Raw genomic sequence first — 904,905 nt, 5'->3', positions numbered from 1 at the left:
GAGCCGCAGCAGCTGCCCGCCGGCGAGCGTGGCCGTCCCGGTCAGCGGCTCCCCGTCGAGCCGGGTGCCGCCGGGGGAGCGCAGGTCGGTGGCGGCCACCTCGTGGCTGCCGATGCCCAGGTGCAGGTGGCGGCGGCCGGCGGTGGGATCGGTGAGCACCAGGTCACCGGCCGGATCGGTGCCGATGACGAACTCGCCCGGGCTCAGCGGCAGCCAGACGCCGGCGTCCGGGCCGGCCAGCACCAGCAGTTCGAAGCGGTGCCCCTCGGCCCGCTGCGGGCGCTCCGGGCGCTGCTCGGGCGGGGCCAGCAGGATCGCGTCGCCGCAGCGGATCCCCTGGTCGCCGAGCGGGCGGTTGGGGTCGAGGCGGCGGCCGGTGCGGGCCAGCCAGGCCCAGGTGGTCTGTTGCGGCCGGTCGGCCGGGTCGAGCAGCCCCAGCAGGGCGGCGACGAGGTCGGCGACCGCCCCGCCCGGGTCGGCCCGCAACCGGACGGTGCGATCCAGGGTCGCGGCCGAGTCGCGCCTGGTCACTCGCACGTCGATCAGCAGGTCCATGGACCGGCCCCTTTCTTCCCGCGCAGCGAAATCCGTCGTCGGTCCCGAGAAAGCCTGGTGGCGGGGCGGACGCACTGCGAGGCTCCGTCCTCGACAGTAAGCGCCGCGACGCCGAGTGGATCGCATCGACGCGCGCCAGGATTTCCTGCTATTCCCTCATAAAACGGGCCGAAAGCCGTATGGGTTACCCTCGTGGACCATGACATCGGGCATGACGGTGCGGGTCGCGATGTGGTCCGGGCCGCGGAACATCTCCACGGCGATGATGCGCAGCTTCGGCGCCCGGCCCGACACGGTGGTGGTCGACGAGCCGCTCTACGCGCACTATCTGGCCGAGACCGGACTCGACCACCCGGGCCGGACGGAGATCCTGGACTCGCAGCCGCGGCGGTGGCAGGACGCCGTCGCCGGGCTGCTCGCGCCCGTCGACGCCGCGGTGTTCTACCAGAAGCACATGACCCACCACCTGTTAACGCGGATCGGCCGGGACTGGCTCGGGCAGGTCAGCAACGCGTTCCTGATCCGCGACCCGGCGTACGTGGTCGCCTCCTACGCCAAGGTGCGCGGCGAGCCGACGCTGGAGGACCTCGGCTACCCCCAGCAGGTCGAGATCTTCCGCTCGTACGGCGGCCCGGTCGTCGACGCGGCGGACGTACTGCGCGACCCGGCGGGCACCCTGTCCGCGCTGTGCGCCGCGCTCGGCCTGGACTGGGACCCGGCCATGCTGAGCTGGCCGGCCGGACGGCGGGACACCGACGGGGTGTGGGCGCCGCACTGGTACGCCGCGGTCGAGCGCTCCACTTGCTTCGCCCCCTACGACCCGAAGCCCGCCGACGTCCCCGCGCACCTGCGGGACCTCGTCGAGCGGGCCCGGCCGCTGTACGACGAGCTGGCTACGGCGGCGCTGCGGGCAGGCCGAACCGGCTGAAGTCGGCCTCCAGGAACGACACCACCTCGGCCACGAGCGGCCCCTCGAACCGCAGCACGTCCAGCCCGGACGGCACGAACACGCCGTCCACCTTCCGGTAGGTGCCGAACGCGAGCTGCCCGTTCGCCGTGGCCGGCAGGAACCGCCACTCGAACCCGGCCAGGTCGGCCACCAGCGCGCGGATGGCGTCCCGGCCGGAGTAGCGCTCCTCCAGGGGCGGCATCGAGTACCGCGCGTCCTCCGTCAGCATCGCCACGATCGCGTCGACGTCGCCGGACTCCCAGGCCCGCGCATACCGGGCGGCCTGCTCCCGGACCTTGTCGTCGGGGGCGGTGCCGGCGTTTTTTTCAAGATCTAAAAGCCGGGCCCGCTGCAGGGCGCTGTTCACCGCCGCGACCGAGGTGCCCAGCATTTGCGCCGTCTCGGCCGCGGAGAACCCCAGCAGGTTGCGCAGCAGCAGCACGGCGCGCTGGCGGGCGGTGAGGCGCAGCAAAGCGGCCACGAAGGCCAGCTCCATGCCCTCCTGCGCGACGAGCGCCGCCTCGGCCGCCGGGACCGGGTAGGGCTCGGGCCACTCCAGCTCACGGCGGCGGCCCTTGAGCATGGTCAGGCAGCGGTTGGTGGCGATGGTGAAGACCCAGGGCCGCACCGAGCCGGCGTCGAAGCGCTCGGCGCTCTTCCAGGCCCGCAGCAGCGTCTCCTGCACGGCGTCCTCGGCGTCGTCGAGCGAGCCGAGCATCCGGTAGCAGTGCGCGCGCAACTGCGGGCGCAGCGGGCCGACGAGCGCCTCGAAGTCAGACGGGGACGGCATTGGTACGGGCGTGCTCGCGGTACAACTCCGCGATCCGGCTCGTGACCGGGCCGACCTTCCCGTCCCCGATCGGCCGGCCGTCGATGGCGACCACGCCCGCGATCTCGCCCATCGTCCCGGTGCAGAAGACCTCGTCCGCGGTGTACATCTCCACCTGCGCCAGATCCCGCACGTGCACCGGCACCGGCGCGATGCGCAGCACGGTGTCGCGGGTGATGCCCTCCGGGCAGGCGACCGCGCGCGGGGTCAGCAGCTCGCCGCCGGCCACCGCGAACAGGTGGGTGGCGTTGGTCTCGGCCACGAAGCCGCGCGCGTCGAGCATCATCGCGTCGTCGGCCCCGGCCACGTTCGCCTCGAGCTTGGCCAGGATCGAGTTGAGCAGGTTGTTGTGGTGGATGCGCGGGTCGAGCACGTCCGGGCCGGGCCGGCGGACGCTGCTGGTGACGAGGGTGAGGCCGCTCGTGTCGTACACCGGGGCCTTGAACTCGGCGAGCACGATCAGCGTGCAGCCGGAGCGGTTGAGGCGCGGGTCCATGCCGCTGGTGACCTTCACGCCGCGGGTCAGGGTCAGCCGCACGTGCACGCCGTCGCGCATGTCGTTGGCGGCCAGCGTCGCGCGCAGGGCCGCGATCACGTCGGTGTCGGCCGGGATGCCCTCGAAGCCCAGGGCGACGGCCGAGCGCCGCAGCCGGGCGAGGTGCTCGTGCAGGCCGTAGACGCCGCCGTCGTACAGCCGCAGCCCTTCCCACACCGCGTCGCCGCCCTGCACCACGGAGTCGAACGGGGACAGGCCCGGCTCGTCCCGGTGCCGGAGCGTGCCGTTGACCCAGTACTTCACGTCGGCGTTGCGCTCGTCGTACCGCTGCAGCATGTCCCCGAGACTAGCCCGGGGACATGCCGCAACAGGTTCAGTGGTCCGCGCAGCAGGGCCGGTTGTTCGGCGGCTCGAAGGGCACCAGCACGCCGCCCCGGCCGAACTGGGTGACCAGCGTCAGCACCCCGTCGCGCCAGATCGGCCGCACGAAGTCGCGCGTGTCGACCAGCATCTCGGGCACGGCCGCCAGGCCGCCCAGGATCACGACCTTCTCGATCGCCGAGCCGGCCACGATCGCCGACACCGCGATGGTGCCCGTGAGCCGCTCATGGCCCTCGAACACCACCTGGCGGGCGCCCTCCGGGGGCTTCTCCGCCTCGGTGCCGACGGCGACCTGCCCGCCGGAGAAGTACGTGAACGCGGGGCGGCCTTCCGTCAGGATGTGATGGTCGGCCGCCTGGACGTCGGGGAACGGCATTACCGGGGGAGAACCCAGATCGGGTTCGCGTAGAACCAGAGGTCCTTCCACGGGTCGGCGTCGCCGAGGACGTCGATCGCCGGGCCGACCGGGTCGATGCCCGCACCCAGGTAGCCGGGGGCGGTGCGGTTGCCGTCGGTACCCCGCACGCGCACGTAGAACGGCTGGTCCGCGACGCCGAGGTCGTAGGTGAACGACACGGAGCCGCTCGTCTTGGTGACCTCGAACGACTTGACGACCTTGGTGTCGGGGGCCTTGAAGGTGTCCTTGTCGGACACGGCGCCCTTGACGGCACCCCGGATGACGTCGACGCGGGCCAGCTTCGGCACGAAGTTCGCCCAGTTCGCCTTGGCGGCCAGGTCGACCTTGATGACCAGCTCGGCGCGCTGGCCGCGGCGCAGCTGCACCGAGCCGCCCAGGGTGGTGCCGACCGGCGAGCCCTTGACGCGCACCTGCACGTCGAGGCCGTCGATCAGGCCGCCGTGGTCGACCCACACGCGACCGGCACGCATGCCGGCCATGACCGCCGCGTAGCCGAAGTTGCTCGCGCCGACGTGCGTGCGGCTGTAGTAGCCGGGCCAGAAGTCACCGGGGGTGAGGCTGGTCGGCTGGCCGTACACCGGGTCGAAGTGGTAGCCGTTGGTGTTGAAGTCCGTGTTGTCGGGGCGCTTCGCCGTCTCCTCGTAGACGACGTGCGAGTCCGAGTTCGCGGTGATCCACCACGGCTTGCCCTCGGCCAGGAGGCTGTCCCAGAGGCCGCCGACGGTGGCGGTCATCCAGTCGAAGCCACCCCAGGTGCGGTAGCTCTCCAGCGGGTAGCCGGGGTACGAGGCCGCGCCGGGGGCGTTGCCGTAGAAGCCGCGGGCGGAGCCGCCGCCGAGCGGCGTGGCGATGCCGGCCGCCTGGTGGCCGGGCGCGCCCTCGAAGCCGATCGCGATCTGCGGGTTGGCGTCGCGCCAGCCGCGGATCTCGTGCGGCGAGTCGATGCCGTTGCGGGCCGGGTGGTTGGCCAGGAACAGCGCGTCCTGGACCCGCCGCTTCGCGACCTGGTCACCCAGGAACTTGATGCCGGCGACCGCGAGGGCCTCGGTGACGTTGGCCGGGTTGACCGCGCCCTGCACCGAGCCGTCGAAGGTGCCCTCGAACTCCTTGAGGACGGCGACCTCGTTGGCACCGGGGTGCACGAACACGGTGCCGTGCTCGGCGGCCGGGATGTTCCACTCCAGGCCCTGGAAGACCAGCATGTCCTTGTAGTCGTCACGGGCCGCCCGGATCAGCGGGTTGACCTTGTCGACGCCGATCTTGGAGTGCTGGACGGTGCCGTGGTCGGTGATGACCATCCAGTCCAGGCCGTACGCCGACGCGTGCTTCACGTGGTCGTCGACCCGGTACATGCCGTCGCTGGAGAACTGGGTGTGGATGTGGTGGTCGCCCGCCAGCCACTTGTAGTTGTTGTTCGACGGGCGGTTGTGACCGTGGCGGTCCCAGCCGTCGAAGTCGTGGTGGTCGTCATCACCGTGCGCGTGCGCGACACCCGCGTTCGCCAGCGCCCCGCCCGCGGCGGCAGCGGCGCCGAGCAGGCCGGCGCGGCGAAGGAATCCGCGGCGGGAGACGTCGCCGGGGGAGAGCTCGCTGTCCGGGATCGAGGCGTCGAGCACCGCGGGGACGTCGCCGGTGGTCGCCGGCATGTCCGCGTGGTGATGGTGGTGGCCGTGGCCGGGATGATGACTGCCCATGGAAGGCACTCCTCAGCTGTTAGGTGGTCCTAACCGCCGACCCTCGATGGCGCGAGCGAACAACAGGTAGCGATATGCCTATGTGCGCGCGAACTTCAGCATGATCACCGTCGCTGCGAGGGTAAGGCCTAGGGCCACCACCAGCAGATCCATCCATCCGAAGCGGGTCTCGCGGGCGATCGTGCGCGGGGTGCCCCGGTCGAAGCCGCGGGCCTCCATCGCCGTGGCGAGCCGGATGCCGCGCCGGATGGCCGCCACGAGGAGCCCGAAGAGCGTCGAGAAAGGGCCCGCGCTGGTACCGCGAGCGCGCCGGGCCAGCCTGATCAGCCGGTACTCCCCGGCGAGCAGCGGGGCCAGGCGCAACGCGGCCAGCGCGCCGATCGCGAACCGGGGCGGCACCCGCAGGTGCGTGACCAGGGAGTCGGCGAGGTCGGTCGGGTCGATGGTGGCGAAGACCACGAAGCCGGGCAGGCCGACGGCGAGCAGGCGCAGGGCGTAGCCGACGGCGTTCTCGCGCACGTCCAGCCCGGCCATGTGGGCCACGACCGGCGAGTCCTCGGCCCCGAGCAGCACGGTGAACAGGAAGATGCCGGCCGCCGAGAGCAGGATCGGCCAGCCCCGCCGCCACAGGGTGCCCAGGCCGACCCCGGTGAACGGCAGGAGGACCAGCAGCACGCCGATGACGGTCAGCGAGGCGACCGGGTCGAGGGTGGTGACCACGGCTGCGGTGACCAGCAGCGCCGCGAGGAGCTTGGCGACCGCGTCGCGGCGGGAGAGCCAGGTCATCGGGTCAGCACCAGCCGCCGGTCGCCGATCGCGGCCACCAGCTGCGGGTCGTGGGTGACCAGCACCAGGGCCCGGCCCTCGTCGCGCAGGTCGGCCAGCAGCGTCACCAGCTCCCGCCAGGTGCGCAGGTCCTGGCCGAACGTCGGCTCGTCCAGCACCAGCACCCGCGGCGCGGCGGCGAGCGCGGTGGCGACGCTGAGCCGGCGCTGCTCGCCCCCGGACAGCGTGAACGGGTTGGCCAGGGCGAGGCGGTCGAGGTACAACCGCTGCAGTAATGCGTCGACCGTGCTGTCGGACGCGCCGCCGAGGGCGAGCTCGGCCCGGACGGTGTCGGTGACGAACTGGTGCTCGGGGTTCTGGAACACCGACCCGATCCGCGCGGCCAGGGCCTTCGCGCGCCAGCGGTGCGGCAGGCGGCCCGCGTCCCGTCCGGCGAGCGCGGCCGAGGCCACCACGCGGCCCCGGGCCGGTCGGGTCAGGCCGCCGAGCAGCAGGGCGAGGGTGGTCTTGCCGGCGCCGTTCGGGCCTTCGACGGCGAGCGCCTGACCTTCCAGTACACCTTCGTCGATCGTGTTCTTCGTGTGCGGCAGGGCCAGCGCCTCCGCGGTGAGCAGGGCCTCGCCCGGGGCCGTCCGGGCCCGGCGGGACGGCAGCGGGGCGCCCGGCGACCACACCGCACCCGCGCTCGCACTGTCGTCGCCGATGACGATCGTCCGGTCGACCAGGGGCAGGGCCTCGTCGATGCGGTGCTCGACCAGGATCAGGGTGGCGTCGAGGTCCTGGATGACCTTGGCGATCGCGGTCCGGACCAGCTGGGCGCCCTCCGGGTCGAGGTTCGCGGTCGGCTCGTCGAGCAGCAGCAGCCCGGGCCGCAGCGCGATGACGCCGGCGATGGCCAGGCGCTGCTGCTCGCCGCCGGAGAGCGCGGCGGTGCTGCGGTCCCGGTCGTACGGGAAGCCCACGGCGCTCAGCGCGGCGTCGACCCGCGGCCAGATCTCGGCCCGCGGCACGCCCCGGTTCTCCAGCCCGAACGCCACGTCGTCGCCGGCCCGGCTCATCACCAGCTGGGTCTGCGGGTCCTGGAACACGATCCCGGTCTCCCCGCGCGCCTGCCGGGCCGGGACCCCGTCCACCAGGACCTGGCCCTCCTGCTCGCCGGAGTCCTCGGCGAGCAGGCCGGCCAGCGCGGCGAGCAGGGTGGACTTGCCGGCCCCGGAGGCGCCGAGCAGCAGGACCCGCTCACCGTGCTCGATGCGCAGATCGAGGTGGCGGATCGCCCAGGCCTTGCGCCCGGCGTGCCGCCACCCGAATCCGCGGAATTCGACCGTACTCAAACCGCGATTCGTTCCCGGCCGCTCGGGAACCGATCGAGGACACCGGTGCGCGAAAGGGCCCGCTGCAGGGCCCAGCTACCGGCCCCGGCCACCACCGCGCCGCTGGCCACGACCAGCAACGCGTAGGTCCACTTCTGCCCGGCGCTGAACGTGTCGCCGTAGTAGACGCTCAGGTCGAACAGCGCCGCGCCGACGCCGGACAGCGCGCCCGCCACCAGGGCATTGACCAGTTTGTACTTCCGGTAGCCGGTCGCCGCGAAGCCGAACTCGCCGCCGATGCCCTGCACCAGGCCGGACACGACGACGGTGAGCCCCCAGGCCGAGCCGAACAGCGCGGAGACGGTCGCCGCGACGAGCTCGGTGTAGAGGCCGGCGCCGGGCTTGCGGATGACGAGCGGGCCGAGGACGGCCGGGATGAGCCAGATGCCGTAGATGACCGCGCGCCACGGCAGCGCGAAGCTCTCCAGGGCGTTCCACAGGTTGTTCCAGGCGTAGAACACCCCGGCGAACGCGACGGCGATGATGGACGCGACGACGATGTCGACGGTCCGCCACCGGGTCTCGGTGGTTTCCATGGTTTCGGTACCTCCCAGTTCGGGGCGAACCAGAAGGAGACGCGACGCCACACCGCATGTGCGGCGTGACGGCTTGCGTGAGGTGACCGAGCTCCCTGCGCTGGCATTACCCAGATCAGGTTCGAGGGTCTGCGGGGCCGTTGGGCGGCCGTCGCACTCTCAGCGCTGTGCGCTCCCCTGTCGGATGTGCAGTTGTTTTCTGAAGGTAACAGTGAACGTTGCCGGCTCGTAGTCTCGGGTCATGAAAATCACGGCGCGCTCGCTCACGTTCGATGTCGTCGCCGGCGGGCCCGAGGACGGCGAGCCGGTCCTGCTGCTGCACGGGTTCCCGCAGCACAGCGGCGAGTGGGCGGCCGTGACGCCGCTGCTGCACGCGGCCGGGCTGCGGACCTACGCGCTCGACCAGCGGGGGACCTCGCCCGGCGCCCGGCCCGCAGCGGTCGAGGACTACCGGATCACCGAGTGCGCCCTGGACGCCGTGGCCGTGCTCGACGCGCTCGACATCGCGTCGGTACACCTGGTGGGGCACGACTGGGGAGCCATCTGCGCCTGGCACGTGGCGTTGCGGCACGCCGACCGGGTGCGGACGCTCACGGCGGTTTCGGTGCCGCATCCGCACGCCTCGGCGTACGCCTATGCCAACGATCCGGATCAGAAGGAGCGGTCGGCGTACATCAAACTCTTCCGCCGGCCCGGCAAGGCCGAGTCCGTGCTGCTGGACGACGGCGCGCGCCGGCTGCGGGCGATCTTCGCGCCGCTGTCCGACGTCGACGGCTACGTCGCGCCGCTGCTCGAACCGGGCGCGCTGACGGCCGCGCTGAACTGGTACCGCGCGATGAGCTCGCTCGACCTGGTCGGGCTGGGGGCGGCGACGGTCCCGACGACCTACGTGTGGAGCGACGGCGACGTGGCGATCGGCCCCACGGCGGCCCGGGCCTGCGCGGACTTCGTCGCGGCGGACTACCGGTTCGTCCCGCTTGCGGGGATCAGTCACTGGATTCCCGATGAGGCGCCATCCGAGGTCGCGAACGCCATCCTGGCTCGCGCGGGCGTTCAGGCATAGCCATGGCTACTCGCGGGTAATAACCTGGCTTCAGGAGCGTCTACCTGGGGGTGTCCATGGTTGCGACGTCGGCGCGCGCGGAACGCGAGGCGCGCAAGGTCATCGAGGAGAACCGCGAGACCGAGTGGCGGAAGCCCAGCTTCGGCAAGGAGCTCTTCCTGGGCCGGTTCCGCCTCGATCTCATCGACCCACTGCCGGAACTCGACGCGGCCGCCGAGGCGCGCGGCACCGAGTTCCGCGAGAAGCTCGCCGCCTACATGGCCGCCGAGGTCGACGGGCAGCAGATCGAGCGCGACGCACGCATCCCCGACGACGTCCTGCGCTCGCTCGGCGAGCTCGGCGCCTTCGGGATGAAGATCGACCAGAAGTACGGCGGCCTGGGCCTCACCAACCTCGACTACTGCCGCGCGCTCATGCTCGTCGGCTCGGTCAACCCCTCGATCGGCGCGCTGCTCTCGGCGCACCAGTCGATCGGGGTACCGCAGCCGCTCAAACTGGTCGGCAACGACGAGCAGAAGCAGCGGTTCCTGCCCCGCCTGGCCGCCGGGGAGGTGTCGGCGTTCCTGCTCACCGAGCCGGAGGTCGGCTCGTACCCGGCCAACCTGCGCACCTCCGCCGTGCCCACGGAGGACGGCGACTACCTGCTCAACGGCGTCAAGCTGTGGGCCACCAACGGCACCCTGGCCACCCTGTTCGTGGTCATGGCCCTGGTGCCGAAGAGCGAGGGCCACAAGGGCGGCATCACGGCCTTCGTGGTCGAGGGCGACGCCGAGGGCGTGACGATCGAGAAGCGCAACGCGTTCATGGGCCTGCGCGGCCTGGAGAACAGCGTGACCCGCTTCCACGACGTGCGCATCCCGAAGGAGAACGTCATCGGCGGCGAGGGCCAGGGCCTGCGCATCGCCCTGAGCACCCTGAACACCGGCCGCCTGTCCCTGCCCGCGATGTGCGTGGGCGCCGGCAAGTGGTGCCTCGGCGTCGCCCGCGAGTGGGCGGCCGAGCGGGTCCAGATGGGCCGCCCGATCGGCAAGTACGAGGCGGTGGCCAAGAAGATCGCCTTCATCGCCGGCTCCACCTACGGCATGGAGGCCATGCTCGAGGTCTCCTGCCGCCTCGCCGACGACAACCGCAACGACATCCGCATCGAGGCCGCGCTGGTCAAGCTGTACGCCTCGGAGCTGGCCTGGAAGGTCGCGGACGAGCTGCTGCAGATCCGCGGCGGCCGCGGCTACGAGACGGCCGAGTCCCTGGCCGCCCGCGGCGAGCGGCCCATCCCGGTCGAGCAGATCCTGCGCGACCTGCGGATCAACCGCATCTTCGAGGGCTCGACGGAGATCATGCACCTGGCCATCGCCCGCGAGGCGGTCGACGCCCACCTCTCGGTCGCCGGCGACATCATCGACCCCGAGGCCGGCCTGGGCCGCAAGGCCAAGGCGGCCGGCAAGGCGGGCGGCTTCTACGCCAAATGGCTGCCCACCCTGGTCGCGGGCAAGGGCCAGCTCCCGAGCGGCTTCGCCGAGTTCGGCCCGCTGGCGGCGCACCTGCGCTACGTCGAGCGCGCGTCGCGCCGCCTGGCCCGCGAGACCTTCTACGCCATGGCCCGCTGGCAGGGCAAACTCGAGCAGAAGCAGGGCTTCCTGGGCCGCGTGGTCGACATCGGTGCGGAACTCTTCGCTATGTCGGCCGCGTGCGTGAAGGCCCGGACGGAGCTGGAGGCGCGCCCGGAGGGCGTGGAACTGGCGGACCTGTTCTGCCGCCAGGCCACCTTGCGCGCGGAGGCGCTGTTCCACGACCTGTGGACCAACGCCGACTCGGTCGAGATGGCCGCCGCCAAGCGCGTCCTGGCCGGCCGCTACCTGTCCCTGGAGGAGGGCGTGGTGCCCGCCCCGGCCGACGGCCCCTCGACGGCGACCTGGGAGCCGGGTCCCTCAACCGCCGAGGACGTACGCCGCCGGTTCTGATCGTCGTGCTGCCGGGCCCCGGGCGACATCGCCGGGGCCCGCTTGCATGCCGGGATCCCGTAGCCTGCCGGCATGCATCGCAGTCGATTGGTGAGCGTTGTCTTCGATACGCCGGGTGCGCGGGTCGGCGCGGAGGTGGACTTCTGGTCCGCCGCGCTGGGCACGCCGGCCTGGTCGCCGCCCGGCGAGGAGCAGTTCACCGCGCTCGTCGGCGCCGTCCCCGACTTCTTCACCGTGGTGCAGGCGGTCGGCGACGGTGACGGCGACGGTGACGCGGCCGCTGGGCCGCGCTACCACGTCGACATCGAGACCGACGACCTGGCGGCCGAGGTGGCCCGTCTGACGGCGCTCGGCGCGGAGTCGGTGAGCCGGTGGAAGGACGCCTTCGCGATGCGGTCGCCGGGCGGGCACGTGTTCTGCGTGGTGCCGGTGCACAGCGACCCCGAGACGTTCGCCCGCACGGCGCACACCTGGCCGTGACCTCCGGTGCTCAGCGCAGTCCGAGGGCGCGGAGTTCCAGGCGGGCCAGGGCCTCGACGGTCTCCGGATCGCCGCGGCGCCACAGCGCCGCCACCTCCGGGTCGACCTTCAGCAGGCGCTTCAGCGGCTGGGTGGCCAGGGCGCGCAGGGCCAGCAGGTCGCGGCCGGCCGTGACGCCGCGCAGGCGGGCGGCCGAGCCGGCCCGGCGGACCCAGCGGATGCGCAGCGGCAGCCAGAGGCCGACGACCAGCAGGACCGGCAGGACGACGATGACCAACGAGAGGATCCAGGCCAGGTCGTTGACGATGTCCTGCTGCTCCCGGCCCGCGCTGGCCAACGAGCCGGCGGCCTTGGCGGCGTCGCGGAAGGGTGCCGCGATGTTGTCGCCCACGCCGGGGACGCGGTTGATGCGGTCGCCGGCGCCGTTGAGGTTGGAGGCGAGCCCGTTGCCGGCGTCCTCGAGCTGGCGGCCCGGCGCGGCGAGCTTCTGGATCAGGTCGAACACGGCCATCCCGATTCTGACCCAGGCGTACACCCACACGACCACGAGCACGTCGGTCAGCAGCTGCCGGATGGCGACGGGGGCACGGTCGGCATAGAGCTTCATGGCTCCCAGCGTCGCGTATCCGGGCGGTTACTGCAGTGCTTGGTAGAACGCGTCGGGGGCCTGTTCCACCGTGGAGGAGTCCGGGCGCTCGACCTTGATCGTCTTGCTGGCGAAGTTGGCGAACTTGACGGTGCTGGTCGAGGCGGGGGCGGCGCCCACGGCGGGGGTGTGGGTCACCAGCTGCGTGACGTAGCCGTCCGAGTTCACGGTGGCCTCGAAGGGGACGGCCTTCAGGGCGTCGGTCGGGCTCGCGCTGGCCAGCAGGGGGTTCTTCGACTTGTCCAGGGTGCCGCTGAAGGAGCCCGGGGCGGTCTGCTGGACGGTGACGATCTCGTCGGCGAGGGAGCCGAGGCCGGTCGGGCTGCCGGTGGGGTCGAGGCCGAGCTTGGCCAGCGACTTGACCTTGGTGGTGATCAGGTGCGCCCAGCGGTCCGTGGTCAGGCCGGTGACCTGGAGGTACAGGTCCGGCGTCACCAGCACCGCGGCGATGTCGATCTTCCGGTCGGTGGTCAGCAGCTGGGCCTTGTAGGCGGTCGCCTTCTGCTTCGGGTCGGACGCGCCGTCGCCGGTCATGGTGCCGATCGTGCCGAGGTCGGAGTCGATCGTGAACGACAGCGGGACCTGGTTCGTCTTCGCGACCGCCGCCCGGAACACCGAGGCCGGGTCGGTCGCCACCGGGCCGGCCGGGGACGGCGTCTGCTCCGGGGAGGCTTCCTTGCCGCCGCTGGTACAGCCGGTCAGCGCCAGCACCGCCGCCAGCGCCACTGCGGCCAGGCGGTCAGCCCTCACGCGCATGGCTGACGGCGTCCGCGACGATGTGCGCGATGTGTTCATCAAGCAGAGCGTAGGCGATCTCGCGGCCGCGCCGGGAACCGCGCACGACGCCCGCGCCGCGCAGGACGCGCAGGTGCTGGGAGACCAGCGGCTGCGGTACCCCCAGCGTCTCCACCAGCTCGTGCACGCACTGCGGGCCGCCGGCCAGCTCGGTCACGATCCGGATCCGCAGCGGCGCGGACAGGGCCTTGAGCAGCTCGCCCGCCGCCTCGTAGCCGTCCTGGGGCTCAGGTGACACCGGCTTCGACCTTCGGCGCGGGGTCGGGCGCGCGGTGCCGGGCGCGTCTTGCCGCCCGTACCAGCGAAATGCCCACGGTCACGAAGAAGAATCCGGCGATCGCGAGCAGCACGACGGTCGCCCCGGGGCCGGTGTCGATCGCGGTGGACAGCCACACGCCGGCGCCCGAGACGAGCAGGCCGAGCCCGATGGCGGCGAGCATGGTGGCCCGGAACCCGCGGGTGATCTGCTGCGCGGTCGCCACGGGCACCACCATGAGCGCGCTGACCAGCAGCAGCCCGACGGCCCGCATGGCCACCGTGACGGTGACCGCGGTGGTGATGGCCAGGACCAGGTTCAGGGTGCGGACCGGCAGCCCGGAGACGCGCGCGTACTCCTCGTCGTGGCACACCGCGAAGAGCCACGGCCGCAGCAGGATCGCGACCGCCAGCACGGCCACGCCCAGGATCAGCATGACGGTCAGGTCCTGGCGGTTCGTGGTCAGCGGCGAGCCGAACAGGTACGTCACCAGGCTCCGGCTGCTCTGCTCGTCGGAGAGGTTGACCAGGACCACGCCGCCGGAGATGCCGCCGTAGAAGAGCATCGACAGCGCGATGTCGCCGGACGTGCGGCCGCGCTCGCGGACCAGCTCGATGACGACCGCCCCGGCCGCGGCCGCGAGCACCGCCATGATCACGGGGGACTGGTGCAGCAGCAGGCCGAGCCCGACGCCGGTGAGCGCGACGTGGCCGAGGCCGTCGCCGATCAGCGAGAGCCGGCGCTGGACGAGATAGGTGCCGATCGCCGGTGCGGACGCACCCGTGATGAGCGCTCCGAGCAGCGCGCGGATCATGAAGTCGTACGCGAAGATGCTCATGCGGCCGCCCGCTCCGGACCGACCGCGTGGTCGGGGCCGGCATGGAGATGGTCGGCGTGCGGGTGCACGTGGTCGTTGTCGTGCGCGGGCGGGGCGCCGTCGTGCACGATCTCGCCGCGGTTGACCACGACCGCCCGGGTGATCAGCGGGCGCAGCGGGCCGAGCTCGTGGGCGACGAACACGACCGTGCCGCCCTGCCCGACGAACCTGCGCAGGCAGCCGGCGAACAGCTCCTGGCTGACCGCGTCCACGCCGGCCGTCGGCTCGTCGAGCACCAGCAGCTCGGGGCCGCCGGCCAGGGCGCGGGCGATGAGCACCCGCTGCTGCTGGCCACCGGAGAGCACCGAGACGGGCTCCCGCACGCGGTCGGCCAGCCCGACGGCGGCCAGGGCGTCGGCGACGGCCTGGCGGTCGGCCGAGGAGGCGAAGCGCAGGAAGCCGCGGCGGGCCAGCCGTCCCTCGGCGACGACCTCGCCGACCGTGGCGGGCACGCCGGCGCCGGCCCCGACGCGCTGCGGCACGTAGCCGATGCGGTGCCAGCCGCGGAACCTGCGCAGCGGGGTCCCGAACAGCCGCACTTCGCCGCCGGCCAGCGGGGCGAGGCCCATCGCGGCCTTCACCAGGGTGGACTTGCCGGACCCGTTGGCGCCGAGGATGGCCACGACCTCGCCCGCGCGCACGTCGAGCGACACCCCGTCGAGCACGGGCCGCCCACCGTAGGCGACGACCGCCCGTTCGACCTGGAGAACCACCCTTCGAGCGTGCCTGATAATGGGAATCGTTGTCAACTTGCCTTGAAGGCCGCCACCGCGATCAGCAGGGTGAGGATGAGCACGCGCGGCAGCCGCGCAGCGGGAGGAGTCACCGGCCACGTCTTCGTCAGCAGCCACAGCAGCCCCGCCGCGAGCACCAGCAGTACCGCGGAACCCACGATTCCCGGCAGGAACAGGCCCAGGAACACGACCGCCGCGGCCACCAGGAACACCAGGGTCCTGTTCACGCGGGCGAGGCGGCGCAGCACGTGCTCGGTCATGGGTGGTCCTTCCGTATGCTCGGCGGCATGCTCGTGATGACCAGGTTCGTCGTCGAGGCCGACGAAGAAGGGTTCGCCGGGCGCGCACACGCCGCGCTCGCCGCCCTCGCGGCCTGCAAAGGGTACCTGCGCGGCCGCCTCGGACGCGCGTACGACGACCCGAGCCACTGGAGCATCCTCACCGAGTGGGAGTCGGTGGGCGCCTACCGCCGCGCCCTGTCCAACTTCGACGTGAAGATGTACGCCACCCCGCTGCTGGCCCAGGCGCTCGACGAGCCCTCGGCGTTCGAGGTGCTGGCCGAGACCGCACCGGGCGGTGAACTGACCGTCACGAGCAGTGACCGCGCCTGAGCGTGAGTGATCGTCGTGGCGTTTGGATAGGCTGATCGGCATGATGCCGCCGCAGGTCGGCCCGCCACCCCTCTGGGAGCAGCCGGACGAGGTCCCGCCACCGCCGCGCGGGCCCGGCGTGGTCGCGCCGTTCGCGTCGCCGCCGCGCGACCGCGACCTGCGCGGGCTGTGGTGGGGGCTGGGCATCGGCGGGCTGATCGTGGTGCTGTGCTGCGTCGGCGGGGTCGTCGGCGTGTCGCTGCTGCTGCCCTACGCCGACCGGGTCGGCAAGGGCCAGGTCGCCGCGGTGGTCGAGGACTACCTGACCGCGGTCCGCGACGAGGACTTCACCACCGCCCGCCGCCAGCTCTGCGACGACGAGCAGCGCACCCACTCGCTCGGCTGGTTCGAGGACCACTTCGGCACCACGCCGGTCACCGACTTCACGGTCGACGCGGACAACGTCACGATCAGCAACGCGATCACCGTCCCGGCGCGGGTGCGCGAGCAGACGACGTGGGTGGAGAAGCAGTACGTCATGGAGCAGGCCGGCACGCGCTACGTGATCTGCGGCGGGATCGACTGACCCACCGCCCTCGCCGGGCCGCGCGGCGCGCCCGTTAATCTGGTGCGGCTCGACGCGGCGTAACCGTACCGTCGAACGTGACGTTGACGGTTTGCCCGGGTGAACACCACGCAGGACACCACCCGACACCAAACACGACCAGCCTTGCCGACAGCCAGTCGCCGTGAGGCTTAGGAGGAACCCATGGCCGCAGATCGCATCGATTCCGTCGTCAGCCTCGCGAAGCGCCGCGGCTTTGTCTTCCCGTCCAGCGAGATCTACGGGGGCACCCGCTCGGCCTGGGACTACGGCCCGCTCGGCGTCGAGCTCAAGGAGAACGTCCGCCGCCAGTGGTGGCGCACGATGGTCCAGCAGCGCGACGACATCGTCGGCCTCGACTCCGCGGTGATCCTGGCCCGGGACGTCTGGGTCGCCTCCGGCCACGTCGACGCGTTCGTCGACCCGCTGACCGAGTGCGCGTCCTGCCACAAGCGCTTCCGGGCCGACCACCTCGAGGAGGCCTGGGTCGAGAAGAACGGCACCGAGAAGCCGTTCGTGCTCGGCGAGATCAACTGCCCGAACTGCGGCAACAAGGGCACCTTCAGCGAGCCGCGGATGTTCAACGGCCTCATGAAGACCTACCTGGGCGCCGTGGAGAACGACGAGGGCCTGCACTACCTGCGGCCCGAGACCGCGCAGGGCATCTTCGTCAACTTCAACAACGTGGCGGGCGCCGCGCGCAAGAAGCCGCCGTTCGGCATCGCGCAGATCGGCAAGAGCTTCCGCAACGAGATCACCCCGGGCAACTTCATCTTCCGGACCCGCGAGTTCGAGCAGATGGAGATGGAGTTCTTCGTCGAGCCCGGCAGCGACGAGGAATGGCACGAGTACTGGCTGCAGCAGCGCTGGAACTGGTACCTCGACCTGGGCATCTCCGAGAACAACCTGCGCTTCTACGAGCACCCGAAGGAGAAGCTCTCGCACTACTCGAAGCGGACGGTCGACATCGAGTACCGCTTCCGCTTCGGTGGCCAGGAGTTCTCCGAGCTCGAGGGCATCGCCAACCGCACCGACTTCGACCTCACCACGCACTCCAAGCACTCCGGTGTCGACCTGTCCTACTTCGACCAGGAGAAGAAGGAGCGGTGGGTGCCGTACGTCATCGAGCCCGCCGCCGGCCTCACCCGGGCCGTGCTGGCGTTCCTGCTCGAGGCGTACGACGAGGACGAGGCGCCGAACACCAGCGGCTCGGTCGACAAGCGCACGGTCATGCGCTTCGACAAGCGGCTCGCCCCGGTCAAGGCCGCGGTGCTGCCCCTGTCGCGCAACGCCGACCTCTCGCCCAAGGCCCGCGACCTCGCCGCCCAGCTGCGCAAGCGCTGGACGGTGGACTTCGACGACGCCCAGGGCATCGGCCGGCGCTACCGGCGGCAGGACGAGATCGGCACGCCGTACTGCCTGACCGTCGACTTCGACACGCTCAACGACAACGCCGTCACGATCCGGGACCGCGACACCATGACGCAGGAGCGGGTCTCGATCGACCAGGTCGAGACGTACCTGATCGAGCGCCTCCCGGGCTGCTAGGGCCTCAGAACGCGAACCCGCCGGGCCGGTCGTTGCGATCGGCGACCAGCCCGGCGAGGGTCGCGAGGGCGATCTCGGCCGGCGTGCGCGAGCCGATGTTGAGCCCGATCGGCCGGTGCACCCGGGCGATGTCCGCTTCTTCGACGCCGAGGCTTCGCAGCGCCTCGACGTGCGGTCCGGCGTGCCGGGGGCTGCCCATCACGCCGATCCAGCGCGCGGGCGTCCGCAGGGCCTCGCGCAGGACCGGGCCCAGCTCGGGCCGGTCGTGGTCGCACACCACGATGTCGGTGTCCGCGTCGATCGCGATGCCGTCGAGGCCCGGCTCGGCCAGCGCCACCCGGAAGTCCAGGGTGGCCGCGAACCGCAGCAGGTGGCCGGCGACCGGCGAGTCGAAGACGGCCACCAGGGCCCGGGCGTCGCTCATCGCTCACTCTCCGAAGTGTTCGTCGGCGCTTCATGCCGACGGTACCAATCGACGGGGTAGCCTCCTTCGCGTGACGGTGACCGAGGAACACCCGGCTCCCGAGGCGGAGGCCGAACCGAAACGGGGCTGGCGGCCGGGATCGGTCGAGGTCCTCGCGGTCGTGCTGGTGCTCGTGGTGCTGCTGCGCGAGCCGATCACCCGCTCGCTCGCCACGCCCGCCCTGCAGACCTGGCTCACCGTGTTCGTCTCGGTGCTCACCCAGGCGATCCCGTTCCTCGTCTTCGGCGTCGTGCTCTCCGCGATCATCGCCGTGTTCGTCCCGCCGTCGTTCTTCGCCAAGGCACTGCCGAAGCACCCGGCGCTCGCGGTACCGACGGCATCGGTGGCGGGCGTCGTGCTGCCGGGCTGCGAGTGCGCGTCCGTGCCCGTGGCCGGCGCGCTCGTGCGTCGCGGGGTAACCCCGGCCGCCGCCTTCGCGTTCCTGCTCGCCTCGCCCGCCGTGAACCCCGTCGTGCTGATCTCCACCGCGGTCGCCTTCCCGGGCCAGCCGCAGATGGTGGTCGGCCGGGCCGTGGCCAGCCTCGTCGTCGCCTGCCTGATGGGCTGGCTCTGGCAGGCGTTCGGCAAGGGCAGCTGGCTGCGGATGCCGTCGCGGGCGCACCTGGACGGGATGGCCAAATGGCCGGCGTTCTGGGCGTCGGTACGCCACGACGTCCTGCACGCCGGCGGCTTCCTCGTGATCGGGGCCGCCTGCGCCGCCGTCATCTCGGTCGTGGTGCCGAAGAGCTGGCTGGAGCACGTCGCCGCGAATCCCGTGCTGGCGATCGTGTCGCTGGGGCTGCTGGCGGTACTGCTCTCGATCTGTTCCGAGGCCGACGCGTTCGTGGCCGCCTCGCTGACCCAGTTCTCGCTCACCGCCCGGCTCGCGTTCCTCGTCGTCGGGCCGATGATCGACCTGAAGCTGTTCGCGATGCAGGCCGGCATCTTCGGCCGCTCGTTCGCCCTGCGCTTCGCCCCCGTCACGTTCGTCGTGGCGATCCTCGTCTCCGCGATCCTGGGACCGGTGCTGTTGTGAACAAGCAGGCTCAGGCCGTGATTCTGCTGTTGATCGGCGGAGCCGTGCTGCGGGCGTCGCTGAGCGGGCAGTACCTCAACTACGTCAAGGCGGGCCTGCAGCCGTACCTGATCGCGGCCGGCGTGCTGCTGGTCCTCGCCGGGCTGTTCACGCTCTGGTACGAGCTGCGCGGGCACAAGGGGCACGACGACGACGGCCACGGCCACGCGCACCACGGGCCCAAGGTGGCCTGGCTGCTGCTCGCCCCGGTGCTCGGGCTGCTGCTGTTCGCCCCGCCCGCGCTCGGCTCCTACGCGGCCGGCCGCTCGGGCTCGGCGGTGACCGCGCGCTCGGAGTACGCGCCGCTGCCCGCCGGCGATCCGCTCCCGCTCACGATGCTCGACTACGCCTCGCGGGCCGTGTTCGACAAGGGCGTGTCGCTCGGCGAGCGGCGCATCCAGCTCACCGGCTTCGCGATGCGCGGGCCGCAGGACCAGTGGCTGCTGGCCCGCATGATGGTCAGCTGCTGTGCGGCCGACGCCCGGCCGGTCAAGGTCGCGCTCGACGGGGAGCTGCCCGACGGGCTGGCCGACCAGCAATGGGTGCAGGTCACGGGCAAGTACAGCGGCCGCGAGATTACCGACGACGTCAATGGCGAGGCGATCCCGTTCATCTCGGTGTCCGAGGTCACGTTGATCCCGGTGCCGCAGGAGCAGTACGAGTCGTAGGTGGACACCTCTCGCCCAGCCCTGCTGGTCCTCGTCCGGCACGCCGAGTCGGCGCGCAACCAGGCCAAGAAGGGCAGTGTGTACTTCGCCGACGACGCCGCCCGCCAGGTGGTCCGCGGCGTGCCGGACCATCTCATCGAGCTGACCGCCGACGGGCGCAAGCAGGCCGAGCAGACCGGGCACGCCGTCCGGGAGCGCTTCGGCGCCTTCGACTACGTGTTCACCAGCGGGTACGCGCGCACCGAGCAGACCGCCGAGGGCGTGCTGGCCGCGTACACGACCGCCGAGCGCGCCGGGATGAAGGTCAAGGCCGACCTGTTCATCCGCGAGCGGGACCCGGGCTTCGCCTACGACATGACGACCGCCGAGGCCGAGGCGGCGTTTCCGTGGCTCAACGAGTACTGGCAGACGTTCGGCGGCTTCATGGCCCGCCCGCCCGGCGGGGAGAGCCTGGCCGACGTCACCGGCCGCGTGCACGAGTTCATCAACACGCTCTTCCGCGACCACCCCGGCAAGAAGATCATGATCGTCACCCACGGCGGCACGCTGCGCTGCTTCCGCTTCCTGCTCGAGGGCTGGACGTACGCCCAGGCGCAGAAGTGGCCGGCCGGGCAGTCGCCCGCCAACTGCGGGATCACGACGTACCGGGACGCCGGCGACCGCCTGGAGCTCGTCGACTACAACCAGGTCTACTGGACCGTCGGCTCGGCCGCCTGAGCCTGCCGGAGCACCGCGACCTCCTCGCGCAGCGCCTTGACCTCGGCCAGGACCTGCGCGATGTCGCTCTTGGTGGCGTCCTGGGTGTTGTCGTCCTTGACCGAGATCCGGTCGACGATCCAGGTGGCCAGCGAGCCGGTCACGAAACCGATGAGGCCGATCCCGCCCATCATCAGCCCCACCGCGACCAGCTTGCCGTCGGTGGTGGTGGGGAAGTGGTCGCCGTAGCCGACGGTCGTGATCGTCACGCAGGCCCACCACACGGCGTCGGCATAGCTGGTGATGTTCGCGTCCGGGTTGGCCCGCTCGGAGTCGAGCACGGCCAGCGCCGCCACGAAGATCAGCAGGATGCTCGTCGCGCCCACATACAGTGCCAGCCGGCCGCGCGCCCACGCCTCCGTGCGCCGCGTCAGCACGAGGACCGCCGTGAACAGCCGCAGGACGCGCAAAGGGCGAAGAACCGGCAGCAGCAGTACCGCCAAATCGAACAGATTCCCGCGCACGAACCGGATCCGCTCGACGTGCAACAGGAACCGGACCACGTAGTCGCCCACGAACAGGGCCCAGATCGTGATGTTGGCGACCTGGCAGGCGTCGTGCCAGGTCCGGGCCAGTTCCGGGCGCAGGATCGGCACCGCGTACGCGACGAGGAACACCACGGCCAGCGCGGTGAGCGGCCCGGCGGTGCGCCGTTCCCAGGCGTCGGCGCGCTGGTCACTGCGGATGTTCATGGCCACAGCATGCACCCGATCGGCCCGCTCGCAAGGTCAGGATTTGCCCCGGGCCCGGTCTTCCCGTCCCGCACGGATGGCGTACCCTACGGCAGCAATCGATGAACGGGGACTGATGCTGATCACGCTGACGGTCCAGCCGGACCGCGGCCGGACGCGCCGGGCCCTGCGGGCGCGCATGCGGGGCAGCCTGCGCTCGTGGAACATGATCGGCGGGGGCCTGTCGGTCGCCGGGCTCAGCGCCCTCATCCTCGGCCTCCCGATCGGCGCGGGCGTGCTGCTGACCCCGGGCGTGGTGATCCTCGTCGGCCCGTGGCTGCTGACCCAGGCGGCGGCGAAGGCGCGGACCGGGGTGTTCGCGGAGACGGCCACCTACGAGATCACCGACACCGGCGTGCGGGTCTTCACGCCCTCGATGCGCACGGGGTACGAGTGGTCGGCCGTCGAGCGGGTCGAGGACAACGGCGAGTTCTGGATCGTCGTGGTCGGGGGCAACGGTCTCCTGGTGCTGCCGTTCACGCTGCTGCCGGAGCCTGAGGAGCGCAAGGTTCGCGATCTTCTGTCTGAGCGTGGTCTTCTGACGCCGGTTTAGTTGGTTGGTCGCGAAATATCCGGCTCGTTCCTCACCGGATATTTCGGACATATCACGATTTAGCGGGGCGCCTGCCTGTGTTTCCTGGTCGCGGCGTCTCCCGCGGCCGGGCGTGGCGGACGGCCAGCGCGAAGAACCGATCCTCGCCGTCGTCGTACTCGGTCAAGGTCCAGCCGGACGCCTCGCACGCCGCCGTGAGCGGGCTCTGGGCCAGCGGCTCGTCCGGGCGCAGCGTGCGACCGTGGCGGGCGGCCAGCCGGGCCCGGCCCGAGGGGTGGAAGAGCACCAGGCGGCCGCCGGGCCGGGTCGCGCGGGCCAGTTCGCGCAGCCCCTCGGTGGCGTCGGGCAGGTGCATCACGAGGCCGGCGGCGAAGATCGCGTCGAGGGCGCCGGTCGCGAACGGCAGCCGGCGGGCATCGCCCAAAATCAAGAACTCTTCGCGGGTACGGGCGACCTCCAGCATCTCCGCCGTCACGTCCAGCCCGATCACCGTCCCCGCCGGCCCGACCGCGTCGCGCAGGGCGGGCAGGGCGCGGCCGGTGCCGCAGCCCGCGTCGAGCACCGTGCCGCCGCTCGGGAGCCCGGCCCGGCACACCGCGGCCGCGTAGGCCGGAGCGTCGTCCCCGAAGCGGGTGTCCCAGGTGGCCGCGCGGACGCCGAAGAAGGCGCGGGACTCCCGCAGGTACCACCGCTGGTGCTCGGCCAGGTGGGGCGCGACGTGGCGGATCACCGGCCAGGCGCGGTCGTGCAGGTCGACCACGATGTCGGCGTGGTCGCCGCGGGCCGCCTCCTCGGCGTGGCGGTCGCGGGACGTGCGCAGCCACACGACCACGCGCGGGCCGCCGCCCTCGACGTCGATGGTGGTGCCTTCGTGGCGTACGGCGGCGGCCTCCCGCAGGGTCGCGGCGAGCCGGTCGGCCGTGTCCGCCACCACCTCGGCGTCCGTGCCGTCGACTACGACCGTGGACGGACCCGGCGCGACCGCGTACGTCACCAGGCTGAGCACCTCGGACCAGCGCTGCGTCATGGGTCCATCATGCCCCGGTCGCATTTTGTTGTGCAGATACCAGCCTGGAGACCGATTCGCCCTCGCAACTGCGAGATATAGGCTTTCGACCATGACGACGTTCCGGATCGGCGAGGCGGCCGAGTTGCTCGGCGTCAGCGCGGACACGCTCCGGCGCTGGGTCGACGCCGGCAAGGTGGCCGCCGGGCGGGACGAGCACGGGCACCGCGTGATCGACGGCGTCGACCTGGCCGCGTTCGCTCGGTCGCAGGCGGCCGAGGCGGACGCGGGGGCCGAGGGCTCGTCGGCGCGCAACCGGCTGCGCGGGATCGTCACCGCCGTGGTCAAGGACACCGTGATGGCCCAGGTCGACATCCAGGCCGGGCCGTTCCGGGTGGTGTCGCTGATGAGCCGGGAGGCCGCCGACGAGCTCGACCTGCAGGTCGGGTCGGTGGCCATCGCCGTGATCAAGTCGACCACCGTCGTGGTGGAGCGGGTATTGGAGAGGGGACATCGATGAGGCGTGCGTTCTTGGCCGCGCTCGTGGCGGTCACGGTCGGGCTGACCGGCCTGGCCGGCTGCGGGGACGACACCAGCAACGACACGAACAACCAGCCGGCCGCCCCGACCTCGGGCGCGGCGACCGGCGTCACCGGCACCATCAACGTCTTCGCGGCGGCGTCGCTCACCGAGTCCTTCAACAAGATCGGCAAGGACTTCGAGGCGGCCAACCCCGGCAGCAAGGTCACCTTCAACTACGCCGGCAGTTCCGCCCTCGCCACCCAGATCAACCAGGGCGCCCCGGCCGACGTGTTCGCCTCGGCCGCGCCCGCGAACATGAAGACCGTCACCGACGCCGGCAACGCCTCGGGCGAGCCGACCACGTTCGTGAAGAACCAGCTCGTGATCGCCGTGCCGAAGGGCAACCCCAAGGGCGTCAAGACCCTGGCCGACCTGACCAAGCCGGGCGTGAAGGTGGCCCTGTGCGCGGAGCAGGTGCCGTGCGGCGCGGCCGCCAAGACCGCCCTGACCGCGGCGAACGTCAAGCTCACCCCGGTGACCCTGGAGCAGGACGTGAAGTCGGCGCTGTCCAAGGTGACCCTGGGCGAGGTGGACGCCGCCCTGGTGTACCGCACCGACGCCAAGGCCGCGGCGGCCAACGTCGACGGCGTGGAGTTCGCGGAGTCCGCGGGCGCCATCAACAACTACCCGATCGTGGTGCTCAAGAGCGCCCCGAACGCGGCGGGGGCCAAGGCCTTCGTCGCCTACGTGCTGTCGGACAAGGGCAAGGCGGTCCTCGCGGACGCCGGCTTCCAGGCTCCGTGACCGACCGCGTCTCCGGTTCGACGGGCCGGCGCCTCGCGAGGGGCGCCGGTTCGGCCCGGCAGCGGCGGGTCCCGCTGGGGCTGCTGCTGCCCGCGGGCATCGGGTTGCTTTTTCTGGTACTTCCCTTGGCCGGGCTCCTGATCCGCGCGCCCTGGACCACGCTGCCGGAGCGGATCACGCAGCCCGGGGTGCTGACGGCGCTGCGGCTGTCGCTGCAGAGCGCGACCATCGCCACCGTGCTGTGCCTGGTGTTCGGGGTGCCGCTGGCCTGGCTGCTCGCGCGGGTGGAGTTCCCCGGGCGGCGGATCGTGCGGGCGATCGTGACGGTGCCGCTGGTGCTGCCGCCGGTGGTCGGGGGCGTGGCGCTGCTGCTCGTGTTCGGGCGGCGGGGCATCCTGGGGCAATACCTGGACCGCGCGTTCGGAATCACGCTGCCGTTCACCACCAGCGCCGTCGTCCTGGCCGAGGCGTTCGTGGCGATGCCATTCCTGATCATCGCGGTCGAGGGCGCGCTGCGCGGGGCGGACAGCCGCTACGAGGAGGCGGCGGCCACCCTCGGGGCCGGGCGCTGGACGACCTTCACGCACGTGACCCTGCCGCTGGTGGCGCCGGGCATCGCGGCCGGCGGGGTGCTGTGCTGGGCCCGCGCGCTCGGCGAGTTCGGGGCGACGATCACGTTCGCGGGCAGCTTCCCGGGGCGCACGCGGACGATGCCGCTGGAGGTGTACCTCGCGCTGGAGACCGACATCCAGGCCGCCATCGTGCTGAGCCTGATCCTGCTCGCCGTCTCGGTCGCGATTTTGGCCTCGCTGCGCGACAAATGGATCTCGGCCGCATGAACGCCTTTTTTGCCGCCCGGCTCGACGGTCGGGTCTCGGTTCGAGCGACTTCTTGGCCTCGCGACTTCTTGGCCTCGCGACTTCTTGGCCTCGGAACTTTCTTGGCCTGTGGCTTCTTGGCCCGCGGCTTCTTGCCCCCGCGCGGCTTTCTTGGCTCGCGCGGCTTCTTGCCTGCGCGGCTCTTTGGCTGCGCGGCTCGGCGGCTGGAGCTCGGTATGAGCGGCTCGTTGGCTGTGCGGCTCGGCGGCTGGATTTCGGTATGAGCGACTTTCTCGATGCGCGGCTCGTCGTGGATCGCGGCACGTTTCGGTTGGACGTCGAGTTGCGGATCTCGGCGGGGGAGGTGGTCGCGCTGCTCGGGCCGAACGGGGCGGGGAAGACCACGGCGCTGCGGGCGCTGGCCGGGCTCGCCTCGCTGACCGACGGGCACATCGCGCTCGACGGCAAGGACCTCGACCGGCCGGCGCGGCGGGAGTGGGTGCCGCCGGAGCGGCGGTCGATCGGGGTGGTGTTCCAGGAGTACCTGCTGTTCCCGCACCTGACCGCGCTCGACAACGTGGCGTTCGGGCCGCGGCGGCACGGGCGGGACCGCCGGACTGCGCGCGCGGAGGCGACGGCGTGGCTGGGCCGCGTGGGGCTGGGCGATTTCGCGCGGCGTAAACCCCGGCAGCTCTCCGGCGGGCAGGCGCAGCGGGTGGCGTTGGCGCGGGCACTGGCAGTACAACCGGCGCTGTTGTTGCTTGATGAACCGCTCGCCGCGCTGGACGCGGGGACCCGGGCCGACACCCGCGCCGAGCTGCAGCGCCATCTGGCCGGGCATCCGGGTGCGACGCTGCTGGTGACGCATGATCCGCTCGACGCGCTGGTGCTGGCCGATCGCCTGGTGATCGTGGAGCAGGGCGGCGTCGTGCAGGAGGGGGACGCGGCCGAGATCACCGCGCGGCCGCGGACCGAGTACGTGGCGCGGCTGGTCGGGCTGAACCTGTACCGGGGGCGGGCCGACGGGCACGCGATCGACGTGGGCGGGATCGTGCTGACGGCGGCCGACGCGCTGCAGGGGGACGCGTTCGTGGCGTTCCCGCCGTCGGCGGTGGCGCTGCACGGGTCCCGGCCCGACGGTAGCCCGCGCAACACCTGGCCGGCGACGATCGCGGGCCTGCAGCGGCATGGGGACAACCTGCGGATCCAGCTCGACGGGGTGCTGCGGGCGGCGGCGGACGTCACGCCGGCGGCGGCTGCGCACCTGGAGCTGACGCCGGGGCGCGAGGTGTGGGCGGCGGTCAAGGCGACCGAGACTCGGGCTTATCCGGCTTGACCTTGCGCCGGCCGCGTGGCTGGAGCTGTCGTCGCGGCGCGGGGTGGGGCGAAGCTAACGCCGCGGCGCGGGGTGAGGCGAAGCTGACGCTGCGGCGCGGGGTGGGGCGAAGCTGACGCCGCGGCGCCGGGTGGGGCGGCGGTCGAGGCGGCCGAGACCCGGGCTTGTCTGGCCTGACGTGGCCCCAGCCGCGTGGCTGGAGGTGACGCCGCGATGCGGGGTGGGGCGGGCCTACTCGGCGGGACGTCTTGCGCGGCTTTTACGATGGCCGCATGCGCAAGGTGTTGATCATTGGTGTCGGGGCGGGCGACCCGGAGCAGGTGACCGTCCAGGCGATCAACGCCATGAACGAGGTCGACGTGTTCTTCGTGCTCGACAAGGGCGAGGCTGCGGCGGAGCTGACCGAGGCGCGCCGGGCCCTCCTCGAGCGGTACGTCACCCGCGCCGGCTCCCGCACGGTCGTGATCGCCGATCCGCCGCGGGACCGGGCCGCGGCCGACTACCAGGGCGCCGTGAAGGACTGGCGGGACGAGCGGGCGCGGCTGCTCGGCGAGGCGATCGAGCGCGAGCTCGGCCCGGACGGCGTCGGGGGCATCCTGGCGTGGGGCGACCCGGCACTGTACGACGGGACGATCCGCATCCTCGACTCGCTCGGCGTCGACTTCGCCGTGGTGCCGGGCATCAGCAGCGTGCAGATCCTGACCGCCCGGCACCGGGTGACGCTCAACCGCGTGGCCGGGTCCGTGCTCATCACGACCGGGCGACGGCTCGCTTCGGAATGGCCGGCCGGCTCCGACGACGTGGTCGTGATGCTCGACGCCGGGCTGGCCTGCCGCCGGTACCGCGACGAGGCCATCGACATCTACTGGGGCGCGTACCTCGGCACGCCGGACGAGATCCTGCTCAGCGGCCGGCTCGGCGACGTGATCGACAAAATCGCGCAGGTGCGAGCCGAGGCGCGGGAGCGCAAGGGCTGGATCATGGACACGTACCTGCTGCGGCGGGTCTAGAGCGCTGAGGCGCCCAGGACCCACCGCTCGGTCTGGTTGATGAAGTCGGTGGGGAAGCCGGCCTTGAACTCGGTGGCGGCTTCCAGCTTCTCGGCCAATTCCGGGGTGAGGGCGAGGTCCAGGCAGCCCAGGTTGTCGCGGAGCTGTTCCACGGTACGGGCGCCAAGCATCGGCAGGACGCCGGGGCGACGACGGGTCCAGGCGAGCGCCACCTGTGCAGGGGTGGCGCCCAGCTCGTCCGCGACCGTGCGGACCGCTCCCGCCACGGCGAGGTCGTGCTCGCTGATCGCGGACCGGTCGAGGCGGGCTTTTGGCGCCTTCGCCGCCGCTTGGTTTGCCGTTTCGATCGCCGCCGTTTCGTTCGCCGCCGCTTGGTTCGCCACCGTTTGGTTCGCCGTTTGGTTCGCCGCCGTTTCGTTTGTCGCTCGGTTTGCCGCTTCGTTCGCCGCTTCGTTCGCCGCTTGGTTCGCCGCTTGGTTCGCCGCTTGGTTCGCCGCTTGGTTCGCCGCCTGGTTCGCGGCTTCGTTCGGCGGCGGAGAATTGTCGTACTTGCCGGATAGAATTCCTCCTGCGAGCGGGCTCCAGGCCGTGACCGACATCCCGAAGGCGTCGGCCATCGGCAGCAGTTCCCGCTCGGCGTCGCGGTTGATCAGGCTGTAGGGGACCTGGAGGCCGGCGAACTGGGTCCAGCCGCGCCACTCGGCCAGGGTGTTGGCGCGGGACACGAGCCAGGCAGGGGCGTCGGAGATGCCCGTGTACAGGATCTGACCGGCGCGGACGGCGTCGTCGAGGGCGCGCATCGTCTCCTCGATCGGCGTGCGCCGGTCCCAGATGTGCACCCAATAGACGTCGATGTGGTCGGTGCGCAGCCGGCGCAGGCTGGTCTCCAGCGAGCGGCGCAGGTTGCGGCGATGGTTGCCGCCACCGTTGGGATCGGCCGCGTCGCGCGTGACCGTGTACTTCGTCGACAGCACGAACCGCTCCCGCCGCCCCTGCAGCAGCTCGCCGACGATCTCCTCGCTGGCGCCGCCCCGGTAGTTGATCGCGGTGTCGACCATGTTGCCACCCGCGTCGTCGTACGCGTCGAGGATGCGGCGGCACTCCTCAACCGGCGCGCCGACCCCGCCCTGCTCGCCGAACGTCATGGCGCCCAGCACGAGCTCAGAGACACGCAGGCCGGTCCGGCCGAAGGTCTGATACCTCATGCATCGACCATACAAGCTGTCTGGTCACAATGTCCAGACGACCCATCTTGTACTGTAGAAGCTGTGAACGCCCGCCGCGACGAACCCGCCGGACCCAGCCCCGAACTGCGCGAACGCATTCTGGAGGCGCTGCGCCGGCTGCTCGACGAGCGCACCTTCGACTCGCTGAGCGTGGCCGAGATCATCGCCGCCGCCGGGGTGTCGCGGGCCAGCTTCTACTTCTACTTCCCAGGCAAACAGGCAGCGCTGGCCGAGCTGGTCCGCCGCGCCGTAGGAGCCGGCCACGAGGCGGCCCAGCCGTGGCTTTCCGGGCAGGCGGTCCTGAACGCGAGGGAGGCAGCGCGCCCGGACGCAAAGCAGGCGGCGGACCAGGCGCGGGAGGAGGCGATGAGCCCGCGGGACGCGTTGCGGCACGGTATTGCCGCCGGAGCTGACCTGTGGCTCGCCAACGCCGGGGTCTTGCGCGCGATCGTGGAGAGCTGGGGCGCCGACCCCCAGCTGCGTGAGCTCTGGCTGGCCCAGATGGCCACGTTCACCGAGGCCACCCTGGTCCGCATCGCCGACGACCCGCGCCTGGAGGGGGTCGACCGGCCGGCTCTGGCGGCGTCGCTGACCTGGCTGGGGGAGCGGCTCTACTACCTGGCCGCGTGCGGGGTGCCGCCGTTCGACGATCGGGAGGTGCTCGTCGAAACGCTGACGCACCTCTGGACGTCCGCACTGGCAGAACGGGCTTGACCGCCGGTGGAACTATCCGGGGCTGGGCGGCGACAATCCAACCGTGGAGTGTGAGCGGTACCGAGAGGCGCTGTCGGCCCGGCTCGACGGCGAGGACGAAGCGATCGCGCCGGCGCTGGTCGACGCGCACCTGGCGGTCTGCCCGGCCTGCCGCCAGTGGGAGCGGGAGGCGTCGGCGGTGACCCGGCTGGTCCGGTTGCAGCCGGTGCCGGGTACGCCGCCCGCGGTGGAGTCCCTGCTCGCCGGGTTCAAGCCACCGAAGCGCAAGCTCGTCGACAAGCGGCGCCTGGTGCTCGCGCTGCGGGTGCTGCTCGGGCTCTTCGGGCTGGCCCAGTTCTTCCTCGGCATCACCCAGGCGGCCGCCGCGGCCAGCGCCAACCATGTCCACGGCTCCGGCCACGTCTTCCACGAGTCGGCCGCCTGGAACGTGGCCATCGGCGCCGGGTTCGCCTGGATCGCCACCCGGCGCGCCACCCCCGCCGGGGCGCTGCCGATGCTGACCGCGTTCGTCGCGTTGCTCGCCCTGCTCAGCACGAGCGACCTCCTCAACGGTACGGTCGAAACGACCCGCCTCATCTCGCACGGCTTCGTGCTGGCCGGCTACGGGATCGTCCTCGCCCTGTCCCGCCCCGCCCTCGACCCGGGCCGCCCGCCGGCCGGACGACAGGGGCCGCCCTGGCAGTGGCGGCGCCCCGCGGCGCTGGACGAGGAGCCCCCGGCCCCCGCCCCGGCCCGCCTGCGCCTGATCCAAGGCCAGGCCCGCGTCAACGACACCCCGACCCGCCGCGCGGCCTAGGCGTTCTGCCGCTCGGCGCGCTGCCGTACCAGTTCCTCGACGGCGCTCGGCAGGGTGGTCTCGAAGTCGATGAGCTTGGCCCACGTCGGCGTGATCACGATCCGGACCATCCCGTCGTACAGGGACCGGATCTCGGCCTCCCACTCCACCCGCTGCTCGTCGGTCATCGCGTAGCTGCCGTTCATCTGCAGGTACTCGTCCGGGATGCCGTCCACCACGTCCAGCGCCGCCCGCCCGCGCAGGAGCAGGATCTTCGGCGGGTGCACCTCGGTGTCGATGGTCAAAGCGACCATCGGGTTGGCCCGCAGGTGGGGCAGCTTCGGCGCGTTCTTCGTGGTGCACAGCACGATCTCGGTGCCGTTCCAGGTGAAGGCGATCGGAATGCTGCGCGGCGTCCCGTCCGTGGCCACGTAGGCCAGCCGGGTCAGGTCACGGGCCAGCAGCTCGCGGCTGATCGGACGGTTCAGAATCTCGGCGATCTCGTGCGTCTCCATGCCCCGGGGACGGAGCCGCCCAGCCGTTCTCGACAAAGCGCTGACAAATTTCAGTGACACACGATGAGCAACGGGAAGACGCCGCAGCAGCCGGCCACGACCGGCACCAGGACGGCGGCCACGGCCCGCGCCCCGCGGGTCGGGGAGCGGCGGGCCGGCGGCAGGGCCTGCTCCACGAGGACCGCCACCAGCCAGGCCACGATCAGCAGGGGCAGCCGTAAGTCCCACCGCTCGTCCACGAAGGCACTCGCGTTGCCGTTGGCGCCCCAGTTCGGGCACTGGCGCTGGTCGGTGATCGGGTGCAGGTACCAGAGCAGCAGAAGAAGGCCGATGAACCCCACGGTGCAGGCCCACAAGCCGCTGAGTCGCGACACGAGCACGAAGCCTAGGCAGCGACTGTGCAGGAGTTGTGGGCCCGCGGTGGAGATCAGTCGAGGAGCTTGTCCAGCGGGACGGTGGGGTCGGCCAGCTTGGCCAGGTCCACCGCGCGGCCCTGGTGGCCGGCGCGGACGAGGGCCTGGATCGGGTCGGTCACGTCCCAGACGTTGGCGTTCATGCCGGCCAGGACGCGGCCGTCGCGCACCCAGAAGGCGATGAACTCCGGGGCCTTGCCGTCCTCGATGGCGGGCGAGCCGCGGAAGACGACCTGGTCCGAGGCGTCGGCGTAGCCGCTGTACTCCATGCCGAGGTCGTACTGGTCGGAGAAGAAGTAGGGCACGCGGTCGTAGGTGATGTCCTCGCCCAGCAGGGCCTTGCCCGCCGCCTTGCCGCCGTTCAGGGCGTTCGCCCAGTGCTCGACCCGGACCCGCCGGCCCAAGAGCGGGTGGTCGAGGTTGACCACGTCGCCCGCGGCGTACACGTCCGGGGCCGAGGTCCGCAGGCCCGCGTCGACCAGGATGCCGTTGTCCACCGCCAGGCCGCCGTCCACGGCCAGCTCGGTGTTGGGCTGGATGCCGACGCCGACGACGGCGAGGTCGGCGGGGAGCTCGGTGCCGTCGTCCAGCACGACGCTCTCCAGGGCGGCGGTCCCGTTGAAGGAGGCGACCTTGGCGCCGAAGCGGAAGGTCACGCCGTGGGCGCGGTGCAGGTCGGCGTACACCCGGGCCACCTCGTCGCCGAGGACGCGCTGCAGCGGCAGGTCGGCCAGCTCCACCACGGTCACGGTGGCGCCGTGGTGGCGGGCGGCGGCCGCGGTCTCCAGGCCGATCCAGCCGGCGCCGACGACGACCACGTTCGCCGCGCGCTTGAGGTGGTCCAGCAGGGCGTCGGACTCGTCGACGGTCCGCAGATAGCGCACCCCCGGCAGCTGGGCGCCCGGCACGTCCAGGGTGCGCACCCGGGAGCCGGTCGTGAGCAGGAGCTTGTCGTAGTGCAGCTCGTCGACGCCGTCCAGGGTCACGGTTTTGGCCGCCGGGTCCAGGTGGGTGACGCGGGTGGCGAGGCGCAGGTCGACGTCGTGCTCGGCGTACCAGCCGGGCTCGTGCACGAACGCCTTCTCCCGCGCGCCCTCCTTGCCGTGCAGGTGGTCCTTGGACAGCGGGGGGCGCTCGTAGGGGCGCTCGGTCTCCTCGCCGATCAGGACGATCTTGCCGGTGAAGCCGTCGGCGCGCAGCGTCTCCGCCGCCTTCGCGCCGGCCAGGCTCGCCCCGACGATCACAAACGTGCGCTCATCAGCCATGACGTCAAGCCTGTCACGAACCGGCCAGGCGCGCGTGCCACGCCACAGCGGACTGGTCGGTCAGGCTGGCCACCTGGTCGATCACCACCCGGAGCCGGGCCGCGTCGTCGGGGGCCGCCCGCCACATCGGGGCGAAGACCGGGTCGAGGGCCTCGTCGCCCCGCGCCAGCAGGGCCTTCACCAGCGTCTGCAGGATGCCCACCTCGTCGGCGTAGCGCTGGGAGGAGCCGGGGCGCCGCATCACGTACCGCAGTGCGATCCCCTTGAGCAGCGCGCAGTGCGCCCGCACCAGCGGCGGGACGAGCAGGTCGGCGGCGTACCGGCGCAACGGGGACGGCCCGTGGCGCTCGCGCGTGGCCGCGACCGCCGCCGCGGCGAACCGGCCGGTCAGCACGCTGGTCATCCGCTTGAGGGCGATCTGCGCGGGGTGGCTGCCGTCGTAGTCGTCCAGCGGCTCGAACACCGGGTCGGCCAGCAGGTCGAGCAGGATGGCCTCGAGGTCGGCGGCCGACTCGTGGGAGTACGCGGCGGCCACGTCCGCGCACAGCGCCCCGCGCTCGCCGGCGTCGATGCGCAGCGGGGCCAGGTGCACGTAGCCGCCGTGGATGCCGTCCTCCAGGTCGTGCACGGAGTAGGCGACGTCGTCGGCCCAGTCCATCACCTGCGCCTCGAGGCAGCGGGCGGCTCCCGCGTCCGCGCGCAGCCAGGCGAACACGGCGGCGTCGTCGGGGTACACACCGAACTTGCGTTTTCCGGGCTCCCGGAACCAGGGGTATTTCGAGACCGCGTCCAGCGCCGCGCGGGTGAGGTTGAGCCCGGCGCCCGGGACCTTGGCCTCCAGCCGGGTCAGCACCCGCAGCGTCTGCGCATTGCCCTCGAAGCCCCCGCACGCCTCCGCGACGGCGTCGAGCGCGTCCTCGCCGTTGTGCCCGAACGGCGGGTGCCCGAGGTCGTGCGCGAGGCCGGCGGTGTCGACCACGTCGGGGTCGCAGCCGAGCCGCGCGCCCATCTCCCGGCCGATCTGGGCGACCTCCAGCGAGTGGGTGAGCCTGGTCCGCAGGAACGCGTCCGTGCCGGCCGTGTGGACCTGGGTCTTGGCGGCCAGCCGGCGGAAGCCCGCGGAGTGCAGCACCCGCGCGCGGTCGCGCTGGAAGGGCGTGCGGCCGTTGTCGGCGGCCGTGGTGTAGGTGTCCTTCTGCGGCTCCGGGACGAAACGCTCGACATCTGCGGAGGTCACGGGTCGAGCTTAGAAGAGTCCTCATCCCGGGGCGCAGGGATCGGCACCGGGGGTTCGGCGGGGGGTTCCCGCGCGGGCGGCTCGTTGAGCGTCTCGACCACCGGGGTCATCAGCACCTTGATCGCGGCCGCGATCGGGATGGACATGAGCGCGCCGACCAGGCCGAGGATGGCCGCGCCGACCAGCGCCGCGAGCAGGATGGCGACCGAGGACATGTCGACGGTGTTGCGCAGCACCCGCGGGGCGATCAGGTAGTTCTCCACCTGCTGGTAGAGCAGGAAGAAGACGATCAGCACGATCGTGGACGTGATGTCGCCGGTGACGAGGGCGACGATGCAGCAGCCGGCCGCGCCGACGGTCGCCCCGATCATCGGGAGCAGGTCGGTCAGGGCGACCCACACGGCCAGCGGCAGCGCGTAGGGCACGCCGAGGGCGAACAGGCAGATGAACGAGGAGACGCCGGCGAACAGCGAGATGATGAGGTTGCCGATCATGTAGCCGCCGACCTTGTCGACGACCACGTTGATGGCCTGGGCGGCGCGCGGGCGACCGGCCCGCGGCACCAGGCGGACCAGGCCGCGGCGCAGGCGGGGCAGGTCGGCCATGAAGTACAGGGTCAGCACCGTGACCAGCAGGACGTTGACCAGTGCGCTGAAGATCCCGGTGACCACACCGAGCGCGCCGCCGCCGATCTTCTCCGGCAGCGAGGCGGCGAACTCGGTCAGCTTCTCGGTCAGGCCGTAGCGGTCGGCGACCTCGCGGTAGGTCCGCGAGCGGTCCTGCAGGACCTCCTGGTAGTGCGGGATGTTGTCCAGCAGCTGCCCGGCCTGTCCGACCAGTTGGGGCACCAGCGACCAGACGAAGCCGACCAGCAGGGCCAGCGCGAGCACGGCGATGATGGCGACGGCGATCGAGCGGCGCACGCCGTGCCGGATCAGCAGCCGTACCGCGGGATCCAGGCTCACCGCCACGAACAGCGCGATGACGACCTGGACGAGGACCTGCCGCACCGAGTAGAGCGCGAACGCGCCCGCGCCCACCGTCAGCAGGCCCAGCCCGGCCGCGATGGCCAGTCGGTAGGTTTTTGCGAAGGTCATCGCTTTGGCCGGATGATGCAAAATTCGTTGCCTTCGGGGTCCGCGAGCATGACCCAGGCGGCATGCTCGGGCGCACCGATGTCCACGTGCCGGGCTCCCATGTTCACCAGCCGTTCGAGTTCGGCGTCGAGGTCGTCGGGGCGCAGGTCGAGGTGCAGCCGGTTGCGCGGCAGCTCCTCGCCGTCGTGCAGGGCGAAGACGATCCGGGGATGACCGTCGACGGCCGGGCCGATGACGACCTCGCGCGGGGATACGCTCTCCACGCGGTGGTCGAGCACCTCGGCCCACCAGCGGCCCAGTCGCTCGGGATCGACCGCGTCGACGATCAGGGCGTACCAGCGACTCCCCATCTACACACCTCCACGGTGAACCGGGGGACCCACCATACGCCGCACCGACCACCGCCGCAGTCGCCCGCGACGCCGGGTGGGTTGGGCAGCTTAGTACCTTTCCGATGCCCTCGTGGCCCAAACGTGCAAATTGCAAAACTCAAAGGACGATCAGCCAGAGGTTCCTGTCCGAACGCACGGAGTGATCGATCAATGAGCACTTGGTAACTTGCCGTGAACGCGTGGTGATGCCGTGCGTCCAAGAGCCGCGAAGCACCAGGAGCACGTGTTGCCTGCTATCGATGAATGCCTCCGCCGTGCCATGACCATCCGTGGCGCGATCGGAGCCAGCCTCATCGACTACACCACCGGCCAGACCCTCGGCCTGGAGGGCGGCCAGGACGACGTCGCGCCGCACGCCGACCCCACCGCGGCGGCCCTCGGCACGGCGAGCGTCATCCATGCCGCGATGCAGACCGCGGCCTATGCCCCGGCGGTGCCCGGCGACACGGTGGAGGACGTCATCATCAGCACCTCGGCCGCGTACCACCTGATCCGGCCGGTACGCACCAGCTTCGACTCCCGACTGGTCCTCTACGTCTGGCTCGACCGGAACGAGGGCAACCTGGCCATGGCGCGCCGCCGCGTCCGCTCGCTGGCCGACGACCTCGCGTGAACGCGGTCGCGGTGGGGGCGAAGGCGAGCGCCCCCGGCAAGCAGTCCCGTTTCCCGAAGGGCACCTCACCCGCCAAGGCCCTCATCCAGCTGGCGGCCCAGAAGGCCACCGGCGCCCTGACCGTGCACGGCGAGCCCGGCGGCGTGGTCTTCCTGCGCGACGGGCTGGTCAACGGCTGCGAGTCGCCGGCCGCGCCCGGCGTCGACCGGCTGCTGACCGCGTGCGGCAAGGTGGCCGAGCGGGTCTGGGAGACCATCCCGTCCCGGCCCGCCCGCGCGCTCGTCGAGGGCGGCCACGTCACCGCGGCCGAGATCGAGCTGTGCGCCCTGCAGGCCCTCTACGACGCCGCGTTCTTCGTGCTCAGCACGGCCAAGGCGGAGATGCGCTTCGACCCGGGCATCGAGCACTGGCTCGGCGCGGACGGCACGGTCACGTCGGACCAGGTGTGCGACCACGTCTCCCGCCAGCGGCGCATGCTCGACGAGGTGCACCCCTCCGACGCAACCGACCTCGCACCGGTCGTGCCGGTCCTCCGGCCGGGACTCGACCGGGTGCTGCTGTCCGGCCTGCAGTGGGAGATCGTCCTGCACGCGGACGGCGAGCGCACCCCGCAGGAACTGGCCGGCCTGCTGGGACGCTCCGCCTACGCGGTCACGCTGGACGTGCGCCGGCTCGCGGCCGCGGGCCTCGTCACGCCCCCGGAGCAGGAGCAAACAACAAAAGCCATCGCATCGGTACCGCATGAGCCCGCACCCGCACCACCTGAGCCCCCGGAGGACCCGCTGCCCCAGCGCGTCCCCGGCACGTTCACGTTCGAGGATCCCGCCCCGTCGCCCGCGCGGCGCGAGCTTCCGGCGGGGGTCAGCGCGCTGGCCGTCCTGCCGGGGGCGATCGACAAGTCGCCGGACGACACGCTGCTGAAGCGGATCCGGGCGGCGTTGCAGTCGCTGCGGTGACGGTGTTGAAAGGAGGAAACGCTCGATGAGGACCGACGCCGAGCTGCGCGGCGAACTGCTGGCGGAGCTCGGACGGCTGCGTCAGGCGGTACCGGAGATCAGCGGTTGCCTGGTCGCCAGCACCGACGGCCTGCTCATCGCCGACGACGCCCAGGCGCTCGTGGTCGAGGGCGTCGCGGCGCTCGCGGCGGCCTGCCTCGGCGTGAGCCAGCGGATCGCCGACAGCGCCGGTCACGAGGACTTTCAGGAGGTGCTCATCAGCAGCACGGGAGGGCACGTCGCGATGTACATGGCCGGCCACGGCGCCGTGCTCGTGCTGCTGGCCCGGGCCGACGCGAACGTGGCGCGGCTGCACCACGAGGCGCGCCGGGCCACCGCGGTGGTGTCCAAGGTGATGGTCGACGCCGCCGCACTGAGCTTCGCGGAGGCCGTGCCGGAGCCGGCGGCATGGTGAGCCGCAACGGTGGGCTGCACCGTAGACCCAGACGAAGTACCGAAACTGCTTCCCCTTCTTCCCCTTCTTCCCCCAGCAACGGACTCTCGGAGGTAGCCATGGCGGACATGGAGACTGCGCTCAAGGAACTCATGCAGATCGACGGCGCCGTCGGCGTCGCGCTCGTCGACTACAACAGCGGGATGGCGCTCGGCGTCCTGGGCGGGTCGAAGGACCTCGACCTGACCGTCGCCGCGGCCGGCAACACCGACGTGGTGCGGGCCAAGATGCGCACGATCGAGATGCTGAACCTCAAGGACGGCATCGAGGACATCCTGATCACCCTCGCCGGCCAGTACCACCTGATCCGCCCGGTCACCGGCCGCTCGGGCAAGGGGCTGTTCCTGTACCTCGCGCTCAACCGGCAGCGGGCGAACCTGGCCCTGGCCCGGCACCAGCTGGGGCGGGTCGAGGACGAGCTCGAGGTCTGAGTTCGTCCGTAGTCGCGCTGAGAAGTTCGTCCGTAGTCGCGCTGAGAAGAAGGCCGGGGCGCCGTTGCCCCGGCCTTCTCAGTGCTCACCGGGGACTCGAAACCCGGTGAACTGTCACCTCGTGCCGACCCACGTCATCGGGAGTCGGATCCGGTGGACTCGATGGCCGCGCGACCGGCCTCCAGGCGCGCCACGGGCACCCGGAACGGCGAGCAGGACACGTAGTCCAGGCCCACCTCGTGGAAGAAGTGCACGGAGTCGGGGTCGCCGCCGTGCTCGCCGCAGACCCCGAAGTGCAGGTCCGGGCGGGCGGCGCGGCCCTCGTCGACGGCGATGCGGACCAGCCGGCCCACCCCGTCGCGGTCGATCGACTCGAACGGCGAGACGCCGAAGATGCCGAGCTCGAGGTAGCGCCAGAAGAACGCGCCCTCGACGTCGTCGCGGGAAAAGCCCCAGCCCATCTGGGTCAGGTCGTTGGTGCCGAAGGAGAAGAAGTCGGCCGCCTGGGCGATGTCGCCCGCGGTGAGCGCGGCCCGCGGCACCTCGATCATCGTGCCGATCTTCACGTCGACGGCGAACTCGCCGATGATCTTCTCGGCCTCGGCGCGGATCGTCTCCAGCTCCTGCACCGCGCCGACCAGCGGCACCATGATCTCCGGGTGCGAGTCGGGCACGGCCGCGGCCGCCTCGACGATCGCGCGCACCTGCATCGCGAACAGGCCCGGGATGACCAGGCCGAGGCGTACGCCGCGCAGGCCCAGCATCGGGTTCTCCTCGTGCATCCGGCGCACGGCGTCGAGCAGGTCCTTGTCCCGCCCCGGGTCCTCGCCGCGCTCCTCGGCCACGGCCACCTTCACCGCGAGGTCCTCCAGGGGCGGCAGGAACTCGTGCAGCGGCGGGTCGATCAGGCGCACCGTCACCGGCAGCCCGGCCATCTCGCGGAACAGGTCCTCGAAGTCGCTGCGCTGCAGCGGCAGCAGCTCGGCCAGGGCGGCGTCGCGCTGCTCGGCCCCGCGGGCCAGGATCAGCCGCTCGACCAGCGCGCGGCGCTCGCCGAGGAACATGTGCTCGGTGCGGCACAGGCCGATGCCCTGCGCGCCGAAGCGGCGGGCCCGGGCCGCGTCCTCGCCGGTGTCGGCGTTGGTGCGCACCCGCAGCGCGCGGCGCTCGTCGGCGTGGGTGAGGATGCGGTGCACGGCCGAGACCAGCGCGTCGGCCTCGGGGTCGAGGGTGCGCTCGAAGTACTGCACGACGGGCGAGGGCTGGACCGGCACCTCGCCCAGGTAGACCCGGCCGGTGGTGCCGTCGACCGAGATGACGTCGCCCTCGGAGACCACGTGCCCGTCGACCGTGAACTGTCCCTTGTGGAGGTTCACGTTGAGCTCGTCGGCCCCGCACACGCACGTCTTGCCCATGCCGCGGGCCACCACGGCGGCGTGCGAGGTCTTGCCGCCGCGGCTGGTGAGGATACCCTGGGCCGCGATCATGCCCGGCAGGTCGTCCGGGTTGGTCTCCCGGCGGACCAGGATGACCTGCTCGCCCTCCTTGGCCATGGCCACCGCGTGCTGGGCGTCGAAGACCGCCTTGCCCACGGCCGCGCCCGGCGAGGCGCCGACGCCGCGGGTGAGCTGCTCGGGCGCGCCGGACAGGTCGAACGTGGGGAACATCAGCTGGGCGAGCTGGGCGCCGGTGACGCGCTGTACGGCCTCGTCGAGATCGATGACGCCCTCGTCCACCAGGTGCGTGGCGATCACGAACGCGGCGGCCGCGGTGCGCTTGCCCACCCGGGTCTGCAGCATCCACAGCTTGCCGCGCTCGATCGTGAACTCGATGTCGCAGAGGTCCTTGTAGTGCTCCTCGAGGGTGGCCATGATCGACATCAGCTCGTCGTAGCTGGCCTTGTCCCGCTGTTCGAGGTCCTGCAGCGGCATCGTGTTGCGGATGCCGGCCACGACGTCCTCGCCCTGGGCGTTGGCGAGGTAGTCGCCGTAGACCCCGCGCTCGCCGGTCGCCGGGTCGCGGGTGAACGCCACGCCGGTGCCGGAGTCCGCGCCCAGGTTGCCGAAGACCATGGCCACCACGTTGACCGCGGTGCCCAGGCTCGACGGGATGCGCTCCTGGCGGCGATAGAGCACCGCGCGGTCCGCGTTCCAGGACCGGAACACCGCCCCGATGGCGAGGTCGAGCTGCTCGCGCGGGTCCTGCGGGAAGTCCCGGCCGGTGTGCGTGCGGAAGATTTTCTTGTACTCCCCGACGAGCTCGCGCAGGTGCTCGGCCTTGAGGCCCACGTCGTCGCGGGTGCCCGCCGCGTGCTTGGCGTCGTCGAGGGCGTGTTCGAACTCGCTGCCCGGCACGTCGCAGACGGTCTTGCCGAACATCTGGATGAGGCGGCGGTACGAGTCCCAGGCGAAGCGCTCGTCGCCACCCGCCTGCGCGGCCAGCCCGGCCACGCTGGCGTCGGTAAGGCCGACGTTGAGGACCGTCTCCATCATGCCGGGCATCGAGAACTTGGCCCCGGAACGGACCGACACGAGCAGCGGATCGGCCGCGTCACCGAGGCGGCGGCCCATCTTCTGCTCCAGTGCGGCCAGGTGCGCGGAGATCTCGTCCCCGCCCGGCACCTCGCCGGAGTCCAGGAAGGCGCGGCAGGCATCGGTGGTGATCGTGAAGCCGGGCGGCACGGGCAGGCCGAGGTTGGTCATCTCGGCGAGGTTCGCGCCCTTGCCCCCGAGCAGGTCCTTCAGATCGCGGTTGCCCTCTTCGAAGTCGTACACGAACTTCTGCACAACGCCTCCATACCCACTGAGCCCTCGTTTAGGTCCTGGGTGTGCGGGTCACCGTAAGGCTTGTTTTCGGGTGGTCGCCATGGCGGGTGACAAGTCTGACAAGAAACGGCACGACCCTCGATTTCCGGTGCATTTGGGAGCGGTACCACGCGCACAAATACGCACGCGCGTCGGGAGAGCGCTCTCTTTTCCTTTTCGATTTCACCCGGCCCGCGTGCGACCATGGGAGGCGTGCCGCTGCAGCTCGGACCGTACGTCGTCGACCCGCCCGTCGTGCTCGCCCCGATGGCGGGCATCACCAACGTGGCGTTCCGTCAGCTGTGCCGCGAGCAGGGCGCCGGCCTCTACGTCTGCGAAATGATCACGACCCGGGCCCTGGTCGAGCGCAACCCGAAAACCATGTCGATGATCCGCTTCGCCGAGGGCGAGCACCCGCGCAGCCTGCAGCTCTACGGCGTCGACCCGGCCACCATCCGCAAGGCCGTGGAGATGATCGTCGAGGAGGACCTGGCCGACCACATCGACATGAACTTCGGCTGCTCGGTCCCGAAGGTCACCCGCCGCGGCGGCGGCTCGGCCCTGCCCTGGAAGCGCCGCCTGTTCGCCTCGATCGTCTCCTCCGCCGTCGAGGCCGCCCAGGGCCGCCCGGTCACGGTGAAGATGCGCATCGGCATCGACGAGGACCACGAGACCTACCTGGACGCCGCCCGCATCGCCCAGGACGCGGGCGTGGCCTGGGTCGCCCTGCACGCCCGTACCGCCGCCCAGCGCTACTCCGGCACGGCCCGATGGGACGCGATCGCCGCCCTGAAGCAGGCCCTGGACATCCCGGTCCTGGGTAACGGCGACATCTGGGAGGCCACGGACGCCCTGCGCATGATGGCCGCCACCGGCTGCGACGGCGTGGTGATCGGCCGCGGCTGCCTGGGCCGCCCTTGGCTCTTCGCCGACCTGGCCGCCGCCTTCGCGGGCTCGGACGCTCGCAGCCTGCCCTCACTCGGCGAGGTGACGGCCCTGATGTACCGCCACGCCGAGCTCCTGTCCGCCTGGCTCGGCACCGAACGCGACGGCGTCACCGACTTCCGCAAGCACGTCGCCTGGTACTTGAAGGGCTTCCCGGCCGGCGGCGAGCTGCGCCGGGCCCTGGCGATGTCGTCGTCGCTGGCGGAGCTGGGCGACCTGCTGGCCGAGCTGGACCACGAGGCCCCGTTCCCGCACGAGATCCTGGGCCAGCCCCGCGGCCGCACCGGCACCCCGGGCAAGGTCGTCCTCCCGGAGGGCTGGCTCAACGACCGCGATTCCGACCTCGTCCCGGAAGGCGCCGAACTCGACGATTCCGGCGGCTGATCACCCGATTCCAGATCGCCGCGAATCGATGCTGAATCGCGTTTCCGGCTACGGTTCGCGCCGTAGGCCGGAAAGCAGGGTGCGCAGGATCAGGATGGCGCTCAGCAGCAGCAGGTTGTAGCCGAACAACTGGAACAGGCTCAGGTCCGCCGACACCGCCGGCCCGCCGTCCGTGCCGAGCAGCAGGACGGCCATGATGCCCGTGACCGCACCCAGCAGGGCGAGGGTCATCTGGCGCACGAGGCCGGAGACGTAGCTGCGGTCGCGGGCGTCGGCGAAGAGGCGTACGCCCAGGGAGAGGCGGCCCTGTTCCACGGCGTTGGTGATGCGGTCCACGCGGCGGGGCAGGCGGCGGAGCAGGGGCAGCAGCCGGAGCGTCTCGTCGGTCGCGGCCTGGCGCAGCGACGGCGGGGTGAAGCGGGCCGCGATGTGGGTGGTGGCGTAGGCGCGGGCCTCGGTCACCAGCTCGTACGTGGGGTCGAGGACCTTCAGGGTGCCCTCCAGGGTCGCGACCGCGCGGAAGACCGCGGCCACGCCCGGCGGGACGCGCAGGCCGTGTGCGCCGAGGATGTGGAACAGGTCGGCGAACATGTCCAGCCGGGGTGGGACGCCGGGGGCGAGGTGGGCGGCCATGAACTGGCCCAGGGCGCGCTCCAGGGCCTGCTCGTCCAGCTCCTCCGGGCGGTGTACCACCTCCAGGAGGGCGTCGCTCAGGGCCGCGCGGTCGCGGCGGTCCACGGCGATCATCAGGTCCTGCAGCGCGGCCTGGACGCCGGCGTCGATGCGGCCGACCACGCCGAAGTCGAGCAGGGCCAGGCGGCCGTCGTCGAGCACGAAGACGTTGCCGGGGTGGGGGTCGCAGTGGAAGACGCCGTCGACCATGATCTGTTCGAGCAGGCAGGAGAGCAGCTCGCCGGCGCGGGCGCGACCGTCCTCGGAGGGCTCCGCGGTGCCCAGCGGCCGGCCCCGCAGGCGCTCCATCACCAGGACGCGCCGGGTCGACAGGTCGGGGTCGATGCTCGGGATGGTCACCGCCGGGGAGACCCGCACGGCGCGGGTGTTCGCCGCCTCGACGCGGAAGTCCAGCTCCTCGGTGAGGGCGTCGGCGAAGCCCTGGGCCAGGTCGACGAGGCCCAGCGCGCGGGCCCACGGCATGCGCCGGTGCAGGCTCGCGGCCAGCGACGCGAGGATGTCGAGGTCGCGCTCGACGAGGGGGCGGAGGCCGGGGCGCTGGACCTTCACGACGACCTCCGCGCCCGAGCGCAGGGTCGCGCGGTGGACCTGGGCGATGGAGGCGGCCGCGATCGGCTGCTCGTCGAACTCGGCGAAGATCGTGGCGGGGTCGGCGCCGTACTCGGCCTCGAGGAGCTTGCGGATCTCGGTGTGCGGCACAGGCGGTACAAGATGCTGCAGTTGAGCAAGCTCGGCGATGAACTCCGGCGGCAGGAGGTCGCGCCTGGTCGAGAGGGCCTGGCCGAGCTTGATGAACACCACCCCGCCCTCCTCCAGGGCCAGGCGCAGGTGGCGGGCGAGGTCGGGGCGGGACCGGCGGCCGCGGGCGAGGCCGTGGCGCGTGGCGATGGCGGCGATCTGGGAGTAGCGCCGCGTGCGGGAGAACCACCGCCGAAGGCTCCTGACCCAGGTGACCGGCGTGCTGCCGGGCGGGACCAGGAGCTCGGCGAGGACCAGGAACGCCATGGTGACCAGCAGCGCGGTGCCGATGACCACGGTGAGCAGGAACGGGTGTTGCTCGATGCCGCCCACGCCGCGGGCCACCACGCCGGCTGCGAACAGCGCGACGAAGCAGGCCGCGGCGGTGCGGACGAGGCCGATCCGGAGCCCGAGCAGGCGCCGGGCGCCGACCACGACGAGGCCGATCACCACGAAGAGCACGAGGGTGCCGAGGATGGCGAAGGCAAGCATGGTCACGATCGTGCCATCGACGATCGTCAGGCGTTGTCCATCGCGGCAGTGATCTTGCGGATCATGTCGGCCACGACCGGGCTCGGGGCGTCCGGGCCGGTGGCGGCCTCGATCGCGGTGAGCACGGTGCCGCGGAAGTTCGCCGCCTCGTCCGGGGACTGGGCCTTGAGCAGCGCCGCGGCGGCGGTCAGGGCGGGCAGCACCTTGTCGGCGATCTCGGCGACGGACTTGCCGTTGAGGTCCTTGCTCTTCGGGTACTCCGCGAGCACGTGCCCGATCGCGCCGGTCGACGAGCCCAGGGCCAGGCTGCCGTTAGTGGCGATGCGGTGCGGCGAGCCACCCGCGGCGCCGGCGGCCGACAGGAGGGTGATCGCGCCGTACGCGGCGATGCGGATGGTGTGCTTGTCCTGGTCGGTGAGGGTGACGTTCATGGTGGGCACTCCTTCGTGGAAGTTGTTGTGCCACCACATTCGCGGCCCCGGCTGACACCGCCCCGCCAGCGCCCTGACACCACCGCTGACACGAGCCAAGGCCGCTGACATCAGTCGTGGGCGCTGACATCAGTCGTGAGCGTTGACCTCAGCCACGGCCGCTGACCTCAGCCGTGGGCGTTGACATCGGTCGTGGGGGTTGACCTCAGCCGCGGGCGCCGCCGATGCCCATGAGGACGGCGATGCCGAGGGCGCTGCGCGCCGAGTACGGCTGCCGCCACAGCCCGCCGTGCGCGGCCGCGAACGCCTCGTCCTGCCAGGGGTGCTCGTGCGCCGGCCGCTCCGCGTGCAGGTCGTGCACCAGCAGCGCGGCCATGAGCGTGTTGCTGGTCGCCGGCTCGAAGATCTCGATGCCGAACCGGTGCGCGCCCGCGAACGCCGCGGCCAGGAGGCGGTTCTTGACCACGCTGCGGGTGCGGGTGGCGGGCGCGACGGCCAGCGACACCGGCATCCCCGCGGCGCGCGCCTCGGCCGCCCGCCAGCGCTGCAGCCGTTTGGCGAGCGCGTAGTTCGGACCCTGCTGCGGTACCAGCGAATCGTTGATCCCCGGATAGAGGCCGGGCGGATAGTTGCGCGTGAGCAGGCGCCCCGCGCTCAGCAGGCGCAACGGCCGGCGGACCCGCCCGATGCCGGTCGCTTCCCGGTAGCGCCGGGTGGCCTCGTCGACGGCGTCATCCGGTACCGCGAACACATCGGTCGGCGTCGCCAGGAACGCGAGCCCCAGGTCGGGCCGGCGCTCCCGCAGCCGCACGGTGAGCGCGTCGACGGCCATCGCGACCCGGACGTTGAGCGCGCCGTCCGCGTACACGTAGTTGCCGAGCACCAGCCGCCCCTCCTGGCCCTCGATCCAGTCGGCGACCCGCCCGAGGTCGTGCAGCAGGTCCGCGCCGCGCTGGTCGCCGGCGGTGGGGATGTGCAGGCGCCCGGCGTACCGCTCGGCCTGCTCGGTCAGCCGCTGCCAGATCGCCGGCCGCGGCAGGTCGACCGCGACCACGTCCGCGCCCCAGCGCAGCAGCGCGCGCAGCGGCCCCATCTCGGCCCCCGCGCCGAGCACGACGACCCGCCGCCCGGGCAGCGCCAGCCATTCGGGGTGCGCGGCGACGGTGCGGATCGTGTCCGCGCAGGACCGCTCGATCGTGCCGGCCGCGACCCAGCGCTTCAGCTGCCGGTCGAGCTCCTCGCCGCGCAGGTTCCTTCCCTTGTACGGCACGACGAGCTCCCGCTCCGCCGCACCCCGCCCCTCGACGGTCACCGTGGCGAGCGGCTCCCCGGCGGCGTTGAACGCGGCCTCCAGGGGTTCCTCGTCGCCTTCCGCATTCCGCCGGTACCGCATCCGCTCATGCAACGACGCCAGCCCGTCCTGCGCGATCGTGAGCGCGGCCGCGCGCGACGGCAGCCCCGCCTCGACGAGCCGCCGGAAGTGCACGAGGTAGTCGCGGCGCCAGTCGGTCGACGCCTCCGCGCCCCGGGCCCCGACCGGATCGACCGCCCGCAGCGCGTCGGCGACCACGGCCCGCCCGAGCGCGGACGTGCTGGCGCGGCCCTCGACGCTGGGGATGACCACACCGGTCGGATTCACATTCGGCACACGCGTCAGTCTGCCATCGCCGTCCCCGCCGGCGCGCGGGCTAGAACTCCTCCCAGGTCGCCGGGTCCTGCTTGACCGGCGACTGCGGGATCTCGTCGAAGACGGCCAGGTCGGCCGGGGTGAGCTCGAAGCCGAACAGGTCGGCGTTGGTGCGCTGGCGCTCGGGGTTGCCGGAGTGCGGGACGACGGTGAGGTCGCGCTGCAGCAGCCAGCGCAGCACCACCTGCGCGGGCGTCACGCCGAGTCGCTCGGCGATCGCGGCGATGCCGGAGTGCTCCAGCACGCCCGTGTTGCGCTCCAGGGGGCTCCAGGCCTGCACGACGGTGCCCTTGGCCCGCACCGCCGCGACGAGGTCGGGGCGGGCGTGGGACGGGGAGACCTGCAGCTGGTCGACGGCGGGCACGATGCCGGTCTCGGCCACGACGGCGTCGATGTGCTCGGGCAGGAAGTTGGAGACCCCGAGCGAGCGGATCAGGCCCTCGCGGTGCAGGTCGGCCATCTCGGCGTACGACTCCACGTAGCGCGCGACGCGCGGCAGGGGCCAGTGGATGAGGTACAGGTCGACGTAGTCCAGCCCGAGGCGCTCGAGCGAGGCCTCCAGGGCGGCGCGGGTCGAGCCGCGGCCCTGGTCGGAGCCGCGCAGCTTGGTGGTGACGAAGAGCTCCGCGCGGGGCAGGCCGGACTCGCGCACGGCGGCGCCGACGGCGTCCTCGTTGCCGTACGAGGCGGCGGTGTCGAGCAGGCGGTAGCCGGAGGCGATCGCGGCCAGCATCGCGTCGGTGGCGGGGCGGCCCTGCAGCGGGTAGGTGCCGTAGCCCACGACCGGCATGTCGGGTCCGGAGTTCAGCTTCACGGTCGGGATGCTCATGTGGCCCACCCTACGCACCGTCGATCAGCGCTGACAGGCCATCCAGCAGCCGCTCCAGGCCGAACTCGAACAGCGTGTTCAGGTCGTACTCGACCGCCTCCCCGCCGAGGGCGGCCAGCCGGGTGAACGTCGGGAACGCCCCGCCCGCGACGATGCGGGCGAAGCGGGCCTCCTGCGCGGTGAACCACTCCACGTTGTCCACGCCGGTGTCCTGCTCGGCGTTGGCCTCCCACTCGAGGTTGACGGCCGTACCGCGGACGTGGTTGGCCAGCATCATGGTGGCCCGCATGGCGACCGGGAGCGTCAGGCCGGCCCGTTCCAGCACGGCCATGTTCCACTCCGTGTGCGCCATCGCCCGCTCGGCCATCGGGGGACGGGTGAACGACATGACCTCGGCGACCCACGGGTGGCGGCGGTACACGCCCCACTGCAGCCGGGCCGACGTCGCCAGGCTCGCCCGCCAGCCCGACAGGCGCTCCGGGGGCGGGATCGGCGCCTCGGCGAACGCGGCGTCCGTCATCAGCAGGAGGAGCTCCTCCTTGTTGGTGACGTGGCGGTACAGCGTCATGGTCGGCATGCCCAGCACCGCGCCCAGGCGGCGCATCGACACGGCGGTCAGGCCCTCGGTGTCGGCCAGCCGGATCGCGGTGGCGACCAGCCGGTCCACCGTGGCCGGTTCGTCCGCGGTGCGCGGCTGCGGCCGGCGGCGGGCGACCACGGTGCCGGTCCCGGGGTGCGGCTCGACCAGGCCCTCGGTGCGCAGCGCGGTCAGCGCCTTGGTCGCGGTGGCCATGGCCACGCCGTACGTGCGCATCAGCTCGCGGGTCGACGGGACGCGGTCGCCGGGGCGGAGTTCGCCGGCGGCGATGGCGGCCCGGATGCGCGTGACGATGCGCTGATACGGGGGCTCGGAAGCGTGCTGCACTAGTGCACACCCTACTCACCCGTGCGCATCGTGGAGCGCGGCGTGCCGGTGTTCGTACGGTGTACGCATGACCAAGGTTCTGATCTCCGGCGCGAGCATCGCCGGGAACGCGCTCGCCGCCGGGCTGGCGCGGCGCGGCTGCTCCGTCACCGTCGTCGAGCGGGCGCCGGCGATCCGGCCGGGCGGCTACGCGGTGGACATCCGCGGCGTCGCGCTCGAGGTCGCGGAGCGCACGGGCGTCGCGGCGCAGGCACGGGAGCTGCGCACCGACACCGAGGGCACCAGCTTCGTCGACGCCAACGGTCGGAAGGTGGCGACGCTGCCGCTCGGGTTCGGGGTGCTCGACCCGGCCGACATCGAGATCATGAAGGGCGACCTCACCCGGCTGCTGCACGCCGCGGTCCCGGCCGGCGTGGAATGGATGTTCGGCAATACGGTCGAATCGCTCGAACAGCATCCCGGCGGCGTGCGCGTCACGTTGCGATCGGGCGAATTGCGCGAGTTCGACTACGTCGTCGGGGCCGACGGCATCCATTCGCGCATCCGGGAGCTGGCATTTCCGAAACCGCCGCAGCCGTACGTGCACCACCTCGGCAGCAACAGCGCCGTCTTCACCGCGCCGAATGAGCTCGGGATCGAACGCTGGCAATTGGTGCGCTCGATGCCGGGGCGGGTGATCAGCATCAAGACCGACCGCGGCTCGGAAACGGTCAAGGTGACGCTGCTCTACGGCGGGTCCATGCCCCCGCGCGACCGCGCGGCGCGGATGCGCGAGATCGAGGAGAAGTTCGCCGGCGCCGGCTGGATCGCGCCGCGGCTGCTGGAGCTCATGCGGTCCGCCCCGGACCTCTATGTCGCGCCGAACGCGCAGGTCAGGATGCCCGGCTGGACGGCCGGCCGGGTCGCGCTGATCGGCGACGCCGGTTACGCGCCCTCCTCGCTGACCGGCCAGGGCAGCGGGATGGCGCTCGTCGGCGCGTACCTGCTGGGGTTGATCATCACCGGCGGGCACGATCTGCGCGATTATGATCGGCAGCTGCGCGAGTTCGTCGACGTCAATCAGCGTGCGGCCATGGGGCCCGCGCGCGGGTTCGCGCCGAAAAACGAACTCGCTGCCCGGATGCAGAACCTGAGCATCCGCATGATGCCGTACATGCCCGGACGCAACCTCGTGATCTCGGCGATGATGCGCGAGGCGCGGCGCGCGGCCGGGGCGCTGACCTTGCCTGTAGCAATCTTGTGACACCAAAGGGTTTACTTCAGATCCGGTTTGATGCGTCGATGTAGGGGTGCAAGGTCGGCCGGAGCTGGGTAGGCGTGCGATGGAGCGTGATCGGGACACGGCGATGGCCGCGATCCGTTCCGTGTACCGCATCACCGGCCGGATCAACACCGGCAGCACCCTGGCCGAGACCCTGCAGCTGATCGTGGACGCCGTGGTCGACGGGACCGGGTTCGCCGTCGCCGTCGTCAACTACCTGCACCCGGAGGGCGTCTACGAGGCGGTCGCGCTGGCCGGCTCGGAGGAGGCGGGGGAGACCCTGCTCGGGGCCCGCTACCCCGCGGCCGAGCTGGACGAGTACCTCGAGCGGGCGGAGGTGTGGGGGCAGCTGCGGTACCTGCCGCACGAGCGGCACAGCACGCACATTCATTCCTGGGTGCCCGATGCGGTGCCCGGCGGCGACGAGGTGCCGGAGGACGAGCGTTGGCACCCCCTCGACGCCCTGTTCGCCCCGCTGAGCGCGCCCAGCGGCGAGCTCGTCGGCATCCTCGGCGTCGATCTGCCCCACGACGGCCGCCGGCCCGGGCCGCTGCAACGCGAGCTGCTGGAGATGCTCGCCGCCCAGGCCGGCATCGCGATCAACAACGCCAACCTGGTGGAGGCCCTGCAGCGCGAGCGCCGGCACCTCGCGGCCAGTGAGGAGGCCTTCCGGCTGGCGTTCACCGGGGCCGGCACCGGGATGTGCATGCTCGGCCTCACCGGCGTCTCGCAGGCCCGGATGAGCCGCGTCAACCCCGCCCTGTGCGAGCTGCTCGGCCGCTCGGAGGCGGAGCTGCTGGAGCTGCGCATCGCCGACGTGCTGCACCCGGACGACCTCGACCTGGCCCGGCTCGCGTTCGCGGCGGCGACGACGGGCAAAGGCACGCCGGTGCGGGACTACGAGATCCGGTGTGTGCGCGGCGACGGTACCGTCATCTGGGTCTCCACCACCCTCTCGCTCGTGGCCGGCCCGCCCGCCTTCGGCATCCTGCAGGTCCAGGACATCACCGGGCGCAAGGCGGCCGAGGCCGACCTGGTGCGCCGGGCCTCCCGCGACCCGCTCACCGGCCTGGCCAACCGCGACGCCCTGGCCCCGCCGCTCGCCGCCGCGATCCGCCGCGCCCACGCCGGCCTCGGCGACAGTGTGCTGCTCTTCTGCGACCTCGACGACTTCAAGGTCGTCAACGACACGCGCGGGCACGACGCCGGCGACGCGGTACTCGTGGCCGTGGCCCAGCGGCTGTGCGGGCTGGTGCGCCCCGGCGACACCGTGGCCCGCCTGGGCGGCGACGAGTTCGTGGTGCTGGCCCAGGACCTGGCCGGCACCGACGCCGCGGCGCTGCTCGACCGGGTCGAGCGGGCCATCGCCGCGCCGGTGGTGCACGACGGGCACGTGCTGCGCGTGCGGGCCAGCGTCGGGGCGGCCGTGATCGATGCCACCTGCCAGGATGCGGGCGCCGCCCTGAGGATGGCCGACCGGGCGATGTACCAGGTGAAAGGCCATCGACACACCCTGGGGATGACCGAACGGGTGACAGCGCACGGTGAGCGTTCCGGTGCGCCGGGTGGTATCCCGTTGCTCTGGTTGGCCGAGCCTTAAACCTCCCAGTACTGTCGGGTGGTCTGCTCCGGCCGACGCGCCCCGAATCGCGGGGACACCGGACAGGCGCCGTCGAGCCGCGCCGCACCTTTCAGCGTCGTGGGCCGGGGACCCATCGCAGTCCTTGGGGTGTATCCGTGACCGAGTCACGGTAGGGCGAATCCTCCCGTCCGAACCCGTCAGCTAACCCGGTAGGCGGCACCGGAAGGAGACAGCTCGTGCTCTTCGACGCCATCGCCGTCAACTCCTCGGACGGGTGATCGCCAGGACCCTGCTCCTGGCCTGTCACACCCGCTGACCGCCGCACCTTGCCGCCGCGCGATCCCTTGTGCTCCACGGGATCGTGCCGATGGCGTGCGCCCGTACTCCGAGGATTGATCTTGCTGAAACCCTTGCCGCGCCAGTTCCGGCCGCGACATCGCCGTGCCATGCAAACCGTGAAACCGGCGGCCGTGTCCGCCGTTGTCCTGTCCGCCACGCTGCTCGCCTCCGGCTCGGCCGGGGCGTCGTCGGCGCCGTCCGCCGGCCCGGCCCGCGCACCGTTCTTCGCCGCCGACACCTCGCTCGTCGTGCCCGCGCAGGCCCCGGCCCCGGTGTACGGGTGGGCCGCCCTCACCGACGCGCCCGCGCCGCCGGCCCCACCCGCCCCGCCGCGCCCGGTCGCGGGGCTCGACCAGACCCAGATGAACAACGCCGTCGCGATCGTCAAGCAGGGCCGGGCGCAGGGCGTCCCCGAGAAGGGCCTCGTCGTCGCGGTCGCCACGGCCATGCAGGAGAGCGACTTGTACAACGTGGCCAGCCCGGCGGTACCGTCGTCGCTGAAACTGCCGCACGACGCGGTCTCGACCGACCATGACTCGGTGGGGCTGTTCCAGCAGCGGGCGAGCCAGGGGTGGGGCAGCGTGCCCGAACTCATGGACCCGGCCCACTCGGCGATGCTGTTCTACAACGCGCTGGGCCAGGTCCGCGGCTGGCAGTCGATGAGCGTGACGGGGGCGGCGCAGGCGGTGCAGCGGTCGGCTTACCCGAGCGCGTACCAGAAGCACGCCGACCGCGCCGCCCAGATCGTGGCCGCTATCGCCTGAACCGCCGTTCTTTTCGTGCTCCTCTCCCCGGCGCGGGCGCTGCGTTGACGCATGTCGTGGCGTTCGCGCGTCTCTTAGGGCGCTGTGGTGACGCGCGTCGTGGTGGTCTGCCCAGGTCAGGCGGTTGACGGTGCCGCGCGCGTCCGGGCGGTGCGGTGCGTGCGGCTCGCGTCGCGTTCGTGTTCTTTTTCGACGTCGGTGTCGGTGTCGGCTTTGGTGTCGGCTTCGGCTTCGGCTTTGGCTTCGGTCAGCAGCCGGCGCATCGTGGCGAGCGCGTCCGAGGTCTGGCTCTTGACCGTGCCGGGCGCGCATCCGAGCGTGGCGGCGGTGTCGTCGACCGACATGTCGTAGTAGAAGCGCAGCACCAGCACCGCCCGCTGGCGACGGGGCAGCCGGGCGAGGGCGCCGTGCAGGTCCAGGCCGTCCGGCACGCCCTGCAGCGCGGCGTCCTCCTGCGGGCGGTCCGGCACCCGGTCGACCAGCGAGACCCGGGCCGCCCAGCCGCGCCTCCGCTCGTCGACGAAGCGGTGCACGAGGACCCGGCGCACGTATCCATCGACGTTCTCGGCCCGCCGGACGCGGCGCCAGTGCAGATACACCTCGGTGAGCGCCCGCTGCACGATGTCGTCGCCGCGGGTCCAGTCACCGCAGAGCAGGTAGGCCGCACGGCGCAGGCTTGGCAGGCGTGACCGTACGAACTCGTGGAACTCGTCCTCGACGGCGTCCGCCATGGTGGTTCCTCCCGGCTGTCACCCCTTGGGCGCAACCGGACCGCGAATCGTTTCCGCCGTTACCGAGGCGTTGCCGTGGTTTGGGGACGTTCGCTCAGCGCGGGGTGGCGGTGGCGCGGCGGGCGAGGGCGACGAGTTCGGCCACCGCGGCCGGGGAGGGGGAGGCGAGGTCGAGCGCGAGGAGGGCCTGGGACAGCAGCTCCTCGGCCTGGCGGCGGCACCAGTCGCGGGCGCCCGACTGTTCGATCGTCTTGGCCGCCCGTTCCACGTCGGCGTCGCCGAGGCGGCCGCGGGTTTCGAAGAGGCCGGCCAGTTCGTCGGCGCCGGCGGCGATCGCCGCTGCCACGGGCAGGGAGCGCCGGTGGCGGCGCAGGTCGGAGTTGAGGCCGGCCAGGTCTTCGATGAACTGGACGGCCAGGCCGAGCCGTACGCCGAACAGCCGCAGCCGCTCGACCTGGGCCGGGTCGCCGCCGCCGGCCACCGCGCCGAGGGCACATGCGCAGCCGAACAGAGCGCCGGTGCGCTGCTCGACCATGGCCAGGCAGTCGCGCAACAGGTCGGTGCGCTCCTCCCCGACGATCCCACCCGAAGGCACCCCGGACGAACCCGAAGCCACCCCGGACGAACCCGAAGTCCCGGACGAACCCGAAGCCACGCCGGACGGGGCCTGGCCGTCGCGGGAAGTCGGCCCGGAAGAGTCGCGGGAGGCCGGCCCGGAAGCGTCGCGGGAAGTCGGCCCGGAAGAAGAGCGCGACGTCCGGCTGTCGCGGAGGGCGAGCGAAGCGTGCTGCCCGTGCAGGAGCTCCTGCACCGTGTCGCCCAGGACGCGCAGCATCGCCCGGTCGGGGCCGGGCTGTCCGGATCGCTGCCGTGGCCGCGCGGGAGCGGTGTGCGTCGGGTCGCCGGTCGCGATCACGTCGAAGGCCAAAGCCAGCAGTGCCTCGCCGCCGAGGGAGGCGGGTTCGGGGCCGAGGATGCTCCAGGCGGTACCGTCGGCGCGTTCTTCGACGAGATCGCGCCGGATGGCCGACCAGTGGTGCATGAGCTCGACCGCCACCGCGCCCGGGACGGCGTCGTGTGGGTCGCCGCCGACGGCGTCCGCGCAGACCAGGGTCAGGGCGCTGCGCAGGGACGCGGCGACACCCTCGCCGCCGAGGTGCCAGCCGAGCTGGAGTTCGGCCACCTCGCGGGACGGCTCGGGCAGGCGGCCGATCGCCGTGCGCAGGGGTGGGTCGACCAGGCGGCCGGCCCAGCGCAGGACGTCGTCCGTGGTCCGCAGCACGATCACCACCCGCGGTCGCACCACCTTCGCCGAAAGAGAGCCGCCGAGAACCTGGTCAAGTATGCCGGGGCGGCCGGGTGCGCATGCCGGATTCCGCAAGGGACGGGCCGTGTGGCGAAGACGGCGGTCGCCCGAAGGGTGCGTGTCGCCCGAAATTCGGCGTGTCGCGACTGCCCGTCCACTATGGAGTGTGCGCGGACACCGCGTTTTCAAGAGCAGGATCAGGCTGCGACTGTACGGCCGGTGCCCGCAACCGCACCGCATCCCAAGCGGCCTTCCAGGCGGCGGCGACGTCTCTGGCCTGGTTCTTCCAGATCGTCACGGTTCGGCAGCCTCCGCACCCCGACGGCACGCCCCAGGCGTCGACGCCGACGCGGCGGCAGAGGGTGACCGCACGGTACAAGTGAAGATCCTGACTGACGAGGAGGGCCCGGTGGACGCCGTAGACGTCGTGGGCGCGCCGGCAGGTGTCGTAGGTGTCGAGGCCGTATGGGTCCAGGACCACCCGGGACGGCTCCACGCCGTGCCGGGCGAGGTAGTCGCTCATCACCCGGACCTCGTTGCCGGAGCCGCTGTGCGCGTCGCCGGAGATCAGCAGGGCCTTGACCTTGCCCGCGGTGACCAGGGCGGCGGCCTTGTCGAGCCGGTTGCGCAGGAAGGGCATCGGGTCCTGGCCGCCCGGGGCGACCTCGGCGCCGAAGACGATCGCCACGTCGGCCACCGGCGCCTGCTCGACGGTGACCATGCGGCCGGACGAGCTCGCCCGCACCCAGACCGTCGGTGTGAGGACGATCGCGGCGAGCACCACGGCGGCGATCGCCAGGCGCCATAGGGCCCGACGCCGGCGGCGACGAGGGCTTTCCGGCGCTTCCTTCACCTCGGTGGGCGTGGACATGTCGCGAGGATCGCACGGCCCGGCAAGCTTCGATGCCCCGCCGAGTCGTAGATTGTCGTAGCCGCGAGGCAGGATGTATGGCGTCGGACTGCAGGGAGGTGGCGGTTGGCCGGCAAGATCAAAGACGAGGACATCGCCCTGATCCGGGAGCGCACGTCGATCGAGGAAGTGATCTCGGAGCACGTCACGCTGCGCTCGGCGGGTGGTGGCAACCTCAAGGGCCTGTGCCCGTTCCACGACGAGAAGACCGCCTCGTTCAACGTCTCACCGGCCCGCAACGTGTACTTCTGCCACGGCTGCGGCGCCGGCGGGGACGCGATCAAGTTCCTGATGGACCACGACCACCTCACGTTCGTGGAGTCGGTCGAGCGGCTGGCCTCCAAGGCCGGGCTGCAGCTGCACTACGTCGAGGCCGGCAGCGCCCCCGTGCGGCCCAGTGGCCAGAAGCACCGCCTGGTCTCCGCGCACGCCGAGGCCGCCCGCTTCTACGCCGAGCAGCTCGGCACGCCCGGGGCCCGCAAGGCGCGCGAGTTCCTGGCCCAGCGTGGGTTCAGCAAGGAGGCGGCCGAGCGCTACGGCTGCGGCTTCGCCCCCGAGGGCTGGGACAACCTGGCGAAACACCTGCGCCAGAAGGGGTACTCGGCGCAGGAGCTCACCACCGCCGGCCTGTGCCGCGAGGGGCGCAGCGGCGGGCTGATCGACCGGTTCCGGCGCCGCCTGCTCTGGCCGATCAAGGACATCTCGGGCGAGGTCATCGGCTTCGGCGCGCGCAAGCTGTTCGACGACGACGACGGGCCGAAGTACCTCAACACGCCCGAGTCCCCGCTGTACAAGAAGTCGCACGTGCTGTACGGGATCGACCAGGCCAAACGCGAGATCGCCAAGCAGAGCCGGGTCGTGATCGTCGAGGGGTACACCGACGTGATGGCCTGCCACCTGGCCGGCGTCCCGGTCGCCGTGGCCACCTGCGGCACCGCGTTCGGCGGCGACCACATCTCGGTGCTGCGCCGCCTGCTGATGGACGCCGACGGCTACGGCGGCGAGATCATCTTCACCTTCGACGGCGACGCCGCCGGGCAGAAGGCGGCGCTGCGCGCGTTCGAGGACGACCAGCGCTTCGTCGCCCAGACCTTCATCGCGGTCGGGCCGGACGGCATGGACCCGTGCGAGCTGCGCCTGGCCAAGGGCGACGCCGCGGTCCGGGACCTCGTGGCCGACCGCCAGCCGCTGCTCGACTTCGCGCTGCGCTCGGTCCGCCAGCGCTTCGACCTCGACACCGCCGAGGGCCGCGTGGGCGCGCTGCGGGCCACCGCGCCGCTGGTCGCCAAGATCAAGGACCGGACGCTGCGCCCGGAGTACGCGCGCAAGCTCGCCGGCGACCTCGGCATGGAGCTGGAGACGGTCCAGCGCTCGGTCGCCTCGGCGGCCAAGGGCGTGATCGACCCGATGCCGCCACCGCAGCAACGCCGCGTCCTCGCCCCCGACAGCGCCGAGGCCCTGGTCGAGCGGGAGGCGCTGAAGCTCGCCCTGCAGCACCCGGCGCTCGCGGGGCCGATGTTCGACGCCCTGGGCCCCGAGATGTACACCCACCCGACCTACGCCTCGCTGCGCACCGCGGTCCTGGAGGCGGGCGGCGCGTCGACCGCGGCCGGCGGCGCCGTCTGGATCGAGCAGGTCCGCGAGGCCTGCCTCGACCTCACGGCGGGCGCGATCGTGGCCGAGCTGGCGGTGGAGCCGCTGCGCCTGGACGGGGACCCGGATCCGCGGTACGTCGAGGTGACCATCAACCGCCTCCAGCTCATGGCCCTCAACCGGACGATCGCCGAGCTGAAGTCGAAGCTGCAGCGGATCAACCCGGTGTCGAGCCCGGAGGAGCACCTGAAGCTGTTCAGCGAGCTGGTGTCGCTGGAGCAGCACGCCCGGGCCCTGCGCGACCGGGGCGCGAGTCGTTGGTAGACCGGTGAAGCGGAGTATGGGTTCGTGCTGGGATTCCTGAAGCGGCGCAAGCTGCCCGCCGACCGCCGTCCGAAGCTGGCCGAGGACGAGCGGATCGTCGCCTGGGCCGGCGCGACCGGCGACAACGTCGTCGTGGTCACCAACCACGGCCTGTGGCTGCCCGGCGCGCCCGAGCGGCTCGGCTGGCACGAGATCCACAAGGCCACCTGGTCGGGCCGCCAGCTGCAGATCGTCGCGGCGCGGGAGGTGCCGGTCGGCGACGACGCGTACGCGGTGATGGAGGACCTCCCGCCCCTCGTCGTCACGCTGCTCGACCCCGACCGGGTGCCGGAGCAGGTGCGGGTGCGGGTCAACAAGTCGATCGCGCACACCTCGCACCACCCGCTCGAGGAGCTCACCGGCGCGCGCGGTGGCGTGCGCGTCGTCGGCCGGCGGGTGCCGGGCATCAACGGCCTGCGCTGGACCGTCCGCTACGACGAGGGCGTCGACGCGTCCGCGCCCGGCGTGGCCGAGCACACCCGCGAACTGGTCGACTGGGCCAAGTCAGGCGTCGGCACGGTCGCCTGAGCGCCGCCTCTTCACGAGACGCACGACTAGGCTGCGTCAGGCGTCCGCGCGGTCGCGGTGACCCCGGCCGTGCGTGCCGCGTCGTGCGTGCCGCGTCGTGCGTGCCGCGTCGTGCGTGCCGCGTCAGGCGTCGGCGCGGTCGCGTGAGCGCCGTCGGACCAGGCGCACGACGATCGCGACGATCAGGGCGACGTCCAGGAACGCGCCCGGGACCTTGGTTTTCGTGGCCAGGCCGAGGCTGTCCGGCAGGGTGAGGAACGGCAGCGCCACCACGGCCACGTGCACGCCCGTGCGCAGCCGGCCGGTCAACTGGGTGCAGGCCAGCACGGCGATCCCGGCGAGCGCGTACCAGGCATAGAACACCGGACCCAGGACCGCGGTCACGAGCAGCGCCAGCCCGGCCGCGGTCAGCACCCGGTCGGTGGCCGCGCCGGGCTCGCGGCGCACGTCGCGCACGGCCCGCAGCCAGAGCCACAGCAGCAGGCCGGCCAGCACCACGAACCCTACCGCCCGCGCGACGGCGACCGCGGTGCCGAACGCGCCGGGGTACCCGATCCAGCGCAGGACGTATCCGGCGGCCATGCCGACGCCGCTGGGGATCGACAGCCACTGGACCAGGCCCGCCGTGGCACCCAGGGCGCCGATGAAGCCCAGGCCGTGGCCGGTCAGGGCGGCGAGGACGGCGTACGTGGCGACGATCGCCCCGGCGAGGAGCGCGCGGGCGCGGGTGGTGAGCACTAGGAGTACAACAAACGGGGCACCTATGAGTGCAGTGATCTTGACTGCTGCGGCCAGGCCGAACGCGATGCCGGAGAGGGCGGCTCGTTGGCGGGTGGCGAACGCGAACCCGGCCAGCATGAGGCCCGCGACCAGAATGTCGTTGTGGACGCCGGAGACGACGTGCACCAGGACGAGCGGGCTGGCGGCGAGCGCGACGTTGCCGTCGCTGATGCGGTGCGCGGCGGCGACGCACAGGACCAGGCCCAGCACCGCGACGAGGCGGAACAGGCCGACCGCGACCAGCAGGTTCCCGTGCGCCAGCCAGGCGATGCCGCCGGAGAGGGCGAACCACAGCGGCCCGTACGGCGTCGGCGTGTCGCGCCACAGCGGCGGCACTTCGTTCAGCCAGGTGCAGGGCAGCGCGGCCGGGCCGTGCTCGTAGAGGTTGATCCCGGCGTCGAAGAGCTGGCCCTGGCAGGCGTACGCGTACACGTCCAGCGCGCCCATCGGCGGCGCGACCAGCAGCGGCAGGCTCCACAGCACGGCCGTGACCAGCAGGCCCTCGCGCTGGTCGCGCAGCTGCCACCAGGCGTACCCGAGGGCGATCAGCGCGACGAACCACACGCAGACGCCGGTGACCCAGGCCGCGTCGTGCGGCAGCGGCTTGCCGGCCAGGAAGCCGCTGACGGCGAGCAGGGTCGAGGCGGCCAGCCCGAGCCAGCGCGGGTTGAGGCGCACCGGGGCATCGTAAAACTGTCGTACCCCCGGGCTATGGTCGGGGCGTGGTGGACAACGGGGCATTGATCGCGGCGACTGGGCTGGTCAAACGATTCGGCGATTTCACGGCTGTCGATGGCATTGATGTCCGGGTGGCGCCCGGCGAGGCGTTCGGGTTCCTCGGGCCCAACGGGGCTGGCAAGTCCTCGACGATGCGGATGATCGGGTGCGTGTCCCGCCCGACGAGCGGTGAGCTGCGCATTCTCGGCCTCGACGCGGCGCGGGACGGGCCGGCGATCCGGGCCCGGCTCGGCGTCTGCCCGCAGCTGGACACCCTCGACCCGGAGCTCACGGTGCTGGAGAACCTGGTCGTGTACGCACGGTACTTCGGCATCCCGCGCCGGACCGCCCGGGAGCGGGCCCGCGAGCTGCTCGACTTCGTGCAGCTCTCCGACCGGGCCGACGACAAGGTCGACCCGCTCTCGGGCGGCATGAAGCGGCGCCTGACGATCGCCCGGGCCCTGGTCAACGAGCCCGACCTGATGCTGCTCGACGAGCCGACGACGGGGCTCGACCCGCAGGCCCGCCACCTGGTGTGGGAGCGGCTGTTCCGGCTCAAACAGCGGGGCGTCACCCTGGTGCTGACCACGCACTACATGGACGAGGCGGAGCAGTTGTGCGACCGGCTCGTGGTGATGGACGCCGGGCGCATCGTCGCCGAGGGCTCGCCGCGGGAGCTGATCGAGCGGCACTCCACCCGCGAGGTCGTCGAGGTCCGCTTCGGCGGCGACCCCGACAAGCTCGACGGCATCGGCGAACGGGTCGAGGTGCTGCCCGACCGGGTGCTCGTCTACACCGACGACGGCGACGAGGCGCTGGCCCGCATCGCCGCCCGAGGCCTTGATGTGGTCGGCACCCTGGTCCGCCGCGGCTCCCTGGAGGACGTGTTCCTGCACCTCACCGGACGGACGCTGATCGAATGACGGGGACGTTCGCGGCGCTGGAATACCACCTCGCGTACTACCGGCGGATCTGGCGCTCCTCGGCCCTGAGCTCGTTCGCCCAGCCGGCGATGTTCCTGGTCGCGATGGGGGTCACGGTCGGCGGCTACGTCGACGCGCGGCCGTCGGGACTCGGCGCGCCGTATCTCGACTGGATCGGGCCCGGGCTGCTCGCGTCCACGGCGCTGCAGGTGGCCATGAACGACGCGTCCTGGCCGGTGTTCTCGATGTTCCACTGGATTCGCAGCTACCACGCGATGCGCGCGACGCCGTTGACGGCGGCGGAGATCGTGCGGGGGCACCTGCTGTACGTGTGCCTGCGGGTCGCCCTGGCCACGCTCGCGTTCCTGCTGGTGCTGCTGCCGTTCGGCGCGCTGCACTCGTGGTGGGCCCCGGCCACGTTCGGCCCCGCGATCCTGACCGGCCTGGCCTTCGCCGCGCCGACGTTCGCGCTGGCCGCGAAGGTTCCGAGCGACGGGTACTTCGCGGTGCTGTTCCGGCTGGTGGTCGTACCGATGTCGCTCTTCGCCGGCGTGTTCTTCCCGATCGAGGGCCTGCCGCCGCTGGTGCGTGCCCTGGCCTACGTGTCCCCGCTGTGGCACGGCGTCGAACTCTGCCGCGCGGCCACCCTCGGCACCGCCCCGGCCTGGGGCGTCTGGCCGCACGTGGCCGTCCTGCTCGCGTTCATCGGCGCCGGCTACCTGCTCGCGGTGCGCGGCTTCGCCCGCCGGCTGGAGGACTGACCATGGTGACAGCACTGGTGTACGGCCGCTTCGGCGCCGCCCTGGCCGTGACGGGCCGCAACCTGGCCGCCGCGCGCCACGCCTCCTACTGGCTCGTGCTGGTCGCGGGGTTCGCGGAGCCGCTGCTGTACCTGTTCTCGATCGGCGTCGGGGTGGGCGCCCTGATCGGCGACGTCCCGGTGGCGGGCGGTGAGCGGCTGGTCTCGTACGCCGAGTTCGTCGCCCCGGCAACGCTCGCCGCCTCGGGCATGACGGGCGCCCTGGCCGAGACCATCATGAACTTCTTCGGCAAGCTGAAATACCTGAAGCTGTACGACGCGACGCTGGCCACCCCGGTCACCCCGACCCAGCTCGCGGCGGGCGAACTGCTGTGGGCCATGGCGCGTGGGGCCTTCTACGCCGCCGCCTTCCTGGGCGTGATGGTGGCCTTGGACCTCACCACGCTGCTGCGCGCACTGGCCGCGTGGCCGGCCGCGCTGCTGGTCGGCTTCGCGTTCGGCGGCCTGGGCCTCGGCCTGGCGACGTTCCTGCGCTCGTGGCAGGACTTCGACTACGTGAACGTGGGGCAGTTCGCGCTGTTCCTGTTCAGCGGCACCTTCGCCCCACCGGACGGCTACCCGCTCGCGGCGCGAATCCTGATCGAGCTGACCCCGCTCTACCACGGCGTCGAATTGGTACGCGGCATCTGCCTCGGCCTGGCCTCCTGGTCACTGCTGTGGCACGCGGCGTACTTGGCGGCGATGGCGGCGGGCGGGCTGTGGATCGCGGGGAGGCGCTTGGGCAAGCTGCTGCTGAGCTGACCCCACGCGGGCGCACCAGGCCTCGCGCGTCAGCCGGGCGCGTTGCGGAACCGGGCGTTGCCGTTCGTCGTGCCGTCGCGAAGTTGTGGCGCCGCGCCGGAGGTTGGAGCGTGGAGCGGCCCGCGTTGCCTTATCGCTCCACGTCGCCCACTCGCCGCTGCGCGCTGCACCACTCACCGCACATCGGCGCCGGGCTGCCGGAGCTGCACGCTGGCGTTCCTGTTGAGCGTGGGTCCGGACGGTCATGACGTGGGAGCGGTGGGGCGGCGCTCGGTGGGGGAGCGCTCACTCGGTGTGGCTTGGTTGTTGTGGCGCAAAGTTCTTGTGGGCGGTTTGTCGGGGTTCCGGAGACGTCGGATGATCTCGTCGCAGTCGGCGTGAGCTGCGAAAACTGGCTTCCATTCGGAGTGGGCGAACTTCCGCTGGAATCAGCAAAAGTTTGGTAACGGGCGCCAGAAGGTCTGGACTCGGGGTCTAGCGGGGCCTAGAGTCTCGTCGCAACACGGGTGTAACGCGGGCCACATGGAGCCGCAATCGTTCGTGGGTGGACGATGTGGTGGTGTAGCCGCATGTCGCGGTGCCGCCCGGAGGACTGCGACCTGATGAGGGGGTGCCTTCAATGAACACGGTGAGCGCTATCGACAATCCGGTTCAGTCGCGCCTGCTCCGGTTGTTGCGGGACACCGGTGCGCTGTCGCGGGCCGAGCTGGCCGATCGGCTGGAGGTGCCGCGGCCGCGGTTGCTGTCCGACCTTGACGCGCTGGTCGCGACCGGGCTCATTCGGGAGGCCGGGCCCGCTGCCAGCCGGGGTGGGCGGCGGTCCACGCTGGTCGAACTCAACCCCGGGTTGCGGTTCGCCGCTGTTGACCTCGGGGCCAGCTCGATCGACGTCGAGATCACCGATGGGCGGCTGGAGCCGCTGGCGGCCTACGGGGAGCCGGCCGACATCCGGTCGGGGCCCAAGGTCATTCTGCAGCGGGTCAACGAGATCTTGCACAAGTTCCGGGTGGATGGGGCGTACGAGCGGCTCAACGCCATCGGGATCGGGGTGCCGGGGCCGGTCAGCTTCCGGGACGGGGTGCCCGTCTCTCCGCCGATCATGCCCGGGTGGGATCGGTTCCCGGTGCGGGAGGTGCTCGGGCGCGAGCACAACTGCCCGGTCGTCGTGGACAACGACGTGAACATCATGAGCATCGGCGAGCGGTACGGCGGGGTCGCGCACTCGGTCGACAACCTTCTCTTCCTGAAGGTGGGGACGGGGATCGGGTGCGGGATATACCTCAACGGCGAGGTGTACCGCGGCACCGACGGCTGCGCCGGGGACATCGGGCACATCCAGGTCGACAGCCACGGGCCGGTCTGCTCGTGCGGCAACGTCGGGTGCCTGGAGGCGCTCTTCGGCGGCGGGGCGCTCGCCCGGGACGCCACGGCGGCGGCGCGCAGCGGTGCGTCGCCGGCGCTCGCCGACCGGCTGGCGGCGGGCGGGTCGGTGACGGCCAAGGACGTCGCCGACGGTGCCGCCGAGGGCGACGTGACCTGCATCCGGCTGATCCGCGACGGCGGGCGGCGGGTGGGCGGGGTGCTCGCCGGACTGGTCAGCTTCATCAACCCGTCGATGATCGTGATCGGCGGGGGGCTGGCCGGGCTCGGGCACATTCTGCTCGCCGAGATTCGCAGCGTGGTGTACCGGCGCTCGCTGCCCCTTGCGACCGGCAACCTGCCGGTCGTCCTGTCCGAGCTCGGCCCCCGCGCCGGCGTTGTTGGCGCCGCGGTGCTGGCCAGCGAACTCGCATATGGACGGCCATCATGACAGATCCATCGCAACCGGCGCAGACCGTGCTGCGCCTGACCGACGTGGTCAAGACCTTCCCGGGCGTGCGCGCGCTCGACGGGGTGCAGCTGGAGGTGCGGGAAGGCGAAGTGCACTGCCTGCTGGGCCAGAACGGCGCCGGCAAGTCGACGCTCATCAAGGTGCTGGCCGGGGTACACAACCCGGACTCGGGCGACATCCAGTGGCAGGGCGAGTCGATCAGCTTCGCCAACCCGCAGGCGGCCATGAAGGCCGGGATCGCCACCATCTACCAGGAGCTCGACCTGGTCGACGGGCTCAGCGTGGCCGAGAACATGTACCTCGGCCACGAGCCCGCGACCGGGGGCTTCGTCGCCCGCCGGGCCATGCGCAAGGGCGCGGCCGCGATCCTGGCCCGGCTCGGCCACCCCGAGATCCCGGTCGCCCGCGAGGTCGGCAAGCTGCCCGCCGCCGCGAAGCAGATCGTGAGCATGGGCCGGGCGCTGTCGCGCGAGGCGCGGCTGCTCATCATGGACGAGCCGAGCGCCGTGCTCGCCCACGACGAGGTGCAGAACCTGTTCCGGATCGTGCGCGGGCTCACCGCCCAGGGCATCGCGGTCATCTACATCTCGCACCGCCTCGACGAGATCCGCGAGATCGGCGACCGGGTCACGGTGCTCAAGGACGGCCGCACCACCGCCGCCAACCTCGACGCCAAGACCACCCCGAACCGCGAGCTGGTGAGCCGGATGACCGGCCGCACCATCGAGTACGTCTTCCCCGAGCGGCCGGCCAGCAAGGAAGGGTCGCCGACGGTGCTCGTCGTGGAGAACCTGACCCTGCCCGGCCGTTTCGCCGACGTCTCGCTCAAGGTCCACAGCGGCGAGATCGTCGGCATCACGGGACTCGTCGGGTCCGGCCGCTCCGAGGTGCTCGAGTCCATTTACGGTGCTCGACGTCCATCAGGCGGTACCGTCGAAATGCTCGGCAAGAAACTGCGCCGGGGCAGCGTCAACGCGGCCGTGCGGGCCGGGATCGGGATGGCCCCCGAGGAGCGCAAGAGCCAGGCGCTGCTGCTCGGCGAGCCGATCTATCGCAACGTCACCCTCGCTGGGTTCGCGCGCTATGCCCGCGGCGGGTTCACCGATGCCGGGCGCGAGCGGATCGCGGCCGAGGAGGTCACCCGCGGGCTGGATCTGCGCCCCGCGGACGTGCGCCGCCCGGTGCGCACCCTGTCCGGCGGCAACCAGCAGAAGGTCGTGGTCGGGCGCTGGCTGCTCGGCGGGACCAAGCTGCTGCTGCTCGACGAGCCGACCCGCGGTGTCGACGTCGGTGCGCGGGCCGAGCTGTACCAGGTCATCCGCAGGCTCGCCGACGAAGGCGTCGGCGTGCTGCTCGTCTCCAGCGAGGTGCCGGAGGTGCTCGGCCTCGCCGACCGCGTGCTCGTCATGCGCGAAGGGCGGGTCGTGCGCGAGGCACCCGCCGGCGAACTCGACGAAGACACCGTGCTCGACCTGGTCATGGCCGGGTCGCTGCTCGACGGAGCCGATCTTTCGAGCACCACCCCCGAAGGGACCGCCGCATGAGCACCGCCACTGAACCGGTGGACGTCCACGACCCGCCCCGCGTCACCGCCCAGAGCTGGTGGAACCGCGAGAACGCGGACCACACCAAGCGCAACCTGGCCCTGATCGGCGTGCTCCTGCTGCTGCTGATCATCGGCATGATCACCAAGCCCGAGATCTTCCTCGACGCCGAGCGCCTGTGGAACAACGAGCTGACGGTGCTCACCCAGGCCTCCAGCATCGGGGTGCTGACCATCGGCATGACCTTCGTCATGATCAGCGGCGGCATCGACCTGTCGGTGGGTGCGCTGCTGGCCCTGGCGAGCGTCTGGTGCACCACGGTCGCCACCCAGAGCTACGGCGCCTTCTCCATGATCTTCGCCGCGATCGCCGTCGGTGCCTGCGCGGGCCTGGTCAACGGCGGACTCATCGCGTACGGCCGACTGGTGCCCTTCATCGCGACGCTCGCGATGATGCTGTCGGCCCGCGGGCTCGCCCAGAGCATCTCGGGCTCGCAGACGCAGATCAACCACGACGCGTTCATCAACGGCTTCGCCACCACGAAGGTCCTGGGGGTCCCCGTGGTGGCGATCATCTTCCTGGTCGTGGTCGCGCTCGGCTGGGTCCTGCTCAACCGCACCACGTTCGGCCGGCGCACCATCGCCATCGGCGGCAACGCCGAGGCGGCCCGGCTGGCCGGCATCAACGTGCGGCTGCACACGGTGCTGCTGTACGTCCTGTCGGGCGTCTGCTGCGGCATCGCCGCCCTGATCGTGGTCTCCCAGACCACGTCCGGCAGCAACACGCACGGCGATCTCTACGAGCTCGACGCGATCGCCGCCGCCATCATCGGCGGCACCGCGCTGACCGGCGGCCGCGGCACCATCGTCGGCTCGCTGCTCGGCGTGCTCATCTTCACGCAGATCACCAACCTGTTCGTGATCAACAACCTGCAGCTCGACCTGCAGCGGATCATCAAGGGCGGCATCATCGTGGTCGCCGTGCTCATCCAGGCGTTCCCGATCATCTCGTTCTGGCGCCGCCGAACAACGTCCTAGCTTCTTCCGAACAACCCAAGCTTCTGTCCACGCCGGGACAGAAGCTCCGTTCCCCACACCCAAAAACACCCCAATTGGAGGTCGCGATGAGCGACATGTCCCGCCGCCGGCTCCTGCTCGGCGGGGCCGCCCTCGGCGCCGGTGCGCTGCTGGCCGGCTGCACGTCGAACGACACCAAGGACAGCGAGCCGCAGACCAACACCAAGGAGGGCAACGCCGCCAGCGAGGCCCCCGGCAAGGCCGTCACCATCGGCTTCTCGGCCCCCGCGGCCGACCACGGCTGGATCGGCGCCATCACCGCCAACGCCAAGGCGCAGGCGGCGAAGTTCTCCGACGTGACGCTCAAGGCCGTCGACGCCGGTAAGGACGCCCCGGCCCAGATCGCCGCGCTGGAGACCCTCATCGCCAGCAAGCCGGACGCGATCGTGCTGCTGCCGCAGGACGGCGCCCAGCTCACCGCGGTCGGCAAGAAGGCCATGGACGCCGGCATCATCGTCATTAACCTCGACCGCGAGTTCTCCGACTCGGCCGCGTCGTTCTGCCTCATCAAGGGCGACAACTACGGCATGGGCGTCGCCGCCGGGCACTACGTCGGCGAGAAGCTCAAGGGCAAGACCGACGCGGTCATCGGCGAGATCCCGGGCATCGACGAACTCCAGCTGACCAAGGACCGGTCGAAGGGCTTCGCCGACACGCTCAAGACCTACGGCCTGAGCGTCAAGCACCGCGTCGCGGCCGGCTTCACCGTGCAGACCGGCCAGGCCGCCGCGGCGAACCTGCTGCAGGCCGCGCCGAAGCTCGACGCGGTGTGGAACCACGACGACGACCAGGGCGTCGGCGTGCTCGCCGCGATCCAGCAGGCCGGGCGCAAGGAGTTCTTCATGGTCGGCGGCGCGGGCTCCCGCGACGCGATGGACCACATCAAGAACGCCGACTCGGTGTTGACCGCGACGGTGACGTACCCGCCGTCGATGGCCTCGTCGGCGATCATCCTGGCCCGCCTCGCGGCCCAGGGCAAGGGCATGGGCGACCTGGTCGAGCTGCAGGTGCCGAAGCTGATCGTCCTGCAGTCCGAGACGATCACCAAGGACAACGTCGACAAGTACCTGCCGCTCGGCTTCAAGTCCTGAACCACTGTTCTTGTCGAGAAAGGAACCGCCAGTGTCCAGTCAGGAGCTGCGCGTCGGCATGGTCGGGTACGCGTTCATGGGCGCCGCGCACTCACAGGCGTGGCGCACCGTGAACCGGGTCTTCGACCTGCCCGCGCGGGCCAGCATGGTCGCCGTCTGCGGCCGTGATCAGGCCAAGGTCGCCGAGGCCGCGGCCCGGCTCGGCTGGGCCGAGGCGGTGACCGACTGGCGCGAGCTGATCGCCCGGGACGACATCGACGTCATCGACGTGTGTACCCCGGGCGACAGCCACGCCGAGATCGCCATCGCCGCACTCGAGGCGGGCAAGCACGTGCTGTGCGAGAAGCCGCTCGCGAACACCGTGGACGAGGCCCGCGCGATGGTCGCCGCGGCGGTCAAGGCCCGGGCCGTCGGGGTGCGCTCGGCCTGCGGCTTCAACTACCGCCGGGTGCCCGCGGTGAGCCTCATGCACAACATGATCGCCGCGGGGCGGCTGGGCGCGATCCGCCACGTCCGCGCCGCGTACCTGCAGGACTGGATCGTCGATCCGAGCTTTCCGCTGGTCTGGCGGCTGCAGAAGGAGAAGGCCGGCTCGGGCGCGCTCGGCGACATCGGCGCGCACATCATCGACCTGACCCAGTTCGTCACCGGCCAGCGCATCACCGGCGTGTCCGGCCTGACCGAGACGTTCATCAAGGAGCGGCCGCTGCCGGAGGCCTCGAGCGGACTGTCCGCCTCGGCCGGCACGGCCACCGGTGAGGTGACCGTCGACGACGCCGCGCTGTTCATCGCCCGGCTCGACGGGGGCGCGGTCGCGACGTACGAGGCGACGCGCTTCGCGACCGGGCGCAAGAACGGGCTGCGGGTCGAGGTCAACGGGGAGTACGGCAGCCTCGCCTTTGATCTTGAACGCCTGAACGAGCTGGAGTTCTTCGACGCGACCCGCCCCGGCGCCGAGCAGGGCTGGTCGCGCATCCTGGTGACTGAGGGCGAGCACCCCTACTTCGGCGCCTGGTGGCCGCCGGGGCACATCATCGGCTACGAGCACTCGTTCACGCACGAGATGCGCGACTTCATCGAGGCCGTCGCGACCGGCGCCGACCCCACACCGTCCTTTGAGGACGCTCTTCAGGTCCAGCTCGTACTGGACGCTGTCGCACGATCCGACTCGTCCTGGGTGAGCGTGGCGGCATGAGCGACCCGTACGCCCCTACGCCCGCCGACCGGTTCTCGTTCGGGCTGTGGACGGTGGGCTGGCAGGCCCAGGACGTCTTCGGCTCGGCGTCGCGGCCGGCGCTCGATCCGGTCGAGACCGTGCACCGGCTGGCGGGGCTGGGGGCGTACGGCGTCAGCTTCCACGACGACGACCTGATCCCGTTCGGCAGCGACGAGGCCGCGCGGGACAAGGTCGTGGCGCGCTTCCGCGAGGCGCTCGACGACACCGGCCTGGTCGTGTCGATGGCGACCACGAACCTGTTCGGCCACCCCGTGTTCAAGGACGGCGCGTTCACCGCCAACGATCGCGCCGTGCGCCGCTACGCCCTGCAGAAGGTGCTGCGCAACATCGACCTCGCGGCCGAGCTGGGTGCGCCGACCTACGTCCTCTGGGGCGGCCGCGAGGGCGCCGAGTCCGGGGCGGGCAAGCAGATGCGGGCGGCGCTGGACCGGTACCGCGAGGCCATCAACGCCATCTGCGCCTACATCCGCGAGCGCGGGTACGACATCCGGCTGGCCATCGAACCCAAGCCCAACGAGCCGCGCGGGGACATCCTGCTGCCGACGATCGGGCACGCGCTCGCGCTCATCTCGACCCTCGACGAGCCGTCCCGGGTCGGGCTGAACCCCGAGGTCGGGCACGAGGAGATGGCCGGGCTGAACTTCGCGCACGGCATCGCACAGGCGCTGTGGCACGGCAAGCTCTTCCACATTGACCTCAACGGCCAGCACGGGCCGCGCTTCGACCAGGACCTGCGCTTCGGCGCGGGCAACCTGCGCGGCGCGTTCTGGACGGTCGACGTGCTGGAGAACAGCTCCGGCTACCCGACCGCGTACGCCGGCCCGCGGCACTTCGACTACAAGCCCCCGCGCACCGAGGACGCCGAGGGCGTCTGGGTCACCGCGGCGGCCTGCATGCGCAACTACCTGATCCTGCGGGAGAAGGTCCGCACGTTCCGCGACGACCCGGAGGTGTCGGCCGCCCTGGCCGGGGCCCGGGTCGACGAGCTCTCGGTGCCGACGCTGCTGCCGGGGGAGACCCTGGAGCAGCTGCGGGCCGAGGAGATCGACATCGACGCCGTGGCCGCGCGCGGCATGGCGTTCGAGCGCCTCGACCAGCTTGCGATGGAGCACTTGCTGGGGATTCGTTAAGTCTTCTCCACCGGGCCTGGTGGCGAGGGACTGCCCGCGGTTGCGCCCCGCGGGTGGGGGTACCAGGCCCGGAGGAGAGTAGGACCGGAGCTCCGGCGCGGCGTCAAGCCAGGCGCCGCGCCGGGCCCGGACAACCGCATACGACATGACAGCGCGGCGGCGCGCGCAGACCCGCAACGACTCGATCGTGAGGAACTGTCATGACCATCCGCTCGTGGCTCGCCGCCGCTACGGCAAGCCTCATCGGTCTCTCGAGCGTGCTGAGTGCCGCGCCCGCCTGCGCGGCCGACGCGCCGTACAAGGTGCTGGTCTTCTCGAAGACGGCCGGGTTCCGCCACTCGTCCATCCCGAATGGCATCGCCGCCATTCAGGCGCTCGGTTCCGCCAACAACTTCACCGTGACCGCCACCGAGGATGCGGGCGTGTTCACGTCGGCCAATCTCGCGCAGTACCAGACGGTCGTGTTCATGTCGACGACCGGCGATGTGCTCAATGACGCGCAACAGTCGGCGTTCGAGGCGTACATCCGCGGCGGGGGCGGGTACGTCGGCGTGCACGCGGCCGCGGACACCGAATACGGCTGGCCGTTCTACGGCACGCTGGTCGGTGCCTGGTTCTCCTCGCACCCGGCCATTCAGCAGGCGAGCGTCACCGTTGAGGACCGCGCGCATCCGGCGACCGCGCATCTCGGCGCGACCTGGACGCGCACCGACGAGTGGTACAACTACCAGTCCAATCCACGCGCGAGCGCACATGTGCTCGCGTCGCTCAACGAGTCGTCGTACTCCGGCGGCACCATGGGCGATCACCCGATCACGTGGTGCAAGACGATCGACGCCGGACGTTCCTTCTATACCGGCTTCGGGCACACGGAGGAGAGCTACACCGATCCGTCGTTCACCGCGCTGCTGCTCGGAGCCATCCGGTACACCGCGAAGCGCGTCGATGCCGATTGCTCGGTCCCGACCGGTTCGTCGTCCGTGGTCCAGGGCGAGTCCTACGCCTCGACCGGCGGGGTGCAGATCGCCTCGCACGGGCCGGCGGTGGGCGGCCGGACGGCCGGCTTCATCGACAACGGGGACTGGGCTTCGTACCCCAACGTGTCCCTGTCGAACGTGCGCGGGGTGACGGTCCGCGTCGCTTCCGCGGGTGCGGGCGGCACCATCGAGTTCCGGGCCGGATCGGTCACCGGGACGCTGCTCGGAACCGTGGCGGTGCCCAACACCGGGGGCTGGGAGACGTACCGGGACGTGTTCACGGTGCTGGCATCCTCGTCGGCGGCGCCGTTGTTCCTGGTGTTCCGCGGCAGCGGCGGCTCGCTGTTCGACGTCGACCAGTTCACGATCGCCCGCACCGCCGTGACCCGGCAGGGCGAGGGCTGGACGTCGACGAGCGGCATGCAGGCGGCCGGGCACGCGGGCGCCACCGGCGGGCAGACGGCCGGCTACATCGACAACAACGACTGGGCCTCGTACAGCGGCGTCTCGCTCTCCGGCGTGCTCGGCGCCCGGGTGCGCTACTCCTCGGGCGGCGCCGGCGGGACCATCGAGTTCCGCGCCAGCTCGCCCACCGGGGCGCTGCTGGGGACGCTGACCGTCGCCAACACCGGCGGGTGGGACACCTTCCGGGAGGCCGCGATTCCGCTCACGGCATCGAGTTCCACCGTGTTGTACCTCGTCTGTCACGGCGGTGCCGGCTCGCTGTTCGACATCGACGAGTTCTCGTTGCTGTCGTAGACGTTGGATGAGCCGAGACGCCGACCGGCTCGTCCTTCGGGTCCCGCCCGCCCGGGCAGTTCAGCGCGGCGCGGTCCCGGCCAGGTGACGCCGACACCGGCCGGGGCCAGGCGCGGCGTTGTCCGGGCGGGCGGGGAACCTCTACGATTGGCTCGTGGGGGCGCAACCCACTTGCTGTTTCCGCTCGTGCACATCCGCAGGTCTCCCTCGCGCCTGAACCCTTCATCTCGGAGGATCGTCAGCATGGCGCGTCCAATCACGCTGTTCACCGGCCAATGGGCCGACCTTCCGTTCGAGGAGGTCTGCCGCCTGGCGTCCGAATGGGGCTACGACGGCCTCGAGATCGCCTGCTGGGGCGACCACTTCGAGGTCGACAAGGCCCTCGCCGACGAGTCCTATGTGGACCGGAAGCGCGAGACGCTCGCGAAGTACAACCTGAAGGTCTGGGCCATCTCCAACCACCTCGTGGGCCAGGCCGTCTGCGACCACCCGATCGACCAGCGGCACCAGGGCATCCTGCCCGCGCGCATCTGGGGCGACGGCGAGGCCGAGGGCGTCCGCCGGCGGGCCGCCGAGGAGATCAAGGACACCGCCCGCGCCGCGCGCAAGCTCGGCGTCGACGTGGTCGTGGGCTTCACCGGCTCGTCGATCTGGCACACCCTGGCCATGTTCCCGCCGGTACCCCCGGAGATGATCGAGGCCGGCTACCAGGACTTCGCCGACCGCTGGAACCCCATCCTCGACGTGTTCGACGAGGTCGGGGTCAAGTTCGCGCACGAGGTGCACCCCAGCGAGATCGCGTACGACTACTGGACCGCGAAGCGCGCGCTCGAGGCCATCGGCAACCGGCCCGCGTTCGGCCTCAACTGGGACCCGTCGCACTTCGTGTGGCAGGAGCTCGACCCGGTCAACTTCATCCTCGACTTCGCCGACCGCATCTACCACGTGGACTGCAAGGACGCCAAGGTCCGCACCGGCGACGGCCGCCGCGGCCGGCTCGCCTCCCACCTGGCCTGGGCCGACCTGCGCCGGGGCTGGGACTTCGTGTCCACCGGCCACGGCGACGTGCCGTGGGAGGACTGCTTCCGGGCCTTGAACGCGATCGGGTACAGCGGCCCGATCTCGATCGAGTGGGAGGACGCGGGCATGGATCGCCTCGTCGGCGCGCCCGAGGCCCTGCAGTTCGTGCGCCGCCTGGCCTTCGACGCGCCCTCGGCCGCCTTCGACGCGGCCTTCTCGTCGTCGTCCTGACCGTCGCAAACGAAAGGCCGGCCTGGTGCTTCCCAGGCCGGCCTTTTCGCGTCGGTACTAGAAGCTGGTCCCCGAGGACGGCGTGCTCGTCGTCGTCGCGAGGTCCCGCTCCAGTGCGGGGTTCTGCGGCGTGTTCAGCAGCCGCTGCCCCATCTCGGTCTCCGCGAACCGGCTGTTGGCCAGCTTGTCGGTGACCTTGGTCTTGCCGTCGTTGTAGAGCCGCGTTGCCTGCTCCTGGACAACACCGGCGGCCTCCTGGACCGTCGGGCTCTCCTTGATCTTCAGAGCAGTGGTCTTGAGCTCCTCATACTTCTCCCGACCAGCCCGGGCGCCGAGCACAAAGCCAGCGGCCAGACCGCCGAGGAACAGTAGCTTGCCGCGCATGGCGACGACCTCCTTCTCACGGCGCCGGGTCATTTGTGCACAGTGCGCCGCCTGGTGTTGACATACCCGCCTACTGCCGACCCGACACATCGATCTTCTCGCCCCCGGTCACCCACCCGTTCGGGATACCCGGTGGCGAAGACCCCCCGAGTCGTGCTGTACTCTTTCCCGGTCGCCCTCGAACAGAGGGGGATGCACGATCCCGCGTAGCTCAATTGGCAGAGCAGCCGGCTGTTAACCGGCAGGTTATAGGTTCGAGTCCTATCGCGGGAGCCAGTTCGACGGACTTCCGGCCTCTTCGGAGGCCTTTTTTCGCGCCCCGCCCTGTTCCGGGGCCGCATGGCACTTGCGCGGCTCGGTAAGCTTGCGACGCTCGGGGCGGTAGCTCAGCAGGTTAGAGCTGGGGACTCATAATCCCTTGGTCGCGGGTTCGAGTCCCGCCCGCCCCACTCTCTGCTTGCCTGGTCGCTTCGCTCCCGCCGGGGGAGGCTTCGCCTCCACCCGAACCCCCTCACAATCTACGGCTCGAGCGCCGGGCCGCGCGGGGCTGGGGTCTCGTGGCCGACCGGGCATCGACCAGCGGGCATCCGGTTGCGGTGTCGGAGGCCGGCGGCTTCCAGGGCCGCCAAGGGCTCCCCGTGCGGATCGCTCGTAAACCGAACTCGGGCACGCGGCGAAGGTCAGACCTCGTCGTAGTTCAGGAGCCCGTTCTTCCCACGAGCAGACGGTCGTAGTAGTGCGCGAACGCTTCGCTGAAGTCGTGCTCCGTGGATCGGTGCACGTGTATCCAATTGGCTTCGAGGATCGCGCGAGCTGCCGATACGTGTCCGCTCGCCTCGTTGAGCTCGCGTTCGACACTGTCGGGAATGTAGACGGGGCGCGTTCCGGCGAGAAACCTCAGTACGGCCAGCCAGCCTTGTATGCCGAAATGTCTCAGAGGTCCGGTGTCGAACACCAAGGCGTCCTCGGGGACGCTCATGACACGAACGTCCAGATCTCGTCCGGCCGCCGTGGGCGCATCGGTGGTAGGTCGGCCTCGTCGAAGGTTCCCTGCAGCATCTCCAAGGCCCGCTCCCGGCTGACCCGCTCGTCGCGCACCAGCCGGAGCACCGCGCGCGCGAAGCGGCCGGGCACTGTCGTTTCTTCCAGTTCTTCGAGGGGCACGTACAGGTTCATCTCGACCAGGTCGGCCCGGGTTGTTCGATAGTTGCGCACCGCGGCGGCAACCTCGCCGCTGACCAGCGTCAACTCTTTCAATCGGGTCGCCAGGGTCGCCATGTCGACGCGGAACTCGCTGGCCAGCAGGACTGCCGCGGTGCGTTCCCCGTGCCGGTCGACGCTCGCTCGCCACTGCTGGGTGATCCCGGCGGCCGGCAGGAGCAGCGCGCGGGCAAACCGGTCGAGACGCGACTCCATCGGCACGGCGTGATCGGGGTGGTCGGCCACTCGCCAATCGACGGTGTAGGCGTCCGCAATGAGGTAGTGGCCGAGTTCATGGGCCAGCGCGAGCCGCCTGCGGCCGACCTTCATGTGACTGTTGACGAGGCTGACCCCGCCGCGGGTCAGCAGAACCGTCCCGGCGTCGGCGGTGTCCTTGCCGATATCGCGAGAGAACACCAACAGGCCGATTTCGGCGACGCTGTCGGAGAGTCTGTGGATCGGTCCGTGCGGCGGAAGGCTCATCAGGTCACGGGCCCGCGCGGCCAGTGCCTCGGCCGCTGCGCTGGTCGAAGGTGGTGCGAGGCCGGCCGCTCGCACCGGGTCGGCGGCGTCGAGCCCCAGCTCGGTGACACCCAGTCCGGCGACGAACTCGACTTCGCCGGCCAGCGCCGCCAGCAGTGCGTCGATCTGCGAGTCGGCCGTGTCCAGGCCTTGGCTGGACCGGTGTTCGACCAGCGCGGGGACCGGGTCCTCGAAGAAGGTGGACATCCGCACACCGACCGCTGCGGCAATGTCGGACAGCTCGAGCGCCGTGACCTTGCGGCCGCCGCTCTCGATTCTGTTCATCGCGGTGCGGTCAAGGCCAACCGCTCGCCCGAGGTCGCCTTGGCTCATGCCTGCGCGCGTGCGGGCCTCCTGGATGCGCACGCCCAGAGTCTCTGCGTCAACGCTCGCCACTGTGCGATTATCGCACACCTTCAGCTGGGCGGCTTCCGTCTCGCGGGAGTCAGGCGGGGCCGGGGTGGCGTAGGTAGGTCAGGACGGCGAGCACCCGCCGATGGCCGTCGTCGGACTCGGTGAGGTTGAGTTTGAGCAGCAGGTGCCGGACGTGGCCCTCGATGGTGCGTTCGCTGACGACCAGGCGGCGGGCGATGGCCGGGTTGTTGAGGCCCTCCGCCATCAGTGCGAGGACGTGCCGTTCGCGCTCGGACAGGACGGCCAGGGGGTCGTCGCGGCGTGTGGCGAGCAGGGTGGCGACCACGTGGGGGTCGAGGGCGGAACCGCCGGACGCGACGCGGTGGGCGGCGGCCAGGAACTCCTCGACGTCCAGGACGCGGTCCTTGAGGAGGTAGCCGAAGCCTGGGCGACCGACCAGGGCGACCGCGTGGGTGGCGATGACGTGCTGGGACAGGACGAGGACGCCGACCTCGGGGTGGGTCTGCTTGATCGCGCGGGCGGCCCGCAGGCCCTCGTCGGTGAACGTCGGTGGCATGCGTACGTCGGCCACCACGAGGTCGGGGCGGTGCCGGTCGGTCGCGGCCGTCAGGGCGTCGGCGTCGCCCACGGCGGCGGCGACCTCGTGGCCGCGGTCGGTGAGCAGCCGCACCAGGCCGTCCCGGAGCAGCGCCTGGTCCTCGGCGATCACGACCCGCATGGCAGCTCCGCGGTGATCGTGGTGCCGGCCCCCGAGCGGCTCTCGACCAGCAGCCGGCCGCCGTGGGCCGCCACCCGGTCGGCCAGGCCGCGCAGGCCGGAGCCGCGGTCCGGCTCGGCGCCGCCGGTGCCGTTGTCGCGCACGGTCAGCAGGAGCCGGCCGTCGCGGCGGCCGGTGGTCAGCTCGATGCCCTGGGCGCCCGAGTGTTTCACCGCGTTCGTGAGGGCCTCGCAGACCACGAAGTAGGCGGTCGCCTCGACGTCGTCGGGGTAGCGGTCCGGGCCGACGCGGACGGTGACCGGCAGGGGCGTGCGGGCGGCCAGGTCGCGCAGCGCCGTGTCGAGGCCGTCGTCGAGCTGGGCCGGGCGCATGCCCTGGGCCAGGTCGCGCAGTTCGGCGATCGCCGTGCTCAGCTCGGCCACGACGGCGTCCAGGGACTGCCGCGCGGCCTGGTCGGCGGTCGCGAACTGCAGGTTGCGCAGCGCCAGGCCGATGCTGACCAGCCGCTGCTGGGCGCCGTCGTGCAGGTCTCGTTCCAGGCGCCGGCGCTCCTCGTAGCCGGCGGCCACGATCCGGGCCCGGGAGGCCTCCACCTCCGCCAGCTGCCGGCGCAGGGCGACCCGGAGGCGGCCGATCTCGACCGCCAGGCCGGCCCGCTCGACCACCTCGACGACCAGCCGTACGGCGTCGTCGGGCGTTCCGGCGGCGTAGCTGAGCACCGCCAGCGGGGTGCCGGCCCGTTCGACGATCCGGTGCACCTGACTACCAGGCTCGCGGGCGGGGGCCGGGTCACCCGGCTCGAGGTACCGCAGCCGCAGTGCTTCCTGGCCGGTGACGGCGCGCAGCAGGTCCTCGAGCGCCTCCGGGTCGGCGGTGCCCGCGCGCAGGTCGGCCAGGAACGCGTCGATGCGGGCGAAGGCCTGATAGCGGGCCGGGCGGAAGCGGCGGTCGACGGCCCGCTGGATCCGGGACCGCAGCGGCCGGAACGCGACGGCGCCGGCCAGGGTGGCGCCCGCGGTCGCCCAGGGTGAGCCGCGGCCGCCGGCGAGGGCGCCGATGACGTACGCGGTGCCGAGGTAGGCGGCGGCGAGCAGGACGGTGAGCAGGCCGTAGACGACCGTCCGGTTGACGATGACGTCGATGTCGTACAGCCGGTACCGCAGGATCGCCACGCAGATCGCGGCCGGCAGGGCGGTGACGACGACGGCGATGGCCAGCTGCACCGCGATGCTGTCGTGGTACAGGAAGATGGCCAGCGGGCCGGCGATCGCGAGCAGGCCGACCACGTAGGTCACCCACTTCAGCTGCTGCCGCTCGATGCCCGTGGACCGGCGGTACCGCACGACCAGTACGACGATCGCGGTCACCAGCGTCGCGCTGAACAGCAGCTGGCCGGCGAGGTACACGGAGCTGAAACCGGCGATCGCGTGCGGGTTGCGCCCGGAGCGGTACATCGGGTCGTTGTCGTGGCCGAGCGCGGCGCCCGCCGCCATGAGCGCGGTCGACACCACGCCGGCCCAGACGAGCGCGCGCCGGCCGCGGCCGATCCCGTGCCCGGTCGGGAACAGGGTGAGCACGATGGCGGTGCAGCCGATGCCGAGCATGTTGGTCCAGTTGCCGAGCCACTCGATCACGTCGGCGGCCGGCCAGCCGGAATGCTCGCCGTAGCCCTCCGCGAGCTCGACCCAGGCGGCCTCGGCGCCCATGCCGAGCAGGATCCAGCCGAGCGGGTTGGCCCGCTGGTACGCCGCGATGAAGGCGCCGGCGAGCGCGAGGGCCACCGCGTTGAGCGGATACAGGATCGTGTCGAACAGCGGCTCGCGGCCCACCGACACCGGCCCGGACGCGACGGCGACGAGCACGGCGAGCGCCAGGAGCGTCGCCGGCCACCGCCGCATCCGGAACCGGGTCATGCCGCGATGCTCGCAAGGGGGCGGCCCGGCTCACAAGGGTGCCTGCACCTGTTGTGGTTCAGGTGCAGGCGCCGTTGTCCGGGGCCGGCGCGGCGGGCGACGGTGAGCGCAACGACCCGAACCGAAGGAGCCGCACATGGACCGAACCCGGGCGAGCGCCGTCGCCGCCTTGCTGATCACCGCATTCGCCGTCGTCTACGCCGGCGGCTCGGCCGTCACCGGCTGGGAGCCCCGGCTGGGCTGGCTCCTGCAGACCGTCATCCACCTCGGCGAGCTGGCCGCCGTGGCCGCCCTGGCGTTCTCGTCCGCCCGGGCGCGGGGCCGGGCCGGGCGCGTCGGGCTCGCCGCCGCGGCCGCCGGGCAGCTCGCGATCGCCGCCGCCGAGGTCGTCTGGCCGCACGATCCGGACGTCGGCGACGTGCTGTTCGCCGTCTCGCCGCTGCTGACCGGGGCCGGCCTCGTCGTCGCCGGCGTGGTGATCGCCCGCGCGGGTGCGTGGACCGGTGTCGCGCGGTGGCTGCCACTGGCGCTCGGCCTGTACACCCTGCTGGTCCTGATCCCGGCGATGGTCGGCTCCGGTGGGCCGCCCGCGCCGCTCGCGCTGTGGGTGATCGCCGGCTGGGATCTGCTGTGGCTGCTGGTGGCCGCGGCCGTGCTGGCCCGGTCCCGGATGGAAGGCGCCGCGCCGGCGGGCCGGTCCGGGTCGGCGCGGGTCACGGTGCGCTGACGACGACCTTGCCCAGGGCGTGCCCCTCGCCGACCCGGGTGAGGGCCGCCGGCACCTCGTCGAGCGGGAAGACGCGGTCCACGTGGATCTTGAGCTCGGCCGCCAGGCACTGCCGGGCGACCGGCTCGAAATGGGCCGGTCCCTCGCGTACGGCGAGCACCCCGAGCCGCCGGCCCGTGGCGAGGCCGGCCAGCGAGCCGACGGTCAGGACCCGCAGCAGCGTGGACACCGAGCCGCCGACGCACCGGTACCGGCCGCCCGGGGCCAGGGCGCGGCGGTAGGCGAACACCGACCGGTGCGCCACCAGGTCGAGGATGAGGTCGTACGGGCCGCGCCGGGTGAAGTCGTCGCGCCGGTAGTCGAGCACCTCGTCCGCGCCGGCGGAGCGCATGAAGCCGAGTTTGCCGGCGTTGTCCACGCCGGTCACGTGGGCGCCCAGGTGCTTGGCGAGCTGGATGGCGAACGCGCCCGAGCCGCCGCCCGCGCCGTTGATCAGGACGCGGTGGCCGGGCGTGACGCCGGCCGTGCCCTGGTGGGCGATCACGCCCGACTGCGGGATGGTGGACGCCTCGATGAAGGTCAGGCCCGGCGGCTTCAGGGCCAGGACGGACGCGGGAGCCACGGCGTACTCCGCGAACCCGCCCTTCAGCGCAAGGTTGTCGCCGTACACCTCGTCGCCGGGGCTGAAGCGGGTCACGGACGGGCCGACGGCGGCCACCACGCCCGCGATGTCCGAACCGAGGATGCGCCGGGCCGGGGTGCGCAGGCCGCCGATCCGCGAGTACAGCGGCGTGCCTCGCAGCGTTTCCCAGTCACTGAGGTTGACCGACGTCGCCGCGATCTTGACGAGGACCTGGCCGGCGGTGGGGGATGGGATCGGGACGGTTTCCAGGCGCAGGACGTCCGGGGGTCCGTAGCGGTCGTACACGACTGCCCTCACCCCTGTTGGTGTAGCACCCCCGGGCAAGCCTGGCTGAGACTGGGATTGAGACGCAGATCAACAGCGGCGGGCAGGCGGGCGCAGTAGCGTGGCGTTGTGCTGACAAAAGGTGACCTCACCAGCGCGGACCTTCGGGAGCTGCGACAGGACGCGCTCGGTGCCGCCGATCCGCTCGGGGTCGCGGCCGAGCTCGTCGCGGCCGTCGATGCCGGGCGGCTGGCCGATCCGCAGGACGCGGGACTGGCGCTCGTGCTCGCCGCCGAGATCGCGGAGAGCCGCTCGAAGCTCGACGCGGCGCTGCGGTACGTCGACCGGGCCGTCGAGGCGTACGCGACGCGGGACGACAGCGAGGCCGGTGCCGCCCGGGCGCTGCGGGCGCGGATCCTGTTCCGGGCCGGGCGCGAGGACGAGGCGATGGCCGCGCTCGAGCCGCTGCGGCCGCTGCTCGGGCAGCATCCCGACGCCGCCGCCTATCTCAGTGCCGCGCTCGCCGTGGGCGGGCGGCATCTCGTCGCCGAGGAGTGGCTGAGCGAGGCGGTGCAGGAGGCGCTGGCCGAGCGTACCGCCGAACCGCGCAATCCCGAGGACGCCGGGCTGCTGTTCTTCCTGCTGCAGCAGCGGCACCGGATCCGCCACGCGATCGGGCGGCAGCACGACGCGCACGACAACCTGGCCGAGCGGCTGGAGAGCAAGCTGGCCCAGGCCGGGTCCGGCGCGGACGCCGCCGCCGACGAGCTGCTGTTCTTCCCGCAGGCCGAGTTCGCGCGGCTGGTGGCGCTGACCGACGCGTTCGGGGCCGACTGGGACGAGCACCGGGCGCGGCTGGAGCGCGAGCTGGTCCGTACACCCGGGAAGGCCCTTCTGACCGCGTCGGTCGACGGGCTGACGAGATTCGCGGGCAAGGACGGCGACCTGGCCGACCCGAAGACGCAGGCGGGCTACGCCAAGGGCCTGACCGCGCGGATCAGCTGGCCGCCGGAGCGCAACGGGGCGTGCTGGTGCGGCTCCGGCAACAAGTACAAGAAGTGCTGCCTGCCGAGGTCGCGCTAAGCATCGAGCAGCCAGTCCAGCGCGGCACCGTACGCCGCCATGACCGACACGTGGCCGTCGTCCGGCCGGGGCCAGCGGGTCGCGGCCGGCACGAGCGTCATGAGCCGGGCAGCGTGGCCGGCGGGCACCATCCGGTCCTGGTCGCCGTGCACGATCAGCACCGGTACCGCGATGCTCGCCGGATCGAAGCCCCACGGTGACACGTAGGCGAGGTCGTCGTCGACCTGCCCGCCGGGGCCGGATTCGGCGGCCCGCCCGGCGTCCTCACCCAGCACGCCCCACGGGCCCTTGAGGGTTTCCCAGTCCGCGTCGGTGAAGACCGCCGGATCGAACTCCGCGTGCTCCGCGTAGCGCAGCCGGGCCTCGCGACCCTCGAGCGCGGCGCGCAGGGCGCGGTCGTCGGCCATACCCGCGAAGAACGACTCGTCCTTGTACGGCGCGAGCCCGGCGAACGCGGCGGCGGCGGTCACCCGGCCGGGGAGCAGCGCGGCGCAGGCGAGCGCGTGCGGGGAGCCGCCGGAGGCGCCCATGACCGCGAAGCGCTCGACCCCGAAGGCGTCCGCGACGGCCGCGGCGTCGGCGGCGGCGGACGCGACGTCCCGCCCCGGCGCCGGCGTCGACCCGCCGTAGCCCGGCCGCGCGTACGTCACCATGCGCAGTCCGCGCTCCTGCGCGGCGGCGAGCTGCGGGGCCAGGAGCGCCCCGGTGTGCGGCGTGCCGTGGTGCCAGAACACGACGGGACCGCCGCCCTCGCTGTCGTACGCCCGCAGCGTCCGCCCGTCGCCCGCGTGCACATCCCGTGAGATCACCATGTGTCGATCATAACCTCGCGCTTGTGTACCTTGACGGTTACGTACCCGAGTTGGTACATACATGAGTGTGGAAGCTGTGCTGCAGGCCCTCTCCGACGGCCACCGGCGGATGATCCTGGATGCCCTGACGCGGGGCCCGGCCTCCGCGGGTGAGCTGGCCGGCCTGGTGCCGATCGCGCGGCCGGGCGTGTCCCGGCACCTGCGCGTGCTGCGCGAGGCCGGCCTCGTCGAGGTGCGCCCGGAGGCGCAGCGGCGCGTCTACAGCCTCCGCCTCGAGCCCCTCACCGAGCTCGACGACTGGTTGAGCCGGTACCGGGCGCTGTGGCAGCAGCGGATGGACGCCCTGCACACCGAGGTCGCCCGGGGCAAACGCGAGCGAAGGAGCACCGCATGACCACCCAGACCCGCATCCTGGGCACCCTGCGCACCGCCGACGGCAAGGGCGTCGTGCGCGTCCAGGACCGCTTCGACGGCACCGTCGACGACCTGTGGTCGGCGCTGACCGACCCGGTCCGGCTCAGCCGCTGGCTCGGCGAGTTCGACGGCGACCTGTGGCTGGGCGGCACGTTCCGGGCGCGGTTCTTCGCCAGCGAGTGGCAGGGCACCGGCCGCGTCGACGTGTGCGAACCGCCGCACCGCCTGGCGGTGACCACCCGCGACGCCGAGGGCGCCGAGGAGCACGTCATCGAGGCCACCCTGGCCGCCGACGGCGACGGCACCGTGGTGACCTTCGAGGAGCGCGGCGTGCCGGTGGGGCTGCTCCCCGCGTACGGCGCCGGCGTGCAGATCCACCTCGAGGACCTCGGCGCCCACCTGGCCGGCCGCGAACGCTGCGACGCGCGGGCGCGCTGGCGGGAACTGCACCCCGCCTACGCGGCAGCGGCGGAGCCCTCCGCATCCGCGTGACGCCGGTCGGCGCGGCCGCTTCCACCAGTCAGCCGAGTCGATATTGGCAGAGCATCCGATGGGTACCGGGTAACGCTCGGCTACGCTGCGTTTGCCGTACGTCTCGAAGCCCTGGAGGCTCAGTTGACCGCAGGTCCGCCGGTGTCGTCCGCGGCGTCGAAACTCGTGGCGCTGGCGATCCTCCAAGTCAACTCCGACACGAACCGCACGACGTACATGGACAACTTCGTGCCGTTCGTGTCGCACGCATTGGCCGGCCTCGGTGGGCACGCGGACGGGTACGCGCCGCTCAGCACCGCGATCCGCCAGCAGTTCGGCCTGCATGTGCCCGAGGGCGCCATTCGCAGCATCGTCGACCGCATGCGGCGCAAGAACATGGTCGTCGGGACGGCCGAGTCCATCGACTTCGTCGGCGGCACGCCCAACGGGCTCGACAAGGCGACGAACGAGTTCGAGCGCAAGGAGCGGGTGTTCCTGCGGACGTTCCGGGAATACGCGGCGCAGCGGACCATCACCGTCTCCGACGAGCAGGCGACCGCGGCACTGCTGCGGTTCGTCGAGACGCACGGGGTCAACATCCTGCGCGAGCGCATCGGCTCCGCCCATCCGGACGCGAGCCAGGAGGTGCTCCCGGCCGATCCCGAGCCGGTCACGGACGGCGACGCGACCGACGGGCTCGACGAGGAGATCGTGGAGCCGGAGCCGCCCGAGCCGGCCGCCGACGAGCTGGACGTGGCCCTCGCGCTGTTCATCCGGCAGCTCATCGACGACGACGATCCGCTGGCCGAGCACGTCATCGCCTGGGTGCAGGGCATGATGCTCTCCTCGTCGCTCTACCAGGGCGACGAGGTGATCAAGCCCTTCGAGAACGCCACCGTCTACCTCGACACGCGCGTGCTGTTCCGGGCGCTGGGGCTGTCCGGCGAGGAGTTCAAGAACGCCACGCTGCCGACGCTCGAGCTGGCCAAGAGCGCCAAGGCGAAGCTGGGCTGCTTCAGCCACACGATCGAGGAGATGCAGGACATCCTGTACGCGATCGCCATGACGATGCGCTCGGCGCGCCGGGCGGAGCAGATCCAGGAGGTCGAGCGGTACATCTTCAGCCGGCCCGAACTCACCGATCGGGACGTGTTCCGGCTGTCCGACGAGCTGCCCGATCTCGTTTCGGCGCTCGGCGTCGAGGTCGTCGACAAGCCCACGTACGAGGAGTACCAGTACCAGACCGACGAGGACGATTTCCGGACCGTGATCCGGCAGACCATCGGCCCGAAGATGCGCGAGACCGCCGTCGATCGCGACATCGACTCGATCACGAGCATCTACCGGCTCCGGCGGGGCGCGTCGCCGCGCTCGCTGGAGCGGTGCGTGGCCATCTTCGTGACCACCAGCTCGGGCCTCGTGAAGGCGAGCCGGCTGCATTTCGTGACGAAGCACCGCGAGGTGCCGCTCGCGATGGTGGAGAGCCGGTTCCAGACGACGGTGTGGCTGAAGAATCCCATCAAGGTGGACGCTTCGTTCCCGCGGGCCCAGGTGATCGCGCACTGCTACGCCGCGCTGCAGCCCACGGAGTTCCTGTGGAGCGCGTACCTGTCCAAGATCGACGAGTTCACCCGGCAACGGAAGAATCCCGAGGCCGACTTCATCTACCTGCGCTACTCCGAGTCGGCCCGTGACGCGCTGATGGACCTCACGCTCGGCAATCCGGACCTGCTCACGCAGGAGTCGCTGATGCAGATCCTCGACAACCGCGACGACGCGATCCTCGAACCGCTGCGGGCGAAGATCATCGAGCTGGAGGAGCAGGCGGCCCGGCTGACCCGGCAGCTGTCGGACGTGGACAGCGCGCGCTTCAACGCGGAACAGACGAGCCGGTCGCATCAGGACCAGATCGAGGCCCTCACCGACGAGATCCTGAAGCTCAAGAGCAAGCAGCGGGCGGCCGCGCGGCACGCGAACCGGGTCGCCAAGAGCGCGCCGCCGCCGAGCAAGAGCAAGCCGGCACCGGTTGTACAGCCTGAGCCGGTCCAGCCGGCGCCGGTCGCCGCGGTGCCGGTGCAGACGGACTCCAAGCGCATCGACGCGCTGATCGAGATGATGGTGCGGAGCAAGGTCCGCGGCCGGATGGCGGGGATCGTCGCGCTCTTCGTCCTCGCGCTGGCCGCCACCGCCGTGGTCGTGGCCAAGCCCGACGCGAAGTATCTGGACTTCATGCCCGGCTGGGTCAAGTGGGTGTTCATCGGCGTCGGCGCCGCGCTCAGCCTGTTGAGCCTGCTGACCGGGTGGAGCCTGAAGCACACGACCGGCTACCTGCGCAAGCGCATCGAGAAGCGGGTGCGCCGGCAGATGCCCCAGTGACCGCCTGACTCGCGACGGCGGGTTTTGCAACCGAGCGGCACGTTACATGTGTAGCCAATCGGTTACTGAGGGTGGCGGCAGCTTCGCCATCCCAGGATTGGAGGGCGCCCTCATGCGCGTCCCGTTCAGTGTCAAGGCCTGTGCCGCCGCGGTCGTGCTCGCCGCCGCGGTGGCGCCCGCGCCCGCGCAGGCGGCGCCGGGTGATCTGTCGTCGATGGACAGGGCGTTCCTCGAGGGCGCCGGGCACGGTGGTGCCTACGAGGTCCAGGGCGGCCGGCTCGCGGCCGACCGGGCGGCCGACCAGGGGGTCCGGTCGTTCGGGCAGCGAATGGTCACCGACCACACGAAGGCGGGCGACAAGCTCGCCGCGCTCGCCGAGGATCTCGGCGCCAGTGTCCCGAAGTCGCCCGACAGCGTGCAGCGCAACATCATCGAGATCTGGTCGGGGCTGAAGGGGGCCGACTTCGACTGCTCGTACGCGCCCGCGGCGTACGCGGATCATGTGGCCACCATCGGGCTGTTCGAGCGGGAGGTCGCCGACGGGCGCAACGCGAAGCTCATGGCGTTCGCCCGCGACACGCTGCCCACGCTGCGCACGCACCGCGGGATGGCCGCGATGAACCTCGACGGGCTCGCGTGCGGTACCGGAAACAGCAACGACGTGCCGATCGTGCACCCGACGCCGACGTGGACCCACCGGCCCGATCCGCGCCCGTGGCCGACGATGGGGCCGACGCACCGCCCGACGCGCCACCCGACGATGCGGCCGACGCACCGCCCGACGATGCGGCCCACCGCGCGGCCGACGCGGCACACCCCGACGGCGACGCCGAGCGCGACCAGGACCGGACGGCCGACCGCGCGCCCGACCCGCTATCCGACGGTGCGCCCGACGTCGTGGCCGACGCGGCGTCCCGCGATGCCGACGATGACCATGACACTCCCGACCAACGTGCCATAAACCATCCCGTTTGTACGGCCCGGGCTCGCTCGTGCGACCCCGGGCCATCGAGCGCCGACGACGGAAGGTGTTTAGGCAGGTCGATGGCTGGTGCCCCCACGGCGCCGGCGAATTGGTGCATCATGTGCGAGCGGCGCGCGGCGAAGCGCCGCAACTCCACCCCTTTTTCATCAGGAGCGCACATGCGTCAGCATGCTCTGCGCCGTCCGCTGCTCCGTGCAGCGCTGACGGTGACGATCGCCGCACTGTCCCTGGTCCCGATCAGTCCCGCGCTCGCCGCGACCGGCACAGCCACCATCACCGGTCACCTCACCGATGCCGCCGGCCACCCCGCCGCCGGCGCGTTCGTCTGGGCGCAGACGAACGACATGAGCTCCACCGGCTCGGCGACCACCGACGCCGACGGGGCCTACTCGATCCCGAACCTGGCCGCCGCGGACTACCGGATGAGCTTCCGCCCGGCCGGTGGCGGCTTCGCCCAGTGGGCCCACCAGAAGACCAGTTTCGGCTGGGCCGACCCGATCACCGTGGGCGCGGGAGCCACGGTGGTCGTCGACGAGCAGCTGCTCCCGACCGGGTTCATCAGCGGCGACCTGCTCAACCGCGACGGCACCCCGGCGACCGGCTCGGTGACCGCCAACTCCTCGCCCGAGAACTTCTACATCGACTCGCACGGCCTGCAACTGGACGGGACCTACCGGTTCGAGCTGCCGGTCGGCGCGTACAAGCTCGGGTTCCGGGTGCGCGACGCCTTCACCCAGTTCAACGGCGGCGCGCTGACCTTCGAGGCGGCGGCGCCGATCCAGGTCACCGCCGGGCAGACGGTCGAGCTGCACGACACGGTGCTGCCGACCGGTTCGATCGGCGGCCGGCTCACGAACCCCGACGGCTCGCCGGCCGCCGGGGCCAGTGTGTCGGTGCGGACCCCGGACTACAGCCTGTACTCCTACGGCACCACCGGCGCCGACGGCCGGTACCGCATCGACAACCTGCTGCTGGCGCACTACATCGTCGGGTTCGCCGGGCCGAACTCCGTGACGCAGTACGCGCACGGCACGCTCAACCCGGACACCGCGGCGACGTTCGCGGTGACCGACGGGCAGGTGACCACGGTCGACGAGGCGTTCCTGCCCACCGGCAAGGTGCGGATCGTGGCCCACGACGCGACGTCGGGCGCGCCGCTCTCCGGCTTCTGCGCGTACGACTTCGGCACCTCCAGCATCGGCGGCTGCACCGACGGCACCGAGGTCGTCCTGAACGACGTGTTCGTCGGGCAGTACAACTTCGAAGTCAACATCGATGACCGGCAGCACTTCAACGTGCGCAACGCGGCCGTGACCGTGGCCGCCGGCCAGACCACGACCCTCGACGTCGCGATGCGCCGCGGCGCCTCGATCACCGCCCGGATGGTCAAGCGCGACGGCGGGGCGGCCACCGACGGCTGCGTGCAGGTCGCGCGGGTCGGCGACATGTTCTCCTGGTCGGAGTACGGCTTCTGCTCCGACTGGCAGCCGGACCCGGTGACCGGCTCCGTGGTGGTCGGCCCGCTCGAGCCGGGCGCGTACTCGGTGATCGCCAAGCCGCGCGCCACCGACCTGGGCATGCAGTGGCTCGGCACCGGCGGGGGCACCGGCGACCGGGACACCGCGGCGCAGTTCACCGTCGCGGTCGGGGACAACCTGCAGCTGCCGAAGGTGCGCTTCGACAAGGCCGGCACGATCCAGGGCAAGGTGACCGACGCGGCGACCGGCGCCGCGTTGCCGTACACCTGCGTCTGGGTGGTCGCGCTGAGCTCGTACTTCGGCGGCTCCGGCGACTGCCCGAGCTCGGCGGGCGCGGACGGGACGTACACCATCTCCGGCCTCGGCCCGTACGCCTGGCCGGTGGAGTTCGCGCGGGGGCAGTACCAGTGGCGCTGGTCGGGCAACGCGGCCGATCGCCACGACGCGGAGAAGGTGACGGTCAAGGCGGGCAAGACGGCCAAGGCCAACCTCAAGCTGCGCGACGGCGGCGGCACCGTCACCGGCGTCGTGCGCGACGCGAGCGGCCACCAGGCGGACGTCCTGGTGACCGCGTTCAGCACGGTGACGGGCGAGCCGGTGCAGTTCATCGGCGGCCGGTACACCCCGGAGGGCCAGCCCGCCGGCACGTACACCATCGCCAACATCGCGCCGCAGCAGGTCAAGCTGTACTGGTCCACGGACGGCGGCCGCAGCAGCGGCTGGGTCGGCGGCGCCGACTTCGCCCACGCGCAGCCCGTGCAGATCCGCAACAACAAGACGACGACGGTGAACATCACCGTGTCGTGACGCCCGCGACGGCCGGGGTCCGCTGCGCGCGGGCTCCGGCCGTCGCCGTCGGGCTGGGTACCCTCGGACGCATGGATCGTCCGGAGGTCCGGGACCTCGTGTACTTCGTCGCGGTGGCCGAGCACCGCCACTTCGGCCGGGCCGCCGAGAAGCTGGGCATGGCGCAGCCCCCGCTGTCGCGCGCGATCAGCCGCCTGGAGCGCCGGATGGGCGTCCGGCTGTTCGAGCGCACCAGCCGCCGCGTCGAGCTGACCCCGGCCGGCGAGGTGTTCCTGCGGGAGAGCAGCCGTGTCCTCGACGCTCTGGACGGTGCCGTCAGCCGTACCCAACGCGCCGCCCGCCCGCGCCGCCTGATCCTCGCGGCGCCGGCCGGCACCGACGTCGGCCTGCTCGCCGAGGTGCTGGCGGCGTATCGGCGCGAGCCACAGGCAGTACACGTGGAGGTGCTCTTCACGACGGCACAGGGCGCGGCCGTGCGGGCCGGGAACGCCGACGCCGCCTTCATGTGCAGCAGCGACGACCTCGACGCGCTCGACTCGGCCGACCTGCTCGACGAGACCCCGGTCGCGCTGTTGCCGGCCGCCCACCCGCTCGCCGCCCGGGCCGCGTTGACGCTTGCCGACCTGGAGGCCGACGCCCGCTACCGCGCGCAGCCGCCGCCGGTCGGCCACGACGAACTCCTCGACCGCGTCGCCCTCGGCGAACTCGTGATCCTCACCGGCGCGAGCGCGGCCCGCCGCCTGGGCGCGTCAGTCGTCGCCGTGCCCGTGCTCGGCGTCCCGGCCAACCGCATCGTGCTGGCCTGGCCGCGGGGCTCCCGCTCGGGCGCCCTCGCGAGCTTCGTCGACATCGCCCGCGCGGTCGCGGTCAGAGCTGGTTGACCCCGCCGTCGACGAGCAGTTCAAGGCCCGTGATGTAGCTGCTCTCCCCGGACGCGAGGAACAGTGCGGCGGCCGCCTGCTCGGCCGGGTCGGCGACGCGCCCGAGTGGCACCCCAGCAGCAAGCATGGCCAAAAAAGCGTCTGCGTCGGTACCCGCGGGTGCGTTCCCCCGCACCATCGGCGTCTCGGTCGTGTGCGGTGCGAGCGCGTTCACCCGGATGCCGCGCTCCTTGAGCTCAGCGGCCCAGGTGCGCGTCAACGACCGGACACCGGCCTTCGCCGCGGCGTACAGCCCGGCCCCGGCAATGCCCCGGCTCGCGAGCGTCGAAGAGCAGAGAATGATCGACGCCTTGTCATTGAGCAGCGGCAGCGCCTTCTGCACCGTGAACAACGCACTGCCGAGATTGAGCCGCATGGCGTGCTCGAAATCGTCCTCACCCACGAGCCCGAGCGGCGCCATGGACGCCCCGCCGACGTTCGCGAACAGCACGTCGATCCGCCGCCCGTCCGCCCCGACGGCGGCGTACAACCGATCGAGGTCGGCCAGGTTCGTGGCGTCGCCCGGCACCCCGGTGGCGCCGATGCTGATGACTGCGGCGTCGAGTTCGGCCTTGCGCCGCCCGGTGATGTAGACGTGCGCCCCTTCTTGCACGAAGCGTTTCGCGGTGGCGTAGCCGATACCTTCACTGGCACCGGTCACGACCGCGACCTTGCCGTCGAGCAGACCCATGTTCCATCTCCCATGTGACTCGCGATTGCTGACGCAAGTCCACTTCGCGGCGGCCGCCCGAACAATGACCGCTTCGGCAACCGGCGATGCGTGCGAGGTATCGCCGGGCCGCGCAGGACCCGGAATGGCTCGGGCGAAGAGCCGACTGTGGTCATCCGTACCGCCGCGTACGGTTGGCCACCGTGACCCCGCAGCGGTGGTGGGCCGAACCGCCGCCGGGCCAGGCCACCTACCTGGCCGGCGTCGAACCCGCGCTGCTCGGCGTGGGGCTCGATCCGCTGCCGCCCGACGCGCCGGCCGTCGTGCGGTTCCGGCCGGCGGCCGGGTTGCGGGTGGGGCAGTACGTCGCCGCCTTCCTCGACGCCCTCGATCAGGCCGCGGTCCGGCTGTTTCCGCGCTGGCTGCCCGGCGCCGAGCACCTCGACGGCCCGTCCGGGCTCGGCCTCGCCGCCGTGCGCCTGCTCGCGGCCTCGGTCGCCGCCCGGTCGGACCGCTTCGGGCCGTTCCTGGCGGCCACCGCCGAGCGGGCGCTGCGCGGCGATCCGGTGGAGGTGCGGCCGCGGTTTCCTGCCGAGGTACGGGCCCGCGGCCTCGCCGGCATCATCAGCGACGCCTACGACCGTACGGCGGCGGCGGTCCTCATCGACGTGCCGCCCGGCCTGACCCCGGACGGCGAACGCGCCCTCGCCGCGGCCGCCGAATGGCTCGCCGAGCACGGCCGGTTCACGGTCTGGCTCGCCGGCCCGCCGCTGCCCAACGTGGACCGCCTCCCCTCGATCCGGCTCGCGCTGCCCGAATACCTCAACCGGCTCGCCGCCGAACCCGGCCCCGGCCCGGATCCCGCCGGCGCCGTCGAGCCGCCGCTGCTGACGTACCCGCCGATGTCCGGCCTGCCGCGCGCGGACAGCCCCGCCGAGCAGGCCCTGGAACGGGCCCTCGCGCCGCACGACTGGGCCCGCGGGCGGCGCTGGAACGAGGTGCTGCAGTGGCACGTCCTCAGCAAGGCATACCGCGTGGACCTCTTCTGGCCCGCCGACGGCCTCGTCGTCGAGGTCGACGGCGACGACCATCGCGAGCGCTGGAAGTACGCCGACGACCGGCACCGCGACGCCCAGCTGCAGGTGCTCGGGCACGACGTCCTGCGCTTCACCAACGCCCAGGTCCTGACCGATCCGCAGGCGACCGCCCTGATGATCCGGGACCTGCTGCTGCTTCGCCGCACCCCCCTCCCACAGAAATGAGGCACCGTGCCAGCCAATGCCCGCCTGCGTGAGAACCAGACCAAGACGCTGACGATCCTCATGTCGGAGGGTCGTGCGCTCACCAACAAGGAACTGAAGGAACTCGGCGGTGGCGAGCTGAAGAGTTCCGGGGGGCTGGTCGAGCTCGGCCTGGTGGAGGTCGGCCGGGCCGGCCGGTCGCTGACCTTCGCCATCACGGCCAGCGGCCGGCGGCAGCTGGAACAGCCGGAGCCATCGAAGCCGCAACTTCCGCCGTATGACCGGAGCCTCCCGAAGCTCTCGCCGAACCAGGTCTTCGCCCTCCTGGTGCTGATGTCCGAGGCCCGCCCGATGGACAACACCGAGCTGCGGGACTTCGCCGGGTTCTCCCTCACCGGTGCGGACAACAAGAAGCTGGAGGCGCTGGGCCTGGTGGAGACCGACCGAGCCCACTCGCCGTTCTCGCACGAACTCACCGAGAAGGGCTGGGGACTGGTGCGGAGGCTGCATCTGCTGGAGCCACCGAAGGAATCGAAGTCGGCGGTCCGCACGCTGCTGACGCTGCTCGGCAACGTCGGCCGGTCGCTGGAGCAGTTGCAGATGGGTTACGGCGAGTTCTTCCGGCGGCAGGACGTGCCGGTGGGGGAGAGCGTGGTTGAAAACGTGGACGCCGAGTCGCAGGTCCGCAAGGCGTACGCGGCGCTGGCCGGGCGTCCGGGTGAGTGGGTCGGTCTCGCCGATCTCCGCGACGAGCTGCCCGGCCTGGCCCGGTCCGAGGTGGACGCCGTGCTGATGGCGCTGCTCCGCCAGGACGGCGTGCGGATCATCCCCGTCGCCAACACCAAGGGCCTCACCGCGCGCGACCGGGCCGCCGCCATCGATATCGGCGGTGAGGACAACCACGTGCTGTCGATCGGCCGGCCGTGATTCCCGCCGCCGAGCGGGCCGCGCTCGAGGCCCTGCACTTCAACCCCGCACCCACCCCGGACGATATCTGGCGTCCGTCGCCGTACGACGTGCCCCAGCTGCACGAGCGGGCGGTCCGGTACATCCTCAGCGGCGTCGGCAAGGCCCGGCGCGACGACACCGTCACCCCGCTCGGCGTGGCCCTGCAGGGACGCGCCGGCTCGGGCAAGACCCACCTGCTCGGCGCGCTGCGCGACACGATCCAGCGCGCTGACGGCGGCGGCTACTTCTTCCTGGTCAACATGATCAGCGGCCGGACCTTCTGGGAGAGCACCGTCCAGGGCATCCTCGGCGGCCTGTCCCGCGACACGCCCGGCTCGGGGACGCAGCTCAAAACGTTCCTGCGCCGGCTCGTGCCGTATCTGGGCATCTCGCCGGAGGCCCGCGACGCGATCGTCGGCAACGCGCCGCTGACCCGGAAGCACATGGACGCCTTTATCGCCGGGCTGCGCGGATTCAACAAGGACGTCGGTCTTGAGTGCCAGGACACCGCCCGGGCACTGGTGCTGTACGGCTCGCTCAATTTCGATCATCAGGACATCGGCCAGGCCCACCTCATCTCCGAGCCGACCGAGCCTGAGGACCGCGTGGACTGGGGTTTCACCGCCCACGTCCGCCTGCCGCAGGAGGTCGTCCGCGACATCTCCCGGCTCATCGCGCTGACGCTGAGCCCCAGCGTGATCGCGATCGACCAGTTGGACACGCTGTTCGCGCAGACCGCCGTCACCATCGCCAATCGTCATGAGGGCCTGGAGGTCGGTCAGGCGGCGAACGTGGGCCTAGTCGCCGACGGACTGCTGACCCTTCGCGACGTCACGCAGCGCACCGTCGTGGTGATGTCCTGCCTGCCGGACACGTGGGAACTGTTGAAGCGCGGTGCCGCCAACCCGGTCGTCGAGCGGTTCCGGGAGACGGTGCTGCCCGACCGGATCGACCATGTCGAGATCGCCCGCAAGATCGTGGAGGTGCGCTTCGCCGAGGTCTACGGTGAGCACCACCTCGCGCCTGGATACCCGACCTGGCCGATCCGGCCGGAGGCGTTCGACGATGCGGTTCTGTTCACGCCCCGCCTCCTGCTGCGCCGGGTCGACCAGCACATCCGCCGCTGCCTCGACGCGGACGAGATCACCGAGCTGGAGCGCTTCTCCGATCTGCCCCCGATCGATCACAGGATTGGCGGCTCTGGCGCGGCGGTCGGCAAGTTCGCCGAACTCGACGCCACGTTCGAGCGGCTTCTGCGCGAGGCGGACGTGAGCACGGCCCTGGACAAACACGGCGAGGACGTCGCGATGCCGCCGCTGCTCGCCGCGGGCGTGCGCGCGTGGATCGATGAGCGCGCACCCACGGGCGTCGTCTACAAGCAGGACGCGCCCCCGAGCGCGAAGCCGGACCTGCATGCGCGCTTGGTCAAGGTGCTCGACGAGACGACGGAGAACGAGGCGCACTGGGGCTTCCGGGCCATCGCCCACGACAGCGCTCGCGCCGTCATCGCCCGGATCAAGAACGCCTGCACGGCGACCGGCCTGGACCGCGCCGTGCCGCAGCGCAAGCTGGTGCTGTTGCGGCGCGGCAACTGGCCGACCGGTCCGCGCACTGCCGAGGCCGTGAACAATTTCCTGTACGAGGGCGGGATCTGGCACCGGATCGACGACGGGGACCTCAAGGTGTTCGCCGCGCTGAAGCAGATGCAGGCGATGCCGCACGCCGCGCACGGTGAGTGGCTGGTGTCCCGGCGGCCGGCGAGCCGGACGCGCCTGTTCCGGGAGCTGTTCGGGGAGGCCGGCGAGACGGCGGAACCGGGTTTGGCGCCGGCGCCGTCACCCGAAGCGGTCGACTTGCCTGTGCCGGAAGCGGAAGCGCCCGATGTGCGTGTGCCGATGATGGCCGCGCCGGTCGAGGCGGAGGGGGACGGGCGGACGATTCGGCTCGGGCGGGTGTTGCAGGACGAGGCCGCGTTCATGGTCGATCTGGAGTCGCTGCGGCGGCACACGGTGGTCTTCGCCGGGTCCGGGTCGGGCAAGACGGTACTCATCCGGCGGCTGGTCGAGGAGTGCGCCCGGCAGGGTGTCTCGTCGATCGTGCTCGATCCGAACAACGACCTGGCCAGGCTCGGCGATCCGTGGCCGGAGCCGCCGGCCGGCTGGGGGCCCGGCGACGACGAGCGCGCCCGCGACTATCTCGAACATACCGATGTCGTCGTCTGGACGCCCGGGGTCAGCGGGGGGCGCCCGCTGAGTTTCCAGCCGTTGCCCGACTTCACGCCCGTGCGTGACTCGCGGGACGAGTTCGATCAGGCGATCCGGGCGGCCGTCGAGGCGCTCGCGCCGCGGGCCGGGGTCAGCGGTACGACGAAGCTCGCCGCCCAGGGTAAGGCGGTGCTCACGGAGGCGCTGCAGGCGTACGCGCGCGGCGGTACCGTCGGGCTCGAAGGCTTCACGGACTTCCTGGCCGACCTGCCGGAGGACGTCAGCCGGATGAGCCGGGCCGGGAAGCTCGCGCACGACCTCGCGGAGACGCTCAAGGCCGCGATGGTGAACGATCCGCTCTTCGGCGGCAAGGGGGCGTCGGCCGACCCCGCGGCGCTGCTGACCCCGTCGCCGGGCAAGCGCGCCCGGGTCTCGGTGATCAGCTTCATCGGGCTCATGTCGGACCAGGAGCGGCAGGGCTTCGTGAACCAGCTGCAGATGGCCCTGTTCACCTGGCTCAAGCGCCATCCGGCCGGCGACCGCCCGCTCGGCGGCCTGTTCATCATGGACGAGGCCCAGACCCTGGCCCCGGCCACCGGCGCGACCGCGTCCACGGCGAGCACGATCACGCTGGCCTCGCAGGCCCGCAAGTACGGGCTCGGCCTGGTCTTCGCCACCCAGGCGCCGAAGGGCCTGCACAACCAGATCTCGGGCAACGCGACGACGCAGTTCTTCGGCCTGCTGAACTCGCCGGCCCAGATCGACGCCGCCCGCGAGCTCGCCCAGGCCAAGGGCGGCCGGCTGCCCGACATCGGCCTGCTCGGCAGCGGCCAGTTCTACGCGGCCGGCGAGGGCTTCTCGTTCGTCAAGGTGCGCACGCCGCTGTGCCTGACGTACCACCCGAAAGCCCCGCTCTCGCCCGAGGAAGTCGTCAAGCGCGCCCACCGCTCGCCCAACCTGGAGTGAAATCGCATGCCCTCGGAACGCTCTCGCCGCGAACACCTGCTCGACGGCCGCCGGGTCCGCATCCTGGACCTGATCGAGGCCGGCCTGCTGAAGCCGGGCGACGACCTCTTCTACCACCAGCGCGTCGGCGACCCCCCGCACGAGGCAACGGTCACCGACCGCGGTCGGCTCCGGCTGCGCGACGGACGCGAGTTCAACACCCCGTCCGCGGCCGGTGCCGCCGTGGCCGGAATCAGCGCCGTGCCCGGATGGTCGGTGTGGCGGGTCGGCCGCGACGGTCCGACCCTGCACACGCTCCGCCAGCGCCTGCTCAAGTCCGTCGCCGACGAGGTCAGCGCGGACAGTGTGGCCCCGACCCAGAAGGACGACCTGGTGCGCCGCCGGTTCGGGTTCCTGGAGGAGGCCCACGCCCGGGCGGCGGCCGGCGAGCCCATGACCCTGACCGTGCGCCAGATGATCAAACACTGGGGCCTGACCGATCGCGACCAGACCGCCAGTGCTCAAGTCAGCGCCGACCTCGCCAACCACAACCTGACCACCGCACCGGATTTCCGGGCGGTGGGCATCGACAGCACCGTCCGCATCCTCGAGGAGCCCGAGCGCCGCGCGGAGACGGCGGCGGCCCCGGCCGACGAGACCGAGACGGAGATAGAGGGCGCGGACGACGAGGAGACCGTCGACATCGGGCTGAAGCTCGGGAATCTGTTGCCGGCCGAGCGGAGCCTCGCCTCGGTCGCGCCGAGCGCCTCGTTCGAGGAGGTGATCACGATGCTGCAGATCAACGACTACTCACAGGTCGCGGTCCTGGCCAACCAGCACACGCTGCACGGCGCCATCTCCTGGAAGTCGATCGCCGAGGCCAAGCACCTCAACCCGGCCGCCGCGGTGAGTGACGCCATTCGTCCGGCGCAGGTGTTCGAATACGACCGGCGCCTGCTTGACGTCCTGCCCATCCTGCAGCAGGAGGAGTTCATCTTCGTCCGCGACTTCGACGGCGAGATCGGCGGCATCATCACCGCCACCGATGTGGTGGGGAAATACGACGACACGGCGACCCCGTTCTTCCTCATCGGCGAGGTGGACCAGGAACTGCGCCAGCTGATCGTCAACACCTTCGACGAGGAGACGGTCCGCGGTGTGTGCAAGGCCGGCGGGGCCCCGTTCAAGTCGTTCGAGACGATGACGGTCGGCCAGTATCAGGCGGTCCTGCGCAACGAACAGTGCTGGAAGCAGCTCGGCTGGCCGGTCGACCAGGCACAGTTCATCGAGCGGCTCAACCAGATCCGGCAGGTGCGCAACAACGTCATGCACTTCAACCCGGACCCGCCGAAGCCGTCCGACGTCGACAAGCTGCGGATATTCCTTCGGCTCATCCGTTTCTACCGGAAGCATTGAAATAGCATCGGTTGATGGTTGACGTACGCGGAACCGCCGGGCCGGCGGTGCTCCTTCTGCCCGGCGGGGCCGAGGCGGTCGACGGGTTCTTTCCCGGGCTGGCCGAGGGGCTCATCGCCGACCCCGGCGCCCGGGTGCTCCTCTACGATCGGCCGGCGGCGCCGCTGGCCGGGGCCTCCGCGGACCTGCACGCGATGCTGGGCGAGGCGGGGCTCGGACCGGTCGTCGTCATCGGCCAGAGCCTCGGCGGGGCCGTCGCGCTGTTGCTTGCCCGCGACCACCCCGGGGATGTGGCCGGCCTGGTGCTGCTCGACCCGTCGCCCGTCAACGACGTGGCCGGCGCGGGTCAGGTGGAGCGGGCCATGCGCGTCATCCTGGCCCTCAGCCGCGTGCCGCTGGCCGGTCGGGCCATCCCGGCCCTGATGCGCAAGGCCGTCGAACGGTCCGGCAAAGGGCGGGACGAGCCACCGGAGATCCGGGCGGCGCGGGAGCGCATGCGCGACGTCGACCTCGAGAAGCTCGGCCGCGCCGCGGAAGGGCTCGAAGCGCTGGCGCGGGGGTTTCGTGAGGCGGACCTGCCGCGCGTACCGGCCGTCGTGGTGACCGCCGATCGCAAGCCCACCGCGCGGATGCGGCAGGCGCACCGGCGGCTCGCCGAGGCGCTCGGCGCGCCGCTGCTCAGCTGGCCCGGTGCGCAGCACGAGGTGCATCTGTCGCATCCGGGCGAGGTGCTGGAGGCCTGCCGCCGGGTGGTCAGTTCGCTGCGCGCTTGACGAGTTCGGCGATGCGCGCTTCGACCTGCGGGGTCAGGGACTGCAGGGCGTACGCGACCGGCCAGAGGTCGCCGTCGTCGAGGGCGGCGTCGTCGTTGAAGCCGAGGGTCGAGTAGCGCGTCTTGAACTTCGTGGCCGGCTGGAAGAAGCAGATCGACTTCGTGCCCTTGTAGTAGGCCGGCATGCCGTACCAGAGCTTGGGGGCGAGGTCCGGCACGGCCTCGGTGATGATGGCGTGGACGCGCTCGGCGATCGCGCGGTCGTCGTCGGACATCTCGGCGATCTTCTCCAGCAGCGCCTTGGCGTCCTCGGCGGCCTTGTCGGCCTTGGAGCCGCGGCGGGACGACGCGGCTCGGACCTCGGCGGCGTGTTCCTTCATCGCCGCGCGCTCGTCGTCGGTGAAGGTCTGGGTCGTCGCTTTGCGGGCCATGGCGGGCGCTCCTCGCAGTTGCATGATCGGGACGTTTCCCATGCTAGGAGGGCCCGCCATGGGCCCGCTTCTCGAAACCTGACCGAAGCAAAACTGACTGAAGCAGAACTGACACAAGCAGAACTGGCCGAAGCTCAGCAGGCGCCGTTACAGGCCAGGGCCTTGAGTCGGTCCAGCGCGCCGTTCCACTGGTTCGAGTCGCCGGCGAAGGGGCCGCTGCTGGAGTACTGCCAGAACGACCAAGTCGGCGCGCCCGCCGGAAGGGTGCCGGGGCTGCTGCTGTACCGCGCGAGCCACAGCGGCGAGTTGGCCCAGAAGCCGCTGTAGTTGCCGGTGCACGAGGTCCACCAGTCCGTGGTCGTGTAGATGACCGCCCATCGGCCGGTGCGCGTGTGGTACTGGTTCAGGAACGCCCGGATCCAGCTCACCATGGCCGACTGGGACAGCCCGTAGCAGGTCGCGCCGTACGGGTTGTACTCGATGTCGAGCGCGCCCGGCAGGGTCTTGCCGTCCTTGGACCAGCCGCCGCCGTGCGCGATGAAGTAGTCCGCCTGGGCCGCGCCGCCGCCGCCGTTGGGGATCGCGAAGTGGTAGGAGCCGCGGATCATCCCGATGTTGTACGAGCCGTTGTACTGCTGGGCGAAGTACGGGTTGGTGTAGTACGTGCCCTCGGTCGCCTTGATGTAGGCGAACCGTGAGCCGGCGCTCCACTGCGCCGACCAGTTGACGTTGCCCTGGTGACCCGACACGTCCTGGCCGTACGTCACGGTCGCGGCCTGCGCCGGCGAGCCGATGAGCACCGTGGCGACCAGGGCGAGCGCCGTGAGTAGGGCGAGCCTTCGTACCGACACACTGCCTCCTTGTGGGAAAGACCTTCGCCGATTAGCTCACGGACGTCGGAAACCTTCAATAGGTGAACGTCGAAGTCTCGGGTACGGCAAAGGGCCCGGCGGATGTGCCGCCGGGCCCCTTGGACGAGCGCTATCGGGCCGTGCAGGTCCCGGTCAGGCCGGTGGCCGTGCCGGTGCCCTGGAAGCCGAACTCGGTGTACTGGCCGGCGGGAACCGTGCCGTTGTACTGCACGTTGCCGAAACTGCTCCCGCTCCGCGTGGCGTTCCAAACGTTGACTATCGTCAACGTTGACGAAAGTGTGGTATTTACCGTCCACCCGTTGATCTGGGTTGATCCGGCCGTCACGCGCACGGTCGCCACGAAGCCGCCGTTCCACTGGTTCAGCGAAACGGTTGCGGTGCAGCCGCCGGGCGGCGCGCTCGACCCGGACGGGGAGACCGACGCGGAGGCCGAGGGAGAGGCCGAGGCCGAGGCGGACGGCGTTGGGCTGGAAGTGCCGCCCCCGAGCGAAGGCGTCGCCCAGTCGCGCCATTCGGCGAGGTTGCCCGACGCCTTCGACGAGACGTGGAACGAGCCGGCGGCACTGCCGGACTTCAGCAGGTACCGCTGAATGTTCTGTTGCAAGGGCGTGCGCCACTCCGGCCGGTTCGCGCAGTGATTGCCGTCCTGGATGTCGGACCAGTAGGTGATGCTGTCACCGGCCCCGAGCGCCTTGTAGACCTCCGCGCCGCCGAGGGCCGCCACGCTCGCGGATTTCGGGCCGAGGTTCGCGATGTGCGGGTTGTCCATGATGAACAGCCCGCGCGGGGCCACCATGGCGACCATCTCATGCGTGTCGACCGGGAGCCGGTTCGGGCTGCCCGTGAACGTTCCGAACGCGTCGCCGAGCCAGGGCTGCTCGCCGTACGCGCTGCTCAGGCTCTGCGCGCCCTCGCCCGGGATGCCGCGGAAGATGGGCACGCCCGCACTGCCCGACTCGATCGGCATGGTGAGCTGGATGCGCTGGTCGAACGCGCCGATGACGAACGCGCCCTTGCCGAAGCGCGAGCAGCCGGTCACCCCGGTCGCGTCGCCGCGCAGGACGCTGCCGCCGGACTGCTCGATCACGTCGATGAGCCGGCTCACGCCCCACGCCCAGGCCATGAGCAGCCCGGTACTGCTGTTCGCCCCGTAGATCGAGTAGAACGCGCCCTGCTTGTTCGTGCGCGGCGTGCCCTCCTTGCCCACGGCGTACGGGTCGTAGGTGATGACCGCGGCGCCCGCGGCCTTGATGGCGGCCGTGTCCGCGCCGAACCCGCCGAGCACGAAGACCGCCGGGAACGGCCCGGTCCCGCTGGGCACGTCGACGGCGGCGGAGAAGCTCGCCGACTTCCCGGCGTTGGAGACGTTGACGGTGATCGAGGTCCGGGACACGGTACCGGTGACGCTTTGTGGTTTTGCGGGTTTCTCGCCATAGACGAACTTCTCGGCCAGGCGCTTGATCTCCTCGCGCCGGCACGTCCAGTCGGACTTGTTCGCGATGCGCGTGCCATCGATTCGCTTGAACGGATCGGGCAGCTTCGCGTTCGTCGGCAGCGAACCGGCGTCGGGCAGGGCCGGCACCGCGCAGTTCGCGCCCTCGTCCTCGACGCCCGCACTGGCCGCGACGGCGTCGGGGGAGTGCACGATCTGCAGTCCCGCCCCCGCGAACAGGGCGGCGACCGCGACGAGGGCGAGCGTCAGGCGGATCTTCACCAGGGCTCTCCTTCCGGAAGGTATCCGGTGGGGCGGGCCGGATGTAAATGTTGCGCCGAGGGTCGGGCAACATTTCGAAGCCTGTCAAGGTCCGGTCCCGGCGGTGCTGCTCACCCGGTGTTCGAGGCGTGGAAGTTACGGGTAACCCGACGCGCAAGGAGGTGCAGACAATGTCCGAGCACGACGGGGTCGCCCATCTCGGCGACATCGAAACGGCGCTGCAACGTGAGATCACGATCGTGCAGGAGCGTTTTCCGGACGCCCCGGCCGGCGAGGTCGAGCGGGTCGTCCGCGATACCTACCACGAGCTGCTGAGCGAGGCCGAGGTGGAGACGCACGTGCTGTCGCTCACCCGGCACCAGGTCGTGGAACGGCTGGTCGCGCGCGGCTACCCGCTCCACGAACCGGTGCTGGGCGAGGGCTGAGCGATCAGCGACGGCGACGGGCCGCCGGTGGGGTGATCCGCACCCGTTCGGTGGCCGGCCGCGACTCGATGTCGCCGAGCTGCTCGCTCACGGTCGCGCGCAGCTCGGCGTAGTCGTCGAACGCGCTCTCGCGGAACAGCGTGTAACCGGCCCACATGAGGTTCGCGCACACCTGCGCGGGGACCTGGCCGGTCGCCGCACCCATGCCCACGAGGGCCACCGACGAAATACCAGGCTGCATTTGTACCGCCTGAAAGGCCGCCGCACACGCCAGCGCGACGTTGAGCGTGTGCCGCACGTTCTCCGCCTGCGTGTGCATGGTCGGCGCGGCGATGAGGTACTTCGGGTTCTCCGCCCCCGACGGCACGCACACCGCGGCCCCGATCGGCAGCTCCCCGCCGAACTCGTCGCGGATCGCCCGCTTGACGCGCAGCTGGATCCCCGGCCCGAGGTGCCGCAGGATCACCGCGTCGACCCCGCCGCTCATGATGCCGTGCGAGTTGGTCGGCGTGACCCAGGCGTCGACGTGCTGGTTGAGGATCGAGCCCTTCACGATCTCGACGTCCGGCTCGTCCGCGAACGCCGACATCCAGGCCTGCACGACCTTCGCGTTGATGTCGCTGAGTACCACCCGCACGGTCATGTGCTCACTCCAGTTTCGGTGTCGCCGGACGCACCCGGTACGGTGCGGTGTCCACAGTGGAACCTGAGGGAGGGTACATTGAGCGACACCGACGACCCGCTGGGCCTCACCGAGCTCTTCGACGGCGGCGGCGAGCCGTGGCTTCCGCTGCTGCGACCGGTCATCGAGGCGCAACCGGACGCGGCCGGGTTCATCGGGCCGAAGCGCAGCCCGCAGATCGTGCCGGTGCGGGAGCTCACCTTCCAGGCGCTCAAGCCGAACCCGCCGCACAAGTGGAAGGTCGTCGTCTTCGGCCAGAACCCGTATCCGCGCCCCGAGAGCGCGACGGGCATCGCGATGTTCGACAACACGTTCCACGACTGGGCCGACAGCCAGTTCGGCCGGGTCGTGAGCATCCGCTGCATCATCAAGGCGGCGGCGATGTGGAAGTACGGCATCCCGAAGAAGACGCCCATCGCCGACATTCGCAAGCTGCTCAAACAGCACGACACGGTGCCGCCGCCGGAGTGGTTCTCGTCGATGCTGACCCAGGGCGTGCTGCTGCTGAACGCCTCGCTGACGGCCGATGCGGACGGCGACCGCGGTACCGATGCGCACACCGGCTTCTGGCGCCCGGTCGTGGAGCGGATCGTCGAGGAGATCCTGCGGGCCAAGCAGGACGCGGCCGAGGAGGACCGCGGCGTCGTCTTCGCCTGGTGGGGCGCGCACGCCCGCGGCCTCAAGTCGCTGGTCACCCGGCTGCAGCGGAAGTACCCGGGCGTCGAGGTGCGCCACCTCGACCACCCGAACCCGGCCGCGCAGGGCGACATCTTCTGCGACAACGAGCACTTCGCGACCGTCAACGAGGCCCTGCGCTCGCTCGGCGCGGACGAGATCGACTGGCTGCCGAGCACCGGCTGGAACGCGCACCAGGACCCCGCGGCCGAGCGCATGGGCGCGTTCATCACCTCGACCATGGAACTGCATCGGCTGTACCTCGAGCGCCTGGAAAGCGTCAAGGACGAGGGCCTCGCGCTGCCGGTGATCACCGGGGTCTTCGACACGCCGCTGCTGGACTTCCGCAAGGCGGTCGCGCCCGCGGCCGGGGTCCTGCGCGGGCTGGACGGGCACGTCGAGGCGTCCCAGGCGTTCGGCGCGTCCCGCGGGCACGAGGGCAGCCTGAGCGCCGACGAGGCGGCCGCGCTCTATCTGTACACCTGTGAGTCCGCGTTCTACCGCCAGATCAACGCCACGCTGCGCGATCCCGACCGGAGCCGGCTGGAGCCGTACCTGCCCTACCTGCGCCTGCTCTTCTCGGCCGTGTCGCGCCTGCCCGCGCGCCGCGAGCCGGTCTGGCGGGGCGTGCGGATGGATCTGCGGCGGCAGTACCCGATGGGCCAGACCGTCACCTGGTGGGGCGTGTCGTCGTGCACGTCGAGCCTGAGCGTGGCCCGGTCGTTCATGGGCGGCAGCGGCAAGCGGACCCTGTTCGAGGTCGTGCCGCTGCGCGCCGTCGGGATCCGCAGGTACTCGGCCTTCACGGGCGAGGAGGAGTTCATCCTGACGCCGGGTACGCAGCTGACCGTGACCGACGTGCAGGCCGAGCGGAGCGGGTTGTGCACGGTACGACTGACCGAACTGGAGACGCAGACGCAGATCAGCTGAGCGTCAGGCGGTGAACAGCAGCGACACGTTGAGGCCGCCGAAGCCGAACGAGTTGCACACCGCCGCGCGCATGGGCAGCTCCCGGGGTGCGCCGGCCACGACGTCGAGCGTCACCTCGGGCGCCTTGTCCTCCAGGTTGAGCGTCGGCGGCACGACGCCGCGGGCCACCGACAGCAGCGTCACGATGCTCTCCACCGCCCCCGCCGCGCCGACCAGGTGACCTAGCGCGGACTTCGGCGCCGTCAGCACCACGTCGTCGCCGAGGGCCCGCTGGATCGCCGCCGCCTCGCCCAGGTCGCCGACGACCGTCGAGGTGGCGTGGCAGTTGACGTGGGCCACGTCGGCCGCGGACAGCCCGGCGTCGGCGACCGCGCGGCGGATGGCCCGGACCTGACCGGCACCACTCGGGTCCGGCCCCGTGATGTGGTACGCGTCCGAGGTCACGCCCACCCCCGCCAGCCGCCCGTGCACCGTCGCCCCGCGCGCGGCCGCGTGCTCGGCACGCTCCAGGATCACGATCCCGGCCCCCTCGCCCATCACGAACCCGTCCCGGCCGGTGTCGAACGGCCGCGACGCGCGCTCGGGCTCGTCGTTGCGCTTGGACAGCGTGCGCGCCTGCGCGAATCCGGCCAGCGTCAGCGGCGTGATGGCCGCCTCCGACCCGCCCGCGATCACCACGTCGGCCTCGCCGAGCCGGATCAGCCGCGCGCCCAGCGCGATCGCCTCCGCGCCCGAGGCGCAGGCCGACACGGGCGTGTACACGCCGGCGTGCGCGCCGAACTCGATGCTCACCCAGGCGGCCGGCCCGTTCGGCATGAGCATCGGCACGGTCAGCGGCGAGACCTTGCCCGGCCCCTTCTCCTCCAGCAGATCGTCCTGGGCCAGCAGCGTGCTCACCCCGCCGATCCCGGTCCCGATGACGACGGCCAGCCGCTCCGAGTCCACCTCCGGCGCGCCCGCGTGCTGCCAGGCCTGCTGCGCCGCGACGAGGGCGGCCTGCTCGCACCGGTCCATCCGCCGCGCCTGCACCCGGGTCAGCAGCGTGTCCGGCGAGACGGCCATGGTGGCGCCGATGCGCACGGGCAGCTCGTCCAGCACCCCGCTCGGCAGCAGGTGATCGATGCGCCCCACGCCCGACTTCCCGCTCAGCAGCCCCTGCCAGAGCGACTCGACGTCCCCGCCGAGCGGCGACAGGGCCCCCATGCCGGTGACAACAACGTCCACGTTTCCTCCCGGGTCGATTGTCGCCCCTTACTTGTACCGTATACAAATATCCCATGTCCATCAGCGAACCGGCCCGGGCCCGCGGCCGCCGCACCCGCGCGCGCATCCTCCAGTGCGCAGCCGGCCTCTTCGCCGAACACGGAGCCGCCGGCGTGAGCGTGGCCACCATCGCCCGCGCCGCCGAGGCCTATCCGCACCAGATCACGTACTACTTCGGCTCCAAGGACGGCCTGTTCCTGCACGCCGCCCTGTCCACGCTGCTGCGCGAGGCGGCCAGGCTGGAATCGGTCGGCCGCCGCACCCGCACCCCGGCCACCTTCCGCTCCGCCCTGGCCCGCACGGCGCTGGCCCTGCCGTCCATCCCACGGGCCGTGCAGGCCATGGCTATTGCCCGCGAGCGCCCGGAGTTACATGCCACCGCGCAGCTGTACCTCACGATCCTGTTCCGTCAGGCCGAGCACTACCTGCTCGACCTGCTGGACCGCCGCTCCTGGGCCGTGGACCGCCCCCCGGCCGTCGAGGTCCGCACGTTCTGGAGCGCCGTTTTGGGCGCCCGCCTCATCGCCGACTCGGGCCACGGCGGCCGCCCGGCCGACGTCGACCTGGCCGGCCTCCTGACCGTCCGCGCCCGCTGACCTCCTGCGACCCGCAACAATCCGGCGTCAGGCGTGATCCGGGCCGTCGTCGTCGACGAGCGTCGCGCCGGCGTCGCCCGGCCGGATCGACACACGCCAGCCCGACGGCCAGTGCGAGCGCGCCCGGTGATGCTCGTCGGCGGTGATCCGCCAGCGCTCGAAGACCGGCTCTCCGTCGAACGCGCAGTCCGCGAACGAGATCACCCCGGCCAGCTGGACATTGCGGAACGTCCCGTCCGTGATCGAGGCGTGCTCGAAGTGGGCGGCATCCTCGAACCGCACCCCGTCGAACGACGCGTACTGCCGCAACGCGGCGCCGCGCAGCATGACGGCCCCCGCGAACCGGGCGGCGCGGAACGTGACGCCCGCGTCGAAATGCGTGTCGCTGAAGTGCGCGCCGCTGCCGAACACGACGTCGATGAGCTCGGCCGGACCCTCGAAGCGCGCCTCGTCGAACTCGGCCGGCCCGTCGAACTTCGCCTCGGAGAAATCGGCGGCGGCGCGGAACCGGGCGCCGGCGAAGGCCGCCTCGTGCCCGCACGTCGCCGCGGCGAAATCGACGCCGTCCGCGAACTCGCTGCCGGCGAACGAGACGCGCTGGTGGAACTTCGCACCGGCGAATCCGGCGGCGGCGTGGAACCGCAGCCCGGCGAAGTCGGCCCGGTCGGCGAACTGGGCCCCGGCGAACGAGGCGGCGCCCGTCACCGCCGCGCCGGCGAAGGTGGCCGGTCCGCTGAACATGGTGCCGTCGCACTTGAGCGAGCGAGCGATGGTCGTGCCCGCGAACGAGCACTCACCGGTGAACAGGGTCCGCCGGAAGTCGGCGTGGCGGAGGGTGCCGCGGGTGAGCGTCCAGCCGGTGAGCACCGTGCCGCTCAGGTCGAGGTCGATGTCGCACCAGGCCTCGTCGTTGCCGTCGTCGGCCGACAGCCGCTGCATCAGGATGCGCTGCGCCGTCAGCCGGACCTGGTTGTCCATCCGCGGGTCGGATGAGGGCGCGTCGGCCTGCGGGTCCTCCGGCACCGCGTCGTCCGGCAACCGCAGGCAGGCGCACAGGATGTTGACGATCGTCTGCCGCTGGTCCTCGTTCTCCTGGGCGAGGCGCTCCAGCGCGTAGAGGCTGCCGAGGCGGACCACGGCGTTGGCCGACCCGAGCTGCTCCACGGCCTTCGTGTAGAGCTCGGTCACCTGCCGCTGCTGCTGGTCCTGCTCGGTCGAGTTCTGGGTGCGCTCGGCGAGCCACTGCCGGCGCATGGCGATCAGCAGCGCCACGAAGCCGCCGGTGCCGGCGGCCAGCGAGAGGCCGGTCCGGACGCCGTCGATGCGCAGCCGGGCCACCGTGTCGCGATCGCGGGCCCGGTTGGCCTGGGCCACGAGGAGCGTGGTGCCGACCACCCCGGCCACGAGCGTGCCACCGATCATGAGGGCGACGGCCCAGCGCGGCACCGGCTCCAGCGGCACCCGCCGTCCGTTCGCCTTCACCGGTTGCGGCCGTCTATGCCTGAATCGCAGCGCCAGCGCCAGCAATGCGAGCGTCAGCACACCGAATGCCAGCGGCACGGGATTTCCGGAAAGGCTCGCCCAAATGGCTCGCCAGGCCGTCGGCCAATTGGGTGAAATCGCGGAGACGACGGCTGCGGTCGCCGTTGCGATGGCGCCCGCGAGCAGGACCTTCGAACGAGTTCCGCGCTGCTGCATGCACTGAGCGTCGGGCATCGGCCGCATTCGCACCAGCGTCCATGTGTCTCGACATCGATCGCTGTTCTGACTAGGCTTTTCCGGTTCCAGCCGCTATCGGTCAGCGCTTTGAAGGAACGAAACGTTGCCGGATGAAAGCCTCCGCAGTCTGACTGCGTTACTGAAGGCCCTGCTGACCGCCAAGGACGACCGGCGGCTCGTCGTCCTGCTCGGCGCCGGCGTCGCCGTGCCGATGGTGAACGAGGTCGCCCAGCTGACCCTGGACGCGCGCACCTACGCTGACCGGCGGTTCCCGGACCGCTCCACCGCGGTCGATCCCAACGAGGCCAACCGCCCGCTGCAGGTCCTGCGCGGCGATCAGCAGGCGCGCATCGTCGACTACGTCGAGGCGCTGGACCTGATCCGGCGGGTCGCCAACTCGAGCGGCGTGTCGGCGTTCCTGCAGGAGGCGGTCCTGCGCGCCCGCTCGGCGCCGGGGAAACGCGAGGCGTTCAACCGGCTGCTGCAGTCGAAGGACGGCTGGGAGCTCAACGACGGGCTCCGGGCGTTCGGCGAACTCTTGCAGCAGCACCGCGACAAGATCTCCCGGATCGTGCTGACCACCAACTTCGACCCGTTGATCGAGGTCGCGCTGCGGCAGGCGGGTCTGGACGTGGACACCTACGCGGTCGCCGCCAATCACGACGAACCTCCGGCCGGGCTCGCGACTGACCCGGACCGCTGGACCGTCGTACACCTGCACGGCGACACCAGGACCTCCACGGTGCACGATCCCAACGCGATCGGCGGCCGTCCGCGTCCCCGGCTCGAGGAGTGGCTCGCCGGGCAGTTGCGCGGCGCGCACCTGCTGGTGGTCGGGTACAGCGGCTGGGACGGCATGGTGCAGCGGGTCCTGCGCGACCGGCTCGGCCAGGCCGGCACCGGCCACGGCGGGCCCGTCACGGAGGTCTCCTGGGCCGTGTACGAGGACGCGGTCAAGCACGCCTACGTGGACCCGAAGCTGGCCGACTTCTTCACCGACTTCCGGGTGCGCGGGGTCAGCGCGTTCTACCGCGTCGACCACAACCAGCTGTTCCCGGCGCTGGTCGAGCGGCCGACCACGCCCTTCTTCGACCTGGCCAGGCGGCTCAACTCCACGTACCGGTTCGGATGGAGCGGGGTGTCCGCGGACCTCGCGCCGGCGCTCATCTTCTGGCCGCACCGGCTGCGCGCGCCGCACCTCATCCACGGCGTCCACGCGCTCGCGGCGGTGCTGTTCAGCAAGCTCGGCGTGCCGGTCGAACTGCACCTCGACGACACGGAGATGACCCCGGCGTACGCGAACCGGAAGGCGGCCGAGTTCGAGGCCGCGGTCAACAACTGGTTCGCCGCCTGCGGTGCGCCGGAGCGGCCGGTGATTCGCCGGGTGACCGAGCTGCTCAAGGAGTTCACGGACGAACAGCGTGGGCAGAGGCTGTGGCAGATCACGACCGAGCTGTTCTCGGCGACGAACTCGGCGTTCGAGACGCTCGTCGCGACGAAGGTGGTGACCGCGGAACTGGACAGCGTGACGGTCAATCCGATCCCGGCCCATCGGTTGCTGCGACCGGTCTTCACCTGGGCGGCGCTCGAGGACTCGATCGGCCGCCACCAGGTCACGCGGCAGGACGCGGTGGTGACGCTGGGCGGCATCGACGAGCAGCCGATGTGGGATCTCTGGCAGGCGCGCCCCGATGCGGTACCAGTGGCGAGCGTCTTCGTCCCGCGGCTGGAAAGCCCTACAGAAGGGGCAAATCTGTGGAAGTATCAGGAACTGCAGCATCGGGACATCGAGTACGGCCGAATGGATCTGGAACGGCTGCTGGTCCGATCGGCCCGTTCGGGTGAACCGGGCCGGGCACTGGTGCGGTGGATGATCAACGCCGCGCGCCTGGCCGAGGAGGCGGGTGCGCTGCGCGCCGGGCGCACCGCGGCAATCGCGATGGAGCTGCCCGACGACACGATCGAAAGCGATTGCGCCACCCTTGCGGACGCAATAGCCGAGTGGTTCTACTATGACGGCAACCTCGGATAGGTCGAGAAAAACGTTCTCAATCGGACTCTAGGTGAGGAAGCCTTGACTACCGGTTTACGTGAGCTTCCTTTCGTTTCGCACACTGTCGCCGACCAGGCCTTCAACGTGCACAGTGTTGATCTTTATGTGGTATCGACGTGTACCCGCAGGTGCACGTTCTGCTTTTTGTCTGATGATTTCCTGGACAGCCGGACGGCCATGTCACTCGAAATGGTCGACGGCATCATCAAATGGGCGACAGATCGGCGGATCGACGAGATCACCGTTCTTGGCGGCGAACCGGCGTCCCACCGTCAATTCGCCGACATTCTCGTCGCGGCGCGGCGGCACGGCCGCACCGTCCGCACGGTGACCAACGGCAGCCGGCGCTTCCAGCGCGCCCTGGCCGACGACCGGGTCCGGGAGTCGTTGAACCGGGTCGCGGTCAGCCTGGACTCCGCTGATCCCGCGGTGTGCGACCGGTTGCGCGGCGCGGGCGCCTACGCCGATGCGATGGCGACGATCGAGCTGTTGCGCGGATGCGGCATTCCGTTCGACATCAACTGCACCGTGCTGCGGTCCGGCCTCGACGGCTTCGAGCGGATGCTGCCCCTGGCTGAGCAGTTGGGCGCCGACCGGCTCAACGTGCACTGGTTCTCGGCGGTCGGCCGGGCGCGCCGGCACGCCGTCGGTGAGTCGGTGACCCCCGCCGAGTGGCACAAGCAGGTGCTGAACGTCGTCGCCGAGTACAGCTCGCCCCGCCCCGGTTACGTCGTCGACTGCGAGCTGGGCTACCAGTTCGGCATGGGCGGTGAGCAGCCGGCGATGTGCGCCGTGCAGGACCGGACCAACCTGCAGTTCTTCCCCAGTGGCGCGGTCTTCGGCTGCGGGCTGCTGGTCGAGGACGAGGAGCGCAGCGGCTATGTCTGGCGGGACGGTGCGCTGCACGTCCGCCCCGGCCGCACGGAACTGGCGCAGACCGAGGGGCGCTGTGGCCGGTGTCCGCTGCGGGACACCGCGGACGGCTACGAACCCCTTTGCATCTACAACCGGTACGTGCCATAACGGTGGCATGGACGCGGTACCCGGGCCGCCCTGGAGCCCGAAGGTCGTCATCTTCGACGTCTTCAACACGCTCGTGCAGCCGCGCACCGGCCACGAGGAGACATTCGCGCTCGGACTGAGCCGCTACGGCGTGGCGGGCGTGGCCGATGCCCTGCTCCGCCTGCAGCAGCTCAGCGAGGCGTTCGACCACACACCGCACTCGGCGTCGCGCGAGACGTACGAGCAATGGGCGCGGGCGGCGCTGTCCCGGATCCTGCCGGGCATCGACGTCGACGACCCGGCCGTCATCCCCGCGCTCGAGCAACTGCATCAGGCGCCGATGGAGCCGCGGCCGGGCGTCCTGGCCCTGCTCGACGTGCTCCAGCGGCGCGGCGTCCGGCTCGCGGCGTGCAGCAACTGGGGCTGGGACCTCGAGACCGACCTGGCCGGCTGCGGACTCGCCGAGCGGTTCGACGTCCTGGTCACCTCCGCGCGGGCCGGCGTGCGCAAACCGCACCCGGGCATCTACCGGCACGTGCTCACCGCATGTGCGTGCGCGCCGCATGAGGCGCTCTTCGTCGGCGACAGCCTGACCTCGGACGTCGAGGGGCCGCTGGCCGTCGGCATTCCGGCGGTGCACCTGGTGCATCGCGGAGCGAGTGCCGCTCGATGGTGGATCGGGTCGCTGGCGGACCTTCCGGCCCTGCTCGCCGCGCCGGCGTGACGGCGGCGGTGGTCAGGGGGCGTTGACGGTCGTCGGCATCGGGCCGCCGCGCCAGGTGACGGTGTCCTGGAGGGCGGCGATCAGGTCCAGGGGCGTGCCCGCGCGGTCGGCGTACTCGCGGTGCAGGTTCAGGACCAGCCGTTCCGCGTCCGCCCAGGCCGCGAACTCGCCCAGGTCGGCCGCGCGGGCCGCCGCCAAGGGGGTCAGGTCGGGGCGGGCCGCGGAGAGGACGAACTCGTAGTACCGGCGGAGGTTGACGAATGCGGCGGTGATCTCGGGGCCGTGCAGGACCGGGCCGTGGCCGGGCACCAGGTGGGCCGGGTCCAGGGCGGCCATCCAGTCCAGGGCCCGCAGCGCCCCCGTGACCGAGCCCATGAGGACCAGCGGGGTCAGGCCGTTGAAGACCAGGTCGCCGGCGAACAGGACGCGCTCGGCCGGGAGCCAGGCCACGAGGTCGCCGGTGGTGTGGGCCGGGCCGCCGGGGTGCAGCAGGTCGATCCGCGTGCCGGCGGCTTCGATGGTCAGGCGGTCGCGTACCGACACGTCCGGGACCCGGCGGGTGACCGCGCCCCAGTCCGGGACCGGGGACCAGAACGGCGGGCAGCCGTCGATGATGGGGTCGGTGCGCAGCCCCTCGCGCATCTGTTCGTGGCCGAACAGGACCGTGGTGCGGGGGAGGAGGCTGTTGCCGTACGTGTGGTCGCCGTGCTGGTGGGTGTTGACCGCCATGCGCACCGGGCGTCCGGGTGCGGCCTGCTCGACGGCGGCCAGGAAGCGGCGGGTCCGTGCCTCCGTGGCGCAGGTGTCGACCACGAACACGTCGTCCGGGCCGGCGACCGCTCCGGCGTTGTTGACCCACCAGGTGCCGTCGGGCTGTACCCAGGCGTAGACCCCGGGGGCGACAGACTCCAGCATGAGGGCGAGCCTAGCGAGCGGCCGGCCAGGTGGTCAGGGCGCGGTCCAGGGCGTCGAGGATCAGCGACCAGCTGGTGTCCAGGTCGCGCGCGTGGTGGAAGCCGCCGTCCGTTTCCAGGTGCAGGAAGCCGTGCATCGTGGAGTACACGAAGCGGACGGCGTCGATGGCGCGCGTCTCCTCCAGGCCGTAGCCGCGCAGGAGGGTCGCGCAGCCCTGGACGATGCGCGCCTGGGCCGCGGCGCCGTCCGGGTCGGTCAGCGGGCGCACGGTCGCGGCGTAGCGGCCGGGGTGGGCGACGACCCAGGTGCGCAGGGCGCCGGCGTAGGCGATCAGCGCCGGCCGGCCCGTGCGGCCCTCCAGTGCCTCGCCCAGCCGGTCGGCGAGCTCGTCGGTGGCCAGCCCGGCGACGGCGTCGAGCAGGTCGGGCACGCCGCGGACGTGCTCGTAGAGGCTGGGCACCGCCACGCCGAGCCGGCGGGCGAGGGCGGTCATCGTCACGTGGTCGATGCCCACCTCGTCGGCCATTTCGAGCGCGGCGGTGCACACATGTGCTCGTGTGAGACCGGCCCGTACCATCCGGACAAGACTAGACAGTCGTCGTCAGGTCACGGTGAAGCGCTGCGCGGCGGAGCCGTTGCAGTCGTACTGCTGCAGCCTGGTGCCGTTCGCGGTGGCCCCGTTCGGCGCGTCCAGGCAGCGGCCCGAGGACTGGTTGCGCAGCGAGCCGTCGGCCTGCTGGGTCCAGGTCTGGGCGCTGCCGCCGGTGCAGTCGGCGAGCTGCACCCTGGCGCCGCCCGCCACCACGTCGAGGCAGCGGCCCAGGGTGCGCAGCGAGCCGTTCGCGCCGCGCTGCCAGTGCTGGTCGAGCGCGCCCGGCTGGCAGTCCCAGAGCTGGACCGCCGCGTTGTTGCCGCCGTTGTCGTCGCCGGCCACGTCCACGCACGTGCTGCCGGGGCCCGTGACGGGGCCGCCGCCGGTGACCGTGAACTTCTGCGGCGCGAGGCCGTTGCAGTCCCAGATCTGCAGCTTGGTGCCGTTGGCGGTGGCGCCGCTGGGTGAGTCCAGGCAGCGGCCGGAGACCGGGTTGCGCAGCGAGCCGTCGGCCTGCTGGACCCAGCGCTGGTACGCCCCGCCCGCGCAGTCGGCCAGCTCGACCTTGGTGCCGTTGCCGGTCGCGTTGCCCACCAGGTGCAGGCAGCGCCCGAGCGCGGCCACGGACTGGTCGGAGCCGTGCACCCAGCGCTGATCCTGGCTTCCCTGACAATCCCACAGTTGTACCGCCACGCCGGGACCGTTCGCGTCCTGTCCGTCCGCGCACTTGCCACCCGGACCGGTGAGCGGAGCGGCCGGCGCGGGACTGTTCGCGCCGCCGCCGTAGCCGGCCGCCACGATGTTCGCCTGCACGGCGTCGTCGGCGGCGTCGGTCGGGTACCCGGCCGTCATCACGCCCTCGAAGAAGGAGCCGATCGCGCGGTTGCTGTTGTCGCCGCCGGTGCCCAGCACGATCGAGCCCTCGAGGTGCATCGGCTGGTACCCGCCGGCCGGCAGGGCGCCGTTCCACCAGGTGCTCAGCCCGCCGGTGCGCGCGTCGCCGCCCTTGAGCGCGAACGTGTGCTGCCCGTCGTTCTTCAGCAGCGCGGTCACGAACGGCGTGGCGTTGCCGAGGTTCGCCGGGTTGGGGCCGCTGCCGAGGTACAGCCCGTTCTCCAGATCCGCCACCACCCACGGCCCGGCCCCGGTGCACGGCGGGGTCTTCACGCAGCGGGTGGTCAGCGAGACGGCGTCCATGTGCCCGTTGCCGGTGTCGGCGATCTCGGCCTCGGCGTTGCCGTAGTCGAAGCAGCACTGGTCGTTCACGTGCCCCCCGGCCGCGACCATGTACATGCCCTCGGGCTGCCCGCCGGTGGCCACCCCGGCGCCGACGCGGTGCCGGTAGCCGGTGCGACCGTTGAAGTACACGCCGTACACGTGGTGGCCGCCGGCGGTGACCGGCAGCGCGGCGGCGTTCGCCCCGACGTCCTGGCCGCCCGCGGTGCCCGGGCCCTCGATCGTCAGGTCGTTGTGGCGGGGCGACTGGTCGTAGATGACGGTGATGACGCAGGCGGTCCCGGTGCAGAAGGCGTCCTGGGCGTCGGCGTCGGCGTACCCGCCGGCGGCGAGCAGCCCGATGTCCAGCACGGTGCCGTCGGAGGCGCGGCGGACCTGGTAGAGGCGGCCGGCGTACCCGGAGTACAGGGCGCGGGTGGTGCTGTGGGCCCCGACGCACGGCGTGCCGGCGGCGCCGTAGATGTCGCAGGGCTGGGCGGTGGCGGCCTGGGCGGGCTGGGGCAGGGCGACGAGACACCCGAGCCCGAGCAGCAGGACCACCACGGCGCGGAGCCGTGATCGCATCAGATCTCCTCGACGAATACATCGCGGTGGGTCGATGCCGCGAGTATCGCGAGGCCGAATTCTTCCTGCCAGAACCCGGCGAAAAGGAAGTCTCAGCGAGTGTCGTCGAGCAGCCGCCGGACCACGGACAGCTCGGCCGCGACCTCGGGCGCGGTGCCGGCCGTGGCCGAGATCCGGTCGATGAGATCGCGCACAGCGGCGGTGTCCGGGTGCGCCGCCGCCAGCTCGGCCTGCAGCGCCAGCGTGAACCGCTCGGCCGCGGCCGGGTCGGCCACCCGGCCCCGCTCCCGGCGGATGGCGGCGACCAGCGCGGAGTCGCCGGCCTGATTGACGATCATGAGCCCGTGATCACCGATCTGCCCGTTCGGGGCCTCGCCGCCGCCGATCTCGAAGTTGCTCACATGGCTCAGGCTAGGGCGGGGGTGCCAACCCGCCCATCGAGCAATCCGGGGACGAATTCCGGCAACCGACCGAAGGAAAGCGCCATTCGGTCACTGTCGCGGAACGGCTCGTCCCCTCGCGCGATTTGCGAAGGTCATTTACCGTGCTAAGGCACACCTGAGGGAGCGGACGATGAGGCGATCCAAGTCGGTGCCACTGGGCCGGAGCTATCTCGCGCTGGCGGCGCTGGCGGCGACGGGCGGTCTGGCGGCATGCGGCCGTGAGAAGCAGACGTACTGTGCGGATCAGAACGGCGTTGTCGTGCCCGACTACCGGTGCGACGACGGCTCGCCCGGTCACTACTACTACACGGGCAGTTACGGCCGGGGCCGCTCGCCGGGCTACCGGCTCGGCGGCGGCGGCAGCCGCGTCTCCTCCACCGACTCGGTCGGGCGGAGCAACGCCGGGCTGCCCGCGACCGGGCACGTGAGCAACGGCAAGGTCAGCTCGGGCGGCTTCGGCAGCAGCAGCGGCAAGAGCTCGGGGAGCTGACGTGCGCCGCATCGCCGAGGGCGCCGTCCGGCCGGACTGGCGGCAGCAGATCGCCTCGCAGGGGATCGTGTTCAGCGAGACCCCGACGCCGGACGGCGGCACCATGTCGTACTGGCGCGAGGGGCCGTTCTACGACTTCTCCTCGCGCGAGATCGACACCCTGACGGCGAGCGCCGCGACCCTGTTCGAGATGTGCGTCGCGGCCGGCGACTTCGTCATCGACCACAACATGTTCCAGCTGCTGGGCATCCCCGAGTTCGCCCGGGACCAGATCAAGCGCACCTGGTGGGACGACGAGACCGAGCCGGGCGGGCGCAGCAAGGGCGACTACAGCCCGAGCATCTACGGCCGGTTCGACATCCGCTACGCGGGCGAGTTCTCCGGCCTGCCGCAGCTGCTGGAGTTCAACGCCGACACCCCGACGTCCCTGCCCGAGGCGGCGGTCGCCCAGTGGTACTGGATGCAGCAGACCGGCCAGGGCAAGGACCAGTGGAACGGCATCCACGAGGCGCTGGTCGCCGCCTGGCAGCGCAACCTGGGCCGGCTCCGGCAGGCCCGCACCCACCTGCTCAACCCGATGACCGTGCACTTCGCGTGCGACCGGTCCGAGGAGAGCGGCGAGGACCTGTTCAACACCGAGTACATGATGGAGACCGCGCGGCAGGCGCTGGAGCCACAGGGGTACCGCGTCAAGTTCCTCTGGATGGACGAGATCGGCGCGGGCGACGTGCAGGCCGGCGACCGGTTCTACGACCCCGAGGGCCAGCACATCGACGTGCTCTTCAAGTTGTACCCGTGGGAGTGGATGCTGCAGGAGCAGTTCGCCAAGCAGTGCTTCCGCGACATGAGCGACCCGCGCCGGGACAGCACGGTCTGGATCGAGCCGCCGTACAAGATGCTCTGGAGCAACAAGGGCCTCCTCGCGGTGCTGTGGCACCTCTTCGGCGACGACCCGGAGAAGAAGGACCTCCTGCTGCCGGCGTACTTCGAGTCCGAGCGCCCGGAGTGGATGACGTCCTACGTGCGCAAGCCCCTGCTCGGCCGCGAGGGCGCCAACGTCTCGATCATCGTGGACGGCGTCACCAAGACCAGCACCCCGGGCGACTACGGCGGCCCGTTCGTGTGCCAGTCCTTCGCCCCGCTGCCCGCCTACACCGACCCCCGGGGTGGCGAGTGGCACCCGGTCCTGGGCGTCTGGATGATCGACGGCGAACCGGCCGGGCTCGGCATCCGCGAGAGCGCCGGGCTGATCACGGACAACCTGAGCCACTTCGTTCCGCACACCATCGACCACAGCGGCTTCTAAGAGCGCCGCAGTTTCTGTAGGAGACGGCATGAACGGTACCGCCGACCTGATCGCGGTGCTCCAGGTGCTCATCGTGATCCTCGGCGTGGGCGGCGGCTGGTGGCTGCTCAACGCCGTCACCTCCTTCGACGACCACGACGAGCTGTGGGCCCGGTCGAACTGGGGGTACCTCGTCCAGCGGGTCGGCTTCGTCGCCGTCCAGGTCATCGGCGTGTCGAGCCTCGTCGGCCAGGACCTGACCAACTGGAAGTCGCTCGCCTGGGTCGGCGGCGGCATCCTGTGGGCGACGCTGCTGGCCGTGCTCGGCTTCTGGATCACCGACTGGATGATCCTGCGCACCCGCGCCACCCCGCTCGGCGCGCTCAACACCGTGCCGCTCTCCGTCGGCCTGGTCCGCCTCGGCTTCTACCTCGGCCTGGCGCTGGTCGTGCGGGCCACGTTCATCGGCCAGGCGCCCAACCTGCGCACCTCGCTGATCTCGACGGCCGTGTTCACCGTGGCCGGGATCGCCGGCCTGGTGATCGCGTTCTACCTGCATGGCCTCGTCGCCCACGGCAACCTGCGCCTCGCCATGGTCCAGGGCGGCGTCACCGAGGGCCTCGAGTCCGCGGGCGTCCTCACCGCTGTCGGCCTCATCCTGTACGGCTCGATCGCCGGCGACTTCACCACGTGGCCCGAGAGCCTGGCCGGCTTCGGTGCCGCCCTCGGCATCGCCTACGTGGGCCTCTACATCGCCCGGTACCTGATCGACTGGTTCGTCCTCACCGGCGAGTGCACCCTCAAGACCATCCACGCCCAGCAGCAGACCGGCGCCGCCAGCCTGCTCGCCTTCCTCCTGGTCATGGTCGCCCTGCCGATCAGTGCGGTGATCAACCTGTACGTCGAGTGACCCCGCCCGGCACCGCCCGCCTCACGTTCCACGAGATGACCCCGGACGACCTCGACGACCTGGACCGGCTCGTCGGCGACCCGGACGTCATGCGGTTCTACCCGCGGCCCAAGACCCGGGCGGAGACCCTCGAGTGGATCGAGCGCAACCGGCGCCGGTACCGCGAGGACGGCCACGGCCTGTGGACCCTGCGGCTGCGGGCCGGCGCCATTTTCGCGGGCGACTGCGGCCTGACCATCCAGCGCGTCGACGGCGTGGACGAGCTCGAACTGGGCTACCACGTCGTGCCGCGGCTGCAGGGGACCGGCCTGGCCACCGAGGCGGCGCGGGCGTGCCGGGACTGGGCGCGCGACGTGCTCGGGGCGGACCGCGTGATCGCGATCATCCACCCGGACAACCTGGCATCGCAGCAGGTGGCGCTGCGTGCGGGGCTGACCCTGGAGAAGCGGACCGCGGACTACGGGCCCGGCGCGGAGGTCCTGGTGTATGCCAGGCGGCTCACCGGTAACGCGGAAGATCGTTCGGCGCGCCTTACGGGTTGAGCGTTTCGTCACAGCTCAGGGCGTTTGTTGTAACACGTATGGGGTACCGATGACGCATGGAAAGCGCGGTGCTCAGCAGTGACGTCCGGGAAAACCAGGTCAACGTCGAGCCAGAGGACGCGTCGGACGATGTGTTCTGGCTGCCGGCCGAGGCCGGCACCTCCGTCGCCGGCCCACTCGCCGACAGGCGATTCATTCTCTGATATGCGAAACGGCGCCCGGCCGAAGAGCCGGGCGCCGTTCTTGTTCGTGCGGGGGATCAGCTCGCCGGGTAGCTCGTGACGTAGCTGGGCGCGCCCACGCCGGTCTCGGTCGCCACCGGGGCGCCCGTGTCGTTGACCACGTGGTCGATGGTGCCGGCCGCGAGGTTCACCGTCAGGATGTCGTGGAGCTTGACGCCCGGGCGGTTGGGGACCTCGAAGCCGTGCGCCGCGTGGATGGTCGGGTCGACGTTGGTGAAGATGTAGCTGCCGCCACCCCACAGCTCGTGGGTCTTGACCTTGTCGTTGACCTTGTACGCGGCCCAGCCGAGCACGCCGTCGTGCTGCCACGCGGCCTGGTTCGGCGGGTCGTACGGGAGCTCGTTCTGGAAGAAGATCGTCTTGCCGCGCTCGCCGTTCCAGATCACGTTGTACTGCTGGTAGTGCTCGACGAACAGGCCCGTCGCGAGGACGTCGTCGCCGTTGACGATGACGCCGTTGCGGCCGGTGTTGATGTCCCAGCCGACCGAGCCCGCGACGCCGTGGTCCGCGCGCCAGGCCCAGATGTCGTCGAGGATGACGTGGTCGGAGTTGACCTCCAGGCTCACGTCCGCCTTGCCGACGTGCGGGCCGCCGACGCGGAAGAACACGTCGTGCAGGACCGTCGGGTCGTTGGCGTCACCGAGGTTCAGCGCGCCGCCGAGCTTGGTGCCGACCTGCATCAGCGCGGGCGAGTTGACGGTACCGGCGTCGATCATGATGCCGGACACCGAGATGCCCTTGCTGTCGGCGATCCACATCGGGACCGCGCCGCCGACCGCGGTCAGCGTGGCGATGCCCATGCCGAGCACCACGGTGTCCGGGCGCCAGACGAGGATCGAGCTGTTGATGTTGTACACACCGGGCGTGAAGATCAGGTGCTTGCCCAGCGCGAGCTGCAGGTTGATCTGCAGCACCGAGTCCGACGGCTTGGCCAGGTAGACGTCCGACAGCGGGATCGAGCGGCCCGCGGTCGGCCCGTTCACCCAGCTGGCGCCCGAGCTGTTCTTGCGCAGCGCGGGCTCGAAGACGTTCCACTTGCCCTTGCCGTCGATGTACAGGAACGGCTTCTCCTTGCTGGCCGGCGTGCTGTCCAGCGTGGTGTACGGCGGGTTCGGGAACTGCTGCGCCGGCGCGCCGACGGCCCCGCTGAACACCTGGTTCCACACGGCGTTGGACCAGGGCCCGATGTTGCTGTCCCGGACCAGGAACTGCTGCTGCGAACCGTTGGTCGCCGAGCCCAGGACCGAGTCGGCCATGAAGCCGCCGCTGGCGTACTGCGGGCCGGCGGTGCAGTAGTCCATGAACGTGGTGTTGCCGTTGATCTTCACCCGGCGCAGCGGCGCGGCCTGGGACACCGCCCAGAACTCACCGGACGCGCGGCAGCCGGTCTCGCCGGCCACGTTGATGGTGAGGTTGGACATCGACCGCCAGAAGTTGACCAGCGCGATGCAGTTGTCCGCCGTGAGGCAGCGGTTGTACACGTCGACGTGGCCGTTGATGACCGTGTCGGTGGGGTTGAGCCCGAGGCCGGCCACCTCGGTGTAGTACCCGACCTGGAAGACCAGCGGGTGATCGGTCGTGCCGTACGTGCCCGGCTTGAACAGCAGCGTGTAGCGCTGCGTGCCCATCTCGTTGTCGACCTGCTGGGCCAGGACGGCGTCCGTGGTCGCCTTGATCTGCTCGACCGTCATCGACGGGTCGAAGATCTTGACGTTCGGCCCGAAGTCGGGCTGGCCGGACGACCCGCGACCGGCGGGCGCGGCCGCGGCGGCGCCGGGGGTGGAAACGGCGGCGACCGCGGTCAGCAGCACGGCCGCCCCGAGGGCGAACCACCGGCCGCGGCGGCGTCCGGTCGTGCCGGCAGACCTGGCGGACGCCTGGCCGGAGGGAACCAATGGCATGAAACGCGACCTACTTTCCTCCGGTGGCGCGCAACCGCGACTCAGGGCGACGATGGGGCGAGCATCGCGAGGCGGGGGTGACGCGCCACAAATGCGAGAGAGCGCTTTCACGGCAGGACGTTACAGGGAACATCGCGACTGGTCCACGGGTACAAATCGGCCTTGATGCCCACGGAACCCGCTCTCTTGCAGGGTGACCGTCCGACCCCGCGCAAGCACCGGGGCGCCGCGCTGGGGAAGAATGGCGGGCAAATGACCCCGCTGCTGACCGCCGACGTCTTCGGGTGGACCGTGCGCCCCGTGCGCTGGCGCCGCGCCCGCGCGCTGCTCGTCGTGGTGGCCGCCATCGCGGTCCTGTCGCTGCACATCGCGTTCGACCCGCCGGTCGAGTGCTCCGACGCCGCCCCGTGCGGCCCGGACTGGCTCGACGGGCTGCTCTTCGGCCTCGTCGCCGCGCTGCCCGTGGTCGCGTTCGTCTCGCTGCCGGTCACCGCCTGGCTCGCCGCGCTGTTCTTCACCACCGACGCGATCTGGCAGGTCGCGCACCCCGACCTCGCCTCCCCGCCCTGGCTCACCGGCGCGGACGCGGCGCTCGCGGTCCTCGCCTTCGTGGCCGCCCGGCTGGCCCCGCCCGGGCTCGGCACCGCCGCCGAGATGTGGGCGGCGACCACCTTCCACCGCAAGCCGCCGGCGCCCGCGTCGCTGCCGCGCTACGGGCTGGGGTGGCGGCTGCTGGCCGTACCGATGCTGCTGCTGGCTCTTGGCATTGCCGGGTCGGCGCTGCTCGCGCAGTCCGACGCGGACGACCGGCTGGCCGCCGCCGACCGCGTGACGGCTGAGGTCACCGCCCACCCCGACGAGTACACCCTGGAAGTGCGGCTGCCGGGCGCCGCTACCGCACGCGTGACGGTCGGCGACTCCGACGAGCATCCGGTCGGCTCGCGGGTCGCCGTCCTGGTCGGCGGGGACGGGCTCTACCAGCTGGTGAGCGAGCCGTACGACACGAGCGGCTGGCTCTCCCTCGCGGTGCTGATCGCCGGGCTGGCCGCGGGGTGCCTGGCCCGCGCGCGGGAACGCTCGGCGGCCGCGCGCGCGTTGTTCGCGGGGGAGCAGCCCGCGACCGAGGTGTACGTCTGGGCGCTCGGCGGCCGCGTTGCCGTCTACGCCACCGACGCCCGGCCGGGCGAGCCCGCGCTGATGGAGTTCTTCGCCCTGGCCCGGCACGGCTCCGACGAGATCCGCCCCGGCATCCTGTTCGGCGTGCCGGCCCAGCGGCACTGGTGCGCGGTCGCGGTCGACGGCGAACTGCTCGTGCCGCGCGGCCCGGCCCGCAGCGGACGCTTCGCTCCCGCCTACGGCGGCCCGGCACCCGACCCGGACCTCGACGACGCGACGGGCGTTCCCGACCCGGCGCGGCTGCCGCTGCGGCCCGAGGAGATCCTGGCGCTGCGGCCGGAGGACGTCGCGGCCGACCCGGAGACCGTGCACACCCACCGGCACAACCGCTTCTCCGGCTACGCGGTGGTGCTCGCCTCCTCCTGGCCCTTCCTCGTCATCCTGTCCCGGCTGCTGCCGGCCCTGCCGTACTGGGGCGCGGTCGCGGTCACCGCCCCGATCACCGCGATCGCCTGCCTGTCCGGGTGGCGGCTGTTCCTGCGCCCGCGGGTCAGCTGGAACGGCGCCGGGCTCAGCGTCGTCGGCAGCATCGGCGCGCGACTGCTCGTCTGGTCGGACGTGCACGCGATCCGCTCCGACCGGCACGGCGCGGTGACCATCGAGACCGACCACCACGGCGCCGGGCTGGTCGTGACCGCGCGCGGCGAGCACCCGCTGCTGCCGCGCTTCCTGTCCGGCGAGGAGCGCACCGGGCACCAGCTGTCGGGGGCGCTGCGGCTGTCGATGGAACGCGCGGCCGCGCGGGTGCGCGAGCGCGTCCGGGACACGGTGTCGCTGCCGCCGGCCCCGGTCGCCCCGCCGGCCCCGGCCCTGCTCTATGCGGCGTGGATGGCCGAGACGCTGCTGTACGCGCTGGTGCTGACCGGGCTGTTCGGTTAGCCGATCGAGGGGCGCGCGGGCAGAATCGGGCCCATGGAGAAGCCACGGATCGTATCGACGGAGGAATATCGGCAGGCCCGCGACGAGCTGCTCATCGCCGAGAAGGAGGCGACCCGCAAGCTCGACGCGATCGCCGCCCGGCGCCGGCGGCTGCCGATGGCGCGCTTCGGGGAGTACACGTTCGACACCCCGGACGGCCCGCGCACGCTGGTCGACCTGTTCGAGGGGCGCGACCAGCTGGTGGTCTACCAGTTCATGGACAACGGCCCGGACCACTTCTGCCCGGGCTGCACCGCGTTCACCGACAACATCCCGCCGACCGCCCTGCCGCGCCTGATCGAAAAGGGTGTGAGCTGGACGAACGTGTCCAACATGCCGCTGGCGCAGATCGAGAAGTACAAGGCCGAGCGGGGCTGGAGCATCCCGTTCGTCTCCTCGCGCGGCACCACGTTCGCCGACGACTGCGACGCGGGCGGCGGCTTCATGCTCAGCGTGTTCCTGCGCGACGGGGACACGGTCTACCGCACGTACAACACGACCCAGCGCGGCGTGGACCGGCTCCTGTTCTCGAACAACATCCTCGACGTCACGCCGTACGGGCGGCAGGAGGACTGGGAGGACTCGCCGGCCGGCTGGCCGCAGAAGCCGACCTACGGCTGAGCCACGGGCGGGGTGATCCGGATGGGTGCGGCATCCGGATCACCCGCCTCAGCGCGATCTCAGCCCGTGTAGCCGGCGAAGATCTTCGAGAACTCGTACGGGGACTGCGGGACGTTCGTGCACATGTACAGCGCCCCGTTGCACGCGTTGCGGTCGCGGGTGGTCTCCCAGAAGGAGAGCATCCCGAGGTGGTTGGTCTGGGCGAACGAGACCAGCTGGCGAGCGTCGTTCTGGTCGTACGTGCCGCCGTCGTCGTTCTTGCCCAGCATCGGGGTGACGCCCAGCATGCGCCAGACCTGCGCGTCGGTCTTGCTCGGGTACAGGCCCTTGAGCTGCGTGAACGTCGACTGCGCGGCCTGCACCGCGAAGTTGCCGTAGTCGCCGCTGCTGCGCTGGTAGTCCATCGCCATCACGTTGACCAGGTCGAGGTTGACCCCGGCGTCGCGGGCCGAGCGGACCACGTTGACGCCGTCGCTGGTGAGGCCCTCGGGCAGCACCGGCAGGGTCAGCGAGATCTTCACGTTCGGGCGGGCCGCCTGCAGCAGCGCGAGGGCCTGCGAGCGGCGGGCGATCGTGGTCGGGTCGGCGACCGCGGCACCCTCGATGTCGAGGTCGATGTACTTGAGGTTGTACGCGTCCACGACCGCCTGGTACTCGGCCGCGACCTGGGCCGCCGTCGAGCACGCCTGGGCCAGCTCGATGCCGCTCGCCCCGCCGAAGGAGATCTTCACGTCGCCGCCGCGGGCGCGGATGGCGTCGATCTGGTCCTTGGCCCAGCCGGCCCGCGGGTCGTACGCGTTGAACCAGGACGCCTTGCACCCGGCGCTGTTGACGAACGCGAGCGTGAAGTTCTTCAGGTTGCCCGCGGTCGCCATGTCGGTGAGCGTCGGCGTCGGCCAGGCGCCCATGTCGACGTACGGTGCGGTGGCCAGGGTCGTGCCCCCGCCGCCTCCGCCCCCGCCGCCACCGGCCTGGGTGGTCGCGCTGACCTGGTTGCTGGCGCCCGAGGCGTTGCCGGCGCCGTCGCGGGCCTTCACCGTGAAGGTGTAGGCCGTCGAGGCCGACAAGCCGGATACGGTACCGCTCGTGCCCGTCACCGATGCCGCCAGCGTCCCGCCCCGGTAGATGTCGTAGCCGGTCACGCCGACGTTGTCGGTGGACGCGTTCCAGGCGAGACTCACGCTGGAGGACGTCGTGGCGGTGACTCGGAGACTGGACGGTACCGACGGCGCGGTCGTGTCTGTAACGCCCGCGCACGAAGCGCCGTTGAGCTTGCAGTTGGCCGGCTTGCCGGAGCCGGACACCAGGAACCCGAAGCTGGCGGTGGCACCCGGCGCGAGCGGCGCGTTGTAGCTGCGGTTGTTCGCGGTGACGTGGGTGCCGCTCTGGGCCATCAGCGCGTCCCAGTAGCTGCCGAGCGTCGAGCCCGACGGCAGGTCGAACTCGACCTTCCACGTCGAGACGGTGGCGGCCGTTCCGTTGCTGATCGTGTACTTCGCCTGGTAGCCGCTGCCCCAGTCGGAGTCGTAGCTGAGCGTCGCGGTCAGGGAGCCGGCGGCCTGCGCCGGGGTCGTGATCGCCGCGATGCCGCCCGCGGTCACGAGGACCACCGCGGCCGCGAGGGCGATCCGGAGTCGGGATGTCATCACTGCCTCCAGACAAGACAGAGTCCTATTGAGGCACAACGATAAATAAACTTAACTAAAAGTCAATGCCGCATCGGTACCGCGCGGTCGATCGCCCACCCCGCTCAGCCGCTCCCGCCGCCTTGGTGAGGGGTGTTTCCGCTGTTCGGCCCCGTCCTGTCGAGTTGGTCGCCGGGGCCTGACGCTGCTCACGGTGGCGATCTGTCCAGGCTTATGCGGGCGGCTTGTGCGGGCGTGGTCGGGTCGGGCGGCCGTGCCGGGGCGGGAAGTTTCCGTGGCGTCGTCACCCTCCGCGTCATCCTCACCCGGGTCGGGTGATGCCAGGGGGCACAGTGTGAGCCTTCAATGTGCGAACCCGGTTCGTGGGGCATGATGTGCCGATGGGACGGCACGAGCAGCGGCAGCGGGCTTCGGTCTGCGTGATTCGCGACCCGCGCTGCGCCGTGCCGCGCTGGCCCTGGCTGATCCCGCCGCTCGGGCTCGCGCTGTTTCCGGCCGGGGTGGTCGCGGCGCTGTTCGGGGCCGGGGCGCTGCTGCTGGTGGTGGGCGCGTTCATGCGGTACGGGCTGGGCGGCGTCCGCATCTCCGGCGCGGCGCTTCCCGAATGGCTGGCGGCCGAGGCGGCCCTGCGCGAGGTGCGGCTGCGCTGGCCGGCGCTCGGGGCCATGGCCGAGCCGGCGGACATCCGGCCGACGCTGGAGATCACGCGGTACAACCTGGCTCGGCTCATCGCGGCCCGGGTGAGCCTGCGCGCGAACCTCGACGAGCTGCGCGCCACCCGCACGGACCTCGCCGCCGGGCGTCCGCGCGAGTCGCTCGGCGGATGCCTCTTCGAGGAACTGGACGAGCGCATCGAGGCGGCCGAGGATCGGCTGCGCGACCTGGACGCCCAGCTCGCGGCGCGCACGGCGGCGCTGGGGCGGCTCGCGGCGTCGCTCGATCACCACGAGCGGCGGGAGCTGGCCGGCGCGCGGGCGCGGGTGCTGCTGGCCGGGGACCTGCCGGGGGAGACCCTCGTGGCCGACCCTCTCGCCGAGGTGGGTGAGCGGACGGCGGCCACCCTTGCGGCGTACGAGGAGCTGTCCGAACTGCGACCCGGACCGTCCGAAACGTGATCGTAGGGTCGGGCCTCCGCGAACTACGATGAGGCCATGTCACCGGCCTTCGGGCTCGGGATCGACTTCGGCACCTCGAACACGGTAGCTCTGATGCGGTGGCCCGACGGCCGGGTCAGGCCGCTGTTGTTCGACGCCAACCCGTTGCTCCCGTCCGCCGTCTTCGCCCCGACCAAACCGGGCCCGGCCTCCGCCGCGCCCGCGTCCGACGCTGCCGCGGGCGGGTCCGATTCTGCCGCGCCCGGGTCCGTCGGCGCTGCCGTGGGCGGGTCCGGTCCTGGCGTGGGTGTCGCTGATCTTGTCGTGGGCGGGGACGCGTTGCATCATGCGCGGTTCGATCCGGCCGGGCTGGAGCCGAACCCGAAGCAGCGCATCGACGAGCCTGCGATCCTGCTCGGCGCGCGGGAGGTGGCCGTGGCCGATCTCGTCGCGGCCGTGCTGCGGTTCGTGTTCGCCGAGGCCAAGCGGGTCGCCGGGTCCGAGGACTTCGCGGTCGCGATCGCCCACCCGGCAGGATGGGGCACCCAGCGCCGTTCCGTGCTCGCCGAGGCCGCGCGCCGGGCCGGGCTGGGGGCCGCGCTGCTCGTGCCGGAGCCGGTCGCGGCCGCGCACGCGTTCACCGCCGTGCTCGACCAGCAGGTGCCGGTGGGCAAGGCCCTCGTCGTGTACGACCTGGGCGCCGGCACCTTCGACGCCAGCGTGGTCGTGCGGCGCGAGGCCGGCTTCGAGGCGGTCGCGGTCGACGGGCTCAACGACGTCGGCGGCCTGGACATCGACGCGACGATCGTGCGGTGGCTGGGGGAGCGGTACTCGCCGAACGACCCCGAACTCTGGACCCGCCTCGCCGACGCCCAGGACCCCGACTCGCTGCGGCACCGCCGGATGCTCTGGCACGACGCGCGGGTGGCCAAGGAGATGCTCTCCCGCGCGCCCGCGGTGGTCCTGCAGATGCCGGCCCCGCTGAACGTCGACGCCCAGCTCACCCGCGACGAGTTCGAGGCGGCGGCCAAGCCGTTGCTGGAGCGCACGGTCTTCACCACCGCGGCGCTGATCCGCCAGGCGGGCATCGCACCGGACGACGTCGCCGGCGTCCTGCTGGTCGGCGGCGGCAGCCGGATCCCGCTCGTGGCGACCATGCTGCACCGGACCCTGAACATCGCGCCGACGATCACGGAGCAGCCGGAGATCGTGGTGGCCGAGGGGTGCCTCCTGTCCCTGTCGGCCGCGCCCGCGGACGCCGGCGGGGAGGGTGCGCCGCTGTGGCCGGCCGCGGCTGCGGCGGCCGCGCCGTACGCCTCGATGGCCACGGGACCCGCCAGCCCGCCGCCGATCACCGCTCCGGTCGCCGACGTGAGCGCGCCGGCGCCGTTGGCGGGAGCGACGCAGCTGCCGGCGGGAGCGTCCCAGATGCCGGCGGGGGCGACGCAGCAGCCAGGGACCGATCCCGGGCTCATGTGGCCGGACCGCGACGCGGCCGCTAACGCCGGGTTCAGCATGCCGCCCCCTGCCGCGCCTTCGTCCGCGCCGCCGGTTGCACCCGCGTCCGCGCCGCCTGGTGGATACGGCCCGCCCGTTTCCGGCATGCCTGTGTCGGGGATGCCCGTTTCCGGCGTACCCACCTCCGGGATGCCCGTGTCCGGGTCGCCGCGGGGCCAGGTGTACCAAACCGGCGGATACCCGGTCGTTCAGCCGTCGATGCCGCCTCCGGGTCAGATGCCACCGATGCAGATGCCGCCGGGTCAGCTGCCGCCCGCGCAGATGCCGCCGGGGCAGCAGCCGGTCGCGATGCCGTCCGTGCCGCGGTACGTGCCGCCGCCGCCCGTGCCGGCCAACATGCCGGTCTCGCCGGGGCCGTCGAGCCGGGTCGTGCCCGTCTACGACAACCGGCCCGCCGCGCCCGCGCGCAAGGGGCGCAACTGGCTCAACGCCATGCTCGTGGTCATCGCGCTGCTGGCCCTGGCCGGCGCCGGGACCACGGTGTACCTGGTCGGGCTGGGCGACAAGGACAAGCCCGCCGCCAACAGCCAGTCCCCGGCCCCGCAGGCCTCGGCCAACCCGGGCCCGAACGGCGCCGACGGCGGCAACGGGGCGGGCGGCGCGGGGAGCATCGACCCGTACCAGACGGACAGCACGGCGAACGAGACCCGTGGCGCGACGACGGCCCCGAAGGTCGAGTACATCACCATGCCGGACCTCACCGGCCTGTACATCGACTACGCCAAGCAGAAGCTCAAGGACAACGGCTTCACGGGCAACATCAAGACCACCAAGAAGACCACGGACGATCCGGACCAGGTCAACCACGTGCTCTCGCAGGATCCGCGGGCGAGCAAGCAGGTGGCCAAGAACGGCACCGTGACGCTGACCGTCGGCGCCGAGCCGGTGACCCCGTCCAGCCGCCCGCCGGCGACCACGAACGGGCCGCGGCCGACCGCGACCTGACGGTACAAAACACGTTTGAATCCGCTTGTAAGACTGAAGGCCCCCATGAGGAGCGGCGGATGTCGAACACCAACACCTATCTCGATCAGGTCGTGCGGCAGCAGGAGCGGCTCGAGTCCGACCTGCGGTCCAAGCGCAGCAGCCCGGCGCCCGCGGCCGGGCTCCCGCCCCGGCAACGGTCGGGCGGCGACGAGCAGCAGCGGCAGCCCACGCCGAACGCCGTCGAGGTGCGCGTCACCGGGTTCGGGCGCTGGAAGACGGTCCTGGTCCCGCCGAACGCGTTTGTCGTGCACACCCGTCGCGGGCGGGCCGAGCCGCTGCACGTCGGGCTCGGCGTCTCCTTCCGGTACAACCCGGCCACCGACTCCTACCTCGTCGTGCCGGGCGCGATGCAGACCATCCTGATCAACGCGTACTGCATCTGCCGCGAACTGCAGGGCGTGCTCGTCCAGGCGTACGTCCAGTGGATCATCCAGGACTTCTCGACCGCGTACCGGCGGCTCGACTTCGGCGACCCCGAGGACCCGATGCGGCTGGTCAACCTGCAGCTCAAGGAGCAGGCCGAGGCCGCCATCAAGGACAAGGTCTCGACCCTGGGCGTGGCCGACGTGCTCAGCGACAAGCAGCCGATCATCGAGGAGCTCACCGCCCGCCTGCGCGCGGTCGCGGAGGGCTCGGGCGGCGCCGACGAGGGGCTCGGGCTGCGGATCGTCACCGTGCAGATCAAGGAGGCGGTGGTCAGCTCCTCGCGGCTGTGGGAGAACCTGCAGAAGCCGTACCGCAGCGAGCAGGGCCGCATCGCCCGCCTCGCCGAGCTCGCCGCCGAGGAGGCCGTGGCCGAACGCGAACTCACGGCGCAGCGGCACCGGGAGACCCAGCGCATCGCCAGCGACCGCGAGCTCGCGGACCTGCGGGCCCAGAGCGCCTCCCACCAGTTCGACCGCGAGGCGAGCGAGGCGCTGCGCCGCTCCCAGCGCGAGCAGGAGGACGCCCGCGCGCTCGCCGAGCTGCAGGACGCGACCAACCGGCACGCGCTGGCCCTGGAGCGGCAGCTCGCCGCCGAGGAGGCCGAGATCGGCCGCCTGCGCATCGAGCGCGAGGCCGAACTGACCCGCCTGTCCGCCGACGCCGAGCTGGCCCTGTCCGCGGCCCGCGCGGTGAACGGCCACGAGCAGGCGCTGCTGGAGATCGAGCGGGAACGCTTGCGCGCCGACGTCGCCAACGCGCAGTCGCCGGAGAACCTGCAGGCCCAGCTCATCGACCGGCTGCCGGAGATCGTGGCCAAGCTGCCCAAGCCGGCCGAGCTGCGGGCGGTGACGATCGGGGGCACGGACGGTACCACTGTGGCGGGTTTGATCGCTGAGCTCTCGACGGTCGTGAACGCCCTGAGGACGCGCCCCTGAGCTGGTGCTTTGCAACCGTGGAACCGGTTTTGCGGTCGGTGGCGGCGGTTATGGGACAACCAAGATCGCTTTTAGCGGGAGGTTGTCATGCGATTGCCGATGTTTGCCGCCGCTGTGGTCGGCGCCGTCGTGCTCGGGACGGTGCCGGCTTCCGCGGCGCCCACGGACGACCCGACGGACCCGGTGCCGACGGACCCGCCGTCGGTGGCGCCCGTGGACCCGGGGTTGCCCACGCCCGTGGACCCGTCGGCTTCCACGCCGTTGTCCGCGCAGGACTCGCAGTTCGTGACCGCGGCCGGGTACGCCGGAAACTTCGAGGTCGCCGGGGGCTCGCTGGCCAAGGCGCGGGCCGTGTCCCCGGACGTGCAGGCGTTCGGGACGAAGATGATCAGTGACCACAACCGGGCGGGGACGAAGCTCGCGCAGCTGGCCAAGGCGAACGGGATGAACACGCCGGACCTGCCCGACTCGGCGCAGCAGAACATCCTCAACGCGTGGTCGCGGCTGGACGGGCTGTTGTTCGACTGCGCGTACGTGCCGGCCGAGTACCTCGATCACGTCGGCGCCGTCGCGCTGTTCGAGAACGAGGCGGCCCACGGCGACAACCCGGACCTGGTGCAGTTCGCCCGGGAGACGCTGCCGACGCTGCAGGAGCACAAGCGGATGATCACGTCGGCGCTGAGTGCGCTGGACTGCAACGGATAGCCGGAAGGGCCCGCCCTCCTGGCACGGAAGGCGGGCCCTCTTCAGCAGCGGTTACGGCAGGACGTAGTTCTGGTTGAGCGCGGCGCCGCGGTCCGGCTTGTACTGGTCGAAACCGCGCGGGTCGCACTGCAGGCCACCGTTGATGCAGTGGTCGGACAGGGCCTTCAGGGTCGGGGCGTCCCACGCGTTGTAGACGTCGTAGTGGAACGAGTACCCGCGGCCGCTGGAGAAGTGCACGTTGGCCATGTTGCCGCTGACCGGCCAGGCCATCTTGAACTCGATCATCGGCACGGCGACCGGGTGGTCGGCCGGGCAGACGCCCACGACCGGGTACGCCATGTGCGACTTGTGGTCCGGCGTGTCCAGGTGCAGGCCGTCCCAGCAGCTGGGGGCCTGGAACCGGACGTTGAGCTGGCTGCCGGCGACGCAGTTGGCCGGGATGTCCCACTGGTTGGTGAGGTCACCGCACTCGAAGCCCTCGACGTGGCCCGGGTGGTTCTTGAACTCGTCGAGCGTCGAGGACGGGCTGCCGACCACGTAGCGCAGGCCGGCCGGGAACGGGCGGACGGACCGGTAGTCCAGCACGCCGCTCTTGTAGTAGATGACCTGGCGGCCGACCGGCTGCACGGCGGTGTCGCCGTTGAGCAGGGTGGGCATCCAGTACGCGGTCTTGTCGCCCGGGGTGATGCAGGCGGTGCCGCCGGCCTGCAGCGAGGCGAGCGTCGTGTTCGCGTTGGTGGTGGTGTTGCCCATGAACGTGTGCGAGTGCGACGCGCCCGGCAGGCCGTAGAACACGATCGGGTCGTCGGGCAGGTTGCTGCGGCTCACCGAGCAGTTCGCCTGGAACTCGTGGTGCGTCGTCGGCGGGTTGGTGGGCGGCGGGGTGGCCGTCGACGGGACCACGCCGGTGACGGGCGGGTTCGCCATGACGTACCCGGGGCCGTCCGACGCCGGCGGGGTGGTGCTCGAGGTGCCGTAGACCTTGAACTCGTACAGCGAGTAGCCGTAGCCGTTGGCGCGCTGGGTGCCGTACATGCGCACGTAGCGGCCGGAGCCGGTGACGTTCAGGGTCTGCGTGCCGCCGGGGCCGGTGGTGGTGCTGTAGATGCTGGTCCAGGCGTTGCCGTCGGGCGAGGTCTGGATCTGGAAGGCCTTCGCGTACGCGGCCTCCCACTGCAGCACGACCTGGGAGATGGTCGCGGTGGAGCCGAGATCGACCCGGATCCACTGCGGGTCGCTCCACTGGCTGCTCCAGCGGGTGGCGTTGTTGCCGTCGAACGCGGCGGCGGCCGGCGACTCGCCCAGCTCCGTGGAGGAGGCGAGCGCGGGCTTGTTCTGCGACAACAGGGTGGCGGTGGCGGCGTTCGCGGAGGTCAGCTGAAAGGCGCCGACGACCATCGACGCCACGACGGCGGTGGTGACCCCGATGGGGATCCCGATTCTTCTGAGACGTCTGGTACTCAATGCAGCTCCCAGGGGTGTGTGCGGGTGCCGTTCGCCGGTGGCGGACCGGCTGCGCCCTCGCTGGGAGAGCGCTCTCCCATGTTGCGCCCGGTCCGCCGGGCCGTCAATATGTGTGGCGTGCCGGATGCCTGTTAACCGCGCAAAACGGACACAGATGAGCGGAATTTAAGGCGTGAATGGAGAGCGCTCTCCGCCCGCCTGGGTCTTAAGGCCTAGGCGAGGACCAGGCCGGTCGCGGTGATGTGCGAGGCGGGGAAGGGCAGCGGGGCGGCGGTCCACAGGTCGTGACCCGCGTCCTCGACGACGTTCTCGGCGGCCAGCAGACCCAGCAGCATCCCGCGCGCCTGATGGCCGGGGCTGGACACGACGGACAGGCCGGACAGCTCGCGCAAAGGTGACTCCGCGGCCGTTTTTTCGGGGCTCATCCGGTACCACTGGATGCTCTTCGGCACCCGCAGGGCCTCGGCATCGAGGATCTCGTGCGCGCCGACCAGCCCCGAACGGACGATCTCCTCGCGGGCGAGGGCGATGAAGCGCGCGTCGTCCCAGCGCCACGAGTCGCCGTCGCACGCGTATTCCAGGGCGAGCACCGTCTCGCGCTCGCCCCGCTTGGCCGCGGGGACCCAGTTGTCGAAGTTCGTGACGCGCGCGACGCTCAGGTCGGGATCGCGCACGTCGATCCAGGTGTCGGGGAAGACCGACTCGGCGGTGGTCTGCAGATAGACGATGACCGTGTGCCCGGCGCGCACCGGCAGCGGCATCGACGACACCACGTGGTCGTGTTCGCGCACCTCGCCGGTGTTCAGGCGGACGCCCGTGACCCGGGACTCGTCCCGCTCGAGCCGCGCGACCGGCGTGTCCACGTGCACGCGACCGCCCTGGCGCTCGACGAAGTCGCACATCCGCTCGTACACCTCGCCGGGGCCCTTGCGCGGATGCGCGAACGACACGACGGTGCGCGGGCGCAGGAGCTGCCAGGCCCGGCGCGTGGGGTCGTCGTGGAGCCGGCCGGCCCGGTATGTCCTGGTCCGCCGCTGCACCATCTCGTAGTCGCCGCCGATGACCTCCAGCCAGAGCTCGTTGACCCGCGGGTCGGCGCTGAGCAGGTGCTGCGGGCCGAGGCCGACGGTCTGTCCCCACAGCTCGATCGAGCGGCCCAGGCCGCCCACGCCGCCGGAGGCCTCGTACACGTCGACCTCGATGCCGGCCTTGGCGAGGCAGTAGGCGGCGGTGGCTCCGGCGGGGCCGGCGCCGATGACCGCGACGCGCAGGCTCACGTCGCGCTCCTCACGTACGCGTAGCGTTTCGCGCTCCTCGCGTACGCGTAGCGCTTCGCGTCCGCGCGGGCCAGCGCGAAGATCGCGAGTGGCAGCATCGGCGTCAGGTGCTTGAGGTGGGAGCCGTAGTCGGGGGCGAACAGCGCCTGCGTGACCACGAACGCGAGCAGCAGCGTGACCGCGACTCCGAGGGCCCGGTCGCCGGCGCTGGTCCTGGCCGCCGCGAACATGCGCACGGAGAGCGCGCCGAGCAGGATCGCGCCGGACACGTGCACAAAGCCACCCGCCAAAAGCAGCGGCACCGGTACGAGCAGCGCCACGAACGTCAGCATCGCGTTCACGAGCCCGGCCGGAATCGAGTGCGGCGCGTCGAGGAACGGCGCGATGAGCGTGACGGCGTCGGGGGAGCCGCCCCGCCCGGCGTTCGCGGCCGCGCGGAACGTGTCGAGCGAGTCGTGCCGCACGACGAGCGTGCCGGCCGCGGCGAGCACGAACATCGCGGCGGCGGTCGGCAGCAGCAGCACCGGCCGCCGGCCCCGCCGCAGCGCGACGTACGCGGTGACGAACAGCGCGGCGAGCACCAGCCAGTAGGAGCGGAACAGCGCGCCGTAGAGCGTGAGCGCGCCGGCGGCCACGAACGGCGCGGCGGACGCCCATTCGCGGACCCGCAGGACGACCAGGACGGGCAGCACGAACAGCAGGACGACGGCGTCCTTCGAGTACTGCGTGAGGTACACGCCGCCGAGCACGATCGCGCAGAACGCCAGCGCCATCGTGCTCCATCGCCTGGCCCGCGGGGCCGGTCGCAGGGCGAGCGTCACGGCGGCGACCATGAGCGCGAGTTGCAGCGCGGCGGTCAGGCGCGGGTGCGTGTCGAGGCCGAGGCTTGCGTAGAAGCCGGCGATCGAGCGGTAGTACGCGTCGGGGCGGATGCCGGTCGTGCCGTCGTTGAGCGCGGCGATGTAGTCGCCGTCGTAGAAGTACTTGGCGGGCAGCCACGCGCGGGCGCGCAGCAGCAGGCCGAGCGCGCACAGTCCGGCCGCGAGCTCGACGAGCCGCCACCGCAGCACGAACGCGCGCAGATCCAGCTTCACGTCCGCCACGATAATGGCGTACGTCCGGTTTCGTGGCGTTTGTAGCTAACACAACGTGTTTGAGCTGATACGGTCCGTATGTGTGGAAAGCCCGGCCCTATCCGGCGGCGCGCGTCCTCGATCTGGTGGGCGCGGCCGTGCTCCTGCTGCTGCTCGCGCCGCTGGCCGTGCTGGTCGCGGCGGCGGTCAAGGCGGGCGATCCGGCGGGCCCGGTGCTGTACCGCCATCATCGCCTGGGTCGCGGCGGACGGCCGATCGCCGTGCTCAAGTTCCGCACCATGTGGTGGTCGCACTCCACCGGCCCGGACCGCCCGTGGGCGAGCGCGGCCGAGGCGCTGCTGGCGATGGGCCGCGCGGACCTGGCCGCGGAGTACGCCGAGCACCACAAGCTCGTCGCCGACCCCCGCGTCACGCCGCTCGGACGCGTGCTGCGCCGCACCAGCCTCGACGAACTGCCGCAGCTGCTCAACGTGCTGCGCGGCGACCTGGCGCTGGTCGGCCCGCGCCCGGTGACGGCGGACGAGCTCGGCCGCTACGGCGCGCACGGCGACCTCCTGCTCGCGGTACGTCCCGGCATCACCGGCTTGTGGCAGGTCTCCGGCCGCAGCGGCATCGCCTACGCCGAACGGGTCCGCCTCGACCTGCACTACGTCCAGCAGCGCGGCCTCGCCCTGGACCTGGCCATTCTGGCCCGCACCACCGTCTCCGTGCTCGCCGGCCGCGGCGCGTACTAGCGAACCATTCGAAGGGACCTCCACCATGCGTTGCCTGAAAGCGGCCGGCACGGCCCTCGCCGGCCTGGCCGCCGCGACCGCCCTCGGCGCCGCCGCCCACGCCGAACCGGAACCGACGCCGTCCTCGACCCTGGTCGAGCCGCAGCCCCTGCCGAGCAGTGCCACGGTCGACAACCAGAACCCGGTCGCCGGCGGCACCGTCGTCGTCACCGGCCACGGCTTCAACCCCTTCGAATGGGTCAGCTTCGACGCCACCATCGACCTCGCGGCCGCGACCCGCGCGCGCAATGATGCCGGCGCGGCCCGCGCGCGCAACGAGGCGGGCACGCACCTGGCTGTCGCGCAGGCCGACGGGAACGGCGACACCTCGGCCACGATCCAGGTGCCGGCCGGCTTCACCGGGCAGCTCCCCATCCTCCTGACCGGCCAGACCTCCGGCACCACCCTCGCGGTCGCCGTCACCGTCGCCGCCGCACCCCCGGGCGCGGGCGCCGTCGGCGGCATCACCGGCCTGCCCGTCACCGGCCCGGGCGCGCTCGCCTACACCGCCGCGGGCCTGGCCTTCATCGTCGGCGGCGCCGGCCTCGTCACGGTCGCCCGCCTGCGCCGCACCGCCCACGTCGCGGCCCACGCGTCGCGATGACCTTCGCCCGGGCGTGGCTCTGGTCGCGAACGTCCCGCGTCCGCGACGTGGCCTCGGGCGCCGTGGCCGCGTGGTCGACCCGCTTGTCGCGTCCGCGCGTGTTCCGGCGCGGCGTGCGCGGGGCGTTGTCGTCGGCCCGGGCGTGGGTCTGGCCGCAGGCGGCGCGGGTTTGGGACGTGCTGCGTCCGCGCGTGCGGTCGGTGCGGTTCTGGGCGCTGGTGACGCTCGGCCTGCTGCTCGCGGCGGCCGTGTGGATCGCGGTGACCGGGTGGCTGGCCCGCGGCGAGCTCGGTGGCGTGCGCGCCGCGGCGACCGAGGCGCGCGCGGCCGCGGCCCGGGGTGACCTTCCCGCGCTGACCGCGGCCGCCGACGACCTGCGGCTCCATGCCTCGCGCGCCCACGCGCTGACCGGTGATCCGGTCTGGTCGTTCGCCTCGTCGGTACCGTGGGCAGGCGCCCCGCTCCGCACCGTCCGCGGCCTGAGTGCCGCCGCCGACTCCCTCGGCGCGCTCGCCCCTGACCTGGGCGCGCTCTCCGACGTCGCGCGCAGTACCGGCGGCGGCGTTGACCTGCGCGGCGTCGAGGACGTCGCGGCGGCCGTGCACCGCGCCGCCGGTACCGTCGCGGCGGTTCGTTCCATGGTGGACGGTCTGCCCCACGCCACCTGGCTGTCCACGGTGGACGACGCCCGCAGCGAGGTGGCCGGCCTGCTCGGCACCGCCGCGCCCGCGCTCGACGGGGCGGACCGCTGGGCCCGCGTCGCGCCGGAGGTGCTCGGCCGCGACGGCCCGCGCCGGTACTTCATCGGCTTCCTCAACGAGGCCCAGGCCCGCGGCGTCGGCGGCATCCCGGGCGCCTTCGCCATCGTCGAGGCCGACCACGGCGTCGTGCGCTTCCGCGAGTTCGCCCCGGACGGCGCGCTGTGGAACGTGCCGACCGGCCTCGACCTTGGCCCCGAGTACGACGCGCGCTACCGCGAGACGAAGAGCACCGACTACCTCGTCAACAGCACCACCAGCCCGCACTTCCCGTACGCGGCCCGGATCTGGGCCGCCATGTGGCAGCGCGCGCACGGCGAACGCATCGACGGGGTCGTGGCCGTGGACCCGACCGCCCTGTCGTACCTGCTCGCCGTAACCGGCCCCGCGACCGCGCCCGGCGGCGAGCGCGTCGACGCCGGCAACGTCGTGGCGCTGACCCAGAGCACCATCTACGCCCGCTACGCCGACCCGGCCCCGGCCGGGCAGGCGGCGCGCAAGGAGTACCTGATCGGCCTGGCCCGCGCGATCGAGGCCCGGATCCTGGGCGGCGGCCTGAACCCGGCCCGCCTGCGCCCGCTGGCCGAGGCCGCCCGCCGTGGCGCGACCGAGCGGCGCCTCCTCGCGTGGAGCGCTGACGCGCGGGTCCAGCACCTGATCGAGGCCACGCCGCTGTCCGGCGAGGTCGAGGAGACCGCCGAGCCGTACGCGGGCGCGGTCGTCGTCAACGCCGGCGCCAACAAGCTCGACTACTACCTGGACCGCGCGGTCACCTGGCGGCGCACGGGCTGCGGCGACGTGCGCGACGTGACGGTCACCATCGCCCTGACCAACCACGCCCCGACCGGCCTCACGCCCTACGTCGACCAGCGCCTGGACGAGCACGCCTACCCGATCCGCCCGGGCGACCAGCGGCTCCACCTGAGCTACCTGGCCACCCACGGCGCCCTGCTGCGCGCCGCGACCATCGACGGCCGCCGCGTCATGTTCACCCCGGGCGAGGAGCGCGGCCACCCGGCGTACCTCATCGACGTCGAGCTGCCCCGCGGCGCGACCCGCACGATCACGCTCCACCTGCGCGAGCCGTACACCCGGGGCGACCTGCACGTCCTGCGCCAGCCCCTCGTCCGCCCGCTGCGGTTCACGTCGAGCGCCCAGGAGTGTGGATGAGGGCGCGGGGGTGGGCATGAACGCGCCGCGGATCCTGCACGTGACCGAGGCGATGGGCGGCGGGACGGCGGCCGCGATCGCCGAGTTCGCGCGGTCGACGCCGCAGTACGAGCACCATCTGCTCGGACGCCTTCGGCCCGGCAGCGAGACGGCGACCGCCGCCGACTTCGCCGCCAGTCATGCGGCCGGGCGGGGGCTGCCCGGTCTCGCCCGCGCCCTGCGCCGCGCGGTCGCGGCGGTGCGGCCGGCCGTGGTCCACCTGCACTCGTCGTGGGCCGGGCTGGTGGGGCGGCTCGCGCTGGCACCGGGCGGGCCGGCGATCGCGTACACGCCGCACTGCTTCGCCTTCGAGCGCGATCCGGCGACCACCCCGCCGGGCTTCGTGCGCCTGGCGCGCCGGGCCGAGCGTTTCCTGGCCGGACGGACCGCCCTGGCCGTCTGCGTCAGCCCGCGCGAGGCGGAGCTGGCGGCGGGATTGGGGCTGGCGGCGGTACACGTGCCGAACACGACGCGGGTCCGCTCGCCCCGCGCCCACCATGCCGTGCCGGTCTCCGGCGTGGTTATGGCGCACGATGCCGCGGCGGTCCGCGGCGTGGTTATGGCGCACGATGCCGCGGCGGTCTCCGGTGTGGTTATGGCGCACCATGGCGCGGCGGTCTCCGGTGTGGTTATGGCGCACGATGCCGCGGCGGTCCCCGGCGTGGTCACCGTCGGGCGGGTTGGGGCGCAGAAGGACCCGCTGTTCCTGCTGCGCGTCAAGGAGCTGGTCGCCGTCGAGGCCGACTGGACCTGGGTCGGGGGCGGCGATCCGGGGCTCGAGGAGCACCTGCGCGCGCACGGGGTCACGGTCACCGGCTGGCGGCCGCCGGACGAGGTGGGGGAGCGGCTGGCCCGCGCGGACGCGTACCTGCACACGGCAGCCTGGGAGAGCTGCCCGCTCGCGCTGCTGGAGGCGGGCGCGGCCGGGCTGCCGCTGGTCGCCCGCAGCATCCCGGCGCTGGACTCGCTGGGCCTGGACCCGACCCTGGTCACGCCGGAACTCGTCGCGGCCGAGCTCGACCTGGTCCTGCGCACCGGGCAGGCCACCCGGCCGCGGCTGCAGGAGGCGTTCGCGGCCCGGCACACCCCACAGGCCCAGGCGGCCGCCCTGACCGAAGCCTACGAATGGCTCCTCGACACCGCCGTCCACACCACCGCCCTGGCCGGCGCCCGGTGACCCCAGTGCACATGCCCCCGCGCGGCGCCGCCCGTCGGGTCCGCGACGCTGGCCGGTGCGCGGTGGTCGCAATGCACGTGCTCCCGCGCGGCGCGGCTTGTCGACTCGGCCGCGCTGGCGGGCGTGCGGTGGGCGGGGTGCGGGTGGGTCTGCGTGGCGCGACTGTCCACTTTGGCGCCGTGGCCGGGGTGTGGTGAGCGCGATGCGCGTCGTCCATGTGGTGAACGTTGCCGATACCGGTGGTGCGCAGACGCTCGTTGAGGCGCTCGTCGCGCATCGGCCGGCCGGGACGTACGCCGGTGTCGTCGTGCTCGGATCGCCCGGCGTGCTCTCGGCCCGGCTGGCGGCGGTTGCCGATCGGGTCGACCATCTCGGGCTCGATCCGGGGACGTGGCGGCTCGACCGGCTGCTGCGGCGGGTCCGGGTCGCCGTCGCCGTCCATCGGGCTGAGGTCGTGCACGCGCATCTGTTGCAGTCCGACCTCGCCGTTGCGTTGCTGCCCGGGCGGGTGGCGCGGGTCAGCACGGTGCACACGACCGGGTTCGGCGCCGGCGACCGCGTGCGCTCGCGCGGTCTTGCCCGGGTGATGGCGCGGCTGTCGTGGCGATTCGCGTACTCCGTCGCGTGCAGTCGGCAGGCCCGGGTCTACATGGCCGGCGCCGGCTACCCGGCGCGCCGCACGCTGCTCATCGAGAACGGCGTCGCGCTACCGCCGGCTCCCGTCGACCGGGACGTCGCCTCCCCGCGCGAATCCGTTGCACCGACCTGCGTCACACCACCCGATCCTTCCGCGCGTGATGGCGCTCTGCCGGCCGCTTCCATCGCCGAGGACGGCGCGGTGTCGTCGGCGGGGTGCGGTGTGCGTGCAGCCGAGGAGAAGGCGGTGGTGTGCGTCCGGCCGCGCGAGGACGCGGCGGTGCGCGTTGGGCCGCGCGAGGACGCGGCGGTGGTGCGCGTTCGGCCGCGCGAGGACGCGGCGGCGGTGCGCGTTGGGCCGCGCGAGGAGCCGGTGTTCGTTTCGCTCTCGCGGTGGCATCCGATGAAGGACCACGCCACGTTGTTCGGGGCGTTCGCGCTGCTGTTGCGGCGGCACCCGCGGTACAAGCTGCGGTGTTGTGGCAGTGGGGTCACGCCGGGCAACCGGGAGCTGACCGGCCTGATCGCGCGGCTCGGGCTCGAAGACCGAGTCGACCTGTGTGGGCCGGTCGAGAAGCCGGCCCGGGTGCTCGAGGGCGCGCACGCGTTGGTGCTGTCCAGCGCGTACGGCGAGGCGCTGCCCATGGCCGGGCTCGAAGCGCTCGCCCTCGGCGTCCCCGTCGTGGCCACCGACGTCGGGGACTGCGCGCGGCTGTGCGCGGATCCGGGGCTGCTGGCCAGGCCGCGGGACGAACGAAGCCTGGCCGCGGCGCTCATGCGCGTGGCGGAGTTCGGACCGGCCGAGCGGGCCGCACTGTCCGCGGCCGCGCGGGGGATTGCGGCGTCGTTCGACATCCGGCGGACCGTCGCGGCGTACTACGAGCTTTACGGGAAGGTGCGGCCGTGACCGTCGCGGTGTCGATCGTGATGCCTGTGTACAACGTCGAGCGGCACGTCGGGCGGGCCGTCGCCGCGCTGCTCGCGTTGCGTGTGCCGCATGGGGTGAGTGTGGCGGTCATCGTGGTGGACGACGCGTCGACCGACGCCTCGATGGAGGTGGTGGCGGCGTTGCTGCGCGAGGCGCCGTTCCCGGTCAGCGTGCTGCGCCATCCGGTCAATCTCGGGCTGTCCGTGGCGCGCAATACGGGGCTGGCGGCGGCGGGCGGGGACTTCGTCTGGTTCGTCGACAGCGACGACTGGGTCAGCCCCGACCTGCTCGAGGCGTTCGTCGGGGCGGCCACGGAAGACGTGGACATCGTGGTGGCCGACATGGTGCCCGTGCACGAGGACGGGGCCGCCGACCGGCCGATGATGCGGCGCACCCGGGACGTCGTGTGGGACGGGCCGGCGGCGGTCGAGGAGTTCCTGTTCCAGCGCATCCGCGCGTTCATGATGAACAAGCTGATCCGCCGCTCGCTGTTCGACGGGATCGAGTTTCCGCCCGGGCGGCTGTACGAGGACGTCGCGGTCTGTGCGCGGCTGATGCGCCGGGCGCGCGCGGTCGCGTTCGTGGCCGGGCCGGCGTACTTCTATCTGCAGCGCCGCGCCTCCATCACGGGCAACTTCACGCCGCGGGTGCTCGATCTCTACACCGGGGTGCTCGAAGCGTGCGGCGTGCTCGCGGCCGAGCCGGGGTGCGCGTCCGCGGCCGGGCTGCTGCACTTCCGGCTGCGGGCGGGCGCCCTGTCCGTGGTCGACGCCGCCGCGCGGGCGCGGGCCGAGGCGGGCGCCGCGGTCGTCCAGATCGTCCGCCGGGACCTGCGTTTCAAGGACTTCTTCGCATCGGTACGCCACGGTCTCTGGCTCGTCGCCGCCGGCGTCCTGCTCATGCTCGTCGCCCCGGGCTGGTACGCCCGGATCTACCGCGCGGCGCGGTTCGTGCGACGCCGGCGCGAGCGGCGCCTCGGGGCCCGCCGGCGGGGGCTGTCGCATGCCTGATGTCACCGTCGTCGTACCCACCCACGACCGGCCGGCGGACCTGGAGCGCGCGGTCGCGTCCGTGCGCCGCCAGACCTTCCCGGCGGCCGCGATCGTCGTGGTCGACGACACCGGCAGCGCGGAGGCGGTCGCGGGGCGGCTCGGCGTGCGGTACGTCCGCGTCGCCTCGCACACCGCCGGCGCCTCCCGCAACCGGGGCGCCCGCCACGCCGACACGTCCCACCTGGCCTTCCTCGACGACGATGACGAGTGGGCGCCGACGTTCCTGGAGCGCCTCCTCGCGGCCGGCGGCGACCTGGCCGCCGCCTGGACGTGGTACCAGCGCGGCGGGCACCGCCGGCCCGGCTGCACGCTCCCGCGCCGGCTGCGCGCCGCGGACTGCCTGCACCACAACCCCGGCCTGACGGGCAGCAACTTCGTGGTGCGGACGGCGGCGTTCCGCGCGCTGCGCGGGTTCGACCCGGCGCTCATCGTGAACAACGACCTCGACCTGCTGGTGCGCGCCCTGGACGCGGGCCTGCACCACGTGGTCGTCGCGGAGCGGCTCGTCGTCCAGCACAGCCGCGGCCACGGCCACCTCTCCTCGCGCGGCCCGCACCGGGCGAGCGGACTGGCGTTGTACCGCGACAAGTACCGCGACCGCCTCACCCTCGCCCAGCGCCGCTTCCTGGCCCGCGAGCGCTACGTGGCGCTGAAGTTCCCCGGGCAACGGCCGGCCCGGCGGGCCGCGTTCGCGCTGCTGGGCTGGCTGAACGCGTCCCCGCGTCAGCTCGCCGAGCTGGCCCTGCACCGCACGGCGCCGTTCTACGACTAGATGACCGCCGAGACGCAGGAACTCGAGCGTGCGGCCGCGCGGGGTGCGCTCGCGACCGTCGGCGGGCAGATCGCGCGCGCGGTCCTCCAGGCCGGTGGGGTCGTGCTGCTCGCCCGGCTGGTTGCTCCGGCCGACTATGGGCTGCTCGCGATGGCGGGGGTCGTCGTCGGTACCGCCGAGGTGGTGCGCGATCTCGGCCTGTTCCACGCCGCCGTGCAGGCGCCGGAGCTCAGCCGGAAGCAGCGGGACGCGCTGTTCTGGTGCAACGCCGCGCTCGGCGGGCTGCTGTACGCGGTCGTCTGGGCGAGCGCCCCGAGCATCGCCGCCGCGTTCGGGAAGGATCAGCTCGCGACGGTGCTGCGCGCCCTCGCGCTCGTCGTGCTGGTCGGCGGGTGCACGGTGCAGCTGCGCGTCGAGGCGACCCGGGCCCTGCGCTTCGGGCTGCTGGCGCGGATCGAGCTCGGCGCGGTCGCGGGGTCGCTCGGGCTCTCCGCGCTGCTGGCGTGGCGTGGGGCGGGCGTCTGGGCGCTCGTCGCGCAGCAGCTGTTCTTCGCCCTCGCCGTCGCGCTCGCGCTGGCGCGCGCGGCCGGGTTCCGGCCGCGGCTGTCGCGGGCGGGCGTGGCCGAAGCGCGGCCGCTGTTGCGGTTCGGGGTGCCGGTGATGCTCAGCTCGCTGCTCGGGAGCGTGGCGCGCAACGCGGACTCCGTGGTGGTGGGGCGATGGTTCGGGGCGCCGGCGCTGGGGGCGTACGACCGGGCGTACCAAATCCTGCTGTTGCCCTTGAACCAGCTCAACCAGCCGCTGGCGCGGGTCGCGCTGCCGGTGCTCAGCAGGCTGCGGGGGAGCGCGTTGCCGGCGTTCGCGCTGCGCGGGCAGGCGGCGCTCGGGTTCGCCGCGGGGACGCTGTTCACGTGCGGCGCGGTCGCGGCCCCGGCACTGTTCACGACGGTGCTCGGGCCGCAGTGGGCGCCGAGCGCGCCGCTGTTCCGGTGGCTGGCGGTCGGTGGGGTGTTCCAGACCGTCTCGTACGTGTGCGACTGGCTGTTGCTCGCCACCGGCAACGCGCGCGCGAACCTGCGCCTGTGCTTCGTCACGCGGCCGTTGCTCGTGGTGTGCATGGTGGTGGGCGCGGTGGGCGGGCCGCTCGGGGTCGCGGCCGGGTTCGCGGCCGGGGCGGCGCTGTCGTGGCCGATCGGGTTGCTGTGGCTGCGTCGCGCGACCGGGCTGCCCGTCGGTGCCCTGTTCGCGCAGGGATCGCGCGCGCTCGTGGCCCTGGCCGTCGCGGGCCTGGCCGCCGCGGTGACGGCCGGGCCGCTCGGGCACGGCTGGTGGGCGCTCAGCGCGACCGGGGTCCTGGTCCCGGCGTACCTCGCGCTGCTGGCCACGATCTGGCCCGCGGTACGCCGGGACCTGCGGAGCGTCATCCCACCCGCAGGCCGAGGTCCTGGCGGGCGGCGTCGATGACGGACGCGTACGAGGCGATCATCCGGGTGTGGCTGAACCGCTCGCGGCTGCCCAGCAGGCGCGGCGTGAACTCGGCGCGCCGGTCGACCGCCTCGGACCAGCCCGCCGCGATGGCGTCCGGGTCGGGGCCGGTGATCAGGCCGTGCCCGGCGACGATGATCGCGGTGTCGCCGATGTCGGTCGAGACCGGCACGGCGCCGCACATCGCGCCCTCGATGAGGCACAGCGGGGCCGCCTCGCCGCTGGTGGAGGTCAGCGCGACGACGTCGCTGGCGGCGTACACGGCCTCCATGTCGCGGCGGATGCCCAGCAGGTGCAGCCGGGACAGGAACCGCGGCTCGTCGGCGAACAGGTCGTTGAGCAGCCCGCACAGCTCGGCGTTGGCCGTGGTCATGCCGGCGCCGCACATGAGCACGTGGCCGTTGGGCTCGCGCTCGAGGTACCGCCGGGCCGAGGCCAGGAACAGCGGCACGTTCTTCATCGGGTCGTAGCGGGCGGCGAGCGTGACCACCTCGGCCTTGGCCGGCACGCCGAGCGAGCGGCGCAGCGCGGCCCGCCGGCGCGCGGGCACGGGCTGGAAGCGCGACAGGTCCACGCCGTTCGGAATGACCTTGAGCAGCCGCGCGGGGATGCCCGCCCGCTCGTACGCCGCGCGGGTCGACTCCGCGCAGCAGATCGCGGCGGCGATGCGGCCGTCGGCGACCGCCGTCTTGAAGTCGGCGAGCGCGGCGCCCTGGTTCTCCGGGTCGGAGCGGTGCAGGCAGACGACGACCGGGCGGCGCGGGAAGCCCGGCAGGTTGACCAGCCGCAGCGGCTGCTCCTTGAGCGACAGGACGATGTCGGCCCGTTCGGCGTGCGCGAACGCCGTCGCGATCTCCGACTGGCTGAACGTCTTGCGGGCCGCGGTGCCGCCCCCGATGCGCCGGCCGAGCGAGCGCACGTCGACGCCGATCGCGCTCAGTGACCGATAGCTGGCGTCGTCCTCCATGCGCTGGAGGATGGTCTCGCGGCGCATGGCGCCATAGATGCTCAGCACCGAATGGTGATGGCTCCCCGCGGTGTGCAGGCCGGCCACGACCGTGGTGTGCAGGGCCCGGGCACCCCCGGAGAAGAAGCCCTCATAGATCGACATCACGCGGAGTTGGCTCGTCACCGGCAAATCATCACCCGTGCCCGGCGTCCTGTCAGGCTGAACCAGTGAACTGTGCGTTTCCGGAAAGTCACGGATTGGCCGACGGCGTCGCTCGATACGGTGAGTTGCGATCGCGATCCGGTGAGTCGTCCGAACGGCGGTGACGCATCGGCCGAACGTTACTATCATGCGTCGTTCGGGCGAACCAGACCGGACTCGTAGGCCAAGATCACCAGCTGCGCGCGGTCGCGCACGCCGGCCTTGGCGATCGCGCGGGTGACGTGCGTCTTCGCGGTCAGCGGGCTGATGAACAGCGCCCGCGCGATCTCCTCGTTGGACAGTCCGCCGGCGACCAGGCGGACGACCTCGACCTCGCGGGCGGTCAGGAAGTCCAGGCTCCGCCCGCCGCCGCCCGGGGGACGGCGGGCGAACTCGGTCACCACGCGCGCCGTCACGCTGGGCGACAGCAGCGCCTCGCCGGCCGCGACCACGCGCACCGCCCGGCGCAGCTCGTCCGGCTCGACCTCCTTGGTCAGGAAGCCGCTGGCGCCCGCGCGCAGGGCGGCGAACACGTACTCGTCCGTCTCGAAGGTGGTGAGCACGATGACCCGCGTCCCCGCGAGCGCGGGATCGCCGCAGATGCGCTTGGTCGCGGCGATCCCGTCCAGGCCCGGCATGCGGATGTCCATCAATACGACGTCGGGCCGGTGCTCCCGCGCGGCGCGCACCGCCTCGTCACCGGTGCCGGCCTCGGCCACGACGGTGATGTCGCGGGTGCGCCGCAGCAGACTGCCGAATCCGGCGCGGACCAGGGCCTGGTCATCGGCGAGCAGCACGCGCACGGTCATGCCGGAATTTTCGCGTGTACCGCGAAGCCGCCCTCGCCCGCCCCCGCGCTGAATGTGCCCCCGAGCGCCGCGACCCGCTCGGCGAGCCCCGTGAGCCCGTGTCCCGGCGGCCCGGCCGCGGCGCCTGGCCCGTCGTCGGTCACGCGCACCGAAGTGGACGGTCCATAGTGGACCTCCACCGCCACGTGTCCCGCCCGCGCGTGCTTGACCACGTTGGTGAGGGCCTCGCGGACGATGGCGGAGGCCACCAGCAGTACCGGCAAAGGCACCGCATCGGGATCCCCGTCGACGTGCAGCGCGGCGTCCAGCCCGGTCGCGCGGACGCCGGCCACGAGGTCCTCCAGCGGCGGCACGGCCACCGGCGGCGCGATCCCGTCGCCGGTGCGCAACACCCCCACCAGCGCGGACAGGTCGGTCATGGCCCGCCGGCGGATGTCCTGGGCCAGCCGCAGCGCCGCCCGCGCCTCGTCCGGATCGCTGTCCAGCGCGTCCGCGGCCACGTTCACGTGCACGCCGACCACGGTGAGCGTGTGCGCGACGGCGTCGTGCACCTCCCGCGCGAGCCGCAGCCGTTCGGCCGTGCGCTGCTCGTCCAGCTCGGTGCGCAGGCGCTGCAGGGACTCGGCCTGGAAGCGGCGCCAGTTGCGGTACGACAGCGTGACCGCGATCGCCGCGCACAACCACAGCGCGTCCGTGCCGACGCTCGCCACCGCCGCGCGCGCGGAGTGACCGAGCGTGGTCCAGTCGAGGTTGAACGCGGCGAGCGCGTGCACGGCCGCGATCGACACGATGACGGGCGCGCCGCGGACCAGGGCGGCCTGCACGTACAGCAGGGTCGCCGGCCACAGCCAGCCGGTGTCGGTGAGGTGCGAGACGCGCAGCGCCAGGATCGTCGCGATGCCGAGGCCGAGCCCGATGAGCGGGAAGCGCCGCTGCAGCCACAGCAGCCCGAACAGCGCCCAGGCCAGGCTGAGCGGCCCCGGGTCGGCGAGCCCGGCGCCGCCGGCCGCGGCCATGCTGAGCACGCCCAGGACGGTGACGGCGCCGAACGCGGCCGTCACCGATCCGCGCTCGGTGCGGGTCAGCGGTTGCATGAGACCACCGTCGCATGGCCGATCACCATCAGCCCGTTGGCGTGCGGTTGCGTCAGCAGCACGCCGAGCAGCGCGGTCGCCAGCCCGACCAGTACTCCCGGCAGAAGTCCTTGCATCAGTCCTTGCATCGTGTTCGTCATGGGTCCGACGCTAGGGACGCACGGTCCTCCGGTCGTCGTCTCGGCGGTGACACCGGGGCGTACACCATTTGGTGTATGCCCCGGCCCCAGGTGTCCGGGTGGGTGCCGCCCGGGCGCCTGGATAGCTTGTCCGGCATGGGAAACGCCCGCCGCTGCGGCAAGCTCGCCGTCCTGGCCAACCCCGCCTCCCGCATCCCGGTGTGGATGGAGTGCGCGGTGCACCGGTTCACGCCGCTGCAGGTCGACCGCCGCTTCACCGAGATCATGGAGCTGGAGTTCTCCTACGAGGAGACGCTGCGCCTCGGCTGGATCGTCCAGCACGCGATGCTGTAGTCAGAGCAGCCCGGGGTACAGCAGGGAAAGCTCCTGCGGGTAGGCCGCGATCAGCCGCAGCTCGTCGTCGGTCAGCGGCCGCCCCGTGCTCGCGTTGACCAGTTGCACCAGTTGGAACGTGCGCGTCTCGTCGGTGACCTCGACGCCGAGGTCGTCCATGACGTGCCGGAAGCCCGCCAGCCCGCCGTACTCGCCGGTCAGCACGATGCGGCCCGCCCGCGCGTGCCGGTCGGACGGGTGCGGCCCGAGCAGCTCCTCGTCGTACAGCTCGTAGTTGCGGTGGTCCTTCAGCGCCCCGTCGGCGTGGATGCCGGACTCGTGCGCGAACGCGTTCGGCCCCACGCCGGGCTGGTTGTTGGGCAGCGGCTGGCCGAACGCGTACGACGCCCAGGCCGCGAACCGCCGCGCCCACGTCAGGTCCAGCTCGTCGCCGATCTCCGCGCCTTCGGGCACCCCGAAGCCGTGGCGCAGCGCCAGGATGCAGGAGACCAGGTCGGCGTTGCCGGAGCGCTCGCCGATGCCGTTGACGCAGGTGTTGATCCAGGCGTCCTGCCCGGCGGCGAGGTCGCCGAACGCCCCCGCGAGCGAGTTGGCCACGGCCATGCCCAGGTCGTTGTGGCAGTGCGTCTCGATCGGCATGCCGGTGGCGCCGGCCAGCTTGGCGAACCGCTCGCCGATGCGCCCGGGCGTGTCGCCGCCGATCGTGTCGCAGTAGCGCAGCCGGTCCGCGCCGGCCTCCTTGGCCGCGAGGGCGAACTCGGTCAGGAAGCTCTCGTCGGTGCGGGAGCCGTCCTCGGCGTTGACCCCGACCGTCTCCGCGCCGGCGTCCTTGGCCGCGCGCACCGCCGCCGTCATCTCCCGGATCAGCGCGTCGCGGTCGAGCTTGCCGCGGAACTTGTTCTGCAGCATCTGGTCCGACGTCGAGATGGACAGGTTGTAGTGCCGCAGGCCGAGCCCGGCCGAGCGCTCGACGTCGGCCGCGACCGCGCGGCACCAGCCCGACAGCCGCAGCGCGCCGAACGCGCCGGCCTGCTCCAGGGCGGTCTGCGCGCGGACGTACGGCACCTCGTGGAACAGGAACGGGAACCCGATCTCGGACTGCGCGACGCCGAGGCGGCCCAGGTAGAAGTTCACCATCGTCTTGCCGAACTTCGACAGCCCGGTCCGGGCCGTCTGCACCCCGTCGCGGTTGGTGACGTCGAGGAAGTGGATTCGGGGCTTGACTGGGGTTGACATGAGTCAAGGTTGACGCTGTTGCATGATTTGTGTCAACGTTGACGAAAATCAACGTGCAGATTCGATGCGGCAGATTCGATGCGGCTGGTTCGGAGTGGCGAGTGAGCGAGTGGATGGACGTCGAGCAGGCGTGCGAGCGGCTGGGGGTCAAGCAGGCGACGCTCTACGCGTACGTCAGCCGCGGTGTCCTGACCCGCCGCAAGACCGACGGCCGCAGCGTGTTCGACCGCGCCGAGATCGAGGCCCTCGCCCGCCGGGGACGACCGCGCCGCCGCGCCGGCACCACCGACCTGGTCATCGAGTCGGCGATCACGATGCTCGGCGAGGACCGGCACTACTACCGCGGCCGCGACGCCATCGAGCTCGCCGCCACCTGGCGCCTGGAGGACGCCGCCGCCTGGCTGTGGACCGGGGAGGTGGCGCCGGGCGAGCGCACGCTGTTCGCGGCGCGGTCGGAAGGTCTGGCCGCCGCCCGCGACGCCCAGCGGGGCCTGCCCACCGGCGTGCTGCCGCTGGAACGGCTGCAGGTCGTCGTGGCCGCGATGGGCGCGGCCGACCCGGTCCGGCTCAACCTCGAGCCGGCCGCCGTGCAGCAGACCGGCACCGCGATCCTGGGCGGCATGGTCGACGCGCTGCCCGACCTCGGCGCGCGCAGGCCGCGCCGCTCGCTCGTACCGGACCTGCACGTCCGGCTGTGGAGGAAACTCGCCGGCGCCGACGACCGCCTGGAGGACGTGCTCCGCTTCGCCATGGTGCTGCTGGCCGACCACGAGCTGGCCTCCTCCACCCTGGCCGCCCGGGTCGCCGCGTCCGTGCGGGCCGACCCCTACGCCGTGGTCACCGCCGGCCTCGGCGTGGTCAGCGGCGCCCTGCACGGCGGCGCCTCACTCGGCGTGGAGGCGCTGCTGGCCGAGATCGCCGAGCCGGACCGCGCCGCCCACGCGATCGGCGAGCGGCTCCGGCGGGGCGAGCGCATCTCCGGCTTCGGGCACGCGGTGTACAAGGGCGGCGACGCGCGCGGCGAGGCCCTCCTGGACCGCCTGCGCCGCACGATGCCCGGCAACCCCCGGCTGGCGGTGGCCGACGCCCTGCTGCGCGAGGCCGCCCACCGCTCGCTGCCCCCGATGAACGTCGACTTCGCCCTCGGCCTGCTCACCCACTTGGCCGGCATGCCCCGCGGGGCCGGGGAGGCGATCTTCGGCGTCGCCCGGACGGCGGGCTGGCTGGCCCACGCGATCGAGGAGTACACCAGCCCCACCCGCCTCCGCCTGCGCGCGAGCTACACCGGCCCCATCGTCGACTAGGCGGCGCTTTGTCTTTACGGCAGTAAGACCCCACTTTGTCTTACGGCAGTAAGACCGCGCTGTGTCTTACGGCAGAAGACCCTCTGTGTCTTACGGCAGAAGACCCCCTGTGGCTGATGGGCACTGGAAGGTCTCAGCACTGTATGGGCGCCTTGGCGGCGGGGTTGGACCGTCGAATGTCCTGAAAAGCGGTGGGGGAGCTTCGCTCCACCCACACCCCCTCAAAACCGCACCTGGTCCTACCCGGGCGGCTGGTCCCCTTCTGGGCGGGGGGCCTGGCGGCCGGGACCCTTGTCGCGGCACCTCCTGAGCGAGGGGTGCGCTCCTAGCGGGCGGAGGTCGATACAGTCGGTGGGTGACCACGGACAACCCGTTCTTCGCGACCAGCGAGCTGCCGTACCAGCTGCCGCCCTTCGATCGGATCGAGCTCGAGCACTATCTGCCGGCCTTCGAGCGGGGCATGCAGGAGCAGCGTGCCGAGGTCGCCGCGATCGTGGCCGAACCGGCCGCGCCGACCCTCGACAACACCCTGGTCGCGCTGGAGCGCTCGGGACGCGTGCTCCAGCGCGTGTCCGCCGCGTTCTTCACGCTGACCAGCGCGCACACCTCGGAAGAGCTGCAAGCCATAGAAGCGGATGTGGTACCGCGGCTGTCGGCGCACAGTGACGCGATCATGCTCGACGCCGGGCTGTACGCGCGGGTCAAGGAGCTCTACGAGCGGCGGGACGAGCTCGGCCTGGACCCCGAGCCGGCCTGGCTGCTGGAGCGCTACCACACCGACTTCGTGCGGGCCGGGGCCGAGCTGTCCGAGGCCCAGCACGAGCGGCTGCGCGCCATCAACGCCGAGCTGGCCGGGCTCGCCACCGACTACGGCAACCTGGTGCGCGACGAGATGAAGGCCCGCGCCGTGATCGTCGAGGACGAGGCGGCCCTGGACGGGCTGTCCGCCGACGCCGTCGCCGCCGCGGCGGTCGCGGGCAAGGATCGGGGGCTCGACGGGCAGTACGCGCTGAATCTGATCCTGCCCACCGCGCAGCCCCAGCTGGCCGCGCTGCACGACCGGGCGTTGCGCGAGCGGCTGCACAACGCTTCCATCGGGCGGGGTGCCGGCGGCGACAACGACACGACCGGCCTGGTGCTGCGCATCGTGCGGCTGCGGGCCGAGCGGGCGCGGCTGCTGGGTTACGAGCACCACGCCGCGTACAACATCTCCGACAACACCGCGCGCTCGGTCGCGGCCGTGCAGGAGATGCTGGCCAAGCTCGTCCCGCCGGCCATGGCCAACGCGTCCGCCGAGGCCGACGACCTGCAGGCCGTCATCGGCGACGAGTTCACGCTGCAGCCGTGGGACTGGTCGTACTACACCGAGCGCCTGCGCCGCGAGCGCTACGCCATCGACGAGAGTGAGCTGCGGCCGTACTTCGAGCTGGAGCGGGTCCTGCACGACGGCGTCTTCTTCGCCGCCGGCGAGCTGTACGGCCTGCACTTCACCGAGCGGCCCGACCTGCACGCGTACCACCCGGACGCGCGCGTCTTCGAGGTGTTCGACCACGACGGGGCGCCGCTCGGCCTGTTCATCGGTGACTTCTTCACCCGCGCGTCCAAGCGTGGCGGGGCGTGGGCGAACGCGCTCGTGGCCCAGTCGCGGCTCTTCGGCACCTCGCCCGTCGTGTGCAACAACCTGAACATCAACCGGGCCCCGGACGGCGAGCCGACGCTGCTCACCCTCGACGAGGTGCGCACCCTGTTCCACGAGTTCGGGCACGCCCTGCACACGCTGTTCTCGGCGGTGCAGTACCCGAAGTTCGCGGGCACGCGGGTGCCGCGGGACTTCGTGGAGTACCCGTCGCAGGTCAACGAGGTGTGGATGCTCTGGCCGCAGGTGCTGGAGCACTACGCCCGCCACCACGAGACCGGTGACCGCCTGCCGCAGGAGGTGGTCGACCGCCTCCAGGCCGCCGAGCAGTTCAACAAGGGGTTCGCGACCACGGAGTACCTCGCCGCGACCCTGCTCGACCTCGCCTGGCACACGCTGACCGTTGAGGAGGCCGAGGCGGTCACCGACGTCATGGCGTTCGAGGCCGAGGCCCTGGAGCGCGCCGGTGTCGCCACGCCCTTCGTGCCGCCGCGGTACCGCACGCCCTACTTCGCCCACATCTTCAGCGGGGCGGCGTACAGCGCGGGCTACTACTCGTACATCTGGAGCGAGGTCCTCGACGCCGACACCGTCGACTGGCTCACCGAGCGTGGCGGCCTGAACCGCGAGAGCGGCGACGCCTTCCGCGACGGCCTCCTGGCCAGGGGCGGCAGCGCCGACTCGATGGATGTGTACCGTGCGTTCCGGGGCCGTGACCCGCTGATCGAGCCGCTCCTCAAGCGCCGGGGACTTCTTAATCTTCCTTAGGTTTTGCTAAAGGCCGAGATCCCACCTTTCGGTACGGGCGCCACGTTCGTAAGCTGTCGCGGTGCGTGGCGCCACCCCCCGGCGCAGGCGCGCGGCCGCACGTCGTCTGCACGTGAGCAGAATGATGCTGTTGGCCGTGGTCAGCCTCGTCGCCTCGTTGATCAGTGTCGGTGTGTCCTGGGCCGTGTTCCCGGAGCAGCCGACTCCCGTCGCGGACGACACCAGCTTCGACACCGCCAAGTTCTACGAGACCCACGCCCGCGCGAACGCCGCGCGCGGCGCCGCGCAGGCCGCCCTGCCGGGCCAGCCCCTGGTCCCGAAGCCGGTCGCCGGCCTGACCCAGGCCCAGACCAACAACGCCTACATCGTGGTCGAGGTCGCCAAGCAGATGAACCTGCCGGAGCGCGCCATGGTGGTGGCGATCGCGACGGCGCTGCAGGAGACGTACCTCAAGAACCTGGCCAACCCCAAGGTCCCCGCCTCCCTGAAGCTCCCGCACGAGGGCACCGGCACGAACTACGACTCGGTCGGCATCTTCCAGCAGCGGGTGAGCATCTGGGGCACGCCGGAGCAGCTCATGGACCCGGCCTTCGCCTCGGCCAAGTTCTACACCAAGCTGCAGAAGGTCGGCGGCTGGGAAAAGATGAGCGTCACCAACGCGGCCCAGGCCGTCCAGCGCAGCGCCTTCGCCAGCGCCTACGCCAAGCACGCGACGACCGCCCAGAAGATCGTCGACGAGCTCACCGCCAACGACTGAGGCTGTGGTTCCGAGGAGCAGGTGGGGGAGCTTCGCTCCACCCACACCCCCTCAAAACCGCGCGTGGTCCGACCGACGGCCGAGGACCGTGCCTCGCTGAATTCGCCACATCCCCTACGGTGGTTTGCACCTTGGTTGCCAGCCGCTCGTGCGCTTCCGTGAAAGCGATTGATGCTCGCGTTCTTCGGCAGCTCGACCCGGCTTCCGCCGGTCATGAGCAGGATGTGACCTCCGAGCGTAAGCGTCGCGGGCATCGCCGTTTTTGGCGCGCCACTCGCTGCGGGCCGCACCGCCAGGCCGTTTTGCTGGATGTGACCGGCCAGAGGCGCCACGGCGCCTCTAAGCATTGCGCCGAAGGCCGAAATGTTCGTCCTGCAATGCGGCTAGAGGCCGGGCGAGGACGAATGAGGCTAGCGTTTGGTAGCGCTCAGCTAAGGGTCAACATACCGGGTGGCCTGTTCGGCCAGAGCCTTTACCGCATCCAACAATGCTTGTCGGCACGCGACGGAATACTCGGCGTACTCATCGGAGTACTGTTTTCGGACCCTATCCAGTGCCTCGGTGAGAGATCGCTCGCCCCGGCCTGCGTCCAAGAAAGCAAGCGCGACCTGGCTGCGGACCTGCTCTTGGACGCGGGCCCGCTCGTCCATAAGAGCCGCACGGTCCAAACGGCACACCGATATGGTTTCGCGCCCCTTCGGGCTGGCGTTGCGTGGACCGACCGCACCGGCATGCCCGAATATGAGGTGCTCTTCCGGATGGTCAGTATAGGGATGAAGCAGGAGCGGCTCCTCGACCGCGTTCAGTTCGGCGATATCGTCGGGGTCGACAAGTTCATCTGCCGCGTGTACCCGTCGCCCCGCGATCGGGAACTGGTCCTGCTTTCCGTCACCGCTATTGCATTGATCGCAGGCCGGAATGATGTTGCGCCAGTCGTACGCTAGCCATGCATAGCCCGCCTCGCGGCCGATCGGGCTCGTGACGCGACTCTTTGGTCGGTAATGCTCCGCGGCTCCGTAGGACTGAGCGAGCATTCGGCCTTCGCAGTACGCGCATTTTCCGTGGAAGACGTGCTCCAGCAGCCATTTTTTTAGGTCGGCCCACACCGCTTGCCGAAATTGCGGTTCCTCGTCCGCGGCCACAGCGGCTTTGAGCTTGTCGGACGCGCGCCGCGAGCGGCTTTTCCAGCTTGCGAACCAGGCGGCTTCCGGACCGGTCAGTGCCTCCGGCTTGAAGGCTACTCGCCGCATCAGCCCTCGCCGTCGCGTAGCCGACGCAAGTAGTCGGTGGCTTGTCGAACTAGCTCGATGCGTCGATCATCGGGTAGTTCGACTAGCTGCTGCCGTAGACCCGCGTCGACGAGTTCCGCGGCCTCCCGTTCGAGTTCGGTCTCGCCAGATCGTGGCAAGCTTGCGACCCGCTCTACCAACGCTTGATCAACAGACTGTTCACCGAGAGTAGTCTGGTATTCGTCCAGATCGCGTTCGGTCTCGGCGTCACGACTTGTATCGAGCCCAAACGCCGCGCTGGTAAGAATTTGGTCGACACGCCAGCCACGAAACTGCTCGGCCTCTCGGGCATGTCCGTTACCTGTCGACGACCGATGCAGCGTCAGCACCTCGCCGGCAGAGAGCGAGCCGACGATCAGCGGTGAGTGGGTGGTCGCGATGACCTGCAAGTTTGGTAGAACCTCGCGTAGCCGCGGAACGATGAGACGCTGCCACTCTGGATGCAAGTGGGCATCGAGTTCGTCAATGATTACGAGCGCGGGCATGGTAGCAAGTTCCTCATGCTCGCCGCCGTATCGGTCGGCGAGTCGTCGTACCAGCGTGCCGACCCACGACACCGTCGACAGCGAGCCTTGGCTAAAGGTGCGTAACGGAACTGTCGTATTGTTCAGACGAGCATTCACTTCCCATCGGCCGCTATCCAGTCCGGCATACCGTAGGCGTGTCCCTGGCAGGAGGCGCTCCCACAGTGAAAAAACCGCGTCGAGCTGTTTGGCGGCCCGTTCGGCATCTCCAAATAGGTCGGCGGCATCACGGACCACGGCCAGATTGATAAGCCACTGCTGCAACGCATCGAAGCGATCGTCAACTGCGCCGATGCGGAGCGGCTCAAGATCCGATGGGTGACCCACGCCGATGACGCGATCATCGCGAGGGCCGGAGGGCGCCTTCCGGGACAATCCTCGGAACGCAGGGAACCCCAACGCCAGCATCTCGCCCGTTTCCACTGGCGTCGGGATGCTGGTCTTCACGCGGACGCCATTGCGTTCGCGCTGCAATTCTGTCACATATTTCGTTTCACCGACTGTCACCTCGATGGAGCCAAACTTGTGGTTGGCCATCAACAAAAGATCGGCCTCGCCTGGCAACACAGATGCGCCGCACAATGCGAATGCCAATGCCCGGAGGGCGGTGGTTTTGCCGGCGCCGTTTCCGCCGAGCAGTACGGTCCAGTCGGTGGCGAATCGGAGCGTGAGCCGTTGAAATGGGCCTATGTTTTTAAGCCGCATCTCGCGGACTGGATAATCGATGCGAGCGGCGCGATGGCGTGGCTGAGCGGTGATCTGTTCGGCGAGCGCGGGAACGAATTGTTCGAGCGAAGGTGCAGATAACTGTCGGACATTATGCCTCGATCGGATCAGGCGTGCCTCGAGGGTGGAGTTGTCGTCGAGAACAGCAAAATCCGGATGTTGATCTATCCCCGCGTCGACTCCGGCGCCGGAGAGTAGGTCGTTGATAGTTCGCGGATGCACGCCGACAAACAGCACGGTATTTGCTGCCAATGTGGAACCCAGTAAACGTCCGAAGTCGGAAGCAACACCATATCGTCGGTTGTACTCCGACAGCGACAACACGAGTGACGTCGTGATCCGTGATGTGCCAAGTGGCTTGAGGACGCGCAAAGCCGCACCATCGTCGAGACGGTCCGGAAGGTCTCGTCCTGGCACCAATACCTCGACAGGCCGGGACTCAAGAAGTCGCTCGAAGGACTCGTCCCAGTTTAGCGATATCACAGACGCAAAGGGCAGACCCGCCAGGTGCCGAATCCATGCCGGTATCCGAAGGGCGCGTTGTAGTTTGAGCTGGTCACGGATGGCCATAGAAATCTTCTTTGAGCCCAGCTCCGCGATCATGATTTCGGCGATGAGTTCGACTTCATCGCCATTCATCGCCTGTATCGACTCGGCTCGGAACTCGGGCCGAATTTCCGTCGATGCCAAATTGGCAATCACTTCGCGCCAAGTCGGCGTGCCGAGGGCACGGGCTGCTCCGGCACCCAGGACGAGAACGCATCTGCCGTCCTGAAGCTGCTCGACGAGGCGCTCGGGAATCAGGAACGGCGTGGTCAAGGAGGCTCCCGGCATTGGTGCGGACCGAGGTGAGCGTACCAGCCAGACCAAGTCGGCCGACCTGCCGTGCCGGTCTGCGGGCGTCACCGTGATTGTTTGGCTGCCATATGCATTGGCACAATTCCCACTGGTCCAACCAGTTGATGGGTGGCAGACTGCGCGGCATGGAGTTCGTGCCCGCCAGCCGTAGCTCAGTCTCCGATCACGTCTTCGCCCAGGTCCGGGACGCCATCCTGGCCGGTGACTACGCGCCCGAGGCGAGCCTGCCGTCCGAGCGCGAACTCGCCGCCGTCTTCGAGGTCAACCGTCACGCGGTGCGCGAAGCTCTGAGAAGGCTCCAGCAACTGGGCCTGGTCCGGGTCGCGCAGGGCGGCGCCACGAAGGTTCTCGACTGGCGCGAGCACGCCGGCCTGGACCTGGCCATGGCCGCCGGCGCCCAGGATCGCCTCCCGGTGGAGAACCTGGTCCGGGACGTCCTGGAGATGCGGGCCTGCCTCGGCGCCGACGCTGCGCGGCTGTGCGCGCAACGCGGTACCGCGGCGGAGAAGGACGCCGTCAACGAGGCGATCGAGCACTATGCGAGCGAGGCCCCCGACCTCGAGCGCATGGGTGCCGCCAACATCGCGCTCTGGCGGGCCGTCCTGCTCGGCAGCGGCAACACCGCGTACCTGCTCGCGTTCAACAGCCTCGTCGGTGGGGCGCTCGCCGTCGGGCGGGTGCCCGCCGCGCACCGGACCGCCGAGCTGCTCGACATCCCCGGGCACCGCCGGCTCGGGGCCTTCATCGACGCCGGGGACTTCGCCGCCGCGGAGGCCCAGGCGAAGACGCTCCTCAACGCCCCCGTCAACACCCCCGGAGCCGCCGTATGATTCCCGCCGTTCTCTACGCCGTGCCGGCGTTTCTGCTGCTCATCATCATGGAGGCGGTCTCGTACCGGTTCCTGCCCGATGACGAGGAACGCGGCTACGAGGTCCGTGACACCGCCACGAGTCTGTCGATGGGGCTGGGCAGCCAGATCATCGGCGTGCCGTGGAAGATCGTCGTCGCCGTCGCGTTCGCCGGGCTCTACGTGCTGACGCCCTTGAAGATGGATCCGCACAGCCCGTGGACGTGGGTGGTGCTCTTCTTCGCGGACGATTTCGCGTACTACTGGTTCCACCGCCTCCACCACGAGGTCCGCGTGTTCTGGGCCGGGCACGTCGTGCACCACTCGTCGGTGTTCTTCAACCTGAGCACGGCCCTGCGGCAGAGCTGGACGCCGATGACCTCGACGCCGTTCTGGCTGTTCCTGCCGCTGCTCGGGATCCCGCCGTGGATGGTGTTCCTGCAGCAGTCGATCAGCCTCGCGTACCAGTTCTTCCTGCACAGCGAGCGGGTGAACCGGATGTGGGCGCCGATCGAGTGGTTCTTCAACACGCCGTCGCACCACCGGGTCCACCATGGCGCGAACCAGGAGTACCTGGACCGCAACTACGGCGGCATCCTCATCGTCTGGGACCGGCTGTTCGGCTCGTTCGAGCCGGAGCGCGCCCGGGTGCGCTACGGGCTGACGAAGAACATCGGCACCTACAACCCGCTGCGCGTGGCGACCCACGAGTACGCGGCGATCTGGCACGACGTGCGCACCGCCACCCGGCTGCGCGACCGGCTCCGGTTCGTGTTCGGCCGCCCCGGCTGGCAGCCCGCCGCATGAAACTCAAGCTCTTCTGGCTCGCCGTCGCCGTCGAGCTGGCCGGGGTCGCGACCGACGCGCACATCCTGCAGTGGATCGCCAAGCCCTTGATGGCCCCGATCCTCATCTGGTACCTCATGCGCCCCGGACCCGTCACGCTCGCCCTCGTGTTCGCGACCGTCGGCGACATCGTGCTGCTCATCCCCGGTCAGCTGATCCCGGGGATGGTCGCGTTCCTCGGCACGCAGATCGCCCTGCTCGTCGCGTTCCTCAAGCACGGCCGGCCCCGGGCGCTCGCCATCGCCGGCTACGCGGTGCTGTGGGTCGGGGTCAACGCCGCGCTCTGGGGTCAGCTGGGCGCGCTGCGGGGGCCCATCCTCGGGTACAGCCTCGCCCTGGTAGCTATGGCGTGCGCGGCGACCGGCGTCTCCGTGCGCATCGGGATCGGCGGCGCCGTGTTCCTCGTCTCCGACCTGCTCATCGGGGTCGGGGCGGCCGGGCTCGACTTCCCCGGCCGGGACCTCGTGGTGATGTCGACCTACGCCGCCGCGCTGTTCCTGATCGCGACCGGCGCTCAGCGCGCGTGGGCCGGCACCGAGACGCGCAGGTCGTCGGTCAGCGCCGGGATCTCGTCGCCGGGCGCGTAGGCGAACCGGACCCGCACCTCGTCGCCGGTGAGCACCTCCACGGGCTCGCTCACCGGCACGACGAGATAGTTCATCGTCCAGTCGACGCTGCCCGACGGCTCGTACGTCAACGTCAGCAGGTTCTTGGTGATCAGCCGGACCGCGTTGACCACCGCCGGCCGCTCGGCCACGAACGTCAGGTCGGCCGCGCACCGGGCCGGCAGCGGCTCGGTCCAGAAGAACTGCTGGAACACCTGCGGCGGGGCGGCCTCGACGGTGCGCGGCTGGCGGCTCTCCGGCAGCTGGAACACCGGCGCGGGCACGGTGTACCCCATGTACGTGAAGTCCTGCTCGACCGGCTGCACCGCCTGCACGCACGCCTCGGGCAGGAACCGGGGGAGCGGGCCGCCGACGTGGTGCAGGTACCGCCGCTTGAACGCGCCCATCACCTCGACCTGGCGCTCCCGCAGCAGCCCGACGTGCAGCATCTCGCACAGCACCAGGTCGACCGGCTCCTCCGGGAGGTAGTCGCGGGCGTCGGCGTGCACGATGCGCACCGCGTCGCCGACCGCGGACCGCAGCGCCGCGCGGGCGGTGGCGAACACCCGCGGCTCGCGCTCGATGGCGGTGACCACCGCGCCCGCGCGTGCGGCGAAGTAGCTCAGCACGCCGGTGCCCGCGCCGAGATCGAGCACGTGCATCCCCGGCCGGACCGCCCGCTCGATCGCGTCGGCGAAGGCCTTCATGCGCCGCTCGTCGGTCAGCAGCAGCGCCTGGTACTGCAGCGGGATCACATCGGCGGGGAAGCCCGTGTACTCCGTGCTGAGGTGATCCATGCGCACAGGGTAGTCGCGACCGCTACGCCGCGTTGTCGGTTTTGTGCAGGTCCAGTCCGTCCCATCCGGCGTACCCCCGCAGCGCCTTCGGTCGCCGCCGGACCAGCACGACCAGCCAGGCCGCCCCGGCCAGCGCGGCCCCGGCGAGCACGTCGAGCGGATAGTGGTGCCCGGTCAGCACCACGGACCAGGCCATGAGCGCGGCCAGCCCGGCCCCGGCCACCCGCAGCCACACCGGCCGGGCCGCCGCCGCGACGGCGAGGCCCAGCACCACGTCCCACCCGGCGTCCAGCGACGGCAGCGAGGCGAGCCCACCGCCCTGGTCCGGCGGCGCGACCGGGTAGACGACGAACGCGAACAGCGCGACGCCCGCGGTCAGCAGCATGGTGTCGCGGGCCCGGTAGTACAGCGCCGGGTGCCGCCGGGCCAGCCAGACGAGCAGCGCGGCCGCGGCGAGCCAGTGCCCCCACGTGTACAGCCACTCGGCCGCGCCCGCGAGGACCTGGTTCGTGGCGACGAACTCCCGCAACCCCAGCGTGCGCTCGAAGCCCGCGACCGCGTCGGCGTTGGCCTGGGCCCGGCCGTCCATCGCGCTGACGGCGCCGCGCACGGTCAGGTACGCCACCGCCGCGCCGAGCCCGATCCCCGCCTGCCGCCCGAGCGACACCTCGCCCCGCGGCGCCCCCACCGTGATGCTCATGCCTGTAGAGCCTCGTCCGGACCGGGAGACATGCCATCCGGACGATGCCCCCACGGAGCCCCTACTTTTCCCCGATGTTCTTCAGGGGCGTCGGGTCCTCGATGTTCGCGGGCGCGTTCCACTTCTGCAGCTTGGAGCCGTCGCACGCGGCCACGGTGAGCTTGCTGACCGTCGTACTGCCCTTGAAGACGTCGGTCGTCGGCAGCTTGGGGTCGTCGAGGTTGGTCGGGCTCAGGCAGTTGCCCTTGTAGTCCTTGATGACGTAGCTCGCCCCGTACGTCGTCTCCTGGTACGACACCGTCCACAGCGCCGTGTCGTCGGTCAGGGCCGGGCACGCCTTCGCGGTCACGAAGTGCGCGTCGGCGGGGGCCGGATCGGCGGTCGTCAGGCAGACGTACCCCTTCGTGATCGAGGTGTCATTGGTCTTGATCTGGCCCTTGATGCTGCCGAGCCCAGTGCCGGTGTCCGGGATGACCCACCGCTGGTTCCAGCCGACGCTGCTCTGGTTCGGCGCCTGCTTGCACGGCCACACGATGATGTAGCCGAGCGTCACGTTGAAGTTGGTGACGTCGATGCACCGGCCGAACTGCTTGAAGTTGACCAGCTGGGCGGGCGGCCCGGCGGCACCCGCGCCGACCGAGGCCTCGGGCGCGAAGACCCGGGTGTTGTCGGCGGTGCCGCAGGTGGTCACCTCCACGAACGCGCCGGCCGTGCTGGCCGACTTGGCGTGGAAGCACAGCCCGCCGAGGTTGCTGCCGTCGGACTTGGTGCTCTGGAAGCGGGAGCTGTCGTCGAGGTTCCAGCGCTGGTTGTAGGGGATCACCGGCGTCCCGCACACCTGGAATGTCAGCAGCACGCCCGACACCGGGTTCACCCCCGAGTCCAGGCACATGCCCTGCGGGTTGGCCGCGGTCTTCGAGGAGACCAGCTGCAGGGTCAGATTTTTCGTGTACGCGAACGTCTGCCGCGGGCTGCCGCTGGTGCACGGCTGGGTGGTGACGTTGGTGCCGACGGCCGGCGAACCGGAACCGGCGTCGAGGCAGTACGTCCCGCCGAGGAACTTGAGCAGCCCGCCCTCGATGTTGGCGTTGGTGGTCCGGAACACGTAGGTGGCGGTGAGCTTCCGCGCGACCCCGGTGTTGTCGAGCTGCGCCGCCGTCGGTGCCCCGGTGGAGGTGATCACCGCGGTGGCCGGGGCCGACGTCAGCGGGCAGGGCATCACCTCCTGCTTGTCGTTCTGGAACTGCACCGTGACGCGGTAGCTGCCGGGCACCCCGCCGCCCACGTCGCCGCGGAAGTCGGCCGGGCAGAGCTTCGACGGGTCGCCGGTGACGCTGGCGAGGGTGACGGTCGCGGCCCGGATGCGCCCCATCGCGATCTCGATGCCGGCCTGCGCGGCGTGGACGGACTTGGCGCGGCCCTCGGTCTCGGCGGTGTCACGCAGCTGGTTGATGAGGATCGGCACCATGAGGGTCGACAGTGAGGTACCGACGAGGGTCAGCATCATCGCGAGCGGCAGTGAACCGTCGTCGCCGCGGCCCCGCACGGCCCGCAGAAGCCTCCGCAGCATCACGACCTCGCCTTCGGGCAGATGGTGTTCGGGGCGGTGCTGGACTTGCTGTTCAGCGCGGTGAACGTCACGTCGGAGTTGGCCGTGGTCTGGCCCCGGCCCGGGTTGGTGACCACCACCAGCACCACCCGCAGCTGCTGGAACGTGGTGTTCTCGGTCGGCTGGAGCAGCGTCAGCCTGCTCTGCGCGGTGTCGACGCTGTTGGCCAGCACGGCCCAGGCATTGGTCGGCGACCCGTCCAGCGCCCACACCTGCCGGCGCAGGGTCCCGGTCGCCTTGTACAGCTCCAGCTGGGCGCACTCCGGGGTGCCGCCGGCCGTACCGGTGTTGACGTACTCGACGAACTGATTGCCGTCGCTGTCCGTGCGCGGCGTGCTGAAGCCGGCCGCGTAGCGCAGCTCCCGGTCCAGGCGCAGGAACGCGGTGTTGAGCTGGGCCTGGGTCAGCGCGACCAGCTCGTTCTTGTTCCCGGCCGTGAACAGCTGCACGATCGCGGTGGTGAAGATGGCCATGACCACCGACATGATCCCGGTGGTGACGGCCAGCTCGGCGAGGGTCACGCCGCGGTCGTCGCCGGGCCGGACCGCCCGCCGGATGCGTTCGCGCAGGCTCATGTGATGGTCCAGGCTCATGTGATGGTCCAGGTGAAGGCGAAGGTCGACGTGGCCTTGGTCGGGGTGGCGCTGTCGGTGACCGTGAGCGTGACGGTGTAGGTCCCGGGTGTGCTCGGGGTGCCGGTGATGGCGCCGGTGCCGGCGGCCAGCGTCAGGCCGGGCGGCAGGCCCGCCGCGGTCCAGGCCAGCGTGCCGGTGCCACCCGTCGCCGCCGGGTTGAAGGTGAGCTGGGTGCCCTTGGGGCTGGACTTGTCCGGCGCGGTCAGGCTCGGCGTGGTGACCCGCAGCCCGGTTTTGACGGTGACGTTGACCGGCACGAGGGTCGAGTTGCTCACGCGATTGGCGTCCGTCACGGTGAGCGTCACGAGGTACCGCGTGCCGCTGGTCAGCGTGCCGGTCACCCGGCCGGCCGGGGAGATGCTCAGCCCGGTCGGCATATTGGTGACCGAGAACGTGTAGGGCTTGGTTCCGCCCCACGCCTGGACGTCGCCGGTGTACGCGTCGCCCTGGACCAGCGCGATCGGCGTGGTCGAGTTCGGGTACCGCACCGCGACCCTGGTGTTCCAGGTGAACGTCTTCGTCGCGGTCTGCCCGAACTTGTCGGTGACGTTGACGGTCACCCGGCTCGCCGCGGCCGCACCGTCGACCGACGAGCTGCCGGTGATGACGCCGGTAGTGGCGTTGAAATTCAGGCCGGTGGGCAGCCCGGTCGCCGCCGACCAGGTGTAGGGGGCGGTGCCGCCGACGACCGGCACCTGGTACGACACCGCCGCGCCCGCGTCCCAGGTCTGGTCCGGCACCGGCAGCGTCGGTTGCGGGACGACGATCCAGTTGAACGAGGCGTCGTTGGTACTGATCTGGTCCTTCACGGTCACGGTGACCACATACAAACCGGCGGCAGTGGGGGTGCCGCTGATGACGCCCGCGTCGCTGATCGTGATGCCGGGCGGCAGCTGGTCGCCCGACCACGTGATCGGCTGGTACGAGCTGCTCGCGGTCAGGGTCACCGGGCTGATCGGGACGCCGACCTCGCCGGTCTGGTTGCCGGGGTTGTCCGGCAGCGGCTTGGGGGCGGTCGCGCTCGGGTTGAAGACCGGGTCGGTGGTGTTGGCGGCGACGAGGGTGTCGGTGACGTACGAGCACTCGCCGCCCGCGCAGGCCCGCGAGTTCTGCCAGGTGATGGCGACGATGACCCGGTAGTACGGCAGCGGGTTGGCGATGCTCAGCAGCGTCGGCAGGACGCAGGACGCGCCGGTGAGGACGGTCGGGTTCATCGCGCACGAGCCGAGGATCCAGCGCCGGGTGAAGACCGCGTCGTTGATCGGGACCACCTCGGAGAACTTCAGCACCGGGGTGGCGCTGCTGACGTCCGTGAGGTTCTTCAGCTTCGGGTCGAAGACCGGGGCCATCGAGGTCAGATCGAGGCCGGCCGGCGTGCCGGCGAGCTGCTTGAGCGCGTCGGTCTTGCTGCGGCCGATCGCCAGCGACGTGCTCGGCAGCGACTTGACCAGCTCGATGCCGTCGCTGGCCAGGCGGATCGCCATCTGCAGGCCGCGCTGCTTGTTGATGGTGTTCGTGGTGGACACGAAGAACGTGGTGAGCGCGGTCATGACCACGCCCATGATGGCGAGGGCGGTGAGCGTCTCGACGAGGCTGAAGCCCTCGTCCCGCGGCGGGCGCTGCATCGTGGGGTCCGCTAGCTCGCCGGGGCGTAGAACGCCTGGAGGTTGATGGTCACGTTCGACTTGTCCGCGCTGGTCGACGCGGACGGGGCGAAGTTCACGCTGGAGATGAGCACCGCCCGGGGCTGGGAGACCTGCAGCTGGTCGAGGAAGGGGTTCATCTTGCTCGTCGGGCCGGCGACGGTGAGCGAGACCGGCAGCGCGAACGCCTTGAACCCGAGCAGCGTCTGCAGGTCCACGGCGCTGCCGACGGAGACGCCGCTGACCGTCACGCCGGCCAGCTCGCCCGCGTCCTGCAGCTCGCGCAGGAAGTCCGAGGCCCGGTCGGCCTCGGGCAGCGCGGCCTGGTCCTCGGCCAGCGCGGCCTTGAACTCGGCGATGTTGTCGTGCTGCTTGGCCAGCGTGGCCAGCTCCCGCCGCTGCTTGTCCACCTGCAGCTGGGCGTCGGCCGCCTCGGCGGTGATGGTGTCGGTGTCCTGCTGCTTGGGCCGGATGAAGAACAGGAAGCCGAACGCGACGACGACGAGCGCGAAGAAGGCGCCGCCGAGCAGCCACAGCCGATCGTGTCGCATCACTTGCTCCCGCTGGGGCTGGCCGACGGCGCGGCGCTGGTGAACCGGCCGCCGAGCGCGGCCCGGGTGATGTCGACCCGGATGGTGAACGACACGCCGTCGGCCTCCTGGGTCGCGTCGCTCGGGAACGGGTTGGCCACCCCGGCCACGCCGACGAGGGCGTCCACGTACGCGGCGACGGCGTCCTTCGAGGGCGCCTTGCCGGTCAGCGTGACGTTGCCGATGACGTCGCCCTCCGCCTTGCCGATGAGCGCCTCCTGGCTCAGCGCGGCGGTGATCCCGGAGAGCTTGACGTTCTTGGCCGCCGCGGTGTCGCGCAGCGAGGCGAGCATCTTCGACCACGACAGGTCGTACTCGAGCATCTGCTCCAGCCGCTGGTCGATCTGCCCGGACTCCGCCTGGATGCGGGTCAGCTCGTCGTACTGCTTGTGCTTCTGCCGCGTCAGATCCTGACTCGTGTCGAGAATCGCCTGCCGGTCGTCCTCGGCGCGAGAATGCTCGTGGACGCTGTACCCGTACCAGCCCACAACGAGCGCCACGACCAGCGCCACCCCGGAGATGACCCCCCGCCGCACCCGCCGCACGTGCCGCGTCCCGGTGATCTCGAGCGGCATCAGGTCAGCGGCGATGGGCAGAATCCGGAACGTGCGCGCGGTCGCGTCCGGAAACGCCGGATGCGGCGCACCCTCGCGACCCCCCTTGCGCGGCGCCTCAGGCACCACGGCGACGTCCTCTTCAACCGCATCCAACTGCTGCTCTTGTACGACCTGCATCCGCCCACCCCCCGCCCGTTCCCCCACCCCGCCCGACGCGGCCTGGAATGCGGCGGACGCGGTCGGGGTGGCCGTTGGCGCGGTCTGGAACGCGGCCGGTGTGGTCTGGGCGGCCGATGGCGTGGTCTGGAATGCGGGCGACGGGGCCTGGACGATCGGGTTCTGCGCGGTCGGCGCTTCGAGGACCGGTTGCCAGGTCGGCTCGGACACGCTCGCGGGCGGCGCGGTGACCGGCTCGGCCGCGGCGTACTCGGGCGCGGCGTACTCGGGCGTGGCGTACTCGGGCGTGGAACCAAAGGTGGCCGGCGGGCCCGGCGCGACCGCGCGCGGGTCCCGCGGAAGGTCGACCACCGGGGTCCGCTCCCAGCCCGAGACCGGGGGAGGAGCGGGCGGTGACGGCGGCATGGCCCACGACGGCAACGCGTTGCGCAAACCCTCGGGCGCGGCGACGGCCGCCGGATGCAGCCGCGCCTCCAGGACGTCGACCGGCGCGGTCAGCGGGTCGAAGCCCTCGAACAGCGCGGGCGGCGCGAGCGTGGCCGTCTCCGGCTGCCCGGTGGGTTCCTCGACCGGCAGCACGAACTCACCACGGATGAAACGCGGAAACTCCCGGCGCGGCTGGACCGACGCCGGCTCGGCAACCGGCGGCGCGACGGCCGCAGCCTCTCCGAAAGCGGCCTCGCCCAAAGCGGCCTCACCGAACGCAGCCTCTCCGAGCGCGGCCTCGGTGGTCGCGGACGCGCTGACCACAGGCTCGGTGGCCGAGGGCTCCGGCGGTGGCCAGGCCGGCGGCGGACCCGACGGCACGACCGGCACCGACGGCCCGAGCGACGCGGCGGGGAGGGCTTCGGCCGTGCGGGCGCGGCGGTCGCGTTCGAACTCGTCCAGCGGTTCGCCTTCGGGGTCTTCGAAGGAGGGCAGGACGATGCCGGTCAGGCGTCGTTCGGGCTCGGTCCAGCCGGCCTCCCGCTTCCACACGGGGGTGCGGTCCTCGGTCATGACGCCCCCAGGGTGAGGCCGACGGAGATCGCGGCGGAGGCGCGGACCTGTTCGAGGCTGCCGTGGCGGACCCGGCGCAGGCCGCGGACGCGCATCACCGGGTCGACGGCGATCACCTCGACGCCGAGCTGGTCGTGCAGGGCGTCGAGCAGGCCGGGGAGCATGGCCCCGCCGCCGGAGAGGGCCAGGCGGCTCACCCGGGCCTGGCGGCCGGCGGCGGTGAGGTACGCGAAGGAGCTGCCGATCTCGTTGATGAGCGGGCGCACGGACTCGCGCAGGGCGGCGGCGCTCGCCGGGTCGGTGTCCTGGCGCAGGCCGACGCGGCACTTGAGCTCCTCGGCCTCCTGCAGGGGCAGGTCGAGGCGGTCGGCCACGGTCTTGGTGATCTCGTTGCCGCCGCGGGGGATGGTGCGCACGATCAGCGGCTCGCCGTCGTGGTGCACGACGACGCTGGTCGCGTGGGCGCCGATGTCGACGAGCGCCTCGACCTGCTCGTCCAGGCGGGAGGCGGCGCGCAGGAGGGCGAAGGAGGCCAGGTCCACGCGTACCACGTGCAGCTTGGCCGCCTCGATGGCCCGGATCGCGGCCATCACCGGCTCTTTGGGCGCGGCGATGAGCAGGCCGCGCACGGTGTCGCCGGTGGCCTCCTCGAGCGGGTAGAAGTCGATGAGCGAGCGCTCGGGCGGCAGCGGCAGCGCGTCGCGGACCTGGAACGGCAGCGCCTTGCGCATCTCCTTGGCCGGCAGGTTGGCCACCGTGGTCTCGCGGACCACGATCTGCTGGTGGGTCACGCCGAGCGCGATCTTGCGGCTCTTGAACTTGAACGTCGACCACAGCTGGCGCAGCGCGGCGGTGACGGCCGGCTCGTCCTGGACCGCGCCGTTCTGCACGGCGCCCGGCGGCAGCAGGATGTGCCCGAAGTTGCTGATGACCGGGCCGTCCTTGCTGTTGCTGGTCTCGGCCGCGCGGATGGACACCGTGCCGATGTCCAGCCCGATCAGGTTGACTGCAGCCATCGTGCTCCTTCGGGAAAAGCTGACCAGCGCCGCGACGAGTTCGGCGAAGGCGACGGGCTCACGCGGGGACGAGGAGGTTGGTGTACCAGTCGGTGATCGGCGCGGCGGCGAACAGCGCCAGCAGCGCACCGGCCAGCATCGCCGGGCCGAACGGCAGGGCGGTCTTGCGACCGGCGCGGCCAAGGGCCATGAGGGCCAGGCCGGCCGCGCCGCCGAGGACGAACGCGGCGAGCGTGCCGACGGCGACCGTGGACCAGCCGAGGAAGCCCAGGTACAGCCCCAGGACGCCGGCGAGCTTCACGTCGCCGAAGCCCATGCCGCCGGGGTACACGACGGAGAGCAGGAAATAGAACGTCCACAGGGCGGCCATGGCGAGCATCCCGCGCAGGGCCGCCGACCAGTCGCGCTCGACCACCACGGCGGGCAGGAGCAGCAGCGGGGCGACGATGTAGGAGGGCAGCACGATCACGTTGGGCAGGCGCAGCACGTCGAGGTCGATGAGCGCGAGGGCGACGGCGATCGCGGCGAGGTACAGCCACGCGGGGAGCATCAGCGGGCTGGTCCCGGCGAAGCGGGCGGCCACGGCGGCGAAGAGCGCGCCGGTGCCGAGTTCGACCAGGGGGTACCGGATGCTGATCGGCGCGGAACAGTCGGCGCACCGTCCGCGCAGCGCGAGCCAGCCGACGACCGGGACGTTGTGCCAGGGCCGGATCGGGGCCGTGCACTGTGGACAGTGCGAGGCCGGGCGGACGAGCGACTCGCCGCGGGGGACCCGGTGGATGACGACGTTGAGGAAGGAGCCGACCGCCAGGCCGAGTACGCCGGCGACGACGAGGACGAACGCCATGCCAGCTCTCCTTTCGAGGAGGCGCTCGGCCCGCACCCGGGGTTTCCCAGCCGGATGCGGGCCGTCGCCGTCGTGGACGGTGTTACGGGGTGGCGCTGGCGATGCAGGCGGCGAGGTCGGCCTGGGCCGTCGCCTTCTTGACCGAGCCGCCGACGGCCGAGTCGTAGACGTAGATCGTCTTGCCGTCGGTGTTCATGCCGCAGATGCGGTACGAGGTGTTGCCCGTCTTCTTGTACTGCATGCTGTTGCCCGGCGAGAGCGTCGCGGTCTGCGTGCCGTCGCCCGTGACCGACGCGCTGCTCTCGGTGACGCCGAAGACGAGCTTGTCGGCGGTGCTGGAGCCGTTGGCCGGGTACGTGTTGTTGTTCTCGGTGTAGAACTGCTCCACGGCGCTGACGGCGGCGCGCACGTCGGACTCGGCCGACTTGTTGGCGGCGCCCTTGCGGTAGTTGAGGTACATCGGCACCGCGATCGCGACGAGCACGCCGATGATCACGACGACGACGAGCAACTCGACGAGCGTGAACCCGCCGTCGCCGGCGGCACGCTTATCCTGCATCCTGCGCAGCGTCTTGGTCATGAAGAGCCTCCTGCTCCAAGCCTTGGGGTGTACGGGTGGTGGTGTGTGGTCCCAGTAACGGAATCGCTTGGAGCCGCGGCGCTACGGATTCCGTTGCCGTTCAGTTGCTCTGGATGTTCTGGTAGATCGAGAACATCGGCAGGTACAGGCAGACGATCATGCCGCCGACCACGCCACCCATGACGAGCACCATGATCGGCTCGATCGACGCGGTCAGCGCCTCTGCCGCGCTGTCGACCTCTCGGTCGTAGAAATCGGCAACCTTTTCGAGCATCTGACTGATTTGGCCGCTCTCTTCGCCGACCTCCACCATCTGGACCACCATGGGCGGGAAGATCTTGTGTTGGCCCAGCTGTGACGACATGGGGCGACCCTCCCGGACTGCCTGCTGCAGGTCCGACATGGCCGTACTGATGACAGAGTTGCCGGTGGTGGCCCCGACGACGTCGAGCGCCTGCAGCACGGGCACGCCGACGCCCAGCAGGGTGCCGAGGTTGCGCGAGAAGCGGCTCAGCGCGATCTTCGTGAACAGCGGCCCGAAGACCGGCAGCTTGAGCTTCACCTTGTCGAACCACAGCCGCACGGCCGGATTGCCGGCCATGATCTGGCGGAACGCCACGGTGACGACGATGCCGGCCACGATGAGCAGCGGCCCCAGCCAGAACAGCGTGTGGCTGGCGGTGACGATGATCCGGGTGGGCAGCGGCAGCTCCCCGCCGAGCTGCTTGAACATCTTCTCGAAGATGGGCACGATGAAGATCAGGACGGCGCTGATCATCACGGCGGTGAACACGAGCACGATCACGGGGTACGTGAGCGCGCTCTTGATCTTTCCGCGCAGGGCCGCGTCCTTCTCGAAGTTGGTCGCGATGCGATCCAGGGCGCTGTCGAGGAAACCGCCCGTCTCGCCGGCCCGGATCATCGCCACCATGAGCGTCGGGAACACCTTCGGGTGCTTGCCCAGCGCCCCGGACAGCGACGTGCCGCCCTCGATGTCCAGCCGCACCTCGCCCAGCGCCTTCTTCAGCGACGGCTTGGGCGCCTGGTCCTCCAGCACGGCCAGGGACCGCAGCAGCGACATGCCCGACTGGGTCATCGTGGCGAACTGCCGGGCGAACACCGACAGGTCCTTGAGCGTCGTGCGCTCGCCGAGGCCCGGCACCCGGATCTCGCGCTTCATGAGGGTGTCGGCGCTGGTGATGGCGAGCGGGGTCAGCCCCTGCTGGCGCAGCGCCTGGGCCGCGGCCAGCTCGTTGGAGGCCTCGATCTTGCCCTTGGCGCGCTTCCCGGCTTGGTCGATCGACTGGTACTCGTACGTCTTGGTGGCGACCATGGCTGGTTGACCTTTCCCGGGGCTACTGCCGGCCCGCGAGCCGGCGGAACTCCTCGGCCGAGTGGCTGAGTTCGAGCGCCGTCTCGTAGGTGATGAGCTGCTGGCGGACCCGCTCGGCCAGGTGCTGGTCGAACGAGAGCATGCCGTCGTTGCCGCTGGACTGCATGAACGACGGGATCTGGTGGTTCTTGCCCTCGCGGATGAGGTTGCGGATCGCGGGCGTGGCGAACATGATCTCGCTGACGATCGTGCGGCCCTGCCCGTCGGCCCGCGGCGCGAGCGCCTGGGTCACCACCCCCTGCAGGGCGTTGGACAGCTGCGCGCGGATCTGCTGCTGCTGGTGCGGCGGGAAGATGTCGATGACCCGGTCCACGGTCTGGGCCGCGCTCTGCGTGTGCAGGGTGGCGAGCACCAGGTGGCCCGTCTCGGCCGCGGTCAGCGCGGTCGAGGTGGTCTCCAGGTCGCGCAGCTCGCCGACGAGGATGATGTCGGGGTCCTGGCGCAGCGCGTGCTTGAGGGCGAGCGCGAAGGACTGCGTGTCGGCCCCGACCTCGCGCTGGTTGACCAGGCAGCGCTTGTGCTCGTGGAGGAACTCGATCGGGTCCTCGATGGTCACGATGTGCGAGGAGCGGGTGCGGTTGGCCAGGTCCAGGATCGCGGCCAGGGTCGTGGTCTTGCCCGAGCCGGTCGGGCCGGTGACCAGCACCAGGCCGCGGTGCAGGTGCGCGAAGCGGGCCACCTGCTCGGGTACGCCGAGCTGGTCCAGCGGCTTGATGTTGTGCGGGATGGCCCGGAACGCCGCGCCGAACGAGCCGCGCTGGTTGTAGAGGTTCACGCGGAAGCGCGAGACACCCTCGATGGCATAGGCGAAGTCCAGCTCCTGCACCTCCAGGAACTGCTGCCACTGGGCCTCGTTGGTGACCGCCGCCCGCGCCAGCATCGCGCAGTCGTCGCGGGTCAGGTCGTCGTAGCCCGGGAGGTACCGGAGACCGCCGTTGATCCTGACCGTGGGTGGTGCCCCCACCGTCAGGTGCAGGTCGGAGCCGCCGACCCGGACCAGCGAGACGAGCATCGCGTCCAGGGAGGCGCGCTCGTCGCTGGTCGCGGCCCGGGAGCCGGCGGCGCCGGGGATGGTTTGGGTCACGCGGGCTCCTTGCGGGTAAGGGACTTCCCCTCCCGGATCGGCCGCCGCGCGCGCGAGCTGAGGAATCATCAGACCGCGACGCGCACGACCTCCGGAATGGAGGTCTGGCCCTCGGCCGCCTTCATGAGCCCGTCCACGCGCAGGTCGAGCAGGCCCTCGCGGTAGGCGACGGCCTGGATCTCGTGGGCCGAGGCCCGATCGATGGCGAGCTTCTCGATGTCCGGCGACACCGGCATGACCTCGTGCAGCGCGATCCGGCCGCGGTACCCCGTGTTCGCGCACGATCGGCACCCGACCGGCCGCCACAGGGTCTCCGGGGTGCCCAGCACGTCGTAGGGCCAGCGGGCGCCGATGAGCTCGGCCTCGGTGGGCGCGTACTCGCTCTTGCACCAGTCGCACAGCCGCCGGGCGAGCCGCTGGGCCAGCACGCAGTCGACCGACGAGCCGACCAGGAACGGCTCGATGCCCATCTCCACGAGCCGGGTCACCGCGCTCGGCGCGTCGTTGGTGTGCAGCGTGGAGAGCACCAGGTGGCCGGTGAGCGCGGCCTCGACCGCGAGCTGGGCGGTGGTGCGGTCGCGGACCTCGCCGATGAGCACCACGTCGGGGTCGGAGCGCAGGATCGCCGGCAGCACGGCGGCGAAGGTCAGGCCGGCCTTGCTGTCGACCTGGACCTGGTTCACGCCCGGCAGCCGGTACTCGACCGGGTCCTCGACGGTGATGATGTTGACGGTCGGCTTGCTGATCTCGGCCAGCGTCGCGTACAGCGTCGTGGACTTGCCCGAACCCGTCGGCCCGGTCACGAGCAGCATCCCGTGCGGCTTGTTGAACGACGTCGAGAAGCGCTCGTAGTTGGCCGCGCTGAAGCCGAGCTTGGCGAGCTTCAGGTCGATGCCGCTGGTGTCGAGCACCCGCAGCACGATCTTCTCGCCCCAGACCGTCGGCAGCGTCGCGGTGCGCAGGTCGACCGCGCGCTGGTTGATCTCCACCGTGATGCGGCCGTTCTGCGGCACCCGGCGCTCGGTGATGTCGACGTTCGACATGATCTTGAGGCGGGAGATGAGGGCCGACTGCACGTGCTTGGGCACCGTGTCGACCTCGTGCAGCACGCCGTCGATCCGGTAGCGCACCCGCATGTTGTGCTCGCCCGGCTCCAGGTGCAGGTCCGAGGCCCGGTTGACGATCGCCTGTTCGAGCAGGGAGTTGACGTACCGGACGATGGGCGCGTCCTCGTTGAGCGAGGCGAGGTTCGACACGGCCGGCGTCGCCTCGGCCCGCAGGCTCTCCGCGACCTCGCCGAGGTCGTTCTCCTCGCGCTTGAGCCGGTCGATGATCTTGCGCAGCTCGGAGCGCGCGACGACCACCGGGCGCACCGTGAGCCCGGTCGCGGCCCGCACGTCATCCAGGGCCAGCACGTCACCCGGGTCGGTGATGCCGACGGTGATCTCGCGGTCGTTCAGGGCGATGCCGAGCACGCGGTGCTTGAGCACCAGGGCCATCGGGATCTTGGTGACGGCGGCCGGATCGATCGGGTACCCGACCAGGTCGAGCGTGGCGATCCCGTACGCGTCGGCCGATGCCTCGGTCAGCTGCTCCTCGGTGACGACGTGGTCGTTGATGAGCACAGCACGGATCGACCGGCCGGTGCGCTCGGCCTCCTCGGCCGCGCGGTCGACGGCCTGCGCGTCGGCACCGCGTTCCTTCAGCGCGTCCAGAAGCGGCCTGAACGTCTGGTACATCTCACCCCCGGGTCACTGCACGCCTTATCGGCAGAGATCCGGGTGAGTTTCGGGTTTCACCCCGGGCGCGTGGGCCGCCCTCGTTGACCATTCCCGGCGCCGTCGTGAGGATGGCTCGCTGTGTCGGTTGCCGTCGTGGAAGAACCCAGAAGCGGATTGCCCGGCAATATCAGCATTTGGCGCGCGCGGTGGCTGCTGATGCGCTACGGGGGCCGCGAGCTCGCAGAGCCGTTGTACCCCGGCGTGCCGGCCGCCACCCAGGCCGAGCTGCTGGCCTTGGTGGCCGAGGTGGCCGCCCGGGTCGGCGTGGCGCGGCCGGACGCGGTGCTGCTGACCGGGTTCGGGCTGATCCGGTCGTGGGCCAGCCGCCGGCGGCGCCTGCTGCTGGTGGGGCTGCCGCTGTTGCAGTGCCTGACGGTGGACGAGGTGCGGGCCCTCGTCGCGCACGAGCTCGCCGTCGTCGACCACCGGCGGGCGCACCTGGTGGTGCGGCTGCGCGCGCTCTACGAGGAGGCGGTGGACCCGCTCGCGGTGCTGCCCTCACCGCGGGCCGAGACGATCGCCCGGGCCACCCGGGACTTCGCCCTGGCGCTGGAGCGCAAGGCCGACCAGGCGGCCACCTCCGCATCCGGGATGCACACCGCGGCCCGGGCCGTGGTCAAGGCCGACCTGGCCGCGTTCGAGTTCGCCGACCTCGCCTTCGACGTCGAGGAGCAGGTCTGGCAGCGCACCAGCGCCGGGGTCCAGGACCTGCACGCGGGCTGGCGGGAGGCGGTGCGGGCCGGGGCCGTGGTGGCCGCGCTGGACGACGACACCCGTACCGCGCTGATGGCCCGCCACCCGAGCCTGGCCGGCGCGATCGCGTCGCTGTCGCCGGCCCACGTGGCGCTGCGGGTGGTGGACTCGCTGCCGCTGGGGCCGCTCGCCCCCGACCTGGAGCGCGAGCTGGCCCGGCAGGTGCTGCGCCGCGACAGCGGCCAGTGGACCACGTTCGCCGCGGTGCCGGGCGAGGAGTGGCCGGGCTGGCTGGACCGGCAGGCCCGGGCCATCACCGACCAGGTGGCCACGCTGCTGCGCCGGCCGCCGATCGGGCCGGCCGAGGTGGTCGAGGTGCTGCTGACCCGCATGGACGAGCTGGTGGCGGCGAACTGGCCGGCCCAGCCCGAGCCGCCGGCCGAGCCCGAGGAGCTCGACGGCACCCCCTCGGTGGTGGTCGTGGCCGAGTCGGCGCTCGCCGCGCTGGGCTGGCGGCGGGTCCATCCGGCGGCCGCCGGCGTGCTGGTGAGCCCGGACGGCGAGCAGCACAATCTCACCCTGCTGGCGAGGGCGGCGCTCGATTCACCGGCGGCTTTGGCGGTACTGCTGGAGCTCCTGTCCCGGACTCAGGGTGCGACGTGATCGCGCCAGGAGTGCGCCGGTGCGTAGCCGAGCACATCGCGCGCCCGGTCGATGGCGAGCAGCGTCTCGAACTCGCCGAGTTCCCTGGTCAGCGGCACGCCGGGGAAGACCTCGCGGATCAGGTCGGCCGAGGGGCGGTCCATGACGGTGTCGGCGGCCGCGATGACGTAGGACGTCGCCCCCCGCACCGTCGCGGTGAGCGCGAGGCGGCAGGCCTGCGCCACGTCCCGGGCGTCGACGTACCCCCACAGGTTCCACTTGCGCGCGTGCGGGTCGGCCCAGTAGCCGGGCACCGCCGCGTAGTCCGCGGGCACGTGCACGTTGGACAGCCGCAGGCCGACGAACGGGATGCCGCTCCAGCCCGAGATCTCCCGGGCCAGGGTCTCGCCGACCACCTTCGACAGCGCGTAGGTCGTGGTCGGCAGCGGGAAGTGCTCCTCGTCGACCGGTGCGTAGCGCGGTGGGGTGTCGAACGGCAGGCCCAGCGTCGTCTCGCTGGAGGACCACACCACGCGCCCGAGCCCGGCCGCCTGGGCCGCCAGGAACACGTTGGCGTTCATCGCGGTGTTCCGGTTGAAGGTCGTGGCCGGCGTGTACATCCCGGGCGCCGGAATGTTGGCCAGGTGCACGACGGCCTCGGCGCCCTGCAGCACCTCGAACGCCTGCCCGTACTCGGTGAGGTCGGCGACCAGCAGCGGCACGCCCAGCTCGGGGATGCTCAGGTGGCCGGCCGGGCCGACGGCGTCGGTGGCGACCACCTCGTGGCCGTGCTCGAGCAGGTCGGCGACGACGACCCGGCCGGTCTTGCCGTTGGCGCCGGTGACCACGATCCGCGACATGAGCCGATCCTGGCACGGCCGGGTCAGGAGTTGCTCACCAGGTCCACGTGAGCCGTGACGAACTCCTGCACCGTGTCCGTGCGCACCGCCTCGAGCAGCTCCAGGGTGGTGCCGTCCAGCGCCTCGGCCCCGGGCTGCTCGGCCGACTCGTGGAACGTGCCGTTGTTGGTCTTGACGGTGAGCAGGTTGTCGCCGCCGATGCTCTTCATCGCGAAGATCCAGTCCTGCAGCGCGATGCCGCCGGAGTCGATGGTCATGGACTGCCCGACGACGTCGAGGATCTTCTTCACCCGGGCCGGGTCGGTCAGCGTGTCGCGGCTCGCGATCCCGCGGAACAGCGCCTTGATGAACTGCTGCTGGTGGCGCTGGCGGTCGTAGTCGCTGTTGGGCAGCGTGTCGCGCTGGCGCACGTAGTCCAGCGCCTGCCACGGCTCCAGGTGCTGGTAGCCCACGTGGTACGTCTGCGGGGTGACGCCGGCGATCGGGATCAGGTCGGTGCCGCCGGAGGCGTTGAACCGCTGGATGTACGGGACCTTCGTCTCACCCTTGGCGTCGTGCCCGATGTGCACGGAGCGGGTCTCCTGGTCGACGTACATGTCCACCCCGCCCAGCACCTCGACGACCTTGGTGAACCCGGCGAAGTCGACGATCCCGGCGGCGTCGAAGTGCAGGTCCCAGTTGTCCTCGATGGTGTTGGCCAGCAGCGTCATGCCGTAGCGGCGCTGGTCGCGGCCGGTGAGCTTCAGGCCGCCGACCGCGAAGGCCGCGTTGATCTTGTCGTGCCCGCCGTAGTACCGCGCCTTGCCGTTGGTGAAGGGCGGGATCCGCACCCACGTGTCGCGGGGGATCGAGATGAGATAGGCCGAGCGGTGGTCGGCCGGGACGTGCACGATGATGATCGAGTCGGACCGGACCGCCTCGGTGGGGTTCTGGTCGGGCCGGGTGTCCGTACCCACGAGCAGAATGGTCTTGGCCCCGCTGATGGTGACGTGCCGGCCCTCCTGCTCGGCCGCCGGGACGATCAGGTCGTCCTGCCGCACGTTGCCGGTCAGGTAGCCGACGAAGAGATCCTTGGCGACGAACGCGCCGCCGGCCAGCAGCATCATGATCGCGCCGGTGACGACGAGCGAGCGGGCCCATCGCGGGTCCCGGCGGCGCCGCCGCAGCGTGCTCAGCCCGGCGCTCTCCTCGGTGGGGCGGTCTTCGAGCTGTAGCACGCGGCTCCTGTCCGAGGTCTTGCCGGCGATCGCCGCCGGCGGCCTCGTCAGCCGCCGACGGCGATCACCGCGATCACGATCACGCTCACGAGAGCAGCCAGGAAGACCAGCATGCCCTGCTCGCTGTCGAGTCGCGTCAGCTTGCGGGTGGTGGTGGGGGTCGGGGTGGTCATCGTCGCCTCCTGTACGCGGTGTGGTGACTCATACGCTACGAACACCGCGGACAGGTTTGCTCCCGTGAACGTGCCACGCGCTGGTGGACGCTCCGGAGGTCTACCGATCCACACCCTGCCGGGGTAACGGTGCTCAGCCGTCCTCGTTGACGTCCGCAAGCAGCTCCGGGAACACCTTGCCCACCTTTGCCACGAGATAATCCCCGTAGGTACCGGTGAACGCGCGCAGATCCTGCCCGTCCCACCGATGGGCGTGTCCGGTGCCGGTGCGCCCCGGCAGCGGCGGCACCTCGGCGGTGAAGTCCGGGTCGAAGAAGAACGGGAACGACAGGCGCTCGTTGCCGCTGGTGTTGCGCACGCGGTGGGGCGTCGAGCGGTACCACCCGCCGGTCATCCGGTCGAGCATGTCGCCGATGTTGCACACGAACGTGCCCGGGACGGGCGGCGCGTCGATCCACGCCTCGCCGCCGCCGGGCCCGCGCACCTGCAGCCCGCCGTTGTCGTCCTGCAGCAGCAGGGTGAGCAGCCCGTAGTCGGTGTGCTCGCCGACGCCCCAGTCCGTGGCCCGCGGCGGGCTGGGCGGGTAGTGGAAGATCCGGAACAGCACGGTGGGGTTGCGGGTGTACCCCGCGGCGAAGTAGTCCGCGGGCAGGTCGAGGCTCTGGGCGACGCCGCGCAGCGTGGCCTGGGCGGCGTTGGTGAGCACCTCGATGTACTCCAGCACGGTGTCCCGCAGTTCCGGCACCCCGCGCGGGAACAGGTTCGGCCCGTGCAGGGGGAGGGGCGAGGGGGGTGCCTCCTGCCCGAAGTACAAACCCTCCTTGCGGTCCGGAACCCCCGAGGTCAGTTCGGCGCCGACCGGGAAGAAGCCGCGCCACGCCCGGCCGCCGCGGGCCATCGCGATCTCGAGTTTCTCCGCCTCCGGCCGCGCGAAGAACGTCCGGGCGGCCGCGTCGAGCCGGGTGATCAGCCCCGGGTCCACGCCGTGGCCGGTGATGTAGAAGAAGCCGCTGGCGCGGCAGGCCGCCTCGATCTCGCGGGCGGCGCGCTCGTCCTCGCCCCGGCCGACCAGCCCGGAGATGTCGATGACGGGAAGTTCGCTCATGGTCGCCACGGTAGGCGCGTTCTGGCCGCGGCCGGCCACCCGGCATTGCGTCAACTCCGGTTGACGGAAACCGTTCTGTCAACTACGGTTGACGCATGACGGAGGCAAACGACCTCGCGGAGGCGGCGGCCAGTGCCGACCCGCGCATCGGGCTACGGGCCGCGGTGGCGCTGCGCCGCCTCGCCGACGCGCTCGAGGTGCTGCAGGTCGACAACGCCCGCCGGCAGGGCTGGTCGTGGCAGGAGATCGCCGACGCGCTCGATGTGACGCGCCAGGCCGTACACAAGAAGCATGCCGGTCGCAGTGCAACCAAGGGGGACGGGTAGATGTTCGAGCGGTTCACCGACCGGGCCCGCGCCGTGGTGCGCCTGGCCAAGCTCGAGGCCGACGACCTCGGCCACGCCGTGATCGGCACCGAGCACCTGCTGCTCGCCATGCTGCTGGAGGACGGCGGGATCGCCCGCACCGTGCTCGACGCGGCCGGAGTGACCCACGCCGACGTGCGGGCGGCGGTCGCGGGCGGGGACGACGCCGCGGCGCTGCGCTCGATCGGCATCGACCTCGACGCCGTGCGGGCCAGCGTGGAGCGCACCTTCGGCAAGGGCGCGCTGGACCGGGCCGAGCCGGGGGAGCGGGGCGGCTTCCTGTTCCGCCGCTCGAAGCTGCCGACCCGGTTCAACAACGGGGCCAAGAAGTCCCTCGAGCTGTCGCTGCGGGTGGCCCTGTCGCTCGGGCACAAGTACATCGGCACCGAGCACCTGCTGCTCGGCGTGCTCAAGGAGGAGCGCGGCCCCGGTGCCCGGCTGCTGCGGGAGCGGGGCATGACCTACGACGGGGCCGTCGCGGCGGTCCGGGCCGCGCTGGCTGACGCCGCATGACCGTGCTGACCTGGCGCGACATGAACCGCGCGCTGCTGGCCCGGCAGCTGCTGCTCGAGCGTGCTCCCCTGAGCGTGCCGTCCGCGCTGGAGGCGATGGGGGGCCTGCAGGCGCAGTACGCGCCGTCGATGTACATCGGGCTGTGGTCGCGCGTGGCCGGCTTCTCCCGCGATGCGCTGACGCGGATGCTGGAGGACCGCTCGGTCGTGCAGGCGACGCTGCTGCGGGGCACCATCCACCTCGTCTCGCGGGCGGACTACTGGCCCTTCGCGGTGGGCGTGCGGGCGTACCGGCCGCCGGTGCTGGGCGTCGATGCGCTCGCGCTCGTGACGGAGCGGCTGCGGGGTGGGCCGTTGCGGCGGACCGAGCTGCCGGCCGAGGTGCGGCAGATGGCGCACGTCCAGCTGGAACTCGTCCGGGTGCCGCCGTCGGGGACGTGGGAGCGGCGGCGGGCGGACATCTACGGGCTGGCCGAGGACTGGCTGGGGCCTGGAGACGTCGATGTTCCGGTCGCTCGGGAGCTGCTGGTGCGGCGGTACCTCACCGGGTTCGGGCCCGCGCACCCCAAGGAGATCGCGGACTGGGCCGGCCTGCCGCCCGCGGTGATCGCCGGGGTGCTCGCCGGGATGACGCTGCGGACGTTCCAGGACTCGCGCGGGCGGGAACTGGTCGATCTGCCGGACCTGCCGCTCCCCTCGCCGGACACCCCGGCGCCGGTGCGCTTCCTGCCGACCTGGGACGCGGCTCTGCTCGTACACGCGCGGCGTTCGCTGATTCTGCCGGAAGAGCACCGCGCGAAGGTGTTCCACGTGCGGATGCCCCAGTCCATCGGGACGTTTCTGGTCGACGGGCAGGTCGCGGGGACCTGGGCGTTCCGCAACAAGGCGGTTTCCTGGGAGGCGTTCGCCCCGTTGCCCGATTCGGTCCGGCGGCAGGTCGACGAGGAGGCCGCGTCACTCACCGCCTTCCATGTCTGAGCGGTCCTCCATCTCCCACAGGTGGTCCAGGACGTGCCAGACGAAGCGGCGGGCGGCGTAGCGGGCGGTCCAGCCGTTGTCGGTCAGCGGGCCGCCGTCGCTGGGCCTGCCGAGGACCTCGATGACCGCTTCGCGCACGTTCGGCGGCTTCTTGATGCCGATCTTGCGCGCGTACGCCTCCTCCGAGTCGGCGACGTGCCCGATCATCTTGTCCCGGTCGCGGCCGCCCCCGCGCGGGCCCTTGCGCAGTTCCTCGGGGGCCGTCGCGGCGTACGCGTCGAAGGCCTCCCACGCGGCCAGCAGCAGCTTGGTGTGGCGGGCCGCGACGGCCGCGGTGACCGGGGCGCGGTCGGCCTCGGGGTGGCCGTCGGGCGCGCCGAACTCGGTGGTCGCGCTGCCGGGGACCCGCTCGGCCACGCTGAGCCGGGGCGCGGCCGGGAATTTGTACCCGGCGGCGGTGGCGATCGGCGCGTACCGGGCGCCGTACGCGGCGAGGGCCTCGACGGCCTCCTCCTCGCTCTTGCCGAACCGTCCCCAGCCGGGCCACTCCAGGCTCCCGGCGAAGACCTTCTTCTTGCCCGTCTCGAGATAGATCTCGGCCATGCCTGTGACCTTAAGCGGCTTTCCTCGGCGCCGCCGGGCTGGCTCCTTACCATGGCTCATATGCCTGAACTTGTGAACCATCTTCGCGAAGCCCTGCTCGCCGGCGATGTCGAGACCACGCGCGACTCCAACCACGGCAACGCGGCCCTCTTCGCGGAGGGGCACGAGGGCTACCTCTTCGGCCTGCCCCCGCTCAAGACGTGGACCCTCGCCGAGGTCCTCGCGGTCATGGCCGAGCGGGTCGGCATCGATCCCGATCCGGAACGATCCACCGGTACTGACGTGATCGACCCGCACAAGACCGCCCGCGCACTGGAGCGCATGCGGGACCGGCTGCGCCTGGCCGCGCAGCGCAAGGAGCGGGTGATCGTGGCGACCGGGCATCCGGCCGGGATCATCGAGGTCCACCTGGCGGTCGCGGCGGCCCTGAAGGCGGCCGGGTGCCAGTTGCTGCAGCCGGCGCCGGGCGTGGAGTTCGCGTCCCCCGGCAAGTACATGGGGCGGGAGCTGCCGCTGGCGGTGCGGTACATCGGCGGGGTGGCGGTCGCGGCCGAGCGCGGGATCGCCCTGTGGCACACGCACTCGCCGGACGGCATGCGGGCCATGCTGGCCGAGCTGGACCGGCTGGGCGAGGCGCCGCCGGATCTCGTCGTGGCCGACCACGGCTTCGCGGGCGCGGCCGCGGCGGCCGGGCTCGACGTGGTGTCGTTCGCGGACAGCAACGATCCCGCGCTGTTCGTCGGGGAAGCCGAGGGGCGCGTCTCCGTCACCGTGCCGATCGACGACAACGTCCAGCCCTACCACTATTGGCCGGTCACCGAGTTCCTCCTCGACGGTGTCATCGACGCGATGGTATGACCTGGGTGCTATGAGCCAATTCGTCCGGTGAATCTTGTGTGGGTTCCTTCCCGATGAAAGCATCGGTCGCGGCCGATATTTATCGGCTCCGATCTAGGGGAGGCTCACGTGAGACCCACCAAGACCTCATTCAGGCTGTTCGCGGCGATCGCCGCCGGTCTGGCCGCCGGTGCCGTGGCCACGCCGTCCTCGGCCTTCGCGGCCGTCGACCAGACGGCGCTGGCCGCGAAGTCGTCGGAAGCCCTGGTCGCCCAGCTGGGAACCCGTACCGCGGGCTCGTACTACGACGCCCAGCTGGGCAAGATGGTCGTCACGGTCACCGACGCGTCCACCGCGGCGACCGTCGAGGCCGGCGGGCTCGTGGCCCGCAAGGTGCAGCACAGCGGGGCCGAACTGGCGAAGATCACTTCGACGCTCGACGCGAAGGCCGCCATCCCCGGCACCGCGTACGCCGTCGACCCCGTCCTCAACCAGGTCGTCTTCTCGATCGACCCGACGGTGTCGGCCGACCACGTCAAGACCATCCAGGCCCTCGTGGCGAGCCTGGGCAGCGGGGCGCGCATCGAGTACCTCGGCGCGGCGCTCAAGCCCACCATCTCGGGCGGCCAGGCCATCTACACCGGCGGCGCGCGCTGCTCGCTCGGCTTCAACGTGGTCAGCGGCAGCACCTACTACTTCCTGACCGCCGGGCACTGCACCAACATCGGCGCGACGTGGACCACCAGCAGCGGCTCCGTGCTCGGGACCCGGGCCGGCACCAGCTTCCCGGGCAACGACTACGGCATCGTGCGGTACAACGCGGGCGTCACCCACGCCGGCAACGTCTCCCTGGGCGGCAGCTCCTACCAGGAGATCACCACCGCGGCCAACGCCTTCGTCGGCGAGTCGGTCCGGCGCAGCGGCAGCACGACCGGCGTCCGCAGCGGCTCGGTGACCCAGACCGGCGCCACCGTCACGTACGCCGAGGGCCGCGTCTCCGGCCTCATCCGCACGACGGTCTGCGCGGAGCCGGGGGACAGCGGCGGGTCGCTGTTCGACGGGACGAAGGCGATCGGGCTGACGTCGGGGGGGTCGGGGAACTGCAGCAGCGGCGGGGTGACGTACTTCCAGCCGGTGACTGAGCCGTTGGGCGTGTACGGCGTGAGCATCTACTGATTTCTTTTTCGAGGGCCGGGCGGCTTTGCCCGGCCCTCTTTTGTGTTGGGGTCACGCTATCGGGGTCACGATATGTCGGGCGCTGGCGCGCCGCGACATATCGGACTTATCGCCTGACGGGGTATCTGCCCGTTTTGAAGGCACTTTCGTGGGGCGTTTTTTGTCGTACCTCGGTGGCAGAGTGTGGGCATGCGAGTCGGGGTGCTGGGGCCGGTTTCGGTGGAGGTCGCCGGCCGGCCCATCGAGGTCGGCGGGGCGAGGCTGCGCTCCTTGCTGGTCCGGCTCGCGATCGAGCCGGGGCGGTTCGTGACCGTCGAACGGCTCGTCGACGCGTTGTGGGCGGACGGCCCGGGCCCGGCCGATCCCGCCAATGCGGTGCAGTCGCTGGTCTCGCGGCTGCGCAAGGCGCTGGGCGGGCCGGCGGAGCTGGAGTCGGGGCCGCGGGGGTACCGGCTGGATATCGCCGCAGAGGACGTGGACGCCGTGCGCTTCGAGCGGCTCGCCGCCGAGGGGCGCCGGGCGCTGCGGGCCGACGACCGTCCGGCCGCCACCCGGCTGCTGCGCGCCGCGCTGGATCTGTGGCGTGGGCCGGCCCTGGCCGATCTCGCCGGCGCCGAGTCCGAGGCGCTGGCGGCCCGCTGGGCGGAGCTGCGGCTGGCCGCGACCGAGGACCTCGTGGAGGCGTCCGGCTTCACGCCCGACACGCGCGCCGGGGCCATCGCCGAGCTGCAGGAGCTCGTCGTCGCCCACCCGCTGCGGGAGCGGCTCGTCGCGCTGCTGATCCGGGCCCTGCACGCGGACGGGCGCCAGGCGGAGGCGCTCGCGGCGTTCGAGGACTGCCGGTCGCGCCTTTCCGAGCAACTCGGGGCCGACCCCTCACCGGAGCTGCGCGACGCCCACGTGGCCGTGCTGCGCGCCGAGGCCCGGCCGGTGCGCACGGGGAATTTGCGGGCGGCGTTGACGAGCTTTGTCGGTCGTACGGGCGAGGTGGAGCACCTGGCCGCCCAGATCGCCGACTCGCGGCTCGTGACGCTGGTCGGGCCGGGCGGTGCTGGCAAGACTCGCCTGGCTACCACGGTCGCGGGCTCGCTGACGCGGCCGGCTTCTGCGGTTGCGGGCTTGCTGGGCCGGTCGGCTTCCATGGACGGGGGCTCGCTCGGACGGTCGGCCACTACGGACGGGGGGTCGTTGGGCCAGGCGGCTTCTATGGACGGGGGCTCGCTGGGGCGGCAGTTGATCGACGGGGCTTGGCTGGTGGAGCTGGCCCCGGTGGCGGAGGCGGGCGAGGTGCCGGCGGTGGTTCTGCGCACGCTCGTTGCGGGTGGGCTTTTGCAGCCGGAGGCGGCCCGGCAGCCACGGCGCGGAGATGTTCTCGACCAGTTGGCGGAGGCGCTGACCCTGCCGGGCGTACTCCTCGTGCTGGACAACTGCGAACACGTCGTCGAGGCGGCGGCGGGGCTGAGCGAGGAGCTGCTGGGGCGGTGCCCGAAGCTGCGCATCCTGGCGACGAGCCGCGAGCCGCTCGGCATCCTGGGCGAGACGCTGTTCCCGGTCGGGCCGCTGCCTCTGCCCCCGCCGCTGGTCGGTTCGCTGCCGGGGGTTGGCTCGTCGTTGCCACCTGGCTCGTCGTCGTCAATCCGCTCGTCGTCGTCGGCGTCGTCTGGGTCGTTCTTTGCTTTTGGCTCGGCGGCGGACGCGCGTGCCTTGGCGGAGGTGGCGGTTGCGGTGGGGGCTCCGGCGGTGCAGCTGCTGCGGGATCGGGCGGCGGCCGTGCAACCGGGGTTCGCCGTCACGCCCGAGAACGTGGCCGCGGTGGTGGAGATCTGCCGGCGGCTGGACGGCCTGCCACTGGCCATCGAGCTGGCGGCGGCGCGGCTGCGCTCGTTCACCCCGGCGCAGGTCGCGGCGCGGCTGGACGATCGGTTCCGGCTGCTGACCGGCGGGAGCCGCACGGCGCTGCCGCGGCATCGGACGCTGCACGCGACGGTGGCTTGGAGCTGGGACCTGCTCAGCCCGCAGGAGCGGTCGTTCGCCGAGTCGCTCGCGGTCTTCCCGGGCACCTTCGACGCTTCCGCGGCGGCCGCGGTCAACCTGGGAACGCCCGCCGCCGCTCCGGGCGACGCGCCGTCGTCTGCCGGGGCGGCGGTTCCTGACAGGGCGGTTCCTGACAGGGCGGTTCCTAACACGGCGGTTCCTGACACGGCAGTTCCTGACACGGCAGTTCCTGACACGGCGGTGCCGGATACGGCGGTGCCTGACACGGCGGTCGAGGAGATGCTGCACGCGCTCGTCGACCGGTCGCTGCTGCAGATCGCGCCCGGCGCCGGCCCGATCCGGTACCGGATGCTCGAGACGATCCGCGAGTTCGCGCTCGAGGAGCTCGGGCGGCGCGGCGCGGTGGCGGCGGCACGGACGGCGCACGCGGTGTACTTTCTCGAGCTCATGGAGCGGGCCGAGCCCCACCTGCGGACCAGGGCCCAGCTCGAGTGGCTCGACCGGCTGCGGCCCGAGCAGGACAACGTGCACGCCGCCGTCGGGCATCTGTGCGACTCCGGCGACGTGGCGCGGGCGTTCCGGCTCGGGGCGGCCAGCGGGTGGTTCTGGACGTTCGAGGACGACAACGCCGAGTCGGCCGTGTGGCTGGGCCGCATTCTCGCCGCGGGGGAGCGCGACCCGGTGGCGGTGCCGGCCGACGTGCAGCTGGTGGTGCGCTCGATGCACCTGGTCAACAGCGGGTTCGCCGGCGACTTCCAGTTCGATCCGGCCGATCTGGAAGAGCTGATAAGCCAAGCCGCGTCGGTACCGTCCGGAGGTCACCCCTTCGTCGAGCTCATCGCCCCCGTGGTGGCGCTGTTCCGCGACGACAGCGAGCAGGGCACCGAGCTCGTCCGCACGCGGCTCGAGCGGCCGACGGATCCGTGGACGCGCGGCATGCTGTACTCCGTGCTCGGGCACCTGCGCGAGAACGACGGCGACATCGACGGCATGTTGGCCAACCTGACCGCCTCGGCGGACGCGTTCCGGGCCATCGGCGAGCGCTGGGGCCTCGCCATGACGCTCGCCTCGCTGGCCGACGCACACAGCCGCCGGGGCGACTTCGCGGCCGCCGTCGCGCACTTCGAGGAGTCGATCGCGCTGCACGGGGAGCTCGGGATTCGCTCGAGCGAGGCGTACCTGCTGGTCAGCCGGGCCGCTCTGCTCGGGCACACCAAGGGCCCGGACGTGGCCCGGGCACTGCTGCGCGAGTTCGTCGAGGACCTGACCCAGTCCAGCCGCGACGTCTCCCACGCGATGCTGGAGCTCGGCCACCTGGCCCGGGCGGCCGGCGACCTGGACGAGGCCGAGCGGCTGTACCAAGAGTCGTGGCGGTTGCAGGAGCACCAGCCGCTGGTGGCTCCGCAGTACCAGGCGATCGTGATGACCGCCCGCGCCGAGATCGACCTCGCCCGCGGCGAACCCGACCTGGCCCGGACCCGCCTGACCGACGCCATGTCCCGCGCCCTGGGCGCCCGCGACATGCCGGTGGTGGGCCGCGTCGCCGTGGCGGTCGCCGGCCTGGCCGCGGCCTTGGACGACCCGACCCGCGCGGCCGCGATCCTGGGCGCCGCCGAACAGCTGGGCGGCACCCGCGACGCGTCGAACGCGGACTGGACCGCCCGCCACAACGCCCTGCGCACCACCCTGGGCGAGCCGGCCTTCGAAACCGCCGCAGCCCGCGGCCGAAACCTCCCGCGCGCCGAGGCCTTGGCCCTGGTCGACCCGCAGACCGTGGACCGCTAACCACCACGCACCGCCACCAGCCGAACGGCCCCGCCCACGCACACGCCTCGCCCGTGCGCATGCCTCGCCCACGCCACGCCCAGGCCACGCTTACGCCCAGGCCACGCTTACGCCCAGGCCACGCTTACGCCCACGCCACGCTTTACGCCCACGCCACGCCCGCAAAGACGCCACGCCCACGAGAACGCCACGCACGTCACGGAACAATGCGCACGGGCGTGAACCAGCACACGCGGCAAGCCAACGACCGCCCGCGGCACGCCAACAAAGCGCGCGGCGAACGTTGGGCGTGCGACGGATCCGGCGGTGGAGTGGCCGTTCGAGACGACAAACGGCCCGCGGCAACAAGCGTGCCGCGGGCCGAGGCGTCAGGAAACGCAGTCGCTCAGGTCTTGCGGCGGTAGGCCCGCACCGCGAGCGGCGCGAACACCGCCAGGATCGCCAAAGACCACAGCAGCGTCTTGACCACCGGCCCGGCCACCGGACCCTGGCCGACCATCAAACCGCGGGCGGCCTGCATCGCGTCGGCGACCGGGTTGACCTTCACCCAGGCCTGGAGCCAGCCGGGCAGCGTGTCGGTCGGGACCAGGACATTGGTACCGAAGGTGAGCGGAAACATGATCACGAAGCCGAGGCCCTGCACGGCGCCCGGTTCGCGGACGATCATGCCCAGCAGGACGAACATCCAGCTGAAGCAGAAGGCCATGAACATGACGAGCAGGCAGGCGCCCAGGACCTCGGGGAAGCTGGTGGTGAGGCGGAAGCCCAGGAGGTACCCGAAGCCGAGCATGACCGCGATCGACACCACGAACCGGATCATGTCGCCCAGGACGCCGCCGATGAGCGGGGCGGCGCGGCCGATCGGCAGGCTCCGGAAGCGGTCGAAGACGCCGGTCTTGATGTCGGTGTTGAGGCTGACGCCGGTCGGGGCCGAGGCGAAGAGCACGTTCTGCACCAGGAGCGCCGGCAGCAGAAACTGCATGTACGCGTGACGGTCGCCGGCAATCGCGCCGCCCAGGAGGTACACGAAAAGGACGATGAAGATGATCGGCTGCAGCGTGACGTCGAGCAGCTGTTCGGGGGTGCGCATCGTCTTGATCAGGCTGCGGCGGGCCATCACGAGGCTGTGCCGCACGAAGCCGAACGGGCGCGGCGGGACGGCCGCGATGAACTGGGTGCCCTCGGCCGGGCTCGTCTGGGTGGTCGTGGTGGTCACGCCGCCGCCTCCTGCCGCTCGCGGGTGAGTGTGAAGAAGACCTCGTCGAGGCTCGGCAGGTGCAGCGAGAGCTCGATGACCCCGATGCCCGCCTCGTCCAGGCGGCGGACGACCGCGGTCATCGCGCTGTCGTCCGCGACCGGCACCGACAGCACCCCGCGCCCGTGCGACTCCGGCTGGTTGCCCGACACGGTGGTGAGGATGGTCGCCACAGTGTCGAGGTGGGCCGGGTCGGTCGGCCGGACGCTGATGGTCTGACCGCCGACGATGTGCTTGAGCTGGGCCGGGGTGCCGTGCGCGATGACCTTGCCGTGGTTGATCACGGAGATCTCGTCGGCGAGGGCGTCGGCCTCCTCGAGGTACTGCGTCGTGAGCAGTACCGTCGTGCCTTCCTGCACCTGCGCGCGGACCATGTTCCAGACGTCCTCGCGCTTGGCCGGGTCGAGGCCGGTCGTGGGCTCGTCGAGGTACACGATCGCCGGCCGCCCGACCAGGCTCGCGGCCAGGTCGAGGCGGCGCCGCATGCCGCCGGAGTAGGTCTTGGCCGGCCGGTCGGCGGCCTCGCTGAGGTCGAACTCGGCCAGCAGGCTCTTCGCCCGCGCCTTGGCCTCCTTGGCCCGCAGGTCGAGCAGCTGGCCGATCATGACCAGGTTCTCGGTGCCGGTCAGGTCCTCGTCGACCGAGGCGAACTGGCCGGTCAGGCCGCTGATCCGGCGGACCTGGGCGGGCTGGCGCTGCACGTCGTACCCGCCGACGACGGCCCGGCCCTCGTCCGGGCGCAGCAGCGTGGCCAGGATGCGCACCGCGGTCGTCTTCCCGGCGCCGTTCGGACCGAGGACGCCCAGCACGGTCCCGGTCTCGGCGGCGAGGTCCACCCCGGCCAGTGCGGTGGTCTTGCCGAAGCGCTTGACCAGGCCGGTTGCCTGGAAAGCGAAGCTCATGGCTGGTTCCCCCTGTGGAAATCTTCTCTGATGCCTGCAGCCTGCACCCCGGCGCTGTCAAATCGCGCACATCGGCCTGTCATCCGCTGACAGAGCCTAGCCTTCCCGACATCCCGTATGTTGGACGTAAGTTGACGCTCGTCCGTCCGCTCGGCACCATCGGTTGCATGGCGCTGTTGACCCGACGACTGGTCATTGACCTCGTGCGGCACGCCGGCGCCTGCTGTACCCGCTAGAGCGCGGCTCGCGGAACACTCGCACCCTCCCCGCACCGGGGACTCTTCTCTGCTTTAATTCCTATCTAGTACGTCCGAATACTGGAGAAACCCGCATGCCTGTCGCCACCACGGTCGCCCGCGCGACCGACTTCCTGCCGATCGTCCGGGCCTACGCCGCCGAACCGGACGAATGGCCCTTTGCCCCTCGATTCGATCCGAACCGGCGCTGGTACGGCCGTCTCGCCGTCGCCGAGGATCACGAAGTCTGGCTGCTGACCTGGCTGCCGGGGCAGGGCACCGACCTGCACGATCACGGCGGCTCGGCCGGCGCCTTCACCGTCGTGTCGGGCGCGCTCGTCGAGCAGACCGTGCGCGGCGGCGAGCTGGTCAACACCGCGTACGGCGCGGGGGAGGGCCACCGCTTCGGCCCCCACTTCGTGCACCGCATGGTGAACGCGAGCGACCGGCCGGCGGTGACCGTGCACGCGTACGGGCCGGTGTTGGCGGCGATGACACGGTACCGGCTGCATGATGGTCGTTTGTCTGTCGAGTCGATCACGAAGGCCGGGGCCGACTGGTGAGCGGGCGCGGGATCGACGTGATTCTGGAAGAGGCGCGGACCAGGCTCGATCGGCTCGACGCGGACCAGGCCCGGCTGGCGTTCGCGGAGGGTGCGGTCCTGGTCGACATCCGCCCGGCCGCGCAGCGCGCGCTCGAGGGCGAGATTCCGGGAGCGCTCATCGTCGAGCGCAACGTGCTGGAGTGGCGGTTCGACCCCCGCAGCGATGCGCGGCTGGCCATCGCCGACCGCTATGACCTGCCGGTGATCGTTTTTTGCTCCGAGGGGTACACCTCGTCGCTCGCCGCCGCCGCGCTGCAGGACCTGGGGCTGCATCGGGCGACCGACCTCGCGGGCGGCTTCAAGGCGTGGCGGGCGGCGGGGCATCCGGTCAGTACGCTGGGGGTGTGAAGCTCAAGCTCGATCTCCACGACATCTTCAACCGCAGCGGCGACATCGAGCGCGCGCTGCGCGGGATCATCGACGAGGCGGTGGCCAAGCGGGCCACCCTCGTCGAGATCATCCCGGGCAAGGGGTCGGGGGCGCTGAAGAAGCGCGTGCTGCGCTTTCTCGACCAGCGGGAGATCAAGGCGCTGTATCACCGGGTGGAGAAGGACTCGGACAACTTCGGCCGGCTCTTCGTGCACTTCAGGTGGAACGAGTCCCAGGGTCGTCGACGCTGACGCAATTCTCCCGATACTCGATGGAGTAGTCCGGAACGGCGCATACGTTCGGGCTCTTCAATGCCATGAGCGGGCGTGCTATCCATAGGGCGTGGCGAAACAACCGAGAGACCCGACCGTGGCGCGGATCGTCCGCCGGTCGTTCCTTTTCGTGTACTTCCCCACGGTGCTGCTGGCGATGCTCGGGGCGAACCTGGTATGGGAAATCGTCCGGCAGAACTCGAGTCCGGCCGTGAAACAGCATTGGCCGCTGCGTTTCACCATCCTTGACACCTCGACGACCGCGGCCCTGCTCGGGGTGATGACCGGGCTGCTGCTGGCGCGCCTGCAGTGGGCCCGTGCCAATCGGCCGACCTTGAGTTACGTGATCAGCGATGAGAAGGGCACGTTCGACGCCGCCAGCAACAAGTGGATCGTGTGGTTGCACAACGGCGGCCCCGGCATGGCGGTGGTCACGCAGTTCCAATACGTCGTGGGATTCACCAACGCTCCGACATCGACGCACACCACACTCAATGAGATCAACCGGGTGATGAACAGTCGCGACCTGGTCAGCGGCGTCGACTACTTCGTGCGCGAGATGGGGCCGGGCGCGGCGCTACCGGCTTCGACCGCCCGTGACGCGCCCCTGATCTGCTGGTTCAACATCCGCACGCTGGCCCAGTTGACGCAATTCGACGTTCTCGTGCAGGTTCGGGACGGGTTGGGCGATACCCATGAGCGCACGATCGTCGTCTTCGGCAAACTGCCGGACATCGCGCTGCGGGCGCGCCAAGAGCATCTGGACGCGGCGGCGAAAAGATCACAACGGGGTGATGCCGCGCCGTTGCCGGGTGGATGAGACGGCGCCGTACCACGGCTGCCGGCCCGAATTCGGCTACAATCCCGCCGTGAACATCGCGGATGTCGTCCTCAGACCGGCCACCGCCGCCGATCTTTGGTTGTTCGAGCGCCAGGCCGATGAATCCGAGGCCGCGGGCCCGTTCAACTGGTCGGGATACCGGGATATCGCCGGCACCCGCCGCCGGTTCGAGGAGAACCGGCTCATCGGGCCGGAAAACGGGTGTCTGCTCGTGGTGCAGGATGATCAGATTGTCGGCTCCGTGGTGTGGGGCAAGGTCACCTACGGCATGCCGAACTGGTGTTGCTGGAACATCGGTATCTCGCTGCTCCCGGAATTTCGGGGCAAGGGATTCGGTACCCAGGCGCAGCGGCTGTTGGTGTCGTATCTGTTCGAAACCAGTCATTTCGATCGCATCGAGGCGTACACCGATGTGGAGAACGTCGCCGAGCAGCGGGCGCTGGACAAGGTCGGCTTCAAGCTGGAGGGGACGATCCGTTCGGCCCAGTTCCGGCAGGGCCGGTGGTGCGATCTGTTCTTGTACTCGGTACTGCGCGATGAGTTCAAGGTCATGACGAACGAGTCCCAGGGTCGTCGACGCTGACGACTTGGTGGGCTCGGCTCTAGAAAGCGTCCGCGTCGTCGGCGAGGTGGCAGACGGCGACCAGGCGCAGGACGGTCCAGTCGGCGTCGGCCCAGTTCACGCTGTCCGGGGTGGGCAGCGGCCGGCCGTGGCGCTGGTGGACGGCGATGACCGAGCGCGCGTACCCGGCCAGCGAGAGCGGGCCGATCGGCTTGTCGGCCGCGACCAGGCTCTCCCGGACGGCGGCGGCGTGCTGGTCGATCTTGGCGAGCAGGAACGGCTGGGCGAGGGCCTCGACGAGACCGTCGACGCCGACCATGGCCATGACCTGGTCGAGGTAGAAGCGGGCGTCGAGCTCGGCGGTGGCCAGGTAGCCGGCGTCGAACTCGACGGCGGCGGCAGGGGTGAGTTCGTTGTTCATGAACGATGACGCTAGGCAGTCCGCGGGCCCTTCAGGTCGCCAACAACCGAGCGGCACCCGTTCATGAACCACAGCACTCCGTTCGGGCGACATCACGCTTCGAATTCGAGCTGAACGGCCCCGCCGAAAACTGTCGTACCCCGGGTGCAGAATGTGGATCACCCCCGCACCCCAGGAGGACGAACCCCGTGTCCGATCGCAGTTTCGGTGAACCGCCCCGGCGCCCCTTGACGGCCGCCGTGGTGCTGGTGGTGCTCGGGTTGATCGCGGCCCTGGGGATCTGGGACGTCCAGCCGCCCGCGCCCCGGCCGGCCTCCATCTCCGCGGCCGAGTTCTCCGCCGCCCGGGCGTTCGAGCACGTCGAGCACATCGGCCAGGAGGTGCACGTCACCGGCAGCCCGGCCGCCACCCGGGTGCGCTCCTACATCAGCGACACCCTGCGCGGCTACGGGCTCGCACCCCAGGTCCAGGACACCGTCGGCGTGAACGCCGGCAAGTTCGGCGACGGCGGTATGGCCCACGTCGACAACGTGGTCGCGGTGCTGCCCGGCACCGACCCCACCGGCCAGGTCGTGCTCATGGCCCATTACGACTCGGTGCAGGTCAGCTACGGCGCCAACGACGACGGGGCCGGCTCCAGCACGCTCCTCGAGGTCGCGCGGGCGCTCACCCAGGGCGGCACCGCCAAGCCGCGCAACGACGTCGTGTTCGTGTTCACCGACGCCGAGGAGGCCTGCCTGTGCGGCGCCGAGGCGTTCGTCGGGCAGCACCCGCTCGGCCAGAAGCAGTCGGTCGTGCTCAACTTCGAGGCCCGGGGCAGCAGCGGGCCGGCCGTGATGTTCCAGACCTCCGAGGGCAACGCCGACCTGATCGACGTGTACGCCAAGACGCCCGAACCGGTCGGCACCAGCCTCGCCGTCGAGGTGTACCGCCTGCTCTCCAACGACACCGACTTCACCCCCGTGCTGGCCCAGAGCCGGTTCACCGGGCTCAACACGGCGTACATCGACGGCTCGTGGGTCTACCACAGCCCGTTCGACCGGACGACCACCATGAACCGCGCCAGCCTGCAGCACCACGGCGACGAGGCGCTGGCCCTGGCCCGCGCGTTCGGCGCCGCCGACCTGGCCCCGCTCATGAAGCCGGCGAGCGGCGACGCGGTCTACTTCCCGTTCGCCGGGTTCCTGGTCCGTTACCCGGCCGCGCTGACCTGGCCGCTGGCGATCCTGGCCCTGGTGGCTGTGGGCGCCCTGGTCTTCCTGGCCCGCCGCCGCGGCCTGACCTCGGTGCCGAGGACGCTCGCGGGGCTCGGGCTGGCGCTGGTGCCGCTGATCGGCGTCGCCGTCGCCGCCCAGCTCCTCTGGACCCTCCTGGTGGCGATCCGGCCCGGCTACGGCGAACTGCTGGACCCGGCCCGGCCGAGCTGGTTCCGCTTCGGCGTCGTGGCGCTGACGGCGGCGGTGCTGCTGTGTTGGTACGCCCTGAGCCGCCGACGCGTAGGACCCATACCTCTCGCCACCGGGGCGTTGGGACTGCTCGCTCTGCTCGGCGCCGTGTTCGCCGCGGCCATCCCCGGCGGTTCCTACCTGGTCGCGCTGCCGGCCCTGGTCGGGGCGCTGGCCGGGATCGCCGCGCTGTACCTGCGCCACCCGCTCGCCCGGGTGGCCGTGCTGACGGTGAGCGCGGCGGTGGCGACGCTGATCCTGGCCCCGACGGTCGCCCTGTTCTTCCCCGCGCTGGGCCTGGCCACGGGCGCCGCCCCGGCCCTGTTCGGCATGCTGCTGGGCCTGGCCGCCCTGCCGGTCCTGGAGCTGCTGTACCGCGCGTCGACCGCCGAGCGCCGCCGCCGCCTCGGTGCCGCCCCGGCCCTCGCCGCCCTGCTCGTCGCGCTCGTGTGCACCACCACGGGCATGATCAACGACAACTGGGACGCCCAGCACCCGGAGCCGACCCACCTCATGTACGCCCTCGACCGCGACACCGGCACCGCCGAGTGGGTCAGCCTGGAGCAGTCCCCGGGCGACTGGACGCGCAAGTACGTGAAGACCCACCAGCAGCTCAACCGCCAGTTCCCGGTGCTGCCGGAGGGCGAGCTGTCGGTCGGCCCGGCCGAGGCGGCCAACCTCCCGGCCCCGCAGGCCACGATCGTCGCCGACGACAGGTCGGGCGACCAGCGCACCTTGACGCTGCACATCGCCTCGCAGCGCGACGTGCGCTTCCTGTCCTTCTACGGCGAGGTCGGCGACCACCGCGTGGTGTCAGCCACGGTCGAGGGCCGCGCGGCCAAGACCTACATCACCGACCAGAACCGCTTCGGCGTCGTCTTCCACGGCCCCCCGACGGCCGGCCTGAACGTGACGCTGGTCCTGCGCGGCACCGACCCGTTCAAGCTGCGGCTGGTGGACGGCAGCGACGGGCTGACCGGCCTGCCGGGCTTCACCCCGCGCCCGGCCACGGTGGGCGTGTTCGGCAGCCACTCGAGCGAACTGCTGGCGGTGGCCGTGACGCAGACGCTGTAGCTCGAGCCGTTTGCCTCAGCGCGGGATGGCGCTCCTCGGATCGCGGTGGTTGCTTTGTTCAGCCGACGATCTGGAAAGCCCAGGGCCAAGGGCCGTAGGCGGTGGTGTTGATGCCGTGCTGGTACGTGCTTTCGTACGAGTCGGGGCCCTGGACGATTTTGATGATGATGCGGCCGCCGTCTTCCAGGGTGATGCGGCCGTCGTGGACGGCGGCGGTGCAGACCGAGGAGTCGGTGGTGTAGATGCCGGTGCCGTAGACGGTGCCGATCTCGCCCTTGGCCGGGCAGTTGTAGCCGACCGTGGTGCCGGCCTTCTCGTCGTAGTCGTCGGCCTTGGTGTACCAGTCGACGTTGGTGCGCTCGATGTCGGCCTGGACCTGGGAGGTGTCGGAGCCGGTGTCGGAGCCGGTGTCACCGCCGCCGCCGTTGTTGTCGGTCTTGTCGCCGAGGAGCTTGCTGACGCCGTAGGCGCCGCCGGCCAGGACGAGGAGGACTACCACGGCGGCCGCTACCAGGGTGCCGGTGCGTTTCTTCCTGGCCGGCGGTTCGGGTGCGGCGTAGCTCGGGGCCATCGGCCGGCCGCCGATGCCGGGTGGGCCGGAGGGCGGTGGTGCGGCCGGGGCGGCGAACGCGGGCGGCTTCGGGGTCGCGGCGTTCGGCGGCGGGTACGTGGGTGAGCCGGAGGTCGGCGCGTACGAGGGTGTGGCCGGCTGGCCGTATGTCGCCGGGGTGGCGGTCTGAGGCGGGGCGTATGCGGCGGCGCCGGAGGTGGGGCCGGTGGGGGAGCCGTACAACGGGGGTGTGGACACCGGGGGCGTCGAGACCGGGGAGGACGTCGGCGGGGCGGAGATCTGGGACGCCGGGACCGGGTTCGTCGGCGGGCTGGTGTAGATCGGCGGAGCCGACATCTGAGCCGCCGACGGTGGGGCGGACGGGGACGTCGGCGCCGCGGGGGTGCTCGGGACCGAGGCGCGGGCGCTGGTGGGGCGGAGCACAGCGGGTACGACCGCCTGCTCGGAAGCGCCCACCGCGCCTTGGGCGACCACGAGTTCCGGCTGTTCCACGACGGTGGGGGCGACGCCGAGGGCCTGGTGCAGGAGCGTGGCGACCAACGGGATCCGGCTGCCGCCGCCGACCAGGAAGACGCCCTTGACCTCGGCCCGGTTCAGGCCCGCGGCGGCGATGGCGGCGCGGGTCGAGGTGACGGTGGCGGTCAGGATCGGGCGGGCGAGCTCCTCGAACTGGTCGCGGCCGAGCGGGGCGTCGGTCTCGAAGGTAGGGACGTGGATCATCGTCGAGGAGGTGCGCGAGAGCATCTCCTTCGCGTTGCGGACGTCGTCCCAGAGCAGGCGGTTCGCGCGGCGGTCGGCACTGGTCGCGGGGTGGGTCAGGCGCTGCCAGGCCTGGGGGTCGCGGCCGGCGTGGACGGCACCGAGGTACCCGACGATCGCGGCGTCGATGTCCAAGCCGCCCGACGTGCTCAGCCCCTCGGCCGAGAGCACCTCGAACGTGCCGTTGCCGTGCCGGACGACGGAGGCGTCGAAGGTGCCGGCGCCGAGGTCGTACACCACGAAGGCCGAGCCGGGGCCCACCTGCCCGGCGATGGACAGGAAGACCTGCGCGGCGGCGACGGGCTCGGGGACCAGCGTGACCCGGCCCAGCCCGGCCCGCTCGGCGGCCGCGATGAGCACGCCGCGCCGGGTCTGGGCCCAGGCCGCGGGGCACGTGATGGTGGCCGGCCCGAGCGCGCCGCCGGACACCCGCCGCGCCTCGCCGGCCACGCGGACCAGGACGGCGGCGATCAGGTCGACGGTCGAGATCTCGTGATCACCCAGCAGCACGGCCGGTTCGTCGATGCGCCGCTTCGGATTCGGCTCGTACCGTTCCGGGCTGATCCGCGCCGCATGCATCGCGTCGCGCCCGGTGAGCAGCCCCTGTTGCGCGTCGGCGTACACCGACGACGGCAGCGTGGGGGATCCGTCGAAGAGCAGCGGCCGGACATGACCATCGGGCCAGGCCAGCATCGCAACAGTGTTCGAGGTACCGAAATCGACCCCGAGCCGGTAACCTCGCGCGTCCACGCAGCCAATATACGGGCTGGTGAGCGGCGTGTTATCGGCTCAACGGGTCCGGTTTCCGCTCTTGACGGGCGCATCGACATCCGTTAGACCGCCAGGTTGCATATGCCGATGACCGATGCGGTCGCGCCGCTCTCGTGTGCTGATCGCCGGTGCGGGCGCGCCGCTTCCGTGCGCCGGTCACCGGTGTGGGGCGCGCCGCTCTCGTGTGCCGATGACCGGTGCGGTCGCGCCGCTTTCGTGTGCCGATCGCCGGTGCGGCCGTGCCGCGCCTGGCCGGGTTATCCACAGGAAGAAAATCTTGCTAGCGAGGGGTCGGCGGGCCTTTTTAGCCTTGATGCATGGCAGCCGATGTGGGTTCACCGGCGACGTTCACGGTCGAAGACCTGTGGCGGGTGCCGGCTCAGGTGGTCCGCCGGGCCAGTCGGGCGGCACTGGACGCGCAGTGGACCCTGTCGGCGATCCTGGAGCGCGTCGAGGTGCCGGTGGTGCTGCGTGAGGATGGGCGCCTCACGTTCTTTCCACACGACCCCGACGACGTGGCGGCGATCGAGGCGGCGCAGGGTGCGGCCCGGGCAGTGCATGCGCACTTGGCGGGGGTGCTGGGACCTCCGTAGCAGGAGACCGCGGCCCCATGGGAGAGGGGCCGCGGCCTCGAGCAGCAACGAGAAAGGGGGTTGGTCGTCTGGCGGTTACTTCGCGGCGCCGAGTGAGTCCAGGGCGGCGGTCGCGCCGGGGTGCATCGGGACGGGGGCGGTCTTGCGCACCGTCTCCAGGGTGATGCCCTTGGCCGCCGGGTTGGCCTGGGCGAGTTGGTCGCGCTTCTCCACCAGGGTCTTCGTCAGGACGCAGGCCAGGCCGGCGTCCATGTCGGAGCGGACCAGCAGGACGTTCGGGACGACGATGGTCTTGACGTCGGTCGCCGTCTTGTACGTCGCCGACGGGATGGTGCCCGCCTGGTAGGCCGGGCTCAACTGCTGCATCTTCGGCAGAAGGGAGTCGATGTCGAGGAACTTCACCTTGTCGCCCGCGGTGGTGAACAGGTCGGTGACGCCCGACGTGGGTAGGCCGCCCGACCAGAAGAAGGCGTCGATGGTGCCGGCCTTCATGCCGTCGGTCGTCTTCTGCAGGTCGAGGCGCTGGGGCTGGATGTCCTTGTCCGGGTCTAGGCCGGCCGCCTTCAACAGGCGCTGGGCGATGACCTCGGTGCCGGACTTGGGGGAGCCGGTGGAGACGCGCTTGCCCTTCATGCCGGCCACGGAGGTGATGCCGCTGTCGGCGCGTACGACGACGTGGGTCGAGTTGTCGTAGATGCGGCCCAACGCGGCGATCTGCACGGGCTTGGTGAAGGAGCCGGTGCCCTGCACCGCGTCCGTTGCCGTGTCGAAGAGGGAGAACGCGACCTGGTAGTCGCCCTTGTCGAGGCTCTGGATGTTGCCGACGGAAGCCTGGGTCTCGGCCGCGGTGGCCTTCACCTTGTTGTCGGTCGCCTTCGTGACCTGCTCGGCGAACGCGTTGCCGACGACGTAGTACACGCCGGTGGTGTTGCCGGTCGCGATCGAGATGCGGGTTTCGTTCGCGACGCTGCAGTTGCCCGCCGCTGCGCCGGAGGCCGCGTTGTCAGACGTTCCCGCGGGCGTCTGCCGGCCCCCGCAGCCGGCCACCCCCGCCAGCAGGGCCGTCGCCGCCATCACCGCGACCACCAGCCGGAAGGGCTTCGTCGCCGTGCGCTGTGAACCTGCCGTCGCTGTCGAGGTTGTGCGCTGCGAGCCTGCCGTCGCTGTCGAGGTTGTGCGCTGCGAACCTGCCGTCGCTGTCGAGGTTGTGCGCTGTGAGCCTGTCGTCGCCGCCGTCAGGGTCGCCGTCGCTGTCGGGGTCGCCGTCGCTGTCGGGTGCTGCGAGCCGGCCGGGTTAGTCGTGCGCGGTGCGGGCGGTGGCGTTGCGGTGGTCGTCGGCCGAGCGGTCGCCAAGGTCGTGGGCTGGGTCGGCGTCGGAATCGTTGCGCGCGGGGGATTGGGGGTGGGCACGTGAGCTCCTTCGCGGTGAGAGAAACACGAGCAGTCCCGCCAGGGTCAGGAGGAGCGCGCCGGCGGTGACGGTCCACAGGTCGAGCCAGAGCAGGGCGAGTGCGGCCAGGCCGGAGAGCACTCGCGGTACGAGCGAGGCGGGTCCCAAACCGATGAACCAGCCGCCGGCCGCGACGGACAACGCCAGGACGCCGGCGGCGGAGGCGGTCAGGGCGAAGGCGACGCTGTCCCAGCCGCCGATGCCGAGGAGGCCCTGGCCGGCGGGGGTCACGACGAAGGCGATCGGGACGAGGTAGGCGGGCAGGGCGTACCGGAGCGTCTGCCACATCGTCGGGAACACCCGGCCGCCGGTCACCGCGGCCGCCGCCACCGAGGCCAGGGCCGTGGGCGGGGTGGCCTCGGACAGGACCGCGAAGTAGAAGATGAACATCGCGGTCGCGGGTTCGGGGATGCCGAGGTTGAGCAGGGCCTGGCCGAGGATGACCCAGCCGATGATGAAGGACGCGGTGACGGGCACCGCCAGGCCCAGCAGGGTCATCGCGATCGCGGCGAAGACGGCCGTGAGCGCCACGACCGCGGTGTGGTTGGTGGCGAGGGCCTGGGCCCAGTCGACCATCAGGCTGGACAGCTGCGGGCCGAGGCCGGTCTTGGTAGTGCTCGCGGTGATCACGCCGGCGGCGGTGCAGACGGCCACGACCGGCAGCACGCCGCGGATGCCCGCCGCCAGGGCCTCGACCAGGCGGCGCGGGGTCAGGCGGTGGCGCCTGTCCAGGAACGACAACACCGCCGCGAGCAGCGTGGCCCACACGACCGCCTGCGTGGCCGAGCGGCCCAGGGCCAGCAGGATGATGATCACGAACAGCGACAGAAAGTGATAGCCGAAGCGGGCGAGCAAAGACCAAGCCCCAGGCACCTTCAACTGTACCGCTCGTGCTCCGAACCGCCGCGCGTCGATCTCGACCGAGAGCAGGATGCCGAGGTAGTAGAGGACTGTGGGTACCGTTGCCCAGGCCAGCACTTTCAGATATGACACGTCGAGGTATTCGGCGATGATGAACGCCGCGGCGCCCAGGGTCGGCGGAGACAGGATCGCGCCCACGCCGGCGGCGGCGAGCATGCCGCCCGCGCGTTCGGCGGGATAGCCGGCGCGGCGCAGGATGGGCCAGGTGACCGCGCCGATGCTGACGGTCGTCGCCGCTCCGGAGCCGGATACGGTACCGAGGAGAAAGCCCGACGCCACCGCCGTCCGTCCGGCCGCGCTGCGGGAGCGGCGGAACGCGGCCACCGACAGCTCGACGAAGAACGCGCCGGCGCCGGACAGGTCGAGCACCGCGCCGTAGATGGTGAACAGCACGATGTACGAGGCGGCGACGTCCAGCGGGGTGCCGTAGAACCCGCTCGGCGAGTTGTACAGTGCGTCGACGATCTGGTCGAAGTCCAGCCCCGCGTGGGCGATCTCCCAGGTCTGGGGCAGGAAGCCGCCGTAGTAGTCGTACCCGAGGAACAGCGCGCACACGACCGGCAGCACCCAGCCCGTGGTGCGCCGGCACGCCTCGATCACGAGCAGCAGCAGCGCCGCACCCATGATCACGTCGAGCGGGTCGAGCAGGCCCTGGCGGTCGAGGAAGCCGTCGTACCCGCCGCCGAAGGGCAGCACCGGATAGAGACTCGTGGCGAGCGCGACGACGGCGAGGACCCAGTCCCCGGCGGTCGGGCCCCCGCCGAGGACCGGGCCGTCCTGGGGTTCGCGACGCCTCCTGAAGCTGATACCCGAGGGGTAAAGAATGAACACCAGCGGCAGGACGAGGCCGAGGAAAATCACGAGGTAGTACTGGCTGCCCTGGGCCAAGGGGCGGAACACCTGCCAGAGCACGAGCACCGCGGCCAGCGCGGCGACGGCCGTGACGCCGACGTCGATGGGGCCGCGGACCCGGCGGCCGGGCTTCTCCTCCTCGAACTGGGCGGCCAGCTCGCGGACACTCGCGTGCTCGATGACGCTCGCGTCGACGACGGCGGCCTCGGCACCCGCGGCCGGGCTCGCCGTTGAGCCGTCGGCGTCGGCGCCGTCGGTCTTGTCGCCGTCGGTCTTGTCGGCGTCGGCGTCGGCAGCGCGGGCGGCTCGCGGTGGCGCGTCGGTGCCGTCGGTGCCTTCGGCGTCGTCGGTCTCGTCGGCGTCGGCGGTCGGCGGCGTCGCAGGGGCGGCCGCGGTCGAATCACGCGCGGGCGGCGAGGGCTTGGCAGTGGTACCGGTCGATTCGCGTGTTGGTGTTGACGAGGGTTCAGCAGGGGCTGAAGGCACCTCGTCCCGAGTCGTCCCCGTCCCGGACTCGTCCGACATGGGCCGGAGAGTACGCGATTTCATCAATATTCGTAATGGTCTACTTCTGGGTTTTGGTAGCGAATATGCAACAACGCGGCATGATGTTGCGCGTGTACGAGTTGGACGTCGTCGCGCCCGACAGCCTCGGGCGGTTCGTGTATCGCTGGTACGGGCCGCCCGACCGCCCGGCCGTCGCGCTCGAGCTGCCCGGCGTGCCCGAGGCGCTCGCGGAGTGGCATCGGCTGGCGGCGCGGTACACGTTTCCGTTGAGCCGGGATCACGAGATGTTGCCGCCCGGTGGGGCGCGGTTCTGGCAGGGGAGCGAGGACTGGTACTCCTTCGACGAGGCCGCCTTCCACGCCGGGTCCAGGGATCCGGAGGTTCTCGAGAACGACGAGCTGTACACGGGACTGCCGTTGTCGCGGTTTCTGGTCTATGCGGCGGTCTATGAGGCCACCTATGCGCCGCTGCACGGGCTCGTGCGAATGGCGCCGCCGGTCGACGCGGTGCGAGCGGTCAAGGTGCGGCTGCGCGAGCTCGACGACGGGTTGTGGCAGTGGCCCGACCCGGCGCTGCGGTACTTCGGCGACGACGACCTGCTCGCCCACCTCGGCCCCGACCGGATCGTGATCGCCGGCCGGCATCGCGACGCGCTCGGCCGCTTCGACGGGCTCGACCTTGCCTGGGACTGGGACTCGCGCACGCTGTGAACGCGCCTAGGGCACGTGCACCAGCATCGCGCAGACGTCCTCGTCCTCCGGCACGTTGAGGACCGTCATGAGGTGCGTGACCACGGCGTCGAAGTCGGCCAGGTCCACCTGCTCGCCCGCCCGCCGGACCAGGTCCAGACCCCCGCCGCGGCGCCGGGAGACGGTCGCGTTGAGGCCGGTGTAGAAGAGCACGCGGTCGCCGGGGGCCAGGGTCACGGCCGCGTCCGAGTACTGCATCTGGTCCACCTCGCCCAGTGGCAGGCCGAGCGGGCCCGAGAGGACCGTTCCCTGGCCGGCGGCGTCGTAGCGGATCGGGGCGACCTGGCCCGCGGCGGCCCAGCGCAGTTCGCGGGTCTGCGGGTTGTACCTGGCGACGATGAGGCACGCCGTGTGGTCGACCTCCATGGCGCACAGCATGCCGTTGACCGCGGTGAGGATCTCGCCCGGCGGCATGTCCAGCATCGCGTACGCGCGCACCGCGTAGCGCAGCCGGGCGGCCGTCGTCATCGAGGACAGGCCGCGCTCGTCCACGTCGCCCAGGACGAGGATGGAGGAGCCGTCGGGGCCTACGGGGGTGGCGTCGTACCAGTCGCCGTCGATCGTGCCGACGCGTTCGGGGGAGCGGCAGCGGCCGCAGATCTCGACGCCCTCGAGGTGGCCGAGTTCGGGGTCGGTGGGCAGGAGGGCCTTCTGCAGCGCCTCGGCCGCGCGGCGCTCGTCGGCCAGGCGGTGGCGCTGGGCGGCCAGGGCCTCCTCGGCGCGGCGCAGGCGGGCCTCGATCGCGCGCTCCTCGGTGACGTCCTGGACCGTGCCGCGCACCGCGATGACGTTGCCGGTGTCGTCGTGGATGGCCTCGGCGGTGAGCCGCAGCCGGCGGCCGTTGACGCGGCCGGCCCCGCGGATCTCGGCGAGCAGCTGCTTGCCCTCGACGATCGTGCGCCTTACCGCATCTTGTACGGCCAGCAGATCATCCGGATGCACGCTCGCGGTCAGCTCGTCGACCGGGATGCGCGCCTCCCCGTTGCGCACGTCGCGGCCGCCGGCCTGGCCGCGGTGGAAGAGCCGGACGAGCTCGGGGGAGCAGCGCGGCTCGGGGTCGCGCAGCTCCCAGCAGAACGAGCCGATGCCCGCGATGCGCTCGGCCTGCAGCAGCTGGTCGTAGAGCAGGTCGGCCTCGGTGGCGACCTTCCACACCGCGAACACCCGGTCCCACAGGCGCACCGCGTGCACGGTCAGCGTCTGCGGCCCGGGCACTCCGTCGGTGCGCGGGTCGGCCCGCAGGCCCTCCAGGCGGCGGGGCTGGCCGTCCTGCAGCACCCGGGCGAACTCGGGCAGCAGCGTGGCACTGCCCAGCGCCGGGTACGCGGCCAGCAGCGTCGCCTCGTCCGGATCGACCCGCGCGCCGGAGAAGATCTGGCGGGCCAGGCCGTTCGCGTACTCCACGCGGAAGTCGACCAGCTGCCCGTCCTCGTGCACCGGGGACAGCAGCGCGCCGGGGTCGTGCAGCGCGTCGGCCACGGTCGGCAGCCACACCTGGGCCGGGGCGCCCTGCCCGCTCTCCTCGCCGTCGACGTGGAACCAGGCGCTGGCGATCTCGTCGCGGATGAGCGTGTCGACCTGGCGGGCGACGGGTTCGAGGAGCGCCGCGACGTACCGGCGCAGCTCCTCGGCCTCCGGGAGCCCCTCGGCCCAGGTCATGAGGATGCCGCCGATGACCCGCTCGTCGGAGATCAACGGCGAGACGAGCAGCGTCTCGCCGCTGAACGGCTGCTGGCCGAGCACCGGGAAGCGGCGCCGGGCGTCGGGCTCCGGCGCGAGCCAGAGCGTCTCGACGTCCTGCGCGGCCACGACCAGCGGCAGGCCCGGGTCCGGGGGGATCCGCGACCAGCGGCTGCGCACCTCGCCCGGCACCCCGAAGGTCCCGACGCCGCGCTGGGCGCCGTCCGGGTCGAGCAGGGTCAGCAGCACCGCGGTGGGGGCCGGCCACGCGGTGGGGGCGGTGCCGAGCACCTCGCAGATCTCGTCATAGGACCGGGCGGCCGCGACCCGCGCACTGAGCAGCTGGTGCTGGGACTGAAGAGCTTCGACTTCGGGTGTACGGCTGGCGCGTTTGCGAGCAACCGCCGGTACCATATCCGGCTTTTCGGGCTTTTTGTCCTTTGCCCTCGTGCGCGCGACGTGCTGGCGGAGCTCGTCGTCGATGAGATTCACCACATCGGGCGCGTTGGGGTCGGGCGAGGTGGTGCCGACGATCGCCGCCGCGACCTCGATCAGCTTGATGTTGGTCCGCTGGCTGAGCCGGACGAGCTGGTCGAAGCCCTGGTCCGGGGTGATCCCGAGCCGCTCGACGAGCACACCCTTGGCCTGCTCGATGACGGCGCGGTTCCGCATGGCGGTGCGCACCCCGGTCAGCTCGGCCCGCAGCTTCGCGACGAGCGCGGCGAGCGCCTCGGCCGGCTCCGCGCTGCTGTTGCCGCCCTCGGGGGCCCTGTCGGCCATGCCGTTCCCTCTCCCGTCCGTGTGACTGTCCATGCTCGCGTGCGCGAGCCGTCGTCCGGCTCGCCCGTTGATGTTTACCACCATCCGGCCCGGGTAGGGGCGGTGGCAGGTAAGCGCAGTCGGTTCGGTGGAGGTCGGAGTCTTGAGGATCGCCCTGGTCTCCGCTCAGGCCAGCCCACTCGGGCTGGGCGGCCCGGTGGCGGGAGGCCGGCACACGCACGTGGCGGCCGTGGCCAAGGCCCTCGGCGCGATGGGGCACGAGGTGACCGTGTACGTCCGCCGCGAGGACGGCGCCGCCCCCGCCACGGTGCAATTTTCCCCGGGCGTGTCGATCGAGCACGTGCCGGCCGGACCCGAGGCGCCGCTGCCGCCCGACGAGCAACTGCCGCTGATGGGTGACTTCGGCCGGGCCCTGGCCGCGCGCTGGGCCGAGGACCCCGGCGCCGCGCCCGACGTCGTGCACGCCCACTACTGGCTCTCCGGCCTCGCCGCGCTGACCGCGACCGCGGAGGTGCGCCGCCCGGTCGTCGTGACGTACCACGGCCTCGCCTCCGCCGAGCGCCGCGCGCTGCCCGCCGACCACAACGCCAAGCCGGGCCCCCGCGCCGGGCTGGAGCGCACCCTGGGCTCGCTCGCCGACCGCGTCGTCGCGCAGAGCGAGGACGAGGTGGCCGAGCTGGGCCGGATGGGGGTACGCCGCGCCGCCACCGTGATCGTCCCGTCCGGCGTCGACGTGGACGTCTTCACCCCGACCGGCCCGGCCGCCGACCACCGCCGCCCGGGCCTGCGCCGCATCCTCACCGTCGGCCCGCTGGTGGCCCGCAAGGGCTTCGGCGATCTGGTCGAGGCGCTGCGCCGGGTGCCGGGCGCCGAGCTGGTCGTCGTCGGCGGCTCCGACCCGGCCCGCCCGCCCCGCGACATCGACGCCGACCCCGAGGCCCGCCGGCTGCTGCAGCTGGCCGACTCGCACGGCGTCGGCGACCGGCTGCGCATCGTCGGCGCGGTCACCCAGGAGGAACTGGCCGGCTGGTACCGCTCGGCCGACGTGCTGGCCTGCGCGCCCTGGTACGAGCCGTTCGGCCTGACCCCGCTGGAGGCGATGGCCTGCGGCGTGCCGGTGGTCGCCTACGAGCTCGGCGGCATCGGCGAGAGCGTCATCGACAACGTGACCGGCGTGCTCGTCCCGCCCCGCGACATCAACGCGATGGCCGGGGCCCTGCGCGCCCTGCTCGGCGACGAGGTGCGCCGGATGAGCTTCGCGAGCGCGGCGATCGACCGCGTCCGGTCCCGCTACACCTGGGAGCGGGCGGCGACCGAGCTCGAGCGGGTGTACCGCACGGTCACCGGTACTACCGACTCCGACGCCCCCGAGGAGCCCTCGGAAGCCTCCGAAGAGGACGAACTCTCCGAGGTCTCCTGACCACGTTCAGTGGTGTGCGTCTTGCCCGGGGGCCGGGCGGCGCGGTACGTTGGTCGGACCGTATCTGCATTCTTCGCTGGACCGGTTCCAGGCGGCGGATGCACCCCGGCGGATCGTCAAATCAGCCGCGATCCAGTCGCCGCGGGACCGTGCCGGGCGCTCGAGACCAGGGCGCCGACCGGCCGAAACTTTCGCCGTGAGCCGCCGCGCCCGTGCGTGCCCTCGCTCCCGGCAGGCAGGCAGGGGGATCCCCTCATGTCCATCACCTCCCATCGTTCCCGCGCACCCGGCAAGGACGCCGAGGCCGCCGCTCAGGCCCTGCTCACCGTCCTGGCCGACCTCCCGCCCGACAGCCCCGACCGGCCCCGCATCCGGGCCCGGCTCATCGAGCTGTACCTCCCGCTGGCCGAGTACCTCGCCCGCCGCTTCCGCAACCGCGGCGAGCCGCTGGACGACCTCAACCAGGTGGCGGGCGTAGGCCTGATCAAGTCCGTGGACGGCTTCGACCCCACCCGCGGCGCCGCCTTCACCAGCTACGCCATCCCGATGATCGTCGGCGAGCTCAAGCGCCACTTCCGCGACAAGGGCTGGGACGTGCGCGTACCCCGCCGGCTGCAGGAGCTCCGCCTCGAACTCGGCAAGATCTCCGGCGACCTGGCCCAGGAGCTCGGCCGCTCCCCGACGGTAGCCGACCTGGCCGCCCGGGCCGGCGTCTCGGAGGAAGAGGTCATCGAGGGCCTGGAGTCCGGCCACGCGTACCGCGCCCTGTCCATCAACGCCCCCGCCGGCGGCGACGACACCGGCGCCGAACTCGCCGACCTGCTGGGCTCGTCCGACCGCGCCCTGGAGGCGGTGGACGACCGCGAGTCGCTTCGGCCGCTGATCGCCCGGCTGCCGGAGCGCGAACAGCGCATCATCGCGATGCGCTTCTTCGGCAACCTCACCCAGACCCAGATCGCGGAGCGGCTCGGGATCTCGCAGATGCACGTGTCGCGGCTGCTCGCCCACGCCCTGACGTTTCTGCGCGGCGAACTGGTCGAACCCTTCTGACGCAACGACGGAGCCGAACCCGTTGGTGTCCGAACGAAAATGGCGGGCGCTGCCGGGTGGACGCGGCGCCGACGGCTTAGGTGGCGGCGCGGTCGCCAGGGACCATGCGGCGATCGGTTGGGTGGAACAGCTGCTCGCTCAGTTCCCGTCCGGGCGCGCTCGGTTGAGCGCCGCCGGAATCCAGGCCCGGGGCGGGAACGTCGGGCCAGCCGGCGATCTGCTCCGCCTCGCCGTCAGCCACGACGGCCCAGACCTCCGTGTCGGCGGGTCGCCAGATGATCACTTTGTCGGGCCGGTGGGTGAACTCGGCCCGCATCGCGTCGGGACCCCGGAACGACAAGACGAGCTGTGCGGCCTCAGGGAGTTCGTAATACATCCCCTCCGGCTCCACCCAGACCTGGAAGCGATGGCTGCCGTCAGGCGCGGAAAACGCGAGCTGGAACTCCACCCGCGCAGTCTGCGCCCTCGCCAGGCCGATGTCAGGGAGGCCGCAGACCAGGCGCCAGCGGTGGCAGATCCGGATGCCTGATCTCCGGTACGTCAAGTCACCACCAGTGCCACTGGCCCTCGTGGCGATGTTGCCGGGTGATGGGGATGGTATCGACGATCCCGTTCCCGCGATGTTCGCCGGCGGCCCGACGGCACCCCGCCCGTGCGGCTTGGCGGTCCCTGCTCGTCCAGTTGTCGTGGATGAACCAGCGCGGCGGACCGCTGCCGATGAGGCGCCGCAAGCCGGTCCGCGGGTGATGCGGACCGTCCTTGTCCGTTCGCGACATGGTCAACCCCTTTCGGGGCTCAAAGCCGCCGTCGTGCTGGTCATCCGCGTGGCCAAGCCCGCTCAAGGCTACGGTTCGCTGAGTGTTTCAGGACATCGGCGCAGGTTTGCCTGACGCTCTCCACGTTTCCGATGCGTGCTTCTCAAGAGCTGTTGCCAGCAGTTCGCGAGACTCTTCGACCGATTTCTTCAGCGGGTTGCGAACGCCGTAGTCGGACGTGTCCCGGACGTTCCTCATCAGCCGCCGCACCTCTGGAATCGCGTGCAGAAGCTCGAATCAGGCGTCCGCAATGCTGTTCACGCCCGTTGTCGAGTATCGCTGTTCCCTTGTCCGCTTCCCCTCGACCGTTGATCTTGACGTCGACGCGGATGCGGACTCTACGCCGCCGAAGCGCGATCCAGACGCCCGGTGCGTGGTTATGGTCCCCGGCCGTTTGGGCGACGATCGTGGTGGGCGGAAGGCAGTCGTCGGCGACCGGGACGGAGGGCTCGCGGCGGAGTCCGGAGAGCACGAACATGGGCTGAGCCCCTCCCCGTTCAGGGAGGGGCTCAGAGTGATCAGAGTGGCCAGGATCAGACCGGGGCGAGTGCCGTCGAGACCGACAGTTGGTACACGTTGTAAGCCTGCTTGATCACCGGGTGGGCGACGTTGCGGACCGGGACGCCGCCTGGGGTCATGCCGCGTTCGGAACCGGCGTGGGCGTGGCCGTGTACGGACAGGCCGACGTTCGTGGTGGCGTCGATGGCCTGGGCCAGGTGGTAGGAGCCCAGGAACGGGTAGATCTCCAGCGGCTCGCCCTGCAGGGTTTCAGGGACCGGGGAGTAGTGCGTCAGCGCGACCTTCACGTCGCAGTCCAGCGCGGCCAGGGACTCGCCGAAGCGGGCGGCCAGTTCGCGGCCGTGGCGGGTGAAGGCCTTCATCTCCGGCTCGCCGAACTCGCTGGCGCACGCGCCCGCGAAGCCGCCGCCGAAGCCCTTTGTGCCGGCTACGCCCACGCGGACGCCGTTGCAGTCCAGGACGGTGCCGGAGCACTCCAGGACGATGAGGCCGGCGTCGCGCAGTACCGACGAAACGGCATCCTGCTGGTCGGAGTGGTAGTCGTGGTTGCCGAGGATCGCCACCACCGGCACCGCCAGGCCGCCGAACTCCTGGGCCACGCAGCGGGCCTCGTCGGCGGTGCCGTGCCGGGTCAGGTCGCCGGCCAGGAGGAGCAGGTCGGCCTTGTCGCCGAGGTGCTCGAGCGCGGGGCGGTAGCGGCCGACCACGTCGGCGTCGAGGTGGACGTCGCCTACCGCGGCAACGCGAACGCAGTCGGTACCGCTCACAGCTCCTCCACCTCTTCCGGCTCGTGGACGCGGGTCAGGCCGATGTTGCACTGCACCGGCAGGTCCGGGAACGCCTCGCTGACGACCTGGCAGATCATGGCGCGGCGCTCGGCGCTCTCCACCTCGCCGACGAGGGCGATCCCGGAGTCGGTGCGCACGAAGCGGATCCCCTGCTCGGTGATCCGGTCGTCCTCGGCGAGCAGGTGTTGCAGCTCGCCCTCGACGTACTGGTCTGTGGACATCGTTTCCCCCTTAGACGGCCGCCGCCAGCGCGCTGGCCTCGGCCATCGACATCACGCCGAGGCGGTCGATCAAGAACAGGAAAGCATGGGCGTAGGGCGAGTGGGCCGTTTCCCGGTAGACCCGTGGCCAGTCGATCTGCTCGCGCAGCGACCGCGCGACCGGCAGGCCGCGGGCGAAGTCGCAGTAGTGCGCGGACCAGGTCAGGGTCTTGTGGATCATCAGCTCGGTGGCCGAGAGGACCGGCATGTGGCAGGCGTTGACCGCGATGATGTCGGTGTCCTCGAGCGTCGCGTCGGTCACCGGGCGCTGCACCGGGCAGAAGATGAAGTCGATCAGGAGGTCGTCGTCCCAGGCCTTGACGAGCCAGCCCTCGGGCGGGACCTCGCCGCGGAAGCCGACCTCGGACAGGGAGGCCAGGACCCGCTCGGCGTCCTCCTGCTTGATGAGGAAGTCGATGTCGTGGTCGACGGACTCGCCGCCGCGCGCGTATACGGCGAAGCTGCCCGCCAGGCAGAAGGGGATGCCCGCGTCCTTGAGGTGGAACGCGGCCTTCTTGAGCGTGGCGATCAGCGGCTGCCTGTCCTCGGAAACTGCCATAAATGCAGGCTTACCCGCGCGATCATTCCGTCACACGCACGGATTGCATCGCCTCACCCAGGCGGCGCAGTTCCTCGGCCGGGCAGGCCTCGGCCAGGCGGGGGAAGAGCTCGGTCTCCTCTTCCTGCATGTGCTGGCGTACGGCGTCGAAGCGCTCGATGGTCAGCGGCCCGTCGAACGAGGCGTGTTCGGCCTCCTCGTACGCCGCGATGTCCGGCCCGGCCGGCAGATGCTCGTGCAGCGCGGGGTGCAGGAAGCGGTTCTCGGCCGCGGTGTGCCGCTCCAGCGCGGCCGCGGCGGCGGCGAGGGCCGCGCGCCGGCGCGCGGCCGTCGGGGCCGTCTCGACGTCGGCGAACAGCGATTCCAGCCGGCGGTGCTCGGCCGTGAGGAGCTCGATGAGGTCCGCCGACATGGAGCAGGCGTACCCATGGCGGGCTTCCGTTAACCCACCCTACCGTGACGTTGGTACATGTGTTCGAATAAGCCCCATGGAGCGCAGAAAACACTGGTGGAACGGCACCTGGGGCCGGCTGGCCCGCCGCGACGTCTACCTCTTCGAGGACGCCGGCATCTGGTGGGTCGAGTCGCGGGAGGGCGGGGCCGACGGGCGCGCCCGCCGTTACGAGTTCACCGACGAGGACAGCGCCATGAACTGCGTCTCCGGCCTGCTGGCCCAGCCCGGCAACTGGCGAGAGCTGCGTTAACGCAACGAATCGCCGCCGGATCAACGCACAGCGCAACGAAGAGCTCTCAAAAAGCAGCGAATCCGGCCGTAGGTTGTGTCCATGAGCCGTCGTTACCTCATGTGCCGCCCGACCTACTTCGCGGTGGACTACGCGATCAACCCGTGGATGGACCCGACGCGGCCGGTCGACACCGGGCGGGCCGTCGCGCAGTGGACGACGCTGTACGAGCTGTACCTGTCCCTCGGCCACACCGTCGAGCTCATCGACCCGGTCCCCGGCCTGCCCGACATGGTCTTCGCGGCCAACGGCGCGACGGTCGTGGACGGCCGGGTGTACGGCGCCCAGTTCCGCCACCCGGAGCGCGCCGACGAGGGCCCGGCCTACCTGGAGTGGTTCGCCCGCAACGGCTTCGACGTGCACGCGGCGAAGAGCGTCAACGAGGGCGAGGGCGACCTGCTGCTGGCCGGCGAGTGGATCCTGGCCGGCACCGGGCTGCGCACCGAGCACGCCGCGCACGCCGAGGCGCAGGAGCTCTTCGGCCGGCCGGTGCTCACCCTGCAGCTGGTCGATCCGCGCTACTACCACCTCGACACCGCGCTGACCGTGCTGTCGAAGGACAACATCGCGTACTACCCGGGCGCGTTCTCCGCGGGCAGCCAGGCCGTGCTGCGGCGGCTGTACCCCGACGCCGTGCTCGCCACCGCCGAGGACGCCGCCGTGCTGGGCCTCAACGCGGTCAGCGACGGTCACCGGGTCGTCCTGCCATCCGCCGCCACCCGGCTGGCCGCAGCGCTAGCGTCGAAGGGGTTCCAGCCGGTCCCCGTCGACGTCTCCGAGCTGCACCGGGCCGGCGGCGGGCCGAAGTGCTGCACCCTGGAGGTCCGGTCATGACGAGCGTCGTCAATCGCACGAGCACCGCAGTGGAAGAGGCGGAGGCGCACACCGCGCACAACTACCACCCGCTGCCGGTCGTCATCGCCGAGGCCGAGGGCGCCTGGGTCACCGACGTGGACGGGCGCCGCTACCTGGACTGCCTGGCCGGGTACTCCGCGCTGAACTTCGGCCACCGCCACCCCGGCCTCATCGCCGCTGCCCGCGAGCAGCTGGACCGGGTCACGCTGACCAGCCGCGCCTTCCTGCACGACCAGTTCGGCCCGTTCTGCCGCGACCTGGCCCGGCTCACCGGCAAGGACATGGTGCTGCCGATGAACAGCGGCGCCGAGGCCGTGGAGACCGCGATCAAGGTGTCGCGCAAGTGGGGGTACCAGGTCAAGGGCGTCCCGGACGGCCAGGCCACCATCATCGTGGCGGACGGCAACTTCCACGGCCGCACCACGACCATCGTGAGCTTCTCCACCGACCCGGAGGCGCGCGCGGACTACGGCCCTTACACGCCGGGGTTCGTCGTCGTGCCCTACGGCGACCTGGACGCGCTCGAGGCCGCCATCGATCAAACCACCGTGGCTGTACTGCTCGAGCCCATTCAGGGTGAGGCCGGCGTCCTGGTCCCGCCGCGCGGCTACCTGCCGGGCGTGCGCCGCCTGTGCACCGACAACAACGTCCTGTTCGTGGCCGACGAGATCCAGTCCGGCCTCGGCCGCACCGGCGCGACGTTCGCCTGCGACGACGAAAATGTCGTACCCGACATGTACGTTCTGGGCAAGGCGCTGGGTGGCGGCATCGTCCCGGTGTCGGCGGTCGCGGCGGACGCCGCCGTCCTGGGCGTCCTGCGGCCCGGCGAGCACGGCTCCACGTTCGGTGGCAACCCCCTGGCGTGCGCGGTGGCGCGGGCGGTCATCGGGCTGCTGGAGACCGGCGAGCCGCAGGACCGGGCGCGCACGGTCGGCGCGCACCTGCACCGCCGGCTCAACGAGCTGGTCGGCCACGGCCTGACCGCGGTCCGCGGGCGCGGGCTGTGGGCCGGCATCGACATCGACCCGGCCCTGATGACCGGGCGCGAGGCGAGCGAGCGGCTGATGGCGCTCGGCGTGCTGGCCAAGGACACGCACGGCTCGACGCTGCGCCTGGCCCCGCCGCTGACGGTCACCGAGGCCGACATCGACGTCGCCGTGGACGCCCTGGCGACGGTCCTGAAGGGCTGACCGCTCAGCGTTTCAGCAGGCGGCTGAGGAAGCCCTGGCGCTGCGCAGGTACCGGCGCCGGGGCCTCCATCACCAGCACGTCCGGCGACGCCGGGCGCACCGGCGGGATCACCGTCGGCACCGGCCTGGGCCGGGGCAGCGGCGGATGGTCGGCGGCCGGGGCGTGGGCGACCGGGCAACGCGCCGCGGCCGGAGCCGGGACCGGAGAACGTCCGCGCTTGCCCAGCTCGCGCGCCTCCGCGTCGAGGTAGAAGCCGGGGCGCTGGTCGGCTTCGGCGTAGTACCGGTGAAAGACGCCCGTCGTCGATCCGCTCATCGGCGGCACGATCCACGACCAGTCGGCCGGGGTCGGGCGGCCCGAGCGCTCCTCGCTCACCATGTGGGCCAGGAACCGCTCCGACTCGGTGTGGTGGTCGCTGATGCGCGCGCCCGCCTGGTCGAAGGACCACAGCACGGCCCGGTTCAGCTCGACCAGGGCGCGGTCCTTCCACAGCGAGCGCTCGGTCGACGTGTCCAGTCCCATTCGGGCCGCGACCAGGGGCAGCAGGTTGTACCGGTCCCGGTCGGCCAGGTTGCGCGCGCCGATCTCGGTGCCCAGGTACCAGCCGTTGAACGGCGCCAGCGGATAGTCGACGCCGCCGATGGTGAGCCGCATGTTCGCGATCGCCGGGATGGCGTGCCAGCGCAGCCCCAGCTCGGCGAACCAGCGCAGCTCCGGGTGCTCGATCGGCACCTCCCACACGGCGTCCTCGGGCAGCTCGTGCAGGCTCACCGTGCCGTCCGGGGCCTCCAGCGCGAGGGGCAGCACGTCGAACGGGTTGGCGGGCTTGCCGCGCCAGCCGTGCTGCTGCAGGGTCTCGGTGAACTGGACGTACCGCGGGTCGCCGACCACGGTGCCGTCCGGGTGGCGGTGCCCGGCGTAGCGGATCAGCTGGTCGTTCCACAGCCGCACCGCCGGGCGGCCGGGGATGTGCTGGGCGAAGACGGAGATGACCGGGCGGATCACGTGCCGCTCGCGCTGACCGGCCAGGCGCAGGTGGCGCACGAGCTCCTCGTGGATCTCGGCGACCGTGGTGACCTTGCGCAGGTCGCGCACGACGAGGCTGCGCCAGTAGAGGCGGCCGATGCAGCGGGAGGCGTTGCGCCAGGCCACGCGGGCGCCGAAGACGAGCTCGGCGTACGTGTGGACGTACGTGCCGGTCTCGGCGATCTCGTCGCGGACCCGGGCCAGGCGCTCGCGCCCGTTGCCGCCGGGCTGCTGCTCGTGGTGGAACAGGGCCAGAAAGTCCTCGGCCTCGGCGGGGTCCACGGGGGAGTGGGCATCCCAGGGCCGTCCCGGCATGTCGCGGTATCCGGGCACGCTCACACGCAACCTCCAACGCCGATGGTCCCAGTGCTGGGTGGCAGGAGGACATCCTGTCGGCCCGGCCAAGACCGAAGTCGCACAACGTGTGCGGCCGGAGTCGGAGCGTCAGCTATTGCAATTTGCACCATGGGGAAAGGGGCGCCCCCGGATGTACCGGTGACGCCCCTCCGAACGGCCTGCCGCACCCCACTACCCGGAGGCCACCCGCCGCAGCCTGGCCAGGTAGGTCTGGGCCACGACCACCAGCGCGATGAACGCCCCGCTGATGACCGTCTGCCAGGCCGACGTGACCGTGCCGATCTGGTTGATGATGTTCTGGATCACCTGCAGCAGCAGGACGCCGGCGATGGTCCCGCCGAGGGTGCCCGCCCCGCCGGTCAGCAGCGTGCCGCCGACGACCACCGCGGCGATCGCGTCCAGCTCCATGCCGGTGCCGAGGACCGTGACGCCGGAGCCGAGGCGGGCCGCGTTGATCGCCCCGGCCAGCCCGGCCAGGACGCCGGACAGGACGTAGACGCGGATCTGCGTGCTGCGGATCTTCACGCCCATCAGGCGGGCCGCGTCCTCGCTGCCGCCGATGGCGTAGACGGACTGGCCGAAGCGGCTGCGGTACAGCAGCAGCATCCCCACCGCGAAGAGCGCGATGACCAGGTAGACCGGGTAACCGATGCCCAGGAACTCGCCGGTGCCGAAGTGCTTGAAGGAGTCGGTCTTCACCAGGTAGGTGTCGGCCCCTTCGTCGGACAGGGCGAGCATCAGGCCCCGGGCCCCGAGCAGGCCGGCCAGCGTGACGATGAAGGGCGCCAGCCGCGCGTACGCGATGATCAGGCCCTGCACCAGCCCGAACACCCCGCACACGGCCAGCGGCAGCGCGAACGCGGCCCAGGTGCCGTACTGCGACGCCCAGGCCGCGAGCACCCCGCCGAGCACGTACAGCGACCCGACGGACAGGTCGATGCCGCCGCTGATGATCACGAAGGTCATGCCCAGCGCGATCAGGGCCGGCGGCGCGGTGGAGATGAGCACCGTGCCGAGGTTGTCGAAGGTGCGGAAGCTGTCCCAGGTGACCACGCCGACGACGATCACCAGCACGAGCACGGCGAGCGCGCCCTGGCGCTGGATCAGCTCGACGACGCGCTCGGTGCGCATCGAGGCGGCCTCGGCCCGGGCCGCCTTCGCCGGGGGCGTCACGACCGTCTGGCTGCTCATCGGGTCCTCCGTTCGCGGGCCGCGTACACGGCGACCAGGATGATGACCGCCTGCACCATCTGCGCCGTCGAGTCGCGCAGGTTGTTGGCGATCATCGTCGCGGTCAGCAGCTGCATGAGCAGCGCGCCGGCCACGGTGCCGAGCACGCGCACCTTGCCGCCGGTCAGCGGGGTGCCGCCGACGACCACCGCGGTGATCGCGGAGAGCTCGATGAGCAGGCCGATCCGGGACGCGTCGGCCGAGCCGATCCGGGCCACCTGGATGATGCCGGCGACCGAGGCGAGCACGGCGCTGATGATGTAGACCGTCACCAGGACCCGGCGCACCGGGACGCCGGCCAGGACCGCGGCCGGGCGGTTGTCGCCGATGGCGAGCAGGCGCCGGCCGAAGACCGTGCGGCGCACCACGAAGCCGACCACGACGGCCAGGACCGCGGCGATCCAGACGGTGTAGGGCACCCCGAGGAACTGCCCGGTGCCGATCTCGATGAAGTCGGCGTTGCGGATGTCCTTGTAGCGCCCGCTGGACACGACCAGCGCGATGCCGCGCCCGGCCACGAGCATGGCCAGGGTGGCCACGATCGGCTGCAGCCCCACGAACGCGACGAGGCCGCCGTTGACGAAGCCGATGACCAGGCCGCCGACCAGCGCGAGGACGATGGCCGCGACCGGGCCGTAGCCGAGGTACAGCGGGATGATCGCGGCGCCGAGGGCCATCACGGACCCGACGGACAGGTCGATGCCCTCGGTGCCGATGACCAGCGCCATCCCGAGGGCCACGATGACCACCGGGGTGACCTGGACCAGCTGGATGCGCAGGTTCGACCACTCGAGGAAGTTGTCGGTGTACACCACGTTGAACAGCACCAGCACGAGCAGGGCCACGTACACGCCGTACACCGGCAGGAGCTGTCGCCAGCGGTTGACCTGGACCTTCTCGACAGCAGTAACGGCCGTCATGACGACGCCACCGCGATCACGTTCATCAGCTGCTCCGTCGTCACTTCGTCGCCGCGGAGCATGCCCACCACGGCGCCATCACGCAGTACCACCACACGGTCGGAACCCTCGATGAGCTCCTCGGCGTCCGAGGACACCAGCACCACCCCGAGGCCCTCGGAGGCGAGCTCGTCGATGAGCGCCTGCACCTCCGCCTTCGCGCCCACGTCGATGCCGCGGGTCGGCTCGTCCAGCAGCAGCACCTTCGGCCCGGTGGCCAGCAGGCGGGCCAGGAGCACCTTCTGCTGGTTGCCGCCGGAGAGGTCGCCGACCCGCTGGTGCGGGCTGGACGCCTTGATCCGCAGCCGCTGCATGAAGGTGTCGACGATCTCGTCGATCTTCCGCTCGGAGACCACGCCGGCCGTGGCCAGCCGGGGCAGGATCGCCAGGGCGATGTTCTCCCGCACCGACAGCCCCAGCGCGATGCCCTCGGCCTTGCGGTCCTCGGGCTGCACGGCGATGCCGGCCTTGAGCGCGCTGACCGGGGTCGGGCGGCGCAGCGGCCGGCCGTCGACCTCGACCGAGCCGCTGTCCAGCGGCAGCGCGCCGGCCACCGCCTTGATGGTCTCGCTGCGCCCGGCGCCGAGCAGGCCGCCGAGCCCGACGACCTCGCCCGGCCGGACCTCGAAGCTGACGCCCGCGAGGTGGTGGCGGCTGTTGAGGTCGGTGGCCTTCAGCACCGGGGCGGCCCCGGCGGCGTCGTGCTCGCCGGCGAAGCTGGTGAACGAGCGCTCGGCGTTGACCGGGCGGCCCAGCATGTGCGAGACGAGCTGGACGCGCTCCAGGTCGGCCAGCTTGCCGGCGTGCACCAGCTTGCCGTCGCGCAGGATCGTGACGCTGTCGCAGATGCGGTACAGCTCGTCCAGGCGGTGGCTGACGTAGATGATCCCGACGCCGCGCTCGTGCAGCTGGTGGATGACGCCGAAGAGGGTCTCCACCTCGCGGGGCTCGAGCGAGGAGGTCGGCTCGTCCATCACGACGACCTTGGCGTCGACCATGACGGCCCGGGCCAGCGCCACCATCTGCTGCGCGCCGAGGGGCATCAGGCCCAGCGGGCGGCGCACGTCGGAGGTGATGCCGTAGCCGGCCAGGATCTCGGCCGCCTCGCGGTTCATCCGGCTCACGTCGACGAGGCCCAGGCGGTTGCGCGGTTCCCGGGTCAGGAAGAGGTTGCGCGCCACGCTCATCAGCGGGACGAGGTTGACCTCCTGGTAGATGGTGGAGATCCCGGCCGCCTGGGCGTCCAGCGGGCCGCCGAAGGAGACCGGCTCGCCCTGGTAGCGCACCTCGCCGCCGTCCGGGCGGTACACGCCGGTGAGGACCTTGATCAGGGTGGACTTGCCGGCCCCGTTCTCGCCGACGAGCGCGTGCACCTCGCCCGGCTCCAGCGTGAACGAGACGTCGTCGAGCGCGCGCACGCCCGGGAACTGTTTGCTGACCCCGGCCACTTCCAGCAGGGACATGTTTCCTCTTTCCACGCGCCGAACCCCTTGCCGGGAGAGCCTGCGCTCGCCCGGCAAGGGGTTCAAGGCCTCAGTAGGACAGACCGATGTCGGACGACGCGTTGGTCGAGTCGTACTCGCGGTCGGAGATGATGATGTTCTCCGGGATCGCCTCGCCGTTGAAGAACTTCTCGGCGGTCGAGAAGGCCAGCGGGCCGAAGCGCGGGTTCGACTCGATGACCGAGTAGATCCAGCCGTCCACGATGCCCTGGACCGCGCCCTTGGTGCCGTCGATCGTCACGATCTTGACGTCGCCGGCCTTCTTGCTGGCGCCCTTGAGGGCGGTCACCGCGCCGAGGGCCATCTCGTCGTTCTCGGCGTAGATGCCGTTGACGTTCGGGTTGGCCTGCAGCAGCTGCTCGGCCGTCTTCTGGCCCTCTTCGCGCGAGAAGTTGCCGGTCTGCTCGAAGACGATCTTAATACCCGGGGCGACCTTGGCGATCTCGTCCTTGAAGCCGCTGGTGCGCAGCGTGGTGACGTTGTTGCCGGGGGCGCCGAGCAGGATCGCGACGGTGCCGGTGTTGTTCATGGCCTTGGCCATCTTGTCGGCGGCCCGCTTGCCCTGCTCCGCGAAGTCCGACCCGATGAAGGTCAGGTAGTTGGTGCAGCTCTTCGCGTTGATCTTCCGGTCGATCGTGATGATCGGGATCTTCTTGGCCGAGGCCTTGGCGAACACCGAGTCCCAGCCGTCCGAGTTCAGCGGGGCCACGATCAGCAGCTGAACGCCCTGGTCGATCAGGGTGCTCACGTCGGTGATCTGCTTGTCGAACTTCGAGTCGGCGTTGGTGGTCTTGAGGTTGGCCTCGGGGATGCCCAGCTTCTTCGCCTCGTCCTTGATGGACTGGGTCTCGGCGATGCGGAAGGGGTTGGCCTCCTTCTCCGACTGGGAGAAGCCGACCTGGGCGGTCTTGAGGTCGATCTTCGTGCCGCCGAACTGCTGCAGCGTGCAGCTCGCACCGGCGGCGTCGGCCGACTTCGTGGCCTGCGCGGCGGCGGAGGCGTTCGCCGTCGCGCCGGCGCCGGCGTTGTCGTCCTCGGACTTCGCGCAGCCGGTCATCAGCAGGGCCGCAGCGCTGAGCACGGCCAGGGCGGGCCGCCAGCGGCCACGCATATCGATCATCGTGTGTCACTCCCTTGAGCGAGGGGTCGACTGGGGTGTCTGTGCGGACCTCATCGAGGTGTATCGCATTCACTCATCCTCCAACTTTTTCTGTCAAGACTTTCCACCCACCCGACCAAAACCAAACACCAACTGTCACATGACCGAGACCTGGGCGATGCCGGACCGACATCGATGAAGAACCTTGTGCGGCAGTGTTTATCGGCGTACAACAATATTCAACAATTTCGATCTCGTACCGCCGGGGAGCTGCGATGATCCGATCTCCTGGGGTGCTGAAACGCGCCCTGAACACGGCCGCCACGACCCTCCTGCTGGTCGCCGCGGCATCCATCCCGCTCGCTGTTACCGGCGCGTCGCCCGCCGCCGCCGCGGCGACACCTCAACCAGGACCGCTCACCGCCCCCGTCATGGGGTGGAACAGCTGGAACCGGTTCGGCTGCAACATCGACGAGAACCTGATCAAGGCGACCGCCGACGCCATGGTCAGCACCGGACTGCGGGACTCCGGGTACACCTACGTCGACATCGACGACTGCTGGATGGCCGGCACCCGGGACGCGCAGGGCCGGCTGCGCCCCGACCCGGTGCGCTTCCCGGGTGGCATCGCGGCCATCGCCACCTACGTCCACGCCCGCGGCCTGAAGCTCGGGATCTACTCCTCGGCCGGCACCGCCACCTGCCAGGGACTGCCCGCGAGCCTGGACCACGAGGTCATTGACGCGCAGACGTGGGCGTCCTGGGGCATCGACCTGCTGAAGTACGACAACTGCAACAACCAGGGCCGGCCCGCCCTGGAGCGCTACCGGGCGATGGGCGAGGCGCTCAAGGCGACCGGCCGCCAGATCGTCTACAGCATCTGCAACTGGGGCAACGACGAGCCGTGGGTCTTCGGGCCGGACGTCGGCGGCAGCTCCTGGCGCACCACCGACGACATCAACACCAACTGGTCCACCATCACCTCGCTGCTGGACCAGCAGGCCGGGCTGGAGCCGTTCGCGCGCAAGGGGTACTACAACGACCCCGACATGCTCGAGGTCGGCAACGGGTCGCTGACCCAGGACGAGAACATCGCGCACTTCTCGCTCTGGTCGCTGCTGTCCTCGCCGCTGCTGCTGGGCAACGACCTGCGCACGGTCAGCGCGGCGACGCTGGGCATCCTGCGCAACGCCGACGTCATCGCGGTCAACCGGGACTGGGGCGGCTCCCAGGGCCGGCGCGTGGCCGATGCGGGCGACCAGGAGGTCTGGGCCAAACCGATGAGCGACGGTTCGGTCGCCGTCGTGTTGTTCAACCGCGGCACCGGTACTGCCAGTGTCTCCACCGACACCGCGGTGCTCGGCCTCGCCGGGTCCACCTCGTACACCACGAAGAACCTCTGGACCGGCGCCACCGGCTCGACCACCGGCGCCCTGAGCGCCTCGGTCCCCGCCCACGGCGCCGCGATGTTCCGGGTGACCAGGGCCGGCTCCCTGGCCGCCGCCCCGGCCGCCGGCACGTACCAGGTCAGCGACCTGAACTGGGCCGCGACCAGCAACGGCTGGGGCCCGGCCGAGCGCAACCGCTCCAACGGCGAGACCGGCGCCACCGACGGCACCACGCTGAACGTCGGCGGCACCACGTTCGCCAAGGGCATCGGGGCCCACGCGGACGGGGCGGTGCACGTCTACCTCGGCCGCGCCTGCCGCACCTTCACCGCCCAGGTCGGCATCGACGCCGAGGTGGGCGGCGCGGGCTCGGCGCGCTTCGCGGTCTACGGCGACGGCCGGCTGCTCGGCTACAGCCCGGTCAAGACCGGTGGCCAGGCCCCGACCCGCCTGTCGGTGTCCACCGGCGGCTACCTGACCCTCGAACTGCGGGTGACCGACGCCCGCGACGGCAACGCGAGCGACCACGGCGACTGGGGGAGCGCGACCCTGGTCTGCGGTACCCCCGGCGCCGGTTCGGCCGTCAGCGACCGCACCTGGGGCACGGCGACCAACGGCTGGGGCCCGGTGGAGCGCGACCGGTCCAACGGCGAGACGGCGGCCGCGGACGGCAGCGTGCTGACCGTCGGCGGGGTCTCCTACCAGAAGGGCATCGGCGCCCACGCGGCGAGCGACATCACCGTCCCGTCGGCCGGCTGCACCCGCTTCACCGCGATCGGCGGGCTCGACGCCGAGGTCGGCACCGTCTCCACGGGCGTCACGTTCTCGGTGCTGGGCGACGGCACGACGCTCTACACGAGCCCGACCGTGACGGCCGCGAGCCCGGTGGCGATCGACGTGGACGTCACCGGGCGGTCGAACGTGCGGCTGGTCGTGGGCAGCGCGGGCAGCAACGACCACGACCACGCCGACTGGGCCGACGCCCGCCTGATCTGCTGATCGGACGGTCCATGCGGCACCGTTGATTACCGCTCGATGTCCTGAAGAGCGGTGGGGGAGCTTCGCTCCACCCACACCCCCTCAAGAGCGCAGCGGGTCCTACGGGCGGCAGCACGTCGGGCCTCAGCGGGTGACTCGGTGGGTCCCTTGGGCGGGGGTGACCACGAAGGCGTCGGGGGGCGTGAAGCCGGCTTCGGCGAACGCCTCCCGCACCGCCGCCTCCACCGCCTCGCAGCGGTCCGCGTCGACCAGGGCGAGCACGCAGCCGCCGAAGCCGCCGCCGGTCATCCGGGCGCCGTACGCGCCGGCCGCGAGGGCCGCCGTGACCACGGTGTCGACCTGCGGCACGGTGATCTCGTAGTCGTCGCGCATCGACTCGTGCGAGGCCGTCATCAGCGGTCCGATGGCCCGGGCGTCGCCGGCCCGCAGGGCGTCCACGGTGTCCAGCACGCGCTGGTCCTCGGTGACCACGTGCCGGACCCGTTTGCGCATCACCTCGTCGTCGAGCCGGGCCAGGGCCGCCTCCAGGCCGTCCGGCGCCACGTCGCGCAGGGCCGGCACGTCGAGGATCTTCGCCGCCTCCTCGCAGCTGCGCCGGCGGGCCGCGTACTCGCTCGTCACGTGGGCGTGCGGGGCCTTGCTGTCCACGACCAGGACGGCCAGGCCCTGCGCGGCGAGGTCGAACGGCACCTGCTCGGTGGCCAGGGACCGGCAGTCCAGGAACAACGCGTGGCCCGCCCGGCACAGGGTGGAGGCCGACTGGTCCATGATGCCGGTGGGGGCGCCGACGTACTCGTTCTCGGCGCGCTGGGCCAGGCGTGGGCGTACCGCCATCGGCACCTCGATCCCGCCCAGGTCCAGCAGGACGGCCATCACGGCGCACTCGATCGCCGCCGACGAGGACAGCCCGGCCCCGAACGGCACGTCCGAGGTGATGGTCAGGGACGCACCCGGGACATCGTGGCCGGCCTCGCGCAGCGCCCAGACGACCCCGGCGACGTACGACGCCCAGCCCTCGACCTTGTCGTCGGGGCCGAAGGTGACCGTCTCGCCGGTCTGCTCGGAGGTGACCGTCCACTGCGGACCGTCGGCGCGCCGGCCGCCCACCACGGTGGCGTGCGGCAGGGCGAAGGGCAGCACGAAGCCGTCGTTGTAGTCGGTGTGCTCGCCGATGAGGTTCACCCGGCCCGGGCTCGCCCACACGACGTCCCACGGGCCCTCGGGGAGCCTTTCCAGCGCGGTCCTCACAGCACGACCTCCCGCAGCATCTGCGCCGCCTGCTCGGGGCGCACGTCGTTGACGAACACGCCCATCGCCGACTCCGACCCGGCCAGGTACTTGAGCTTGCCCGGCGCCCGCCGCGTGCTGAACAGCTGCAGGTGCAGGTAGGCGAGGTCCCGCGCGACCCGCACGGGTGCCTGGTGCCAGGCCGCGATGTACGGCATGGCCAGCCCGAACATGCCGTCGAGGCGGTTGAGGACCTCGAGGTACAGCGGGCCGAACGCGTCGCGCTCCTCGGTGGTGAGCGCGGGGATGTCGGCCACCTGGCGGTTCGGGTACAGGTGGATCTCGAACGGCCAGCGCGCCGTCGCGGGCACGAACGCCGTCCACAGCTCGTTGCCGGCCACGATGCGCGTCCCGGCGGCCCGCTCGGCGGCCAGCACGTCGGCGAAGAGGTTGCTGCCGCCGGCGCTGCGCTCGCGGTGCTCCCGGGCCGAGCGCAGCATGCGGCGGGTGCGCGGGGTGACGAACGGGTACGCGTAGATCTGCCCGTGCGGGTGGGACAGGGTCACCCCGATCTCCTCGCCGCGGTTCTCGAAGCAGAAGACCTGCTCGATGTCGTCGCGGGTGGACAGGTCGGCGGTGCGGTCGGCCCACGCCTCCATCACCGTGCGCACCCGGGCGGGCGTGAGCGAGGCGAACGAGGCGTTGTGGTCGGAGGTGAAGCAGACGACCTCGCAGCGCCCGGCGGCCGGGCGGGTCGGCACGAGCCCGGGCAGGATGTCGCCCTGGGCCGGCCCGACGCGGTGGCTGAACGAGGGGAAGCGGTTCTCGAAGACCACGACGTCGTACTCCGGCGCCGGGATCTCGCTCTGCCACTCGGGCGTCGACGGGCACAGCGGGCACTGGTCGCTCGGCGGCAGGAAGGTGCGGGCCTGGCGGTGCGCGGCGATCGCGACCCACTCGTCCAGGATCGGGTCGTGCCGCATCTCCGACGCCGGGGGTGGCGGCGGCAGATCCCGTTGGTCGACGGCGTCCCGGGACGCATCGTCGCGCTCATCGAAGTAGATGAGCTCCCGGCCGTCGGCGAGATGGGTGACCGTTCGCTTCACTCGTTCTCCAGGTTAACCGTTCGGGTCCACGACGATGAGCTCACCGACGCGCTCGGCCAGCTGCACACGCGCCTCCGCGGCCAGCCCGACGTCGGTGATGAGGAGGTCGGCCTCGTCCAGCGGGGTGATGGTCGCGATGCCCACCATTTCCCATTTGGTGTGATCGGCAAGCACCACGAGCCGGCGGGCGGCCGCGACCAGCAGGCGGTTGGTGCCCGCCTCCATGAGGTTCGGGGTGGTGAAACCGGTCCGCGGGCTCATCCCGTGCACGCCGAGGAACAGCACGTCGACGTTGAGCGAGCCGATCGCGGCCTCGGCCACGGGGCCGGCGAGGGCGTCCGAGGGGGTGCGGATGCCGCCGGTGAGCACGACCGTCTGGTCGGGGCGCCCGGCGTGGTACAGGGTGTCGGCGACCGGGATCGAGTTGGTGACGATGGTCAGTCCCGGGACGTCGACGAGGTGCGCGGCCAGCGCGGCGGTGGTGGTGCCGGCCGACAGCGCGACGGCGGTGTGCGGCTCGATGAGCTTGGCGGCCCGCTCGGCGATCGCCGCCTTCTCGTTGCGCTGGCGCACCGACTTGGCGTCGAAGCCGGGCTCCTCGGTCGAGCCGGGCCCGGCGATGGTCGCGCCGCCGTGCACCTTGTCCACTAATCCCCGGTCGGCCAGGGCTTCGAGGTCGCGCCGGATGGTCATGTCGGAGACGCCGAACTGGCGGACCAGCTGGCTCACGCGCACGCCACCGTGGCGGCGGACCAGATCCAGGATGGCCGCCTGCCGTTGCTGTGCGAGCATCACGCCGTTCCCTTCGCAGGCGCAGCGGGGGTGAGCACGGCTGCGCGAGTGGCCGGACCCACAACGGGTTCCAACGCAGACGTTACGTCTCCCGCACGTCGGCGTGCCCCGCTGGCCCGGTCGAAGTCCTCGGCCGCTCGCATGGCGTACAGCTTCGAACCTAGACGACCAGAAGTCAACAAACTCGAACAGCCATATGTGGGTGACAGGTGGCCTGAGAGCACTGGTCGTTACCGACATGTGTCGATGAAGTTTCCGGGCAAAGGGTCATCGATCACGGCAAATCACACCTGATCATGGGCTGAGATCCATTGACAATGTCCGTTTTTCCGAGGACTGTCGCCGTACTGGAGGTTCTCGTTTGGTTCTGTGCCTTGCTGAGGAGGAAGCGATGAACTTCTCCCGTCGTGCTGTCCTGGGCGGCGCCATGGCCGGGTTCGGAGGGGTGGCGGCGACGTCACTGCTCGCCGCGTGCGGCGACGACTCCGACAGCGGCGGAAGTGCCACCTCGGAAGTCACCTTCGGGTCCAACTACTCCGACAACGTCCCCAAGACCGCGATGGCCAACGTCATCTCGGGCTACACCAACGGCAAGAACGTCAAGGTCAACACCGTCGACCACAACTCGTTCCAGGAGAACATCAACCGGTACCTGCAGGGTAATCCGGACGACGTCTTCTGCTGGTTCGCGGGCTACCGGATGCAGTTCTTCGCCCAGCAGGGCCTGGCCGGCGACATCTCCGACGTCTGGAGCGAGGTCGGGTCCAACTTCTCCGACGCGCTGAAGGCCGCCTCGACCGGCGCCGACGGCAAGCAGTACTTCCTGCCGTTCTACAACTATCCGTGGGGCGTGTTCTACCGCAAGAGCGTCTGGCAGCAGAAGGGCTACACGGCCCCGAAGAACCTCGATGCGTTCAAGGCGCTGTGCGAGAAGATGAAGACCGACGGGCTGGTCCCGATCGCCTTCGCCGACAAGGACGGCTGGCCCGCGATGGGCACGTTCGACTACCTGAACATGCGCATCAACGGCTACCAGTTCCACGTCGACCTCATGGCCGGCAAGCAGACCTGGACGGACGCCAAGCTCAAGACGGTCTTCGACACCTGGCGGGGGCTGCTGCCGTACCACCAGCCGGGTGCCAACGGCCGCACCTGGCAGGAGGCGGCCCAGTCGCTGCTGAACAAGCAGTCCGGCATGTACGTCGGCGGCACCTTCGTCGGCGAGCAGTTCACCGGCGCCGACCTCGACGACCTCGACTTCTTCGCCTTCCCCGAGATCAACTCGGAGTTCGGCCAGGACGCGGTCGAGGCGCCGATCGACGGGTTCATGATGGCGGCCAAGCCCAAGAACGCGGCCGGGGCCAAGGAGCTGCTGAAGTACCTGGCGACCGGGCCCGCGGAGCTGGCGTACCTCAAGAGCAACCCGACCAACGTGGCCGGCAACAAGACCGCCGACACCTCCGGCTACACCGCGCTGCAGAAGAAGTCCGCCGAGCTCATCAGCAGTGCCAAGCACATCTCGCAGTTCCTCGACCGCGACACCCGCCCGGACTTCGCCTCGCAGGTCATGATCCCGGCCCTGCAGACCTTCATCAACAAGCCCGAGGACGTCGACGGCCTCCTGAAGAACATCGAGGCCCAGAAGAAGACCATCTTCACGTCGTGAAGATCAAGCGCTTCGGCATCGGCGACCGCGCCGTCATCGCGGTCGTGCTCGGCGTGGCGATCGTGCTGGACCTCGCGCTCATCTGGGGTCCCACGATCGCCTCGGTCGGGCTGTCCTTCACGTCCTGGAACGGCGTCACCGACCCGGTCTGGGTCGGCGGGAAGAACTACGACACCATCGTCAACGTCTATCCGCCGTTCTGGCCGGCGATGCGGCACAACCTGCTGTGGCTGGCGTTCCTGGGCCTCGTCGCCACCCCGCTCGGGCTGTTCTTCGCCGTGCTGCTGGACAAGAGCCTGCGCCTCGGCCGCTTCTACCAGAGCGCGCTCTACCTGCCGGTCGTGCTGTCCCTGGCGATCGTCGGCTTCATCGCGCAGCTGGTGTACTCCCGCGACTACGGCGCCCTGAACAACATCCTCGGCCGCACGGGCAATCCCATCGACTTCCTCGGCGACCCGTCGATCAACATCTGGGCCGTACTCGTCGCGGTGGGGTGGCGGCACGTCGGGTACGTGATGATCCTGTATTTGGCGGGCCTCAAGGCGGTCGACCCGGCGCTGAAGGAGTCCGCCGCCCTGGACGGGGCCAACGAGGCCCAGACGTTCTTCCGGGTCACGTTCCCGACCCTGCGCCCGGTCAACATCATCGTGCTGGTCATCACCGTCATCGAGGGCCTGCGCGCGTTCGACATCGTCTACGCCATCAACCGCGGCCGCAACGGCCTGGAACTGCTGAGCGTGCTCGTGACCGACAACATCATCGGCGAGGCCAGCCGGATCGGCTTCGGCTCGGCGATCGCCGTGATCCTGCTGCTGATCTCGCTCGGCTTCATCGTCACCTATCTCGTGCGCATCCTGCGGGAGGAGCGATGAGACTGCGACCCGCACGCCTGGTCCTCAACGCGGCCCTGATGATCGTCGCGCTGGGCTGGCTGGCCCCGCTCGCCCTGGCCGTCTACGCCTCGCTGCGCCCCTACGAGGAGACGTCCCGCAAGGGGTACTTCTCCTGGCCCGACAAGCTCACGCTGCACTACTACGCCCAGGTGTGGGACTCGGCGGAGCTGCCGAAGTACTTCACCAACTCGCTGATCGTGGCGGTGCCGGGCGTCATCCTAACCTTGTTCCTGGCCTCGTTCGTCGCCTTCTGCATCGCCCGCCTGCGGATCCGCTTCTCGCTGCCGCTGCTCGTGGTGTTCACCGCCGGCAACCTGCTGCCGCCGCAGGTCCTGGTGACGCCGCTGTACGAGATGTACAAGCAGATCCCGCTCCCGGCCTTCGTCTCCGAGTCGGGCACCCTCTACGACTCCTACGCCGGCCTGATCCTCATCCACGTCGCGTTCCAGGTCGGCTTCTGCGTCTTCGTCCTGTCCAACTTCATGCGCACCCTGCCGACGGAGATCACCGAGGCCGCGGTGATGGACGGCGCGGGCGTCTGGCTGCAGTACTGGAAGGTCACCCTCCCCCTGTGCCGCCCGGCCCTGGCCGCCCTGGCGACGCTGCTGTTCACCTGGATCTACAACGACTTCCTCTACGCCCTGGTCCTCATCTCCACCGGCGACAAACTGCCGGTGACGAGCGCCCTGAACAACCTGCGCGGCCAGTTCTTCACCGACTACAACCTGCTGGCCGCGGGCTCGCTGCTGGTCGCCCTGCCCACGCTGATCGTCTTCTTCGCCCTGCAACGCCAGTTCGTCGCCGGCCTCACCCTCGGCGCCGCCAAGGGCTGACCGCCCGCTCGTCAAACAGGGACCGGGTGGACTAACCTCTTAGCTAAGGAGGTCGCCATGGCCGAAGTCGCCGCCCAGTTCAACATCCATGAGGCGAAGACGAACCTGTCCCGCATCATCGACCGCGTCGAGCACGGTGAGGAGATCACCATCAGCCGGGCCGGCACCCCGGTCGCGAAGGTCGTGCCGTTCCACCGTGAGCTTCGCCGGACCGGCCGCGGATCCCTCGCCGGTCGGCTGGTCCTGGCCGACGACTGGGACGGACCCGAGGTGAACGCCGCGGTCGCCGAGGACTTCTACTCGTGAGCCTGCTCCTCGACACCCACGTCGTGCTGTGGTGGCTCGCCGACGATCCCACGCTCGACAGCGACTTCAAGGATCGGCTCGACCACGATCCCGAGGTCTACGTCAGCGCCGTGACCGCGTGGGAGGTGGCCATCAAGCAGTCGCTCGGCAAGCTCCAGCCGGCGGATCTGCCGGAACGGATTCGCGACAGCGGTTTCCGGCAGCTGGCGGTCGTGGCGGAGCACGGGATCGTCGCCGGTCGGCTCCCGCTCATCCACCGCGATCCGTTCGATCGCATGCTCATCGCGCAGGCCCAGGTCGAGGGCTTCACGCTCGCGACCCGGGACGCCGACATCCAGCAGTACAGTCTCAAGCTCCTGGCGGTATGACCGCCGTCGGCGCCCGCGCTAGAACGGGCGGGTGCCGACGGTGGTCAGGCGCTGGGTGGCGCGGGACAGGGCCACGTACAGCGTGCGCACGCCCGTCTCCGCCTCGTCGCGGATGGCGGCCGGCTCCACCACGAGGACCCCGTCGTACTCCATGCCCTTGGAGTCCAGGGCGCCGACCGTCTGCAGGCGTTGGCCGTCAAGGCCGTCCAGCCACGCCGCCACCTCGTCGCGGCGGGCCGTCGGGGTGATCACGCCGACCGTGCCCTCGACCTGGTCCAGCAACGTCTTGGCGGCCTCGCGCACCGCCGAGGCCAGGTCCTCGGTGACCGTCTCGACCGGGTCGATGCCCGAGGAGCGGACCGCGGTCGGGAGTTCCAGGTCCGGCTGGGCCGCGCGGATCACGCGGGCGGCGACGGCGAAGATCTCGGCCGAGTTGCGGTAGTTGGTGGTCAGCGTGAAGGAGGAGCGGCGGCGGGTGCCGACGGCGGCCTCCATGGCGCGGTCGGACTCGGCGGCGTCGTTCCAGGCGGCCTGGGCCGGGTCGCCGACGATGGTCCAGGTGGCGTGCGGGCCGCGGCGGCCGATCATGCGCCACTGCATGGGGGAGACGTCCTGGGACTCGTCGACGATGATGTGGGCGTAGTCGCGGTAGTCGTCGGGGCGCTCGATGGCCTGGGCGCGGGCGGCGGCCATGCGCTCGTAGGACGTGGAGACCTCGTGCACGCCCTCGGCCACCTGGAACGGGTCGCGCGGGGCGCGCTTGCGGACCGGGGGATCGCCGAGGTACTCGTGCAGCTCGTCCAGCAGCGCCACGTCCTCGACGGACAGGTGCTCGACGTCGATCGAGGCGGCCAGGGTGGCGATCTCGCGGTTGCTCAGCACGCCGTTGGCCCAGCGCTGCAGCCGGTGCCGGTCGGTCATCCAGCCGAGCACCTCGGTCGGCCGCAGGACCGGCCACCAGCCGCGCATGAACTGCATGAACTCCTGGCGCTCGGCGGTGTCCGAGGCGAACTCGGCGCGCTGCTGGGTGCGGCCCGACCCGAGCAGCTCCGTGCTCTGCCGCCACAGGGCGTCCAGCACGTGCCCGGCCGCCTTGGCCCGGGCCGCGTTGCGCTTCACGCCGAGGTTGAGCACGGTGCGACGCAGCTCGTCGAGGGCGTGCTTGTCGAGGGTGAGCAGCTCACCGCGGTACAACATCCGGAAACGATCGGGGGAATCCGGCACCGGCCCCCGTGCGGCCCGGCTCAGCACCCGCTGCATGCGCAGCGAACCCTTGACCGCGGCCACCTCCGGGGGCTCGTGCCGGGTCGCCTGCACGCCGAGGACCAGCTGGCCGAGGGAGCGCAGGGTCGCGGTGTCCTCGCCGAGCGACGGCAGCACTCGCGAGACATACCCCACGAACACGTCTGACGGTCCGACGACCAGGACACCCCCGCTCTCGTACCGGTTGCGATCGGCGTAGAGCAGGTACGCGGCCCGGTGCAGCGCGACGGCCGTCTTGCCGGTGCCGGGCCCGCCCCGCACGATCGTCACCCCGGACGCGGGGGAGCGGATGGCGTCGTCCTGCTCGCGCTGGATGGTCGCGACGATGTCCTTCATGCCCCGGCCGGTGGCCCGCGACAGGTTCGCCAGCAGCGCGCCGTCCCCGATCACGGCCAGGTCGGCGGGCGCGGCCGCCGGATCCAGCAGGTCGTCCTCGATCGAGATGACCTTTTCGTTGGTACTGCGAATGCTCCGCCGCCGCACCACGCCCATCCGGTCGGCCGGGGTGGCCCGGTAGAACGGGGCCGCGGCGGGTGCACGCCAGTCGACCACCAGCGACTCGTACTCCTCGTCGCGCAGGCCGAGCCGCCCGATGTACCGGACCTCGCCGCCCGGCACCGCCGGCTCGACGGCCGCGGCGTCCGCGCCGGAGACCCCGTCCGGGCCGAGGTCGAGCCGGCCGAAGACCAGCCCGTCGTGCTCGCTCTCCAGGGCGCGCCGGCGCCGGGCCGCGTGGTACACCATGGCGTCCCGCTCGACCAGGGCGCCGTGGTTGCCGACCCGGGCCAGGCTGTACCCGGCCTTCTCGACCTCGGCGGCGGAGATGCGCAGCTGGTCCAGCCGCACGTAGACCCGGTCGAGATACGACTGCTCGGCGGCGATCTCCGAGTCCCGAACCTCGTCGCTCAACGCACCACTCCTGCCGCCCGGCGAAAAAACAACCCCGAAAGCCTACTCGCCAGTCGGGACAGTTTCGATCACGGCGTGGCCGCGGGCTCCTTCTCGGCCTCCTCGCGGATGGCCTTGGCCTCGGCGGCGGCCTTGCGTCGCAGGTAGAAGGTGGTGGCGAGGCCCGCGACGACGGCGACGGCCAGCGCCACCCAGGAGAAGTCCTTGAGCCACTTCTCGGCGACCTGCCCCAGCGAGTAGATCGCGAACACGGTGCCGAACGACCAGACTATGCCGCCCGAGGCGTTGGCGAGCAGGAACTTGCCGTACGGCACCCGCAGCGCGCCCGCCAGCGGCCCGGCGAGGATCCGCAGCAGCGCGATGAACCGGCCGAAGAAGACCGCCCACACGCCCCAGCGGCTGAACGCCCGCTCGGCCTTGGCCAGGTGCTCGGGGCCGAAGTGCTTGGGGAACCGCCGGCCGAAGCGTTCCAGCAGCGCACGCCCGCCGCGCCGGCCGATCACGTAGCCGATGCTGTCGCCGGCGATCGCGCCGACGGCCGCCGAGGAGGCGACCAGCCAGGGGCTCACCGAGGTCGTCACGGACAGGAGCGAGGCGGTGACGAGCGTGATCTCGCCCGGGAGCGGCACACCCATGCTCTCGATCCCGATCACGGCCCCGACCAGGAGGTACACCCAGATCGGGGACAGCGTGCCCATCCAGACCTCGATGTGATGCACCCGGACCCCTCCCCTGTGAGCTTCCGTTCCCGGTAAGCGTCTCATAAATTCCTGAGCGTGGGCTGTCTGGTGTACGGCGCGAACGGTTACAGCGGGTCACTTCTCGCCCGGCTGGCGGTGACGCGCGGTGAACGTCCGATCCTCGCCGGCCGCTCCGCGGGGACCGTGCGGGCGCTCGCGGAAGAGCTCGGTTTGCCGTACCGGATCGGCGCTCCGTCTTTGGAACTGTTGGAAGATGTGCGGGCCGTGGTGAACTGCGCCGGCCCGTTCGCCGAGACCGCCGCGCCGATGGTGGCCGCCTGCCTGCGGGCCGGGGTGCACTACCTCGACATCACCGGCGAGCTGGACGTGTTCGACTGGATGTTCAACCAGGATACGGCCGCGAAGCAGGCCGGGGTCGCCATGATCACCGGGGCCGGGTTCGACGTGGTGCCGACCGACTGCCTGGCCGCCCTGCTCGCGGCCGAGCTGCCGGGCGCGGTCGCGCTCGAACTGGCCTTCGCGGCGCCCGGTGGCCTCTCTCGCGGTACCGCGAGAACAGCGCTGGCCGAAATGGGCGCCGGTGCCGCCCGGCGGATCGGCGGGGAGCTGGTGGCCACGCGCTTCGGCACGCCGTCGCGCTCGGTCCCGTTCCCTTCCGGTGTGCGGCGGGTCGGCGCGACCCGCTGGGGCGACCTCGTCACCGCGTACCGGTCGACGGGTATTCCGGACATCACGGTGTACATGCCGCTGCCCCCGGGTTCGGGGCTCGCCCCGCTGTTCCGCTTCGGCCCGCTGCGCCGGGCGGCCCGGGCCCTGGTCCGCCGCGGCGGCCCGTCGGACGCGGTGCGCGCGGCGCAGGGGTGCGAGGTGTGGGCGGAGGTGCGCGACGCGGCCGGGAACGTCCGGACCGCCACGCTGACCGGTCCGAACGCCTACGCGCTGACGGCCGACGCTTCGCTGCGCGCGGTCCAGCGGGTCCTCGCGGGTGAGGTGGCACCGGGAGTGCACACGCCGTCGTCCGCGCTGGGTGCCGGCTTCGTCCGGACCCTGGACGGGGTGACCGTCACGCTGTCGTGATCGCGGTTTCCTGGGCCTTCGGCGCGCGCTGCCGGGGTGCCCGCCGGCGGGGTTTGCGGGCGGCGCGCTTGATCACCGAGACGATGGCGTCGGTGACGCAGTCGGGGCGTTCGATCGGCAGCATGTGCCCGGCCTCGTCGCACAGCCGCAGCTCGGCGTCGGGCAGCTCGCGCACGATGGTCTCGGCGCAGGCGGGCGGGGTGAGGCGGTCGGCGGTACCCACGAGGACGGCCACCGGCAGCCCCCGCATCGCGGCCAGGGTCTCCACGCGGTGGTGCAGGTCGACCGAGGGCCGGAAGCCGCCGATCGCGCACAGCGGGGCGTTGCCGACCATGGACGCGGTGAGCGCGACCCAGCTCGTGTCGACCCGGTGCCCGAAGACGAGCCAGCGCACGCCGGGCGCGAGCAGCGGCATGAGCCGCCGGTGCGGCCGCCAGGCCCCGGACCGCGCGAGCAGCCCGGCCCCCTGCACCTCGAGCACGCGCATCACCCGGGCCAGCCGCGGACTGAGCCCGTAGCTGGTGCGCGAGGAGCCTTCGGCGGAGGTGGAGACGAGCACGACCCCGACGACCCGCCGGGCGAAGGAGGCGGCGTGGCGGTGGGCGTACTCCATGATCGCCATCCCGCCGAGCGAGTGCCCGGCCAGCACGATCGGCCCGCGCGGCACGACCTGCTCGATGACCTCGGCGAGATCGTCCCCGAGCTGCTCGAGCGTGGCGGTGGTCCCGTGCGTGGCGTCGGAGCGCCCGTGCCCGCGCAGGTCGAAGGCCAGCACCTGGACCGGCGCCCCGAGCCGCTCGGGCAGGTCGGCGATCTGCCGGCGCCACAGCCGGTTGTCGAGCGTCCAGCCGTGCAGGAAGACCACGGTGATGGGCCGGCGCGAGATGGTGCTCGCCTTGGCGGGGTACAGGACGCTGTACAGGCGGGCGCCGTCCTTGAGCCTGACTGGCGTGGCGACGACGGTACCCATGAAAGATTGTTACCCGGGAGTTACGCGGATTACCCCTGTCACCCGTGCCTACTCCGATAACACTCTGATCACGCAACCGAACGCCGCCGGAGCTGGTCCGGCGGCGTTCGGGTGAAGAACCGGCGTCAGGCGGCTTCGAACACGCCCGCGTCGACGAGGCGCTTCTCGGTGGCGTCCCAGCCGTGCTCCGGCTCGGCCGCGGCCAAGGCCTGGATCTCGGCCCGGATCTTGGCGGCGTGGCCGGCCCCGGCGAGCACCCGGATCTCCTCGGCGAAGGCGTCGGAGGTGGTGCTCAGGTGCACGGTCTTGCCGTTGGTCAGGTTGCGCACGTACACGTGCTTGCCCTTGTTGAGCGGGATGAGGTACTTGAACTCACCCAGCACACTGAGGGCGCCGGATGCACCGGCCTGACCGGCGCGGACTGAGGCCCGCGCGGTCTTTGAGGTGTTGCTCGCCACGGCGGGAACTCCTTGTCGAGGCTGTACGGAAGACAAGAAAGTGTAACAGCCGCTCGGACGGGCTGAAAAAAGGCAAGTAACCGATAGATGATCCGTCCGTTGGACAAAACGTAGGACCGGTGTCGCTGTTTCACTGGCGCACCGCGCTCAACATCGTCATCATTGGTCCCAACAGTTACCGCCGCACAGCCTGGCATGACCGCCGGAGCACGAGGTCGTAGGGGAAGACGCACCTCGGTCTCCAGGAGGTCTTACGTGCCCACGCGTGGCGTCATATACGTTCACTCGTCTCCGCTCGCCGTGTCATCGCACGTCGAGTGGGCGATCGCGCGCGTCCTCGGCGCGCCGGTCCGCCTCGAGTGGTCGGTGCAGCCTGTCGAGCCCTCGGCCCGCCGGGCGCAGTGCTCGTGGTCCGGCGCGACCGGCACGGGCGGAGAGCTCGCGGCCGCGCTCAGGCAGTGGCCGATGACGCGCTTCGAGGTGACCGAGGAGCCGAGCCCCGGCGTGGACGGGGAGCGGTTCATGCACGTGCCCGGGCGCGGCCTGTTCCGCGGCTCCACCAGCGCCAACGGCGACATCGTGCTGTCCGAGGACCGGCTGCGCGCCCTGGTCGCGAGCGCCCGCGGCTACGAGTCGCTGGCCCACACCCTGGAGAAGGCGTTGGGCGCGCCGTGGGATGCGGAGCTGGAGCCGTACCGCCACGCCGCCGACGGTGTCCCGATGACCCCGCTCACCCGGGTCGGGTGAGCGACCCCGATTGCGCGGTCATGATTGAGTAGGGCGGTGCCGAGTCCCGCGCGTCGCCTCCTGCTGTCCTTGACCGCCCTCGCCCTGCTCGCGAGCGGCTGCGGCGGCGACGACGGCAAGGACCCGACCGCGAACCAGAGCGGCCCGGTGTCCGCGCTGGTGCCGGGGGAGGACCCGGCCGCGCTGGCCGGCCGCCTCTCCGATGAGGAGCTCGTCGGTCAGCTGCTGATGCCGTACGCGTACGGGAACGCGGCCGACAAAGTGTCCTCGGGCTCGGCGTCGGCCAACCGCACGTACGCCGGCGCGTCGACGCCCGCCGAGATCATCAAGAAGTACCACCTGGGCGGCATCATCCTCGTCTCGTCGAGCGCCGACGACCCCACCGCCGGCACCAACAAGACCACGAACGTCGAGTCCCCGGCCCAGGTCGCGAAGCTCACGGCGGGCCTGCAGCAGGCGGCCCTGAGCCAGCCGGCCCGGCTGCCGCTGCTCATCGGCACCGACCAGGAGTACGGCCAGGTCACCCGCCTCCGCGACGGCATCGTCCAGCTGCCCTCGGCGCTGGCCTTCGGCGCCGCCGGCGACCCGGCCCTCACCGAGGCGGCGTGGAAGGCGGCCGGCACCGAGCTCGCCGCGATCGGCCTCAACGTCGACTTCGCCCCGGACGCCGACGTCCTGGGCACCCAGCCCGGCGGCGTGATCGGCTCCCGCTCGTTCGGCAGCGACCCGGCCAAGGTCTCGCTCCAGGTCACCGCCTCGGTCCGGGGCCTGCAGTCGGCGGGCGTGGCCGCGACGGTCAAGCACTTCCCGGGCCACGGCCACACGACGACCGACAGCCACAGCGCCCTGCCGGTCCTCTCCCAGAACCTGACCACCCTGGAGTCCGCCGACCTCCCCCCGTTCACCGCCGCCCGCGACGCCGGCGTCGGCCTGATCATGTCCGGCCACCTGGACGTGAAGGCGATCGATCCCGGGGTGCCGGCCTCGTTCTCCTCGAAGGTGCTGGTCGACCTGCTGCGCACCAAGCTGGGCTACACCGGCGTGGTGGTCACGGACGCCCTGAACATGGCCCCGGCCGAGCAGTGGGGCCCGGGCGAGGCCGCAGTGCGCGCCATCCTCGCCGGCAACGACATCCTCCTCATGCCGACGAACCTCTCCGCCGCGCACAAAAGCCTGCTGGAAGCGGTCAAGTCGGGCCGCATCACGAAACAGCGCCTGATCGAGTCGGCCACGCGAATCCTGGCGCTGAAGGCGCGGCTGGCGACGGTACCGAAGCCGGACGCGACCGTCCTGGACGGCCCGTCGGGCAAGCAGGCCGCCCGCGCGGGAGCCGCCGGGGCGATCACCGTCTTCCGCGGCAAGTGCTCCGGCCCCCTGGTCACCGGCCCGATCCGCGTCACCACGGCCGGCTCGGACACGGCGCGCGGCTGGCTGGAGGAAAACCTGCGCGCGGCGGGCGCGGAGGTGGTGACCCAGGGCGGCTCGGAGGTCCGCCTGATCGGCTACGGCCGCGGCTCGGCCGACCTGTCCTCGACGGCCGCGGTGACGGTGGCCCTGGACACGCCTTACGTGCTCGGCTCCGCGAAGGGCACCTTGCTGGCGACGTACTCGTCGTCGCGGGCCTCGATGTCGGCGCTGGCGGACGTGCTGCTGGGGAAGGCGAAGGCACCGGGTCGCTCACCGGTGCCGGTGCAGGGACTTCCGGCGACGGCGTGCTCGTAGGAGCGGCCTCTTCCGGCTCGGCTGATTTCGACGCCGCTTCGCGCAACTGGCGAAGCTTCTCGGCGTGCCGCTTCGCCAGCCCCCAGTCGCGATGCCGTTTGTGCTCTTTCCGAAATGCCTCGTTGGTCGGGGAGTAATTCCGGCGTCTCGTGGTGTCGCGCATCGCCGCCATTTCGGCCCGGCCAAACAATGACATCTGCCCCACCCAACAATCGTCCCACTGGGTTGCTGATTTTCTCATTGACGACCGTCCGGAATCGCAGATGCCGCGAATTTCTGGGTTGCTGTTGCGCTGGGGTTGAAAAGCGTCAGGCCGGACCGATGGGCACCGCTATGTGCCCTCGGCCGATGGTCCCCGGCCGCCTGCGGCGACCGGAATGTATTAGCCGGGTCCCGCAGACGACTTTGGTCACCGTTCGGTGGTCCAGGCCGTAGATTCAGGAGCCGGGTCCGCCGTGGTCGACGTTCGGTGGTCCAGGAGGAGAATCTGAAAGAATAAAAGAAATTAGCTTCCTGAGTTGTACCACCGAATGATGACCACGACGGACCCGGCAGTCTTCTACGGTCTGGACCACCGAACCTTGACCATCGGGCCGGTGGAAGAAACCGCACGCCGGACCGACGGGCAGCCAGAAAAGCAGAAAGGGGGCACTCCGAAAAGGAGCGCCCCCAAATTGCTGCGACTCAGACGCGGGCGAACACCAGAGCTGCGTTGTGCCCGCCGAAGCCGAACGAGTTGTTCAGGGCCGCCGGGATTTCCAGGTGGCGGGCCTTGTGGGCGGCCACCTCGAGGTCCAGGGCGTCGTCCGGGTCGTCCAGGTTGATCGTGGGCGGTACGACGCCGTGGTGCACCGCCAGGATCGTGGCGATCGACTCGACCGCGCCCGCCGCGCCCAGCAGGTGGCCGGTCATGGACTTGGTCGAGGTCAGGATCGGGTGGTCGCCCAGGGCGCGGTGCAGCGCCTTGATCTCGGCGATGTCGCCGACCGGGGTCGAGGTGGCGTGGGCGTTGACGTGCTGGACGTCGGACTTGGCCACGCCGGCGTCGCGCAGGGCGAACTCGATGGCCCGGACCGCGCCGTCGCCTTCGGGGTGGGGCTGCACGATGTCGTACCCGTCGGAGCTGAGACCGGCCCCGGCCAGCCGGGCGTAGATGCGGGCGCCGCGGGCGCGGGCGTGGTCGGCGCGTTCGAGGACGATGACGCCGGCGCCCTCGCCGAGGACGAAGCCGTCGCGGCCCTTGTCCCACGGGCGGGAGGCGCGCTCGGGATCGTCGTTGCGCACCGACATGGCGCGCATCGAGGCGAACCCGGCGATCGGCAGCGGGTGGATCACGGCCTCGGTGCCGCCGGCCACGACGATGTCGGCGCGGCCGAGGCGGATCAGGTCGAGGCCGTGCGCGATCGCCTCGGCGCCGGTGGCGCAGGCGCTGGCAACGCAATGTACGCCGGCCCGGGCGCCGAGCTCCAGGCCGATCCAGGCCGCGGGGCCGTTCGGCATGAGCATCGGCACGGTGTGCGGGGAGACCTTGCGGGGTCCGCTGGCCTCCAGGATGTCGTCCTGGTTGAGCAGAGTCTGCGCGCCGCCGATGCCGGTGCCCACGCTGACGGCGAGCCGGTCCTTCTCCACCTCGGGCGAGCCGGCGTCGGCCCAGGCCTCGCGGGCGGCGATGATGGCGGTCATCTCACTGCGGTCCAGCCGGCGGGCCTGGACGCGGTCGATCTTCTCGAGCGGGTCGGCCGCGAGTTGCGCGGCGATCCGGACGGTCAGCTGTGCGGCCCACTCCTGCGGCAGCGCCGATACCCCGGACTTCCCGGCGAGCATGGCCTCCCAGGTGGACGGCACGTCACCGCCGAGGGGAGTGGTGGCCCCCATGCCGGTGACGACGACCTCAACACTCACTGCTCAACAACTCCCTCTGCGGCCGGCCCGGTGCGCCGGGGTCCCGTGCGGGACCCCGGCGGCAGCATCAGGCCTGCGACTTCTCGATGTAAGAAACGGCGTCGCCGACGGTCTTGAGGTTCGGCACCTCGTCATCCGGGATCTTCACGCCGAACTTCTCCTCGGCCGCCACGACGACCTCGACCATGGACAGCGAGTCGACGTCCAGGTCATCGGTGAACGACTTCTCCTCGGCGACGTCGTCGGGGTTGACTCCGGCGACCTCTTCGAGGATTTCGGCGAGGCCTTCGGCGATCTCTTCACGGGTGGACATAGAGCTTTCCTTCCTAGGGTTGACGCTCTTTGAGATACGAGATGAACAGATCGCTACGGGCAGCGGATGACTTGCCCTGCGTAGGTCAGCCCGCCGCCGAAACCGAAGAGCAGCACCGGCGCCCCGGACGGGATCTCGTGCCGTTCGATGGCCTTGGACAGGGCCAGCGGGATGCTCGCGGCCGAGGTGTTGCCCGACTCGACGAGGTCCTTGAGGACCACCGCGTTGGGCAGGTCGAGCCGCTTGACGATCCCGTCGATGATCCGCGTGTTGGCCTGGTGGGCGACGAACGCGGCGATGTCCTTGCCCTGCACACCGGCGCGGTCGAGCGCGGCCTGGGCGTACGGTGCGATGGCGGTGGTGGCCCAGCGGAAGACGGCCTGGCCCTCCTGCTTGATGTAGGGCCGCCACCCCTCGATCTTGAGCACGTCGCCCTTCTCGGGTGCCGAGCCCCAGACCACGGGTCCGATGCCGGGCTGCTCGCCCTCGGCCGCGGCGCTGACCACGGCCGCCCCGGCGCCGTCGCCGAAGAGCACGGCGGTGGTCCGGTCGGTCCAGTCGGTCACGTCGGAGAGCTTCTCGGCCCCGATGACCAGGGCGTTGCGGGCGGCGCCGGCCCGGATCGCGTGGTCGGCGCTGGCCAGGCCGTAGCAGAAGCCGGAGCAGGCGGTGTTGAGATCGTACGCGGCCGGGGCGTTGATGCCGAGCTTGGCCGCCACGCGGGTGGCCACGTTCGGGCAGCGGTCGATCGAGCTGCAGGTGGCCACCACGACGGTGTCGATGTCGGCGGCGGTCAGCCCGGAGGCGGCGAGGGCCTTGCCAGCCGCGGCGATCGCCATGTCGGCGACGGTCTCGGAGCCGGCCACGCGCCGCTGGGCGATGCCGACCCGGTCGCGGATCCACGCGTCGTTGGTGTCGATCACCTTCGACAGGTCGTCGTTGGTGATGACCTGGGACGGCTGGTAGTGGCCGAACGCCAGGATCTTGGATCCGGCAGCCGGGGTCATAGTTGGCCTCCAATGCGGGCGAGCGGCCGGCCGGGGGCGACCGGTTCGTCGAGACGGGCGAGCCACTCGGTGAGCACGCCGGCGCCGGGCGCGGCGACGTCGACGGGGCCCCGCGCGGTCCGCACGGCCCCGATGACCTGGCCGGACTCGACGCGGGTGCCGGCGGCGAGGTCCGCGGCCGGGGTGAACGGGCCCGCGGCGGGGGAGATCGCGACGCGGTCCTGCGCGCGGAACGCCGGGCGGGCCGGATCCCCGCCGTGGCGCGCGATCGCGTCGCGCGCCTTGCCCAGGTCGTCCGGCGTGTTGACGGTCACGATCTCGATGCCCTTGAGGGCCCGTTTGGCCAAGCCCGCGAGTGTACCGGCGGGAGCCAGCTCGATCACGCCCGTCACCCCCAGCGCGGCCATCGTCTCCATGCACAGGTCCCAGCGCACCGGCGCGGTGACCTGGCGGACCAGGCGCAGCAGCATCTCGGGCCCGTCGGCGACCGGGTTGCCGTCTCGGTTGGACAGCAGCACCTTGCCGGGCGTGCCCGGGGTGATCCCTGCCGCCACCGTGGCCAGCGCGGCCTCGGCCGGGGCCATGAACGGCGTGTGGAACGCCCCGGCCACCTGCAGCTTGATCACCTTGGCCCGCGCCGGCGGCTCGGCGCCGAACTTCTCCAGCCCGCTCAGGGCGCCGGCGGCGACGATCTGGCCGGCCCCGTTGCGGTTGGCCGGGTACAGCCCGGCGGCGTCGATCGCCGCCACCACCTCGTCCGGCTCGCCGCCGAGCACGGCGCTCATGCCGGTCGGCTCCAGGGCGCAGGCGGCGGCCATCTCGCGGCCGCGCACCCCGGCGAGGGTGACCGCGGCCTCGGGGCTCAGCACGCCGGCCACGGCCGAGGCGGCGAGCTCGCCGACGCTGTGCCCGGCCACCACGGCGACGTCGTGCAGGGGCAGTTCGGCCGCTGTGAGCAGGGCGGCCGCGACCAGCAGCGGCTGGGTCTTCGCGGTGTCCTTGATCTCCTCGGCGTCGGCCTCGGTGCCCAGGTGCACCAGGTCGACCCCGGACAGCGCGGACCACCAGCGCAGACGGGCCTCGGCACCGGGCCGGGCGAGCCACGGGGTCAGGAATCCGGGCTTCTGCGAGCCTTGGCCTGGAGCGAGTAGGGCGAGCACCACTAAGACTTTTCCGGATTCACTACGGTCCCGCGGGTACCGCGAGACACCAAACTGGACGACGTCACTTGTAGGAACCCTACAAAAGATCGCGTGGTGTTGTGCCAACAGATCCGCCCGGTTACCCGGTGGCGTCCGTTGTTCACGCCCCGGACAGGATAATCGGACAAATCACCCCGATGTGGGCGGGGTGGTGGGCGCCGGACCGAACGGATCCAGCCTCCCAATGGTCAGCGCGATCCGCAACGCGAAGGCGTCGCGGGGCACCAGCGGCGTGAATCCGGTCACTTCGCCGATGCGCCGCAGCCGGTACCGGACGGTGTTCGGATGCACGAACAGCCCCCGCGCGGCGCTCTCCAGGACCCCGCCGCCGGCGAAGAACGCGTCGAGCGTCTCCAGCAGCTCCCCGCCGGCCCGCACCAGCGCGCCGTAGACCTCCTGGCGCAGCATCCGGCGGGCCTCCGCGTCACCGGCCAGGGCGCGTTCGGGCAGCAGGTCGGTCGAGGCCACCGGCCGGGGCGCGGCGGGCCAGGCGGGCGCGGCGCGGTAGCCGGCCAGGGCGGCCCGGGCGGACTCGGTCGCCTCGTCCAGCGACGGCACCGCCGGCCCGACCACGACCGGCCCGTCGCCGAAGCCGACCAGCAGGCGCTCGGTCGCGGCCATCGGGTCGGCGGCTCCGCCGAGTACGACGACCAGGCGATCGCCGTGTACGCCGCCGAGGATCTCGACGCCGATGCGACGGGCGGCGCGGTAGACGGTGTGCAGTACCGCCGCGGCTTCTCCGCCTGGAGAGCGACCCACCGCGACCGCGACCGGTGGTGCGTCGGCCCATCCCAGCGCGGCCGCCCGGCTGGCCAGCACGTCGGAGGAGTCGCCGCGCAGCAGGGCGTCGACCAGCAATGCCTGCAGCCGGGCGTCCCACGCGCCGCGGGTCTCGGCCGCCCGGGCGTAGACGCGCGCCGCCCCGAACGCGACCTCGCGGCTGTAGTAGAGGACCGCCTCGCGCAGCGACGTCTCCTGCCCGGGCGCGGCCAGGTGCGGCAGGTGCTCCTCGACGACCTCGATGGTGACCCGGATCAGCTGGACGGTCTGGCCGAGGTTGATCGAGCGGGCCAGCGCGCGCGGCGCCGCGTCGAAGAACTCCTCGGAGTTGTCCGGCGGCGCGGGGCCGTCCTGGTCGCGGTTGCGCAGCCACTCGACCATGGAGCGCACCCCGGCCTGCGCGACCAGCATGACCCAGGCCCGCTGGTCGGCCGGCAGCTCGCGGAACCACGGCAGCGTCTCGTCCATCCGCGCCACGCTGGCCGTGGCCAGGGCGCCGGCCGCGCGCTCGATCGAGCGGACGCTGTCCTCCAGCTCGCCCGCGGCCGCGCCCGCACCCGGCGCGCCGGCGGGCTCCACGCCGCCCAGCAGCTCGGGGAGGTTCGGGCCGAGGTCGCTCACCCGCATAGCTTTGCACGGGCGCGTTCACCGAGCTGCTGCCAGCCACTGCCGGCCGAAGACGCTCGCCGTGCGCCCGGTTGCGCGCAGCCCGTTCGGGCCGTCGATCAGCCGGCGCCCCCAGGACGTCAGCCGGCCCGCCCGGTAGTCCGAGACCACGTCCAGATAGTGGTACTCCGGGCTGTTGCCGCTCCACGACCAGCCCAGATACCCAAGACCGTGGGCCTGGCAGTACGCCATGATCGCGTCCTCGTCCGGGTCGCCGTACTCGTGCAGCGACGAGAACTCCCCGACCACGATCGGCAGCCGCTGCGCGACGAAGTGGTCGAGGTAGTCCGACACCTTGGCCGCGGTGTCGAACGGGCCGTACATGTGCACGTCGAACGTCACGTTGCGCAGCGGGTCACTGGCGAAGACGGCGGCGGCGTGGTCGTACATCACCCGGAACGCGTCGTTGCCCCAGTTCGGCGCGTCGACCATGAGCGAGTGGCGCAGCCCGGCCGCGCGCAGCCGGGCGATGGCGGCGATCGTGTTGCCGACCCAGTTCGCGTCCACGGCGTGGCCGGACGGCTCGTTGGCGATGTTCAGCACGACGTACGGCTCCTCGTGGCGCAGCACGTCGCGCAGGGACAGCCAGTAGTCGACCGCCTCGGCGATGGTGGCCGCGCCGGGCTGCGTGCCGTACCCCATGGTGTCGTGCACGTCGAGCACGCAGATCAGCCGAGCCGCCTTGCACCGGTCGATCACCCCGGCGACCGCGGACTTCGTCGTCGCCGTCCACTCGTGGCCGCTGGACAGCGCGACCCGCACCGCGTTCGCCCCGGTCGCCCGGATGTCGTCGAAGACCGAGGCCGGCCCGGGCCCGAACGCGAACCCGTGGTTCACGCCCCGCAGCACCAGCGGCTCGCCGCCCGCCTCGACCAGCCGGCCGTTCGCCACGTGGATGCCCTCGGTCGCGCCGGCGCGGGCCGGGGTGACGTACGCCGCACCCAGCAACGCCATGAGCAGCGCGGGAAACGCCGACCTGACAGCTAACCGTTTGACCACGGGTGAGGCGCTACCCGGGCCCCCGCCATTCACCCGTTGTCCGAGGGTGATTCGGCCCCGCGGGGATCGACCGGCCTCCACGGCGCAAGGTAGCGTGAGGCGCACGCAGGGTGCGAGAAGGAGTTCCGTGGAGTCCAAGGCAGCCGAAATCGCTGCTGAGCAGCAACACTTCGACCTCGCCCACAAGCACCGGGAACGCGCGCGCGCCGAACTGGGGGACAACCCCGACGCGGCCGCGAACGCCGGCGCCGGTCGCTGGCTGGGCGGGTTCCGCCGCAACCGCCGCGACGCCATGGCCACCGCGGAGCACGCGGTCGCCACCGGGCGCATGGACATCGAGCACGAGCGCTTCTACATCGGCCACGAGTCGATCTGGGACGACCAGCGGCAGATCCTGGTCATCAACTGGAAGGCCGACTTCGCCAAGAGCTTCTTCGAGGCGTCGGTCGAGGACCCGCACGGCCTGAGCCGCAAGCGCACCTTCACCTGCGAGGCCAACCACATCCTCGACTTCGAGGACCTCGTCTTCGCCCAGCTGGCGGAGGCCGTCCAGGCCCTGGAAGGTCCCGACGCCGCCCTGCTCGGCGAGCTCGACCGGGGCCGCACCGGCGAGATGCACGACATCGTCGCGACGATCCAGGCCGCGCAGTACCGTCTGATCCGCTTCCCGCTCGAAAACTGCCTCGTCATCGAGGGCGGGCCGGGCACCGGCAAGACCGCGGTGGCGCTGCATCGCGTGTCGTGGCTGCTGTACAACGAGCAGCAGAGCCTCCGCCCCCGCGACGTGCTCGTCGTGGGGCCGCACCCGGCCTTCACGCGGTACATCCGAAGAGTCCTGCCGAGTCTGGGCGACACCGAGGTCGAGCAGATCGACATCGACCAGCTCGGCCCGCCGGTCCAGCGCGGCCGGCAGGAGGACCCCGCCACGCACCGGCTCAAGGGCGAGGCCCGGATGGCCGGGTTCCTGTCCCGCGCGCTGGAGGCCCGCATCGGCGTCCCCGAGGCGGCCGAGCGGATGCTCTTCGACGGCCGCTTCCTGACCCTGACCGGCGCCGAGGTGGCCGACGCGGTCGCCGCCGCCCGGTCCGCCGGCGGTCCCTACGCGGTGCGCCGCCAGCGGCTGCGGGCCCGCCTCGCCGAGCTCGTCCGGGAACGCGGCGGCCCGCTCGAGGCCGAGCGTCTGCCCCCGGTCGAGAACCTGCTGGAGCGGCTGTGGCCGTTGCAGAGCCCGCCCGCGTTCCTGCGCAGCCTCTTCGGCTCCCGCACGCGCCTGGCCGCCGCGGCCGGCGGTGAGTCCGGCGCCGACTTCAGCGCGGAGGACGTGGCGCTGCTGTACCGCCGCGGCGCCGACCGCCTGTCCGCGCAGATCTGGAGCGCCGCCGACATTCCGCTGCTCGACGAGGTGGACGAGCTGGTCAACGGCTCGACCGGGCGGTACCGCCACATCGTCGTCGACGAGGCCCAGGACCTCTCCCCGATGCAGCTGCGCGCCATCGGCCGGCGCTCGTCCAACGGCTCGTTCACCCTGGTCGGCGACCTGGCCCAGTCCACCGGCGCCTGGGCCCGCGACTCGTGGGACGAGGTCACCGCCCACCTGCCGGCCCAGCAGCCGCGGGTCATCGCCCCGCTCCGCTACGGCTATCGAGTGCCCCGCCAGGTGTACGAGCTGGCGGCCATGCTCCTCCCGCTCGCCGCGCCCGGCGTCGAGCCGACCCACGTGGTCCGCGAGGGCCCCGCCGACCCCGGCACGCACGTCGTCGAACCGGGCGAACGCGCCGGCCGGGTCGCCCAGATCGCCCGGGACCACCTCGACGCCAACCGCTTCGTCGGCATCATCTGCCCCGCGATCCTGCGCGCCGAGCTGGAATTCGCCCTGCACGCCAACGACCTGCCGTGGGGCCGCGCCGACCAGGGCGAGCTCGAATGCAGCCTCAACCTGGTCTCCCCGCAGGAGGCCAAGGGCCTGGAGTTCGACGCCGTCATCGTCGTCGAGCCGGAGGAGATCGTCGCCGAGGACCCGCGCGGCCACCGCCTGCTGTTCGTCGCCCTCACCCGCACGATCCGCTTCCTGGACATCGTGGCGAGCGGCGACCCGTTGCCGCTGGAGCCGCCGTCGGCGGCGGTCCCGTTCATCCCCAGGCAGCGCCGGGTCATCGAGCCCGACCCGGACCCGACGGTGGAGCTCTCCCTGCTCGACCGCCTGGCCGAGGACCTGGCCGCCATGGTCGCCGGCGGCTCGCCCCAGCCGCTCTGGGACGAGGTCCTCCAGCGCGCCGCCACCCTCCTCGACCAGCGCGCGGGCCGCGACCGCCCGAAGGGCCGGCACAGCCGATGAGCGTCGTCAGCGTCATCAACTACAAGGGCGGCGTCGGCAAGACCACCGTCACCGCCAACCTCGGGGCGGAGCTGGCTGCCCGCGGCCGCAAGGTCCTGCTGATCGACCTGGACCCGCAGGCGAGCCTGACGTACTCCTTCTACCGTCCGTCCGACTTCGATGAGCAGCCCACCATCCGCGCCTGGTTCGAGGCGTTCGTGACCACGCGCGCGCCGGAGCCGCTGTTCAAGTACGTGCTCGCCCCGCACGCCGTGAACGCGATCGTCCAGCCCAACGGCGGCAACCTGCACCTGATCGCCTCCCACCTGGGCCTGGTCGACGCCGACCTCGACCTGGCCGCCGGCCTCGGCGGATCGCGTTTCCAGAAGAGCAGTCCGCGGTACCTCCAGGTGTACCGCCTGCTCGCCGACGCCCTCGCCGACCCGTCGTTCAACAAGTACGACACGGTCCTGATCGACTGCCCGCCGAACTTCAACCTGGTGACGAGAACCGCGCTGGTGGCCAGCGACCACGTGGTCGTCCCGGCCCGCCCCGACTACCTGTCCACCTTGGGCATCGACCTGCTGCGGACCCGCCTGTCGGCCCTGGTCGAGGAGTACAACTCGGTCGCCGGCACCCCGATCAACCCGGAGATCGCCGGGGTTGTGTACACGATGGTGCAGTACACCGCGAACGGTCCTTTGAACTCCCAGCAGACGTCGGTCCAGCGCACGACGGAGATCGAGATGCCGGTCTTCCGCCAGACCATCCGCGACAACAAGTCGGCGGTCACCGAGGCCGGCCTGCGCGCGGTGCCGGTGGTCCTGGCACCGGAGGGCACCCCGGCGGTCGAGAACCTACGATACGAGCTGCAACAGCTGACGAGCGAGTTCCTGGCGCGCACTCGACTTTGAGCGGAGCGTTGTTTTGATGACAGACCCGGCCGACCTGGCCCACGAGGTGCTGCTCCGCGTGGCCGCGTTCGTGCGGACCCTGCCCGCCGACCAGTTGCAGGACCTGGCCTCGGGCGCGGCGAAACTGGAGCTGGTCCCGAAGTCCGGCCGCCCCGCCAAGGCCGCCCCCGCCGCCTTGTCCCGCCCGGTGAGCGAGATCGAGTCGATGCTCGCCGAACTGGAGACCCGGCAGGCGGCGGTGCAGTACCTCAACGACCTGAAACTCACCGTCCCGCAGGCGAAGGAACTGGCCAAGACCCTCGGTGTGGCCGCCCCCGCCAAGTCCACGAAGGCGGCCCTGCTCACCGCCATCGTCGACGCGACCGTGGGCCGGCGGCTGGACAGCCTGGCCCTCAGCGCCCGCTAGTCCGGCCTCGGTCAGCTGCCTTGGAACCAGCCGTCGCCGCCGGGCCGGTGCTCTGGCCGCCGGCGTCGTGGCACTCGTGGCCGTGACGGGCACCGGGCTTGCCCAGTAGGACCGGCCGTCGGCAACGGCGCCCGCGACGCCGGTGACCGCCGCATCGGCCTGCGGTTCACGAGCTCCTACACCGGGGCGGCGCCGTCACGCTATTCGACGCGCCTGTGCCTGCACGCTGAGTTGATACTTGCACATCCTGCAAGGTATCTTTCAGGATGTGCAAGTAAGGTCCCGCCTGCTGCCGCTGCTGCGCTCGCCGCTGCTGGGTGAGCTGCTGGCCTGGCTGTACCTGCACCCGGACCAGAACTACTCGGTGACGGAGCTGGCCCGCCGCTTCAAGTCGTCCCAGTCGACCATCAGCCGGGAGGCCGATCACCTGGCCAAGGCGGGCCTCGTGCGCGAGGAGCGGCGGGGCACGATGCGCCTGCTCCAGGCGGACCTGGACAACCCGCTCGCCCGCCCGCTCACCGAACTGCTGGCGCTGACGTACGGCCCGGCCGCGGTCCTGGCCGACGTGCTGCCACCCGTGCCGGGCGTCGACGCGGCCTACATCTACGGCTCCTGGGCGGCCCGCTACGCCGGCGAGGCGGGCCCCCCACCCCGCGACGTCGACGTGCTGGTCATCGGCGACGCGGACGAGGACGACCTGGCCGACGCCGCCCGCCGCGCCGAACGCGAACTCGGCCGCGAGGTCAACATCCACCGCGTCGCGGCCGCGGCCTGGCACGCGAAGAGCGACGACGATCCCTTCCTGGCGTCGGTGCGGTCCCGCCCGGCGTACCCGATCATCGAACCGGGAGTACACCCGTGAGATGGCAACAGGGCCGCGAGGTTTTGGACGACATGATCGCCCGCGGCGAACTGGAACGAGTGCCGGCCAGCCGCGCCCACGCCGACCATCTCCTGACCCAGGCCCGCCGGCACCTCACCTCGGCCGGGGCGATCGCGGCCGCCGACCCCGCCGGGGCCTACCAGCTGCTGTACGACGCCGCCCGCAAGGCCCTCGCCGCGATCCTGGAGAACCAGGGCGTACGCGCCACGAGCCGGGGCGGCCACATCGCGGTCCGCGACGCGGTGACGGCCCAGCTCGACCCGCCACTCGGCGGCGTCCTGCGCCCCTTCGACCGCCTCCGCCGGCGTCGCAACCAGGTCGAGTACCCATCCGCCGCAGCCCCGACGATCAGCGCGGAGGAGGTGCAGCGCGACGTACCCAAGGTCGAGCAGATCCTCGACGTCGCCGCCCAGGTCCTGGACCGGATGAGCCCGCTCTGACCGGAGTGTCAGGCCTGGCAGGATGGGGGGCGTGAGCAGCGCCGACCTCGTTCTGATTCTGCGGTACCGCAAAGCGGTCACCTACGGCCACCACGTGCTGCTCGCCGCCCTCGAAGAGCACCCGACCGACACCCGCTACGAGGTCGTCTTCGCCGAGTCGGCCGCCGCCACCGTCGAGGCCATCAAGGCGGCCCATGGCGCTGGCAAGGTACTGGTGCTCTGGAGCTTCTACTCGCCCGACGCCGCCGCCCTCGCCGAGGAGCTCGCCGCCATCAAGGAGCAGGCCCCCGGCGCGGTCCATGTGGCCGGCGGAGTGCACGCCACCGCCGAGCCGGTGCGCACCCTCGACGCCGGGTGGGACATCGCCGCCGTAGGCGAGGGGGAGAGCACCCTCCTGAACCTCGTCGACCAGGCCGGCGACCCCACGGGCATCCAGGGCCTCGTCTACCGCGACGAGCAGGGCACGCTCCACCGCACCGGGAAGGCGCACCGCGAGCCGCTCGGGACGTACCGGGCGTTTCCGGTCACGTACAAGCGGATGAACCCCATTGAGATCACGAGGGGTTGTGTCTACGCGTGCGCGTACTAGTCCCAACTACGCTCTTTGACCGGACCCATCAGGCGATTCCGGGTGCTCACGTGGCTACCAGCCATGTGTGTGCTGGCCGCGACTCGTTGCTAGACATCGAGGGCACCCGGTCCAGCAGTGCTCCGGTCATCCTGTACTTCAACGTGCCACCGAAGGTGCAACGCTTCACCGATGGCGGGCCGAGGGGTGTGCCGTCCAGCATGGGATATCGAGCAAACGCTAATCGCGCTCGAGGGCAGCCGATAGCAACGCCGAACCGCCAAGCGCCTATTTCAACTCAACGTGATCACCAGACTAAGGTTCCATAGAGTCCACTATCTCTTCCTGCTCTAGGATGCGGTCTGAGCCGAGCTCAATGAATTTGACTGCCCCACGGGGTGGGGCATCTCTTAGGTTGGGTACGTCAGTCGTACTGGTCACTACCACCTGACCAGCGTCGCCAGCATCCTCAGCAAGATAGCGAAGAACCGATTCGTAGTCCGGCAATTCCATATCCTGCTGGCGTGGCTCGTCGAGAATTAGGAACCCTGGATGGGAATTGCGGCGCCGACCGATCTGCCGAATCGCATCCAGGTAAGCAATTTTAATTCGAACGACGTCACTCGCACTTGCGTCGGTGTCTACATCAAATCCTTCTCGTACCGGATGGAGTGAGTCCCGATCAATTTGCACGAGTGCCGGATCGTAGCTGCCAAATCCAGAAACTTGCAGTCGATTGCGCATTAAAGTCTGAACTTCCCGAAGCGTGGCCAAGTCCGCGTCAGTATAGCCATCCGGAAGACGATTAATTGCGTTTCGCAAACGTGCAGCTTCGGCCGCTATTGACACGAGTTCAGACATTCCATCATCAAACGAATCCCTCGCACGAACAATCTCACCACGACGCAATTCAACGGTGATCCTTCTGGCTATGTCGGCGCTTCTGGGGACCTGATCGGGAGCAATTGCGTCCGCCTCCAGAGCGCGAAGACGAACTCGCAGATGGTCCACTTCGCGTTGCATTGCCGAATACGCGTTGGCGGACTGATCCAATACTAAATTCGACCGATCGCGCATCGCTTTGGCGGTCGCAATCTGTGCATTCAGCAAGCCGATCGTCTCATTTACATTCAATGTGGGACCAAGATCTTCTACCTCTACGCCGTCCAATGACTGGCGACAAGTGGGGCAGTTGTGATCCGCGATATGTTGAGCCGCAACTTCGCTACCCAATCTGATTAACGTCGCAACATCACGGTTTCTATCACGTTCTTCTGTCAGTCCGTCAAGTCTCCGGTCGAGGGCAGCAAGCTGCGCCTCCGCGATAGACAAATCCTGCTCGAGAAGACGCGCCGCAGCGAGGACGTCATTCAACTCCTCTTTAACATTCGCAATCTCCCCTCGGACCTGCTCATCGTAACCTGCACTAGTCTCGGTTGACGGTAAAGCGGTTCTTGCGACAAGTTCTTGAAGTTCGGCATCCAACGATGTAATCACATCGTCGGACAATAGCCATTCCCCCTCTCGGACTATCTGCAGCCGGACATTCGTCAAGTCGGAGGGGGTGACGTTAGCTGCTCGAGCGGTGGCGCCGGCCGGCTTCTCAGGCAATCCGACCACTCGTCCACCAGCCGCACTCACCTGCCCACGGATCGCTGCGCGTGCGGATGCCCAAGTAAGCAGCAAATCGGCAAGTTCACGCTCCAGCTCCTCTCGTCGCCTCCGAGCATTCGGGCCATCGAGAGTAAGGAGGAACTCGGCCGCACGCCTTACAGGATTCCGAATCTGATACCGATCGACTTTTCGCGGACCTGAGGAGACCCAGGCTTGCTGGTCCACGATTAGGAACGGAAATACGACGTCCGGGTAGAGCAGCGTGGGCTGACCAGCATAATTGACGACAGCGGGAAGTTCCCACCTCAGAAACTGGAGCAGTCGGGTATGAAATCCTCGATCACCCTGAACCGATCCAGCAGCGTGCAGGAAATATTCGTTTGGTTGGTCAGTGGCCGCATCCCCAGACAGCGCAGCCCCCTCCCACAAACGTACGAGATCGCGCTGAATCACGGGATGCTTGATGAAGCGCTGCGCAGTAATGAACTCTCCTGCATCGTTACGCATTTCGACAGCAACCCAGCTTGAAATGACAGACTCCGCAACCTCTCCATCATCCGTTGAATAAATAATCTCGCTCGTAAGCGCACTCCCGAGAGGGGCGTGAGCACGAGCTTGAAGCATTCTCTCCATACCTAGGCCATAGATAGCGCCCTGTACAATCTGCGTCTTACCGCGATTATTGCCAGCCCTGACGATGTTCAGACCGGGTGAGAGAAAGATCGTTCGCCCGAATGCCGAATTTCTTGTACGCACTCTGAGGCGCACTGCCGTGATCCAAGCTTTCATGCACCCCCACCTCCCAAGTGCCGGGCTACGGCAGCGTCACTTAAGCGCGGAAATGACGCCAAGAACTCCTTCTCAACCCTCAGTAGTTCCGGTTCAGCCCGGACGCTATAGACGAGCTCAACACCCTTGCCTGATAGCTTTATGCGTTGCCTAGAAGAGCCGATAATCCCAACCAAACCGTCAGCGGCAGCCAAGGAGATCGTAATCTGGAGATCAGGGTCGATGCGCTGCATTTGAGTGCCGGCGAACCGTCGACCAATCCACCACATTTTTAGCATTTGTCTCGTTCTTCGAGTTCGCGTCGCCCACATGAATAAATGCACGTTCTCCACATTTGCCGCATTTGCATTGAAACTCGCGAGAACCAGCGCAAGCAATGCGGTTCGGTAAGCCACGCGACGCCGCACATCCAGCGGTCGCGGCTGCTGACGAAAAACTACAGGAATGTCGAGACTCTCGATATCATGCACTGAGGCTGGACGCGTAAATGTCCACAAAGCCGCCGTATTTTCGGCCACAGTTTCAGAATTCATCGGGTTTTCGCTCACGGAAAGTCCAATGGGCATTCCATAAGCCAGTCTGCAACTTGCCCCTCAGCGAGTACACGCCCCTGTGATTGACGTATATTCAAGATATTAATGATTTCCCTCTCGGTGTCTGTCAACACTGTTGCCAGTAACCGATCAGGGTTCGGTTGATCGAGCGGATACTGAACCTCAAGACGGGCCTCCAAATCCGTCATCCGGTCCGCCAAATCCGCCCCAAGCTCGGAATAGTTGTCGTGAATCCATTCACGATGCTCTCGCGCAGCCACCGAATTCTGGAGAAGACGGTCAACAAACCTGCTGCGCTTGTCGGCAATCGAATAGGTAGATGTGCGCGCCAACTTTGAATTCATAACCTCGATGAGTGGATCTTCAATCTCACCAAAATTGGACATTTCCGGAGCTGGGAGATGGAGCCGATCTAAACGCCGCTCAATTACCGCATTTTTCGCCCGCTCGAAGGAGCGTAAGGTATGGCCGACGACTATGATGTCATGACTGGCATACGGGAGACTTTCCGCTCGCAGTCGCACTGTCTGATCATGACAGTGTTCGTTAAGCCGCTTTGAGTTGATCAGAGGAACTAGCAGAATCCATAACTTCGCCTGATATCCGGGCGGCAACACCTTGGCAATCTTCGCCTTATTCCTGATGAACTTTCCAACGTCGGCAGTCATCTTGCTACGCTGCTTCCGGTAACGAGTACCGGTATCGAGCGGCTCATTCTCCGGCGCATAGCATTGATAAATGCACCCATCCAGCGAATAAGCCTCGAGGCCACCGTCTCCGAGGTCATCGTCCGGGACCTCGATCAACTGGCCGCCGCCATGGTGCTCATGCAGCACCCTGACGCATAGATCCTGCCATTCGTCGCCAGACAACTGCTCAAAGCCCGACAATGCCGAGACCATGCGTCTACCGCAAGCCCGATGCCATGAATCGGACCAGCCCACAACCTGGGTTCGATGCTTCGGCCATAGTCACACCCTTCGCCCACGGACGTTAGTACACCAGATCGAGCCCTTGGCTGAACTGACGCTCGAAGTGCCGCTACTGCTGGTAATAGGCGTATCGCTCTGTGCCATTGTTTGACCATGGAGCTATCTAGTCAAGGTCTGGACAAGCCAACACGGCACGCTTCGGATCAGGAGGCGGCCTCCGGCGATCTAGCCGAGATGTGGGGACCCGGACGCAGAGCAGCGTCCACCGAGCGTTACACGCCGCAGAGGCCCCTTGGCGACCTCGGTATGGATGTATTGACTGTCGCGGTCGCCGCGCAAGATCACCTGGCCGCCTTGGATGGCGACTCCGACAGCTAGGGCATCCGTGATCAGCTCGATGCGCAGATAGGTGGTGAGGAGCCAGCCGGATTTAGCCGGCGCGTTGCGATGTCGATCTCCACACGCGGGCCGCTGGCACTGATGTGTAGGTTCCCGATCAGCGCGCCGCGCAGTGGTGACGCGCCAATGTGCACCTTTGGTCAACTGACGCTCAGCGGTCAGCAGACTTCCACCAAGCCGCTCCGATCCCGAAGCACGGGCATTTGCTATGACCCGCTTCTCGGCTCCCGCAGGTTCCCCGCTCGTCTTACTCCGAAGTCGGATGGATCGGCAACAGCGTCCTGGTCCGCCCGGGGCGCGGGTACGCCTCTGCGGCGGCGGCAAGCCGTGCCGCATGTTCGCGTTGGCGTTGCCAGTGTCCATAGAGCGCGCCTTGCTGGGAGAGGCGGTCTACGGCCCGGATGGTCTCGGGGTCGACGTCGCCGGGGGCGGCGTCGCGCCAAGGGGTGCCGGGCAGTGGCATGAAGGTGTGCGCGTGAATACGCGCGCCAAGTGAGGCGAGCTCCTTGGCGAGCTTCAGAGAAGCGTCGACGTCTGCCTGGTCCTCGCCGGGCATGCCGAAGATCATGTCGACGTTGATGCGGAAGCCTTCCTCGATGCCGAGGCGGGCGGCTCGCATGACCTGCTCGACGCCGTGGCCGCGCTTCGCTGCGTCGAGGACGCGGTCGGAGCCGGACTGGGCGCCGACGATGATGTTGTTGTTCGCGCAGTACTTCTTGACGACCCGAAGCGCCTCGCGGCTGACGTGTTCGGGGCGGATCTCGCTCGGGAACGAGCCGAAGAAGACGCGGCCGTTCGGGCCGATGCCCTCCTTGCACGAGGCCAGCAGTTCCTCGACCGCGTCCAGGTTCGGGGACTCGTCCTGGCTGCCGTACGACAACGCGGTCGGCGTGATGAAGCGGACGTCCCGCAGGCCGCGCTCGCGCATCTGGTCGACGTGCCAGCGGATGTTCTCCACGGTGCGGTGCCGGAAGCGGGCCGAGAACATGAAGGGCGTTTGGCAAAATCTGCACGAAAACGCACAACCTCGAGTGATTTCGAGGGCGTTGAACCGCTGCCAGCGCAGTGAGAAGCCGCGGAAGGTGTTGAGGGGCAGGCGTTCCGGGCGGCCGGTCTTGACGACCTTGCCGACCGTGTCACGGTACGCCAGGCCCGTCACGCCCGTCGGGTCGCCGCCGGCGTCGACGAGCTTGGTCAGGGTCGTTTCGCCCTCGCCGATGGCGGCGACGTCCCAGCCGGCGTCGAGGGTCTGGATCGGCTCTGCCGTGGCGTGGACGCCACCCGCGATGTGCAAGGCGCCCGGGGCCGCTGCCTTGATGGTGGTCAGCTCGGCGGCCAGGGCCTCGGCGTCGGGGGAGTAGAACGACCACAGCACCAGCACACGCTTGGCGCGCTCCAGGCCCGACGTGATCGCCTCGATCGTGGCGTCCGGCGACTCGGCGAAGACCACTTCGTACGACGTGCCGGTCTCGTGCTCCTCCAGCGCGCCGAGCAGCACGTGGAAGCCGTAGGTGACGGCCTTGCGGTACCGCAGCACCAAGACGAGGTCGAGGGAGCTCACGGACAACATCCTGCCAGGGCTACCGCTCGGCGACGTACACACCACGTCCGGGTTGGCCGATCACCAGGCCCTGCGCCTTCAGCTCGACCATCGCGAACTGGATGACCGTCCCGCTCACGCCGTAGATGTCGCGGAGCTGTTGGGTGCTCGGGAGCTTGTCGCCCGGCTTCAGCGTGCCTTTCTCGATCTGGGCGCGCAGATCTGCCGCCACCTGGCGGTAGTACGGCGTCCCGTCGTTCTTCAGCGGCACATCCGCACCTTGCTCCGCGTCGATGGAACCTACATCACGAGGTACCACCTGCATCACTATGTGATGTAGGTTGGCCGCCAGTTGGATCGGCAAGCGAGGAGGAGTCATGAGGGAAGAGCCGCATCCGAAGTGGTGCTCCCGCGCGGCGTGTACCGCCTACGGCGCAGGCGTGGACGAGTACCACCGATCGGAGCCGTTCATCGTGCCGACCGGCGATCCGCGAGTCGAGGTGTTCATCTCGAAGATCGCGGACCCGGACGGCGCGAACGAGCACATCGAGATCTCCGCCCTCGAACTGAGGGACGGCAAGCCCTGGCATCTGTGCGAGCCGGTGCGCGGGATGTGTCTGCCGTGGGCATCGGCTGACGCCGCCTGGCGGGCGATGGCCGAGTTGACGCGGGTATCCGCACTAGCCAACAAGTGATCGATCATGCTTAATGGACGGGACTCTGTGTGACCGGTCGTCGTCCGCCGGGGTCCGTGCCTACGCAGCCTTAAGTGTGCAAGCCGGTTCACGGGCCTGAGGACAGCAGCGGCCGGTTGGCATCGGGCGGCTCCGGTGATCGGGCGGACCTCCAGTCAGGTACCCACGCCGGTGAGTTGAGCCCCTGCCCGTCGCGCGCTTCCGCGTGTCGTCGGCGCTGCTCCTCGCTGCCCGGTTCGCCGGCTCGTTGCTTGGCAACTCCATCCGCTGCGTGACCAGCCGGGTGTCCCGTTGGGAGTCCGTCCGGCGGGTCTGCCGGGGGTCCTGCTTGAACGGGACCCCCGACCGGACTGCGGCGTGATCCAACACCGCAGCTCAACGTCCCTACAGATGCACGACGGTCCGTCACGACAGATCCCTCTGTGGGATCCCTGACCGGGAGTACTGCCTATGGCCGAACGACTCCTACTGGTACAGGCCAGACTCACCGCCCGCGACTTCACGTTGCTCGGCTGGCTCGCCGACCACGGTGTGCTGACGAGCTCTCAGATCGCCGAGGCCCTGTTCCCGTCCATCAACTACGCCCAGCGTCGCCTGCGCGAACTCAGGCAGGACGACCTCATCGACCGGTTCCGTCCGCAGCGGCAGGACGGTGGCTCCTACCCGTACCACTACGTCCTCGGCCAGCTCGGCGCCGACGTCATCAGCGCCCAGCGCGGCGACGACCCGCCGCGACGCGATCGAGCCCGCAAGCGCCGCTGGTACCTCACCAACCGCGCCAACCTCCCGCATCTGTTGGGCGTCAACGGCTTCTTCACTCAGCTCGCCGGGCACGCCCGAACCCATCCCGGCACGGCGTTGGAGCGCTGGTGGTCGGCCGGTCGCTGCCAGGAGCCGTACGCCTTCATCGACGTCCCTACGGCCCGGGTGCCGCAGATCCGCCCGGACGGGCACGGCGTATGGCGCGACGGGAGCCGGGAGCTGTCGTTCTTCGTCGAATACGACACCGGCACCGAGCCGTTGCCGGTCCTGGTCGACAAGATGCGCCGGTACGTCGACCTGTCCGGCGTCACCGGCCGGCGGTGGCCGGTGTTGTTCGCGCTGCAATCGCCCCGTCGCGAGCTTCACCTCCACCAGCGGCTCACCGACGTCGGCAGTCGCTACCCGGTAGCCACGACCGCCGAGGAAGACCCGGCCGGTGCCGTGTGGTGGCGGCACCGCCGTGAAGGCCCGCGAACCCGTCTCATCGACATCTGAACCCGAGAGGAGCGCCATGATGCGACTGCCTGACCCCGGTGGATCGATGCCTCCTGGAGGGACATGGCCGCAGAGAGGAGCACGTCGTCACGTGCGCACGTAGAGGATGACGAGGACGAGCTTGCCGAGCGCGCCCGGCAGATCGTCGACCGCGCGCCGCCACTGACCGAGGAGCAGCGCGCCCGGCTGGCCGCGTTGCTGCGGCCGTTGCGGCAGAAGCGGGCTATCGAAGGCGATCCGGCTTCCAGTTGAGGTCCACTGTGTCCGGATCGAACTTGCGGCGTCCCAACGGAGGAGGGAGCAGGCGGACCGAGGTGAGTGCCCGGATGACCGCCTGCTCACGGTCGAGCTGACCGTTGAGCTTCTTCCACTCGGCGACGGGATCCTCGGCCGCGAGGAGGGGCGCCAGCGCGTTCTCGCGGCCGGCATCCGCCAGCTTCGCCTCGACTTCGGCCAGTTCTCCGGCGATCTCGCGCTTCGCCGTTTCGAGTTCGAGGTCGTCGAGCACACCTCGGGCCCACATCTTGACCGCGGACTCGCGGCGTTGCCGCAACGTCATGGCGGTCGCGCGCAGCGCTTCGAGGTCGACGCCGTCGTCGCCGAGGTCGAGCAGGTCCATGAGATCGGGGCGTCCGAGCCGCAGTGTGACGAGCCGCCGTACCCACTGGTCGACCGGATCGGCGAGCCGGGACAGGTGGCACGACGGGCAGCGGTAGACGCGGCGGACCCGGCCGTCCGCGTACCTCTCGCGGTAGGTCGAGATGACCAGCCTGTCGCAGTCCGTCCGGCCGCAGCGGTACAGCCGCGTGCCGAGCCAACGCCGTGCGTTGCCCACGTTGTTGGTCCGCCGCGTCGGCTCGGACAGGATGGCGATCGCGGCGCGGACGGTCTCTTCCGGGACGAGCGCGGGCCAGAGCCCTTTGCTGACTTCCTTGCCGCGAAGGGTGCGGATACCGGCGTTGCGCAGGTTGCCGAGCATGAGCCGGACCGAGCTGTGCCGCCAGAGCCCACCCACCGTCGTGGTGAAACCGGCCGCGTTGAGGTCGTTGGCGATACCGGTCAGCGTCCGACCCGCCAACAGTCGCTGGTACGCACCACGCAACGCCTCCGCCTCGTCCTCGACGAGGGTCATGCCGTCGGCGCTGTACCCGAACGGCCGCCGCCCGCTCGCCGGCTTGCCGTGTTCGGCCCGCTGTTGGGCTTCACGGCGCTGGCGCTCGGACTTGATTTCGACCTCCATGGTGTCGAACTCGCCGATCATCCCTGCCATGCCCCGGCCGTACGCGGTCGTCATATCCAGCTCCGGCCCCTTCACGGGCACGACGCTCACCCGCGCCTCCCGCAACAGTTCGATGCCGTCCGCGCGCTCGCGCCGGTTGCGCCACAGCCGGGACGTGTGGAAGACGACGATGCGCTCAATCTCACCGGCCTTCACGGCGGCGAGAAGTGCCGCGTATCCGGGCCGGAACTTGCCGCTCGTGGCGGAGATGTCGTTGTCGACGAACTCTCGGACGGTCCAGCCGTGCCGTGCAGCGAGGGCGCGGGCGTCCTGACGCTGGCGTTCGACGCCCAGGCCCTCGCCCAGGCGGTCCTCTGAGATGCGGAGATAGATGGCTGTTGCCATAGGCAGTAGTCTACGACAGAACTGGTGTCGGTTTTGTCAGACGCCGTTCATGTTCTCGGCGAAGTTTCGGCATCGCAGTGTGGAGAACGTTCGGTGGCACGTCGATCGGATGCGGGAGCTCGGGAAGCGGGACGTCCGGTTCATCACGCCCACCTCGCTGTCCTACGGGGCCGATGATGAGGAGCCCAATCTCGCCGCCGTGGAGGAGCTGCTCGCGGCGTGCAAGGAAGGGATCGGGCCGGGCGGGCGGGTGTTCTTCGGGTCGTTCCCCAGCGAGATCCGGCCCGAGCACATGAGTGTCGAGGCGCTCAAGCTCGTGAAGCGGTACTGCGCCAACGACAATCTCATCGTCGGTGCGCAGTCGGGGAGTGAGCGGGTGCTCGAGGCGGCGAAACGCGGGCATGACGTCGAGTCGGTGCGGCGGGCGGTGCGGATCGGGATTGCCGAAGGGTTCCGGATCAACGTGGACATGATTTTTGGCATGCCGGGGGAGGATCCCGTCGATGCGCAGGCTTCGCTCGAGCTCGCGAAGGAGTTGGCTGGGCTCGGGGCGCGGATCCACTCGCATGTGTTCATGCCGTTGCCCGGCACGCCGTGGCGGGATGCGGCACCCGGCGATGTCGACCCTGAGACGATCCGGGCTGTGTCGCGGCTGGCGCAGCAAGGGGCGCTCTACGGGCACTGGGAGAAGCAGCGGGCGCACGCGCGGCAGCTTGCGGCGGCTGCGGCCGAGCGGCCCCGGCCTGGGCGGAGTCGGACGCTGCTGCCGTTAGCGCAGCCAGACCACGATGCCGGTCAGGCCGGTCAGCACGGCGGCGGCTCCTGCGCGGATGGCGGCGTCGCAGCGGGTTGAGGTGAAGGAGGTTTCGTCGTACGTCGATGAGGCGCCCAACCCCTCGCCGCGGAACGAGGCGCCGGACCAGTCGACGGCGGTGACGTTGTGGGTCGGTTCGGCGAGTTCGGCTCCGACGACCAGGAACTGCTGGGCCAGGTGGCTCGCGGTGACGACGGTCAGCGGGTCGATCAGGTCGTTGCCGGCGCTCACGATGAGGTCGGCGTGCATGTCGAGGGCTCGGGTGATGTCCGGGATGGGGTCGGCGCCGACGACGACCGTGCGCAGGTCCACGTCGAACGAGGATGCCCAGGCCTGGACCGCCGTCACCAGCGCCGTGGTCGGGGCGTCCGTGCCCTTGCGCAACAACACCACGCGATAGGCGCGCGGGGGATGGACGTCGTCCCACGAGCCGGGGGCCGGGGTGATCGTGCCTTCCGGGGTCGGCGGGGCGGACGGGTCGACGAAGCCGGGGCGCAGCGAGCCGACCGGGGCGGGCATCTGGCGCGGTTCGGCCCAGCCCGAGGACGGTGAGCCGCAGGCCGTCAGGACAAAAGCCAACAGCAGCAGCGGTACGGGCACCCGGCGCATCACGAGACCGAATATCAGCAGACCGCGGGCAACCCATTCAACTGGTCGGAGAAGGTGTTCTTGATCGGTTCGCCGATGTGGGGACTCGCGTTCACCTGCGGCCTGCAACGTGCGCCGCATGTTTCGCCTTGCGGTTGTGGGTCTTGCCGCCGCGCTGCTCACCGTCCTCTTTGCCCCGGCGGCGCTGGCGCACGGGTTCTCCTCGACGGTGTACCTCACGGTCACCGGCGAACCGACCCGGGTCGACACGAAGCTGGAGCTCGAGTACGACCTGCTGGTGGTGTCGGCGGCCGATGCGGAGGGGGACGACGCGCTGTTCCGGGCCGGGACGGCGGCGTTCGACGACGGTGACGACACGGCGATGGCGGCCGCGCTGCACGACCACGCTGCGGCGGTCAACCGGTACGTCACCGAGCGTTTCACGGTGAGCGGCTGCACCGCGGCACCGGCCGACGTCTTCACCATGGGCGAGCGGGAAGGCGTCCCCTACGCCACGCTCCAGCTGCACTGGGCCTGTCCCAGCGCACCGAGTGCGATCCGCGCCACCCTGTTCTCCGACGAGGAGGGCTACGTCAAGGGCGTCAAGACGATCGCGACGTACGACCTCGGCGGGCACCGGGGCAGCGCCGCCCTGGACTCGCAGCATCCGGCGTTCGCGCCGGGGCAGACGTGGTACCAGCGATTCTGGGAGTTCTTCCGCCTGGGCGCCGAGCACCTGCTGACCGGGATCGACCACATCCTGTTCCTGCTGGCCCTGATCGCGGGGTCGCGGCGGTTGCGCGACGTGGTGCTGGCCGCGACGAGCTTCACCCTGGCGCATTCGGTGACGTTCATTCTCGCCGCGCTCGGGGTGGTGTCGGCGCCGGCCGGGCTGGTGGAGCCGGTCATCGCGCTGTCCATCGCCGTCGTGGCGGCGCTGCACCTGTGGAACCTGCGCCGGGACACGCCGCCGAGCAACCTGCGGCTGCTGGTGGTGTTCGCGTTCGGGCTGGTGCACGGGCTCGGGTTCGCCGGGGCGCTCGGGATCGACGAGCCGTTCTCGTGGACGTTGCTGTGGTCGCTGCTGGTGTTCAACGTCGGCATCGAGGTCGTGCAGCTCGGCATCATCGCGGCCACGTTCCCGCTGCTGATGGTGTTGCGGCGCAAGGCTCCGGCGACCGGGCGCTGGGTGACGGGTGTCGTTGCGGCAGGTGTCGCCGTCATGGGTCTTGTCTGGTTCTTCCAGCGCATCTAGGCGGGCGTCCCGCCCACGTTCATGCGCGATTCACGCACCGGCGAAAGCGTGATCAAGCTTTTCCCCTACCCCCATCGGAAAAGGAAAGAAAATCCGATGAACCAACGCACCTCGCGCGTGGCCGGAGCGGCCACCGCGGCGCTCCTGGGGCTGGCCATGGCCCTCGGCACCGGCGGTTCGCCCGCCGCGGCCGCGGACCCGGCCAACCTCACGGGCATCATCCTCGGTGTCGGCGCCAACGAGTCCCAGCGCATCGTGACCTGGTACTCCTCGGCCGACACCGCCCAGCTGGTCCAGGTGGCCCCGACGGCGGCGCTCGACAACGGGGCGTTCCCGGCGTCGGCCGCCACGTTCGCGGCCATCGGCGGGGCCAACATCGCCACCAGTGGCGGCTTCAACCGCCACGCCGTCCTCACCGGCCTGCAGGAGAACACCCAGTACTCCTACCGGGTCGGCAGCGACGGCAACTGGTCGTCGACCTTCGCCTTCAAGACCCAGGACTTCGAGGGCGACTACGACTTCCTGTTCTACGGCGACCCGCAGATCGGCTCGTCCGGCGACGTCGCCAAGGACGCGGCGGGCTGGCGTGACACCCTCGACGTCTCGCTGGCGGCCAACCCGAACGCTGAGCTGCTGGTCTCCGGCGGCGACCAGGTCGAGACGGCCAACACCGAGTCGCAGTGGGACGCGTTCCTGTCCTCGGACAAGCTGCGTCAGTACCCGTGGGCGGCGACCATCGGCAACCACGACGTCGGCGGCAAGGCGTACGAGCAGCACCTGTTCACGCCGAACACCGACCGCTCGGGCCCGCTGTACGCCAACGGCAACCCGGCGTCGAACACGTCCGGCGGCGACTACTGGTACATCTACAAGGATGTGCTGTTCATCGACCTGAACAGCAACTCCTACACCACCGGTTCGGGTGGCGGCGGCGACGCGGCGCACATCGCGTACGTCACCGACGTCATCAACCAGCACGGCGCCGACGCGAAGTGGAAGGTGCTCGTCTACCACCACGCGATCTACTCGCCGGCCGACCACGCCAAGGACGGGGACAACAAGACGCGCCGGGTCGACTTCCCGACCGTCTTCTCCAACCTGGGCGTCGACCTGGTGCTGCAGGGGCACGACCACTCGTACTCCCGCAGCTACGAGATCAAGAACGGCGCGAAGGCGAACCCGGACGAGCAGCCCGGCGCCGCCGACGTGTACCCGGGCCCGGGCGGCGTCATCTACGTCACCGGCAACTCGTCGTCGGGGTCGAAGTACTACGACATCACCGCCCCCGACAACAGCGGCACCAGCGGCGCGGGCAACGGCGCCGACCCGCTGAACCCGAACGACTACTGGTACAACTCGGTCCAGAACCAGGAGCATGTGCGCTCCTACGTGAAGGTCGAGGTCCGCAGCGACCAGCTCGTCGTGCAGAACCTCCGCAGCGGCACCTGCGCCGCCCCGAACGCGGCGGTCGAGCGCGGCAACGTCTCGTGGTGCAACAACACGCCGGCCGACCAGCCGGTGGGTTCGGTCGTCGACAAGGTGGCGATCCACCCGTACCACGGCGACGCCCAGCAGCTGCAGGTGAACGTGCCCAACGCGGCCCCCGGCGAGTTCGGGTGGACCATCGACGGGCACAACGGCCTGGTCAACCTGGGCACCGCGGAGGAGCACAACGGCGAGTACTTCGCCGCCGGTGGCAACCTCAACCCGATCGTCGTCTCCGACACGCGCCGCACCCAGGCGCCGTGGTCCGTCTCGGCCAGCGTCAGCGACTTCCGTGACGCCGGCAAGACGTTCTCCGGCTCCTACCTGGGCTGGACGCCGAAGATCCTGGCCCCCGGCGCGGGCGCCAAGGCCGGTGCCCCCGTCGCGTCCGGCTACGACGACCACGGCACGGGCCTGTCCGTGTCGCGCCAGCTCGGGTACGCCGAGCAGGGCCACCCGAAGGGCAACGCCCAGCTGGGTGCCGGGCTCGACCTGAAGATCCCGGGCGACGTCGCGAAGGGTGAGTACCGCGCCACGCTCACCATCACCGCGCTGAGCAGCTGAGTTGATCGGCGGGGCGGGCTCCCGGGCCCGTCCCGCCTCCACACGAGCGAGGACAAGCCATGCGTCTGCGAACCACCGCTGTTGTACTGGGCCTGCTCGCCGCCATCGGGCTCGCCACTCCCGCCCACGCGGAGGACGGCAACGTCGCCTGGACGGTGCGGACGGCCTCGAACACGTATGGCGCCGACCGCTCCAGCTACAGCTACGCGGTGAACCCCGGCGGCCAGGTCAAGGACGCCATGGTGGTGGCCAACCGCGGCAAGGACCCGCTGACCCTCGCGGTGTACGCAGGCGACGGCTTCACCACCGGCACCGGCCAACTGGACCTGCTCACCAAGGACAAGCCGTCGATCGGCATCGGCGCCTGGCTGCACGCCGGCACCGCCACCGCCACCGTCGCGCCGGGCCAGACCGCCGAGGTGCCGTTCACCCTCGACGTGCCCGGCAACGCCACGCCCGGCGACTACGCGGGCGGCATCGTCACCGCGCTCGCCCAGCCCGACCAGGCCCAGGGCATCACCGTCGAGCGCCGCCTCGGCATCGCCGTCAAGCTGCGGGTCGGCGGCGCGCTGCACCCGGCGCTCGCGGTCGAGCGGCTGACCGTCGACTTCGACGGGGGCGACGCCACCGTGACGTACACCATCCACAACACCGGCAACGCGATCCTCTCGGCCGACCAGGACGTGTCGGTGGCCGGGCCGTTCGGGCTGATGCGCACCGGGGCCGGCACCGTGAAGGCGCCGCCGCAGCTGCTGCCCGGCGAGACCTGGCAGGTGACCGTGCCCGTGCACGGCGTGCCGCGGGCCGGGTGGATCTCCGCGCGCGCGTCGCTGACCCCGCGCCTGACCGACGCGTCCGGCTCCACCACCTCGCTGCCCGTCGTCACCGCCGAGGCGCGCACGGTCGCGGTGCCGTGGCTGTGGCTCGCCGGTCTCGTCGTGCTCATCGGTCTCGTTTTCCTGATTCGGTACCTCCTGAGGCGCACCAAGGCCCGCCAGGACGCCCGCGTGCGCGACGCCGTCGAGAAGGCGCTGCAGGCGGGCGGCGTCAGCGCGTAGGCAAGGGCCTCACGCCGGCGGGGTCACCGCGTAGGCCGGGCCTTCACGCCGGCGGGGTCACCGCGTAGGCCGGGCCTTCAGGCGGGCGGTGTCAGCGCGTCGGCCGGGCCTTCACGCCGGCGGGGTCACCGCGTAGACGAGGGAGGAGCGGGGCGAGCGGGTGCCGAGTAGCCCGCGGGCCTGGACCGCGAAGGTGTACTCCGTGGACCCCTTGAGCCCGCGCACCGTGACCTCGGTGCGCTTGGTCGCCGCGATCCGGGACTGGCTCGCCCCGTTCACCGCCAGGACGAGATAGGTGGTACCGCTGGAGCGCCGGGGCCACGTGAGGGTCACGCTGTCCTTTGTGACGTTGGTGACCTTGAGGGAGGCACCGGCAGTACCATTGCGGAAGGTTGTTGCTTCTCTCGTGTCCGTCGAAATGCCGTTGGGTCCGGTGAGGAACCGCTCGCCCCACGCGGTGCGGCTGGCCGGATTGAAGTCGTGGACCAGGTCCAGGTAGCTGTAGGGCGTGTCGTTGCCGCTCCACGACCAGCCGAAGTAGCCGACCGAATGCCCCTCGGCGTAGGCCATGATGGCGTCCTCGTCGGGGTCGCCCCACTCGTGCTCGCCGGAGAACTCGCCGATGATGACGGGCAGCTTGCGCCGCGTGAACGAGCCGAGGTAGGAGTTCACCTTGGCGGCGTTGTTGAACTCGCCGTACATGTGGATGTCGAACGCGGTGTTGCCGGTCGGGTCGGCCGCGCGCACCTGCTCGGCGTTGTCGCGCATGATGTAGGCCTCGTCCTGGCCCCAGCCGGGCGCGTCGACGAGCAGCGTGTGCTTGAACCCGGCCGCGCGCAGCGTCCTGACCGCGTCGGCGGACTGCTGGGCCCACGGCCAGTCGGCGCCGACGCCGAACGGCTCGTTGGCCACGTTGACGATGATGTGGTCCTCCTGGCCGGCCAGCTCCGACTTGAGCGAGAGCCAGAACGCAACCGCGTCCGCCATCGGTACGGCCTTCTTGTCCTGCCCGAACCCGCTCGTGTCGTGCGCGTCGAGGATGCACACGAGCCGCTGCTGCCGGCACAGCCCGACGATCGTGCGGACCTCCTCCGGTTTGGTACGCCGGAACTGGTACCCCATGCCCAGCGGCACCCGCACGGCGTTGGCCCCGGTCGCCTTGATCGCGGCGAACGAGCCGTTCTTGTCGGGGTACCAGATGAAGTCGTGGTTGACCCCGCGCAGCACCAGGTCGCTGCCGTTGGCCTCGACCAGCCGCCCGTTGCGGACCTGGATGCCCTGGGTCGTCTCGGCCGCCCGCACTTCGGTTGGTGCCAGGAGGACGGCGCTGGCGACGAGGATCAGGACCATCAGGCTCCGCATAGGGTCGGCGGCTACCCGATGGCGGGCGGACCTATCCGGCGGCGGGGATGAACCGGTCGTCCGGCGGCACCGGGTCCTCCGGCGGCACCGGGCCGTCGTTGTCCTGTTCGAGCGCGTCCGCCACCGCTACCTCGATGACGCGCTCCAGAACGGACGCCAGCATGCCCAGGGTCTCGTCGTCGAGGCGGGCGAGCAGGCGCTGCTGGGCCTTCGTCCCGCCGTCGGTGATCTCGAACAGGATCTCGCGCCCGGCGGGGGAGAGATGGATGCGGCGGATGCGGCGGTCGTGGGCGTCCTCCGAGCGGGTGACGTAGCCCTGGGCCACCAGGCGGTCCACGATGCCGGACAGCGTGGCCAGGCTCACACCGAGGCGGCGGGTGAGCTCGGCGGAGGCGATCCCGTCGTGCCGTGATACCAACATAAGTACCTTGAGCTGCTGCATCGTGAGGTTGACTGACAGCAGCGGATTGGTGCGGTCGTACGCGAGCAGGGCGCGCATCCGCTCATCGGCGGCGGCGACCCGCACGAGGAGCGCCTCCCTGTGAGTGTTCACAGGAATGTTTTACCCCCTGGATAAACTTTGCGCGAGGCGAACCGTTAGCATCACACGAACTAACGCTTGTCGTAGCCGATCGGAAGAAGACTCCAGACATGTCGTTCCTCGCCCGGCTCAGTTTGGCGAACCGGGGGCTGGTCGCGATCATCGCGATCGTCGTCCTGGGCTTCGGCGCCATTGCCATCCCATCACTGAAACAACAGCTCATCCCCTCGATCGAGTTCCCGGCCGCCTTCGTGGTCGCGTCCTACCCGGGCGTGTCGCCGGACATCGTCGAGGAGCAGGTGACCGAGCCGATCGAGAGCGCGCTGCAGGGCGTGCCCGGGCTGACGGACATCACCAGCACCAGCCGCGAAGGCGTGGCCACGGTGCAGGTGTCGTTCGACTTCGGCTCCTCGGTCGACGACATCACCAACAAGATGAACACGGCCATCACGCGCATCCGGACGCAGCTGCCGACGGGTGTCGACCCGCAGGTGATCGCCGGCTCGACCGACGACCTGCCCGCCGTGGTCCTGGCCGCGTCCAAGACCGGTGACCAGATCGCGTTCGCGCAGCAGCTCAACCAGGTCGTCGTACCGGAGCTGCAGGGCATCGAGGGGGTGCGCCAGGTCGAGGTGACCGGCGCCGAGACCCAGAACGTGCTCATCACGCTCAACCCGGCCAAGGCGATCCCGGCCGGCGTCAACGCGCAGTCACTGACGACCGCGCTCAAGTCCAACGGCGTCTCGTTCCCCGCCGGCACCCTGACCGAGGGCGACAAGGCCCTCGCGGTCCAGGTCGGCGGCACCCTGACCACGCTGGACGAGCTCAAGAACCTCAACGTGACGCCGACCGCGAAGCTCGGCGACGTGGCCACGGTCGAACTGAAGACCGTCGAGGCCACCTCGATCACGCGGACCAACGGCAAGCCCAGCCTCGGCATCTCCGTCACGGCCTCGCCCGACGGCAACGCCGTGAAGATCTCCCACGCGGTCCGCGACAAGCTCGCCGACCTGGAGAAGAGCCTCGGCGGCGACGCGCGGCTGACCTCGGTCTTCGACCAGGCGCCGTTCGTCGAGTCGTCGATCAAGAGCCTGTCCACCGAGGGCGCGCTCGGCCTGCTCTTCGCCGTGATCGTGATCCTGGTGTTCCTCGTGTCGCTGCGCTCGACCCTGGTCACCGCGGTGTCGATCCCGCTGTCGGTGGTCGTCGCGCTCATCGGGCTGTGGGTCGGCGACTACTCGCTCAACCTGCTGACCCTCGGCGCGCTCACGATCGCCGTCGGACGTGTGGTCGACGACTCGATCGTGGTGCTCGAGAACATCAAACGACATCTCGAGTACGGCGAAGAGAAGATCCACGCCATCCTGACCGGCGTCAAGGAGGTGACCGGCGCGGTCGTCGCCTCGACGCTGACCACCGTGGCCGTGTTCCTCCCGATCGGCCTGGTCGGCGGCCTCGCCGGCGAACTGTTCCGGCCGTTCGCGGTCACCATCGCGGTGGCCCTGCTCGCCTCGCTGTTCGTCGCGCTGACCGTGGTGCCGGTGCTCGCGTACTGGTTCCTCGGCCGCCGCAAGTCGGCCACCGCCGAGGAGCGCGAGGCGATCGAGGCCAAGGCCCTGGAGAAGGAGCGGCGCAGCCCGCTGCAGCGCGCGTACGTGCCGATCGTCTCCTGGGTCACCCGCAGCCGGGCGACCCGCTGGATCACCGTGGCCGTCAGCATCGTGGTCTTCATCGTCACGATGGGCCTGGCGAGCCTGCTCAAGACGAACTTCATCGACCAGTCGGGCCAGACCGAGTTCTCCATCTCGCAGGAGCTGCCGGTCGGCTCCAGCCTGACCACCACCGACGCGGCCGCCAAGAAGATCGAGGACCTGCTCGGCAAGCGCTCCGACATCGAGGCGTACCAGGCCACGATCGGCGCCTCCGCGGGCTTCGGCTTCGCGGGCGCCCAGTCGGGCAACACGTCCAACTTCTCGGTCACCGCGAAGGACGGCACCGACGTCGAGAAGGTCATCGACGAACTGCGCACGCAGGTCGCCGCGGCCGGCGAAAGCCTCGGCACGGTGAAGATCACCTCCGGTGGCGGCGGTGGCTCGGGCGACCAGCTCGAGGTCATCATCAAGGCCAACAACCCCGACGACCTCGCCAAGGCCGCCGGAGAGGTCGAGAAGACCATGAAGGGCGTCGCGGGCATCAACGACGTCGAGAGCAACCTCGCGGCCAGCAACCCGCGCATCGACGTCAAGGTCAAGCGCGACCAGGCGGCCCGCTACGGCCTCAACGACGCGGCGGTGGGCGGCATCGTCTCCGCGGCGTACCGCGGCCAGACGCTCACCCAGATGACCATCGACGGCTCCCAGCGCGACCTGGTGCTGCGCTCCGGCCCGGCCCCGGCCACGCTGAACGACCTCAAGGCCCTGCAGATCCCGGTCGGGGGCAACCCGCCGGTGATCCGCCTCGACCAGATCGCCGACGTCACCGAGGACGCGGGCCCGGTGGCGATCACCCGGATCGACGGCAACCGCAGCGCCTCGGTCACCGGCCGCGCCGACAGCGACAACCTCGGCAAGGTCTCGGCCAGCCTGCAGACGGAGCTCGACAAGCTCAGCCTGCCGGCCGGCGCGACGGTCACCCTGGGCGGCGCGAGCCAGGACCAGGCCGAGGCGTTCGGCCAGCTGGGCCTGGCCATGCTCGCCGCGATCGCGATCGTCTTCATCATCATGGTGGCGACGTTCAAGAGCGTGGCCCAGCCGCTGATCCTGCTGGTCTCCATCCCGTTCGCGGCGACCGGCGCGATCATCCTGCTGCTGGCCACCGGCACCCCGCTGGGCCTGCCCGCCATGATCGGCGTGCTGATGCTCATCGGCATCGTGGTCACGAACGCGATCGTGCTCATGGACCTGATCAACCAGTACCAGGAATCCGGAATGCACGTCCGCGAAGCGGTGGTCGAGGGCGGCCGGCGCCGCCTCCGCCCGATCCTCATGACCGCGGTGGCGACGATCTGCGCCCTGCTGCCCATGGCCATCGGCCTCACCGGCGAGGGCGGCTTCATCTCGCAGCCGTTGGCCATCGTGGTCATCGGCGGCCTGGTGACCTCGACGCTGCTCACGCTGGTGCTGGTCCCGACCCTCTACACGATGGTCGAGTCCACCAAGGAGAAGCGCCGCGAGCGCCGCTCGGGCAAGCACGCTTCACCGTTGACGGCTTCGGAGCCGGCCGGCGGGGAGCCTGATGGGCGGCATCGGGTCGATCCGCTGGAGCCGGCGCCTTCGTCGCTCTGATAGCACAGTTTTTGAGGCCGGCCACCTGTTTGGTGGCCGGCTTCGCTGTGTGTGAGGGGGTGGTGGCTGGATCCCTGATCAACTTGGTGGGGGTTGATAGCGTGGGAAGACCGGAACGCCCCGCCGCCGCACGTCCCGCAGTCGCCGTTTATTCGTGTCGCATCGGGCCTTGGCAGTCCGGGCTTGCTGGCTCGTTCGGCTCTTACGCCCGCGCGCGCGGTTCACGCCGGCTCTCTGTGGTTTGGCTGGTGGGTGGGGTTCGGCCGCTTGGACTGGGGGGCACCGGGCCACAACTGGTCGTGGGTTTGGGGCGCCTTCGGCCTGCCCTATGCAACGGCGTTAGCGTGGTCCAGACCGTAGTTTGGTCACCGTTCGGTGGTCCAGGCCGTGGTTCGGTTCCGGGTCCGTCGTGGTCGTCGTTCGGTGGTCCCGGTTCGTGGGCGCCTTCGGCGAGAAGAGCAGGTTTCCGGGTTCGTTGTTGGTTGCGCGCCGTGGCGCCGGAGGCGCCAGGAAAAGCTTGCGGTCCGCCGTGGGTTTGGGGTGATGGCGCGCCCGGGGGAGTGTTTGCGGGCGCCGATTCGGGATGCCTGGGCGGCCACTTTGATGGCCGGCCTCAGCGGCGCGTGAAGTTGTCCAGGTGACAGAGCCGCTGACATGAGTTGACGCAAGTTCGCCGTCGCCACGGGATGTCGTCGCTGCGACCGCATGCCGTCCAGCCCGACCAGCACCTGCACCAGCGCCCGCGCCCGCACCCGTCAGTTGCGATGGCCGTCGCCGTCGCCGTCGTTGTCGCGTGTGTGGCCGGTCAGCTCGTAGCAGGTCAAGCCATGATCCAAGCCCGGCCGGCGGGCCGGCGGAAGTGGGCTGACGCAAGTGGTGACATGTGTTGGCGCAAGTGCAGGTCAGGGGTGGTCAAGAGCGTCGCAAGCGCGACAGCGGGTATCGATGGGTTGCGTAAACGAGTTTATGGCGTAAAGTTCTTTGCATGACCCCCGTCGATGATGATGCGCCGCCGGCGTCGGCTGCTGAGTCGCTTGAGCTCATCCGTCAGGAGCGGGCCAACGCGGCCCGTGTCGTGGCGCTCAACCCGCTGCTCTACTACGTGCCGTGGGGCCTGGCCTGGCTCATCGGGTTCGGGCTGCTCTTCCTGCGCTACGGGCCGGACGGGCGCGTCTACGTCAACCTGCCCCAGTGGCTCCCGCTCACCAGCCTTTTCGTGCTCATGGCCCTCGCGATGGTCGCCACCATGTACGTCAGTGCCGTGCGCGGGCGGGCGCTCGAAGGGCGGTCGAGCTGGCAGGGCACGGCGTACGGGCTCGCGTGGTTCTTCGCGTTCGCGGGGCTCGGCAGCACGGTCAGCCACTTCGCCAAGCTGCTGCCCGAACCGGAACGCGGGCTGCTCTGGGCGACATCGTCGGTGGCGCTGGTCGGCGCGATGTACATGTGCGGCGCCGCGATCTGGCTCTCCCGCGACATGTTCGTCTTCGGCGCGTGGCTCACCGTCATCAACATCGCCGGGGTGGCCGCCGGAGCCGGCTGGCACTCGCTCATCACCTCGCTGGGCGGCGGCGGAGGGCTGATCCTGCTCGGCCTCATCCTGCAGTTCAGGGAACGGATGCAGAAGGCGTGAGCGAGCTCGATCCCGTGATCCACGTCCAGGCGCGCCTGCGCATCATGGCCGCGCTGTCGAGCCTCGGCGACGGCGATCGGATGACGTTCCCGAGGCTGCAACAGGTCCTCGACATGACCGCCGGCAATCTGTCGGTACACCTGACGAAGCTCGAACAAGCGGGCTACGTCGAGGTCGTGAAGTCGTTCCGGGGCCGCACCCCGACGACCTCCGCCGGCCTCACGCGGCGCGGCCGGGTCGCGTTCGACGACTACACCGCCGCCTTACGGGCACTGATCGACCCACCCCTCAAGGAGTCCTGATGCTCGCCCGCGCCATCGACGTCAGCCGTCGCTACGGCGACACCCTCGCCCTGGACCGCGTCTCGCTCGACATCCCGGAGGGCGGCGTGCTCGGCCTGCTCGGCCCGAACGGCGCCGGGAAGTCCACGCTCATCAATCTGCTCGTCGGGCTGCGCCGCCCCACGAGTGGGTCCGTCGAGCTGTTCGGCGGGGATCCGCGCAACCCGCAGTACCGTCGCAGCATTGGCATGACGCCGCAGGAGACTGGGCTGCCGTCCACCCTGCGGGTCCACGAGTGCGTCGAGTTCGTGGCGCGGCATTTTCCGGATTCGGTACCGCCGGCAGCACTCCTCGACCAGTTCGGCCTCGCCGGCATGGCCCGGCGCCAGACGGGTGGACTCTCGGGCGGGCAGAAGCGCCGGCTCGCGGTGGCCCTGGCCTTTGTCGGCCGTCCGCGCCTGGTGTTCCTCGACGAACCCACCACGGGGCTCGACGTCGAGGCCCGCCGCGCGCTGTGGGACGCGATCCGCGATTTTTCAAGCAAGGGCGGCACGGTTGTACTGACCAGTCACTACCTCGAGGAGATCGAGGCCCTCGCCGACCGGGTGGTCGTCGTCGGCAACGGGCGGATCCTGGCCGACGACACCGTGGCCGCGATCCGGTCCATGGTCGGCATCCACCGGGTCAGCCTCGCCAGCGGCGACCTGCCCGAGCTGCCCGGCGTCGTCGGCGTCGAACAGGCCGACGGCCGTACCTCGCTGCTGACCGCCGACGCCGACCAGCTCGTGCGCGACCTGGTCCACGCCGGCGTCCCCTTCCACGGCCTCCAGGTCCAGCCGACCACGCTCGAAGAGGCCTTCCTGACTCTCACCAGCACCGGACGGTAGGCGCCATGACCTCGCTCGCCCTGACCCACGCCCGCTTCCGCATCCTGGAGACCATCCGCATCCCGATCGCCGTGGTCGGCGGGGCGTTCTTCCCGGCCGCGTCGATGCTCTTCTTCGTCGTACCTTTCGCCGGCAGCGACCCGGTCGGCGCCACCTTCGCCACCGCCTCGATGGTGATGTTCGCGGTGATGACCAGCTCGCTGTTCAACTACGGCGTCGGCGTCAGCGAGGACCGCGCGCAGCCGTGGGATCCGTTCACCCGTACGCTGCCCGCGGGCCCCGCCGCCGCCTTCGCCGGCCGGATCCTCTCCGGCCTGACGTTCATGGCCATATCGCTGGTGCCGGTCGTCATCATCGGCTGGCTGTTCACCGCGGCCACCACGAGCTGGGTCGGGCTGCTGCTCGGCCTCGGCGCCGTGGTGCTGGCGGCGCTGCCGTTCACCTTCATGGGCCTGGCCATCGGGTACGCGCTGCCGATGAAGGCCGCCCTCGCCGTCGCCCAGATCATCTTCTTCCCGCTCGCGTTCGGCGGCGGCCTGCTCTCGGCCCCGGGTGACGCGCCCGGGTTCGTCGAGACGATCGCCCCGTACCTGCCGACCCGCGGCGCGGTCGAGCTGCTCTGGGCCGCCGTCGGCGACTTCGCCCCGTCCACGACGTCGATGGTCTCCCTCGCGGTGTGGACTGCTGTGATGGCCGCCCTCGCCGCGTGGGCCTTCAAACGCGACGAGGGCGCCCGCTTCAGCTGAGCGCGCTGTTCGCGGCGCCGCAGCGACATGACGGCGTGACGGCGTGACGGCGTGACGGCGTGACGGCGTGACGGCGTGACGGCGTGACGGCGTGACGGTGCGACAACGTGACGGCGTGACGAAGGCGCCGCTTCGGCTGGGGCGCGCTGTTGGCGGCGCCGCGATGGCGTGACGAGGGCGGCTGCTGTTGCTGAGCGCGCTGTTCGCGGCGCCGCGGCGGTCCGGTGAAGGCGCCCGCTTCAGCTGACGTGCTGGTTCGGCGCGGCGGCATCGGGGGAGGCGGGATTGCGGGCGAGGAGCTCGAGCAGGTGCAGTACCACCTGGTCGGGCTCCTCTTCCGCCATGAAGTGCCCGGCTGAAACGGTGTGGTGGGCCAGGTCCGCCGCCCACGCCCGCCAGCGCTCGGCGGCGTCGAAGCCCAGCGCCGCGCCCCAGTCCTGTTGCAGCACCGTCACCGGCATCGCCAGCCGGCGGCCCGCGGCCCGGTCGGCCGAGTCGTGCTCGACGTCGATCGTGGCGGTCGCGCGGTAATCGGCCACAATGGACGGAATCGCGTGGCGGGAGGCAGTGAGGTACACCTGGCGGATCTCGGCGGGAAGTGAACCGTTGCCCCAGGCGTCGAGGAAGTGGCCGAAGAACGCGTCCGGCGCGCCGGCGATGAGCAGTTCGGGCAGCGGGGCCGGGGCGGCCATCAGGAACAGGTGGAAGCCGACGACCCCGCCCAGACCCCGCAGCACCTCCCACGAATCCAGCGTCGGCAGCACGTCCAGCGACGCGAGATGGGTGATCCGATCCGGATGGTCGAGCCCGGCCCGGATCGCCACCAGCGCCCCGCGATCGTGCCCGGCAAGCGCGAACCGCTCGAATCCCAGCGCCTCCGCGAGCGCAATGACATCGGCGGCCATCACTCGCTTGGCATATTCGCTTGTACCGTCCGGCTTGTCGCTGTCCCCGTACCCGCGCAGATCCGGGCAGATGACCGTGTGCCCGGCCGCCGCCAGCCGGGGCGCCACATGCCGCCACATCAGGTGCGTCTGCGGAAATCCGTGCAACAACACGATCGGGCTGCCACTGCCGCACATGGCAACGTTGAGGGAGACGGCGGGCGCGACTTCGACTCGACGGTACGAAAAACTCATGCCGCCCACCGTGCACCTCCCCGATCAGCAGCGGATCAGCGGCGAATAATCGACTCGTGCTCTCATTCGGCGTGCTGGGTCCTCTGGAAGCCTGGGATCCGGATGTCGTACCGCTCAAAGGCCCCCGCCACCGCACGATCCTCGCCCGCCTGCTGATCGCCCGCGGGCGCGTCGTCCCGGTCGACGTCCTCGTCGACGACGTGTGGTCGGGCGCGCCGCCGTCCGGGGCCCTGGGCGCGCTCCGCACGTTCGTGGCCGATCTGCGCCGTGCCCTGGAGCCGGACCGCAAGCCGCGCACGCCCCCGCGCGTGCTGATCACCGCCCCGCCGGGCTACGCGCTGCGAGCCTCGTCGGTGGACGCGTGGCGCTTCGAACAGCTGGTCGCGGACGGCTCGCTCACCGCCCTGGACGAGGCCCTGTCCCTGTGGCGCGGCCCCGCGTACGCGGAGTGGCCCGCCGAAGGCTGGGCCCGCGCCGAGATCGACCGCCTGGACGACCTGCACCAGCTGGCCCGCGAGCGCCGGGCGGCGGCCCTGGTCACCGCCGGCCGTCCGGGGGAGGCCGCGCCCGACCTGCGCGCGCTGGTGGCGGCGCACCCGTGGCGCGAGGAGTCCTGGCGGTTGCTGGCGTTGTCGTTGTACCGCTCGGGCCGCCAGGGTGATGCCCTGTCCGCGCTGCGCGAGGCTCGTGCGGTGCTGGTGGGGTCGCTCGGCGTCGACCCGGGGCCGGCGCTGCGTGCGTTGGAGACGGACATCCTGACGCAGTCGGTCGCCGAGCCGGTCCCGCCTGCACAGTCCGGGCGCGACGACGAGCTCCAGGCCGACGTAGTGGATGGCGAACTTGGGCGGCTTGGGCGCGGCGCGGCGGCGGTCGGGTCCGGCGAGCTTCAGGCCGGCTCGGTGGATGGCGAGCGTGGGCGGCTTCGGGGCGGCCCTGCCTTACGCGCGGGGTCGGCGGACCGGGAGCTGTTCGGGCGCGATGCTGAGCTGCAGCGGCTCCGGGACAGCACGGCGGCGGTCGCGCTCGTTGAAGGTGAGGCCGGGGCGGGGAAGAGTGCGCTGGTGGAGGCGTTCGCGCGCGAGCAGGAGGGGCGCGGGTGGACGGTGCGGTGGGGGAGGGCGGGCGAGTACGAGGGTGCCCCTGGTACCTGGCCCTGGACCGATCTGCGGACCGCCGGGACCGAGTTGGCGGCTTCAGCGCCGGTCCTGCTGGTTGCCGAGGATGTTCACCGCGCCGATCGGGACGTGTGGGATGTGCTCGCGACCCTGCCCGACGGGGTGCGGCTGCTGGCGACCGCGCGCGACAGCGATCCGAGTGACGCGTTCACCGCGTTTCTGGCCCGGCTGGCCCGTGCGGAGCCGTTGCGCATCCGGCTGGCGGGGCTGGCTGAACCGGCCACGGCGGCCCTGGTGCGGGAGGTTGTCGGGCGGGGGTTGGGGGCACGGGAGGTACACCTGCTGCAGGAAAGAACGGCCGGCAATCCCTTCTTCGTGCGTGAACTGGCCCGTCTGGTCGCCGCGGAGGGTCCGGCCGCGCTGCGCACCGTGCCGCCGGGTGTCCGCGACGTGATCCGGCACCGTTTGGCGCAGCTGCCGGAGCCTACTCGTCAAGTTCTGCGCCAAGCCTCCGTCCTGGGCCGTGACATCGACCCCGAGTTGCTCGCCGCGCTGGCCCGGACCGACGTCGTGGACGCCCTGGAGGCCGCGACCCGCGCCGGCTTTCTGACCGACGGCACCAGGTTCGCCCACATTCTGGTCCGCGACACCATCTACGGCGACCTGGCCACCCCTCGCCGTCAATCCTGGCACACCCAAGCCGGCGAGGTCGCCCACCGTTTGACCCCAAACGACGCCGCGACCTTGGCGTACCACTTCGCCGCCGCCGGCACCCGGGCGACGTCCGAGCGGGCGGCGCGCTACTCGGCGGAGGCCGCCCGGTCGGCCGAGCACCGCAACAACCCTCATGAGGCCGCTCGGCTGTGGCGCCAGGCGGTCACCCACGACGGCGGCACGGTCGACTCGCTGCTGGGCCTGAGCCGCGCCCTCGCCGTGATCGGCCACCTGGACGAGTCGCGCCACCTGCGGGCCGAGGCGCTGGCGAAGGGATCGACGGCTGAGTTTGCGGTACCGGCGATCTGGCCTCGCAACGACGATGACCACCTGTCGGCCGAGATCGTGACGGCGGCCCGAATCGCGTTGCCCGGCACCACGGGCGAGGCGCGGGCCCGCTTGCTGATCGCCGAAGCCATGGAACTGCGCGGCCGCGGCGACCCCCGCGGCGCGGACGAGGCCTACGCATTGTCGGGCGCGAATGCGCAGTTACGCGCTCTGGCCTTGAACGCCCGTTTCCTGCACTGCTTCCCGACACCGGGCCGGGCCGCGGAACGCCTGTCGGTCGCCGAGGAACTGCTGGACCTGTCGCGTACGCACGGCCTGGTGACGTTCGAGGTCCTGGCCCATCTGATCGCGTTGCAGTCGTCGTGCGCGCTGAACGACCCGGCCGCCGCCGACGCGCATGCGGCCGCCGCGGACGCGTTGTCGGAGACGTACTCGCTGCCCGTGGTCCCGGTCTTCACCGAGTGGTATGCGGCGATGCGCACCGCGAGCGAACCATCGTACCGCCGCGCCGACGCCCATCTCGCAACGGCCCAGATGCCGGGCATGCGCGCGGGTCTGCTGGGCCTGGCGCTGCTGTCGCTCGACCGTTTGGGCCCGAATGACGACCTGGGCCCGTACGAGCCGTGGGCGCGCCCTCTGCTGCTCACGCGCGCCGGCCGCCCGGACGAGGCGCGAGCGGCCCTGCGATCGCTGCCGCCGTCCCCGCGCGACCTGCTGTGGGAGGCGCGGCTGTGCGTGGCGGCCCAGGCGGCGATCGAACTGGACGACACCGGCGCCCACCGGGCACTGGCGGCGGAGCTGAGCCCGGCCGCTCACGAGCACGCGGCGGGCAGCGGAGTCCTCACCTTCGGCCCGGTCGCCGACTTCCTCTGAGACGCCCTGATCAGCCGCGCTCGTCGGCGGGTGGGGTGATGATCGCGACGCGTTCGGCGGGGTGGTAGGACTCGAATTCGTCGGTGTGGATCACGATGAGCGGCACCCCTTCGAGCATGTCGTGGCGGTGGCGTTCGTCGTAGGTGGGCATGCGCACGGTGATCCGGGCGGCCGGTGGTGCCTGGAGTTCTTCGACCGCGATGGCCTTCCGAACCGAGGACCGCCGGCCGCGGGTGGTGACGATGATGCCTTCGGTGCGCAGCACGCCCATCGCGTCGCGGACCACGTCGCGGCTGACGCCGTATTCGCCGGACAGCGCCGCTTCGCTCGGCAGGTAGGAGCCGGCCACGAGTTCCCCGACGCGCACCCGCTCCAGCAGGTGGTAGGCGAGTTGCCGGTACAACGACATCCCAGAACGTCGATCCAACATAGCCGCGACGCTATCACCCATACGGCCATGCGGCCCCAAGCCACCGCTACCTGTATGAGTCGAGACGCCGGAAGCAAAAAAGCCGCCGCGAGCCAGGCTCGCGGCGGCAAAGCAGGTCCGATTCACGGCTTGTGCGGGCACCGATGAATCGCCCGCCGCGGAATCCGGGCCGGCCGCCGGATCGACACCAGCCGAGCCGGCCGCACCGCCGGAATGGACGACGACGAAGGCGCCGAGGACGAAGCCGAAGCCACCGCCGCCAGATGCGACGACAACGCCGCATGCAGCAGCGTCGGCGACGGCGACGGCGCCACCGTGGACGGGTTCGCCCGCCGGTTCAGCGGCTGGTACGTCCGCTGCCCCGGAATCCGCGGCCGCGAGACCGAAGAAATGGGGCGCGGCGGAAGGGAGTCCACGACCGGCGACGGCTCCTCGTCCTTCTCCGGCCGCGTCACGATGAACGCGACGACCGCCGCCACGAGGACGGGGACCAGGTAGAGCAGGGCTCCGGCGTATTGCTCGACCACGGCGGGTACTCCAAATCGGCTGCACACGACTGACCTGCGCAACGCTACGGATTCCGCCGCTCCCACCGTGTCATCCGGTCGGGTCGCGCTGCAAGTCCGGCCGGGGTGCAGCTGCGGTGCAAACCTCCCGGTACCAGTCGTAGGAGCGGCGCGGGGTCCTGACCTGCGTGTCGAAGTCGACGTGGACCAGGCCGAAGCGCTGGTGGTAGCCCTCCGCCCACTCGAAGTTGTCCAGGAGCGACCACGTGCAGTAACCGTGGACCTCGACCCCGGCGTCCATCGCCGCCCGCAGCGCGCGCAGGTCGCCGGCGATGTAGTCGATGCGGAACTGGTCGTCCTGATCGGGCCAGGAGCAGCCGCTCTCGGTGATCCAGACCGGCGGGAGGCGGTCGCCGTAGCGCTCCTGCATGCCGACGAGCAGCTCGCGCAGGCCGTCGGGGACGACCGGCCAGTCGAAGGCGGTCTTCGGGTACCCCTCGATGTCCAGCCGCACGAAGGGCAGCGGGTCGCCCTCCGGCGGGGCGGCGATCAGCGACGGGTTGTAGTAGTTCACGCCCATCGCCTGGATCGGCTGGGAGATCACCTCGAGGTCGCCCTCCATGATGATCGAGTCGACGTCGGCGGTGGTCAGGAACTCGTAGCCGGGCGGGTACTGGCCGAGCAGGATCGGGTCGGTGAACAGGTGGTTCTGCACCAGGTCGTAGACGGCCGCGGCGAGCTGGTCGGCGTCCGAATCGCTCTTGGGCCAGACCGGCGAGTGGTTGTTCGCGAGCGTGACCGGCGCGCTCGAGGTCCGCCGCAGCGCCGAAACAGCAAGACCATGAGCCAGGAGCAGATGGTGTACCACGGGAAGCTGGTCGGTCATCATCTGCAGGCCGGGCGCGTGGACACCCTGGACATGTCCGAGGGCGAAGTGGATGTACGGCTCGTTCAGCGTGATCCACAGCTTCACCCGGTCGCCCAGGCGCTCGCCCAGCAGCTCCGCGTACTCCCCGAAGCGCATCGCCGTGTCCCGGTTGGCCCAGCCGCCCTGGTCCTGCAGCTCCTGCGGCAGGTCCCAGTGGAAGAGGGTGACCAGCGGGTCGATGTCCCGCTCGAGCAGCCCGTCGACCAGGCGCTCGTAGAAGTCCAGGCCGGCCGGGTTGGCGGGGCCGCTGCCGGTGGGCTGGATGCGCGGCCAGGCGACCGAGAAGCGGTACGCGCCGGCGCCCAGGCCTTTGATCAGGTCGAGGTCCTCGGCCCAGCGGTGGTAGTGGTCGCAGGCCACGTCGCCGGTGTGGCCGTCCCGGACGCGCCCCGGCGTGTGGGCGAAGGTGTCCCAGATGGACGGTCCCCGACCGTCCTCGCCGACGGCGCCCTCGATCTGGTACGCGGCGGTCGACACGCCGAAGCGGAAGCCCGGCGGAAACTGCGGTAGATCCGGCATACGGCGCACGCTATCGCTTCGAGGCAAGATTGGCTCATGGCACACGAGATTCCAGCCGTGGAGCTGGCGCCGGGCGTGAACCTGCCGACCATCGGCTTCGGCACATGGCAGATCACGGGCCGGTCGGCGTACGAATCGGCCCGGGCGGCCCTCGACGCCGGATACCGCCACATCGACACGGCCACCATGTACGGCAACGAGGAGGAGATCGGCCGGGCCCTGCGCGACAGCGGCCTCGACCGCTCCGAGGTCTTCATCACCACCAAGCTCCCGCCGTCGCAGGCGGGCAAGGAGCGCCAGACCCTCGACGCGAGCCTCAAGGCGCTCGGGGTGGACTTCGTCGACCTGTGGCTCATCCACTGGCCGCCGGCCCGCGGCAAGTCGCTGCCGACCTGGGTGTCGTTCCTGGAGCAGCGCGACGCCGGGCGGATCCGCTCGGCCGGGGTCAGCAACTACGACACCGCCCTGATCGACGAGCTCATCAAGGAGACGGGCGAGACGCCGGTGGTCAACCAGGTCCCCTGGAGCCCGGCCCAGCACGACCCGCGGTTCCTCGACGACATGCGCGACCGCCGGGTCGTGGTCGAGGGCTACAGCGCTCTGAAGAACACGCCGCTGGACGACCCGCGCCTGGTGCGGATCGCCGAGGCGCACGGGGTGACCGTGCCGCAGGTGGTGCTGCGCTGGCAGCTGCACCACGACGTCGTCATCATCCCGAAGTCCACCCACCCGGAGCGGATGGCCCAGAACCTCGCGGTCCTGGACTTCTCGCTCACGGCCGACGAGATCGCCGCCGTCAACGACGTGTGATGTCCCGGTCGATCCGGGCCCGCCAGCCGCGCTCCTGAGGCTTGCGGCGCAGCTTGGCCAGGGCCGCCACCGCGCCGGCGGTGAGCTCCTCGAAGTCGAAGCCGGTGCGGTGGGTGCCCTTCTGGATGACGAACGCCATCCCGGCCGAGTTGCTCACCGCCCAGCCGGGGCGGGTGCCGAGGCGATGGGCGGCGTTGGCGCCGTACGCCGTGACGAGCTGGATGTCGAACGGGTACCGCACCTCGCCGCCCTCGCGGGTGACCACGATCCGGGCCTGGGCCAGGGTGTCGTCGCGGTTGAACAGGGCCCGCCACCACTTGGTGCGCGGCGCCTCGACCACCACCTCGACACCCTGCCCGTGCGCGCCCGGATCACCGGCGTCGGCGACGCGCCGGACGAGGTCCACGACCTTGTCCTGGCGCGACCGCCGGAACGGCATCCACCTCTCCACGGCGCCAATGATCGCGCACCGGGTTCAGGAAGTCAGCGCCGCGAAGCCCGATTTGTTGCCGGTGCTGTCAAAGGCCCGGACCCTGAAGTTGTACGCCGTGTTCCCGCTCGTCCGCGGCTCGCCCCAACTGGTCCCGGTGACGTCGCCGGCCCAGTCGTTGCCGTGGAAGACCTGGTAGCCGGCGACTCCGACGTTGTCGCTCGACGCGCTCCAGGTCCACGTCACCGTGCTGTCGGTGACGCTCACCCGCAGGTCACCGGGGACGGTCGGCGGCCGCGTGTCCGAGTTCGGCCCCGGATCGACGGCCACCATGATGCTGCGCGGGGCGGAGCGGTTGCCGGCCCCGTCGAACGCGACGACCGTGAAGGTGAAAACCCCGAACCCCAGCGTCGGTACCGTCAAACTCAGCGCACTCGTCGCCCCGTACCGCTCGCCGTTGACCGACACCTCGTACCCGGCCACGGCGACGTTGTCGGTCGCGGCCGTCCACCGGATCACCGTCATGCCCGGGTACACGTTCGCCGGCGCGGTCGGCGCCACCGTGTCCGCCGGCCCACCCGGCGTGATGACCGCGAACGGCGAGGCATTCCCGGCCGCGTCGAGCGCCCGCACCCGGTACGTGATGATCATCGGCGGCGGCATGCCCATGGTGTATTCGGTACCGGTCACGGTCGCCACGAGACTGGCCCCGCTGTAGACCTCGTAGCCGGCCACGGCAGTGTCGTCGCTCGATGCGTCCCAGCGCAGCGTGAACGTGGTGGTCCCGACGACCGCCCGCAGATTCCCCGGCGTGGACGGCGGCCGGATGTCGGCGCGGGCTCCGGTGCAGGAGGCACCGTTCAACGAGCAGTTCAACGGCCCGCCGGTACCCTGCGCGACCCAGCCGAAGTTCGCATTGCCCCCCGCCGCGACCGTCGCATTCCAGGCCGCCCCGACGGCCACGTAATGATCGCCGGTGCGGGTCAGCTGCGCCCCCCACGAATTGGCGACCGTCGTTCCAGCCGGCAGATCGAACTCGACCCGCCAGGTGAGCGGCGCCGAAGTCCCGTTGTCGATCGTGTACTGCCCGGTGTACCCGTTCGACCATGCGCTCTGCTTCACGAACGTCGCGGTCGCCGCACCCGGCACAGCGGCGCCGGCCGGTCCCGGCCCGGCAAACCCCGCAACCCCGACCACAGCGGCGGCGACCGCCACCAGAAAGCGATTCATGCCGCTGAATATAAGTCCGCCCCTGGCCCAGTTCCCCGAACGCCGGCCCGTATGCCCGCGATCAGCCGAATTCCACCGGGAAACTTTCCGCTACGCGCTCAATCACCGGTGGCCCCGAAGAACAACAACTGACTGGGCTCACCGTCGGCGTACAGCACGAGATGCCGCCCGCCACCCCGCTCCGACAGCAGCGGCAGCAGCCGCTCCCGGTCCGCGACGCTCTCCAGCGTGGGCCGCGCGGTCCCGAACTCCCGCACCGCCTCCTCGTCACTGACGGCGAAGGTCCGCCCGAACGCCCGCTGCCCGCCGCCGGTCCCGACCTCGAACACATCCAGCACGGAGTGCGTCATGCAGTGCCGGATCTCCTCGTCGGCCCAAAGCTCCCGCTCGGTACCGGGCCGCGGCCGCTCACCCTCGTACAGCCAGTAGTAGTCCCCGGAGGCGAACACCTCAGCCCGAAGTCTCCGCAGCGCACCAGCCACATCCTCGTCGAACGGCACAACATAGTCCCAGCCGGACGCACCCACGAAGTTCCTCCCACCGACGATGGCAGCGGCGATCCTGCCACACCGGCCCCCGCCTCGTTCGCTATGTGGCCACATGGCCTTATAGGTGATACCGTCGCGGCCATGCTCGATCGCCGCTCCCCGGTCTCGCTCTACCGCCAACTGGCCCACCACCTCCTGGACCGGATCCGCACCGGCGACCTCCCACCCGGCTCCGACCTGCCGAGCGAAAACACCCTCTCCAGCGAATACGGCGTCAGCCGGGACGTGGTCCGCGACGCGATGGGCGTGCTGCGCACCGAAGGCATCATCGTCACCACCCGCGGCCGGCGATCCTCGGTTCGGAAGGCCATCGCGGTCGAAGAACTCCAGGCACCACCGGCCGCCCGGATCACCGTGCGCATGCCCACCTACGACGAACGCCACCGCCACGACATGCTCGAAGGCGTCCCACTCATCGTGATCCACACCGACGAATTCGAGACCTACCACCCCGCCGACCGCGTCGCGATCATCACGCCGCCCGGGCCGGTGCAGTCGGCGGGGCTCTGAAGGGGCGATACGGAACGTGACCATCGACTATGGTGAGATCCCGTGACGTATCCACCGGCCGGTGAGCCCAACCAGAATCAATATCTCGGCGGCTACCCACCGCCGCCGCCCGGGCCGCCACCGACCGGCGCTTTTCCGGCGCAGCCGGCGGCCCCCGGCTATCCGCCGCAGGCGCAGCCACAGTACCCGCCCACGCAGGGCTGGCAACAGGCCCCGCCCACGCAGGGCTGGCAGCAGCCGCCCCCGGTGCAGCCGCCCACGCAGGGCTGGCAGCAGCCGCCGCCGATGCAGCCACCGGTGCAGCCACCGATGCAGCCGTACGCGCCGCCGCGCAGTTCGATGCCCTGGGTGCCCATCGGCGTCATCGCCGGCATTCTCGTGCTCGCCGTGATCGGTGGTGTGCTGGTCATCACCAAGGTGTTCGGCGGCAAGGACGACGAGCCGACCACCCCGCTGGCCGCCCCGGCGACCACCGGCGGTGCCGCTCCCACCACCGGCGGGCTCAAGACGCCGTCCAAGACGAGCGCGCCCGCCGCCGGGCCGGCCAAGTACAAGGCGCCCGGTGACGTGTGCGGGATGGACCTGAGTGCGCTCGGGCAGTACTCCTTCAAGAAGGAGAAGTCCACGCCGAACGTGCGCAACACGGGTGGCATCGCCCGCGCCGACTGCGACTTCGACCTGCGCACCTCGGCCGGGGTGAAGGTCACCTTCAACATCAAGACGCAGGTGTACTCCACGGCCAAGGAGGCCAAGTCGTACTTCGACTCCGGGTACGACCTGGACAAGCAGCGCTACTTCGACGGCGAGCTGAGCGGCATGGGCGAGCGGGCCTACGGTACGAACCGGGACTGGGACATCGGCTCGAAGACCAGCGACTACACGATCCGCCTGGTCGACAGCAATCTGTACCTCTCGATCAGCCTGGTGACCTTCGGCACCGCCTTCGTGCCCAAGGACCAGCTCAAGCCGAAGGCCGTCGACGAGATGAAGGCCATCCTCGGCAAGATGCCGGCGGCCTGACGAAACGCAGCAGGGGCTCATACGAGCCCCTGCTGTCACCGTGGGCACGGTTGGTTTCGAACCAACGACCCCTCGCTTGTAAGGCGAGTGCTCTCCCACTGAGCTACGCGCCCGTGAATCTCCCGGGTACCCAGCATGGTACCGAACAACTTCACAACGCGGCGACGGCCGATCGCCAGACCTCCGGGTCGCGGGACCGACCTGCCGAAACGCGTTCCGTGAAGGCGACCACGCCGTCCGGGTCGATGAGGAAGGTACCCCGGTCGGCGTACCCCTTGGCCTCGTTCAGCACCCCGTAGGAGGCGGCCACGGCGCCGTGCGGCCAGAAGTCGGCGAGCAGCGGGAAGGTGAAGCCCTCGCGGTCGGCCCAGACCTTGTGGGCGTACGAGGAGTCGACCGACACGGTCAGCGCCTGCACGCGGTCGTTCTGGAAGTCGGCCAGGTGCCGCTGCAGGGCCGCGAGTTCGCCCTGGCAGGTGCCGGTGAAGGCGAGCGGGTAGAACACCAGCAGCACCGCCTTGTGCGAGCGGTACGAGGTCAGTTCGACCTCCTGGTTGTTCTGGTCACGCAGGACGAAGTCCGGTGCCGGATCTCCGACATCCACTGTCATGCCTCGAATATGCCAGTTGTCGTACCGGGCACCTACACTCACCCGCATGGCAGCAGGGCCGCGGCTCGGCATCGATTTCGGGACCTCCCACACCGTCGCGCTTCTCGCGTGGCCGGACGGGAGGGTGCGCCCGTTGCTGTTCGACGGGTCGCCGTTGCTGCCGTCGGCGGTGTACGCGCAGACCGACGGGGCCCTGCTCGTCGGGCGGGACGCGGTGCACGCCGCGCGGGTCGACCCGGCGCGGTTCGAGGGTAGCCCGAAGCGGCGCATCGACGACGGGACCGTGCTGCTGGGCGACCGCGAGCTGAGCGTGCCCTCGCTCATCGGGGCGGTGCTCGGGCACGTCAACCAGGAGGCGGTGCGGGTCGCGGGCGGGCCGGTGGCCGAGCTCACGCTGACCCACCCGGCCGCGTGGGGCGTCTCCCGGCGGCTCGCGCTCATCGAGGGCGCGAAACTCGCCGGGCTGCCGCAGCCGGCCCTCATGCCCGAGCCGGTCGCCGCCGCGCACTATTTCGCGGGTGTCCTGCAGAAGCCGCTCGCCGGCGACCAGGGCCTGCTGGTGTACGACTTCGGCGGCGGCACCTTCGACGCGAGCCTGGTCAGCCGGTCGGGGGAGGGCTTCGACGTCCGCGCCGTCGACGGCATCGACGACCTGGGCGGGCTCGACCTCGACGCGCTGATCGTGGAGCACGCGCGCGGGCAGATCGAGAACCCCGAAGTGTGGGCGCGGCTGGACAACCCGCAGAGCACCGAGGACCGCCGGCACCGCCGCATGCTGTGGGACGACGCGCGCATCGCCAAGGAGATGCTGTCGCGCACCCCGAGCGCCGCGCTGCACGTGCCGATCGCCGCGGCCGACGTGACGATCACCCGCGAGCAGTTCGAGGACAAGGCCCGCGGGCTGCTCGAGCAGACCGTACGCACCACGGGCGCGGTCATGCGCTGGGCCGGCATGGACAAGAGCAAGCTCGCCGGCCTGTTCCTGGTGGGCGGCTCCAGCCGGGTTCCCCTGGTCAACACCCTCCTGCAGCGCGAGCTCGGCCTGGCCCCCACCGTCATCGAACAGCCCGAGCTGGTCGTGGCGGAGGGCAGCCTCCGCGCCTGGGTCAACATCGCCCGTCCCGCGCAAAATGCTTCAAACGCCGCGTTTGTACCGTCTGAACCCCCGTCAAGTGCCGCTGGCAGTCCGGCCGCCGCGTCAAGCGCCGCAGGCCCAACAGCCGCCGCCGGTGCCGCAGCAGCAGCCGCCGGCATGGCCAACGCAGCCGGAGCGGCCGCCGCACCCGGTGCCGCAGCAGCGGCAGGCCAACAGGCGCCCATGTGGCCGCAGCAGGCCACTCAGGCCGCTCAGCAGCCAGGCCAGCAAGCTGGCCAGCCGATGCCGCAACCAGGTCAGCAGCAGGTCCAGCAGCCCGGCCAGTTCGCCCAGCCGCAGCCCCCGGTCAGCAGCGCTCCCGTCAGCAGCTCCCCGGTCAGCAGCTCCCCGATGAGCAGCGCCCCGGTCAGCAGCACCCCCGCGAGCAGCGCCCCGGTCAGCCCGGCCGCCTTCCAGCAGCCCCAATACCCCCAGCACCAGCAGCCCGGCTACCAGCAACCCCAGTACCCGGCCAGCAGCGCCCCCGTCAGCCCAGCCGCCTTCCAGCACCCCGCCCCCGTGAGCGGCGCCCCCGTCAGCCCCGCCGCGTTTCAGCAGCAGCACCCCGCCGCCTACCCCACGGTCCCGCAGCACCAGCAGCCCCACCCCGGCCCCGACGCGCAGGCCACCCAACGGCTGCGCCCGATGACCCCGGCCCCGCAGGTGCCACCCCCGCAGGCGTACGTCTCGCCCGCCGCCCAGCCGACCATCTACGCCCCGCCGCCGCGCGAGGAGGCCCCGCCGCCGCCGAGCCAGGGGCGCAACTGGGCCGTCCCGCTGCTGATCGGCATCCTGGTGCTGGTCCTCGGCCTGGCCGGGTACGTCGTGTTCCAGAACCGCGACAACAAGGGCAACGAGGCGGCCGGGGACACCGGCACCTCCGCCCCGGCGGCGGATGCGTCGGGCGACGGGGTGAGGGCGATCCCGCAGTACAACCGGGAAGATGAGCCCTCCTGGGTGCCCAACGGGTGGCGTGACCAGGGCTTCGGGGCCGTCGACCAGCTCTGGAAGTCGCAGCAGGAGTCGGAGGGCGGCCGCTGCGACACCGGCAACGGGCGGCTGCGGGTCACCACCGACCAGGCGCCCGGGCTGACCGGCTGCACGCTGAAGCCGCCGCTGGACGTGCCGATGACCGACGGCAGCATCGAGACCAAGGTGAAGCTGACCGCGGGCTGCGCGGGGCTGTGGCTGCGCACCGGCGAGCACGGGTACACCCTCGGGCTCTGCGACGACAACAAGGTCCGGCTGTACAAGCTGTACAAGGACCCGCCGAACGAGCACGACCTGATCAAGGAGTGGCCGTACAAGCCGGGCAACGGCGTGCAGGACATGTTCGTCGCGTTCAAGATCGAGGGGAACCAGCTCAACGCCTACGTCAACGGCGTGCAGTTCGGCCCGGTCGCCGACGACGAGATCCACACCGGGAAGGTGAACCTGGGCGCGTTCACCCTGACGGGGAAGACCGCCGACGCCTCGTACACCCAGGTGCGCGTGTTCATGCCCGAGGACTGGCAACCGGGCAACGGCCCGACCACGACCCAGACGCGCCGGCCGCAGCCGTCCACGTCGAGCTCGGGCTGGAACTCCAAGAGCCCGTCGGCCGCGCCGACCACGAAGAAGCCCACGCCACAGCCCACGGCCTGACCGCCGACGACGGCGGAGCCCCGCGCGGGAGTCACCTGACACCGCCGAGGTCCGCGCGAGCGTCCTGGCACCGCTGAGGCCCGCGAAAGGGCCTGGCACCGCCGTGGCGGGGTGTGACGCCGGCGGCCGGACGGGGTGCCCGCGTGAGAGTTTTGGCACTGCGGCAGGACGGCGGGTGGCCGCGTCAAGGCCGCGCCGCTGCCCAGGGGCATGGTGTCAGCGGGCGGAAGGGCGGCCGCGCAAGGCCGCTCCGCTGCGCACGGCGGGCCTGACGCAGCGGGGCCCGCGCAAGGCCACGCCGCTGCCCACGGCGTGACTTCAGCGGGCGGAAGGGTGGCCGCGCCGTGCGAGGACGCGGCCGGGAAAGCCTATTTCACGAGCTCACCGGCGCGAGCGCGCGGCACGGGGCGCGACCAGCCGGGCCGCGGTCCAGTCCTTGCCCGCGTTGACCGTCGAGGTCTGCTGCAACCCCGCGGTGGGCGCCGACTCGTTGATGTCGCTCGGCTCGACGTGCCCGGGGCGGCCGGCCTTCGGGGTGAGCAGCCACACCACGCCGTTGTCAGCCAGCGGGCCGAGGGCGTCGATGAGCGTCTCGACGAGGTCACCGTCTTCGTCGCGCCACCACAGCAGCACCACGTCGACGACCTCGTCGGTTTCCTCGTCAACCAGCTCCCCGCACCGGTCGATCAGGACGTCGCGGAGATCCTGGTCGACGTCGTCGTCGTACCCCATCTCCATAACGACCATGCCCGGTTCGACTCCGAACCGGTCCGCCAGGCTCTTCACCTCGGCCTGACCCGCGGTCGCGTTCACTGTCCACTGCCTCCTGTCGCAACAACCACTGTTAGCGCGTAGTCCACACAGTACGGGCCGTCAACGCAAGTGGCGCACCGATGCGATCGAAAAACTGTCTGTCCAAGTTACCGGGCGAGCAAGGATCTCGCTCCCTGAACGATCTGCTCTTCGGACACCAGTACGTGATTGGCGGCCGGTCCCAGCGGGATGAACGAGTCCACGGCGGCCACCCGGCGGGCCACCCCGACGTATCCGCCGTCCACCAGGGCCGCGATGACGCCCTCGCCCACCCCGCCCGAGCGGCGGGTCTCGTCGACGATGAGCACGCGGCCCGTGTCGGAGGCGTTCTTGATGATGTCGCCCACCGGCAGCGGGGACAGCCAGCGCAGGTCGACCACCCGGCAGGCGATGCCCTCGGCGCTGAGCCGGGCGGCCGCGCGCAGGGACAGCCGCACCCCGTTGCCGAAGGTGATGATCGTCAGGTCGTCGTTGGGGCCGTTGCTGTACGCCCGGGCCCGCCCGATCGGCACGTGGATGGCGGGCCATTCGCTGGGCGGCGCGTAGTCCGCCACCCACCAGTTGTCGTTCTCGGTGTGCAGGTCACGTGTGTGGTACAGCGCGATGGGCTCCAGAAACACGCACACGCTGCCGTCCACGACGGCGCTGGCGAGGCAGGTGCGCAGCATGGGCGCGGCGTCCTCGGCGCGGGCCGGGGCGGCGACCACCAGCCCCGGGATGTCGCGCAGGACGGCCAGCGCGTTGTCGTTGTGGAAGTGCCCGCCGAAGCCCTGCTGGTAGCCGAGGCCGGCGACCCGCACCACCATCGGGTTGTGGAACGCCCCCTGCGAGAAGAACTGCATGGTGGCCGCCTCGCCGCGCAGCTGGTCCTCGGCGTTGTGCAGGTAGGCGAGGTACTGGATCTCGGGGACCGGCAGCATCCCGGCCACCCCGGCGCCCAGGCCGAGGCCCAGGATGCTCGTCTCGTCCAGGAGGGTGTCGAACACCCGGGTCGCCCCGAAACGGTCCCGCAGGCCCTTGGAGACCCCGTAGACACCGCCCTTGGCCGCCACGTCCTCGCCGAACACGATCATCTGGGGGTACGCGAGCATGGCGTCGGTCAGCGCCGCGTTGATGGTCTGGGCGAGGGTGAGCGGCCCGCCCTTCTCCGGCAGCTTCCCGCCGAACGCGGCCAGGCGGCTGGCCGGGTGGCCGGTGCCGTTGCCGTTGTTGCGCGGCGTGCCGGAGACCGGCCGGACCTCGGCGGCGGGCGGCGGGGTGGGCTCGGGCTCCGGCCAGTCCTCGTCCGCGGCCGGGGACCCGGGCTCGGCCGGGTCGGCGGCGAACTCCAGGTCGTCGTCGAGCTCGCGGCCCGCGTCCTCGTGCGGCTCCTCCGGCAGCTCGTCGGCGCCGAGGTGGGCGGCCGCGTCGGCCACGGCCCGGGACACCCGCACCGGCCGGCGCGGGGCCAGCGGGGCGGTGATCTCCGAGGCGCCGCCGAGCTTGGGCTCGCCGAGCACCTCCTCGGCGACCCGGCGCACCTCCCAGCCGATCTCGTCGTAGCGGGTCATCAGCTCGGCCGGGGCCGCCACACCCGCCTCGACCAGCATCCGGGCGGTGCGCACGAGCGGGTCGCGGGCCAGGTCGGCGGCGATCTCGACGGGGGAGCGGTACGCCATCTCGGCGTCGGCCCCGGCGTGCCCCATGAGCCGCACGGTGGTCAGGTGCAGCACGGCCGGGCGGCGGTACCGGCGCACCCAGGCCGCCGCCTCCGCCGCGCGGTCGTAGGTCTCGGCCGAGTCGCAGCCGTCGGCCGAGTAGTAGCGCAGCCCCGGGCGGCTGCTGAGGGCGGCGGTGACCCAGCCCTCGGGCGAGCGCACGCTGATGCCCAGCCCGTTGTCCTCGCAGACGAACAGCAGCGGCAGCTTCAGCCCGATGTGGTCGCACCAGCCGGCCGTGTTGAACGCGGCGGTCGCGGCCGCGTGATTGATCGAGGCGTCGCCGAACGACGAGACCACGATCGCGTCCGCCGGCCAGCCGTGCCCGCCGCCGGGTGGGCTGAGCCGCTTGCCCCGGCCGAGCGCGTAGGCGATCCCGACGGCCCGCGGCAGGTGCGAGGCGATGGTCGAGGTGGTCGGTACCACATGCAGATCGGCGTGGCCGAAGATCTTGTGCCGGCCGCCGGCGATCGGCTCCCGCGACGAGGCGACGACTCCGCGCAGCACGTCGCGGATCGGGTCGCTGCCGGCCACCTGGGACGCGCGCATGCAGTAGAAGCCGCCCGAGCGGTAGTGCAGCAGCGCCGGGTCGGTCGGGCGCAGCGCCGCGGCCACGGCGGCGTTCCCCTCGTGGCCGGAGGACCCGATCGTGTAGTACCCCGCGTCGAAGCTGCGCAGCCACCGCGCGGCCAGGTCCAGGTGGCGGCTCGTCGACTGGGCGTCATAGAGCGCGCGGGCCTGCTCCCCGGTCAGCGCGGTGTCCTCGCGGACGGGCTCGTCGGCTTCGCGCGCGGAACCCGCGGCCACGAGCCCGGCGAGCTCGGCACGGAACCGCTCGTCGAGATCCTGAGGGGTGGTCACGCTCGACAGCATGGCCGAAAACGGTCATCTGATGCCACCCAGGGCAGGTGTACCGGCCGAATCCGGCCAAATGACCGACCCGGCGGCTACCGGTCGGCCAGCGCCCGGTACTCGGGTGAGGCCAGGAATCCGGGCAGCAGCAGCGCCGCGGTCACCCCCAGGTCGCGGGCGAGCGCCTCCTCCGGTGTGAGGAACACCATCGCCTGCCCCTCGCCCAGCACCACGTCATCCTGCCCGGCGTCGGTCGGGCCGCAGAACACGTGCATCTCGACCTCGCCGTCGGCGGTGGTCACCGAGGGCCGGGAGCGCACCGTGTACGGCCGGATCGCCCCGGCATCCAGGCCCGTCTCCTCCATGACCTCGCGGCGGGCGGCCTCCTCGGGCGACTCGCCGGGCTCGATCTTGCCGCCGGGCATGGCCCACTGGTTCGGCGACACCTTGGCGTGCGCGTCGCGGTGCTGCATGAGGACGCGTCCCTCGGGGTCGACGAGGAACACGACGGCGACACGGCGCTCGATCACGGGCTCATCCTGTCATCCCCGGACGAAACTGAAGCGGACCTGGCGTGTGGCGTTGTCGCCGTTCGGGTCGACCAGGCAGATGGACTGCCAGGTGCCCAGGGCGATCCGCCCGCCGACGACCGGCAGGGTGGCGTACGGCGCGACGAACGCCGGCATCACGTGGTCCCGCCCGTGGCCGGGGGAGCCGTGCCGGTGCCGCCAGCGGTCGTCGGCCGGCAGCACGTCGTCGAGGGCGCGCAGCAGGTCGTCGTCGCTGCCGGCGCCGGTCTCGATGATGGCCACGCCGGCGGTGGCGTGCGGGACGAACACGTGCAGCAGGCCGTCGCCCTGGTCCTGCACGAACCGGGCGGCCTCCTCCGTGATGTCCCGCACGACGGGCTGGGAGCCGGTCCGGACCGTGATCACCTCGGTGCGCATCGGCCCAGTCTCCCAGCCGTCAGTCGGAACTGCTGCTTCCGGAGTCACTCGAGCTGCTGCTTCCGGAGTCGCTGGAGGAACTTCCGGAGTCGCTGCTCGAGGATCCGGAGTCGCTCCAGGACGATCCGGAGTCGTGGTGGTGGACGGTGTGACCGTGGCTCTGCCAGGTGTCATGGGACGACGAGGACGATGACGACGAGTGATCCGTGTAGGACGCGCTCGGCGGGCCCGGGGTCCAGTTGGGGTCCAGCGGGCTGGGGGACTCGACGTAGCCGCCGGAGCCGTTGACGACGTTGCGCGGGACGGAGCGGGTGACCCGCCGTACAACAAAAATGACCGTGACGATCGCCACCGTCACCGCGACGGTGACGATGCCGCACGGCAGCAGCAGCCACCAGGACGAGTTCTCGGACACGGGCGGCACCGTAGCCTTCGGACGGGCCTGGAATACTCGCAATGTCGCCCTTACGTCAAGAGGGAGACGCCACAGAAGTTACCGGCCGGTATCGTGTCGAGCGTCGCAGTTGGCGTCCCGTAGGCGTGACGGACGGCACCGAAGGCAGGCAGGATGGACATGGGCTCATCACTGGCCATGAACCATCGAGCCACACCCCGAGGCCACCCAGACCGGTCGCAGCGCCCGACGCGTCCCGCCGAGCACCACTCCGGTCGCTAGCAACCCAGAAGGAACGCCTGTGTCGACCGAACGCAAGCGCCCGGTGATCAGCGACGGCCTACCGAGCCAGCTGCCCGACATCGACCCCGAGGAGACCACCGAGTGGGTCGAGTCCCTGGACGGCGTGATCGATGAGCGTGGAACCAAGCGCGCACGCTACGTGATGCTGCGGCTCCTGGAGCGCGCACGCGAGCGACAGGTCGGCGTCCCGCCGCTCACCACCACGGACTACATCAACACCATCGCGCCGGAGCGGGAGCCCTGGTTCCCCGGCAACGAGCACATCGAGCGGCGCATCCGGGCGTACATCCGGTGGAACGCGGCCATGCTCGTGCAGCGCGCCCAGCGTCCGGACGTGGGCGTCGGCGGCCACATCTCGACCTTCGCCAGCGCCGCCAGCCTCTACGAGGTCGGCTTCAACCACTTCTTCCGGGGCAAGGACCACCCGGGCGGCGGCGACCAGGTCTTCTTCCAGGGCCACGCGTCCCCCGGCATGTACGCCCGCGCGTTCATGGAGGGCCGGCTCAGCGAGCAGCAGCTCGACGGCTTCCGCCAGGAGCTCTCGCACCGCGGGCTCGGCGGCGGCCTGCCCAGCTACCCGCACCCCCGGCTGATGCCCGGCTTCTGGGAGTTCCCGACGGTCTCGATGGGCCTCGGCGGCATCAACGCGATCTACCAGGCGCGCTTCAACCGGTACCTGCACAACCGGGGCTTCAAGGACACGTCCGACCAGCACGTATGGGCGTTCCTGGGCGACGGTGAGATGGACGAGCCCGAGTCGATCGGCGCCATCGGCGTCGCGGCCCGCGAGGAGCTCGACAACCTCACCTTCGTGATCAACTGCAACCTGCAGCGCCTCGACGGCCCGGTCCGCGGCAACGGCAAGGTCATGCAGGAGCTGGAGTCCTTCTTCCGCGGCGCCGGCTGGAACGTGATCAAGGTCGTCTGGGGCCGCGAGTGGGACCCGCTGCTGGCCGCCGACACCGACGGCGCGCTGGTGAACCTCATGAACGTCACGCCCGACGGTGACTACCAGACGTACAAGGCCGAGTCCGGCGCCTACGTCCGCGAGCACTTCTTCGGCCGCGACCCGCGCACCCGCAAGATGGTCGAGCACCTGACCGACGACGAGATCTGGAACCTCAAGCGGGGCGGGCACGACTACCGGAAGCTGTACGCGGCCTACAAGGCGGCCACCGAGCACACCGGGCAGCCGACGGTCATCCTGGCCAAGACCATCAAGGGCTGGACGCTGGGCTCGCACTTCGAGGGCCGCAACGCCACGCACCAGATGAAGAAGCTGACCCTGCAGGACGTCAAGGACTTCCGGGACCGGCTGTACCTCGAGATCCCCGACAGCGCGATCGGCGACAACCCGTACGCCGTGCCGTACTACCGCCCGGACGAGAAGTCCGAGGAGATGGAGTACATGTTCGAGCGCCGGCGCGCGCTCGGCGGCTCGGTGCCGGAGCGGCGGACCAAGCACATCCCGCTGCAGCTGCCCGAGAGCGCCACGTACGGCGACATCAAGCGCGGCTCGGGCAAGCAGAAGGTCGCCACCACGATGGCCTTCGTGCGCATGCTGAAGGACCTCATGCGCGACAAGGGCATGGGCAAGCGCTGGGTCCCCGTCATCCCCGACGAGGCCCGCACCTTCGGCATGGACTCGCTCTTCCCGACGGCCAAGATCTACTCGCCGCACGGCCAGAACTACACGCCGGTCGACCGCGAGCTGTTCCTGTCCTACCGCGAGGCGACTTCCGGCCAGATCCTGCACGAGGGCATCAACGAGGCCGGCTCGGTGGCCTCCTTCACCGCCGCCGCGACCAGCTACGCCACCCACGGCGAGCCGATCATCCCGGTGTACATCTTCTACTCGATGTTCGGCTTCCAGCGCACGGCCGACGGCATCTGGGCCGCCGCGGACCAGATGAGCCGCGGCTTCCTGCTCGGCGCCACCGCGGGCCGCACCACGCTCAACGGCGAGGGCCTGCAGCACGAGGACGGCCACTCGATGCTGATCGCCGCGACCAACCCGGCCGTGGTGGCCTACGACCCGGCCTTCGCGTTCGAGATCGCGCACATCACCGAGAACGCCGTGAACCGCATGTACGGCGAGACCCCGGAAGACCTCATCTACTACCTGACGGTCTACAACGAGCCGATCTTCCAACCGGCCGAGCCCGCGAACGTGGACGTGGACGGCGTCCTGCGGGGCCTGTACCTGTACCTGCCCGCTTCTGCTCTGGAAGGCGCTCCTGCGGACGGCCCCAAGGCCCAGATCCTGGCCTCGGGCACGGGCATGCAGTGGGCCCTGAAGGCGCAGAAGCTCCTGGCCGAGGAGTGGGGCGTGGCCGCCGACGTCTGGTCGGCCACCTCGTGGACGGAACTGCGCCGCGACGCCGTACGCACGGAGGAGCACAACCTCCTGCACCCGGCCGACGAGCCGCAGGTCCCGTACGTCACCCAGCGCCTGCAGGACACGGCCGGCCCGGTCATCGCGGTCTCGGACTTCATGCGCGCGGTGCCGGACCTGATCGCCCGCTGGGTCCCGAACGACTACACGTCGCTGGGCACGGACGGCTTCGGCATGTCGGACACCCGCCACGCCCTGCGCCGCCACTTCCACGTCGACGCCGAGTCCATCGTGGTGGCCACCTTGCGCCAGCTGGCCCGCCGCGGCGAGGTCCCGGCCTCGGCAGCCGCGGACGCGGCCAAGAAGTACGCCATCGACGACGTCAACGCCGCCCCGGTCGGCGAAACCGGCGGCGACTCGTAAGACATTTATTGAGGGCCGCGACGGCAGGGTTCACGCCTTGCCGTCGCGGCCCTTTCCGCGCGCCGGCCACATTACGAGGCCTGAGCGAGCATTCGGCTAGGCAGCTGCCATGACCGACAGCGTGGTCGGGGTCGGACGGACGAGTCGACCTGTACGCCGGGTTCTGTCCCCGCTCGGAAGCGGGGGACGGCCATCCATCTCGGCCTGCCGTTGCCGGCAGGCTCCAGCGGTCCACCCGCAGGCTCGGGCGGGCCGCCCTCGAACGCCTGCGCAGGCCGGGCCCGTGGGCCCCGCGCCCTTTTGACCTTGCTCCGGGTGGGGTTTACCTAGCCGCCCCGGTCGCCCGGGGCGCTGGTGGGCTCTTACCCCACCGTTTCACCCTTACCAGGCCGAAGCCTGGCGGTCTGCTCTCTGTGGCACTGTCCCGCGGGTCGCCCCGGGTTGCCGTTAACAACCACCCTGCCCTGTGGAGCCCGGACGTTCCTCGGCGGTGCCGGAGCACCGACGCGGCCGCCCGGTCGACTCGTCCGTCGCGCTGACTATGGTAGTCAGACCATGGACCTCGCCGACATCGCATTGCTCTCCGTGGCCGGGCTGGCGGCCGGGACCGTCAACGCGATCGCCGGGGGCGGGTCGCTCATCACGTTTCCGGCCCTGATCGCGACCGGGTTGCCGCCCGTCGCGGCGAACGTGACGAACAGCACATCCGTGTTTCCGGGGTACGTCTCGTCCGTCGTCGGCAGCCGCGCCGACCTCGGGCGGGCGCACTGGCGGCCGCTCGTGCCGACCGCGGTCGTCGGGGCCGCGTTCGGGTGCGCGCTGCTGCTGCTCACGCCGGCGGCGGCGTTCGACGTGGTGGTGCCGTTCCTGGTGCTCGGGGCGGCGGCGGTGCTCGCGTTCCAGGACCGGCTGCGGCGGCTCGTGGGGCATCCGCGGGAGATGTCGGGGCGGCGGCGGGCGCTGAGCCTGCACGCGATGGTCTTCGTCGGGTCGATCTACGGCGGGTACTTCGGCGCCGCCCTCGGTGTCATGCTCGTCGCCGGGATCGGGCTGGTCGTGGACGAGTCCATGGCCCGGGTCAGCGCGCTGAAGAACGTCATCTCGGCCGTCGTCGGGCTGGTCGGGGTGCTCGCGTTCGCGCTGTTCGGGCCGGTCGACTGGGCCGATGTGGCGGTCACGGCCCCGACCGCGCTGATCGGCGGGTACCTCGGGGCACGGCTGGCCCGGCGGCTGCCGAGCATCGTGCTGAGGACCTTGATCGTCGCGTTCGGGACCGTGGTCGGCCTTGTCCTGCTATATCAAGCCTTCTCGTAAAAAATCAGGACAAGTGCCCCGTCTCGTTCACCGACCGGACCGCGACCCCACCGTCGGGCCAGGAGTCGACGAGGGAAATCCCGGCCGCGTCGAGATACAGCCGGAACAGGAACGAGTCGCTGGCGGCCAAGGCGTCCCGGAGCATCAATTTGATCGGCGTCACATGTGAGACGACGGCGATCTGGCGCCCCTCGAAGCGATCCTGCAAACTCCGGACCGCCCGCCGCACCCGCATCGCGACCTGCTGGAACGACTCGCCTCCGGGCGGCGGGACGGCGGTCGAGGCCAGCCACCGGTCCTGCTCGGCCGCGTAGCGCTCGCGGACCTCGGCGTACGTGAGGCCCTCCCACTCGCCGAAGTCGCACTCGATGAGGTCGTCCTCGACGATCAACGGCACGTCACCCAGCGCTGCGGCGGTCTCCAGGCAGCGCTTCAGCGGCGAGCTGATCACCGCGGCCAGATCCGGGACCAGCTCATGCACCCGGGCCGCGGCGCGAGCGGCCTGCTCGTGACCGACGGGGGCGAGGGGAATGTCGCCCCGGCCCGAGTACCGCTTCTCGGCCGTGTACGGGGTCTCGCCGTGCCGGATGATGACCATCCGGAGGGGAGAGCCGGTCGACGGGGGAGACCAGGAACGCTTCTCAACCGGCTCGGCCTTGCCGTCCATCGCGGCGTTGGCCAGCCGGTCGGCGTCCTTGTTCTGCTCGCGCGGAATCCAGCCGTACCGCACCAGCGCGAACCCCCGCGCCAGCGCCTTGGCCTCGTCGGCGAGCGGACGCAGCCCCGGATGCTTGATCTGCCAACGCCCGGCCATCTGCTCGATGACCAGCTTGGAGTCCATCCGCACGTCGACCTCGTCCGCGCCCAGCTCGCGGGCGGCCTTCAGCCCGGCGATCAGCCCGGAGTACTCGGCGACGTTGTTCGTGGTCACCCCGAGCGCCCCGAGCCGCTCGGCCAGCAGCCCGCCGTGCTCGTCGCGCACGACGGCGCCGTAGCCGGCCGGGCCCGGGTTGCCGCGCGAACCCCCGTCGGCCTCGACGATCACCCGCATGCGGCTACAGCCCCGACTCGGCGGTGCGCACCAGGATGCGGCGGCACTCCTCGCAGCGCACGACCTCGTCCGCCGGGGCCGCCTTCACGCGGGCCTTGTCGCCGCCGGAGAGCTCGATGCGGCAGCCCTCGCAGCGGCCCTGGCGCAGCATCGCCGCGCCGATCCCGCCGCTGGACTCGCGGATCTTGTCGTACAGCGTGACCAGGTCGGCCGGCAGGTCGGCGGCGAGCGGGCGGCGCCCGGCCCGGCGGAACTCCTCGTCCTTGGCGATCGCGGCCAGGGCCTCGTCGCGGCGCTGCTCGGACGCGGCGCGGGTGGCCCGGGACGTCGTCAGCTTGCCGACGATCTCGTCCAGGGCGGCCTGGGCGGTCTCGCGCTGCTCCATGAACTCCAGCTCGGCGTCCTCGAGCTCGGACTGGCGCCGGTTGAGCGTGGCGATCTCGTGCTGCAGCGCCTCCAGCTCGCGCGACGGGCCGCTGCCGCCGTCGAGGCGGGCCTGGTCCTTGTCCTTGCGGGCGCGGACCTGCTCGACGTCCTTCTCCAGCCGCTCGATGTCGCGGTCGATGTCGTCCACGGCGACCTGGGCGCGGACCCGCTGATCCTCCATCATGGACAGCTCGCGGGCCAGCGCGTCGAGCTCGGCGTGCTCGGGCAGCGCCTTGCGCTTGTGTGCGAGCTGGGTCAGCGCGATGTCGATCGCCTGGAGATCGAGCAGGCGGCGCTGGGCTTCCGGATCGGCCTTCACGAGTCGTTACCCTCCAACAGAACCCAGGGTGAGGTGTCCACATCGGACACGATGGTCTGCACGCCGGCCTCCGCGCGCAGGAACGCCGCGACGTCGTCCAGCCAGGGCCGCTCGGACGCCCAGTGGGTGACGTCGACGAGGGCCGGCCCGCCGTTCGCGAGGTGCTCCTGCGCCGGATGATGGCGCAGATCCGCGGTCAAGTATGCGTCAACGCCCGCGCGGGTGGCGTCGGCCAGGAACGCATCGCCCGACCCGCCGGACACCGCGACCGTGCGGACGGGCCGGGACGGGTCCCCTGCCGCCCGTACCATGGCGGCGTTTTGCTGCAGTTGATCGGCCGCGTGCCGGGCGAACGCGGCCAGGGTCATCGGCTCGGGGAGCCGCCCGACGCGCCCGTGTCCGCGCTCGGGTGCCTTCGGATCAGACCGCAGCGGGTGTACTTCCAGCAGGCCGAGCCGCCCCGCCAGGGCATCCGACACGCCCGGGTTGGCGACGTCGCCGTTGGTGTGCGCGGTGTACAACGCGATCCCGGCTCTGATCATCCGGTGCACGATGCGGCCCTTGTAGGTCGTCGGCGCGAGGATGGAGACGCCGCGCAGGAGCAGCGGATGGTGGGTGAAGACCAGCTCCGCCCCGGTCCGCTCGGCCTCCTCGACGACGGCCGGGTCGCAGTCCACGGCGAGCAGCACCCGGCTGACGGTCGCGTCGGGGTCGCCGAGGACGAACCCGACGCGGTCCCAGTCCTCGGCCCACTCCGGCGGGTAGCGCTGCTCCAGCAGCGTGACGAGTTCGGCGACGCGCACGGCGCTACGTTAGTCCACCGGCGCCTGCACGGACCGTTGCGCCTCCAGCGCGTCCAGCGGGAGGTGCCACGGGAAGTCGGTGCGGTTCTCGCCGATGCCGGGCTGGTGCAGCTCGATGATGTCGTCGCCGTACAGCATCGTGACGCCCCACGACCGCAGCCGCTCGATCGACTCGCCGAACGCGGGGTGGGCGGCCATGGCCCGGTTCGTGTACGGCACCGCGACGATCGGCAGCCCCAGCCCGAGCCCCTCGACGACGAGGCCGAGGGCCAGGGTGTCGGCGATGCCGGCCGCCCACTTGTTGACCGTGTTGACGGTCGCGGGCGCGACGATGATCGCCTCGGCGGCCGGCAGGACGTCCGGGTCGCCGGGGTATTTGTACCGGTGTCGTACGGGGTGACCGGTCTGCCTGACCACGCCGGGCACATCGAGCCACTTGAGGGCGTCCGGCGTGGCGACCACGCAGACGTCCCAGCCACGCTCCTGGGCGAGCGAGACCAGATTGCCAACGCCGGCGGTGGCGGGTGAGCCACACACGACGGCGTACAAAACGGGTCGTGACATGCGGGCATTCTGCCCTGTTGCTTACACGCCCACACTCATGTGCTCGGCAAGTTCCGCCACCGGGGCCGACGGCGTGCCCCGCGTGCGGCGCAGGACGTCGCTGAGCACCTCGCGGGCCAGAGGCCGGCACCGGATCTGCGGGCATTCTGCCCTGTTGCTTACACGCCCACACTCATGTGCTCGGCAAGTTCCGCCACCGGGGCCGACGGCGTGCCCCGCGTGCGGCGCAGGACGTCGCTGAGCACCTCGCGGGCCAGGGGCCGGCACCGGATCTCCGACGGCGCCAGCCGGTCGCCCTCCAGGAGCATCTCGCTGGCCATGTCGATGTCGCCGATCAGCGCCTGGGCCCGGGCCTGGTCCAGATAGTGGTGCGCCCGGCGCTCCGGCAGCAGGGCATTGAAAACATCAAGATCCAGGCTCTGGTGTACCTCCACCGCCACGCGCCCCTCGCCGAGTTCGACGGCGGCGGCGGCCCGGTGCAGCTTGACGTTCGTCGGCCCGAAGCACGACCAGTAGTAGTTGGCGTCGCCGTCCATGCCCCGCGCCGCGTCCTCGGCCCCGGCCAGCAGGTCGCGCACGGTCGCGCTGTCACCGATCCGGGCGGCGGACATGGCGCCCTGCAGGAGCAGCTGGCCGTAGACGGAGAGCCGCTCCGGGGTGCTGTCGTTGCCGCCGAACCCGGGCGCGAGCCGGTTCGCGATGTTGACGTTGATCTCCAGCGCCGGGCGGGCCCGGCCGAGGGAGAGCAGCGCGCAGGCGACCCGCGTGGTGGCGGTGCCGGCCAGCAGCTGGTCGCCCGCGCGCTGGGACACGGCGATCGACCGGTCGGCCGCGAGCCACGACAGCTCGTGCTCGCCGAGCTTGCGCAGGGCCGACGAGGCGATCTGGTACACCTGGCCGAGCAGGTGGGCGGCCTCCTCCGCCTGGGCGCCGTCGCTGTAGGCGGTGTCGGCGGCCTGGGCCTCGCGCAGCAGGCGGGGCAGGGTGCGGGCCAGCATGCCGTACTTCGCGTGCTGGTACGACAGCCAGGCGTGGGTCACCGCCTTGCGCATCTCCGGCAGCGGGGGCGGCTCGGGCGGCGCGTAGAAGAAGGCGCTGATCTGGTCGTAGCGCTCCAGCGCGGCGCGGATCTCCTCGACCTCGATCTGGTCGACGCAGTTGATGCTGTCGGGGCGCCGCTCGGGGTCCCGGCCCAGCAGGATCTGCACGTCCAGCTGCAGGACGTCGGCGATCTCGTACACCACTGAGAACTTGTCGAGCCGGCGCACGCCCCGCTCGACCTTGTCGACCCAGCTCTTGGACTTGCCCAGCCGGTCCGCGAAGACCTGCTGCGACATCTTGCGCCGGTTCCGCCAGTAGGCCACCCGACGGCCGATGGGCAACTCATCCACGTCGCTCACCTCCGGAGGTCACCCGGCCGGTAGACATCGCACGATTTGTGCGGTTCATCCCGGTCGTTCGCTCATACGTTCCGATGTGCAAGTTGCAGCCCCCGTCGTATTGGCCAACGACGCACAACGCGTCCGGTAACGCGACGTGGTTCCGTGCGCACTTTCGAGTGATCTCGCCTGGTTGGAGACCGTCATGTTCTCGTGGGAACGCCTGCGGTTGCGTAAGGCCGCGGCCCGCTACGCGGCACACGGCTGGCCCGTTCGCCCGGGCGCCTACCTGGTCGGCCGGCACACCGGGCGGCACCAGCGGGAGCGGCGCTTCGACTGCGGCACCCCCGGCTGCCCGACCGTCGCCTGCCACCCGGCGCCGTTCACCGGTGACTCCGTCGCCGCGATCTGGCGCGAACACTCCTACACGGTGCTGCTGCCCACCGGGTACGCCTTCGACGTGCTGGAAGTCCCCGGCGCCCTGGGCCGCGCGGCGCTGCTGGGCGACGGTTTCGTGGCCGCCCGCGGCCCGGTGGCGGTGGCGCCCGGGGACCGCTGGATGTTCCTGGTGCTGCCCGGCCACGGCGTCCTGCCCGAGCTCGCCGCCCAGGCCGGCGTCGTGCTGCACGGCCAGGGCTCGTGGGTCCCGGCCCCGCCGAGCCAGCAGTTCGGCGGGCGGGTCCGCTGGGAGCTGGCGCCGGAGACGCACAACTGGAAGCCCGCTGAGCCGTACGCCGTGCAGGCCCTCATGCTCGACGCGATCGGCGCGGGCCCATTGGCCACCGCGGGCCGCCGCACTACTTGGCGAGCCGTCGCGTAGCGCCCGGTTTTTACTCAGCGCTCCAGCTTTTCCGGCGATGACCTTACTCAGCGCAGACGACCGGACCGGCGGTTCACGCCGGTCGTCACGGGCCGTACCACTACGCTGCGTCGAGATCACAGAACCGGCTCTCTCACGGAAATGTTCACGTGCAGAATTCATGCCGGTGCCCAACGTAGCGTCGCTGTGGCCCCACGGTCGACCCTCGTAATCCGAACGTAGTACTCAAGGAACGCGAGGGTACCTACTTAAAGCCGCCGATTGATCTACTCTATTGATCATCATCGACCCGTAAGTCGGCTCAGGTCGGGCCGTTATGGCTCTTGACGCTGGATGATCCGTTGCGGGGTGCGGACGCTCGGCCCACACGCTCCGGGATCTCGACCGAGCGTAACGCTGCGCGACGGAGCGCCGGAATCGTCTTTCAACTTGGTTGACGTCAATTCCACCATTCGTGGATCCGGACATTCCGGGATTCGCGGTCTCGTTTCGCGGCTCAGCCGTGACCCAGGGGAGAGGCGGCGAAGAGCATGGCCAGGCCGAGCCCCGCAACCACCCCGCCGATGAGGCGGAACATCGCGAGTGCCTCGCTTCGCCGCCGCTCCAATTCCCGCGGGCCTGACGGTCGGGTCCAATGGCTGAGGAACAGGCCGCCCGGCGACGGACGCACCGATTTGCGGGCGTACCAGGTGGTGAAGCCGCGGAAGTTGGTGGCCAGGACCAACCCGGCGAGGAAGAGCGCCCCAAACACGAAGTAGGCGTCCATCGCTAGAGCATATCCGGGGTCAGAAATGGTCGGCGTACGAGCTGAAGAGCACCGTCCCGCTCGCGACGTCCACGACGTAGCGGGCCGACTCGCCCGGATGCGCCCCCGCGAACGCCGCGTCGAGTTCGCCGGCGTGCCGCCAGGTTCCGCCGCGCGGGAGGTATCGGCCCAGGATCGGGATCGCGTCGAACGTGTCGGCCGCTTCCCATCCCGTGTAGCGCGCGACCAGATCCGCGGCCCGCGCCGGCTCGATCCGGACCACGCCGGCCTGCGAGTCGCGATCCGTGCCCGGCACCGGCAGGAGACCGCACTGCCGGTCGGGGTCGAGCACCCAGTGCACGCCGACCACCGCCCCGAGCGGCGCCAGCTCCGCCCGGATCGGCCCGCGGTCGGTCCGAACCGTCGCGCGGTCGCGCTCGATCCGCCGCTCGCAGGAGTATTCGTTCCACTTCACGGACGCGACCAGGAAGCCACCGACCAACAGCGCTACGACCGCGACGAGCATGGCTACCCGCTCGGCCCTGATGCCCACCCGGGGCACCCTACCGGCGAGGTGTCGCGGTGACGGGCGGGAGTCGTGACCCTGCACATTTCAGACCGTTTTCAACAGCTTTCACAGCGCTTGCAGACGGTACCGGATGCGGAGTGTGACGACCTGGAAAGGGCGCTGAAGGGAAGTTTAAGATCGGCTTTGGCTCCTTGACCCTCGTCGATGGCGTGCCCGAGCATCGTCCGCGACACGGCCGGACGAAGCGGTCGTCGGCGTGAACGGAGTGCCCCGTGCGGCGCAAAAGCATCTTGGTGTTGGTGGCCGCGGCGGTCGTCGCGGCGGTCGTGACGCCCCTCGCGCTCGCGCGCGCCGAGGAGGGCAATCCCGGGCACCCGAGCGGGCGCGGCAGTGCCGTCGCGCCGCCGCCGGGGCTGTCGCCGGGGAAGATCGACATGACCGGCGGGACGCCGTTGGAGCGGGGCGGGGACCAGCAGCTCGGGTTCGAGGGCACCAACCTGCCGGCGCTGCAGGCCACGTGCCGCGACTACAAGATTCTGAGCCTGGTCGCCAACCGGTACATCGCCGAGGAACAGGGCTACGGCGGCGCCATCCACAACATGCTCCGCGCGCGCACCGCCCCCGGCCAGACCGGCAGCTGGGAGGTGTTCCGCATCTGCTCGGAGGACGGCGGGCACACGGTGTTCCTGGAGGCGCCGTCGGGCTATCTGGTGACCGCCGAGTACGGGTACACCGGCAAGAACCTCGGCATGCTGCGCGGGCGCGGCGAGTGGAACGACACCTGGGAGACGTTCGACGTGTGGACCGACGCCGGCAAGTACTACCTGCGCAACTCCACCCGCGGCACCTACTTCACCTGCCGGCTCGATTACACCGGGCAGTACTACCAGGAAATGAAGGCGACAGGTGCGGCTCCGGGCTCGTGGGAGGCGCTCTGGTTCGACGCGCTGTAGAACCCTCAGGTCCGGGCGCGACCGGCCGAGTTCACCGGACATGATGCACGTACTGCTGGCGGTGCTGCTGGCGCTCCCGACGGGCCAGGCCGCGCCGAAGCGGTACGTCAACTGCGCCGCCCTGCAGCACGACTTCCCGCACGGCGTGGCCCGCGCGGGCGCGACGGACAAGGTCGCGCGCCGCGCGAAGCCGGTCACCACGTTCACCGTGAACCAGGCCGCGTACGACGCCAACAAGCGCCTCGACGCCGACAAGGACGGCGTCGCCTGCGAGCGGCGTTAGAGCTTGGCCAGGTCCTCGAAGTACGTCGGGTAGGTCTTGGCGATGCACCGCGGGTGCTTGATGCGGATGCCGGGCACGCGCAGCCCGAGCAGCGCCAGGCTCATCGCCATGCGGTGGTCGTCGTACGTCTCGAAATCCGTCGCCGCGATCGCTCCCGGCCGCACCGTGAACCCGTCCACGTCCTCGGTCGCGTCCAGCCCGGCCCGGCGCAGCTCGGTCACGATGGCCGCGATCCGGTCGGTCTCCTTGCGCCGGATGAAGTCGATGCCGGTGACGACGGTGGGGGAGTCGGCGAACGCGGCCACGGCGGCCAGCGTCTGCGCGGTGTCGGAGATGTCGGCCATGTCGACCTCGATGCCGTGCAGTTCGCCGGTACCGGTGACCGTGATGCTGTCCGCCGCCCGCTCGACCCGCGCACCCATCCGCTCGAGCAGGTCGGCGAAGCGCACATCGCCCTGCAGGCTGCGGGTGCCGAGCCCCTCGACGGTCACCCGGCCGCCGGTGATCGCGGCCGCCGCCAGCAGGTACGAGGCGGCGCTGGCGTCGGGCTCGATCGCGTACTCGGTCGCCCGGTACGTCCCCGGCCGGACCGTCAGCCCGTCCACGCTCACCCCGAACGCGGCCATGACGGCGGTGGTCGACTCGACGTAGGGCACCGAGACCAGCGGCGAGGTGAGCTCGACGGTCAGCCCGTCGGCCATCAGCGGCCCGGCCATGAGCAGCCCCGAGAGGTACTGGCTGGAGATGTGCCCCGGCACCGCCACCTTGCCGCCCGCCACCGGTCCCGTCGCGGCGACCGGCAGGTACCCCGGCCGGCCCAGGTCCTCGATGGTCGCGCCGAGCTCGCGCAGCGCGTCCACGAGCGGCCCGAACGGCCGGGCCAGCAGCTGCGGGTCGCCGTCGACGATGCCGCGCGCCGGGCGCAGGGCCGCGGCGGGCAGGATGAACCGCCCCGTCGTACCCGACTGGCGCGCGTCGATGCGCACCTCGCCGCTCGCCGTGCGGGGGTCGACCCCGTCGACGAACACGGTCTTGGCGGGCTCGTCGACGGTGACGGCCGCCCCGAGCGCCCGCACCGCGCCGAGCATCGCGTGGGTGTCGTTGGCGAACAGCATCCCGGTCAGCGTGCTGCGCCCCGGCGCGAGGGCGGCGCAGATGAGCGCGCGGTTGGTGATGCTCTTCGACCCGGGCGGGCGCAGGGTGACGTCGGGCGGCGCACTCAGCGGCGGCACGGCCAGGACGTCGGGCAGGTCATCGGCATGGAGGCTCACACGGCGATTGTTTCAGAGCCTGCTCTTGTACCCCACGTGCCCGCCGCCACCCTCGCCCGGTCTTTCTTGTGCCGCCGCTTTCGGTCGCCCCTGCTTCGGTCGCCGCTCCGGTCCTGTCCACCGTGGACGATGCCGGCGGGCCCCCTCCTTCGTCGGTCGGTGGCCTTCGTTCGTCTCCGAACGAGGATCGGCACCTCGACCGGACGACTCGAATGTGTTTCCTCCGTTCGGCTCACCCGCGGGTGAGAGTTACCACAGCCCGCCCGTGCAACTCCCACCGCAATCCCGGAATTGACACCCCCGCCATGATCGCCAAACTGTTGTGTGACAACGCCTTTCGGACCTCTCCCGAATGCGGATAGCGACCGGTTCGCCCCGCGGCCCGCGACCGCGACCCTTGTCGGCCGGTTGCGTCTACTGTGGAATCTCAACAAGCTATTTGCCGGTTTCGGTGGCGCATGTTTCATTTGCGGTGCACAGTGATGTCATGAGCAGCAGCGGTGCTGAGCGGTACTACTGGTGCCTTTCTCACCAACGGGTCGAGTCCGAGGACAACATGTGCCCGGGAAGGGATCGCCTCGGCCCGTACGACTCGGCGGCGGAAGCCCAACAAGCTATCGCTAAAGTCCATGAACGCAACGAGGCGTGGGACGCCGAAGACGAACGGTGGGAAGGCAAGCACTAGCAAAGCGCCGGAGCCCGGAGCGACCGCGAACCGCCCGGGAAGGCCGGCTCCCCGAAAACCCGACCACCCGCACAACCCAACCGCGAACATCCCGCAGGACGCGGGAGAACTCCTCCAGGAGGACCACGATGGCCGCAGCTAAGAAGGCCACCACGAGATCGGCCGCAGCGCGCGCGGCCGCGACGACCGCGGCGGCCACGGCCTCCGCGACGACCGAGCAGGCCCCCGCCAGGGCCCGCAAGACGGTCGCGGCCGGCGCCCCCCGCCGCACCACGACCGCCAAGGTGACTCCGGAAACCCCGGCGTCCACCACCACGACTCGCAAGACCGCCCCGAAGTCGGCAACCCCCGCGACCTCAACGGCCCGCAAGTCCACCACGGCAACCCCAGCGGCGGGTTCAACCGCGCGCAAGGCCACGACGGCCTCCCCGGCGGCGGCTTCAACGGCCCGGAAGTCCACGGCGGCCTCTCCGGCGGCGGGTTCGACGGCCCGCAAGTCGACGGCGTCGAAGACGGCGACTCCGGCGGCGGGTTCGACCGCTCGCAAGTCGGCGGCTTCTCCGGCGGCCGGTTCGACGGCCCGCAAGGCCACGGCGTCGAAGACGGCGACTCCGGCGGCGGGTTCGGCGGCGGGTTCGACCGCTCGCAAGTCGGCGGCTTCTCCGGCGGCGGGTTCGACGGCGCGCAAGTCCACGGCGTCGAAGTCGGCGACTCCGGCGGCGGGTTCGGCGGCGGGTTCAACCGCCCGCAAGTCCGCCACGAAGTCGGCGACCCCGGCGGCCGGTTCGACGGCTCGCCGAGCGACGGCGTCCAAGTCGGCGACCCCGGCGGCGGGCTCGACGGCCCGCAAGTCCACGGCGTCAAAGACGGCGACCCCGGCGGCCAAGACCACCACAGCCGCCGCCAAGAAGACGACCGCAGCCACCAAGGCGTCCCCGGCCAAGAAGACGACCGCGGCAACGAAGGCGTCCCCGGCCAAGAAGACGACGACGGCCAAGGCCACCCCGGCCAAGTCGGCCGCGAAGTCGACGGCAGCCAAGAAGACCACGGCGTCCAAGGCAGCCCCGGCCAAGTCGGCAGCGACGAAGTCCACGGCGGCCAAGTCCACCGCCGCGAAGTCGACCGCAGCCAAGTCCACGGCGGCCAAGTCCACTGCGGCCAAGTCGACTGCGGCCAAGTCCACGGCGGCGAAGTCCACGGCAGCGAAGTCGACCGCGGCGAAGTCCACCGCGGCGAAGTCGACCCCGGCCAAGAAGACGACGACGGCGAAGGCCACCCCGGCCAAGTCGGCCGCGACGAAGTCAACGGCCGCCAAGAAGACGACGGCTTCGAAGGCAGCCCCGGCCAAGTCGGCCGCGAAGTCGACGGCAGCCAAGTCCACGGCAGCCAAGAAGACGACGACGGCAAAGGCCACCCCGGCCAAGACCGCGACGAAGTCCGCGGCCAAGTCGACGGCGTCGAAGGCCGCCCCGGCGAAGTCAACCGCGACGAAGTCCGCGGCCGCGAAGAAGACCACGGCCAAGGCCACCCCGGCCAAGTCAACCGCGACGAAGTCCGCGGCCGCGACGAAGTCGACGGCAACCAAGAAGACGACGACGGCGAAGGCCACCCCGGCCAAGACCGCGACGAAGTCCGCGGCCAAGTCGACGGCCTCGAAGGCCGCCCCGGCGAAGTCGACCGCGACGAAGTCCGCGGCCGCGAAGAAGACCACGGCCAAGGCCACCCCGGCCAAGTCGGCGACGAAGGCCGCGGCCAAGTCCACGACGGCCAAGGCGACCCCGGCCAAGTCAGCGACGAAGGCCACCCCGGCGAAGTCGACGGCGACGAAGGCGGCGGCCAAGTCCACGGCGACGAAGGCGGCAGCCAAGTCGACCACGGCCGCGAAGTCGGCCCCGGCCAAGTCGGCGACGAAGTCCACGGCAACCAAGGCGGCGGCAAAGTCGACCCCGGCCAAGACGACGTCAAAGGCCACCCCGGCGAAGTCGGCGACGAAGTCCACCGCCACGAAGGCGGCGGCCAAGTCGACCACGGCCGCGAAGTCGGCCCCGGCCAAGTCGACCGCGACGAAGTCCACCGCGACAAAGGCGGCTCCGGCCAAGTCGACGGCGACGAAGTCCACGGCAGCCAAGTCGACGCCCCGCAAGGCGCCGGCCAAGAAGGCGACCGCGACGACCCCGGACACCACGGTCGCGCCGGAGGCAGCAACCCCGGCGGAGCCGACCACGTCAGCAGCCGCGGTGACCGAGGGCGGCCTGACCGCCGACACCACGGCCGCCACGTCCGACGCCGCCACGGAGCCCACCACGGGTACGGCCGCCGAAGCCATCCCCGGCCGCGAGAACGGCAACAACCCGGAGGAAGCCGCAAGCATGACTCCGGAGGACTGGGCCACCCTCGCCCGCCCGTAACACCAGCACCCAAGAACGGCCGGTCCACCACAACGGTGGGGACCGGCCGTTCTCCTTTCCGCCGCCACTACTGCCAGCCACCAGCCGCCGCATGCCTAGCTTCCTGCCCGCCGCCGACCACCGGCCCCAACCGCCACCGACGACGCCGGCCAACCGCCCACAGCTGACACCCGCGCCCACGCATGCCAACAACGCCCACCGACAGCGCCCGCCACCGACCCGCCGGCCCCCGCTGACGACATCGCCACCGACCCGCTGGCCCCGCTGACGACATCGCCACCAACCTGCCGACGCCCACCGGCAACGTCCGCCATGACGTGCCGGCGCCGACCGGCGACGCGAACCGACGCCGCATGCCATCGCCCCACCGGGCGTCCATCGGCGATTCCCGCCACCGACGCCCACCAACAGCGCACTCGCGCACCCACCGAAACCACCACGCCTGGCGGTCGGCTTGGCCTGGCCGTTGCCGCCCCCAGCTGCCGCGGTCCCGGGCTGTGCTGGGTTCGTGGACCAGACTGCGCCGCGGTGGGGTTTGGCGTATCGGCCGAAAGAACGACCGGGTTTCTCGGTCCGTGGGCCGAGGCGCGCATCGGCCGCGAGAACGGGAACGGGACCGGCCATTAGCGTGATTTCTCGGGTGACCCGGCCTGGTAAGACTGGACCCGTGACCGCTCGCCGAGTTTTTGCCCCCCGCATCGACTTCAGTTCGCTCCGCCACGAGCTTGAGCTTCCCGAGGCGTTCTCCGGCGCCGCGCAGGAAGAAGCCGAGGCGGCCGCTGGTCGGGTCTTCGATGACCGGCCGGATCGCACCGAGCTGGAGTTCGTGACCATTGACCCGCCCACCTCCAAAGACCTCGACCAGGCGCTGTTGTTGCAGCGTCGGGAGGGTGGCTATCGGGTGTACTACGCGATCGCCGACGTCGCGGCGTTCGTCCAACCCGGTGGGGCTCTGGAGAAGGAGACCTGGGAGCGGGGGCAGACCGTGTACCTGCCCGATGGGAAGGTGCCGCTGCACCCGGCCGTGCTCAGTGAGGGTGCGGCCAGCCTGTTGCCGGACCAGACGCGGCCCGCGGTGCTGTGGGCGATCGACGTCGACGCCGAGGGCAACGCCACCGGGGTCGACGTGGCGCGGGCGCTGGTGCGCAGCCGGGCCAAGCTCGACTACGAGTCGGTGCAGCGGGACGCCGACAGCGGGCGGTTGCACCCCTCGATCGCGCTGCTGCCGGAGGTGGGCAAGCTGCTCGTGGCCCGGGGACTGGATCGCGGGGCCGTGAATCTGCCGCTGCCGGAGCAGGAGGTCGAGCCGGACGGGGACGGGTGGCGGTTGACGCTGCGGGCGCCCGTGGAGGTGGAGGAGTACAACGCGCAGATTTCGCTGCTGACGGGGATGTCGGCGGCGAAGATCATGCTGGACGGTGGGGTCGGGCTGTTGCGCACCATGCCGCCGGCGCCGGCTGAGACGGTTGAGGCGTTGCGGTTGGCGGCGCGGGCACTGGACGTACCGTGGCCGGATGGTGCGACCCCGGGGCGGGTCATCGCGGCGTTGGACCCGTCGCAGCCCAGGGCGGCGGCGTTCCTGGATCAGGCCGCCGAAATGATGCGCGGGGCCGGCTACACGCCGTTCGACGGGGCGCCGCCGGAGCAGCCGCTGCATGCCGCGGTGGCCGCACCGTACGCGCACGTGACAGCCCCGCTGCGGCGCCTGGCCGACCGGTACGTCACCGAGGTGTGCCTGGCCCTTCACGCCGGCGCAGCGGTCCACTCGTGGGCCCGGGAGGCGCTGCCGAAGCTGCCGGAGGTCATGACGCGTACCGACCGGGTTGCGGGGTCGGCCGAGCGCGGGGCGGTGGACCTGGTGGAGGCGACGCTGCTGCAGGGGCGGGTGGGGGAGACGTTCGAGGCGGCGGTGCTCGACGTGGACCGGGCCAAGCACCGGGCCGACATCGCGATCGACGAGCCGCCGGTGCGGGCCCGGTGTGAGGGGGACGCGCTGCCGCTGGGGGAGCGCATCTCGGTGCGGCTCACGGAGGCGGATCCGGCCAAGCGAAAGGTGACCTTCCACGAGGTGTGAGACGCCGGCCGAAGAGGTGCCGGCCAGCGGACGCGATGCGAGTGCGGGCGGCGGGCCGGCAGGAGGAGGTGACGGCAGGCGGAGGTGACGGCAGGCGGAGGTGACGGCAGGCGGAGGTGACGGCAGGCGGAGGTGACGGCGGGAGGAGGTGACGGCGGCAAAGGGCGCGCGAACAGGCCCAACGAAAGCACCCGGCGTGGAGGGACGGCTGCGCGCGGAGGGGGCCGCCGACGCCGAAACTTGAGGCACTGCGATGCGCGCGAGGGAAGCCTGACCGGCGGGTCGAGACGGTGGGCCGCGGCGGCCACGCGCCGGAAAGGGGAGACGTGATCGGTGGGTCGCGGCTGTGGGGTGGCGGCGGCCGCGCGTCGGACCGGGGAGACGTGATCGGTGGGTCGCGGCTGTGGGGTGGCGGCGGCCACGCGTCGGACCGGGGAGACGCGAGGGGGACCGCAGGGGGTGACGAAAGGAAGGCGGCGGAGGAGCGAGGCCGGGCACGGCAGAAGGGAACGGACCGCGGGGTGTGACGAGTTGGTTGGTGCCGGGCATGGGGCGGGCGCGAGGAAGCCGAGCTCCGAGAGGTACAACAGAAGGCATGAGCTACGACCAGATCGAGCTGCCCGACGTGTCCGGGCTGTCCGTGGGCATCATCGGGGGGACCGGGCCGCAGGGGCGGGGCCTCGCGTACCGGTTCGCGCGCGCCGGGCAGCGCGTGCTCGTCGGCTCCCGGTCGACCGAGCGGGGGCAGCAGGCCGCCCAGGAGCTGAGGGAGCTGCCGGGCGTCACGGGGACCGTCGAGGGCGGCGACAACCCGTTTGCCGCCGGGGCCGACGTCGTTGTCATCGCGGTGCCGTGGGAAGGGCACGCGAACACCGTTGCCGAGCTTGCGCCGAACCTGACCGGCGGGCGGATCGTGGTCGACTGCGTGAATCCGCTGGGGTTCGACAAGCAGGGGCCGTACCCGCTGCGCGTGGAAGAGGGCAGCGCCGCCGAGCAGGCTGCCGCGCTGCTGCCCGAGGCTCGGGTATGTGCGGCGTTCCACCACGTGAGCGCGGTACTGCTGGCGGATCCCGAGGTGGACGAAGTGGAGCTCGACGTGCTCGTGCTCGGTGACGACCGCGACGCCGCGCTGCAGGTGCAGGCGCTCGCGGGACGGATCGCCGGCATGCGCGGCGTGTTCGCGGGGCGGCTCCGCAACGCCGGCCAGGTCGAGGCGCTCACCGCGAACCTCATCGCCATCAACAAGCGGTACAAGGCCCACGCCGGCATCCGGGTGACCGACCTGTGACCAGCACCGAAAACACCGCCAACGAAAACACCGCCAACGAAAACACCGGCAACAAAAACACCGCCAACGAAAACACCGGCAACGGCAAGAGCACCGGCGAAAGCAACGGCAACGGCAACGGCACAGGCAAGGCCGAAAACGCCTTCGACCCCTGGTCGCAGGAGTTCGTGGCGCGCCCCTACCCCGCGTACGCCAAGCTCCGCGAAGAAACCCCGGTCCACTGGTTCGAGCCCAGCCACCAATACCTCATCAGCCGCCACGAGGACGTCAACGCCCTGCTCCGCGACCGTCGACTCGGCCGCAGCTACCTGCACGTCGCGACCCACGAGCAGATGGGCAGGTCGGCGCCCCCGGAGTACCAGGAGCCGTTCTGGACCCTGAACAACAACGGCATGCTCGACCGCGAACCGCCCGACCACACCAGGCTCCGCCGCCTGGTCTCGCAGGCGTTCACGCCCAGGCGGGTCGAGGCCCTGCGCCCCGTGGTGCAACGGCTCGCCGGCGAGCTCGTCGACGCGTTCGTGCGCAACGGCGGCGGGGATCTGATCGCCGAGGTCGCCGAGCCGCTGCCGGTCACCGTCATCGCGGAGCTGCTCGGCGTGCCCGAGGCCGACCGGCACCTGCTGCGCCCCTGGTCGGCGGCGATCTGCGGGATGTACGAGCTGAATCCGTCCCGGGAGACGGCCGACAGTGCGGTGCGGGCGTCGGAGGAGTTCAGCGAGTACCTGCGCGGGCTGGCGCGGGCGCGGCGGGACGATCCGCGGGACGACCTGGTCAGCGCGCTCGCCGCCGTCGAGGGGCTCAGCGAGGACGAGCTCATCGGCACGTGCGTGCTGCTGCTCAACGCCGGGCACGAGGCGACCGTGAACGTGACCGGCAACGGGTGGCGCGCGCTGCTGCAGCACCCGGAGCAGTTGGACAAGATCAGAAAAGATCCAGGCCTCGTCGGTACGGCCATCGAGGAGCTCATGCGCTTCGACACCCCGCTGCAGATGTTCGAGCGGTGGGTGCTCGAGGACATCGAGGTGCGCGGGGTGCGGATCCCGCGCGGGAGCGAGGTGGCGCTGCTGTTCGGGTCGGCCAACCACGACCCCGCGGCGTTCGCCGAGCCCGAGGAGCTGGACGTGACGCGGCGCGACAACCCGCACATCTCGTTCGGCGCCGGCATCCACTACTGTCTCGGCGCGCCGCTGGCCCGGATCGAGCTGACCGCGTCCTTCGAGGCCCTCCTCGACAAGGCGCCGCGGTTGTACCTCGTGAGCGAACCCGAGTACAAGCCAGGCTACGTGATCCGGGGTCTGCGGCGCCTCGAGGTTGCGACCTAGGAGCGAAGAAGGTTCAGCCGAAGTCGCCAGTGGCCGATATCACGGGTACACCTCCGGAAACCACGTGATTGGGGTCGTATGGCCGTCTTCGCCAATGTGGGCATCGCCTCGAAGATCGGCATCCTCTGCGCCGCCGGGATCCTCGTCTCGGCGGCGACGGGGACCGCCGGCCTCATCGCGCAGGGCCGGCTCAGCGACCAGGCCGAGACCGTGCACGTGCTGGATGTCGCGAGCTCCCGGCTGCACCACCTCGACACCCGCGAGTCCGAGCTCAAGGTCGATGCCTACCGCGCCCTGGCCGAGCAGGACATCGCGGCCATCCTGGCGGACCTGCCCGACGACCTCGCGTCCGTCACCGACACCATCGACGAGCTCGACGCGCTCGACCTGCCGGCCGACGTGCGATCCGACCTGGACGCCATCAAGACCGACGCGCTGGGTTTCAACGACTTCATGGGTACCTTCATCAAGGACGCCCAGGCCGATCAGGCGAGCGTGCGCCAGCGTGAGGGCGAGATCGCCACCCGCAACCACGCGGTCGACGACAAGGTCGGCGCCCTGGAGGACAAGCTCGACGCGCGCATCGCACAGGAGCGCGCCGACATGGCCGGCACCCGGCGCCAGGCCCAGTGGACGACCTCGGTCGCGCTGCTGGTCGGGCTGGTCGTGTTCCTGTTCATCGCGGTGCCGGTGGCCAAGGCGATCGTGCACCCGGTGCGGCGGGTCCGCACCGTGCTCGACGCGCTCGCCCACGGCGACCTGACCCAGCGCGCCGGCGTGACCGGGCGGGACGAGATCGGCCAGATGGCCGCGAGCCTGGATGCGGCCATGGGGAGCATCCGCGGCTCGATTGCTGCCGTCAGTACCAGCTCGGACAGTCTTGCCGACGCCTCCCGCCAGCTGTCGAAGGTCAGTGAGGAGATCGCCGGGGCCGCCGACGCGACCAACGTGCAGATGGGCGACGCGTCGGCGTCCTCGCACGAGGTCTCGCGGCACGTGAACACGGTGGCCGCCGGGGCCGAGGAGATGGGCGTGTCCATCCACGAGATCGCGCGCAACGCCGCCGACGCGGCCGGGGTGGCCTCCGGCGGGGTACGCGAGGCGACCGAGGCCAACGAGCGGGTCGAGCGGCTGGCCGTGTCGTCGACCGAGATCGGCAACGTCCTGAAGCTCATCACGTCGATCGCCGAGCAGACCAACCTGCTGGCCCTGAACGCGACCATCGAGGCGGCCCGGGCGGGGGAGTCCGGCAAGGGCTTCGCGGTCGTCGCCAACGAGGTCAAGGACCTGGCCCAGGAGACGGCCAAGGCGACCGAGGACATCCGCCGGCGGGTGACCGCGATCCAGGCCGACACGGGCAGCACGGCCGAGGCGATCCGGAGGATGGGCGAGGTGGTGGAGGAGATCAACCAGTACCAGGCGACGATCGCCTCGGCCGTCGAGGAGCAGTCGGCCACCACCGCCGAGATGAGCCGCTCGGTCGCCGAGGCGGCCACGGGCGCGGAGCGGATCGCGGCGAACATCGCCGGCGTGGCCGACGCGACCGCCGCCACCACGCAGGGCGTCGGGGCGGCGAAGGGCGCGGCCGCCGAGCTGGCGCGCATGTCGCAGGATCTCCGCCAGATGGTGTCGCACTTCAGGTTCTGAACGAACCGGCGTGCGCGTCGGGGCAGCGAATGGCGCGGCCCCCGAGCTGGCGCGGATCTCGCAGGACGTCGGGGCGGCGAAGGCGCGGCCGCCGACCTCGCACTTCAGATTCTGAATGAACGGGCGTATACCGTGATGCCGCCTGTCAGGCGATAAGTCCGATAAGGGCGATAAGTCTGATCACGAAGTGTCGGACTTATCGCCCTTATCGTGGCAAGAAACCTCAGTCGAACGTGTGCTCCTGCGCCGGGAAGACGCCGGTGCGGACCTCGTCGGCGAAGGCCTTGGTCGCGTCGGTCAGGGCGCCCGCCAGGTCGGCGTACCGCTTCACGAAGCGCGGCGTCCGCCCCGTGCGCAGGCCCGCCATGTCCTGCCACACCAGGACCTGGGCGTCGGTGTCCGCGCCGGCGCCGATGCCGACCGTCGGGATGCGCAGTTCGTGGGTGATGCGCTTGGCCACCTCGCCCGGGACCATCTCCAGGACGACGGCGAAGGCGCCCGCCTCGGCGACCGCGTGGGCGTCCTCGACGACCTCCTCGGCGGTGTCGCCGCGGCCCTGCACCCGGAAGCCGCCCAGGGCGTGCTCGCTCTGCGGGGTGAAGCCGATGTGGGCCATCACCGGAATGCCGGCGCTGACCAGGGCGGCGATCTGCGGGGCGACGCGCCGGCCGCCCTCCAGCTTCACCGCGTGGCAGCCGCCCTCCTTCATGAAGCGGACCGCCGTGCGCAGCGCCTGGGCCGGGCCCTCCTCGTAGGAGCCGAACGGCAGGTCGCCGACGACGAGCGCGCGCTTCGTGGAGCGGACGACCGCCCGTACCAGCGGCAGGAGTTCTTCCTCGGAGACCGAGACGGTGGACTCGTAGCCGTAGACGTTGTTGGCGGCCGAGTCGCCCACCAGCAGGACGGGGATGCCGGCCTCGTCGAAGATGCCGGCGGTGTACTGGTCGTAGGAGGTGAGCATCGGCCAGCGCTCGCCGCGCTCCTTGGCGGCGATCAGGTCCCTGGTGCGCACCCGGCGGTTGACGGCGCCGCCGTACAAGGACGGGACTTCGGACATCGGTGTCCTCCTCAGACTCCTCGAGGCCCCATCCGGGGTCCCCGGGCTACATCCCGATGGTCGCACCGGCGGCGGCGATTGGTACCGCGCCGATGCGGTTTTTCACATCGCGGCCACCGGGATCGGCGCCGGGTCGCCCGAGGCCAGGGCGCGCTCGTTGCGCCAGCGTGCGAGCTCGGGCAGTACCGACGCCGGCACCTCCGCTATTGGATCCAGAACCTCGCGGCCCTCCTCCTCGGCCAGGGCCAGGAGCACCACCCGGCGGACCCGGGCGGCGAGCCTGGTCGCGGCGGCCGGGCCGAGGGTCAGGTTGGCCAGGAACGCGTCGAGCATCGGCTGCACCGGCTCCAGGCGGAAGTCCAGTCCGGTGTGCAGGGCCAGGTCCCGCACCTCGGGGATGACCGCGTCGGCCAGGAACAGGCCGGTGACGTTGGTCGGGCCGAGCGCGTCGCAGGCCACGACCGCGGCGACGGCCGAGCTGACGTCGCCGGTGAGCTCCAGGGCCACGGCGCCGGAGTGGGCCGCCCGGTCGCGCACCCGGTCGACGAGCGAGGCCCACAGGTCGGGGGAGTCCGTCATGAGCCGTCCCATACCCAGCCGGGACCGCTCGTTCACGCCCGTGCCTGGTCACATACGGCGGTCCGGTAACTTGTGTGTAATACCGCCGGGACAGACTGGCCCGAATCGGCCGGAGCTTTTGTGGGGGCATCACGTGGATCGTCAGCAGGAGTTCGTACTCCGCACGCTCGAAGAGCGGGACATCCGCTTCGTCCGGCTGTGGTTCACCGATGTGCTGGGCACCCTCAAGAGCGTCTCGGTCGCCCCGGCCGAGCTCGAGTCCGCCTTCGAGGAGGGCATCGGGTTCGACGGCTCGGCGATCGAGGGCTTCGCCCGGGTCTACGAGTCGGACATGGTCGCCATCCCGGACCCGACGACGTTCCAGGTGTTCCCGTTCGAGGGCGGCATGTCGGGTGAGAGCGCCCGCATGTTCTGCGACATCACGCTGCCCGACGGCTCGCCGTCCTGGGCCGACCCGCGCCACGTGCTGCGCCGGGCCCTGTCGCGGGCGGCCGAGAAGGGCTTCACCTTCTACACCCACCCCGAGATCGAGTTCTTCCTGCTGGAGAACCTCGGCGAGCACGGCTCGGTGCCGCGGCCGGTGGACAGCGGCGGCTACTTCGACCACACCACGCACTCCGTGGCCCGCGACTTCCGCCGCCAGGCGGTCCTCGCGCTGGAGCGGATCGGCATCTCGGTCGAGTTCAGCCACCACGAGGTCGCGCCCGGCCAGCAGGAGATCGACCTGCGCTACGCCGACGCGCTGACCACGGCCGACAACATCATGACGTTCCGGCACGTCATCAAGGAGGTCGCGCTCTCCCACGGGGTGCACGCGACCTTCATGCCCAAGCCGTTCACCGAGCAGCCGGGCAGCGGCATGCACACGCACCTGTCGCTGTTCGAGGGCGAGCGCAACGCGTTCCACGACGCCAGCGACCCGATGAAGCTGTCGAAGGTCGGCCAGGCGTTCATCGCGGGCCTGCTCGTGCACGCCCGGGAGTACACCGCGATCACCAACCAGTGGGTGAACTCCTACAAGCGGCTGTTCCCACAGACCCTGCCGAACCGGATCACCGAGTCGCCGGCGTACGTCTGCTGGGGCCACAAGAACCGCTCGGCCCTGGTCCGCGTCCCGGCCTACGGCAAGCCCAATTCGGCCCGGGTCGAGGTGCGCTCGCTCGACGCCGCCTGCAACCCGTACCTCGCCTACGCCGTCATGCTCGGCGCCGGCCTGCGGGGCATCGAGCAGGGTTACGAGCTGCCGCCCGGCGCCGAGGACGACGTGTGGGCCCTCACCGACGGCGAGCGGCGCGCGGCCGGCTACGAGGCGCTGCCGGAGAACCTCGCCGAGGCGATCGACGTCATGGCCGGCTCCGAGCTGGTGGCCGAGGTGCTCGGCGAGCACGTCTTCGACTTCTTCCTCAAGAACAAGCGGACGGAGTGGGAGGAGTACCGCCGCGTCGTCACGCCGTTCGAGCGGGAGCGGTACCTCGGCATGATGTGATCACCCGTAGCGCTCGGTCCTGATCCGCTGCGGGTCGTGGCCGAGCGCGACGAGGAGGTCGGCGGTCGTCTCCACGAACCCGGTCGGCCCGCACACGAACACGCTCGGCTGGAAGTCGTTCGGCCACGTGTGGGTGTTGACGTCGGCGAGCCCGATGCGCTTGCCGCGCACCCGGGTGTAGATGTACTGCACGTCGAGCCCGGCGTCGTCCCTCGCCCGCTGCCGGAGCTCGTCGGCATAAATCGTGTCTTCGGGCGTTCTGACCGAATACAGCAGCTTGAACGGCGTCCTGAGTCCCGCTCGCGCGCGAATCATCGCCATCAGTGGGACGATTCCGGATCCTCCGGCGATCAGCTGTACCGGCGAAGGATCAGTCGCCCGCCAGACGAACCATCCGCCGATGGGCCCGCGAACCTCCACCGGCCACGAAATGTCGTAGGTTTCCGACAAATAGGGCGAGACCTCGCCGCCGTCCAGGCGCTGCACGGTGATCTCCAGGCCGTCCGCGGACGCGATGGAGTAGCTGCGCTGCGCCTGGTAGCCGTCCTCGGCGGTGAGCCGGACGTCGACGTGCTGCCCGGCCAGGTGGCCTGGCCAGCCTCCGTCGACGTCGAAGACCAGCGTCCGCGCCGTCGGCGTCTCCTGCCGGACCGCCTTGAGGATCGCCTTCCGCCAGGTCAGTCGCCCTGGTACCGCTGCTCGCGCCATGGGTCTCCGTAGTTGTGGTAGCCGGCCTCCTCCCAGAAGCCCGGCTCGTCCTGCGTCATCAGCCGCAGCTTGTGCAGCCATTTCGCGGACTTCCAGAGGTACAGGTGCGGCACCAGCAGCCGCGCCGGCCCGCCGTGCTCCGGGGTCAGCGCCGCGCCGTCGTAGCGGTACGCCACCCACGCCTGCCCGTCGACGAGGTCCTCGAGCGGGACGTTGGTGGTGTACCCGTCGTAGGAGTGTGCCATGACGTAGTCGGCGGCGGTCTCCACGTCCGCGAGGAGGGTGTCGACCGCCACGCCCCGCCAGCCGGTGCCGAGCTTGGACCACTTGGTGACGCAGTGGATGTCGACCGTGACGTCCTCGTGCGGCAGGGCGGTGAACTCGGCCCAGTTCCAGCTCTTCTCCTCGCCCGTCTCGGTGGCGATCACGAACTCCCACCGCTCGGTGCGCACCCGCGGCGTCGGCCCGGCGGACAGGACGGGGAAGTCGTGGGCGAGGTACTGCCCCGGCGGCAGCTGCGGCCCGCCACCGCGACGGGCGCCGTGGAACCCCGGCGTAACGATGCTCATGTGCCCATCCTCCACCTTCCCCGGGGATGGATATTGTCGGTGTGTGACGATCGGGAACCTGGCCCTCGTGGTCGAGAACGACCCCTCCGACGGCCCCGGCCGGCTCGGCGACTGGCTGACCTCCGGCGGCCTGCAACTCGAGATCGTCCGGCCGCACGCCGCCGATGCGCTGCCCGCGACGCTGGACGGGTACGCCGCCCTGGTGGTCCTCGGCGGCGAGCAGGACGCGTTCCCGGACGAAACCGGCGAGCGCGCCGCGCCCTGGTTCGACGAGCTCGACGGGCTGCTGCGCAAGGCGGTCCGGCACAAGCTGCCGACCCTGGCCGTCTGCCTCGGCGCCCAGCTGCTGGCGCACGCGCACGGCGGCACCGTCGAGCGCAGCGCGACCGGCCCGGAGATCGGCGTCAAGCTGGTCGCCCGGCGGGACATCGCCGACCAGGACCCGATCTTCGCCGCCGTCCCGTTCGCCCCGGACGTGTTCCAGTGGCACCACGACGAGATCGTCGAGCTCCCCCTGAACGCCACCCTGCTGGCCGCCTCTTTGCACTACCCGATCCAGGCGTACCGGCTCGGCCCGGCCGCCTGGGGCCTGCAGTTCCACATCGAGTGCGACGTGCCGATGTTCGCGCAGTGGGCCATGGAGGGCGTGCAGACCCTCGGCGAGCTCGGCATCGACGCGGTGGAGATGCTGGAGCGGGTCGAGGCCGCCCAGGACGACGTCGCCGAGGTCTGGAAGCCCTTCGCCGAGCGGTTCGCGGCCGTGGCGCTCGGGCGCACGCCTCCGGCCGGCGCCGACGGGCTGCGCTCGCTGCCGCTGATCGGCCCGCGCTGATGGACCCGATCAAGGTCAGCCCCGCGCACCTGGCCCGGTACGGGTTCACCGACAACGAGCGCACCGAGCGGATGGCCGGCCCCGACGGGCTGCGGCTGTGGGACCCGGCGGCCCGCCGCCCGGCCGACGAGGACGCCACCGCGGTGCTCGACACGCTGTACTTCGCGGCCGACCCGGACCTCGCCCTCTTCCAGCTGCACCGGCTGGTCGAGGCGGCGGGGGAGGACGTGCGGGACGCGGTGCTGACCGACAGGGCGCTGCGCCGGCGGCTCATCGGGGTCCTCGGCGTCTCCGCGACCCTCGGCGACCTGCTGGTGGCCAACCCCGACGAGTGGCGCGAGCTGGTCGGGGAGCAGAACAGCCGCCCGGCCGGATACTCGACCCGGGACGTCACCTCGGTGCCGTTGTTGCGCAGTGGGTACCGCCGTGAGCTCCTGCGCATCGTCGCCGCCGACCTGACCGCGGCGGCCGACGTCGAGGTCACCATGCGCCGCCTGACCGAGCTCGCCGACGCCACCCTGGAGGCCGCGCTCGCCATCGCCGTCGCCGAGCGAGGCACCGACGAGTGCCGGCTCGCCGTCATCGCGATGGGCAAGTGCGGCGGCCGCGAGCTCAACTACGTCAGCGACGTCGACGTGGTCTTCGTGGCCGAGCCGGTCGGCACCACCGACACCGAGAAGGCCATGCGGGCCGGCAGCGCCCTGGCCGCCCGGATGATGGAGATCTGCGGCTTCGTGGCCTGGCCGGTCGACGCCGCCCTGCGCCCCGAGGGCAGCCGCGGCGCGCTGGTGCGGACCGTCGCCTCGCACCTGGCGTACTACAAGAAGTGGGCCAAGACCTGGGAGTTCCAGGCGCTGCTGAAGGCCCGCCCGGCCGCCGGCGACCTCGCCCTGGGCGAGCAGTGGCTGGCCGAGCTCCAGCCGCTGATCTGGTCGGCCGCCGAGCGTCCGGAGGCGGTGGACGAGGTCCGCTCCATGCGCCGGCGGATCATCGACGTCATCCCGCGAGCCGAAGTGGACCGCGAGATCAAGCGTGGGCCGGGCGGCCTGCGGGACATCGAGTTCGCCGTACAACTGCTGCAGTTGGTCCATGGCCGGGCCGACGAGTCCCTGCGCACCCCGACCACCCTGGCCGGCCTGCGCGCGCTCATCGAGGGCGGCTACGTCGGGCTGGCCGACGGCGAGGCGCTGCTGCGCGCGTACCGCTTCCTGCGCGTGGTCGAGCACCGCCTGCAGCTGCAGCGCCTGCGCCGCACGCACACCGTCCCGGACGACCCGGACGGCCTGCGCTGGCTCGCCCACGCCCTCGGCTACCGCCCCAACGCCGCCCGCGACGCCGTCGAGTCGTTCCGCGCCGAATGGGTACGCCACGCCGGCGAGGTCCGCCGCCTGCACGCCAAGCTCTTCTACCGCCCGCTGCTGGAGGCGGTCGCGCGGGTCCCCACCGAACAGCTCCGCCTCACCCCGGACGCCGCCCGCGCCCGGCTGGACCTGCTGGGCTTCGCCGACCCGGCCGGCGCCCTGCGCCACATCCAGTCCCTGACCGGCGGCGTCTCGCGCACCGCCGCCATCCAGCGCCAGCTCCTGCCGGCCCTGCTCAGCGAGTTCGCCGACGCCCCCGAGCCCGACCGCGGCCTGCTGGCCTACCGCCAGGTTTCGGAGAAGGTCGGCAACACCCCCTGGTACCTGCGCCTCCTGCGCGACGAGGGCCCGGTCGCCCTGCGCCTGGCCCGGCTCCTCGCGCTCTCCCGCTACGTGACGGACCTGCTGGTCCACGACCCGGAGGCGCTGCGCCTGCTGGCCGAGGACGCCGAACTCGTACCAAGGAGCGCCGAGGTCCTGACCGAGGGCTTCGCGGCCGCCGCGGCCCGCCACAGCGACCCCGAGGCCGCGATCAACGCGGTGCGCGCCCTGCGCCGCCGCGAGCTGTTCCGCATCGCCTGCGCCGACCTGCTGGGCCTGCTGGACGTCACGGCGGTGGGCGACGCCCTCTCGGCGGTGATCGACGCCACCCTCCGCGCCACCCTGGGCGTCACCGCGGCCGGCGCCCCACCGCTGGAGTTCGCCATCATCGGCATGGGCCGCCTGGGTGGCGCCGAGACCAGCTACCCCTCCGACGCCGACGTCCTGTTCGTCTACGAGGCGGCGCCCGGCACCCCCGACGACGTGGCCGCGAAGGCCGCGCTCACCATCGCCGAGGACCTCCGCCGCCTGCTGGCCCGCCCGGCCCACGACCCCCCGCTGGGCGTCGACGCCGACCTGCGCCCCGAGGGCCGCCAGGGCCCGCTCGTGCGCAGCCTGGCCGCCTTCAAGCAGTACTACGCCCGCTGGTCCAAGGTCTGGGAGGCGCAGGCCCTGCTCCGCGCCCGCCTGGTCGCCGGCTCCCCGTCCCTGGGCGCGCGCTTCCTCGAGCTGGCCGACACCAACCGCTACCCGGCGGGCGGCCTGACCCGCGAGCAGATCCTGGAGATCCGCCGCCTGAAGGCCCGCGTCGACAGCGAACGCCTACCCCGCGGCGCCGACCCCGCCACCCACACCAAACTGGGCCGGGGCGGACTGGCCGACGTCGAGTGGACCGTGCAACTCCTCCAGTTGCAACACGGCCATTCGGTACCGTCCTTGCGCACCCCCAGAACGCTGCAGGCCCTGCACGCGGCGACCTCGGCGGGCCTGGTGAGCGCCCCGGACGCCGCGGAACTGGAGGCCGCCTGGCGCCAGGCCTCCCGCGCCCGCAACCTGCTGACCCTGGTCCGCGGCCGTGCGACCGATCAACTCCCGCGCCAGGGGCCCGACCTCGCCGCGGCCGCTTCGGCGCTGGACCCGGGCACGGAGCCGCAGGAGTTCCTGGACGAGTACCTGCGCGTGGCCCGCCGCGCCCGAGCCGCCGTGGAACGCATCTTCGACGAGGCCTGACCCTGGAGGGCGATGCGGTTCCCATGCGGTTGAGGGCGCCCGCTGCATGATCGGCCGAGGCAGTCCGGCTGCGTCAGGGCCACACTCTCGACCATGACCGAGCCGGAAGCCACCCCGCCGCCGATTCCGTACGTCCCCGGGCCCGCGCCGCACCTCGAGCCGACGCCTCCGCCGATCGTGCCCGAGCCGCCGAAGAGCGGCGCCAGGTCGCTCCTCTTCGCCGTGGTCGGCCTGGTCACCGGGCTGGCCATCGGGGCCGGCGCGACCGTGGCGCTCGACGGCGGGTCGGCCGATCCGGCGCTCGCGGCCGCCACGCCCGGCGTCAGCCCGGTGTACGTGACGGTCACGGTCACCGTCGCCGCCCCGACGACGGCGGCGGCCACGACCTCACCCCCGGCGCCGCCGACCACCGCGGCCGCGCCGCCGCCACCCCCGCCGGCGACGACCATCGAGGACGGCACCTGGACCGTGGGCGAGGACGTCCCGGCCGGCACCTACAAGGTGACCGGGGCCGGGTCGGACTGCTACTGGGCGATCCTGAAGAGCGGCACCAACGGGCGCGACATCGTCGACAACCACATCGGCGGCGGCAACCTGCGGGTCACCATCAAGGCCGGCCAGGACTTCGAGACCGACCGGTGCGGCACGTGGATCAAGGTCTGAGCCGGAAACGCGGAAGCGGCCCGCCCCCAGCAGGGGACGGGCCGCTTTCGTTGGAGCTGACGATCAGACGTCGTAGTACATCGCGAACTCGTGCGGGGTCGGGCGCAGGCGGACCGGGTCGACCTCGTTGGCGCGCTTGTACGAGATCCAGGTGTCCACCAGGTCCTGGGTGAAGACGCCGCCCTCGAGCAGGAAGCCGTGGTCGCCCTCCAGGGTGGTCAGGACCTCGTCCAGCGAGCCGGGGACCTGCTTGACGTTGGCGACCTCCTCCGGCGGCAGGTCGTACAGGTCCTTGTCGATCGGCGCCGGCGGCTCGGTCTTGTTCTTGATGCCGTCCAGGCCGGCCATGAGCATCGCCGAGAAGGCGAGGTACACGTTGGCCGACGGGTCCGGGACGCGGAACTCGACGCGCTTGGCCTTGGCGTTGGTGCCGGTCACCGGGATGCGGGTGCAGGCCGAGCGGTTGCGCTGGGAGTAGACCAGGTTGACCGGGGCCTCGTAGCCGGGAACCAGGCGGCGGTACGAGTTGACCGTCGGGTTCGTGAAGGCCAGCAGCGACGGGGCGTGGTGCAGCAGGCCGCCGATGTACCAGCGCGCGGTGTCCGACAGGCCGCCGTAGCCGGCCTCGTCGTAGAACAGCGGCTCGCCGCCCATCCAGAGGGACTGGTGGGTGTGCATGCCCGAGCCGTTGTCACCGAACAGCGGCTTCGGCATGAACGTCGCGGTCTTGCCGGCCGCCCACGCCGTGTTCTTGATGATGTACTTGAACAGCTGCAGCTGGTCGCCCGCCTGCAGCAGGGTGCCGAAGCGGTAGTTGATCTCAGCCTGACCGGCCGTGCCGACCTCGTGGTGGGAGCGCTCGACGACGAAGCCGGCCGCGATGAGCCGCTGCACCATCTGGTCGCGCAGGTCGGCGTAGTGGTCGACCGGCGGGACGGGGAAGTAGCCGCCCTTGTACGCGGTCTTGTAGCCGCGGTTGCCGCCCGGCTCCTCCTTGCCGGAGTTCCACCAGCCCTCGATCGAGTCGATGTAGTAGAAGGCCTGGTTCGCCGAGGTCTCGTGCCGGATCGAGTCGAAGATGTAGAACTCCGCCTCGGGACCGAAGTAGGCGGTGTCGGCGATGCCGCTCGACTTGAGGTACGCCTCGGCCTTCTTCGCCACGTTGCGCGGGTCACGCGAGTAGGCCTCGCGGGTGAACGGGTCGTGGATGAAGAAGTTGAGCGCGAGGGTCTTCTCGACCCGGAACGGGTCGATGAACGCCGAGGTCGGGTCGGGCAGGAGCAGCATGTCCGACTCGTGGATCGCCTGGAACCCACGGATGGACGAGCCGTCGAAGGCCAGACCGTCGCTGAAGACCGCATCGTCGAACGACTCGACCGGGACGTTGAAGTGCTGCATCACGCCCGGCAGGTCGCAGAAGCGGACGTCGACGAAGCGGACGCCCTCATCCTTCACGTATCGCAACAGCTCTTCAGAATTGGCGAACACTCGTCCTCCAGGTCGCAGGCTGACCAGTCTGGTGATCACTTCAGTGTGAAGGTGTCTGGTTGGTCGCGACCGTAGAACTGTGCGATTGCCCTGGCATGTCTCAATTGTTTCCGCTGTGTTTCGCGGCTCCGTGGCGGACCGTCACTCGGCCGATCAGCGGGGGCATGTCGTTCGATAGTCTGACCCGCTGTGGAACCCGCCCCCGCAACTCTCGCCCGGCGCTTCGGCGCGCTGCTCGTCGACTGGGTATCGTGCCTGCTCATCGCGGGTGCGTTCGCGACGCCGACCGATGAACCGTGGCTCGCGCCGGGGATCTTCGTGGTCGTCTACGGGCTGTTCCTGGGGTTCTTCGGCCAGACGCTCGGCATGCGCCTGTTCAAAATCCGCTGTGTGTCCATGAACACAGGGCGTCCCTTGGGTGTACCGCGGGCGCTCCTGCGGGCGATCGTAATGCTCCCATTGATCACCTGCCTGATCATGGACCAACAGCAACGCGGCCTGCACGACAAAGCCAGTGGCTCGGTCGTACAGGCCGCCTGAGCAGTTTTTTACCGCCCGCGCATCGCCTTGAACTGGCCCTTCGGGGGCTTCATGTTCTTGGGCAGGGCGCCCCGCGGCATCTGCGGCCGGGCGGACAGCGCCTTGAGCCGCTTGTCCAGGGAGTTGACGTCCTTGGCGGTGATGGTGCGCGGCAGCCGGATCAGCAGATTGCGGATCTTCGGGAGGGGGACCTGCCCCTCCTCGTTGCCGACGATGTAGTCGCGCAGCTCCGCGTTGCCGATCACCTTGACCAGCCGGCGCCGCTCCTGGGCGATGAGGCCCTTCACCCGGGCGGTGTTGCCCTCGCCGAGCAGGATCACGCCGGGGCGGCCGATGACCAGGTGCACCATGTCGAACTGCGTGGTGGACGCGATCGCGGGGGAGACCCGCCAGTCGCCGCGCATGTTCTCGATGATCGAGGCGGCGGCCCCGGGCTGCCCCTCGGCCTCCTTCATCATGGCCTTCTGCGAGCGCAGGTTGAGCACGATGACGGTGCCGAGCAGCGCCAGCAGGACGCCGAGCGGGGCCCAGATCCAGGACACACCCAGCGCGATGGCGACGCCGACCGCGATCAGCGGCACGAGGACAACGGTCACCACGAGGGGCACGAACGCCTTGTCGCGCTTGGCGGTGAACGAGAACACCATGCCGATCTGCTTGAGCCGAGTGAAGAAGGAGACCTTCTCCGGCTCCTGGGCCTTTGCCATACCCCCGAGTCTAGAGGGATGGCCGCACCGGCCGGGAGCCCAGGTTGTCCAGCCCCCGGCGGGATGACGTCAGGAGCGCAGCGCCCGGGTCTCCAGCGCCTGCCGGTACAGTCGCCCGGCCCGGTACGAGGAGCGCACCAGCGGCCCGGAGAGCACCCCGGAGAAGCCGATCTGCTCGGCCTCCTCGCGCAGCTCCACGAACTCCTCCGGCTTCACCCAGCGCTCCACGGGGTGGTGGCGGGGCGTCGGCCGCAGGTACTGCGTGATCGTCACCAGCTCGCACCCGGCCTCGTGCAGATCGCGCAGCGCCTGCGAGACCTCGGAGCGCTCCTCACCCATGCCGAGGATGAGGTTCGACTTGGTCACCAGGCCGGCGGCGCGCGCCTTGGTGATGACCCCGAGCGAGCGGTCGTAGCGGAAGGCCGGCCGGATCCGCTTGAAGATCCGCGGCACGGTCTCGACGTTGTGCGCGAGCACCTCGGGGCGGGCCGCGAACACCTCGCCCAGCTGCTCGTCGTCGCCGTTGAAGTCGGGGATGAGCAGCTCGACGCCGCACCCCTCGACCAGGGCGTGGATCTGCCGGACGGTCTCGGCGTAGAGCCAGGCCCCGCCGTCGGGCAGGTCGTCGCGGGCCACGCCGGTCACGGTCGCGTACTTGAGTCCCATCGTCGCCGTCGACTCGGCCACCCGGCGCGGCTCGTCGGCGTCGAACTCGGCCGGCTTGCCCGTGTCGATCTGGCAGAAGTCGCAGCGGCGGGTGCACTGGTCGCCGCCGATGAGGAAGGTCGCCTCGCGGTCTTCCCAGCATTCGTAGATGTTGGGACAGCCGGCTTCCTGGCAGACCGTGTGGAGGCCCTCGCGCTGCACAAGGCCGCGCAGATGCGTGTACTCGGGACCCATCTTGGCCGAGACCTTGATCCACGACGGTTTGCGCTCAATCGGCGTCTCCGCGTTACGCGCTTCGATGCGCAGCAGACGACGGCCTTCAGGAACAACGGCGGTCACGTTTCGAAGACTACGCCCGGCGACTGCTCAGAAACCGGGAACGCGATTGACGTCACTTCGAAGAGGTTTCCCGATCATCCGGCCCGGCAATGAGCCAGAGGTGGTGCTCAACGACACGCTGGTGGCCTTCTCCGACGGCAATCCGATCGACGTCCTGCGCTCGTACCCCGTGCTGGACAAACCGGCCACCCGCGCGCTCGTGGAACGGCTGTTCCCGGGCGCGCAGGTCGAGGAGATCGGCGACGAGCTGCTGGTCGACGCGCTCAACCCGCCGGCCGACGTGGTCTACGTCGGCTGCTTCCCCGGGCTGGACCTGGTCTGCAGCTGGGGCCTGACCCCGCGCCGGCCGTCCGACCTCGACCGGTCCGTGCTCGCCGCGTCCGAGCGGCGCAACGTGTACCTGCACGCCGCCCACAGCGACGCCGGCTGGACCAGCTACGGCGTCTGGCGCGACGGCGAGCGGGTCCGCGCGCTGAGCGTGTGCGCGGACCCGGGCGTCATCGAGGACGAGGGGGAGCCGCTGGGCTTCGAGCGGGCCGACACCGACCCGGACGAGCTCGGCTGCACGTCGATGCAGGGCCTCTTCGGCTTCGCCTGCGACAGCCACGACCGGCTGGACGACGTGGACCCGGAGCTCATCCCGGTCGTGGCCTACCGCATCAGCCAGGAGGGCATCAGTACAGCGTCGTGAGGTGCCGCTCGACGACCGGCAGCACCTCGTCCACGGTCACGTCCCGGCCCAGCTCCCACGACAGCGAGGTGACCCCCGCGTCGCGAATGCCACAGGGCACGAAGATGTCGTACCGCGAAAGGTCGCAGTCCGCATTGAGCGCGAAGCCGTGCAGGGTGACCCCGCGGGCGACCCGGATCCCGATCGCCGCGACCTTGCGCTCGGGCCCGCGCTCGTCGGCCGGGACCCACACGCCGCTGCGCCCCTCGACCCGGATCGTGGTCACCCCGAACTCCGCGCAGACGTCCATGAGCAGCTGCTCCATGCGCCGCACGTACGCCACGACGTCCACCGGGTCCGGCAGCTTGACGATCGGGTAGCCCACCAGCTGCCCCGGCCCGTGCCAGGTGATCTTGCCGCCGCGGTCGACGTCGATCACGGGCGTGCCGTCGAAGGGCCGGTCGGCGGGCTCGGTGCGCTTGCCGGCGGTGTAGACGCTCGGATGCTCCAGCAGCAGCACCGTGTCCGGGGCGGCGCCGTCGGCGACCTCCGCGTGCACCCGTCGCTGCTCGGCGAGGGCGGCCTCGTAGTCCACGAGCCCGGCCCGGACGATCCGCATTCCCACCACGCTGGTCACGGACCCAGACTACGCCGGGCGGGATTGTGTGGGATCCGGACATAGTGGTGCGTCGAACCTCACACCTAGCGTGGTGCTTCCCACAGGAGAAAGGGCGCCGCCATGCCCCGATCACTGCGCTGGATCCTGCCCGGGATCGCCGCGCTCTTCGCCGCCGTAGCCCTGACGACCGTCTCCACGCCGGCCTACGCGGCCACGCTCACGACCGTCGGCAGCTTCGGATCCAACCCCGGCAACCTCACGATGTACTCCTACCGCCCCGACGGCCTGCCCTCCGGCGCGCCGCTCGTCGTGGCGATGCACGGCTGCACCCAGAACGCCACCGACTACTTCACCAACTCGGGCTGGCGCAAGTACGCCGACCTGTGGAAATTTGCGCTGGTCCTGCCCGAGCAGAAGTCCGCCAACAACAGCACGAGCTGCTTCAACTGGTTCGAGACCGGCGACACCGCCCGCGGCTCCGGCGAGCCGCTGTCGATCAAGCAGATGGTCGACTACGCGGTGTCCAACTACGGCACCAACCCCGCCCGCGTGTACGTCACCGGCCTCTCCGCCGGCGGCGCGATGACCGCCGTGATGCTGGCCACCTACCCCGACGTGTTCGCCGGCGGGGCGATCATGGCCGGGCTCCCGTACCGGCGCGCGACCTCCATGGTCAACGCGTACAGCTGCATGAACCCCGGCGTCGACAAGACCCCGGCGGCCTGGGGCGACCTGGTCCGGGGCGCATACTCGGGGTACAGCGGAACCCGGCCCCGCGTCGCGATCTGGCACGGCACCTCGGACACCACGGTCGCCCCGGCCAACGCGACCGAGCTGCGCGACCAGTGGACCAACGTCCTCGGGGTGAGCCAGACCCCGACCGCCACCGCCTCGCTGCCCGGCGGCACCTCGTTCTCCAACTACGGAGACAAGGTCAAGGTGTACCTCGTGTCCGGCATGACCCACGCCACGCCCGTCGACCCGGGCTCGGCGACCGAGCAGTGCGGCACCGCCGGTACGTACTACAAGGACACCATCTGCTCGTCGTACTACCAGGCCCTCGACTGGGGCCTGTCCACCGGCGGACCCACCACCGGCCCGACCACCACCGGCCCGACCTCGGCGAGCCCGACCCCGACCAAGAGCCCGACCGCCAGCCCTACGCCGACCCAGGGCTCCGGGCCGTGCGTGCGGGCCAGCAACTACGCGCACGTGGTGGCCGGCCGGGCGCACCAGTCGGGCGGGTACACCTACGCCAACGGCTCCAACCAGAACATGGGCCTCTACAACGTGTTCACCACCCACGGCCTGCGCCAGACCGCCACCAACTACTACGTGATCGACGACACGGCCTGCTGAACCGCCGCGTCGGCGCTGCGGCCCGCACCGACGCTGACGCTTACGCGGTCACCGACATCGCCGACATGGCGCGCTGAAGCGCCGTGTCGGCGGTGCGGTCTGCGCTGGCGCTGACGCTTTCGTGGTCGCGGACATCGCCGACATGGCGTGCTGAGGTCCCGTGTCGGCGGTCCGGTCTGCGCCGGCGGTGACGGCGCGGTGCGGTCTGCGCCGGCGCTCACGGCGCGGTGCGGTCTGCGTCAGCGGTGACGGCGCGGTGCGGCCTGCACCCGGCGCTAACGGCTCGCGTGATCGACGTCATGGCGTGCTGAGGCGCCGTGTCGGCGCCGCGGTTTGCGCCAGCGCTGACGCGGCGGTGTGGCCTGCACCGGCGCCGAAGCCTTCGTGGCCGACGACACGGTGTGCTGAAGCGCCGTGTCGGCGGTGTGGCCTGCGCCGGCGTTGACGCTTCTGTGGTCGCGGACATCGCCGACATGACGTGCTGAAGCGCCGTGTCGGCGGTGCGGTCTGCGCCGGCGCTGACGCGACGGTGTGGCCTGCGCCGGCGGTGACGCTTACGTGGTCGCCGACACGGCCTGTTGCAGCGCGGCCTCCACGGTGCGGTGTGCGAAGGGGAAGCCCTCGCGCACCAGCACCGCGGGCAGGACTCGCTGGCTGGCCAGGGCCTCGCCGCCGAACTCGCCGACCGCGGCCCGCAGCGCGAAGCCCGGCACCGGGAACAGGTTGGGCCGGTGCATGACCCGGCCCAGGGCCTCGGAGAACTCGGCGTTGGTCACGGGGTCCGGCCCGGTGAGGTTGACCGGCCCGGACAGCTCGCGCTCGAGCACGAACTCGACCGCGCGCAGCCAGTCGGGGACCGAGATCCACGGGAGGTATTGCTTGCCGCTGCCCATCCGCCCGCCCGCGAACAACCGGAACTGCATCGCGATCGGCTTGAGCAGGCCGCCCGCCGGGTCGAGGGGGAAGCCGGTGCGCAGCAGGGCCACCCGCGTTCCGGCGTCCTCGGCCGGGTGGGTCGCCGCCTCCCAGACCTTGCACAGGTCGGCCAGGAAGCCCTCGCCGGCCGGGGAGGTCTCGTCGACCTCCCGGTCGCCGGTGTCGCCGTAGAAGCCCACGGCGGAGGAGTTGAGCAGCACCCGGGGCTTGGTCTGGGCCGCGGCGATGGCCATGGCCAGCGTGCGCGTCGTGTCCACGCGGCTGTCGACCAGCACCTTCTTGTATTGCGCGGTCCACCGCTTGTCGCCCACGCCCGCCCCGGCCAGGTTGATCACCGCGTCGGCGGCGGCCACGACGGTCGCGTCGAGCACCCCGGCGGTCGGGTCCCAGCGCACCTCACCCGGGCGGGGTGGCCGCCGGACGAGCGGCGTGACCTGGTGTCCGGCCGCGCGCAGGTGGGGGATGAGCCGCTGCCCGAGAAACCCGGACGCCCCCGCGATCAGGATCTGCATGCAGTCATCTTGCCCGGATCCGGCCCCGGAGAACATCAAGGGCGCACCCGGCGAAACCGGGGCGCCCCTGTGACATGCGGTCTGACCAGGCGCCCGGCGGACCGGGCGCCTCTGTGACCTGTGTTGCTACAAGCCGAGTTCGACCTGTTTTGTTACAAGCCGAGCGCGACCTGCGTTGCTACAAGTCGAGCGCGACCTGCGTTGCTTTAAGTCGAGCGTGACCTGCGTTGCTGCAGGCCGAGCGTGACCTGTGCTGCTACAAGCCGAGCGCGACCGTGTTGCTATAGGTCGAGTGCGACCTGCGTTGCCACAGGCCGACGTCGGCCTGCGCTGCTACAAGCCGAGGTCGGCCTCGAACTGGCCGCCCTCGAGCCGCTCCTTGACCGTGGTCAGGAAGCGGGCCGCGTCGGCGCCGTCGACGATTCGGTGGTCGTAGGACAGGGCCAGGTAGACCATCGAGCGCGGCGCGATGATCTCGCCCAGCTCCGGGTCGCTGACCACGACGGCGCGCTTGACGACCGCGCCGGTGCCCAGGATCGCGACCTGCGGCTGGTTGATGATCGGCGTGTCGAACAGCGCGCCCCGGCTGCCGGTGTTGGTCAGCGTGAACGTGCCGCCCGCGATGTCGTCCGGGCTCAGCTTGTTGTTGCGGGTCCGGTCGGCCACGTCGGCGATGCGCTTGGCCAGGCCGGCCAGGTTGAGGTCACCGGCGTTCTTGATGACCGGGACGATCAGGCCCTTGTCGCTGTCCACGGCCATGCCCAGGTGCTCGGCGTCGTGGTACGTGACGGTGCCCGCCTCCAGGTCGATCGACGAGTTGACCGCGGGGTGCACCCGCAGCGCCTCGACCGCGGCCAGCGCGAAGAACGGCAGGAACGACAGCTTCACGCCGTGGGTGGCCTGGAACTGCGCCTTGGCCTTGTCCCGCAGCTTGGCCACCTTGGTCACGTCGACCTCGACGACCGTGGTGAGCTGGGCCGAGACCTGCAGCGACTCGACCATCCGGCGGGCGATGAGGGCCCGCATCCGGCTGAGCTTCTGGGTCTGGCCGCGCAGCGGGCTCGGGGCCGCCTTCGGGGCCGCAGCGGTGCTGCCACCACCGCTGGGGGCGGCGGCCGGAGTTGCGGCGGGCGCGGGCTTCGCCGCGGCCTCCTTCGCCTTGGCGGCCGCGTCGAGCACGTCCTGCTTGCGGATGCGCCCGCCCACGCCGGTGCCGGAGAGCTGGGCGAGGTTCACCCCGTGCTCGGCGGCGAGCTTGCGGACCAGCGGCGTGACGTAGCCGGCCTCGTCGCCCTCGACCTTGCCGTTGCCGCCGGACGAGCCGCCCGCGGTGACGTTGGTGGCCGGTCCGGCCTGGACCGGGGCGGCCGCGGCGGGCTGAGGCTCGGCCGCGGCGGGCTTGGCCGCCGGCTTCGGGGCCTCGGCCTTGGGCTGCGGCTTGGGCTGCTCCGCCTTGGGCTCGGGCTTCGGCTCCGCCTTTGGCTCGGGCTTCGCCTCGGCCTTGGGCTCGGCCTTGGGCTCCGGGGCCTTCGCGGCGGCCGGGGCGGCGCCCGCGGACCCGATCACGGCCAGCTCGGCGCCGACCTCGACGGTCTCGTCCTCGGGGACCTTGATCTCCAGCAGCGTGCCGGCGACCGGCGACGGGATCTCGGTGTCGACCTTGTCGGTGGAGACCTCGAGCAGCGGCTCGTCGGCCTCGACGCTGTCGCCGACCTGCTTGAGCCAGCGGGTGACGGTGCCCTCGGTGACGCTCTCGCCGAGCGCGGGCATCTTCACCGACGTGCCCTCACCGGACGAGGCCGGCGTCGGCTCCTCGGCGGGCTCTTCCTGGGCGACGGGCTCCTCGGCGGGCTCTTCCTGCTCCTCGGACGGCTCCTGCTCGGGCTCGACGCCCTCGGACTCCTCCTCCGCGGCCGGCTCCTCCGCGGGGGCCGAGCCGCCCTCGGCGGCGTCCCCGCCGATGACGGCGAGCTCGGCGCCGACCTCAGCGGTCTCGTCCTCCTGCACGACGATCCGGGTCAGCACCCCGGACGCGGGCGACGGGATCTCGGTGTCGACCTTGTCGGTGGAGACCTCGAGCAACGGCTCGTCGGCCTCGACCTGGTCGCCCTCCTGCTTCAACCAGCGGGTGACGGTGCCCTCGGTGACGCTCTCGCCCAACCGGGGCATGGTGACCGATACCGGCATGTGTAACGACTCCTCGAACTGTGCTTGGGTGGCGGTCGGATGCCTAGTGGACGTGCAGCGGCTTGCCGGCCAGCGCCAGGTGCGCCTCGCCGAGAGCCTCCGTCTGCGTGGGGTGCATGTGCACGAGCGGGGCGACGTCCCCGGGGAACGCCTCCCAGTTGTAGATCAGCTGGGCCTCGCCGATGAGCTCGCTCACCCGGGAGCCCACCATGTGGACCCCGACGACCGGGCCGTCCTTGACGCGGACGAGCTTCACGAAGCCCGCGGTGCGCAGGATCTGGCTCTTGCCGTTGCCCGTCAGGTCGTACTGGACGGTCTCGATCTTGTCGTCGCCGTGCAGCTCGCGGGCCTTGGACTCGTTGAGCCCGACCGAGGCGACCTCCGGCTCGGAGTAGGTGACCCGCGGGATGCCCGACTCGTCGAAGACCTGCGGGTGCTGCCCGGCGATCTCCTCGGCCACGAAGATGCCCTGCTGGAAGCCCCGGTGGGCCAGCTGGACGCCCGGCACGATGTCGCCGACCGCGTAGATGCCCGGCACGGAGGTGCGCAGCCGCTCGTCGGTGATGACGAACCCGCGCTCCATCTTCACGCCGTGCTCCTCGTAGCCGAGGTTGGCGGTGGTCGGGCCGCGCCCGACGGCCACCAGCAGCAGCTCGGCCTCGATCGTGTCGCCGCCCTGGATCGACACCTTGACGCCGGCGTCGGTGCGCTCGACGCCCTCGAAGGGCTTGCCGACCTTGAACTTGATGCCCCGCTTGCGGAACGCCCGCTCCACCGCCTTCGAGCTGGCCTCGTCCTCGACCGCGAGCAGCCGGGGCAGCGCCTCGACGATGGTCACGTCGACGCCGAAGGACTTCCAGGCGCTCGCGAACTCGCAGCCGATGACGCCGCCGCCCAGGATGACCGCGGAGGCCGGCACGTGGTCCAGGGTCAGCGCGTGCTCGCTGGTGATGACCCGCTCGCCGTCGACGACCAGGCCGGGCAGGGTCTTGGAGTAGGAGCCGGTGGCCAGCACGATGTTCTTCGCGGTGTACCGCGTGCCGGCGACCTCGACGGCGTCCGGCCCGACGAGCCGCCCCTCGCCCTCGATCAGCGTCACCTTGCGCGCCTTGGCCAGGCCCTGCAGCCCCTTGTACAGCTTGGTGATCACGCCGTCCTTGTAGGCGTTGACGGCCTTCATGTCGACGCCGTTGAACACGGCCTGGATGCCGAACTGGTCGGCCTCGCGGGCCGCGTCGGCGATCTCGCCGGCGTGCAGCAGCGCCTTGGTCGGGATGCAGCCGCGGTGCAGGCAGGTGCCGCCGAGCTTGTCCTTCTCGACCAGCGCGACGGACAGGCCGAGCTGGGTGGCGCGGAACGCGGTGGCGTAGCCGCCGCTACCGCCGCCCAGGACAAGAACGTCGAAGGAGTTGGCGTGTGGGTCGCTCACGAATTCTCCCAGGTGATGCACAAGCCTCCCGGCTCGTGACGGTGCGAATGGGGGGTCGCCCTTCGCATGACGATCCGAGGCCATCTTGTCACTAGCGAGCCTGGCCTGCGACGGTAGGGCGCCTCTGCGGGGTCCCGGCGACCGGCGCTGACGTCGTACCCTGTGCACGAGCTGTGCACGGACTCGACGATGAGGAGCGATCGTGGCTTGGTTCCGCCGACGCAAGCCGGCAGCGGGAGGACGCGCCGCCACCCGCGAGGACCTGGCTTATCTGGAGGAGTTCGTCCGCAGCCGGCGGGGCGTCGAGGGCTTCATCGAGCCGCGCACCACCGTGACGGAGACGACACTGCTGCTCATCGCCCACGACGGCGAGTGGACCCGGCGGCGGATGGACAGCCCTCAGGCGGCGCGCCAGTTCGCGCACCGCCTGAGCATGCCCGTCTACGACATCGCGCTGGTCGGATACCCCCAGCGCTGGCGCGACTACAACGCCAAAAACAAAAAGGCCTGACTATTCGGCCGCGATCTCTTCCACCAGCTCAACCAGGGTGCGAACCGGAACGCCGGTGCCGCCCTTGGTCCAGTAGCCGAACGGCTCGCCGGTGTGGTAGCTGGGGCCCGCGATGTCGATGTGGGCCCACTGGACGCCCTCGGTCACGAACTCCGACAGGAACACGCCGCCCTGCAGCATGTGCCCGGCCCGGTCCATCCCCGCGTTGACCTGTGAGATGTCAGCCACGTCGGAGTCCATGCCCTTGCGCACGTCCTCCGGCAGCGGCATCGGCCACGCCGGCTCCCCGGCCCGCTCGCCCGCGTCGCGGACCCGCTCGCACAGCTCCGGCGTGCCCATGACGCCGGCGATCCGCTTGCCCAGCGCGATCACCTGCCCGCCGGTCAGGGTCGAGACCTCGAACAGGTAGTCGGGCTCGTCCTCGCAGGCCCGGGCGATCGCGTCGCCGAGGATCATGCGGCCCTCGGCGTCGGTGTTGAGCACCTCGACCTGGGCGCCGCTGTACATCTTGACCACGTCGCCCGGCCGGTACGCGCTGCCGGAGACCATGTTCTCGGCCATCGGCGCGTACGCCACGACCGCCACCTTGGGCTTGAGCTGCGCGATCACGAGCATGGCGGCGACCACGGCGGCCGCACCGGACATGTCGGACTTCATCTCCCACATGCCGGCCGTCGGCTTGATCGACACGCCGCCGGTGTCGAAGGTGATGCCCTTGCCGACGAGCGCGATCCGCCGGGTGGCGCCAGCCGGCTCGTAGGCCAGCCGCACCATGCGCGGTGCCGCGGCCGAGCCCAGCCCGACGGCCAGAATGCCGCCGTAGCCCTGGCGGGCCAGGGCCTTCTCATCGAGTACCGAAACATCGAGAGCGACCTCGCGGGCCGCCGCCGCGACCTGCTCGGCGAAGGCGGGCGGCCGCAGCTCGTTGGGCGCCGTGTTGATCCAGTCGCGGGTGCGGCTGACCGCCGCGCCGAGCACCGTGGAGCGCTTGAGCGCGGCCTTGGCGCCCTTGTTGCCGGCGTCCGGCACGTGTACGAGCACCTTGCGCAACGGGTCCCGGCGGCCGGCGACCGGCTTGGACTTGTAGCCCGCGAACCGGTACGCGCCGAGCACCGCGCCCTCGGCCACGGCCCGCAGCCCGGTGCTCTGCGCCTCGGCGCTCTCGTCGGCGGCCAGCGGCAGGACCAGCGCGGCCGAGGCGGAACCGGCCAGGGCCCGGGCCGCCGACCCGGCCGCGCGGCGCAGCGACTCGGCCGGCGGCGCCCCGCCGGAGTCCGCGCCCAGGCCGACCGCGACCACGAGCGGGGCCTTGACCGCGCCGAACGCGGCCAGCTTGGTCACCTCACCGAGCGCGCCGGTCGCCCCGAGCACCCGCAGGGTCTCGGCCAGCCCGCCTCCGGGCCGGTCGCCGAACGCCGCGGCGATGCTCTCGGAACCGGGCGCGAGCAGCAGTTTCGCGTCGCCGCCCGGGGCCGTGTCGGCGTCTGAGTACACGCCGATGACGACCGCGTCGACGGCGAGGCTGGCTGGGTCGGTGTCGACCAAGGTCAGGGAGGTCACTGGTGCTCCACATCACTGATGGTTCGCTGCGCTTCGGCGGCGACGTTCACTGTGGGGTTGCCACCGCTTCAGCATGCCGCCCAATCGGGTGCAGGACACGATAACCAACGCGATAGGTTGCGGGCATGACCCAACCCTTGCGGCATCCCGCGTTGTATCACCGCCATGCGGCGCTCGGTGCCAAGTTCGCGGCGTTCGGCGGCTGGGAGATGCCGCTCGAATACGCCGGTGGCGGCGTGTTGAAGGAGCACACGGCCGTCCGCGAGGACGTGGGCGTGTTCGACGTGTCGCACCTGGGCAAGGCCCGGGTGCGGGGTCGCGGCGCGGCCGCGTTCGTCAACACCTGCCTCAGCAACGACCTCGATCGCATCAGTGCGGGTCAGGCGCAGTACACCCTGTGCCTGGACGACGAGACCGGCGGCGTGGTGGACGACCTCATCGCGTACCGGTTCGGCGACGACGACGTGTTCCTCATCCCCAACGCGGCCAACACGGCCGAGGTGGTCCGCCGGTTGACCGCGGCCGCGCCCAACGGCGTCAGCGTGGTCGAGCAGCACGAGCTCTTCGCCGTGCTGGCCGTGCAGGGGCCGCGCTCGGCCGAGCTGCTGGGTGGCCTCGGGCTGCCGACCGACCACGAGTACATGAGCTTCACGGTCTCGTCGTTCCAGGGCACCGACGTGGTGGTCTGCCGGACGGGCTACACCGGCGAGCACGGGTACGAGCTGGTCGTTCCCTCGCACGACGCGCACACGCTGTGGGACGCGATCGTCGAGGCCGGCGCCCGCCCGTGCGGCCTCGCGGCCCGCGACACGTTGCGGACCGAGATGGGGTACCCGCTGCACGGCCAGGATCTTTCGCTGGAGATCACCCCGGTGCAGGCCCGCTCGGGCTGGGCCGTGGGCTGGAAGAAGCCGGCGTTCTGGGGCCGCGAGGTGCTGCTGGCCGAGAAGGAGGCCGGGGCGCGGCGGCTGCTGTGGGGCCTGGAGGCGCTGGACCGCGGCATTCCGCGGGCCCACATGAGCGTCCTGAACGCCGAGGGCCACCAGATCGGCGAGGTGACGAGCGGCACGTTCTCGCCCACCCGCAAGGTCGGCATCGGCCTGGCCCTCATCGACACGGCGGCCGGCGTGGACGAGGGCGACGAGGTGGCGCTCGACGTGCGCGGCCGCCGCTCCGCGGTGCGGGTGGTCAAGCCGCCGTTCGTGAAATCCTCGGTCAGGTAGCCAGCACGATGAGCGCGGCGGCCGTCGCCAGTTCGATGGCCGCCCCGATCACGTCACCGGTGACGCCGCCGAGCCGCCGCCGCGCGTGGGCGGTCAGGACCCAGGCGACGGCCACGGCGGCGAGGACCGCGCCGGGCCCTTTCGCGACATCGACGAAGCAGCCGAGGCCGGCCGTGATCAGCGTCACCAGGCCCAGGAGCCACAGCGGCACCGTTTCGGCCACCATCGCCCCGAGCCCCTCGGGCCTTGCCGCGGGCAGACCGCGCCGGCAGGCCACCGTCGCTCCGAGGCGGCCCGCGGCGAAGGCGAGCACGACGGACCACCAGGTGGCGACGAGCGAGGTGGCGGCGGCGGTGTCCACAAGCAGTACCGCTGCGATGGTTGCAACTCCGAACGGCCCGATGTCAGACCTTTTCATGATTTCGAGGGCTTTATCCGGTCCGGCGTAGGAGCCCAGCCCGTCGGCCGTGTCGGCCAGCCCGTCGATGTGCAGGCCGCGGGTGAGCAGCAGCGCCAGGGCGACCAGCACCGCCCCGCCGAGCAGGGCGGACGCCCCCAGCCGCACCAGACCGCCCGCGAGCGCGGCCAGCACCAGGCCCAGCAGGGCGCCGGCCAGGGGTGCCAGGACCATGGCCACCCGGACCGTCGGCCGGTCGACGCGGTCGGCGCGGACCGGCGCGACGGTGAACAGGCTCAGGGCGAGCCTCAGTCCTCCCACGACGGCTTCACGTACGGCATCTCGGCCGTCGGCGAGTCCGCCACCACCCGCTGGATCTCGGCCTCGATCCGCTCCTGCTCGCTGAGCCCGTCGGCCTCGGCCTCGGCGTCGGCCGGGGTCCGCAGCGGCGTGGCGGCGGCGATGGTCAGCGCGGTGTTCACCATCGGCAGCGCGGCCAGCGCGGTCGCGCCCTCGCCGAGGGCCAGGCGCAGCGACAGGAACGGGGCGGCCCCGAGCACGTCGGCGGCGAGCTTCACGGTCGGGTTGTCGCCGTGGTCGGGCATCAGCAGCCAGTGCCGGGTCTGCGCGCCGTAGTCGCGGGCCACCAGCCCGGCCGCGATGCCGACCGGGCCGTCGATGACGAGCGGCAGGCGGCGGGAGGCGGCGCCGAGCACGATGCCGGTGGCGACCGCGATGTCGCCGCCGCCGAGCATCGAGAGCATCACGTGCGGCTCGCGGCTGCGGTTGCGGATGCGGTGCCGGGCGTCGCGGACCGCGCCGATCTTGCGGATCCAGGCGGCGTCGTCGACGAACCCGGTGGAGTCCACGACCCGGCCCAGCAGGGCGGCCGGCTCGGCCCCGGTGAGCACGGCCACGACCGCGGCCGCGGCGGCGTCCGAACCGCTGCCGCACGAGGCCAGCACGAGCAGGTCGACGCCCTCGTTGGCGGCCGCGTCGGCGAGCCGCCAGCCCAGCGTCAGGGCCGCGTCGACGGCGGTGTCGTCCAGCGCGTCGTGCAGCTCGGCCGGGCCGGCCGACGGGCAGTCGATGGCCTGGACGCTCGCCCCGGCCGTGGCGGCGAGCATGGCCAGGGTGGCGGTGCCCTCCACGACCTCGTCGAGGCGGCGGTCGGCGGCCTCGGCGGAGTCGCCCGCCGCGAAGCCGCCGCTGCGGTCCCCGCGCAGCACCAGCGCCCGCGGCCGCTGGAACGGCCGGGGGTCGGGCCGGCCCTGCACACCGCCGGCGAAGCGCACGACGGGCACCAGGGCGCCCAGGCCGGCGCCGTTGAGCCGGAGCGTGAGCAGCCGCTCGGCCGCCTCGTGGGCGGTGGACTCGTCGGGCAGGGGAAGTTCCATGCCCGGGGAGAACGAGAGCGTGTCGCCGCCGTCGGCCGTGGAGAGGACCGATCCGGCCCCGGCCGCCTCGAAGACGAACGGCTCGGCGGGCGCGGTCGCCGGCTCGCTGCGGGGCGGCACCGCGGCCTCGCGCACGCCGGCCTGCTGGACCAGGTCGCCACCGCGCAGCCAGGACACCTCGCCCGCGATCACCAGCGCGACGCCGTCGCAGGCGGCCGCCACCCGCTGGTTGAGCAGGCCGCTGGCGTCGGCGAAGGCCCGCCCGGCCTCGGTCGCGGGCAGCACGCCCAGGCCGACCTCCGGCCCCACGAGCACCAGCAGCCCGGCGCCGCAGGAGCGCACCGCGTCGGCCAGTCCGGCGATGGGCGCGTCGGTCAGGTCGCCGCCCGCGTCGTACACCCCGGACAGCCAGTTGCCGAGATCGTCGACCAGGATCGTCTCGTCGGGCTTGGCCGACGCCAGCAGCTCGGTCAGGCGGTCGGGCGATGTGCCGACTTCCTCGGTCTGCCACGTCCCCGGCCGACGCTGCCGGTGCGCGGCGATCCGGGCCGCCCATCCGGCATCTGACGTGCTCTCTTGCGCGGTGGCGACATAACGCACCGCGCCGGCCCCGGCGACGAGCGCCTCCGCCACTTCCGACTTCCCGGACCGGATTCCTCCGAGCACCAGCAACCGCATGCCCCGTACTTTAGAGGGACACCGGTGGCCGGACTCGGCTCAGGGCCAACGGGCCGATACGCTCGAAGTCTTCTACCTGGGACAGGAGTGTGACCATGGCGTGGACGTGGCAGTTCGAAGACGCTGAGAGCAGGCCCGTCGATGGCCCGAACGAGGCGTTTTCCAGCCAGTCCGACGCGGAGTCGTGGCTCGGGCAGACCTGGCGTGACCTGGTGGCCAAGGGCGCGGCGACGGCGATTCTCCTCGAGGACGACCGCACGGAGTACAAGATGAGCCTGTTGCCGGCTGGGGGCTGACGGTGTCCTACGGGCGCTACGGCAGTTCGGTCGGACGCCTGCCGAAGGAGGCGTTCCGCCCGAGCGCGATCTTCATCGGACTCGTCGCCCTGCTGGCGGTCAGCGGCTGGATGGCGTGGGCCGGCTTCGGCGACGCGCAGTTCAACGTCTTCCTCTTCGTCGCCGCGGGCTGGACCATCTCGCTGTGCCTGCACGAGTACTCGCACGCGCTCGTGGCGTTCAAGGGCGGCGACGACGACATCGCGCACCGGGGCTATCTGACGCTCAATCCGCTGAAGTACTCGCACCCGCTGCTGTCGATCGTGCTGCCGCTGGTCTTCGTGATCCTCGGCGGCATCGGCCTGCCCGGCGGCGCGGTGTGGGTCAACCACGGCGCGATCCGCAGCAAGCTCGTCGACAGCCTGATCAGCTTCGCCGGGCCGGCGATGAACCTGGTGCTGGCGATCCTGCTGGTGCTGCCGTTCACGTTCGGCCTGGACGACGGTTCGCATCCGGTGTTCTTCGCCGGGCTCGCGTTCCTGGCCTACCTGCAGCTCATGGCCAGCGTGCTGAACTTCGTGCCGATGCCGGGCGTCGACGGCGGCAACCTGATCTACCCGTGGCTGTCCCCGCAGTGGCAGCGCGGGTTCAACCACATGGCGCCCTGGGGCATGCTGATCCTCATCGCGCTGCTGTGGTCGCCGGTGATCAGCGGGTACTTCTTCGAGCTCGTGGACTGGCTCGCCGGCCTGATCGGGCTCCCGACCGGCCAGGCCGGCGACGGCCTGCGGTTGTTCAGGTTCTGGAACCGCGACGCCTACTACTGAGTCGCGGCTCCCGCACTACGGACGTTCGGCGGGGCTCTGCGTGAGCGCGGGGTCCCGCTGCACGACCGGCTCGAGCGCCTCGTCGATGCGCTTGAGCAGCTCCGCGTCGAGCTTCACACCCGACGCCTTGACATTGTCCTCGAGCTGCTCGGGCCGCGTCGCGCCGACGATCGCCGACGAGACGTTGGGGTTCTGCAGCACCCAGGCCACGCCGAGCTGGGCCATCGACAGTCCGGCCTGATCGGCCAGCGGGCGCAGCTGCTGTACCGCGGAAAGCACATCCTCGGCCATGAGCCGGGAAATGAACGCCGCGCCCGACTTCTCGTCCGTGGCCCGCGAGCCCGCCGGCGGCGGCTGACCCGGCCGGTACTTCCCGGTCAGCACGCCCTGCGCCAGCGGCGAGAAGACGACCTGGCCGAGCCCGAGCTCCTCGCACGCCGGGACGACCTCGGTCTCGATGACCCGGTAGAGGGCGGAGTACTGCGGCTGGTTCGACACCAGCTGGACCCGCAGCTCCTTGGCGAGCGCGGCGGCGGCCCGGATCTGCTCGGCCCGCCACTCGGAGACGCCGATGTACAGCGCCTTGCCGGAGCGCACCACGTCGGCGAAGGCCTCCATGGTCTCCTCGAGCGGGGTCGCGTAGTCGTAGCGGTGGGCCTGGTAGAGGTCCACGTGGTCGGTCTGGAGCCGGCGCAGCGAGCCGTCGATCGACTTCATGATGTGCTTGCGCGACAGGCCGCTGTCGTTGCGGCCGGGCCCGGTACGCCAGAAGACCTTGGTGAAGATCTCCAGCCCGTCGCGGTCCTGGCCCTTCAGCGCGTCGCCCAGCACCACCTCGGCGCGGGTGCCGGCGTAGACGTCGGCGGTGTCGAAGGTCGTGATGCCGAGGTCGAGGGCGGCGTGCACACATGCGGTGGCCTGCTCGGCCTCGACCTGCGAGCCGTGGGTGATCCAGTTGCCGTACGAGATCTCGCTGACGAGCAGCCCGGAACGGCCGAGGTGTCGAAACTCCATGCTCCGACCCTATGCCTGGGCGTCGGTTACATAACGGGCCGGGTGTCGGCCAGAAGCCGATCGATCTCGTCGGTCACGCCCATCCTGCTGGCGAAGGTGTTCTGGATGATCGTGCGCCCGCGCCGGTCGAGCGCACCCCACCGCTGCGAGTCGTCGACGATCAGGAACGCCACCGGGTGGATCATGATCGTGTGGTGGATCGGCGGCACCAGCACCCGCCCGGACCGGTCGACCACGCCCTTGCGCCCGTCCAGCGACACCACGGCGAGCCCCTCGTCGCTGAACCCGTCGATGTAGCGCCCGTCCAGCAGCGCGGTCGCGAACCCGTCGTACTGGAACTGCACGACGACCCGGCCCACCGAGTCGACCGCGCCCCAGTACGGCCCGCGGCGCACGGCGGCGACCCCGCGCCGGAACGGCCGCACGTCGTCGTAGCCGGTCGAGATCAGCACCGTGTTGTTCTTGTCGATCGCGATCCAGCCGGTCGTACCGTCGCGCGAAACCCAGGCCACGCCGTCGGAGAAACTGCCGACGCCGATGTACCCCACGGTGGGCTCGATGAGCACCCGCCCGCTGTCGTCGATCAGCTCCCAGGTCTGCGAGCCCTGCCGCTGCACCCAGGCCACCCCGTCGCGGAACGGCTGCACGTCGAGATACCCGGGCCCGATCACGAAGTTCCCGTCGGCCTCGATGTACCCCCACCGCTGCGTCTGCTCGTCGAACGCGGGCGCCGGCGCCTTGCGGATCTGCAGGATCTCCTCGCGGCTGCGCGGGTACGGCCCCCAGCCCTTCTCCGCGACCCGCCGGAACACCGCGTCCAGCGCCAGCTCGGTCTGCGCGATGAGCTCCGGGTCCTCCTCCTTGCGCAGGTCGAGGGCCCGCTCGAAGTGGTTGCAGGCCTCCATGAAGCGCCCTTGGTCGTACGAGCACTTCCCGGCGTGCTGATGCATGGTGGCCCGCAGCCGGTCCGGCAGCTCCGAGGAGTTCGCGAGCGTGAACAGCCGGTCGGCCTCCTCGAACTCCTCCCGCCACTGCAGCACGTGCGCGAGCCGCGCCTGCGCGATCGCGATGCGCCGCAGCTCCCCGGTCGCCTCGGCGTGCGCGAGCGCGAGCTTCCCGTCCGCGAACGCCTTCGGCAGGTCCCCGAGAATCCGCGAGACGACCGCCCGCAGGCTGAGCAGCCGCGCCCGGGTCGGGTTGTCCTCGACCCGGTTGAGCTTGGCCGTCAGCTGATCGCGAATGTCGGTGAGCTGCGTCACCTCATCGCCCTCGATCTGCTCGCGCAGCGTGTCAGGATCGAACTTCCAGACGAAGGTCGCCAGGACCTGCTCCGGATCGGGCCCGGCCTGCTCGGAGCCACCCTCACCCTGCCGCGGCCCGGGCGGCGAGGTGGGCGCGATGGCCGCGAGCTCGGGCGGAAACCCTTCGGCCCCGGGCCGCACGATCGGGAGATAGCCGGTGGCCTGCAGCCCGTCCACTCCGGCCCCGGTCACGCGCCCGGACTGATACGCCCCCATGGACGTCCCGGCCGCCTCGACGAACTCCACCTTGATCCCGCTGCTGGGCGCGGTCTGCGCCTCGCCACTCACCGGTCCACTGCTGACCGGCGCGTCCGCCGCCATTTCGGCCGCCTCATCCTCACTTCGGGCGTTCGTCGGCCCGAAGAACGAATTCCCACCGGTACCGTCCGGTGCCTGCCCAACCGCCCCACCCACACCAGCGGCGGCGTCATCGAGCTGGCTTTCACCACCCGCCAGTACGTCACCGAGCGGCCCCCCACTGATGGGTGCATCGCTCAACGGTCCGCTGCTGACGGGTGCATTGCTCGGCGTTCCGTAGATGGCGCCACTGTCGGGCCGCTCGTCCGAGTGGGCCCCGTGGCGTGGTACTCCGCTGACCGGCGCGTTGCTGAGCGGCCCGCCGCTGATGGGCGCGTTGGTGAGCGGTCCGCTGGTGACGGGTGCGTTGCTCGGTGGTGCGCCGGCGCCGTGCAGCGGTGCGCTGCTGACCGGAGCGTTAGTGGGTGTGCCGTAGACGGCGCCGCCGCTGACCGGTGCGTCGCTCGAGTGCGCCCCGTGCCGCGGTCCGCCGCTGATGGGGGCGTTGGTGAGCGGTCCGCTGCTGACGGGTGCGTTGCTCGGTGGTGCGCTGGCGCTGTGCAGCGGTGCGCTGCTGATTGGAGCGTTGCTGGGTGTGCCATAGACGGCGCCGCCGCTGACCGGGGTGTTGCCAGGGATCGGGGCGCCGCTGATCGGGGCGTTGCGTACCGGGCCGCCGCTGATCGGGGCGTTGTGCAGAGGGCCGCCGCTGATGGGAGCGTTGTGCAGGGGGCCGCCGCTGATGGGGGCGTTGCTCAGGGGTGCGCTGCTCACCGGCGCGTTGCTGAGGGGGGCGCTGCTGACCGGGGCGCCGCTGATGGGGGAGTTGCGCGGGGCACCGTACACGCCGCCGCGGTCGCCGCCCACGCTCGCCCGGCCGGACGTCCGGCCCGGGGCTGGTTGGGGGCCTTGCGGGTTGCGCGGGTGCCCGGGAGCGTCGCGCCGGACGCGGGGGACCTCATCGGTCGGCTCGTCGAGGGCGCGGCTCCGCGGCCGCCCGTACGCTGTGCCGCCTCGTCCCCGGCCACCCTGGTCCTGGAAGCCCGGGTCACGGTGGTCCCGGAAGCCCGGGTCACCCTGGTCTCGGAAGCCCGGCTCGCGCTGGTCCTGGAAGCCCGGGTCGTCCACGGGGCCACGCCGGTCGTGGCCCCGGCGGTCGTCAAAGTCCCGCGGATCACGGTCGAAGTCGCGCGGGTCACGGTCGAAGTCACGAGGGCCGCGGTACTCCTCATAGCCACGGCCGTCACCTCGCCGGCCGTCACCGGTGGGTCCGCGGTCGTCATAGCGTTGACCGTCCCGACTCTGACGGTCGTCATAGCCGCGTTCGGCGCCGCTATAGCGGTCGTCATAGCGCTGGCCATCGCGTGGGCCGTCGCGACCAGGACGGTCGTCATGGCCACGGCGGGCACCGCTGTGCCGGTCGTCGTAGCGATCCCGATCCCGATCCCGGTCGCGGTCTCGGTCGCGGCTGTGGTCCCGGCTGCGGTCCCGGTCCCGGTCTTCGTCGAAGCCGCGGTCGCCGTAGGCATGGTCGTCGAAGCCGCGCTCGTCGTCGTACGTCCGGTCGATCACGTCCCGGTCGTCGTAGCCCCGGCTCGACCGGCTGCGCTCGTCGTAGGCCCGGTCGCCGCGGTCCCGGCCGTCGTAGCCGCGGTCGTCCTGGCGCCGATCCCGTGGGGTTCGATCGTCCGGCCGGCGTGCGTCCTGCCGGCGGTCATGACGGTCGTCATAGCCGCGCTCGGCGGAGCCACGGCGATCGTCATGACCACCGCGATCACCAGAGCCGCGGCGATCCTCCAAGCCACCGCGCTCGTCATAGCCACGACTCTGCCGGTCGTCATAGCCCCGGCGGTCGTCCTGGCTCCGGCGGTCGTCCTGGCTCCGGCGGTCGTCCTGGCCACGGCGGTCGTCCTGGCCACGGCGGTCGTCCACGCCACGGTCGGAGGGATTGCCACGGTCGGAGGGGTAGCGCTCTTCCGAGCGCCGATCGCTCGACCGGCGCTCCTCACGGCCCCGCTCGTCCGGGCGACGATCCTGCCCCCGGTCGTCGGAGCGGCGGTCATGCCCACGATCGTCCGGGCGGCGGTCATCAAAACGATCGTCAAAAGGCCCACCGAAGCGATCCGAAGAGCGGTCCGGGGAGCGGTCAGGAGCGTGGCGATCGGCGCGACCGCGGGAAGCCTCGTGGCCCGGCTGTTCGCCCTGGTCAGGACGGCGGGACCGGCGGGCGTCGGGCTCGTCGCGGCGCTGTTCCGGCACCCGGCCCCACGGCATCGTCGGCACGGCCGCCCAGGTGGGCGCGGCGGTTCCCGGCTCTTCCCCCGGGTACTCGTCGCTCACAGCTTCGCTCTCCTCGCCCCACTCCGGTCCAGCTCATGCACCGGCGCTCGCCGCGCGCCATTACCCGGAGAATTTGCGGAAAACCCGGGTCGGTCACCGCGAGGCGCTACCGAGCCGGGTTGGGCGCAAATCGTGGTCCGGTCGCGATGGGAGGGTACGGCCTCGCACCCTCCCGACGCCACCGTCGACGTCGAAACGTGTCCGCGAGCTGCGGCGGGTCAGATCGCCTGGCCGATCTTGACCTGCGGCTTCGGGTTGCGGATGAAGCGGAAGGAGATGGAGCGCATGATCGCGTAGAGGTACAGCGATCCCATGCGGTCCTTGGCGTCGGGGAAGCGCTGCTTGACGAGCTTCTTCACGGTACGCGAGATGAGGAAGCCGTCGACCGCGGTGGCCAGCAGCATCACGAAGAACAGGGCGTTGGCCGCGAAGTAGATGTTGGGGTTGAGGCTGCGGTTGAAGCCGACCAGCATTACCAGGAACGTGGTGCCGAAGAAGAACGTGCCGATGGTGCGGCGGGAGTCGACGATGTCGCGCACCAGCTTGCGGACCGGGCCCTTGTCGCGGGCGAGCAGGTAGCGCTCCTCGCCGTTGGCCATGCCCTCGCGGGCCTCGACGCGCTCCTGGCGCTGCTTCTCGCGCAGGCGCTTGGCCGCCTCCTTGCGGTTGGCCGCCGGGGGCTCGGGCATCCGGCGACCGGCGATGACCCGCTTGGGCGTCTTCTGGCCGAGGTCGCGCTTGCTCGGGGTCTGGCCCCGGGGACCGACCTCCGGCTCGGGATCCGACACGACGACGGAGGCGGCGGGCTCTTCTGGCTTGCGGCGAAACAGCGACGGCACGACACGAAGGGTAGCCGACGCCACCGAAGATCAGCAGCGTCGGCTCCGTCTCAAAAGAAAACCCTCAACCTCGGCAAAAACTCAGCCCAGCTCGACGAGCGCACCCAGGGCGTGCAGCTTGCCCTCAAAGTCCTCGTAGCCGCGCTGGATGAGCTTCACGCCGTACACCCGGGACGTCCCCTCGGCCGCCAGTGCGGCGATGAGGTGCGAGAAGCCGGCGCGCAGGTCCGGGATCACCAGGTCCGCCGCGTGCAGCTTGGACGGGCCGGCGATGACCGCCGAGTGCATGAAGTTGCGGCGGCCGAAGCGGCAGGGCGTGCCGCCGAGGCACTCGCGGTAGGTCTGGATGGTCGCGCCCATCTGGTTGAGCGCCGCCGTGTAGCCCAGCCGCCGCTCGTACACCGTCTCGTGCACGATCGAGAGCCCGCGGGCCTGGGTGAGCGCCACGACCATCGGCTGCTGCCAGTCGGTCATGAACCCGGGGTGCACGTCGGTCTCCATGGCCACGGCCTTGAGCTCGCCGCCCGGGTGCCAGAAGCGGATGCCGCCCTCGCCCGGGGTGTCGTCGATCTCGAACGCGCCGCCGACCGAGGTGTAGAGGTTCAGGAAGGTCATCATGTCGACCTGGCTGGCGCCCTTGACGAACACGTCGCCGCGGGTCGCCAAAGCGGCCGCGGCCCAGCTGGCGGCCTCGATGCGGTCCGGGATCGGGCGGTGGCTGTAGCCGACGAGGCGCGGTACACCCTGGATCTCGATGACCCGGTCGGTGTGCACCTTGATGATCGCGCCCATCTTCTGCAGCACGCAGATGAGGTCGATGATCTCCGGCTCGACGGCCGCGTTGCGCAGCTCGGTGACGCCCTCGGCCCGCACGGCGGTGAGCAGGATCTGCTCGGTGGCGCCGACCGACGGGTACGGCAGGTGCAGCTTGGCGCCCTTGAGCCCGTCGGGCGCGGTGATGTCCATGCCCTTCTCGGACTTGTCGACGACCGCGCCGAACTCCCGCAGGGCCTGGATGTGGAAGTCGATGGGACGGCCGCCGATGTTGCAGCCGCCGAGGTCGGGGATGAAGGCGTGGCCGAGGCGGTGCAGCAGGGGGCCGCAGAACAGGATCGGGATGCGGCTGGAGCCGGCGTGCACGTTGATCTCGTCGACGTTGGCCGACTCGACGTCGGAGGTGTCGAAGATGAGCTCGCCGTCCAGCGCGCCCTTGGTGACCTTCACGCCGTGCAGCTCGAGCAGGCCGGTGACCACCTCGACGTCGCGGATCGCGGGGACGTCGTACAGCCGGCTCGGCGTCTCGCCCAGCAGCGCGGCCACCATCGCCTTGGAGACGAGGTTCTTGGCCCCGCGCACACGGAGCTCGCCGTTGAGCGGCGTGCCGCCGTGGACGGTGAGCACGTCACCGGCGTCGTAGTTGGTCACGGGAAACCCTCCTGCAGGCAGGAAAAAAGAAGACACGCAGCGTTACCGGTGCGCGAGTGCGCATCGCGTCGCCCGCGCAGCATATCCACATCTACTGCATGCAAAAGTCGGCCGCACGTCAGCCCTGGCACGAAGACGGGACTTCGACACGGATCACCACAGAGGGTGAGGACGTGGTATGCGCTACGGCAGTGCGAGCATGCGGTCGAGGGCCACCCGCGCGTAGTGGGCGGTGTCACTGTCCACGGTGATCTGGTTCGGCACCCGGCCGGCGACGAGCTCCTCGAGCGCCCACACAAGGTGCGGCAGGTCGATCCGGTTCATCGTCGAGCAGTAGCAGACGTTGCGCTCCAGGAACATGATCTGCTTGTCGGGGTGCGCCAGGGCGAGCCGGCGGACCAGGTTGAGCTCGGTGCCCACGGCCCACGCCGAGCCCGCGGGCGCGTCGTCGATCACCCGGATGATGTACTCCGTCGAGCCCACGTAGTCCGCCGCCGTGACGACCTCGTGCCGGCACTCGGGGTGGACGAGCACGTTGACCCCGGGCACCCGGGCCCGCACGTCCTCCACCGCGTCGAGCGAGAACCGCCCGTGCACCGAGCAGTGCCCGCGCCACAGGATCATCTTGGCCCCGCGCAGCTGCTCGTCGGTCAGGCCGCCGCCGGGCTTGTGCGGGTCGTAGAGGACACAGTCGGACAGCTCGAAGCCCATCTTGAGCACGGCCGTGTTCCGCCCGAGGTGCTGGTCGGGCAGGAAGAACACCTTGCTGCCCTGCTCGAACGACCAGCGCAGGGCGGTCTCGGCGTTCGAGGAGGTGCACACGACGCCGTCACGGCGCCCGACGAAGCCCTTGATGTCGGCCGAGGAGTTCATGTAGGTGACGGGCACCACGTCGCCGGCGATGCCGAGCTCCGTGAAGCGCTCCCACGCCTTCTCGACCTGGGCGAGCACCGCCATGTCGGCCATCGAGCAGCCCGCGGCCAGGTCGGGCAGCACGACCCGCTGGCGCTCGTTGGTGAGGATGTCGGCACTCTCGGCCATGAAGTGCACGCCGCAGAAGACGATGTACTCCGCGTCGGGCCGGGCGGCGGCCTCGCGCGCGAGCTTGAAGGAGTCGCCGGTCACATCGGCGAACTGGATCACCTCGTCGCGCTGGTAGTGGTGGCCCAGCACGAAGACGCGGTCGCCGAGCGCGGCCTTGGCGGCGCGGGCGCGCTCGACCAGGTCCGGGTCGCTCGGCGCGGGCAGATCGCCGGGGCACTCGACACCCTTCTCGGTGTCAGGGTCGGTGCCGCGGCCCAGCAGCAGCAGCGCGGTGGCGGTTGACGAAGGTTCAGCCCAGGTCACCCCCCGATCGTCGCACGCGGCGTCGAGCGGGCGACTGTGACGTGCACAATGGCCGAATGCGCGTGCTCGTGTGCCCGGACAAGTTCGCCGGCACGATCTCCGCCCCCGACGTCGCCGCGGCCTTCGCGGAAGGCTGGCTGACCGAAAAACCCCAGGACGAGTTGGTACTGCGCCCGCTCTCCGACGGCGGCCCCGGCTTCGCCGCCGTGCTGGCCGCGGCCCTGCCCGGGGCGAAACAGCTCGCGGTGCCGGCCACGGACCCGCTCGGCCGCCCGGTCGAGGGCCACGTGCTGCTCGACGGCGACACCGCGTACGTCGAGAGCGCCGAGGCGTGCGGCCTGCACCTGCTGACCGAGGCCGAGCGTGATCCGAAACACACCACGAGCTTCGGCCTGGGCCAGCTGGTCCTCGCCGCGGTCGAGGCGGGCGCCCGCGAGGTGGTCATCGGCCTCGGCGGCAGCGCGACCAACGACGGGGGAGCGGGGCTGCTGGCCGCGCTCGGCGCCGCCCCGCTCGACGCGGCCGGGTACGCGCTGCCGTACGGCGGGGCCGCCCTGTCCGCCTGCGCCGCGCTGAGCGGCGTGCCCCGGTTCCGCGGCGCCACGCTGGTGGCCGCCACCGACGTCGACAGCCCGCTGCTGGGGCTGCACGGTGCCAGCGCGGTCTACGGCCCGCAGAAGGGCGCGACCAGGGAAGACGTGTTCGTGCTGGATGGCGCGTTGGCGCGCTTCAGCGAAGTACTGACGACGCTGGAAAGCTGCCCGGAGCACCTGGCCGACCTGCCCGGCTCCGGCGCCGCCGGCGGCCTGGGTGCCGCGGTCCTGGCGCTGGGCGGACGGGTCGAGTCGGGCATCGGGCTCGTGCGCCGGCTCACCCGGCTCGACGCCGAGCTGGAGGACGCGTACCTGGTCGTGACGGGTGAGGGGGCGTTCGACGAGCAGTCGCTGCGCGGGAAGGTCGTGGCGGGTGTGGCGAACGCCGCACGTGACCTGGGTGTGCCATGTGTGGTGCTCGCGGGGCGGGTCGACGCCGGTCGGCGGGAGGCCGCGTCCATCGGCGTGACCGAGGCCTACGCGCTGGTCGAGCACTTCGGCAGCGTCCAGCGGGCCATGGCGCAGCCGGCCGACGGGCTGCGTGCGCTCGGACAACGCCTGGCCAGGCAGTGGAGCCGCTAGCAGAAGTCGTGTCACTATGAAGTGGGAATAGCCCCCGGAGGCCGCGGCGTTGACCTTCGAGGAACCGTAGACATCACCGCAGGGAGCTTTGATCGTGACCGCTTCGCAGCTTGCCGAGCCCGTTCAGACGGACAACCCGGCCGGCATCGGCCTCACCGCGGATGCCGCTCTCAAGGTGAAGGGCCTGCTCGAGCAGGAGGGCCGGGACGACCTGCGGCTGCGCGTCGCGGTGCAGCCCGGCGGCTGCTCCGGCCTGCGCTACCAGCTGTTCTTCGACGAGCGTTCGCTCGACGGGGACAAGGTCAGCACGTACGACGGCTTCGAGGTCGTCGTCGACCGCATGAGCGTGCCCTACCTGACCGGCGCGACGATCGACTTCGCCGACCGCATCGACGCCCAGGGCTTCACCATCGACAACCCGAACGCCCAGGGCTCCTGCGCCTGTGGCGACTCCTTCCACTGATCGAGCCTTCTTCTGAACGGCCGTACCGGGTTACTTCCGGGCGGCCGTTCGGTGTCTTCGGGGTAGGCTGTCGACGCTCGCACCCGCCGATCCATTGAGGTTCTCCTATGAAGATCGCCGTCACCGGCTCGATCGCGACCGACCACTTGATGCACTTCCCGGGCCGTTTCGCGGAGCAGCTGCTGGCCGACCAGTTGCACAAGGTGTCGCTGTCGTTCCTCGTCGACGACCTCACGGTCCGGCGCGGCGGGATCGCCGCCAACATCGCCTTCGGGATGGGCCTGCTCGGCCTGCGCCCGATCCTGGTCGGCGCGGTCGGGGCGGACTTCGCCGACTACCGCAGCTGGCTCACCCGCCACGGCGTGGACTGCGACTCGATCCTGGTCAGCGAGGTCGCGCACACCGCCCGGTTCGTGTGCACCACCGACGACGACATGAACCAGATCGCCTCCTTCTACGCGGGCGCGATGTCCGAGGCGCGCAACATCGAGCTGTCGCCGGTCAACGCCCGCGTCGGCGGCCTCGATCTGGTCATCATCGGCGCGAACGACCCGGCCGGCATGCTCCGGCACACCGAGGAGTGCCGCGAGCGGGGCATCGCCTTCGCGGCCGACATCTCCCAGCAGCTGGCGATCATGCCCGGCACGGAGATCGCGAAGCTCGTGGACGGGGCGGCGTACCTGCTCACCAACGAGTACGAGAAGGAACTCCTGGAGAGCAAGACCGGCCTGACCACCGAGGACCTGCTCGACAAGGTCGGGATCGTGATCACCACGCTGGGCAAGGACGGCGTGGTCATCCGCAGCCGCAGCCTGGCCGAGGAGATCCGGGTACCGGCCATCCGCGGCGTGCAGACGGTCGACCCGACCGGCGTCGGCGACGGCTTCCGCTCCGGCTTCTTCGCCGCCCTGAGCTGGGGACTCACCCTGGAGCGGGCGGCCCAGGTCGGCTCGATGGTGGCCGCGCTCGTGCTGGAGACCGTCGGCCCGCAGGAGTACACGATCCAGCGCGACGACTTCGCCAAGCGCATCGCCGACACCTACGGCGACGCGGCGGCCGACGAGATCCGCCCGCACCTGCCCGCGTGACTCAGCTATCCCTATCGGACAGGTAGGGTTGAGAGTATCGTTGCCGCCGTGATCTACGTGGTCCTGGCGGTGCTCGCCGCGGCGACCGTGGCCGGCCTGCTCTACCGGGCCCGCTACGGTCGCCTTCGCGTCTCCGCCGGCGAGTTGCCGCCCGGCCTGCTGCCCCCGGGCCGATCGGACGGCGTCACCCTGCTGCATTTCACGTCGGCGACGTGCGCACCCTGCCGTCAGGTCCGGGCCGTCTGCGCTGATCTCGCGAAAGACCTGGCTCTGGTACGGCATGTCGAAGTCGACGCCGACGCGCACCTCGACGCCGTGAAGTCCCTCGACATCTGGCGGCTGCCGACCCTGCTGATCGTGGACCGCGCCGGTCGCGTCGCGCACCGCACCGTCGGCGTCCCCGACCGGGCCGACCTGCGCCGGACCGTCACGGAGGTGCTCACCGCATGACCGGCCTCGACCCCCGCGGCCCCCGCTTCGCGGCGATGCTGACCACGGTCGTCTTCGTGATCGTGCTGCTCACCGGCTCCGGCTGGCTGGCCCTGGCGCAGGCCGTGGTGTTCGCCATCGGCGCCTTCGACCCCCGCCGGACCCCCTACGGCCTGCTGTACCGCTACGCCGTCGCGCCCCGCCTGGCCCCGCCGGCCGAGCGCGAGGACCCCGCCCCGGTGCGGTTCGCCCAGACCGTCGGGCTGGTCTTCACCGTGGTCGCCGTCGTCGGGTACCTCGGCGGCGTCCCGCTGCTGGGTATCGTCTTCGCGGCGTTCGCCCTGGTCGCGGCGTTCCTGAACGGCTTCTTCGGCCTCTGCCTGGGTTGTGAGGCCTACCTGGCGATCCGGCGGCTGCGCGGTGGAGCGGTGAGCGGCTCGTAACGCGGGGTAGCGCGTGGGGCGCGTGTGCCGCATGATGGCTCGCGTGAATGTGTCGTGGGATGCGCGCGTCACCGACCTGCCCCTGCCCGGCCGCTCGATCGTGGACGGCCGCCCGGGCGTCGTCATCGCCGCCGAGGCTGACGGCCCGCCGTGGCGCCGCCGGCCGGTGCCGGTCACCCTCACCGCCGAGCAGGCCCGCGCCTTCCGCCGCTACGAGCAGGCCCGCCGCTGGGGGTACCCGGTCGCGATCGGGGCCGCCCTGGTCGGCGTGGCCACGCTGCTGCTCATGCTGACCCTGCCGAGCATCGCGATCGCCGCGGTCCCGCTGGTCCTGTTCGCGCCGATCATGGCCGCGGCCGTGAAGTCCCGCCGCCCGGCCCAGTTCCCCCGGGTGGTCCGGGGCCGGGTCACCCTCGCCGGCGTCGACCGGGTCGCCGCCTACGAGTGGCTGTGCGTCGCCGGCGACCGCGTGGCGGTCACCGTCTCTTAGGCCCCTTTGTCTGGCCAGCACCGTGAGGTCTCAGCGCTGTATGGGCGCCCTGGCAGCGGGGTCTACCGTTCGATGTCCTGAAGAGCAGTGGGGGAGCAAGCTCCACCCACACCCCCTCAAAACCGCACCGGGCCCTAGAGCACCAATGTGTGCCGATTGCCGTTGGTTGACAGGAACGTGTGGCCCTTCATGCGGCACCAGGCGGGGATGTCGATCGCGGCGGCCGGGTCGTCGGCCAGCACGGCGATCTCGGTGCCCGGCTCCTGCTGGGCGGCCAGTTTGGCCAGCATGATCACCGGGAGCGGGCAGCGCTTGCCACGGGCGTCGATGACGAGATTCACAGGCCGGCCTCCGCGCGGGCCGCGGCGACCAGGCCCGGCAGCACGTCGAGGAAGGCCCGGACGTCCGCCGTGGACACTCCACTATGGAGTGAGATTCGCACGTTGCCGTGGGTGAGCACGCCCATCGCGGCCAGCACGTGCGAGGGGCGCAGGGTGTCCGACGTGCAGGCGGAGCCCGACGAGACCGCGAACCCGGCCCGGTCGAGGGCGGTGAGCAGCACCTCGCCGTCCACGTACAGGCAGGAGAAGGTGACGATGTGCGGCAGCCGCTCGTCCGGCTCGCCGACGACCTCGACGTCCGGCACGGTCGCCGGGACGGTCCGGCGGATCTCCTCGATGAGGGCGCTCTGGCGTACCGACTCCGCTTGAGCGTCCTCGGCGAACGCCCGCAGCGACGCCGCGGCCGCGACCACCGCCGGCACGTCGGCCGCCGCGTCCTCCCAGGGTGCCTCCCACCGGGTGCCCTTGCGGACCACCAGCAGGCCGACCCCGGCCGGGCCGCCCCACTTGCGGGCGCTGCCGGTGAGCAGCGACCAGCCCGTGGGCAGCGGCGCGCGGCCGATCGTCTGCGCGGCGTCGACCAGCAGCGGAACCCCGGCCGCGGCGCACAGCTCCGCCGCGGCGGCGACCGGCTGGACCGTTCCCACCTCATGATTCGCGCTCTGCACCGCCGCGAGGGCCGTTTCCGCGGAATTTCCCGAGGTCAGGGCCGATTCCAGGGCGTCGAGGTCGACCACCCCCGTGCGCGAGACCGGCACGGAGACCGCGTCGGCGCCGGCCGCCCGTAGCACCGAGGAGTGCTCGACCGCGCTGTGCACCACCACGCGCCGCTCGCGCGAGCGGCGCACGCCCGCCACGGCGCGGCGTACCGCATCCGTTCCACCGGCCGTGAACTGCAGTTCATCGGCTCGCACACCCAACACGCCGGCCGCCGTCTCCCGGGCCGCGTCGAGCAGCTGCCGGGCCCGCCGCGACGGGGTGTAGAGCCGGCCGGGGTCGGCCCAGCCGTCCTCGATCGCGGCCTGAAACGCTTGCAGCGCAACGGGATGCGGGGGAGCGGCGGTCGCCGAGTCCAAGTAGACGCCCACCCGCGCAACGGTATCCCGACCCGGACACGACCACCCCAAGCCGGGCGGACCGCACATGGTCGAGTACGCTCGCCAGCGTTGGTGAGGCTTGCCGTGAGAAGCTACTGCAGAGGGCTTTCACGGCGCTGCTAAGGAGGCAGGAGCAGGTGGTCTCAAGAGGTTTGAGCCCCGCGCGCGCCATCGGGCTCGCCGTCTCGGCCGTCGGGGCGACAACCCTGCTCGCCGGTTGCTCCGTCGGGGACACGTTCAACGGCTTCGGCTGGCCCAAGGGCATCACCGAGCAGGGTGACCGGATGTACGACCTGTGGATCGGGTCGGTCGTCGCGGCGCTCGCCGTCGGTGTCTTCGTCTGGGGCCTGATCTTCTGGTGCGTGGTGCGCTACCGGAAGCGGGGCGACGAGCTGCCGCCGCAGACGCGCTACAACATGCCGTTCGAGATTCTGTACTCGGTGGCGCCCTTCGTGGTCATCGCCGTGTTGTTCTTCTACACCGCGGTCATCCAGACCGACGTCGACCGGCTCTCCAAGAACCCGGACGTCAACGTCGAGGTGATCGCCTCGAAGTGGAACTGGCAGTTCGTCTACACCGACTCGAAGGGCCCGGACGGCAAGCCGGTGACCACGGTCGGCTCCGACGACTACATCCCGGTCCTCGTGCTGCCGGCCGGCAAGACCGTGCAGTTCAAGGAGACCTCCCGGGACGTCATCCACTCCTTCTGGGTGCCCGACGTGCTGTTCAAGCGCGACGTCATCCCGGGCGTGGAGAACCGCTTCGAGATCAAGCTCAAGGACAACGCCGAGGGCGCCTACGTGGGCCGCTGCGCGGAGCTGTGCGGCACGTACCACTCGATGATGAACTTCGAGCTGCGTGTGGTGAGCGCCGAGCAGTACACGCAGTACCTCTCGCTGCGGACCACGGGCAAGAGCACCCCCGAGGCGCTGGCCTCGCTGGGCTTCCCGAACAACGGGTACGCGACCAAGACCCACCCGTTCGACACCGACCGCACCAAGCGGTCCTCGAGCTGAGAGGCGAACGGCGATGAAGGCTGAGAACCGTCTCTTCTTCGTACTGGCCCTGTTCGTGTTCGCCATGGCCGCGCTGTACGGCTGGTGGACGAACTCGGCGCCGCTGGAGCAGTCCGGTCACCAGGGCGTGGAGTGGATCGGCGTCATCGCGCTGATCCTGTCCGGCCTGCTGCTGACCATGATCGGCGGGGCGCTGTGGATCATCTCCCGGCGCATCGCACCGCGCCCGGAGGACCGCCCGGAGGCGGACATCGCCGAGGGCGCCGGCGACCTGGGCTTCTTCAGCCCGGGCAGCTACTGGCCGTTCGGCCTGGCCCTCTCGGCCGGCATCGCGAGCCTGGGCCTGGCCTTCGACCAGTGGTGGCTCGTCGCCGCCGGCCTGATCTCGGTGCTGTTCGCGACGTGCGGGCTGATGTTCGAGTACTACACCGGCACCCGGCGCGGGGCCGAGCACTGACGCTCGTCTGCTGAGAAGGGGGCCCTTGCGGGCCCCCTTTTTTGCTATGCCCGGGCCTCAGCGCGGGCCTGGGCCTGCTGACCCTTGGCGAGCAGGTCCTGGGCCTTGTCCATGGCCGCGGCGGAGAGCTGCACGCTGCCGAAGGCCGCGACCGCCTGGTAGTACGTCCAGGCCAGGCTCGTGCAGGCCGGGCGCACGAACGCGTTGTACGTGGCGCACTTGGCCTTGAGGTCGTAGTAGAACGAGTCGTCGATGCGGCTCTTGTTGGCCGGGAACGCGCCGATGGCCTTGTAGTTGCGGTAGCCGAAGTCGTGGCGCTGGCACGGCAGCCGGAAGTCGAAGCCGAGCGGCTGGTCGGGGCTGGACGAGCAGTAGTCGGTCGTCCAGTCGAAGGCGTAGGCGGCCCAGTCGGCCTGATGCTGACGGGCCGAGTTCCAGGCGGCGGCGCTGGCGCTGGTCGGCTGCGACCAGCTCGCCATGACGGCGGGCTTGTCCGTGGGTACTGCGGCGTGGGCGTCGGTGCCGACGCCGACCGCGAGGAGCAGGGCGGCAAGGGGTACTGCCAGGCGGCGGAGCTTCATGGACGGGATTCTCACGCGTCTATGTGTCGCGCGGCGGTTTCCTGCGCCAAGCGGTCCTTGCCGGTAGCTGAACGGACGTTCAGGCGGCCCGGCGCAGGATGACCCGGGGCTTGCGGTCCATCAGCATGATCACCGGGGCCACCACGATCGCGGCGCCACAGCCCGTGCAGGCCCGGTCGGGGCAGGTCGCGCGCGGGTGGTCGGCGCAGGCCGGCTTCTCGAAGATCCGCACCCGGGCGCAGGTGTCGCAGTGCAGCTCCATGCCGCCACAGTCGCATCGCCCACCGCCTTCGCCGTGCATCCACCCGCGCGTGTCAGGTCACTTTTTGGCGGCAGTGGCGCTCGGCGCGGGCTTCGGCGGCAGGAAGGCCTCTTCGCTGACGCTGGGAGTCGTGTACTGCAGGATCAGCTCGGTGGTCTTGCCGGCGTCGCTGGTGCCCTGGAAGTACGCGAGCAGCCCGGCCGGGTTCACGCAGGCCATCTCGGTGCGGATCCCGGTCGCGGTCACCGACACGCACTGGGCGTCGCCGCGCTTGGAGGCCCCGGCGCGCACCCCCGTGCCCTTGGCGATCGTGGCCAGCCGGCCCAGCGCCGCCTCAGGGGCCAGGAATTCGCCCCCGAACGCCACGCTGATGGCCTTGGCCTCGGTGGGGGACATGGCGTCCTGCCCCGACCCTTCCTGGCACGTCACCGGCGCCGTGAGCGGCTTCTTGCCCTTGGCGGGCGACGGGGCGACCCCGGTGCTGCACAGGTACGTACCGTCGGGCGTCGAGATGTACGTCACGCCGCCGCCCCGGTACGCCCGCCGCGGCGAGGACTGCGAGACGGTCACGATCGCCCCGGACGGCGTCGCGTACTGCAGCGTCGCGTCGGTGTCCAGGCCCAGCACCAGGCGCGAGGCGAGCGAGTCGACCATCTCCAGGGCCTGGTTGGCCGGCTCCGCCTGCTGCTTGGCCGGCGCGGCGCACGACTTCGCCATCGTCGCGGCGAAGCCGAGCGTCAGCGCGCCCGCCACGACCGCGGAGAGCATCGCCTTCTTGGGGTTGTTGCGGGGCAGTTCGGCCATGCCCCAACCAACGGCCGGTGCGGGCCGCCGGTTATGCGTCGATGGGGGTGGATTCGAAGGCGGTCCAGCGCTCGACCAGGGCCGTCGCCGCCCCCGAGTCGACCGCCGCCGCGGCCCGCTCCAGACCCGCCCGCAGCTGCCCGGCCAGGCCGTCGACGCTCAGGCCGCCGGCCCGGGCGGCGATCGCCGCGGCCGCGTTGAGCAGCACCGCGTCGCGCACCGGGCCGGGCTCGCCGGCGAACATCCGCCGCGCCACGTCCGCGTTGTGCGCGGAGTCCCCGCCCCGCAGGTCGCCCGGGGCCGAACGGGCCAGGCCGAGATCGGTGCTGTCGAACAGGGTCTCCGTGACCGTCCCGCCGCTGACGACCCAGACCCGGGTCGCCGCCGCGGTGGTGAACTCGTCCAGGCCGTCCTCGCCGCGCACCAGCAGTACCGAAAAACCGCGTTTGGCCAGAACATCGGCCATCACCGGGGCCATCCGCCGGTCGAAACAGCCGATGGTGGCGGCCGTGGGCTGGGCCGGGTTGGTGAGCGGGCCCAGGAAGTTGAACACCGTGGGCACGCCCATCTCGCGGCGCGGCACGCCCGCGTGGCGCATGGCCGGGTGGAAGCGCGCGGCGAAGCAGAAGCCGATGCCGACCTCGTGCACGCACCGCGCCACGTCCTCGGGACCCATGTCGATGGTCACCCCGAGCCGCTCGAGCAGGTCGGCGGCGCCGGTCGAGGAGGAGGCGGCCCGGTTGCCGTGCTTGACCACCGGCACCCCGGCGGCCGCGGTCACGACCGCGGCCATGGTGGAGATGTTCACGGTGTTGGCCCGGTCGCCGCCGGTGCCGACGATGTCCACGGCCGCGTTGCGCAGCTCGTCGGAGACCGGCACCTTGGCCCCGAACTCCAGCATCATCTCGGCGCACCCGGCCACCTCGGCCGGGGTCTCGCCCTTGGCGCGCAGGGCGATCACGAACGCCGCGGTCTGAACCTGCGTCGCGGAGCCGGCGAAGATCTCGCCCATCGCCCACCGGGTGTCCTCGGTGGACAGGTCCTCCCCGCGGAGCAGGGCGGTGAGCAGCGTCGGCCAGGTGCGGTCGCCCATGGCGGCCTCCAGAGGGGGATGTCCGAGTCGCCCACGCGCCTCACCGGCGGCCCTGCCGGTGCGCGCCCGGGGCCTACCGGCGGATGGCGGGGTATGCGCGGAGCAGGGCGGAGACGGTCTCGCCGGTGGTGACGGGGTCGAGCGGGTACATGATCGTGCCCTCGACCTTCGCGTAGGACGCGAGCCACCGGTCCGCGGCGCGGGCGATGGCCAGCACGACCGGCGGCGCGTCGGCGATCTCGTCCTTGAGCTGCCGGGCGATGCCCAGCCCGCCGCCGGGGGTGGCCTCGCCGTCGAGCACCAGCAGGTCGACGTCGGTGTCGTCGACGAGCTTGACGACCTCGGCGTACGTCGAGGCGTCGACGAACCGGACCGTCAGGTCGGCCGCGGGGCGGGTGCCGATGGCCAGCCGCATGCGGTCGCGGACCTCGGCGTCGTCGCTGTACAGCAGGACAATGTGCTCGCTCATGTGCGCGCTGCTCCTCGTGTGGCGTCTGCCTCCGGGATCGTACCGTCCGGGGTGATGGCGATTCCCGTGCGGGCGGACCACTCGGCCTCCTCGCGCGCCAGCTGCTCCTCGCGGTCCAGTTGCCGGTCGATGCGCTTGGCCTCCCGGTCGGACTGGCGCATCCACTGCACGACCAGCACGGCGAGCATCGTGACCGAGACGAACTCGCCGCCCGCCCACAGGATGCCGCCCGCGGTGACCTGGTCGGCGGCCGGGTCCGTCCAGCTCAGGTGCAGGGAGGGGTACCAGTCGCCGCCCAGCAGGGTCTTGCTCTGCATGATCGTCAGCCCCAGGACCGTGTGGAACGGGGTGCTCAGGAACATCAGCAGGGCGCGGGCGGGGTACGGCCACCGGCCCGGCAGCGGGTCCAGTCCGATCAGCGGCCAGAAGAACAGGCAGCCCACCGCGATGAAGTGCGCGTGCGTGAGCTCGTGGAACCACTCGTGGCGCATCGTGAGCTCGTAGAGATTCGTGAAATAGAGCACGAACGGCGTCACCACGAAGAAGCCGAAGGCCACCAGCGGAAATGCCAGGATCCGCGCGGCCCGGGAGTGCACGATCGCCAATAGCGTCTTGCGGCCGCGGGGCGGCAGCGTGCGCAGGGCGAGCGTCACCGGAGCGCCCAGCGCCAGGAAGATCGGCGCGATCATGGACAGCACCATGTGCTGGATCATGTGGACACTCAGGAGCGTCGTGTCGTACTCCTCGACCCCGCTCATCGTGACAGATGCGATCGCCCCCAGGCCGGGGAACAGGAACAACAGGGTCCGGGAGATCGGCCACGCGTCGCCGCGGCGGCGCAGCTTCACCACGCCGGCGAGGTAGACACCGGCCGCGGCCAGCAGCACCAGCGTCAGCCACGACACGTGGAACGACCCGAGGATCGTGGCCGCGCTGGGAGGACCTGATTCGGCAGCTTGGAGCACGTCTCCACACTATGCCGCCGCACGAATCGTCCGTGTCTGGTGGACCCCGCGCAAACGCGGTGATGATCGGGGGCAATAATGACGCTGTGACTGCGGCCCCAGCGATTGCCAAGAGCCAGATCCACTCACTGACCAGGCCCAACATGGTCAGTGTCGGGACGATCGTGTGGCTCTCCAGCGAACTGATGTTCTTCGCGGCACTCTTCGCGATGTACTTCTCCATCCGCGCGGCAGCGCCGGAGCTCTGGGAGAAGCACACCGAGGTGCTGAACGTCCCCTACGCTCTGACATTCACCGTCATCCTCGTGCTGTCGTCCATCACCTGCCAGATCGGCGTGTTCCGCGCCGAGCGCGGTGACGTGCACGGCCTGCGCCGGTGGTTCGCGCTGACCTTCGTCATGGGCCTGATCTTCGTGCTGGGCCAGGTGAACGAGTACCGCAACCTGGTCGGCGAGGGCGTGAAGATCAACGGTGACGGGTACGGCTCGATGTTCTACCTGACGACCGGCTTCCACGGCCTCCATGTCACGGGCGGCCTCATCGCGTTCGTCATCTACCTCATCCGCACGACGATGGGGCGCTTCACGCCGGCCCAGGCGACGGCGGCGATCGTCGTGTCGTACTACTGGCACTTCGTCGACGTGGTCTGGATCGCGCTGTTCGCGATGATCTACTTCCTGCAGTAGACCGATCGCTCCCGGGCCCCGTCACACCCGGACCACCCGCAGGGTCTTACCACCACCGAACAACCACCGAGACGACATAGGTGATGACGACAAAGGTGAAGCCATGACTTCTGAGCAGAGCAAGCGGCCGCTTGCCCGGCTGGTGCCGGGTGGTAGGCGCGCGGCGCGGAGCAAGCTGCGCCGCCGCCTTGAGGCGGCCGTGCGCCTGATCGCCGCGCTCACGATTGTCGGCGGCCTTTACAGCGCATACGCCCCGGGCGTCGGCCGGGCCGAGGACGTGCCGGCCCTCTCGGACGCCGCCAAGCACGGCAAGGAGCTCTACGAGACCAGCTGCATCACCTGCCACGGCACCAACGGGCAGGGTGTGGACAACCGCGGCCCGAGCCTGATCGGCGTCGGCTCCGCGGCGGTCGAGTTCCAGGTCAACACCGGCCGCATGCCGCTGGCGCGCCAGGAGGCCCAGGCCGAGCGCAAGCAGCCGATGTACAGCGAGAAGGACGCGGCCGACATCGGCGCGTACATCCAGGAGCTGGGCGGCGGCCCGCAGCTGCCGACCGCGGAGAGCCTCGACGCGGACGTCAACAAGGCGAAGGCCGACCCCAAGACCCTCGCCCACGGCGGTGAGCTGTACCGCGTCAACTGCTCGTCCTGCCACGCGTTCAGCACCGGCGGCGGCGCGCTGTCCTCGGGCAAGTTCGCCCCGTCGCTGCAGCACTCCACCAACCGCGACATCTACGGCGCGATGCTGACCGGCCCGCAGAACATGCCCGTGTTCGGCAACAACCAGCTGAGCCCGGACGACAAGGCCGCGATCATCGCCTACGTGCAGAACCTGAACCAGAACCCCGCGAGCGACCCCGGTGGCTGGAACATCGGGCGCTACGGCCCGGTCCCGGAGGGGCTCGTCATCTTCCTCATCGGTATCGCGGCGCTCGTCTTCGCCACGCTGTGGATTGCAGGGAAGTCATGACCACCACGCACAGCGCTCCCACCGAGGAGCAGTTCGACGCGAGCGACCCGGAGCTCACCCGGTTCGACCTGGTCCGCGAGGGCGCCCGCCGCGACGGCGTCGAGATCGTGCACTACGCGCCGCGGTTCCCGGTGCCGGGCACGAAGGCCGAGAAGCGCATCGAGCGCGTGCTGGCCTTCATGTTCCTGCTCACCGGGCTGTTCGGGACCGCGTTCGTGGTCGCCTACATCTGGTGGCCCTGGCACTACGGCCACGGCGACTCGACGTACCAGGCCTGGTTCCCGTTCTACACGCCGGTCCTCGGCGCGACCCTCGGCCTGTGCCTGCTGACCCTGGGCCTGGGCATCATCACCTGGTCGAAGAAGCTCCTGCCCGAGGAGGTCTCGATCCAGGAGCGCCACGACGGGCACTCGGACAGCACCGAGCAGAAGCTCACCGCGGCCACGATCCTGAACATGGGCGACGAGCTGGGCCTCAAGCGGCGCAAGTTCGTCGGCCTGGCCTTCCTGGCCGGTGCCGCCCCGCTGGGCGCGGTCGCCGGCGCGGTCCTGGTCGGCTCGCTGATCAAGGCCCCCAAGCAGGGTGACGAGAACATCTTCTTCACCACCGGCTGGGACCCCAAGCACAACGACGGCAAGCCGGTCCGCCTCACCCACGAGGACGGCACCCCGATCCGCCCGGCCGACATCAGCGTCGGCGGCCAGATCACGGTCTTCCCGGGCATCCCCGAGGGTGCGACGAACAAGTACGCCGACTCGCCGACGCTCCTGATCCACCTGCGGGAGCAGGACGCGCTGGAGACGCTGAAGAACGCCAAGGAAGTCAACAAGGACTCCCAGTGGCAGAACTACGTGGCGTACTCCAAGATCTGCACCCACGCCGGCTGCCCCGCCAGCCTGTACGAGCAGCAGACGAACCGCCTGCTGTGCCCCTGCCACCAGTCGCAGTTCCAGATCACCGACAACGCGCGGCCGGTCTTCGGCCCCGCCAGCCGGGCGCTGCCGCAGCTGCCGATCACGGTGGACGATGAGGGATACTTCGTAGCGACGTCTGATTACCGGATCCCGATCGGACCGGCCTTCTGGGAGCGGCCATGAAACGGCGCAAGATCGACATGCGCGCCCTGCCGGGCAACACGGCGAGCGCGCTCGACGAGCGGTTCCAGGCGGCCACCCCGCTGCGCCGCCTGCTGAACAAGGTCTTCCCCGACCACTGGTCGTTCCTGCTGGGTGAGATCGCGCTCTACTCCTTCATCGTGCTGCTGCTCAGCGGCATCTTCCTGGCGCTGTTCTTCGACCCCTCGCTGGCCGAAACGGTCTACAACGGCAGCTACACGCCGCTGCGGGGCGTGGAGATGTCGCAGGCGTACAACACCGCCCTGCACCTCTCCTTCGACGTGCGCGGCGGCCTGTTCATGCGCCAGATGCACCACTGGGCCGCGCTGCTGTTCATGGCCGCGATCGTGGTGCACATGTTCCGGGTGTTCTTCACCGGTGCGTTCCGCAAGCCGCGCGAGGCCAACTGGATCGTCGGCGTGCTGCTGTTCTGGATGGGCTTCCTCGAGGGCTTCGGCGGCTACTCGCTGCCCGACGACGCGCTGTCCGGCACCGGCCTGCGCATCGCCTCGGCGATCATGCTCTCCATCCCGATCGTCGGCACCTGGGTGACCACCTCGCTGTTCGGCGGCGAGTTCCCCGGCACCGTGATCCTGGACCGGCTGTACATCGTCCACGTGCTGCTCGTCCCGGGTGCGCTGCTGGCACTCATCAGCGTCCACATGGGCCTGCTGGTGAAGCAGAAGCACACCCAGTGGCCCGGCCCCGGCCGGACCAACACCAACGTGGTCGGCGTGCGGATGTTCCCGGGCTTCGCGGCCAAGGCCGGCGGCTTCTTCATGATCGTGTTCGCCATGATCGCCGCCCTGGCCGGCCTCTTCCAGATCAACCCGATCTGGCTGTTCGGCCCCTACAAGGCCGCGGTCGTCTCGGCGGCGAGCCAGCCCGACTGGTACGTCATGTTCCTGGACGGCTCCACGCGTCTCTTCCCGGCCTGGGAGATCAGATTCGACCTGTTCGGCTGGGGTGACGGCTACACCATCCCACCGATCTTCTGGCCGACGGTCGTCCTACCGGGCATCCTGACGATGCTGCCGATCTTCTATCCGTTCATCGAGGCCAGGTTCACCAAGGACAAGGCCGTCCACAACCTGCTCGAGCGCCCGCGGGACAACCCGTTCCGCACGGCCCTCGGCTCGATGGCGATCGCGTTCTACGTCGTGCTGCTCATCTCCGGCGGCAACGACGTGCTGGCCGACAAGTTCCACATCAGCCTCAACGCCATGACCTGGGCGGGCCGCATCGGCATGCTGGTCGTGCCGCCGCTGGCGTACTACGTGGCGTACCGGATCGCGCTGGGCCTGCAGCAGCACGACCGCGAGGTCCTGTCCCACGGCGTGGAGACGGGCATCATCCGCCGCCTGCCGGACGGCCGCTTCATCGAGGTCCACCAGCCGCTGCCCTCGGCCAACGGCAACGGCCACGCGGACGGCGACGGGCACCACGGGCTGGAGTACGGCGGCTGGGTCGTGCCGAAGAAGATGAACCGCCTGGGCGCTCTGGCCCCGACGGTGAAGGGCTTCTTCTACCCGATCGAGAAGGCCGCCCCACCGGCGAAGCCGGCTCCGCGCCAGGTGGCGGACACCGAGCGCGAAGAGATCACTTCGGGGCACTGAGCTCCGCTTTTCGAAGGGCCCCCGGCGCTGGTCGCCGGGGGCCCTTCGCTTTCCCGCGGCGGGTGACACGGACCCGCTGCGATGTGTTCGGGCGCGGTGGTCAACTGCTGTTGCCCGCTTGGACTGGTTCGGTTTTGGAACGGTTCCGCGCGCGGCCGTGGCTTTCGCTCGGGTTCGTCGGCAGCCGAGCGGGTTCTTCGGCGGGTGTGTGGAAGAGCGAAGAGCTTTTCATCCTTAAGGGGGAGAAAAGCAATGATTTGATCCTGGCCGCATACGGTGCCTTGGCCACGACTGCCTGCCGTTGAGATCGCCGCCGGGGTTGCCTTCCCCACGTGGCGGGGCTGGCGACGTGCCTCATCCGGCGCGGGGCCGGCCGGGAGTCACAGTGCCGCAGACCAGTCGGCCAGGCGTGCGGCCAGGGGTTCGCCGTGCTTGGCCCAGCGGAAGTGGTCGATCGCCACCCCGTCCGGCGCGTACGTCTCACGGGTCACGGGTGCGCTCGACAGCTTGGCCAGGAGCCGGGTGACGGTTCCCGGCGGGGTGAACTGGTCGCCGGCCATGTCGACCGCCAGCACCGGTGTCGTCACGCGGGTCAGCGCGGCTTCCAGGTCGAGGCCGTTGAGGTGGGGGTAGCGGCCCGTGCGAGCTGTGTAGGCCCAGTCGCGGATCACGCCGCGGGACTGGCGGCCGCCGAAGCCCCAGCCCGGCCAGACCCGCAGGGCGGCGGAGGTGGCGGCCAAGGTCTGGGTTTGCAGCAGGACGGGCAGGCGGCGGGCGGGCGGGTAGTCGCGCCAGTACGGCAGGCCCACCGCCAGCAGGGCCAGGCCTGCCACGTCGGTTGTCGGGTCGGTGGCCAGGTGCAGGGCGCATGCCTGGCCGCCCAGGGAGTGGCCGATGAGGATGGTCCGGCGGCCGGCGCGGCGGGGCTTCAGGTGTTGCAGGACGGCGTCGATGTCGTCGGTGAGGTCGGCCAGGCCGTAGCGGGACGTGCGGCTCGGAACAGGGGTGCTCGAGCCTGTGCCGCGCAGGTCGGGCACGACTGTGGCTACGCCGGCCGCGCCCAGGTTCTCGGCGAACTTGCGGTAGTAGCGCGCCGGTACGCCCATGGCCGGCCACAGCACCGCCAGCGTTGGCGCGTCGTCGGGGGCCGGGTGGAAGTGCAGGGCGATCGTGTCGGACCCGCGGGCGACCGTTTCCATGTCAGTCAGGGTAGGGGCGGGGGTGCAACGGGGCCGAACGGAGCTAGGGTGCACAACGTGAAACCCACCGATCTGCCGCAAATGCGCATACCCGGGGCGCCTACCCTGAGCCCCGACGGTACCGTCGCCGTTGTCGCGGTCAGCCGCCCGGACCTGCCCACCGACTCGTACACCGCGCAGTTGTGGCGGGTGCCGACCGGCGACGACGGCGCTGCCTCGCAGCTCACCCACGGCTGGCACGACAGCGCGCCCCGCTTCTCGCCGGACGGGCGCTGGCTTGCCTTCCTGCGGCGCAAGGACAAGGGCGCGAAGCCGCAGCTGTGGCTGCTCCCGGTCAGTGGGGGAGAGGCCCGGCAGCTGACCGACGAGCCCCTCGGCGTCGGCGCGCCCGCGTGGGCGCCCGACTCGAAGAGCCTTGCCTTTTCCGCTCGTGTACCGCATGAGCCCCGCTACGGCACCGCGAAGTCCGGCGACGGCGAGCCCATCGGCCCCGACGGCGAGCCACCGCGCCGGATCACCACGTTGTTCAACCGGCTCGACGGGCTCGGGTTCTTCCAGGACCGGCCGGCTCAGCTGTTCACCCTCGCCGTCGCCGAAGGGGCCAAGCCCGAACAGCGCACCGACGACCCGTACGACAACGGGGATCCTCGCTGGTCGCCCGACGGGCAGTGGCTGACGTTCACCTCGTCCCGCCGCGACGACTGGTCGGCCGACGTGTGGGTCTGCCGCGCCGACGGCTCCGAGCCGCGGGCCCTCACGGACGGGACGCTGGTGGCCGCGCTGCCCCGGTTCACGCCGGACGGCTCCGCGGTCGTGTTCGCCGCCGCCGAGCTGGCCGATCCGGTGCTGCAGAACGACACGCTCTGGTCGGTACCGGTCGCCGGTGGACCCGCCCGCCCGCTGCTCGACCCCGAGCGGTACCACCTGGCCGCGCCCGGCGGGGACCTCGACGCGACCGGCGACGGCGTGCTGTTCATGAACGAGCATCGCGGGGCCGTGCAGCTGCTGCGGGTGCCGTACGACGGCGGGGAGCCCACCGTCCTCGTCGACGGCGACCGGCAGGTGGCGGGGTTCGACCGCGACGTCGTGGTGATCGCCGGGCCGGCCGACTGGGGCGAGCTGTACGCCGGCGAGCGGCGCCTGACCTCCTTCAGCGCCGGGCAGGTGCACCTGGAGCAGATCGAGATCACGACCGAGGCACCCGACGGGTACCCGGTCCACGGCTGGATCGTCCGGCCCGCCGGCGAGGGCCCGCACCCCGTGCTGCTGATGATTCACGGTGGGCCCTACACGCAGTACGGATGGCGGCTCTTCGACGAGGCCCAGGTCTATGCCGGCGGCGGGTACGCGGTCGTCTACGGCAACCCCCGCGGCTCATCGGGCTATGGCGGGGCGCACGGCGGGCCGATTCGCGGTAACGTCGGCGAGGTCACCGCGACCGACCTGCTGGCGCTGCTGGACGCGGCGCTCAAGGAGCCCGGGCTCGACGCCGGGCGGGTCGGGGTGCTCGGCGGGTCGCACGGCGGGTTCATGACCACCTGGCTCGCGGCGCACCACGGCGAGCGGTTCAAGGCGGCGGTGTCGGAGCGGGCGGTCAACGCGATCGACAGCTTCGCCGGGACGTCGGACATCGGCTGGTTCTTCGCCGACGCGCTGTACCAGCGCGACTTCGAACGGCAGAGCCCGCTGACGTACGCCGACCGGATCTCCCTGCCGATGCTGATCATCCACTCGGAGCAGGACTGGCGCTGCCCGGTCGAGCAGGCGTACCGGCTGTTCGTGGCCCTGAAACGCAACGGGGCCCCCGCCGAGCTGCTGCTCTTCCCCGGCGAGGGCCACGAGTTGTCGCGCACCGGCCGGCCGTCCCATCGCATCCAGCGCTTCGACGCCATCCTCGACTGGTTCGACCGGCACGTGTAACTACGCCAGCAGCAGTTCCGCCACCTGTACGGCGTTCAGGGCGGCACCCTTGCGCAGGTTGTCGTTGGAGATGAACAGCGCCAGCCCGTTGTCCACGGTCTCGTCGACGCGGATCCGGCCCACGAAGGACGGGTCCGCGCCGGCCGCCTGCAGCGGGGTCGGCACGTCGCTGAGCACCACGCCGGGCGCCGCCGCGAGCAGCTCGGTCGCGCGGGCCACGCTGATCGGGCGCGCGAAACGGGCGTTGATCTGCAGCGAGTGCCCGGTGTACACCGGAACCCGGACGCACGTGCCGGAAACCTTGAGCTCGGGGATCTCGAGGATCTTGCGGCTCTCGTTGCGGAGCTTCTGCTCCTCGTCGGTCTCGAACGAGCCGTCGTCGACGAGCCCGCCGGCGAGGGGGAGCACGTTGAAGGCGATCGGCGCGGCGAACTTCTTCGGCTCCGGGAACTCCACGGCCGCGCCGTCGAAGGCGAGCGCGGCGGCCCCGTCGGCGACCTTGCGCACCTGCTCGTCGAGCTCGGCCACGCCGGCCAGGCCCGCGCCCGACACGGCCTGGTAGGTGGCGGCGACCAGGGCGACCAGGCCGGCCTCGTCGTGCAGCGGGCGCAGCACCGGCATCGCGGCCATGGTGGTGCAGTTGGGGTTGGCGATGATGCCCTTGGGCCGGTTGGCGGCGGCGTGCGGGTTCACCTCGGCCACGACCAGCGGCACGTCGGGGTCCATGCGCCAGGCCGACGAGTTGTCGATCACGACGGCGCCGGCCGCGGCCACCTTCGGGGCGAGCTCCTTCGACGTGCCCTTGCCGGCCGAGAACAGCACGACGTCCAGCCCGGCGAAGTCCGCGGTCTCCGCGTCCTCGACCGTGACCTGCTTGTCCTGCCAGTCGATGGGCCGCCCCGCCGAGCGGGCGGAGGCGAACAGGCGCAACTCGTCTACCGGAAACCGCCGCTCGGCCAGGATGTGGCGCATGACGCTGCCGACCTGCCCGGTGGCCCCTACGATGCCGATCCTCATGGCGGCGAGGGTACCCGGTCAGAGACCCGGTTTCGATGCGATTTGCCGCACTCCCGACGCAGTGAGCAGGGCAAACGGGGCGTTCTTGCGGTGCCGCGAAGGCCCGGCCGCAAAACTAGTCGGCGTCGGGCAGCCCGATCGCAAAAGCCTCTTCCAAATCGTGCCGCGAATACGCGCGGAACGCGATGTGCGTGTCGGTCTCCACCACGCCCGGCACCTTGGAGATGCGGTTCGCGATGACCTCGGCGATCTCGTCGAAGCGCTGCACCCGCACCATGGCGATCAGGTCGACGTTGCCGGCCACGGAGTACACCTCGCTGACGCCGTCGAGGTTGGCGATGTTCTCGGCCACCTCCGGGATCGAGTCGGTGGCGCAGTCGATGAGGACGATCGCGGTGATCACCTGCGGAGCTCCTTCCGGCCTGTGGACACCCGCCATGCTAGTGGGCCGCGACGGTGAGATCCCGGCCGACCCGGATCGCGTCGGTGAGCGTCTCGCCGGCCGCGACCACGCCGCCCGGCCACACCACCCCGCGGTGCACCCGGCCCTCGACGCGCGCTCCGGCCCCGATGACGGCCCCGGCGAGTTCGCCGGTCACGATCGCGTCCTCGGCGACGAGTTCCTTCTCGTGTACCGCGTGCAGGTTCGCCGCCAGATAGTCCGCCGGGGTGCCGGTGTCCAGGTAGGTCCCCGGATATCCGACGATCTCCAGCCGCCCCTGCCGCTCGGCCGGGCGCCACACGAGCCGCACCAGGTCGGACGGCTCGGGCCGCAGCCCCTGCACCAGATCCCACGGCAGGAGGGAGAAGCCGGCGAACCGCGAAGCACCAAACTCAAAAGGCGGCCCTTGTACCGTCAGCAGCCGCGCCGTCCGCCCGTCCCACCCCTCGAGCAGGGCCGCGATGTCCTCGCCGGGCGCCAGGTTCTCGGCCGCCAGGTATGCGTCGGCGTTGCCGACCAGCACGCCGCGCCCGCCGATCCAGTCCCGCAGCAGCCCGACCCCGCCGGCGGTGCCGAGCGGATCGCCCGGCTCGACGGACAGGTGGGCCCGCTCGCCGACGTGCTCGACGACCATCTGCCCGAGGTAGCAGGCGTTCACGGCGACGTCGAGGCCGAAGTGCTCGACCCGTTGGAGCGCCCGGTCCAGCAGGGGAACATTGCCGATCGGGCACAGCGCCTTGGGCAGGTGCTCCGTGAGCGGCCGCAGCCGCCGGCCTTCGCCGGCCGCCAGCACGACCGCGCACAGGTCGGCGTTCATGCGGCGTCCTTCGGTTCTGCTGACCGGCTGCCGGGGCGACTGTGCGGTTGCCGGGGTTCATGCCGCGCCTTCGGCAGGTGCTCCGTGAGCGGCCGCAGCCGCCGGCCTTCGCCGGCTGCCAGGACGACCGCGCACACGTCGGCGTTCATGCGGCGGTCTTCGGTTCTGCTGACCGGCTGCCGGTGCGACTGTGCGGTGGTCGGGGTTCATGCCGCGCCTTCGCATCGTGGTTCGAGCGCGACAGGCCTGGTGTGTAGAGGTACAAACGCGGGCTCTTCATGCTTCTAGCACTTCTGGGTAGTCCTTGTAGGGCCCTATCCCGTAGTGGGCCAGCAGCCGGGACGTCGACACGGTCATGGGCGGCAGGTTGTCGAGGCGGTGCCAGGCCGCCTCCAGGATCTCGGCCTGGTCGACGACGAGGTCGGCGCCCGGTTCGAGGTCGGTCTCGAAGACCATGTCGACCCACTGGCCGCCGGTGTGGACGATCGCGTTGGGGGAGGCCGCGCGCATGTTCTCGGGTGCGACCTTGAGGCCGGTCTCCTCGGCGAGCTCGCGGCAGGCGGTGCCGACCGGCTTCTCGCCGCGGTCCATCAGGCCGGCCGGCAGCGACCAGCCGGCGCCCGGCGGCTGGCGGAGCAGCAGGAGTTGCGTGTGCGCGGGGTCGCGGACGATCACCACGGCCCCGATGGTGTACGTCGGCTGGAACGTGCGCACGATCCGCCGTTTCCAGCGGCCGGGGAGGCGGTAGAACGTGCGGTACGCCAGCGCGCGCACGCGCCCACGCAAGTCGGTCATCCGGTAAGGCTAGTGAGCTAGTGCGGGGTGTGGTCGACCAGGGCGATCAACTCGGCCACGACGTCGTCGGCGCTGCGGGCGTGGTCGGCCACGGCGACCAGCAGCGTCTCGAGGTCGGGGAAGCCGAGGCGGGGTGCCAGCCGTACCAGCGGAAGGTCACTGGCCAGGCCGCGGCCCTGCTGGCGCAGGGCGAGCCCGATCGCGAGCCGGCCCAGGCGGACCTTGTTGGCGACCGTGATCGCCGGGGCCTCGTGGGCCTCGAACCAGCGGCTGATGTGCAGGCGGGCGTGCGGGGTACGCACGAAGTCGAGCCACTCCGGCGACGGCCCGCGGGCCGGGGCGTCGGCGTCGAAGTCGAACTCGTCGCGCTGGCCGGCGCGGGTGATGATCTCCACCGAGTCGCCGTCGGCCAGGGGGGAGGAGACGGCGCTGAGGCGACCGTTGACCCTTGCGCCGATACATCGGTTGCCGACGTCCGCGCCGAGGATGTAGGCGAGGTCGACCGGGGTCGCGTCGGCCGGGAGCAGCACCGGGCGCCCGCCGCCCGCCGTGAGCACCAGGATCTGGTCCTCGGCGAGGTCGCAGCGCAGCGAGGCGATGAACTGCGACGGGTCGGACGCGGCCGCCTCCCAGTCCAGCAGCCGGCGCAGCCAGTCGAGCTGCTCGGCCTTGGTCGCGGGGCCGAACCGGGCGGCGGTGGTGGGATAGCGGAAGTTCGCGACGATGCCGTACTCGGCGGCCTGGTGCATCTCGACGGTGCGGATCAGGACCTCGACCGAGCGCCCCTCGGCCCCGAGCACCGTGGTGTGCAGCGACTTGTAGTTGTTGTTCTTCGGCGTCGCGATGAAATCCTTGAACCGGCCCGGTACCGGCCGCCACTTGCCGTGCACCGCGCCCAGCGCCGCGTAGCAGTCCGTGTCGGGCCCGTCGACCACGATCACGACCCGCGGCAGGTCGTGCGGCTCGGCGTGGTTGCCGTCGACGGTGTCCTTCCAGATCGAGTACAGGTGGCGGGGCCGTGGCGAGACCGTCGCGTCGAGGCCGAAGCGCTTCAGATCGGTGGTCAGGGCAGAGATGACCTTGTCGAGGTACCCGTCCCAGCCGACCCGCTGCCGCACGTAGTCGTCGACCACGGCGTACCCGCTGGGCGAGACGGCCCGCAGCACCCAGTCCTCGAGCTCTCGCTTCAGCGCCTGGATCCCGAGCCGCTCGCACAGCGGGATCAGCACCTCCCGCGTCGCCGTGGCGATCCGCACCCGGCTCTTCACCGACCGCGCGTCGATGGTGCGCATGTTGTGCAGCCGGTCGGCGAGCTTGATGACCAGCACCCGCACGTCCCGCCCGGCGGCGACGATCATCTTGCGGATCGTCTCGGCCTCGGCGTCGGCGCCGTAGAACATCTTGTCGAACTTGGTCACGCCGTCGACGAGCAGCGCCACCTCGCCGCCGAAGTCCCGCTCCAGCGCCCCGAGCGTGTAGTCGGTGTCCTCGACGGTGTCGTGCAACAGCGCCGCGACCAGCGTCGTCGTGTCCATCCCGAGGTCCGCGAGGATCTCGGTGACCTCCAGCGGGTGCGAGATGAACGCCTCGCCGCTCTTGCGCATCTGCCCGCGGTGCATCTGCTCGGCCGTCGCGTACGCGCGCCGCAGCAACGCCGCATCCGCCGCCGGATGAATCTGCCGGTGCGAGCGGATGATGCCGGCCATCGGATCGTCGCTGGACGACTGCCACGGGAGCATGGCCCGCAACCTGGAGCCGATGATCGCCGTGTACGTCGCTGTCGGGTCCCCTGGAACCGCGCCTCCCACCAGCGCCGAGTAGCTCGGCGGCGGCGGCACCTCGGGGGAGTCGTCGGCGGCGGGGGCGGTGAGCTTCTTCCTGGGCGCCGCGAACCGATCGTCCGGGAACATCTCGCGCCGCGGGGCCCGGGGGTGCGGCTTGGCGTGCTGATGGGTGTTGTGCGGCTTTCCGCCGTCGTCGCTCTGCTCGTCGCTGGTTCCCGGCTCACCGGTTTTGGGCGCGCCTTCGGTGCTGCCTTCGGGGCTTGTTGCGGTGCGGGCCCCGGCGTTTGTCGCGGTGCGGGTTTCGCCGCTCGTCGCGTGGCGGGCTTCGGCGCTCGTTGCGGTGCGGGCGTCTCCGCTGGTTGTGGTCGGGGCGTCAGTGGTGCGGGCGTCGGTGCGGGCGTCGGTGCGGGCGTCGGTGCGGGCGTCGGTGCGGGCGTCGGTGATGCGGGCGTCGGTGGTGCGGGTCTCGGCGTGCTGGTCGGTGTCGTCGCGGCGTTTTTCGATCGCGCGGTCGTTGGCCGGCCAGTTTCCGGGGCGCTCGTGCTCGTTGGTTCCGCGCTCGCCCCGGGATACGTGCTCGTTGCCCCCGCGGTCGCCGGGCGCGGCCCGGTCGTTCAGCGCCCGGTCATGCTGATGCCCGCGGTCGGACGGCGCATGATCGGGGCGACGCACCCGATCCGTGGCCATACGATCCGCGGGCACTCGGTCCGCGTGTCCTGACGCTGCGTGTTGCCTGCCGGCCCCATCACCACCGCGATCATTCGGCGATCGCTCGGTGGTGGCCCGTTCACCCTGCGTACGCCCGCTGCGCATTCGCTCTTCGCGGGTTCGCTCGGCGGTTGCCTGTTCACCCTGCGTGCGCTCTGGTCGCATTCGCTCGACCGCCGGCTGCTCGCCCCGCGCATGTCGGTCGTGGCCGTGCTGTTCGCGGTCGTCCTCGCTCTGCGCACTTCCGCCGCGGCCGTTGTGGTTGCGGTCGCGCGTTTCCTGCTCGCGTACGTCCGCTGCCTGCTCCGCCTGCGCGATCCCGTGGCCGTTCTGGTTGCGCGTTTCCTGCTCGCCGTGTGCATGGCCGCCGTGTGCATGCCCGCCGTGGCCGTGCTGTTCGCGGTCGTCCGCCGGCTGCTCGCTGTGCGCATGGCGGCCGCGGCTGTGGTGTTCGCGGTCGTCCGCCTGCTGCTCGTGCTGCGCGTTGCCGTTGCGGCTGGGCTGGGGGCGGTCGCCCGTGGCCTGCTCGTTTTGTGCGTTGCCGCTGCGGGCGCGGTCGTTTTGAGCGCGGTCGGGCTGGGCGCGGTCGGGCTGGGCGCGGTCCGGTTGAGCGCGGTCGGGCTGGGCGCGGTCCGGTTGAGCGCGGTCGGGCTGGGTGCGGTCGGTGGACGCGGGGTCGGTGGCTGGTGCGGCCGGGGCGGGGCGGCGGCGGTCGGGGGTTGTGATGGTCGCGGTGGGCAGGCCCTTCGGGCCGAGGAACATCTCCGCGGGCCGGGCGCCGTTGCTGTTGCCGGGCGGTGGGGTGAGGAAGCCGCCGGAGCTCAGGTTTTCGACCCGGATCGTCCGGGGGGCGCCGGTGGGGGCGGGGCGCTGGGGCTGCGACACGCCGGGCTCGTCGAGTGCGGCGACCGTCTCGTCGACCAGTTGGTGCGCGTCTTGGCTGGTCGCGGGGCCGGTCAGTGAGCCGGGCGGTGCGGCGCGGAAATTCGGAAACTCCGGGGGGTTGCCGTCCGACGCCGCTGGGTCCACCATGTACTCGCTGTGCGTCGCATTCGGCATACCCGAAATGTTTGAAGCCCCCGAGTCGTGGGACTCACCACCAGGGATCGGTGACGGGGAGGAGCCCGCACCAAAAGACGCGCCGGACTGCATACCGGGCTCCATAGCGGCACCTCCTCACCGACGGGCCGGATGCTGGCCTGGGTTTGGGTAGGTTCCAGCCTAGTTTCCCTCGGGGCATCCGATCGGTCATTTGAGTATGTGCGTTCGTCCGATGTACCTACCCGTCCAAGTCGGTTCGAACCGAGGCGGCCGCCTCGGCGCGGGCGAGGAAGGCTCGCCACCGCGCGGCTCCGTTCACCGGCGATGACCAGCCAATATCGGTCTTGACCAGCCGAGTTTCCGGCCGCTCGAGCCACGCCAGGATGCGCTCGGTCTCCTCCGGCGTCGCCCGTGGCGTCGGTCCCGGGCCCGGCAGGACCGTTTCCGCTGTGGCCAAGACCACATCCAGCGTCGGCTGTGGATGCACCCTCGGGGGTGACACCCCGGCGGCGGCGAGTCGCCCGTGTCGCACCACCGCGATCTCCCAACCGCCGCTCGCGCCGGGCCTGGCCGCCACGACCTCGGGCAATCCGCTCAGGCCGGCCAGTCGCTGCTGCCGGATCGCGGTGCGCAGGAACGCGACGAGCCGGCCGCGGATGGTCGCCGCATCCTCGTACCGCTCGACCTCGGCCAGCGCCTCGATCCGCTCCATCAGCCCCCGCACCACGGGCCCCGGGTCGCCGACGGTCGCCGCCCGGAACGGTGCCGCGGCCGCCGCCTCGTAGTCCGCGGCCGAGATCCGGTGCTCGCACGGGGCCGGGCAGCGCCCGAGCTCGGCGAGCGCGCAGGCCGGCGTCTGCGTGCGCAGCGACAGCTTGTGGGTGCACTGCCGCAGCGGCAGCGCGTCGTAGAGCCCGGCCGCCGCCAGCTCGGCGAACCGGCGCGAACCGAACGGCCCGAGATAGGCCGCGCCGTCGCCCTGGTGCTCGCGCACGACGGACAGCCGCGGATAGGCCTCGCTGGTCAGCTTCAGCCAGACCACCCGCTCCGGAAACTTCGAGCGCCGGTTGTACGGCGGTTTGTGCGCCGCGATCAACCGCAGCTCCCGCACCTCGGCCTCCAGCGAGTGCGCGCACGGGATCGCCTCCACGCGCTCGGCCGCGGTGATCATCTCGCTGATCCGGGCCCGCTTCTCCGCCGCCGTGAAGTAGCTGCGCACCCGGGTGGCGATGGACGAGCTCGTCCCGATGTAGAGCGGGCGGTCCTTGTGCCCGCGGAACACGTAGACCCCCGGCCCGTCCGGCAGCCCCTCGGCCAGGTGTTTCTTGCGCCGCTGGGCCGGGCTGACGGCCTTGACGAACTCGATCACGTCGCCGACGGTGTGCACCTTGAGGCTGCCGAGCCGCGCGAACAGCCCGTGCAGCACGTCGACCGTGGCCCGGGCGTCCTCCAGCGCCCGGTGCACCGGCTGCACGGCCGAGCGGAAGTGCCGCGCCAGGGTCGACAGCTTGTGGTTGGGCACCTCGTCGGCGATCATCGCGCGCCGGGCGATGGCGGCGGTGTCGAGGACGATCGGCTTCGGCCACGGATATCCGTGCTTGGCGCACGCCGCTTTCAGAAACCCCGTGTCGTACGGCGCGTTGTGCGCGACCCACACCGCACCCTGCGCGAACTCCAGGAAACTCGGCAGCACCGTGTCCAGCTTCGGCGCCTCCAGCAGCATCATCTCGGTGATGCCGGTCAGCACCGTGATGAACGCCGGCACCCGCTCCTCGGGGTTCACCAGCGTGCCGAACTCGCCCAGGATCTCGCCGCCGCGGACCTTCACCGCGCCGATCTCGGTGATGCCGCCGCCGTCCGGTGCGCCGCCGGTGGTCTCCAGGTCGACCACGACGAACGTGGTGGAGAACAGGGTGGCGGCGCGGGGATCGTCGAACAGGTCGTCGAGCGTTTCCTGGTGGTAGTGGGGCACGGGCGCACACTACGACCAGGGTGTGACAAAAAATCTCAGTGAGGAGGAAACCGCAGCTGAAGCCGTACGTCCGGCGAGCCGATCAACGCCGATGTGTCGGTGACCGTGGCCCCGTGGGCGCGCAGGATGTCGGCCACGGCGTGCGGTACCGGTTCGTCGGCCTCCCGCTGCCCGGCCAGATCCACCTGCCACTCGGGCCGGATGCTGCCCCCGGCGTGCCCGATCTCGATCGTCGGCGCCGGTGAGCCCAGCACCCGCACCGCGACCCGTCCGCCGGCCGGGGCCAGTTTGAGGGCGCTGAACATGACGTAGTCGAGGGCTCGCGAGAGTTTGGCGGGATCAGCGTGTACCGATGCCGCGTCTGTAAGACCAAGCGTGATCGCGATGTTGCGCGCGTCGGCGATCCCGCGCAGCTCCCGGATGCGCGCCTCGGTCAGATAGGCCAGATCGACGGACCGCGGCTCCGTCTTCGGGCGCAACTCGTCGGTGACCACGAGCCGGCGCAGTTCCAGCAGCTCAGTGACCTGTTTGGCCAGGGCGCGCAGGGCCTTCATCTGGTCCAGGTTCAGCCGGTGCGGATTGTGATCGACCACGCACAGCGTGCCCAGGGCGGCGCCCTCGGCCGTGAGCAGCGGCGCGCCCGCGTAGAAGCGGATCCCGTCGTCCTGGGTCACGAACGGGTTGTCCGCGAACCGCGCGTCGGCGGTGGCGTCGGGCACCACCATCAGGTCGCGGCCCATGATCGCGTGCGCGCAGAACGCGACCTCGCGCGGCGTCTCGTCCATCTCCAGGTCGCCGACCTTGGCCTTGAACCATTGCCGCTCGGTGTCCACGAGCGTGACCAGCGAGATCGGGGCGCCGCAGACCTCGCTCGCGATCCGGACTATGTCGTCGAAATCGGTCTCCGGCGGCGTGTCCAGGACAGCCATCGCGTGCAGCGTCGAGACGCGGTCCGCCTCGTTGCTGGGTACCGGTGCCGCCATCGCCGCCTCCCGTGCCGTACACCTAATTGGGTGAAATAAGGATATGTCAGCTTTTAGCCGTTCGAGGTAAGGCGGCGGTCCTGGACACCATCCGGGGCGAATGTGGTCGAGAATGCGACACTGGAGTGATGTCTGCGCGCGACGCTCCGGACGGCCTCGATCCCGAGGTCGCGCTGGACGCTGCGCAGCTGGGCGACGCTGCGGCGGCTGGTGGTGGGTTCTCCGGGTCCCCGGCTTCTTCTCCGGCTCCCGCTTCGGACGCTGCTGGCTCCTCTCCTGCCTCGGACGCTGCCGGCTCTTCTCCTGCTTCGGACGCTGACGCTGCTGGCTCCTTGCCGGACGCGGACGGTGCTTCGCTGGACGCGGACGGTGCTTCGCCGGACGCGGACGGTGCTTCGCCGGACGCGGACGGCGGTGCGGGTTCGGTCGGCGATGTCGACGTGGTTCTGGGCGGCGATGGTGGCGATGAGCTGGAGCCGGTGCTGCCTGAGGCCGTTCGCCAGCGGGTGATCTCGCTCGCGGCCGGGGCCATGACCGGGTTGCCGCTGGACGAGCTGCCCATGCCGCTGCGGCGGGTGGCCAAGTTCGCGCCCAACCGCCGGGCCCGCCTGGGCGGACCCGTGATCGCCATGCAGCTGTCGGGCGACCCGCTTCTGCGCCAACGAATCGCCACCCGGGTCGTCAACGACGCCGGTGACCTGGGCGCGGCCGTGATCGAGGGGCTCGTGCCGGCGGCGGCCGACCCGGTCGAGGTGGCGGCGCTGGCGTACCTGGCCCGCCCCGACGGCTGGCGCACGCTGGTCGCAGATGCCACGGAGACGGTACGCGCCGAGGCTGAAGGGGCCATCGCCGCCGAGCGGGTCCGCGACGTCGAGCAGCGCCTCGCACGGGCCGAGCACGACCGCGCCGTCGCCCGGGTCGAGGCCGACAAGCTGCGCGACGAGCTCGCCCGGCTCCGCGACGAGACCTCGGGCCTGCGCGAGGAGGCGCGCTCGCTGGGCAAGGCGCTGCGCGAGTCGCACGCCAAGGAGCGTAAGGCCACCGACATGCTCGCGGCCGAGAAGGGCCGGGCCGCCAAGATCAACGCGGACCACGACGCCGAGCTGCGCCGCCTGCGGGCCCGGCTGGCCGAGGCCGAGACCGCCGCGGGCGCCCAGCGGCAGAGCGCCAAGGACGCGCGCGCGGTGGACGACGCCCGGCTGTGGCTGCTACTGGAGACCATCGGCCAGGCGGCCGTCGGCCTGCGTCGCGAGCTGGCCCTCGACCCGACCGACAAGCTGCCCGCCGACTTCGTGGCCGACGCCGCCGCCGATCGCCCGGAGGGGGTCACCGCGGCCGTCCGCGCCCTGGACGCCGACGACCCGGCGCGCCTCGACCAGCTGCTCAGCCTGCCCAAGGCGCACATGATCGTCGACGGGTACAACGTGACCAAGAAGGGGTACGCCGAAATCTCCCTCGAACAGCAGCGCAACCGCCTCATCGCCGGGGTCGGCGGGCTCGCGGCCCAGACCCGTGCCGAGGTCACCGTGGTCTTCGACGGGGCCGAGCGGGTGCACGGGCTGCCACCGGCGCCGCGGGGCGTGCGGGTGCTGTTCTCGCGCAAGGGGGAGACGGCGGACGAGCTGATCCGGCGCCTGGTGCGGGCCGAACCCGCCGGGCGGCCGATCGTGGTGATCTCCTCCGACAAGGAGGTCATCGACGGGGTCCGCCGCCACGGGGCCTACCCGTTGTCGTCGGACACCCTGCTGCGCCGCCTATCCCGGTCCTGACCTGGGCGTTTGCATTTTTTGTCGTACCCCCTCGCTACCGTTCGTGCTATCGGGTTCACCGATACGCCAAACCCGGGTCCTATCCCGGTCACGGCGGAACGTCGGTATTGGAGGAGCGATGCTCGTCGACTGCGAAAGCTGCACGGTCCGCGGCGACGCCTGCACGAGTTGCGTGGTCACCCTGCTGCTCGACACCCCGCCGGCCTTTCACCAGCTCGGCGCCGAGGAGGTGGCGGCCATCGAGGTATTCGAACTCGCCAGGTTCGAGGTCACCGTGCTGGAGCCCACCCACTTCGAGAACACCATCCCCCTGGCCCCCGTCCCCTCACCCCGGCGCCGCCGCGGGCGCGCCGCATAGGCTGACGCGATGACGCCTCGCCTGTGGGCCACGATCACGCTCGTCGTGCTGGTCGTCGCGGCGGCCGCCGTCGCGCTGCTGCGGGTGCCGTGGTCGGCGCCGCCCGCACCGCGCGCCGACCAGCTCGCCGCGCTCGACACGCTGCCCCGTGACGCGGTCGCCCAAGGACGGGCGTTCCATTCGGCCTTGCGGCCCGGGATGTACCTGTCGATCGTCTTGGGCCTGGTGGTCGCCCTCCTGCTGGGCCTGACCCCGGCCGGCTCCTGGCTCGTGGAACAGGCCGGCCGCCCGTTCGGCGGCCACTGGCTGGCCCGCGCCCTGCTGGGCGGCCTGGTCGTGACCCTGGTCGGCGAGGTCGTGGCGCTGCCCCTGGCGGCCTGGCGCCAGTCCATCCTGCGCCGCTACGGACTGTCCACCCAGGACTGGGGCGCCTGGACCGTCGACCTGCTGAAGGGCTACGCCGTCGGCGCCGTCATCGGCGCGATCGTCCTCGTCGGCTTCTACACCGTCACCCACTTCGCCCCGCGCTGGTGGTGGGCCTGGGCCGCGGCCGGCGCGGCGGTGCTCACCGTCCTGCTCACGTTCGTCTTCCCGGTCCTCGTCGAGCCCATCTTCAACAAGTTCACCCCGATGCCCGAGGGCGAACTGCGCACGAGCCTCATGGCGATGGCCAACCGCGACGGCGTACCGGTCCGCGACGTGCTGGTCGCCGACGCCTCCCGCCGCACGCGGGCCGTGAACGCGTACGTGTCCGGCTTCGGCCCCACCCGCCGCATCGTCGTCTACGACACGCTGCTCGAGAAGGCCCCGCCGGCCGAGGTCGAGTCGGTCGTCGCCCACGAACTCGGCCACGCCAAGGACAACGACGTCCTGACCGGCACCCTGCTGGGCGCTCTGGGCGCGGCCGCCGCGGTGTGCGCCCTGTACCTGATCGGCTCGTGGACCGCCCTGCTCCGCCTGGCCCGCGTCGACTCGATAGCGGAGCCGCGCGCTTTGGCCCTGCTGCTGGCCCTGGCCACGGTCGGCAGCCTGATCGCCGGGCCACTGCAGGCGCTGGTCTCCCGGCGCGTCGAGGCCCGGGCTGACCAGCACGCGCTGGCCCTGACCCGGAACCCTTCGGAATTCGAGGCCATGCAGGGCCGCCTGTCCCTGGTCAACCTCGGCGATCCCGACCCGAACCCGCTGGAACAGTTCTTGTTCGGATCCCATCCGACGGCGGTCGAACGGATGGCGGCGTCGCGCGCCTGGGCCAGAGCGCACCCCTAACGGGCGCACTGCTGGCGTGGACCGCCGCGCCGCTGCGTCGGGGCCGCGCCGTGCCGGGATGGCGTGCCGCTGCGTTGGGCCGCGCCGGGTCGGGCCGGGCCGCGTCGGGTCGGGCTGGGCCGCGCCGGGTCGGGCTGGGCTGGGCCGCGGGGTGGGCTGGACCGCGGGGTGGGCCGGGCCGCGGGGTGGGCTGGGCCGCGTCGGGGTGGGCTGGTCCGGGTTGGGCCGGGCCGGATTGGGCCGTGTCGCGTGGGTTGGGCCGCGTCTATCGCGTCGGCCCGGGTCGGTCGGGCCGGGCCGGGCTGCGCCGCGCTGAGCCGACGCCGCCGAACCGCGCGTTCGCGACGCGTCGGGTTGCCTGATGCCGCCGTTGCGCACGTTCGGTCGGCGCACTTTCCCGCCGTGCCCAGGCTTACCGCGTCGGAGCGCGGTCAGGGTCGTCGTGGTCGGCCAGTTGTGCGGACGACTCGAGCACCGTGACCCGAACCGTGAACGACGGGCCGCCTCCCGCAGGCACACAACACGCTCGGCCTGCGGATGGGCGGCGGCGAACAACGAGCGGGACTCGTTCTTCAGCGGCGGCCAGCCGACACGTCGAAGGCAAGCTGCGACCTGCCCCGGCAGCATGCCCAAGGACCGTCAGGTCGCCAAGCCTCGGCGGCGGGGGACGTGGAATTCGACCTCGGTGCCGCGGCCCGGCTGACTGGAGATCTCCGTCGTTCCGCCCAGGTCCGCCACGCGGCCGCGGATGGACTGGGCTACGCCCAGCCGACCTGCGTCCTCGGCCTCTGCCAGCCGTTCCGGGGCGAAACCCACCCCGTCGTCGCGAACCGTCACGCGTACCGCGTCGCCCTCGTCCTCGAGCAGCACCCACGCGCGGGCGGTTGGGCCGGCGTGGCGGGAGACGTTGTCGAGCGCGGCCTGTACCGCGGCGGCGAGTTCCTGGGACGTCTGGGCCGGCAACAGCGCGGGGTCGGCGGGAGCCGCGATCTCCACCGTCGGCGAGGACAGCGCTGTCAGGAGCGCGCGCAGATCGAGGTAGAAGGCCGGGGCCGCCGCGGGGTTGCCGGACAGGAGGTTGCGCAGCGCTTGTTCCTGCTCGCCGGCGAGGGTGGCCAGTTGCGGGCCGGGGCCGCCCAAGTCGTTGCCGTGGCGTTGCATCAGGGCGAGGACCTGCAGGACGCCGTCGTGGATCGGGCGGGCCAGGCGGTTGCGCTCCGCTTCGGCGGCCTCGCGGCGGATCTGTTCGGCGCGCAGGCGGTCGGCGCGACGGGTCGCCCACTGCTGAGCGTAACCCAGGCCCCCGACGCCGGCCGCGGCCACGAGGAGCAGGACGGCCGAGGTGGTCAGGTGGAAGACCGGGTTGAAGTACGAGGACTCCGGCAGGCCGTCGCGCAGGTACGTGGCCTCGACCGCCTGGCGGCCGCCCATCGCCAGGATCAGGGCGAGCGGGCCGAGGGCGGCGGGGATGGCGCCGGACGGGGCGAGGGTCGGCGCGACCGTGCCCGCGATCGCCGTCGCCGCAGCCGTGACCAGGACCGCGATCAGGATGCCGGGAACGATGACGCGCTGCTCGGCCAGGCGCTCGGGGTGGCCGGTCGTCCCCGCGTACGCGATGAACAGGGCCGCCGCCGCCCCCACCGTCACCGCGACGGTCAGTGGCACGCGGAGCCGCGACCAGGCGAGGCCGGCGCCGAGGGCCAGTCCGGCCAGCACACTGAAGAAGGGCAGCCGGGTGTACTGCAAAATGCCCATCGCCAGAATCAACGGTGCACTCATCGCGACCAGAACCGTCGCGGCCGTGAGGGCACCGCCGAGGGTCCACGGGCCGGCCATCGCGGCGAGCCCGGCGACGACGATGAGCGTGATGGTGCCGATCACCGCCCCGATGACGTACCCGTGCCGGTACAGCGCCCCCCGCGTGACCCCCAGCACCAGCGCGAGGCGGTCCGGCGTGAGCAGTCCGAGCGGCAGCGAGAGGGCCAGGGCGAGGCCGCCGGCGAGGACGAGCCGCAGCCGCGCCCAGCCCTGATGCTCCGAGCCGCCCGGCCGCGCGGCGGGATCGCGCCCGCGCAGGAGCCACGCCGCCGCCGCGGTGCCGGCGAGCGCGGGCAGCGCGAGCAGCACGAGGGGCCGCGGCCAGGTGGTCTGCCCGTAGTACTGCGGCTGCGCCCACGAGTTGGCGATGCCCATGCCCAGCAGCGTGGAGCCGACGCTGAGCCCCGCGACCAGGGTGCCCCGCCCGGTCTCGCCGCGCCGGAACATCGCCTGGGCGGCCGCGAGCAACGCGATGAGCGCGAGCGGCTGACTGCACCGGGTCAGCACCCCGAACGACAACGGCAGCTCCATGCTCAGGTGCAGCGGCAGCAGCATGGGTACCGTTAGCAGTCCCGCCCCCGCCAGCAACAACGGCCACCAGCGCAGCAGCAACAGCCCAGCCGTGACCGCCACGATCGGCGCCAGCGCGTCCACCGTCCCCAACGCGTCGCGCGGGTTCACCGTGAGCGTGATCAGCACGGCCGTGCGGCTGGGCCCGCCGTCGAGCGTGCGCAGCGAGGAGGCGGCCACGAGCAGCAGCGCCCCGCTGAGCGCACCGCCAAGGGCCGCGCTCTGACGAATGGGTGAAGCGGCGGGCGCTGACATCGCAACGATCATGACCGATCCGCGGCAACCATGCACGCCCCCGGCTCGCTCAAGCCCGGATGCGGCAATCGCACAGGACAACCATCCCGTCGGTACTCGAAGTGCCACCACTCGTTGTCATACGTCCTGTAGAGCCGATGCCGGCCACCGTGGCGCTCCAGCCACAAGGCCCCCTCGCTCGGCCGGATGTCCAGCGCCGTCCCCGCAACGTGCCGCGAAGCGTGCGGAGGCAACACTCGCCGCCAAGCCGCGCCGACCGACCCGTCCCGCTCGACCGCCGCGGCGAAGAGCCGAGCCTGCTCCTCCGGATCGCGATAGCCGGACGTCAGCCCGATCAGCTCCCCGTACCGCCACAACGCCTCCGCCCGAGCCGCCTCGAACGCCGCGCGCGTGGGCCCCGTCAACCCACGCAGATCCTCGGCCGGAAACCGCGCCGCGAGCGCCCACTGACAGGCAACATGCCGAGCCGACCCGCTCCGCCGCGACGCCACCACCCACGCCACGGGCACGAGCACCACCGCCAGCGCCCGAGTAACCCGCCGATACACGACGTCCCGCCGCCGCATGGAAGTCGCATCCCCGCGCTGCACGACCGCAGAGTCCCCGCGTTGCACAACGTCGGTATCTCCGCGCTGCACGACCGCAGAGTCCCCGCGTTGCACAACCTCGATATTCCCGAGCTGCAGGACCGCGGAGTCCCCGCGATGCACAACTGCGGAGCCCTCGCGATGCACGGCTTCGGCGTTCCCGGGCCGGACGGTGCTGGCATTCCCGTGCCGCGCGGTCGCGACTGTCCCACGTCGTGCGGTCGTGGCGTCCCGCTGCCAGGCGGTCGTGGTGTCTCCGCGCTGCGCCGTCGTGGTGTCTCCGCGCTGGCCCGTCGTGGTGTCTCCGCGCTGCGCCGTCGTGGTGTCTCCGCGCTGGCCCGTCGCGGTGTCTCCGCGCTGCGCCGTCGTGGCGTCTCTGGGCCGGGTGGTCGTGGCGTCTCCGTGCCGCGCGGTCGCGGGTGTTCTGTGTCGTGTGGTCGCGGCATCTCGTTGCCGCACGATCGCGGTGCCCCCGTCAGCGAACATGCGAAGAATCTCTCGCCTGGGGGGTGCCGGGGGCTTGAGTCCGGGTACCCAGTCGCGCTAGGTACCGTCACTCAGATCCAATGGAGCCATGTCGTCGGATCTGCGCGTGTGCTTCCTCGGGGACTCCTTCGTGGCCGGGGTCGGCGATCCTCAATGCCTGGGCTGGGCGGGCCGGTTGGCCGCGTTGAGCCACCGCCGGGGCACCCCGCTGACCGCTTACTACCTCGGCGTACGCCGCGACACCTCGGCCGACGTCCTGTCCCGCTGGGAGGCCGAGTGCACCCCGCGGCTGCCCGACGGCTGCGACGCGCGCATCGTGGTCTCGTTCGGGGTCAACGACACCGTGCAGGGTCTGGCGGCGGCCGAGTCGCTGCGCAACCTGCGTACGCTGCTGACCGCCGCCGCCCCGCTGCCCCGCCTGGTCGTCGGGCCGCCGCCGGTCGATGACGAGCCCGCCAACCGCGCGCTCGCCTCCCTGGACGAGGCCTTCGCCACCGCCTGCCGCGAACTGCGCGTGCCCTACGTCCCGACCCTCCCCGCCCTGGTCCGGGACCCGGCCTGGATGCAGGAGGTCCGCGACGGCGACGGCGCCCACCCGGCCGCCGCCGGCTACGAAGCCCTGGCCCGCCTCGTCGCCCCGGCCTGGATCAAGTGGGTTGAGGGCTGAGGTCCGCGAAGCGCTCGCCTCGTCGCGTCGGCCTGGATCACGTGGATGGAGGCTGAGGTCCGTGAAGCGCTCGCCTCGTCGCGCCGGCCGGAGCAAGTGGGCTAAGGGCAGAGGTCCGTGAAGCGTCCGCCTCGTCGTGCCGGTCTGGATCAAGTGGGTTGACGGCTGAGGTCGGTCCGGTTCAGGTGGGTTGAGGGCTGAGGTCAGCGAAGCGAAGGACGGGGGCAAAGCTAGAGTCGCCGGGTGGCGACCTCACTGCTGATCACCAACGACTTTCCGCCCCGGCCGGGTGGGATTCAGCAGTTCGTGCACAACCTGGCGGTTCGCCAGCCGGGGGATGACGTGGTGGTTTATGCGTCGACGTACGCGGGGGCCGAGCAGTTCGATGCCGCGCAGCCGTTTGAAGTGGTGCGGGAGAGCACCGGGATGTTGCTGCCCACGCCGAAGGTGGCTCGGCGGGCGGCTGAGATTGCGCGGGCCCGGGGATGTGAGCGGGTCTGGTTCGGGGCGGCGGCGCCGCTCGGGTTGCTGGCCGAAGGGTTGCGGCGGCGGGGCGGGATCGAGCGGGCCGTGGCCATCACGCATGGGCATGAGGCGGGGTGGGCGGCGCTGCCCGGGGCGCGGATGTTGCTGCGGCGGATCGCGCGGGGGACGGACGTCGTCACGTACCTGGGGGAGTACTTCCGGGTTCGGCTCGCGCGGGCCATCGGGGGGCTCACCGAACTTCAGCAGCTTGCCCCGGGCGTGGACGTCGACGCCTACTCGCCGGGTGTGGACGGGTCCGAGGTGCGGAAGCGGCACGGGCTCGATGGGCGGCCGGTCGTGGTCTGTGTCTCGCGGTTGGTGCCGCGCAAGGGGCAGGACGTGCTGATCCGGGCGCTGCCGAAGATCCGGGCAGCGGTGCCGGGTGCGGCATTGCTGGTGGTCAGTGGGGGGCCGTACCGGGCGACGCTCGAGCGGCTCGCCCGCGAGCACGGCGTCGAGCGCGATGTCGTGTTCACCGGGGCCGTGAGCTGGGGTGAGCTGCCGGCGCACTACGCCGCCGGGGACGTGTTCGCGATGCCGTGCCGGACCCGGCGGCGGGGGTTGGATGTGGAGGGCCTTGGCATCGTGTACCTCGAAGCCTCCGCCACCGGCCTGCCCGTCCTCGCCGGGGATTCGGGTGGAGCGCCGAATGCCGTTCGGGAGGGCGAGACCGGCTTCGTGGTGCCGGGGCGGTCCGTCGACGCGGTGGCCGATCGGCTGATCACGCTGCTGCGCGACCGGGAGCTCGCCGCCCGCATGGGTGCCGCCGGGCGCGCCTGGGTCGAGGCCGAGTGGCGCTGGGAGACGCAGGCCGCGCGGCTGCAAGCGCTCCTCGACGGAAAGTAGCCACACCGCCCCACCCGCCCCGCATCGAAGCAGCCAACGCAAGCGGGCAACGACGCGCGAGACCGAACCGTGCGACCGAACCGAGTGAGCGAAGCGCGTGACCGAGGCGCGTGACCGAGACGCGTGACCGAGACGCGTGACGAAACCAGGCGACGGAAGCGTGCGGGCCGAAGCGCGTGGGGCGAAGCGTGCGGGCCGAAGCGCGTGGGGCGAAACCGGGCGGCGGAAGCCCCGACCGATGCGCGTGGTCGAAACCGGCGACCGAAGTGGTCAAGGAACGCGGCGGCGAAGAGGGCAACGGGGAAGCCCGGGGAATGAGCGTGCGATTCGGGGAGCGATAGGCGGTCCGTTCCTGCACGCGCTTCTTGCACAGGAATGTCCGTTCGGCCGAGCGCATTCTGCGGCAACGGCCCACGCATTCCGAAATCGGCGGCCGGAAACCGGAGCGGGGGATGGAAATGGCGCGGCCGGCTGCCCGGGGGTAACGGGGAGCCGGCCGTACGCGCGATTCGGGGGTGGAAAAGCCTTAGAAGCTGGGGGCGTCGGGGGCTTCGAGCAGACCGAGGCGGAGCGCGGTCATGAGGGCCTGCGCGCGGTTCGCGGCGCCGAGCTTCTCGTAGAGCTTGGAGATGTGGGTCTTCGCGGTGGACTCGGAGACGAACAGCTGCTTGGCGATGCCGGCCACGCTCATGCCGTCGGCCAGCAGGCGCAGGACCTGGCCCTCGCGGGGGGACAGCTGCGGGCCGCTCGGGGCCAGCCGGCGCTTCATGGCCTCGGCCAGGTCGGCGGCGGTGAAGGCGCTGGGGGCCGAGGCGGCGTGCCGGGCCGCGGCCACGACCTCGTCGGCCGGGGCGGTCTTGGGCACGAAGGCCGAGGCGCCGGCTTCGAGGGCGCCGAAGAGCTGGTCGTCGCCGGCGTACATGGTCAGCACGACGATGCCCATGCTGTTGCTCGTCTTGCGCAGGGCGCGGGTGGCCTCCAGGCCGCTGCCGTCGGGCAGGCGGAGGTCCATGATCACGACGTCGGGCTGCAGGGCGCCGGCCTGGCGGATCGCCTCGGCGGCCGTGGCGGCCTCGCCCACCACCTCGAACTGGCGGTCGCGCTCGAACGCGTGCCGCAGTCCTCGGCGAATCAGATCGTGGTCGTCGACGAGCAACACTTTGGTGCGGGTCGTCGGCGTCGCGGTAGTAGACATTCCCGGTGCTCTCTCCCTCTGGGTGCCTTCACGCTACCGCGCACGCGGTGCGGTTCCGAGCACAACCGCCACTGTGGTCCCATTCGGCACGCGTGGCGTGATCTCCAACCGGCCCCGGATACGTTCCGCCCTCTCGGCCATGATCGCAAGACCATAGTGACCGTCCGGGCGGTTCTCACCGATGCCGCTGCCATCGTCGGATATTTCTACCTGAGCGAACGGAGGATCGACCGCGCACGTTACCCAAAGATTCTCCGCGCCGGCGTGTTTGCGCGCGTTGGTGATCGCTTCCTGGGCGATGCGCAGCAGTTCGGCCTCGACGGCGGCGGGCAGCCGGGCGGTGGTCTCGTCGAGCGACAGGTGCACGCGCAGGCCGGCCGACGCGCCGACGGTGCGGGCGTAGTCGGAGATCGCGGCGGTGAGCCCGCCGTAGCGGTCGACCTCGCTGCGCAGCTCGAACAGCGACAGCCGCAGCTCCGTGATCACCCGCGTGACCTCGGCCCGCAGGATGCGCAGCTCCTCCTCGGCCGCCTCGACGTCGGGCAGGGCGGCGACCGCGTTGTCGATCCCGTACCCCACCATCACCAGCTCCTGCGCCACCCCGTCGTGGATCTCGCGGGCCAGCCGCTGGCGCTCCTCGGTGGTGGCCAGGGAGCGGACCTCGTCGAAGAGCAGGGCCGCCTCGAGCCGCAGGGCCGCCGGGCCGGTCACCGACTGGACCTTGGTGACGGTCGCGGGCGGGTAGGCGCCGGGGGAGTCGGATTCGAGCACGATCAGCCCGACGGTGCGCACCCCGGCGATGAGCGGCACCGCCATCGAGGAGATGCTCTGCCCGCGGGCGACCGAGCGGGCCTGCGAGCGGCCGGAGACGACCGGCTGCTGGGTGGCCCAGGCGTCGGCGACGGCGCTCTCGGTGTCCAGGGCGGTTTCCCAGTCGAGCCGCTCGACGCCGGCCTGGGCCAGCACGACGAGCCGGCCGCCGCCGCTGCCGGACAGCACGGCGCCGCGGGTCGAGGGCACCATCGCGCGGACCTCGTCGAGCAGGTGCTCGGCCAGCCCGCCCGGGTCGAGGGTGGCCCCGGGCAGCTGGCGGGCGACGCTGCGCAGCTGGGTCAGCAGCCGGGTCGCCTCGGCGTAGGGCTGGGGCTGCTCCTCGGGGCGGCGGGCGAGCAGGACCCGCTGCAGGATCGTGGTCAGGTAGGCCGCGACACCGGCGATGAGCAGCCACTGCGCGCCGGCCGCGAGGTAGTCGCGCTCGTCGAGCCGGCCCTCGACCCCGCCGCCGACCGCCAGCAGCGCGGCCGCCGCGACCAGGTAGGCCCCGGCCATCCGGCGGCCCTCGGAGAGCGCGGCGGCGACGATCGGCACCGGGAGGTACACGAGGAGGGCCTGGGCATCGCCGTTGAGGGTGGAGGCGGCGAACGCGGTGATGAGGACCTCGGCGGTGCGGCCGAGCCGGGCCACCTCGTGCGACTCGGGCGCCACGGTGGCCACCACGGCCGCGGCGAGCAGCAGCGCGAGCCAGAGCAGCTCGGCCGGGCGCACGTCGCCGTCGGTGAGCACGAGGACGGCGGCCAGGGCCAGCAGCAGCGCCCGCACCACGACGATCGCCCGCTGCGCCTGGGCGGCCGAGGAGGCCGAGGACGCGGAGGCGCGCTCCGGGCCGCCGCCGGTCCGGGCGGGAGCGGCCGCGGTGGTCGTGGTGCCGCGGGCGGCGGGCAGGTCGGTCAACAGCATTCCCTTCCAGCAGGCAAGCCGATCACCGGCGGGTCCCCGAAGACGTAACCACGGGACGGGGCTACACGCGACCCGAGGTCAGCGCTCGTAGATGGCGGCGATGTCGCCCTCGTGCTCCTTCATCACGACGTTCCTCTTCACCTTCAACGACGGAGTGAGCTCTCCGGTCGCCTCGGTGAAGTCGCGGGGGAGAATTCGGAACGCCTTGATGCCCTCGGCCTTGGACACCGCCTGGTTGGCCTCGTCGATCGCCTTCTGCACCTCGGCGCGCAGGTCGCCGTCGTCGACCAGGCTCTCCATCGCGGCGTCGGCGGGCTTGCCGTGCTCCTTCTTCCAGGCCGGCAGCGCGTCGGGGTCGATGGTGACCAGGGCGGCGATGAACGGCTTGCGGTCGCCGATCACCATGCACTGGCTGATCAGCGCGTGGGCCCGCACCCGGTCCTCGAGCACGGCCGGGGCGACGTTCTTGCCGCCGGCGGTGACGATGATCTCCTTCTTCCGGCCGGTGATCCGCAGGAAGCCGTCGTCGTCGAGCTCGCCGAGGTCGCCGGTATGGAACCAGCCGTCGGCGTCGATCGCCTCGGCGGTGGCGTCGGGGTTGTTCCAGTAGCCCTTGAAGACGATGTCGCCCTGCACGAGGATCTCGCCGTCGTCGCCGATGCGGATCGTCACGCCGGGCAGCGGGCGGCCGACGCTGCCGATGCGCACGCCGTTGTCCCGGTTGGCGTTGGTCGCCGGGGAGGTCTCGGTCAGCCCGTAGCCCTCGTAGATCGTGACGCCGATGCCGCGGTAGAAGTGCGCGAGCCGCTCGCCGAGCGGGGCGCCGCCGGAGATGGCCCGCGTGCACTGCCCGCCCAGCGCCGCCCGCAGCTTGCTGTAGACGAGCCGGTCGAACAGTGCGTGCTGGGCCTTGAGCAGGAGCCCGGGCGAGGGCGCGGCGCTGTAGTCGATGGCCACCTTCTCGGCCCGCTCGAAGATCGAGCCCTTGCCGTCGGCCTGCGCGCGCTGCTTCGCGGTGTTGTAGACCTTCTCGAACACCCGGGGCACGGACAGTACAAACGTGGGCTTGAAGCTCTTGAGCATGTCGGCCAGGTTCTTCGTGTCGGCCGTGTGCCCCATGGTGGCCCGGGCCTGCACGACGCCGATCTGGATCAGCCGGGCGAACGAGTGGGCCAGCGGCAGGAAGAGCAGCGTGCGGGCGCCCTCGTTGAACAGCGAGCGCAGCTCCGGGATCGCGTTGACGATGTCGGCCAGCATGTTGCGGTGCGTGATCATGCAGCCCTTGGGCCGGCCGGTCGTGCCGCTGGTGTAGATGATCGTGGCCAGGTCGTCGGCCTTGGTCGCGGCCCGCCGGCGCTCGACGTCCTCGCGGGACACCGCCGCGCCGTCGCCGGCGAGCTGCTCGATCGCGCCCGGGGTGCCGTCGATCTGCCAGACGTGGGCCAGGGCGGGCGCGCGGTCGCGGATGCCGTCCACGGCCTCGCGGTGGGCGTCGGTCTCCACGAAGCAGGCGACCGCGCCGGAGTCCTCGAGGATCCAGGCCACCTGCTCGGCGCTGGAGGTCTCGTAGATCGGGACGGTGACCGCACCGCAGGACCAGATCGCGTAGTCGATGAGCGTCCACTCGTAGCGGGTCTTGCTCATGAGCGCGACGCGCTCGCCCGGCTCGATCCCGGCCGCGAGCAGGCCGCGGGACAGGGCGATCACCTGATCGAGGAATTCCGCGCAGGTCACGTCGAGCCAGCGGCCGCCGTCCAGGCGCTGGAACTGCACCGTGGCGGGGGCCACGGCGGCGTTGTCCCAGACCGGGTCGGTCAACGTGGCCGTGTCGGCGACGGTGACCGCGGCGGGGACGGAGAACTCGCGCACGTCCGGCTCCATTTCGACTCGGATTCCCGTATCGGAAACCTACCGGTAGGTCGCCACCGTCGCACAGGGTGCCCACACCCCAACAAAGACGCCGACGCTTCACGCGGGACGCGGCAGAGGTAGCCTGCCACGCATGGCCGACACTTCGACGCAGTCGATCGTCATTGACGCGCCCCCGGAGCGGGTCGCCGCGGTCATCGCCGATTTCGCCCACTACCCGGAGTGGGTGGCGGCGGTGAAGTCGACCGAGGTGGTCGAGGAGTACGAGGACGGCTACGCCAGCCAGGTCCACTTCGTGCTCGACTCCGGCCCGGTGACCGACGAGTACACGCTGCGTTACGAGTACGCCGAGGACCTGAGCCGCATCGAGTGGAGCCTCACCGCGCCGTCGAAGATGCAGAAGCAGCAGGACGGCTCCTACGACATCAGCGTGAACCCGGACGGCACCTCCACGGTGACGTATTCGCTGTCGGTGGAGCTGGCGATCGGGATGATCGGCATGTTCAAGCGCAAGGCCGAGAAGATGATCATGGACACCGCGCTCAAGGAGCTCAAGCGGCGGGTCGAGGGCGCATGAGGGACCCCCGCGAGGAGGCCGAGCGCCTCGTCGCCGCCGCCCTCGCCGCCGTGTCCATGGCGGCCAACAGCACGGCCGGGTTCGCCACCGGCTCGGCCGAGTGCTGCGTCTGCCCGCTGTGCAAGGCGATCGCCGCCGCCCGCGATCCGGATCCCGACTTCGCCGAGCGCCTGGCCACCGGTGCCGGGGACGTCGCGGCCGGCGTGGCGTCGTTCCTGCGAAGCTTCGCCGAGAAACCGGGCTTTGCCGAGAAATCGGGCAAACCGTGGCATGACGCCACGCGCGAAACGTCAACCACCGACAGCGACGTCGCAGAGGATTGACCCCAGAACGAGAGGAGCTTCCCGCAATGGGGCTGACCATCGGCGTCGACATCGGCGGAACCAAGGTGCTCGGCGGTGTCGTCGACACCGCGGGCGACGTGCTCGTGCAGACGCGCCGCGACACGCCCGCGCAGGACCCGGGCGAGACCGCGGAGCGGATCATCGACGTGATCAAGGAGCTGTCGGCCGCCTACGAGGTGGAGGCCGTCGGCATCGGCGCGGCCGGGTGGGTCGACGCGACCCGCTCGATCGTGCAGTTCGCCCCGAACCTCGCCTGGCGGGACGAGCCGCTGCGGGACAAGATCCAGCAGGCGGTCGGCCTGCCCACCGTGGTCGAGAACGACGGCAACGTGGCGGCCTGGGCCGAGTTCCGCTTCGGGGCCGCGCACGACGCCGACGACTCGATGGTGCTGTACACCGTGGGGACCGGCATCGGCAGCGGCATCGTGCTCGGCGGCCGGCTGATCCGCGGCGCGAACGGCGTGGCCGGCGAGATCGGGCACACCACGATGGTGCCGGGCGGCCACCCGTGCGGCTGCGGGCGGCAGGGCTGCCTGGAGCAGTACACCAGCGGCAATGCGCTTGTCCGTTTTGCCCGTGCGGACGCGAAGGCCCGGCCCGAGGCGGCCGCCCTGCTGCTGCAGGAGGCCGGCGGCGACCCGGACCGGATCCAGGGCCCGGCCGTCACCGCCGCCGCGCGCCTGGGCGATCCCGTCGCCATCGGCGCGTTCGAGCAGGTCGGGCGCTGGCTCGGGGTCGCCTTCGTGGACGTCGTGCAGACTCTCGACCCGCAGGTCATTGTGGTCGGCGGCGGCGTGAGCGAGGCCGGCGACCTGCTGCTCAAGCCGGCCCGGGCCAGCTACGAGGAGCAACTCTCCAACCGCGGCCGCCTTCCGGTCGCCGAGATCCGGCCCGCCCTGATGGGCAACCTGGCCGGGGTGGTCGGCGCGGCGGACCTCGCCCGTATGTAGGGACGAACAGGCATGACGAAGATCAGGGTGCTGTCGTACAACCTGCACGGCCTCAAGGACGACCGGCGCGCCCTCGCCGCGGCCGTGCGGGAGGCCGCGCCGGACGTCGCGATCCTCCAGGAGGCGCCGCGCCGCTTCCGGTGGCGGCAGAAGTCGGCCGGCCTGGCCCGCGAGCTGGAGCTCGTGATCGCCGGCGGCGGCCTGCCCGCGCTGGGCAACCTGATCCTCGTCAACCTGCGGGTGCGGGTGGTGGCCGAGTGGAACCTGCGCTACCCGCTGACCCCCGGCCGGCACATGCGGGGCGCCGCCTTCGCACGGTGCCGCGTCGGCCGGTCCACCTTCGTCGTCGCCGGCTCGCACCTGTCGACCGACCCGGCCGAGCGGCCGCACCAGGCCGAGCTGCTCAAGCGGGAGCTGGACGTCCCCGAGCCGCTGGTGTTCGCCGGGGACCTCAACGAGAACTCGGGCGGCGGAGCCTGGCGCACGATCGCCGACGGGCTCACCGACGCGGCCGGGACCGACGAGCGCCCGACGTTCCCGGCCGGCGCGGCCCGGGAGCGGCTCGACGTGATCTTCGCCGACCCGCGGATCACCGTCGTGCAGTACGACGTGATCGACACCCCGCAGACCCGGGCCGCCAGCGACCATTTCCCCGTCGTCGCAGACCTGGAAATCACCGAATAATTCCGGCATGATGCCGCGGTGAGCGCTGACGGTCGGTTCGATGATCTCGCCGGGAACGCGACCCACTGGCGCGACGGCGAGCCCGTGTACGACCGCGGCGACACCGTGTGCGTGATCGGGGCCGGCGGCACCGGGCTCACCACGATCAAGAACCTGCGCGAGGCCGGGTTCGGGGTCGACTGCTACGAGCGCGAGACCGGCGTCGGCGGCGGCTGGAACTGGCGGCACGACCGCAGCCCGGTCTACGCCAGCACCCACCTGATCTCCTCCAAGCCGTTCACGCAGTTCCCGGACTTCCCGATGCCGGACGACTGGCCGGACTACCCGCACCACTCGCAGATGTTGCAGTACTTCGAGCGCTACGCCGACCACTTCGGCCTGCGCGAGCACATCTGGTTCGGCACCGAGGTGGCCCGCGTCGAGCCGGCCGAGGACGCCGCGGGCGGCCCGCCGCGCTGGGACGTCACCGTGAAGGGCTCGCGCGGCGGCGCCCCGCGCACCATGCGCTACGCGGCGGTGGTCGCGGCCAACGGGCACAACTGGGCGCCCAAGATGCCCGAGTACGAGGGGCTGGCCGAGTACCGCGGCAAGGTCATCCACGCCAGTCAGTACAAGGACGCCGCCCAGCTGCGCGGCCGCAAGGTGCTGGTGATCGGCGCGGGCAACTCCGGCTGCGACATCGCGGTCGAGGCGGCCCAGCAGGCGGCCAAGTGCTGGCACTCGACCCGGCGCGGCTACTGGTACGCACCCAAGTTCGCCCTGGGCCGCCCGGCCGACCAGGTCAACGACAAGGTCCTGGCGATGCGGCTGCCGACGAAGGTGCGCCAGTGGCTGCTGCACCGCACGATCAACATGACCGTCGGCGACCTGACCCGCTTCGGCCTGCCGAAGCCCGCGCACGGCATCCTCGAGATGCACCCGCTGGTCAACAGCCAGCTGCCGTACTACCTGGGGCACGGCGACATCGTGGCCGTGCCGGACGTCAAGCACTTCGAGTCGCACGAGGTGGTGCTGACCGACGGGCGGTCGATCGACCCCGACCTGGTCGTCATGGCCACCGGATACCTGCCGAAGTTCGACTTCCTCGCCCCGGAACTGCTCTCGGCCGACGCCGCCGGGCGCCCGCGGCTGGCCCTGCAGATGCTCTCCCGGACCCACCCGACCCTGGCCGTGGCCGGGCTGCTGCAGCCGGACTCGGCGCTGTTCACGCTCTCGCACTGGCAGGCCGTGTTCATCGCGCAGTGGCTGCGGGTCCTGGACGCCGCGCCGGACCGCGCCCAGGCCGTCTGGGCCCGCCTGCGCACCGAGGGCGACCGCCGCTACACCCAGGCCAAGGTCACGGAGTCCACCCGGCACTGGTTCGAGGTGAGCCATTTCGTGTACCTCAAGGAGCTCGAGAAGACCCTGCACGAGCTGGAGGCGGTCAAGTGACCACCCGTGTCATGCGGTCCGACGAGTGGTCGGACCCGCCGAAGCCGGTGCGGCGCGAGATCCTCGACGCCCAGCCGCCCGGGCCGGCGGACCCCGCGGCGACCCCCGTGCTGTTCGTCCCGGGCTACGGCCACGGCGCGTGGGCCTTCGCCGAGCACTGGCTGGAGCACACCGCCCAGCGCGGTTTCCCGGCGTACGCCATGAGCCTGCGCGGCCACGGCGGGTCGGGCCCGGCGCCGGAGGCCCGCCTGCGCGACTACGTGCACGACGTGACCCAGGTCGCGGCCGGCCTGCCGCGCCAGGCGGTCCTGGTCGGCCACGGCGCCGGGGCCCTGGTCGTGGCGATGGCCATGGCCCGCTACCCGGTGCGGGCAGGCGTGCTGGTGTCCCCGGTCTTCGGCGGGCTCGGCACCGCGTTCGGCCTGCTCGGGCGCAACCCGGGCGGCACCCTGCCGGGGATCTTCGGGGGCCGGGTCACGCTGAGCCGCGAGCAGCTGTTCAGCCGCACGCTGCCGGGAAACACGGCACAGTCGTACGCCCAGCGCCTCCAACGGGTCCCGGGCGGCGCCCAGCGCCAGCTCATCGCCCGGCACGAGCCGGAGCCGCCGGTCGGGCGCCCGCCGGTGCTCGTCGTGGGCAGCCCGGACGACCGGATGGTGGCGGGCTCCGCGCTGGAGTGGGTGGCGCGGCGGTACGGCGGATCGCCCCTGCTCTTCCCGGGCATGGGGCACGACCTGATGCTCGACGCCCGCTGGCAGGAGCCGATCGATGCGATCGCGGACTGGCTCAAGCAGGTCGCGTGAACACCTAGACCCGGGCGCCGTTGTCCGGGTCGTCGTCCTCGTCGTCGCCCGGGCGCAGCCGCAGCACCAGGGTCACGAACCCGGCCAGCACCCCGGCGAAGCCCAGGAACAGCGTGGTCTGCGAGCCCAGCGGCAGCAGGTCGGGCCAGAACAGCAGCACCAGCCCGGCGGCCAGGGCGATGATGGCCACCACGGTGACCGGCGCGACCCGGGGCAGCGGCGGCGGGGGCGGGGGCGTGTAGCCCTCCTCGTCCTCCACGTCGTCGGGCAGGTCGTTGCCGAAGGTGTCGAGGCTGTCCAGCAGCGAGCGGTCCACCGCGTCGGACGGGCGGCGCAGCGACGTGCGCGGGGCCGGCTCGGTGTCCATGTCCGGGGCGGCGGTGCTGGAGGAGTCCAGGTCCTCGGCGGCCGGCCACGGCACCGCGTGGGTCGGATCGACGGTCGTGTGGAAGCCGGCCACGATCGCGGCGAACGCGTCCTCGTCGGACTGGCTCGGCGGGGTGGTGCCCTCCAGCGGTACCGCCGCGGTGGTCTCCCCGGCCGGCGTGTGCTGCTCCGGCACGGCCGTGGTCAGCTGGGCGAGGTAGTCCCGCGCGGTGGCGAGATGGTCCCGGTCGGCGTAGAGCCGGTCGGTCGGCCGCGCCGGCAGCGTCGTCGTGCGCGTCAGCGGATGCAGATCCGAGGCAGGCTGGAGGTATGCCGCGATCCCGCCCTCCGCGAGCATCTCCAGCAGATGCTCACCGACGCGCGGGTCGACGTCGCCCACGACCGCGTACTCCTGCGCCACCAGGCCGTTGTCCCGCCGGCCGCGCCGCGCCCCACCCCCTGGCACAGCTCGCCCCTCCCCGCGGCCGCCGTCGCGACGACCGGGTGCGCCGCGAAAAAACCGCTGACCGAAATCCTGACATGCCCGGCCGTCGTTCCGGGAGTGCGTTGTGGTGTGCCGTACTGGTTCGTAGGCTCTTTGCGACGGTCATCACCGATTGTCGTGCGATCTTGAAAGGCCGGCCGTGCTCTACTGGTTCCTCAAGTACATCGTCCTCGGACCTTGGCTGAAGCTGGTCTTCCGGCCCAAGGTCGAGGGGCGTGAGCACGTGCCCGACACCGGCCCCGTGATCATCGCCAGTAATCATCTCTCCTTCGCCGACTCGATCTTCATGCCGCTGAGCGTCCGCCGCCGGGTCACGTTTCCGGCGAAAGCGGAGTATTTCACCGGAAAGGGGATCAAGGGCCGGCTCACGAAGCTGTTCTTCGCGGGCACCGGCCAGGTCCCCATCGACCGCTCCGGCGGCAAGGCGGCCCGGGCCGCGCTCGAGGTCGGCCTCAAGATCCTGCGCGAGGGCGGGATCTTCGGCATCTACCCCGAGGGCACGCGGTCCCCTGACGGCCGCCTGTACCGCGGCAAGACCGGCGTCGCCCGCCTGGCCCTCGAGTCCGGGGCGAAGGTGGTCCCCGTGGCGATGATGAACATGGACAAAGTGCAGCCGATCGGGCAGAAGCTGCCGAACCTCAAGCGGGTGCACATCAAGTTCGGGCCGCCGCTCGACTTCTCCCGCTATGCCGGCATGGCGGGCGACCGGTTCATCGAGCGCGCGGTCACCGACGAGATCATGTACGAGCTCATGACGCTGTCCGGGCGGGAGTACATCGACATGTACGCCCAGAAGGTCAAGAGTGCGTCGGCCCAGCCGAGCCCGCAGGACTCGCAGGAGCCGGTGGCGGCGTGACCTCCGCCAGGCCGAGGAGGCGCGGGGTGCCCGTCTCCTCGGCGTAGCCGCACAGCTCGGCCCGCCACGGCTCGATCCGCGGGTCCCCGCCCCGGCCCAGCGCCCGCACGGCCCAGGCCAGCGACAGCATGCGCGCCGAGTTGTTCGGGATCTCGCCGAAGACCTCGGCCGCGGCCAGGTGCATGTCGGCCGCCCGGGCGTGGTCGCCGTCGACGAACGCGATCGCCCCGGTGATCGTGCGCAGCGCGCCCTCGACCCACGGGGTGCGGTGCGGCACGTCGGCCAGCATGTCGCGGACCGCCATCATCGCCACCCGGCCGGAGAGCACCGCGGCGTGCGCGGTCGCGTCGATCCACTCGCCGCTGGCGATCGCGCGGACCTCGCGCCAGGTCTTGGCCAGCTCCACGATCAGCGCCTCGGCGTCGCGGTCGCGCCCCTGCAGGGCCAGGCACAGCGCGCCGTGGCCGAGCGCGACCCACTGCAGCCGGTAGAAGCCCGAGCGGCGGCCCGCGGCCACGATGTCCTCGACGTCGTCGTCGCCGTCCTCCCCGCGCAGGGTGCGGATCCAGGCCCGGACGCCGCGGACCTGCAGGTCCCACTCGCCGCCGGGCTCGGCCATGGCCGCCTCGGCCGCGGCCACGTAGCCGGGCCAGTCGCCGGTGAAGTACGCGGACTGGCACACGTCGGAGTAGCCGGTGGCCAGGGTGTGGCTGCCCGGGACGGCGTTGCGGCTGTCGTCGAGCAGGGCCCGGGCCGCGGTCCAGTCGCCGTCCTCCAGCAGGGCCCAGGAGACGTTGCGCAGGGCCCGGTGCTCCGAGAGCAGCCGGCGCTCGCGGCTGACCTCCAGCGCGGACTGCAGCTCGACCAGGCCGGAGCGGTCGCCGGCCTGGAACAGCGCGGTGCCGATGGTGATCCGGGCCCCGGTGGCCACCTCGACCAGGCCCAGCCGGTCGGCGATCTCGGCCGCCGCGCTGGCCGCGGCGACCGCCGGGTCGACCTCGAAGTTCAGCATGTGCAGGCGGCCCAGCTCGGCGTAGGCGTCGGCCTTGGCCGGGCCGTCGGGCAGCTCGTCGAAGAGCTCGACCGCCCGGTCCAGGCAGGACAGCGCGTCGAGGCGGTCGGCCCGCAGCCACGCGGCCTGGCCGCGCACGGTCCAGGCCCGGGCCGCGGCGGCCTGGTCGCCGGCCGCGTAGAGCCGCTCGGCCAGCCCGACCAGCCGGTCGGCGCCGCCCGCGCCCAGGAACGCCTCCGGGTTGGCGTAGAAGTCGATCTCGGTGCTGAGCTGCTCGATCCGCAGCCGCTCGAGCGGGTCGGTGTCCGGGTCGCACAGCGCCAGGGCCTTGCCGCCGTGGGTCGCCGCGGCGTCCAGGGCGTGCAGGGCGTAGGCCCGCCGGGCCGCCCGGTGCATGGCGTCCCGGGCCGGCCCCGTGTAGCGGGCCCCGTCCAGGCCGAGCGAGCTGGCGATCTCGTAGGCGATGAAGCGGTGGTTGGCGACCACCTCGGCCAGGTCGGTGTCCCGGTCGGCGGCCAGCCCGTCGAGCCACTCGGCGGTGCGCTCGTGCCGGGCCACCCGCTCGGTGCGGGGCAGCCGCTGGTAGCACACGTCGCGGACCAGGACGTGGCCGAAGCGGTACTCGGTCTGCCCGGCCATGGTCGAGGCGGCCTGCTCGTGGATGAGGTCGCGCTGCTCCAGCCGGCGCAGCGAGCGCTCGATGCCGTCGGCGGGCCGGCTCATCGCGGCGCCGACCGCGCCCGGCCAGAAGTTCATCCCGACCACGGCCGCGGCCTGCAGCACCGCCCGGTCGGCGGCGTCGAGCAGGTCGACCCGGTTGGCGATGACCGCGTGCACGCTGTCGGGCATCGGCAGCTCGCGCCCGAGCGCGTCGGTGGCGGGCAGGTTGCCCTGCTCGGCGAGCATGCGGGTGTACTCCAGCGCGTACAGCGGGTTGCCGTCGGCCAGCTCGACCAGGGAGCTCAGCGACTGCGACGGGAACGTGGCCGCCCCGAGCAGGTGCGCGTACATGGTGGCGATCTCGGCGTCGCGCAGCGGGGGCAACGTGATCGACACCGCCCCGGCCACGGCCCCGGCCCAGCTGGGGTTGCGCTCCAGCAGCTCCGGGCGCGCCGTGCACAACAGCAGCAGCGGTACGTCCCGCACCGACGCCCCCAGCCGCTCGACGAAGCGCACCATGGACTCGTCGGCCCAGTGCAGGTCCTCGAAGACCAGGACGGTCGGCCGGTGGGCGGCCAGCGCGACGACGAAGCGGCGCCAGGCGGACTCGGTCTCGTCGGGCGCGAGCTTCGGCCCCGGAAGGCCGACCAGCGGGCTGAGCGCCTCGGCCAGCCGCTCCGCCTCGGACGGCTCGACGATCGTGGCCAGCGCGGCGTCCAGCCGCTCGCGGGTCGTCTCGGCCGAGTCGGTGTCGAGGATGCCGGACTGCGCCTTGACGATGTCGGCCAGCGCGGCGTACGTGACGTTCTCCCCGAACGGCGGGCAGCGCCCGGTCCGCCAGGCCACCGGCGCGTCGAAGAGCCGCTCGGCGTGCAGGAACAGCTCGTGCACCAGGCGGCTCTTGCCGATCCCGGCGTGCCCGAGCACGGTCACCAGCTGCGGCGTGCGCTCGCGCAGGCCCCGGTGCAGGGCGTTGACCAGCAGGCTGAGCTCGTGGGTGCGGTTGACCAGCGGCGTGGAGCCGGCCTCGCGGTCCGGGTGGTTGCGCCGCAGCGGGGCCAGGGCCAGCCAGACCTCGGTCGGCGTGGAGCGCCCGCGCAGCGTGGCCGGCGGCTGCTGCTCGAAGCGGATCGAGGACTTGGTCAGCGCGTACGTGGTGCCGCAGACCAGCACCCCGCCGGGCGGGGCGAGCGACTGCAGCCGGGACGCGGTGTTGACCACGTCGCCGGCCACGATGGCCTGGCCGCCGTCGCGGGCCGCGGCCACGTCCACGAGCGCCTCGCCGGTGGCCACGCCGACCCGGAAGCGCAGCTCGCGCTCGCCCTCGCCGGTGCTGGCGTACCGCGCGAGGACCCGCTGCAGCTCCAGCCCGGCCCGCACGCAGCGCACGGCGTCGGTCTCGGTCGCGACGGGCGCGCCGAACAGGGCCATCACGGCGTCGCCGATGTACTTCTCGACGACCCCGCCGTATTGCCCGATCACCTCGCGCGCGGTGGAGAAGAAGCGCTTCTGCAGCTCGCGGACCAGCTCGGGGTCGGCCCGCTCGACGTACGGCGTGAAGTCGATCAGGTCCACGAACAGCACGCTGATGCGCCGCCGGTCCTCGCTGCGGGCGGCCGGGATGGTGGGCACCTGGGCCCGGCCGGTGGCCCGCTCGGCGCGGATCAGCAGGCCGCGGGCCGCGGTCGTGTCGGCCCGCGGGGTGCCGCAGCCGGTGCAGAAGGCGGCGTCCGGAGCGAGCGTGCGGCCGCACGTGGGGCAGGGCGGGCTCAGCTCGGCGCCGCAACCACCACAGAAACGGTCGCCCTCGCCCGCCTGGCGGCCGCAGCGTGCGCACTGACTGGAAATCGCCGACACTCCCTTGCCCTGTGAGAACCCATCCTCACACGTCGGCGGCCGGGGCGGCCAGGTGTCCGAAATGGCACCCGGGACCCCGGCCGTCCAGCGCTACAAGCTGCCCGAAGCGGTGCTTACCGGTCGGTCATCCCGGCCCTGCGCCGCAGCGCGGTGAGATCGGTGACGACGATGCGGCGGCCCTCGGTGCGCAGCCAGCCGCGGCTGGCGAACGACCCGATCGCCTGGTTGACGCTCTGCCGGGAGCCGCCGGCCATCTCGGCGAGCTGGCTCTGGTTGAGCTCGATGGTGACCATCGGCGCGGTCGTCTCGCCGGCCAGCCGGACCAGCGTCTTGGCGACCCGGCCGGGCAGGTCGAGGAAGACGTGGTCGGCGTTCTGCTCGGTGAGCCGCCGGATGAGCAGGCCCAGCGAGCGCATCACGGCGTCGAGGATCCGCGGGTTGGCGTGCACCAGTTCGATGAACGCGTGCCGGGACAGGGCCAGGGCCTGGCAGTCCTCGATCGCCTCGGCCGAGGCCGAGCGGGCCGCGCCGTCGAGCAGGGAGACCTCGCCGAGCGTGTCCGGGGGCCGGACCACGGAAAGGACCGCGCGTTCGCCGGTCGGAGCGGTCCGGAAGACCATCACGGCACCGCGCTTGAGCACGATGAGCGACTCTCCCGGATCGTTTTCGACGAACAGCAGCTGGCCTTTGCGGTATGTCCGTGGCACCGCCGCCTGGATGACCCGTTGACGCACATCGGGCTCCAGACCACTGAACATTTCCACACCGGTCAGTGCGTCGCCGGGATCTGGCAGCCGACCCTCCACGGTCAAACCCCTCCCGGTTCGGCGTTGATCGGACACGTGATCACGTTAGGTGATCACGAAGACTGTAAGGAACTTCTACCAGATCATGACGTGCGTGTCGGAGTCTGTACATCCCCCGCATCGGCTCTCCGACAGCACCGTTCATGAGTCCGCAGGCAGGCTAGTGCCCACGCGCAAACCGCTGAGGGCCGGGGTGCGTGCGCCGGGCCGGGCCCGGCATCGAAGACGATCTTCGACCTTTTTCACCCGTTTTCAAGTGCGGCCCACAGTGACGGCGCATAATGCGCTGCGTGGCTGCCCCCGCCGCCGAGCAGATGCGCACGACACTGCGCCGAAGCTGGCAGTGCAATCCCGGACCGTGCATTCCGCTGGGCCGTGATGCGTGGCACGTTGAGATCAACAACGGCCAATTCGTCGGCAAATGGGTGCCGATGCACCGCAGATCCGGTTTGGAGGCCGGGCTGTGCGCGGCCGAGCACGTGGACGCGTTCGGGGTCGGGGCCGGGACGCCGGTGCGCGCCGCCGACGGGGCGCTCACGGTGGCGGCCGAGGACGGCGCGGTGGCCCTGCTCCACCTGGTGCCCGGGCGCCCGCTGCGGGCGGCCGACCCGCTCGACCGGCAGTGGTGGGGCGACACCCTCGGCCACGCGCACCGCACGCTGCGCCAGTTCACGCATCCGCACCTGGTGAAGTTCGACCCCGCGGCGGTACCGCATCAGGGCCCCCACCTCGATCTGGAACCCTGGCTCGGGCCGGCGGTCCGGCACACGGTCGCGGCGGTGCGCCGGATCATGGTGACGGACCAGCTCACGTACGGCGTGCTGCACAACGATCCGCAGGCCGCGCACTTCCGCCTCGACCCGTCCACCGGCGCCGTCGGCCTGGTCGGCTGGTCCGGGGCCGGCACCGGGCCGCTGCTGGCCGACCTGGCCGCGGCGGTGCTCGCGGCGGGCGGGCCGGCCGCCGCCGACGGCCTGGCCGACGCGTACCTGCGCGCCTCGCGGGTCCCGCCGGACGAGTGCGAGGCCGCCCTGCCGGCCCTGTTGTGCCTGCGTACCGCCCTGGACGCGGCCGGCGTGGCCGAGCGCATCCACGCCGACGGCGGCCGCCTCGGGGATCACGCCGAGCTCAGCCGGCTCGCCGGGCTGTACACGCAACTGTCCGACGCGCTCTGATCACCGCCGGGCCCATGGTGTTGGATGGGCCTGGTGGCGCGCTACAGGTACTTCTACGACTGTGAGTTCATCGAGGACGGCCGGCTGATCGATCTCGTCTCGATCGGCGTAGTCGACGAGCACGGCCGGGAGTTCTACGCGATCTCCACCGAGTTCGACGACTCGCGGGCCGTGTCGTGGGTGCGCCGCAACGTGCTGGACAAGCTCCCGTCGCCGGGCGACAAGGCCTGGCGCTCGCGCGAGCGGATCCGCGAGGACCTGCTGGAGTTCCTGACCGAGCCGCTGCGCACCGGCGCGGCGGACGAGATCGAGCTGTGGGCCTGGTACGCCGCCTACGACCACGTGGCGCTGGCCCAGCTGTGGGGCTCGATGCCGACCCTGCCCCGGGAGATCCCGCGGTTCACCAAGGACCTGCGCCAGTTGTGGGACGACGCCGGGCGCCCTCCGCTGCCGGTCGCGGAGGGCCGCCACGACGCCCTAGTCGACGCGCGCCACAACCTCGCCCGCTGGCGCGTCATGCACGGCTGACGGGCGCGGGCGGCCGGTGAGGCGCAACAGGAAGTACACCGGAAGCCCGATCGGGGACAGCAGGACCGTCAGCACCAGGACCGGCGCCATCAGGAGCGGGTGCAGGCCCCGCACGCGGCTGTCGAGGTAGATCCACCGGCCGATGAACAGGTCCCAGGCGATGACCTGGGCCCACACCGCCGCCACCACCTCGTCGCGCAGCAGCAGCTGTCGCACGCCGGCCAGGTCCGGGTTCAGCATCTCCCGCGCGAAGTCGCCGAGCGCCGGCGCGATCGCGATCGCCCAGACGACCAGCGTGGGCAGCACGATGAACGGCGAGGAGACGATCCGGTGCGTCCACCGCCAGGTGGGAGCGAGGATCATGAGGGCCCAGAACGGTACCGTCGCCAGGAACGCCAGCTGGAAGAGCGTCTCGGCCATCAGAAGACCTCCGCGGGCGCGACGGTGACGGGGGAGCGGCGCGGACCGGCGAGCGACCAGGCCGTGCCGAGCGCGGTCAGGACCAGCAGGAGCGCGGCGGCGGCCAGCGTCGGCGCGTCCGGGTGGATCAGGGACTGCCCCCGCAGCGCCTGCCAGGTGACCAGCAGCACCAGCCCAGCATAGAAGAACCCGAATGTTCCGATGAGCCGGGTGCGGACCCGCTCGTCGCGCAGCCGGGCGATCCGGCGCGCGGCCAGCAGGAGCGCGAACGCGAACAGCGGCAGGGCCTGCAGCGCATGCATGCCGATGAAGTGCCCGGCGCGCAGGTCGCCGCCGGTGGTGCTCCAGCCGACCAGCGGCAGGCCGGGGCCGCCGTCGGCGACGCCGACCGCGTGCGCGCCGACGATCGTGGGGCGCTCCTGGTCGAGCTGGGCCGGGGTCGGCATGGTCATGAGGAATCCGACGCCCATGCCGGCGAGCGCGACGACGATGCCCAGCCGGACGGCCAGGGCCGTGGCCCGCTCGGGGATGCGCTGGATGAGCAGCAGGATCGCGATGATCAGGGTGGCCACCCAGGCGGTGGCGATGGTGGCGCCCATGATGCTGTACAGCGCGCCGTCCAGGGCGGTGCCGGTGTTGAAGTGGCTCTGGTGCCCGCGGGCGGCCTGCCCGGCGATGATCACCATCTCGATGAGCATGGCGCCCGCGATGACCGTGCCGAGCCACCAGGCGGCTCGCGGACGCCGCTCGAGCCGCGGCAGCAGCCACGCGATCGTGGTGGCGTAGATGGCGATGGAGACGGCGAACTTGAACGGCTTGAGCCAGATGGGCGCGCCGACGAGGACTCTGTCGTCGGCGAACACTCCTACGAGGCTGGCGATTGCGAGGGCGGCCATGAGGCCGGCGACAGTTTTGAGGGGCCGGTGCATGTTCAGCTCCCGGGTGGTTATAGCGAGTGGATAGCGCTGCTCTCGGATAGCGGATAGCTCCGCTGTCCGCTAATGGAAAGGTACACTATCCATGTGGCGATCGGAAGGAGTTCCATGCGCATCGCGGAGCTGAGCCGGCAGACCGGCGTCCCCGTGCCGACGATCAAGTACTACCTGCGCGAGGGCCTGCTTCCGGCCGGCGAGCTGACCAGCCCGAACCAGGCCCGCTATGACGAGCACCACGTCGAGCGGCTGCGCCTCGTCCGGGTGCTTCTGGACGTCGGAAGGCTGCCGATCGCCACGATCCGTCAGCTCCTGGACGCCCTCGACGAGCCGGACCCGGACGTCCATCACGTGCTCGGCCACGCCCTGCCCTCGACCGCCGGCAACAAGGAGTCCATCGATCCCGACACCGTCGCCGCGGCCCGCGTCCGGATCGACAAGCTCGCCGCCGAGCGCGCGTGGCTGGTCGGCGAGAACGCGCCCGCCCGCCAGGCCGCGGCCGAGGTACTTGCCGCGTTCGAGCAGGTCGGGGCCGACGTCGGAGTACTACTGGAGGGGTACGCCGACGTCGCCGAGCAGATCGCCGGGCACGACCTGGAGTTCGTGGCGCGCGCCGAGGGGCCGGAGAAAATGCTGTACGCGGCGGTCGTCGGCTCGGTCCTCGGCGACTCGCTGCTGGCCGCGCTGCGGCGGATGACCCAGGAACACGAGTCGGCGAAGAAGTTCGGAATCCGCGGGGACGACTGCTGAGGGTTCAGCCGGAGCGACTACAGTGCGCTGTGAATCGGCAGCGTCGCCATGAGCGGTACCTCCGGCTCGGCCGCGCCCGTCGTGCGGCTCGGGCACGCAACCAGGAAGGCAAGAATCAGCATGCGTATCGGCGTACTGACCGGGGGCGGCGACTGCCCCGGCCTCAACGCGGTCATCCGTGCCGTGGTCCGCAAGGGTATCTCCACCTACGGCCACGAGTTCGTGGGCTTCCGTGACGGTTGGCGCGGTCCCCTCGAGGGCATCACGCGCGAGCTGGGCATCGCCCAGGTTCGCGGCATCCTTCCGCGCGGCGGCACCATCCTCGGCTCGTCCCGGACGAACCCGTTCAAGATCGACGGTGGCGTCGAGAAGATCAAGTCGAACCTGGCCGACCTGGGCGTCGACGCGCTCGTCGCGATCGGCGGCGAGGACACGCTGGGTGTCGCCAGCAAGCTCACCGACCTCGGCGTGAACGTCGTCGGCGTGCCGAAGACGATCGACAACGACCTCGGCGCGACCGACTACACGTTCGGCTTCGACACCGCGGTGAACATCGCCATGGAGGCGATCGACCGGCTGCACACCACCGCCGAGTCGCACCACCGCACCCTCGTCGTCGAGGTCATGGGCCGCCACGCCGGCTGGATCGCCCTGCACGCCGGTCTCGCCGGTGGCGCAAACGTGATCCTGCTGCCGGAGCGCAACTTCGACGTCGACCAGGTCGCCACCTACGTCGAGAAGCGGTTCCAGACGCAGTACAGCCCGATCGTCGTCGTCGCCGAGGGCGCCCAGCCGCTCGACGGCCAGATGGTGCTGCACAACCAGGAGCTCGACTCCTTCGGCCACGTCCGCCTCGGCGGCATCGGCCAGTGGCTCGCCGAGCAGCTGGAGGCCAAGACCGGCAAGGAGGCCCGCACGGTCGTCCTGGGCCACATCCAGCGCGGCGGCACCCCGACCGCGTTCGACCGCGTCCTCGCCACCCGCTTCGGCCTGCAGGCGATCGACGCCGTGCACGAGGGCGACTTCGGCAAGATGGTCGCGCTGCAGGGCACCGACATCGTGCGCGTGCCGCTGCAGGAGGCCACCAAGGAGCTCAAGACCGTCCCGGTGGAGCGTTACACCGAGGCCGAGGTCTTCTTCGGTTCCTGAGCCGTCCGCTGGGCCGTCTGCTCGAAGGGGGCTGCTCCGGCAGCCCCCTTCCCCTTTTTACCGTTGGGAGTCCGCGTGCGCGTCATTGCCGTGTTCGGTGCCGGAAAGCTCGGCGAGGTCCTGCTCTCCGGCCTGCTGCGCGCGGGCTGGTCGCCGGACCGCCTCATCGCCACCGCGCGGCGGCCCGAGCGGGCGCGGGAACTCACCGAGCGGTACGGCATCCGCGTCGTGGACAACGAGACGGCGCTGCGCGAGGCGGACGTCGTCACGATCGCCGTGAAGCCGCAGGACGCGGGCGCGCTGCTGGCCGACCTGGGCCCGAAGATCCCGGCCGAGAAGCTCGTGGTGTCGCTGTGCGCCGGCCTGCCCACGACGTTCTTCGCCAAGCACCTGCCGGAGGGCACCCCGGTCGTACGCGTGATGACGAACACCCCGGCCCTCGTCGACGAGGCGATGACCGCGATCTCGGCCGGCTCCTTCGCGACGGCGGAGCACCTGGCCGTGGCCGAGGAGATGTTCCGCCCCCTGGGCCGCACGATCCGGGTGCCGGAGTCCCAGCAGGACGCGGTGACGGCGCTGTCCGGCTCCGGTCCCGCGTACTTCTACTACCTCGTCGAGGCCATGACCGACGCCGGCATCCTGCTCGGCCTGCCCCGCCAGGTGGCGCACGACCTGATCGTGCAGACGGCGATCGGCTCGGCCATCATGCTGCGCGAGTCGGGGGAGCACCCGGTCAAGCTGCGCGAGGCCGTGACGTCTCCGGCCGGTACGACGATCAACGCGATCCGCGAGCTGGAGAACCACGGGGTGCGGGCGGCTCTGCTGTCGGCCTTGGAGGCGGCGCGGGACCGGGCGCGGGAGATCGCCGCGCAGGGTTGAGTCAAGTCGGCTCAGCCAAGTTGGCTTTGCCCCCGGGTGGCGGGTCTACCATGCCGCGGTGACGTTTGTCTGCGAGTGCTGCGGCACGGAGGTCGGCGACACTCCGGCCGTGTGGGCGTTCTCCGCGCCCGACTACTGGGGCGCGCCCGAGGCCGGCGGCGAATCCTTTCTCGAGGACGAGCTGTGCTGCATCGACGCGCCCGAGCTCGACGAGCTCCACTTCTTCATTCGCGGGCTGATCGAGGTTCCGGTGCGGGGGAGCGAGGAGCCGCTGACGTACAACGTCTGGGTCAGCCTCAGCGCCGCCAACTTCCAGCGGGCCGTCGAGCTGTGGGACGACCCGGCGCGGGTCGACGAGAAGCCCTACTTCGGCTGGCTGTCCAACAACATCCCCGGGTACCCCGACACGATCCAGCTCAAGACCCGCGTGCATACTCGGGAACCGGGCCGCCGGCCGCTGGTCGAGCTGGAGCCGACCGACCATCCGCTCGCCGTCGAGCAGCGTGAGGGCGTCGATGCGCACCGGCTCCTGGAGGTCGCGAAGACCTGCGGCGGTTGAGATCTCGTTCATTCAGGCATTCACCGCTGTTGACGTCTGGGACCGGTGATCTACCTTTTCCTTACCAACAGTCAGAACCCGACTACTCACGACGATACGGGCATTCCCCCCAACTGCCTGCGTCGTGTGTACCGCGCCCGGCGCCTTCCCTCCCCTCCCCCCGAGGTTGGCCGGAGTGCGCGGCGCAAGGCCCGCCGTCGACCGCAGAGGTGGTCGGCGGCGGCTTTGCGGTTGGTCGCCCGTCGTTTCCAGTCCTCGGCGGATGCTGAGGCAGAATGTTGCGGTGCGATTCGAAACGAGCCGGGCACTGGACGCGATCGAGCGGCGACTCACGGTCGACCCCCTGGCCGCGGGCGGCGTGATCGACCTGGTGGAGGCCGCGCGCAGCGTCGACCTCGACGGCGGCCGGCCGGCCGCGCTGCTGCGCCTGGGCATGTTCATCGACGCGCTGAGCCGCCGCCTCGGTGACGGCAACACCGGCCTCTACGCCATCGCCGAGCGCGGGGCCATGTCCGACACCGACTTCACGTCCAACGAGCGCATGGTCCTGCGCCGGTGGTCGGACGACGGGCTGATCGAGATGCTGCCGCCGAACGCCCGCGTGAATGCGCGCGTGCGGGAGGTGGCGCACCTGACCGGGGTACCGGTGATCAGTCGCAATCCGCTGCCCGGCCATCCGGGACCGGTCTACCTGACCACCGGCGCGCCGGGCGGGATGGAGCTGACCCTCGCCCCGGCGACCGGTTCGACGCCGCGGCCGCATCCGGTGCTGCTGCGGTACTGGCGCTGCCCCGCCTCCGACTGCCCGGTCTTCGGCCGGCCGCCGGCCGCGGGCGCCGGACAGGCCCCGCCCGCCCTGCCCAGCGGCGCGCCGATCTGCCCCCGCCACGGCGACCGCCTGATCGACTCCGGCCCCCGGCCGCCCGCGCTCGGGCTCGCGGTCCGGATCAACGGCACCGTGCGCGCCCGGTTCACGGCCACCGCCGCCCGGCCCGTGGTCGTCGGCCGCGCGCCGGAGGACCCGGGCGGCATCACCATCGGCACCTGGCTCGACGACGAGTCCAGCCGCCGGGTGAGCCGCAACCACCTGCGCTTCGAGCTGCGCGACGGCATGCTGCTGGTCACCGACGTGAGCACCAACGGCGCGGCGGTGCTGGCCCGCACCGGGCCGACGGCGGCGCCGCGGGAGATCGAGCTGACCCGCGGCGAGCCCAAGGCGATGGGGGAGTGGGACGAGGTGGAGATCTACCCGGAGATCACCGTCGGGCGGTCGGACCGGCCGCCGGCGGACGCCCCGACGGGCGGCGCCCCGAACTCGGTCATGGCCGACGCGCCCACGATCGCGCTGCGCCTGCCCCCGCCGCCGCGCTGACCCCACCCATAAATATGTTGCCGTAGAAAAGTAACCGAGCTACCTTTCCAGCGTGATCACCACGACCGCCCTTCTGGAGCACGGCCACCTGGCCGGCTCGGCGGTCGCCTGGGCGAGCAAGGCGCCAGCCGCAGCGCTAGAGGCCGGCCTGCGAAGCTGACCCTCCTCCCGCAGCCTTCAGATGCGGAACCGACGGAGGAGGGTGAGCCGGCCGAGCCGGTCCGCCCTACCAAAAAGGCCACCGGAGCACGGCCAACGGTTCTGCGCATCCACCCCACAAATCCACTGTGGAGAGTCAGATGGCCAAGCAGGCGTTCACGAGGAACAAGCCTCATCTCAACATCGGCACCATGGGTCACGTCGACCACGGCAAGACGACCCTGACCGCCGCCATCACCAAGGTGCTCGCCGAGCGGTACCCGGGCGTCAACCGGTACACGAGCTTCGAGGGCATCGACCGGGCGCCGGAGGAGATCACTCGCGGCATCACCATCAACATCGCGCACGTCGAGTACGAGACGGGCACGCGGCACTACGCGCACGTCGACATGCCGGGGCACGCCGACTACGTGAAGAACATGATCACCGGGGCGGCGCAGGTGGACGGGGCGATCCTCGTCGTCAGCGCCGTGGACGGGGTCATGCCGCAGACCCGCGAGCACGTGCTGCTGGCGCGGCGGATCGGGGTGCCGTACCTCGTCGTGGCCATGAACAAGGCCGACGCGGTCGACGACCCGGAGCTGCTGGACCTGGTCGAGCTCGAGGTGCGGGAGCTGCTGAGCGAGTACGGGTTCCCCGGTGACGACATTCCCGTCGTCCGGGTGTCCGCGCTCAAGGCGCTCGCCGGCGAGCCGGCGTGGGTCCAGTCCGTCGCCGACCTGCTCGACGCGGTCGACGAGTACGTGCCGCTGCCCGAGCGGGTGACCGGCGAGCCGTTCCTGATGCCGATCGAGAACGTGCTCACCATCACCGGCCGCGGCACCGTGGTCACGGGCTCGGTCGAGCGCGGCACGCTCGTGCTGAACACGCCCGTCGAGGTGATCGGACTGGGGCCCACCCAGTCCAGCGTGGTCACCGGGATGGAGATGTTCGGCCGGCAGCTCGACTCGGCGCAGGCCGGCGACAACGCGGCGCTGCTGCTGCGCGGTGTGAAGCGCGGGGACGTGCAGCGCGGCCAGGTGGTCGCCCTGCCGGGTTCCGTCGCCCCGCACCGGCGGTTCAAGGCGCACGTGTACGCGCTGACGACCAAGGAGGGCGGCCGGCACACGCCGTTCTTCGCCAACTACCGGCCCCAGTTCTACTTCCGCACCACGGACGTGATGGGCTCGGTGGACCTGGGTGACGTCACGATGGTGATGCCCGGCGACACGGTCGACCTGACCGTCGAGCTCGGCAAGCCCATCGCGATGGACGCCGGCCTCGGCTTCGCCATCCGCGAGGGTGGCCGGACCGTCGGCGCCGGCACCGTCACCGAGGTGCTCGACTAGTCGCGACGCGGACGTGAATGCCCCTTAGGGGAGATCCCGAAGGGGCATTCACGCCCCAAAACTGGGCACCAGAGCGGCATGCACGCTCAGGGGAAGACCGGCGCACCGCTCAGCCTCGTCGAGTACGGCGACTACGCCTGCCCCGACACCGGTCGCGCCTTCGGTGTCGTGGAACGCCTCCAGCTGCACTACGGCAAGAATCTGCGGTTCGAGTTCCGGCATTTCCCGCTCGTGGACGCGTTCCCGCGCGCCATGCCCGCCGCGCTGCTGGCCGAGGCGGCCGCCGACGCGGACGCCTTCTGGGGCATGCACGCGCTGCTGCTCACCCACCAGGAGCAGCTCGAGGACGAGGACCTGGCCCGGTACGCCGAACGGTTCGGCCTGCCCGACACGGGCGGCACGCGGGCTCATCACGAACGGGTGGCGCAGGACATGGCCAGCGGGCGTGAGCGGGGGGTGCACGGCAGCCCGGCGTTCTTCGTGAACGGGACGAGGCATGCCGGACCGAACGACTTCTCCGCGCTCAGCCAGGCTTTGGGAGTGAATACAGGGTGAACCCAATCGATTGCCCGATCGGTTACGGCGGCAGCCTCCTAGGATCTTTGAGAAGAAACACAGCCAATTTTGAGCTGGAACGGGGTTGCCCCTAAGGGTCGCAGGGCAACCTGTAGGGGATGCGGAACCGGTACGTAGACCTCCTGCGAGCCGTCGCGATCATCCGCGTGGTCACGTACCACACGCTCGGATTCGCGTGGCTGACCGTCGCCTTCCCCGCTATGGGCCTGATGTTCGCGCTCGGTGGCTCCCTGATGGCCGCCTCGCTCGACCGCTCGGGCGTCAAGGCGATCGGACGGCGCATGCGCCGCATCGTCATACCGTTCTGGGTCCTCGGCGTGTTCGCCATCACGCTCATGTCGCTGTGGGGCGGCATGGAACACACGTGGCGCACGCTGTTGTGGTTCGTGCCGCTGGACGACCCGCCCACCACCGAGAAGGGCGGGCTCTGGTTCAGCCAGATCTGGTACGTCCGCTCGTACCTCTGGTTCATCATCGCCTCGCCCGTGCTGCTGTGGCTGTTCCGCAAGTGGCCGATCCCGAGCGTCGTCGTGCCGTTCACGGTGCTGGTGATCCTCTGGGAGACCGGCTACGGCACCGGCGGCATCGTGCGCGACTTCTTCATGTACGCCCCGGCCTGGATGCTCGGCTTCGCCCACCACGACGGCACGCTGCAGCGCATCTCCAAGAAGATCCTGTGGCCGGTGTGCCTGGTGATGGCCGGCGTCGGCCTCGCGATCCTGTTCCACACGCCGGGCCCGCGCGGCTATGACATGAACGACGCGCCGATCGCCGACACGCTGTACTCGACGGCGTTCCTGCTCGTCATGCTCAACCTCGCGCCGGCCGCGATGTCGCTCGGGGTGGCCGAGCCGCTGGTCGAGGCGGTCAACCGGCGCGCGCTGACGATCTACCTCTGGCACGAGGCCGCGATCACGTTCGTCCGGCTGGTCGGCGTGTGGTTCGGCATCACGCTGGTCGGCGGCTGGCACAGCGTGCTGCAGTTCAGCATGGTGGTGACGCTCACGGCGATCCTGGTGCTCGCGTTCGGCTGGGTCGAGGATCTCGCCGCCCGCCGCAAGCCGCAGATCATCCCGATGCCGAAGCGCGTGATCGTACCGAGGGCTGTCGAGCAGCCACAGCCCGTACCCGCGTAAGGCTGTCGGGAAAAAAGCAAGCGCGACACGCCGGGATTGGTTCCAGCAATCTCCAGCAAGTACCAGTTATGTTCCGTTCGTGTCCGAATCGATCTCGGCCCCGGACGAGCAGATCGAGCTGCTCGAGCGCCGGATCGACCGGCTGCGCGGCGAACTGCGCCGCGCGGCCACCACGGGGGACCGCGCCCACGCCCGCACCCTGCGCGCCGAGCTGCGCCGGGTGGAACAGGAGTGGGACGAGGCCCTGGCCGACCTGCAGGACCGGGTGCCGCAGCAGCGGGAGCGCAGCCTGGCCGCCGCGCCGCCCATGCTGTCCATCCGGGAGCAGGTGCACCACGCCCTCACGCTGCTCACGGTTCCCGCCGCCCCCAAGCTGATCATCGCCGTCCACGACGCCTTCTTCCCGGGCGAGCTCGTGGCCGCGCGGCTGACCAGCCTGCGCCGCGACGAGGAGCGCTCGTTCAAGGTCGCGCCGTACAACCGGCCGTACTATCTCTGTCCCGCCCTCACCGCCGACCTGCTCTCCCCGGCCCGGGGCCTGCTGGCCATCTCCACCTGGCCGCTGGAGACCCGGGTGGTCGGCCCGCTCAGCGCCCGCGTCGACTTCCTCGTGGCCGCCGTCAAGGTGGCCCAGCGGGTGGCCCAGCTCCCCGACGACGCCCACGACGCGCGCCGGCTGCTGTGGCGCTTCGCCGCCGGCATCCCCGGAGCCGCCTCCATCGGCGGGGGAGCCGATCCCGACACCGTCGCCAAACAGGCCGAAGCGGAGCTCGACGTACATCGCGAGGCCGACACCGCGGACCGCGCCGCGGCAGCTTCCCGTGCGCAGGACCGGCTCGACGGCGCCGAGGGCCTCTTCGGCGCCCGTCTCCAGCGCCTGCGCAAAACCGCGAACTGAGATGAGATCCCCATGGACGCACTGGTAGACCGGCTGGACCGCATCCGCGGCACCGTGGCGCCGCGCAACCACAACGCGCGCACCATCGCCGCGCTCACCACCAATCCCGGCTGTGGCCGGCGGGGGCTGATGGACGCGGCCGGGGTGAACAAGGGCGCCGTCGCCGGGCAGCTGGGCTTCCCGGCCGCCTTCGGCCAGTCCCGCTTCGCGATCGCCCGCGGCAACGCGTTCGAGGCCCAGGTCAAGGCGGACGGCGCGGCCGAGCTGCTGCAGCTGCTGCGGGAGCGGCTCGGGCTGGCCATCCCCGAGGTGGCCTACGACGACCTGTCCAACGTGGGTGGCAACGCCAGCCGCGAGGTGCGCTACGCCCGCACCCGCAGCCTGCTGGCCCGCGCCGCGGCCGAGCGGGACGACGCCGGCACCCTGTTCGACCACCCGATGCTGCGCCTGGACATCGCGGGCTACTACGCCTACCTGGAGCCGGACCTCATCGCCTTCCGGGTCGGCGGCCGCTTCCACGTGGTCGAGATCAAGTCGTTCGCGGTCATCGACGGGCAGGCCGACCCGGGCAAGGCGGCCGCCGCGGCCAAGCAGTCGGCGGTCTACGTGCTGGCCATGCGCGAGCTGCTCGGCGAGCTCGGCTACCCGCCCGAGACGGTGTCGCACGACGTGGTGCTGGTCTGCCCGGAGAACTTCGCCAACCGGCCCACGGCCACCCTGGTCGACGTGCGCAAGCAGCTCACGGTGCTGCAGCGGCAGCTGTCCCGGCTCACCCGGCTGGACAAGATCCTCGACGCGCTGCCGGCCGGGCTGTCCTTCGACCTCGCCTACGACACCGACCAGAACGCCACCCGGCCCCCGGACGAGCTGCGCAAGGCGGTCAGCGAGATCGACGCGCGGTACAGCCCGGACTGCCTCGGCTCCTGCGAGATGGCCTTCTTCTGCCGCGACGAGTCGGCCGGCTCCACCACCGCCCTGGGCCGCTCCGTCCGCGACGACCTCGGCGGCGTGGAGAGCGTCTCGACCGTGCTCGGCCTGGCCCGCGGCACGCTAACCCCCGGTGCGGGCCAGGAGGAGATCGCCGCGCTGCTGCGCGTGGCCAACCGGCTGCGGCGCGAGTGCCTGCAGGGAGTTGCGTGAGCGTCCTGACCGCGCTGGCCCGGGCCGAGGCGGTCGAGTCCGGGCGGGCGCAGCTGCTGACCACGGTCCGGCACACGCACATCGCCGAGCGGCCGCTGGTGCTCGTACCCCTCGCGCTCGCCGGTGAGGCCGCCGCGCCCCTCGCCGCCATGGTCGGCACCGACCCGCGCGCCGGCCGCCTGCTCGTGGTGGCCAACCCGCGCGACCGCACCCAGCGCTTCCAGTTCGTCGCCCAGCTGGCCAAGATCGTGCTCGCGTACGTCGAGGGCTGCTCCCGCGCCGTCGACACCGGGCACACCGCGAAGCTGCGCTACGCCGAGGCGCCGCAGGTGCTCGTGCCCAACCGTGGCGGCGTCGAGTTCATCCGGCTGCTCGGCCGTTCGACGCGCTTCCGGCGCACGTACGGGCCACATCCGGTACACCGGAGCGTTCCTTTGCTCGGTCAGTGGCTCACGTTCCTGCGCGAGCGGGCCGACCACCCGGGCTCCGCGATGCTGCTGGCCCTGACCGAGGTGCTCGGCGAGCACTGGGCGACCGGGCAGAGCGGCCTGGAGGACGCCAACCTGGCCGCGCTGCTGGGCTGGATCGACCCGCCGGCCGGGCTCGACGGGGCGGCCGCCGCCGAGCTCGCCGAGGACCCCTTGCGCTGGCCGCCGGCCGGGCCGAGCACCGACCCGACGTTCGACAACGAGATCCTGGCCCCGGCCCTGGCCGCCTACGCCCGCGGCGCCGATCCGCAGGCCCAGAGCCGGGCCGAGGCCGCGCTCGGCGGGGCCCTGCAGGAGCAGCTCGAGCCCACGTGGGGACTCATGTGGCGCGCGGTCGAGCTGCTGCGGGCCCGCCCGGCCGGCGCCTCCGTCGAGGCGCGCTGGGGCGTCGATCGCGATGCCTTCACGGTGTACCACATGTCCCTCGCCGAAGGCACCGCTCTTCCACAGCCCCGGCGGGACAGCGCCGTCGCCGCGGCCGGACGGCTCGACCGCCTGGAGCGCGAGCAGGCCCGGTACGAGGCCCAGCGCGCCCTCGACGACCCGCTCGTCATGGCCGAGTTCCGGCTGGCCGGCGAGGCGTTCACCGGCACCGTGGTGTCGGCCTCGCCCAACCGCGTCGACACGTCGGGCAAGAAGGCGGCCCTGCGCCCGCACATCACCGTGCAGACCGAGGACCCGGTGCGCCTCGAGCCCGGCGCGCTGCTGGTCTCGCCCGCCCGCCTGTCCCAGCAGGCCATGGTGGTCTCGGTGTCCTCTGTGGACGTCGTGCTGGAGCTGTCCAAGGGGATGGGCCGCTCGACCAAGCAGGCCGCGCCCGGCTCGGTGCCGGAGGTCGGCGAGGTCGTCACGTACGGCCCGGTCAGCGACGCCTACCAGCCGCCCGGCCGGTTCCCGACCCGCGACGAGACACCCTGGACGCACGGCGGCCCGCCGCCGGACTACCAGCCCAACGACACCGACGCCGCGGAGGACTGGTCGTGACCGTCATCGACGACATCCTCACCGACTTCGGCCATTCGGTCGGGCGCGGCGTGGTCGTCGACTCCCCGCCGGGCGCGGGCAAGTCCACATTGGTCGTCCGGGCCGCCCGCACGATGGCCGAGGCGGGGGAGCGGCTCATGGTCGTGGCCCAGACCAACGAGCAGGTCGACGACCTCATCGACCGGCTCGCGAGCGCCGCGCCGCAGATCGAGATCGGCCGGCTGTCGGCGTCCACGTACGTGCCGGCCCAGCGGGTGGCCAAGCACGGCTCGGTGACCGTCAGCGGCGCCGTCTCCGACGTGCAGACCAGTGCCGTCGTCATCGGTACCGCCGCCAAGTGGGCCACCGTCACCGAGGGCACCTGGGAGCGCGCGATCGTCGACGAGGCGTACCAGATGCGCTCCGACATGCTCCTGCGCGTAGCGGGCCGGTTCTCCCGGGGACTGTTCGTCGGCGATCCCGGCCAGCTCGACCCGTTCTCCGTCGTCGCCGTCGAGCGCTGGGCCGGGCTGTCGTGGGACCCGATGCAGAGCGCGGTCGCCGTGCTGCTGCGGCACAACCCGGACCTGCCCCTGCACCGCCTGCCGGTCTCGTGGCGGCTGCCCCCGTCGGCGGCCGACGTCGTCTCGGCCGCGTTCTACCCGTTCACGCCGTTCCAGGCGGGCACCGCGCCCAGCGACCGCAGCCTCGAGTTCTCGGTGCGGGCCATCGGCGGCGACCCGCACGTGGAGGCCTCGCTGGAGACGGCCCGGCGCACCGGCTGGGCGCTGCACGAGCTGCCGGCCCGGCACACCGTGCGCACCGACCGCGAGGCCGTGGCCGCCATCGCCGACCTGGTCGTGAGTCTGTTGCGACGAGGGCCCATCGCGTACTCCGAGCACGCCCCCGAGGGCCGCCCGGTCACCGCGGACCGGGTCGCCGTCGGCGCCGCCCACCGCGATCAGGTGGCCGCGATCCGGCTGGCCCTGGCCGACACCGTCGCCGCCGACGTGACCGTGGACACGGCGAACCGGCTGCAGGGCCGGGAGTACGACGTGACCGTGATCCTGCACCCGCTCTCCGGCCGGCGCGACGCGAGCGCGTTCCACCTGGAGGCGGGGCGGCTCTGCGTGCTCGCGTCCCGGCACCGGCACGCGTGCGTCGTGGTGGCCCGGGCCGGCATCGCCGAGCTGCTCGACACCCACCCGTCGGCCGAGCCCGTGCACCTCAACGTGCCGGTGCGCTTCCCCGACGGCTGGGAGGCCAACCAGGCGATGCTCGCCCATCTCTCCACAGTGTCCTGAACGGGCCGCGGCCCCGCACCTGTCGGAGAGGTGCGGGGCCGCGGCACTGGGGAGAGGAGGTTACCGCTTGACCCGTTTCTGCACGCTCTCACTGGTGCGTCGCAACGCCCTCATCGCCCGCTGCTTCGGCGTCTGACGCGCCTTGCGGTTGCGGACGACCGCCACCACCGCCACGACGACGGCGGTGAGCCCGGCCGCGGCGGCGGCCACCAGCGGAACGGGACGACGTTGGGCCACGTCCTTGGTCTGCGAGGCCAGCTCGGCCGCGCCCTCCTTGGCCTTCGTGGACAGGTCGTTCACGGCGGTGCCGAAGTCCTTGCGGGTCTCGGTAACGCTTCCGTTCGCATGTGTCACGCTCATCGCTGCCCCTTTCTCTCTTGTATCCGGGATGCCCAATAGCGCCGCGGATCAATCACGCGGTCCCCGGATGAGGTGCATTTTTCACAAAGCGAGCGTGGCCGCGACCGGCGCGTGGTCGGATGTCACCGCCCGCCCGACGGTCACGCCGGTGCAGGTCAGGCCGCGGACGAGGACGTGGTCGATCTCCTCGACCGGCGCGTCGGCCGGGAACGTGGGCAGCGGGCGCATCGCGGCGAAGGCGTCGGCGTACCCGGCCCCGGTGAGCACGGCGAACGGCGCGCTGCCCGGCTTGATGTTGAGGTCGCCGGCGATGAACGTGGGCCGTCCGCCCCCGAACCGGGTGGCGAAGTCGGCGATCTCGCGCGCCTGCACCATCGGCTCGGCGTCCGGCGGCGGCTGGATGTGCGTGGCCACCACCGCGATCTCGCGCCCGCCCACGGTGACGATCGCGCCGAGGGCCTGCGCGCCGGTGGGTGCACCGACGGCGGTGAGCGGCCGGGACTCGACCGCCCCGACGGGCAGGCGGGTCAGGATCGCGTCGCCCCACACGGCGTCGGCGGCGGGCCCGAACCAGTAGCGCATCCCGAGCGCGCGGGCGAGCACCGCCAGATCGTCGTGGCCGCCGTTGAGCAGCCAGGCCCGGTCGACCTCGGACAGCAGGACGATGTCGGGGCGGCTCGCGGCGATCGCGGCGGCCGCATCGGCCGGACGGAAGGTCCCGTCAAGACCGAAGCCCATGCGGATGTTGTACGCCACGATCCTGATCGATCCCGCCGCCCCACCCTCCCGCGCCGAAGGCGGCACCCAGAGCCCGGCCAGTGGCAGCACCAGGCACACCGCGGCGGCCGCGACCCACGTGAACCGCGGCAGCCGGACGGTCGCCGGCCCGGCCGCGAACAGCAGGAACCCGGCCGGGATCAGCGCGACGGCGACCGGCACCCACTGGTTCGGGTAGCCGATGTCGTAGGCGGCGTAGTACGCGATCGCCGCGACCGCGAACACCAGCATGCCCATGGTGGCGGCGTACCCCGACCGCCGCGCGGATCGCCCGCCCGCGAGCCGCAGGGCCAGGCCGAGCCCGGGCGCGCCGAGCAGCAGCGCGAGCCACAGCGGCCCGGGCGCGCCGAAGTCGAAGGCGAAGCAGGCGGCCGACGCGACCACGAGCACCGCGGCGACCGCGCGGGCGGCGCGACCGGAGGGCACCCGGGGCGCGAGCGCGGCGGCCAGGAACGCGAGCACGGCCAGCCCGATGGCGAGCGGCGGCAGCGCGGCCGGCGGCGTCGAGGCGTATCCGTGCCCCCCGTACGAGGCGGCGCCGGCGGCGACGGCGGGGGACAGGGCGTACATCCCCGTGAGGAGCATGACCGGGCCCACGAGGAACCAGCCGCCGGGCGCGGTCCGGTCACGCCGGCCGCCCTGATGTCCGGTGGCTCCCCAGAGCAGCGCCCCGCCCGCGAGAACGGTCAGCGGGACGGCGATCCACCACACCCGCCAGGTCGCGTCGACGGTGCCGAGGGCGGCGTGTTCGAGGGCCGCCGCGGCGAGGCCGACCGGCACACCGGTGGCGACGGAGGCGCCGCCGGTCGCGGTGGCGGCGAGGAAGGCCAGGCCGGCGAGCAGGCCGAGGGAGGCGACGTAGAGCTGCGGCTGTCCACCGTGGACGAAGATCAGGGCGAGCCGGGCCAGGACGAGCAGCGCGCCGGTGACGAGGGCCAAGCGGCGGGGGTCGAGACGGTTCGCCAGCGGTGCGGCCGCGACGCCGGCGACGAACCATGCGAGCGCGAAGGCGCCCATGAGTTCGGCCGGGGTCGAGGCCGCCTGCCCGAAGATCGTGATGATCGACGGGAGCCACACCCGCAGGAGGTCCAGCAGCAGCAGGACTCCCGCGGCGGTGGCGACGTCAGTCTTCCCGGACCACGACCTGGACGGCGGCGTCATCGTCGAGACGATAGCCGACCCCGCGCACGGTGGCGATGATCCGAGCGGCGTCGCCGAGCTTCACGCGCAGCCGGCGGACGTGGACGTCCACGGTGCGCTCGGTGCCCACCATGTCGTAGCCCCAGACCTGGCGCAGCAGCTGGGCGCGGCTGAACACGCGGCGCGGGTGCTCGCACAGGAAGAGGAACAGGTCGTACTCGCGGCGGGTCAGCGGCACCGGGGCGCCGTCCTGGAGGACCAGGCGCGAGCCCGTGCACAGGTAGAGGGAGGGAGCGTCGGGGGTGGCCCGGCCGATGCGGCGGACCCGGGTGTCGGCCTCGACCACCTCGGCCGCCGGCTCGACCGGCTGCTCCACCAGGCGCAGGTTGCGCGCGGGGGAGGCGGCGGCGGGCGTGCGCGGCAGCGGCGCCGAGCGCTGGATCTGGTGGCCCGCCTGGCTGGAGGCGAGGGCCTCGAGGTCGCTCAGCAGGCGGGAGGCCTCCGGTGGGAGCTCGTCGCCGTTGAGCGTGATGTGGACGGTGATGGTGACCACGGAAGGCGCGACCTCAGGTGCGCCCACGACCGAAACGGCCATTGGTAATCCTCTCGAAAACCTTCTGAATGAACGCCGATATCAACCGGGTGTCACTCGACAAAGGCCGTCGAAATGGTGCTCGCGGCGGGATATCCACATCGGATCGATCTGCACCTCAGGGCACATGGCACCGACCTTACCAGCTACGTCACATGAAGCGACAGTCGTGTTACGTGCCGCACAGAATAGATCGACACTAATTCGTCAGACGTTTTGGCGCGGTATTCACCGGCAATTCACGACACCGGTACCCGGATAACTTTGGGTGAGCCGACGGTCGCGGTCAACGAATTCCCATATAGTGGAAGATCCCTATAGGATTTCCTATCACTACCCTTGCATGCAGTGGTGAAAGCTCCCGCAAATCCTATCGGCTAGGTAGAGTCGCGGCGTCCACCATATGAGATGGTGGCGCGCAGCTGCCCGGGGCTGACAATACTCGCCCCGAGTTCGATCACTCGCTCGCGCAGTCCGCGATCGGACGTGACGACCACCACTGACCGATGTGACACATTGTCGCGCACGAGCGCCACAATGTGGTCGTCGCCGGATTGCGGCGCCGCCTCGACGGGCACCCCGTCGATCGACGCCACCCCGCGGGCCGCGCCCTCCACCACGAGCGTGATCGCACCGGGGAGCGCGGCCGCGTCCCGCTCGGCGAGCGCGTCGCGCAACCGGGCCGCCGCTCCCGCGCGGTCGCGCCACCAGCCGTCCGGCACCGACCCGACCACGTTGGCGCCGTCGACGATGATGAGCGGTTCCATGTGGTCAGTCTTACCCCGCGGCGGCCGGTTTCCCCTCAGGCCGCGTCCCGGCGGGCCGATGTCCGGACTCGGAGGGCGCCATGGAGACAACGATGCGGGAAACGGCGGGCGTCACCCTGCGCGCGATCCTTCGGTACGTTCGCGCCCGGGGTGGCGACGGCGCGGTGCGGCTCGTGCTGCAGCTGGCCGGGGAGACCGAGCCGGCCGAGGCCTACGACGACCCGCGCCGCTGGTGGTCGTACCAGACGAAGATCAACGTTTTCGACGCCGCGGCGAAGGTGCTGGGGGACGATGGGATCGGGTTGCACGTCGGCCAGTCGATCCTGTCGTACTCCGTGAACCACCCGCTGCGCCTCGGGCTGCTGCTGCTCGGCGGCCCCTCCCAGCTGCTGCGGGTGATCTCAGCGACGGGCGCGAAGTTCAACAACGCGGCCGACATGACGACGCTGTCCTCCGCGCGGGACCAGGCCACGGTGGAGTACCGCCTGCGCCCCGGCTACCGCCCCTCGCAGTACGACTGCGACTACACCCGCGGCCTGCTGACCCAGCTGCCGGCCCTGTTCGGCCGCCCGGCGGCCACCGTGGAGCACGAGCAGTGCCAGGTCAGAGGGGCCGAGGCCTGCATCTACACGGTGCGCTGGCGGCAGCGGCGGTGGTTCCGGCGCAACCGTGCGGCCGCGCGGGTCGACGACGCCTCCGGCGACATGCTGGCCGGGCGGATCGAGCTGCTGCAGCGCACCGTCGCCGAGCTCGTCGCGGCCGAGCAGCCGGAGCGGGCCCTCGCCATCGTGGCCGACCGGGCCGGCTACGCGGTCAACGCCGAGGCCTTCCTGCTCGTGGCCAGCCCGGCCCCGGACGCGCCGCGGCAGGTGCACGGCTACGGCCTGAGCCCGGCCGAGATCGAGGTGCTGTCCGCGGCCCCGCCGACCAGCTTCGCCGGCACGCTCGTGGTCGACATCGCCTCGCCGAACCGCTACTACGGGTACCTCGTGGCGTTCTGCCGCGACTTCTTCGACGCCGAGCGGCGCATGCTCGACGCCTTCGCCAACCTGGCCGCGGTCACGCTGGACGCCCTGTCGGCCCTGGAGAGCGCGGCCGAGCGGCGGCGCATCGCGGAGAGCCTGCTCGACCTGGCCCGCCGGCTCACCACGGCGCGGACCGCGGACGAGGTCGCCGGAGTCACCGCCGAGGCCGTGCGCTCGGTGATGGCCGCGGACTCGGCCACCGTGCTGCTGCACACCGACGGCCACCTGCGCGTGGCGGCCAACGCGGGCGGCGGCGACGAGCGGCAGCGCAAGGCCCGCCGGCTGGCGATCTCGCGCGCGGACACCGACCTGTTCGAGCGGTTCCAGGCCGGCACCGGTGAGGCGCGGGTCTACGACCGGGACAGCGCCGACCCGTACATCGCCGGGCTGCTCGAGTCCTTCGGTCACCAGACGATGGTCGTGGTGGACATCGCGCTGCCCGAGCACCCGTACGGCATCCTGGTCGCCGCCTACGACACCCCGCGCGACGCCGCCCAGGCCCGCAAGATCGCCGGTCGGATGGTGGGCGTGGCCGACCAGGCCGCCACCGTGCTGCGCACCTGCGAGCTGCTGGAGACCAACTGGCGCCTCGCCCACGTCGACGCGCTCACCGGGCTGTCCAACCGGCGGGCGTTCCTGGCCGCGCTGGAGTCGGCCCTGCAGACCGGCGAGGGCGCGGTGCTGTTCATCGACCTCGACGGCTTCAAGGCGATCAACGACTCACTCGGCCACGCCGCGGGCGACGAGCTGCTGGCCGCGGTGGCCGGCCGGCTCGGCGGCTGCGTCCGGGCCGGCGACGTGGTCGCGCGCCTCGGCGGCGACGAGTTCGTCGTGCTCACCCACGGCGCGCTGGGCGCCTCCGGGGTGCCGGAGCTGGCCGAGCGGATCGAGTCGGCCTTCACCGCCCCGATCTCCGTCCTCGACGGCACGCACGTGCGGGCCCGGGCCAGCGTCGGCGGCACCCGCTTCACGGCCGGCGAGGAGAGCCGCGTGGTCCTGCACCGCGCCGACATCGCCATGTACGAGGCCAAGCGCGGCGCCCTCGCCGTCGTCACCTGAGGCGTGCAAACGCGCCGCCTGAGGTAGGCCCCGCTGCGGTCCGGATTTTGAGGGGGTGTGGGTGGAGCGAAGCTCCCCCACTGTTCTTCAGGACATCAAGGGGAAAACGAAAGCGCCGGTCAGACCCTCCGCCACTCAAGCCTTCGGGCGCCGGTACACCGCCAGCTGGGTGGCCTGCGCGACCGGGCGGCCGGTGGCGTCCCAGATCTCGCAGACCTGGTCGAGCTGGCTGTCGGTGACCATCCGGGCGTACTGCCGCACCCGCAGCGGCCCGGGCGCCGGGAGCCCGCGCACGTAGGCCGTCAGCTCCAGGGTCGGCGTCCATCCGCTGCCGCCGAGCGTGAACGAGGCGGGCGGGAAGGCGTCCACGGCGTACAAGAGCGAAAAGGCGTCGAACGGGGTGCCGTCGTCGAAGCTCAGCCAGCCCCGCAGGTCGCCCGGTCCGGCGAGGTCGATGCGCTGGTCGACCATCTCCAGCATGTCGATGCGCACCCCGGCGCCGGGCGGCTCGACCGGCGTGCGCCCGAGCGTGTCGTGCGCGGCCACGGCCGGCGGCTCGGCGGCGGTGAACCGCGGCTCCCCGGCCGCGGCCAGGTCGCCCAGCGTGAACAGGGCCTCGACGCAGGTCTTGTCCTTCTGCGTGAGCCGGACCCGGGCCTGGCTGACCGAGCGCCCCTCGCGCAGCGTCTCCACCGCGACCGAGGCCGGGCCGGGCTCCGGCGGCGACAAATACACCGCGCTCGCGCTCAGCGGATGCGGGTGCGCGGCCGTCACCGCGGCCCGGGCCAGCAGGGCCAGCAGGTAGCCGCCGTTCGGCCGGCCGCCCACGGTCCACTGTGGATCGAGCACGGCCTCGCCGTCCTCGACGGTGGTCGCCTCCGCGAAACCGGCCACCGGGGCCTCCTTCTGCTTTGATGAGCCTATGGCGCGCACGCGGCTCTACCGGGACGGGCGGCTGGAAGCCGAGGACTTCCCGCTCGACGATATCTCCGAGCACCTCAAGGACTCCGCCGCGGTCGTCTGGCTCGACCTGACCGACCCCGAGCAGGGCGACTGGGACCGGGTCCAGGAGGAGTTCGGGCTGCACCGGCTGGCCATCGAGGATGCCTCGTCGCCGCACGAGCGGCCCAAGCTGCTGCACTATCCGCAGCACATGTTCTTCAACGCGTACTCGGTCAGGTTCAACGGCGGCGACGACGGCGACGGCAACGCTGAGGTGCACGAGGTCTCGGCGTTCCTCACCGACCGGGCGCTGATCACCGCGCACGGCTCGGACTTCGACATGGACGCGGTCGTCGAGCGCTGGGACGCCACCTCCGAGCTGGCCGGCCAGGGGGTGCCGTGGCTCGCCCACGGGCTGCTCGACGTCATCGTCGACGGGCAGTTCGACGCGGTGCAGCAGCTCGACGACGAGCTCGAGGCGCTGGAGGACCGCCTGTTCGAGGAGAGCGCCCCGGCGATCCGCGAGGTGCAGCAGCGCAGCTTCCGGCTGCGCAAGACGCTGGGCCGGATGCGCAAGGTCATCATGCCCATGCGCGAGCTGGTCGGCGCCCTCATGCACTCCCGCGAGCACCTCGTGGACGAGGAGATGGTGCCGTACTTCCAGGATCTCTACGACCACGTGATCCGCGTGACGGAATTCACCGAGAACCTGCGCGACTTCACGGCCACCATTCTGGAGTCCAACCTGGCGGTGCAGGGCAACCGGCAGAACACCATCATGAAGAAGGTCACGAGCTGGGCCGCCATCATCGCGGTGCCGACCGCTGTTACTGGTTACTACGGGCAGAATGTGCCGTACCCGGGTTCTGAGAAGCTGTCGGGGTTCATCACCTCGGCGGTGCTCATCGTGATTCTGTCCGTGGTGCTGTACGTCACCTTCAAACGCAAGGACTGGCTATGACTGAGCACTTCGACGTCGTCGTCCTGGGCGCCGGCCCGGGCGGGTACACCGCCGCCGTCCGGTCCGCGCAGCTCGGCCTGCGCACCGCCATCGTCGAGGACAAGTACTGGGGCGGCGTCTGCCTCAACGTGGGCTGCATCCCCTCCAAGGCGCTGCTGCGCAACGCCGAGCTCGCGCACATTTTCAACCACGAGGCGAAGACGTTCGGCATCTCGGGCGAGGTCACGTTCGACTACGGCGCGGCGTTCCAGCGCAGCCGCAAGGTGGCCGACGGGCGCGTCAAGGGCGTGCACTACCTGATGAAGAAGAACGAGATCCGGCAGTACGAGACGCGGGGCACGTTCCTCGACGACCACACCCTGCAGGTGGGCGACGAGACCATCACGTTCGCCAACTGCATCATCGCCACCGGCGCGACGACCCGCCTGCTGCCGGGCACCAAGCTCTCCGAGCGCGTGGTGACCTACGAGGAGCAGATCCTCACCGAGGACCTTCCGGAGTCGATCATCATCGCGGGCGCCGGGGCGATCGGCGTCGAGTTCGCGTACGTGCTGCACAACTACGGCGTGAAGGTCACCATCGTCGAGTTCCTGGACCGGATGGTGCCGCTCGAGGACGCGGAGGTGTCGGCCGAGCTCTTCAAGCGGTACAAGCGGCTCGGTATCTCGGTGCTGACCTCGACGAAGGTGGAGACGGTCGAGGAGTCCGACAAGGGCGTGGCCGTGACGGTGTCCTCCGGCGGCAAGACGCAGACCCTCGAAGCGGACAAACTGCTGCAAGCCATCGGTTTCGTACCGCGGGTCGAGGGCTACGGCCTGGAGAAGACGGGCGTGCAGCTGACGGAGCGGGGCGCGATCGCCGTCGACGGGCGCCTGCGCACGAACGTCCCGCACATCTTCGCCATCGGCGACGTGACCGCGAAGCTCATGCTGGCCCACGCGGCCGAGTCGATGGGGATCGTGGCCGCCGAGACGATCGCCGGCGCCGAGACCATGGAGCTCGACTACGTCATGATCCCCCGGGCGACGTACTGCCAGCCGCAGGTCGCCAGCTTCGGCTGGACCGAGGCGCAGGCCCGGGAGAAGGGCTTCGACGTCAAGGTGTCGAAGTTCCCCTTCACGGCGAACGGCAAGGCGCACGGCCTGGGCGACCCGACCGGCTTCGTGAAGATCATCAGCGACGGGAAGTACGGCGAGCTGCTCGGCGCCCACCTGATCGGCCCCGAGGTCACCGAGCTGCTGCCCGAGTTGACCCTGGCCCAGCAGTGGGACCTCACCGTGCACGAGGTCGCGCGCAACGTACACGCCCACCCGACGCTGGGTGAGGCGGTCAAGGAGGCCATCCACGGCCTCGCCGGCCACATGATCAACATGTAGCGCTTCCGCGGCAGCCGGGTCCAGCTTGCGGGATCGGCGGGTGGCGAGGGCCGCCCGCCGATCCGTCTCGGTACGCTTTGCCCATGCGCCAGGAGTGGCATCACTTCACGTACCCCGGCCCGGAGATCTCGCGCGTCGCCGTCCCGGGCAACTCCGACGACGACGTGTTCGGCCTCGACCGGTGGCGGACCATGCCCCGGGCGCAGACGCCGCCGTGGCCGGACCAGGCCGCGGTCGACGAGGTCGCCAACCTGCTGTCGTCGGTGCCGCCGATCGTCGCCCCCTACGAGGTCGACCAGCTCCGCGAGCGCCTCGCCCTCGTCGCCGACGGCAAGGCCTTCATGCTGCAGGGCGGTGACTGCGCCGAGACGTTCGCCGACAACACCGAGGCGCACGTGCTGGGCAACGCCCGCACGCTGCTGCAGATGGCCATCGTGCTGACCTACGGCGCCTCGCTGCCGGTGATCAAGATCGGCCGGGTGGCCGGCCAGTTCACCAAGCCGCGCTCGGCCGCCCTGGACTCGCTGGGCCTGCCGGCCTACCGCGGCGACATGATCAACTCGCTGGACAAGGACCCCGCGGCGCGCGTCGCCGACCCGCAGCGCATGGTCCGGGCCTACGCGAACTCCTCCAGCGCCATGAACATGCTCCGGGCGTACCTCGGCGGCGGGATGGCCGACCTGCACGCGGTGCACGACTGGAACAAGGGCTTCGTGGTCACCTCACCGGCCGGCCAGCGCTACGAGGCCATCGCCCGCGAGATCGACCGGGCCCTGCGCTTCATGCAGGCCTGCGGCGTGAATGACGACCAGGCGCTGCGGACCGTCACGCTGTACTGCTCCCACGAGGCCCTCGCGCTGGAGTACGAGCGGCCGCTGGTGCGCATCGCGGGCGACCGGCCGTACGGGCTGTCCGGGCACTTCCTGTGGATCGGCGAGCGGACCCGCCAGATCGACGGCGCGCACGTGGACTTCCTGTCCCGGGTGGCCAACCCGATCGGCGTCAAGCTCGGCCCGACCACCTCGCCGGAGCAGGCGATCGAGCTGTTCGAGAAGCTCAACCCGGAGAACATCCCGGGCCGCCTGACGTTCGTCGCGCGGATGGGCAGCACCAAGGTCCGCGACGCCCTGCCCCCGATCGTGGAGAAGGTCACCGCGGCCGGGTGCCGGGTCGTCTGGCAGTGCGACCCGATGCACGGGAACACCCACGAGTCCTCCAACGGGTACAAGACCCGGCACTTCGACCGGATCGTGGACGAGGTCCTCGGCTACTTCGAGGTGCACCGCGAGCTCGGCACCCACCCGGGCGGGCTGCACGTCGAGCTGACCGGCGAGGACGTCACCGAGTGCCTCGGCGGCGCCCAGGCCATCGTCGACGCCGACCTGCCGGACCGCTACGAGACCGCGTGCGACCCGCGGCTGAACACCCAGCAGTCGCTCGAGCTGGCCTTCCTGGTGGCGGAGATGCTGCGTGGCTGAGGTCGCGGCCGAGGTCGTCGTCGACTTCCGCTCCGACACGCTGACCCGGCCCTCGGCGGCCATGCGGGAGGCGATGGCGACGGCCGAGGTCGGCGACGACGTGTTCGACGAGGACCCGACGCTGCACGAGCTGCAGGCGTACGTCGCGGAGCTCTTCGGCCACGAGGCGGCGCTGTTCTGCCCGAGCGGCACCATGGCCAACCAGATCGCGCTGCAGCTCGCCGTCCCGCGGGGCGAGGAGCTGCTCTGCGACGCGGCCGCGCACGTGGTCACCGACGAGATCGGCGCGGCCGCGGCCCTGGGCGGCGTGTCGACCCGCACCTGGCCCTCCGCCGCGGCCGACCTCGACCCCGCGACCGTGGCGGACATGATCCGGCCGGACGGCTTCGTGGCGGTACCGACGCGGGCCGTTGCTCTCGAGCAGACCCACAACCGCCTCGGCGGTGCCGTGATCCCGCTCGCCACCCTGCGCTCCCTGCGCACCATCGCCGACGAGGCGGGCGTCCACCTGCACTGCGACGGGGCCCGGATCTGGCACGCGCACGTGGCCGACGGCGTGCCGCTGCACGACTACGGCCGGCTCTTCGACTCCCTCTCGGTCTGCCTGTCCAAGGGCCTCGGCGCCCCGGTCGGCTCGCTGATCGTGGGTTCCGCCGAGCGCATCGCGGCCGCCCGCAAGCTGCGCAAGCGGCTGGGCGGCGGCATGCGGCAGGCGGGCATCCTGGCCGCCGCCGGCCTGTACGCGCTGCGCCACAACATCCCGCGCCTCGCCGAGGACCACGAGCGGGCCCACCGCCTGGCTGTGGCCCTGGCCCCGCACGGCGTCGTGGATCCCGCGCGCATCCGCACCAACATCGTGCCGCTGGACCTCTCCGGCGCCTCGGTGGACGGCCCGGCCTTCGCGGCGGCCGCCCGCGCGGAGGGCATTCTGGTCTCGGTGCTGGGGCGGCGGCTGGTTCGCCTGGTCACGCACATGGATCAGTCCGCCGACGGGATTGATCACGCCGTGAAGGTGCTGCCCACGCTGGTGTGATGGTGATCCGATATGTCGGGCGCCAGCGCGCCGCGACATATCGGATTTATCGGTTATGCCCGTTTCGTAGCGTGATCAAGAGCGCTACCAGGGACGATGCGGCGGTGACCAGGCCCGCTGTGAGCATCGCGCCGTTCGCGTGCAGTGCGGCGACCAGTGGCGCCGCGACCGCGGTGCCGGCGCCCATTGCGGTCTGGATGACGGCCCCGGAGGCGGCGAACGCCTGGCCGTGCTGGGCGGCCGGGGTGCGCTCGCTGATCAGCGCGCTCTGGGTGACGTTCATGAACCCGTTGCCGATCCCGCCCGCCGTCGAGGCCACGAAGGCGAGCACCAGCGTCGGGGCGAGGCCGATGGCCGCGATGCCCAGCCCGCACAGCAGGTTTCCCACGGCCAGCAGGACCGCGCTGGAGAGCCGGATGCGCGGGACGAGCTGGGCCCCGACGAGCGCGCCGAGGCCCCAGAGCGTGAGGTACAGGCCGTAGCCGGAGTCCCCGGCGTGCAGCTGGTCGACGAACCGGAACGGCGCGGCCACGTTGTCGATCACGCCGCTGCTGATCGCGATGGCGCTGCCGATGAGCGCGGTGCGCAGGAGGCGGTCGCCGAACAGCAGGCGCAGGCCGCCCCTCGCCGTGGGGCCGTCCGGGTCGGCGGGGGCGGGGTGCCTGCGGGCCCGTACGGCCGAGCAGGCCAGCGTGAGCAGCGCGAAGGTGGCGGCGTCGGCCAGGATCGCCGTTGTGGGACCGAACGCGCCGGTGAGCAGGCCACCCGCGGCCGGGCCGAAGATCCAGCCCAGGCCGGTGCCGGTGGCCAGCCTGGAGTACCCGCGCTGGGCCTCCTCCTTGCCCGTGATCGCCGGCACCAGGGCGGAGGTGGCGGGGCGGACGAAGGCGGAGAGCGCCATGATGCCGGCGAAGAGCGCGAGGGTGGCCCAGAGCGGCTCGGCGAGGGCGAGGGGGACGCAGAGGACGGCCTGGCCGGCCAGCGCGATGAGCAGGACGCGGCGGGTCTCGAAGCGGTCGACCACGCGGCCGGTGAGCGGGGCCAGCACGATGTACGGGATGAGCTCGGCGGCCAGCAGCCCGGCCACCCACGTGCTGCCGTGGGGTTGGAGGCGCAGGAGGAGCGCTACGAGGGCGGCGGCGTCGCCGGCGGTGGACAGGGCCAGTCCGGCGGCGAGCAGGTTGAGATCACGCCGCGCCTGACGATCGCTCACGGTTGGCCACCCTAGCGGCGACCGTCCTCGCCGCGCTGCCTTCACAACCCGCCCGCGGTACCCGCGTGAAAGTTCGCATATACGAAATGTCGGATATGTCGCGGCGCGCCAGCGCCCGACATATCCGCTCACGACATCAGGACGTAGGAGCAGCGGCCCGCAGCAAGGCGATGTCCGCCGCGTGGTCCGCGTGGTCGTCGCCGCTCGGCGTCTCCACGACCACTGGCACGCCGCGGGCGGCCGGGTGCGCGAGCAGCTCGCCGAACGCCGCCGCGCCGATCAGGCCCTTGCCCAGCGATTCGTGCCGGTCCCGCAGCGACCCGCACGTGTCCTTGGAGTCGTTGGCGTGGATGAGCTTGAGCCGGTCCGCGCCGGCCGCGGCCACCAGCGCGTCCACGGTCGCCGTCATGCCGCCCGGGGTGGCCAGGTCGTGCCCGGCCGCCCACGCGTGGCAGGTGTCGAAGCAGACGCCGAGGAGCGGGTGGTGGTCGACGGCGGCGAGGTACTCGGCCAGGTGCTCGACCCGCGAGGCGAGGGACCGCCCGCCGCCCGCGCTCGGCTCCACGAGCAGCGGCGGCCAGCCCTCGGCGGCGGCGCGGTCGAGGAGGGGGAGGAGCACTCGCCGTACCGTCGAAAAGGCCTTTCCGGCATGCTCGGCATCCACCGCCGAGCCCGCGTGGAAGACCACGCCCCGCGCCCCGATCGCGTGGGCGCGGCGCAACGCGTGGGAGAGGGTGGCCACCGAGCGCTCGACCGTGACCTCCGTCGGCGAGCCGAGGTTCACCAGCAGTGCCGCGTGCACGTAGGCGGTCACCCCGTGCTCGGCGCAGCCCTTGAGGAAGCCGTCGTCCTGCTTCGGGTCGCCCTCGGTCAGCGCCCAGCCGCGCGGGTTGGACACGTACACCTGCACCGCGGACGCCGTCGTCGCCTGCACGTAGCGCAGGGCGGCCTTGGCGAGACCTCCGGCGGCGGGTGCGTGCCCGCCGACCGGAGCGCTCAGGAACTCGGCCATTTAGAAGAAGGCGAACAGCGACACGTGCTGCCCCGGCGTGACCGGCGTCTGGGGCGGCGGGTTCTGCTGGCGTACCGTGCCGAAGCCCTGCACGTCGACCACCAGGCCCTGCGACTCGAGCAGCGCCTTGGCCTGGTCGAGCGGCATCCCGCGCACCTCGGGCATCGGGATCTGGGCCGGGCCCTTGGAGATCTGCAGGTCCATGGACATGCCGTCGGCGACGCTGTTGCCGTCGGCGATGCTCTGCGAGACGACCTGGCCCTTCGGCTTGTCGCTCTCGACCTCCTCGACCTTGCCGACGGCGATCTTCACCTTGCCGAGGTCGGACTTGGCCTGCTCGAGCGTCTTGCCGACGACCAGCGGGACCTTCACCGGGTTGGGGCCCTTGCTCACGAACACCGTGATGGCCTGGCCCGGCTGGACCTGGGTGCCGATCTTCGGGTCGGTGTCCACGACGTAGCCCGCGGGCACGGCGTCGTCGAACTTGTCGGTCTTGTTCCCGGTGATCTTCATGGCCTGCAGGTCGACCTGGGCGAGGTCCCACTCCTTGCCGGCGATGTCCGGCACCTTGTAGACCTCGGGGCCGAGCGACAGGGTGAGCGTGATGGTGCCGCCGCTGAGGATGCGCCCGCCGGCGGCCGGGTCCTGGCTGAGGACCTCGTCCTTGGGCACCTGCGCGTCGAACTTCGGCTCGGTCCACTTGACCTTGAACCCGGCGACGTTCGCCTGGTGGGCCGCCTGCTCCTTGGTCTTGGCCCGCAGGTCGGGGGCGTCGGTGTAGCGGCCGACGCCGAACCAGTACCCGCCGATGGCCACCAGCAGCCCGAAGGTGAGCATGCCGGCGATCACCGCGAGCCGGGTGCGCGGGTTGGCGTTGATCTGGGCGAGCAGCCCCTGCAGGCCGCCGCCCCCGCCCTCGTCGCGGCGCGGGACGGCGGCGCCGTGGCGGCGGGCGACCGGCTGCGGGGGAGCGGTGGCGGGCAGCCGGGCCCACGACGGGCGGCGGCTGGCCTGATAGGTCTGGGTCTGCGGGTACGACTGCGCGTGCGTCTGCGGCACCGACTCGACCCGCGGGACCATCACGGTCGGCGGGGCCACCTGGCGGTTGCGGGCGCCGGTCGCGGTGCCGATGTCCTCGCGGACGGCCTGCACCTCGGCGAGCATCGCGCCGGCGTCGGTCGGGCGGCCGCCCGGGTCGCGGCGGGTCGCGCGGGCCACGAGGTCGTCCACGGCGGAGGGCAGCCCCGGCACGTACCGCGAGGGGAAGGGCACGTCGCGGTCGACGTGCTGCCAGGCGACCTCGACGGGGCGGTCGGCCTCGTAGGGCACCCGGCCGGTGAGCATCTCGAAGAGCACGATGCCGGCCGAGTACACGTCGGTGCGCGGGTCGGCGTGCCCGTCGGTGACGAGCTCGGGCGCGACGTAGGCGACGGTGGCCATCAGGTGCGAGCCGGTCTCGTCGGCGCTCGCCTCGACCGCGCGGGCGAGGCCGAAGTCGGCCACCTTGACCACGCCGTCGATCAGGTTGTGGGCGTCGCCCGGCGACTCGGCGACCAGCACGTTCTCGGGCTTGACGTCGCGGTGCACGAGCCCGGCGCGGTGCGCGGCGGCGATCGCGGCGAGCATCTGCTCCATGATCGCGAGGGCCTCCTGCGGCTGCAGGCGGCGGCGCTCGGCGAGCAGTTCGCGCAGGGTGTGGCCGCGGACGTACTCCATGATCAGGTACGGCAGCCCGTGGTGCGTGCCCTGGTCGTACACGGCCACCACGTTCGGGTGGGTGAGCCGGGCGATCGTCTTGGCCTCGTCGGTGAACCGGTCCACGAACAGTGGATCCCGCGACTGCGCCGGATGAATGATCTTCAACGCGACGGTGCGCTCGAGGCGCTCGTCGAGCGCCGTGTACACCGTCGCCATGCCGCCCTTGGCGACACGCGAGCGAACGCGGTAGCGCCCGTCGACAAGCGCACCGAGGAGAGGATCGGCGACCGTGGTATCCATTGGCTGCGAGTGTACGGCTGGGAACCGCGATTACTCAGCGCCCGGCGCGGGATTGGCCCGCAGCGGTACCGTCGGCGGATTTTTGTCCCCATTTCGAGCGCTTCGTCCACGACGGGGAGGGCGACGGACTGCTCACGGACGGTGACGGGCCGGCCGTCTCGCTGGGCTTCGCGGTGGGTGAGACGCTGGGCGTCGGCGTCGGAGTGCTCTCCGGATCCGAGGTCTGCTGCGTCGGTACCGCCGGCGGGGCCTGAATCTCCGGCATCGCCAGCACGTTCTGCGGCGTGGTCCGGCGCACCTGCGGCCGCGCCTGCGTCGGCTGCGGCGCGGGCGGCTGGATCTGGCTCGGCGCGGTCCCGGTGCTCAGCACGGGCGCGGCCGGCGCGGCCATCGGCGGCTCGGCCGGCTCGGGCTGCAGCGCGGCGAGGCTCCCCGCCACCGCGAGGTACGTGCCGGCGGCGCCCCCCGCGACCAGCAGCGCGACTCCGGTCGTGGCGGCCGCCTTGTTCCGGTTGGGCGCGCGCATCACGTGCTGACCCCGGTGGTTGCGGGGCGCGTACTCCGCGGTGTCCGCCATCCGCAGCCGCACCGCGCGCCGGCGGCTCGCGTGCCGGTACATGTCGTAGCACGCGGAGCGCCAGGCACCGGCGACCTCACGGTGAACCTTGAGCCAGACCCCCACTGCCCGTTCCTTCCGATCGCGCTGCACCGATTACTGTGCTTCTGTGAGTGATGAACCTGTCGGCCCGGCCGAATGGCTGACCATGCCCGACGTCGCGGAACGCCTCGGCATCCCGGTGAACCGGGTGCACCAGCTGGTGCGCGACCACTCCCTGATCGCCGTCCGGGAGAACGGTGTCCTGCGCGTCCCCGCGGACTTCATCGCGGAGGGGGCGGTGGTCAAGCACCTTCCCGGCGTGTTGACGGTGTTGTATGACGCTGGGTACAACGAGGCGGAGGCCCTGCGGTGGCTGTACACGCCGGATGAGTCGCTGCCCGGCACCCCCGCCGAGGCCCTGCGCGGCAACCGCGCGACCGAGGTCAAGCGGCGCGCTCAGGCCCTGGGCTTCTGACGGTGCGCTGGACCTACCTGCTGGTCCTGGCGGGCTGCCTGTTCGGCGCGCTGTGGCTCGAACCGCTGCTCAAGGTGGGTGTGCTGCGCCAGGTCCGGCGCCTGGTGCTGACCATCGCGCCGGTGGCCCTGGTCTTCGTCGTCTGGGACCTGCTGGCCATTCGCGCCGGTCACTGGCACTTCGACCCCCGGCAGATCGTCGGTGTCATCCTCCCGGGTGACCTCCCGCTGGAGGAGCTGCTGTTCTTCCTGGTCGTCCCGGTGTGCGCGATCCTCGGCTTCGAGGCGACCAGGCAGACCCTGCTGCGGTGGTCACGGCGGTGACCTACACCGCGGCGGCCCTTCTGGGTGTGGCCGCAGCATTGGTACTGGATGTGCTCGTGCTGCGCACGCGCCTCGTCCTGGGTCGCGTGTTCTGGCTCTCGTACCCGATCGTGGTGGTCTTCCAGCTGCTGTCCAACGGCATCCTGACCGGACGCGGAGTCGTGCTCTACAACCCGTCCGACATCCTCGGCATCCGGCTCGTCCACGCCCCGATCGAGGACCTGGCCTTCGGCTTCGCACTGGTCCTGAGCACGCTGGCGCTCTGGGTCTTCGTCAAACCGCCCGCTGCGTCGCCGCCTGGGCCAGACCGGTGAGCACCTCGCGGGCCTCGTCGGTGATCTCCGCCTCGCCCAGGGCCTGGAGCGCCTCTTCGGTCAGCTGAGCGATCCGGTCCTCGGTCCGCCGCAGCGCCCCGCTCTCCACGATCGTCTTGCGCAGCAGGGCCACCCCCTGCTCGTCGAGCCGCGGGTCGCCGAGATGGTCGTCGAACACCGCCGTGCCGGCCTGCTCGATGGCGGCGGCGATCAGGTAGGTCCGCTTGCCCTCCCGCAGGTCGTCCCCGGCCGGCTTGCCGGTCACGGCGGGGTCGCCGAACACCCCGAGCACGTCGTCGCGCAGCTGGAACGCCTCGCCGAGGGGGAGCCCGAACGCGGAGTACGCCTTGCTCAGCTGCTCCCGCCCGGCCAGCGCCGCCCCGAGCACGAGCGGCTGCTCGATCGTGTACTTGGCCGACTTGAACCGCGCCACCAGGCTGGCCCGCGCCGTCGAGGTGTCGCCGGTGGCCTGCGTCTGCACGTCGAGGTACTGCCCGATGGTCACCTCGGTCCGCATGGCGTCGAACACCGGCCGCGCCCGGGCCAGCGTCTCGGGATCGACCCCGCTGGCGTGCAGCATCTCGTCGGACCAGACCAGGCAGAGGTCCCCGAGCAGGATCGCCGCCGCCGTCCCGAACCCGTCGCCGTCGCCGCGCCAGCCCTGGGCCCCGTGCAGCGCCGCGAACCGCCGGTGCACGGCCGGCTCGCCCCGCCGGGTCTCGGACCCGTCCATCACGTCGTCGTGGATCAGCGCGCTGGCCTGCACGAGCTCCAGCGCGGCCACGGCGGCCACGATCTCGTCCCGGTCCGCGCCGCCGGCTCCGCGATACCCCCAGTACGCGAACGCCGGCCGCAGCCGCTTCCCTCCGCCGAGCACCAGCGCCTCGACCGCCTCGGCGACGGGCGCGAGCGCGTCGGGCTCAATCTCGGCCAGCCGGAGCCGCCGCCGCTGCAGAAACGCGTCGAGCGCGCCGCGAACCCGCTCACGCAGGTCGGCCCGGTCGAGGAAGGGGTGGGTCACGCCAGAGACGCTAGCCCGAGAACCGCCACCTCGCCGAACCGCTCGCCGCCGTCGCACCGGCCCGCCCGCCCAAACCGGAGCATTTCACCCAGGAGCGCAGCACGTTCCCCCCGTTCCTCCTGCAATCCTCCCTCGGCGCCGCGCTGTGGTGCCGCGCTGTGGTGCCGCGCTGTGGTGCCGCGCTGTGGTGCCGCGCTGTGGTGCCGTGCTGTGGTGCCGTGCTGTGGTGCCGTGCTGTGGTGCCGTGCTGTGGTGCCGTGCTGTGGTGCCGTGCTGTGGTGCCGTGCTGTGGTGCCGTGCTGTGGTGCCGTGCTGTGGTGCCGTGCTGTGGTGCCGTGCTGTGGTGCCGTGCTGTGGTGCCGTGCTGTGGTGCCGTGCTGTGGTGCCGTGCCGTGCTGTGGTGCCGTGCTGTGGTGCCGTGCTGTGGTGCCGTGCTGTGGTGCCGTGCTGTGGTGCCGTGCTGTGGTGCCGTGCTGTGGTGCCGTGCTGTGGTGCCGTGCTGTGGTGCCGTGCTGTGGTGCCGTGCTGTGGTGCCGTGCTGTGGTGCCGCGCCGGTTCGGGCGCCGGCTTCAATCCGGCATCGACTGCTCCTCTCCCGGTGTCCGCGCCGCCGTCCCGGCCGGATCGAGCGCCGTCCAGCGGGCCGACTCGTACAGGTCGGCGAACGCCCGGTGCCGGCCCGCCCGCCGCAGGTCGGGCTGCACGCCGGCGAGGTCGCGGGCCACCCGCACGGACCCGCACCGCACGCCGGTCAGCACCGCCTCCTCCGCCGCCGCGCAGGCCGCGTCGAGCTCGCCGGCGGCGACCAGCGCCCGGGCGCGGGCCACCTGCACCAGCCCGAGCCCCCGCAGGCGCACCCCGCCGCCCCGCGTCCCCGCTCGGCCCGCACCCTTGCGCCACGACCCGGATCGAGGCCCTTCCACCTTCACCCCGCCGGGCTCCCGCACGGCGTCGTCGAGGAGCCGGAGCGCGACCCGGTGCCGCCCGAGCGCCGCATGGCACCGCCCGCTCGCGGCCGCGAGGTGGACGTCGTCCAGCCAGTAGAGCCAGGGCGGGTCGTGCTCCGGCCTTCGCCGTTCGTGCGCACGCTCGGCCGCCGCCAGGGCCGCGTCGCACCGCCCCCGCTCGCCCTGGACGGCGGCGGCGTACGCCTCCCGCAGCCACAACACCGCCAGCGTCCCGGCATCGGCCGGCTCCGCGATCCGGCGCGCCGCCCGGGCCATCCGCAGCGCGCCCGGCCCGTCGCCGTCCTCGGCGCGCAGCTGCGCCAGGCATCCGAGCAGGTGCCCGGCCAGGGCCCGCTGCCCGCCGCGCAGCGCCGCCCGGACCCCGTCGCGCACCAGGCCGGTGACGGCCCGCCCGCCGACCGCGGCCCCGGCGTCCACCCCGGCCCAGACGGCGAGCTGGGCCAACTCGGCCACCAGCCCGAGCCGCGCCCGCACCGAGGCCGGCGCCGCCCGGATCGGCACCGGCGGGCGGTCCGCGACCTGCCGCACGGCCGCCGCATACGCGTCCCGCACGACCCGGACCACCTCGGTCCCGGACACGAGATCGTCCATCCGGCGCAGCTCCGCCACCCGCTGCGGCCCGATCACCGCGCCCGCCGCCGCCTCCCGGCGCCGGGCCGTGCGCTCGGCGGTCCCGGCCCCGGGCGCCCCGGCCCGCCGCTCGCCCTCCTCCGGCGGCGCCGGGCGGGCCGGATGCCGGCCGCGGCGGGAGCAGGTCGCCGCGCGCTCCAGTTCCTCCAGGGGCGCCTCGAGGACGACGGCGATCCACGCCAGCCATGACGGGCTCGGCACGCGCTCGCCGCGTTCCCAGCGGGAGACCTCGTGCCGTGTGATCGTCGGCACGCCCGCGGCCGCGCACAGGGCCTCGGCCAGACGCAGCTGGGATCGACCCCGCGCGAGGCGCAGACGGGTCAGCAGGGCGCCGAAGGTCTCGCCGGCGCCGGGGTCGGGGCTTGGTCGGACAGGCATGTTCCACCTCCCGGCGGACATCGCCCCGCGGGGCCGCCGCCCACCCGAAGCAATATCCGACCCCCTTTCTACCCCAGGGGTACGACAGTTCCGCCCGGCAAGTGGGGAGTGCCTGCTTGCCGGGGCGAAGCATTAGAGTTCAGGGCGTGGCTCTCGGACTTCCCTCTGTCATGGCCGGCCGGCCGGCCGCGATCGGTGACCTGATCGCGCAGCACGGCCCCACGTTCTCGTTCGAGTTCTCGCCACCCAAGACGCCCGAGGGGGAGCGGCTGCTCTGGCAGGCGATCCGGGAGCTGGAGTCGCTGCAGCCGTCGTTCGTGTCGATCACGTACGGGGCCGGCGGCACCACCCGGGACACCACCGTGGCCGTGACCGAGCGGGTCGCGACGGAGACCACGCTGCTGCCCATGGCCCACCTGACCGCGGTGAACCACTCCATCGCGGAGCTGCGCAACGTCATCGGCCAGCTGGCCGGGGCCGGCATCCGCAACTTCCTGCTGGTGCGCGGCGATCCGCCCGGCGACCCGATGGGCGAGTGGGTCCGCCACCCCGACGGCGTGCTCTACGCCGAGGACCTGGTCCGGCTCGTCCACGAGGCCGGGGACTTCAGCATCGGCGTGGCCGCGTTCCCGTACAAGCATCCGAGGTCGAGCGACGTCGAGGCGGACACCGCCAACTTCGTGAGCAAGTGCCGGGCCGGTGCCGACTTCGCCATCACGCAGATGTTCTTCGACGTCGACGACTACCTTCGGCTGCGCGACCGGGTCGCCGCGGCCGGGTGCGACACGCCGATCGTGGCCGGGCTCATGCCGGTCACCAAGATCGGCACCATCGCGCGCTCCCAGCAGCTCTCCGGCGCCCCGTTCCCGCCGGACCTGGCCGCGCGGTTCGAGCGCGTCGCCGACGACCCGGAGGCCGTGCGCCGGCTGGGCATCGACCACGCGACCGAGATGAGCCAGCGCCTGCTCGACGAGGGCGTGCCGGGCATCCACTACATCACCTTCAACCGGTCCACCGCGACCCGCGAGGTCTGGCAGCAGCTCGGCGTCGGTGCGCGCGCCTGAGCCGCTCGACTGGGAGGCATATGCCGAGCGCTGGTCGGCCGTGCACGGCGGCTACGACCCGCGCGAGGCGCCCGCCCTCGTCCGCGGCTGGCTGCGCCTCGGTCACGCGATGGGCACCGCGCTGCTGCGGGTGGGCGTGCGCAGCCCCAACGCCGTCACGTCCCTCGGCCTGCTGCTTTCCGCTTGTGTACCCGTTGTCGCCCTCCTCCCCGCCGGTCCCCTGTTGGCCGCTCTCCTGATCCTGTGCTCGGCCCTCGCCGACACGGTCGACGGCGTGCTGGCGGTGGTCGCCGAGCGGGCCACGCGCCTGGGCCAGGTGTACGACGCCGCCGCCGACCGCCTGTCCGAGGCCGCCTGGCTGCTCGCCTTCGCGCTCCTCGGTGCCCCGCTGTGGCTGGTTGTGGCGGCGGGCGGCGTGATGTGGCTGCACGAGTACGTCCGGGCGCGCGCCTCCGCCGCCGGCATGACCGACATCGGCGCGGTCACCGTCGCCGAACGCCCCACGCGAATCCTCCTGGCCATCTTCGGCCTCCTCGCGACCCTGTTCGACGAGCGCGCGGCGACGGTCACGATGGCGGCGGCCCTGCTCGTCGCGCTCGTCGGCTTCGCCCAGCTCCTGCGGGCCGTCCACAAGATCCTCCGCTGACACGCAGCACCGTTTCCCGGCGCAAACCCAGCGTGTCGCCCAGCGCGACTTAAATGCGGATTTGTCGGATTCGCCCAAGGCGCGCCAGCGCCGTCCGCGAATCCGACAAATCAAGCATCATCCGAAGCGCGCCGGCCCGTCCGCGAATCCGGCACATCAAGCGTCGCCCGAAACCCGGTTGCGGCCGTCCGGGAACCGGCCTCAAATGGCTGGTCGTGACCGATGAAGAGGACCGGCTCCGCGCGGCGGCGCAGATGCTTGCCACCATCCACGACGCGCTGCGCCGGGATCTGGCCGCGGCGCGGCGTGACCCGCGGGTGCACTGCCTGGCGTTCTGTGCCGCGCTCGGGGCGCATCATCGCAACGAGGACGCCGTGTTTCCCCGGGTCGAGGTGGCGTTTCCCGAGGCCGCTCCGCTGCTGCGGCGGCTGCGGGCCGAGCATGAGCGGATCGCCCGGCAGATTGAGCAGCAGCCCGATGCGGCGACGCTGGAGCGGATGGCGGTTGAGCTCGAGGAGCACTTCGCCCTTGAGGAGCGGGAGCTGGTGCCGCTGATCAGCCGGCTCCGATGAGGTCGGCGACGATCTTCGCGGACAGCATGACCAGTGGCAGCCCGCCGCCCGGGTGGACCGAGCCGCCCACCAGGAACAGGCCCGGGAGCGGGGCGCGGTTCGGGGGGCGTAGGAGGCCGTGACTGGCCGTACCGTAGATGGCTCCTCCTGGTGAGAACGTCGAGCGCTCCAGGTCGGCCGGGGTCAGCACGTCGCGGAAGAGCAGGCGGTCCCGCACGTCGTGGCCGCGCGCGGCGAGCACGTCGAGCACCCGGTCGGCGTAGTCCTCGCCGGCCGCCCTCCAGTCGACCGGGCCCTGCGGGGCGGCGTTCACCAGCACGAACCAGCCCTCGTGGCCGTCCGGGCGGACGAGGGGGTCGTCGGGCGACGTCACGAAGATCGTCGGGTCGGGGACGGGGCGGGGTGCGGTACCGAAGATGGCATCGAACTCGGCGTCGTAGTCGCGCGGGAAGAAGACCGTGTGATGCGCGAGGCCCGGCGTGCGGCCGCGCAGGCCCAGCAGGAGCACGAAGCCGCCCAGGCTGCGCGCCTCCAGCTTCCGGGCCTGGCGGGGGCGGGGGAGCAGCTCGCGGTACACCTGAAGGGCATCGGCGTTTGCGACCACCACGTCCGCGGGAACCGCGGTGCCGTCGGCCAGGACCACGCCCGCCGCGCGGGAGCCGGTCACGGTGATCGAGCGGACGGCCGCCCCGGTGACGACGCGCACGCCCAGCTCCTCGCAGCGGGCCAGCAGCTCGTCCGCGAGGGTGCGCAGGCCGCCGCGCAGGTACCACCCGCCGTACTCCAGCTCCGCGAACGGGATCGCCAGCAGCGCGGCCGGGGCGCGGCGGGGGTCGGCGCCGGTGTACGTCGCGTACCGGTCCAGCAGCATCCGCAGCCGCGGGTCGCGCAGCTGTGAACGGCCCAGGCCGCGCAGGCTCCGGCCGGGGGCGATCGCGGCGAGGTCGCGCAGCCGCCACGCGAGGCCGGCCATCCGCAGCGGATTGTCCACGGGCGCGGTCAGCACGTGCCGCCACGACGCGGCCCAGACGCGCCCGGCCCGCCGCCACAGCCGCCGCCAGTCCGCGGCCGCCTCCGCGCCGAACGCCGCCGCGATCCGTTCGGCGAACGCGTCGCCGGCCGCCGAGTCCAGCGTGGAGCCGTCCGGGAAGTGGTGGCGCACGATCGGGTCGAGCGGCACCAGGTCCAGCCCGCCGCCGCCCGTCGAGGCGAACAGCTCGGCCGCGACCTGGGGCAGCGTGAACAGGCTGGGCCCGGTGTCGAAGCGGAACGTCCCGGCGCCCGTCTCGCGCACGTGCCGCCCGAGCTTGCCGCCCACCGTCTCGGCCTGCTCGAACACGCTCACCCGGTGCCCGGCCGCGGCGAGCCGGGCGGCCGCCGACAGCCCGCCGACCCCGGCCCCGATGACGACTACGGCAGCCACGTCGGGCGCCCCTTCCACACGGTTCTGCGTCGGTACCCGTACGAGCGCACGACCAGCCAGGCGAACACCAGCACCGACACCGGGTGGGCGAGCGCGTCGGGCAGCGCACGGCCCCCCGTCGCGCGGGCGCTCACGAGGCGACCGGCGACGCCCAGGCCGTACGCGAGCAGACCCCACCACTGTCCGAACAGGACGGACGCGGGTGCGACGACGTAGAGGGCGAGCAGCAGCGCCAGCACCGCCGCCGCGCCCGCGGGGGAGCCGAACGACGCCCACAGCGACTTCGAGTAGCCCTCGCGCAGCTCGCCCCAGGAGGTGTACATCCGGCAGCGCGCCAGCCCCGCCCCGTCCGCGAGCGCGATCCGCCCGCCGGTGCGCTTGATCGCGCGGGCGAGCTCGATGTCCTCCAGCACCTTGGCCCGCACCGCCGCGTGCCCGCCCGCGCGCACGTACGCGTCGCGCCGCACGACCAGGAACTGCCCGCCGGCCGCGGCCAGCGACGGGCGGGGCGAGCGCTCCATGGCCCGCAGCGGCAGGAACGTGAGCCAGGACCACTGCAGCAGCGGCTGGACGAGGCGCTCGCCGGCGGTGCCGGTCTCGATCAGCGGGTACGGGCTGAGCAGGTCCACACCGGACGACCGCAGCAACGCGACCGCGCGGTCCACGGCGTCCGGGGCGAGCACGACATCGGCATCGACGAAGACGAGTACCGTTGCGTCGGCGGCCGCATCGGCCAGCTGCTGGCACGCGTGGGGCTTGCCCAGCCAGCCCGGCGGCAGATCCTTCCCGGCCAGCAGCGTCACCCGGTCGCCACCGAGACGCCGCACCAGATCGCCGGTGCCGTCGGTGGAACCGTCGTCCAAAATCAGCAGTTGTACTTCCTGAGGCAGCGCCAGCAGCGCCCGCAGGCACGGCTCGACCCGGCCCGCCTCGTTGCGCAGCGGCAGCAGGACGGCCACGGAGTCCCCGTGCGACACGTCCGGGCCCGGGCGGCGCAGGAGCCGGGCGTTGACGAGCGTGTGGACGAGGAGCGCGAGCAGCACCGCGCACGCGATCAGGACCGCCACAGCCGCACCGCCAGCGGGATCGCGACCAGTCCCATGCCCAGCGCGCCCCACGCGGCCGACGCCGGCAGCCCGAGGAACACGGCGTGGGCGAGGACGCTCGACGCGTACGTCCAGAGGTACATCGCGTACATCGGCGCGTCGGTTCCGGGCTGCGGCGCGTCCGGGCCGATCGTCGCGCGCAGCAGGGCCATCAGGACCACGGCGACGAGCAGCCAGCCGAGGTAGTTGGTGAGCGGGATGTCGGGGACGCCGGGGAGGGTGGCGGTGTCGGTGTGCCACAGCCAGTACCGTTGCGAAACCATCTGCGGGTCGAGGAACAGATCCCAGGCGGCGAGCCCGGCCCCGGCCACGGCGACGCGCGGGAGCGTGCGCGCGGCGAGCCGCCCCGCCGCCACCCAGGCGGGCCAGGCCATCCAGGTCCAAGCGAGCGGGATGACCAGGGGCACCCCGAGCAGCCGCGGGCCGAGCGCGGCGGTGTAGTCGTAGGCGCCGAACGGGAAGCCGGTCTCGCGCCCGAGCGCCTCGACCAGGAAGCCGCCGCCGGTCGTGACGAGGACCAGGGCGCCGGCGGTGCGCGGGCCGCGGGTCGCCCAGGCGTGCCCGACCGACACGGCGTAGCCGATGACCACGGTGGCGACGACGAAGCCGGTCCGCACGGTGCCGCCGGTCAGCGGATAGGCGATCTCCGCGAGCACCAGGGCGGCGAAGAGCGCCCAGAGCGCCTTCACAGGGGTAGCCGGCGGCCCAGCACGGCGAAGGGGCGGTCGTCGCCCGGGAAGTTGAAGTGGCGCAGGACGTCGACGAAACCGAACCGGCGGTACAGCCGCCAGGCCCGCGAGGTGGCCTCGGGCGCCTCCGGCGTGGACAGCAGGACGGTCTGGTGCGGGGCGTTGGTGAGCAGCTCGTGCAGCTGGCGCGCGCCGATGCCGTGCCCCTGCGCGTGCGGGCGGACGTGCAGCTCGACGAGCTCGAAGCAGTCGGTGAGCCAGAACTTGCGCGCGTCGCGGCGCAGGGCGTTGCGCACCTGGTCGTGCCACCACTGGCCGCCGGTGCCGCGGTAGCCGTACCCGAAGCCGAGCAGGTTGTTGTCGTCGTCGAGCGTGGCGACCGCCTGGAACGACTCGCGGCGGGTGTGCCCGGCGACGTAGCCGCGGCGGGTCTGGAGCAGCTGCACGGAGTACCCCATGGCCTCCCCGTACACGGCGATGACGTCGTCGAGCCGATCGAGCAGGTCCTCGCCGCGCCACCGAACGAGCCTCACTGGCCGTCCCTCCACCCGATCACCTCTCGGTCGCCGTCGATGCCGAGCACGCGGAACCGTGCGAACAGCTCCTCCGCATACCAGCCCAGCTCCGCCGTGCGCGTCACAACCGCGGCGTGCTCGGGCCGACGGTACGCGAACCGCACGACGTCCGCCGCGGAGCGCCAGACGCTCATCGTGCCCTGGAATCCTACGGGGGCCTCGCCGAAGCCGAAGGCGCAGTGCAGCCCCTCGGTGCCCGGGTCGTTGAGCGCCGCCCCGACCGGATCGATGGCCCGCCAGAACGCCCTCGCGCGCGTGGCCCGCAGCCGCGCGCGGGTCAGCACGGCCACGGGCCCATCGGACTTCGTGGCTGTCTCCGGCGTGAACGGGGACGTTCCGGACCAGGTGCCCCGGCTGGCGATCGGCTCGAGCGTCAGCGTGCACTGGGCGATGGCGCCGCGCATCCTGGGCTTCCCGGGTTCGGTCTGCGCGCCGGTCACGACGATCGCGGCCCAGCGCGTGAGGTCGGCCGAGCCCACGCCGAACTCGCTGCCCCGCCCGGTGCCGAGCAGCTTGGCGAACTCGGCCCCGCGCCTGACCTTCCGCCGGTCGAACGCCATGGACCAGAACATCGCCGGGACGGCCCGGCGGTGCACTCGCCAGACGTGCAGCCGGACCGTCACGCCACTTCGGCGGTGGTACCGCTGGTGACCCGCACCAGCTCCGCGAACGTGATCGGGAAGACGGCCTGGGGGATGCCGCCGGCCGCCCAGATCTCGTCGTACTGCCCGAGGTCGACGTCCACCAGCGTGCGCAGCGGCTTGGGATGCGCCAGCGGCGAGACCCCGCCGATGACCTGCCCGGTGCTGGCCCGAACGAATTCCGCGCTGGCCCGCTTGACCTTGCCCACCCCGACGAGCGCCGCGACCTTGGCGGTGTCGACCCGATGCGCCCCGGACGTGAGCACGAGCAACGGCTCGCCGTCGGCCTCGAAGATCAGCGAGTTGGCGATCTGGCCGACCTCGATCCCGATCGCCGCAGCCGCCGCGGCGGCGGTGTGGACCGGGTCGGTCAGAACCTTGACCTGGCAGGCACGGCCGGCGGCGTCACGCGCGCCGGCGGCGTCCAGCGCGTCCTGGATCGCCTGGACGTTGGGGTGAGGCTGCATGGTGTCTATCTTGCCTCGGGGGTTTTCTTCGATAAGTCGGGCGCTGGCGCGCCGCGACTTATCGGACTTATACCCCGACAGGAGCTTTATCCGCTTTTGCTGGTCTCTTGCGCGGCGGGTGATCTTGTCCGATAAGTCGGGCGCTGGCGCGCCGCGACTTATCGGATTTATACGGTGACGGGGTATATGTCGGGTTTGATGGCGTTCCGAGCGCTCGATTTTTTGTCGTACCCCGTGGCTATGGTGCGGGTATGACGGTTGGGGCGCGGCGACTCCGGGCCCAGCTGCTGTCCGGGCCGCCCGTGGACAGCGTGCTGGGGGCGGTGGAGCGGGTGGTGGGGGTACAGGCGCAGTCCTGGCCCGCGGCCCGCCTCGCCGTGCGCGCCCGGACCCGCGACCTGACCGCCGCCGACGTCGACCGGGCCCTGGCCCGCGGCGAGCTGGCCCGCACCTGGCTGATGCGCGGCACCCTGCACCTGGTGGCGGCGGCCGACCTCGGCTGGCTGACCGAGCTCTTCGGTCCCCTCAACGGCGCTGCGGGGGAGCGGCGCCGGGAGGAGCTCGGAGTCGACGCCGCCACCGCCGCGCAGGCCCTGGCCGAGCTGCCCGGCATCCTGTCCGGGGCCGGCCCGATGGACCGCGGCGAACTGGTCGCCCGCCTGGCTCGCCGCGGCGTGCGCATCGATGCGAGCGGGCAGGCTCCGGCCCACCTGATCGCGTACGCCGCCTCGACCGGCCTCGTCTGCCGCGGCCCCGACCTGAGCGGCCGGCCGACGGTGATCCTGACCGCCGACATCCATGCCGCCTCGCGGGCGTCTTCGGATCGGGGCTCAGGGCGGGCCTCGCCATCGGACTGCGATAGCCGCTTTGCCGGCTCGGATCGGGGCTCGGGGCGGCCCTCGCCATCGGACTGCGATAGCCGCTTCACTGGCTCGGATCGGGGCTCGGGGCGGCCTTTGTCGCCGGACTGTGGTCGTCGCTTCACCGGGGACGCTGCCCTGGCCGAGCTCGCCCGGCGCTACCTGCTCGGCTACGGGCCGGCCGACGCGTCCGATTTCGCCGCCTGGTCGGGCCTGCCGATGGCGAGCGCCCATCGTGCCCTGGCCCTGTGCCCTGACACGGCGAGCCTCTCCGCGGCGGTGCCTCCACCGCGCCTGCTGGGCCAGTTCGATTCCATCCTTCTCGGGTACCGCGACCGCTCGTTTGTCCTTCCGGCAGTACACGCCCGCCGCGTCAACACCGGCGGCGGCATGATCGCCCCCACCCTGCTGATCGACGGCCAGGTGGCGGGGCTGTGGCGCCGCGCCGGGCGGCGGGTGGTGCTGCGCCCTTTTCCCGGGGCCCGGCTGCCGGGCGGGGCTCGCGCCGCCCTGGAGGCGGAGGTGGCGGACATGTCCCGCTTCCTGGGCGAACGTCTGACGCCGGCCTGGGAGGACGTGTGAGCTGCTTCCGGTCGCCGTTTTCCTCGTCGCCGCTCCTGCACGTTTCCTCGTCGCTGTTCCTGCGCGTTTCCTCGTCGTTCCTGCACGCCAGTGGCGGCCTGACCTCGGTGCGGAGTGATCGACAGGCGTTGGGTGCGCGGGCCGGAGGGGCTCGCCGGGGTGATCGTACGAACGGATGTACGAAAATCCTCGCTGAACCATTGCCACTCACCGGGTCGGCCGGTGTACTCTTGAGCCATCGAACGAGTGTTCGAACTGCTTCGGGTAAGGCGATTCGCGGCGCCAATCCCGAGCGCGGTCCGCGACACCGCGGAGGCCGGATTTTCGCGGGTCTGGCCTCAGGCGGGGCCGCCGTTCGCCGCCCACGACCCCCGGGCGGCGGACGGCGACCCAGCCGGTCGGGTGTGGTGTGGGGAAGCTCCACGCCCGACCGGCACGCCGTCGCAGTCGCGGACCGGCACCCGTTCGACCCACAACTGCATATCGCTCCACCCGCCCTCTGGCTCGCCGCTCCGTTCGCGATCACATCCGATCGCGGCCGGCTCGGCCAGGGGGCGACCGGCGCCGCACCCGTGACGCCGGCTTGCAGCTCCACCCCGCACCTTGTTTCCGCACGGCCCTGAAGTTCCGCAGTTCGTTCCGCAGTCCGTTCCGCAAGTCCGCGCCGTCCACTCGTCGCAGTTCCGCAAGACCAGTTCCGCGGTGCGTTCCCGCAAGACCGGTTCCGCAGTCCGTTCCCGCAAGACCGCAGTTCCGTTTCCGTAAGACCGCAAGACCGCAGTTCCGTTCCCGCAGGACCGCAAGTCCGCAAGTCCGCAGTTCGTTCCGTACAGCCCGGAGCGTCGTGGTCCATCGCCTCGAAGCTCCACGGCCCGGATCGACGGTCCGCAGTTTTCGCAGGCCGCAGTCCTCGCAGTCTGCAGTTTTCGCAAGCCGCAGTCCTCGCAGTTCATAGCTAGAGCCCCACGGTCCATAGCCAGCTTCAGCGGTCCCATACGCCAGGCGGTTGCGACTCCCCCCGCAGCGGCACGGCATGCGCACCAAAGCGCACTCATCGGCGCAGGCACGAAACCTGCCGACGTACCACCGAGGGAGAGCACCGATGCCGACGAACCGTTCGACCAGCTCGTCCAACATCAGTCGTTTCCCGGCCCCGACTCCGGCCGCCGGGCCGAGCGGTGCTTCCCGCCAGCAGCTTCCGATTCCCGCGCATGCGCTTCCCCACCGCACCCCGCGCGAACTGCTCACCATGGCCCGCCACGGGTTGGAAGAGGCCGCCGAGATTCGGGCCGACGGCATGCGGTACGCGACTGCCCACCTCGCGGCCCTGCGCGCCGCCGCTGCGGTCCTCGCCGCTCGCGCCGTGCCCGCCGCGCCCGGCCGTCGCAGCCGTGTGACCAGCGTCTGGTCGCTGCTGGTGCTGGTCGCCCCGGAACTGAGCGAGTGGTCCGCCTTCTTCGCCGCCACGGCGAGCAAGCGCTCCGCCGCCGAGGCCGGCATCCCCCGCGTGGTCACCGCCCGCGAGGCCGACGACCTGATGCGCTCCGCGGAGCAGTTCATCGCCGTCGTTGAGGTCGCCCTCGGCTACTCGTACCAGCCGAGGCTCGAAGGCCTGGCCAGCTGACCCGCGCCCAGCCAAGCTCGTGCAACCGACAGCCGGCCACCCGCGCTCACCGTTCGCCGCGCCCACAGCTCCGGCGCCAGACGCTGATGTTTCGGGCGCGCCCACGTTTCAGGTGAAGCCCGCCGCGCCCGCAGCTCCGGCGCCAGGCGCTGACGTTTCGGGCGCATCCAGGTCTCAGGTGAAGCCCGCCGCGGTCGTAGCTCCGGCGTCAGGCGCTGACGCTTTGGGCGCGCCCACGGTTCAGGTAAAGCCCGCCGCTCCGGCGTCAGGTGCTGACGTTTCGGGCGCAGCCACGTCTCGGGTGAAGCCCGCCGCGCCCGCCGCTCCGGCGTCAGGCGCTGACGTTTTGGGCGCAGCCACGTTCCAGGTGAAGCCCGCAGCTCCGGCGTCGGCCCTCCGCCCCGACCGAGCCGACCACCGCGGCCGAGCCGACCACCGAGCAGCTCGCCACGACCGAGCGGGCGCTGACGTTTCAGGCGCAGCTACGTCTCAGGTGAAGCCCGCCGCGGTCGCGAGTTCGACGCTCGCGCCGCGGTGGGGCTTTGCCGTGCCCGCCTTCTCGGTCGAGGGCGCTGCGCTCGAAGGTGCCGGCGGCGCTGCGCCTGAAGGTGCCGGCGGCGCTGTGCCCGAAGGTGCCGGCGGCGCTGCGCTCGAAGGTGCCGGCGGCGGTGAGGGTGGTCCCGCGCCCGAGTCGGTTGGTGTGGGCGGAAGCGTTCCGTTGCTTGAGTTCTCGTCGCCGGCCGTTGCTGAAGCTGTGTCGTCTGGGATTGGGTTCGTGCCGATGGCCCCCACCGTCGTGTTCGTGCCGCTCCCGGCTTCCCCCGACGCGGAGTTCAGTGGGCGGTCCGACGCGGGACTCGATGGGCGGGTCGTTCCGCCCGGGGCCAGGTCGGCCTGGCCTGGGTTTCTCACGGCGCCGCCTGACAGTGGGCGCGCGGCCTGAGTCGTCCGGCAGGACGTCAAAAGGCCGATCCGTCGCTCGTGAGGAAAGGGGGAGCTTTTCATAAGTGTGGGCGATTTGCCCATATTTGTACAGGCTGATACGACGCGTGGGGGAGCAAGAAAGGCCGTGGCTGGCGCATCGGGCTTGGCGGTTGCCGAGCTTGAGGATGGGGCGTACGACGACGTGCGGCCCGAGGACGACGACTGGTCCACGATCAGCGTCGTCGGTGGCCGCGCGTCCCGGCGCATCGACCGAACGGCCGCCAACGCCGATAAAAGCGCCGCCCACGCCGACAAAAGCGCCGCCCACGCAGACAAAAGCGCCCACGCAGACAAAAGCGCAGACAACGCCGACAAGAGCGCGAACGCAAAAGCAAAAGCGAAAGAGATCGAGGCCGCGCGGGCCTTCGTGGTCGGGCTGGCCGGGAAGCCCAAGGAGCGGCTGCAGGTCGTGCGGCCGGCCAAGCTCGACGGGGTGGTGCGTACCGCGGGGGAGCGGGACGTCGAGGTCGTTGCCGGGACCAGGTCGTTGCCGGTGGTGGCGGGGCTGCGGGAGCTGCTGCCCGGCGGCGGGCTGCGGCGCGGGGCCACCATCGCCGTGCACACCTCGTCGGTGTTGCTCGCGATGCTCGCCGCCGCGTCGAAGGCCGGGTCCTGGTGTGCGGTCGTGGGGGTGCCGTCGTTCAATCCCGTGGCGGCGGCCGAGATGGGGATCGCGCTCGAGCGGTTGGCGTTGGTGCCGCATCCCGGTACCGAATGGACGACCATCGTCGCCGCGATGCTCGATGGGTTCGACATCGTGGTGACGGCGCCGCCGGGGGCGATCGCGCCGGTCGTGGCCGGGCGGCTCGCGGCGCGGGCCCGGCAGCGGGGGAGTGTGCTCATGGCGGCGGGGTCGTGGGCCGGGGCCGACCTCACGCTGGCGCCCGTCGACGGGGTCTGGGGCGGCATCGGCACCGGACGTGGCCGCCTCCGCCACCGCGAGCTCACCGTCCAGGCGCGCGGCCGCGGGTCCGCCAGTGCGCCGCGCGAGGTGACGCTGCAACTCCCCGAGATGACGGGCACGCTGCCGCCGGTGACGCACGCGCTGCCCGCCGGTGACCGTGCCGCGAACCGGGAGCAGGAGCCGGTCAAGCTGCGCAGGGTGGGGTGACCAGACAAGGTGACCAAACAAGGTGACCGAAACCAAGGTGACCAAAACAAGGCGACCGAGAACAAGGCGACCGGGAACAAGGTGACCGGGAACAAGGTGACCGAGAACAAGGTGACCGAGAACAAGGTCACCAAAACCAGCATGCGCACGATCGTCGTCTGGTGTCCCGACTGGCCCATCGTGGCGGCCGAGATCGTCGACGGGTACCCGTCCCAGGAGCCCGTCGCCGTCCTGCACGCCAACAAGGTGCTCGTCGCCTCGCCCGCCGCGCGGGAGGAAGGGGTGCGGCGAGGGCTGCGCAAGCGGGAGGCGCAGGGCCGCTGCCCGCATCTCATCGTGCTCGACTACGACCCCGGCCGCGACATGCTCGCGTTCGAGCCGGTGCTCGCCGCCGTCGAGGCCGTGGCCGCGGGGGTGGAGGCGCTGCGGCCGGGGGCGTGTGCGCTGGCGGTGCGCGGGCCCGCGCGGTACTACGGCGGGGAAGCGGTCGCCGCCGAGCGGATCGTCGAGCACATCGCGCAGCAGTGCGGGGTGGAGGCGCAGATCGGGATCGCCGACGGCACGTTCGCGGCCGGGCTCGCCGCGCGGGCCGGGATCATCGTGCCCGACGGGGAGACGGCGGAGTTCCTGGCGCTACAGAGCATCGCCGCGATCGGGCGGCCCAACCTCGTCGACCTGCTGCGCCGGTTGGGCATCCACACGCTCGGGGAATTCGCGGCGCTGCCGGGGGCGGACGTGCTGGACCGGTTCGGGTTCGACGCCGCGCTCGCGCACCGGCTGGCCGGCGGGCGGGACGAGCGGCCGCTCGCGCCGCGGCAGGCGCCGCCCGATCTCGTGGTCAGCGAGACGTTCGACGAGCCGGTCGAGCGGGTCGACGCCGCCGCGTTCGCCGCGCGGAACCTGGCCGAGCGGCTGCACGACCGGCTCGGGCGGCACGGGCTGGCCTGCACCCGGCTGGCCATCGAGGCGGTCACCGAGACCGGCGAGGAGCTCACGCGGACCTGGCGCCACGACGGCCTGCTGAGCGTCAACGCCGTCGCCGACCGCCTCCGGTGGCAGTTGGAGGGGTGGGTTCGAAACGGGCAGAACCGACGGATCGCCACCATCGCCCTCATCCCCGAAGGCGTCATCGCGCACCTCGGCATACAGCCTGGCCTCTGGGGCGAAGCCGGCGAGGAACGCGACCGCGCCCACCGAGCCATGTCGCGAGTACAAGGCCTCCTCGGCCCCGACTCCGTGCTCACCGCGGTCCTCGACGGCGGGCGAGCGGACCAGAGCCGGATCCGGCTCGTGCCCTGGGGCGACGAACGCCAGGCCCGCGCGACCGAGGCGCCGTGGCCCGGGCGCATCCCGAGTCCGAGCCCGGCCACGGTCTACCCCGACCCGATCCCGGCCACCGTCAGCGACGCGGCCGGCGAACCGGTCGGGGTCGGCGGCCGCCTGGAGCTCACCGGCGACCCGCACAGCATCACGATCCACGACGAGACCATCGAGATCACCGGCTGGGCCGGACCCTGGCCGATCGACGAGCGCTGGTGGGACGAGGAAGAGGCGGTCCGGGCGGCCCGGTTCCAGCTGCTGCTGGCGGACGGCCGGGCCTTTCTGGCGGTACTGCGAAACGGAGCCTGGCACATGGAAGCGCTGTACGACTGATGGGCTTCACGAACCCCGACATCCCGTGGTCGAAGCTGCACGACCGGATGAGCTGGGAGCCCCCGGGCCCCGAGTACCACCCGGACGTCCTGGCGGCCGACGGCGGCGACGCGCCGGCCTGGTCGCGCAAGCGCGCGGAGTACACCGCGCCCGCGATCGACCGGGCGCGGGACACGGTGCCGTACGCCGAGCTGCACTGCCACAGCAACTTCAGCTTCCTCGACGGCGCCAGCCACCCCGAGGAGCTGGCCGAGACCGCCGCCCGCCTGGGCCTGGAGGCCCTCGCCATCACCGACCACGACGGCTTCTACGGCGTGGTGCGCTTCGCCGAGGCGGCCCGGGCGCTCGACCTGAAGACGGTGTTCGGCGCCGAGCTCTCCCTCGGCCTGCCCGGGCCGCAGAACGGCGAGCCCGACCCGCTCGGCCGCCACCTGCTGCTGCTCGCCCGCGGTCCGGAGGGTTACGCCCGGCTCTCCCGCGTGCTCAGCGAGGCCCACCTGCGCGGCGGGGAGAAGGGCCGTCCGGTGTACCACCTGGAGCAGACCGCCGCCGCCCTGCGCGACCACGTCGTGGTGCTCACCGGCTGCCGCAAGGGCCCGGTGCAAGCGGCCCTCCTGGACAGCGGCCCCGACGCGGCCAGACGAGCCCTTGATGAGCTCGAAACCCTGTTCGGCGCCGAGAACGTCGTCGTCGAGCTGACCTCCCACGGCGACCCGTTGGACGACGAGCGCAACGACGCCCTCTACACCATGGCGAAGCAGGCCATCGCCACCAACAACGTCCACTACGCCGTGCCGAGGCAGCGGAAACTCGCCACCGCCCTGGCCGCGGTGCGGGCGAGAAGAAGCCTCGACGAGATCGACGGCTGGCTCCCCGCCGCCGGCTCGGCCTACCTGCGCTCCGGGGCCGAGATGGCCAGGAGGTTTGCCGCCTACCCCGGCGCGGTGGCGGGCGCCGCCCGGCTGGGCCGCGAGCTCGCCTTCGACCTGCAGCTGGTCGCCCCCAACCTGCCCGACTATCCGGTGCCGGTCGCGGGCGTCAGCGAGATGGAGTGGCTGCGCCACCTCACGGCGGAGGGCGCGAAGGAGCGGTACCCGGGAAATGCCAAGGCCCACGCCCAGCTGGAACACGAGCTGGCGATGATCGAGGAGCTGGACTTCCCCGGCTACTTCCTGGTCGTGCACGACATCGTCACCTTCTGCCGCGACAACGGCATCTACTGCCAGGGCCGCGGCTCGGCGGCCAACTCGGCGGTCTGCTACGCGCTGAAGATCACCAACGTCGACGCGGTGCGGTGGGGGCTGCTGTTCGAGCGGTTCCTGTCCCCGGAGCGCGACGGGCCGCCGGACATCGACATCGACATCGAGTCCGATCGTCGCGAGGAGGTGATCCAGCACGTGTACCGCAAGTACGGCCGCACCTACACCGCCCAGGTCGCCAACGTCATCTCGTACCGGCCGAAGTCCGCCGTCCGCGACATGGCCAAGGCGTTCGGGCACTCCCCGGGCCAGCAGGACGCCTGGAGCAAGCAGGTCGAGCGCTGGGGCGCCGTGGCCGTGACGGAGACCGAGGACATCCCCAAGCCGGTGGTGGACTTCGCCAACGAGCTCATGACGTTCCCCAGGCACCTCGGCATCCACTCCGGCGGCATGGTCATCTGCGACCGCCCGGTGATCGAGGTCTGCCCGGTCGAGCACGCCCGCATGGAGAACCGGACCGTCCTGCAGTGGGACAAGGACGACTGCGCCGCCGTCGGGCTGGTCAAGTTCGACCTGCTCGGGCTCGGCATGCTCTCGGCGCTGCGGTACGCGTTCGAGATGATCGACTCCGAGCTGGACATCGCGCACATGCCGCTGGACGACCCCGAGGTGTACGACATGCTCTGCCGGGCCGACTCCGTCGGGGTGTTCCAGGTCGAGAGCCGGGCCCAGATGGCGACGCTGCCCCGGCTCAAGCCGCGGACGTTCTACGACCTGGTGGTCGAGGTGGCGCTGATCCGGCCGGGCCCGATCCAGGGCGGCTCCGTCCACCCGTACATCCGCCGCAAGAACGGACTGGAGGAGGTCAGCTATCCGCATCCGCTGCTCCAGCCGTCGCTCGAGAAGACCCTGGGCGTGCCGCTGTTCCAGGAGCAGCTCATGCAGATGGCCATCGACGTGGCCGGCTTCACCCCGGCCGAGTCCGACGAGCTGCGCCGGGCGATGGGCTCGAAGCGCTCGATGGAGCGGATGAGCGCGATCCGCGACCGGCTCTTCGCCGGCATGGCCGAGAACGGGATCACCGGGCCGCTCGCGCAGGAGCTGTTCGAGAAGCTGGCCGCGTTCGCCAACTACGGCTTCCCGGAGAGCCACGCGATGAGCTTCGCCTACCTGGTCTACGCCAGCGCCTGGCTCAAGCGCTACCACCCGGCCGCGTTCTGCGCCGCGCTGCTCAACGCCCAGCCGATGGGGTTCTACTCGCCGCAGTCGCTGGTCGACGACGCCCGCCGGCACGGGGTCGAGGTGCGCCGGCCCGACATCAACGCCAGCGCGGCGGCGGCCACGCTGGAGGGCGACCCCAAGCCGGACGTGTCCGAGGCGCCGCGCGATTGGGGCCGGGACGGCCCCGCGGTCCGTCTGGGGTTCAGGTCCGTGCGCACGCTGGGTGACGCGGTGGCGGAAAAGCTCGCGTCGGTACGGCACGAAGGCGGCCCCTACACCTCCCTGACCGACGTCGCGCGGAGGGCGGGCCTGTCCGCGGTACACCTGGAGGCCCTCGCGACCGCGGACGCCTTCGCGAGCCTGGGACTCACCCGCCGCGAGGCCCTGTGGGCGGCCGGCGCCGCGGCCCGTGAGACGGCGAACCGGCTGCCGGGCACGGTCGGCGGCCAGCACGCGCCGATGCTGCCCGGCATGGACGCGGTCGAGCGGATGGTCGCCGACGTGTGGGCCACCGGCCTGGCCCCGGACGCGCATCCGGCCCAGTTCGCCCGGCCCTACCTCGACACCATCGGCGCGGTGTCGATCGAGGGCCTGCAGGCGGTCAGTGCCGGGCGCCGGGTGTCGGTCGGCGGCATCGTCACCCACCGCCAGCGCCCGGCCACGGCCGGCGGGGTCACGTTCATCAACCTCGAGGACGAGACCGGGATGCTGAACGTGACCTGCACGCCGGGGCTCTGGCAGCGGTACCGCCGGGTCGCCCGCACGGCCAACGCGATGGTCATCCGCGGGGTGCTGGAGAAGGCCGAGGGGGTGCTCAACCTGCGGGCCGACCACCTCGCCGCGCTGACCCTGCCGATCCGCTCGCCGAGCCGCGACTTCCGCTGACGCTTGCCGGGTGCGGCTTGCGCTGACACTTCCGCGTGCGGCTCCCGGTGCGGCTCAGCCGGTGGCCAGGCGGTCCCAGTCGGCGGCGAACTGCATCGGGTCGCTGGGGTTGGCCTTGATCGGGATGACCCCGCCGGGCTGCATGACCGAGACCCGTTCCAGCGGCACCGCGAACACGGCCGGACCCGCCACCGGGGCGCGACCCTGCACGGCGATGTGCAGCTGCGCGGAGTACAACGGCCGCCCTTGCTCGTCGAGGCTCCCGGCGAACTCGGCCGACAGCACCCGGATGGTCCCGGGGATGCCGGTGGCGAGGATCTGCTGCTTCAGGAAGGGGTCGGCGGGCGGCGGCGTGGGTGGTGCCGGCGGTTGTTCGGCCGCGAACGACCACTCGATGACCACCTTGGCCGGGTCGAGCGGGTCGACGAGCACGGTCAGCGGGCGGCCGGTGCCGAGCATGCCGGTCGCGATCAGCGGCACGTACTCCTTCACCGTGGTGTCGTAGGTGCCGTGCCCGGGCGCCGTGATCCGCAGCTGGAGCGCGACCTGGGGCTGCTCGTTCATGTACACCCCGGTCTGGCGCGCGCCGAGGACCTGGGCGGTGCCGCGCACGCCGTGCTCGCGCAGGGCCTGGGCGTCCTTGAACCGCCGGTGGAAGCGCCGCCCGAACAGGAACAGGATCACCGCGGTGACCATGAGCGCGCCACCGACCAGCGTGAATGTCGTGGTGAGCTCGGGCACGACGGCCCCGACGCCGACGAAGACGCCGCCGAGCAGGAACTCGAAGACGGCCACGAGGTACATCACGATGGCCGGCCCACGGGAAGTGGTCATGGCGCGAATGGTGGAGCAGTCAGCCCTTCGCCGCTGTCGTCTCCGCGACCGCCCGCTGTCCGGAGGTACGCCAGAGCCAGAACAGGCCGACGAACGGCAGGACCAAGGGGACCCAGCCGTAGCCCTCGCCGAAGCCGGACCAGACGGTCGGGTGCCGGAACGCGGCCTCGTCGACCAGGCTGGCCGTGCCGACCGCGAGCACGCCGAGCAGCTCGAAGCCGACCGCGAACCAGGCGACCCGGCGCGAGGCCGGGCTTGAGCGGGCCAGGGCGACGGTGGCCACGATGTAGACCAGCGCGGCCAGCGCCGAGAGCGAGTAGGCCAGCGGCGCGTCGTGGAACTTGGTGCCGATCTGGACGCCGGCCCGCGCGCTGGCGGAGAGGGCGAACACGCCGTACACGAACACGAGCACGCGCCCGAAGCCGCGGTTGAGGGGTTTCCCGGTCTTGTCAGCCATTCCAGATCTGTCCGAGTCGCAGGATGAGCACCGGCACGATGACCGCCGCCGCCCCGATGAGCAGCGAGCCCCAGCGGGTCGGCTCCATGCGGGCCAGCACGATGCCGGCCGGGGGGAGCAGCACCGCGGTCAGCAGGTACCCGATGAGCGTGACCATGTCGCCGCCGGTCGGCCGGCTACCGTCCGCCAGCCCGACGACCAGCGCCACCACCTGGACCGCCACCAGCGCCTCGACCGCCCACAGGCCGATGAACAGCGGGCGGGACGGCTCACGCTGCCGGAAGAACTCGACGAACGCCCAGACGGCGACCACGAGCGACAGCACGTGTGCGGCGATTGCCAGCGGCCCGATCACGGCCGACAGCGTATCCCCGCCGCGGATCGGTATCCTCGGCAGCATCGGTCCTGGCCGGCGGTAGGACACGCCGCGCTCCGTGAGCGTGGTTCACTTCTGTCGGCAAGCCGCCACTGGCACGTTTCCGGGATTCTTCCGCGTAACCGTGGCCGTACCGTTCATGGCAACGCAATACGACGACCAAGGGGAACACGATGAGCGACTTCGACGCCGGCGACACTGGTCACGACGTGGACTACGGCCACTTCTCGGCCGGCCAGGAGCACGACGGTCTCGACCAGCTGCACCAGGCCCAGGGCTCGGAGCACGACGCGCAGTCGCAGTTCGGCGTGTACGAGGACGACCACCACGCGCAGGAGTCCACGGACTTCTCGACGGGCCAGCACGTGGAGTACGACCAGCCGGCCGCCGTGCACTTCGAGTCGACCGACTTCACCAACTACAGCCACGACGCGTCCGAGGACGACCACACGTTCGCCGCCCAGGGCAGCGAGCAGACCCACTCGGCCGAGTTCGGCGAGCTGGACGCGCTGTCGCAGCGCTTCGACACCGCGTTCGCCGAGGGCACCGAGCTCCACGGCGGCGAGGGCCAGTTCGGCGTCGCCGCGAACTAGTCCCACCGTTGTACCGAAGGGGGCCCCGGCGGGCCCCCTTCGTGTTGTCTCAGGAGTGGCCGGAAACGGCCTGCGGGACGTAGCCCGCCGCCAGGCGCTCGAGCTCCTTCTCGTCCAGGGTCAGGTCGGTCGCGGCGATCGCGTCCTCCAGGTGCTGCAGCTTCGTGGCGCCGACGATCGGGGCGGTCACGGCCGGCTGGGCGAGGAGCCAGGCCAGCGCGGTCTGGGCCGGGCTGACGCCGCGCTCGGCGGCCAGTTCGGCGTTGGCGTCGACGATGTCGAACGCGCTCGCCGAGTACAGCGAGTCGCCGAACGGGTCGTTGTTGGCCCGCGTGGTGCGGCGCTCGCCGTCGCGGCCCCGGTTGCCGGCGAGCAGGCCCCGGGCGAGCGGGCTCCACGGGATGACCCCGACGCCCTGGTCCTGGCAGAGCGGGAGCATTTCGCGCTCTTCCTCGCGGTACACGAGGTTGTAGTGGTTCTGCATGGCGACGAACGGGGTCCAGCCGTTCGCGCGGGCGAGGTACTGGGCCTTGGAGAACTGCCAGGCGTACATGCTCGACGCGCCGATGTAGCGGGCCTTGCCGGCGCGCACCACGTCGTGCAGGGCCTCCAGGGTCTCCTCGATCGGCGTGTTCGGGTCCCAGCGGTGGATCTGGTAGAGGTCGACGTAGTCGGTGCCGAGCCGGCGCAGCGAGTTGTCGATGCCGGCCAGGATGTGCTTGCGCGACAGGCCGCCGTCGTTGGGGGTGTCGCTCATCCGGCCGTGCACCTTGGTGGCCAGCACGTAGTCGTCGCGGCGCGCGAAGTACTTGGCGAGCAGCCGGCCGGTGATCACCTCGCTGGCCCCGAGGGAGTAGACGTCGGCGGTGTCGAAGAACGTGATGCCGGCCTCGGCCGCGCGGCGCACGAACGGGTCGGCACCCTCCTCCTCCAGCGCCCACGGCCGCTGGGCCGGGTCGCCGTAGCTCATCATGCCGAGACAGATTTCCGAGACCTGCAGGCCGGTCCGGCCGAGTCGTACTTGCTTCATGTCTGAAAAGCTATCGCGGTGCATCCTCCTGAACGGCCACTCGGACGACTGCATCTCATCACCGACACGAGACCGGGCCGCGACACCCTCGCCGTGGTGGCCGCGGCCCTGCGCGCGGGCTTCGACGTGGTGCAGGTGCGCCCCGAGGACCACGTCACCGACCGCGAGGCCTACGAGCTGACCGTGCGCGTGCTCGCCATGTGCCGCGAGCTGGGCCGCACCTGCCTGGTCAACGACCGGCTGCACATCGCCCTGGCGGCCGGGGCCGACGGCGGGCACGTGGGCGCCGACGACCTGCCGGTGGCCGCCGCCCGGCGCATCCTGGGCCCGGCCGCGATCCTCGGGGCGACCGCGCGCAACCCGGTCACGGCCCGCCAGGCGGTCGCGGACGGCGCCTCGTACCTCGGCGTAGGTCCTGCTTACGCGACGGACACCAAGGCCGGCCTGCCCGACGCCATCGGGGTGGCGGGGGTCCGCGCGGTCGCGGCGGCGGTCCCGGTCCCGGTGGTGGCGATCGGCGGGGTGACCGCGCACCGGGCGCCGGAGCTCTATGCGGCCGGCGCGCACGCGGTCGCCGTGGTGGGTGCGGTCAGCGGGGCGGCCGATCCGTTCGCCGCGGCCGCGGAGTTCCTCCGGTGAGCGTCGCGATCGTCGGGGCCGGGATCATCGGCCTGAGCATCGCGTTCGAGCTGGTCGAGCGGGGTGTTGAGGGGATCACGCTGTACGACGGCGATCCGGGGCGGGGTGCCGGGCTGGTCGCGGCCGGGATGCTCGCGCCCACCGCCGAGGCCGTCTTCGGCGAGGAGGACCTGCAGGCCCTGATGCTGGAGTCGGTGCGGCGCTGGCCCTCGTTCGCCGCGCGGGTCGAGGCGCGGACCGGCGTTGCGATCGCCTACCGCACCGAGGGCACGCTGCTCGTCGCCCTCACCGCCGACGACCAGGCGGAGGTCGACCGGCTGATCGGGTTCTACCGCCGCGCCGGTACCGCCATCGAGCCGCTCACCGGCCGCCAGCTCCGCGAGCGCGAGCCGCTGCTGGCCCCGCGGGTGCGCGGCGGGGCGTACGCGCCGGGCGATCACCAGGTCGACCCGCGGCTCCTGCTGCGCGCGCTGCGCACCCTGCCGGTGCGGTTCGAGCGGCGGGAGATCACCGATCTGTCCACGCTTCGGGAAGATGTGACGATCGTCGCCACCGGGATCGGCTCGGCCGCGCTGACCGGGCTGCCGGTGCGCCCGGTGAAGGGTCAGCTGCTGCGGCTGCGCGGGCCGGAACCGCTGCTGCGGCACGTGGTGCGGGGCGTGGCGGCGGGGCGGGACGTGTACCTCGTCCCGCGGGCCGACGGCGAGCTCGTCGTCGGGGCCACGGAGGAGGAGCGCGGCGCCGACACCACGGTCACGGCCGGCGGCGTGCTGGACCTGCTCCGCCCGGCCGCCGACCTGCTGCCCGGGGTCGCCGAGCTGGTCCTCGCCGAGACCCTGGCCGGCCTGCGCCCGGGCACTCCGGACAACGCCCCGGTGATCGACCGGCTGCCCGGCGGCGCGTTGGTGGCCACCGGGCACCACCGCAACGGCGTCCTGCTGGCCCCGGCCACCGCGGCGGCGATCGCCGACCTCATCGTCTTCGATTCGACGGAAATCGATATCAGCGCGTTCGGGTCCGGCCGCTTTACCTGAGCCCGACGGCGGCGTTATGGTCGAGGCGTATCCCACGGGAGTCCGGTGTGACCGGGCTGAGAGGGGGGCTGTGAGCCCCCGACCGTCGAACCTGATCCGGGTCATGCCGGCGCAGGGAGGCAGGAGTGATGAGCCACATGCAGCTCGTGGTCAACGCCGTCGCATCGACGGTCGCCGACGACACCACCGTCGCCGACGTGGTGCTCGCGCTCGCCGGGGACGATCCCCGCGGGATCGCGGTCGCCCTCAACGGTGACGTGGTGCCCCGCTCGCACTGGGCGCAGACCCGCCCGGCCGACGGCGACCATGTCGAGGTGCTGACGGCGGTGCAGGGTGGTTGACACCGCGGACGTCCTGGTCCTCGACGGCGTCGAGCTGCCGTCCCGGCTGATTCTCGGTACGGGCGGCGCCACCAGCCACGCCGCGCTGGAGGCCGCCATCCGGGCCAGCGGCACCGCCCTCGTCACCGTGGCGCTGCGCCGGCTCGACCCGGCCGCGCCCTCGCTGCTCGACGTGGTGGAGCGGTGCGGCGTGCGCGTGCTGCCCAACACCGCCGGCTGCTACACCGCGACCGAGGCGGTCAAGCTCGCCCACCTGGCGCGGGAGGCCTTCGGCACCAGCTGGGTGAAGCTCGAGGTGATCGGCGACGAGGAGACGCTGCTGCCGGACGGGGTCGAGCTGGTCACCGCGGCGGCCGAGCTCGCGGCGGACGGGTTCGTCGTGTTGCCGTACACGAGCGACGACCCGATCCTCGCCCAGCGCCTCGCCGACGTTGGCTGTGCCGCGGTCATGCCGCTCGGCGCGCCCATCGGCTCCGGCCTGGGCATCCGCAACCCGCACAACATCGCGCTCATCCGGCGGCTGGTCACCGTCCCGGTCATCCTCGACGCCGGGATCGGCACCGCCTCCGACGCCGCCCTCGCCATGGAGCTGGGCTGCGACGGGGTGCTGCTCGCCTCCGCCGTCACCCGGGCCGAGCACCCCGCGCGCATGGCCGAGGCGATGCGCCTCGCGGTGCGGGCCGGGCGGCTGGCCCACCTGGCCGGGCGCATCCCGCGCCGCCTGCACGCGACCGCATCCAGCCCGACCGGAGGCATGCCGTGGTAGCACCCATCGAGCCGCGTCTCGTCCTGTTCACCGACCGGCGGCAGGCCGAGCGCCCGCTGGACGAGGTCGTCGCCGGCGCGATCGACGGCGGCGCGCGGGTGGTGGTCCTGCGCGAGCACGACCTCCCGCCGCGGCGCCGGCTGCAGCTCGCGGCCGCCCTGCGCACCCGCCTCGACCAGGTCGGCGGCCGGCTGCTGCTGGAGGAGGACGGGGCGGTGCGCAAGTGCCACAACCTCGAGGAGCTCTTCGCGGCGGCCGACGGTCCGCGGTACGTCACGCTCTCCCCGATCTTCGCCACCCGCAGCAAGCCGGGGTACGGCCCGCCGCTCGGCCTGGCCGCGCTCGGCCGGATGGCCGTCGTGGCACCGGTCCCGGTGTACGCGCTCGGCGGCGTCGACACCCCGGCCCGGGCGCGCGACTGCCTCGACGAGGGCGCGGCGGGCGTGGCCGTGATGGGTGCCGTCATGCGCGCCGACGACCCGGCGCGGCTGGTCAAGGAGCTGCTGACCGCATGAGCGCCAACCCACCGGTCGCCATGACGATCGCCGGCTCGGACTCGGGCGGCGGGGCCGGGATTCAGGCCGACCTGAAGACCTTCGCCGCGCACGGCGTCTTCGGCACCAGCGTGATCACCGCGCTCACCGCGCAGAACACGGTCGGCGTGCGGGCCATCTCGGCCGTCGACCCGACGTTCGTCGCCGCGCAACTCGAGGCCGTGCTCGACGACCTGCCCGTCGCCGCGGTCAAGACCGGCATGCTCGCCACCCCCGAAACGGTGGCCACGGTCGCGAGGTTCGCGCCGCGGCTGCCCGGCCTCGTGGTCGATCCGGTGCTCGTCGCGTCCTCGGGCGACCGGTTGTTCACGGCCGATGCCGAGCGGGCGTACCTCGAGCTGCTCTTCCCGCACGCCACCGTGGTCACCCCGAACCTGCGGGAGGCGTCGGTGCTGCTGGGCCGCGAGGTCCTCGACGCCGACGACGCGATCAAGGCCGCCGCCGACCTCGCCGGCTTCGGACCCCGGTGCGTCGTGGTGAAGGGCGGGCATCTGCGGGGGAGCGCGGAGGCGGTCGATGCGATCTGGTACGACGGGCGCACCTCGCTCCTGACCGCGCCCTGGATCACCACGGCCAACAACCACGGCACGGGCTGCACGTTCGCGGCCTCACTGGTGTCCCGGCTGGCCTCGGGCGACGACCTTCCGGCCGCGCTCGACGGGGCCAAGACCTATGTGCACAACGCCCTGACCCGGGCCGCCGGGTGGTCGCTCGGGTCCGGTCACGGACCGCTCGCCTGGGGCTGAGTCTCTCCTTTTTCCGATCGACATTTCTGGCTACCCCCATGCCTTTTTCAGGAAGGAAGAGCATGAAGCGCAAGGTGTACGTCCAGGGCTCGCGCGAGGATCTCCGCGTCCCGTTCGCCGAGGTCGACCTGAGCGGCGACAACCCGCCGGTGCGGCTCTACGACACGTCGGGGCCGGTGACCGACCGACGGCCGTGGATCGCCGAGCGCGGCCCGGTCGAGCGGACCCAGCTGTACTACGCGCGCCAGGGCGTGATCACCCCGGAGATGGAGTTCGTGGCGATCCGCGAGGGCGTCGAACCGGAGCTGGTGCGCGCCGAGCTGGCGGCGGGCCGGGCCATCCTGCCCAACAACGTGAACCACCCGGAGAGCGAGCCGATGATCATCGGGTCGCGGTTCCTGGTGAAGGTCAACGCCAACATCGGCACCAGCGCGGTGTCCTCCGGCGTCGACGAGGAGGTGGCCAAGCTGACCTGGGCCACCCGCTGGGGCGCCGACACGGTCATGGACCTCTCGACGGGCAAGCACATCCACGCGACGCGCGAGGCGATCATCCGCAACTCGCCGGTTCCCATCGGTACCGTGCCGATCTACCAGGCCCTGGAGAAGGTCGGCGGGGATCCGTTGCGGCTGACCTGGGAGGCCTATCGCGACACGGTGATCGAGCAGGCGGAGCAGGGCGTCGACTACATGACGGTGCACGCGGGAGTGCTGCTGCGGTACGTGCCGCTGACCGTCAAGCGGGTCACCGGCATCGTGTCGCGGGGCGGCTCGATCATGGCCGCCTGGTGCCTGGCCCACCACGAGGAGAACTTCCTCTTCACCCACTTCGCGGAACTGTGCGAGATCTTCGCGCGGTACGACGTGGCCTTCTCCCTCGGCGACGGCCTGCGCCCGGGCTCCATCGCCGACGCGAACGACGAGGCCCAGCTGGCTGAACTGCGGACCCTGGGCGAGCTCACGAGCATCGCCTGGGAGCACGACGTGCAGGTCATGATCGAGGGCCCGGGGCACGTGCCGATGCACAAGATCAAGGAGAACGTGGACCTGCAGATGGAGTGGTGCCACGAGGCGCCGTTCTACACGCTCGGGCCGCTGACCACGGACATCGCGCCCGCGTACGACCACATCACCTCGGCCATCGGGGCGGCCATGATCGCGATGTACGGCACCGCGATGCTCTGCTACGTCACCCCCAAGGAGCACCTGGGACTGCCGAACCGCGACGACGTCAAGGCCGGCGTGATCGCCTACAAGATCGCCGCGCACGCCGCCGACCTGGCCAAGGGCCACCCGGGCGCGCAGGCGTGGGACGACGCGCTGTCCAAGGCCCGGTTCGAGTTCCGCTGGGAGGACCAGTTCAACCTGGCCCTCGACCCGGACACGGCGCGCTCGTACCACGACGAGACGCTCCCGGCCGAGCCCGCCAAGACCGCGCACTTCTGCTCCATGTGCGGCCCCAAGTTCTGCTCGATGCGGATCAGCCAGGACCTGCGCGAGTACGCCGAGCTCGGCATGCGGCAGAAGTCCGACGAGTTCACCGCGGCGGGCGGCCAGGTGTACCTTCCGCTGCTCCACTAAGGTCGGTGGGGTGGAGTCTTCCGCCCCCCGCACCGCGGTCGTCTGGCAGGTGCTGCGTCGCGAACTGGCCCGGGCCGAGCGTCCGCTGAACGCCCTCGACGTCGGCGGCGGCACCGGCGGCTTCGCCGTGCCGCTCGCCCAGGCCGGCCACACGGTCACCGTCGTGGACGCCAGCCCCGACGCGCTGGCCGCCCTCACCCGCCGCGCCGCCGAGGCCGGCGTGGGGGAGCGCGTCCGCGCGGTCCAGGGCGACGGCGACGGCCTGGCCGACCTGGTCGAGCCGGGGAGCGTCGACCTGGTCCTCTGCCACAGCCTGCTCGAGGTCGTGGACGACCCGCACAAGGTCGTCGCCGCGCTCGCCGGGACCCTGCGCCCCGGCGGCGCGGCCAGCGTCGTGGTCGCCAACCGCGCCGCCGCCGTCCTGGCCCGCGCGATCAGCGGCAACCTGGCCGCCGCGTCCCTGCTGATGGCGAGCCCCGACGGCCGGGGCGACAGCCGCGACCGGCTCCGCCGCCGCTACGACGCCGGCACCGCCACCGCCCTGCTGGACGAGTGCGGCCTGACCGTCGAGCAGGTCCACGGCGTCCGCGTCGTCGCCGACCTGGTCCCCGGCACCGTGGCCGAGAGCGAGCCCGAGGCCCTGGCCGCGTTCGAGCTGGCCCTGGCCGCGACCCCGCCGTACCGCGACATCGCCACCCAGCTCCACCTCCTAGCCCGGCGCGGATGAACCTCCTGGCTCCGGTCGAGCCGCGCTACGGCCACGCCAGCCTCGCCGACGTCCTCCCGACCGCGCTCGCCGTCCTGGGCGTCCCCGGCGCCGAGGACGTGCTGAACCTGGCCGGTGAGCTGGACGGCGTCCGCCGGATCGCGGTGGTCCTGCTGGACGGCCTGGGCTGGCACCAGCTCCCGCTGGCCGCCGGCCACGCCCCGACCATGACCGACATCGTCCAGGGCCGCCTCGGCTCGGCCCGCCCCATCACCTCGGGCTTCCCGTCCACCACCCCGGTCAGCCTGGTCACCCTGGGCACCGGCACGGCCCCCGGCCGGCACGGCATCGTCGGCTTCAACCTGCACCGCCCCGGCACCGACCAGGTGGTGAACCACCTGCACTGGACCGGCGAGCCGGATCCCGCGGACTGGCAGCCGGTCCCGACGGCGTTCACGAGAGCCCACGAGGCGGGCCTGGCCCCGACGGTCGTCACCAACCCCCGTTTCGCCGGTACGGGCCTGTCCCAGTCGGCCTACCGCGGCGCCCGCCTCGGCCCGGGCGTGGAGGCGGACGCGGTCGCGGAGGAGATGCTGGCCGCCCTGTCGGAGTCGAGCCTGGTGTACGGCTACCTCCCCGACGTCGACCGGGCCGGCCACGACTTCGGCCTGGCCACCCCGGAATGGCACCGGGCGACGGCGGACGCCGACCGCCTCGTGACCCGCCTGGTGGACGCCCTGCCCCCGGACACGGCCCTGCTGGTGACCGCCGACCACGGCCAGCTGGACATCCCGCCGGAGTGCCGGCTCGACCTGGCCCAGGACCCCCGCCTGACCACCGGCGTCTCGTTCGTGACGGGCGAGGCGAGGGTCCGCTACCTGCACACCGCGTCCGGCGCGGAGGCGGACGTCCTGGCCACCTGGCGCGCGATCCTGGGCGACCGGGCCTGGATCGTCCCCCGCGAGGAGGCGGTGGCGGCGGGCTGGTTCGGCCCGGTCCCGGAGTCCCACCTGCAGCGCATCGGCGACGTGGTGGCGGTGTGCCGGGACCGCTGGATTCTGCTGGCGAGCAACCACGAGCCGGCGCGGCTGGGGGAGATGGTGGCCTTCCACGGCTCCAGCACCCGGGCGGAGATGGAGATCCCGCTGCTGGTCGTGCGGCGGTAGGTACTGGCTGTTGTCGCGATATGTCGGGCTTCGTTCCTCAGCCCGACATATCGGACTTATACCCCGCCAGGTCATATATGCGCATCTGGCGGCGGTGATCAACGGCTGACCAGCGGTTTTCGGATCGCGGCGCCGGCGATGCGGGCCGGGTGAGGTCAGGGCCGGAAGACCGGGGGCGGCGGGCGCGGCTTCGACTGGTGCGGGCCGGGTGAGGTCAGGGCTGGAGGGCCGGGTGGCGGCGGCGCGGCTTCGACACGGTCGGGGTGGCGAGCAGGGCGGTGAGGTGGCGTACGTGGCGGGCCAGTTCCAGCCGCGGCACGTCCGCGCCCGCATGGTGGGCGACCAGGGCCAGGAGTTCGTCGCGGTCGGCGGCGACCAGGACGCCCGGGGAGCCGGCCGCGGGGTCGTCGGCGAGGACGGCGACGTCGGCGCGGCGCACGCCCAGTTGACCGGCGCGGTTCAGGTAGGTCTCGCCGGGCAGCAACAGCGGGATGCGGCGGGCGCGGGTCCAGCCGGCCACGAGGAGTACCGCTGCGGCTTCCGGGTTTATCGCCCTTGTCCATTCCGCCGTCGGGGTGATCACCAGACCGGGGACGACGCTGCAGGTCAGGGCCGGGTGGCGGCGGCGGAGTCCCTCGAGCGCCGCGACGACCGGCGCCAGGGGCGAGGTCATCGCGACATGGGCCATGCCCGGAAGGTAAGGCAAACCTAAGTTTTCGTCAAATTTGTCATAGGGGGCCGCTAGGGTCTGCGGTGTGGGGCGAAGTCAGGTGGTACCACGCGGAGGCGCCGAAGAGTTCGGGCCCGGCGCCGATGACACGGGCTGCACCGTGTTGCACGTCGACATGGACGCGTTCTATGCCTCGGTGGAGGTCCGCCGGCGGCCCGAGCTGCGCGGGAAGCCCGTCATCGTCGGCGGGGCGGGGCCGCGCGGGGTGGTGTCGGCGGCCAGTTACGAGGCGCGGAAATACGGCGTGCGCAGCGCGATGCCGGGGAGCCGGGCGCAGCGGCTGTGCCCGCAGGCGGTGTTTCTGCCGCCGGACTTCGCGGCCTACACGGAGGCGTCGCGGGCCGTGATGGCGATCTTCCGGGACGTGACGCCGCTGGTGGAGCCGCTGTCGCTGGACGAGGCGTTCCTCGATGTGGCCGGTGCGCGCCGGCTGCTCGGGCGGCCGGCCGAGATCGCCGCGCTGATCCGGGGGCGGGTGGCCAAGGAGCAGCGGCTGACGTGCTCGGTCGGGGTGGCCGGCACGAAGTTCCTGGCCAAGCTCGGTTCGACGCGGGCCAAGCCGGACGGGATGGTGGTCGTGCCGCGGGACCGGGAGCTCGAATACCTGCATCCGCTGCCGGTGGAGGCGCTGTGGGGCGTGGGCGAGCGGACGGCCGAGGCGCTGCAGCGGCTCGGGCTCAAGACCATCGGCGACCTGTCGGCGGCGCCGGTGGGGATGCTGCGCTCGGCCGTCGGGGACGCGGCGGCGCACCACCTGCACGAGCTGTCCTGGGCGCGGGACCCCCGACGGGTGATTCCTGAGCACGTGGAGAAGTCGATCGGCGCGGAGACCACGTTCGACGTCGACGTGAGCGACCTGTCGACCATCCGACGCACCATGCTCGCCCTGTCGGGGAAGGTCGCGGAGCGCCTCCGCCACGCCGGGCAGGCCGGCCGGACGGTCGCCGTCAAGATCAGGCTGGCCGACTTCCAGACGCTGAGCCGGTCACGCACCGTAGACGTGCCGACCGACGTGGCGCGGGAGATCTTCGAGATCGGCTGGGCGTTGTTCCAGGCCGGGCGGCCGGGGGAGCGCATTCGGCTGGTCGGGGTGCGGGTGGAGGGGCTGGTGCATGCCGACGGTACGCCCCGGCAGATGACGCTCGGTGAGCGCGACCACGGCTGGCGCGACGCCGAACGAGCGGCCGATGCGGTCGCCGCGCGGTTCGGCAAGGGGCTGGTGAAGCCGGCCAGCCTGCTGCGCGGGGACGGGATGCGCACCGACGGAAATGGAGCCGCACCGCGCGGGGAGGGGACGGAAGAGGCACCGAGAGGACACAATGGAAGGACATAGGAGCCAGACTCGTCGGAAAATCGGCACGGCCGGACCATCGTCCCGCTTTCCGACGGGTTGAACCCCTCGTAAACTTGCCAGTACGCAGCCGTCCGGCTGTGCCGGACTGCCGGTCCTCTCAGGGGCCGGCCTTCGCGACCGGGGAGGAGTGCCGTGCCGCTCTCGGAGCACGAGCAGCGGCTGTTCGAGCAGATCGAGCGGTCGCTAGCCGAGGATCCAAAGTTTGCTTCGGCGGTGCGCGCCACCGACCCGCGGTTCCATGCCAAGCGCCGGATGATCGCCGCAGGGATCCTGCTGCTGGCCGGCATGGCGCTGCTTGTCTACGGCGTGGCAATTCGAATTCCACTCCTCGGCGTGGGTGGCTTCCTGGTGATGCTGGGCGCGTTGGCGTTCGGCGTCCAGGCGTACCGCCGCGGCCAGTCCACCGACCTGCACGCGGTCGGCGGAACGGCCACACGTCGCACCCGCCAGCGCCGTGGTGGCCTGGTGGACCGCTTGGAGGAGCGCTGGCGCCGCCGTCCTGAGGGTGACCTCTAGCGGCTTCGCCGGCCGGGCTCGGGCCGCCCGCTGACCACGGACGGCCCCAAGTGGGTGAAGCGCGCCCTCGAACCGGGGCGGCGTTGGTCGACCCGCCTGGGCTGGGTGCTGCGCGGGCTTGATCCGGCCTGGTGGCCCTATCGCCATCTCCTCGGTGCGGCAGCCGGCCGCCGTGAGTCGCCTTCCGCGCGCCGTGAGCCGCCTTCCGCGCGCCGTGACAAGCCCTCCGCGCGCCGTGACAAGCCCTCCGCGCGCCGTGACAAGCCCTCCGCGCGCCGTGACAAGCCCTCCGCGCGCCGTGACAAGCCCTCCGCGCGCCGTGACAAGCCTTCCGCGCGCCGTGACAAGCCTTCCCCGCGCGCCATGACAAGCCTTCCGCGCGCCGTGAGAAGCCTTCCGCGCGTTGCGAGCCGACCTCTGCGCTGCGAGCCGTCTTCCGCGCCGTGAGCCGTCGCGCCTGTTGCCTCGACGATCCGGTTCGAGCGATTGCGGCCGTCTCCCACACCACCCCCAGACCGGTCCGGTGCACGCGACCATGGCAGTTTCACCGCGACGAAGATCAATTCGGAACCAGTAATCACCGCGAATCGGAAATAAGACCCGTCAGGCGAAAAATCCGATAAGTCGCGGCGCGCCAGCGCCCGACTTATCGGACAAAAAACGAAGACCGCCCCCGCAGCAAAGCAGGAGCGGCCTTCACCAAAGAACAACAGCAGTTATTGATCAGCCCGTCGAGCCACGATCCGCCGCACGCTCAACGTACGCATGGCCGCATCCCACCCGCGACCCATCGACAGCGCCGCCCCGCTCGACCGCGTCGAGAACGCCGTCCGCCACCGTCGGAGGACGGAAGGCGGCAGGAAGCGGGCGAGAAGCCGTACCTTCCGCGTGGCGTTGGAGGCGAACGCCGACTCGACCGAAGTGATCGCCGACCGCAGCTCCCGCCCCGTCAAGGGCCGCCGCGCGTAGCGGGCGTGCTCCTCCACGGTCGAGATCAGGCGGGCACCGGAAGCGGCCTGCTCCTGCAGCCGCTCCTTCGCCACGATGCGTTCCACGGTCGCCCGTGGGGTTTCGGCCTCGTCGACCGGGACGCGGTAGTCGACCATGGTGTCGATCAGCTCGTCCCAGGCCTTGTGGGCATCGTTCCGCGCCGTGATCAGGGTGCCCTCGTCGGGGATGACCTGCATCGCCGGGCCGTCGCCGACCGGGGTGGCCACCGGGGTCACCGCCGGGCCGAAGGTCAGCCGGCGGCGCCTGGTGCGGGAGCGGGAGAACGCCGGCGCGGCCAGCAGCAGGACCGCCACGAGCACCGCGAAGAGCGTGATGCCCGCCGCGCTGAGGACGAAGTTCTTCACCAGCGTGCCGAACGAGTCGCCCGTGCCGCCCGACTGGCCCGTGGTGTCGCCCGGGTTGTTGTGCGGGTCGGCCGCCTGCGGTGCGGCCGAGGTGTCGGCCTGCGGGTTGCGGTCGTTGCCCGGCCGGTCGACCGAGTCGTCGCCGGTCACGGCGCCCGGGGTCGGCAGGTACGACGCCGTCACCGAGCCGCTGATCTGGGTCGACGGGGTCGCGTCGAAGGGCAGCCAGCCGTACCCGGGGAAGTAGACCTCGGTCCAGGCGTGCAGGTTGAAGTTGGTCAGCGTCATCGTGTTGCCGCTGCGCGAGCCGCCGCGGGCGAAGCCGAACGCCACCCGGGCCGGGATCTTGGCCTCGCGCAGCATCCAGCCGAAGGCGGCCGCGTACTGGGCGCAGTAGCCGCGCTTGTTGGTCAGGAAGTCCGCGATCTTCGTGCCGCTGGTGTCGGGGCCGGTCGTGATGTCATACACGAACCCGTTGTCCGGCGAGAAGAAGTCGTAGATCGCCTTGACCTTGTCGTACTCGTTGTTCTTGCCCTTGGTCAGCTCGTCGACCTTGCTCTTGACGAACGGGTTGCTCGGGGCCGTGGCCAGGTCCTTGAGCAGCGGGTCGGACAGGTTGACGGCCGGGGCCGCGCGCAGCTGGTCGGGGCTGATGTCCGGCCGCTGGTACGTGATGTTGAAGGTCTTCTTGTTGGTGGTGTCTTTCGTGGAGTACACGACGGCGGTTTTCGGATCGAACGCCCACTGGTTGCTCAGCTTGTCGATCTTCGAGGGCCACGTGTAGATCGGCATGAAGCTGATCGCGAGCTCGTTGGTGATCTCGATCTTGGCCGTGTGCGTCTCGGACTTGACCTGCGGGCCCCACTCGGGCTTGCTGAAGCCGTTGCTCACGGGCGCGCCGCCGGTGATCGGGCGGGCCGCGAAGCCCTTGTTGTTGAGGTCCTCGAGGACGTTGAAGCGCAGGTAGAACGGGTGCTCGTCGTCGATGTTGGTCACCTTGACCATGTCGAACGGCTTGTCCCGGGTGAGCTGGCCGGACAGCAGCGCGAACATGCTGACCGACTTGCCGTTCTTGCCGTTGCCGATCCCGGCGCCCCCGCCGCCGGCCCCGGTGCCGAGGCTGTCGAGCACCCCGGCCGGCATCGCGAACGGGATGAGCGGGATGACCACGGCCGCGGCCACGCTGATCGCGCCGAGGCGCTGGCCCGCGGCCGCGAGCGGCGAGGGCTCCCACAGGTCGACGTCGCGGCCGTCGCCGGTGAAGCGGCGCCCGAAGCGGCGGACCCGGTCGACGTTGTCGGTGACCAGCAGCCACAGGAAGCCCACGGCGCCGAGCGCGAAGGGGAACCATGCGGTGGTCTCGGTGTCGACGGTGACCGGCACCGAGTAGATCGCCAGCATCGGCAGCCCCGCGAGGGCGGGCCGGCGCAGCACGACCGCGAACAGGTCGACGAGCAGCGCGACCGCGGCGACGCCGAGCGTGGCGAGGAACAGGAAGCCCTCGCGGTCGCCGACGGGCGTCGCGTACTCGCTCATCTCCTCCGACGCCGTGCGCAGCAGCTGCCCGAAGTGGGCGATCGTGCCGGGCGAGGGCAGGATGCCGAGGAACTCCTCGTGGCTGCGGTACAGCCAGGTCAGCGACAGCAGCGCCGACAGCGCCATGGCCGCCGTCGGGGCCCACGCGGGCGCCCGCAGGCTGCGCACCAGAAGCCCGACCCCGCACATGACCGCCACGACGAGGAACGCGCGGATGGCCCAGGTGTAGTGGTCGAAGACGTTGATCAGCGGCAGCGACGCGAGAAACGCCGACCCGGCCGCGATCAGGGTGAGATGTTTGCGCTGGTTCACCGCACTCCTCCTGCGACGCTTTCGGCCGAGGCGGCTCGCCAGGCGAAGCCCTGCGACCCCCGGCCGGTCTGCGGCCACAGCCCGGACAGCTTGGCCCCGTGCGGCACCCCGACGACCCGCCAGCCGCTGCGCAGCAGCGCCAGCGACGCGACGCCGCGCGCCTTGTCCGCCTCCTCGCGGGCCGCCGTCGGCAGGTTGAGCCAGGTCGAGGAGTCGATGAACAGCGCGATGCAGGTCGCGTTGTTGGACCGGAACCCGGCCAGCAGCTCGGCCTCGGCCGAGGACAGCAGCCCGAAGATGCCGATGATCAGGCCGCCGTCACTGCGCCGGCGGACGCGCTCGATCAGCGTGCCGATGTCCCCGCGCTGGGCCAGCCGCACGTCGGCGAGCTGGTCGAGCAGGGGGCCGTCGCCGTCGATCTCGGTCGCGTCGACGTCCACGCCGGCATCCGTGACGAGCCGCATCTTGTACCCCGCGTGCCGCAGATGCACCGCGATGCTCGCGGCCGCGGAGACGGCCCACTCGAAGCTCGCCGTCGGGCCCTCGCCGCGGTGGGCGGTGGAGCGGGTGTCGAGCACGACCGTCGCCCGGCTCTCCCACGGCTGCTCCTCGCGGCGCACCATGAGCTCGCCGGTGCGGGCCGTCGAGCGCCAGTGCACGCGGCGCAGGTCGTCGCCGTAGCGGTACTCCCGCGTGGCCGCGTCGTCCTCGCCGTGCACGGCGACGGAGCGGGCCCGGCTCTCCCCGGACCCGGCGAACTCGCCGGCCAGGCGCACCGACGGCAGCGCCACGACCTGCGGGATCACCGTGAGCCGGTCCACGGACGGGAAGGCCCGGGTCAGCTCGCACAGCCCGAACGGGTCGGTCAGGCGCACGACCAGCGGGCCGACCTCGTAGCGGCCGCGCACGTCGGCGCGCACGGTGTACGCCACGGAGCTGGCCTGGTGCGCGCCGAGCTTCTCCAGCACCAGCCGCGGCCGGCTGCCCAGCGCGTAGGGCAGCCGGTCCTCCAGCAGCATCGTGCCGGTGGGCAGTCGCGAGAGGTTCTGCAGCCGCAGGATGACCCGCGCGCTCGCGCCGACCTGGACGCGGTGCGGGTCGAGGGTGCGGCTGCAGGACAGGCGGTACCGGGTCCGCCCCACGTACGCCGCCGAGAGCAGCGGCAGCGCGGCGAGCAGCAGGGCCACCCGCAGCAGGTCGCGTTCGCCGAGGATCAGGGCGGCGATGAGGGCCGCTGCGGCGGCGGCCAGGAAACTACGACCCCGGGTGGTGAGCCCCCGCAGCGCCTCTCGCATGCTCAGCGGCCCCCGTACTGCTGGGGCCGCTGCTGCTGCGGTTGCGGCCGGGTGTCGTACGGCGAGCGCTGGGGCCGGTCGGACGGCAGGGGCAGGCGGTGCACGAGCTCGGCGATGATCGCGTCGGTGGTGCGCCGGGACAGCTGGGCCTCGGCGGTCGGGATCACGCGGTGGGCGAGCACGGGTACCGCGAGCGCCTGCAGGTCGTCGGGGAGGACGAACTCGCGGCCCTCGATGGCGGCGACGGCCCGGGCGGTGCGCAGCAGCTGCAGCGTGGCGCGGGGCGAGGCGCCGAGGCGCAGCTCGCCGGACTCGCGGGTGGCGGTGACGATGTTGACCGCGTACTGCTTGACCGCGTCGGCGACGTGCACGTCACGCACGGTGGCGATCATCCGGCGCATGATGCTGCCGTCGGAGACCGGCACGAGGTCGTCCAGCGCGTCGTGGCGGCCGTGGACGTCGAGCATGGCCAGCTCCGCACCCATATCCGGGTAGCCCATGGCGATCCGGGCGGTGAACCGGTCGCGCTGGGCCTCGGGCAGCGGGTAGGTGCCCTCCATCTCGATCGGGTTCTGGGTGGCGACCACCATGAAGGGGACCTGCAGCGGGTACGTCGCGCCGTCGACGGTGACCTGCCGCTCCTCCATGCTCTCCAGCAGCGCCGACTGGGTCTTCGGGGACGCGCGGTTGATCTCGTCGCCGACCACGATGTTCGCGAACACCGCGCCCGGCTTGAACTCGAAGTCGCGGGTCTCCTGGTTGTACACGCTCACGCCGGTGACATCGCTGGGCAGCAGGTCGGGCGTGAACTGGATCCGCCGGACCGAGCAGTCGATCGACCGCGCGAGGGCCTTGGCGAGTTTGGTCTTGCCGACGCCGGGGACATCTTCGATGAGGAGGTGGCCCTCAGCGAGCATCACCGCGAGCGCCAGCCGCACCGTGGCGGTCTTGCCCTCGATGACCTGCTCGATGTTGGACACGATCGCATCGGTCGCGGCGCGGAACTCGGGCGCTGGTAGCGGCGCGCCGAGTTCCTCGAACGTGCGGTGCCTGGTCAACTGGCCTCCTCGTGGTCGTGCCGTGGCCACCGTTAGGTGTAAGACCCATAGGTGAACCGCCCGGTTGCAGAAAAACGTTGTCATCAGATTGCAACCGAGCCGTTGTTATCCCCTCAGGCTAGCCGGGGAATTGACAAGCCGCCGGACGCGAATACGTTGATATCGGACATCCCAGTCGACCAGTCGGCCGGAGTTTTCTGGCCGCGCCGACGTACCCGTCCAAACCTGCGCTAAACGGGCCGTTGCCGTGTCGGCCCGCGTCGATTGGGGCAGACTGGGCGGGATGGATGCCGGGCACCTGATCAACGGGCGGTACCTCCTCGCCGAGCAGCTCGGCGAGGGCGGTATGTCCGTCGTGTGGCGGGCCCACGACCGCGTGCTCGGCCGCGAGGTCGCGGTCAAGGTCCTCAACTCCCGGCTCGCCGAGGACGCCGACTGGCGCCGGCGCATCCGGCTGGAGGCCCGGTCGGCGGCGCGGCTTTCGCACCCGAACATCACCAATGTGTACGACTACGGCGAGACTTCGGATCACATTCCGTTCGTCGTCATGGAGTTGTTGCGCGGCCCGACCCTGGGCGAGCAGTTGCGCGGCGGGCCGCTGAAGCCGGCCGCGGCCGTGCGGATCTGCGCGGAGGTCGCCGCCGGCCTGGCCGCCGCGCACGCCGAGGGTCTCGTGCACCGCGACGTGAAGCCGGCCAACGTCATGCTGACCCCGGACGCGGCGAAGGTGCTCGACTTCGGCATCGTGGGCATCGTCGGCATCCCGGACGAGGACGACACCGACCAGGTGCTGGGCACACCGGCCTACCTGGCCCCGGAGCGGCTGCTGTCCGGATCGGTGACCCCGGCGAGCGACGTGTACGCGTTCGGGCTGCTGCTGTACCGCTGCCTGACCGGCCAGCTGCCCTGGAGCGGCGAGACGACGACCCAGATGGTCACCGCGCACGTCACCGTCGCGCCGGCGCCCCTGCCGGAGATCGACGGACTGTCCCCGGACGTGCGCGAGCTGTGCATGCAGTGCCTGGCCAAGGAGCCGGACGACCGCCCGGCCGCCGTCGTGGTCGCGGCCCGGCTGGCCGGCGCGGCGGGCATCGTGCCGCGGTTCTCCGTCGTCCTGCAGGAACCGGATCCCGGCGATCCGCGGCCGGAGCCGAGCACGCAGCTCGTCGACCTGCCGCTCCTGCCGGGCATCGCCCGGGACGAGACGGGGACGGTGGAGACCGCCGGCGACCGCCGCCGCGTCCTGCTCGGCCTCGGTGCCCTGGTCGCCATCGCGGGCCTGGTCACCGCGGCGGTCCTGACCACTGGCGACCCCGCACCACGGACCACCGCCGAGGCGGCGGCACCGGTCTCCGCCGCCCCGTCCTCCGCGCCGCCGGCCGCGGACGCCTCGCCGGCTCCCTCGCAACAGGCCGTCACGACCACCACCGCGCCGGCGACCACGACCGCACCGCCGGCGTCGAGCACCGCCACCCTGGTCGGCGACACGCAGCCGGGCCCCGGCGGCGGACCGGCCCCGGGCCCGCCCGGTCCGGGCGTGGGCGTGGGCGTGAACCTGCCGACGGGCGGTGGCGTGATCGTCGCGATCTGTGCCGGTAAGAAGGTCAACGTGCAGCGGGTGCTGCCCGGGCCCGGCATCGAGGTGGTGCGCGCGGACCTCGGCGAGCGCGGCGGCAACGCGCGGGTGGAGCTGCGCAAGGGCGACCAGCGGCTGCGCTACGACGTGTCCTGCCCGGGCGGCGGACCGCCGGTGGTCACCCAGCACTGAGCCACCGGCACTGAGCCACCGGCACTGAGCCGCCAGCACTGGGCCGCCAGCACTGGGCCGCCGCATCGACGGGCGGAAAATGGTGTCGCGGGCTGCGGTACACTGCGGATATGACCCGGGTAGTCCGGCTTCTTAGCGAGCCGTGCTGACGCGAACACACCTCGCGACCAGCACGGCGACCCCTCCTGCGCGAGGGGTTTTTTCATGCCCGGACAATGTTGGGGAATCTCGAGACCTGAGGGTGGCGACGAAGTCATGAGCGAGGCAGTGACCGACGGGGCGGTCGACATCCCGCCGTACCGCTACACCGCCGCGATGGCGACGGACATCGAAGCGTGCTGGCAGGACTACTGGTCCGAGCACGGCACGTTCCACGCGCCGAACCCGACCGGCCCGCTCAGCGACCCCAACCACCCGCGCGCCGGGGCCCCGAAGCTGTACGTGATGGACATGTTCCCCTACCCGTCGGGCGCCGGCCTGCACGTCGGGCACCCGCTGGGGTACATCGGCACGGACTGCTACACGCGGTACTTCCGGATGGCGGGCTACAACGTCCTGCACCCGATGGGCTTCGACTCGTTCGGCCTGCCGGCGGAGCAGTACGCGGTGCAGACCGGCACCCACCCGCGCACGACCACCGAGGCCAACATCGAGCGGTACCGCAGCCAGCTGCGCCGCCTGGGCCTGGCCTACGACGACCGGCGCAGCGTGGCCACCACGGACACCGAGTTCTACCACTGGACCCAGTGGATCTTCCTGCAGATCTTCAACTCGTGGTTCGACGCGGAGCAGAACAAGGCCCGCCCGATCGACGAGCTGATCGCCGGGTTCGCCGACGGCACGCGCCCGACTCCGGACGGCCGGGCCTGGGACGCGCTGTCCGCGGTCGAGCGCCGCAAGATCGTCGACGAGCACCGCCTGGCCTACATCTCCGAGGCCCCGGTCAACTGGTGCCCGGGCCTGGGCACCGTGCTGGCCAACGAGGAGGTCACCCCGGACGGGCGCAGCGAGCGGGGCAACTTCCCGGTCTTCAAGCGCAACCTGCGCCAGTGGATGATGCGGATCACCGCGTACGGCGACCGGCTGCTGGACGACCTGGACCGGCTGGACTGGCCGGACAAAGTCAAGTCCATGCAGCGCAACTGGATCGGCCGCTCGCGCGGCGCCCACGTGGACTTCAGAGTCGAAGGAACCCCGAGCAGCGACACGATTCGAGTCTTCACCACCCGCCCGGACACGCTGTTCGGCGCCACCTACATGGTGCTGGCGCCGGAGCACGAGCTGGTCGACTCGCTGCTGCCCGCGGCCTGGCCCGACGGGACCAACGAGAAGTGGACCGGCGGCGCGGGCACCCCGGCCGAGGCGGTCGCCGCCTACCGCGCGTTCGCCGCGGCCAAGTCCGACGTCGAGCGGCAGGCCGACGCCAAGGAGAAGACCGGCGTCTTCACCGGCGCCTACGCGATCAACCCGGTCGACGGCCGCTCGGTGCCGGTGTTCATCGCCGACTACGTGCTGGCCGGCTACGGCACCGGCGCGATCATGGCGGTGCCCGGCCAGGACGAGCGCGACTGGGAGTTCGCCGAGGTCTTCGAACTGCCCATCATCCGTACCGTGCAGCCGTCCGAGGGCTTCGACGGCAAGGCGTTCACCGGCGACGGCCCGGCGATCAACTCGTCGTTCCTGAACGGGATGGGCGTGGCCGAGGCCAAGTCCTCGATCATCGAGTGGCTGGAGGAGAACGGGCACGGCGTCGGGGCGATCACGTACCGCCTGCGCGACTGGCTGTTCAGCCGCCAGCGGTACTGGGGCGAGCCCTTCCCGATCGTCTACGACGAGACCGGGATGCCGATCGCGCTGCCCGAGGCGATGCTGCCCGTCGAGCTGCCGGAGGTCGAGGACTTCTCGCCGCGCACCTTCGAGGTGGACGACGCCGGCAGCATGCCGGAGACGCCGCTGTCCCGGGCCAAGGAGTGGGTCGAGGTGACCCTGGACCTGGGCGACGGGCCGAAGACCTACACCCGCGAGACCAACGTCATGCCGCAGTGGGCCGGCTCCAGCTGGTACGAGCTGCGCTACCTGGACCCGGCGAACTCCTCGAAGCTGGTCGACCCGGAGAACGAGCGCTACTGGATGGGCCCCCAGCAGCCGGGCGACGTCGGCGGCGTCGACCTGTACGTGGGCGGCGTCGAGCACGCGGTGCTGCACCTGCTGTACGCGCGCTTCTGGCACAAGGTGCTGTTCGACCGCGGCTTCGTCTCGTCCGAGGAGCCGTTCCGCAAGCTGTTCAACCAGGGCTACATCCAGGCGTACGCCTACAAGGACGAGCGCGGCGTGTACGTCGAGGCGGAGAAGGTCGAGGAGCGTCAGGCCGGCAAGTTCTTCTTCGGCGACCGGGAGGTCAGCCGGGAGTACGGCAAGATGGGCAAGTCGCTGAAGAACGTCGTCACGCCCGACGAGATGTGCGAGCGGTACGGCGCGGACACCTTCCGGGTGTACGAGATGTCGATGGGCCCGCTGGACGTCTCCCGCCCGTGGGAGACCCGGGCGGTCGTCGGCGCCCAGCGCTTCCTGCAGCGGGTCTGGCGGCTGGTCGTCGACGAGCAGACCGACGGCCTGCGGGTGACCGACGCCGCGCTGGACGACGAGACGCGGCGCCTGCTGCACCGGGTCATCGACGGCGTCCGGGTCGACATCGAGGAGATGCGCTTCAACACGGCCATCGCCAAGATGATCGAGCTGACCAACCGGGTCACCCAGATCTCGTCCGCGGGCACCCCGCGCGAGGTCGCCGACCCGCTGGCCCGCCTGATCGCCCCGTTCGCCCCGCACCTGGCCGAGGAGCTGTGGCAGCGGATGGGCCACGAGACGTCGGTGGCGTACGCGGACTTCCCGAAGGCCGACCCGGCCTACCTGGTGGCCGAGTCCGTGACGATTCCGGTCCAGGTCAACGGCAAGGTCCGGGGCAAGGTCGAGATCGCGGCCGACGCGGACGAGGACACCGTGCGGGCGGCGGCACTGAGCGAGGTGGCCGAGCAGCTGGGCGGCAAGACCCCGAAGAAGGTCATCGTCGTGAAGGGCCGCATGGTCTCGGTCGTCGTCTGACCTGTCTGAACCAAGGGGCCGGCTCGAGCGCGAGCCGGCCCCTTCTCACGTGGGCAAGCACATACCATGTTCGCCGTGAACGCCGAGGCCGTGGGGATGCACATGCCTGCCGTCATCACGCTCGACGACTTGGCGGCGATGAACGCCGCCGATGGCAATGGCCACCGGTACGAGACCAGCCCTGATGCGGTTCTCTCGGTCATGCCGCTCCCCGATTCGGAGCATGCGACGATCGCGAGCCGAGGCGATGGACGAGGTGACCAAGCGGCGTGAGTACGCGGCCGCCGGCATCGCCCACTACTGGGTCATCAACCGGGACGCCGCGCTGACGGCCGGGCTCAACCGCCTCGGCTCGGACGGCGAATACGAGGAGTACGCCAAGATGCCGCTCGCCTGGCTGCTGCAGACGGCTCCGGGCGACCACCTCGGCTGACGAGCAGGAAGACCGGGCGCCTCAGGCGCCCGGTTCCCGTGAACTACTTGGTGACCGCGGACAGCCGCTCGGTGCGCAGGGCCGTCGGCCAGCGGTCGTCGATCGGCTCCATGTTGGCCCCGGTCGCCCAGCGCAGCAGCAGGTCGGCGATCGCGGGGTTGCGGGCCAGGGCCGGGCCGTGCGAGTACGTGCCGAGGATCCGGCCGTTCCAGGCGCCCTCGGACTGGCCGTCGTTGCCGATTCCGGTGGTCACCTTGGCGAGGGGCTTCACGCCGGGGCCGAGCTGGGTGCGGCCGCCGTGGTTCTCGAAGCCGGTCAGGGTGGGCAGGCCCAGGGCCGGGTGCATCTCGCCGGCCAGTTCGCCCACGGCCCGGGTCTCGCCCCGGTTCGAGTCGATGTCGAGCAGGCCGAGGCCGGGGTATTTCGCGCCCTTGGCGAAGAACGAGTGGCCCATGAGCTGGTAGCCGGCGCAGACCGCGAACACCGTCGCGCCCCGCTCCACGGCCCGGTGCAGGCCGCCGTCGGAGATGAGGCGCTGGGCGGCCAGGGCCTGCGGGCCGTCCTCGCCGCCGCCGATGAGGTACACGTCGCCGTCGCTGGGGACCGGGTGGTCGGCGCGCACCTCAGCGCACTCGACCGGAAGTCCCCGCAGGTCGGCGCGGCGGGCCAGGATCAGCAGGTTGCCGCGGTCGCCGTAGGTGGACAGCAGGTCGGGGTACAGCCAGATCAGGCGCAGGTGCGACTCAGTTGACACGGTCCAGCTCCGCTCGGATGTCCTGGAAGGCGGTGTAGTTGGCGATGACCTCGAGCCGGCCCGGCGGCACCAGCGAGAGCGCCTGGCCGAACGAGCGCACGTGCTCGAACCGCACCTCGTTGACCTCCAGCCGCACCGCCAGGTCCATCGCCCGGTCGCCGGTGATGAGCACGCGGCGCCCGCGCAGCGGGGAGAAGTCGACGTCGTACAGCCAGGACGTGTCGAGCCCGTCGGGGTCCCGGGCGTTGATGGACAGCAGCGTCGGGACGTCCTCGGCCATGTCGAAGGACTCCAGCCAGCCGGCCGGGTTCTTGGCCAGCAGCAGCCGGATGATCCGCCCGTCGCGCTGCACGGTGGCGTAGCGCCCGGCCACCGAGGCGACCTTGGCCAGCTCCGGCACCGCCTTGGCCGGTGGGGCCCCGAAGTGCGCGGCGACGGCCAGGGCGGTCGCGGCGTTCGCGCGGTTCACCCGGCCCGGCAGCTGCAGGGTGATCTGATGGTAGGTCCCGGTGTTGTCGACCACGCCGTCCCCGCTGACCGTCCAGTGCGGCACGGGCCGGCTCAGGTTCCCCTGGACGCACGCCCACTGCTCGCCGGAGCGCTCGATGGAGGCGCCGCACTCCGGGCACACCCAGGAGTCGTCGTGGAAGCGCTGGCCGGCGGCGACCCAGGTGACCGGGGTGCCCTCGGCGACGGCCTTGTTCGCGGCCCAGACGACCATCGGGTCGTCGGCGTTGGCCACGATGTGCAGGCCCCGGCCGGGCAGCGCGTCGCGCCACAGGGCCGCCATCATGGCGACCTCCTTGGCCCGGTCGAGCTGGTCGCGGCTCAGGTTGAGCAGCGCGACGACCTTCGGGTTGGTCTGGTCGAGCACCTGCTTGAGGTAGTGCTCGTCGACCTCGAGCACCGCGTAGGGGGTGGCGCCGGCCTTGGCCAGCGCCGACGTGTGCCCGGTCGGCATGTTCGCGCCCAGGCTGTTGGTGGCCACGTCGCCCAGCACGCCCATCGCCGCGGCGGTCAGCCGGGTGGTGGTCGTCTTGCCGTTGGTTCCGGAGATCAGCGCGATCTGCCGTCCGGCGGCGAGTTCGGCGAGCAGGTTCGGGTCGACCATGAGGCCGATGCGGCCACCGATGACCGATCCGTCTCCTCGCCCGGTGGCGCGTGACAGCGCGGCGGCACCGCGCGACAGTGAGGTGGCGAGCTTGGCCCGCATCGGCAGCTTGTTGTCCGTCATCTCGCTTCCACGGTGTCCGGGGATGCCGCTGACCCTACCTGGATCAGTCGACCGCCCCAATCGGACCACCGCACTCCACAACCATCCCCGAAGTCCCCCCACTTCGCTCCACCGCGGCCCCCGGACGCGCCGAGCGTGCGGGGATGTCCGCCCTAGCGGGCGTTATGTCCGGATTCTTGAGCAGGGGGAACGCCCTCCGCCGATCGGGCACGCCCGGGCTCCTCCACCCGGCCCCACCCGGTTTGACGTGGGAATTCTTCACGGCGCCACCGGCTGGATCGGGCGGTTTTCCGTTGACGGTGGAGGGAAGTGGAGTACAGTGGAGCGCGATGGCGGAGCCGGGGGGCTCGGCCGGCCCCGGGGGGACCGTTCGCGGTAGGAGGGGGTGGATGCTCCGTGTTTCTGGGCACCCACACTCCTCGCCTGGACGAAAAGGGCCGGTTGATCCTGCCGGCCAAGTTTCGGGACGAACTGGCGGGAGGTGTCGTGATCACCAAGGGGCAGGAGCGCTGTCTGTACGTGTTTCCCGGCGCCGAGTTCGCCCGGATCGCCGAGCAGCTTCGCGCCACACCGATGACGAACAAGGCGGCCCGTGCCTACAGCCGGGTGTTCTTCGCCAGCGCCCACGACGAGGTTCCCGACCGCCAGGGCCGGGTCACCATCCCGCAGCATCTCCGCGAGTATGCCGGGCTGGACCGCGACCTCGTCGTGATCGGGGCGAGCACCCGGGTGGAGATCTGGGACCGGCAGGCGTGGGACACGTACCTCGCCGACAGCGAAGAGGACTTCGCGGGGATCGAGGAGGGGGTGCTGCCGGGAGGGCTGTGAGGTCCAACTGCAGTTACCGACTTTGAGGCCGCCGTACCGGCAGCTCTCCAGCCGCTCAGCGTTATCCGAGGTCCTGACGCCACTTCCCCGGCGCCAGGGCGGAGGGGCGGATGGGGAGCTGGCGGTACGGCGCTCGCGCAACTGGGCACGTTCGAGCGGCAAGGCAACACCACGGCGGGCCGCGAACCCGCCGCCGGCAGGGGGTCGACGATGGGGGAGCGGGACGTTCACGTGCCCGTGCTGCTCGAGCGCTGCCTCGAGCTGATGGCCCCCGCGCTCACCCGGCCGGGCGCCCTGTACCTCGACGCCACCCTCGGCCTCGGCGGACACGCCGAGGCCGTGCTCACCACACATCCGCAGGCCCGGCTGCTGGGCCTGGACCGTGACCCGCAGGCCCTGCGCCTGGCGGGGGAGCGGCTGGCGCCGTTCGCCGACCGGATCCGCCTCGTGCACGCCGTCTACGACGAGCTGCCCGAGGTCCTCGGCGACGAGCGGATCGACGCCGGACTGTTCGACCTGGGCGTGTCGTCGATGCAGCTCGACGAGGCCGGGCGGGGGTTCGCCTACGCCCAGGACGCACCGCTGGACATGCGCATGGATCAGACCACCGGCTCCACCGCGGCCGAGGTGCTCAACACCTACAGCCACGGCGAGCTGGCCCGGGTCCTGCGCGTGTACGGGGAGGAGAAGTTCGCCTCCCGCATCGCCGCGTTCATCGTCCGGGAACGGGAGAAGACGCCGCTGACGAGCTCGGCCCGCCTTGCCGAGCTGGTCCGTGACGCCATTCCCGCGCCCGCCCGGCGCACCGGCGGGCATCCGGCCAAACGCACCTTCCAGGCGCTGCGCATCGAGGTCAACCGCGAGCTCGCGGTCCTCGAGCGGGCGATCCCCGCGGCGCTCGACGCGCTGCGGCCCGGGGGCCGGCTGGTCGTGCTGTCGTACCACTCGCTCGAGGACCGCCTGATCAAGCAGGCGATCGCCGGGCGGACCCGCTCGACCGCACCGGTCGAGCTGCCATTCGAGCCGCCCGGCAGCGAACCGGAGCTGCGGGCGCTCACCCGGGGGGCCGAGCTCCCCGGTGCGGCCGAAACGGCGGCCAACCCGCGCGCGGCGTCGGTGCGACTCCGCGCGGTGGAACGCAAGCAACGCCCGGATCCGTCTGGGGATCGGGCGCGAAATACCTTGGGGGAGGTGTGATGAACGTGACGACACTGCCGAGTGATCGGCAGAGTAGGAGTCAGCGGGGCGTGCCGCGGTCGGGGGGCCGGACCACGGAGCCGCGACAGGACCACCGGACCGACGGTGCGACGGCACTGCAGCCGGAGCACGAGACCACGAACGAGATGGTGGTACTCCCGGCGGGCAGCCAGCCCGCGAACGAGGGACGGACGCCGCCGGCCGAGAGGCTGCGGGCGGCGCCGCCGGCACCGGTCAGTGCGCCGCGGGCGCCCTTCGTGGCGCTGGTGCTCGTGCTGGTGCTCTCCGGCGTGGTGGGCATCCTGGTGCTCAACACCCGGATCGCCGAGAACGCGTTCAAGCTCGACGCGTTGAAGACCAAGCAGGCGGGCCTCGACCGCGACGAGGAACGGCTGCGCAGCGATCTGGCCAACAAGGAGTCGCCGGTGACGCTCGCGTCGCGGGCGAAGCAGCTGGGACTCGTGCCGTCGCGCACGCCGGCGTTCCTGGTGCTGCCGGACGGGACCAAGCTCGAGATGCCTGGGCCTAGCAAGTAGACAGGGGCTTCGGCTTCGAGGGGGTCCGGGTGGAGCGGAGCTCCCCTGGGCAGGGAACTCTGCATAGCGGACGAAGAGGAAGTCAGGACATGGCTGGCGACACTCCTGATCGGCGGGGCGGCGAGCGGCGCGGGGGCGCCGGGCGCCGGGAGACCACCGAGCGCGGGAGTGCCGCCGGCCGGCAGCGAACGGGCGGTCGCGCCGGCGCGGGGGGTGCCGGTGCCTCCGCCCGTTCCCATACGGGCGGTGGGTCCTCTGGGTCCTCTGAGCCGCCGGAGCCGCCGCTGCGCGGGACCATGTCCGAGGCGAAGCGGTACACCCCGCGCGGTCGCACGGTCCGCGACGCCTCGGTCGACGCGGGCGGGCGCAAGGACCCGTTCCGCCCGGCCCTCGAGGTCATCCAGGGCGGGCGCAGCGAGCAGCCGCGCCGGGCCGGCCGCCGCCCGGTGGCCACCCAGGCTCCGGTCAAGACTCCGGGAAAGACTCCGGGCAACGCTCCGGGCCGGGCTCCGGCCGACGAGGAGGAGCCGCTGCGGCCGCGGCGGACCGTCCCGCCCGCCAGGAAGGTGCAGCCACCGCGGAAGGCGCCGAAGCGGGCGCCGGTGCGCAAGAAGCAGAGCCGGGTCGCGGTACCGCGGCTGAAGCGCCGTCCGGGCCTGCCCAAGCTCGCCGAGCCGCGCCGCCGCCTGCGCCTGGCCACCGTGCTGGCGCTGGTGATGTTCGCCGCGATCGGCGGGCGGCTGGTCCAGCTGCAGCTGACCGACGCGAGCGCGTACGCCGCCGAGGGGCTCAAGGACCGCCTCGTGCGCGCCGTGCTGCCCGCCTCGCGCGGCTCCATCCTGGACCGCAACGGCAAGATCCTCGTGCACTCGGTCGAGACCCGCTACGTCGCGGTCGACCCGATGGCGGTCAAGGACCCCGAGGCGCTCGCCGACAAGCTCTTCGCGATCCTCGACAAGTACGGCGTCCCGCGCTCCGACCTGGTGCGCAAGATGACCCCGCACAAGGCGGCGGACGGCAAGACCAACGTGCGCTTCGAGTACCTCGTGCACCAGATCGACGTGGCCGACGGCGACCGGATCGAGGCGCTGCACTTCGGCGCGCTCAAGGTCGACCGGGACGAGCGCCGCGAGATCCCGGGCTACGACCTCGCCTCCAACATCATCGGCTTCACCTCCCGGCCCGACCTGTCCGGGCAGATGGGCATCGAGAAGCAGTACGACTCGGTGCTGCGCGGCGTCGACGGGCTGCACGTCTACGAGCACGGCGAGGGCGACCTGGACAAGCCGCTGCCGTACGGCTACGAAGAGCTCAACCCCGCCCGCCCCGGCAGCTCGGTCGAGCTCACCATCGACCAGGACCTGCAGTACTCGGTGCAGAGCGCCCTGGCCGAGCGGATGAAGCCGCTCAACGCCGACTTCGCCAGCGCCATCGTGCTCGACGCCCACACGATGGAGGTGATGGCGATGGCGAGCTACCCGTCCTTCGCCGCCACCGACCCCGGCAGCGTCGACCCGGCCCTGCTCAAGGACCAGTGCACGGCGACCGTCTTCGACCCCGGCTCGATCCACAAGGTGATCGTCATGGGCGCCGCGCTGCAGGAGGGGATCATCAGCCCCACCACGGCGGTGACGGTGAACTCGAAGGTGAACAAGGGCGGGGTGAACTACACGGATCACCCGCCGCAGAAGGACGGCACGCCGATGACCATTCCGGGCATCCTGGCGCTGTCCTCCAACGTCGGCACCATCGCGGTCGCGGACCAGCTGGGCAAGGACAAGTTGTACGAGTACCAGAAGAAGTTCGGGCTCGGTGCGCGCACCGGCGTCGGGCTGCCCAACGAGTCGCCCGGCCAGCTGCTGCCCCCGGACCAGTGGAAGGGCACCAGCCCGGGCTCGATCCCGATCGGCAACGGCGTGGCCACGACCGCGATGCAGATGGCCGCGGTGTACGGCACGATCGCCAACGACGGCCGCTACGTCCAGCCGACCCTGGTCAAGAAGATCATCGGGCCCGACGGCACCACGACCAAGCCCGCCGCCCAGCAGACCCGCCAGGTGCTGGACCCGAAGGTGGCGCAGGAGCTGCGGGTCATGCTCGAGGGCGTGACCACGCTCGACGACGCCACCGGCAAGCAGGCGGCCATCCCCGGCTACCGCATCGCCGGCAAGACGGGCACGTCGCAGCTGCCCGACGCCGGCGGGTACGCCAAGGGCGACGTGGTGTCGTTCATCGGGATGGCCCCGGCCGAGGCGCCCCGCTACGTGGTCGCGGTGACCGCCCACGTCCCCACCGGCGCCGGCGGCTCGGTGGCCGCCCCCGCGTTCAAGGAGATGATGGCGCTCACCCTGTCCAGCTTCGGGGTGACACCGACCGGCACCGAGCCGCCGAAGCTCACGATCTACCCGTGACACCGGCTCCGGGGCCGCGGGGCCGGGCGGGTAGGGTCTGACCCCGTGCCCGGCTATCCCCGTCCGCGGAATGTCCGCCCAGTACAAGTCGGCGAGCTCAGCGGTGAGCTCGGCGGCGGCGCTGACGACGTCGCGGTCACGGGGGTGACCCACAGTAGCTCGGCGGTACAGCCGGGTGATCTCTATGCGGCACTGCCCGGCGCGCGCGTGCACGGGGCCCAGTTCATCCCCGAGGCCCTCCAGCGCGGCGCGGTCGCCGTGCTCACCGACCCGGCCGGGGTGCGCGCCGATGCCGGCGTGCCGTTCATCGTGGTCGACAAGCCCCGCGACGTGCTCGGCGACGTCGCCTCGAAGGTCTACGGCGAGCCGACCCGCCGCCTCACCACGATCGGCATCACCGGTACCGCGGGCAAGACCTCGACGACGTACCTCATCGAGGCCGGGCTGCGCGCCGCCGGGCAGGTCACCGGGCTCATCGGCACGGTCGAGACCCGGCTCGGCGACCTGACCGTCAAGAGCATCCGCACCACCCCCGAGGCGACCGACCTGCACGCGCTGTTCGCCGCGGCGCTCGAGCGCGGTGTGCAGTCGGTGGCGATGGAGGTCTCCAGCCACGCCCTGGAGGTCGGCCGGGTCGGCGGGGTCCGCTTCGCCGCCGCCGGCTACACCAACTTCGGCCTCGACCACCTCGACTTCCACCCGACGGTGGAGGACTACTTCGCGGCCAAGGCGCGGCTGTTCGACGGCCGCGCCGCGGTGGAGATCCTCAACTTCGACGACGAGTCGGTAATGCGACTGCGCAAACCGGCCTCCTGGACCTATTCCGTTGAGCATGATCTCGCGGACTTCGGCGCCTCGAACGTGACCGTCGACGGCTACGGCCAGACGTTCGACGTGCACTGGCGGGGGCGGACCGCGCGGTCCGGGGTACAGCTGCCGGGCCGGCACAACGTCGCCAACGCGCTGCTGGCCATCGCCTCGTGCGTCGCCGTCGGCGTGGACCTGGACGTGGCCGCCCGGGCCGTGGCCGCCGCGCCCGGCTCGCCCGGCCGGATGGAGCGCGTCGAGGCCCCCGGCGAGGTGGTCGGCGTCGTGGACTACGCGCACAAGCCCGACGCCATGGTCGAGGTGCTCAAGGCCCTGCGCACCCTGGCCGCCGCCCGCGGCGGCCGGGTGATCTGCGTGGTCGGGGCGGGCGGCGACCGCGACCGCGGCAAGCGCCCGCTGATGGGCCGGGCCGCCGCCGAGGGCGCCGACCTGGTGATCGTCACCGACGACAACCCGCGCACCGAGGACCCGGCCGCGATCCGGGCCGAGGTCCTGGCCGGCGCGCGGGAGGTCGGTTCGGCCGCACCGGGCGCGGTGGTCGAGATCGACGGGCGGCGCGCGGCCATCGCCCACGCCGTCGGGCTGGCCAAGCCGGGCGACGTGATCGCGCTGCTGGGCAAGGGCCACGAGACGGGCCAGGAGGTGGGCGGCGAGGTGCTGCCGTTCGACGACCGGGTGGAGCTGGCCGCGGCGCTGGCGGAGGCGGCCTCATGATCGCCCTGACGCTGGCCGAGATCGCCGCGATCGTCGGCGGCGACCTGCACGGCGGCGGCGCGGACGCGGTGGTGTCGGGCGGCGTGGAGTACGACTCGCGCAAGGTCGGCCCGGGCAGCCTGTTCGTGGCGTTCGCGGGCGCGAAGGTCGACGCCCACGAGTTCGCACCCAAGGCCATGGCCGACGGCGCCGCCGGGGTCCTCGGCAGCCGGGCCGTCGAGGGCGTGCCCACCATCGTGGTCGACGACCCCCGCCACGCCCTCGGGCTGCTGGCCCGGGCGGTCCTCGACCGGCTGCACGCGGACGGCGACCTCACCGTCGTCGCGCTGACCGGCTCCTCCGGCAAGACCAGCACCAAGGACCTCGTGGCCCGGCTGCTGGAGGCGCACGGCCCGACCGTGGCGACCGCCGGGTCGGAGAACAACGAGCTCGGCACGCCGTACACGGTGCTCAAGGCCGGCCCGGACACCCGCTTCCTGGTGCTGGAGATGGGGGCGCGGGGGGTCGGGCACCTGCGGTACCTCTGCGAGATCGCTCCTCCCGACGTGTCCGTCGTGCTCAACGTGGGCGTCGCGCACATCGCCGAGTTCGGCTCGGTCGAGGGCATCGCGCAGGCCAAGGGCGAGCTCGTCGAGGCCCTGGGGCCGGGCGGGGTCGCGGTGCTCAACGCCGACGACGAGCGCGTGCGCGCCATGGCCGCCCGCACCTCCGCCCGCGTGGTGCTGGCCGGCGAGGCCGCCGACGCGCAGGTCCGGGCCACCGGCGTCGAAGCCCTGGACCGCGGCCGGTTCGGCTTCACCCTGCACGTTCCCGGTGCCGCGCCCGTTCCCGTCCGCCTCGGCGTCGCGGGCCGGCACTCCGTCGGCAACGCGCTGCTCGCCGCGGCCGTCGCGAACCTCGCGGGCCTCGGCCCGGAGGCGATCGCGGCCGGACTCGGCGATCCCGGTGGTTTGTCGACCCGAAGGATGGATGTCTTCGACCGTGCCGACGATGTCACGGTCATCGACGACTCGTTCAACGCCAATCCGGCGTCCATGGCGGCGGCGCTGCGCGCGCTCGTCGCGGTGGCCGGCGGGCGGCGGAAGATCGCCGTGCTGGGCTTCATGGCCGAGCTCGGCGGGTACGAGCGAGCCGGACACGAGGAGGTCGGTCGTCTCGCCGCGGAACTCGGCGTCGACCGTCTCGTGGCCGTCAGCGAGCAGGCCGCGCCGATCCTGACCGGAGCGGCCGCCGTGGCGAGTTGGGGAGGAGACTCGGTGCTCGTGACCGATCAGGAGGCCGCCGTCGCGCTGCTGCGCGCCGAGCTGCTTCCACGCGACGTGGTCCTGGTCAAGGGATCCCGATACCGCACCTGGGACGTCGTCGACGCCCTGCGTACGGAAGATTTCCGCAAGTGAGGGCCGTGTTCGTCGCGGCCTTCGTCGCGTTTCTCATCTCGCTGTTCGGCACGCCGATCGCGATCCGGTACTTCACCCGCCTGAAGGCCGACCAGCCCATCCGCACCGAGGGCCCGCAGACCCACCTCGGCAAGAAGGGCACGCCCACCATGGGCGGCGTGGTGTTCATCTTCGCCACGCTGGTCGCCTACACCGGCGGGCACATCGCCCTCACCACGCTGCCCGACGCGCAGCTGCGCCCGGCCGGGCCGACCGCCACCGCCGTGGTCCTGCTCGGGCTGTTCGTCTTCACCGGCCTGCTGGGCTTCCTCGACGACTACCTCAAGGTCTCCAAGCGCAACAGCGACGGGCTCAACAAGCGCGGCAAGCTCATCGGCCAGGCGCTGATCGGGGCCATCTTCGGCGCGATCGCCCTCTACGTGCCGGCCGAGCAGGCCGGGCGCCAGGTCGTGCGCACGGTGGGCAGCCCGAAGCTGTCGTGGGTGCACGACATCGACTGGCTGAACATCACCAAGATCGGTGCCGTCGTCTTCTTCGTGTTCGTGGTCATGTCGATGTCCAACGCGGTCAACCTGACCGACGGCCTCGACGGCCTCGCCACCGGCACCTCGATCCTCGTGCTCATCAGTTACATGGCGATCGCGTTCTGGCAGTACCGGCACTGGTGCGCCGACCCGTCGTACAAGGCCGGCTACTGCTACGACGTGCGCGACCCGCTGGAGATGGCGCTGATCGCCGGGGCCGCCGTCGGCGCGCTGGTCGGCTTCCTGTGGTGGAACACGTCGCCGGCCCGGATCTTCATGGGCGACACCGGCTCGATGGCCCTCGGCTCGCTCATCGCGGGTCTCGCGGTGGCCACCAAGACCGTCCTGCTGCTGCCGCTGCTGGGCCTGCTCTTCGTGATCATCGTGGTGACGTGGGTCATGCAGATCGGCTCGTACCGCACGACCGGCAAACGCATCTTCCGGATGGTCCCGCTTCAGCACCACTTCGAGCTGGCCGGATGGAGCGAGGTCAACATCGTGGTCCGGTTCTGGATCATTGCCGGACTCGGCGTGGCGGCCTCCCTGGGCCTCTTCGCCGCCGACTTTTTGCGAGTCATGAGCGGAACGTCCTGACCGGCGCGTCGATACCCGGCTGACCCGGGGCAGCCGGAATGATGGGCGCCATGAGGAGCGACGGGGAGGAAGTTCCGAACGACGGCGGGTGGCTCGGCAATCTGGTGGGGTCCCTGCGGGGCCTGCTGGACCGCCCGCTCGCGTCGTACTACCTGCTGCTGTCCAGCGTCGGCCTGCTCGTCTTCATCGGCCTGGTCATGGTCTTCTCGGTGACCAGCGTCGGCAGCTACGCGGCCACGGGCAGCCCGTTCACGTCGATCGCCAAGCAGACGATCTCGGCGGTGGTCGGGCTGGTCGCCTTCTGGGTCTGCCAGCGGCTGCCGGTGCGGACCTTCCGGGCCGTCGCGATCCCGTCGCTGGTCGCGGCGTTCGTGCTGATGGCCTTCGTCGACCTGATGGGCTGGGTGGCGGCCCGCCGCACGCCGGCCGGCGCGGAGGTGGAGCCGGTGCACCTCGGCCCGATCTGGGTCGAGGACCTGTGGCTGCACGTCGGCGGGTTCCAGCTGCAGCCGGCCGAGCTGGCCAAGATCGCGCTGGTGATCTGGGGCGCCGACCTGCTGGTGCGCAAGGGCCGCACCATCACGACCTGGCGCGAGCTGCTCATGCCGCTGTTCCCGGTCACCATCGTGCTGCTGCTCATGGTCGGCTACAACGACCTGGGCTCGATGATCTGCATGGTGGTGCTGTTCACCGGGCTGCTGTGGGCGGCCGGGGCCCGGCTGCCGGTCTTCGCCTGGCTCGGCACGTTCTTCCTGGCCGGCGTGGTCGCGCTGATCCTGCTGCCGGCCAACAAGGACTACCGGCTCGACCGGCTCAAGGTCTTCTTCGACCCGAGCATCGACCCGGACGCCAAGAACGGGCGGTACCAGTACCTGCGCGGCCTGTGGGCGGTCTCCGACGGCGGCTGGTTCGGCGTCGGGCTGGGCCAGGGCCAGCTCAAGTGGGGCCGGCTGCCCAACGCCCACAACGACTTCATCTTCGCCATCATCGCCGAGGAGCTCGGCGTGGTCGGCTGCATGGTGGTGCTGCTGCTGTTCGGCATGCTCACCTACACCGGGCTGCGCATCGCCCGCCGGGTCGAGGACCCCTTCCGCCGGCTGGTCGCCGCGGCGATCACGATCTGGTTCGTCGGCCAGGCGATCATCAACATCGGCGGCGTCGTCGGCCTGATGCCGATCACCGGTCTTCCCCTGCCGTTCATCTCCGACGGCGGCAGCGCGCTCGTGGTCGCGCTGGGTGCGGCCGGCATCCTCACCTCCGCCGCCCGGGCCGAGCCGGACAGCGCGCGAGCCATGCACGCGCGTCCGCCGCGGAAATGGGTGCGACTACTCTGGGCGCCGTTGCCGCCGCTTCCGCGCGTCCGCGAGGAGGACGACGGCACGGACCCCTCGACACGCACGACGGGCCGGCCCACCCTCACGGTGCCGCCCCGCGGAAGGAGCACCTGATGGCAGCGCTGCGCTCGGTGGTGCTGGCCGGCGGAGGCACGGGCGGGCACATCTACCCGCTGCTCGCCTTCGCCGACTGCCTGCGCAGGCACGACCCCGACGTCCGCATCACGTGCATCGGGTCGCCGAGCGGGATGGAGAACGACCTCATCCCGCCGCGCGGCTACGATCTGCGCCACGTCCCGGCGTACCAACTGCCGCGCTCGGTGAACCTGAACCTGGTGCGCACCCCGGACCGGATGTGGAAGGCGGCTCGGGCCACCCGCGCGATCCTCGACGAGGTCAACGCCGACGCCGTGGTCGGTTTCGGCGGGTACGTCTCGGTCCCGGCCTACCTGGCCGCCTGGCGGCGGCACACGCCCACCGTGATCCACGAGGTCAACGTGCCGATCGGCGTGGCCAACAAGATGGGCATGCGCTTCACCAAGAACATCGTGCTCGGCTTCCCCCACCAGGCCCAGCAGATGCCCGCCGTCGCCGACGCGCCGGTCGTGGGCGTGCCGCTGCGGCAGAGCATCGCCACCCTGGACCGCTTCGCCCGCCGCGCCGAGGCCCGGCGCTACTTCGGCCTCGACCCGAACCTGCCGACGCTGTTCGTGTTCGGCGCCTCCTCCGGTGCCCGCTCGATCAACAACGCGGTGGCCGGCGCGGCCAAGGCGATCACCTCGGCCGGTGTGCAGGTGCTGCACATCGTCGGCGCCCGCAACGAGGACTTCGACGTCCCGGCCGGGCTGGCCGCGCCCTACGTGCGGATCAAGTTCCTCTCCGAGATGGAGCTCGGCTACGCCGCGGCCGACCTGGCCCTGTGCCGGGGCGGCGCGATGACCTGCGCCGAGACCGCGGCGATCGGCATGCCGGCGGTTTACGTGCCGCTGCCGTGGGGCAACGGCGAGCAGCGGCGCAACGCGCTGCCGGTGGTCGAGGCCGGCGGGGGCATGATCGTCGAGGACGGCGACCTGACGTCCGAGCTGATCGCGCAGCAGATCGTCCCGCTCGTCCGCGACGGCCGCCGGCTCGCCGCGATGAGCCAGGCGGCGGCCGGATACGGGCGCCGGGACGGCGACGAGGCCCTTCGTCGGTACCTGTTGGGAGTGGTCGGAGCATGAGCAACAACCTGACGGCCGAGGAGCTGGGCAAGGTCCACCTCGTCGGGGTCGGCGGGGTGGGCATGAGCGGGCTGGCCCGCCTGCTGCTCACCCGCGGCATCCCGACCTCGGGCAGCGAGCTGAAGGAGTGGCCCCACCTGGCCGCCCTCAAGGCCCTCGGCGGCACGATCTACCGCACCCACGAGGCGTCCAACCTCGACGGCGTGGACACGGTCGTCTACTCCACCGCCATCCCGCAGGACCACATCGAGCTCGCCACCGCGCGCGAGCGGGGCCTGCGCCTGCTGCACCGCTCCGAGGCCCTCGCCGCGACCATGACCGGGCGGCGGGCGATCGCGGTGGCCGGTACCCACGGCAAAACCACCACCACCTCGATGCTCACGCTGATCCTGCAGCACGCCGGGCTCGACCCGTCGTTCGTGATCGGCGGCGAGATCTCGGCGATCGGCTCCAGCGCCCACCACGGCAGCGGCGAGCTGTTCGTGGCCGAGGCGGACGAGAGCGACCGGTCCTTCCTGCTCTACAGCCCGCACGTCGCGCTGGTCACCAACATCGACGCCGACCACCTCAACACGTACGGCGACCTGCAGGGCCTCGAGGACGCGTTCGTCGAGTTCTGCGGCAAGGTGGAGCCGGGCGGCTTCGTGGTCACCTGCGCCGACGACGCCGGGGCGATGCGGATGGCGGTGCGGGCCCGCGCGGCCGGCGCCGACGTCGTCACCTACGGCACCGCGCCCGACGCCGACCTGCGCATCAGCGAGGTCCGCTCGTCCGTGCACGGGGTGCGGTACGTGGCCCACCACGACGGCGTGCCGCTGGGCGAGGTGTTCCTGCCGGTGCCGGGCGCCCACCTGGGCCTCAACTCGGCCGGGGCGATCCTGGCCGCGCTGCGGCTGGGGGTGCCGGCCGAGACCGCGATCGAGAGCCTGGCGACGTTCCCGGGGGTGCGGCGGCGCTTCGAGTTCAAGGGCGCCGAGGCGGGCGTGCGGGTCTACGACGAGTACGCGTACCACCCGGTCCCGATCGCCGCCGCCCTGCGCACGTTGCGCGAGGTGGCGGGCGAGGGCCGGCTCGTGGTGGTGTTCCAGCCCTATCGCGTCTACCGCACCCGCGACTTCCAGGCCGAGATCGCCGCCGGGCTGTCCCTGGCCGACGAGGCCGTGATCATGGAGGTCTTCGGGCCCGGCGAGGTCCGCGAGCCGGGGGAGGGCGGCGTGGCCCTCACTGCCGCGATCGACCTGCCCGAGGAGCGCAAGGTGTTCGTGCCCTCCTGGGACGACGTCCCCGGCGAGGTCGTGGCCCGGGTCCGCGAGGGCGACGTGGTCGTGACCATGGGCGCGCCGCCGATCTCGCTGATGGGCGACGAGCTGCTGGCCGCGCTCAAGGGCGGCGGCGACAGCGACGAGTACGTGGGCCGGCACTCGCGGGCCGACGACTGAGCGAGGCTGATCGCCGGTGACCCAGACGCGCGGATGGCGGCTCGTGCTGGCGCCCCGCGATGCGCCGCGCTCGGTGCGGCTCTTCGCGCAGGCGGCCCGGCGGCACCGCCTCCGCGCGGCCCTGCCCTGGCTGATCGCGCTCGGCCTGGCCGCGCTGCTGGGCGGGGCGGCGGCGATCGTGTACCTCACGCCCGCCCTCGGCGTCGAGCACGTCGAGGTCGCGGGCGTGTCGGTGCTCGACCCGGCGGCGGTGCGGGCGGCCGCCGCCGTGCCCGCGGGCACCCCGCTGCCGCGCCTCGATCCGCCGGCGATCGAGCGGCGGGTGATGGCCGCGCTCAAGCCGGCGCGGACGGTGAGCGTGCAGACGCGGTACCCACACACCCTCACCATCGCCGTGCGCGAGCGCACCGCCGTCGCGGTCGTGCCCAAGGTCGGCGGCTTCACACTGCTCGACGCGGAGGGCGTGGCGTTCCTGCCGGTCGACGCCGCGCCGCCGGGCCTGCCGACGGTCCGGGTGGCCCAGCCCGAACCCGGCGACGAGACCACCGAGAGCGCGCTGACCGTCCTGGCCGCGCTGTCCCCGGCGGTGCGGGTGCAGATGGTCGCCCTGGTCGCCGAGTCCCCGACGCGGCTGCGGCTGGAGCTGACCGGCGACCGGACCGTGATCTGGGGCGACGCCACGCAGAACGCGGCCAAGGTCCGGGTCCTGGAGCGCGCCACCATCGAGCCGGGCCGGACCCTCGACGTGAGCGCACCCGGCGTGGTGCTGGAGAAGTGACCCGAGCCGAGGTGCCCTACACGGGGGACGAGTCCGCCCTGCTCGCCGCGTGGCTGGACTTCCACCGCGAGACCGTGCACCAGAAGTGCGCCGGGGTGGCGGAGGCCGACGCGTGGCGCGCGCCGCTGCCCGCCTCGCCGCTGACCACGATCGGCGGGCTGGTGCAGCACCTGACCGCGGTCGAGTCCATGTGGTTCGAGCGGGTCGTGGCCGGGCTCGAGGTGCCGGAGCACTGGACGGCGGCGGACCCCGACCTGGAGTGGCGCCGGCGGCCGGGCGAGGGGCTGGCGGAGGCCCTCGCGGCGTACCGCGCCCAGTGCGACGTCTCCCGCCGCCTCGTGGCCGGCCTCGTCCCGGATGCGCTGTGTGCCGGCCGGCGCCACGGCAGCGTCGTGTCGGTCCGCTGGGTGCTTCTGCACATGATCGAGGAGACCGCCCGTCACAACGGGCACCTCGACGCCGTTAGGGAATGCGTCGACGGCGTCGTGGGCGATTAGCTCCGACACGCCGAGGACGGTCCTTGGATCACGACAGTCGGGCCCTTACCTTGCGATAAGGCATTAGTTGACATAACTATAAGCCTCTAGTAGAGGTTGAGGGTTTGCGGGCCTCATCCTCGTGCGATTCGCATTTGGCCGACGCCGTCGTCATCAACCGGACCGGCGCTGGTCAACCTCGGAAGGAAAGGTGGTCCGATGACTCATCCGCACAACTATCTCGCGGTCATCAAGGTCGTCGGCATCGGCGGCGGCGGGGTCAATGCCGTCAATCGCATGATCGAGGTTGGCCTCAAGGGCGTCGAGTTCATCGCGATCAACACCGACGCCCAGGCCCTGCTGATGAGCGACGCCGACGTCAAGCTCGACGTCGGCCGCGAACTGACCCGCGGCCTCGGTGCCGGCGCCAACCCGGACGTCGGCAAGAACGCGGCCGAGGACCACCGGGACGAGATCGAAGAGGTGCTCAAGGGCGCCGACATGGTCTTCGTCACCTGTGGCGAGGGCGGTGGGACGGGCACGGGGGGTGCGCCCGTCGTGGCCAACATCGCGCGCAAGCTCGGCGCTCTGACCATCGGCGTGGTCACCCGGCCGTTCTCGTTCGAGGGCAAGCGCCGCCAGGTGCAGGCCGAGGCGGGCATCGAGGAGCTGCGCAACCAGTGCGACACGCTCATCGTGATCCCCAACGACCGGCTGCTGGCCCTCGGCGACCGCGGCATCAGCATGATGGACGCGTTCCGCCAGGCCGACCAGGTGCTGCTCTCCGGTGTGCAGGGCATCACCGACCTGATCACCACGCCCGGCCTGATCAACCTCGACTTCGCCGACGTCAAGAGCGTCATGAGCGGCGCGGGGAGTGCGCTCATGGGCATCGGCAGCGCCCGCGGCGACAACCGCGCGGTCGAGGCGGCCGAGTCGGCGATCTCCAGCCCGCTGCTCGAGCAGAGCATGGACGGCGCGCGGGGCGTGCTGCTGTCCATCGCCGGCGGCTCGGACCTCGGCCTGTTCGAGATCAACGACGCGGCCCAGCTGGTCACCGACGCCGCCCACCCGGACGCGAACATCATCTTCGGCGCGGTCATCGACGACGCGCTCGGCGACGAGGTGCGCGTCACGGTCATCGCGGCGGGCTTCGACGGGGGCGCCCCGGCGTACCGCCCGGTCGAGGCGCGGGCTCCGCGCACGTCGCACGGGCCGCAGCACAGCCAGCCCAAGGAGCCGGCCCCGCAGGAGCGCCAGGCCCCGCCGCCGCCGCGGCGGGTGCTCTTCGACGATGTCGACGTGCCGGACTTCTTGAAAAACGGTGCGTGAGGCCTGCCGCCGGCTGGCGGAGAATGCCGTGTGGATCACGGCTTGACCTCTGGTTGAATTGGGTAGGTCGCAGGCGCGGCCTACCCATTCGCCGTATTCAGGGGGTTTTTCGTGGACGCGCGGACGGAGCAGATCGCGGCCAATCTCGCCTCGGTGCGGGAGCGGATCGCGGCGGCCTGCCACGCCGCCGGACGCGAGCCGGAATCGGTCACCCTGGTGGCCGTGACGAAGACCTACCCGGCCGAGGATGTGGCCCGCCTGGCCGAGCTGGGCGTGACCGAGGTCGGCGAGAATCGGGACCAGGAGGCGGCCCCCAAGGCCGCCGCCGTGCCCGGCGTGCACTGGCACTTCGTCGGGCAGCTGCAGCGCAACAAGGCCCGCTCGGTGGCCGGCTACGCCGAGGCGGTGCACTCCGTGGACAGCCTGCGCCTGGTCGATGCCCTGGCCGACGCGGTGGTCAAGACCGAGCGGGCCGCCCCGCTCGGCGCGCTCGTGCAGGTCAGCCTGGACGACGACGAGCACCGCGGCGGGGCGCTCACGGGACAGGTCGAGAAGGTCGCCGAGGCGATCGCGGCCAGTCCCGCCCTCGCGCTGCGCGGGGTCATGGCGGTCGCGCCGCTGGGCTGGGAGCCGGACGAGGCATTCGCCCGGCTGGCGGCGATCGCGTCGCGCATTCGTCAGCGTTTTTCCGGTACGGACGGTGCGGCGGACTGGATTTCCGCGGGTATGAGCGACGATCTCGAATCCGCGATTCTGCACGGCTCGACACACGTTCGTGTCGGCAGTGCATTGCTCGGAAAACGCACTCCGCTGGGGTAGCCTGGCCCGCGGGAACGGAAAACTACACGGGTGTGGTTCTGCGCCGGCGGGGCGGTGTCGCACAACGTGATCGGTGGCACCGACAACGGGGGGAAGTGCCGCATGGCGGTGGACGGAGGAGCGCGTATGGGTGCTCTGCGCAGGGCGGGCGTCTGGCTCGGTCTCGTCGAGGACGAGGACGATCGTGGGTACGACGATCGTCATTACCGGTATGGCGACGACCTTCTCGACGACGAGGACGAGGTCGACGAGGTGCCGGCGCCGCGCTCCCGCACGACCTCCGAGCGGCTGTCGACCTCCGAGCGCCTGTCGGCCTCGGACCGGCTCGCCACGTCCGAGCGCCTCTCGGCCGCCGACCGGATGGAGTCGAGCGCCGCGAGCCGCACGAGCACCGTCCGCTCGATCACGCGCCCGACCACGTCGGTCAGCTACCCGACGCGCGACAATCTCGCACTTGCTCCCACCAACTCGGTCCGCGAGCGCCCGCAGGTGGACGAGGAGAGCGACGACCGCCGTTACGCGATCACCACGCTGCACCCGACCACGTACAACGAGGCCCGCACGATCGGTGAGCACTTCCGCGACGGTGTGCCGGTGATCATGAACCTCACCGAAATGGATGAGGCGGACGCCAAACGTTTGGTCGACTTCGCGGCCGGACTCGTGTTCGGCCTGCGTGGTAACTTCGAGCGGGTGACCAACCGCGTCTTCCTGCTCTCACCGGCAAATGTCCAGGTCACCGCCGAGGACAAAGCTAAGATCGCCGAGGGCGGATTCTTCAACCAGAGCTGATGCGAGGACGACAACGGCCGTGGTGTCCATCACCTTGCAGATCGTGCATCTGCTGCTCTACCTCTTCCTGGTGGCGCTCCTCGGACGCTTTGTGATGGGCTACGTCATGCAGTTCGGACGCCGCTGGCAACCCGGCCGGGGGGCCGCGGCGGCGCTCGAAGTGGTGTGGAGCGTCACCGATCCGCCGCTCAAAGCGTTGAGGCGGGTGATTCGTCCGCTGCGTATTGGTACCGTGGCCGTGGACCTGTCTTCGCTTGTGCTGCTGGTTATCCTGTTCGTGCTGATGTACGTCGTGTTAGGGCGGCTGATCGCGGCGTTCTCGTGACACGCACCGCTCGGCGGCCACGCGGCCGCAACTGACCCGAGGAGTTTCGATGCCGCTGACCCCGGCCGACGTTCACAACGTCGCCTTCAAGAAGCCCCCGATCGGCAAGCGGGGCTACGACGAGGAGGAGGTCGACGCCTTCCTCGACGAGGTCGAGCGTGAGCTCGCCCGGCTGATCGAAGAGAACAACGAGCTGCGCGCGCAGCTCGAGCGCGGCGGCGGCCCCGCCCGCGTGGCGCCCGGTGCCGGTGGCGACCCCCGCCTGGCCTCCGAGCTCGCCGACCTCAAGACACAGTTCGAGCGCGTCCAGCGGGAGAAGTCGTCGGCCGAGTCGGCCGCCCGCAGCATGCAGCAGGAGCTCGACCAGCTCCGCGCCCAGGGTGGCGCGGTCGGCGGCGGCACCGGTGACGGTGAGCAGCAGGCCCTGCGCGTGCTCATGATGGCCCAGCGCACCGCGGACGACCACGTGTCCGACGCGCGCCGCGAGGCCGACAAGCTGCTCTCCGAGGCCCGCACCAAGGCCGAGGAGGTCACCCGCGACGCGCGGGCGAAGGCCGACGCGCTCGAGCGCGACGCCCGCCAGCGCCACCAGGAGGCCATGGGCGGCCTGGACGCGAAGCGCACCGCGCTGCAGAAGCACATCGAAGAGCTCAAGCAGTTCGAGCGCGAGTACCGCACCCGCCTCAAGGCCTACCTGGAGAGCCAGCTGCGCGACCTCACCGGTCGCGAGCAGAGCCTCGAGGCCGAGATGGCGCAGCGCGGCGAGGGCGCTCAGCGTCCGGCGGTCGGCGGCGGCCTGGCCACGGCCGGCCTCGCGGGCGGCTACGAGGGCGCGGGTCGCTGACCCCAGCACCATCCGTTGCTCCTCGACGACGACAGCAGCACCCACACGAGTGAAGAGCAGCCCTCCGGCGGCATGTGACACGCGGCCGGTCAATGCGACACGCGGCGCCCCAGTCGAAATTCGGCTGGGGCGCCGGTCATTCTGGGAGACTTCCGCCGAGTTCGGTCGTTGTACCGGCTGAGAGACACTCGCCCGGAGATGCCATCGGTACTCGCCCCGGGATTGCCTTTGCGGAGGGACAGGGCCGTGATCGTCGGAAGCCTGCTGCTGATCGTGGTAGCCGTCGGCCTGCTCGTGCTGGGACTGCTCCAGGGGTCGGACGCCCTGCTGGTGGCGTCGATCGGAGCGAGCCTGCTGGCCGCCGTCGCGCTGATCGTCGGTGGTCGCCAGGCCGCGGCGGCGCGCTCGGCCCGCACCCGCACCGGACGCCAGGTGCCGTCGGAGCGCTACGACCCGTTCGCCTCGCACCTCGGGGCCGACGAGCTCGGCGGCGAGGACCTGGAGCACTCGGGGGAGTACGGCCGCCGCTCCGAGCGCCAGGCCGTCGCGGCCGGGGCGCGCACCGGCACCACGTACGGCGGCTCCACCGGCGGGCGCCCGGCCGCCCCGGACGAGACCGCCATGATGGCGCCGATCCGCGACGAGCCGGAGATCCCGCAGCAGGGCGACAGCGGCGGGCGCTACGACGAGTACCCGGCCCAGTTCGACCAGCACCCGCCGGCCGGGAACTACACCGACGATGACGATGACGATGACGACGATGACGACTACGACGACGAGGACCCGGCCGACGAGCCGGCGATCCAGCACTCCTCGGCCGCCGACCTCGCCCGCGTCGCCGCCCTCGACGACGACGTCCTGGTGATCGACGGCCGGCCGCGGTACCACGTGCCGAACTGCCCCCACCTCCTCGGCCGCGAGCACGAGCCGCTGCCCGCGCACGAGGCGGTCGAGCTCGGCTTCACCCCGTGTGCGGTCTGCGCCCCCAACGACGTCCTCATCGCCGCCCGCCGTTAGATGCCGGTTGGACTCTCCGGTGCGGTGTTGAGGGGGTGTGGGTGGAGCGAAGCTCCCCCACCGTTCTTCAGGACATAACGGGGTGATCAAGCCTGCCCAGGTGCCCATACAGTGGAGGCACCCAGGCGGAGGATCGACCTCGATCGGGTGAACCCTCACAATGAGGCATGCCTACGATCGCGATCCGCGTCCGGCCCGGTGCCTCGCGCACCGCGGTCGGCGGGAGCCACCCCGGGCCGTACGGGCCCGCCGTGGTGGTCGCGGTCGGCGCCCGCCCCGTCGACGGGCAGGCCACCGAGGCCGCGCTGAAGGCCCTCGCCGCCGCCATCGGGGTGCGCGCCTCGGCGCTTCGCCTCAAAGCGGGCGCGGCGAGCCGGGACAAGCTGGTCGAGCTGGCCGACCCGTCCGCCGATCTCGCGGCGCGGGTCGCCGGCCTGCTGGCGGAGCGCCGTTGAACCACGAGCTCAACATCGCGCTGCTCGTCGGCGCGGCCGTGCTGCTGGTGTGCGTCGGCGCGGTCCGGTTCTCGGTCCGCCTGGGCCTGCCCAGCCTCCTCGTGTACCTCATGCTCGGGCTGGTGCTCGGCGAGGCCGGGTTCGGCATCCAGTTCACCGACGCCGAGCTGACCCGCACCCTCGGGATCTGCGCGCTCGTGGTGATCATCGCCGAGGGCGGGCTCACCGCGCGCTGGTCGACGCTGCGCCCGGTGATCGGCCCGGCGGTGGTGCTGTCCACCGTCGGCGTGGCGGTGAGCGTCGCCGTGGTCGGCGCCGTGGTGCACTTCGCGCTGGGGGTGGGGTGGCAGCAGGCGTTGCTGTACGGCGCCGTGCTCTCCTCCACCGACGCGGCCGCGGTCTTCTCCACGCTGCGCCGGGTGCCCGTGCGGCCGCGGCTGGCGGCGCTGCTGGAGGCCGAGTCCGGGATCAACGACGCGCCCGTGGTGATCCTCGTCGTGCTGCTCTCCTCGTCGCTGGACCACCAGGGTCCGTGGTGGCAGCAGGCCGGCCTGGTCGGCTACGAGCTGATCGCCGGGGCCGCCATCGGACTGGTGGCCGGGTTCGGCGGGGCGTGGGCCCTGCGCCGGGCCGCGCTGCCCTCCGCCGGGCTCTATCCGCTCGCCGCGATCGGTCTGACCGTTCTGGCGTACTCCGCCGGATCGGTTGTCCACGCTTCGGGATTTCTCGCCGTGTACGTCACGGGCGTCGTGCTCGGCAACGCCCGCCTGCCGCACCGCCGGGCGATGCTCGGGTTCGCCGACGGCCTGGCCTGGCTCGCCCAGATCGGCCTGTTCGTGCTGCTGGGCCTGCTCGCCTCGCCGAGCCAGCTGGGCGGGGCGGTGGTCACCGCGCTCGTCGTCGGCCTGGTCCTGGTGCTGCTGGCCCGGCCGCTGTCGGTCGTGGTCTCCAGCGCGCCGTTCCTGCTCACCAGCACCGGTCCCGGCTGGCGCGACCAGGCCTTCCTGTCCTGGGCCGGGCTGCGCGGGGCGGTGCCGGTCGTCCTGGCCACGATCCCGCTCTCGGCCGGCCTGCCCGGCGCGCAGGACCTGTTCAACGTGGTCTTCGTGCTCGTCGTGATCTACACGGCGCTGCAGGGGATGACGCTGCCCCCGGTGGCCCGCCGGCTGGGCGTCACCGCGCCCGCCGAACCCACCGACCTGGAGGTCGAGGCGGCCCCGCTGGAGCGCATGCGCGCGGACTTGTTGCAGGTCGAGGTGCCGGACGGCTCGAAGCTCAACGGCGTGCACGTGGACGAGTTACGATTGCCTCTCGGTGCGGTCGTGACGCTGGTGTTGCGCGATGGCGGTGCGTTCGTGCCGGCGCCGGAGACCCGCCTGAAAACTCGCGACAGCCTCCTGATCGTCACCACCGAACAGGTGCGCGACGCGGCGGAACAACGCCTGCGGGCCGTGAGCAGGCGGGGAAGGCTGGCCCGCTGGTTTGCCGAACATGGCGATGATCGGCGCCAATAACTGATCAAATTGGTCGGAATGCGTGTGGCGTGTTTGTCGGACGCGTGTACATTCCGTATTCTTGCCAGCCACTGGAGTGCGCGACCGCGCGTCGCGCGCCCATTTTGCATCTGGGGGAGCCATGGCCGAGCGGGCTGATGCAGTGCCGAAGGGCGCGTCGGCGAGCGGTGCCGGGCGGGGTAAGGCCGCCGATGTGACGGGAGGTGCCACTGTGACAACAGCACAGAAACCCACCTCTCGGCAAGCCGGGACATCGTCCCGGGGGACGAAGGCGGCGCCGGCCGCAGCGAAGGCCCCGCGCACCACCAGCACCAAGAATGCGCCGACCACAAACGCCGCCCGTGCGGCCGAGGGAGCCACGATGGCCAAGACCGCAGAACCGAAGACCACCGCGGCCAAGACCGCTACGGCGAAGCCCGCCCGTGGCACGCGCACCGCAGCCGAGACCGAGAAGATCCGCGCCGCGCTGATCGAGCGCCGCGACGAGCTCAAGGCCGAGCACGACCAGACCCTCACGGAGATCCACGAGCTGCAGCAGCACCGGCTCACCGACTCCGCCGGCGACGACCAGGCCGACACCGGCACCAAGACCGGGGAGCGCGAGCAGGAGATCACGATCGCCAACAACCTGGCCGATCGCGTCCTGCAGGTCGAGCGGGCCCTGGAGCGGCTCGACGAGGGCGGCTACGGCTGGTGTGAGAAGTGCGGCAACGCCATCCCCGTGGAGCGCCTGGCCGCGTTCCCGTCCGCTACGCTCTGCGTCACCTGCAAGCAGTTGGAGGAGCGGCGCTGACCACTCAGGAGCCCACCCAGGACCGGACCCAGCCGGTGGACGACACCGCCGGGCCCACGCCGCCGCCCGACCCCCGGGCGCGGACGCGGGCCTGGGGCATCTTCGGCCTCGTCGGCGTGGCGATCATCGCGATCGACGTGGCCGTGAAGCAGTGGACGACCTCGACCGTCGCCCACGGCGAGCCGGTGAAGCTGCTCGGCGGCCTCATCTACGTGATCTACACGCGCAACAGCGGGGCCGCGTTCAGCATGCTGCGCGACCAGACGTGGATCTTCCCGTTGATCGCGATCGGCGTCATCGGCTGGCTGTTCTGGATGATCAAGGGCACCTTCTCGGCCGCCTGGGCGGTCGCGCTGGGCCTCGTCCTGGGCGGCGCGGCCGGCAACCTCGGCGACCGGCTGTTCCGGGCTCCCGGCCCGTTCCAGGGCCACGTCGTGGACATGTTCAGCTTCCTCGACGACCACGGCGGGCACTTCCCGGTGTTCAACATCGCCGACTCCGCCCTGACCGTCGGGGTGGCGCTGGCGATCCTGCTGGAGTTCATGGGCCGGCGCCGCGACGGGACCCGGGCCAAGAAAGATGCGTCGGCTTGATGCGTGAGGTTCGTTCCCTGCCGGTGCCCGACGGGCTCGACGGCACGCGGCTCGACCAGGCGCTGACCCGGCTGTTCGGGCTGAGCCGCACGACCGCGGCGGACCTGGTCGAGGCCGGGGACGTCGCGGTCGACGGCGTCGTGCGCGCGAAGTCCGACAAGGTCAAGGCGGGCGCCTGGCTCGAGGTGACGCTGCCGGCCCCGCCCGGCGAGGTCACGGTCGAGGCGGTCCCCGTCGACGGCCTGGCCATCGTCTACAGCGACGACGACATCGTCGTGGTCGACAAGCCGGTCGGCGTGGCCGCCCACCCGAGCCCCGGCTGGACCGGCCCGACGGTGATCGGCGGGCTGGCGGCCATGGGCCAGACCGTCGCCACGAGCGGCGCGGCCGAGCGGCAGGGCGTGGTGCACCGGCTGGACGTCGGCACCACCGGGCTCATGGTCGTGGCCAAGAGCGAAATGGCGTACAGCCTGCTCAAGCGCGCCTTCAAGGAGCGCGAGGTGGAGAAGCGCTACCACGCCGTGGTGCAGGGCCACCCCGATCCGCTGCGCGGCACCATCGACGCGCCGATCGACCGGCACCCGAGCCACGACTACAAGTTCGCGGTCGTCTCCGGCGGCCGGCCGAGCGTGACGCACTACGACACGATCGAGGCGTTCCCGGCCGCGAGCCTGCTCGACGTGAAGCTGGAGACCGGGCGGACGCACCAGATCCGGGTGCACTTCTCGGCGCTGCGGCACCCATGCGTCGGCGACCTGACCTACGGCGCCGACCCGACGCTGAGCGCCCGGCTGGGGCTGTCGCGGCAATGGCTGCACGCGCGCGAGCTGGGCTTCATCCACCCGCGGGCCGGCGAGTACGTCTCCTTCGTCAGTGAATACCCAGCCGACCTGGCGGCGGCGCTCGAGGTGCTGAGCGCCGCCGCGTAGCGGCGCGGTTACACCAGCGCGACGTCGTCGACGTAGATGGTGCCGGTGCCGTACCAGCCGTGGACCCACACCTTGATCGAGGTGGAGCTGCCGGTGTTGACGTTGACGGTCAGTTTGGTCCAGGTGGAGCTGCCGGCCGTCCAGGTGCTGGTGTCGCCGGCCCCCGTCGTGGCGCCCAGGAAGGCATAGCTTCCCTGCACCCAGGCGCTGAGGGTGTACGTCCGGTTGGGCTGGACGGCCACCGTCTGGCTGCACTGGGCGTTGTCCGAGCTCGTCGCGGCGGCCTTGAGTGCCTTGCTGCCGCCGTGCACCGGTGTGCTCACGATGCTGCACAGGCTGCCGGTCCAGGGGCTCAAGGACCCGGTCTCGAACGTGCCGTTGGTCAGACCCGTCGCCGGGGGAGTGCTGCTGCTGCGCGACGGGCTTGGGGACGGGGAGGCGGTGGTTCGCGTGGGGGACGGGGAACCCGGGGTGCCGCCGCCGGTGGTGAAGGGGGCGAAGATGTGCGAGAACTGCCAGGTGCTCTGGGAGATGCCGGAGCAGGTGTCCGAGGCGGCGCCGCCGGGGCAGCCGCCGTTGTCGCGTTGCAGGGCCCAGAAGGACAGCTCGGCGATGCCCTGCTGGGTGGCCCAGGCGTAGACCGCGTTGGCGTCGGCGATGGTGAACGTCTCGGCCGGTCCGAAGTCGTCGACGCCGATCATCTCGGTCACGCCGATCATGGACCAGAGCTGCTGGCTGGTCTTCGTGGGGTACAACTGCTGCAGTTGACTGTGCAGGCCGTTGGAAGCGCTCTTGGTGTCGTTGGCCATCTGGTGCGGCTGGTTGTCGTAGTAGTCGAAGGTCATCTGGTTGACGATGTCGACCCGCGCGTTGTTGGCGACCGCGTTGCGCAGCACGGCGAGCCCGCTGTCGGCCAGGCCGCTCGTGGTCGTGGGCAGCGTGTAGACGAACTGGATGGTCCGGCCGTTGGCGGCGGCCCAGTCCTCGACGATCTTGATCGCCTTGTTGCGGCGGTCGATGCCGGCGGTGTTGGTGAGCGAGTTGTCCTCGACGTCGAGGTCGATGCGCGTGACGTCGTACGTGGTGATGACCTTCTCGAACTGCGCCGCGATCTGGTTGACGTCGGTGCAGCTGTCGGCGATCTCGGTGCCGCCGTTGTCGGCCGCGTACCCCCCGAACGAGGGGATCACGTCGCCGCCGCGGGCCCGGATCGCGGCGATGTCGGCCCCGAAGGTGGCGTTGCTGATCGGCATGCCGGTGTCGCCGTTCCAGTACACGGTGCACGAGCCGCGGCTCGCCGTCTGGATGAAGGCCATCGTCAGGTACTTGTCGCCGGACTGCTGGGACAGGCCGTTGAGGCTGTCGCCGTTGTAGGCCTCGAAGTAGGGAGCGAAGACGTGGGCGGGGATGGCGGTCGCCGCCTGGGCGGACGGGGTGACCGCGAACACGACGCCGGCGGCGGTGAGTGCCACCGCGGCGGCGGCGATGAGTGACCTTCGCACGGACCCTCCTCGTTTCTATTAGTAAACTTGACTGATAGAAATCCTTCGCTGCGTCGATGTCAAGACCCCATGACCAACCGTTAAGGCAGGCGTGCGACCCTCGTGGGGCGATGAAGCGGCTCCTCCAGCTCGACCAGTGGCTCCTGCCGCCGGTCGGCGACGTCCTGGCCCGGGTGTTCCGGGGTGCGCAGCGGCTGCGCGCGTTCACGATCGTGGTCGGCGTGCTCGCGGTGACGGCGACGCTGCTCGCGGTGCACCGCACCGACCGGCCCGGCAGCGACCCGTCCCTGGGCGACGTGCTGCGGGTCGGCGTGGCCGAGGGCGCCTCCATCCCGGCGTACCTGCAGGCGGGCCGGGACGAGCTGGCCGCGCTGCCGGGTGACGAACCGGTCTACGCGCTGGTGTCGTTCACCGCCTACCTGGCGCCCGAGCGGCTCGCCCCGGTGCTCGCGGAGGTCTCCGTGTCGAGTGTTTTCGCTCGGGTACCGCTGCCGAAGGAGCAGACCGAGCTGGTCCGCCTGGGCGCGTACCGGCTGCCCGACGACGTGGTGGCGGCGATGGACGAGACCGCCGGGCGCAAGGCCGAGGAGGCCGCGCACTACCGGGACCTGCTGGCCCGGGACAACGGGATTCCGGAGGAGAACCGGCAGCTGTACCTCTCCGGGGCGATCGTCGCCGATCAGGAGGCCACCGCCTATCGCGAGCACTGCTCCTGTGTGTACGCCGCGGTCGTCTACGCACCGCCGGCCGCCCTGCGCGCCCTCGGGGCGCGCCCGGAGACCCGCGTCGTCGACCCGATCACCGAGATGCAACGGCTCGATCGCACGGTGTTCCTGCCCCCGTTGCCCGAGCAGACTACGGTCGCGGAACCGGTGCGTGAGGGTGCCGGGACCGTCGTCGCGTCCCCCGGTCCGTCCTGAGGCGATATCCCTTCGGCCTGTCGTGCAGTTGATGCAGGGGATGGGCTCGCAGGAGTGGTCCGAATACTGTTCGGTCCGTAGCCTGGGGAGCGGGTTGTGACGCGTCGCGTGTGAGGGAGGGCCGGGCGTGGCTGAGCGAGCGGATGCCATGTGGGAGGACAGGTCGGCCGAGCCGGCTCCCCGCTGGCGCTCGCTGCTGGACCGGGCACTGCTGGGCCGGTCGAACCCGGGTGATCTGGATTACGACGGACGGTTCGGGAGCCCCTCGGCCCCGTATCCGCCCGCGCGGCCCTACGATGACGAACCAATGCCTCCCACCAACGGCACCCGCCCGTATGACGACGCACCGCCCCGGACCGCCGGCGCGGCCTCCCGGCGTGGGCCCGAGGTCGAGTACCAGGCGCCCCGGGCGGCGGCCGACCCGACCGAGCAGATGGTGCAGGTGCTGCGCCGGGACATCCCGACGCCGAAGGTCCTGGCTTTCGCCAACCCCAAGGGCGGGGTGCACAAGACCACCGCCACCGTGCTGACCGCGGCCACGATCGGCAGCGTGCGCGGCAAGGGCGTCATCGCGTGGGACGACAACGAGCTGCGCGGCACCCTCGGCCTGCGCGCCGGCAGCGCACGGCACGCCCGCACGATCCGCCACCTGATCGCCGACCTCGTGCGCGTGGAGCACGCGACCGGCTACGACCTCTACGACATGCTCGACGACTATCTCCGGCACGCCTCCGACGGCTCCTACGACGTGCTCGCCGGCGAGGAGAACCCGCGCTTCGCCCAGCGCCTCGACCCGCACACCGTGCGCCGCGTCCTGGAGCTGCTGCGCCGCACCCACGACGTGATCTGCGTCGACACCGGCAACAACGTCGAGAGCCCGAACTGGCAGACCGTCCTGCAGACCGCCGACCAGCTCGTGGTCACCTCGGTGCCGCGGGAGGACGCGGCCTTCACCGCCGACTGGATGCTCGACCTGCTCGACGAGGCCGGGATGGAGGAGCTGGTCGCCAACGCGGTCACGCTGCTGTCCTGCCCGACGCCGAACCCGACGCCGCTCATCGACGACCTGGCCGGGCACTTCCGGACGCGGACCCGGGCCGTGGTCGTGGTGCCCTACGACCCGGCGCTGGAGAGCGGCTCCAACATCGAATACCCGATGCTCGCGCCGGCCACCAAGCGGGCGTGGCTGCGGGCGGCGGCGGTCATGATGGACCCGTTCGCGCGGTGAGTTCCGCGACGGCTTCTCCGAAGATCCGGGTGTGCTCGGCGATCTGATCTTCGGTGGTGGCCGGGCTCATCAGGGCCATGTTGTGGAACGGCGTGAGCAGGATGCCGCGGTTGGCCAGATAGGCGTGCAGAAAGTCCTCCAGCTCCGCGTCATTTTTCGAGGCTGCTTCGGTACCGCTTGTCGGTGCCGGTTTCGCGAAGCGGTACTCGACCCGGGCGCCGAGCCGCGTCACCGACCACGGCAGGTTGTGCTCGTCGATGACGGCGCGGGTCCCGCGCTCGAAATGCGCTGACATTTCCGACATTTGGGCATGGGCGGCATTGGTCAGAACGTGCTCCAGGGTGGCTCTGGTCGCGGCGATCGACAGGGCGTTGCCGGCCAGGGTGCCACCTACGCCGCCCATGTCGATCAGGTCGAGGCCTGGGATGCGCTCGATGTCCTGGGCCAGCTGCTCGGAGAGTCCGTAGGCCGCGGCCGGGATGCCGCCGCCGATCGCCTTGCCGATGGTCACCACGTCCGGTTCGAGCTGCCACAGGCCGGTGGCGCCGCCCGGGCCGGCCGAGAACGTGTGGGTCTCGTCGTTGATCAGGTAGGTGCCGAAGCGCCTGGTCAGCTCGCGTACCTGGGCGAGGTAGCCGGGCTCGGGCAGTACGATGCCGATGTTTGTCAGGGCGGGCTCCATCAGCACGGCGGCCACGTCGCGGTGGGCCAGCTCGCGCTCCAGCCCGGCGAGGTCGTTGAACTCGGCGACCCGGCTGGTCACGGTCACGTCGACGGGCGCGCCGACGTTGCCCTCGCGGCTGCGCGGGCCGCCTGAGCCCGTGACGATCAGCGACTCGTCGACCGAGCCGTGGTAGCAGTAGCTGTTGACCAGGATCTTCGGCCGGCCGGTGACCGCCCGCAGCAGCCGGATCGCCCAGCGGTTGGCGTCGGTGGCGGTCAGCGCGAAACTCCACCGGGTGACCCCGAAGCGGCGGGTCAGCTCGGCCCCGACCCAGGCCGCATCGGACGTCGGCAGCATCGCGCACGCGCCGCCGAGCGTCTCGAAGCGCTCCCGCACCGCGGCGACGACGGGCTCGGGGGAGTGCCCGGCCATCGCCGCCGTGTCGCCCAGGCTGAAGTCGATGTATTCGTGCCCGTCCACGTCGGTCACGCGGGCGTCGCGGGCCTCGGCGAGGTACAAGGGGAAGCCTGCCGCATTTTTGTTCATCCAGGTCATCGGGACCCGGCCGAACAGGTTCGAGGCGCGCGCGAACTCGGCGGCCGAGCGGGGATTGCGCGCGGCGAAGGCGGCTCGCTCGCGGGCCAGGAGCGCGCGGAGCCGGTCACGGTCCATCATGGCCTGCAGTGTGGCCGAAAATGTCGTACCCCCGCGATAGGTTCGCAGCCGTGGGGGATTCGTTCGTACACCTGCACGTACACACCGAGTATTCGATGCTCGACGGCGCGGCCCGGCTGGGACCGCTGTTCGCCGAGGCGGCCCGGCTCGGCCAGCCCGCGCTGGCCATGACCGACCACGGCAACATGTTCGGGGCCCACGACTTCTACACCGCCGCGACCGCCGCCGGGATCAAGCCGATCATCGGGGTCGAGGCCTACCTGACACCGGGCACCCACCGGCGCGACCGGACCCGGGTGCGCTGGGCCGACGGCGGCGAGAACGACGTCTCCGGCGGCGGCGCCTACACCCACCTCACGCTGCTGGCCGCCGACGCGACCGGGCTGCGCAACCTGTTCCGGCTCGCGTCCCGCTCCAGCACCGAGGGGTATTTCTACAAGCCCCGCGCCGACCGCGAGCTGCTCGCCGAATACGCGGGCGGGGTGCTCGCGACCACCGGCTGCCCGTCCGGGGAGATCCAGACCTGGCTGCGCATCGGCGACTTCGAGCGGGCCTGCGCGGCCGCCGGGGAGCTGCGCGACATCTTCGGCGAGGGCAACCTCTACCTGGAGCTGATGGACCACGGGCTGCCGATCGAGCGCCGGGTCCGGGAGGACCTGCTGCGGCTGGGCAAGCGGCTCGGGCTGGCCCCGGTGGCCACGAACGACCTGCACTACACGTTCGCCGGCGACGCCGACGCCCACGAGGCGCTCCTGGCGGTGCAGTCCGCGACCACCCTGGCCGACCCCAAGCGGTTCAAGTTCGACGCCCGCGACTTCTACCTCAAGTCCGCGCCGGACATGCGCCGGATCTGGGACGCGGAGGTGCCGGGGGCCTGCGACAACACGCTGCTCGTGGCCGAGCGGATCGGGCCCTATGTCGACGTGTTCGCCCACCGCAGCCTGATGCCGGCCTTCCCGGTCCCGGCCGGCCAGACCGAGGACTCCTACCTGCGCGCCGCCGTCGCCCGCGGGCTGGACCGGCGCTTCCCGGAGGGGGTGCCGGGGCCGCACGCCCGCCAGGCCGACTACGAGCTGTCGGTGATCCTCGGGGCCCGCCTGGCCGGCTACTTCCTGGTCGTGGCCGACCTCGTGGCGCACGCGCACCGGGAGGGCATCCGGGTCGGGCCGGGCCGCGGCTCGGCGGCGGGCTCCCTGGTCTCCTACGCGCTGGGCATCACCGAGCTCGACCCGCTCGCGCACGGGCTGCTCTTCGAGCGCTTCCTCAACCCGGAGCGCCCGAGCATGCCCGACATCGACATGGACTTCGACGAGCGCCGGCGCGGGGAGATGATCCGCTACGCCACCGAGCAATACGGCGAGGACCGGGTCTCGCAGATCATCACGTACGGGACGATCAAGGCCAAGGCGGCGATCAAGGACGCGGCCCGGGTGCTGGGCTTCCCGTTCTCCCTCGGCGAGCGGATCAGCAAGGCGGTGCCGCCGCCGGTCCTCGGGCGCGACATGCCGCTGTCGGGCGTGTTCGACCCCGCGCACTCGCGGTTCAAGGAGGGCGGGGAGCTGCGCCGGCTCTACGAGTCGGAGCCCGAGGTGCGCACCGTCGTCGACACCGCGCGGGGCCTGGAGGGGCTCAAGCGGCAGTGGGGCGTGCACGCGGCCGGGGTCATCCTGTCCCGCGAGCCGCTCATCGACGTCCTGCCGATCCAGAAGCGCGAGCAGGACGGCGCGATCATCACCCAGTGGGACATGGGCGCCTGCGAGTCCATGGGCCTGCTCAAGATGGACTTCCTGGGCCTGCGCAACCTCACCATCATCGACGACGCCCTCGACGCGATCCGGCACAACCGCGGCCGCGAGGTGGCGATCGAGGACGCGGCGCTGGACGACGGGGCGACCTATGCGCTGCTGTCCCGCGGCGACACCCTGGGCGTGTTCCAGTTCGAGGCGACGCCGGTCCGCCAGCTGCTGCGCTCGATGGCCCCGGACGGCTTCGCCGACGTCTCCGCGGTCGGCGCGCTCTACCGGCCCGGCCCGATCGCGGCCAACGCCCACAACGAGTACGCCGACCGCAAGAACGGCCGCCGCCCGGTCACCCCGATCCACCCGGAGCTGGCCGAGCCGCTCGCCGACATCCTCGGCGACACCTATGGCCTGATCGTCTACCAGGAGCAGGTGATGGCGATCGCCCAGCGCGTCGCCGGCTACACCCTGGGCGCCGCCGACCGGCTCCGGCGGGCCATGGGCAAGAAGAAGAAGGAGATCCTCGACCAGGAGTTCACGCTGTTCGCCCCGGCCATGCGCGAGCGCGGCTACTCCGAGGGCGCGATCCGCACCCTGTGGGACATCCTGGTGCCGTTCTCCGACTACGCGTTCAACAAGGCCCACAGCGTGGCCTACGGGCTGGTGGCGTACTGGACGGCGTACCTCAAGGCGAACTTCCCGGCCGAATACATGGCCGCCCTGCTGACCTCGGTCGGCGGCGACAAGGACCGCTCCGCCCTCTACCTCGGCGAGTGCCGGCACATGGGCATCAAGGTCCTGCCGCCGGACGTCAACGCCTCCCAGGGCCGCTTCGCCGCCGCCGGCACCGACATCCGCTTCGGCCTCGGCGCCGTGCGCAACGTCGGCGCCGCCGCGGTCGAGGCCATCCTGCGCGCCCGCCGCGAGCGCGGCACCTTCGCCGACTTCTACGACTTCCTGTCCAAGGTCGACGCCGTGGTCTGCAACCGCAAGACCATCGAGTCCCTGATCAAGGCCGGCGCCTTCGACTCGCTGGGCCACTCCCGCCGCGGCCTGCTCGCCGTGCACGCCGACGCCCTCGACGCCGTGTCGAGCGTCAAGCGCAACGAGGCCATGGGCCAGTTCGACCTCTTCGGCGCCCCGCTCATGACCGCCCCGCCCGTCCCCGCCATGGAGTGGGACAAGCCGGAGCGCCTCGCCTTCGAGCGCGAGATGCTCGGCCTCTACGTCTCCGACCACCCGCTGCGCGGCCTCGAGCACGTCCTGCGGGCCGCCGCCGACCGCCCGATCGCCGCCCTGGCCGAGGACGGCTCGGTCCCGGACGGCGCGGTGGTCCGCCTGGCCGGCATCCTCTCGGGCGTCCAGCGCAAGGTCACCCGCCAGGGCCGCCCGTGGGCCCAGGCGGTGCTGGAGGACCTGGACGGCAGCGTCGAGGTCATGTTCTTCCCGGACACGTACGAGCTGGTCGACCAGTGGGTCATCGAGGACGCGGTCGTCTCGGTCAAGGGCCGGGTGGACCGCCGCGAGGAGGTGCCCCGCCTGATGGCCATGGACCTCGCCCTCCCCGACCTGACCGCCCCGCCGCCGCCCGCCCCGCCGCCGCCGCCCGCCCCATCCGGTGATCCGGGCGATTCGGGCGGTTCGCCGGGTTCGGGCGGGATCGTCGACGCGCTTGCCGGAACGTCGCCGCGGCCTGGCAGGATGGGATCGTGAGCATCGCCCCGATTTCGCCGGTCGAACAGCCGGAGGTTGCCCGCCCGGCCCGCGTACCGATCGTTCGGGAGCTGCTCTTCGCGCTGCTCGCCGCCGTCGTGGTGGCCGCGCTGGGCGCGCCGTTCGGCTGGCTGTGGTCGAAGCTGGCCCCGCACGTCGAGCTGGTCCAGACGCAGTACGGGCCGTATCCGCTCGACCCGGAGCCCGAGGGCTACTGGGCCGACGACGGCTGGTTCATCCTCATGTCGATCGGCATGGGTATCGTCGTCGCCCTGGCCGCCTGGTTCCTGCTCCGCCGCTACCGAGGCCCGCTGATGCTGGCCGGCCTGGTCCTCGGCTCCGCCGCCGCCTCGGTCATCGCCGCCTGGCTGGGCAACAAGATCGGCTGGGACCGCTACCTGGACCTGGCCGAGCACGCCCCGGTCGACACCCACATCTTCCGCCCGGTCAAGCTCCGCACCGGCATCTCCAGCCTCTACCTCGGCTTCATACCCTGGGTCCGCGGCACCATGCTGATCCAGGCCCTGGCCGCGGCGGCGATCTACACGGGCATGGCGGGCTTCCACGTCTCGCCGACCCTGCGCTACGACAACATCCCGCCGGAATACCTGGCCCCACCGCAGGGCACCGACCAGGCCCAGTTCCCGGGCGCGGGGTACCAGCCGTACCCGGGCACGGCTCCTTTCCCGGCGGCCGATTCGCCCTACCCGCCGGGAGCGGGTCAGCCTCAGTTCCCGCCGGCGCCGTCCGCTGCCCCGGCCCCGTCGTGGCAGGACCCGGGCGCTCCGCCGCCACCGCCGGCCCCGACCGCGGACGGACCGGTGTGGCCGTCGCCGAAGCCGCCGCACTCGGACCAGCCGCGCTCCTGACTTCGCCGCTGCGGAGCGGCAGACGCTCAGAGGATGAGCTGGGAAGCGCTTGGGGCGAAAGGGCCGGCGGTGGTCAGTTCGGGCTGGAGGGAACCGCGAGGTCACCCAAGGCGACGGGGACGGCCCGGACCTGGCCCAGCAGGGCGGTCTCGCGGCGCAGGAGGGCGCGCTCGGCCTTCAGGCGGCTCTCCGTGTCCGGCTCGGCGAGCAGCGACTGCCGGTCCTCCAGGGTCAGCGAAGCCGTCGCCGCGACCAGGTGGGAGAGGACGGTCGGGTCGTCCGGGAGTTGCTCGCCGTCGTCCTCGGCGCGGACGGCCCGCAGGTAGTCCTGGTACGCGGCGAGGACGCCCGCGGCCAATTCGCCCTCGCGGTCCGGGTCGCCCTTCGGCTCCTCGAGCCATTCGACCTCGGCGGTCAGGTACGGGGCGTCGTTGCGGGCCAGGCCCAGCAGGCGGAAGCGGCGGCGGCCCAGGGTCATCAGGTCGAAGCGGCCGTCCGGGAGCTCGGTGATCTGGCGGATCTCGGCCGCGCAGCCGACCTCGTACAGGGAGAGGGACTCGCCGGCCGTGATGGTGGCGTCCTGGGTCTCGGTCTGGCGGCCCACCTCCCAGCCGCGGCGGATGGCGATGACGCCGAACTCGCGGGGGAGGCTGGCGGGGAGCTCGGTGAGGTGCTGCACGAGCGTCCGGTACCGCGGCTCGAAGACGTGCAGCGGCAGCACCAGGCCCGGAAACAGCACGGTGCCCAGCGGAAAGAGTGGGAGCAGCTCCACGAGCGGAAGCGTAGCCGAGCAAGAACGCGACCGTCGCTCAGGACGGATACGATGGCTTTACAGATCGGAGCGATCCGTTCTGTAAAGTGGAGCCATGGGACGCAAGCGCGAGGCCGAGCGGAACGACGGGGTCATTCTCGCCGCCGCGCGGGACGTGTTCATGGAAGACCCGAAGGCGCCGATCGCCGCCGTTGCCGAGCGGGCGGGCGTGGGGATCAGTGCGCTCTACAGGCGGTACCAGAGCAAAGAAGAGCTGCTTCGAACACTGTGCCACGACGGTCTGCGGGTGTTCATCGCCGAGGCGGAGGCGGCCGCGGCGATCGAGGACGGGTGGGAGGCGTTCGCCGCGTTCCTGCGGGCGGTGGTGGACGCGGATGTGCATTCGCTCACGGTGCATCTGGCCGGGACGTTCGTCTCGACGCCCGAGATGGTGGCCGACGCGCGGCGGTCCGGGGTGCTGACCAATGCGCTCGTCGAGCGGGCGCGGGCCGGCGGGCGGCTGCGGCCCGAGATCCAGCCGACCGACATCGGGCTGGTGCTGGAGGGCTGTGCGGCGATCAGGCTCCCGGATCGGGAGAGAACGAGCGAATTGCGCCGCCGGTACCTCGCGATGAACCTCGATGGGATGAGCCGCGGGGAGCGCGGGGAGCTGCCCGGTCCGCCCGCGGCGCCGGACGAGCTGAACTGGCGGTGGGCCGGATCCCGACAGCCCGCAGGGCGGGACGGCGACGCATAACCGCTGGCGGCGCCGAATAGACTCGCAAGGGTGTTGAACCGGATCGACCTGCGCGGCTCCACCGAGGACCCGCGCCGTCTGCTGCCCCGAGCCGCCATCGACGTATCCGTCGCCGCCGAGCAGGTGCGCCCGACCGTCGAAGGGGTGCGGGAGCATGGGGCGGCGGCGATCCGCGAGGCCGCGCTGCGCTTCGACCGGGTCGACGTCAAGCAGCTGCGGGTGCCGCGGGAGGAGATCGAGCGGGCCGAGGCCGGGCTCGATCCCGACGTGCGCGCCGCGCTGCTGGAGTCGATCGCGCGGGCCCGCAAGGTGCACGGCGACCAGCGCCGGACCGAGACCACGACCGTGCTGTCCGAGGGCGGCACCGTCACCCAGCGCTGGCTGCCGGTCGGCCGGGTCGGGCTGTACGTGCCCGGCGGGCTGGCCGTGTACCCGTCCAGCGTGGTCATGAACGTCGTCCCGGCCCAGGCCGCCGGGGTCGAGTCGATCGCGGTCAGCAGCCCGCCGCAGAAGGACACCGGGCTGCCCAACGCCAACATCCTGGCCGCGTGCGCGCTGCTCGGGGTGGACGAGGTCTACGCGGTCGGCGGCGCGCAGGCGATCGCCATGCTCGGCTACGGGTTCACCGACGAGGAGCCGGGCTGCGAGCCGGTCGACATGATCACCGGGCCGGGGAACATCTGGGTGACCGCGGCCAAGCGGATGCTGCGCGGGACCGTGGGCATCGACGCCGAGGCCGGTCCGACCGAGATCGCGATCCTGGCCGACGACAGCGCCGACCCCCGCCACGTCGCGGCCGACCTGATCAGCCAGGCCGAGCACGACCCGCTCGCGGCGAGCGTGCTCGTCACCACCAGCGCCGAGCTGGCCGCGGCGACCGAGGCCGAGGTCGAGCGGCAGGTGGCCGCGACCAAGCACCTCGAGCGGGTGCGGGAGGCGCTGTCCGGGCCGCAGTCCGCGATCGTCCTCGTCGACGATCTCGACCGGGGGCTGCGGGTCGTCGACGCGTACGGGGCCGAGCACCTGGAGATCCAGACCCGCGACGCGCGGGCCGTGGCCGAGCGGGTCCGCAACGCCGGGGCGATCTTCGTCGGGGCCTGGTCGCCGGTGTCCCTCGGCGACTACTGCGCCGGCTCCAACCACGTGCTGCCGACCGGTGGGTGCGCGCGGCACCAGTCCGGGCTGTCGACCCAGACCTTCCTGCGGGGCGTGCAGCTCATCGAGTACAACCGCGATGCTCTTCAGGAAGTTGCCGGGCACGTCGTGGCGCTGTCGGCGGCCGAGGACCTGCCCGCGCACGGGGCCGCGGTGACGGTGCGGTTCCAGGCATGACCGCGCTGGACGACCTGCCGCTGCGCGACGAGCTGCGGGGGATGACCCCGTACGGCGCGCCCCAGCTCGACGTGGCCGTGCGGCTCAACACCAACGAGAACTCGTACCCGGTGCCCGAGCCGGCCGTCGCCGAGATGGAGAAGGCGCTCGGCGCGGTGCTGCGCGACCTGAACCGCTACCCGGACCGCGACGCGATGGCGCTGCGAACGGACCTCGCGGCGTACCTCGGCCACGGCCTCACCGCCGCGAACGTCTGGGCGGCCAACGGCTCCAACGAGATCCAGCAGCAGCTGCTGCAGGTCTTCGCCGGGCCGGGGCGCACCGCGCTCGGGTTCACGCCGTCGTACTCCATGCACCCCCTCCTCGCCGCCGGCACCGGCACGGCGTGGGTCGACGGCCGCCGCGCCGAGGACTACACGCTCAGCGCCGAGCACGTGGTCGCGAAGATCGCCGAGCACGACCCGGACCTGGTGTTCCTGTGCTCGCCGAACAACCCGACCGGCACCGCCCTGCCCCTGGAGGTCGTCGAGGCGGCGGTCGGAGCGGCGCGCGGCATGGTGATCGTCGACGAGGCCTACGCGGAGTTCGCGCGCCCCGGCACCGTCTTCGCGCTGAGCCTCATCGAGCGCTTCCCGCGCCTGGTCGTGACCCGCACCATGAGCAAGGCGTTCGCGCTGGCCGGGGGCCGGCTCGGCTACCTGGCCGCGGACGCCGCCGTGGTGGATGCGGTGCAGCTGGTGCGGCTGCCGTACCACCTCAGCGCCATGACCCAGGCCGTGGCCCGGGCCGCGCTCGCGCACACCGACGCCCTGCTGTCGACCGTGGACGCGATCAAGGAGCAGCGCGACCGGATCGTCACCACGCTGCGCGGCTGGGGCCTGGCGGTCGCCGACAGCGACGCCAACTTCGTGCTGTTCGCCGCCCCGCGCGGGGACAGCAAGGCAACGTGGCAGGCCCTGCTCGACCGGGGCGTGCTCATCCGCGACGTCGGCCTGCCCGGCTGGCTGCGCGTCACCGCCGGCACCCCGGAGGAGACCGGGGCCTTCCTGACTGCCCTGGAGGAACTGCTGTGAGTCGTACCGCCCGGATCGAGCGCGTCACCAAGGAGACCAAGGTCCTGGTCGAGCTCGACCTCGACGGCACCGGCGTGGGTGAGATCGCGACCGGGGTCGGCTTCTACGACCACATGCTCAACCAGATCGCCAAGCACGGCGGCTTCGACCTGCGCGTGCAGACCGTCGGCGACCTGGAGATCGACGCGCACCACACCGTCGAGGACACCGCGCTCGCCCTGGGCGCCGCGTTCGCCGAGGCGCTGGGGGACAAGGCGGGCGTGACCCGCTACGGCCACGCGCAGGTGCCGCTGGACGAGGTGCTCGCCTCGGCGGTCGTCGACCTGTCCGGCCGCCCGTACGTGGTGCACGACGAGCCGGCCAACATCGCCCCGCACATCGGCGGCAACTACCCGACGAGCCTGACCCGGCACATCTGGGAGTCCTTCGGGCACTCGGCCAAGGTGACGCTGCACGTGAGCATCCTGCGCGCGGGCCGGCACGGCGCCCAGCCCGACGCCCACCACATCGTCGAGGCCCAGTTCAAGGCGGTGGCCCGGGCGCTGCGCCAGGCCTGCGCGCTCGACCCGCGCAATGCGGGCGTCGTGCCGAGTACCAAGGGCGCCCTGTGAGTATTGTGCTTTTCGGCCTGGCCGGGCTGCTGCTCGGCGGGGGGCTGACGCTGCGCCAGAACAAGTCGAAGCTACCGTCGATCATCACGTTCGCCCTCGCCGCGCTCGCGGGCGTCGCCGGCGTGCTGTGGTCCTTCAACTAGGGGGCGTCCCGTGGCGAAGCGAGTGGTGATCCTCGATTACGGCTCCGGCAACCTCCGCTCGGCCGAGCGGGCCGTGGCCCGGGTCGGCGCCGACGTCGAGGTGACGGCGGACCTGGACCGGGCGGCCCGCGCGGACGGCCTGGTCGTGCCGGGCGTCGGCGCCTACGCGGCGTGCATGGCCGGCATCGAGGCGCTCGGGGCCGGCCCGACGATCGCCGAGCGGGTCCGCGTCGGCGCGCCGGTGCTCGGCATCTGCGTCGGCATGCAGATCCTGTTCGACGAGGGCGCGGAGCACGGGGTGGTGACCAAGGGCCTCGGCCTCGCGCCGGGCTCGGTGACGCGCCTTCAGGCTCCCGTGGTACCGCACATGGGCTGGAACACCGTCGCCTGGCCGGACGGCACGGTCCTGGGCGCCGGGCTCCCCGAGGACACCCGGTTCTACTTCGTGCACTCCTACGCGGCGAGCACGGCCGGCCCCGGCACCGCGGTCACCGTGCACGGCGAGCCGTTCGCGGCCGCGTTCGAGACCGACGTGCTGCGCGCGACCCAGTTCCACCCCGAGAAGTCCGGCGACGCGGGTGCGACCCTGCTGGCCAACTGGCTCCGGACCCTTTGAGCAAGGAACGGGCCAGGCGGCGCGCTCTGCTGGAGGCCGAGCGCGCCGAACGCATGCGGCGCCACGAGCGCAAGCGGGCCCGCCGGGCCGCCGTGCGCCGGCTGGTGCCCCGGGTGCGCGTCGGGCGTACCGGTAAGATTTTCGCTCGCCGCTCCCGCAAGCAGAAGGCGATCATCGCCATCCTCGTGCTGGCGGTCCTGGCGCTGGTCTGGGTGTCGTTCGACTCCTGGCCGGCCCGGATCGGCATCAGCGCGATCGTCATCGTCGCCACTCCGGCGCTCACCGTGCTCGTCCTCGACCGCCGTCTCTAAAGAAGGATCGCAAACCATGGCCCTGCAGCTCCTGCCCGCCGTCGACGTCGCCGACGGCCAGGCGGTCCGTCTCGTCCAGGGCGCCGCCGGCAGCGAAACCACGTACGGCGACCCGCTCGAGGCCGCCCTCGCCTGGCAGCGGCAGGGCGCGGAGTGGATCCACCTCGTCGACCTCGACGCCGCCTTCGGCCGCGGCTCCAACGCCGAGCTGCTCGCCGACGTGGTGCGCCGCCTCGACGTGCAGGTGGAGCTGTCCGGCGGGATCCGCGACGAGGCCTCGCTGAAGGCGGCCCTGTCCACCGGTGCGACCCGGGTCAACCTGGGCACCGCGGCGCTGGAGAACCCGGACTGGTGCGACCACGTCTGCGCCACCTACGGCGACCAGGTCGCGGTCGGGCTCGACGTGCGCGGCCACCAGCTCGCGGCCCGCGGCTGGACCAAGGAGGGCGGGGACCTGTTCGAGGTGCTCGACCGGCTGGAGAAGGCGGGCTGCGCGCGGTATGTGGTCACCGACGTGATGCGCGACGGCACCCTCACCGGCCCGAACCTGACCCTGCTGCTGGAGGTGACCGGCCGCACCAAGAAGCCGGTGATCGCCTCCGGCGGCGTGTCCAAGCTCGACGACCTGCGCCAGCTGGCCGCCCTCGAGCCGGCCGGGGTCGAGGGTGTGATCGTGGGCAAGGCGCTCTACGCGGGGGCGTTCACCGTGACCGAGGCCCTGGCCGCGCTGCGGGAGGCGGCGTGAGCGTCGCCGTCCGGGTCATCCCGTGCCTGGACGTCGACGCGGGGCGGGTCGTCAAGGGGGTCAACTTCCTGAACCTGCGTGACGCCGGCGATCCGGTCGAGCTCGGGGCCGCCTATGACGCCGCCGGCGCCGACGAGCTCGTGTTCCTCGACGTGACCGCGTCGTCGCAGGGGCGGGCGACGATGCTCGAAGTTGTCCGGCGTACCGCGGAAACGGTCTTCATTCCCTTGACGGTCGGCGGCGGCGTGCGCAGCGTCGGCGACGTCGACACGCTGTTGCGCGCGGGCGCGGACAAGGTCGGGGTGAACACGGCCGCGATCGCGCGCCCGGAGCTCATCGCCGAGATCGCGCAGCGCTTCGGCAACCAGGTCCTGACGCTGTCGCTGGACGTGCGGCGGGGCGAGGGGCAGCCCAGCGGCTTCGAGGTGACCACCCACGGCGGGCGGCGCGGCGCGGGCCTGGACGCGGTCGCGTGGGCGGCGCGGGTGGCCGAGCTGGGCGCCGGGGAGATCCTGCTGAACTCGATGGACGCCGACGGGACCAAGGACGGGTTCGACCTGGAGCTGATCCGGGCGGTGCGGGCCGTGGTCGACATTCCGGTGATCGCCAGCGGCGGGGCCGGGAAGGTGGCGGACTTCGCGCCGGCCGTGGAGTGCGGCGCCGATGCCGTGCTCGCCGCGAGCGTGTTCCACTTCGGCGAGCTCAGCATCGGCGACGTCAAGGGTGCCCTGCGCACCGCGGGGCACCCCATCCGGTAGGTCAGTCGGCCTTTCGGCCGGCGGCCACGGCGATGCCGACGATCCAGCCGACGAAGAGGCCGTAGCCGGACGCCTCGACGGCGGCCTGGAAGGCGCCGAGCATGGACGGGTCGGAGACGATGAACGCGGTCGTGAAGGCGGCGAGCGCGGAGCCGAAGATCAGCGCCGCCCAGCCGACGATGAAGGCGCCCCCGCCGCCGGCCACGGTGCGGGCCGAGACGGCCAGCACCAGGGCGACGAAGAGGATCGTCAGCAGCGCCCGCAGGTCGTTGGCGAGCAGGTCCCGGGCGGCGTCGCCGGAGCCGTCACGGGGGGTGATCCACCAGCGCGGCCACGCCAGTTTGCGCAGGAAGAAGCCCCACACGGTCGAGCCGTCGCTGTGACGGTCGACCCACTCAGTGAAGATCTGGTTGCCGAAGATCAGCACCAGCAGAACCGTCGCCAGGATGCCGGCGCCGGTCGCGGTCCGGGAACGGAAGAGGGCCATGCCATGAATGTAAGGGGCGGCCCGGATCCCCGCTGAAATGAATCGTGTGAATGAAAACCCCCGGAGTTCAGACCACCTGCACAACGCCCTCCGGGGTCGCCCATTCGGGCATTTCGCCCGGCGCCGGGCGCATGGCCCAGGCCTCCCGCAGGGCCGCCACGGTGGCGCCGATCGCGGGCCGGACCGCGGCCGCCGCCCGCCACGCGACGCTGACCCGCCGGGCCGCCTCCGGCGCGACCGGGCGCGCGACCACCCCGGCCGGCAGGGCGGTGCGGGCCAGCCGCGGGATGAACGCCACCCCGAGCCCCTCGGCCACGAACGTCAGCTGCGTCTCGAACTCGTTGACCAGGATCGCCGGCTCCAGCCCGGGCAGCATCCGCAGCAGCCACTCGTGGCAGACGGTGTTCGGCGTCGAGCCGATCCAGCGCTCGTCGCGCACCTCGTCGAGGGTCACCGGGCCCGGGCCGTCGGCGAGGCGGTGCCCGGCCGGCACGATCAGGTCCCCGACGTCGAGGCCGAGCTCGACGCTGGCCACGCCGGCCGGGTACGTCACCGGGATCTCCAGCCACTCGTCGATCAGGGCGACGTCGACGGTGCCGCGCAGGATGCCGGCGAAGCTCGACTCGCGGTCCGACTCCAGCAGGGCCGGCTCCAGCGCCGGATGGTCGGCCGCGAGCCGGCGCAGCGCGTGCGGGAGCAGGCCCCGGCACGCCGTCGGGAACGACGCGATGCTCAGCCGGCCCGACACCGTCTCCTGGTGCGCGGCCAGGGCCGCCTCGGCCTCCTCGACCGCCGCGAGGACCCGGGCCGCGTGCTCGGCCAGCACCCGTCCGGCCTCGGTCAGCCGCAGCCGCCGGCCGTCCTTCTCCACGAGCGTGGCCTTCGTCTCCCGCTCCAGCTTGGCGAGGTGCTGCGACACGGCCGACGGGGTGATGTGCAGCGCCCCGGCGGCGGCCGTGACCGTGCCGAACGTCTGCACCGCGCGGAGCGCCTGGAGGCGCGCGAGGTCAAGCATGAAGCAATACTAAAACCATCATGCAGTACATTTCGATGGTGCTTCACGGTCCGCGAGGCCAATCATCGGGGCATGAAACCTCGCGACCTCGCCCTGGCGACCGTGGTCAGCGTCATCTGGGGCGTCAACTTCGTGGTCATCCACGTCGGGCTCGACAGCATGTCCCCGCTGCTGTTCTGCGCCCTGCGCTTCGGGGTCGCCGCGCTGCCCGCGGTGTTCCTGGTCGGCCGGCCGCAGGCGCCGTGGCGCTGGGTGATCGCGACCGGCATCGCGCTCGGCGTGGTCAAGTTCTCGCTGCTCTTCGCCGGGATGGCGGCCGGGCTGCCGTCCGGGCTGTCGGCGCTGGTCCTGCAGAGCCAGGTCGTCTTCACGCTGGTCTTCGCCACGGTACTGCTGCGCGACCGCCCCGGCCCCCGGCGCATCGGCGGCGTGGTCCTGGCCGGCGCCGGCATCGTCCTGATCGCCACCCAGCTCGGCCTGGACCGCCCGCTCGGCGCGTTCCTGCTGGTCGTGGCGGCCGGCGCGGCCTGGGGCCTGGCGAACATCGCGATGCGCAAGGCCTCGGCGCAGAACATGCTCAACTTCATGGTCTGGGTGAGCGCGGTCGCGACCCCGCCGCTGATCCTGCTGACCCTGACCGTCGACGGGCCGCAGTACGTCTGGGGCGCCCTTCGGGGTCTCGACCTGGTCGCCATCGGGGCGATCGCCTACATCGCCTACCTCAGCACGCTGCTCGGCTTCGGCATCTGGGGCCGGCTGATCGGCCGCTACGGGGCCGGGACGGTGGCGCCGTTCGCGGCCCTCGCGCCGGTCTTCGCGATCCTGTCCGCGGCGCTGTTCCTGCACGAGACCATCCACTGGTACGACCTCGTGGGCGGGGCCTTGATCCTCGGCGGGGTCCTGCTGTCCGCGCTGAAATTGGACTTGCCCAAGCAGGCCACAGATGCCAGGGTAAGGCCAATGGAGCGGGTGTAAGGAGGCCAATCGGTGTCTGCGATCGTCCGGGGCGCGCAACTGGCCCGCATGCTCAACGCCTGGCAGGTCGCCGTCGGGGTCCGTGGCCCGGCGGGGAAGCGGCCCGAGTACGTGGTGCTCGCCAATGCCGTGCGCGGCCTGCTCATCGACGGGCGGCTGGCGCTCGGGGTGCGGCTGCCCGCGGAACGGGAGCTGGCGGGGGCGCTGGGCATTTCGCGTACAACGGTGACGGCCGCCTATCGGGAACTGCGCGAGAGCGGGCACCTGTCCAGCCGCCGGGGCGCGGGCAGCTGGACCGAGCTGCCGGCCGGGCACCGGGTGGGCACCTCCGGGCTGTGGACGCCGAGCGACGACGCCGGCCTGATCGACCTGGGCTGCGCGGCGATGCCGGCCCCGCCCGAGCTGGCGGTCGCGGCGGCCGAGGCGGTGGCGGACCTGGAGCCGTACCTGTGCGGCCCGGGCTACCAGCCGATGGGCCTGCTGACCCTGCGCGAGGCGATCGCCGGCCACTACACCGAGCGCGGCCTGCCCACCGACCCCGACCAGGTGATGATCACCGGCGGCGTCCAGCAGGCCCTGGACCTGCTGCTGCGCCTGCTGGTCGCCCCGGGCCAGCGCGCCCTCGTCGAGACCCCGACCTACCCGAACGCCCTGAGCGCGTTCCTGGCCGGGCGGGCGCGGATCAGCTCGTACGCGATCGGCCCGGACGGGTGGGATCCCGACCTGCTGCTGTCGACCGTGCGGGCGGCGCAGGCGCGGGTGGCGTACCTCATCCCGGAGTTCCACAACCCGACCGGCCACCTGATGCCGGTGTCCCTGCGCGAGAAGCTGCCCGCGGCCGCCCACGCCGCCGGCACCGACCTCGTGATCGACGAGTCGTTCGTGGACCTGGCCCTGGAGCCGGAGCTGGCCCGCTCGATGCCGCCGGCGGTGGCCGCGTTCGACCGCACCGCGCGGGTGCTGACGATCGGCGGGATGAGCAAGGCGTTCTGGGGCGGCCTGCGCATCGGCTGGGTGCGCGGCCCGGCGTCGCTGATCGCCCGGCTGGCCGCCGCCCGGGTCGGCGTGGACATGGCCTCCCCGGTCCTCGACCAGCTGGTGGCGACCCGGCTGCTGCAGCGCCGCGAGACGATCGTCGGCGCGCGCCGCAAGCAGCTGCTCGTGCAGCGCGACACCCTGGCCGCGGCGCTGCGGGCCGAGCTGCCGGAGTGGCGCTTCGTCCTGCCGCGGGGCGGGATGGTGATCTGGGCCGAGCTCGACGCCCCGGTGTCCAGCGCCCTGGCCCGCTCGGCCGAGGAGCTGGGCGTGCGGGTGGCCCCGGGCCCGCGCTTCGGCGCCGACGGGACGATGGAGCGCTTCATGCGGCTGCCGTTCACGCTGCCGGAGACCGACCTGATCGAGGCGGTGCGACGGCTCGCCGAGGCGCGCACCGACCTGGACCGGCCGCGGCGGCACACCTGGCAGACGCAGACCGTGCTGGCCTAGAACCTGCGTGAGACGCGTCGTGGCCCCCGGGGATGGCGGTTCCCGGGGGCCACGACACTGTGGGGTGTGAATAGAGGTCTGGCTAGATCTCCGCGAGGGTTCCCGCGTACATGCTGTCGATGTCGGCCGCGAAGGACTTCTCGACCGCGCGCCGCTTGACCTTCAGCGACGGCGTGAGCTCGCCGTCCTCGATCGACAGGTCGCGGCCGAGGATGGTGAACTTCTTGATCTGCTCCCAGCGGTTGAGCTTCGCGTTGAGCTCCTGCACGTAGCCGCCGACGAGGGCCTCGGCCTCCTTCGAGGCGGCGATCTCCTCGTAGGACTTCCCCTCCAGCGGGGTGCCGGCGGCCCAGCCCTTGATCGCGTCCGGGTCGAGGGTCACCAGCATCGTCACGTAGTTGCGGGCCTGGCCCACGACGATGGCCTGGGAGGTGTACGGGCAGACCGACTTGAACAGGCCCTCGATGTGACTCGGGGCCACGTACTTGCCGCCCGACGTCTTGATGAGGTCCTTCTTGCGGTCGGTGATCCGCAGGTAGCCGTTGTCGTCGAGCTCGCCGATGTCGCCGGTGCGGAACCAGCCGTCCTCGGTGAACGCGGCGGCGGTCTCGTCGGGGAGGTTGTGGTACCCCCGCATCACCGGCGTGCCGCGCAGCAGCACCTCGCCGTCGGTGTCGAGCCGGCACTCCAGGTCGCCCAGGGACTGCCCGACGGTGCCGATCCGCGCCTTGCCCTCGCGGTTGACGAACGAGCCGGCGGAGGTCTCGGTCAGGCCGTACCCCTCCAGGATCGGCAGTCCGGCGGCGAAGAAGAACTCGGCGATCTCCGGCGCGAGCGGCGCGGAGCCCGAGACCATCGCGCGCATCCGGCCGCCGAGCCGGGCCCGCAGCTTGCTGAACACGAGCTTGTCGGCGATCCCGTACTGCAGCTTGAGCGCCCCGCCCGGCTCGCGCCCGGCCTGCCGCTCGGCCACGACCCGCCGCCCGACGCCCAGCGCCCAGGTGAAGATCTTCAGCTTGGCCCCGCCGTCGGCCTGGGCCCCGGTCACGACCCGGTTGTAGACCTTCTCGAACACCCGCGGCGCCGCGCACATGAGCGTCGGCTGGATCTTCCCGAGGTTGTCGATGAGCTTGTCCACCCGCCCGTCGACGTAGGTGGGCAGCCCGACGTAGATGATCCCGCACAGCAGCGTCTTGCCGAACGAGTGCGACAAGGGCAGCCAGAGGTACTGCAGGTCGCTGCTGTTGAGCACGCCCGTGTCCTGCTGCGTCTTGCCCTGCCAGATCCAGCCGGCGTGCAGCAGCTCGACGCCCTTGGGGCGCCCGGTCGTGCCCGACGTGTAGATCAGCGTCGCGAGCTGGTCGCCGGAGATGCCGGCCACGATCCCGTCGATCAGCCCCGGGTCGGCGGCGTTGGCGGCCTGCCCCGCAGCTTCGAGGTCGGCGATCGTCATCGTGGGCCTGACCTCGGTACCGGTGGGGGAACCGTCGATCAGCACGATGTGCGTCAGGTGCGGCAGATCGGCCCCGTCGAGCTTGGCCGCCTGCTCCGGGTTCTCGGCGAAGAGCACCTTGGAGCCGGAGTCCGTGACGATGTACACGGCCTCCTCGGGCTCGGTCGTCGGGTACACCGTCGTGGTGGCCGCGCCGGCGAGCATGATGCCGAGGTCGGCGAGGATCCAGTCGAGCCGGGTGCCGGCCAGCACGCCGACGCGGTCCTCGGCCCGCACGCCGAGCGTGGTCAGGCCGGCGGCGATGTTCCGGGCGCGCGCGTCGACCTCGCGCCAGGTCATCCAGATCGGGTCCCCGGCGTCGTCGGGGGCGGGGCGGGCGAGGGCCCGGTCGTCCGGGGTGGCGGCCACCCGGTTGAGGAACATGTCCGGGATCGAGCGGTAGGGCAGTTCGAGCCGCTGGGTCTGGGTCATGTCGGGTGCCTTCCGGGGCGTCCGGGAGAGTACGCCGCCGCCCGTGACTGGCGTCACGTCCGTCGGTTACCAGACGGTAAACCGTCGATCCCGTTACCGGCTAGACCCGAGACTGAAACGTGAGGAAGCTGCCGATCAGATTCCCAGCCGGGCGCCGCGGAGTTTCGCGGTCAGGTCGTCGGGGCCGGTGACCGCGACGTCGGCGTGGGCCTGGCGGCCGGTGAAGAACAGGATCAGCTCGCCCGGCGCGCCCTGTACCTGGACGGCCTGCTCCTGCTTCGGGTTGACGGTGAACGGCTCGACGCCGGGGCCGGAGACCTCGAGGCGGGCCGGGAAGCGGCGGGCCGACAGACGGGCGGTGGACTTCGCGCGGGCGGCGAGGGACTGGGCGTACCCCGGCGGAATGTCCCGGGGCGTCCAGCCCGGCGCGGCCCGGCGCACGTCCTCGTGGTGCACGAAGAACTCGACCGCGTTCATCGCCTCGTCCAGCGGGCGCAGCAGCAGCGGGCCGGTGCGCAGCCGCTCGACCAGGGCCGGCCAGTCGCCCGCGGCCAGCTTGTCCTGCACCTTCCGCGTGTGCCCGGCCGCGGCCTTGAGCATGATGCCGGCGGCGGCGTCGGGGCGGCGCTCGCGCAGCACGATGTGGGCGGCCAGGTCGCGGGTGGCCCAGCCGTCGCACAGGGTGGGAGCGTCGGGGCCGGCGGCCAGCAGCGCGTCGGCGAGCGCCGCCCGCTCGGCCCGCGCGTAAGAAGTCATGGGCATAACGCTAGCCCCAGAATTGTCGTACCCCCTCGGTAAGGTAACTGCGCGACCGGGACACTTACGGCCGCGGAACCAGGGGGGCGTGTTGTGACCAGTGGCAAGGTGCTCGCGAAGGGCTTCCGGGTGCTCGGCCACGCGGTCCGTGACGAGCCTCACATGTTCGTCTGGTCGGTGCTCGGCAGCGTGCTGTTCAGCCTGCTGACCATCGCCACCGCGTTCGTGTCGGGGCGGGTGGTCGGCGAGATCGTGGTGCCCGCGTTCAGCCGCGGCAGCGTGGCCACCGGCACCCTGGTGCTGGGCGGGCTGTCGGTGCTCGCGGTGAGCCTCGGCAAGATCGTGGGGATCTTCGGCCGCCGGCTCGGGGCGGGCGCGATGCAGTTCAACCTGCAGGCGAAGTACCGCCGGGCGGTGACCCGCCGCTATCTGCGCCTGCCGCTCGCGTGGCACCAGCGCCACGCCACCGGCACGCTGCTGTCCAACGCCAACGCGGACGTCGAGTCGGCCTGGTATCCGATCGCGCCGTTCCCGTTCGCGGTCGGCACGGTCGTCATGCTCGTGGCCGCGGTCGCGTCGCTGTTCGTCACCGACTGGGCGATGGCGCTGGTCGGGCTGGCCATCTTCCCGGCGCTGCTGCTGGTCAACGTGGCGTATTCGCGCCGCATGTCGCCCCGGGTGGCCAGGGCCCAGCAGCTGCGGGCCGACGTCAGCGCGGTCGCGCACGAGAGCTTCGACGGCGCCCTGGTGGTCAAGACCATGGGGCGGGAGGCGTCGGAGACCGAGCGGTTCGCGGCCAAGGCGGTCGAGCTGCGCGACGCCACCATCCGCGTCGGGCGGGTCCGGGCCATGTTCGACCCGGTTCTCGACGCGCTGCCGAGCATCGGCACCTTGGCCGTGCTGGTCGTGGGCAGCTACCGGTTCCGCTCCGGTGCGGTCGGCGTGGAAGAGGTCGTCAGCGTCGCGTTCCTGTTCACCGTGCTGGCCTTCCCGGTCCGGGCGATCGGCTGGGTCCTCGCCGAGCTGCCCCGCAGCGTCGTGGGCTGGGAGCGGATCCGCCGCGTGCTCGACGCCGAGGGCGACACCGTCTACGGCACGACCGAGCTGACCGGCACCGCCCCGGCCGCGCTGCGCTTCGACGGCGTGGACTTCGCCTACACCGACGAGGACGGGGCCGGGCCGGCGGTGCTGAGCGGGGTGACGTTCGAGGTGCCGGCCGGGCGTACCGTCGCGCTGGTCGGCCCCACCGGCTCCGGCAAGTCGACCGTGGCCGCGCTCGCCGCCCGGCTGGTCGACCCGGCCGCCGGCACCGTGACGCTCGACGGGGTGGACCTGCGCGAGCTCAGCCAGGACAGCCTCACCGGCGCGACCGCGCTCGTGGCCCAGGTCCCGTTCGTCTTCGACGACACCATCCGCGGCAACATCACGCTCGACCGGGCCGGCGTCGACGACGGGCAGGCCTGGAAGGCGCTGCGGCTGGCCCAGGCCGACGGGTTCGTCGGGCACCTGTCCGACGGGCTCGACACCACCGTCGGCGAGCGCGGCACGTCGCTGTCCGGCGGCCAGCGCCAGCGGCTCACGATCGCCCGCGCGCTGGCCGGGTCGCCGCGGCTGCTCGTGCTCGACGACGCCACCAGCGCGGTGGACCCGCGGGTGGAGGCGGCGATCCTGGCCGCGCTGCGCCGCGACGACGGCGACACCCAGGCGGCCTCGATCCTGGTCGTGGCCTACCGCCGGGCCACCATCGCCCTGGCCGACGAGGTGGTCTACCTCGAACGGGGCCGGGTCGTGGCCCGCGGCACCCACGGCGAGCTGCTGGAGACCGCGCCCGGCTACGCCGACCTGGTCACCGCCTACGAGAAGGCCGAGGAGGAGCGGGAGCGCGAGCACGCCTTCGACGGCGACCGGCTGGACGACGGCCGCGAGTCCGCACCGCGCCTCGACGAGGAGACCCAGCCCGCATGACCACCGTCGAGAACGCCACCGCCGCCGCCCCGGACACCCGGGCCTCGATCCTGCGCCGGGGCCTGGCCCTGTCCCCGGAGCTGTTCACCGGCCTGGCCGGCACGCTCGGCCTGGCCCTGGTCGCCACGGCCGGCCGGGTCGCCGTGCCGATCGCCATCCAGCAGGGCATCGACCACGGCATCCAGGCCCCGGGCGGCCCCGACCTGGGCGTCATCACCCGGATCGTGACCGTGACGGCGGGCGTCCTGTTCCTGACCATGATCAGCGCGTACCTCATGAACGTGCGCCTGTTCACGGTCAGCGAGACCGCGCTGGCCGGCATCCGGGCCCGCACCTTCCGGCACATCCACGACCTGTCGATGCTGCACCAGCAGTCCGAGCGGCGCGGCGCGCTCGTCTCCCGGGTCACCGGCGACGTCGACCAGATCAGCCAGTTCCTGCAGTTCGGCGGCCTGCTGTTCGTGATCAACCTGGGCCAGCTCACGGTCACCACAGTCGTGATGCTCGTCTACTCCTGGCAGCTCACCCTGGTCGTCTTCGCCGCGTTCGCTCCGCTGATCTTCGTGGTGCGGCACTTCCAGCGCCGGCTGAGCGTGCTCTACCTGGAGGTCCGCGAAAGCGTCGGCAGCATGCTGGGCGTCATCGCGGAGAGCGTGGTCGGCGCCCCGGTCGTGCGCGCGTACGGCATCCAGCGCCGCACCGGCGAGCGGCTCGACGGCTCGATCGAGAAGGCCCGCCGCAACCTGTTCCGGGCCCAGACCAACAACGTGATCAGCATGAGCTTCGGGGAGCTCGCGGCCGGGCTCGCGCTCGCCGGCGTGATCGTGGTGGGCACCCTGCTGGGCGTGGGCGGCGACCTGACCGTCGGGCGGCTCACCGCGTTCCTGTTCCTGGCCACGCTGTTCGTCCAGCCGGTGCAGGTGGCGACCGAGGTGCTCAACGAGGCCCAGAACGCGATCGCCGGCTGGCGGCGGGTGCTCGACATCATCGAGACGGAGCCCGATGTGGCCGATCCCGGCAAGTCGGGCCGGGCCCTGCCCGACGGGCCGATCGACGTGCGGTTCGATCACGTGCACTTCGCGTACCCGGACGGGCCCGAGGTCCTCAGCGACGTCGACCTGACCGTGGCCGCCCGCACCCGCGTCGCCGTCGTCGGCGAGACCGGCAGCGGCAAGACCACCTTCGCCAAGCTGCTGACCCGGCTGATGGACCCGAGCACCGGCCGGGTCCTGCTCTCCGGCGTGCCGCTGGACGAGCTGCGGTTCGACTCGCTGCGCAGCCGGGTCGTGATGGTGCCGCAGGACGGCTTCCTGTTCGACGCGACGATCGCCGACAACGTCCGCTTCGCCCGGCCGGCCCTGACCGACGCCGAGCTGACCGCCGCGTTCACCGGGCTGGGCCTGATCGACTGGCTCGACTCGCTGCCCGCGGGCCTGCACACGCAGGTCGGGGAGCGGGGGGAGTCGCTGTCGGTGGGGGAGCGGCAGCTGGTGGCCCTTGCCCGGGCGTACGTGGCCGACCCCGACCTGCTGGTGCTCGACGAGGCCACGAGCGCCGTCGACCCGGCCACCGAGGTCCGGCTGCAGCGCACGCTCGACGCGGTGACCCGGGGGCGCACCACGATCGCGATCGCGCACCGGCTGTCGACCGCGCAGTCCGCCGACGAGGTGATCGTGGTGGACAAGGGGCGGGTGGTGCAGCGGGGGCCGCACGAGTCGCTGCTCACCGACCCTGACTCGATCTACGCGCGCTTGTACGCGTCCTGGCTCGAACAAACGCGCTGATTCACGCACGCCGGCTCAGCACGCCCGGCCCGGCTTGACCGGGCGTGCTGATCGCGCGTGTCGGTGTCCGGCGTCGGCGTGTTGCCGCGGCTGGCGTCGGCGTGGCGCGGTCTGGTTTGGTCGCGTGCGCTGAAATTCGTGACTGTCGTCTTTGCGGGCTTGCTCCTGCGCGCGGATTTCATCTACCGTTGAGTTCATCAGGTGTTGAGTTCGACCCCCATCCAGGTTTCACCGCCAGGAAGGACCACCCCGATGAGCAACGCGATCGAGGTCGAGCACCTCGTGGTCGTGCGCGGCAAACGGCGGGTGCTGCACGACTTCACCTGCACCGTCCCCCAGGGCAGCGTCACCGGCCTGCTCGGCCCCAGCGGCAGCGGCAAGACGACCCTCATGCGCGCCGTCGTCGGCGTCCAGAAGGTCGCGAGCGGCACCGTCACCGTGCTCAGCCACCCCGCCGGCTCGGCGCCGCTGCGCGACAAGGTCGGCTACCTCACCCAGGCCCCCAGCGTCTACGCCGACCTGACCGTGCGGGAGAACGCGCGGTACTTCGCCTCGCTGTACGGCCTCGGCGCCAAGGACGCCGACGCGGCCATCTCCGACGTCGGCCTGAGCAAGGCCAAGGACCAGCTGGTCGGCCGCCTCTCCGGCGGGCAGCGGGCCCGCGCCTCGCTGGCCTGCGCGATCGTCGGCCGGCCGCAGCTGCTGGTGCTCGACGAGCCCACCGTCGGGCAGGACCCGGTGCTGCGCAACGAGCTCTGGCAGCGCTTCCACGCCATGGCCGCGGCCGGCTCCACGCTGCTCGTCTCCAGCCACGTGATGGACGAGGCGGGCCGCTGCGACCGCCTGCTGCTGATCCGCGAGGGGTACCTCATCGCCGATCAGACCCCCGCCGCGGTCCGCGAGTCCGCCGGCACCGACGACCTCGACGAGGCCTTCCTGCGCCTGGTTCAGGCCCACGAGACGGAAACGCTCGCGACGGAAACGGTGGGCTGAGCCATGTCCCTGCGACTGACCTTCGGCACCGCCGCGCGGATCCTGCGCCAGCTGCGCCACGACCGGCGGACCATCGCGCTCATCCTCGTGGTGCCGACGGTGCTGCTGACGCTGCTGCGGTACCTCTACGACGACAACCCGTTCCTGTTCGACCGGGTCGGCCTGATCATGCTCGGGGTCTTCCCGCTCGTGATCATGTTCCTGCTCACGAGTGTGGCGATGCTCCGCGAACGCACCAGCGGCACCCTCGAACGGCTGCTGACCACCCCGATCGGCAAGGTCGACATCCTGCTCGGCTACGGGCTCGCGTTCGCCGTGGCGGCCGCGGTGCAGGCGGCGCTCGCGTCGGCGCTCGCGTACTGGCTGCTGGGTCTGGACACCCTCGGCCCGGCCTGGCTGGTCGGTGTGATCGCCGTCGGCAACTCCGTCCTCGGCATGGCCCTCGGCCTGCTGGTCAGCGCGTTCGCCGACAGCGAGTTCCAGGCCGTGCAGTTCATGCCCGCTGTGGTACTGCCCCAGGTCCTGCTCTGCGGCCTGCTCCAGCCCCGCGACCGCATGCCCGGCTGGATGGAGGCGATCAGCGACGTGCTGCCCATGTCGTACGCCGTGCAGGCCCTCACCGAACTGGGCGCGCACCCCGACCCGACCGGCATCATGTGGCGCGACCTCGGCATCGTCGTCGGCTGCGTGGTCGTCGCCCTGCTCCTCGGCGCCGCGACGCTGCGCCGGCGCACCGCATAGGCTGATCCAATGGCTCGTACCGGTCGGCGCCCCGGCAACCAGGACACCCGCGAGGCGATCCTGGACGCGGCGCGCAAAGCCTTCGCCGAGCGCGGCTTCGACGGGGCGTCGATCCGGCAGATCGCGACCGGCGCGGGGGTCGACCCCGCGCTGGTGCACCACTACTTCGGGGCCAAGGACCAGCTGTTCCTGGCCACCATGAACGCCCCCATCGACCCCGGCCAGCTGCTGCCCCAGGTCTTCGAACCCGGCCTCGACGGCGTCGGCGAGCGGCTCGTGCGGATGTTCCTGTCCGTCTGGGACTCCCCGGCCGGCACGCCCGTCGTCGCCCTCGTCCGCAGCGCCATGCAGCACGACTGGTCGGCCCGCATGCTGCGCGAGTTCCTGGTCAGCCAGGTCCTGCGGCGCGCCACGCGGACCCTGGACCTCGACCCGGCCGAGGCCCCGACCCGGGCCTCCCTGGTCGCCTCGCAGATGATCGGGATGGCGATGCTGCGGTACATCCTGAAACTCGAACCCCTGGCATCGATGCCCCCCGAGGAGATCGTGCGCAACGTCGCGCCCACGATCCAGCGGTACCTGGCCGACCCGCTGCCCTAGTCGTCGGGGTCCGCGCAGTGCAGCCGCGCCTGCGGCGTCATGAGCAGCGCCACCATCCCCGCCGCGCCGAAGATCGGGAGCAGCCGCAGCCCGAGCGGCGCCTCCAGCACCCAGGCCAGCAGCGGCATCATCGTGCCGACGAACCCCCAGAACACCAGGCTCGACAGCCACGCCCAGTGCTCGCCGCGGCGCACCCGCACGCCGAGAAACACCAGGACCCCGGCCAGCGGTGACAGAAACAGCGCGGCGTTGAAGAACAGAACAAAATCCAGATATCCGGTACCGCCCTGAGCCACCGGATCCACCTGCATCCCCGACAGCAGCACGCCGAGCGCCGTCAGCGCGAGCGTGAACATGACGGCACCCACCGCGTTGAAACCCGTCACCGCGATGCGCACCTGCAGCGGTACGAACCGGCGCCCCCCGGCTGCCATGGCCCCAATCTATTCGCAAAAAGGCGGACCGGCGTCAACCGGCCCGCCTTCTGGTCGCTCCTTACAGTGACAGCACCCGCTCCAAGAAGTCCTTGTACTGCCGCAACGCCACCCGCAGCGCCTCGGTGTCAGGGTGCTTCGACGACTTCCCCGGGTTGAGCGCGTGCTGCTGCTCCTGCAACTTCTCGGCCAGGGTCTCGATCGCGTCACTGACCACAGCACTGGCGCGGGCAACCGCCTTCACCGGGTCGTCGACGAACTTCGACTCGGCCTTCACCAGCCGCGACCGGAACTTGTCAGCCCGCTTGCGCTTCCACAGCACAATCCGCTCTTCAACAATGTCCCCAGGCCGCAACGGCGCCGGCGCCACGGCCGCATACTCCAGCTCGTCCTCGTCGACCTCTTCCTCGTCCTCATCAACTTCCGCGACGACGAGCAGGACGCCTTCCTCAACCCCGTCCTCACCGGCGACATCGGCAACCACAAGCACAACGTCCTCGCCGGCGTCCTGGTCCTCGTCCTCATCGTCCTCAGCGGATGCGACGAGCTCGTCCTCGTCTTCGTCCTCGTCGTCCTCGTCAGCCGCAGCCACGACGACGTCCTCGTCTTCGTCCTCGTCGTCGGCCGCTTCGTCGGCCGCTTCGTCGGCCGCTTCGTCGGCCGCTTCGTCCGCGATCACCAGCACAACGGCGTCAACCTCGGCGGGCGCGTCCTCCTCGGCGTCTTCCTCGACAACCACGAGCACAATGTCCTCGCCCTCGGCGTCGCCTTCTTCGGCGTCGCCCTGGGCGGCGGTCTCGCCGGCATCGGCGTCGGCCACGATGAGCACGACGTCTTCGGCCTCAACCGCGGGCTCTTCGCCAGCGTCGGCCACCACAATCACGACGTCCTCGGCAGCCGCGTCGCCCGCCGCCTCGTCAGCCTCAGCCGCCAACTCCTCGGCAACGTCCTCAGCCGCAACGACCTCGGCCGCCTCCTCAAGAGCCGCCTCACGGGCAAGCTCAGCGTTGGTCTGCTCCTCGGCAATGGCAATCGTCTCGGGCGTGGCCGCGCTCTCGCCGTCCTCGTCCGCAACGGCCTCGACCACCGCCACCTCCTCGTCCGCCGCCTCGTCCGCCGCCTCATCCCCGGCAGCCTCAGCAACCGGCTCCTCCGCAACCTCAACGGCCTCGGCGTCGTCGCTGCTCTCGGCGGCGGGCTCCTCGGCGGCTTCCGCTGCTTCGGCTTCGGCGTCGTCGCTGCTCTCGGCGGCGACGTCCGCGGCGACCTCGGCAGCCGGCTCCTCGTCGGCCGACTCGTCCTCCGCAGCCTCAGCCTCAGCAACCGGCTCGTCGGCGACCTCGTCCTCGGCGTCGGCGTCGCTCTCCGCGGCGGGCTCCTCAGCAGCCTCTTCGTCCGACTCGGTGTCGGCCTCAGCGGCCGGCTCCTCGGTGGCTTCCGCGTCCCCGGCGTCGTCGGTGCTCTCGGCCTCGACGTCTTCGGCCACTTCGGCGGCCGGCTCGTCGGCGATCTCGGCGTCCGCAGCCTCGTCGGTCTCGGCGGTGGCGTCCTCGGCCACGGCGTCGGCAACCTCGGCGTCGTCAGCTTCGGCCGCGGCGTCTTCGGTGGTCTCGGCGTCAACGTCCTCTGCCACCTCGGCCGCCGGCTCTTCAGCGCCCTCGGCGTCCGCGGGCTCGTCGGTCTCCGCGGTCACGTCTTCCGCAACGGCGTCGGCGACCTCGGCGTCTTCGGTGCTCTCGGCGGCCGGCTCTTCCACGGTCTCGTCGGTCTCGGCGGCCACATCCTCCGCGACAGCGTCCGCGCCCTCGGCGTCCGCGGTCTCGTCGGTCTCGGCCGTGGCGTCTTCGGCAACCGTGTCGGCAACCTCGGCGTCTTCGGTGCTCTCGGCGGCCGGCTCTTCCGCGGGCTCGTCGGTCTCCGCGGTGGCGTCCTCGGCAACGACCTCGGCGTCGTCAGCCTCGGCCGCGGTGTCTTCGGTGGTTTCCGCGTCGACGTCCTCGGCCACGGCGTCGGCAGCCTCGGCGTCGTCGGTCTCGGCCACGGCGTCCTCGACGACCTCGGGCTCGTCCGCCGCCTCGTCGGTCTCGGCCGTGACGTCCTCGGTTGCAGCGTCGGCGGGCTCGTCGGTCTCGGCCGTGACGTCCTCCGCGACGGCGTCCGTGGGCTCGTCGGTCTCGGCTGCCACGTCCTCGGCGACAGCGTCCTCGGCGACCTCGGCGGCCGGCTCGTCCGCAGCCTCGTCGGTCTCGGCCGTGACGTCCTCGGCCACAGCGTCGGCGGGCTCGTCGGTCGCCACGTCCTCGGCGACAGCGTCCTCGGCGACCTCGGCGGCCGGTTCGTCCGCAGCGTCGTCGGTCTCGGCCGTGACGTCCTCGGCCACAGCGTCCGCGGGCTCGTCGGTCTCGGTCGCCACGTCCTCGGCGACAGCGTCCGCGCCCTCGGCGGTCGCGGTCTCGGCGGGTTCGGCGGCGATGTCCTCGGCGGCGGCGTCCGTGGGCTCAGCGTCCTCGGCGGGGTCGGTCAGTGTCGATGCGTCGTTCTCAAGCGTGATGTCCGACGTCTCCGTAGGCGTGGCGTCGGTCGGCGGCGTTTCGGCGTTCGTGAGCGGGTCGGCATCTGTGGTTGCCTCGCTCTCCGTTGGGGCGGCGGTCGAGTCGGTGATGGCCGGGGTGTCGTCCTCCGCGACGGCCTCGGTGTCCTCGACCCCGGTTGCCGGCCCGACGAGGGCCGAGATGTCGTCCGGCACGGCGACCGAGATCGCCGGGTCGTCCGCCAGGTGTTCGCCTTCGGCGAGTGGCTCCTCGGTGGAAGGGGAGGCGGGGGAGGCGTCAGCAGGCTCGGCCGCAGGGGCGTCGGTCGAGACGGCTTCGGTGGTGGTGGCTTCGGCTTCGGCGTCGAGCGGCTGGCGCGGCGACGGTACGACCGCCTCGGCCGTCTCGGCGGGGGCGTCCGCCGGTGGTTGGTCGGTCGGCGGGGTTTGGTCGTTCGGCGGGGTGAGGTTGGGTTGCATGGGTCCTCCGTCCGGCTCGGTCCGAACGGGGGCAGCCACCCGGTCGGACTGCTGGTTGGCTCAGCGCAGGGGTCGCGGACGCCGGGAGGCCGTGCGGCGCCCGGGACCGACGACCGCATGGCCGGACGGCTGGGGTGCCCCCTGGAAGACGGGTAGGGGGTGGCCGTCGGCAGGCGGGGAAGGGTGGACGACCGCTCAGATCTTCCTGGCGGCGCACCTGCAAGGTACCCCCTCAACACCAGCAGCCATAGACCCCAAACCGCCGAGTTCGTGCGGTGCGGGAGAATTGCCGTCGTGCCGTCGAACCTTGATCCAGAAGTCGCGAACCGTCTCCGTCGTAACGAGGCCGGGCTGGTGCCGGCGATCGTGCAGGAGCACGGCACCGGCGAGGTGCTGATGCTCGCGTGGATGGACGACGAGGCGCTGCATCGCACGCTCACCACGGGGCGGGCCACGTACTGGTCGCGCAGCCGCGGGGAGTACTGGGTGAAGGGCGAGACCTCCGGCCACCACCAGCACGTCAAGGCCGTCGCGATCGACTGTGACGGCGACACTTTGCTGGTCACGGTCGAGCAGACCGGCGCCGCGTGCCACACCGGCAACCACACGTGCTTCTACACCCCACTGGAGGTAACCGGATGACGACCGGCGCCGTGGCCCCCGACGAGGCCACCTTCCGCGAGCTCGCGCGCACCCGCCGTGTCGTCCCGGTGACACGCCGGCTGCTGGCCGACGGTGAGACCCCGGTCGGCGTCTACCGCAAGCTCGCCGGCGGCCCGGGCACGTTCCTGCTCGAGTCCGCCGAGCAGGGGGCGGGCGCGGCCGGGGCGGTGTGGTCGCGGTACAGCTTCATCGGTGTCCGCAGTGCCGCCACCCTCGTCGAGCGCGACGGGCGTGCGCACTGGCTCGGTGCGCCCCCGGCCAACGTCCCGCTCGACGGCGCCCCGACCGAGGTGCTGCGGGCCACGATCGCCGCGCTGACCGCCGACGACTCGGACCTGCGGGCGCTCAACCTGCCGCCGCTGTCCGGGGGGCTCGTCGGATTCCTCTCGTACGACGCGGTCCGCCGCTTCGAGCGCCTCCCCGACATCGCCCTCGACGACCTCGGCCACCCCGAGCTGGGGATGATGCTCGCCACCGACCTGGTCGCGCTCGACCACTTCGAGGGCGCCGCGCTGCTGATCGCCAACGCGGTGCTGCCGGAGGCGGGGGCCGACGAGGCGGCCGTGACCGCGGCGTACCACCAGGCCATCGGGCGGCTCGACGCGATGACCACCGCCCTGTCCCGGCCGACCCCGCCACTGGTGTCCACTGTGGACCGGGTGCCGCTCGGCGACGTGGTGAGCCGGACGCCGGCCGGGGAGTACCCGAAGGCGGTCGAGGTCGCGAAGGAGGCGATCCGCGCGGGGGAGTGCTTCCAGATCGTGGTCGCCCAGCGCTTCGAGCGCCCGACCGACGCCGACCCCCTCGACGTCTACCGGGTGCTGCGCACGACCAATCCGAGTCCGTACATGTACCTCCTGCGCTTCGAGGGCTTCGATGTGGTCGGGTCCTCGCCGGAAGTACACGTGAAGGTCGATGGAAGAAGAGCGCTGCTGCACCCCATCGCGGGCACCCGCTGGCGTGGGGCGACGCCGGAGGAGGACGCGGCGCTCGCGGCGGACCTGCTCGCCGACCCCAAGGAGCGTTCCGAGCACGTGATGCTCGTCGATCTCGCCCGCAACGACCTCGGCCGGGTGTGCAAGCCGGGCACGGTCGAGGTGCCGGAGTTCATGACCGTCGAGCGGTACTCGCACGTCATGCACATCGTCTCCACCGTCGTCGGCGAGCTCAACGACGACCGCACCGCCTTCGACACCCTCGCCGCCACCTTCCCCGCCGGCACCCTGTCCGGCGCCCCGAAGGTCCGCGCGATGGAGATCATCGAGGAGCTCGAACCGACCCGCCGCGGCCTGTACGGCGGGGTCGTCGGCTACTTCGGCTTCGGCGGCGACATGGACACCGCGATCGCCATCCGCACCGCCCTGCTGCGCGACCGCATCGCGTACGTGCAGGCCGGGGCCGGCATCGTCGCCGACTCCGACCCGATCGCGGAGGAGACCGAGACGCGCAACAAGGCCGCGGCGGTGCTGGCCGCCATCGCGACCGCCGAGACGCTGAAGCCCGCCCGATGACGTTGACCGGACGGCGCGGACTGGCGACGACAGCGGGAGCCTGCGCCGTTGCTGCTGCGTTGGTACTGCTGGCAGCCACCCGATCCTGGCAGGCCCTTTCCGTCGCCCAGCCCGCGCCGCTGCCACCCCTGCACACCGACCGCACCGGCACCGAGCTGGCGCCGTGGCTCCCGGCGCTCGCGGTGGTCGCGCTGGCCGGGGCGGGCGCGTTGTTCGCGACGCGCGCGGTGGCCCGGCTGGTGGTCGGGGTGCTGCTGCTGGTCGCCGGGGCCGGGATCGTGGTCGCCGCGCTGGCCACCTTGGGCGACGACGTCAAGCTCGTGTGGCCGCTGCTGTGTGTCCCGCTGGGGCTGGTCGTACTGGCTTCGGGGCTGGTGACGGTGCGGGTGGGACGGTCGTGGCCGGGCATGGGTTCGCGGTACGAGCGGCCGTCTGTTGCTTCTTCTTCTTCTTCCGAGTCTCCGGCTGCTCCGGCCCGGAAGCGGGACCCGGACACCGAGCTGTGGGATGCGCTGGACCGGGGCGAGGACCCGACGGACGACGACCGCCGCTGAGGCGCTGAAGGCCGGGCGGCGGGAGATCGGCCCTAGTAGGGTCGGCGCATGGCGAGCAGCGCTGAGCACGTGATCGAGGTCGCCGGGCGCGAGGTGACGATCACCAATCCGGACAAGGTGTACTTCCCGAAGTCCGGCCGCACCAAGCTCGACGTGGTGCGCTACTACCTGGCCGTGGCCGACGGCGCCCTGCGCGGGGCGGGCGGGCGGCCGATGGCGCTCAAGCGGTACGTGAACGGCATCGAGGGCGAGGCCTTCTTCCAGAAGCGCGCACCCGCCAAACGCCCAGAATGGATCGAGACGGCGGAGCTGCGGTACCCGTCCGGGCGTACCGCGGAGGAGGTCGTCCTGCGCGACGCCGCCCAGCTGGCGTGGGTCGTGAACCTCGGCTGCCTGGAGCTGCACACCCACTCGGTGCTCGCCGAGGACCTCGACCACCCGGACGAGCTGCGCATCGACCTCGACCCGGTGCCGGGCGTCCCGTGGGGCCAGGTCGTGGACGTGGCGCTGATCGCCCGCGAGGTCCTGGAGGAGTACGGCCTGGCCGGCTGGCCCAAGACCTCAGGCTCCCGCGGCTTCCACATCTACGCGCGCATCGAGCCGCGGTGGACCTTCGCCGAGGTACGCCGCGCCGCCGAAGGCTTCGCCCGCGAGGTCGCCCGCCGCGCTCCCGATCTCGCGACCGGCGCGTGGTGGAAGGAGGAGCGGCAGGGCGTGTTCCTCGACTACAACCAGAACGCCAAGGACCACACCACCGCCTCGGGCTTCTCGATCCGCCCGTCCGAGGAGGCCAAGGTCTCCACCCCGCTGAGCTGGGACGAGGTGCCGGGTTGCGACCCGGCGGCCTACACCATGGACACGGTCCCCGGCCGCCCCGACCCCTGGACCGGCATCGAACACGCCCGCGGCTCCCTGGAACCCCTGCTGGAGCTGGCGTCGACCTTCAAGAAGCGAGCCCCGGCCAAGAAGGGCGCCGGCCGGCGCCAGCCGACCATGCCCCTGATCGAGATCACCCGCACCGCGACGCGCGAGGAGGCCCTGGCCGACCTCGACCGCTGGAAGGACCGCCACCCCAAGGTCTGGCCGCTCCTGGAACCGGCCGACGTCCTGGTCGACTCCATGCGCGGCATCAATTCCGTCTGGTACCGCATCCGCGTCAACCTGATCCACGTCCCGGAGGCGGAGCGTCCGGAGCAGGAACCGCTGGAACACGACTTTGATCCATTTGCCAAATGGAAGGAGATGGCAGCGCGAGGCGAAATCCCAGCTCGGTGGCGCCGTCCTGACGCGACTCCGGCCTCTGGCGACGAGGCTGAGAATCCGCCTTCGTAGCACCGCGTGTTGGGGTGGTAACCGGATCCCTGATCAACTTGGTGGGGGTTGATAGCGTGGGAAGACCGGAACGCCCCGCCGCCGCACGTCCCGCAGTCGCCGTTGTTCGTGTCGCGTCGGCCTTTGCAGCCCGGGCTTGCTGGCTCGTTCGGCTCTTACGCCCGCGCGCGCGTTCACGCCGGCCCTCTATGGCTTGGCTGGTCGGCGGGGTTCGGCCGCTTGGACTGGGGAGCACCGGGCCACAACTGGTCGTGGGTTTGGGGCGCCTTCGGCCTGCCCTATGCAACGGCGTTGGCGTGGTCCGGACCGTAGTTTGGTCACCTTTCGGTGGTCCAGGTCGTGGTTCGGTTCCGGGTTCGTTGTGGTCGTCGTTCGGTGGTGCCGGTTCGTGGGCGCCTGCGGCGAAGAAAGCAGTTTCCGGTTCGTTGTTGGTTGCGGGCCGTGGCGCCGGAGGCGCCAGAAACGATCTTCCGGCTCGATGTGGGTGGCGGGCCGGGGCGCCTTGCGGCGCCAGGGTGACGCTTGCGGTTCGCGCAGCGAGGGGCGAGGGGCGAGGGCGAGGGGCGCCGGAGGCGGGCACCCGGAGGCGGGCACCCGGAGGCGGGCACCCGGAGGCGGGCACCCGGAGGCGCCGGAGAGGCTCCAGATCTTGCGGTTTGCGCAACGGAGGAAGCTGCAGGCGGGCGCGGCTCGGTCTGACGCGGCTTGCCCGGCTTGAGACCCCAGCGGGGCAGCTGCCTGACGCAAGTTCTGACATGAGTTGACGCAAGCTCAACCCAACCCAACCCAACCCAACGCAACCCAGCCCAGCCCAGCCCAGGCCAGGCCGCTTCTGGCCGGCCGAGCTCAGCCCGTCCGTTGAGGTTTGGTGCTGTGCGCGGGGTCAGCGCGCTCGTGGGTCGGATCAAGAGAGAAGGAGGCGCGGCGGGGCGCGTTGCTGTGTGAGATCAGGGAGAGCAAAAGAGCGTCAGTGGGCGGGCTCCGGTTCGTCGATCCAGCCGGCCATCAGTACCAGGCCCGTCGGTCGGTGCACCGCGAAGTAGCCGAACGGTTCGTCGAAGCGGACCGTCACCTGCAGGCGTCTCGCCGTGGCCGGGGGCGGCGGATCGTACGCGAGCGGCACGATCGGGGTCTGCGTCACCGGGGCCGCGCGGAAGCCCGGAGCCGTGAAGGCCGCCGCCACGCTCACCGCGGCCGCTGAAACCCGCAGCGGTGCGGAGCTGATCCCCGGGAACGCTGACGGGGTCGAAGCCGCCCGCAAGCCGAAGGCATCCGGAAGTGACGGGGAGCCGAGCACGGTCGAAGGCGTCCGAAGACCGGAGGCGTCCGCAGCAGCAGGGGCCAGCAGGTCGTGCGCCAGCGAAGCGGCGAAGCGCGGAACTTTCACCACCAGCTCCGGTGTCGGGTCGGAGGCGTCCACCAGTGCCGACACCACGCCCGGGCCCTTGCGTGCGGGCGTGGCGGACGGGAACGACGACACCGCTGCCGCGAGGACCGTCTGCGGCGAGGCCTGGCCGGCCGCGGTGCACAGGATGACGTCGACCTCGTCGGTGCCGGTGATCGTCAGCAGGGTGATCGGGGCGGCAGGAGTCGAGAGAACGCGTAGCGGGGTCAGGTCGGCGGTGCGGCGGTGCAGCGATGCCAGGCGGCGGCCTGCCCACGGGCCGGAGAACGGGCGCAGCACGCCGTCGGTGAACGGGGTTGTCCAGTCCGCCGTCACTGCCAGGGCCGCGGCGAGGATGAGGGTGTCCTCGTCCGCGCCGGGTAAGTGGAAGGGCGGGACGGGGGCACCGGTCTGGGCGGCCGCCCACGCGTCCAGCAGCGGGCGGTCGATCAGCGGGTCGCCGGTCAGGCGGGGGTCCGCGCGCGCCGCCCAGTCCAGCGTGAGCGGGGTGCCCTCGCGGGTCCACAGGCCCAGGGCGCCGCGCAACGGGAGGTCCAGCGGGGTGGGGGCCACGGCCGACAACTCAAATGCCGCGCGGCCGGTCGCCACGGAGGCCAGCAGGGCCAGCAAGGGATAGATGGCCGCCGCCGAGAAAGCCGCCGGGAACGCGGCTGCGGCGGTCATGGACGCCCAGGTGGCCGTCAATGTGTTTGCCCGCGTCACGCTCATGCCGACACCCTAGAGCGGGGGTACGACAAAACTCGGCGGCGAGGCATTATGCCCTAGCCACTCAGGTAATGTCGGCCATACCCCCGCGACCGTCCACTGACCGGGGGCGACCTAGCATCGGTCGCATGACCACCGGAGAGGGGAGCTCCTTGATCAACGCGGAAAGCGGCCGGGTGCTCGACGAGATCCTCGCCGGAGTGCGCGAGGACCTGGCGGTCCGCGAGGCCCAGGTGCCCCTGGCAGAGATCAAACAGCGCGCCGCCGAGGCTCCGCCGCCGCGGGACGCCTATGCCAAGTTGCGTGCGCCCGGTGTCGGCGTGATTGCCGAGGTCAAGCGGGCCTCCCCGTCCAAGGGGGCGCTGGCCGAGATCCCGGACCCGGCGGAGCTCGCGAAGGAGTATGCGGCCGGCGGGGCCCGCTGTGTCAGCGTGCTGACCGAGGGCCGGTGGTTCGGCGGCAGCCTGGACGACTTCGCCGCCGTGCGGGCCGCGATCGACATCCCGATGCTGCGCAAGGACTTCGTCGTGTCGTCCTACCAGGTGCACGAGGCGCGGGCCTACGGGGCCGACCTGGTGCTGCTGATCGTCGCCGCGCTCGACCAGAACACGCTGTCCGGGCTGCTCGACCGCATCGAGAGCCTCGGCATGACGGCGCTGGTCGAGGTGCACGACGAGGAGGAGACCGACCGTGCGCTGGAGGCCGGTGCGCGGGTGATCGGCATCAACGCGCGCAACCTGCGCACGCTGGAAGTTGACCGGACGGTGTTCGAGCGGATCGCGCCGGGGCTGCCGGCCGAGGTCGTCAAGATCGCCGAGTCGGGGGTGCGGGGGCCGCACGACCTGATCCGCTACGCGTCCGCCGGTGCCGACGCGGTGCTGGTCGGCGAGGGGCTGGTCACGCAGAAGAGCCCGCGCGACGCGGTCGCCGAGCTGGTCACGGCGGGCAGCCACCCGGCCACCCCGCGGGCGGCCCGGTGAGCACGTTCCTGTCGGCGGCCGGGCAGCCACCCGGCCACCCCGCGGGTGGCCCGGTGAGCGCGTTCCTGTCGGCGGCCGGGCTGCTGCCCGATCCGGAGGGGCACTTCGGCACGTACGGCGGGCGCTTCGTCCCCGAGGCGCTCATCGCCGCGCTCGACGAGCTCGACGCCGCCTATCGCCACGCGCAGGCCGACGAGGCGTTCCAGGCGGAGTTCGGGCGGCTGCTGCGCGACTACGCCAACACGCCGAGCCCGCTGTACCGGGCCGAGCGCCTTGCCCGCGGTACCGGAGCGACGATCTTTCTCAAACGCGAGGATCTGAACCACACGGGCGCCCACAAGGTCCGCAACGTCCTCGGCCAGGCCCTGCTGACCAAGCGCATGGGCAAGTCGCGGGTGATCGCCGAGACCGGAGCGGGGCAGCACGGCGTGGCCAGCGCCACCGCCTGCGCGCTGCTCGACCTCGAGTGCGTCGTGTACATGGGCGAGGAGGACACCCGCCGCCAGGCCCTCAACGTCGCCCGGATGCGCATGCTCGGCGCCACCGTGATCCCGGTGACGACCGGGTCGAGGACGCTCAAGGACGCGATCAACGAGGCCCTGCGCGACTGGGTGACCAACGTCGACGACACACACTACCTGCTGGGCACCGCGGCCGGGCCGCACCCGTTCCCGGCGATGGTGCGCGACTTCGTCGGCGGGATCAGCGTCGAGGCCCGACGCCAGATCCTCGAGCAGACCGGCAAGCTTCCGGACGCGGTCGCGGCGTGCGTCGGCGGCGGTTCCAACGCGATCGGCGCGTTCCACGCGTTCGTGCCCGACGAGGGCGTGCGGCTGTTCGGCTTCGAGGCGGGCGGCGACGGGGTCGACACCGGCCGGCACGCGGCCAGCATCACCGGTGGCTCCACGGGTGTACTCCACGGTGCCCGCACCTACCTCCTGCAGGACGAGGACGGCCAGACCGTCGAGTCGCACTCGATCTCGGCCGGGCTGGACTACCCGGCGGTCGGGCCGGAGCACGCGTACCTGCACGACATCGGGCGCGCGGCGTACGAGCCGGTCACCGACGCCGAGGCGATGGACGCGTTCAAGCGCCTGTGCCGCAGCGAGGGCATCATCCCGGCCATCGAGAGCGCGCACGCGGTCGCCGGGGCCCTGCGGGTCATCCCGCGGCTCGCCGCCGACCTGGGCCGCGAGCCGACCGTGATCATCTGCCTGTCCGGCCGCGGCGACAAGGACATGGACACCGCGCGGGAATGGTTCGACGTATGAGCACGCAGGACGCGTTCGACAAGGCCCGGGCCGAGGGCCGTGGCGTGCTCATCGGCTACCTGCCGGCCGGCTTCCCGGACGTCCCGACGGCCACGGACGCGATCAAGGCCATGATCGACAACGGTGTGGACGTGGTCGAGGTCGGGCTGCCGTACTCCGACCCGGTCATGGACGGCCCGACCATCCAGCGCGCCACCGAGGCCGCCCTGCGGGCCGGGTTCCGGGTCCGCGACGGGCTGCGCACCGTGGAGGCGGCCGCCGCGACCGGCGCGCCGATCCTCACCATGACCTACTGGAACCTCGTCGAGCGCTACGGTGTCGAGCGCTTCTCGGCCGACCTCGCGCAGGCGGGCGGGGCCGGGCTGATCACGCCGGACCTGATCCCCGACGAGGCCGGCGAGTGGATCACCGCTGCCGACCAGCACGGGCTCGACCGGGTCTTCCTGGTCTCGCCGTCCTCGACCGACGCGCGGATCGCGAGCACGGTCGCGCAGTGCCGCGGTTTCGTGTACGCCACGAGCGTCATGGGCGTCACCGGCGCCCGTGACCGGACCAGCAGCGCCGCGCCGGTGATCGTCTCCCGGGTGCGCGCGGCCGGGTCGAGCGTGCCGGTCGCCGTGGGGCTCGGCGTGTCCAACGGCGCGCAGGCGGCCGAGGTGGCCTCCTTCGCCGACGGCGTGATCGTCGGCAGCGCCCTGGTCCGGTGCCTGCTCGAGGCCGACAGCCCGGCGGCCGGCGTGGCCGCGGTGGGCAAGCTGAGCGCCGAACTCGCCGAGGGCATGCGCCGGAACTAACCCGTCCAGGGCTCGTTGAGTCCCTCGTGCGGCTTATTTTCCGTTTTGTACCGCTGGTGCTCGTCCTGTCCACGCTCACTCCCACGAGCGCGCACGCGAACACGGCCACTCCCGGCTACGGCACCAGCGCGGACGCGGACTGGCGGCAGAACGGCGGCGACCAGGGCCGCAGCGGCCACCAGGCACTGACCGGCACCCTGACCGCCGCCACCGCGAAGGCGCTGCGCGCGACGTGGTCCGCGCCCGCCACCCGCACCGGCGAGCAGATCGGCGGGGCCGTCGTCGTCGACGGCACCGTGTTCCGGTCCGCGGGCGGGCCCAGCGGGCAGATCCGCCGGTACGACGCCGCCACCGGGGACGACCTCGGCCCGCTCGTGGACGAGCCCGGGCAGGCCTTCGGCGAGCTGGCGGCGACCGGGGACACCCTGGTCGTGGAGTCGATCCAGCGTCCCGAGCTGCGGCGCACCCTTCGCGCCTACCGCCGTGACGGCGCCCGCGCGTGGACGGCCGAGCTTCCCGACGCCGTCTCCGGCGGTTTCACGGTGGCCGGCGACATCATCGTGCGCGGGGCCGGCGCGACCCTGACCGCATACCGCACCGCGGACGGCGGCGTCGCGTGGTCCGCGCAGCTGGCCGGCGAGCCCGGCTTCCACGCGCCCGTGCGGCTCGGGGACCTGGTGCTGATCGCCACCGAACCCGGGAACCTGCAGGCGTTCGACGCGCGCACCGGCGCGCCGGCCTGGCGGCGGGACGTGAGCGGGGCCGAGGTCGTGGCGGCCGGCGACACCGTCTACACGGTCGGGGCGGGCGGCGTCTGCGCGTACGCCGCGGCGGAGGGCACCCAGCGCTGGTGCGACGCGCAGACGCTGGAGTCGCCGGTGCACGCGAGCGCCGGCGACGGGGCGCTGTTCGTGGTCGACGGGCACGGCGGGCTGGCCGCGTTCGACGCCGCGAGCGGGGCCGGGCGCTGGCACACCACGTACGGCCTGCACGCCGAGGTCGACGCCAGCTACTGGGCGCCGGTGAACGGCGGCGGGGCCGTGTACGCGATGGTGTACCACTTCGCGGTCCGCGGCGGCGTCAGCACCCACCGGGTCGAGCTGGTCGCGGCCGACGCCCGCACCGGGGAGCTGATCCGCCGGCTGGACCTCGACGTGGACGCGATGCACGGCGACGAGCCGCTGATCCTGGCGGGCGACCACCTGTATTTCGCCGCCGTACAACAGCTGCACGCGCTCGGGATCAAGCGCCCCTGAGCGCCGCCCGCCAGGTGTCGCGGATCGCCTGCGCGCCCCAGGCGTTGGGCTCGATGTGCCCGCACAGCCACAGCTCGCGGTTGGCCGGGTGGGAGTCGGGCCGGGTGATGTCGCCGGCCTGGGCGCCGTGGCCGAGGAACGCCCCGTGCAGGTCGGCCACCAGCGCGCCGTGCCGGGCCGCCGACGCGCGGATCACCGCGTTCATCGAGTGCAGCAGGGCCAGGCCCTCGTCGACGTCGGGCAGGCCGGCCCAGGACAGGTCGCCGGTGCCGTCGGTCGGGTCGTAGACGGTGCTGACCACGATCCGCGCGCCCGTCGCGGCCAGGCTCGCCAGGCAGGCGTCGTAGTTCGCCGCCGTCGCCGCCACCGCGGCCCGGACCTTGTCGGGGGACTCGACGATCGCGGTCAGCAGGTCGTTGCCGCCCATCGTGATGGTGACCAGGGCGGGGCGGTCGCGCACCTGGCCGAGCTGGCGGCGCAGCACATCGTCGCTCGTCGCACCGTCGCGCGCGAGCAGCAGCAGCTCGATGCCGAGGTCGTCGGCGAGCAGGGAGGCGGCGCCCAGGCCGGGCCCGCCCGCATAGTCGTCGATCGACATCGAGTCGCCGAGCGCGAAGTACCGCGGGACCATGGACTGGATCATCTAGGATCGGTCGGCGGCGATCCAGCGGGATTCGCGTCGGTGCAGGTACGAAAGCCGCGCAGAATGCTCGGAAAGCGAAAATTTCAGGCGTCGATGACGTCGGGTTCCTTGTCGCGCTGCACCTCGCGGATCACGCCGGTGCGCCCGGCGGCCGCGTCGGCGATCGCGGTGCGGGTGGTGGCCGTCAGCGGCTCCGGCAGCGCGTCGCCCGAGTGCCACGACAGCCGGCTGATCCGGCCGGGTGCGTTCAGGGCCGGACCGCCGCCGCCGTCGAGCCGGCCGCGGAAGACGTGGACGAACAGGTCCGGGGTGGTGCTGCCACAGGCGTCGCCGGTGAGCTGGTACAGCCCGATCAGCTCGACGATCTCCGTCTCCAGGCCGGTCTCCTCGCGGATGTCCCGGATGACGGCGTGCACCGGGCTCTCGTCCGCGCGGGTCTTGCCGCCGGGCAAACCCCACAACTGGTGGCCACCGGCCTGCCTGCACAACAAGACGCGGCCGGCCGCGTCCTCGATGACCGCGGCGACCGCGGAGGTCACCTTGCTGCCGTTACTCAGCGTTGAGTAGCTCATGTCCCGACTTTAGGCTCCGCCGCTCTGCGTCGCGATACCTTCGCTGATGGTGATCTTTATCGAACGGACGCACCGGCCCGGGCATCGCTTTGCTCGCCATCGGCGGTAGCGTGTGCACCCGTGACTGATGTCCTGTCTCCGCTGGCCGAGATCCCGAGCCCGACCCGTGGCGTCTGGGACCTCGGACCTATTCCTTTGCGCGCCTACGCCCTCTGCATCGTGCTGGGCATCGTGGCCGCCTGCTACATCGCCGACCGCCGGCTGCGGGCCCGCGGGGCCCCGCCGTGGGTGATCCTCGACGTCGCCATCTGGGCGGTGCCGTTCGGCATCGTCGGCGCCCGGCTGTATCACGTGATCACCTCCCCGGAGGCGTACTTCGGCGAGAACGGCTCGATCCTCAAGGCGTTCAAGATCTGGGAGGGCGGCCTCGGCATCTGGGGCGGCATCGCGGCCGGTGCGCTCGGCGCCTGGATCGCCTGCCGCCGGATGAACCTGCCCTTCGCCATGGCGGCCGACTCGCTCGCCGTCGCGCTGCCGGTGGCCCAGGCGATCGGGCGCTGGGGCAACTGGTTCAACAACGAGCTGTACGGCAAGGAGACCTCCCTGCCGTGGGGCCTCAAGGTCTACAACTGGGACACCGAGCACGGCCGCGCCCTGGAGGCGGGCGGCCAGCCGATCGTCCTCGGCGTGTTCCAGCCGACGTTCCTCTACGAGTCGCTGTGGTGCGTCGGCGTCGCGGTGGCGGTGTGGCTGCTCGACCGGAAGTACCGCTTCGGGCGGGGCCGGGCGTTCGCGCTGTACGTGATGCTGTACACCGTCGGCCGCTTCTGGGTCGAGCTGCTGCGCATCGACGACGCGCACCACGTGCTCGGCATGCGGCTGAACAACTGGACGTCGATCATCGTGTTCGCCGCCGCGCTGGTGTACTTCCTGCGCGTGCGCGGGCCGCAGGAGCACGTGACGTACGACGAGGACGGGCACATCACGCTCGTGAACCCGGACGCGGTGGCGGTGGAGGACGAGGCCGAGCCGAAGGCGATCGCGGCTCCCGAGGAGGAGCCCGCCGAGGAGCCGGAGGCCGAGCCGGAAGAGGCGAAGAAGGAGACGAAGGAAACGCAGGGCTGATGCGGGCCGCGGTCGTGGTCGGCGCCGGCATCGGCGGTCTCGCCGCCGCCGGCGCGCTGGCCCGCTCCGGCTGGAAGGTCACCCTGCTCGAGCGGGACGACCGGCTCCGGCCGGGCCGCGCCGCGCTCGTGCTGTGGCCCAACGGGGTCCGCGCGCTGCGGGCGCTGGGCCTGGCCGCCGGGCTGGAGGGGATCTCCACCCCGGTGCCGCCCGCGGGCATCCGCAAGCCCGACGGTTCCTGGCTGGTGCCCCCCGGCGTCGCCGACATCGACTCGCCACCGGTCGTGGTGCACCGCGAGGACCTGCACGACGCGTTCATCGCGAACCTCGGCGAGCAGGTCGACGTCCGCGGCGGCGTGGCCGTGCAGAGCGCCCGGGTGCACCGGGACCGGCCCGCCGTCGGCGACGGCCGGGTGACGTTCGAGGGCGACCTGGTCGTGGCCGCGGACGGGCCGGACAGCGCGATCCGCCGCCGGCTCGCCGCCGCGAGCACCTTCGCCAGCGCCGGGTTCGCCGCGTGGCGGGCCGTCATCCCCTGGTACCGCGCGCCCGAGCTCCCGTCCGGCCTGCCCGCGCACGGCGAGCTGCTCGGGGCGGGGCAGCGGTTCGGGTACGCGAGCCTCGGCGAACGCGGCTCGGCCGGCGGCTCCACCCGCGGCGGCATCTACTGGGTCGCGACCGTGCCGGGGGCGCTGCGCCCGGAGCCGCCCGCGGGCCAGCTGGCGCTGCTGCGGCGCTGGTTCGCCGGCTGGCACGCGCCGGTGGCCCAGCTGCTGGCCGCGACCGAGGCCGACGACCTGGTGCAGGAGCCGGTCGGCGAGCTCGCGCCGCTGCCGGACACGTTCGGGCCGGTCGCGGGCAGCGGCGGCTACGCGCTCATCGGCGACGCGGCCCACGCCATGCCGCACCACCTGGCCCAGGGCGCGTCGCTGGCGCTGGAGGACGTGGCCACCCTGCAGACGGTGCTGGCGGGCGGGGCGGTGCCGGCGGCGCTCGCGGAGTACAACCGGCTCCGTCGTCCCCGGATCCTCAGGGTGCTGCAGCATTCCAAAAAGGCCGCATCGGTACTGCAGCAGCGCAGCCGATTCGCCAGGGTCAATCCGCGCACGCTGGAGCGGGCGGCCGCCGCGGCGACGGAGTGGGCCGGCCCTACCGGGTGAGCACCCCGTGCTCGACGCACGCCGCGGACCAGCCGCCGGGCAGCACCTGGACCTTCATGCGGCGGCGGCACTGCGCGCAGTAGCGCGGCGGTTCCAGTTCCCGGGCCGCCGCGCACGCACCGTGGGAGCCGCTCGACAGCGGCTCCCCGCACCGGTCGCAGTAGACGTTCACAGCGTCGCCGACAGCGCCTTGACCGGCATCGACAGCTCGTCGAGCAGGGCCAGGTCCTGCGCCGGGGAGCGGCCCAGGGTGGTCAGGTAGTTGCCGACGATGACCGCGTTGACGCCGCCGAGCAGCCCGTCGCGGGTGCCGAGGTCGCCCAGCGTGATCTCCCGGCCGCCGGCGTAGCGCAGCAGCGTGCGCGGCAGGGCCAGCCGGAACGCGGCGATCGCCCGCAGCGCGTCCTTCGGGTCGAGCACCGGCTGCTCCGCGAGGGGCGTGCCGGGCCGGGGGTTGAGGAAGTTCAGCGGTACCTCGTGCGGGTCCAGCTCCTGCAGCTGCAGCGCGAACTCGGCGCGCTGCTCGACGCTCTCACCGAGGCCGAGGATGCCCCCGCAGCACACCTCCATGCCGGCGGCGCGCACCATACGCAGGGTGTCCCACCGCTCGTCCCAGGTGTGGGTGCTCACGACCTGCGGGAAGTAGGACCTGGCCGTTTCCAGGTTGTGGTTGTACCGGTGGATGCCCAGCTCCGCGAGCCGGTCCACCTGCGCCTGGTCGAGCATGCCGAGCGAGGCGGCGATGTTGATGTCCACGGCCGCCCGGATCGCCGCGACCCCGTCGGCGAGCTGCGCCATGAGCCGCTCGTCGGGGCCGCGGACCGCCGCCACGATGCAGAACTCGGTGGCCCCGGTCGCCGCCGTCTGCCGGGCCGCCTCGACCAGCGAGGGGATGTCGAGCCAGACCGCGCGGACCGGGGAGGCGAACAGCCCCGACTGCGAGCAGAAGTGGCAGTCCTCCGGACATCCGCCGGTCTTGAGCGACACGATGCCCTCGACCTCGACCTCCGGGCCGCACCAGCGCATCCGCACGTCGTGGGCGATCGCGAGGTACTCCGGCAGCTCCGCGTCGGTGCAGTTGAGCACCGCGAGCACCCCGTCGCGGTCGAGTCCCTGGCCGGTGTCGAGGACCGCCTTGGCAGCATCAAGCATGCTCGTACCTTACAAAGCGTTCGGGTCGCCTGTCCGCACCCGATGACTTTGTGCACACTGGACAATCGGTATGGTAGGGGTCCTACAACGCTGGGGAGGTCCGGTTGGACTGGCTGGACGCGCTCGACGGTGAGGCCGCCGCCCGGGAGGCCGCGGGTCTGCGCCGTGAGCTGCGCCCGCGCGCGGCCGACGGCGATCCGGTCGCGGACCTGGCCGGCAACGACTACCTGGGCCTGTCCCGGCACCCCGCGGTGCTCGCGGCCGCGGCCGGGGCGCTGCTGTCCTTCGGGCTCGGCGCGACCGGGTCGCGGCTGGTGCGCGGCTCGACCGACGCCCACCAGGCCCTGGAGGACGGGCTCGCCGCGCTGCTGGGGTTCCCGGCGGCGCTGGTGTACTCGTCCGGGTACCTCGCCAACCTCGGCGCCGTGCGCGCCATGGCCCGCCCGGGCGCCCTGATCGTCTCCGACGCCCACAACCACGCCTCGATCGTCGACGGCTGCCGGCTCGCCCGCGCCGGCCGCGACGGGGTCGAGACGGTGGTCGCCCCGCACGCCGACCCGGACGCGGTGCGGGCGCTGCTGCGGGCGCACCCGGGCCGGCCGGCGCTGCTGGTCACCGAGAGCGTCTTCTCCGTCGACGGGGACCTGGCGCCGCTGCGCGAGCTGTACGCGGTGACCCGCGAGCACGGCGCGCTCATGCTCGTCGACGACGCCCACGCGCTCGGGGTGCTCGGCCCGCGCGGCGCCGGCGGGGTGGCCGCGGCGGGTCTGGCGGGCGCGCCCGGCCTGGCCGTGACGGCGACCCTGTCCAAGTCGCTGGGCGCGGCCGGCGGCGTGGTCGCGGGCCCGGTGCAGCTGCGGCGGCAGTTGGTCGACACCGGCCGTACGTTCATCTTCGACACCGCCCTCCCGCCCGCCGTCGCGGCCGGCGCCCTGGCCGCGCTGGACCTGCTGGCCGGCGGCGAGGACCTGCGGGCCGAGCTGCGGTCCCGGGCCGCGCGCGCCGTGGACCGCCTGCGCGCCGAGGGCCTGACCGTCTCCGACCCGGCGGGCGGGGTCGTGTCGGTCGCCGCGCCCGGGCCGGACGAGGCGTTCGCGTGGGCGGCCGCCTGCCTGGAGCGGGGGGTGGCGGTGGGCTGCTTCCGGCCGCCGTCGACGCCGGACGGGCGCTCGCGGCTGCGGCTCACCATCAACGTCGGCCTCGCGCCGGAGGCCTTCGACGAGGCCCTGGACGTCATCGTGAAGGAACGCCCGTGACCGCTCCGCTCGACGCCCTCTTCGGTGAGGAGATCCCCGGGCCGCTGGCCGGGCCGCTCATCATCACGGGGACGGACACCGGCGTCGGCAAGACCATCGTCACCGCCGCCATCGCCGCCACCGCCACGGCCGCCGGGCGCAGCGTCGCGGTGGTGAAGCCGGCCCAGACCGGCACCGCGGACGGCGACGAGCCGGACGCGCTGACCGTGGCCCGCCTGGCCGAGCCCGCGCTGACCCGCACGCTGTCGGACTTCCCGGACGCCCTGGCCCCGCTCGCCGCCGCCCGGGTGGCGGGGGAGGACGCGCTGACCGCGGTCATGGCCCAGCTGGCGATCCGGACCATCGCCGACGAATACGACCTGACCCTCATCGAGGGCGCCGGCGGCCTGCTGGTCCAGCTGGGCGAGGGCGGCTGGACCATCCTCGACCTGGCCGCGGCGCTGAGCGCGACGGCGATCGTGGTGGCGCGGCCCGGCCTGGGCACGCTGAACCACACGGCGCTGACGTTGCGCGCCCTGGCCGAGCGGGACATCCCGGCCCTGGTCGTGTTCGGCACCTGGCCCGCCGAGCCGGAGCTCGTGCACCGCACCAACCTGTACGACCTGGACGCCGACCTGGCCGGCGCCATCCCCGAAGGCGCGGGCGAGCTGGACCCCGACGTGTTCCGCCGGGAGTCACTGCACTGGCTGGACCCCCGCCTGCACGGCCGCTTCGACCCGGTGGCGTTCCGCTCCCACAGCCGCTGAGGTCCTATCGAGGCGCTGGTGCGAGGACCGACGAGGGCAGGGTCAGCCGGAACGAGGTCTCGTCCAGGCGCAGGTCGCCGCCGCAGAGGTTGGCCACCGCCCGGGCCACCTGCAGGTCCGGGGCCGGGCGGGGCGGATCGTCGCTCGGCCGCCGCTGCTGGGCGGCGGTCAGCTCGCCGGCGGGCGTGACCCGGGCGTCCACCGTCACCGACGGGTCGCGGCGCAGCGCGATCGCCACGTGGGCGCGGGGCGGGGCGGCGATCGTCAGCCACAGGACGAGCTGGCTCACCAGGTGGCGGCAGATCATCTCGTCGACGGCGACCCGCGCCGTCTCGGGCACGTCGGCGTGGACGCTCACCGCGCTCGCCACCGCCACCCGGCGGGCCAGGTCCACCGCGTCGCGGACCACGGCCACGAGGTCCGTCGCGCTCTCCCGCGGCTCCGGGGCCGGGGCGGCGGCCAGCGGCAGCACCACGCTGTCGACATAGTGCTCCAGCCGCACCGCGTTGCGGTCGATGGCGTCCAGGCAGGCCGTGCCCTCGCTCGGGGCGTCCGGCGGGAGGTCGTCACGCAGCAGGCGGGTGTACGCCCTGATCGAGGTCAGCGGCGTGTGCAGCTCGTGCCGCATCCGGGCCGCCGGGTCATCACCGGTCGCGAACAAGAGAGCCCCCTTTCACGCCGTCAAACCGGGAACCGCACCGCGAAGGTTCGGCCCGTCACCCGAAAGCGTGGCGTTGACAGGCAACCAAATGGCTGCCTAACATAGGCAACCGAACGGCTGCATATCCAAATTGGGGGCGATCCGCGTGAGCGACGTGTTCCGGGCCCTCGCGGACGAGAGCCGCCGGGCGCTGCTCGACGGGCTCAACTGGGCCAACGGGCAGACCCTGCGGGAATTGTGCGCCGGGCTGGCCATGACCCGGCAGTCGGTCAGCAAGCACCTCGCGGTGCTCGAGGAGGCCGGCCTGGTGACCACGGTGCGCCGCGGCCGGGAGAAGCTGCACTACCTCAACGCCGCCCCGATCAGTGACATCGCCGAGCGCTGGATCAGCCGGTACGACCGGCGGCGGGTCGACGCGCTCGCCGACCTGAAGCAGGCCCTGGAGGGAACGCCGATGAGCAGGCCCGAGTTCGTCTACACCACGTACATCCGCACCACGCCCGAGCGGCTGTGGCAGGGGCTCACGAATCCCGCGTTCACCCGGCAGTACTGGGGGACCGCGTTCGAGACCGACTGGCGGCCCGGCTCGCCGATGACCTGGCGGCTCGACCGCAACGACACCGCGATCGCGCATCCGGAGCAGGTGGTGCTGGAGGCCGAGCCGTACACGCGCCTGTCGTACGCGTGGCACACGTTCACCGACGAGTGGGCCAAGGCCTACGACATCGACGCCGAGTACGTGGCCAAGGTGGCCGCCGAGCCGCGGTCGAAGGTCACGTTCGAGATTGAGCCGAAGGGCGAGCACGTCCGGCTGACCGTGATCCACGACGGGTTCGGGCCGGACAGTGCCGTGCTGCCGGGCGTGTCCGAGGGGTGGCCGGAGCTGATCGCGAGCCTGAAGTCGCTGCTGGAGACGGGTTCCGCACTGGGAACCGCGTGAAACCGAGCATATACGATAAATCCGATATGTCGCGGCGCGCCAGCGCCCGACATATCGGACCACAACCCCTACGGCAGCACGACGACGCTGGTGCCGGAGCCGATGTTGGCGAGCAGCACCTTCTGGGCGGCCGGGGGCATCCGCACGCAGCCGTTGGACTTGCGGTAGCCGAACTCGTTGCGGTACCAGGCGTGGATGCCGGTGTGGGCGTCGGCCAGGCCGCTGGCCACCGCCTTCTTGTCGTCCGGGACCGCGCCGAGGGCCAGGACGTCCAGGCCGGCGTAGACCTTGCTGGGCAGGGACGAGCGGCCCAGGACGAACGTGCGGCCGAGCGGGGTCTCGGTGGCCGCCGCGCCGACCGTGACGGTCCAGGTCTGCTGGGGCTGGCCGTCGCGGACCCAGGTCAGGGTGTAGGCGCCGCGGTGGACGACGATCTGGTCGCGCAGGGCGCTGGTCGCGTAGTCGCCGGGCGGTAGCCAGCCGATGCTGCGGTTCATCGACGGGAGCAGGACCGCGGTCCAGCCGTTCTGCCGCGCCACCACCGGCATGATGAGGTCCACGCCGCTGATCTGCGGGGTCAGGTACGCGCGGGCGGTGCCGCCGACCGCGTCGTACACGGCGGACTTGGCCCGGACCTGCAGCGCCTCGGTCAAGGGGGCGGTTGAGGCCTGGTCCGGGTCGGCCGGGAAGCCCGTGGCCGCCTGGGTGTAGGTGATCGTGGTGAGGCCGGCCGGGGGAGTGGCCACGGTCGGTGGGGCGGTCGACGGGGCCGGCGAGGACGGGCCTACCACGAGGGTCGTCGGCTCGGGGGTCGACGGGGTGGGCGCGGTCGCGGTCGGTTTGTGCTTGGAGGAGCATCCCGCGAGCAGGGTCGCCGCGAGCGCGGCGAGGACGACGGCGCGGCGGGCGAGCATGTCAACCAACTTAGCCGGTGATCGCCGCGGCCACGTCGGCCAGCCGGTCAAGCGCGGACGGCAAGTCGGCTGTCGCGATCGCGCCGAAGCCGATGGCGAGGCCCGGGTCGGGCCGGGGTGGCGGTTCGGCGTAGAAGTGCGCGAGGGGATCCACGGCGACGTCCAGCGCGCGCAGGCCGTGCACGAGGGCGTCGACGTCCAGCGGACCGTGGCTGCGCAGGGCGAGGTGCAGGCCGGCACTGGACGGTACAAGTGCGAACCAGGTTTTGAGGAAACTCGCCCGCAGGACGAACTCGTGGCGGGCGGCGTAGACGCGGCCGACCCGGCGCAGGTGGCGCTGCAGCAGACCCTCGTCGATGAAGGTGGCCAGGGCGGCCTGGGCGGCGGGGTCGCCGTGCCAGTCGGCGAGGCGGCGCGCCGTGCGCAGGGCGGGCAGCAGGGCCTCGGGGGCGATCAGGAACCCGAGGCGCAGCGACGGCAGCAGGGTCTTGGAGAACGAGCCGACGTAGATGACGCGGCCCGCGCGGTCCAGGCTCTGCAGCGGTTCCAGGGGGCGCTCGGAGTAGCGGAACTCGCTGTCGTAGTCGTCCTCGACGATCGCCGCCCGATGCTGTTGCGCCCAGGCCAGCAGGGCGGTGCGCCGCTCCAGCGACATCGCGGTGCCGAGCGGGTGCTGGTGGGACGGGGTGACGTAGACGAGGCGGGCGGCGTCGGGGATGGCGTCCACGACGATGCCGTCGGCGTCGACCGGCACGCCGGCGACGCGGGCGCCGTGGCTCTGGAACAGCCGGCGCACCGGGCGGTAGCCGGGCTCCTCGACGGCGGCGACGGTGCCCGGCTCGATCAGCACCCGGCCGACCAGGTCGATGGCCTGCTGGGCGCCCGCGGTGACGAGCACGTCGTCGGGCGCGGCGCGGACCGAGCGGGACAGGCCGGCGTGCCGGGCGATCGCGGCCCGCAGCGCCGGCAGGCCCGACGGGTCGGCGTAGCCGGCCGTGGCGCGCACCGAGCGGGCCAGCAGCCGCCGCCAGGTCGCGAGCGGGAACAGCGCCGGGTCCGGGTGGCCGATGCGCAGGTCGTAGCGGGCCGGCGGGGTCGATTCCTCGACGGCGAGGCCCGCGAAGCGCCGCGACGGGCGCAGCGGGCCGGCCGGGGTGCGCCGGGAGCGGTCGATCTTCCCGGTGTACGCCACGAAGGTCCCCGCCCCCGCCCGCCCGGCCAGGAACCCGTCGCCGACGAGCCGGTCGTAGGCGGCGGCGACGGTGTTGCGGGCCACGGCCAGGTCGCGGGCCAGGTCCCGGCTCGGCGGCACCCGCTCGCCGTGGCGCAGGCGGCCGTCGAGGATCGCGTCGCGCAGCTGGCGGTAGATGCGGTCGGTGCGGTCGCCGCGCCCCTCGAGGCTGATGTGCAGGTCCACGGGATTGGCCCAATCGATCCGGCGGCGAATTGGCCCTTCAGCCGGGCCAACGCCGACCCTAGCGTCGGGGGTGTGCTCACAGTCAAGCAGGGCGCCGCGCTGTCCGTCGGGGCCGTGCTCGGCACCGGGGTCATCGCCCTACCGGGAATCGCGGCCCAGATCGCCGGGCCGGCCGCGCTGGTCGCCTGGGCGGCGCTGATCGTGCTGTCGGCGCCGCTGGCGCTGACGTTCGCGGCGCTCGGGGCGCGGTTCCCGGACACCGGCGGCGTCGCCTCGTACGTCGGGCGCGCCTTCGGGCCCCGCGCCGCGGCCGTGGTCGGCTGGACCTTCTACGCCGCCGTTCCGGTCGGCGCGCTGCCCGCGGCCACGTTCGGCGGCGCGTACGTGACGGCCGTGCTCGGCGGCGGGTACCGCACGACGCTGCTCACCGCCGCCGCGCTCGTGGCCCTGGTGACCGCGGCGAACCTCGGGGGTGTGCGGACCAGCGGGCGGGTCCAGCTCGGCCTGGCCGCGGCGCTCGTCGTGCTGCTGCTCGCGGCGATCGGGACCGCGCTGCCGCACGCGAGCCTGGCCAACCTGCGGCCGTTCGCCCCGCACGGCTGGCTCGCGGTCGGGCCGGCGGTCGCGGTCCTGGTCTGGGGGTTCGCCGGCTGGGAGGCGCTGACGTCGCTCGCCGCCGACTACCGCGACCCGCGCCGCGACGTGCCCCGGGCCACCTGGATCGCGGTCGCCGTGGTCGGGGTGCTGTACCTCGCGGTCGCCGCCACCAGCCAGCTCGTCCTGGCCGAGCCGTCCGACGCGCCCCTGGCGGATCTGCTGGCGCTCGGCTTCGGGACCGGCTCGCGGGCGCTGACCGCGCTCGTCGCGCTGCTGCTGACCGCCGGGGCGATGAACGCGTACTTCGCCGGGGCCGCCCGCCTCGGGGCCGCGCTCGGCCGGGACGGTGCGCTGCCCGCCTGGTTCGCCCGCGGGTCCGCGGCCGGCGAGGTGCCCCGCCGCAGCCTCGGGGTCGTCGCCGCGCTGGCCGCCGGGACGCTGGCCGTCGCCGCGGCCACCGGGCTGGGTCCGCGGCCGATCATGCTGCTCACGACCGGATCGTTCGTCGTGGTGTACCTGCTGGGCTCGGCCGCCGCGGTGAAGCTGCTGCCGCGCCGGTCATGGGCCCGGCGCACCGCCGTCGTCGCGCTCGTCTGCGTGACCGGGCTGCTCGCCCTCACCGGCGTCTACCTGCTGTGGACGGCGCTGGTCGCGGCGGCGGCCCTCACCTACCGGGCCGCCGCCGGCCGCGCTCACAGGTCGCGGTCGTCGACGATGTGCATGGCGGCCTCCTCGGCCGACGCCGCGCCGCCGTCGATGCCGACGTCCGAGCCGACCTCGTCCTTCTCCTCGTCCTCGCCGATGCCCTCGTCGGGGGCGACGAGCCGGCCGGCCCGGCGGTCGCCGACCTCGCCGTCGTCGAAGAACTCGCCCGACTCGGTGGTGCGGCCGTAGTCGTCCAGGTCGAGGCGGCTGATCGGGTCCGGCTCCTCCTGGCGCAGCCGCTGGTCCAGCGACTCACCCTGCTCGGCCTCGGCCTGGGTGACGCCGAACGCGGTCACCCCGCGCGGGCGCTCCGGCGGGGAGTACCCCTCGTCGAGGCTGTCGTCGAGCCCGCGGTCGGACAGGGTGTCCTCCGCTGACAGCTGGCCCTCGTCATCCGGATCCGGGTCCCAGCTGTCGGTCTGCTGCGTCATGGCGGTTATCCCCTCGAAGGTGCAGAGTCGTGCACAGTGATGCCCGATTCTGAGCCTAGATCACCGATTGGCGCGAACGTTTGTGCGTGGTGATGAGGTCCGCGTACCGGTGACCGCTCGCCTTGATCGTGCGCTCCTGGGTGTCGTAGTCGACCCGGACCAGCCCGAAGCGCTTGTCGTAGCCGTACGCCCATTCGAAGTTGTCCAGCAGCGACCACGCGAAGTACCCGTCGACCGGCGCGCCGCGCAGCACCGCCGCCCGTACCGCGTCCAGGTGCTGCTCCAGGTAGTCGGTGCGCTCCTTGTCCTGGATCTCGCCGGACGGCTCCACGGTGTCGTACCAGGCCGAGCCGTTCTCGGTGACGAGGATGCTGGCCGGGCGGTAGGTCTCGGCGACCGACACGAGGATGTCCTCGAGCCCCTTCGCGTGCACCTCCCACGGCATCGCGGTCTCGACCGCGCCCGGCACCGGGATCTGCCGCGCGAACGGCGCGCCGCCGGCCGGGTCGTCCACCACGATCTGGCGGAAGTAGTAGTTGATGCCGAGGAACTCGGTCGGGGTGGCGATGACTTCCAGGTCACCCTCGCGGATGGGCGGCTCGACGCCGTAGACCTCGATCATGTCGGCCGGGTAGCCGCGGCCGAAGACCGGGTCGAGCCACCAGCGGTTGGTGTGCCCGTCGGCGCGCACGGCCGCGGCGACGTCCTCGGGCCGGTCGCTGCCGGGCTCGATCGGGCTCAGGTTGAGCACGATGCCGACGCTCGGGGCGAGCCGCGCCGAGGCCCGGATCGCCTGGTTGACCAGGCCGTGGCCGAGCAGCACGTGGTGCGAGGTGTGCACGGCCCGGGTCAGGTCGCGCTCGCCGGGCGCCATGCGGCCCTCGAGGTGGCCGATCCAGGACACGCACAGCGGCTCGTTGACGGTGTTCCAGTCGGCCACGCGGTCGCCCAGGCGCCCGGCCACCACGGCGGCGTAGTCGGCGAACGCCTCGGCCGTGGCCCGGTCCGGCCAGCCGCCGGCGTCCTGCAGGGCCTGCGGGAGGTCCCAGTGGTACAGCGTGGCGAACGGGCGGACCCCGGCGGCCAGGAGCTCGTCGACGAGGCGGTCGTAGAAGTCCAGCCCGGCCTGGTTCACCGCGCCGACGCCGTCGGGCAGCACGCGGGGCCAGGCGACGGAGAAGCGGTACGCGTCGAGGTTGAGCCGGCGCATGAGCGCCACGTCCTCGGCGAAGCGGTGGTAGTGGTCGCAGGCCACGTCGCCGGTGTCGCCGTTGTCCACGGCGCCCGGGGTGTGGGAGAAGGTGTCCCAGATGGACGGCTTGCGGCCGTCCTCGGCGACGGCGCCCTCGATCTGGTACGCCGCGGTGGCGGAACCCCAGATGAAGCCGGGAGGTAGTGCGGACAGATCCAGCACGGGACTCGTTCTCCTCTAGGTCTACAGCTTGCCTTCGGCCGCGCTGAGCTTGGCCCTGATCGACTCGGGGGTCACCGGTTTCCCGGCCGCCGCGTCGGCGAACAGCTCCGCCATCGCCGTGCCGACGAGCGTCTCGAACTGGCTCTCCTCGGGCACCTGCGGCAGCGGGGCCGCGGTGGAGTTGAGCACCTGGAACAGCACCTCCTGCTCGGGCGTGCGAAACGCCGCGTCGGAGTACGCCGAGCGCACCGACGGCAGCGAACCGTACGCCTTGTTGAGGATGATCTGCTCCTTGTCGCTGGTCATGAACTCGACGAACTCCAGGGCCCCGGTGAGATTGCGGGTGTGCTTGTAGACGGCCATGTTGATGCCGGCGACCATGCTGTTGATCCGCACGCCGCCGGCCGTGTACGGGTCGGCGAGGTACGGCATCGGGGCGACCCCGTACTCGTCGGCGTTCATCCCGGCCTGCTGCAGCGACGGGCCGGCCGCCTGCCACAGCAGCATCGCCGCCTTGCGGGAGGCGAAGTCGGCCCGGGACTCGTTCTTGCTGTACCCCGCGTCCGCCGGGTTGACGATGTGCTCGTCCGCCATCAGCCCGACGTACCGCTTGATCGCCGCCACGTTCGGCTCGGTGGCGAACGTGGCGTCACCTCCGGGACCGAACCACTGCCCGCGGTACTGCTGCGAAAACGTGAAGGCGTGATGCGCGTTCTCGGCTGGGTTGGCCCCCTCGACCGCCAGCCCCCACTGGCCCTTGGCCGGCTTGGTGAGCTTCCTGCCGTCCGCGACCAGCTCGTCCCACGTCTTCGGCGGGTTCGCGATGCCCGCCTCGGCGAACATGCGCTTGTTGTAGTACAGCGCGTACGACAGCGAGTACAGCGGCACCGCGGACGGCGGGGTGCCGGCGGCGCCCGCGGCGGCGAGCGCGTTGGGCACGAACCGGTCCCGGCCGCCGACCTTGTCCAGGGTCTGCCCGGTGAACGGCACGAACGCCCCGGTCGCCTGCAGCGAGGCGGACCAGGTGTTGCCGATGTTGACCACGTCCGGCCCGTCGTCGTCCTTCGTGGCGGCCATCAGCCGGTCGAGCAGGTCCGACCACGGCACGACCTCGAGCTTCACGTGGATGCCGGTCACGTGCTCGAACTCGTCGAGCTGCGGCTGCAGCGTGGCCCGGTCGAAGTCCAGGCTGGGGCCCTGGTTGCTGGCCCAGTAGACGAGCGTCTTGGCGTCGGCCGCGCCGTCACCACCGCACGCCGCGGCCGACCCGGCTAAGAGAACGATGGCGGTGACGGCCGCAATGGCACGGCGGATCGACATAGGTGACGGCCCTTCTCGACAGGAGATGAGGTGGCGGCGGGTGTGCTCCTGCCAGGCTCTGTTATATCGATACTTAATTTATGTCGCCATTTAAAAGGCGTGGGCATGCCGAGTCAAGGCCGGGCGCTTAGAGTGGCGAGCGCAACTGGGGAGGACCACCGGGGGTCGGAGTGCAGGTCGAGCGCGCGAGCCATCGAGACGTACGACTGCGCAACCGTTCCGCGCTGTTGACCCGGCTGTTTCTGGAGGGTCCGCTCACCCGGCAGGACCTGTCCCGCCGCACCGGGCTGAGCCAGCCCGCGGTGAGCAACGTCGTGAGCGACCTCATCGACGACGGGATCGTGGCCGAGGCGGGCGCGCTGGAGTCCGAGGGCGGCCGGCCGAGCATGATGCTGCGGGTGGCGCCGGACCACGGCACGGTCGCCGGGGTCGACGTCGGCGAGACCCGGGTCCGCGTCGAGCTGTTCGACCTCGCGATGCGCCGCCTCGCCGACGCCGACCACCCGATCGAGCCCGGCGGCACCCCGCCCGAGGCGGTGGCCGGGCACATCCTGGCCGGGCTGGCCGGCGTGACCGGGAGCCGGGCGCCGCTCGGCGTCGGGGTCGGCGTCTCCGGGATCGTCCAGCAGCGGGCCGAGGGCGCCCTCGTGCACGCGCAGACGCTGGGCTGGGAGGCGGTACCGCTGGAGGCGATGCTGCGGGCCGGCACCGACCTGCCGCTGCACCTCGACAACGGGGCCAAGACGCTGGGCCAGGCCGAAATGTGGTTCGGCGCCGGGCGGGGGCACCGGCACGCCGTGTTCGCGCTGCTCGGCTCCGGGGTCGGCGCCGCCGTGGTGACCAACGGGGTGACCTATCGCGGCGCGTCCAGCAGCGCCGGGGAGTGGGGCCACACCACCCTCGTGTACGGCGGCCGCCCCTGCCGCTGCGGCTCGCGCGGCTGCCTGGAGGCGTACGCCGGGGCCGCGGCGATCCTGGAGCGCTACCGCGAGCAGGCCGGGCGACCGGCCCCCGGCGAGGACGAGGAGTCAAGGCTCACGGCCCTGGTCGGACTGGCGGCCGGCAGTGAGGCGGCGGCCCGCGCGGTGCTCGACGAGACCGCCGGCTACCTCGGCGCGGGCGTGGCCAACCTGATCAACCTGTTCAACCCCGAGGTCGTCGTGCTCGGCGGCTGGGCCGCGGTCGCGCTGTCCGGGCTGCTGCCGCGGATCCGCGAAGCGGCCCGCCGGCACGCCCTGCGCCAGCCCTACGAACAGGCCGCGATCGAGCTGGGCCGGCTCGGCCTGGACGCGGTGGCGCTCGGCGCGGCGACGCTGCCGCTGGCCCGGTTCCTCATCGAGGGCGGGGCGTGTCCGTCGTCCGGTTGACCCGGGGCCGCCCGATCCTCGCGAGCATCGATGCATGCGACCGATCGAAGTGCGCGGGCTGCGCAAGCGGTACGGGAACCGCCCGGCCATCGACGGCATCGACCTGGATGTCGAACCGGGCGAGGTGTTCGCCCTGCTGGGCCCGAACGGGGCCGGCAAGACCACGACCGTGGAGATCCTGGAGGGCCACCGCCGCCGCGACGGCGGGGAGGTCACCGTGCTGGGCGAGGACCCGGGCACGGCCGGGCGGCGCTGGCGGGCCCGGATCGGGGTGGTGCTGCAGACCGCGGCCGACGCCGCCGAGCTCACCGTGCGCGAGTCCGTGCGGCACTACGGCGGCTACTACCCGAGCCGCCGCGACCCGGAGGAGGTCATCGCCGCCGTCGGCCTCACGGACAAGGCCGGGGCGCGGGTGCGCTCGCTGTCGGGCGGGCAGCGCCGCCGCCTCGACGTGGCGCTGGGCATCGTCGGCCGGCCCGAGCTGGTCTTCCTCGACGAGCCGACGACCGGCTTCGACCCCGAGGCCCGCCGGCAGTTCTGGGACCTGATCCGGTCCCTGGCCGCCGACGGGACCACGATCCTGCTCACCACCCACTACCTCGACGAGGCCGAGGCCCTCGCCGGCCGGCTGGCCGTGCTGGCCGGCGGGCGGATCGTCGCGGCCGGCACCCCGGCGACCGTCGGCGGCCGCGACCGGGCCCACGCCGTGGTCAGCTGGCGCGACGCGGACGGCCTGCACGAGGTGCGCACCGGCGAGCCCGACGCGGTCGTGGCCGGCCTCGACGCCGGCTTCACCGACCTGCGCGTCACCCGCCCCACCCTCGAGGACGTCTACCTGTCGCTGATCGGAGCGGACCGATGACCATGCCGTCAACGCTGCGGGTGGGCACCTCCCGCGGCCGCATCGAGATCCTGCAGACGCTGCGCAGCCGGGAGGCGGTGATCTTCACATTCGCCTTCCCGGCACTGCTCACGGTCCTGCTCGGCACCATCTTCGACACGCCGGTGACGCCGGGCGCGGACACCACCCACTCGCAGGTGCTGGCGGCCGGCATGATCGCCTACGGCATCCTGTCGACCGCGTTCATCAGCGTCGGCGTCGGCATCGCGATCGACCGCGAGGACGGCACCCTGCTGCGGCTGCGTGGCACGCCCGCCACCGCCGGCGCGTACTTCCTGGGCAAGATCGCGCTGGTCTTCTTCGCGACGCTGTTCGAGGTCGCGCTGCTGCTCGCCGTCGCCGTCGCGCTGTTCGACCTGCCGCTGCCGGGCGACCCCGGGCGCTGGTTCACGTTCGGCTGGCTGGTGGTGCTGTCGGTGATCGCCTGTACCCTCCTGGGCATCGCGGCGAGCACCCTCGCTCCCTCGGCCCGCAGCGCGGGCGCCGTGCTCAACGTGCCCGTCATCGTCCTGCAGTTCACCTCCGGGATCTTCGTCCACATCGCCGCGCTGCCGAGCGCCATGGTCAACGTCTCGGCGCTGTTCCCCGTCAAGTGGATGGGCCAGGGATTCCGTTCCGTGTTCCTGCCCGACGCGCTCGCCGCAGAGGAGGTGGCCGGAGCATGGGAGCCTGGGAGGACCGCGCTGGTGCTGGGGGCGTGGTGCGTGATCGGGCTGGCGCTGAGCCTGCTGACGTTCCGCTGGACCGACCGCCGCTGAGCCGGCTGCCCTGGGACGCCTTCTACGCCGTCGTGGTCGCCGCGGTCGTGGCGTTCCTGCTGCTCGACCGGGGCGGCCCCGGACTGGGCCGGGCGGTCGTCTCGTCGGTGCTGCTGGTGCTGGGCCTGCTCTGGTACCTCGCGACGCCCCGCCGCCCGTGGCTGTTCGTGGCGGTCCTGGGCGTCGTGCAGCTGGCCGCCGTCTGGATCGACCACACCGCGGCGTTCGCGCTGTTCGCCTGGGGCCCGATGGTGTTACAGGCGCTGCCCCTGCGCCCGGCCCTCGCCGCGGTGGCCGCGCTCGACCTGCTGCCGGTCCCGATCGCGCTGCTGCGCGACGGGACCACGGCCAAGGTGCACGGGCTGCTCCCGCTGACCGCGCTGGGGCTGGCCTTCGCCGCGCTGATCGGCACGTACGTCGCCCGCCTCACCGACCAGAACCAGGAGCGCGCCGCGATGATCGCCGAGCTGACCGCGAGCCGGGCCGAGGTCGCCCGGCTCTCCCACGAGGCGGGCGTCGGGGCCGAGCGGGCCCGGCTCGCCGCCGAGATCCACGACACCCTGGCCCAGGGCTTCACGAGCATCATCACGCTGACCCAGGCGGCCGAGTCGGAGCTGAACGCCGACCGGGCCGCCGCCGCCCGCCGGCTGGACCTGGTGGTGCGCACCGCCCGCGACAACCTGGCCGAGGCCCGGGCCCTGGTCGCCGCGCTGGCCCCGGCCGACCTGCAGGCGACCGGCCTGGGCGCGGCGCTGCGCCGCCAGCTCGACCGGCTGGCCGCCGAGACCGGGCTGGGCACCGCCCTGCACGTTGCGGCGGGAGCGGATGCGGTACCGACGGCGCTGCAGGTGGTGCTTCTCCGGGCGGCGCAGGAGGCGCTGTCGAACGCCCGCCGGCACGCGGCCGCGTCCACTGTGGAGGTTGCCCTGCGCGCCACGGGGACCGCGGTGGTGCTGACCGTCACCGACGACGGCGCGGGGTTCACGCCCGGCGCCGCCACCGCGGGCTTCGGGCTGGCCGGCATGCGGGGCCGGGCGGAGCAGATCGGCGGGCGCTGCGACGTGACGAGCGCGCCCGGGGCCGGCACGACGGTGACCGTGACATTGCCGGTGACGCTCCCCGGAGGTGCGGCGTGATCACGGTGCTGCTGGTCGACGACCATCCGGTGGTGCGCGACGGGCTGCGCGGGATGCTGCGGGCCGAGCCCGACCTGGAGGTGGTGGGCGAGGCGGGCTCCGGCGACGAGGCGGTGGTAGCCGCGGCCGCGCGCCGGCCCGACGTGATCCTGATGGACCTGCGGATGCCGGGGCTGGACGGGGTCGGCGCGACCGAGCGGATCCTGGCCGCGCGGCCGCAGACGCGGATCGTGGTGCTGACGACGTACGAGACCGACGAGGACATCCTGCGCGCCGTGGAGGCCGGGGCCCGCGGGTACCTGCTCAAGGACGCGACCCGGGCCGAGCTCGCGGCGGCGGTGCGGGCCGCGGCGGCCGGGGAGACGGTGCTCGCGCCCTCGGTGGCCGACCGGCTCGCGCGGGAGACCCGCCGGCGGGCCGCGCCGCCGATCCTGTCCGCCCGGGAGGTCGAGGTCCTGTCGCTGGTCGGGCGGGGCCTGACCAACGCCGAGATCGGCCACGCCCTGCACATCGCCGAGGCGACGGTGAAGACCCATCTGCTGCGGACCTTCAACAAGCTGGGCGTGGCCGACCGGACCGCCGCGGTCACCACGGCGATGTCGCTGGGACTGCTCTAGGCGAACACTCCGGCGAGCCACGCCGTCCAGGCCGCCTCGGCCGCTTCGCGGTCGATCTCGGAGTACAGGTGATGGCCGGTCATGACGAAGCCGCCCCGCCCGACGAACCGCAGCAGGGCATCGCCCGTGCGCACCCCGAGGAAGCTCGGCTCCACCGCCGTGTCGACCACGCCGGAGACCTCCTGGCCGGCGAACGTCAGCCGCACGGCGTCGCCCTCCTGCACGTCCTTCGACAGGTGCAGCGCGCTCGTCAGGCCGGCCCAGACCGTGTCCTGGTCGGGCTGCTGCGGGCCGAACGCGGCCACCGGCACGCCGACGCGGCCGGGGAAGTGCTCCAGGTACTGCGCCAGCGACCGCAGGTACAGCGGGTTGCCCTTCTTGAGCGCGTCGTACTCCTCCTCCCAGTTCCCCGTGAGGATGCCGCTGTGGACCATCCGCAGCGTGGTCGAGCCGCCGTCGCGGCCCTCGATGAGGTACTCGAAGGCCATGAACGCGCCGCTCTCGTCGGCGTCGCTGCGGAAGGCGAAGCGCCGGTTCGGCTCGTAGCCGGTGATCGTGCCGCCGGCCTCGGCCATCGGCAGCACCATCCGGGTGCGCCCGCCGAGGCGGGGCTCGACCTCGTTGCGGCCCATGAACCAGGAGTCGATGCCGGGGCCGGTGGCGATGGCCTGCCACACCTGCTCGGGGCTCGCCGGGAGGTCGATGTCGTGGGTCAGCTCGAACTCGTGGCTGTCAGTCATTGCGGGGCTCCTCGGGAATGCTCGGGTGGATGGCGACGATGACCCGGTGCTCGCGGCCGCCGGGCGCGGCCTCGTCGTGGTAGCGGCTCACGAGTGCGGTCACGGCCGCGGTGAGCTCTTGGGCGAACGCGGCCCGGTCGGCCGCGGAGGCGAAGCGGACGGTGCCGTCGAGGGCGAACGTGGCCACCGGCTTGCCGGCCTTCTCGGCGCCGGTGATGAGCTGCCCGGTCTCCCGGACCAGCCGGGCCGCCAGGGCGAGCAGCCAGCGCGCGGAGAGCCGGTCGGGGGAGCGGGCCGGATCGGGCTGGACGGCGGACAGCGCGATCGGCGAGATGACGAACGAGGCCGCGGCGGCCCGCAGCACCCGCTCGGTCATGTTGCCCTTGCGCCGCTCCTCGACGAGCTCCACGAGGCCGTGCGCCTCCAGGGCCTTGAGGTGGTAGTTGACCTTCTGCCGGGGCAGGCCGACGAGCGCGGCCAGGCTCGTGGCCGAGTGCGGCTCGCCCAGCAGGGCCAGCAGCCGGGCCCGGACCGGGTCGAGCGCGACCTCGGCGGCCGCCGGCTCCTCGATGACGCTGACGTCGAACATGGGTCAACCGTAGGCTCCGACAACTTCTCTTGTCAAGACAAAAAAGTTTGTCGGTACTGCCTGAGCGCTATCGTGTCGCGGTGACTGCTGCCGATACGCGCGCGCCGCGGGTGTCCACGATCGAGCTGTTCTTCGATCTCGTCTTCGTGTTCACCGTGACCCAGCTGGCGTCGGTGCTCGTGCACCACGTGGACTGGGCGCACACCGGCCAGGTCCTGCTGATGCTGGGGCTGATCTGGTGGATGTACGCGGGCTACAACTGGCTCACCAACGCCGTCGCCCCGAGCAGTACGACCCGCCGCACCCTGCTGCTGGCCGGCATGGTCGGCTTCCTGATCATCTCGCTGGCCGTCCCGGAGGCGTTCCACGAGGACGGCTGGGCCTTCGGCATCGGCTACGCGATCGTCATCGTCGTGCACAGCACGCTGTTCCTGCACGCCGACGACAACGGCTCCATCGGCCGCGCGATCGCCAACCTGGCCCCGATCAACGGCCTGTGCGCCGCGCTGGTACTCACCGGCGGCTTCCTGCACGGCGGCTGGCGCACCGGCCTGTGGGCGGCGGCGCTCGCGGTGATCGTGGCCGCGCCGTACCTGCAGCGGATGGGCTCCTGGACGATCAACGCGGGCCACTTCGCGGAGCGGCACGGCCTGGTCGTCATCGTCGCGATCGGCGAGTCGGTGGTCGCGATCGGCCTGGCCTTCCGCGACGCGCACCTCGACGCCGGCACCCTCGCCGTCGCCGTGCTGGGGCTGGCGATCGCGTACTACCTGTACTGGACGTACTTCTCCGGCGACGAGGCGCGCGCCGAGCACGCCCTGCACGCCGAGACCGACCCCGCGCGCAAGGCCCGGCTGGGGGTGTTCGCGTACGGCTACGCCCACGTGCTCCTGCTGGCCGGCATCGTCGGCACCGCGGTCGGCGTCGAGCTCTCCGTCGGGCACGCGACCGAGCCGCTGCCCTGGCCCAGCGCCGTGGTCCTCAGCGCCGGGGTGGCCGTGTTCCTGCTCGGCCACGCCTGGTTCCTGCGCCTGATGGGGATTCCCGGCATCGTGTACCGCCTGATCGGTGCCCTGGGCGTGCTCGCCGCGATCCCGCTCGGCCACTGGCGCGCACTCGCCCAGCTCGCGGCGGTGCTGGTCGTCATGATGGCCACGGCGATCACGCGCGACCTGCGGACGGTACGCCAGACCCGCACGACCCAGATCCACGACTTCGGACGGTAAGCAGGGTATTGATCGACGACGGTACTGTGCCGGTCGTGGTCAATGCCGCCAACCGGCGCCGGGGAATGCGCGACGTGGCGGCCGCCGCCGGAGTCTCCGTCAGCACCGTCGCCAACGTGCTCAACAACCCGGGCGTGGTCGCCGAACCCACCCGCCGCCGCGTCGAGGCGGCCATGGACACCGTCGGCTTCGTCCGCAGCGGCCCGGCCCGCCAGCTGCGCGGCCTGCCGAGCCGGCTGGTCGGCTCGGTCACCCTGGACCAGGGCAACCCCTTCTACGCCGAGCTGAACCGCGGCATCGAGGACCATCTGGACGGCGCGGACTGCATGCTGCTGGCGTGCAGCACCGACCTCCGCCCGGACAAGGAGCTGCGCGCCCTGCACCTGCTGGAGGAACAATCCCCGCGCGGCGTCATCGTGACCCCCACGGGCGAGGACGGCTCGCGGTTCGCGGCGGTGAGCTCACGCGGTACGCCGGTGGTCCTCCTCGACGCCCGCCGGGACGGGCTGGACCTGTGCGCCGTGACCGTGGACCACGACCTGGGCGGCCGCCTGGCGGGGGAGCACCTGACGGCGCTGGGGCACCGGCGGGTCGCCTTCGTCACCAACGGCCCCGACATCGACCCGGTGCGCGAGCGCCGCGCGGGGCTGCGCCGGGCCCTGGCCGCCGACCCGATCGAGGTGCGGCTGGCGCCCGGGGGCTTCGCCGAAGGCACCGACGCCGCGGTCGGTGCTCTGCTGTCCATGGCCGACCCGCCGACCGCCGTGGCGTGCGTGAACGACGTGGTGGCGCTGGCGGTGATCCGGGCCCTGCAGGCGCGCGGGCTGAGCGTGCCGGACGACCTGTCGGTGGTCGGCTACGACGACCTGCCGTGGGCCGCGCACGTGCGACCGGCGCTGACCACCGTGCAGCGGCCGATCCGGGAGCTGGGGCGGGTCGCGGCGGAGCTGCTGCTGTCGGAGACCGCCACCAGCCACCGCCATCAGGAGCTGGTGTTTCCCCCGCGCCTGATCGTGCGGTCCTCGACCCGCTCGGTGAGGTAGACCGCCAGCGGGTGCCCGGACCCGAGCACCGCGGTGCACGCCTCGGCCCGCGCGTGCAGCCGGCTGATCTCGATCCGCTCGAACAGCCGCTCGCTGCCGCCGACGACGGCGTGCATGATCTCGTCCGGTGCCGCGTCCGTGTCCAGCCGCCGCAGGATCGCCTCTGCCGTGTCGCGCTCGCCCGCCTTGAACGCCCACGCGGCGGTGTCGAGCCAGGAGGCGAGCGTGTGCGGATGGTGCAGGCCGAGAGTCCGCTCCCGGTCTTCGGCGAGGCCCAGCGCGAGCCGGGCGGCCCGGCCGAACTCCCCGGCGCTCGCGGCGATCTGGGCGATCAGGGTGCGCGCCTGCAGCACCCGCTGGCTGTCGGCGCCGAGCAGCCGGGCGTAGGCGGCGCGGACCTCCTCCAGCAGTTCCAGCGCCTCGGCCGGCCGCTCCTCGGCCAGGAACGAGCCGATGTAGTGGTCGGTCAGCACCGTGTCGTGGTGGTCCGGGCCGTAGACCCGCTCGTGATCGCGCCGCACCTGCTCCAGCAGCGCGAGGCTCGCCGTGGCCCGGCCCAGTTTGCCCAGCGAATAGCCGTGCATCCGCCGTGCGTTGAGCGTGTCGGAGTCGTCCGGGCCCAGCACCCGTTGCAGGTCCGGCACCAGGGTCTCGTACATCCGCGCCGCCACGGCCCGGTCGTGGCCGTCGGCGAAGGCCTCGGCCAGCTTGGCCCGGGCGCGCAGGGTCGCCGGGTCGTCGGGGCCGAGGACCCGCTCGCGCTCCCGCCACACGCTCTCCAGGTCGTCGAGGGCCGTGCGGCCGCCGACGAGCATGCGGGCGTAGAAGGCGGCGGCCACATCCGCGTCGGCGACCCCGCCGCACGCGGCGCGGCGGAACGCGGCCACTGCGGCGTCGTTGACGAAGCGCTGCGCGGCCGCGACGCCGATGTCGAACGCCTGCGTGGGGGCGGCCCGGTCGATGAGGGCCGTCCAGGTCGCCGGGGGCACGCGATCCTGGCCGTCGACGTCGATGAGGTAGTCGAAGGCGAGCACGCGGTCCGGGTCGGCGGTCGGCAGCAGCAGGCTGCTCGCGCCGTGGGCCGGCGCCGTGGCCCAGCGGACCGCCTCGTCGAGGGGTTCCGGGCGCAACAGCGCGCCGCCGTGGCGGTGCAGGTGCTCCTCGGCCAGGTCGGCCAGGAACGCGACCGGCTGCGGCTCGTGCACGCCGGCGCGGCGGCAGTCGACGGCCGCGGCGACGAGGGCGGCGCCGCGCGGGTGCGCGCCCGGGCTCCAGCCGGCCCGCCACGCCCGCACCAGGCCGGGGCCGGCGGCCAGCAGTTCGGCCACGCCGAAGTCGCCGGCGTTGCGCAGGGCGGCGCGGATGCGGGGGTCGTCGCCGCGCGTCCGCGCGCGGGCCAGTTCGGCGGCGCTCCAGCGGCGGGGCAGCTCCACCACTGTGGCCTGGCCGAGCACGTCGCGGGCGTCGCGCCAGGTGCCGCGGGCGGCGTCGGACGGGTCCGCCGGGACGGCGAGCCGGTCATACTCGGCGCTTCGCAGCGTCGCCACCAGCCGCACGTCCCGGTCGCCGGGGCCACGCATCCGGCGCACCACGGCCGGGGTCAGGCCGGCCACGCCGAGGAAGCGCTCCAGGTCGTCGAGCCACACCACGGCCCGGCGCAGGTCGGCGACGAGCGGCACGATCCGGGCCAGGGCCTCGCGATCGGTCGGGGCCACGAAGGCGTGCCGGGGGAACCGGGCGCGGACCGCCTCGTACGCGGCGCGGGTCTTGCCCGCCGTCGAGTCGCCGACGAGCAGGACCAGTTCGCCGCCGTCGAGCGCCGCGAGGAGCCGGTCGTCGGCGTCGCGCGCGATGTACGGCGGGACCCGGCCGAGCAGTCCGACCGCGGCCTCGGCGGGGTGGACGCGCACGGCGAGCGGGTCGTCGACGTCGCGGACCAGTGGTGGGCGGCCGCCCGGGCCCGTGACGAGCAGGCCGTCGGGCAGTGCCGACCGCAGTTCGCGGTGGCGGGTCAGCAGCTCCTCGCCCCGCGCCGCGGCGACGCCGAGGACCGCGGTCCCCACGGCGGCGAGAGCCACCACCAGCGGCTGGTCCGGCCACCGGGCCGCGGCGAGACCGGCCGCCGCGACCGACAGGGCCGACACGACGAGCAGCGCCCAGCCGCGCGTGCGGGGAGACGAGCGAGGAGCCACGAGTACACCTCCGGGGACGCAGGGTAACCGGGAACGGCAACCCGGCGATGGCCCGTTAGGGTGGGCCGATGGGCGTCGCGCTGTCGTTGTCGGAGCTTCCGTACGCCGCGTTTCTGCAGGTGCATCCCGACGGGGAAGCGCTCGAGCCGGACGGCAACTACACCGAGGTGCACTTCGACGCGGTGGAGTTCGCCGGGGATGAGGCGACCAGTGCCAAGTTCATCGAGGCCGCCCTCACCGGCGTGACCATGGCCGAGGTCGGGCTCGAGCGGGCGCGGTTCAGTGACGTGTGGCTCAGCCGGAACCGGTGGGTCGGGGTGCGCGTCGTGGACGGGGAGTGGCTCGACGTGGCCGTGCTCGACAGTTCGTTCGCCGGGGTGCAGGCCTACAGCTCGCGGCTGCGGCGGGTCACGTTCCGGGGATGCAAGATCGACACGCTCAACCTGCGGGGGGCGACGCTTGTCGATGTGGTGTTCGAGGACTGTGAGCTCAATGAGCTCGACTGTGCGGGGGCGTCGCTGACCAATGTGACGTTTCCCGGGTCGGCGCTGCGCAACGCGCGGTTTTCGCAGGTCAAGTGCAAGAAGGTGGACTTTCGCGGCGCGCGGGAGCTCGACGTGGCCGACGGGGCGGACTCGTTGCGCGGGGCGATCGTGGACGAGCGGCAGCTCATGGAGCTGGGGCCGGCCCTCGCGGCGGCGTTAGGGATTCTGGTCAAGTAGCGCGGCGACCGCCTTGGCCACGCGGCGCCGGCGGGTCTCGTCGGTCTTGGCGCCCTCGACCGACAGGGTGTGCTGGCGCTGGTTGCTGTACGACAGCCGGTCGAACGCCGCCCGCGCCGCCGGTTCCGCGTCCAGGGCGGCGGCCAGGTCGGCCGGGACCTCGACGACGCGCGGGGCGGTGTCCAGCTCGATGTCGACGTCGATCTCCTCGCCGGCCGCGATGCCGGCGCCGGCGCGCACCTCGGCCGCGACGGGGAGCATCGGCACCCCGCCGTAGACGGCGATCGTGGAGCGGTACGTGTACCCGTTGATCGTCACCGCCACCTTCGGCTTCTTGCCCTGGCCGAGCGCCTCGACGATCTCGGCGGGCACGGTCAGGCCGGTGGCGGTCTTGCCGTTCAGCTGCAGTGTCGTGCGGAACCTCATGCGGCTCAGCCAAGCAGGCGCAGCGCCTGCCGTACAGGGAAACGTTCGACCGTGCCCTCGAAGGACGTCTCGCCGAGGCAGAACCGCTCGAACATCCGCCAGCCGGGCGGCGTGCGCAGCATGGTGTGGAACAGCCCGGGCCGGCGGGCGAACGCGGCGAGCAGCTTGGTGCCCGCCCGCATCGTCGGCACCAGGGTCGTTTCGACTTCCCGCTCGTACCGTGTGAGCTCCCCGTCGGCCGCCGCCGCTCCCGCGAGCGCGCCCGACCGGGTGGCGAAGCTGATGCCCTCCCGCGTCCACGGTTCGAGCAGCCCCGCGGCGTCCCCGGCGACGAGGACGCGATCCTTGCGCAGGGGCGAGGTTTCGGTTCGGCACCGCGTCAGATGCCCCGAGTCGTGCACCGGCTCGATCCCGTCCAGGCCGAGCCGGCGGACGAAGTCGCGCAGGTACGCCTTGGTCCGCTCGCCATCCCCGCGGGCCGAGATGACCCCGACGGTCAGCAGGTCGCCCTTCGGGAACACCCACGCGTAGGAGCCGGGCAGCGGGCCCCAGTCGATGAGCAGGCGGCCCCTCCAGTGCTCCTGGCGGGCCCGGTCGATCGGCAGCTCCACCTCCAGGCCGAGGTCGACCTGGCCGTACTCCACGCCGACGTGCTTCGCCGTGATGCCGGACGAGCCGTCGGCCCCGATCGCCGCCGCGGCCGTGATCGTCTCGCCGTCGCCGAGGCGGATCGCGACCCCGTCGCCGTCCTGCTCGACGCGGCGGACCGGAGTTGCCTGCCGTACCGTCGCGCCCGCTTTTTCGGCGGCCAGGCGCAGGGCGTCGTCGAACTCCGGCCGGCGGACCATCGCCAGCAGCGTCCGGCCGGGCTTGGCGGTGCGCGCGAACGGGGCCCGCCCGTCGTGCGTGAACTCGGCGCGCTCGATGCGGTCGTCCGCCGGGATCGCGATGCGACCGCCGACCGCCGCGACCGTGTGGCCGATCAGCCCGCCGCCGCAGGTCTTGTACCGCGGGTGCGTCGCCTTCTCCAGGACGAGCGTGCGGGCACCGCGGCGGGCCGCCTCGTACGCGGCCGACAGCCCCGCCGGTCCGCCGCCGACGATCGCCACATCCCAGTCAGTCACCCGAGAACCTTAACGGTCAGGTGACTTTGGCCTCGTGTGACCAACACATCAGCCGTTCGGGTGACGGATCTGCTTCACTCGGAACATGTCCGCGATCGACCATCTGATCCACGCGAATGCCCGGTACGCCGAGACGTTCCCGGGGCCCCGGCCGCTGCGCCCCAAGCTGCGCCTGAGCGTCATCTCGTGCATGGACTCGCGGCTGGATCTCTTCGGCGCGCTGGGCCTGGAGATCGGCGACGCCCACCTGATCCGCAACGCGGGCGGCCTGCCGACCGAGGAGGTCCTGCGCTCCCTCGCGATCTCCCAGCGCAAGCTCGGCACCCGCGAAGTGGTGATCATCCACCACACGGAGTGCGGCATGGAGGGCTTCGACGACCCGGCGTTCCGGGCCGAGCTGGCCGCGACCGGGGTGACGCCGAGCTGGGACGTGCCGGGCTTCACCGACCTGCACGACACCATGCGCAAGTCGATCCGCACGGTGCGGGAGTGCCCGTGGATCCCCAACCGCGAGGACGTGCGCGGCTTCATCTTCGACGTGGCCACCGCGAAGATCGAAGAGGTCGTCTGAGTCCCGCACAGCGGACACCCGCGTCCGCAATGTGAACACCGGGCCGGCCCGTACCGTACGTGTACGACGGGCTCGCGGTGCGTGCGCAATTTGCATATTGCGGGGGTGGCGCCGAGGGATCTGGGGTGTCCAGATCGGGTGACGAATGCGGCACCATCGGACGCATGCGCTACGGGGGGAGACTCAACCGGATCGAGTTCACGGCCCTGATCGATCAACAGGCGAACCGCATCCGCGGCAGCGTCACGACGCTGCCGTTGTACGGCCCGGCCGGCTGGCCTGGGCCTTGCCGCCTGGGCGCCTGGGGCTGGGAAGACGACCGGCTGATACACGCGGGCCTGCACTTCGAGGCCGCGGACGGCCCCTGGGTCGAGGTGATCACCACCGCCGGCCCGCCGATGCCGCAGCTCATCGACCTGCGGATGGCCGCCGCGGGGGAGCGCCCGGGCGACCGCCGGGCCCTGGAGCGGGCCCTGGACGCCGCGTCCAGCCCGGCCGGGGAGCGGGTGACGATCACCGTGGACGGCGTGCCCCGCGAGTTCTCCCGCTGGCCCGACGAGCCGCTCGGGGAGGACCGGGGCCGCGGCTGGCTGGCCATCCTCGACGAGGTGCCGGGCCTGCTGCTGCGCGCGTCCGGCGTGGACCCGCACGGGCTGCGGCTGGACCGCGTCCAGGACATCGAGCCGCACCTGACCGGCACGCGGGCGCATCTTTTGGCCGGTTACGACGCCTACGGTACCGGCTGAGCCCCTACATCGTCGCCAGTGCCTGCGCGAAGTTGACCCGCTGGATCGCCTCGGCCGCGTGCAGCGGGGAGTAGACCAGCTCCTGGGCGAGATAGTGGTACGGCCCGGACTGGATCGACACCACCAGCGGCCCCGACATCGACCGCGTCTTCGCCGTCAGGAACAGCAGCCCGAAGAGCAGGAAGAAGCTCAGCCCGCAGGTGAACACCGACAGCAGCACCGCCAGGATCGCGCAGGTCACGGCCAGCCCGACGCCCCAGCCGGCGGTCGTGGTGATCGGGATCGGCTGGGAGACGACCATCCAGCGGCTCCCGCGCACCGGCCACACGCCCAGCGGCGTGTAGATCGCCGCCCCGTCGACTCGCACGTCGCCGATCTGCACGTCGGGTCCGTTGTAGGCGGGAGTGCCGCTGTACGGCACGGGCAGCGTCACCCGGGGATTGTCCCGCGCCGAAAAGGCCCAACGACACCGGCCGGAAGGGCGAAAACCGGCCGTTTCGCTGCCGATGTGGGCTTGGTGAGGCTCCTGCGGTACGCCCGCAACGGCATCGAGCCGCTCGTCGTGCTCCTGGTGATCGCGGTCCTGCACCACTTCGGTCTGGCGGGACCGGCGCCGGTGTGGGTGCCGGCGATCCCGCTGCTCGCCGGGGCCGTGTACCAGCAGCCCGAGGTCCAGCTGTGGCTCTCGGGCCGCGACCTGCGCGACCGGGTCGCCGCCCGCATCACCGGCCACATGATGCTCACCACCGCACTCGCGTACATCCTCGGCTGGGGGCCGCTGCTGGCCGTCGCGCACTTCCACATCCTGTCGATGCACCTGGAGTGGTCCGGCTCGCGCGCCTGGCGGCCCGGTGCGCTGGCCAGCGTCGCCTCCCTCGGGATCGGGCAGCTCTGCGTGGCGATGGGCCTCTACTCGTACCTCCCGTTGCCCGAGATTCACGGCGTCGCCGCGATGGTCGCCATCGGCACCGCGACCACCTGCCGGGTCCTGGGCCGGGCGGTCGCGCGGCGGGAGCGGGCCGAGGCCGCGGTGGGCGCCCGCGACGAGCGGTTCCGGGTGCTCGTGCAGGACTCCAGCGACCTGATCGCGATCGCCGGCCCGGACACCGGCCTGACGTACGTCTCGCCCGCCGCCGAGCGGGTCCTCGGCATCGAGCCCGACCGCCTGCTCGGCCAGCGGCTGTGGCAGCGCATCCACCCCGACGACATCGCGGGCGCCCAGGAGCTGCTCGGGCGGGTGCTGGCCGGCGACGAGACGAACGAGGAGCGCGGCGAGTTCCGCATCCGCGACGCCGGCGGGCAGTGGCGCTGGTTCGAGGTCAGCTCGCGCAACCTGCTGGACAACCCGGCCGTCCAGGGCGTGGTCGGGCACTACCGCGACGTCACCGAGCGGCGCGCGGCCCAGGACGAGGTCGCCTACGCGGCCACCCACGACGCCCTCACCGGCCTGGTCAACGCCCAGACGTTCATGCTGGAGCTGGAGGCGGCGCTGGCCACGCCGGCGCGCATCGCCCTGCTCTTCGTCGACCTCGATGGCTTCAAGCAGGTCAACGACTCCCTCGGGCACGAGGCCGGCGACGAGCTGCTCGCCCTGGTGGCCCGGCTGATCCGCCGCTCGACCATGGCCTCGGACGTCGTCGGGCGGCTCGGCGGCGACGAGTTCGGCGTGATCCTGACCCGCGTCGGCGGCACCGACGTGGCCGAGGCGGTCGCGGCCCGGCTGGTCGCCGCGATCGAGCGGGACATGCACGTGGCCGGGCACACCGTCCGGGTCGGCTGCAGCGTCGGCGTGGCCGTGTCGGGCCCGGAGCCGATCCAGGCCCGGGCGCTGCTGCGGAGCGCCGACCTCGCGATGTACGCCGAAAAACGCGCCCGGAAGGCGTCGGCGGGCCGGCCCGCGTGAGACCGGTCCGCGCCACGAGGTCGGCGAGCCGCTCGACGGAGCTCAGGACATGAGCGCGTTGAGCTCGCCGAAGTCGTACGAGCCGGCGAGCGAGGTGTACGTGCCGGCCGAGTAGACCTCCTCGGCGGCCCGGCGGGCGAGGGCGTAGGCGGCCTCGGCGATCCACGAGCCCAGGCTGACCCGGGCCACGCCGAGCGCGGCCAGCTCGGCCACCGGCGGCGTCCCGGCCTCGGCGAGCACGTTCAGCGGCGCCGGGATCGCCTTGGCGAGGGCGCCGATCGCGTCGGCGTCGGCCACCCCGGGCACGAAGATGCCGGTCGCGCCGGCCGCCAGGTACGCCTCCGCGCGGGCCACGGTCTCCTCGGGGCGACCGCGGAAGTACGTGTCGACGCGGGCGTTGATGTAGAGCTCCAAGCCGGCGTCGTCGGCCGCGGCCCGGGCGGCCGCGATCCGGGCCTGCTGGTCGGCGACGTCGCGCAGGGTCGCCGCGGCGCCGTGGCGGGCGGTGTCCTCCAGGTTGATCCCGACGGCGCCGGCCGCGAGCACGCCGCGGATCGTCTCGGCCACGTCGGCCGGGGTCGCGCCGAAGCCCGACTCGATGTCGGCGGTGACCGGCAACGGCTCGGGGACCGCGCGCACGATCCGGGCCAGGTGCTCCAGGGCCCGGTCGCGGGCCAGGGTGTCGCCGTCGGGGGCGCCCAGCGTCCAGGCCACGCCGGCGGACGTGGTCGCGATGGCCGGCGCGCCGGACGCGGCGACGATGCGGGCGGAGGCCGGGTCCCAGGCGTTGGCGAGCACCAGCGGGGCGGCGGCGGTGTGCAGGGACCGGAAGTGAGCGGCGCGGTTGGTCATGCGGGTCATTCTCGCGCCGCCGTGCGCACCGGCCCCAACGTTTCAGTTACCGCTAAATTGGTACTCCATGGTGTCGATTGGCCTCTCCGCGTCCGCGATCGCGCGGATCCGCTTCGCCGTCTCGCCGCTCTGGGAGACCGTCGCCAGCCTGCGCGTGCTGCGCGATCCCGGCGCGCACGCGGTCCACCTGCCGTGGGTGCGCCGGGTCCGCGGGCTCGAGGTGCCGCTGCTGGTGGCGCCGGCGCCCGGGTACATCCCCGACTTCCTCACCCCGACCCCGCCGGGCCCCTTCCCGGACCTCGACGACGAGCTCGCCGCGCTGGCCGCCACGCCGCCGGAGGTGGTCGCGGCCCAGACCGGCACCGATGACCCGCCCGACCCGGCGATCCTGGCGAAGGGCCTGCGCTCGTACTTCGACGCCGCCCTCGCCCCCGACTGGCCCCGCATCCGCGCGCTGCTGGAGGCCGAGGTGTACGCGCGGGCCCGGACCCTCGCCGCCGACGGCGTGGGCGGGCTGCTCAACGACCTGCACGCGAACGTCTCGTTCGCCGGCGGCACCCTGTCGGTGCTGCAGCGCTGGTGCACGGCCGCGGACGTGCCCGACGGCGGCGACCTGGTGCTCGTCCCGTCGGTGTTCGTGTGGCCGTCGGTGCTGACCGTGTTCGGCGCGCAGGCCCAGCTGGCCTACCCGCCGCGCGGTGTCGGCGCGCTGTGGGAGTCGCCGCCGGACGCCGGCGCGGGCGCGCTGGGGGCGCTCGTCGGCCGGGCCCGGGCGCGGCTGCTGACCGAGCTCGCGGTGCCCTCCTCGACCACCGAACTGGCCGGGCGGATCGGCATCACGCCCGGCGGCGTCTCCCAGCACCTGGCCGTCCTGCGAGCGGCGGGCCTGGTCCGCACCCACCGCGACGGCCGCTGCGTCCTCAACGTCCGCACCGCGGCGGCCGACGTGTTGCTCGAAGCAAACGGCCGGCCAGCGCACTAAGGGCGCCGGCCGGCCGTTTCTGGTCGGGCTGGTTGGGCGCGGTCTACTTGTCGGCCGGGCCGAGCTCGGCGGCGCCGCCGCCGGCCACGCCGTCCTGGTGGAACTCGGTGCCCTCGGCGAACGCGGCGTCGAACTTCTGCTCGAGCGCGTCGAGCTCGGAGAACTCGGCGGAGTGCGAGGACTCGCTGCCCTGGGCGGCGAAGGTGTGGTCGTCCTCGGACGCGTCGTGGCTGTAGTTGGTGAAGTTGTCCGACGAGTAGTGCACGGCCGCCGGCTGGTCGTACTCGACGTGCTGGCCGGTCGAGTAGTCCGTGGACTCCTGCGCGTGGTGGTCGTTCTCGAAGACGCCGAACTGGGACTGGGCGTCCTGCTCCGAGCCCTGGGCCTGGTGCAGCTGGTCGAGCTCGGCGCTCTCCTGGCCGGCCGAGTAGTGGCCGTAGTCCGCGCCGGTGTCGCCGGTCTCGCCGGTCTCGTAGTCGCTCATGATGGTTCCCTTCGAGGGGCCGCGGCGAGCCGCGTTGCGTTCTGCTCATGGTCAAGTGGTGCTGGGACCGAAGCTAGCCGCGCGGGGGCGCCGGAACTATCCCCCACATGACAGCTGATCAGCCAGTTTTCGTCCCAACGACGGGAAGCGTGCATACTCCTGCGGTGCTACGACACTGCTGCGACGGGATGCGCGCGCAACTGGACGCCGAGGACCGCACCGAGGACCCGTGGGACGACCCCGATGTCGTGGTCGTCTACATGCCGAAGTTCGACGAGTACGGCCTGCCCGTCCGCGACGGCGGCTCCTCGATGGTCGTCATCGGCTTCTGCCCGTGGTGCGGCAGCCGCCTGCCGGAGTCGCGGCGGGACGCCTGGTTCGACGCGATGGAGCGCCTCGGCGTGGACCCGTGGGAGGACGACGTCCCCGAGGAGTACCTGACCGACGCGTGGTGGAAGCCCGAGCAGGACGGCACGAGCCGGGACTTCGTCGAGCCCGAGCGGGTCGTCAGCCCCGTCTGAGCAGCTCCACGACCGGGATCCGGCGCTCGATCCCGGCCTGGTGGTCCTTGAAGAACGGGTACTGCCCGGCGATCCGCTCGAACAGGGCGTCGCGGTCCGCCCCCTCGGCCGGGCGGGCCGTGGCCGGGTACTCGTCGCCGTCGACCTCCACCGTCACGGCCGGGTCGGCGGCGAGGTTGCGGTACCAGTCCGGGTCGTGCTCGGCGCCGGCCGCCGAGGCGACCACGAGCAGCCGGTCGTCGAGGCGGACGTACATCATCGGGTTGGTGTGGTGCTTGCCGGTGCGCCGCCCGGTGGTGGTGAGCAGCAGCAGCGGCCGTCCTTCGAGCTTGCGCCCGGCCGCGCGGAACTGCTCGATGAGCGCGGCGTTGGCGGCGTTCAGATCGGCGGGAATCTCAGCCATGCGACGACCCTAACTATTCGGTGTCCGCTATCCGACGGGTTCCAGCAGGTTCGACCGGCGCACGATCGGCACGCTCAGCGTCTTGTACCCGACCTCCTCGAACAGCACCACGACGCGGTCCTGCTCGTAGGCCATCACCGTGCCCGTGCCCCACGTCGTGTGCCGCACCTCGCTGGAGACCGGGAACGGCCGCTCGTGGTCGACCTGGCGCGGCACGGAGACCTCGGTGGCCGTGACGGGAGCGGCCCGCTTGTTCAAGAAACGATCGAACCAACGCTTCCGTGGTACCACCGGATCGACGACGACCGTGCCGGCCGCGCAGTTGTCGCAGTGCCCGCACGGGGCGTCGGCCTGCTCGCCGAAGTACGCGAGCAGGGACCGGCCGCGGCAGTTGGAGCTCTCCGCGTACTGCCGCATCATGTCGATCCGGGATCGCCGCAGCGTCTGGTGCCGCTCGAACTGGGCCAGCGCGAGCCGGGCGGCCTCGGCCGGGGTGGGCGCGTAGCGGGGCGCGGTGAGCTTGTTGCCGGCCCCGACCTCGGCCGCTCCGACCTGTTCGAGGAGGCTCAGCAGGGACATGATCCGCCGGGCCGGCAGCCCGCTGCGGGTCGCGAGCCCGGTGCGGGTCACGGGGCCCTCGCGCAGCGCCGCCGCGAGCTGGGTCAGCTCCTTGCCGTCGGGCGCGCCGGTGGCGAAGAAGCGCTGCAGGGCCACGTCCTCCGGGCGGAAGAACAGGATCGTGCGGGCCTTGGCGCCGTCGCGGCCCGCGCGCCCGATCTCCTGCAGATAGCTGTCGGGCGAGTCCGGCAGGGCCACATGGTGTACCCAGCGGATGTTGGGCTTGTCCACGCCCATGCCGAACGCGCTGGTGGCGACCATGACCGGGATCTTGTCGGCCATGAAGTCCCCGTAGCGCCGGTTGCGTTCGCCCGCGGACAGTCCGGCGTGGAACGCGACGGCGGGGATGCCGCGCTCGTCGAGCCGTTGCGCGTACTGCTCGGCGATGGCGCGTGTCGGGGCGTACACGATGCCGGGTTGTCGCTCTTGCCCTTGCGCTTGTTGTTCTTGTTGCACCTGGGCCAGCAGGCGCTGCCAGCGCTGCTCGTCGCTGGTGCAGTGCACCGCGCCGAGTTCGAGGTTGGCCCGGTCGAGCCCGGCCACCAGCGTGAACGGGTCGCGCAGGCCGAGCGCGGCGATGATGTCGGCCCGCACCGGCGGCGAGGCGGTCGCGGTGAGCGCCACGACGGGCGGCCGGCCGAGCTCCCGGATCAGGTGCCCGAGCTGCAGGTAGTCGGGGCGGAAGTCGTAGCCCCAGGCCGACACGCAGTGCGCCTCGTCGACGGCCACCATCCCGGGCCGCAGCGCGCGGACCTCGGCGAGGCGGTCCGGGTTGCCGAGTTGCTCGGGCGTGATGAACAGGAACCGGGCGGTGCCGGCCTGCAGCGCCTCGAGCGCCCGGCGCTGCTGGGCGGGGGTCTCGGCGGAGCTGATCCGCACCGCCTGGCCCTCGCGGCGGCGGTTGAGACCGGCGATCTGGTCCTGCTGGAGGGCCAGAAGTGGTGAGATGACGATGGTCGGCCCGGCGATCAAGGTCGCCGGAACCTGATAGATCGCGGATTTCCCGCCGCCGGTGGGTAACACGACGAGTGCGTCACGCTTCCGGAGCAGGGCGCGCATCGGCGGCAGCTGTCCGGGGCGGAGCGTGTCCCAGCCGAAGTCGCGGCGGGCGGCCCGGCGCAGGCGGGGCCCGGGAGGCACAAGATTCATCGGTTCGGGACTGTACCGGTGTTCGAACGCTTCGGCGCGCTACGCGACACGCCGAGCCTTGAGGACTCTCACCGTCCTGCACCCGATAAGCAACCGAAAGTGACGGCGTAAGCACCCTTCGTAGTCGAAAGTTCTTCGTGTCAGCAGGTGGACCGCCTGCTTGGGGTCCACCCGGACACGAGGGGGAACCGATGACAACGACCCTTGAGGGTGCCACGCTCAAGGTCCAGTTGGAAGGCCGCGAGCTCGAGGATCTGATCCGCGAGCACCTGCCGCTCGTCGGGCATCTGGTGCGCCAGACGCTCGGCCGCCTGCCTGCCCATGTCAGCCGCGAGGACCTGGTCTCGGCCGGGATGGCGGCTCTGGCCGGCGCCGCGAAGGCGTTCGACCCGAGCCGCGGCATTCCGTTCGGCAGCTTCGCCACGACCCGCATCCGGGGCGCGATCCTGGACGAGCTGCGGGGGCTGGACTGGGCGAGCCGGTCCGTGCGGGCCAGGGCCAGGCAGGTCGACGCGATGCAACAGGAGCTCACCGCGGCGCTCGGCCGCACCCCGACGAACCACGAGCTCGCGGAGGCGCTCGGGGTGAGCGTCGACGAGTTGCAGGCGATCGACGACGACGTGCAGCGCGCGGCCGTGCTGTCGCTGCAGGGCTTCGCGGCCGGCAGCGCCGAGGACATGGTCCCGGAGCGGGCCGCCGGGCCCGAGGACCTGATCCTGCACCGGGAGCGCATCGGGTACCTGCACAACGCCGTGGAGGCGCTGCCCGAGCGGCTGGGGAAGGTCGTCAAGGGGTACTTCTTCCAGGAGCGCCCCATGATGGAGATCGCGCACGAGCTCGGGGTCACCGAGTCGCGGGTCTCGCAGCTGCGCGCGGAGGCGCTGATGCTGCTGCGCGACGGGCTCAACACGCACCTCGACCCGGACCTGGTCTCGGCCTGCGACAAGCCGACGGGCTGCGTCGCCCGCCGTCGCGAGGCGTACCACGACAAGATCGCCAACGCGGGCAACCTCAACAGCCGCCTGGCCCAGACCAATCACCACGGCATGCCGTTCACCCAGTCCGGCCGCCACGCATAAGATCCGTCACCGGCCGGGGTCCGCCATTCTTCGTGGCGGGCCCCGGCCGTATCAATTTGAAGAGCGCTCGTTTTCCGGTGGTAGGGTGGCCGCTGCAAATTGGTCCGGCAGATGTCCACACCTGCGAAATACGCACCGATTGGCGGGCGAATGCGTTTCGAACCGGCAGCATCCGAGCACCCGGAAACCGGCGAAATCGGCCATATCGGTGCCCCCGCGCGCCGTTCCGGCGGCCGCCGGATCTGGATCGTCGTGGCCGCCGCGGCCGCCGTCCTGCTCGTCGGGGCGGGCGCCGGCGCGGTCGCGTTCATGAGCCGCGACTCGGCCGCGGACACCGGCACCGGCACGGACCCCGAGGGCATCGGCAACGCCGACCCGGCCGGCGCCTCCGGGCTGCTCGAAGCGGGCCCGTCCGGCTCGGCCTCGGTCCCCGCCTCGGCCGCCGCGTCCGCGTCGGGCAAGCCGGGCGCGACCACCAAGGCGGGCGGCGGCGCGGCCAACGCCCCGGGCGCCCCGCCGATCACGCCCGCGGCCGGCAAGCGCTGGACGGTCGGCTTCAGCGAGGAGTTCAACGGCACCGCGCTGGACAAGTCCAAGCTCACCCCGTGCTTCGACTGGAACAGCGGCGACTGCACCTCGACCTTCAACGGCGGGCGCGAGCACTACCAGCCCAGCCAGGTCCAGGTCTCCGGCGGCACCGCCAAGCTCATCGCGGCCCCGCTCAGCCCGGCCTACAAGAGCAGCGCCTGCCAGGGCGGCTCGTGCACGTACAAGGCGGGCCTGGTCTCCACGGCGCGGCCGAACTCGGGCACCAACAAGTACCTGTACTCGTTCACGTACGGCTACGTCGAGTCGCGCCTGAAGTTCCCGGGCACCCAGGGCTTCTTCACCGCGTTCTGGATGCTGCCCGCCGACCCGTCCTTCAACTACCGCTCCGAGCTGGACATCCTCGAGGTGATGGGCAACGACCCGGCCTCGATGTTCATGACCTACCACTGGGGCGAGCGCAAGAACGAGTACCACGTGAACAGCGGCAAGAAGAGCAACGGCAAGTGCCCGGCCAAGGACTACTCCAAGGACTACGTCCGCCTCGCCGTGGACTGGGAGCCCGACCACATCTCCTGGTACATCGACGGTGTCGAGTGCGCGCGCTTCACCGACACGTCCGCGATCGAGAACGGCCCGATGCAACTGCTGCTGCACATGATGGTCGACAACGAGTGGCAGCGGTCCTGGAACGTCGGCCTGACCGACCCGACGCTGACCCGCCAGCTGGAGGTCGACTACATCCGTGTGTATCAGCAGACGGCCGCCTAGCAGGGTGAACCTGGGATAGACGGTCGTTTTGACCTTGAGGGTGAGCAAAACTCACCCTTACGCACAATGAAGCCTGTTGACGGGCCGGGTTACGCTGTCGCCACTTTGGGGACGGGGCCCATCAACAGGGAGCGCAAAAAATGTCGTTGCGTCGGCGTTTGTCGTTTTTGACAACCGGTGCAGTAGCCCTTGCGGGTGCAGTAATCGCGTTGAATTTCGGGCATTCCGCCGCGAATGCGGCGACGCTGCCGAACGGTTTTCAGGAGCAGGTCGTGTTCAGCGGCCTGACGCAGCCCACGAGCGTGCAGTTCGCCTCGGACGGGCGCGTTTTCGTCGCGCAGAAGAACGGCGTGGTCAAGGTCTTCGACAACCTGTCGGACCCGAGCCCGTCCGTGTTCGCCGACCTCTCCGGCAAGGTGCACGACTACTGGGACCGCGGCATGCTGGGCCTCGCGCTCGCGCCGACGTTCCCGGCCGACCCTTCGGTCTACGTGCTGTACGCCTACGACGCCCCGATCGGCGGCGCCGCGCCGACCTACGGCGACGACTGCGTGGTCCCCGGCGGCGGCGCCGGCGGCAACTGCATCGTCAGCGGCCGGCTGTCGAAGCTGACCGCCAACGGCAACGCCTGGACCGGCACCGAGCAGCCGCTGATCACCGACTGGTGCCAGCAGTTCCCCAGCCACTCCATCGGCGACCTGCACTTCGGCTCCGACGGTGCGCTCTACGTCTCCGGCGGCGACGGGGCCAGCTTCGGCGGCGCCGACTTCGGCCAGTTCGGCACCCCGGTCAACCCGTGCGGCGACCCGGCGGGGGAGGGCGGCGCGCTGCGCTCGCAGGACCTGCGCACGACCGGTGACCCGCTGCGGTACGACGGCTCGATCGTCCGCGTCGACCCGGCCAACCCGGCCGGCGCCAAGATCGTCGGGTACGGCCTGCGCAACCCGTTCCGGTTCACCACCCGCCCGGGCACCGGCGAGATCTGGACCGGCGACGTCGGCTGGAACTCGTGGGAGGAGATCAACAGGATCACCAACCCGGCCGGCACCGCCACCAACTTCGGCTGGCCCTGCTACGAGGGCAACGCCGTGCAGCCGGGCTACGAGGGCGCGGCGCTGTCGCTGTGCCAGAGCCTGTACACCGGGGGCGGGCAGACCGCGCCGTACTACACCTACAACCACATGAGCCAGGTCGTGCCCGGCGAGGCGTGCGGGTCCGGCGGCTCGTCGGTCACCGGGCTCGCGTTCTACCCGACCGGCGGCGGCTCGTACCCGTCGGCGTACAACGGGGCCCTGTTCTTCGCCGACTACTCGCGCGGCTGCATCTGGGCGATGATGAAGGGCGCCAACGGGCTGCCCGACCCGGCGCAGATCCAGACGTTCGCGGGCGGCGCCTCGACCCCGGCCTACATCACCATGGGCCCCGGCGACGACCTGTACTACGTGGACATGGTCGGCGGCACCATCCGCCGGATCCGCTACTTCCCGACCAACCGGCCGCCGATCGCCTCGTTCACGGCCACCCCGACCTCCGGCACCACGCCGCTCGCGGTGACCTTCAACGCGTCCGCCTCGACCGACCAGGACGTGGCCGACCAGAACCAGCTCACGTACCAGTGGGACTTCGACGGCAACGGCACGTTCGACGCGACCGGGGTGACGGCCAGCCACACGTACACCAGCGACGGCGGCTACTCGGCCCAGCTGAAGGTCAGCGACCCGCTCGGGGCCAGCGACACGTCCTCGGTCACCATCACCGCGGGCAACGGCTCACCGACGGCCGTGATCGACTCGCCGACGGCCGCCCTCAAGTGGGGCGTCGGCGACACGGTGTCGTTCTCCGGGCACGCCAGCGACCCGCAGCAGGGCAACCTGCCCGCCTCGGCATTGAAGTGGGAGGTGCTGCTGGAGCACTGCACCACCCCGGACGCGTGCCACACGCACTTCCTGCAGACGTTCAACGGCGTGGCCAGCGGCTCGTTCCCGGCGCCCGACCACGAGTACCCGTCGTACCTGCGGCTGCGCCTGACGGCCACCGACGCGGGCGGACTGACCAGCGTCTCCACCGTCGACCTGCAGCCCAAGACGGTCGACCTGTCCTTCGCCTCGAAGCCGTCCGGGCTGCAGCTCGCGGTCGGCTCGACGGCCCAGGCCACGCCGTTCACCCGCAAGGTGATCGTCGGCTCGACCAACACCATCAGCGCGCCGGGCCCGCAGACGACGGCCGCGATGACGTACGGCTTCGGCTCCTGGTCGGACAGCGGCGGGCAGACCCACACGCTGACCGCTCCGGCCGGGGCGACCACGTACACCGCCACCTACAACGGCATCCCCCCGATCGAGCTGCGGGCCAATGCCAACGGGCAGTACGTCTCGGCGGCCAACGGCGGCGGCGCCCCGCTGATCGCCAACCGCGGCGTGGTCGGCACCTGGGAGCAGTACGACGTGATGGACGTCGGCGGCGGCTTCGTGGCCCTGCGCAGCCGCGCGAACCTCAAGTACGTCACGGCCGAGGCCGGCGGCAACAACCCCCTGATCGCCAACCGCGACACGGTCAGCGACTGGGAGAAGTTCCAGGTCGTCGACAACGGCGACGGCACGATCGCCCTCAAGGCCAACGCCAACGGCAAGTTCGTGACCGCGGACCAGGGCGGCAACGCGCCGTTGATCGCCAACCGCACCGAGGTCGGCGCCTGGGAGCGGTTCACCAAGGTCAAGGCCCCGACGACGGTCAGCGTGACCGCCTACATCAACAACCTGCTGGTGTCGGCGTCCAACGGCGGCAACGGCCCGCTGATCGCCAACCGCGGCCAGGTCGGCGCCTGGGAGACCTACGACGTCCTCGACCTCGGCAACGGCTACGTGGCGCTGACGTCGCACGCCAACTACCAGTACGTGTCGGCGGCGAACGGCGGCAACGGCCCGCTGATCGCCAACCGCGGGGTCGTCGGGGCGTGGGAGATGTTCCAGATCGTGAACAACCCGGACGGGACGGTCAGCTTCCGGGCCAACGCCAACGGCAAGTTCGTGACGGCCGACCAGGGCGGCAACGCGCCGCTGATCGCCAACCGCGCCGAGGTCGGGGCCTGGGAGAAGTTCAGCCTCGCCCCGGCCTGATGCCTTACGGAGCGACCTCGCCGTCGAGCATGTCGGCGAGGTCGCCCCGCCCGCGCACCACAGCGATGTCGTTGCCGTAGCCGATCGCGACCCGCCCGTCCGGCAGCGCGGCGATCGCCCACATCACGTCGGGTGTGTCGAGCCGCCCGACCTGGGTGCGTGTTTCGATGTCCCACCAGCGCAGCGAATGGTCCAGGCTGACCGTGGCGAGCACCTTTTGCGTCACCACCACGACGCCCTGGATCTTGCTGTCGTGTGCGGTCAGCGGCTCCCCGACCGGCTGGCCGGTGCCGGGATCCCAGAAGCGCAGCGTCCGATCCGAGCTGGCGGAGATCAGCAGCCCGAGGCGCGGCTCCCAGGCCAGCATGTGGATCGACCCGGAGTGGCCTTTGAGCGGCTCCCCGACCGGTTCGCCGGTCTCGACGTCCCAGAGGCGGATGGTGTCGTCCAGGCTCCCGGAGGCCAGCAGCGTCCGTTCGAGGGGGATGGCGGCCAGTGCGTGGACCGCGTACGTGTGGCCCCGCATCGGCTCCCGGACCTCCTCACACGTGCTGGGATCCCACAGGCGGATCGTCTTGTCGCCGCCGGCCGTGGCGAGCAACGTGCGGCCGCCGTGGGGTACCGCCGCGAGGGCCTGCACCGCACCGCGCTGGCTCATCGGTCGCCCGACCGGCCAGCCGGACAGCGGATCCCACAGCCGCACCTGGTAGTCGCCGTCGCCGGTGGCCAGCAGCGTCCGGCCGTCCGGCATGTCGAGTGCGGCGAGCGCCCGGACCGACTCCCTGAACCCGGTCAGCGGCCGCCCGAACGGCTCGCCGGTGCCGGCGTCCCACAGCCGTACCGTGTCGTCGAGGCCACCGGAGGCCAGCAGGGTTCCGTGCGGGGTCGTGAGAGCAGCCAGCGCCCGCACCCACCGCGTGTGCCCGGTCCGGGGCGGCGTGGTGATTGTTGTCGCGGCGAAGTCCCACATGCGGACCGTACGGTCCCAGCCTCCGGACGCGATCAGGGTCCGCCCGCCGGGCATCGGCACGGCCGCGACGCCGGCGACGTTGTGGGACTGGCCGGTCAGCGGCACGCCGACGGCTGCCCCGGTGCCGGGATCCCACAGCCGCACGGCTCCGTCGCCTCCGCCGGAGACCAGGAGCGTTTTCTTGAGTGGGAGGACGGCGAGCGCCAGTACCGTGGCGTTGTGTGCGGTCATCGGCTTGCCGACCGCTTCGCCGGTGTTGGGATCCCACAGCCGTATCCCGTCGTCCCCGCCGGAGGCGAGCAGCGTCCGCCCGTCGTCGAGCGGCAGGGCGACGAGGGCCGTCACGGATCTGGAGTGGCCCCGCAGCGGCTTCCCGACGGGTCGCTCGTTGATCGGATCCCACAGCTGGATCATCGCGCGGGCCGCGTTCCAGGCGAGGACCGTCCGTCCGTCGTGCAGCGGGACCGCGGCGAGGGCTGACACCCAGTCGTTCTCCGCGTCGATCGGCGCCCCGACGGCCTTCGCGGTGACGGGGTCCCACAGGCGCACCTTGCCGTCCTTGCCACCGGAGGCCACCAAAATCCGGCCGTTGTACAGCGGCAGCGCGGTCACGGCGGAGACGCGCTTGCCGTGCCCGGTCAGCACCGCCGCCTGGCCCGTCTCGGGGTCCCACAGGCGGACTGTGCCGTCCTCGCCGCCGGACGCGATCAGCGTGCGCCCGTCGGCGAGCGGCACCACCGCGACCGCCTCCACCCAGCCGGTGTGGCCCGTGAACTCGGTGCCGAGCTGTACTCCGGCTACTGGGTCCCACACGCGCACCGTTCCGTCCCGGCCGGCGGAGACCACCAGGCTCTTTCCGGGTACCGCCGCTACGTCTTGGACTTCGTTGGTGTGCCCGGTCATCGGGGCGGCGGCTGCGGCGGGGGCGGTGCTCCAGACGGGTTGTGCTGTTGGACTGGCCCAGATGGGAGCGCCCTTGAATCCGGCGAGCGCGAGCCGCACCCGGTCGGCAGTGTTGTTGTCTTCCAGGAGATCGGCGGCGTCCAGCACCGCTGCCCACATGCGGCCTCGATCGCCGGCGGTTTGGAGGGCGGTCAGGAGTACACCTGGATTGGATGCTGTTATTAGCCCGGGCGACGCTATGAGCTGATCCAGGCGGTCTTCGGCGGCGGCCGCTTCGATCAGGCGGCGCAGCCCGTCGACGGGGAGGGCGGCCCATCCGGCGAGGGTGGCCAGGACCAGTTCCCGCTCGAACACCGATCCGACATCGTCAGCCATCAGTACAGTCTGGAGCACGATCTCCGCTGCCCGGGCCCTGCACGGGCCATGGCATGATCACCGCCGTGCGAAGGACGTTGATGGTGACCCTCGTGGCGGTCGTGCTGGCCACGGCCGCCTGTGACGCGAAGCCGGCCGGCTCGGCTCCGGCGTCGTCAGCGGCGGCATCGTCGTCCGCGAGCGCGCGGGAGGAGCTGGCCGCCGGGCTGGTGCGGACAGCGGCGGTCCCGAGCGCGTACACGGTGGAGACGGCCGAGGAGACCGGCGCCGTGACCGGCACCATGACCGGCGTCAGCGACCCGGCGCGCGGGGCCTCCAGCGGCACGTCCGAGGTCCGGTCCCCGGTCGTCGGCAAGCTCGAGAGCACGGTGATCGGCGACGACGTGTACAGCCGCGGCAACGCGAGGGCGCTGGCCACCGACCACTGGACGCACATGAGCCTCGCGCGGGCGCCGCTGGTCGCGCAGATCGGCTTTGCCGGCATCGTGGCGACGGTCGGGTCGGCCGCCGGTGCCCTCACGTACGTGGTCCGGACGGGGCCCGGGGCGTTCACGGGGCGGCTGGACCCGTCCAAGCTGAGCCGCACCTCGCCGGAGTACGAATTTTCCGCGGCCGCGCAGGTCTCGTTCGAGGCCATGCTGGACGGGCAGGGTTACGTCACGAGCCTGGTCCTGCACTCCCCGTCCGTCGCGCCGGGCATGAAACCGGAACGGGTCACGATCCGCCTGAGCGGGTTCGGCACGCCGGTGACGGTCGCCGCCCCGCCGCCGGCCGAGGTCAAGGAGGCCGGCGACGAGGCCCGGGCCTTGTACGGCAACGGCTGAGCCACCTGGCCCGCCGCCGCCCGTCTTGTACCGCTGCGGCTGAAGCAACTTCGTCGTGTAGGGCCATAGGGGCCTACATTCACCGCCGTGTACAAACGGGGGCGCAAGGGGCAGGCGCGGTACCGCGACATCGCCGATGCCATCCGCGAACGTATCGGCGCCGGGGAGTATGTCGCGGGGCTTCCGCTGCCCTCGGAGGCCATTCTCACGGCGGACTTCGGTGTCAGCCTCATGACCGTCCGGCGGGCGCTCGCCGTGCTGCGCGAGGAGGGCCTGATCGCCACCAGGCGCGGCCGGGTCGCGCGGGTGCGCAACCCGCCGCCGCGGCGCCGGGTGCTGCTGCCCGCGGGGGCCACGCTGGTCAGCCGGATGCCCAGCGATGACGAGCGGGCGCGGCTGGGCATCGAGCGGGGCGTACCGCTGCTGGAGATCCGCTACGCGGACGGCACCGTCGCGCAGGTGAACGCCGAGACCGTCGAAATCGTGGCCGACCCCTGAGCGGTACTGTCCGCACGTGCTCATCCTCCTCCCGCCCTCCGAAGGCAAGGCCGACGCCCCCCGGCGCGGGACGCCGCTCGACCTGGCGAGCCTCTCCGTGCCGGCGCTCACCGACGCGCGCCGGGCCGTGCTCGACGACCTGGTGAAGCTCGCCACCGAGCCGGACAAGGCGCTCGCCACGCTCGGGCTCACCGAGGGGCAGGTCGGCGAGGTCGAGCGCAACGCGCGGCTGGAGACCGCGCCCGCCGTCGCCGCCGGCAAGGTGTACACCGGCGTGCTCTACGACGCACTCGGATTGGCCACGCTCGATCCGGCCGCCAAACGTCGCGCCGCGAAGCAGTTGCTCATTTTCACGGGGCTGTGGGGCGTCGTGGGCATCGGGGACCGGATTCCGCCGTACCGGTGCTCGATCGGGGTCCGGCTGCCCGAAACCGGAACGCTCACCGCGCACTGGAAACGCGCACTGCTCGCGCCGCTGGACGAACTGGCCGGGGACGGGCTGGTGCTCGATCTGCGCTCGTCGGCGTACACCTCGATGTGGGTCCCGCGCAACTGCGTCACCGTTCGTGTGCTGCACGGCGGCAAGGTGGTCAGCCACTTCAACAAGGCCACCAAGGGCCGCATCGTGCGCGCGCTGCTCACCGCCGGCGCACGGCCCCGCAACGCGGTAAAGCTCACGGAAACGTTGCGCGAACTCGGTTATCGCGTCGAGGAGCCCCGATCGGGTCAACTGGACATCCACGTGGAGCAGCTTTAGCCATTCGGCTGCGGGGCCCGGCGTCGATCCGGGAACGTCAGGGAATGTGGACCACACGCTGACCCGCCGTACCGTGCTCGCCACCGCCGGTGCCGCTCTCGCTGGGGCGATGCCGAACTCCGCCGAGCCGACCGAGGACTGGGCCGCCGCTTTGCCGGCCGCCGGGAATGCGCAGCCGATCAGCATGGCGATGCACATTCACGGGCCGTTCAGCGAGGGCACCGCGAGCTTCTCGGCGCACTTCGAGCAGGCCCGCAAGCACGACGTCGACGTGATCTGGTGGACCGATCACGACTTCCGCATCGCCGCGTTCGGGCACCGCCAGGCCGTGCATTTCGACGGCGCCTCCGAGCCCGAGAACGGCGAGGACTGGAAGTGGGCCAAGGAGCTCGAGGGAAAGCCGACCGGCACCGTCGCCGCGTTCGTCGCGTCGCCCCATTCGCCGCAGGACGGCACCGGCAAGGCACTCCGGCTCGCTTCCAAGGGCAAGGGCATCCTCTGGTACCGCGGGCAGTCCTGGAACAACACCATGAACTCCTGCATCGCTGACACCGAACTCACGCTGGACCTGTTGCCGGAAACGCTCCCGGCCGACGGCTCCCTGCTGTTCGAGCTGCAATTGTCGAACCATCCCGGCAAGGGGGTGCTGACGTTGCGGTACCAGATCGGCCCCTTCCCGGCGGTCACGCACACGGCCAAGGGGGCGGTCGGCACGGTGCGCCTGCCGATCAAGCCGGCACAATGGCAGGAATTCACGTTCGTGCTCGTCGACGACGTCGCCAAGCTGTGGCCGGACATCGCCGCCGGCGACAATGCGCTCACCGGTCTGCGGATCGGGACGCAGAATGCGGGCTTCGTCGTCGACCGGCTCACGTTCCACCGCTCGCGCCGCGCCGGGCAGGCTGGTGAGCAGCTGCGGGCCGAGGTCATCGCGGCCGCCGCGGTCAAGCACGGGGCCGGGATCACGCATTTCCGGGCGCTGGAGGTGTCGCTGGTGCGGCACCTGAACTGGTTCGGCGGCGACCTGCGATTCCCGTCCTTTCCGAATCCGCCGATCCGCGACAACAACGCCGACCTGACCGCCTCGATGGTCCGGTACCTCAAAGCGCACGGCGGCCTCGTCTGCTGGAACCATCCGATGGACGTGGCCAAGCGCGACGAGCTCGTGAAGCTGATGCTGGACCGCGATTTCCTCGGCGTGGACCTGGTCGAGATCGGCCGCAAACCGTACGACGATCTGCTCTGGGTCCTCGACGTCGCGGCCCGCAACGCGCTGTTCTTCACCGCCGTCGGCAGTAGCGACGACCACGACGCGAAGGATTGGGCGAAGGAGCCGGAACACGACATCACGTACGTGTGGGCGAACTCGACGGCGCAGGCGGATCTGCTGGCGGCTCTGGCCAAGGGCGCGGCGTGGTTCACGGATCTGGCGCGGTACCGGGGAAGCCTGGATCTGCGCATCGGCGGCGTTTCGCACATGGGCGCCGTACTGCTGCGGAAGACGCCCGTGACGGTCGAGGCGATCGCGACCGGATTGCCCAGCGGGGCCAAGGCGGAAGTGATCGTGGGGGTGGCGGACGAGGCGGGGACGGTACCGTCGAAAAAGGTCGAAAAATCGAAGACCGTCACGGTGCAGCCCGGCCACTATGTCCGTGTCCAGGTCCGCCTGGCCGGGGGCGACATCGTGGGAGTGTCCAACCCGCTGTGGGTGCTCGCGAAGGCGCCGAAACGGCCGATTCCCGCGGTCCGCCTGCGGGCACTCGGGGCATGAAAAGAGCGGACGACGGGATTCGAACCCGCGACCCTCACCTTGGCAAGGTGATGCGCTACCAGCTGCGCTACGTCCGCACTGAGAAAGCACTGTAGCGCATCGCGCGGCGGGACTGCCGACGGGGGCCGTCACCCGTTAGCGTGACGCCGTGAAGGTGCGCGTGCTCGCCCTGACGCTGCTGCTCGCGGGCTGCAGCGAGTCCCCCGCGGCCCCGACCCCGCCGGCCGCGGCCGCCGCAAGTCCGGCGCCGTCCGTGACGACGTCGCCCGCCCCGGCCGAACTGCGCCTCGCCTTCGCCGGCGACGTCCATTTCATGGAGCGCACCGCCAAGTTGCTCGCGAACCCGCAGACCGCCTTCGGCCCGATCGCGTCGACCCTGGCAGACGCGGATCTGACCGTGGTCAACCTGGAAACGGCGATCACGTCGCGGGGGACGCCGGAGCCGAAGACGTACCATTTCAGGACCGAACCGAAAGCGATCGACGCCCTCAAGGCCGCCGGAATCGACGCGGTCACCATCGCCAACAACCACATCCTCGACTACGGCCGCGTCGGCCTGCTCGACACTCTGGACGCACTGCACGCCGCCGAGTACCCGTACTTCGGCGCGGGCAAGAACACCGACGACGCGTACGCCCCGCTGTACACGACGGTGAAGGGCGTGAAGATCGCCCTGCTCGGCTTCAGCCAGGTCCACGAACTCGCGACGACCTGGGCCCCCGGCCCCGACAAGCCCGGCGTGGCCCTGGCCTTCGACAGCAAACGCGCCATCGCCGCCGTGACCGCCGCCCGCGCCCAGTCCGACCTCGTGATCGTCTTCAACCACTGGGGCGAAGAGGCGAACAGCTGCGCCAACAGCGAACAGAAGACCTTCGCCGCCCAACTCGCCAAGGCCGGCGCGGATCTCATTATCGGCGCGCACGCCCACACCCTGCAGGGCTCGGGCTGGCTGGGCAGCACGTATGTCGCCTACGGCATGGGCAACTTCCTCTGGTACGGCACCTCCAAGAGCACCGAAACCGGCGTCCTGCGGCTGACCGTCCGCGCCCGATCCGTCGTCCGAACCGAGTTCCTGCCCGCGGTCGTCTCCGACACCGGCCAGCCCGTCCTGCTGACCGGCGACAAGGCCAAGAAACTGACGCAGCGGTACACCGGCCTGCGCGCCTGCGCCGGCCTGTCCGCGACAGCCAGCTGAATTTCCGCAGCTCAGACCGGCCCGACGCGCCGAAGCGGGATACCGGTTTGGCATGGGGGTTGGAGGTCGGCTAAAGTTTGCATCCGTCGCCGACGAACGCGGTCGGCGGTGCGGACGTAGCGCAGCTGGTAGCGCATCACCTTGCCAAGGTGAGGGTCGCGGGTTCGAATCCCGTCGTCCGCTCGGGAAAGTCACCACGGTGGGGTGGCCGAGAGGCGAGGCAACGGCCTGCAAAGCCGTGTACACGGGTTCAAATCCCGTTCCCACCTCGGAGCTGCACTGTTTGTGTGTGGCACCTTTGAAGGGCGATTGGCGCAGTGGGAGCGCGCTTCCTTGACACGGAAGAGGTCACTGGTTCAAACCCAGTATCGCCCACCAGCTCAGAGGGCCTGTCGAGTCATCGACAGGCCCTCTTGCATGTCCCGGTAGACAAACTGGGTGACATGACTCCCTAGTCTTTGAAGATCTCGGCGGCCCGGGAGGGCCAGCCGACGCGGAGCATGTCTCCCGCATGGCCCTTGAGGAACACCTCGAGGTTGGGCGTACCCGAGTAGCGCCGGCGATCGTGGCGAAGATGCCACCCTCCGGCGACAGCACGGCCAGCCGGCCACCCTGCGAGACGAGCAACGATGCCGCCGCTTCGCTCGTCACGTCGTCCGCGACCAACTGCGGCATCGCCGGGACCGTCACCGCGTCGGCCTGCATCGCGGCGGCGGTGGCTTCGGCGAGCAGGGTGTCGCGGCCGGACTCGTCGGCGTTGGCGGCGGCGTTCGCGGCCCGCTCGGCGGCCTTGCCCGCGACGCGCTGCGCGAGCTCGGCCTCCACGATCGCCGGGCGAACCCGGTCCATGAGGTGCCGCTCGGCGCTGAGCAGCGGGCCGGTCATGGCCGAGAACACGGCGGACTTGCGGGAGCCGGGCGGCAGGACGACGACCGTGTACAGGTTCGTCGGCTCCCGCCAGTTCCCGCGCACCTCCACCTCGGCGCGTCCGCCCGCGGCCGTGGAGAGCGCTGCCGTGGCGATGCTGCCGGCCAGGTCGACCGGCGTTTGGCTGAACTCCGCGACGCCGTGGACCATCCCGGCGACCCACCGGGCAGCACCTCGGCCGGGAACGCTGGCAGATGCCGTCCGGCGCCGAGTTGGATGAGCGGCGGCCAGCCGCCGGCGGTGGCCGTGTCGAGCATCGCTCGGCCGGCGGCCACCACGTCGGTCACGTCGGCGCCGGAGGTGGCCAGCTCGGCGAGCTGGGCGCCGAGGTTGACCACGTGGCGGCGGCGGGCGTGCTCGGCGACAATGCCGGCGTAGTGGCCGGCGTTGCCGGGCGTTGGGACGGCTTGCATGAGTGTGTGCAGGTACGGTGCTCCGCCCACCTTCTGCAGGTCGCCGGACTCGGCGAGGTAGGCGGCGAGGGCGATGGCGTCGGTGGGGCGGCCGGTGCTGTGCAGGGCGAGCAGGGCCTCCCACAGCACGGCGTGGGAGGGCCGGTGGAAGTCGGTCGGGTCGAGGGTGGCGGCCAGGTCGGCGACGACGTGCGGGGCGAGCAGCGCGGCACCGATGACGGCTTGCTCGGCGGCCAGGTCGTGCAGGGCACGGGAGACGGTTGGCGTTCCTTTCAGCGTGCGGCGCGTTCGATCGCGGTCGTGAGGTCGTGGGCCAGGCCGCGATGCAGTGCCAGCCGATCGACTTCCGTATACAGCGCCCATCGGTCAGAGCAGTACCGTGGCACGTTCGATCCGGACGCCGGAAGTTCCATAGACGTCCAGCTGTGTCAGTACGGTACGCTCCCACCGCTCTTCCTGATTGAGTTCGCAAGTGATGACTGCGAAGGACATGAAATGACACCGCGCCAAGCGCGCGAGCTGCACGCAGTGCTTGCTCTCTACCTAGCGGGGCTGGATGGAGGTGAAGTGGACGTCGACGCGGCCTGAACGTGTGAGCCGTTAACAGTAATGCCTGGGATCACCAGCAAGTGATCCCAGTGCTGCTAGATGTGCCTAACGAAGCCATTCCCTCGGTTCATCGGGGATCTCTGCCACTAGCCGGTGTAGTTCGGAATCGTCATAGCCGGTACGAAGGTTATCGAATCCACGAGTCGCAATTTGTCGCAAGAAATGACTCATGCAAACCTTAGCAAGGGCGCGAACGTCCATCCCATTTGCGATAGATGGGAGCGGCTGCCAATCATCCTCGCGATCGAGGCCAGCATAGAACTGGTGCCCACCTGCCGGACGCGGCTTTTTCGAGCCTCCCCGACGATGCCAGGCAACGACGCATCGCGGCCCAACATACTTATCCCCCTGATGCACCCAATAGTTGATCGCCGCAAGATAGTCCGCTATCGGTAGGTCCGATACTCTCCCACGATCATGCGCACGGACTAGGCGAAGAAGGGGGCGGATCCACGACTCTTCTCTTCCAAGAAGATACCTCGTTCCTGAGCCGGCAACCCCGATTCGCCCGCTTGGCGATCCCGGCGCAGACAAATTCTGATGCCATGCAAACCGATACCTAGGCTTACCTGTGCTTGGGTCAATCACATTGTTGATGCTGAAGATCCTACGCCCGACGTGCTGCAGGAAGGCCGAAGCGACAATCGTGTTCGCCGCTAAATTTCTGGGCATTGTCCGGAGATGTCGCGCGGTATTTCCCGGTTTGCGGCGTTCACGATTACGCTGAGAGATTGCTCGAATGTAAGACCCCGGCGTCCACGCAAGACGGTGCTTATCCATTCCGGCGGGCGTGTGCCTGCACCAGTCGCTCCGATGCCTGCGCAGCCGAGCAGACCACCGCCATCCACGGCCTCAAGACGCATGATTTTCACCGCATCTTCGACGGCACGGCCATTCAAGAACGACAGTCGCCGATCGGCAACCATCCAGACGCTGTATCGACTGTGCACGGAGAGCACGAAGGTCACATCACCACCATAAAGCGGGAGGCAATGTGGTTGGCAACCGTGCCGTACGCGAGCGGACCGGCGCGCACTCCGGGATGGTTTGTCCAGGTCGGACCATGGATTGGCGCTGATCCAGTGGGTTCTATCGTCGATCGAAGGGGTGTGCAGGATATTTACAGATATTGTACGTACCGGCTACGGTGGGTGACGTGAGTCTAGATGACGCGATCAATCAAGCCCGCGGTCTTGCCAAGTCGCTAGACGACGCCGAACGGCGCAGGAGGGAGCAGATTCAGCGGGAGCGCGAGGAGATCCTGGCGCTCGGCAGGCAGGCTGCAGAGCGGCTGGCGGATTGGGGGAACGAGCAGCACGTTCAAGTGGCACCCGCCAAGTGGCACCGGTTCGGCCCATATCGCGACGGGGAGGGCGGTCGCTACCACGTGATAGAGCGTCAGCGCTGCTGGGTTCTGGCGGAAACTTGGGGAATTTACGACCGAAGCAGCGGCGGACCTAGTCTTTATTCCCCCGTCCTGCTCCTTGCGGACGGCACAATCAAGCGCTTTTGGCCGATTCCCCTAGGTCTACACCGATCCTCCATGGCGGACGACGAGGTTGCCGAGTATGTGACCGGATTGCCATTCAAGTCAATCCATGATGAAGACCAGTTTTGGATTTCCGACTCTCATCATTCTTCAAATGTCGATAAGGTAAAGCATAAGCTCGCGTCGGCTATCGTCAGGTACGAACGTGCCCTGGTGCGCTGGCTGGATTAATCTATGGTCGGGCGGACGTAATGAAGCGTAATAGCTGCCGGTCCCCGTTTGCTGGGACCTACCGGCCGCACACCGTACTGCTAGTACCAGACCGCGACCCTGCCGGTCTCACCGTGGCCTGCTCGCGGCGTGGGTGGCAAAGCGGGCGAAAACTGAACGGGACTGTCGCGCGCAATCACGGATGCCCAGGGACCGTTACCGCAGTTCACACGGCAAGTTGGCCGAGGCCGCCGTGTCATGATCAGTCGTTGACACGGAAGAGGTCACTGGTTCAAACGCAATATCGCCCACCAGCAGTTCAAGGGCCGTTCCATACAACTGGAAACGGCCCTTGATTCGTTCGGGGGTCATCCGTATTGGCGGTAGACCTTCTCCGTGACGGCCGTGGCCCCTTTCGACGTTCGAGGGTTCGCGGAGCGTCACCTGGGCGGGCCTCGCACTGCCTCCGGGCGATGCCGAGCTGCTTCGGGGCGGACCAGGGGCGTCTATGAGCCGGCCAGCAGCCGCATTGTGAAGATGAGGTCGGCGAACCCCGCAGGGACGGTCGAATGCATGGTTGCGGTGATAGGTCCGTTCCAGCCCATCCGCCGGCTCTACGACCATGCCGGCGTTCTCCGACCATCGATCGACGCGCTCCCAAGTGGCGCCGCGAACGATGCCGAGGAAGTTGTGGCCATCAAACTCTTCGCGAATCGCTTCAGGCGCTTGCCGGACCGCTTTGCCCTCAGGGCCACGCGTCCAGGCTTGCGTATCGGGGGACATGCGCCATGGAGTCTGACCAGCACGTGCCGGCGCCGAGCGACGTCAAGGAAGCTGCCCCCGCCGAGGTGCCGCCGTTGGCCCTGGTCGGCATTGTCAGTGCGGTGCTGGCGCCGATTGCGGCCGGGCTGGTGCTGCTGATTTTCTTCCGGTTCGGGCGGGTTGCGGAGCCCACCACCGCGGACGTGCAAAGTGCCAATCGAGTGTTCGTGACGGCTCGGAGTGTGGTGCCGGGTGCAGGGTGGGGGCCCCCTGCTGGTGGTCAACCTCGTGGCGGCCGTCGGGTTCGGGCTGTTCATGCGCCACCGCACCGACCGGTTCGACCACGCCGAGCGCCGGACCTGCGGATTGAGCAAAGTCACGTCAGGCGTGGTGTTGCGGTTGCGATGCACACTCACGGCGACCAACGCGTGGACGTCCACGGTCACGCTGCCTGGTCGGTGTCAGCGATCCGCCGGGTGCCGTGTTCGAGCCCGGTTCCGGGACGCTGGCGCGGGGCGATACCTCCCCGCGATTGTGATTGACGCCGGTGCGCGGTGTCCGGTCGTGTTCATCCTCCGGGACGAGCGGCGGGGCAAGGAGATCCGCAGCAGCTTCGATGGTTGCCACTAAAGGTGGGTCGCTGAGGTGGGCGGATAGCGCTTCGGCAGGGTGGGAGGGACACGCGTTCATGTGGGTGTGGCCGACCGGTTGAGTGGGAGCGGTCGTCGATCTCCCGGCGGAGGGATAGCGTCGGCGTCGATACCTACAACGGGAGGTAGCGATGGCCTGGAGAGCCGCACGCTCGTTGGTGGTCCTCCAACAGCAATTACAGGCCGGGGCGCCGCAGGCGCGGCCGCCTGGGACCGGGGCCGATGAGTGGGGGTTGATCGGGGACGCGGCGCATGATCCGACGTCGGATCACACGCCGCATGACTTTCCTGGGTGGGGGAGTCAGATTGTCACCGCGGCGGATTTTCCCAATCGGCCTGACCTTGGGCTTGATGCCCATGCGGTGCTCGACGACATTCGGCGGTCGCGGGATGCCCGGGTCAAGTACGGGATCTCGAACGGGCAAATCTATTCGAGTTACGCGGTCAGCGGGTACCCGGCGTGGGCCTGGCGACCGTACAACCCGAAGAACGGGGACCGGCACTTCACGCACGGCCACCTTTCCGTCGTCGGCGATGCGCGGGCCGACGGTACGCAACCCTGGCAGACGATCGGCGCGGCTTTTGCCGAGGAGGATGACGACGACATGGGCGCTTCGCTTGGTCCGATCAACATCGAGCGCGAGGGGATCACCTCGCTGACCATTCCGCCGGTGCAGGCCGGGGCGGCCGATCCGCGGTCGGCGTGGCTGAACTTCTGCAATGACACGGGCGTGGCGTATGGGCTGCGGGTCTGGTACTCGACCGGCAACGAGAACTTCGCGCCGTTCCCGGGGACCAGCAACGGGCTGCTCGCGATCCGGTCCGGGCAGCGGTGGTCGCAGGAGATTCCCGCCGGTACCGCCTGCCTGTCGATTCTGCGCCAGGCGATCGACCCGGACGGGAACATCGTGAACCCGACGGCCGAGTATCGCGCCTACCCGGGCCACCTCACCCTGGTGATCGAGCGCGGGCCGGTCCGGCGGTAAAAAAGTACCTGCGCGGAGCCGGTGGGCGGGGTTGGACCATGATGGGAACGTGAACTTCCGGTCGATCTACGCCCACGGCTTCGTCCGGGTGGCCGCCTGCACCGGGCGGACCGCCATCGCCGACCCGCCCGCCAACGCCGAAGCGATCCTGCGGCAGGCGCGGGAGTGCTCGGACGAAGGGGTCGCGCTCGCCGTGTTCCCGGAGTTGGGGCTCAGCGGGTACAGCATCGAGGATCTCCTGCTCCAGGACGTTGTGCTCGACGGGGTGGAGGACGCGCTCGCCCAGGTCGTGGCCGGCTCCGCCGAGCTGCTGACCGTGCTGGTGGTCGGGGCGCCGCTGCGGCATCGGGGGCGGGTTTTCAACTGCGCGGTTGTCGTACACAAGGGGCAGGTTCTCGGGGTCGCGCCGAAGTCGTATCTGCCCACGTATCGCGAGTTCTACGAGACGCGCCAGCTCACCCCGGGTGACCTCGAACGCGGCGGGACGATCGCGGTGGGCGGGCGTGAGGTGCCGTTCGGGCCGGACCTGTTGTTCGCCGCCGCGGATGTCGCGGGGTTCGTCCTGCACGTCGAGGTGTGCGAGGACATGTGGGTGCCGGTGCCGCCGAGCGCGGAGGCCGCCCTGGCCGGGGCGACGGTGCTGGCGAACCTGTCCGGCAGCCCGATCACGGTCGGCCGGGCCGAGGACCGCAAGCTGCTGAGCCGGTCGGCGTCGTCGCGGTGCCTGGCGGCGTACGTGTACGCCGCGGCCGGGCTCGGCGAGTCCTCGACCGACCTGTCCTGGGACGGGCAGACGATGATCTACGAGAACGGGGTGCTGCTCGCCGAGACCGAGCGGTTCCCGGACGGCGACCGGCGCTCGGTGGCCGACGTCGACCTCGACCTGCTGCGCCAGGAGCGGCAGCGGATGAACTCGTTCGACGACAACCGGCGCACCCACCAGGACCGGACCAGCGGCTTCCGGCGCATCCCGTTCACCCTCGACCCGCCCGCCACCGATCTCGGGCTGCGGCGGGTCGTCGAGCGCTTCCCGTTCGTGCCGGCGGACGTCGAGCGGCTGGCCCTGGACTGCTACGAGGCGTACAACATCCAGGTGTCGGGCCTGCGCCAGCGGCTCGCGGCGATCGGGGAGCCGAAGGTCGTGATCGGCGTCTCCGGCGGGCTGGACTCGACGCACGCCCTGATCGTGGCGGCGCGGGCGATGGACCGGGCGGGCCGGCCGCGCACCGACATTCTCGCGTATACGATGCCGGGTTTTGCGACCTCTGGCGGTACCAGAGACAACGCTTTTGCCTTGATGCGCGCGTTGGGCGTGAGCGTGCACGAGCTCGACATCACCGCGACCGCCCGTTTGATGCTCGCCGAACTGGGGCATCCGTTCGCCGCCGGCGAGCCGGTGTACGACGTGACGTTCGAGAATGTGCAGGCCGGGCTGCGCTACGACTATCTGTTCCGGATCGCCAACTACCGCGGCGGCATCGTGCTGGGCACCGGGGACCTTTCGGAATTGGCGCTGGGCTGGTCGACGTACGGCGTCGGCGACCACATGAGCCACTACAACGTCAACGGCGGGGTGCCGAAGACGCTGATTCAGCACCTGATTCGCTGGGTGAGCAACAGCGGCCAGTTCGACGAGTCGGTCGACAAGATTCTGAGCGTCATCGTCGAGCAGGAGATCAGCCCGGAACTCGTGCCGGGGGAGGAACTGCAGTCGTCGGAGTCGAAGGTCGGACCCTACGCTTTGCAGGATTTCACGCTCTTCCATGTCCTCCGGTACGGCATGCGCCCCTCGAAAATCGCGTTCCTCGCCTGGCACGCATGGCACGACGTGGAGGCCGGGGCGTGGCCGGTGCATTTCCCGCCGCACCGCCGCCGCGCCTACGACCTGCCGGAGATCCGGCACTGGCTCGAGGTGTTCTGCAAGCGGTTCTTCGGGTTCGCGCAATTCAAGCGCTCGGCCCTGCCGAACGGCCCGAAGGTCTCGGCCGGCGGTTCGCTGTCCCCGCGCGGCGATTGGCGGGCCCCGTCGGACGGCAACGCCGAGGCGTGGCTGCGCGATCTGGCGCGGTGGGACCTTTCGTGAGTTGCTTCAGTTGTACCCAGAATGCCCAAGCGGACGCGCTGCCCCAGCGGGAACGGATCGCGGGCGACGAGCACTGGCGGGTCGCGCACGCCTTCGATTCGGGGCTGCCCGGATGGCTGATTCTGGTGCCGCGGCGGCACGTGACGGCGCTCGCCGCATTGACCGACGACGAGGCGGCGGCGCTGGGTTCGTGGCAGGTGCGATTGTCGCGCGCGCTGCACGAGACGACCGGGTGCGTGAAGACGTACGTGGCGCAGTTCGCGGAGGCGGAAGGCTTCGAGCACGTGCATTTCCACGTCGTGCCGCGGGCCGCCGATCTGGCTGCGGACCTCATCGGGCCGCGGGTGTTCGGACTGCTGAAGCCGCCCGCGGAGCGCCGGATTCCCGTTGCCCAGGTGGACGAGCTGTCGGCGCGGCTGGCGTCATTGCTGGGCGGCGGCGAGCGCTTCGTGCAGTGACGCGAAGCGATGGGCCAGCGCGATTCTGCCGTCGCGGACCCGGAACAGCGTCGCCACTTGCGCCGGCTCGCCGCCGTCCCAGCTCGCCTCCTGCTCGACCACCATCGAGCCGGGTCCGGCCGGGTGGTACGAGATCGGGGACAGCCGGATGCCCGACCGGATGATCCAGCCGGCGAAAGCGGCGGCCGGGATCGGACCGGCGCCGCGGGGCCCGGAGACGTCGACGGGGTCGGTGACGGCGGCCTGCGCGGCTTCGAGATCGCGCCGGTTGACGGCGTCGTGCCAGGCGTTGATCGCGTCCTCTAGCATGGTGCCACCGTATGCGTTTTGCATACGGGGCGACAAGGGGGCGGGTGCATGGAAGCGGGCGGCGGGCGGGTTCTGTTCGCGTTCGTACGGTTCTGGTCGCGGCGCTGGACCGGCGCCGACCCCGACCGCGGGCGGGACGTCATGGTGCTCGAGGCGATCACCGCCCTCGCGGGGCGCGGCGGCGGGGCGGCGCCGTCCGTCAACGACGTGGCCCGTGAACTCGGCCTGGACCAGTCCGGCGCCAGCCGGCTGATCACCCGGGCGGAGCGGCTCGGGCTGCTGCGCCGGGAGGCGCCGCGCGGCGTCGGCGCGGCCAGCGCGGTGCGCGTCACGGCCGGCGGGGAGGCGCTGCTCGCGGACGCGCACGCCTGGCAGGACGACGTGCTGCGCCGGCTCACCGCGGGCTGGCAGGAGGAGGACGTGCGCACGCTGGTCACGCTCATGGGCCGGCTCGTCGATGCCCAGGGCGCGGCACCGTAGCCCTACGATGAGCCGCGTGGGCGCGTTCGTCGGGCGCGGCAAGGAGCGGGCGCTGCTCGCCGAGCGGGTTCGTGCTGCTCGGCAGGGGTCCGGCGGGGTCGTGCTCATCGGCGGGGAGCCCGGCGTCGGCAAGACCCGGCTCGCCGAGGAGGCGGCGCGGGCCGCGGCGGCGCTCGGCATGTGCTGCGCCCGGGGACGTGCGGTCGACGATGACGGATGCCCGCCGCTGTACGCCGTGAACCAGATCCTGCGCGCCATCGGCGCCGAGGGCGGCATCGTCTCACCGGGCGGGGAGCAGGACGAACGGTTCCGGCGCAACGAGAACCTCGTCGAGCTCATGGCGCGGGCCGGCGCCGAGCGGGGCGGGCTGTTCGTCTTCCTCGACGACGTGCAGTGGGCCGATCCGGGGTCGTTGCGGCTGCTCGTGCACCTGGCGCGGAATGTCGGGCGGGAGGCGGTCTGTGTCGTGGCCACGTACCGCGACACCGAGCCCGTGCCCGCCCTGCGGGACGCGCTCGCCGCCCTCGCGCGCGAGAGCGCCGTCGACCGCATCCGGCTCGAAGGGCTCGCCGCCGACGAGGTCGCCGCGCAACTCGACGCCGTGGCCGGGTTCGCGGTGCCGGCGGCCGTCGCCCAGGCGGTGCACCGGCGCACGCGGGGCAATCCGTTCTTCGTCGGCGAGCTCGGGGCGCACCTCGCGCGGCGGGAGAGCACCGACGCGCTGGCCCTGCCCGCCGGGATCAGGGACGCCGTCCGGGCCCGGCTGGAGCGGCTCACGCCCGGGACGCGGGCCGTCGTGGCCGTCGCCGCCGTCGTCGGTGCGGCCGAGACCGCGTTGCTCGCGGCCGTCGCGCAAACGTCCGGTGCGGCCGTGATCGCCGCGGCCGACGAGGCGCGGGCGGCCGGGATCCTCGACGCCGGCCGGTTCACGCACGACCTGATCCGCGAGGCGGCGGCCGCCGAGGTGCCGACGGCGCAGCGGCTCGCCATGCACGCCGCGGCGGCCGAGGCGCTGCGCGGGAGCGGGGACGTGCCGCGGGTCGCGCACCACCTGCTGGAGTCGCTGCCGCTCGGGGACGCCGCGGCCGCCGCCGACTGGGCGCGACGGGCCGGGGACCTCGCGGCCGGGCAGTTGGCGTGGGAGGAGGCCGCCGACTGGTACGGGCGGGCGCTCGCCGCCGAGCCCGGAGACCGGCGCGCCGAGATCCTCATCGCGCGGGCGCAGGCGCAGAAGCGCGGGTACGACATCGAGGGCGCCCGCGCCTCGCTCCTCGCCGCGGCCGCGATCGCGCGGGAGCGGGGCGACGGGGCGGCGATCGCGCGGGCCGTGCTCGTCATGGAGGGGGTGTCGGACTTCCTCTGGGATCCGACCGGGCGCGCCCTCGCCGAGGAGGCCCTCGCGGCGCTGCCCGACGAGGACACGGGGCTGCGGGCGCGGCTGCTCGCCGGGTCGGTCGTCATGGAGATGTGGCGGGTGCCGCCCGACGCCGACGCGCGCTCCCGCGCGGCGCTCGGGATGGCCGAGCGGGTCGGGGACCGGCACGCCGTCGTCGAGGCGCTGCGCGCGCGGCAGTTCGCGTGCGCCGGGCCCGAGGGGGCGGAGGAGCGGCTCGCGCTCGGCTCGCGGCTGCTCGGGATGCGCCGCGGGGACGACGACGCGGCGATGTGGGGGCGGCTGTGGCGGTTCGACGCGTACGCGCAGCTCGGCGACCTCACCGCGGTCGCCCGGGAGTCGTCCGCGCTCACCGCGATGGCCGAGCGGATGCGCAGCCCGCTCGCCCGGTGGCACGCGATCAGGACCCGGGCCACCCTCGCGGCCGCGCGGGGGCGGTTCGCCGAGGCGATCGAGCTGGGCGAGGCGGCGATCGCGCTGTCGCGGCGCTCCGGGCACGACGGGTCGACGCTGCCGTCGTTCGGCTACCTGCTCGCCGTCCGCGCCATGGTCGGGGACTTCACGGACCGGCCCGAGGAGACGGTCCTGCGGCACATCGACGAATCGGCGACCGTGGGGCTGCGGGGCATGCTGGCGAAGTGGATGTTCGCGGCCGGGCGCCTGGAAGAGGCCGAGGAGTGGTACCGCGGGCTGCCCGGCGTCACCGAACTGCCCGACTTCGTGCGGCTGCCGGCGGCGAGCGGGCTGATCGAGATGGCGGCCGCGTTCGGGGACACCGCGATGGTCGAGCGCATGTACGGCGAGCTGCTCCCGCACGCGGCCCGGTTCGTCTGCGGCGGGGCCGGCGTGATCATCATCGAGGGGTCGGTGCGGCTCCCGCTCGGCATCGGCGCCGCCGCGCTCGGCCGCCTCGACGAGGCCGAGGAGCACCTGCGGGCCGCGATCGACCTGGCCGACCGGGCCGGCATGCCCCCGTCCGCCGCGACCGCGCGCTACCACCTCGCGCGAGTCCTCAAAAATCATGGAAAATCGGAAATGTCGGAATCTACGGCGCGCCAGGCCGCCGCGCAGGCCGCGGAGCTCGGCATGCGTCCGCTGGAAAAAGCCGCGACCGAACTCCAAGGTGGCCCGCTCACCAAGCGCGAGCAGGAGATCGCCGCGCACGTCGCGCAGGGCAAGACCAGCAAGAGCATCGCCCGGGACCTGCACCTGTCCGAGCGCACGGTCGAGACCCACATCCAGCACATCCTGACCAAGCTCGACCTGGCCAACCGCACACAACTGGCGACCTGGCACACCCGGAGCCGTACCCCGAATACGTAGTACCACGGACGCGCGGAGCACCCCGCCGGCGCGACGCTGCAGCGCATGAAGGTTCTGCGAGCCGCGCGCGTTTTCGACGGTACCGACGCGAAATCCGGCACCGAGATCTGCATCGACGCCGGGAAGATCGTCCCCGGCCCCGCTCCCGAGGGCGCGGAGGTGATCGAGCTGCCGGGCGCCACCCTGCTGCCCGGGCTCGTCGACGTCCACGTGCACCTGGCCTTCGACGCGTCGCCGGACCCCGTGGCCGCGCTCGCCGCCCGCGACGCCGCGGACGCGTTCGCCGCCATGTGCGCCGCGGGGCGCCGGGCCGTGCAGGGCGGCGTGACGACCGTGCGCGACCTGGGCGACTCCGGCTACCTGGGCCTGGGTGTCCGCGACGCCGCGCGCACCGATCCGACGCTGCCGCACGTGGTCGCTTCGGGTGTACCGGTGACGACGCCGGGCGGGCACTGCCACTTCCTCGGCGAGGGCGTACGCGGCGTGGCCGAGCTGCGCGCCGCCGTCCGCGAGCGGCATGCGCGCGGCGTCGACGTGATCAAGGTGATGGCGAGCGGCGGCCGGATGACGCCCGGGAGCCGGTGGGAGCTCGCACAGTACACAAGGGAGGAACTGATCGCCCTGGTGGACGAGGCGCACGGGCTGGGCCTGCCGGTGGCCGCGCACGCGCACGGCACGCAGTCCATCGTGGACGCCGTCGCGGCCGGCGTCGACAGCCTGGAGCACGCGTCGTTCATGACCGCCGACGACGTCGACACCATCCCCGACGGGCTGCTCGACGAGATCGTCGCCCGCGGCATCGTGGTGAGCCTGACGCTGGGCTTCCGCGCGGGAGCGGCCACCCCGCCGCCGCCCGAGATGCTGGCGCTGCTGCCGAAGCTCGTCGCCAACGCGCGGCGGATGGCCGAGGCGGGCGTGCCGATCGTGGTCGGCACCGACGCCGGGATCGCCCCGATGAAGCCGCACGACGTGGTCCGCGACGCGCCGGCCCACCTGGCCCAGCTCGGCCTCGACCCGGCGCAGTGCCTGCGCGCCGTCACCGCCCGCGCGGCCGCGGCGATCGGGCTCGGCGACCGCAAGGGCCGCCTGCTGCCCGGCTACGACGCGGACATCCTGGCCGTCGACGGCGACCCGCTCACCGATCCGGCCGCGCTGCACCGCATCCGCGCGGTCTACGTCGGCGGCGTGGCCGTGGCACCGGCGAGTTCGGCGCGGATCAGCGAGTACAGGTAAAGGCTCCGCCAGCGGCCCTCGCGGAACTGCGCCGAGCGGATCTCGCCCTCCCGGGTGAACCCGGCCTTGGCCAGCGAGCGCTGCTCGGCGACGTTCTCCACGTCCGTGTAGGCCTCGATGCGCTCCAGGGGCGTGGTGCCGAGCAGGTAGGCCGCCAGCATGCGCTGCGCGACCGCGCCCGCGCCCCGGCCGCGGAACTCCGGCAGCAGCGCGATGCCGATGTTCCAGCACGCCCAGATCGGCACCCCGTAGGTGTGCCGGTTCCACACCACGTTGCCCGCGGCCGCGCCGCCGACCTGCACGATCAGGCAGCCGCCGTCGGCGGTGATGAGCCGGTTCTCCTCGAACCGGCGGCGGGTGGCGGCGATGTCGCGGTAGCCGGACCAGTTGAACAGCCCGCCCGCCTCGGGGTCGTCGGCCTGGCGCTCCAGCACCCACAGGTCGGCTGCGGCGACCGGCCGCAGGACCACGTCCGGGGTCTCCACCGCAGCAGCGTACCGGCGGATCACCGGGCGGCGCGATCGGTTGCACTGTGTCGAGTACCCGTCGCCGACCGGCCGATCCCGGTGACGTTCGACGATGATGGGCGGCGGGCAGAGGTTGGAGAACCGCAATGACGTCGGGTTCCGGCGCGCACCGCAGCGCCGAGATCGACATCCTGCACGAACCCGTCGCGGCGGCGCTGTGCGCGCTGCACGACGACGGGGACCTGAGCACGGCACGGGGGTGGTTCGACGCGGCGTACGCGCGCGCGGAGGCGGCCGGGGACGTGCCCGGCATGGCCGAGGCGGCGCTGGGCTTCGCCGGCGTGTGGGTGCACGAGCACCGCGTCGGCGCGCACGCCGCCGTGCTGGAGCAGCGGCTGCACCGGCTGCTGGGGCTGGTCGAGGCCGAGGGGGCCTTGGCGGTACGCCTCCGGGCCCGGCTGGCCGCCGAGCGCGACTATCGCGAGGGCCGCAGCGACGCGATCCTCGCCGCGCTGGAGGACGCCCGCGCGCTCGGCGACCCCGTCGCGCACGCCGAGGCGCTCAGCCTCGCGCACCACTGCCTGCTCGGCCCCGAGCAGCGGCTGCTGCGCCGGGAAATCGCGGTGGAGCTGCTCGGGGTGAGCGCGCGCACCGGCCGCCGCGGCGACCTCGTCATGGGTCTGCTGTGGCGCACCGCCGACCTGTTCCTCGACGGCGACCGGCACGCCGAGCGCCGGCTGGGGGAGCTGCGGGCCGTGCTCGCCGAGCGGCCGCACCTCGCCGCCGGGTACGTCGCGGACGCCATCGACGTCATGCGCGAGATCCGGGCCGGCCGGTTCGCCGAGGCGGAACAGGCCGCGCTCGGGTGCTTCCGGCGCGGCGAGGAGGCCGGCGACGCCGACGCCGCCGGGTGGTACGGGGCGCATCTCGTCGCCATCCGCTGGTACCAGGGACGCCTGCAAGAACTGCGCCCGCTGCTGGAGCGCCTCGTGCACTCCCCGACCCTGTCCATCGTGGACAACGCGTACGACGCGGTGCACGCGGTCGCCGCGGCCCAGGCCGGCGAGCTGCGTACCGCCGCGGGCGCCCTGGCGCGGCTGCGCGGGCCGTCGCTCAAGGAACTGCCGCGCTCGGGCAGCTGGCTGGTGACCATGCACGGCATCGTCGAGGCGGCCCGCCTGGTCGGCGACGCGGACCTGGCCGCGGAGGCCTACGAGCTGCTGCTCCCGCACGCGGAACTGCCGGCCATGGTGAGTCTCGGGATCGCGTGCTTCGGATCGGTACACCATGCGCTGGGCCTCGCCGCGGAGGTGTCCGGCCGGCGCGACCTCGCCGTGGCGCACCTGACCCGCGCGGTCGCGCACAACCGGGCGCTCGGGCACTGGCCGGCCGCCGAGGAGTCGCGCAAGGCCCTCGACCGGCTCGCCCCGGCCGCGCCCGCGCGCGCCACATGCGTGCGGGAGCGCCAGCACTGGCGGCTGGCCCGGGGCGCGCGCACGGTGCTCGTCGAGCACAGCGTCGGGATGCTGCATTTGGCCGTGCTGCTGGCCAACGCCGGCACCGAGATCCCCGCCGTCGAGCTGGCGATGGGGGTCACCGGGCTGGCGCGGGCGGCCGGGGCGCGCACCGTGCCGCAGGACATGCTCGATCAGGAGGCGATGCGGCGGTACCGCGCCCGCGTCGCCGAACTGCGCACCGAGATCGAGTCGGCGGCCGGCACCCGGCGCGCGGACGCGGCCCGCGAGGAGACCGCGGCGCTGCTGGCCCAGCTCGCGGGCAGCGTCGGCATCGGCGGGCGCAGCCGGCGCTTCGTCGACAACGCCGAACGCGCCCGGGTCGCCGTGGGCAAGGCGATCCGCCGCGCGATCGGCCGGGTCGAGGAGGCCGACCCCGGCCTCGGGCGGCACCTGCGCGAGACGGTCCACACCGGCCGCCAGTGCTCGTACCGGCCCGATTAGGGGCCGCTCAGGGTTTCCAGGGCAACGCTTTGCCGTGCCGGACGAGCTCGCCGTAGTGGCCGGGCCGGATCTCGCCGAGCGCCAGATCCAGCAGCGCCACCGCGGCCTCGTCCGGCGTCGGCGCGTCCCGCACGTCCCACCACAACCCCGACGTCGGAGTGTTGATCATCCCCGGGCAGACGGCGGCGAGCAGGATGCCCCGCCGCTCGTCCTCGGCCCGCCGCTGCGCCGCGAGCGCCCGCACCGCCGCGACCTGCGCGATCTTCGACGGAATGTTCACGAACCCCGGCCACGCCATCGCCTTGGCCCGCCCGTCGAGCACCTCGTCCCGCCAGGCCGCCGTGGCCGCGTCGACGGCGTCGAGCGTCTCCAGCCCGTCGAACCGCAGATGCAGCACCGGCGCCAGGTGGTGCAGCGTGCCGAGCGAGCTGGCCACCACGAGCAGCCGCCCGCCGTCGCGCAGCCGCGGCGCGAAGGCCCGCAGCAGCCGGGTCGTGCCGAAGTTGTTCACCTGCGTGTAGGCGTCCACGATCGCGGCCGGCTCGTCGTCCGGCCCGACCCGCATGACCGCGTTGCCGAACACGATGTCGAACGCCCCGACCTCGGCCGCCACCCGCTCGGCCGCGCCCGGGTCGGCGACGTCGAAATGGAGGCCGACGACCTTCGCCCGCCCTTCCGGAAGAACCGCCGCGGGTGTACGGCCGGTGAGGTACACGACATCGCCCGGACCCAGGCGCCGGGCCAGCCCGGCGACCAGGGCGTACCCGAGGCCCTGCGATGCGCCGGTGACAAGTGCGGTGGTCATGCGTTCGAGGCTAGGAGCACCGCGGCCATGCGGCCAACGCGAGTCCCGCAGGTCTGGTATGCGTATTCGTCATGGGCTTCGGTGACGTCTCCCTCGTCGGCCTGCGCGTCTTCCGCGAGGTCGCCGCCCGCGGCACCCTGACCGGCGCCGCGGCCGCGCTCGGCTACACCCAGTCCGGCGTGTCCCGGCAGATCGCCGCCCTGGAACGGGCCACCGGCACCCGGCTGCTGGACCGCCGCCCCGGCGGCGTACGGCTCACCGCCGCCGGCCGCATCGTCCTGCGCCGGGCCGCCGCCATGCTCGACGAGGCCGACGCCGCGGCGCGCGACCTGGCCGGCCTGACGGCGGCCGGCGGCACGGTCCGCCTGGGATGGTTCCCGAGCGCGGGGGCGGTGATCGTGCCGCGCGCCCTGGCCCGGCTGGACGGGACCATCACGGTGCTGAGCCGCGAGGGCAGCACCGCGGCGCTGGTCCGGGCGCTGCGGGCCGGGACCATCGACCTGGCGTTGCTCGCGGCCGCGCCGCCGTTCCGGCCGCCGGACGCGGAGGACCCGCCGCTGGAGATCGAGGTCCTCGCCGAGCGGGAGTTGCGGGTGGCGCTGCCGGCCGGGCACGCGCTGGCGGCCGCGGACCACGTCGACGTGGCCGACCTGCGAGGGCTGCGGTGGATCGACGGGCCGCTCATGGGGGTGTGGCCGGGGCTGGGCGGGCGGCCGGTGATCGCGCACACCGCCCGGGACTGGCTGGCGAAGCTGCGGCTCGTCGCGGCCGGGCTGGGCGCCACGACCGTGCCGGCCTCGCTCGCGCCGGCGGTTCCGGACGGGGTGCGGCTCCTGCCGGTCCGCGGCGGGCCGCGCGAGCTGCGGCGCCTCACCCTGGCTCGGCGGCCGGGGCCGATCTCCGACGCGGCCGGGCGGCTCGCCGAGGCCATCCGGGCCGTAACAAACGGATAAAACGGTCAAGTGGGCCGCGGGTCCGCCGATGGGGGCGGTGTGAACCAGGAGGCGGCGGGCCGGCTGGGGGCACTTCCGCGCACCGGCGCGAAGTCGCTCACGCCCGTCACGCTGCCCGACGGGCGGCCTGCGGTGCGCAAGGAGTGGGCCGGGGGCGGCGACGCGTCCGAGCGGCTGCGGCGCGAGGCGGCGATCCTGGCGCGGCTGCGGGGCATCGACGGCGTACCGACACTGCTCGAACCGTGCGACGGCGCCTGTCTGCTGCTCGCGGACGCCGGCGGGGAGCCCGTCGCCGGGCGGCAGGCGCCCGAAGCGCTGCGCGAGCTCGCGGCCGGGCTGGCGCGCATCCTGCGGGACGTGCACGACCGCGGGGTGGTGCACAAGAACGTGAACCCCGCCAACGTGTACGCCACGCCGCGCGGGCCGCTGCTGGTTGACTTCGATCTTGCCACCACGTTCGCCGAGGAACGGCCCGGATTCACGCATCAGGACGAGATCGCGGGGACCCTGGCGTATCTGGCACCGGAGCAGACGGGGCGGACCGGGCGGCCCGTCGACCATCGGGCCGATCTCTACTCGCTCGGGGCGACGCTGTACGAGTACGGCAGCGGGCGGCCGCCGTTCCAGGCCGACTCGGCGCTGCAGCTCGTGCACGACCATCTCGCGACCGCGCCCGAGGCGATCGACAGCGAGCTGTGGCCGATCATCGCGAAGCTGCTGGAGAAGGAGCCCGACCGGCGGTACCAGAGCGCCGAGGGACTGCTGCACGACCTGCGCACGCACCCGGCAGTACTCGGGGAACGGGACTTCGCCAAGCGGCTCAGCCCACCCTCGCGGCTCATCGGACGGGAACGGGAGGTCGAGGCGCTGCAGCGGGCGTTCGCCGACGCGCTCGCCGGCCGGACCCGGGGACTGCTGGCCGCCGGGGCGCCCGGGGTCGGCAAGACCGCGCTCATCAACGAGCTGCGGCCGCTCGTCACGGCCGGCGGCGGCTGGTTCGTCATGGGCAAGTTCGACCAGTACCGCCGCGACGCCGACTCCGACGCCGCCCGCCAGGCGATGCGCGCCCTCGCCCGGCTGCTGCTGGCCGAGCCGGGGCAGGACCTCGGGCCGCGGCTGCGCGACGCGCTCGGCCCCAACGCCGGGCTGGTGGCGGCGGCGTTGCCGGAGTTCGCGGTACTGCTGCGGACCGAACCCGAGGGCGACACCTCCGAGCTGGAGGTCGGCGCGCGGCTGCAGCAGGCGGCCGTGGACATTCTGCGCGCGGTCGCGTCGCCGGTGCACCCGGTCGTGATGGTGCTCGACGACCTGCAGTGGGCCGGCGCGTTCCCGATCGGGGTCATCGACGCGATCCTGTCCGACCCGACGCTGCACGGGGTGCTCGTCGTCGGCGCCTACCGCGATGCCGAGGTCGACGAGGCCCACCCGCTCGCCGCCACCCAGGCCCGCTGGGCCCGGCAGCCGGCCGCCCCGGCCGTGCTGCGCCTGGCCAACCTGCCCCCGGCCGACCTGACCGAGTTTCTCGCCGAGATGCTGCGCCTGGAGCCCGCGCGGGCGGCCGGGCTGGCCGCGGCGGTCGGGCGGCACACCGGCGGCAACCCGTACGACACCGTCGAGCTCGTCAACGCCCTGCGCCGCGACCGGGTGCTGACCCTGGAGGCCGAGGGCTGGCGCTGGGACCAGGGCGCGGTGCGCGGGCACGTCGGCGCCACCGACGTCCTCGACCTCGTGGTGGCCCGCATCGAGGCGCTGCCGCCCGCCACCCGCGACGCGCTGCAGTCGCTGGCCTGCCTCGGCGGCGAGGTGGAGCTGGACAACGTGGAGGACGCCGCGGCGCTCGTGCCGGCCCTGGAGGACGGCCTGCTGGTGCTGGAGGAGCAGCGCGACGTGGTGCGGTTCCGGCACGACCGGGTGCAGCAGGCCGCGTACCGGATGCTCGCACCCGACCAGCGCCGGGCCCGCCACCTGCACATCGCCCGGCGGGTCGGCGACGACAACCTGGCCGCGGAGCAGTACCTGCACGCCGTCGACCTGCTCGACGACCCGGCCGAGAAGGCGCGGGTGGCCGGCATGTTCCGGGCCGCGGCCGGCGCGATCCGGCTCATGAACGGCACCGTCGCCGAGCGCTTCCTGCTCGCCGCGCGCGACCTCGGCGCCGCCGCCGACCCGCAGCTGCTGACCGACCTGCACGCCACGCTGTACCAGCTGGGACGCCTCGCCGAGGCCGACGAGCTCTACGCCGAGCTGGAACGGTGCGGCACCGCCCCGCTCGAACTCGTCGACGCCACCTGTGTGCAGATCTACAGCCTCACCAACCGGCACCGGTCCCCGGAGGCGGTCGCGCTCGGCGAGCGGCTCCTCGCGCGCCTCGGCGTCACCCGCCCGGCGGACCTCGGCGACACCATCGCGGAGCGGCTGCGCGGCCTGGCCCGGTGGGCGGCCGAGGTGGCGCTCGGCCGCGACGAGCGGCCCGAGCAGCGCGACCCGCTGCAGGCCGGGATCGGCAAGATCCTGGAGAAGATGCTGTCCCCGGCGTTCTTCTGCGACCGGCTCGCCTTCATCTGGGTCGTGCTGGAGAGCCACCGGCGCTGGGTCGAAAACGGGCCGAGCGTCTCCCTCATGGCCGGGCTGGGGCGGATCCCGACCGTGGTGATCGCGATGGCGCAGGACTACCGGACCGCGTACGACGTCGCGCGGCACGTGCTCGCCGTGGGGGAGGACCGCGGCTACGTCCTCGCCGCCGCCCGCGTCCGCTACGTCTTCGCCGGCTTCGTGCAGCCGTGGTTCGAGCCCCTCGAGGCCAACGTCGCCACGCTGGAACGGGCCCGGGAGGACGTACTGCACGCGGGCGACGTGCAGTACGCGTGCTTCGCGTACGACTTCTCGATCGCCGCCCAGCTCGACTGCGCGCCCACCCTCGACGCGTGGGCGGCCGAGATCGACGCCGGGCTGGCCCTCGCCGAGCGGACCCGCAACGAGATCGGCACCCTCGCGTACGAGCCGTTCGCGCAGCTGCTGCGGGCCCTGCGCGGCGAGGCGCGGCGGCCCGACCCCGACTACGCCAAGCAGCCGGTCGCGCTGGCCAACTTCCACGTGTACCGGGCCCTCGAAGGCGCGCTGCTGGGCGACGCGCGGCTCCTGCGCGAGCACAGCGCGACGGCGATGACGATGCTCGGCGCCATCCCCGGCATCTACACCACCGCCACCGCCCACGTCGTGCGCGCCCTCGCCCTGACCGGGTCGGCCGGCGCCGACGAGGAGCGTTCTCGCGTCCGCGCGGCGGCCGGCGAGACGGGCGATGACGGGGAGCCTTCTCGCGTCCGCGCGGCGGCCGGCGAGACGGGCGATGACGGGGAGCCTTCTCGCGTCCGCGCGGCGGCCGGCGAGACGGGCGATGACGGGGAGTTCGAGCGCGTCCGCGCGGCGGCTCGCGGGGACGGCGATGACGAGGAGCTGGAGCGCGTCCACGCGTGGTTGCGGGCGCGGGCCGCTGAGAACCCGGGCACGTTCGCGCATCTGGCCGCACTCGTCGCGGCCGAGCGGTGCACCGAGCCGTTGGCCGCGCTGCGCGCGTTTCAAGAAGCCCTGGATTTGGTACCGCCGGAGCCTCGACCCTGGCACCGCGCCTTCATCACCGAGCGGATGGGCCGGGCGCACCTGGCCGCCGGGCTCACGCACACCGGGCAGGCGCTGTTGTCCGAGGCGCGCCGGCTGTACGCGGCGTGGGGGGCCCGCGGCAAGGCCGCCGACGAGTCCCGCGGCGCCGCGTCCGGGGCGGCCGAGGCGCTGGTCACGTCCGACTCGATCGACCTGATGGCCGTGCTGGCCGCCGCCCGGGCGCTGTCCTCGCAGACCAGCCTCGACCGGCTGCGCGACCAGGTGGCCGAGGTGCTGAGCGCGATGACGGGGGCTTCGGCGGTACAACTGCTGCTTTGGGATTCTGACGCCCGGGCGTGGCGACTCTCGACGGCCGAGGGCGAGCAGCGGCTGGAGGCGGCCGGCGCGGCAGGACTGGTGCCGGTGTCGGCGGTGCGCTATGCCGACCGGGTCCGGGAGCCGCTCGTGGTCGCCGACGCCGTCCAGGACGGCCGCTTCGCCCGGGACCCCTATTTCGCCGGGCTCGCCGCCTGCTCGCTCATGGTGCTGCCGGTGCTCGTGCACGGCCAGCCGCGGGCCATGCTGGTGCTGGAGAACCGGCTCAGCCGCGGCGCGTTCACCGGCGACCGGCTCGACGCCGTCGACCTGATCGCCGGGCAGCTGGCCGTGTCGCTGGACAACGCGCTGCTGTACGGGTCGCTGGAGCGCAAGGTGGCCGAGCGCACCGAGGCCCTGGAGGCGGCCAACGAGCGCCTGGCCACGCTCAGCGTCACCGACCCGCTGACCGGCCTGGCCAACCGGCGCCGGTTCACCGACCGGCTCGGCGACGAGTGGCGGCGCTCCGCCCGCGCCCACGGCACGCTCGCCGTCGCCATGATCGACATCGACCACTTCAAGGCCTACAACGATCACTACGGCCACCCGGGCGGCGACTCCTGCCTGCGCAAGGTCGCGGCCGCCCTGCAGCACACGGTGCGCGCCACCGACCTCGTGGCCCGCCTCGGCGGCGAGGAGTTCGCGGTCGTCCTACCCGACACCGACCTGCGCGCCGCCACGGTGGCCGCCGAACGCCTCCGCGCGGCCGTCGAGGCGATCGGCGAGCCGCACCCGCGCACCGGCCCCGGCGTCGTCACGGTGAGCGTCGGGGTGGCCGCGCACCGGCCCGACGGCAGCGGCGAACCGGAGAAACTCGTCGAGGCGGCGGACGTCGCGCTGTACGACGCGAAGCGCGAAGGGCGCAACCGGGTCGCGCCGGGCTTGCGGCCACCGGTAATCTCAGCGTTTTGAGGGAGCAAGCAACGGGAATGGCCGACCACCGCGCGGACCAGCCCACCGGCGAGCAGGCCGGCGGGCCGGTGACGCTGACGTTCGCGGAGCTGGAGTTCGTCCTGCGCTCCGCGGCCGAGCGCGGGGTCGAGGTGGACGACGTGCGCCGCCGGCTCAACTTCCAGCCCGGCGTGTCGACCGGCATCGTCGTCGCCTCCGGGGTCGCCTCGCTCGTCGCCCGCGACCTGTGCCGCCTCGACGGCGACCGGGTGGTGCCCGGCGAGTTCGTCCAGTGCGCCATCGCCGCCCTGGCCACCCGGCACACCAGCACCGAGGCGGCCGGCTGGCTCGACGAGCGCCCGGTGGTCGTGCACCTGTTCTCAGGGGTGACGGGCCGCCTCGCGGTCTACCCCGGCTCGTACGGCCTGTTCTCCGTCGAACTGATCGACGCCGCCGAGCCGCTGTCCGCCCCCGTGCTCCGCTTCCTGGACCTGTGCACCTCCGGCGACGGCGCCGCCACGGTCCTCATCCGCACCCAGGCCGGCGCCGCCGACGAGTCCGGCGTAGCGGTCGCCCGCAGCGCGACCGGTGCCTGGTTCATGTCCGACTCGTTGGAACGACCGGACCCGGGCCGCCCCCTGGCCCGCGCGACCGTGGTCGCCCGCCTGCTGTCACTGCTCACGCAGCCGGTGGGCGTGTAATGGGCACCGGGCGGCCCGCCGTCTCCGGTCGTTCCGCCGATGGCACGATCTTGACATTAGTGGGATCTTGATGGCGTTCAGGGTTTCAGGGGCGGTGGAGGACTGATGGCGACAATCCGGGCCGGCGCGGCCACCGACGTCGGGAAGGTCCGCCGCCGCAACGAGGACAGCTTCTACATCGGCGAGTGCGTCTTCACCGTCGCCGACGGCATGGGCGGCCACGCAGCCGGCGACGTGGCCAGCCGCTTAGCGGTCACGGCCCTGCAACGCCTCGACGGCGTGGCGGGCCCCGGCCCCCTGGACATCCGCGACGAGATCATCCAGGCGAACGCCGACATCCTCGCCGCCGCGGCCGCCGACCCGACCCAGGGCGGCATGGGCACCACAGCGGCCGGCCTCTGCCTGGGCAAGGTCGACGGCGACGAATGCTGGATCGTCTTCAACGTCGGAGACTCCCGGGTGTACCGCTTCGGCGGCGGGACGCTCGACCAACTCACCGTCGACCACGTGGCGCCGGAAGCCGTGACGATGCGGCGGGGTGTCATCACCCGGGCGCTCGGGACCGATCCTGGGCCGCGGCCGGATCTTTGGGTGCGGACTGCTGAGGCGGGGGAGCGGTTTTTGGTTTGTTCGGATGGGCTTTCGCTGGAGCTCACCGACGACGAGATCGCGGACGTGTTGACGGGCGCTGAGGATCCGCAGGCGGCGGCGGACGAATTGGTGCGGCGCGCCGTTCTGGCCGGCGGCCGCGACAACGTCACGGTGGTCGTGGTCGACAACATCTGACGGAGTCCGGTAGGGCGGCCGACGTCAAAGGCCGGCCCCGCCGACTCCGTGGGCAGCGGTTGATGAGATCGTCTCGAGTCACCGGGGTGGCGGTGGGCTGAGGTCGAGCAGGTTCGGGCCGGTCAGCACTCCGCCGTCCACCGGCAGGGTGTGGCCGGTGATCCAGGCGGCGTCGTCGGACCCCAGAAACGCGACCGCCGCGGCGATGTCCTCCGGTTCGCCGATGCGGCCGAGCGGGTACAGCTTCTCGAGCCGCGCCAGGTCGTCCGCCTGATCGTCCCAGTTCGGGGTCCGCACAGTGCCCGGCGCGACCACGTTGAAGCGCACCCCCAACCGCCCATAGCGGGCCGCGAAATTCACCGTCATGGCGATCTGCCCCGCCTTCGCCGCCGAGTACTCCACCCCGCCGAAAGCCGCCATCCCGTTCACCGAGCTGATGGTGACCACGTTGCCCCGGGACTGGATCAGGTGGGGAAGCGCAGCCTGGATGCAGCGGGCCGCGCCCACCAGCGTCAAGTCCAGCTGACCGTGCCAGTCCTCGGTGGTCGTGTCCTCGGGCTCCGAGGTGACGATGCAACCGCCCGCGTTGTTGACCAGCAGGTCGAGGCGGCCGAAGCGGTCCAGCGTTGCGGCTACCGCGGCGTCGATGGCGGTGCGGGAGCCTACGTCGAGGGCGAGACCAAGCGCTTGTTCAAGCCCGATCTCCTCAGCCAGTGCGGTGGCCGCGTCAGGGCGGACGTCCGTGACGGCGACCGCGGCGCCCTCGAATGCGAGGCGTCGGGCGACCGCGGCGCCGATGCCCTGGGCCGCGCCCGTGACGAGGGCGACCTTTCCCTCGTACCGTCGCATCGGCCGCTCCCTAAGCGCCAGACATCCGGATCCCGGTCTCGCCGCCGGGGTGGACCTCCTCGACGTCGCCCAGACAGACAACCAGCACCGGTACACCTTCGGCCAGTTGGAGTTCCTCGCGCTCCTTCGGGGTCGGCATCCGGGCCTTCACGACGCTGACGGCCGGCACGTCGACGACCGTGCCCGGCTGCTCGACAACGCTGGTGTGCCGTCGCTCGACGCGGACCACGCAATCCCGGCCCAGGGCCAGCAGGCCCTCGTTGCGCAGGAGCTTCACGGCCTTCAACGCGGTGTCCCGGCCCACCTGGAACTCGCGGGCCAGCTGGTCGGCGCTGGGCACCTCGGCGCCGACGGCCAGTTGCCCGCACCCCACCCGCTGTCGCAGTATTTCGGCGATCTGGTCGTAACGCGCCACGCTTCTCAATGTAGCCAAGTGGCCACACGGATGGAACCGGCTGGCGTGTCCGAATTCGCGAATGGCGGAGCGTCAGGCCAACCTGGCTGAGCCGAGTAGGTGGCCGTCGTGGTCGGCGATCTGGATCGAGTCGACGTTGGTCAGCTGGATTGAGCTGGCCCCCGTCACCCGGGCCTGGGCGGTCTGGGTGCGTCCCCAGCACGCGGCCTGCTCCGACTGGCCGCCGCGGCCGAGTACGTTCATCGTGAACGGGCCCTCGCCCGGGAGGCCGGCCAGCTCCAGGGAGACCGAGACGCCCCACTGGCGGGGGCTCAGGGTCGCCCGGCCCGACAGGCCGCTGCCGCCCGCCGCCACGAACTGCACGACGGTGCCAGGGGAAGCGGAGGCGGACGGGGAGGCCTGGGCCTGCGGGGCCGGCAGGGACTGGCGGCGGACGGCCAGCACGCCGACGAGTACCAACAAAATCACGCACGCGGCGGCGAGCGCCAGCACCGGCAGGCGGCGCGGGCGGGCCCGGCGCAGGAAGGAGTCCAGGCCGGCGCGGGACGGCGGCTCGAGCGGCGCGCCGGGGCCGGACGGAAGGCGTTGCAGCAGTTCCGGCACGGCGGCCAGGCGGTCCACCTCGGTGCGGCACTCGGCGCACGTGCTCAGGTGGGCGTCGACGGTGTGCTGGTCGGTGTCGTCGAGGCCGCCCAGGACGTACGCCCCGAGCAGCCGGCGCACCGCGTCGTGGCCGGCGGTCACCGTAACACCCCCATCTCCTCGAACACCGCCCGAAGCGCACGGACCGCGTAGTACGCGCGCGACTTGACGGTACCTTCCGGTACCGAGAGTCGTCTGGCCGTGTCGGCGACCGTGCGGCCGTCGTAGTAGACGGATCGGATGACCTCGCGGTGCTCGGCGGAGAGGCGGTCCAGGGCGGCGGTGATGAGCCAGCCCTGGACGAGCTCGTCGACGTTGTCGGGGTCGGCGACGGCGGCGACCGCGTCGGGGTCGGAGACGAGCTTGGGGCGGCGCTGCTCGGCCCGCCAGTTGTTGCTCACGACGTTGCGCGCGATGGTCAGCAGGTAGGCCCGGGTAGTGTCCCGGCTCACGTCGATGCGTTCGATGTGCCGCCAGGCGCGCAGCAGGGTGTCCTGCACGAGGTCCTCGGCGCGGTGCCGGTCCCGCTCGTACCGCGAGACGAACGCGAGCAGCACACCGTAGTGCTCGGTGTACAGCGCGGTCATGAGCTCCTCGTCGCGCGTCACGCACAGCCCCTCTCGACGGCCTCCCTGTCGAGCTCTACCCCACCAGACGGTTCAGGGTTCAACAACTTACCGGGACTTTTTGCGGAGCTTCGCCTCGGCGGCCCGGATCGAGCGGCGTTCGTGCCGCTCGCGGTCGGCCTCGCGGCGGCGGCGCAGTTCGGGGAGGTCGACCTCGATGCGGCCGCCGTCGTGGCGGACCGGCAGGATCGAGCCGACGGTGTGGAGGCCGCCCAGGTCGCGGTAGCGCTCGACGCGGTCGATCTCGGTGCTCGTACCGTCGTCGAAGTGCACCTTGAGCCGCAGCCGCACGTTGAGGGCGACGGCCCCGGAGGTGCCCCACCACATCTTCTCCGCCATGACGACGGCCTTGGCCCGCTTGCCGTCGCGCAGCAGCGCACGGTAGCCGGGCAGCAGTCGCAGCACCTTCGGCCGGTACAGCACGCCGTCGATGGTAGGCCGCTAGGGTCGACGCGTGAACCCGTACTTCGTCTGGGAGCCCTTCGACGGCGGCGCGCAGTGGCGGCCGTTCGCGGAGCTGCTCGACCCGGACGTGGTGGCGGCGCGGGTGGCCGCCTCGCGCCAGGCCCTCGCGAGCATGTTCGGCCTCGACCTGGACGCGCTGCCGGAGCGGGTGGTGGCGTCGGTGTTGTTTCTCGGGTACGCGTCCCGCCTCGTCTCCCCGCCCCTCGCTCGAGCGCTGGAGGGCACGGTGCCCGACGTGGCGCCGGAGGACCTGTGGTGGCGGGAGGTGCCGGGCGGGCCGTTGCCGGTGGCCGTGCGGGCGGGCGGGGATCGGCCTGCCTCAGACATGTACCAAATTGTCGTCCTGGGGCTCATCGAACCGCTGGCCGAGGTTTTCGCAGGAACCTTCCACCTGTCGCCGCACGTGTTGTGGGGCAATGTGGCGTCGGCGCTCGGGGGCGCGGCCGGGCAGCTGCCGCAGGCCTGGCCCATGGTCGAGGAGCTGCTCAGTGAGCCGCTGCTGGAGGGCCGGGCCGTGGTCAGCAACGGCCGGCTGCGCCGGAACAACTGTTGCCTGTACTACCGCATCCCTGGTGGGGGCACGTGCGGCGACTGCGTGTTAGTGGCAGGGAAAGCCTAGGAAGTGCCGGCCGTCGTGGACGAACTCGTGCACGTGGGTGTCGCTGCCGAAGATCGAGACGGCGCCCTGGTCGATGCCGATGAAGTAGTACAGCAGCAGGGCGAGCAGCGCGGTGCCGCCGAGCCAGACCAGCGAGCGGGAAAGCGGCAGGACCAGCGGGGTGGTGGCCGCCTGGGGCGACTCGGCTCCGGACATCGTGCTCATAAAAGGACACTAAAGTGGGCCGGTCCTTTGGTCAATCGGACCGGCCCGCTTCACTCACACATGTACCCCGGGCGGAATCACGCCGAAAATGAGGGCGGTCGAGCCGGAGCCCTTGGAATTGATGAACCCGCCGGCGAGCACCGACGCGCCCGTCGTCGGGAACTGCGCCAGGTTGGCGAGGATCTCCAGGCTGATCCGGTGCCGTTGGTAGATCAGCAGCGAGGCCAGGAACTCGGGGTCGGTGCCGAGGTCAGGGCCGAACGTGTCGATGCCGGTGCCGCCGTTGCGCCCGATCCGGCCGGTGTCGATGAACCACTGCACGGTCGCGGGCGCGAAGCCCGGCTGGTGCAGCACGCCGTCCTTGTCGAGGTTCGGAAAAGCCTTGGTGCCCCATTTGTACTCCCAGCCGGTCCACATGATGATCATGGATTCGTCCGGGATGCGGCCGTGCTTGCGCTCCCACGCCTTGACGTCGTCGATGGTCAGGGCGTAGTCGGCGTTGCGGGCGCACTTGTCGCGCACGTCGATCTTCACCGCGGGCAGGAACAGGTCGTTCGGGTCGAGGTCGTCGGCGAGCGGCTCGCCGGCGTTGAAGTGGCCCGGGGCGCCCCAGTGGGTGCCGGTGGCCTCGCCCTCGCGGACGTACTGCAGGTAGTACCCCTCGTTCTCGATCGTCGCGATCGTCTCGAGGGTGAACTCGGGGTCGCCGGGGTAGATGTTGGTCTTCGCCGGGTCGTTGACGTGGGAGAGGCTGATCAGCCTCGTCTTGCCGGGACGTAACGCGTCGGTGCCCGAGGGCGCGGCGGCGGCTGATCCGGCCAGTCCGGCGGCGCCGGCGACGGCTCCTCCGGCGGCGGCGAGCAGGTGTCGTCTCTGCATGGTCGTCAATGTACGGCTCCGCCGATCGCGGCGAGATAGTCCGACACGGCCGACAAGTCACCCGCATCGGAGATCATGCCGAGGTACCCGTCCGGGCGGATCAGCACCACGGTGCGCGCGTTCGCGCCGTACGCGGCGGCGAGGTCGCTTCCGGGCTCGGCCCGCACCGCCTGGACGCCCTCGCGCTGCGTGGGGATGCCCCGCTCCTCGATGGCCTGCTTGAGCCGGGCGTCGGACAGCGCGAGCACCCCGGCCGCGACCGGGCGGCGCTCGGCCTCGTAGGTGTTAAGCAGCGACTCCGGCGCGCCGTGGGCGACCGCGGCGAGCTTCCAGCCCAGGTTGTACGCGTCGTGGATGAGCTGTTCCTGCCCCTGGTCGCGGCATCGTCGGGTGCGCTGGGTGATCTTTCGCCCGAAACCGGGAACCGGGACCCCGTCGTGTGCGACTAAGTGGAGGACGCACCGCACAGCAGGAGGTTGGCCGGGTGTCGAAACGGCAGCGCGACTCGCGCGACTACGCGCGACGCATGCGCATGATCCAGGAACGGGCGACGGCCCGGCGCGGCCGGATGCGGATCGCGTACTCCGCGATCGGCGCCGTATTGCTGGTCTTCGTGGTGATGGGGCTGGTCAAGCTCGGCACCGCGGCCGGCGGGGGCGGCGGCGAGGAGCCCAGTGCCCTGCCGTCCGGCGCCGCCGCCGAGGCGGTCATCACCGGCCTGACGTCGGTCCCGGCCACCACGCTCGACACGGTCGCGGCGGGCACCAAGCCGACCCTGCCGAGCGCGCTGACCGGCCAGCCGGCCCTGACCGACGGCGGCAAGCCGCTCATCCTCTACGTCGGCGCCGAGTACTGCCCGTTCTGCGCCGCCCAGCGCTGGCCCGTCGTCATCGCCCTGTCGCGGTTCGGCACCTTCACCGGCCTGTCGCTCACCACGTCGGCGGCCGACGACACCTACCCGAACACGCCGACGGTCTCGTTCCACGGCTCGACGTACACCAGCCAGTACCTGTCCTTCCAGGGCGTCGAGACGACCACGAACAAGCGGGTCAACGGCCAGTACGCGCCGCTGGACCAGCTCACCCCGGCCCAGCAGCAGGTGCTGCAGAAGTACAACGCCGCCCCGTACGTGCCGGCCGACTCCGCGGGCGCGATCCCGTTCATCGACTTCGCCAACAAGGCCCTGCAGGCCGGCGCCTCGTTCAGCCCGCAGCTGCTCGCCGACCACACCCACCAGCAGGTCGTCGACGCCATCAAGGACCCGAACAGCCAGCTCGGCCGCGCCGTCGACGGCAGCGCCAACGCCATGACCGCCCTGCTGTGCAAGATCACCGGCGGCCAGCCCGGCGACGTGTGCACCAGCGCCGCCGTCAAGGCCTACCAGGGGGAGTTCGCCAATGTCGGCCAGTGAAGTCGAGCTCGACCGCACCCTGGTCCAGCCGTGGGTCCCACTGGCCTCGCTGGTCATGTCCGTGCTCGGTCTCGCCGTTTCGGTGTACCTCACGATTGAGCACTTCACCGCCTCCACCACCCTCGCCTGCCCCGAGACCGGCGCCCTGAACTGCGTGAAGGTCACCACCTCGGAGCAGTCGGCCGTGTTCGGCATCCCCGTGGCGGTGCTCGGCCTCGTCTACTTCGTGGTCATGCTCGCCCTGTCACCCGCCCCGCTGTGGCGCTCCAAACTGCCCGCCATCCGGTACGGCCGGCTGGCCATGGCATCGATCGGCGTGCTGTTCGTCTTCTATCTCGTCTTCGCCGAGTTCTTCACCCTGGACGCCATCTGCCTCTGGTGCACCGGCGTCCACGTGCTGGCGGTCGGCCTGTTCGCCGTCACCGCCCTGGGCACCGCGTACGCGGACCCGTCCGACTTGTAGGGAACTTTCGGGGGATGCGGTCCGACTATCCGCGGATACGCATCCCCACGAGAGGATCTCCCCGTCATGCGCCTGACCCACGTGGTCCGCGCCGCCGTCGCCGCCGCGGCGGCCGCCACCGCCGCGCTCGTTCTTCCCGCCGTCGCCTCGGCGCACGTCACGGTCAACCCGAACACCGCCGTCCAGGGCGGCTACACCAAGGTGACCTTCCGCGTGCCGACCGAGCGCGACGACGCCAGCACCACCAAGGTCGAGATCGCCATCCCGACCGACAAACCCATCGCGTCGGTCTCCCTCAAGCCGGTCCAAGGCTGGACGGCAGTGACGGAAACGTCCAAACTGACCACCCCCATCAAGACCAACGACGGCGAGCTCACCGAGGCCGTCTCGAAGATCACCTGGACCGCGGACGCGAACTCCGGCATCAAGCCCCACCAGTTCCAGGAGTTCGACGTCTCGCTGGGCCCCCTGCCCCAGGCCGACCAGATCGTCTTCAAGGCCCTGCAGACCTACTCCAGCGGCGAGGTTGTCCGCTGGATCGACGAACCGGCCGCCGGCGCGGAGGCCGAACACCCGGCACCGGTGCTGAAGCTCTCGAAGAAGTCGGACACCGCGGCCGCCGCGACGACCGCCACGGCCGGCCCGACCGTCGCCGCCGACTCGTCGGACACCTCGTCATCCTCGAACGGCACGGCGATCGGCCTCGGTATCGCGGGGCTGGTGCTGGGCCTGGCGGGCCTGGTGGTGGGCATTCTGGCGTACCGCCGGACGCCCTCTGCCCCTGCCGCCTGACCTTCCGCTTGCCGGCGGCGCGCTTCCCTGTTGTGGGGTGGGCGCGCCGCCGGCATTCGGGGCGTCGCCGAATTGCAAAGGTTGCCGTTCGGGTGGCCGATGGTTGCGATGTGGAGGCCACAGGCATAGCCGGCATCGCGACCCGCATGGCGGAGATCCGCAGCCAGATCAACGCGTTCCGCCCGCCCCCCACCAGCGCGGCGGACGGCGCCGAGTCGTTCCAGCAGGCCCTGGACACCACGCTCAAGACCGCGCGCACCCCCGAGGGCGTTCCGGTTGAGCTGAGCAAGTACGGCAACGGCCGCGTGCCCGAAGCCGCGCTGCACAAGGTCGGCAGCACCGGCCACGAGCTGTGGGGGCCCGCCGCCACCAGCCTCGAAGCGCTCATGCGCGCGGCCAGGAGCCAGGGGATCAATATCGGGATCACCGACTCCTACCGCCCGTACGCCGAGCAGGTCGACCTGGCCAAGCGTAAGGGCCTCTACTCGCAGGGCGGCCTCGCGGCCAAGCCCGGGACCAGCGACCACGGCTGGGGCCTGGCCGTCGACCTCGACCTGGACGGCAAGGCCCAGGCGTGGATGCGCCAGAACGCCGGCCGGTTCGGGTTCGCCGAAACCACGCCGCGGGAGCCCTGGCACTGGGCGTATCGAGCAAAATGAGCGCGTGACAGAAGGATTCACGTTCGTGTTCCTGGCCCTCGCCGCTGCCTGGGCCGGGGCGATGGGCTACAGCCTGCTCGTCGTACAACCCAAGGCCGCCCGGTTTTTCCGGGACGACGACCAGCTCGAGGACTTCCTGCTCGTCATGGCGCACGGGAACCGGTGGAAGGTGGCGCCGCTGATCGTGGGGCTGCTGGTCACCGCGACGCTGGCGAAAATCTATTACGTGCTGCCGTTGTACCTCGTAGCCGCCGGGATTTTCGCGCATGTCAGCTGGCGGCACTGGCCGAAGCGGGTGTTCGCGCTGCCCGCTGAGCGGGAGGGGTTCCGGCGGGCGTTGCGGGTGCAGGCCTGGGCCATGACCGTGCTCGCCGGTGGCGCGTTTCTGACAGCTCTGGCGGCAACCAGCGGACTCTTCTGATCTCCCTGCCGCGGTTACTGTCGTTCGACAAGCCCCGCGGGTAAGGAGAGGACAGCGCAGTGACCGGTTTCCGCCACGATCTGGCACAACTGCTCAAGGCCAGATTCCCGGTCCTGTACGTCGAGTCCTACGAGGAGCACCGCGTGCTCTCCGAGCTCGCGGCGGTCGCGGCCGATGCCGGGCTGGTGCGCACGCCCCGGCCGGTGTGGACGTGGTCGGCGACCAGTGGACTGTTGCAGCCGGACGGGGCGGCCACGCAGTACACGACGGAACCGGACAACGCGCTCGATGCGGTGCTGCGGATTCAGCAGCCCGGCCTGTTCGTCTTTCGCGACCTGCACAATTCGCTGGGCGGGGACGTGCCGGTGCTGCCGAGCGTGGTGCGCCGGTTGCGCGACATCGCGGCGGCGTTCAAGGCCGGGGCGGCGCCGCGGACGCTGGTCATTGTCGCGCCCGTGCTGCGGATTCCGGCCGACCTGGAGAAGGACGTCACGATCGTCGACTTTCCGCTGCCCAGCGAGGACGAGATCCGCGGGGTGCTGGAGGCGATGATCGCCGGGAACGCGGCCGGCGGGCGGATTCGCATCGAGCTCGACCCGCTGGGGCGGGAGAAGTTCGCCAAGGCCGCGACCGGGCTCACCCTCAACGAGGCCGAGAACGCGTTCGCCCGGGCCATGGTGAACGATGGCGTGCTCGATCTGGACGACCTCGGCGTGGTACACGAGGAGAAACGACAGGCCGTGCGCAAGGCCGGCGTGCTCGAGTATGTCGACGCCGACGTGCGGCTCGATCAGGTCGGCGGGCTGGAGAACCTGAAACGGTGGCTGGCCAAGCGGGACAACTCGTGGCTGGCGGCGGCGGCCGAGTATGGGCTGCCGGCCCCCAAGGGTGTGCTCATCACCGGCGTGCCGGGCTGTGGCAAGTCGCTTACCGCGAAGGCCGTCGCGGCCGGGTGGGGGCTGCCGTTGCTGCGCCTGGACATCGGGCGGGTGTTCTCGGGGCTGATCGGCTCCAGCGAGCAGAACATGCGGGCCGCGCTGCGCACCGCCGAGGCCAGCGCGCCGTGCGTGCTGTGGGTCGACGAGATCGAGAAGGGCTTCGCGAGCGGGAGCAACGACGGCGGTACGAGCAACCGGGTCTTCGGCACCTTCCTGACGTGGATGCAGGAGAAGACCGGCTCGGTGTTCGTGATCGCGACGGCCAACGACATCGAGCGGCTCCCGCCGGAGCTGCTGCGCAAGGGCCGCTTCGACGAGATCTTCTTCGTCGACCTGCCCAGCCGGGCCGAGCGCGGCTCGATCTGGGGCGTGCACCTGCGCCGGCGCCTGTCCCGCCCCGCGGTGCAGGGCGCGCTGCACGTGGACGACGGGCTGCTGCGCGAGCTGTGCACGGTGACGAACGGCTACTCCGGGGCGGAGATCGAGCAGGCGGTCATCGCGGCGCTCTTCGACGCGTTCTCCGAGCGGCGTCCACTGCGCCGGGAGGACCTGCTGCGTGCGGTTTCCGCCACGGTACCCCTCAGTGTCACGCAATCCGCCAAGCTCGACGCGCTGCGGGACTGGGCGCGCACCCGTGCGGTGGCGGCGACGGCGCCCGAGGACTGGGACGCCGACGAGGAGCCGCCGACCGCCGCGATGCCGATGATCGGTGTGCACGGCCGGACGATCGAGGTCTGACATGAGTGTCTCCCTGATTCTGCTCCCCCTGGCGATCGCCGCGGCCGCCGCGCACGCCGGCCTCACGAAGGGCCGCACCGACGCCACGGTGTGCCAGGTCCAGACCCGGATGCGCGACGCGGGCCTGCTCGCCGCCGCGCTGCGGGACACCCGGGCGGCGGTGACGCCCGACGTGACGCCCGGCCATGACGGGCTCGTCGCGGACTGGGCGGGCGTGCGGGCCCGCTTCGTCCGCGACGAGCAGCAGGTCTGGACCGCCCACTTCACCGGCGACGTCGACGAGCCGCGGGCGGTGGACATCGTGCGGGCGCTCGACGTCGCGTACGGCCGGCAGGTCCAGCAGGCCGTGCTCGCCCGCCTGACCGAACGCGCCCCGGCGGCCGGACTGCGCCTGGAGTCGCGCGCGGTCACGCCGGACCGGGCGGTGCGGCTGGTCTTCGCGGTGGAGCGGTCCTCGTGAAACACATCGTCGTCACGGTCGCCGAGGACGGGACGGTCTCCGCCGAGACTCACGGCATCACCGGTTCGAAGTGCCTGGACTACGTCGCCCTGCTGGAGGATCTGCTGGCGGCGCAGACGGTGCACAGCGAGTACACGCGCGATTTTCATGCCACCAACACCGTCACGCTCAGGCAGGAGCAGCACGATGGCCTCTAACCCGGCGAGCTTCGGCTGGCGGCTGCGCAACAGCTGGTGGGTGCTGCTGGTCGTGCTCGGCGTCGGCTGCCTCGGCGGGACCGGCTTCCTCTACGTCGGCATCACCGCGCGCAAGCCGGCGTGGTGGAGCCTGGGGATCGCATACCTGGTGCTGCCGTGGGCCGGGCTCGTCGCCATCAACCGCCTGCCCCGCGAGTCCTCGGTGAGCTCGGCGATCGCGGTGGCATATTTCGCCCTGTGGTTCGCGAGCATCGTGCACGCCCTGATCCTGAACGGCTCGTGGCTGCGCTGGCGGGCGGCGAACCGGCCGTGGTTCGAGCCGGAGGTCGCCCCACTGGCCCCGCCGCCGGTCTTCAACGCACCCCCGGCACCGGTTCCTGTCCAGCCGGTGGACATCAATGCGGCGACCCCGATGCAGCTCGCGGAGGTCGCCCGGTTCGATCTGGGACGGGCGCAGCGAATCGTGGCGGATCGGGAGGCGCGGGGCGGGTTCCAGTCCGTCGAGGAGTTCGCCGCCGCGGCCGCCCTGCCGCCCCACGAGTTCGCCCGGCTGCGCGCGGTGCTGACCTGCACCCCACGCCCGCGCGCGCCGCAACAGCAGCAGCCGGGACCCGGCCGTGTCCTCGATTTCTGAGGCCGTCCCGGCGGACACCCTCGTCGTCGGCCGGTTCCTGGAGCGCACGGTCGCCGAGGGCCCGGGGGAGCGCACCGCCATCTGGGTCCAGGGCTGCACCATCCGCTGCCAAGGCTGCTTCAACCCGCACCTGTGGACCTTCCGCGGCGGCACCCCGACCCCGACCGCGCAAGTGCTGCAACGGGTCCTGGACGCCGACACGGACGGCCTGACCCTGCTCGGCGGCGAACCGTTCGACCACGCCGCCCCGCTCGCCGTGATCGCCGCCGGCGTGCGCGAGGCCGGCCGCACGGTGATGACCTTCTCCGGCTACACGACGGCACAGTTGGACGAAGCGGTCCACAGTGGACGAGACGACGTCGCGGCGCTGCTGGAGGCGACGGATCTGCTCATCGCCGGGCCGTACGTCGCCGAACTCGTCGATCACGAGCGGCCCTGGGCGGGCTCCACGAATCAGGAGTTCGTCCAGCGCGGCGACCGGCTGCCGCTGACCGCCCCCGACCGCCTGGAGATCACGGTCGGCGAGGATGGGGTGCTGTCCGTGAACGGCTGGGCCGACGACGACACGCTCGACGCCCTCCTGCACGATCTCGGCCGCCGGATTCAGCGCACCAGGAGTACGACCAGTGTGCGGGGGCCGTGGACGCCCTCGACGCGGTTGAGTTCGATGTCGCTCGTGGCGGACGGCCCGCTGATCAGCGTGAGCGGCCGCGTCGGCGTCAACCGGGCGAGGAGGTCCGGGACCGAAGCCACCACCTGATCGGCCCGCACCACGCAGAAGTGGCGATCCGGCACCAGCGTGATGGCCCGCCGGCCCTGATCCGGGGAGCCGTCCAGCGCGATCGTTCCCGTCTCCGCCACCGCCGCCGCGCAGCACGTGACGACGCCGGCGAACGTGTCGAGGTCGGTGGGGGAGAAATCGGGGGAGTCCACTGTGGACCCCGGCACGGCGAACGGCAGCGAGGGCGGCACGATCAGCGGGGTCAGGCCGTCCAGCGCCGTCGCAAGGTCGGACTCCAGGGCGGCCGCGGTGGTCTGGATGACGGTCGCCTTGTAGTCCTCCAGGCGGTCGACGAACAGGTCCAGATCGCCGAGCCGCGAAGGGTCGGCCGGGTGGTAGTCGCGCGGGACCGGCGGGGCGACCGGGGCGGAGCCGAGCGCGGAGCGGATCCGGGCCAGGATGACCGAGCGGGCGTCGTCAGCCATTGCGCGTGCGCCACCATTCGCGGAAGGTCTGGGCCGGCGGGCGGGGCAGGTCGCGGCTCGCCGTCCACGCCGACATCGGCGGGGGCAGGGCGCCGATCCGGTCGCGCTTGCGGCCCAGCAGGCGGCCGAGGCGCATGAGCCGTTCGCCGCCGCGGAACCGGCCCGGGTTCGCCATCACCCAGGAGACCGCGGCCATCGAGATCGCCTCGGCCGACGGGCCGCGGTGCTCCTCGACGTGCCGGGCGCGCAGGTGGACCAGGAGGCTGGGGATGTCGATGCGGACCGGGCAGGCGTCGAAGCAGGCGCCGCACAGGCTGGAGGCGTAGGGCAGGGAGGCGTTGTCCTCGACGCCGGTCAGCTGCGGGGAGAGCACGGCGCCGATCGGGCCCGGGTACACCGACCCGTACGCGTGCCCGCCCGTGCGCTCGTAGACCGGGCACACGTTCAGGCAGGCGGAGCAGCGGATGCAGTGCAGCGCCGAGCGGCCCACCTCGTCGGCGAGCACGGCGGTGCGGCCGTTGTCGAGCAGCACCAGGTGGAAGTCCTGCGGGCCGTCGCCGGGCGTGACGCCGGTCCACAGCGACGTGTACGGGTTCATCCGCTCGCCGGTCGACGAGCGCGGCAGGAGTTGCAGGAACACTTCCAGGTCGGACCAGGTCGGCACCAGCTTCTCGACGCCCATGACGGTGATCAGGGTCTGCGGCAGCGTCAGGCACATCCGGCCGTTGCCCTCGGACTCGACCACGGCGAGCGTGCCGGTCTCGGCGACGGCGAAGTTGGCGCCGGACACCGCGACCTTCGCCGACAGGAACTTGCGGCGCAGGTGGGCCCGCGCGGCCATGGCGAGCTGGCGGGGGTCGTCGGTCAGGTCGGCGGGTACCGATGGCATGGAACGCAGGAAGATGTCGCGGATCTCGGTGCGGTTGCGGTGGATCGCCGGCACCAGGATGTGCGAGGGCTTGTCGTGGCCGAGCTGGACGATGAGCTCGGCCAGGTCGGTTTCCCAGGCCGCGATCCCTTGCGCTTCCAGGGCCTCGTTGAGCCCGATCTCCTGGGTGGCCATCGACTTGACCTTCACGACCTCGTCGGCGCCGGCTGCCCGTACCAGATCGGCGACGATGGCGCTGGCCTCGTTGGCGTCGCGGGCCCAGTGCACGTGGCCGCCCTGGGCCGTGACGCGTTCCTCCAGCTGGGCGAGGAGTTCGGGCAGGCGGGCCATGGTGTTGGCCTTGAGCGCCTCGCCGGCCAGCCGGAGCTGCTCCCAGTCCGGCACCTCGCCCACGACCGCGGCGCGCTTGGCCCGGATCGTGCGGGTCGCGTGGCCGAGGTTGCGCCGCAGCTGTTCGTTGCCCAGCTCCCGGCGGGCCGCGACGGGGAACGGCTCGTCCCCGCGCAGCTGGCCGACCCCGCGCGGGGCGACCTGCGGCATTCCTAGAAACGTCGTCATGTCGAAGCCAGAATCTCCGCCAGGTGTACCGGACGAGTCTCCGTCGACAGCCGCGAAAGCCCGCCGCCGATGTGCATCAGGCAGGACGAGTCGCCCGCGGAGACGACGTCGGGGGACGTGGAGAGCACGTTGCGCAGCTTGTCGGCGAGCATCGCGGCCGACGTGTCGGCGTTCTTGAGCGCGAACGTACCGCCGAACCCGCAGCACTGCTCGGCGTCGGGCAGCTCGACCAGGTCGATGCCGTCGACCGCGCGCAACAGTCGCAGGGGCCGGTCGCCGACGCGCAGCATGCGCAGCGAGTGGCAGGTCGGGTGGTACGTGACCCGGTGCGGGTAGCGCGCGCCGACGTCGGTCACGCCGAGCACGTCGACCAGGAACTCGGACAGCTCATAGGTGCGCTGGGCGACCTCGCCGGCCCTGGCCGCGAGCTGATGCTTCCCGGCCCGCGTGGCGACGGCCGCGTGCTGGTGGCGCACCGAGCCGACGCACGAGCCGGACGGGGCGACGATCGCGTCATACGGCTCGAACGTGCGCATGTGATGCTCGACGAGCTTGACCGCCTGGCGCTGGTACCCGGTGTTGACGTGCATCTGCCCGCAGCAGGTCTGGGCCTCGGGGAACACCACCTCGTGGCCGAGCCGCTCCAGCAGCGCCACCGTCGCCTGGCCGACCTGCGGGAACATGGCGTCGGCGAGGCACGTGACGAACAGCGCGACGCGCATTGGGGCGTCACCGGCCCTTTCGGCGGCCGCGGCGGCGGGCGCCCGGCTCGCGGACGAACAGCGCGACGCGCACGAGGCGTCACCGGCCTTTCTTGCGGCCGCGGGGGCGGGCGCTCGACTCGCGGACGATCAGCTCGGGCTGGAAGACGACGTGGCGGTGTTCGTGCCGCCCGTCGTCCTCGATCTCCTCGAGCAGCAGGGCTGCCGCCGTGCGGCCGAGCTGTTCGCGGGGTTGCCGGACCGAGCTTAACGGCACCGCGGCGGCCGCGGCGAACTCGATGTCGTCGTAGCCGACGATCGCCACGTCCTGCGGCACGCGCAGGCCACGCAGCGTCATCTCCTGCAGCACGCCCAGCGCGAGCAGGTCGTTGGCGCAGAACACGGCGGTCGGCCGGGCGTCGGCGGGGCTGGAGGCGATCTGCGTGGCGGCGGCCCGGCCCGACGCGACGGTGAGGTTCGGCGTCGGCACCACGACGAGCTCGGCCCGGCCCTCGACGGCCTCGGCGAAGCCGGCGTGGCGGTCCTGGACCTGCGCGATGGACATCGGCCCGCCGACGAACGCGATCCGCTTGTGGCCCTGCTCGGCGAGGTGCGTGCCGGCCAGCCGCCCGCCGAGGATGTCGTCGACCGCGACCGAGCAGCGGCTGTGCCGGCCGGTGCCGCGGTCGACGAGCACGACCGGGGTGCCGCGCTGGATGAGCTGCTCCAGCCGGGAGTTCGGACCCTCGTCGACCGGCGTGATGAGCACCCCGCGCACCCGCTGCTCCTCCAGCAGTTCGAGGTGGCGGTGCTCGCGGTGGGCGTCCTCGCCGCTGTTGCAGACCACGACCATCACGCCGTGGTCCTCGGCGGCGGCCTCCGCGCCCCGGACCACGTCGGTGAAGAACGGGTTGGTCACGTCGAGCACGACGAGCGCGATCTGCCGGCTCTGCCCGGCCCGCAGCTGCCGGGCGGAGTCGTTGCGCACGTATCCGAGCTCGGCGATCGCGTCGAGCACGCGCTGGCGGGTGGTGGTGGCGACGAGCTCGGGGCGGTTGAGGACGTTGCTGACGGTGCCGATGGAGACACCGGCACGCCGGGCGACCTCTTTGATGCCGGTGGTGGTCATCGATCTCCTGAAACGTGTCAAGCCCCGGGGGCGCGGTCAGCCGCCGCGTCCGGTGTATCAAATCGGTAACGCGATCGAAACCCTTGACGGGGTCGAGGCTCGGCTTCTACCGTCACTCTAACCAATCGATGAAACGTTTCACAAGAATCTCCCGGAAGGGGGCCCGGTGCTCGTTCTCGAGGGTGTCAGCAAGTCCTTCGGAGCCGTCGCGGCGCTCCGCGACGTGCGCCTCGACCTGCGCGCCGGCGAGGCCCACGCGCTCGTCGGCGAGAACGGCGCCGGCAAGTCCACGCTGGTGAAGATCCTGGCCGGGGCGCATCAACCCGACGCCGGCACGATCACCATGGACGGCGGGCCGCTGGTGCTGGGCAACCCCGCCGACGCGCGCGCGGCCGGCATCGCCGTCATCTACCAGGAGCCGACGCTCTTCCCCGACCTGTCGGTGGCCGAGAACATCTTCATGGGCCGCCAGCCGCTCAGGTCCGGCCGGCGCATCGACACCGCCGCGATGCGCGCCCGCGCCACCGAACTGTTCGCCCGCCTCGGCGTGCAGATGGACCCCGACCGCCCCGCGCGCGGGCTGTCCATCGCCGACCAGCAGCTGGTCGAGATCGCCAAGGCGCTGTCCTTCGACGCCAAGGTCCTGGTCATGGACGAGCCGACCGCGGCGCTGTCCGGGGTCGAGGTGGAGCGGCTGTTCACCGTCGCCCGCTCGCTGCGCGACGCGGGCGCCGCCGTCCTGTTCATCTCGCACCGCTTCGACGAGGTCTTCGCGCTCTGCCAGCGCATCACGGTCATGCGCGACGGGCAGTGGGTGTCCACCGACCCGGCCGCCGAGCTGACCGTGGCCGACGTGGTGCGGCGCATGGTCGGCCGGGAGGTCGGCGACCTGTACCCGAAGGAGCCGGCGAGCATCGGCGAACCTCGGCTGGAGGTGCGCGGGCTGAACCGGGCCGGCGCGTTCCACGACATCGCCTTCACCGTCCACAGTGGAGAGATTGTGGCCCTGGCCGGGCTGGTCGGGGCCGGGCGCTCGGAGGTCATCCGGGCCGTGTTCGGGGTGGACCGGTACGACTCGGGCGAGGTCCTGGTCGACGGCAGGCCGTTGCGCCGGGCCGACACCTCGGCGGCGATCGCGGCCGGGCTGGCCCTGGTGCCGGAGGACCGCCGCCAGCAGGGCCTGATCATGGACCTGTCGGTCGAGCGCAACGCGACCCTGCCCCGGCGCTGGTCGCTGGCGAGCCTGGGGCTGCTGTCCGGCGGCGCCGAGCGGCGATCGGCCCGCGACTGGGCCGACCGGTTGCAGGTCAAGGCGCGCCGGCTCGGCGATCCGGTCTCCACCCTGTCCGGCGGCAACCAGCAGAAGGTGGTGCTGGCCAAGTGGCTGGCCACCGAGCCGCGCGTGCTGATCGTGGACGAGCCGACCCGGGGCATCGACGTCGGTACCAAGGCCGAGGTCCACCGCCTGCTCAGCCGGCTGGCCGGCGAGGGGGTCGCGGTGCTCATGGTCTCCAGCGAGCTGCCCGAGGTGCTGGGCATGGCCGACCGGGTCCTCGTCATGCACGAAGGGCGGCTCGCCGCCGACATCCCCCGCACCCGAGCCGACGAGGAGTCCGTGATGCTGGCCGCCACCGGGCAGTCGCGATGACAGCGGTACAGACCCCCGCCCCGCCGCGCCCCGCCCGGGCCACGCGACTCACGCACCGCGTGTTCCTGGTCCGCGAGCTCGGCATCCTGGTCGCGCTGGTGCTGCTGATCGGGATCACCGCGATCACCAACCCGCGGTTCCTGTCCCAGCAGAGCGTCAAGGACCTCCTGCTCGGCGCCACGATCCTGGCGATCCTGGCCACCGGGCAGGCGATCGTGGTCATCACGCGCAACGTCGACCTCTCGGTCGGCTCCGTCCTCGGCCTGTCGGCGTTCCTCACCGGCACGCTGTTCCTGAACCACCCCGGCCTGCCGATCCCGGTGGTGCTGGTGGCGGGCGCGGCGCTCGGCGCGGTGTGCGGCGCGGTCAACGGCGCCCTCATCGCCGCCGCCCGGGTGCCGGCGCTCGTGGTCACGCTCGGCACGCTGTACGTCTTCCGCGGCATCGACTACCGCTGGGCCACAGGCAAGCAGATCAACGCCGCCGACATCCCCGTCGCGTTCCTGCACATGGGCACGCGCACCGTCCTCGGCGTACCGCTGCTGACGCTCTTCGCCCTCGTCGTCGTCCTCGCCGCCGGGTTCTACCTGCGCTCGTACCGCAGCGGCCGCGAGCTGTACGCCATCGGCTCCGACCCCGCCGCCGCGCGCCTGTCCGGCATCGCGGTCGGGCGCCGGGTGTTCTTCGCGTTCGTCACCTGCGGGGCGCTCGCGGGCCTGGCCGGCGTGCTGTACGTGGCCCGCTTCGGCACCCTCGACGCCAACGCCGGCCTCGGCCAGGAGCTCAACGTGGTGGCCGCGGTCGTCGTCGGCGGGGTGGCCATCTTCGGCGGCAGCGGCTCGGTCTACGGCGCCGCGCTGGGCGCGATGCTGCTGACCACGATCGGCAGCGCGCTGCCGGTGCTCGGGGTCACCCCGTTCTGGCAGCGGGCCGCCGTCGGCGCGCTGATCCTGGCGGCGATCGGCCTGGACCGGGCGCTGTCGGTGCGAGTCACGAAGAGCCTGCAGCGAGGGGTACACCAGTGAGCATCGTGCGCAGAATCGGGTCCTGGGACCTGATCGTCCTGCTGGCCCTCGTGCTCGTCGTCGCGGTCGGCGCGTCCACGGTCACCGGCGTCGGCGAGCCGCGCTTCTGGCGGTTCGTGACGCTCGAGGTCATCCCGATCGCGATCGTGGCGCTGCCGCTGACCCTGGTCGTCATCACCGGCGAGATCGACCTGTCGGTGGCCAGCGTGATGGGGCTGACGTGCGCCGTGATGGGCAGCCTGTGGGCGCACGGGGTGACCTCGCTGCCGGTGCTCGTGGTGCTGAGCCTGGTCCTCGGGGCCGTGCTGGGCGCGGTCAACGGGCTGTTCATCACCGTCTTCGGCCTGCCGTCGCTCGCGGTCACGATCGGAACCCTCGCGTTGTACCGCGGACTCGCCTATGTCGTGCTCGGCGACAAGGCGATCTCCGACTACCCGACCGGCTGGACCAGTGGCGCCACCAAGCCGATCCCCGGCCTGACCATTCCCTGGTTCATCATCGTGGTGGCGGTCCTGGCCGTGCTGTTCGCCGTCGTCCTGCACGCCACGCCGATCGGGCGCGGCCTCTACGCGATGGGCAACAACGCCGAGGCGGCCCGCTTCGCCGGGGTCGCCGTCGGGCGCACCAAGTTCTGGCTGTTCGTCGCCACCAGCACCATGTCCGCGCTCGCCGGGGTGTTCTGGACGTTCCGCTTCGCCAGCGCCCGCGCCGACAACGCCAACGGCCTGGAACTGGCCGTGGTCGCCGCGGTGCTCCTCGGCGGCGTCTCCATCTTCGGCGGCCGGGGCGGCCTGCTCGGTGTCCTCGGCGCGGTCGTGCTCATCTGCGTCCTGCGCAACACCCTCCAGCTCGCCTCGGTACCCGAGAACACCCTCACGATCGTCACCGGTTCACTGCTCATCGCCTCGGTCGTCGGACCGAATGTCGTCGCCATGGCGCGCGAGCGCCTACGGCGGCGGCGACCCGCCTGAACACCCAGCACGCACACCCCGGCACAGCTGACACCCCGTTGAAAGGATTCACATGAGAAGCAAGCTCCTCGCGGCCGTGGTCGCGACCGCGCTCGCGTTCAGCATGGCGGCCTGCGCCGAGGACGACTCCTCCACGTCCACCGACAGCAGCGGCGCGGCCGGCGGCGGCTCCGGCACCATCAAGAGCGGCCTCAAGGTGGCGTTCCTGCCCAAGCAGGTCAACAACCCGTACTTCGACACCTCCGACAACAAGGGCGGCAAGGTCGCCGTCGAGGAGTTCAAGGGCACCTACAGCGAGACCGGCCCGTCCGAGGCGAGCCCGTCGGCCCAGGTCAGCTACATCAACACGCTGTCGCAGCAGGGCACGAACGTCATCGCGGTCTCCGCCAACGACAAGGACGCCATCTGCGGCGCGCTGAACGAGGCCCGCCAGAACGGCGCCAAGGTCGTCACCTTCGACTCCGACACCAAGCCCGAGTGCCGCGACCTGTTCATCAACCAGGCCAGCAGCGAGGGCATCGCGAAGATCCAGATCAAGCTCATCGCCGACGCGATCGGCCCCGACGGCGGCGAGATCGCGATCCTCTCGGCCACCGCCAACGCCACGAACCAGAACGCCTGGATCGAGCAGATGAAGACCGAGCTGGCCAAGCCCGAGAACAGCAAGCTCAAGCTCGTCGACACCGTCTACGGCGACGACGACGACCAGAAGTCCTTCCAGGAGGCCCAGGGCCTGCTGGCCAAGCACCCCAACCTCAAGGGCATCATCGCCCCGACCACGGTGGGCATCGCCGCCGCCGGCCGCTACCTGTCCGGCTCCACCTACAAGGGCAAGGTCCAGCTCACCGGCCTCGGCACCCCGAACCAGATGAAGGCCTACCTCAAGGACGGCACCGTCAAGGCCTTCGCCCTGTGGAACCCGGCCGACCTGGGCTACCTCGCCGCCTGGGGCGGCGCCGCCCTCGCCTCCGGCCTGATCAAGGGCAAGGAAGGCGACAAGTTCACCGCCGGCAAGCTCGGCGAGTTCACCGTCGGCAAGGACGGCACCGTCCTCCTCGGCGACCCGTACACCTTCAAGGCCGACAACATCGACCAATTCAACTTCTGACCCAAAGACCCGAACAAACCCCGTTGCGACCTGCTTTTGAGGCCCGTAAACCCCGCTGCGGTTTTTGCTCTTGAGGGGGTGTGGGTGGAGCGGAGCTCCCCCACTGCTTTTCAGGACATCGAACGGTAGTCAACGGTGCCCGAAAGTCCTTCCGCTGCAACCCCTAGGAGTGTGAGCGTGCGCCGGATCTGCTTCACGCTGCAGGTCAAGCCCGAGCGGCTGGAAGAGTACCGGCGCCGCCATGCCCAGGTCTGGCCGGAGATGCTCGTCGCCCTCCGCGACGCCGGCTGGCACGACTATCAGCTGTTCCTGCGCGACGACGGCCTGCTCGTCGGCACGCTGCTGACCGACGATCTGGCCGCCGCGCAGGCCGCCATGGACGCCACCGCGGTGTCCGCGCGCTGGGAGGCGCAGATGGCGGAGTTCTTCACCCACGGGCGGCATCTGGTCGTCCTCGACGAGGTGTTCAACCTGGAGCACCAGCTTGGAGCATTGCAATGACTGAGCTCGCCCCGGAGACGCGGGCGCGTGTCGCGGCGCGGCTGCGCGAACAGCGGATCGAGACGGCGTCCTGGGCGTACGGCAACTCGGGCACCCGGTTCAAGGTGTTCCCGCAGGAGGGCGTGCCCCGGGACCCGTACGAGAAGCTCGCCGACGCCGCCCAGGTCCACCGCTTCACCGGCGTCGCGCCCAGCGTCGCCCTGCACATCCCGTGGGATCTCGTCGAGGACTACGCCGACCTGGCCCGGCACGCGACCGAGCTGGGCGTGCGGGCCGGCACCATCAACGTCAACGTGTTCCAGGACAACGACTACAAGCTCGGCAGCGTGACCAACCCCGACCCGGGCATCCGGCGCAAGGCGATCGGGCACCTGCTGGAGTGCATCGACATCATGGACCTGACCGGGTCGCGGGACCTGAAGCTGTGGTTCTCCGACGGCACCAACTACCCGGGCCAGGACGACGTGCGCACCCGGCAGGACCGCCTCGCCGCCGCGTTGCGCGAGACCTACGACCGGCTCGGCCCGGACCAGCGGATCCTGCTGGAGTACAAGCTGTTCGAGCCGGCGTTCTACATGACCGACGTGCCCGACTGGGGCACCGCCTACCTGCACTGCCTGGCGCTCGGCGAGCGGGCCCAGGTGGTCATCGACACCGGCCACCACGCGCCCGGCACGAACATCGAGTTCATCGTGGCCCAGCTGCTGCGGGCCGGGCGGCTCGGCGGCTTCGACTTCAACTCCCGCTTCTACGCCGACGACGACCTCATGGTGGGCGCGGCCGACCCGTTCCAGCTGTTCCGGATCATGCACGAGATCGTGCTGGCCGACGCGGTGAGCGCCCCGGGCATCGCGTTCATGCTCGACCAGTGCCACAACATCGAGCCGAAGATCCAGGCCGTGATCCGCTCGGTGCTCAACGTGCAGGAGGCCACGGCCAAGGCGCTGCTGGTCGACCACGCGGCCCTGCGGGCGGCCCAGGAGACCGGCGACGTGCTCGCGGCCAACGAGGTGCTCATGGACGCGTACAACACCGACGTGCGGCCCCTGCTGCGCTCGATCCGCGAGGACATGGGCCTGGACCCGGACCCGATCGGGGCGTACAAGCGCTCCGGCTACCTGGAGAAGATCGTCGCCGAGCGCGTCGGCGGCGCCCAGGCCGGGTGGGGCGCGTGAGCACACCCGACGAGCTGATCGCGCGCTCGAACCGGCTGGGCGCCGATCCGCGCAACACGAACTACGCCGGCGGCAACACGTCGGCCAAGGGTGTTGCCGAGGATCCGGTCACCGGCGGCCCGGTGGAACTGTTGTGGGTCAAGGGATCCGGGGGCGACCTGGGCACGCTCACGCCCGCCGGCCTCGCCGTGCTGCGCCTCGACCGGCTGCGCGCGCTGGCCGGCGTGTACCCGGGCGTCGAGCGCGAGGACGAGATGGTCGCCGCGTTCGACTACTGCCTGCACGGGCGGGGCGGCGCGGCGCCGTCGATCGACACCGCGATGCACGGGCTCGTGGACGCCCCGCACGTCGACCACCTGCACCCCGACGCCGGCATCGCCCTGGCCACCGCGGCCGACGGGCCCGCGCTCACCAAGGAGTGCTTCGGCGACCGCGTGCTGTGGGTCCCGTGGCGGCGGCCCGGGTTCCAGCTGGGCCTGGACATCGCGGCCGTCCAGCGCGCCAACCCGCAGGCGATCGGCGTGATCCTGGGCGGGCACGGGATCACCGCGTGGGGCGCCACGTCGGACGAGTGCGAGCGGAACTCGCTGAGCATGATCAGTACAGCTGCGGCATTTTTGGCTTCGAAAGGCCGCTCAGAACCTTTCGGCGCCCGGGTGCAGGCGCCGCTGGAGGATCGCCGGGCGATCGCTGCCGCGCTGATGCCCCTGTTGCGGGGGCTCGTGTCCACGGACCGGCGGCAGGTCGGCCACTTCCGGGACGACGACGTGGTGCTGGAGTTCGTGGGGTCGGCCGAGATGCCGCGACTGGCCGGGCTCGGAACCTCGTGCCCCGATCATTTCCTGCGGACGAAGGTGCGTCCGATGGTACTCGAACCGGGCGGCGGCCCGGAGGAGCGCATCCGTGAGCTGCACGCGCAGTATCGCGACGATTACGCGGCGTACTACGCCCGGCATGCCGCGCCCGACTCGCCGGCGATGCGCGGCGCGGACCCGGCGATCGTGCTCGTGCCCGGCGTCGGGATGTTCTCGTTCGGCGCGAACAAGCAGACCGCCCGGGTGGCCGGCGAGTTCTACGTCAACGCGATCAACGTGATGCGCGGGGCCGAGTCCGTCTCCACCTACGCGCCGATCGACGAGGCGGAGAAGTTCCGCATCGAGTACTGGGCGCTGGAAGAGGCCAAGCTCCAGCGGATGCCCCGGCCCAAGCCGCTCGCGACCCGGATCGCGCTGGTCACCGGCGGCGGCTCCGGCATCGGGCGGGCCATCGCGCTGCGGCTGGCCGCCGAGGGCGCGTGCGTCGTGGTGGCCGACCGGGACGCTGCCACCGCCGCGGCCGTGGCGGCCGAGATCGGCGGCGGCGACGTGGCCGTGCCGGTCACCGTCGACGTGACGGACGAGGATGCGGTACGGGCGGCGGTCGACGCGGCCGTGCTCGCCTTCGGCGGCGTGGACCTGGTCGTCAACAACGCCGGCCTGTCCGTGTCCAAGCCGCTGCTGGAGACCACCGCGGCCGACTGGGACCTGCAGCACGACGTCATGGCGCGCGGCTCGTTCCTGGTCGCGCGGGAGGCCGCCCGGGCCATGATCAAGCAGGGCCTGGGCGGGGACATCGTGTACATCGCGAGCAAGAACGCGGTCTTCGCCGGCCCGAACAACGTCGCGTACGGAGCGACCAAGGCCGACCAGGCGCACCAGGTCCGGCTGCTGGCGGCGGAGCTGGGGGAGTACGGGATCCGCGTCAACGGCGTCAACCCCGACGGGGTGGTCCGGGGCTCGGGGATCTTCGCCTCCGGCTGGGGTGCGCAGCGGGCGGCGGTCTACGGGGTGCCGGAGTCGGAGCTGGGCGCCTTCTACGCCCAGCGGACCCTGCTCAAACGCGAGGTCCTGCCCGCGCACGTGGCCGACGCCGTGTTCGCGCTGACCGCGGGCGAGCTGTCGCTGACCACGGGCGTGCACGTTCCGGTCGACGCGGGCGTCGCGGCGGCGTTCCTGCGATGAGGATCGCGGCGGTCGACCTCGGGGCCTCCAACGGGCGGGTGATCGTCGCGGACGTGTCGTCCACGGCGATCACCTTCGCCGAGGTGGCGCGCTTCGCCAACGACCCGGTGTCCGTGAACGGGACCCTGCACTGGGACATCCTGGCGCTGTACCGCGGCGTCCTCGACGGCCTGCGCGCCGCCGGCCCGGTCGACTCCGTCGGCATCGACTCGTGGGCCGTGGACTACGGCCTGCTCGACGCCGACGGCGCGCTGCTCGGCAACCCCGTCCACTACCGCGACGCGCGCACGGACGGGGTGGCCGCGCGCTTCGACGGCTATGCGCTCTACCGGGCCTCGGGGATCGCCACGCTGCCGTTCAACACGCTGTTCCAGCTGGTCGCGGCGCGGGGCAGCGCCCAGCTCGGCGCGGCCCGCAGTCTGCTGCTGATTCCGGATCTGCTCTCGTACTTTCTGACGGGCACCGCCGGAACCGAGCTCACGAACGCCTCGACGACCGGCCTGCTCGCGGCCGGCGGCGGCGTGTGGTCGGCGGAGATGCTGGCGCTGGCGGGCGTCGAGGAGTCGCTGTTCCCGCCGCTGCGCGCGCCCGGGACCGCCGCGGGCGTGATCCGGGGCTCGGGTACCCCGGTCACCGTGGTGGCGTCGCACGACACGGCGTCCGCGGTGGCCGGGGTGCCGGGGGCCGGGCACTTCGCGTACATCTCGTGCGGGACCTGGTCGCTGGTCGGCGTGGAGCTGGCGGCGCCGGTGGTGACGCGCGAGTCGTACGAGGCGGGGTTCACGAACGAGCTCGGGGTGGACGGGACGGTGCGGTACCTGCGCAACGTCATGGGGTTGTGGCTGTTGCAGGAGTGCATGCGGGAGTGGTCGCTGCCCCTCGGCACGCTGCTGTCCGGCGCCGCCGCCGCGCGGCCGCGGCGCAGCGTCGTCGACGCGACCGATCCGGTGTTCCTGGCGCCGGGGGACATGCCGGGGCGGATCGCGGCCGCCTGCGAGGCCGCGGGCCAGCCGGTGCCGTCGACGCCGGTCGAGATGACCCGGTGCATCCTCGACTCCTTGGCGCTGGCGTACCGGCGGGCGATCGACGACGCGCGCCGGCTGGCCGGGGTGCCGGTGGAGGTCGTGCACATGGTGGGCGGGGGGTCGCTGAACGCGCTGCTGTGCCAGCTCACGGCCGACGCCTGCGAGCTGCCGGTGCTGGCCGGGCCGGTCGAGGCGGGCGCGCTGGGGAACATCCTGGTGCAGGCGCGGGCGTTGAGGGCCGTCGATCCGGACTTGTCCGACATGCGGGCGCTGCTGGCGGCGACCCAGCCGATCATTCGCTACGAACCGCGCGTCTGACTGGTTTTGTCGTACCGCTGCGGTACGGTGTGCGCATGGTTAGAACGGATGTTCTAGATCATGAAGCGGTTCTGGAACGCCAGCCGGGCGTCGGCTCCCTCGGCGATCCGGGTGAGCTCGTCGTCGAGGCGCATGAAGACGGACCAGACCGGCTCGCCCCGTTCGGCGGCGATGACCTGCGCGACCTGCTCCTCGAGGCCGTGCTCACGCCGGCCCTTCCAGATCTTGTCGGCCAGCGTCACGAGCAGCTCCTCGAGCGTGGCGCCGTCCCGGTCCCACCGCCCGTGGACCGCGGCGAACCGGGCGAGCCGGGGCTCGACCCCGAGCGCGACGAGCAGCTCCTGCCCGGCCGGCTCGTGCTCTGCACCGGGCCCGGACAGCTCGGCGGGGAACCGCACCTTCCCGAAGTCGTGGGTGGCCGCGCCGAACAGCACGGCGTCGCGATCAATGCCGAACTCCATGCCGACCTCGTTGCCGACCCAGTCGACGACCTGTACGGCGACATCGTGCACGGCCCGCAGATGGGCACCGAGCCGCGGCGGCGCCCCGACCCGGCGTAGCAGCGCGGCCGCGGTCTCCGGCAACGGCCGCAGCCCGGGCTCGCCCAGCGCCTGGTCCAGGGTGTTCACGCGGTGACGACTCCGGCGCTTCTCACGAGGTCGGGGCTGGCATCGAAGCGGCCGCGGTCTCCGGCAACGGCCGCAGCCCGGGCTCGCCCAGCGCCTGGTCCAGGGTGTTCACGCGGTGACGACTCCGGCGCTTCTGACCAGGTCGGGGCTGGCATCGAAGCGGCCCCGGAAGTGGCTCGGCGCCCCGGGCGACTTCCGCAGCTTCTCCGGGAGGATCTCCGCCTCGAACGACCCCGTCTCGACGTCGATCGTCAGCCGGGCGTCGAGAAAGTCGAGCCAGGTCCCGACGAGCGGCGACCAGAGCTTGTAGACCACTTCCTTGGCCGAGAAGTGCACCGCCGGCCACCAGTCCTCGTCGCCGCGGCGGTCGCACCAGGCGAGCTCCTCCGGCAGGCAGATCGCGCCGCGGACGTTCGCGGGCAGGACGGTGCGACGTTCGGCGTCGATCCCGATCGCGCGCACGTCCGAGCGGAGCGCGACCGCGGCGGCGCAGTAGCCGCCGGTGTGGGTGATGCTGCCGGTCGTGCCGTCGGGCCAGAGCGGCGCCCGGCTCTCCGACGGCACCAGGGGACGGCCGTGCACGCCGAGCCGGGCCAGGGCCCGCCGGGCACAGCTACGGCCGGCGGTGAACTCGCGGCGGCGGCTCTCCACGGCCCGGGGACTGAGCCCGGCGGCCTCGGCGGGAAGCAGCTCGGCCGTGTAGTCGGCCTCGCCGGCGACCTCGACGGCCACCCGGTCCGGCAACAGGTCCTGCACCCGAGCGACTTTAACCGGGCTTTTTCGTCAGGAACAGGCCGCCGAGCACCGAACCGGCGAGCGCGGTCAGCACCACGACCCCGCTCCAGAGCTCGAGCGACCAGGCCACGCCGAGGGAGAGCTGCACGCCGACGAGGTGCGTGGTCCACACCAGCAGCGGGATCACGGCTCCGATCGCGAGCGGCACCAGGTCGGCCCGCCGCGCGGCCACGCCCTGCACCGCGATGTCGGCGATCACCGCTCCGAGCAGCGGCCAGAGCTGCGCCGAGAGGTTCTCGAAGTCGTCGAACACGCCGTTGGGCACCGAGGCCGCGGCGACCACGAGCGTGATCAGCCCGAACGGCACCCGCCCCAGGCGGCTCCAGACGAAGAGCACCGCGACGATCACCAGCACCGAGTACGTCAGGTACTGCGCCAGCCCGAACGCCTGCCCGTTGCCGTACCCGCTGTCGGCGGCGGGCGCGTCGGTGAACGGCGAGAGGTAGTCGAGGAAGAACGCCGCGACGGCGGTGCCGCTGACGGCGCTGATGAGCACCGGCACGTCGTGCCGCATCGGCGCGGCTCCGCCGGGGAGCTTGGCGGCCGCGGCGCGGACGGGCGTGGCGATCATCAGCGACCCGGCGGTGAGCAGCAGCAGGTGCGGCGGGCTGAGCAGCGCCTCGAGGTCGACCTCGATCCCGAACGTGATGTGCCAGGTCATGTCGAGCGCGCCGCCGACGGCGAAGAGCACCGCGCCGAGCAGGCCCAGCCCGTAGCCGGCCGGCACCCAGGTCTGGATCGGCCCCTCGGGCCGGCCGCGCCACAGCCGGGCCGGCACGAGGCTGATCGCCAGGGCGGCGTATCCGCTGTACAGGACCCCGTGCCAGGGCGTGAAGAACGTCTCGAGCGACGGCACGTGGGTGTGCGCCCACCCGTCCATGAACAGCCCGCCGGCCAGCCAGACCGACGCCAGCGCCACGATCAGATCCCGCCGCGGGCTCGAAACCGGCCGGCGCACAGCGGTACGTTCAGAGACGGTCGTCGCCACCCATCGATCCTGACGCATCGCGACCGTAAGCACAGCCCCGTTGCGCGAACAACCCGTTCGGGTCTCAGGAGCCGAGCCGGCGCAGCAGGTGCGCGCGGGCCCCGGCGTCCATCGGCCCGGCCCGCTCGGCCAGGTGCTCGGCGAGGTCGTGGCGGTGCTCGGCGGTACGGTTGCCGCCGTATTTGAACTTGCCCGCCACCGCGGTGATCGTCAGCTCGATGCCGCGGATGCCGGGCAGGTTGCGATCGGTCGGCAGCACGGGCGAGCGCTCGGTCGCCGGCTGGAACTGCGCGAGCTGCCGGTGCAGGATCGCCGCCTTCCCGGCCGGGTCGTCGATCACGCGCACGTCGCACGACAGTTGCACGGCCGCGTAGTACGAGGTCGGCACGCCGTCGAGCGGGTCGGTGCCCGGCTTGGCGTTCCAGTCCGACGGCACGTAGACGTACTCGCCGATCAGCGTCAGCAGCGCCCGCGGATGCTCGTCGAGCGCGGCCCACACCGGATTCGGTCGCGCCAGGTGCAGCCAGACGGTCTCCGCCCCGTCGTACGAGAAATGGGTCGGCACCACGACCGGCAGGTCCCGCCCGCGGCCGGGGGCGATCAGCTGCCCGAAGTCGTGCCCGGCGAGCCACTGCCGCCACTCGGACTCGTCGATGGGCGCGTCCCACGGATGTACCAGCACGGCTGTCAGCGTGCCATGCCTCGGCGCCGGGCGGTCAGGTCGGGAGGCTGGCACCCTGGGCGCGCAGGACCCGCTGGACCTGCGAGGCCGGGATCTCGCGGGGCGGCTTGCCCGCGTGGGCGGCGAGGGCCGCGCACACGCCGGCGGCCTGGCCGGTGGCCATCGAGATGGGCATGATGCGGTACGAGCTGTGGGCCACGTGGTCGCCGGAGATGCAGCGGCCGGCCACCAGCAGGCCGTCGGTGTCGCGGGGGAGGAGCGTGCGCAGGGGGATGTCGTAGGAGCAGCCCTGCGGCAGGCGGCGCAGGATCGTGCCCGGGCCGTTGGGGTTGTGGATGTCCACCGGGTACGCGCCGCGGGCGATCACGTCGTCGAAGGAGCGGGCGCTCAGCACGTCCTCGCCGGTGAGCTGGTAGTCGCCCAGCACGCGGCGGGTCTCGCGGACGCCGACCTGGACGCCGCTCTGCATGACGTACGAGTGCTCGAAGCCCGGCACCCGCTCGTGCAGGAACCGCGCGATCTGCGCCAGCTGGTGGTGGGTGGTCAGCTCGGCGCGGGTCAGGTCCCACACGCTGATGCCCAGGCCGCCGACCCGGGTCGAGTTGACCGAGACCTCGTCGGGGTGGGGGGTCGCGAAGAACAGGATGTCCTCGCGCGGCAGGTCGAGCTCGCCGGCGTCGCGCGCCTGGCGGATCAGGTCCCACAGGCCGTGCACGCCCTTCCACTGGTCGGGGTGCTCGTGGGCGTACTCCAGGAATCCGGCGCGGTCCATGTTGCCGATGCGGAACATCAGCGTCATCGGCTGGGTCAGGCCGTCGTCGGGGCGGCCGATCTCGTAGGGCGCGCCGGTCGCGGCGGCGAGGTCGCCGTCGCCCGTACAGTCGACGACCACGTCCGCGTCGAGCACGACCGGACCCGACTTCGTCTCGAACACCACGCGGGAACCGCCGTCGGGCAGCGGCATGAGGTCGGAGGCGAAGGCGTGCAGCAGGAGCCGGACGCCGCAGCCGGCCAGCATGTCGTAGGTGACGAGCTTGAACAGCTCCGGATCGAAGGGCACCGTGTAGCCGGTGCTCGGCGCCGGTGGCGTGGCGCCGCCGGCCCGGACCAGGTGGTCGAGCAGCGTCCACAGCACGCCGGCGACGACCGGCTCGCCCTCGCCGTGATCGGTCGGCAGCAGCCGGTTGTCGTCGCCGCCGACCGCCTGCTTCATCTCGTTGTGGAAGCTCATCAGCGGCATGACCAGGGCGGCCGTCGCGTTGCCGCCGAGGAACCCGTAGCGCTCGACGAGGACCACGTCGGCACCCGCCGCGGCCGCGCCCGTCGCCGCCCCGATGCCGGCCGGTCCACCCCCGACGACCAGCACCTCGGCCCGTCCGGCGTGCGTGGCCGAGCGGGGCGGGAGCTGTACCGACGGCATCCCGTGCGGTTGCTCGAGGGCGTTCATCATGCGCTCACCACCGGCTCCCGCTCCGTCAGCGGGGCGAGCCGATCGAGCTGCGCACCCAGCCGCCGGCCGGTCTCCGTCGCGCGCTGGCGCAGGCCGGCGACCCGTGCGGCGACCTCCTCCTGCCGCTGCGGGCGCTCGTCCCACAGGCGGTCGACCTGCGCGATGAGCGGCCCGGCCGCCTCCCGGACGACCCCGCGCGGAACGGGCGCACCGATGCGTTGCGCAAAGTCGAAAACCTTGCCGGCGTACGGCAGGGCGAGCAGCGGTACCCCCGCCAGGGCCGCGAAGATGAGGAAGTGCAGCCGCATCCCGACCGCGAGGTCCAGATGGCGCATCAGGTCGAGGATCTGCCCGGGGCGATACTGCCCGTTGAGGACCCGGCAGTGCTCGGCCGCCGTCATCCGCGACAGTACGGCGTGCGAGTGCCTTATGTCGGAGCGCTCCATCGGCACGAAGACCAGCGACGCGTCGAGCCGGTGCACGATGAAGTCGCCGACCTGGGCGAGCAGGTGGTGGTACTCGTCGGCGGCGAGGTGCTGCGCGGCGCGGCCCGGCTCCCGCACGCTCATGCCGACGATGCGGCGGCCAGTGGGGAGCGAGTCGTGCAGTACCGCGGGATCGAACTCCTCCGGTTGCAGCAGCAGCGCGGGGTCCGCGGTCACGGTGACCGGCGCGGTCACGCCCGCCTCCTCCAGCGCGACCTTCGACTCCTCGTCGCGCACCGTCAGCTCGGTGGCCGCGCCGAGGACCTCGCGGGCCATCCGGCAGTCGAGCTCCTCGGTGAGCGGGCCGGCGCCGATCGCGTAGGTGAACACGGGCACCCGCTGCTCCTGCGCGGTGCGCACGACGCGCAGGTAGCGGCGGGCCTCGGTGTCGTACAGGATGCCGCCGCCGCCCAGGACGAGCAGGTCCAGCCGGGCGAGCGCCTCGGCGGTGCGGTCGCGTCCGACGCCCTCCCACGGCGCCACCGCGACGCCGGGATGCTCCTTGGCCGTGTGGTCGGGGTCCCGCGAGAAGACGAGGACCTCCGCGTCCGGGCGTCTGGCCCGCAGGTCGGAGAGGAGACTGGCCAGGATCGCCTCGTCGCCGAGGTTGTACCCGCCGTAGGAGCCGAGAACCCCCACCCGTGGACCGTGTTCGGACATGACGCGCCTCCCGTCGCCGGAATGCGGGCCACTACCCACGAGCCAAACTGTCACACCCGACCCTTATGGTGGATTTCGTGATCCACCTTCCGGCTGTACGACGCGGTCCGTTGCGAGCGATCAGTGCCCGTCTCGGCCTCGCCGTCGGCCTGGTCTGCGCGATCGTTCTGGTCATCTTCATCGACCGGCGCGGCTACCGGGACGTCAACGAGGACGGCCTGTCGCTGCTGGACTGCTTCTACTACGCCGTCGTGACGCTGTCGACCACGGGCTACGGTGACGTCACGCCCGTCTCCCAGTCCGCCCGTCTCGTCAACATCCTGATCATCACCCCGGCCCGCGTGCTGTTCCTGATCATCTTGGTCGGCACCACCCTCGAAGTCCTGACCGATCAGTACCGCACGAACCTCAGGTTGCAGCGGTGGAGGAAGCGCGTGAAGAACCACGTCATCGTGTGCGGCTACGGCACCAAGGGCCGCGCGGCCGTCAGCACGCTGCTGGAGAACGGCTACGACAAGACCAGCGTGGTGGTGGTCGAGAGCGACCGCGCCGCGCTGCGCCAGGCCACGGCCGACGGGCTGGTGGCGATCGAGGGCTCCGCGACGCGCTCGGCGATCCTGGTCGAGGCCCGTGTGCAGGAGTGCAAGGCCGTCATCATCGCCACCGACAGCGACGACGCCTCGGTGCTCGTCACGCTGACCGTCCGGCAGCTCACGGCCGGCAAGGTCTCGATCATCGCGGCCGTCCGCGAGGCCGAGAACGCGCCGCTGCTGCGCCAGTCCGGCGCCCACCACGTCATCGTGTCCTCCGCGACCGCCGGCCGCCTGCTCGGCCTGTCGACGACCGCCCCGCCGCTCATCGAGGTGGTCGAGGACCTGCTGACGCCCGGCCAGGGGATGGCCCTGGCCATGCGCTCGGCCCGGCGCGACGAGGTCGGCACGGCCCCGCGCGAGCTCAAGGAGCTCGTCATCGCCCTCTTCCGGCGCGGCAAGGTGCTCTCCCTGGCCGACCCCGAGGGCACCGCCATCCAGACCGGCGACATGATCGTCTACGTGCGCGACGACCGCCCCGAAGTGATCCCCAACATGCCATGAGCCTTCGCCGGTACGGCGTGTCATAGGGTTCCAACCGTGATGGCGCGCATCGCAACGGCGTTCGCCGCCGTCGTGCTCCTGCTGCTGATCGCCACTCCGGCACAGGCCCACGGCGGCGCGTCCGTCACCATCCACTCCGACGGCCACGGCTCCGTCTGGATCACCGCCCAGTGGCAGGACGGGCACCCGATCAACGAGCCGACCACGGTGACCATGACCGCCGGCTCCCTGCCGCCGGCGGTGCTGCACCAGACCGGCGACGAGCGCGGCACCCAGACCTACAGCGGCACCCTGGACCCGGGCTCGTGGCGGGTCGCGATCGACCTCGGCACCCCGGTCAACGGCCACTGCCAGGCGCTGATCCAGGTCGCCGACCCCGCGGCCACGGCCCAGCCGACGGAGGTCGCCTGCCTGATCCCAGCCACCCAGGCCTCGGCCCCCGCTGCTGCTCCCTCCTCCTCCGGCGGCAGCCTGACCCCGCTGTGGATCACCTTGGGCGCGCTGGTCGTGGCGGGCGGCGGCTTCGCCTTCTTCAGGTCCCGCCGCTCTTGATCTTGGCGCCGATTCCTGTCGTACCCTTGTTCTAATCTGTCCGCATGAGTGAGATGCTGGCAGCGGTGGACCTGGCGGAATGGCGCGACCGGCTGGAGGCGATGCTGGCCGCGCGGCGGCTTCGCTGTTCGCGGCGGGCGGCGGATCGCGCCTCCTTCGCCGAGGCGCGGCGGCGGGGGTTGGAGGCTCGGCAGGCTGAGCGGTTGGCTCTGCTGGACCGGGAGGCGGCTACGGCTGAGGTCGTGGCTGGGTGGGCGCGGCGGTGATGGTCGGGTTGTCGGTCTTCGGGCTGTCGGTTTTCGGTGGGCGGGGAAGGACCCTGCTCCGGACCGATGGGCACCGCATATGTGCGCTCGGCCGATGGTTCGGGCCGCCTGTCGGCGGCCCACAGGGTTGGCGTGGTCCCGGTTCGACTTTGCTTACGGTTGGTGGTACGGACCGTTGGGGACTGCCGGGTTCGTCGTGGTCATCATTCGGTGGTCCCGGTTCTGATTCGGGTTGTTTTCTTGTTCTTTCTCCGTGATTCTTTCGGCCTTTTTCCTCTTTCTGAATTTCCTTTTTCCCAAATTCCTCCTGGACCACCGAACGTCGACCACTGCGGGCCCGGCAGTCCCCGACGGCCTGGACCACCGAACGGTGACCACAGGCGGGCCGGGACCACGCTAACCCTGTCGGGTCGCCGCAGGCGGCCCGGAACCATCGGCCGAGGGCACATATGTGGTGCCCATCGGTCCGGCCGTCGCTTTCACCCACGAATTGCGCCATGTGCCATTCTCGGGTTCCTGGATTAGGCCTGAATCGGGAGCCGGTGGGATAATCATCAGGTGCGGCAGATGTCATTGTTCGGCCGAGCCGAATTGACAGCGATGCGAGACCCGACCAAACGCAGAAACTACTCTCCGGTCAACGAAGCGTTCCGGAAAGAACACAAGCGACACCGCGACTGGGGACTTGCCCAGCGCCATGCGGAGAAACTGCGCTGGGTGGAGGCCGTCAAACGACGCGAACTCCTGACTCGCCTGCGGACCTGCCTCAGCTCGCTGGAACGCAACCGCCGTCCCGCCGATCGCAGCGACCGCGGCGAGCTGAAACGCCCCGGTCAGCCGCAGCGGCGTCGTCATGGTGGCCACCCCATCGCGGAGAGCCGGGCGACTCCTCCGAAACGTTGGCCGTGTCGCGCTGCCGTGGGGACGCCGGTGGCGGTTGGCCGCGTGTTGCTGCGGGCGCAGGCGTGGCGAGGATCGGTGGCTGTCGGGCACCGAGCTCACCGGCCGCGCCCGCCGCCGAGCCGGTGATCGCAGCCGCCGCCGGGGGCGGTTCGCGGCCGTCGCTGGGTGGTGATTTTGCGGCGGTGGAAGGGCTGGTGAGGCGGGAGGAGGTTTTCCAGAGTGGGGCGATAGGCTCGCTGCGTGACTGGTGAGGCCAACGGCGAGGTGGACCCGGCGACCGAGGCGTTGCTGGCCGCGCGTACCGGTGACGAGCGGGCTGCGGCGGCGTTCGTGCGGGCCACGCAGGCGGAGGTCTGGCGGTTCGTGGCGGCGCTGGTTGGGGTTGGGCATGCCGATGACGTAACTCAGGATACGTACCTGCGGGCGTTTCGGGCGCTGCCCGAGTTTGCCGGACGGTCCTCGGCTCGCACGTGGGTGCTGGCCATTGCTCGGCGGGCGTGTGCCGACCAGGTGCGGGCGGCTGTGCGGGCGCGGCGGCTCGAGGCGCGGGTCGTTGGGGAACCTGCCTCGCTGGCCGAGGGCGACCACGCCGGTCTGCACGCTACGAACGCTCTTGTTGCGGCGTTGCCGGCCGAGCGTCGGGTGGCGTTTGTGCTGACGCAGGTGCTCGGCGTCTCGTACGCGGAGGCGGCCGAGATCGAGGACGTGCCCGTCGGCACCATCCGCTCCCGTGTTGCCCGGGCCCGCGCCGATCTCGTGGCCGCGATTGCCGCCTCCCGCGCCGGATGAAGCTCCGATAAGCCCGATGAAGCCCCGAAAAGCCCGATGAAGCCGATGAAGCCGAAGCTCGATGAAGCCAGATGAAGCCGCTCGCCGCATGACTGCCGTTCGCCGCTTGGCCGTTGGGCGATCGCTGGGCCGCGTGCTTGTTGCGGTCTGGGTGGGGCTGATCGGCGTGGTGCTGTACGGCGGGCCGGCCGCAGCGCATGGGGCCGATGCGCCTGTGGCTGTCGACTATGTGGTGCGGGTGCAGTCGGTTTCCGTTGAGAACGTTCAGGTCCGGGCCGTTGAAGGGGGTGCCCGGCTGCAGCTCGTCAACCGGTCGCAGCGGGAAGTCATCGTGCTCGGGCTGCAGGGGGAGGAGTTTCTCCGGGTCGGGCCGGGCGGGGTTGAGGAGAATCGGCAGTCGCCCACCTGGTTTGCCAGTCGGTCCATCAACGGGGTGGCCAACGGGGGGAACGCGGCGGCGCCGCCCGAGTGGCATCGGGTTGCCGGGACGCCCGAGGTGCGGTGGCATGACGAGCGGGCGCGGGAACTGCCGGCTCGGGCGTGGAGTGTGCCGTTGCTGGTGGACGGGCGGGAACCGGGGATTGTGCGCGGTACCGTCGAGGCGGCCCAGACCCCCGAGACCGGGTGGTGGTGGGTCGGGGGGCTGCTCGGGGCCGTGGTCGTCGGGCTGTTGTGGCGGTGGCGGGGCGCGCTCACCGTGGCGGCCGTCGTCGGAGGTGGGGTTGCCAGCGTCTGGATCGTGCAGTCCGCTTCGCTGGCCGCTTCGCCGGCTGATGGAATCGGGGTGCAGCTGCTGGCGCGGCTCTGGCCGTTGGTGACCGCTGTCGGGGTCGTGGCCGCCGGGGTGCTGCTGGTGTTCAAACGTGTCGACATCGTCGTGGGGATTGCCGGGGCCTGTCTTGCCGTCATGATCGGGGTCGGGGACTCCGCCGTGTTCCGGTACGGGACGCTCGCCGGGCCCGGCTGGGGGCGGGTTGCCGTGGCCGCTGCGCTTGCCGTCGGGGCCGGGCTGGCCGTCGCCGGGGCGGTGCGGTGGTACCGGGCGGCCGGTGACCAGGAGGCCGCCTCGGACGCGGGTGACGGCATCAAGAACGCACACGTGGGGCAGGAGAAGTAAACAAAAGCGCACGGGTTCTTTCATGAACCCCCTTTTCTTTGCATAATCGGGCATCGATGTTCCCCGCCAGGAGCAAAGGAGTCCGATCGTGGACCGTAGGACCTTCGTCGCGCGAGGGGCCGTCGTCACCGGCGGCGCGATCGCGCTCAGCACCGCCGTTGCTTCTCGGGCCGATGCGGCGGTGCGGACCGCCAAGACGGTTACGGCCGGGGCGCGGACCGGGCGGTACTCGCCCAACCTCGCGCCGCTCAAGGCCACCCCGTTCCTGAAACTGCCGCCGGGGGCCGTGCAACCGCGGGGGTGGATCCGCAACCAGCTCAACATCGAGGCCGACGGGCTCTGCGGGCGGATGACCGAGGTCTCGGACTACCTCGTGTACGCCGGCAACGGCTGGGTCGACAAGACCAAGGGCGGCTGGGAGGAGCTGCCGTACTGGCTGCGCGGCTTCGGCGATCTCGGGTACGTCACCGGCAACACGCGCATCCTGGCGCTCGCCAAGCAGTGGATCGACGGCATCATCGCCAACCAGGCGGCCGACGGGTTCTTCGGGCCCAACGCGCTGCGGACGAGCCTGGAGAACGGGCCCGACTTCTGGCCGCACATGCCGCTGCTGGACGCGTTGCGCTCCTACGCGGAGTACAGCGGGGACGCCCGGGTCGTGCCGTTCATGCGCAAGTACTTCCAGTTCCAGAACGCGCAGCCGGCCGCCGTGTTCAACCGGAGCTGGGCCGCGCTGCGGTGGGGCGACAACATCGACAGCATCTACTGGCTGTACAACCGGATCGGGGAGAGCTGGCTGCTCGACCTGGTGCGGAAGATCCACGCGGGGTCGGCCGACTACACCAACGGCATCCCGAACTGGCACAACGTGAACCTCGCGCAGGGCTTCCGGGAGCCGGCCCAGTTCGGGCTGCTCGACCTGGACCCGAAGTACCCGCAGGCCACGTACAACGACTACAACACCGTGATGGGGCTGTACGGCAACTTCCCCGGCGGCGGGTTCGCCGGCGACGAGAACTGCCGCAGCGGGTACACCGATCCGCGCCAGGGCTTCGAGACCTGCGGCATCGTCGAGTTCATGCACAGCCACCAGATGCTGGCCCGGATGACCGGCGACTCGGTGTGGCTGGACCGCTGCGAGGACCTCGCGTTCAACTCGCTGCCCGCCGCGCTCGACCCGGGCCAGAAGGGCATCCACTACATCACGTGCGCGAACAGCATCGGGCTGACCGACCGTACGCTCACGCAGGGGCAGTTCCAGAACGGCTTCCCGATGCTCGCGTACATGCTGGGCATCCACAACTATCGCTGCTGCCCGCACAACTACGGCATGGGCTGGCCGTACTACGCGCAGGAGCTCTGGTTCGGCACGTGGGACAACGGCCTGTGCGCCGCGATGTACGGCGCCTCGCAGGTGACCGCGAAGGTCGGCGCGAACGGCACCACCGTCACGATCGTCGAGGACACCGACTACCCGTTCAGCGACACGGTCACGCTGACGCTGAGCACGCCGGGTGCCGTGAGCTTCCCGCTGTACCTGCGGATTCCGGGCTGGTCGCAGGGTGCGCAGGTGCGCGTGAACGGCACGCTCGTCACCGGCACGCTGCAGTCCGGCTCGTTCGTCATCGTCGACCAGACGTTCAACAACGGCGACAAGGTGACCGTCACGCTGCCGATGCGCACGACCGTGCGCACGTGGGCCAAGAACGGCAACGCGATCAGCGTCGACAACGGCCCGCTCACGTTCTCGCTGTCCATTCCCGAGCGGTGGTCGCGGATCGGGGGAAGCGACGCGTGGCCGACGAACGAGGTGTACACCGACGGCGCTTGGAATTATGGTCTTCTGCTCGATCCCGGCAATCCGGCGGTGACCGTCACGCGCAAGTCCGGCCCGCTCGCCGCGAACCCGTTCACCCGTGACGGCGCGCCGATCTCGCTGACCGCGACCGGCCGGAAAATCCCGAACTGGCAGGCCGACGCCGAGGGTGTGGTCCGCACGCTGCAGCAGAGCCCGGCGCGTTCGACCCAGCCCAACGAGACCGTCACGCTGCTGCCGATGGGCGCGCAGCGGGTGCGCATCACGACGTTCCCGCGCATCAGCGACGGCTCCGACGCGATCGAGTGGTCGATCCCGGCGACGCCCTCCGCCTCCTGGTGCTGGGGCGGCGACAGCGTCGGGGCGATCAACGACGGCAAGGTGCCGAGCAGCTCCGGCGACCAGTCGATCCCGCGGCTGACCTGGTGGGACCACGTCGGCACGACCGAGTGGGCCCAGCTGTCCTACGCGACGCCGATCAACACCGGCGCGGTAGCCGTGTACTGGTTCGACGACACCGGCGCCGGCCAGTGCCGCGTCCCGCAGTCGTGGCAGGTCCAGTACCTCAACGCGAGCGGGCAGTGGACGGCGGTGAGCGGGGCGTCGGCGTACGGTACCGCGCTGAACACCCTCAACCGCGTGACGTTCAACGCGGTGACCACGTCCGCCCTGCGGGTGGCCGTCCAGCTCAAATCCGGCTTCTCCGGCGGCATTCTGGAGATGCGCGTCGAGGGCACGACGGCGCCGATCGCCTGGAAGCGCATCCAGAACAAGAACAGCCTCAAGGTGCTGGGCGTCGCCGGCATGTCCACAGCGAACAGCGCCAATGTCGTGCAGTACGACGACAACGGTACGGCCGACCACAACTGGCGCCTGATCGACGCGGGCGGCGGATGGTACAAAATCCAGAACCAGAACAGCGGCAAACTGCTCGCCGTGCAGAACATGTCCACCGCGGACGGCGCGCTCGTCCAGCAGTTCGAGGACAACGGCAGCGCCGACCACCTGTGGCGGCTCGTCGACAACGGCGACGGCTGGGTGCGCATCCAGGTCCAGCACAGCCTCAAGGTCCTGGGCGTCTCCGGAATGTCCACGGCCAACAGCGCCCAGGTGGTGCAGTTCGCCGACAACGGCACCGCCGACCATTTGTGGAAACTGCTTTAGGCCCCCTTTTCTTGTACCCCCAGTGCCGGCGCCTTTCTCGCTAGAGGCGCCGGTGCCGGGGGCGCGGCATCAGGCGCGTCGTGGGCAGACCGGGCGCGGGCAACGGCTGCTCGCCGCCGGGCACGGTGCCGAACCGCTCGGCCCCGCGCATCCAGTCGTCGCGGGCGGCCACGATGTCCTCGTGCGAGCGCCCGACGAAGTTCCACCACATGACGAGCTCCTCCTCGAACGGCACCCCGCCGAGCAGGAACAGCCGCGCGGCACCGTCGGCCGCGAACTCGATGCGATCGCGGCCGGCCCCGAGGTACAAGAGCGATCCCGGCGCGACGTCGACCCCCTCGACGCGGGCGCGGCCCTCGGTCACCACGACCGCGTGCTCGAAGTCGGGTCGCACCCGCAGCCCGGTGCTCCCGGCCAGGCGGATGTCGGCCCCGAGCAGCTCGGAGTAGACCGTGGCGGGCGAGCGCGCGCCCTCCAGCTCCCCGACCGCGACCGTGATCCGCGCCGCCCCGTCGTCCAGCTCGGGCAGGTCGGCGATGTGCTGGAAGGCGGCCGCCCGGTCGCGCTCCTCAGCGGGCAGCGCGACCCACAGCTGCAGCCCGTGCAGGATCGGCGGCTTCTCGCTCGGCGAGTTCTCCGAGTGCGAGATCCCGCGCCCGGACGTCATGATGTTCAGCTGCCCCGGCACGATGACCTGGTCGGACCCGAGGCTGTCGCGGTGCCGGACCTCGCCGCCGAGCAGCCAGCTGACCGTCTGCAGCCCGATGTGCGGATGCGGCGGCACGCGCATCCCGGGCTTGCCGGTGACGTCCTCGGGCCCGAAGTGGTCGAGGAAACACCAGGCCCCGACGGTACGCCGGCTCTTGTTGGGCAGACTCCGCCGCACCACGGTGTACCGCCCGAGTGGGACGTCGCGGCCCTCGAGCAGCTCGGCGCAGGGGGCGGCATCGGTCTCGACCGGCAGCTCCACCTCGGCCGGCTGCCCTTCCAGATTGCTCACGCCGTCGATTGTGCCGCGCCTGGGTCACGATAAGCCGGGCGCTGGCGTGCCGCGCTTGAGTCACGACAAGTGGGGCGCCGGCGCACCGGGACGTGTACGGCTCGCGGTGCGGTGCTGGGAGCGATAAGTCGGGCGCCGGCGCACCGGGACGTCCACGGCTCGCGTGCGGTGCTCGAAACGATAAGTCGGGCGCTGCCGCGCCGCGACTTATCGGATTTATCCGTCGTCAGGCGATAAAAGCGCAATGTCCGAATAGCCAGGGCGAAGTGGACGAGCGGCAGGTACGTTGTCGATCGTGGGGCTACTCGTCGCCGCGATCCTCGCCGTCCTCGTCGCCGGTGCCGCCGTCTACGTCGGCTGGACCGCGCTGCAGGCCGCCCGCCAGGCGAGCGTCGCGGTGGGTGCGCTGATCGCGCAGTACAAGATGGCTGAGGACCGCCGTGATGCCGAGCGCGTGTGTGCCTGGGCGGTCAGCGAGCGCGAGACCTTCGAGAAGATCATCACCCGGGGCGTGGTCGGGGCCGCGGTGCGCAACGCGGCCCAGGCGCCCGTTTACGACGTCGAGATCGTGTTCCGGGACCCGCCCGCCGCCTGGACGGCGATCAGGCGGGTCCGGATCGTGCCGCCGGGGGAGCAGCCCGAGGTGTACGCCGGCTTCGACCAGGAGTCGACCGATGGACCCGTGGAGCGGGACCGCATCAACGACGACGGCACGATCCGGCTCGCCCCCTCGGCCGACATGCACGTCGAGCTGCGCTTCACCGACGCGAGCGGCCGGCGGTGGCAGCGCGACGACAAAGGTCAACTGAACCTGACCGGCGAAAACGTGGCCCGCGCGCCCGCTCCGGCCGATATGTCCGAATAAATACCCTGCCAGGCGAAAAATCGGGATATGTCGCGGCGCGCCAGCGCCCGACATATCGCGCCACCATCACGACACAGCCAGCACGATCTTCCCGCGCCCATGCCGCGACTCGATCTCCCGGTGCGCCTCAGCCGCCTCGGCCAGCGGATAGACCCGCCGGACGTGCCACTGCACGCGGCCCGCGGCATAAAGGGCGATCAGCTCCCCGAGTGCCGCAGCGCTGCGCCGCCCCTGGACGCTCGCCAGCCCCAGTTCCTCGATGCGGTCGTGGGCGACCAGGGTGATGATCCGCTTGCGGTCGGGTACGAGCTCGAGTGAAGTTTCAAGCCCGTCGCCTCCCGCGCCGTCGATGGACGCGGTGAAGCCGTCAGGGGCGAGGGCGCGGGCGCGGTCGGTGAGGCCTGGACCGTACACGACGGGAATGGCGCCCAACGAGGACACGTAGTCCTGGTTGGCCTCGCTCGCCGTGCCGATGACGGTGGCGCCCATGAGGCGGGCGAGCTGGACCCCCGCCGTGCCCGTCGCGCCGGCGGCGGCGTTGATCAGCACCGTGTCGCCCGGGCCGACGCCCAGGGCGGAGAGGGCCAGGCGGGCGGTCTGCCAGCCGGCCGTGAAACCGCCGGCCACCTCCCACGGCACGCTGTCAGGCTTCGGGGTGACCTGGTCCTCGGGGACGACGATGAACTCCGCGTAGGCGTTGAAGACGCTGAAGCCGAGCACCTCGGTCCCGGCCGGCACGGTGTCGGTGCCCTGATCGACGACGCCGGCGAACTCGTTGCCGGGGGCCTGCGGAAGGGTGACGGCCGCGTACGGCGGGACCCAGCCGCCGCGCAGGGCCGCGTCGAAGGGCTGGACGCCGGCGGTTTTCACGCGGACCCGGACCTGGCCCGGTCCGGCTTGCGGTTCGGGCAGGTCGTGGAGGCGGAGGACGTCGGGCGGACCGGGCTCGGCGAAGGCGGCGGCTCTCATGAACAACGACTGTGCGACCTCAAGCGCGGTTGAGGTCAATGGGGTACCGTGCACCGCGTCTCGAAGTCTTCAGGGAGTCGGCGATGGTGAACGCGAAGGACTGGGTCGTGGTCGGGCTCGACAACGGCGGCACCGCGAACAACGCGACGGTGCTCGACCACGAGGGCTCGTTCCTGGTGGACGGGCTGGTCGAGGTGCCGAGCCGGGTGCTCGAGGGGCCGGAGGCGGCGGTCGAGTCGCTGGCCGGCGCGTTCGAGAACATCCTGGCCGTGACCAAGGTCGACCGGTCCCGCGTCGTCGCCGTCGGGCTCGACACCCCGGGGCCGGCCAGTGCCGACGGCGTGATCTCCTCCAAGGGCGCGACGAACTTCTCCCAGCCGGCCTGGTGGGGCTACGACTTCCGCGGCGCGCTCGAGCGCCGGCTCGGCCTGCCCGTCGTCTACAACAACGACGGCAATGCGGCCGCCCTGTACGCGCACCACGTGTACTTCGGCAGTGCTTCCGACCGCAAGTCCTCGGTCTCGGCGATCGTCGGCACCGGCCTGGGCGGCGGCGTGATCGAGCAGGGCCGGGTCATCAAGGGCGCGGCCGGCATGGCGGGCGAGCTGGGTCACGTGCACATCCCGATGCACGGGCTGCTCGAGGAGGGCCAGCCGCTGCCGTCCTGCGGGTGCGGGTTCCTCGGTGACGTGGAGAGCGTCTCGTCGCTCACCGGGATCGTGCGCAATCTTCTCCCGTACTGGCTGACCCGCTTCCCGGACCACCCGCTGCACGGCGCCGATTCCCTGAAGGCGGCGGCCAAGCAGGTCCGCTCCTACGCCGAGCAGGGCGACGGCCTCGCGCTGAAGATCTTCGAGCAGCAGGCGATGGGGCTCGGCCGGCTGTTCACGATCGCCGCCAACTTCACCGATCCCGACTGCTACTTCGTCGGCGGCGGTGTGGTGGAGGCGGCGCCGCATTTCCGCGACTGGTTCCTGGCCCAGGTGCGCGAGCACACGCTGCTGCGCGAGGAGCAGGCCGCGGTGGCCGAGTTCTCGCTGGTGCCCGAGCGGGACATGGCGGGCGCGCGCGGTGCCGCGATCGCCGCCGCCGGAACAGTTGTCGCCTAGCAAAGGCAAGGCCGCTAAATCGTGATATGTCCGAAAAATCCTGACGCCGCTAGGCGTCGGGATTTTTCGCAGCACCCTGCAAGTGGGCAAGGACGGCGAGCACCCGCCGATTGTCGTCGTCCGAAACAGGCAGGTTGAGCTTCCCGAAAATGGAAGCGATGTGCTTGTTCACCGCGCTCTCGCTCAGGAACAGCTGCTTCGCGATCGCCGCGTTCGAGCGCCCCTCCGCCATCAGCGTCAGCACTTCCCGCTCGCGCGGGGTCAGGGTGCCCGTCTGCGGCGTCGGCCGGGCCACCAGCTTCGCGATCACCGAGGGGTCCATTACGGTGCCGCCCGAGGCCACCCGCCGGACCGCGTCGATGAACTGGTCGGCGTTGAACACCCGGTCCTTGAGCAGGTAGCCGACCGCGCCGGTGCCGTCGGCGAGCAGCTCGCGGGCGTACAACTGCTCCACGTGCTGGGAGAGGACCAGCACCGGCAGGCCCGGCACCTCGCGGCGGGCCGCCAGGGCGGCCTGCAGGCCCTCGTCGGTGAACGACGGGGGGAGCCGCACGTCGACCACGGCCACGTCGGGGCGGTGCTCCAGCAGGGCGGCGAGCAGCGTCGGGCCGGTGTCGACGGCGGCCACGATCTCGAAGCCATGGCTCTGCAAAAGCAGGACCATGCCGTCCCTCAGGAGGTAGAGGTCTTCGGCGAGGACAACGCGCACGGCAGCTCCAGCGAGGCGACGGTCGGCCCGCCGGCCGGACTCCGCATGGCGAGCGTTCCGTCGAAGGTACCCAACCGCCGTTCGATGCCGCGCAACCCGGTCCCGCGGGAGGGATCGGCGCCACCCTCGCCGTCGTCGGTCACCGTGATGCGCAGCAGGCCGCCGGAGTGCACGATGTGCACCATGACGTGCTCGGCGTGGCCGTGCCGGACCGCGTTGGCCAGCAGTTCGCTCACCGCGAAGTAGGCCGCCGACTCGACCGGCGCGGCCAGCCGCCCGGGGAGCCGGCCGGTGACGGTGACGTCGGCCGCGGTGTCCAGGGCCAGGGCCCGCACGGCGTCGGGCAGGCCGCGCTCGGACAGCACCGGCGGGTGGATGCCGCGCACCAGGTCGCGCAGCTCGGTCAGGGCGGTCTGCGAGGTCTCCCGGGCCTGCGCCACGAGCTTGCGGGCGGCGTCGGGGTCGGTGTCCATGAGCCGCTCGATCGCGCCCAGGGTCAGCCCGACCGAGATGAGCCGGGCCTGCGCGCCGTCGTGCAGGTCGCGTTCGATCCGGCGGACCTCGGCCGCCTGCGCGTCCACCGCGTCCGCGCGGGTCTCGGTGAGCCGCGCGACCCGCCGCCGCAGCTCTTCCTTCGCAGTCGGGCGCAGCAGCAGCGCGGTCCAGCGGGAGGCGAACGTGAGCACGGGATGGGCGAGCGCGAGCGCGCCGGCCACGAGCACCAGGCCGATGGTCAGGCCGAGCGGGCGGTTGCCGGCGAAGGCGCCGTACCAGCGGCTCCACCCGGCGTCGAAGAGCTCGGTCCACAGCCACGGCAGGGCAAGGCCCCAGGCACCGTAGATGCCGGCCACCACCGGGATGCCGGCCACGACGCCGACCACGACCGCGTCGGCGACGAGCCACAAAAGGTCCCGCCACGAGGCCGGGTCGTGCCAGACCCACTGCCAGTTGGCGTTGAACTGCGCCCAGTTCTCCGTCTTGTACAGCGTCCGCCCCACCCGGTACATCCCGTCCTCGCGCAGCTCCGGCCGGCGCCGCGGGGCGTACGGGCGCTCGATGGCGACCCCGGCCCAGGACGCGTACGAGCGGCGGAGGTTGGCCAGCCACCGGAAGTGGGTCAGCCCGAGCGGGATCAGGAACACCAGGCCGAGCCCGAAGCCGAGGGCCCAGCAGACCAGGGTGACCGCGAACAGCGCGACCTGCACGGCCGCGCTGAGCACGAGGAAGCCGCAGCGGGCCCAGGCGAGCAGGATCTGGTCCGTGCGCTTGACCCGGGCCTTGCGCGGGGCGTCGGCCGGGCGCAGCAGGCACGCGCTCCACGCGGCGACGGCCCGCACCGCCCAGGGCGCGACCGGCAGCCCGATCGGGATGATCAGCAGCACGGCGAGCGGGAACAGCCACTGCCACCGCAGGTCCCGGGCGAGCGCCGGGTCCTTGGTGAACCAGTCGATCCGCGCCATGTAGGCGGGGAAGCGCGGCGAGCGGTACAGCTGCGTGTCGTGCCGGTACAGGCCTTCCTCGTCCGGCCGGGGCGGGTCGGGAGGCGGGAGGTACGGCACCGGAATCACGCGGCCGAGCCACGCGCCGAACATCGCCCGCCACCGGTTGGTCAGCCGGCGGCTCGCGATGCCCGGCTGGATCAGGATCAGGCACGCACCCAGCACCGTGACCAGGAACTGGGCGAACACGACCACGGTCAGGCCGAGCAGCAGCGCGCTGCGGGCGAGCGCCTTGGGGTACGTCATGCCACCGAGCCTCGCCTTCCCCGTCGCCCCGCACATCGGCCCTGACTGCCGTCCGGGGTGCAGATAACTGCACCCCCGCGTCGGCATCCAGCGTCATTCTGCCCGGTCGGGGAAGCCGGGAGAGTGATCGGCATGGCAGTCATCGATGTGCGGCACCTGCGGAAGCGGTACGGCGGCCGCGAGGTCGTCCGGGACGTGACCTTCACCGTCGAGCCGGGCGAGATCTTCGGCATCATCGGGCCCAACGGCGCCGGGAAGACCACGACGGTCGAGTGCGTGGAGGGGCTGCGCACGGCCGACGGCGGCGCGGTGCGGGTGCTCGGCCGCGAACCCGGCGACCCCGAGCTCCGCCAGCGCCTCGGCGTGCAGCTGCAGGAGTCGCAGCTGCCCGACCGGATCCGGGTCCGCGAGGCGATGGAGCTGTTCGCGTCGTTCTACGACCGGCCGGCCGCGACCGGGCCGCTGCTGGAGCGGCTGGGGCTGGGGGAGCACCGGGAGCAGCAGTACAAGAAGCTCTCCGGCGGTCAGAAGCAGCGCCTGTCGATCGCGCTGTCGCTGGTCGGCTCGCCCGAGGTGGCGGTGCTGGACGAGCTGACGACCGGGCTGGACCCGCAGGCCCGCCGGGACACCCTGGCGGCTGATCGAGGACATCCGCGCGGGCGGCGTCACCGTCCTGCTGGTGACCCACTTCATGGACGAGGCCGAGCGGCTGTGCGACCGGATAGCGGTGATCGACGGCGGCCGGACGGTGGCCGTCGACAGTCCCGCCGGGCTCATCCGGCGGGTGGCCGCCGGGGTCACCGTCACGTTCCGCCCGTCCGCCCCGCTCGCGGAAGCTGACCTGGCCGGGGTCCCCGGGGTCGACGCGATCACCGTCGGCGACGACGGCATCTGGGACGTGACCGGCCGCGGCAACCTCGCCCACGAGGTGACCCGGGCGCTGGCCGCCCGCGACGTGGTGCCCCTGTCGCTCAACATCGTCCAGGCCGACCTGGAGTCGGCCTTCGTCGCGCTCACCGGCAAGGAGTCCTGACATGCGCGCCCTGACCCGCCTGACCATGATCGAGACCCGGCTCATGCTCTGCGAGATCGCCGGCCCGATGTTCACCGTCCTGCTGCCGGTCGCCCTGCTGGTCGTGTTCGGCCTGCCCGGCGACGTGCACAAGGCCGACCCGGCCCTCGGCGGCCACCGCGGGATCGACACCGTCATCCCGTCGATGTCCATCATGGTGTCGATGGCGATGGTGGCGTACTTCATGCTGCCCGTCGCCCTCGCCACCTACCGCGAGAAGGGCATCCTGCGCCGGTTCGCGACGACCCCGGTGAAGCCGGCCGTCATGCTCGGCGCCCAGCTGCTCATGAACGGCGGCGTGGTGCTGTTCTCGACCCTGCTGACCCTGGTCATCGGCGTCGCCGCGCTCGGCATGCACCTGCCCGATCTGCTGCTGGTGCTGCCCACGTTCGTGCTGGGCGTGCTCGGGCTCTTCCCGATCGGCCTGCTCGTCGCGGCGGTGGCCGGCAGCGCGAAGGCGGCCACCGGCTACGCGCTGGCGATGTGGTTCCCGTCGGCCTTCTTCGCGGGGCTGTACGTCCCGGTCGAGTACCTGCCGCGCGTGCTGCGCCGGATCGGGGACTTCACCCCGCTGGGCGCGTTCCGCCAGGCCATCCAGGCCGCCTGGGCCGGCGACACCCCGCACCTGCTGCACCTGGTGGTGCTGAGCGTCAGCTTCCTGGTGGCCGGAGGCCTGGCGGTGCGCTACTTCAAGGCGGCTTAGAGCTGCCCGGCGAAGTCCGCCGCGGACATGGGCGTGGAGAACATCGGGAAGTCGTACTTGAGCGCGTTGTCGTGCTCCTCCTGCGAGGTGGCCGCGACGCAGTCCTGCAGGGTGATCACCTGGTAGCCGTGCTCGTAGCCGGTGCGCATCGTGGACTCGACGCAGCAGTTGGTGAGGAAGCCGCCGATGGCGATCGTGGTGATGCCCTTGCTGCGCAGGATGAAGTCGAGGTTGGTGCTGGCGAACGTGTCCAGCCCGCGCTTGCCCTCGACCACGATGTCGCCGGCCTGGGGCGCCAGCTCGTCGACGATCTGCGCGCCCCACTCGCCCTTGACGAAGGCGTTGCCGTCCACGACCCCCTTGAGGATCCCGTACGGGTGGGAGGTGATCTCGTTGTACCCGGGCGCGAAGGTGATCGGGGCGTGGATGATGGTCACCCCGGCCGCGCGGGCGGCGGCCACGGCCTTGCGGGTGTTGGCCATCATGTCGGTCTTGTCCATGACGCCCTGCACGGCGCCGTGGAACGCGCCGCCTTCGGAGACGAAGTCGTTCTGGTACTCGATGAGGACGATGGCGGTCTTGGCGGGATCGAAGGGCATGGGGACCTCCACTCACGACGTCGTGACGCAGGTCACGGTACTCCGTTCCGATAGGCTCCAACGCGTGGAACTCCTGCACTCGGGCAAGGTCCGTGACGTCTACGCCGACGGCGACGATCTGATCCTGGTCGCCTCCGACCGCATCTCCGTCTACGACGTGGTGCTGCCGACGCCGGTCCCGGACAAGGGCGCCGTGCTCACCCGCCTGTCGCTGTGGTGGTTCGACCAGCTCACCGATATCGTCCCCAACCACGTGATCTCGGCGACCGACGTGCCCGCGGAGTTCGCCGGCCGGGCGATCCGCTGCCAGCGGCTGGAGATCGTGCCGGTCGAGTGCATCGCGCGCGGCTACCTCGCCGGGCTGGGCCTCGCGGAATACCGGGAGAAGGGCGAGATCGCCGGCGTCCAGCTGCCGCCGGGGCTCGTCGAGGGCTCGCGGCTGCCCGAGCCGGTGTTCACCCCGACGACCAAGGCCCCGATGGGCGAGCACGACGAGTTCATCACCCTGGACGAGGTCCGCGAGGACATCGGCAAGGAGCTCGCCGAGGAGCTCAAGGACCTGACCATGCGGGTGTACTCCCGCGGCGCCGCCCTCGCCGCCGAGCGCGGGATCGTCGTGGCCGACACCAAGCTGGAGTTCGGCCGCGGCCGCGACGGCGCCGTGGTGCTGGCCGACGAGGTGCTCACCCCGGACTCGTCGCGCTTCTGGCCGCTCGACGAGTGGGAGCCCGGCCGCACCCAGTTCTCGTTCGACAAGCAGGCCGTCCGCGACTGGTCGCTGTCCACGGGCTGGAACAAGACCGCGCCGGGGCCCGAGGTGCCGGACGACGTCGTCGCCCAGACCCGGGCCCGCTACATCGAGGTGTACGAGCGGCTCACCGGGACGTCCTGGTAGCGGCTCAGCCCAGCGGGGGCTCGTCGCCCTTGGTCTGCTCGGCCAGGAAGCGCTCCAGCTCGGCCCCGATCTCGTCGGCGGTCGGCAGCGGCGCCGGCGAGTCCGCCAGCAGGTTGTTGTTGCCCGTGCGGCCGCGGGTGAAGGCGTCGTACTGCTCCTCCAGCGCGCGTACCAGGGAAGCCGCCTCGTCGGCCTGGGCGATCTGCACGTCGATCTCCGCGCGGACCGACTCGGCCGCGGCGTGCAGCTCCTCCATCGGCACCCGCAGGCCGGTCGAGTCGGCCAGGCAGGACAGCAGCTTCTCGGCCGCCGCCGGGAACTCGGCCTGGGCCACGTAGTGCGGCACGTGCACGGCGAACCCGAAGGCGTCGCGGTCCTGCTGGCCGATCCGGTACTCCAGCAGGTTCGCCACCGCCCCCGGCACCTGCACCCGCTGCAGCCAAGGCTCGAACCCGGCGATGAGGTCCCGGCTCGTGCCGTGCGCGGTCACGCCGGTCGGGCGGGTGTGCGGCACGGCCATCGGGATCGCGGTGAGCCCGACCGTGGCCCGCACGTCGAAGCGCTCGATGAGCTCCAGCACGGCCGCGGTGAACCGCTCCCACTGCAGGTCCGGCTCGGGCCCGTCGAGCAGCAGGAACTCGCTGCCACCGGCGTCGCGCAGGGCCCGCAGGGTCAGCTCCGGCTGCTCGTAGTGCTCCCAGTGGTCCTCGACGAACAGCATCGGCGGGCGCCGGCTGCGGTAGTCGTAGAGCTGGTCGAGGTCGAACCTCGCGATCGTGCGCGGCTGGCCGACGCTGAGCAGGTGCTCCCGGGCCAGGCGGGCGGCGCTGCCGGCGTCCACGAAGCCCGTCAGCGCGTGCACGAGCACCGGCCGGTCGGCCGCCGGGGAGTCCTCGGCAAGCTCGTAAAGTTCGCTGGGGTTCAGCACCGCAAACGCGTCCCTTCGTCTTTTAACCGTGCAACTCGCCGGTACGGCCGATCATTCCATCCGTCGCCGCCCAGGGATTGGTGAGGATGGCGTAGACGAGCTCGTCCACGGCCGGCGTGAGTTCGGTGAAGGACGGCCCGGCCCCGGTGTACGGGTCGCAGACCTGCAGCATCATCTCGTGCACCCCGCCGACCAGGGCGATCGCGAGCAGCGGGGACAGCGGCGGGATGGCCGGGTCCTCGGCCCGGGCCCGCTCGATCACCTCGACCAGCGTGTCGGCGAAGCGGCGCTGGGTCTGCTGGCGCAGCCGGAACGCCCGCGGGCCGGCCGCCTGGATCTCGACCAGCAGCGTGCGGGTCACGGCGGGCATGCTCTCCAGCGCGGTCAGGTACGCGGTGACCCCGGAGTTGATCATCTCTTTCCACGGCCGCCCGCCCGGCCCGGCGGCGCTGCGCACGACCTCCAGCAGGTGCCCGCAGCCCTGCTCGTAGAGGGCCATCAGGCAGGCCTCCTTGTCCGCGAAGTGCTCGTAGAACGTGCGCTTGGAGACCCGCGCGTGCATGACGACGTCGGCGATCGTGGTGGCCGCGTAGCCCTTCGCGGCGATCGCCTGGGCCAGCCCGCCCGTGAGGTCCTGCCGGAGTTCCTCGGCGGTCCTGGTGCTCGTCATGCGGCGTCCTCGACCTTTCGCGACAATGACCCTGGGTGCTAGTTTGCCTGGTACTACACGGTACCGCCGATCGTGAAGCCTGATGGGAGGCCCACGGTGAAGCGCAGCTTGGACGGTCAGGTGGTCCTGGTCACGGGGGCCGCTCGGGGCATCGGGGAACACACCGCACGCCAGGCCGCCGCCCGCGGGGCCCGGCTCGCGCTGGTCGGCCTGGAGCCCGACCGGCTGGAGCCGCTGGCCGGGGAGCTCGGCGCCGTCTGGTTCGCCGCCGACGTGACCGACCAGGCCAGTATGGCGGCGGCCGTCGAGGGGGTGCTCGCCGCGTACGGCCGGATCGATGCCGTTGTCGCTAACGCCGGCGTGGCCAGCCGCGGCACGATGGCCACCGGCGACGTGGAGGCCCTGGTCCGCACGGTCGAGGTGAACCTGGTCGGGGTCATGCGCACCGCCGCCGCCTGCCTGCCGCACCTGATCGCGGCCCGCGGCTACCTGCTGATCGTCGCCTCCGCCGCCGCGTACGCCGCGCTGCCGGGCATGGCCCCGTACTGCGCGTCGAAGGCAGGCGTCGAGCACTTCGGCAACGCGGTGCGCCTCGAGGTCGCCCACCACGGCGTGGCGGTCGGCACCGCCCACCCGAGCTGGATCGACACCGACCTGGTCCGCGACGCCCAGGACGACCTGCCCTCGTTCAAGGAGACGCTGCGCCGGCTGCCCCCGCCGATGGGCTCGACCACGTCCGTCGAGCGCTGCGCGGCCGCGTTCGTCGACGCGCTGGAACGCCGCCGCCGCAAGGTCTTCGTGCCCCGCAGCGTGATGCTCATGTACTGGTTCCGCACCCTGCTCAACAGCCGCCTGGCCGAGAAGGTCCTGGAGTCGCAGGCCAGGCGCTCGGTGCCGCTGATGGAGGAGCAGGTCCGCGCGCTCGGGCGGGGATTCGGCGCGCACACCGCGCTGAAACCGGCGCCGTCGCGACACGAGCCGGAGCCGGGGTTCATCGCGAACCGCTATCACCGATAATTGACGGCATGCCCGGACCGCCGATCTGGGCGCGGCCGGAGCCCAGCGCCCGCGCGCCCCGCTTCAGCCGCGAGCGGATCGCCGCCACCGCCCTGGAGATCGCCGACGCCGAGGGCATCGACGCCGTGTCCATGCGCAACGTGGCCGCGCGGCTCGGGGCGGGCACGATGACGCTGTACAACTACGTGGAGACCAAGGACGAGCTGTTCGCGCTCATGGACGACGCCCTCATGGCCGAGGTCGTGCTGCCCGCGGGCGAGCTGCCGGCCGGCTGGCGGGCGGCGACCGCGGCGGTGGCCCGGCGCACCTGGGCGGTGCTGGCCCGCCATCCGTGGGCGATCACGCTGCGGCACGGCCCGGCGCTCGGCCCGAACGCGATGCTGCACTTCGAGCAGAGCCTGGCCGCCCTGGACGGAGCCGGGCTCGACGCGGCCGGCAAGTTCGAGGTGATCGGGGTGGTCGACGCGTACGTCTACGGCAGTGCCCTGCGCGCCGCCGAGTTCCGCGCCGAGACCGACCCGGAGGTGGTGCGGGCGAGCGTGGCCTACGGGATGGAGCAGCTCGCCACCGGCCGCTACCCGCACACCGCGGCGCTGCTGGGCGGCAACGAGCCCGGCTCGCCGGACGCCCCGGCCCCGGCCATGACCAAGGACGCGATGGCGGCCCAGTTCGATCGCGGCCTCGAAGCGGTCCTCGACGGTCTGGCCCGGACGTTAATCCAGGCGTGACTCGTGGACCAGGATCGCCACCTGGACCCGGTTGGTACAGCCCAGCTTGGCCAGGATCCGCGAGACGTACGTCTTCACCGTGGCCACGCTCATGTGCACGGCCGCGCTGATCTCGGCGTTGGAGCGGCCCTCCGCGACCGCCTCGGCGACGTCGCGCTCGCGGGGCGTGAGCGCGGTGAGGGTACGCCGGGCCGCCTCGCCGCGGTCGTCGGTGGCGACGTGCGCGATGAGCCGGCGCACGACGGACGGTGAGAGGGTCTGCTCGCCGGCCGCGACCCGCCGCACCGCGTCCAGGATCGCCAGCGGCGGGGTGTCCTTGAGCAGGAACCCGTGCGCCCCCAGCCGCAGCGCGCGCAGCACGTGCTCGTCGGTGTCGAAGGTGGTGAGCACGACGACCCGGGCCCCGTCCGGCTGGAGCTGTTCGAGCGCGGCGAGCCCGTCCATCCGCGGCATCCGGATGTCCATCAGCACCACGTCCGGGCGGGTGGCCCGGACCGTGCGGACCGCCTGGGCCCCGTCGGCCGCCTCGCCGACCACCTCGACCCCGGTGCCGCCACCGAGCACCATGGCCAGCCCGGCCCGCACCAGCGCGTCGTCGTCGACCACCACGACCCTGATCACCGCGCCGCTCACTTCTCCCACGGCAGCCACGCCTCCAGGGTGAACGTCCCGTCCCGGCGGACGCCGTGCACGAACCGCCCGCCGGCCAGCGCCACCCGCTCCGCCAGCCCTTCCAGGCCGGAGCGGGCGCCGGGCAGCGCGGCCACCGGGAACCGCTCGGGCAGCGGGTTGCTGATCCGGACGCGCACCTCGTCCCCGCCCTCCAGCAGCACCGCGACCGGCACCCCGGGCGCGTGCTTGCGGGCGTTGGTCAGCCCCTCCTGCACCAGCCGGAACGCCGTGCGGTCCACCGCGGCCGGCAGTTCGCCGTCGAGGTGATGCTCCAGGTGTACCGTCATGCCGGCCTTCCGGGCCTCCCCGATCAGCTCGTCGAGGTCGGCCAGGCCCTGCCGGGGCCGCACCTCGTCCCGGTCGCTGGCCCGCAGCACCCCGAGGATCTCGCGCAGCTCCTCCATCGCCTGGTGCGCGCTGGTCCGGATGGTCGAGCCGGCGTCGGCGACCTGCTCCCGGGTCAGGTCGTCGCGGATCTCCAGGGCCCCGGCGTGCAGGCTGATCAGCGAGATGCGGTGGGCGAGCACGTCGTGCATCTCCCGGGCGATCCGCTCCCGCTCCAGCCCGCGCAGCATTTCGGCCCGCTGCCGCGCCTCGTCCTCGGCCCGCACCGCCCGCTCCCGCAGCGAGACGATCAGCTCGCGGCGGGCCCGCACGGCGGTGCCCCAGGCGATGACGATCGCGAGCAGCAGCAGGGCGAGCGTGTTGGTCCCGATGGCCCGCAGGTCGGGATCGGGGTACCGGATGCTGAACGGGATGCCGGCCGCCAGGTGCAGCAGCCCGACCCAGAGGGCGGTGCGCAGCGGCCGGTGCACGGCGACCCCGAACACGGCGATGAGGGCGGCACCCCCGGCCAGGTCGGTGATCGCGATCGGCCCGAGCAGCGCGAGCGCGACGCCGACCGGCCACCGCCGCCGGAACCACAGCGCCACCACGGCCGGCGCGGTGACCAGCAGCGACACGAACAGCCGCTCGTCGCTGAGGTAGCCGCCGTCCAGCCCGGCCGTCACCGCCATGAGCGCGACCAGCAGCGCGATGACGCTGGAGGTCACGTCGACGGCGAGGTTGCGGACCACCCTCATGTGCGCACCAGCGGCCGCCAGTGCTGGGTCGTGCCCACGTCCCGCACGGTGAAGCCCAGCTTCTGCACCTCGTCGCGCAGCTCGTCGGCGTCGGCCGCGCTCTTGGCCTCCAGGGCCTTGGCCCGGGCGGCGAGCACCGCGTTGACCGCCGCCGGCAGGTCGGGCAGGTCGGGCACCCACCGCCGGTACAGCGTCTCGTACGGGTCGGCGGCCACCCACGGGTACCCGTGGCTGCGGAAGGCCTGCTCGACCCGGGCGCTCCCGGCGTTCTCCAGCCGGTCGCGCACCACCTGCCGCGACTGCCGGTCGAGCACCACGAGCACCTTGCCGTCGACGAAGACGTGGTCGACGTCCCGGCGCTCGACGGTCCGGCGGTCGTCGCCCTTCACGAACGTCAGCGCGGCGTCGGCCACGGTGACCCGCAGCGACTCGTGCACCGCCACCAACCCCAGGACACCCCCGAGCAACACGCCCGCGGCCACGATCGCCACGAGCCCCCATCCGGAGTCGAGGTCGCGCACGAGCCGCAGCGGCCCCGCGAACGGCACCCACGGCAGGGACAGCAGCCACCGGGCCAGGGCCGGCAGCCCCCACCCGGCCAGCCCGCCGAGCAGCGGCAGCCCGCCGAACAGCAGCGCCCGGTCGCCGCGCGTGAGTCCCAGTTCGTGATCGGCCATGGCTCCACGCTAGGCGGCGCGGCCGCGCCCGGGACAGTCGCCAAAGGTTGTCAGTGCCCGGTGGTGGTCAGTGCCGGGTGGTCAGTGGTCCTTGATGTGGATGGCCTCGATCCAGGGCGGGGTGGCCGGGGGCGTGGGCCCGACCAGGCCGGCGATCACGCGGCAGCCGGAGGACTCGTCGGGCCAAGGGGTGTAGCCGTCGGTCAGCACCACGATGATGTTCGGCGGCTCGGCGACGCGGCGGGCGCGCGCGATGCCGACCCGCATGTCGGTCCCGCCGCCCCCGCCGAGGCGGACCTGATCGGCCTTGCTCACCCGGGTCACCGCCTGCACGTCGGCGTCGCAGGCGAGCACGGTGACCCGGTTGCCGCGGATGCCGACCGCGCGCAGCACCCCGGTCACCTCGGCCAGGCACGAGGAGAGCTGGTCGTCGGCCATCGAGCCGGAGGTGTCGATGACGATCGCGACGCGCGGCAGCGGCTGGCGCAGGCTGGGCAGGACGACCCCGCGCAGCGCGGCACTGCGCCGGCCCGGGCGCGCGTACGTGTAGTCGACCGCCCCGCTCGCCCACACCACGGCCTGCCGGACGGCGCCGGTGAGCAGCCGCCGCCAGTCCACGGTCGGCTCGGCGATCTCGTGTGCCCAGCGCAGCCAGCCGCCCGGGACCGAGCCGCGGGCCCGCGCGTGGGCGCGGATGGCGTCGGCGGTCTGCCGGCGGATGGCCCCCGCCTCGATCTCGCGCACGGCCGGCGCCCCGTCGGCCCCGAGCTCGCCCGCGACCGGCAGGCCGTGCGCGCCCGAGCCGCACTGCACGTGGACGATGTGCGTGCGTGGGATGCCGGCCAGGTACTCCTCGAAGAGCCGCCCGGGTGCCAGCCCGTACGTCCCGGGTTCCACGCGGTCCTCCGGCAGCGACAGCCCGTCGGCGATCAGGTCGTCGTTGATCTCGCAGTCCTGGGCGAGGTTGACCCGCCGGTGGTCGGCCCGGTCGGCGTCCAGCAGCCGCTCGGCCCGCCCGTGGTGGTCGCGCAGCAGGTGGGCGACCTCGTGCACCCAGACGGCGGCGAGCTCGTCGACCGGGTGGGCGGCGACGAAGTCCGGGCTGACGTACAGCCGCCAGTACCGGTCCACGCCCATCGTCGACAGGTGCGTGGACGGCACGACCGACAGGGCGTACAGCGCCGACGCCAGATAGGGCCGCAGATTCGCCGCCCGCAGCCGCGCCGCCAGCAGCTTGGTCCGGTCGAGGGCGGTCACCGGTTCATCAGGCCCGACTGCTGCAGGATGTCGATGAACGCGTCGATCGTCGTCGGGAGGCGCCAGGTCTTCTCACGCATCACCGCGAGATCGTGCGCGGCGCGCGCGGCCACATCGGGTACACCCGCGTCCACGGCTTTTGCGAGCACCGTCCAGGCGGCCTCCCACCGCGCCCGCGACGGCTCCGACTGCACCGCCGACACGATCGCGGTGAGGAAGGCGAGCTGGCGGTCGCCCCGGTCGGGCAGCGCGAACGCGTCCGGGTTGGCCAGCACGCGGTTGGGGTCGGGCAGGTCCAGCTCGTCGAGGTAGGTGATGAACTCCAGCCCCGCGCCGTCGCCGATCGCGCCGATCAGCGCGGTCGCGAGGGCCTCCTTGGAGGCGTCGCCGGCCAGCCCGAAGGTGAGCAGCCGCAACGCCATCTCCCAGGTGCGCGGGGACGGCCAGGCGCCGCCGCGGGCCTCGGCGTCGGCCGGCAGGTGGTGGGTCAGGCCCGGGCGCGCGGTGAGGAAGCCCGACAAGGTGCCCCGGGCGCGGGCCAGCGCGGACGCGGCCTTGCGCGGGTCGACGCGCGGGATGTCGGCGGTCGGCCATGTCCCGGCCAGGCCGCGGGCCACCACCGCCGGGTCGTGCGTCCAGTGCAGGTGCACGAACCGGTTGGCCAGCGGCGGGCTCAGGTGCCAGCCGTCGGCGGCGCTGTTGGGCGGGTTGGCCGCGGCCACCACCCGGACGCCGGGCGGCAGTTCGAGGCTGCCGACCCGCCGCTCCAGCACTACGCGCAGCAGGGCGGCCTGCACGGCCGGCGGAGCTGAGGACAGCTCGTCGAAGAAGACCAGCCCGATGCCGCTGCGGGTGAGCCGGACGGCCCAGTCCGGCGGGGCCATCGGCACGCCCTGGGTCGCCGGGTCGTCGCCGACGACGGGCAGGCCGGCGAAGTCGGAGGGCTCGTGGATGCTCGCGATGACCGTCTCCATCGGCACCTCGAGCCGGTCGGCCAGCTGCTGCAGGGCCGAGGACTTGCCGATGCCGGGCTCGCCCCACAGCAGCACCGGCAGGTTGGCCGAGACCGCCAGGGCGAGCGCCTCCAGCTGCACGTTGTCGCGCCGCTCGACGCGGGTGGCCCGGGTCGCGGCGAGCAGTTCGTCCGCCGCTGCCAGCAGGTCGCGTGCCTCGGTCATAGGGCGAGACTAGCGGGAAGATCAACCCCATTTCGGTCGGCGCCTGCCGCGAGCAGCGCCCGGATCAGCTCGGCCGAGCCGTCGTCCTGCACGGCCGCGTGCAGCGGGGTGCGGCCGAGGTGGTCGCGGTCGTCGATCGGCAGCCCGGCGGCGAGGAGCCGGCGCAGCAGGTCGGGCCAGCCCGGCCGCCAGTCCACGCACGGGAGCAGGTGCAGCAGGGAGCGGCCGTCCGGGTCGCGCACGCGGGGGTCCAGGCCCGCGTCGAGCCGCGCGGTCACGCCCGCGAGGTCGCCGTGCAGCATGCAGAGCAGCAGGTCGCGCCGCTGGGCTTCGAGGCGTTTGGGCAGCCGGACCGAGCGGACCGTCCAGCCCCACTCGGCCGCGAAGCACCCGTGCACCTCACCGCCCAGGACCCGCAGCGCCTGCTCGCGGCGCCGCTCCTCGTCGGTGTGCGGCATGCGCATCCGGCCGTGCTCCCAGCCGAGCTCGTGCCACTCGCCGCCGCACCGCACGCGTACGGTCGCATCTGGGCGGTTCGGCGGCATTGGCGCCGCGAAGGGCTCGAGCAGCGGGCCGATCAGGGGGTGCAGGTCCGTGGGGGAGAGCAGGCCGAGGCGCACCAGGTGCAGGTCGACCGCGGCCGGTTCCGGCGCCGCGTCCGGGCCGGGTGTGCGGTAGAGCAGCCGATCGGCCTCGCGGGCGTCCCACAGGTGGCGGGCGGAGGTCCAGTCGAGGGTCCGGTGGTGCCAGCGCTCGTTGAGGTTCGTCGTGACCAGGAGCGTCACGCGCTGTGCGGACCGCGTGAACCGCGGCGTCGCCACGGCCAGGTACGTCGCGGCGCGGTGGGCCAGCACGACGAGCGCCTGCGGTGCGAGGGTCGTGTCGCCGCCGGCCGTATCGCGCGGCAGGTGCCAGCGCATGAGGTCCGGCGCGAGGTGGCGCAGGTCGTCGGCGTACGGCGCAAGGTCCGCCCCGTCCGCCCCGTCCGCCCCGATCAGCACGCCGGCGGCCGCGCACGCCGCGCGCCAGTCGCCGGCCAGGCGGGCCGCGGTCGCCTCCTCGATCATCGCCCGCGGTACGGCGTGGCGGCGGACCCGCACCCAGGCGGTGAGGGCGTCGCGAGGTACCAGGGCGGTCATCGGTACACGCTGAGGATCTCGCTGGCCAGGGACGGCTCGTCGCCCGGCAGGAGCTGGGCCAGGACGCGCTTGATGCGCCGCGGCACGTCCGGGCCGAGGGTCAGCCGGCGCAGCTCGGTGCGGCCGGTCTCGACCGCGCCGAGCAGCCGCTTGGCCCCGCGCCCGCGCACCCCGGTGTGGCGCAGGTCGAGGCGGCGCACGGGGCTGCCGGGCAGGGCGTCGGCGAGCAGGAAGGCGCCCGCGTCGCCGATCGTGTTGTCCCGGGCGCCCAGCACCCGCAGGGAGAGCGGGCGGCCGAGGTCCACGGCGTCCACCATGGACAGTCGCTGGGTCAGCGGCGCGACGTCGGTCAGGCCGTTGCCGCCGAGGCCCAGGGTGGTACCGCCGCGGGAGAGCCCGGACAGGACCCGCGCGACGCCCTCGTCGCCCAGCCGGTTGGCCGCCAGGAACAGGCCCGACACGCCGCCCTCGGCCAGCAGGCGGGCCAGCAGCGGGGCGGCCGGCGGGCCCAGGCCGTTGCCGCCGAGGAAGACCCGCGCGACGGGCCGCTCCCGCGCGGCGAGGGCGTCGACCAGCAGCCCCAGGCCGCGTGCGCTGATCCCGGTGTTGACCAGGTCGAGCGTGGTGATGGCGGTGTTCGTGCGCAGCATCGCGGCCAGCGCGGCCGCGCCGTCGTCGCCGAGCGGGTTGCGCTTGAGCCACAGCGCCGTCACCGTGTCGTCGCCGGCGAGCCGCTCGAACAGCGGTTCCGCGCCGCCCGCGTCGATGGCGTTGCAGCCCAGGTAGAGGGTCTCGACGCCGTGCCCGGGGGCGAGCGCGGCGGCCAGCGCGGCCGTCCCCGGCGCGCCGAGGCCGTTGGTGCCCAGCAGCAGGTGCACCGCGTGGCCCGACTCGACGACGCGGTCCAGCACGCGGGTCACGCCGTTCGCGCCGAGGCCCTGTTTGCACAGGTCGAGCCGGCCGTCGGGCTGCAGCGTGCCGAGCGGGAAACGCTCGGTCGCGGCCACCTCCGACGGGTCCGCGAGCCGGGCCAGCAGCGGTTCCAAGAGCGAAAGATCCGCCTCTGGTACTGCCGGTGCCTGAATCACCGGGCACGCGATTTCGACATCGTCGTCTACCACTGCACCTCCCGGTAGTCCTTGAGGAAGACGCCGTGCACCGGGTCGCCGTGTACGCCGCGGACGATCGGGTCGTACACCCGCGCGGCGCCGTCGACCACGTCCAGCGGCACCCGGAAGCCCCGCTCGTGCAGGTGCCCGCGGGTCGCGTGCGGCCGCTCGTCAGTCACCCAGCCGGTGTCGACGGAGGTCACGTGGATGCCGTCGGCCGCGTACCCGCCGGCGATCGTCCGGGTCAGCATGTTCAGCCCGGCCTTGGCCATGTTCGTGTGCGGATGGTCGGCCGTCTTGCGCTCCCGGCTGAAACTTCCCTCCATCGCGGAGACGTTCACGACGTACCGGTCGGGGAACGGCGAGGCGGCCAGCAGCGGGCGGAGGCGGGCGATCAGCAGGAACGGTACGAACGCGTTGACGACCTGCACCTCCATCCACTCCCGCGGGGTGACCTGGTGCAGCTTGAGCGTCCAGCTGTTCACCGGCCGCAGGTCGAGCGGCTGGCCGGTCTCGTCCAGGGCGCCGGCCGGGAAGAACAGCTCGGCCGGGCCCGCGGGCAGGGCGGGGCGGCCCTCGGCGGCGGCGAGCTCGCGGTAGTACGCGGCCGGGCGCTGGATGGTCTGGGCCGCGTTGTTGACCAGGATGTCGAGGTGGCCCCAGCGTGCCGTGACGGCGTCGGCCAGCCCGACGACGCCGGCCAGGTCGAGGAAGTCCACGCCGTGCACGTGGAGCCGGTGCCGCCACACGTCCGCGTCCGGTACCGCGTCGAAGCGCGTGGCCGCATCCCGCGGGAAGCGCGTCGTGACGATGACGTCGGCGCCGTCGCGGAGCAGCTTGAGCGCGGTCTCGAAGCCGATCTTGATGCGGCCGCCGGTGAGCAGGGCGCGCCGTCCGGTGAGGTCGCAGCGGGCGTGGCGGCGGGCGGTGTTGCCCGCGGCGCAGTCCTGGCACATCTGCGGGTACGCCGGTGGGACCTCGCGATAGCCGGACTTGCACACGTAGCAGTGGCGTACGCGTACAAGAGGAGGGTTGTGCTCCTGGGGTTGGGTCAGGATCTGCCGGTCGTGCTCGGCGGCGGCGGTGCGCCGCTCGACCTTGCGACGCTTCTTCCGAGCCTTGTAGGCCTGGTCCACCGCCGCGACGACCCGATCGTCGGCGTCATCGATCGCGGCCAGCACACGGAGGCAGGCCTCGACGTCGGACGGGCCGAGCACCGCCGTATGGTAGCCGCTGCTGGGCCGGCCGGAATCGAACCGGCGTCCTCACCGATTATGAGTCGGCGCGCGACGACCTCTGCGCTACGGCCCAGGCGCTACGACCTCGCCGCGGCGAAGCTTACCGTCCGGGCCCGGGGCTGGTAGAGCTGGTGCAGCACGAAGCAGTTGCCGTCGGGGTCGGTGAAGCTGGTGACCCGGGAGAACGGGCCCTCCTCGATCGGCGTCTCGAAGACGATCCCGCGCTCGCAGAGCTCCTCGTAGGTGTGCTCGATGTCGTCGGTGTCCAGCACGATGCCCTTCAGCGAGCCCGGCGGCATCGAGTCGAACCAGGTGACCAGCGCGAACGACGTCTGGCCGTGCTTCGGGGCGACCTCGACCCAGCGCCGCTCGCCCTCGTCGTTGTCGCTGATGAGCTCCCAGTCCAGCGCGTTGAGGTAGAAGTCGCGGGCCCGGTCCTGGTCGGTCACGGGGATGGACACGATCTGCACGTGGTCGATGGGCATGGCCGGCTCCTCGCAGCGTCGCTTTTTCGCGACGGTACCCCCAGCGACCTCGGCTTTTGTGAAGATCCCTACAATTGCACCCATTCTGTGCGGACCGGCACGAATGCCCCCTCGATCGCGGGTTCGCAGCGCAGCCGCACCGGCCCCGGCGCGACCCCGTCGACCCGGAACCGCCCCTCGTCGTCGGCGGCGGTCTCGTGCGACCCGGCCGGTGACTCCACCACCACCCGCGCCGCGACCACCGGGGCCAGCTCGCCGACCACGTCGACGGTGCCCGCGCGGCTGGTCACCTGGACGTCGATGGTCAGGGCACCGCTGAAGAACGTCAGCACTCGGGGGGAGCCGCCGCGCACCCCGCCCCGCACGGCGATGAGCCGGTCGAGCGAGTCGCGGGTCAGCGCGGCGAGCGCCGCGTCCGGGTCGCGCCACGCGAGGCTCGCCCGCGCGGCCGCCAGGACGTTCGGCGGCACCGGGTCGCGCCGGCCGGCGATGTCACGCAAAGAGCTCAGCACCTCTTCCTCCCCGATCATCGGGTCGGCCCTGCCCAGCCGCGGTCGGTCATATCGAAGTCGCCAATCGTCGGCGCAGCGTGCCCAGGCAGCGCTTGCGGGTCGGACCGATACTGCCGATCGGCACGTCGAGCGCGGCCGAGACCTCGGCGTAGCTCGGCGGGGGATCGGCGATGAGCACCCGCAGCAGCTGCTGGCACTGACGGGACAACGTGCGGAACTCGTTCCACAGCAGGGCGTCGCGCTCGTCGCGCAGGACCCCGGCGTCCGGCTCGTCCTCGACCGGGTCGAGCCCGGCCGGCGCGCCGCCCAGCGTCTCCACGAAGTCACCGGCCGAGCCCGCCGGCACGTCGCGGCCGCTCTTGCGCAGCAGCGCGATCGCCTCGCGGCGGGCCGTGGTGGCCAGCCACGAGCCGAGCTTGTCGGCCTCGCGCACGGCATCGACGTGCTCCACCAGCCGCAGCCAGGTCGCCTGGCTCACGTCGGCGGCGTCGGACTGGCCGAGCTGGAAGCTGCGCGCGACCGACCAGACGAGGTTGGCGTATCTGTCCACAATGGACTCCCACGCCTTCTGGTCACCGGCCGCGGCCGCCCGCAGAAGTGCGGCATTCTCGTGCTCACCGGGACTTTCGGGGTCGGCCATGGCTCCGAAGGGTAGCATCGCGGCCACCGGGCGACGGGGTGCGGCGATCAGCGTGCCGCACCCCGTCACCCCCCTCCCCCTGGTGTGATGCATGGCTCTACGCCACCCCCGCGTAGCGGCCGTAGCGCAGCCCCGCCCCCGCCACGACCGACTGCGCCGCCACCCCGGCCGAGCCGGCCGCCGGCAGCGCGTCGGCGATCGCCGCGGCCACGAACGGCGCCGCGAACGACGTGCCGCTCCACCGGGCCCAGCCGTCCGGGAAGCCCTCGTGATGCACGTACGTGCTCAGCACGTCGGCCCCCGGTGCGGCCAGCGTCACCCACGGCCCGGTGTTGCTCCAGTCGCAGATGCGCCGGCCGTCGTGTGCGGCGACCGCGACCACGCGCCGCCGCCACGGCACGCCCGTCCCGGCATACGCGGCGGGCCAGAACGGCCGGTCGTGCCGGCCGTCGTTCCCGGCCGCCGCCACGACCACCCGGTCACCGCTCGTCAGCAGGCCCCCCAGCGCCGCTGTGAGCAGGACCGGAGGCCGGTCGTCCAGCGAGTATCCCCCCAGCGAGAGATTGACGATCGGATCGTCGCCCGCCTGCCGGAGGGCCGCGACCAGGTCGCTCTCCCGGCACACCCCGAACGTGTCGACGATCCGCACCACTCTCGGCCGCACCCGCTGGGACCGGCCCAGCATCACGCCGGCGACGAAGTTCGCGTGTCCCGCGTCGCCCTGGCGCACCCCGTCGCCGTCGTCGTCACCGGGTTCGAAGTCGTCGGTGACGTACCGCTCCTTCGGCAGCGGGCTGTTGAGCCACACCCCCGTGTCGAGCACCAGCACGCGCACCCCGCCGGTGTCCCCGGGCCGGGTCAGCGCGCCGGGCGGCGCCGGTCGCGGCGATCCGTAGGCCCCGGCGTGCGCGAACGGCGTCGAGACGAACACGTGGTTGGGCGAGGCGGCGACGCGGGTGTCCCCGGCCGCCTCCGCCTGCACCCGCACCCGCCGCGCGGCTCGCGCGACGTCCAGCCCCTCGACCCGGACCCGCCGCAGCCCGTCCGGGACGTCCCCCTCCTCGATGACGTCCCGATCGGACAGCCCCTGCTCGGCGAACGCCTGGCGGGCGGTGGCGAAGTGCTCGGCGAGCACGACGAGCTCGTCGGCGACGAAGCGCACCGGCGTGCCGTCGGCCCGGTCCTCCCGGCGAACCCATGGCAGGCCGGCGAGTCGCCGGGCGCGTCGTTCGCGCCACTCGTCCGGGGCCATGCCGTTCCCCCCTTGCGTTTCCGGTCTTGCCGCCAGGTCGCTGTTCGCTCCCGACATACGTGAGGGGAGGCGGCGGGCTCCTGATACATAGGCCCCGGGTGTTTTCTGTCGTACCTCCACGGCATGATGAGGCCCGTGGCGAGCATCGATCAGCAGACGGTGACCCGGGAGCTTCAGGTCCTCGAGGTGACCAGCGGCGACAAGATGGCGACGGTCCGTCCGGACGACACCGTGACCATCGGCCGCGACGCCGCCAACGACCTGGTGGTCGAGGGCACTCTGATCTCCCGGCGGCACGCCGAGGTGATCTGGAACGACGACGGCTGGTTCCTGCGCGACCTGGGCAGCCGCAACGGCGTCTACTCGGGCGGCGAGAAGGCGGCCTTCGTCGCCGCGACCGACGGCGGCGAGGTCCACCTCGGCTCGGCCGACGGCCCCGCGGTCACGTTCAAGGTCGTCACCATCACGGAGCGTCTGCCGGTCCAGCCCTCCCCGCCGCAGCAGCCCTCGCCGCAGCAGCCCTCGGCGCAGCAGCGCGAGGCCACCCAGCACGAGTTCGGCGCCGGGCGCATCCGCATCGGCCGCGGCGCCGACAACGACATCGTGCTCAGCGACCTGCGCAGCTCACGCAACCACGCCGAGCTACGCCGCACCCAGACCGGCGGCTTCGAGGTGGTCGACCTCGGCAGCCGCAACGGCACCTTCCACAACGGCAAGCAGATCACCCGCCAGGACATGACCCCCGGCGACATGATCTCGATCGGCAAGCACGAGTTCATCTTCGACGGCGCCCGCCTCCACGAGTTCGAGGACGCCGGCCCCTCCTCGCTCATCGCCGACGACCTCACCGTGCGGATCAAGGACGCGATCCTCCTTGACGACGTGAGCTTCGCCCTGGCCGAGGGCAGCCTGCTGGCCATCATCGGCCCCTCCGGCTGCGGCAAGTCCACCCTGGTCAAGGCGGTCGCCGGGCTGCGGCCGGCCACCCAGGGCGCGGTCCGCTACGACGGCCGCGACCTCTACGCCGACTACGCCGAGCTGCGCTACCGCATCGGCATGGTCCCGCAGGACGACGTGCTGCACCGCCAGCTCACCGTCCGCCGCGCCCTGCGCTTCGCGGCCGCCCTGCGCTTCGCCGACGACGTCCCGCGCAAGGAACGCCGCGCCCGCGTCGCCGAGGTCCTGAAGACCCTCAACCTCACCGAACGCGCCAAGCAGCGCATCGACAGCCTCTCCGGCGGCCAGCGCAAGCGCGTCTCGGTCGCGCTGGAGCTGCTGACCGAGCCGAGCCTGCTCTTCCTCGACGAGCCCACGTCCGGCCTCGACCCGGCCCTGGACAAGGAGGTCATGGAGGAGCTGCGCGACCTGGCCGACAAGGGCCGCACGGTCGCCGTCGTCACGCACAACGTGATGCACCTCGACCTCACCGACCGCGTGCTCGTGCTCACGGTCGGCGGCCGCATGGGCTACTTCGGGCCGCCCGGCGAGGTGCTGGACTTCTTCGGCGCCGAGGACTACGCCGAGGTCTTCCGCGAGGTGACGAACAACGCGGAGCACTGGACGCGCAAATACCGCTCGTCGGAGTTGTACACGCGCTACGTGACCGAGCAGATCGCCGAGGCCCCGCCGCCGAAGCCTGAGGTGGTCGACGTGCCGATCCCGGCGCAGCGGGTCGCCGCTGCTCCTGCCGCCGCTCCTGCCGGTGTTCCTGCCGGTGTTCCTGCCGTTTCTCCTCCGGCCGGGACTTCCTCGGGCGGGTCTTCGTTGAGCGGCGCTCCCGGTGCCACGACGGCGGTGGGGGAGTCCACGGCCGAGCAGTCGATGCCCGCGCGTCCTTCGGGTTCGCCTGGTTCCTCGGCTTCGGCGGGCCCGGTCGAGTCCTCGACGTCCTCGCCGTCTTCGCCGTCCTCGCCGTCCTCGCCGTCTTCGCCGTCCTCGCCGTCTTCGCCGTCTTCGTCGTCCAAGGCGGTCGGCCGGGCGCGGGTCAGGCTCGGCGGGGCGTCGCTGCGCAGCCGGGTCGTGCACCCCGCGGCGCCGATCCGGCAGTTCCTCACCCTGTGCCTGCGGATGCTGTGGGTGATCGGCGCCGACCGCGGCCTGAGCGTCTTCCTGCTCGGCCTGCCGCTGGCGCTGGCGCTGCTCACCCGCACCGTTCCGGGGGAGAACGGCCTGGCCCCCGGCCTGACCCGCTACAGCCTGGAGGCCCAGCGCCTCCTCGTGGTCCTGGCCGTGGGCGCCGCCTTCCTCGGCACCGCGGCCGCCATCCGCGAGCTGGTCAACGAGTCGACCATCTACAAACGCGAGCGGGCGGTGGGGCTGTCGGCGGGCGCGTACCTGGCGTCGAAGGTCTTCGTCTTCTCCCTGATCATCATCGTCCAGACCGCCCTGTTCAGCTGGCTGGCCCTGCTCGGCAAGAACCCGCCGAAGGACCCGCTGATCTTCAAGGAGTACTGGCTGGTCGAGATCACCATCCCGGTCGCGCTGGTCGCCCTGGCCTCGATGGCGTTCGGCCTGCTGGTCAGCGCCCTGGTCAAGACGACCGAACAGACCACCCCGGTCCTGGTGGTCGCGGTGATGGCCCAGCTGGTCCTGTCCGGCGGCCTGTTCGAACTGGGCGGCCAGAAGGTCCTGGAGCAGATCTCCTGGCTCTTCCCCACCCGCTGGGGCATGGCCGCCGGCGGCTCGACGGTGGACCTGCAGTCGATGATCCCGTTCAAGGACGCCCTGTGGGAGCACACCGCCGGCGCGTGGTGGCGCTCGGTGCTCATCCTGCTCCTGCAGATTGTCATCCTGATCGGCCTGGCCCGGCTGGCCCTGCGCCGCTCGGAGCCCGGCCGCTCGTAACCACGCCGCACCTTGGGTCGTTCGCCGCACCGCCGCACCGCCGCACCGCCGCACCGCCGCACCGCCGCACCGCCGCACCGCCGCACCGCCGCACCGCCGCACCGCCGCACCGCCGCACCGCCGCACCGCCGCACCGCCGCACCGCCGCACCGCCGCACCGCCGCACCGCCGCACCGCCGCACCGCCGCACCGCCGCACCGCCGCACCGCCGCACCGCCGCACCGCCGCACCGCCGCACCGCCGCACCGCCGCACCGCCGCACCGCCGCACCGCCGCACCGCCGCACCGCCGCGAGTCCGGCCTGGCCACGCTGTCGGCGCCCGCCGCCGACAGCGTGATCCGGCCGGTCGTGCCCAGACGGTGGCCCGCGGTAGGTACGTCGACGCGCTCGGTGACGGCGGTCGTGGCGTCCCGGCGTGGCATCGCGCTGTGGCATCGCGCTGTGGCATCCGGTCATGCCGGGCGGGGTTTCGAGGGGCGTCGGCGGGGGAGCGTGGGTTCGGTCCGGGCGGCGGGCGGCCACCCCCTGCCAGGGTCAGCGGCGCGGGTGGGGAATATCGTTTGCCCGGCTAAGGAAAACTCGAACGACGGAGTGCAGACCAATGTCAGATGCGATCCGTGCCGAGACCGTGTTCATCGGCGACGAGCAGATTCAGGCGTACCGGGCCCGGCCGGTCGACGAGACCCCAGTGCCCGGCGTGGTCGTCATCCACCACCTGCCCGGGTACGACGAGGCCACCAAGGAGATGGTGCGCAAGTTCGCCGTGAACGGGTATTCGGCGATCTGCCCCAACCTGTACTGGCGCGAAGCCCCCGACGCCTCGCCCGACGATGCCTCGGCGTTCGTGCGCGGGCAGGGCGGGATTCCGGACGAGCAGATCATCAAGGACGTCGCCACGGCCGCCGCGGCCCTTCGGGCGCTGGACAACGCGAACGGCAAGGTCGGCGTGATCGGGCACTGCTCCGGCGGGCGGCAGGCGCTGCTCGTCTCCACCGCCGTCGACCTGAACGCCGCGGTGGACTGCTACGGGGCGTTCGCGCTGGAGGCGCCGCCGACCGGGTTTCCGCTCAAGGTGACCTCGATCGCGGATCGGCTCGGGGACGTGCGGTGTCCGGTGCTCGGGCTGTTCGGGGACGACGACAAGTTCCCGACGCCGGAGGAGGTGGCTCGGCTCGCCGGGCTCATGGCCGAGCACGGGAAGAGCTTCGAGCAGCACAGCTACGCGGGTGCCGGGCACGCGTTCTTCTCGGTGGACCGGCCCGCGTACCGGCCCGAGGCGGCCGTCGACGGGTGGCAGCGCATCTTCGCGTTCTTCAACCAGCACCTCGGAGGCTGACCGGCATGTGCACCTACGAGACCGAGATGGTCGACATCGAGGGCGCCGGCAAGGGCGCGAACGGCTGGTTCGACGTGACCCGGGCGGCCGTGTACGTCGATCATCCGGTGCACGCCCAGTTCGGGCACACCCTGAACATCGACTTCGCCAACCCCGCCCTGGGGCCGTCGGCGCGGGTCGCGGTCGAGCTCACCGAGGAGGCCGCCCTCGCCCTGGTCGCCGCGATCCAGCAGGCCCTGGCCAACGCCCCGGCCGGGATGGCCAGCGCCAACGCGCCCGTCTAACGAAAACGACTCTAACGAAACGACTCTAACGAAAACGACGGGTCCGGATATAAGGGATATTTCCGGACCCGTCGCCGCCTGCGTCCGAAGTGGACCTACCGGAACGCGAGATCGCGGAGCAGGATCGGAGGCATGGGCGTCTATCGCGACACGTACCAGCGCAGCCTCGCCGATCCCGAGTGGTTCTGGCGCGACGCCGCCGCCGCGGTCGAGTGGACGCGGATGCCCATCAGGGTGCTGGACGGCGACCGCCCGCCGTTCTACCGGTGGTTCCCCGATGCCGAGCTCAACACCTGCCACAACGCGCTCGATCGGCACATCGAGCGCGGGCGGGGCGACGACCTGGCGCTCGTGTACGACAGCCCGGTCAGTGGCACGATCAGGCGGTACACCTTCGGAAAACTGCGGGACGAGGTCGCCTTGTTCGCGGGTGCCCTGCGGGCGCTCGGCGTGACCAAGGGCGATCGCGTGGTGATCTACATGGCCATGGTGCCCGAGGCCGTGGTCGCCATGCTGGCCTGCGCGCGGCTCGGGGCGATCCACTCGGTGGTGTTCGGCGGGTTCGGGCCGAAGGAGCTGGCCGCCCGGATCGACGATGCCAAGCCCACGGTCGTCGTGGCCACGTCGTGCGGGATCGAGCCGAGCCGGGTGGTCGAATACAAGCCGCTGCTGGACGCCGCCCTCGACGAGGCGACCCACCGGCCCGAGCACGTCGTGGTCCTGCAGCGCGAGCAGGCCCCGGCCCGGTTGCGCGACGGTGAGCTGACCTGGGAGCAGGCAACCGCAAACGCCAAACCCGCGGATATCGTACCGGTTGATGCCACCGACCCCCTCTACGTCCTGTACACGTCGGGGACGACCGGCCGGCCCAAGGGCATCGTGCGCGACAACGGCGGCCATGCGGTCGCGCTGACCTGGTCGATGGCGAACATCTTCGCGTGCGGGCCGGGCGACGTGTTCTGGGCCGCGTCCGACGTCGGATGGGTCGTCGGGCACTCCTACATCGTGTACGCCCCACTGCTGGCCGGCGCGACCACCGTGCTGTACGAGGGCAAACCGGTCGGCACCCCGGACGCCGGCGCGTTCTGGCGGGTCGTCCGGGAGCACGGCGTCAACGTGCTGTTCACGGCCCCCACCGCGATCCGCGCCATCCGCAAGGAGGACCCGGCCACCACCCGGCTCGAGCTGCCCAGCCTGCGCGCGCTGTTCCTGGCGGGGGAGCGGCTCGACCCGCAGACGTACGAGTGGGCGGGTCAGCGCCTCGGCGTGCCGGTGATCGACAACTGGTGGCAGACGGAGACCGGCTGGCCGATCGCGGCGAGCCCGCGCGGCCTGGAGGAGCTGCCGACCAAGCCCGGTTCCCCATCGGTACCGGTGCCCGGCTACGACATCCGCGTGCTCACCCCCGACGGGCAGGACGCCGCGCCCGGCACGGACGGCGCCATCGCGATCCGGCTGCCGCTCCCGCCCGGGTGCCTGCCGACGCTGTGGGGCGACGACGAGCGGTACGTCCAGTCCTACCTCTCCGCCTACCCCGGCCACTACCTCACCGGCGACGGCGGGCGGTTCGACGAGGACGGGTACCTCTACGTCATGGGCCGCACCGACGACGTCATCAACGTCGCCGGCCACCGCCTGTCCACCGGCGCGATGGAGGAGGTGCTCGCGGCCCATCCGGCGGTCGCCGAGTGCGCCGTCATCGGCGTCGACGACGAGCTCAAGGGCCAGGTCCCGCGCGGGTTCGTGGTGCTCAAGGCGGGCGTGGACACCCCGGCCGAGACGGTCGCGGGCGAGCTCGTGCGGCTGGTCCGGGACCGGATCGGGGCCGTCGCGAGCCTGCGCAGCGTGCAGGTGGTGCCGGCGCTGCCCAAGACCCGGTCGGGCAAGATCCTGCGGCGGACCATGCGGGGAATCGCCGACGGCCGGGAGGAGCCGGTGCCCTCCACGATCGAGGATCCGGCCGTGCTGGAGGCGCTGCGGCCCATTTTACAAAGCTGAGAGCGAACACGCTCACGGCGAACAGGGGATCTCAGTACGGGCGGGACGTCATACGGTTGAGGGCATGGCCGACATTGAGATTCCGTTCGACAGCGCCGTCTTCGAGCGCCTGCTCAGCAAGCGCATCATCGTGCTCGGGACCGAGGTGAACGACGAGAGCGCCAACCGCATCTGCGGCCAGCTGATCCTGCTCGCCGCCGAGGACTCCGAGCGGGACATCGCCTTCTGGATCAACTCCCCGGGCGGCTCGGTGTCCGCCGGCATGGCGATCTACGACACCATGAAGTTCATCAAGAACGACGTCTCCACGGTGGTCATGGGCATGGCCGCGTCGATGGGGCAGTTCCTGCTCTCCGCCGGCACGCCGGGCAAGCGCTACGCCCTGCCGCACTCGCGGGTCATGATGCACCAGCCCTCGGGCGGCATCGGCGGCACCGCGGCCGACATCGCCATCCAGGCCGAGCAGATGCTGTTCACGAAGAAGACCATGCAGCGGCTCATCGCCGAGCACACCGGGCAGACCTACGAGCAGATCGAGGCCGACTCGGACCGCGACCGCTGGTTCACCGCGCCCGAGGCCAAGGACTACGGCTTCGTCGACCGCGTGGTCGAGGGTGCGGAACAGCTCGCAGTTTCCTGAGCTATTGTCCCCGGACGTGAGCATTGATCGCGAAGTGGCGCCAGCGCAGGCCGGATTCGACGAGCGGCGGCTGGCCCGCCTGGACGCCCACTTCGCGCGGTACGTCGACGACGGCCGCCTGGCCGGCTGGCAGCTGGCGATCGCCCGGGACGGCAAGGTCGTGCACTCCAGCGTGTACGGCCACCGCGACGCCGAGGCCGGCACGCCCGTCGAGCCGGACACCCGGTGGCGGCTGTTCTCGATGACCAAGCCGGTCACCTCGGTCGCGGCGATGCTGCTGTGGGAGGAGGGCCTGCTCGAGCTCACCGACCCGATCAGCCGCTGGCTGCCCGAGTACCGGGACATGCGGGTCTACGACAAGGGCTCGGCCTCCCAGCCGTACACGGTGCCGGCGGTCGAGCCGATCCGGGTCTGGCACCTGCTGACCCACACGTCCGGGCTGACGTACGGCTTCCTCAACACCTCGGTCGTCGACGCGATCTACCGCCAGGCCGGCTACGACATGACCACCAAGCCGGGCGCCGACCTGGCCGAGGTGTCCCGCGACCTCGCCGCCCTGCCGCTGCTCTTCCAGCCGGGCACGGCCTGGGGCTACGGGGTCAGCACCGACGTCCTCGGCCGCCTGGTCGAGGTGGTGGCCGGGATGCCGCTGATGGACTTCGTGCGCGAGCGGATCCTCGAGCCGCTGGACATGCACGACACCACCTGGTCGGTGGCGCCCGGCGACGAGCGCATGGCCGCGTTGTACGTCCCGGGCCCCGGCGGCCGCCGCGTGCGCTTCGACGCCCTGGGCGGCCTGGCCTTCGAGGAGCCCAAGGCCCCGGCGGGCGGCGGCGGCCTGATCTCGACCGCGGCCGACTACCAGCGCTTCATGACCATGCTGCTGCGCCGCGGCGACGGCCTGCTCGCCCCGCGCACCGTGGACTTCATGACCACCAACCACCTGCCCGGCGGGGCGGATCTCGACAAGCTGCAGACCGGCGGCTTCGCCGAGACCACCTTCGAGGGCGTCGGCTTCGGGCTCGGCTTCGCGGTGGTCCGCGACCCCGTGCCGGCCCGGGTCTACAGCAGCCCCGGCACCTTCTACTGGGGCGGCGCGGCGAGCACGGCCTTCTGGATCGACCCGGTCGAGCGGCTGACCGTGGGCTTCTACACCCAGTTGGTGCCGTCGAGCACGTACCCTCTGCGTCCTCAACTGCGTCAACTGATCTACAGCGCGTTGATCGATTAGTTTTTTTCCGGATGGACTTTTTGGCGACGGGGTGTACCGCTCGATGTCCTGAAAAGCGGTGGGGGAGCTTCGCTCCACCCACACCCCCTCGAGACCGTACCGGGTCCTACGGGCGACAGACGTAGGACCTACACGAACGTGAGGCCGCCGCCGCTGGTTGTGATCTTCACTTTGTGGACCGAGGCGGGGTCGGACTTGATTTTGCCGGACTGGGTGCCGCCGTCGAGCTGGGCGTCCAGGGCGTAGCCGTCGGAGGTCAGGCGCAGGTTCACGTTGCCGCCGCCGCTGTCGATGTCGATGCGGTCCGGGGCCTGGGTGACCTTGAGGTCGACCGGGCCGCCGCCGGTGCGGGCGGTGAACTCCGGCGGGGCCAGGCCCTCGGCGTTCACGCCGCCGCCGTCGGTCTGCACGTCGACGATGCCGGTCAGGCCGGTGAGGTCGATCCGGCCGCCCGAGCTGTCCAGGCGCACGGTCAGCGTCGAGGGCATCTCCACCACGTAGGAGATCGAGCAGTCGTTCTTCGGGCAGCCGGCCGAGCCGAGCTGCAGCTCGCCGCCGTCGATGGCCTGCTTGCGGTTCGGCTTGTCGCTCTTGAACTTGTAGGTCTCGGTGACCTTGATGGTGTCCCCGCTGCCGGCCTTGACCGCGATGGCGCCGCCCTCGCTCTCCACCGCGACGACGCTGACCGCGTCCTTCACCTCGAACGCGTTGGTGGCGGTCTGCTCGGGCCCGTCCTTGGCCGGCGTGTTCGACGGCTGCGACGGCGTGCTGCAGGCGCCGAGGGCCAGCAGGACGGCGGCGGCGGGCGTGAGGACCCGCAGAGGCAGTGACTTCACGGGGCACATATTTGCACGCGGAGCGCGACGATTGTCGTTAGGGTCACCGCCGTGCATCTCGTCGACGCCGCCCACGCCCGGGCCGAAGCGAACGGCTTCGGACAGTCCTGCGAGCCGGAGGTCGGCCGCCTGCTGGCCGTGCTCGCCGCCGCCCTGCCACCCGGCGCGCGGGTGCTGGAGATCGGCACCGGCGCCGGGGTCGGCACCGCCTGGATCGCCGACGGCCTGCGGCCCCGCACCGATGTCACGGTCGTGTCGATCGAGTCCGACCCGGCCACCGCGGCGATCGCCGCGACCGGGGACTGGCCCGCGTTCGTGCACCTGCGGGTGGCCGACGCCCTCGAATACCTCACCGCGGAATCCGGCGGCTTCGATCTGATCTTCGCCGATGCCTTCGGCGGGAAGATCGAGGGGCTCGACCGTACCCTCGCAAAACTCAACCCACGGGGGACCCTCGTCGTCGACGACATGACCCCGGTCGAGGGATGGCCGGAGGACTTCCGGGCCAAGCAGGACGGGGTGCGCCGGACCCTGCTCGCCGATCCGCACCTGGTCGCGACCGAGCTGGCCTGCGGCTCCGGCGTGATCATCGGCGTCCGTCGACACCTGGCGGACTGAACGGCCCCACGCGGGGTCGGCCGCCCGGCCGCTGACAGCCACCGAGCCGGATCGGTACCGTCACACCCGATGAGTGCGGTCGTGCTGGCCCTGCACGGGCTGCTGGTGGAAGGTACCGTCGCGACCATCGAGCCGGTCCTCGCCGGGCTCCTGGTCGCCGACGAGCCGCGACTGGTGCTGGACGTCTCCCAGGTCACGGTGTGCGACACGACCGGCGCCGAGCTGCTCGTCGGGGTCGCCGGGATGGCCCGCGCCCGCGGCGGCGAGCTGCGCCTGGCCGCACCGTCGCCCGCGATCCGCTCGTGGCTCGGCATCGCGGCCGGGATGAGCGGGATCGCCACCTTCGCCACCGTCGAGGGCGCCATCGAGGCCGACCCGCGCGACCTGCTCGGCCCGGCCGTCCTGCCGCCGGCCGACTGCGTCGACGACGACCCGCCGCCGCCCCTGACCGCGGATCCACACCGATCGGCTCCCCATGGCCGACCCAGGTGGAGGGTCAACCCTTCGGGCCGCGCACGATCACGCCGAGGTCCCGCATCACCGCGTCGGTGAGGCCCGGCAGCTGGGCGGGCTCGATGGTCACCCCGCGCAGGCTGGTCATCCCGCTGACCTCCGAGAGCTGATTGCCACGCAGGTCGGCCCCGCGCAGGTCGCAGCTCTCGAACGACATCTGGCGCAGCCGGCAGCCCTGCATCGCCGCGAACGGCAGCACGCAGTCGCGCAGGTTGGTGTTCACGAGCACGCACCCCACGAACCCGGTCGGACCGGTGGTGTTCACCTCGTCGAGCGACGCCCCGTCCAGCCGGCACCCCTCGAACAGCACGTCGCTTAGCTTCGTCTCGGCCAGGTTGGCCCACGTCAGCTTGCAGTTGACGAAGTGCACCCGCTCCAGCGTCAGGCCGGTCAGCCGGGCCGCGGTGAAGTCGACCTTCTCGAACCGGCAGCCGCTGATCGCCACGTCCTCCCAGATCACCCCGTTGAGGTCGAGGTTCTCCAGGTGGGAGCGGCGCAGCCGGGCGTCGATCAGGGTGCTGCGGATGGCCCGCCCGGTCTGCACGTGGGCCTCGTTGAGGTTGCCGCCCCACGGCGCGCTGACCGGTTCCAGCTCGCCGGGGTCGAACGCGGGAAGCTCGATCTCGATGTCGTGCACGCTGCGCGTCGCCACGTGCTCACCGTAAAGGGTGAGCCGAGCGTGTGGCACGTAGGCTGTCAGGTCATGAGCGAAGCGGGAGTGCGCCCTCGGGTCGACGGGCGCACATTACGGGCCGAGCGCACCCGGCGGGCGATCACGGACGCGCACTTCGCGCTGATCGAGGAGGGTGAGCTGCGGCCCACCGCCGAGCGCATCGCCGAGCGGGCCGGGGTGTCCCTGCGCGCGCTGTGGACCAACTTCAAGGACATGGAGGGCCTGTTCGCGGCGGCCGGCGAGCGGCTCATGGAGCGGCAGCGGGCCGAGCACCGCCCGATCCCGCCCGAGCTGCCCCTCGACGAGCGCATCGAGCGCTACTGCGAGCAACGGGCCCGCCTGCTGGAGCTCATCGCCCCGGCCGCCCGCGCCGCGCGGATCCGTGAGCCGTTCTCCGCTCAACTGCGCAAGAACCGTCTCTGGTACCTCACGATCGCCCGCGAAGAAATCCAGACCCTCTTCGCCCCGGAGCTGGCCGCGGCCGGCCCCGGCGCCGCGGAGATCGTCGACGCGCTGACCGTCGCCGCAACGTTCGCCGGCTGGTCGATGTGGCGCGACGAGCTGCACCTCGACGTTCCGGGTGCCACCGCCGTGCTGCGGCGCGTGGTGACCGCGCTGCTGCCGGTCGCAGCCCCGGCATAGTGGCGGACGCCACGGCCGCGCCGCGCCGTGCAGCGCTGTGCCGTGCTGCGTCGTGTCGTGCCGCGTCGTGCCGTGCTGCGTCGTGCCGTGCTGCGTCGTGCCGTGCTGCGTCGTGCCGTGCTGCGTCGTGACCGCGTTGCTGCCGGTCGCGGCCTCGGCGTAGTGGCGGGCATCACTGGACTGCTGCGGCGTGTGGTGACGGCGCTGCTACCGGCCGCTGCCTCGGCATAAGTTTGGCTTAGACCGTCGTTAATTCGGCTTCCGGGGGCGAATCCGGCGCTCCGGGCCTTCTAGTGTCTGTTGCGGCTTTGACTACAGGCGCGCATGGAGGCCTCAGGTGGACCGCTTCGACCGACACGACTCGTATGGCGCCGACAACGGCCGCTACGACGACCGCGGCGGCTACGGCGACTGGGGCAACCAGGGCAACGGCCACGCCGACCAGGGCAACGGCAACTGGGGCGACCAGGGCGGCTACCAGCAGGGCGGCGGCTACCGCGACGACCAGCGCGGCGGCTACCAGGAGCCCGGCCAATACCAGGAGCCGAGCCGCTACTCCGGTGGCGAGTACGGCGACTACCAGGGCGCCCCCGACCCTGACGAGCTGCAGAACCGCCGCGGGAACCGGATGCTGCTCGCCGCCGGCATCGGCGCGGCCGCGCTCGTGGTTGTCGGGGCGGTCGCCTTCGGCGGCTCGATGCTGCTGTCCAAGTCCTCGAACGCGGCTCCGCAGGCGAACGTCGCGGCGGGGGCTTCGGCGAGTACCGATGCCAACGGAAACCTGCTCGGGGACGTGGCCGGCGACCCGAACGCGGCCGGCTCCAGCAGCCCGGCCGAGAACGCGGCGACGTCCGCCGCGCCGGCGCCCACCACCAAGGCGCCGACCACCGCCGCCGCCCCGAAGACCACGCAGCCGACGGCCAAGAAGACCACGGCCGCGCCGGGCGGGACCAGCAACAGCGCGTACGAGGCCCAGGTCCTGGCGATCACGAACGCCGAGCGGGCCAAGGCCGGCTGCGGGCCGCTCGCCTTCAACGCCAAGCTGCGCGCGGCCGCGTACAAGCACTCGGCCGACATGGCGGCCAACAACTACTTCTCGCACGACTCCCAGGACGGGACGTCCTTCGCCACGCGGATCACGAACGAGGGATACCGCTGGTCGGGTGCGGCCGAGAACATCGCCAAGGGCCAGCGCACCCCGGAAGAGGTCATGAACGCCTGGATGAACAGCTCCGGGCACCGGGCCAACATCCTCAACTGCAAGCTCAAGGATCTCGGCGTCGGCCTTGCCTACCAGGGCAAGACGGCCATCTGGACCCAGGACTTCGGCACCCAGATGTAGCGCCCGCCGACCGACGTATCGATCGGTACCGACAGGTAATTTGCCTCGTCCGTCCGGATGTGGTGCCGCAGCGCAGCGTCGGGCACCGTACACATGCGGCGATGATCCCTGCCCAGCACGGGTGGCGCGTTGCTCATCGACGTGCCAGACTCACCGCGATCAGTGCTTACGGTGCCCGTGCGGATTACTCAGTCACCTACCCCCACGGGTGCGTACGACCCGAATCTGAAGCATTCGCTGTAGTACAGCAGGGGGTACAACGTGTTCGCTGCTCCCCAGCGGCGGAGGCTCGCGGCCTTGGCGGCCGCGGCGCTCCTCGGCCTGGGACTGACGATGGTGGAAGCCTCACCGGCCGCCGCGGCCGGTGTCGGGTATGTCCGCCTGGCCCACCTGTCGCCCGACACTCCGGCGGTCGACGTCTATCTCAGCTCCACCTCCGGGGCCATCCCGCAGCAGAAGTTCGACGCTGTCGCGTATGGCACTGTCTCCAAGTACCTGCCGCTACCGCCCGGGACCTACGCGGTGGCGATGCGCAAGAAGGGCGACCCGGCCTCGGCCGCGCCGGTGCTGAGCACCCAGGCGACGGTGGAGGAGGGCAAGGCCTACACGGTCGCCGGCACCGGCAAGTTCGCCGATCTGGGCCTGCGCGTCATCGCCGACGACCTGGGCCTGCCCGACTCCGGCAAGGCCAAGGTCCGGGTCATCCAGGCCTCGGTCAAGCAGCCGTTCCTGGACGTCTCGGTCTCCGGCGGCTCGAAGATCGCCGAGAACGTCCAGTTCGCCACGACGACCTCGTACCAGACGGTCGACCCGGGCCGCTGGACGCTGCGCCTGGCCGCGCCGAGCGCCACGAGCGCCGCGACGACGGTCACGGCGCCGCTCAAGGCCGGCGCGGTGTACTCGCTGATCATCCTCGACGGCGCCGGCGGCCTCACCGCGCAGCTGCGCACGGACGCCTCCAGCAGCGGCGTCCCCGAGGGCGGCGTGGACACCGGGGCGGGCGGCACGGCGAACGACGGGATGAGCCCGCTGTTGCCGATCGGTGCGGGCGCGGTCGTGCTCCTGCTGGCCGCGGGCGGCTTCCTCGTCTGGCGGCGGCGCGCGAAGGCGCCGGCGGCGGCGTAGCTTCGCTGTAACGGGAGCGGCGGCGGGCGATCGTCCGCCGCCGCTCGAACCCGGCGCATTGGGGAAGTGATCAGGGTGGCGAGGGTCGTCCGGCATCGGTCGCGCCGGCGGCTGCACCTGACCGCGACCCGCCGCCGGACCCTGATGCTGATCGGCTGCGTGCTGGCCCTGGCCGCGCCGATGATCGTGGGGGCGGCGGCCCTGGTCGGGCGCCGGGTCGACATCGACGCGGGCGACGCCACCTGGATCGTGCCGCACAGCATCGACCTCTCGGCGGCGTCGGCGTCCCCGGACGCGCCGCCGACCCGGCTGAAGATCCCGAAGCTCAGCGTCGACACCCCGCTCGAGGATCTGCGGATGGACGGGTCCGGGGTGTTGGAGAGCCCGAAGGTGTACGGCGAGGCGGGCTGGTTCACCGGCGGCACGTACCCGGGCGACGCGGGCCCGGCGGTGCTGGCCGGGCACGTGGACTCCAAGACCGGCCCGGCGGTCTTCTTCCGCCTGCACGAGCTCGCCCCGGGCGACCTGGTGGACGTCCAGCGGGGCGACGGCTGGCTGACGTTCCGGGTGACGGCGAGCGAGCACTACGCCAAGGCCCAGTTCCCGAGCGCCAAGGTCTACGGGCCGACGCCGGTGCCGGAGCTGCGGCTGATCACCTGTGGCGGGGCGTTCGACCAGTCGCGCCACTCGTACCGCGACAACCTGGTCGTCTACGCGGTGCTGGCCTGAACCGGTGCTGGCCTGCACGAGAACGTTTAGGGTCGGTGTGCCAGGTCGCCTCGCGGCGATAGGCGCAACACGGCTCCAGCCGAACGGTATTCCGTGAAGGCAGTGTGGTGAGGCCCGGGGACACACAGCACACCGACTCCCTGAACACTAGCGCGCGAGATCGGCATCGTCCCGCGATCGGCCGATGCGCCATCTCACAGGGGCATTCGCTACAGCAGGGCCGCGGCGCGCCAGACCGGCCGGGCCGGGCCCTCGACCAGGCCGAGCTCCTGCAGGTACGTCGTGACCCGGCTGCCGGCCCACCGCAGCGTCTCCCGGAAGCGCGGATTCGCCCAGGCCACCGCCCCGGCGTGGGCCGGGTCCAGGCCGACCGCCGCGTACGCCCGAGGGTTGATCAGGGAGTGGGTGACCGTGTAGGCGGCGCGGGCGACGACGACCTGGCAGTACCAACGGCGGGGCTTGGAACTGCCGGCGACCTGGCGGGCCAGTTCGTCGCGGGCGAACTTGATGTGCCGCGCCTCCTCGACCACGTGGATCCGCGAGACCATGCGGACCAGGGGTTGCAGGCTGTCGTCGGCCATCGCCTCGCGCTGCAGGGCGTCGAGGATCTCCTCGGCGATGAGCGCGGCGGCGAAGGTCTGGATGCCGCCGGCCGTGGCGCCGAGGTAGCGTCCGAGCGCGCGGTGCACGGCCGCCGGCTGGTACGCGGGCGCGCCGAAGGCCGAGATCATGCGGCCGAACATGATGCTGTGCCGGCACTCGTCGCCGATCTCGGTGAGCGCGTACTGCACGTGCGCACTGCGCGGGTCCAGGCCCGTCACGTGCCGGAGCAGCATCCGCATCAGCAGCACCTCGAACCAGATGCCGATGCTCGCGATGCTGGCCACCTCGTGCTTGGACAGCTCGACGCGCTGGGCCGGCGTGAGGGTGTCCCACAGCGGCGTGCCGAACAGCGACAGCCGTTCGGGCGGCGCGTACATGAGGCCGGCCGGCTGCGGGGCGTCCCAGTCGATGTCGACCTCGGGGTCGTAGGCGTTGCCGGCCGAGATCTTGAGCAGGCGGGCGGCGGTGGCCTCGCGCGGGTGCATGGCGGCTCCCTTGACGTTACCGGCCAGTACTTGGTACTAGTCGGTACCATGCCCCAGGAATCGTCGCCGGTCAAGGCCCCGCTCGTCGCGGGGGAGTCCACCTACGCCGTGGAGCTGCGCATCTCCGGGCAGTTCCAGCCGATTGACGGCCGGTTCCACTGGAGCGCGCGGATGGCGGCCGGGCCCGAGGTGGTGGCGCTGCTGCGGGCCGGGCGCCGGGACGTGCTGATCGGCGGGGTGCCGGCCCGGCTGGTCGAACTGAACCCGTGGGGCGACATCCGCGTCACGGGCACCGGGCGCCCGCCCGGATGACCAATGCGTCGGGCGCCACGCGCGGCCCCGGTCCCAGCGTCTGGCGGCTTGCTGGTGGTGGCGGGGTCGTGCGTGGCGCCCGGTGTCGCACGTCTGGGCGAAACGCGAAACGCGAAACGCGGAAGCGCGGGTCTCTCCGGCGGGGCGGGTGGTGCCGCGGTGGTGGGCCGGTGAGGGGTTGCGCCGTCGAGCTCAGCGGCCGGCGAGCAGCCGGCTCACCGCGTTGTCGACGTCGAGGTGGTCGGTCTCGTGTCCGCGTGGGACCACGCTGTACGTGCGGCGCAGGAAGCGCACCAGCACGCTGCGTGGCACCTCGAACAGCGCGTTGCCGTCCGGCGAGGACAGCGCCAGCGCGACGAAGTCGCCCCGCGGCCCGTTCCACGGCCAGACCCGCACGTCGCCGATCCCGGCCGGCTCGTCCAGCCCGGTGAACAGCAGCTCCCGTGCGAAGGACCAGCTCACCGGCTCGCCCCCGGCCGACTCGGCGTGGAAGAGCACGTGGACCGCGTACGGGTCGTTCGGGTCGTAGCGCAGGCTGGCTCGCACCGGCAGCGCGGTCGCGTCGGGCGCGACGAGTCGTAGGGATGTCTCGACCTCGACGGTCGATGGTCGGATAGCGCTCATGTCGTACTCCCCCCGGCACCGCTTGCGGAGCATGCCGTGCCCCGCCTCTCTATGTTGAGGCGATTCCCAGTGTTACGCGTAGTGATTCTACGATCTCACTCTGTAGTGTTTCTGGGCCCGATTTGCCGTCAACCGAACATCCTGCGTGCGATGTCTGGTTTTCTGGGCGCGGTCGGGGCTCTTGACGTGACGTGTGGGCCGTACGTCAATTCATTCCGGTAACGTCCCGTGGTCCATGGGAGTGACGGGTGTTTGCGTGATGCGAACGAGAATTGCGCGGCAGTGAGGTGGACGGGTCGGGCGTTACGCCTGATTCCGGACGCCGGTGGTCCCGCGAGGGTGACTTTCGGCGTGTCGCGTCCGCACTTGTACCGCGCCGATGGATGCGAACTTCGTCCGTTGTCAGGCACTATGTCGGTGAGTTGCGCTATTCGTCCGATTCGGTAGCGAATTCGGCCGCGACCCGCCGCTTCGTGGACCATGGAACGGTGTCTGAGCAGCCGCACCCGCCCGTGACCGTGACCGAACCGCCGGCGCCCGCACCCTGGCGGTCCCGCGCCGGCCGGATACGGGACGGCTTCCTGCGGCTGCGCGAGCGCGCGTACGCCACCCCGCTCGGCCGCCTCGGCGTAAAGATCGTGGTGGCCGTGGCCGGCACGCTCGTCATCGCCGTCGGCGTGATTCTGCTGCCGTTGCCAGGCCCGGGATGGCTCATCATTCTGGGCGGCCTGGCGCTGCTGGCGATGGAGTTCGCCTGGGCCCGCCGGCTGCTGCTGTTCACGCGTGCGCAACTGGTGCGCTGGACCCGCCTGGTCCGCGAGGGATCCTGGCTGGTGCGGGTCGTCTCCGTCGGCGGCCTGCTCCTGGTGGTCGGTGGCGCATTGCTGCTGTCGCTGCGGATCCTCGCCTGACTCCACATCCGCGATCTTCTGGATCGCGCGGGTGAGTTCTCGACATCCTGCCGGGGTGGCTCTTCCGCGTCGCTTCCGGCACTCGGCACGGTGATCGCGGTGCACCGATCACGCCCAATTCGCCGTGTCCGCTTTACCGATCGTGTGCGTTTCGTGTTGTATGCGTTTCGTGACGTGCCGATTTCCGTGGCGGGCGGGCGAAAGGGCTACTGTGGAGGTAATCTCGCCCGTGCAACGGGCGTAGCATGTACGCCAGTTATTGTGTTTGTGTCCGAATGATACGGGCGGTGCGCTCAGTGCCGAGCTCCGCATCGGTTCGGATCGCATAGCTTCTGCACAGCGGTTCTGTACACCTGGGTACCACCGAGGAAAGGCCACTCATGGCAAAACGCGTCATCCACGAGCTGATCGATGACATCGACGGCAAGCCCGCCGCCGAGAGCATCGTGTTCGCGCTCGACGGCGTGCAGTACGAGATCGACCTGTCCGCCGGCAACGCGGCCAAGCTGCGCGACGCGGTGGCTCCCTTCGTCGCGGCCGCGACGAAGATCGGCCGGGGTGGCGTCGTCGCCACCGCGCGCGGGCGCGAGGTCCGCGGCCGCAGCGTGACCCGCGGCGATCGCGACCAGAACCGCGCGATCCGCGAGTGGGCGCAGGCCAAGGGCATCGACGTGTCCGACCGGGGCCGCATCAAGCAGGACATCGTCGACCGGTATCACGCCGAGGCGGGCCGCTGACCGTCTCCTGTCGAAGACACCGGCGGGCCGGTCGCACGAAATCGTGCGACCGGCCCGCTTTGCATTGCCCGATTCCCCACGGCGGCGGTCGCCTTTGTCGGCCGCTTTCGGTTGCGGTGGTTTTGGCCACATGGTTTGGCCGCGCTTTTGGCCCGCCGCGGCACTTGCCGCCGATGCCTTTGCTCTCCCGTTGCCGGTTGCTTTGCCGCCCGCGCCGCCCGCCGTCCCACCCTCCGGACTCCGGCCGCGGGGGCCCGGCGATTTCGGCCCGGGCCAATTCCGCCCGATGATCACCGCGAGCGCATCGGGAATAACCGCCCGTGCAGACGTCGATCGATTCCGAATGCCCGCCGCTTGAAACGCAACGGCCGCGACCCCGAGGGGTCGCGGCCGTTCGCGCGTTCCGGCGGTGTTGCCGGTCTACCTGCACTTCTGCTTTTACTGCGCGGTGCTGAGCTCGCGCTGGGCGGTGCCGATCTCGATCTTGCGGGGCTGGGCCTTCTCGGCCACCGGGATCCGCAGGGTCAGCACGCCGGCGTCGTAGCTCGCCTCGAGCCGCTCGGTGTCGAGGCTGTCGCCCAGGACGAGGCGCCGGGTGACGGTGCCGGACGGGCGCTCGCTGATGACCCGCCGGACGCCCTCCCGCTCGACGCGGGTGCGCTCGGCGCTGACGGTGAGCACGTTGCGGTCGACCGTGGCGTCGATCGAGGCCGGGTCCACGCCGGGCAGGTCGATCTCGACGAAGAACGTGTCGCCGTCGCGGTAGGCGTCCAGCGGGGCGGCACTGCCGCGGCTGCCGGTGGTGCCGGTGGCCTGGCCGAAGAACTGGTCGAAGGCGTCAAAGGTGCGGAACGGAACGGTGCGCAGCAACATGATGAGTCCCCTCCAAGGTTGAGCCCGTGTCGCTCAAGTCTTACAACCGGGGAGATGCCCAGGGTCTTCCGCCCAGGAACGTGACCTGAGTCACCGGGACTCAACTTTGCGGCCGGCGGTCACAGCCAGCCGCGGGACTGGGCCACGCCGACGGCCTCGATGCGGTTGCGGGTGCCGGTCTTGGTGATGGCGGCCGACAGGTAGTTGCGCACAGTGCTCTCCGACAGGTGCAGCCGCTTGGCGATGTCCGCGACCGTCGACCCGTCCGCGGCCTCGCGCAGCACGTCGCGTTCCCGGTCGGTCAGCGGGTCGGGTCCGGCGGCGAGGGCGGCCGCGGCCAGGTCCGGGTCGACCACCCGCTCGCCGGCCAGCACCCGGCGCACCGCGGCGGCCAGCGACTCGACCGGGCCGTCCTTGACCAGGAAGCCGCTCGCGCCCGCCTCCATGGCCCGGCGCAGATAACCGGGCCGGCCGAACGTGGTCAGGATCAGCACCCGGCAGCCGGGCAGCCGGCGGCGCAGCTCGGCGGCGGCGGAGATGCCGTCGCCGCCGGGCATCTCGATGTCGAGCAGGGCCACGTCGGGCCGGGCCTCCAGCGCGGCCGGGACGATCGCGTCGCCGCTGGAGACCTGGGCCACCACCTCCAGGTCGGGCTCAAGGTCGAGCAGCAGCGCCAGGGCGCCGCGCATCATGCCCTGGTCTTCGGCGAGCAACACCCGGATCGTCATCGTGCCAACCCCATCGTCACAGCGAACAAGATCCCCGTCGTCACAGCGGAAGCCTCGCAGTCAGCGCGAAGCCGCCCTCTGCCCGGGCCCCAGTCTCCAGCGACCCGCCGGCCGAGCTCAGCCGCTCGCCCAGGCCGCGCAGCCCGTTGCCCACGTCCACGGTGGGCGAGGACGGGCCGAAGTCGCCGTCGTCGGCGACCCGCAGGATCGCCGCACCGTCCACTGTGGTCAGCGAGATCTCGCAGCGGGCGGCGCCGCTGTGCCGCACGACGTTGGTGGCCGCCTCGCGCACGACCCAGGCCAGCAGCCGGTCGGCGGCCTCGGGCAGCGGGTCGGCGGTGCGCAGGACCTCGGCCGCGATGCCCGCGGCGGTCAGCGCGCCCTTGGCCCGGGCCAGCTCCGCGGTCAGGCCGGTCTCCCGGTAGCCGGTCACCGCCTCGCGGATCTCGACCAGGGCGCGCCGGCCGACCTGCTCGATGTCCGCGGCCTGGGCCGCCGCGGCGGCCGGGTCGCGCTCGGCGATGCGCCGCACGACCTCGGCCTTCACCACGATGACGGACAGCGTGTGGCCGAGCAGGTCGTGCAGGTCGCGGGAGAAGCGCAGCCGCTCCTCGGCCACCGCCGACTCGGCCAGGGCGTCGCGGGTGTGCTTCAGCTCGTTGACGAGCCGGATCTGCTGGCGCACGGAGGCGACCAGCATCGACGACAGGGTCGTGCCGAGGGCGACCGAACCGATCTGCCACCCGTCCGCGTCCACGATCAGGCCGATGGCGATCAGCGCGCCGAGGCAGCCGAGGAACCACCAGATCGCCAGGACCATGCGCGGGACCGAGGCGTACACCGCGACCCCGCCGACCGAGACGTACAGCAGCAGGATGATCCAGTGCGAGCCGTACGTCAGGGCCAGGCCGACCCCGAGCACCGCCACCGCCCCGACCAGCACGTGATGGGCCCACGTGACGCAGCGCGATTCGAAGCCCATCGCCGCGGTGTACACGTACGCCACCTCGAACGCCGCCAGCCCGATCGCCGCCGCGGTGGTCGTGATCGTGCTCAGCGGGTCGACGAGGGCGAACGTCCACACCGCGACCCAGATCATGCCCCCGATGGGCGGGCGCGGCAGGCTCGGCGGACGCGGAAGGCGGGGCAGGCGGGGCATGGTCATCACCCTGTCACAGCACCGTGATGCGGCGCACCGAGCGGCGGAAGCCCCAGCTCGCCAGGGCCGCGAACAGTGCCAGCCACACGGCCAGGATCGCCACGTCGCCGACGGTCGGGGCGCCGCCGAACGCGACCCGCCACGACATGTCCGCGTAGGCGTGGGTGGGCAGCAGCCGGCCGATCGCCTGGACCCAGCCGGGCATGACGTCCAGCGGCAGCCACAGGCCGCCGACGATGGACATCCCGAGGTACACGAGCAGGTTGAGCGGCTGCGCGGTCTGGCTGGTGGCGAGATAGCCCAGCGCCAGCCCCAGCAGCGCGAACGGCACGGCCCCGGCCCACAGCAGCGGCAGGATCGCCGCCCACTGCCACCCGTCGAGGTGCACCCCGTTGATGAGCACCGCGGCCAGGCACAGCGCGAGCACCGGAGCCAGCGCGGCGGCCATCGCGGCCACCCCGCGGCCCAGCACCACCGTGATCGGCTTGAGCGGGGTCAGCCGGAGCTGCCGCAGCCAGCCGACGGAGCGGTCGGTGACCAGGCCGCTGGCGTAGTTGAGCAGGGCGCCGATCGCGCCGTAGCCGGCCATCGACACCATCGTGTAGGTCGCGGCGGCGCTCTTGTCCTGCCCGGTGAGGGTGCTGACGTTGGTGAACACCACGTAGCTCACCAGCGGCATGAGGACGGTGAAGATCAGCAGGCCGGGGGTGCGGCCGAGCCGGCGCAGCTCCAGCCGGATGTAGGGCAGCATGTCAGGCCTCCAGACCGGTCAGGGCGAGATAGGCCTCTTCCAGCCCGGCCCCGGCGACCTCGAGGTCGGCCAGGAGCCCGGCGGCGGCCAGGGCAAGGACGGTGGCGTCGGAGTCGGTGCTGGTCAGCACGGCCCGATCGGCCTGGGCGGCGAAGGCGACGACCCCGGGCAGCGCCGCATAGTCGGCGTCCTGCCGGGTCACACTGACGGTGCGCACGGTCACGCGCCGCTTGACCTCGGCGGCCGTGCCGTCGGCGATGACCCGGCCGCGGTCGAGGACCACGATCCGGTCCGCGTTGGCGTCGGCCTCCTCCAGGTAGTGGGTGGAGAACAGCACCGTGCGGCCCTGCCCGGCGTAGCGGCGCATCGCGGTCCAGAAGGCGCGGCGGGCCTCGACGTCCAGCGCGGCCGTCGGCTCGTCGAGCACCAGCAGGTCGGGCCGGCCGACGAGGGCCATCGCGAACCGCATCCGCTGGGCCTGGCCGCCGGAGAGCTTCTCCACCGTCCGCCCGGCCAGCCCGGTCAGGTCCGCGAGCTCGAGCGCCTCCGCGACCGGCATCGGGTCGGGGTAGACGTCATGCAGGAACCGCAGCAGATCGCCGACCGTGGATCGGGGCACCAGCCCGCCGGACTGCGGCATCGCGCCGACCCGGCCGGCGGCACAGGCGGCCTGCGGCGTGCCCCCGAACAGTTCGACCGTGCCGCTCCTCGGCGGCAGCAGGCCCAGCAGCATCAGCAGGGTCGTCGACTTGCCGGCCCCGTTGGGCCCCAGCACCGCGACGACCTCGCCGGTCTCGACCGTGAGCGTCACGTCCTCCACGGCCCGCACATTGCCATACAGGTACGACACATTTTGGAGCTCGACCGCGTTCATGCATGTGACGGTAGGTGCGGGCGGTGGCGGCGGGCAGATTCGTCGATCGCGATCCGGCGGTGACAAATGTCCTGCCGTTCGTACCGTCAAATACGATCAAGCCCATGGCACCGACCCCGCAGCCCGGCATCTTCGCGGCGGCCCTGGCCGAGCACGCGTACCTCGAGTTCGACCTCCGCCCCGGCGCCGCACCGCGGGAGCTGTTCGCGGCGCTGACCGCGGTCGGCGAGCCGATGCCGGCCACCGGCGCGATCAACGTCGTCGTCGGCGTCCGCCCGTCGCTGTGGGAGCCGGTCGTCGCCGTGGACTTCCTGGCCCCGATCACCGGCCCGGACGGGTTCACGATGCCGGCCACCCAGCACGACGCGTGGCTGTGGCTGTCCGGGGCCGACCGCACCGCGCTGTTCGACTACACGCGGGCCGCGCTGGGCATCCTGGAGACCGTCGCGGTCGCCGCCACGGAGGTTTCCGGCTGGGTGTACCACCACGACCGCGACCTGACCGGCTTCATCGACGGCACCGAGAACCCCACGCGCAGCGAGGCCCCGTCCGTCGCCGTGATCGCGGCGGGGCCGGCCGCGGGCTGCAGCGTCGCGCTCGTGCAGCAGTGGCGCCACGACACCGATGCGTGGGAGGCGCTCAGCGTCGCCGCGCAGGAGGACGTCATCGGCCGTACGAAGGCCGACTCGATCGAGCTCGACGACGACGTGAAGCCGCCGACGTCGCACGTGGCCCGCACCGTCGTCGAGGAGGACGGCGAGGAACTGGCGATCCTGCGCCGCAACACCGCGTACGGCACCGTGCGCGACCACGGCACCATGTTCGTCGGCTTCTGCGCGACCCAGCATCCGCTGGACGAGATGCTGCGCCGGATGGCCGGCGTGGGCGACGGGGTCCGCGACGCGCTCACGCGCTACACGGCCCCGCTCACCGGCGCCTACTACGTCATCCCGCCGGTGGAGGCGCTGGCCCCTTACGCGCCCGAGGCGTAGCCCGGCAGCAGGCTCGCGGGTGTGATCGGCAGCGAGCGGACCCGCTGCCCGGTCGCGTGGTACACCGCGTTCGCCACCGACGCCGCCGCCCCTACGATCCCGATCTCGCCGAGCCCCTTCGACCCCATCGGATTGAGGTGCGGGTCCTCCTCGGGCACGAACACGGCGTCGACGCGCGGGACGTCGGCGTTCACGCACACGTGGTACGAGGCCAGATCCGACGTCACGAAGTCGCCCCGCCGCCCGTCCAGCACCGTGTGCTCCATGAGCGCCATGCCCGCGCCCATCGTCATCCCGCCGATGATCTGCGAGCGCGCCGTGGTCGGGTTGATGACCCGGCCCACCGCGAACACCCCGAGCATCCGGTCCAGCCGCACCTCGCCGGTCGCCGGGTCCACCCGCACCGCGCAGAACTGGGCGCCGAAGGCGTGCCGGGCGAACTCCCCGCGGGCCGCGATGTCGGCGGTCGTGTCCGCGGACACGCAGATCCCCTCGGGCGGGACCCGGCCGTCGTGCTCCTTGTCGATCCGCTCCCGCAGCAGCCGGCACGCCTTGGTCACCGCCCACCCCCACGACGAGGTGCCCATCGACCCGCCGGCGACGGTGGCGAAGCCGATGGCGCTGTCCCCGACCCGGATCTCCACGCACGCCTCGGCCGTCCCGAGCGCGTCCGCGGCGATCTGGCGCATCACCGTGCGCGCGCCGGTGCCGATGTCGGCCGCGTTCACCGCCACCTCGAAGTGGTCGTCGGCGGTCGCCCGCGCGGTCGCGGTCGACGGCCAGGTGATCGCCGGGAACGACGAGGCGGCGACGCCGGTCCCGAGCAGCCAGCGGCCCTCCCGGCGGCCGGCCGGGCGGGGATCGCGGCCGGACCAGCCGAACCGCTCCGCGCCCTCGCGCAGGCACTCGACGAGGTGGCGGCTGCTGAACGGCAGCCCCTCGGCGTCGTGGGTCGCGTCGTTGTCGATCCGCAGCTGCACCGGATCCCAGCTTCCCGCCGCGGCCAGCTCGTCCATCGCCGACTCCAGCGCGAACGAGCCCGGGCACTCGCCGGGCGCGCGCATCCACGTCGGCGGCGGCACGTCCAGCGCGACGACGCGGTGGCTCGTGGTCAGGTTCGGCACTCCATAGTGGACCCGGCTCACCGCCGCGCTCTGCTCGGTGTACTCCACCAGCCGCGAGCACTGGCTGATGGCCTCGTGCCCCAGGGCGACCAGCCGGCCCCGGCGGTCCGCGCCGAGCCGGACCCGCTGGATGGTCGGGGTGCGGTAGCCGGCCAGCGAGAAGAGCATCGAGCGCTGCAGGGCGAGCTTCACCGGCCGGCCGACGCACCGGGCGGCCATCGCGGCCAGCACCACGTTCGGCCACGGCGCGCCCTTGGAGCCGAAGCCGCCGCCGACGTGCTCGTTCTGCACGCGCACCAGCTGCGGCGGCAGCTCGAACATCGCGGCCAGGGTCTCCCGCACGGACGAGGACGCCTGCGTCGCGTCGAACACGTGCAGCTGCCCGCGCTCCCAGAACGCGGTCGTCGCGTGCGGCTCCATCGCCATGTGGTGCTCGGTCGGCGTGCGGTACGTCGCGTCGACGCGCACGTCCGCGGCCGCGAACCCGGCGTCGAAGTCGCCGTTGTCGATCCGCCCGGGCAGGCCCGCGTTGACCACCGGCGGCTCGTAGAGGCCCGGATGGTCGGCCCGCAGCACCGTGTCCGCCGCCTCGACGTCGGCCTCGACGGCCACCGCCTCCGCGCCCTCCCGCGCCCGCTCCAGCGACGTGGCCACCACGAGCGCGACGACCTGGCCGTAGTACCGCACGTCGGGCGACTGCAGCACCAGCAGGTTCGGGTCGCTGCCGGGCTCCAGCCGCGGCGAGTTGCCGTGCCACAGCACCGCCAGCACGCCGTCGAGGGCGAGCGCCGGCGCGGTGTCCACGGTGCTCACCCGGCCGCGCGCGAACGTCGCCTGGACCGGCCACGCGTAGACCGCGCCCGGCAGCGGGTGGTCCACGGCGTAGCGGGCCTGCCCGGTCACCTTGTCCCGGGCCTCCAGCCGCGGCTCCGCCCGTCCGATGTGGACCGGGGCCGGGCGCGTCCCCTGAAACGTCACGGCGTCGCCTCCGTCATCTCGCGCAGCAGCTCGACCGTCAGATTGCGCAGGAGCGGGATCTTGTACCCGTTGTCGCGCAACGGTTTCGCCCCCGCCAGTTCGGCGTCGGCGGCCGCGGCGAAGCTCTCGGCGGTCGCCGGTGCCCCGCGCAGGGCCCGCTCGGCCGCCCACGCGCGCCACGGCAGGTGCGCGACCGCGCCCCAGGCGATCCGCACGTCGTGCACCACCCCGTCGCGCACGTCCACGGCGGCCGCGATCGAGCCGGCCGCGAACGCGAACGACGCGCGGTCGCGCACCTTGCGGTACCGTGAGCCGGTGGCCAGCGGGCAGTCGGGCAGGACGACTCCGGTGATGAGCGAGCCGGGCGGCAGGTTCGTGTCCAGGTCCGGCCGGTCGCCGGGCCGGCGGTAGAGGTCGTGCACGCTGATCGCGGCCGGGCCGTGCGGGCCGAGATACTGCACCGAGGCGTCCACCATGGACAGCGCCACCGCGAGGTCGGACGGGTTCGTGGCGATGCACTGCTCGGACGCGCCCAGGATGGCCAGGTCGTGGTGCTCCCCGGCGCGGGCGTCGCAGCCGGAGCCGGGATCGCGCTTGTTGCACGCCTTGGTGACGTCCTGGAAGTACCGGCAGCGGGTGCGTTGCAACAGGTTCCCGCCCACGGTCGCGCGGTTGCGCAGCTGCCCGGACGCGCCGGCCAGGACCGCCTCCGCCACCGCCGGATACGCCGCGGCGACGACCGGATGGCGGGCCAGGTCGGTGTTGGAGACCAGCGCCCCGATGCGCACCCCGCCGCCGTCGAAGGTCTCCACGTCGCGGTACGGCAGCCCGCCCACGTCCACCAGCCGGTCCGGCGTGGCCACCCCGAGCTTCATGAGGTCCACCAGGTTCGTCCCGCCGGCCAGATACGTCGAGCCCGGCTTGACCATCGTCGCGACCGCGCCCGCCGGGTCCTCCGGGCGCTCGTACTCGAACGGCCTCATGACGCGGACGCCACTTCGTAGACGGCGGCGGCGATGTGCGTGTACGCCCCGCAGCGGCAGATGTTGCCGCTCATCGCCTCGCGGATCGCGGCCGGCGACTCGGTCTCCACCTCGGTCAGCCCGACCGCGGAGCAGATCTGGCCCGGCGTGCAGAACCCGCACTGCAGCGCGTCGTGCGCGATGAACGCCTCCTGGATCGGGTGCAGCCCGCGCCCAGCGCTCAGGCCCTCGACGGTCGTCACCGACGCGCCGTCCACCGAGCAGGCGAGCACCAGGCAGCTGACCACCCGCCGGCCGTCCAGCAGGACCGTGCACGCCCCGCACTGCCCCTGGTCGCAGCCCTTCTTCGCCCCGGTGAGCGCGAGGTGCTCGCGCAGCGCGTCCAGCAGCGTGGTGCGGTTGTCCAGCCGCATCTGATGCTCGTGTCCGTTGACGTGCAGCGTCACGTCGGTCTCGGTCGCTCTCACAGTCGTCGTGCCCACGTCGCCGAGCTACCCACTTGACCTGAACTGTGCTTGAGGTACCAGGGTGATTTCATGCGCGCGATCGAAGTGGCCCGCTTCGGCGGCCCCGAGGTGCTGGTCCCCGTCGATGTCCCCGATCCGGTGCCGGGCCCCGGCCAGGTGGCCGTGGCCGTCGGCGCCGCGGACACCCTGTGGCTGGAGACCCAGGTCCGGGCCGGGCGGGGCGGGCCGTTCTTCCCCACCGAGCCGCCGTACCGCCCGGGCGTCGGCGTGGCCGGCACGGTGACCACCGTGGGCAGTGGCGTCGACCCGCAGTGGATCGGCCGCCGCGTCGTCGCGCGCCTCGGCCACACGGGCGGCGGCTACGCCACCGTCGCCCTGGCGCCCGCCGCCGGGCTGGTTCCGGTCCCGGACGCCGTCGACGACCCGGACGCGGCGGCGGTCCTGCACGACGGCGTGACGGCCCTGGCGCTGCTGGACGTCGTCGCGCTGCGGCCGGGGGAGCGGGTGCTGATCACCGCGGCCGCCGGCGGGATGGGCGCCCTGCTGGTGCAGCTGGCGCGGTCCGCGGGCGCGACGGCGATCGCCGCGGCCCGGGGCCCGGCCAAGCTGGACCGGCTGCGCGAGCTGGGCGCGCACCAGGTGGTGGACTACTCCGGCGCGGACTGGACCGCCGCCGTCGACCCGGTGGACGTCGTGCTGGACGGGGCCGGCGGCGCTTACGGCGATGCGGCCTTTTCGCTGGTACGCCACGGTGGCCGCTTCTCCGGCCATGGCACTCCGGCCGGTGGCTTCGCGACCCCCGCCCCGGCCCGCGGTGTCACGGTCACCGGGATCGGGGCGGTGCAGCTCACGCCGGAGCGCCACCGCGCCTACCTGTCGGCGGCGCTGGACGCGGTCGCGGAGAAGCGGATCTCGCCGCTGATCGGCCAGTTGTACCGCCTGGACGAGGCCCCGGCCGCGCACCGCGGGATCGAGGACCGGACGGCGGTCGGCAAGACCCTGTTCCTGCCGTAGGGCTCAGCAGTCGCAGGTGATGGCCGAGCGGGGCGCGGTGAGGTCGTCCACGGGCCGCCGGTCGGGGCCGTGGTCGGTCTCGAACGGCAGGCCCTCCCGCACCCAGTACTCGAACCCGCCGATCATCTCCCGCACGCGGTACCCGAGCCGCGCGAACTCCAGCGCGGCCCGGGTCGCGCCGTTGCAGCCGGGCCCCCAGCAGTAAGTGACCACGTCCGCGCCGGCCGGGACCAGCTCGCGGGCCCGGCCGGCGATGTCGGCGGTCGGCAGGTGCACGGCGCCGGGGATGTGCCCCTGCGCCCAGGCCTGCGCGCCGCGCGAGTCGACGACGACGAGGCTCGCCTTTCCGGCGTGCACGTCGCTGACGTCGGTCTCGAAGCGGAGTTTTCCGGCAAAGTGCTCGATCGCGTCGCTCATGTGTCGAGCATTGCGGGGTTTCCGGGGGCTGTGTGAGTGGCGCGATCGCCGCTGTTCGCTAACATCGCGCCATGGTGGAGGTGCGGATCGAGCCGGCGGGCCGGACGGTGGCGGTGCTGGCGTTCGCCGGCATGTCCCTGTTCGAGACGGGCATCGCGACCGAGGTGTTCGGGCTGCCGCGGCCCGAGCTGCAGGTCCCCTGGTACCGGCTGACCATCTGCGGCCCGGCCGACGTCGCGCCGGCCCCGATTCCGGTTCTCGGTGGCGCCACGCTGCAGCCGGCGGCCGGCCTGCGCGCCCTCGCGGCGGCCGGCACGGTGATCGTGCCCGGGGTCGAGGACGTGCACGCCGACCCGGCGCCGGAGGTGCTCGCGGCGCTGCGCGCGGCCCATGCCCGCGGTGCCCGGATCGTGTCCATCTGCTCGGGCGCGTTCGCGCTGGCCGCCGCGGGCCTGCTCGACGGGCGGCGGGCGACGACGCACTGGCGGTACGCGGAGGTGTTCCGGGCCCGGTTCCCGCACCTCGACCTGGACCCGGACGTGCTCTACATCGCCGACGGCGACGTGTGGACCAGCGCCGGCAGCGCGGCCGGCATCGACCTGTGCCTGCACGTCGTGCGCACCGACCACGGCGCCGCGATCGCCAACGCGGTGGCCCGCCGGCTCGTCGTGCAGCCGCACCGCGACGGCGGCCAGGCCCAGTTCATCGAGGCCCCGATGCCCGCCGGCGCGGACGACGACCGGATCGCCGCCAGCCTGGCGTGGGCGCTCACCCGGCTGCGCGAGCCGCTGACCCTCGCCGAGCTGGCCCGGCAGGCGCACATGGCGCCGCGCACGTACCTGCGGCACTTCACCCGCGCGACCGGGACCAGCCCGATCCGCTGGCTGCTGCGCCAGCGCATCCAGGCCAGCCTGTCGCTGCTGGAGACCACGGACGCGCCGATCGAGCAGGTGGCGGCGGCGGTGGGCTTCGACGCCGCGGTGACCTTCCGGCACCACTTCAGCAACGCGATGCGGACCTCGCCGTCGGCATATCGGCAAGCCTTCCGGGACCGCGGCTGACGTCCGGCATGCTGGGGGCATGACATCGGACTCGCCCGCGGTGATCTCGGTCATGCTGATCGTCCCCGATTCGGACGCCGCGGTGCGCTGGTACCAGTCCGCGCTGGGCGCCACGCAACTGTGGAACCTCGGTGGCGTCGCCGGGCTGGAGATCGGCGGCGCCGCGTTCTTCCTGCACGAGGTCAACCCCGAGAACCCGGCCGAGGTCAGCCCGGCTCAGGCGGGCGCGACGAGCGTCCGGGTCGAGCTGTTCGCCGACGACCCCGACGCCGTCATCGCGCGGGCCGTCGCCGCCGGTGCGGTCGCGGGCACGCCGATCCAGGATCACCAGGTGCCGTGGGGCACCCACCGCCAGGGCGGCTTCACCGATCCGTTCGGCCACAGGTGGTCGGTGGGGGACAGGTCGCCGCTCATCCGGCGCTAGCCGCGCTCCGTCAGCGGCCGGCCGTCCCAGGTCCAGTTGTCCCGCACCGGGAAGCCCGGCAGCTCGGCGCGGCCGGTCGCCCACAGCAGCACCCGCCACGGATCGTCGTGCGCGGGCACGTCGACGAACAGCCGGTCGAGCACGGCCTGGCAGAGGTCGGCCGGCGGGTTCCAGGCCACGCCCACCGTGTCGGCCACGTCCCACGCGTGGACCAGCACCTCGACCACGCCCATCGCGGCGAAGCCGTCCGCGTCGCTCACGCCGTACGGGTGCCAGCCCCGCCGCTCGGCGCCGGCCGCGTCGACGACCGTGGCGAGCATGCCGCCGCACGCCTCCAGGGCGCGCAGCAGACCCGCGGTCCCGGCCGTCTCCTCCACGAAGATCGTGTTCTGCGGCCCGCCCTCGCGCAGGGCCCGCCACACGAACGGCACATAGGTGTCGCCGCGGGCGGCGAACTCGGTCGCGAGCTGCCCGGCGTAGGCGAACAGGTCGTCCGCCATGTGCTCCATGGTTTCCCAGCAGGTCCACGACAGCGTCCCGGCGGGCCGGCCCCACCCGTCGTCGGGCACGCCGGCGAAGGCCGCACGGGCCAGGGACACGGACCGCAGCACGTCGGCGCCAGTCATCACGCGGGCAAAGCTAACAGAGTCGGGCGTTTAATCCGCGCATGACAGCCCCGATGCCGGGCTCCTCGATGGTGAGGCCGTCCAGCTGCGCCGTGGTGCTGGCCGCAGCGAGGGGTGGCGACCGCGGTGAGGGGGTGTCGGCCGCGGTGAGGGGTGCCGACCGCAGCGAGGGGTCGGCCGCAGCGAGGGGTGGCGACCGCGGTGAGGGGTAGCGGCCGCAGTGAGGGATGGCGGCAGCGGTGAGGGTGGCGACCGCGGTTCCGACGACGGCGAGCATGACGGCCGAGCGGATCAGCCCGAACGTGCAGTGGGTGACCGTGGCGGCGAGGGTGGCGGCGCCGTACGTGGACCAGCGCCGAAAGCCCAGCACGAACAGGGTGCGGTTCGCGAAAGGGGGTGCTGTCAGCTCGCCAGCGGCAGATCGACCGGGTTCGAGCCGGTCTCCGCCCAGTGCCGCAGCATCGGGGTGGGTTCCCAGCCGAGTTCACGTTCGCGGTGGGACGCGTCCGCGCATCGGGCCGCCCAGCTGCGCGCCGCGCGGGGTAGTGGCAGGTCGCCGCCGAGCAGTTCCGTGCGCAGGGCGTAGAGCATGGCGGCGGCGTGCTCGAACGCCGGGACCTCGCGTTCGCGGTCGTCCAGGCCGGCCATCCAGTCGAGCTCGCGGCCGTCGCACGCCGGGCAGTCGCAGGTCCACAGGCGCGGGTCGGGGTGGGCCCGCTTGGCGCGTTGAATGGAGCGGATCCGCCGGTACGACAATGACGGCTTGAAGATCGTCGCCGGTGGCCGGACCGCGTCGCCCGCGCGGGGTGCCAGGTGCCGCAGCGGCGCGATGGTGCCCACGGCGGCCGCGACCGCGCCGTGGCACAGCGCGCCCAGCGACGACAGGTCGCAGCGCAGCAGCATCACGGGCGCGCCGCAGCGCAGCACTTCGAGGAGCCCCGGCACGCATCCGGGCAGCCCGAACGGGTCGGCCCACGCCTCCAGGGCCAGCGCGACCGGCACCCCGGTGGCGCGGATGTGCCGGGTGAGCAGGGTCAGGTGGAGCCGGTCGCGCAGCCAGGCCGGGTGCAGGGGCAGGACCGCGATGCCGTCCGGGATGGCCGTGGTGCGCTGCAGGATGCTCGCGAGGCCGGTCTCGTCGCCGGCGTCGACGTACCCGGAGTCGGTCAGCACCGCCAGCCCGAGCTCCCGCTGCCGGCGCAGCCACCGCGGGTTGAACGGGGCGCTGGCCGGCAGCCGGTCCGGTCCGGCGTAGCGGGCCGCGTCCAGCAGCAGCGGGGCGCCGAAGCCGGCCCGGCCGCGCAGGTAGGCGGCGGTCTCCAGCGGGGCGCCGAAGCCGGCCCGGCCGCGCAGGTAGGCGGCGGTCTCCAGCAGGCCGCGCAGGTCGCCCTGGTGCGGGGCGGCGATCAGCCCGCCGTGCGGCCGGTCGGCGATCGGGGCGCAGCGCAGGGCCTGGTTCGTCGTGCAGTACACGAGCAGGCTTCGCGCGTCGAGCATGACCGATCGACCCCATCACGTTGGGTATATCGATCGTAACCAATCGTGTGGGTATTCACGAACATTCATCTTCCGCAGTCGACGTCGATGACGGTCGTGGCGCTGGCGGCGCTCGGCTGGACCACGGCGATGCGGACCTCGTGCGCGCCCCGGACCGCGTTGACGGTCGCGCGGGTGGTCTCGCTGAAGGTGGTGCCCGACGCCGTGCGGCTGATCGTCTGGGACTCGTTGATCGTGTACCGCACCGGCAGCCCCGGCTTGCTCAAGGTCATCCGCACCGTGATCCGGGTGACCAGCGCGCCCCGGCAGTTGTCGAACTGGTCCGGGTCGGCGCTCACCGAGACCGTGAGCACCCGCGGCCCGCTCGGCGTGGTGGGCGGCGCCGAGCTCGGTCTGGCCGACGTGGGACTGGCCGAGGGCCGGGCCGAGGCCGTGGTCCGCTGGACGGTCGCCGGCGGCGCGAGGGTCGCGCCGGTGTCCTCGGGCACGACCGGCTGCGGCGTGCCCCGCACCGTGATGACCGGCCGCGGCGGATCGGTCTCGCCCGTGGTCAGCGCGACCAGCGCGATGCCGACGGCCAGCACGACCACCAGCCCGCCGCCGGCCAGCAGCGCGACCGCGCGGCGCGACAGACCCTCCGGCGGGGGTGCCGGAAACCCACCGGGTTCCCCCGGTAACCCGCTCTCCGTTGAGCCGGGCGGATCGGTCATTGGTGGCCCGGGATGGAGGGCTTCGGGGGTTTGCGCGTGGTCGGCTTCGTATCCGGCTTCGTGGTCTCGGGCACCGGGGGCTTCGTGGTGCCGCCCGGGTTCGCCGTCTTGGTCGCGCCCGGCTTGGTCGTCGTCGCGCCGCCGCCCGGGATCTCGGTGACGGTCAGCTTCGGCCACGACTGGGTGGGCTCGGCCTCGGCCGTCGTCGGCGCCGCCGACACCGCCGTGCTCGCCGCCGGCGACTCCGGGTTGGCGGCCGCGGGCGTGATGTCCGGCCCGCCCGTCTGCAGCGCCGCGACCACGAGCCCGATGATGAGCAGCAGGGCCAGCCCGCCGCTGCCGACCAGGATCATGGTCTTGCGGTCCATCTTGCCGTCCGCCGGCTCGTCCTCCTCGGGCGGCGGTGGCATCTTGAATTCGCCCGTGTACTCCCCGTAGATGAACCGGGGCAGCCCGTCGCGCGTCGCGTCGTCGTCGGTCATTCGACCACCTTCCGGCAGGTGACGGTCACGGTGCTGCGGGTTCTTCGCCTCGCGTCACCCTAGACGCACCTCGTGTGGTGTTACGTTGCCGCTCGGCGCCACATCCTAGACGAACGTGAAGACGTCTAGGGTTTCGAGCAGTTGTTCGTGAACGTGAGCGAGTCCGTCGTCGTACCGGGGCTGGTGACGCTCAAAGTCATCGGAAACGAGTACTTCCGGCTGCTGTCGACCCGCATCCGATAGGTCTCGGTGTACGTCCCGTTGGTCGCGGTGACGGTCTTGGCCTCCTTGCCCGTGGTCGCGTATGTCACCTTCGTTCCGGATTGACTGGTGGCGATCGTCACGGTCACCTGGACGTCGAGGCCGTTGCCGGAGCAGGGGCCGTTGTAGGTCGCCGGGTTCAGGCCGATCTTGGCCGAGGTGACCGTGGCGGGCTTCGGCGAGGAGGTCGTCGGCCTGGTGGTCCGCGGCCGGGTCGTGGTCGGGGCGGCCGAGGACGGGGAGGCGGCCGCGCTCGGCGTCGGCGAGTCGCTCGGCGACGGCGACGGGTCGACGCCCACCAGGGCGGCGTCGGTCGCCGAGGAGGTCGGGCCGGCGGCCGCCTGGTTGGTGGTGTTCACGTCGCCGCCGCGCAGGAAGACGCCGACCGCGATCAGGAACGCGAGCACGCCGGCGCCGATGAACGCGGCCACCTTGAGCTCCGAGCGGATGCCGGGCACGGGCGGGCGGGCCGGGACGATCGGCTCGTCGGCCGGTGTCACCTCGACCGGGGTCGCTGCGGAAGTCTCGGCAGGAGTCGCGGCGGGAGTCGCGGCGGGAGTCGCGGCGGGAGTCGCGGCGGGAGTCGCGGCGGGAGTCGCGGCGGGAGTCGCGGCGGGAGTCGCGGCGGGAGTCGCGGCGGGAGGCACGGTCCGGGCGCTCAGGGCGGCCAGGTCCTGGGTGACCGCGGCGGGCCCGGCCGGTGCCGCGAACGCCGCGGGTGGCGGGACGACCGGGTGTTCCTTCGTCGCCGCGTCGAGGGAGGGGTCGTCCGACTCGTCCGGTTCGCCGCCGATGGCCGCCGCGATGGGGTCCGCTGCGTGCTTGGCGGGTTCGGGCGCACTCGATGGAGGCACAGGCGGTACCGAAGCGGGATCTTTGCCTGTTGCTTTGGCGAGTGCGGCGTGGACCTCCTGGACGCTCGGGCGCTCGCGCGGGTCCTCGGCCAGCAGGGCGGCGATGAGCTCGGGCGCGAGGTCGGGGGAGGCGAACGCGAGCGTGGCGCCGAGCGAGTAGAGGTCGGCCTCCGGCCCGCCGTCGCCCGTGGTGCGGCGCTCGGGCGCGACGAACGTGGGGTCGCTCAGCGGCAGGTGCCCGTCCAGCATCGCGGCCACCGCGAAGTCGGTGAGCTGGGCCGATCCGTCCGGCAGGAGCAGCACGTTGGCCGGCTTGACGTCACCGTGGGTGATCCCGGCGGCGTGCGCGGCCGCGAGCGCGCCGAGCAGGACCAGGCCCAGGTCGGCGGCGCGGGCGGGCGGCAGCGGGCCCTTGGTGGTGACGAGTTCGCCGAGCGGGCGGCCCTCGACGAGATCCATGACGATCCACGGGCCGTCGTCGGTCACGACCACCTCGTGGACGGTGACGATCGCCGGGTGCTCGATGCGGCCGGCGGCGCGCGCCTCGCGGTTCACGCGGTCGCGCTCGGCCGTGGTCATCAGCTCCGGCAGGCGCACCTCCTTGATCGCCACCATCTGCTGTCGCCGCAGGTCACGGGCGCGCCACACGATGCCCATGCCGCCTGCGCCGATCGCGTAGTCCAGCCGGTACCGGTCCGCCAGTGTCTTCAAGATCAGTTCCCGCCCAAGCTCGAGTCCAAGGACATCTCAGCACGACCGCGCCCGGAGTGGAGGTCGGGCAATCGGTCGGTTCACTCTGTCGTATAGCTGCCCGTGAGTCGAACCTCTTCAATGTCGAGTTTTCCTTGCAACTGCCGGAGCACCACGTCGTCGATCCGGCGTTCATCCCGCAGTCGCACGACCGTCGCCCGTTTGTGGGCGAGCAGTTCGAGCTTCATCGTTGTGTACTGTTCGTGCTCGATCCGCTCCACGCGGTCGTTCTCCTCGTCGCCCGCGTGCAGTGCGGCGAGGTGCTGCTCGTACTCCTTCCGCAGCCGCGACACCACCAGCTCCTCGGCCCCGAGCCGCGCCCCGATCTCGGGCAGCGCGTCGAGCGCCTCCTCGGCCGCCGTCGTCTGGGCCAGCCGCAACTCCTGCCGCGGCCCGTCGTCCTCGGGCAGCCGGGCCCAGCGTACGACGGCCGGCATGCACAGGCCGAGGGCCAGGGTGGCCACGATGACCCCGGAGGTGACGAAGACGATCAGGTCGCGCTCGGCGACCGCGGACGGTACGGCCAGCGCTGCGGCCAGTGACACCGCACCCCGGAACCCGGCGAACGCGTTGACCACCCGCGCCCGCGCGCCGACCCGCCGCAGGCGCTGCTGGGGGCGGCGGTCGATGGCGCGGATGAGGTACGGCGTGGTGAATGTCCACACGAACCGCCCGGCGATCACGGTGCCGGCGACGGCGGCGAGCACGAGCGCCGCGTGCGCGAGGGTGCCGTCGGTGAGCCCGCGCACCGAGTCCGGCAGCTGCATGCCGATGAGCACGAACAGGGCGCCGTTCAGCACGTACGTCGTGAGGCTCCAGAACGACACCGCCTGCGTGCGGGTGCGGGCGCCGACGGTGCGCGGGCCGGTCTGGCTCAGCACCAGGCCACAGGCGACGACGGCGAGCACCCCCGAGGCGTGCACGGCCTCGGCGAGCAGGAACGCGACGAACGGCGTCAGGATGCTCACGGTGTTGGCCTGCAGCGGCTCGTCGCCGATGGCGCGCCGGGCGACGATCGCCAGCCAGGCGGTCACGAGGCCCGCGAGCAGCCCTCCGGCGTACGCGAGCAGGAACAGCAGCCCGACCCGCCCGGCCGCGAGCTCGTCGCCGTCGACCGTGACGGCCAGCGCCAGGCCGAAGATCACCAGGGCGGTGCCGTCGTTGACCAGGCTCTCCGCCCGCAGCACCGTGGTCGTGCGCCGGGGCAGGCCGTGGGCCAGGACGGCGACTGCGGTGGCGTCGGTGGGGGCGACGGCGGCCCCGAGCACCCAGGCCGGGCCCCAGGCCACGCCGAGCAGGTGCGCGACGGTGGCGACGGCGGCGGCGGTGGCGATCACCAGCACGGTGGAGAGCAGGACGATCACGCGGAGATTGCTGTAGATCTCGCGCAGGGAGGTGGTGAGGCTCTCCCAGTACAGCAGGGCGGGCAGGAACAGCAGCAGCACCGCTTCGGGTGGCAGTCTCGCCATCGACAGCAGCGGGACCAGGCCGAGCAGGGTGCCGATGATCAGCAGCAGGACCGGCGGGGGCAGCCGCAGGCGCTGGGCGAGCAGGCCGGCGATGAGCAGTGCGACGCCGAGTGCCACGACGACTTCCAGTGCGCCCAGGGTGGCCTCCTCCGCTTCGGGGCGCTGCGGTTCGCCGCCCGCAGCGCCCTCCCCCCAGGGGCCATCTTTACCGCAAGGCCGGGAATCCGCCCAACTGCTGCTGCGCGGCCTCGGCCTTGACCTGCTCGGCGGCCGCGACCACGGAGCCGGCCGCCGCCTTGCGCTCGACCACCGCCGCCACCACCCGCGGGGCGGCGAAGGACGTGCCGCTCCACGCCGCCCAGCCCGACTCGAACGTCGGGTTGTGGCGGATGAACGTGCTGACCACGTCGGCCCCGGGGGCGACCAGGCTCACCCACGAGCCGCGGTTGCTCCACTCGCAGACGCCGGTGCCGTCGTGCGCGGCCACCGCGAGGACCTTGGGCGACCACGCGGCGCCGGTGGACGAGAACGCCGCCGGCCAGAACGGCCGGTCGTGGATGCCGTCGTTGCCGGCCGCCGCGACGACGACCCGGTCGCCGCCGGCCAGGAACGCCGACAGCGCCGAGGCGAGGATCGCGGGCGGCTGGTCGCCGACCGAGAACCCGCCCAGCGAAAGGTTCAGCACGTCGACGTCGGTGAGCCCGCTGATCGCCGCGGCCAGGTCGGCCTCGGTGCACACGCCGAAGCTGTCGAGCACCTTGACGATGCGGATCTGGGCGGCGTCGGTGGACTGGACCACCACGCCGGCGATGAAGTTCGCGTGCCCGACGTCGGCGTCGAGCTCGCCGTTGTTGTCGCCGTCGAGCACGCTCTCGACGTTCTCCGCCGTGGCCGAGTAGCAGCCGGAGGGCAGCGGGCTGTCGAGGTACACCCCGGTGTCCAGCACAACGACCCGGACGGACGAGGGGCCGTCCGCCGAAGGGGCGAGCTTGGACGGGGGAGTCGCCGCCGACACGGGCGGGCCGAACGGGCCGCCGTGGGTGTGCGGGGTCGACAGGAACACGTGGTTGGGGCCGACCACGGCACCCGGCAGCTGCCCGCGCAACTGGCGGACCGCGGCCGCGACGTCGAGGCCGCGGGTCTTGAGCCGGCGCAGGCCGCGGTGCGGCTCGTCCTCGGTGATCTCGGCGGCCTTGTGGCCCAGGCCGCTGAGGGTGCGCCGGGCGAGCCCCACGCCGGCGTCGGCCACGAGGATCTCGTCGGCGACGTAACGCACGGGACGGCCGGACTGTACTTCGCTGCGCAACCAGGGCAGATTGGACAGGCTGTTGGTGCGGGCCTGCTCCCACCGCGCGTAACGGTCAATCGGTACGGACATCAGTGCTCCTCCAAGAAGGATCAACTTTGAGGCCGGTGACATGAGTCGCGTTCCGGACTCCCTGATACACATCCGAGCCTTTGACAGGATGCAACCATGACGACGGCCGCACCCGTGGTTCCCACCGCCGACGAGGACCTGGCGCAGCGGCTGCTCCCGATTGTCATGGCCGATCCGGGCAAGGCCAAGCACCTCGCCGAGGCGGCGTTGCAGGACGCCCGCCGCGACGGCGACGCGGGCAGCGAGGCGGTCGCGCTGCGCGCCCTCGGCCTGGTCGCCCGGGCCCGGCACGACGCCGGTGGGGCGGCGCGGCACCTGCGCGCCTCGATGACCGTGGCGCGCCGGCACGGGCTCAAGACCCACGAGGCCGAGGCCCGGATGAGCCACGCGCTGATCCTGGACGATCTCGGCCGTACCAATGCCGCACTCAAGGAGATCGACCGCGCCGTCGCCGAGCTGCACGGGCACCGGCGGGCCCGGGCGATCATGCAGCGGGCGCTGATCCTGTGGCGGCTCGGCTTCGACCTGCAGGCCATGGAGCTGTACCGCTGGGCGTTGCGCGCGTTCCGCGAGTCCGGCGATCAGGTCTGGGAGGCGCGCACGCTGACCAACCGCGGCGTGCTGCACGGGTTCCGGGGCAATCTCAAGCAGGCCGAGGCCGACCTGCGGGCCGCGCAGGCGCTGTACAACCGGCTCGGCATGAACACCGCCGCCGCGCAGGTCGAGCACAACCTCGGCTTCGTGGCGGCCCAGGCCGGCGACGTGCCCACCGCGCTGGCCCGCTACGACCGGGCCCACGACCGGCTGTGGAGCACCGGCGTCGACGCGGTCAGCCTGCTCGACCGGGCCGACCTGCTGCTGTCGGTGCGGCTGCTGCCGGAGGCCGACGCCGCCATCCGGGCCGCGATCGACGCCTGCACCGACGGGCACCTCGACTCGGTGCTCGGCCAGGCGTACCTCACGCTCGCGCGGCACGGGCTCGCCGCCGGTACGCCCGCCGAGTCCAAGACCGCCGCCGCGGCCGCGCGCCGGGTCTTCCACCGGCAGGGCCGCAGCGTGTGGAGCGCCCGCGCCCGGGTCACCGAGCTCGCGGCCGTCGTCGCGCTCGGCAAGGCCAACCGCGGCACGCTGCGGGACCTGCGCACCGTCGCGGCGCACCTGCTGGAGGCGGGCTGGCTGCAGCCCGGCTGGGACGCGCTGCTGGACGCCGCGCAGCTCGCGGTCGACCTCGGCGAGCTGTACACCGCGCGGGAGCTGCTCACCGAGGCGGGCGGCGCGGCCAAGCTGGGCCCGGCGCCGCTGCGGGTGCGCTGGTGGCACATCCGGGCGCGGGTCGAACTGGCCGCCGGCGCCGTCGCCGAGTCGGTCCGGGCGGCCAACGCGGGCCTGCGCCAGGCCGACGCCTACCGGGCCAGCCTCGGCGCCACCGAGCTGCGGGTGCGCGGCAGCGCCGAGACGGCCGCCCTGGCCGGGCTGCGGCTGCGGCTGGCCCTGCAGCACGGCGGACCGGCCTCGGCGCTCGCGTGGGCCCAGCGCTGCCGCGCGGCCGCGCTCTCGCTGCCCCCGACGCATCCGTCCACCGACCCGGTCGTGGCCCGGCACCTGACCGAGCTGCGGCGGATCAACGGCGAGCTGGCCGCGGCGCCCACCGGCCCGCAGCGCACCAGCCGGCTGCTGCGCCGCCAGCGCGTGCTGGAGGCCGAGATCCGCCGCCGCTCGTGGCGGGCGCCGGGCTCCTCGCCGCACGCGGTCGACCTGTCCATCCCCGCCCTCGCCGACGCGCTGGGCGAGCGGGTGCTGGTCGAGCTGCTCGACATCGACGGGCGGCTGCACGCCCTGGTCGTGCGCGGGCGCAAGGTCACCCACCGGATCGTCGGCGAGATCGCGGCGGTCCGGGCCGAGCTGGAGTCGCTGCGCTTCGCCCTGCACAACCAGGTGCTCGGGCACGCGGCCGGCGGCGAGCGGCTGGAGCGGCGGGCCGAGGTGCTCGACCGGCTCGTCCTGGGCCCGCTGGCCGACATGCTCGGCGACGGGCCGCTGGTGCTGGTGCCGACCGGGGCCCTGCACGCGCTGCCCTGGCGGGTGCTGCCCCGGCTGCGCGGCCGCTCGCTGACCGTCGCCCCGTCGGCCTCGATGTGGCTGCGGTGCGCCACGGCGTCCACTGTGGACGGCAAACTGGTGCTGGTCGGGGCCCACTCGGCCGAGCAGGCGGCCGACGAGGTGCGGGAGATCGCGGCCGACCGGCCGGGGGCCACGGTGCTGGCCGGCGACCGGGCGCGCTCGGAGGCCACGCTGCAGGCGCTGGACGGGGCCGCGGTCGGGCACATCGCCGCGCACGGCGAGTTCCGGGTCGACAATCCGCTGTTCTCCTTCCTGATGCTCGCCGACGGGCCCCTCACGGTGTACGACCTGACAGCCCTCCAGCGCCCGCCCGCCCTGCTGGTGCTGTCGGGGTGCGACACCGGGCTGACCGCAGTGCACCCGGGCGACGAACTGATGGGCCTGGTCGCGGCGCTGCTGAACATGGGCACGGCGACGGTGATCGCCTCCACCGGGCCGGTCGACGACGGGGCGACCCGGCGGCTCATGCGGGACTTCTACGGCTCCCTCGCCACCGGCCTGGGGCCCGCTGCCGCGCTCGCGGCGGCGCAGTCGCGCGCGAGTGAGGGGGACCGTGCCAGTGCCGAGAGCTTCGTCTGCTTCGGGGCGGGCTGAGCTGGAGATTTCTCGTCGCTCTCGGAATTGTCGGACCCCGGGCCTACGATGTCGCCCGTGACCCGACGTCGTGCTCGCCTCCCGCTCGCCACCCTGGTGGCGCTGCTGGTGCTGGGCGCGCTCGTCGCCGTCGGGGTCGGCGGGGCGCTCGGCCTGCGGTTCGAGCGGGCCGCGATCCCGGTGGAGCGCTCCGCGGTGGCCGACGTCGAGCCGTCCGTGCCCGTGGCGATCGCGTCGATCGCGGTGCCGGCCTCGCCCCGGCTCAGCCTGGCCGCCACCGCGGTCGCCGACGCCCTGGCGGATCGCGGGCTGCCGCGGCCGGTGATCGGGGCGGACGGGGCGGCGGATCTGGCGGTACACCTGGAAGCAACCCTCCCCGCGGGGTCCTATCGGCTCGACGAGCCGCTCGTGCTCACCGGCGGCGACGACACCGGCGCCGCGTCCGGGCTGTATGCGCTGGCCGACCGGATCCGCTCCGGGCAGCCGCTGATCCCGGAGGAGCAGAAGGGCCAGGTCGTCAAGGCCCGGCTCGGGCTACGGCTCACCGACGCGGGCTCGGTCGGCCGCGAGCCCGACGTGGCCGCGTTCGCCGCCGGCACCGACTACTCGCTCAACACCGACGTCGTCGGCGGGGCGCTGCTGCCCTCGGCGCCCTGGGTCGACCAGGTCGCCGTCGAGCGGATCACGCGGCAGTTCCACCAGTTCGTCGAGCACTCGCTCACGCAGGGCTACAACGCCGTGGTGGTGCCCGGCTTCCTGGAATACATCGCGTTCAGCAAGGTCGGCGACGGCCACGCGATCTACCCCGACGGCGACCCGCACATCGCCCGGGCCGAGGCGCTCACCGACGCCTTCGCGCCCGTGTTCCGCTACGCGGCCGACATGGGCATGAAGGTCTACCTGCTCACCGACATGCTGGCCGTGTCGCCGCCGCTGCAGCGCTACCTGGAGCGGGCCTACGGCGGCCTGAAGGTCGACGATCCGCATTTCTGGCAGGTGTACTCCCTGGGTCTGGCCGAACTGTTCGAGCGCATGCCCTTCGTCAGCGGCCTCATGATCCGCGTCGGCGAGGGCGGCGACGTCTACAAGCAGGCGGGCTGGGACTACTCCTCGCAGATCGCGGTGACCACCCCGCAGGCCGTGCGCACGATGCTGGAGACGCTGCTGACCACCGCCGCCGAGGCGGACCGCGACATCATCTTCCGCACCTGGACCGTCGGCGTCGGCGCAGTCGGCGACCTGCACACCGACCCCGCCGCCTACGAGCAGGTCCTCGGCGGCATCGACAACACCCGGCTGATCGTGTCGACGAAGTACTCCCTCGGCGACTTCTACAGCCACCTGCCGTTCAACTCGACCCTCGAGGTCGGCTCCCAGCGGCGGATCGTGGAGTTCCAGTCCCGCCGCGAGTTCGAGGCGTTCGGCTCGCTGCCCAACGACCTCACCGGCCTGCACCAGCAGGCCCTGCAGCGCTTCCTGTCGGCCAACCCGCACGTCGAGGGCGTCTGGACCTGGACCCAGGACGGCGGCCCGCTGCGCGCCGGGCCGATGACGCTGCTGCTGCGTTCCGGGTTCTGGCAGCTGTACGACCTGAACTCCTACGCCCTCGGCCGGCTCGCCTGGGACCCGGCCACGCCCGCGGCCCAGATCACCGCCGACTGGGCCCGCCAGACCTTCTCCGACGACCCGGCCACCGTCACCGCCGTGTGCCGCATGATGGCCATGTCCCGTGAGGCCATCACCAAGGGCCTGTACCTCGGCCCGTACGCCGACGACAAGGTCAGGGCCCTCGGGCTCGAACCCCCGCCGATGATGTGGATCTTCGAGTGGGACATCGTGACCGGCGACTCCGCCGCCCTCGACAGCATCTACGCCGTGGCCCGGGACCGCATCGACCAGACCATCGCCGAGGGCGACCGCGCCGTGGCCTTGGCCGCCTCGATGCAGGAGACGATCGCCGCCACCGACCCGGCGACCTGGCGCGACGCGACCCTGCGGGCCAAGCTGATCGACACCCTCGAGTACGAGACCGATCTGTTCCGCACCCTCGGCGCCTACCGCGCGATGTTCCTGCGCCACGCCCAGTGGCTCGACACCGGCTCCGCCACGGCCCACACGCAGTGGAAGGAGGCGGAACGGCAGTACCGCGCCGCCCGCGACGCCCACATCGCCCGCTACGGCGGCGACGTGGACCTGCCGGCGTACAACTTCACCGCCGCCGACCTGGGCGCCGAACGAGCCGACCGCGACCCGCTGATGGCCCTCTGGGCCCGTGTCCTGCTGGGCCTGATCGTGCTCCTCCTGCTGGTCGGCGCGGTGGGCCGCTCGACGGGCCTGCGCGCCCTGTGGCTCGGCGCGACCCGCCCCTGGCGCCTGGCCGACCTCTCCCCGCTGCCCAGCCGCCTGGACCGCGCCCTGGTCATCGCCGTCCCGACCACGGCCCTGGTCCTGTCCCGCCTGGTGTACACCTGGTTCGCCGCCCCGGCCCACCTCGTCGTCTCCCTGGGCGGCTGGCTCCTGTTCGCCGTGACGGCCCGAGCCCTCGCCGGCCGCCGCGACCCCTTCCACCTGTGGGCCGCCATCGGCGGCGTGGCCCTCCTCCGCACCGTGATCCTCCTGGCCGCCCTGACCTTCCACGGCCCGGGCGGCTACTGGTTCGCCTTCTGGACCGACCCTCTGCGCCGCACGGCCTACGTGTGCGTCGCGTTCGCCGCCTTCGCCTGGCTGTTCGCAGCGGTCGCCTTCGTCATGCGCGACCGCTACTCCCTGCCCCGCCGCCGAACCCTGGCCGCCCTCCTCTCCACCGCGGGCGTGCCGCTTCTGGTGCTGGGCGGGCTGATCGCGGTGCTGGGACTGGAGCGCTCCCTGACCATCTGGAACGACCAGATGGCGCTGCTGCCTTGGGGCTTGTCGCGCATCCTGGGCATCACGGTGTACTTGGGCATCCCGACGTACCTGCCGGTGGCCGCTGCCATCTTCGGGGCCGTGCTGATCGGGCTGGCTACCTTGCTGTCTTTGCGGCGGGTGGCGCCTCGGCCGGTGGGTGGCGAGCCGCCTTCACTGCCGCCGGGGCCGTCCGCGCGCCATGCTCGGCCGGAGCTGCTGGACGAGGAGGCTGTGGTGCCGATCGCTTTGCCGGCGTTGCCTTCGCGGCGGGCTCTTGCGTTGCCTTCGCGACCTCCTCGGGTGGGTGCTTCGGAGGATGATTCGCCTTCTTCTGAACAGCCACCGCCGCACCGGCCGCGCCACGCCCTTTGACGCCTTAGCCGCTCTGCCCGCGGTCGCTCTGCCGTGGTCGCTTGTCCGTGGTCGCTTGTCCGCGGTCGCTTTTGGAGCGCCGCTGCGTGGTCCGCCTGTGCCACGCCTCCTGATCTGTGGTCGCGTGGGGTTGCCTGCGCCAAGCCCTCTGACACCCCGACCGCATGGACCGTTCACGCCACGCCTTCTGACACCGCGGCCGCGTTGACCGTCCGTGTGGACCTTTCAGGCTGCGCCGTCTCCCACGGCGGCCGCGTTGACCGTCCGCGTCACGCCCTGTATTTCCGCAGCCACCACGTCGCTCGCGTCACGCACTCGGGCACTGCGAACAACGGCACTGTCCACATCACGCTTTCGGGCACCGCCGCCGTGTGGTCCGCCCGAGGTGCGCGTCTGGCGCCACGGCCGGTTGCGTCGTCTTCAAAACAGCCACCGCCGCACTGCCTGTGCCACACCGTCCAACAACGCCCCGCCACCCTGCCCGCGTCAGCCCTCGGGCACTGCGGCCGTGTGGTCCGCTCGGTGCGGTGCAGCGAGCGGTGGCGACGTGGGCCGGCGGGTCAGCGCAGCGCGGGTCGGCGGCGGTGCAGCGAGCGGTGGCGACGTGGGCCGACGGGTCGGCGCAGCGCGGGTCGGCGGCGGCGCGGGTCGGCGGCGGCGCGGGTCGGCGGCGGTGCAGCGAGCGGTGGCGACGTGGGCCGGCGGGTCGGCGGCGGCGCGGGTCGGCGGCGGTGCAGCGAGCGGTGGCGACGTGGGCCGGCGGGTCAGCGCAGCACGAGTTAGCGGCGGTGCGGGCAGCGGCAGCACGAGTCAGCGGTGGTGCAGAGCAGCGGCGCTGCGGGAAGCGGCGGTGCGGGCAGCGGCGGTGGGAAGCGGCGGTGCGGGAAGCGGGGGTGCGGGCAGCGGCGGGGCGAGCGGTTGGTCAGCGGCGGCCGGCGGCGGTGGCGAGGCCCCAGGTTACGGCGTCCTCGGCCAGGGCGGCGGGAAGTGCGGCCCAGTGGCGGTCGGCGGCGTAAGCGCGCCAGCGGGCGCCTGCGTAGCTGCCGCCCGCGGCGGCGGCTGCGGCCACCAGGGCCGGCGCGATCGGGTTGCGGCCCTCGCGGCGGGCCAGGAAACCGGCGGCGAGGCCGGCGAAGGCGAGGCGGCCTGCCAGGGGAGCGGCGGCCAGGCGGCTTGGGGCGTTGGGGAGTTTGTCGACGATGAACTCGCCCGCTGCCGCTGCGGCCGTCACCACTCGCCAGGTCTTGGAGTTGCTGCCGAAGGCTACGGCCGCCGGGGCGGCGACGCTGCGTCCGCCTGAGGCGGCGCCCAGCAGGGCGGCGCGTGCGATCAACCACATGACCGCGACGCTACCCGCCGCCTGGCGTTGGCAAACCTGTCACCGACTTACCGTGGTCGGAACCGGAGGCCAGCCCGCCGCGCGTGAACTGCCCGCCGGCATCAGCCCGTGCGCTCGCCACGGGTCCCGCGCGGCGACACGGCGTCCACGGCGACACGGCGTCCACGGCGACACGGCGTCCACGGCGACACGGCGTCCACGGCGACACGGCGTCCACGGCGACACGGCGTCCACGGCGACACGGCGTCCACGGCGACACGGCGTCCACGGCGACACGGCGTCCACCGCGACACGGCGTCCACGGCGACGGGGGCGACACGGCGTCCACAGCGACACGGCGGCAAGGCGACGGGGGCGAAAGGGCTTCCACGGCGACAGGGCGACGGGGCGGCAAGGGCGACGGGGCGGCAAGGGCGACGGGGCGGCAAGGCGACCGCGCAGCGGGGCGGCAGGGCGTCAAGGCGACCGCGCGGCGGGGCGGCAGGGCGTCAAGGGGACAGAAAAACAAAGAGGACAAACGCGGCGAGGGAGGCAGCGGGTCAGCGGCCCCGGCGGGCTATTGCGGCGCCGGCCAAGAAGGCCAGGCCCGCGCCCGCCACCGCCAGGAGGCCGTGGTGCTGGGAGGCCCACAGTTGGGGGGAGCGGCGGGTCGAGCGGTCGTCGAAGTCGCCGTGAGCGCCGAAGTCCTCGCTGCGGTCGGCCGGGTGCCAGAGGTTGCGGGGCTGGTCGGGGTCGCGGCGCTCGTCGGTCTGCTGGGACTTGTAACCCGTCCGGGCCAGGTAGCGGTCCAGCAGGCCGGGGATGAACTTGTCGCCCAGCAGGGTGCCGACCGTTGAACCGCCCACCCAGTACTCGCGGCGGCGGGGGTGGTCGGCGGCGTAGACGACGGCCTTGGCGGCCAGTTCCGGCTGGTAGATCGGGGGGACCGGCTGGGCGTGGCGGCCCAGGCGGGACAGGACCCAGCCGAACTGCGGGGTGTTCACGGCCGGCATCTGGACCATTGTGACGTGGACGTTGCGCTTGTCGTGCAGGAGTTCGGTGCGCAGGGACTCGTTGAAGCCCTGGATGGCGTGCTTGGCGCCACAGTACGCGCTCTGCAAGGGGATGCCGCGGTACGCCAGGGCCGAGCCTACCTGCACGATCGCGCCGCGGTTGCGGGGGAGCATGCGGTCCAGGGCGGCGCGGGTGCCGTAGACGTAGCCGAGGTACGACACCTCGGTCACGCGTTTGAACTCGTCGGGTTCGATTTCGGTGAAGGGGGCGAAGACCGAGGTGAAGGCGTCGTTGATCCAGACGTCGATCTCGCCCAATTCTTGCTCGACCCTCGTCGCGGCGGCGTCCAGGGCGCAGTGGTCGGCGACGTCCACCGAGATCGGCAGGGCCTTGCCGCCGGCGGCTTCCACGTCGTCGGCGGCTGCCTTCAGGCCGGCCTCGCCGCGGGCCAGCAGGGCCACGGCGGCGCCGCGGGCGGCGAACAAGCGGGCCGTGGCGCGGCCGATGCCGCCGCTTGCCCCGGTGATGACGACGACCTGTTGCTTCATGCATCCACGGTTACCCGCGACCGCCGATGCCGTAACGCTGGGAGAGCGCTCTCCCCCCGCAGCCACAAGCAGCCCTTGACAACTAGGCCATAGAAGGAGTTCTCTTCAGAGAGCGCTCTCTCACCGAGACGGGCGCTCCTGGACCCCCTGAGGGCGGGGGAAAGGCGGGCCTGGGCACACCAGTTGGCGGAGTGCCCAGGCCCACCCTTGAGAAAACAGCCTTGAGAAAAGCAGCGTCAGCGGTACTGCAACGCCTGCATGAATCGCGGATCGGGCTTGGCCACCTCGACGAACTGGCCGTCCTGCGACACGAAGGCGCGCGCCACCATCTGGTGGCCGGCGCGTGAGGCCACGATCAGGCCGACGAGCAGGCCGAAGATCCCGACCAGGACCAGCAGCGGCCCGAGGTCGCCGTTGATCGTGGCGAAGCCGGCGATGAGCAGCAGCACGCCGACGCCGAGGATGCCCCAGCCGATGCCCATCAGCTTCGAGCGCGACGCTTTGCACTGCGCGCACCACGGCCACGCCGCGGCCTGGACGGTCTTGCGCATGGCGGTGACCACGATGACGTACACGATGACGGCGGCCAGGATCAGGATCGGCGCCCAGGCCGGCGGCTTCGAGATGAACTTCATCCGGCGCATCTCGATCGCGGGTTCGCCGTGGCGGGGGCACACGTGCGGGAGGTGGCCGGCCGCGACCTGTCCGGCGGGGAGTCTCAGCATGCGCGGGAGAATTCCATGCGCGCGGCCGAATGGCGTCGGACGAACGACTAGTTCAAGATCGCCCGGTCGGCCGCCTCGCGGCCCGACTCCCAGCCTTCGAGGCTGTCGACCCGGCTGCCGCGGCCGCGCACGGTGCGCGGGAAGATCTTGGCCATCGTCGCGCGGACCTGCTCGTCGCGGGAGCGCAGCACCGGCAGCAGGTCGCTGGCCGCGGCCGCCTCCTCGATGGCCAGCTCGGTCGCGCGGGCCAGCCGTTCGCCGATGCGCACCGCGTACGCGACGAGGAACGACTGGCGGAACGTCTTGAGCCGGGCCCGCCCCGCCTTGCCCCCGGGCGGCTCGGCCTTGGCCATGGCCCGCCCGGCCTGCACGAGCAGCGAGGTGTACAGCAGGTCGACCGCGTCGATGTCCGCATCGAACCCGAACACCGTGGCGAAGCCGTAGTCCGGCGACCAGACGGTGTGGCACCGGTTCGCCTCCGCCACCGCGTCGAGCAGGGACGCCTTCTCGTTCTCGTACGGGTGATCCACCCCGATCCGCCGCGCGAAGGGCACCACGTCGGCGCCGGCCCCGTCCCGCCCGGCCAGCAGCGCCTCGTCGATCGCGTGCCGGGCGATGAGCTCCTGGGCCTTGGCCGTGTAGGTCTCGGCCTCGGCCGGATAGCCGGTCGACTCGGCCTTGGCCAGCAGCGCCCGGACCCGGTCCAGGAGCCGCGAATCGACCGCGGTCGCCTTGACGGCAGGGACAGGAGCAGAGCCCGGCGGCGGTACCAGCACCTCGATCGGCCGCAGCGCCCGCAGCACGACCAGCAGGCCCAGGAGATCGTCGACGACGGAGATCCGGTCCAGGCGGCGCCGGGCGGTGAGCTCGGACACGTAGGACCCGTCGGCGCTCCACCACACCGCCGCCCCCAGCTCGTCGGCCTGGGCGAGCCAGCGCTCGTCGACGGAGCGGCGGGAGTACCCCCGAAGAAGGGCGGCGATCGCGTCGACCAGGGCGGCGGCGAGCAGCGGACGGTCGGTGCCGCCGCGGCGCACCACGGCCCGGTGCAGCTCGGCCGGCTGCCACCCGCCGCGCACGAGCCGGGTCACGGCGTCGGCGAGCGCGGCGAACAGCGCCGGGTCGACCTCGGCGGCGGGGGCGACGGCCAGAAGATCCAGGCCGTCCTCGTAGGCCACCGCCCCGCGCACGAGGTCGTCGATCTGCTTCACCGCGCAAAGGTTACTTCGCGAGTTTGGCGGGCTCGTATGAGTACAACCACGCGGTGGCCTTCTCGTAGAACATCGGCACGAAGATCCGCATCATGGCCGCCTGCATCCGGCGCTTGAGCGGGCCGGCCTTCTTGGCGTTGCGGTTGTCCTCGGCCGTGCCGAGCACCTTGACGATCCGGGGCCGCCGCTCCCCGTCGTAGCGGCGCAGGGCCCGCGCGACCGTCGGCTCGGCCTGGAGGCAGACGGCCAGCGCCAGCCCGTCCTCGATCGCCATGGACGCGCCCTGCCCGGCCCCGACCGGGTGGGCGGCGTCGCCGATGAGCACGATCCGGTCGCTGTGCCAGGTCTTGACCGGCTCCAGCACGTGCATGGGCGTCGCCGAGTGCACCTGGGTCGTGGCCGCGATGATCGCGGCGGGCACGGCCTCCTCGCGGAACAGCCCGGCGAGGTCGTCGAGCACGAACTCGGCCGAGTTGACCTGCGCCGACCACCACACCGCGTCGCCCGCCCGCACGTGCAGGAAGGCGCCGTTGCGGGCGAAGGTCATGTTGAACACGCCCGGGTCGATCCCGTCGAGGTGGGCCACGCCGGAGATCGAGTACAGCCCGGCGTACTGCGGCACCGGAGCCGCCGGGTCGAGCGCGCCGCGGACCGTGGACCAGATCCCGTCGGCCGCCACGAGCACGTCGGCGGTGTCGGTCGCGCCGCCCTCCAGGGTGGCGACGACACCGGGCCCGGTCTCAGTCTCCGTTTCGGCCACCGCGGCCAGCCGCACGCCGGTGACGATCTTGGCGCCCGCCTCCGCCGCGGCGTCGCGCAGCGCGGCGACCAGCCGGGCGCGCATCAGCGACACGCTGCGCAGGGTGTCGCTCTCCCGCCGGCCGCGGGCCACGTCGGCGATGAGCATGCCGCCCGCCGACCACATCCGCTGCCGCTCGATCTCGAACCCGGCCGCCCGCACCGCCTCCAGGCAGCCCAGCGCGTCGACGGCCCGCAGCCCGTTGGCGGCCAGGCTGATCCAGGAGCCGACGTCGCCCGCCGGGTCCGCGTACGCCTCGTAGACCGTCACCTCGGCCCCGATGCGCCGCAGCGCCAGCGCCGCCGTGGCCCCGCCGACCCCGCCCCCGATCACGATCGTTCGCATGTCGCCCTCCCTGGTTGACCGAATCGTAATTCGCCGAATTTATGTTCAGTGAAAGTGTGTTCGGTAAACTGGGCTGTGTCAACCGGCAGGACGGCGGCCAGATCTGGAAGGATCACGGGGCATGACGCAGGGGGTACGCAAGGCGCGGGCCGCGCAGACCCGGGCCGCGCTGCTCGACGCGGCCCGCACGCTGTTCGGCGAGCGCGGCTACCTCAACACCAAGATCACTGACATCACTGCCGCCGCCGGCCGCTCCACCGGCTCGTTCTACGAGCACTTCGCGGACAAGGACGAGCTGCTGCGGGCGCTGCTGGGCGACCTCGAGGACGCCGCCGACGAGCGGCTGGCCGCGGCCCCGCACCCGCGCGAGCACGACCTGACCGACCGCGAGCAGCTGCGCGCGCACCTGGCCATCGCGTGGGGCGTGATGCGCCAGCACCGGGCGATCCAGGTGGCGCTGTTCCAGTCGATGGTGGCCGACGACCCCGCCTCCGGCCGGGCCTGGCGCGACCTGACCGGGCAGACCGCCGTGCTGCGCGAGCACCTCGAGTGGCTGCGGGAGGGCGGCCACGAGCTGCCGGGGGAGCCCGAGCTCATCGCGGCCGGCATGGGCGCCATGCTCGCCCTCGTGAGCTACTCCCTGCCGCCCGGCGGTGCCTACGACGACGAGCAGGTGGTCGACGCCTTCACCGATCTTCTGCTCAAGGGCCTTTCTTAGGAGCCGTCACCCGTACGGGATGGGCCGGGCTGAGGCTTGGATGAAATCCACCTTTGGCGTGCTGCTCGCTCACCCCGATGCATGGTCCGATCGGCCGGGTCGCAACCGTACGCCGGGAGGGTTCGATGCAGGTGTCTCGCAGGCTCGTCGCGTGGTGTGCCGCCGCCGGGGCGCTCGTCGCGGTGCCGCTGGTGGTCTGGGCCAACGTCGGGGCCGAGGCGGCCACCGACCCGCTGCTGTCGCGGGGCCGGCCCGCCACGGCGTCGTCGGTGGAGGTGCCGGAGCTCGGGCCCGGCAACGCGGTCGACGCCGACGGGCGCAGCCGCTGGGGCAGCGAGGAGGGCGAGGACGCCCAGTGGATCTCGGTCGACCTCGGCGCCGCGCGCCAGGTGAGCCGGGTCCGGCTGCGCTGGGAGACCGCGTTCGGCAAGGCGTACGAGATCCAGACCTCGCCGGACGGCGGCGCCTGGACCACGATCTTCGCCACCAAGGCCGGCGACGGCGGCACCGACGACCTGACCGGGCTGTCGGGACAGGGCCGCTACGTGCGCATGCTCGGCTCGGCCCGCGGCACCAAGTGGGGGTACTCGTTGTACGACTTCGAGGTCTACGGCCCCGGCCAGCCGGCCGGTGACGCCCCGTCGCAGCGCCGCCCGGCCCGCGCCTCCCAGGCCGCGCCCGTGGTCACCTCCGGCGCGCCGCGCCCGACGAAGCCGACGGCGACCCAGCCGACCCAGACCGCCACGGCCACGGGCACCGGACTGGCCGACCCGGCGAAGAAGGAGATCGCGATGCAGCTGGTCTCCTCGGCCGAGAACTCGTCGCTGGACTGGAAGGCGCAGTACAAGTACATCGAGGACATCGGCGACGGGCGCGGGTTCACGGGCGGCATCATCGGGTTCTGCTCCGGTACCGGCGACATGCTCGACCTCGTCGAGACCTACACGCAGCGCGTGCCGTCCAACCCGCTCGCCAAGTTCCTGCCGGCCCTGCGCAAGGTCAACGGCAGCGCCTCGCACGCCGGCCTGGACGGCTTCGAGGCGGCGTGGCGCTCGGCCGCCGCCGACCCGCAGTTCACGAAGGCCCAGGACGACGAGCGCGACCGGGTGTACTTCAACCCCGCCGTCGCCCAGGCCCGCTCCGACGGCCTCGGCGTGCTCGGCCAGTTCGCCTACTACGACGCCATGGTCATGCACGGCCCGGGCCCGGACGCGGACAGCTTCGGCGGCATCCGCAAGGCCGCGCTGGCCAAGGCCAAGTCCCCGGCCCAGGGCGGCAGCGAGGTGGCCTACCTGACCGCCTTCCTGGACGCCCGGGCGACGGCCATGCGCACCGAGGCCGCGCACAGCGACACCAGCCGGGTCGACACCGCGCAGCGGCAGTTCCTCAAGGCCGGCAACCTGGATCTGCACACGCCACTCAGCTGGAAGGTGTACGGCGAGAGCTTCCAGATTTCGTAAACCGCGCCGCCCTTTGCACGGGTGCGTACGATCGCTGGCGTGGCGCAGGCGATCAACGATCAGCATGAATTTGTGAGCGACCCGCTCGAGCTGTGTCTCGAGGCGCTCGCCACCGCCCGCGTGCAGGGGCTGAGCGCCGATGCCCCGATCCATGCCCTGGCCTCGACCCTGGGCGCCGAGTACGCCGAGCACGAGGACCCGGACGGCATGTACCGCGACTTCGGCCCGGTCGAGTGCCACTACGAGCGGCTGGGCCCGAACGAGCCGTGGCAGGGCCGGTTCCTGGTGGTCCGGGCCGATCGCCTCCCGGCCGCGGTCCGCCTGGACGTCCTGCACGAGGAGCTGCGCCGGGTGGGCCAGGTCCTGGTCCCGCTCCCGCCGGGCCGGGCCGGGACGACCGACGTGCTCCTGCGGGCCCCGCTCAGCGGCTCGACGGTCACCGCGACCGGGGACGGCACCGTGATCGCCATCGCCGCCCCGGTCTGGCCGGTCCCGGAGCAGCCGGCGCTGCCCGAGGCGCGCTGGCGGGCGGTCTGCGAGAGCCTCGACTACCTGTTGCCGCTGACCCGGACCGAGCGGGCCGAGTGGCTCGCCGACCGGGTCCCCGACACGTCCGAGGCGGCCGAGTGGTGGACCTCCCTGGTGCACCCGCTGGCCTCGCTGCGCTTCGGCGACCCCGAGCGGGCCGCCGGCTGGGCCGGGCTGGAGCTGTGGCTGCTGGATCGGGCGTCGGACGCGGGCGCCTGGTCGCGCGAGGAGTGGGTGTGGCGCTGGATGTGGTTCGTGCGCAGCCTGACCGCGCGGGTCGCCACCCCGCTGGCCGGTGACCTGACCCGGCTGAGCCTGGCCGCGATGCCGATGACCCTCGCCCAGCTGCACGCGCTGCCGCCCGACTGGCGGGCCCTGAGCGCCGCGGACCTGAAGCGGGCGCGGACGGCCCGGGCCCTGCTCTCGGTCGGCACCACCTACGGCGCCCGCGTCATGGGTTAGCGGGGCGACGCCTTCCGGTACTTCCACACCGCCAACGGCACGAACACCGCCAGCAGCGCCAGCGACCAGGCCAGCGACGTGCCGACCGGGTGCCGCAGCGGCCAGGCAGCGTGCGCCGAGGCCGGTGACGGGTTGCCGAACAGCGCCCGCACGGCCGCGACCGTGGCGCTCATCGGGTTCCAGTCGGCGAGGGGGCGCAGCCAGAACGGCAGGCCCTGGGTCGGCACGAACGTGTTGGCCAGGAAGGTCATCGGGAACAGCCAGGAGAACGTGGCCTGGTCGGCGACGGTCGGGCTGGCCACGGCCAGGCCGATGCAGGTGCCCACCCAGATCATGGCCAGTCCGAACAGGGCCAGCAGCCCGAAGCCGGCCGCCGTGGCGAGCACCCCGCGGTGCGGGGCCCAGTGGGTCAGCAGCAGGGCGCAGAGCACCATGCCGGCCAGGCCCAGCAGCCGCAGCAGCAGCTCGGCCAGGTTCGTGCCGGTCAGCACGGCCGCGCGGGCGATCGGCATGGACCGGAAGCGGTCGATGATGCCCTGGGTCATGTCGGTGTTCGTGCGGGTCGCGGCCTGGACCGCGGTCAGCGCCATGGTCTGCATGAAGATCCCGGGCATCAGGAACGCGCCGTAGTCGCCGCCGCCGGGCAGGCTGATGGCGCTGCCGAAGACGTACGCGAACAGGACGATCATGATGATCGGGAACACCAGGAAGCCGATCAGCTCGCCCGGTTCCCGCCGCAGCCGCGAGAAGCTGCGCCCGGCCAGCACCCAGGTGTCCGCGATCATGCCGCCACCCTGCTCGCCGGTGCGGTCAGGTGCAGGAACACCTCGTCGAGGGTGGGGCGGCGGAACGCGATGTCGTCGACCTCGATCCCGGCCGCGGCCAGCTCGGTGGCGATGCGGACGAGCTCGTCGGAGGTCACCGACAGCCGGGTGCCGGCCACCGTCACGTCGCCGCCCATGATCGCCGCGGCCGCGCCGGCCCGGGCCGGGTCGTGCACGACCACGTCCACCCGGGCCCCGCCGATCGCCCGCTTGAGCTCCAGGGGCGGGCCGGCCGCGGCCACCCGGCCCCGGTCCAGCACCACGATCTGGTCGGCGAGGCGGTCGGCCTCGTCCAGGTACTGGGTGGTGAGCAGCACCGTGGTGCCCTCCCGGACCAGCTCGGCGATCATGTCCCAGATCTCCAGCCGGGTGCCCGGGTCGATGCCGGTCGTCGGCTCGTCGAGGAACAGGCAGGCCGGAGCGATGATCAGGCTGGCCGCCAGGTCGAGCCGGCGGCGCATGCCGCCCGAGTACGTCCGCACCGGCCGGTTCGCGGCCGCGGTGAGCCCGAACCGCTCCAGCAGCTCGTCGGCCCGCCGGCGGGCCGACCGGGGCGAGAGGTGGTACAGCCGGCCGAACAGCACCAGGTTGGTGCGGCCGGTGAGCACCTCGTCGACCGCCGCGTACTGCCCGGCCAGCCCCAGCCGCAGCCGCGCCCGGGCCGCGTCGCGCACCACGTCGTGGCCCGCCACCCGGGCCGTGCCGGCGTCGGGGCGCAGCAGCGTGGCCAGGATGCGCACCACGGTGGTCTTGCCGGCCCCGTTCGGCCCGAGCAGCCCGCACACGGTGCCGGCCGGGACGTGGAGGTCGACCCCGTCCAGCGCGGGCCGGCCCCCGAATCGTTTGATCAAACCGCGCGTTTCGATCATGACAGCGCTCCTTAACGCCGTTAAGGACTTAACGGTGTTAAGGATTCCTGAACACTGTTAAAGTGTCAATCGTGCCGCTGGACCGGGAACGGGTGATCAAGGCCGCCATCGATCTCCTGGACGAGGTCGGCCTGGACGGGCTCTCGCTGCGCCGGCTCGCCCGGGAGCTCGGGGTGCAGGCCCCGGCCCTCTACTGGCACTTCAAGAACAAGCAGGAGCTGCTCGACCAGCTGGCCGAGACGATCGCCGCCCGGACGCCGCCGGCCGCACCGCCCGCGCCCGGCGAGCCCTGGGACGACTGGCTGGCCGAGCGGGCCCGGGAGCTGCGGGCCGGGCTCAACCGGCACCGCGACGGCGCGATGCTGGCGGCGTCGACGCGGCCTCAGGCAGTACAACTGGGGAACATCGAACGGCAGCTGGAAGTGCTGTGCGCGGCCGGTCTGCCCCCGGCCGACGCGATGACCGCGCTGATCGCGGTGAGCAACTACGTGTCGGGCTTCACGCTCGACGAGCAGGCCGACCGGCTGCGGGGCGGCGGCGGGGACGAGCCGGGGCTGGGAGTCGACGAGGTGTTGCGATTCCTCGAGGTGTACCCCCTGATGAGCGCAAGTCTCCGCACGATCCTCGACCCGAACAGCGACGCCAGCTTCGAGCGCGGGCTGCAGACCGTGCTCGACGGGGTGCGGGCCGCCGTGGGGCGCTCGTCCGGCTGAAGCACCAGGTAGACCGCGCACAGCAGGAGCACCGCGGCGATCGTGCCCAGCAGCGCCCGGTAGCCGGTGGAGGGAATCAGCGCCGCCCCGAGCGCGATCGACAGGGTCTGCGGCACGGTGACCGCCATCGTCGCCGCCGCGAAGACCCGGCCCTGCAGCCGGTGCGGGGTCATCAGCTGGACCCGGGTGATGAAGCCGACCGTGAGCCAGGGCAGGCTGACGCCGAACAGCGCCGCCCCGGGCAGCACCACGGCGTCCACCGGCACCGCCTGCAACAGCGCCCCGGCCGCCCCGACCACCATCCCGGCGGCCATCAGCCGGGCCTCGCCCAGGCGGCGGACCAGCGGCGCGGCGCTCGGCCCGCCGATCAGCGCGCCCGCGCCCTGCACGGCGGCGAGCACCCCGACGAACGCGGGGAAGCGGTGCAATCCCTGGCCGGCCACGGCGAACACGGTGGTCTCGCTGAAGCCGAGCACGCACAGCGCGCACGCCGCGGCCAGCACGACGGGGCGCAGCCGGGGCTGGCGGGCGATGAAGCGCAGCCCGCCGCCCTCACCGGCCAGCCGCTCCGGCCGGCGTTCCTCGACCCGCAGCCGCAGCAGCGACACGATCGGCACCGCGTAGCTCACCGCGCCGACCAGGATCGCCGCGGTCGGCCCGGTCAGCACGAACAGCCCGGCCCCGAGCAGCGGCCCGATCAGGCGCAGCGTCTCCTGGGCGGTGCGCAGCAGGCCGTTGGCGTCGGCCAGCAGGTCGCCGGGGACGATCGAGACCAGCAGGGCGGACTGGGCCGGGGTGAGCAGCGTGTAGGCGGCGCCGCAGAGGGCCATCGAGCAGTACACGAGCCAGATCCGGCCCGGCCCGTCGACCGCCAGCAGCGGCAGGACGGCCACCGCGGCCCCGGCGTTGGCCCAGATCAGCAGCGTGCGCCGGCGGAACCGGTCGACCAGCGCCCCGGCCACCGGGCCGAGCAGCGCCGGGGCGGTGAAGCAGAAGAACACCAGCCCGGCCGCGGCGTTGCTCCCGGTGAGCGTCTTGACCCACACGCTCGTGGCGAGCCAGAGGGTCGAGTCGCCGAGCAGCGAGACGGCCTGCCCGAGCAGGTACGTCCGCGCCGCCGGCACGGCGAGCAGGCGCCTCACCCGGACGCGTTCACGATCGGCATCACTCGATGAACACGCACGGAGGGCGATCTGTCAACCGCTACAAGTGACGAACGTCCCACATCCAGACGCCGCCGGTGTTCGTGCCGGGGCCGAACAGGCCGGTCAGCGTGGTGCGCACGGCCTCCCACTGCGCGCCCTGCGGGGCCAGCACGAGGGAGGTCCGCCAGTACCGCAGGTCGTCCCGGGCCCGGGTCCGGTCCGCGTCGGTGATCGGAGGGACCGTGCCCTTGTACATGGCCTCGGCGAACAGCTTGTCCGTCGGACGCTGGGCCGGGCCGGGGGTGGCGTGGTGGCCGTCGATGCCGTCGGCGGGCCCCAGGAAGTACCCGTGCGACACCTTCATGTCCGTGCCGGTCGCCCCGGTCCACCAGATCGCGGTCGGGAAGTCCCACTGCGGCAGCGGCACGATGAGCACCGTCTGGTCCGGCCCGACGTACTGCTTCCAGGTCCCCGCCGACACGAACGCCGGGATCGCGGGCCGGGTCACCACCTTGATCGGCATCGGCGCGGCCGGCAGCAGGGCGGCCACGAGCGCGGTGGCGATGAACAGCTGCCGGGTGCGCACCGGCAGCCCGTCCAGGGCGAGCAGCCGCTGGACGCCGAGGGCCAGGATCGGCACGACGGCCCAGTTCGTCACCTCGCCGAGGCGGGTCGGCAGCAGCGTGTCGAACAGCGGCAGGTGCTGCAGCAGCGCGAACGGCCCGGGGATGCCGGTGTCGCGGCCCTGCCACTGCAGCGGCGAGCCCCAGGCCAGCATCTGGAAGGCCACGCCGGTGACGGCCAGGCTGCGGATCAGCACGTCGTGCCACTGCCAGACGACCAGCGCGACCAGCAGCAGCACCAGGGCCCAGCCGAGGAAGCCGTGCTCCTCGGCGCCCAGGGGCGGCGGCGGCTCGCCGAAGCGGCGCAGGCGCTCGGCCACGCTGTTGCTGCCGTAGGAGGTCATCCCGAGCACGTCCATGCGGAACGTGGTCATGTACTGCTCGCCGCCGTGGTACGCGCCCGGGCCGAAGAACTGGAACCACAGCGGGTAGGCCAGCAGGATCAGCGACGCGCCGGCGGTGACGCCCAGCCCGGCGGCGAGCGGCCGGATCGCGGCCCGCACCCGGTCCCGGCGCTGCACCGCCCAGAGCAGCAGCACCAGCCCGATCGCCAGGGCGGCCAGGAACAGCGTCTCCTCGTTGATGAACACCTGGTAGACGACCAGGGCGGCGAGGATCAGCCCGTTGCGCAGCGGGCGGCCCTCGAGCAGCTTGAACGTGCGCCAGGCCAGCAGTGGTACCAGGAACTGCGCGACGAGGTTCACGTGGTACGACGCGTGCGAGGTGACCGTCGGCGCGAACCCGCCGACCAGCCCGCCCACCCACGCGGCGGTGCGGCTGGTGACGAGGTGGCGGGAGAGCACCCAGTACCAGGCGGCGGCGGTGCCGGCGATGCCCAGCACGATCAGGATGTCGAAGGTGACCTGGGCCCCGAACAGCAGCGTGATCGGCGACAGGGGCAGCCCCAGGCCGAGCACGGTGGTGTTGGCCATGCCGTTGACGCCGAGCGGGGCGTTGTACTGCGTGATGTGGAACGGGTTCTCGCCGTGCGACACGACCCGGGCCGACCAGGCCAGGAAGTACTCGGCCTGGGCGCGGTCACCGGGGCTGATCGGCATCCGCCTGCCGTAGTGGGCGAGGATCGGCGCGACCACGAACAGGGCGCCCAGCAGGTAGCTGCCGAGCGCGAGCAGGTCGGCCCGGCGGCCGGTCCGGTTCGTGGTGATCTCGGTGATGCCGTCCGATTCCTCGCTGCGCCGCTGTCTCACGATCCTGCCCTCGGTGGCAGGTGCGGTCGTGTCGCCCGTCTCGTCGGTCTCGCCCAGGCCGGCCGTACCCGTCAACATCGCGTGACCATACCAGCGAGGACCATTTGGGCACGCACGTGAGCACGGGGCGGACCCTCGCGGATCCGCCCCGTGCCCGGTCGGTCGATCAGCGCGCGCGCTCGGTGTACGTGATGGTCGGGATGGGTGCCGGCAGGACCACGCTGGCCGTCGGCATGGGCGCCGGCGGGGCTCCGAACGTGTCGGTCGGCTGCGGGATCGGGTTGCCGTTGATGTCGGTCGGCAGCGGCATCGGGTTCATGGTGTCCGTCGGCTGCGGCACCGGGTTCATCGTGTCCGTCGGCAGCGGCATCGGGTTGCCGAACGTGTCGGTCGGCTGCGGCGTCGGGTTCATGGTGTCCGTGGGCATCGGCATCGGATTGCCGAACGTGTCGGTCGGCTGCGGCATCGGAGTGGGGCTCATGGTGTCCGTGGGCATCGGCATCGGGTTGCCGAAGGTGTCCGTCGGCGCCGGCGTGGGCGCCGCGGTGGTGCAGCTCGGCGTCGGCGTCGGCGTCGCGGTGTCCGTCGGCTGCGGCGTCGGGCTCATGGTGTCGGTGGGCTGCGGCATTGGGTTACCGAAGGTGTCGGTCGGCTGCGGCACCGGGTTGTTCATGGTGTCGGTCGGCATGGGCACCGGCATCGGCATGTCGGTGCTGCCCGGCAGCGGTGTCTCCTCGGTGCCCGGGACGATCGGGCCGCCCGGCATCGGGTTGGTCACCGGTCCGACCGACGAGCCCGGCATCGGTTCGGTGCCCGGCACGGTCGAGCCCGGGTTGGGCTCCTGCGTTGGGAACAGGCCCGGCGGGATGATCACCGAGGCGCTCGGCGCGACCGGGCTCGGCGGGTAGACGACCGATCCGCCCGGCGTGGGCGTCGCGGTGTCGGTCGGCATCGGCTGAGGTGCCCCTGGATTGCCGAACGTGTCGGTCGGGCACGGCGTGGCACTGCCCGGCGCACCGGGATAGGCCGTGGTCCAGGCGCTGAGCCCGGGATCCGGCGTCATCGTCTCGGCCGCGCGCGCACCGGGCGACACGGTCTGCGCGCCGGCTCCGGTCTGGTTGAGCACGCCCGCGGTCAGTACGGCGAGGAAGCTAGCGGCCCCAACGGCAACCGGCAGACGCCGCTTGCTTTTGCTGGCAGGCATTGAGTGAAACCCCCGTTGGTCTCGACAGCGATCACCCTATGCTTACCCATCGCTACTGCGAGTAATCGAAAAACGGGGAATTTCGGGCTTTTCTCGCGTTGAGGCGACCCGGTTCCGGCCGCGGAGTTTGGCGTCGTACAGCGCCCGGTCGGCCGCCGCGAGCAGCGCCTCCGGGCCGGCCGCGGGCAGGTCGGCGGTCGAGGCCAGGCCGATGCTCAGCGTGGGCAGCCCGTCGGGCAGGTCGGAGGAGCTCGCGACGAGCTCGCGGACCCGGGCCGCCACCGCGCGGGCGCGCTCCTCGCCGCCCTCGACCACGACCGCGAACTCGTCGCCGCCGAGCCGGGCCGTCGCGTCGCCCGGGCCGGTCGCCGTGCGCAGCGCCGTGCCGACGCGGGTCAGGACGGCGTCGCCCGTACCGTGGCCCCAGGTGTCGTTGATCGTCTTGAAGTGGTCGACGTCGACGATGAGCAGGCAGCGCTCGGAGCCGGCGGCGAGCGCCCGGGACAGCTCCAGGTCGAAGGCGCGCCGGTTGGGCAGGCAGGTCAGCGGGTCGGTCAGCGCCTGCTCCTCCAGACGGGCCACCAGCGCCTCCGAGCGGCCGCGCAGCTTGGAGACGACGACCGTGGACACGGTGTACGCGGTGACCAGCGCGGCGATGTCGGTGGCCGCGCTGACGTCGTACTTGAGCCAGAACGTCACCGCCGCGTCCGTCGCGCTGGCCGCGGCGAGCAGGGCGTACATCAGGTCCCGGCGGACGAAGGTGGCGGCGTAGAGGAGGGGCCACAGGAAGTACAAGTGCGCACTGACACTGACATCGTGGGTGACGAGGTTGAGCATGCCCATCAGCGCGACCGCCACGAACGGCACGATGACCCAGAACACATCGGGAATCCGTTGCGGTGCGAGCCGGCACAGCGCGCCCGCCGCGACCATCGATCCGGCCACCGCCTCGGTGGTCAGCACGCCGGCCGTCGACCCGCCCGCGAAACCGGGCACGAGCAGCGCACACGCGCCGACGACGGACCCGCCGGCGATGAAGAAGTAGGCGACCGAGCGCGTCGCCGCCACGCGGTCGCGCGCGTGGATCAGGGGCCGGTCCGGCGCGCGCCACACGCCTGCCGATCGGCGGGCAGGTGCCGAAGCTGAGCCTTGTATGCGACACCAGTTGTAGCGAGGGCCGACTATGCTGCGGCGGTCTTCACCTGCGCCGAGGAGCTCTCATGTCCGACCCATATGGTCAGCCGCCGAACTACGACCCGTACGGTCAGCAGCCGCAGCAGCCGCCCCAGTACGGCCAGGGCTACGGCCAGCCGCAGCAGCCGCCGGCCTACCAGCAGCCCCCGGCCTACCAGCAGCCGCCCGCGTACCAGCAGCCGCCGGCGTACGACCAGGGGTACGGCTTCAACCAGCCCCAGCAGCCGCCGCTCTACACGCCGCCGCCGCCGAAGAAGAGCAACGGCCTGATGATCGGCGTGATCGTCGCCATCGCGATCGTGCTGATCGGCGGCGTGGGCGCGGTCGCCTACAAGCTCAGCTCGTCGGACGAGCCCGACACGCCGACCGCCAACGCGACCACCGCCGGCCCGACCGGGACCGCGACCGGGACGGCCGGGGCGACGAAGACGACCGGCGCCCCGAAGACCACCGCGCCGACCAACCCGAAGGTCACGCTGACCGCACCGGCCACCGTCGGCTCCTGGAAGAAGCAGTCCAACCAGGACCAGGCCAAGACCATGAGCCAGCAGATGGCCGACGCCGGCGTGGAGAACCCGTTCGCGGCGCAGTACCAGGACACCAAGCAGACCTCGCACGTCGTCGTGGTCTGGGGCGGCACCGGCTCGGCGTTCAGCATCGGCGGCCCGGACAAGCAGCTCAAGGACTTCTTCACCGGCGCCTTCAAGTCGCTCAACAGCACCGGCTCCGACTCGACCCCGTTCGACGCGGGCAAGCTGGGCGGCAGCTCCGAGTGCCAGAAGACGAGCTCGAACGGCGCGACGCTGTCCATCTGCGCCTGGGTGGGCAACGACGCGCTGCTCGCGTTCATGTTCAACGGCATGGAGGCGTCGGCCGCGGCGATCCAGGCCAAGCTGCTGCTCGCCTCGATGGCCGTGCCGGCCTAAGTTCTGCGGTGCAGGGCCGCCTCCGCGATTCGTAGACCCTCCTCGGCCTCGATTCCGGAGGCGGCGACCACCGCCGCGAAGTCCTCGGCGGCCCGCCGCACCCGCTCCAGCGCCGCCTGGCCGGCCGCGGTCACGTAGGACCCGGCCCGGCCGCGGGTCTCGATCAGGCCGGCGTCCTCCAGCTCCCGGTAGGTCCGCGCCACGGTGTTCACGGCCAGCCCGAGCTCGGCGGCGAGGCTGCGGATGGTCGGCAGGCGGGTCCCCACGGCGAGCGACCGGTCCCGGATGCGGGCGGCGACCTGCAGGCGGAGCTGCTCGTAGGGCGGCACCGCCGAGCCCGCGTCGATGACGAACATCACGCCAGTATCCCGGCGAGCACCACTTCGGTCAGCCGCGGCACCGCTGCCCTGCTCGCCCCGGCGATCCCCATCAGCCCGGCGCGCACGTCCTGGACGGTCAGCCCGTCCCGCATGGCGCCCTTGGCCCGCGCCACGAGGGCATCGAACTGCGCCGAGTGCTCGGCTCGTTCCTGCGGAAAACGCCGCATCAGTACCGTGCCGAGCTCACGGTTCTCCGCCTGTCGCGCGGCGAACGCGCGGATCGCGAACGCCAGCCCGGCCCGCGGGTCCTCGTGCGCGACCGCGGCGCGCAGGTCCCGCTCGCAGCCGTCGACGAGCTCGCGCAGGACGGCGTCGACGAGGTCCTCGCGGCTCGGGAAGTGCCGGTACACCGTCGCCACCCCGACCCCGGCCGCCCGCGCCACAGCCCGGGTCGGCGCGTCGCTGGCAGCGCCGAAGACGGCCCGCGCGGCGGCCACGATCCGCTCCCGGTTGGCCTGCGCGTCGCTGCGGCGGTTCCGAGTCGATCCGGCGTCCACGGCTCTCACTTCCGGTGCGCATCCGATTTCCGGGCCTACGGTAGCCCGCATGCAGGCCGTACAGTTCGCGCGGTTCGGGCCGCCCGATGTCCTTCACGTCGCCGCGGCGCCCGACCCGCACCCGGGGCCGGGCGAGGTGCGCATCCGCGTCCGCGCGGCCGGCGTGTCCCCGGTCGACGTCAACCTCCGGGCCGGCCGAGGTGTGGCCCGCATCGCGCTGCCGCACATTCCCGGCGTCGACGCGGCCGGGGTCATCGACGAGCTCGGGCCGGGCGTCACCGGGTGGGCTCCCGGCGACGAGGTCTTCGGGATCGTGCCGCTCGCCGCGCTCGGGGGCGCGACGGCCTCCCTCGCGGTGCTGCGGCACTGGGCGCGGCGCTCTCCCGCGATGCCGTGGGCCGAGGCGGGGGCGGCCGGGACGAGCCTGGAGACGGCGACGCGGGCCCTGGACCGGCTGGGCGTCGCACCCGGGATGCGGCTGCTCGTGACCGGGGCCTCCGGTGGGGTGGGCAGCATCGCGGTGCAGCTGGCGGTCCTGCGGGGGCTCACGGTGTACGGGAGTTCCGCGGACGCGGCTTTGGTGGAATCGCTGGGCGCCTCGCCGGTGCCCAGAGAGATCTCCGGGCGGTTCGACCGTGTGCTCGACACCGCCGGGGCCGGGCTGATGCCTCTGATCGCGGCCACCGGCGACCCGGCGCACGTGCTGACCATCGCCGACTTCGCCGCTGCCGGGCTCGGGGTCGCGATCTCGATGGGGGAGCTGGCCGGGGAGCCGACCGGGCATCACGGGCTGGCCGAGGCGGGGCGGATCCGGGTGCCGCTGCAGGCGACGTACCCGATGAGCGCCGCCGCCGACGCTCATCGGGCCTTCGAGACCACCTCGCGGCGCGGGAAGATCGCCTACGAGATGGACACGTCGTCGACGTAGTAGGCGCCGCCGTACTCGGCGGGGTCGCCGGTGGTGAGGGTCAGCGCGTCGAACGTGGTCGCGGCGCCGGAGCGGGTCGTCGTGGTGAACCGCTGGCCGTTGACGGTGAGCGTGGCCGTGGTCGCGTCCGCGTCGAGGGTGACCGGGACGTAGGTGCGGGCGGGCACGACCGCGCTCAGCGAGCCGAGGCTCGTCCAGGCCTTCCCGTCGAAGACCTGCACCGACTGGGGCGTGGTCGCGCCGGCGCCGGCGACGATGGCGAAGGACCATGCGCCGCTCGTACCTTGGCCCAGGCCGATCGTGAACTTCGTCCGGCCGTCGGCGTAGCCCCACTGCATCGCCGCGCTCGTGTGCCCGGCGGCGGGGAAGGAGCGGGTGATGCGGGCGTTGTCGTCGGTCCACTTGTCCCACAGGCGCAGGGCGGTGGCGCTGTGGGCGCCGCCGAACTCGCCGTAGGCCACGTTGGCCGCCACGTCGGTCACCCAGGCGTGCTCGGCGTCGCGCCAGCCGCGGGGGACCGCGAACGGCTTCTCGTTCTCGAACGTGTCGATGCCGGCGGCGTACACCTCCAGCTCGGTGACGGTGGTGCCGGCCCCGGTGACCTTGACGTACTGCGCCTGCTGCACCGGGAAGTCGGTGTAGCGCAGCGCCCAGTCGCGCCGCCCGGCCGCGTTGACGACCGGCGCCGACCAGTGCTCACCGTCGGCGGACAGCTGGACCGTGGCGGTCTGCGGCTGGCCGTTGCCGAGCATGAGCCCGATCCGGTTCACCGCGTACGCGCGGTCGAGCTTCAGCACCATGTCCTTGCTGAGCACCGCGGCGGCGCTGGGGGACGAGCTGCCGTCGAACGCTCCCTGCGGCCGCGTCTCCGGGAACCGGCTCTTCCGGAACGTTCCGCTCAGGGTCGCGCTGCCGTCGAGCAGCTTGCTCATCACGTCGATGCGCCCCGTGCCCGGGGTGACCGCCGCGACGTACTGCGCGCTGATGCCCATCTGTTCGTCGTACGCGCCGCAGCCCCACACGGCGCACTGGTCGTAGAAGAGCACTGATCGGCTGGCCGACACCGATTCGAGGCTCGTGTTGCCGCTGGTGCCGTCGTATCGCCCGTTGTTGCCGGTCGACGGGTAATTCGCGAACACCGTCTGCTGAGTATCCCATTTCGTTCCGGTGCCGTCGAAGCTCGTCAGGACCCGAACGTCCGGCCGGCCGGTCGACAGCAGCAGCGTGCCGTTGGGCTGCAGCACGAGGTCCGGGTAGATGCCGACGACCTGCACGCCGTCCGGGCCGCGCAGCGGGACCGGCTCGCTCCAGGTGCGCCCGTCGTCGCCGGAGAACGACTGCACCAGCCGCGCCGGGTTGTCGGTGGTGCGCAGCGCCGCGGTCAGCCGCCCGTCGCTGGTCCGGCTCCACCCGACCTCGTTCGTGCCGGGCGTGTTCTCGCTCCTGATCTGCGAGCGGAACGTCCACGACTTCCCGTTGTCCGTGGACTGCAGCACGATCGAGATCTGCCGGCTGGTCCCGGCCAGCACCGTGTAGGCGGGCTGGAGAATGGTGCCGTCCTGCAGTACCAGTGGCGCCCTATGGACCCGCAGCCCGTTGGACACCGGCCCGAGCGGCATCCCCGGCGGCATGGTGAGCGGTGCCTTTCTCGTCGTCCATTTCGCGCCGTCCTCGGACGTGTGCACGATGAGATTCACGCGCGTGTGCGCGGTGTCGGCCCACTCCGGGATGAAGTCGATGCCGAGCAGCGATCCGTCCGGCCGCCGCACCATATTGAGCGCGGTGGTCGGATAGTTTCGCCGGGTGGTCGGGAACGACAGTCCCGAATCGTCGGACGTCGACATGTTCACCACGCTCGCGGCCGTCCCCACGTCCGGATTCGCCTGCGAAGAAACGAAGAGCCGTTTGACGGTACGGCCGGTGCCGTCCACGCTGTCCAGCCCGTACGACGCCGGCACCGCGGCGAGCGACCCGGGCCCCCAGTTCAGCACGTTCCAGTGCGACCCGCTCCCGGCCGCGAACTGATCCGGCGCGCCACCGTCCCCGGACACGAGTTCGTCGCCGGTCAATGGGAGCGACCCACCGGCCCGCGTGACGGTGACGGTGCTCGGATTGGCGGCCACCCCGACCGCGAGTAATGCCAGGGCGAATCCGGCCGCGGCCCCACCGATGAACCCGGAACGTGGCATGAAGCGACTCCCGTCTACATGGAACGCCATTTCATGCGGACGCTAAGACGCTTGTCGTTCCATGTCAATCGGGGCCGTGCTTGACATGGAACGCAGTTCCAAGCACCGTGGCGGCGTGCGCCTGACCGAGGTCCGAACCGTCCTGCTGACCGGCCCCTGCACGGACGACCCGTGGCTGTCGGTGTTCAAGCAGAGCCGCAGCGCCGCCTTCATCGAGCTCGTCACCGACACCGGCGAGACGGGCCTCGGCGAGACCTACGCCGGGTACTTCTTCCCGGAGAGCGTGCCGCTGGTCGTCGACTACCTGCGGCCGATCCTGCTGCACGCCGAGCCGTTCGAGCCGGACACCCTGGACGTGCGCGCGCTGGTCGCGCGGATGCGCACCTGCTTCCAGTTCTGGGGCCGGGTGGGCCTGGGCGCCGCGGTCCTCGCCGGCATCGAGGGCGCGTTGTGGGACCTGGCCGGCAAGCTGCTGCGGCTGCCGGTCCACCGCCTGCTGGCCGCCACCGCGCCTTCGACGTTGCCGGCCTACGCCACCGGCGGCCCCTCGCCCTGGCCGTTCGACGACCTGCTGCGCAAGGTGGAGTTCTACCGCTCGCTGGGCTTCTCGGCGGTCAAGCTCTCGTCCGGCTACCTGGACTCCACGACCCGCGAGGAACTGGAGTTCAGCGTCGACGCCGAGGTCGAGAAGGTCTCCCGGGTCCACGCGGCGTTCGACGTCAACCTGTTGCTGGACGGCCACATGGGCCACCGCGAGGGCGCGGCCCGCTGGCATGTCTCGACCGCGCGCGACGTCATGGACGCGCTGTCGCCGTACGGTCTCGTGTTCTTCGAGGAACCCCTGCCCTACGACGACCTCGCGGGCTACGCCGAACTGTGCGGCGGCCCGATCCCGATCGCGGGCGGCGAGCAGCTGACCAGCTACGCCGAGTTCACCGGCTACACCTTCGACGTGGCCCAGCCGGACGCCGCCTGGCTCGGCATCGACGCCTTCGTCCGCGTGGCGGCGCACTTTCCGAGGGTGGCCCCGCACGCCTGGTCGGCGGGCATCGGCGTCATGCAGAACGTCCACGCCGCCTTCGCCTGCCCGAACACCCTGATCGTGGAGCTCCCGCCGGCGGCCGGCCCGCTGCACACGGAGCTCTGGACCCTGGAGGTCCACGACGGCGTCGTACACCGCCCGGACACCCCCGGCCTGGGCGTCCACCTGCCCCATTCGATCCGCGACCGCTACCCGTTCCGCCCCGGCGCCGAGGAGTTCTCCAGCGTCCCCGGCAAACTGATGCGAAGCTGACCGCGATGCACATCGTCCTGGCGCAGCCGCTCGCTGCTCGATATGCCCCGCAGGTGTCCGCCGTGGCCCCCGGCGCGGAGGTGACGTGCCTGGGCCCGGACGATCCGGTCCCGCCGTCGACCACGGTGCTGTTCGCCGACCGCTGCCCGCCGTTACCGGCCCTGGAATGGCTCCAGCTGGGCTCGCACGGCTACGCCCAGGCCGAGGGCGTCACGGCTCTGGTGACGAACGCGAGCGGCGTCCAGGACAAGCCGATCGCCGAGTGGTGCGTGCTGATGCTGCTGGCGCTGTACCGCGACTTCCCCGGCATGCTCGCCGCGCAGCGCTCGCACGAGTGGAACCGGAGCCCGGTCTTCCAGTCGGAGCTCTCCGGCCGCCGCGTGGGCATCCTGGGCTACGGCAACATCGGCCGCGAGGTGGCCCGGCACTGTTCGCTGCTGGGCCTGGAGATCTGGGTCATGACGCGGGGCGGGGTGAAGGACCGCGGCCCGCGCTACAACGCCGTCGAGCCACCGACCCCGGCCAGGACTTTCGAGCTGAGCGAGCACCGGGACTTCTACACGGGGCTGGACGCCTTGATCGTCACCACGCCGCTGACGGCCGGCACCAGGCGCCTGGTCGACGCGGAGGCCCTGTCCCTCCTCCCGCGCGGCGCCCTCCTGCTGAACCCGGCCCGTGCCGGCGTGGTGGACGAACAGGCACTGCTCGCCGCCTTGCGGAACGGCCACCTGGGCGGGGCGGCGCTGGATGACCACTACCGCCAGCCGATGCCCGCGGACGACCCGTTCTGGGACCTGCCGAACACGATCGTGACGGCGCACATCTCGGGCTCGAGCGGCAGCACCCACTACCTGGACCGCATCTGGGACCTGTTCCTGACCAACCTGCGCAACTTCGTCACCGGCGCCCCGATGCTGAACGTCATCGCCCGGTCCGACCTCCGCCCGTCGTAGCCGCCGCCGGTTCAGCGGCGACGGTGCGGACGGCGGACTCGAGCTCGTCGCGGCCGATCTTCCGGCGGGCGACCAGGGCCACCTTGCCGGTCCGGTCCACGATGACGGTGTTCGGCAGCGTGCGGGGTGAGATCGCCGGGAAGACGAGCGGGATCTCGCCGGTCGGGTCGAACAGGTTCGGGTACGTCACGCCGTAGGTGGCGACGAACCGCTCGGCCGCGTCCCGGTCGTCGTTGACGTTCACACCCAGGACGCGCACGCCGAGGGTACCGGTGGCGGCGGCCACGGCCTGCAGGTCGGCGGCCTCGTCGTTGCAGGGCGGGCACCAGGACGCCCAGAAGTTGACCACCACGACGGAGCCGCGCCAGTCGGCGAGGCGGAACGCGCTGTCGTCGAGGAGCCGGCCGGTCAGGTCCGGCACGACCGGGCGCCCGTCCGGCGGGAAGCTCAGCGGCGCGGTGGCGGAGGGGCGCGCCGCACCGTCCTGCGGGTCGTTCGTCTCTCGCAGGTACCAGGCCACCATCATGCTGGCGGCGACGATCGTGCCTGCCAGGAGGCGGCGGCGGGTGGACAAGGTCGATGCACCTCCCGATTTCCTGCGATGATCTGGGCATGAACGACATTACGGTCGTGCCCGTCCCGGCCCGCGTCGAGCCCGCCTCCGGGGTCAGTTTTACGTTCTCGGCCGACGCGGTGATCAGCTCCGACTCGGCGGGCGTCGGGGCGTATCTCGCTTCGGCGCTCCGGGCCGCCACCGAATTTGCCCTGCCCATTGTCGAGGGCGGGCCGCAGTCCGCGATCTCGCTGCGGCTCGACGGCGATTCCGGCGATTCCGGCGACTTCGGTGATTTCGGCGATGAGGGTTATGAACTCGTGGTCGACGCGGAACGGGTGGTCGTTCGGGCCCGTACCGAGGCCGGGCTCTTCTACGGCGTGCAGACCCTGCTGCAACTGCTGCCGGCCGCGAATGGGCCCTGGACGGTGCCGGGCGGGCGGATCGTCGATGCGCCGCGATTCGCGTACCGCGGGGCGATGCTCGACGTTTCCCGGCACTTCTTCGGCGTCGAGGTGGTCGAGCGGTTCATCGACGCGATTTCGCGGTACAAGATGAATGTCCTGCACCTGCACCTGAGCGACGACCAGGGCTGGCGGATCGCCATCGAGAAGTGGCCGGAGCTGGCCACGGTCGGCGGCGCGTCGCAGGTCGGGGGCGGTGCCGGGGGCTGTTTCAGCCAGGCCGACTATGCGCGGATCGTCGACTACGCGGCCGCGCGGTTCGTGACCGTGGTGCCGGAAATCGACATGCCGGGGCACACCAATGCGGCCCTGCACGCCTATCCGGAGCTCAATGCCGACGGTGTCGCGCCGGCCGCGTACACCGGCGTCGACGTCGGTTTCAGCACGCTCGCCGTCGGCCGGGACGTCACCTACGACTTCATCCGGGACGTGCTCACGGAAGTCGCCGCGCTCACCCCCGGCCCGTATCTGCACATTGGCGGCGATGAGGCCCAGAGCACGTCCACCGAGGACTATCTGGCGTTCCTGGACCGGGTGCAGCCGATCGTCGGCGAGCTCGGCAAGACCGTCGTCGGCTGGCACCAGATCGGCCCGGCGCGAACCGTTTCCGGGCGGGTCGCGCAGTACTGGGGGCACGGTCCCGCGCCCGACGAGGATGTGCTCGCGGCGGTCGCGCAGGGGGATCGGCTGGTGTTGTCACCGGCGGACCGGGTGTACCTCGACATGAAGTACACCCGCGAAACGCCGATCGGATTGGACTGGGCGGGGCTCGTCACCACGCGGACCGCCTATGACTGGGATCCGGACCGGCTCATTCCCGGCGCCATGGTCCTCGGCATTGAAGCTCCACTGTGGACCGAGACCGTGGCGACCGTGGCCGAAATCGATCTGCTGACGTTTCCCCGACTCCCCGCGGTAGCCGAATTGGCCTGGTCGCCGCAGGACGCCCGGGAATGGAACGACTTCCGCGCCCGGCTGGCCGCCCACGGTCCACGGTGGACACTGCTGGGAATCGGGTTCCACCCCGACCCGGAGGTCTTTTAGGCGGGCTTCCGCGCGACCAGGACATCGCGCATGATGGCCTGGTCGACGCGGTGCCGGAACGACCCGTACGGCTCGACGTCGACCACTTCCAGCCCCGCCTCCTCCAACAGCCCGGCGGCAAGCTCCCGTTTGGCCACGAACGTGTTCCACGCGATGCCCATCGCCCCGCCCGGCCGCAGCAGCCGCGTCCAAATCGGAGCCGCCTCGGCGAGCAGATCCTCCGGACTGCGCACGAGCCCTTTCCCGGCCGTGCGGCTGCCGTGCTGTACGCCATACGGGGCATCGGTGACAATGAGGTCGAACGTGGCGTCCTTGAAGAACTCCCGCGACCGCATGGTGTCGACGTTCACGACGTCCAAGAGCTGCGTGGCCCCCGACTTGAAATCGTCCCGGTCGGCGGCGAGCTCGATCCGGAGCCGTTTCGCGACCACCTGCCGCTCGCGCCGCACGGGCCCGAATTCGGCCTTGTGCTTGACCCGCTTGCGCTTGAGCCACGTCTGGATGAACGTCGCGTACGCCTCGAAGTCCTTCTGATCCCGATCGACCCCGGCCGCGTCGAACCCGTACATCAACGCCTGATTGAGCGTCGTCCCGCGCCCACAGAGCGGATCGAGCACCCGGAACCGCCGCTCGAGCAGTTCGCCGGCCCAATCCGAGGCGAGCAGGGTGACGTTCAGCAGCAGCTTCGTAAACTGCTCGTTGGTCTTGCCCTGGTACTTCTGAATGGTGATCAAATCATCGTCGAACCGATCGAGCCGCCGCATCTCCACCGGCCGGAGCAGATCCCCTTGCACGATCTCGAACAACGCGTAGACCGACGACAGGTTCCCGAGCACCGCAACGTCCCGCTCGCCGAGTTCGTCGGCCTCGAACGTCACGTACGGCACCCCGCCGACCTGCGCTTGCTGCACCGCGGCGAGCTTGTTCCCCAGCACCCCCCGATCGAACGCTCGGAGCTCGGCTTGGGTCAGCTCGACGGACGCCTCGGCGTAGACACGATTGGCGGAGGGCAGGATGAGCAGCGCATACAGGGCCATAGACCGCCCAGCCTACCGACACCGGGGGTACCGGGATGCAGCGCCGCCCCCTGGTGATGTACAGTTCCACGAGCAGGGGCGATTGGCGCAGCGGGAGCGCGCTTCGTTCACACCGAAGAGGTCACTGGTTCGATCCCAGTATCGCCCACTAGCTCAGAGGGCCTGTCGATACGTCGACAGGCCCTCTTGCGTTGGGTGGTAGGCAAAGTGGGTGACAACACCCTGTCAGCCGGCGGTTGGCGCCGTCTGGTCGTCGGCGAAGATCTCGTCCATGGCGACCGCTCCACCGAGCAGCACCGGCCGGAGCTGGTGCCGGTAGACCGCCTCAGTCACCCGCGTTCCGGCGTGGCCCATCAGGTCCGCAATCGCCTCGATGCTCATCCCACTGGCGGAGAGCAGCGACACGAAACTGTGCCGCAGTTCGCGCGGTGTCCAGTTCTCCGCATCAAGGCCGGCCCTCCTCGCAATCGAGCGAAAACCACGCCGAACATTTGCCGGATCCATTTCTGCGCCGCTTGATGTGCAGAACACCAGATCGTCGGGGTGTGGTTCGTTCTTTTTGTCACGATGTTTCCGAAGTGCCACGACGCATCGCGCCGATATGGCGAGCGTCCTGCGTGACTTCTTGGTCTTGGTGTCTCCACCTTCACGTACGGACCGCCACACCTGAATGGAAGGTGGCACAGGCGGGTCGGCGTCGGCCTGGCCGTCAAGGTCGACGTGCGCCCATGTAAGCGCCCGCAGTTCCTCCGTCCGGACCCCGGTCAGCAACGACACCACCACGTAAGCGCCGAGGGGCGCGTTCTGAGCGGCGTTGAGCAGAGCCTCGGCCTGAGCGAACGTGAGCGACTTCGACGGCCGGCCCGGCTGACCCTTCGGCACGCTGCACAACGCCACGACATTGCGCTTCACGTTGTCGCGGGCCATCGCCCGTTTGACAGCGCGGTTGAGGAAGTTGTGGATACTCTGCAAGCTTCTCGTGCTGAGAATCTTCGCTTTAGCGGCAAGCCAACGATCAACGTCCGACGCGCTGAGATCCCGAAGCTTGCGGGCGCCCAGATCCGGAATGACGTGCCGCTCGCAGAGCTGCGTAATCTGCGTGACCGTGCTCGTCGCGCGTCCGTTCAGCCCGTAGGCCAGCCAGTCCTTCACGGCGTCTTTGACGGTGAAGTTGAGCGGCCCGACGGCCAGGCCGTCCTCGTAGTCGCGCAGAACCTCCTTGAGCTTCGCCCGCGCTTCCGTCTTGGTCTTCCCGCGCCCCTTGCGGACGATCCGCTTGCCGGCCGGCGTGTACCCGACCGTTACCTCAGCGGTGAACCGCTGGCGCTGCTCGTCCCAGTAGAGGGCACCCTCGCCGCGCTCCCGTTGCTTCGGCATCAGGCGGCCTCCCGCTCCAGCAGCGCCACGTACTCAGCGATGGCGGCGGCCGGCACGAGCCGCGTGCGGCCTTCCTTGACGGTCCGCAGCCGGCCGGCGGGGATCAGCTCGTAGACGACAGTTCGGCTCAGGCTCAGGACCACCATGGTTTCGGACACCTTGTACAGGGCCTTGGACGGCATCTTGACGGCTTCCCCCGTTGTCGAAATGCGGGTGACAGAACTGCCAGAACTGACAGAACCTCGGCGCGACAGGCGTTGTGTCAGTTGCGTCGGTTCTGTCATGCGCTCCTCCGGACCTCGCTCAGGGCGTGGACGGTGGCCGCCGGCCGATACACCTCGGGATGCACGAGGTAGCTCGGCGAGGGTGGCCGGCCACCCTTCGGCGACCTGGCCGGCGGGTCGAGCCGGCGGACGTAGCCGTGCGCGTCGAGCACGTCGAGCGCCGGATCCAGATCCGAGACCGTGGGAACCTGGCTGCTCTTGACCGCCCGGAACAGCTCCCGCTTGGTGAACGCGGTTGAGCCCGTGCGTTCGATCCAGCCGAGGACGTGCCGGGCGTTGCGGGTGGCGTGGTCCGCGCCCATGTCGTCGAACGCGGCCAGAGCGTGGGCGGCGTAATACTCGCCGAGCATCGCGGCCCGGTCGACGGTCAGGGCGTCGATGGGCTTGCCCCACCCGTCGTGCAGGTGCTCGCCGAGGTGGATCAGACCGGCGACGCGGACGACTGCACCGGTGTACTTGCTGCCCCAGTCCACGATGTGCGCCCACGCCCCGCCAGGCGCGAGCCGGGGCTCAACCTGGCGCTCGATGTCCAGCACGCGCTCGTTGGCCTCTGGTGTGAGCGGCAGGACGGCCGGATCGGTCCACTCGGCCAGGCTCAGCACCAACGCCGACAGGTTGGCGCTGTACGCCGCGCTCACCTCGGCCGGCACCGGGTCGGCGCCGATCTTCCGCCGGCCCACGGTGTTCTCCGGCAACGCGAACAGGATGCGGGCCAGCAGCCCCAGGCCGCGGAAGCCGGGCATCCCGGCGATCTCGCGCAGCACGTCGGGCTGGACGGCCAGCCCAAGGGTCAATGCGGGCTTGTCGACATGCTCGGCGGCCCGGGACAGCCGGCCCACCCGCAGCATGTCGCCGGCGTGGCCCTTGAGGAACACCTCGAGGTTGGGTGTGCCCGAGTACCGGCCGGCGATGGTGGCGAAGATGCCTCCCTCCGGCGACAGCACGGCCAGGCGGCCACCCTGTGCGGCCAGCAGGGACGCGGCCGTCTCGCTCGTCACGTCATCGGCGACCAACTGCGGCAGGGCCGGAATGGTCACCGCGTCGGCCTGCATGGCGGCGGCGGTGGCTTCGGCGAGCAGGGTGTCGCGGCCGGACTCGTCGGCGTTGGCGGCGGCGTTCGCGGCCCGTTCGGCGGCCTTGCCCGCGACGCGCTGCGCGAGCTCGGCCTCCACGATCGCGGGCCGGGCGTGGTCCACGAGGTGCCGCTCCGCCGCGAGCAGCGGCCCGGTCATGGCCGCGAACACGGCGGACTTGCGCGAGCCGGGCGGCAGGACGACGACGGTGTACAGGTTCGTCGGCTCCCGCCAGTTGCCGCGCACCTCCACCTCGGCGCGCCCGCCGGCGGCCGTGGACAGCGCCGCGAGGGCGATGCTGCCGGCCAGGTCGAGCGGCGTTTGGGTGAACTCGGCGACGCCGTAGACCATCTCGGCGACCCAGCCGGGTAGTGCCTCGGCCGGGAACAGCGGCAGATGGCGGCCGGCGCCGAGCTGGATTAGCGGCGGCCAGCCCCCGGCGGTGGCCGTGTCGAGCATCGCCCGGCCGGCGGCCACCACGTCGGTCACGTCGGCGCCTGAGGCGGCCAGCTCGGCGAGCTGGACGCCGAGGTCCGCCACCTGGCGGCGGCGGGCGTGCTCGGCGACGATGCCGGCGTAGTGGCCGGCGTTGCCGGGCGTCGGGACAGCTTGCATGAGCGTGTGCAGGTACGGCGCTCCGCCCACCTTGGACAGGTCGCCCATTTCCGCGAGGTACGCCGCCAGGGCGATCGCGTCGGTGGGTCGGCCAGTGCTGTGTAGCGCGAGCAGGGCGTCCCAGAGCACCGCGTGGGCGGGCCGGTGGAAGTCGGTGGGGTCGAGGGTGGCGGCCAGGTCGGCGACGACGTGCGGGGCGAGCAGCGCGGCGCCGATGACGGCTTGCTCGGCGGCCAGGTCGTGCGTGGCACGGGACACGAGGGGCGTTCCTTTCAGCGTGCGGCGCGTTCGATCACGGTGGTGAGGTCGTGGGCCAGGCCGCGCAGTTGCCGGCGGGCGGCGGGCTCGGCGTCGGCCAGGGCGAGCCGGAGGCGGACCTCGGCGTGCTGGCGGCCGTTGGTGCCCAGCACCCGGGTCAGGACCACCCGGCCCAGCGCGGGAACGTTGATGACGATCGGCTCGGCCCGGTGCTCGCCGAGCCCGCAGCGATGCCCTTGGGCGCACCAGTCGGGGTGTCTGGTCATCGGGCGTCCCGGCGGACGCGGGCGAACTGGTTGTAGATCCAGCGGCCAGCGCGCAGCCGGCGGCCGGTGCCGTCGCAGCGGCGGCAGAGCCGGAACGCGCGGCCGGACGGGGAGCGGCGCTTGCCGGTGCCCGAGCAGCGCGGGCAGTTCCGGAACGGCCAGATCCAGCACGCCAGGGCGTAACCGAGCGTGACGAGTGTGCCGATGGCCACGAGACCGATAGCAAGTCGGGTGTGGGGGTCCACGAAGTGCCTCCAGGGCCGTTTTCGGGTGCGCGGAGCCGAGGGCTGCTAGTCGCTAGAGCCCAGGCAGGGTGTTTGTTTCGGTGCTAGCGGGGGTGCTAGCGCTAGCAGGGTCGGCCGCTAGCGCTAGCACCCTGCGCAGGGTCAGTCGGTGCGCTGCTTCCGGTCACGTTCCGCAATCGCGGCGAGAAGATCGGCGTGCTTAATGCCCCGCCGAGTGGTGGCCTTGCCATCGATCCGCCGGCCGACGTCACCGACCTTGACCGCCGAGTGCGGCTTCAGCGCGGTCGAGAGCTGCGCAGCCTCCCACCCGCCATAGACGTCAGGCCGCAGCTCGGCCAGCAGCGCACACAGCGTCTCGTTCCACGCGGCCTTCTCACCCGCCGGCCAGATCTGCGCGAGGTCGCCGAGCAGGTCGAACGCGGGTGTCGTGTCGCGCGTCTGCTCCTCAGGGTTGGGCATGGTGCCTGCCTTGACACGCAACGCGATGGCGCGGGCGATGATCCGGGCGGCGGCGGTGGTGTCGACGTAGAAGGACCGCACTGGTGAGGGCTTGCCGAACCCCGCGAGGATGCCCCACCCGGCTTCCTTGACCGGCTGGAAGACCGTGGCGCGGTGGCCGTTCTTGTAGGCCGACGTCCCGAGAATCATGTCGTTCGCGGTCTGGTCGGCCACAGACAGGCAGAACCGGGAGTTGACGTTACGGGTGATGCCGGTCGGGAGGCTGTCCTTGTCCGGGATCTGTGTCCCGAGCAGGATGATGATGCCCAACGCCCGACCAAGCTTGATGACTTTCTCAAGGATTTCGCCGGCAGCCTTGCCGTACTTCGAGGTCATGAGTTCTTGCAGCTCGTCGAACCACGCGACGAGCGGGTGAAGGCCAGAACCCTTGAGGGAAGCCAACTCTGGCGTGACTTTGTTCTCGGGCGCCTTGCCGAGCTTGGCGTAGTGCTCGATTCGCTTGGACCGGCGGCGGCACTCCTCATACAGCCACTCAATGAACGCGAAGCACGCGGCGAGGGTCTCGTCATCGAACCCGTTGCCATACTCGGCCATGACCGGCGCAGCGACCGCGAAGTCACCGACACCCTTCAGCTCGTAGCCTCGGATCTCCAACCGGGGGTCGAGCGCGGCGGCCAGGATCAGATCCCGCAACGCGAACGTCTTGCCGGAGCCAGGCTGGCCGCCGAATAGGTAGTTGCGGAACATCAGATCGATGTCCACCGAGTCCAGTCGGGGCGTGGTGGCGAACGGGAACGGCTTGAACACATCCACCCGAGCCGTGGTCGACAGCAGCGGCCAAGCGGGCTGCTTCATCGCCGATGCCGGCTCATAGCCCACCCACAGCGCGAGACGTCCCGTGTGCCCCGCCGCTGGCTCCGGCCAAACCTGATCCAGAGGCAGTCGCATCGCCGAAGCGAGCTTGCCCCGCCGAGCGACAACCTCGGACGCCTCCACCCCGTACGGCAGGTCCACGATCGCGAGATGGCCGGGGCCATCGCGATGAATCTCGTTCGGGAACGTGATGGCGTTGGCGTCCTTGCCGACAGCACTGTTGATCGCGCTGATCTGCAACGAGGTGAGCGCACGGCGGACCAGCTCGGCCGTGAGCTTGCGGTAGCGGTTGCCCTCCACCACTCGATCGGTGAGCGGCTTGTCCGCCGGCCGGCCGACTCGGGCCAGGATCGGCGCCACGAGCACGAGCGCGGCGTAGCGCCACCACAGCGGCCCCAGTGCAAGCACGATGCCGGCGGCCACGAGCCCCAGCACCGCGAACAGGAGTAGCCACCAGCGCCACGAGGACTGGCGCTGCCGGCGGGCGTCGAGCTTCAGCCACGTGTCGGCGTCCCCGCGACTTGCAGCGGCCTGGCGCAGCGCCCAGTTGCCTTCCTCGGCGGTTGCCCAGTGCAGCGCGCGGCTGGTGCCCCGGAACAGGCCGGCGGGTGCGTACCAGGCCACCTTCGCCGCGTACTTCGGTGTGCGGACGGCGTGGTAAACCAGCACGTAGCCGGCATCCTTCATCGCGTGGCGCAAGGCCGCGTAGAACGCTCGGCGCGAGCGCGCCCACTCGGCCAGAATCGGCGCCCGCCGTTGCTGACGCGCGTAGACCTCGGCCGGCATCGGCTCAGCGATGTCGACCAGCCCACCAAGGGTTGTCGGGCTGTCATCGACGGACTCGGCGTCGTCCTGGTCCTCGTCGTCGCGGTCCAGATCGGGGGTTGCGGTGCGTCGGGCGCGGGCCGCGCTCAGGTCGAGCACTTCGGCGTCACCCGCAAGTGGTTCGTCGCTTGCGGCGTCTAGCCCATGGATGGGAGGGGTCGTCATGATGAGGGTTCCTCCGTGCGGTCCATCGGATCGAGCGGGATGGGGACCGGAGCGCGGCCAGGGTTCCTAGGCCAGACGGCCGCGCTCCGGGCAAAGCTAAGAGGCGAATCGCTCCGCGTCGTTGCGACGTTCGCAGGCGCGGGAATCGGTGGGGTTCGTGGATCGCACCGGCATCAGACGGCCTTGAGCTTCGGCGCCGAGCCCGACGACACGCTGTCGACAGCCTGTCGACGGTGCCGCTTGACGGTCGTTTCCGACAGGCCGAGCCGAGCGGCGATCGCTGCGTCACTGGCCCGGGGGCTACGGGCAATCGCGGCCGCGATTCGCGCGGCGGCGGAGGGCTGACGCTTCGGCGTCGTGGCCCGCTTCGCGACCGGCTTGACCGGCGCGGTCGGCTCAGTCGCGGGCATTGCTTCGGGCATCGGCTCGGGTTCGGGTGCCGGCAGCTCGACAACGGGCGCAGGTGGAGTCACCGGCTCAGGCTCAGTGACAGCCGGGGCACTGCGCCGCGCGCCGGTGGCGAGGAGCGCTCCGGTGGCCATCACCATCAGGCCGTCGACGGCGAGCGGCCCGATCGCTGCCGTGAGCTGATCCTCGCGGTAGAAGCCCAGCAGGCCGGAGAGGTGTCGGTACGACACGACGGCTGCGACCAGCCCGACCGGCAACAGCCCGACGAACCGAAGCGTGCTCCAGCGCTTGCCGGCCGGCCACGCGGTACGAGCCAGGATCTCGACCGCCACGAACAAGGCGAGGGGCCAGAAGATCGCGCCGACGACGGCGCCCGCCTGCGGGTGCCAGATCATGCCGGCGTTGGCCGGCGGGACGTAGGAGTGAGCGACGTTCGCGGCGATGGAGACCGCACCGCCGAGGACGGCGCCCGCATACGCCCATCCGCGACCGGTCCGGGCGGCCATCAGGCGGCCCGCCCGTGGTTGATGCGGGCAGACAGGCGCGTGAGCATCTCGCGCATGACGCGCTCCTCGGCGCGGCGCAGCCGGCGCCAGTCCAGTTCGGTCGGTCCGCCGTCGTTCGTGAGCACGCGGATCTCGGCGTCAACGAGCGCCATCTCCGCTTCGATCGGGGGCCATTCCTGCTCGATCGCGGCCAGGTCAGCCGGGGTCGGCTCGTCCTGGTACCGCATCTTGGTGCGCTTCAACGCAACCTCCATGAAGACCTTCAAGTCCCCCGGTGGGACTGATTGGTCCCCATGAGTGTGCAGACTGATCCGTCCCCGCGTCAAGGACTGATTCGTCCTCACGGGGACCAGAGCGTCTTCTTGCGGGGACGAAGTAGTCCCCGCACACTGGTCGCATGGACATTGGAGACGTGTTGCGTCAGCGCCGCGCTGAGCTGGGAATGTCCCAAGCAGACCTAGCGGCAGCCGCGGGCGTCGATAAGCGGCAAATCAGACGATACGAGGCGGGCGAACAACAGCCGGTTTTGTCCGTAGCTGTGGCGATCGCGAACGCCCTGAAGATCTCGGTCGGCGAACTGGCCGGCATCCCAACCCACAAGGTCAACCTCTCCGGCGACTGGTGGGCGTCGTGGCAGACCTTCAAGGACGGCGAGGAAGTCATCACCGTGCAGGAGGTCCGCTTCAGCCAGCAAGGCGAGCTGATCAGCGTGCAGACCACCACCCGCGGCATCGACGTCGTGGACGGCGGCTACCACTGGCGCGGCGAGCTGCGCGTGTGGGACAACGAGGTCCTGATGGGCTGGTACGCAGCCGATGACGGATCAGTCCGCTCCAAGGGCACGATGTACTTCGTCCTGCACCCACACGGTCAGCACATGGACGGCCGATGGGTCGGCATGAGCCACGACGGCAAGGTCGTCACCGGATGGGGCGGCATCTCCAAATCCGAACAGGAAGCCCACGACGCGATCGCCCGACTCAGGGACCAATTCGGCGACCTCGACGACCAGGCCGTGCAGCGCGCGGAGATTGAGCCGGCAACGTGACCGAGGAGGTCTGCGAGGTCGTCATCACGGCGCCTGATCCCGATTGGCTCACGAGCTTCACGCGGTCGTTGGTCGCCGACCGGCTCGCGGCCGGCGGCCATGTCATCACCGAGATCCGCGCCATCTACCGGTGGCAAGGCGAGGTCCACGACAAGGCGGAGGCGCGTGTGGTGCTCTACACGCGCCGCAGCCGGCTCGCCACCATCATCGAGCGAACCAACCGCGAACACCCTTACGACGTCCCGCACGTGACTGCGATGCCCTTCGACGGCAGTCCCGCATACGTGCAATGGGTGTTGGACGAGACCAGCACGGTATAACGGCCAGTCCCCAACGCCGCACCCTCACCTCAGCGACAACCCGTCCGACATCCGCGTGCCGGACGGGTTGTCAAACGTGCGCGCCTCCAGGCGCGGCAGGAGAACGCTATGAACAGACAACGGCATTTCCCGTGGTGCGACCTAACCCGATGCAGCGCCGGCCGCCACTCTTCGCCGTACTACAAGCACCGATCACGTGAGTTCACCGGCACGTTCGATCCGGACTCCGACAACTCCGTGAACCTCTCCGTCGCGCACTTCGCGAACCGGACCACCCTGTTCCTGTTGGAGTTCTGCAACGACCGATGCGAGGGTCACGAGATCACCCCGCGCCAGGCGCGTGAACTCTACGACGCACTCGGTGAATACCTCGGCGAGGTGGAGGCGGCCGACGCCGAGTCCGGAAACGTCGCACGGCCCTTGTCCTTGGTGGCGCACAACACCAAACAACCCTAGGACTTCCTCGGCGTCGAAAGGTGTAGTCATGAGCGCTTGGGATGCGCCAATCTATCTGCAAATCGCCGATACGCTCCGCGAGCGCATCGAGCAGGGAATCTACAAGGCCGGCAAGCAGTTGCCTGATTAATTCGTGCTTGCCAATGAGTTTAACTGCAGCAGGGACACTATTCACTCAACCATGGCGGTCCTCCGCGACGAGGGCCTTATCAGCTGCCGGCGTGGCGCCCCTGCGTTGGTTCGAACCCAGGCTAGGCGGAAAACTCTTATTCTCCATGTGATGGAAAGGGTTTCCTGCCGAATGCCGAGCCGACAGGAACGCATGCAACTTGACCCTAGATGCCGGCGTTCCTCTATTTGAAGTCCAACGCGCCGACGGCAGTCGCGAGTTGTTTGCAGCAGATAGGTTCACCTTCACGGAAGCTGGAGCGGGACTGGAGCGCGCCACCGGCATTGCGTATTAGTGATGATTCTTCGTTATCCTTGAAGCTAGCCAATCGATGGAAAGTGCGGAAGCCAGTCAAGCTTGAAAGACTCACCGTCCCGATATACTTCCGAGAGCCTGTAGTCGGCGGGTGTGATGTCATCCGGGAACGCGACACTGCCGTAAGGATTGTCGAACCGGACGACGACCGCCGTATCTGGACTCCATGGCGCCCAGTTGTATGCGACGAAGATGCAGGACAAGCGCGTGTTACGGCCAGGGCGAAAGAATCCATTACGAGCTCGCGTCAAGGCCATGGACGGGAAAGATACCTGCTCGTCCCCAAAGAGCGCATTGGTGACGTCTTCTACCGAGAGTATTATCTTCTCGGCGCCTACCCAGATCGCAAAGGGTGCGCCTCGCAAATCGTAGTTCTTGTTCACTTTAGCTTTAAGGGCCAGCCGCAGACGCTCGGCGCTGTTGTCGAATCCGCCGACCATTGCACTCGGCCCGATGATTCGATCACCCGGGCGAGGCGGTTGGGCTGACGTCCGCCGAATGAACTGGAACTCAAGACGCACACCTGTAGTGGTATACGTCACCGGCGGCGGCTTAGACGCCCCGGAGTTCGGCGACTCGGCGTCCAACTCCTCTAGTCGCTCCTTGAGCCACCGAGTCAGGCTTTGGAAGGACGGTTGCCGTTCTAGTTGTATCACCTTAAATCCGAGGAACCAGTTCCCTAGCTTTAGGCGGCTGTTCAGCTCGTCCGAGATTGTGCCGTGCTGAAAAAGTTCGTCTGACCAATCTTGACGAGTGAAGATGGAGCGCACTTCGATTGCGCCCAGGTAGGTCGAGTCTCGATATATCCGAAAGTCTGGCCCACGGCCACCTTCTTCGTTTGTGACAGTTCCAGACGAAAGAAGGCGTTCGTGCAAAAATAGCTCATCAAGAGCTGTCAAATAGTCTTCGTCTCGCTCACTTCTTAACCGGCCTCGAAATTTTGAGTTCTCGTCAGGAAAACGGGAGTAGCAGTCGTTGACCCATTTTCTGCCGGCCACGGCCTGCTCACGCGTTGAGGTCAGAAGGAAGTTGACAACGGGTTCCGTCGAGCCGAGCCAACTTTCGCGAGGCTCGGTCGGCTCAGGAAACACTGGTTCCATCACGGCTGCTCAGGCTAATCCGCCAACGGGGCATCGGCCATCACATTAGGTCCGCGTAGGTGCGCACTCCTGAGTTGCCCTAGCAACGAACGGGTGCGAACAAGACCTAACTCGGCTCAAACGGTTCTAGCCGATCGCGATTCGGCGCCTGCCATACCAGGCACCTCAGCGAAGACCGCGACATTGGCCATGCTTCCTTGCTTACGCACGAGACTTGGTGATCTAGGCTATTGGGCAAGCTTCGGTCCGACATGCGGAGGACTGAAGCGTCGAGCACCTTGCCTGAGGACCCTCGGGTCGAGCAGCAGGGTGTTGTCGAACCAGTTAACCGTCTTGGCAAAGCGGAGGTTGGCTTGCTACCCGACGTCACCGACAAGGGCCGTGCCGAGAAGGTGGGTCGCCCGATCGGCAGGCTTATGAGCGCTGCGGCGGTGAAAGCGGCCGGGCCAATGCGCGCTGTCGACGTTCTGTCGCCGCTTGGTCATACGCACCACCGGCTGACCAAGCAGATCGACGTCCAGGTGCAGAACCTCGATCTGCACCAGCTCGGCGCGATGCTCGACGACACCGCCCCGTGGGGACAGCTGCACCACCGGCTGACCAAGCAGATCGACGTCCAGGTGCAGAACCTCGATCTGCACCAGCTCGGCGCGATGCTCGACGACACCGCCCCGTGGGGACAGCTGCACCACCGGCTGACCAAGCAGATCGACGTCCAGGTGCAGAACCTGGACCTGCACCAGCTCGGCGCGATGCTCGACGACACCGCCCCGTGGGGACAGCTGCACCACCGGCTGACCAAGCAGATCGACGTCCAGGTGCAGAACCTGGACCTGCACCAGCTCGGCGCGATGCTCGACGACACCGCCCCGTGGGGACAGCTGCACCACCGGCTGACCAAGCAGATCGACGTCCAGGTGCAGAACCTCGATCTGCACCAGCTCGGCGCGATGCTCGACGACACCGCCCCGTGGGGACAGCTGCACCACCGGCTGACCAAGCAGATCGACGTCCAGGTGCAGAACCTGGACCTGCACCAGCTCGGCGCGATGCTCGACGACACCGCCCCGTGGGGACAGCTGCACCACCGGCTGACCAAGCAGATCGACGTCCAGGTGCAGAACCTGGACCTGCACCAGCTCGGCGCGATGCTCGACGACACCGCCCCGTGGGGACAGCTGCACCACCGGCTGACCAAGCAGATCGACGTCCAGGTGCAGAACCTCGATCTGCACCAGCTCGGCGCGATGCTCGACGACACCCTCCCGTGGGGACAGCTGCACCACCGGCTGACCAAGCAGATCGACGTCCAGGTGCAGAACCTCGATCTGCACCAGCTCGGCGCGATGCTCGACGGCTTCGGCCCCCTCGGTGCGAGCCATCACCGGCTTGTCGGTCAGCTTCAATCAGCGGTGGGGCTGATATCGACCACACAACTCGATAAGGCACTCGCTGACGTCGGCCGGCTGAGCGAAACACATCGGCGCCTTGCGCAGACACTGGACAGAGCGGCGGAAGCTAAGCGTGGAGCGGAGCCCTCGCTGCCTCTGGCGAGACTGGTGGAGGCAAACCAAGCTCTCGCCTCGCAACTTGACGAAGTGGTGCGGTCCACCGAAATCGGGATCGCTGAAGTAGAGAGTGGCTCCCTCGACAGTGCAGCCGCCGATAGGGAGATGACTCGGCTTCTGCTCGGCTATCTCGTCGGCTGCATGGTCTTTCTATGGTGCGTTCAGCTTTATTTGAACTACCGAAACGACCAGATAGACGCCGTTACTGCCATCACCGGATGCAGCGCCTATAGCATCGGCAAGCTCGCGGCTCGACTCACCTGGCGGCTGTTCGATCGAGCGTTCCCGCCGATCGCTGGCGGCGCGGACGACGACGGCTGAAGCAGCAATCGAAGCCGCTGCCGGTGGGTGGCAAAGTGGGCGACGACGACGCCGGACGACTACGGACGCTGACGCACTGACTGGGACCGTTCGTGCAGCTCACGGCCAGTCGTAGAGCAGACCAACGCATCAAGGTCAGTGCTTCACACCGAAGAGGTCACTGGTTCGATCCCAGTATCGCCCACCCACAGATCAAGGGCCATTTCCGATCATCGGAAGTGGCCCTTGACCCGTCCGAGGGTCCGACTCAAGGTCGAAGAGCACCTCGGCCTGGGGCGGATCGAGCACCTTGCGAAGGTCGGCGACGGTCCGGCGCCATGCCGCACGCTCGGAGGCGTCCGCCCAGAAGTCGGCGAGCCACGATGGTGGCGCCACAATGCGGTCCAGGGCTTCGATGGCCAGTTCTCTGCAGTAGCCAGGAAACGCCGGCATCGGCGTCAACGGGCCGTGGCCCGACCGGATCGGATGGCCGCCGGGACACTGCGCAGGGACCAGCGCCGCAGCGGCCACAGCGCGTGGAGCGTCCCAAATTTCCGGCTCATCGGTCGTGGCGACACCTTCCAGCACGTCGCCGATCAACTTGATGCGCGCTTCGGTGGTCGCCTCGTCCAGGTCGTAGGCGAAGTCGGCGGCGCCGTCGTTGCCGAACGGACTGACGTCCCAAAAGCCCATGACCGGTCCCCCTCGCTTGGCGCCTGAGTGACGATCATGGTCGACGCAGCGCAAACTCCCGCTGACCATGCACGGGAGGTGGACGATTCCGTGGCCGGCCTTCCGCAGCTTTCTCGACGCGATCCAAGCAACACCCGACATCGCGACCGGCCCCGAATGATCAGGCCCGGCGTACCGCGCCTAGCGCTGCCGCCGGCCGCGGTCGGCGTTCGCGGTAAGGGTGGTTCAGCGGGTGCGCTGCGGGGACTGGGGCTGCCCCTGCTGTGGAACCTGCCGGTTCTGCCGGGCCTTCATCGCCAGCCGCGAGAGATAGATCAGCGCGCCGCCCAGGACGCCCACGTCGTCCAGGTAGATGGGGTCGGGGAGGAGGTCGATCGGGAAGATCGTGTAGATCAGGGCGCCCCAGAAGACCCATTTGCCGCCGATGCCCATGGCCTGCAAGTACTTGCCGGTCTTCCAGACGCGGATGGCCAGGACGATGGCCGCGATCAGCAGGGCGACCAGGATGAGGCCGCCGATCACGAAGAGGGCGTAGAACCACTCGTCCGACATGGTTCGAGTTTACGGGTGATACTGCCCCCATGCCCGTCGAGCCGCCCGTGATTGTCAGCAGTGATCCGCGTTCGTTTCCGTTTTCGGTGGTCAGGGAGCGGCATCCGAAGATCGTGGAGCGGGTGCTGGCGGGGTATCCGTACGCACCGGCGGTACGAGAGCGGCTTGAAAGGCTCTTGCAAGAGGATGTCATCGCGCCCTTGCAGGAAGGGGCGCATGATGCCGAGCTGTGGGCCGGGTGGGGTGCGGGGATGATCGGGCGGGCCAGTTGGGTCGACGTCCCGTTTCTGTTCGCCGAGAACTTCTTCTATCGGCGGCTGCTCGAGGCCGTCGACTATTACGGGCCCGGCGCTTGGCGAGGGATCGATCCGTTCGGCCCGCAGAAGCGGGCTGACCTGCCCGGGGCGGCGGAGTTGGCCGAACTTGACGCGCTGCAGGAACAACCCGAGGCGGCGCAGGCGAGCGGGCTGGTCAGGGCGGCGGTGTGGGGCAACCGGGCCGATCTCGGGTTCGGGCTGGTCGCGCAGCAGCATGAGAAGGTCGATGAGCTGCTCGTGGATGACACCGCGCGGCTGTGGGAGCTCACCCGGGGCGGGACGGTGATCGTCGTCGCCGACAATGCGGGGCGGGAGCTGCTGCCCGATCTGGTGCTCATCGACTTTCTGCTGCGGACCGGGCGCGCCGGCGTGGTCGAGTTGCACGTCAAGCCGGCGCCCTATTTCGTGTCCGATGCGATGACCGCCGATGTGCTCGACGAGCTGGGGCGATTTCCCGCGGACAGCGCGGTCGGCGGGCGACTCAGAAAAGCCTTGCAAACCGAAAGGCTGCGGTTGTACACCCAGAGCTTCTACTGCGCCCCATTGACCTTTCACGACGCGCCGGAGGAGCTGGCCGATCGGTTCGCGGCGGCGGAGTTGACGATCCTCAAGGGGGATCTCAACTACCGCCGCCTGGTGGGGGATCGGCGGTGGCCGGTGACCACGCCGTTCGCGGAGGTCAGCGGATACTTTCCGGGGCCCGTCGCGGCGCTGCGGACGCTGAAGTCGGACGTGGTGGCCGGGCTGGGCGCGGGGGTCGAGGAGCGGCTGCCCGCCTCATGGCGCACCAGCGGCGCTTTTGCCCTTGTCCAGGTTCGCGGTTGAGGAGAAGGTCGGGCCGGCCCAGGACTTGCAGGAGTTCGTCATGCTCAGCACTCTGCCGCCCCTGACTTGGCGAGCACTTGCGGTCGGCTTGCGAACGGCCTCAAGCGTGGCGGCGGTCACTTCGGCCTAGCCCGATAGGTCACCCCCGTGCGTGGCTTTTGTCCGGGTGTACCGGGGTATCGCGCCACCTCCCGATGGAGAGGAACGCGCGCATGCAACCTGAAGGCGACGAACTGGCGCCCCAGGTCGATGAGGACGTCCCGCCGGAGCCGGAGCGCTTCCCGGCGGCACCCGACAGCGTCTCGGCGGCACCGGACAGCGTCTCGGCGGCACCCGCGGTGGGCTCCGCGCCGGTGGGCGGTCCGGCTCCCATCGGCAGCTCGGCGCCGGTCAACGGCTCGGCGTACCGGCCGGTCGGCACCTCGGCGTCGGCCACCCTGGCGGCGCTGTGGAACGAGGGCGACCGGCAGCGGCTGCGGTCGCGCTGGCAGGAGCTCCAGCTGCGGTTCATCGACGACCCGCACCTGGTGGCGGGGGAGGCGGAGCGGCTCGTCCAGGAGGCGGTCACCTCGCTGAACGCGTCGCTCGATCAGCGGCGCACCCAGCTGCACCAGCAGCGGGCCGCCCGTGGGCTGGACACCGAGAACCTGCGCGCCTCGCTGCGCGACTACCGCGAGTTCCTCGACCGCATCCTCGGACTGTAGGGGGTACCCCGTGAACTCCACGACGATCACGATCGGCCTGGTGGTGCTCGCCCTGGCGGTGGGCGGCTGGATCCTGCTGCGCGGCGGCAAGGAGGAAGAGGAGGAGCTGGAGGAGGCGGGCGCCGGCACCGTTCCCGCCGCTGGCACGCCCGCGCCCGTGGCCCAGCCCCGCCCGCCCACGACGGCGGCGACGGCCGGGACCATGCCGATGGCGGGCACGATGGGCGCGCCACAGGCGGCCGGCACGATGGGCATGGCCGCGCCGGCCGCGCCCGCACCGGCGGCGGCGGTCCCGGCGGCCGCGCCGATGTCCTCGGTCCCGTACGGCGGGGGCTACGCCGTCACCGCCCCCCTCACCAGCGAGGCGCACGCCTACGAGGTGCGGACCCGGTGGCAGGAGCTGCAGCTGCGCTTCGTCGACGACCCGCAGACGGCGGCCGGCGAGGCCGAGCGCCTGATCGACGACGCGCTGGCCGGGGTGACCGCCTCGCTCAACGCGCGCAAGGACCAGCTCAGCAGCTGGCGGGCGTCCGGCCGGGACGACACCGAGCAGCTGCGGGCGGCCGTGCACGGCTACCGCGACTTCCTCAACCACCTCGTGGGTGCGTGAATGCGGTGTGCGCATGAACACCGCACATGCTGGGCACGCGCGACCTGATCAACCACTGCACGAGCGCGAATCCAGTGTGCGCATGAACTTCGTTTGAGCGGGGGCGTCGGGCGGGAATACCTCCATTGAAGGAGGACCGCCATGACAGCCACCCAAGTATTGATCACGGTCATCGTCCTGATCGTGATCGCCGCGCTCGGCTACGGCATCTGGTTCGTCACCCGGCGGCGGGCCCTGCAGAACCGGTTCGGCCCCGAGTACGACCGGGCCGTGGCCGAGGGGGACAGCCGCCTCGCCGCCGAGCGTGAACTGCGTGAGCGCGAACGCCGCCACGCCGAGCTCCAGATCAAGGACCTGTCCCCGGAGTCCCGGGCCCGATACACCAGCAAGTGGGAGGAGATCCAGGCCCGCTTCCTGGACGACCCGGCCGGCGCCGTCCGCGACGCCGACGCCCTGGTGACCGAGCTGGTCACCGAGCGCGGGTACCCCACCGGCGACTACGAGGAGCACCTCTCGCACCTGTCGGTCGAGCACGCCCGGACCGTCGGGCACTACCGCGACGCCCACGAGATCTCGCAGCTCTCCGACCGTGGCGAGGCCACCACGGAGCAGCTGCGCCAGGCCGTGGTCCACTACCGCACGCTCTTCTCCGAGCTGCTCGGCACCGACGTCACCCCGACCGGCCGCACCGACACGGCCGGCGCCGTCGTGGCCGAGCCGGCGGACGTGGCCGGGCCGGTCGACGGGGCTGAGCCGGTCGGCACCGTGGCCGCCGACCGTGCGGACGCGCGCCGGGCCGACCGGGCCGACGAGCGCGACCACGCCGAGGCCGCGGCCGAGGCGGCCGAACACGACGCCGAGCACGTGACCGGGTTCGACGACCCGGCCGCCCGCCACGACGCCGAACTGCACCGGGCCGACGACAGCGCGGTCGACGGCGTACCCGCCCAGCGCACCGGCGGCGACGCGCCGCACAACACCCGCAGCCGGTCGTAGGGCCGGGGAAGGACAGTCTGCGATGACGCAGCAGGAGCAGCACGAGACGTACGTCCCCGGCCAGCGCTACGGCGACCACGACACCGACGACAACGTGGCGGTCGGCACCGCGCACGCCCCCCACGACGAGCAGACCACCGACGAGGAGCGGGCGGAGGAGAGCTACCCCGCCTCCACCTACGCCTCGGGCTCGGCCGACGCCGACGTGGCCGACCGCGACGACGTCGAGGTCGTGGACCGCGACGACGCCCTGGCCGAGGAGGACCGCGAGGACGCCCTGGACCGCGACGACCGCGACGGCGACACCCGCGCGTACGAGCAGGACGAGGTCGACGCGGCCTACGACAACGCGGTGCGGGAGAACGAGGTCCGCGACGTCGAGTCCGACGAGCGCGTGGTGACCGACCAGGATGTCCAGACCGACGAGGACGCGCGGGCCGACGAGGACGCACGGGCCGACGAGGACGCGCGCCTCGACGAGGATGAGGATGCGGCCGAGGAAGAGGTCGCGTCCGAGGAGGCCCAGGAGGACCGGCAGTGGGCCGCCGAACACGCGACCGAACTGCGCGCCGGTTCGACCACCCTCGACGACACCACGCACGTCGACGAAGCGGATGTTGACGACACCAACGTCGTGGCCGTCAACGACAGCACTTACGACAGCACCGACCACAGCACCGACGACGAGCAGCCCGCGGTGACGGACTCGACGCCCGGCTCCGTGGACGTCGCGGCCGTCGGGGCGGTCTGGACCGACGGCGCCGTCGACGGTCTGCGCGACCGCTGGCGCGAGCTGCAGCTCCGCTTCATCGACGACCCGCGCGCGGTCGCCGGCGAGGCCGACGCCCTGGTCGGCGAGGCCGTCGACACCATCACCAACGCCCTGCAGGCCCAGCGGGCCGAGCTGGCCAACTGGCAGAACGAGCCGGGCGACGACACCGAGCGCCTGCGCGCGGCCGTCCGCGGCTACCGCGACTACCTGGACCGCCTGCTCGGCATGTGAAGCCGCACGGAAGAGCCCGCCCCGGACGTCGGAGGCGGGCTCTTTGCTGTCCCGCTACCCGGTGGTAACGTCCGGTGGTACCAGTTAGTACCAAGGGGGCCGCCGACATGCACACGCGGATCGCGATCATCGGTGCCGGCTTCGGCGGCCTGGGCGCGGCCATCCGGCTCAAGCAGCGCGGCCGCGACGACTTCGTGGTGTTCGAGCGGGCCGGCGAGCTGGGCGGCACCTGGCGGGACAACAGCTATCCCGGCTGCGCGTGTGACGTGCCTTCCCAGGTGTACTCCTACTCCTTCGCCCTCAACCCCGAGTGGACGAGCACCTACTCGCCGCAGGCCGAGATCTGGGCGTATCTCGAACGGTGCGCGGACCGGTTCGGTGTCCGCCCGAAGATCCGGTTCGGCACCGACGTGCTGAGCGCCGACTGGGACCCAACCGAGCGCCGCTGGCAGATCGTGACCAGCCAGGGCACCTGGACCGCCGACGTCCTCGTCGCCGCCGGCGGCCCGCTGAACGAGCCGGTCGTGCCCAAGCTGCCCGGGATGGAGACGTTCCGCGGCGAGGCGTTCCACTCCGCCCGCTGGAACCACGACGCGCGGATCCAGGGTCGCAACGTCGCGGTCATCGGCACGGGCGCCTCCGCGGTGCAGATCGTCCCCGCGATCCAGCTCGAAGCGCAGCGCGTCACCCTGTTCCAGCGCACCCCGGCCTGGGTCATGCCGCGCCGCGAGCGTCCGCTGCGATCGTGGGAGCACCGGCTGTACAAGCGGATCCCAGGTGCGCAGCGGGCCATGCGGTCCCTGGTGTACTGGCAGATCGAGGCGACCGTCCTGGTCTTCCTGCGCCCCGCGCTCATGCGGCTCGCGCAGCGGGCGGCCCTGGCCAACCTGCGCAAGGCGGTGCCCGATCCGGGGCTGCGGGCCAAGCTCACCCCCGCGTACCGGATGGGCTGCAAGCGGGTCCTCAAGTCCGACGACTACTACCCGGCCCTCACCCGGGCCAACGTCGAGGTCGTCACCGACGCGATCGCCGAGGTCCGCCCGCACGCCGTGGTGACCCGCGACGGCACCGAGCACCCGGCCGACGTCATCGTGTTCGGCACCGGCTTCCGGGTCACCGACCTGCCGATCGCCGAGCGGATCCGCGGCCGCGACAGGCGCAGCCTGGCCGAGCACTGGCAGGGCAGCCCGCAGGCGTTCCGGGGGACCACGGTGGCCGGCTTCCCCAACCTGTTCCTGCTGCTCGGCCCGAACACCGGCCTCGGCCACAACTCGGTCGTGCTGATGATCGAGGCGCAGCTGTCGTACCTCCTGGACGCCCTCGACACCCTCGAGCGCAAGGGCATCCGGGCGGTGGAGCCGACGCCCGAGGCGCAGGCGCGGTTCGTGGCGCGGGTCGACCGCCGGATGGCCGGCACCGTGTGGGCGACCGGGTGCCACAGCTGGTACATCGACGCCACCGGCCGCAACTCGACCCTCTATCCCGGCTCCACGTGGGGGTATCGCCGCCGCATGCGCCGCTTCGACCCGCGTTCGTACCGCGAGGTGAGCGCATGACCGTCCACTATGTACGGCGCGGCCAGGGCGAGCCGCTCGTGCTCATCCACGGCATCGGCCACCACTGGCGGGCCTGGGAGCCGGTCATCGAGCCCCTCGCGCGGCACCACGACGTGATCGCGCTGGACCTGCCCGGCTTCGGCCGCACGCCCGCGCCCGCGGTCAACCTGGGCATGCCGAGCGCGGTCGCGGCGCTGGGCGAGTTCTTCGCCGAGCTCGACCTGGACCGCCCGCACGTGGCCGGCAACAGCCTCGGCGGCGCCATCGCCCTGGAACTGGCCGCGGCCGGGCTGGCCCGCTCGGCGACGGCGCTGTCCCCGGCCGGGTTCGCCACCCCGGACCAGGTGCGCCGGGCCCTGCGCGTGCTGCGGAGCCTGCGCTTCGGCGCGTTCACCCCGGCGCCGGTCCTGCGGGTGTTCTACCGCACCGCGTTCGGCCGCCGGTTCTCGTTCGGCGCGCTGGTCGTCGACCCGGCGGTGCTGACCCCGGAGCGGGCCCTGGCCGACACGCTCGCGCTGCGCGGTGGGCGGGGCTTCGCGGCCGTGGCCCGGCACGGGGCGAACTATGCGTTTTCAGCCGACGTGAGCGCGGTCCCGGTCACGATCGCGTGGGGCGACCGGGACCGCATTCTGCTGCCGATGCAAGCCCGACAAGCGCATCTTGTACTGCCTGATGCGCACCACGTCCTCTTGGAAAACTGTGGCCATGTGCCGATGAGCGATGACCCGGACGAAGTCGCCCGGGTCATCCTGGAAACCATCAGGCGAAGCGCACCAGCGTCCGCGCGCCCCGACCGTCCCGCATCCGGCTGAACGCCTCGCCCACCCCGGACAGCTCGACCTCGTCGGTGACCAGCGCGGCCAGGTTGAGCCGCCCGGCCCGGTAGTGCTCCAGCAGGATCGGCACGTCCACGGCCGGATCGGTGCTGCCGTACATGCAGCCGACGATCGTGCGGGCGAAGAACGCCACCTCGAGCGCGTTGAAGGTGACCGGGTCCGCCGCCGAGCCGAGCCCGACCACCGTCGCCGTGCCGCCGCGCCGGGTCACCGACCAGGCCGAGCGGATCGTCTCGCCGCGCCCCACGCACTCGATCGCGTGGTCGGCCCCGATCCCGCCGGTCAGCCCGCGGATCTCCCGGGCCAGCTTGTTGCCCGGGGCCATGAAGTGCGTGGCGCCCAGCGACAGGGCCAGCTCCTCCTTGGCCGGCGACGGGTCGACGGCGACGATCGTGGACGCGCCGGCCAGCCGGGCGCCCTGGATCGCGGCCAGCCCGACCCCGCCGAGCCCGATCACCGCGACCGACTGTCCAGGCTGGACCTTCGCCGCGTTGGTGACGGCGCCGACGCCGGTGAGCACCGCGCAGCCGAGCAGCGCGGCCTCGGCGAGCGGGATGTCGGCCGGGACCGGGATGCAGGCGTGCGCGCCGACGACCGTCTCGGCCGCGAAGGCCCCGGTGCCGAGCCCCGCGTAGACGGGCTCGTCGCCGCTGGTGGCGAACGGGACCCGGGCCGCGTCGTCGCCGTGCAGGCACAGGTACGGTTCGCCGTGCTCGCAGTACCAGCAGGATCGGCACGGCGGCGACCAGTTCAGCACCACGTGGTCGCCCGGCGCGAGGCCGGTGACGCCGTCGCCGACCTCCACCACGACCCCGGCGCCCTCGTGGCCCAGCACGGCGGGCAGCGGCTGGCGCAGCGTGCCGTTGGCCAGCGACAGGTCCGAGTGGCAGACCCCGGCCGCGGCCAGGCGCACCCGCACCTGGCCCGGGCCGGTCGGGTTGAGCTCGATCTCCTCGACGGCGAGCGGGCCGTCGAGCGCGCGCATGACGGCGGCGAGGGTCACAGCTGCACCGACTTCACGGCCGTGAACTCCTCGTACCCGTGCACGCCGAGCTCGCGCCCGTAGCCCGAGTGGCCGATGCCGCCGAACGGGGCCTGCGGGTTGAAGGCGCCGCCGTTGATGTCGACCTGGCCGGTGCGCATCCGCCGCGCGAACGCCACGGCGCGGTCGCGGTCGGCGGACCAGACGGCGCCGGCGAGGCCGTACTTCGTGCCGTTGGCGATGCGGAGCGCGTCGTCCTCGTCGCGGTACCGGATGATGGAGAGCACCGGCCCGAAGATCTCCTCCTGGGCGATGGCCGAGCCGGGGTCGACGTCGGCGAAGACCACCGGGGCCACGTAGTAGCCGACCGACGGCACCTCGCCGCCGCCGAAGGCCACGGTCGCGCCGTCGTGCTTGCCGCGCTCGATGTAGCCGAGCACCCGGTCGCGCTGGGCGGCCGAGGCGAGCGGACCCAGGCGGGTGGCCGGGTCGGACGGGTCGCCGACGGTGTACTTGGCCGCGGCCGCCACCGCGAGCTCCACCGCCTCGTCGTAGCGCGCGTCGGGCACCAGCATCCGGGTCCACGCCGTGCAGGTCTGGCCGGAGTTCAGGTAGCAGTTGCCGAGGCCGACCTTCACCGCGGCGGCGAGGTCGGCGTCGGGCAGGATCACGTTGGCCGACTTGCCGCCGAGCTCCAGCGCTACCCGGGTCACGTTGGCCGCGGCGAGCGCGGCGACCGCGCGGCCGGCCGCGGTGGAGCCGGTGAACGAGATCAGGTCGATGCCCGGGTGCCCGGCCAGCGCCGCGCCCGTCGGGTCGCCGTAGCCGTGCACCACGTTGTAGACGCCGTCCGGGATGCCGGCCGCGCGCACGAGCTCGGCGAGGCGGTTGGCCGAGAGCGGGGCGACCTCGCTCGGCTTGTGCACCACGGTGTTGCCGGCCGCCAGCGCGGGTGCGACCTTGGCCATCGTCTGGTGCAGCGGGTAGTTCCAGGGCGTGATCGCGCCGACGACGCCGAGCGGTTCGCGGTACACCTCGGAATTGCCGATGCGCTCGGGCTCCTCGGCCTTGTTCAGCAGGCTGATCATCGAGCCGAGGGTGGCCAGCGGCAGCCCGACCTGGACCTTGCGGGCGATCGGCAGCGGCGCGCCCATCTCGGCGCTGATCAGCTCGGCCAGCTCGGCCGCGGCGCCGGTGAGGGCGTGCAGCAGGGCCTGCAGGTGCTCGGCCCGTTCGGCGCGGGGGAGGGCGGCCCAGGCGGGCTGGGCGGCCCGGGCGGCGGCGACGGCACCCGACACGGTGTCGGGGGAGCCGGGCGAAACGGAGCCGATGACCTGTTCGGTGGCGGGATTGACGACGTCGATCACGAGTTTCGTCCCCTTACGCGAACGCGCTCACGCCGGTGAGAGCGCGGCCGATGATGAGCTTCTGGATCTGGCTGGTGCCCTCGTACACGGTAGTGACCCGAGCGTCGCGCAGGTACTTCCCAACGGGGTATTCGTCGATGTATCCGTAGCCGCCGAAGACCTGCAGGGCGGCGTTGGCCGCGCGGACCGCGGCCTCGCTGGCGAAGAGCTTCGCGGTCGAGGACTCGGTCGCGAACGGCTGCCCGCGGTCGATCAGGTCGGCGACCCGCCAGACCAGCAGCCGGGCCGCGTCCGCCTCGACCGAGATGTCGGCCAGCAGCTGCTGCACGAGCTGGAAGGACGCGATCTTCTTGCCGAACTGCTCGCGCTGGGTCGCGTAGCGGGTCGCCGCGTCCAGGCAGCCCTGGATGATGCCGACGCAGCCGGCGGCGAGCGACATCCGCCCCTTGGCCAGCGCGGCCATGGCGATCTTGAAGCCCTCGCCCTCGGCGCCCAGGAGCATGTCCCGGGAGACGAACACGTCGTCGAAGCTGAGCATGGCGGTCGCCTGGCCGCGCAGGCCGAGCTTGCCGTGGATCTCGGTGACCTGCAGGCCCTCGGCGGGCAGCGGGACCAGGAACGCCGAGACGCCCTTGGGGCCGGGCCCGCCGGTGCGCGCGAAGACCAGCGCGACCGTGGCCCAGGTGCCGTTGGTGATGAACATCTTGGCCCCGTCGAGCCGCCAGCCGCCGTCGACCGGGGTGGCCCGGGTGGCCAGGTTGCCCGCGTCCGAGCCGGTGTCGGGCTCGGTCAGCGCGAAGCAGGCCAGGTCGGCGCCCGAGCACAGGCGGGGGAGCCACTCGGTCTTCTGCGCCTCGGTCCCGTAGGTGTTGATGGTCTTGGCGACCAGGCCGAGGGAGACCGAGACGATGCCGCGCACCGAGGAGTCGCCGCGCCCGAGCTCCTCCAGCAGCAGGCAGTAGGTCAGGTGGTCGCCGCCGCTGCCGCCGTACTGCTCGGGGATGGTGATGCCGAACATCCCCAGGCCGGCCATTTTCTTGACGATCTGGAGGTCGACCTGCTCGGCCCGGTCCCAGGCGGCCGCGTGCGGCGCGATCTCGCGATCCGTGAACTCGGCGGCCATGCGCCGGACGGCCAGCTGCTCGTCGCTGAGGGTCAGATCCATACCTGATTCCTTAACTAACGCTGTTAGTTTCTAGGATCGTACTCATGGTCCGTCCCCGAACGCCACTGTTGAACCGCGACCGCATCGTCGCGGTCGCCACCGCGATCGTGGACGCGGAGGGGCTCGACGCCCTGTCGACCCGGCGCCTGGCTCGCGAGCTCGGCGTGCAGGCGCCGTCGCTGTACAACCACTTCTCCACCAAGGAGGAGATCGTCGACGCGATCGGCGACGCCATCGTGGCCGGCGTGGATCTGTCGATGCTCGGCCGCGATCCCTGGCCGGCCGCGCTGCGCTCCTGGGCCCGCGCCTACCGGGCGGCGTTCCGGGCGCACCCGAACGTGGTGCCGTTCCTGGCCCGCGGCCCGGCCCGGCGCCCGGCCTCGCTGCGGCTGGCCGACGCGGTCTACGGTGCGCTGGTCGACGCGGGCTGGCCGCCGGCCCAGGCGACCCGGATCGGGGCGGCCATGCGGTACTTCGTGGCCGGCTCCGCCCTCGGCTCGTTCGCGCTCGGGTTCGTCGACGACCCGTCGCTCTACACGGCCGACTACCCGCACCTGCGCGACGCGCACCGGCTGGCCGGGCGGCACGCCGAGGTCGACGACGGCGCCTTCGAGCTGGGCCTGAACGCGCTGGTGGACGGGCTGGAGCGGAAGTTCGAAGCTTTTAAGAAGTGAACGTTCGCTTTATTATTGGACGATGCCCCGCGTCTCCGAAGCTCACCTCGCGGCCCGGCGCGAGCAGATCCTCGACGCCGCCGCCCGGTGCTTCCTGCGCAACGGCTTCCACCAGACGTCGATGCAGGACGTCATCAAGGAGGCCGGGCTCAGCGTCGGGGCGTTCTACCGGTACTTCAACAGTAAAACCGAACTCATCCACGCGATCGCCCAGGAAAAGGTCGGCAGCATCATCTCGACCCTGGAGCAGCTGCTCGCGCAGGAGCCCCCGCCGGCCATGCCCGACGTGTTCGAGCAGCTGATCGGCCAGGTCGACCGCAACCTGGAGGCGGACGGGCCGGTCCGCATCGCGGTGCAGGTCTGGGGCGAGGCCGCCTACGACCCCACGTTCGCCGACCTCGTCGGGACCATCTACGGCAGTATCCGCGACCGTGCCACCGCGCTCGTCACCCGGGTGCGCGACGCCGGGCTGCTCGCGCCGGAGACCGACCCGCCGGCGGTGGCCGCCGCGATGGTCGGGCTCGTGCAGGGCTACGTCATCCAGCGCGTGCTGGCCGGACGGGTCGACAAGGAGGTGTACCTGTCGGGCATCCGGTCATTGATCGGCGGCTATGGTGCTCGGGACGCCCACGAGGCGGACTGACCACCATGGAAGGCGTGACATGACCAACCTCACCCGGCGCGGGGTCCTCGCGGCCGCCGCGGCCGCGGCGGCGGCGCCGTTCGTCGCCCAGTCGGCGGCCGAGGCACATCCGGACCAGCCGAAGACCTGGGACCTGACCCTGCTGGGCACCTCCGACACCCACGGCAACGTCTACAACTGGGACTACTACCGCGACGCGGAGTACGACGACAGCGCCCACAACGACGTCGGTCTGGCCAAGGTGGCGACCGTCGTCAACGGCATCCGGGCCGAGCGCCGGGGCAAGGCGACGCTCGTGCTCGACGCCGGCGACACCATCCAGGGCACCCCGCTCTCGACGTACTACGCCAAGCAGGAGCCGATCACCACCACGCACGAGCGGCACCCGATGGCCCGGGCGATGAACGTCATCCGCTACGACGCGGTGACCCTGGGCAACCACGAGTTCAACTACGGCCTGCCGCTGCTCGACCTGTGGATCCGCCAGCTCGGCTTCCCGGCCCTGGCCGCGAACGCGGTGAACGCCAGGAACGGGCGGCCGGCGTTCACGCCGTACGTCATCAAGAAGGTCGACCTGGGCCGCGGCGCGCCCAACCTGCGGGTCGGCATCCTCGGCCTGACCAACCCCGGCGTGGCCATCTGGGACCGGGCCAACGTCGAGGGCCGGCTGCGCTTCGAGGACATGATCTCGACGGCCGCGAAGTACGTGCCGGAGATGCGCCGCCGCGGGGCCGACATCGTGCTCATCAGCGCCCACGGCGGCGACAGCGGCACCTCCAGCTACGGCCCCGAGCTGCCCAACGAGAACCCGTCGGCGCTGATCGCGGCGCAGGTGCCGGGCATCGACGCGATCCTGTTCGGCCACGCCCACAACGAGATCCCGCAGCGCTTCGTCACCAACACCGCCACCGGCGCGCAGGTGCTGCTCTCGGAGCCGTCGAAGTGGGGCCAGCGGGTCACCCGCATGGACTTCGCGCTCACCCGGGAGCGGGGCCGCTGGCAGATCACCAGCAAGGCGGCCAGCACGATCAACACCAACGCGTACGCGGCCGACCCGGTCGTCCTGGCCGCGGTGAAGGAACAGCACAACAAGACGGTCGCCTACGTCAACCAGGTCGTGGCGACGTCGACCCAGGAGCTGTCGGCGGCCGAGTCGCGGTACAAGGACACGCCGATCCTGGACTACATCAACAAGGTCCAGACCGACACCGTCGCCGCGGCCCTGGCCGGTGGGCAGTACGCGGCGCTGCCGGTGCTGTCGATCGCCGCGCCGTTCTCGCGCACCGCGCTGTTCCCGGCCGGCCAGGTGAAGATCAAGGACGTCGCCGGCCTGTACATCTACGACAACACCCTCGAAGCGGTGGTGCTCAGCGGGGCCGAGGTGCGCGCGTACCTGGAGTACTCGGCGAAGTACTTCGTCACCCTCGCCCCGGGTGCGCCCGTCGACCCGGCGACCATCTCGGACCCCGCCGTGCCGGACTACAACTACGACACGATGTCCGGCGTGGAGTACGACATCGACGTCTCGAAACCGGTCGGGCAGCGCATCACGCGGCTCGTCCACCCGGGCACGGACACCCCGGTCGGCGACGCCGAGCAGTTCGTCGTCGCCGTGAACAACTACCGGCGCTCCGGCGGCGGCAACTTCCCCGGGATCGTCAAGACGCAGGTGTACAACGCGCAGCAGGAGATCCGCCAGCTGCTCATCGACTGGGCCCAGGCCAAGGGCGCGATCGACCCCGCGGACTTCTTCAGCCTCAACTGGAGGCTGGTTCGCGAGGGGACTCCCGTGTTCCCGTAAGGCGGCTTGATCCGGTGCGCCCTAAGCTGGACTCCATGCAGGAGAGGACTTTGGGGCGCACCGGCGTCCCCGTCAGCGTGGTCGGACTCGGCGCGTGGCAGCTCGGCGCCGACTGGGGCCAGGTCGACGAGGACGACGCGCTCGCGACCCTGGCCGCCGCGCACGAGGCCGGCGTCACCTTCATCGACACCGCCGACGTCTACGGCGACGGGCGCAGCGAGCGCATCGTCGGGCAGTTCGTCCGCTCGCTGCCCGCGGGCCGCACCGTCACCGTGGCCACCAAGATGGGCCGCCGGGTGGCGCAGGAGCCGGCCAACTACAACCCCGACAACTTCCGCGCCTGGAACGACCGCTCGCGGGAGAACCTCGGCGTCGACACCCTCGACCTCGTCCAGCTGCACTGCCCGCCGACCCCCGTCTACCACTCCGACGCCGTCTTCGACTCCCTCGACGAGATGGTCGAGGAAGGACGATTCCGCTCGTACGGCGTGAGCGTCGAAACCGCCGCCGAGGCCCTCGCCGCGATCGCCCGGCCCAACGTGGCCAGCGTGCAGATCATCTTCAACATGCTGCGGCTCAAGCCGCTCGACGAGGTGCTGCCGGCGGCCGAGAAGGCCGGGGTCGGCATCATCGCCCGGGTCCCGCTGGCCAGCGGGCTGCTCTCGGGGCGGTACGACGAGCACACCACCTTCGGCGCCGACGACCACCGCACCTACAACCGGCACGGCGAGGCGTTCGACCAGGGCGAGACGTTCTCCGGCGTCGACTACGACACCGGGCTCGCCGCGGTGCGCCGGCTCGCCGCGCTCAAGCCCGCGGACGCCACGATGAGCCAGTTCGCGCTGCGCTGGATCATCGACCACCCGGCCGTCTCGGTCGTCATCCCCGGTGCCCGCAACGGCGCCCAGGCCCGCGGCAACGCCGAGGCGGCCGCGCTCGCGCCGCTGCCGGAGCAGACCCACGCCGCGGTCGCCGAGGTGTACGACGAGCTGGTCCGGAAGTCGGTGCACGAGCGGTGGTGAACGTCGGGGACACCATCGGGGTCGAGGAAGAGTTCCACGTCATCAACGGCGACACCGGCGAGCTCGAGCCGGCCGCCCGGCGGATCCTGCGCCGGGCCGACGCCGAGCCGGAACTGCACCGCTCGATGGTCGAGACCGCCAGCGCGGTGCACACGGACCTGACCGCGCTGCGGGCCGACCTGCTGGAGAAGCGCCGCTCGCTGGTCGACGCGGCCGGGCATCACGGGCTGGCGATCGTCGCGGCTGGGTCCGTGCCCGGTTCCGGGAGCACGGCCAGCCGGGTGTACCCGAACGAGCGGTACGAGCGGATGGCCCAGGAATATCGCCAGCTCGTCGACGAGCAGCAGGTCTCGGCGTGCCAGGTGCAGGTCGGCGTGCCCGACCGGGACCTGGCGGTGCGCATCACCCGGCGGATTCGCGAGTGGCTGCCGACGCTGCTGGCGCTGAGCGTGTCCTCGCCGTACTTCGCCGGCCAGGACACCGGCTACGCGTCCTACCGCACCATCGTCACCTCGCGCTGGCCCACCGTCGGGCCGCCGCCGGATCTCGACTCGGCCGCGCAGTACGACCGGGTGGTGGAAACGCTCGTGGAGAGCGGCGTGATCAGCGACGCCGGGATGGTGTACTTCGACGCCCGCCCGTCGGCCCGCTACCCGACCGTCGAGGTCCGGGTGGCCGACTCCTGCCCCGACCTCGACGACGTGATCCTGCTCGCGTCCCTGGCCCGCGGCCTGGTGACGGTCGCGGCCGAGGAGGACGCGGCGGGCCGGCCGCTGCCGGAGGCGCCTCAGGTGCTGCTGCGCGCGGCCACCTGGCGGGCCGCCCGCTCCGGGCTCGGCGGGCACCTCGTCGACCCCGCCACCCGCAGCGCGGTCCCGGCCGGGGTGCGCATCGACGCGCTCCTGCGCCACGTGCGCCCGGCGCTGGAGGCCCGCGACGAGTGGGACACCGCGCTGGACCTGCTGGCCGCCCTGCGCGCCCGCGGCACGTCGGCCCACCGGCAGCGCAAACAGGAGTCACACCGCGAGGTGGCGCTCGCCCTGGCCGCCGAGACGGCGAAGGGGTGACTACCCTCGGGGCATGACGCACAGGGGTCTGCTGGTCGACTGGGGCGGCGTGCTCACCACCGACGTGTTCGCGTCCTTCGACGCGTTCTGCGCGCGGGAGGGGCTGCCGCCCGGGACCGTCCGGGAGCTGTTCCGCACCGACCCCCGGGCCCGGGAGCTGCTGGCCGGCCTGGAGGACGGCACGCTGCCCGAGGCCGAGTTCGAGGCCGGATTCGCGGCCCTGCTCGGCCCGGGCATCGCCGCCGAGGGCCTCGTACCGCGGCTCATGGGCGAGGCCGGCGACGACGTGGCCATGCTCGACTTCGTGCGGGCCGCGCGCGCCGCCGGCATCCGCACCGGGCTCATCTCGAACTCGTGGGGCGTGGACCGGTACGACCGGGCCCTGCTCGCCGAGCTCTTCGACGGCGTCGTCATCTCCGGCGAGGTCGGCGTGCGCAAGCCCGCCCCCGAGATCTACGCGCTGGGCGCCGAGGCGGTCGGCCTGCCGCCCGCCGACTGCGTCTACGTCGACGACCTGCCCGGCAACCTCAAGCCCGCCCGGGCCCTGGGCATGTTCACCCTGCACCACAAGGGCGCGGCCGAGACGATTCGCACCCTCCGGCCGCTCCTGGGGCTCCCGGCGTGAGACGCCGGACGCTGCTGGGCCTGGCGGCGGCGCCGTTCGCGCTGCCGCTGCTGGCCGCGTGCGAGTCGGACGGCGCCGAGGCCACCGGCGACCTGCGCATCGCCACCGGCAGCCCCGGCGCGGTCTACTACCGCTACGGCACCGCGATCGCCGAGCTGTGCAAGCGGTACCTCCCGAACGTCCACGCCAGCGTCCTGACCACCGCGGCCTCGCAGATCAACGTGCAGAACGTGCTCGACGGTACCGCCGACGTGGCCTTCACCCAGGCCGACATCGCCGCCGGCAGCGAGGGCAGCCAGCTCGCCGCCCTGGCCCGCCTCTACGACGACCACATCCACGTCGTCGTCGCGGCCGCCGGCGGCATCGCCCACCTGCGCGACCTGCACGGCCGCCGGGTCTCCGTCGGCGGCGTGGGCTCCGGCACCGCGGTGACCGCCGACCGCGTCCTGGAGGTCTCGGCCGTCTCCATCGACCGCGTCCAGCTCGGCCTCGACGACTCGGTCCGAGCCCTGCGCGACGGCACGATCGAGGCGTTCTTCTTCTCCGGCGGCCTGCCCGTCGCCGCCATCGCCGACCTGGCCCGCGAGTACCCGATCCGGCTGCTGCCCCTGGAAGAGTCGGTCCAGCTGCTGCGTGCCCGCTACGGCGACTACTACGCGGAACGGGTTGTACCGGCCTCGACGTACACGGGCATCACGGCCACGGTCGCGATCGGCATCGCCAACTACCTGGTGGTCCGCATGTCCATGAGCGAACCCCTGGCCTACGGCGTGACCCGCCTGCTGTTCGAGGGCCGCGACGAACTGGCCAAGGCCCACCAGGCCGCCGCGCGCCTCAACATCCGCTCGGCCATCTCGACGCCGCCGCTGCCCCTGCACCCGGGCGCGATCCGGTACTACCGGGCGCAGAAGGCCTAAGGGGTTCTTCCCAGGCGTCGCAGCAGCCGCTCCTGCTCGTCGCCCTGTGGTGTGCGGGCCGCGCCGAAGAACCGATCGAGGCCGTCCAGGCCCGCGTAGGTGTCGTCGAGGTTCGCGGTTGCCCACGCCACCAGGTCGCGGTCGAGGACTTCGGGCGCACCGGTCGCGCGGGCCAGGTCCCAGGTGTGGACGATCGAGTCGATGGTACGGACGGCGATCAGCTGCCTCGCGGGCGCCGGGCCGAGCGGGTAGTCGAGCACCCGGCAGAGCGCGCCGGGCGCCCGGAAGGCCTGCGCACACTCGCGAACCGAGGCGTCGAAGGCCGCGAGCGGGTCGTCCCCGAGCGCATCGGCGTCGCGCAGGCGCACGAAGCCGGCCGCGGTGCCGCCGCCCAGCAGCGCCACATAGCTCAGATTCCCGCGGGCCATGTGGTTGACCAGCGCGCGGACGTCCCACTCGGCGCACGGGGTCGGCGCGGCCCACTGCTCCGGCCGCACCGTACCGAGGACGGCGGCGAAGCCGGCGCTCGCCCGCTCGTATCGGTCGGGCAGGTCCATGGGTCCAGCATGGCCGTACACCCGGGATGGATGCTGGCGGGAAACGGACCTCGGCTTGCGGGCCGAGCCGGAATCGGTCCGCGCTTCGGGCGGACCTGCGCATCGACCGGGCCGACCGGCGCGCGGATCGATCCGTGCCGTCAGGGGCGGCCCTAGCATCGACCGGACCGCCCGGGAGGTGCGCATGAACATCGATCTCAGTCTGACCGGCGACGTCCCCGACGTCGCCGTGCCGAACCTGACCCACCACCTGCGCCGCGATTCGACCGTGGGCCGGACGGTGACGTTCCGGCCGGTGCCGCGGCCGCCGACCGGGACGATGGGCGCGACCGAGATCATCGGCCTGGTGCTGACCCACGCCGAGGCCATTTCCGGGGTGCTCATCGCGTACGCCGCGTGGCGCAAGGCCCAGCGCAAACGCCCGACGACGGTGCGGCTCGCGGTCAAGGGGCAGACGATCGAGCTCAAGGACATCACCCCGGAGGACATCGCCGCCGTCGTGGCCAAGCTCCAGGAACTCGACGATGCTGGCTGACCCGTCCGGCTCGCGCGCCGTGCTCATCGGCTGCGCCGAGTACACCGACCCGGAACTCGACGACCTGCCCGCGGTGCGCAACAACCTCACCGACCTGGCCGGCATCCTGCAGGACGGCGAGCTGTGGGGGCTTCCGCCGGAGCACTGCACGGTGCTGGCCGATCCGCGGACGGTCGACGAGGTGCTCGACGCCGTCCACGAGGCCGCGAGCGCCGCCACCGAGATGCTGCTGGTGTACTACGCCGGCCACGGTGTTCCGGACGTGCGCGGCGACCTGTTCCTGGCCCTCGGAACCGGCAGCCTCAACCGCCTGCACCGGGCGATCCGGTTCGACGACATCCGGCGCGAGATCCTCGGCAATCTGCAGTGCCGATCCAAGGTGGTCATCCTCGACTGCTGCTACGCCGGCAGCGCCATGACCGGCGAGATGAGCGGCGGGGACGCGGTCGCCGACCGGACCCGCATCGACGGGACCTATCTGCTCACCGCCTCCTCGGAGCTGTCCGTCGCCCACGCGCCGGTGGGGGAGCGGCACACGGCCTTCACCGGCGAACTCGTCGCGGCGCTGGGCGGGGGCCTACCCGAGGGGCCGGACCTCATCGACCTCGACACCCTCTACTGGCACCTGCGCCAGGAGATGGAGGCCAAGACCAAGCCGATCCCGCAGCAGCGCAGCCGGATCGACGGGCGGTCCCTTGCCCTGGTCCGCAACCGGCGCGGCCGGCGTACCGCGGCACCGGCGGTCGACGACCGGGCCTGGCTGCGGCAGTACCTCGCGATGCCGCCGGGACCGCTGGCCGCCGCGCTCGGCGAGCTCGGCCCCGAGACCGCCGGAACCGTGCTGGGCGAGGCCGGGCGGGCCTGGCCGGGCGAGGAGCTGGCCTCGCTGGCCGGGGCCCTGCGCTCCGCCGGGGTGACCGCGGCGGTGCCCCGGCTGCTGGCCGCGGCGGCCGCGCGGACCGTCGACGAGGTCGTCGGCCTGCACCGGGTCCTGGCCCAGATCGGCTCCGCGACCGACGTCCGGACGCTGCTGGAGCTGGTGGCCGAGCGGCCCGCGGACGTGGTCGTGGCCATCTGTGCGCAGCTCGAAAGCGCGGCGGACCAGGCCGCGCTGCTCGATGCCGCGGCCGGGCGGCACACGGAGTCGGCGGAGTTCGTGGCGCTCCTCGCGGCCCTCGAAGCGGCCGGGCACGGGGATCAGGCGCCCCGGCTGCTCAATCGCGTGGTGGTCGCGGGCCTGCCGGCGCGGGAGGTGGCGGCCCTCATCGCCGGGACCGCGCGGGCCGGGCTCAAGGACGCTACCGTCGTCGTGCTCAACCTGGCCGCTGACCGGCTCGATCCGGCCGCGGTGCCGGAGGCGGCCGCGGCGCTGCGGACGGCCGGCGCCCCCGATCTCGCCGTCGACCTGTTCGCCGAGGCGGCGATCGGCGCGGGCGTGGCCGAGGTGCTCTGGTACGTCCGCGAGCTCCGTGCGGTCGGCCGCCCGCTGGGGGCCCTGCGGCTGCTCGACGCGGCGGGCGCGCACCGCTCGGCGGCCGAGCTGGCCGAGCTGCTGACCGGGCTCGGCGACGACGAGGCGGGAACGCAACGGCTGCTCCAGGCGGTGCTGGAGCCCGGCTCCGAATGGCCGCGCTCCCTGCGCCCGGCCGACCTCGACCCGGCGGCGCTGCGGCCGCTGATCGCGACCCTCGCGCGGCGGCCCGACACAGAGCTCATCGCGGTGCTCGTCCGGCTGGCCGCCGCCGACGCGTGGCCGGCGATCGGGCTGGTGCTGCACGAGCTGGCCCGCGCGGACGCGGCCCGCGCCGCGGCGGTGCTCGCGGGACTGCGGGCCGGGGTCGACGACTGGCGGGCGTTCGTGTTCGACCCGCCGCCGGCCACCGCCGAGCAGCTCGCCGAGGCGTTGCAGCGGCTGCGGGTGCCGGCCGAGCGGCCCTGGCAGGAGGCGGTGACGCTGTGGAAGGAGCGCGGCGACCCGGCGGGCGCCGCGCGGCAGCTGCGGCTGCTCACCCGGCGCACCCGGCCCGACCTGGCCGCGGCCGCCTCGGTCGTGCTCGGCGTGCTGCTGCGCGACGAGGCGCAGGACCACCGGAAATCCTGGCAGCTGCTGTACGATTCGCTGGCGAAGGCGAGCGAGCCGGTCCGGGCGGTGGCGTACCTCCACCTGGCGATCGCCGACGAGGTGGCCGGGCGCACCGACCAGGCGCGGGCCAACTTCGGCCGCGCCGCCAACGCGGCCGACCCGGTGTGCGCGGCGACCGCCCTGCTGCACCTGGCCTGGTCCTACGCCGACGACGAGGACGACGGGGCGGCCTGGCGCACCTTCGAGGCCGGGCTGGCCCGCAACGCCGAACCCGTCACCGTCTGGCTCCAGCTCGGATTCGGCTGCGTGCTGCGCCGCTCGGCGCGGCCCCGGCAGGCGGCCGCGCTGTGGGCCAAGGCTTCGACGAGCGCGGATCCCCTGGCCGCCGGGTACGGCCTGCTGCTGCGCGCCGAGCTGAGCCGGGACGAGCGCGACCTGGACAAGGCCTACCGGCTCGAGGAGCGGCTGCTGCGCCTGGACGGGGCCGAGGAGCTTTGGCCGGTCGCCCTCGAGCGGGCCTACGGCGTGGGAACCGGGCCCGACGACCGGGTCGAGGCGATGACCCGGTGGCTGACCTGGCTGGTGCGCACCGGCGGCCGCCACGTGACGTTCCACAACCCAGGTGACGTCTCGGCGCGGGTGGTGATCCGGCGGGACGCGCACGGCCTGGAGGTCTGCGCGCCGGTACCGTCCCGCCGCGGAATCCGCCGCCGCCCGGACAGCCGGAGCGAGGTGCTGCACGCCCACGGCTTCGCCGACATCGACGATGTGCCCGCGGACCAGCCGAACGGGATCACGGAATGGCTGGCCGTGCGCCCCGGCGACGACCCGGCGCGGGTGGCGCGGCTGTGCGAGACGGTGTTCAGCCTGGCGTTCGGGCAGCGACCCGAGTTCGATCTCAAGGTCGGCTGGGACTCGGCGATCCCGCTGGAGCCGCTGCCGCGCCCGGCCGTGCCGGATCTGCTGCCCTGAATCAGAGCGCGGAGGGGAACCAGACGCGGGCGTGCAGGCCCGTCGGCTCGTTCGGGAGGAGGTCGAAGCGCCCGCCGGAGGCGTCGACGAGGACGGCGACGATCGGCAGGCCGAGGCCGCTGCCGTCGACGTTCTGGGCGTCCGGGGCGCGCCAGAAGCGTTCCATGGCCAGCTCGCGCTGTTGTTCGGTGAGGCCGGGGCCGTTGTCGATCACGTGGAGGGCCACGCCGTCGTCGTCGGCGCTGGGGCGGACCGTCACCGTGGTTCCGGGGCCGGAGAACTTCACCGCGTTGTCGATGAGGGCGTCCAGGGCCTGGTCGATCGCGTTGCGCACGGCGCGGGCGCGCAGGGGGCGGGCCGGGCGGACGTACCGCAGCGTGATGTCCTTCTTCGCCGCCACCGGCTGCCAGGCCAGCACGCGGGCCCAGGCGGTCTCGCCCGCGTCGAAGTTCGTGAGGTCGAACTTGCCGCGCTCGGCGCGGGCCAGGGCGAGCAGGCTGTCGAGCACCTCGCCGAAGCGCTCGGTCTCCTCCAGGGCAAGCCGGTGGCCCTCGATCGCCTGCGGTTCGGTGAGGTCGACGCCGAGGTCCTCGACCCGCAGCCGGAGGGCTGTCAGCGGGTTGCGCAGCTGGTGGCTCGCGTGCGAGACGAAGGCCCGCTGGCGCTCCAGGGAGTCGGCGACGGTGGCCGCCATCTCGTTGAAGGCGCTGCCGAGGCGGCGCAGCTCCGGGGGGCCGTCCGCCGCCGGTACCCGCACCGTGAGATCGCCCGCCGCCAGTTCGTGCGCGGCCGCGTCCAGCTCGGCGACCGGGCGGAGCGTCCAGCGGGCCAGCGACCAGGCGGCGACGATGCCGGCGAAGAGCACGATGAGCCCGCCGCCGGCCAGGATGCCCCAGGCGCTGCCGACGCCGTTGGCGTTGCTGCGGGTCGGGGAGATGGTCACGACCGCGCCGATCACCTCGCCGCCGCGGCCGACCGGGACGGCGACGACGAGCGGCTCGGTCCGCCACGGCCAGATGGTGCCGTCCTCGCTGGCCTCGCGGCCCTCCAGCGCGCGGCGGGCCTGGCGCAGCACGGCCTCGTCGGCCAGGCGCAGGTCCGGGCGGGAGCCGACGACCTGGTGGGCGTCCTGGTCGACGACGACCGCGGCCACCCCGTAGACGTCGTCGTAGCGGGTCAGCTCGGCCGCCAGCTCGGCCGTGTCGGTGTCGCGCAGGGCGGGCTCGGCCAGGGTGGCGAAGCGCGTGGCGTCGGCGAGCCGGTCGGCGACCAGCCGCTGGGTGTCGCGGCCGGCCAGGGAGATGGCCAGCGGCACCTCCAGCGCCGCCAGCACCAGCAGCAGCAGGACGAGGTAGACCGCGCCGAGCCTGACCCTCATGGCGCGACCCTCATGGCGCGAGGCGGTAGCCGACGCCGCGGACGGTCTGCACCAGCCCGGGCACGTCGAGTTTGGCCCGCAGCGAGCCGACGTGGACGTCCAGGGTGTGCCGGCCCACGAAGCTGGTCTGCCAGACGGCGAGGATCAGCCGGTCGTAGGAGACCACGACCCCGGGCGTGCGGGCCAGCACGGCCAGGATCTCGAACTCCTTGCGGGTCAGGGCCACGTCCCGGCCGGCCGCGACGACCCGGCGGGCGGCCACGTCGACGGTGACCGGCCCGGCGCTGAGCACCTCGCTGGGCGGCGGGGCGGCCCGGGCGGCCCGGCGCAGGACGGCCTCGATGCGGGCGTTGAGCTCGGCCATCGAGTACGGCTTCACGACGTAGTCGTCGGCCCCGGTCTGCAGGCCGATTACCCGGTCGCGCTCCTCGGCGCGGGCGGTGACGGCGATGATCGCCACGCCCTCGTCCTTGCGGCGCAGGGTGCGGCAGACGTCGATGCCGTCGCCGTCGGGGAGATTGAGGTCGAGCAGGATCAGGTCGAACGGCTCGCCCGCGAACGTGTCGAGGGCGGACTCGGCGGTCGGGCAGTGCACCACCTCGTGCCCGCGCCGGCGCAGGGCCGTGGCCAGGGCGGCCGCCACCCGTGCGTCGTCTTCCACCAGCATCACCCGCATCGTGCGCCCATGGTACGGGAGGCTCACCTTCAAGAGTTCGTCAAGGAACCGGGCCTGCCTCTCCCGCACGACGCCCGCTGTTTGCCACGGTGTCAGCGTGGACATCGTGTCGAGCGGCGAGCGTTATCGAGCCTCGACCGTCGCCGCGTTCGAGGCGGCCGTGCTGGTGCGATGTACGGGGGTGTGTGGAGGAGGAGGCCGTGCCCGGGCGCTGGGGGGCACCCGGGCACGATCTTCTCGCGACGGCCTGGTGGCGGAGTTCAACCGGGGCGCCGCCGCCGAGCGCCTCGCCGAGTTGTTGAACGCCGCCGGTTGTACGGCCAGTGTGCACCGCTTCACGGCCGGTAACCGGCACCGGTACGAGATCTTCCGGGTCTTCGCCGAGCCGGAGACCCCCGCCTTCCTCGACCGCGCCTGGGCCCAGGGCTACGCCGACCTCTGCGGCGTCCCCACCGAGCCGCGCTCGACCCGCCAGGTCCGGCACTCCCGGCAACTGGCCGAGGCCGCCTGGCGCGGGGTGCTCATGGTCTCCGGGCCGGCCCGCAGCGGCTCGCCGGGCCTGCGGGTCGCCGACCTCGACACCGCGGCCGTGCTGATCCGCGCCGGGCGCATGATGGCGCTGCCGGTGCGGATGTCGACCCGCCCGGGCGGCCAGCTCCTGCTCGTGATGCCGGCGACGACCGCCGCCTAGTCGCTAGAGCCGCGTCGCGCTGAAGATCATCGCTGTCATGACCACCCCGCCGGTACCGGCATTGGCCAGCACCAGCCGCGGGCTCAGCGACGTGTACGGGTTCTGTTTGTCCACGAACGTCGCCTTGCGGTTGCCGGTCGAGTAGGCGGTCAGCTCCACCCCGCCGTCGCCGGTCGGCTTGCAGGTGACCTGCAGCGGCGTCGAGGCGGTGGTGGGCGGCCCGGCGTTCTTCGGCTTGGCCGACGCGGCCACCTTCGGGTGCTGGTCCCCGGCGTGCTTGTAGATCTCGATGATCCCGTCGGCGGTGACCTCGAAGCTGTACCCGTTGGCCAGGTTCGCCCCGTCGTAGCAGCCGGCCCCGATGCGGGCCCCGCCGGCCGTCTTGCCGATCGCGGCGAACTCCAGGTCGATGTTGAAGCCGGCGCCGGGCACGCTGAGCCGTTGTTCCGGCCCGGGCGCGATGCAGCGCACGTTGGGCTGCTCGGCGGTGATCCGCAGCGCGTCCGGCACCTCGATCTTGCAGCCGCCGGCCGGCCCCCACGCCGACTTCTGCTGCAGCGCGGCCACCGTCCTGGTGCCCTTGAGCGGCCACGGCCCGACCGAGCCGAGCCAGCACGCGATCACCGGCTTGGCGCGCCACGCCTCGTCCAGGCCGGGCGGCAGGAGCGGCTTCTCCAAGGGCAGAAACGACTGGCCGAATGGTACGCCCAGATAGTCGCCGTACGACTGCTCGCACATCGCCCGCGTCGCGGTGTCCACCGCCTTGGCGCCCGGATCGACCGTGAAGGGCAGGTGGCCCACGAACGTGACCTCGCCGACGTGCGCGGCGTTGCACTGCGCGACGTACCGCAGCTGGGAGGAGCCGCCGATCCAGTCGAAGCACTCGCCGGCCTTGAGGTCGAACTCGCCCCCGGCGTAGCTGTCGGCCGCGGCGGTGGCCGGCGCGGCGAGGGCCTGCGCGATGCGGTCGCCGTCGGCGTAGTCGGCCACCGGCAGCCCGTCGGCGAAGAGCTGGCGCAGCGACGGGGAGAGCCCCTCGACCGGCAGCTTCGTGTCGTGGACCGCCTGCCGATGGGTCGGCGACAGCCCGGCCACCACGACGACGTGCCCGTTCTCGGTGCGCAGGTAGTACTCGAAGCCGTACCAGTGCCCGGCCCCGACCGCGCCGAGGGGCAGCACGACGGCGACGGCGAGCGTGGCGTACCCGGTGACGATGCCCCAGGCCCGCCCGACCGATGCCGCCGTGACGGCCGCGGCCACCCCGAGGACCCCGCCGAGCAGCGCGATGGCGCCGGCCGGGGACAGTACCGCGGCCAGGGGCTCGGCCACGAGGAAGCCGAGCACGCCGCCGGCCCGCGAGGCGCCGCCGTCCATGATGTTCGGGTTGCCGCGCACGAGGTGCAGCAGCCCCAGGACGGCCACCACGATGCCGGTGGCCCGGGTCAGCACCCGCTCGCGCACGAACCGCAGCGTGGCGGTGCCCAGCGTGGCGAGCTCGGCGCCGCGCCACAGCCGCCGGTCGGCCACCGGGACCAGCAGGATGCGCCAGGGCCACGGCTCGCGGGGCAGGCGAGGGAGCGGCCAGGCGAGCAGGAGGGGCAGGACGGGCAGGGCGTAGGCGGCGTACCCGAACAGGAACGAGGTGGCCTTGAGCGCCGCATCGTGCCCGGGCACCCGCGGCACCCAGAGCAGGGCGGCGAGGGCCAGCGCGACGGCGACGGAGGCGCTCAGCCGTACCCACGAAGGGCGTCGTTTTTCGGTTTTGTGCGGTTGTGTGATGTCACCGGTGACCAGGCTGCGCCGTGGGCGGCGGTGGGCCCCCCACTCGGCGGCCGCGGCGCCCTCCCAGCCGGTCAGGGCGGCGCGCACCTCGTCGGCCGCGGCCAGCGCGAGCAGCAGCGCGACGACCAGGGTCAGGGCGAGCCGCCAGGCCGGGGGCAGCGGCGCGAAGCCGAGCAGCGTGGACAGGCCCAGGGTCGCCCCGGTCGCGAGGACCAGCACGGCGACCGCGGGGAGAGCGGCGCGGGCCCGCCGACCGGCCTCGGACATGGCTGGGAGCATGGCACCAGGCGTCACATCGTCGCAACCGGGCTAAAGCTGCCTTAAAACTTCTGGCTCACATTTGCGTGTGGCCGGCCGCGCAGGCGTCGATGACCGGCTTGAACGCCGCGATCTCGGCATCGGTGATCTTCAGCTCGGTGTAGAGGGGCTCGCCGCCGTCCAGGCTGACCCACGCCGGGAACACGTACGGCTTCTTGATCTCGGCGAGGGCGTGCGGGGTGCAGCGCTCGCCGTCGACCACGATCGGGATCTTCAGCTCGTCGGTGCCGGGCGGGAGCACGCCGTACGGCTTCGGGGTGTTCTCCCGCAGCGGCGTCGGCAGCACCTCGAGCAGGATCGAGCCGACGAACTCGCGCAGCGTGATGGTGCCCTTGAAACCGGTGCGCCGGACGATCACGGTGCCGTCGACCCAGCCGCTGGGCAGGTGCGTCCACGGGCCGAAGGTCAGCGTCGCCTGGCGGTCGAGGTACGCCTGCTGGCAGTCGATGCCGAGCAGCTTGTCGAGCATCGGGTTGGGATCGGCCACCGGCAACCGGACATCTTGTACGGGTCCGTTCTCCGTGTGCAGTCTGAGCGCGACGTAGGCGGCCTTGGCCTTCGGTTTGAGGTCGTCGCCCGCGCAGATCCCCTTGCCGTAGGAGAGCGGCACGTCGACCTGCAGGCCGCCCGGGGGGAGCCAGGCGTTGGGTCGCACCGTCTCGGCGCCGGTGAAGGACGGCGCCTGCAGCTCGACCTGCTCGACGATGAGCTTGTCCGGCCCGTCGTTGTGCAGCGAGACCTGCACGGTGTGCCGGACCTCGTCCACCCGGCCCTGGGTCAGCTCGACGCGGAGCTTGAAGTCGGGCTGCTGCGCCGGCTCGGGGGAGCTGCACGCGCTCAGCGCGGCCACCAGGACGAGCCCCGCCGCGATGCGCCTCATGAACGCCTATGTTGGCACAATCCACTGCAGCAGCGCACGGGCCGCGTCCAGGACGAGATCCCGGTCGTACGTCAGCGCGTACGTGAACCGCCGCTGCTCCTCGGGCCCGGTGTCGGCCAGGTCCCGGGCCACCAGGGCGCCCGCGAAGTGCGGCCCCACCACGATGACGTTCCACTCGCCGCGCAGCGGGTCGTCGCCCGCCAGCGCGATCCCGCGCACCCCTTCGGCCGGAATGCCCGGCAGGTCCGTCGCCAGGGCGGTGACCAGGGCGGCGTCGCGGGCGAGGGCGGCGTACCGGCGCGCGGTCGCGGGCGTGAAGTGCCGCCCGTCCTGGAACGAGGCCAGCAGCATCGGCGGCTCGGCCGGGTCCTGCGCCTTGGCCTCCAGGTAGTGGCTCAGCGGGAGCAGCATCCGCTTGGTCGCCTCGGCGGTGGGCCGGCGCGCGGCCACGATCTCGTACGGCGTGCGCCCGCCGGTGGGGGCGGGCGCGACCACGAACGGCACGGTCGACGAGCCGTGCCGGCTGCGCACGTCGGGCGGCAGCGGGCCGGGCCGGTCGAAGAGCCAGCCCTGCCCGAGCGTGGCGCCCATCCCGAGGGCGGAGTCGAGGTGCTCGCGGGTCTCGATGCCCTCGGCGAGCAGCGCCGCCCCGGCCCGCTCGGCGTAGGCGACGACGGCGTTGACGACGCGGGCCGCGTAGCCGCCGCCGGGCTGCTGGGTCAGGTGCTGGTCGAGCTTGATGACGTCGGGGTGCACGAACGGCATGACCGACAGCGACGCGGGCTCGGCGCCGACGTCGTCGAGGGCGACGCCCCACCCGGCGCTGCGGCAGTTCTCGGCCGCGGTCAGCAGGGCCGCCGGGTCGGCGCCGATGGCCCGCTCGGTCATCTCGACCACGACCCGCAGCCGCAGCTGCGCGTCCAGGATCGTCGGGGCCAGGTCCGGCGGGCACGGCACGCCGAGCGCGGCGGGCTCGGCGTTCACGAACAGCGTGATGCCGAACGGGAGCCCGGCATCCAGTGCCGCCCGGTACGCGCTGGCCCGGCAGACCCAGTCGAGCTCGGCCAGCCGCCCGCGCTCGGCCGCCGCCGCGAACAGCGGCATCGGCTCCTGCCAGGGCGTGCCGGCCGGGCCGCGGGTCAGCGCCTCGTAGCCGACGACCTCGTGCCGGCGGTGGTTCCAGGAGTCGAGCCGGACGATGGGCTGGAAGACGGTGGTGACCGCGCGGGCGTCGATGACGTCGTCGACCGTGCGGATGATGGTGGTGGCGCCCTCCATGTCCTCGTATTCGGCCCGAGGTGCCGTCAGCTGAGGATTTCGCCGGTTCGGGTAGCGTTGTGCCCCAATGGGAAGCTGGCGGGAGATCATCGACGGGATCGCCGAGAACGGGGACTACGGCGCGGCCCGCCTGGTGCGCGACCCCCGCCGCAAGGGCGGGTGGACCCTGCTGGTCGAGGAGGTCCAGCAGTCCTACGTGGACGTGCAGGACCCGACGCACCTGTACTTCGAGTACACCCGAAGGCTCGGCTCGATCGTCGACGAGGCGTTCCCGGCCGGCGCGCCGATCCGCGTGCTGCACCTGGGCGGCGGCGCGTTCACGATGCCGCGGTACGTGGCCGCGACCCGGCCGGGCTCGACCCAGCTGGTGATCGAGCGGGACCGCAAGCTCGCCGCGTTCGTCCAGCGGATCCTGCCGCTGCCCCCGGACGCCGGCATCGACCTGCGCTTCGGCGACGCCCGGGCGAGCGTGACGGACCTGGAGCCGGGCGCGTGGGACCTCATCATCGGCGACGTCTACGACGCGGCCCAGATGCCGGAGAGCGTCTCCGACGTGGTGTTCGCGGCCTCGGTGGCGCGACTGCTGGCGCCGGGCGGGGTGTACGCCCTCAACGTGGCCGACCTGGCCCCGCTGGCCTTCTCCCGGGCCCAGGGCGCCACGCTGCGCACGGCCTTCGGCGACGTGGCCCTGATCGTGCGGCCGGAGCTGCTGCGCGGCCGGCGCTTCGGCAACGTGGTCTTCGCGGCGGCGGTCGAGCCGGGCACGCTGCCGATCGCCAAGCTGGCCGCGGTGGCGGGCCGGGACCGGCAGGCGGCCCAGGTCGTGACGGGCGCGGCCCTCGATCTGCTGACCGAGGGCGCCGATCCGGTGCGGCTGGACTGAGACTTTCGCGTGTCCGCCGTCACGTGCGGCCCGGGTGCGACCGGGGTGCGGCCGGGCGTTGTGTGGCGATTTGGTGCCCCGGGTGGGATTCGAACCCACACTGTCGGAGGTTTGAGCTCCGTTCCTCTGCCGATTGGGATACCGGGACCAGTACGCCGCACTAGGGTACCCACTACTCTGATCGCGACGGTAACCGCCGTCGTTCGCGTCGGATCGGATCGGGAGAGGCTTGTGGCCGAGGCACAGAGCCGTCGGGTGCTCATCGCGGAAGACGAGGCACTCATCCGTCTCGACCTGCGCGAGATGCTCGTCGAGGAGGGCTACGACGTCGTCGGCGAGGCCGGCGACGGCGAGACGGCTGTCCGGCTGGCCGAGGAGCTCAAGCCCGACCTGGTGATTCTGGACATCAAGATGCCGATCATGGACGGGCTGGCCGCGGCGGAGAAGATCGCCGGGGGCCGGATCGCGCCGGTCGTCATCCTGACCGCGTTCAGCCAGCGCGACCTGGTCGAGCGGGCGCGGGCGGCGGGCGCCATGGCGTACCTCGTGAAGCCGTTCCAGAAGAGCGACCTCGTGCCGGCGGTGGAGATCGCCGTGTCGCGCTACGCCGAGCTGTCGGTGCTCGAGTCCGAGGTGGCCACGCTGACCGACCGGCTGGAGACCCGCAAGGTCGTCGAGCGGGCCAAGGGGCAGTTGATGGCGACGTACGGCATGAACGAGCCGCAGGCCTTCAAATGGATTCAGCGCACCGCGATGGACCACCGGATGACGATGCGGGAAGTGGCCGATCGGATCATTGCCGAGACCGCCGGCGGAAACAGCGCCGTAACGGCTGAGTCCTGACCTTTTACCTGCGCACGGCGTGTATCGCGGCAGCTTGCTCGACATCGAATAACGGCTTGGTAACGGCCCGCAAATGGCTTTCGGGCCGGGCTATGATCCGCCAGTCCCGAGGCTCGGGATCACAGCCGGTAACCGTTGATTCGAGGAGCACCATTGCGTAGAGCCGTGATCATGCTCACGGCCTTCCTGGCCTGCGTGATGCTCTCCTTCGGCGTAGGCGCCACGAGCGCCTGGGCCGAGGGCGAGGCACTGCAGGGAACGCTGAAGAACGGCGACGCCCCCGTCGCCGGAATCAAGATCAAGGCGTTCACCCAGGACGGCGCGCCCGTAGGCGAAGCGACCTCAGACGCTCAGGGCAAGTGGAGTATCCCGGTCCCTGGCCCCGGCACCTACCGGGTCGACCTCGATCAGAGCTCCCTGCCGTCGGGCGTCACCGTGACCAACAACCGCCCCAGCCTGACGCCCCAGGTGGCCGACGGCCAGGCCCGTAACGTGCTGTTCCCGCTCGGTGGAGCGGGTGGCGCGGGCGGGCAGAACCAACCCAATGCCCCGGCGGCGCCGTCGAGCTTCGACCGGTACGCCGACCTGCTGTACACCGGCGTGCACTTCGCGCTCATCATCGCCCTGGCCGCGCTCGGCGTCTCGCTGATCTTCGGCACCACCGGGCTGACCAACTTCGCCCACGGCGAGCTGGTGACCTTCGGCGCGCTGATCACGTTCCTGTTCAACGTGACCATCGGCCTCCCGCTGGTCCTGGCCGGCCTGATCGCCGTCATCATCGGCGGCCTGGTCGGCTACACCCAGGACCGCGTGTTCTGGGGCTGGCTGCGCAAGCGGCGCACCAACATGGTGACCACGATGATCATCTCGATCGGCCTGTCGCTCGCCGTGCGGTACATCTTCCTGTACTTCTTCGGCGGCGAGACCCGCGCCTTCGCCGAGTTCAACGCGCAGCCCGGCGAGCGGTACGGGCCGTTCACCATCGCGCCGAAGAACCTCGTCTGCGACGCGATCGCCATCCTGGCCATCGTCGGGGTCTCCTGGGCGCTGCTGGGCACCCGGCTGGGCAAGGCGACCCGCGCGGTCGCCGACAACCCGGCCCTGGCCGCGGCCTCCGGCATCAACGTGGACCGCATCATCCGGCTGGTCTGGACGATGGGCGGCGGCCTGGCCGCGCTCGCCGGCGTGATCCTGGGCGCCTACCAGAACGTCGGCTACCAGATGGGCTTCCAGATCCTGCTGCTGGTCTTCGCGGCGGTCACGCTGGGCGGCTTCGGCACCGCCTGGGGCGCCCTCGTCGGCAGCCTCGTGATCGGCCTGTTCGTGCAGCTGTCGACGCTGTGGATTCCCTCGGAGCTCAAGACCGTGGGCGCCCTGGGTGTACTGATCGTGATCCTGCTCTTCCGGCCACAGGGCATCCTGGGCCGCCGGACGCGGATCGGCTGAGGGGGACACGATGAACTGGCATTCCATCTTCAGCGTCTCGCTGGAAGCGATCATCGGGTCCACCACTATTGCCTACGCGCTCGCGGCCATCGGCCTCAACGTCCACTTCGGCTACACTGGCCTGCTCAACTTCGGGCAGTCGGCGTTCCTGGGTGTCGGCGCGTACGGCATCGCGATCACCGTCTCCACGTTCGGCCTGCCGTTCTTCCTGGGTGTCGCGATCGGCCTGGCCGCCGCGATCATCCTGGCGCTGCTGCTCGGTATCCCGACGCTGCGCCTGCGCGCGGACTATCTGGCCATCGTCACGATCGCCGCGGCCGAGATCATCCGGCTCATCTACCGGGCGACCGACCTGCGCAAGTGGACCGGCGCCTCGGACGGCCTGCAGGGCTTCTCGCAGGACTTCTACGACCTCAGCCCGTTCCAGGGCAGCAAGGGCCTCAACATCGCGGACCTGATCACGTTCACCGACCGTGAGCTGTGGGTGCTGCTGGTGGGCTGGACCCTGGTCGCGCTGTCCTGCCTGGTCGTGTGGCTGCTCATGAAGAGCCCCTGGGGCCGCGTGCTCAAGGCCATCCGCGAGGACGAGGACGCCGTGCGCAGCCTCGGCAAGAACGTCTTCTCGTACAAGATGCAGTCGCTCGTCCTGGGCGGTGTCATCGGCTGCCTCGGCGGCTTCGTGTTCTCCCTCGACCGGGCCGCGGTGCAGCCCGACACGTGGGGCACCGAGTTCACGTTCTTCGCGTACACCATCGTCATTCTCGGCGGTGCCGCCCGGGTCTTCGGCCCGGTCATCGGCGCGGCGATCTTCTGGGTGCTGCTGGTCTTCGTCGACTCGACGCTGTCCGAGGCGATCAACAACAAGGACATCCCGTCCTGGCTGATCAGCACCAACCAGGCCGGCTCGGTGCGGTACATCCTGGTCGGCATCGGCCTGATCCTGATGCTGATCTACCGCCCGCAGGGCATCTTCGGCGACAAGAGGGAGGTCATGCTCGATGTCCGCTGAGCCCATCCAGGCCACCGGCACGGCCAAGGAGCGCGCGACGGCGGCCCTGGCCGGCGTCGACTGCGAGCCGGGCGTACCCAAGCCCGACCCGATCCTGATCGCCGACAACGTGGTGCGCCGCTTCGGCGGCCTCACGGCGGTCGACGTCAAGCACGTGGAGATCCAGCGCGGCTCGATCACGGCCCTCATCGGGCCCAACGGGGCCGGCAAGACCACGTTCTTCAACCTCCTCACCGGCTTCGACGTGCCGGACGAGGGTTCGTGGACGTTCAACGGCAAGAGCCTTTCCGGTGTACCCGCACACAAGGTCGCCCGGCAGGGCATGGTCCGCACCTTCCAGCTCACCAAGGCCCTGTCGAAGCTCAAGGTCATCGACAACATGCGGCTGGGCGCGACCGGGCAGAAGGGCGAGAGCTTCTGGAGCGCCCTGATCCCGGCGCTGTACCGGCAGCAGGAGGACGAGATCACCGCGCGTGCGGAGGATCTGCTGACCCGCTTCAAGCTCATCGCCAAGAAGGACGACTTCGCCGGCAGCCTCTCCGGCGGCCAGCGCAAGCTGCTCGAAATGGCCCGTGCCCTCATGGTGCAGCCCGACATGGTGATGCTCGACGAGCCGATGGCCGGCGTGAACCCGGCCCTGACGCAGTCGCTGCTCGGCCACGTCAAGCAGCTGCGTGAGGACGGCATGACCGTGCTGTTCGTCGAGCACGACATGGACATGGTCCACGACATCAGCGACTGGATCATCGTCATGGGGCAGGGCGGCGTGATCGCCGAGGGCACCCCGGACAAGGTCATGGCCGACCCGCGCGTGATCGACGCCTACCTGGGCGCCCACCACGACGGGGCGGTCAAGACCGTCGGCGGCGAAGAGGTTGACGCCGGCGAGCTCGAGTCCGGCGACGACGTGGCGCTCATTCCCGCCGTCGACGAGCTCGAGCGCGAAGATGGAAAGGATCGCCCATGACCACGCCCGACCTTCCTGAGGACGACGAGGCCGTCGCGCCCGTCAGCAACGAGATCGTCGACCGCACCGAGCACCTGTCCAAGGCGGACGGTGCGGTGCTGCGCGCCGATGACGTCACGGCCGGCTACCTGCCGGGCGTGAACATCCTCAACGGCGCTGACCTCTACGTGCACGACGGCGAGCTGGTGGGCATCATCGGCCCGAACGGCGCCGGCAAGTCGACGCTGCTCAAGGCCATGTTCGGGCTGGTCAACATCCGCTCCGGCGAGGTCACGCTGCGGGGCGAGAAGATCACCAACATGAAGGCGCACGGCCTGGTCGAGCGGGGCATCGGGTTCGTGCCGCAGACGAACAACGTCTTCGCGGCGCTGACCATCGAGGAGAACCTGCAGATGGGCACGTTCCTGCGGCCCAAGCGGTTCAAGGAGCGCTTCGACTTCGTCACCCAGCTCTTCCCGACCCTGGCCGAGCGGCGCAAGCAGCGGGCCGGTCTGATGTCGGGCGGCGAGCGGCAGATGGTGGCGATGGCCCGGGCGCTCATGATGGAGCCGACGGTCCTGCTGCTGGACGAGCCCTCGGCGGGCCTCTCGCCGGCGCTGCAGGACGAGGTGTTCTTCCGGACCAAGCAGATCAACTCGACCGGCGTGACGGTCGTGATGGTCGAGCAGAACGCGCGGCGGTGCCTGCAGATCTGCGACCGCGGGTACGTGCTCGACCAGGGGCGCAACGCCTACACGGCCTCGGGCGAGGGACTCATCAACGACCCGCGGGTCATCGAGTTGTACCTCGGGACGCTTGCCCGCGCCTGAACCTTCGTTTTTCGTCCCCCGTCGTCCTTTTGGGCGGCGGGGGATTTTCTTTGTTTTTCCATGGCCGGCCTTGCGCATTGTCAATTGGATTCACTGCTTATTGTTCCGCTTGCGGAACGTTGCCCATGAAAAAGGCCCCCGCCGCGTGTGCGGCGGGGGCCTCTGCTAGGCCGTCAGGCTCAGATCTTGCCGGCCTGGTACTTCACGTCCGGGAGGAGCTTGTTGTCCGGGCCGTAGGTGTAGACACCGATGGTGGCCTCGGCCGGGTCACCGGCGTCGTTGAAGGAGATCGGGCCGGAGAGGCCGTCGTAGTCGATGTCCTTCTTGGCCTTGATCAGGTCCAGGCACTGCTTGTAGCCGGTGCACTTCTCGCCGCCCTTGGAGACGGTGGTCAGGTGCTTGGCGATCTCGGCCGGGTTGTCGCTGCCGGCCTCCTCGGCGGCCAGGGCCGAGAGGATGGTGGCGTCGTAGGACTCGACCGCGTAGTTGTAGTCCTTGAGGTCCTTGTTGACGCCCAGGAGCCGCTGCTTGAAGTCGGCCTTGGTCTCGGCGCCGGGCTGGGTGCCCTTGTAGCCGGTCAGGGTGCCGGCCGGGAAGTCCTTCGAGTAGTCGGCGATGTTGCCGTCCACGAAGTACCACTTCTTGTTCTTCAGGCCCGCCTCGACCAGCTTCGGGACGATCTTCTTGGTCTCGTCGAAGCCGATGATGGCGATCGCGTCCGGGTTGGCCGCCTTGATCTGGCCGACCTCACCGCTGAAGTCCGCGGCCTTCGGGTCGTAGGTCACCGACGCCACGACCTTGCCGCCGCCGCTCTCGATCTCCTTCTTGGCGTTCTCGGCCAGGCCGGTGCCGTAGGAGTCGTTGAGGACGAGCATGCCGACGTTCGCGTTGCCGTCCTGGACGATCAGGTCGCCGAGCACGCGGCCCTGCAGGGTGTCCGGGGGAGCGGTACGGAAGTACAGGCCGTGGTCGTTGTACGTGGTGAACGCGGTCGACGTGTTCGCCGGCGAGATCTCCACGACGCCCGCGCCGGTGATCTTGTCGATCACGGACAGCGAGACGGACGACGAGGCCGCGCCGATGATGACGTCGGTCTTGTCCGTGAGCAGCTTGTTCACCGACTGGGTGGCGATGTCCGTGGAGGTGTCGCCCGAGTCCATGTGCTGGATCGTCACGGGCTTGCCGAGCACGCCGCCGTTGTCGTTGATCTCCTTGATGGCCACGTCGACGCCGGCGAACTCCGGGGGGCCGAGGAAGGCCAGCGAGCCGGTCTGCGGCAGGATCGTGCCGATCTTGAGAACGCCGTCGCCGGCCGCCGCGGCGCCGCCGCTGGTGGCGCCCGTCGAGGGAGTGTCGGACTTGTCATCGCCGCAGGCACCGAGCGCCAGGCACGCGGCACTCAGCACGGCAACGGAGCGCCATCCGAGATTGGGGCGGATCATCACCTGTCTCCTTTTTAACAGCGCGGTAGGCGTGGTTGCGCCTAGTTGCCAAGACGCTGATGAAGGCACAACCTAATGACAGTGCCCGCGCGGCACTAGGCCTTCGGGCCAACACGCCCAAGGAAGTTGCGCAGTCGTAATCTTCCTGTTCGCAACCGCAACGTGAATGACTTTGTCGCAGGTTTTCGCGGACAGCTTCCGGACAAGCCCCACCGGTCGGGTGAACCGGACATAACGCCCCAAAGGACCGCGCGATTTTTTGTCGTACCCCCGGACTAGGCTCGTTCGCGTGACGGGTTCGACTGACGCCAAGCTGTTGCTCCTCGACGGGCACTCGCTCGCCTACCGGGCGTTCTTCGCCCTGCCCGCGGAGAACTTCTCCACGGCGACGGGCCAGGTGACCAACGCCGTCTTCGGCTTCACGTCGATGCTGATCAACATGCTGCGCGACGAGCAGCCGACCCACATCGCCGTGGCCTTCGACGTCTCCCGCCAGACGTTCCGCCTGGAGCAGTATGCGGAGTACAAGGCCAACCGCTCGGCCACCCGGCCGGAGTTCGCCGGCCAGGTGCCGCTGATCAAGGAGATCCTCAACGCGCTGCGGATCCCGTTCGTGGAGAAGCCGGGCTTCGAGGCCGACGACGTGATCGCCACGCTGGCCCGCCAGGCCAGCGAGCTCGACATGCCGACCGCCATCATCACCGGCGACCGCGACTCGTTCCAGCTGGTCAGCGACAACGTCACGGTGCTCTACCTCAAGCGCGGCGTGACCGAGATGGACCGGATGACCCCCGCCCGGGTCGAGGAGAAGTACGGGATTCCGCCGTCGCAGTACCGGGACAAGGCCGCGCTCGTCGGCGAGGACAGCGACAACCTGTCCGGCGTGCCCGGGGTCGGCGACAAGACCGCCGCCAAGTGGATCGTGCAGTTCGGCGGCCTCGACGGGATCATCGCGCGGGTCGACGAGATCAAGGGCAAGGCCGGCGAGAACGTGCGGGCCCACCTCGCCGAGATCATGCGCAACTACGACCTCAACCGGCTCCGGGACGACCTCGAGCTGCCGATCGGCCCCGAGGACCTCAAGTGGCGGGGCTGGGACCGCGAGGCGGTGCACCAGATCTTCGACTCGCTCGAGTTCCGGGTGCTGCGGGAGCGGCTGTATCAGTACCTCGAGGCGGTCGAGCCCGAGGCCGAGTCCGGCTTCGACCTCAGCGGCGAGGTGCTGCGCGGCGGCGTCGGCGCCTGGCTGGAGCAGCACGCCCCGGCCGGCACGCGTACCGGCGTGGCCGTCTCCGGCAAGTTCGGCCGCGGCACCGGCACCCTGACCGGCGTCGCGATCGCCGTCGCCGACGGCCCGGCCGCCTGGTTCGACCCGGGCGAGCTCGACGCGGCCGACGACGCCGCGGTCGCCGCCTGGCTGGCCGCCACCGACCGGCCCAAGGTCCTGCACGACCTGAAGCCGGCCCGCCTGGCGTTCCAGGCCCGCGGCTGGGCCGAGCTGGCCGGCGTGGTCAGCGACACCGCCCTGGAGGCGTATCTCGCCCGGCCCGACCAGCGCTCCTACGACCTGAACGACCTCGCCCTGCGCTACCTCAAGCGCGAGCTGCGGGTCGACGCCCCCGAGTCCGGCCAGCTGACCCTGGAGGGCCTGGGCGCCGACACCGCCGAGGCCGAGGAGAACCTCATGCTCCGGGCCCGGGCCACCCTCGACCTGGCCGAGGCCATCGGCGAGGAGCTGCGCCGCGACGGCGACTCGTCGGCCCGCCTGCTGGCCGACGTCGAGCTGCCCCTCGTCTACGTGCTCGCCGAGATGGAGCGCGCGGGCATCGCGGCCGACACGGAATACCTAAGCGAGCTGGAGGCCCAGTTCGCCGCCGGCGTGAAGGGCGCCGCCCAGTCCGCCTACGGCGTGATCGGCCGCGAGTTCAACCTCGGCTCGCCCAAGCAGCTCCAGGAGATCCTCTTCAACGAGCTCGCCCTGCCGAAGACCAAGAAGATCAAGACCGGCTACACCACCGACGCCGACGCCCTCCAGGGCCTCTACGCGCAGACCGAGCACCCGCTCCTGGAGCACCTCCTGCGCCACCGCGACGTCGCCAAGCTCAAGACCACGGTCGACGGCCTGCTCAAGTCCATCAGCGACGACGGGCGCATCCACACCACGTATTTCCAGACCGTGGCCGCGACCGGCCGGCTCTCCAGCACCGACCCCAACCTGCAGAACATCCCGATCCGCACCGAGGAGGGCCGGCGCATCCGCCGCGCCTTCATCGTCGGCGAGGGCTTCGAGACCCTGCTGACCGCCGACTACAGCCAGATCGAGATGCGCATCATGGCGCACCTGTCAAAGGACGAGGCGCTCATCGAGGCCTTCAACTCCGGCTTCGACTTCCACGCCTCGACCGCGTCCTCGGTCTTCTCGGTCCCGGTCGACGAGGTCGTCCCCGACCAGCGCCGCAAGATCAAGGCGATGAACTACGGCCTCGCCTACGGCCTGTCCTCCTACGGCCTCGGCACCCAGCTCGGCATTACGCCGTCCGAGGCCACGGTCCTCATGGAGGAATACTTCGCCACGTTCGGCGGCGTCCGCGACTACCTGCGCTCGATCGTCGGCCAGGCCCGCCGCGACGGCTACACCGAGACGGTGCTGGGCCGCCGCCGCTACCTGCCGGACCTCAACAGCGACAACCGCCAGCGGCGCGAGATGGCCGAGCGGATGGCGCTGAACGCCCCGATCCAGGGCTCGGCGGCGGACATCATCAAGGTCGCGATGCTGCGGGTGGATCGGGCGCTGCGCGACTCGGGCCTGCGCTCGCGGATGCTGTTGCAGGTCCACGACGAGCTGGTCTTCGAGGTGGCGATCGGGGAGCGGGAGGCTCTTGAGTCTCTGGTCCGGGAGGCTATGGGCGGGGCTTATCCGCTGGATGTGCCGCTGGGTGTGTCGGTGGGCGTCGGGTCGGACTGGAATGCGGCGGATCACTGACCTTTTGGGCGGGGGCTCCTCCGGGGGCCGGGGGGCCGGGCCGGGGGCAGTGTGTCTCTAAGGGCTCCACTGGCCTGGCCTGGGAATGGGCTGGGGTCGTGCACTTCGGCCGGGCGGCCCGGCGTGGGTTTGCGTGCCCCCGGTTGAGGCAGTGCATGGGCTGGGGTTTTGCGCTCCGGGCTACTGCTGCCGTTTTGCCGTCCGTGCTGTGGTCGCGCTTGTTTGCCGTCCGTGTTCTGGTCGCGCTTGTTGGGTCTTTGTCGCGATAAGTCGGGCGCTGGCGCGCCCGACTTATCGGACATTTCGTGATTTAGTGGAGCTTGGTGGCGATGAAGATCGCTGTTCCGGGGAAGATCTTTCCGCGGAGGGGGCTCCATTGGCCCCATTCCTTGTCGTGGTTTTCTGGCCATTCCGGCTCGATCAGGTCGTTCAGGATGAAGCCGGCGGCTACCAGTTCGCGGATGCGGTCGCCCAGGGTGCGGTGCTGTTCGACGTACGTGGGGACATGGCGCTCGTCCTGCTCCACGTAGGCGCGGCGGTCGAAGTAGGAGTGGACGGCGACCAGGCCGCCCTCGCCCGGGTCGTCCAGGAAGACCCAGCGCATCGGGTGGGTGATGGAGAAGGCCCAGCGGCCGCCCGGCTTGAGGACGCGGTACACCTCGCGCATGACCCTCGACGAGTCCGCGACGAATGGGACCGCGCCGAAGGCTGTGCAGACGATGTCGAATACGCCCTCGGCGAACGGGAGGGCGGTGGCGTCGGCCTGCAGGAGCGGGACCGCAACACCCGATCGGGCTACTCCCAGCTTGGCGTGGCGGAGCATGCCGGCGGACAGGTCCGACGCCACGACCTCGGCGCCCTGGGTCTTCAGCCAGCGGGAGCAGGAGGCGGCGCCGCAGCCGATCTCCAGGACGCGGCGGCCGCTGACCTCGCCGAGGAGGTGTGCGTCAGCCTCGCGCAGGCCCTCGGGGCACCAGACGAAGTCGGCGTCCCCCAGGAAGGAACCGTGTTCGGCCTGGTAGGCGTCGGCGTCGCCGTCCCACCAGCGCCGGCTGGCCCGGCGGCTCTCGGCGGGGCTCACGGCGCGTCGTGTGACGCCTGCGTCAGGTGACGATTCCATGGGGAGCAACGGTAGGCCCTGCGAAAGTCGGCAGATCGGGTCTGGGGGAGGGTTGGACCATGTGGTATTGCGCAGGGTAGGCTGATCGGTGCACTCGTGGGTTTGTGGCGCCTCGGCATGGAGCAGGCTCACGGTCGCCGAACACATCCTGAGCTTCCATTGCACTGATCCTGAACTGCGATTGGCGGGTTGTGCCCGACGACGGGTCCGCGGGAGCGCGCAGGTTCAGCAGGCAAATCCACCGACCGGAGCAACAGCCCACATGACGAGCAGCATCGAGGCCACCTCGAGCGCCAGCAGCAACAAGGTCACCGTCGACGACCTCGGTTCCGAGGAGGCGTTCCTCGCCGCGATCGACGAGACCATCAAGTACTTCAATGACGGCGACATCGTCGAAGGCACCGTCGTCAAGGTCGACCGGGACGAGGTCCTGCTCGACATCGGCTACAAGACCGAGGGTGTCATCCCCTCGCGCGAGCTGTCGATCAAGCACGATGTCGACCCTGCTGAGGTCGTGTCGGTCGGTGACCACATCGAGGCCCTGGTTCTCCAGAAGGAGGACAAGGAAGGCCGTCTGATCCTGTCCAAGAAGCGCGCTCAGTACGAGCGGGCCTGGGGCACGATCGAGAAGATCAAGGAAGACGACGGCGTCGTCCGCGGCTCCGTCATCGAGGTCGTCAAGGGTGGTCTCATCCTCGACATCGGCCTGCGGGGCTTCCTGCCGGCCTCCCTGGTCGAGATGCGCCGTGTCCGGGACCTGCAGCCGTACGTCGGCCGCGAGCTCGAGGCGAAGATCATCGAGCTGGACAAGAACCGCAACAACGTGGTGCTGTCCCGCCGGGCCTACCTCGAGCAGACCCAGTCCGAGGTCCGGACCGAGTTCCTGCACAAGCTGCAGAAGGGCCAGGTCCGCAAGGGCGTTGTGTCCTCCATCGTCAACTTCGGTGCGTTCGTCGACCTCGGTGGTGTCGACGGCCTGGTCCACGTCTCCGAGCTCTCCTGGAAGCACATCGATCACCCGTCCGAGGTGGTCGAGGTCGGCCAGGAGGTGGAGGTCGAGGTCCTCGACGTCGATCTGGACCGTGAGCGCGTCTCCCTGTCGCTGAAGGCGACCCAGGAGGACCCGTGGCGTCAGTTCGCCCGGACCCACGCGATCCAGCAGATCGTCCCCGGTAAGGTCACCAAGCTCGTCCCGTTCGGCGCCTTCGTCCGCGTCGACGACGGCATCGAGGGCCTGGTCCACATCTCCGAGCTGGCCGAGCGCCACGTGGAGATTCCGGAGCAGGTCGTCCAGGTCGGCTCCGACGTCATGGTCAAGGTCATCGACATCGACCTCGAGCGCCGCCGGATCTCGCTGTCGCTCAAGCAGGCCAACGAGGGCTTCGTCGAGGGCGAGGAGCACTTCGACCCGACCCTCTACGGCATGTCGGCGACCTACGACGAGCAGGGCAACTACATCTACCCGGAGGGCTTCGACCCGGAGACCGCCGAGTGGATGGCCGGCTTCGAGAAGCAGCGCGAGGCGTGGGAGCAGCAGTACGCTGAGGCCCGCCAGCGCTGGGAGGCCCACACCAAGCAGGTCCAGACGGCCCGCCAGGCCGACGCGACCGCCGAGCCGGCCGCAGCAGCCCCCCAGGGCGGCGGCGCCGTCTCCTCGTCGACCCCGACCGCGGCTCGCGCCCCGGAGGAGCCGGCGGGCACCCTGGCCACGGACGAGGCCCTGGCCGCCCTGCGCGAGAAGCTGGCCGGCGGCAAGAGCTGACCCAGCGCCGCACAGGCGACAAGCACCAAAAAGGAAAGCCCCGGGCCCGAAAGGACCCGGGGCTTTCCCGTGCACGGCCCCAGCCGGGCTTTCGTGACCGCGCCGGAGTGCCCTAGTGTCGTGAGTCGTTAATGCGTGTGCAGTAGCGGGCGATGGATTCGAGGATCTGGTCGGCGGTCTTGGTCCAGACATAGGGCTTTGGGTTGTTGTTCCAGGCCTCGATCCAGGCGCGGATGTCGGTGTTGAGGGCGCGGACGGTGCGGTGAGTGCCGCGTTGGAGTTTCTTGGTGGTCAGTTCCCCGAACCAGCGTTCGACGAGGTTGAGCCAGGATGCGCTGGTCGGGACGAAGTGCAGGACGAACCGCGGGTGGGCGGTCAGCCAGCGTTTGATGGTCGGGGTTTTGTGGGTGGAGGCGTTGTCCAGCACTACGTGCACGTCCAGGTCCGCCGGGACCTGCCGGTCGAGGGTCTGGAGGAACTTCTTGAACTCGATCGCGCGGTGCCGGGCATGGAGGGAGCCGATCACCTGGCCGGTGGCCAGGTCGAGGGCGGCGTAGAGGCTTGAGGTGCCGGCCCGGACGTAGTCGTGGGTGGCGCGGGCCGGGGTGCCGGGCAGCATCGGCAGGACCGGGGCGGTGCGGTCCAGTGCTTGGATCTGCGACTTCTCGTCCACGCACAACACCACGGCGCGTTCCGGCGGATCGAGGTACAGCCCGACGACATCACGGACCTTGTCGATGAACAGCGGGTCCTTCGACAGTTTCCACGCGTCCTGCCGGTGCGGCTGCAATCCGAACGCCCGCCAGATCCGTGAGATCGCGGTCTGCGACAGACCGACCTCAGCAGCCAACGAGCGGGTCGACCAGTGCGTGGCGTCCTTCGGTGTCGTCTCGAGGGTTGTGGTGATCACCCGCTCTACATCAGCGTCGGCGATCGTGCGGGGCCGGCCGGGCCGCGGCTCGTCCAGCAGGCCGTCGAGCCGATCACCGGCGAACCGGTTCCGCCACTTCGTCACCGTGCTACGCGAAACGCCGAGTTCCTCGGCGATCTGCCCGTTCGCGGCCCCGCCGGCAGCCGCGCAGGCAAGGACCACCCGCGACCGCAACGCCAGGGCCTGCGCACTCGAGGGACGACGCGACCACGCTAGCAACTGCTCTCGCTCGTCATCAGTAAGCACGATCGGTACTGCTGTCGGCAACGGCATAACACACCTGTACCCACTGACGACGATTTAACGACTCAGGACACTAGCTCAGCTCATGCACTGCCTCAGCCAGGGGGCTCGCAAGCCCACGCCGCCGGGCCGTCGGCGGGAGTGCACTACCCCAGCCCATTCCCCGACCAACGCACCCGGGCTCGTCGACACACTGCCCCCGGCCCCCCCGGCCCCCCGGCCCCAGCCTTCAAGAGCAGCTACTTAACCCCAGCCACATCCATAGCCCGCAACTCCTTCTTCAGCTCCGAAACCTCATCCCGCAGCCGAGCCGCCAACTCGAACTGCAACTCCCGCGCAGCCCCCAGCATCTGATCGTTGAGGTCCTGAATCAGGGTCGCCAACTCAGCCCGAGCCATCCCAGCCCGAGCCGGCACCGAAGGCGCCCCCGCAGCCCCCTTCGTCCCCCCGCCCTTCTGCCGAGCCCGGACGTTCTCCGGCGACTTGCCGCGGCTCATCTGCCGCCCGCCACCGATGACCACCGCGCCCCCGGGCCCATGCCCGGACACAGCGCCGGCGGTGTCCTCGGCCTCGCGGTAGATGTCGTCCAGGATGTCGCCGAGCTTCTTGCGAAGGGGCTGCGGATCGATCCCGTTCGCTTTGTTGTACGCCTGCTGCTTCTCCCGCCGCCGGTTCGTCTCGTCGATCGCCTGAGCCATCGACGGCGTCATCTTGTCCGCGTACATGTGGACCTGGCCGGACACGTTGCGCGCCGCGCGACCGATGGTCTGGATGAGGCTCGTGCCCGAGCGCAGGAAGCCCTCCTTGTCCGCGTCGAGGATCGCGACCAGGCTCACCTCCGGCAGGTCGAGGCCCTCGCGGAGCAGGTTGATGCCGACCAGCACGTCGAACTCGCCGCGGCGCAGTTCGCGCAGCAGCTCCACCCGGCGCAGGGTGTCGACCTCGGAGTGCAGGTATCGCACGCGGATCCCGTGCTCGAGCAGGTAGTCGGTGAGGTCCTCGGCCATCTTCTTGGTCAGCGTCGTGACCAGCACCCGCTCGTCGCGCTCGGTGCGCAGGTTGATCTCGTGCATCAGGTCGTCGATCTGGCCCTTGGTCGGCTTGAGCACCACCTCGGGGTCGATCAGGCCGGTCGGGCGGATAACCTGCTCGACGAACTCGCCCTGGGTCTTGCCCATCTCCCACGGGCCCGGCGTCGCCGACAGGTACACCGTCTGGCCCACCCGCTCCTCGAACTCGTCGAAGCGCAGCGGCCGGTTGTCCTGCGCGCTGGGCAGCCGGAACCCGTGCTCGACGAGAGTCCGCTTGCGGGAGGCGTCCCCCTCGTACATGCCGCCGATCTGCGGGACCGTCGCGTGCGACTCGTCGATGACGGTCAGGAAGTCGTCGGGGAAGTAGTCGAGCAGGCAGTGCGGCGGGCTGCCGGCCTCGCGCCCGTCGATGTGCCGCGAGTAGTTCTCGATGCCGTTGCAGAAACCGACCTGCCGCATCATCTCGACGTCGTACGTGGTGCGCATCCGCAGCCGCTGGGCCTCCAGCAGCTTGCCCTCCCGGTCGAGCTCGGCGAGGCGCTCCTCCAACTCCACCTCGATGGCGGCGATCGCGCGCTCCATGCGCTCCGGCCCGGCCGCGTAGTGCGTCGCCGGGAAGATCATCAGCTGGTCGGTCTGGCGGATCTCGTCGCCGGTGAGCGGGTGCAGATAGGAGAGGCGCTCGATCTCGTCGCCGAAGAACTCGATGCGGATCGCGAGCTCCTCGTAGGCCGGGATGATCTCCAGCGTGTCGCCCCGGACCCGGAACGTGCCCCGGTTGAAGGCGAGGTCATTCCGCGTGTACTGGATGTCGACCAACCGTCGCAGCAGCTTGTCCCGGTCGACCTCCTCGCCGACGCTGACCTTCGCCGCGCGGTCGAGGTATTCCTCCGGCGTGCCCAGGCCGTAGATCGCCGACACCGTCGCCACCACGATCACGTCGCGCCTGGTGAGCAGGCTCATCGTGGCCGAGTGCCGCAGCCGCTCGACCTCCTCGTTGACCGACGAGTCCTTCTCGATGTAGGTGTCGGTCTGCGGGATGTAGGCCTCGGGCTGGTAGTAGTCGTAGTAGCTGACGAAGTATTCGACCGCGTTGTGCGGCATCAGATCGCGGAACTCCTTGGCCAGCTGCGCGGCCAGGGTCTTGTTGTGCGCGAGCACCAGCGTCGGGCGCTGGAGTCGTTCCACCAGCCAGGCCGTGGTCGCGCTCTTGCCGGTTCCGGTCGCACCCAGCAGGACCGTGTGCCGGTCGCCGCCGCGCACCCGCTTGGCGAGGGCGTCGATCGCCGCGGGCTGATCGCCGGAGGGCCTGTATTCGCTGACCACCTCGAATGGGCGGTCCAAGCGTGGGATGTCGAGCGCCATGGCACAACCGTACGCGGGGGGTATGACACTTTCCGGGTCCTCGCCCTCGGTGGCCGAGCGTATTCAACCTGGCGATTGTGTGGGGAGAATCACCGGTCTACGGTGGATGCCGTAGGCCGCTCGCGGCGGCCGACCGGAGAGCCGGCCCGCCCATCACGCGGGTCCTCCCGGCGCCCGGGTTGCAGCCCCGGCCCGTCACGGCCGGCGAGCGCACCAGGGGCGGCTCGCGCGTACACGCGCGACCGGCCGCCGCGAGCGCCCTAAGCCTTGTATGGAGCAAGTCGCAAGCCGTCAAGCAGTGCGAATGCGCTCCCAGGCCGACGAAACCGCCCGATCAAGTTCCTCGGGCGTACCGTCGTTCGCGATCGAGATGTCCGCAACCGCCCGCCGCTGCTCGTCCGTGGCCTGCGCGTTGATCCGTGCCATCGCCTCGTCGCGCGACATGCCACGGATGCGCATGAGGCGGTCCAAGCGTGTCGGGAGAGAGGCGAAGACGATGAGCACCAGGGAGTACAAATGCGACATGCCCTTCTCGACCAGGAGGGGCACGTCGTTGACGACGATCGAATCGGCCGGGGCGGCCGCGACGAGCTCGGCCGTGCGCGCCCGGACCAGCGGGTGGGTGATCTCCTCGAGGCGTCGTCGCGCCTCGTCGTCGGCGAAGACGATGCGGGCCAGCGCCGGCCGGTCGAGCGCCCCGGACGGGTCGAGCACCCCGGGCCCGAACGCCTCGGCGACCCGCGCGAGCCCCTCGGTCCCCGGCTCGACGACCTCCCGGGCGATCTTGTCGGCGTCCACGATCACCGCGCCGAGCGCCGCCAGCCGCTGCGCGACCGCGCTCTTGCCGGACCCGATGCCGCCCGTGAGGCCAACCATCTTCATCACGACATCACACCTGAAGGTGAATCCCGCCGGCCCGCCGGGGTCCGGACGGCGTGGTCTGCACGGAATGCACGGTTTGTCAAGATATCTTCCGACTCAAGCGAACATTCACGGGGGGTAGATCGCGACATGGGGCGACACAGCATGGGCCGGCCGGGCCTGGCGCGCCGCGACTGGGCAGGGTTCATGCCGCACGGTAGCGGCAAGGCTCCGTCCGGTCGCCGGCCCGGCAGCCGCCCGCGGCACCGCAACATCAACCCGCGCTGGCGGGGCACCACCGACGGCTGGGCGTTCCTGGTCGCCGCGGCGGTGCTGGGAATGCTGGCCGTGAGCGGCTGGTATACGGCCAGCGGCGCCAACGCGGTCGCGCAGATGCTGGCTCGGTAACAGGTCCGTTCCGCCGTGGCGCGCGCCCGTGGCGGTCAGCGATACTCTGCCGGGCAACTGCACATCTGCCAGGACCAGAAGGACGCGCTGCATGGAGCCGGAGAACGGCCAGGACCAGGTCAACGGGTCGCCACCGCCGAAGCCGAAGAGCCGACGCGGCTGGATGTCGGACTCGCCGCTGGACGGCGGCTCGGGCTGGCCCACGTCGGCGTACGCCATCGTGCCGCGCCAGCCGACCCCGGCCGCGGAAAAGCCGCCCGCCGAGCCGCCGGTTGATCCGCCGGTCGAGCCGGTGGTCGAGGAATCGGCGCCGGAGCCCGCGCCTTCGCGGAAGGGTCGCATCGGCCTGCTCGTCATCGGGCTCATCGTGCTGGTGGTCGCCGCCGTCGGTGCGGTGCTGGCGACTCGCGACAAATCGGACAACAAGAGCCTCACGGACTCGGCCACCACCGCGGCACCGGACCCGACGACCCAGCAACCGGCGCTCCCGGTCATCGTCGAAAGTGCCAGTGCCAGCGTTGGTACCACCAGTGCCGGCGCCCCCGCCGCCGGTCCCACCAGCGGCGATCCAAGTGCGGGCGCGAGCCCGAGCGGCACCGGGACGGTTCCCGCCGCGCCGCCGAGCACCGGCATCCTGCGCACCGGAACGGCCCAGTTCGTGGTGCTGGCCGGTCAGCCCGACGACGCCTTCGACTTCGACAGCGGCAGCAAGCAGGCCACCGGGGCCGACGCCACCGCGGGCGCGATCGGCATCACGGCCGCCAACGGCGCGAAGTTCGCGGTCCTGCTCACCGCCGACACCCCGTCGCTGGCCGCCTGCACCGCGGTGCCGGAGAGCCGCTGGGTCAGTCAGGTCGTGATCGGCAGCCTGGTGCCGGGAGCGCGGGTGTGCGTGCGCACCAGCGAGAACCGCTACGCCTGGTTCATGACCCGGGCGGGCGAGCTCGTCACCGGTGCGCTGTACACGTCGAATGTGGACTTCGTCGTTTACAAGAAGGACGGGGATTAGGCCCTGTCCTGTCGATGATGTCGAGCCGAGACGGAGTCCAGATTTCGTCTGCGTGCGCCCCGTGGAGGCCTGATTACCGGTGTTGTAACCCGGTCTTCGCGGGGTGTGCGCAGGCGGAATCTGGGCCCGTCGCAGGCCGGCATGATCGGCGGGACAGGGACTAAACCTCGACGTCGGTGAAGTGTTCCACCGTGGGGGCTCCGTCGAAGTACGGCCCGATGAGTCCCCGCCACGTCCCGAACCGGTCCGTCGCCCGGAAGTTGTCGAGGTGGGCGTCGACCGAGTCCCACTCCACGAGCAGGACGAACCGCGACGCGCGCTCGATGCCGCGGGTCATGCGCACCGAGCGGCAGCCCGGTGTGGTGGCCAGCACCTCGTGGGCCTTGCGGTACGCGGCGGCGAACTCGTCCTCGCGGCCTTCAAGCACGTCGATCAGTGCGACTTCCAGAACCATCCAGCTAGGGTAGACCGTGCTCGACTGGCTCACTTCTGCGGCATTCCATGCCTTCGGCGCCCCGACCACCTGGGCTGAGCTGCTGGGATTCGCCAGCGGACTGCTCTGCGTCTATCTCGTGGTGCGCCAGCACATCGCGAACTGGCCGGTCGGGATCACCAACAATCTCCTGTTCATCGTCGCCTTCTGGCACGTCGGGCTCTTCGGTGACGCCTGGCTGCAGGTCGTCTTCGTGATCGTGGGCGGCTACGGCTGGTGGTGCTGGAGCACCGGCCGCCGGCTGCAGCGCGTCCGCACCACGACCCGGGCCGAGTGGCGGTGGCTCGCGATCGCGGGCGTGCTGCTGACGGTGGCGCTGTGGTGGTACCTCGACCGGTTCACCGAGTCCACCGTGCCCTGGCCCGATGCCTTCACGACCGCCGTCTCGCTGCTCGCGACCTACGGCCAGACGCGCCGGCTCGTGGAGAGCTGGTGGTTCTGGATCTCCGTCGACGTCATCTACATCCCGCTGTACGGGTACAAGGATCTCTGGCTGACCGCGCTGCTGTACCTCGTCTTCCTCACGCTGTGCGTGTTCGGTCTGCGGGCGTGGCGGGCCGAGCTGCGCACCGCGCCCCAGGGGAGCCCGGCGTGGTCCACGGACTAGTCATCGGCAAGTTCTATCCGCCGCACGCCGGGCACCATCACCTCATCGACACGGCCGCACGGGCGTGCGACGAGGTGACCGTGGTCGTTGCACCGTCCACAGTGGAGTCGATCCCGCTCGAGGACCGGCTCGCGTGGCTGCGCGAGGTGCATGCCGGCGCGCCGCACGTGCGGTTCGTCGGCGTCTACGACGACACTCCGGTCGACTACGGCTCCGAGGCGGCCTGGCAGGCCCACACCGCCACGTTCCGCCGGGCCGTCGGCGGCCGGCGGGTCGACCGGGTCTTCTCCTCGGAGGCCTACGGCGAGGAGCTGGCCCGCCGTTTCGATGCCGTGCACGTCCCGGTCGACCCGGCCCGCGGCACCGTGCCCGTGTCCGGCACCGCCGTGCGCGCCGATCCGGTCGCCAACTGGGACAAGCTGGCGCCGCCGGTGCGCGCCTGGTTCGTGAAGCGGGTCGTGGTCGTCGGCGCCGAGTCGTCCGGCACCACGACGCTGGCCCGCGCCCTGGCCGCGCATCTTCGCCTGCGCGGGGGAGTGTTCGCCGGTACCACCTGGGTCGAGGAATACGGCCGCATGCTGACCTCCCTGAAGCTGGGTGCTCTGCCGCCGGGCCGGACCATGGAGGACCTCGAGTGGACCCGCGAGGACTTCGTCACCGTCACTCGCGAGCAGAACGCCTCCGAGGATGCCGCGGCCCGATCCGGTGGCCCCATTCTGCTCTGCGACACCGACAGTTTTGCGACCTCGATCTGGGAGGAGCGCTATCTGGGCAACACGTCGTCAGCGGTACGTGACGCTGCGCGACGGCCCGCGCTGTACCTCTTGACAAGCCATGAGGACGTGCCGTTCGAGGACGACGGCATGCGCGACGGCGAGCACCTGCGGGCGTGGATGACGGGCCGGTTCCGCGACGAGCTGGCCGTGCGCGGGGTGCCGTGGATCGAGCTGACCGGGCCGTACCGCGCGCGCCTGACCCGGGCCGTGCGAGCGGTCGACGATGTCCTCGCGGCGGGCTGGGATCTTGCATCGCCGCTGCTCCCGGCCGACGCGAGCAGAATTGTCGGGGGGTCCTGCTAAGTTCCGGACCATGACGATCGGCAGCAACATCACCACCTTCGCGGGACTGCCGGTCCGGCGGTTCGAGCACTCCCGCCGGGACCGCCGGGACGGTCCCGCGCGCGGCGACAAGGCGGCCTGGCGCATCGGCGACTATGACCACGACGAGCAGAAGCTCGCCGAGACGCTGGACCGGCTGCTGGCCACCGTCGGCGCGCACAACGTCACCGCGCTGGTGGTCGGGGTGTGGGGCGAGCCGATGTCCGAGCCGCCGCCGCTGCACCTGCTCGCCGCCCGGCGCGACCAGCTCACCGAGCTGCGGGCGCTGTTCATCGGCGAGATGACGTTCGAGGAGTGCGAGATCTCCTGGATCAACCAGGGGGAGTATGCGCCGCTGCTCGGAGCCTTCCCCGCCCTGGAGATCCTGCACATCCGCGGCGGCGGCGGGCTGAGCCTGGCCCCGGTGCGCCACCGCCGCCTCCGCGAGCTGCACGTGGAGGCGGGCGGGCTGCCGGCCTCGTTCATCCGCGGCTTCAACGACTCGTCGTTCCCCGCCCTCGCGGACCTGGAGCTGTGGCTGGGCACGCAGGAGTACGGCGGGGACGCGGTCGTCGACGACCTCGCGCCGATCATGAACGGAACGGAACTGCCGGCCCTGAAGCGGCTGGCGCTGCGCAACGCGGAGATCGCCGACGACGTCGCCGGCGCCGTGGCCGCCGCGCCGATCGTGGCCCGGCTGGAGCACCTGGACCTGTCGCTGGGCGCGCTGTCCGACGCCGGGGCGGAGGCGCTGCTGCTCGGCCAGCCGCTGACCCACCTGCGCTCGCTGGACCTGTCGCACCACTTCATGTCGCCCGACCTGGCCGCCCGCTTCGCCGAGGAACTGCCCGGCGTCCGCGTCGACGTCTCCGACGAGCAACCGATCGACGAGGACGGCTTCCGCTACGTCTCGGTGGCGGAGTAGCCATGATCACCGTCGTCGGGATACCGGGGAATCGGCGGGTCGAGCTGTTCCGCGCGGCCGCCGTCGCCGCGGGACTGCCCGAGCCCGCGGTCGTCGGCTGGCGGGACGTGTGCGCCGGACGGTTCGACCTGGATCCGGGGTCGCTGGTGCGGCTCGAGTCGCCGGGCGAGGACGCCGAGGTCGACCGGATGTTCCGCGGGGCCGGACGGGCGGCCGAGCATGGCGAGATCGTCGGCCTGGCCGCCTGGTACGCGGGGTTCATGGCCGCCGCCCGCCGGGTCGAGCACGCCGCCACCGGGCCGCTCACCACGCCCGTCGACGAGCTCGCGGTGCTGTTCGACAAGCGTCGCTGCCATGCCCTGCTCGGCGCGCACGGGGTGCCGGTCCCGGACGGGTTCGCCGCCCGCGGCTACGAGGAGGTCCGCGCCGCCGGCTGGCCGCGGGTCTTCGTGAAGCCCGCGCACGGCAGCTCGGCCTCCGGCGTCATCGCGTTGGCGTTCAACAGGGGGCGGGTCAGCGCGTACACCTCGGCGGCTCTTGACGGAAGCAAGCTCTACAACGAGCTGCGCGTGCACCACTACACCGACGAGCACACGGTCGCCGCGATCATCGACCGGCTCGGCGCCGACGGGCTGCACGTCGAGCGCTGGCTTCCCAAGGCCGCCCACGCGGGCAAGGTGTTCGACCTGCGGGTCGTCGTCATCGCCGGCCGGGCGAGCCACGTCGTGGCCCGCACCAGCCGCACGCCGCTGACCAACCTGCACCTGGGCAACGCCCGCGGCGACCTGGCCGGCATTCGCGCCGCAGCCGGCGAGGAGCGCTGGGCGGCCGCGATGGCCACCTGCGAGCGGGCCGCCGCCTGCTTCCCGGGCAGCCTGCACGTCGGCGTCGACCTGATGTTCGCCGCGGGTTATGGCGGGCATGCCGTCGCCGAGGTCAACGCCTTCGGCGACCTGCTGCCCGGCCTGCTCGTCGACGGCCGCGACACCTACGCCGCCGAGGTCGCGGCCCTGCGGCACTGGACGGTGACGGCATGAGATCCCCGCTGGTCGCCGCGCTCAATCGCTTGCGGTGCGACGCCGTCGCCGCTGTACACCATCGGACGGTGACGGCATGAGGTCGCTGCTGGGCACGCATGATCTGTTGTTCGTCACGCTGGACACGTTGCGGTTCGACGTGGCGGCCGAGCGGCTCGCGGCGGGCCGTACGCCGAATCTGGCCAAGGTGCTGCCGGGCGGGGTGTGGGAGCGGCGGCACACGCCGGCCTCATTCACCTATGCCGCGCACCATGCGTTCTTCGGCGGGTTCCTGCCCACGCCGGTGACGCCCGGCCCGCACGAGCGGCCGTTCGCGGCACGGTTCGCGGGCAGCACCAGCGTCGGCGCCGACACCTGGGTGTTCGACGCGCCGGACGTCGTCACCGGGCTGCGGGACGAGGGCTACCACACGGTGTGCCTCGGCGGCGTCGGCTTCTTCGCGATGACCTCGCTGCAGGGGTGCGTGCTGCCCGACCTGTTCGACGAGGCGCACTGGACGCCCGAGTTCGGCGTCACCAGCCCGGGCTGCTTCGAGGCCCAGATCGCCACCCTCGCGCGGGTGCTGCCGCCGGCCGGGCCGCTGTTCACGTTCGTCAACGTCGCCGCGCTGCACCAGCCGAACCGGCACTACCTGCCCGGCGCGGCCGAGGACTCGATGGCGTCGCACGGGGCGGCGCTGGAGTACGTGGACCGGCACCTGCCGGAGTTGCTGCGCCTGGCCACCTCCCGCGGCCGGCCGTGTCACGTGATCCTGTGCAGCGACCACGGCACCGCCTACGGCGAGGAGGGGCACACCGGGCACCGGCTCGCCCACGAGGTCGTGTGGACCGTGCCGTACGCCGAGTTCACGCTGGAGGCCGGGTCATGGTGAACCTCGGCTCGCCGTACCAGGGCTACCTGTACGCGTATCCGCACAAGACCGCCTACCGCCCGCTGGACCCGCGGCCCCGCCTCGCCGACGTGTGGCGGGGCGAGGACACGACGAGCCTCTTCCTGTACGTCCACGTGCCCTTCTGCGAAATGCGCTGCGGCTTCTGCAACCTGTTCACCCGCGCCAACCCGCCGCACGAGCAGGTCAGCGCCTATCTGGCCCAGCTCGCCCGGCAGGCGCGGCGGGTCGCCGAGGCGATCCCCGGCGCCGGGTACGCGCGGGCGGCGATCGGCGGCGGCACACCGACGTACCTGACGGCGGCCGAGCTGACCGGGCTGTTCGACCTCCTCGAGCGGACCACGGGCCTCGGCCGGGTCCCGCTGTCGGTCGAGACGTCCCCGGCCACGGCCACCCCGGACCGGCTCGCCGTCCTCGCCGAGCGGGGCGCGACCCGGGTCAGCATCGGCGTGCAGAGCTTCCTCGACGCCGAGGCCCACGCCGCCGGCCGCCCGCAGCGCCGGGCCGAGGTCGAGCGCGCCCTCGACACGATCCGCGCCGCCGGCCCGGGCGACCTCAACATCGACCTCATCTACGGCATCCCCGGCCAGACCCGCGCGACCTGGGACGAGTCGCTGGACACCGCGCTTCGCTGGAACCCCGAGGAGTTGTACCTCTATCCGCTCTACGTCCGCCCGCTCACCGGCCTCGGCCGCCGGGGCTCCGACGGGCCGGACCCGGCCTGGGACGCCCAGCGTCTGGCCCTGTACCGGCACGCGGTCCAACGGCTTGCCGACGCGGGCTACGAGCAGCTCTCGATGCGCCAGTTCCGCCGCGCCGACATCTACCCCGCTGAGGCCTCGCGCGTTGAATCTCAGCTCGTTGAGGACCGTGGGGATCTCGTCGTTGAGGGCCGCGGCGTTGAGGACCGCGGCGTTGAGGACCGCGGCGTTGAGGATCGCAGGGATCGCGGCGTTGCGGGCCGCGATGGTGAGCTGCGGCGAGGGAGGCCCGACGAGTACTGCTGCCAGGACGACGGCATGGTCGGGCTCGGGTGCGGGGCGAGGTCGTACACGAGGGAGTTGCACTACTCGTTCGACTACGCGGTGAGCGTCCGGCAGGTGCGCGGCATCCTCGACGACTACCTGGCCCGGCCGGAGTCCGACTTCGAGGTCGCCGAGGTCGGGTTCGCCCTCGACGCGCAGGAGCAGCGGCGGCGGTGGCTGCTCAAGTCGCTGTTGCGGGCCGAGGGCCTGGATCCGGCGGCGTACCGGGCGCGGTTCGGCACCGCGGTCGACGACGACTTCCCGGCGCTGGAACGGCTTCGCGTGGCCGGGTACGCCGTGGGGCACCGCCTCACCGCGGACGGGCTGGCCCACTCCGACGCGATCGGGCCGTGGCTGATCTCGGCCGATGTGCGCGCGGCGATGGCGGGACACGTGACGCGATGAGAATCCTCTATCGCGGGCCGCTCGCCAGTTGCAACTACGACTGCCCGTGCTGCCCGTTCGCGAAGCGCCGCGACCCGCCCGCATTGCTGCGGGAGGACCGGGCCGCGCTGGAGCGGTTCGTGGACTGGGTGCGGGCGGCGGAGGAACCCGTCGAGGTGCTGTTCACGCCCTGGGGTGAGGGGCTGACCCGCAGCTGGTACCGCCAAGCGCTCATCGAGCTCTCGCACCTTCCCCACGTCGAGCGGGCGGCGATCCAGACGAACCTGTCGGGGCGGCTCGGCTGGGTCGGCGAGGCGGATGCGGGGCGGTTGGCGCTTTGGTGCACGTACCATCCGGGGCAGACGAGCCGGGAGCGCTTTCTGGCCGCGTGCGCGACGCTCGCGCGCCACGGCATCCGGCACTCGGTCGGGATCGTGGGACTGCCGGAGCACTTCGCGGCGGCGGTCGAGCTGCGGGCCGCCCTCGATCCGGACGTGTACCTCTGGGTGAACGCCGCCGACGGCCACGCGTACACGCCGGCGGAGGAGGCGGCATGGACCGGGATCGATCCGCTGTTCGGCTACAGCGTTCGGCCGCACGCGTCGCTGGGGCGCCCGTGCCGGACCGGCGGCGACGTGATCTCGGTGCTGGGCGACGGGACGGTGCGCCGCTGCCACTTCGTGCCCGAGCCGCTCGGCAACCTCTACGACGGCTCGTGGACGGCGCGGCGCGGGGAGCGGCCGTGCCCCAACGACCGGTGCGACTGCCACATCGGCTACGTGCATCTGCGCACGCTCCCGCTCTACGACGTCTTCGCGGGCGGCGTCCTGGAGCGAATCCCAGCGACACCGACAACATCAGCGACACGAGTGACACCAACGACATCAGCTACACGGGTGACACAAGCGAGATCGGCGGCGCAGGCGGCCCCAACGGCACCCCCGGGCCGCGCGCAGATCCCGCTCAGCGTCGTAGGTCGTGCGCGATGACCGCGAGTCACCGCAGTGGGGTGGTGCGTGATGCATGTGAGTCGCGGCGGTGCGGCGGTGCGGCGGTGCGCGATGCATGCGAATCGCTGCGGTGAGGTCGTGCGCGATGCATGCGAATCGCTGCGGTGGGGTCGTGCGCGATGCTCGCGAGTCGCCGCAGTCGGGTCGAGCGTCGCGCGTGGCGGTCGACGAATGCGAGTCACCGGAGGTTCATCGGCCGCGCCTCTCGTCGATGCATGGAAGTCACCGCAGTGAGGTCGTGCGCGATGCATGCGAGTCACCGGGGGCGGCTCAGGGGCGGGGGTCGCGGCCGATGAACGCCAGGAGCTTCGTCTGCGCGTCGGCGTCGTCGGGGACCTCGACGCGTGGGCCGTACTGGCCGCTGGAGCGCAGCAGGTCGTCCAGCGGCAGCATGCCCTCGAGCATCGCCGCGCAGCGGGCCGGGTCCAGCCGTTCGTCCTGGCCGGTCGCGCGGGCGAGGTCCCAGCTGTGCAGGAACACGTCGGAGGTGTAGAAGGTCGCGATCGCGTCGGGGAGGGGCATCGAGCCGGTGTGCCGGTTGGTGAACGGTACGTCGGCGGAGTTGGGGTCGTCGAGGAGCGCCTGCACCGCGGCGGCGTGCGAGTCCCACGCCGCCACCGGGTCCTCGTCGATGGACGGGACCGGGGCGAGCGTGACCCCGGCGCCGGACTCGATGAAGGCGCGTAGCCATTCGACGAGGTGGCGTACCACGTCGCGGGCGACCCAGCCCTCGACGGGCGCCGGCGCGTCCCAGTCGGTGGTGCCGTGCACGAGGGCGGTGAGGTGGGCGGCGGTCGTGCGGTGTTCGGATGCGGCAGTGGTCATCGCGGACCTCCCGGAGGGCACCCGCCATACTGGACGGCATGGGTGACTTGATCGCGTTCGCGTCGCGGCGGCTGGTGGAGGACGAGTCGCTGACCCCCGGATACGTGTACCACGACCCGGAGGACGCCACGCTCCCGCCCGGTCCTGGTGGGCGCCGGGCCAGCGGCTGGAACCTGCTCGTCGGCGACGAGACGGACGAGCAGCTGGCGGACGCGAACGAGCTGCTCATGCCCGAGCTGGACTGGCTGACCGAGCGCTACCCGGCGTTCGGCAAGCTGGTGGCCGTGGGCTCCGAGGGCCGGCAGTTCGAGTGGGACGCCGACGCCGAGCAGTACACCGACGTCGGCCCCTCCACGTTTCAGGAAGACTGACCTCAGTAGTTGCCGGCGCGGCTGGCGAGCATCAGGGCGCGCACGTTCTGGACGTACTGCGGGTTGGGGTACACCCCGCCCGCGAAGTCCACGCCGCCGGTGCCCCAGTTGTAGGCCGAGATCACGGCGTTGAGCAGCTTGGCGTCGGTCATGTCGTACGTGCCGAGCTTGGGCCCGTAGTACGCGATGAGCCAGGCGAGGTAGTTCGCCCCGAGCATCACGTTCTGGTCGGGTTTAGTGCGGTCCCAGCTCGTGCCGAAACGCGTGTTGACGAACGACTGGGTGTCGGGCATGACCTGCATCACGCCGAGTCCCCCGTCACATGCCTTGATGTCGGTCTGCCAGCCGCTTTCCTGTTCGGCTACGGCGTACAACAGGCGTTGTGGCACGAGAATCTGCTCGTAGTCCGGGTCGGTCTTCGTCCCCCAGAAGTGCGTGGTCGCGGCCTTGTCGAGGTAGCCCTTGACGGTGGCCTTGGGCAGCTGGTTCGTGCCGCGGACCGGCGCGCAGGTGTTGTGCGGCGGGGCCGGCGGCGTGACCGTCTCGGTGACCTTCGGCGACGGCTTCTTCGTGACCTTCTTCGTCGGCGTCGGTGCCTTCGAGGTCGGTGGGGCGGAGGTGGTCTCCGCGACCTCGACCGGCGCCTCGGTGGTGGGCGGCGGCGCGGAGGTCGGCGCGATCGGGGTCGACCCGTCCCCGCGCTCCGCGGCGGCCGGCTTGACGTCCGGTTTACCGCCCTTGACGAGGGTCGCGCCCAGCACCCCGCACCCGATCAAAACCACCGCCACGGCCACGCTGAGCAGGACGATCCCGCCCGTTTTGCGCCGTTTTGGTGGGTCGTACGCCTCGTACTCGGAAGTGTCGTCGTCCTCATAGTGGCTCATTGCCGCCTGTACCTCCCCGTGTCCGACAGGCTAGCGGTAATCAATGGACGCGCGGGACCCCCGAAATGTTTTACCTGGGGCCTGGAACAATAGGAGGCATGCAGACCCGTTCAGATCTCCGCAACGTGGCAATCGTCGCCCACGTCGACCACGGAAAGACCACCCTCGTCGACGCGATGTTGCGGCAGTCCGGCGCCTTCCACGCCCGCGCCGAACTCACCGACCGGGTCATGGACTCGATGGACCTGGAGCGCGAGAAGGGCATCACCATTCTCGCCAAGAACACCGCGGTGCGGTACGTCCCGCAGGACGGCGATCCCGTCACGATCAACATCATCGACACCCCGGGCCACGCCGACTTCGGCGGTGAGGTCGAGCGCGGCCTGACCATGGTCGACGGGGTCGTGCTGCTGGTCGACGCGAGTGAGGGCCCGCTCCCGCAGACCCGCTTCGTGCTGCGCAAGGCGCTCAAGGCCCGGCTGCCGATCATCCTGGTGATCAACAAGGTGGACCGCCCCGACGCGCGGATCAAGGAGGTCGTGGACGAGACCTACGAGCTCTTCCTGGACCTCGACGCTGATGAGGAACAGATCGACTTCCCCATTGTGTACGCCTGTGCGCGCGACGGCATCGCTTCCACCACGCAGCCCAAGGACGGCACCGTCCCCGAGGACAGCGAGAACCTCCAGCCGCTGTTCCGCACCCTGCTCGACACCATCCCGGCGCCCGCGTACGACGAGAACGCGCCGCTGCAGGCCCACGTCACCAACCTCGACGCGTCGCCGTTCCTCGGCCGCCTGGCCCTGTGCCGGGTCCGCGAGGGGCGCATCCGCAAGGGGCAGACGGTGGCCTGGTGCCGCGAGGACGGCACGCAGACCCAGGTGCGGATCTCCGAGCTGCTGATGACCGAGGCGCTGGAGCGCAAGCCCGCCGAGGAGGCCGGGCCGGGCGACATCATCGCTGTGGCCGGCATCAACGAGATCATGATCGGCGACACGCTGGCGGACGCCGAGAACCCGATCGCGCTGCCCCGGATCACGGTCGACGAGCCGGCGATTTCGATGACCATCGGTACCAACACGTCTCCTTTGGCCGGCAAGGTCAAGGGGGCCAAGGTGACCGCGCGGCTGGTCCGCGACCGGCTGGAGCGTGAGCTGGTCGGCAACGTGTCGCTGCGGGTGCTGCCGACCGAGCGGCCCGACGCGTGGGAGGTGCAGGGCCGTGGTGAGCTGGCGCTGGCGATCCTCGTGGAGCAGATGCGGCGCGAGGGCTACGAGCTGACCGTCGGCAAGCCGCAGGTGGTCACCCGGGAGATCGACGGCAAGGTGCACGAGCCGACCGAGCGGCTGACGATCGACGCGCCGGAGGAGTACCTGGGCGCGATCACGCAGCTGCTGGCGACCCGCAAGGGCCGCATGGAACAGATGGTGAACCACGGCACCGGCTGGATTCGCATGGAGTGGCTGGTGCCGGCCCGCGGGCTGATCGGCTTCCGGACCGAGTTCCTCACCGACACCCGCGGCACGGGCATCCTGCACCACGTCTTCGAGTCCTACGAGCCGTGGTACGGCGAGCTGCGCACCCGCGCCACCGGCTCGCTCGTCGCCGACCGCTCCGGCGTCGCGACCCCGTTCGCGATGATGAACCTGCAGGAGCGCGGCTCGATGTTCGTGGAGCCGACCACCGAGGTGTACGAGGGCATGATCGTCGGTGAGAACTCGCGCGCCGACGACATGGACGTGAACATCACCAAGGAGAAGAAGCTCACGAACATGCGCTCCTCGGCCGCGGACGAGACCGAGAAGCTGATCCCGCCGCGCAAGCTGTCGCTGGAGCAGGCCCTCGAGTTCTGCCGCGAGGACGAGTGCGTGGAGATCACGCCGCAGGCGATCCGCATCCGCAAGGTCATGCTCGACCAGAAGGACCGGGAGCGCGTCGCCCGCAAGCGCGCGCACTCCTGATCATCGGCCGCTAGTGTCCTGAGTCGTTAAATCGTCGTCAGTGGGTACAGGTGTGTTATGCCGTTGCCGACAGCAGTACCGATCGTGCTTACTGATGACGAGCGAGAGCAGTTGCTAGCGTGGTCGCGTCGTCCCTCGAGTGCGCAGGCCCTGGCGTTGCGGTCGCGGGTGGTCCTTGCCTGCGCGGCTGCCGGCGGGGCCGCGAACGGGCAGATCGCCGAGGAACTCGGCGTTTCGCGTAGCACGGTGACGAAGTGGCGGAACCGGTTCGCCGGTGATCGGCTCGACGGCCTGCTGGACGAGCCGCGGCCCGGCCGGCCCCGCACGATCGCCGACGCTGATGTAGAGCGGGTGATCACCACAACCCTCGAGACGACACCGAAGGACGCCACGCACTGGTCGACCCGCTCGTTGGCTGCTGAGGTCGGTCTGTCGCAGACCGCGATCTCACGGATCTGGCGGGCGTTCGGATTGCAGCCGCACCGGCAGGACGCGTGGAAACTGTCGAAGGACCCGCTGTTCATCGACAAGGTCCGTGATGTCGTCGGGCTGTACCTCGATCCGCCGGAACGCGCCGTGGTGTTGTGCGTGGACGAGAAGTCGCAGATCCAAGCACTGGACCGCACCGCCCCGGTCCTGCCGATGCTGCCCGGCACCCCGGCCCGCGCCACCCACGACTACGTCCGGGCCGGCACCTCAAGCCTCTACGCCGCCCTCGACCTGGCCACCGGCCAGGTGATCGGCTCCCTCCATGCCCGGCACCGCGCGATCGAGTTCAAGAAGTTCCTCCAGACCCTCGACCGGCAGGTCTCGGCGGACCTGGACGTGCACGTAGTGCTGGACAACGCCTCCACCCACAAAACCCCGACCATCAAGCGCTGGCTGACCGCCCACCCGCGGTTCGTCCTGCACTTCGTCCCGACCAGCGCATCCTGGCTCAACCTCGTCGAACGCTGGTTCGGGGAACTGACCACCAAGAAACTCCAACGCGGCACTCACCGCACCGTCCGCGCCCTCAACACCGACATCCGCGCCTGGATCGAGGCCTGGAACAACAACCCAAAGCCCTATGTCTGGACCAAGACCGCCGACCAGATCCTCGAATCCATCGCCCGCTACTGCACACGCATTAACGACTCACGCCACTAGTCGGCCGGGCGGCGTGGGGCCGGTATCTCCTCCGGGGTGTACCGGCCCGACTCCAGCGACCAGTCGACGTTGCCGCGGATCCAGTGCACCAGGTCGGTGATGCCGACGACGGCGGTCGGGTCGCCCCACCAGCGGGCCTCGAGCCGGTCCCGGGCGACCTGGAACTCCACCACCCGGGCGTCGTGCTCGGCCACCGCGGCCAGCACCGCCTCCTGCAGCGGGAGCTGCTGCTCGCGCTGGAAGGAGAAGACGATGTTGTGGTGGTCGCCGACCGCGGCCTCCTTCGGCCACGAGATCAGGTCGTTGAAGATCCCGATCACGGTGCCGGCGGTACGCCGCGCGGTGCCGAAGTCCGGGTCCTCGAGCAGCCCCGCGGACAGCTCGACGCCGTGCATGGGCTCGATCAGGTCGAAGAACATGTCGGTGGCCGCGCTGTGGTGGCGCATCCGGCGGTACTCCTCCAGCAGCGGCGGCCGGTCGGCGGCCCGGTTGCCGGCCTCCCACAGCGTGCCGGCCAGATAGTCGGCGACGTGCCCGACGAACCGCTCCCGCCAGGCCTCGCTGACCCGCGGCTCGGTGCGCTTCCACACCTCGCTCAGCGCGCCCGCGAGGGGCCGGCCGAGCGCCGTGCCGAGGATCGGGGCCGGCTGCTGGTCGCGCAGCAGCCGCACGACCTCGGTGACCGCCCCGCGGGCCGGCTCCGGATCGCGCACGAGGGCCCGCTCCAGCAGGTCGTCGAGGACGAAGATGCTGATCAGCCAGGCTGTGGCCAGCCGCAGCTCCGGCTCGGCCGCGTCAGGGTGCGCGCGGCACATGAGGTTGGCGAACCGGGCCCGCGCGAACGCCGCGCGGGCCCCGGGCCGATCAAGCAGGCCGTGGCGGGTCGCCCAGTGCAGTGACCAGCGCTGCACCGCGTCCGCGTGCGGGGAGATCCGCGGCGTGAACGGGCACAGCACCGCTGGGGCCGCTGAGAGCTGGCCCCGGTGCGTCATTTCGTGCAAGATGCATCACCCGCCCGGCCGTGGTACCCCATAGTCGCGCTGATTGACGCTCAGCGCGACCCCCGGCGGGGCTTTAGGGAAATTTGTGGGCCTTGTCCGCTTGTGCGGCTGCTGCACGCTCGTCACGCCTCGACTTGACCAGGGACGCAACGGTGGTGATGGCGAGGGTGCCGATGATGACCGCCAGTGACGTCTGGATGCCGATGTGCGGCGCCCAGCCCACGTGCTTGCCGCCGTTGATGAACGGCAGGTTGTTGTCGGCGAGCGCCTCCAGGAACAGCTTCACGCCGATGAACCCGAGCACCACGCTGAGCCCGATCGACAGGTAGACCAGGCGGTCCAGGAGTCCGCCGATCAGGAAGTACAACTGCCGAAGTCCCATCAACGCGAACACATTGGCCGTGAAGACCAGGTAGGGCTCGGCGGTCAGCCCGAAGATCGCGGGGATCGAGTCAAGCGCGAAGATGAGATCCGTGGTCCCGATCGCGATCAGCACCACGATCATCGGCGTCATGTGCAGGCGCCCGCGCTCGTCACGCGCCGTGAGCCGCGACTCCTGGTACTGCGGGGTCATCGGCAGCACCCGCCGCGACCAGCGGATCAGCGCGTTCTCCTTGAAGTCCTCGGCCTCGGTCTCGCCCTGCATCGCGAGCTTGACCGCGGTGTAGACCAGGAACGCCGCGAAGATGTAGAAGACCCAGGAGAACCGGCTGATCGCGGCCGACCCGACCGCGATGAACCCGCCGCGCATGATCAGCGCGAGCACGATGCCGATCAGCAGCACCTTCTGCTGGTACTGCCGCGGCACCTTGAACCGGGACAGGATGATCACGAAGACGAACAGGTTGTCGACGGACAGGCTGTACTCGGTCAGCCATCCCGCGTAGAACTCGCCGGCGTAGTTGCCACCCCACATGGCCAGCACGAACAGGCCGAAGAGGAGGGCGAGCCCGACGTACACCGTGACCCAGATCGTCGACTCTTTGATCGAGGGCTCATGGGGCCTCCGCGCGACGATCGCGAGATCGAACAACAGGATGGCACTCAGCCCGACGAGAGTCGCTGTCCAGATCCAGCCGGCAACGTCCACGTGTGATTCCTCCGGTAGACACACCACAGGCCGCGTCGACCCCGAGGGCCACGCGGGCTGTGTAGTTGACACCGGAGGTCTCTTCCGCCACCCGCAAACGCCGGATGACCAGCGGCGCCGGGTGTTATCCCCACGTCACCGTGGGGCACCGTGCTGACGACGACCGCTGCGGGGGAATACTCCCCTCCTGTTGCTCGTCAACCATTGTCCATCAGCCCGCCACGTCCGGACGCGCGGGGGCGGAAAAAATGTCGTACCCCAGGTCTATCGTGCGGGGCGTTGGAGGTGGGAGGCGAGATTCCTTCGCCGCTCACTCACGCGGACGCCGTCGAGGGGAGTGCGACTGTGTATCGACAAGGTGACGTGCTGTTGGTGCCGGTGCCGTCCGCTGAGGTGCCGGCCACGGCCGTTCCGGCGCCGCGCGACCGGGCCGGGCGGATGGTGCTGGCCCGCGGGGAGGCGACCGGGCACGCCCACGTGATCGTCGGGCCGGACACGATGCTGCTGGCCGATCGGGACGACATCGACCGGCTCTTTGTGAAGATCGTCACGCGGGCGCGGGTCGTGCATGAGGAGCACGGGACGATCACGATTCCGGCGGGTTCTTACCGGATTGTCCGACAGCGGGAGTATGTGCCGGGTGCTTACCGGTACGTCGCTGACTAGCTGCTCCGCTCCGGCCGGTCTCGGTTGCTCGGGTCGTTTCGGTTTGGACCTTTCGTGCGCTCGACTGCTCGGGTCGTTTTGGTTTGGGCTTTTTGTGCGCTCGACTGCTCGGGTCGTTTTGGTTTGGGCTTTTGTGCGCCTGATTCGCATTTGTCCGTTCGTCTGCGTTCGTCTTGCGTTCGTCTTGGAGGGCTGATGGCCGCCACGCTCACTCCTGCCGCCACGCTGGGCGCCGTCTCCGCCAAGTGGCTGGCCGCGGGTCTGTCCACGACTCCGGCCGATCGGCAGGCCGCCGCCGAAGCCGTGCGCCTGGCCTACCGGTCCGCGGGCCTGCCGGAGCCGCGCCACATCGTCTGGTTCGCGTCCCCGCTGGCCGGCGCCCGGGCCGCGGCGTTGCTGACCGGACGGCGCGGCCTGCCCGGCACCGCACCCGATCCGGCGGACGAGGCGATCGAGGCGGAGCTGCGGGCGCAGCGCTGCCCTCCGGTGCACGGCTCGGCGGGCGCTTCGGTGCGGGCGGCGATCCGTACCAATCCGTGGGCCGCCGCGCGGGCCGAGGCGCACGAGCTGCTGGGGCCGGACGGCTGGGCGGCGCTGTGGTCGGCCTGCGGGGCCGACGTGTGGCGGCTGATCAACGACCGGCTGGCGACGCCGCTGCGGACGCACTTGCGCGGGGAGCTTCCGGTGCATGCGCGGCCGGTGCTGCTCGACGCGGTCGGGGGGCAGCATGACGCTGGTTGGTTGGCCGCCTTTGACGCTGCTGCCGCTCCTGCGGTCGCGGGTTCTGGTGGGTTCGCCGGCTCTTCGGCTTCGGGCGCTTCTTCTTCGGGTGCTTCTTCTTCGGGTGCTTCTTCTTCGGGTGCTGGTGCTTTTGCCTCGGCTGCCGGTCATCGTGCTGAGCCGATGTTCAGTGCCGGTCCGGTCGCGGCGGCCGCTTGGATGGGTTCGTCGCGGGCCGCGGCTCCTGCCGAGCCGGCCCCGGACCCCGTGTTCAGCGCCGGTCCGGTGGGTGCCGTCTGGGCCACGACGCCCCCGCCGGGGGAGGCCGCGCTCCACGCCGTACAGCGGCTGGCGGGCCTGGCCGGGGTGGCCCGCTCGGCCGGTTGGTGGTGGCCGTACGCGAACATCGCCATCCTCACCGACCGCCCCGACGCCGTGCACCGCGACAACATCGGCCGCCTGCACGCCGCCGACGCGCCGGCCCTGCACTACACCGACGGGTACGCGCTGCACGCCTGGCGCGGCATGCCCATCCCGTCCGACCTCGTGACCCGCTTGAGCCACCTGACCCACCAGCAGATCGCCACCGAACGCAACGCCGAACTCCGCCGCGTGATGCTCGAGCACTTCGGGTACGAGCGCTACCTGAAGGAGGCCGGCGCCCACCGCGTGAGCCAGGACGAGACCGGGGTCCTGTGGCGGCTGACCTTCAACGACGACGAACCCCTCGCGATGGTCGAGGTCATTAACAGCACCCCGGAACCGGACGGCACGAGCCGCGTCTACTGGCTGCGGGTCCCGCCGACGACGCGGAGCGCCCGGGAGGGGGTGGCTTGGACGTTCGGTCTGAGCGAGGCCGAGTACCGCCCGTTGATCCAAACCTGACCCGATCCCACGCCGATCCCACGCCGGTCTCACGCCGCCGAACGACGACTCGCCTGCGAGTGCTTCCGGCCGCCGTCCCGCCCGAGCGCGCGGTCACGAACCGGCCCGTGCCGCGCGGTCACGAACCCGCCCGTGCCGCGCGGTCACGAACCCGCCCGTGCCGCGCGGGTCGCCGTGGCCACCGTGCGGCGTGGCCACCGTTCTGTTCCGTGCCGCGTGGCGACCGTGCCGCGTCGTCGCCGTGACATGCGTATGGGCGGCCACCGTGCCGCGTGTTTGTCGTGCTGCGTGGTTGCCGTCCGGTGCGTGTGCGTGGTCACCGTGCCGCGTGGCCACCGTGCCGCGTGACGACCGTGTCGCGTGGTTGTCGTCCGGTGCGTGTGGCTGGCCGCCGTCCCGTCCGTGCGGTGTGGTTGTCGTCGCGCGTTCCGGAGGGCGGTGCGCTCGACATCGTCTCCGGTTTGCGCGATCAGCCTTGCGAGCGGCCAGCGGCGAGGCGCGGGCCCAGCTCTGTCGGTCGTCCAGGCTGTGGTGCGGCTCGGGGTGGTGGGGCGGGTCAGCGGGCGAGGGGCAGCGTGACGTACGACGGGGAGAGGATCTCCTGGCGGACCTTGCGCAGTTCCAGTTCGTGGCCGAATGGGGCGCCGGTGCCGGGGTTGCGGCTGAAGCGCGGGTGGGCGCCGCCGCTCACCTGGATGCGGATGCGGCGGTTGGCTTCGAAGCGGTGGGCGGTTGGCCAGAGTTCCACGCGTACTGGCGCGGTCGGGTCGCGGTCGGGGCGGGCGCGGGTCAGGCCGTCGCAGATGTTCCAGGAGCGGCCCTGCTCGTCGACCTCGCAGAGGCGGACGAAGAGGTCGAAGTAGGGGGCCGGGGTGTCGTCGTCGCGGCCCGCCGTCGTCGCGCGGACGGTGATGTCGGCCGAGACCGGGCCGACCACGGTGAGCGGTTCGGCCAGCGGGGGCGAGGTGAACGTGAGCACGTCCGGGCGCGACTCGAGGGGGCGGTTGTCGCGGCGGCCGGCGATCTTGCCGACCAGCCTGGGGCCGCCCAGTGCCGGGGTCGGGTTCTTCGGGTCGTAGATGAAGGAGTCGAGGACGTCGCCGCCGGGCAGGTCGGGGGTGTCCGCCGGCCAGCCCAGTTCGTCGGCCGCGACGGCCATGGTCTGCGAGGGCCAGTCGAGCCGGCCGTTCGACCGCTCGGACTCGGTCGACACCGGCCAGCCGATCGCCTCGTCCGGCACCTGATTCCCGTTCGTGCTGGCTCCGTTTGCGCCGCCGTCACCAGCGGCCATGGCTCCGTTCGCGCCCGCCCCGGTCGCGCCGGAATCGGCGGTCATGCCGGTCGCGTTCGCACCTGGCCCGGTCCCGTCTGCTCCGGTCGCGCCAGCCCCGGTCGCGCCAGCCCCGGTCGCGCCAGCCCCGGTCGCGGTCGTGCCGGCTCCGGTCGTGCCGGCTCCGGTCGCGCCCGACCCGGTCGTGCTGCTCGTCACGCCGGAAACGGTGGTCGGGCCGGGCGCGGGCGTGTCGGGGGCGGCGCCGGGTGGGGTTGGCCAGCCGTTCTCGGCGTGGGGGTCGCCGATGCTGACCGACCGGGTGGGCCAGCCGTGCTCGTCGTGCGGCGCCTCGAACGCGTTCGCGGCGGCCGGGGTCGGTGAGGGCCAGCCCAGTTCGTCGTCGGTCTCGGCGGCGGCGGGGGAGGAGCCCGCGGATCTCGGCCGGGGCGCGCCGCCGTGGGTCGCGGCGGTCGGAGTCGGCCAGCCGGCCTCGTCCGCGAGCGGGGTCCGTGGGTCGTCGAGGGTCAGCGTCGCGGACTTGGACAGGTACCAGCGCTGCGGGGTGCTCGACGGCGGCGGCCAGTCGGCCAGTTCGAGCCAGCCCTCGGCGCCGCCGACGTGGACGCGGACCGGGCGGTCGCGCACCTGCTCCGGGCCGCCGGTGTGGGCGCGGAACCAGGCTACGGCCTCGGCGGCCGACTGCTGGAAGAGGCCCGCGCTGCCGTGGTGCCAGGGGCCGATGGTCAGGTGCGGGTGCTGGCCCGCCGCGCGCAGGGCGACATAGTCGACGAGTTGCCAGGGCAGGAAGATGTCGTACCAGCCGCCGATCATGAGCACCGGAGCGGTCACGTTCGGCAGGCGGTGGGTGTGGCCGCGCTCGGTCCAGTACGGGGCTGCCGGGTCGGCCTCGGCCAGCCAGCGCTGGAAGAACTCGATCTCGGCGCCGACGGTGACGCGGTCGGCCTCGGCCATCGGTACCCGGGCCAGACCTCGCTGGAGCCGCGGCTGGCCGCGCAGCAGCTCGACGGCGTTCTCCAGCCGCGGGCCCCGCTGGGCCTCCAGCAGCGCCGACCACGTCAGCACCGTGTCCAGCGAGAACGCCCCGCCGGCGTAGGTGGGCGGGCCGAAGTCCGAGGCGGTCACGATCGTCGCCATCGCCTTGAGCTCGTCGCCGGCCTCGGCTGCGAGCGCCCACTGCACGAAGCCGACGTAGCTCGGGCCGTAGGTGAGGAGGCGTCCGTCGTACCAAGGCTGCAGGCGCAACCAGTCCAGCGTGTCGAGGCCGTCCTCCCGCTCCTGCAGGAGCGGTTCGAAGGTGCCGCTGGAGTCGGCGGTACCGCGGCACGACTGGATGAGCACGTGGAACCCGCGCTGCGCCACCGCCCGGCAGAGCAGGTTGACCGGCGCGCCGCGGCCATACGGCGTGCGCACCAGCACCGTCGGCACCTCGGCGTCGATCGCGGGCGCGTAGTGATCGGCGCGCAGGTTGGCGCCGTCGCGCATCCGGATCGGGATCGCCCGCGTCACCTTGACCCGCGCGGTCACCGCGGGTGGCAGCTTGAGCAGTCGTCCTACCGGATCCAGCCTCATGCGTCCCGAGCGTAGCGCCCGTCCCAGCGGGCCACGCCCCGCCACGGCATGCGCGTCGCGGCACTCATACTGTGCGAAATCCGCCATATCGGACCAATCGTCCAAGGGCTAGACGGTGACTTCCGCTGATTCCAGCCCGCGCACGGCGGCCAGGGCGTCGGCCTCGTGCTGCAGGGCCTTGCGCGCCGCGGCCGGCAACGGGATCCAGGGCGTCACGGTCACATCGAGCCGCTTGCGTACCGCCTTCGCGCGCCACGTTCCGGCGATGTCGGCGTCGGCCAGCAGTACACCCGGATTGCCCAATATTCGCCAGACCTCCTTGGCCTGCGTCTTGTCCGGCACCAGCACGGTGCGGTCGCGCGCCTGCAGGAACGGGTCGGACGGCGGCAGCAGCCGCACGCCGCGGACCTTGGGCGCGCCGAGCAGCGTGTCGAGGTCCTCGGGCGGCAGCCAGGCGGTCCGTCCGTCGGCCGACACCGCCGCGAGGTCGCCCGGCCAGCTCGGCTTCAGCGCGCCGACGGTCGTGCCGAGGTACTTGGCCACGTCGCCGGGCGTGGCCGGTCCGAGCAACCGCAGGTACACCCGGATGAAATCGGTCGTCCCGGACGCCTTCGCGGGCTGTGGGGGCCGCGGCGCGATCGGGGCGAGCACCGTTTTCGGGGCGTCCTCCTCCAGCCGCACCCCGCCGCCGAGGCCCGCCGCCTGGAACAGCCCGCCGGAGATGTGCCGGGCGCCGCACGGCTTGCAGTCGTAGGTGAGCTCGCGCGGGACGAGGTCGCTGACGGCGCGGCTGACGTCGCCCTTGGCCATCGGGGCGCGCACGACCTTGCGGAAGGCGGCGGCCGTCATGCTGAACGCCTCCAGGCCGAGCTCGAAGGCGGCCTTCGGCAGCTGCCCGGTCGCGAACCGGGCCGCGGCGTCGGCGTCGGACAGCGGCCACAGCGCCTCGGCCAGCCCGGGCAGGTCGGCCGGGCGGTGCAGGTGCGGGGCGCCGCGCGTGCTCCAGGCGAGGGTCAGATCGCCGGCGAGCGGATCGGTGCAGCGCGCGGCCAGCGCCTGCCTCGCCGAGCCCGCCGGGACGTTGGGCACCCCGAGATCGAGCACGCCGAGCCGGGCCGGACCGCCCTCGTGGCGCTCGACGAGGCCGTTCATCATCGTCCGGTACGCCATGATCTGCGCCCGGCCCACGGAAGGTGCGCTGCTCATGACCGCCATTCTCACCCGCTGCGGAAACGCTTGCCCGCCGTCCACGGGTGGGTGCACGATCGATGCATGGCGGGTGAGCACTTCACGGACGCGGAGCTCTCGTTCCTGCGCCACGCCCGGTTCGGCGAGTTGCCGGCCCCGGTCCGGCCCGAGGACCGGGTCGAGCTCGAGGAGACCGACGCGCCGCGAACGTGGCTGGACGTCGGACCGAGCCCGGAGCAGCAGCGCGCACTGCAGGCGGGCGCGGCCTGACCGTCTGATCCGTACCGTCTGATCCGTCCCGCGTGCGCCGGCCGTCAGATCTTGTGGTGCGAGCCGTCGGGGTCGGGCATCTCCGGGTTGTCGGTGATGTCCGGCGGCGTCGTCGCGGCCGATGGCGGGGTGGCGTCCGGCGGGGTCCATTCGGATTCGCGCTCGGCCTCCAGGGCCTCTTCGGTCTCGCCCTGCGTGGCCCGTCCGGCGGCGCCGGAGCCGACGAGCGAGTGGTCTGGTTCCGTCATATGACGTCGGCTACCCGTGCCACGAACGGGCAAACCCCGCACAGGCTGTCCGCCCGGCGGTACGGCCGGACTGGCTGAATCGCCCGGTGACCTCGGTTGAGCAATTCGCATATGGCTGGATCACGCCGGCGCTCGCCCTCGCGATGTCCATGTTGGGCTGCCTGCTCGGCACGTTCGTGACCAGCCGCTCCCGGGCCTCCAGCGGTGCGGGCCGGGCCCGATGGCTGACGCTTTCGGCGGTTGCCATCGGTGGTACGGGCACCTGGGTCCCCCATTTCATGGCGATGCTGGGCGTCGATGTGCCGGGCACCGACGTGCGGTACGACACCCTGACCACGGTGCTCGGGCTCGGGCTCGCCGTCGTGGTCTACTGCCTCGGCCTCTACATCGTGGGCTGGGGGCGGCCGAGCGCCTCGAAGATCCTGCCCGCCGGGGTGCTGACCGGGATCGGGCTCACCGCGGTGTATGCGACCGGGCCGCTGTCGATGCGCCTCGGCGGGATCATCGCGTACGACGCTGAGACCCTGCTCATCGCCGCTTGCGCCGCCATCGTCGGGGCGAGCGTGACCTTGTGGTGCGTGAGCGTGGTCCGCGGTACCGGCGCCATGCTGTGCGCCTCGGTGATCATGGCGCTCGCCGCGTGCAGCACCCACTACATGGTCATGGCCGCGCTGCGGGTCGAGGTCGCCCCGGGCGGCGCCGAGGTCGAGGGCGTCACGCTGGTCACCATGCTCGTCCCGGTGTGCGTCGCGGCGTGCGTGATGCTGGCCGGGCTCGCCTACAGCACCGTGGGCTTCACCGTCCGCCAGGACACCGCCCGCGAGGAGGCGCTGCTGCGCCGGGCCCGTGACATGTACTCCGTCGCGACCATCGCCCGGGCCGCCGAGCACCGCCGCCGGCGGCGTCAGGGCGAGGCCGCGGTCTCCTCCCACCGCTGAGAGGGACCGCGGCCCGGTGGCCACGGTCCCTCTTGACCCGCTCGGCGGGGTTCCTGCTCGATGGTGCTTGAGCTGCTTGTTACTTGAGCGCGGCGGCCGGGTCGGCGGCCACCTGGGCGAGCCGCTCCGGCGTGACCGAGCCGATGAGCACCCGGCCGTCGTCGGTGAACAGGACGCTCACCAGCTTGCTGTTGAACGTGCGGCCCCCGTTGCCGGTCGGCAGCTGCGAGATCGCGTCCTGGGCCTTCTTCTCCTCGTCGGAGCCGGCGCCCTTGGTCGCGTTCGCGTCGGAGGAGCGGACCACCAGGACGGAGGTCCAGCCGGTACCGATGACTGCGGTCTTCGGCTTGTCGGCGGCGTTCTCCTGCTTCTGCTGCTCCTGCTTCGCCTGCTCCTCGGCCGCCTTGGCGTCCTTCTTCCCCTCTTCGACCTTGGTGCCGGCCGGCGGGTTGAACTTGAACTCGGCGTCGTCCGGGCGGGCGAAGTTCACCGAGGTGAAGGCCACCTCGAACGCCGGCTCGGCGGTGCCCCGGGGCAGGACCTGCACCCGCAGCGGCAGTTTCTCCTGCGCGTCGATCGCGAGGCGGACCTCGCCGATCAGCGAGTTGGTGTCACGCGGACGGAGCACCAGCTCGTACGCGTTGCGCCCGGCGATCTTGGCCGACGTGCCGGTGGAGACCTGCGTCGTCGGGTCGATCGTCTTGAGCGCCAGGTCGGCCGCTTCCTGCGGCGTCTTGGGCAGATCCGTCGGCGTCGGGTGCGCGTCCCCCTCGTCCTTCCCCGGCTGACCGGTGAAGTGCTGCGCCTCCTTGGCCTGGGAGTCCCAGATCCAGGTGTCGTTGCCGTTGTGGATGATGTCGCTCTGTCCCTGCGTGCCCAGCAGTGAGACGCGGGCCTTGTCGGGGCCCGAGTACCACACGCGCAGGGTGTGCTTGCCGGAGACCAGCGACGTGAGCTTGGCGCTCTGGTCGCCGGTGAGCAGCGGGATCGACGGCAGGCCGAGGTCGGCACGCTCGACGACCGTGCCTGACAGACCGTCGAGCGTCGCCGTCTGCAGATCGACGAGCAGCTGCGCGGCGGTGCGCGGCGGCAGGTCGGGCTCGGCGGCGACGGCGAGGGTCTTCGCTGCCACGCCAGCACCGACCACAGCGACCGCAACTGCCGCGGGCACCGCCCACCGAAGGACGGGTCGTGACGTGAAAGTGGACATTGGTAGCACCTCCTGCCAACCATGGTGCGGTGGTCCGGCTGTGACATCGCTGAGACCGTCTGTGCCGCGCCACAGCCGAGCATGCCACGCTGGTACGCGTGCGGCTGCTGGTGGTTGAGGATGAGATGCGCATGGCCAACGCGTTGCAGCGTGGCCTGCAGGCCGAGGGCTTCGCGGTGGACGTGGCCGGCGACGGCCCGAACGGGCTCGAAATGGCACGTCACGGGGGCTATGACGCGGTGATCCTGGACATCATGCTGCCCGGATTGTCCGGGTACCGTGTGGTGCAGACGCTGCGCGCCGAGAAGAACTGGGTCCCGGTGCTCATGCTCTCGGCCAAGGACGGGGAGTACGACCAGGCCGACGGCCTCGACTGTGGCGCTGACGACTATCTGACCAAGCCGTTCTCCTATGTGGTGCTCGTCGCCCGCCTGCGTGCCCTCCTGCGTCGCGGCGCCCCGGAGCGCCCGAGCGTCCTCACCGTCGGCGAGCTGACCCTGGACCCGGCCCGCCGCCGCGTGACCAGCGCCGGCGAGGAGATCGTGCTCACCGCCCGCGAGTACGCCCTGCTGGAGTACCTCATGCGCCGCCCCGGCCAGGTGGTCTCCAAGACCGAACTGCTCGACCACGTGTGGGACGCCAGCGTGGACACCGCACCCAACGCCGTCGAGGTCTACGTCGGGTACCTGCGGCGCAAGCTCGGCCGCGACCTCCTCGAGACCGTCCGCGGCGCCGGCTACCGGCTGCGCACATGAGGTGGTGGGCGTCCCTCTCGCTGCGCGGCCGCCTGGTCCTGCTCGGGACCACCGGCCTCGTCGTCGGCCTGGCCATCGCGGGCGCGGCGATGGCCTTCGCGATGACCTACAGCTTCCGCGGCTCCCTCGACCGGTCCGCGGACGCCACCGCCGGCGAGATCGCGTCGCTCCTCGACGAGGGCGGCAAACTCCCCGAGGCGCTGCCGGCGCCCGCCAACCAGGTCGTGCAGATCATCGACCCGGAGCGGCACAGCGTCCTCGCCGGCGATCGCAACGCCGACCTCTTCGTGGCGCTCCTGCGCGGCGACGAGGTCGATCGCGCCCTGCGCGGCGAACGGGTCGAAGTCCCCGGCAACCGGGCCGTCCAGCCCGACTCGCTGCGGGTCACCGCCCGCCAGGTGCCCGACGGCCGCATCATCCTCGTCGCGGTGCCGCTCGCCGACTACCACCGCAGCCTCGAACTGCTGCGGAACGCCCTCTGGGTCACGTACCCGGCGCTCATCGTGGTCCTCGTCGCCATCGCCTGGCGCGTGGTCGGCGCCGCCCTGTCCCCGGTCGACCGCCTCCGCCTCGGTGCGGAGCGGATCACGGGCACGGCGACCGACGAGCGCCTGCCGGTGCCTCCGTCGAGCGACGAGATCCAGCGCCTGGCGATCACTCTGAACCACATGCTTGACCGGCTGGCCGTGTCCCGGGCCCGGCAGCGTTCCTTCATCGCCGACGCCGCGCATGAGCTGCGCAGTCCGCTCGCCTCGATCCGGATTCAAATTGAGGTCGCTCAGAAGCTCGGTGACTGGGCGGCGGTCTCCGACGATGTCATCGCCGACCTGGACCGCCTCGCCCGCCTGGTCGAGGACCTCCTCCTCCTGGCGCGGGCCGACGCTTCCGATCCGCGCCGGGTGGCTGTGGAGCCGGTCGAGCTGCGTACGCTCCTGACCACGCTTGCTAAGCGCTTCGACTCGGTTGTTGTCGAGCCGGGTGAGTCGCTGTGGACCGAGGGCGACCCGGATGCGCTGCACCGCATCGTGCTCAACCTCGTGGACAACGCGGTTCGCCACGCCCGCGAGCACGTCACCTTGGCCGTCGTCGCCGAGGGGGCGAACGAGGTTCTGGTCACTGTGACCGACGATGGGGAGGGTATTCCGGCCGCCCTTCGTGAGCGTGTCTTTGACCGTTTCGCCCGCCTGGACGACGGGCGTGCTCGTGACGCCGGGGGGAGCGGGCTTGGGCTGGCGATCGTCCGTGAGTTGACGCGCCGTCATGGTGGCACGGTTCGCTTGACGGATGCCCGCCCGGGCGTGCGGGCTGAGATCCGCCTTCCGCGCCTGCCCGACAGCACCATGTGACCGTGACCGTGACCGCACGCCGTATTGACGTGTGCGGCGTGTCTCGGTGCTCCCTCGTGGGCGTGGGCCTTGGCCGGTGGTGACCTTCTTGGTCTCCGCCGTTCTGCCTCGCCGACCCGGGGCGTGCTCGTCCCTCGCCGTGGCCTCAGCCGAAGGTGACCTCCTTGGTCTCCACCGTTCCGCCCCGCCGCCCAGGCGCGTGCGCCTCTGCCCAGTACATGTTGGTGTGGGCGATGACGAGATCCGGGGTGGGCGCGCCCCACTCCGACAGGTCCTCCGTCGTGTGCGCGTCCCCGACGAGGATCGCGTCGTAGCCGCGCACCAGCGCGCCGTGCAGCGTCGCCCTGATGCATTCGTCGGTCTGGGCCCCCGTGACCACCAGCCGGCCGACGCCCAGGTCGGCCAGGTGCTGTTCGAGATCCGTGTCCTCGAACGAGTCCGCGTACTCCTTGTGCACCAGCGGCTCCGACTCCTGCCGGACCAGTTCGGCGACGAATCGCCATTGCTCCGAGCCGCGGGGGAGGTGCTGCTCGTGGGAGTGCTGCACCCAGACCACCGGCACGCCCTCGGCGCGTGCCCGGTCGAGCAGGGTGTTGATGTTCGCGATGACAGTGTCGCGGTTGTGGGCGCCGCCAGTGTTGCCGTTCTGGACGTCGATGACCAGCAGTGCGGTCTTGGGCCGATCTGCGAATGTCGTCATGCCAGAGACTCTAAAGCCCGAGCTTGACAGTGTCAATCTGACAGTGTCACCATGGATGGCATGACCGCAGAGGAATGGACACTCGACGAGCTGATCGGCCGCGTTGCCGCACAGCTCGACGACACCGCCTACGCGGGCGCGCCGAACGGGCGGGTCCGGGAGGTTCCCGATGCCCGCGCCGTCCGGTGGTACACGACGATCGGCCTCGTCGACCGGCCCGCCATGCGCGGACGGACGGCGTGGTACGGGCCGCGGCACCTGGCCCAACTGGTGGCGATCAAACGGCTGCAGTCGGAGGGCTACAAGATCGCCGAGATCCAGGCGGAACTGGCCGAGGCGCCCGACGACGTGCTCCAGGACATCGCGGCACTGGACCGGCCGAAGGGTATGCCGCGACGGTTCTGGATGCAGCGGCCGGCGGAGTACGTACCAGAAGAGGCGGCGCCGGCCCCGATCGAGATCGTTCCCGGCACGGGCCCGGTCGACGCCGGGTCCGCGCCGCCTGGACATGGGCGGCCGGTGCCAGGATCGACCGGGAGCATGCCCGGCGAATTCACACCGGCGGGACAGGTGCCCGCCAGGTCCGCACCGTCGGGACGTCGGCGGTCGGAGCCGGCGGTAACAGGGCACAGGTGGCCGGAGTCGAGACCGGCCGCGATGGGGCTGCTCAGCGGGGTACCGCTGGGCGGGGGAGCGGTACTGCTGCTGAACACCACGCCGAATGAGGACGACCTCGAGGCCATCCGACACGCGGCCCGCGAGCTCATGGACGTGCTCGCGACCCGGGAACTTGTCACACCGGACGAGACGATGACGAGGAGAGGGAACGCCACATGAGACTCGCGACGATGACCGAGGACGAGGCGCGCACGGCCGCCGCGCCCGTGGACGAGGCCGGGCTGGGTGCGCTGCGCACCGAGCGCGGCAACCTCCCGCTCGACCGGCTCGACGTGCGGGCCGCGATCACCGGCCTGGTCGCCCGTACCGATCTGACCCAGGAGTTCGTCAACGTCCACCGCGAGCCGCTCGAGGCGACGTACATCTTCCCGCTGCCCGACCGCGCCGCCGTGATCCGCATGGCGATGACCGCGGACGGCCGGACCGTCGAGGCGGACCTGCAGGAGCGCGGCGCGGCCCGCGAGGCGTACGACAACGCCATCGCCGCCGGCCAGCGGGCCTCGATCGCCGAGGGGGAGCGGCCCGACGTGTTCACCATGCGGGTCGGCAACATCCTGCCGGGCGAGCGGGTCAGCGTGACGCTCTCGCTGGTCGGGCCGCTGGCGTTCGAGGACGGCGAGGCGACGTACCGGTTCCCGCTGGTGGTCGCGCCGCGGTACATCCCCGGGGCCCCGCTCGACGGTGACAGTGTCGGCGACGGGTGGGCGCTGGACACCGACGCCGTCCCCGACGCCTCCCGGATCAGCCCGCCGGTGCTGCTGCCCGGCTTCCCCAACCCGCTGCGCCTGTCGATCGACGTCGACATCGACGCGGCCGGCCTGCCCCTCGGCGACGTGCGGTCCAGCCTGCACGCGGTCCAAAAGGCGGAAAACCATCTGTCGGTGCTCCCCGACGAACGCGCCAACCGGGATTTCGTTCTGCGCCTCGCGTACGGGGCCGGCGCGCAGAGCCTCGCCCTGACGTCCGATTCCGAGGGCGACGAGGGGACCTACCGTTTGACGGTGCTCCCGCCCGAGCCCGACGCGCCGCCGCGCCCGCGGGACGTGGTGCTGCTGCTGGACCGCTCGGGCAGCATGGGCGGCTGGAAGATGGTGGCGGCCCGGCGTGCCGCGGCGCGGATCGTCGACACCCTCGGCTCGCAGGACCGGTTCGCCGTGCTGGCCTTCGACGACCGCATCGAGACGCCGGAGTCGCTGGGGTCGGGGCTTGCCGACGGTACCGACCGGAATCGCTACCGTGCGGTGGAACACCTCGCGCGCGTCGACGCCCGCGGCGGCACCGAACTGCTGGAGCCGCTGATCGAGGGCCTGCGCCTGCTCGGCACCGACAACACCCGTGACCGCGTGCTGGTCCTGGTCACCGACGGGCAGGTCGGCAACGAGGACCAGATCCTGCACACGCTGTCCGGCACGCTGCAGGGGGTGCGCGTCCACGCGGTCGGCATCGACCAGGCCGTCAACGCCGGCTTCCTGGGCCGCCTCGCCATCGCCGGCGGCGGCCGCTGCGAGCTGGTGGAGAGCGAGGACCGGCTCGACGAGGCCATGGACAGCATCCACCGGCGCATCGGCGCCCCGGTGGTCAGCGGCGTGACGATCGCCGCCGAGGGGCTGACCCTGCTCGACGACACCCGGACCCCGGCCAAGCTGGCGGACATCTTCGCCGGCGTGCCGTATGTGGTGAGCGGGCGGTACCGCGGCGCGGTCGCCGGCGCCCTGACCGTTCGCGGCACGACCCGCGACGGCAGCCCCTGGTCGGCCACGGTCACCGCGGAGCGGCACGACTCCACGGCACTGACGGCCGTCTGGGCGCGGGCACTGCTGCGCGATCTTGAGGACCAGTACGTCACCGGGGCGCCGCTGGAGGAGCGCATCACCGGGATCTCGCTGCGATTCGGGGTCCTGTGCCGCTTCACCGCGTTCGTGGCGGTCGACAGCCGGGTCGTCACCGAGGGCAACGGGCCGCGCAAGGTGACCCAGCCGGTGGAGAGCCCGGCGGGCTGGCAGATGCCGAAGGCGGTCCCGCCGCCCCCGCTCCAGCCGACGCTGGCCTCGATGCCGATCGGGTACGCCTCGCCGCGGTCGGCCGCCCCGTTCGCGGCCCCGGCCGCAGCGGCGCCACCGTTCGCAGCTCCGGCCCCGATGGCCCCGGGCGGACCCGCCATCCAGCGCAAGATGGCCCCGCAGCGCGGCTTCGCCCGGCGCCTGGTCCTGCCCGAGCCGGCGGCAGCCGACAGCTTCGCGGGCGGCGGCGGCCCGGACGCCCGCATCTTGGCGACCCAGGAGGCGGCGCGACTGCGCGAGGCGGAGGGTAGGCCCGAGTACGAGCGGCGGGAACTGCTGGAGGACCTCGGCTCGCGCCTGGCCGCTTCGCAACTGCCGGAACTGCGTGCCCTGGCCGACGCGCTGACTCCGCAGGGCATCGCTTCCCGGCCGCTGGCGGAGTTGTGGGAGTTCGCGCTGACCGAGCTGGACCGCGTGGCTGGAGGTGGGGAGCCCGAGCCGCAGCAGCGGAAGGCCTTCTGGAAGCGGTGATTGCGGCCGCGCCTCAATGGGGGCGCTGGCTAGGAGAGGACCCGGCTGCGCCGGCGTAGCCCGCAAAGGGCACGCCGGCGCGGCGGTGGTGTGCGGCGCGGCGGTGGTGTGCGGCGCGGCGGTGGTGTGCGGCGCGGCGGTGGTGGGCGCGCGGGCGACCCGCAGACGCGTTGACGGTGCGCGGGGTTCGGCCGCTTGGACTGGGGAGCACCGGGCCACAACTGGTCGTGGGTTTGGGGCGCCTTCGGCCTGCCCTATGCAACGGCGTTAGCGTGGTCCGGACCGTAGTTTGGTCACCGTTCGGTGGTCCAGGCCGTGGTTCGGTTCCGGGTCCGTCGTGGTCGTCGTTCGGTGGTCCCGGTTCGTGGGCGCCTTCGGCGAGAAGAGCAGGTTTCCGGTTCGTCGTTGGTTGCGGGCCATAGCGCCTTGCGGCGCCAGAGAAACTTCCGGTCCGTTGAGGGTTGCGGGCGGTAGCGCCTTGCGGCGCTAGAAGAGCTTGCGGTCCGTTGAGGGTTGCGGGTCGTAGCGCCTTGCGGCGCCAGAGGGATCTTGCGGTCCGTGGAGGGTTGTAGGCCGTTGCGCCTTGCGGCGCTAGAAGAGCTTGCGGTTCGTAGGAGGTTGCGGGTGTGGGCGCCTTGCGGCGCCCGCTGGAGAACGTGCGGTCAGAGCGGGAAACACAGGAAGGTCCGAACAGCAAAGTGCTGTTCGGACCTTCCGAGGGGTGTACGAGGAGCCGAGTCAGGTCGTTGTCGGCCATACCTCGGCTAGGAGTTTGCGGGTGTCGGTCAGGAGTTGGGGTAGGACCTTCGTGCGGCCCACCACCGGCATGAAGTTGGTGTCGCCGCCCCATCTTGGGACGATGTGTTGGTGTAGGTGGGCGGCTATGCCCGCGCCGGCTACGGCGCCCTGGTTCATGCCCAGGTTGAAGCCGTGGGCGCCGCTCACTTTGCGGATTACGCGCATGGCCGTCTGGGTGAACGACGCTACCTCGGCTGTTTCCGGCTGGGTGAGGTCTGTGTAGTCGGCGATGTGGCGGTACGGGACGACCATGAGGTGGCCGGGGTTGTACGGGTAGAGGTTCAGGATCGTGTAGACGACCTCGCCCCTGGCCACTACCAGGCTTTCGTCGGCGGGTAGGCCGGGGGCCCGGCAGAAGGGGCACCCGGCCGGTTCGTCGTGGTCGTCGGCGCGATCCTCGCCCTTGATGTACGCCATCCGGTGGGGCGTCCACAAGCGCTCCAGCTCGTCCGGTTCCCCAGGGTTGGTCACTGAGACGAACCCTCAGAGGCGTCCGAAGGGGCCGCGGAAGAAGGGGCCGCGGAAGAAGGAGCGGACGGGCCGTCGTTCGTGCGGGAGCGGACCACCTCCACCACGTGGGCCACCGCCTCCGTGATGGGGACGCCGTTGCGCTGGGAGCCGTCTCGGTAGCGGAAGCTCACCGTGCCGCCCGTGACGTCGTCGTCGCCGGCGATGGCCATGAAGGGGATTTTTTGCTGCTGGGCGTTGCGGATCTTCTTCTGCATGCGCTCGTCCGAGTGGTCCACCTCGACCCGGATTCCTTCCTTGCGGAGGAGGTCGGCGAAGTCGAACAAGTAGTCGGCGTGGTCCGAGCGGATCGGGATGCCGACCACCTGGACCGGGGCGAGCCAGGCCGGGAAGGCGCCGGCGTAGTGCTCGGTGAGGACGCCGAAGAAGCGTTCGATGGAGCCGAACAGGGCGCGGTGGATCATGACGGGCTGCTGGCGGGAGCCGTCCGAGGCCTGGTACTCCAGGCCGAAGCGCTTCGGCTGGTTGAAGTCTACCTGGATGGTGGACAGCTGCCAGGTGCGGCCGATCGCGTCCTTGGCCTGGACGGAGATCTTCGGGCCGTAGAAGGCGGCGCCGCCCGGGTCGGGGACGAGCTCCAGGCCGGAGGCCTCGGCCGCGGCGCGGAGGGCCTCGGTGGCCTCCTCCCAGTCGGCGTCCTCGCCGATGAACTTGGGGGAATCGTCGCGGGTCGAGAGCTCCAGGTAGAAGTCTGGCAGGCCGTAGTCGCGCAGGAGGTCGAGGACGAACTGGAGCAGGGAGGTCAGCTCGCTCGCCATCTGCTCCTTGGTGCAGTAGATGTGCGAGTCGTCCTGGGTCATGGCGCGGACCCGGGTCAGGCCGTGGACCACGCCGGACTTCTCGTAGCGGTACACGCTGCCGAACTCGAAGAGGCGCAGGGGCAGCTCGCGGTAGGAGCGGCCGCGGGCCCGGAAGATCAGGTTGTGCATCGGGCAGTTCATGGCCTTGAGGTAGTACTCCGCGCCTTCCATCTCCATGGGCGGGAACATGGTGTCGGCGTAGTACGGCAGGTGGCCCGAGGTCTGGAACAGGTTCGACTTGCTGATGTGCGGGGTGTTCACGAACTCGTAGCCGGACTCCTGGTGGCGCTGGCGCGAGTACTGCTCCATCTCCCGGCGGATGATGCCGCCCTTGGGGTGGAACACGGCCAGGCCGGAGCCGAGCTCGTCGGGGAAGCTGAACAGGTCGAGGTCGGCGCCGAGCTTGCGGTGGTCGCGGCGGGCCGCCTCCTCGAGCAGCTTCTGATAGTCCTTGAGCGCGTCGCGGGTCGGCCAGGCGGTGCCGTAGATGCGCTGCAGCTGCGGGTTCTTCTCCGAGCCGCGCCAGTAGGCGGCCGCGCTGCGCATCAGCTTGAAGGCCGGGATGAACCGGGTCGAGGGCAGGTGCGGGCCACGGCACAGGTCGGACCAGCAGACCTTCTCCGACTGCGGGTCGAGGTTGTCGTAGATGGTCAGTTCGCCGCCGCCGACCTCCATCACCTCGGAGGTGTCCAAAGTCTGGCCGCTGTCCGACTTGATGTCGACGAGCTCCAGCTTGAACGGCTCGTCGGCCAGCTCGGCCTTGGCCTGCTCGAGGGAGTCGAAGCGGCGCCGGCGGAAGCGCTGGCCGGCCTTGATGATCTCCTGCATGCGCTTCTCGAGCTTGGCCAGGTCGTCGGGCTGGAACGGCTTGGCCACCATGAAGTCGTAGTAGAAACCGTTCTCGATGGGAGGCCCGATGCCGAGTTTGGCTTCCGGAAACACATCTTGTACCGCCTGAGCCAGCACGTGCGCCGCGGAGTGCCGCAGCACGTTGAGCCCGTCGGGGCTGGACATGTCCACGGCCTCGACCTCGGTGTCGGCCGCCGGCGTCCAGTCCAGGTCGCGCAGCTTGTCGCCGTCGCGGACCACGACGATCGCCTTCGGGCCGCTGGTCGGCAGCCCGGCCGCGGCGACCGCGGCGGCCGCCGTCGTGCCCGCCGTGACCACGATGCGCGGTGGGGCTTCGGTATTCGAGCGCACTGCGGACACGGGCTGCTCCCAAGCATGAAAGAGGTCGGTTCTCAACCCCGATGCTATCGAGGGCCGCACCGGACGGCGGCGAACACCCCACCGGCCACGCCAGCGCGGCCGGCGAAACGGAGCGCGCCGCTCACCGAAGCAGCGCGAAGACGGCGCCGGCGACGATCGCGCCCACCACGGTGCCGACCAGAACCTGGAGCACCGTGTGGTCCTTCAGCACGACCCGCGACCAGCCCACGGCGGCGACGAGCGGGGCGGTGACGAGGAGGATCGGGCCGTACACAAGGGAAAGAATGACGACCGAACCGGCTGCCACCGCGGCGTGGATGGACATCTTCCAGAAGTGGTTGACCAGGGCCGCGACGACCAGGCCGACCCCGCCGGCCACCACCGCGGCCAGGAGTTCGCGGTGCGCGTGGGCCAGGAGCAGGACCACGAAGCCGGCCAGCACGGAACCGAGGCCGACCAGCAGCGGGACGAGCCGCTGCCGCCGGTCGCCGATGTGGTGGTCGGTGAGCCGGCCGGTGCGCACGCCGCGCAGGATGTAGAGGTAGGGCAGCACGCTCTCGAACAGCGCGGCCACCCCGCCGAGGGCCAGGCCGCGCGCGAGGCCGGGCTCCGCGTGCACACCGAGCAGCACGAGCAGCACGGACACCAGCACCGCGGGCGCGAACGCCTCCGTGAAGAAGCGGGCGGCCCGCTGCTTGATCACCGGCGTACCCTAGCAAACCGAGAAAATCTCCGTAAATAGCATTGAATGCCCGAATTCGCTACCGTGTCGCGGTGCGTAGGCGACCGGGCGGCAGCCGGTGACCGTCGACACCCGGCCGCGGCCGCGCCCGGCTGCCCGTACAAGAGCAAAAAAGCCGGAGGAGAAGTTCCGGCCCGACATCGAAGGCCTGCGGGCGGTCGCGGTGCTGCTCGTCGTGCTCGGGCATGCGGGCGTGCCGGGGCTGGCCGGCGGGTACGTCGGCGTCGACGTCTTCTTCGTGATCTCCGGCTTCCTGATCACCCGGCACCTGTTCGAGGAGCGCCGCCGCACCGGCCGGATCCGCTTCGCCGCCTTCTACGGCCGCCGCATGCTCCGGCTGCTGCCCGCCGCCGCGCTCGCCGCCCTGGCCACCGTCGCCGCCGCGTGGGCCTGGTTCTCGCCGATCGCCGCGCGGGCGGTCAGCCTGGACGCGATCACCGCCGCCGTGTACGGCATCAACGTCCGCCTGGCCGCGCAGGGCACCGACTACCTCGACGCCACCCGCGAACCCTCGCCGCTGCAGCACTTCTGGTCCCTGGCCGTCGAGGAGCAGTTCTATCTCGTCTGGCCCGTGCTGCTGGTGCTGGCCGGCGCGACCCGGCGGCGCGCGCTGCTCGCGCTGGGCGGCCTGGCGGCGGTGAGCCTCGCGGTGTGCGCGTGGCAGACGACCGCCGCGCAGCCGTGGGCGTACTTCGGCCTGCAGGCCCGCGCCTGGGAGCTCGCCGTCGGCGGCCTGGTCGCCCTGCTCGCGCCGCGGCTCAAGCACGTGACCTGGGCCGGGCTGGCGCTGATCGGGACGGCCGCCGTCTGGTACGACGACGAGATGGGCCCGGCCGCGCTCCTGCCGGTGGCGGGCGCCGCCCTGGTCGTGGCCGGACGGAGCCGGTGGCTCGGGGTGGCGTTCCTGCGCCGGATCGGGCGGCTGTCGTACGGGTGGTACCTGTGGCACTGGCCCGCGCTGGTCTTCACCGGGCACGTCACCGAGAACCCGTGGCTGCGGCTCGCGGCGGCGTTCGGTGCGCTGGTCCCGGCCTGGCTGTCGCTGCACCTGGTGGAGAACCCGATCCGGTTCGGGCTCCGGTTCCGCGAGCGCGGGCTGCAGCTGGGGGCCGCGGCGACCGCGCTGACCGTCGGGGCGGCGACGATCCTGGTCGGGCTGCCGGTACACGTGGCGGGAACTGGCACGGCCGGCAACACCGCCGCGGCCGTCGTCGCCGCCCCCGCCCACCCCGAGGCCGCGCTCAAGGCGCTGATCGAGGCGGCGGCGGGGCGCACCGCGATGCCCGCGAACCTCACCCCGCCGGTCACCCAGGCCGCCCGCGACACCCCGGCCGGGGACCGCGGCTGCCTCGCCTCGCTCGACGACACCTCGACCGCGAAGGCCCTGCGGCTGGGGTGCGACCGGCACGGCGAGCCGGGCGCGGCCACCACCGTGGTGCTGTTCGGGGACTCGCACACCGAGCAGTGGTTCGAGGCGGTCGACCGGGTGGCGAAGCAGCGGCACTGGCGCCTCGCGGTGCTGGCCAAGAGCGGGTGCACGCCGGCCGAGGCGACGACCACGAAGCTGGGGACGCGTCGCCCGTACCGTGAGTGCAAGACCTGGCGCGAGGACGCCCTCGACGCGATCGAAACGCTCCGTCCGGCCCTCGTGCTGCTCTCGACGCGCACCTACACGGAGCCGCCGGCCGACGCGACGTGGGCCGCCGCGCTCATGAGGACGGCGGAGCGGATCGCCGCGCTCGGCGCCCGCCCCGTCGTGCTGCAGGACACCCCGGACCCGCGGGGCGTCGACGTGCCCGACTGCGTCGCCGCGCACCCCGGAGCGGTGGGGCGCTGCGCGCTGAAGGCCGAGGCCGCGTTGTACCCGAGCCGCCGGGCCGCGATCCAGGACGCGGCCCGGGAGCGGGGCGTCACGGTGCTTGACCCGGCCGACTGGTTCTGCACCGCGACCGTGTGCCCGGCGATCGTCGGCGACACCCTCGTCTACCGCGACGGCAGCCACGTCACCTCGACCTACGTCAGGCTGCTGGCCCCGTTGCTGGCGGCCTCCCTGCCGAGCTGAACCGGCATTCCGGTGAAGCCGCGCAGGGTCAGGCTGTCGCGGCGCTCGGGCCGGCCGGCCAGCGCGATCTCCGGGAACCGGGCGGCCAGGGCCGGCAGGGCGATCCGCGCCTCGAGCCGGGCCAGCGGGGCGCCGAGGCAGTAGTGGATGCCGCCGCCGAAGGACAGCGGCGCGTTGTTCTCCCGGTCCAGCCGCAGCTCGTCCGGGGCGTCGAAGCGCTGCGGGTCGCGGTTGCCGGCGCCGAGGTACGCCACCACGCGCTCGCCCGCCTCGATCGGCAACCCCGCGAGCTCGACGTCGTCGGCGGCGATCCGGCTGGCGATCTGGACCGGGCTGTCGTACCGCAGCAGCTCCTCGACCGCCGCATCGGGCGCCTCGGCCACGCGGGCCAGCCGGCCGGGCTGTTCGAGCAGCGCTACGAGGCCGTTGGCGAGCAGGTTGGTGGTGGTCTCGAAGCCGGCCGCGAAGAGCAGGGCGGCGTTGGAGAGCACCTCCTCGTCGGTGAGCCGGTCGTCGGCCGTCTGCGCCTGGGTGAGGGCGGTCAGCAGGTCGTCGGCGGGCTCCTTGCGGCGCTCGTCGAGCAGGCCGCCGAGGTAGTCGCGGATCGCCGCCGCGGCCGGGTCGGCGGTCGCCAGGATGTCCGGCGTGATCATTTCCAGCACCTGGGTCCAGTCGCGCACCAGGGTCTGGAACTGCGGGCGGTCCGCGGCGGGCACGCCGAGCAGCTCGCCGATGACCGCGACCGGCAGCGGGAACGCGAACCCGCTCACGAAGTCGGCCTCGGGCGCGGCGGCGAGGTCGTCGAGGAGGTCGCCGACCATGCGCTCGATCGCGGGCTGCAGGGCGGCGACGCGGCGGGCGGTGAACGCCGAGCCGACCAGCCGCCGCAGCCGGGTGTGGTCCGGCGGGTTCAGGGTCAGCATGCTCGTCCACAGCTGCAGCAGCGCCGGGTGCTCACGCCAGTCGGGGAAGCCGACGAAGGCCAGCATGTCCGCCGGCATGTGCGCGAAGCGGCCGTCGCGGACCAGGGTCTGGCAGTCGGCGTATCCGGTGACCACGAGCGCGCCGTCGGCGGCCCGCACGATCGGGGAGATCTCGCGGAGCCGGGAGTAGCGCGGGTACGGGTCCTCGCGCCCCGTCATGGTGGTGAGCTCGCCGAGCAGCCGGTCGATTTCGTCGTTCTGCACGATTTCCGCCACGCGGCCAACCATAGCCAACTAACGAAAGTGGCGAATGCGTTCGAACGCCGGGTCGAAGTGCCGCTCCACGCGGGCGCGGCCGTCCTTCCACCAGCCGGCCGCCTCGGCGAGGTCGTCGGCGGCGGGGGAGTCGGCGTCCACGTAGTAGTGCAGGATGCGCGCGCCGCCGCTGGTCTCGTGGGCCAGCAGCACCCCGTCGGCGCCCGCCGCCGTGCTCAGCGCGGTGTCCTCGAACTCGCGCAGCGCCGCCAGCGACTCGGCCTCGGGCAGACCGGCCGGGTTCTGCTCGCGGTAGGGCAGCGTGATGGCGACGTGCGTGTCGAAGCGCGGCCAGCGCACCGGGCGCAGCGGCCGCTGGACGGTGGCGATGATCGGGCCGCCGGCACCCTCGCCGTGCAAGAGGATCCACTGCGGCGTCCGGTACTCCTCACGCAGCGCCTCCACCGCCGCCCCCAGCTCGGCCGGCTCCGCGGCCCCCTCGGGCGGTTCGGTCACCCAGGCGATCTCGCCGATCCACTCCTCGACGCCGTCCTCGCCCAGCAGCCAGTCCAGGGCCAGGAAGGTGACGCTGCGGCGGGCGTCCTCGCCGAGCATCCGGAAGCCGGGGTGGTAGGCGATGACCGCGATCTCGGGGGAGGACTCGTCGCGGGTGAACGCGAAGCGCAGCTGGGCCAGGTCGAGCTGCACGCCCTCGCCGATGCCGATGGAGCCGCCGAGCACCTCCGGGTCGGGCTGGCGGGCGGTGTGGAACTCCCAGGTCGCGTCGGGCGGCGGGGCGAGGGCGCCCCAGCGGGCCACGACCGGCCGCAGCTCGGCCACGCCGGCCGCGGAGACCACGAGGGAGTGCCGGGCGACGGTGCCGCGGTAGAACTCCCACTCCAGGCCCGGGTGGATGTCCTCGACCCGGCGGGAGAACTGCTCGCTGAGCGTCGCCCACTCGCCGGAGGAGATGGCCGCCTCGACGTCGGCCCGCACGGTCGGCCACCAGGTCCAGAAGTCCACGATCGCCGCGTTGTCGCCGGCCTTGCGCTTCGAGCGCCCGAACACCACGCCTCACTCTAGCCGTGAGGCGTGGTGTCCCACGGCTCAGCGCGTGGCCGCGTGCTCCTTCTTGACCGCGTCGGCCAGGTGCGAGGGCATCGGGTCGTGGCGGGAGAAGGCCCGGCTGAACGTGCCCGCGCCCGAGGTCATCGCGCGCAGCTCGACCGCGTAGCGGACCAGCTCGGTCGCCGGCACCTCGGCCCGCACCAGGGTGCGCTCGTGGCCCTCAGGGTCCGGCTCGTTGCCCAGCACCCGGCCGCGCCGGCCGGACAGGTCGCTCATCACCGCGCCGACGAACTCGTCGGGCACCCGGATCGTCACCTCGTCGATCGGCTCCAGCAGCGTGGTCTGGCCCTGCTCGGCCGCCTCGCGCAGGGCGAGCGCGCCGGCCGTCTGGAACGCGGCGTCGGAGGAGTCCACCGAGTGCGCCTTGCCGTCGAAGAGGGTGACGCGCACGTCGACGACCGGGTAACCGGCGACCATGCCCCGCTCCATCTGGGAGCGCACGCCCTTCTCGACCGAGGGGATGTAGTTGTGCGGCACGGCCCCGCCGACGACCTTGTCGACGAACTCGAAGCCGGAGCCGCGGGGCAGCGGCTCGACCTTGATGTCGCAGACCGCGTACTGCCCGTGCCCGCCCGACTGCTTCACGTGCCGCCCGTGCCCGGAGCTCTCCGCGGCGAACGTCTCGCGCAGGGCCACCTTCACCGGCTCGGTGTCCAGCTCCGTGCCGCCGGCCCGCAGCCGGTCGAGGACCACGTCGGCGTGCGCCTCGCCCATGCACCACAGCACCAGCTGGTGCGTCTCGGCGTTGCGCTCCAGCCGCAGCGTCGGGTCCCCGGCGACCAGCCGGCTCAGGTTCTTGGCCAGGGAGTCCTCGTCGGAGCGGGTGCGGGCCACGATCGCGATCGGCAGCAGCGGCTCCGGCATCTCCCACGGGGCCATGAGCAGCGGCTGCTCCTTGGACGAGATCGTGTCGCCGGTCTCGGCGGTGCCCGACTTCGTCACCGCGACCAGGTCGCCGGCCACGGCGTACGGCACCTCGCGCAGGTTGGCCCCGAGCGGCGAGAACAGGTGGGCGAAGCGCTCGTCGGCGTCGTGGTCGGGGTGGCCGCGCTCGGCCATCCCGTGCCCGGAGATGTGCACCGGGGTCTCCGGGCGCAGCGTGCCGGAGAAGACGCGGACCAGGGAGACGCGCCCGACGTACGCGTCGATCGTGGTCTTGACGACCTCGGCCACCAGCGGGCCCTCGGGGTCGCAGGTGAGCGGCTCGCGGGGCTCGCCGTCGACGTCGGTGACCGGCGGCACGTCGTGCTCCAGGGGCGACGGGAAGCCGCTGACCAGCACCTCGAGCAGCGCGTCGAGGCCGACGCGGGTCTCCGCGCAGACCGGCACGACCGGGTAGAACGTGCCGCGGGCGACCGCCTTCTCGAGGTCGTCGATGATGACCCGGGTCTCGATGGTCTCGCCGCCGAGGTAGCGCTCCATGAGCGACTCGTCCTCGCTCTCGGCGATGATCCCCTCGAGCAGCGTGTTGCGGGACTCCTCGATGGCGGGCAGGTGTTCGGCGTCGGGCTCGCGCACCTGGGGCGGGTAGCCGGCCGAGTAGTCGAAGACGCGCTGGGTGATCAGCCCGATGAGGCCCTCGGTGCTCTGGCCGTCGTCGCCGAGCATCGGCAGGTACAACGGCAGCACGTTGTCGCCGAAGACCTCCTGGCACATCTGCAGGGCCTCGTCGAAGTCCGCCCGCTGGTGATCCAGGCGGGTGACGGCCACGGCCCGGGGCATGCCGACGTGGGCGCACTCCTCCCACAGCGCCGCGGTGGCCGCGTCCATGCCGTCGACCGCGGAGACGACGAACAGGGCGGCGTCGGCGGCGCGCAGCCCGGCGCGCAGCTCGCCGACGAAGTCCGCGTAGCCCGGCGTGTCGAGCAGGTTGACCTTCACGCCGTCGTGCAGCAGCGGCGCGCAGGACAGCGTGACCGAGCGCTGCTGCTTCTGGGCCGCCGGATCGTGATCGGTGACCGTGGTGCCCTCGGTCACCACGCCCGCCCGGGGGATCGTGCCGGTCGCCGCCAGCAGCGCCTCGACCAGCGTCGTCTTCCCCGCGCCGGAGTGGCCGACGACCACCACGTTGCGTACCCTGCCGGGATCATCAACCACCGGCGCCGTGCCGGTGACACCCTTCTCCTGGACCTTCTGCGCCATCACGCGCCTCCCGAAAGTCTCGCGACATCTGTGAGCAGTCTCACAGTCACAACCTGTTCACCGATCCCACACCCGAAACATCTCCGACACAAGGGCCGTACGGCCCCGAACGCCCCGCTTCACTCAAGCATCGTGGCGTGTCCCACGTGCCGGTATCGGGCAAGCTCCGCCCCGGTTATCGTGAGAGCGCCATGGCGAAGATCCTCAGCGTAGTCAGCCGGGCCGGACTGGCCCGCGTCCTGGACCCCGTCGCCGCCGCACTGCTGCGTCTCGGGGTCACCCCGAACGCCGTGACGGTGGTCGGCACCCTCGGCGTGCTCGTCGGCGCCCTCGGGTGGGCCACGCGCGGCCACCTGTTCACCGCGCTCGTTATCATCACCGTGAGCTGCTTCACGGACATGATCGACGGCTCGATGGCCCGCCAGCGCGGGATCACCAACAAGTTCGGCGCGTTGCTGGACTCCTCGATGGACCGCATCGCCGACGGGGCGATCTTCGGGGCGGTCGCCTTCTGGTACGCCACCCAGCACCAGCCGCGGGTCGTCGCGGCCGCGCTGCTGTGCCTGCTCACCGGCCAGGTCGTGTCGTACGTCAAGGCCCGCGCCGAGGGGCTCGGGTTCAACTGCAACGTGGGCATCATCGAGCGGGCCGAACGCCTCGTCGGCATCGGCATCGGCGGCCTGCTGTGGACGTTCCACGTGCCGTACGGCCTCGAGATCGTGATGTGGGTGCTGGGCGCGCTGTCGATCGTGACCATCGGCCAGCGCATCGGCACCGTGTACCGCCAGGCGTACGCGCCCGAGCGGGTCGACGCCCGGTGAACGTCGTCGAGCTGGGCTACGGCGCCGCGTTCAACCTTCTGCCGCGGCTGCCGCGCGGGGTGACCTGGCCGCTGTTCGCGGCGGCGGCGTCGTCGGGGCACCGGGGGTACCGTCGCGGAAAACCGGGTAGAGGGACCGCCACGCTGGCCAGGAACCTGCGACGGGTGGTCGGACCCGACATGCCGGAGGACGAGTTCGAGCGGCTGATGCTGCGGGCCCTGCGGTCCTATTCGCGCTACTACCTCGAGGCGTTCCGGCTGCCCGCCCGCACCAAGGAGCAGATCCTCAGCGGCTTCCGGCTGGAGCGCGGCGAGCTGCTCGGGCAGAACCACGCGGCGGGCATCGGCTCCGTGGTCGCCCTGCCGCACGCGGGCAACTGGGACGCGGCCGGGGCGTGGGTCGCGGCCAAGGGATGGCCGATCACGACCGTGGCCGAAAGACTCAAGCCCGAGAGTGTGTACCAGAAGTTCCTCGCCTTCCGCCGCTCGCTCGGCATGGAGATCCTGCCGCTGACCGGCGGTCCACGCCCGACGTTCGACGTGCTCGAGGAGCGGCTGCGCGACGACGCCGCCGTGGTGCCGCTGCTCGCCGACCGCGACCTCACCCCGCGCGGGGTCGACGTGGAGTTCTTCGGCGGGCGCACCCGCATGCCCGCCGGGCCGGCGCTGCTCGCGCTGCGGACCGGGGCGCCGCTGTACGTGGCGCACATGTGGTTCGATCCGGATGCGGCGGCCGGATATCTGGACGGCCCGATCCCGATGCCGGGCGCGGACGAGGGACCGCTCGACGCCCGGGTGCGGATCGTCACCCAGCGGGTCGCCGACTCCTTCGCCGAGGGCATCGCGCGGCACCCGGAGGACTGGCACATGCTCCAGCGGTTCTGGCTCGACGAGCCGGCCGTCAGCACCGTGGCCTGAGGGGAGGGGCGTTGCGCATCGGGATCGTCTGCCCGTACTCGTTCGACGTGCCCGGCGGGGTGCAGAACCACGTGCGCGACCTCGCCGAGACGCTCATCGCGCTCGGCCATCACGTCAGCGTCCTGGCGCCCGGCGACGAGGAGGGCATGACCCTGCCGTACGTCGTGCCGGCCGGGCGCACGGTGCCGGTGCCGTACAACGGCTCGGTCGCCCGCGTCTCCTTCGGGCTGATCTCCGCGACCCGGGTCCGGCGCTGGCTGGCCGCGGGGCGCTTCGACGTGCTGCACGTGCACGAGCCGCTCATCCCGTCGCTGTCGATGCTCGCCGTGCTCTCCGCGCGCGGCCCAGTGGTGGCCACGTTCCACACCGCGATGACCCGCTCGCGCGCCCTCGCGGCCGCGCAGGGGGTGCTGCAGCTGGTGCTGGAGAAGATTACCGGGCGGATCGCGGTCAGCGAGCTGGCGCGCAAGGTCCAGGTGGAGCACCTGGGTGGCAGCGCGTGGGAGATTCCGAACGGGGTGCAGGCTTCGAAGTACCGTGGCGCCGTGCCCTTGCCCGGATGGCCCGGGCCCGGTGGTGCGCTGGGCTTCATCGGGCGGTTCACCGAGCCGCGCAAGGGCTTCAAGTATCTGCTGACCGCGTTCGGGGAACTGGCCGCCTCCCGTCCCGGCCTGCGCCTGCTCGTGGCCGGACCGGGTGACCCAGCTGACGTGCTCGACGGCTTCGCCTTCGCCGACCGGGTGATCTTCCTGGGGAAGGTGTCGGAGGAGGACAAGGCGCGGATGCTGCGCAGCGTCGACCTCTACGTGGCGCCCAACACCGGCGGCGAGTCGTTCGGCATGATCCTCACCGAGGCGATGGCGGCCGGCACCCCGGTCCTCGCCAGCGAGCTCGACGCGTTCCGCCGGGTGCTCGACGGCGGTGCGGCCGGGGCGCTGTTCCCGGTCGGCGACGCGGCCGCCCTGGCCCGCACGGCCGCGGAGCTGCTCGACGATCCGGCCCGGCGGGCCGCGCTGGCCGCCCGCGGGTCCGAGGTGGTGGCCGCCTACGACTGGCCGGTGGTCGCCGAGCGGGTGCTCGAGGTGTACTCCACCGCCATCGAGGTTGCCGGAGCGACCGTGCAGGAATCCGTCCCGTAGGCTGCGGCGCATGTGGTGGGTGATCGCGGTTGTGGCCCTTGTGGTCGCGGTGGCCACCTACCTGACGTGGCTCGCGGCCCGGGTCGACCGGCTGCACGCGCGGGCGGCGGCGGCGTACGCCACGCTCGACGCCCACCTCGTCCGGCGCGCGGCCGCCGCGGTGGCCCTGGCGGAGGCGGCGCAGCTGCCCACCCTCATGTACGCGGCCAAGATCGCCCTGGACGCCCAGCCGGACGATCGCGAGGTGGCCGAGAACGACCTGACCCGGCACCTGCGCAACGGTTTCGGCGGGGCGGCCTCCCCGCCGGCCGAGGTCGTGGACACGTTGGTGCAGGTCAGCCGCCGGGTGGCGCTGGCCCGGCAGGTGCACAACGACTGTGTCCGGGACGCGCTGGGGGTACGGCGGCGCGGGCTGGTGCGGGTGTTCCGCCTGGCCAGGAAACATCCGGTACCAGCGTATTTCGACGTCGACGACCCCTCGTTGAGCTGATTTGTGGGCCGCCGGGTTCTCATTGGCCGTCGGGCTGGGGGATGGCGGGAGCGTAAACTTGCGGGTGAATCCAGCTTCCCTGTAAGGAGTGCGTCGCCGTGTCCTCACCCAGTTCGCCGGTCACCGGCACCGCCCGCGTCAAGCGCGGCATGGCCGAGATGCTCAAGGGCGGCGTCATCATGGACGTCGTCACGCCCGAGCAGGCCAAGATCGCGGAGGACGCCGGCGCCGTCGCCGTGATGGCGCTCGAGCGGGTCCCCGCCGACATCCGCGCCCAGGGCGGCGTGTCCCGCATGAGCGACCCCGACATGATCGACGGGATCATCAACGCGGTCTCGATCCCGGTCATGGCGAAGGCGCGCATCGGGCACTTCGTCGAGGCCCAGGTCCTCCAGGCGCTCGGCGTCGACTACGTCGACGAGTCCGAGGTGCTCACCCCGGCCGACTATGCCAACCACATCGACAAGTGGGCGTTCACGGTGCCGTTCGTGTGCGGCGCCACCAACCTCGGCGAGGCGCTGCGGCGCATCAACGAGGGCGCGGCGATGATCCGCTCAAAGGGCGAGGCCGGCACCGGCGACGTCTCCAACGCCACCACCCACATGCGCAAGATCCGCGGCGAGATCCGCCGGCTGACGTCGCTGCCCGAGGACGAGCTGTTCGTGGCGGCCAAGGAGCTCCAGGCGCCGTACGAGCTGGTCAAGGAGATCGCCGAGACCGGCAAGCTCCCCGTGGTGCTGTTCACCGCCGGCGGCATCGCCACGCCCGCCGACGCCGCGATGATGATGCAGCTCGGCGCCGAGGGCGTCTTCGTCGGCTCGGGCATCTTCAAGTCCGGCAACCCGCAGCAGCGCGCGGCCGCGATCGTCAAGGCGACCACGTTCCACGACGACCCCGACGTGCTGGCCAAGGTCTCCCGCGGCCTGGGCGAGGCGATGGTCGGCATCAACGTCGACGAGATCGCCCAGCCGCACCGCCTCGCCGAGCGGGGCTGGTGACCCCCTCTTGATCATCGGTGTGCTCGCCCTGCAGGGCGATACCCGTGAACACCTGCACGCGGTGGCCGATCTCGACGCGATCGGCCGCCCCGTGCGCCGCCCCGAAGAGCTGGACGATCTCGACGGCCTGATCATCCCCGGCGGCGAGTCGACCACCATGAGCAAGCTGGCGGTCGAGTTCGGCCTTCTGGAGCCGTTGCGCAAGCGGATCGCCGGTGGGCTTCCGGTGTACGGCTCCTGCGCCGGAATGATCATGCTCGCCTCGACGATCCTGGACGGCCGCGCCGATCAGGTCCCGTTCGGTGGCATCGACATGACCGTCCGCCGCAACGCCTTCGGCCGCCAGGTCGATTCGTTCGAGGGCAGTGTGGACATTTCGGGCATCGACGGGGGCGCTTTTCACGCGGTCTTCATCCGCGCGCCGTGGGTCGAAGAGGTTTCCGACGCCGTCGAGGTACTGGGCCGCGTGAATGATGGCCCCGCCGCCGGTAGGATTGTCGCGGTTCGGCAGGAGCACCTGCTCGCGACGTCCTTCCACCCCGAGCTCACCGGCGACCTACGCGTCCATCGGTACTTCGTGGAGATGGTCCGTGAGGCGGGTCAGACGACGGAGGGTTAGGCATGTCGGGGCACTCAAAATGGGCGACCACCAAGCACAAGAAGGCGGTCATCGACGCCAAGCGTGGGAAGCTCTTCGCCCGCCTGATCAAGAACGTCGAGGTGGCCGCCCGCACGGGCGGCGGTGACCCGGCCGGCAACCCGACCCTCTTCGACGCCATCCAGAAGGCCAAGAAGAACTCGGTCCCCAACGACAACATCAACAACGCCGTCAAGCGCGGCAGCGGCCTCATCGGCGGCGGCGCCGACTGGCAGACCGCCATGTACGAGGGCTACGGCCCCAACGGCGTCGCCATCCTCATCGAGTGCCTGACGGACAACCGCAACCGCGCCTCCACGGAGGTCCGCGTGGCCCTGACCCGCAACGGCGGCAACCTGGCCGACGCGGGCAGCGTCTCGTACATGTTCACCCGCAAGGGTGTCGTGATCGTCCCCAAGGCCGGCGAACTGACCGAGGACGACCTGCTCATGGCCGTGCTCGACGCCGGCGCCGAGGAGGTCAACGACCTGGGCGAGGCCTTCGAGATCATCTCCGAGGCGAGCGACCTGGTCCCGGTGCGCACGGCCCTGCAGGACGCGGGCATCGACTACGAGAGCGCCGAGTCCTCGTTCGTCCCGAGCGTCACCGTGCCCCTCGACGAGGAAGGCGCCCGCAAGGTCTTCAAGGTGATCGACGCCCTGGAGGACTGCGACGACGTGCAGAACGTGTACGCCAACTTCGACGTCTCGGACGAGGTCATGGCCCTGGTCGAGGCCTGATACCGCGCTGCTCTGCAACTGGCGCCCCCGCCTTCGGGCCGGGGCGCCTTTTGCTTGTCTGAGCCAAGGTGGCCCTATGGCCAGATGGCTCCTATGATCGGGGCGAGGGAGGTGACCACATGACCGAAACCATCGCCGAGGTGGCGATCGAAACCGAGCTGGACCAGGAACTCCTGGAAGAAGCTCAACGGCATCTCAATGGCGCCACGCCGGAAGAAGCCCTGAGCGCCGCCGTGCGCGGCTACCTGCCGAAGGAAAAGCTCGACGCGGCTCTGCGCCACTTCGTCGAGGACTGGCGGGAACGAAGAGGCAGGGCCTTCGACCGGCTGCAGGACCTGGCCGACGAGGGCGTCTTCGACTTCTCCGCAATCGACGAGGTCGACGAGTGAAGTATCTGGTCGACACCAGCGCACTGATCCGGATCCACCGTCATCAGGCCGACCCGGTCTGGCGAGAGGTCGCGCGGCGTGGCCTCATCATGCTCTGCGAGCCCGTCCTCGCCGAAGCCATGCACGTGGCCGACGACAGGAGACACGCGGAGACGGAAGCCGAGTTCCACGACACTTACATCGTGACCACGGTTCCCGACCGCGTGTGGAACGTGATGGGCGGCATCCGTCACGAACTCGTCGGGAATGGCGTGTTTCGCGGGGTGTCGCTCGTCGATCAGCTCGTGGCGGCGACGGCGATCATCCTGAGGCTCGAAGTGCTGCATGAGGACCACGACTTCGAGACGGTCGCGCGGTACGTGCCCGAACTTCGACAGCGTCGTCTCAGCGCCGGCGTCGCATAGTGAAGAGCGTGGCGCCCCGCGGCGACGGGGCGCCACTTTGTCAGGCTGTCGCGGGTGCCGGTTCCAAGGCCGGTTCGGGCCGTGGGCGGGTCAGTGGGGCCAGGGCGGCCAGGAACAGGGCCGGGCTCAGCAAACTCAGCGGACCGACGCCCAGCACCAGGAACGCGGCCACGCCCGCGGCCATCAGGGCCGGGGTCCACCACCTGGCGCGGCGGCGGACCGCGGCCATGACGGTCACGGCGACCAACCCCAGCAGCGTCAGAACCATGCCCGGCAGGACCCAGCCGAAGGTGAACGGCGCGTACTCGCCGATCGCGGCGTCGACGCGTTCCGCCGTGGCGCGGTCCAGGGACGTTGCCGCCGCGATGGTGGTGTAGTCGCCGACCATCAGGGACGAGAAGTTGATCATGGCCAGGGCGGTCAGGGTGCCGAGCCAGCCCGGGGCGAGGTGGAGTGCCACCGGGATGAAGGCGACCCACGCCAAGTGCAGCAGCAGGGCGCTCGCCTGGGCCTGGGCCGGGTGGGCCAGGGAGCCGTCCAGGCCCGGGGAGAAGCCGGGGACCGTGGCCAGGCCCGCGGCGAACAGCAGCGGGGCCGCGATCATGCAGACCCGGGACGCGCGCTCCGTGAACGGGTCCGGGGTCGGGGTCAGGCGGAAGGCGGCCACCGAATACGCGGCCAGCATCACCGCCGGGCCCAGCAGGGACAGGGGCAGGGGCGAGATGGCGAACAGGAAGTACAAGGCCGTGCCCAGCAGGGCCGCGGCCGCCGTCCACCAGGTGATGACCCGGGCGTACGCCGCGGCCACGGGGGTCAGCACCAGGGCCACGGCCCAGCCCAGCAGGCCCGGGACCTGCCAGCCCCACTGGGCCCAGGAGAGCGCCTGGAAGGCCTCATCCGCTCGGCGGACCGCGTCGTCCGGGACGGTCTGTTCCAGGGCCAGGATCCACAGGTCGGCGGCCATCAGGGCGGCGAACGTGGTCAGGCCCAGGACCGCCGCCACCCAGGCGATCCGGGCCAGGAACACGCCCCGGGTGCGGATCGGGGCCAGCAGGGCCAGCAGGCCGGGGACGAACAGGGCCCAGGCCGTGTGCAGCAGCACCGCGTGCCACTGCAGGGCCTCGGGATGCTGTCGGTACACCCCGTAGCCCTGCGCGTCGCCCAGGGCCGGGTCGACGGCCGTGGCGAGCAGCAGGCAGAGCGGGGCCAGTATCAGCAGAAGCCGCATGCGGTCCTCCAAAGCGAGATTTGAGACCGCGAACGGTAGGAACCGGCGCACGGAAAAGCGTCCGCCTGCAGGTGGAGAGTCGGTCATCCGGCGGACTGGTCCGCGGGACCACCCGGCGGTCGTAGCGTCTGCCCTATGCGCGGAGGACGGCGGCTCGATCTGGTGGTGACGGCGGGGTTCGTCGCGTTCGCGCTCGTCGAAGAGAGCGTCGTGCGGATGCCCGGCGGGTGGTGGCCGTTCGCGCTCGCCGTCTTCGCGGTGCTGGTCGGGCTGCGGCGGCGGGTGCCGCTCATCGGGCTGGCCGCGAGTTGCATCCATGCCAATGGGGCCTTCTACGCCGAAGACCAGGCTGGGATCGTCTCGTACCGGCTGTGGCAGCTCGCCGCCATGATGATTTTCGCGTTCACGGCGGGGCGGCACCTCGACGGGCGCCGGAAGTGGGTCGGGCTGGCGCTCGTCGTCGGGGTCGGGGTGACGTACTGGAGCGTTGATCCGGCCGATCCGATGGGGTCGTTCTTCTTCCCGCTGGCGCCGTGGGGGCTCGGGGTGGCGCTCGCCGTGCAGCAGCGGCGGAGCGCCGACGCCGCCAGTGCCCGGGCCGCGATCCGGGAGCAGCGGGCCCGGGAAGCCGTGATGGAGGAGCGCGTGCGGATCGCGCGGGAGCTGCACGACATGGTCGCGCACAGTGTCACCGTCATGGTGATTCAAGCCGGTGTCGTACGGCGACGCCTCGACGCCGGCCTCGACGTCGACGCGGACCTGCTGCGCAGCATCGAGTCCTCGGGGCGGGACGCGGTGGGGGAGCTGCGGCGCACCCTCGGGCTGCTGCGCGGCGAAGGGGCGGCCGATCCGCCGGTGGGGCTGGAGCGGCTCGACGAGCTGCTGGCCCAGATGCGGGAAGCCGGGCTCGACGTGCGGCTGACCCGGGAAGGGGCGTCGGTGGCGCTGGCGCCGGCGGCGGATCTGTCGGCGTACAGGATCGTGCAGGAGGCCCTCACCAACGTGCTCAAGCACGCGGGGCCGACCAGTGTGACGGTCGCGGTGCGGTACGCGGGCGACGGGCTCCACCTCACCGTGAGCGACGCCGGCGGACGGGCCACGGCCAGGCTGCAGGGCACCGGGCAGGGGCTGATCGGGATGCGGGAGCGGGCCATGCTGTTCGGCGGGGAGCTGGAGGCCGGGCCGCAACGTGAAGGCGGGTTTCGCGTGCACGCGCGACTGCCGACGCCGGCATGAGAGGGGGCGACGCCGGCGGGCGGGCGATCAAGGTCGTGGTCGCCGACGACCAGAAGATGGTGCGGGCCGGGCTGCGGATGGTGATCGAGACCGAGCCCGACATGGCGGTGGTGGGCGAGGCCGGGGATGGGGCCGAGGCGGTGAGCCTCGCGCGGCGGCTGCGGCCCGACGTGGTGCTGATGGACATCGCCATGCCGCGGCAGGACGGGCTGGCCGCGACCCGGGCGCTGCTCAAGCAGCCGGAGCCGCCGCGGATCGTGGTGCTCACCACGTTCGACACCGACGAGAACCTGTACAACGCGCTGCGGGCCGGGGCCAGCGGGTTCCTGCTCAAGGTCTCCTCGCCGGAGCACCTGATCACCGCGATCCGGGTCGTGGCGAGCGGCGAGGCGCTGCTCGACCCGGCGGTGACCACGCGGGTGATCGCCGCCTTCGCGGGCGGGCCCGGGCCGCAGCCGCCGCCCGAGCTGGGCGAGCTGACCGCCCGCGAGACGGACGTGCTGCGGCTGATGGCCCGGGGGCGGTCCAACGCCGAGATCGCCGCCGCGCTCGTGCTGGGCGAGGCGACGGTCAAGACGCACGTGGCCCGGGTGCTGCAGAAGCTGAACCTGCGCGATCGCGTTCAGGCCGTCGTGTACGCGTACGAGTCCGGCCTGATCCGCGCCGGCTCGAGCTAGACGGGGCGAATCTCAGTCGAGGGCCACGCGCAGGTGGCGCGGGCCGCGGAGGACGGCGCTCAGGCGGTACACCGGCGGGTCTTCCAGAAGACGGGCCCGGGCGAGGACCGGCGCGAGGGCGGTGATCGCGACCTGCGCCTCCAGGCGGGCCAGCGGCGCGCCGAAGCAGTAGTGGATGCCGTCGCCGAAGCCGAGGTGCTGGGCCGGGACGCGGTCGGGGTCGAAGCGGTCCGGGTCCGGGAACTGCTCGGGATCGCGGTTGCCCGCCGCCAGGACCAGGGTGATGTTCGCGCCCTTGGGGATCGTGGTGCCGGCGACCGGGATGTCGGCCAGGGCCTTGCGCCACGTCAGCATCTGCACCGGCGGGTCGTAGCGCAGCACCTCCTCGATGAACGGCACCACGATGCCCGGCTCGTCGAGCAGGCGCTCCAGCCACAGCGGCTGGCGCAGCAGGACCAGCGAGCTGTTCGCGATGAGGTTCACCGTGGTCTCGTGGCCGGCGATGAGCAGCAGCATCGCGGTGCTCACCAGCTCCGCGCGGTTCATCCGGCCGTCGGGGCCGTCGTCGGTGGCCAGGGCGGTGAGCAGGTCGCCGCCGACACCGGCCAGCACGCTCTCCTCGGCCGCCGCGCCCGGGAGCCCGTGACCGGGGGCGGGGCGGGTGATGAGGCTCTCGCTGGGGTCGGTGGCGCCGCGGTCGGCGATGTGGCCGCCGTCGTCGGGCGGGCCGAGGTGGCGGTCGACGAGCTCGCCGATGTACCGGGCCAGATCCGCCAGCGCCGCCCGGTCCGGCTCGACGGCGACCAGGGCCTCGTCGATCCAGGCGCGGAACTTGGGCTCGTCGGCCAGCGGCACCCCGAGCAGCGCGCAGATGACACGGACCGGCAGCGGGTACGCGAACTGGTCCACGATGTCCACAGTGGACTTCGGCAGGTCGGACACCAGCGACTGGGCCAGCTCGCGCAGGGCCGGTTCGAGGTCGGCGACGCGGTGCGGGGTGTGCGGCGGGCCGAACGGCCGGGTGGCCAGGCGGCGCATGCGGTCGTGGGCCGGCGGGTCGAGCCGCAGGAAGCTCGGCGGCAACCCGACGAGGTCGGACGTGGCGCCGGACGACGAGATCTCCGAGAGCTCCTCGATGTCGGCCGAGCTGAGCCGCGGATCGTGCAGCAGCGCGGTGATCGCGTCGAAGGTGCTCACCACGTAGGTGCCGTCCGGCGTCTGCGAGACGGGCGTGCGGCGCAGCGAGGTCAGCAGCGGGTACGGGTCGTGGCGGTTCACGGGGTCCAGCACGGCGCCGAAGACGGAGCCGACCGCGGTCGTCATAGGGGTACTCCTGGGATCAGGTCGGACTCAGGTGCTGCGCACCATGGTCGGGCGGTGGCCGGTCACGACCACCGTGGCGTCGCGGGCCAGTAAGGCGCTGTCGGGCACCCCGGCGGGCACCGGCAGGGCGTCGTCGGGGCGGTCGACCCGGTCGAAGTCGGGCGGGAACGGCGCCGCCTGCTCGATGAGCCGCTGGTAGAACGGCAGCCACTTGGCGTGGTTGAAGGTCACCGCGGCGGTCAGCCTGCCCTTGTACCCGTACGCCGCCGCGAACCGCCGCTCGGCCACCGAGCCCTGGGTGATCACGACCTCGTCGGCGAAGGTAGGTACCCCCACGGACTTGATGTTGTTGCCGAACTGGGTGGACCAGAACTGCGGCATGTGCAGGTGCGGCCACCGGTCGGCCTCGTCGCTGACCATGTTGTGCGCGGCCACCTCGGCCTGCGCGACCGCGTTCGCCCAGTGCTCCAGGGCCAGGAACTGGTAGCCGAACATCGCGTTGGGCGAGCGGGCCACATCTCCGGCCACAAAGATGTCGTCGGTCACCACCCCGTTGACGTCGAAGGCGCGGCAGCCCGCGTCGCAGGCCACCCCCCACGGGCCGACGGCCAGACCGGAGCCCTCCAGCCAGTCCACGTTGCGCACCCCGCCGAGCGCGGCCACGACGAGGTCGACCTCGATCGAGTCGCCGTCGGAGAAGACCGCCCGCCGGACCCGATGATCGCCTTCGATCCGCGTCACGGTCACGCCGCAGCGCAGGTCGACGCCGTGCTCGCGCTGGATGTCGGCCGCGACCGCGCCGATGGCGTTGCCGAGCGCACCCTGCAGGGGCGTGCTGCCGGCCTCGGCCACCGTCACGTCCAGCCCGAGCGCGCGGCACGTGGAGGCCACCTCGGAGCCGGTGAACCCGGCCCCGACCACCAGCACCCGGCCCGGGCGCGAGCCGTCGGCCGGCATCAGGGCCTCCTGCAGCCCGATCGCGTCGTCGCGGGTGCGCAGGACGTGCATACCCTCCAGGGCGGCCTCGCCCGGGTCCGGCCACGGGCGGGCGTGCACCCCGGTGGCGATGAGCAGGCGGTCGAACGGCACGTCGGAGCCGTCGCTGAGCTGCACCCGGCGGCCGTGCAGGTCGAGGGCGAGCGCCTGGACGCCGAGGCGCCACTGGGCGTCGAGGTGCCCGCCGCGGGGCAGGCCGGTCGCGTCGGGGCGGATCCGGCCGCCGAGCGCCGCCTTGGACAGCGGGGGGCGGTCGTACGGGCCGTACGGTTCGCCGTCGATCAGCGTCAGCGAGCCCGAGAACCCCTGCTCGCGCAGCGCCTCGGCGGCCCGCAGCCCGGCCAGCGAGGCGCCGACGATGACGATCCGGCCCGCCGAGCCCTCGGCGTAGGAGCCGGCGGGCAGGCTGTTGGCGAGCCGGTCGAGCTGGATGGCCTGCACCGGGCAGGCGGCGGCCGCGCGCCGGACCCGCTCGTGCTGCTCCTCGCCCGGCTCCGGGTCGTAGAGCAGGGCCTCCTCGCCGCTGATCTGGAACGCCGACGGCGCCAGGAAGGCGCACTGGGCGTACCCCTGGCACTTCGTGAGGTCGACGACAACGCGCATGCGTCAACCGTCGCCCGGATTCCCCGCGGCCAGGTCACCCGGCCGGGAGGGCGGCCCGCACCACCGTCCCGGCGCCCGGCGCGCTGCGGATGTCGAGCGTGCCGCCGAGCAGCTCGGCCCGCTCGCGCATCGAGCGCAGCCCGAGCCGACCCGGAAAGGGCAGCCCCGGGGTGAAGCCCACGCCGTCGTCGGAGACCTCGAGGACGACGTGGCTGTCGTCGCCGGCCAGCCGTACGGTGACCTGCGAGGCCTCGGCGTGCCGGGCGGCGTTGGCGAGGGCCTCCAGGGCGATGCGGTACAGCGCCTCCTCGACCGGCGGGCTGACCACCGGGTCGGCGTCGAGCTCGAGGCCCCAGCCGGCCCGCCCGGGCGCGTTGTGCAGCGTCTCGAACACGCTCTTGAGCGCGGTGGCCGGTCCGGCCCCGGCCAGGGTCTCGGGCCGCAGCCGCAGGATGATGCCGCGCAGGTCGGTCAGGCCGAGCGCGGCCGTCTCCTTGATCCAGGCGAGCGAGGCCTCGGCGTGGTCGGGGTTGCCGTGCAGCAGCTCGGCCGCCGTGCCCGCGCCGAGACTGATCCCGTACAGCGTCTGCACCACCGAGTCGTGCAGGTCCCGCGCCAGCCGGGCCGGTTCGCCCGCCGCGGTCAGCAGCAGCTCGGCGAGCGGCACGTAGGGCTCCAGCGCCGCCGGCCGCGGCGAGCGCCGCCGCCCGGTGGCGGCCAGCAGCCCGCCCGCCACCGGCAGGTAGGTGACCCGCCGGGCCCGCATGGTGCGCCCGGTCGCCATCGCCCGCCGCGCGACCGCGCGGTCCACGAACCCGTCGGGGCCGGAGACCACCGCCCCGCGCGCGTCCAGCAGCACCACCGACGTCATGACGGCGCCGCCGCGTGCACCGGGACCAGCCCGACCCGCATCGCGTAGAGCGCGGCCTGGGTCCGGCTCTCCGCGTTGAGCTTCTGCAGGATGTTGCTCACGTGCGTCTTGACCGTCTGCGGCGCGATGTGCAGCTCCCGGGCGATCTGGCCGTTGGCGCGGCCGCGGGCCAGCAGCGTGAGCACCTCCTCCTCGCGCCGGGTCAGCTGCGGCGGGGTGCTCGGCACGTGCACGTCGCGCACGAGCCGGGCCGCCACCGCCGGGGAGAGCTGCACCTGGCCGGCGGCCGCGGCGCGCACGGCCCGGTGCAGTTCCTCCGCGTCGGTGTCCTTCAGCAGATACCCCACCGCCCCCGCGTGCAGCGCGTCGGCGATCAGCTGCGGTTCGAGGTACCCGCTCAGCGCCACCACCTCGACGCTGGGCAGCTCCCGGCGGATCACCGCGATGGCGCTGATCCCGTCGAGGACCGGCATCAGCAGGTCCATCAGGACGATGTCCGGCCGTAGCTCGTGCGTCAGTGCGACAGCCTGCTTGCCGTCGGCCGCGGCGCCGACCGGCTCGAGGTCGCCGCTGAGCGCGAGGAAGCTGCGCAGCCCTTCACGGACCATCGCGTGGTCGTCCGCGATCAAGACCCTGATACTCATCGTCGCGTGCCATACCCCGCAAATGCCGCGAATACCCCGGGCGGCGGACTCAAATGATCTACGCCGAATGGGGGAGGCCGAAGGTGGGCGCCGGTAAGCGACCGCGGCGTGATGCCCGGGACCCCTGCGCGTCGGCACGGTTGTGAACGTGACGCCCTCATTGCACCGGCTGAGCCGGTTCTCCCTGGTGGGAGTCAGCGGTGTCGTGGTGAACAACGCCGCCCTGCTCGTCCTGCACGGGGTGCTCGGGCTCGCCCTGCTGCCCGCGACCGTGGCCGCGGTCGAGCTCGCCCTGGTGTCCAACTACATCCTGCACGAACTGTGGACCTTCCGAGGCCGCGCGGCGCCGCACGGTCGCCGGCTGTCGCTGTCGCGCTTCGCGTCCTACAGCCTGGCCGGGCTGGCCGCCCTGCCGGTCAACGTCATCGTCGTCCAGCTGCTGGTCGGACTCGGCCTGCACTACCTCCCCGCCAACCTGGTCGGCATCACGGCCGGGTTCGGGGTCAACTTCGCCGTCAGCTCGAAGTGGATTTGGAGTGAACGCACCGATGGAGCAGCTGGTGTTGGCCGTCCTCACCCTGATCTCGCTGGTGCTGACGGTACAGGCGGCCCACGCCCTGTATCTCATGATCTACACGTGGGACCAGCCCGAGGCGGACGCCAAGGCCCGGGTGCCCGATCAACGTGCTACGCCGGAACTCTCCTTCACCGCCATCCTCCCCGCCCGGCACGAGGAGGAGGTCATCCAGCACACCATCGCCCGCGCCGCGTCCGCTGACTACCCGCCCCACCTGGTCCAGATCCTCGTCGTCTGCTCGGCCGACGACGTGGGCACCATCGAGCAGGCCCGGGCCCAGATCAACGCGCTGCGGGCGGCCGGGCGGACCAACGTCGACGTGGTCGTGTTCGACGACGGCCCGATCAACAAGCCGCACGGGCTCAACACCGCCCTGCGCTACGCCACCAGCAACGTCGTGGCCATCTTCGACGCCGAGGACGAGGTCCAGCCGGAGCTGTTCGACATCGTCAACACGATCATGCTCACCGACGACGTCGCCGTGGTGCAGGCGGGCGTGCAGCTGATGAACTTCGAGTCCAACTGGTACTCGACGTTCAACGTCCTGGAGTACTTCTTCTGGTTCCGCAGCCGCCTGCACTACCACGCCAAGAACGGCGCGATCACGCTCGGCGGCAACACGGTCTTCTTCAAGAAGGAGATCATCGAGCGCCTCGGCGGCTGGGACGAGACCAACCTGACCGAGGACGCGGACATCGGGCTGCGGGTGTCGAGCATGGGGGAGAAGGTCCGGGTGGTCTACGACGACCGCTACGTGACCAAGGAGGAGACTCCGCCGACGCTGCAGAGCTTCATCAAGCAGCGCACCCGCTGGTGCCAGGGGTTCATGCAGACGCTGGGCAAGGGCACCTGGAAGCTGATGCCCAACCGGCGGCAGCGGTTCCTGGCCTGGTACACGCTCGCCTTCCCGCACGTCCAGGCGATGCTCGGGTTCTACCTGCCGGTCGCGCTGCTCAGCGCGTTCGTGCTCAGCGTGCCGGTGCCGGTCGCGATGGTGTCCTGGCTGCCGGTGCTGCTGCTCGGGGCGCACTTCGTGATGAGCGTCGTCGGGCTGTACGAGTTCACCGGCGCGCACGGGCTCAAGGCGCGGCCCGGGATCGTCGTGAAGATGGCGATCACCTGGTTCCCGTACCAGATGGTCCTGTCCTACGCCGCCGCCCGGGCCCTCTACCGCCAGCTCAAGGGCGCCACCAACTGGGAGAAGACGGCCCACGTCGGCGCCCACCGCACCCAGGAACCGGAGCTGACCAATGTCGGCTGACGTCCTCACCCGGCCGAAGAAGCCGCCGGCCGGCACCGCGAAGCCGGTCGGGAAGGCTCCGAAGCTGCTCATCGCCGTGTGCGTGCTCATCGGGGCGGCCAGCCACGGCTGGAACATGTTCCGCTATCCGCTGTACCTCACCGACGAGGGCATCTACATGGAGCAGGCCTGGTCGGTGCTGAAGGAGGGCAAGCTCTCCCCGTACACCTACTTCTACGACCATGCCCCGATGGGCTGGCTGGCCCTGGCCGGCTGGGTCGGCATCCTGCCGGGCGGGTTCAACGCCTTCGGCAACGCCCTCAACACCGGCCGGGTGCTGATGCTGATCGTCCACCTGGCGTCGGTCTTCCTGATGTTCGAGATCGTGCGCCGCTTCACCGGCAGCAAGCCCGCGGCGGTCCTGGCCACGGTGGTGTTCAACCTGTCCCCGCTCGGGGTGTACTACCAGCGTCAGGTCCTGCTGGACAACCTGATGATGTTCTGGATCCTGCTCGGGGTCTACCTGCTGGCCCGCAAGGACGGGCGGATCGTCACCGCGATGGGCGCCGGCGCCTGCTTCGGCGTGGCCCTGGTGACCAAGGAGAACGCGGTCTTCCTGCTGCCCGGCTGCGCGTACCTGCTGCACAAGAGCATCAAGGAGCAGAACAACCGGCGCTTCGGGGTCAGCTTCTGGTGGTTCGCGGTGCTGTCCCCGGTCATCGGGTACCTGCTCTTCGCCCAGATCAAGAACGAGCTGTTCCCGGAGGGCTTCCGGTTCAACCCGGACAACAACCAGCTGCAGGGCCACGTGTCGCTGCTCAACACCATCTGGTGGCAGCTGCACCGCAACTCCAACAGCTCGACCGGCCTGTCGTTCACCTACCTGCTGCAGGAAAGCTGGCTGTTCAAGGACCGGTACATCCTCATCGGCGGCGTCGCCGCGACCGTGCTCGCGCTCATCTCGGGCCGGCGCAACAAACGGCTGCGCACCCCGATGCTCGCCATCGCCCTGATGGCCCTGGGCTACGCGTTCTACCTGAGCCGCAGCGCGCTGCTCGACTTCTACATCGCGCCGATGGTGCCGCTGTTCGCGCTGAACCTGGGCATGTTCTTCGGCTGGCTCACCCGGCGCACCAACCAGGCCGGGGCGGCGGTGCTCGTGGCCTGCCTGCTGGTGCCGGTGCTCGTGATGCCGGGCGGGTTCATGGTCAAGTACAACACCAAGGGCGAGCTGGAGTTCAGCGACGCGTACCGGCTGCCGCTGACCCGCCTGCAGGAGCAGCAGGTCGCCTGGATCAAGCAGAACATCCCGACGAGCGCCCGCCTGATCATCGACGACGACATCTGGGTGGCGCTGCACGACACGAACCCGCCGTACAAGAACGCCCATCCGCACTACAAGGCCACGTCCGACCCGGACGTGCGGGACAAGGTCTTCCATTCCAGCTGGGAGAACGTCGACTACGTCGTGATGTCGAACAAGATGCGCGACGCCCTCCAGCGCGGCGGCGAGACCTGGATCATCGAGGCGATCGACCAGCACGGGGAGACCGTGTGGCAGGCCACCCGGGGCGACGTCTCGCTGTCAATCGTGAAGATCGGCAACACGTCCTAGCTGGAGCTGGAGTCGACATGCAGACGCTGAAACACCGGCCGGCGCTGAACCGCACCCGGAAAAGGAAGCGCACCAAAGTCAAGATCTCGCGCAAGCGGCTGCTGCTGGCCGGTGCGGCCGCGGTACTGCTGGTGATGATCGGCCGCTCGCTGCTGCCCGCGCTGGGCATCTCCGCGCCCGGGATCGGCGGCGGCGCCGAGGATGCCCCGACGGAGGTGCAGACCAAGGCGCCGCCCGCGCCCACCATCGACCTGAACGGGGTCATGGTGCAGGGTGGCGGCACGCCGATGATCACGCTGAACCCGGGCCTGGTCCGGCTCGGCGGCGGGGTGACCGTCTCGGGCTCCGGCTTCGACCAGGGCTCGATGGTCGACGTGTACCTCGGGCCGTCCTCCACGCCGGGGCAGAAGAAGCCGCCGAGCGGCGCCGCCGACGCGAAGCCGAAGCAGGTGGCCACGGCCAAGGCCGGCAAGTGGGGCGTGTTCACGGCCAACTTCACGATGCCCAGCAAGATGACGGTGCCCGTGCAGGAGGTCACCGCGCAGGCCCGCGGCAGCGACCAGGTGGCCAAGGCGGACGCGTCGGTGGCCCAGGGCGCCGGGCAGGCCACGCTCTCGGCGGTCGTGGGCAAGCCGGGCGACACGATCAACATGACGGTCAAGGGCTTCTCGCCGGGTGAGCAGCTCAACGTGTACTGGGGCCGGATCAACGGCGACCCGAACCTCACCCTCAAGGCCGACGAGGGTGGCGCGGTGGGTAAGACGCCGATCAGAGTGGGCGTCACGGCGGTCGGGCAGACCAGTCTGGTGGTCGTGGGCAAGACCAGTGGCGCGGCGGCGAGCGCGCCGTTCCAGGTGCTGCGGCTGTACCCGTCGATCAAACTCGCCCCGTACGCCGTGAAGGCGACCCAGAAGATCAGCTTCTCCGGGTCCGGGTTCGCGCCGGGCGAGCGGGTGCTGGTGCGGCTCAACGCGGCCGGCGGCCAGCCCGTGATGGCCATCCCGACCGACGACGCCGGCACCTTCAAGGGCGCCGGGATCACGATGCCGTTCCAGCTCAAGGGCGCGCAGTCGCTGGTCTTCACCGGCGAGCAGAGCCGGGCCGCGGTGTCCAGCGGCTTCACCATCCTGCCGTTCACCCCGCAGGCGCGCACCAACGCCTACGGCGGCCTGCCCGGCACCGTGGTGAACTTCTACGCCACCCAGTTCGCGCCGAACGAGGCCGTGCACGTGACGGTGAAGACGTCCAAGGGCGCCAAGCCGCAGCTGGTGGCCGCCTTCCGGGTCGACGCCAAGGGCGCGGCGCGGGCGGTCGGGCAGTACACGATCCCGGGTGACACCGAGAACACCGTGGTGTTCCAGCTGCACGGCCAGCGCTCCGACGCGACGGCGACGGTCAACTTCAAGGTCGACCAGTCCGGCGGCCCGGTCGACATCCCGTCCGCCAAGCCGTACGTGGTCCCCAAGGATCTGGAGAACTGAGGCCGGTGTACTGGCAGGCGTTCCGCGCCGCCCCGGAGGCGTTGATCCTGTGTGACGCCGACGGGGTGGTGCGCCTGGCCAGCACCGCCGCCGAGACGCTGTTCCGCCGGGAGACGGCCGACCTGTTCGGCCGTTCTCTCGGCGAGCTGTTCGCCGGCCGCCCGGTCTTCGCGGCCGGCGAGGAGCCGTCCCCGGCCGTGGTCCGGCTGCCCGACGGCGGCGAGCTGGCGGTCGACGTGCGGGTGCGCACCCTCGAGGGCGACCCCAGCCACATGCTCGCCCTGGCCGTGGAGGAGCGCGGCTCGCCCGGGCGCAGCCGGGCCCTGCTGGAGCAGCGCATCGCCCGGCTCACCCTCACCGGCCAGGAGCAGGGCGAGCTGCTCGGCGACGTGATCGTCACCCAGGAGCGGGAGCGGGCCCGCATCGCCGCCGGGGTGCACGACGACAGCCTGCAGGTGATCACCGCGGCCACGCTGCGGCTGCAGCAGCTGCGCCGCCGGCTGCGCGACCCGGACGAGCTGGCCATCCTGGACCGCCTGGAGGCCATGCTGGTGCAGGCGGCCGATCGGCTGCGCCGGCTCATCTTCGACTTCCGCCCGCCCCGGCTGGCCGAGGAGGGGCTGGCCGCGGCGACCGAGGACCTGCTCGAGGACCTCGCCGAGCAGCACGCGATCGGGGTCCGGGTGGACTCCCGGCTGACCGCCGAGCCGGCCCTGCCGACCCGGGTGCTGGTCTTCCGGATGCTGCAGGAGGCGGTGGCCAACGTCGGCAAGCACGCCGGGGCCGACCGGTGCACGGTCATCCTCGGCGAGGAGGACGGCGGCTACCTCGTGCGCGTCATCGACGACGGGGTGGGCGCCGAGAGCCTGCACACCGACCCCGGCCACCTCGGGCTGCTGCTCATGCAGGAGCGGGCGGCGCTGGCCGGAGGGTGGTTCCGGATCAGCAGCCTGCCCGGGCGCGGTACCACCGTGACGTTCTGGGTACCACGCGGCGCCGACCTCGAGTCGAAGGGAACCACATCGTGAGCCATCCGCCGTACCGGGTCCTCATCGTCGAAGACCACCAGGTCGTTGCCGAGGGGCTGGCCGTGCTGCTCAACGAGCACGCCGAGCTGCGCGTGGTGGCGCTGGCCGCCAGCGTGGGGGAGGTCGAGCACCTGGCCGACGTGGAGCGCGTCGACGTCGTGCTGTGTGACTTCTGGCTGCCCGACGGGACCGGCGCCGAGGCCGTCGCCGCCCTGCGCAGCCACCAGCCCGAGGTTGCCGTTGTGTTCCTCAGCGCCGACCAGAGCGACCAGGTCATCCTCACCGCCCTGGAGGCCGGGGCGGCCGGGTACCTCGTGAAGAGCGCGGGCGGCGCCGACGTGGCCGAGGCCGTGCGGCGGGCCGTCGACGGCGAGATCCTGGTGCCCGCTCGCCAGCTGGCCAAGCTGCTGGCCCGCCGCCGCGAGCACGCCCAGCGCTCGGAGGAGCACGCCCGGCGGCTGGACAGCCTGACCCCGCGCGAGCGGGAGATCCTGGCCCTGATGACCGAGGGCCTGGACAACCGCGACATCGCGCGGGAGCTGTCCATCAGCTACACGACCGTGCGCAGCCACGTGCGGCACCTGCTGTCCAAGATGGGCGCCCGCTCGAAGCTGGAAGCCGTGGTCCGCGCGGCCGAGTGGGACACGCCGTCGAACGCCGCGTAGCCGGCTGTGACGCAGGCCGCACCCGCGGCGGGAACTGATCGAATCCACCGAAGGTTGACTTATTGTTGACTGCGCAATGACTATCCGTCACGCATTTGGTGGATCCATAAATCCGGCATTTGTACGCTGACCGCATATGTCCGAAATCCGTAATGTTCTGACCTGCCCCGCCGTCACACGTGAGGACAGGTCAGCTCAATGGGTCGCACGCGCCTTTACTGGATTTCCGCACTGGTCGCGCTCGCCGTCGTAGCCGTCGCGCTGGTTCCGTTGCTGCACAAGGACAAAGACAAGCAGGTCCACCCGGGCCTGACGCAGTCCGGTCAGCGGCTGCAGATGCCGCTGCACGCCGAGGGTTCGAAGATCGTCGACGCCCGCGGTGAGACCGTGACATTTACCGGTGTCAACTGGTTCGGTCTGGAGACCAACACGTTCGCGCCGCACGGGCTCTGGTCGCGCAACCTCGGCGACATGCTCGACCAGATGGTCGGCCAGGGCTTCAACTCCATGCGCCTGCCGTTCAGCAACGAGCTGTTCGACGCCGCCTCCAAGCCCAACGGCGTGGACTACGCGCTCAACCCGGATCTCAAGGGCCTGACCGGTCCGCAGATCATGGATAAGGTCGTCGAGGGCGCCACGAAGCGCGGCATGATGGTCATCCTCGACCGGCACCGCCCGACCTCGCAGGGCCAGAGCAACCTCTGGTACACCGACAAGGTCAGCGAGGACCGCTGGATCTCGGACTGGGTGAAGCTCGCCAAGCAGTACAAGGACAACCCGCTCGTGGTCGGCGCCGACCTGCACAACGAGCCGCACGGCGAGGCCACCTGGGGCGACGGCAACGAGAAGACCGACTGGCAGGCCGCCGCGGAGCGGGCCGGCGACGCGGTGCTCAAGGCCAACCCCAACTGGCTGATCATCGTCGAGGGCATCGAGAACTACAAGACGGCCGACGGCAAGAGCGACGGCTACTGGTGGGGCGGCAACCTGCAGGGCGCCAAGGAGCACCCGGTGAAGCTGTCGGACCAGTCCAAGCTGGTGTACTCCGCGCACGACTACAGCCCCAAGGTCTGGTCGCAGACGTGGTTCACCGACCCGAAGTTCCCGGCCAACATGCCCGCGCTGTGGGACAAGCAGTTCGGCTACCTGGTGAAGAACAACACCGCCCCGGTGCTCATGGGCGAGTTCGGCGGCCGCTCGGTGGCCGAGAAGGACGCTCAGGGCAACAAGGACCTGGAAGGCATCTGGCAGCGCAACCTCGTCGCGTACCTCAAGGACAACGGGCTCAGCTACACCTACTGGGCCTGGAACCCGAACTCCGGTGACACCGGCGGGGTCCTCAAGGACGACTGGAAGACGGTCGACGCCGACAAGGCCGCGCTCCTGAAGACCTACCAGGCGCCGCTGGCCGCCGCGGCGCAGTAACCGGCAAGGCCCTCCCCCCGCTGTTAGATTGGCGCGGGGGAGGGCCTTTCCAATGCCTGATATCGATACGGTCGTCGACACCGCGGCCGGGCCGCTCAACGCGATCCTGTGCACCCCCGAGGGCCCCGCCCGCGGGGGTCTCGTGCTCTCCGACGGCTCCGGCCCGGCCGACCGGCACGCCTGGCAGGGCGTCCCGCAATGGCTGGCCGCGCGCGGGATCGCCACCCTGCGCCACGACAAGCCCGGCTGCGGCGGCTCGCCGGGCGACTGGCGTCACCAGACCTTCGCCGACCGGGCCGCCGAGGCGATCGCCGCCCTGGCCGTGCTGCGCAAGCAGGCCGGGGTCGAGCGGGCCGGGCTGATCGGCTACAGCCAGGGCGGCTGGGTCTCGCTGCTGGCCGCGGTCACCGTGCCCGACCACGTGGACTTCGTGGTCACCGTCGGCGGGCCCTTCGTCGGCGTCGAGGAGCAGGAGCGCACCCTGCTGGGCCGGGTGATGCGCCGGCACGGGCTGGCCGAGGAGTCCGTCGCGGCCGGGCTGGCCTGGGCCGACGAGCGCGCCGCCCGGCTGGCCGCCGGGGAGGACCCCGCCCAGGTCTACGCCGACCAGGCCCGATTCGCCGGCGACGACTGGGCCGCGATCGTCTGTGACCGGCCCTACGACACCCCGGAGGAGCTCGGGTTCTTCGCCCGGATGCTGCCCTTCGACCCCGGCGCCGCGCTGCCGTTCCTGCCCTGCCCGCTGATGGCGTTCTTCGGCGCCGACGACGAGCACGTCCCGGTCGAGCGCAGCCTCGCGGTGCTGGGCGACCGGCTGCCCGGCAGGTATCGGGGAAGTAACGGTGTGGCCGTGCTGCCGGGGGTGGGGCACATGCTGTACCCGGTCCCGCCGCGCGCCGATATGTCGGTGTTCGCCCAGTTGTCGCCGGGCTTCCTGCCCCTGCTCGGGGCCTTCCTGGACCGGGTGGCCCCCGATCACCCATAGCGGTTCGCCGATTCTGTGTGGTCCGACCACATAGCGACGTGCCTCACGCCACTCCTAGCGTGTCGAACACCGCCAGCAGGCGCTGGCCTTAACAAGGCGTTCACACGGAGGAAGCGTTGATCAGGCAGACAAGCGCGCCGCGGCGGGTGTTGTTCGCGGCGCTGGGGCTCTCGCTCGCCGCCACGTTCGCGTCTGCGTGCAGCAGCCCCCAGGAGGCCGCGCAGGAGCCGGCCGGCGACGGCGCACCAATCAAGGTCGGGCTGGTTTACTCGCAGACCGGGCCGCTCGCGAGCTACGGCAAGCAGTACATCGAGGGCTGGAAGGCCGGGCTGGCGTTCGCCACCAAGGGCACCGGCAAGGTCGGCAACCGGCCGATCGAGGTCAAGGAGGCCGACGACGCCGGCGACGCGGCCAAGGCCGTCTCGGCGGCCAAGGACCTCATCGGCCAGGGCTACAAGATCCTCGCGGGCAGCACCTCGTCCGGCGTCGCCACCCAGATGGCACCCCTCGCGGCGCAGAACAAGGTCCTGTTCATCTCCGGCCCGGCCGCCACCGACGCCGTGACCGGCATCAACAAGTACACGTTCCGCTCCGGCCGGCAGTCCTACCAGGACGTGCTCGCGGCCAAGTCCTACGTGCCCACCCCGACGGGCAAGAAGGTCCTGGTGTTCACCCAGGAGGGCGCCTTCGGCAAGTCCAACGCCGACGCGGTGAAGGCCGTCATCGGCGGCGCCGGGGCCACCGTCGACACCCTGTCGGTGCCCGCCAACGCCACCGACTTCACCGGCTTCGCGGTCCAGGCCAAGAACGCCAAGGCCGACATGATCTTCGTCGCGTGGGCGGGCACCACCGCCACCGCGATGTGGCAGGCCCTCGACCAGCAGGGCGTGCTCGGCTCGACGCTGGTGGTGACCGGCATCGACCAGCGGGCGTCGTGGCCGACGTTCGGCGCGGCCGGCGGGAAGATCTCGCTGCTGGCCCACTACTTCGACGGCGCCAGCGACAACGAGGCCACCGCCGCGCTGCGCAAGGGCGTCGAGGGCGGCAAGGTCGACCTGTTTAACCCGGACGGCTTCACCGCCGCCCAGATGGTGGTCCGGGCCGCGCAGGAGGGCGGGGACGACGTCGACAAGATGGTCACCGCGCTCGAGGGCTGGTCGTTCGACGGCGTCAAGGGCAAGCTGACCGTCCGCAAGGAGGACCACGCCCTGCTGCAGCCGATGTTCCAGGGCAAGTTCACCGGCAGCGGCGCCGACCTCAAGCCCGAGCTCGTCAAGGCGCTCGACCCGGCCGACGCCGCGCCGCCGGCCGCGCAGATGAAGGGCTGAGGCCTTGGCCAACGCACCGGGTCCGGTGGCCGGCGGTGTCCTCGCGGACGCCCCGGCCACCGGCCTGCTCAGCACCCGGCGCCTGACCTGGCGGATCGGCGGGGTCGCCATCGTCGACGGGGTCAACCTCGACCTCGCCGAGGGCGAGTTCCTGGCCGTCATCGGGCCCAACGGCGCCGGCAAGACCTCGCTGTTCAACCTGATCTCCGGGCTGCGCAAGCCGTCGGACGGCACGGTGTCGCTCGACGGGCGGGACATGACCCGGCTGCCGCCGCACCGGCGGGCCCGGCTGGGCCTGGGGCGTACCTTCCAGTCGTCCTCGGTCTTCGGCTCGCTGACGGTCGCCGCCAACGTGCGGCTGGCCGTGCAGGCCCGCCGCGGCGGCTCGATCCGCCCGTTCCCGCTGCCCGCCAAGGACCGGGACGTGGCCGAGCGGGCCGAGCGGGTGCTCTGGCGGGTCGGGCTCGACCACCGCGCCGGGGCGATGGCCGGCACCCTGGCCCACGGCGAGAAGCGCAAGCTCGAGATCGCGCTGCTGCTGGCCGGCGAGCCGCGGGTGCTGCTGCTCGACGAGCCCATGGCCGGCGTCAGCGCCGAGGACGTGCCCGGCCTGGTGGCCCTCATCCGCACGCTGACCCGCGAGGAGAAGCGCAGCGTGCTCATGGTCGAGCACCACATGGACGTCGTGCTGGACCTGGCCGACCGGGTCGCCGTCATGCACCACGGGGCGCTGCTGGTCTGCGACACCCCGGACGTGGTCATGGCCGACCGGACCGTCCAGGAGGCGTACCTGGGAGAGAAGCTATGAGCATCCTCGACGTCGAGGGCCTCGACGTCCGCATCGCCGGCTCGCACATCCTGCAGGGTGTGACGTTCGGCGTGGCCCCGCAGGGCGTGACCGCGCTGCTCGGGCGCAACGGCGTGGGTAAGACCACCACCCTCAAGGCGGTGCTCGGCCTGCTGCCGCGCGGCGCCGAGCTGGCCGGCGAGGTCCGCTTCGCCGGGGCCCGGGTCACCCGCCAGCAGACGTTCAAGCTGGTCCGCGACGGCCTCGGCTACGTGCCCGAGGACCGCGGCGTCTTCGCCGGGCTCACCGTGGCCGAGAACCTGCGGCTGGCCGAGCGGCCCGGCACCGCGCCCGACTACGAGCGGGTCTACGGGCTCTTCCCCGAGCTGCACCGGCGCGGCCGGCAGCGGGCCGGCACCCTCTCCGGCGGCCAGCAGCAGATGCTCGCCATCGGCCGGGTGCTGCTCAACCCCAACCGGCTGCTGCTCATCGACGAGCCGACCAAGGGCCTCGCGCCGAAGGTCGTCGGCGAGGTCGCGGCCGCCCTGCACGCCGTGGCCCAGGTGGTGCCGATGCTGCTCGTCGAGCAGAACCTGGCCGTGGTCCGGCGGCTGGCCCAGAACGCCGTGGTGATCGCGGCCGGCAAGGTCGCCTACGCCGGGGCCGCGCCCGATCTCCTGGACTACACCGAGAAGACCAAGTCGCTGCTGGGCGTCGGGAAGGCGGACCACGCATGAGCACGATCGTGCTGCTGACCCTGACAGGGTTGGGCCTGGCCGCCCTGTACTTCCTGGTCGCCTCCGGCCTCGCGCTCGTCTTCGGCCTCGCCGACGTCCTCAACTTCGCGCACGGCCTGTTCCTCTCCGTCGGCGCGTACGGCACCTGGTGGGCCGCCAACCACCTGCCCGGGGCCGGGTCGAGCGGCTTCGGCTTCGTGCTGGCCGTGGTCTTCGGCGTCGTCTGCGGCACCGTCGTCGCGGCGCTGGTCGAGCTGGTGCTGATCCGGCCGCTGTACCGGCGCACGATCGAGCAGGTGCTGGTCACCGTCGGGCTGTCGCTCGCGGGCGTGGCGCTGCTGCAGGCCTCGTGGGGCAGCGACCCGAAGCCGTACCCGCGTCCACAGTGGACCCAGCAGCTCACCACGGTGGCGGGCGCGCGGGTGCCGAACGACCGGTTCCTGCTCATCGGCGCCGCGATCGTGGTGCTGGGCGGGTTGCTGGCCTTCCTGAAGTACACCCGGATCGGTCTGGTCATCCGCGCGGGCGTCGAGGACCGCTCGATGGTCACCGCGCTCGGCATCGACGTGCGCCGCGCCTTCACGCTCGTGTTCGCCATCGGCGGTGCGGCCGCGGCCCTGGCCGGTGCGCTCGGCGGCGTGTTCACCGGCGCTATCTCGCCGACCGGCGGCAGCTCGCTGCTCATCTTCGGGTTCATCGTCGTCGTCATCGGCGGGATGGGCTCGGTGACCGGCGCCGCCTACGCCGCCGTCGCGGTCGGGCTGCTGCAGCAGTTCGTCAACTACACCTCGTCGGGCCTGGGCGACATCTGCGTCGTCGCGCTGCTCGCGGTGGTACTCCTCGTCCGTCCACAAGGGATCACCGGGAAGGTCGCCACCTCATGACGACACAGACCGCCCAGTCCGCGCGCAGCGCACCGGCACCCGCACCGCGCGGCCGCCGGGTCCCTCTGGCCCGCTTCGGGCCGCTGGTCGCGCTGGTCGTGTTCGCGGTGCTCCCGTACTGCGGCCTGAAGCTCCCCGGCATCTTCGACTCGGCCGTCAACGCGCCCGGCACCCTGCAGCTGCTCGCGCTCTGCCTGGTCTTCGGTGCCCTGGCGATGGGCTATGACCTGCTCTTCGGGCGCACCGGCATGCTCTCCTTCGGCCACGCGCTGTACTTCGCGGCCGGCGTCTACGGCACCGACATGCTCGTCACCAAGGCGGGCTACGGGCTGTGGACGGCGATCCTGCTGGCCGTCGTCGGCACCGCGACCCTGGCCGCCCTGCTCGGCGCGATCGCGCTGCGCACCGGCGGGATCGCGTTCGCCATGGTGACGCTCGCCTTCGCCCAGGTCGCCGCGATCACCATCGGCCGCGACCCGGGCGGCGCCACCGGCGGTGAGGAGGGCCTGCCGATGGACACCTCCAAGGTGCCGGACTTCCTGGTGGGCGTCTCCAACACGGTGAACCTGTACTGGCTCGCGCTGGCGGCCCTCGTCGTCACCGTCCTCGTGGTGCACGCCATCGCCGACTCGCCGTCGGGGCGGGTGCTCGCCGCGATCCGCGACGACGAGCGCCGGGTCGGGGTGCTGGGGCTGGATCCGTACCGCTACAAGCTCTTCGCCTTCACCGTCTCCGGCGGCCTGGCCGGGCTCGCCGGTGCCATGTACGCGCTGCTCATCGGCGGCGCGACCCCGCACATCGCGGCCTCCGACCAGACCCTGACCCTGCTGGTGATGGTGGTGCTGGGCGGGCCGGGCACGCGCTGGGGCCCGCTGATCGGCGGGTTCCTGTTCACGTACCTCGACTACCGCCTGGTCGCGCTGGGCAACTCGGACGCGGTGGAGGGGCTGCCGGGCATCCTGCGTGGCCCGCTCTCCCAGCCGCTGTTCATCCTCGGCACGGTCTTCATCCTCGCCGTGTACTTCTTCCCGGGCGGCCTCGCCGGTCTGCGGACGCGGCTCGGTCCGCTGGCCCGCTGGATCCCGGAACGCCGCACATAGCTCTATATGTAAATATGTGGATCGACTCTGTAGTGACCTCGGGAGTGGCGGCCGTACCTTGTGACGGCCGTCACTCCCGATGTCTTTGGAGGGTGAATCCCACATGGATGGTTCCGCGCTCGTCGCGCGCGGCCTCACCCGCGACTTCCGTGGTTTCCGCGCCGTCGACGGGGTCGACCTCGATGTCGCCGCCGGCGCCGTGCACGCGCTCGTCGGGCCCAACGGGGCCGGCAAGACCACGCTGTTCAACCTGCTGACCGGGTTCGTCGCGCCCACCGCCGGGCGGATCGAACTGGGTGGCCGGGACATCACCGGGCTCGCACCCGAGCGGGTCGCCCGCCTCGGCATGGCGCGCTCTTTTCAGATTGCCAGCCTGTTCCCGCAGCAGACCGTGCGCGCCCACGTGGAGCTGGCGCTGCAGAGCAGTACCAACCTGGGCTGGTCCTTCTGGCGCTCGGAGAGACCGCTGCGGCGCTTCCGGGCCCATGCCGATGAGCTGCTCGACCGGGTCGGGCTGGCCGCCGCGGCCGACGACACCGCCGGCAGCCTCGCCTACGGGCGCAAGCGGGCCCTGGAACTGGCCATCGCCCTCGCCCTCGACCCGCGGGTGCTGCTGCTGGACGAGCCGACCGCCGGGATGGGCGTCGAGGACGTCGAGCGGACCGTCGAGCTCATCGCGGCCGTCCGCGACGGGCGGACCGTGGTGCTGGTCGAGCACAACATGAGCGTCGTCGGGGCGCTGGCCGACCGGGTCACCGTCCTGCAGGCCGGGCGGGTCCTGGCCGAGGGCCCCTACGAGCAGGTGCGCGCCGACGAGCGCGTGATCGAGGCCTATCTCGGGAGTGCCGATGCTGCGCATTGAGGGTCTGTCCGCGTGGCACGGCGAGGCCCGCGTGCTGCGCGACGTCGGCCTGCACGTGGCCGAGGGCGAGGTGGTCACGCTGTGCGGGCGCAACGGGGCCGGCAAGACCACGCTCCTGCGCTGCGTGATGGGCCTGCACACCGGCCAGTCGGGAACGATCGAGCTCGCCGGTACCGACATCAGCCGCCGCCCGCCGCACGCGCGGGCGCGCGCCGGGCTCGGCTGGGTGCCCGACGACCGCGGCGCGTACGCGACGCTGACCGTCGCCGAGCACCTCGCCCTGCCGCCGGTCGTCGGGCCGCGGCCGTGGGGCCTCGACGAGATCCACGAGGCGTTCCCCAACCTGCACGAGCGCCGGTCCAGCCCGGCCACCAGCCTCTCCGGCGGCGAGCAGCAGATGCTCGCGCTGGCCCGGGTGCTGCGCATGGGCGCCACCGTGCTGCTCTGCGACGAGCCCACCGAGGGGCTGTCCCCGCTGCTCGTACGGCGGGTCGGCGAGATCCTGCGCCGCGCCCGCGACCACGGCGCCACGGTCCTGCTCGTCGAGCAGAACCTGCGCTTCGCCACCACCGTCGCCGACCGCCACTACCTGCTCGCCGAGGGGCGGATCACCGGCACGTTCGACAACGCCGACGTGCGTTCCCGCGAGGCCGAACTCCTCGCGCATCTCGGTATCTGACCGGAGGTACACCCCATGAAGCGTTTCGTTGTGTTCGGCGCCGCCCTGTGCGTCGTGCTGTCCGGCTGCGGCGGGGGAGGCCCGCGCAGCTCCGGCGGGTCCGGCCTGAGCGGCGACAAGATCGTGCTGGGCGTGCTCAACGACCAGTCCGGCGTCTACGCCCAGCTGTCCGGCAAGAACTCCGTCGTGGCCGTGCAGATGGCCGTGGAGGACTTCAAGGCCAAGTACGGCGACAAGGCCGTCACGAAGAACATCACGGTGGAGACGGCCGACCACCAGAACAAGCCCGACGTCGCCAACACCCGGGCCAGTGAGATGTACGACCGCCTGGGCGTCGACGCGATCCTTGACGTGCCGACGTCCTCGGCCGCGCTGAAGGTCGCCGACGTGGCCAAGCAGAGCAAGAAGTTGTACTTCAACATTTCCGGCGCCACCACCGACCTGACCGGCAAGTCGTGCAACAAGTACACGTTCCACTACGCCTACGACACGGCGATGCTGGCCAACGGCACCGGCACCGCGGCCACCCAGGGCGGTGCGAAGAACTGGTACATCGTGTACCCCGACTACGCCTTCGGCCAGGACATGCAGAAGTCCTTCGCGGCCGCGGTGAGCAAGGGCGGCGGCACGGTGATCGCCAGCGACCCGACGCCGTTCCCGAACGACAACTTCTCCACGTTCCTGCTCAAGGCGCCGACGCTGAACCCCAAGCCGGACGTGCTCGGCACCATGCAGGCGGGCGCGGACCTGGTGAACCTGGTCAAGCAGTACAACGAGTTCAAGCTCAAGGACAAGGGCATCGGGCTGGCGGTCGGGCTGATGTTCCTCACCGACATCCACTCGCTGACCCCGGACGCGCTGGCCGGGACCACGTTCACCGACGCGTGGTACTGGAACTTCGACGAGCGCAACCGCGCCTGGGCCGACAAGTTCGCGGCGCGCACCGGCGGCCAGCGGCCCACGTTCGCGCACGCGGCCAACTACTCGGCGGCGACGCAGTACCTCGAGGCGGTCCAGGCGGCCGGCACCGACGACGCCGACGCGGTCGTCAAGCAGCTGGAGGGCAAGAAGGTCGACGACTTCTTCCTGCGCGGCGGGGAGTTCCGGGCGGCCGACCACCGGGTGCTGCACGACGCCTACCTGGCCAAGGTCAAGCCCGGCGCCGAGGTCAAGGAGGCGTGGGACTACGAGCAGATCGTCAAGACCATCCCGGCCCAGGACGCCTTCCGCGCGCCGTCGCCGGACTGCAAGCTCTGATTCGCCATGGATATGTTCACTGGACTGCTCACCCACACGGTGAACGGCCTGGTCGGGGGCGGCTTCTACGCGCTGCTCGCCCTCGGCCTGGCGGTCATCTTCGGCCTGCTGCGGGTCGTCAACTTCGCCCACGGGGCGTTCTACATGCTCGGCGCGGTCGGCGCGTTCGTGCTGCTCGAGGAGTTCGGGCTGTCGTTCTGGACGGCGATTGTTCTGGTACCGCTCGTGCTCGGACTGCTCGGCACGGTGCTGGAGCGGACCGTGGTGCGGCGGCTGTCCACACTGGACCCGCTGTACAACTTCCTGCTCACCTTCGGCCTCACGCTGATCCTGCAGGACGCGGTGAAGTCGCGCTACGGCACGCAGTCCAAGCCCTACGGCGCGCCGGCCGGGCTCGGCGGGACGGTCGACTTCGGGGTGTTCGACTTCCCGGCGTACCGCATCTTCGTCCTCGCCGTGGCGGTCGCCCTGTGCGCCCTGGCCTGGTGGCTGCTGACCCGCACCCGGGTCGGGATGGTGGTGCGGGCCGGCATCGAACGGCCCGACCTGACCCGCGCCCTGGGCATCGACGTCGGGCGGTGGATCGCGCCGGTCTTCGGCTTCGGCGTGGCCCTCGCCGCGCTGGCCGGCGTCCTGGCGGCACCCATGCGGGCGGTCAACCCGCTCATGGGGGCCGATCTCATCATCGGGGTCTTCGCCGTGGTGGTGATCGGCGGCCTCGGCTCGGTGTTCGGCTCCGTCGCGGTCGCGTTCGGGGTGGGACTGCTGCAGGCGTGGAGCGAGGCCTACGCCCCGCCGTTGCTGGCCCAGACGCTCATTTTCCTGGTGATGGCACTGGTACTGCTGGTGCGTCCGGCGGGGCTCTTCGGGCGGGAGGAGCGGTCGGCGTGAAGTGGGTGCTCCTGGCCGCGGGGGTCGTGGTCGCGGCGTGGCTGCCCAACGGGATCTACCCGGCGGTGGCGGTCGACATGCTGTGCTGGGCCCTGTTCGCGGTCGCCATCGACCTGCTGCTCGGCTACGGCGGGCTGCTGTCCTTCGGGCACGCGGCGTTCTGGGGGACTTCGGCGTACACGGCCGGGCTGATCGCGGCCCGGCTCGGGGCGCCGTTTCCGGTGGCGGTGCTGGGCGGGGCGCTGACCGCGGCCGCCCTCGCTGTGCCGATCGGGTGGCTCGCCGTACGCCGGACCGGGATCTACTTCGCGATGGTCACCCTCGCCTTCGCGCAGATGATCTACTACGTGGCCAACGCGTGGTCGTCGGTCACCGGCGGCGAGAACGGGCTGCAGAGCGTGCCCCGCGAGTTCTTCGGGCTGGACCTGTCCGACCCGTACTACTTCTACTACGCGGCGCTGCCGATCGTGGCGCTCGGCCTGCTGCTCGCCTGGCGGGTCGTGCACTCGCCGTTCGGGCGGGTGCTGGTCGCCGTGCGGGACAACGCGAACCGGGCGCGGGCGCTCGGGTATGCGGCTGGACGGTACAAACTGGTGGTCTTCGTCCTTTCGGCCTTTCTGGCCGGGCTGGGCGGGGGACTGTTCGCGGTCGCGCACGGGTTCGTCTCCCTCGACGTGGTGCACTGGACGACGTCGGGCAAGGGCGTGGTCCTGGTCGTGCTGGGCGGGATCGGCACGCTGTGGGGCGGGGTGCTCGGGGCCGGGCTCGTGGTGGACCTGGAGGACCAGCTCTCGCAGGCCGGCTTCACCCTGGTCGGGCTGGTGACGGGCGGGATCTTCGTGCTCGTGGTGCTGCTGTTCCGGCGGGGACTTTGGGGCACCGTGGCGGATTTATTCCGCCGCCGGCGCCGGCTGTGACGGGACGCACTTTTCAATACGAGACGGTTCCGTATCGACGTGGCGGGGTCTACGTTGATACGGAACCGTTCCGTATCGTTTTGCTTCGCGTTCCGACCAGGGGGAGCTTCACCGTGGACGCACCAACTCAAGCAGCACCAGCCAACACCGGACATCCTCGACGCTGGGCCATCCTCGGCGTGCTCGTCATCAGCCTGCTCGTGGTCGTGCTGGACAACACCGTCCTGAACGTGGCCATGCGCACCATCGCCGACCCGGAGAAGGGCCTGGGCGCGTCCCAGAGCCAGCTCGAGTGGGCGATCAACTCGTACACCCTCGTCTTCGCCGGCCTGCTCTTCACCGCCGGCATCCTGGCCGACCGGCTCGGCCGCCGCATCACCCTGACCGTCGGCCTGACCCTCTTCGGCATCGCGTCGCTGGTCTCGGCCTACTCCGACTCGGCCGACCAGCTGATCTGGGCCCGCGCCCTGATGGGCCTGGGTGCCGCCGCGGTCATGCCGTCGACCCTGTCGATCATCGCCAACGTCTTCGACCCGCGGGAGCGCGGCCGCGCCATCGGCGTCTGGGCCGGCGCCGTCGGCCTCGGCGTGGCCATCGGCCCGATCGTCGGCGGCCTGCTGCTCGAGCACTTCTGGTGGGGCTCGGTCTTCCTGATCAACGTCCCGATCGTGATCGTCGGCCTGGTCCTGGTCAACGTCCTGATCCCCGAGTCGCGCGACCCCAAGCCGGGCCGCATCGACTTCGTCGGCGTGCTGCTGTCCATCATCGGCCTCACCCTGCTCACGTACGGCGTGATCGAGGGCGGCGACCACGGCTTCGGCAAGCCCGAGTCCTGGGGCGCCCTGGTCGCGTCGGTGGTCGTGCTCGCCGCGTTCGCCCTCTACGAGCGGCGCATCGAGTTCCCCTCGCTGGACGTGCGCCTCTTCGGCAACCGCCAGTTCAGTGCCTCGACCGGCATGATCGGCCTGGTCTTCTTCGCGGCCATGGGCATCATGTTCGTCAGCGCCTTCTACCTGCAGCTGGTCCGCGGCTACGGCCCGCTCGCCTCCGGCGCCCTGTTCGTGCCGTTCGCGGTCGCCCAGATGGTCTTCGCCCCGCGCAGCGCCGCCATGGTCAAGCGCTTCGGCCCCAAGGCCGTCAGCACCACCGGCCTGGTGCTGGTCGCCATCGGCCTGGCCGCCTGGATGTTCATCCAGGCCGACACCCCGATCTGGATCGTCGGTGCGCTGTTCTTCCTCATGGGCGTCGGCATGGCCAACGTGATGCCGCCCGCGACGGAGGCGATCATGTCCGCGCTTCCCCGTGAGAAGGCCGGCGTCGGATCGGCCGTCAGCAACACCATCCGTCAGGTCGGCGGCGCCCTCGGCGTGGCCGCCCTCGGCGCCGTCATCTCCTCGGTCTACCGCAGCCACATGGACTCGGCCACGAGCAGCCTGCCGGCCGCGGCGCGCGACGCCGCCAACGAGTCGATCTCGGGCGCGTACGGGGTCGCCGAGCACGCGGGCCCCGCGGCCCCGGCGCTGATCCAGCACGCGAACGACGCCTTCCTCACCGCCATGCACGGCGCGGCCATCGGCTCGGCGGCCTTCGCCGTGCTCGGTGCCCTCGTCGCGGTGATCTGGCTGCCGAAGCGGCGCCCGGCCGACGCGCCCGCACCCACCACCGCCGAGGGCCTGGCGGAGGAGCAGGGTGTCGAGCTCGTAACGGTCGGCGACTGAACGAGGCGGAGGAAACCGGTGAGTAGCTTCGGTGTGAAAACTCGGTAACAATGGAAACCATGACGCTCAGCGTGGATGTGGTGCCTGACCAGGACCGCAAAGGTCCTGGCCGGCCCCGCAGTGCCCGGGTCGACGAGGCGATCGTCGAGGCGGTGTTCGAACTGCTCAGCTCCGGCCAGAGCGCGGACGCCATCTCGATCGAAGCGGTCGCCGCGAAGGCCGGCGTTGGCAAGGCGACGATCTACCGCCGCTGGCCCAACAAGGAGGCGCTGCTCATCGACGCCGTGCTGGCCATGAAGGGCCCGTTGCCCGAACTCCCCGGCGAGTCGGTCCGGGGCGACCTGATCGCGCTGATCGCGGCGATGCGCAACAAGCGCATGTCGCACTACGGCAAGGTCACGGCCTGCCTCATGCCGGAGCTGTTCAAGAGCACCGAGATGACCGAGGCCTTCCAGAAAGCCGTCTCGGGCCCGCGCCGCGACTTGATGCGCGGGGTGCTGCGCCGGGGCATCGAATCGGGCGAACTGCGAGCCGACCTGGACGTCGAGATGGCTCTGCTGGTCCTGTCGGGGCCCACGCTGGCGCAGAACATGCTCCGCTGGAACCCGAACGTGCCGGACGAGCATTTCGCGGAGAACCTGGTCGACTTCGTCCTGCGGGGCGCACTCGCCTGACCCCTTGGTCCACCGGCCCGGCCGTGCCTTTCGAGGCACGCGCCGGGCCGTCGCCGTTGCTACGTGGCCTGCAGGCGGTTCAGGCGGAGCGCCAGTTGCACTTCCAGGGCGCGCTCAGGCTTCTGCCAGTCCGGCCCGAGCAGCTGGGCGATCCGCTCAAGCCGCTGCGTCACCGTGTTCACGTGGACGTGCAGGAGTTCCGCGGCGCGGGCCAGGCTGCCGCCCACGCCGAAGTAGGCCTCCAGCGTCTTCACCAGGGCGGTTCCACGCCGGACGTCGTAGTCGACCACGGGGCCGATCGTCGCCGACAGGAACGACTGCACATCCCGGTCGCGGCCGTCGGGAGCGGACCCCAGCAGCAGCCCCACGAAGCCCAGCTCCGCCGTGCTCGCGCCGGTGCCCGTGCGGCCCAGCGCGGTCAAGGCCGTCACGCAGCGGTCCGCGTCCCGATAAGCGGCCGCGATGGCCTCCGGGGACGTGGCCGGGCCGCCGGCGCCCGCCGTGATCGGGCGGGTCAGCAGCTTGCCCAGGTCGCGGGCGACCGCGCGGGCCGAGTCGCCCGGGGCGTCGCCGGGCAGGAGCAGGACCACGTGGCCGTCGCGGGCGGCGGCCAGGCCGGAGCGGCTGTGGGCGTACGTCTGGGCCCAGGAAACCGCGCGCTGGCGCATGGAGCCGGCGGTCAGGGCCTCCGCGCCGATGGCCACCACGACGTTCGGGGCGTCCAGGTCGACGCCGAGGCGCTTGGCCCGGGTGCGCAGGGCATCGGCGTCGCGGACGGGGCGGGTGATGACGTCGTCGAGGAGTTCGCCGCGGACCCGGCCCTCGGCCTCGGCCACGGTGCGGCGGAAGAGTTGGAGCAGGGCCGTGACGACCGCGGCGCGTTCGAGGATGCGCTGGTCGGCGTCGACCAGGGAGGCGTCGGGGCGCAGGACGAGGGCGCCGAGGTTCTCCGCGCCCGCGACGACCGCGGCCACCCACAGTTCGCCCCGGCGGACGCTGCGGCCCTCGGTGCGGGAGGCGGCCAGGGCCTCCGCGATGGCCGAGGGGTCGGGGCGGGCCAGTTCGCCGACGAGGGCCAGGGTGCGGCTCTCGGCGTCCAGGACCAGCAGGGAGCCGCCGAGGACCTCGACGACGACTGCGGCTACGTCCTCGACGCCGGCTCCGCGCAGTACCAGAGCGGTCATTCGATCGTGCGCGGCCGCCGCGCGCTCCACCGAGTCGCTGTGGGCGCGGATGACGCCGTTGGCGGTGGACAGCTCGGCCAGGGCCTCCTGGGTCTCGCCGAGCAGGCGGGCCGTGTCGATCGCGACGGCGGCGTTGGCGGCCAGGGAGACGAGGAGCGAGACCTCCTCGCGGGCGAACGGGCGGGCCGAGCGGTTGGCCGCGTAGAGCACGCCGATGATGCGGGCACCCAGCCGCAGCGGTACGCCGAGGATGGCGATCAGGCCCTCCTCGCCCACGCCCGCGTCGATGTCGCCGGTGTGCCGGAAGCGGGCGTCGCGGGGGTAGTCGGCCGTGACGTACGGGCTGCCGGTCTGCGCCACGAGCCCGCCGAGGCCGGCTCCCATGGGCAGGCGCAGGGCCTGGAAGCGCGCGGAGATGGAGCCGTCCGTGACGCGCATGTAGGTGTCGCCGCGGGTCTCGTCATTCAGCGTCATGTACGCCACGTCGGCCCCCAGCAGCGTCCGCGCGCGGTGCACGATGGCGGCGAGCACGGCGTCGACGTCGCGCAGCCCGGCGAGGTCGCTGGCGGTGTCGAAGAGCCCGGACAGCTCCTCCTCGCGGCGGCGGCGGCGCTCGAGCAGGGCCCGCACCCGCAGCGCCACGACCTTGCCCTGCTCCAGTTCGGCGATGCGCTCCGGGGGCAGCCCGGCGCCCCGGGCGGCGACGAGGGGGCCCTCGAACTCGACGGCGGCCGCCTCCCGGGCCAGCAGCTCGAGGTACTCCAGCATCGTCACACGACCTAGTGTGCGGTCCAGCCGCCGTCGATCGACAGCGAAGTGCCCGTGATGAACCCGGCGACGTCGGTGCAGAGGTACGCGACCAGCTCCGCGACCTCCTCCGGCTCGATCAGCCGCTTGATGGCCGCGCTGGTCAGCATGATCTTCTCGACCACCTCGGCCTCGGGGATGCCGTGGGTGCGGGCCTGGTCGGCGATCTGGCCCTCGACGAGCGGCGTGCGCACGTACGCGGGGTTGATGCAGTTGGCCGTAACGCCGTGCGGGGCGCCTTCGAGGGCGACGGTCTTCGACAGGCCTTCGAGCGCGTGCTTGGCGGTCACGTACGCGGCCTTGAACGGCGAGGCGCGCAGGCCGTGCACGGAGGAGATGTTGACGATCCGGCCCCAGTTGCCGGCGTACATGTGCGGGAGCACGCCGCGCACCAGGCGGAAGGGCGCCTCGACCATGACCGACTGGATGTAGGCGAACCGCTCCGGCGGGAACTCCTCCAGCGCGGCGACGTGCTGCAGCCCCGCGTTGTTGACCAGCACGTCGGCGTCGGCGTGATCGCGCAGGACCCGGTCGATGGCGGCGGGGTCGGTCAGGTCGGCCACTACGGGTACCACATCGTCGGCACTTTGGAACGACAGGTCGACCGCAATGACCTTCGCCCCCGCCGCGGCCAGGCGCCCGGCGACCGCGCGGCCGATCCCGCTGCCGGCGCCAGTCACCATCGCGGTGCGCCCCCGAAGATCGAGCGCGACCACATGCTCCGTCGTCATGGCGGAAACGTACGAGCCTTCCCGGGCCCGTCCCATGGGGCCCGCCCACATACCTTTACCGCACTCGGTGTGTGTGTCGCGCGAACGGCGCGCTTCGATCGTCCGATAGGGTGTCGAACACACGTATGAGGAGGCGGCGGTGCGCGTGCTGGGGGTCGACCCGGGCCTGACCCGATGCGGTGTCGGGGTGGTCGAGGGCCGCCCGGGCAGCCCGTGCCGGCTGGTGCACTACGAGGTCGTCCGCAGCGATCCGGACCTGGACCTGTCCCTGCGCCTGCTCAACCTCGACCGGCGGCTCACCGACCTGGTGGCCGAGCACAAGCCGGAGAGCGTCGCCGTGGAGCGGGTGTTCGCCCAGCACAACGTGCGCACCGTGATGGGCACGGCGCAGGCCGGGGCGGTCGCGATCCTCGCCGCCGCGCGCGCCGGGCTGCCCGTGCAGCTCTACACGCCGAGCGAGGTCAAGGCGGCCGTCAGCGGCAACGGCCAGGCCGACAAGGCCCAGGTGACGGCGATGGTGACCCGGCTGCTGCGGCTGGAGGTCGCGCCTAAGCCGGCCGACGCCGCCGACGCCTTAGCCTTGGCCATCTGTCATGTGTGGCGAGGCGGTGCGCGCGAGCGCATCAGCGCGGCGTTGAGGAGGACACGGTGATCGCGAGCGTTCGCGGCCGGGTGGCGGCGGTGTCGCCCGACGGTGCGGTGATCGAGGTCGGCGGCGTCGGGCTGGCCGTCCTGTGCTCCCCGCACACCCTCGCCGAGCTGCGGGTCGGCCAGGAGGCCCGGCTGGCCACCTCGCTGGTCGTGCGCGAGGACTCGCTGACCCTCTACGGCTTCGCCGACGACGACGCCAAGCAGCTGTTCGAGCTGCTGCAGACGGCGAGCGGGGTGGGGCCGCGATTGGCCCAGGCCGTGCTGGCCGTGCACACCCCGGATGTCGTACGGCGAGCAATCGGTGCGGCCGACACGTCCACGCTCACGCAGGTGCCCGGGATCGGCAAGAAGGGTGCCGAGCGGCTCGTGCTCGAACTGCGCGACAAGATCGGCGCACTGCCGGGTGCCGGATCGCCGCTGGTCGCCGGCGGTGCCGTGTGGCCCGAGCAGGTCCGCCAGGCGCTCGTCGGGCTGGGCTGGAACGAGAAGCAGGCCGACCAGGCGGTCGCCGCGGTGGCCGAGCAGCTCGACGGGCAGACCGCGCCGCCGGTGCCGGTGCTGCTCAAACAGGCGATCCGGATGCTGGGCACGATTCGATGACGGACCCCTTGGTGAGTGCCTTCGCCTCGGACGAGGATCTGGCGGCCGACCAGAGCGTGCGGCCCAAGCGCCTCGCCGAGCTGATCGGCCAGCACCGGGTCCGCGAGCAGCTCGACCTGCTGCTGCAGAGCGCCCTGCGCCGCGGCAGCCCGCCCGACCACATCCTGCTCTCCGGCCCGCCCGGGCTGGGCAAGACCACGATGGCCATGATCGTCGCCGCCGAGCTCGGGGCCGGGCTGCGGATGACCAGCGGGCCGGCCATCGAGCGGGCCGGCGACCTGGCCGCCGTGCTGACCAGCCTGACCCACGGGGACGTGCTGTTCATCGACGAGATCCATCGCATGGCGCGGCCGGCGGAGGAACTGCTGTACAGCGCGATGGAGGACTTCCGCGTCGACGTCGTGGTCGGCAAGGGCCCCGGCGCGACCGCGATCCCGCTCGACGTCGAGCCGTTCACGCTGGTCGGCGCGACCACGCGCAGCGGCCTGCTCACCGGCCCGATGCGCGACCGGTTCGGCTTCGTCGGCCAGCTCGACTTCTACGACCCCGAGGAACTGGAACAGATCATCACCCGCTCGGCCCGCATCCTCGACGTGCCGATCACCGAGGACGGCGCGGTCGAGATCGGCCGGCGCTCGCGCGGCACACCCCGCATCGCCAACCGGCTGCTGCGCCGGGTCCGCGATTACGCCGAGGTGCGGGCCGAGGGCGTGGTCGACCTGGCCGCTGCGCGGGCCGCGCTGCGCGTGTACGACGTCGACGAGCTGGGCCTCGACCGGCTGGATCGCGCGGTGCTCCTGGCCCTGCTGCGCCACGGCGGCGGGCCGGTCGGCCTGTCCACCCTGGCGGTGGCGGTCGGCGAGCAGCCGGACACGGTGGAGGAGGTGTGCGAGCCTTTCCTGCTGCGATCAGGCCTCATGGCGCGCACCCCGCGTGGCCGGATCGCCACGGCGAGCGCATGGCAGCACCTTGGAATCCCAGGTCCCGCTGGTACCGTCGGTGGCGGAAATTTCCCGGGCGGCTTGTCGCATACGCCCGATCTGTTCAGTTTGTGATAACACCGTGACGGAAGCCGGGGTTCGTGGCGTCCGACACACCGACTAGACTCGCCGCGATCCGCTGCGCGGACGTCACATACCTCGACCCGGAAGGGCCATCATCGTGAATTACGCCGCGGAGACCTCGGGCGGCAGCTCGGCGCTCCCGCTTCTCGTCGTCGTCGCCTTCGCCGCCTTCGTGTACTTCCTCATGATCCGCCCGCAGCAGAAGCGGCGCCGTGAGGTGCAGGACATGCAGTCCACGATGGGCATCGGCGACGAGGTGGTCACGGTCGGCGGCCTCTACGGCATCGTCACCGAGGTCGACAACGACACCGTCATGCTGGAGATCGCGCCGGGCGTCACCGCCAAGTACGCCCGCCAGGCCATCGGCAAGGTGAACCGGAAGGCGGCGACCGAGGAAGAGCCGGCCGCCGACGAGGAGACCGCCCCGACGCCGGACGCCGACTGAAGTACTGCTCGCTGCCCCGCTATGTGAAACATTCACGCCGCGCGACCTCCGCCGGCGTCGTGTAGGGAGACCCGACAGCCGTGGCACAACCTCAGGCACCGATGCGCCCGAGCCGCCAGCTCGCCGTGCTTGCCGCCATCTTCATCGTTCTCGCCGCGCTCGTGTGGTTCGGCGGCAGCGGTGGCTGGCGCAACCGGCTCGAGCCCAAGCTCGGCCTTGATCTGATCGGCGGGACCACGGTCACGCTGCAGGCCCAGAACCTGGAGGGCAACAAGCCGCCCACCCAGGATCAGATGGAGACCGCCCGCCGCATCATCGACCAGCGGGTCAACGGCCTGGGTGTCGCCGAGGCCGAGGTCGTCGTCGAGGGCAGCAACAACATCGTCGTCTCCCTGCCGGGCAAGAGCGACGACCGGCTCAAGCAGATCGGCCAGACCGCCGAGCTGCGCTTCCGCATGGTGCTGGGCCAGACCGGGGACACCGGGGCGACCGACCCGTCGGCCTCCGCGTCGGCTTCGGCTTCGGCTCCGGCGTCCACGGGTGCCTCGGCCACGCCGTCGGCCACCGGTTCGGCCGCCGCCACGCCGTCCGCCACCCCGAGCGGCTCGGCCGCGCCGTCGGCCTCGGCCAGCGCGCCGGCCGCCGCCGCCACGCCGTCGGGCTCCGAGGCCGCGGTCGCGCCGGACATCGCCACGCAGCGCGCCGCGGTGCAGAAGAAGCTGGGTCAGGACGTCTGGGCCGCGGCCCTCGCCGAGCAGGCCCCGATCGACTTCTCCCAGGCGCCGGACAAGGCCGAGGCCTACAAGGGCTTCAAGGACCTCACGCCGGCCGAGGTCGCGGTGCTGCCGGCGTCGATGCAGTACAACATCCCGTACGTCACGTGCGACAAGCTCAACCACCGGCCGGTCGGCTCGATCAGCAAGGCCGAGGACCCGGCGGTCGCCTGCGGCCCGGGCGTGAAGTACCAGCTCGACGCGGCCAAGGTGCTCGGCACCGACGTCTCCAGCGCCGACTCCGGGATCAACTCGCAGAACGGGCAGTGGACGGTCAACCTGTCCTTCCACAGCGCCGGGCAGAACCGCTGGACCGACCTGACCCGCGTGGCGTACAACAACGGCCAGGACAGCAAGCAGGTCGCCGTGGTGCTCGACAACGAGGTCGTGTCGGCGCCGACGATTCAGAACGTCATCCCCGGTGATGCGGAGATCAGCGGCAGCTTCACCAAGTCCGACGCGCAGCTGCTGGCCAGCCAGTTGCAGTACGGCGCCCTGCCGCTCTCCTTCACCTCGCAGGACGCGCAGAGCATCTCGGCCACGCTGGGCAGCTCGCACCTGGAGGCGGGCCTGCTCGCCGCCGGCATCGGCATGCTGCTGGTGGTGCTGTACTCGTTCTTCTACTACCGCCTGCTCGGCGCGGTCATCATGCTCAGCCTGGTGCTCTCCGGCCTGCTGGTCTTCATGGCCCTGATCCTGCTGGGCCGCGGGATCGGCTTCACGCTGAGCCTCGCCGGCTTCGCCGGGTTCATCGTCTCACTCGGTGTCGCCGCCGACTCGTTCGTCATCTACTTCGAGCGGCTCAAGGACGAGATCCACGAGGGCCGAAGTCCACGCAGCGCGGTGCCACGCGCCTGGGTCCGGGCCCGCCGCACGATCATCTCGGCCAACACGATCACCCTGATGGCCGCGGCGATCCTGTACTTCGTCTCGATCGGCTCGGTCAAGGGCTTCGCCTTCGCCCTAGGTGTCGCGACGATCCTCGACCTCGTGGTCGTGTTCCTGTTCCGTCACCCGATCATGACGCTCTTCGCCCGCAGCAAGGCGTTCCTGTCGCCGCGGGTCAGCGGCCTGGGCCGCGTGCTCGACCGACCGACAACGGACGCGGCGCCCACCAGCACCCGTCGTAACCGCCCGAAGGAGGCCTGACGATGGCTGGCAGCGGAAAGGGCCTCGCAGCCCGGCTCTACCGCGGTGAGGCCGACGTCGACATCGTCGGCCGCCGCAAGCTCTGGTTCACCGTCGCCGGCATCGCGATCATCATCGCGATCGCGAGCATGCTCGTGCGCGGCTTCACGCTGGGCATCGAGTTCGAGGGCGGCAACCAGTACAACGTGCCGGTCAAGGTCGGCACGCTGGAGCAGGTCGAGCAGGCGTTCACCGACGCGGGCGTGTCGGTCAAGACCGGCCAGACCGTGGGCGACAACCAGTACATCATCAAGACCGAACTGATCACGGACGCCGAGCGGCAGACGGACATCAAGGAGTCGGTCGCCCAGCACTTCAACATCACGCCCGAGCAGATCAGCGACAGCGCGGTCAGCACGTCGTGGGGCGGCCAGGTCACCAACAAGGCGGCGCTGAGCCTCGCGATCTTCCTGGCCGCGGTGCTGGTGTACCTGATCGCGCGGTTCGAGTGGCGGATGGCCGTCGCCGCGGTCGCCTCGCTGCTGCTGGACCTGATCCTCACCGGCGGCGTGTACTCGCTCGTCGGCTTCGAGGTGACCCCGTCCACCGTCATTGGCTTCCTGACGATTCTCGGTTTCGCCTTGTACGACGTCGTCGTGGTGTTCGACAAGGTGCAGGAGAACACCCGCGGCATCACGGGATCGAGCACCTCGACGTATTCGGAGGCGGCGAACCTGGCCGTCAACCAGACGCTGATGCGCTCGATCAACACCGGCCTGGTGGCCCTGCTCCCGGTCGGCGGCCTGCTGTTCATCGGGGCCGGCCTGCTGGGCGCGGGCACGCTGAAGGACCTCGGTCTGGTGCTCTTCATCGGTATGGGCGTCGCGGTGTACTCCTCGATCTTCTTCGCCACGCCCGTGCTGGCCGAGCTCAAGAGCCGCGAGCCGCGCCTGCAGCAGCACGCCAACCGCGTCAAGGCCAAGCGCAGCGCGCAGGCCAAGGAGGCGGCGGCCCGCACGACGTCCGGCCCGGCCCGCGACAGCGACGGCGTCCCGGTCGGCGGCGGCGGCACGGCCAAGACGGTCGAGCGCTCCGAGCTCGCCGGTGCGGCCCCGCGGCCGGGTGCCCGCCCGGCGGCCCGTCCCGGGCAGGGCAAGCGCCCGCGCGCCGGTGGCCGGCCCGGGGGCGGCGGCTCAGGCCGCAGGTAACTCTTGCGAAGATGACGGGCGCCGCGGTTGCGGCGCCCGTCTTTTCTTTGGAGGAGCGTTGGTGGACATCGCCGACCTGGTCGCGAGCAAGGTGCTGGACGTGCCGGACTTCCCGAAGCCCGGGATCGTGTTCAAGGACCTCATGCCGCTGTTCGCCGACGGCCGGGCGTTCGCGGCGGCCATCGACGCGGTCATCGCCGAGCACGGCGCGGACAGCTTCGACGTGGTGGCCGGGATCGAGGCGCGCGGGTTCGTGATCGCCGCCGCGGTGGCCTACGCCACGGGCAAGGGTGTCGTACCCGTGCGCAAGGCCGGCAAGCTGCCCCGCGCCACCGTGTCGGCCACCTACGCCCTCGAGTACGGCGAGGCGACCCTGGAGGTGCACGCCGACGCGTTCGTCGCGGGGGAGCGGGTGCTGGTCGTCGATGACGTGCTGGCCACCGGCGGGACCGCGGCCGCCACCCTCGGGCTCGTCGAGCGCGCCGGCGGCACGGTCAGCGGCTTCAGCGTCCTGCTGGAGCTGTCGTTCCTGGAGGGGCGGGCGAAACTGGCGGGACGTCCGGTTCATGCCCTGTTGACCGTCTGAGCGGCGTTTTCCGGCACCTCGCGCTGACGGGAAATGTCGGTGGGGGCGGGTAAGCTTGCGGTTCGGAACGTTGTCGGCGATGAGGAGCGGCCGGTGACCGGCGACATCGCACCCCCCATTGAGGGTACGGTCGACCACGTGCAGGATGAACCGCAGGACGCCCGCGAGACCGCCACGCCGGAGACGGCGGAGGCTGGCGGCGTGGTGCTGCAGTTCCCGACGCCGCCCGGTGCGCCGCAGCGCCGCACGCCCGAAGAGCTTCTGGGCGAGGACACGGAGGACCTGACCGACGCGGCCAGCGGGGTTACGGGCACCATGGCCGGGCTCGTCGGGGCGGCGCCGACCGGGCGCCGGGTGCGGGCCCGCCTCGCGCGCTTCAACGCGCCCTGGCAGAGCCCCTCGGTGAGCGAGGTGCTGGAGCCGCTGATCGCCCAGCACAAGGCGAGCCACCCGAAGGCCGACGTGCGGCTGCTGCAGCGCGCCTATGACATGGCGGAGCACTTCCACAAGGGGCAGTACCGCAAGTCCGGCGACCCGTACATCACCCACCCGCTCGCCGTGGCCACCATCCTCGCCGACCTGGGCATGGACACCACCACGCTGGTCGCCGCGCTGCTGCACGACACGATCGAGGACACCGAGTACACGATCGAACGCATGCAGGTCGACTTCGGCGGCGAGGTCACGCTGCTCGTCGACGGCGTCACCAAGCTCGACAAGGTCAAGCTGGGCGACGCGGCGAAGGCCGAGACGATCCGCAAGATGGTCGTGGCGATGGCCAAGGACCCGCGGGTCCTGGTGATCAAGCTGGCCGACCGGCTGCACAACATGCGCACCCTGACCTTCCTGCCCCGCCCCAAGCAGGAGCAGAAGGCCAAGGAGACGCTGGAGATCCTGGCCCCGCTCGCGCACCGGCTGGGCATGAACACGATCAAGTGGGAGCTGGAGGACCTGGCGTTCCGCACGCTGTTCCCCAAGCGCTTCGACGAGATCAGCCGGCTCATCGCCGAGCACACCCCGCAGCGCGACTCGCTGCTGCGCACCGTGACCCAGAAGGTCGCCAACGATCTCAAGGCCGCCAAGATCAAGTCGGAGGTCACCGGGCGGCCGAAGCACCTCTACTCCGTCTACCAGAAGATGATCGTCCGCGGCCGCGACTTCGGCGACATCTACGACCTGGTCGGCGTGCGCATCCTGGTCGACACCGTGCGCGACTGCTACGCGGCCCTCGGCGTGATCCACGCGAACTGGCAGCCCGTCCCGGGCCGGTTCAAGGACTACATCGCCATGCCGAAGTTCAACATGTACCAGTCGCTGCACACGACGGTCATCGGCCCGACCGGCAAGCCCGTCGAGCTGCAGATCCGCACCTACGCCATGCACCGCACGGCCGAATACGGCATCGCGGCCCACTGGCGCTACAAGGAGACCAAGAACGCCACGATCGCCGGCCCGCCCGCCCACATCGACGAGATGACCTGGCTGCGGCAGCTGCTGGACTGGCAGCGCGAGGCGAGCGACCCCAGCGAGTTCCTCGACGCGCTCCGCTTCGACCTGTCCAGCCAGGAGGTGTACGTCTTCACGCCGAAGGGCGACGTGATCGCGCTGCCCACCGGCTCGACCCCGGTCGACTTCGCCTACGCCGTGCACACCGAGGTCGGCCACAAGTGCATCGGCGCCCGCGTCAACGGCAAACTCGTGCCCCTGGAGAGCACCCTCTCCAACGGCGACGTCATCGAGATTTTCACCTCGAAGTCCGAGACCGCCGGCCCGACCCAGGACTGGCTGGGCTTCGTCAAAAGCCCAAGAGCCAGAACCAAGATCCGCCAGTACTTCAACAAGGAACGCCGCGAGGAGGCGATCGAGGCCGGCAAGGAGGCGATCGTCAAGGCCATGCGCAAGCAGGGCCTCCCGCTGCAGCGCCTCCTCACCTCCGAGTCGCTGATGACGATCGCCCGCGAGCTGCACCTCTCCGACGTGGCCGCCCTCTACGCGGCGGTCGGCGACGGCCAGACCTCGGCCCAGTCCATCGTCCAGCGCCTCGTGCAGGGCTACGGCGGCGAGGAGGGCGCGGTCGAGGACATCGCCGAGACCGCCATCCCGACCCGCCCGGCCCGCCCGCGCACGGCCGCCTCCGACCCCGGCGTCGAGGTCCTGGGTGTGGACGACGTCTGGATCAAGCTGGCGCGGTGCTGCACGCCGGTCCCGGGGGACGCCGTCTTCGGCTTCGTGACGCGCTCGGGGGGCGTGTCGGTGCACCGCGACGACTGCGCGAACGCGGCCGACCTCAAGGAGCAGCCGGAGCGGGTGCTGGAGGTCAGCTGGAAGCCCACCAGCGCGTCGACCTTCCTGGTGGCCATCCAGGTCGAGGCGCTGGACCGGCACAAGCTCCTGGCCGACGTCACGCGGGTGCTCTCGGACGAGAAGGTCAACATCCTCTCGGCCACCGTGACGACCACTCGGGATCGGGTGGCGATCAGCCGGTTCAGCTTCGAGATGGCCGACCCGAAGCACCTGAACCACCTGCTGGCGGCGGTGCGGCGGATCGACGGGGTGTACGACGCCTATCGGGTGACTTCGGGCGCCTGATCCCTCCCGCTGTGCGCACCCTGGGTTGACAGGGTTGGCACAGTGGGTCGCATGGGGCGGCGGTGGTGGCAGCACTCGTCGGCAGCGCTGCTGCTGGGCGCGGCGCTGGCGCTGATCGGCAACCTGGCCACCAGCACCGTCTCGGTCAAGGCCTGGTGGTGGCCCTGGCTGCTGTGGTCGCTCGTCCTGCTGCTGGTCTTCGCCGCATGGTTCGTCGAAGCGCGGCGAGGCCTGGGCGGCGTGCCGGACGACGCTGTGGTGGCGCGCACCGTGCGCGATCTGGCGCAGCGGCTGCTGACCTCGTACGAGCAGCAGGAGTGGCGGCACGGCGTCAGCCAGGCGTTGCCGTTGCGGGTCCGGTTCCGGTGGGCCGAGTCTTCGCTGCCCCTGGGTGACATCGACCGGATCGTCGAGGCGTTCCTCGGCCTGCCTCGCCGGCAGCTGATCATTCTCGGCGAGCCCGGGGCCGGGAAGAGCGTGCTGGCGCTGCTGTTGTCGCGTCGGTTGCTGTCGGAGCAGGCCGGCGGCGATCCGGTGCCGCTGTTCCTGCCGATCTCGTCGTGGGATCCGACGACCGAGACGGTCGAGGATTTCGTCGTACGGCGGCTCCGCCTCGACCATCCCCGCCTGTTCCCGACCGCGCAGTCGGCCCGGATGCTGGTGACGCCGCTGCGCACCAGTTCGGCCGGGCCGCCGGTGCAGCTCGTGACGCCGGTCCTCGACGGGCTGGACGAGCTGCCGGCCGAGCGGATTCCGGCGGCGATCACGAAGCTGCGGCAATTCGTGTCGTCGGGGCGGGCGCTGGTGGTGACGTGCCGGAGCCGCGAGTACGCGTTGATCACGCGGGACCGGCCGGGGGACCTGGAGCAGGCCGCGCTGATCGAGATCCAGCCGGTCGCACCGGAGCACGTCATCGAGTTCCTTCGCCGTCCAAAGGCCACGTCCGCGCGCTGGGAGCCGGTGTTCGACCTGCTGCGCGACGATCCGGACGGGGTTCTCGCCACGACACTGACGACGCCGCTGATGGCGGCGATGACGCGGACGGCCTACCGGGAACCGCATCGCGATCCGGCCGAGCTGACCGAGTTCCGCACCAAGACCGAGATCACCTCACAGCTGATCGACCGGTACATGGCGGCTGCCTATGACCCGGACGCGGGGGAGGCGCTGCACCGGTACCCACCGGAGAAGGCCATCCGGTGGCTCGGCACGCTGGCCTACAACGCATACGAGCAGGGCACCCGGGACCTGCACTGGCGCACGCTGCCGTTCGCGGCCCTGCATCCCCGGCCCGTGCTCGTGCAGCTGCCGTTGGCGGCCGCCGGTGTGCTGGTCCTGGCCCTGCTCGGCTTCGCTGCCGGGTCGGTGCACGGGGCGATCGCCGGGACGATCATCGCCGCACTGCTCTGGATCAGGTGGAAGCCGCTGGCCCTCGAAGACGAGCCGAAGCTGTGGTTCGTCGCCATTCCCGTCCTCGCGCTCCTGACCGGGCTGGCCACCGGGGTCGCGCTCGGGTCGTGGTGGGTCGGCATGGTCGCGGGCGCGGCGCAGGGACTCGCGTACACCGGCCTGATGCTCTGGCGGCGGCCGCGCGCCGCGGCGCTGCGGGTCGTCGTGTGGTGGTTGCTGGGGGTGGGCGCCTTCGCGTCGGCGGCGGCGTGGCGAGACCCGGAAGCCGTCGCGCTCTGGTCGATGACGGCCGCCGGGATGCTCGGTGGCGCCGCGCTGCTCAGCCGGTTCGTGTGGCCGTGGGCCGTTCACCGCGCAAGCCATCTGACGCTCGCCGCCCGTGGCCGGCTGCCGTTGCGGCTAACCCGTTTCATGCAGGACGCCTATGTCCGCGGCGTCATGCGCAGGAGCGGCGCCGTGTGGCAGTTCCGGCACGCCTTGATCAACGACCGCCTGGCCGCGCCGGCCCGGCGGCGAGTCCTCTTCGAAACGGCCTCGGCCGGCGACCTCAGTGCGCAGCGCGAGCTGGCCGAAACAGCGGATGACGCCGGCGACGCGGAAGCCGTGTCGGCCATGCTGCGCCGTCGGGTGGCCAGGCGCGATGACGATGCCGTGATCATCCTGGCCGAGTTGCTCGACCGGCGTGGCGAGACGTCCGCCGCGTTGCACCTGCTTCGGGAGAATGCGCGGCAGTGCGATGGTGCGCCGGCGTCGCAACTGGCGAGCCGACTGATCGAGCGGGGCGACGAGGACGAACTCCGCGCCCTCGCCGAGCGGGGCAACATCCAGGCCCTCGTGCACGTGTACGAAGCGTTCGTCCAACGAGGAGATCAGGCCGGAGCGGATGCGGTGCTGCTCGGCGCCCTGGACAACCTGCCCC

The 904,905-nt window shown here is 71.6% G+C and carries 835 protein-coding genes, 10 tRNA genes, 1 other RNA gene, 10 pseudogenes and 3 riboswitches (2 of these 859 cut by a window edge); of the genes and pseudogenes, 478 read left to right on the top strand and 378 right to left on the bottom strand.

The features are described 5' to 3' along the window. Positions 1 to 555 carry the 5' portion of an FtsK/SpoIIIE domain-containing protein gene (locus ACQP00_RS46210; protein WP_433209889.1) on the bottom strand. It extends 2,658 nt beyond the left edge of the window, so only the first 555 of its 3,213 coding nucleotides appear in the window; its start codon is at positions 553 to 555; its stop codon lies beyond the left edge, outside the window. Between the two features lie 199 nt (positions 556 to 754). Here ACQP00_RS46210 and ACQP00_RS46205 point away from each other — a divergent pair, with 199 nt between their 5' ends. Continuing rightward, a complete protein-coding gene (locus ACQP00_RS46205) occupies positions 755 to 1,483 on the top strand; it encodes an HAD family hydrolase (protein ID WP_433209887.1) in 729 nt (242 codons plus the stop codon). Here ACQP00_RS46205 and ACQP00_RS46200 read toward each other — a convergent pair. The 7 genes from ACQP00_RS46200 to ACQP00_RS46170 all read right to left on the bottom strand — a co-directional run bounded on the left by ACQP00_RS46200 (position 1,449) and on the right by ACQP00_RS46170 (position 8,017). Next, positions 1,449 to 2,294 carry a sigma-70 family RNA polymerase sigma factor gene (locus ACQP00_RS46200; protein ID WP_433209885.1) on the bottom strand — a complete coding sequence of 282 codons (846 nt, stop codon included), beginning with the start codon at positions 2,292 to 2,294 and terminating at the stop codon, positions 1,449 to 1,451. The genes ACQP00_RS46205 and ACQP00_RS46200 overlap by 35 nt on opposite strands. Next, entirely contained in the window at positions 2,278 to 3,165 is an 888-nt protein-coding gene (locus ACQP00_RS46195) for an aminotransferase class IV (protein ID WP_433209883.1), read from the bottom strand. Before ACQP00_RS46195 ends, ACQP00_RS46200 begins: the two co-directional genes overlap by 17 nt. A gap of 37 nt (positions 3,166 to 3,202) precedes the next feature. After that, positions 3,203 to 3,586, bottom strand: coding sequence for a hypothetical protein (locus ACQP00_RS46190; RefSeq protein WP_433209881.1), 384 nt, complete (start codon positions 3,584 to 3,586; stop codon positions 3,203 to 3,205). Beyond that, positions 3,586 to 5,322: a PHP domain-containing protein gene (locus tag ACQP00_RS46185; protein ID WP_433209879.1), complete on the bottom strand. Its 1,737-nt coding sequence runs from the start codon at positions 5,320 to 5,322 to the stop codon at positions 3,586 to 3,588. The genes ACQP00_RS46190 and ACQP00_RS46185 overlap by 1 nt, the downstream gene beginning before the upstream one ends. Before the next feature lie 78 nt (positions 5,323 to 5,400). Then, positions 5,401 to 6,108 carry an energy-coupling factor transporter transmembrane component T family protein gene (locus tag ACQP00_RS46180; RefSeq protein WP_433209877.1) on the bottom strand — a complete coding sequence of 236 codons (708 nt, stop codon included), beginning with the start codon at positions 6,106 to 6,108 and terminating at the stop codon, positions 5,401 to 5,403. Then, positions 6,105 to 7,442: an ABC transporter ATP-binding protein gene (locus ACQP00_RS46175; protein ID WP_433209875.1), complete on the bottom strand. Its 1,338-nt coding sequence runs from the start codon at positions 7,440 to 7,442 to the stop codon at positions 6,105 to 6,107. Before ACQP00_RS46175 ends, ACQP00_RS46180 begins: the two co-directional genes overlap by 4 nt. Next, complete coding sequence (locus ACQP00_RS46170) at positions 7,439 to 8,017, bottom strand: ECF transporter S component (RefSeq protein WP_433209873.1); 579 nt, start codon at positions 8,015 to 8,017, stop codon at positions 7,439 to 7,441. The genes ACQP00_RS46175 and ACQP00_RS46170 overlap by 4 nt, the downstream gene beginning before the upstream one ends. Before the next feature lie 74 nt (positions 8,018 to 8,091). Continuing rightward, a riboswitch (TPP riboswitch) is annotated at positions 8,092 to 8,206 on the bottom strand. A 52-nt stretch (positions 8,207 to 8,258) separates the two neighbouring features. Here ACQP00_RS46170 and ACQP00_RS46165 point away from each other — a divergent pair. The 3 genes from ACQP00_RS46165 (at position 8,259) to ACQP00_RS46155 (ending at position 11,521) form a co-directional block, all read left to right on the top strand. Beyond that, the gene (locus ACQP00_RS46165; RefSeq protein ID WP_433209871.1) at positions 8,259 to 9,080 is read left to right on the top strand and encodes an alpha/beta fold hydrolase; all 822 of its coding nucleotides are present in this window, start codon (positions 8,259 to 8,261) and stop codon (positions 9,078 to 9,080) included. 56 nt (positions 9,081 to 9,136) lie between these two features. Beyond that, on the top strand, positions 9,137 to 11,041 hold the full coding sequence (locus tag ACQP00_RS46160) for an acyl-CoA dehydrogenase family protein (RefSeq protein WP_433209869.1): 1,905 nt from the start codon (positions 9,137 to 9,139) through the stop codon (positions 11,039 to 11,041). A 90-nt stretch (positions 11,042 to 11,131) separates the two neighbouring features. Next, the gene (locus ACQP00_RS46155; RefSeq protein WP_433209867.1) at positions 11,132 to 11,521 is read left to right on the top strand and encodes a VOC family protein; all 390 of its coding nucleotides are present in this window, start codon (positions 11,132 to 11,134) and stop codon (positions 11,519 to 11,521) included. A 10-nt stretch (positions 11,522 to 11,531) separates the two neighbouring features. Here ACQP00_RS46155 and ACQP00_RS46150 read toward each other — a convergent pair whose 3' ends face one another. From ACQP00_RS46150 to ACQP00_RS46125, 6 genes are read right to left on the bottom strand one after another with little or no spacing between them, the layout of a single operon-like run. Further along, entirely contained in the window at positions 11,532 to 12,128 is a 597-nt protein-coding gene (locus ACQP00_RS46150) for a hypothetical protein (RefSeq protein WP_433209865.1), read from the bottom strand. A gap of 27 nt (positions 12,129 to 12,155) precedes the next feature. Then, positions 12,156 to 12,923 (bottom strand): hypothetical protein, encoded by a 768-nt coding sequence (locus ACQP00_RS46145; protein WP_433209863.1) that lies wholly within the window; start codon positions 12,921 to 12,923, stop codon positions 12,156 to 12,158. After that, a complete protein-coding gene (locus ACQP00_RS46140; RefSeq protein WP_433209861.1) occupies positions 12,907 to 13,200 on the bottom strand; it encodes an ArsR/SmtB family transcription factor in 294 nt (97 codons plus the stop codon). The genes ACQP00_RS46145 and ACQP00_RS46140 overlap by 17 nt, the downstream gene beginning before the upstream one ends. Beyond that, a complete protein-coding gene (locus ACQP00_RS46135) occupies positions 13,190 to 14,056 on the bottom strand; it encodes a metal ABC transporter permease (RefSeq protein WP_433209859.1) in 867 nt (288 codons plus the stop codon). Before ACQP00_RS46135 ends, ACQP00_RS46140 begins: the two co-directional genes overlap by 11 nt. Next, positions 14,053 to 14,808 carry a metal ABC transporter ATP-binding protein gene (locus tag ACQP00_RS46130; RefSeq protein WP_433209857.1) on the bottom strand — a complete coding sequence of 252 codons (756 nt, stop codon included), beginning with the start codon at positions 14,806 to 14,808 and terminating at the stop codon, positions 14,053 to 14,055. Before ACQP00_RS46130 ends, ACQP00_RS46135 begins: the two co-directional genes overlap by 4 nt. A 32-nt stretch (positions 14,809 to 14,840) precedes the next feature. Then, entirely contained in the window at positions 14,841 to 15,089 is a 249-nt protein-coding gene (locus ACQP00_RS46125; protein ID WP_433209855.1) for a DUF6703 family protein, read from the bottom strand. A gap of 27 nt (positions 15,090 to 15,116) precedes the next feature. Between ACQP00_RS46125 and ACQP00_RS46120 the strand changes: the two genes are divergently transcribed. The 3 genes from ACQP00_RS46120 (at position 15,117) to ACQP00_RS46110 (ending at position 17,571) form a co-directional block, all read left to right on the top strand. Then, a complete protein-coding gene (locus ACQP00_RS46120; RefSeq protein WP_433209853.1) occupies positions 15,117 to 15,440 on the top strand; it encodes an antibiotic biosynthesis monooxygenase in 324 nt (107 codons plus the stop codon). Between the two features lie 40 nt (positions 15,441 to 15,480). Beyond that, positions 15,481 to 16,005 carry a hypothetical protein gene (locus ACQP00_RS46115; RefSeq protein ID WP_433209851.1) on the top strand — a complete coding sequence of 175 codons (525 nt, stop codon included), beginning with the start codon at positions 15,481 to 15,483 and terminating at the stop codon, positions 16,003 to 16,005. A gap of 183 nt (positions 16,006 to 16,188) precedes the next feature. Beyond that, entirely contained in the window at positions 16,189 to 17,571 is a 1,383-nt protein-coding gene (locus tag ACQP00_RS46110) for a glycine--tRNA ligase (protein ID WP_433209849.1), read from the top strand. A 4-nt stretch (positions 17,572 to 17,575) separates the two neighbouring features. Here the strand turns inward: ACQP00_RS46110 and ACQP00_RS46105 are convergent, their stop codons facing one another. Further along, entirely contained in the window at positions 17,576 to 17,995 is a 420-nt protein-coding gene (locus ACQP00_RS46105) for an XdhC family protein (protein WP_433209847.1), read from the bottom strand. A gap of 70 nt (positions 17,996 to 18,065) precedes the next feature. Here ACQP00_RS46105 and ACQP00_RS46100 point away from each other — a divergent pair, with 70 nt between their 5' ends. From ACQP00_RS46100 to ACQP00_RS46090, 3 genes are read left to right on the top strand one after another with little or no spacing between them, the layout of a single operon-like run. After that, the gene (locus tag ACQP00_RS46100; RefSeq protein ID WP_433209845.1) at positions 18,066 to 19,070 is read left to right on the top strand and encodes a permease; all 1,005 of its coding nucleotides are present in this window, start codon (positions 18,066 to 18,068) and stop codon (positions 19,068 to 19,070) included. Positions 19,071 to 19,087: 17 nt separating this feature from the next. Continuing rightward, positions 19,088 to 19,777 (top strand): TIGR03943 family putative permease subunit, encoded by a 690-nt coding sequence (locus tag ACQP00_RS46095; protein ID WP_433209843.1) that lies wholly within the window; start codon positions 19,088 to 19,090, stop codon positions 19,775 to 19,777. Continuing rightward, complete coding sequence (locus ACQP00_RS46090) at positions 19,778 to 20,494, top strand: histidine phosphatase family protein (RefSeq protein WP_433209841.1); 717 nt, start codon at positions 19,778 to 19,780, stop codon at positions 20,492 to 20,494. Here ACQP00_RS46090 and ACQP00_RS46085 read toward each other — a convergent pair. Further along, positions 20,467 to 21,225: a potassium channel family protein gene (locus ACQP00_RS46085; protein WP_433209839.1), complete on the bottom strand. Its 759-nt coding sequence runs from the start codon at positions 21,223 to 21,225 to the stop codon at positions 20,467 to 20,469. The genes ACQP00_RS46090 and ACQP00_RS46085 overlap by 28 nt on opposite strands. 115 nt (positions 21,226 to 21,340) lie before the next feature. On the opposite strand from ACQP00_RS46085, the gene ACQP00_RS46080 reads away from it, so the two are divergent. After that, entirely contained in the window at positions 21,341 to 21,817 is a 477-nt protein-coding gene (locus ACQP00_RS46080; RefSeq protein ID WP_433209837.1) for a YcxB family protein, read from the top strand. Positions 21,818 to 21,869: 52 nt separating this feature from the next. Here the strand turns inward: ACQP00_RS46080 and ACQP00_RS46075 are convergent, their stop codons facing one another. Continuing rightward, positions 21,870 to 22,844: a class I SAM-dependent methyltransferase gene (locus ACQP00_RS46075; RefSeq protein ID WP_433209835.1), complete on the bottom strand. Its 975-nt coding sequence runs from the start codon at positions 22,842 to 22,844 to the stop codon at positions 21,870 to 21,872. 91 nt (positions 22,845 to 22,935) lie between these two features. Here ACQP00_RS46075 and ACQP00_RS46070 point away from each other — a divergent pair, with 91 nt between their 5' ends. The 5 genes from ACQP00_RS46070 (at position 22,936) to cobF (ending at position 27,313) form a co-directional block, all read left to right on the top strand. Then, positions 22,936 to 23,343 carry a TOBE domain-containing protein gene (locus tag ACQP00_RS46070; protein ID WP_433209833.1) on the top strand — a complete coding sequence of 136 codons (408 nt, stop codon included), beginning with the start codon at positions 22,936 to 22,938 and terminating at the stop codon, positions 23,341 to 23,343. Next, positions 23,340 to 24,149: a molybdate ABC transporter substrate-binding protein gene (modA, locus tag ACQP00_RS46065; RefSeq protein ID WP_433209831.1), complete on the top strand. Its 810-nt coding sequence runs from the start codon at positions 23,340 to 23,342 to the stop codon at positions 24,147 to 24,149. The genes ACQP00_RS46070 and modA overlap by 4 nt, the downstream gene beginning before the upstream one ends. Next, the gene (locus ACQP00_RS46060; protein WP_433209829.1) at positions 24,146 to 24,988 is read left to right on the top strand and encodes an ABC transporter permease; all 843 of its coding nucleotides are present in this window, start codon (positions 24,146 to 24,148) and stop codon (positions 24,986 to 24,988) included. Before modA ends, ACQP00_RS46060 begins: the two co-directional genes overlap by 4 nt. A 259-nt stretch (positions 24,989 to 25,247) precedes the next feature. Beyond that, positions 25,248 to 26,303 carry an ABC transporter ATP-binding protein gene (locus tag ACQP00_RS46055; RefSeq protein ID WP_433209827.1) on the top strand — a complete coding sequence of 352 codons (1,056 nt, stop codon included), beginning with the start codon at positions 25,248 to 25,250 and terminating at the stop codon, positions 26,301 to 26,303. A gap of 272 nt (positions 26,304 to 26,575) precedes the next feature. Continuing rightward, positions 26,576 to 27,313, top strand: a complete 738-nt coding sequence (gene cobF / locus ACQP00_RS46050) for a precorrin-6A synthase (deacetylating) (RefSeq protein WP_433209825.1) — start codon at positions 26,576 to 26,578, stop codon at positions 27,311 to 27,313. Here the strand turns inward: cobF and ACQP00_RS46045 are convergent. Further along, positions 27,310 to 28,518 carry an aldo/keto reductase gene (locus ACQP00_RS46045; RefSeq protein WP_433209823.1) on the bottom strand — a complete coding sequence of 403 codons (1,209 nt, stop codon included), beginning with the start codon at positions 28,516 to 28,518 and terminating at the stop codon, positions 27,310 to 27,312. The two genes, cobF and ACQP00_RS46045, sit on opposite strands and share 4 nt — an antisense overlap. Positions 28,519 to 28,581: 63 nt before the next feature. On the opposite strand from ACQP00_RS46045, the gene ACQP00_RS46040 reads away from it, so the two are divergent. Next, a complete protein-coding gene (locus ACQP00_RS46040; protein ID WP_433209821.1) occupies positions 28,582 to 29,253 on the top strand; it encodes a TetR/AcrR family transcriptional regulator in 672 nt (223 codons plus the stop codon). A gap of 43 nt (positions 29,254 to 29,296) precedes the next feature. Continuing rightward, positions 29,297 to 30,049 (top strand): zf-HC2 domain-containing protein, encoded by a 753-nt coding sequence (locus tag ACQP00_RS46035; protein WP_433209819.1) that lies wholly within the window; start codon positions 29,297 to 29,299, stop codon positions 30,047 to 30,049. Here the strand turns inward: ACQP00_RS46035 and ACQP00_RS46030 are convergent. Genes ACQP00_RS46030 through ACQP00_RS46005 form a run of 6 tightly spaced genes read right to left on the bottom strand, consistent with a single transcriptional unit; the run spans position 30,046 to position 34,905 of the window. After that, complete coding sequence (locus tag ACQP00_RS46030; RefSeq protein WP_433209817.1) at positions 30,046 to 30,543, bottom strand: pyridoxamine 5'-phosphate oxidase family protein; 498 nt, start codon at positions 30,541 to 30,543, stop codon at positions 30,046 to 30,048. The genes ACQP00_RS46035 and ACQP00_RS46030 overlap by 4 nt on opposite strands. A gap of 50 nt (positions 30,544 to 30,593) precedes the next feature. After that, positions 30,594 to 30,917, bottom strand: a complete 324-nt coding sequence (locus tag ACQP00_RS46025; RefSeq protein WP_433209815.1) for a hypothetical protein — start codon at positions 30,915 to 30,917, stop codon at positions 30,594 to 30,596. 53 nt (positions 30,918 to 30,970) lie between these two features. Continuing rightward, on the bottom strand, positions 30,971 to 32,221 hold the full coding sequence (locus ACQP00_RS46020) for an NAD(P)/FAD-dependent oxidoreductase (protein ID WP_433209813.1): 1,251 nt from the start codon (positions 32,219 to 32,221) through the stop codon (positions 30,971 to 30,973). Positions 32,222 to 32,234: 13 nt separating this feature from the next. After that, a complete protein-coding gene (locus tag ACQP00_RS46015) occupies positions 32,235 to 33,458 on the bottom strand; it encodes a deoxyguanosinetriphosphate triphosphohydrolase (protein ID WP_433209811.1) in 1,224 nt (407 codons plus the stop codon). Continuing rightward, complete coding sequence (locus ACQP00_RS46010) at positions 33,455 to 34,555, bottom strand: AI-2E family transporter (protein WP_433209810.1); 1,101 nt, start codon at positions 34,553 to 34,555, stop codon at positions 33,455 to 33,457. The genes ACQP00_RS46015 and ACQP00_RS46010 overlap by 4 nt, the downstream gene beginning before the upstream one ends. After that, complete coding sequence (locus ACQP00_RS46005; RefSeq protein WP_433209808.1) at positions 34,552 to 34,905, bottom strand: VOC family protein; 354 nt, start codon at positions 34,903 to 34,905, stop codon at positions 34,552 to 34,554. The genes ACQP00_RS46010 and ACQP00_RS46005 overlap by 4 nt, the downstream gene beginning before the upstream one ends. A 301-nt stretch (positions 34,906 to 35,206) precedes the next feature. Between ACQP00_RS46005 and ACQP00_RS46000 the strand changes: the two genes are divergently transcribed. From ACQP00_RS46000 to ACQP00_RS45985, 4 genes are all read left to right on the top strand, one after another. Continuing rightward, positions 35,207 to 35,560: a hypothetical protein gene (locus tag ACQP00_RS46000; protein ID WP_433209806.1), complete on the top strand. Its 354-nt coding sequence runs from the start codon at positions 35,207 to 35,209 to the stop codon at positions 35,558 to 35,560. Continuing rightward, the gene (locus ACQP00_RS45995; protein WP_433209804.1) at positions 35,557 to 36,516 is read left to right on the top strand and encodes an ADAM 12 protein; all 960 of its coding nucleotides are present in this window, start codon (positions 35,557 to 35,559) and stop codon (positions 36,514 to 36,516) included. Before ACQP00_RS46000 ends, ACQP00_RS45995 begins: the two co-directional genes overlap by 4 nt. 25 nt (positions 36,517 to 36,541) lie before the next feature. Further along, positions 36,542 to 36,970, top strand: a complete 429-nt coding sequence (locus ACQP00_RS45990; protein WP_433209802.1) for a roadblock/LC7 domain-containing protein — start codon at positions 36,542 to 36,544, stop codon at positions 36,968 to 36,970. Between the two features lie 98 nt (positions 36,971 to 37,068). After that, positions 37,069 to 37,440, top strand: coding sequence for a hypothetical protein (locus tag ACQP00_RS45985; protein ID WP_433050561.1), 372 nt, complete (start codon positions 37,069 to 37,071; stop codon positions 37,438 to 37,440). Between the two features lie 134 nt (positions 37,441 to 37,574). On the opposite strand, the gene ppdK is transcribed toward ACQP00_RS45985, so the two are convergent. After that, entirely contained in the window at positions 37,575 to 40,226 is a 2,652-nt protein-coding gene (gene ppdK / locus ACQP00_RS45980; RefSeq protein ID WP_433209800.1) for a pyruvate, phosphate dikinase, read from the bottom strand. A gap of 285 nt (positions 40,227 to 40,511) precedes the next feature. On the opposite strand from ppdK, the gene dusB reads away from it, so the two are divergent. Further along, complete coding sequence (dusB, locus tag ACQP00_RS45975) at positions 40,512 to 41,573, top strand: tRNA dihydrouridine synthase DusB (protein ID WP_433224234.1); 1,062 nt, start codon at positions 40,512 to 40,514, stop codon at positions 41,571 to 41,573. A gap of 48 nt (positions 41,574 to 41,621) precedes the next feature. Here dusB and ACQP00_RS45970 read toward each other — a convergent pair whose 3' ends face one another. From ACQP00_RS45970 to ACQP00_RS45950, 5 genes are all read right to left on the bottom strand, one after another. Beyond that, positions 41,622 to 43,496, bottom strand: coding sequence for an ABC1 kinase family protein (locus tag ACQP00_RS45970; protein WP_433209798.1), 1,875 nt, complete (start codon positions 43,494 to 43,496; stop codon positions 41,622 to 41,624). 26 nt (positions 43,497 to 43,522) lie between these two features. Then, the gene (locus ACQP00_RS45965; protein WP_433209796.1) at positions 43,523 to 43,927 is read right to left on the bottom strand and encodes a hypothetical protein; all 405 of its coding nucleotides are present in this window, start codon (positions 43,925 to 43,927) and stop codon (positions 43,523 to 43,525) included. 205 nt (positions 43,928 to 44,132) lie between these two features. After that, positions 44,133 to 45,575 (bottom strand): hypothetical protein, encoded by a 1,443-nt coding sequence (locus ACQP00_RS45960; RefSeq protein ID WP_433209794.1) that lies wholly within the window; start codon positions 45,573 to 45,575, stop codon positions 44,133 to 44,135. Between the two features lie 40 nt (positions 45,576 to 45,615). Then, positions 45,616 to 46,443: an aldo/keto reductase gene (locus tag ACQP00_RS45955; protein WP_433209792.1), complete on the bottom strand. Its 828-nt coding sequence runs from the start codon at positions 46,441 to 46,443 to the stop codon at positions 45,616 to 45,618. A gap of 10 nt (positions 46,444 to 46,453) precedes the next feature. Further along, the gene (locus ACQP00_RS45950) at positions 46,454 to 47,368 is read right to left on the bottom strand and encodes a TetR/AcrR family transcriptional regulator C-terminal domain-containing protein (RefSeq protein ID WP_433209790.1); all 915 of its coding nucleotides are present in this window, start codon (positions 47,366 to 47,368) and stop codon (positions 46,454 to 46,456) included. Between the two features lie 67 nt (positions 47,369 to 47,435). Between ACQP00_RS45950 and ACQP00_RS45945 the strand changes: the two genes are divergently transcribed. The 3 genes from ACQP00_RS45945 (at position 47,436) to ACQP00_RS45935 (ending at position 51,314) form a co-directional block, all read left to right on the top strand. After that, positions 47,436 to 48,611, top strand: coding sequence for an FAD-dependent monooxygenase (locus ACQP00_RS45945; protein ID WP_433209788.1), 1,176 nt, complete (start codon positions 47,436 to 47,438; stop codon positions 48,609 to 48,611). 79 nt (positions 48,612 to 48,690) lie between these two features. Continuing rightward, complete coding sequence (locus ACQP00_RS45940) at positions 48,691 to 50,229, top strand: diguanylate cyclase domain-containing protein (RefSeq protein ID WP_433209786.1); 1,539 nt, start codon at positions 48,691 to 48,693, stop codon at positions 50,227 to 50,229. 70 nt (positions 50,230 to 50,299) lie between these two features. Next, positions 50,300 to 50,442, top strand: a riboswitch (cyclic di-AMP (ydaO/yuaA leader). 239 nt (positions 50,443 to 50,681) lie between these two features. Continuing rightward, entirely contained in the window at positions 50,682 to 51,314 is a 633-nt protein-coding gene (locus ACQP00_RS45935) for a hypothetical protein (RefSeq protein WP_433209784.1), read from the top strand. Positions 51,315 to 51,430: 116 nt separating this feature from the next. On the opposite strand, the gene ACQP00_RS45930 is transcribed toward ACQP00_RS45935, so the two are convergent. The 3 genes from ACQP00_RS45930 to ACQP00_RS45920 all read right to left on the bottom strand — a co-directional run bounded on the left by ACQP00_RS45930 (position 51,431) and on the right by ACQP00_RS45920 (position 54,222). Beyond that, positions 51,431 to 52,045, bottom strand: a complete 615-nt coding sequence (locus tag ACQP00_RS45930; protein WP_433209782.1) for a SigE family RNA polymerase sigma factor — start codon at positions 52,043 to 52,045, stop codon at positions 51,431 to 51,433. Between the two features lie 94 nt (positions 52,046 to 52,139). Next, positions 52,140 to 53,327 carry a polyprenyl synthetase family protein gene (locus ACQP00_RS45925; protein ID WP_433209780.1) on the bottom strand — a complete coding sequence of 396 codons (1,188 nt, stop codon included), beginning with the start codon at positions 53,325 to 53,327 and terminating at the stop codon, positions 52,140 to 52,142. A gap of 181 nt (positions 53,328 to 53,508) precedes the next feature. Further along, the gene (locus ACQP00_RS45920; protein ID WP_433209778.1) at positions 53,509 to 54,222 is read right to left on the bottom strand and encodes a SanA/YdcF family protein; all 714 of its coding nucleotides are present in this window, start codon (positions 54,220 to 54,222) and stop codon (positions 53,509 to 53,511) included. A gap of 105 nt (positions 54,223 to 54,327) precedes the next feature. Here ACQP00_RS45920 and dnaG point away from each other — a divergent pair, with 105 nt between their 5' ends. Together dnaG and ACQP00_RS45910 are read left to right on the top strand one after the other, a co-directional pair. Continuing rightward, positions 54,328 to 56,178, top strand: coding sequence for a DNA primase (gene dnaG / locus ACQP00_RS45915; protein ID WP_433209776.1), 1,851 nt, complete (start codon positions 54,328 to 54,330; stop codon positions 56,176 to 56,178). A gap of 24 nt (positions 56,179 to 56,202) precedes the next feature. Next, positions 56,203 to 56,745 (top strand): hypothetical protein, encoded by a 543-nt coding sequence (locus ACQP00_RS45910; protein ID WP_433209774.1) that lies wholly within the window; start codon positions 56,203 to 56,205, stop codon positions 56,743 to 56,745. 123 nt (positions 56,746 to 56,868) lie between these two features. Here ACQP00_RS45910 and mptB read toward each other — a convergent pair whose 3' ends face one another. After that, the gene (gene mptB / locus ACQP00_RS45905) at positions 56,869 to 58,203 is read right to left on the bottom strand and encodes a polyprenol phosphomannose-dependent alpha 1,6 mannosyltransferase MptB (protein ID WP_433209772.1); all 1,335 of its coding nucleotides are present in this window, start codon (positions 58,201 to 58,203) and stop codon (positions 56,869 to 56,871) included. A 44-nt stretch (positions 58,204 to 58,247) separates the two neighbouring features. Between mptB and ACQP00_RS45900 the strand changes: the two genes are divergently transcribed. The 11 genes from ACQP00_RS45900 to ACQP00_RS45850 all read left to right on the top strand — a co-directional run bounded on the left by ACQP00_RS45900 (position 58,248) and on the right by ACQP00_RS45850 (position 71,622). After that, positions 58,248 to 59,165, top strand: coding sequence for an ATP-binding cassette domain-containing protein (locus ACQP00_RS45900; RefSeq protein ID WP_433209770.1), 918 nt, complete (start codon positions 58,248 to 58,250; stop codon positions 59,163 to 59,165). Further along, complete coding sequence (locus ACQP00_RS45895; RefSeq protein WP_433209768.1) at positions 59,162 to 59,926, top strand: ABC transporter permease; 765 nt, start codon at positions 59,162 to 59,164, stop codon at positions 59,924 to 59,926. The genes ACQP00_RS45900 and ACQP00_RS45895 overlap by 4 nt, the downstream gene beginning before the upstream one ends. A gap of 2 nt (positions 59,927 to 59,928) precedes the next feature. Further along, on the top strand, positions 59,929 to 60,726 hold the full coding sequence (locus ACQP00_RS45890) for an ABC transporter permease (protein WP_433209766.1): 798 nt from the start codon (positions 59,929 to 59,931) through the stop codon (positions 60,724 to 60,726). 628 nt (positions 60,727 to 61,354) lie between these two features. Further along, the gene (locus ACQP00_RS45885) at positions 61,355 to 62,536 is read left to right on the top strand and encodes an ROK family transcriptional regulator (protein WP_433209764.1); all 1,182 of its coding nucleotides are present in this window, start codon (positions 61,355 to 61,357) and stop codon (positions 62,534 to 62,536) included. Further along, positions 62,533 to 64,101 carry a sugar ABC transporter ATP-binding protein gene (locus ACQP00_RS45880; protein WP_433209762.1) on the top strand — a complete coding sequence of 523 codons (1,569 nt, stop codon included), beginning with the start codon at positions 62,533 to 62,535 and terminating at the stop codon, positions 64,099 to 64,101. Before ACQP00_RS45885 ends, ACQP00_RS45880 begins: the two co-directional genes overlap by 4 nt. Beyond that, entirely contained in the window at positions 64,098 to 65,138 is a 1,041-nt protein-coding gene (locus ACQP00_RS45875; RefSeq protein WP_433209760.1) for an ABC transporter permease, read from the top strand. The genes ACQP00_RS45880 and ACQP00_RS45875 overlap by 4 nt, the downstream gene beginning before the upstream one ends. A gap of 86 nt (positions 65,139 to 65,224) precedes the next feature. Then, positions 65,225 to 66,268 carry a substrate-binding domain-containing protein gene (locus tag ACQP00_RS45870; RefSeq protein WP_433209758.1) on the top strand — a complete coding sequence of 348 codons (1,044 nt, stop codon included), beginning with the start codon at positions 65,225 to 65,227 and terminating at the stop codon, positions 66,266 to 66,268. Between the two features lie 58 nt (positions 66,269 to 66,326). Continuing rightward, entirely contained in the window at positions 66,327 to 67,463 is a 1,137-nt protein-coding gene (locus ACQP00_RS45865) for a Gfo/Idh/MocA family protein (RefSeq protein ID WP_433224233.1), read from the top strand. Continuing rightward, positions 67,460 to 68,635 (top strand): xylose isomerase, encoded by a 1,176-nt coding sequence (xylA, locus tag ACQP00_RS45860; protein ID WP_433209756.1) that lies wholly within the window; start codon positions 67,460 to 67,462, stop codon positions 68,633 to 68,635. The genes ACQP00_RS45865 and xylA overlap by 4 nt, the downstream gene beginning before the upstream one ends. Before the next feature lie 200 nt (positions 68,636 to 68,835). Next, positions 68,836 to 70,371, top strand: coding sequence for a ThuA domain-containing protein (locus ACQP00_RS45855; protein ID WP_433209754.1), 1,536 nt, complete (start codon positions 68,836 to 68,838; stop codon positions 70,369 to 70,371). A gap of 243 nt (positions 70,372 to 70,614) precedes the next feature. Beyond that, the gene (locus ACQP00_RS45850; RefSeq protein WP_433209752.1) at positions 70,615 to 71,622 is read left to right on the top strand and encodes a sugar phosphate isomerase/epimerase family protein; all 1,008 of its coding nucleotides are present in this window, start codon (positions 70,615 to 70,617) and stop codon (positions 71,620 to 71,622) included. Between the two features lie 57 nt (positions 71,623 to 71,679). Here ACQP00_RS45850 and ACQP00_RS45845 read toward each other — a convergent pair whose 3' ends face one another. Next, the gene (locus ACQP00_RS45845; RefSeq protein ID WP_433209750.1) at positions 71,680 to 72,039 is read right to left on the bottom strand and encodes a hypothetical protein; all 360 of its coding nucleotides are present in this window, start codon (positions 72,037 to 72,039) and stop codon (positions 71,680 to 71,682) included. Between the two features lie 167 nt (positions 72,040 to 72,206). Between ACQP00_RS45845 and ACQP00_RS45840 the strand changes: the two genes are divergently transcribed. Continuing rightward, positions 72,207 to 72,282: transfer RNA gene (locus ACQP00_RS45840), tRNA-Asn, on the top strand. 99 nt (positions 72,283 to 72,381) lie between these two features. Further along, positions 72,382 to 72,455, top strand: a tRNA-Ile gene (locus ACQP00_RS45835). Between the two features lie 248 nt (positions 72,456 to 72,703). Here the strand turns inward: ACQP00_RS45835 and ACQP00_RS45830 are convergent. From ACQP00_RS45830 to ACQP00_RS45815, 4 genes are all read right to left on the bottom strand, one after another. Next, positions 72,704 to 72,985: a hypothetical protein gene (locus ACQP00_RS45830; protein WP_433209748.1), complete on the bottom strand. Its 282-nt coding sequence runs from the start codon at positions 72,983 to 72,985 to the stop codon at positions 72,704 to 72,706. After that, positions 72,982 to 74,094 (bottom strand): ImmA/IrrE family metallo-endopeptidase, encoded by a 1,113-nt coding sequence (locus ACQP00_RS45825; RefSeq protein ID WP_433209746.1) that lies wholly within the window; start codon positions 74,092 to 74,094, stop codon positions 72,982 to 72,984. The genes ACQP00_RS45830 and ACQP00_RS45825 overlap by 4 nt, the downstream gene beginning before the upstream one ends. 79 nt (positions 74,095 to 74,173) lie before the next feature. Further along, complete coding sequence (locus ACQP00_RS45820) at positions 74,174 to 74,821, bottom strand: response regulator (RefSeq protein WP_433209745.1); 648 nt, start codon at positions 74,819 to 74,821, stop codon at positions 74,174 to 74,176. After that, complete coding sequence (locus ACQP00_RS45815) at positions 74,809 to 76,734, bottom strand: histidine kinase (protein WP_433209743.1); 1,926 nt, start codon at positions 76,732 to 76,734, stop codon at positions 74,809 to 74,811. The genes ACQP00_RS45820 and ACQP00_RS45815 overlap by 13 nt, the downstream gene beginning before the upstream one ends. Positions 76,735 to 76,870: 136 nt before the next feature. Between ACQP00_RS45815 and ACQP00_RS45810 the strand changes: the two genes are divergently transcribed. Then, complete coding sequence (locus ACQP00_RS45810; RefSeq protein WP_433209741.1) at positions 76,871 to 77,461, top strand: hypothetical protein; 591 nt, start codon at positions 76,871 to 76,873, stop codon at positions 77,459 to 77,461. On the opposite strand, the gene ACQP00_RS45805 is transcribed toward ACQP00_RS45810, so the two are convergent. After that, a complete protein-coding gene (locus tag ACQP00_RS45805) occupies positions 77,448 to 78,401 on the bottom strand; it encodes an NAD(P)-dependent alcohol dehydrogenase (RefSeq protein ID WP_433209739.1) in 954 nt (317 codons plus the stop codon). The two genes, ACQP00_RS45810 and ACQP00_RS45805, sit on opposite strands and share 14 nt — an antisense overlap. A 96-nt stretch (positions 78,402 to 78,497) precedes the next feature. On the opposite strand from ACQP00_RS45805, the gene ACQP00_RS45800 reads away from it, so the two are divergent. Continuing rightward, a complete protein-coding gene (locus ACQP00_RS45800) occupies positions 78,498 to 79,451 on the top strand; it encodes an SEC-C domain-containing protein (RefSeq protein WP_433209737.1) in 954 nt (317 codons plus the stop codon). On the opposite strand, the gene ACQP00_RS45795 is transcribed toward ACQP00_RS45800, so the two are convergent. Continuing rightward, the gene (locus ACQP00_RS45795; RefSeq protein ID WP_433209735.1) at positions 79,448 to 80,263 is read right to left on the bottom strand and encodes an alpha/beta fold hydrolase; all 816 of its coding nucleotides are present in this window, start codon (positions 80,261 to 80,263) and stop codon (positions 79,448 to 79,450) included. The two genes, ACQP00_RS45800 and ACQP00_RS45795, sit on opposite strands and share 4 nt — an antisense overlap. 61 nt (positions 80,264 to 80,324) lie before the next feature. Between ACQP00_RS45795 and ACQP00_RS45790 the strand changes: the two genes are divergently transcribed. From ACQP00_RS45790 to ACQP00_RS45765, 6 genes are all read left to right on the top strand, one after another. Further along, the gene (locus ACQP00_RS45790) at positions 80,325 to 80,657 is read left to right on the top strand and encodes an ArsR/SmtB family transcription factor (protein WP_433209733.1); all 333 of its coding nucleotides are present in this window, start codon (positions 80,325 to 80,327) and stop codon (positions 80,655 to 80,657) included. Beyond that, entirely contained in the window at positions 80,654 to 81,169 is a 516-nt protein-coding gene (locus ACQP00_RS45785) for an SRPBCC domain-containing protein (protein ID WP_433209731.1), read from the top strand. The genes ACQP00_RS45790 and ACQP00_RS45785 overlap by 4 nt, the downstream gene beginning before the upstream one ends. Before the next feature lie 123 nt (positions 81,170 to 81,292). Then, positions 81,293 to 83,524, top strand: coding sequence for a hypothetical protein (locus tag ACQP00_RS45780; protein WP_433209729.1), 2,232 nt, complete (start codon positions 81,293 to 81,295; stop codon positions 83,522 to 83,524). A 112-nt stretch (positions 83,525 to 83,636) separates the two neighbouring features. Continuing rightward, positions 83,637 to 84,485: a DUF4142 domain-containing protein gene (locus tag ACQP00_RS45775; protein ID WP_433209727.1), complete on the top strand. Its 849-nt coding sequence runs from the start codon at positions 83,637 to 83,639 to the stop codon at positions 84,483 to 84,485. Between the two features lie 182 nt (positions 84,486 to 84,667). After that, positions 84,668 to 86,794 (top strand): carboxypeptidase-like regulatory domain-containing protein, encoded by a 2,127-nt coding sequence (locus ACQP00_RS45770; protein ID WP_433209725.1) that lies wholly within the window; start codon positions 84,668 to 84,670, stop codon positions 86,792 to 86,794. A 71-nt stretch (positions 86,795 to 86,865) separates the two neighbouring features. Continuing rightward, positions 86,866 to 87,675 (top strand): LysR family transcriptional regulator, encoded by an 810-nt coding sequence (locus ACQP00_RS45765; RefSeq protein WP_433209723.1) that lies wholly within the window; start codon positions 86,866 to 86,868, stop codon positions 87,673 to 87,675. Here ACQP00_RS45765 and ACQP00_RS45760 read toward each other — a convergent pair. After that, a complete protein-coding gene (locus tag ACQP00_RS45760; RefSeq protein WP_433209721.1) occupies positions 87,662 to 88,405 on the bottom strand; it encodes an SDR family NAD(P)-dependent oxidoreductase in 744 nt (247 codons plus the stop codon). The genes ACQP00_RS45765 and ACQP00_RS45760 overlap by 14 nt on opposite strands. A 182-nt stretch (positions 88,406 to 88,587) precedes the next feature. On the opposite strand from ACQP00_RS45760, the gene ACQP00_RS45755 reads away from it, so the two are divergent. The 5 genes from ACQP00_RS45755 to ACQP00_RS45735 are packed head-to-tail and all read left to right on the top strand — an operon-like array spanning position 88,588 to position 95,911. Continuing rightward, positions 88,588 to 89,646 carry a DUF559 domain-containing protein gene (locus ACQP00_RS45755; RefSeq protein WP_433209719.1) on the top strand — a complete coding sequence of 353 codons (1,059 nt, stop codon included), beginning with the start codon at positions 88,588 to 88,590 and terminating at the stop codon, positions 89,644 to 89,646. A gap of 6 nt (positions 89,647 to 89,652) precedes the next feature. After that, a complete protein-coding gene (locus ACQP00_RS45750) occupies positions 89,653 to 90,552 on the top strand; it encodes a hypothetical protein (protein ID WP_433209717.1) in 900 nt (299 codons plus the stop codon). Next, on the top strand, positions 90,549 to 93,743 hold the full coding sequence (locus ACQP00_RS45745) for an ATP-binding protein (protein ID WP_433209715.1): 3,195 nt from the start codon (positions 90,549 to 90,551) through the stop codon (positions 93,741 to 93,743). The genes ACQP00_RS45750 and ACQP00_RS45745 overlap by 4 nt, the downstream gene beginning before the upstream one ends. Positions 93,744 to 93,749: 6 nt before the next feature. Next, positions 93,750 to 95,138: a hypothetical protein gene (locus ACQP00_RS45740; RefSeq protein WP_433209713.1), complete on the top strand. Its 1,389-nt coding sequence runs from the start codon at positions 93,750 to 93,752 to the stop codon at positions 95,136 to 95,138. Positions 95,139 to 95,152: 14 nt separating this feature from the next. Next, the gene (locus tag ACQP00_RS45735; protein ID WP_433209711.1) at positions 95,153 to 95,911 is read left to right on the top strand and encodes an alpha/beta fold hydrolase; all 759 of its coding nucleotides are present in this window, start codon (positions 95,153 to 95,155) and stop codon (positions 95,909 to 95,911) included. Here the strand turns inward: ACQP00_RS45735 and ACQP00_RS45730 are convergent. The 3 genes from ACQP00_RS45730 to ACQP00_RS45720 form a co-directional block, all read right to left on the bottom strand. After that, positions 95,892 to 96,341 carry an iron chaperone gene (locus ACQP00_RS45730; protein ID WP_433209709.1) on the bottom strand — a complete coding sequence of 150 codons (450 nt, stop codon included), beginning with the start codon at positions 96,339 to 96,341 and terminating at the stop codon, positions 95,892 to 95,894. The two genes, ACQP00_RS45735 and ACQP00_RS45730, sit on opposite strands and share 20 nt — an antisense overlap. A 134-nt stretch (positions 96,342 to 96,475) precedes the next feature. Beyond that, positions 96,476 to 97,192 (bottom strand): lysozyme, encoded by a 717-nt coding sequence (locus ACQP00_RS45725; protein ID WP_433209707.1) that lies wholly within the window; start codon positions 97,190 to 97,192, stop codon positions 96,476 to 96,478. A 130-nt stretch (positions 97,193 to 97,322) separates the two neighbouring features. Continuing rightward, positions 97,323 to 98,927, bottom strand: a complete 1,605-nt coding sequence (locus tag ACQP00_RS45720) for a glucuronyl esterase domain-containing protein (RefSeq protein WP_433209705.1) — start codon at positions 98,925 to 98,927, stop codon at positions 97,323 to 97,325. A gap of 170 nt (positions 98,928 to 99,097) precedes the next feature. On the opposite strand from ACQP00_RS45720, the gene ACQP00_RS45715 reads away from it, so the two are divergent. Next, positions 99,098 to 99,352, top strand: coding sequence for a three-helix bundle dimerization domain-containing protein (locus tag ACQP00_RS45715; protein ID WP_433209703.1), 255 nt, complete (start codon positions 99,098 to 99,100; stop codon positions 99,350 to 99,352). 4 nt (positions 99,353 to 99,356) lie between these two features. Here ACQP00_RS45715 and ACQP00_RS45710 read toward each other — a convergent pair whose 3' ends face one another. Further along, positions 99,357 to 99,995 (bottom strand): macro domain-containing protein, encoded by a 639-nt coding sequence (locus tag ACQP00_RS45710; RefSeq protein ID WP_433209701.1) that lies wholly within the window; start codon positions 99,993 to 99,995, stop codon positions 99,357 to 99,359. 78 nt (positions 99,996 to 100,073) lie between these two features. On the opposite strand from ACQP00_RS45710, the gene ACQP00_RS45705 reads away from it, so the two are divergent. Beyond that, positions 100,074 to 101,639 (top strand): ADP-ribosyltransferase domain-containing protein, encoded by a 1,566-nt coding sequence (locus ACQP00_RS45705; protein ID WP_433209699.1) that lies wholly within the window; start codon positions 100,074 to 100,076, stop codon positions 101,637 to 101,639. A gap of 3 nt (positions 101,640 to 101,642) precedes the next feature. Here ACQP00_RS45705 and ACQP00_RS45700 read toward each other — a convergent pair whose 3' ends face one another. Next, positions 101,643 to 102,842 carry a beta-ketoacyl-[acyl-carrier-protein] synthase family protein gene (locus ACQP00_RS45700; protein WP_433224232.1) on the bottom strand — a complete coding sequence of 400 codons (1,200 nt, stop codon included), beginning with the start codon at positions 102,840 to 102,842 and terminating at the stop codon, positions 101,643 to 101,645. A gap of 74 nt (positions 102,843 to 102,916) precedes the next feature. Between ACQP00_RS45700 and ACQP00_RS45695 the strand changes: the two genes are divergently transcribed. Then, positions 102,917 to 103,498: a TetR/AcrR family transcriptional regulator C-terminal domain-containing protein gene (locus ACQP00_RS45695; protein WP_433209697.1), complete on the top strand. Its 582-nt coding sequence runs from the start codon at positions 102,917 to 102,919 to the stop codon at positions 103,496 to 103,498. 27 nt (positions 103,499 to 103,525) lie between these two features. Here the strand turns inward: ACQP00_RS45695 and ACQP00_RS45690 are convergent, their stop codons facing one another. After that, a complete protein-coding gene (locus ACQP00_RS45690) occupies positions 103,526 to 104,959 on the bottom strand; it encodes a pentapeptide repeat-containing protein (protein ID WP_433209695.1) in 1,434 nt (477 codons plus the stop codon). A gap of 361 nt (positions 104,960 to 105,320) precedes the next feature. Between ACQP00_RS45690 and ACQP00_RS45685 the strand changes: the two genes are divergently transcribed. The 3 genes from ACQP00_RS45685 to ACQP00_RS45675 all read left to right on the top strand — a co-directional run bounded on the left by ACQP00_RS45685 (position 105,321) and on the right by ACQP00_RS45675 (position 108,996). Further along, positions 105,321 to 107,249 carry an SIR2 family protein gene (locus ACQP00_RS45685; RefSeq protein WP_433209693.1) on the top strand — a complete coding sequence of 643 codons (1,929 nt, stop codon included), beginning with the start codon at positions 105,321 to 105,323 and terminating at the stop codon, positions 107,247 to 107,249. Positions 107,250 to 107,414: 165 nt separating this feature from the next. Beyond that, a complete protein-coding gene (locus tag ACQP00_RS45680; RefSeq protein ID WP_433209691.1) occupies positions 107,415 to 108,293 on the top strand; it encodes a radical SAM protein in 879 nt (292 codons plus the stop codon). A 7-nt stretch (positions 108,294 to 108,300) separates the two neighbouring features. Further along, positions 108,301 to 108,996 carry an HAD family hydrolase gene (locus ACQP00_RS45675; RefSeq protein WP_433209689.1) on the top strand — a complete coding sequence of 232 codons (696 nt, stop codon included), beginning with the start codon at positions 108,301 to 108,303 and terminating at the stop codon, positions 108,994 to 108,996. Positions 108,997 to 109,008: 12 nt separating this feature from the next. Here ACQP00_RS45675 and ACQP00_RS45670 read toward each other — a convergent pair whose 3' ends face one another. The 4 genes from ACQP00_RS45670 to ACQP00_RS45655 all read right to left on the bottom strand — a co-directional run bounded on the left by ACQP00_RS45670 (position 109,009) and on the right by ACQP00_RS45655 (position 112,704). Beyond that, complete coding sequence (locus tag ACQP00_RS45670) at positions 109,009 to 109,911, bottom strand: MBL fold metallo-hydrolase (RefSeq protein ID WP_433209687.1); 903 nt, start codon at positions 109,909 to 109,911, stop codon at positions 109,009 to 109,011. 10 nt (positions 109,912 to 109,921) lie between these two features. Further along, positions 109,922 to 110,488, bottom strand: coding sequence for a TetR/AcrR family transcriptional regulator (locus tag ACQP00_RS45665; RefSeq protein WP_433209685.1), 567 nt, complete (start codon positions 110,486 to 110,488; stop codon positions 109,922 to 109,924). Positions 110,489 to 110,512: 24 nt separating this feature from the next. Next, positions 110,513 to 112,303, bottom strand: a complete 1,791-nt coding sequence (locus ACQP00_RS45660) for an arabinofuranosidase catalytic domain-containing protein (RefSeq protein WP_433209683.1) — start codon at positions 112,301 to 112,303, stop codon at positions 110,513 to 110,515. A gap of 92 nt (positions 112,304 to 112,395) precedes the next feature. Further along, on the bottom strand, positions 112,396 to 112,704 hold the full coding sequence (locus ACQP00_RS45655) for a hypothetical protein (RefSeq protein ID WP_433209681.1): 309 nt from the start codon (positions 112,702 to 112,704) through the stop codon (positions 112,396 to 112,398). Between the two features lie 172 nt (positions 112,705 to 112,876). Between ACQP00_RS45655 and ACQP00_RS45650 the strand changes: the two genes are divergently transcribed. The 5 genes from ACQP00_RS45650 to ACQP00_RS45630 are packed head-to-tail and all read left to right on the top strand — an operon-like array spanning position 112,877 to position 116,176. Further along, a complete protein-coding gene (locus ACQP00_RS45650; RefSeq protein WP_433050403.1) occupies positions 112,877 to 113,236 on the top strand; it encodes a hypothetical protein in 360 nt (119 codons plus the stop codon). Between the two features lies 1 nt (position 113,237). Continuing rightward, positions 113,238 to 114,542, top strand: a complete 1,305-nt coding sequence (locus tag ACQP00_RS45645; protein ID WP_433209679.1) for a glutathionylspermidine synthase family protein — start codon at positions 113,238 to 113,240, stop codon at positions 114,540 to 114,542. 28 nt (positions 114,543 to 114,570) lie between these two features. Further along, positions 114,571 to 115,431 (top strand): hypothetical protein, encoded by an 861-nt coding sequence (locus ACQP00_RS45640; protein ID WP_433209677.1) that lies wholly within the window; start codon positions 114,571 to 114,573, stop codon positions 115,429 to 115,431. After that, positions 115,428 to 115,973, top strand: coding sequence for a GNAT family N-acetyltransferase (locus tag ACQP00_RS45635; RefSeq protein ID WP_433209675.1), 546 nt, complete (start codon positions 115,428 to 115,430; stop codon positions 115,971 to 115,973). The genes ACQP00_RS45640 and ACQP00_RS45635 overlap by 4 nt, the downstream gene beginning before the upstream one ends. Positions 115,974 to 116,029: 56 nt before the next feature. After that, positions 116,030 to 116,176, top strand: coding sequence for a hypothetical protein (locus ACQP00_RS45630; protein ID WP_433209673.1), 147 nt, complete (start codon positions 116,030 to 116,032; stop codon positions 116,174 to 116,176). A 56-nt stretch (positions 116,177 to 116,232) separates the two neighbouring features. Here the strand turns inward: ACQP00_RS45630 and ACQP00_RS45625 are convergent, their stop codons facing one another. Further along, positions 116,233 to 118,116: an adenylyl cyclase gene (locus ACQP00_RS45625; protein ID WP_433209671.1), complete on the bottom strand. Its 1,884-nt coding sequence runs from the start codon at positions 118,114 to 118,116 to the stop codon at positions 116,233 to 116,235. A gap of 252 nt (positions 118,117 to 118,368) precedes the next feature. Between ACQP00_RS45625 and ACQP00_RS45620 the strand changes: the two genes are divergently transcribed. Both ACQP00_RS45620 and ACQP00_RS45615 read left to right on the top strand, forming a co-directional pair. After that, positions 118,369 to 120,171 carry a PH domain-containing protein gene (locus ACQP00_RS45620; RefSeq protein WP_433209669.1) on the top strand — a complete coding sequence of 601 codons (1,803 nt, stop codon included), beginning with the start codon at positions 118,369 to 118,371 and terminating at the stop codon, positions 120,169 to 120,171. A gap of 33 nt (positions 120,172 to 120,204) precedes the next feature. Next, positions 120,205 to 120,831 (top strand): DUF899 family protein, encoded by a 627-nt coding sequence (locus tag ACQP00_RS45615; RefSeq protein WP_433209667.1) that lies wholly within the window; start codon positions 120,205 to 120,207, stop codon positions 120,829 to 120,831. A gap of 59 nt (positions 120,832 to 120,890) precedes the next feature. Here the strand turns inward: ACQP00_RS45615 and ACQP00_RS45610 are convergent, their stop codons facing one another. Next, positions 120,891 to 122,477 carry a cellulose binding domain-containing protein gene (locus tag ACQP00_RS45610; protein WP_433209665.1) on the bottom strand — a complete coding sequence of 529 codons (1,587 nt, stop codon included), beginning with the start codon at positions 122,475 to 122,477 and terminating at the stop codon, positions 120,891 to 120,893. Between the two features lie 380 nt (positions 122,478 to 122,857). Between ACQP00_RS45610 and ACQP00_RS45605 the strand changes: the two genes are divergently transcribed. From ACQP00_RS45605 to ACQP00_RS45590, 4 genes are all read left to right on the top strand, one after another. Next, positions 122,858 to 123,592 (top strand): hypothetical protein, encoded by a 735-nt coding sequence (locus tag ACQP00_RS45605; protein WP_433209663.1) that lies wholly within the window; start codon positions 122,858 to 122,860, stop codon positions 123,590 to 123,592. 36 nt (positions 123,593 to 123,628) lie between these two features. Continuing rightward, the gene (locus ACQP00_RS45600) at positions 123,629 to 126,034 is read left to right on the top strand and encodes an Hsp70 family protein (RefSeq protein ID WP_433209661.1); all 2,406 of its coding nucleotides are present in this window, start codon (positions 123,629 to 123,631) and stop codon (positions 126,032 to 126,034) included. Between the two features lie 59 nt (positions 126,035 to 126,093). Beyond that, positions 126,094 to 127,437: an SPFH domain-containing protein gene (locus ACQP00_RS45595; protein ID WP_433209660.1), complete on the top strand. Its 1,344-nt coding sequence runs from the start codon at positions 126,094 to 126,096 to the stop codon at positions 127,435 to 127,437. An 87-nt stretch (positions 127,438 to 127,524) separates the two neighbouring features. Further along, positions 127,525 to 128,142: a DUF4142 domain-containing protein gene (locus ACQP00_RS45590; protein ID WP_433209658.1), complete on the top strand. Its 618-nt coding sequence runs from the start codon at positions 127,525 to 127,527 to the stop codon at positions 128,140 to 128,142. Positions 128,143 to 128,193: 51 nt separating this feature from the next. Here ACQP00_RS45590 and ACQP00_RS45585 read toward each other — a convergent pair whose 3' ends face one another. From ACQP00_RS45585 to ACQP00_RS45575, 3 genes are all read right to left on the bottom strand, one after another. Further along, positions 128,194 to 129,540, bottom strand: coding sequence for a DUF1996 domain-containing protein (locus ACQP00_RS45585; RefSeq protein ID WP_433224231.1), 1,347 nt, complete (start codon positions 129,538 to 129,540; stop codon positions 128,194 to 128,196). Positions 129,541 to 129,818: 278 nt separating this feature from the next. Next, on the bottom strand, positions 129,819 to 130,883 hold the full coding sequence (locus tag ACQP00_RS45580) for an FAD-dependent oxidoreductase (protein WP_433209656.1): 1,065 nt from the start codon (positions 130,881 to 130,883) through the stop codon (positions 129,819 to 129,821). Next, the gene (locus tag ACQP00_RS45575; protein WP_433209654.1) at positions 130,880 to 131,977 is read right to left on the bottom strand and encodes a hypothetical protein; all 1,098 of its coding nucleotides are present in this window, start codon (positions 131,975 to 131,977) and stop codon (positions 130,880 to 130,882) included. The genes ACQP00_RS45580 and ACQP00_RS45575 overlap by 4 nt, the downstream gene beginning before the upstream one ends. A gap of 80 nt (positions 131,978 to 132,057) precedes the next feature. Here ACQP00_RS45575 and ACQP00_RS45570 point away from each other — a divergent pair, with 80 nt between their 5' ends. The 8 genes from ACQP00_RS45570 to ACQP00_RS45535 all read left to right on the top strand — a co-directional run bounded on the left by ACQP00_RS45570 (position 132,058) and on the right by ACQP00_RS45535 (position 141,350). Continuing rightward, complete coding sequence (locus ACQP00_RS45570; protein WP_433209652.1) at positions 132,058 to 132,711, top strand: sugar transferase; 654 nt, start codon at positions 132,058 to 132,060, stop codon at positions 132,709 to 132,711. A 25-nt stretch (positions 132,712 to 132,736) separates the two neighbouring features. Continuing rightward, entirely contained in the window at positions 132,737 to 133,354 is a 618-nt protein-coding gene (locus ACQP00_RS45565; protein ID WP_433209650.1) for a hypothetical protein, read from the top strand. Beyond that, on the top strand, positions 133,351 to 135,282 hold the full coding sequence (locus ACQP00_RS45560) for a DUF4012 domain-containing protein (RefSeq protein ID WP_433209648.1): 1,932 nt from the start codon (positions 133,351 to 133,353) through the stop codon (positions 135,280 to 135,282). The genes ACQP00_RS45565 and ACQP00_RS45560 overlap by 4 nt, the downstream gene beginning before the upstream one ends. A 16-nt stretch (positions 135,283 to 135,298) precedes the next feature. Continuing rightward, entirely contained in the window at positions 135,299 to 136,498 is a 1,200-nt protein-coding gene (locus ACQP00_RS45555) for a glycosyltransferase (protein ID WP_433209646.1), read from the top strand. Positions 136,499 to 136,700: 202 nt separating this feature from the next. Then, on the top strand, positions 136,701 to 138,041 hold the full coding sequence (locus ACQP00_RS45550; protein WP_433209644.1) for a glycosyltransferase: 1,341 nt from the start codon (positions 136,701 to 136,703) through the stop codon (positions 138,039 to 138,041). Next, on the top strand, positions 138,038 to 139,072 hold the full coding sequence (locus tag ACQP00_RS45545) for a glycosyltransferase family 2 protein (RefSeq protein ID WP_433209642.1): 1,035 nt from the start codon (positions 138,038 to 138,040) through the stop codon (positions 139,070 to 139,072). The genes ACQP00_RS45550 and ACQP00_RS45545 overlap by 4 nt, the downstream gene beginning before the upstream one ends. Further along, positions 139,065 to 139,886, top strand: a complete 822-nt coding sequence (locus ACQP00_RS45540; RefSeq protein ID WP_433209640.1) for a glycosyltransferase family 2 protein — start codon at positions 139,065 to 139,067, stop codon at positions 139,884 to 139,886. Before ACQP00_RS45545 ends, ACQP00_RS45540 begins: the two co-directional genes overlap by 8 nt. Continuing rightward, entirely contained in the window at positions 139,887 to 141,350 is a 1,464-nt protein-coding gene (locus ACQP00_RS45535; RefSeq protein WP_433209638.1) for a lipopolysaccharide biosynthesis protein, read from the top strand. Here the strand turns inward: ACQP00_RS45535 and ACQP00_RS45530 are convergent. The 4 genes from ACQP00_RS45530 to ACQP00_RS45515 all read right to left on the bottom strand — a co-directional run bounded on the left by ACQP00_RS45530 (position 141,307) and on the right by ACQP00_RS45515 (position 144,564). Next, on the bottom strand, positions 141,307 to 142,503 hold the full coding sequence (locus ACQP00_RS45530) for a glycosyltransferase (protein ID WP_433209636.1): 1,197 nt from the start codon (positions 142,501 to 142,503) through the stop codon (positions 141,307 to 141,309). The genes ACQP00_RS45535 and ACQP00_RS45530 overlap by 44 nt on opposite strands. 164 nt (positions 142,504 to 142,667) lie before the next feature. Beyond that, on the bottom strand, positions 142,668 to 143,330 hold the full coding sequence (locus tag ACQP00_RS45525) for a response regulator (protein ID WP_433209634.1): 663 nt from the start codon (positions 143,328 to 143,330) through the stop codon (positions 142,668 to 142,670). After that, entirely contained in the window at positions 143,327 to 144,424 is a 1,098-nt protein-coding gene (locus tag ACQP00_RS45520) for a sensor histidine kinase (RefSeq protein ID WP_433209632.1), read from the bottom strand. The genes ACQP00_RS45525 and ACQP00_RS45520 overlap by 4 nt, the downstream gene beginning before the upstream one ends. Continuing rightward, positions 144,412 to 144,564, bottom strand: coding sequence for a hypothetical protein (locus tag ACQP00_RS45515; protein WP_433209630.1), 153 nt, complete (start codon positions 144,562 to 144,564; stop codon positions 144,412 to 144,414). Before ACQP00_RS45515 ends, ACQP00_RS45520 begins: the two co-directional genes overlap by 13 nt. Positions 144,565 to 144,699: 135 nt before the next feature. On the opposite strand from ACQP00_RS45515, the gene ACQP00_RS45510 reads away from it, so the two are divergent. Continuing rightward, positions 144,700 to 144,897: a hypothetical protein gene (locus ACQP00_RS45510; RefSeq protein ID WP_433209628.1), complete on the top strand. Its 198-nt coding sequence runs from the start codon at positions 144,700 to 144,702 to the stop codon at positions 144,895 to 144,897. On the opposite strand, the gene ACQP00_RS45505 is transcribed toward ACQP00_RS45510, so the two are convergent. Then, complete coding sequence (locus ACQP00_RS45505) at positions 144,898 to 146,133, bottom strand: LeuA family protein (protein ID WP_433209626.1); 1,236 nt, start codon at positions 146,131 to 146,133, stop codon at positions 144,898 to 144,900. It lies immediately after the preceding gene. 101 nt (positions 146,134 to 146,234) lie between these two features. Between ACQP00_RS45505 and ACQP00_RS45500 the strand changes: the two genes are divergently transcribed. From ACQP00_RS45500 to ACQP00_RS45490, 3 genes are all read left to right on the top strand, one after another. After that, positions 146,235 to 147,437 (top strand): citrate synthase, encoded by a 1,203-nt coding sequence (locus ACQP00_RS45500; RefSeq protein ID WP_433209624.1) that lies wholly within the window; start codon positions 146,235 to 146,237, stop codon positions 147,435 to 147,437. 355 nt (positions 147,438 to 147,792) lie between these two features. Next, positions 147,793 to 149,841 carry a M3 family metallopeptidase gene (locus ACQP00_RS45495; RefSeq protein ID WP_433209621.1) on the top strand — a complete coding sequence of 683 codons (2,049 nt, stop codon included), beginning with the start codon at positions 147,793 to 147,795 and terminating at the stop codon, positions 149,839 to 149,841. A gap of 112 nt (positions 149,842 to 149,953) precedes the next feature. Next, positions 149,954 to 150,598 carry a hypothetical protein gene (locus ACQP00_RS45490; RefSeq protein ID WP_433209618.1) on the top strand — a complete coding sequence of 215 codons (645 nt, stop codon included), beginning with the start codon at positions 149,954 to 149,956 and terminating at the stop codon, positions 150,596 to 150,598. Positions 150,599 to 151,029: 431 nt separating this feature from the next. Here the strand turns inward: ACQP00_RS45490 and ACQP00_RS45485 are convergent, their stop codons facing one another. Together ACQP00_RS45485 and ACQP00_RS45480 are read right to left on the bottom strand one after the other, a co-directional pair. Further along, complete coding sequence (locus ACQP00_RS45485; RefSeq protein WP_433209615.1) at positions 151,030 to 151,848, bottom strand: hypothetical protein; 819 nt, start codon at positions 151,846 to 151,848, stop codon at positions 151,030 to 151,032. Further along, positions 151,848 to 153,956 carry an AAA family ATPase gene (locus ACQP00_RS45480; protein WP_433209612.1) on the bottom strand — a complete coding sequence of 703 codons (2,109 nt, stop codon included), beginning with the start codon at positions 153,954 to 153,956 and terminating at the stop codon, positions 151,848 to 151,850. Before ACQP00_RS45480 ends, ACQP00_RS45485 begins: the two co-directional genes overlap by 1 nt. 164 nt (positions 153,957 to 154,120) lie before the next feature. Here ACQP00_RS45480 and ACQP00_RS45475 point away from each other — a divergent pair, with 164 nt between their 5' ends. The 3 genes from ACQP00_RS45475 to ACQP00_RS45465 are packed head-to-tail and all read left to right on the top strand — an operon-like array spanning position 154,121 to position 156,275. Then, a complete protein-coding gene (locus ACQP00_RS45475; RefSeq protein WP_433209609.1) occupies positions 154,121 to 154,825 on the top strand; it encodes a FadR/GntR family transcriptional regulator in 705 nt (234 codons plus the stop codon). Beyond that, the gene (locus ACQP00_RS45470) at positions 154,822 to 155,649 is read left to right on the top strand and encodes a sterol desaturase family protein (RefSeq protein WP_433209606.1); all 828 of its coding nucleotides are present in this window, start codon (positions 154,822 to 154,824) and stop codon (positions 155,647 to 155,649) included. The genes ACQP00_RS45475 and ACQP00_RS45470 overlap by 4 nt, the downstream gene beginning before the upstream one ends. Beyond that, positions 155,646 to 156,275, top strand: coding sequence for a lysoplasmalogenase (locus tag ACQP00_RS45465; RefSeq protein ID WP_433209603.1), 630 nt, complete (start codon positions 155,646 to 155,648; stop codon positions 156,273 to 156,275). Before ACQP00_RS45470 ends, ACQP00_RS45465 begins: the two co-directional genes overlap by 4 nt. Here ACQP00_RS45465 and ACQP00_RS45460 read toward each other — a convergent pair. The 13 genes from ACQP00_RS45460 to ACQP00_RS45400 form a co-directional block, all read right to left on the bottom strand. Further along, complete coding sequence (locus tag ACQP00_RS45460) at positions 156,203 to 157,090, bottom strand: methyltransferase domain-containing protein (protein ID WP_433209600.1); 888 nt, start codon at positions 157,088 to 157,090, stop codon at positions 156,203 to 156,205. The two genes, ACQP00_RS45465 and ACQP00_RS45460, sit on opposite strands and share 73 nt — an antisense overlap. Before the next feature lie 22 nt (positions 157,091 to 157,112). After that, on the bottom strand, positions 157,113 to 157,790 hold the full coding sequence (locus tag ACQP00_RS45455) for a phosphatase PAP2 family protein (RefSeq protein ID WP_433209597.1): 678 nt from the start codon (positions 157,788 to 157,790) through the stop codon (positions 157,113 to 157,115). 61 nt (positions 157,791 to 157,851) lie between these two features. Beyond that, positions 157,852 to 159,360, bottom strand: coding sequence for an RICIN domain-containing protein (locus tag ACQP00_RS45450; RefSeq protein ID WP_433209594.1), 1,509 nt, complete (start codon positions 159,358 to 159,360; stop codon positions 157,852 to 157,854). Beyond that, a complete protein-coding gene (locus ACQP00_RS45445; RefSeq protein WP_433209591.1) occupies positions 159,360 to 159,992 on the bottom strand; it encodes a hypothetical protein in 633 nt (210 codons plus the stop codon). Before ACQP00_RS45445 ends, ACQP00_RS45450 begins: the two co-directional genes overlap by 1 nt. Then, positions 159,989 to 161,659 (bottom strand): putative Ig domain-containing protein, encoded by a 1,671-nt coding sequence (locus ACQP00_RS45440; RefSeq protein ID WP_433209588.1) that lies wholly within the window; start codon positions 161,657 to 161,659, stop codon positions 159,989 to 159,991. The genes ACQP00_RS45445 and ACQP00_RS45440 overlap by 4 nt, the downstream gene beginning before the upstream one ends. Before the next feature lie 11 nt (positions 161,660 to 161,670). Further along, complete coding sequence (gene pilO / locus ACQP00_RS45435; RefSeq protein ID WP_433209585.1) at positions 161,671 to 162,228, bottom strand: type 4a pilus biogenesis protein PilO; 558 nt, start codon at positions 162,226 to 162,228, stop codon at positions 161,671 to 161,673. Then, complete coding sequence (locus tag ACQP00_RS45430) at positions 162,228 to 164,000, bottom strand: hypothetical protein (RefSeq protein WP_433209582.1); 1,773 nt, start codon at positions 163,998 to 164,000, stop codon at positions 162,228 to 162,230. Before ACQP00_RS45430 ends, pilO begins: the two co-directional genes overlap by 1 nt. Beyond that, entirely contained in the window at positions 163,997 to 165,016 is a 1,020-nt protein-coding gene (pilM, locus tag ACQP00_RS45425) for a type IV pilus assembly protein PilM (protein ID WP_433209579.1), read from the bottom strand. The genes ACQP00_RS45430 and pilM overlap by 4 nt, the downstream gene beginning before the upstream one ends. Before the next feature lie 58 nt (positions 165,017 to 165,074). Beyond that, complete coding sequence (locus tag ACQP00_RS45420) at positions 165,075 to 165,863, bottom strand: prepilin peptidase (protein ID WP_433209576.1); 789 nt, start codon at positions 165,861 to 165,863, stop codon at positions 165,075 to 165,077. Between the two features lie 82 nt (positions 165,864 to 165,945). Beyond that, positions 165,946 to 166,422 carry a prepilin-type N-terminal cleavage/methylation domain-containing protein gene (locus ACQP00_RS45415; protein ID WP_433209573.1) on the bottom strand — a complete coding sequence of 159 codons (477 nt, stop codon included), beginning with the start codon at positions 166,420 to 166,422 and terminating at the stop codon, positions 165,946 to 165,948. Positions 166,423 to 166,543: 121 nt separating this feature from the next. After that, the gene (locus tag ACQP00_RS45410; protein WP_433209570.1) at positions 166,544 to 167,776 is read right to left on the bottom strand and encodes a type II secretion system F family protein; all 1,233 of its coding nucleotides are present in this window, start codon (positions 167,774 to 167,776) and stop codon (positions 166,544 to 166,546) included. A gap of 22 nt (positions 167,777 to 167,798) precedes the next feature. Continuing rightward, positions 167,799 to 168,920, bottom strand: a complete 1,122-nt coding sequence (locus ACQP00_RS45405; RefSeq protein WP_433209567.1) for a type IV pilus twitching motility protein PilT — start codon at positions 168,918 to 168,920, stop codon at positions 167,799 to 167,801. Positions 168,921 to 168,988: 68 nt separating this feature from the next. Further along, positions 168,989 to 170,659: a GspE/PulE family protein gene (locus tag ACQP00_RS45400; RefSeq protein ID WP_433209564.1), complete on the bottom strand. Its 1,671-nt coding sequence runs from the start codon at positions 170,657 to 170,659 to the stop codon at positions 168,989 to 168,991. 198 nt (positions 170,660 to 170,857) lie between these two features. On the opposite strand from ACQP00_RS45400, the gene ACQP00_RS45395 reads away from it, so the two are divergent. Further along, positions 170,858 to 172,057 carry a hypothetical protein gene (locus tag ACQP00_RS45395; RefSeq protein ID WP_433209561.1) on the top strand — a complete coding sequence of 400 codons (1,200 nt, stop codon included), beginning with the start codon at positions 170,858 to 170,860 and terminating at the stop codon, positions 172,055 to 172,057. Here ACQP00_RS45395 and ACQP00_RS45390 read toward each other — a convergent pair. The 4 genes from ACQP00_RS45390 to ACQP00_RS45375 form a co-directional block, all read right to left on the bottom strand. Next, positions 172,042 to 172,896: an NAD-dependent epimerase/dehydratase family protein gene (locus ACQP00_RS45390; protein WP_433209558.1), complete on the bottom strand. Its 855-nt coding sequence runs from the start codon at positions 172,894 to 172,896 to the stop codon at positions 172,042 to 172,044. The two genes, ACQP00_RS45395 and ACQP00_RS45390, sit on opposite strands and share 16 nt — an antisense overlap. A 23-nt stretch (positions 172,897 to 172,919) precedes the next feature. Next, positions 172,920 to 174,113: an LCP family protein gene (locus ACQP00_RS45385; protein WP_433209555.1), complete on the bottom strand. Its 1,194-nt coding sequence runs from the start codon at positions 174,111 to 174,113 to the stop codon at positions 172,920 to 172,922. Between the two features lie 47 nt (positions 174,114 to 174,160). Further along, positions 174,161 to 174,286, bottom strand: coding sequence for a hypothetical protein (locus ACQP00_RS45380; protein ID WP_433050232.1), 126 nt, complete (start codon positions 174,284 to 174,286; stop codon positions 174,161 to 174,163). Positions 174,287 to 174,419: 133 nt separating this feature from the next. Next, the gene (locus tag ACQP00_RS45375) at positions 174,420 to 175,391 is read right to left on the bottom strand and encodes an isopenicillin N synthase family dioxygenase (protein ID WP_433209552.1); all 972 of its coding nucleotides are present in this window, start codon (positions 175,389 to 175,391) and stop codon (positions 174,420 to 174,422) included. A gap of 95 nt (positions 175,392 to 175,486) precedes the next feature. Between ACQP00_RS45375 and ACQP00_RS45370 the strand changes: the two genes are divergently transcribed. Genes ACQP00_RS45370 through ACQP00_RS45360 form a run of 3 tightly spaced genes read left to right on the top strand, consistent with a single transcriptional unit; the run spans position 175,487 to position 177,246 of the window. Further along, complete coding sequence (locus tag ACQP00_RS45370) at positions 175,487 to 175,717, top strand: helix-turn-helix domain-containing protein (RefSeq protein WP_433050226.1); 231 nt, start codon at positions 175,487 to 175,489, stop codon at positions 175,715 to 175,717. Further along, positions 175,718 to 176,269: a Clp protease N-terminal domain-containing protein gene (locus ACQP00_RS45365; RefSeq protein WP_433209549.1), complete on the top strand. Its 552-nt coding sequence runs from the start codon at positions 175,718 to 175,720 to the stop codon at positions 176,267 to 176,269. Then, entirely contained in the window at positions 176,266 to 177,246 is a 981-nt protein-coding gene (locus ACQP00_RS45360; RefSeq protein WP_433209546.1) for a winged helix DNA-binding domain-containing protein, read from the top strand. Before ACQP00_RS45365 ends, ACQP00_RS45360 begins: the two co-directional genes overlap by 4 nt. On the opposite strand, the gene ACQP00_RS45355 is transcribed toward ACQP00_RS45360, so the two are convergent. Continuing rightward, entirely contained in the window at positions 177,223 to 177,849 is a 627-nt protein-coding gene (locus ACQP00_RS45355; protein ID WP_433209543.1) for a hypothetical protein, read from the bottom strand. The genes ACQP00_RS45360 and ACQP00_RS45355 overlap by 24 nt on opposite strands. Before the next feature lie 60 nt (positions 177,850 to 177,909). Between ACQP00_RS45355 and ACQP00_RS45350 the strand changes: the two genes are divergently transcribed. From ACQP00_RS45350 to ACQP00_RS45340, 3 genes are all read left to right on the top strand, one after another. Next, positions 177,910 to 178,707 carry a phosphatase gene (locus ACQP00_RS45350; RefSeq protein WP_433209540.1) on the top strand — a complete coding sequence of 266 codons (798 nt, stop codon included), beginning with the start codon at positions 177,910 to 177,912 and terminating at the stop codon, positions 178,705 to 178,707. A gap of 108 nt (positions 178,708 to 178,815) precedes the next feature. Beyond that, positions 178,816 to 179,862: a S1 family peptidase gene (locus tag ACQP00_RS45345; RefSeq protein WP_433209537.1), complete on the top strand. Its 1,047-nt coding sequence runs from the start codon at positions 178,816 to 178,818 to the stop codon at positions 179,860 to 179,862. A gap of 189 nt (positions 179,863 to 180,051) precedes the next feature. After that, positions 180,052 to 183,642, top strand: coding sequence for a BTAD domain-containing putative transcriptional regulator (locus ACQP00_RS45340; RefSeq protein WP_433209535.1), 3,591 nt, complete (start codon positions 180,052 to 180,054; stop codon positions 183,640 to 183,642). A 385-nt stretch (positions 183,643 to 184,027) separates the two neighbouring features. On the opposite strand, the gene ACQP00_RS45335 is transcribed toward ACQP00_RS45340, so the two are convergent. Beyond that, positions 184,028 to 184,858 carry an ABC transporter permease gene (locus ACQP00_RS45335; RefSeq protein ID WP_433209532.1) on the bottom strand — a complete coding sequence of 277 codons (831 nt, stop codon included), beginning with the start codon at positions 184,856 to 184,858 and terminating at the stop codon, positions 184,028 to 184,030. Further along, a complete protein-coding gene (locus ACQP00_RS45330) occupies positions 184,855 to 185,799 on the bottom strand; it encodes an ATP-binding cassette domain-containing protein (protein WP_433209529.1) in 945 nt (314 codons plus the stop codon). The genes ACQP00_RS45335 and ACQP00_RS45330 overlap by 4 nt, the downstream gene beginning before the upstream one ends. Before the next feature lie 331 nt (positions 185,800 to 186,130). Here ACQP00_RS45330 and ACQP00_RS45325 point away from each other — a divergent pair, with 331 nt between their 5' ends. The 5 genes from ACQP00_RS45325 to ACQP00_RS45305 all read left to right on the top strand — a co-directional run bounded on the left by ACQP00_RS45325 (position 186,131) and on the right by ACQP00_RS45305 (position 188,704). Further along, positions 186,131 to 186,598: a cysteine dioxygenase gene (locus ACQP00_RS45325; protein WP_433209527.1), complete on the top strand. Its 468-nt coding sequence runs from the start codon at positions 186,131 to 186,133 to the stop codon at positions 186,596 to 186,598. Next, positions 186,595 to 186,987 (top strand): rhodanese-like domain-containing protein, encoded by a 393-nt coding sequence (locus tag ACQP00_RS45320; RefSeq protein ID WP_433209524.1) that lies wholly within the window; start codon positions 186,595 to 186,597, stop codon positions 186,985 to 186,987. The genes ACQP00_RS45325 and ACQP00_RS45320 overlap by 4 nt, the downstream gene beginning before the upstream one ends. Then, positions 186,984 to 187,259: a Smr/MutS family protein gene (locus ACQP00_RS45315; protein ID WP_223097600.1), complete on the top strand. Its 276-nt coding sequence runs from the start codon at positions 186,984 to 186,986 to the stop codon at positions 187,257 to 187,259. The genes ACQP00_RS45320 and ACQP00_RS45315 overlap by 4 nt, the downstream gene beginning before the upstream one ends. Positions 187,260 to 187,377: 118 nt before the next feature. Further along, on the top strand, positions 187,378 to 188,100 hold the full coding sequence (locus tag ACQP00_RS45310; protein WP_433209521.1) for a hypothetical protein: 723 nt from the start codon (positions 187,378 to 187,380) through the stop codon (positions 188,098 to 188,100). 49 nt (positions 188,101 to 188,149) lie between these two features. After that, complete coding sequence (locus ACQP00_RS45305) at positions 188,150 to 188,704, top strand: GNAT family N-acetyltransferase (RefSeq protein ID WP_433209518.1); 555 nt, start codon at positions 188,150 to 188,152, stop codon at positions 188,702 to 188,704. A gap of 19 nt (positions 188,705 to 188,723) precedes the next feature. Here the strand turns inward: ACQP00_RS45305 and ACQP00_RS45300 are convergent, their stop codons facing one another. Beyond that, entirely contained in the window at positions 188,724 to 189,104 is a 381-nt protein-coding gene (locus tag ACQP00_RS45300) for a DUF6401 family natural product biosynthesis protein (RefSeq protein WP_433209515.1), read from the bottom strand. Between the two features lie 188 nt (positions 189,105 to 189,292). On the opposite strand from ACQP00_RS45300, the gene ACQP00_RS45295 reads away from it, so the two are divergent. Further along, positions 189,293 to 191,623, top strand: a complete 2,331-nt coding sequence (locus ACQP00_RS45295; protein WP_433209512.1) for a M28 family peptidase — start codon at positions 189,293 to 189,295, stop codon at positions 191,621 to 191,623. 58 nt (positions 191,624 to 191,681) lie between these two features. On the opposite strand, the gene ACQP00_RS45290 is transcribed toward ACQP00_RS45295, so the two are convergent. Next, positions 191,682 to 193,703, bottom strand: a complete 2,022-nt coding sequence (locus tag ACQP00_RS45290; RefSeq protein ID WP_433209509.1) for an Hsp70 family protein — start codon at positions 193,701 to 193,703, stop codon at positions 191,682 to 191,684. 338 nt (positions 193,704 to 194,041) lie between these two features. On the opposite strand from ACQP00_RS45290, the gene ACQP00_RS45285 reads away from it, so the two are divergent. Then, positions 194,042 to 194,317, top strand: coding sequence for a hypothetical protein (locus tag ACQP00_RS45285; protein ID WP_433209506.1), 276 nt, complete (start codon positions 194,042 to 194,044; stop codon positions 194,315 to 194,317). A 75-nt stretch (positions 194,318 to 194,392) separates the two neighbouring features. On the opposite strand, the gene ACQP00_RS45280 is transcribed toward ACQP00_RS45285, so the two are convergent. Together ACQP00_RS45280 and ACQP00_RS45275 are read right to left on the bottom strand one after the other, a co-directional pair. After that, positions 194,393 to 195,391 (bottom strand): TAXI family TRAP transporter solute-binding subunit, encoded by a 999-nt coding sequence (locus ACQP00_RS45280; protein ID WP_433209503.1) that lies wholly within the window; start codon positions 195,389 to 195,391, stop codon positions 194,393 to 194,395. 220 nt (positions 195,392 to 195,611) lie between these two features. Next, positions 195,612 to 198,065 carry a TRAP transporter permease gene (locus tag ACQP00_RS45275; protein ID WP_433209500.1) on the bottom strand — a complete coding sequence of 818 codons (2,454 nt, stop codon included), beginning with the start codon at positions 198,063 to 198,065 and terminating at the stop codon, positions 195,612 to 195,614. Between the two features lie 92 nt (positions 198,066 to 198,157). Between ACQP00_RS45275 and ACQP00_RS45270 the strand changes: the two genes are divergently transcribed. After that, complete coding sequence (locus ACQP00_RS45270) at positions 198,158 to 198,757, top strand: hypothetical protein (RefSeq protein WP_433209497.1); 600 nt, start codon at positions 198,158 to 198,160, stop codon at positions 198,755 to 198,757. A 6-nt stretch (positions 198,758 to 198,763) separates the two neighbouring features. Here the strand turns inward: ACQP00_RS45270 and ACQP00_RS45265 are convergent, their stop codons facing one another. Continuing rightward, positions 198,764 to 201,256, bottom strand: coding sequence for a SpoIIE family protein phosphatase (locus ACQP00_RS45265; RefSeq protein WP_433209494.1), 2,493 nt, complete (start codon positions 201,254 to 201,256; stop codon positions 198,764 to 198,766). A 142-nt stretch (positions 201,257 to 201,398) separates the two neighbouring features. On the opposite strand from ACQP00_RS45265, the gene ACQP00_RS45260 reads away from it, so the two are divergent. Together ACQP00_RS45260 and ACQP00_RS45255 are read left to right on the top strand one after the other, a co-directional pair. Further along, a complete protein-coding gene (locus ACQP00_RS45260; RefSeq protein WP_433209491.1) occupies positions 201,399 to 202,676 on the top strand; it encodes a glycosyltransferase in 1,278 nt (425 codons plus the stop codon). Positions 202,677 to 202,931: 255 nt separating this feature from the next. Beyond that, on the top strand, positions 202,932 to 203,726 hold the full coding sequence (locus tag ACQP00_RS45255) for an RNA polymerase sigma factor SigF (RefSeq protein WP_433209488.1): 795 nt from the start codon (positions 202,932 to 202,934) through the stop codon (positions 203,724 to 203,726). Between the two features lie 76 nt (positions 203,727 to 203,802). Here the strand turns inward: ACQP00_RS45255 and ACQP00_RS45250 are convergent, their stop codons facing one another. The 5 genes from ACQP00_RS45250 to ACQP00_RS45230 all read right to left on the bottom strand — a co-directional run bounded on the left by ACQP00_RS45250 (position 203,803) and on the right by ACQP00_RS45230 (position 207,079). After that, positions 203,803 to 204,174 carry a hypothetical protein gene (locus ACQP00_RS45250; protein WP_433209485.1) on the bottom strand — a complete coding sequence of 124 codons (372 nt, stop codon included), beginning with the start codon at positions 204,172 to 204,174 and terminating at the stop codon, positions 203,803 to 203,805. 900 nt (positions 204,175 to 205,074) lie between these two features. Continuing rightward, positions 205,075 to 205,827 carry a metallophosphoesterase family protein gene (locus ACQP00_RS45245; RefSeq protein ID WP_433209482.1) on the bottom strand — a complete coding sequence of 251 codons (753 nt, stop codon included), beginning with the start codon at positions 205,825 to 205,827 and terminating at the stop codon, positions 205,075 to 205,077. After that, on the bottom strand, positions 205,824 to 206,069 hold the full coding sequence (locus ACQP00_RS45240; RefSeq protein ID WP_433209479.1) for a hypothetical protein: 246 nt from the start codon (positions 206,067 to 206,069) through the stop codon (positions 205,824 to 205,826). Before ACQP00_RS45240 ends, ACQP00_RS45245 begins: the two co-directional genes overlap by 4 nt. Positions 206,070 to 206,079: 10 nt before the next feature. Next, positions 206,080 to 206,667 (bottom strand): nucleotidyltransferase family protein, encoded by a 588-nt coding sequence (locus ACQP00_RS45235; RefSeq protein ID WP_433209476.1) that lies wholly within the window; start codon positions 206,665 to 206,667, stop codon positions 206,080 to 206,082. Positions 206,668 to 206,689: 22 nt separating this feature from the next. Then, positions 206,690 to 207,079, bottom strand: a complete 390-nt coding sequence (locus tag ACQP00_RS45230; protein WP_433209473.1) for a hemerythrin domain-containing protein — start codon at positions 207,077 to 207,079, stop codon at positions 206,690 to 206,692. Between the two features lie 76 nt (positions 207,080 to 207,155). On the opposite strand from ACQP00_RS45230, the gene ACQP00_RS45225 reads away from it, so the two are divergent. The 3 genes from ACQP00_RS45225 (at position 207,156) to rocD (ending at position 209,455) form a co-directional block, all read left to right on the top strand. Further along, positions 207,156 to 207,371, top strand: coding sequence for a hypothetical protein (locus ACQP00_RS45225; protein WP_433209470.1), 216 nt, complete (start codon positions 207,156 to 207,158; stop codon positions 207,369 to 207,371). Between the two features lie 81 nt (positions 207,372 to 207,452). Beyond that, positions 207,453 to 208,244, top strand: a complete 792-nt coding sequence (gene ddaH, locus ACQP00_RS45220; protein WP_433209467.1) for a dimethylargininase — start codon at positions 207,453 to 207,455, stop codon at positions 208,242 to 208,244. Continuing rightward, positions 208,241 to 209,455: an ornithine--oxo-acid transaminase gene (rocD, locus tag ACQP00_RS45215; protein WP_433209464.1), complete on the top strand. Its 1,215-nt coding sequence runs from the start codon at positions 208,241 to 208,243 to the stop codon at positions 209,453 to 209,455. The genes ddaH and rocD overlap by 4 nt, the downstream gene beginning before the upstream one ends. Positions 209,456 to 209,459: 4 nt before the next feature. On the opposite strand, the gene ACQP00_RS45210 is transcribed toward rocD, so the two are convergent. The 5 genes from ACQP00_RS45210 to ACQP00_RS45190 form a co-directional block, all read right to left on the bottom strand. Continuing rightward, positions 209,460 to 210,821: a nitric oxide synthase oxygenase gene (locus ACQP00_RS45210; RefSeq protein WP_433209461.1), complete on the bottom strand. Its 1,362-nt coding sequence runs from the start codon at positions 210,819 to 210,821 to the stop codon at positions 209,460 to 209,462. Positions 210,822 to 211,010: 189 nt separating this feature from the next. Beyond that, complete coding sequence (locus tag ACQP00_RS45205) at positions 211,011 to 212,030, bottom strand: ABC transporter permease (RefSeq protein WP_433209458.1); 1,020 nt, start codon at positions 212,028 to 212,030, stop codon at positions 211,011 to 211,013. After that, a complete protein-coding gene (locus tag ACQP00_RS45200) occupies positions 212,027 to 212,989 on the bottom strand; it encodes an ABC transporter permease (protein WP_433209455.1) in 963 nt (320 codons plus the stop codon). Before ACQP00_RS45200 ends, ACQP00_RS45205 begins: the two co-directional genes overlap by 4 nt. Continuing rightward, positions 212,986 to 214,491, bottom strand: a complete 1,506-nt coding sequence (locus ACQP00_RS45195) for a sugar ABC transporter ATP-binding protein (protein ID WP_433209452.1) — start codon at positions 214,489 to 214,491, stop codon at positions 212,986 to 212,988. Before ACQP00_RS45195 ends, ACQP00_RS45200 begins: the two co-directional genes overlap by 4 nt. A 70-nt stretch (positions 214,492 to 214,561) precedes the next feature. Further along, positions 214,562 to 215,650: an ABC transporter substrate-binding protein gene (locus ACQP00_RS45190; protein WP_433209449.1), complete on the bottom strand. Its 1,089-nt coding sequence runs from the start codon at positions 215,648 to 215,650 to the stop codon at positions 214,562 to 214,564. A gap of 254 nt (positions 215,651 to 215,904) precedes the next feature. On the opposite strand from ACQP00_RS45190, the gene ACQP00_RS45185 reads away from it, so the two are divergent. Beyond that, on the top strand, positions 215,905 to 218,016 hold the full coding sequence (locus ACQP00_RS45185; RefSeq protein WP_433209446.1) for an NPCBM/NEW2 domain-containing protein: 2,112 nt from the start codon (positions 215,905 to 215,907) through the stop codon (positions 218,014 to 218,016). A gap of 123 nt (positions 218,017 to 218,139) precedes the next feature. Here ACQP00_RS45185 and galK read toward each other — a convergent pair whose 3' ends face one another. Genes galK through ACQP00_RS45170 form a run of 3 tightly spaced genes read right to left on the bottom strand, consistent with a single transcriptional unit; the run spans position 218,140 to position 221,141 of the window. Further along, complete coding sequence (gene galK, locus ACQP00_RS45180) at positions 218,140 to 219,264, bottom strand: galactokinase (RefSeq protein WP_433209443.1); 1,125 nt, start codon at positions 219,262 to 219,264, stop codon at positions 218,140 to 218,142. After that, positions 219,261 to 220,349 carry a galactose-1-phosphate uridylyltransferase gene (galT, locus tag ACQP00_RS45175; protein ID WP_433209440.1) on the bottom strand — a complete coding sequence of 363 codons (1,089 nt, stop codon included), beginning with the start codon at positions 220,347 to 220,349 and terminating at the stop codon, positions 219,261 to 219,263. The genes galK and galT overlap by 4 nt, the downstream gene beginning before the upstream one ends. A gap of 12 nt (positions 220,350 to 220,361) precedes the next feature. Next, on the bottom strand, positions 220,362 to 221,141 hold the full coding sequence (locus ACQP00_RS45170) for a DeoR/GlpR family DNA-binding transcription regulator (RefSeq protein WP_433209437.1): 780 nt from the start codon (positions 221,139 to 221,141) through the stop codon (positions 220,362 to 220,364). Between the two features lie 391 nt (positions 221,142 to 221,532). On the opposite strand from ACQP00_RS45170, the gene ACQP00_RS45165 reads away from it, so the two are divergent. Genes ACQP00_RS45165 through ACQP00_RS45145 form a run of 5 tightly spaced genes read left to right on the top strand, consistent with a single transcriptional unit; the run spans position 221,533 to position 225,207 of the window. Further along, on the top strand, positions 221,533 to 222,807 hold the full coding sequence (locus ACQP00_RS45165; protein WP_433209434.1) for an ABC transporter substrate-binding protein: 1,275 nt from the start codon (positions 221,533 to 221,535) through the stop codon (positions 222,805 to 222,807). Further along, positions 222,804 to 223,679, top strand: coding sequence for a carbohydrate ABC transporter permease (locus tag ACQP00_RS45160; RefSeq protein WP_433209431.1), 876 nt, complete (start codon positions 222,804 to 222,806; stop codon positions 223,677 to 223,679). The genes ACQP00_RS45165 and ACQP00_RS45160 overlap by 4 nt, the downstream gene beginning before the upstream one ends. Next, positions 223,676 to 224,533 (top strand): carbohydrate ABC transporter permease, encoded by an 858-nt coding sequence (locus tag ACQP00_RS45155; protein ID WP_433209428.1) that lies wholly within the window; start codon positions 223,676 to 223,678, stop codon positions 224,531 to 224,533. The genes ACQP00_RS45160 and ACQP00_RS45155 overlap by 4 nt, the downstream gene beginning before the upstream one ends. Positions 224,534 to 224,590: 57 nt before the next feature. Next, positions 224,591 to 224,839 carry a type II toxin-antitoxin system Phd/YefM family antitoxin gene (locus tag ACQP00_RS45150; RefSeq protein ID WP_433209425.1) on the top strand — a complete coding sequence of 83 codons (249 nt, stop codon included), beginning with the start codon at positions 224,591 to 224,593 and terminating at the stop codon, positions 224,837 to 224,839. Continuing rightward, complete coding sequence (locus ACQP00_RS45145) at positions 224,836 to 225,207, top strand: type II toxin-antitoxin system VapC family toxin (RefSeq protein ID WP_433209422.1); 372 nt, start codon at positions 224,836 to 224,838, stop codon at positions 225,205 to 225,207. The genes ACQP00_RS45150 and ACQP00_RS45145 overlap by 4 nt, the downstream gene beginning before the upstream one ends. 18 nt (positions 225,208 to 225,225) lie before the next feature. Here ACQP00_RS45145 and ACQP00_RS45140 read toward each other — a convergent pair whose 3' ends face one another. Both ACQP00_RS45140 and ACQP00_RS45135 read right to left on the bottom strand, forming a co-directional pair. After that, positions 225,226 to 227,379, bottom strand: coding sequence for a HelD family protein (locus tag ACQP00_RS45140; protein WP_433209419.1), 2,154 nt, complete (start codon positions 227,377 to 227,379; stop codon positions 225,226 to 225,228). Between the two features lie 68 nt (positions 227,380 to 227,447). Next, positions 227,448 to 228,098: a DedA family protein gene (locus ACQP00_RS45135; RefSeq protein ID WP_433050078.1), complete on the bottom strand. Its 651-nt coding sequence runs from the start codon at positions 228,096 to 228,098 to the stop codon at positions 227,448 to 227,450. Positions 228,099 to 228,155: 57 nt separating this feature from the next. Here ACQP00_RS45135 and ACQP00_RS45130 point away from each other — a divergent pair, with 57 nt between their 5' ends. Continuing rightward, positions 228,156 to 229,157, top strand: coding sequence for a saccharopine dehydrogenase family protein (locus tag ACQP00_RS45130; protein WP_433209416.1), 1,002 nt, complete (start codon positions 228,156 to 228,158; stop codon positions 229,155 to 229,157). Here ACQP00_RS45130 and ACQP00_RS45125 read toward each other — a convergent pair. Beyond that, positions 229,144 to 230,127 carry an alpha/beta fold hydrolase gene (locus ACQP00_RS45125; RefSeq protein ID WP_433209413.1) on the bottom strand — a complete coding sequence of 328 codons (984 nt, stop codon included), beginning with the start codon at positions 230,125 to 230,127 and terminating at the stop codon, positions 229,144 to 229,146. The genes ACQP00_RS45130 and ACQP00_RS45125 overlap by 14 nt on opposite strands. 125 nt (positions 230,128 to 230,252) lie before the next feature. After that, positions 230,253 to 230,585: a hypothetical protein gene (locus ACQP00_RS45120; RefSeq protein ID WP_433209410.1), complete on the bottom strand. Its 333-nt coding sequence runs from the start codon at positions 230,583 to 230,585 to the stop codon at positions 230,253 to 230,255. A 255-nt stretch (positions 230,586 to 230,840) separates the two neighbouring features. On the opposite strand from ACQP00_RS45120, the gene ACQP00_RS45115 reads away from it, so the two are divergent. Further along, positions 230,841 to 231,332 carry a DUF3145 domain-containing protein gene (locus ACQP00_RS45115; protein WP_433209407.1) on the top strand — a complete coding sequence of 164 codons (492 nt, stop codon included), beginning with the start codon at positions 230,841 to 230,843 and terminating at the stop codon, positions 231,330 to 231,332. Positions 231,333 to 231,368: 36 nt separating this feature from the next. After that, positions 231,369 to 233,054, top strand: a complete 1,686-nt coding sequence (locus ACQP00_RS45110) for a glycoside hydrolase family 3 protein (RefSeq protein WP_433209405.1) — start codon at positions 231,369 to 231,371, stop codon at positions 233,052 to 233,054. A 684-nt stretch (positions 233,055 to 233,738) separates the two neighbouring features. On the opposite strand, the gene fabF is transcribed toward ACQP00_RS45110, so the two are convergent. The 6 genes from fabF to ACQP00_RS45080 all read right to left on the bottom strand — a co-directional run bounded on the left by fabF (position 233,739) and on the right by ACQP00_RS45080 (position 239,923). Then, positions 233,739 to 234,929, bottom strand: coding sequence for a beta-ketoacyl-ACP synthase II (gene fabF, locus ACQP00_RS45105; RefSeq protein WP_433224230.1), 1,191 nt, complete (start codon positions 234,927 to 234,929; stop codon positions 233,739 to 233,741). A 94-nt stretch (positions 234,930 to 235,023) separates the two neighbouring features. Then, positions 235,024 to 235,269 carry an acyl carrier protein gene (locus ACQP00_RS45100; RefSeq protein ID WP_223097536.1) on the bottom strand — a complete coding sequence of 82 codons (246 nt, stop codon included), beginning with the start codon at positions 235,267 to 235,269 and terminating at the stop codon, positions 235,024 to 235,026. Positions 235,270 to 235,322: 53 nt separating this feature from the next. Beyond that, positions 235,323 to 236,276 carry a beta-ketoacyl-ACP synthase III gene (locus ACQP00_RS45095; protein ID WP_433209402.1) on the bottom strand — a complete coding sequence of 318 codons (954 nt, stop codon included), beginning with the start codon at positions 236,274 to 236,276 and terminating at the stop codon, positions 235,323 to 235,325. Then, positions 236,273 to 237,436, bottom strand: coding sequence for an acyltransferase domain-containing protein (locus tag ACQP00_RS45090; RefSeq protein WP_433209399.1), 1,164 nt, complete (start codon positions 237,434 to 237,436; stop codon positions 236,273 to 236,275). The genes ACQP00_RS45095 and ACQP00_RS45090 overlap by 4 nt, the downstream gene beginning before the upstream one ends. A 171-nt stretch (positions 237,437 to 237,607) precedes the next feature. Further along, entirely contained in the window at positions 237,608 to 238,837 is a 1,230-nt protein-coding gene (locus ACQP00_RS45085; protein ID WP_433224228.1) for a PucR family transcriptional regulator, read from the bottom strand. Between the two features lie 66 nt (positions 238,838 to 238,903). Then, complete coding sequence (locus ACQP00_RS45080; protein WP_433209396.1) at positions 238,904 to 239,923, bottom strand: cellulase family glycosylhydrolase; 1,020 nt, start codon at positions 239,921 to 239,923, stop codon at positions 238,904 to 238,906. A 127-nt stretch (positions 239,924 to 240,050) separates the two neighbouring features. On the opposite strand from ACQP00_RS45080, the gene ACQP00_RS45075 reads away from it, so the two are divergent. The 6 genes from ACQP00_RS45075 (at position 240,051) to ACQP00_RS45050 (ending at position 245,469) form a co-directional block, all read left to right on the top strand. Next, positions 240,051 to 242,258, top strand: coding sequence for a HelD family protein (locus ACQP00_RS45075; protein ID WP_433209393.1), 2,208 nt, complete (start codon positions 240,051 to 240,053; stop codon positions 242,256 to 242,258). Beyond that, the gene (locus ACQP00_RS45070; protein ID WP_433209390.1) at positions 242,255 to 243,151 is read left to right on the top strand and encodes a ParA family protein; all 897 of its coding nucleotides are present in this window, start codon (positions 242,255 to 242,257) and stop codon (positions 243,149 to 243,151) included. The genes ACQP00_RS45075 and ACQP00_RS45070 overlap by 4 nt, the downstream gene beginning before the upstream one ends. 16 nt (positions 243,152 to 243,167) lie before the next feature. Further along, complete coding sequence (locus tag ACQP00_RS45065; RefSeq protein ID WP_433209387.1) at positions 243,168 to 243,557, top strand: hypothetical protein; 390 nt, start codon at positions 243,168 to 243,170, stop codon at positions 243,555 to 243,557. 268 nt (positions 243,558 to 243,825) lie between these two features. Continuing rightward, complete coding sequence (locus ACQP00_RS45060; protein ID WP_433209384.1) at positions 243,826 to 244,419, top strand: MarR family transcriptional regulator; 594 nt, start codon at positions 243,826 to 243,828, stop codon at positions 244,417 to 244,419. Continuing rightward, positions 244,416 to 244,880, top strand: a complete 465-nt coding sequence (locus ACQP00_RS45055) for a hypothetical protein (RefSeq protein WP_433209381.1) — start codon at positions 244,416 to 244,418, stop codon at positions 244,878 to 244,880. The genes ACQP00_RS45060 and ACQP00_RS45055 overlap by 4 nt, the downstream gene beginning before the upstream one ends. Positions 244,881 to 244,911: 31 nt before the next feature. Further along, positions 244,912 to 245,469, top strand: a complete 558-nt coding sequence (locus ACQP00_RS45050; protein ID WP_433209378.1) for a cobalamin-dependent protein — start codon at positions 244,912 to 244,914, stop codon at positions 245,467 to 245,469. A 294-nt stretch (positions 245,470 to 245,763) separates the two neighbouring features. Here ACQP00_RS45050 and ACQP00_RS45045 read toward each other — a convergent pair whose 3' ends face one another. The 5 genes and pseudogenes from ACQP00_RS45045 to ACQP00_RS45025 all read right to left on the bottom strand — a co-directional run bounded on the left by ACQP00_RS45045 (position 245,764) and on the right by ACQP00_RS45025 (position 251,547). Continuing rightward, a complete protein-coding gene (locus ACQP00_RS45045; protein ID WP_433209375.1) occupies positions 245,764 to 247,851 on the bottom strand; it encodes a hypothetical protein in 2,088 nt (695 codons plus the stop codon). Beyond that, on the bottom strand, positions 247,848 to 248,399 hold the full coding sequence (locus ACQP00_RS45040) for a hypothetical protein (protein WP_433209372.1): 552 nt from the start codon (positions 248,397 to 248,399) through the stop codon (positions 247,848 to 247,850). Before ACQP00_RS45040 ends, ACQP00_RS45045 begins: the two co-directional genes overlap by 4 nt. After that, entirely contained in the window at positions 248,396 to 249,307 is a 912-nt protein-coding gene (locus ACQP00_RS45035; RefSeq protein WP_433209369.1) for a hypothetical protein, read from the bottom strand. Before ACQP00_RS45035 ends, ACQP00_RS45040 begins: the two co-directional genes overlap by 4 nt. 841 nt (positions 249,308 to 250,148) lie before the next feature. Further along, positions 250,149 to 251,306: pseudogene (locus ACQP00_RS45030) on the bottom strand (TIGR04013 family B12-binding domain/radical SAM domain-containing protein); the annotation flags it as partial. 10 nt (positions 251,307 to 251,316) lie between these two features. Next, complete coding sequence (locus ACQP00_RS45025) at positions 251,317 to 251,547, bottom strand: GntR family transcriptional regulator (protein WP_433209366.1); 231 nt, start codon at positions 251,545 to 251,547, stop codon at positions 251,317 to 251,319. A 169-nt stretch (positions 251,548 to 251,716) separates the two neighbouring features. Between ACQP00_RS45025 and ACQP00_RS45020 the strand changes: the two genes are divergently transcribed. The 3 genes from ACQP00_RS45020 (at position 251,717) to ACQP00_RS45010 (ending at position 253,480) form a co-directional block, all read left to right on the top strand. Further along, complete coding sequence (locus ACQP00_RS45020; protein ID WP_433209363.1) at positions 251,717 to 251,971, top strand: hypothetical protein; 255 nt, start codon at positions 251,717 to 251,719, stop codon at positions 251,969 to 251,971. Between the two features lie 450 nt (positions 251,972 to 252,421). Further along, positions 252,422 to 253,228 carry a replication-relaxation family protein gene (locus ACQP00_RS45015; protein ID WP_433209360.1) on the top strand — a complete coding sequence of 269 codons (807 nt, stop codon included), beginning with the start codon at positions 252,422 to 252,424 and terminating at the stop codon, positions 253,226 to 253,228. 63 nt (positions 253,229 to 253,291) lie between these two features. After that, positions 253,292 to 253,480: a hypothetical protein gene (locus ACQP00_RS45010; RefSeq protein ID WP_433209357.1), complete on the top strand. Its 189-nt coding sequence runs from the start codon at positions 253,292 to 253,294 to the stop codon at positions 253,478 to 253,480. Here the strand turns inward: ACQP00_RS45010 and ACQP00_RS45005 are convergent. Then, positions 253,452 to 254,852 (bottom strand): recombinase family protein, encoded by a 1,401-nt coding sequence (locus tag ACQP00_RS45005; protein WP_433209354.1) that lies wholly within the window; start codon positions 254,850 to 254,852, stop codon positions 253,452 to 253,454. The two genes, ACQP00_RS45010 and ACQP00_RS45005, sit on opposite strands and share 29 nt — an antisense overlap. Positions 254,853 to 254,901: 49 nt before the next feature. Here ACQP00_RS45005 and ACQP00_RS45000 point away from each other — a divergent pair, with 49 nt between their 5' ends. After that, a complete protein-coding gene (locus tag ACQP00_RS45000) occupies positions 254,902 to 255,705 on the top strand; it encodes a TIGR04013 family B12-binding domain/radical SAM domain-containing protein (RefSeq protein WP_433209351.1) in 804 nt (267 codons plus the stop codon). On the opposite strand, the gene ACQP00_RS44995 is transcribed toward ACQP00_RS45000, so the two are convergent. Then, positions 255,622 to 256,275: a hypothetical protein gene (locus ACQP00_RS44995; RefSeq protein ID WP_433224226.1), complete on the bottom strand. Its 654-nt coding sequence runs from the start codon at positions 256,273 to 256,275 to the stop codon at positions 255,622 to 255,624. The two genes, ACQP00_RS45000 and ACQP00_RS44995, sit on opposite strands and share 84 nt — an antisense overlap. A 118-nt stretch (positions 256,276 to 256,393) precedes the next feature. Between ACQP00_RS44995 and ACQP00_RS44990 the strand changes: the two genes are divergently transcribed. The 3 genes from ACQP00_RS44990 to ACQP00_RS44980 all read left to right on the top strand — a co-directional run bounded on the left by ACQP00_RS44990 (position 256,394) and on the right by ACQP00_RS44980 (position 260,616). Further along, positions 256,394 to 257,509 (top strand): HupE/UreJ family protein, encoded by a 1,116-nt coding sequence (locus ACQP00_RS44990; RefSeq protein WP_433209348.1) that lies wholly within the window; start codon positions 256,394 to 256,396, stop codon positions 257,507 to 257,509. 96 nt (positions 257,510 to 257,605) lie between these two features. Beyond that, positions 257,606 to 259,558 carry a fibronectin type III domain-containing protein gene (locus ACQP00_RS44985; RefSeq protein ID WP_433209345.1) on the top strand — a complete coding sequence of 651 codons (1,953 nt, stop codon included), beginning with the start codon at positions 257,606 to 257,608 and terminating at the stop codon, positions 259,556 to 259,558. Between the two features lie 59 nt (positions 259,559 to 259,617). Continuing rightward, positions 259,618 to 260,616: a WxL protein peptidoglycan domain-containing protein gene (locus tag ACQP00_RS44980; protein WP_433209342.1), complete on the top strand. Its 999-nt coding sequence runs from the start codon at positions 259,618 to 259,620 to the stop codon at positions 260,614 to 260,616. A gap of 111 nt (positions 260,617 to 260,727) precedes the next feature. Here ACQP00_RS44980 and ACQP00_RS44975 read toward each other — a convergent pair whose 3' ends face one another. Together ACQP00_RS44975 and ACQP00_RS44970 are read right to left on the bottom strand one after the other, a co-directional pair. Then, positions 260,728 to 261,966: a cellulase family glycosylhydrolase gene (locus ACQP00_RS44975; protein WP_433209339.1), complete on the bottom strand. Its 1,239-nt coding sequence runs from the start codon at positions 261,964 to 261,966 to the stop codon at positions 260,728 to 260,730. Between the two features lie 43 nt (positions 261,967 to 262,009). Next, positions 262,010 to 262,531 carry a MarR family winged helix-turn-helix transcriptional regulator gene (locus tag ACQP00_RS44970; protein WP_433209336.1) on the bottom strand — a complete coding sequence of 174 codons (522 nt, stop codon included), beginning with the start codon at positions 262,529 to 262,531 and terminating at the stop codon, positions 262,010 to 262,012. 98 nt (positions 262,532 to 262,629) lie between these two features. On the opposite strand from ACQP00_RS44970, the gene ACQP00_RS44965 reads away from it, so the two are divergent. The 5 genes from ACQP00_RS44965 (at position 262,630) to ACQP00_RS44945 (ending at position 269,347) form a co-directional block, all read left to right on the top strand. Then, positions 262,630 to 265,803 (top strand): efflux RND transporter permease subunit, encoded by a 3,174-nt coding sequence (locus tag ACQP00_RS44965; RefSeq protein ID WP_433209334.1) that lies wholly within the window; start codon positions 262,630 to 262,632, stop codon positions 265,801 to 265,803. 985 nt (positions 265,804 to 266,788) lie between these two features. After that, positions 266,789 to 267,433: a transporter gene (locus ACQP00_RS44960; RefSeq protein WP_433209331.1), complete on the top strand. Its 645-nt coding sequence runs from the start codon at positions 266,789 to 266,791 to the stop codon at positions 267,431 to 267,433. Beyond that, positions 267,430 to 267,735: a winged helix-turn-helix domain-containing protein gene (locus ACQP00_RS44955; protein ID WP_433050015.1), complete on the top strand. Its 306-nt coding sequence runs from the start codon at positions 267,430 to 267,432 to the stop codon at positions 267,733 to 267,735. Before ACQP00_RS44960 ends, ACQP00_RS44955 begins: the two co-directional genes overlap by 4 nt. Next, positions 267,735 to 268,601 carry an ABC transporter ATP-binding protein gene (locus ACQP00_RS44950; RefSeq protein WP_433209328.1) on the top strand — a complete coding sequence of 289 codons (867 nt, stop codon included), beginning with the start codon at positions 267,735 to 267,737 and terminating at the stop codon, positions 268,599 to 268,601. Before ACQP00_RS44955 ends, ACQP00_RS44950 begins: the two co-directional genes overlap by 1 nt. Positions 268,602 to 268,606: 5 nt before the next feature. Continuing rightward, positions 268,607 to 269,347, top strand: a complete 741-nt coding sequence (locus ACQP00_RS44945; RefSeq protein WP_433209325.1) for an ABC transporter permease — start codon at positions 268,607 to 268,609, stop codon at positions 269,345 to 269,347. A gap of 239 nt (positions 269,348 to 269,586) precedes the next feature. On the opposite strand, the gene ACQP00_RS44940 is transcribed toward ACQP00_RS44945, so the two are convergent. Next, positions 269,587 to 270,486 (bottom strand): alpha/beta fold hydrolase, encoded by a 900-nt coding sequence (locus ACQP00_RS44940; protein ID WP_433209322.1) that lies wholly within the window; start codon positions 270,484 to 270,486, stop codon positions 269,587 to 269,589. Positions 270,487 to 270,542: 56 nt separating this feature from the next. On the opposite strand from ACQP00_RS44940, the gene ACQP00_RS44935 reads away from it, so the two are divergent. After that, complete coding sequence (locus tag ACQP00_RS44935) at positions 270,543 to 273,476, top strand: BTAD domain-containing putative transcriptional regulator (RefSeq protein ID WP_433209319.1); 2,934 nt, start codon at positions 270,543 to 270,545, stop codon at positions 273,474 to 273,476. A gap of 10 nt (positions 273,477 to 273,486) precedes the next feature. Here ACQP00_RS44935 and ACQP00_RS44930 read toward each other — a convergent pair whose 3' ends face one another. From ACQP00_RS44930 to ACQP00_RS44920, 3 genes are all read right to left on the bottom strand, one after another. Continuing rightward, positions 273,487 to 273,906 carry a winged helix-turn-helix domain-containing protein gene (locus ACQP00_RS44930; RefSeq protein WP_433209316.1) on the bottom strand — a complete coding sequence of 140 codons (420 nt, stop codon included), beginning with the start codon at positions 273,904 to 273,906 and terminating at the stop codon, positions 273,487 to 273,489. A 122-nt stretch (positions 273,907 to 274,028) separates the two neighbouring features. Continuing rightward, positions 274,029 to 274,433 carry a hypothetical protein gene (locus tag ACQP00_RS44925; RefSeq protein WP_433209312.1) on the bottom strand — a complete coding sequence of 135 codons (405 nt, stop codon included), beginning with the start codon at positions 274,431 to 274,433 and terminating at the stop codon, positions 274,029 to 274,031. A 70-nt stretch (positions 274,434 to 274,503) separates the two neighbouring features. Next, positions 274,504 to 275,859 carry a GH1 family beta-glucosidase gene (locus tag ACQP00_RS44920; RefSeq protein WP_433209309.1) on the bottom strand — a complete coding sequence of 452 codons (1,356 nt, stop codon included), beginning with the start codon at positions 275,857 to 275,859 and terminating at the stop codon, positions 274,504 to 274,506. 36 nt (positions 275,860 to 275,895) lie between these two features. Here ACQP00_RS44920 and ACQP00_RS44915 point away from each other — a divergent pair, with 36 nt between their 5' ends. Further along, positions 275,896 to 276,669, top strand: a complete 774-nt coding sequence (locus ACQP00_RS44915) for an aldo/keto reductase (RefSeq protein ID WP_433209306.1) — start codon at positions 275,896 to 275,898, stop codon at positions 276,667 to 276,669. Here ACQP00_RS44915 and ACQP00_RS44910 read toward each other — a convergent pair. The 3 genes from ACQP00_RS44910 to ACQP00_RS44900 all read right to left on the bottom strand — a co-directional run bounded on the left by ACQP00_RS44910 (position 276,656) and on the right by ACQP00_RS44900 (position 278,856). Beyond that, the gene (locus tag ACQP00_RS44910) at positions 276,656 to 277,120 is read right to left on the bottom strand and encodes a hypothetical protein (RefSeq protein WP_433209303.1); all 465 of its coding nucleotides are present in this window, start codon (positions 277,118 to 277,120) and stop codon (positions 276,656 to 276,658) included. The genes ACQP00_RS44915 and ACQP00_RS44910 overlap by 14 nt on opposite strands. Positions 277,121 to 277,144: 24 nt before the next feature. Then, positions 277,145 to 278,329 carry a cellulose binding domain-containing protein gene (locus ACQP00_RS44905; protein WP_433209300.1) on the bottom strand — a complete coding sequence of 395 codons (1,185 nt, stop codon included), beginning with the start codon at positions 278,327 to 278,329 and terminating at the stop codon, positions 277,145 to 277,147. 98 nt (positions 278,330 to 278,427) lie between these two features. Continuing rightward, entirely contained in the window at positions 278,428 to 278,856 is a 429-nt protein-coding gene (locus tag ACQP00_RS44900; protein ID WP_433209297.1) for a hypothetical protein, read from the bottom strand. A 102-nt stretch (positions 278,857 to 278,958) separates the two neighbouring features. Here ACQP00_RS44900 and ACQP00_RS44895 point away from each other — a divergent pair, with 102 nt between their 5' ends. Together ACQP00_RS44895 and ACQP00_RS44890 are read left to right on the top strand one after the other, a co-directional pair. Then, positions 278,959 to 279,387, top strand: a complete 429-nt coding sequence (locus tag ACQP00_RS44895) for a winged helix-turn-helix domain-containing protein (RefSeq protein ID WP_433209294.1) — start codon at positions 278,959 to 278,961, stop codon at positions 279,385 to 279,387. 42 nt (positions 279,388 to 279,429) lie between these two features. Then, positions 279,430 to 280,407 (top strand): hypothetical protein, encoded by a 978-nt coding sequence (locus ACQP00_RS44890; protein ID WP_433209291.1) that lies wholly within the window; start codon positions 279,430 to 279,432, stop codon positions 280,405 to 280,407. Between the two features lie 41 nt (positions 280,408 to 280,448). Here ACQP00_RS44890 and ACQP00_RS44885 read toward each other — a convergent pair. Next, a tRNA-Val gene (locus tag ACQP00_RS44885) sits at positions 280,449 to 280,520 on the bottom strand. Positions 280,521 to 280,558: 38 nt separating this feature from the next. Then, the gene (locus ACQP00_RS44880; RefSeq protein ID WP_433209288.1) at positions 280,559 to 281,017 is read right to left on the bottom strand and encodes a peroxiredoxin; all 459 of its coding nucleotides are present in this window, start codon (positions 281,015 to 281,017) and stop codon (positions 280,559 to 280,561) included. Between the two features lie 46 nt (positions 281,018 to 281,063). On the opposite strand from ACQP00_RS44880, the gene ACQP00_RS44875 reads away from it, so the two are divergent. Continuing rightward, complete coding sequence (locus tag ACQP00_RS44875) at positions 281,064 to 283,796, top strand: Hsp70 family protein (RefSeq protein ID WP_433209285.1); 2,733 nt, start codon at positions 281,064 to 281,066, stop codon at positions 283,794 to 283,796. 381 nt (positions 283,797 to 284,177) lie between these two features. Here the strand turns inward: ACQP00_RS44875 and ACQP00_RS44870 are convergent, their stop codons facing one another. The 5 genes from ACQP00_RS44870 to ACQP00_RS44850 form a co-directional block, all read right to left on the bottom strand. After that, the gene (locus ACQP00_RS44870) at positions 284,178 to 284,609 is read right to left on the bottom strand and encodes a DUF3052 domain-containing protein (protein ID WP_360379081.1); all 432 of its coding nucleotides are present in this window, start codon (positions 284,607 to 284,609) and stop codon (positions 284,178 to 284,180) included. A 107-nt stretch (positions 284,610 to 284,716) separates the two neighbouring features. After that, the gene (locus tag ACQP00_RS44865; protein WP_433209282.1) at positions 284,717 to 287,179 is read right to left on the bottom strand and encodes a transketolase C-terminal domain-containing protein; all 2,463 of its coding nucleotides are present in this window, start codon (positions 287,177 to 287,179) and stop codon (positions 284,717 to 284,719) included. A 74-nt stretch (positions 287,180 to 287,253) separates the two neighbouring features. After that, positions 287,254 to 287,688 carry an NUDIX hydrolase gene (locus ACQP00_RS44860; RefSeq protein WP_433209279.1) on the bottom strand — a complete coding sequence of 145 codons (435 nt, stop codon included), beginning with the start codon at positions 287,686 to 287,688 and terminating at the stop codon, positions 287,254 to 287,256. 12 nt (positions 287,689 to 287,700) lie between these two features. Continuing rightward, positions 287,701 to 288,105, bottom strand: a complete 405-nt coding sequence (locus tag ACQP00_RS44855) for a YjbQ family protein (protein ID WP_433209277.1) — start codon at positions 288,103 to 288,105, stop codon at positions 287,701 to 287,703. A gap of 19 nt (positions 288,106 to 288,124) precedes the next feature. Beyond that, on the bottom strand, positions 288,125 to 288,520 hold the full coding sequence (locus ACQP00_RS44850; RefSeq protein ID WP_433209274.1) for a hypothetical protein: 396 nt from the start codon (positions 288,518 to 288,520) through the stop codon (positions 288,125 to 288,127). Positions 288,521 to 288,800: 280 nt separating this feature from the next. Here ACQP00_RS44850 and aceE point away from each other — a divergent pair, with 280 nt between their 5' ends. Further along, on the top strand, positions 288,801 to 291,560 hold the full coding sequence (aceE, locus tag ACQP00_RS44845; RefSeq protein ID WP_433209271.1) for a pyruvate dehydrogenase (acetyl-transferring), homodimeric type: 2,760 nt from the start codon (positions 288,801 to 288,803) through the stop codon (positions 291,558 to 291,560). Between the two features lie 136 nt (positions 291,561 to 291,696). Here the strand turns inward: aceE and rnpB are convergent. Then, an RNA gene (gene rnpB / locus ACQP00_RS44840) (RNase P RNA component class A) lies at positions 291,697 to 292,086 on the bottom strand. Between the two features lie 29 nt (positions 292,087 to 292,115). Between rnpB and ACQP00_RS44835 the strand changes: the two genes are divergently transcribed. Further along, a complete protein-coding gene (locus ACQP00_RS44835) occupies positions 292,116 to 292,874 on the top strand; it encodes a sulfite exporter TauE/SafE family protein (RefSeq protein ID WP_433209268.1) in 759 nt (252 codons plus the stop codon). A 4-nt stretch (positions 292,875 to 292,878) separates the two neighbouring features. Here ACQP00_RS44835 and ACQP00_RS44830 read toward each other — a convergent pair whose 3' ends face one another. The 5 genes from ACQP00_RS44830 to ACQP00_RS44810 form a co-directional block, all read right to left on the bottom strand. Beyond that, positions 292,879 to 293,925, bottom strand: coding sequence for a histidine phosphatase family protein (locus ACQP00_RS44830; RefSeq protein ID WP_433209265.1), 1,047 nt, complete (start codon positions 293,923 to 293,925; stop codon positions 292,879 to 292,881). 4 nt (positions 293,926 to 293,929) lie between these two features. Beyond that, on the bottom strand, positions 293,930 to 294,670 hold the full coding sequence (locus tag ACQP00_RS44825; protein WP_433209262.1) for a zinc ribbon domain-containing protein: 741 nt from the start codon (positions 294,668 to 294,670) through the stop codon (positions 293,930 to 293,932). After that, entirely contained in the window at positions 294,667 to 295,473 is an 807-nt protein-coding gene (locus tag ACQP00_RS44820) for a Nif3-like dinuclear metal center hexameric protein (RefSeq protein WP_433209259.1), read from the bottom strand. The genes ACQP00_RS44825 and ACQP00_RS44820 overlap by 4 nt, the downstream gene beginning before the upstream one ends. A 9-nt stretch (positions 295,474 to 295,482) precedes the next feature. After that, on the bottom strand, positions 295,483 to 296,037 hold the full coding sequence (locus ACQP00_RS44815; RefSeq protein WP_433209256.1) for a flavoprotein: 555 nt from the start codon (positions 296,035 to 296,037) through the stop codon (positions 295,483 to 295,485). 158 nt (positions 296,038 to 296,195) lie between these two features. Continuing rightward, a complete protein-coding gene (locus tag ACQP00_RS44810) occupies positions 296,196 to 297,428 on the bottom strand; it encodes a helix-turn-helix domain-containing protein (RefSeq protein WP_433209253.1) in 1,233 nt (410 codons plus the stop codon). Between the two features lie 193 nt (positions 297,429 to 297,621). Between ACQP00_RS44810 and ACQP00_RS44805 the strand changes: the two genes are divergently transcribed. Then, positions 297,622 to 298,236: a bifunctional DNA primase/polymerase gene (locus ACQP00_RS44805; RefSeq protein WP_433209250.1), complete on the top strand. Its 615-nt coding sequence runs from the start codon at positions 297,622 to 297,624 to the stop codon at positions 298,234 to 298,236. A 496-nt stretch (positions 298,237 to 298,732) separates the two neighbouring features. Here ACQP00_RS44805 and ACQP00_RS44800 read toward each other — a convergent pair whose 3' ends face one another. Together ACQP00_RS44800 and ACQP00_RS44795 are read right to left on the bottom strand one after the other, a co-directional pair. Further along, positions 298,733 to 299,002: a hypothetical protein gene (locus tag ACQP00_RS44800; protein ID WP_433209247.1), complete on the bottom strand. Its 270-nt coding sequence runs from the start codon at positions 299,000 to 299,002 to the stop codon at positions 298,733 to 298,735. Between the two features lie 19 nt (positions 299,003 to 299,021). Beyond that, a complete protein-coding gene (locus ACQP00_RS44795; RefSeq protein WP_433209244.1) occupies positions 299,022 to 299,534 on the bottom strand; it encodes a hypothetical protein in 513 nt (170 codons plus the stop codon). Between the two features lie 275 nt (positions 299,535 to 299,809). Here ACQP00_RS44795 and ACQP00_RS44790 point away from each other — a divergent pair, with 275 nt between their 5' ends. Together ACQP00_RS44790 and ACQP00_RS44785 are read left to right on the top strand one after the other, a co-directional pair. Next, entirely contained in the window at positions 299,810 to 300,463 is a 654-nt protein-coding gene (locus ACQP00_RS44790) for a fascin domain-containing protein (protein ID WP_433209241.1), read from the top strand. Between the two features lie 40 nt (positions 300,464 to 300,503). Continuing rightward, positions 300,504 to 300,746, top strand: a complete 243-nt coding sequence (locus ACQP00_RS44785) for an excalibur calcium-binding domain-containing protein (RefSeq protein ID WP_433209238.1) — start codon at positions 300,504 to 300,506, stop codon at positions 300,744 to 300,746. Here ACQP00_RS44785 and aroA read toward each other — a convergent pair. Next, the gene (aroA, locus tag ACQP00_RS44780) at positions 300,743 to 302,017 is read right to left on the bottom strand and encodes a 3-phosphoshikimate 1-carboxyvinyltransferase (protein ID WP_433209235.1); all 1,275 of its coding nucleotides are present in this window, start codon (positions 302,015 to 302,017) and stop codon (positions 300,743 to 300,745) included. The genes ACQP00_RS44785 and aroA overlap by 4 nt on opposite strands. 620 nt (positions 302,018 to 302,637) lie before the next feature. After that, positions 302,638 to 304,926 carry a hypothetical protein gene (locus ACQP00_RS44775; RefSeq protein WP_433209232.1) on the bottom strand — a complete coding sequence of 763 codons (2,289 nt, stop codon included), beginning with the start codon at positions 304,924 to 304,926 and terminating at the stop codon, positions 302,638 to 302,640. A gap of 13 nt (positions 304,927 to 304,939) precedes the next feature. Here ACQP00_RS44775 and ACQP00_RS44770 point away from each other — a divergent pair, with 13 nt between their 5' ends. The 5 genes from ACQP00_RS44770 to ACQP00_RS44750 all read left to right on the top strand — a co-directional run bounded on the left by ACQP00_RS44770 (position 304,940) and on the right by ACQP00_RS44750 (position 311,444). Then, positions 304,940 to 305,110, top strand: coding sequence for a hypothetical protein (locus tag ACQP00_RS44770; RefSeq protein ID WP_433209229.1), 171 nt, complete (start codon positions 304,940 to 304,942; stop codon positions 305,108 to 305,110). 667 nt (positions 305,111 to 305,777) lie between these two features. Beyond that, entirely contained in the window at positions 305,778 to 307,184 is a 1,407-nt protein-coding gene (locus ACQP00_RS44765; protein WP_433209226.1) for an RNB domain-containing ribonuclease, read from the top strand. A 595-nt stretch (positions 307,185 to 307,779) separates the two neighbouring features. After that, entirely contained in the window at positions 307,780 to 308,472 is a 693-nt protein-coding gene (gene npdG, locus ACQP00_RS44760) for an NADPH-dependent F420 reductase (RefSeq protein ID WP_433209223.1), read from the top strand. Then, on the top strand, positions 308,469 to 309,797 hold the full coding sequence (locus ACQP00_RS44755) for a cytochrome P450 (RefSeq protein WP_433209220.1): 1,329 nt from the start codon (positions 308,469 to 308,471) through the stop codon (positions 309,795 to 309,797). Before npdG ends, ACQP00_RS44755 begins: the two co-directional genes overlap by 4 nt. A 78-nt stretch (positions 309,798 to 309,875) precedes the next feature. Beyond that, positions 309,876 to 311,444 (top strand): methyl-accepting chemotaxis protein, encoded by a 1,569-nt coding sequence (locus tag ACQP00_RS44750; RefSeq protein WP_433209217.1) that lies wholly within the window; start codon positions 309,876 to 309,878, stop codon positions 311,442 to 311,444. Positions 311,445 to 311,667: 223 nt separating this feature from the next. Here the strand turns inward: ACQP00_RS44750 and panB are convergent, their stop codons facing one another. Further along, positions 311,668 to 312,501, bottom strand: a complete 834-nt coding sequence (panB, locus tag ACQP00_RS44745) for a 3-methyl-2-oxobutanoate hydroxymethyltransferase (RefSeq protein WP_433209214.1) — start codon at positions 312,499 to 312,501, stop codon at positions 311,668 to 311,670. Positions 312,502 to 312,603: 102 nt separating this feature from the next. Then, positions 312,604 to 313,080: a hypothetical protein gene (locus tag ACQP00_RS44740; protein ID WP_433209211.1), complete on the bottom strand. Its 477-nt coding sequence runs from the start codon at positions 313,078 to 313,080 to the stop codon at positions 312,604 to 312,606. A gap of 133 nt (positions 313,081 to 313,213) precedes the next feature. On the opposite strand from ACQP00_RS44740, the gene glnA (ACQP00_RS44735) reads away from it, so the two are divergent. Beyond that, positions 313,214 to 314,566, top strand: a complete 1,353-nt coding sequence (gene glnA / locus ACQP00_RS44735; protein WP_433209208.1) for a type I glutamate--ammonia ligase — start codon at positions 313,214 to 313,216, stop codon at positions 314,564 to 314,566. Here the strand turns inward: glnA (ACQP00_RS44735) and ACQP00_RS44730 are convergent, their stop codons facing one another. Next, positions 314,567 to 315,274, bottom strand: coding sequence for a ferredoxin reductase (locus ACQP00_RS44730; protein WP_433209205.1), 708 nt, complete (start codon positions 315,272 to 315,274; stop codon positions 314,567 to 314,569). Then, positions 315,244 to 315,843 carry a sulfite oxidase-like oxidoreductase gene (locus tag ACQP00_RS44725; protein WP_433209202.1) on the bottom strand — a complete coding sequence of 200 codons (600 nt, stop codon included), beginning with the start codon at positions 315,841 to 315,843 and terminating at the stop codon, positions 315,244 to 315,246. The genes ACQP00_RS44730 and ACQP00_RS44725 overlap by 31 nt, the downstream gene beginning before the upstream one ends. A gap of 43 nt (positions 315,844 to 315,886) precedes the next feature. On the opposite strand from ACQP00_RS44725, the gene ACQP00_RS44720 reads away from it, so the two are divergent. From ACQP00_RS44720 to ACQP00_RS44710, 3 genes are all read left to right on the top strand, one after another. Then, positions 315,887 to 316,675, top strand: coding sequence for a type 1 glutamine amidotransferase (locus ACQP00_RS44720; protein ID WP_433209199.1), 789 nt, complete (start codon positions 315,887 to 315,889; stop codon positions 316,673 to 316,675). Then, positions 316,675 to 319,587: a bifunctional [glutamine synthetase] adenylyltransferase/[glutamine synthetase]-adenylyl-L-tyrosine phosphorylase gene (locus tag ACQP00_RS44715; protein ID WP_433209196.1), complete on the top strand. Its 2,913-nt coding sequence runs from the start codon at positions 316,675 to 316,677 to the stop codon at positions 319,585 to 319,587. Before ACQP00_RS44720 ends, ACQP00_RS44715 begins: the two co-directional genes overlap by 1 nt. Before the next feature lie 93 nt (positions 319,588 to 319,680). Then, entirely contained in the window at positions 319,681 to 320,250 is a 570-nt protein-coding gene (locus ACQP00_RS44710; protein WP_433209193.1) for a hypothetical protein, read from the top strand. Between the two features lie 63 nt (positions 320,251 to 320,313). Here ACQP00_RS44710 and glnA (ACQP00_RS44705) read toward each other — a convergent pair whose 3' ends face one another. Further along, positions 320,314 to 321,738: a type I glutamate--ammonia ligase gene (gene glnA, locus ACQP00_RS44705; protein ID WP_433209190.1), complete on the bottom strand. Its 1,425-nt coding sequence runs from the start codon at positions 321,736 to 321,738 to the stop codon at positions 320,314 to 320,316. A 189-nt stretch (positions 321,739 to 321,927) separates the two neighbouring features. On the opposite strand from glnA (ACQP00_RS44705), the gene ACQP00_RS44700 reads away from it, so the two are divergent. After that, positions 321,928 to 322,278, top strand: a complete 351-nt coding sequence (locus ACQP00_RS44700) for an RDD family protein (protein WP_433209187.1) — start codon at positions 321,928 to 321,930, stop codon at positions 322,276 to 322,278. 8 nt (positions 322,279 to 322,286) lie between these two features. On the opposite strand, the gene ACQP00_RS44695 is transcribed toward ACQP00_RS44700, so the two are convergent. Together ACQP00_RS44695 and lipA are read right to left on the bottom strand one after the other, a co-directional pair. After that, a complete protein-coding gene (locus ACQP00_RS44695) occupies positions 322,287 to 322,985 on the bottom strand; it encodes a DUF4191 domain-containing protein (protein ID WP_433209184.1) in 699 nt (232 codons plus the stop codon). Between the two features lie 69 nt (positions 322,986 to 323,054). Next, entirely contained in the window at positions 323,055 to 323,990 is a 936-nt protein-coding gene (gene lipA, locus ACQP00_RS44690; RefSeq protein ID WP_433209181.1) for a lipoyl synthase, read from the bottom strand. A gap of 100 nt (positions 323,991 to 324,090) precedes the next feature. On the opposite strand from lipA, the gene ACQP00_RS44685 reads away from it, so the two are divergent. Then, positions 324,091 to 324,681, top strand: coding sequence for a DUF6928 family protein (locus tag ACQP00_RS44685; protein WP_433209178.1), 591 nt, complete (start codon positions 324,091 to 324,093; stop codon positions 324,679 to 324,681). Here the strand turns inward: ACQP00_RS44685 and lipB are convergent. Then, positions 324,665 to 325,279, bottom strand: coding sequence for a lipoyl(octanoyl) transferase LipB (lipB, locus tag ACQP00_RS44680; protein WP_433224224.1), 615 nt, complete (start codon positions 325,277 to 325,279; stop codon positions 324,665 to 324,667). The two genes, ACQP00_RS44685 and lipB, sit on opposite strands and share 17 nt — an antisense overlap. A gap of 120 nt (positions 325,280 to 325,399) precedes the next feature. Here lipB and ACQP00_RS44675 point away from each other — a divergent pair, with 120 nt between their 5' ends. Next, positions 325,400 to 326,638, top strand: a complete 1,239-nt coding sequence (locus ACQP00_RS44675; protein ID WP_433209175.1) for an extracellular catalytic domain type 1 short-chain-length polyhydroxyalkanoate depolymerase — start codon at positions 325,400 to 325,402, stop codon at positions 326,636 to 326,638. 554 nt (positions 326,639 to 327,192) lie between these two features. Here the strand turns inward: ACQP00_RS44675 and ACQP00_RS44670 are convergent. The 3 genes from ACQP00_RS44670 to lpdA (ACQP00_RS44660) all read right to left on the bottom strand — a co-directional run bounded on the left by ACQP00_RS44670 (position 327,193) and on the right by lpdA (ACQP00_RS44660) (position 331,702). Then, positions 327,193 to 328,086, bottom strand: coding sequence for a TIGR01777 family oxidoreductase (locus ACQP00_RS44670; protein WP_433209173.1), 894 nt, complete (start codon positions 328,084 to 328,086; stop codon positions 327,193 to 327,195). Positions 328,087 to 328,419: 333 nt separating this feature from the next. Then, positions 328,420 to 330,273 (bottom strand): 2-oxoglutarate dehydrogenase, E2 component, dihydrolipoamide succinyltransferase, encoded by a 1,854-nt coding sequence (gene sucB, locus ACQP00_RS44665; RefSeq protein ID WP_433209170.1) that lies wholly within the window; start codon positions 330,271 to 330,273, stop codon positions 328,420 to 328,422. 43 nt (positions 330,274 to 330,316) lie between these two features. Then, positions 330,317 to 331,702: a dihydrolipoyl dehydrogenase gene (gene lpdA / locus ACQP00_RS44660; RefSeq protein WP_433209167.1), complete on the bottom strand. Its 1,386-nt coding sequence runs from the start codon at positions 331,700 to 331,702 to the stop codon at positions 330,317 to 330,319. 202 nt (positions 331,703 to 331,904) lie between these two features. Between lpdA (ACQP00_RS44660) and ACQP00_RS44655 the strand changes: the two genes are divergently transcribed. Continuing rightward, positions 331,905 to 332,213: a hypothetical protein gene (locus ACQP00_RS44655; protein WP_433209164.1), complete on the top strand. Its 309-nt coding sequence runs from the start codon at positions 331,905 to 331,907 to the stop codon at positions 332,211 to 332,213. Here the strand turns inward: ACQP00_RS44655 and ACQP00_RS44650 are convergent, their stop codons facing one another. After that, the gene (locus ACQP00_RS44650; RefSeq protein ID WP_433209160.1) at positions 332,214 to 333,773 is read right to left on the bottom strand and encodes a leucyl aminopeptidase; all 1,560 of its coding nucleotides are present in this window, start codon (positions 333,771 to 333,773) and stop codon (positions 332,214 to 332,216) included. Positions 333,774 to 333,898: 125 nt separating this feature from the next. Between ACQP00_RS44650 and gcvT the strand changes: the two genes are divergently transcribed. Further along, a complete protein-coding gene (gcvT, locus tag ACQP00_RS44645; protein WP_433209157.1) occupies positions 333,899 to 334,996 on the top strand; it encodes a glycine cleavage system aminomethyltransferase GcvT in 1,098 nt (365 codons plus the stop codon). Here the strand turns inward: gcvT and cobS are convergent. Together cobS and ACQP00_RS44635 are read right to left on the bottom strand one after the other, a co-directional pair. Further along, the gene (gene cobS / locus ACQP00_RS44640; protein WP_433209154.1) at positions 334,989 to 335,714 is read right to left on the bottom strand and encodes an adenosylcobinamide-GDP ribazoletransferase; all 726 of its coding nucleotides are present in this window, start codon (positions 335,712 to 335,714) and stop codon (positions 334,989 to 334,991) included. The genes gcvT and cobS overlap by 8 nt on opposite strands. Beyond that, positions 335,702 to 337,468, bottom strand: a complete 1,767-nt coding sequence (locus tag ACQP00_RS44635; protein WP_433209151.1) for a bifunctional adenosylcobinamide kinase/adenosylcobinamide-phosphate guanylyltransferase — start codon at positions 337,466 to 337,468, stop codon at positions 335,702 to 335,704. The genes cobS and ACQP00_RS44635 overlap by 13 nt, the downstream gene beginning before the upstream one ends. A 95-nt stretch (positions 337,469 to 337,563) precedes the next feature. Between ACQP00_RS44635 and ACQP00_RS44630 the strand changes: the two genes are divergently transcribed. Together ACQP00_RS44630 and ACQP00_RS44625 are read left to right on the top strand one after the other, a co-directional pair. Continuing rightward, positions 337,564 to 337,764, top strand: coding sequence for a hypothetical protein (locus ACQP00_RS44630; protein ID WP_433209148.1), 201 nt, complete (start codon positions 337,564 to 337,566; stop codon positions 337,762 to 337,764). A gap of 2 nt (positions 337,765 to 337,766) precedes the next feature. Further along, on the top strand, positions 337,767 to 338,570 hold the full coding sequence (locus ACQP00_RS44625) for a site-2 protease family protein (RefSeq protein ID WP_433209145.1): 804 nt from the start codon (positions 337,767 to 337,769) through the stop codon (positions 338,568 to 338,570). Positions 338,571 to 338,585: 15 nt separating this feature from the next. Here ACQP00_RS44625 and ACQP00_RS44620 read toward each other — a convergent pair whose 3' ends face one another. After that, the gene (locus tag ACQP00_RS44620; RefSeq protein WP_433209142.1) at positions 338,586 to 339,584 is read right to left on the bottom strand and encodes an aldo/keto reductase family protein; all 999 of its coding nucleotides are present in this window, start codon (positions 339,582 to 339,584) and stop codon (positions 338,586 to 338,588) included. 26 nt (positions 339,585 to 339,610) lie between these two features. Then, complete coding sequence (locus ACQP00_RS44615) at positions 339,611 to 341,206, bottom strand: WG repeat-containing protein (protein ID WP_433209139.1); 1,596 nt, start codon at positions 341,204 to 341,206, stop codon at positions 339,611 to 339,613. A 1,029-nt stretch (positions 341,207 to 342,235) separates the two neighbouring features. On the opposite strand from ACQP00_RS44615, the gene ACQP00_RS44610 reads away from it, so the two are divergent. Next, a complete protein-coding gene (locus ACQP00_RS44610) occupies positions 342,236 to 343,819 on the top strand; it encodes a hypothetical protein (RefSeq protein ID WP_433209136.1) in 1,584 nt (527 codons plus the stop codon). On the opposite strand, the gene ACQP00_RS44605 is transcribed toward ACQP00_RS44610, so the two are convergent. The 3 genes from ACQP00_RS44605 to nadA form a co-directional block, all read right to left on the bottom strand. Further along, positions 343,741 to 344,361, bottom strand: a complete 621-nt coding sequence (locus tag ACQP00_RS44605) for a DUF3043 domain-containing protein (protein ID WP_433209133.1) — start codon at positions 344,359 to 344,361, stop codon at positions 343,741 to 343,743. The two genes, ACQP00_RS44610 and ACQP00_RS44605, sit on opposite strands and share 79 nt — an antisense overlap. Positions 344,362 to 344,442: 81 nt before the next feature. Further along, positions 344,443 to 345,786, bottom strand: coding sequence for a UDP-N-acetylglucosamine 1-carboxyvinyltransferase (murA, locus tag ACQP00_RS44600; protein WP_433049807.1), 1,344 nt, complete (start codon positions 345,784 to 345,786; stop codon positions 344,443 to 344,445). A 183-nt stretch (positions 345,787 to 345,969) separates the two neighbouring features. Continuing rightward, complete coding sequence (gene nadA / locus ACQP00_RS44595) at positions 345,970 to 347,133, bottom strand: quinolinate synthase NadA (RefSeq protein WP_433209130.1); 1,164 nt, start codon at positions 347,131 to 347,133, stop codon at positions 345,970 to 345,972. 56 nt (positions 347,134 to 347,189) lie between these two features. On the opposite strand from nadA, the gene ACQP00_RS44590 reads away from it, so the two are divergent. The 6 genes from ACQP00_RS44590 to ACQP00_RS44565 all read left to right on the top strand — a co-directional run bounded on the left by ACQP00_RS44590 (position 347,190) and on the right by ACQP00_RS44565 (position 351,221). After that, positions 347,190 to 348,308: a glycerate kinase family protein gene (locus ACQP00_RS44590; protein ID WP_433209127.1), complete on the top strand. Its 1,119-nt coding sequence runs from the start codon at positions 347,190 to 347,192 to the stop codon at positions 348,306 to 348,308. Between the two features lie 94 nt (positions 348,309 to 348,402). After that, positions 348,403 to 348,771, top strand: a complete 369-nt coding sequence (locus ACQP00_RS44585; protein WP_392812907.1) for a HesB/IscA family protein — start codon at positions 348,403 to 348,405, stop codon at positions 348,769 to 348,771. Between the two features lie 107 nt (positions 348,772 to 348,878). After that, positions 348,879 to 349,859 carry a carbohydrate kinase family protein gene (locus ACQP00_RS44580; RefSeq protein WP_433209124.1) on the top strand — a complete coding sequence of 327 codons (981 nt, stop codon included), beginning with the start codon at positions 348,879 to 348,881 and terminating at the stop codon, positions 349,857 to 349,859. A 48-nt stretch (positions 349,860 to 349,907) separates the two neighbouring features. Further along, the gene (locus ACQP00_RS44575) at positions 349,908 to 350,309 is read left to right on the top strand and encodes a thioredoxin family protein (RefSeq protein ID WP_433209121.1); all 402 of its coding nucleotides are present in this window, start codon (positions 349,908 to 349,910) and stop codon (positions 350,307 to 350,309) included. After that, positions 350,306 to 350,731 carry a DUF4395 domain-containing protein gene (locus ACQP00_RS44570; RefSeq protein ID WP_433209118.1) on the top strand — a complete coding sequence of 142 codons (426 nt, stop codon included), beginning with the start codon at positions 350,306 to 350,308 and terminating at the stop codon, positions 350,729 to 350,731. The genes ACQP00_RS44575 and ACQP00_RS44570 overlap by 4 nt, the downstream gene beginning before the upstream one ends. A 43-nt stretch (positions 350,732 to 350,774) precedes the next feature. Beyond that, positions 350,775 to 351,221 carry a hypothetical protein gene (locus tag ACQP00_RS44565; RefSeq protein ID WP_433209115.1) on the top strand — a complete coding sequence of 149 codons (447 nt, stop codon included), beginning with the start codon at positions 350,775 to 350,777 and terminating at the stop codon, positions 351,219 to 351,221. A 134-nt stretch (positions 351,222 to 351,355) separates the two neighbouring features. Here ACQP00_RS44565 and ACQP00_RS44560 read toward each other — a convergent pair whose 3' ends face one another. Continuing rightward, positions 351,356 to 351,511: a sulfurtransferase TusA family protein gene (locus tag ACQP00_RS44560; RefSeq protein WP_433224222.1), complete on the bottom strand. Its 156-nt coding sequence runs from the start codon at positions 351,509 to 351,511 to the stop codon at positions 351,356 to 351,358. 47 nt (positions 351,512 to 351,558) lie between these two features. Continuing rightward, complete coding sequence (locus ACQP00_RS44555) at positions 351,559 to 352,650, bottom strand: cysteine desulfurase family protein (protein WP_433209112.1); 1,092 nt, start codon at positions 352,648 to 352,650, stop codon at positions 351,559 to 351,561. A 146-nt stretch (positions 352,651 to 352,796) separates the two neighbouring features. On the opposite strand from ACQP00_RS44555, the gene ctaC reads away from it, so the two are divergent. Both ctaC and ACQP00_RS44545 read left to right on the top strand, forming a co-directional pair. Continuing rightward, positions 352,797 to 353,675, top strand: coding sequence for an aa3-type cytochrome oxidase subunit II (gene ctaC, locus ACQP00_RS44550; protein WP_433209109.1), 879 nt, complete (start codon positions 352,797 to 352,799; stop codon positions 353,673 to 353,675). 13 nt (positions 353,676 to 353,688) lie between these two features. After that, positions 353,689 to 354,132, top strand: a complete 444-nt coding sequence (locus ACQP00_RS44545) for a cytochrome c oxidase subunit 4 (protein ID WP_433209106.1) — start codon at positions 353,689 to 353,691, stop codon at positions 354,130 to 354,132. A 44-nt stretch (positions 354,133 to 354,176) separates the two neighbouring features. Here ACQP00_RS44545 and ACQP00_RS44540 read toward each other — a convergent pair whose 3' ends face one another. The 6 genes from ACQP00_RS44540 to ACQP00_RS44515 form a co-directional block, all read right to left on the bottom strand. Next, positions 354,177 to 354,713 carry a phospholipase gene (locus ACQP00_RS44540; protein ID WP_433209103.1) on the bottom strand — a complete coding sequence of 179 codons (537 nt, stop codon included), beginning with the start codon at positions 354,711 to 354,713 and terminating at the stop codon, positions 354,177 to 354,179. Positions 354,714 to 354,792: 79 nt separating this feature from the next. Further along, on the bottom strand, positions 354,793 to 354,975 hold the full coding sequence (locus ACQP00_RS44535; RefSeq protein WP_433209100.1) for a hypothetical protein: 183 nt from the start codon (positions 354,973 to 354,975) through the stop codon (positions 354,793 to 354,795). Between the two features lie 57 nt (positions 354,976 to 355,032). Further along, positions 355,033 to 355,779, bottom strand: a complete 747-nt coding sequence (locus ACQP00_RS44530; RefSeq protein WP_433209097.1) for a hypothetical protein — start codon at positions 355,777 to 355,779, stop codon at positions 355,033 to 355,035. Positions 355,780 to 355,810: 31 nt separating this feature from the next. Beyond that, complete coding sequence (gene trpD / locus ACQP00_RS44525; RefSeq protein WP_433209094.1) at positions 355,811 to 356,872, bottom strand: anthranilate phosphoribosyltransferase; 1,062 nt, start codon at positions 356,870 to 356,872, stop codon at positions 355,811 to 355,813. A 73-nt stretch (positions 356,873 to 356,945) separates the two neighbouring features. Next, positions 356,946 to 357,341, bottom strand: coding sequence for a hypothetical protein (locus tag ACQP00_RS44520; RefSeq protein ID WP_433209091.1), 396 nt, complete (start codon positions 357,339 to 357,341; stop codon positions 356,946 to 356,948). Next, positions 357,338 to 358,264, bottom strand: coding sequence for a cytochrome c oxidase assembly protein (locus ACQP00_RS44515; RefSeq protein WP_433224220.1), 927 nt, complete (start codon positions 358,262 to 358,264; stop codon positions 357,338 to 357,340). The genes ACQP00_RS44520 and ACQP00_RS44515 overlap by 4 nt, the downstream gene beginning before the upstream one ends. Before the next feature lie 128 nt (positions 358,265 to 358,392). Here ACQP00_RS44515 and ctaE point away from each other — a divergent pair, with 128 nt between their 5' ends. The 4 genes from ctaE (at position 358,393) to qcrB (ending at position 362,693) form a co-directional block, all read left to right on the top strand. Further along, positions 358,393 to 358,992, top strand: a complete 600-nt coding sequence (ctaE, locus tag ACQP00_RS44510) for an aa3-type cytochrome oxidase subunit III (RefSeq protein ID WP_433209088.1) — start codon at positions 358,393 to 358,395, stop codon at positions 358,990 to 358,992. A gap of 103 nt (positions 358,993 to 359,095) precedes the next feature. Next, positions 359,096 to 359,962 (top strand): cytochrome bc1 complex diheme cytochrome c subunit, encoded by an 867-nt coding sequence (qcrC, locus tag ACQP00_RS44505; protein ID WP_433209085.1) that lies wholly within the window; start codon positions 359,096 to 359,098, stop codon positions 359,960 to 359,962. Further along, positions 359,959 to 361,059: a cytochrome bc1 complex Rieske iron-sulfur subunit gene (gene qcrA, locus ACQP00_RS44500; protein ID WP_433209082.1), complete on the top strand. Its 1,101-nt coding sequence runs from the start codon at positions 359,959 to 359,961 to the stop codon at positions 361,057 to 361,059. Before qcrC ends, qcrA begins: the two co-directional genes overlap by 4 nt. Continuing rightward, the gene (gene qcrB / locus ACQP00_RS44495; protein ID WP_433209079.1) at positions 361,056 to 362,693 is read left to right on the top strand and encodes a cytochrome bc1 complex cytochrome b subunit; all 1,638 of its coding nucleotides are present in this window, start codon (positions 361,056 to 361,058) and stop codon (positions 362,691 to 362,693) included. The genes qcrA and qcrB overlap by 4 nt, the downstream gene beginning before the upstream one ends. 380 nt (positions 362,694 to 363,073) lie before the next feature. Here qcrB and ACQP00_RS44490 read toward each other — a convergent pair whose 3' ends face one another. After that, positions 363,074 to 363,892: an alpha/beta hydrolase family protein gene (locus tag ACQP00_RS44490; RefSeq protein ID WP_433209076.1), complete on the bottom strand. Its 819-nt coding sequence runs from the start codon at positions 363,890 to 363,892 to the stop codon at positions 363,074 to 363,076. Between the two features lie 57 nt (positions 363,893 to 363,949). Here ACQP00_RS44490 and ACQP00_RS44485 point away from each other — a divergent pair, with 57 nt between their 5' ends. After that, positions 363,950 to 365,812, top strand: coding sequence for a S9 family peptidase (locus tag ACQP00_RS44485; protein ID WP_433209073.1), 1,863 nt, complete (start codon positions 363,950 to 363,952; stop codon positions 365,810 to 365,812). Here ACQP00_RS44485 and ACQP00_RS44480 read toward each other — a convergent pair whose 3' ends face one another. From ACQP00_RS44480 to ACQP00_RS44450, 7 genes are all read right to left on the bottom strand, one after another. After that, positions 365,813 to 366,829, bottom strand: a complete 1,017-nt coding sequence (locus tag ACQP00_RS44480) for an aspartate-semialdehyde dehydrogenase (protein WP_433209070.1) — start codon at positions 366,827 to 366,829, stop codon at positions 365,813 to 365,815. 115 nt (positions 366,830 to 366,944) lie between these two features. Next, complete coding sequence (locus tag ACQP00_RS44475) at positions 366,945 to 367,232, bottom strand: Lrp/AsnC family transcriptional regulator (protein ID WP_433049741.1); 288 nt, start codon at positions 367,230 to 367,232, stop codon at positions 366,945 to 366,947. Between the two features lie 37 nt (positions 367,233 to 367,269). After that, positions 367,270 to 368,088: a nucleotidyltransferase family protein gene (locus tag ACQP00_RS44470; RefSeq protein WP_433209067.1), complete on the bottom strand. Its 819-nt coding sequence runs from the start codon at positions 368,086 to 368,088 to the stop codon at positions 367,270 to 367,272. Between the two features lie 276 nt (positions 368,089 to 368,364). Then, positions 368,365 to 368,883, bottom strand: a complete 519-nt coding sequence (locus tag ACQP00_RS44465) for an NUDIX hydrolase (protein WP_433209064.1) — start codon at positions 368,881 to 368,883, stop codon at positions 368,365 to 368,367. Positions 368,884 to 368,900: 17 nt separating this feature from the next. Continuing rightward, on the bottom strand, positions 368,901 to 370,721 hold the full coding sequence (locus ACQP00_RS44460) for a RelA/SpoT family protein (protein ID WP_433224218.1): 1,821 nt from the start codon (positions 370,719 to 370,721) through the stop codon (positions 368,901 to 368,903). Positions 370,722 to 372,654: 1,933 nt separating this feature from the next. Continuing rightward, positions 372,655 to 374,388 (bottom strand): DEDD exonuclease domain-containing protein, encoded by a 1,734-nt coding sequence (locus ACQP00_RS44455; RefSeq protein ID WP_433209061.1) that lies wholly within the window; start codon positions 374,386 to 374,388, stop codon positions 372,655 to 372,657. Positions 374,389 to 374,423: 35 nt separating this feature from the next. Further along, positions 374,424 to 375,371, bottom strand: a complete 948-nt coding sequence (locus ACQP00_RS44450; RefSeq protein ID WP_433209058.1) for a GAF domain-containing protein — start codon at positions 375,369 to 375,371, stop codon at positions 374,424 to 374,426. Between the two features lie 128 nt (positions 375,372 to 375,499). Between ACQP00_RS44450 and ACQP00_RS44445 the strand changes: the two genes are divergently transcribed. The 3 genes from ACQP00_RS44445 to ACQP00_RS44435 all read left to right on the top strand — a co-directional run bounded on the left by ACQP00_RS44445 (position 375,500) and on the right by ACQP00_RS44435 (position 378,764). Next, positions 375,500 to 377,140: an NYN domain-containing protein gene (locus ACQP00_RS44445; protein WP_433209056.1), complete on the top strand. Its 1,641-nt coding sequence runs from the start codon at positions 375,500 to 375,502 to the stop codon at positions 377,138 to 377,140. Positions 377,141 to 377,258: 118 nt separating this feature from the next. Then, positions 377,259 to 377,498, top strand: coding sequence for a hypothetical protein (locus tag ACQP00_RS44440; protein ID WP_433209053.1), 240 nt, complete (start codon positions 377,259 to 377,261; stop codon positions 377,496 to 377,498). Positions 377,499 to 377,507: 9 nt separating this feature from the next. Beyond that, positions 377,508 to 378,764, top strand: a complete 1,257-nt coding sequence (locus ACQP00_RS44435) for a M48 family metallopeptidase (protein ID WP_433209050.1) — start codon at positions 377,508 to 377,510, stop codon at positions 378,762 to 378,764. 639 nt (positions 378,765 to 379,403) lie between these two features. Here the strand turns inward: ACQP00_RS44435 and macS are convergent. After that, a complete protein-coding gene (gene macS, locus ACQP00_RS44430) occupies positions 379,404 to 381,407 on the bottom strand; it encodes a MacS family sensor histidine kinase (protein WP_433209047.1) in 2,004 nt (667 codons plus the stop codon). 8 nt (positions 381,408 to 381,415) lie between these two features. Next, positions 381,416 to 381,997, bottom strand: a complete 582-nt coding sequence (locus ACQP00_RS44425) for a D-alanyl-D-alanine carboxypeptidase family protein (RefSeq protein WP_433209044.1) — start codon at positions 381,995 to 381,997, stop codon at positions 381,416 to 381,418. A gap of 571 nt (positions 381,998 to 382,568) precedes the next feature. Here ACQP00_RS44425 and ACQP00_RS44420 point away from each other — a divergent pair. Both ACQP00_RS44420 and ACQP00_RS44415 read left to right on the top strand, forming a co-directional pair. Next, the gene (locus ACQP00_RS44420) at positions 382,569 to 383,147 is read left to right on the top strand and encodes a GDSL-type esterase/lipase family protein (RefSeq protein ID WP_433209041.1); all 579 of its coding nucleotides are present in this window, start codon (positions 382,569 to 382,571) and stop codon (positions 383,145 to 383,147) included. Positions 383,148 to 383,390: 243 nt separating this feature from the next. Beyond that, complete coding sequence (locus ACQP00_RS44415) at positions 383,391 to 384,518, top strand: glycosyltransferase family 4 protein (protein ID WP_433209038.1); 1,128 nt, start codon at positions 383,391 to 383,393, stop codon at positions 384,516 to 384,518. A 526-nt stretch (positions 384,519 to 385,044) separates the two neighbouring features. Here the strand turns inward: ACQP00_RS44415 and ACQP00_RS44410 are convergent. The 3 genes from ACQP00_RS44410 to ACQP00_RS44400 all read right to left on the bottom strand — a co-directional run bounded on the left by ACQP00_RS44410 (position 385,045) and on the right by ACQP00_RS44400 (position 389,319). Further along, complete coding sequence (locus ACQP00_RS44410) at positions 385,045 to 385,713, bottom strand: response regulator transcription factor (RefSeq protein ID WP_344610478.1); 669 nt, start codon at positions 385,711 to 385,713, stop codon at positions 385,045 to 385,047. A gap of 33 nt (positions 385,714 to 385,746) precedes the next feature. After that, positions 385,747 to 387,315: a sensor histidine kinase gene (locus ACQP00_RS44405; RefSeq protein ID WP_433224216.1), complete on the bottom strand. Its 1,569-nt coding sequence runs from the start codon at positions 387,313 to 387,315 to the stop codon at positions 385,747 to 385,749. A gap of 213 nt (positions 387,316 to 387,528) precedes the next feature. Then, positions 387,529 to 389,319 carry an AMP-dependent synthetase/ligase gene (locus tag ACQP00_RS44400; protein ID WP_433209035.1) on the bottom strand — a complete coding sequence of 597 codons (1,791 nt, stop codon included), beginning with the start codon at positions 389,317 to 389,319 and terminating at the stop codon, positions 387,529 to 387,531. A gap of 133 nt (positions 389,320 to 389,452) precedes the next feature. On the opposite strand from ACQP00_RS44400, the gene ACQP00_RS44395 reads away from it, so the two are divergent. From ACQP00_RS44395 to ACQP00_RS44370, 6 genes and pseudogenes are all read left to right on the top strand, one after another. Then, complete coding sequence (locus tag ACQP00_RS44395) at positions 389,453 to 389,896, top strand: SRPBCC family protein (protein WP_433209032.1); 444 nt, start codon at positions 389,453 to 389,455, stop codon at positions 389,894 to 389,896. Then, a pseudogene (locus tag ACQP00_RS44390) lies at positions 389,893 to 390,201 on the top strand (hypothetical protein); the annotation flags it as partial. The gene ACQP00_RS44395 and the pseudogene ACQP00_RS44390, both read left to right, overlap by 4 nt. 44 nt (positions 390,202 to 390,245) lie before the next feature. Further along, positions 390,246 to 391,190, top strand: a complete 945-nt coding sequence (locus ACQP00_RS44385) for an ROK family glucokinase (protein WP_433209029.1) — start codon at positions 390,246 to 390,248, stop codon at positions 391,188 to 391,190. Positions 391,191 to 391,202: 12 nt separating this feature from the next. After that, positions 391,203 to 391,874: an endonuclease/exonuclease/phosphatase family protein gene (locus ACQP00_RS44380; protein ID WP_433209026.1), complete on the top strand. Its 672-nt coding sequence runs from the start codon at positions 391,203 to 391,205 to the stop codon at positions 391,872 to 391,874. A gap of 18 nt (positions 391,875 to 391,892) precedes the next feature. Beyond that, entirely contained in the window at positions 391,893 to 393,305 is a 1,413-nt protein-coding gene (locus ACQP00_RS44375) for a flavin-containing monooxygenase (protein ID WP_433209023.1), read from the top strand. Positions 393,306 to 393,316: 11 nt separating this feature from the next. After that, positions 393,317 to 394,108, top strand: coding sequence for an alpha/beta hydrolase (locus ACQP00_RS44370; RefSeq protein ID WP_433209020.1), 792 nt, complete (start codon positions 393,317 to 393,319; stop codon positions 394,106 to 394,108). A gap of 4 nt (positions 394,109 to 394,112) precedes the next feature. Here the strand turns inward: ACQP00_RS44370 and ACQP00_RS44365 are convergent, their stop codons facing one another. Next, on the bottom strand, positions 394,113 to 394,940 hold the full coding sequence (locus ACQP00_RS44365) for a DUF308 domain-containing protein (RefSeq protein ID WP_433209017.1): 828 nt from the start codon (positions 394,938 to 394,940) through the stop codon (positions 394,113 to 394,115). Between the two features lie 178 nt (positions 394,941 to 395,118). On the opposite strand from ACQP00_RS44365, the gene ACQP00_RS44360 reads away from it, so the two are divergent. Then, positions 395,119 to 395,835: a lysophospholipid acyltransferase family protein gene (locus ACQP00_RS44360; RefSeq protein ID WP_433209014.1), complete on the top strand. Its 717-nt coding sequence runs from the start codon at positions 395,119 to 395,121 to the stop codon at positions 395,833 to 395,835. Here ACQP00_RS44360 and ACQP00_RS44355 read toward each other — a convergent pair. Beyond that, positions 395,777 to 399,364 carry an ATP-binding protein gene (locus tag ACQP00_RS44355; protein ID WP_433209011.1) on the bottom strand — a complete coding sequence of 1,196 codons (3,588 nt, stop codon included), beginning with the start codon at positions 399,362 to 399,364 and terminating at the stop codon, positions 395,777 to 395,779. The genes ACQP00_RS44360 and ACQP00_RS44355 overlap by 59 nt on opposite strands. 113 nt (positions 399,365 to 399,477) lie before the next feature. Further along, on the bottom strand, positions 399,478 to 400,170 hold the full coding sequence (locus tag ACQP00_RS44350; RefSeq protein WP_223097114.1) for a Crp/Fnr family transcriptional regulator: 693 nt from the start codon (positions 400,168 to 400,170) through the stop codon (positions 399,478 to 399,480). A 290-nt stretch (positions 400,171 to 400,460) separates the two neighbouring features. Here ACQP00_RS44350 and ACQP00_RS44345 point away from each other — a divergent pair, with 290 nt between their 5' ends. After that, the gene (locus tag ACQP00_RS44345; RefSeq protein ID WP_433209008.1) at positions 400,461 to 401,345 is read left to right on the top strand and encodes a phosphotransferase; all 885 of its coding nucleotides are present in this window, start codon (positions 400,461 to 400,463) and stop codon (positions 401,343 to 401,345) included. A 33-nt stretch (positions 401,346 to 401,378) separates the two neighbouring features. Beyond that, entirely contained in the window at positions 401,379 to 401,873 is a 495-nt protein-coding gene (locus tag ACQP00_RS44340) for a polyadenylate-specific 3'-exoribonuclease AS (protein WP_433209005.1), read from the top strand. Here the strand turns inward: ACQP00_RS44340 and ACQP00_RS44335 are convergent. Together ACQP00_RS44335 and ACQP00_RS44330 are read right to left on the bottom strand one after the other, a co-directional pair. Further along, positions 401,823 to 402,293: an ABA4-like family protein gene (locus ACQP00_RS44335; protein WP_433209002.1), complete on the bottom strand. Its 471-nt coding sequence runs from the start codon at positions 402,291 to 402,293 to the stop codon at positions 401,823 to 401,825. The two genes, ACQP00_RS44340 and ACQP00_RS44335, sit on opposite strands and share 51 nt — an antisense overlap. Then, positions 402,293 to 403,189 carry a hypothetical protein gene (locus tag ACQP00_RS44330; RefSeq protein WP_433208999.1) on the bottom strand — a complete coding sequence of 299 codons (897 nt, stop codon included), beginning with the start codon at positions 403,187 to 403,189 and terminating at the stop codon, positions 402,293 to 402,295. Before ACQP00_RS44330 ends, ACQP00_RS44335 begins: the two co-directional genes overlap by 1 nt. A 147-nt stretch (positions 403,190 to 403,336) precedes the next feature. Between ACQP00_RS44330 and ACQP00_RS44325 the strand changes: the two genes are divergently transcribed. The 12 genes from ACQP00_RS44325 to ACQP00_RS44270 all read left to right on the top strand — a co-directional run bounded on the left by ACQP00_RS44325 (position 403,337) and on the right by ACQP00_RS44270 (position 415,926). Beyond that, positions 403,337 to 403,975 (top strand): MerR family transcriptional regulator, encoded by a 639-nt coding sequence (locus ACQP00_RS44325; protein WP_433208996.1) that lies wholly within the window; start codon positions 403,337 to 403,339, stop codon positions 403,973 to 403,975. Between the two features lie 120 nt (positions 403,976 to 404,095). Next, on the top strand, positions 404,096 to 405,124 hold the full coding sequence (locus ACQP00_RS44320; RefSeq protein ID WP_433208993.1) for a 6-phosphofructokinase: 1,029 nt from the start codon (positions 404,096 to 404,098) through the stop codon (positions 405,122 to 405,124). A gap of 75 nt (positions 405,125 to 405,199) precedes the next feature. Then, positions 405,200 to 406,003, top strand: coding sequence for a pyrroline-5-carboxylate reductase (gene proC / locus ACQP00_RS44315; RefSeq protein WP_433208990.1), 804 nt, complete (start codon positions 405,200 to 405,202; stop codon positions 406,001 to 406,003). A 58-nt stretch (positions 406,004 to 406,061) separates the two neighbouring features. Next, positions 406,062 to 406,562: a DUF2199 domain-containing protein gene (locus tag ACQP00_RS44310; protein ID WP_433208987.1), complete on the top strand. Its 501-nt coding sequence runs from the start codon at positions 406,062 to 406,064 to the stop codon at positions 406,560 to 406,562. A gap of 283 nt (positions 406,563 to 406,845) precedes the next feature. Then, a complete protein-coding gene (locus tag ACQP00_RS44305) occupies positions 406,846 to 407,934 on the top strand; it encodes an FHA domain-containing protein (protein WP_433208984.1) in 1,089 nt (362 codons plus the stop codon). A 299-nt stretch (positions 407,935 to 408,233) separates the two neighbouring features. Then, a complete protein-coding gene (gene tuf, locus ACQP00_RS44300; RefSeq protein WP_433208981.1) occupies positions 408,234 to 409,421 on the top strand; it encodes an elongation factor Tu in 1,188 nt (395 codons plus the stop codon). A gap of 78 nt (positions 409,422 to 409,499) precedes the next feature. Then, a complete protein-coding gene (locus tag ACQP00_RS44295) occupies positions 409,500 to 409,976 on the top strand; it encodes a DsbA family protein (protein WP_433208978.1) in 477 nt (158 codons plus the stop codon). A gap of 119 nt (positions 409,977 to 410,095) precedes the next feature. Next, a complete protein-coding gene (locus ACQP00_RS44290) occupies positions 410,096 to 411,133 on the top strand; it encodes an acyltransferase family protein (RefSeq protein WP_433208975.1) in 1,038 nt (345 codons plus the stop codon). A gap of 79 nt (positions 411,134 to 411,212) precedes the next feature. Then, on the top strand, positions 411,213 to 412,031 hold the full coding sequence (locus ACQP00_RS44285; RefSeq protein WP_433208972.1) for a hypothetical protein: 819 nt from the start codon (positions 411,213 to 411,215) through the stop codon (positions 412,029 to 412,031). Between the two features lie 12 nt (positions 412,032 to 412,043). Further along, on the top strand, positions 412,044 to 413,171 hold the full coding sequence (locus ACQP00_RS44280) for a hypothetical protein (protein WP_433208969.1): 1,128 nt from the start codon (positions 412,044 to 412,046) through the stop codon (positions 413,169 to 413,171). Beyond that, complete coding sequence (locus tag ACQP00_RS44275) at positions 413,168 to 414,643, top strand: hypothetical protein (RefSeq protein WP_433208966.1); 1,476 nt, start codon at positions 413,168 to 413,170, stop codon at positions 414,641 to 414,643. Before ACQP00_RS44280 ends, ACQP00_RS44275 begins: the two co-directional genes overlap by 4 nt. Then, a complete protein-coding gene (locus ACQP00_RS44270) occupies positions 414,634 to 415,926 on the top strand; it encodes an AAA domain-containing protein (RefSeq protein ID WP_433224214.1) in 1,293 nt (430 codons plus the stop codon). Before ACQP00_RS44275 ends, ACQP00_RS44270 begins: the two co-directional genes overlap by 10 nt. 60 nt (positions 415,927 to 415,986) lie before the next feature. Here ACQP00_RS44270 and ACQP00_RS44265 read toward each other — a convergent pair whose 3' ends face one another. The 4 genes from ACQP00_RS44265 to ACQP00_RS44250 form a co-directional block, all read right to left on the bottom strand. Next, positions 415,987 to 416,286: a hypothetical protein gene (locus ACQP00_RS44265; protein ID WP_433208963.1), complete on the bottom strand. Its 300-nt coding sequence runs from the start codon at positions 416,284 to 416,286 to the stop codon at positions 415,987 to 415,989. An 81-nt stretch (positions 416,287 to 416,367) separates the two neighbouring features. After that, positions 416,368 to 418,224 (bottom strand): endonuclease/exonuclease/phosphatase family protein, encoded by a 1,857-nt coding sequence (locus tag ACQP00_RS44260; protein ID WP_433208960.1) that lies wholly within the window; start codon positions 418,222 to 418,224, stop codon positions 416,368 to 416,370. Further along, entirely contained in the window at positions 418,187 to 418,798 is a 612-nt protein-coding gene (locus ACQP00_RS44255; RefSeq protein WP_433208957.1) for a winged helix-turn-helix domain-containing protein, read from the bottom strand. The genes ACQP00_RS44260 and ACQP00_RS44255 overlap by 38 nt, the downstream gene beginning before the upstream one ends. 374 nt (positions 418,799 to 419,172) lie before the next feature. Beyond that, positions 419,173 to 419,562: a hypothetical protein gene (locus tag ACQP00_RS44250; protein WP_433208954.1), complete on the bottom strand. Its 390-nt coding sequence runs from the start codon at positions 419,560 to 419,562 to the stop codon at positions 419,173 to 419,175. A 92-nt stretch (positions 419,563 to 419,654) separates the two neighbouring features. On the opposite strand from ACQP00_RS44250, the gene ACQP00_RS44245 reads away from it, so the two are divergent. Beyond that, positions 419,655 to 421,646, top strand: a complete 1,992-nt coding sequence (locus tag ACQP00_RS44245; RefSeq protein ID WP_433208951.1) for a diguanylate cyclase domain-containing protein — start codon at positions 419,655 to 419,657, stop codon at positions 421,644 to 421,646. A gap of 135 nt (positions 421,647 to 421,781) precedes the next feature. On the opposite strand, the gene ACQP00_RS44240 is transcribed toward ACQP00_RS44245, so the two are convergent. After that, entirely contained in the window at positions 421,782 to 422,540 is a 759-nt protein-coding gene (locus ACQP00_RS44240; protein WP_433208948.1) for a thioesterase family protein, read from the bottom strand. Between the two features lie 28 nt (positions 422,541 to 422,568). Between ACQP00_RS44240 and ACQP00_RS44235 the strand changes: the two genes are divergently transcribed. From ACQP00_RS44235 to ACQP00_RS44220, 4 genes are all read left to right on the top strand, one after another. Next, positions 422,569 to 423,549, top strand: coding sequence for a magnesium transporter CorA family protein (locus ACQP00_RS44235; RefSeq protein WP_433208945.1), 981 nt, complete (start codon positions 422,569 to 422,571; stop codon positions 423,547 to 423,549). Next, entirely contained in the window at positions 423,546 to 424,925 is a 1,380-nt protein-coding gene (lpdA, locus tag ACQP00_RS44230) for a dihydrolipoyl dehydrogenase (protein WP_433208942.1), read from the top strand. The genes ACQP00_RS44235 and lpdA (ACQP00_RS44230) overlap by 4 nt, the downstream gene beginning before the upstream one ends. Positions 424,926 to 425,008: 83 nt before the next feature. After that, complete coding sequence (locus ACQP00_RS44225; RefSeq protein ID WP_433208939.1) at positions 425,009 to 426,403, top strand: class II 3-deoxy-7-phosphoheptulonate synthase; 1,395 nt, start codon at positions 425,009 to 425,011, stop codon at positions 426,401 to 426,403. A 61-nt stretch (positions 426,404 to 426,464) separates the two neighbouring features. After that, positions 426,465 to 427,436: a threonine aldolase family protein gene (locus ACQP00_RS44220; protein ID WP_433224212.1), complete on the top strand. Its 972-nt coding sequence runs from the start codon at positions 426,465 to 426,467 to the stop codon at positions 427,434 to 427,436. Between the two features lie 46 nt (positions 427,437 to 427,482). Here ACQP00_RS44220 and ACQP00_RS44215 read toward each other — a convergent pair whose 3' ends face one another. From ACQP00_RS44215 to ACQP00_RS44200, 4 genes are all read right to left on the bottom strand, one after another. Further along, positions 427,483 to 428,649, bottom strand: coding sequence for an MFS transporter (locus ACQP00_RS44215; protein WP_433208936.1), 1,167 nt, complete (start codon positions 428,647 to 428,649; stop codon positions 427,483 to 427,485). 136 nt (positions 428,650 to 428,785) lie between these two features. After that, the gene (locus tag ACQP00_RS44210; protein WP_433208933.1) at positions 428,786 to 429,661 is read right to left on the bottom strand and encodes a deoxyribonuclease IV; all 876 of its coding nucleotides are present in this window, start codon (positions 429,659 to 429,661) and stop codon (positions 428,786 to 428,788) included. Next, on the bottom strand, positions 429,662 to 431,659 hold the full coding sequence (locus ACQP00_RS44205) for a protein kinase domain-containing protein (protein WP_433208930.1): 1,998 nt from the start codon (positions 431,657 to 431,659) through the stop codon (positions 429,662 to 429,664). A 34-nt stretch (positions 431,660 to 431,693) separates the two neighbouring features. Continuing rightward, positions 431,694 to 432,341 carry a hypothetical protein gene (locus ACQP00_RS44200; protein ID WP_433208927.1) on the bottom strand — a complete coding sequence of 216 codons (648 nt, stop codon included), beginning with the start codon at positions 432,339 to 432,341 and terminating at the stop codon, positions 431,694 to 431,696. 82 nt (positions 432,342 to 432,423) lie between these two features. Here ACQP00_RS44200 and ACQP00_RS44195 point away from each other — a divergent pair, with 82 nt between their 5' ends. Genes ACQP00_RS44195 through ACQP00_RS44185 form a run of 3 tightly spaced genes read left to right on the top strand, consistent with a single transcriptional unit; the run spans position 432,424 to position 433,369 of the window. Next, the gene (locus ACQP00_RS44195; protein WP_433224211.1) at positions 432,424 to 432,732 is read left to right on the top strand and encodes an Rv2175c family DNA-binding protein; all 309 of its coding nucleotides are present in this window, start codon (positions 432,424 to 432,426) and stop codon (positions 432,730 to 432,732) included. Between the two features lie 2 nt (positions 432,733 to 432,734). Further along, the gene (locus ACQP00_RS44190; protein ID WP_433208924.1) at positions 432,735 to 433,055 is read left to right on the top strand and encodes a lycopene cyclase domain-containing protein; all 321 of its coding nucleotides are present in this window, start codon (positions 432,735 to 432,737) and stop codon (positions 433,053 to 433,055) included. Next, on the top strand, positions 433,040 to 433,369 hold the full coding sequence (locus ACQP00_RS44185; RefSeq protein WP_433208921.1) for a lycopene cyclase domain-containing protein: 330 nt from the start codon (positions 433,040 to 433,042) through the stop codon (positions 433,367 to 433,369). The genes ACQP00_RS44190 and ACQP00_RS44185 overlap by 16 nt, the downstream gene beginning before the upstream one ends. Here the strand turns inward: ACQP00_RS44185 and ACQP00_RS44180 are convergent. Together ACQP00_RS44180 and ACQP00_RS44175 are read right to left on the bottom strand one after the other, a co-directional pair. Then, entirely contained in the window at positions 433,329 to 434,390 is a 1,062-nt protein-coding gene (locus tag ACQP00_RS44180; RefSeq protein ID WP_433208918.1) for a polyprenyl synthetase family protein, read from the bottom strand. The genes ACQP00_RS44185 and ACQP00_RS44180 overlap by 41 nt on opposite strands. 569 nt (positions 434,391 to 434,959) lie before the next feature. Beyond that, entirely contained in the window at positions 434,960 to 436,366 is a 1,407-nt protein-coding gene (locus ACQP00_RS44175) for a helix-turn-helix transcriptional regulator (protein WP_433208915.1), read from the bottom strand. A gap of 146 nt (positions 436,367 to 436,512) precedes the next feature. On the opposite strand from ACQP00_RS44175, the gene metF reads away from it, so the two are divergent. The 3 genes from metF to ACQP00_RS44160 all read left to right on the top strand — a co-directional run bounded on the left by metF (position 436,513) and on the right by ACQP00_RS44160 (position 438,648). Further along, entirely contained in the window at positions 436,513 to 437,430 is a 918-nt protein-coding gene (gene metF, locus ACQP00_RS44170) for a methylenetetrahydrofolate reductase [NAD(P)H] (protein WP_433208912.1), read from the top strand. Continuing rightward, positions 437,417 to 438,076: a CDP-alcohol phosphatidyltransferase family protein gene (locus ACQP00_RS44165; protein ID WP_433208909.1), complete on the top strand. Its 660-nt coding sequence runs from the start codon at positions 437,417 to 437,419 to the stop codon at positions 438,074 to 438,076. Before metF ends, ACQP00_RS44165 begins: the two co-directional genes overlap by 14 nt. Before the next feature lie 215 nt (positions 438,077 to 438,291). Beyond that, on the top strand, positions 438,292 to 438,648 hold the full coding sequence (locus ACQP00_RS44160; protein ID WP_433208905.1) for a hemerythrin domain-containing protein: 357 nt from the start codon (positions 438,292 to 438,294) through the stop codon (positions 438,646 to 438,648). Here the strand turns inward: ACQP00_RS44160 and ACQP00_RS44155 are convergent. Genes ACQP00_RS44155 through ACQP00_RS44130 form a run of 6 tightly spaced genes read right to left on the bottom strand, consistent with a single transcriptional unit; the run spans position 438,632 to position 443,549 of the window. Then, entirely contained in the window at positions 438,632 to 440,071 is a 1,440-nt protein-coding gene (locus ACQP00_RS44155; protein ID WP_433208902.1) for a phytoene desaturase family protein, read from the bottom strand. The two genes, ACQP00_RS44160 and ACQP00_RS44155, sit on opposite strands and share 17 nt — an antisense overlap. Further along, positions 440,059 to 441,138: a glycosyltransferase gene (locus ACQP00_RS44150; RefSeq protein WP_433208899.1), complete on the bottom strand. Its 1,080-nt coding sequence runs from the start codon at positions 441,136 to 441,138 to the stop codon at positions 440,059 to 440,061. Before ACQP00_RS44150 ends, ACQP00_RS44155 begins: the two co-directional genes overlap by 13 nt. Continuing rightward, complete coding sequence (locus tag ACQP00_RS44145; RefSeq protein ID WP_433208896.1) at positions 441,126 to 441,866, bottom strand: carotenoid biosynthesis protein; 741 nt, start codon at positions 441,864 to 441,866, stop codon at positions 441,126 to 441,128. The genes ACQP00_RS44150 and ACQP00_RS44145 overlap by 13 nt, the downstream gene beginning before the upstream one ends. Beyond that, a complete protein-coding gene (locus ACQP00_RS44140; protein ID WP_433049559.1) occupies positions 441,863 to 442,399 on the bottom strand; it encodes a GNAT family N-acetyltransferase in 537 nt (178 codons plus the stop codon). Before ACQP00_RS44140 ends, ACQP00_RS44145 begins: the two co-directional genes overlap by 4 nt. Further along, complete coding sequence (locus tag ACQP00_RS44135) at positions 442,396 to 443,013, bottom strand: monooxygenase (RefSeq protein WP_433224209.1); 618 nt, start codon at positions 443,011 to 443,013, stop codon at positions 442,396 to 442,398. The genes ACQP00_RS44140 and ACQP00_RS44135 overlap by 4 nt, the downstream gene beginning before the upstream one ends. 47 nt (positions 443,014 to 443,060) lie before the next feature. Then, entirely contained in the window at positions 443,061 to 443,549 is a 489-nt protein-coding gene (locus tag ACQP00_RS44130; RefSeq protein WP_433208894.1) for a YbaK/EbsC family protein, read from the bottom strand. A 251-nt stretch (positions 443,550 to 443,800) separates the two neighbouring features. Here ACQP00_RS44130 and ACQP00_RS44125 point away from each other — a divergent pair, with 251 nt between their 5' ends. The 5 genes from ACQP00_RS44125 (at position 443,801) to ACQP00_RS44105 (ending at position 453,668) form a co-directional block, all read left to right on the top strand. Then, positions 443,801 to 444,991, top strand: a complete 1,191-nt coding sequence (locus ACQP00_RS44125; protein ID WP_433208891.1) for a winged helix DNA-binding domain-containing protein — start codon at positions 443,801 to 443,803, stop codon at positions 444,989 to 444,991. Between the two features lie 1,102 nt (positions 444,992 to 446,093). After that, entirely contained in the window at positions 446,094 to 446,615 is a 522-nt protein-coding gene (locus tag ACQP00_RS44120; RefSeq protein ID WP_433208888.1) for an SAV_6107 family HEPN domain-containing protein, read from the top strand. Positions 446,616 to 447,702: 1,087 nt separating this feature from the next. Then, entirely contained in the window at positions 447,703 to 448,710 is a 1,008-nt protein-coding gene (locus ACQP00_RS44115; RefSeq protein WP_433208885.1) for a hypothetical protein, read from the top strand. A gap of 141 nt (positions 448,711 to 448,851) precedes the next feature. Next, positions 448,852 to 450,363, top strand: coding sequence for a DNA polymerase Y family protein (locus tag ACQP00_RS44110; protein WP_433224207.1), 1,512 nt, complete (start codon positions 448,852 to 448,854; stop codon positions 450,361 to 450,363). Next, entirely contained in the window at positions 450,363 to 453,668 is a 3,306-nt protein-coding gene (locus tag ACQP00_RS44105; RefSeq protein WP_433208882.1) for an error-prone DNA polymerase, read from the top strand. The genes ACQP00_RS44110 and ACQP00_RS44105 overlap by 1 nt, the downstream gene beginning before the upstream one ends. A 54-nt stretch (positions 453,669 to 453,722) precedes the next feature. Here the strand turns inward: ACQP00_RS44105 and ACQP00_RS44100 are convergent, their stop codons facing one another. From ACQP00_RS44100 to ACQP00_RS44090, 3 genes are read right to left on the bottom strand one after another with little or no spacing between them, the layout of a single operon-like run. Next, positions 453,723 to 454,502 (bottom strand): hypothetical protein, encoded by a 780-nt coding sequence (locus ACQP00_RS44100; RefSeq protein WP_433208879.1) that lies wholly within the window; start codon positions 454,500 to 454,502, stop codon positions 453,723 to 453,725. A 19-nt stretch (positions 454,503 to 454,521) separates the two neighbouring features. After that, positions 454,522 to 454,959 (bottom strand): hypothetical protein, encoded by a 438-nt coding sequence (locus ACQP00_RS44095; protein ID WP_433208876.1) that lies wholly within the window; start codon positions 454,957 to 454,959, stop codon positions 454,522 to 454,524. Next, entirely contained in the window at positions 454,952 to 455,314 is a 363-nt protein-coding gene (locus ACQP00_RS44090; protein ID WP_433208873.1) for a hypothetical protein, read from the bottom strand. The genes ACQP00_RS44095 and ACQP00_RS44090 overlap by 8 nt, the downstream gene beginning before the upstream one ends. A 194-nt stretch (positions 455,315 to 455,508) precedes the next feature. Between ACQP00_RS44090 and ACQP00_RS44085 the strand changes: the two genes are divergently transcribed. After that, positions 455,509 to 455,928: a hypothetical protein gene (locus tag ACQP00_RS44085; protein WP_433208870.1), complete on the top strand. Its 420-nt coding sequence runs from the start codon at positions 455,509 to 455,511 to the stop codon at positions 455,926 to 455,928. Positions 455,929 to 455,977: 49 nt separating this feature from the next. Here the strand turns inward: ACQP00_RS44085 and ACQP00_RS44080 are convergent, their stop codons facing one another. Then, on the bottom strand, positions 455,978 to 456,958 hold the full coding sequence (locus ACQP00_RS44080; protein WP_433208867.1) for an aldo/keto reductase: 981 nt from the start codon (positions 456,956 to 456,958) through the stop codon (positions 455,978 to 455,980). Between the two features lie 93 nt (positions 456,959 to 457,051). Between ACQP00_RS44080 and thiE the strand changes: the two genes are divergently transcribed. The 9 genes from thiE to ACQP00_RS44035 all read left to right on the top strand — a co-directional run bounded on the left by thiE (position 457,052) and on the right by ACQP00_RS44035 (position 464,490). Continuing rightward, on the top strand, positions 457,052 to 457,597 hold the full coding sequence (gene thiE, locus ACQP00_RS44075) for a thiamine phosphate synthase (RefSeq protein ID WP_433224205.1): 546 nt from the start codon (positions 457,052 to 457,054) through the stop codon (positions 457,595 to 457,597). Next, complete coding sequence (gene thiO, locus ACQP00_RS44070; RefSeq protein WP_433208864.1) at positions 457,594 to 458,631, top strand: glycine oxidase ThiO; 1,038 nt, start codon at positions 457,594 to 457,596, stop codon at positions 458,629 to 458,631. The genes thiE and thiO overlap by 4 nt, the downstream gene beginning before the upstream one ends. A 24-nt stretch (positions 458,632 to 458,655) precedes the next feature. Next, a riboswitch (TPP riboswitch) is annotated at positions 458,656 to 458,766 on the top strand. After that, positions 458,760 to 458,972 carry a sulfur carrier protein ThiS gene (gene thiS / locus ACQP00_RS44065; protein WP_433208861.1) on the top strand — a complete coding sequence of 71 codons (213 nt, stop codon included), beginning with the start codon at positions 458,760 to 458,762 and terminating at the stop codon, positions 458,970 to 458,972. Its footprint overlaps the riboswitch before it by 7 nt. Then, positions 458,965 to 459,738, top strand: coding sequence for a thiazole synthase (locus ACQP00_RS44060; RefSeq protein ID WP_433208858.1), 774 nt, complete (start codon positions 458,965 to 458,967; stop codon positions 459,736 to 459,738). Before thiS ends, ACQP00_RS44060 begins: the two co-directional genes overlap by 8 nt. Continuing rightward, positions 459,732 to 460,253: a thiamine phosphate synthase gene (locus tag ACQP00_RS44055; RefSeq protein WP_433208855.1), complete on the top strand. Its 522-nt coding sequence runs from the start codon at positions 459,732 to 459,734 to the stop codon at positions 460,251 to 460,253. The genes ACQP00_RS44060 and ACQP00_RS44055 overlap by 7 nt, the downstream gene beginning before the upstream one ends. After that, on the top strand, positions 460,250 to 461,038 hold the full coding sequence (gene thiD / locus ACQP00_RS44050) for a bifunctional hydroxymethylpyrimidine kinase/phosphomethylpyrimidine kinase (protein ID WP_433208852.1): 789 nt from the start codon (positions 460,250 to 460,252) through the stop codon (positions 461,036 to 461,038). The genes ACQP00_RS44055 and thiD overlap by 4 nt, the downstream gene beginning before the upstream one ends. Before the next feature lie 62 nt (positions 461,039 to 461,100). Beyond that, entirely contained in the window at positions 461,101 to 462,618 is a 1,518-nt protein-coding gene (thiC, locus tag ACQP00_RS44045; protein ID WP_433208849.1) for a phosphomethylpyrimidine synthase ThiC, read from the top strand. 10 nt (positions 462,619 to 462,628) lie between these two features. Beyond that, positions 462,629 to 463,345 (top strand): methyltransferase domain-containing protein, encoded by a 717-nt coding sequence (locus tag ACQP00_RS44040; protein WP_433208846.1) that lies wholly within the window; start codon positions 462,629 to 462,631, stop codon positions 463,343 to 463,345. After that, entirely contained in the window at positions 463,342 to 464,490 is a 1,149-nt protein-coding gene (locus ACQP00_RS44035; RefSeq protein WP_433208843.1) for an alkaline phosphatase family protein, read from the top strand. The genes ACQP00_RS44040 and ACQP00_RS44035 overlap by 4 nt, the downstream gene beginning before the upstream one ends. Before the next feature lie 214 nt (positions 464,491 to 464,704). On the opposite strand, the gene ACQP00_RS44030 is transcribed toward ACQP00_RS44035, so the two are convergent. Then, positions 464,705 to 465,178, bottom strand: coding sequence for a hypothetical protein (locus tag ACQP00_RS44030; protein WP_433208840.1), 474 nt, complete (start codon positions 465,176 to 465,178; stop codon positions 464,705 to 464,707). Positions 465,179 to 465,245: 67 nt separating this feature from the next. On the opposite strand from ACQP00_RS44030, the gene ACQP00_RS44025 reads away from it, so the two are divergent. Both ACQP00_RS44025 and ACQP00_RS44020 read left to right on the top strand, forming a co-directional pair. Continuing rightward, positions 465,246 to 466,553 carry a DNA polymerase IV gene (locus ACQP00_RS44025; protein WP_433208837.1) on the top strand — a complete coding sequence of 436 codons (1,308 nt, stop codon included), beginning with the start codon at positions 465,246 to 465,248 and terminating at the stop codon, positions 466,551 to 466,553. 153 nt (positions 466,554 to 466,706) lie between these two features. Then, complete coding sequence (locus ACQP00_RS44020; RefSeq protein WP_433208835.1) at positions 466,707 to 467,090, top strand: DUF3040 domain-containing protein; 384 nt, start codon at positions 466,707 to 466,709, stop codon at positions 467,088 to 467,090. A 716-nt stretch (positions 467,091 to 467,806) separates the two neighbouring features. Here ACQP00_RS44020 and ACQP00_RS44015 read toward each other — a convergent pair. Genes ACQP00_RS44015 through ACQP00_RS44005 form a run of 3 tightly spaced genes read right to left on the bottom strand, consistent with a single transcriptional unit; the run spans position 467,807 to position 472,646 of the window. Continuing rightward, positions 467,807 to 470,293, bottom strand: coding sequence for a transglutaminase TgpA family protein (locus ACQP00_RS44015; RefSeq protein WP_433208832.1), 2,487 nt, complete (start codon positions 470,291 to 470,293; stop codon positions 467,807 to 467,809). Beyond that, positions 470,290 to 471,588, bottom strand: coding sequence for a DUF58 domain-containing protein (locus ACQP00_RS44010; protein ID WP_433208829.1), 1,299 nt, complete (start codon positions 471,586 to 471,588; stop codon positions 470,290 to 470,292). Before ACQP00_RS44010 ends, ACQP00_RS44015 begins: the two co-directional genes overlap by 4 nt. A gap of 2 nt (positions 471,589 to 471,590) precedes the next feature. Then, positions 471,591 to 472,646, bottom strand: a complete 1,056-nt coding sequence (locus tag ACQP00_RS44005) for an AAA family ATPase (protein ID WP_433208826.1) — start codon at positions 472,644 to 472,646, stop codon at positions 471,591 to 471,593. Between the two features lie 283 nt (positions 472,647 to 472,929). Here ACQP00_RS44005 and ACQP00_RS44000 point away from each other — a divergent pair, with 283 nt between their 5' ends. From ACQP00_RS44000 to ACQP00_RS43985, 4 genes are all read left to right on the top strand, one after another. Beyond that, the gene (locus tag ACQP00_RS44000; protein WP_433208823.1) at positions 472,930 to 474,414 is read left to right on the top strand and encodes a serine/threonine-protein kinase; all 1,485 of its coding nucleotides are present in this window, start codon (positions 472,930 to 472,932) and stop codon (positions 474,412 to 474,414) included. Between the two features lie 255 nt (positions 474,415 to 474,669). Further along, entirely contained in the window at positions 474,670 to 477,516 is a 2,847-nt protein-coding gene (leuS, locus tag ACQP00_RS43995) for a leucine--tRNA ligase (protein WP_433208820.1), read from the top strand. A gap of 75 nt (positions 477,517 to 477,591) precedes the next feature. Continuing rightward, positions 477,592 to 477,789: a hypothetical protein gene (locus tag ACQP00_RS43990; protein ID WP_433208817.1), complete on the top strand. Its 198-nt coding sequence runs from the start codon at positions 477,592 to 477,594 to the stop codon at positions 477,787 to 477,789. Beyond that, positions 477,740 to 477,949 carry a hypothetical protein gene (locus ACQP00_RS43985; protein WP_433208814.1) on the top strand — a complete coding sequence of 70 codons (210 nt, stop codon included), beginning with the start codon at positions 477,740 to 477,742 and terminating at the stop codon, positions 477,947 to 477,949. The genes ACQP00_RS43990 and ACQP00_RS43985 overlap by 50 nt, the downstream gene beginning before the upstream one ends. Before the next feature lie 43 nt (positions 477,950 to 477,992). Here ACQP00_RS43985 and ACQP00_RS43980 read toward each other — a convergent pair whose 3' ends face one another. Together ACQP00_RS43980 and ACQP00_RS43975 are read right to left on the bottom strand one after the other, a co-directional pair. Beyond that, the gene (locus ACQP00_RS43980; RefSeq protein ID WP_433208811.1) at positions 477,993 to 478,703 is read right to left on the bottom strand and encodes a type 1 glutamine amidotransferase; all 711 of its coding nucleotides are present in this window, start codon (positions 478,701 to 478,703) and stop codon (positions 477,993 to 477,995) included. Beyond that, positions 478,693 to 479,937 carry a MurT ligase domain-containing protein gene (locus ACQP00_RS43975; RefSeq protein ID WP_433208808.1) on the bottom strand — a complete coding sequence of 415 codons (1,245 nt, stop codon included), beginning with the start codon at positions 479,935 to 479,937 and terminating at the stop codon, positions 478,693 to 478,695. The genes ACQP00_RS43980 and ACQP00_RS43975 overlap by 11 nt, the downstream gene beginning before the upstream one ends. Before the next feature lie 396 nt (positions 479,938 to 480,333). Here ACQP00_RS43975 and mraZ point away from each other — a divergent pair, with 396 nt between their 5' ends. From mraZ to ACQP00_RS43860, 23 genes and pseudogenes are all read left to right on the top strand, one after another. Then, positions 480,334 to 480,765 (top strand): division/cell wall cluster transcriptional repressor MraZ, encoded by a 432-nt coding sequence (mraZ, locus tag ACQP00_RS43970; RefSeq protein WP_433208805.1) that lies wholly within the window; start codon positions 480,334 to 480,336, stop codon positions 480,763 to 480,765. Between the two features lie 210 nt (positions 480,766 to 480,975). Continuing rightward, positions 480,976 to 481,947: pseudogene (gene rsmH / locus ACQP00_RS43965) on the top strand (16S rRNA (cytosine(1402)-N(4))-methyltransferase RsmH); the annotation flags it as partial. A 65-nt stretch (positions 481,948 to 482,012) separates the two neighbouring features. Beyond that, positions 482,013 to 482,498: a hypothetical protein gene (locus ACQP00_RS43960; protein ID WP_433208802.1), complete on the top strand. Its 486-nt coding sequence runs from the start codon at positions 482,013 to 482,015 to the stop codon at positions 482,496 to 482,498. 296 nt (positions 482,499 to 482,794) lie between these two features. Beyond that, the gene (locus tag ACQP00_RS43955) at positions 482,795 to 484,909 is read left to right on the top strand and encodes a penicillin-binding transpeptidase domain-containing protein (RefSeq protein ID WP_433208799.1); all 2,115 of its coding nucleotides are present in this window, start codon (positions 482,795 to 482,797) and stop codon (positions 484,907 to 484,909) included. 45 nt (positions 484,910 to 484,954) lie between these two features. Next, positions 484,955 to 486,451, top strand: coding sequence for a UDP-N-acetylmuramoyl-L-alanyl-D-glutamate--2,6-diaminopimelate ligase (locus ACQP00_RS43950; RefSeq protein WP_433208796.1), 1,497 nt, complete (start codon positions 484,955 to 484,957; stop codon positions 486,449 to 486,451). After that, positions 486,448 to 487,848, top strand: a complete 1,401-nt coding sequence (locus ACQP00_RS43945) for a UDP-N-acetylmuramoyl-tripeptide--D-alanyl-D-alanine ligase (protein ID WP_433208793.1) — start codon at positions 486,448 to 486,450, stop codon at positions 487,846 to 487,848. The genes ACQP00_RS43950 and ACQP00_RS43945 overlap by 4 nt, the downstream gene beginning before the upstream one ends. Next, a complete protein-coding gene (gene mraY / locus ACQP00_RS43940) occupies positions 487,845 to 488,966 on the top strand; it encodes a phospho-N-acetylmuramoyl-pentapeptide-transferase (protein ID WP_433049450.1) in 1,122 nt (373 codons plus the stop codon). The genes ACQP00_RS43945 and mraY overlap by 4 nt, the downstream gene beginning before the upstream one ends. A 50-nt stretch (positions 488,967 to 489,016) precedes the next feature. Continuing rightward, entirely contained in the window at positions 489,017 to 490,414 is a 1,398-nt protein-coding gene (locus ACQP00_RS43935; RefSeq protein ID WP_433208790.1) for an FtsW/RodA/SpoVE family cell cycle protein, read from the top strand. After that, positions 490,414 to 491,520, top strand: a complete 1,107-nt coding sequence (gene murG, locus ACQP00_RS43930) for an undecaprenyldiphospho-muramoylpentapeptide beta-N-acetylglucosaminyltransferase (RefSeq protein ID WP_433208787.1) — start codon at positions 490,414 to 490,416, stop codon at positions 491,518 to 491,520. The genes ACQP00_RS43935 and murG overlap by 1 nt, the downstream gene beginning before the upstream one ends. After that, positions 491,517 to 492,959, top strand: coding sequence for a UDP-N-acetylmuramate--L-alanine ligase (gene murC / locus ACQP00_RS43925; RefSeq protein ID WP_433208784.1), 1,443 nt, complete (start codon positions 491,517 to 491,519; stop codon positions 492,957 to 492,959). The genes murG and murC overlap by 4 nt, the downstream gene beginning before the upstream one ends. A gap of 16 nt (positions 492,960 to 492,975) precedes the next feature. After that, positions 492,976 to 493,737: a cell division protein FtsQ/DivIB gene (locus ACQP00_RS43920; protein WP_433208781.1), complete on the top strand. Its 762-nt coding sequence runs from the start codon at positions 492,976 to 492,978 to the stop codon at positions 493,735 to 493,737. Beyond that, positions 493,734 to 494,234 (top strand): DinB family protein, encoded by a 501-nt coding sequence (locus ACQP00_RS43915; protein ID WP_433208778.1) that lies wholly within the window; start codon positions 493,734 to 493,736, stop codon positions 494,232 to 494,234. Before ACQP00_RS43920 ends, ACQP00_RS43915 begins: the two co-directional genes overlap by 4 nt. 198 nt (positions 494,235 to 494,432) lie before the next feature. Beyond that, positions 494,433 to 495,545, top strand: a complete 1,113-nt coding sequence (ftsZ, locus tag ACQP00_RS43910; RefSeq protein ID WP_433049432.1) for a cell division protein FtsZ — start codon at positions 494,433 to 494,435, stop codon at positions 495,543 to 495,545. A 111-nt stretch (positions 495,546 to 495,656) separates the two neighbouring features. Beyond that, positions 495,657 to 496,364: a YggS family pyridoxal phosphate-dependent enzyme gene (locus ACQP00_RS43905; RefSeq protein WP_433208776.1), complete on the top strand. Its 708-nt coding sequence runs from the start codon at positions 495,657 to 495,659 to the stop codon at positions 496,362 to 496,364. Positions 496,365 to 496,490: 126 nt separating this feature from the next. Further along, positions 496,491 to 497,156: a cell division protein SepF gene (locus tag ACQP00_RS43900; RefSeq protein WP_433208774.1), complete on the top strand. Its 666-nt coding sequence runs from the start codon at positions 496,491 to 496,493 to the stop codon at positions 497,154 to 497,156. Positions 497,157 to 497,175: 19 nt separating this feature from the next. Then, positions 497,176 to 497,481 (top strand): YggT family protein, encoded by a 306-nt coding sequence (locus ACQP00_RS43895; protein WP_223096957.1) that lies wholly within the window; start codon positions 497,176 to 497,178, stop codon positions 497,479 to 497,481. A gap of 49 nt (positions 497,482 to 497,530) precedes the next feature. Then, positions 497,531 to 498,325, top strand: a complete 795-nt coding sequence (locus ACQP00_RS43890; protein ID WP_433208771.1) for a DivIVA domain-containing protein — start codon at positions 497,531 to 497,533, stop codon at positions 498,323 to 498,325. A 246-nt stretch (positions 498,326 to 498,571) separates the two neighbouring features. Continuing rightward, positions 498,572 to 499,342 carry a hypothetical protein gene (locus ACQP00_RS43885; RefSeq protein WP_433208768.1) on the top strand — a complete coding sequence of 257 codons (771 nt, stop codon included), beginning with the start codon at positions 498,572 to 498,574 and terminating at the stop codon, positions 499,340 to 499,342. A gap of 167 nt (positions 499,343 to 499,509) precedes the next feature. Beyond that, the gene (locus tag ACQP00_RS43880; RefSeq protein ID WP_433208766.1) at positions 499,510 to 499,797 is read left to right on the top strand and encodes a DUF167 domain-containing protein; all 288 of its coding nucleotides are present in this window, start codon (positions 499,510 to 499,512) and stop codon (positions 499,795 to 499,797) included. Then, positions 499,794 to 501,311, top strand: a complete 1,518-nt coding sequence (locus ACQP00_RS43875) for a potassium/proton antiporter (protein ID WP_433208763.1) — start codon at positions 499,794 to 499,796, stop codon at positions 501,309 to 501,311. Before ACQP00_RS43880 ends, ACQP00_RS43875 begins: the two co-directional genes overlap by 4 nt. A gap of 361 nt (positions 501,312 to 501,672) precedes the next feature. Beyond that, entirely contained in the window at positions 501,673 to 502,104 is a 432-nt protein-coding gene (locus tag ACQP00_RS43870) for a TraR/DksA family transcriptional regulator (RefSeq protein WP_433208760.1), read from the top strand. A 35-nt stretch (positions 502,105 to 502,139) separates the two neighbouring features. Continuing rightward, entirely contained in the window at positions 502,140 to 502,697 is a 558-nt protein-coding gene (lspA, locus tag ACQP00_RS43865; protein ID WP_433208758.1) for a signal peptidase II, read from the top strand. Further along, complete coding sequence (locus tag ACQP00_RS43860; RefSeq protein WP_433208756.1) at positions 502,697 to 503,626, top strand: RluA family pseudouridine synthase; 930 nt, start codon at positions 502,697 to 502,699, stop codon at positions 503,624 to 503,626. Before lspA ends, ACQP00_RS43860 begins: the two co-directional genes overlap by 1 nt. 8 nt (positions 503,627 to 503,634) lie before the next feature. Here ACQP00_RS43860 and ACQP00_RS43855 read toward each other — a convergent pair whose 3' ends face one another. After that, on the bottom strand, positions 503,635 to 505,128 hold the full coding sequence (locus tag ACQP00_RS43855; RefSeq protein WP_433208754.1) for a carbohydrate binding domain-containing protein: 1,494 nt from the start codon (positions 505,126 to 505,128) through the stop codon (positions 503,635 to 503,637). Positions 505,129 to 505,238: 110 nt separating this feature from the next. Here ACQP00_RS43855 and ACQP00_RS43850 point away from each other — a divergent pair, with 110 nt between their 5' ends. Together ACQP00_RS43850 and ACQP00_RS43845 are read left to right on the top strand one after the other, a co-directional pair. Then, positions 505,239 to 506,048 (top strand): hypothetical protein, encoded by an 810-nt coding sequence (locus ACQP00_RS43850; protein ID WP_433208752.1) that lies wholly within the window; start codon positions 505,239 to 505,241, stop codon positions 506,046 to 506,048. A gap of 214 nt (positions 506,049 to 506,262) precedes the next feature. Next, positions 506,263 to 507,276: pseudogene (locus tag ACQP00_RS43845) on the top strand (MinD/ParA family ATP-binding protein); the annotation flags it as partial. Here the strand turns inward: ACQP00_RS43845 and ACQP00_RS43840 are convergent. After that, positions 507,251 to 508,615 carry a transaminase gene (locus ACQP00_RS43840; protein ID WP_433208750.1) on the bottom strand — a complete coding sequence of 455 codons (1,365 nt, stop codon included), beginning with the start codon at positions 508,613 to 508,615 and terminating at the stop codon, positions 507,251 to 507,253. The pseudogene ACQP00_RS43845 and the gene ACQP00_RS43840 overlap by 26 nt on opposite strands. 50 nt (positions 508,616 to 508,665) lie before the next feature. On the opposite strand from ACQP00_RS43840, the pseudogene dnaE reads away from it, so the two are divergent. Both dnaE and ACQP00_RS43830 read left to right on the top strand, forming a co-directional pair. Further along, positions 508,666 to 511,932: pseudogene (dnaE, locus tag ACQP00_RS43835) on the top strand (DNA polymerase III subunit alpha); the annotation flags it as partial. A gap of 131 nt (positions 511,933 to 512,063) precedes the next feature. Beyond that, positions 512,064 to 512,936 (top strand): DUF2567 domain-containing protein, encoded by an 873-nt coding sequence (locus ACQP00_RS43830; protein ID WP_433208747.1) that lies wholly within the window; start codon positions 512,064 to 512,066, stop codon positions 512,934 to 512,936. Between the two features lie 73 nt (positions 512,937 to 513,009). Here the strand turns inward: ACQP00_RS43830 and ACQP00_RS43825 are convergent, their stop codons facing one another. Beyond that, positions 513,010 to 513,708, bottom strand: coding sequence for an LON peptidase substrate-binding domain-containing protein (locus tag ACQP00_RS43825; protein ID WP_433208745.1), 699 nt, complete (start codon positions 513,706 to 513,708; stop codon positions 513,010 to 513,012). Between the two features lie 94 nt (positions 513,709 to 513,802). On the opposite strand from ACQP00_RS43825, the gene ACQP00_RS43820 reads away from it, so the two are divergent. The 9 genes from ACQP00_RS43820 to hisF are packed head-to-tail and all read left to right on the top strand — an operon-like array spanning position 513,803 to position 520,033. Continuing rightward, entirely contained in the window at positions 513,803 to 514,444 is a 642-nt protein-coding gene (locus ACQP00_RS43820) for a TetR/AcrR family transcriptional regulator (protein WP_433208742.1), read from the top strand. Between the two features lie 30 nt (positions 514,445 to 514,474). Then, positions 514,475 to 515,776 carry a histidinol dehydrogenase gene (gene hisD / locus ACQP00_RS43815; protein ID WP_433208739.1) on the top strand — a complete coding sequence of 434 codons (1,302 nt, stop codon included), beginning with the start codon at positions 514,475 to 514,477 and terminating at the stop codon, positions 515,774 to 515,776. Next, positions 515,773 to 516,849 (top strand): histidinol-phosphate transaminase, encoded by a 1,077-nt coding sequence (locus tag ACQP00_RS43810; protein ID WP_433208736.1) that lies wholly within the window; start codon positions 515,773 to 515,775, stop codon positions 516,847 to 516,849. The genes hisD and ACQP00_RS43810 overlap by 4 nt, the downstream gene beginning before the upstream one ends. Beyond that, entirely contained in the window at positions 516,846 to 517,460 is a 615-nt protein-coding gene (gene hisB / locus ACQP00_RS43805; protein WP_433049373.1) for an imidazoleglycerol-phosphate dehydratase HisB, read from the top strand. Before ACQP00_RS43810 ends, hisB begins: the two co-directional genes overlap by 4 nt. Continuing rightward, complete coding sequence (locus ACQP00_RS43800; protein WP_433208733.1) at positions 517,457 to 517,603, top strand: hypothetical protein; 147 nt, start codon at positions 517,457 to 517,459, stop codon at positions 517,601 to 517,603. Before hisB ends, ACQP00_RS43800 begins: the two co-directional genes overlap by 4 nt. 10 nt (positions 517,604 to 517,613) lie before the next feature. Next, the gene (hisH, locus tag ACQP00_RS43795) at positions 517,614 to 518,219 is read left to right on the top strand and encodes an imidazole glycerol phosphate synthase subunit HisH (RefSeq protein WP_433208731.1); all 606 of its coding nucleotides are present in this window, start codon (positions 517,614 to 517,616) and stop codon (positions 518,217 to 518,219) included. Continuing rightward, positions 518,216 to 518,530 (top strand): hypothetical protein, encoded by a 315-nt coding sequence (locus tag ACQP00_RS43790; protein ID WP_433208728.1) that lies wholly within the window; start codon positions 518,216 to 518,218, stop codon positions 518,528 to 518,530. Before hisH ends, ACQP00_RS43790 begins: the two co-directional genes overlap by 4 nt. A 16-nt stretch (positions 518,531 to 518,546) precedes the next feature. After that, a complete protein-coding gene (gene priA / locus ACQP00_RS43785; protein WP_433208725.1) occupies positions 518,547 to 519,275 on the top strand; it encodes a bifunctional 1-(5-phosphoribosyl)-5-((5-phosphoribosylamino)methylideneamino)imidazole-4-carboxamide isomerase/phosphoribosylanthranilate isomerase PriA in 729 nt (242 codons plus the stop codon). Then, positions 519,272 to 520,033 carry an imidazole glycerol phosphate synthase subunit HisF gene (gene hisF, locus ACQP00_RS43780; RefSeq protein ID WP_433208722.1) on the top strand — a complete coding sequence of 254 codons (762 nt, stop codon included), beginning with the start codon at positions 519,272 to 519,274 and terminating at the stop codon, positions 520,031 to 520,033. Before priA ends, hisF begins: the two co-directional genes overlap by 4 nt. Before the next feature lies 1 nt (position 520,034). Here the strand turns inward: hisF and ACQP00_RS43775 are convergent, their stop codons facing one another. Both ACQP00_RS43775 and ACQP00_RS43770 read right to left on the bottom strand, forming a co-directional pair. Then, a complete protein-coding gene (locus tag ACQP00_RS43775) occupies positions 520,035 to 520,520 on the bottom strand; it encodes a hypothetical protein (protein WP_433208719.1) in 486 nt (161 codons plus the stop codon). 67 nt (positions 520,521 to 520,587) lie between these two features. Then, the gene (locus ACQP00_RS43770) at positions 520,588 to 521,535 is read right to left on the bottom strand and encodes a LysR family transcriptional regulator (protein WP_433208716.1); all 948 of its coding nucleotides are present in this window, start codon (positions 521,533 to 521,535) and stop codon (positions 520,588 to 520,590) included. A 72-nt stretch (positions 521,536 to 521,607) separates the two neighbouring features. Here ACQP00_RS43770 and ACQP00_RS43765 point away from each other — a divergent pair, with 72 nt between their 5' ends. Both ACQP00_RS43765 and ACQP00_RS43760 read left to right on the top strand, forming a co-directional pair. Then, positions 521,608 to 522,510 (top strand): EamA family transporter, encoded by a 903-nt coding sequence (locus ACQP00_RS43765; RefSeq protein WP_433208713.1) that lies wholly within the window; start codon positions 521,608 to 521,610, stop codon positions 522,508 to 522,510. Positions 522,511 to 522,522: 12 nt separating this feature from the next. Further along, positions 522,523 to 523,995: a PLP-dependent aminotransferase family protein gene (locus tag ACQP00_RS43760; protein ID WP_433208704.1), complete on the top strand. Its 1,473-nt coding sequence runs from the start codon at positions 522,523 to 522,525 to the stop codon at positions 523,993 to 523,995. Between the two features lie 82 nt (positions 523,996 to 524,077). Here ACQP00_RS43760 and ACQP00_RS43755 read toward each other — a convergent pair whose 3' ends face one another. Continuing rightward, positions 524,078 to 525,919: an AMP-dependent synthetase/ligase gene (locus ACQP00_RS43755; protein WP_433208701.1), complete on the bottom strand. Its 1,842-nt coding sequence runs from the start codon at positions 525,917 to 525,919 to the stop codon at positions 524,078 to 524,080. Between the two features lie 135 nt (positions 525,920 to 526,054). Further along, a complete protein-coding gene (locus ACQP00_RS43750) occupies positions 526,055 to 526,675 on the bottom strand; it encodes a TIGR03085 family metal-binding protein (RefSeq protein WP_433208698.1) in 621 nt (206 codons plus the stop codon). A 108-nt stretch (positions 526,676 to 526,783) separates the two neighbouring features. Between ACQP00_RS43750 and ACQP00_RS43745 the strand changes: the two genes are divergently transcribed. From ACQP00_RS43745 to ACQP00_RS43725, 5 genes are all read left to right on the top strand, one after another. After that, positions 526,784 to 528,640, top strand: coding sequence for an ABC transporter ATP-binding protein (locus ACQP00_RS43745; RefSeq protein WP_433224203.1), 1,857 nt, complete (start codon positions 526,784 to 526,786; stop codon positions 528,638 to 528,640). After that, complete coding sequence (locus ACQP00_RS43740) at positions 528,637 to 530,424, top strand: ABC transporter ATP-binding protein (RefSeq protein ID WP_433208695.1); 1,788 nt, start codon at positions 528,637 to 528,639, stop codon at positions 530,422 to 530,424. Before ACQP00_RS43745 ends, ACQP00_RS43740 begins: the two co-directional genes overlap by 4 nt. 252 nt (positions 530,425 to 530,676) lie before the next feature. Then, on the top strand, positions 530,677 to 531,417 hold the full coding sequence (locus ACQP00_RS43735; RefSeq protein ID WP_433208688.1) for an ABC transporter ATP-binding protein: 741 nt from the start codon (positions 530,677 to 530,679) through the stop codon (positions 531,415 to 531,417). A gap of 3 nt (positions 531,418 to 531,420) precedes the next feature. Further along, positions 531,421 to 532,158, top strand: coding sequence for an ABC transporter permease (locus ACQP00_RS43730; RefSeq protein WP_433208685.1), 738 nt, complete (start codon positions 531,421 to 531,423; stop codon positions 532,156 to 532,158). Between the two features lie 9 nt (positions 532,159 to 532,167). Further along, positions 532,168 to 532,758 carry a TetR family transcriptional regulator gene (locus tag ACQP00_RS43725; protein ID WP_433208682.1) on the top strand — a complete coding sequence of 197 codons (591 nt, stop codon included), beginning with the start codon at positions 532,168 to 532,170 and terminating at the stop codon, positions 532,756 to 532,758. Here ACQP00_RS43725 and ACQP00_RS43720 read toward each other — a convergent pair. Together ACQP00_RS43720 and ACQP00_RS43715 are read right to left on the bottom strand one after the other, a co-directional pair. Next, a complete protein-coding gene (locus ACQP00_RS43720; protein ID WP_433208679.1) occupies positions 532,755 to 533,192 on the bottom strand; it encodes a hypothetical protein in 438 nt (145 codons plus the stop codon). The two genes, ACQP00_RS43725 and ACQP00_RS43720, sit on opposite strands and share 4 nt — an antisense overlap. Positions 533,193 to 533,253: 61 nt before the next feature. Beyond that, a complete protein-coding gene (locus ACQP00_RS43715) occupies positions 533,254 to 536,202 on the bottom strand; it encodes a hypothetical protein (RefSeq protein ID WP_433208677.1) in 2,949 nt (982 codons plus the stop codon). Between the two features lie 294 nt (positions 536,203 to 536,496). Between ACQP00_RS43715 and hisI the strand changes: the two genes are divergently transcribed. Genes hisI through ligD form a run of 4 tightly spaced genes read left to right on the top strand, consistent with a single transcriptional unit; the run spans position 536,497 to position 540,262 of the window. Next, on the top strand, positions 536,497 to 536,844 hold the full coding sequence (gene hisI / locus ACQP00_RS43710) for a phosphoribosyl-AMP cyclohydrolase (RefSeq protein ID WP_433208674.1): 348 nt from the start codon (positions 536,497 to 536,499) through the stop codon (positions 536,842 to 536,844). After that, entirely contained in the window at positions 536,841 to 538,376 is a 1,536-nt protein-coding gene (locus tag ACQP00_RS43705) for an anthranilate synthase component I (protein WP_433208671.1), read from the top strand. Before hisI ends, ACQP00_RS43705 begins: the two co-directional genes overlap by 4 nt. Positions 538,377 to 538,435: 59 nt before the next feature. After that, on the top strand, positions 538,436 to 538,930 hold the full coding sequence (locus ACQP00_RS43700) for a Trp biosynthesis-associated membrane protein (RefSeq protein WP_433208668.1): 495 nt from the start codon (positions 538,436 to 538,438) through the stop codon (positions 538,928 to 538,930). Between the two features lie 48 nt (positions 538,931 to 538,978). Beyond that, positions 538,979 to 540,262, top strand: coding sequence for a non-homologous end-joining DNA ligase (ligD, locus tag ACQP00_RS43695; RefSeq protein ID WP_433208665.1), 1,284 nt, complete (start codon positions 538,979 to 538,981; stop codon positions 540,260 to 540,262). A 967-nt stretch (positions 540,263 to 541,229) separates the two neighbouring features. Here ligD and ACQP00_RS43690 read toward each other — a convergent pair. Continuing rightward, positions 541,230 to 542,375 (bottom strand): hypothetical protein, encoded by a 1,146-nt coding sequence (locus ACQP00_RS43690; RefSeq protein ID WP_433208662.1) that lies wholly within the window; start codon positions 542,373 to 542,375, stop codon positions 541,230 to 541,232. Between the two features lie 173 nt (positions 542,376 to 542,548). Between ACQP00_RS43690 and trpC the strand changes: the two genes are divergently transcribed. From trpC to ACQP00_RS43670, 4 genes are read left to right on the top strand one after another with little or no spacing between them, the layout of a single operon-like run. After that, positions 542,549 to 543,352 (top strand): indole-3-glycerol phosphate synthase TrpC, encoded by an 804-nt coding sequence (gene trpC, locus ACQP00_RS43685; protein WP_350617520.1) that lies wholly within the window; start codon positions 542,549 to 542,551, stop codon positions 543,350 to 543,352. 53 nt (positions 543,353 to 543,405) lie between these two features. Then, positions 543,406 to 544,623 carry a tryptophan synthase subunit beta gene (gene trpB / locus ACQP00_RS43680; RefSeq protein WP_433224201.1) on the top strand — a complete coding sequence of 406 codons (1,218 nt, stop codon included), beginning with the start codon at positions 543,406 to 543,408 and terminating at the stop codon, positions 544,621 to 544,623. Continuing rightward, entirely contained in the window at positions 544,620 to 545,417 is a 798-nt protein-coding gene (trpA, locus tag ACQP00_RS43675) for a tryptophan synthase subunit alpha (RefSeq protein ID WP_433208659.1), read from the top strand. The genes trpB and trpA overlap by 4 nt, the downstream gene beginning before the upstream one ends. A 26-nt stretch (positions 545,418 to 545,443) precedes the next feature. After that, positions 545,444 to 546,673 (top strand): PQQ-binding-like beta-propeller repeat protein, encoded by a 1,230-nt coding sequence (locus ACQP00_RS43670; RefSeq protein ID WP_433208656.1) that lies wholly within the window; start codon positions 545,444 to 545,446, stop codon positions 546,671 to 546,673. Here ACQP00_RS43670 and ACQP00_RS43665 read toward each other — a convergent pair. Together ACQP00_RS43665 and ACQP00_RS43660 are read right to left on the bottom strand one after the other, a co-directional pair. Beyond that, the gene (locus ACQP00_RS43665) at positions 546,660 to 547,316 is read right to left on the bottom strand and encodes an SGNH/GDSL hydrolase family protein (protein WP_433208653.1); all 657 of its coding nucleotides are present in this window, start codon (positions 547,314 to 547,316) and stop codon (positions 546,660 to 546,662) included. The two genes, ACQP00_RS43670 and ACQP00_RS43665, sit on opposite strands and share 14 nt — an antisense overlap. An 83-nt stretch (positions 547,317 to 547,399) precedes the next feature. Further along, entirely contained in the window at positions 547,400 to 547,888 is a 489-nt protein-coding gene (locus ACQP00_RS43660; RefSeq protein ID WP_433208650.1) for an NUDIX hydrolase, read from the bottom strand. A gap of 120 nt (positions 547,889 to 548,008) precedes the next feature. Between ACQP00_RS43660 and lgt the strand changes: the two genes are divergently transcribed. Both lgt and ACQP00_RS43650 read left to right on the top strand, forming a co-directional pair. Beyond that, positions 548,009 to 549,013, top strand: coding sequence for a prolipoprotein diacylglyceryl transferase (gene lgt / locus ACQP00_RS43655; RefSeq protein WP_433208648.1), 1,005 nt, complete (start codon positions 548,009 to 548,011; stop codon positions 549,011 to 549,013). After that, the gene (locus tag ACQP00_RS43650; protein ID WP_433208645.1) at positions 549,013 to 550,173 is read left to right on the top strand and encodes an FAD-dependent oxidoreductase; all 1,161 of its coding nucleotides are present in this window, start codon (positions 549,013 to 549,015) and stop codon (positions 550,171 to 550,173) included. Before lgt ends, ACQP00_RS43650 begins: the two co-directional genes overlap by 1 nt. On the opposite strand, the gene ACQP00_RS43645 is transcribed toward ACQP00_RS43650, so the two are convergent. Next, on the bottom strand, positions 550,163 to 550,345 hold the full coding sequence (locus ACQP00_RS43645) for a hypothetical protein (protein WP_433224376.1): 183 nt from the start codon (positions 550,343 to 550,345) through the stop codon (positions 550,163 to 550,165). The two genes, ACQP00_RS43650 and ACQP00_RS43645, sit on opposite strands and share 11 nt — an antisense overlap. Next, positions 550,342 to 551,325 (bottom strand): biotin synthase BioB, encoded by a 984-nt coding sequence (gene bioB / locus ACQP00_RS43640; protein WP_433208642.1) that lies wholly within the window; start codon positions 551,323 to 551,325, stop codon positions 550,342 to 550,344. Before bioB ends, ACQP00_RS43645 begins: the two co-directional genes overlap by 4 nt. Positions 551,326 to 551,429: 104 nt before the next feature. Here bioB and ACQP00_RS43635 point away from each other — a divergent pair, with 104 nt between their 5' ends. Both ACQP00_RS43635 and bioD read left to right on the top strand, forming a co-directional pair. Then, positions 551,430 to 552,581 (top strand): 8-amino-7-oxononanoate synthase, encoded by a 1,152-nt coding sequence (locus ACQP00_RS43635; RefSeq protein WP_433208639.1) that lies wholly within the window; start codon positions 551,430 to 551,432, stop codon positions 552,579 to 552,581. Continuing rightward, the gene (gene bioD / locus ACQP00_RS43630) at positions 552,578 to 553,327 is read left to right on the top strand and encodes a dethiobiotin synthase (protein WP_433208636.1); all 750 of its coding nucleotides are present in this window, start codon (positions 552,578 to 552,580) and stop codon (positions 553,325 to 553,327) included. Before ACQP00_RS43635 ends, bioD begins: the two co-directional genes overlap by 4 nt. A 4-nt stretch (positions 553,328 to 553,331) precedes the next feature. Here bioD and ACQP00_RS43625 read toward each other — a convergent pair whose 3' ends face one another. Beyond that, positions 553,332 to 553,988 carry a histidine kinase dimerization/phospho-acceptor domain-containing protein gene (locus ACQP00_RS43625; protein WP_433208633.1) on the bottom strand — a complete coding sequence of 219 codons (657 nt, stop codon included), beginning with the start codon at positions 553,986 to 553,988 and terminating at the stop codon, positions 553,332 to 553,334. Positions 553,989 to 554,133: 145 nt separating this feature from the next. Between ACQP00_RS43625 and ACQP00_RS43620 the strand changes: the two genes are divergently transcribed. Then, on the top strand, positions 554,134 to 554,928 hold the full coding sequence (locus tag ACQP00_RS43620) for an ArsR/SmtB family transcription factor (RefSeq protein ID WP_433208630.1): 795 nt from the start codon (positions 554,134 to 554,136) through the stop codon (positions 554,926 to 554,928). Between the two features lie 68 nt (positions 554,929 to 554,996). Here ACQP00_RS43620 and ACQP00_RS43615 read toward each other — a convergent pair whose 3' ends face one another. Continuing rightward, entirely contained in the window at positions 554,997 to 555,842 is an 846-nt protein-coding gene (locus ACQP00_RS43615; RefSeq protein ID WP_433208627.1) for a L,D-transpeptidase, read from the bottom strand. A gap of 10 nt (positions 555,843 to 555,852) precedes the next feature. Beyond that, positions 555,853 to 557,259, bottom strand: a complete 1,407-nt coding sequence (locus ACQP00_RS43610) for a PLP-dependent aminotransferase family protein (protein ID WP_433208624.1) — start codon at positions 557,257 to 557,259, stop codon at positions 555,853 to 555,855. A gap of 72 nt (positions 557,260 to 557,331) precedes the next feature. On the opposite strand from ACQP00_RS43610, the pseudogene ACQP00_RS43605 reads away from it, so the two are divergent. Then, positions 557,332 to 558,528 (top strand): annotated as a pseudogene (locus ACQP00_RS43605) (amino acid permease); the annotation flags it as partial. 20 nt (positions 558,529 to 558,548) lie between these two features. Here the strand turns inward: ACQP00_RS43605 and ACQP00_RS43600 are convergent. From ACQP00_RS43600 to ACQP00_RS43590, 3 genes are read right to left on the bottom strand one after another with little or no spacing between them, the layout of a single operon-like run. Beyond that, complete coding sequence (locus tag ACQP00_RS43600; protein WP_433208621.1) at positions 558,549 to 558,992, bottom strand: DUF5709 domain-containing protein; 444 nt, start codon at positions 558,990 to 558,992, stop codon at positions 558,549 to 558,551. A 55-nt stretch (positions 558,993 to 559,047) separates the two neighbouring features. Further along, on the bottom strand, positions 559,048 to 560,406 hold the full coding sequence (locus tag ACQP00_RS43595; protein WP_433208618.1) for a GH1 family beta-glucosidase: 1,359 nt from the start codon (positions 560,404 to 560,406) through the stop codon (positions 559,048 to 559,050). Positions 560,407 to 560,427: 21 nt separating this feature from the next. After that, positions 560,428 to 561,726: an ABC transporter substrate-binding protein gene (locus ACQP00_RS43590; RefSeq protein WP_433208615.1), complete on the bottom strand. Its 1,299-nt coding sequence runs from the start codon at positions 561,724 to 561,726 to the stop codon at positions 560,428 to 560,430. Positions 561,727 to 561,953: 227 nt separating this feature from the next. Here ACQP00_RS43590 and ACQP00_RS43585 point away from each other — a divergent pair, with 227 nt between their 5' ends. Genes ACQP00_RS43585 through ACQP00_RS43565 form a run of 5 tightly spaced genes read left to right on the top strand, consistent with a single transcriptional unit; the run spans position 561,954 to position 566,505 of the window. Next, complete coding sequence (locus ACQP00_RS43585) at positions 561,954 to 563,093, top strand: ROK family transcriptional regulator (protein WP_433208612.1); 1,140 nt, start codon at positions 561,954 to 561,956, stop codon at positions 563,091 to 563,093. 34 nt (positions 563,094 to 563,127) lie between these two features. After that, positions 563,128 to 563,955: an ABC transporter ATP-binding protein gene (locus ACQP00_RS43580; RefSeq protein ID WP_433208609.1), complete on the top strand. Its 828-nt coding sequence runs from the start codon at positions 563,128 to 563,130 to the stop codon at positions 563,953 to 563,955. Further along, complete coding sequence (locus ACQP00_RS43575; protein WP_433208606.1) at positions 563,952 to 564,752, top strand: ABC transporter permease; 801 nt, start codon at positions 563,952 to 563,954, stop codon at positions 564,750 to 564,752. The genes ACQP00_RS43580 and ACQP00_RS43575 overlap by 4 nt, the downstream gene beginning before the upstream one ends. Continuing rightward, the gene (locus ACQP00_RS43570) at positions 564,695 to 565,888 is read left to right on the top strand and encodes a sensor histidine kinase (protein WP_433208603.1); all 1,194 of its coding nucleotides are present in this window, start codon (positions 564,695 to 564,697) and stop codon (positions 565,886 to 565,888) included. Before ACQP00_RS43575 ends, ACQP00_RS43570 begins: the two co-directional genes overlap by 58 nt. Then, positions 565,885 to 566,505: a response regulator gene (locus tag ACQP00_RS43565; protein WP_433208600.1), complete on the top strand. Its 621-nt coding sequence runs from the start codon at positions 565,885 to 565,887 to the stop codon at positions 566,503 to 566,505. Before ACQP00_RS43570 ends, ACQP00_RS43565 begins: the two co-directional genes overlap by 4 nt. Here ACQP00_RS43565 and ACQP00_RS43560 read toward each other — a convergent pair. Then, on the bottom strand, positions 566,502 to 567,245 hold the full coding sequence (locus ACQP00_RS43560; RefSeq protein WP_433208597.1) for an SRPBCC family protein: 744 nt from the start codon (positions 567,243 to 567,245) through the stop codon (positions 566,502 to 566,504). The two genes, ACQP00_RS43565 and ACQP00_RS43560, sit on opposite strands and share 4 nt — an antisense overlap. Beyond that, a complete protein-coding gene (locus tag ACQP00_RS43555) occupies positions 567,238 to 567,834 on the bottom strand; it encodes an ArsR/SmtB family transcription factor (RefSeq protein WP_433208594.1) in 597 nt (198 codons plus the stop codon). The genes ACQP00_RS43560 and ACQP00_RS43555 overlap by 8 nt, the downstream gene beginning before the upstream one ends. A gap of 80 nt (positions 567,835 to 567,914) precedes the next feature. On the opposite strand from ACQP00_RS43555, the gene ACQP00_RS43550 reads away from it, so the two are divergent. Both ACQP00_RS43550 and ACQP00_RS43545 read left to right on the top strand, forming a co-directional pair. Then, on the top strand, positions 567,915 to 569,060 hold the full coding sequence (locus ACQP00_RS43550; RefSeq protein WP_433208591.1) for a low temperature requirement protein A: 1,146 nt from the start codon (positions 567,915 to 567,917) through the stop codon (positions 569,058 to 569,060). 35 nt (positions 569,061 to 569,095) lie between these two features. Continuing rightward, positions 569,096 to 570,103 (top strand): LacI family DNA-binding transcriptional regulator, encoded by a 1,008-nt coding sequence (locus tag ACQP00_RS43545; RefSeq protein WP_433208588.1) that lies wholly within the window; start codon positions 569,096 to 569,098, stop codon positions 570,101 to 570,103. Here the strand turns inward: ACQP00_RS43545 and ACQP00_RS43540 are convergent. Continuing rightward, positions 570,043 to 572,295, bottom strand: a complete 2,253-nt coding sequence (locus tag ACQP00_RS43540) for a tetratricopeptide repeat protein (RefSeq protein ID WP_433208585.1) — start codon at positions 572,293 to 572,295, stop codon at positions 570,043 to 570,045. The two genes, ACQP00_RS43545 and ACQP00_RS43540, sit on opposite strands and share 61 nt — an antisense overlap. A gap of 68 nt (positions 572,296 to 572,363) precedes the next feature. Between ACQP00_RS43540 and ACQP00_RS43535 the strand changes: the two genes are divergently transcribed. Beyond that, entirely contained in the window at positions 572,364 to 573,017 is a 654-nt protein-coding gene (locus ACQP00_RS43535) for a pentapeptide repeat-containing protein (protein WP_433208582.1), read from the top strand. Here the strand turns inward: ACQP00_RS43535 and ACQP00_RS43530 are convergent. Both ACQP00_RS43530 and ACQP00_RS43525 read right to left on the bottom strand, forming a co-directional pair. Next, positions 572,997 to 573,443, bottom strand: a complete 447-nt coding sequence (locus ACQP00_RS43530) for a YdeI/OmpD-associated family protein (RefSeq protein WP_433208579.1) — start codon at positions 573,441 to 573,443, stop codon at positions 572,997 to 572,999. The two genes, ACQP00_RS43535 and ACQP00_RS43530, sit on opposite strands and share 21 nt — an antisense overlap. 5 nt (positions 573,444 to 573,448) lie before the next feature. Beyond that, positions 573,449 to 574,567 carry a geranylgeranyl reductase family protein gene (locus ACQP00_RS43525; RefSeq protein WP_433208576.1) on the bottom strand — a complete coding sequence of 373 codons (1,119 nt, stop codon included), beginning with the start codon at positions 574,565 to 574,567 and terminating at the stop codon, positions 573,449 to 573,451. An 85-nt stretch (positions 574,568 to 574,652) separates the two neighbouring features. Between ACQP00_RS43525 and ACQP00_RS43520 the strand changes: the two genes are divergently transcribed. Both ACQP00_RS43520 and ACQP00_RS43515 read left to right on the top strand, forming a co-directional pair. Then, positions 574,653 to 575,138: a beta-class carbonic anhydrase gene (locus tag ACQP00_RS43520; protein WP_433208573.1), complete on the top strand. Its 486-nt coding sequence runs from the start codon at positions 574,653 to 574,655 to the stop codon at positions 575,136 to 575,138. A 164-nt stretch (positions 575,139 to 575,302) separates the two neighbouring features. Beyond that, entirely contained in the window at positions 575,303 to 575,884 is a 582-nt protein-coding gene (locus tag ACQP00_RS43515; RefSeq protein WP_433208570.1) for a hypothetical protein, read from the top strand. Positions 575,885 to 575,888: 4 nt separating this feature from the next. Here the strand turns inward: ACQP00_RS43515 and ACQP00_RS43510 are convergent, their stop codons facing one another. After that, positions 575,889 to 576,317: a hypothetical protein gene (locus tag ACQP00_RS43510; protein WP_433208567.1), complete on the bottom strand. Its 429-nt coding sequence runs from the start codon at positions 576,315 to 576,317 to the stop codon at positions 575,889 to 575,891. Between the two features lie 84 nt (positions 576,318 to 576,401). Between ACQP00_RS43510 and ACQP00_RS43505 the strand changes: the two genes are divergently transcribed. Continuing rightward, positions 576,402 to 577,787, top strand: coding sequence for a diguanylate cyclase domain-containing protein (locus ACQP00_RS43505; protein ID WP_433208564.1), 1,386 nt, complete (start codon positions 576,402 to 576,404; stop codon positions 577,785 to 577,787). A 42-nt stretch (positions 577,788 to 577,829) separates the two neighbouring features. On the opposite strand, the gene ACQP00_RS43500 is transcribed toward ACQP00_RS43505, so the two are convergent. After that, the gene (locus ACQP00_RS43500) at positions 577,830 to 578,639 is read right to left on the bottom strand and encodes an isocitrate lyase/PEP mutase family protein (protein ID WP_433208561.1); all 810 of its coding nucleotides are present in this window, start codon (positions 578,637 to 578,639) and stop codon (positions 577,830 to 577,832) included. 67 nt (positions 578,640 to 578,706) lie between these two features. Between ACQP00_RS43500 and ACQP00_RS43495 the strand changes: the two genes are divergently transcribed. Continuing rightward, on the top strand, positions 578,707 to 579,621 hold the full coding sequence (locus ACQP00_RS43495) for a helix-turn-helix domain-containing protein (RefSeq protein WP_433208558.1): 915 nt from the start codon (positions 578,707 to 578,709) through the stop codon (positions 579,619 to 579,621). Positions 579,622 to 579,664: 43 nt separating this feature from the next. On the opposite strand, the gene ACQP00_RS43490 is transcribed toward ACQP00_RS43495, so the two are convergent. Next, a complete protein-coding gene (locus tag ACQP00_RS43490; protein WP_433208555.1) occupies positions 579,665 to 580,105 on the bottom strand; it encodes a hypothetical protein in 441 nt (146 codons plus the stop codon). 188 nt (positions 580,106 to 580,293) lie between these two features. On the opposite strand from ACQP00_RS43490, the gene ACQP00_RS43485 reads away from it, so the two are divergent. Next, positions 580,294 to 580,626, top strand: a complete 333-nt coding sequence (locus ACQP00_RS43485; protein WP_433208553.1) for a DUF6980 family protein — start codon at positions 580,294 to 580,296, stop codon at positions 580,624 to 580,626. Here the strand turns inward: ACQP00_RS43485 and ACQP00_RS43480 are convergent. Next, a complete protein-coding gene (locus ACQP00_RS43480; RefSeq protein WP_433208550.1) occupies positions 580,613 to 581,029 on the bottom strand; it encodes a nitroreductase family deazaflavin-dependent oxidoreductase in 417 nt (138 codons plus the stop codon). The genes ACQP00_RS43485 and ACQP00_RS43480 overlap by 14 nt on opposite strands. 27 nt (positions 581,030 to 581,056) lie before the next feature. Further along, positions 581,057 to 582,796 carry a RecQ family ATP-dependent DNA helicase gene (locus tag ACQP00_RS43475; protein WP_433208547.1) on the bottom strand — a complete coding sequence of 580 codons (1,740 nt, stop codon included), beginning with the start codon at positions 582,794 to 582,796 and terminating at the stop codon, positions 581,057 to 581,059. Between the two features lie 191 nt (positions 582,797 to 582,987). Here ACQP00_RS43475 and ACQP00_RS43470 point away from each other — a divergent pair, with 191 nt between their 5' ends. The 3 genes from ACQP00_RS43470 to ACQP00_RS43460 all read left to right on the top strand — a co-directional run bounded on the left by ACQP00_RS43470 (position 582,988) and on the right by ACQP00_RS43460 (position 588,308). Next, on the top strand, positions 582,988 to 583,875 hold the full coding sequence (locus ACQP00_RS43470; RefSeq protein WP_433208544.1) for a sigma-70 family RNA polymerase sigma factor: 888 nt from the start codon (positions 582,988 to 582,990) through the stop codon (positions 583,873 to 583,875). A 150-nt stretch (positions 583,876 to 584,025) separates the two neighbouring features. Next, positions 584,026 to 585,192, top strand: coding sequence for a glycoside hydrolase family 16 protein (locus ACQP00_RS43465; RefSeq protein ID WP_433208541.1), 1,167 nt, complete (start codon positions 584,026 to 584,028; stop codon positions 585,190 to 585,192). 209 nt (positions 585,193 to 585,401) lie between these two features. Then, positions 585,402 to 588,308 (top strand): PQQ-dependent sugar dehydrogenase, encoded by a 2,907-nt coding sequence (locus ACQP00_RS43460; protein ID WP_433208538.1) that lies wholly within the window; start codon positions 585,402 to 585,404, stop codon positions 588,306 to 588,308. A gap of 4 nt (positions 588,309 to 588,312) precedes the next feature. Here ACQP00_RS43460 and ACQP00_RS43455 read toward each other — a convergent pair whose 3' ends face one another. Beyond that, positions 588,313 to 590,340, bottom strand: coding sequence for a WD40 repeat domain-containing protein (locus ACQP00_RS43455; RefSeq protein ID WP_433208535.1), 2,028 nt, complete (start codon positions 590,338 to 590,340; stop codon positions 588,313 to 588,315). Positions 590,341 to 590,621: 281 nt separating this feature from the next. Between ACQP00_RS43455 and ACQP00_RS43450 the strand changes: the two genes are divergently transcribed. From ACQP00_RS43450 to ACQP00_RS43435, 4 genes are all read left to right on the top strand, one after another. Continuing rightward, complete coding sequence (locus ACQP00_RS43450; RefSeq protein ID WP_433208532.1) at positions 590,622 to 591,380, top strand: hypothetical protein; 759 nt, start codon at positions 590,622 to 590,624, stop codon at positions 591,378 to 591,380. 87 nt (positions 591,381 to 591,467) lie between these two features. Beyond that, the gene (locus ACQP00_RS43445; RefSeq protein WP_433208530.1) at positions 591,468 to 591,878 is read left to right on the top strand and encodes a GntR family transcriptional regulator; all 411 of its coding nucleotides are present in this window, start codon (positions 591,468 to 591,470) and stop codon (positions 591,876 to 591,878) included. 16 nt (positions 591,879 to 591,894) lie between these two features. After that, entirely contained in the window at positions 591,895 to 592,635 is a 741-nt protein-coding gene (locus ACQP00_RS43440; RefSeq protein WP_433208527.1) for a YaaA family protein, read from the top strand. A 46-nt stretch (positions 592,636 to 592,681) separates the two neighbouring features. Next, positions 592,682 to 594,406, top strand: a complete 1,725-nt coding sequence (locus ACQP00_RS43435) for a hypothetical protein (RefSeq protein ID WP_433208524.1) — start codon at positions 592,682 to 592,684, stop codon at positions 594,404 to 594,406. Positions 594,407 to 594,410: 4 nt separating this feature from the next. Here ACQP00_RS43435 and ACQP00_RS43430 read toward each other — a convergent pair. Then, positions 594,411 to 594,483: transfer RNA gene (locus ACQP00_RS43430), tRNA-Gly, on the bottom strand. A gap of 71 nt (positions 594,484 to 594,554) precedes the next feature. Here ACQP00_RS43430 and ACQP00_RS43425 point away from each other — a divergent pair. The 4 genes from ACQP00_RS43425 (at position 594,555) to ACQP00_RS43410 (ending at position 595,979) form a co-directional block, all read left to right on the top strand. Next, on the top strand, positions 594,555 to 595,601 hold the full coding sequence (locus tag ACQP00_RS43425; RefSeq protein WP_433208521.1) for a CapA family protein: 1,047 nt from the start codon (positions 594,555 to 594,557) through the stop codon (positions 595,599 to 595,601). Between the two features lie 110 nt (positions 595,602 to 595,711). Further along, positions 595,712 to 595,784: transfer RNA gene (locus ACQP00_RS43420), tRNA-Gly, on the top strand. Positions 595,785 to 595,799: 15 nt separating this feature from the next. Beyond that, positions 595,800 to 595,870 (top strand) — tRNA-Cys (locus tag ACQP00_RS43415). A 34-nt stretch (positions 595,871 to 595,904) separates the two neighbouring features. Next, positions 595,905 to 595,979: transfer RNA gene (locus tag ACQP00_RS43410), tRNA-Val, on the top strand. An 88-nt stretch (positions 595,980 to 596,067) separates the two neighbouring features. Here ACQP00_RS43410 and ACQP00_RS43405 read toward each other — a convergent pair. After that, a pseudogene (locus tag ACQP00_RS43405) lies at positions 596,068 to 597,187 on the bottom strand (DUF3987 domain-containing protein); the annotation flags it as partial. Positions 597,188 to 598,206: 1,019 nt separating this feature from the next. Beyond that, a complete protein-coding gene (locus ACQP00_RS43400; protein ID WP_433208518.1) occupies positions 598,207 to 598,518 on the bottom strand; it encodes a hypothetical protein in 312 nt (103 codons plus the stop codon). 188 nt (positions 598,519 to 598,706) lie between these two features. On the opposite strand from ACQP00_RS43400, the gene ACQP00_RS43395 reads away from it, so the two are divergent. The 4 genes from ACQP00_RS43395 (at position 598,707) to ACQP00_RS43380 (ending at position 604,188) form a co-directional block, all read left to right on the top strand. Next, positions 598,707 to 599,270 carry a hypothetical protein gene (locus ACQP00_RS43395; RefSeq protein WP_433208515.1) on the top strand — a complete coding sequence of 188 codons (564 nt, stop codon included), beginning with the start codon at positions 598,707 to 598,709 and terminating at the stop codon, positions 599,268 to 599,270. Between the two features lie 1,522 nt (positions 599,271 to 600,792). Continuing rightward, positions 600,793 to 601,647: a hypothetical protein gene (locus ACQP00_RS43390; protein WP_433208512.1), complete on the top strand. Its 855-nt coding sequence runs from the start codon at positions 600,793 to 600,795 to the stop codon at positions 601,645 to 601,647. Positions 601,648 to 601,696: 49 nt separating this feature from the next. After that, the gene (locus ACQP00_RS43385) at positions 601,697 to 603,730 is read left to right on the top strand and encodes an NAD(+) synthase (RefSeq protein WP_433208509.1); all 2,034 of its coding nucleotides are present in this window, start codon (positions 601,697 to 601,699) and stop codon (positions 603,728 to 603,730) included. Next, on the top strand, positions 603,727 to 604,188 hold the full coding sequence (locus ACQP00_RS43380) for an HIT family protein (RefSeq protein ID WP_433208506.1): 462 nt from the start codon (positions 603,727 to 603,729) through the stop codon (positions 604,186 to 604,188). The genes ACQP00_RS43385 and ACQP00_RS43380 overlap by 4 nt, the downstream gene beginning before the upstream one ends. Here the strand turns inward: ACQP00_RS43380 and ACQP00_RS43375 are convergent. Further along, positions 604,153 to 604,497, bottom strand: a complete 345-nt coding sequence (locus ACQP00_RS43375; RefSeq protein WP_433208503.1) for a hypothetical protein — start codon at positions 604,495 to 604,497, stop codon at positions 604,153 to 604,155. The genes ACQP00_RS43380 and ACQP00_RS43375 overlap by 36 nt on opposite strands. A 48-nt stretch (positions 604,498 to 604,545) precedes the next feature. Here ACQP00_RS43375 and ACQP00_RS43370 point away from each other — a divergent pair, with 48 nt between their 5' ends. The 3 genes from ACQP00_RS43370 to ACQP00_RS43360 are packed head-to-tail and all read left to right on the top strand — an operon-like array spanning position 604,546 to position 608,926. Next, positions 604,546 to 604,977, top strand: a complete 432-nt coding sequence (locus tag ACQP00_RS43370; RefSeq protein ID WP_433208500.1) for a MarR family winged helix-turn-helix transcriptional regulator — start codon at positions 604,546 to 604,548, stop codon at positions 604,975 to 604,977. A 16-nt stretch (positions 604,978 to 604,993) separates the two neighbouring features. Further along, positions 604,994 to 607,693 (top strand): AAA family ATPase, encoded by a 2,700-nt coding sequence (locus ACQP00_RS43365; RefSeq protein ID WP_433208497.1) that lies wholly within the window; start codon positions 604,994 to 604,996, stop codon positions 607,691 to 607,693. Between the two features lie 45 nt (positions 607,694 to 607,738). After that, positions 607,739 to 608,926 carry an amidohydrolase family protein gene (locus tag ACQP00_RS43360; RefSeq protein ID WP_433208494.1) on the top strand — a complete coding sequence of 396 codons (1,188 nt, stop codon included), beginning with the start codon at positions 607,739 to 607,741 and terminating at the stop codon, positions 608,924 to 608,926. Here the strand turns inward: ACQP00_RS43360 and ACQP00_RS43355 are convergent. Beyond that, a complete protein-coding gene (locus ACQP00_RS43355; protein WP_433208491.1) occupies positions 608,866 to 609,411 on the bottom strand; it encodes a GNAT family N-acetyltransferase in 546 nt (181 codons plus the stop codon). The genes ACQP00_RS43360 and ACQP00_RS43355 overlap by 61 nt on opposite strands. Before the next feature lie 128 nt (positions 609,412 to 609,539). Between ACQP00_RS43355 and ACQP00_RS43350 the strand changes: the two genes are divergently transcribed. Then, positions 609,540 to 611,351, top strand: a complete 1,812-nt coding sequence (locus ACQP00_RS43350; protein WP_433208488.1) for a hypothetical protein — start codon at positions 609,540 to 609,542, stop codon at positions 611,349 to 611,351. A 7-nt stretch (positions 611,352 to 611,358) separates the two neighbouring features. On the opposite strand, the gene ACQP00_RS43345 is transcribed toward ACQP00_RS43350, so the two are convergent. Next, positions 611,359 to 612,156 (bottom strand): SDR family NAD(P)-dependent oxidoreductase, encoded by a 798-nt coding sequence (locus ACQP00_RS43345; protein WP_433208485.1) that lies wholly within the window; start codon positions 612,154 to 612,156, stop codon positions 611,359 to 611,361. A gap of 71 nt (positions 612,157 to 612,227) precedes the next feature. Here ACQP00_RS43345 and ACQP00_RS43340 point away from each other — a divergent pair, with 71 nt between their 5' ends. The 4 genes from ACQP00_RS43340 (at position 612,228) to ACQP00_RS43325 (ending at position 619,459) form a co-directional block, all read left to right on the top strand. Further along, the gene (locus ACQP00_RS43340; protein WP_433208482.1) at positions 612,228 to 613,109 is read left to right on the top strand and encodes a LysR family transcriptional regulator; all 882 of its coding nucleotides are present in this window, start codon (positions 612,228 to 612,230) and stop codon (positions 613,107 to 613,109) included. A 39-nt stretch (positions 613,110 to 613,148) separates the two neighbouring features. Further along, positions 613,149 to 617,993 (top strand): diguanylate cyclase domain-containing protein, encoded by a 4,845-nt coding sequence (locus ACQP00_RS43335; RefSeq protein WP_433208479.1) that lies wholly within the window; start codon positions 613,149 to 613,151, stop codon positions 617,991 to 617,993. Continuing rightward, on the top strand, positions 617,990 to 618,673 hold the full coding sequence (locus ACQP00_RS43330) for a hypothetical protein (RefSeq protein ID WP_433208476.1): 684 nt from the start codon (positions 617,990 to 617,992) through the stop codon (positions 618,671 to 618,673). The genes ACQP00_RS43335 and ACQP00_RS43330 overlap by 4 nt, the downstream gene beginning before the upstream one ends. Before the next feature lie 105 nt (positions 618,674 to 618,778). Continuing rightward, the gene (locus ACQP00_RS43325) at positions 618,779 to 619,459 is read left to right on the top strand and encodes a PP2C family protein-serine/threonine phosphatase (protein ID WP_433208473.1); all 681 of its coding nucleotides are present in this window, start codon (positions 618,779 to 618,781) and stop codon (positions 619,457 to 619,459) included. A gap of 78 nt (positions 619,460 to 619,537) precedes the next feature. On the opposite strand, the gene ACQP00_RS43320 is transcribed toward ACQP00_RS43325, so the two are convergent. The 5 genes from ACQP00_RS43320 to ACQP00_RS43300 all read right to left on the bottom strand — a co-directional run bounded on the left by ACQP00_RS43320 (position 619,538) and on the right by ACQP00_RS43300 (position 622,414). After that, complete coding sequence (locus ACQP00_RS43320) at positions 619,538 to 620,308, bottom strand: SDR family NAD(P)-dependent oxidoreductase (RefSeq protein WP_433208470.1); 771 nt, start codon at positions 620,306 to 620,308, stop codon at positions 619,538 to 619,540. 10 nt (positions 620,309 to 620,318) lie between these two features. Beyond that, positions 620,319 to 620,723, bottom strand: a complete 405-nt coding sequence (locus tag ACQP00_RS43315) for a GntR family transcriptional regulator (protein WP_433208467.1) — start codon at positions 620,721 to 620,723, stop codon at positions 620,319 to 620,321. 72 nt (positions 620,724 to 620,795) lie between these two features. Further along, entirely contained in the window at positions 620,796 to 621,467 is a 672-nt protein-coding gene (locus ACQP00_RS43310) for an anti-sigma factor family protein (protein WP_433208464.1), read from the bottom strand. After that, on the bottom strand, positions 621,464 to 621,973 hold the full coding sequence (locus ACQP00_RS43305; protein ID WP_433208461.1) for a sigma-70 family RNA polymerase sigma factor: 510 nt from the start codon (positions 621,971 to 621,973) through the stop codon (positions 621,464 to 621,466). The genes ACQP00_RS43310 and ACQP00_RS43305 overlap by 4 nt, the downstream gene beginning before the upstream one ends. A 66-nt stretch (positions 621,974 to 622,039) precedes the next feature. After that, positions 622,040 to 622,414, bottom strand: a complete 375-nt coding sequence (locus ACQP00_RS43300; RefSeq protein ID WP_433208458.1) for a hypothetical protein — start codon at positions 622,412 to 622,414, stop codon at positions 622,040 to 622,042. Between the two features lie 31 nt (positions 622,415 to 622,445). On the opposite strand from ACQP00_RS43300, the gene ACQP00_RS43295 reads away from it, so the two are divergent. Beyond that, positions 622,446 to 623,075 (top strand): (2Fe-2S)-binding protein, encoded by a 630-nt coding sequence (locus ACQP00_RS43295; RefSeq protein ID WP_433208455.1) that lies wholly within the window; start codon positions 622,446 to 622,448, stop codon positions 623,073 to 623,075. Here the strand turns inward: ACQP00_RS43295 and ACQP00_RS43290 are convergent. Genes ACQP00_RS43290 through ACQP00_RS43280 form a run of 3 tightly spaced genes read right to left on the bottom strand, consistent with a single transcriptional unit; the run spans position 623,055 to position 624,625 of the window. Then, positions 623,055 to 623,279: a CbtB domain-containing protein gene (locus ACQP00_RS43290; RefSeq protein ID WP_433208452.1), complete on the bottom strand. Its 225-nt coding sequence runs from the start codon at positions 623,277 to 623,279 to the stop codon at positions 623,055 to 623,057. The two genes, ACQP00_RS43295 and ACQP00_RS43290, sit on opposite strands and share 21 nt — an antisense overlap. Positions 623,280 to 623,333: 54 nt before the next feature. Beyond that, on the bottom strand, positions 623,334 to 624,158 hold the full coding sequence (locus ACQP00_RS43285) for a cyclase family protein (RefSeq protein ID WP_433208449.1): 825 nt from the start codon (positions 624,156 to 624,158) through the stop codon (positions 623,334 to 623,336). Between the two features lie 5 nt (positions 624,159 to 624,163). Continuing rightward, positions 624,164 to 624,625, bottom strand: a complete 462-nt coding sequence (locus ACQP00_RS43280) for an FAD-dependent monooxygenase (RefSeq protein ID WP_433208446.1) — start codon at positions 624,623 to 624,625, stop codon at positions 624,164 to 624,166. Between the two features lie 17 nt (positions 624,626 to 624,642). On the opposite strand from ACQP00_RS43280, the gene ACQP00_RS43275 reads away from it, so the two are divergent. From ACQP00_RS43275 to ACQP00_RS43230, 10 genes and pseudogenes are all read left to right on the top strand, one after another. Next, positions 624,643 to 625,569, top strand: coding sequence for a DUF929 family protein (locus ACQP00_RS43275; RefSeq protein WP_433208443.1), 927 nt, complete (start codon positions 624,643 to 624,645; stop codon positions 625,567 to 625,569). Further along, a complete protein-coding gene (locus ACQP00_RS43270; protein WP_433208440.1) occupies positions 625,556 to 626,032 on the top strand; it encodes a vitamin K epoxide reductase family protein in 477 nt (158 codons plus the stop codon). The genes ACQP00_RS43275 and ACQP00_RS43270 overlap by 14 nt, the downstream gene beginning before the upstream one ends. A 66-nt stretch (positions 626,033 to 626,098) precedes the next feature. Then, entirely contained in the window at positions 626,099 to 626,824 is a 726-nt protein-coding gene (locus tag ACQP00_RS43265; protein ID WP_433208437.1) for a YcnI family protein, read from the top strand. Between the two features lie 110 nt (positions 626,825 to 626,934). Next, a complete protein-coding gene (locus ACQP00_RS43260) occupies positions 626,935 to 627,483 on the top strand; it encodes a M15 family metallopeptidase (protein WP_433208434.1) in 549 nt (182 codons plus the stop codon). 4 nt (positions 627,484 to 627,487) lie between these two features. Beyond that, positions 627,488 to 627,904: a hypothetical protein gene (locus ACQP00_RS43255; protein ID WP_433208432.1), complete on the top strand. Its 417-nt coding sequence runs from the start codon at positions 627,488 to 627,490 to the stop codon at positions 627,902 to 627,904. A 59-nt stretch (positions 627,905 to 627,963) separates the two neighbouring features. Beyond that, on the top strand, positions 627,964 to 629,580 hold the full coding sequence (locus tag ACQP00_RS43250; RefSeq protein WP_433208429.1) for an AAA family ATPase: 1,617 nt from the start codon (positions 627,964 to 627,966) through the stop codon (positions 629,578 to 629,580). 1 nt (position 629,581) lies between these two features. After that, positions 629,582 to 630,040: a hypothetical protein gene (locus ACQP00_RS43245; RefSeq protein ID WP_433208426.1), complete on the top strand. Its 459-nt coding sequence runs from the start codon at positions 629,582 to 629,584 to the stop codon at positions 630,038 to 630,040. Further along, on the top strand, positions 630,037 to 630,237 hold the full coding sequence (locus tag ACQP00_RS43240; protein WP_433208423.1) for a DUF2997 domain-containing protein: 201 nt from the start codon (positions 630,037 to 630,039) through the stop codon (positions 630,235 to 630,237). Before ACQP00_RS43245 ends, ACQP00_RS43240 begins: the two co-directional genes overlap by 4 nt. Next, on the top strand, positions 630,227 to 630,871 hold the full coding sequence (locus ACQP00_RS43235) for a ComEA family DNA-binding protein (protein WP_433208420.1): 645 nt from the start codon (positions 630,227 to 630,229) through the stop codon (positions 630,869 to 630,871). The genes ACQP00_RS43240 and ACQP00_RS43235 overlap by 11 nt, the downstream gene beginning before the upstream one ends. Then, positions 630,855 to 631,271: pseudogene (locus tag ACQP00_RS43230) on the top strand (4Fe-4S single cluster domain-containing protein); the annotation flags it as partial. The gene ACQP00_RS43235 and the pseudogene ACQP00_RS43230, both read left to right, overlap by 17 nt. Before the next feature lie 203 nt (positions 631,272 to 631,474). On the opposite strand, the gene ACQP00_RS43225 reads toward ACQP00_RS43230, so the two are convergent. The 4 genes from ACQP00_RS43225 to ACQP00_RS43210 all read right to left on the bottom strand — a co-directional run bounded on the left by ACQP00_RS43225 (position 631,475) and on the right by ACQP00_RS43210 (position 635,354). Continuing rightward, positions 631,475 to 632,077: a LutC/YkgG family protein gene (locus ACQP00_RS43225; RefSeq protein WP_433208417.1), complete on the bottom strand. Its 603-nt coding sequence runs from the start codon at positions 632,075 to 632,077 to the stop codon at positions 631,475 to 631,477. After that, positions 632,070 to 633,524, bottom strand: a complete 1,455-nt coding sequence (locus ACQP00_RS43220) for a LutB/LldF family L-lactate oxidation iron-sulfur protein (RefSeq protein ID WP_433208414.1) — start codon at positions 633,522 to 633,524, stop codon at positions 632,070 to 632,072. The genes ACQP00_RS43225 and ACQP00_RS43220 overlap by 8 nt, the downstream gene beginning before the upstream one ends. Next, positions 633,521 to 634,246: a (Fe-S)-binding protein gene (locus tag ACQP00_RS43215; RefSeq protein ID WP_433208411.1), complete on the bottom strand. Its 726-nt coding sequence runs from the start codon at positions 634,244 to 634,246 to the stop codon at positions 633,521 to 633,523. The genes ACQP00_RS43220 and ACQP00_RS43215 overlap by 4 nt, the downstream gene beginning before the upstream one ends. A gap of 79 nt (positions 634,247 to 634,325) precedes the next feature. Further along, positions 634,326 to 635,354 carry a LacI family DNA-binding transcriptional regulator gene (locus tag ACQP00_RS43210; RefSeq protein ID WP_433208408.1) on the bottom strand — a complete coding sequence of 343 codons (1,029 nt, stop codon included), beginning with the start codon at positions 635,352 to 635,354 and terminating at the stop codon, positions 634,326 to 634,328. Positions 635,355 to 635,520: 166 nt separating this feature from the next. On the opposite strand from ACQP00_RS43210, the gene ACQP00_RS43205 reads away from it, so the two are divergent. The 8 genes from ACQP00_RS43205 to ACQP00_RS43170 all read left to right on the top strand — a co-directional run bounded on the left by ACQP00_RS43205 (position 635,521) and on the right by ACQP00_RS43170 (position 645,125). Beyond that, complete coding sequence (locus ACQP00_RS43205; RefSeq protein ID WP_433208405.1) at positions 635,521 to 637,002, top strand: sugar ABC transporter ATP-binding protein; 1,482 nt, start codon at positions 635,521 to 635,523, stop codon at positions 637,000 to 637,002. Next, positions 636,999 to 638,027, top strand: coding sequence for an ABC transporter permease (locus tag ACQP00_RS43200; protein ID WP_433208402.1), 1,029 nt, complete (start codon positions 636,999 to 637,001; stop codon positions 638,025 to 638,027). The genes ACQP00_RS43205 and ACQP00_RS43200 overlap by 4 nt, the downstream gene beginning before the upstream one ends. A 5-nt stretch (positions 638,028 to 638,032) precedes the next feature. Then, entirely contained in the window at positions 638,033 to 638,998 is a 966-nt protein-coding gene (locus tag ACQP00_RS43195; protein ID WP_433208399.1) for an ABC transporter permease, read from the top strand. Positions 638,999 to 639,050: 52 nt separating this feature from the next. Continuing rightward, positions 639,051 to 640,106: a rhamnose ABC transporter substrate-binding protein gene (gene rhaS / locus ACQP00_RS43190; protein WP_433208396.1), complete on the top strand. Its 1,056-nt coding sequence runs from the start codon at positions 639,051 to 639,053 to the stop codon at positions 640,104 to 640,106. Positions 640,107 to 640,283: 177 nt separating this feature from the next. After that, the gene (locus tag ACQP00_RS43185) at positions 640,284 to 640,607 is read left to right on the top strand and encodes an L-rhamnose mutarotase (protein ID WP_433208393.1); all 324 of its coding nucleotides are present in this window, start codon (positions 640,284 to 640,286) and stop codon (positions 640,605 to 640,607) included. Continuing rightward, positions 640,604 to 641,782, top strand: coding sequence for an L-rhamnose isomerase (rhaI, locus tag ACQP00_RS43180; RefSeq protein ID WP_433208390.1), 1,179 nt, complete (start codon positions 640,604 to 640,606; stop codon positions 641,780 to 641,782). Before ACQP00_RS43185 ends, rhaI begins: the two co-directional genes overlap by 4 nt. Further along, a complete protein-coding gene (locus ACQP00_RS43175; protein ID WP_433208387.1) occupies positions 641,779 to 643,782 on the top strand; it encodes a bifunctional aldolase/short-chain dehydrogenase in 2,004 nt (667 codons plus the stop codon). Before rhaI ends, ACQP00_RS43175 begins: the two co-directional genes overlap by 4 nt. Continuing rightward, on the top strand, positions 643,779 to 645,125 hold the full coding sequence (locus ACQP00_RS43170; RefSeq protein ID WP_433208384.1) for a rhamnulokinase: 1,347 nt from the start codon (positions 643,779 to 643,781) through the stop codon (positions 645,123 to 645,125). The genes ACQP00_RS43175 and ACQP00_RS43170 overlap by 4 nt, the downstream gene beginning before the upstream one ends. A gap of 53 nt (positions 645,126 to 645,178) precedes the next feature. Here ACQP00_RS43170 and ACQP00_RS43165 read toward each other — a convergent pair whose 3' ends face one another. The 6 genes from ACQP00_RS43165 to ACQP00_RS43140 form a co-directional block, all read right to left on the bottom strand. Next, on the bottom strand, positions 645,179 to 645,754 hold the full coding sequence (locus ACQP00_RS43165) for an HD domain-containing protein (protein WP_433208381.1): 576 nt from the start codon (positions 645,752 to 645,754) through the stop codon (positions 645,179 to 645,181). 108 nt (positions 645,755 to 645,862) lie between these two features. Then, on the bottom strand, positions 645,863 to 646,510 hold the full coding sequence (locus ACQP00_RS43160; RefSeq protein ID WP_433208378.1) for a 4'-phosphopantetheinyl transferase family protein: 648 nt from the start codon (positions 646,508 to 646,510) through the stop codon (positions 645,863 to 645,865). Between the two features lie 10 nt (positions 646,511 to 646,520). After that, on the bottom strand, positions 646,521 to 647,537 hold the full coding sequence (locus ACQP00_RS43155; protein WP_433208375.1) for a hypothetical protein: 1,017 nt from the start codon (positions 647,535 to 647,537) through the stop codon (positions 646,521 to 646,523). A gap of 64 nt (positions 647,538 to 647,601) precedes the next feature. After that, positions 647,602 to 648,219, bottom strand: coding sequence for an FMN-binding negative transcriptional regulator (locus ACQP00_RS43150; protein WP_433208372.1), 618 nt, complete (start codon positions 648,217 to 648,219; stop codon positions 647,602 to 647,604). Between the two features lie 34 nt (positions 648,220 to 648,253). Then, positions 648,254 to 649,669: an FAD-dependent oxidoreductase gene (locus ACQP00_RS43145; RefSeq protein WP_433208369.1), complete on the bottom strand. Its 1,416-nt coding sequence runs from the start codon at positions 649,667 to 649,669 to the stop codon at positions 648,254 to 648,256. Then, complete coding sequence (locus ACQP00_RS43140; protein ID WP_433208366.1) at positions 649,666 to 650,814, bottom strand: polysaccharide pyruvyl transferase family protein; 1,149 nt, start codon at positions 650,812 to 650,814, stop codon at positions 649,666 to 649,668. The genes ACQP00_RS43145 and ACQP00_RS43140 overlap by 4 nt, the downstream gene beginning before the upstream one ends. A 77-nt stretch (positions 650,815 to 650,891) precedes the next feature. On the opposite strand from ACQP00_RS43140, the gene ACQP00_RS43135 reads away from it, so the two are divergent. From ACQP00_RS43135 to ACQP00_RS43125, 3 genes are read left to right on the top strand one after another with little or no spacing between them, the layout of a single operon-like run. Beyond that, positions 650,892 to 651,908: a potassium channel family protein gene (locus ACQP00_RS43135; protein ID WP_433208363.1), complete on the top strand. Its 1,017-nt coding sequence runs from the start codon at positions 650,892 to 650,894 to the stop codon at positions 651,906 to 651,908. Between the two features lie 36 nt (positions 651,909 to 651,944). Further along, positions 651,945 to 652,460, top strand: coding sequence for a hypothetical protein (locus ACQP00_RS43130; RefSeq protein WP_433208360.1), 516 nt, complete (start codon positions 651,945 to 651,947; stop codon positions 652,458 to 652,460). A 44-nt stretch (positions 652,461 to 652,504) separates the two neighbouring features. After that, positions 652,505 to 652,726 carry a hypothetical protein gene (locus ACQP00_RS43125; protein WP_433208357.1) on the top strand — a complete coding sequence of 74 codons (222 nt, stop codon included), beginning with the start codon at positions 652,505 to 652,507 and terminating at the stop codon, positions 652,724 to 652,726. 570 nt (positions 652,727 to 653,296) lie between these two features. Here the strand turns inward: ACQP00_RS43125 and ACQP00_RS43120 are convergent. Next, the gene (locus ACQP00_RS43120) at positions 653,297 to 653,581 is read right to left on the bottom strand and encodes a hypothetical protein (protein ID WP_433208354.1); all 285 of its coding nucleotides are present in this window, start codon (positions 653,579 to 653,581) and stop codon (positions 653,297 to 653,299) included. A 288-nt stretch (positions 653,582 to 653,869) separates the two neighbouring features. Between ACQP00_RS43120 and ACQP00_RS43115 the strand changes: the two genes are divergently transcribed. The 3 genes from ACQP00_RS43115 (at position 653,870) to ACQP00_RS43105 (ending at position 658,515) form a co-directional block, all read left to right on the top strand. Further along, positions 653,870 to 654,418 carry a sigma-70 family RNA polymerase sigma factor gene (locus ACQP00_RS43115; protein ID WP_433208352.1) on the top strand — a complete coding sequence of 183 codons (549 nt, stop codon included), beginning with the start codon at positions 653,870 to 653,872 and terminating at the stop codon, positions 654,416 to 654,418. 214 nt (positions 654,419 to 654,632) lie between these two features. Then, complete coding sequence (locus tag ACQP00_RS43110) at positions 654,633 to 655,535, top strand: hypothetical protein (protein ID WP_433208349.1); 903 nt, start codon at positions 654,633 to 654,635, stop codon at positions 655,533 to 655,535. Between the two features lie 88 nt (positions 655,536 to 655,623). Next, positions 655,624 to 658,515, top strand: coding sequence for an RICIN domain-containing protein (locus ACQP00_RS43105; RefSeq protein WP_433208346.1), 2,892 nt, complete (start codon positions 655,624 to 655,626; stop codon positions 658,513 to 658,515). Positions 658,516 to 658,555: 40 nt separating this feature from the next. Here the strand turns inward: ACQP00_RS43105 and ACQP00_RS43100 are convergent, their stop codons facing one another. Then, complete coding sequence (locus ACQP00_RS43100; protein ID WP_433208343.1) at positions 658,556 to 659,515, bottom strand: pirin family protein; 960 nt, start codon at positions 659,513 to 659,515, stop codon at positions 658,556 to 658,558. Positions 659,516 to 659,810: 295 nt separating this feature from the next. Here ACQP00_RS43100 and ACQP00_RS43095 point away from each other — a divergent pair, with 295 nt between their 5' ends. Beyond that, entirely contained in the window at positions 659,811 to 660,380 is a 570-nt protein-coding gene (locus ACQP00_RS43095; RefSeq protein WP_433208340.1) for a hypothetical protein, read from the top strand. 66 nt (positions 660,381 to 660,446) lie between these two features. On the opposite strand, the gene ACQP00_RS43090 is transcribed toward ACQP00_RS43095, so the two are convergent. Further along, the gene (locus ACQP00_RS43090; RefSeq protein WP_433208337.1) at positions 660,447 to 661,349 is read right to left on the bottom strand and encodes an NADP-dependent oxidoreductase; all 903 of its coding nucleotides are present in this window, start codon (positions 661,347 to 661,349) and stop codon (positions 660,447 to 660,449) included. 83 nt (positions 661,350 to 661,432) lie between these two features. Between ACQP00_RS43090 and ACQP00_RS43085 the strand changes: the two genes are divergently transcribed. After that, a complete protein-coding gene (locus tag ACQP00_RS43085) occupies positions 661,433 to 662,458 on the top strand; it encodes an ROK family protein (protein ID WP_433208334.1) in 1,026 nt (341 codons plus the stop codon). A 49-nt stretch (positions 662,459 to 662,507) separates the two neighbouring features. Here ACQP00_RS43085 and ACQP00_RS43080 read toward each other — a convergent pair whose 3' ends face one another. Beyond that, positions 662,508 to 663,167, bottom strand: coding sequence for a response regulator transcription factor (locus ACQP00_RS43080; protein ID WP_433208332.1), 660 nt, complete (start codon positions 663,165 to 663,167; stop codon positions 662,508 to 662,510). Then, positions 663,131 to 664,912 (bottom strand): sensor histidine kinase, encoded by a 1,782-nt coding sequence (locus ACQP00_RS43075; protein ID WP_433208329.1) that lies wholly within the window; start codon positions 664,910 to 664,912, stop codon positions 663,131 to 663,133. Before ACQP00_RS43075 ends, ACQP00_RS43080 begins: the two co-directional genes overlap by 37 nt. A 132-nt stretch (positions 664,913 to 665,044) precedes the next feature. On the opposite strand from ACQP00_RS43075, the gene ACQP00_RS43070 reads away from it, so the two are divergent. The 3 genes from ACQP00_RS43070 to ACQP00_RS43060 are packed head-to-tail and all read left to right on the top strand — an operon-like array spanning position 665,045 to position 666,687. Beyond that, positions 665,045 to 665,752 carry an ABC transporter ATP-binding protein gene (locus ACQP00_RS43070; RefSeq protein ID WP_433208326.1) on the top strand — a complete coding sequence of 236 codons (708 nt, stop codon included), beginning with the start codon at positions 665,045 to 665,047 and terminating at the stop codon, positions 665,750 to 665,752. Next, positions 665,697 to 665,945 (top strand): hypothetical protein, encoded by a 249-nt coding sequence (locus tag ACQP00_RS43065; RefSeq protein ID WP_433208323.1) that lies wholly within the window; start codon positions 665,697 to 665,699, stop codon positions 665,943 to 665,945. The genes ACQP00_RS43070 and ACQP00_RS43065 overlap by 56 nt, the downstream gene beginning before the upstream one ends. A gap of 1 nt (position 665,946) precedes the next feature. Then, a complete protein-coding gene (locus ACQP00_RS43060) occupies positions 665,947 to 666,687 on the top strand; it encodes an ABC transporter permease (RefSeq protein WP_433208320.1) in 741 nt (246 codons plus the stop codon). On the opposite strand, the gene ACQP00_RS43055 is transcribed toward ACQP00_RS43060, so the two are convergent. Then, positions 666,684 to 667,286, bottom strand: coding sequence for a cysteine hydrolase (locus ACQP00_RS43055; protein WP_433208317.1), 603 nt, complete (start codon positions 667,284 to 667,286; stop codon positions 666,684 to 666,686). The two genes, ACQP00_RS43060 and ACQP00_RS43055, sit on opposite strands and share 4 nt — an antisense overlap. A gap of 64 nt (positions 667,287 to 667,350) precedes the next feature. On the opposite strand from ACQP00_RS43055, the gene ACQP00_RS43050 reads away from it, so the two are divergent. Then, positions 667,351 to 668,181, top strand: a complete 831-nt coding sequence (locus tag ACQP00_RS43050; RefSeq protein WP_433208314.1) for a phosphoribosylaminoimidazolesuccinocarboxamide synthase — start codon at positions 667,351 to 667,353, stop codon at positions 668,179 to 668,181. 4 nt (positions 668,182 to 668,185) lie between these two features. On the opposite strand, the gene ACQP00_RS43045 is transcribed toward ACQP00_RS43050, so the two are convergent. Together ACQP00_RS43045 and ACQP00_RS43040 are read right to left on the bottom strand one after the other, a co-directional pair. Continuing rightward, on the bottom strand, positions 668,186 to 669,109 hold the full coding sequence (locus tag ACQP00_RS43045) for a proteasome assembly chaperone family protein (RefSeq protein WP_433208311.1): 924 nt from the start codon (positions 669,107 to 669,109) through the stop codon (positions 668,186 to 668,188). Between the two features lie 22 nt (positions 669,110 to 669,131). Next, positions 669,132 to 669,779 (bottom strand): TetR/AcrR family transcriptional regulator, encoded by a 648-nt coding sequence (locus tag ACQP00_RS43040; RefSeq protein ID WP_433208308.1) that lies wholly within the window; start codon positions 669,777 to 669,779, stop codon positions 669,132 to 669,134. Between the two features lie 96 nt (positions 669,780 to 669,875). Here ACQP00_RS43040 and ACQP00_RS43035 point away from each other — a divergent pair, with 96 nt between their 5' ends. Both ACQP00_RS43035 and ACQP00_RS43030 read left to right on the top strand, forming a co-directional pair. Continuing rightward, complete coding sequence (locus ACQP00_RS43035; RefSeq protein WP_433208305.1) at positions 669,876 to 670,796, top strand: SDR family oxidoreductase; 921 nt, start codon at positions 669,876 to 669,878, stop codon at positions 670,794 to 670,796. A gap of 8 nt (positions 670,797 to 670,804) precedes the next feature. Next, positions 670,805 to 671,524, top strand: coding sequence for a TetR/AcrR family transcriptional regulator (locus ACQP00_RS43030; protein ID WP_433208302.1), 720 nt, complete (start codon positions 670,805 to 670,807; stop codon positions 671,522 to 671,524). Here the strand turns inward: ACQP00_RS43030 and ACQP00_RS43025 are convergent. The 13 genes from ACQP00_RS43025 to ACQP00_RS42965 all read right to left on the bottom strand — a co-directional run bounded on the left by ACQP00_RS43025 (position 671,510) and on the right by ACQP00_RS42965 (position 682,765). Next, the gene (locus tag ACQP00_RS43025; protein WP_433224199.1) at positions 671,510 to 672,091 is read right to left on the bottom strand and encodes a response regulator; all 582 of its coding nucleotides are present in this window, start codon (positions 672,089 to 672,091) and stop codon (positions 671,510 to 671,512) included. The genes ACQP00_RS43030 and ACQP00_RS43025 overlap by 15 nt on opposite strands. 62 nt (positions 672,092 to 672,153) lie before the next feature. Continuing rightward, a complete protein-coding gene (locus tag ACQP00_RS43020) occupies positions 672,154 to 673,278 on the bottom strand; it encodes a sensor histidine kinase (protein WP_433208299.1) in 1,125 nt (374 codons plus the stop codon). Next, positions 673,275 to 673,955 (bottom strand): YqeB family protein, encoded by a 681-nt coding sequence (locus tag ACQP00_RS43015; protein ID WP_433208296.1) that lies wholly within the window; start codon positions 673,953 to 673,955, stop codon positions 673,275 to 673,277. Before ACQP00_RS43015 ends, ACQP00_RS43020 begins: the two co-directional genes overlap by 4 nt. 81 nt (positions 673,956 to 674,036) lie before the next feature. Beyond that, on the bottom strand, positions 674,037 to 675,212 hold the full coding sequence (locus ACQP00_RS43010; protein ID WP_433208293.1) for a vWA domain-containing protein: 1,176 nt from the start codon (positions 675,210 to 675,212) through the stop codon (positions 674,037 to 674,039). After that, on the bottom strand, positions 675,209 to 676,390 hold the full coding sequence (locus ACQP00_RS43005) for an AAA family ATPase (RefSeq protein WP_433208290.1): 1,182 nt from the start codon (positions 676,388 to 676,390) through the stop codon (positions 675,209 to 675,211). Before ACQP00_RS43005 ends, ACQP00_RS43010 begins: the two co-directional genes overlap by 4 nt. Further along, a complete protein-coding gene (locus tag ACQP00_RS43000; RefSeq protein ID WP_433208287.1) occupies positions 676,387 to 677,529 on the bottom strand; it encodes an ankyrin repeat domain-containing protein in 1,143 nt (380 codons plus the stop codon). Before ACQP00_RS43000 ends, ACQP00_RS43005 begins: the two co-directional genes overlap by 4 nt. Then, the gene (locus tag ACQP00_RS42995) at positions 677,526 to 678,575 is read right to left on the bottom strand and encodes a gala protein (protein ID WP_433208284.1); all 1,050 of its coding nucleotides are present in this window, start codon (positions 678,573 to 678,575) and stop codon (positions 677,526 to 677,528) included. The genes ACQP00_RS43000 and ACQP00_RS42995 overlap by 4 nt, the downstream gene beginning before the upstream one ends. 68 nt (positions 678,576 to 678,643) lie before the next feature. Beyond that, entirely contained in the window at positions 678,644 to 679,855 is a 1,212-nt protein-coding gene (locus tag ACQP00_RS42990; protein ID WP_433208281.1) for an SDR family NAD(P)-dependent oxidoreductase, read from the bottom strand. Between the two features lie 19 nt (positions 679,856 to 679,874). Continuing rightward, positions 679,875 to 679,949, bottom strand: a tRNA-Met gene (locus tag ACQP00_RS42985). Between the two features lie 4 nt (positions 679,950 to 679,953). Further along, positions 679,954 to 680,361: a VOC family protein gene (locus ACQP00_RS42980; RefSeq protein WP_433208278.1), complete on the bottom strand. Its 408-nt coding sequence runs from the start codon at positions 680,359 to 680,361 to the stop codon at positions 679,954 to 679,956. Between the two features lie 68 nt (positions 680,362 to 680,429). Beyond that, a complete protein-coding gene (locus ACQP00_RS42975; protein ID WP_433208275.1) occupies positions 680,430 to 680,891 on the bottom strand; it encodes a hypothetical protein in 462 nt (153 codons plus the stop codon). Between the two features lie 28 nt (positions 680,892 to 680,919). Further along, positions 680,920 to 681,513 carry an RNA polymerase sigma factor gene (locus ACQP00_RS42970; protein ID WP_433208272.1) on the bottom strand — a complete coding sequence of 198 codons (594 nt, stop codon included), beginning with the start codon at positions 681,511 to 681,513 and terminating at the stop codon, positions 680,920 to 680,922. A 97-nt stretch (positions 681,514 to 681,610) separates the two neighbouring features. Continuing rightward, positions 681,611 to 682,765 (bottom strand): S8 family peptidase, encoded by a 1,155-nt coding sequence (locus ACQP00_RS42965; RefSeq protein ID WP_433208269.1) that lies wholly within the window; start codon positions 682,763 to 682,765, stop codon positions 681,611 to 681,613. 135 nt (positions 682,766 to 682,900) lie between these two features. Here ACQP00_RS42965 and ACQP00_RS42960 point away from each other — a divergent pair, with 135 nt between their 5' ends. The 6 genes from ACQP00_RS42960 to ACQP00_RS42935 all read left to right on the top strand — a co-directional run bounded on the left by ACQP00_RS42960 (position 682,901) and on the right by ACQP00_RS42935 (position 691,099). After that, on the top strand, positions 682,901 to 685,609 hold the full coding sequence (locus tag ACQP00_RS42960; protein ID WP_433208266.1) for an ATP-binding cassette domain-containing protein: 2,709 nt from the start codon (positions 682,901 to 682,903) through the stop codon (positions 685,607 to 685,609). A 602-nt stretch (positions 685,610 to 686,211) separates the two neighbouring features. After that, the gene (locus tag ACQP00_RS42955) at positions 686,212 to 686,946 is read left to right on the top strand and encodes a dienelactone hydrolase family protein (RefSeq protein WP_433208263.1); all 735 of its coding nucleotides are present in this window, start codon (positions 686,212 to 686,214) and stop codon (positions 686,944 to 686,946) included. A gap of 5 nt (positions 686,947 to 686,951) precedes the next feature. Continuing rightward, positions 686,952 to 687,230, top strand: a complete 279-nt coding sequence (locus ACQP00_RS42950) for a DUF6295 family protein (protein WP_433208260.1) — start codon at positions 686,952 to 686,954, stop codon at positions 687,228 to 687,230. A 132-nt stretch (positions 687,231 to 687,362) separates the two neighbouring features. Further along, the gene (locus ACQP00_RS42945) at positions 687,363 to 689,228 is read left to right on the top strand and encodes a propionyl-CoA synthetase (protein WP_433208257.1); all 1,866 of its coding nucleotides are present in this window, start codon (positions 687,363 to 687,365) and stop codon (positions 689,226 to 689,228) included. A gap of 64 nt (positions 689,229 to 689,292) precedes the next feature. Then, positions 689,293 to 689,868: an ATP-dependent Clp protease proteolytic subunit gene (locus tag ACQP00_RS42940; protein ID WP_433208254.1), complete on the top strand. Its 576-nt coding sequence runs from the start codon at positions 689,293 to 689,295 to the stop codon at positions 689,866 to 689,868. Positions 689,869 to 689,884: 16 nt separating this feature from the next. Next, positions 689,885 to 691,099 (top strand): serine hydrolase domain-containing protein, encoded by a 1,215-nt coding sequence (locus ACQP00_RS42935; protein ID WP_433208251.1) that lies wholly within the window; start codon positions 689,885 to 689,887, stop codon positions 691,097 to 691,099. A gap of 128 nt (positions 691,100 to 691,227) precedes the next feature. Here ACQP00_RS42935 and ACQP00_RS42930 read toward each other — a convergent pair whose 3' ends face one another. Next, the gene (locus ACQP00_RS42930) at positions 691,228 to 691,935 is read right to left on the bottom strand and encodes a hypothetical protein (protein ID WP_433208248.1); all 708 of its coding nucleotides are present in this window, start codon (positions 691,933 to 691,935) and stop codon (positions 691,228 to 691,230) included. 51 nt (positions 691,936 to 691,986) lie between these two features. Between ACQP00_RS42930 and ACQP00_RS42925 the strand changes: the two genes are divergently transcribed. Further along, a complete protein-coding gene (locus ACQP00_RS42925) occupies positions 691,987 to 692,553 on the top strand; it encodes an O-methyltransferase (protein ID WP_433208245.1) in 567 nt (188 codons plus the stop codon). Positions 692,554 to 692,622: 69 nt separating this feature from the next. Next, positions 692,623 to 693,105 carry an STAS domain-containing protein gene (locus ACQP00_RS42920; protein WP_433208242.1) on the top strand — a complete coding sequence of 161 codons (483 nt, stop codon included), beginning with the start codon at positions 692,623 to 692,625 and terminating at the stop codon, positions 693,103 to 693,105. Here ACQP00_RS42920 and ACQP00_RS42915 read toward each other — a convergent pair. After that, positions 693,050 to 693,718: a pentapeptide repeat-containing protein gene (locus tag ACQP00_RS42915; RefSeq protein WP_433208239.1), complete on the bottom strand. Its 669-nt coding sequence runs from the start codon at positions 693,716 to 693,718 to the stop codon at positions 693,050 to 693,052. The two genes, ACQP00_RS42920 and ACQP00_RS42915, sit on opposite strands and share 56 nt — an antisense overlap. Positions 693,719 to 693,769: 51 nt before the next feature. Here ACQP00_RS42915 and ACQP00_RS42910 point away from each other — a divergent pair, with 51 nt between their 5' ends. The 4 genes from ACQP00_RS42910 to ACQP00_RS42895 all read left to right on the top strand — a co-directional run bounded on the left by ACQP00_RS42910 (position 693,770) and on the right by ACQP00_RS42895 (position 697,577). Further along, positions 693,770 to 694,381 carry a TetR/AcrR family transcriptional regulator gene (locus tag ACQP00_RS42910; protein ID WP_433208236.1) on the top strand — a complete coding sequence of 204 codons (612 nt, stop codon included), beginning with the start codon at positions 693,770 to 693,772 and terminating at the stop codon, positions 694,379 to 694,381. Between the two features lie 337 nt (positions 694,382 to 694,718). Continuing rightward, entirely contained in the window at positions 694,719 to 695,723 is a 1,005-nt protein-coding gene (locus tag ACQP00_RS42905; protein ID WP_433208233.1) for a CAP domain-containing protein, read from the top strand. A 261-nt stretch (positions 695,724 to 695,984) separates the two neighbouring features. Further along, positions 695,985 to 696,848, top strand: coding sequence for a DUF4397 domain-containing protein (locus ACQP00_RS42900; protein WP_433208230.1), 864 nt, complete (start codon positions 695,985 to 695,987; stop codon positions 696,846 to 696,848). Positions 696,849 to 696,923: 75 nt separating this feature from the next. Continuing rightward, on the top strand, positions 696,924 to 697,577 hold the full coding sequence (locus ACQP00_RS42895; RefSeq protein ID WP_433208227.1) for a class F sortase: 654 nt from the start codon (positions 696,924 to 696,926) through the stop codon (positions 697,575 to 697,577). Positions 697,578 to 697,786: 209 nt separating this feature from the next. Here the strand turns inward: ACQP00_RS42895 and ACQP00_RS42890 are convergent, their stop codons facing one another. After that, complete coding sequence (locus ACQP00_RS42890) at positions 697,787 to 698,665, bottom strand: AurF N-oxygenase family protein (RefSeq protein ID WP_433208224.1); 879 nt, start codon at positions 698,663 to 698,665, stop codon at positions 697,787 to 697,789. 48 nt (positions 698,666 to 698,713) lie between these two features. Here ACQP00_RS42890 and ACQP00_RS42885 point away from each other — a divergent pair, with 48 nt between their 5' ends. After that, complete coding sequence (locus ACQP00_RS42885; protein ID WP_433208221.1) at positions 698,714 to 698,977, top strand: DUF4873 domain-containing protein; 264 nt, start codon at positions 698,714 to 698,716, stop codon at positions 698,975 to 698,977. Between the two features lie 192 nt (positions 698,978 to 699,169). Here ACQP00_RS42885 and ACQP00_RS42880 read toward each other — a convergent pair whose 3' ends face one another. Beyond that, positions 699,170 to 699,601, bottom strand: a complete 432-nt coding sequence (locus ACQP00_RS42880; protein ID WP_344503366.1) for an SsgA family sporulation/cell division regulator — start codon at positions 699,599 to 699,601, stop codon at positions 699,170 to 699,172. A 488-nt stretch (positions 699,602 to 700,089) separates the two neighbouring features. Here ACQP00_RS42880 and ACQP00_RS42875 point away from each other — a divergent pair, with 488 nt between their 5' ends. Then, positions 700,090 to 700,512, top strand: coding sequence for a TIGR02611 family protein (locus ACQP00_RS42875; RefSeq protein ID WP_433208218.1), 423 nt, complete (start codon positions 700,090 to 700,092; stop codon positions 700,510 to 700,512). A gap of 380 nt (positions 700,513 to 700,892) precedes the next feature. Beyond that, positions 700,893 to 701,249, top strand: coding sequence for a histone-like nucleoid-structuring protein Lsr2 (locus ACQP00_RS42870; RefSeq protein ID WP_433208215.1), 357 nt, complete (start codon positions 700,893 to 700,895; stop codon positions 701,247 to 701,249). Between the two features lie 438 nt (positions 701,250 to 701,687). On the opposite strand, the gene ACQP00_RS42865 is transcribed toward ACQP00_RS42870, so the two are convergent. The 5 genes from ACQP00_RS42865 to ACQP00_RS42845 all read right to left on the bottom strand — a co-directional run bounded on the left by ACQP00_RS42865 (position 701,688) and on the right by ACQP00_RS42845 (position 705,634). Next, positions 701,688 to 702,122: an Hsp20/alpha crystallin family protein gene (locus ACQP00_RS42865; RefSeq protein ID WP_433208212.1), complete on the bottom strand. Its 435-nt coding sequence runs from the start codon at positions 702,120 to 702,122 to the stop codon at positions 701,688 to 701,690. Between the two features lie 119 nt (positions 702,123 to 702,241). Continuing rightward, the gene (locus ACQP00_RS42860; protein ID WP_433048847.1) at positions 702,242 to 702,850 is read right to left on the bottom strand and encodes a response regulator transcription factor; all 609 of its coding nucleotides are present in this window, start codon (positions 702,848 to 702,850) and stop codon (positions 702,242 to 702,244) included. A gap of 40 nt (positions 702,851 to 702,890) precedes the next feature. After that, complete coding sequence (locus ACQP00_RS42855) at positions 702,891 to 704,009, bottom strand: sensor histidine kinase (RefSeq protein ID WP_433208209.1); 1,119 nt, start codon at positions 704,007 to 704,009, stop codon at positions 702,891 to 702,893. Between the two features lie 13 nt (positions 704,010 to 704,022). Continuing rightward, positions 704,023 to 704,760 carry an ABC transporter permease gene (locus tag ACQP00_RS42850; RefSeq protein ID WP_433208206.1) on the bottom strand — a complete coding sequence of 246 codons (738 nt, stop codon included), beginning with the start codon at positions 704,758 to 704,760 and terminating at the stop codon, positions 704,023 to 704,025. Position 704,761: 1 nt separating this feature from the next. After that, positions 704,762 to 705,634: an ABC transporter ATP-binding protein gene (locus tag ACQP00_RS42845; RefSeq protein WP_433208203.1), complete on the bottom strand. Its 873-nt coding sequence runs from the start codon at positions 705,632 to 705,634 to the stop codon at positions 704,762 to 704,764. 104 nt (positions 705,635 to 705,738) lie between these two features. Between ACQP00_RS42845 and ACQP00_RS42840 the strand changes: the two genes are divergently transcribed. Next, a complete protein-coding gene (locus ACQP00_RS42840) occupies positions 705,739 to 706,626 on the top strand; it encodes a Dyp-type peroxidase (RefSeq protein ID WP_433208200.1) in 888 nt (295 codons plus the stop codon). Here ACQP00_RS42840 and ACQP00_RS42835 read toward each other — a convergent pair. Genes ACQP00_RS42835 through ACQP00_RS42825 form a run of 3 tightly spaced genes read right to left on the bottom strand, consistent with a single transcriptional unit; the run spans position 706,608 to position 710,124 of the window. Further along, positions 706,608 to 708,728 carry a xanthine dehydrogenase family protein molybdopterin-binding subunit gene (locus ACQP00_RS42835; RefSeq protein ID WP_433208197.1) on the bottom strand — a complete coding sequence of 707 codons (2,121 nt, stop codon included), beginning with the start codon at positions 708,726 to 708,728 and terminating at the stop codon, positions 706,608 to 706,610. The two genes, ACQP00_RS42840 and ACQP00_RS42835, sit on opposite strands and share 19 nt — an antisense overlap. Further along, a complete protein-coding gene (locus tag ACQP00_RS42830; protein WP_433208194.1) occupies positions 708,725 to 709,711 on the bottom strand; it encodes an FAD binding domain-containing protein in 987 nt (328 codons plus the stop codon). Before ACQP00_RS42830 ends, ACQP00_RS42835 begins: the two co-directional genes overlap by 4 nt. Beyond that, positions 709,708 to 710,124, bottom strand: coding sequence for a (2Fe-2S)-binding protein (locus ACQP00_RS42825; RefSeq protein ID WP_433224197.1), 417 nt, complete (start codon positions 710,122 to 710,124; stop codon positions 709,708 to 709,710). The genes ACQP00_RS42830 and ACQP00_RS42825 overlap by 4 nt, the downstream gene beginning before the upstream one ends. Before the next feature lie 123 nt (positions 710,125 to 710,247). On the opposite strand from ACQP00_RS42825, the gene ACQP00_RS42820 reads away from it, so the two are divergent. Next, the gene (locus ACQP00_RS42820; protein WP_433208191.1) at positions 710,248 to 711,192 is read left to right on the top strand and encodes a zinc-binding dehydrogenase; all 945 of its coding nucleotides are present in this window, start codon (positions 710,248 to 710,250) and stop codon (positions 711,190 to 711,192) included. Positions 711,193 to 711,195: 3 nt separating this feature from the next. On the opposite strand, the gene ACQP00_RS42815 is transcribed toward ACQP00_RS42820, so the two are convergent. After that, complete coding sequence (locus ACQP00_RS42815; protein WP_433208188.1) at positions 711,196 to 711,609, bottom strand: rhodanese-like domain-containing protein; 414 nt, start codon at positions 711,607 to 711,609, stop codon at positions 711,196 to 711,198. A 71-nt stretch (positions 711,610 to 711,680) separates the two neighbouring features. Here ACQP00_RS42815 and ACQP00_RS42810 point away from each other — a divergent pair, with 71 nt between their 5' ends. Together ACQP00_RS42810 and ACQP00_RS42805 are read left to right on the top strand one after the other, a co-directional pair. Then, entirely contained in the window at positions 711,681 to 712,670 is a 990-nt protein-coding gene (locus ACQP00_RS42810; RefSeq protein ID WP_433208186.1) for a helix-turn-helix domain-containing protein, read from the top strand. A gap of 19 nt (positions 712,671 to 712,689) precedes the next feature. Further along, positions 712,690 to 713,094 carry a VOC family protein gene (locus ACQP00_RS42805; RefSeq protein WP_433208183.1) on the top strand — a complete coding sequence of 135 codons (405 nt, stop codon included), beginning with the start codon at positions 712,690 to 712,692 and terminating at the stop codon, positions 713,092 to 713,094. On the opposite strand, the gene ACQP00_RS42800 is transcribed toward ACQP00_RS42805, so the two are convergent. The 7 genes from ACQP00_RS42800 to ACQP00_RS42770 all read right to left on the bottom strand — a co-directional run bounded on the left by ACQP00_RS42800 (position 713,091) and on the right by ACQP00_RS42770 (position 721,121). Further along, positions 713,091 to 713,720, bottom strand: a complete 630-nt coding sequence (locus ACQP00_RS42800; protein ID WP_433224195.1) for a maleylpyruvate isomerase N-terminal domain-containing protein — start codon at positions 713,718 to 713,720, stop codon at positions 713,091 to 713,093. The two genes, ACQP00_RS42805 and ACQP00_RS42800, sit on opposite strands and share 4 nt — an antisense overlap. Positions 713,721 to 714,122: 402 nt before the next feature. Next, complete coding sequence (locus tag ACQP00_RS42795; RefSeq protein ID WP_433208180.1) at positions 714,123 to 715,217, bottom strand: hypothetical protein; 1,095 nt, start codon at positions 715,215 to 715,217, stop codon at positions 714,123 to 714,125. A gap of 65 nt (positions 715,218 to 715,282) precedes the next feature. Beyond that, a complete protein-coding gene (locus ACQP00_RS42790) occupies positions 715,283 to 715,927 on the bottom strand; it encodes a hypothetical protein (protein ID WP_433208177.1) in 645 nt (214 codons plus the stop codon). After that, complete coding sequence (locus ACQP00_RS42785) at positions 715,924 to 716,409, bottom strand: hypothetical protein (RefSeq protein WP_433208174.1); 486 nt, start codon at positions 716,407 to 716,409, stop codon at positions 715,924 to 715,926. The genes ACQP00_RS42790 and ACQP00_RS42785 overlap by 4 nt, the downstream gene beginning before the upstream one ends. A 125-nt stretch (positions 716,410 to 716,534) precedes the next feature. Then, on the bottom strand, positions 716,535 to 718,235 hold the full coding sequence (locus tag ACQP00_RS42780) for a serine/threonine-protein kinase (protein ID WP_433208171.1): 1,701 nt from the start codon (positions 718,233 to 718,235) through the stop codon (positions 716,535 to 716,537). 80 nt (positions 718,236 to 718,315) lie between these two features. After that, positions 718,316 to 719,860 carry a Na+/H+ antiporter gene (locus ACQP00_RS42775; protein ID WP_433208168.1) on the bottom strand — a complete coding sequence of 515 codons (1,545 nt, stop codon included), beginning with the start codon at positions 719,858 to 719,860 and terminating at the stop codon, positions 718,316 to 718,318. 88 nt (positions 719,861 to 719,948) lie between these two features. After that, on the bottom strand, positions 719,949 to 721,121 hold the full coding sequence (locus ACQP00_RS42770; RefSeq protein WP_433208165.1) for a S8 family peptidase: 1,173 nt from the start codon (positions 721,119 to 721,121) through the stop codon (positions 719,949 to 719,951). A gap of 96 nt (positions 721,122 to 721,217) precedes the next feature. On the opposite strand from ACQP00_RS42770, the gene ACQP00_RS42765 reads away from it, so the two are divergent. After that, entirely contained in the window at positions 721,218 to 723,836 is a 2,619-nt protein-coding gene (locus tag ACQP00_RS42765) for a CHAT domain-containing protein (protein ID WP_433208162.1), read from the top strand. A 57-nt stretch (positions 723,837 to 723,893) separates the two neighbouring features. Beyond that, positions 723,894 to 727,094 carry a hypothetical protein gene (locus ACQP00_RS42760; RefSeq protein WP_433208159.1) on the top strand — a complete coding sequence of 1,067 codons (3,201 nt, stop codon included), beginning with the start codon at positions 723,894 to 723,896 and terminating at the stop codon, positions 727,092 to 727,094. Positions 727,095 to 728,016: 922 nt separating this feature from the next. Here the strand turns inward: ACQP00_RS42760 and ACQP00_RS42755 are convergent. The 5 genes from ACQP00_RS42755 to ACQP00_RS42735 form a co-directional block, all read right to left on the bottom strand. Beyond that, positions 728,017 to 728,433: a hypothetical protein gene (locus ACQP00_RS42755; protein WP_433208156.1), complete on the bottom strand. Its 417-nt coding sequence runs from the start codon at positions 728,431 to 728,433 to the stop codon at positions 728,017 to 728,019. Between the two features lie 539 nt (positions 728,434 to 728,972). Then, positions 728,973 to 729,974: an SDR family oxidoreductase gene (locus ACQP00_RS42750; RefSeq protein ID WP_433208153.1), complete on the bottom strand. Its 1,002-nt coding sequence runs from the start codon at positions 729,972 to 729,974 to the stop codon at positions 728,973 to 728,975. Between the two features lie 236 nt (positions 729,975 to 730,210). Continuing rightward, positions 730,211 to 730,699, bottom strand: coding sequence for a hypothetical protein (locus ACQP00_RS42745; protein ID WP_433208150.1), 489 nt, complete (start codon positions 730,697 to 730,699; stop codon positions 730,211 to 730,213). A 47-nt stretch (positions 730,700 to 730,746) separates the two neighbouring features. Continuing rightward, positions 730,747 to 731,910, bottom strand: a complete 1,164-nt coding sequence (locus tag ACQP00_RS42740; protein WP_433208147.1) for a DUF2786 domain-containing protein — start codon at positions 731,908 to 731,910, stop codon at positions 730,747 to 730,749. Between the two features lie 10 nt (positions 731,911 to 731,920). After that, positions 731,921 to 733,054 (bottom strand): FAD-dependent oxidoreductase, encoded by a 1,134-nt coding sequence (locus ACQP00_RS42735; RefSeq protein ID WP_433208144.1) that lies wholly within the window; start codon positions 733,052 to 733,054, stop codon positions 731,921 to 731,923. Positions 733,055 to 733,175: 121 nt separating this feature from the next. On the opposite strand from ACQP00_RS42735, the gene ACQP00_RS42730 reads away from it, so the two are divergent. The 3 genes from ACQP00_RS42730 (at position 733,176) to ACQP00_RS42720 (ending at position 736,222) form a co-directional block, all read left to right on the top strand. Then, the gene (locus tag ACQP00_RS42730) at positions 733,176 to 733,772 is read left to right on the top strand and encodes a TetR/AcrR family transcriptional regulator (protein WP_433208141.1); all 597 of its coding nucleotides are present in this window, start codon (positions 733,176 to 733,178) and stop codon (positions 733,770 to 733,772) included. A gap of 125 nt (positions 733,773 to 733,897) precedes the next feature. Next, complete coding sequence (locus ACQP00_RS42725; RefSeq protein WP_433208138.1) at positions 733,898 to 735,232, top strand: chitosanase; 1,335 nt, start codon at positions 733,898 to 733,900, stop codon at positions 735,230 to 735,232. A 72-nt stretch (positions 735,233 to 735,304) separates the two neighbouring features. Next, a complete protein-coding gene (locus ACQP00_RS42720; RefSeq protein ID WP_433208135.1) occupies positions 735,305 to 736,222 on the top strand; it encodes a hypothetical protein in 918 nt (305 codons plus the stop codon). Here the strand turns inward: ACQP00_RS42720 and ACQP00_RS42715 are convergent. Together ACQP00_RS42715 and ACQP00_RS42710 are read right to left on the bottom strand one after the other, a co-directional pair. After that, positions 736,219 to 737,007 (bottom strand): ABC transporter permease, encoded by a 789-nt coding sequence (locus ACQP00_RS42715; protein WP_433208132.1) that lies wholly within the window; start codon positions 737,005 to 737,007, stop codon positions 736,219 to 736,221. The genes ACQP00_RS42720 and ACQP00_RS42715 overlap by 4 nt on opposite strands. Continuing rightward, a complete protein-coding gene (locus ACQP00_RS42710; protein WP_433208129.1) occupies positions 737,004 to 737,915 on the bottom strand; it encodes an ATP-binding cassette domain-containing protein in 912 nt (303 codons plus the stop codon). The genes ACQP00_RS42715 and ACQP00_RS42710 overlap by 4 nt, the downstream gene beginning before the upstream one ends. Before the next feature lie 71 nt (positions 737,916 to 737,986). On the opposite strand from ACQP00_RS42710, the gene ACQP00_RS42705 reads away from it, so the two are divergent. Beyond that, positions 737,987 to 738,628: a TetR/AcrR family transcriptional regulator C-terminal domain-containing protein gene (locus ACQP00_RS42705; RefSeq protein ID WP_433208126.1), complete on the top strand. Its 642-nt coding sequence runs from the start codon at positions 737,987 to 737,989 to the stop codon at positions 738,626 to 738,628. Between the two features lie 2 nt (positions 738,629 to 738,630). Here ACQP00_RS42705 and ACQP00_RS42700 read toward each other — a convergent pair. From ACQP00_RS42700 to ACQP00_RS42685, 4 genes and pseudogenes are all read right to left on the bottom strand, one after another. Next, positions 738,631 to 739,674, bottom strand: a pseudogene (locus ACQP00_RS42700) (MFS transporter); the annotation flags it as partial. Positions 739,675 to 739,831: 157 nt separating this feature from the next. Next, positions 739,832 to 741,682: a hypothetical protein gene (locus ACQP00_RS42695; RefSeq protein WP_433208123.1), complete on the bottom strand. Its 1,851-nt coding sequence runs from the start codon at positions 741,680 to 741,682 to the stop codon at positions 739,832 to 739,834. Between the two features lie 88 nt (positions 741,683 to 741,770). Continuing rightward, positions 741,771 to 742,808, bottom strand: a complete 1,038-nt coding sequence (locus ACQP00_RS42690) for a hypothetical protein (protein WP_433208120.1) — start codon at positions 742,806 to 742,808, stop codon at positions 741,771 to 741,773. A 42-nt stretch (positions 742,809 to 742,850) separates the two neighbouring features. Further along, positions 742,851 to 743,921, bottom strand: coding sequence for a GGDEF domain-containing protein (locus ACQP00_RS42685; protein WP_433208117.1), 1,071 nt, complete (start codon positions 743,919 to 743,921; stop codon positions 742,851 to 742,853). Between the two features lie 107 nt (positions 743,922 to 744,028). Between ACQP00_RS42685 and ACQP00_RS42680 the strand changes: the two genes are divergently transcribed. Further along, positions 744,029 to 744,928: a hypothetical protein gene (locus ACQP00_RS42680; RefSeq protein WP_433208114.1), complete on the top strand. Its 900-nt coding sequence runs from the start codon at positions 744,029 to 744,031 to the stop codon at positions 744,926 to 744,928. On the opposite strand, the gene ACQP00_RS42675 is transcribed toward ACQP00_RS42680, so the two are convergent. Further along, positions 744,925 to 745,284, bottom strand: a complete 360-nt coding sequence (locus tag ACQP00_RS42675; protein ID WP_433208111.1) for a GntR family transcriptional regulator — start codon at positions 745,282 to 745,284, stop codon at positions 744,925 to 744,927. The two genes, ACQP00_RS42680 and ACQP00_RS42675, sit on opposite strands and share 4 nt — an antisense overlap. Next, on the bottom strand, positions 745,284 to 745,805 hold the full coding sequence (locus tag ACQP00_RS42670; RefSeq protein WP_433208108.1) for a TetR/AcrR family transcriptional regulator: 522 nt from the start codon (positions 745,803 to 745,805) through the stop codon (positions 745,284 to 745,286). The genes ACQP00_RS42675 and ACQP00_RS42670 overlap by 1 nt, the downstream gene beginning before the upstream one ends. Before the next feature lie 49 nt (positions 745,806 to 745,854). On the opposite strand from ACQP00_RS42670, the gene ACQP00_RS42665 reads away from it, so the two are divergent. Beyond that, on the top strand, positions 745,855 to 746,733 hold the full coding sequence (locus ACQP00_RS42665; protein WP_433208105.1) for an NADP-dependent oxidoreductase: 879 nt from the start codon (positions 745,855 to 745,857) through the stop codon (positions 746,731 to 746,733). Here ACQP00_RS42665 and ACQP00_RS42660 read toward each other — a convergent pair. Continuing rightward, positions 746,706 to 748,922 carry an exo-alpha-sialidase gene (locus ACQP00_RS42660; RefSeq protein ID WP_433208102.1) on the bottom strand — a complete coding sequence of 739 codons (2,217 nt, stop codon included), beginning with the start codon at positions 748,920 to 748,922 and terminating at the stop codon, positions 746,706 to 746,708. The two genes, ACQP00_RS42665 and ACQP00_RS42660, sit on opposite strands and share 28 nt — an antisense overlap. Positions 748,923 to 749,037: 115 nt before the next feature. Between ACQP00_RS42660 and ACQP00_RS42655 the strand changes: the two genes are divergently transcribed. Next, a complete protein-coding gene (locus ACQP00_RS42655) occupies positions 749,038 to 750,216 on the top strand; it encodes a mandelate racemase/muconate lactonizing enzyme family protein (protein WP_433208099.1) in 1,179 nt (392 codons plus the stop codon). Between the two features lie 5 nt (positions 750,217 to 750,221). Beyond that, entirely contained in the window at positions 750,222 to 751,169 is a 948-nt protein-coding gene (locus ACQP00_RS42650) for a D-2-hydroxyacid dehydrogenase (protein ID WP_433208096.1), read from the top strand. On the opposite strand, the gene ACQP00_RS42645 is transcribed toward ACQP00_RS42650, so the two are convergent. Next, positions 751,138 to 751,743 (bottom strand): TlpA family protein disulfide reductase, encoded by a 606-nt coding sequence (locus ACQP00_RS42645; RefSeq protein ID WP_433208093.1) that lies wholly within the window; start codon positions 751,741 to 751,743, stop codon positions 751,138 to 751,140. The two genes, ACQP00_RS42650 and ACQP00_RS42645, sit on opposite strands and share 32 nt — an antisense overlap. 38 nt (positions 751,744 to 751,781) lie before the next feature. Between ACQP00_RS42645 and ACQP00_RS42640 the strand changes: the two genes are divergently transcribed. Next, the gene (locus ACQP00_RS42640) at positions 751,782 to 753,230 is read left to right on the top strand and encodes a beta-N-acetylhexosaminidase (protein WP_433208090.1); all 1,449 of its coding nucleotides are present in this window, start codon (positions 751,782 to 751,784) and stop codon (positions 753,228 to 753,230) included. On the opposite strand, the gene ACQP00_RS42635 is transcribed toward ACQP00_RS42640, so the two are convergent. Further along, positions 753,227 to 754,267, bottom strand: a complete 1,041-nt coding sequence (locus tag ACQP00_RS42635; protein ID WP_433208087.1) for a TRM11 family SAM-dependent methyltransferase — start codon at positions 754,265 to 754,267, stop codon at positions 753,227 to 753,229. The genes ACQP00_RS42640 and ACQP00_RS42635 overlap by 4 nt on opposite strands. 76 nt (positions 754,268 to 754,343) lie before the next feature. Between ACQP00_RS42635 and ACQP00_RS42630 the strand changes: the two genes are divergently transcribed. Further along, a tRNA-Val gene (locus ACQP00_RS42630) sits at positions 754,344 to 754,415 on the top strand. A 77-nt stretch (positions 754,416 to 754,492) separates the two neighbouring features. Here ACQP00_RS42630 and ACQP00_RS42625 read toward each other — a convergent pair. The 8 genes from ACQP00_RS42625 to ACQP00_RS42590 all read right to left on the bottom strand — a co-directional run bounded on the left by ACQP00_RS42625 (position 754,493) and on the right by ACQP00_RS42590 (position 761,875). After that, a complete protein-coding gene (locus ACQP00_RS42625; RefSeq protein WP_433208084.1) occupies positions 754,493 to 755,644 on the bottom strand; it encodes a site-specific integrase in 1,152 nt (383 codons plus the stop codon). Continuing rightward, a complete protein-coding gene (locus ACQP00_RS42620) occupies positions 755,644 to 755,826 on the bottom strand; it encodes a helix-turn-helix domain-containing protein (protein ID WP_433224193.1) in 183 nt (60 codons plus the stop codon). The genes ACQP00_RS42625 and ACQP00_RS42620 overlap by 1 nt, the downstream gene beginning before the upstream one ends. Before the next feature lie 98 nt (positions 755,827 to 755,924). Then, a complete protein-coding gene (locus ACQP00_RS42615; RefSeq protein WP_433208081.1) occupies positions 755,925 to 757,874 on the bottom strand; it encodes a DUF3987 domain-containing protein in 1,950 nt (649 codons plus the stop codon). A 14-nt stretch (positions 757,875 to 757,888) separates the two neighbouring features. Beyond that, complete coding sequence (locus ACQP00_RS42610; protein WP_433208078.1) at positions 757,889 to 758,140, bottom strand: hypothetical protein; 252 nt, start codon at positions 758,138 to 758,140, stop codon at positions 757,889 to 757,891. Further along, positions 758,137 to 758,352, bottom strand: a complete 216-nt coding sequence (locus tag ACQP00_RS42605) for a hypothetical protein (protein ID WP_433208075.1) — start codon at positions 758,350 to 758,352, stop codon at positions 758,137 to 758,139. The genes ACQP00_RS42610 and ACQP00_RS42605 overlap by 4 nt, the downstream gene beginning before the upstream one ends. Positions 758,353 to 758,526: 174 nt before the next feature. Continuing rightward, positions 758,527 to 760,707, bottom strand: a complete 2,181-nt coding sequence (locus tag ACQP00_RS42600; protein WP_433208073.1) for a cell division protein FtsK — start codon at positions 760,705 to 760,707, stop codon at positions 758,527 to 758,529. A gap of 173 nt (positions 760,708 to 760,880) precedes the next feature. Then, positions 760,881 to 761,621, bottom strand: a complete 741-nt coding sequence (locus ACQP00_RS42595; protein ID WP_433208070.1) for a hypothetical protein — start codon at positions 761,619 to 761,621, stop codon at positions 760,881 to 760,883. Beyond that, a complete protein-coding gene (locus ACQP00_RS42590; protein ID WP_433208067.1) occupies positions 761,621 to 761,875 on the bottom strand; it encodes a DUF6284 family protein in 255 nt (84 codons plus the stop codon). Before ACQP00_RS42590 ends, ACQP00_RS42595 begins: the two co-directional genes overlap by 1 nt. 143 nt (positions 761,876 to 762,018) lie before the next feature. Here ACQP00_RS42590 and ACQP00_RS42585 point away from each other — a divergent pair, with 143 nt between their 5' ends. The 3 genes from ACQP00_RS42585 to ACQP00_RS42575 all read left to right on the top strand — a co-directional run bounded on the left by ACQP00_RS42585 (position 762,019) and on the right by ACQP00_RS42575 (position 763,445). Beyond that, positions 762,019 to 762,669 (top strand): helix-turn-helix domain-containing protein, encoded by a 651-nt coding sequence (locus tag ACQP00_RS42585; RefSeq protein ID WP_433208064.1) that lies wholly within the window; start codon positions 762,019 to 762,021, stop codon positions 762,667 to 762,669. Further along, on the top strand, positions 762,666 to 762,989 hold the full coding sequence (gene cutA / locus ACQP00_RS42580; protein ID WP_433208061.1) for a divalent-cation tolerance protein CutA: 324 nt from the start codon (positions 762,666 to 762,668) through the stop codon (positions 762,987 to 762,989). Before ACQP00_RS42585 ends, cutA begins: the two co-directional genes overlap by 4 nt. 108 nt (positions 762,990 to 763,097) lie before the next feature. Then, complete coding sequence (locus tag ACQP00_RS42575; RefSeq protein WP_433208058.1) at positions 763,098 to 763,445, top strand: hypothetical protein; 348 nt, start codon at positions 763,098 to 763,100, stop codon at positions 763,443 to 763,445. A 489-nt stretch (positions 763,446 to 763,934) separates the two neighbouring features. Here ACQP00_RS42575 and ACQP00_RS42570 read toward each other — a convergent pair whose 3' ends face one another. Continuing rightward, positions 763,935 to 765,032 carry a hypothetical protein gene (locus ACQP00_RS42570; RefSeq protein WP_433208055.1) on the bottom strand — a complete coding sequence of 366 codons (1,098 nt, stop codon included), beginning with the start codon at positions 765,030 to 765,032 and terminating at the stop codon, positions 763,935 to 763,937. A gap of 350 nt (positions 765,033 to 765,382) precedes the next feature. Between ACQP00_RS42570 and ACQP00_RS42565 the strand changes: the two genes are divergently transcribed. Next, positions 765,383 to 766,918 (top strand): hypothetical protein, encoded by a 1,536-nt coding sequence (locus ACQP00_RS42565; protein WP_433208052.1) that lies wholly within the window; start codon positions 765,383 to 765,385, stop codon positions 766,916 to 766,918. A gap of 192 nt (positions 766,919 to 767,110) precedes the next feature. Here ACQP00_RS42565 and ACQP00_RS42560 read toward each other — a convergent pair whose 3' ends face one another. Then, positions 767,111 to 767,590: a DUF4259 domain-containing protein gene (locus tag ACQP00_RS42560; RefSeq protein WP_433208049.1), complete on the bottom strand. Its 480-nt coding sequence runs from the start codon at positions 767,588 to 767,590 to the stop codon at positions 767,111 to 767,113. Positions 767,591 to 767,815: 225 nt separating this feature from the next. Next, complete coding sequence (locus ACQP00_RS42555; protein WP_433208046.1) at positions 767,816 to 768,142, bottom strand: DUF1232 domain-containing protein; 327 nt, start codon at positions 768,140 to 768,142, stop codon at positions 767,816 to 767,818. A 29-nt stretch (positions 768,143 to 768,171) separates the two neighbouring features. Here ACQP00_RS42555 and ACQP00_RS42550 point away from each other — a divergent pair, with 29 nt between their 5' ends. The 7 genes from ACQP00_RS42550 to ACQP00_RS42520 all read left to right on the top strand — a co-directional run bounded on the left by ACQP00_RS42550 (position 768,172) and on the right by ACQP00_RS42520 (position 774,965). Next, positions 768,172 to 769,284, top strand: coding sequence for a damage-control phosphatase ARMT1 family protein (locus tag ACQP00_RS42550; RefSeq protein ID WP_433208043.1), 1,113 nt, complete (start codon positions 768,172 to 768,174; stop codon positions 769,282 to 769,284). 212 nt (positions 769,285 to 769,496) lie between these two features. Then, entirely contained in the window at positions 769,497 to 769,988 is a 492-nt protein-coding gene (locus tag ACQP00_RS42545) for a hypothetical protein (RefSeq protein WP_433208040.1), read from the top strand. A gap of 10 nt (positions 769,989 to 769,998) precedes the next feature. Beyond that, entirely contained in the window at positions 769,999 to 770,598 is a 600-nt protein-coding gene (locus ACQP00_RS42540) for a hypothetical protein (RefSeq protein WP_433208037.1), read from the top strand. A gap of 141 nt (positions 770,599 to 770,739) precedes the next feature. After that, a complete protein-coding gene (locus ACQP00_RS42535) occupies positions 770,740 to 771,594 on the top strand; it encodes a hypothetical protein (RefSeq protein WP_433208035.1) in 855 nt (284 codons plus the stop codon). Positions 771,595 to 771,616: 22 nt separating this feature from the next. Next, on the top strand, positions 771,617 to 772,597 hold the full coding sequence (locus ACQP00_RS42530; RefSeq protein WP_433208032.1) for a hypothetical protein: 981 nt from the start codon (positions 771,617 to 771,619) through the stop codon (positions 772,595 to 772,597). Between the two features lie 107 nt (positions 772,598 to 772,704). After that, on the top strand, positions 772,705 to 774,153 hold the full coding sequence (locus ACQP00_RS42525; protein ID WP_433208029.1) for a flavin-containing monooxygenase: 1,449 nt from the start codon (positions 772,705 to 772,707) through the stop codon (positions 774,151 to 774,153). Continuing rightward, positions 774,150 to 774,965 (top strand): alpha/beta fold hydrolase, encoded by an 816-nt coding sequence (locus tag ACQP00_RS42520; RefSeq protein WP_433208026.1) that lies wholly within the window; start codon positions 774,150 to 774,152, stop codon positions 774,963 to 774,965. The genes ACQP00_RS42525 and ACQP00_RS42520 overlap by 4 nt, the downstream gene beginning before the upstream one ends. On the opposite strand, the gene ACQP00_RS42515 is transcribed toward ACQP00_RS42520, so the two are convergent. The 3 genes from ACQP00_RS42515 to ACQP00_RS42505 are packed head-to-tail and all read right to left on the bottom strand — an operon-like array spanning position 774,913 to position 778,503. Next, positions 774,913 to 775,992, bottom strand: a complete 1,080-nt coding sequence (locus ACQP00_RS42515) for a Zn-dependent alcohol dehydrogenase (protein WP_433208023.1) — start codon at positions 775,990 to 775,992, stop codon at positions 774,913 to 774,915. The two genes, ACQP00_RS42520 and ACQP00_RS42515, sit on opposite strands and share 53 nt — an antisense overlap. Next, positions 775,989 to 777,338, bottom strand: coding sequence for an aldehyde dehydrogenase family protein (locus ACQP00_RS42510; protein WP_433208020.1), 1,350 nt, complete (start codon positions 777,336 to 777,338; stop codon positions 775,989 to 775,991). Before ACQP00_RS42510 ends, ACQP00_RS42515 begins: the two co-directional genes overlap by 4 nt. Positions 777,339 to 777,351: 13 nt before the next feature. Next, complete coding sequence (locus tag ACQP00_RS42505) at positions 777,352 to 778,503, bottom strand: acyl-CoA dehydrogenase family protein (protein ID WP_433208017.1); 1,152 nt, start codon at positions 778,501 to 778,503, stop codon at positions 777,352 to 777,354. Between the two features lie 44 nt (positions 778,504 to 778,547). Here ACQP00_RS42505 and ACQP00_RS42500 point away from each other — a divergent pair, with 44 nt between their 5' ends. The 7 genes from ACQP00_RS42500 to ACQP00_RS42470 are packed head-to-tail and all read left to right on the top strand — an operon-like array spanning position 778,548 to position 785,252. Continuing rightward, positions 778,548 to 779,177, top strand: coding sequence for a TetR/AcrR family transcriptional regulator (locus tag ACQP00_RS42500; protein WP_433208015.1), 630 nt, complete (start codon positions 778,548 to 778,550; stop codon positions 779,175 to 779,177). 22 nt (positions 779,178 to 779,199) lie between these two features. Next, the gene (locus ACQP00_RS42495) at positions 779,200 to 779,820 is read left to right on the top strand and encodes a TetR/AcrR family transcriptional regulator (protein ID WP_433208012.1); all 621 of its coding nucleotides are present in this window, start codon (positions 779,200 to 779,202) and stop codon (positions 779,818 to 779,820) included. A 19-nt stretch (positions 779,821 to 779,839) separates the two neighbouring features. Continuing rightward, positions 779,840 to 781,621, top strand: a complete 1,782-nt coding sequence (locus tag ACQP00_RS42490; RefSeq protein ID WP_433208009.1) for a bifunctional metallophosphatase/5'-nucleotidase — start codon at positions 779,840 to 779,842, stop codon at positions 781,619 to 781,621. Between the two features lie 35 nt (positions 781,622 to 781,656). Continuing rightward, complete coding sequence (locus tag ACQP00_RS42485) at positions 781,657 to 782,643, top strand: aldo/keto reductase (RefSeq protein WP_433208006.1); 987 nt, start codon at positions 781,657 to 781,659, stop codon at positions 782,641 to 782,643. Beyond that, positions 782,640 to 783,710 (top strand): carboxylate-amine ligase, encoded by a 1,071-nt coding sequence (locus ACQP00_RS42480; protein WP_433208003.1) that lies wholly within the window; start codon positions 782,640 to 782,642, stop codon positions 783,708 to 783,710. The genes ACQP00_RS42485 and ACQP00_RS42480 overlap by 4 nt, the downstream gene beginning before the upstream one ends. A 13-nt stretch (positions 783,711 to 783,723) precedes the next feature. After that, positions 783,724 to 784,335, top strand: coding sequence for an HAD family hydrolase (locus ACQP00_RS42475; RefSeq protein WP_433208000.1), 612 nt, complete (start codon positions 783,724 to 783,726; stop codon positions 784,333 to 784,335). After that, entirely contained in the window at positions 784,332 to 785,252 is a 921-nt protein-coding gene (locus ACQP00_RS42470; protein ID WP_433207997.1) for a TAXI family TRAP transporter solute-binding subunit, read from the top strand. The genes ACQP00_RS42475 and ACQP00_RS42470 overlap by 4 nt, the downstream gene beginning before the upstream one ends. On the opposite strand, the gene ACQP00_RS42465 is transcribed toward ACQP00_RS42470, so the two are convergent. Further along, a complete protein-coding gene (locus tag ACQP00_RS42465; protein ID WP_433207994.1) occupies positions 785,249 to 785,809 on the bottom strand; it encodes a TIGR03086 family metal-binding protein in 561 nt (186 codons plus the stop codon). The genes ACQP00_RS42470 and ACQP00_RS42465 overlap by 4 nt on opposite strands. A gap of 184 nt (positions 785,810 to 785,993) precedes the next feature. On the opposite strand from ACQP00_RS42465, the gene ACQP00_RS42460 reads away from it, so the two are divergent. After that, positions 785,994 to 786,344: an effector-associated constant component EACC1 gene (locus tag ACQP00_RS42460; RefSeq protein WP_433207991.1), complete on the top strand. Its 351-nt coding sequence runs from the start codon at positions 785,994 to 785,996 to the stop codon at positions 786,342 to 786,344. Then, complete coding sequence (locus ACQP00_RS42455; RefSeq protein WP_433207988.1) at positions 786,334 to 789,399, top strand: caspase, EACC1-associated type; 3,066 nt, start codon at positions 786,334 to 786,336, stop codon at positions 789,397 to 789,399. The genes ACQP00_RS42460 and ACQP00_RS42455 overlap by 11 nt, the downstream gene beginning before the upstream one ends. 1 nt (position 789,400) lies before the next feature. On the opposite strand, the gene ACQP00_RS42450 is transcribed toward ACQP00_RS42455, so the two are convergent. Together ACQP00_RS42450 and ACQP00_RS42445 are read right to left on the bottom strand one after the other, a co-directional pair. After that, entirely contained in the window at positions 789,401 to 790,777 is a 1,377-nt protein-coding gene (locus ACQP00_RS42450; protein WP_433207985.1) for an ATP-binding protein, read from the bottom strand. Positions 790,778 to 790,787: 10 nt separating this feature from the next. After that, complete coding sequence (locus ACQP00_RS42445; RefSeq protein ID WP_433207982.1) at positions 790,788 to 791,453, bottom strand: response regulator transcription factor; 666 nt, start codon at positions 791,451 to 791,453, stop codon at positions 790,788 to 790,790. Between the two features lie 97 nt (positions 791,454 to 791,550). Here ACQP00_RS42445 and ACQP00_RS42440 point away from each other — a divergent pair, with 97 nt between their 5' ends. Continuing rightward, positions 791,551 to 792,144, top strand: a complete 594-nt coding sequence (locus ACQP00_RS42440; protein ID WP_433207979.1) for a hypothetical protein — start codon at positions 791,551 to 791,553, stop codon at positions 792,142 to 792,144. Positions 792,145 to 792,147: 3 nt separating this feature from the next. On the opposite strand, the gene ACQP00_RS42435 is transcribed toward ACQP00_RS42440, so the two are convergent. The 3 genes from ACQP00_RS42435 to ACQP00_RS42425 form a co-directional block, all read right to left on the bottom strand. Continuing rightward, positions 792,148 to 794,193, bottom strand: coding sequence for a hypothetical protein (locus ACQP00_RS42435; RefSeq protein WP_433207976.1), 2,046 nt, complete (start codon positions 794,191 to 794,193; stop codon positions 792,148 to 792,150). Positions 794,194 to 794,260: 67 nt separating this feature from the next. Next, positions 794,261 to 795,124: a hypothetical protein gene (locus tag ACQP00_RS42430; RefSeq protein ID WP_433207973.1), complete on the bottom strand. Its 864-nt coding sequence runs from the start codon at positions 795,122 to 795,124 to the stop codon at positions 794,261 to 794,263. A 6-nt stretch (positions 795,125 to 795,130) separates the two neighbouring features. Beyond that, complete coding sequence (locus ACQP00_RS42425) at positions 795,131 to 796,402, bottom strand: sensor domain-containing phosphodiesterase (protein ID WP_433207970.1); 1,272 nt, start codon at positions 796,400 to 796,402, stop codon at positions 795,131 to 795,133. Positions 796,403 to 796,469: 67 nt separating this feature from the next. Here ACQP00_RS42425 and ACQP00_RS42420 point away from each other — a divergent pair, with 67 nt between their 5' ends. Then, entirely contained in the window at positions 796,470 to 797,285 is an 816-nt protein-coding gene (locus ACQP00_RS42420) for a spermidine synthase (protein WP_433207967.1), read from the top strand. Positions 797,286 to 797,356: 71 nt separating this feature from the next. On the opposite strand, the gene ACQP00_RS42415 is transcribed toward ACQP00_RS42420, so the two are convergent. After that, positions 797,357 to 797,433, bottom strand: a tRNA-Leu gene (locus tag ACQP00_RS42415). A 107-nt stretch (positions 797,434 to 797,540) separates the two neighbouring features. On the opposite strand from ACQP00_RS42415, the gene ACQP00_RS42410 reads away from it, so the two are divergent. The 5 genes from ACQP00_RS42410 to ACQP00_RS42390 all read left to right on the top strand — a co-directional run bounded on the left by ACQP00_RS42410 (position 797,541) and on the right by ACQP00_RS42390 (position 802,359). Next, positions 797,541 to 798,128: an ANTAR domain-containing response regulator gene (locus ACQP00_RS42410; protein ID WP_433048624.1), complete on the top strand. Its 588-nt coding sequence runs from the start codon at positions 797,541 to 797,543 to the stop codon at positions 798,126 to 798,128. 171 nt (positions 798,129 to 798,299) lie between these two features. Then, positions 798,300 to 799,574 (top strand): ABC transporter permease subunit, encoded by a 1,275-nt coding sequence (locus tag ACQP00_RS42405; RefSeq protein ID WP_433224191.1) that lies wholly within the window; start codon positions 798,300 to 798,302, stop codon positions 799,572 to 799,574. 10 nt (positions 799,575 to 799,584) lie between these two features. Next, on the top strand, positions 799,585 to 800,583 hold the full coding sequence (locus ACQP00_RS42400) for a branched-chain amino acid ABC transporter permease (protein ID WP_433207964.1): 999 nt from the start codon (positions 799,585 to 799,587) through the stop codon (positions 800,581 to 800,583). After that, positions 800,573 to 801,550, top strand: a complete 978-nt coding sequence (locus tag ACQP00_RS42395; protein ID WP_433207961.1) for an ABC transporter ATP-binding protein — start codon at positions 800,573 to 800,575, stop codon at positions 801,548 to 801,550. The genes ACQP00_RS42400 and ACQP00_RS42395 overlap by 11 nt, the downstream gene beginning before the upstream one ends. Next, positions 801,547 to 802,359 (top strand): ABC transporter ATP-binding protein, encoded by an 813-nt coding sequence (locus tag ACQP00_RS42390; RefSeq protein WP_433207958.1) that lies wholly within the window; start codon positions 801,547 to 801,549, stop codon positions 802,357 to 802,359. Before ACQP00_RS42395 ends, ACQP00_RS42390 begins: the two co-directional genes overlap by 4 nt. 179 nt (positions 802,360 to 802,538) lie before the next feature. On the opposite strand, the gene ACQP00_RS42385 is transcribed toward ACQP00_RS42390, so the two are convergent. Beyond that, entirely contained in the window at positions 802,539 to 803,801 is a 1,263-nt protein-coding gene (locus tag ACQP00_RS42385; RefSeq protein ID WP_433207955.1) for an ABC transporter substrate-binding protein, read from the bottom strand. Between the two features lie 289 nt (positions 803,802 to 804,090). On the opposite strand from ACQP00_RS42385, the gene polA reads away from it, so the two are divergent. Then, a complete protein-coding gene (gene polA / locus ACQP00_RS42380; RefSeq protein ID WP_433207952.1) occupies positions 804,091 to 806,784 on the top strand; it encodes a DNA polymerase I in 2,694 nt (897 codons plus the stop codon). 310 nt (positions 806,785 to 807,094) lie between these two features. On the opposite strand, the gene ACQP00_RS42375 is transcribed toward polA, so the two are convergent. Further along, positions 807,095 to 807,904 carry a class I SAM-dependent methyltransferase gene (locus tag ACQP00_RS42375; RefSeq protein ID WP_433207949.1) on the bottom strand — a complete coding sequence of 270 codons (810 nt, stop codon included), beginning with the start codon at positions 807,902 to 807,904 and terminating at the stop codon, positions 807,095 to 807,097. A 262-nt stretch (positions 807,905 to 808,166) separates the two neighbouring features. On the opposite strand from ACQP00_RS42375, the gene rpsA reads away from it, so the two are divergent. Beyond that, on the top strand, positions 808,167 to 809,666 hold the full coding sequence (gene rpsA, locus ACQP00_RS42370; protein ID WP_433207946.1) for a 30S ribosomal protein S1: 1,500 nt from the start codon (positions 808,167 to 808,169) through the stop codon (positions 809,664 to 809,666). A 112-nt stretch (positions 809,667 to 809,778) separates the two neighbouring features. Here the strand turns inward: rpsA and ACQP00_RS42365 are convergent, their stop codons facing one another. The 3 genes from ACQP00_RS42365 to coaE all read right to left on the bottom strand — a co-directional run bounded on the left by ACQP00_RS42365 (position 809,779) and on the right by coaE (position 814,118). Next, the gene (locus ACQP00_RS42365) at positions 809,779 to 810,870 is read right to left on the bottom strand and encodes an IS630 family transposase (protein WP_433207943.1); all 1,092 of its coding nucleotides are present in this window, start codon (positions 810,868 to 810,870) and stop codon (positions 809,779 to 809,781) included. 209 nt (positions 810,871 to 811,079) lie between these two features. Then, positions 811,080 to 813,236, bottom strand: coding sequence for an excinuclease ABC subunit UvrB (gene uvrB / locus ACQP00_RS42360; protein ID WP_433207940.1), 2,157 nt, complete (start codon positions 813,234 to 813,236; stop codon positions 811,080 to 811,082). A 291-nt stretch (positions 813,237 to 813,527) separates the two neighbouring features. Then, a complete protein-coding gene (coaE, locus tag ACQP00_RS42355; protein WP_433207937.1) occupies positions 813,528 to 814,118 on the bottom strand; it encodes a dephospho-CoA kinase in 591 nt (196 codons plus the stop codon). Positions 814,119 to 814,304: 186 nt separating this feature from the next. Between coaE and ACQP00_RS42350 the strand changes: the two genes are divergently transcribed. Beyond that, positions 814,305 to 814,505 (top strand): hypothetical protein, encoded by a 201-nt coding sequence (locus tag ACQP00_RS42350; RefSeq protein WP_433207934.1) that lies wholly within the window; start codon positions 814,305 to 814,307, stop codon positions 814,503 to 814,505. Positions 814,506 to 814,596: 91 nt separating this feature from the next. Continuing rightward, the gene (locus ACQP00_RS42345) at positions 814,597 to 815,514 is read left to right on the top strand and encodes a hypothetical protein (protein ID WP_433207931.1); all 918 of its coding nucleotides are present in this window, start codon (positions 814,597 to 814,599) and stop codon (positions 815,512 to 815,514) included. Between the two features lie 160 nt (positions 815,515 to 815,674). On the opposite strand, the gene ACQP00_RS42340 is transcribed toward ACQP00_RS42345, so the two are convergent. Continuing rightward, entirely contained in the window at positions 815,675 to 815,968 is a 294-nt protein-coding gene (locus tag ACQP00_RS42340; RefSeq protein WP_433207928.1) for an antibiotic biosynthesis monooxygenase family protein, read from the bottom strand. 16 nt (positions 815,969 to 815,984) lie between these two features. Between ACQP00_RS42340 and pnuC the strand changes: the two genes are divergently transcribed. The 7 genes from pnuC (at position 815,985) to ACQP00_RS42305 (ending at position 822,960) form a co-directional block, all read left to right on the top strand. Further along, on the top strand, positions 815,985 to 816,614 hold the full coding sequence (gene pnuC / locus ACQP00_RS42335) for a nicotinamide riboside transporter PnuC (protein WP_433207925.1): 630 nt from the start codon (positions 815,985 to 815,987) through the stop codon (positions 816,612 to 816,614). After that, positions 816,599 to 817,693: an AAA family ATPase gene (locus ACQP00_RS42330; RefSeq protein WP_433207922.1), complete on the top strand. Its 1,095-nt coding sequence runs from the start codon at positions 816,599 to 816,601 to the stop codon at positions 817,691 to 817,693. The genes pnuC and ACQP00_RS42330 overlap by 16 nt, the downstream gene beginning before the upstream one ends. 10 nt (positions 817,694 to 817,703) lie before the next feature. Next, positions 817,704 to 818,636 (top strand): STM4015 family protein, encoded by a 933-nt coding sequence (locus ACQP00_RS42325; RefSeq protein WP_433207919.1) that lies wholly within the window; start codon positions 817,704 to 817,706, stop codon positions 818,634 to 818,636. 2 nt (positions 818,637 to 818,638) lie between these two features. After that, a complete protein-coding gene (locus tag ACQP00_RS42320) occupies positions 818,639 to 819,673 on the top strand; it encodes an STM4014 family protein (RefSeq protein WP_433207916.1) in 1,035 nt (344 codons plus the stop codon). Positions 819,674 to 819,749: 76 nt separating this feature from the next. Beyond that, positions 819,750 to 820,544: an STM4013/SEN3800 family hydrolase gene (locus ACQP00_RS42315; protein WP_433207913.1), complete on the top strand. Its 795-nt coding sequence runs from the start codon at positions 819,750 to 819,752 to the stop codon at positions 820,542 to 820,544. Continuing rightward, entirely contained in the window at positions 820,538 to 821,992 is a 1,455-nt protein-coding gene (locus ACQP00_RS42310) for an STM4012 family radical SAM protein (protein ID WP_433207910.1), read from the top strand. The genes ACQP00_RS42315 and ACQP00_RS42310 overlap by 7 nt, the downstream gene beginning before the upstream one ends. Continuing rightward, positions 821,989 to 822,960 (top strand): STM4011 family radical SAM protein, encoded by a 972-nt coding sequence (locus ACQP00_RS42305; RefSeq protein ID WP_433207907.1) that lies wholly within the window; start codon positions 821,989 to 821,991, stop codon positions 822,958 to 822,960. The genes ACQP00_RS42310 and ACQP00_RS42305 overlap by 4 nt, the downstream gene beginning before the upstream one ends. A 291-nt stretch (positions 822,961 to 823,251) precedes the next feature. On the opposite strand, the gene ACQP00_RS42300 is transcribed toward ACQP00_RS42305, so the two are convergent. After that, the gene (locus ACQP00_RS42300; RefSeq protein WP_433207904.1) at positions 823,252 to 823,806 is read right to left on the bottom strand and encodes a TIGR03086 family metal-binding protein; all 555 of its coding nucleotides are present in this window, start codon (positions 823,804 to 823,806) and stop codon (positions 823,252 to 823,254) included. 38 nt (positions 823,807 to 823,844) lie between these two features. Here ACQP00_RS42300 and ACQP00_RS42295 point away from each other — a divergent pair, with 38 nt between their 5' ends. Next, a complete protein-coding gene (locus ACQP00_RS42295) occupies positions 823,845 to 824,177 on the top strand; it encodes a hypothetical protein (RefSeq protein ID WP_433207901.1) in 333 nt (110 codons plus the stop codon). 2 nt (positions 824,178 to 824,179) lie between these two features. Here ACQP00_RS42295 and ACQP00_RS42290 read toward each other — a convergent pair whose 3' ends face one another. Continuing rightward, positions 824,180 to 825,061: a transglycosylase SLT domain-containing protein gene (locus ACQP00_RS42290; RefSeq protein ID WP_433207898.1), complete on the bottom strand. Its 882-nt coding sequence runs from the start codon at positions 825,059 to 825,061 to the stop codon at positions 824,180 to 824,182. 98 nt (positions 825,062 to 825,159) lie between these two features. Here ACQP00_RS42290 and typA point away from each other — a divergent pair, with 98 nt between their 5' ends. Both typA and ACQP00_RS42280 read left to right on the top strand, forming a co-directional pair. Beyond that, positions 825,160 to 827,022: a translational GTPase TypA gene (gene typA / locus ACQP00_RS42285; protein WP_433207895.1), complete on the top strand. Its 1,863-nt coding sequence runs from the start codon at positions 825,160 to 825,162 to the stop codon at positions 827,020 to 827,022. Between the two features lie 57 nt (positions 827,023 to 827,079). Next, positions 827,080 to 828,171 carry an IS630 family transposase gene (locus tag ACQP00_RS42280; protein ID WP_433207892.1) on the top strand — a complete coding sequence of 364 codons (1,092 nt, stop codon included), beginning with the start codon at positions 827,080 to 827,082 and terminating at the stop codon, positions 828,169 to 828,171. On the opposite strand, the gene ACQP00_RS42275 is transcribed toward ACQP00_RS42280, so the two are convergent. Then, on the bottom strand, positions 828,168 to 829,163 hold the full coding sequence (locus ACQP00_RS42275; protein WP_433207889.1) for a terpene synthase family protein: 996 nt from the start codon (positions 829,161 to 829,163) through the stop codon (positions 828,168 to 828,170). The two genes, ACQP00_RS42280 and ACQP00_RS42275, sit on opposite strands and share 4 nt — an antisense overlap. A gap of 82 nt (positions 829,164 to 829,245) precedes the next feature. Further along, entirely contained in the window at positions 829,246 to 830,262 is a 1,017-nt protein-coding gene (locus ACQP00_RS42270) for a TerC family protein (RefSeq protein ID WP_433207886.1), read from the bottom strand. 363 nt (positions 830,263 to 830,625) lie between these two features. Here ACQP00_RS42270 and ACQP00_RS42265 point away from each other — a divergent pair, with 363 nt between their 5' ends. Together ACQP00_RS42265 and ACQP00_RS42260 are read left to right on the top strand one after the other, a co-directional pair. Beyond that, the gene (locus tag ACQP00_RS42265; RefSeq protein ID WP_433207883.1) at positions 830,626 to 830,928 is read left to right on the top strand and encodes a hypothetical protein; all 303 of its coding nucleotides are present in this window, start codon (positions 830,626 to 830,628) and stop codon (positions 830,926 to 830,928) included. A 195-nt stretch (positions 830,929 to 831,123) separates the two neighbouring features. Further along, entirely contained in the window at positions 831,124 to 832,533 is a 1,410-nt protein-coding gene (locus ACQP00_RS42260; protein WP_433207881.1) for a DUF6745 domain-containing protein, read from the top strand. A gap of 556 nt (positions 832,534 to 833,089) precedes the next feature. Here the strand turns inward: ACQP00_RS42260 and ACQP00_RS42255 are convergent. Continuing rightward, entirely contained in the window at positions 833,090 to 835,396 is a 2,307-nt protein-coding gene (locus ACQP00_RS42255; RefSeq protein WP_433207878.1) for a CocE/NonD family hydrolase, read from the bottom strand. A 108-nt stretch (positions 835,397 to 835,504) separates the two neighbouring features. After that, positions 835,505 to 836,602, bottom strand: a complete 1,098-nt coding sequence (locus tag ACQP00_RS42250) for a winged helix DNA-binding domain-containing protein (RefSeq protein ID WP_433207875.1) — start codon at positions 836,600 to 836,602, stop codon at positions 835,505 to 835,507. A gap of 66 nt (positions 836,603 to 836,668) precedes the next feature. Here ACQP00_RS42250 and ACQP00_RS42245 point away from each other — a divergent pair, with 66 nt between their 5' ends. Then, positions 836,669 to 836,854 (top strand): hypothetical protein, encoded by a 186-nt coding sequence (locus ACQP00_RS42245; RefSeq protein WP_433207872.1) that lies wholly within the window; start codon positions 836,669 to 836,671, stop codon positions 836,852 to 836,854. Between the two features lie 44 nt (positions 836,855 to 836,898). Here the strand turns inward: ACQP00_RS42245 and ACQP00_RS42240 are convergent, their stop codons facing one another. Continuing rightward, complete coding sequence (locus ACQP00_RS42240) at positions 836,899 to 837,102, bottom strand: hypothetical protein (RefSeq protein ID WP_433048533.1); 204 nt, start codon at positions 837,100 to 837,102, stop codon at positions 836,899 to 836,901. A gap of 86 nt (positions 837,103 to 837,188) precedes the next feature. On the opposite strand from ACQP00_RS42240, the gene ACQP00_RS42235 reads away from it, so the two are divergent. Then, the gene (locus ACQP00_RS42235) at positions 837,189 to 838,040 is read left to right on the top strand and encodes an MHYT domain-containing protein (RefSeq protein ID WP_433207869.1); all 852 of its coding nucleotides are present in this window, start codon (positions 837,189 to 837,191) and stop codon (positions 838,038 to 838,040) included. Between the two features lie 79 nt (positions 838,041 to 838,119). Here the strand turns inward: ACQP00_RS42235 and ACQP00_RS42230 are convergent, their stop codons facing one another. Then, positions 838,120 to 839,172, bottom strand: coding sequence for a LolA family protein (locus tag ACQP00_RS42230; RefSeq protein WP_433207866.1), 1,053 nt, complete (start codon positions 839,170 to 839,172; stop codon positions 838,120 to 838,122). Between the two features lie 176 nt (positions 839,173 to 839,348). Here ACQP00_RS42230 and ACQP00_RS42225 point away from each other — a divergent pair, with 176 nt between their 5' ends. Further along, a complete protein-coding gene (locus ACQP00_RS42225) occupies positions 839,349 to 840,005 on the top strand; it encodes a response regulator transcription factor (RefSeq protein ID WP_433048524.1) in 657 nt (218 codons plus the stop codon). After that, positions 840,002 to 841,351 (top strand): sensor histidine kinase, encoded by a 1,350-nt coding sequence (locus ACQP00_RS42220; protein WP_433207863.1) that lies wholly within the window; start codon positions 840,002 to 840,004, stop codon positions 841,349 to 841,351. The genes ACQP00_RS42225 and ACQP00_RS42220 overlap by 4 nt, the downstream gene beginning before the upstream one ends. Before the next feature lie 145 nt (positions 841,352 to 841,496). Here the strand turns inward: ACQP00_RS42220 and ACQP00_RS42215 are convergent, their stop codons facing one another. Continuing rightward, positions 841,497 to 842,051 carry an isochorismatase family protein gene (locus tag ACQP00_RS42215; protein ID WP_433207860.1) on the bottom strand — a complete coding sequence of 185 codons (555 nt, stop codon included), beginning with the start codon at positions 842,049 to 842,051 and terminating at the stop codon, positions 841,497 to 841,499. Positions 842,052 to 842,111: 60 nt separating this feature from the next. Here ACQP00_RS42215 and ACQP00_RS42210 point away from each other — a divergent pair, with 60 nt between their 5' ends. Next, positions 842,112 to 842,888 (top strand): MerR family transcriptional regulator, encoded by a 777-nt coding sequence (locus ACQP00_RS42210; protein ID WP_433207857.1) that lies wholly within the window; start codon positions 842,112 to 842,114, stop codon positions 842,886 to 842,888. After that, a complete protein-coding gene (locus tag ACQP00_RS42205) occupies positions 842,885 to 845,260 on the top strand; it encodes a VIT domain-containing protein (protein ID WP_433207854.1) in 2,376 nt (791 codons plus the stop codon). Before ACQP00_RS42210 ends, ACQP00_RS42205 begins: the two co-directional genes overlap by 4 nt. Positions 845,261 to 845,998: 738 nt before the next feature. Here ACQP00_RS42205 and ACQP00_RS42200 read toward each other — a convergent pair. The 3 genes from ACQP00_RS42200 to ACQP00_RS42190 all read right to left on the bottom strand — a co-directional run bounded on the left by ACQP00_RS42200 (position 845,999) and on the right by ACQP00_RS42190 (position 849,298). Continuing rightward, complete coding sequence (locus tag ACQP00_RS42200; RefSeq protein ID WP_433207851.1) at positions 845,999 to 846,475, bottom strand: HIT family protein; 477 nt, start codon at positions 846,473 to 846,475, stop codon at positions 845,999 to 846,001. Positions 846,476 to 846,525: 50 nt separating this feature from the next. After that, positions 846,526 to 848,586, bottom strand: a complete 2,061-nt coding sequence (gene thrS, locus ACQP00_RS42195; protein ID WP_433224189.1) for a threonine--tRNA ligase — start codon at positions 848,584 to 848,586, stop codon at positions 846,526 to 846,528. A 130-nt stretch (positions 848,587 to 848,716) separates the two neighbouring features. After that, the gene (locus tag ACQP00_RS42190) at positions 848,717 to 849,298 is read right to left on the bottom strand and encodes a phosphatase PAP2 family protein (RefSeq protein ID WP_433207848.1); all 582 of its coding nucleotides are present in this window, start codon (positions 849,296 to 849,298) and stop codon (positions 848,717 to 848,719) included. A gap of 97 nt (positions 849,299 to 849,395) precedes the next feature. Here ACQP00_RS42190 and ACQP00_RS42185 point away from each other — a divergent pair, with 97 nt between their 5' ends. Continuing rightward, the gene (locus ACQP00_RS42185) at positions 849,396 to 851,399 is read left to right on the top strand and encodes an acyltransferase family protein (RefSeq protein ID WP_433207845.1); all 2,004 of its coding nucleotides are present in this window, start codon (positions 849,396 to 849,398) and stop codon (positions 851,397 to 851,399) included. Here ACQP00_RS42185 and ACQP00_RS42180 read toward each other — a convergent pair. The 3 genes from ACQP00_RS42180 to ACQP00_RS42170 all read right to left on the bottom strand — a co-directional run bounded on the left by ACQP00_RS42180 (position 851,351) and on the right by ACQP00_RS42170 (position 855,847). Next, entirely contained in the window at positions 851,351 to 852,541 is a 1,191-nt protein-coding gene (locus ACQP00_RS42180; protein ID WP_433224187.1) for a cytochrome P450, read from the bottom strand. The genes ACQP00_RS42185 and ACQP00_RS42180 overlap by 49 nt on opposite strands. Before the next feature lie 75 nt (positions 852,542 to 852,616). Then, the gene (locus ACQP00_RS42175) at positions 852,617 to 853,645 is read right to left on the bottom strand and encodes a DUF695 domain-containing protein (protein WP_433207842.1); all 1,029 of its coding nucleotides are present in this window, start codon (positions 853,643 to 853,645) and stop codon (positions 852,617 to 852,619) included. Between the two features lie 39 nt (positions 853,646 to 853,684). Further along, entirely contained in the window at positions 853,685 to 855,847 is a 2,163-nt protein-coding gene (locus ACQP00_RS42170; protein ID WP_433207839.1) for an elongation factor G-like protein EF-G2, read from the bottom strand. 191 nt (positions 855,848 to 856,038) lie between these two features. Between ACQP00_RS42170 and pgsA the strand changes: the two genes are divergently transcribed. From pgsA to ACQP00_RS42125, 9 genes are all read left to right on the top strand, one after another. Continuing rightward, the gene (pgsA, locus tag ACQP00_RS42165; RefSeq protein WP_433207836.1) at positions 856,039 to 856,668 is read left to right on the top strand and encodes a phosphatidylinositol phosphate synthase; all 630 of its coding nucleotides are present in this window, start codon (positions 856,039 to 856,041) and stop codon (positions 856,666 to 856,668) included. Then, positions 856,665 to 857,585, top strand: a complete 921-nt coding sequence (locus ACQP00_RS42160; RefSeq protein ID WP_433207833.1) for a phosphatidylinositol mannoside acyltransferase — start codon at positions 856,665 to 856,667, stop codon at positions 857,583 to 857,585. Before pgsA ends, ACQP00_RS42160 begins: the two co-directional genes overlap by 4 nt. A gap of 11 nt (positions 857,586 to 857,596) precedes the next feature. Then, positions 857,597 to 858,724, top strand: a complete 1,128-nt coding sequence (locus tag ACQP00_RS42155; RefSeq protein ID WP_433207830.1) for a glycosyltransferase family 4 protein — start codon at positions 857,597 to 857,599, stop codon at positions 858,722 to 858,724. A gap of 10 nt (positions 858,725 to 858,734) precedes the next feature. Beyond that, positions 858,735 to 859,214 carry a hypothetical protein gene (locus tag ACQP00_RS42150; protein ID WP_433048488.1) on the top strand — a complete coding sequence of 160 codons (480 nt, stop codon included), beginning with the start codon at positions 858,735 to 858,737 and terminating at the stop codon, positions 859,212 to 859,214. Positions 859,215 to 859,363: 149 nt separating this feature from the next. Then, positions 859,364 to 860,212 (top strand): pyridoxal 5'-phosphate synthase lyase subunit PdxS, encoded by an 849-nt coding sequence (pdxS, locus tag ACQP00_RS42145; RefSeq protein WP_433224185.1) that lies wholly within the window; start codon positions 859,364 to 859,366, stop codon positions 860,210 to 860,212. A gap of 7 nt (positions 860,213 to 860,219) precedes the next feature. Continuing rightward, on the top strand, positions 860,220 to 860,831 hold the full coding sequence (pdxT, locus tag ACQP00_RS42140; RefSeq protein ID WP_433207827.1) for a pyridoxal 5'-phosphate synthase glutaminase subunit PdxT: 612 nt from the start codon (positions 860,220 to 860,222) through the stop codon (positions 860,829 to 860,831). 2 nt (positions 860,832 to 860,833) lie between these two features. Continuing rightward, entirely contained in the window at positions 860,834 to 861,589 is a 756-nt protein-coding gene (locus ACQP00_RS42135; RefSeq protein WP_433048485.1) for a YebC/PmpR family DNA-binding transcriptional regulator, read from the top strand. 119 nt (positions 861,590 to 861,708) lie between these two features. Further along, complete coding sequence (locus ACQP00_RS42130; protein ID WP_433207824.1) at positions 861,709 to 861,978, top strand: hypothetical protein; 270 nt, start codon at positions 861,709 to 861,711, stop codon at positions 861,976 to 861,978. After that, positions 861,975 to 862,382 carry a PIN domain-containing protein gene (locus ACQP00_RS42125; protein WP_433207821.1) on the top strand — a complete coding sequence of 136 codons (408 nt, stop codon included), beginning with the start codon at positions 861,975 to 861,977 and terminating at the stop codon, positions 862,380 to 862,382. Before ACQP00_RS42130 ends, ACQP00_RS42125 begins: the two co-directional genes overlap by 4 nt. Before the next feature lie 40 nt (positions 862,383 to 862,422). Here the strand turns inward: ACQP00_RS42125 and ACQP00_RS42120 are convergent, their stop codons facing one another. Then, positions 862,423 to 863,610, bottom strand: a complete 1,188-nt coding sequence (locus tag ACQP00_RS42120; protein ID WP_433207818.1) for a hypothetical protein — start codon at positions 863,608 to 863,610, stop codon at positions 862,423 to 862,425. 135 nt (positions 863,611 to 863,745) lie between these two features. On the opposite strand from ACQP00_RS42120, the gene ACQP00_RS42115 reads away from it, so the two are divergent. Together ACQP00_RS42115 and ACQP00_RS42110 are read left to right on the top strand one after the other, a co-directional pair. Continuing rightward, positions 863,746 to 864,846 (top strand): sensor histidine kinase, encoded by a 1,101-nt coding sequence (locus ACQP00_RS42115; protein ID WP_433207815.1) that lies wholly within the window; start codon positions 863,746 to 863,748, stop codon positions 864,844 to 864,846. Then, on the top strand, positions 864,843 to 865,523 hold the full coding sequence (locus ACQP00_RS42110) for a response regulator (protein ID WP_433207812.1): 681 nt from the start codon (positions 864,843 to 864,845) through the stop codon (positions 865,521 to 865,523). Before ACQP00_RS42115 ends, ACQP00_RS42110 begins: the two co-directional genes overlap by 4 nt. Before the next feature lie 12 nt (positions 865,524 to 865,535). On the opposite strand, the gene ACQP00_RS42105 is transcribed toward ACQP00_RS42110, so the two are convergent. From ACQP00_RS42105 to ACQP00_RS42090, 4 genes are read right to left on the bottom strand one after another with little or no spacing between them, the layout of a single operon-like run. After that, positions 865,536 to 866,846 carry a cytochrome P450 gene (locus tag ACQP00_RS42105; protein WP_433207809.1) on the bottom strand — a complete coding sequence of 437 codons (1,311 nt, stop codon included), beginning with the start codon at positions 866,844 to 866,846 and terminating at the stop codon, positions 865,536 to 865,538. A 27-nt stretch (positions 866,847 to 866,873) separates the two neighbouring features. Next, positions 866,874 to 868,445, bottom strand: a complete 1,572-nt coding sequence (locus ACQP00_RS42100; protein WP_433207806.1) for an FAD-dependent oxidoreductase — start codon at positions 868,443 to 868,445, stop codon at positions 866,874 to 866,876. Positions 868,446 to 868,479: 34 nt separating this feature from the next. Next, positions 868,480 to 869,316 carry a sensor histidine kinase gene (locus ACQP00_RS42095; RefSeq protein ID WP_433207803.1) on the bottom strand — a complete coding sequence of 279 codons (837 nt, stop codon included), beginning with the start codon at positions 869,314 to 869,316 and terminating at the stop codon, positions 868,480 to 868,482. Further along, a complete protein-coding gene (locus ACQP00_RS42090; protein WP_433048473.1) occupies positions 869,313 to 869,960 on the bottom strand; it encodes a response regulator in 648 nt (215 codons plus the stop codon). Before ACQP00_RS42090 ends, ACQP00_RS42095 begins: the two co-directional genes overlap by 4 nt. A 142-nt stretch (positions 869,961 to 870,102) precedes the next feature. On the opposite strand from ACQP00_RS42090, the pseudogene ACQP00_RS42085 reads away from it, so the two are divergent. The 20 genes and pseudogenes from ACQP00_RS42085 to ACQP00_RS41990 form a co-directional block, all read left to right on the top strand. Then, positions 870,103 to 870,435 (top strand): annotated as a pseudogene (locus ACQP00_RS42085) (GtrA family protein); the annotation flags it as partial. A 73-nt stretch (positions 870,436 to 870,508) separates the two neighbouring features. Next, positions 870,509 to 871,798, top strand: coding sequence for a glycosyltransferase (locus ACQP00_RS42080; RefSeq protein WP_433207800.1), 1,290 nt, complete (start codon positions 870,509 to 870,511; stop codon positions 871,796 to 871,798). Next, a complete protein-coding gene (locus ACQP00_RS42075) occupies positions 871,788 to 873,392 on the top strand; it encodes an ArnT family glycosyltransferase (protein WP_433207797.1) in 1,605 nt (534 codons plus the stop codon). The genes ACQP00_RS42080 and ACQP00_RS42075 overlap by 11 nt, the downstream gene beginning before the upstream one ends. A 17-nt stretch (positions 873,393 to 873,409) precedes the next feature. Next, positions 873,410 to 874,873, top strand: coding sequence for a hypothetical protein (locus tag ACQP00_RS42070; protein WP_433207794.1), 1,464 nt, complete (start codon positions 873,410 to 873,412; stop codon positions 874,871 to 874,873). Positions 874,874 to 874,878: 5 nt separating this feature from the next. Then, a complete protein-coding gene (locus ACQP00_RS42065; RefSeq protein WP_433207791.1) occupies positions 874,879 to 875,901 on the top strand; it encodes an ATP-binding protein in 1,023 nt (340 codons plus the stop codon). Continuing rightward, positions 875,898 to 876,566, top strand: coding sequence for a response regulator (locus ACQP00_RS42060; RefSeq protein ID WP_433207788.1), 669 nt, complete (start codon positions 875,898 to 875,900; stop codon positions 876,564 to 876,566). Before ACQP00_RS42065 ends, ACQP00_RS42060 begins: the two co-directional genes overlap by 4 nt. A gap of 198 nt (positions 876,567 to 876,764) precedes the next feature. Further along, complete coding sequence (locus tag ACQP00_RS42055) at positions 876,765 to 877,991, top strand: glycoside hydrolase family 5 protein (RefSeq protein WP_433207785.1); 1,227 nt, start codon at positions 876,765 to 876,767, stop codon at positions 877,989 to 877,991. 52 nt (positions 877,992 to 878,043) lie between these two features. Next, complete coding sequence (locus ACQP00_RS42050) at positions 878,044 to 878,976, top strand: alpha/beta hydrolase family protein (RefSeq protein WP_433207782.1); 933 nt, start codon at positions 878,044 to 878,046, stop codon at positions 878,974 to 878,976. Positions 878,977 to 879,095: 119 nt separating this feature from the next. Beyond that, positions 879,096 to 880,304, top strand: coding sequence for a substrate-binding domain-containing protein (locus ACQP00_RS42045; RefSeq protein ID WP_433224183.1), 1,209 nt, complete (start codon positions 879,096 to 879,098; stop codon positions 880,302 to 880,304). A 64-nt stretch (positions 880,305 to 880,368) separates the two neighbouring features. Continuing rightward, the gene (locus tag ACQP00_RS42040; protein WP_433224181.1) at positions 880,369 to 881,112 is read left to right on the top strand and encodes an ABC transporter ATP-binding protein; all 744 of its coding nucleotides are present in this window, start codon (positions 880,369 to 880,371) and stop codon (positions 881,110 to 881,112) included. Further along, positions 881,109 to 881,828, top strand: coding sequence for an ABC transporter ATP-binding protein (locus ACQP00_RS42035; protein WP_433207779.1), 720 nt, complete (start codon positions 881,109 to 881,111; stop codon positions 881,826 to 881,828). Before ACQP00_RS42040 ends, ACQP00_RS42035 begins: the two co-directional genes overlap by 4 nt. After that, positions 881,825 to 882,712 carry a branched-chain amino acid ABC transporter permease gene (locus ACQP00_RS42030; protein ID WP_433207776.1) on the top strand — a complete coding sequence of 296 codons (888 nt, stop codon included), beginning with the start codon at positions 881,825 to 881,827 and terminating at the stop codon, positions 882,710 to 882,712. Before ACQP00_RS42035 ends, ACQP00_RS42030 begins: the two co-directional genes overlap by 4 nt. Then, positions 882,709 to 883,812: a branched-chain amino acid ABC transporter permease gene (locus tag ACQP00_RS42025; protein ID WP_433207773.1), complete on the top strand. Its 1,104-nt coding sequence runs from the start codon at positions 882,709 to 882,711 to the stop codon at positions 883,810 to 883,812. The genes ACQP00_RS42030 and ACQP00_RS42025 overlap by 4 nt, the downstream gene beginning before the upstream one ends. 103 nt (positions 883,813 to 883,915) lie before the next feature. Next, a complete protein-coding gene (locus ACQP00_RS42020) occupies positions 883,916 to 884,674 on the top strand; it encodes an ABC transporter ATP-binding protein (protein ID WP_433207770.1) in 759 nt (252 codons plus the stop codon). Then, the gene (locus ACQP00_RS42015) at positions 884,661 to 885,353 is read left to right on the top strand and encodes an ABC transporter ATP-binding protein (RefSeq protein WP_433207767.1); all 693 of its coding nucleotides are present in this window, start codon (positions 884,661 to 884,663) and stop codon (positions 885,351 to 885,353) included. The genes ACQP00_RS42020 and ACQP00_RS42015 overlap by 14 nt, the downstream gene beginning before the upstream one ends. Before the next feature lie 15 nt (positions 885,354 to 885,368). After that, positions 885,369 to 886,610, top strand: a complete 1,242-nt coding sequence (locus tag ACQP00_RS42010; protein ID WP_433207764.1) for an ABC transporter substrate-binding protein — start codon at positions 885,369 to 885,371, stop codon at positions 886,608 to 886,610. A gap of 12 nt (positions 886,611 to 886,622) precedes the next feature. Beyond that, positions 886,623 to 887,501 (top strand): branched-chain amino acid ABC transporter permease, encoded by an 879-nt coding sequence (locus tag ACQP00_RS42005; protein ID WP_433224179.1) that lies wholly within the window; start codon positions 886,623 to 886,625, stop codon positions 887,499 to 887,501. Continuing rightward, complete coding sequence (locus ACQP00_RS42000) at positions 887,498 to 888,418, top strand: branched-chain amino acid ABC transporter permease (protein ID WP_433207762.1); 921 nt, start codon at positions 887,498 to 887,500, stop codon at positions 888,416 to 888,418. Before ACQP00_RS42005 ends, ACQP00_RS42000 begins: the two co-directional genes overlap by 4 nt. A gap of 113 nt (positions 888,419 to 888,531) precedes the next feature. Further along, on the top strand, positions 888,532 to 890,136 hold the full coding sequence (locus ACQP00_RS41995) for an MFS transporter (protein ID WP_433207759.1): 1,605 nt from the start codon (positions 888,532 to 888,534) through the stop codon (positions 890,134 to 890,136). A 59-nt stretch (positions 890,137 to 890,195) separates the two neighbouring features. Next, positions 890,196 to 890,810: a TetR/AcrR family transcriptional regulator gene (locus ACQP00_RS41990; RefSeq protein WP_433207757.1), complete on the top strand. Its 615-nt coding sequence runs from the start codon at positions 890,196 to 890,198 to the stop codon at positions 890,808 to 890,810. Positions 890,811 to 890,869: 59 nt separating this feature from the next. Here the strand turns inward: ACQP00_RS41990 and ACQP00_RS41985 are convergent, their stop codons facing one another. After that, the gene (locus tag ACQP00_RS41985) at positions 890,870 to 892,762 is read right to left on the bottom strand and encodes a helix-turn-helix domain-containing protein (RefSeq protein ID WP_433224177.1); all 1,893 of its coding nucleotides are present in this window, start codon (positions 892,760 to 892,762) and stop codon (positions 890,870 to 890,872) included. An 11-nt stretch (positions 892,763 to 892,773) separates the two neighbouring features. Beyond that, positions 892,774 to 893,532, bottom strand: coding sequence for a 3-hydroxybutyrate dehydrogenase (locus ACQP00_RS41980; RefSeq protein WP_433207755.1), 759 nt, complete (start codon positions 893,530 to 893,532; stop codon positions 892,774 to 892,776). A 139-nt stretch (positions 893,533 to 893,671) separates the two neighbouring features. On the opposite strand from ACQP00_RS41980, the gene ruvC reads away from it, so the two are divergent. The 9 genes from ruvC to ACQP00_RS41935 all read left to right on the top strand — a co-directional run. Beyond that, positions 893,672 to 894,184: a crossover junction endodeoxyribonuclease RuvC gene (ruvC, locus tag ACQP00_RS41975; RefSeq protein WP_433207752.1), complete on the top strand. Its 513-nt coding sequence runs from the start codon at positions 893,672 to 893,674 to the stop codon at positions 894,182 to 894,184. Continuing rightward, on the top strand, positions 894,181 to 894,783 hold the full coding sequence (gene ruvA, locus ACQP00_RS41970; protein WP_433048414.1) for a Holliday junction branch migration protein RuvA: 603 nt from the start codon (positions 894,181 to 894,183) through the stop codon (positions 894,781 to 894,783). The genes ruvC and ruvA overlap by 4 nt, the downstream gene beginning before the upstream one ends. Beyond that, positions 894,780 to 895,838 (top strand): Holliday junction branch migration DNA helicase RuvB, encoded by a 1,059-nt coding sequence (ruvB, locus tag ACQP00_RS41965; RefSeq protein ID WP_433207749.1) that lies wholly within the window; start codon positions 894,780 to 894,782, stop codon positions 895,836 to 895,838. Before ruvA ends, ruvB begins: the two co-directional genes overlap by 4 nt. Positions 895,839 to 895,944: 106 nt before the next feature. Then, a complete protein-coding gene (gene yajC, locus ACQP00_RS41960; protein WP_433207746.1) occupies positions 895,945 to 896,292 on the top strand; it encodes a preprotein translocase subunit YajC in 348 nt (115 codons plus the stop codon). An 80-nt stretch (positions 896,293 to 896,372) separates the two neighbouring features. Next, a complete protein-coding gene (secD, locus tag ACQP00_RS41955) occupies positions 896,373 to 898,214 on the top strand; it encodes a protein translocase subunit SecD (protein ID WP_433207743.1) in 1,842 nt (613 codons plus the stop codon). A 2-nt stretch (positions 898,215 to 898,216) separates the two neighbouring features. Further along, entirely contained in the window at positions 898,217 to 899,401 is a 1,185-nt protein-coding gene (secF, locus tag ACQP00_RS41950) for a protein translocase subunit SecF (protein ID WP_433207740.1), read from the top strand. Between the two features lie 61 nt (positions 899,402 to 899,462). Further along, the gene (locus ACQP00_RS41945; protein ID WP_433207737.1) at positions 899,463 to 899,987 is read left to right on the top strand and encodes an adenine phosphoribosyltransferase; all 525 of its coding nucleotides are present in this window, start codon (positions 899,463 to 899,465) and stop codon (positions 899,985 to 899,987) included. Positions 899,988 to 900,020: 33 nt separating this feature from the next. After that, entirely contained in the window at positions 900,021 to 902,576 is a 2,556-nt protein-coding gene (locus ACQP00_RS41940) for a RelA/SpoT family protein (RefSeq protein ID WP_433207734.1), read from the top strand. A 51-nt stretch (positions 902,577 to 902,627) separates the two neighbouring features. Continuing rightward, on the top strand, positions 902,628 to 904,905 hold the 5' portion of the coding sequence (locus ACQP00_RS41935; RefSeq protein ID WP_433207731.1) for a hypothetical protein. 1,337 nt of this gene lie beyond the right edge of the window; the window shows 2,278 of its 3,615 coding nt (coding positions 1–2,278); the start codon lies at positions 902,628 to 902,630; its stop codon lies beyond the right edge, outside the window.

It is taken from the genome of Dactylosporangium sp. CS-047395, from assembly GCF_050942185.1.
Classification (GTDB): domain Bacteria; phylum Actinomycetota; class Actinomycetes; order Mycobacteriales; family Micromonosporaceae; genus Dactylosporangium.
Note: the sequence above shows the minus strand (reverse complement) of the source record. Positions and strands in the feature narration are given on the sequence as shown.

Excerpts from the sequence above, each read along its gene's own strand:
- ACQP00_RS42600 (WP_433208073.1), bottom strand. The coding sequence starts at position 760,707 with ATGACGACCCCTCCCATCCATGGGCTAGACGCCGCAAGCGACGAACCA.
- ACQP00_RS46125 (WP_433209855.1), bottom strand. The coding sequence starts at position 15,089 with ATGACCGAGCACGTGCTGCGCCGCCTCGCCCGCGTGAACAGGACCCTG.
- ACQP00_RS45670 (WP_433209687.1), bottom strand. The coding sequence starts at position 109,911 with ATGCTGGAGTCTGTCGCCCCCGGGGTCTACGCCTGGGTACAGCCCGAC.
- ACQP00_RS42395 (WP_433207961.1), top strand. The coding sequence starts at position 800,573 with ATGTCCGCTGAGCCCATCCAGGCCACCGGCACGGCCAAGGAGCGCGCG.
- ACQP00_RS46165 (WP_433209871.1), top strand. The coding sequence starts at position 8,259 with ATGAAAATCACGGCGCGCTCGCTCACGTTCGATGTCGTCGCCGGCGGG.
- ACQP00_RS42010 (WP_433207764.1), top strand. The coding sequence starts at position 885,369 with ATGAAGCGTTTCGTTGTGTTCGGCGCCGCCCTGTGCGTCGTGCTGTCC.
- ACQP00_RS44440 (WP_433209053.1), top strand. The coding sequence starts at position 377,259 with ATGCTCGTCGACTGCGAAAGCTGCACGGTCCGCGGCGACGCCTGCACG.
- ACQP00_RS42105 (WP_433207809.1), bottom strand. The coding sequence starts at position 866,846 with ATGACGACCGCGGTCGGCTCCGTCTTCGGCGCCGTGCTGGACCCCGTG.
- ACQP00_RS44245 (WP_433208951.1), top strand. The coding sequence starts at position 419,655 with ATGCGGGAAACGGCGGGCGTCACCCTGCGCGCGATCCTTCGGTACGTT.
- ACQP00_RS45970 (WP_433209798.1), bottom strand. The coding sequence starts at position 43,496 with ATGCTTGCCTTCGCCATCCTCGGCACCCTCGTGCTCTTCGTGGTGATC.
- ligD (WP_433208665.1), top strand. The coding sequence starts at position 538,979 with ATGGCGAGCAGCGCTGAGCACGTGATCGAGGTCGCCGGGCGCGAGGTG.
- ACQP00_RS42620 (WP_433224193.1), bottom strand. The coding sequence starts at position 755,826 with ATGCCGTCCAAGGCCCTGTACAAGGTGTCCGAAACCATGGTGGTCCTG.
- ACQP00_RS45430 (WP_433209582.1), bottom strand. The coding sequence starts at position 164,000 with ATGACCGAGGACCGCACCCCCGTGTGGAAGCGGGAGGCCGGCTGGACC.
- ACQP00_RS46135 (WP_433209859.1), bottom strand. The coding sequence starts at position 14,056 with ATGAGCATCTTCGCGTACGACTTCATGATCCGCGCGCTGCTCGGAGCG.
- ACQP00_RS44975 (WP_433209339.1), bottom strand. The coding sequence starts at position 261,966 with ATGGTCCTGATCCTCGTCGCCAGCGCCGTCCTCCTGGCACCAACCGAA.
- ACQP00_RS42520 (WP_433208026.1), top strand. The coding sequence starts at position 774,150 with ATGACCGTCCACTATGTACGGCGCGGCCAGGGCGAGCCGCTCGTGCTC.
- ACQP00_RS45355 (WP_433209543.1), bottom strand. The coding sequence starts at position 177,849 with ATGGCCGAGATCTATCTCGAGACGGGCAAGAAGAAGGTCTTCGCCGGG.
- ACQP00_RS42950 (WP_433208260.1), top strand. The coding sequence starts at position 686,952 with ATGTGCACCTACGAGACCGAGATGGTCGACATCGAGGGCGCCGGCAAG.
- ACQP00_RS44000 (WP_433208823.1), top strand. The coding sequence starts at position 472,930 with ATGGATGCCGGGCACCTGATCAACGGGCGGTACCTCCTCGCCGAGCAG.
- ACQP00_RS45485 (WP_433209615.1), bottom strand. The coding sequence starts at position 151,848 with ATGCGGCGAGTAGCCTTCAAGCCGGAGGCACTGACCGGTCCGGAAGCC.
- ACQP00_RS45585 (WP_433224231.1), bottom strand. The coding sequence starts at position 129,540 with ATGGTCGTCGGCGCCTTTCAGCTGACCTCCGCGAACGCCGCCACCGCC.
- coaE (WP_433207937.1), bottom strand. The coding sequence starts at position 814,118 with ATGAAGATGGTTGGCCTCACGGGCGGCATCGGGTCCGGCAAGAGCGCG.
- ACQP00_RS45865 (WP_433224233.1), top strand. The coding sequence starts at position 66,327 with ATGGTCGGGTACGCGTTCATGGGCGCCGCGCACTCACAGGCGTGGCGC.
- ACQP00_RS45525 (WP_433209634.1), bottom strand. The coding sequence starts at position 143,330 with ATGACCGTGCGCGTGCTGCTCGCCGATGACCAGGCCCTGGTCCGCGCC.
- ACQP00_RS43985 (WP_433208814.1), top strand. The coding sequence starts at position 477,740 with ATGCGACGATCGCGAGCCGAGGCGATGGACGAGGTGACCAAGCGGCGT.
- ftsZ (WP_433049432.1), top strand. The coding sequence starts at position 494,433 with ATGACTCATCCGCACAACTATCTCGCGGTCATCAAGGTCGTCGGCATC.
- ACQP00_RS44080 (WP_433208867.1), bottom strand. The coding sequence starts at position 456,958 with ATGAAGCAAGTACGACTCGGCCGGACCGGCCTGCAGGTCTCGGAAATC.
- ACQP00_RS44095 (WP_433208876.1), bottom strand. The coding sequence starts at position 454,959 with ATGGCTGACAAGACCGGGAAACCCCTCAACCGCGGCTTCGGGCGCGTG.
- ACQP00_RS44320 (WP_433208993.1), top strand. The coding sequence starts at position 404,096 with ATGCGTATCGGCGTACTGACCGGGGGCGGCGACTGCCCCGGCCTCAAC.
- priA (WP_433208725.1), top strand. The coding sequence starts at position 518,547 with ATGGCCCTGCAGCTCCTGCCCGCCGTCGACGTCGCCGACGGCCAGGCG.
- ACQP00_RS44865 (WP_433209282.1), bottom strand. The coding sequence starts at position 287,179 with ATGCTGTCGAGCGTGACCACCCCTCAGGATCTCGACGAGCGGTTCCGT.
- ACQP00_RS42770 (WP_433208165.1), bottom strand. The coding sequence starts at position 721,121 with ATGTCCGTACCGATTGACCGTTACGCGCGGTGGGAGCAGGCCCGCACC.
- ACQP00_RS44920 (WP_433209309.1), bottom strand. The coding sequence starts at position 275,859 with ATGCCGGATCTACCGCAGTTTCCGCCGGGCTTCCGCTTCGGCGTGTCG.
- cobF (WP_433209825.1), top strand. The coding sequence starts at position 26,576 with ATGCGCAAGGTGTTGATCATTGGTGTCGGGGCGGGCGACCCGGAGCAG.
- ACQP00_RS42535 (WP_433208035.1), top strand. The coding sequence starts at position 770,740 with ATGACAGCCACCCAAGTATTGATCACGGTCATCGTCCTGATCGTGATC.
- ACQP00_RS44730 (WP_433209205.1), bottom strand. The coding sequence starts at position 315,274 with ATGGCGCGAGCAGCGGTACCAGGGCGACTGACCTGGCGGAAGGCGATC.
- ACQP00_RS46085 (WP_433209839.1), bottom strand. The coding sequence starts at position 21,225 with ATGAACATCCGCAGTGACCAGCGCGCCGACGCCTGGGAACGGCGCACC.
- ACQP00_RS44395 (WP_433209032.1), top strand. The coding sequence starts at position 389,453 with ATGGCCGACACTTCGACGCAGTCGATCGTCATTGACGCGCCCCCGGAG.
- ACQP00_RS46005 (WP_433209808.1), bottom strand. The coding sequence starts at position 34,905 with ATGGGGAGTCGCTGGTACGCCCTGATCGTCGACGCGGTCGATCCCGAG.
- ACQP00_RS42305 (WP_433207907.1), top strand. The coding sequence starts at position 821,989 with ATGAGAATCCTCTATCGCGGGCCGCTCGCCAGTTGCAACTACGACTGC.
- ACQP00_RS42865 (WP_433208212.1), bottom strand. The coding sequence starts at position 702,122 with ATGTTGCTGCGCACCGTTCCGTTCCGCACCTTTGACGCCTTCGACCAG.
- ACQP00_RS44250 (WP_433208954.1), bottom strand. The coding sequence starts at position 419,562 with ATGGAACCGCTCATCATCGTCGACGGCGCCAACGTGGTCGGGTCGGTG.
- ACQP00_RS45965 (WP_433209796.1), bottom strand. The coding sequence starts at position 43,927 with ATGAACGTCACCCTCACCGACCAGGACAAGCACACCATCCGCATCGCC.
- ACQP00_RS44410 (WP_344610478.1), bottom strand. The coding sequence starts at position 385,713 with ATGTCTACTACCGCGACGCCGACGACCCGCACCAAAGTGTTGCTCGTC.
- secF (WP_433207740.1), top strand. The coding sequence starts at position 898,217 with ATGGCTGGCAGCGGAAAGGGCCTCGCAGCCCGGCTCTACCGCGGTGAG.
- ACQP00_RS43020 (WP_433208299.1), bottom strand. The coding sequence starts at position 673,278 with ATGAGGGTGGTCCGCAACCTCGCCGTCGACGTGACCTCCAGCGTCATC.
- ACQP00_RS45550 (WP_433209644.1), top strand. The coding sequence starts at position 136,701 with ATGCGCGTCGTCCATGTGGTGAACGTTGCCGATACCGGTGGTGCGCAG.
- ACQP00_RS43375 (WP_433208503.1), bottom strand. The coding sequence starts at position 604,497 with ATGCTAGAGGACGCGATCAACGCCTGGCACGACGCCGTCAACCGGCGC.
- ACQP00_RS43480 (WP_433208550.1), bottom strand. The coding sequence starts at position 581,029 with ATGGCTGAGATTCCCGCCGATCTGAACGCCGCCAACGCCGCGCTCATC.
- ACQP00_RS44855 (WP_433209277.1), bottom strand. The coding sequence starts at position 288,105 with ATGCGCACCGAGGTGATCACGGTCCGGACCGGCTCCCAGCCCGTCGTG.
- lipB (WP_433224224.1), bottom strand. The coding sequence starts at position 325,279 with ATGCGGATCGTCCGGGCCGGGCTCGTGGACTACGAGGCCGCCCTCGCC.
- ACQP00_RS43370 (WP_433208500.1), top strand. The coding sequence starts at position 604,546 with ATGGAAGCGGGCGGCGGGCGGGTTCTGTTCGCGTTCGTACGGTTCTGG.
- ACQP00_RS46000 (WP_433209806.1), top strand. The coding sequence starts at position 35,207 with ATGACCATCCGTGGCGCGATCGGAGCCAGCCTCATCGACTACACCACC.
- ACQP00_RS46080 (WP_433209837.1), top strand. The coding sequence starts at position 21,341 with ATGCTGATCACGCTGACGGTCCAGCCGGACCGCGGCCGGACGCGCCGG.
- ACQP00_RS42080 (WP_433207800.1), top strand. The coding sequence starts at position 870,509 with ATGGAGCAGCTGGTGTTGGCCGTCCTCACCCTGATCTCGCTGGTGCTG.
- ACQP00_RS43030 (WP_433208302.1), top strand. The coding sequence starts at position 670,805 with ATGCCCGGACCGCCGATCTGGGCGCGGCCGGAGCCCAGCGCCCGCGCG.
- ACQP00_RS44635 (WP_433209151.1), bottom strand. The coding sequence starts at position 337,468 with ATGCGGTTGCTGGTGCTCGGAGGAATCCGGTCCGGGAAGTCGGAAGTG.
- ACQP00_RS45920 (WP_433209778.1), bottom strand. The coding sequence starts at position 54,222 with ATGTCCACGCCCACCGAGGTGAAGGAAGCGCCGGAAAGCCCTCGTCGC.
- ACQP00_RS46200 (WP_433209885.1), bottom strand. The coding sequence starts at position 2,294 with ATGCCGTCCCCGTCTGACTTCGAGGCGCTCGTCGGCCCGCTGCGCCCG.
- ACQP00_RS42300 (WP_433207904.1), bottom strand. The coding sequence starts at position 823,806 with ATGACCACTGCCGCATCCGAACACCGCACGACCGCCGCCCACCTCACC.
- ACQP00_RS42290 (WP_433207898.1), bottom strand. The coding sequence starts at position 825,061 with ATGAGCCACTATGAGGACGACGACACTTCCGAGTACGAGGCGTACGAC.
- ACQP00_RS43390 (WP_433208512.1), top strand. The coding sequence starts at position 600,793 with ATGGCCTGGAGAGCCGCACGCTCGTTGGTGGTCCTCCAACAGCAATTA.
- ACQP00_RS42260 (WP_433207881.1), top strand. The coding sequence starts at position 831,124 with ATGGCCGCCACGCTCACTCCTGCCGCCACGCTGGGCGCCGTCTCCGCC.
- ACQP00_RS43270 (WP_433208440.1), top strand. The coding sequence starts at position 625,556 with ATGTCGGCCAGTGAAGTCGAGCTCGACCGCACCCTGGTCCAGCCGTGG.
- ACQP00_RS45470 (WP_433209606.1), top strand. The coding sequence starts at position 154,822 with ATGATTCCCGCCGTTCTCTACGCCGTGCCGGCGTTTCTGCTGCTCATC.
- ACQP00_RS45370 (WP_433050226.1), top strand. The coding sequence starts at position 175,487 with ATGACGGAGGCAAACGACCTCGCGGAGGCGGCGGCCAGTGCCGACCCG.
- ACQP00_RS45595 (WP_433209660.1), top strand. The coding sequence starts at position 126,094 with ATGTCGAACACCAACACCTATCTCGATCAGGTCGTGCGGCAGCAGGAG.
- ACQP00_RS46070 (WP_433209833.1), top strand. The coding sequence starts at position 22,936 with ATGACGACGTTCCGGATCGGCGAGGCGGCCGAGTTGCTCGGCGTCAGC.
- ACQP00_RS43900 (WP_433208774.1), top strand. The coding sequence starts at position 496,491 with ATGGGTGCTCTGCGCAGGGCGGGCGTCTGGCTCGGTCTCGTCGAGGAC.
- ACQP00_RS45535 (WP_433209638.1), top strand. The coding sequence starts at position 139,887 with ATGACCGCCGAGACGCAGGAACTCGAGCGTGCGGCCGCGCGGGGTGCG.
- ACQP00_RS42800 (WP_433224195.1), bottom strand. The coding sequence starts at position 713,720 with ATGACTGGCGCCGACGTGCTGCGGTCCGTGTCCCTGGCCCGTGCGGCC.
- ACQP00_RS42365 (WP_433207943.1), bottom strand. The coding sequence starts at position 810,870 with ATGCCGTTGCCGACAGCAGTACCGATCGTGCTTACTGATGACGAGCGA.
- ACQP00_RS42320 (WP_433207916.1), top strand. The coding sequence starts at position 818,639 with ATGATCACCGTCGTCGGGATACCGGGGAATCGGCGGGTCGAGCTGTTC.
- ACQP00_RS44135 (WP_433224209.1), bottom strand. The coding sequence starts at position 443,013 with ATGTTCTGGTCCATGGCGTTCGACCGGCGGAAGGTCAGGCGCGGGGCC.
- ACQP00_RS44120 (WP_433208888.1), top strand. The coding sequence starts at position 446,094 with ATGCCGACGAACCGTTCGACCAGCTCGTCCAACATCAGTCGTTTCCCG.
- ACQP00_RS42215 (WP_433207860.1), bottom strand. The coding sequence starts at position 842,051 with ATGACGACATTCGCAGATCGGCCCAAGACCGCACTGCTGGTCATCGAC.
- pilO (WP_433209585.1), bottom strand. The coding sequence starts at position 162,228 with ATGCGACACGATCGGCTGTGGCTGCTCGGCGGCGCCTTCTTCGCGCTC.
- ACQP00_RS43490 (WP_433208555.1), bottom strand. The coding sequence starts at position 580,105 with ATGAGCGACTACGAGACCGGCGAGACCGGCGACACCGGCGCGGACTAC.
- uvrB (WP_433207940.1), bottom strand. The coding sequence starts at position 813,236 with ATGGCGCTCGACATCCCACGCTTGGACCGCCCATTCGAGGTGGTCAGC.
- ACQP00_RS43725 (WP_433208682.1), top strand. The coding sequence starts at position 532,168 with ATGGCTCGTACCGGTCGGCGCCCCGGCAACCAGGACACCCGCGAGGCG.
- ACQP00_RS42100 (WP_433207806.1), bottom strand. The coding sequence starts at position 868,445 with ATGCGCGTTGTCGTCGACCTCACGAAGTGCCAGGGGTACGCCCAGTGC.
- ACQP00_RS43945 (WP_433208793.1), top strand. The coding sequence starts at position 486,448 with ATGATCGCCCTGACGCTGGCCGAGATCGCCGCGATCGTCGGCGGCGAC.
- ACQP00_RS45100 (WP_223097536.1), bottom strand. The coding sequence starts at position 235,269 with ATGTCCACCCGTGAAGAGATCGCCGAAGGCCTCGCCGAAATCCTCGAA.
- ACQP00_RS43495 (WP_433208558.1), top strand. The coding sequence starts at position 578,707 with ATGGTGTCGATTGGCCTCTCCGCGTCCGCGATCGCGCGGATCCGCTTC.
- ACQP00_RS42815 (WP_433208188.1), bottom strand. The coding sequence starts at position 711,609 with ATGAGCGACGCGATCGAGCACTTTGCCGGAAAACTCCGCTTCGAGACC.
- ACQP00_RS44290 (WP_433208975.1), top strand. The coding sequence starts at position 410,096 with ATGCGGAACCGGTACGTAGACCTCCTGCGAGCCGTCGCGATCATCCGC.
- ACQP00_RS45845 (WP_433209750.1), bottom strand. The coding sequence starts at position 72,039 with ATGACCCGGCGCCGTGAGAAGGAGGTCGTCGCCATGCGCGGCAAGCTA.
- ACQP00_RS46105 (WP_433209847.1), bottom strand. The coding sequence starts at position 17,995 with ATGAGCGACGCCCGGGCCCTGGTGGCCGTCTTCGACTCGCCGGTCGCC.
- ACQP00_RS42430 (WP_433207973.1), bottom strand. The coding sequence starts at position 795,124 with ATGAGGCGCATCGCGGCGGGGCTCGTCCTGGTGGCCGCGCTGAGCGCG.
- ACQP00_RS45360 (WP_433209546.1), top strand. The coding sequence starts at position 176,266 with ATGACCGTGCTGACCTGGCGCGACATGAACCGCGCGCTGCTGGCCCGG.
- ACQP00_RS43735 (WP_433208688.1), top strand. The coding sequence starts at position 530,677 with ATGAGCAACGCGATCGAGGTCGAGCACCTCGTGGTCGTGCGCGGCAAA.
- ACQP00_RS46170 (WP_433209873.1), bottom strand. The coding sequence starts at position 8,017 with ATGGAAACCACCGAGACCCGGTGGCGGACCGTCGACATCGTCGTCGCG.
- ACQP00_RS44580 (WP_433209124.1), top strand. The coding sequence starts at position 348,879 with ATGAAGATCGCCGTCACCGGCTCGATCGCGACCGACCACTTGATGCAC.
- ACQP00_RS42920 (WP_433208242.1), top strand. The coding sequence starts at position 692,623 with ATGAGTGCGGTCGTGCTGGCCCTGCACGGGCTGCTGGTGGAAGGTACC.
- ACQP00_RS43485 (WP_433208553.1), top strand. The coding sequence starts at position 580,294 with ATGCGCGCGCAACTGGACGCCGAGGACCGCACCGAGGACCCGTGGGAC.
- ACQP00_RS46120 (WP_433209853.1), top strand. The coding sequence starts at position 15,117 with ATGCTCGTGATGACCAGGTTCGTCGTCGAGGCCGACGAAGAAGGGTTC.
- ACQP00_RS42485 (WP_433208006.1), top strand. The coding sequence starts at position 781,657 with ATGCAGGAGAGGACTTTGGGGCGCACCGGCGTCCCCGTCAGCGTGGTC.
- ACQP00_RS42200 (WP_433207851.1), bottom strand. The coding sequence starts at position 846,475 with ATGGCGTACATCAAGGGCGAGGATCGCGCCGACGACCACGACGAACCG.
- ACQP00_RS45590 (WP_433209658.1), top strand. The coding sequence starts at position 127,525 with ATGCGATTGCCGATGTTTGCCGCCGCTGTGGTCGGCGCCGTCGTGCTC.
- ACQP00_RS42130 (WP_433207824.1), top strand. The coding sequence starts at position 861,709 with ATGACCGAAACCATCGCCGAGGTGGCGATCGAAACCGAGCTGGACCAG.
- ACQP00_RS45895 (WP_433209768.1), top strand. The coding sequence starts at position 59,162 with ATGACGGGGACGTTCGCGGCGCTGGAATACCACCTCGCGTACTACCGG.
- ACQP00_RS45715 (WP_433209703.1), top strand. The coding sequence starts at position 99,098 with ATGTCCGAGCACGACGGGGTCGCCCATCTCGGCGACATCGAAACGGCG.
- ACQP00_RS45015 (WP_433209360.1), top strand. The coding sequence starts at position 252,422 with ATGGCCGAACGACTCCTACTGGTACAGGCCAGACTCACCGCCCGCGAC.
- ACQP00_RS45735 (WP_433209711.1), top strand. The coding sequence starts at position 95,153 with ATGGTTGACGTACGCGGAACCGCCGGGCCGGCGGTGCTCCTTCTGCCC.
- ACQP00_RS43040 (WP_433208308.1), bottom strand. The coding sequence starts at position 669,779 with ATGACGAGCACCAGGACCGCCGAGGAACTCCGGCAGGACCTCACGGGC.
- ACQP00_RS44280 (WP_433208969.1), top strand. The coding sequence starts at position 412,044 with ATGGACGCACTGGTAGACCGGCTGGACCGCATCCGCGGCACCGTGGCG.
- ACQP00_RS45870 (WP_433209758.1), top strand. The coding sequence starts at position 65,225 with ATGAGCGACATGTCCCGCCGCCGGCTCCTGCTCGGCGGGGCCGCCCTC.
- ACQP00_RS45760 (WP_433209721.1), bottom strand. The coding sequence starts at position 88,405 with ATGGGTCTGCTCGACGGCAAGGTCGCGGTCGTGACCGGTGCCAGTGAA.
- ACQP00_RS45365 (WP_433209549.1), top strand. The coding sequence starts at position 175,718 with ATGTTCGAGCGGTTCACCGACCGGGCCCGCGCCGTGGTGCGCCTGGCC.
- ACQP00_RS45185 (WP_433209446.1), top strand. The coding sequence starts at position 215,905 with ATGATCCGATCTCCTGGGGTGCTGAAACGCGCCCTGAACACGGCCGCC.
- ACQP00_RS45710 (WP_433209701.1), bottom strand. The coding sequence starts at position 99,995 with ATGACCGTGCGGGTGGTACTCAGCGACATCAACGCGAAGGTCGTGCAG.
- ACQP00_RS42660 (WP_433208102.1), bottom strand. The coding sequence starts at position 748,922 with ATGCCACGTTCCGGGTTCATCGGTGGGGCCGCGGCCGGATTCGCCCTG.
- ACQP00_RS42840 (WP_433208200.1), top strand. The coding sequence starts at position 705,739 with ATGGCACCGACCCCGCAGCCCGGCATCTTCGCGGCGGCCCTGGCCGAG.
- ACQP00_RS45240 (WP_433209479.1), bottom strand. The coding sequence starts at position 206,069 with ATGTCCACAGACCAGTACGTCGAGGGCGAGCTGCAACACCTGCTCGCC.
- ACQP00_RS44725 (WP_433209202.1), bottom strand. The coding sequence starts at position 315,843 with ATGAGCATCGTTACGCCGGGGTTCCACGGCGCCCGTCGCGGTGGCGGG.
- ACQP00_RS44940 (WP_433209322.1), bottom strand. The coding sequence starts at position 270,486 with ATGAGTTTTTCGTACCGTCGAGTCGAAGTCGCGCCCGCCGTCTCCCTC.
- ACQP00_RS43325 (WP_433208473.1), top strand. The coding sequence starts at position 618,779 with ATGGCGACAATCCGGGCCGGCGCGGCCACCGACGTCGGGAAGGTCCGC.
- ACQP00_RS42425 (WP_433207970.1), bottom strand. The coding sequence starts at position 796,402 with ATGGAGGGCGCCACCACCATCATCCGCACGGTCGACGACGTCATCGAC.
- ACQP00_RS42765 (WP_433208162.1), top strand. The coding sequence starts at position 721,218 with ATGACGACGGCCGCACCCGTGGTTCCCACCGCCGACGAGGACCTGGCG.
- ACQP00_RS43245 (WP_433208426.1), top strand. The coding sequence starts at position 629,582 with ATGAGTGTCTCCCTGATTCTGCTCCCCCTGGCGATCGCCGCGGCCGCC.
- tuf (WP_433208981.1), top strand. The coding sequence starts at position 408,234 with ATGGCCAAGCAGGCGTTCACGAGGAACAAGCCTCATCTCAACATCGGC.
- ACQP00_RS45540 (WP_433209640.1), top strand. The coding sequence starts at position 139,065 with ATGCCTGATGTCACCGTCGTCGTACCCACCCACGACCGGCCGGCGGAC.
- ACQP00_RS45125 (WP_433209413.1), bottom strand. The coding sequence starts at position 230,127 with ATGGGTACCGTCGTCGCCACGCCAGTCAGGCTCAAGGACGGCGCCCGC.
- ACQP00_RS43015 (WP_433208296.1), bottom strand. The coding sequence starts at position 673,955 with ATGGCCGATCACGAACTGGGACTCACGCGCGGCGACCGGGCGCTGCTG.
- ACQP00_RS43580 (WP_433208609.1), top strand. The coding sequence starts at position 563,128 with ATGCGACCGATCGAAGTGCGCGGGCTGCGCAAGCGGTACGGGAACCGC.
- ACQP00_RS43775 (WP_433208719.1), bottom strand. The coding sequence starts at position 520,520 with ATGGCCCTCTTCCGTTCCCGGACCGCGACCGGCGCCGGCATCCTGGCG.
- ACQP00_RS44895 (WP_433209294.1), top strand. The coding sequence starts at position 278,959 with ATGCTCGATCGCCGCTCCCCGGTCTCGCTCTACCGCCAACTGGCCCAC.
- ACQP00_RS42845 (WP_433208203.1), bottom strand. The coding sequence starts at position 705,634 with ATGAACGCGGTCGAGCTCCAAAATGTGTCGTACCTGTATGGCAATGTG.
- ACQP00_RS44545 (WP_433209106.1), top strand. The coding sequence starts at position 353,689 with ATGAAGGCTGAGAACCGTCTCTTCTTCGTACTGGCCCTGTTCGTGTTC.
- ACQP00_RS43225 (WP_433208417.1), bottom strand. The coding sequence starts at position 632,077 with ATGGCTGACGACGCCCGCTCGGTCATCCTGGCCCGGATCCGCTCCGCG.
- thiC (WP_433208849.1), top strand. The coding sequence starts at position 461,101 with ATGAAGCGCAAGGTGTACGTCCAGGGCTCGCGCGAGGATCTCCGCGTC.
- ACQP00_RS44710 (WP_433209193.1), top strand. The coding sequence starts at position 319,681 with ATGACCGAGCCGGAAGCCACCCCGCCGCCGATTCCGTACGTCCCCGGG.
- ACQP00_RS42315 (WP_433207913.1), top strand. The coding sequence starts at position 819,750 with ATGAGGTCGCTGCTGGGCACGCATGATCTGTTGTTCGTCACGCTGGAC.
- ACQP00_RS43125 (WP_433208357.1), top strand. The coding sequence starts at position 652,505 with ATGAGTGAGATGCTGGCAGCGGTGGACCTGGCGGAATGGCGCGACCGG.
- typA (WP_433207895.1), top strand. The coding sequence starts at position 825,160 with ATGCAGACCCGTTCAGATCTCCGCAACGTGGCAATCGTCGCCCACGTC.
- ACQP00_RS42460 (WP_433207991.1), top strand. The coding sequence starts at position 785,994 with ATGAACATCGATCTCAGTCTGACCGGCGACGTCCCCGACGTCGCCGTG.
- ACQP00_RS43085 (WP_433208334.1), top strand. The coding sequence starts at position 661,433 with ATGGTGAACGCGAAGGACTGGGTCGTGGTCGGGCTCGACAACGGCGGC.
- ACQP00_RS42345 (WP_433207931.1), top strand. The coding sequence starts at position 814,597 with ATGGAGCCGGAGAACGGCCAGGACCAGGTCAACGGGTCGCCACCGCCG.
- ACQP00_RS45190 (WP_433209449.1), bottom strand. The coding sequence starts at position 215,650 with ATGATCGATATGCGTGGCCGCTGGCGGCCCGCCCTGGCCGTGCTCAGC.
- ACQP00_RS43215 (WP_433208411.1), bottom strand. The coding sequence starts at position 634,246 with ATGCGCGTCGCGCTGTTCGTCACGTGCCTCGCCGACGCCATGTTCCCG.
- ACQP00_RS43750 (WP_433208698.1), bottom strand. The coding sequence starts at position 526,675 with ATGACTTCTTACGCGCGGGCCGAGCGGGCGGCGCTCGCCGACGCGCTG.
- dusB (WP_433224234.1), top strand. The coding sequence starts at position 40,512 with ATGGCGGGCATCACCAACGTGGCGTTCCGTCAGCTGTGCCGCGAGCAG.
- ACQP00_RS42940 (WP_433208254.1), top strand. The coding sequence starts at position 689,293 with ATGGCCGACATTGAGATTCCGTTCGACAGCGCCGTCTTCGAGCGCCTG.
- ACQP00_RS44620 (WP_433209142.1), bottom strand. The coding sequence starts at position 339,584 with ATGGAGTTTCGACACCTCGGCCGTTCCGGGCTGCTCGTCAGCGAGATC.
- ACQP00_RS42495 (WP_433208012.1), top strand. The coding sequence starts at position 779,200 with ATGCCCCGCGTCTCCGAAGCTCACCTCGCGGCCCGGCGCGAGCAGATC.
- ACQP00_RS45600 (WP_433209661.1), top strand. The coding sequence starts at position 123,629 with ATGTCACCGGCCTTCGGGCTCGGGATCGACTTCGGCACCTCGAACACG.
- ACQP00_RS42445 (WP_433207982.1), bottom strand. The coding sequence starts at position 791,453 with ATGCGGGTGATGCTGGTGGAAGACGACGCACGGGTGGCGGCCGCCCTG.
- ACQP00_RS45460 (WP_433209600.1), bottom strand. The coding sequence starts at position 157,090 with ATGGATCACCTCAGCACGGAGTACACGGGCTTCCCCGCCGATGTGATC.
- ACQP00_RS42880 (WP_344503366.1), bottom strand. The coding sequence starts at position 699,601 with ATGAGCGCTATCCGACCATCGACCGTCGAGGTCGAGACATCCCTACGA.
- ACQP00_RS46180 (WP_433209877.1), bottom strand. The coding sequence starts at position 6,108 with ATGACCTGGCTCTCCCGCCGCGACGCGGTCGCCAAGCTCCTCGCGGCG.
- ACQP00_RS45165 (WP_433209434.1), top strand. The coding sequence starts at position 221,533 with ATGAACTTCTCCCGTCGTGCTGTCCTGGGCGGCGCCATGGCCGGGTTC.
- panB (WP_433209214.1), bottom strand. The coding sequence starts at position 312,501 with ATGTCCGAAGTCCCGTCCTTGTACGGCGGCGCCGTCAACCGCCGGGTG.
- ACQP00_RS42560 (WP_433208049.1), bottom strand. The coding sequence starts at position 767,590 with ATGGGCTTTTGGGACGTCAGTCCGTTCGGCAACGACGGCGCCGCCGAC.
- ACQP00_RS45225 (WP_433209470.1), top strand. The coding sequence starts at position 207,156 with ATGGAGCGCAGAAAACACTGGTGGAACGGCACCTGGGGCCGGCTGGCC.
- ACQP00_RS42255 (WP_433207878.1), bottom strand. The coding sequence starts at position 835,396 with ATGAGGCTGGATCCGGTAGGACGACTGCTCAAGCTGCCACCCGCGGTG.
- thiS (WP_433208861.1), top strand. The coding sequence starts at position 458,760 with ATGAGCCACATGCAGCTCGTGGTCAACGCCGTCGCATCGACGGTCGCC.
- ACQP00_RS45520 (WP_433209632.1), bottom strand. The coding sequence starts at position 144,424 with ATGCAACCGCTGACCCGCACCGAGCGCGGATCGGTGACGGCCGCGTTC.
- ACQP00_RS45325 (WP_433209527.1), top strand. The coding sequence starts at position 186,131 with ATGCCTGTCGCCACCACGGTCGCCCGCGCGACCGACTTCCTGCCGATC.
- ACQP00_RS44835 (WP_433209268.1), top strand. The coding sequence starts at position 292,116 with ATGGACCTCGCCGACATCGCATTGCTCTCCGTGGCCGGGCTGGCGGCC.
- ACQP00_RS43075 (WP_433208329.1), bottom strand. The coding sequence starts at position 664,912 with ATGACGTACCCCAAGGCGCTCGCCCGCAGCGCGCTGCTGCTCGGCCTG.
- ACQP00_RS43890 (WP_433208771.1), top strand. The coding sequence starts at position 497,531 with ATGCCGCTGACCCCGGCCGACGTTCACAACGTCGCCTTCAAGAAGCCC.
- thiD (WP_433208852.1), top strand. The coding sequence starts at position 460,250 with ATGAGCGCCAACCCACCGGTCGCCATGACGATCGCCGGCTCGGACTCG.
- ACQP00_RS45280 (WP_433209503.1), bottom strand. The coding sequence starts at position 195,391 with ATGGCGGCGACGGCCCTGCTGGCGGGGGTGGCCGGCTGCGGGGGCCGG.
- ACQP00_RS43210 (WP_433208408.1), bottom strand. The coding sequence starts at position 635,354 with ATGACCACCACCGGCATCAAAGAGGTCGCCCGGCGTGCCGGTGTCTCC.
- ACQP00_RS44035 (WP_433208843.1), top strand. The coding sequence starts at position 463,342 with ATGAACCTCCTGGCTCCGGTCGAGCCGCGCTACGGCCACGCCAGCCTC.
- ACQP00_RS42025 (WP_433207773.1), top strand. The coding sequence starts at position 882,709 with ATGACGACACAGACCGCCCAGTCCGCGCGCAGCGCACCGGCACCCGCA.
- ACQP00_RS45875 (WP_433209760.1), top strand. The coding sequence starts at position 64,098 with ATGAGCACCGCCACTGAACCGGTGGACGTCCACGACCCGCCCCGCGTC.
- rocD (WP_433209464.1), top strand. The coding sequence starts at position 208,241 with ATGACGAGCGTCGTCAATCGCACGAGCACCGCAGTGGAAGAGGCGGAG.
- ACQP00_RS46185 (WP_433209879.1), bottom strand. The coding sequence starts at position 5,322 with ATGGGCAGTCATCATCCCGGCCACGGCCACCACCATCACCACGCGGAC.
- ACQP00_RS42525 (WP_433208029.1), top strand. The coding sequence starts at position 772,705 with ATGCACACGCGGATCGCGATCATCGGTGCCGGCTTCGGCGGCCTGGGC.
- ACQP00_RS42055 (WP_433207785.1), top strand. The coding sequence starts at position 876,765 with ATGGGTCGCACGCGCCTTTACTGGATTTCCGCACTGGTCGCGCTCGCC.
- ACQP00_RS44590 (WP_433209127.1), top strand. The coding sequence starts at position 347,190 with ATGCGCGTGCTCGTGTGCCCGGACAAGTTCGCCGGCACGATCTCCGCC.
- ACQP00_RS44830 (WP_433209265.1), bottom strand. The coding sequence starts at position 293,925 with ATGCGGGTGATCGTCGAGGCCGACGGGGGTTCGCGCGGCAACCCGGGC.
- ACQP00_RS45815 (WP_433209743.1), bottom strand. The coding sequence starts at position 76,734 with ATGACCCGGTTCCGGATGCGGCGGTGGCCGGCGACGCTCCTGGCGCTC.
- murG (WP_433208787.1), top strand. The coding sequence starts at position 490,414 with ATGGCAGCGCTGCGCTCGGTGGTGCTGGCCGGCGGAGGCACGGGCGGG.
- ACQP00_RS42850 (WP_433208206.1), bottom strand. The coding sequence starts at position 704,760 with ATGCTGCCCTACATCCGGCTGGAGCTGCGCCGGCTCGGCCGCACCCCC.
- ACQP00_RS45740 (WP_433209713.1), top strand. The coding sequence starts at position 93,750 with ATGCCCTCGGAACGCTCTCGCCGCGAACACCTGCTCGACGGCCGCCGG.
- sucB (WP_433209170.1), bottom strand. The coding sequence starts at position 330,273 with ATGCCGGTATCGGTCACCATGCCCCGGTTGGGCGAGAGCGTCACCGAG.
- ACQP00_RS44225 (WP_433208939.1), top strand. The coding sequence starts at position 425,009 with ATGCGCCAGGAGTGGCATCACTTCACGTACCCCGGCCCGGAGATCTCG.
- ACQP00_RS42585 (WP_433208064.1), top strand. The coding sequence starts at position 762,019 with ATGGACATTGGAGACGTGTTGCGTCAGCGCCGCGCTGAGCTGGGAATG.
- ACQP00_RS44450 (WP_433209058.1), bottom strand. The coding sequence starts at position 375,371 with ATGGCGGCACCGGTACCCAGCAACGAGGCGGACCGCGTCTCGACGCTG.
- ACQP00_RS42115 (WP_433207815.1), top strand. The coding sequence starts at position 863,746 with ATGCGCGGAGGACGGCGGCTCGATCTGGTGGTGACGGCGGGGTTCGTC.
- ACQP00_RS45985 (WP_433050561.1), top strand. The coding sequence starts at position 37,069 with ATGGCGGACATGGAGACTGCGCTCAAGGAACTCATGCAGATCGACGGC.
- ACQP00_RS45455 (WP_433209597.1), bottom strand. The coding sequence starts at position 157,790 with ATGAGCATCACGGTGGGGGCGCCGCGGGGCGAGGTGTCGCTCGGGCGG.
- ACQP00_RS43935 (WP_433208790.1), top strand. The coding sequence starts at position 489,017 with ATGAGGAGCGACGGGGAGGAAGTTCCGAACGACGGCGGGTGGCTCGGC.
- ACQP00_RS44815 (WP_433209256.1), bottom strand. The coding sequence starts at position 296,037 with ATGTCACGACCCGTTTTGTACGCCGTCGTGTGTGGCTCACCCGCCACC.
- ACQP00_RS45660 (WP_433209683.1), bottom strand. The coding sequence starts at position 112,303 with ATGCGATCACGGCTCCGCGCCGTGGTGGTCCTGCTGCTCGGGCTCGGG.
- ACQP00_RS42090 (WP_433048473.1), bottom strand. The coding sequence starts at position 869,960 with ATGAGTATCAGGGTCTTGATCGCGGACGACCACGCGATGGTCCGTGAA.
- ACQP00_RS42250 (WP_433207875.1), bottom strand. The coding sequence starts at position 836,602 with ATGAGCAGCGCACCTTCCGTGGGCCGGGCGCAGATCATGGCGTACCGG.
- ACQP00_RS45640 (WP_433209677.1), top strand. The coding sequence starts at position 114,571 with ATGAACGGTACCGCCGACCTGATCGCGGTGCTCCAGGTGCTCATCGTG.
- ACQP00_RS42965 (WP_433208269.1), bottom strand. The coding sequence starts at position 682,765 with ATGGCCCCGGACGAGTGGCGCGAACGACGCGCCCGGCGACTCGCCGGC.
- ACQP00_RS44670 (WP_433209173.1), bottom strand. The coding sequence starts at position 328,086 with ATGCAGATCCTGATCGCGGGGGCGTCCGGGTTTCTCGGGCAGCGGCTC.
- ACQP00_RS44985 (WP_433209345.1), top strand. The coding sequence starts at position 257,606 with ATGAACCAACGCACCTCGCGCGTGGCCGGAGCGGCCACCGCGGCGCTC.
- fabF (WP_433224230.1), bottom strand. The coding sequence starts at position 234,929 with ATGGGGGCCACCACTCCCCTCGGCGGTGACGTGCCGTCCACCTGGGAG.
- ACQP00_RS43860 (WP_433208756.1), top strand. The coding sequence starts at position 502,697 with ATGCGTGAGGTTCGTTCCCTGCCGGTGCCCGACGGGCTCGACGGCACG.
- ACQP00_RS44110 (WP_433224207.1), top strand. The coding sequence starts at position 448,852 with ATGCGCACGATCGTCGTCTGGTGTCCCGACTGGCCCATCGTGGCGGCC.
- ACQP00_RS44950 (WP_433209328.1), top strand. The coding sequence starts at position 267,735 with ATGCTCGCCCGCGCCATCGACGTCAGCCGTCGCTACGGCGACACCCTC.
- ACQP00_RS42385 (WP_433207955.1), bottom strand. The coding sequence starts at position 803,801 with ATGATCCGCCCCAATCTCGGATGGCGCTCCGTTGCCGTGCTGAGTGCC.
- ACQP00_RS45200 (WP_433209455.1), bottom strand. The coding sequence starts at position 212,989 with ATGACGGCCGTTACTGCTGTCGAGAAGGTCCAGGTCAACCGCTGGCGA.
- ACQP00_RS44540 (WP_433209103.1), bottom strand. The coding sequence starts at position 354,713 with ATGAAGCTCCGCCGCCTGGCAGTACCCCTTGCCGCCCTGCTCCTCGCG.
- ACQP00_RS42180 (WP_433224187.1), bottom strand. The coding sequence starts at position 852,541 with ATGACGGGGCGCGAGGACCCGTACCCGCGCTACTCCCGGCTCCGCGAG.
- ACQP00_RS42420 (WP_433207967.1), top strand. The coding sequence starts at position 796,470 with ATGGGAAGCTGGCGGGAGATCATCGACGGGATCGCCGAGAACGGGGAC.
- qcrA (WP_433209082.1), top strand. The coding sequence starts at position 359,959 with ATGACCACCACGCACAGCGCTCCCACCGAGGAGCAGTTCGACGCGAGC.
- ACQP00_RS44205 (WP_433208930.1), bottom strand. The coding sequence starts at position 431,659 with ATGGATACCACGGTCGCCGATCCTCTCCTCGGTGCGCTTGTCGACGGG.
- ACQP00_RS42755 (WP_433208156.1), bottom strand. The coding sequence starts at position 728,433 with ATGTGGTTGATCGCACGCGCCGCCCTGCTGGGCGCCGCCTCAGGCGGA.
- ACQP00_RS42030 (WP_433207776.1), top strand. The coding sequence starts at position 881,825 with ATGAGCACGATCGTGCTGCTGACCCTGACAGGGTTGGGCCTGGCCGCC.
- ACQP00_RS43170 (WP_433208384.1), top strand. The coding sequence starts at position 643,779 with ATGAGGATCGCGGCGGTCGACCTCGGGGCCTCCAACGGGCGGGTGATC.
- ACQP00_RS43200 (WP_433208402.1), top strand. The coding sequence starts at position 636,999 with ATGACAGCGGTACAGACCCCCGCCCCGCCGCGCCCCGCCCGGGCCACG.
- ACQP00_RS42970 (WP_433208272.1), bottom strand. The coding sequence starts at position 681,513 with ATGGCCGACCCCGAAAGTCCCGGTGAGCACGAGAATGCCGCACTTCTG.
- ACQP00_RS43770 (WP_433208716.1), bottom strand. The coding sequence starts at position 521,535 with ATGCTTGACCTCGCGCGCCTCCAGGCGCTCCGCGCGGTGCAGACGTTC.
- ACQP00_RS45380 (WP_433050232.1), bottom strand. The coding sequence starts at position 174,286 with ATGACCACCCCGACCCCCACCACCACCCGCAAGCTGACGCGACTCGAC.
- ACQP00_RS42070 (WP_433207794.1), top strand. The coding sequence starts at position 873,410 with ATGCAGACGCTGAAACACCGGCCGGCGCTGAACCGCACCCGGAAAAGG.
- ACQP00_RS44535 (WP_433209100.1), bottom strand. The coding sequence starts at position 354,975 with ATGGAGCTGCACTGCGACACCTGCGCCCGGGTGCGGATCTTCGAGAAG.
- ACQP00_RS46145 (WP_433209863.1), bottom strand. The coding sequence starts at position 12,923 with ATGCGCGTGAGGGCTGACCGCCTGGCCGCAGTGGCGCTGGCGGCGGTG.
- ACQP00_RS45150 (WP_433209425.1), top strand. The coding sequence starts at position 224,591 with ATGGCCGAAGTCGCCGCCCAGTTCAACATCCATGAGGCGAAGACGAAC.
- ACQP00_RS42325 (WP_433207919.1), top strand. The coding sequence starts at position 817,704 with ATGACGATCGGCAGCAACATCACCACCTTCGCGGGACTGCCGGTCCGG.
- ACQP00_RS46110 (WP_433209849.1), top strand. The coding sequence starts at position 16,189 with ATGGCCGCAGATCGCATCGATTCCGTCGTCAGCCTCGCGAAGCGCCGC.
- ACQP00_RS42015 (WP_433207767.1), top strand. The coding sequence starts at position 884,661 with ATGCTGCGCATTGAGGGTCTGTCCGCGTGGCACGGCGAGGCCCGCGTG.
- npdG (WP_433209223.1), top strand. The coding sequence starts at position 307,780 with ATGAGCTACGACCAGATCGAGCTGCCCGACGTGTCCGGGCTGTCCGTG.
- ACQP00_RS44195 (WP_433224211.1), top strand. The coding sequence starts at position 432,424 with ATGCCCGACGTCGCGGAACGCCTCGGCATCCCGGTGAACCGGGTGCAC.
- ACQP00_RS42750 (WP_433208153.1), bottom strand. The coding sequence starts at position 729,974 with ATGAAGCAACAGGTCGTCGTCATCACCGGGGCAAGCGGCGGCATCGGC.
- ACQP00_RS43475 (WP_433208547.1), bottom strand. The coding sequence starts at position 582,796 with ATGAATCTTGTGCCTCCCGGGCCCCGCCTGCGCCGGGCCGCCCGCCGC.
- ACQP00_RS45565 (WP_433209650.1), top strand. The coding sequence starts at position 132,737 with ATGCGTTGCCTGAAAGCGGCCGGCACGGCCCTCGCCGGCCTGGCCGCC.
- ACQP00_RS42405 (WP_433224191.1), top strand. The coding sequence starts at position 798,300 with ATGCTCACGGCCTTCCTGGCCTGCGTGATGCTCTCCTTCGGCGTAGGC.
- ACQP00_RS42830 (WP_433208194.1), bottom strand. The coding sequence starts at position 709,711 with ATGAGGCCGTTCGAGTACGAGCGCCCGGAGGACCCGGCGGGCGCGGTC.
- ACQP00_RS46030 (WP_433209817.1), bottom strand. The coding sequence starts at position 30,543 with ATGGAGACGCACGAGATCGCCGAGATTCTGAACCGTCCGATCAGCCGC.
- ACQP00_RS43955 (WP_433208799.1), top strand. The coding sequence starts at position 482,795 with ATGTCCGAGGCGAAGCGGTACACCCCGCGCGGTCGCACGGTCCGCGAC.
- ACQP00_RS44480 (WP_433209070.1), bottom strand. The coding sequence starts at position 366,829 with ATGAGGATCGGCATCGTAGGGGCCACCGGGCAGGTCGGCAGCGTCATG.
- ACQP00_RS44905 (WP_433209300.1), bottom strand. The coding sequence starts at position 278,329 with ATGAATCGCTTTCTGGTGGCGGTCGCCGCCGCTGTGGTCGGGGTTGCG.
- ACQP00_RS42870 (WP_433208215.1), top strand. The coding sequence starts at position 700,893 with ATGGCAAAACGCGTCATCCACGAGCTGATCGATGACATCGACGGCAAG.
- ACQP00_RS42150 (WP_433048488.1), top strand. The coding sequence starts at position 858,735 with ATGTGGTGGGTGATCGCGGTTGTGGCCCTTGTGGTCGCGGTGGCCACC.
- ACQP00_RS43690 (WP_433208662.1), bottom strand. The coding sequence starts at position 542,375 with ATGAGCGTGACGCGGGCAAACACATTGACGGCCACCTGGGCGTCCATG.
- ACQP00_RS43720 (WP_433208679.1), bottom strand. The coding sequence starts at position 533,192 with ATGGCAGCCGGGGGGCGCCGGTTCGTACCGCTGCAGGTGCGCATCGCG.
- ACQP00_RS45820 (WP_433209745.1), bottom strand. The coding sequence starts at position 74,821 with ATGCGGGTCGTGATCGCCGAGGACCAGGCGCTGCTCCGGGACGGCCTG.
- ACQP00_RS42110 (WP_433207812.1), top strand. The coding sequence starts at position 864,843 with ATGAGAGGGGGCGACGCCGGCGGGCGGGCGATCAAGGTCGTGGTCGCC.
- ACQP00_RS44880 (WP_433209288.1), bottom strand. The coding sequence starts at position 281,017 with ATGACAGTGGATGTCGGAGATCCGGCACCGGACTTCGTCCTGCGTGAC.
- ACQP00_RS42805 (WP_433208183.1), top strand. The coding sequence starts at position 712,690 with ATGACATCGGACTCGCCCGCGGTGATCTCGGTCATGCTGATCGTCCCC.
- ACQP00_RS44520 (WP_433209091.1), bottom strand. The coding sequence starts at position 357,341 with ATGAGCGAGCACATTGTCCTGCTGTACAGCGACGACGCCGAGGTCCGC.
- ACQP00_RS45555 (WP_433209646.1), top strand. The coding sequence starts at position 135,299 with ATGAACGCGCCGCGGATCCTGCACGTGACCGAGGCGATGGGCGGCGGG.
- ACQP00_RS42625 (WP_433208084.1), bottom strand. The coding sequence starts at position 755,644 with ATGCCGAAGCAACGGGAGCGCGGCGAGGGTGCCCTCTACTGGGACGAG.
- ACQP00_RS42350 (WP_433207934.1), top strand. The coding sequence starts at position 814,305 with ATGCCGCACGGTAGCGGCAAGGCTCCGTCCGGTCGCCGGCCCGGCAGC.
- ACQP00_RS45340 (WP_433209535.1), top strand. The coding sequence starts at position 180,052 with ATGCGAGTCGGGGTGCTGGGGCCGGTTTCGGTGGAGGTCGCCGGCCGG.
- ACQP00_RS44980 (WP_433209342.1), top strand. The coding sequence starts at position 259,618 with ATGCGTCTGCGAACCACCGCTGTTGTACTGGGCCTGCTCGCCGCCATC.
- ACQP00_RS45695 (WP_433209697.1), top strand. The coding sequence starts at position 102,917 with ATGTCCATCAGCGAACCGGCCCGGGCCCGCGGCCGCCGCACCCGCGCG.
- ACQP00_RS43290 (WP_433208452.1), bottom strand. The coding sequence starts at position 623,279 with ATGAGCACGATGTCCGGAGCCGAGTCGCCCCAGGCGGCCACCACCCCG.
- ACQP00_RS45035 (WP_433209369.1), bottom strand. The coding sequence starts at position 249,307 with ATGGTCTCGGCATTGTCGGGCTTTGAGCAGTTGTCTGGCGACGAATGG.
- ACQP00_RS45955 (WP_433209792.1), bottom strand. The coding sequence starts at position 46,443 with ATGAGCATCCCGACCGTGAAGCTGAACTCCGGACCCGACATGCCGGTC.
- ACQP00_RS45420 (WP_433209576.1), bottom strand. The coding sequence starts at position 165,863 with ATGGCGTTCGTCCTCGTCGTCGCCGGCGTACTCGGCCTGGCGGTCGGC.
- modA (WP_433209831.1), top strand. The coding sequence starts at position 23,340 with ATGAGGCGTGCGTTCTTGGCCGCGCTCGTGGCGGTCACGGTCGGGCTG.
- pilM (WP_433209579.1), bottom strand. The coding sequence starts at position 165,016 with ATGGCTGCAGTCAACCTGATCGGGCTGGACATCGGCACGGTGTCCATC.
- ACQP00_RS42050 (WP_433207782.1), top strand. The coding sequence starts at position 878,044 with ATGCCTGATATCGATACGGTCGTCGACACCGCGGCCGGGCCGCTCAAC.
- ACQP00_RS45510 (WP_433209628.1), top strand. The coding sequence starts at position 144,700 with ATGGGAAACGCCCGCCGCTGCGGCAAGCTCGCCGTCCTGGCCAACCCC.
- ACQP00_RS44470 (WP_433209067.1), bottom strand. The coding sequence starts at position 368,088 with ATGAACGCCGACCTGTGCGCGGTCGTGCTGGCGGCCGGCGAAGGCCGG.
- ACQP00_RS43705 (WP_433208671.1), top strand. The coding sequence starts at position 536,841 with ATGACGACCGGCGCCGTGGCCCCCGACGAGGCCACCTTCCGCGAGCTC.
- ACQP00_RS45930 (WP_433209782.1), bottom strand. The coding sequence starts at position 52,045 with ATGGCGGACGCCGTCGAGGACGAGTTCCACGAGTTCGTACGGTCACGC.
- gcvT (WP_433209157.1), top strand. The coding sequence starts at position 333,899 with ATGACCCAACCCTTGCGGCATCCCGCGTTGTATCACCGCCATGCGGCG.
- ACQP00_RS42530 (WP_433208032.1), top strand. The coding sequence starts at position 771,617 with ATGACGCAGCAGGAGCAGCACGAGACGTACGTCCCCGGCCAGCGCTAC.
- ACQP00_RS42695 (WP_433208123.1), bottom strand. The coding sequence starts at position 741,682 with ATGTTGACGGGTACGGCCGGCCTGGGCGAGACCGACGAGACGGGCGAC.
- ACQP00_RS44130 (WP_433208894.1), bottom strand. The coding sequence starts at position 443,549 with ATGCAGCCTCACCCCAACGTCCAGGCGATCCAGGACGCGCTGGACGCC.
- ACQP00_RS42730 (WP_433208141.1), top strand. The coding sequence starts at position 733,176 with ATGACGCAGGGGGTACGCAAGGCGCGGGCCGCGCAGACCCGGGCCGCG.
- ACQP00_RS45560 (WP_433209648.1), top strand. The coding sequence starts at position 133,351 with ATGACCTTCGCCCGGGCGTGGCTCTGGTCGCGAACGTCCCGCGTCCGC.
- ACQP00_RS43055 (WP_433208317.1), bottom strand. The coding sequence starts at position 667,286 with ATGCCCTTCGATCCCGCCAAGACCGCCATCGTCCTCATCGAGTACCAG.
- ACQP00_RS45005 (WP_433209354.1), bottom strand. The coding sequence starts at position 254,852 with ATGGCAACAGCCATCTATCTCCGCATCTCAGAGGACCGCCTGGGCGAG.
- rpsA (WP_433207946.1), top strand. The coding sequence starts at position 808,167 with ATGACGAGCAGCATCGAGGCCACCTCGAGCGCCAGCAGCAACAAGGTC.
- ACQP00_RS42575 (WP_433208058.1), top strand. The coding sequence starts at position 763,098 with ATGAACAGACAACGGCATTTCCCGTGGTGCGACCTAACCCGATGCAGC.
- ACQP00_RS42650 (WP_433208096.1), top strand. The coding sequence starts at position 750,222 with ATGCACATCGTCCTGGCGCAGCCGCTCGCTGCTCGATATGCCCCGCAG.
- ACQP00_RS45785 (WP_433209731.1), top strand. The coding sequence starts at position 80,654 with ATGACCACCCAGACCCGCATCCTGGGCACCCTGCGCACCGCCGACGGC.
- ACQP00_RS43840 (WP_433208750.1), bottom strand. The coding sequence starts at position 508,615 with ATGATGGACCGTGACCGGCTCCGCGCGCTCCTGGCCCGCGAGCGAGCC.
- ACQP00_RS44990 (WP_433209348.1), top strand. The coding sequence starts at position 256,394 with ATGTTTCGCCTTGCGGTTGTGGGTCTTGCCGCCGCGCTGCTCACCGTC.
- ACQP00_RS42975 (WP_433208275.1), bottom strand. The coding sequence starts at position 680,891 with ATGATCGGGGAGGAAGAGGTGCTGAGCTCTTTGCGTGACATCGCCGGC.
- ACQP00_RS44385 (WP_433209029.1), top strand. The coding sequence starts at position 390,246 with ATGGGGCTGACCATCGGCGTCGACATCGGCGGAACCAAGGTGCTCGGC.
- trpA (WP_433208659.1), top strand. The coding sequence starts at position 544,620 with ATGAGCACGCAGGACGCGTTCGACAAGGCCCGGGCCGAGGGCCGTGGC.
- ACQP00_RS43345 (WP_433208485.1), bottom strand. The coding sequence starts at position 612,156 with ATGACCACCGCACTTGTCACCGGCGCATCGCAGGGCCTCGGGTACGCC.
- ACQP00_RS45410 (WP_433209570.1), bottom strand. The coding sequence starts at position 167,776 with ATGGTCGCCACCAAGACGTACGAGTACCAGTCGATCGACCAAGCCGGG.
- ACQP00_RS44335 (WP_433209002.1), bottom strand. The coding sequence starts at position 402,293 with ATGGCCGAGACGCTCTTCCAGCTGGCGTTCCTGGCGACGGTACCGTTC.
- ACQP00_RS44235 (WP_433208945.1), top strand. The coding sequence starts at position 422,569 with ATGGCGCGCACGCGGCTCTACCGGGACGGGCGGCTGGAAGCCGAGGAC.
- ACQP00_RS43590 (WP_433208615.1), bottom strand. The coding sequence starts at position 561,726 with ATGTCGATCCGCCGTGCCATTGCGGCCGTCACCGCCATCGTTCTCTTA.
- ACQP00_RS44915 (WP_433209306.1), top strand. The coding sequence starts at position 275,896 with ATGGCACACGAGATTCCAGCCGTGGAGCTGGCGCCGGGCGTGAACCTG.
- ACQP00_RS42435 (WP_433207976.1), bottom strand. The coding sequence starts at position 794,193 with ATGTCCGAGGCCGGTCGGCGGGCCCGCGCCGCTCTCCCCGCGGTCGCC.
- ACQP00_RS44220 (WP_433224212.1), top strand. The coding sequence starts at position 426,465 with ATGCGGGAGGCGATGGCGACGGCCGAGGTCGGCGACGACGTGTTCGAC.
- ACQP00_RS45880 (WP_433209762.1), top strand. The coding sequence starts at position 62,533 with ATGACAGATCCATCGCAACCGGCGCAGACCGTGCTGCGCCTGACCGAC.
- ACQP00_RS45830 (WP_433209748.1), bottom strand. The coding sequence starts at position 72,985 with ATGAGCGTCCCCGAGGACGCCTTGGTGTTCGACACCGGACCTCTGAGA.
- ACQP00_RS42035 (WP_433207779.1), top strand. The coding sequence starts at position 881,109 with ATGAGCATCCTCGACGTCGAGGGCCTCGACGTCCGCATCGCCGGCTCG.
- ACQP00_RS42795 (WP_433208180.1), bottom strand. The coding sequence starts at position 715,217 with ATGCTCGACGCGCGAAGCCTGCTCGTGTACTGCACGACGAACCAGGCC.
- ACQP00_RS43235 (WP_433208420.1), top strand. The coding sequence starts at position 630,227 with ATGGCCTCTAACCCGGCGAGCTTCGGCTGGCGGCTGCGCAACAGCTGG.
- ACQP00_RS44560 (WP_433224222.1), bottom strand. The coding sequence starts at position 351,511 with ATGCTGGCCAAACTGGCCGCCCAGCAGGAGCCGGGCACCGAGATCGCC.
- ACQP00_RS42980 (WP_433208278.1), bottom strand. The coding sequence starts at position 680,361 with ATGCCCATCGACCACGTGCAGATCGTGTCCATCCCCGTGACCGACCAG.
- ACQP00_RS44490 (WP_433209076.1), bottom strand. The coding sequence starts at position 363,892 with ATGGAAACGGTCGCCCGCGGGTCCGACACGATCGCCCTGCACTTCCAC.
- ACQP00_RS45195 (WP_433209452.1), bottom strand. The coding sequence starts at position 214,491 with ATGTCCCTGCTGGAAGTGGCCGGGGTCAGCAAACAGTTCCCGGGCGTG.
- ACQP00_RS44100 (WP_433208879.1), bottom strand. The coding sequence starts at position 454,502 with ATGACCACTTCCCGTGGGCCGGCCATCGTGATGTACCTCGTGGCCGTC.
- ACQP00_RS42275 (WP_433207889.1), bottom strand. The coding sequence starts at position 829,163 with ATGACGCACCGGGGCCAGCTCTCAGCGGCCCCAGCGGTGCTGTGCCCG.
- ACQP00_RS42955 (WP_433208263.1), top strand. The coding sequence starts at position 686,212 with ATGTCAGATGCGATCCGTGCCGAGACCGTGTTCATCGGCGACGAGCAG.
- ACQP00_RS45700 (WP_433224232.1), bottom strand. The coding sequence starts at position 102,842 with ATGGGGGCCCTGTCGCCGCTCGGCGGGGACGTCGAGTCGCTCTGGCAG.
- ACQP00_RS43660 (WP_433208650.1), bottom strand. The coding sequence starts at position 547,888 with ATGAGCTACTCAACGCTGAGTAACGGCAGCAAGGTGACCTCCGCGGTC.
- ACQP00_RS45375 (WP_433209552.1), bottom strand. The coding sequence starts at position 175,391 with ATGAGCGAACTTCCCGTCATCGACATCTCCGGGCTGGTCGGCCGGGGC.
- ACQP00_RS45990 (WP_433209802.1), top strand. The coding sequence starts at position 36,542 with ATGAGGACCGACGCCGAGCTGCGCGGCGAACTGCTGGCGGAGCTCGGA.
- ACQP00_RS42095 (WP_433207803.1), bottom strand. The coding sequence starts at position 869,316 with ATGACGTCGGTGGTGCTGCTGGACGCGCGCGGGGCGGTGGTCTCCGGC.
- ACQP00_RS45255 (WP_433209488.1), top strand. The coding sequence starts at position 202,932 with ATGTCCATCACCTCCCATCGTTCCCGCGCACCCGGCAAGGACGCCGAG.
- ACQP00_RS45045 (WP_433209375.1), bottom strand. The coding sequence starts at position 247,851 with ATGAAAGCTTGGATCACGGCAGTGCGCCTCAGAGTGCGTACAAGAAAT.
- ACQP00_RS45630 (WP_433209673.1), top strand. The coding sequence starts at position 116,030 with ATGGAAAGCGCGGTGCTCAGCAGTGACGTCCGGGAAAACCAGGTCAAC.
- ACQP00_RS43360 (WP_433208494.1), top strand. The coding sequence starts at position 607,739 with ATGAAGGTTCTGCGAGCCGCGCGCGTTTTCGACGGTACCGACGCGAAA.
- ACQP00_RS45415 (WP_433209573.1), bottom strand. The coding sequence starts at position 166,422 with ATGCAGGATAAGCGTGCCGCCGGCGACGGCGGGTTCACGCTCGTCGAG.
- ACQP00_RS43850 (WP_433208752.1), top strand. The coding sequence starts at position 505,239 with ATGAAGCGGCTCCTCCAGCTCGACCAGTGGCTCCTGCCGCCGGTCGGC.
- ACQP00_RS44945 (WP_433209325.1), top strand. The coding sequence starts at position 268,607 with ATGACCTCGCTCGCCCTGACCCACGCCCGCTTCCGCATCCTGGAGACC.
- ACQP00_RS43650 (WP_433208645.1), top strand. The coding sequence starts at position 549,013 with ATGCGGGCCGCGGTCGTGGTCGGCGCCGGCATCGGCGGTCTCGCCGCC.
- ACQP00_RS42860 (WP_433048847.1), bottom strand. The coding sequence starts at position 702,850 with ATGACGATCCGGGTGTTGCTCGCCGAAGACCAGGGCATGATGCGCGGC.
- ACQP00_RS41990 (WP_433207757.1), top strand. The coding sequence starts at position 890,196 with ATGACGCTCAGCGTGGATGTGGTGCCTGACCAGGACCGCAAAGGTCCT.
- ACQP00_RS44750 (WP_433209217.1), top strand. The coding sequence starts at position 309,876 with ATGGCCGTCTTCGCCAATGTGGGCATCGCCTCGAAGATCGGCATCCTC.
- ACQP00_RS45445 (WP_433209591.1), bottom strand. The coding sequence starts at position 159,992 with ATGAGCCTGGACCATCACATGAGCCTGCGCGAACGCATCCGGCGGGCG.
- ACQP00_RS45400 (WP_433209564.1), bottom strand. The coding sequence starts at position 170,659 with ATGTACCAGACGTTCAGGCCGCTTCTGGACGCGCTGAAGGAACGCGGT.
- ACQP00_RS44330 (WP_433208999.1), bottom strand. The coding sequence starts at position 403,189 with ATGGCCGCCCTCGCAATCGCCAGCCTCGTAGGAGTGTTCGCCGACGAC.
- ACQP00_RS45810 (WP_433209741.1), top strand. The coding sequence starts at position 76,871 with ATGGACCGAACCCGGGCGAGCGCCGTCGCCGCCTTGCTGATCACCGCA.
- ACQP00_RS45065 (WP_433209387.1), top strand. The coding sequence starts at position 243,168 with ATGACAGACCCGGCCGACCTGGCCCACGAGGTGCTGCTCCGCGTGGCC.
- ACQP00_RS44175 (WP_433208915.1), bottom strand. The coding sequence starts at position 436,366 with ATGCCTGTCCGACCAAGCCCCGACCCCGGCGCCGGCGAGACCTTCGGC.
- ACQP00_RS43060 (WP_433208320.1), top strand. The coding sequence starts at position 665,947 with ATGCGCGCCCTGACCCGCCTGACCATGATCGAGACCCGGCTCATGCTC.
- ACQP00_RS42220 (WP_433207863.1), top strand. The coding sequence starts at position 840,002 with ATGAGGTGGTGGGCGTCCCTCTCGCTGCGCGGCCGCCTGGTCCTGCTC.
- xylA (WP_433209756.1), top strand. The coding sequence starts at position 67,460 with ATGAGCGACCCGTACGCCCCTACGCCCGCCGACCGGTTCTCGTTCGGG.
- ACQP00_RS45605 (WP_433209663.1), top strand. The coding sequence starts at position 122,858 with ATGGGACGGCACGAGCAGCGGCAGCGGGCTTCGGTCTGCGTGATTCGC.
- ACQP00_RS45390 (WP_433209558.1), bottom strand. The coding sequence starts at position 172,896 with ATGTCGCGGATCGTGGTCACCGGCGCCAACGGCAAGACCGGCCGGGTC.
- ACQP00_RS46075 (WP_433209835.1), bottom strand. The coding sequence starts at position 22,844 with ATGACGCAGCGCTGGTCCGAGGTGCTCAGCCTGGTGACGTACGCGGTC.
- ACQP00_RS41985 (WP_433224177.1), bottom strand. The coding sequence starts at position 892,762 with ATGCTGGAGTACCTCGAGCTGCTGGCCCGGGAGGCGGCCGCCGTCGAG.
- macS (WP_433209047.1), bottom strand. The coding sequence starts at position 381,407 with ATGTCAGCGCCCGCCGCTTCACCCATTCGTCAGAGCGCGGCCCTTGGC.
- ACQP00_RS42825 (WP_433224197.1), bottom strand. The coding sequence starts at position 710,124 with ATGCGGCTGGACAACCGCACCACGCTGCTGGACGCGCTGCGCGAGCAC.
- ACQP00_RS44105 (WP_433208882.1), top strand. The coding sequence starts at position 450,363 with ATGGGCTTCACGAACCCCGACATCCCGTGGTCGAAGCTGCACGACCGG.
- ACQP00_RS42640 (WP_433208090.1), top strand. The coding sequence starts at position 751,782 with ATGAACGACATTACGGTCGTGCCCGTCCCGGCCCGCGTCGAGCCCGCC.
- ACQP00_RS42945 (WP_433208257.1), top strand. The coding sequence starts at position 687,363 with ATGGGCGTCTATCGCGACACGTACCAGCGCAGCCTCGCCGATCCCGAG.
- ACQP00_RS45890 (WP_433209766.1), top strand. The coding sequence starts at position 59,929 with ATGGTGACAGCACTGGTGTACGGCCGCTTCGGCGCCGCCCTGGCCGTG.
- ACQP00_RS42210 (WP_433207857.1), top strand. The coding sequence starts at position 842,112 with ATGACCGCAGAGGAATGGACACTCGACGAGCTGATCGGCCGCGTTGCC.
- ACQP00_RS43820 (WP_433208742.1), top strand. The coding sequence starts at position 513,803 with ATGGGACGCAAGCGCGAGGCCGAGCGGAACGACGGGGTCATTCTCGCC.
- ACQP00_RS43765 (WP_433208713.1), top strand. The coding sequence starts at position 521,608 with ATGAAACCTCGCGACCTCGCCCTGGCGACCGTGGTCAGCGTCATCTGG.
- ACQP00_RS42665 (WP_433208105.1), top strand. The coding sequence starts at position 745,855 with ATGCAGGCCGTACAGTTCGCGCGGTTCGGGCCGCCCGATGTCCTTCAC.
- ACQP00_RS45730 (WP_433209709.1), bottom strand. The coding sequence starts at position 96,341 with ATGGCCCGCAAAGCGACGACCCAGACCTTCACCGACGACGAGCGCGCG.
- ACQP00_RS42735 (WP_433208144.1), bottom strand. The coding sequence starts at position 733,054 with ATGCGAACGATCGTGATCGGGGGCGGGGTCGGCGGGGCCACGGCGGCG.
- ACQP00_RS45395 (WP_433209561.1), top strand. The coding sequence starts at position 170,858 with ATGCGCTACGGGGGCCGCGAGCTCGCAGAGCCGTTGTACCCCGGCGTG.
- ACQP00_RS42550 (WP_433208043.1), top strand. The coding sequence starts at position 768,172 with ATGCCCGTCGAGCCGCCCGTGATTGTCAGCAGTGATCCGCGTTCGTTT.
- ACQP00_RS43870 (WP_433208760.1), top strand. The coding sequence starts at position 501,673 with ATGGCCAAGACCGCAGAACCGAAGACCACCGCGGCCAAGACCGCTACG.
- ACQP00_RS46195 (WP_433209883.1), bottom strand. The coding sequence starts at position 3,165 with ATGCTGCAGCGGTACGACGAGCGCAACGCCGACGTGAAGTACTGGGTC.
- ACQP00_RS43070 (WP_433208326.1), top strand. The coding sequence starts at position 665,045 with ATGGCAGTCATCGATGTGCGGCACCTGCGGAAGCGGTACGGCGGCCGC.
- ACQP00_RS42170 (WP_433207839.1), bottom strand. The coding sequence starts at position 855,847 with ATGGCGCAGAAGGTCCAGGAGAAGGGTGTCACCGGCACGGCGCCGGTG.
- ACQP00_RS42120 (WP_433207818.1), bottom strand. The coding sequence starts at position 863,610 with ATGCGGCTTCTGCTGATACTGGCCCCGCTCTGCCTGCTGCTCGCCACG.
- ACQP00_RS43975 (WP_433208808.1), bottom strand. The coding sequence starts at position 479,937 with ATGACGGACAACAAGCTGCCGATGCGGGCCAAGCTCGCCACCTCACTG.
- ACQP00_RS45620 (WP_433209669.1), top strand. The coding sequence starts at position 118,369 with ATGACCCCGCTGCTGACCGCCGACGTCTTCGGGTGGACCGTGCGCCCC.
- ACQP00_RS42715 (WP_433208132.1), bottom strand. The coding sequence starts at position 737,007 with ATGATCGCGGACACCTGGGTGCTGGCCGGGCGCAGCTTCTCGCGGCTG.
- ACQP00_RS44420 (WP_433209041.1), top strand. The coding sequence starts at position 382,569 with ATGTCGTCGGATCTGCGCGTGTGCTTCCTCGGGGACTCCTTCGTGGCC.
- pgsA (WP_433207836.1), top strand. The coding sequence starts at position 856,039 with ATGGCGAAGATCCTCAGCGTAGTCAGCCGGGCCGGACTGGCCCGCGTC.
- ACQP00_RS44530 (WP_433209097.1), bottom strand. The coding sequence starts at position 355,779 with ATGGCCGAACTGCCCCGCAACAACCCCAAGAAGGCGATGCTCTCCGCG.
- ACQP00_RS45945 (WP_433209788.1), top strand. The coding sequence starts at position 47,436 with ATGACCAAGGTTCTGATCTCCGGCGCGAGCATCGCCGGGAACGCGCTC.
- ACQP00_RS45285 (WP_433209506.1), top strand. The coding sequence starts at position 194,042 with ATGGCAGCCGATGTGGGTTCACCGGCGACGTTCACGGTCGAAGACCTG.
- ACQP00_RS44695 (WP_433209184.1), bottom strand. The coding sequence starts at position 322,985 with ATGGCAAAGGCCCAGGAGCCGGAGAAGGTCTCCTTCTTCACTCGGCTC.
- ACQP00_RS45650 (WP_433050403.1), top strand. The coding sequence starts at position 112,877 with ATGAGGCGATCCAAGTCGGTGCCACTGGGCCGGAGCTATCTCGCGCTG.
- ACQP00_RS42545 (WP_433208040.1), top strand. The coding sequence starts at position 769,497 with ATGCAACCTGAAGGCGACGAACTGGCGCCCCAGGTCGATGAGGACGTC.
- ACQP00_RS43755 (WP_433208701.1), bottom strand. The coding sequence starts at position 525,919 with ATGACCCAGACCCAGCGGCTCGAACTGCCCTACCGCTCGATCCCGGAC.
- ACQP00_RS44965 (WP_433209334.1), top strand. The coding sequence starts at position 262,630 with ATGTCGTTCCTCGCCCGGCTCAGTTTGGCGAACCGGGGGCTGGTCGCG.
- qcrC (WP_433209085.1), top strand. The coding sequence starts at position 359,096 with ATGACTTCTGAGCAGAGCAAGCGGCCGCTTGCCCGGCTGGTGCCGGGT.
- ACQP00_RS42725 (WP_433208138.1), top strand. The coding sequence starts at position 733,898 with ATGCAGGTGTCTCGCAGGCTCGTCGCGTGGTGTGCCGCCGCCGGGGCG.
- ACQP00_RS43515 (WP_433208570.1), top strand. The coding sequence starts at position 575,303 with ATGCGCTACGGGGGGAGACTCAACCGGATCGAGTTCACGGCCCTGATC.
- ACQP00_RS42820 (WP_433208191.1), top strand. The coding sequence starts at position 710,248 with ATGCGCGCGATCGAAGTGGCCCGCTTCGGCGGCCCCGAGGTGCTGGTC.
- ACQP00_RS42280 (WP_433207892.1), top strand. The coding sequence starts at position 827,080 with ATGCCGTTGCCGACAGCAGTACCGATCGTGCTTACTGATGACGAGCGA.
- ACQP00_RS45775 (WP_433209727.1), top strand. The coding sequence starts at position 83,637 with ATGCGCGTCCCGTTCAGTGTCAAGGCCTGTGCCGCCGCGGTCGTGCTC.
- ACQP00_RS45665 (WP_433209685.1), bottom strand. The coding sequence starts at position 110,488 with ATGGTACGGGCCGGTCTCACACGAGCACATGTGTGCACCGCCGCGCTC.
- ACQP00_RS42745 (WP_433208150.1), bottom strand. The coding sequence starts at position 730,699 with ATGCTGAGACTCCCCGCCGGACAGGTCGCGGCCGGCCACCTCCCGCAC.
- ACQP00_RS45505 (WP_433209626.1), bottom strand. The coding sequence starts at position 146,133 with ATGTCAACCCCAGTCAAGCCCCGAATCCACTTCCTCGACGTCACCAAC.
- ACQP00_RS46150 (WP_433209865.1), bottom strand. The coding sequence starts at position 12,128 with ATGAAGCTCTATGCCGACCGTGCCCCCGTCGCCATCCGGCAGCTGCTG.
- ACQP00_RS43265 (WP_433208437.1), top strand. The coding sequence starts at position 626,099 with ATGCGCCTGACCCACGTGGTCCGCGCCGCCGTCGCCGCCGCGGCGGCC.
- ACQP00_RS45855 (WP_433209754.1), top strand. The coding sequence starts at position 68,836 with ATGACCATCCGCTCGTGGCTCGCCGCCGCTACGGCAAGCCTCATCGGT.
- ACQP00_RS42505 (WP_433208017.1), bottom strand. The coding sequence starts at position 778,503 with ATGGATCTGACCCTCAGCGACGAGCAGCTGGCCGTCCGGCGCATGGCC.
- ACQP00_RS43880 (WP_433208766.1), top strand. The coding sequence starts at position 499,510 with ATGCCTACGATCGCGATCCGCGTCCGGCCCGGTGCCTCGCGCACCGCG.
- ACQP00_RS43575 (WP_433208606.1), top strand. The coding sequence starts at position 563,952 with ATGACCATGCCGTCAACGCTGCGGGTGGGCACCTCCCGCGGCCGCATC.
- ACQP00_RS43285 (WP_433208449.1), bottom strand. The coding sequence starts at position 624,158 with ATGCAGAGACGACACCTGCTCGCCGCCGCCGGAGGAGCCGTCGCCGGC.
- rhaI (WP_433208390.1), top strand. The coding sequence starts at position 640,604 with ATGACTGAGCTCGCCCCGGAGACGCGGGCGCGTGTCGCGGCGCGGCTG.
- ACQP00_RS44210 (WP_433208933.1), bottom strand. The coding sequence starts at position 429,661 with ATGGCCGAGTTCCTGAGCGCTCCGGTCGGCGGGCACGCACCCGCCGCC.
- ACQP00_RS42475 (WP_433208000.1), top strand. The coding sequence starts at position 783,724 with ATGACGCACAGGGGTCTGCTGGTCGACTGGGGCGGCGTGCTCACCACC.
- ACQP00_RS44995 (WP_433224226.1), bottom strand. The coding sequence starts at position 256,275 with ATGCGCCGGGTGCCCGTACCGCTGCTGCTGTTGGCTTTTGTCCTGACG.
- ACQP00_RS45230 (WP_433209473.1), bottom strand. The coding sequence starts at position 207,079 with ATGTCGGCGGACCTCATCGAGCTCCTCACGGCCGAGCACCGCCGGCTG.
- ACQP00_RS42375 (WP_433207949.1), bottom strand. The coding sequence starts at position 807,904 with ATGGAATCGTCACCTGACGCAGGCGTCACACGACGCGCCGTGAGCCCC.
- ACQP00_RS42610 (WP_433208078.1), bottom strand. The coding sequence starts at position 758,140 with ATGACCAGACACCCCGACTGGTGCGCCCAAGGGCATCGCTGCGGGCTC.
- ACQP00_RS42400 (WP_433207964.1), top strand. The coding sequence starts at position 799,585 with ATGAACTGGCATTCCATCTTCAGCGTCTCGCTGGAAGCGATCATCGGG.
- ACQP00_RS42310 (WP_433207910.1), top strand. The coding sequence starts at position 820,538 with ATGGTGAACCTCGGCTCGCCGTACCAGGGCTACCTGTACGCGTATCCG.
- qcrB (WP_433209079.1), top strand. The coding sequence starts at position 361,056 with ATGAAACGGCGCAAGATCGACATGCGCGCCCTGCCGGGCAACACGGCG.
- ACQP00_RS44380 (WP_433209026.1), top strand. The coding sequence starts at position 391,203 with ATGACGAAGATCAGGGTGCTGTCGTACAACCTGCACGGCCTCAAGGAC.
- ACQP00_RS42710 (WP_433208129.1), bottom strand. The coding sequence starts at position 737,915 with ATGATCGAAACGCGCGGTTTGATCAAACGATTCGGGGGCCGGCCCGCG.
- ACQP00_RS42490 (WP_433208009.1), top strand. The coding sequence starts at position 779,840 with ATGACCAACCTCACCCGGCGCGGGGTCCTCGCGGCCGCCGCGGCCGCG.
- ACQP00_RS43350 (WP_433208488.1), top strand. The coding sequence starts at position 609,540 with ATGACGTCGGGTTCCGGCGCGCACCGCAGCGCCGAGATCGACATCCTG.
- ACQP00_RS43535 (WP_433208582.1), top strand. The coding sequence starts at position 572,364 with ATGGGCGTCGCGCTGTCGTTGTCGGAGCTTCCGTACGCCGCGTTTCTG.
- ACQP00_RS46010 (WP_433209810.1), bottom strand. The coding sequence starts at position 34,555 with ATGACCTTCGCAAAAACCTACCGACTGGCCATCGCGGCCGGGCTGGGC.
- ACQP00_RS44255 (WP_433208957.1), bottom strand. The coding sequence starts at position 418,798 with ATGGCCGTTTCGGTCGTGGGCGCACCTGAGGTCGCGCCTTCCGTGGTC.
- ACQP00_RS45300 (WP_433209515.1), bottom strand. The coding sequence starts at position 189,104 with ATGAACAACGAACTCACCCCTGCCGCCGCCGTCGAGTTCGACGCCGGC.
- ACQP00_RS43665 (WP_433208653.1), bottom strand. The coding sequence starts at position 547,316 with ATGATCCAGTCCATGGTCCCGCGGTACTTCGCGCTCGGCGACTCGATG.
- ACQP00_RS45350 (WP_433209540.1), top strand. The coding sequence starts at position 177,910 with ATGCCTGAACTTGTGAACCATCTTCGCGAAGCCCTGCTCGCCGGCGAT.
- ACQP00_RS44930 (WP_433209316.1), bottom strand. The coding sequence starts at position 273,906 with ATGTTGGATCGACGTTCTGGGATGTCGTTGTACCGGCAACTCGCCTAC.
- ACQP00_RS43470 (WP_433208544.1), top strand. The coding sequence starts at position 582,988 with ATGACAACGACCCTTGAGGGTGCCACGCTCAAGGTCCAGTTGGAAGGC.
- ACQP00_RS43455 (WP_433208535.1), bottom strand. The coding sequence starts at position 590,340 with ATGTGGGCAGCGGTGCTGGACGCCGCCGATCTCCTGGAAGACAACAAC.
- ACQP00_RS43090 (WP_433208337.1), bottom strand. The coding sequence starts at position 661,349 with ATGAGAGCCGCCGCCTTCGCCGAGCCCGGTCCGCCCGACGTCCTCCGC.
- ACQP00_RS44085 (WP_433208870.1), top strand. The coding sequence starts at position 455,509 with ATGAGCGACTTCGACGCCGGCGACACTGGTCACGACGTGGACTACGGC.
- ACQP00_RS44715 (WP_433209196.1), top strand. The coding sequence starts at position 316,675 with ATGGACCCGATCAAGGTCAGCCCCGCGCACCTGGCCCGGTACGGGTTC.
- ACQP00_RS46205 (WP_433209887.1), top strand. The coding sequence starts at position 755 with ATGACATCGGGCATGACGGTGCGGGTCGCGATGTGGTCCGGGCCGCGG.
- ACQP00_RS45770 (WP_433209725.1), top strand. The coding sequence starts at position 84,668 with ATGCGTCAGCATGCTCTGCGCCGTCCGCTGCTCCGTGCAGCGCTGACG.
- ACQP00_RS43810 (WP_433208736.1), top strand. The coding sequence starts at position 515,773 with ATGACCGCGCTGGACGACCTGCCGCTGCGCGACGAGCTGCGGGGGATG.
- ACQP00_RS42680 (WP_433208114.1), top strand. The coding sequence starts at position 744,029 with ATGTCCGACCCATATGGTCAGCCGCCGAACTACGACCCGTACGGTCAG.
- ACQP00_RS45610 (WP_433209665.1), bottom strand. The coding sequence starts at position 122,477 with ATGACATCCCGACTCCGGATCGCCCTCGCGGCCGCGGTGGTCCTCGTG.
- ACQP00_RS44570 (WP_433209118.1), top strand. The coding sequence starts at position 350,306 with ATGACCGGCCTCGACCCCCGCGGCCCCCGCTTCGCGGCGATGCTGACC.
- ACQP00_RS43520 (WP_433208573.1), top strand. The coding sequence starts at position 574,653 with ATGTCCGCGATCGACCATCTGATCCACGCGAATGCCCGGTACGCCGAG.
- ACQP00_RS46055 (WP_433209827.1), top strand. The coding sequence starts at position 25,248 with ATGAGCGACTTTCTCGATGCGCGGCTCGTCGTGGATCGCGGCACGTTT.
- ACQP00_RS44445 (WP_433209056.1), top strand. The coding sequence starts at position 375,500 with ATGTCTGCGCGCGACGCTCCGGACGGCCTCGATCCCGAGGTCGCGCTG.
- ACQP00_RS43615 (WP_433208627.1), bottom strand. The coding sequence starts at position 555,842 with ATGCTCGCCCGCCGCGCCGTCGTCCTCGCCGCGCTCGCGGCGACCCTG.
- ACQP00_RS45235 (WP_433209476.1), bottom strand. The coding sequence starts at position 206,667 with ATGGCAGTTTCCGAGGACAGGCAGCCGCTGATCGCCACGCTCAAGAAG.
- ACQP00_RS46045 (WP_433209823.1), bottom strand. The coding sequence starts at position 28,518 with ATGAGGTATCAGACCTTCGGCCGGACCGGCCTGCGTGTCTCTGAGCTC.
- ACQP00_RS42590 (WP_433208067.1), bottom strand. The coding sequence starts at position 761,875 with ATGGAGGTTGCGTTGAAGCGCACCAAGATGCGGTACCAGGACGAGCCG.
- ACQP00_RS44960 (WP_433209331.1), top strand. The coding sequence starts at position 266,789 with ATGACCCCCGTCGATGATGATGCGCCGCCGGCGTCGGCTGCTGAGTCG.
- ACQP00_RS42555 (WP_433208046.1), bottom strand. The coding sequence starts at position 768,142 with ATGTCGGACGAGTGGTTCTACGCCCTCTTCGTGATCGGCGGCCTCATC.
- ACQP00_RS45850 (WP_433209752.1), top strand. The coding sequence starts at position 70,615 with ATGGCGCGTCCAATCACGCTGTTCACCGGCCAATGGGCCGACCTTCCG.
- trpD (WP_433209094.1), bottom strand. The coding sequence starts at position 356,872 with ATGGGCGACCGCACCTGGCCGACGCTGCTCACCGCCCTGCTCCGCGGG.
- ACQP00_RS44435 (WP_433209050.1), top strand. The coding sequence starts at position 377,508 with ATGACGCCTCGCCTGTGGGCCACGATCACGCTCGTCGTGCTGGTCGTC.
- ACQP00_RS44875 (WP_433209285.1), top strand. The coding sequence starts at position 281,064 with ATGGCAGCAGGGCCGCGGCTCGGCATCGATTTCGGGACCTCCCACACC.
- ACQP00_RS42595 (WP_433208070.1), bottom strand. The coding sequence starts at position 761,621 with ATGGCCGCCCGGACCGGTCGCGGATGGGCGTATGCGGGCGCCGTCCTC.
- ACQP00_RS42890 (WP_433208224.1), bottom strand. The coding sequence starts at position 698,665 with ATGCACCCGCGCGAGGCCACCGCCGCCCGCCTGCTCAAGATCTCGGCC.
- ACQP00_RS43500 (WP_433208561.1), bottom strand. The coding sequence starts at position 578,639 with ATGACCAACCGCGCCGCTCACTTCCGGTCCCTGCACACCGCCGCCGCC.
- ACQP00_RS45070 (WP_433209390.1), top strand. The coding sequence starts at position 242,255 with ATGAGCGTCGTCAGCGTCATCAACTACAAGGGCGGCGTCGGCAAGACC.
- ACQP00_RS42455 (WP_433207988.1), top strand. The coding sequence starts at position 786,334 with ATGCTGGCTGACCCGTCCGGCTCGCGCGCCGTGCTCATCGGCTGCGCC.
- ACQP00_RS43320 (WP_433208470.1), bottom strand. The coding sequence starts at position 620,308 with ATGCGACGGTACGAGGGAAAGGTCGCCCTCGTCACGGGCGCGGCCCAG.
- ACQP00_RS42690 (WP_433208120.1), bottom strand. The coding sequence starts at position 742,808 with ATGCCTGCCAGCAAAAGCAAGCGGCGTCTGCCGGTTGCCGTTGGGGCC.
- ACQP00_RS46190 (WP_433209881.1), bottom strand. The coding sequence starts at position 3,586 with ATGCCGTTCCCCGACGTCCAGGCGGCCGACCATCACATCCTGACGGAA.
- ACQP00_RS45675 (WP_433209689.1), top strand. The coding sequence starts at position 108,301 with ATGGACGCGGTACCCGGGCCGCCCTGGAGCCCGAAGGTCGTCATCTTC.
- bioB (WP_433208642.1), bottom strand. The coding sequence starts at position 551,325 with ATGCTTGATGCTGCCAAGGCGGTCCTCGACACCGGCCAGGGACTCGAC.
- ACQP00_RS44675 (WP_433209175.1), top strand. The coding sequence starts at position 325,400 with ATGCCCCGATCACTGCGCTGGATCCTGCCCGGGATCGCCGCGCTCTTC.
- ddaH (WP_433209467.1), top strand. The coding sequence starts at position 207,453 with ATGAGCCGTCGTTACCTCATGTGCCGCCCGACCTACTTCGCGGTGGAC.
- ACQP00_RS44630 (WP_433209148.1), top strand. The coding sequence starts at position 337,564 with ATGGCGTGGACGTGGCAGTTCGAAGACGCTGAGAGCAGGCCCGTCGAT.
- ACQP00_RS45155 (WP_433209428.1), top strand. The coding sequence starts at position 223,676 with ATGAGACTGCGACCCGCACGCCTGGTCCTCAACGCGGCCCTGATGATC.
- ACQP00_RS44370 (WP_433209020.1), top strand. The coding sequence starts at position 393,317 with ATGCGGTCCGACGAGTGGTCGGACCCGCCGAAGCCGGTGCGGCGCGAG.
- ACQP00_RS44325 (WP_433208996.1), top strand. The coding sequence starts at position 403,337 with ATGCGCATCGCGGAGCTGAGCCGGCAGACCGGCGTCCCCGTGCCGACG.
- ACQP00_RS45265 (WP_433209494.1), bottom strand. The coding sequence starts at position 201,256 with ATGGCCGACAGGGCCCCCGAGGGCGGCAACAGCAGCGCGGAGCCGGCC.
- lpdA (WP_433208942.1), top strand. The coding sequence starts at position 423,546 with ATGACTGAGCACTTCGACGTCGTCGTCCTGGGCGCCGGCCCGGGCGGG.
- ACQP00_RS45515 (WP_433209630.1), bottom strand. The coding sequence starts at position 144,564 with ATGACGAACACGATGCAAGGACTGATGCAAGGACTTCTGCCGGGAGTA.
- ACQP00_RS42465 (WP_433207994.1), bottom strand. The coding sequence starts at position 785,809 with ATGGACCTGCCCGACCGATACGAGCGGGCGAGCGCCGGCTTCGCCGCC.
- ACQP00_RS42205 (WP_433207854.1), top strand. The coding sequence starts at position 842,885 with ATGAGACTCGCGACGATGACCGAGGACGAGGCGCGCACGGCCGCCGCG.
- ACQP00_RS45615 (WP_433209667.1), top strand. The coding sequence starts at position 120,205 with ATGGAGAAGCCACGGATCGTATCGACGGAGGAATATCGGCAGGCCCGC.
- ACQP00_RS46115 (WP_433209851.1), top strand. The coding sequence starts at position 15,481 with ATGATGCCGCCGCAGGTCGGCCCGCCACCCCTCTGGGAGCAGCCGGAC.
- ACQP00_RS45765 (WP_433209723.1), top strand. The coding sequence starts at position 86,866 with ATGGATCGTCCGGAGGTCCGGGACCTCGTGTACTTCGTCGCGGTGGCC.
- ACQP00_RS42390 (WP_433207958.1), top strand. The coding sequence starts at position 801,547 with ATGACCACGCCCGACCTTCCTGAGGACGACGAGGCCGTCGCGCCCGTC.
- ACQP00_RS42635 (WP_433208087.1), bottom strand. The coding sequence starts at position 754,267 with ATGGCCCTGTATGCGCTGCTCATCCTGCCCTCCGCCAATCGTGTCTAC.
- ACQP00_RS42885 (WP_433208221.1), top strand. The coding sequence starts at position 698,714 with ATGCCCCAGGAATCGTCGCCGGTCAAGGCCCCGCTCGTCGCGGGGGAG.
- ACQP00_RS43715 (WP_433208677.1), bottom strand. The coding sequence starts at position 536,202 with ATGCAACCCAACCTCACCCCGCCGAACGACCAAACCCCGCCGACCGAC.
- ACQP00_RS45000 (WP_433209351.1), top strand. The coding sequence starts at position 254,902 with ATGTTCTCGGCGAAGTTTCGGCATCGCAGTGTGGAGAACGTTCGGTGG.
- ACQP00_RS42785 (WP_433208174.1), bottom strand. The coding sequence starts at position 716,409 with ATGACCGACGACGACGCGACGCGCGACGGGCTGCCCCGGTTCATCTAC.
- ACQP00_RS42910 (WP_433208236.1), top strand. The coding sequence starts at position 693,770 with ATGAGCGAAGCGGGAGTGCGCCCTCGGGTCGACGGGCGCACATTACGG.
- ACQP00_RS43560 (WP_433208597.1), bottom strand. The coding sequence starts at position 567,245 with ATGACTGACAGCCACGAGTTCGAGCTGACCCACGACATCGACCTCCCG.
- ACQP00_RS43340 (WP_433208482.1), top strand. The coding sequence starts at position 612,228 with ATGGGCTTCGGTGACGTCTCCCTCGTCGGCCTGCGCGTCTTCCGCGAG.
- murC (WP_433208784.1), top strand. The coding sequence starts at position 491,517 with ATGAGCAACAACCTGACGGCCGAGGAGCTGGGCAAGGTCCACCTCGTC.
- ACQP00_RS46020 (WP_433209813.1), bottom strand. The coding sequence starts at position 32,221 with ATGGCTGATGAGCGCACGTTTGTGATCGTCGGGGCGAGCCTGGCCGGC.
- ACQP00_RS41940 (WP_433207734.1), top strand. The coding sequence starts at position 900,021 with ATGTCGGTGGGGGCGGGTAAGCTTGCGGTTCGGAACGTTGTCGGCGAT.
- ACQP00_RS45095 (WP_433209402.1), bottom strand. The coding sequence starts at position 236,276 with ATGACCCCGGCTGCCGGATCCAAGATCCTGGCGTTCGGCCACTACCAG.
- leuS (WP_433208820.1), top strand. The coding sequence starts at position 474,670 with ATGAGCGAGGCAGTGACCGACGGGGCGGTCGACATCCCGCCGTACCGC.
- ACQP00_RS44465 (WP_433209064.1), bottom strand. The coding sequence starts at position 368,883 with ATGACCGACTTGCGTGGGCGCGTGCGCGCGCTGGCGTACCGCACGTTC.
- rhaS (WP_433208396.1), top strand. The coding sequence starts at position 639,051 with ATGAGAAGCAAGCTCCTCGCGGCCGTGGTCGCGACCGCGCTCGCGTTC.
- ACQP00_RS42135 (WP_433048485.1), top strand. The coding sequence starts at position 860,834 with ATGTCGGGGCACTCAAAATGGGCGACCACCAAGCACAAGAAGGCGGTC.
- ACQP00_RS43140 (WP_433208366.1), bottom strand. The coding sequence starts at position 650,814 with ATGTCCGAACACGGTCCACGGGTGGGGGTTCTCGGCTCCTACGGCGGG.
- ACQP00_RS43740 (WP_433208695.1), top strand. The coding sequence starts at position 528,637 with ATGACCACCGTCGAGAACGCCACCGCCGCCGCCCCGGACACCCGGGCC.
- ACQP00_RS42855 (WP_433208209.1), bottom strand. The coding sequence starts at position 704,009 with ATGCCCCGCCTGCCCCGCCTTCCGCGTCCGCCGAGCCTGCCGCGCCCG.
- ACQP00_RS42450 (WP_433207985.1), bottom strand. The coding sequence starts at position 790,777 with ATGAGGGTCAGGCTCGGCGCGGTCTACCTCGTCCTGCTGCTGCTGGTG.
- ACQP00_RS45330 (WP_433209529.1), bottom strand. The coding sequence starts at position 185,799 with ATGAGCTTCGCTTTCCAGGCAACCGGCCTGGTCAAGCGCTTCGGCAAG.
- ACQP00_RS45475 (WP_433209609.1), top strand. The coding sequence starts at position 154,121 with ATGGAGTTCGTGCCCGCCAGCCGTAGCTCAGTCTCCGATCACGTCTTC.
- ACQP00_RS42500 (WP_433208015.1), top strand. The coding sequence starts at position 778,548 with ATGGTCCGTCCCCGAACGCCACTGTTGAACCGCGACCGCATCGTCGCG.
- ACQP00_RS43555 (WP_433208594.1), bottom strand. The coding sequence starts at position 567,834 with ATGTTCGACGTCAGCGTCATCGAGGAGCCGGCGGCCGCCGAGGTCGCG.
- ACQP00_RS44260 (WP_433208960.1), bottom strand. The coding sequence starts at position 418,224 with ATGACGCCGCCGTCCAGGTCGTGGTCCGGGAAGACTGACGTCGCCACC.
- ACQP00_RS43000 (WP_433208287.1), bottom strand. The coding sequence starts at position 677,529 with ATGACCGCCCTGGTACCTCGCGACGCCCTCACCGCCTGGGTGCGGGTC.
- ACQP00_RS45010 (WP_433209357.1), top strand. The coding sequence starts at position 253,292 with ATGGCCGCAGAGAGGAGCACGTCGTCACGTGCGCACGTAGAGGATGAC.
- ACQP00_RS44125 (WP_433208891.1), top strand. The coding sequence starts at position 443,801 with ATGACGGTTGGGGCGCGGCGACTCCGGGCCCAGCTGCTGTCCGGGCCG.
- ACQP00_RS43145 (WP_433208369.1), bottom strand. The coding sequence starts at position 649,669 with ATGATGAACGCCCTCGAGCAACCGCACGGGATGCCGTCGGTACAGCTC.
- ACQP00_RS42020 (WP_433207770.1), top strand. The coding sequence starts at position 883,916 with ATGGATGGTTCCGCGCTCGTCGCGCGCGGCCTCACCCGCGACTTCCGT.
- ACQP00_RS44615 (WP_433209139.1), bottom strand. The coding sequence starts at position 341,206 with ATGGCGGCGGACGCGCCGGTCAGCAGTGGACCGGTGAGTGGCGAGGCG.
- ACQP00_RS43005 (WP_433208290.1), bottom strand. The coding sequence starts at position 676,390 with ATGACCGAGGCACGCGACCTGCTGGCAGCGGCGGACGAACTGCTCGCC.
- ACQP00_RS44800 (WP_433209247.1), bottom strand. The coding sequence starts at position 299,002 with ATGGACGCCTACTTCGTGTTTGGGGCGCTCTTCCTCGCCGGGTTGGTC.
- ACQP00_RS44785 (WP_433209238.1), top strand. The coding sequence starts at position 300,504 with ATGATGCACGTACTGCTGGCGGTGCTGCTGGCGCTCCCGACGGGCCAG.
- ACQP00_RS42295 (WP_433207901.1), top strand. The coding sequence starts at position 823,845 with ATGGGTGACTTGATCGCGTTCGCGTCGCGGCGGCTGGTGGAGGACGAG.
- ACQP00_RS43600 (WP_433208621.1), bottom strand. The coding sequence starts at position 558,992 with ATGACGCAGCAGACCGACAGCTGGGACCCGGATCCGGATGACGAGGGC.
- ACQP00_RS45440 (WP_433209588.1), bottom strand. The coding sequence starts at position 161,659 with ATGCAGCGCCCGCCGCGGGACGAGGGCTTCAGCCTCGTCGAGACGCTC.
- ACQP00_RS44295 (WP_433208978.1), top strand. The coding sequence starts at position 409,500 with ATGCACGCTCAGGGGAAGACCGGCGCACCGCTCAGCCTCGTCGAGTAC.
- ACQP00_RS42340 (WP_433207928.1), bottom strand. The coding sequence starts at position 815,968 with ATGGTTCTGGAAGTCGCACTGATCGACGTGCTTGAAGGCCGCGAGGAC.
- ACQP00_RS45275 (WP_433209500.1), bottom strand. The coding sequence starts at position 198,065 with ATGTCGGACGAGTCCGGGACGGGGACGACTCGGGACGAGGTGCCTTCA.
- pdxS (WP_433224185.1), top strand. The coding sequence starts at position 859,364 with ATGGCCGAGATGCTCAAGGGCGGCGTCATCATGGACGTCGTCACGCCC.
- ACQP00_RS44805 (WP_433209250.1), top strand. The coding sequence starts at position 297,622 with ATGTTCTCGTGGGAACGCCTGCGGTTGCGTAAGGCCGCGGCCCGCTAC.
- ACQP00_RS44740 (WP_433209211.1), bottom strand. The coding sequence starts at position 313,080 with ATGACGGACTCCCCCGACCTGTGGGCCTCGCTCGTCGACCGGGTGCGC.
- ACQP00_RS42790 (WP_433208177.1), bottom strand. The coding sequence starts at position 715,927 with ATGACCGATCCGCCCGGCTCAACGGAGAGCGGGTTACCGGGGGAACCC.
- ACQP00_RS44010 (WP_433208829.1), bottom strand. The coding sequence starts at position 471,588 with ATGCGAGAGGCGCTGCGGGGGCTCACCACCCGGGGTCGTAGTTTCCTG.
- ACQP00_RS43530 (WP_433208579.1), bottom strand. The coding sequence starts at position 573,443 with ATGAGGTTCCGCACGACACTGCAGCTGAACGGCAAGACCGCCACCGGC.
- ACQP00_RS44265 (WP_433208963.1), bottom strand. The coding sequence starts at position 416,286 with ATGAGCGTGACACATGCGAACGGAAGCGTTACCGAGACCCGCAAGGAC.
- ACQP00_RS42810 (WP_433208186.1), top strand. The coding sequence starts at position 711,681 with ATGGTGGAGGTGCGGATCGAGCCGGCGGGCCGGACGGTGGCGGTGCTG.
- ACQP00_RS42245 (WP_433207872.1), top strand. The coding sequence starts at position 836,669 with ATGGCGGGTGAGCACTTCACGGACGCGGAGCTCTCGTTCCTGCGCCAC.
- ACQP00_RS45940 (WP_433209786.1), top strand. The coding sequence starts at position 48,691 with ATGGAGCGTGATCGGGACACGGCGATGGCCGCGATCCGTTCCGTGTAC.
- ACQP00_RS43120 (WP_433208354.1), bottom strand. The coding sequence starts at position 653,581 with ATGACGACGCCGCTGCGGCTGACCGGGGCGTTTCAGCTCGCCGCGGTC.
- ACQP00_RS45625 (WP_433209671.1), bottom strand. The coding sequence starts at position 118,116 with ATGCCATTGGTTCCCTCCGGCCAGGCGTCCGCCAGGTCTGCCGGCACG.
- ACQP00_RS42075 (WP_433207797.1), top strand. The coding sequence starts at position 871,788 with ATGTCGGCTGACGTCCTCACCCGGCCGAAGAAGCCGCCGGCCGGCACC.
- ACQP00_RS43025 (WP_433224199.1), bottom strand. The coding sequence starts at position 672,091 with ATGGTGCTCGGTGGCGGCACCGGGGTCGAGGTGGTCGGCGAGGCGGCC.
- ACQP00_RS44030 (WP_433208840.1), bottom strand. The coding sequence starts at position 465,178 with ATGGCCCATGTCGCGATGACCTCGCCCCTGGCGCCGGTCGTCGCGGCG.
- ACQP00_RS42240 (WP_433048533.1), bottom strand. The coding sequence starts at position 837,102 with ATGACGGAACCAGACCACTCGCTCGTCGGCTCCGGCGCCGCCGGACGG.
- ACQP00_RS42675 (WP_433208111.1), bottom strand. The coding sequence starts at position 745,284 with ATGTTCGTCATCGACGCGGGCTCGGCGGTGCCGCCCTACGAGCAGCTC.
- ACQP00_RS41980 (WP_433207755.1), bottom strand. The coding sequence starts at position 893,532 with ATGACGACGGAGCATGTGGTCGCGCTCGATCTTCGGGGGCGCACCGCG.
- ACQP00_RS45795 (WP_433209735.1), bottom strand. The coding sequence starts at position 80,263 with ATGGTGATCTCACGGGATGTGCACGCGGGCGACGGGCGGACGCTGCGG.
- ACQP00_RS45450 (WP_433209594.1), bottom strand. The coding sequence starts at position 159,360 with ATGCTGCGGAGGCTTCTGCGGGCCGTGCGGGGCCGCGGCGACGACGGT.
- ACQP00_RS45205 (WP_433209458.1), bottom strand. The coding sequence starts at position 212,030 with ATGAGCAGCCAGACGGTCGTGACGCCCCCGGCGAAGGCGGCCCGGGCC.
- ACQP00_RS45170 (WP_433209437.1), bottom strand. The coding sequence starts at position 221,141 with ATGCTCGCACAGCAACGGCAGGCGGCCATCCTGGATCTGGTCCGCCGC.
- ruvB (WP_433207749.1), top strand. The coding sequence starts at position 894,780 with ATGACGGACCCCTTGGTGAGTGCCTTCGCCTCGGACGAGGATCTGGCG.
- ACQP00_RS45790 (WP_433209733.1), top strand. The coding sequence starts at position 80,325 with ATGAGTGTGGAAGCTGTGCTGCAGGCCCTCTCCGACGGCCACCGGCGG.
- ACQP00_RS42005 (WP_433224179.1), top strand. The coding sequence starts at position 886,623 with ATGTTCACTGGACTGCTCACCCACACGGTGAACGGCCTGGTCGGGGGC.
- ACQP00_RS43730 (WP_433208685.1), top strand. The coding sequence starts at position 531,421 with ATGTCCCTGCGACTGACCTTCGGCACCGCCGCGCGGATCCTGCGCCAG.
- ACQP00_RS46160 (WP_433209869.1), top strand. The coding sequence starts at position 9,137 with ATGGTTGCGACGTCGGCGCGCGCGGAACGCGAGGCGCGCAAGGTCATC.
- ACQP00_RS43220 (WP_433208414.1), bottom strand. The coding sequence starts at position 633,524 with ATGACGACGTTTCTAGGAATGCCGCAGGTCGCCCCGCGCGGGGTCGGC.
- ACQP00_RS43465 (WP_433208541.1), top strand. The coding sequence starts at position 584,026 with ATGCGTTTCGAACCGGCAGCATCCGAGCACCCGGAAACCGGCGAAATC.
- ACQP00_RS45465 (WP_433209603.1), top strand. The coding sequence starts at position 155,646 with ATGAAACTCAAGCTCTTCTGGCTCGCCGTCGCCGTCGAGCTGGCCGGG.